Here is a 922,746-nt window from a genome sequence, read left to right as displayed (position 1 = left end):
ATAAATCCGCCGTGGCGCGTTATTCGCGTACCCTGGCCACCACCTTTGGCGCCGGCGTACCGCTGGTGGAGGCGCTGGAAACCGCCGCCGGCGCCACCGGCAACAAGGTCTACGAGCGCGCGGTGCTGCAGGTGCGCGACGACGTGGCCACCGGCCAGCAACTGCATTTCGCCATGCGCATGACCGAGCAGTTTCCGGCACTCGCGGTGCAGATGGTCGGCATCGGCGAGGAAGCGGGCTCGCTTGATGCCATGCTCAACCGCGTGGCCGACTACTACGAGGAGGAGGTCGATAATATGGTCGACACCCTCACCTCGCTGCTCGAACCGTTCATCATCGTGGTGCTCGGCGTACTGGTCGGCGGCCTTGTGGTCTCGATGTACCTGCCGATCTTCGAACTGGGTAGTGTGATCTAGTGAGGCGTGAGCGCTGCGCTGGTGAGGTGTGAGTCGTGAGTCGTGAGTCGTGAGTCGTGAGTCGTGAGTCGATAAGCATGAACGGCGCAGGGGACAGCGCGTAGCGGACATCTTTTTCAGGGACGAAAAAGTTAGCGCCCAGGGAGGGGTTTACAGCGTGTCCGCTAAAGCGCTGTCGCCGTCGAGCCGCGGGTTAGTTACTTGACCTCCTTGAAACGGGCCTGATTCGCTACAAGGATGACACTCGGTTCTGGATAGCCAAGGAGCTGGATGGGCGTAGCGACAATCTGATCTGTGCGGCTGTGATTCTGGAGGATAAACTTGTCGTCAAGACTGTCATGCATCACTTCCAGTGGGAGTAAACATCATGCGTACCACCTATGACGAGGCCGACGATATTCTGGTGCTCCACCTCTCGGAAAAACCGATCTGCAAGGAAACGTCGCAGGACTGGAACACCCACATCAGCTATGCGGAAGATGGCACCATCGTGGAAGTCGTCATTCTGGAGGCTTCCAGGCAGGGCGCCTGGCCACTGCTGAAAAGCGCTGCCGCGTAGCCACTGTCTGACTATCGCCCCAGGACCACAAGGACTTTGCACGCTTGCTTGATTTGCCCCCTTCCCTGCTGTGGCCGTTGGCCGCGTTCGTCGGGCTTTGCCTCGGCAGCTTTCTCAATGTGGTGATCACCCGGCTGCCGGTGATGCTGATGCGTGGCTGGCGGGCCGAGGCCCGCGAGGCGCTGGAACTTGCCGACGAGCATGGCTCGCCCACCTTCAACCTGGTGACGCCGCGTTCGCTGTGCCCCGCCTGCGAAAGCCCCATCGCCTGGCACGACAACATCCCGCTGCTTGGCTGGGTGAAACGGCGTGGCCGCTGCGCCAGCTGCCAAGGGCGCATCAGCCCGCAATACCCGCTGGTGGAACTGGCCGGCGGGGTGCTGGCGGTGTGCGTGGTGGCGCTGTACGGCGCAAGCCCGCAGGGGCTGTTCGTGTTCGGCGCGTGCCTGGCGCTGTTGGCCATGGCGGTGATCGACCTGCGCACCCAACTGCTGCCGGATATCCTGACCCTGCCGCTGCTGTGGGCCGGGCTAGCCTATCAACTGCTCTTTCAACCGCTGCTATTGCCCAGTGCGGTGATCGGCGCCATGGCCGGCTATCTCGCCCTGTGGAGCTTCTACTGGCTGTTCAAGCTTTTCACCGGCAAGGAAGGCATGGGCTATGGTGATTTCAAGCTGCTGGCGGCACTCGGCGCGTGGATGGGCTGGCAATATCTGCCGCTGCTGTTGATCCTCTCCGCCGGGGTTGGCGCGATCGTCGGTATCGCCACACAACTGGCCATCCCCCGCCTGCGCGGTGCGCCCATGCCGTTCGGCCCGTTCCTCGCCATGGCCGGGTGGATCGCCCTGCTGGCCGGCGAGCCATTGATGGCGGTATACGGTGGGTTGTTTTTGTTGTGAGTGGTGAGGGGTGAAGCGTGAGCGCGCTTCGCGCTTGTGAGGTGTGAGGCGTGAGTCGAGAAACGTGAGCGGCGCAGGGGACAGGGTGTAGCGGACATCTTTTTCAGGGACGAAAAAGTTAGCGCCCAGGGAGGGGTTCACAGCGTGTCCGCTTAAACCCTGTCGCCGACGAGCCGCGGGCCGAGCGGTGGCGAGAGGACTGAGGCGAGAGGACTGAGATGCGGCCCTTGAGAGGAGTGTCATGATCATAGGAGTCACCGGCGGGATCGCGTCGGGCAAGTCGACGGTGGCGCGGGCCTTCGGGGCGTTGGGCATTGCCTGGGTGGATGCCGATGACGTGGCGCGCGAGGTGGTGGCGCCGGGGGAACCCGCGCTCGACATGATCGCCGAGCGTTACGGGCCTGCGGTGCTTCAGGATGATGGCAGCCTCGACCGGCGGGTGCTGCGTGAAATCGTCTTCGCCGACCCCGGCGAACGCATGTGGCTCGAGGAAGTGACCCACCCGCGCATCCGTGAACGGCTCGACCGCCACCTCGCCCGCATGGAGGCGGAACATGGCCCCTACGTGCTGCTGGTCTCCCCGTTGTTGTTCGAATCGGGCCAGAGCGCGCTGGTCGACCGCCGACTGGTGATCGATGTGCCGGTGAGCGTACAGATCGCCCGCACCGCGCAGCGCGATGGCGTGGACGAGGACCAGGCCCGCGCCATCGTCGCCGCTCAGATGTCGAGAAGCGAACGGCTGGCCCGCGCCGACGATGTGCTCGACAATGGGGGCGACCAAGCCAGCCTCGACGCGCAAGTGGCCGAGCTCGACCGGCGCTACCGGGAGCTTGCCCAAAACGCCGGTGCCAAGGCAACACCCATCGTGGATACCAAGTGACACAGGACCCCAGCATGAACGCGACTTCCGATACCCGCCGCCCTCTCCAGGTCGCCTGCCCGCAATGCCGCAAGAAGGTGGCATGGCGCGACGACAACCCCTTTCGGCCCTTTTGCAGCGAACGCTGCCGGACCCTCGACCTGGGGGCCTGGGCCGATGGCTCGCACCGCATCGCCGGCGAGCCGGCCATGGACGAGACCGAGATCGACGAGATGATTCTGCGTGCCGAACGCGGCGATTTCAGCGAACGCGAATAAACCTGTGAGCGCCCCCGGATGAGCCTGTCCCGATGAACCTGTCCCGATGAACCTGACCCGATGAACCTGACCCGATGAACCTAGCCCCGCGCCCCGAATACCGCCTGCTTGCCGAACTCGAAGCCGCCTTCGATGCGTTGATCGAGCAAAGCGAGGCGTTGGCGGCGCACTACCGCAACGCCCCCTCGGCGTGCTGGATCTTCGGCCAGCCGGAACCTGTCGAGGCCGACGCGGGCGCTGAGTGGCTGCGGCGGGCGATGCTCGATTTCTGGTACGCCGATGGGCAGGATGGCCGCGCCACCCGCGCCCACGTGGGGCTGGTGGCCGCCGATGCCTCGCTGATGGAACGCGTGGCCGCCACCAACCAGGCCAAGGCCAATTTCGCCGCCCTGCTGGCCACCATTCGCCAGCAGGCCCCGGCGCTGATTCCCGAGGCCAAGGCGGTGCTGCCCTTTCGCCACCCCGCCCTGCACGATCATCTGCGCGGCCAGGGGCTGGCGCGGCTGCACCTCAAGCAGTGCTGGCGGGCGATTCCGGTGGCCGAGGCCCCGGTCGCTCGGGTGCGCCTGGCGTGGTATTCCAGTGGCCGTTCGATCAAGCGCTTGAGCGTTGCGGAGGTGGAGAAGCGCTTGCTGGCGCTGAACACCGACGCCCCCCATGTGCGCATCCAGCTACGCAAGCTGGCCGGCATCCCCAGCGCTGAACCGCTGGCCCAGGTGCAGCGCCAGGCGCCGCTGATGCGCGCCAACCTGTTCTACCGTGAACCGCTGGACGATGGCCGCACGCGGCGCGCCATGAACGTCGCCCTGCCGCTGTTCGCGCCCAGCGAGGATGGCCGCCTGCCCCATCACAACCTGCCACCCCTTGCCCCGCCGGAGACACGTATCCGCGCCCGGCGCCGCGACGAGAAACTCGAGGACGAACCGTTTCTGCCAAGCCTGCGGGTGTATCGGTATCGGTGAGGGGTGAGCGCTGCGCTGGTGAGTCGAGAGTCGTGAGGCGTGAGTCGTGAATCGTGAGCGGCGCAGGGGACAGGGCTAAGCGAGGGTCTTTTGCCAGGGATGGCAAAAGTAGCTTACAGGGAGGTATTTACAGCGCCCTCGCGCAGTCCTGTCGCCGCCGAGCCGCGAGCAAGGCGAGAGCGGCGGGGTCACATATGTTCCAGGCGGTTTCTGCCTCGTGCCTTGGCGCGGTAGAGCGCCCGGTCGGCCCGTTGCAGCAGGCTTTCGGCGGTGTCGCCGGAACGGTAGGCGGCAAGGCCGATGCTCAGGGTGATGGGCGTTTTCTGCCAGGCATGGCACTCCACCGTCAGGCGCAGGCGCTCGACCCCGACGCGTGCGGCGTCGATAGGGGTATTCAGCATCATCAGCACGAATTCCTCGCCGCCGATGCGCGCGGCAACATCGCCACCGCGCAGGGTCTGGCGAATCAACTCGGCCAGGGTGACAAGCACTCGGTCGCCCGCCCCATGCCCGTGGGTATCATTGACCGACTTGAAGTAGTCGATGTCCAGCAGCGCCAGGGTGAAGGCGCTTGCGGCGTCCTGGTTGGCAAGTTGCGACAACAGACTCGTCAGCTGTTCCTCGAAATAGCGGCGGTTGGGCAAGCCGGTGAGATGGTCGGTGGTGGCTTGTCGGTCGAGCCGCTGGTTGAGCAGCTCGAGCTCCTGGCTACGCCCTTCCAGTGTGGCCCTCAAGGATTCCAGTTCAGCGATCAGCCGGGACTTCTCATCGAGCTGCCTGGCATTGACCTGGCGCGCTTCGAGCAGTTCACGCTCCAGGCGATGCTTGCGGGCAATCGGCATCATCGAGATCAGCACCATCCAGCCCCCACCATGCGCGATCCGCTTGGCACTGCACAGCACCGCCAGCGTCCTGCCGTGGGGTAGGCGCAGCTCCAGGTGCGCCTCATCGGCACTGCCCTGGTGGGCAAGACGAAAGCCGACCAGGCCCAGGTAGATCAAGCGCGCCGACGACGTGAACAGCTCGCTTGCCAGGGTGTCGCGAAGGTTGCTGGCGGGCGTATCGAGCCAGTCCGCCAGGGTGTCGTTGGCGGCCAGTACATAGCCGCCCTCGTCGACCACCAGTTGGCCATCGGGGGCCTGTGTCCACCACATCGCCAGCTCTTCATCACGTGCGGGCATGCCGGAGACCGCCTTAGTTGGCCGAGGGGCTGCGCAAGTGCTGACGCACCACCAGGGCCACGAGCTCGGGGTGGGTGAGCTGGGGATAGTGGCCTGGGCAATCCAGGATATCGAGTTCGCCGTGCGGCAGGTGGCGCTGCAGGTATTCGGCCGCTTCTCGTGGCACGATGGCGTCAACCGAGGGCTGCAGCACCACGCTTGGCACGCTGACACGGGGCAGCAGGTCGCGTTTGTCGCCGTAGAAGATATCGCGGGCCAGCGGCCTCAATACCTCCGGCTTTACCGCCAGAAAACGCTCGCGCAGGTCGTGATGGTGATAATCGGTCAGCGCATCGCCGAGGGCCACCTGGGAGAGTGTGCTGGCCCAGTCGAGGTAGTTCTGTTCCATCAGCTGCATCAGGCCGTGAAGCTGCTCTTCGTTGTAGCCGCCGATGTAGTCCGGCGGGTCGTCCAGATACCGCGCCGAGGCGCACATCAGGCACAGCTTGCGAAACGCCCCGGGGCGGGCAACGGATGCCATCATCGCAATGGGTCCCCCCATCGAATGGCCTATTACCAGGGCATCGCGAAGCTCCAGCGCATCGATCAATTCGACAATCTCGTCAACGTGGCCGGCAAGCGTGGCATGCCGGCTTGGCGAGAGCACCTCGGGCGCCGAGGCACCGAAGCCCGGCAGGTCGAGCAGGATCAGGCGAAAATCGGCCGCAAGCAACGGCACCAGCCGACTCCAGACGGTCTGGTCACAGCCGAAGCCATGGATCATCAGCAGCGGGGTATCGCCATGGCCGAACTCGGTGACATTGAGAAGATGGCGGATATCGCGTGGCATGGGAGGTTCCGTGGGTGGGTGATTTGGGTGAGTCGTGAGTCGTGAGTCGTGAGTCGTGAGTCGTGAGTCGTGAGTCGTGAGTCGTGAGACGTGGGATATTAGATCGTCATGGTAAGACTCAAGCATGCTCCAGTCGGTTCCTGCCTCGCGCCTTGGCCCGGTAGAGCGCCCGGTCGGCGCGGGTGTAAAGCGCATCGAACCCCTCGCCTGGCGCTGCGGTGGCGATGCCGATGCTGACGGTGATGGCATGGGCGTCGGCCGGCTCGGGCAGTGCGATGCGTTCGATGTCACCGCGGATGCGCTCGGCGAACCGGGTGGCGGCATCACGATCCGTATCGGGCAACAGCACGGCGAACTCCTCGCCCCCCATGCGCGCCACCACATCGCTTTCCATGCGCGCCACCACATCGCTTTCCCGTACGCGTTTCACCAGCACGTCCGCAACGGCCTTGAGCACCTTGTCACCGGCGGGGTGGCCGAAGCGGTCGTTGACCTCCTTGAACAGATCGAGGTCGAGCACCAGCAAGCTCAACGCACCGCCCTGCCGCGCGGCGCGGGCGAAATCATGCTGGGCCATCTCTTGCATCTTGCGCCGATTGCTTAGCCCGGTCAGCGCATCAGTCTCGCTCAGCTCGCGCAGGCGTTCCCGCTGGCGATGAATCTGCAGCAGCGACAGCGCAAGGCCGCCGACCACCACGACCAGCATCGAGAGCAGCAACAGCACCGCCGTGGACAACCACCCCATCATGCGCCGCTGTTCCGCAGAGGCCTGGTGCAGCAGCTCGTTGAGCTCGCTGTAACTCCACGCCAGCCCCTCCTCCACCTCGAGACCGAGCACCCGCAGGCTATCCAGGTTCGCGGGAGTTCGCTCGTCCATCACCCGCTCTACCCTCTCTCCCAGCGTCGGCAACTGCTGTTTGACGTAGTCGAGCTCCTCGAGCAGCGGCGCATAGCCTTGCGAAGGTAAATCGCTGTTTTCGAGCGAGTGCCGGAGACTCTCCATGCGCTGTGGAATCAACCACATCAAATGACTCACCTGCTGGATGTGGATGCTGTCGGGACTGTCGAGCAGGCTATCCAGTCCGAGGCGCAGCTTTACCGGGTCTTCCTGGGCACGCACCACATCGGTGACCATGGCGGTGTAGTCGGCACCCACCAGATGCCGCGCCTGGGTCATGTACATGCCCGCCGCCAGGCCACACAACCCGAACAGCACGACGATGACCGTGACCAACCCGATGCGAAACCCGTCGACTTTCATGCGTCGGCTCTCATGCGTCAATGCCCACCCGTCACCTCGCGCTGATCTCGCGGATGGCCCAGATCCACCGCGTCATCGGTTCGATGCCGGATTGCACGGCGTCGAGATCGTCGGGCACCACGAGCATCAATGGGCCCAGTTCCCGGCGGGGGATCGGCTCGCCATCGAGCCGGGTCAGCAGCAGATAATCCTTTTGCCGACGCTCGGCGGGGGTGAGAAAGGTGGTGTAGTCATCATGGGCGATGAAGCGCACTCGGCGCGCTTCATCCAACCGATGGGCGGCCAGGAAGTCATTCAGCCATACCCCGGCAAAACGCCCCGAGGGGCCTTCCGGGTGCTGAAGTTCAAGCTCATGCATCTCGGTACGCTCGATCTCCTCGAGGCCTAGCGTGCGACTCTCGCCCGCGTGGCTGAGCGTCAGCACCTCATGTTGATCGGCGCAGGCGATACCGGCCCACAGGGCCAGGGGGATAATCAGAGATGCCAGGCGCATAAGTATGAACTCTGTCAGCCGTATCATTTACATTTACCATCATGCGGATTCGCTGCGTGGAAACCAAGGGGGGCGCTGGTGAGTCGTGAGCCGTGGGCTGGGTATGGCATCATATCGGCACGTGAATCTTTCCATGCTCCGGGAGCCTTGCCATGACCTCCATCATCACGCCCGATATCTGCGACGCCCATCCGGATGTACGCGCGCTAGACCCGATCTTCGTCAACTTCGGCGGTGTCGATGCTTTCTGCGGGCCGATCCGCACGGTGAAGTGCTTCGAGGACAATTCGCTGGTCAAGCAGGCGGTGTCGGAGCCTGGCGAGGGCGCGGTGCTGGTGGTGGATGCCGGCGGCTCCCTGCGCTGCGCGATGCTTGGCGACATGCTCGCCGAACAGGCCGCCGACAATGGCTGGTCGGGGGTGGTGATGTACGGCTGTGTGCGCGATGTCGACGTGCTCGCCGGGATCGAACTCGGCGTGCAGGCGCTTGGCTGCCACCCGCGCAAGAGCGAGAAGCGTGGCGAGGGGCAACGCGACATCCCGCTCACCTTCGCGGGAGCCACCATCACACCGGGGGAATGGCTGTACGCCGACAACAACGGCATCCTGATTGCCGAAAGCCAGCTGCCGCTTTGATTCATTCTTGTAGTGGCGCTTTCCGCAAGAACCTGGCGTCACCAACATCGGTGGATCTTGCCGTTCAACTTGTGCAGCAACTCACCCGGAGTTACTATAACTCCATGACGACAGGAAGTCGTGATGAAGAGTGCAGATCTGATCAAGGAGCTGGAGGCGCTTGAAGAAAGGCTTGATACAGGGAATCAGAAAGCAAGCTGGTCTTGATTGAAACTAGCGGTTTCCGGCATGACATTGGAGCAACAACACATGCACTACCCCATTGCCATTGACATTGGCGATACGCAGCAAGCCTACAGCGTTGTTGTGCCTGACCTGCCAGGCTGCTTCTCCGCTGGTGACACCTTCGACGAGGCAATCGCGAATGCACGTGAGGCCATCGAAGGGCATCTAGAGAGCTTATCGGAGCATGGTGACCCCATCCCCACGGCAACCGCTATCCAGCAACACCTCAATAACCCTGAGTATGCAGGTTGGGTATGGGCAGCGGTGGAGGTCGACGTAACCCCTTACCTTGGCAAAAGCCACAAGATAAATGTCACCCTGCCCGATCTTCTGATCAAGCGCATAGATAGCAAGGTAGGGAAACAGAGCGACTATAAGAGTCGTTCCGGATTCCTGGCCCGCGCCGCGTTGCATGAACTCGAGCGGCACGCCAAGTAATAATGAACCTCTCCATACGCCTGCGGCCCAACGGCGACAGGGCTCTGAAGCGTCGGACCGAAGCGGACACGCAGTAGACACATCCTTGGGCGCTAATGTTTTCGTCCCTGAAAAAGGTGTCCGCGACATCAGCCCCATGCGCCGCTTGTGACTCTCTATCCACTCCTTACAAGCAAAGCGCTCACAAGCGCAGCGCTCACTCATCACCCACTTGCCCACTGGGTGGCGACAGTGCCACCCTGAGCGCATGATCATTTCAAGACGCGTGCCATGCTGGCCCTCTCCGCGCTGAGCCGCGATGTGCTGCGCAGCCTCAGGGATCACCTGCGGCCGCTGATCGCCTACCACCTGTTCTTCACCCTGCTGGCATCGAGTCTTTTGCTGCCTGCGGTGGCGTGGAGCCTTGCCCAGTTGCTGTCGGGCTTCGGCCGCCCGGTGATCACCAATGCCGGGGTGCTCGATGTGCTGCTCAGTGCCGGGGGGGCGCTGTGGTTGCTGGCCGCCGTCGGGCTGACCTTCCTGGTGCTCTACCTGCAACAGGCGGGGATGATCCTGGTGGCGGTTCGCCCACGCGACAATCACTACCGCCTGGCCTTCGAGGCGCTGTGGGAAACCCTGCGCCACTTGCCAAGGCTGGCGGGCCTTGTGGTCGTGCAGGTCGGCACTCACCTGGTGCTCTTCCTGCCGGTGGCCTTTGCCGTGGTGTGGCTCTACGACGTGTTTCTCGGTGGCCTTGACCCCTACTATGTGCAGCGGATTCGCCCACCGGCGCTGTGGCGATTCGTCGCGGTGGCCACCCCGCTCGTGTTGGTGTGGGTATCGCTTGCCGCCACGCTCTATTTCCGCTGGATACTCGCCCTGCCGCTGGTAGCGCTCGAAGGCCTGTCACCACGCGCCGCGTTAACGCGCAGCCATTTCCTGACCCGCAGTCGGCGACACCACATCGCGGTGGCGGTCATCGCCCTGCTGCTGGTGATCATCCTGTTGCCGTTTCTCGCAACGGCCCTGTTCGACCGAGTGTTCACGCCGATGCTGTGGTGGCTACCCGAGCGCAACGCGGTGCTGGTACCGGCGATGCTGGGTTACCTGACCCTCTACGTACTGGTGACGCTTGCCATCACCTTCGTGGGTATTGCCGCCAATGCTCTGCTGTCGGCATGCCTCTACCTGCGTTTGGCGCACCGCGAGCCACGGCCGGCGCCGCCGCCCGCCGATGCCCACCCCGGACGACTGGCCTGGATGGTGGAGCTCGGGGTGATCCTGTTCGCGCTGCTGCAGGCGTGGCTTATCGTCAACAGCTTCGAGTTGCGCGACGACGTGGCGGTGATCGCCCACCGCGGAAGCTCCTTGGCGGCACCCGAGAATACGCTTGCCGCCGTTGACCTTGCGGTACGCGAGGGTGCGGATTATGTCGAACTCGATGTGCGCCTGACCGCCGATGAACAGGTGGTGCTCTACCATGACCGTACGCTCACCCGGCTGGCCGGGGATCCGCGCCACCTTGGCGAGCTCGAGCGCCATGAGCTCGAGAACGTCGATGTCGGCAGCTGGTTCGGCGATGCCTTTATCGGCGAGCGCATCGCCGGCCTCGATCAGGCGCTCGCCATGGTGCGCGGCAAGAGCCGCCTGATGATCGACATGAAGGCCGACCCCGGGCGCGGTCAGGCGCTGGTGGACGCGGTGATCCGCACCCTGGAAGACGAAGCCCAATGGCGTATGAGGTGCCAGGAACTCGCCCTCAATCCGCGCCAGGCGGGTCAATGCGGCAGCCCCAATGTGATCGGCGAGACGCGGCTTGCCACCATGTCACCGGCGCTCGCCCGCGAGATGAAGGCTCGCGAGCCGCGCCTGCGGGTCACCCTGCTCGCCCAGTTGATCCTCCCCGGCACCCTCGACCGGGGTGGCTTCGATGCCCTGGGCCTGCGCCACAACCGCATCACCGCCGACGAGATTCGCCTGGCGCGCGCTATCGGCTACGAGATCCACGCCTGGACCATCAACGAGCGCACCCGCATGTCCCAGCTGATCGACCTGGGGGTCGATGCGATCATCACCGACCGGCCACACCTGCTTTCCGAGCTGCTGGAAGACCGCCGTGAGCTCAGCGACGGCGCGCTGTTGCTGGTCAAGATGCGCAACTGGTTGCGGCGGAGGTGATGCTTCGCCGTCGAGCCGCGAGTAAGCAGGCGTGAGCGGCAAAGCAAAACGCCCCCGCAGGCTGGGCTGCGGGGGCGTTGCGGAATCTGGTAGGACCAAGCGGATTTGAACCGCTGACCTCCACGATGTCAACGTGGCGCTCTAACCAACTGAGCTATGGTCCTTCAATACGCTTTTGGCCTGGGGCTTAGAGCCTGGGGCTTAGGACTTGGTAGGACCAGGCGGATTTGAACCGCCGACCTCCACGATGTCAACGTGGCGCTCTAACCAACTGAGCTATGGTCCTGCCGCAGCCTTCACACCGATGCTTGATGGTGGTGGCCAACTTGCTGTTGCACGGTGCTTATTGCCCCGCGCAACGGATGCACATATTACCTATCCGGCAGCGTTTTGCAAGGGCCATGTGAGGGTTTCAGGGCTATCGCAGTTAGCAGCAGTTCACTCGGTGCTGCACCGACGACAGGTCTGCGAGGAGGCGCTGTAGACCCGTCCCTGGGCGCTACTTTTGCCCTGCTGCGCTCTCGCATCCTGCTCCGCTTGTAGGACCGGGGCTGGCCATCCATGGCCAGCCCGTTCGGAGCAATGCTCCTCACCCATGGCAAAAGACCTCCTCTTAGACCTGTCCCCGGCGCCCCTCGTCTTGGCCAACTCCAATTGCCCTGTCGCGGGTTCAGCGCTCGCTTTTCACCCTCTCGACGGCTTCCTGCCAACCCTGGTAGAGACGCTCGCGTTCGTCCGCCTCCATCTGCGGCGTAAAACTGCGTTCGCACTGCCAGAGCTCGGCGATTTCGTCGAGGTCGCGGTACCAGCCCAGCCGCAGGCCGGCAAGATAGGCCGCCCCCAGGGCGGTGGTCTCCAGCACCGTGGGGCGGTCCACCTGGAGGTTGAGCATATCGGCCAGAAACTGCATGACCCAGTTGTTCTTGACCATGCCGCCATCCACGCGCAATGCCTGGGGTGAGGCGGCCATGTCGTCGCTCATGCACACCTGCAGGTCGAGGGTCTGGTAGCACACCGCCTGCAGGCCGGCGGCGACGATCTCGGCAATGCCGGTGTCACGGGTCAGGCCGAAGATCGCGCCACGCGCCTTGGGATCCCAGTGCGGGGCGCCAAGGCCGGTGAAGGCCGGCACCAGATAGACACTGTGGCCCGCACGGGTCTGGCGCGCCAGGGATTCGGTCTCGGCGGCATCGGCGAACAACTGCAGGCCATCACGAAGCCACTGCACGGTGGCGCCGGCCACGAAGATGCTGCCTTCCATGGCGTAGGTGGGCTTGCCGTCGAGCCGATAACCCACGGTGGTCAGCAGGCGGTTGCGCGACAGCTCCGCCTTGTCGCCGGTATTGACGATCATGAAGCAGCCGGTGCCGTAGGTGCTCTTGCCCATGCCCGGCGCGAAGCACGCCTGGCCGAACAGCGCGGCCTGCTGGTCGCCCGCCACCCCGGCGATCGGCAGCTCGCCACCCAGCCACTCGGCATCCACGCGGCCAAAGTCGTCGCTGGAGTCCTTGACCTCGGGCATCAGGTTCTCGGGGATGTCGAAGAGCTCGAGCAGTATCTTGTCCCAGCACTGCTCGTGGATGTTGAACAGCGCGGTGCGCGAGGCATTGGTGGCATCCGTGGCGTGCACTCGCCCACCGGTCAGCCGCCAGATCAGGAAGGTGTCGACGGTACCGAAGGCCAGCTCGCCGCGTTCGGCGCGTTCACGGGCACCTTCGACATTGTCGAGTATCCAGGCAAGCTTCGTGGCAGAGAAATAAGGGTCTATCAGAAGCCCGGTACGTGACTGCACGTCATCCAGATGGCCTTGCTCGCGCAGTTGCTGGCAGGTCTCCGCGGTGCGCCTGTCCTGCCAGACGATGGCGTTGTAGAGCGGCTTGCCGGTGGCGCGGTCCCACAGCAGGGTGGTTTCGCGCTGGTTGGTGATGCCGATGCCGATGATCTCGTCGATTGCCACTCCGGCCTCGCCGATGACCTCGCGGCAGGTCTCGACCACCGACTCCCACAGTGCCTCGGGATCATGCTCGACCCAACCATCCCCCGGGAAGTACTGAGGAAATTCACGCTGAGCGGTGGCCATGTTGCGGCCCTCGCGATTGAACAGGATGGCGCGTGAGCTGGTCGTGCCCTGATCGATGGCTAGCAGATAGTCGGCCATGAAGGCTCCTGTGATGTTCGTTTATGATCATAAAGAGTACTGCAGTGTGTTCGGAATGCTGTACTACCTTGGTAGCAATCATGGGCACGAATACCTTATGAAGCCTGCCGCAACGCGCATCGATCACCTACAATGGCATGATCGAAAGGGAGCCGACATGAATCAGCAACTGCGTCAGGACGCCATCGTCGAACTGGTACGTCGCCAGGGATATGCCAGTATCGAACAGCTCACCGAGCATTTCACGGTCACGCCACAGACCATCCGCCGCGACCTCAATGCATTGGCCGAGGACGGGTTGATCCGCCGCGTGCATGGCGGGGCGGGACTTGAATCCAGTACGGTGAATACCGCCTACAGCACCCGCAAGAACCTCAACCTGGATGCCAAGCGCCGTATCGGTCAGCTGCTGGCCACCCAGATTCCCGACGGTTCTTCCCTGTTCATCAACATCGGCACCAGTAACGAAGTGGTCGCCGAGGCCTTGCTGGAACGCCACCGTGACCTCGAGGTGATCACCAACAACCTCAATGTCGCCGCGATCCTCCAGCACAAGGAGGACTTCAACGTGATCGTCGCCGGTGGCCAGGTGCGCTCGCGGGATGGCGGCATCATCGGCGAGGCGACCATCGACTTCATCAACCAGTTCAAGGTCGATTACGGCATCATCGGTATCAGCGGTATCGACGAGGATGGTTCGTTGCTGGAGTTCGACTACCAGGAAGTGCGTGTCGCCCAGGCGATCATCCACAACTCCCGCCAGGTGCTGCTGGCCGCCGACCATTCCAAGTTCCATCGCAACCCGGCCGTGCGGCAGGGCAACATCACCCAGATCCACGCGCTGTTCACCGACCGCCGCCCTCCCCAGGCCATCTGCCAGCTCATGGCAAGCCATGACGTGGCACTGCATATTGCCGAATCGGTATCGCCGGACAAGTGAAGGTCATTTTCGCTTGATGTTCGCTTTCGACTGAATTATGTTCTTTTTAGAACATAATGCAGGCGAGATGCTCGGGTTGCATCTTGGCGGCGCAACATATGGTGATCATCGTGGCAGACCCCATGGCAGCATCTTCTCTTGCATCACCCTCTCTCGAATCACCCGGGCGGCACGCGATTCTCGATCTGTTCGTGATCGGAGGCGGTATCAATGGGGTGGGCATCGCCAATGATGCGGCGGGTCGAGGCCTTGCCGTAGGGCTGTGCGAACAGGCCGACCTGGCCAGCGCCACCTCATCGGCGAGCAGCAAGCTGATCCACGGTGGCCTTCGCTATCTCGAGCATCGCGAATTTCGCCTGGTGGGCGAGGCGCTGCGTGAACGCGAGGTGCTGCTCGAGAAGGCGCCCCATATCATCTGGCCACTTCGCTTCATCCTGCCACACCGTTCCCACCTGCGCCCCGCCTGGATGATTCGTGTCGGTCTCTTTCTCTACGACCATCTCGGCAAGCGCAAGCGCCTGCCAGGGTCGAAGGGGCTGCGTTTCGGTTCGAATACGCCTCTCAAGGACACCATCACCCGCGGCTTCGAATACTCCGACTGCTGGGTGGATGACGCCCGCCTCGTGGTGCTCAATGCCATGCAGGCCCGCGAGCTCGGTGCCGAAGTGCTGGTGCATACCCGCTGCGAGGGCGTGAGAGAAATCGACGGCTACTGGCAGATCACCCTTGCCGATACCAAAAGCGGCGAGCGGTTCACACGCTTCGCCCGCACCCTGGTCAACGCAGCGGGCCCCTGGGTCGAGCAGGTGGTACGCCGGCAGGCCAATCGCGCATCGCGCTACGCCATCCGCATGATTCAGGGCAGCCACCTGATCGTGCCGCGCCTCAACGGCGATGCGCGCGCCTATATCCTGCAGAACAGCGATGGCCGCATCGTCTTCGTGCTGCCCTACGAGAACGATTTCAGCCTGGTAGGCACCACGGATCGGCGCTACGAGGGCGATCCCGCCAAGGTCGCGGCGACCGACGAGGAGATCGACTACATGCTGGCGGTGGTCAATGATCATTTCCGCCGTACGCTCGGCCGCGATGACGTGATCCGCACCTTCTCCGGCGTGCGCCCGCTGTGTGACGACGAGTCCGCCGACCCCTCGGCGATGACCCGTGATTACACCCTCGCGCTCGATGCCCAGGGTGCGCCGATGCTGTCGATTTTCGGTGGCAAGATCACCACCTACCGCAAGCTCGCCGAAGCGGCGCTTACCGAGCTTGCACCCTACCTGCCCGGCATGGGCGAGCCGTGGACCGCCGAGGTGGCGCTGCCCGGTGGCGATATCCGCGATCAAGCATCATTCAGTGATCGGCTGCTCGGCGATTACCCCTGGCTCGGCAAGGCGCGGGCCGAGCGCTTCGCTCGCACCTATGGCAGCCTGTGCCTCGCCTTTCTGGCCGACGCGGAAAGCGAAAAGGCGCTTGGCGAACACTTCGGCGCGGGGCTCACCGCCCGCGAGGTCGAGTACCTGATCGACCGCGAGTGGGCCCGTGACGTGGAGGATATCCTGTGGCGGCGCACCAAGCTTGGCCTGCGCCTGGAGCCTCGGCAACGCGAACGTCTGAGCGAGTTTATCCGCGAGCGGCACGCCGCCTTGTCATCATCGCGCCGGGTGGCCTGAGCCAGAGTTGAAGCGCCCCTGACGAGTGGCCTCTCCTCGCGCGCTAACCATGACTGACGTATTGTGGTGGGCGATGGATCCAATGGAGGGATGCCCGTGCCAAGCTCACTTGCCACCGACCTGTTCACCTGGCTGATGGCGCTTTGCGCCCTGACCCTGCTTGCCATCACGTTGCTTGCCCACCTGCGGGTCAGGTGGTGGTGGATACGCGCCTGTGAATTCCCGCGCCAGCAGATCGCCGTGCTGGCGGCAGTCGTCGCGCTCGTCGGCTTGTTCGCCACGCCACCTTGGTCGTGGGTGATCGTGGCCACGGCGCTGCTCGTGGTGATCGTCCAGGTCGGCTACATCCTGCCCTGGACTCGCCTCTGGCCCATCCAGGTTCAGCCCGCCGAGAACGGCCACGAAGGCCGCCACCTGAGTCTGTTGATCGCCAATGTCCTGACCCCCAACCGCGAGTCGCAGCGGCTGGTGGAGATCATCCGCGAGCAGGACCCGGACGTGATCATCACCCTGGAATCCGATGACTGGTGGCAGGCCAGGCTCGACGAGGCCATCGAAGCAGACTGGCCACACGCGGTGAAGATCCCGCTCGACAACCTCTACGGCATGCACCTCTATTCACGCCGGCCGCTGATCGACACCGAAGTGGCCTGGTTGATCCAGGATGACATTCCCTCGATCCACACCGGTGTGGCGCTTGCCAGCGGCGATGTGATCCAGCTGCGCGTGCTGCACCCTCGCCCACCGGCGCCTGGCGAGAGCGAGGAGTCGCTGTGGCGGGATGCCGAGCTGTTGCTGGTGGGCCAGCAGATTCACCAGGCGCCGGTGCCCACCATCGTCGCCGGAGACCTAAACGACGTGGCCTGGTCACGCACCACTCGCCGCTTCTCGCGGGTCAGCGGCATGCTCGACCCGCGCAGGGGGCGCGGCATGTTCAGCTCCTTCCATGCCCAGTACCCTTTCCTGCGCTGGCCGCTCGACCATGTCTTCACCACCGAGCATTTCACGCTGGTCGAGATGCGCCGCCTGCCGGCCTTCGGTTCCGATCACTTCCCGATTCTCACCCGCCTGTGCTATCGCCCATCGCGCAGCGACGAGCACGAGACCCCGGATGCGGATCACGACGAACACCGGATCGCCCGGCAGACCGTGCGTGAGGGCAAGGCCCGCACCCAGGAGTGACACGCAACGCCGCTCCAGGCGCCGATCCGATGGGAAATCTGCTACGTCCTTCACGCCGGCCTGGAGCATACTCCACTCTCGCATCCCCTACCTGCCGAGCCATCCATGACCACCGCCACCTGGTTCATCCTGATTGGATCGCTGCTCCTGATCGTGGGGTTTACCTTTTCCTATATCAGACGCGTGCCGGCCACCTCGGCCATCGTGTATCTCCTCATCGGTTCCATCGTCGGACCCATGGGCTTTGCGCTGTTTCACTTCAACCCGCTGGAAGAGTCGGCCCTGCTGGAGCTTCTGACGGAGATCGCCGTACTCATCTCGCTGTATTGCGCCGGCGTGAAGATGCCGGCGCCGGTCACCTTCAAGCGCTGGCGAAATCCTCTGCAACTGGCCGTGGTGTCCATGTCGCTTACCGTCGGGCTGGTCGCGCTGTTCGGCTACTACTGGCTGGCGCTACCGCTTGGCGCGGCGGTATTGCTGGGTGCCGTGGTCGCGCCGACCGACCCGGTACTGGCGACCGAGGTTCAGGTGAGACACGCCGACGACTCGGACGAGCTGCGGTTCGCCCTGACCTGCGAGGCCGGAATGAACGACGGCAGCGCCTTTCCGTTCGTGATGCTCGGCCTCGGGCTTCTGGGCCTGCATGATCTGGGTGATGCCGGATGGCGATGGCTGGCGGTGGATGTGCTCTGGGCAAGCGGTGCCGGCATCGGCATCGGCATTCTGGCAGGCATGGGGGTCGGTTGGCTCGTCGAGAGAATACGTGCGCATTTCTCAACCGTTACCTTTCTGGAGAGCTTTCTCGGCCTGGGGCTCATCGCGTTCGCCTATGGCATCAGCCTGCTGGTGGATGCCTGGGGCTTTCTTGCGGTATTCAGCGCCGCCGTGGCATTGCGGCATACCGAACTGAAGTTGGCCGGCCTGAAACAGGACTACTCGGCGCCGGTCGAGCCAGGCCAGGAGGGTAAACCACTGCCCCTTGCGGACCTGCACATCAGCGAGAGTTCGCTGGTCTTCAACGAGCACCTGGAGCGGCTGTCGGAAATCGTGCTGGTGCTGCTGATCGGCGGCTCGCTGTTCTGGGATTCCTGGAGTTGGCGAGCCGTGGGCTTTGCGGCGTTCGTGTTCTTTGTCGCCCGCCCCGTCAGTGTGCACCTTGGGCTGCTGGGAACCCGATCGCCCATGCGCCTGCGCAATCTCGCCGGCTGGTTCGGGGTGCGGGGCATCGGCTCGCTGTACTATCTGATGTATGCCATCCAGCACGGGCTGCCGGAGGAGATCGCCCTGGAATTGATTCATCTGACGCTGGCCGTGGTGGCCTTGTCGATTGTGGTTCACGGGGTAAGCGTCAAGCCCGCCATCGATCGCTTCTGGCGCTCACGCAGGCAGGGGTGATGTCGGTAGGGCGAGCCAGCGCATCCCAGGCTGGCTCGCTTTCGGTGTGTGTCTCGATCCTGGTATCAGGGGCTGGTCAGCTTCATCATTACCAGCCCGGAAACGATCAACACCGCCGCCATGACCCGCCCGGCATTGACCGGTTCCGCCAGCAGGGTGATGCCGACCAGAAAGGCCCCGACGGCGCCTATGCCGGTCCAGATGGTGTAGGCGGTGCCGAGCGGGATGGTGCGCATGGCGACGGCCAGCAGCCAGAAGCTGCCCGCCATGGTGATGACCATGATCACTGTCGGCACCAGCCGGGTGAAGCCATCGGACTGCTTCATCGAGAAAGCCCAGACGACTTCCAGCACACCGGCGACAAGAAGATAGAACCAGGACATTTGCCCCTCCTTCATTCAACAGGGCCAGGCCGTCCTGGAATCTAGTACCCATCTGGCATCTACTGCCCATGATGGCGGAGGTCGTCCTCCTGAAACAGGCGACATGAAACCTCAATGGGGTGATTCAGGCAACCCTTCGCCCTCCGTGTGTGGCGTGTCGGTTCACGCCGGGTTTGCCTCATTCCGATGATGGAGGCGGTGGTGATGGAGTCGAAAGAAGCGCAGCATCTCGCGGGTGGCATCGGGCCCCTTGGGGTCGGTATGGCTACCCCGTTCACTTCCCCCGGACCAGGCGTGCCCGGCGCCCTCGATGCGCCAATGCTCCAGGCGCGGCGTGCCCTTCGCGTCATGATGCGTGGTACGTACATAGCCATGGCCATTGACCACTTGCCCCCGCTCCACCGTCACCCGAGCGCCCTCATGCCGGTTGGCCGAGTCGCCGGTTCGGCGTGAGGCGGCGTATTGGGCGGCAACGCGATCCGCATTGCTTGGGTGCACGGTGGGATCACGGTCGCCATGAAAGATGATGACCGGCACATCCGAGGCCCAACCGGATGCTCGCGCTGCCCCAGCGCCACCCAGTGGACTCTTGCCTCCCTGCATCGCACCCAGGGCATCGGGCAGGCTCTGGGCCACACCGTGAGGCAGCCCGGAGTGCACACCCACCGCCGCAAACAGATCCGGGTATGTCATCGCCAATGTCGTTGCCATGGCACCGCCTGCCGAGAGTCCGGCGACATACACCCGGCCTGCATCCAGCCCATGGGTAGCAATGACCTGACGGGCCATGCCGGCAAGGATTGCCGGCTCACCGCCCTCGCGCTGCTGATCCTGGGCCTTGAACCAATTCCAGCACTTTGAACTGTTGGCGGTCAGCGGCTGGGCTGGATAGAGCACGCAAAACAGTTGCTCTTCCGCCAGTCGGTTCATGTTGGTTCCGGCGGCGAAGTCATCGGGATCCTGCGTGCAGCCGTGCAGCATGACCACCAGCGGCCGCGCCTGGCCATGATAGCCGCTTGGGATATACAGCTTGTAGTCGCGGGTGCCGGCCGTATTGCTGAAGCGACCGCTGGTGAATGTGCCGGGCCCTGCTCGCTTGGTTGCGCCCCGCGCCTGATCGCTGCGCGCCGCGGACTCACCGGAAGCCGATCCCGATCCCGACACCGCATCGTCGATGACCCGGCAGGATCCCTCGAAGGTATCGCCGGTACGATGCGCGTGCTGCGGCTGTTGCTCGGCGGTGGCCCCAGGCTGGGTGCCCTGCAGGATGGCCATGGCCTCGTGCAACTTCCCGGCGCGGGTTAGCCGCGTGGCTTCTTCCATCCGTTGCGTCATGGTGGCGTCGATCATCGTCGTTGTTCCTGTGCACTGGTTCAGTGGATGCGATCCGCCAACGCGGCTTTTACCGCGGCGCTTGCATGCAAGGCGCCCAATACGACCACCGACTCGATGGTGGCACGGGCGAGCTCTGGTGATACGTCATCGGCGATGCTCGCCATGCCAAGCACCTGTATCTGCAAGGTCTCTCCCGCCGACTGCAGTGCTTCGAGATCCGCGCGGCTGTAATTGGCAAGACCCAGCACGAACGCCTTGCGAGTCACGGTCTCCCGGACCACGTCGGCGTGGGTCGCCAGCTGGTTGCGAATGGCCGTGCGAATCAGGTCGGTCCGGTTGGAATAGAACCCCTCCTGGACCAGCAGATCGATCTGTCCCAGGTCGATGACTCCCAGGTTGATGGTGATCTTCTCGCTGGAGTCGCCGCTCTTGCGGCGCAGCTCATGCACGCTCATGTGTGATACCTCGTTGGCCCTGGGTAACAGCCTTGTGGCGTTTGAACTTCTCATTGGCATCCCCTTACCATCCATATGGATGGTATATGGATGTCATGTTAGGCCAGTTGGAATAATAGTCAACTCGTAAAACGAAAACGTCCCACCGATCGGTGGGACGTCTGGCAAGTGCCGGGAAGCGTTTTTGGTCTCTACCCGCGGCGGGTCAACCGGGATTTCCGCCTCGCGTCAGCGTCGCCGGGTCGAGCAGGCGTTCGAGTTCCTCCCGGGTGAGGTCGGTTTCCTCGCAGGCCACGTCGATGATCGGGCGGCCCGCCTGGTAGGCCTGCTTGGCAATGGCCGCGGCGGCGTTGTAGCCGATCACCGAGTTCAGCGCGGTGACCAGGATCGGGTTCTTCGCCAGCGGCTTGGCAAGTTCGTCCTCGCGCACCTTGAAGGTGGCGATGGCACGGTCGGCGAGCAGCCGCGAGGTATTGGCCATCAGGGTGATCGAGGTGTGCAGGTTGTGGGCCACCAGCGGCAGCATGACGTTGAGCTGGAAGTTGCCGCTCTGTCCCGCCACCGTGACCGCCGTGTCCAGGCCGATCACCTGGGCGGCTGCCTGAGCGGCGGATTCGGGAATCACCGGATTGACCTTGCCTGGCATGATCGAACTGCCCGGCTGCAGTGCCTCGAGCTCGATCTCGCCGAGCCCGGCCAGTGGCCCGGAGTTCATCCAGCGCAGGTCGTTGGCGATCTTCATGACCACGCAGGCAAGCCCCTTGAGCTGCCCGGAGAGCTCCACCGCCGCATCCTGGGAGGCGAGGCTGGCAAAGAAACTGTCGTTGGGAGTAAGCGCAAGCCCCGTCTGCTCGGCAAGGTCGCGCGCCATCCGCTCGGCAAACTCGGGGTGGGCGTTGATCCCAGTGCCCACCGCCGTGCCGCCCTGGGCCAGCCGGCATACCCTGACAAGCGCGCTGTCGAGGCGCTCGATGGCGGCCCCCACCTGGCTCGACCAGGCACCCAGTTCCTGGCTCATGCGCAGCGGCATGGCATCCATCAGGTGGGTACGTCCGGTCTTGACCACGCCATCCAGCTCGCTTGCCCGCGTGTCGATGGTGGCGCGCAGATGCTCGAGCGCCGGGCGCAGCTCTCGGGTCACCGCCAACGCCGCGGAGAGATGAATGGCGGTGGGAATCACGTCGTTACTCGACTGGCCCATGTTGACGTGATCGTTGGGCCCCACTTCGGCCCCTTGCTGGCTTGCCAGGCTCGCGATCACCTCATTGACGTTCATGTTGCTCGACGTGCCGGAGCCGGTCTGGAAGACATCCACCGGGAACTGGTCGTCATGCTGGCCATCGATGATGCGCTGTGCCGCGGCGATGATGGCGGACGCGCGTTCGTCATCGAGTTGGCCGAGGTCGCGATTGACCCTGGCCGCCGCCAGCTTGATACGCGCGATGGCGTGAATGAAGGCCACCGGCATGGGCTGGCCGGACACCGGAAAGTTGTTCACGGCTCGCTGGGTCTGGGCGCCGTACAGGGCCGTTGCCGGCACCTCGAGCTCTCCCATGCTGTCGCGTTCGCGCCGGGTATCGCTCATGGTCGCCTCCTCTCGAATGATTGATGTCGACAGATGTTGCACTGCACAAACAGCTCTGCTATTGTGCACTGCAACAGAGAAGGGAAAGGGCAGTAACGAACGCCCCAACCCACTCTCCACACAGATTTTACGCTCCATCACGCTTCGCTCCGAAACGCGAAGCGGAAATCACAGAACCTCAGGAGGTTCCACCATGATGAACGCCTTCAACTTCGACACCAAGCAGTTTGACACCAAGCAATTCGAAGCCATGTTCTTCGGCCCGGCACGCGCCTACGCTGCCCTGACCGTCGACTACACCGAGAAGCTGGCCAACGCTCAGCTCGACGCCACCAAGGCTTACACCGACACTGGCCTGGCCCAGCTGCGCACCCTGATGAACGTCAAGGATGCCGAAGGCCTGCGCGCCTACATGGAAGGCCAGCAGAAAGTGGCCAAGGACCTGGCCGAGCGCATGAAGGGCGACGCCGAGAAGGTTGTTTCCCTGCAGCAGGATTTCGTTCAGCAGAGCCAGAAACTGACCGAAGATAACGTCCAGCAGGCCCAGGCAACCGCCACCAAGGCTGCCCAGAAGTAAACCGCTTCCCCTTGGGGTAGCGCCCGCCCCGGGCTCGCGCCTGGAGGCTGGCAAACGAAACGCCGCCGACACCTTGTCGGCGGCGTTTTCGTGTGTACGCGGTTTCCCGCACGCGTTTTAGGTTACTCTCAGGGCTTGGGGAAACGCTGAACAAATCGACGAGCGAGATGAAGCGCAAGGCGCACGGAGCACAGGAACCGGAGCATATGGGGTATATGTGAGGATTCCGTCCGGGCTGGCGCACCAGCACCGCGCAACGCAGCGATTCGCTCGCGCAGGCATTTGTCAGAGTTTCCCTTGCACAGGGCGCCGACACGAACCCAAGGAGAGACCCATGACACGCTGGATAACTGTCGCGGCCGCCGCACTGATATTGACGGGTTGCGAAATCATGCCGCCTTCGAGCACCCCGACCGAGCGCATCGAGGTGATCGAGCGCGAGACGCCGCCAGCCGAGCGAGCGCCCGACGAGACGCCAACGCCTCGCGATACCGGCCGCGAACCCCGCACCGTCGCCTTCCCTGTGGGCCAGTATGCAGCGCTCGAGAAAACCGGCAGCGCGGTGATCAGCGGCCAATTGACGCTCGGCGGCCAACCGATCGCCGGCGCCGGCATATCCGCCGCTCCGGTGACCACCTACTCCGCCGAGGCGGCGGAAAAGGCACTGGCAGGCATCGCCGTGGAAGCCGCCGATCCGCGCGCGAGCGAGTACACCCATCGCACTCGCACCGATGGCAATGGCCGGTTTCGGCTGAGCGGCCTGCCCAGTGGTGAGTTCTATGTCTCGGGCAGCGGCCGCAACCCGTCGAGCGGCAGACCGCAGGTGGTCATCAAGCAGGTGACGCTTGGCAATGGCCAGCAGCTCAATGTGGAGCTTTCACGCTGAGGACACGCGCATCTGCCAAACAGCGTGATCACCAGCCAAGCGTCTGCTTGATGAAGGGAATGGTCAACTTGCGCTTGGCGGTGAGCGAGGCTCGGTCGAGTACCTCGAGGATCTCGAAGAGTTCATCGAGCCGCCGCGGGCCGCGATGCAGGATAAAGCGCGCCACCTCGTCGGGCATCTGCATGCCGCGGCCACTTGCGCGAAGTTGCAACGCCCCCAGCCGCCCGGCGTCATCCAGGCCCTGCACGTGGTAGGTCACGCCCCAGGAGAGGCGCGAGGCGAGATCCGGCAGAGTCACGGCCAGCTGGCGCGGGGGGGCTTCCGCGGCCACCAGCAGGCGCTTGCCGGCATCGCGCAGGCGATTGAAGGCGTGGAACAGCGCTTCTTCCCAGCGCTTTCGGCCGAGTACCCGTTCCAGGTCGTCGATGGCAACCAGGTCGAGCCGCTCGACCTCTTCGAGCATCAGCGGCGGAAAGTGGCCCAGCTCGTCCAGCGGCAGGTAGAGGGCCCTCAGGTCGCGGTCCGATGCCGCATGGCAGGCAGCCTGCAGCAGGTGGCTGCGTCCCACCCCCGGTTTCCCCCACAGGTACAGGAACGGCTCACCCTGCTCGTCGAACTGGTGAGCGAGCGACTCCACCATTCCGGACCCCGCCGGTGGCGAGCCAGCGTAGAAGTTGGCGAAGGTAGCGTCGTCGCGCAGCCCCACACCCAGGGGGAGTTGCGCCGGCACTCGGCTCATTGAGATTCCTTGTCCTGGATGGATGTCACGCCGTCGTCATACAGCGTGCTGTTCTTGTAGTGCTCGTGCAGATAGCGCAACACCACCATGATCATGGCGGCCACCGGCAGTGCCAGCAACACCCCGGTGAACCCGAACAGCTTGCCGCCGGCGAGCACTGCGAAGATGACCGCCACCGGGTGCAGGCCGATCTTGTCGCCGAGCAGCTTGGGTTGCAGCACCACGCTCTCAACCACCTGGCCGAAGCCGAACACCGCCGCCACGCCGAGCAGAATCAGCCAGTCGCCGAACTGGAAGAAGGCCACCACGCCCGCCACGCTGATGCCGACGATCACGCCGAGATACGGCACGATACTGGCAAGCCCGGCGAGCATGCCGATCAGCAGGCCAAAGCGCACCCCCAAAAGCGACAGGCCAATGGCGTAGATCACGCCCAGGCACAGCATGACGATGAGTTGGCCGCGCAGGAACGCCGACAGCACTTCGTCGCACTCGCCTGCCAGACGCACCGTGGCGGGTTCCCATTTGCGCGGCAACGAGTTGCGAATCTTGCCGACGATCACGTCCCAGTCGAGCAGCAGGTAGAAGGTCACCACCGGGATCAGCGCGATGTTGCCGATCCACGCCACCAGGGCGAGCCCCGAGCGGGAGACCTGCGAGAGCAGCGTGGCCGCCACGGTACCGGTTTCCTTCCAGTTGTCGACCAGCGTCTGGCGCATTTGATCGATATCGGTGGACAGATCCATGCCGGTGAGCGACTGGATACGCGGCACCACGCTGCTCTGGAACCAGTTGAGTATCACCGGCAGGGATTCGATCAATTGCCCAAGCTGGCGCCAGAGTATCGGCACCACCAGCAACAGGGTCAGGATGATCACCAGCGACAGCAGTGAAAACACCAACGTGACCGACAAACGCCGCGACAGGCCGCGGGCCTCCAGGCGGTCGGCCAGTGGGTCGCTCAGGTAGGCCAGCACCATGCTGACGAAGAACGGCATCAGCACCGGTTCGATACTGATGAAGAACCACAACATTACCGCCGCCACGCCGGCGACCACCCACCACTGTCTTTGCATCACTCTCTCCCTGTTGTCGACGCAAGCGGCGCCCGTACGGCTGCCAGCCCGGCTCCATGATGCTACAATTCCAGCCCCGATCTTGCCCACCGCACGCCGCTTCGCAAGCCGCGACAGGCGTGCCATGCCGTTGACCTTCGACAGGACCCGAGATGACCGATTCCTCTTCTTCCCGCCCTTCGCTGAGCTACAAGGATGCCGGTGTCGACATCGACGCCGGCAATGCCCTGGTCGACCGCATCAAGGGTGTGGCCAAGCGTACCACCCGCCCGGAAGTGATGGGCGGGCTGGGTGGCTTCGGCGCCCTTTGCGAACTGCCAGTTGGCTACCGTGAGCCGGTACTGGTCTCCGGTACCGATGGCGTCGGCACCAAGTTGCGCCTGGCCATGGACCTTGGACGCCACGACACCATCGGCATCGACCTTGTTGCCATGTGCGTCAATGACCTGGTGGTCGCCGGCGCCGAGCCGCTGCTGTTCCTCGACTACTATGCCACGGGCAAGCTGGATGTGGACATCGCCGCCGACGTGGTAACCGGTATCGGTGAAGGCTGCGCCCAGGCCGGCTGTGCGCTGGTGGGCGGCGAGACCGCCGAGATGCCGGGCATGTACGCAGGCAGCGACTACGACCTGGCCGGCTTCTGCGTCGGTGTGGTCGAGAAGAGCGAGATTCTCGACGGCAGCAAGGTCGCCGAGGGCGACGTGTTGCTGGGCATGGCGTCTTCCGGGCCGCACTCCAACGGCTATTCGTTGATCCGCAAGATTCTCGAGGTCAGTGACAAAGGCCTGGATACCGCCATCGATGGCGTGGCATTGGCTGACGCCTTGATGGCGCCGACGCGCATCTACGTCAAGCCGCTGCTGTCGCTGATCAAGGAGAGTGGTATCGCCGTGCATGCGCTGTCGCACATCACCGGCGGAGGCCTGACCGAAAATATCCCGCGCGTGCTGCCGGGCACCCTCGCCGCGCGCATCGACGTGACCGCCTGGCAGCGCCCGGCGGTGTTCGATTGGCTGAAGGACCAGGGCAACGTATCCGAGGCAGAGATGCACCGGGTACTCAACTGCGGCATCGGCATGGTGGTGGTGGTGCCGGCCGACAAGGCCGACCAGGCCCGCGCCCACCTGCAGGCCCAGGGGGAGACCGTGTATCGCCTCGGCGAGATCGTCGCCCGCGAGGGTGACGAGGAACAGGTCCGGCTGGAGAATCTCGACGCATGAGTGATGGCATGAACGACGGCATGAGTGACACGAGCTACCGGAGCGACACCCTGGGAGACTTCACACCCGAGCCTTCCGACGTGCGCCGCGTGGTGGTGTTGATCTCGGGCAGCGGCAGCAACCTGCAGGCGCTGATCGATGCCCAGACCCACGATGAGCTGGGTGGCGAGATCGTCGCGGTGATTTCCAACGAGCCGGATGCCTATGGTCTTGTTCGCGCCAGGGAGGCCGGTATCGACGCGGTGGTGCTGCCCCACCGCGAGTACGAGAACCGCGATGCCTACGACGGCGCATTGATCAAGGTGATCGAGCGCCACGAGCCCGACCTGATCGTGCTGGCCGGCTTCATGCGCATTTTCACCCCGCGCTTCGTGCAGCGCTTCCTCGGCCGCATGCTCAATATCCACCCCTCGCTGCTGCCCGCCTACCAGGGGCTGCACACCCATGAGCGGGCGCTTGCCGATGGCGTGCCCGAGCATGGGTGCAGCGTGCACTTCGTGACCGAGGAACTCGATGGCGGGCCGGTGGTGGTCCAGGCGGCGGTGAACGTCGCCGAGGGCGAGACCGAGGAGACGCTGAAGGAGAAGGTGCATACCCGCGAGCACCTGATCTACCCCATTGCCGTTAAGTGGTTCCTGGAAGGCCGGCTGCGCTTCACCGCCGAGGGCGCCACCATCGACGGCCACCCGCTGCCGCCGCATGGCCTGCGCATGTCACATGCCGATGCGGCGGAAGAATTGGATGAGGATGAATGAGCGGCAAGCCCGTAGCTTATAGCCCGCGGCTCGACGGCGACGGGGCACGAAGCGGACACGCTGTGAACCCCTCCCTGGGCGCTAACTTTTTCGTCCCTGAAAAAGATGTCCGCTTCGCCCCGTCCCCTGCGCCGCTCAACTCGTAGCCCGTAGCTCCCGGCGAAGCCGGGTTCAGGTCCGGGGTAAAGTGACGCCCCGCTGCCCCATGTACTTGCCGCCGCGGTCCTTGTAGGACATCTGGCAGACTTCGTCCGATTCCAGAAACAGCATCTGCGCCACGCCTTCGTTGGCGTAGATCTTGGCGGGCAGATTGGTGGTGTTGGAGAACTCCAGGGTCACGTGCCCTTCCCACTCGGGTTCCAGCGGCGTGACGTTGACGATAATGCCGCAGCGCGCATAGGTCGACTTGCCGAGGCAGATGGTCAGCACGCTGCGCGGGATGCGGAAGTATTCCACGGTGCGTGCCAGCGCGAAGGAGTTGGGCGGAATCACACAGACATCGCCCTTGATGTCGACGAAGCTCTTTTCGTCGAACGCCTTGGGGTCGACCACCGCGGAATGGATGTTGGTGAATACCTTGAATTCATCTGCGCAGCGCACGTCGTAGCCGTAGCTCGAGGTGCCGTAGGAAATCACCCGACGATCCTCGTGATAACGCACCTGCTCGGGCTCGAAGGGCTCGATCATGCCTTCCCGCTCAGCCATGCGGCGGATCCAATTGTCGGATTTGATGCTCATCGAAATGTCCTGGTGGGTTATCGAAACAAGGTATCGAGGTGAAAAGTCGGGGCCGCCATGATAGCGGCCCCGGCGGCGGGCGTCACTGCTCGCTCAACATGCCAATCGCGGTTGAACGCATCGCGGGGCGCGGCTGCTGAGTCGCTCGGGAATGCTTCGCTCAATCGTCGCTGAAGGAGATGTCCGGCGCTGATTGCTGCTGGCCCTGCACCTGCTCGGCCACCTGCCGGGCCATGGCGCGGAAGATGCCGGTCACCTCACCATCGGGTTCCGCGACCACGCTGGGGCGACCGCCATCGACCTGCTCACGGATGGCAAGCGATAGCGGCAGGCGGCCCAGCACACGCGTCTCGTATTCCGCGGCGATACGCTCGCCACCGCCTTCACCGAAGATCGGCTCGGCGTGGCCGCACTGCGAACAGACGTGCAGGCTCATGTTCTCCACCACGCCCAATACCGGGACGTTGACCTTGCGGAACATCTCGATGCCCTTGCGGGCATCCAGCAAGGCGATGTCCTGGGGCGTGGTAACGATCACCGCGCCATCCACCGGCACCTTCTGGGCCAGTGTCAACTGGATATCACCAGTGCCGGGCGGCATGTCGATGAACAGGTAGTCGAGATTGTCCCACTCGGTCTGAGTGAGCATCTGCTGGAAGGCGCCAGCCACCATCGGACCACGCCATACCATCGGCTCGCGAATGTCGACCATGAAAGCCATCGACATCGCCTGCAGGCCGTGGGCCGACAGCGGGATGAAGTGGTTTTCGCCTGACGCTTGAGGCCGGACGCCTTCGCCCACGCCCAGCATCTGGGCCTGACTGGGTCCATGAATGTCGGCATCGAGAATGCCTACCCGGTAGCCCTCGGCGGCCATCGCCAGGGCCAGGTTGACGGTCACGGTGGATTTCCCCACCCCACCCTTGCCGGATGCCACGGCGACGATATGCTTGACCCCTTCAATCACATGCTGCTCCTCGATGACGTTTCGATGGTCGTATCATGGCACGCGGCGGACCCGAAGGCCCGCCGCGTGCAGTCGTCGAGTCAACGCGTGTGGCGTCACTCGGCGGGTTGTGGCTCCGCTTCTTCGTCGGCGGTCTCTTCGTCGGAGCTCTCTTCATTAGAGCCCTCTTCGTCGTCAGAAGACGCTGCCTCATCGGAGGAATCACCTTCTGAAGCCTGCTGACCGGAGGAGAGGTTGGACTCCAGATCGGCCAGCTCGCTGCGCCAGCTCTCGAGCTGGCCTTCAAGCCGCTCGAGCTGAGATTCCCGGCGCTCGATCTCGCCTTCGATGGCAGCCACTTCTTCGCGGCCAATCTCGATGGCCACCAGCAGGTCATCACGCTCGCTGCGCGTATTGGCCAGTTCGTCCTCGGCCTCTCCCATCTCGGAACGCAGCCCGTCGAGCTCCTCGTTCATGGCGTCACGATGCTCGGCGAGCATCTGCAGGCCTTCGTTGAGGTTGTCGCGTTGGGCTTCGGCATCGGCGATGCCTTCCTCGAGCTGCGCGAGATTGGCCTCGGCCTCTTCGATCTCGCCACCCAGTGCCTCGAGCTCCTCGGTGACCGCCTCACGCTCTTCCACGGCGGCAGCACGCGCTTCCTCGGCGGCACGGCGCGCGGATTCGGCCTCCTGGCGTTCTTCTTCGGCGGCCTGGCGAGCTTCCTCCGCTTCCTGGCGAGCGGCCTCGGCATCCTGGCGCGCCTGGTCGGCGGACTCCATGGCCTCTTCGATGGTGGCCTGCTCCTCACGGAGCGCGCCAAGGCCCTCCTCGGCGTCGGCCTGCTCGGCTTCCAGCTCTTCGATGCGGCTTTCCAGCGCATCACGCGTGGCGGTCAACTCCTCCACCCGTGCGGTGCTATCGGTGATCTCCTGCTGAATCTGCTCGTTCTGGGTTTCGGCGTCCTGGCGCTGCTGGTCAAGTTCGTCCAGCTGAGCTTCCAGCGCCTCGATCTCCATACCGGCTTCGTCACGCTCATCGAGCCGGCTTTCCAGTGTCTGATTCTGCTCCTGAAGGGTGGCAAGCTCGGCTTCAAGGGACTCCCTTGCCTCCTTGTGAGAACTGCCGCTGGACTGCGCGACGATGGCCCATATCACGGCGATGACCGCCACGGCACCAAGCCCCTTGACCCGGTTATCCTTGAACAGTGAGTTCTGTGAGGTTTCCGACATGCGACGTTTCCTCTCTCTGGTTCAGGCTGCGATTCGGTTCCGATTGGCACGGGCCGCTCGGTATTGTTGTATCACGACCAGCATACATAGCCCGCCGGAAAGGGGAAAGCTGAGTGGTCTGTGGTGGTGATTCGCTAGAATCGCTCGTCGACTCGCAGATATCGCCACTGCCCTGCCGGCACCCGAGCCAGCGACACCCCGCCGATGCGCAGCCGCTTGATGGTCACCACGCCAAGCCCGAGTGCCGCGCACATGGCCTGAACCTGCCCAGGCACCATGCCCTTCACCGCAACGCGCAGGCGCGTCTCGCTTTGCCAGCTTACCTTGCCGGGGGCGAATTGCTTGCCGGGTAGCGCCGTGCCCCGGCACAGGCTTTCCAACTGTGCCGCATCGAGGGTGCCGGTCACTTCGACCAGCCACTCCTGCTCCAGGCGCGAGGTGTCCTCGGCGAGGCGACGAATCACCCGACGATCCTGGCTGAACACCCACAACCCCTGCTCTCCCGGCGAGAGGGAAAGCAATGCCTGCTGGCCACGAAAGTGGGCCTTGAGCGGGGTGCGGCGGTCCGGATCATCGGCCCAGTGGGTATCATGGGTCAGCCATTGGCGGGCCAGCGAAGCAGCGTGTGCCTGTTCACTGCTGGCGGTGTCGGGCGCCGAGAACTCATCGGGGCCGACATGCACCAGCAGCGTGGCGGGGGGAATCTCCTCGACGCGTGCGCCTTTGGCAAGCTCCAGGGTCTGCGTGGAGATCTTGAACTGCGGCTCCTCGACGACCTGGCCATCCAGGCGCACCCAGCCGCCGGCGATGTAGCGCTCGGCGTCGCGCCGCGAGCAGCCAAGAGTACGCGCCAGCCGCTTCGACAGGCGCTCGGTGGGTGAGGTGTCGTTCACAGGTCCACCTTCCCGCGCAGGGCCTTGTGCTGGCCGCGCTTCTTCTTGCTTTCCAGGCGGCGCTTCTTGGAACCCTTGGTCGGGCGGGTGGCGATACGCTTCTTCGGCGCGAACATCACGCTCTTGATCAGTGACTTCAGGCGCGCTATCGCCTCGGCGCGGTTACGCTCCTGGGTGCGGTGGGTCTGCGCCTTGATGATCACCACGCCGTCGCGGGTAATGCGCTGATCTCCCAGCGTCAGAAGCTTCTCCTTGAAGCCCTCTGGCAGGCTCGAGGCGCGGATGTCGAAGCGCAGATGAATCGCCGTTGACACCTTGTTGACGTTCTGGCCGCCGCTGCCCTGGGCGCGAACCGCCTGCAGCTCGATCTCGTGATCGGGAATGACCACCTGGCGGGAAAGCTCCAGCATGTTGATACCTCTTGATGTCCTGTCCACTCGATGACATGCACCAACGCCACGCCCGCTGGGCTCAGCTGGCAAGCCATATGCAGTGTCGCGCGCCCTTGCCGGGACGATGGGCGCGCACCATGACCTCCTCGACCGTGAGGCCGGTACGCCGCAGGCGCTCGCTGAACGCCGGGTCCTGGCCCGCCGACCATACCGCCAGCACACCATCGGCGCGCAGCGCTCGCTGGGCGGCGGCGAGCCCCTTGGGTGAATAGAGCTGGTCATTCTCACGGCGTGTCAGCCCTTCAGGGCCATTGTCGACGTCGAGCATGATGGCGTCGAAGCCCGCCGGCTCGCGGCGGATCAACTCGCCCACATCCCCCAGGTTGACCCGGGTGCGTGGGTCATTCAGCGGATACCCGGCCGCCGCCCCGAGCGGTCCGCGATTCCACCCGACCACGCCTGGCACCAGTTCCGCCACCACCACCTCGGCATCGCTGCCAAGGCAGCCAAGCGCCGCCGCCAGCGTGAAGCCCATGCCGAGCCCACCCACCAGCACGCGGGCCGCGGGACGTTCGGCGACGCGTCGGCAGGCAAGCTCGGCCAGCGCATCCTCGGAGCCATGCAAGCGCGTGTTCATCAACTCGCCACTCTTGCCGGCGATACGAATCGAGAATTCGTCATTTCGCTGTAACAGGCGCAGCTCACTGCCCTGTCCGGGAATCTCGGCGGTACCGATCTGTTCGAATTTGGCCATGCTATGGAGTGCCTGAATACGTGAATGAGCGCTTGGGGAGCAGGGCTACGTGAAACGAACATCGTCACATCGGGGAACCCTGCACGGCACATGGCCTCGAATCCCGCATGGTCGACCGATACGGAGTGCACGATGCCAACACGCCCTGCCAACCCGCCTGTGTCGTGCCTCTCGCCATGGCGGGCGGCCATTATGCTGCTTGCGGCGCTTGCATGCTACGTCTTCGCCGGCCCGGCCCTGGCCCAGCCGACACTGACACAGGCGGATTTTGATCGCCTGGAAAGCCGCGCCGAGACCATCGAGCGTCTGCATGCGGTGGTGGTGTCCCAGGGTGGCGAGATACGTTTCGAGCGCGCCTATCGAGGCCCGGGGCTTGCAAGCCCCGCCAATATCAAGTCGCTGTCGAAGACGGTGCTGGCCGCACTGGTGGGTACCGCCATCGAGCGGGGCATCATCGATTCCACCGAGCAACCACTGAGCGAGCTGCTGCAAAGCGAGATACCCGGGGACGCCGACCCTCGTATACACGACATCACCGTCGGCCATCTGCTCTCGCTTCAGGCGGGGCTCGAGCGCACCTCGGGCACGAATTATGGCGACTGGGTGGCGAGTGCCAATTGGGTGCGTGATGCCCTGTCTCGGCCATTCGTCGACGAACCCGGCGGGCGCATGCTCTATTCCACCGGCTCGAGCCACCTGCTCTCCGCCGCCCTGACCCGCGCCAGCGGCGACACCACCTTGGCGCTGGCGCGGCGGCTGCTGGGGGAGCCTCTGGGCATCACGATTCCAGCCTGGCCGCGCGACCCGCAGGGCATCTACTTCGGGGGCAACGACATGCAACTGTCCCCTCGCGCGCTGATACGCATCGGCGAGCTCTACCGTCAGGGCGGCTCACTGAATGGCCAGCGTATCCTTCCCGAGGGCTGGGTCGAGGCGTCGTGGACGGCGCGCGGCACGTCACCCTGGACCGGCGACGGTTACGGCTATGGCTGGTTCGTGACTACCCTGGCAGGCGAGCGCGCCTACTACGGCCGCGGCTTTGGCGGCCAGGCGCTCTATGTCATTCCCGCTCGTGAGCTGGTGATCGTCATCACCTCGGACCCCTCCCCGCCCTCGCCCGGCGGCCAGTTCCAGGGCGAGTTGAATGGCCTGGTGGAGATTCTGCTCGAGGGCCAGTGAGGAGCGCCTGGCACGGAAGGCGGAGGATAAACGAACGAACATCGATGACGTTGACCCTAGTGCAATCGCAGTTGGACATGACGAGGGGTGCCGGGGACAGGTCGAAGAGGAGGTCTTTTGCCATGGATGGCAAAAGTAGCGCCCAGGGACGGGATTACAGCGCCTCTCTCGCAGACCTGTCGACGGTTCAGCACCGAGCGGGGCTAACGTTGCCCCTGTCACATTGACGCCTCTCACATTGACCCCTGGCGCGCCTGGCGGCGTATGATGAAAGCTCATTGCAGGGACGAGCCAATGACGCCGAACGCATCACCCCGCGAGCCGCGCAAGCGACTGCCTGTCGATCTTCCGCCCAAGGTGGGCCGTTTCCTGTGGCGGGTATTCACGGCCTTTCTGCGTAACCGCGGCATCCTGCTGGCCGGCGGTGTCGGCTACAACATTCTGCTCTCCATCGTGCCGCTGTTCGCCCTGCTGGTGGTGCTGCTGGCGCGGGTGGCCGACGAGCAGCACCTGCTGGGCGTGCTGACCATCCAGGCGCAGCACCTGGCGCCGGCCCACGCCGAGGTGCTGCTAGAAGCCGTGCGAACGCTGCTCGACTCGCGGGATGTCATCGGCATCCTCGGTTTCCCGGTGCTGCTGCTGTTCAGCTCGTTCGCCTTTCGCATGCTGGAGGATGCCCTGGCGATCATCTTCCACGCCCCGGATTCCCACCACCCTGGGCGCAGCGTCTGGGTCTCGGTGTTGCTGCCCTATGCCTTCATGCTGGTACTGGGGGCGGGCCTGCTGGCACTGACGCTGCTGGTGACCCTGGCAAGCTCGCTCAATAGCCTGTGGCTTGCGCTGTTCGACCGTGAGCTGCCGCTGGCAAGTCTCTCGGAGCCAATGCTCAACCTGACCAGCTTCCTTGGTGTTTTCCTGCTGTTCAGCGCCATCTACAAGGTCTTGCCAGTGGTGAAGATCGCCCTGCGGCGTGCCATCGTAGGGGGCTTCGTCGCCGCCCTGCTGTGGGAGGGCGTGCGCATGTTGCTGGTGTTCTACTTCGCCAACCTCTCGCTGGTCAACGCCGTCTACGGGTCACTCGCCACCCTGATCGTGGTGCTGCTGAGCCTTGAAGTCGGCGCCATCATCCTGCTGCTTGGCGCCCAGGTGATCGCCGAGCTGGAGCGCAATGCACGGCTCGGCCTGCCCTGGTACAGGGACCCCAGGCGAGAAGCCGTCACCCATGTGGATTAGGGAAACGCTGCACAAATGCCTACGCGAGCGAATCGCTGCGTTGCGCGGTGCTCGGAATCCTCACATATACCCCATATGCTCCGGTTCCTGCGCTCCGTGCGCCTTGCGCTTCATCTCGCTCGTCGATTCGTACAGCATTTCCTTAGCGATGTGGCTCGGCCGAGCGGCGGCGCCGCAGGCGGCGAATCAGCGCGAACAGCGACCTGCCGCTGACCATGCCCAGCACATAGATGACCACCAGCAGCAATGCCAGCGGCAGCGACATGCTCCAGGTCAGAAAGCGAAACTCCACCACGGCGATGTTCTGTACGAACAGTACCAACACCAGCAGGGTGATCAGTAGTTTTACGCCAAGCCATACCTTGTCCATCGCACTATTTTCCATGTTCACTCTCCATGTTCACTCTCAAAGTCCATGTCTCCGGGTCCAATTCTGGTTGTTCAGTCTAGAACGTCGAAAGGCCCGTGGCTTCCATTACCCGATAGCGTAGCTGCTGCCAGCGGCTGGCTGGCGGCTGGGCATCGAGCGGCTCGCTGGTGATACGTGTCGGATCGTCGTTCCAGCGCCGCTCGAAGAAGGCTCGCGCGTCGGCAACCGCGGGTGAATGCGCAGGCCCGATCATTCTCACACTGGTCTCGAGGTTGAGATCATCGAGGTTGCGGCGGGTGAAGTTGGCGGAACCGAGGATCATGGTCACCTCGCCTTCATGGGCCGGGGTCATGATCAAAAGCTTGCTGTGGCACTGTTCACCATGGGTGACACACCACCTCACGTCGACCCCGGCGGCCGCCAGTTCCGCCGCCACCGGCCGGTTGGGAATGCCGCCCTTCTCGAGGCCGAAGGCATCACGATTGGGGTCGAGCAGCACGCGCACTTGCGCGCCGCGTTGCCGCGCCGCCGCCAGCGCCTCGATGAGGCCACGGTGGGCGAGGTAGAAGACCGCCACATCGATGCGATCCCCTTCACCACTCGCCGACACCGCCTCTATCAATGCCTCGCGGATCGCCCCTTCAGTGATCAACTGTAGCCGAGGGCCTGTGTAGACCTCCGGCAACACCGCCGCTGGCGATTCCGCCCGCAGCCGATTTACCCCGGACCAGGCCGCCACGGCGCGCTCCGAGGCCAGCAGGTCCGACGCCGCGGGGCCGCTGAAGCGCAGCGCCACGTTGCCATGCAGGCTGCTGGCATCGTGGGGGTTGGCGGAGGTCACGAGCCCCGCCAGGCCATCGCCTTCATCGACCACCAGGGTCTTGCGGTGGTTGGCATTGAAATTGAGCATCGTCAGGTAACTGCGCAGCGTGACCTTGCCGGGCCCCAGCAGGTTGGGCAGCCAACCCGCCTGGGTGGTGTTGCCGAGCCAGCGTGGCCCCAGGTGCCAACCCCCGGACCACAACGGATTGGATGCCCGCAGGCGGGTGAGGTCGGTGATTACCACCTCCACCCCTGCCTTTCTCAATGCCTCGAGATGATCAAGTTCGAGGCCGCCATAGAGCGTGTTCAAGGGGTCGGTGATGACCAGGGCGGCAAGGTCGGGGTGACGTGCCCGCTGGCGAATGAGCGCTTCGGCAAGCTCGCTGGAGAGCGGCCTGAAATCACCACTTGCCGACGCCGAGAAGTCGTTGAACAGGAACATGTCGAGCACGATCAGGCGGCGCGCCTGGCCGATCATGGCCAGCATCTCGTCGAAGATCCGCTGGTCGAGATGACGCTTCCCCTGGGGGTCGTACCAGGACTCATCGGCGAGAAAGCGCACCTCGCTCGCCTCGCGCACAGGCCAGGCCCGCCCGACGTCCTCGGGAAGCGGCTTGATACGCTGCCAAACGCCCATGGCGATCCAGGCGATCAGCACCACGCTCACACCCCATAGCCACATGCGTCGCCTCCCCGCCTTGCCCATTGCTCTCTCCTTGGCCACACCCACCCTGATCGACGCACCGCCAGGAGGGCAGCATAGCCGTTCGCGGGCCGGAAAGCAGCGCGCCCGGCCTGGGCCGGGCGCGTCGGGCAATGACAGCAAGGGCTTTGCGTACCGCTTGCGCCGTCAGCGCTGACGGCGCAAGCGGCGGCGGCGTATCACCACGCGGGCCAGCGGCACCAACGCCGCGAGCCCCAGCAACATGATGGCAATCACCGCCAGCATGCTGGGGCTTCCCGTATGACTATGCACGGTGGGCGCATCATGCCCCGGATGGGCAATGGCCAGGCCGGACGTCAGGGACAGCATGGCGACAGCGACACAGGCAGCACGGTCTTTCATGCAACGAATCAGGTTGCGCATCATGATCATGGTCTTCTCCTTGTGATCGGGTATCCAGGTCAACGTCAATCAGGCACTCGTCGCACTGGCATCAGCCGCTTGGGCTGGCCGCCGCTCCGGCAGCATGCCGCGATCGAGGATGAAGCGGATGATTTCCTCGAGACCCACGCCATCGTAGAGGTTGGTGAACACGAAGGGCCGCTCGCCGCGCATCTGGCGTGAGTCACGATCCATCACCTCGAGCGAGGCATGCACCTGCTCGGCGATGTCGATCTTGTTGATGATCAGCAGGTCCGACTTGGTGATACCGGGGCCGCCCTTGCGGGGAATCTTGTCGCCGGCGGAAACATCGATCACGTAGAGCGTGAGGTCGGAGAGCTCCGGGCTGAAGGTGGCCGAAAGGTTGTCACCACCGGATTCCACCAGCACCAGTTCGAGTGCCGGGTGGCGCTCCTGAAGCTCGTCGATTGCGGCCAGGTTCATCGAGGCGTCTTCGCGGATGGCGGTATGCGGGCAACCGCCGGTCTCGACCCCGAGGATACGGTCGGCGGCAAGCGCCTCGTGACGCAGCAGGAAGTCGGCGTCCTCGCGGGTGTAGATATCGTTGGTGACCACGGCGATGTCGTAGTGGTCACGCAGGGCCAGGCACAGCTGCTTGAGCAGTGCCGTCTTGCCGGAGCCCACCGGACCGCCGACTCCTACGCGCAGGCAATGTGTCATGTTGCTCTCCTCATCCATGTTTCGATCATTGGTTATTCCGGCACAGGCGGCCTGTGAGGGCTTTCGACGCTAACTGCGGAACAGCCGGGAATACTGGGTTTCGTGCAGGGCGCTGGCCAATGCGAGCCCAGGCAGCACCGGCCCCAGATCGTCATCCTCGAGCTCGAGTGCGCGGTCCACGGCCTCCACGATTGCCGGGCGCAGCCGTTCCACCAGGCGCTGGGCGGCGGTATGGCCGAGCGGCAGCGCCTTGCAGGCCACCGCCAGCTGGTTCTCGAGCCATGCCCAGCCGAAGCCGAGCAGTGCCTGGCGCGGGGTCACGCCACGCACATGGGCCACCCAGGCAAACAGCGTCACGTAGCCCGCCCCACAGGGTAGCAGGCTCGCCTCCTCGGTGGTGCCATCGGGCAGCAGTTCGAGGCTGCCGAGCAGCCGCTTGAGTGCCGCGCCCAGGCGGCTGTCCTCGGCGGCGAGTTCGGCGGTTTCACGGTTCGCCGCAAGCCAGCCGTCCCACTCGGCGACGGCCTCGACATCGCCATGCGCCAGGGCCAACCGCAGGCGAGCCAGCACCGGCAACTCGCAGCGGGTCAGGCCATCGTCGAGCACCCCCGTCAACCACTCGCCGAGGCTTTCCTCGTCGCTGACCCAGCCAAGCTCAAAGGCGCTTTCCAGCCCCTGGGAGAAGGCGAAGGCGCCGATCGGCAGTGCCGGGCTGACCAGTTGCATCAAGCCGAGCAGCGCCAGGTCATCGCCCTGCGCGGCCGCCCGCGATGGTTTCGCCTCAATGCTCATGGGAATGCGTGTGCTCAGCGTGATGATGGTCTTGGTCGTGAGAATGCCCGTGGTCGTGAGAATGCCCGTGGCTGTGACCGGCCAGCTGCTGGTAGGCACCCGACTCCGGGTCGAATGGCGCTTCATGGTGGTGCAGCGTGGCGCCCAAAAGTACGGCGAGTTCCTCCAGCACATGGTCCGGCGGGAAGCGTACATAGCCCCCCTGCTCGTCCTCGCCCAGCGCCAGTTGCACATGGCGGTTGCCGAGGTGATAGGCGAGCCGTGCCAGTGGCAGGCCCGAGCCGATTCGCGCAGTCACCACCGGCTCGATGGCGGCACGGACCCGCACCACTTCGCCGTTCTCGCCGCGCAGGCCCTCGCCATCGCGCAGCACGGGGCCACGGTCCAGAAACAGGCCAAGCTCGTGACCGGCATCGCTGGTCGCCTTGAACCGCCCGCGAATCCGCAGTTCATAGGGCAGCGTCAGGGTGTCGCCGGCCTGGCTTCGGGCAATGGGCCCCAGGCGTTCAGTCAGTTTCAGCATAAATGTCGTCTCATTCGTCATACCTGAAGTTCGGAGCCCTTTGCCCGCGGCTCGTCGGCGACAGGCCTGAGCGAGGGCGCTGTAAATACCTCCCTGTAAGCTACTTTTGCCATCCCTGGCAAAAGACCCTCGCTTCGGCCTGTCCCCTGCGCCGCTCACGCTTCTCGACTCACGACTCACTCCTCACCAGCGAAGCGCTCACGACTCAAAACAAATGATACCGCTGGGCCAGCGGCAGCTCGGTAGCCGGTTCGCAGGTGAGCAACTCACCATCGGCGCGAACTTCGTAGGTCTGTGGATCGACGGTGAGATGCGGGCAGGCGTCATTGAGCTTCATGTCGGCCTTGCGCACGCCACGCACATTGCGGCAGGCCGAAAGCTGGCTTCGCAAGCCAAGCCTGTCGCTGATACCGGCGTCGAGCGCCGCCTGGCTGACGAAGGTCAACCGGGTCTGGCTGGCGGCACGGCCAAAGGCGCCGAACATATAGCGGTAGTGCACCGGTTGCGGAGTCGGAATCGAGGCATTGGGATCGCCCATGGGGGCGGCGGCGATCATGCCACCCTTGAGGATCAGCGCGGGTTTGGTGCCGAAGAAGGCCGGCTTCCACAGCACCAGGTCGGCAAGCTTGCCGACTTCCACCGAGCCTACCTCGTCGGCGATGCCGTGGGTGATCGCCGGGTTGATGGTGATCTTGGCGATGTAGCGCCGGGCGCGGAAATTGTCGGCCCCCAGGGCCTCGTCTTCCGGCAACAGGCCACGCTGCACCTTCATCTTGTGGGCGGTCTGCCAGGTACGGCAGACCGTCTCCCCCACCCTCCCCATGGCCTGGGAATCCGAGGCGATCATCGAGATCACCCCGGTGTCGTGCAGGATATCCTCGGCGGCGATGGTTTCCCGGCGGATGCGGGAATCGGCAAAGGCCACGTCCTCGGGAATCTTGGGGTCGAGGTGGTGGCAGACCATCAGCATGTCGAGATGCTCGTCGATGGTGTTGACGGTGTAGGGCCGGGTCGGGTTGGTCGACGATGGCAGCACGTATTCCTTCGAGCAGGCGGTGAGGATATCCGGGGCATGACCGCCGCCGGCACCCTCGGTGTGGTAGGTGTGGATACCGCGCTCCTTGAACGCCGCCAGGGTGTCCTCGACGAACCCGGACTCGTTCAACGTGTCGGTATGGATCGCCACCTGCACGTCGTACTGCTCGGCGATGGCGAGGCAGTTGTCGATGGACGCCGGGGTGGTGCCCCAGTCCTCGTGCAACTTGAGGCCCATGGCACCGGCTTCGAGCTGGGCGGCAAGCGCCTCGGGAAGGCTGGCATTGCCCTTGCCGAGCAGGCCGATGTTCATCGGCATGTCGTCCACCGCCTGGAGCATCTTGCCGATATGCCATTCACCCGGCGTGCAGGTGGTGGCGTTGGAGCCCGTGGCGGGGCCCGTGCCGCCGCCCAGCATGGTGGTGATGCCGCTCATCAGCGCTTCTTCCACCAGTTGCGGGCAGATGAAGTGGATGTGTGCATCAATGGCGCCGGCGGTGAGGATCTTGCCTTCGCCGGCGATGATTTCGGTGCCGGGGCCGATGACGATCTCGACATCCGGCTGGGTGTCGGGGTTACCCGCCTTGCCGATGGCGGCAATACGCCCGGCCTGGATACCGACATCTGCCTTGACGATGCCCCACCAGTCGAGGATCAGGGCGTTGGTGATCACGGTATCCATCACCGCATCGTCATGGCGCTGGCTTTGGCCCATGCCATCACGAATCACCTTGCCACCGCCGAACTTCACCTCGTCGCCGTAGTGGGTAGCGTCGCGCTCCACCTCGATCCATAGCTCGGTATCGCCGAGGCGCACCCGGTCGCCCACCGTGGGGCCATACATATCCGCATAGGCTTGCCGGCTGATCGTCGTGACAGGATTCACGGCTGGCCTCCTTGATCCGCATCGCTGGAAGACGGGTTTCGCGCGGCAGCGGGCGCGGTAGAAAGCGCACCCATGACCTCACCGCGAAAACCGTAGATATGCCGGAGGCCCACGTAGGGAATCAGCGTCACCTCCCGGGACTGGCCCGGCTCGAAGCGAATCGCCGTGCCGGCGGCCACGTCCAGACGAAAGCCGCGTGCACGGTGGCGGTCGAAGACCAGCGCGGGGTTGGCCTCGGCGAAATGGTAGTGGGAACCGATCTGAATCGGCCGGTCACCGGTATTGGCAACCTCGACGGTGATGCGCTCGCGCCCCGCGCAGAGCTCGATCTCACCATCCTTGAGCTGGTATTCACCGGGAATCATAACGCTCTCACCTCTTCGCTTATGGCTGTTCAAGAACAGCTAAAACTGCGCGAACGAAGGCCAGGCAAGGCGGCGAGCGGCAAAAAAGCGGAGTTTACTTTAGTAAATGAGCATTTTTTGTCGCGAAGCCAACACAGCATGGCCGAGTGCAGCCAGTTTTAGACGATCGGTTCGTGGACGGTGACCAACTTAGTGCCATCGGGGAACGTCGCCTCCACCTGCACCTCATCGACCATCTCGGCCACGCCTTCCATGACGTCCTCACGGGTCAGTATCTCGCGCCCGTAGCTCATCAGTTCCGCGACGGTGCGCCCATCACGTGCGCCTTCCATGATCTCGAAGCTGATCAGCGCCACCGCTTCCGGGTAATTGAGCTTCAAGCCACGGGCGCGGCGTCGTTCGGCGAGTTGTGCCGCGGAAAACAGCAGCAGCTTGTCCTTGTCTCTCGGGGTCAGTTCCATAGCGGTTTCCTCAAGGTGTCAGAGTGGCATGTCGGGCCTCGGGGCGATGTTCCGCGCTCTGGCGCCTCGCCCATTGCCGGCATGCGTGCCGTCATGTCAGCCAGATTCTCGGTACATGCGCATCGCGACCGGCAAGTCGCGGGCGCAAGACCTCCCAGGCACGTTGGCACAGCGCCCAGGCATCATTGCGTTCGCCCCCCAGGTAGCGCAGCAGCAGCACACCATGGCGCACGGTCACTGCCCAGCGCGGGCTGGCGGGAAGTGTCTCGCGCAGCGCCTCGATGGCGGCGGGCTCGTCATCCACGCCTACCGCCCAGAGAGTCGCCTGAACAGTTGCCCCACCCTGGCCCCAGCGCCCCTGGAAACGACGGTGCGCGGGATCGAGGGGCTGCCGCTCGAGCCACAGCGGCTGGCCGTCACGGATCAGTTGAAAGCGTTGTTCGATACGCCCGGAGACATAGGGCAAGTGGCTGGCCGGGCGGCCCAGCGCCATCACTTCCCAGCCCAGGCAGCGCCCGGTTCCGGTGATGTCGATGGTGGTGTACTGCTCACCCCGGGACCCATCGAAGGCAATGGTTTCCTGGGGTAACCATTCGAGAATGCCACCATCATCCACGATGAGATGCGTGTGCTGTGACCAGGCCACGCCATGGCTGTCGGCCTTGTAGAGCTTGTTGGCCGCCGGGGTTGTCAGCAGCGCACGGGCGCCCGATGCCACCCGTGCCGAGATCGTCAGCGCATCACCGCTGACCAGGCCACCCGGCGGGTGCAACAGATAGACATGGCAGGCGCCATCGGCACCTTCGGGGTGGAAGGGGCGCTGCACGCGCAGCGGCCCCTGGTGTCGCGAACGCGTCATGCGCGTTACCCCACCGCGCGGCTCAAAAGCCAGCGACAGTGACGCCGCCCAGTGGCGGTCGGCATCGAAGCGGTGACCCGACTCGCGGTGCTCTGGTATGGCGCGCGGGATGGCCGTCATGGACAAGGATCCTGTGCGTGGCGTGACTATTACCTCTCTTGCAACACATCAGCAAGTCGCGTACCAATTTGGTGAATCCACTATAAAATCTTTTTAAATCAATTAATTGAATTGAAAACAAAGATGTTATCGGATCACTCATGCACCATCGAGGCGACTGCACAGGCGGGATAACGCACCATATGGGTGCGCCATCCAGGTAGTCGCACCGGCACAGGGCGAAACACAACTTTGGGTCACCTGCACGCGGCTCGACGGCGACAGGCCCCGAAGCGTCGGACCGTCGCGAGGGCGCTGTAAATACCTCCCTGTAAGCTACTTTTGCCATCCCTGGCAAAAGACCCTCGCTTCGGCCTGTCCCCTGCGCCGCTCACGCCTTGCTCCTCACCCCTCACGACTCACTCCTCACAAGCGAAGCGCTTACCAGCGAAGCGCCCACCCATGACCTAGACCGTCAAATGCTCCTTGATCAACCCATCGCTGAGTTCGCCGATATCGCCACGCGCCACTGGGCGGCCACGATCCATGATCACGAAACGGTCGGCGTACTTGCGAGCGAAGGGTAGTTTCTGCTCCACCAGCAGCACGGTCAGGCCGTCTTCGGCGATCAGCCGGCGAATCACCTCACCGATCAGCGTGACGATATTGGGCTGGATGCCCTCCCCGGGCTCATCGAGGATCAACAGCCGTGGCTCGATGACGAGCGCCCGTCCGATGGCCAGCTGTTGCTGCTGCCCTCCGGAGAGGTCGCCGCCACGGCGGTGCTTCATCTCTTCAAGCACCGGAAACAACTCATAGATGCGCGGCGGTATGCCACGCAGGCCGTCACTGCGTGCGGCAAGGCCGGTGCGCAGGTTCTCCTCGACGGTAAGCAGCGGGAAAATCTGCCGGCCCTGGGGCACGTAACCAATGCCGAGTCGCGAGCGATCCTCGACCCGCCGACGGGTCAGCTCGACATCATCGGCGTAGCGGATGTTGCCGCCGGACACGGGCTCCTCGCCCATGATCGCTTTCATCAGGGTGGTCTTGCCGACTCCATTGCGGCCCATCACGCAGGTGCATTGACCGGCGGGCACCTCGAGGTCGAGATCCCACAGGGTATGGCTCTCACCGTAGAACTGGTTGAGCTTGTCGATGGTCAGCATCACGCCTCCTCGTCCGGTGCACCCAGGTACACTTCCACCACCCGAGGGTCATTGGAGACCTGGTCCATGCTGCCCTCGGCCAGCACGCTACCCTGGTGCAGCACCGTGACCTTGCGCGCGATGGAGCGCACGAAGCCCATGTCGTGCTCCACCACCACCACCGACTGCTTGCCGGCCAGGCCCGTCAGCAGCTCGGCGGTACGCTCCATCTCCTGCTCGGTCATGCCGGCCACCGGCTCGTCGACGAGCAGCAACCGGGGGCGCTGCATCAGCAGCATACCGATCTCCAGCCACTGCTTCTGGCCGTGGGAAAGAATGCCTGCCGGGCGATGGCGCAGCTCGGTGAGGCCGATGGTTTCGAGCACCTCTTCGATGCGTTCGCGAACGGGCTCGACCATCCGCGCGGTGAGCGTGGGCAGGATGCGCTTGTCGGCGGCCATGGCCAGCTCAAGGTTCTCGAAGACCGACAGCGCCTCGAACACCGTGGGTTTCTGGAACTTGCGCCCGATGCCGAGACTTGCGATCTCCGGCTCGTTCATGGCCAGCAGGTTGTGGCGGCTGCCGAACCATACCTTGCCGGTGTCCGGCCGGGTCTTGCCGGTGATGATATCCATCATGGTGGTCTTGCCAGCGCCATTGGGGCCGATGATGCAACGCAGTTCGCCATCGTCGATGGTCAGGTTCAGGTCATTGATCGCCTTGAAGCCATCGAAGCTGACCGTGACATCCTCGAGGTACAGGATAGGGCCATGGCGGACATCGACCGGCGATTGCGCGGGCATCAGGAAATCGAACACCCGGTCGCGCTCGGATAGAGAACCGAGAAAGCTCATGCCGACACCTCCTTGGTGTTGGATGTGTTGCCTGGCGTGGAACTCGAGGTGGAGTTCTTGCGACGGTACGCCAGCAACCCGGCCACGCCCTTGGGCAGGAACACCGTGACCAGCACGAACATGGCCCCCAGGGCGAACAGCCAGGCCTCCGGCATCACGCCGGTGAATATCGTCTTGGCGTAGTTGACGAGGATCGCGCCGATCACCGCGCCATACAGGGTGGCACGGCCACCCAGGGCCACCCACAGCACGATCTCGATGGAGAACAGCGGTGAGAACTCGCTGGGGTTGATGATGCCCACCTGGGGCACGTAGAGCGCACCCGCGACCCCGGCCAGCATCGCCGACACCACGAACACGAACAGCTGAAACCGCTCGACCCGGTACCCCAGAAAGCGTGTGCGCGCCTCGGCGTCACGGGTTGCCACGCAGACCCGGCCAAGCTTGCTCGAGGCAATGGCCCGGCAGATCAGGTAGCCAAGCCCCAATGCCACGCCAGTGGCCAGGAACAGCCCGAGCCGCACCGAATCGCTTCTCAGGTTGAAGCCGAGAATGTCACGGAAGTCCGTCAAGCCATTGTTGCCGCCGAAGCCCATCTCGTTTCTGAAGAATGCCAGCATCAACGCGAAGGTCAGCGCCTGGGTGATGATCGACAGATAGACCCCGGTGACCCGCGAGCGGAACGCCAGGAAGCCGAATACCAGCGCCAAAAGGCCCGGCGCCAGCAGCACCATTAGGAAGGCGAACCAGGCCATGTCGAAGCCGGCCCAGTACCACGGCAGCGAATCCCAGTTCAGAAACACCATGAAATCCGGCAGTTCCGGGTGCCCGTACACGCCGCGATCGCCGATCTGGCGCATCAGGTACATGCCCATGGCATAGCCACCCAGGGCGAAGAAGGCCCCATGGCCAAGGCTCAGGATGCCGAGATAGCCCCACACCAGGTCCACGGCCACCGCCAGCAGCGCATAGCTCAGGTACTTGCCAAACAGGTTGACGGTGTAGGCATTCACATATAGCGGGTTGCTCTCGGGCAGTGCCAGGTGCAAGAACGTCACCAACGTCATGGCGGCGATCAACACGCCGAGGAACAACTGGGTCGAACGTTCACTGAAAGGTCGTGTCAGCCACATGATCGTTTAACCCTCCGCCGCACGGCCCTTCTGCGGAAAGAGTCCGCGGGGGCGTTTCTGGATGAACAGGATGATGAACACGAGCACGATGATCTTGGCGAGTACCGCACCGGCCCAGGGCTCGAGCACCTGGTTGATGACGCCGAGCGAAAGCCCCGCCACCAGGGTGCCCCACAGGTTCCCCACGCCGCCGAACACCACCACCATGAACGAATCGATGATGTAGTTCTGGCCGAGATTGGGGCCCACATTGGTGAGCTGCGAGAGCGCCACGCCAGCAAGCCCGGCAACCCCCGAGCCCAGGGCGAAGGTCATGATGTCGACCCGGGTGGCACGAATGCCCATGGAGCGCGCCATGGCCCGGTTCTGGGTGACTGCCCGCACCTCCAGCCCGAGCCGCGTACGGCGCATGATCAGCATCAGGCCGGCGAACACCACCAGCGCGAAGCCCAGTACGAACATGCGGTTCAGTGTCAGCGACAGCGCATCGTTGATATGCAGCGAGCCGCTCATCCACTCCGGCGACACCACGGTACGGTTGAGCGGCGAGATCACGGTGCGCACCAGTTGCTGAAGGATCAGGCTGACACCGAAGGTCGCCAGCAGCGTCTCCAGGGGGCGGCCCTTGAGGAACTGGATCACGCCACGTTCGATGGCGATGCCGGCCAGCGCCGCCACCAGGAACCCGGCGGGTATCGAAAGGATCAGCGCCAGACCGGGCTGCCCCGGCAGGAGTTGCTGCATCGCCCAGGTGGTATAGGCGCCCAGCATGATCAGCTCGCCGTGGGCCATGTTGATGACCCCCATCACCCCGAAGGTGATAGCCAGACCAATGGCGGCCAGTACCAGTACCGAGCCAAGCGAAAGACCGAAGTAGAGGGTCTCGAGGCCACGGTTGATCTTGAGTTGCTGTTCGATGCCGGCCAGCGCTGAGCGTGCGGCGTCGGCCAGCACCGGGTCATCGCCGCTGGCGGCACGGTTGAGTGCCACGCGCACCCGGGGGTGCAGGCTGCCCTCAAGCTGCGACAACGCATCGAGCTCGCCAAGCTCGATACGGTGGATGGCCAACGCCTGCACCAGGCGCTCACGCACCTGATCGTCCTCTTCCCCTTCGATCACGCTGACCAGGGGCTCCGCCAGGTCGGCATCCACCTCGCCCAGCAGCCGCTCGGCGGAGGCGCGGCGCCGTTCCAGGTCCGGCGAATAGAGATCGACCACGGCGATGGCACTGCGCAGCTGGTTACGCAGGGCATTGTTGATACCGATACGTTCGAGGTTACGTCGCGATATTTCACCCAGCGCCTCGCCCGTCAAGGCATCGGCCACCGGCCAGTCGCGGCCACGATTCTCCAGTACCACCACGAAACGGCCGTCATCGGTGCGCTGCAGCCGGCCATCGAGCAGCTCCTGAAGCCACTCGCGGGCGCGGGAATCGTCGCTGGTCACGATGGCTTCGATGGCCGCGCCCTTGTCGGCATAGGAGCTTACGTCGAGGGCTTCGAGCAGTTCGATGGCGGCATCGTCGGACTGATCTTGAGGCTGATTCTGGGTCTGGTCCTGAGCATGCGCCAGCGTGGGCATCAGCAAGAGCATCAACAGCAGCATCCAGGCCAGCGCGGGCCAGGCACTGGCGGGTCGGGCCCTGGCCGCGCAGGGCCAGGGCAGTGGGAAGTTCCTCATCGGGAGTTCCTCTGGGATCTTGAGCGGTAAAGCGTCGAGAGGCGTGCTCCCCCGCCGACACGGCGGGGGGATAGGTCCGGGGTTATTCAGCGAGTGCCGCTTCGGCTTCCTCGGCGGCGGTACTGCCACCGCACGAGCCGGTTTCGACGTTGAAGTTGCCGCAGCGCATCGGCGCGCGCCAGTCGCTGATCAGGTCACGCGAGCCCGGCAGGAAATCGGACCAGGCGTCGCCCGCCACGGTGGACGGCGTCTGCCACACCACATCGAACTGGCCATTGTCTTGAACCTCGCCGATCAGCACCGGCTTGGTGATGTGATGGTTGGGCATCATGGCAGCGTAGCCACCGGTGAGATTGGGTACGGTGACGCCGATGATCGCGTCCTTGACCGCGTCGACATCGGTGGTACCGGCCTTGCGCACCGCCTCGGCCCACATGTTGAAGCCGATGTAGTGGGCTTCCATGGGATCGTTGGTCACCGACTCCTCGTCGCCGGTATATTCGATCCAGGCATCGATGAAGTCGTAGTTGGCATCGGTGTCGACGCTCATGAAGTAGTTCCAGGCGGCCAGGTGGCCTACCAGCGGCGCGGTGTCGATCCCCGAGAGCTCCTGCTCACCCACCGAGAAGGCGACGACGGGAATGTCGGCGGCGTCGATGCCCTGGTTGGCCAGCTCACGGTAGAACGGCACATTGGCATCGCCGTTGATGGTCGAGACCACCGCGGTCTTCTTGCCTTCCGATCCGAAGCGACCGATTTCGGCGACGATGTTCTGCCAGTCGGAGTGCCCGAACGGCGTGTAGTTGACCATGATGTCCTCCTCGGCCACTCCGAACTCCTCCTGGAGGTACGCCTCGAGGATGCGGTTGGTGGTACGCGGATAGACATAGTCGGTGCCGGCCAGCACCCAGCGCTCGACCCCCACCTGCTCATGCAGATAGTTGACCGCGGGGATCGCCTGCTGGTTGGGTGCCGCACCGGTGTAGAAGACATTCTCGGAAGACTCCTCGCCCTCGTACTGCACCGGGTAGAACAGCAGGCCATTGAGTTCCTCGACCACCGGCAGTACCGCCTTGCGCGACACCGAGGTCCAGTTGCCGAAGATCACGTCGACTTCTTCCTGGGCCAGCAGCTCGCGGGCACGCTCGGCGAACAGCGGCCAGTTGGAGGCCGGGTCGACCACCACCGCCTCGAGCTCACGACCCAGCAGGCCGCCCGCTTCGTTCTGCTGCTCGATCAGCATCTCCACGGTGTCCTTCAGCGTCGATTCGCTGATCGCCATGGTGCCGGTCAGCGAGTGCAGGATACCGACCTTGATCGGATCCTCCTCCTCTTGGGCCATGACCTGAGTCACCCCACCAGCGGTGATGGCGGCGACCAGCGCCGCGGCGGCGAACCGGGCAGGCTTGGCGGGGAAACGGGTGTGGGTAACGGGTATCATGCGTTGGAAAGTGGTCACTTGAACCTCCTTGCGCCCTTCTGGATGGAAGGAACTCGTTGTGGTTGCTGCTTGCCTTCCCGACCGTTGCGTCGCGAAGGCACCTGTCAGCCACAAGATGTTGCAAGTCGTGCGCCATAACGCCGCAAGTCGATAAAAATCATTCAAAATCAGCTTCATGAATAATCGTAAGCAACCACTCTCGGAGATTTACGCACCCACACGGTGCATCCTTTGAGCACAATTTCCGACCAATGCACCGTCTCCTTTCACCCTTGTCGTACCTGCGCACCGATTTGGCCCAGTGGCATCCCCACACACAAAAAAGGGGCGTCGACTCGCGTCGACGCCCCTCGGGTTTCATCGTTCCAGCGCTTTACCAGCCCACCGGGCCCTGGATCAGTTCATCGGCGCTTTATGCGTACTTTATGCGTGCTTGTTGGGTGATGAAAGCTTCATGCGCGTTGTGCGCGAGCCATGATCCAGGCCTTCTTGACCAGTGGCAGACCAAGCGACAACAGTGCCACCACCAGCAGGCCGAGTGAAATCGGCTTGTCGATGAAGGTCATCCAGTCACCGCCGGAGATCTGCAGCGCACGTCGCATGGACTCTTCCATGATGTTGCCGAGAATCAGTGCCAGGATCAGTGGTGCTGCCGGAAAGCCGAACAGCCGCATGCCAAGCCCGAGCAGGCCGAAGCCCAGCAGCAGCAGCAGGTCGAAGATGCTGAAGCTCATGCCATAGACACCGATCATGCAGAAGATCAGGATCAACGACAGCAACAAGGGGCGCGGCAGATCGAGGATCCTTGCGATCAACGGGATCAGCGGCAGGTTGAGCACCAGCAGGAAGATATTGCCGATGTACATGCTGGCGATGACGCCCCAGAACACGTCGGGCCGTTGTTCAAGCATCATCGGGCCTGGGGTCACGCCCATCACCAGCAACGCGCCAAGCAATACCGCCGTGGTGCCGGAGCCCGGTACACCGAGGGTCAAAAGCGGCACGAAGGAGCCGGTGCAGGCGGCATTATTGGCCGCTTCGGGGGCGGCAACACCCTTGATGTTGCCCTGGCCGAAGGTGTCGCCATCCTTGGCCAGGCGCTTCTCCATGCTGTAGCCGAGAAAAGAACCAATGGTCGCACCGGCGCCCGGCAGTACCCCGGTGAAGAAACCCAGCACCGAGCTTCTGCCGATTGGCCCGGCGATCTGCTTGACCTCACCCCGCGACAGCTTCAACGAACCGATGGCGTTGCGAGGCTGCTCCTTGCCGCCACCACCGCGCAGCAGCATGTAGAACACCTCGGCAAGCGCGAAGATGCCAAGCGCCACCACCAGGAAGTCGATGCCATCGAGCAGGTGAGCGGAGCCGAAGGTGAAGCGCTCGGTGCCGGTTTGCAGATCGATGCCCATGATCGAGATCATTACCCCGACCACGGCGGCGATCAGCCCCTTGACCAGTGACTTGTCGGACAGCGAGACCACCGCGGTGAGGCCCAGCACCATCAGTGCGAAGTACTCCGCCGGGCCGAAGCTCACCGCCACCTTGGAGAGCAGCGGCGCCACCAGCATCAGGAACACCACCGAGATGGTGCCGCCGATGAAGGACGCATAGGCGGCGATGGCCAGCGCCTTCCCGGCCATGCCCTGCTTGGCCATCGGGTAGCCATCGAAGGAGGTCGCCACGGTACCGGCGACACCGGGCGCATTGAGCAGGATCGACGAGGTGGAGCCGCCGAAGATCGCGCCGTAATAGACACCCGCCATCAGGATCAGCCCAGAGGAGGGCTCCATGGCAAAGGTGATCGGTATCATCAGTGCCAGGGCGCTGATCGGGCCAAGCCCCGGCAACATGCCGATGATGGTGCCGGCGAACACACCGAAGAACACGTAGGCGATATTGATCGGTTCGAGCGCAATGCCGAACCCGTACATCAGATTATTGAAGGCTTCCATGGGATCACTCTCCGGCCGTCAGAACGGCAACACGCCAGTGGGTAGATAGACGTCCATGATCCGGGTCATGGTGAGGTAAAGGGCCAGTACCACGCCGAGAATCACCGCGACGTTGACCCCATGACGGCGATAGCCGTAATAGGCGGAAAGCCCCACGCCGAGCAGCGTGGACGCCAGCACGAAGCCGACAGGCACCAGCAACAGGGCGTAGGCGGCAATAGCGATGGCGGTGATCACCACCCGAGACCAGGGGCGCATCCATAGCGGCTTGGCCTGCTCTTCCGGGTCCAGCTGATCGGGGATGTCCTGGGCCTTGGGCTTCTCCAGAAACAGCGCCACCGAAAGCCCCAGCAGGCTAAGGCCCAGCACCTTGGGGAAGAGTTCCGAATCGATCGGCCTTGGTAATGGAAAGGCCGGAATCTGCCACGCCATGGCCAGGTAAGCCAGCGCGACCAGCGCCAGAATCAGCGCCAGAATCTGGTTGGTATTGAGTCGAGTCATGGGAATCTGTCCCGGTTGCCTGCCCATCGATGGGCGGCACCCAAGTGTCTTGGATCGAAGTGGCCCGCCCTGGGGAAGGGACGGGCCGCACAGAGCAATCTAAGGAATGACTAGCGAATCAAGCCAAGCTCGCTGAGCACGCCACTGAACTGCTCTTCCTGGGCATCGAGGAATGCCCCGAAGGTCTCGCTATCCTGATAGGCATCGATCCAGCCAAGCTGGTCACGTGCTTCCTGCCAGCCCTCGGTCTCGAGCATCCGTGCGAACAGATCCTCGTAATAGGCCACGGCTTCGGCCGGCATGCCGGGTGCACCCATCACACCACGCCAGATGTCGAAGGTGTAATCGACTCCCTGCTCCTGGAAAGTGGGGATATCGGCCAGTTCGCCACCGAGACGCTCTTCCGACGACACACCCAGTGCGCGCAGCTCGCTGCCCTCGCCCAACTGCCCGACGGCTTCACCGGCGCCACCAATGACGGCTTCCACGTGACCGCCCATGAGGTTGGTCATGGCCTCGCCACCCCCGGAAAACGGGATATAGTTGACCGATGCCGCCTCGAGACCCGCCGCGTCAGCGGCCCCGGCCATGGCGATGTGATCCATGGAACCCGGCGCACTGCCGCCACCGATGCTCAGGCTCGAATCTGCCTTGAGCGCTTCGAACAGGTCACCCAGGGTCTGGTACTCGGAATCCGCCGGTACCAATACGATGGCGTAGTCGGTAATCAAGCGCGCAATCGGGGTGAAATCGTTGTGGTCATAGCGCGACGTGCCGGCCAGCGGCACCAGGATGATCGGCGGGCTGGTGGCGAACAGCTTGTGCGGGTTGCCCTCGTCACGGGCGATCTGTGCCCAGGCCACGGCACCACCGCCACCGGGGACGTTGATGGTGGCGAAGCTGCTCTCGGAAAGCCCTTCTTCCTGGATCACCCGAGACGCGGTACGCGCCAGGGTGTCCCAGCCACCACCGGGGTTGGCCGGGGCAACGAATTCGACGTTACGGGTCGGGGTCCAGTCCTGGGCCTGGGCTGAGGCGCTGAAGCCGGCAATGGCGGCAAGCGGGACGAACAGGGCGGCAAGGCGTGCGGTCTTGGCGATCATGGCGTTCTCCAGACGAGTCTGTGTTGTTGTCTGTGCAGGTGTCTGCTTTCTGTTGTGCTCGGCGTGTCAATCCACCGGCATGCGCAAGACACACTAGGAGCCCCGAGTGATCGCCACAAGCTTCTGACCATAAACAATAAAATGCGCATAATGGCCATTGTGCGCATTGTGCTCACGGCCGGCATCTCGTCCCGCTCACCCCTCCTTCAGCCAGGCGACACTCTCTCCTGTCAGCCGGTAGCGCCGCTCGGGTCTTCCTACATCACCATAGCCAAGCTCGGCGCTGGCCACCTGTATCGACACAAGATATTCCAGGTAGCGGCGCGCGGTGGAGCGGCTGGCGCCGATCACTCGGGCGGCCTGCATGGCGGTAAGCGACGCATCCGCCTGCTCGATGGCGCGCACCACGGCGGCAAGCGTCAGGCGATCGATGCCCTTGGGAAGCGAGCGCGATTCACTACCGCTCGTCGCCTCCGGACGCAGCCTGGCAAGCGCTCGGTCGAGCTCCTGCTGGTTCATCTCGCCACTCGCCGCCAGGGCCGCCCTTTCACGCCGGAAACGCGCCAGCATCTCGGCCATGCGCGTGGCTTCGGTGGGTTTGATCAGGTAGTCGAAAACGCCACCCCGCAGCGCCTCGCTGATGGTATCGACTTCTCGCGCGGCAGTGATCATCACCACGTCCATGTGCAGATAGTCGCGGCGCAGCATCCATAACAGCTCGAGTCCCTCGACATCCGGCAGGTAGGCATCCAGCAGCACCAGCTGGATAGCCTCGGCATGTGCGGCCAGCAGCTCGCGTGCCTCGCTTCCCGAGCGGGCCATTGCCACCACCCGGAACCCCTCGCTCTGCTCGATGAAGGCGCGATGGATATCGGCGATACGAAAGTCATCCTCGATGATCAGGATGCCGTACTCCACGGCGGACGGTTCGCTGTCCGGGGGCCGGCTGCCGGCGTGTGGCATCGCATCCTCCTGCTGACATGATCTGTCGATGGTCAATGGATTAGTGTGCCACCTGCTCGCCCGAGACACACAACGAACGATCGAGCACCACGATGAAGCAGGCGCCACCCAGTTCACTCTCCTCGAGGGTGATCTCACCACCATGCTGGCGACACAACCGCGAAACGAGCGCCAGGCCGATACCGCGATGCTTGCCGGGCTTGGTGGAGAAGCCTTCCTGGAAGATGGCGTCGATATGCTCGCTTGCCACCCCAGGCCCATTGTCCTCTACCTCGATCAACAGCTGCTCGCCAAGGTCGGTGAAGAACAAGCGTACCCGGGGCGTGCCATGGTCGCCTGGCTCACCCTGCAGGGCGGCATGGCAGGCGTTGTCGATCAGGTTGCCCATCACCGTCATCACCACCTCCTGGCCGGTCGGCGTCAGGCGCTCGGCAAGCGAGCTCTGATCATCGATCTCCAGCGTGACCCCCAGCTCGCGGGCGCGGGTCAGCTTGCCGAGCAGCGTGCCACTGACCACCGGATCGGCCACATGCCCCATCAGAAAGCTCATCTGCGCCTGGGCACGCTCGCTCTCCTGGTGGATCAGCGCCAGCGCATCCTCGATGCGCCCAAGCTGCAACAGGCCCGAGATGGTGTACAGCTTGTTGGAGAACTCATGCGCCTGGGCACGCAGTATATCGACATCACGGCTCGCGGCATTCAGTGCATTGGAGAGTTCGACGATCTCGCGGCGACTGCGAAAGGTCGCCACAGCCCCTTCGATCTCGCCGGCATGACGCACCGGCACCCGGTTGACGACCACCGGATGATCGCCCAGCCACATCTGCTGGTCGAACTGTTGCTCGCCACTCTCCAGCACCTCGAGCAGGCGCGAATTGGGCACCACCTCCTGGATCGGGCTCCCCAGCACCAAGCGGTCCTCGGGCAGCCCGAGAAAGCGGCGTGCCTGTAGATTCAGCAGCGTGATCTCGCCCTCACGATTGACCGCCAGGATGCCCTCATGGATCGACTGCAGAATCGCCTCCTTCTCCATGGCGAGCCGCGCGATCTCGTGTGGCTCGAGGCCCAGGATCACCCGCTTGAGGTGGTGCGACAGCACATAGGCGCCGGCAAAGCCCAGCACGATCATCGCCGCCACCAGCCACCAGCCGACGCTGGTCAAACGGCTGGCATCGGTCTCGACGCGTTCGAGCATGAAGCCCACCGAGACGATGCCGATGATGTTGCCTTCGGCATCGCGCACCGGCGTCTTGCCGCGCACCGCCTCGCCAAGCGACCCCGTGGCTTCGGATACGTAGGACTCGCCCTGTTCGAGGGCGCGGGCATTGTCGCCGCCCACCATGGGCAGTCCCAGGCGTTCAGGCAACGGATGCGAATAACGCAGGCCTTGGGTATTGCCGACCACCACGTAGCGGGCACCCGTCTCGCGGCGGATCCGCTCGGCAATAGGCTGGATGGTGGCGGCGGGGTCGGGGGCATCGAAGGCATCGATGAGTGGCGGTATCACCGCCACGCTCTTGGCCACCGCCAGAGCGCGTTCCCCCATCTGCTCGGCGATGAGGTCTGCCTGGCGATGATTGAGGTAGGCGCCCTGGGCGAGCAGCATACCGGCCAGCAACACGCCGACCAGAAGCATCACCTGCAGCCGAAAGCTGCGCATCAGCCAGTGCCGCCTGCCACGTTGACGTCGCAGGCGCCTGACTTCGGTAATCGCATCGTCCCGGCGTGAAGGCATGTCAGTGTCTCGGTGGCTGACGGCCGCGTGGGCCAAGTGAGGTTGTCAACCGCGTTCGCCGGTGTCCCAGCCCACCGCACCGGCCTGCTCGGTATCGAACCACGCAAGCGATGAGTGAAGCCCCGCCACACCGCCGACGATAATCAGGGTCGGGGGTCTCAGCGTCAGCCCCTCGAGGCGACCCGCCAGATCATCGAGCGTCCCCAGGTGGACGCGCTGGCGGGCCGTGGTGCCCTGCTCCACCAGAGCCACTGGCGTGTCGGCGGGTAAGCCATGGGCCACCAGTTCCCGGCAGATCGTCGGCAAGCCATGTAGCCCCATATAGAACACCAGGGTCTGGCCGGGGCTTGCCAGCGCCGGCCAGTCCAGCTCGGCGCTGCCATTCTTGAGATGCCCGGTGATGAAACGCACCGACTGGGCGTGGTCGCGATGGGTCAAGGGAATCCCGGCATAGGCGGAACAACCCGACGCCGCGGTGATGCCCGGTATCACCTCCACCGCGATGCCTTCGGCCACCAGCGCCTGAAGCTCCTCGCCGCCACGCCCGAAGATAAAGGGATCTCCACCCTTCAACCTGACCACTCGCTTGCCGGAGCGCGACCAGGCCACCAGCGCCTGGTTGATCTCGTCCTGGGGCACGCTGTGGTCCGCTCGCGCCTTGCCCACGTAGTACAACGCAGCCTGGGGATTGGCCAGCGCCAGGATCTCCTGGCTGACCAGTCGATCATGCAGGATCACCTCGGCAGACTGCAGGCGCTTGAGCGCCTTCAGCGTCAATAGTTCAGGATCCCCCGGCCCGGCCCCCACCAGACTGACATGGCCGCCTTTCATATGCCCAACACCCCTGAAAATTCGCGTTTTATATGTCGCAATGTAATGAAACAACGACCATGACGCCACTCTGATCTCGTCACGAGGGTATCACCACGAGGCCCGTTGAGTGGACGCGTGGTGCTCGGGATACTTTGGAAAAGGGCCGTGCTGCATTGATTCCTGGGCTTTCTTGCACTTCTTGGAGCCAAACCCCGGGCGCATCCAGCATTACATTTCGTCAAATGACTCGACTATGCTGATTTGCAAGATTTCCGACGGCATTGCCTGACAGGGTGAATGTCTTCACTGACAGCCTATACGCAGGATGCATCAGCTAGATCGTACAGGAGCACGCCATGACCAGCGATCGACGCATCAGCCCCATCGCGTTGCCTGCCACTCGCGCCAGGCGGGTCGTCGAACAGCTGCTCGAAGGATCGGGTGTGGCACTCAATGGAAGTGCGCCACAGGATATCCATGTCTATCACCCCGACGTCTTTTCGCGCGTTCTGCACCAGGGCACCCTGGGGCTTGGCGAGGCCTACATGGATGGCTGGTGGGAATGCGAAAGCATCGATGACATGGCCTGTCGGCTATTACGTCATGGGCTAGGCGAACGCGCCCATAACCGCTCGGAACGCCTGATGTATCGCCTGCAATCCGGCTTTTTCAACCTGCAGAGTCGGGCTCGCGCCTACATCGTCGGCGAGGCACATTACGACCTCGGCAATGACCTCTTCCAGCGCATGCTCGACCCGACCATGTGCTACTCGTGCGGATACTGGAAGCAAGCCGACACCCTCCACGCTGCCCAGGTCGCCAAACTGGAGCTGGCCTGCCGCAAGCTTGACCTGCGGCCAGGCATGCGGGTGCTCGATATCGGCTGCGGCTGGGGGAGCTTCGCCGAGCACGCGGCGGGTCGGCATGGCGTGGAGGTGGTCGGGCTGACGATATCCCGGGAACAGGCCCGATTGGCAAGGCAACGCTGCGAGGGCCTGCCTGTCGATATCCGATTGGAGGACTATCGGGATCATGCCGGGCGCAACGACTATGACCGCATTGTTTCCATCGGCATGTTCGAACACGTCGGCCATCGCAACTACGAGACCTTTTTCCACAGCGTCGAGCGCCACCTCGAGGAAGATGGTCTGTTCCTGCTCCACACCATCGGCTCGAACACGTCGGACATCAGCGCCGACCCCTGGATCAACAAGTACATTTTTCCCAATGGCATACTGCCTTCGGCCATGCACATCGCCCGTGCCAGTGAATCGCACCTGCTGATCGAGGACTGGCAGAACTTTGGCCCCGACTATGACCACACCTTGATGGCCTGGCTCGCCAACTTCGACGCTCACTGGCACGAGGTGGCGCATCGCTACAACGAGCGCACGCGCCGCATGTTCCGCTACTACCTCTCGGTATGCGCGGGAGCCTTCCGCTCTCGCGACCTGCAACTCTGGCAGATCGTCTTTTCCCGTGGCCGCAGGATGCGCTACGACGCCCCACGCTGATCCCAGGCCCCGCGCATCCGGCCACCTCCATGCGGTCCCGTCACCCGACTGGGCGGTATACTGTGCAGCATGACGCATGCACCCCAAGCGGGTATCATGCATTAACCTTAATTTACCCTTTGTGCGACATGACTTACATCATCCGTACGATACTCTTTGCGTGTTATACGAATTAATATCCCGTGCTTTCACTGTTGGCACTGGCCTTTACGCAGTGATGGTCATGACAAAAAACAACCTGTACGCAGCAGGAACAAGGACACCCGCATGACGCCATCCGATGTCATGCCAGGTAGGGTAGACACGAACGCCTCTACGCTTGCCGTTCTCGCCGAACGACTGCCTGGCGTGATTTTTCAGTTGTACCGCCACGACAGGAGTGGACAACTGTGTATTCCCCACCTGGCCGGCCGTGGCACTCATCTGTTGGGCCTGAGCCCCGATGAACTCGCCATCGATGCCCGCCCGGCGCTCGAGCGTCTGGACAAGGAAGATTATCCACGTCTGATGGCGGCCATCGAGAGCTCCGTGCGCTGGATGACGCCCATTACTGCCAAATTCCGCCTCAGGCTTGGCAACGGCCGCACCGTATCGGTCGCCCTTCGCGCCCATCCGAGCCCCGCCGAGACGGGCGTGCTATGGCACGGCATGCTGATGGATATCTCCGAGCAGGTCGCCGAGGAAGCCAGGCTGCGCAAGCTCTCCTCCACCGATGACCTCACCGGGGCCGCCAATCGCCGCAAGTTGATGAACAGGCTCGATGAAGAGGTCTCGCTCAGCAACCGTCATGCCACGCCGCTGTCGCTGATGATACTCGACCTCGATCACTTCAAGCGGGTCAACGACACCTGGGGGCACCTGCGGGGAGACGACGTACTGCGTAACCTGGCCATCCTGTGCAAGCAGACCTTGCGTGAGGAGGACCTTGTCGCAAGGCTTGGCGGGGAGGAGTTCGCCCTGTTGCTGCCGCTGACACCGCTGGCGCATTGCCAGGCGGTCGCCGAACGCCTGAGGCAATCGATCGCCGAATACGATTTCGGACTTGGCGAGGGGCGTGTCACGGTCAGCATCGGCATCGCCGAACATCGCATCGGCGAGACCCGAGACATGCTGATCGATCGTGCCGACCGCCACCTCTACGCCGCCAAGCACGCCGGCAGAAACCGCGTGATGGCGACTACGACACGAGACACCAATCCAGACCTACCAGGCCAACCAGGACGACCTGGAGAGCAAAGCCTCGCGACAAAGTGACGTATTTCTCGGCCCCCTTTCTCGGCCCCCTTATATCAGCCACCATTCTCGCCCCTTTCTCGACCCCCTGTCCCCGGCATCTTCCGTCAATCCCCATATTCCGTGACATGGATGCCGAACAGGCTGGCTTCGCCCTGGCTGCGCCCAACGCTTTCCGGCGCCGCCGCGCGGCCATCGCGCACCATCACATGCCCACCCTGCCCCTGCGCGCCACCTATCACGCTGCCTACCAGGTAGGTGGGGAATATCTCGGCATCATTCTCGTAGTTGGGATTGTGAATCAAACCAATCATCTGGAACCGTCCACGGGTATTGCGCAGCGATTCCAGTGAATCCTGGATCAGCCGGCGGTGGGACAACTTCGAGAACAGACCGTCAAGCAGGATCACACTCTCGCGGCTGGCCCGGGCGCGTCGCTTGTGATGCCCCGGCAGCTCACGAAGCTCGCGCTCGATGGCGAACTCCGAAAGCTTGACCAACCACATCAGCGAAACCGCCTCACGCTGGCCTTCGGACATCTCCTCGTTGAGCGAGAACAGGCGACCGTGGGGACGAATGGCGTCGTGCTTGAGGCGAATCGAGACCGCATGGAACAGGCCACGATAGATACGCCGCCGGATCTGGCGCAGCAGGTCCTCATCGCGTCGACGCGAGTCGGGTTCGCTGAGGCCGTCGCGTTGAGCGCGACGACGCATGTCCGCCTGATGCTCGTCGATGTCGGCGAGCAGCGTGGTGATCAAATCGCGCAACGGCTCCTGGCCGATCAATGCCGCCTTGACCTCGAAGAAGGCACCGCCAGTCACACTCGAGCGTGCCACGCGCTTGAGGATATCGAGGTTCCCCGCGGCATCGCTGATGATCGAACCGAGTCGCTCCACCAAGGTGCCTTCGATCTGCTCGCGAGAGGCATGCAGGCGCTTGACACGCTCACTGTGCTCGGTGAGCTGTGCATTCAATTGCTCATGCAGTGCCGCCAGATCGACCAGTGCCGGCTGACTGACTCCATCGAGCGTGGCTAGCCTGGCCCGCTCGCTGTCATTGAACAGCCGGCTTTCGGCGGCCTCATCCAGCGCCTGGCCGAGCGCCGCGGCGAGCTGTTCGACCTGACGGGCCTGGCGCTCGCGGTTGCGTGCCCGTTCGCCGAGGTTCAACTCCTGCAGGGCATCGAGCAAGGTCTGCAGGCAATCCTCGAGGGCAGCGCCCGGCGGCTCTGCGCCCTCACCATCACCCGTTCCTTCACCTGTTCCATCACCCGTTCCATCATCATTTCCACCACAACTGCCCGCCAGGGCCTGCCAGTGGGCAAGCGCCAGTTGACGCGGGTCATCGTCGACACCTTCCTCAGGGCTTGCCGCCGACGCCGGCCAAGGGGATTCGCCCTGCCCGCAATCCCCCTCGCCCGAACCCAGCCGCTGCATCCAGCCTGCCGGCAGCTCGCGCACACCCCCCAGCCACGCCACGCCGAGTTGGTCGACACACCCCAGGGCCCGGCGGTTATCGACAAGCCTTTCGTTGACGCTGGTGCGCTCGGCAATCAGCCGCTTGCGCCGCTCGCGGATTTCACCCAATTCGCGTTTGGTACGGGCGATCTCGCGCTCGAGCTGCTGGCTTCCACCGCTTGCGTCACGCACCTCCAGGTAGGCGCGAATACGTGTGAAGTCGGCATTGGCACGCCGGTCGGCGCGGCTCAGCCGAGCCTCCAGTTCTCTCTGCCACGCCACGGCCGAGCTCATGAATCGGTCGTCGCCATTGGCCTCGAAGTCGGCCAGGGCACGCAGCCGCTGACGCTCGCTCTCGGTAAACACACCTTGGCGCTGTGCACCAAGTTCATCATGCCGACGGGACAAGGCATCGCGCTGTTCGGCGGCGGCTTGCATGGCCGTGACGGCGTCGGCTAGCCAGGTATCGAGCTCGTCAAGCCGCTGGTCCAGGGCATCCAGACGCTCGACACCGCCGGCATCATGAAACTGTTCGGCGGCAAGCCAGGTCGATCCATGCACCTCGATCTCGCGGGCCACTCGTGCCCGTTCGGGCTCGGCGGACTCTCGCTCTGCCTCGGCCTGCATCAGCGCCTCGGCGGCCTCCTCCAGGGCCATTTCACCGCCCGCCTCGAGAAAGCGCTGGTAGTCGTCGATGCAGGCAAGCGCCGCATCGGTAACACGTGGGGCCAGCGCCTGCTGGCGCTGTTCCAGTGCCTTGCGCTGATCAGCGAGCGTTTCCAGGGCTTCCTCAACGCCTTGCTGGTCGGCGGCTTCGGCTTCCAGTGCCAGGGCGAACAGCTCACCATGGGGGTCGAGCCTTGCGCACTCCACCGCCAGGGCATCGCGACGCTGATGGTCGGCGGCCAGCCGACGCTCGGTGCTGTCACGCAGCTCGACCAGGTAGCGCGGGTCCAGGGCCGCTTTCACCGCCAGGGTCTCGAGCCCCTGCACGGCCCCCAACGGCCAATCGCCCGCAGCCATCAGTCTGGCCAATTCAGCGGCCTCCAGCACCGGCACGGCAAGGCCCGCTTCCACCAACCGTTCAGCGGCGGCATTGGCGTCGTCACGGCCGGGCACCACGGGCGCGAACAGCAGCCCAGCCGCCTGGGAGAGCCATTGACCGCGCTGTGCGAGTGGCAGGTCCTGGTCATTGAGCACCGCGTGCAGCGGCCGCCAGGCGATACCCGCCTCGTCGAGCAGTTGATGGGCGCTGGCCTCGACAGCACGCTGCTCCAGCGGGTCGCCGGACAGGCTTTCGAGGTAACGCTCGCGAGCGCTGATATCGGCATCGAGGCCTTCGGCTTCGCTGAGCAGGCGTGGATAGCGATGCCGCGCATCGGCAAGCCAACGAGTCGGAGACAGTTCGCTGCGGTCGGCAAAGTCGAGCCTTGCCGCATGCAGCCTGCGCAGCCGGCTCTCCTCGGCCTCGAGGCGATGCGCCTCATCGGCAAGCTCGCGCTCCTGGTCGCGCAGGCGGGCACGCAGATGCACCGGCTCGTCATCGGCATGGAGAGCCTGGTAGCGGCGTGCGGCATCGGCAAGCGGTGCCAGGCGGCTCTGCTGTCGCTGGGCGTCCTCGCGCGCTTGAGCGGCCTTGCGACACTGGCCTTCAAGGGCCGCCAGGGCATTGCGGCGACGCTGCCAGAACCCGGCTATCGACTCGTCCGGCCAGCCCTCGATGAAGCTGCGCCACGGTGCCTGCCCGTTCGATAGCGGCCCGCGCTCGCCGGCAAGCCGTTCGCGTTCAGCATTGAGACGTTCGCGCTCGCTACGGGCGTCCTCATAGCGGGCCGCGTGACGGTCATGATCGGCCGCCACCTCGCCCAGGGCGGTATCAAGCTCACGTTCGCGGGCAAGCTTCTCCTCGAGCCGCTCGGCGGGAGACTCGCCGGGGAATTCACGGGTGAACTCGGCATGCCAGGCGGCGACTTGCTCAAGCTTGGCAACCCGCGTGATATGGCCATTGAGAGCCTGGCGCGCCTCGTCCGCTTCATGGCGGGCAGCCTCGGCGGTCGCGTCTGGCGCCTCCAGTTCGGCTTCATCGAACACCCCTTCGGCCAACGCCTGGGTATAGAAACTCTGATTGTCGACGAACTCGCGCTGCTGTGACGCCAGGCGCTCTTGGGTCTGCTCGAGTCGCTCGCCCTGACGGTCGAGTGTGTCGAGCTGGGTCGCCAATTCGTCGACATACAGGCCATCGCCGATCACCTCCTCGCGAAAGCGATTGCCATCCAGCGACTCGAAGACATCCGCCGCATCATCGAGCCGCGCAAGCGCTTGATGCCGGGCGCTGTCATCGCGAAAGGCCAGGGTTTCACCAAGCCATTCACGGGCGGCGGCAAAGACCACATGGCCGACCTCCCGTGCCAAGGGCCAATCGGCTTCAGGCAAATGCACCAGCCGGCGATGGGTGTCCACCCGGGCGCCGCGCTCGGAGAGTGCCTGGCGAATGGTGCGTTCGGCCTGGCCGGACAACCTGGCAAGCAGCCAGGTCGAGACGCGTGGCCTGCCGGTATCGCCCACTCCCCAGGCAAGACCTGCGACATCACCCGCCTCGGCATCCGGCGCCGGGCGTCGCGGTATTCCCGGCAAGCCCGCCAATGCCTGGCCACCCAACAACCGTTCGCTTTCGGCAAGCTCATGGTCGAACTCCGCCAGCCGCTCTCGCGATGCCAGCAGCGTCTCGCCCTGTTCGCGAAGCGAGGCGAGACGCTCCACCTTGTCGCCGGCCCGACGCTGGTCGTGTTCCGCTTCCTGCAGCCGGTGGCGAAGCTCGGTAATGTTGGTGCCGGAGTTGAGGATCACTTCCTCGATCAGCTCCTCGCTCTCGTCGGTCTCGCCACGCGTGGCGCCAGACAGAATCTCCGGCGCCAACACCTCGAAGAAGAACGCCTGGTCGGCCTTCTCGCCGGGACGCGGCTTGATGGCATTGAATATCTGGCTCTTGTCGGCGCCGCCCTCCTTCTGGAAAGCCGCCAACTGGACGAGCTCACGCCGCGAGACATGCGAACCCACGGCATCCAGCCACTCTTCACGATTGTGGGTCAAACGCACACCGTGCTGGGTCATCCGCGTCTTGATATCGCTGTTGGCATGCAGCGCGAGCTTGCCATCGGCGGTCAGGTGATGGACAGGAACGTCCTCGAGCCGCCCGGGATAGTGATAGAAGGAGAGCCCGCTGCCATCGCTATAGCCGTAGAAGCCAAACACGAAGGTCTCGCCCGCCACCTCTTCGCCGGCCACCGCCAGCATGTCGTCCTGCCGTGCAGCGTCACTGCGCGAGCGGAACTCCACCCGCAGGTGGCTCCAGCTGCGCCCAGTACCGCCCACCGCCGAGGGGGTGCATTTGCGTCGGGTCCTCGCCAGCAGCGTGCGATCACGAGACAACAGGCCGATCAGTGCCTCGGCAAGGGTTGTCTTGCCGAAGCCGTTCTCCATGCTGATGGCGCTTGACTGGCCACGCAGGTCCAGCAGCAGGTGGCGCATCTTGGCGTCCCAGGGTGAGGCCACGTCGCCATGCTTGTTGAGCAGGTTGGCGACTTCGATGCGATTGATCACACTCATGACGCCACCTCCTGCGACGCTTGTGTCGAGCTATCCTCGGCACCGGCCAGGGCATGCAGGTGAGCCAGCTGGTGCATGCCGATCTGCTCGCTCTCGAGCGCACCGAGCAACGTCTGCTGGAAGATCTCGCCACCCTCGCCATCGCTCTCGGCAGCGCTTGCCTCGCCACTTTCACGTAGCGCATCGAGCAAGCCGGCGCGAACCTGCAGTTCGATGAAGGCACGCACGCGACGACTGATATCCTCGCCACGCTCTTCGAGCAATGCGCGGCTTGCCTCCGGTGCGGCCTCGCCGAGACCGCGCAGCGTCTCGAGCTGCTCACGCAGCAGCTCGGCCAGTTCGACACCGCTGAAGGTCGCCTCCTGATAGCGGCTGACATCGGACAACGCACGGTTGTATCGGGTGTAGAGCAGCGTGTGCATCAACAGCCACAGTTGCAGGTACCACTGGGCAAGCTCGGCACGGCTCTCCTGGCGCAGCTTGAGGGCCTCGAAGACCGGGTCTCGGGTAAACAACGGTGGCTGCTCGAGTTCGGGGTCGGGTAGCAGCGCATAGTAGCGCGACCCCGGCGCAATGCCCGGATAGTCGCCGGATTCGAAGGCCTTGAGGCGCAGCCCCTGCCCCGCCAGGAAATCGCGCAGCGCCTCGCGCTCGAGGTCGCTGGCAGCGTCGATCAGCGCGCAGACATCACGCTCGGAAAGCTGGCCCTCTCGGGCAGGGCGGCGCTTGCGACCGCCACCCGGCGCACGTTCGGCGCTGCGATAGCGCAACAGGTAGGCGACCACCTCGCCCATCTCGGTCATGTTCATAGCGGATCATCCTGATCATTGGACGCCTGTTCACGCTCTTCCGGCGCGGGGTCGGGCGCCTGTAAAAAGAACCCCAACGACGGGGTCACGCCGCCTGTGAGCCGTCGGCCATCGGCGAGCGTGAGTTCGAACGGTTCAGGCTCGATGCCCACAGAAAGCTGTGGGTCGAGCAGTTCGGTATCGACGAAGGTGTTGAGCAACTGCGCCAGGCAATCGCGCTGTTCGAAATGGTGCCAATGTTCACTGAGCGCCTCGGGCAACGACAGCGGTCCGCGCTTGATGCGCTCGCGCAGCGCCGGTCCACGGGCTTCCAGGAAACGCGCGAGCAGTGGATCCTGTGGCGCGGCGTCGTGTGCTTCGTCGAACACCAAGGCGACATGGCTGGTCTCGGCACGCCGGGTTTCCAGCAGCGGGATCAGCGGCGTGACACGTGGCATGGCCACTTGAACGTGCAATGGCATCAGCCGGTTGACCAGCGTCTCCTCCAGTCGAGGCACACGCGGAGCCTCGAGCAACCGACGGGCGATCGCCTGGAAATCCACCACACCCATCGACTGCACGCGCCCCTCGGCAATGTCGGCCAAAAGCTCGGCGAGGCGCCGTGAGAGGTTCTCGATGGCGGTCAGCACGCGACCGATGGCGCTCGACAGCACTCGCAGGTCCCACTCATCGGCCTGGTCTTCGCACCAGTTGGCAAAACGCTCCATTAGCCTTGGTGTGGCCAGTTGCGCGCGCGCATCCAGCAGGGTCTGCTGGATGTTGGTCAGGGCATTGTGGTAGTGGCGCTCGTTGTCGAGCAGCGCGGCGAGCTTGCCTTCGCGGGTGGGGTTTTCGCGTACCCGGCGAAGCTCCTGGGTCAGCGTGCGGATGGCCAGCAGGATCTGGTTGGTGATATCGGGAATTTTCGCGAAGTCACCGCGCGCCAGGGCGGCCAGCACCTTGGCGGCATCGTATTCCGAGTACAGCAGGTCCTCGACCTGGCTTGCCAGGGTCACCGCCTGACGGCCACTCGGGGTGAGCCGCACCTGGCCGGTCTGACTCTGCTTCTCGATCAGCGCGGTGCGCTTGGTACTGATTCGCTCACGGCCCTCGACCGCGGTTTCGTCTGCCCGTCCCACCGGCTTGCGGTAGTGAATCTCGCTGGGGGTCGACAGCAGGTTGATGACGAAGGCCAGGTCATCATGGGGCAGTTCAGCGTAGGACTCAGGCCAGGTCTCACGCAGATAATTCAGGCAGCGAGCCTGGGAGACGAAAGCGCTGTTGGTGGCAAAATCCACGTCAAGCAGATAATCCAGCAGCACGCACCCCAGGTCCAGCCAGTAGCCATCACGCAGGCCACGACGATGCTCCTGGCTGACCTGCACGAAGGGCGAGCCCGGCTCGTGAGCGCTGTCGTGCAGGTCGATCAGGCGCGTGGTGGCAACGAGCAATTTGCTCCATGCAGTCATGGCTCATCCCTGACAGAAAAATCAGCATTATGCCTATCTCGGGCGGGTGGGTCATGGGGCATTGGCCGTGTACCCTGTAAGGCTCAATCGACACGGATCGTCAGCATGCCCACCATCGACAAGACCTTGCAGGACGTATTCGGCTACCCGACCTTCCGCCATGGCCAGCGACCGGTGATCGAGGCCATCGTCGCTGGGCGCTCGGCGGCAGCGATCTTCCCCACCGGGGCCGGCAAGTCCATGTGCTACCAGTTGCCGGCGTTGCACCTGCCACATCTGACGCTGGTGATCTCGCCGTTACTGGCATTGATGCAGGACCAGTTGGCATTCCTTGATCGCCATGGCATCGCCGCCGCCAGCCTCGACTCAAGCCAGAGCCGCGAGACAGCTTCGCAGGTGATGGAGGGTGTTGCCAGTGGAGATATCCGCATCCTGATGGTCTCGGTGGAGCGGCTCAAGAACGAGCGTTTTCGCGCCTTCATCCAGCGCGTGCCGATCTCGCTGCTGGTGGTCGACGAGGCCCACTGCATCTCGGAGTGGGGCCACAATTTCCGCCCCGATTACCTGAAATTGCCCGCCACCCGCGACGAACTGGGCATCCCCCAGGTGCTGCTGCTGACAGCCACGGCAACGCCGAAGGTGGTCGCCGACATGTGCCAGCGCTTCGCCATCGACCAGCGGGATGTCACCGCAACGGGCTTCTATCGCGATAACCTCGACCTCGACATCGCGCCGGTGGCTGCCGACCACAGGCCTCGCAAGCTCGTCCACTGGCTACGTGAACGCCAACAAGACGAATCGCTTGCCCCAACCATCATCTACGTGACCCTGCAGCAGACCGCCGAGCGCCTGGCGGCCTACCTCGCCAAGGCGGGCCTGCCCGCCGCGGCCTACCACGCGGGGCTCTCAAGCGACACCCGCGACACCCTCCAGCAGGCGTTCATGGCCGGCGAGACCCCGTGCATCGTTGCCACCATCGCCTTCGGCATGGGCATCGACAAGGCCGACATTCGCCATGTCATCCACTTCGACCTGCCGAAATCCATCGAGAACTACTGTCAGGAGATCGGCCGAGCCGGGCGTGATGGCAAGGCATCCGAATGCCTGATGCTGGCCGGGCGCGACCACCTGAACGTACTGGAGAATTTCGTCTATGGCGATACGCCCGAGCGCCACGGCATTGCCCAGGTCCTTGATGAACTGCGCGAAAGCGCCGCCCAGGATGCCCGCCAGGAGTGGGAGCTCGTGCTCACGCGGCTCTCACAGCACTGCGACATTCGTCCGCTACCCCTCAAGACGCTGCTGGTTCAGTTGGAGCTTAATGGCATCATAGCGCCGCGCTACAGCTATTTCGCCGACTACCGATTTCGCCTGCATGATCCCGCCGAGACACTGGTCGCGCGCTTCAACGGCGAGCGGCAAGCCTTCGTACAGGCAATACTGGATGCTTCGCCACGCGCCCGCACCTGGCAGACGCTGGATTTCGAGAGCCTTGCGCGCATCGGCCAGGAACGCGGCCTGGATACCTCGCGCGGCCGGGTGATCACCGCGCTGGACTACTTCGTCGACAAGGGTTGGATGACACTCGAGAGCAAGCAGATGACCGAGGTCTACCGGGTGACCCAGCCCGACTTCGATGGCAAACGCCTGACCGAGACGCTGCATGACTACTTTCGCGGCAAGGAAACGGCCGAAGTGGAGCGGCTTGCCGCCATGCTGGCACTGTTCGAGGCCGATACCTGCCTGACCCATCGCCTCGCCGAGTGGTTCGGCGATACCCAGGCACCCACGCGCTGCGGACACTGCTCGGCCTGCCGCGGCCAGGTGGCGACGCTACCCTCGCCGCCGGAATTGCCACCGCTTTCCACGCAACCCATCGCAGACCTGCTCGGCGAATTGCTCGCCCGCCTGGCTGGCGATGCTTCCGCCGGCCCTGTCACGCCGGATCTTCTGGCGCGCTTTTTGTGCGGCATCGCCACCCCGCGCCTGACCCGCCTCAAAGCGCGCCAGCTGGCCGGTTTCGCAAGCCTTGCCCACTACCCCTACGCCGAGGTGCGTGACTGGGCAGCGCAGCATGGACTCTCGGCGTAAGCGTCAGCCTGGCCACCATCCCCGGCGCTGGGCAAGGCGCATCAGCAGATGCACGGGCAGCAGAATCACCATTGGCCAGGCCACCATCAAGGCCCCCAGATAGACCAGCGGCGGCAGCAGTTCCTGATGCATGCCGAAGGGGCCATGTACCCAGTTGACGTTGCGCTCGACATCGCTGATCACATAGCTTGCAATGATCATCACCCAGGTCAGCAGTACCTGCGGATAGAGCGAGCGACGTTCATAACCGAGCCGCCATACCGCGAACCCCGCCACCAACGGCAGGAAAAGGTGGTACAGCGACATCAGCCGAGTCAGCAGAGGGTGGGCAGGGTCGAACATGTACTCGGTACCGCCGATGGGATGAAATCCCGTCAGCCAGGCAACGCCCACATCGACTCCCCACAGCGTGCCCACCAGCGCCACCGCCAGCCACTGCATGGAGAGCAGCCAGCGGCTATCGCTCCAGAGCCCGGCCAGGATCAAAAAGTGCGCCATATTGCACAGCCAAAGATAGTTCTGCGGGCCCAGCAGCCACCAGTAGGTGGGCGCCCAGACGAGGACCCAGAGGGTAAAGACCAGCTTGAGCCAGAGGGGCAGCGTTGAATCTAGCGGCATGGAGTCTCCTGAACGCTTGACGATGACGACACCCTGCACGACCTTTCTTGTCACACATGCAGTGATTGACCACGACACTCTTTACGACAAGGAGGCAACATGAGCGAGCTTTCTCAACACGCTTGCGAAGCCTGCAAGATCGATGCTCCACGGGTCACCGAGGAGGAGATCTCAGCGTACCGCAAGCAGATACCCGAGTGGCAGATCGTCGAGCGCGATGGCATCATGCAACTGGAGCGGGCCTTCACCTTTCCCGACTTCAAGCAGGCGTTGGCCTTTACGCAGCGCGTCGGCGACATCGCCGAGGAGGCGGATCATCACCCGGCCCTGCTGACCGAATGGGGAAAAGTCACCGTGACCTGGTGGTCACACAAGATCAAGGGCCTGCACAAGAACGATTTCATTCTTGCCGCCAGAACCGACGAGGTAGCGACGTAAATGTTCGAACATATTGAGCGGGTTCCCGGGGATGCCATCCTCGGTCTGATCGAAGCCTTCAAGAAGGACACCAACCCCCAGAAGGTCGATCTTGGCGTCGGCGTCTACAAGGACGACCAGGGCAACACGCCTGTGATGCGCGCCGTAAAGCAAGCCGAGGCCCTGCTGCTCAAGAACGAAACCACCAAGACCTACATCGGCTCGCACGGTGCGCCGGCCTACGCCGACGCGGTGTTGCCCATGGTGCTGGGTGAGGGCTCGCCGCTGCTCGAGGCCAAACGCGCCAGCGCCACCCAATCCCCCGGTGGCACCGGCGCCCTGCGCCTGGCGGCCGACTTCGTCGCCAAGCACCTGCCGGGCAAGGGCATCTGGGTCAGCGACCCGACCTGGCCCAACCATCACGGTATCTTCACCGCCGCCGGTATCGAGCTGCACAAGTATCCCTACGTGGATGCCGAGAACCGCCTCGATTTCGACGGCATGCTGGGCGCGCTAAAGCAGATCCCCGAAGGCGATGTCGTGGTGCTTCACGCCTGCTGTCACAACCCGACTGGCTTCGATCTCTCCCGCGAGCAGTGGAAAACCGTGCTCGAAGTGCTCCGCGAGCGCAGCCTTCTGCCGCTGATCGACTTCGCCTACCAGGGCTTCGGTGAGGGCCTCGACGAGGATGCCTTCGGCGTGCGCCTGCTGGCCGAGAACCTCGATGAGGTGATCATCACCAGCTCCTGCTCGAAGAATTTCGGCATCTACTGCGAGCGCACCGGCTGCTTGATCATGGTCGCCAAGGATCAGGAGCAGATGGAGAACGTACGCTCTCAGGTGGCCATCGTCGCCCGCGAGAACTACTCCAACCCACCCGCCCATGGTGGCGCCATCGTCAGCGAGATTCTTCACTCCGCCGAGCTTGCCGCCGTGTGGCGCGAAGAACTGACCGAAATGCGCGACCGGATCAACACGCTGCGTCGTGACTTCGTCGACTCCCTCAAGCCCTATGGACTCGACCAGAAATACGCCTGCGTTGCCGAACAGCGCGGCATGTTCTCCTACACCGGCCTGACACCTGATCAGGTCGATCGCCTGCGTGACGAGTTCGGCATCTACATGGTGCGCTCCGGCCGTGCCAACGTCGCCGGCTTCTCCCAGGAGAACCTGCCGTACCTGGCCAAGGCCATCGCCGCGGTGAACTGACAGCGCATCACCCTGCTGTCAGCCGTCACACCAGAAGGCCCCGCATCGCGGGGCCTTTTGCATGGCATGAACCACGCCCAAAGGCTACTTGACCAACCAGTCAACTGATTACAGACTGTCGTCGCCTTGTACACAATCAACCCAACATAAAGAGGCTCACCATGGCGGCATCCCCTGTCGACTCTCGCGTGCACTATCCCTGGTACAAGAAGGAGGATACCGATGCCTTCTTCGCGCTGTTCCAGAACAATATCGCCAACTTTGTCATCATCGCCATCACCATGCTCGGCATGGACTTCCCTGCGTCGATCGTCTTCGGTCAGGTACTGCCCGGTGCCGCCGTGGCGGTGATGATCGGCAATTTCTACTACGCCTGGAGCGCGGCTCGTCTGGCACGCAAGGAGAACCGCGCCGATGTCACCGCGCTCTCCTACGGGATCTCGACCCCGGTGATGTTCGTGTTCCTGTTCGGCGTGCTGCTGCCCGCCAAGCAGTTGACCGGCGATCCTGAGCTGGCCTGGAAGGTGGCAGTGGCCGCCTGCTTCATCAGTGGCGCCATCGAGGCATCGATCAGCCTGATCGGGCGCTGGGTGCAGTACCACCTGCCTCGTGCGGCCATGCTCGGCGCCGTGGCCGGTGTGGCATTGACCTTCATCGCCGGCGAGATGCTGTTCAAGACACTCGAGATGCCGGTGGTCGGCCTATTGGTGCTGGCGATCATCATCATTGGACTGGTGGCCCGGGTCGCCATGCCCTTCCGCCTGCCCACCTCGCTATTCGCGATCATCATCGGCACCGCCATGGCCTATTTGATCGGCGATGCCGGCGGCGAGCGCTTCAGCGATGCCTTCACCCATCTGGGTTTCTACCCATTGCTGCCGAATCTGGCATGGTTCGAGGGCTTGGGCCTGCTGTTCACCAGCATGCTGGCGGTGTTGACCGTGGTACTGCCGATCACCCTCTACAATGCCATCGAAACCATGAACAACGTCGAGGCCATGGAGGCCGCCGGCGACAAGTACGACGTGCGTGAGTGCCAGGCAGTGGACGGTGTCGGCACCATGGTCGGTGCGCTGTTCGGCGGCGTCTTCCCGACCACCGTGTATATCGCCACCGTGGGTGCCAAGTGGATGGGCGCGGGTCGTGGCTACAGCATCCTGAACGGAGCCGTGTATGCCATCGCCACGATGTTCGGTCTGATCGCCGCGCTGGCCGCCATCATTCCGGTATCGGTGGTGGCCCCGATCCTGGTGTTCGTCGGTATGTCGATGATCGCGACCGCCTTCCAGTCCAACGACACCCGCTACTACCCCGCGGTGGCGCTGGCCATGCTGCCCTACTTCGCCAATTACGTGATGACGCGCTTCAACCGTGCGGCCGAGGAAACGGTCACCGGCATTTCATCCGGGATCGTGCCGATGGGTCAGGGTGCGATGTTCATGGCGATCCTGCTCGGCGCCATGACCGTGTCGGTGATCGATCACCAGTTCCGGCGTGCCGCCGCCTTCGCCGGCGTCGCCGCGGGCTTCTCCTTCGTCGGCCTGATGCATGCCCCGAAGCTTGCCTTCAATGCCGCCCCGGACTTCGTGATGGGCTACCTGGTGATGGGCGTGCTGTTTCTCTATTTCGCCTGGCAGCAGCAGCGCCAGGGCACTGGCCAGCAAGCGGCCGCCCCCACCGCTCCAGGCTCGGCGGACTGAGTACCGGCAAGAATGACAGTCACAACCGCAACGCAAAGGCCCCGCATCGCGGGGCCTATTGCTTGGAGCGAGACGTCGGATCAAGCGGCGTAGCGTGCCACATCCAGGCCAGTCGGATCGATGGCCGGTGATTTGCCGCTGACCAGGTCGGCCAGCAGTTGGGCGCTGCCACAGCTCATTGTCCAGCCAAGGGTGCCATGCCCGGTATTCAGCCACAGGTTTTCTACCCGTGTGGCCCCAATGATCGGCGTGGAATCGGGGGTCATCGGGCGCAGCCCCGTCCAGAATTCGGCGCGCGACACGTCGCCACCTTCGGGAAACACATCACGCACCACCATGCTGATGGTCGCGCGACGCTTTGCCAGCAGACTGAGGTCGTAGGACGCAAGCTCGGCGGTGCCACCGACACGGATGCGATCGTCGAAACGCGAGATCGCCACCTTGAAAGTTTCATCCATCACCGTGGACTGCGGCGCCCCGCCGTCGTCGGTGACCGGCACGGTCAGGCTGTACCCCTTGACCGGGTAGATCGGCAGGCGAATGCCCATGTCCTTGACCAAGAAAGGCGAATAGCTGCCAAGGCAGACCACGTAGGCATCCGCGGTCAGTTCTCCCTCACTGGTCACGACACTTTCGATGCGCCCGGCGCTGCGCTTGAGACGCTGGATCTCGACGTTGAAACGGAACTCCACGCCCAACTGCTCGCGACAGTAATCGGCCAGCCGGTTGGTGAACAGGAAGCAGTCCCCGGTCTGGTCGTCGGGCAAGTGCAGGCCGCCCACGAACTTGCCGGGTACTCGACCAAGGGCGGGCTCCACGCCGCTCAGTTCATCAGCGCCGAGCAGCGAATGTCGAACACCGCACTGCTGGAGCACCCTCATGTCCTTGGCAACCGCCTCCACCTGGGCCTCGCTGCGAAACAGTTGCAACAAGCCACGCTGACGATCCTCGTAGCGGATACCGGTATCCTCGCGCAGGGCATTGATGCAGGCACGGCTGTGCTCGGCCACTCGCACCATGCGCTCCTTGTTCACGGCATAGCGCTCGGGGTTACAGTTACCGAGCATCTGCATCATGAAGCGTGCCATGGTGGGATCCATCTTCGGTTGGATCTTCAGCGGCGCATGTTCCTGAAACATCCACTTCACCGCCTTCTGGGGAATGCCCGGCGCGGCCCAAGGCGAGGAAAAACCAAAGGAGACCTGGCCGGCGTTGCCATAGCTGGTTTCAAGCGCCGGGGACGGCTGGCGGTCGACCACCGTGACCTCATGACCCTGGCGGGCCAGGTAATAGGCACTTGTCACGCCAACGACACCGCTACCCAGAATCAGAACCTTCATGGAGTCTCCCCTTGTGCTTGTGGTTTGCCGGAACACCGAGCGTGCATTGTAGGAGAGGCACCGAAGATGATTTACCTATATTCAATCAAAAAACTTAGTTTTCACTGTGAATTTATGGATATATATAAATCTTTTTCTTGATTAAACAGACATAATCAGACGATTCACCTGGCATATATTTCCGGGCGCCGGCGGGGACTTGCGAGAATACGCCGCAGCACCTGCCAGGCGGCAATACCAGCCAGCAGATTACCCACAGCGGCACCTAGAGCGAGGCCCCAGAGGCCCCCCAACCACACGCCCAGCGCCAGGCTCGGAAGGTAGAACATGAACAGCCTGGCCGCTGACATCAGCATGGCACGCAGTGGCCAGCCAAGTGCATTGCCCGCCGACACCACCAGCATGCACACACCGAGCGGCGCGTAACTCGGCAGCAGGAAACGAATCAGCAGCGCAAGGTCGTGACGAACATCGGGGCTGCCGGACAGCACCAACGCTACCCATGGTGCGAGCAATGCCAGGACAAGCCCGAGCCCCAACTGCCAGACCACCACGACCTTCAGCGCCAGGCGCATCAGCCGATGGATCTGATCCCAGTCGCCGGCCCCGAAGCAGCGACCAAGCCAAGGCGGCAGCGACATGGTCATGGCCAGAACGACCATCAGTGACAGGGTCTCCAGGCGGCTGGCCAACCCCCAGGCGGCAACCGCACTCTCGCCAAGCGTGGCCACCACCGAGATCGCCAGCATGGCGGCAAGCGGCGGCATCAACTGGCTGATCATGGCGGGCCCGGCGATACCGGCGAAGACAGGCGCCGAACGAGCCATTTCTCCCCCCAGTCCTTCGCTTGACAGCCAGTGGGTGCGTCCCAGTCTGCGTCCCAGCAGGAGTAACCCCGAACTGAAGGCAATCGCCGTCGCCCAGGCAGCACCCGGCAGGCCGAGCCCTTCCCATGGCCCGACACCAAAGATCAATAGTGGATCCAGCATCAGGTTGACCAGGCTCGTCACGACCATCATCTTGCCGGGAAGCCAGGTATCGCCATGGGCACGAAACAGGCTGTAACCGAAATAGAGCGCCGCACCCAGCCAGGCGGCCAGCAATTGTGGCGCCCAATAGGCGCGAATAAGTTCACGCGTGCCGGCATCCGCTCCAAGGCTTGCAAATACCGGTGTCTGGATCCACCACAGCAGCACCACCAGCAGCGCAATGGTAGCGGTTCCCGCCAGCAGCACCAGCGACCCGAGCCGCCTGGCGCGCTCGTTTTCACCAGCCCCCAGGGCACGGGAAATCAATGCGGCGATGGCGATACCCATGCCGACCTGCACGCCAATGACCAAAAACGACAACGGGAAGGTAAAGGACTGCGCGGCCAACGGGCGGGTGCCGAGTCGCGAAATGAAGGCACTGTCGACCAGCTGAAAACCCAGCAATGACAACACACCGATCGCCATCGGCCAGGTTTGTCGCCATAAGGTACGCCCGAGCGAGACGGTTGTGTCGGTATCGGTCACTTGGCTTCCAGTATTCTGCGACGGGGGGCGGCATTCTACGCCAAACTCGCCCCGAACTCAGCTCGATAGCGTCTTGGTACCCGCCACCATGCCGGAGAGCAGCCGCTCGATCTCGTTGGCCCCCATCGGGCGGAAGAAATAGAAACCCTGCACCAGATCACAGCGCATCTCGCGGATCAACTCGAGCTGCTCGCTGTTCTCGACGCCTTCCGCCACCACCTCGAGCCCAAGGCGGTGACCAATGAATACCGTGGCTTCCATGATCGCCCGATCCTTGGGCTGGTTGTGAGCATCACGTACGAAGCTGCGATCGATCTTGAGGGCGGTCACCGGGAAATGCTTGAGGTAGTTCAGCGAGGAGTACCCCGTACCAAAGTCATCGATAGCGATGCGAAAACCGCGATCATGCAGTCGACGCAGACCACTCAGAATGCGCTCGTTGGCGTCAATCAACACATTCTCGGTGAGCTCGATACCAATGTCGCGTGGCCCGAGCCCGTGGCGTTGCAGGCACTCCTCGAAGCGCTGAAACACATCGGGACGGTTCATCTGACGACCCGAGAAGTTGACATCGATGCGCTCCAGAGCGAGGCCAGCGTCACGCCAGCGGGCACGCTGCCGGCAGGCCTCTTCGATGACCCAGTCGCTGATACGATGGATCAGGTCGGAGCGCTCGGCGAGCGGGATGAACTCGGCCGGTGATACAGGCGGGCCATCACGCGGCTCCCAGCGCAACAACGCCTCCAGATTCTCGATACGACCGGTGTAGGCGGAAACCTGGGGCTGGTAATGCAGCAACAGCTCATGGTTCTCGATTGCCTGGTCGAGCCGGTCAGTAAGCCGATGTTGATGCACGAGTTCGTCATGAAGCTTCTGATTGAAGAACAGCACCTGACCACGCCCATCGAGCTTGGCTCGGTTCTTGGCCACATCGGCATTGCGGATCAGCTCACTGGCTGATTCGCCGTTCTCGGGGTATACGCTGACACCCAGGCAAGCGGTCACCTTGACGCGCCGCCCTCCCAGCAGGAAGGGTGCCGTCATGTTTTCCTCTACCTTCTTGACCAGGGTGAGGATGTCATCGGGGTGCTTGAGGCCGGGAAAAGCCAGCAGGAATTCATCACTCGAGACCCGCGACATCAGATCCGAGGAGCGCCGCCCCTGATTCAGGCGCCGCGCCAGTTCCACCAGCAATCGATCCCCCTGCTCGTACCCTAGCGAGTCGTTGATCTCGACGAATCGGTCGAGGTCCAGGTACACCAGCACCAACGCGTTGTCATGCACCCGACACTCTTCGAGCGCATCGCCAAGCTGCTCTTCGAAGGTCTGGCGATTGGGCAAATGGGTAAGCCGATCGAAGCGAGTCGCGAAATCGAGCTCACGATGGGCACGCTTCTGGTCGGAGAGATCCACGTCGACACAGAACATCAACGGTTCGTCGGTATGCTCGTTGAGCATCACATGGTGGGAGAACACCGGCACCAGTTCACCATTTCGATGCAGCAGTTCGAGCTCATCGGCAGGAATTTCCACGCCTTCCTTGATCCAGGCGCCATGCGCCTGGATGACCCCATCGCGCATGAATGGCGGGATGATCAGCTCCTCCAGCAGCCGACCCTGGGCTTCGTCCGGGGTATAGCCATAAAGTCGCGTGCTGGCCTCATTCCAGTAGATGACCCGACGGTTCCTGTCGTACCCCTGCACCGCCACCTTGGGCAGACTTTCCAGCAGGCTGCGAAAACGCAGTTCGCTCTCCAGATACTGGCGACGGACGCGCTCCACTTCGCCCGGCACCGACCGCGGCACCGCACCTTGCTTGGAAATCTTGAGCCACTGCCTGGTGAACCATAGCCAGAGGCGAGAATCACGACCGAGCATCCAGGGTCTCGCAGATGTACTTCATGACAAGTGCAGTCATACCCATCCTACACCTCTTTGTCATTTATCTCCTACAAGCATGCTCATCATTGTTGTCTTGACGGCATGAGAAAAATAACCATCTAAACTGCAAGATCGGCATAACGTAAATAAACGTTACATTAATGATGCTTTGCGTTCTTCGCATCCGCCGATAGTGCACGACCCATGTTGTCCGACCATCCGGTCGTCAACCACAGGGCAATTCCGCCCATCCTGAAGGAGAAAGACCCAATGAAACTCGACACTCTCAAGCACGGCTACGACGTCACCTCCATGCCCGTCAACCCGCTTGCCGATTACTGGAAGCCAGGGGTGGTATCGGACCTCGCCCAACAGGACTGGAGCCTGACGGACGTACGCGAGCGGATCGACCTTGCCGCCTGGCAGGGGTTTCTGGCGGACCTGCCGCGCGACCCCTACGTCAACAGCCGCTGGAAGCGGATGTCCTGGCTCACGCTCAATGCATTGGGCGACGTCGAGGTGATGGGCGAGTGCCCGATGGCCCAGGGCGGTGCCTTCAACGATGCCGAAAGCATGGCGGACCGCCTGCGTTACTATGAGCCTTTGACTCAGGAGTTCCTCGCGCGGCCCGACGTCAAGGCCTTCGTGCGCGGCTGGGCGCAGCTGTGGGGTATCAGCCCCCGTGAACCCATCTTGATGCAGATCACCGGCGTACGCGGCAACGGTCAGGTCGACCCGCTTCAGGGGCAGGGGATCCATGCCGATGGCTGCAAGGCGCTGAGCATCATGGTAGTGAACCGCGAGAACGTCACCGGGGCTGAAAATCACCTCTATGCCGACAAGGCCGGCACCCAACCACTTACCGACAATACCCTGGCACCGGGGGACATCCTGCATCTGCGCGACGACAGGCTTTACCACAGCGTCGACGGTATCAGCCAGCAAGACCCCCAGGCGCCCTTCGAGCGCTTTATCATCATCATCAACAGTCGTTTCGTCGACGAGTTCCAGAACCGCATGCTGCGTCGTCACTTCCCGGACGCAGTGCTCAACGAAACGCGTTAAACCAGCCAACACCTCTCCATCCACCAACGACAACACCCCCGGGCACGGGCCCGGGGGTGCAGTAGTGGCATCTCGGCGCGAACGACGCTAGCGCGCCCACATCGATGCCTGCCTTATTGGCGAACGCCTTCAAAGGTCACATACAATTCCAGTTCGTGCATGATCTCCGGAAAATCGCTCATGTCGATGCCGTAGTCGGCGAGCGCGAGCGTCGTCATGCCTTCGAAACCAGCACGGTAGTTGCCCCACGGGTCCTCCCCTTCGCCAACCAGGGTAACCGGCATTTCGATCTCGCGGGTTTCACCCTTCAGCGTCAACTCGCCGGTCAACACCCCTTCGCTGTCACCCTCCGGCTCGAAACCGGTGGAAACAAAGGACGCGGTCGGGTATTCGGCGACGCTCAGGAAATCATCACTCATGAAGTGCCGATTACGCTCGGCATGGTTGGTGTTCAAACTATCGGTCTGCACTTCCATCTCGACGCTCGATGCCTCGAGATTCTCCGGGTCATAGGAGAAACTGCCTTCGAATTCCTCGAACTGGCCGAGGATATACGAATAGCCCAGATGATTGATCTTGAACTGGACAAAGGCATGCTGATTTTCGGTATCTACGACATAGTCGGCAGCCTGCGCATGACTGACTGCGATCAATGTGGTGGCAGCAATTGCCGTGGCGACAACGGTCTTTTTCAACATGTTGCGTTCTCCTTGAAGCGGGCTTGCGGCATTCGGCGCGGGTGTCAACGACGAGACCGCGCCGGGTTGATCATGCGTAACAAGGTATCTTGACGATCGAGCAGATGGTGCTTCATGGCGGCAAGCAGGTGCCCCGCCGCCAGCACCATCAACGCCAATGCAGAATACCAGTGAATATCACCGGCAATGTTCTCCTGGTTGGGCAGACGACTGAGCAGCGCGGGCACCTCGAACCAGCCAAACACGCTGATGCCACGACCATCGGCGGTGGAGATCATGTAGCCACTGACCATCACCAGCAGCATCAACACATAGAGGGCAATGTGTCCCAGATGGGCAGCCAGACGCTCCAGACCATGTCCATGTGCGACCGGGGTGGGATTGATGAAGCGCCAGGCGAGCCGCGCAAGGGTCGCGAACAGCAACAACATGCCGATCGAACGATGCCACCAGGGCGCGAGGTTGTACCAGGCATGGTAATAGCCAAGATCGACCATCCACCAGCCAAGCACGAACAGTCCGACAATGACCACCGCACTGATCCAATGCAAAAGAATGCTGACGATTCCCCAACCCGAACGACTATTGCGCCACATGCCGGCGCCTCCTTGATATTCCCTGTCGAGTACACCAAAGCATACTCCAGCCGGGCGGTGTCATCCGCTGAATAATGCCGAACCGTTCATTCGGAAAAAGCGTATGAGCAAGCCTAGAGCATGCGAGTCATTCATATCCCCCTATCGCGTGGTAGCCACTTGAAGGGGGATGGGAAGGCCTGCTGGGAAACTGGGAATATGGGAAAGTGTGGCTATGGCTCAGCGCAAGGCATCCAGGCCACGCGCAAGATCACCACGAATATCGTTCAGGGACTCGAGTCCGACAGCCACCCGAATCAGCCCCTCGTTGATGCCGGCGGATGCCTTCTGCTCGTCCGACAACCGACCATGGGTCGTGGTGGCCGGATGCGTGATGGTGGTCTTCACATCGCCAAGATTGCCGGTGATGGAAAGCAGCCGGGTGGCATCGATCACCGACCAGGCCGCTTCGCGCCCACCCTTGACCTCGAAGCCTAGCACTGCGCCATACCCTTGCTGTTGACGACCGGCCAGCAGGTGCTGGGGGTGACTTGGAAGGCCGCTGTAATAGACCCTGGCAACCGCATCGTGTTGATCGAGCCACTCGGCCAGTGCCTGGGCATTGTCGCAATGCGCGCGCATGCGCAGGTTGAGCGTCTCGAGCCCCTTGGTGAAGATCCAGGCATTGAACGGGCTCATGCACGGGCCGCAGGTGCGCACCACGCCGAACAGCTCCTCGAGTTCGGCATTGCGACCGACCACCGCACCACCGATCGCCCTGCCCTGGCCATCGAGATACTTGGTAGCGGAGTGGATCACCAGGTCGGCGCCTAACGCCAGGGGCTTTTGCAAGGCCGGGGTCAGGAAACAGTTGTCGATGGCGAGCAGCGCATCATGACGGTGGGCAATCTCGGCGAGCGCCGCGATATCCACCACTTCCGACAGCGGGTTGGATGGCGTTTCGGCAAACAGCAAGCGGGTGGCCGGCGTGATGGCAGCCTCCCAGGCGGCAAGGTCGGAGAGCTCCACATAGCGGGTGGTGATACCGAACTTGCCCAGGTACTTGTCGAACAGACTGACCGTTGAGCCAAACAGCGAACGCGAGGCGACGATCTCGTCGCCAGCCGAAAGCAGCGCCAGCGCCGTGGAAAGAATCGCCGACATGCCTGAACTGGTGGCGACACAGCGCTCGCCCCCTTCCATCGCCGCCAGACGCTTCTCGAAGGTACGCACTGTCGGGTTGGTGAAACGCGAATAGACGTTACCCGGCTCATCGCCGCTGAACTTGGCTGCCGCCTCGGCAGCGCTATCGTAGACGAAACTCGAGGTGGGAAATATCGGTTCGCCATGCTCTTGTTCGTGGGTACGCTCGTGACCGGCGCGAATGGCCAGTGTCTCGAGCGCCCACTGTTCGTCGTCGTGCTGGTTCATGACGTTCCCTCAGTCATCGATATCATCGTCCTGATTGTGCATGCCGACCAGCGCATGGTCGCCGGCACTCTGCTGCTGCTTGGCATCGTCGCTGCGCGAGGCTTCCAGCGCCAGCAGGTAGGCATCGTCAATGTCACCGGTGACGTAGCGGCCATCGAATACCGAGCAATCGAAGGCATCGAGATTCGGATTGACCTCACGGCAGGCGGTCTTCAGGTCCTCGATATCCTGGTAGAAGATACGGTCGGCACCAATCAGTTCGCCTACCTCGGCTTCGCTTCGCCCATGGGCGATCAACTCGCTTGCCGCCGGCATATCGATGCCATAGACGTTGGGATAGCGCACCGGCGGCGCTGCAGAGGCAAAATAGACCTTGTTGGCGCCGGCTTCACGGGCCATCTGAATGATCTGCTTGCAGGTAGTGCCGCGCACGATGGAGTCGTCGACCAGCAGCACGTTCTTGCCCTTGAACTCGATATCGATGGCGTTGAGCTTCTGGCGGACCGACTTCTTGCGCTGGGTCTGCCCGGGCATGATGAAGGTTCGGCCGATGTAGCGGTTCTTCATGAAACCTTCGCGATAGGTCACCCCAAGGTGCTGGGCAAGCTCCAATGCCGACGTTCGCGAGGTATCGGGAATCGGGATGACCACATCGATGTCGTGTTGCGGCCATTCACTCTGGATCCGGTCGCCGAGCTTGCGGCCCATCTGCATTCGCGTGCCATAGACGTAGGCACCGTCGAGGATCGAGTCCGGGCGTGCCAGGTAGACATGCTCGAAGATGCAGGGCGCCAGGCGCGGCGCATCGGCGCACAACTGAGTGTGAATCTCGCCGTCCATGTCGACGAAGATCGCCTCACCAGGGGCAAGGTCGCGGTGCAATTCGAAGCCACCAACATCCAGCGCCACCGACTCGGAGGCGATCATCACGTCTTGCCCCTCACCCTCGTTGCGGGTTCCGAATACCACTGGGCGGATGCCATTGGGGTCGCGGAAGGCCACCAGGCCAACGCCGTTGATGATCGACACGGCCGCATAGCCACCCTTGCAGCGCCGATGCACGCGGCGCACGGCGTCGAAGATATCGCCTGGCTCAAGGTATAACCCCTGCTTGCCAAGTTCATGGGCGAAGACGTTGAGCAGCACTTCGGAGTCGGAGCTGGTGTTGATGTGTCGCAGATCCGAAGAAAAAAGCTCTTGCTTGAGCTGGTCGGAGTTGGTCAGGTTGCCATTGTGGGCAAGTGCGATGCCGTAGGGCGAGTTCACATAGAACGGCTGCGATTCCGCCTCGCTCGACGAGCCAGCGGTGGGATAACGGACATGTCCGATGCCAAGGTTGCCCTTGAGGCGAGCCATGTGCCGGGTGTGGAAGACATCACGCACCAGGCCATTGCTCTTGCGCAGCAAGAAGCGGCCCTCATGCCAGGTCATCATGCCGGCGGCGTCCTGTCCGCGATGCTGAAGCACCGTCAGGGCGTCATAGATACCCTGGTTCACCGCCTGCTTGGCCAAAAGGCCCACGATACCGCACATTCCACCTTACCTCGCTTGCCTTGGTTCGCGGCGGGCAGCGCTGCTCCGCCCCGTCGTTCATCGGTCGGTATGTCACATGTCGGTCTTTCACATACCGGTCGTTCACCTGCTGGTCGTTCATGTCTCCGGTGTCGTGGTCCCTTCGGGGTCAGGGGCATCCTGGCTATCCGGCAAGGTGATGCCATCGAGCGACTCCGGCGTCTCGGGCCACTGCCCCTCCCAGTCCTCGAATTGACTGATGGACCAGACGCGCAACCGCTCGAAGGTCGGACGCAACTCGGCCTCCTGCCAGGCCTGTAACTGGGCCAAGGGGGTCAAGCCGATCAGTATCGTCGCCAGTACCAGAATCGCCGCGCCCTTGGCGGCGCCGAATGCCGCCCCCGTCAGGCGGTTGAACAGCCCCATGCCGACCCATTCGACGGCGGCATGCACCAGTCGAATGACAATGCCGCATAGTAACACCACCGCAAATATCACCAGTACGAATGCCAGCACCAGGCGGCCATCGGCATTGTCGATGAGCCCCGCGAGCAGGTCGGCGACGGGCTCGGCCAGCAGTCGTGCCGCCAGCAGCGCGATGATCCAGGCAGCAAGCCCCAGCGCCTCGCGAATGAGGCCACGCATGAAGCCAGTGATCGTGGTCACCGTCAGCAAGCCGATGAAAATCCAGTCGAGCCAGGTCAGCGTCATGTCAGTCCCTCACCCGCACCAGCAGCCCCTGGAGATTGGCCTGCGACTTGAGCTCGCTAACCGCACGCTGACCAGCTTCCGAGGAGTCGTAGGGCCCCACATAGACGGTGGTCAGGTTGTTGTCGCGCGGCCGGCGATAGGCATTGAAGCCCTGCTCACGCAATTGTGACTCGAGACGTTCAGCGTTACCGGGTTCCCCGAAACTGCCCACCTGGACCGCCCATTCGCCACCCGCGACGGATGGACTCGGTGCGCTTGACTGGCTCGCTTCGCCCTGCCCCCCGGCGCTTGCGGATGACTCGTCCTGCTGTGAGCGTCGCTCGGCCAGGCGCTGATCGGCGGCCCTGGCAAGCTCGGCGATCGGGTCGACGCTCTCCGCGCTGCCGGGGTCCGAGATTTCGGGAGGCACCATCACCTCCTCATCACTCGCGGCTTGCTCGTCGCCAGACTGACTGCTCTCGGCAAGCGTCGAGACGACGTCTGCCTCCACATTTTCATCTTCGGCCGGCCCCTCGGCATCCCTTGGCGAGGTTGGGTCATCGAGCTGGCCGAGAGTGGCGGGCGGCTCTGGATCGGGAACATCCTCGCGCTCGACCTCGACGGGCTGTTCGATAGTCAACACAGGCTCTGGACGCTCGCTGCGCGGTGCCGGTTCGCTAAATAACATGGGCACGAAGATCACCGCCAGGGCAATCAGGATCACCGCACCGCTGATGCGCTCCCGCATTCCATATTTCATCACGTTCCCTCGCTTGGCGTATCTTCACCTTCAGTCTGCGCCGACTCCTGGCGACTCGCCACCGTGGACGTCTCAAGCCACTCGAGTACCTCGCCCACCGTGAAGAAAGAGCCACATACCAGCACACGATCATCCTCTGCCAGGTGACTGGCGAGCCAGGCCGCACCACTGATGGCGCTCGATGCCATGTGCCAGACCGCAGCCCCATGCCGGGATAGGCGCTCGGCAAGGTCCTCGGCGCTACGCGCGCGCTCACCGGCCAGGCTCACCGTCACCCAGGCATCGATGACCGGCGACAGTGCCTGCATGACGCCATCGGCATCCTTGTCCTGCAGCATACCCAACAGGGCGACCGTACGCCCCTTGCTGGGCAGCGCCGCCAGTCGCCCTGCCAGATAGCTTGCGGCATGCGGGTTGTGGCCGACATCCAGACACCACTGGCCATGCCACTGCATGCGGCCAGCCAGGGTCACCGAGGCCAGCGCCTTGCGGCAGGCAACCACATCCAGGCTGACACCGGCCAGTGCCAACGCCTGCAAGGCGGTGGCTGCATTGTCCAGCGGAAGTCCTGGATCCGGCAGATCGTCAAGCGACATCGCCTGCCCGGCCTGATCACGACCACGCCACTGCCAGCAGGCATCGGCGGAATCGGCCATGGCGCGGCGCTCGAAGGCGTCACCGATGGCGAATACCGGCGCGTCCAGCGCTTCCGCGACCCGGCGAACGCTTGCAGGCAACGTGCTGCTACCGAACACCGTCGGGCGCCCCGCTCGCAGGATGCCAGCCTTCTCGCGGCCGATGATCTCGAGGTCATTGCCCAGAAAGGCGGCATGGTCCTGGGCGACGGTGGTGACCACCGCCACATCCGGGTCAATGACGTTGACGGCATCAAGACGCCCACCCAACCCAACCTCGAGCAGCGCGATATCCGGCCTGCGCCTGGCCACCGCCCATAGCGCACCGAGCGTGCCGACCTCGAAGTAGGTCAGGCTGACCGGCTCGCCCGCCAGGCGGGCCGCCTCGACGGCCTCGAACCCGGCGATCAATGTCGCGTCATCGGCCTCGGTGCCATCAAGGCGCAAGCGCTCGTTGTAGCGAATCAGGTGAGGCGAGGTGTAGACGCCAGTGGTAAGGCCATGGGCCCGAGCCAATGACTCGAGCATGGCAACCGTCGAGCCCTTGCCATTGGTGCCGGCGACGGTGATGACTCGCCCGGCAATGGGGCGCTCGGTGAGCCCCATGCGCCTGGCCACCTCGGCGACACGCTCGAGCCCAAGCTCGATACCGACAGGATGGGCGGCTTCCAACCGGGCAAGCCAGGCATCCAGAGAAGTGGGCAAGGCCGCATCCTTCATCAGGTTCAGCGCCGGGCATCGCCGTGTTCGTCGCGATCACCGTCCTGACTGCTGCTCTCTGCCTCACCATCCAGCGGCTCTGAGGAAGGCGCCAAGCTCTCCTCGGCACTCGCCTCGAGTTCCGCCAGTTCGGCGCTCTCGACCAGGTCGGGCTCGACATAAGGCTGGGCACTGGCGGGTTCACCATTGGCCGGGTGATGGCCAAGCTTGCGCAGGATGCCACCCAAGCGAGTTCTCATATCGCTGCGATGGACTAGCATGTCCACGGTACCGTGTTCGAGCAGGAATTCACTGCGCTGGAACCCTTCGGGCAGCTTTTCGCGGACTGTCTGCTCGATGACCCGGGGCCCGGCGAAACCGATCAATGCGTTCGGCTCCGCCACGTTGAGGTCACCCAGCATGGCAAGCGATGCCGAGACACCACCGAACACCGGGTCGGTGAGCACCGAGATATAGGGAATGCCGGCCTGCTTTAGCCTTTCGAGTGCCGCCGAGGTCTTGGCCATCTGCATCAGCGAGAACAACGCCTCCTGCATGCGCGCACCGCCCGAGGCTGAAAAACAGATCAGCGGAATGCCTTCGTCATGGGCTAGGGTCGCCGCACGCACGAACTTCTCGCCCACCACAGCGCCCATCGAGCCGCCCATAAAGGTGAACTCGAAGGCCACCACGACTACCGGCAGGCCGTCGAGCGAGCCCCGCATGGCAATCAACGCATCCTTTTCACCGGTCTCCTTCTGGGCCGCGGCAAGGCGATCCTTGTACTTCTTGGAATCACGAAATTTCAGCCGATCTACCGGCTCGACCTGGGTTGCCAGCTCCTCACGGCCTTCCTTGTCGAGAAACCAGTCGAGGCGCTTGCGGGCGGTCAAGCGCAGATGATGATCGCACTTGGGGCAGACGTTATGGTGCTTCTCAAGCTCAGGAAGGTAGAGCACCGCTTCGCATTTCGGGCACTTGCGCCACAGGCCATCGGGCACGCTGGCCCGGCGGTCCTTGCGCTGGATGCGGCCCATCGAGGGCACGATCTTGTCTAGCCAGCTCATGTCAGAAAGGGTTCCGTCATGTGGTCGGCGCCCGGGCAAGCCCGGGCGCGTGAATCGAATCGGGCAACGAAGGCTGTCGTCAACCGGCGCTCATGGCGTCCAGCGCCTCGCGCATTTCTATCAGCACCGCCTTGAGTTCACCGGCAATGACTTCCGGTTGCTCGGCGTTTTCGGCAATCCTGTTAACCAGAGCAGAGCCGACGATGACGCCGTCGGCCACCTTGGCGACTTCGGCTGCCGTGGCGCCATCACGAATGCCGAAACCGACACACAATGGCAGGTCGGTCAATTCTCGCAGCGGCGCAAGGTGGGCAGCGACGTCATCGGCGTTCAGCGCGGCTGACCCCGTCACGCCCTTGAGCGAAACATAGTAGAGATAGCCCTCACCATGGGCGCATATTGTAGCGGCCCGAGCATGGGAAGTGGTAGGGGCAACCAGGAAGATCGAGGCCAGGCCACGCTCCTTGAGTACTGGCCCGAACTCATCGGCCTCCTCCGGTGGCAGGTCGACGGTCAACACGCCATCGACGCCGGCGCTGGCGGCCTGATCGGCAAATGTCGCAAGCCCGATGCGCTCCACCGGGTTCAGGTAGCCCATCAGCACTACCGGCGTGGTGGTGTCGGTCTGGCGGAACTCGCGAACCATCTCGAACAGGTGGGTCAGTCGCACGCCGTGCTTGAGTGCCCGCTCGCAGGCCTTCTGGATCACCGGGCCATCGGCCATGGGGTCCGAAAATGGCACCCCGAGTTCGATGATGTCGGCACCCGCCTCCACCAGGGCGTGCATGAACCCCACGGTGTGTTGAGGTGCCGGGTCACCCGCGGTGATGTAGGGGATCAGCGCGCGGCGACCCTGTTCCTTTAGCTCGCTAAATCGTTGGTCGATACGGTTCATCGGGCTTCCTTAGAATTCCAGGCCGTCGAGCCGGGCGACGGTCATGATGTCCTTGTCACCGCGACCAGACAGGTTGACGACGATGTTCTGGTCAGGACGCATGGTGGGCGCCAGCACCTTGGCGTAGGCCAGGGCATGGGCGGACTCGAGCGCCGGCATGATGCCCTCGACGTGGGTAAGCTCACGGAACGCCTCGAGCACCTCATGGTCGTTGGCTGCCACGTAGTTGACTCGGCCGACATCTTTCCACAAGGCGTGTTCGGGACCGACCCCCGGGTAGTCGAGGCCCGCCGAGATGGAGTGGGTATCGGACACCTGGCCACCCTCATCGGACATCAGATAGGTGCGGTTGCCATGCAATACGCCGCGCGGGGCATTGGAGGCCAGTGGCGCGGCGTGGCGGCCGGTCTCGACGCCATCACCGCCCGCCTCGACACCGTACATGACCACCTCGTCGTCCTCGACGAAGGGATAGAACAGGCCCATGGCATTGGAGCCACCGCCGACGCAGGCAATCAGCGCATCGGGCAGCTTGCCGAACTCCTCGAACGACTGGCGACGCGCCTCGCGTCCGGCCACGGCGTTGAAGTCGCGAACCAGCATCGGGTAGGGGTGGGGCCCAGCCACTGTACCAATGATGTAGAAGGTATCATCAACGTTGGTGACCCAGTCGCGCAGCGCCTCGTTCATGGCATCCTTGAGGGTGCGGGTACCGGACTCCACCGGGATCACGTTGGCCCCCAGCAGGCGCATGCGGTAGACGTTGAGCTTTTGACGCTCGACGTCCTCGGCCCCCATGTAGACCTCGCACTTGAGCCCCAGACGAGCCGCCACGGTGGCGGTGGCCACGCCATGCTGGCCGGCGCCGGTCTCGGCGATCACCCGCGGCTTGCCGCTCTTCTTGGCCAACAACGCCTGTCCGATGGTGTTGTTGACCTTGTGGGCGCCGGTGTGATTGAGGTCCTCGCGCTTGAGCCAGATACGTGCCCCACCCAATTGCTTCGACCAACGCTCGGCATGATAGAGCGGTGAAGGCCGACCCACATAGTGGGACAGGTCGTAGTCGAATTCCGCCTGGAACGCCGGATCATCACGAAGACTCATATAGGTCTTCTCCAGCTCGTCCAGGGCGAAGCTCAGGGTCTCCGAGACGAACCTTCCACCGTAGGCACCAAAATGACCACGGGCATCCGGCAGTCGGGTCAGGTCACTGAACTTGCTCACGAAAGACACCTCACAGGTCGCCAGAGGGGCGTTGATGGATAACACGGTCACACGGCGCGATGCGCATGACGGTGCGCGATAAATGGTTGGGCGCGCCAGCTACCGTTGGCCGGCTCAATGGCGCGCGTCTGCCTGACGAACGGCCTCGACGAAGGACATGATATGTTCGCTGTCCTTGACGCCCGGCGAGGCTTCGACACCTCCGGAAACGTCCACGGCGAAGGGTGCCACGCGGGCTATCGCCAAGGCCACATTGTCGGCACTCAAACCTCCCGCGAGAATAACAGGTTTTGCCAGGTTTGCGGGGATTCGCGACCAGTCGAACGTGGTACCGGTACCGCCTGGAAGGCCAGGCCGATAGGCATCGAGCAACAGCGCCTGGGCATTGTGGTAGTGCGTCGCGGCGGCGCGCAGGTCGAGGCCATCACGCATGCGCAATGCCTTGATCCAGGGCCGTGGGGCGTTCGCACAGGCCTCGGGCGATTCATCGCCATGAAACTGCAGCAGGTCCAGGTGCTCGGCACACCGGGCGATCAACTCAGGGGGCTGGTCGACGAACAGCCCCACCCGGGACACAAAGGCGGGTACCCTTTCGGCAAGCGCGGCGAGGCGCGATTCATCGATACCTCGCTTGCTGCCTGGCCACATCACGAACCCCAGCGCATCAGCCCCTGCCGCGACCGCCGCATCGACATCCTGTTCGCGGGTCAATCCACACACTTTCACCCGAGTGCGAAATCGAGGCGTGAGAGAATCACTCATGGGCTGCCTCCCTGGTTGACTGGCTGGGCACCGCCACCGGACGGCCACGGCGAATGTCCACCATCGGGCAATCCGGCAGGGGCCTCTCGCCGGTCCACTCACCGAGAAATGCCAGCAGGTTGGGGCCCAGCGGCTCACTGGGTAGCCCCCAGCAAGGATCATACAGCGAATCGACGAAATGCAGTCCGCAGGCCGGCGCCGTGACATCGGCACGCTTGCGATCCTTGAGCACCATCAATTCGGCCAGGTAGTCTTCTCCCCTGCTTCCTCTCCCCACGGTAACCAGGGCACCCACGATATTGCGAATCATGTGGTGCAGGAAGGCATTGCCCTGGACGTCGATCATCACCAACGGGCCATGTCGGTGAACCTCGATGAAGTGCAACCGCCGCCATGGGGTCTTCGACTGGCAACCAGCGGCCCGGAAACTTGAAAAGTCGTGTTCGCCAATCAGCACCTGTGCGGCGCGATGCATGGCATCGGCATCCAGGGGGTCACGACACCAGGTGGCATTGGCGCGCTCGAGCACAGGGCGGCTCGGCTGGTTGAGAATCACATAGCGATAACGTCGCGCCAGCGCCTTGAAACGTGCATGAAACTCATCGGGTACGGCCTTGACCCAGCGCATGGCGATATCGCGCGGCAGGTTGGCATTGACCCCGAATACCCAGGCCTTTTCGGAGCGCGGCACCGGTGCATCGAAATGAATGATCTGGCGAGTGGCATGCACACCGGAGTCGGTACGCCCGCTGGCCTTCACGTTGACCGGGTGACTTGCCACCCTGGCCAGCGCCTTCTCCACTTCGTCCTGCACGGAGGCGGCATGCTTCAGACGCTGCCAGCCACAGTAGGCGGTGCCGTCATACTCCACGGCCATGGCCAGGCGGCCAGTCATGGGGTGGTGCTCATCGAGGCGTCGAAATAGGGTCATGCTTCCTTCACGCGTTCAAGCGGGAGATCAGTGCCCGCGCCTCCTCACGCTGGTGGGGGTCGCCGCGCTCGACGAGTTCATCGAGCAGCGACTTTGCCCTGCCGAGTTCACCGGCTTCAATCAAGCGGCGTGCCTCATCCAGGCTAGCGGGTGGGGAGGGGCTGGCGGCGAAACGAGCATTATCCCGGTCAAGCGACGGGAAGGCCACCTCTTCAATCTCCCACTCATCGGTCACATTCTGGGCTGGGCCATCCTCTGCGGCGTCATCAGGCGTGGATGGCGGAAACACGAACCGCTCGCTTGTGAAATCGACACTCGACTCGCCCGAGTCAGCGCTCTTGTCAATCCGAGGGGTGGTGTCGTCGGAATTGGGGGCGGACGGCGTAAACTCAACGCTCGGCTGCTGGGGCGTCTCTTGACGAGGGCCCGGCGCGGGCTCGAGGCTTGGCGGCTGGTAGTCGATGATGTCATTGCCATCAGCGCCCTTGCGACGACTTACCGGCTCCGGCTGCTCAGGCTCGGAGGCTGGCATTGGCGTTGATTGTGGCTCTGGCTCTGGCTTGGGCTCTGGCTCGGGCTTCGGCTCTGGCGTGGAGTCCGGCGGCAGCTCTGAGGCTTTCGCATGAGCTCTCAAGGGCTCTTGCTCACCGGCAGTATCGGCCGTCGGCTCAACGCCTGCTGGCTTGGTGGGCACCTCGTCGGACGCTGGGCGACGAAACACTGAATCGGTCCGTTCGGCATGCAGCGCCTGGTCCGGCGTGCCAGGCGTCGCGTCTTCGCCTGGGGTCGCTTCGCCTTCCTCGCGCTCAGGGTCATCGAGCATTCGCGGCGGCAGTTCCGTGGGCTCGGCGAATACCGCGCGCTGGGTGTCACCACTTGGCGCCGCAGGCTGCTGCGCATCCCTCAGACCATGCCGACTGACAATACTCTCGGCTTCATCGATCACCACCGGGTCACCGCCGTTACGCAGCGTGTCGAGTTCGGCCTCGGCCGCTTCACGCTTGCCCTGCTGCAGGTAAACCGAGAGCAGCTTCAGACGCAGGTCATCGCGTTCAGGCGAATGCTCCAGGCTCGCCTCGAGCAATTCACTCGCCTGGTCGAAACGGCCATAGGCAATGAAGATATCCGCCTCGTTGATCGCCTCAGCCTGTGGCATCGCAGCTCGTCTCGACGCAGCGGGGGCATTCATGGAGTCGCTCATCACAGGGTCGATGGCCGCCGGATCATTCACAGCAGAGCCGCTCGCGGATGCTGCCGCGCCATACTGTCCGGGGGTGAAGGGACGCGGCGAGACAGGCCCCTGCCCGCCTGGCGCGATGACCCTTACCTCACCGAAGCCGCTCTCCGACTCGGCCTGCTGATCTCGACGCCGTCGCCGCACCAGAAGCCAGGCACCCAGCAAAGCGACCAGGCCCGCGCCACCCAGCATCAGGTTGCGATCGACCTCGGCCTGATAGATCGCCCCCCACCAAGGAGCCTCCTCGGTGTCGACACCAGGCGGCACGACACCGCCAGCGCCTGGGCCATCGGCTCCGCTGCCCCCTGCCGTCAGCGTCGCCAACTGGTCTCTCATGGCAGCCAACTCGTCACGCATGCCATCAAGCTCATCCCGCAGCATGTCGCGCTCCTCGCTGACCGCGGAAAGTGCGCGTTGCTGGTCAATCCAGCGACTTTCCAAGCGTACCAGGCGCTGATCACTGGTCAGCTCGCCCTCGCCGATTCCGGCAATCGACTCCCATTGATCGCCATACAGGGCTCGCATGACCTCCGGGTCGAGGCTCACCCGCGATGGCGATTGCGGGTCTTCACCATCGGCAGGCATCTCGCCGGTGGCAGAAGCGCTTTCGTCTGGGACAGCAGGCTCGGCGCCCTCTTCGCCCTGATCCGCCGAGGCGGATGCCACGGTACCCTCGGCAGCCACCTGGGCATCGGTCAACAGGGTCAGGCGAGGCTCTGATGCTTCTTCCAACGGGGCCTGGCCTTCATCTGTCACCTCGGCCTGCTCGTCATTGGCCTGTTCGTCACTGCTTCGGTCGGAGGCGGAATCGTTGTCCTCGACAGACGCAGGCTCACTTGCCTGCGCCACCGCCACTGCTGACTCGGCTGCAGGCGTCGTGTCGAGCGGGACACGCGCCGGCGCCCCGCTACCACGGTTCGCCCAGGCCTGGTTCATGGCCTGGACGATGCGCTGGGCCTCCCCGTCGGAACGCGCGGCGATGGCGTCGCGGCTTGGCACTACCAGGGTAAAGCCGGCGCGCATGGCATTGATGTTGCCAGACGGGAAAACCTCGGGATTGGCCTCGACCAGCGACACCATCATCTGGTTCATGCTGATGCCACTGTCGGGACGCAGGCGTCCGGCAACGGCCCATAACGTATCGCCGTTGCCGACCCTGGCCGGATCGCCGCTGGACTGGCTGGCCGGCGCTTCGCGATTGACCCGCACAGGTGCGGAGCCCTGCGAGGCTTGCGTGACGGATGGCGGTGAAACACTGGGCGATGCATCCGCCTGGCTGGAGCCTGCCACCAGTACCGGCATCTGTTCGTAATCGGGAGGATCGAGCAGCAGCGTGACTTCACGCAGTTGCTGGCCATCGGGCCAATCGAAGCGTAGCAGCAGGTCGAGCCAGGGTTCACGCACCGGGCGGTCGGTGATCAAGTTCACCACCAGCCGGCCCTGCTGTTGCTCAACCGCCAGCCGAACACTCGCGGCCAGCGGCGTGCGATTCAACCCTGCCGCCTGGAAGGCACGCTCGTCGGCCACCGACACATTGATCAGGCCCGCCTGCATCCCGGCGGCATCGGTCAGTGGAATCGTCGCACGCAGCGGTGCATTGAGCGTCGAGCGAACATCCGCTTCGCCCAAGCCCAGTGCCAGTGCCATGGGGCTTGCCGCGGAAAGCGAAAGCAGCATGGCGAGTGTCAGCTTGCGGTTCATGGAGTTCCCTTGCATGCAATCTTGTTTATTATCGTGTTAAAGCCTATGTACCATACTCTTCGTGCCAACGGGCATGAGCCAAGTCATTCCGCTCATCTTTCTTCAACGTAAGCCATACTTCAACGTAAGCCATACCAGCCCCCTCTCGCGAGCTTGATCGGTGCTCCGGGGCATCACGACATGCCACAATGCAACGGGGCGTCTCGCAAGGAGACGCCCCATCACCATCATGGACTCGGCAGTCGCCGCTCCATCACTGCTCGCGCAGGATCTTGAGCATGCGCTTGAGCGGCTCGGCGGCACCCCACAACAGTTGGTCGCCGACACTGAAGGCAGAGAGATATTCCCCGCCCATTGCCAGCTTGCGCAGCCGACCGACCGGCACGCTCAGCGTCCCGGTGGCCGCCGCCGGGGTGAGGTCGCGGATGGTGGCTTCCTTGTCGTTGGGTACCACCTTCACCCAATCGTTGTGCTTGGCGAGGCGATCTTCGATCTCATCAAGCGGCACATCCTTCTTGAGCTTGATGGTGAACGCCTGACTGTGGGAGCGCATGGCGCCGATGCGCACGCACAAGCCATCGATCGGGATCGGATTGTCCTGAAGGCCGAGGATCTTGTTGGTCTCCACGGTGCCCTTCCACTCTTCCTTGCTCTGGCCGTTGTCGAGCTTGGTATCGATCCACGGCAGCAGGCTGCCCGCCAGCGGTGCACCGAAATTGTCGGTGGGAAAGTCGCCCGAGCGCATCGCCGCGGTAACCTTTCGATCGATATCGAGGATCGCGCTGCCGGGATCCTTGAGCTCTTCGCCGACGCTATCGCGCAGGCCACCCATCTGGTTGAGCAGTTCGCGCATGTGCTTGGCGCCGGAACCAGAGGCCGCCTGATAGGTCATGGAGGTCATCCACTCGATCAGGTCGGCTTCGAACAAGCCACCGAGACCCATCAGCATCAGGCTGACGGTGCAGTTGCCACCGACGAAGGTCTTGGCGCCACGCGCCAGTTGGGCTTCGATGACATGACGGTTGACCGGGTCGAGCACGATGGTCGCGTCATCCGCCATGCGCAAGGTACTGGCCGCGTCGATCCAGTAGCCCTTCCAGCCACCGCCACGCAGATCTTCGTAGACGGCCTTGGTGTAGTCACCACCCTGGCAGGTCACCACCACATCGAGTGCCTTGAGGGCGTCGAGATCGAAGGCATCCTTCAGCGGAGGAACATCCACGCCGACGTCGGGGCCGGCCTGGCCAACCTGCGAGGTGGTAAAGAAGACCGGCTCGATGCCCTTGAAATCCCCATCATCCTCCATGCGCTGCATGAGCACGGAGCCGACCATGCCGCGCCAACCGACGAAACCGACTTTCAACATGTGAAGTCCTCCAAGAATCGAATGTGAACAGTATTATACATGAAGCGACCCCGCATCGCAGCGGGGCCGGAGAGCGGGACGTCAGGAGCTGTTAAAGTGATTCGAAGGCGGCGAGTACCGCATCGCCCATCTCGCGGGTGGACACGGTGCGCTTGCCGGATGAGGCAATATCCGCGGTTCTCAGCCCGTCGTCCAACACCTTGCCGACAGCGGCCTCGATACGCTCGGCAAGGGCCGGCTCGGCGAGGGAGTAGCGCAGCATCATGGCCACGGAAAGAATCGTCGCCAACGGGTTGGCGACACCCTGGCCGGCAATGTCCGGGGCACTACCATGGCACGGTTCATACATGCCCTGGCCACTCTCGTTGAGCGAGGCCGAGGGCAGCATGCCGATCGAGCCGGTGAGCATGGCGGCGGCGTCGGAGAGGATATCGCCAAACATGTTGCCGGTGACCATCACATCGAACTGCTTGGGCGCGCGCACGAGCTGCATGGCGGCGTTATCGACGTACATGTGCGACAGCTCGACGTCCGGATACTCCGGCGCCAGCCGCTCCATCACTTCGCGCCACAAGATCGTGACTTCGAGCACGTTGGCCTTGTCGACACTGCACAGCCGCTTGCCACGCTTCTGCGCCATCTCGAAGGCCACACGACCGATACGCTCGATCTCGGACTCCGAATAAATGTAGGTGTTGAACCCTACCCGCTGGCCATCACGCGCTTCGATTCCGCGCGGCTGGCCGAAATAGATACCGCCGGTGAGTTCGCGCACGATCATGATATCGAGCCCCGATACCACTTCCGGCTTGAGGCTCGAGGCCTCGGCGAGCTGCGGGTAGAGAAGCGCCGGGCGCAGGTTGCCGAACAACCCAAGGTGCTTGCGAAGCCCCAGCAACCCTTTCTCGGGACGCTTGGTGAGGTCTTCGATCTTGTCCCACTTGGGCCCACCCACGGCACCCAGCAGAATGCCACGCGCCGCCTTGGCCTTTTCGAGGGTCTCGGCCGGCAGAGGGTCGCCGTGAACGTCATAGGCCGAACCACCGACCAGCGCCTCTTCCACCTCGGCATCCAGTCCACGGGCCTGACAGGCGGCCAGGATGCGGCTGGCCTGGGCGGTGATCTCGGGGCCAATGCCGTCACCGGGTAGTACCAGAATCTTGTGTGTCATCGTTGCTTCCTTGGTTAACTACCGCCGTTGCCGAGCGGGGCGCCGGGGGCAGGCCGGAGAGGAGGTCATTTGCCATGGATGGCAAATGTAGCGCCCAGGGATGGGTTCACAGCGCCTCCTCGCAGGCCTGCCGCCGGATCAGCCCCGCACCATCGACGGATGCAAAGTCAATGCGATCAGGCTTGAGCGGGATCACGAAACAACCAGGGCCGCGCTTGACGATGACGCTGCTCGAAATCGCGAATGGCGTCTTCGTCCTTGAGCGTCAGGCCGATATCATCCAGCCCCTCGAGCAGGCAGTGCTTACGGAAGCCATCCACTTCGAATTCGAGGATCTCGCCACTCGGCGTGATCACCCGCTGGTTCTCGAGATCGACATCGAGCCGGTACCCTTCGCTTGCTACCACTTCAGCGAACAACCGGTCGACCACGTCCTCCGGCTGGGTGATCAGCAGCAGGCCGTTCTTGAAGGCGTTGTTGTAGAAGATATCGGCGAAGCTCGGGGCGATCACCACGCGAAAGCCGAAGTCTTCCAGGGCCCAGGGGGCATGTTCGCGCGAGCTGCCACAGCCGAAGTTGCGGCGCGCCAGCAGCACGCTGGCCCCCTGGTAGCGTGGCTGGTTGAGCACGAAATCAGGGTTTTTCGGGCGCGCCGAGGCGTCCTGGCCCGGATAGCCCTCATCCAGATAGCGCAACTCGTCGAACAGGTTGACACCGAAGCCGGTGCGCTTGATCGACTTCAGGAATTGCTTGGGGATGATCAGGTCGGTATCGACATTCGCCCGGTCGAGCGGTGCCACGAGACCTTCGGTGCGTTCGAACTTTTTCATGGCTCAGGCCTCCTGGGCTGGGGTGGTGTCGACCGGGAGTTGTCGAACATCGACGAAGTGGCCCGCGATGGCGGCGGCGGCGGCCATCGCCGGGCTGACCAGATGGGTACGGCCACCATAGCCCTGGCGCCCCTCGAAGTTACGGTTCGAGGTGGAGGCACAGTGCTCACCCGCACCAAGCTTGTCGGCATTCATGGCAAGACACATGGAGCAGCCTGGCTCGCGCCACTCGAAGCCCGCCTCGGTGAATACCTTGTCCAGGCCTTCGGCTTCCGCCTGGCGCTTCACCAGCCCCGAGCCCGGCACCACCATGGCAAGCTGGATGGAGTCGGCGACCTTCTTGCCGCGCGCCACCTTGGCGGCTTCGCGGAGATCCTCGATACGCGAGTTGGTGCAGGAACCGATGAACACCTTGTCGAGGCGGATATCGGTGATCTTCTGCCTCGGCGCAAGGCCCATGTACTCGAGCGCACGCGTGTAGCTGCGCTGTATGGTCTCGTCCGGCGCGGCGCTCGGGTCCGGCACCTCGCCGGAAATCCCGGTGACCATCTCGGGGCTGGTGCCCCAGCTGACCTGCGGCTCGATCTCGGCGGCATCCAGGGTCACCACCTTGTCGAACTCGGCATCGGCATCGGAGACCAGTTCTCGCCAACTGGCCACGGCCGCGTCCCACTGTTCGGCGGTGGGGGCATAAGGGCGCTTGGCGAGGTAGTCGATGGTGGTGTCGTCCACGGCAATCAGGCCGACCCGCGCACCGGCTTCGATGGCCATGTTGCAGACCGTCATGCGCCCTTCCATGGAGAGGCTCTGGATGGCGCTTCCAGCGAACTCGATGGCGCAACCGGTGCCGCCGGCGGTGCCGATCCTGCCGATGATCGCCAGCACCACATCCTTGGCGGTAACGCCCACGCCGAGCTCGCCCTCGACACGCACCTGCATGTTCTTCATCTTCTGGGCGAGCAGGCACTGGGTGGCCAGCACATGCTCGACCTCGGAGGTGCCGATGCCATGGGCCAGCGCCGCGAAGGCACCATGAGTGGCGGTGTGCGAATCGCCGCAAACCACGGTCATGCCCGGCAGCGTGGCGCCCTGCTCGGGGCCGACCACATGGACGATACCCTGGCGAGGATCGTTGATCTTGAACTCTTCGATACCGAATTCGACGCAGTTGTCATCCAGTGTCTGAACCTGGATCAACGATACAGGGTCCTTGATCCCGGTATTGCCCTCGGCGCGCTCCTTGAGGGTGGTCGGCACGTTGTGGTCCGGTGTCGCCAGGTTGGCGTCGAGCCGCCATGGCCGGCGCCCCGCCAGGCGCAGTCCCTCGAAGGCCTGTGGCGAGGTCACTTCGTGAAGCAACTGGCGGTCGATGTAGATCAGCGCGGTGCCGTCATCGCGCTCCTTCACCAGATGTTGCGACCACAACTTGTCGTAGAGTGTCTGGCCTGCCATGTCGTTTCTCCCGGGCCTGGGGCCCTGTGCTTATCAGGTCACGATATTGGTGCTTTATATCAAAGAGCCATGGCGTCAGTGCTTGCCAGGGGCGCCGAGGGTGGGTCGACGAGGAGGTCATTTGCCATGGATGGCAAATGTAGCTTCCAGGGAAGGATTCACAGCGCCTCCTCGTCGGCCTCACCCTCGGCAAAGCCCCTCACGGCAGAGCCGAATGATCGCCTGCCATGACCTTGATCGAGTAGTGCCAGTCTTGCGCGGCTCGCCCATAAAATCAATTCATGTTATTTATGGATTGAATTCCTTCCTGGAATACGAATACAGCCGGAGGGCACCATGGATACCCAGAGCCTGCAGGCATTTCTCGCCGTAGCCGATAATGCCAGCTTCTCACGTGCCGCCGATCAATTGCATCTGACCCAGCCGGCCGTCAGCAAGCGCATCGCGGTACTCGAGACCCAGACCGGCGCACGCCTGTTCGATCGCATAGGGCGGCGCGTCAGCCTGACGGAAGCCGGCAAGGTGCTGCTTCCCCGTGCGCGCGAGATACTCGTGATGATGGACGACAGCCGCCGGGCACTCGGCAACCTCGACGGCAGCGTGGGCGGCAGCCTGACCCTGGCCACCAGTCATCATATCGGTCTGCACCGCCTGCCACCGCTACTCAAGCACTTCACCGCCGAGCATCCCGACGTGCGCCTGGACCTGCATTTCCTCGACTCGGAGCAGGCCTACCAGGGGGTCCTTGACGGTGAACTCGAGATGGCCGTGGTGACCCTTGCCCCTTACCCCGACGATCAGTTGCAGGTGGTGCCGGTATGGGTCGACCGGCTGTGCTTCGTCTGTGCCCACGATCATCCACTGGCTGAACGCGGCCCCCTCGAACTCGTCGAGCTGTGCGAGTTCGATGCGGTGCTGCCTGGGCCGATGACCTTCACCCGCGGGCTGATCGAGGCGCGCTTCGCCACCGCCGGACTGGCGTTGCCGGTGGCGCTATCCACCAACTACCTGGAAACGCTCAAAATGATGGCTGCCATCGGGCTTGGCTGGAGCCTTTTGCCTGAGGGGCTGGTGGCGGGCGAGCTGCATGAACTCGAGGTCAAGCACCCGCCCATACACCGCCCGCTGGGTTATCTCGTCCATCGCAGCCGCACCCTGTCGAATGCCGCAAGGGCAATGATCACGGCCCTCGATGCCTCGCGAGAATTCGCCGCGATAGACTGGCACCACCGGCACGAAACTGGTTAGTCTGCTTGTCTTCTTCCGTCATCCAGCTGTCACCCGTTGGCTCGCCAATTGCCTGACAACCATTCATTGGCAGACGGGCTAGACACGTCAATGGCTAGACACACGAAAGGAAGCCATGTCCCGCGCGCCCGATACATCGTCCGCCTCACTCCGCCAAGCGTTGGCCGGCCTGCTGCTGCTGGCTGGTCTCGCGCTGCAGGTGGCGCGTTTCATGGTCCCTGCCATCAGTGCTTCCTGGGTAAGCTATGCCTGTTGGCTTGCCGTGGCACTGCTGTGGATGGATATTCCCCGCCGCACGCGCCTGCAGGCGGGGTGTCTTGCGGCGATTGGGGTCGCGCTGTTGCTGGCGGCAAGACTCCAGCACGACGCCGATATCGCATGGCCGCGAATACTCGAGGGCAATGTCTACGTGGTCGCCATGCTGCTCGGGGTAAGCTTCATCGGCCTGATCGGCAATCAACGGGGCAGGACTCGCCCACTGGGGCGCGCCGTGACAGGGCTGCGGGGCAGCGCCGGCACCTGGCTTGGCGTTCACCTGCTCGGCTCGATTCTCAATCTCTCGACGGTGTTCATGGTCGGCGACCGGCTCGCCCGGCGCGGTCCGCTATCGGCCCCTCAATTGCTGGCCTTGAATCGCGGGCTATCGAGCGCCGCACTGTGGTCGCCGTTCTTCGCGTCAATGGGTGTCGTGATGACCCTGGCGCCGCAGATGCACTTCACCACCGTGCTGGCCTTCGGCATGCCGTTGGCGTTGCTCTCGGGACTGATCGGCACGCTGGAGCTCTCGCGGCGCTATCCCCTCGACGAGGTGGCTGGCTTCTCGCTGTCACCCCGCAGCCTGGCCGTGCCTGCGCTGCTGGCTGCCCTGGTGATGCTGTTCCACTACGTGATCACCCCACGCCTGACCATCGTCAGCATCATCACCTTCCTGCTGCCCGCCGTGGCCCTATGCGCCAACCTCCCGCAGGGGCCACGCTGGCTGCTCGGCCGTGTACGCCAGCACAGCCTGGAGCGCCTTCCGGCGATGCGCGGGGAAGTCTCTCTGTTTCTCTGCGCGGGGTTACTCACGCTCGGGCTTTCGACCTACATCGATGCCGCCACCGGTAGCGAGTGGACACTCTTCGAGACCTTCGGCGTCAGCCAGGCCATGCTCAGCTTCCTGGCGATCGTGGCAAGCTCGGTGGCGGGATTGCATCCGATCATTGGCGTGTCGGTGCTGGCCTCGATGCTGGACCTGCCAGGCGAACGGCAGACACTGTTCGCCTGCGTGGCGCTGGCATCCTGGGCGGTGGGCACCAGTGTCGGGCCACTCTCGGGCATCAACTTGTCACTGCAGGGCCGCTATGGCGTCAGCGGCGGGCGCATGATGCGCGATAACCTGGTCTATGCCAGTGCCATGACCGTCGCCGTGGTGTTGGCGCTGGTACTGCTCAACGCCTGGCGGTAGGCCAGGCGTCGGACACGGCGACATGTGCCACTTCGCTCAAGTGCCAGGGCGTCGGCTTACAAGGAAGCACGCTCGAAATAACGGTGCCCGCAGGCATGACAGGGTTCGATACGCGCCACGCCCTCGAATTCCACCGCATGGCCGCAGTGCACGCAGGCCATGCGACCCGGGGCCGCCATCTCCCCTTCGCAGTAATCGGCACGCGCCGCTTCCAGGTCATCCTGCAGCCGTTCGCGATCGACGATACTGCGGTCGGCAATCGACAGCAGCGCCTCACTGATCTTTCGCGAAAGCACCGAAAGATCGATACCCAGCCAGCTCGCCACCCCTTCGCCGCCAGCGCTCAGGTAGCGGCGCATATCCTTGAGGTCGCGCTCGACCCAGGCGCGCAGCAACGAAAGCTCATCCTTGGTGAATTCCTCGAGCTCGGCCTCGAATTCCACTGCCTCGTCGAGATCCTTCTGCAGGTTTTCCCAGGTCAGCTCGTCAGCGCCCTCGCGGAGACGATCCAGCATGCGCTCATAGGCCTCACGGAGACGGTGTTCTTGCTGAGGGGTAGGCTGTTCGCTCATGGTGAACTCCTTGCTGTCGATAGTCGCCTGAAGACCCGGGCGCAATGATCAGGGTTCACTGACCGGGGCTCGACGACCGAGGCACGTTCAGGCTACCGGGGCCGGGCATAGCCGGGTAAGGCCGTGCTGAGGTATCCTTGCCTACCATTTAGACGACTTCCCACCGGTAGTTCAATGTCTTGACGCATAAAGCGCCAGATACCCGATGCCGGACAGTCTCCATTGACCTGCGCCGCCCAGCGGGATGCGCCCGACTTGCAAGGTACCCATAGACAGCGATGGACGCACAGTACACGCCCCAAGAGATCGAACGCGACGCCCAGCAATTCTGGGACACCAACCAGTGCTTCAAGGCGGTGGAGGATGCCAGCCGCGAGAAGTTCTACTGCCTGTCGATGTTCCCCTACCCCAGCGGCAAGCTGCACATGGGGCATGTGCGCAACTACACCATCGGCGATGTGGTCTCCCGCTACCAGCGCATGCAGGGCCGCAACGTGATGCAGCCGATGGGCTGGGACGCCTTCGGCATGCCCGCCGAGAACGCCGCGATCCAGAACCAGGTGCCGCCCGCCAAGTGGACCTACGACAACATCGACTACATGCGTCGGCAGTTGAAGGCGCTTGGCTTCGCGTACGACTGGGGCCGCGAGTTCGCCACCTGCGACAGCGACTACTACCGCTGGGAACAGTGGTTCTTCACCAAGCTGGTCGACAAGGGCCTGGTCTACAAGAAGATGTCCACGGTCAACTGGGACCCGGTCGATCAGACGGTGCTGGCCAATGAACAGGTCATTGAGGGCCGTGGCTGGCGTTCCGGCGCACTGGTCGAACGCAAGGAGATCCCGCTGTGGTTCCTCAAGATCACCGATTATGCCGAGGAGTTGCTGGCTGATCTGGACAAGGTCGAGTGGCCGGAGCAGGTCAAGACCATGCAGCGGAACTGGATCGGCAAGTCGCGTGGCGTGGAGATGACATTCGACATCAAGCGAGCCGATGGCACCTCGGACGAGCCCGTCAGTGTCTACACGACCCGCCCCGACACCTTGATGGGGGTGACGTATCTCGCGGTGGCCGCAGGCCACCCGCTGGCCAAACAGGCTGCCGAAAGCAACGAGACGCTTTCCGCCTTCTGCGAGGAGTGCGCCCGAGGCGGCACATCCGAAGCCGAACTTGCCACCATGGAGAAGCGTGGCATGCCCACCGGACACCTGGCCGTGCACCCGCTGTCGGGGCGCGAGGTGCCGGTCTACGTCGCCAATTTCGTACTCATGGAGTATGGCACTGGCGCGGTGATGGCGGTGCCTGGCCACGACCAGCGCGACTGGGAGTTCGCGAACCGATATGGCATTCCTGTCGAGGCGGTGATCGCCGATGCGCATGGCCAGACGCCCGACCTTTCGGCGGGTGCCCATGTCGACTACGGCACGCTGATCAACTCCGGTGAGTTCGACGGGCTCGACTTCGAGGCTGGCTTCGAGGCAATCGCCGCCAGGCTCTCCGAGCTCGGCCGTGGCGAGGTCAAGACCAATTACCGCCTGCGCGACTGGGGCGTGGCCAGACAGCGCTACTGGGGCGCACCGATCCCGGTGAAATATGGCCCCGAGGGCCAGACCGTGCCGCTGACCGACGACGAGCTGCCGGTTGCCCTGCCGATGGAAGTGACTGTCGACGCCACCGGCTCGCCGCTCAAGCGCATGCCAGCGTTCTCCGACCTTGGCGATGGCTGGGTCCGCGAGACCGACACCTTCGACACCTTCATGGAATCCTCCTGGTACTACGCGCGCTTCTGCTGCGCCGACAACCAGGAGGCGATGCTCGATGAGCGCGCCAACTACTGGTTGCCGGTGGATCTCTACATCGGCGGTATCGAACACGCCATCCTGCACCTGCTCTATGCGCGCTTTTTCCACAAGTTGATGCGTGACTTCGGCCTGGTAGACAGCGATGAGCCGTTCCAGCGCCTGCTGACCCAGGGCATGGTGATCGCCGAGACTTACTATCGTGAGCTGCCCGGCGGCGGCAAGCAGTGGTTCAACCCCGCCGATGTCGACGTCAAGCGTGACGACAAGGGCCGCCCGGTCAGCGCGGTGCTGGCAAGCGACGGCGAACCGGTGGTCATGGGCGGCATCGAGAAGATGTCCAAGTCCAAGAACAACGGGGTCGACCCGCAGTCGATGATCGACCGCTTCGGTGCCGACACCGTGCGGCTGTTCATGATGTTCGCGGCCCCCCCCGAGCAGTCGCTCGAGTGGTCGGACTCCGGTGTCGAGGGCGCCAGCCGCTTCCTCAAGCGCCTATGGCGGCTGGTCAGCGAGCATCTGGCGGCCGGCCACCCCGAGCCGCTCAACGTCGCTGCACTCGACGATGCCCAGCGCGAACTGCGTCGCAAGACCCACGAGACGATCAAGAAGGCCAGGGACGACATCGGCCGGCGGACCACCTTCAACACCGCCATTGCCGCGGTCATGGAGCTTGCCAACGCGCTTGGCCGTTTTCACAACGAAGGGACGGACAAAAGCCCCCAGGACCTGGCCGTGGCCCGCGAGGCCGTGGAAGCCTGCGTACTGCTGCTGGCCCCGATCACTCCCCATGCCAGCCATGCCCTGTGGCGTGAACTGGGTCATCACGAGCCAGCCATCGATGCCCGCTGGCCAGTGCTGGATGAATCCGCCCTGGCGCGTGACAGTATCGAGCTGGTGGTTCAGGTCAACGGCAAACTGCGGGCTCGCATTGACGTCGCCGCCGATACGGCCAAGGATGCCATCGAAGCCGAGGCGCTGGCTGCCGAGAATGTCCAGCGGCACATCGAAGGCAAGTCGATTCGCAAGGTCATCGTGGTGCCAGGCAAGTTGGTCAACATCGTCGTCGGTTGAGCCGGACCCGGCAAGGAGAGCTCCCATGCAGCGTCGCCATTTCCTCACCCTCACCCTGGCAGGCGTCGCCGCCGTAGGCCTGGGGGGTTGCGGCTTCCGTCTGCGCGGAAGCGGCAGCGCCATCAGCCAGTTGGATGAGCTGGCTATCGCGGGCGTAGACAGCGACCTTTCGCGGCTGCTGCGCCGCGAACTGGAGGGGCGCGGCACCCGCGTGACTTCAGAGGCGTCAAGGCAGCTCAACCTCGGTACCGAAGAGATCCGCCAATACCGGCTCAGCGTGCTCGATGCGGGCTCCCAGGAGGAGGAGATGACCCTGAGGATTCCCTTTTCTGTGCAGCGCCGAGAGGACGCGGCATACCTGTTGAGCGAGCAGACGCTGGCAGTGTCCACGCGCTATACGGTCAACAGCGACAACCTGCTCACCCAGCAGGAACAGCGTGATGAAGCCCGGGATCAACTACGCCAGGACGCCGCGCACCAACTGGTCGAGCGCTTGAATGCGCTCGCCCCGCGCTGATGGATCGCGCCGAGACCCTGTCGCCATGAAGCTTTTTCCCGACAAGCTTGCCGATGCCCTGGCAAGGAAGCTGCCCGCCGTGGTGATCGTCGCCGGCGACGAACCGCTCCAGCACATCGAGGCATGCGACGCGGTGCGCCAGGCGGCGCGTGAGCGCGGCATCGAGGAGCGCGAGATTCTGCATGTCGAAGGCAACTTTGCCTGGGGGCGTCTGCACGAGGCATCGGCCAGCCTGTCGTTGTTCGCCAGCGCCAAGCTGATCGAGCTGCGCCTGGGTTCGTCGAACCTTGGGCAGGAAGGCACCAAGGCCTTGAAAGGCTATGCCGAAGACCTCGGCGACAGCGGCAATATCCTGCTGTTGTCGATGGGCAAGCTGGATTACCGCCAACAGAAGAGCGCCTGGTTCCAGGCCCTCGACAAGGTCGGCTACTTCGTGCCGGTATGGCCTGTGGATGCGTCACGCCTGGGCTTCTGGCTACGCGACCGCGCCGGCCGTCATGGGCTTACCCTTGACCTCGACGCCGCCCGCCTGCTGGGCGAGCGCACCGAGGGCAACCTGCTGGCCGCCGATCAGGAGCTGCAGAAGCTTTCGCTGATGCTACCTCCGGGTACCCGAGTCACGCCGCAGGAAATCGCCGGCGGCGTGGAGGACAGCGCACGCTACGATGTCTTCACGCTGGTTGACGCCTGCCTCAAGGGCGAGCGCGCCCGGGTCAGCCGCATCCTGGCCGGCCTGCGCGGCGAGGGGGTCGAGGCGCCGATCGTGCTGTGGGCGTTGACCCGGGAGTTGCGTACCCTGTTGTCGTTGCACCAGCACCTCGACCAGGGCCAGAGCTTCGACCACGCCTGCAAGTCCCAGAAGCCTTCGATTTTCGAGAAGCGTCGCCCGGCCTATCAGCAGGCCATCGCCCGGCTGCCGGTCAAGCGCCTGCACAAGCTGCTGCTGTTCGCCCAGCGTCTGGACCTTGCCATCAAGGGCGCTTCGCCTTTGCCTGTGCAAGATGGCTTGCATGACCTGGCCTTGACCCTGGCGGGCGGCAAAGGGATGCTGGCCGAACTCCCTGCCTCATACCGGATTGGATAATGCCATCACAATGACCCCATGCTGGGGTCGAGTGCCAAGCGTTGATGGCCAAGGGCATGAAATCTCAAGGCATTTCAACCTATACTGATCAAGCATCATCGCAGCAACGTTGCACCCAGGCATCGCTCGGACGCGGCGCATGGATCATCAAGGAGCCGGAAGCCCATTCGAAGACAAAGGAAAACCAACATGATGAAGACAATCTGCCGTTACCTCACCCCGCTGATCATCGCCGCCCTGGTGCTTGGCAGCATGCCGGTTGTTGCAGCGCCACAGGCGGCTTCCGCAAGCGACCTGGTAACGACTCAGGATGCCATGGACTCCGAACGAGGCCAGGGTGATCGCGAACGCATCCACGAAATACTGGCACGTGACGACGTGCGCGATCAGCTGGTCGCCCAGGGTGTCGATGTCGCCGAGGTGGAAGCACGTGTCGCTGCGCTATCTGACGCGGAAGCCGCGCAGATGGCGGATCAACTCGAGCAACTGCCGGCCGGCGCCAGCGTGATCGGTGCCCTGTTCGCTGTGTTCGTCATCCTGCTGGTCACCGATATTCTTGGCCTGACCAACGTCTACCCCTTCACCCGTTGAGCGAGTGATTTGATGACGCTATACCGTTCACGATCCTTCGCGAACGCTGTACATCCCGGCAACACCCTGTGGAACGCCCGCCTCGCGGGCGTTCTCGCGTTGGTGCTGTGCAGCGTAATAATCAGCGGCTGCGCCTCGGCGCCGCGCCTGGATGACGCGACCCAGGACGCCCTGCCTCGGCAAGCGGTGATTGAGGAGGTGCCGTTTCACGGTCAGCGCGACTACCAGTGCGGTCCGGCGTCACTGGCCATGGTGCTCAATCATTCCGGCGTGGATATCGATGTCGACAACTTGATACCGCAAGTCTTCCTGCCGGGCCGAGAAGGCAGCGTACAACCGGAAATGCTTGCAACGGTGCGCCGCCATGGCCGCATTGCATTTCCACTCGATAATCGCCTGGAAGCACTGCTTACCGAGATAGACGCCGGGCACCCGGTAGTGGTGATGCAGAACCTTTCACTGCCGGCCTGGCCACTCTGGCACTATGCCGTCGCCATTGGCTTCGATCTCGACAGCAATGAGCTGATTCTGCACAGCGGCATGGAACCAGAGCGCATCGAGAGCTTTCGTCGATTCGATGCCACCTGGGCACGCAGCGAGCGTTGGGCCTTCATTGCACTTCCACCAGGCGAGATGCCAGCGCAGGTAAGCCAGTCAACCGCCATGCAGGCGATCACTGACTTCGAAAGCGTACAGGGACCGGAAAATACACTGAGTGCGTGGGAAGCGCTGGTGGAAAGATTCCCCGAGGCCGGCATGGGGCACTTCGCACTGGGAAATGCACGCTATGCAACGCAAGACCCGAAGGGTGCCATCGCGGCCTTTCGCCGTGCCGTTCAGGAGGACGACACCCTGGCCGTGGCATGGCTGAATCTCGGCCTGGCGCTGCGCGCTGAGCAACATCTCAATGAGGCTGCGGAGGCACTCAAGCGAGCCGCCGAACTGCCGGGGCCCTGGCAACCCCGCGCCCGCCAGGCGCTCGATGGTCTGTCCGCCGGCTAGCGGGATGGTGGTCACCCCGATCACGACATGCCGATCAACCCCCGCATGGGCGCTTCATGCGGGGCACATCCACTCAGCGACGAACGGCGTCGTAACCAAGATCGGCGCCACGGCTTTCATCGCTGCGCCGCCGCGCACTGCCCTGTTGCTTGCGGCTCTCTTCCTCGCAGACCTCATCCTTGCCGCCGCAGATTTCGCAGCCTTCCTTCAGTCCCAGCTGGTTGAGCCCACCGCAGGAACCGGCGATGGGTTTACGCCCCAGAATCACGCCGATCGCCATCGCGGCCATGATCAACAACATGAAGGCCAGTGCTATGATCCAGGTGCTCATTTCGACTCTCCCGTATTCCGTGTTCTTTCAACAACTCAGTTTTCTTTCTACAGCTCAGTTTTCTTTTACAGTTCAGTGTTCTTTCTACGGCTCAGCGTTCTTCCAATAACAAGGCCACAAACGCCTCACCGTAATGAATATCGATGCCCTGTCTGGTCATGACAACCTGGCGCGCCATACGTTCATCTCGTGCCCACGCTTCGCCTTTGGCTATCCTCAGTGCCTGATGCAAGGCGCTACGGGCCTCGGGTGCCACGACACTGACCTCGAGCAAACGCGGGCGTCGCCCTCCGCGTCCTGCCATGTCACCCCTGACGGTCGCGGTAGCAACCGTTACGAGAGCAGCATCCTGCAGACTCAGCACGGCGTGTTGCTCACCCGGCAGGTGCGCCTTGTCGATAGCCAGCCGCCAGAGCTGGCGACCCGCCATACCACGAGTTCTCACCATACCACCAAGCTCGATCATGGCATTAGACATACCGAACTCGGCCAAGACCGCATCGAGCCGGTCCACCGCGTGTGCCCAGTGCTCGAGCTGCAATAGCCGGCCGGCACGCGCAAGCGATGGCAAGGCCTCTTGGTTGACCAGGGGCAAGGGCGCTGCCAGCAAGGGGCGAAGCGACAAGAGCCCATTTTCCAGACTGCCCAGCTCGCCTTGAATGGCAGCCTGGAGCAGTTCGCGCTCGCCGATGTCCAGGTCGGCATCCAAGGTGATGTGGTAACCCGTACCGAGGGCAACCCCCTCGAAATATTGCCCGCTCGCCTGCCCACGACATCCCGCCAGCAGCGCGAGTACCAGCATCGCGAGTGCCACCGGTGGCACCAATGCAAAGAGGGCCGGCCAGCCGGCCAGCCCTCTGTATCGCCTGGTGACGATCGAGATCATCCGCCAAAGTCGTCCAGCATGATGTTCTCGGGTTCCACGCCCAGGTCAAGCAACAACTTGATCACGGAGGCATTCATCATCGGCGGCCCGCACATGTAGTACTCGCAATCCTCGGGAGCCGGATGGTCCTTCAGGTAATTCTCGTACAGCACGTTGTGGATGAAGCCGGTGGGACCTTCCCAGTTGTCCTCGGGCTGAGGATCGGAGAGCGCCAAGTGCCACTCGAAGTTGTCGAACTCCTCGGCCAGTTGGTCGTACTCGTCGTTGTAGAAGGTCTCGCGCCAGGAGCGCGCGCCATACCAGAAGGTGATCTTGCGCTTGGATTCGAGACGCTTGAGCTGGTCGAAGATGTGGCTGCGCATCGGCGCCATGCCCGCGCCACCGCCGACGAAGACCATTTCGGCATCGGTATCCTTGGCGAAGAACTCACCGAACGGCCCCATCACGGTCACCTTGTCACCCGGCTTCAGACTGAAGACATAGGTGGACATCAGGCCAGGCGGGTGATCGGTGTTGGGCGGCGGCGTGGCGATACGGATATTGAACTTGAGGATGCCCTTCTCATCCGGGTAGTTGGCCATGGAGTAAGCGCGGATGATCTCTTCCTGGTTCTTGTGCGAGACCTTGAACAGATCAAACTTCTCCCAGTCGCCACGGTACTCCTCTTCGATATCGAAATCGGAGAACTTGATGTCGTAGGGCGGCGCCACCAACTGCACGTAACCACCAGCGCGGAACGCCACTTCCTCACCTTCAGGCAACTTGAGGTTGAGTTCCTTGATGAAGGTGGCAACGTTGGGGTTATCGATGACCTCACATTCCCACTTCTTCACCCCGAAGACTTCTTCGGGCACCTCGATTCTCATGTCCTGCTTCACCGGCACCTGGCAGGACAGGCGCCAGCCTTCCTTTTTCTCGCGCAGCGTGAAGTGGGATTCCTCGGTGGGCAGGATCGCCCCACCCCCCTCTTCCACCCGGCACTTGCACTGGGCACAGGAACCACCACCGCCACACGCGGACGAGAGGAAAATGCCATTGGCTGCCAGAGTATTGAGCAGCTTGCCACCGGCCTGAGTAGTCAGGGTGTGGTCGGGGTCGCCGTTGACCTCGATCGTCACGTCCCCGGTACTGACGAGTTTGCTGCGCGCAGCCAGGATCACGCCCGTCAGACCAATGACGATGACAGTGAACATGACCACACCGAGCAAGATGACTGATGTATCAACCATGTCGGTTTCCTATTGCTTGACGTTGCCTGGTTTTCGGCGCCGCCCAGCGGCGCCGAAAGAACACGACCTGACTCAGAGCTGGATGCCGGAGAAGGACATGAAGCCCAGCGACATCAGACCCACGGTAATGAAGGTGATGCCCAGCCCCTGCAGGGAAGCCGGTACGTCGCTGTACTTGAGCTTCTCGCGAATGCCGGCCAGGGCCGTAATCGCCAGCGCCCAACCCACGCCTGAGCCAAAGCCATAGACCACGGACTCACCGAAGTTGTAGCTACGCTCGACCATGAACAGCACACCACCCAGGATCGCGCAGTTCACAGTGATCAACGGCAGGAACACGCCCAGCGCGTTGTAGAGCGTCGGCACGTACTTGTCGAGAAACATCTCCAGTATCTGCACCAGTGCAGCGATGACACCGATGTAGCTGAGAAGCCCAAGGAACGACAGGTCGATGTTCTCGGCCCCACTGATGCCAGTCCAGGTCAGTGCGCCTTCCGCCAACAGGAAGGAGTAAACGAGGTTGTTGACCGGCACGGCGATGGTCAGTACCACGATGACCGCGATACCCAGGCCAATGGCAGCGGAGACCTTCTTGGACACCGCAATGAAGGTACACATGCCCAGGAAGAACGCCAGGGCCAGGTTTTCGACGAAGACCGAGGCGACGAACAGACTGATATAATGTTCCATGTTACACGGCCTCCTTCGGTTCGGTGTTCGGCTTCATCTTGAACTCGTTATCCTCGACTTGCTCGGGATTCAGCGAGCGCAGCACCCAGATGATCCCGCCGATGATGAAGAACGCCGAGGGCGGCAGCAGCAGCAGGCCGTTGGGCACGTACCAGCCACCGTTCTGCACGGTCTCGAGCACGGTGAACCCGAAAACGCTGCCGGAACCGAACAGCTCGCGGATAAACCCCACGACCATCAGGATGAAGCCGTAGCCAAGCCCGTTGCCGACGCCGTCGAGGAACGACAGCCCCGGCGTGTTCTGCATGGCAAACCCTTCCGCACGTCCCATGACGATGCAGTTGGTGATGATCAGACCGACGAACACCGACAACTGCTTGGACATCTCGTAGGCGTACGCCTTGAGAATCTGGTCCACCACGATCACCAGTGACGCGATGATGGTCATCTGCACGATGATGCGGATCGAGGACGGGATATGGTTACGGATCAGCGAGACGAACAGGTTGGAGAAGGCGGTCACGAAGATCACCGCCAGGCTCATGACCAGCGACACGCTCATGCTGGTGGTGACCGCCAGCGCGGAACAGATACCGAGTACCTGCAAGGCGATGGGGTTGTTCTTGAACACCGGAGTCGTGAGGACTCCTTTGGGAGTTGCTGCGGACATGATCAGGCTCCTTCCGCTTCGAGTTCGACGTCGGCTTGCTCGGCTTCGTCCTGGTCCACACCGCTGCGGAACTTGGCCAGGTAGTTACCGAAGCCCTCGGGGCTCAGCCAGAACTGCAACATGTTGGTGACGCCATTGCTGGTCAAGGTCGCACCAGACAGCGCGTCGACCTCATTCTCGTCACTGGCGCCACCCTTCACCAGCCGAATGGCCGGTGCGAGCTCGCCGGATTCATCGAAGACCTGCTTGCCTTCCCACTGAGCCTGCCAACGCGGATTGTTGACTTCGGCGCCGAGCCCAGGGGTTTCGGCATGCTCATAGTAGGTGATGCCGACGATGGTGTTGCCATCCCCTTCCACGGAGAGAAAACCGCGCATCAATCCCCACAGCCCCTGGCCACGAATGGGCAGGATGATCTGCTCGGGATCGTCAGGGTCACCGACCAGATAGACGGTGGTATAGTTCTCGACACGCGTGAGGCCCGCCGGATCCTGCTCGCCAGACAGCGTGCGCGACGCCGCCGGGTCACGACGAGACTCGAAGCCATCGTAGGTTTCCGGGTCGTGCTCATCGGAGTATTCGCCGGTGCGCATGTCCACCACGCGCGGGGTGACCTCCCCAAAGGCCTCTTCCACATTCATGCCTGGCTCGTAGAGATTGGCCACGTTCAGAATGTTGGTCTTGCGATCGAGTTCCTGGTTCAACTGCTGCGCGGGGCGCAATGCCACGGCGGCAGTCGATACGATGACCGAACACACGATACAAAGTGCGAATGCCACCGTCAGGATCTTTTTGATGGAGTTATTGCTCTGTGCCATCAGGCAGTCTCCTCGGCCGGCACACCAGTCCGCTTGACGCGACGTTTGATGTTGGCCTGAACAAAGAAGTGGTCGATGAGCGGCGCGAACAGGTTGGCGAACAGAATCGCCAGCATGATGCCCTCAGGGAAGGCCGGGTTGACCACGCGGATCAGCACGGTCATCACACCGATCAGCGCGCCGAAGATCAGGCGACCCTGATTGGTCATCGAGGCGGAAACCGGGTCGGTGGCCATGAACACCATGCCGAAGGCGAAACCGCCCACCACCAGGTGCCAGTACCACGGCATCGCGAACATCGGGTTGGACGCGGAGCCGACCAGGTTGAACAGCGCGCTGGTCGCCACCATACCAAGGAAAACGCCGAGCATGATCCGCCACGACGCGATCTTGGTCCACAGCAGCACCGCGGCGCCGATGAAGATCGCCAGCGTCGAGACCTCGCCCACCGAACCCGGGATGAAGCCAAGGAAGGCATCCCACCAGCTGTACTGACTGGAGAGCGCGGCCATGCCATCCTGGAAGGCGATGGATAGCGCGGTGGCGCCGGTGAAGCCATCCGCCGCGACCCATACCGCGTCACCGGAAATCTGCGCCGGATAGGCAAAGTACAGGAAGGCGCGACCGGTGAGTGCCGGGTTGAGGAAGTTCTTGCCAGTGCCGCCGAAGATCTCCTTGCCGATCACCACGCCGAAGGTGATACCGAGCGCCACCTGCCACAGCGGGATGGTGGCCGGCAGGATCAGAGCGTAGAGCACGGAGGTGACGAAGAAGCCTTCGTTGACCTCATGACCGCGCTTGACCGCGAACAGCACTTCCCAGAAGCCCCCCACGGCGAAGGTCACCAGATAGATCGGCAGGAAGTAAGTCGCGCCCAGCACGAAGTTGGCCCACAGGCTATCGGGGGTGTGGCCGCTGGCCAGCACCATCATGATCGCCTCGCGCCAGCCGGCCATCGACGCGTAGCCGTCGGCGATGGCGGTGTTGGCTTGCCAACCGGCGTTCCACATGCCGAAGAACATCGCCGGGAACGTACACATCCAGACGGTGATCATGATGCGCTTGAGGTCGACGCCGTCACGCACATGGGCGGTGGTCTTGGTCACGCTGGGCGGTGCATAGAAGATCGTGTCCACTGCCTCGAACAGAGGATAGAACTTCTCGTACTTGCCACCCTTGTGGAAATGCGGCTCGAGATTGTCGAGTGTCTGTCGAATAGCCATCGTCATCAGGCCTCTTTCTCGATCATGGTGAGGTTGTCACGCAGGATGGGACCATACTCGTACTTTCCCGGGCACACGTAGGTGCACAGCGCCAGGTCCTCTTCATCCAGCTCCAGACACCCGAGCTGCATGGCAGTCTCGATGTCACCGACGATCAAGGTGCGCAGCAACTGCGTGGGAAGGATATCCAGTGGCATGACTTCCTCGTACACACCCACCGGCACCATGGCACGCTCCGACCCGTTGGTGGAGGTGGTCGGCGCATAGTTGGTCAGCCCCTTGATCTTGGAGATGTAGATCCCCAGAACCGAGTGCCGATTGGCGCCGGGCGAAAGCCAGCCCATCCACAAGCGTTTGTTGCCCTCTTCGAGAAGGCTCAATTGACTATGGAAACGCCCCAGATAGCGCAGGCTACCTTCACAGGCGAAGCCCGAGAAGACCGAGCCCGAGATCACTCGCGTGTCATCGGGGTCGACCACTTCACCGGCCAGCAGTTCATCGGTACTGGCGCCAAGGCGAGTCCGCAACAGGCGCGGTGACTCGGCACGCGGACCACCCACGGCGACCACCCGGCTGACATCCAGCTTGCCCTCGACGAACAGTTTGCCAAAGGCGATCACGTCCTGATAGCCAATGTGCCAGACCCGCTTGTGCAGGCCCACCGGGGAAAGATGGTGGATATGCGTACCGACAAGCCCTGCCGGATGCGGGCCGGCGAAGGTCTGGGCCTGAACACCATCGATGTTCCCGCCCGGGACGCTGTTGTCCGGTCCGGTACACAGGTAGACCTGGCCCTCGGTCAGCCGAGTCAACACCTTGAGCCCATCCTCGAAGGCGCCGGTTTGCTCGTGGATGACCTTGGCCGGCTCGGCGGCCAATGGATGCGTATCGATGGCAGTGACGAAGATATCGCTCGGCACACCGTCGATGGCCGGGGTGCGCGAAAAGGGACGGGTGCGCAGCGCCGGCCACAATCCAGAGTCGACCAGTTGATCGACCACTGTCTGGCGGTCCAGCGTCTCGAGCTTGTCACGCCCGTGAGCCGCGAACTCGACGGACTCTTCGGTTTCGTCGACCTTGATCACCACCGACAGCAACTTGCGCTTTTCGCCACGGTTGATGGCAACCACCTCACCTGCGGCCGGCGCCGTGAAGCGCACGCCTTCGATCTTCTTGTCGGTAAAGAGCAGCTGGCCCAGCTTCACTCTGTCCCCCTCCTGGACCTCCATGGTCGGCTTCATGCCGACATAGTCGGTACCCAGGATCGCCACGTGGCGTACCGGCCGCGCATCCTCGATGCGCTGCTCGGGCGCCCCCGTGATGGGGAGATCCAGGCCTTTCTTGACTTCGATCATAGTCTCGCCCAGTTGATGGATCGGATATACGAAGGAAAGGGGTTCGAATGGATTCGAATTCTTGTGGTTTCAGTACGTTACCAGTCAGGCCCGAGCCAGGCTCGAACCACCCCGAAAAATCCCAAGTATTATAATGACTAGGCAAGCCAATGACCACCTGCGCGAAGGTCGCAGACAGATGATACTGCACCACAAAAATGTGGCAGGGAGTGGAATCTAAATGAAGAACCCCCGTATGGAAGGCCACACGGGGGACTTGGGCATCGCGGCAGGCTCGGCAAATCCCTGTCGCCTTTCGGCTACGCCTTACGCCTGGGTATCACGGCTGAACGCGGGGCAATTTCAGGAAGTGAACGTTGGAGATGTGCTGGAGAATGCGCACCACCTGGCAGCTGTAGCCGAACTCGTTGTCATACCATACGTAGAGCACCGCGTGACGACCATTGGCGATGCTCGCCTTGGCATCGACGATGCCGGCGTGACGGTTGCCGACGAAGTCCGATGACACCACCTCGGGAGAGTCCACGAAGTCGATCTGCTTCTGGTAGGCGGAATCTATCGACATGCGGCGCAGGTAGTCGTTGAGCGCCTCGCTGTCGGTCTCCCGGTTCAGGGTCAGGTTGAGGATCGCCATCGACACATTGGGGGTCGGCACGCGGATAGCGTTACCGGTCAGCTTGCCGCCAAGCTCGGGGAGGGCCTTGGCGACCGCCTTGGCGGCACCGGTCTCGGTGAGCACCATGTTGAGCGGCGCGCTGCGACCACGCCGGTCACCCTTGTGGTAGTTGTCGATGAGGTTCTGGTCGTTGGTATAGGCGTGAACCGTTTCGACGTGTCCATGCTCGATGCCAAACTCGTCATTCAGCGCCTTGAGCACTGGAACGATGGCGTTGGTGGTACACGACGCCGCCGACAGAATGCGATCGTCAGCCTTGATGTCGGCGTGATTGATGCCATAGACGATATTCTTGACATCGCCCTTGCCGGGTGCCGTCAGCAGCGCCTTGGCCACACCTTTGCAAGCCAGATGCTGACCAAGTCCATCCTCATCGCGCCAGATACCGGTGTTGTCGACCACCACGGCATTGTCGATACCGTACGAGGTGTAATCGACCTCTGCCGGTGAGTCGGCATAGATGACCTGGATCACATTGCCGTTGGCGGTAATCGTGCGCGCCTCGTAGTTGACGCTGATGGTGCCATCGAAGGGGCCATGGACCGAGTCACGACGCAGCAGGCTTGCCCGCTTCTCGAGATCCTTGGCGATGTCGCCACGGCCGCGCACGACGATGGCACGCAGGCGCAGCAGGTTGCCACCGCCGGCTTTCTCGACCAGTACACGAGCGAGAATGCGGCCGATACGACCAAAACCGTAGAGCACCACATCCTTCGGCTCGCCATTGCCCCGGCTCGGATCATGACCCTCGACGATCTCGGCGAGCTCCTGGCGCAGAAACGCCACGGCATCACCACCCCCCTGTTTCTTGAACGCCACGCCAAGCTTGCCGACATCCACATGCGCCGGGGCGAGGTTGAGCTCGGTCATCGCCTTTACCAGCGGATAGGTATCCTGCACCGACAGCTCGGTACCCTCGATCTTGCGCACGAACCGATGGTCCTTGAGGATCCGGATGACCGACCGGTTGAACAGCGAACGACCATACAAGGTGGTGACCACATTGTTGTGCCGGTAGAGGCTACCGATGATCGGGATCATCTGCTCGGCAAGCGCCTGGTTGTCGTGCCATTCCTGGAAAACGGTATCGAGGGGTTGCTGACTCACGAGAAGCCTCTCTGGTGGTGTAAGGGGACGCGACCATTATCCGGGCCCGGCACTGGCACGGCAATCGCAGGATGGTCGCACACGCTGTAGGGGTATTACAGAATCGACGGTCCGACTACAAGGCAGGCTGACCAAAAGTGCCGTGAGGGCTGGTATGATGCGGCTTTGCCTCGTCACAAGCCGACACCAGATATCATGTCGAATTTCTCGCCGCTCGACCCACCGCGCCCTCAGGGGCTGCGTGACACCCTTTACTGGCACACGCCACACGGCAGCGCCTGCGCGCTGGGCCTGGCTCGCCTCGCCGAGGATGCTCCGCTGCTGGTGATCACCGCCGATACCGCTCAGGCATTGCGGCTGGAGACCGAGCTGCGCTTCTTCAGCCAGGTGCCGGTGCTGCCCTTCCCGGATTGGGAAACCCTGCCCTACGACAGTTTCTCGCCCCATCAGGACATCGTCTCCGCCAGGCTGCGCACACTTCGCCGGCTGCAGGATGGCGTGCACGGCATCGTGCTGGTACCGATCAACACCCTGATGCAACGCCTGCCACCAGTTGACTACATCGCTGGCCGGGTGATGAACCTGGAAATCGGCCAGACCCTCGAGCGAGAGGGCTTTCGCGATGCCCTTTCGCGGTCTGGCTACCGCGCCGTGGAAACCGTCTTCGAACCTGGCGAATATGCGTTGCGCGGCGCCCTCATCGACCTCTTCCCCATGGGCAGTGATGCACCGCTGCGCATCGATCTTTTCGATGACGAGATCGACACCCTGCGCCACTTCGACCCCGACACACAGCGCAGCCAGGACAAGGACAAGGTCGAGGCCATCGAGCTGCTGCCCGCCCACGAGTACTCGCTGTCGCGCAGTGCCATCGCCTGTTTCCGGGAAGGCTTCGAGACGCTGTTCGATGTCGACCCGCGTCAGTGCCCACTCTACGTGGATGCCTTGAAGGGCATTCCCTCCCCCGGGCTCGAGCAATACCTGCCTCTGTTCTTCGAAGAGACTGCGACACTGTTCGAACACCTCGCCAAAGGCACTCGTGTCGCCCTGCTTCCCGACGTATTCCAGGCCGCCGAGCACCACTGGACAGCCATCGAGGCACGCTTTGACAATCTCGGCGTAGACCCTACGCGTCCGCTCTTGCCGCCACACAGCGCCTTTGTGCCGGTGGCGGAAGTGTTCGCGGCCATCAAGCGCCACCCGCGCGTGGAGCTGACCGATGATGCCGATCACAAGCACGCCGCAACGCCCTTGACCCAGCCTCCGCCCCAGGTGGGCATCAACGCGCGCGCCAAGGAACCGCTGGCACCGCTAGCATCGTTCATCGAACAGCAACCGGGCATCCGGATACTCTTCGTGGCGGAATCACGCGGGCGTCGCGAGGCCCTGGAGGAAGCCCTCGCCCCACTGCATCTCGGCCTGCGCCACAGCGACGGCTTCTCGGCCTTTCTCGCAAGCGATGCGGCCACAGCCATCACTGAAGGCGAGCTAGATGCCGGGCTGTGGCTGAACGAACCGGGCCTTGCGGTAATCAGCGAGGCGGAACTCTACGGGGGGGTGGTCCGCCAGAGCCGACGCCGCGAAAAGGCCACCGATGCGGGTGAGCTGGCTGTCCGCCACCTCTCTGAATTGCGACCTGGCGCACCGGTGGTGCACCAGGCGCATGGGGTCGGGCGATATCGCGGGCTCGAAACCCTCGAAGCCGGTGGTCAGGCCGCGGAGTTCGTGACCCTCGAGTATGCTGAAGGGGCACGGCTCTATGTGCCGGTGGATAGCCTGCACCTGATCTCCCGCTACGCCGGCGCCGACGATGAATTGGCACCGCTCAACCGTCTTGGCTCGGAGCAATGGGAAAAGGCCCGCCGCCGGGCCGCCGAGAAGATCCGCGACACCGCCGCCGAACTGCTCGACATCTACGCCCGTCGTGAGGCCCGCCAGGGGTTTGCCTGTGCCGAACCGGATGCCGAGTACGCGCGTTTCGCCGCCAACTTCCCCTTCGAGGAAACGCCTGACCAGCATGCTGCCATCACCGCGGTGATCGAGGACATGACCGCGCAGCGGCCCATGGACCGGGTGGTATGTGGCGATGTGGGCTTTGGCAAGACCGAAGTGGCCATGCGCGCCGCCTTCCTCGCCGTGCATTCAGGTCGCCAGGTCGTGGTGCTGGTGCCCACCACCCTGCTCGCCCGCCAGCACTTCGAGAACTTTCGCGACCGCTTCGCCGATACCGCGGTCAACATCGAGCTGATCTCGCGTTTCACCGAGGGCAAGGGCCAGGCCGCCGCGCTCAAGCGTATCGAAAATGGCCAGGCCGATATCGTCATCGGCACCCACAAGCTGCTGTCGAAATCGATGAAATTGCCCAACATGGGCCTGCTGATCATCGACGAGGAGCACCGCTTCGGCGTCGCCCAGAAAGAGCGTCTGAAGAGCCTGCGAGCGGAAGTGGACATCCTGACCATGACCGCCACGCCTATTCCCCGCACCCTCAACATGGCCATGAGCGGCATCCGTGACCTGTCGATCATCGCCACCCCACCCGCCCGTCGCCTGTCGGTGAAAACCTTCGTGCAACAACGCGACGAGGCCATCATCAAGGAAGCGCTGCTACGTGAGATACTGCGTGGCGGCCAGGTCTACCTGCTGCACAACGAGGTCAAGACCATCGAAAGCGCCGCGGAAAAGATTCGCGAGCTGGTGCCCGAGGCGCGGGTCGGGGTCGCCCATGGGCAATTGCCGGAACGCTCCCTCGAACGCGTCATGTCCGATTTCTACCACAAGCGCTTCAACGTGCTGGTGTGTTCCACCATCATCGAGACCGGCATCGACGTGCCGAGCGCCAATACCATCATCATCGAGCGAGCCGACAAGTTCGGCCTTGCCCAACTGCACCAGCTTCGCGGCCGAGTCGGGCGCAGCCACCACCAGGCCTATGCCTACCTGCTCGCCCCGCCGCCACGCGTCATGACCCGAGATGCCGTCAAGCGCCTCGAGGCCATCGCGGGGGCTGATGCGCTGGGTGCCGGCTTTACCCTGGCCAGTCACGACATGGAGATTCGTGGCGCAGGCGAATTGCTCGGTGAGGAACAGAGCGGACAGATGGAAGCGATCGGCTATGGGCTCTACATGGAGATGCTCGACCGTGCGGTGGCAGCGATTCGTGCCGGCAAGACGCCGAATATCGAAGCGCCTCTCGACCAGGGCGTCGAGATCAGCCTGAACCTTCCCGCGCTGATTCCCGATGACTACCTGCACGATGTCCAGCAACGCCTGGTGATGTACAAGCGCATCGCCAGCGCCGCCAATGACGCCGAGCTCAAGGAACTGCAGGTCGAGATGATCGACCGCTTCGGCCTGCTGCCCGCGCCTGTCAAGACGCTGATCCGCCAGACGCGGCTGCGTCAACGCGCCGAAGCGCTGGGCATCACGCGCCTTGAAGCCGGCCCGGAACGCGGCCGGGTGATTTTCGGTAGCCAGACCAATGTCGATCCGCTGACCCTGGTCGAGCTGATTCAGAAGGACCCGCGCCATTATCGACTCGACGGCGCCGATACCTTGCGTTTCGATGCCGCCATGGACAACGCCGAGGCGCGTTTTCATACCCTGGAACAGTTGCTTGGCCTGTTGAATCGCAAGGCCGAGGCGGCGTGAGACCGTTGTGGCAATTACCCCGGCCGACGCCCACTTAAAACAGTGGCGCACTGCGTTGCCACAGGGCAATCTATACTGTCAGACATGACCTCATCGCCAAATTGATATCCGGCGTCGCGGCAAGGATTTCCCGCGCGCCCAGGCAATGCACCGCGTTGCCACGAATTAGAGAGCGTGGACCCTTGAGTAGAGCAATGAAAACGTCAAAGACATCATCACGACGCAACCACCCGTTGGTGTCGGGTATCGCTGCCTGGGGCCTTGCAGCCGCCCTGACGGCTGGCTGTTTTTCGGCCATGGCCCATGCCGAGGATACGCCTGAGGAATTGCCTCGCGGCCACTTCGCACTGCCCGAGCTGGGCAACGTGATTGGCGAGAGCTACACCGTCACTGTGGAGGAAGGCGACACCCTGGTGGATATCGCCAGGCGGCACAATGTGGGCTACGAAGCCATTCGCATGGCCAACCCCGAGGTCAGTATCTGGGCGCCATTCGCCGGCACCGAGGTCAACGTCCCCAATCAGCACATCCTTCCGGATGCGCCCCGCGAGGGCATCGTCATCAACCTCTCGGAACTGCGCCTCTACTACTACTCCGCCGAGGGCATCGTCGAGACCTACCCGATCAGTGTGGGGCGTGACGGCTTCTCGACCCCGGTCGGGCTCACCCGCACCACGATCAAGGTCAAGGATCCACACTGGTCTCCACCGCGCTCCATGCGCGAGGAAGCCGCCGCACGCGGCGAGCCCGCCCCGTCAGTGGTCCCGCCAGGTCCCGACAATCCGCTGGGCAGCCATGCCATCCTGCTCGGTCTGCCTAGCTACCTGATCCATGGCACCAACAAGCCTGAAGGCGTCGGCATGCGCGCCAGTCGAGGTTGCATTCGCATGTTCCCGGAAGACATTGAATCACTCTACGATCGCGTACCCAGCGGCACCCAGGTGAATATCCTCGATCAACCGTTCAAGGCCGGCTGGTCGGAGGATGGCGTGCTCTATGCCCAATCATTCCCGCAACTCGAGGAAAACCAAGGCACCTTCGAGCCGATTCTCAATGCCATCGAGGTAGTCACCCAGGCTTTCGGTGAGGAGCAGCCACCCGTCGACTACGCGCGCCTGCGTGATGTGGTGGAGGCACCCGACGGGATGATCGTCTCACTGTTGCAAACGGCAAGCGAAGAACCCACGCCGACGCCTGATGACAAGCAGGCTGACCCGCACGGCCTGTTCAGCGAATTGCAGGTCAGTTCCCGCTGAAGGTAGGCGAGACCATGCCGAATCAGGCGTGCCACGCTTTCTTGCCTTCTCTCGTGCCTTCCCTTTTCGGGTAGGCACGAGATCGGTTGGGCTCGAGATCGGTCGAGGTTCACCACTCGCCCGGCAAACATGAGAAAACCCCGCCGTGGCGGGGTTTTCTCATCTTGCAGAACCGCCATCACCCGTAGGTGATGACAGCGCACCAGCAGAATTACTTCTGCATGGAGCGCTCGAACATGCGGTTCATCTCGTCACGGTTCTGCTCGGACATCTGCAGAGCCGCCTGGGCGTCGCGCTGTGCCTGGTTGGCGGTGTTCTGGGCCTGAACAGCGATGCTGCGGGCTTCCGCGGCGTCTGCCTGTGCAGACTCAGCGGTCATGCGAACTTCTTCCAGCGCGCTGTTGGACGCACAACCAGCCAGGATGGCCAGGGAAGCAGCGGCGGCGGTCAGCTTCAGGGTGGTCTTCAGAGTCATGGTGTTCTCCTTGAGTCTTCCTTGGTACTGCGTTGGTGTTGCCTGAAGGTCAGGCTTCCTGCACATGCAGGCTCTGTTGCAGCGACTATGTGCTGCTTTAGCACTGGAGCCAAACGCTGTTTTATTATACAAGACGGCGCTTGTCCATAGCTTTCAAAATCCCTAGCGCATGTATGAGCCTAGCGGATCACGACGCGAGTGCCAATGCCGATCAACTCCGCAAGGCGCTCGATCTGAACATCTGTCACCGCCACACACCCCTGGGTCCAGTGGAATTGACTATGGACCTCGGGATCTCCCTTTCCCACGCCATGTACGCCAATGAAACCACCCAGCACGGTCTGCTGTGGGGGGTAGCCGTGGCGTCGATAGTACGCGAAGTAGTCGTCATAGTCGCGCTGATCAAAGACCCCGGATTCCAACGCCATGCGCGCGTGGGTCGGGGTGGGGTAATCCAGGCCAATGAAGATATGCCAGTCACTCTCATGATTGAAACGGTTGACGCGAAACTCACCGAGCGGTGTGACGTTACTGCCACTCAGTCGCTCGGCCTTCGCTCCACCACGACCAAGGGAAATCGGCGCGAATCGCTCGATCTGGCGGTTGCCGCGAAACACCGTGAGCACTGACTCGCGGTCCTCGATCAGCACCCACAGTTCATTATCATGTCGAGGCACGTGGGCTCTGGAGAGCAGCGATTCCATCAGGTTGGCGTGGGCTGCTGGCGCGGCAAGCAACGCCAGAGGTGCGCCGAGCGCCATCAAGGTGAAACGACGGCGAGAAAGCTGTGTCATCGAGTGATTCTCGTCAATGGACTATACCTTGCTGATCGGTCGGCCAGCGGCTGAATTCGAGCATTTATAGCGCGAGTAAGCGACCTGAGTCAGCTTTTCTCGTTCATCGTACCGCACCTTGGAACTCATCCAGGAAGAATTGCCCCCATGCGCAGCACTTCACGCAACGATGTCACCCCTTCGGCGGCCTTGGCAAGGCCATCGGCAAACATCAAGGTCTCTCCCCGCTCGATGAGCGCGCGCCGCAACTGAGCCTCATCGGCATGGTTGAGGATACGCGCGTGATCATCGGGAATCGGCTGCCATATCTCGAACACACCGACACGACCACGGTAGCCCAAGCCATCGCAATGATCACATCCAACCGGCTCCCAGGTGCTGCGCGGCAAGTCTATGTCGATTGCCTCAAGCCACTGTGCATCCTGACCAGGCAGCGCCTGGAGTTCGCGACAATGCTCGCATAGCCGCCTGACCAGTCGCTGGGCCACCACCAGTCCCAGGTTAGCGCTGATCTCGGCATCGCCAAGCCCGAGATGGCGGAGCGAGGAGACCACACCAACCGCATCACGACTGTGCAAGGTACCCATCAACGAGCGTCCACTACCCGCGACATTGAGCGCCGCCCGCGCCGATTCAGGAGCACGAATCTCGCCGATCAGCACATAATCGGGATCGAGGCGAAGCATGGTCCGCGTTCCGTTGGCGAAGTCCAGACCGTTCTGCTCATCGACCTGAATCTGGTTGATACCGGGAATCTCGTATTCGACCGGATCCTCGAGGGTGATCACATGGCTATCGGTGAGCCTGAGCTGATTGAGCAAGGTATACAGTGTAGTGGTCTTGCCAGCGCCAGTGGGGCCGGCGACCAGCAGCATCCCGCCTGTTGCATCCATCCAGCGACGGATGCCGCGGGCACCCTGTTCACCAAGCCCCAGCGACAGGGTGTCCTGAAAGGTCGCAGGCGGTGAGAGAAACCGAATCGCCAGTTTTTCGCCACCGACACAGCCCACCGAGGTAACGCGCAGGAAGGTCTCCTCTTGCGCATCGCCGGAGGGGCTATCCTGCAAGTCCGGCTCGTCAGGGGGCGGCCAACTGAAACTGCCCTCGGCCACCACCAGTGAAGGGACCGGATTCAGCCTGGCAAGCACTTTGAACTGGTTGACCAAACGGCTGCCGATGGCGACATCGACAAGCAACGCCTCGATCACGCGGCCATCGATACGCAGGCGAATTCGCAGGCCATCCTGATTAGGGTCGAGATGGATGTCGGTGGCACGCGCCTGCAGGGCGTCGTCGATCAGGGCATGCGCCTCGAGCTCTTCGTCCGCCTCTGGCGGTGAGTCCAGCAGTGGCATGAGACGACGCAGCAGCCTTGCGTTGCGTTGGTGCGGGATATCAACGGACATGGTTTCCTCCACGACTGGGCCACCCGGGTTGGAGCCCATTTAGCGCCTAAGCGCCCTCTTGTTGCTTGCCCTGTTGTTGCCTTGCCCTATTATTGCCTTGCCCATCTATCGCTCTGCATGCCCATCTGCGGCGGTAGAGGGCAGTGTCAACCGCGCGGCATTGGCAATCACCGAAAGGGAGCTTGCCAGCATGGCAAGTATCGCGGCGAGCGGCGGCACGGGTATCCACACCACAAGGCCAAGCGCCAGCATATTGTAGATCGCTGAAAAAAAAAGGTTCTGCCGCATTGTTCTGCGGGTCAGGCGCGCGATCTCAAGCGCCTCATGTACCCCGCCCGGTCCGGATCGAAGCAGATGCACGCCCGCCGCGTCCCTGGCGGCCTGGCTTGCTCCGAGCGGGGCAATGCCAACCGAGGCCACCGCCAGTGCAGGCGCGTCGTTGATGCCATCGCCCACGAATACCGAAGGTCTCGGCAAGGCGGCAACCAGTTGCTGCTTCTGCTCCGGCGTGCGACCGGCAAAACAGCAGTTCCCCGGGAGACCGAGTTGAGTGGCAAGCTGCATCAGAAGCGGGGCGCGGTCGCCGCTGATCAATGCAACATCTCGCCCAGATTGGCGTAGTTCGTTGATCAAGCCAGCCGCCGAAGGATGCGGGGTATCCTGCAACCACAGGCAGCCAAGCCATTGACCATCACGCGCCACGTCCACGCGACTCGCCAGCGGCCACTGCGTGGGCTCATCTGTCATCAGCACACCACAGGATTGCAACCAATCACGACTGCCGACCTGCAGACATCGCTGTGCTTCCCATCCGGCACCCTGACACCAGACGACCCGTCCTTTGCCGGGGTGTTCCTCGAAGCGACATGGCGCTTCCCACGGTAGTGCATCACGCCCTTCGGCATGACGGCGAATCGCCAGGTCCAGCGGGTGCTCACTGCGCTCCCCGGCCAGCGCAGCAAGCGTGACGAGCTCATCCTCGCAGACACCCTGCACGGTATGACTGGCGCAGACTTTCAGGTCCCCAAGCGTCAAGGTACCGGTCTTGTCGAAGGCCACTGCTCGCGCTTGCCCCGCGATTTCAAGTGCCCGCGTGTCACGAAACGCCACACCGCAAGCCAAGGCCCGTGCACTCCCCGCAAGGCTCGCCAGTGGCACGGCAAGCCCCACCGCACAAGGACATGCCACCACCAGAACCGACAACGCTCGCACCAGTGCGTCCTCGACCTCGAGGCCAACGAGCAGCGACATCCACAATGTCGCCAGAGCCAACACCAGGGCAAGCGGTGACAACCAGGCAGCAAACCTGTCAGCGGCTCGCCGAAGCTCTCCCTTGGTCGCGCGCTGGCGCTGCATGTCCCGATAGAGGTCATCCATTCGACACTCTCCCAGCGGCGCGGTGACCACAAGCCTCAGCGCCTCTCCAAGGTTACGGCTTGCCGCCGCCAGGCTTTCGCCACGGGTCACCACCACCGGGCGACTTTCGCCGGTCAGTGGCGACAGGTCGAGACGTGCCGAGTCATCAAGCAAGCGACCATCAAGCGGAAGCCGCTCTCCCGTCGCCACTTCGATGCAATCACCTACTGCCACATCGGCCGGGGGAAGCTCGCATATTTCGCCATCCCGAACGCAGCGCACGACATCGCGTTCAGGAACCAGCGACTCGAGCGCGCGCAATCCCCGGTATCGCGCGAGTATTTCCACCCAGCGTCCAGCGAGCAGTAAAAGAACCAACATCACCGCCGTGTCGAAATAGACATCCGAGACCCCTTGCAGAAGCAGCCAGACCGACACCGCCATGGCACTGGCGACCCCCAGGGTGACGAGCAGGTCCATACCCGCATGCCCGCCCTTCAATCCCCGCCACGCCGCCAGGTAGAACGGAAACCCCGCATGCACCACCACCGGCAATGAGAACGCCCCGGAAATCCATGCCAGGACGTATTCGTAACGCGGCTCGGGCATCGCTCCGGCATAGATCACCAACGAGGCCAGCATGGTCCACATGCCGAATAGCGCCGCCACCAGCAACCGCCCAGCCAATCGGCGGCTCTCGCTCTCCAGTCGCCCACGGGCATCAGCGGCCCCGTCGAGCGGCAACAACTGGTAGCCCAGCTTGCGCAGCTCGGCTCCCAACGACTCGATACGGATCACCCCCGGGTCGCCCGCCACCCACAGCAAGGCACCGCCATGGTCGACCCCGACATCCTCCACACCTGGCAACCTCGCGAGCCGCCGTTCGATCACCCAGGCACACCCCTGGCACCACATGCCCTCCACGCTGTAGAGCATGTCATGTCCCCGGTGGTTCGAAGCTCCCACACGGGTGGACATGGCTGCAGACACAGATGGCATCATGCCCTCCCGATCACAGACACGGCGGCAGCATGAGCAAGGGCAGCCCCACCACCACCACGCCTCCTCCCGAGAACAGATGCAACCCCGCCGAGACCATTGATAGGTAGCAAGCCACCCCCTCCTGCCGCCGGGATGCTGACAGACATGACCAAGCAAGCCACAGCAACAGGCCAAGCGTTGCCAACGACAACAGGCCCAGCGTGGCATTATGCGCGGTGAAAACGCCTCGTGAGGGCTCTGGTGGCGCCATTTCACAGGCCACCGACAGGCCGCCATACAGCACCACGAACCACAGGCTCCAGAGGCTCAGCCCTAGTATCAACTGCAATGGATGACTGGGAGCGGGCCAACGGCGCGGTGTGCTCATGCATTCGCTCCCAGCACTCGAGGCAGGACCCCAATCGCCGCGACCAGTATCCAGTAAGCGCCTGTATGGTAGCGCCAGAACAGCAACACCACGCCCGGCTCGAAGGGCAGTCGCGCGCTCACCAGTCCCAATGCGGCACGCCGGGCCTGAAGCAGCATCAACACGGTGGCCAGCGTGGCATGGACCAGCAGGTAGGCAAGGCCGACCCACAGCACCGCGTCATGGGCGGAATCGGTCGGGGCAAGGGCGGCCTGAACGGCCAGGGTCAATAGCAGCAGCAGATGCACGCCACCAAGCGCCGCGATGCCGGCGAAAGCACGCGCCAGCCCCTCCTCGCGGCCGGCGACAATTGCCCGGCAACGGCGCCCAAGCCAACTGGCGGCGAGCGTGAGCGCAAGCCCCGAGGCGATCATCATGGGTAGCGACAGCGGTGAGACATCCGGCATCCGCCACTGTGGCGACACGGTCCACAGGTAGCACCAACCGAACAGCAGCGACAGGAAAAAGGCACCATCCGCCAGCAACGCCACGCCCATGGTCCATCGCCCCGGGCCATCCGGTGTGCGCGAGTGCAAGGCGGGGTCGCTGGGCTCGTTGTCTCCCAGCGGTGTGGCCGATGCATGAGCACCATTTTCCCAGGACCAGCGCAGCAGCATACAGGCCGCCACCACGAAAGCCACCAATGCCAACGGATAGAGACGAACCAGCAAGCTTATGCAGACCACCGCCAGCACAAGCGCCGCGGCCAGTGGCCAGACACTGTTGCCGGGCAAGTGGATGATCTCCCTGACTCGACCGGTCAGTGGGTCGGTACCGAGCAGTTCACGTCGGCCATGTGGGGCGCCGGCCCGCTCATGTTCGCCAAGGCGAATGCTCTCGCCAAGTTGCGGAAACTCCCACAATGGGTGGCGCGAGGTCACCTGCGGCAGGCTTGCAAAGGTATAGCTTGTGGGTGGTGTCGCCACGGCCCACTCCAGGGTATCGGCACACCAGGGATTGCGCGGAGCCAGACGTCCGAAGCGTCCATGCAAGGCCAGGTCCAGCAACACCACGGCAATGCCCGCCGACATCATGAAGCCACCCACCGAGGAAATCAGGTTGTAGATATCCCAACCCATCGCCGACTCATAGCTGGCGATCCGCCTGGGCATGCCGAGAAGACCGGTCCAGTGCATGATCAGAAACGTCAGATTGAAGCCGCTGAAGGTCAGCCAGAAGCCCAGGCGCCCTAGTGACTCCGAGGGCATCCGCCCCGTGACCAACGGCAACCAGTAGTAAAGCCCGGCCATCAGCGGAAAGAACATGCCCCCCACCAGCACGTAATGCATATGCGCGACCACGAAGTGAGTGTCGTGCACTTGCCAATTGAATGGCACCAGCGCCAGCATCACCCCGGTAAGCCCACCGCAAACGAAGATCACCAGGAACCCTAGCACCCACAGCATCGGCAGGGTCATGCGTGGGCGTCCCAACCATAGTGTCGTTAACCACACGAACACCTGGATCGCCGTGGGAACCGCCACCAGCATGCTGGCCGCCGAAAAGAATGCCTGGGCCAGTTGGGGGATGCCTACCGTGAACATGTGATGCACCCACAACCCGAAGCTGATGAAGCCGGTGATCAGGATGGAGGCGACGATCCAGCCATACCCCACCATGGGACGTCCGGCGAATACCGGAATCAGCGTCGAGACGATACCCGCCGCCGGCAGGAAGATGATGTAGACCTCCGGATGGCCGAACAGCCAGAACAAGTGCTGCCACAAGACAGGGTCGCCGCCTCCCGCCACGGCGAAGAACGGCATGCCCACGGCACGTTCGAGCTCCAGCAGCACGCTGCCAAGGATCAGCGGCGGAAAGCCCACCACGATCATCAGTGCCATGGCCAGGATATACCAGGCAAACAATGGCATGCGGTGCAGCGCCATTCCCGATGCTCGGGTCCGGAGTATCGAGACGGTCAGTTCCACACCCGCCGAGAGCGCCGATATCTCGACGAACGTGATGCCCAGCAACCAGAAGTCCGAGCCCGATCCGGGAGAGTACTCGCCGCTGCTCAACGGGGTGTACATGAACCAGCCGCTGTCGGGCGCCATGTCCAGCAGCAGGCTCGAGAACAGGATGATGCCACCGAACAGATAGCACCAATAGCCGAATGCGGTCAGCCTGGGGCAGGCCAGGTCACGCGTGCCAATCATCTTGGGAATCAGGTAGATCGCAAGTCCTTCGAGTACCGGAATGGCGAACAGGAACATCATCACCGTGCCATGCATGGTGGTGACCTGGCTGTAGACGTCGGGCGACATGAAGTCCTGGTCCGGGAAGGCCAGCTGGGTGCGCACCAGCATCGCCAGCACACCGCCAAGCAGGAAGAAGACGAGCCCCGTGACCATGAAGCGAAGCCCCAGCGTGCCGTGATTGACCACGGTCAGCATGCCGCGCAAACCGGCCGGGCTTCCCCAGGCCAGTTCCAGTTCGCGATGCAACAAGTCAGCCTTGCTTGATGCGTGGCTTTGAGAAGTCTCGTTCATGGTGTCAAGTTCTCGAGCCAAGCGCCGAGCCGCTCAAGCGTCTCGTCTTCGAGGTCATCATGGGATGGCATGCGATTGCCCGGCTTCAACGATTGATGTGTGGCAAGCCACCTGGCGATGGCGCCCTCCTCCATGGCCATCACCCCCGCCCCAAGGGTCGCGCGACTGCCGATATCCGAAAGGTCCGGGCCACGCTCGCCATCACTAAGCCCAGCGACACGATGGCAACCGGCGCAGTGCTGGATGAAGTCCTGGCGAGCTTGGGCATGTGCCTCATCCTCTGGAAGCGGTGAGCGCCGGGCATCCAGCCATACCTCGTACTCCTCGCGCGGCAGCGCCTCGACATGCAGATGCATATGCGTGTGTTGAACACCACAGAATTCGGCGCACTGGGCGCCGAAAACACCCGGCTCGTCGGCTTCGAGCCTGATGCGGTTGGTCCGCCCGGGGAGCATGTCGATCTTGCCCCCAAGACGGGGCACCCAGAACGCATGAATCACATCGGCACTGGTGACATGGAATTCCACGGGTTCTCCGGCGGGCATCACCAGATGGTTGGCGGTCACCACGTCGCCTTGCTCTCCCGGGTAGCGAATTTCCCACCACCACTGATGGCCCACCACCTCGATGACCTGAGGGGGAGTTTCGCCTGGAAGCGTCACCGGCAGCATTCGTTGACCTGTGGGAACCCCGAACACCAGCAGCGCAAGGATGCTGACGCCGGGCAGCACAATGCCGCCGCCCAGAATCCAGCGCAATGAGAAACGGCGCTCCTCGGCGGGACTCCGCTCAACATGGGCGCGTGGTCGAAAGGCCGCCAACCAAGCCACTACCACGGCGACGAACACCAGCCCGAATCCGCTCAGCATGGCCCACCACAGCCAGGCCACATCACGTGCCGCGGGACCGGCTGGATCGAGTATCGAACGATCCCCCGAGCAACCCGCAAGCATCAGCAGCGCCAGCGGGAGCGCGGCTTGCAGGGCTGCCCGGTTGACCCGTCGGCGCTGGGCGCGTTGAATGCAAAAGGTCCCTCCACCACCCTTCGGGAACCCAGGATGCCTAAACCCCTCCAGCGCTCGATCCGCAGCCGTGCCGCCTTCGCCGGGCACCCCCTGCATCCGGTGATGATTCATTTTCCGGTGGCTGCGCTGCTTGGCCTCGTGGCAAGCGATCTGGGTTTTTTGTACACCGGCGACCCGTTCTGGACACGCGCATCGATGTGGCTTGCGGGAGTGGGTGCGATCGGTGGCTGGCTGGCCAGTCTCGCCGGCATCGTCGACCTGGTCACCGTGAGGGGAATTCGTCGGTTGGTGACCGCCTGGACCCATGCCATGGTGGCGGTCGTAATGCTTTCGATGGCGTCGCTGAACTGGCTGTGGCGGCTGCTCGATGAAGCCCTGCTGCCGTGGGGGCTTACCCTGTCGCTTTCGACTGCTGCCATGATCGCCCTGGCGGGATGGCTGGGTGGCCAGTTGGTCTACGAACACGCTGTCGGGGTGGAGCTCGATGACTGACATCGCCACAAGGCAATGGCCAACAAGGTGATCATCGTGTCGTGTGTTCCAGCGACCTGGCATCCAGCGGCTCCTGATCAGAAAGATACTCATGACACCGGTTTGGCAAGTACCAGCACCACCACCACGAACATGCAGATGCCCGCCAGGCCACCGCACAACAGAGCGCCTGTCGCGACCTTGCGCGCCTCCCCCTCTTCGAGCCTCATCACCAACCAGCCGCAACCAGCGTGGGAGAGTACCATCCCACACACCGCCAACAGCTTGAGCACCAACCAGCCTCCCGTCAGCCCCTGGACAAGAAACAGCACGCTCCCGGACATGATGGCGACAAGCGCGGCCGGCGTGGCCAGAGCGATGTAAAGCAGACGAGGAAGCACCCGCACATCGAGAACCCCACCGGCTGGATTCGCACTGGCCGCGCGGGCTCGCTGATGCAACAGTGCCGGGAGATAAAGCAGTGCGGCACACCAGCAGACCAGCGCCACGATGTGCAGGAACTTGATCCAATGCATCGGCGTCCTTGCGTGATCAGGGGATGGCGGAATCGCCACTAGACCTCATCACCCTAGCCGAGCTGTGCAGCATCGACCAGCCATGTAGCCAACGGCCTGCAGCGATTGCCGGTGCAGGCCGTCCATCGTCATCAGACTGATGTCAACCGAACAGCCCCTGACTGCGCAGGTAGTCATCATAGCTACCGCTGAAATCGACCACGCCCTCATCACGCATGTCGAGGATCCGGGTGGCCAGCGACGCGACGAACTCGCGGTCGTGGCTGACGAAGATCAGCGTGCCCGGGTAGTTCACAAGCGCCAGGTTGAGCGACTCGATGGATTCCATGTCCAGATGGTTGGTGGGCTCGTCCATCAGCAGCACATTGGGGCGCGTCAGTGTCAACTTGCCGAACAGCATGCGGCCCTGCTCTCCCCCCGAGATCACCTTCACCGACTTGCCGATGTCGTCGCTCGAGAACAGCATGCGGCCAAGCGCCCCCCGAATCACCTGCTCGCCACCGTCGGTCCACTGCGCCATCCACTCGTAGAGCGTCGCGTCATTGGCGAAGTCGTCGGAGTGATCCTGGGCATACATGCCGAGATCGGCACTGTCGGTCCACTTCACGCTACCCGCGTCGGGGGCAAGTTCACCGGCCAGGGTCCTGAGCAAGGTGGTCTTGCCGATACCGTTGGGGCCGATGATGGCGATCCGCTCGCCGGCCTCGACAGTCATGCCAAGCCCCTTGAACAGCGGCAATTCATCGCCGAAGCCCTTGGTCAGGCCTTCCACGTTGACAGCGTTACGGTGAATCTTGCGCGCTTGCTCGAAGCGGATGAACGGACTGACGCGGCTCGACGGCTTGATGTCCTCGAGCTTGATCTTATCGATCTGCCGGGCGCGCGAGGTGGCCTGCTTGGCCTTGGAGGCGTTGGCCGAGAAGCGGCTGACGAAAGCCTGCAGTTCGGCGATCTGCGCCTTCTTTTTGGCATTATCGGCATGCTGGCGCTCACGCACCGCGGTGGCGGCCGTCATGTAGTCGTCATAGTTGCCCGGGAATAGAGTGATCTCGCCGTAGTCCAGGTCAGCCATGTGGGTACAGACACTGTTCAGGAAGTGGCGGTCGTGGGAGATGATGATCATGGTGCTGTTACGCGCGGTGAGCATCCCCTCCAGCCAGCGGATGGTGTTGATATCCAGATGGTTGGTAGGCTCGTCGAGCAGCAGGACGTCGGGGTCGGCAAACAGTGCCTGGGCAAGCAGCACGCGCAGCTTCCAGCCCGGTGCCACTTCGCTCATCGGCCCGGTGTGCTGAGACAGCGGGATACCCAGGCCCAGCAGCAACTCGCCGGCGCGTGACTCGGCGGTATAGCCGTCGAGTTCCGCGAAGCGCACTTCCAGGTCGGCCACCGCCATGCCATCGGCCTCGCTCATCTCCGGCAGCGAATAGATCCGCTCGCGCTCCGCGGCCACTTCCCATAGTTCGCGGTTGCCCATGATCACCGTATCGATGACCCGCATCTCCTCGAAGGCAAACTGATCCTGGCGCAGCTTGCCAAGCCGCGCCCCGGATTCGACCATGACCTGACCCGATGACGGGTCGAGGTCGCCGCCGAGAATCTTCATGAAGGTGGATTTGCCGCACCCGTTGGCGCCGATCAGCCCGTAGCGGTGGCCATTGCCGAACTTGATGGAGACATTCTCGAACAGGGGCTTGGCCCCGAACTGCATGGTGATATTGGCGGTGGAGATCAAGATGAGAGACCGGTAAGGAGGTGAAAATGGGTGCCGATTGTACCGGTTATGGGGCGCCCGCGACACGGGCCAAAGAAAGTCAGCGCGACGGTCGACACGACGTCACCCTCCCGGTCAACGGCTTGCCGGCCATACCCGGGCGATGGCGCGACGAACCTGCGTCGTCACTCGCGGCGTTGCACCGTGAAGATACTCTGCAGCTTGTCCTTGCGGCCGTAGACATGCACGGTGGTCTCATCGAAGGGGAAACGCTCGAGAAACTCGCTCTTGCTGTTGAAGCGCGGCTTGTGGGCGTTGATCAAGGCCGCCGCCAGCCGCTCCCGGTTCGCCGGCCCGCACAAGCCCACCGCATACCAGAGCGCCTCATCGGGCTGGATGAATGCCAGCCACTTCTCGCGAGTTTCGTCGTTGCGAATGCCGTGACGGGCGTTGCGATGCTCGCCGACCCTGAGCAGCTCCTGTACCGCCATCTCCCCCGTTTCGGGGTCTCGGGCGGCGCGGTAGACACAATAGACGCCGGAATCCTCCGGCACCTCGCGAATCTGGTCATCCGTCCAGTAACCGAGCATCTTGGGTGACAGAATCTGGTCGGTCATGGCTCTCTCCTCGACAACGTCTCGGCAACTGTCTTCATCGTAGTCAAGCCAGCCTCACTGCGCTTGATGTACATCAAGGACAGGTAATCAAACGAGTGCCGGGCACCCTGATGGCAACATCGGGACTGGAGCGCTATCGCAACAGCGAGGGGTCGACGGGAACGAAGTCACTGGCGGCGCGAATCAACGAATCGGCGGTCAGCCGCTCGACACCGACCACCGTGACCTTCAGGTCGAAACGTTCACGCAGGTAGTGGACCAGCAGGTCGAAATCGCCATCACCGGAGGCCAGTACCAGATGGTCGATCGAAGGCGCGAGCTCCATCGCATCCACGGTGATGCCAACATCCCAGTCGCCCTTGGCGGAACCGTCGCGGCGCTGGATGAAGGGTTTCAGCTTCACCCTGAAGCCAATCCCACGCAGGATATTCTGGAACTGTTGCTGACGCGGATCGCCCCGATCCACCGCATAGGCGTTGGCGGCGATGAGTTGGCTTCCCGGTGTGAAGCGTGCCCAGAAGGCGTGGTAGTCGAAATGGCGACCAAACGCTTCGCGGGTGGTGTAATAGACGTTCTGGACATCGACGAGAATCGCCAGCCGGCTAGCGTTGCCAGCGTCATGACCCGTGCGACTCTCGCTCACCACTCTTCGCTGGTCTCGCGCAGTGACGCGATGTCTCGCTTCGCGTCAGCAAGGCACCACGCGAGCTCCTCGGCAAGCGCAGCACCGCTGCCAACGGCGATCAATCCCTGAACGCCACCCCGGCTCAGGCGCGCGGCGCCATCGCTGCCGTGCAAGGCGTCCAGCTTGACGATAAGCCAACCCAGCCAGCTGTCGGGGCGCTGTGCAAGCTCACGCAGCCGCTGCAATTCAGCGATCCCCGCCCCTTGTGGTCCCAGCAGTTCGCGCCAGTCATGACTGCCCAGCAGAGCATGCTCCGTGACCTCGCGCAGCAGGGATTCCAGCGCCAGCTCGGCAAGCGCCAAAGCGCCCTCCTCGCCGGCCATGCGGCGTGCCTCGGCATGCTCATCGTTGCCTGCAGGCGTGTTGAGCAAAAGCTCAGCCTGGTAGAGCAACTGATTGGTACGCGATCGCGGCGTCACTTGCGCTTGTCCTCCACATGCCACTTGCCGTTGTCGAAGGTCGCCTTCCAGCCAGTGGCCTTGCCCTCTTCATCGGTCATCACGAACTGCTCCTTGGCCTTGCGCGAATAGCGGATCTGCGCCGGGCGGCCATCCGGGTCCTCGCTCGGCGCATCGAGCAGATAGTGGTATTTCTCGGGGAGCTCCTTGGCGTGCGACTTGAGCTCGGCCACCAGCGGTGGTCGTGTCTCGCGATTCTTGGGGAACTTGCTGGCGGCAAGGAACAAGCCGCTGGCGCCATCGCGCAGCACGTAGTGATCCTCGACCTTCTGGCAGGCAAGCTCAGGCATGGGGATCGGGTCCATCTTGGGCGGTGCCACCTCTCCGCTTCTGAGCAGCTTGCGGGTGTTCTTGCACTCGCTGTTGGTACATCCGAAGTACTTGCCGAAACGGCCGGACTTCAGCTGCATTTCACTGCCGCACTTGTCGCACTCGATGGTCGGGCCGTCATACCCCTTGATCCGGAACTTGCCCTGCTCGACTTCGTAGCCGTCGCAATCCGGGCTGTTGCCGCAGATATGCAACTTGCGGGTCTCGTCGATCAGGTAGCTGTCCATCGCCGTGCTGCATGTCGGACAGCGGTGCTTGGCACGCAGGGCATCGGTCTCGGCTTCCTCGTCGGCGTCGGCAGCCACCGCCTCCTCACCGGGCAACAGGTCGATGGTGGTCTTGCAGCGCTCCTTGGGCGGCAGGTTGTAGCCGGAACAGCCAAGGAACACCCCCGTGGAGGCGGTGCGAATCTGCATCTTGCGCCCACAGCTAGGGCAGTCGATGTCGGTGGGTACCGGCTGATTGGGGCGCATGCCCTCTTCGCTCTCGGCCTCGGCAAGCTCCTTGCGAAACTCCTCGTAGAAGGCATCGAGCAATGCCTGCCAATTGCGCTCGCCCTCGGCCACCTCGTCGAGACTATCCTCCATGCGGGCGGTAAAGGAGAAGTCCATCAGGTCGGGGAACGACTCCTTGAGGCGTTCAGTGACGATGTCACCGAGTTTCTCGGCATAGAAGCGGCGGTTCTCGAGCTTGACGTAACCACGATCCTGGATGGTGGAGATGATCGCCGCGTAGGTCGAGGGCCGGCCAATACCGCGCTTTTCCAGCTCCTTGACCAGGCTTGCCTCGGTATAGCGCGCCGGGGGCTTGGTGAAGTGCTGTTGCGGGTCGAGTTCGACGAGGGACATCGGGGTACCCTCGGCGAGATCCGGCAGCGCCTGGTCCTCGTTCTTGCCGGCGGGCTTCATGACACGGGTATAGCCATCGAACTTGAGCACACGCCCCTTGGCCCGCAGTTCATAGCCATCGACTTCCACGGTCAGGGTGCTGGAGAGATATTCGGCCGGGGTCATCTGGCACGCCACGAACTGGCGCCAGATGAGCTCGTAAAGCCGCTCGGCATCGCGCTCCATGCCGGCGAGGTCAGTGGCCTGGCGGTTCACATCCGACGGCCGGATCGCCTCGTGGGCCTCCTGGGCGCCCTCCTTGCTCGAATAGCGATTAGGCGACTCGGGCAGATAGCGCTCACCAAACGACTCGCCGATGAACTCGCGCACGCCCGCCACCGCTTCATTGGATAGATTGGTGGAGTCGGTACGCATGTAGGTGATGTAACCGGCCTCATAGAGCCGTTGCGCCAGCGTCATGGTCTTCTTCACCGAGAAGCCGAGACGACCACTGGCGGCCTGTTGCAACGTCGAGGTGATGAACGGTGCACCCGGCTTCGAGCGGGTCGGCTTGTCCTCGCGCGCGGTGATCGCAAGGCTTGCCTTGCGCAGCGCGGCGATGCGCGCCAGCGTCTCCTGCTCCGACGTCGGCCGGAAAGGCTTGCCATCCTGGCGCACCAGTTCGAAGCGAATCGGTGAGTCACTCGATTCGGCGAGCAGATCGGCGTGCACGTCCCAGAATTCCTCTGGCACGAAGGCGCGAATCTCACGCTCGCGCTCGACGATCAGGCGCATGGCAACCGATTGGACGCGGCCTGCCGATAGCCCTCGCGCCACCTTGGCCCACAACAACGGCGACAGCATGAAGCCCACCACGCGATCGAGGAAGCGACGCGCCTGCTGAGCCTCGACACGTGGAATGTTCAGGCTGCCAGGATCCTTGAAGGCTTCCTGGATGGCATTCTTGGTGATCTCGTTGAACACCACACGCTTGTAGCGTGCGTCGTCTCCGCCGATGGTCTCGCGAAGGTGCCAGGCGATAGCTTCCCCCTCGCGATCCAGATCGGTAGCGAGATAGACGGTGTCGGCCTTGGTGGCAAGCTTCTGCAGTTCGGCGACCACCTTCTCCTTGCCGGGCAGTATCTCGTAGTTGGCCTTCCAGCCATTCTCGGGATCGATACCCATGCGGCGTATCAACTGGTCCTGGGCCTTGCGCTGCTTGTATTCGGCCTTCTCGTCCGGCGACATTTTACGCGTCAGCGCCGCCTGTCGCGCACGCTCCTTGGGATCCGAGGCCGTCTTGCCCGAGCCGCTGGTCGGCAGGTCACGGATATGTCCCACGCTCGACTTTACGATGAAGTCGTTGCCGAGATACTTGTTGATCGTCTTGGCCTTGGCGGGCGACTCGACGATGACCAGTGACTTGCCCATAGTGCTCCACTATATATGCATGGCGCAGCCGCTTGGCGACGCCTGACGATTCCGCACCGCCCATCCACGGCGGCTGAAAAATGCGCTTACCCTAACCCAGCACCGCCCTCTGCGCCAGTCGCATGCAAGGGCACGACAGTGACGTGCCTATTGACCCTAGACCGGCGTGCCCATCGAGAGCAAGGCGTGGTAGGCAATGACGACGCCCCCGCCGACAGGGTCGACAGGGGCGTAGTGGACTACCTTGCGAGGACTCAGGCCTTGCCGTTGTCACCCGTCTTGCGCCGTGAGGCACGCGGCTTGCGCCGCGCGGTTGGCTTGGCCTCGACCGCCTTTTCGGGCTTGGATTCGGTCTTGGCCTCGACCGCCGCTTCAGGCTTGGGTTCGGACTTGGCTTGTGGCACGCGCTCCATCAAGTCTTCGACGTTACTTGCGGCAAGCGATTGCGCCTGCGCCTGATGGCCCACCCACTCCTCGGCCTCGGCACGCGACTGGGCCTCGATGATCGGTGCCTGGTCGATGGCCTGCTCGAACAGCGCCTTGACACTCGCCAGACGATCAGCGGAGTGCTCACTAAGCTCGCCACTGGCTGCCAGCACATGCTGGATATGCTCGAGGTGCCCGGCGATCTGCTCGGCATTCTGACCTTCGAGCAGCACAGGGATGCTGGCAAGTGCGACATCGCGATCCAGCTTGAGGATGAAGAACTGCTCGCGCATCAGCTGCTTGAAATCGGCAAGCGAAAGCGCAGGCTCGAGTTCAGCGTGAGACGCGCGCAGACGCTTGAAGTTGCGCTCGTCGGTGGCGGGGGCTCCGCCCAGCACGTAGATCAGCGCACGAATCACCGCCTCATGGCTACCGCCCTTTTCGATCTTGGCGCGCAGCTCCTCTTGGCGGTAGTCGATGAAACGGCGGTGCTCCGGTTCCGAACCGGGACGACGACGATGCACGTGGGCATCGCCGCCCAACCCGACCAGCGACTGCAGCAACGGCTGGCCATAGACGTCCAGGAACATGCGCTCCGTCGCACCATCGCGCAGGTCACGCCAGGCGTTGAGGCTGCCGGTGATCTGGTCGGAGACGATCGACTCCATCACCCGGAATACATTGTCGTGATCGGCCGGCTGACGGTTGGCACGAATCTGCTCGGCCAGCACCGGCACGGTGGTCATCAGCGGGTTGCGATCCGAGAGCAGCCGATAGCCCAGCCGGTTGGGGTGCATACGACGCATCCAGCGTGCCGACTCCGGCGTTGTCATGGCCTTCAGCCAGGGCTGCAGGAACAACCGATAGAGACCGAGATTGATCTCGGAAATTCGCGCCACCGTGGCGAACCGGGTGTCATCCTCAGGACGGTGCTGCACTTCACTGTCGAGCTCTTCGATGGTTCTTGGCGTGAACTCGAGCAGATAATCGCGTTCGATCAGCTCGGCATCATCACGCTCGGCCGCCGACGAGACGGTGGTCTCGTACAGGCCCGGCGGCAGGACATCGATGTAGTCCATGTTGGCGGTGAATTCGGTGTGCTCCTTGCGCGAAACACTGCCCGAGACAAAGATGCCCAGGTGACCGGTCGTGTCATGAACGCAATACACGATCGTCTGCTCACTGGCGATGATGTCGTCAACGCCCGCATACAGATCGCGCACCCAACCCAATGCCTGAGGCGGCGGGGTGATGTCATCGCCCCGTGAGCAGAACACCACGATCGGCGAACGCACGTTGCGCAGGTCGATGCGCCGGCCATCGGAGGTGACAAGCTGAGCCGTCGAGAGCCGGTTGCCGACGAACAGATTGTCGACGATGTACTGTATTTCTTCGCCACCCAGTACCACATGGCCGCCCCACCAACGTTCGAACTCCAGGTAGCGCTCCGCTTCGGTGTCGACATTGGCATACAGGCGGTACTGCTTGGTCCAGTAGGTGTTGGCCGGGTTCAGGCGTTCGAAGTTCTGCACCAGCCAGGCGCCATCGAACTGGCCATTGCCCAGGTCGCTGAACAGCGCGGTCATCCAGCTACCACCGGACATGCCACCGGTGTAGCGCATCGGCGCATTGCCGCGCTCGCCGGCCCAGTAGGAAAGAGGAGCACCGGCGATCAGAATGGGGCCGAAAAGGTCGGGCTCCAGGGAGGCGGCCATCATGATCTGCCAGCCCGCCTGACAATTCCCCACCACCATGGGCTTCTCGGCGCTGTCGGCATGCAACTCGCCGATGTGACGCAGGAAAGCCACTTCCGCCTCCACCACGTCCTCGACGGTCTGGCCCGGCTCAGGAAACGGCAGGAAACCGATGAAATAGCAGGGGTGACCGGCGCGTAGCGCCACACCGATCTCGCTGTCGGGCTTGAAACCACCAATCCCCGGGCCGTGGCCGGCACGAGGATCGACCACCACGAAGGGACGCATCAGCGGGTCGGTCGCAACCCCGGCGGGTGGCTCGATACGCAGTAGTTCATAGTTGACCGGGCGCGGAAGTGACCGGCCATCCATCAATACGTCGGTATCGAAGCCCAGCACGCTGGGCTTGGTCTGCTCGAGGTGCTCCAGGTACTGGTTGCCACGAACGCGCATGACATCCATGTACAGCACGCTGCGCTCAAAGGCATCACGCCAGTAGCGACCGGCCGCACGCCCGAATCCGAATGGATCCAGCATGGTCAGCGCGGCCGCCGGGGGTGTCGGCATCGGAAGTATCATCACGATCTCCTGGCGTTGCGAATCAGGTTGAAATGAAGCTTCATTGGACTTGCCTCCCCGTCAAGCGAGTTGGCGATGGGGCGGCGCAAGGATCCCTGTACCGAAAATTGATATGTCCAGAATAAAAGGGTCCAAGTCAATGAAATCGACTTTGCTGCATCGCAATATAACGCAGAATCGCGATGACGACGAGTATAAGTTCATATCTATTGTGTCATCAGGTGAACGTGGCTCATGCACGGCGCGCGATGCTAGCATGTCATCCTGACCGGCTACCGGCACGACACGCCCTCCCGTGAAGCGACGATGACCACACCCAAACTGCTCCATCGACTGACCTTTCGACAACTGGAAGTCTTCCAGGCCGTCTACGAGCAGCAATCCTATTCGCGCGCGGCCGAGCGGCTGGCCCTGACCCAGCCAGCGGTCAGCGCGCAGATTCGCCAACTCGAACATGTCCTGGAGCAACCGCTGTTCAAGTATTCCGGCAAGACGCTTCATGTATTGCCGGCCGCCGATGCCCTGGCAAGTTCGACGCGGGGCATTTTCGGGCAGGTGTCGCGCTTGCAGATGGCCCTGTCCGACCTCGCGGGCACCCTCGAAGGCGAGCTCAACCTGGCCGCGGTCTCCACCGCCCAGTACGTCGTTCCTCACCTGCTGGCACGGTTTCGTGCCCGCTACCCCAACGTTCAGGTGAGTCTCCGGGTGTGCAACCGTAGCCAGGCGCTTGCACGTCTCGCCCAGCAGACCGACGACCTGGTGATCATGGCGCGTGTGCCGGAGGATCGTGGGCTGGTGTCCATGCCGATTCTCGACAACGCGCTGATTCCTGTGGTCTGGCCGGGCCACCCGCTGCTCGACATGCCGGCGGCGACACTGGAGGATTTCGCCCACCACTATGTGTTGATGCGCGAGCCCGGCTCAGGGGTGCGCAGCGCCTTCGAGGCAGTGGCGGCAAGGCAGCGCGTGACACTGGCCCATTGCATCGAGCTTGGCACCAACGAGGCGGTCAAGCAGGGGGTAATGGCTCAACTGGGCGTATCGGTGCTGCCACGTCTCGCTGTGCGCCTGGAAGTGCAGGCCGGCCTGCTCGCCGAGCTTCCCCTGCCAGGCTTTCCGCTGCGCCACTCATGGTGCACTGTCTATCCTCGTGAGCGCGTGCCGACACCGGTCACCGAGCTCTTCCTGGGCTTCGTCCACGAGCATCTCGGCGAGCTTGATGCGCACTTCAACACCACTCCCGCGCCGATGCCCAATCATGGCGTGGCCTGCCTGCCGATCAAGACGTGAAGCGCATCGAAGGGCTGGGGCCGAGGGCCGCCATTGTGTCCACCATGACGGCCGATATGGTAGATTATGGGGCAGAAATCAACGAATCGACTGGCACGCCAGGCGGCATCGACGGGGCAGCACCGCCGCGACAAGGGCCTGGCTGCCGCCGAGTGGAGGGGCTCAAACCCTATGAGCGACAGCAACGCAGGACGTATTCCCAGCGGCGAGAAGTTCCGCAATGAACACGGCATGGCCGTGATCAAGGATGGGATGAAGCAACGCAAGCTGACCGAGGAACGCCCGGAGCCAGGCCGCAAGCCGCCATGGCTACGCGCGCAGATCCCGGGAGGTGAGCGGTTCGAAGCCGTCAAGAAAAACGTCAGTGCCCACCGGCTGAGTACCGTTTGCGCAGAATCTCATTGCCCCAACATGGGCGAGTGCTGGAGCAACGGAACCGCCACCATCATGTTGATGGGCTCGGTGTGCACGCGTGCCTGTCGCTTCTGCGCCGTGGACACCGGCAATCCCAAGGGGTGGCTGGACGCCGAGGAGCCCGCCAACACCGCCAAGTCCGTCGAGCTGATGGGCCTGCGCTACATCGTGCTGACCTCGGTGGATCGTGACGATCTCGCCGATGGCGGCGCCGGCCACTACGCCAAGTGCATTCGCGCCATCAAGGCCAATACGCCCGAGGTGGTGGTCGAGGCCCTGACACCGGATTTCGACGCTGACCCACACGCCATCGAGCGGGTCGTCGACTCCGGCCTCGAGGTGTTCGCCCAGAACGTCGAAACCGTCGAGCGACTCACCAGCCGGGTACGTGACCCGCGCGCCGGTTACCGCAAGACCCTCGATGTGCTCGCACACGCCAAGCGCCACAAGCCCAAGGTACTCACCAAGACCAGCCTGATGCTCGGCCTTGGCGAAACCGAGGAGGAAATTCTGGCGACCTTCGATGACCTGCGCGAGATAGGCGTGGATATCGTGACCCTCGGCCAGTACCTGCGCCCGACCCGCAATCACTTGCCGGTGGAGCGCTGGGTGACCCCGGATGAATTCGAGACCTACCGGCAACTAGGGCTCCAGAAGGGTTTCATGGAAGTCGCCTCCGGCCCGCTTGTGCGCTCGAGCTATCGTGCCGACCGGGTCTTCGAGAAGAACAACCTGGGGCTCGCCGCACCTGCCGAGGTACCGGGTCAGGCAAGCCATCCGGGCCGTATTGATGCCATCAACGTTGGGTAACGTTGGAATGATGGGTAATGTTGGTGAGACGCGCGTCAGTCGGTCGCGGGGGCAACCGATGAGATGGACTTGGACGTCGTCTGGGGGATAGTGATCAATTCCCGTCCGAGCTCGCATGCCAGGCAGTTGGCAAGACGTTCCCCCGCGACCTCGACACCAGGGCAGTCATCGACCAGGTCGGCCAGCCGGATCATCGCCATGCCGGCATAGCCACACGGGTTGATCCGCGAAAATGGCGACAGATCGCCATCGATATTCACCGCCACACCATGAAAGCTTCCACCTCGCCGAATGCGCAAGCCAAGCGAGGCTATCTTGCCTTGCCCCACATAGACGCCCGGCGCATCCGGTCGCGCGTGAGCTTCGACGCCGTGGCCCGCGAGCATGGCGATCACCGCGTTTTCCAGTCCGCTGACCAGGTCGCGCACGCCGAGCCTGGCTCGTCTGACGTCGAGCAAAGGATACAGCACCACCTGCCCTGGCCCATGATAGGTCACCTGCCCGCCGCGATCGGTCTGTACCACCGGGATGTCGCCAGGCATCAGCAGATGCTCTGGCTTGCCGGCCTGCCCCTGGGTGAAAACCGGCTCGTGTTCGACAAGCCAGAACTGATCCGGCGTTGTTGCATCACGGGTATCGGTGAGATCTCGCATGGCCTGCCAGACCGGCAGGTAGGGGCGACGACCGAGGCAATGCAATGCGATGGGTGGCAGGTCATCCGAGGCTGCCATTACACCACCATGTGCACGCGGCCCGTCGCCTTGAGCTCGGCAAACAGCGCCTGGATCTGAGGTTCGCCAGTCGCACGTATGGTCAGGCGTACGGACACGAAGCGACCGTTACGGCTAGGCACCACCTCGATGTCGCCGCCGTCGAACTGTGGATCGTGCCGGCTGACCACCTGGCAGACCATGGCCGCGAAATCCTCGGCGGCATCTCCCACCACCTTAAGCGAATAGGGGCACGGAAAGGTGATCTTCGGCGGGGTGTCGCCGGATTGGCCAGACACCGGACGGCGCAGGTCACGCAGGGTCTTGTCGTTCATCCATCCATCCAGCTTGTGAATACCCGAGTATTCTACTCAACATGGCCCAGGGAGAACAATTCCAGGCATCTGCCAATCCCGGGAAGGCTTAGCCGAACCAACCACCCACCAGGTTGGTGAAGAACCGCCGCACCTGGTCGAACAGGCGCTTGAAAATGCCGCCCTCCTCGATGCTGTCCAGAGCGACCAGCGGTTGCTCGCCGACGACCTCTTCGCCCATGCGCACCTCCAGGGTTCCGACCCGTTGGCCGGCCTCGATGGGAGCGGTGAGGTCGGGCTGGATATCGAGGCGCGCGGTCAGCTCTTCGTTGCGCGCTCGCGGCACCGTCATGAGCACGTCGCGATCGACACCAACACGCAACTCACTGCTCTCGCCACCCCACACTCGCGGTGTGTTCAACACCGAACCGCGCTCATAGAGGTTCATGGTCTCGAAGTAGCGAAAGCCATAGCTGAGCAATTTCTGGGTTTCCTGGGCGCGCGCTTCCTCGGAGCTCGTGCCCATCACCACGGAAATCAGCCGCATGTCATCGCGCTTGGCGGAGGCTACCAGTCCATATCCGGCTTCTGTGGTCCAACCGGTCTTCAGACCATCCACCGAGGCATCTCGCCACAGCAGACGGTTGCGGTTGGGCTGGCTGATGTCGTTGTAGTCAAAGTTCTTCTCCGAGTAGATCGCATAGTGCTCGGGGTAGTCGTTGATGATGTGCTGAGACAGCAGCGCCATGTCACGAGCGGTGGAATAGTGGCTTTCACCGGGCAAACCCGTGGCATTCTGAAAATTGGTGTTGTGCAGGCCCAACCGAGTGGCGTGCTGATTCATCAGATCGGCGAAGGACGTTTCGCCGCCAGCCAGGTGCTCGGCGATGGCAACGCTTGCGTCATTCCCGGAGACGATGATGATCCCCTGCAGAAGGTCACTGACCGACACCTGGGTGTCCACCTCGATGAACATCTTCGAACCACCGGTGCGCCAGGCCTTTTCACTGACTGTCACCATGTCATCCATGGCGATGTTGCCGCGATTTATCTCGCGCTCCACCAGATAAGCGGTCATCAGCTTGGTAAGACTCGCTGGCGGCAGACGTTCGTCAGCGTTGTGCTCGACCAGCACTTTGCCACTGTCCGCATCCATCAATATCCAGGAACTCGCCGCCAGCTGGGGGGCCGAGGGAATCATGGTCTGCGGCTGGGGCTGCTGGGGCACCGGGATGTCCTGGGCCATGGCCAATGGCGTCATCAGCACGAGGCCCAACATCAACCCGCGCAAACGGCGCAAGGGGTACAGCTCTTTCATGGGTGTCGATCTCATCAAATTCATCGGTAAAGGCATCAGGGCGCCAGTCATTCGGCGCCGTTGATGAGTATGGCCTGCTCGAAACCGGCACGGCGCAATGCGTCACGCATGGGCTCGACCTGGTCAGCATTGGCAAGTGGACCAACCTGAACACGGTGCATGCCGGTTTGGCTGGCGATTCTCACCGGCCGCGACAATCGGTCTTGCAACTTGGCTTTCAAGGCACGCGCATTGTCCTCGGAGCCCAGCGCCGCCACCTGCAGGTAGAGGGCTGATGGGGTGCTGGTCCCAGCTGGCTCTGCGCGCTGCACGGAAGGGCCATCCTGTGCTTCAGCGCCGCTCGATGCCACGGGCGCTGAGCGACTGTCGGCCAGGGTGGACTTCACCGCCCCGCCGTTCTCGGCAATCCAGCGCTCGGCGTCTATGGCCTCGACCTTCACTCTACCCGTGCCGTTATCGAGGATATCGAGTCTCGCGGCGGCCGCATAGGAGAGGTCGATCTCACGGTCACTGTGAAACGGCCCGCGATCATTGATCCTGACGATCACCGAGCGGTCATTGTCGAGGCTTGTCACCCGCGCAAAGGTTGGCAATGGCAACGAGCGATGTGCCGCTGACATCTTGTACATATCATAGATCTCGCCGTTGGATGTGGCGTATCCATGGAATTTCTCACCGTACCAGGAGGCGACCCCCTGGCGGGTATAGCCACGCGCATCCGGCAACACTTGGTAGGTCTTGCCCCACACCTGGTAGGTCGAACGATTGCCACCTCTCGAAGGAGGCTCGATTCGGGGTTGCGCATCCGGCACCCTGGAGACATCGGGCGGCTGCTGGGGGTAGGCATCACCACTCATCGAATAGCGCTCGCCACCGCTGCCGGACGATGATTCGGCGCTGGCCTTGCGCTCCGGTGTCGGCTCGGAAGACTGGCCTCCACCACCCGCGCAACCTGTCAGGATGACCGCCGCTAGCATTGCCGACCAACCAGCCTTCATGAGCCATCCTCCACATCACTGCTCACCGCCTCTAGCCAGTGGACATCGAGCTTGCGTGCATCGGCAATCGCCTCGGCAAGCTCGGTGACGGCCATGCCATAGAGGTGACTGTGGTTGTAGCGCGTGATGACGTAAAAGTTATGGTAGCCGATTCGATAGCGCCAATCGCCGCCCGCGACATCCAGCGCCAAGGGCAAGACCAGCTCATCCCCCGACACGTCTTGATCCGGCGTGACACCGGCGGAAGCGAGAGCGGCCATCTTCACGCCAGGAGGCTTCGCGGCGCGATTGAACTCGATGCCATCGGGTGGCGAATCGGGGCCCTCGGCCTCCTGGTAAATGGGTTGCTCGCGCCGCCAGCCATGCTCGGCAAAGTAATTGGCAACGCTGCCAATGGCATCCACCGGGTTGGTCCACAGGTCGCGCAATCCATCGTCATCGAAGTCGACGGCATAGGCACGGTAGCTGGTGGGGATGAATTGCGGGTAACCCATGGCACCGGCATATGACCCCATCAACTCACCAGGGTCGACGCCCTGCTCGTGAGTGATATCCAGGAAGGCGGCAAGCTCGCCACGAAAGAATCCACCCCGCGAAGGATGATGAAACGCCAGGGTCGCCAGTGAATCCAGCACCCTGTGGCTGCCCATGAATCGGCCGTAGCTGGTCTCGACCCCGATGATCGCCGCGATCATCTCGGGGGGAACACCATACTCGGCCTCGGCACGCTCGAACGCCCCACGATGCGCTTCGATAAACGCAACCCCTCGCTGGATGCGCTCGGGCTTGAGAAAAATCTCGCGGTATTCATCCCAGCGCAGGCGTCGCTCGGCCGCGCCTGCCATGGCGTCGAGCACACCCTGCTGGTAACGAGCATCGCGCAGCGCATCTTCCAGCCAGCCACGGGGAATACCCTGCTCGGCCATTTCATCGACCAACCCACGGACATCACCGCGCTCGGCGGGGTCGAATTGCGACGCCCCGGCGGAAAGCGACATCGCCGCAAGGCTCACACTGGCCAGTACACCGAGCACCTTCGATCCTTGAAAACGGGACACCGTCATATCTTCACTCTCCCTGATTCGGTGTCTGGACACCCACCGCACGACTAGCGAGGAAGCAGTCGGCGGTGGGCATGAATGGCCATGAGAATACCGAAACCGGCCATCAAGGTCACGCTGGAGGTACCGCCATAGCTGACCAATGGTAATGGCACACCGACCACCGGCAGAATGCCACTGACCATGCCGACGTTGACAAACACATAGATGAAGAATGTCAGCATGATGCTGCCCGCCACCAGGCGCCCGAAGGTGTCCTGTGCCCCTGCGGCCATCAGTAGTCCACGAATGATGATCATCAGGTAGAGCACGAGGAAAGCCAGCATGCCGAGCAGCCCGAATTCCTCACCGAGGACCGCGACGATGAAGTCGGTATGCCGCTCCGGCAGAAACTCGAGCTGCGACTGGGTGCCCTGCAACCAGCCCTTGCCGAACACCCCGCCACTGCCGATGGCAGTGGTCGACTGGATGATATTCCAGCCCGAGCCCAGCGGGTCGCTGTTGGGGTCGAGAAAGGTCAGCACACGCTGGCGCTGATAGTTGTGAAGGTTTATCCAAAGCAGTGGCAGAGCCGCCGCCGCAAGCCCTGCCAACGCCGCGACGAAACGCCACGAAAGTCCCGCCAACAGCACCACGAATATCGCCGCGGACCCTACCAACAATGAGGTGCCGAGGTCAGGCTGCTTGGCAATCAGCACCACGGGCAAGCCAATGACCAATGCGCACACGACTAGGTGCTTGATGCGCGGCGGCAGTTCGCAGCGGCTCAGATAAGCACCCAGCATCAGCGGCATGGCCAGCTTCATCAACTCGGAGGGTTGAAAGCGGATCACCCCGGGAATCACCAGCCAGCGCTGCGCCCCCATGCCCACGTAGCCGAACAGTTCCACGGCGACAAGCATCGCCACCCCCGCCAGGTAAGCCGGCAGCGCCCAACGCATCAGGGTCGATGGCGAGAACTGGGCAATCACGCCCATCACCGCCAAGCCCACACCGAAGCGGACGCACTGTGCGATCACCACCTCGATACGCTGGCCGCTGGCACTGTAGAGCACGACAAGCCCCGCCATCATCAATATCAGCAGCATGCCGAGCATCCATGGATCCAGGCGTACCCGTTCCCAGAATCCCCGACGGCGAGATATGCCACTGGCTGGCGGACGCACCGGACGCGGGCGCATGATGCGCGACAGGTCGATCATCGACATTGATCAGCCTCCCGGCACACTGGCATCGTCGTTCTCGAGCTCATCGCGAATTTCATCCACGTCGAGTTGATCGTCGCCCAACAGCCAGGCATCGGTCATTGCCCTCGCCAGATGCGCTGCGTGAGTGCTGCCGCCACCGGCATTCTCAACGATCACCGACACGGCAATCTGGGGATCTTCGAGAGGCGCAAAGGCCATGAACAAGGCGTGATCGCGCAGTCGCTCGGCCAGTTCGTCGGCGTTGTAGCGTTGGTCCTGGCCCAGCGAGAAGACTTGGGCAGTACCCGACTTCCCGCCCATCCGGTACTCGAGATCGACACCCGTTCGGCGCGCCGTGCCTTCATTTCCGGACAGCACCTTCTCCATTCCCGAGAACACCCTGTCCCACCAGTTGTCGTTGGTAATCTTGATATCCGGCGGAGTTTCCGGCAGATCGACGGGCAGTTCCTCATCACCGATACGTCGGGCAAGGCGCGGCTTGACCCACTCCCCCCGATTGGCCAACACCGCCGTGGCGGTAGCCAATTGCAGCGGCGTGACCTGCCAATACCCCTGCCCTATGCCCACCGACAAGGTCTCGCCGGGGTACCATGGCTGGTTGTAACGTCCACGCTTCCAGTCCCGTGACGGCATGAGTGCGCTACTTTCACCAAATACGTCGTGCCCTACCCGCTGGCCAAATCCGAAGCCGGTCATGTTCTCATGCAGACGGTCGATACCCAGGTCATGGGCCAGGGTATAGTAGTAGGTGTTGTTGGAGACAGCGATGGAGCGCTCCATGTCGACTCGACCATGTCCCCAGCGCAGCCAGTTACGGTAGCGCCGCGAGTCGTTGGGGAGCTGGAAGAACCCCGGATCGTTGATGGTGCTATCCGGCGTGATCTCACCCTCAGCAAGCCCCGCCAAGGCGAGAAACGGCTTGATGGTGGAGCCAGGGGGATACTGACCACGGATCGCCCGATTGAAAAGCGGCAGGTCAAGATTGTCCTGTAGCGCGCGATAGGAGGCGAAATCTATGCCGGTAACGAACTGGTTGCTGTCAAAACCCGGCACCGACACCATGGCCAGAATCTCACCGCTCGCGGGGGCCACGGCGACGATCGATCCACGTCGGCCATCGAGCAGGTCATAGGCCAGGCTCTGGAGTTCCTTGTCGAGGGTCAACGTCAAGTCGCTACCAGGCACCGGGTCGCTGCGATCCAGTTCACGCAACACCCGCCCACGCGCGTTGGTCTCGACCTTGCGCAGCCCAGCCTGGCCATGCAACTGCTCCTCGTAAGACCGCTCGACACCCGTCTTGCCAATGAAATGGGTTCCGGCGTAACGCCCGGCATCCAGCGTAGTGAGCTCTTCGGCGTTGATGCGACCTACATAGCCAATCGCATGGGCCATGATCTCGGCATCCGGGTAATAACGCAGCAACTGCGCCTCGACCTCGAGCCCAGGGAGACGATGGCGATTGACCGCGAGCCTGGCGATCTGTGCTTCATCGAGATCGCTCATCAGCAATGCTGGCTGGAATGGCCGTTGGCGCTGGCGGGAGCGGACCCGGAAGGCCTCCGCCTCTTCTTCAGGCAACGCCAGCAGATCGACCAGCAACGCCAGAGTGGCATCGAGATCATCGACCCGCTCTCGCACCATCATCAGGTTGTAGGTCGGACGATTCTCGGCGAGCAGTTCACCGTTGCGGTCGTAGATCAGGCCCCGCGTCGGTGGCAAGGGCTCGACACGCACCCGGTTGTTCTCGGAACGAGTGCTGTAGACCTCATGCTGGACCACCTGCAGATAACCCAGGCGACCCATCAATATGCCGGTCAGGGTGAACACGACCAGCGATGCCAGCAGTGCACGCATGCGAAATATGCGCAGCTCCTGCTCGGGTCTCTTCAAGTTGTCGCGTTGCTTGCGCATCGACCTCAACGCCAGGCGGCTGGCTCATCAACGGTGATAGGGATGCCCGACCATCAGGGTCCAGGCTCGGTAGAGCTGTTCGGCGAGCACGATGCGTACCAGCGGATGAGGCAGCGTCAAGGGTGACAACGACCAGCGTTGGTGGGCGCTTCTCGAGAGTTCCGGGGCAAGGCCGTCAGGCCCTCCCACCAGCAAGGCCACGTCGCGCCCATGCAGTCGCCATTCGGCAGCATGTTCCGCCAATTGTTCGGTACTCCATGGCTTGCCTGCGACCTCCAGGGCCACGACGTGCTCATCGCCCTTGAGCCGGGCTTGCAAACGCTCAGCCTCAAGGGCAATGGCGCGCGGCACGTCGGCGTTCTTGCCTCGCTGACCCGGGGCGATTTCCTCCACCTCGAAAGCGAAGTCGCGAGGCAGGCGTTTGCGGTACTCCGCCACACCCTCGGTCACCCAGGAAGGCATCCGATTCCCCACCGCCAACAGCCGAATCTTCATGCCCCGTGTGCCTCGCCCTCGCTTCGCGCAGGCAAGCCCTCGGGGTCACTCGGCAAGTCGGCCCAAAGACGCTCGAGATCGTAGAGTTCACGTGTCTCGGGCATCATCACATGGACGACGACGTCACCAAGATCCACCAATACCCAGTCGGCGCCGTTCTCTCCCTCGACACCGAGTGGTTGGATACCGTTTTCCTTGGCCTTCTCGACCACGCTTCCCGCCAGTGCCGATACATGGCGGGTGGAGGTACCACTGGCAATCAGCATCAGGTCGGTTACGCTGGTCAGCCGCGACACATCGAGCTGTGCGATGTCCTTGGCCTTGAGTTCCTCCAGAGCATCCAGCGCCAGAGTCTTGAGTGCGTCAATTTGCATAAGCCTTTCGTGTCTGCCCCTCGTGGTCAGCTGTCACTGATCCGCTGTAGTGGATCAGTGTTCGATTTGCCACCCATCCAGCCCTCGGCATGCCTGCCGAAGGGGAACGGATGAACCATGCAATCCATTGTACCGCCTTGCGGCCATCCAAGCAGCGTCGATCGCGCCGTAAAGGCATCAATCGCGGTACAGCCCATGCGCCAGCGCATGCGCTTCCACCGCCTCGGGCAACAAGTAACGCACACTGGCCCCACCCGCCAGGCGACACCGCACCTCGGTGGCCGAGATCGCCATGCGCGAAGGCAGTGAAAGCCGCAGCAGGTGCCCTGCTGGTTTGCGCATCAACTCTTGAGAGGTGGCCACCTCACGACCTGTCAGCAGTTCCACGAGCGGGCTCGGCAACTCCGCCAGATGGTCGGGGCGATCGATCACCACCAAATGTGCCAGGGCAAAAAGACGCCCGGGATCGCGCCACTCGGCCAGACGCAGGAAGGCATCGAACCCCAGCACCATGACGATCCGAGCCTCGCGACCATACTCCTCGCGTAACGTGGCCAGGGTATCGGCACTGTACGAAGGGCCCGAGCGTGACAGCTCTCGGGGGTCGGCGACGAGCCCCGGGGTATCGCCAATGCCCAGGCGCAGCAGTTCGAGGCGCTGGTCGGCAGACACCTGGGGTTTTCCGCGCAGCGGTGGCGCGGCGGCGGGAATCATGTGCACCCGATCAAGCGCCAGCGCCTCATGAAGCTCCACGGCGCTGCGCAGATGTCCCAGATGCACCGGATCGAAGGTGCCTCCAAACATGGCGATACGCGGCGAGTGGGTAACGTCGTTCTTGGTTGCCTCGAGCTTGCGCTCGGTCACTGGCGCACCTGCCCATCGCCGAGCACCACGTACTTGCGGGTGGTCAGGCCTTCAAGCCCCACCGGCCCCCGCGCATGGAGCTTATCGGTGGAGATGCCGATCTCGGCGCCCAGGCCATACTCGAACCCATCGGCGAAACGTGTCGAGGCATTGACCATCACCGAGCTGGAATCGACCTCGGCCATGAAGCGGCGCGCCAGCCCATACTGTTCAGTGACGATGGCGTCAGTGTGATGGGAGCCGTAACGCTCGATATGCTCGATGGCCTCATCGATGCCATCGACCACGCGGATCGCCAACACCGGGGCCAGGTACTCGGCATACCAATCTTCCTCGGTGGCCTCAAGGATGCCCTCTAGCAGCTCACGGCTGCGCGAACAGCCTCGCAACTCGACCCCATGCTGAGCATAGGCAGCGGCAAGGCGCGGCAGCAGCGTCGCTGCCACCGGAGCATCGATCAACAGCGTTTCCATGGTGTTGCACGTGCCGTAGCGGTGCGTCTTGGCATTGACCGCGATGGCCAACGCCTTGTCGAGATCCGCCGTGGCATCGATATACACGTGGCAGACGCCATCCAGGTGCTTGATCACCGGCACCTTCGCCTCACGGGAGATTCGCTCGATCAGTGACTTGCCGCCACGCGGAATGATCACGTCGACGTATTCGGGCATGCTGATCATTCGACCCACGGCGGCGCGGTCGGTGGTCGCCACCACCTGAACGGCACTCACCGGAAGCCCCGCATCCGCCAGACCCTCGCCAATGCAGGCGGCGATGGCGGCATTGGACTCTCGGGCCTCGGAACCACCTCGCAGGATGCAGGCATTACCGGATTTCAGGCACAGGCTTGCCGCTTCGAGGGTGACGTTGGGTCGCGACTCGTAGATGATGCCAATGACGCCCAGCGGCACGCGCATCTGGCCGAGCTGAATGCCACTGGGCCGATAGTGCAAGCCGTCGATTTCGCCGACCGGGTCAGGTAATGCCGCGACCTGCCTCAGCCCCTCGATCATGGCATCCACCCGCTTGTCATCGAGTGCCAGGCGGTCGAGAAGCGCCGCATCGAGACCATTGTCGCGGCCACGTGACAGATCACGATCATTGGCGGCAAGCACCTCGCCTCGTGCGGCTTCCAGGCGGCTGGCCATGGCGGCGAGCGCGGCATTCTTGGGCCCTGTCGGCGTGCGGCGCATGACAGTCGAGGCGGCTCTGGCAGCCTGCCCCAGGCGGTTCATGTAGGCGTCGATATCCGCGTCATCAGCAAGGCCAACGGCGCTGGCGTCGGATCGGGTGACTTGAGCTGTCATGCCGAAGAGTGTCTCCTGTGGGCATGGCCGAAAGCGCAGGCCATGACGTTATACTGGGTGTTCATTCATTCACGACGTAATGTATGAGCTGTGCTTTATTGTCTGGAAGGGAACCCCCAGCCAGTGCGGGTCAAGGGAGTCATAGTAAGCCACCATGCAGAGCAAGTACAAAATCGGCCTGCTGCGCTGCAACCTGCTGATAGCGGCCCTGTTGTCGGCGCTGATGGCCTGGTCATCGAGCACCCTTACCGAAGCATGGTTGCTGTCGCTGGCAAGTGCGTGGCTTGGCATTTCAGCGCTGCTGGTCGAATTCAGTCACCGACGGCCCGCCATGGTGCCCTGGCAATTGCTGCCAAGCCTGTTGCTGGCGGCCTTGCTGTGGATCGCCCCGGACCGCTTCCCGTTGTGGCTGTGGGCTTGGGCGGCGCTGATCATGCTGCCACAGCCGACCTGGATGGCCGGACTCAACGCACTGCTGGCGGCCCTGACCTGGTGGTGGATGGCCAACCGCCTACCGCCGGAACACGCCCTGCTATCGGGTCTGCTGCTGGCGGCCATCCTCTTTCTCGGGTTCATCAGATCGCGCGCCATGCACCCTCAGCATGGGTTGGCTCGCCAACGCGCCAGGCTGATTCCGGGCCTGCGACTCTGGCCGCGCACGCAGCTGACACGTGATCTGGTCAGGGAACGCGCCCGTGCCCAGCGAGACGGCGTCCAGTGCGAACTATTGCTTCTACGCACCTCGCGTCGCCACCTCTGGCCGCTGGCACAGCGACTCTGCGAGCTGACCCGAACCTTCGAACACTGCTATCGCCTGGACGGCCGAACCCTTGCGGCGCTGCTATTGAGCCGTGACGCCGCGCAAGGCGAACAACGCAGGAAGGCGCTGCTCGACCAGCTTGGGCCCATCGAGCGCATGCGCGCCCTGCCGCTGAGCCAAGTGACCTCGCTCGGTGATGAGTGTCGAGCGCTGTCGACTCAACGTGATGCCTTCCTGGTGATCGAGGAGCCACGCGATGCATGAACCTCGGCAGGCCAGCCTGCACGCGTTGATCTATGCCAGCGGTGGCATGCTGCTGTTTGGCATGGCCATGTGGCTCTACTTGATGGGCGACTATGCGCGGATCCTGCTACCGGCACTGCTCGCCCCGTTGATGCTGGTTGCCGCCTTGTTGCGCCTGGGACAAGAGGATACCGCCAGGCTCTCGGCCTACCTGGTGCTGATCTGCGGCTACCTGTTGATCGCCGTGGAATTGCCCTACCACAGCGAACTGGCTCCACTATGGCTGGGGCTGCCTCCCGTCCTGACCCTGGTGCTGCTGCCATTAGGCCCCGCCATGCTGCTCAATGCCACCTTGATCCCGATCTGGCTGGTGCTCGGCGATCACCTGGTCAGCCTGGACCTGACCTTGGCCTACCTTGGCCTGGTCATCGCCGCCGCCCTGGCGCCGTGGGAGTTGCTGCACCAACAAGCGCTGCTGCAGGCCACAGACCCTGTCGATGCCGAATGCCAGGCGCTGCGGCGCGAGCCACTTCAGGACCGAATGCAGAGCGAGTGTGATCGCGCCGAGCTGCTTGGCCAGACGCTTGCCGTACTGCTGATTCACCTGCCGCAACTGGAGATGGCTGAAGAGCAGTTTGGCACGCGGGCGCGCAAGGCGCTGCTTGCCGCCCTGTGCAATGCCGTGGAAGCCCACAGCCGCGACCACGACCTGCTGGGCCGGGAAAACATCGCGGATTTCTGGCTGGTGCTGCCGGATACCACCGAGAATGGTGCCCTGCTGGTGCGCCAGCGTATCGAGCAGGCCCTGCATCGCATGATTCTGCTGGACACGGGCCAGGTGCAGACACGCATGCGCATCTGCCACCTGCGACCCCAAGAACCACCCGAGCATTTCAGCCGGCGTCTCCAGGCCAACACCCAACGCCTGGCCGATGCCTGAGCCTTTAATCGAGGGTCACGCCGACCGCTTGCCGCCAAAGGAATGCCAGCGGCGTTGCTCAAGGAGCCGAGCATGAACCTGATCGAGGTGCTCAACCAGCTGTCACCCTCGCCCGGCTGGCTGCTGGCGATCATCGGTCTGATCGCACTGGTGGAATCACTGGCACTGATCGGTCTGCTGGTGCCTGGGGTATTGTTGATCACCGCCACTGCCTCGCTTGCCGGCCACCAGCAACTGGAACTGCCGTGGGTGATTGCAGTGGCGTTCGTGGGTGCGGTGGCCGGAGACGGCGTCAGCTATCTACTCGGCTATACCCAGCACGAACGGACCACTCGGCTGTGGCCGCTGTCGCGACACCCCGAATGGCTGGCACGAGCGGCGCGCTTCTTCAAGCGCTACGGGATGTTGTCGGTACTGCTGGGCCGCTTCGTCGGCCCGGTGCGGCCAGTGATTCCCCTGATCGCCGGCATGCTGAAGATGCCGCCGCGCCATTTCCTGTTTGCCAACGTACTGTCCGCGGCACTCTGGGCACCCGCCTATATCCTACCGGGTTATCTACTGGGACGCGGGTGGCAGCAAGTCCTCGATCTTCCGCAAGAAGCACGTAATGCTCTGATTTTGCTCGCCATCATCGTGATTGTTCTGGCGGTGGCATTCTCCTGGCTACGCCATGAAGTGACTCGCCCCGGCCGGCTCTACCGTCTGGCCGCCAACCTCTCGCGGCGTCATCCGGTGATGCGCCGTCTGTGGCTCTCACAGCGCGGCACAGGCGAGGGCGAGGTCCCGCTTGCCAGCTGGTTGCTGCTGATCCTTTCACTCGGCGGCTGGTCAGGCTGGACCCTGATGGTGCCCAATGGTGGCCCACTTCCACTGGACGCCCAGGTACATTCCCTGTTCGCGGCACTTGCGACCCCATGGCTCGTCATCCTGGGCGAGTGGCTTGCGCGAAGCGGTGACATGTGGGGTATCAGCGCGCTGATGATGCCCTGGCTTGGATGGCTGGCATGGCATCGCAAATTCGCCGCCTTCACGCTTCTTGCCAGTGCGTTAGCCGGGACTGCTCTGCTGAACACCCTCACCAAGCTGGCCATCGGACGGCCACGCCCGAGCACGCCTGAACACCTCGCCGATTCATTTTCCTACCCCAGCGCCCACACCTCGACCATGGTGGTGGTCGCGGGGCTCGGGGCGCTGTTCATCGCCCGGGAACTCCCGCACAGGCACCGTCACTTGGCGTATTGGGGCGCCATCGTGGCGGTGGTGCCCATGGCACTGTCACGGCTGTTGATCGGAGTCCACTGGCTGAGTGACCTGATCGGTGGCGCGTTGCTTGGCCTGGTGGTATGTGCGCTGGCACAGCTTGCCTGGCAGGCCAGGCCGAGAGCCTCCATTGCGCCCTGTCCCGCCGGCAGGCTCGCCCTGCTCTCCGCGCTTCTGGTAGCGATGCGGGTGACCTTGCTGCCAGCCGTCTAACCAAGCGCGAGCCAGATGCCGACACCTACCATCAGCGTACCGGCGATGCGATTGAGCAAGCGGACGTTATCGCTCTTGCCAAGCGCACGCCGCAGGCTGCTGCCACCCGCGGCGTAGAGCAGCAGTGCCAGGAACTCGATGATCAGAATCACCGCAATCAATACCGCAAGCTGGCCCACGAGCGGGCGCGAGGCATCGAGAAAGGGAGGCAACAATGCCACGAAGAAGGCCCACCCCTTGGGGTTGGCGACCGCAGTGACAAACCCCTGCAAGGCCAGTTGACACCGCCCCGCCGGCGCAAGCTCGACCTGCTCCAGCGGAATCGCCATGCGACCGCGCGAGCGCCACATCATCACCCCCAGGTAGCCGAGGTAGCAGCCGCCCACCCACTTGAACAGCGCAAACAGTTCCGGCTGGCGCAGCATCAGGGTGGCGACCCCCGCACCAGCGGAGGCAGCCACCAGGGCGACACCGGCCAGTTCGCCGACCATCATCCACAGGGTACGACGAACCCCCTGGGTCATTCCCAGCACCATGGACAGCGTCATGCACATCCCGGGGGTCAGCGATACGAACAGGAATGTCGGTACGAAGACCGACAACAACCCCAGGCTGATCATCCAAGAACCTCCTTGTCGTCACGACATGCAACGGACTGGCAAATGATGCCGGTCGACTCTCTATCCGGCGTTAGTCGCTTGCTACCCGGCATTAGTCGCTTGCCGCTGACTCCCCCCAGCGCGGTACCAATCGGTGCGCGATTCCGAGTTGGTTGAGGATACGTGCGACGATGAAATCCACCATGTCCTCGATGGACTCGGGCCGATGGTAGAACCCTGGTGCCGCCGGCAGGATCACCGCCCCCATGCGGGTAAGCGAGAGCATGTGCTCCAGATGAATCGCCGAGAAGGGCGTCTCGCGTGGCACCAGGATCAGCTGGCGACGCTCCTTGAGCGCCACGTCGGCGGCACGTTCGATCAGGTTGTTGCTGGCACCCGTCGCCACCGCCGAGAGCGTGCCGGTGGAACAAGGACAGATCACCATCGACGAGGGCGCGCCGGAACCCGATGCCACGGGCGCCATCCAGTCCTCGCGGGCGAAACAACGAATTTGCCCAGGGGCCGCACCGCTGCGTTGGCTCAACGCCTCGACCAGGCGCGCCGGTCGCGCCGGCAGCTCGTCGTCGGTTTCGGTGGCGATCACCAGGTGCGCCGCCTTGGAAATCATCACCCACACCTCATGTCCCGCCCCGACCAGCGCTTCAATCAGCCGCAGGCCGTACTGAGCTCCGGAGGCACCGGTCAGCGCCACCGTCACCGGCGGAAGAAAGGCCGAGCTGCCTTCGGTCCTAGCCATGGGCCACCTCCAGCGCCGCCAGCAATTTCTCATGAATGCCGCCAAAGCCGCCATTGGACATCACCACGATACGGTCATAGGGCCGCGCCTCATCAACCAGTGCCGTGACCAGGGCATCGATGTCATCGAACTGGACGGCCGGCACCGGGCTCGCTTCGAGAATCGGCGCGAGCGACCAGTCAAGCCCTGGGGGCTGAAACCAGTACGCCAGGTCCGCCGCCGCGACACATGCCGCCAGGCGGTCACGCAGTGTTCCCAGGCGCATGGTGTTGGAACGCGGCTCGATCACCGCCAGCAGCCGACCCCGCGGAGTCGCCGCTCGCAGCCCCTCGAGGGTGGAAGTGATCGCCGTGGGATGATGGGCGAAGTCATCGATGACCTGGATACCGGCTATCTCGCCACGCAGCTCCTGACGCCTGCGGGGTGTCTCGAAGCGCGCCAGCGCCGCCGCCCCTCGCGCCAGGTCGACGCCACAGCCATGCGCGGCGGCCAGCGCCGCCAACGCATTGCGCGCGTTGTGCACGCCCGTCAGCGGCCAGTCGACCACGGCATCCTCGTCAGTATCTCCCTGGGTATGAATGACACGAAAACGCGAGGCATCCTCACGCTCGCAATCGATTCGCCAGGCGCTCGTCTGCTCGACACCGAACCGCGTCACCGGGGTCCAGCAGCCCATCTCGAGCACCCTATCCAGCGCGGGCTCCTGGTCGGCAACCAACAGCCGGCCGCGAGCGGGCACGGTGCGCACCAGATGATGAAACTGCCGTTCAATGGCCGCCAGGTCGGGGAAGATATCGGCATGGTCGAACTCGAGATTGCCAAGCACGGCGATCTCGGGGCGGTAGTGAACGAACTTGGAGCGCTTGTCGAAGAATGCCGTGTCGTACTCATCGGCCTCGACCACGAAGGGTGCTGTCTCATCACCCAGGCGCGCCGAGACACCAAAGTTGCGCGGCACCCCGCCGATGAGAAATCCCGGTGCAAGCCCGGCCGATTCGAGAAGCCAGGCGGTGAGGCTCGCGGTGGTGGTCTTGCCATGGGTACCCGCCACCGCTACCACGCGTCTTCCCGGCAGAACGTGTTCTGCCAGCCACTGGGGGCCGGACACGTAGGCAAGGTCATGATCAAGCACCGCTTCGACTTCGGGATTGCCACGTGACAGCGCATTGCCGATGACCACCAGGTCAGGGCGGGGAACGAGGTTGTCGGCGGAATAGCCCTCGCACAGCGTGATTCCCGCCTGTTCGAGCTGCGTGCTCATGGGCGGATAGACATTGGCATCCGACCCGCTGACGGTGAGCCCCAGGTCGCGGGCCAGCAGCGCCAGGCTACCCATGAAGGTCCCGCAGATGCCGAGGATGTGAAGGTGCATCGAGTCTCTCCGAGAAAGGGCATCGCGAGCCATGAGAATCAACCATCTATCAGGAGACGCGAGCCTAGCATGGCCGCCATGACCGGCTCCAGAGCGCTAGCCGCTGGGGCGGCATGAAGATGCAGGCGTTGCGACTTTGGGCTAGAATCACACCCCTTAATTTTCATTCACCACCCCCATACCGCCCACGTGATCTGCAGGAGCATCTCAGTCCATGGCCCAGCATAATGCCTTCTACGCCCAGTCAGGCGGCGTCACCGCCGTGATCAACGCCAGCGCCTGCGGCGTGATCGAGGCCTGCCGACGCCACCCGGACCGCATCGGCAAGGTCTACGCCGGTCATAATGGCATCATCGGAGCGCTGACCGAGGATTTGATCGACGTCAGCCACGAGTCCGACGAGACCATCGCCGCCCTGCGCCACACCCCGGGAGGCGCGTTCGGCTCCTGCCGTTACAAGCTCAAGGACATGGAAACCCACCGTACCCAGTACGAGCGGCTGATCGAGGTGTTCCGTGCCCACGATATCCGCTACTTCTTCTATAACGGTGGGGGTGACAGCGCCGACACCTGCCTCAAGGTCTCGCAGCTTTCCGAAAAACTTGGCTATCCGTTGACCGCCATCCATGTACCCAAGACCGTGGACAACGACCTGCCGATCACCGACAACTCGCCTGGGTTCGGCAGCGTGGCCAAGTACATCGCCACCTCGACGCTCGAGGCATCACTCGACATCGCCTCCATGTGCGCCACCTCCACCAAGGTATTCGTCCTCGAGGTAATGGGGCGTCACGCCGGCTGGATTGCCGCCGCCGGGGCACTCGCCGGCAATGGCGAAGGCGAGCCGCCCCACCTGGTGATCTTTCCCGAGGTCCCCTTCGACCGCAGCGCGGTGATGGCTCGGGTCGAGGAGTCGGTGAACAACTACGGCTACTGCGTGATCGTGGTCTCCGAGGGCGCGCGCTACGAGGATGGCACCTTTCTCGCCGACTCCGGTAATACCGACGCCTTCGGCCATCGCCAACTTGGTGGCGTCGCCCCTACGCTCGCCGGCATGGTCAAGCAGGACCTCGGCTACAAGTACCACTGGGCGGTGGCCGACTACCTGCAGCGCGCCGCGCGTCACCTGGCCTCGAAGACCGATGTCGATCAGGCCTACGCAGTGGGCGAAAAGGCCGTGGAGCTGGCCCTGGAAGGCAAGAACGCCATGATGCCCGCCATCAAGCGCGTCTCCGATGACCCTTACGAGTGGCGCATCGAAGCTGCACCGCTCGCGGAGATCGCCAACCGCGAAAAGTTCATGCCCCGCGAGCATATCCGCGAGGATGGCTTCGGCATCACCGAGGCATGCCGCACCTACCTCTCACCGCTGATCCAGGGCGAGGACTTTCCCCCCTTCGAAAACGGCCTGCCAAAAGTCGCCAAGCTGATCAAGCATCGCGTCGAGCGCAAGCTGCCGGAATTCAAGATCTAGGAACTATTTCAACAACCAGGACAACACCAGCAACAGCAGCAGAATGCCGGCCACGCCCTGCCAGAAATTGGCGGGCTCGCGCAACCTGCGCGGGCTGGTTCGCCCTGACCGCTCGGTAGACAGTGGCTGGCGCAAGGCGTGCAGGAATTCCGACATGCGCCTGAAACGCAACGCGCGCTGGGGGTCCAGAGCACGGCGCAGCGCCTCGTCCAGTGCCGGCGTCACCTCTGGGTTGCGGGTTCGTGCACTGCGATACACCAGTTGCTCGAGGTCGGTATGACCATGCAGCCGATGAGGCGGCAACGCATAGGGCAGCTCCCCTGCCAGCAGCCAGTAGACCGTCGAGGCAAAGGAGTACTGGTCGCTGCGCCGGCCGACAGTATCGTCCAGGGCATACTCAGGCGCACTGTGCTCGGTTAGCCCGACCTGGCGCACCAGTTCGTGATTGTCCTTGGAACTTATGGCATCGAGCTGCTGACAGGCGCTGAAATCGGTCAACACCACCTGCCCATGGGTATCGATCATCACGTTTCCGGGGTGAATCTGCTGGTGCAACACATCGCGATGATGCAGTGCCTGGATCGCCTTGCCGAGCTGGTTGGCGATATCCAGACGTTGGGTCAAACTTGCCTGCGGATGGCGGCGCGCCCATTCGGCAAGCGTCTCGCCCTCCACATAGGCCATCAGGTAATAGAGATAGCGACGGGGTCGCGAGGGTTCGATGACACGCACCACGAAGGGCGACTTGACGCGCTCCACCACCCACTGCTGCAACAGGAAATGTTCCAGGTAGGCATTGCGGTTGGAGAGCTCCGGGCTTGGCGCCTTCATCACCATTTCGCGACCGGTGGTGACGTCGATCACCCGATAGACGCGGGATTGCGCGGTGCGCGACAGCACCGCCCGCACCTCCATGCCATCCAGCCGGTCACCCGTAGACAGCTCCGGGGGTATCGGCAGGTCACCGTAAGGGCGACCTGGCGAGTCGCTCTGCTCATCGGGCAATTGGTCGATGCGTACCAGTTGGAAACAGAATTGCTCCGCACCATAGCCCCGGGCCTGGGCTCGACTGACCGCCTCCTGGGCAAGCCGATCGCAGGCAGCGTTGAGGTCGCTTGCATCCTGGCGAATCAGTTGCACGTATTCGGAAGGCATCAGGGTGCCAAGCACCGCCTGGGTGGTGAACAGGAACAGGTCGCCCTGCTTGATGGGCAGGCGCAGGTACTCGATGTCGATACTGTTATCCATGCCCAGTGCACGCGAAGGGTAGCGGTATCCACCAAGATCAGTGACATGGTCATGCGTGAGCTGTTCGAATTCCGCACCTCGCAGGCGAAATACCACCGTATCGCCCATGTGGAACAGATGGGCATCTCGCCCGCGAAACACCATCGCCGACAATGAACTGACATAGCTGCCCTCGGTGACCAACTGGCTCTGGCTGTAACACCAGCTGTTGAGCGAACGCAGCACCCTGGTCGCCGAGGTCTTGACATCCCAGTGGTCGGGAGTCGAGTAGTAATCGGTCAAGAAACCGCGCACGCTGAGATCGCCGGCCTGTTTGGCCATGGCATTGCGCGAGGTGGAATCGCTGATCAGGGCACTCGCGCCCTTGGCGTGAAGCAGCGCCGGTTCCGGGAAGCGAACCGACATCGAGCTGCGATGGCGACGACGATCCGGGGCCACGAAGGCCTGGCCATAACTTAGTGCCAACTGCGCAGATGACAAGTCAGTCTCCCTCGTTTCGCATCGACATGCCGCACCGGGTGGCAGCAAAGGATCCATCGGTGACCCATGATACACCCAGTATGCCGTGCCGCGAGACTATCGCTGCACGTCGATCCTGATGCCATCCAGGCCACCATGTGGCGGCGTCTCGGGTGGTCGCCGTGACCAACGGCACCTATGTCGCATTGGTAATCCCCTCGCGGGATTCGTATAATCCGGCGGATTTTTCAGGCTATCCGATTTGCCAGTACGGTTATCAACACGGTTTCAAACCAGTTTCAAATCAGTATCAAACCCAAGGAAGCGACGATGAACTTCGACAACATCCCCGCCGGCAAGGATCTCCCCAACGACGTCTACGTGGCGATCGAAATTCCCGCCAACCACGCCCCGATCAAGTACGAGATCGACAAGGACATGGGGGCGTTGCTGGTCGACCGCTTCATGGCCACCCCGATGTTTTATCCGGCCAACTACGGATTTATCCCCCACACCCTGGCCGATGATGGCGATGCCCTGGACGCACTGGTGGTGACGCCCTACCCGGTCGCACCGGGCAGTGTCATCCGCGCCCGCCCGGTCGGCATCCTCAACATGACCGACGAAGCCGGAGAGGACGCCAAGCTGGTCTGCGTGCCGCATTCCAAGCTTTCGTCGCTGTATGACGACGTCCAGGAAGTCACCGACCTGCCTGAACTGCTGCGCCAGCAGATCGCCCACTTCTTCGAGAACTACAAGGACCTCGAAAAGGGCAAGTGGGTAAAAGTGGAATCCTGGGAGGGTGTCGAGGCCGCTCGCAAGGCCATCGAGAAGGCTGTCGCGGCCTACCAGAAGGCCTGATGAGTAACGCCTGAGTGCTTAAACGTCGGCGTTGAGATCAACGATACGGGCCGCCTCGAAGGGCGGCCCGTATCGATGCCAGCTGCATGGCCTGACGGATGCATCAATCGGACGGCTCTTCCGTTACTGTTTTTCCGTTACTGACGAGGCTGACTCATCGCCACCACTCTCGACAGTTGCCTCATCATCACCGGCCATTTCCTCTGGTGCCTCGAGCGCCTCGGGCGGCGGCACAGCCTGTTCGGTCCGCTCGACGTCCTGCACCGACGGTGAAACGCTATCGGTATCCTCAGTTGGCGCCACCGTCAACGCGGACTCGGGTGAGGCCACAGCCGGCGGCGGCCCCTCGAGCCTACCGGCAATATTCGCCACGCTCTCTCGCGCACGGATCATATGGTGGGCCATGACCAGCGAATGATTGGCAAACACACCAAACCCCGACCCGTTAAGCACTACCGGGCTCCACAGTCGCCGCTGGGTGAGTTCGAGCTCGGCTATCAATCGCCGCCATTCATCACTCACACCCGCGCGTTCCAGCACGTCCGCCTGATCGCGACGCACCCCCTCGAGCAACTGAATCAATGCCCAGCCACTGCCCCGCGCTTCGAAAAAGATGTTATCGACGCGATACCAGGGCGTGCGCGCAGGCAGCGCATCGGCATCGATGTCCAGATCGCGCAAGGCTTCCGTGCTTCCGACACTGGCGGAAAGCCGATGTCCCAGATCATCGAGGCGCGAAGCGACATTCATGAGCCATGGCGAGAGTCCGGCCGCAGGTGCAAAACCGCCCTCGCCCTGGCCGTCCAACAAGACCTGATAGTCGTCCAGCGCCGTCAGAGCATCCTGTAACCGCTCTTCAGTGGCAGGTGGAAACCAGTCATCGCTGTCGCCCATCAGTCGGTTCGACGCATCATCAAGGCCCGTGGAGGAGGTTGAGGCCATCTCGGGTAACGCAAGCGCCAGATCCCGCGCCTGGTTCAGTACGCCAAGCTCCCAGCTAGGCATGTTGTCAAGCCACACCCCAGGGGGAGCGATATCGTTTCGAACGTAACCACCTGGCTTGTCGAGCAGCACGGCCAGGGTCTGCGCCAGGGTAGCAATGGTCACGGCACCGCGCGCCGCGGTGGTTTCGGCGGCATCGCCACGCCGCTCCAGCACTGCCTGCTCGATGGCGAAACGCGCCGGAGTCTGGCTCCACCAGATACCCAGCGCCAGGCAGATCACCAAGTAGAGTGCCAACAATGTCACCAGTGGCTTCCATATCCAGCCGTATTGCGGGCGCTCAAGCTCTTCTTGCTTCCTGCGGCGCCGTGCGCCGCTCTTGCCTGTCCAAGCCATCGGTTGGATTCCCTGTACGTTGCTGTTCGAATGGCGCGTGGCAAGCGCCTTCCTCCGGTGCGACAATCTAGCGCAATATCATGACCGGGAGGCGCTAAAAAGCCATCGCTACCTGCGTTATCCTAGCATTTCATCCAACCCAGGGACGCCCGTGTTGAACGCCCGACAGTTGTTTATCTCGCTGGTCATCCTGCTGCTGCCGGTGGTTGCCCAGGCTCAGTGGTTCTCGTCGAGCAACGATCAATCCGAGTTCCTGCCGGTTCTCGAGGCCTTCAAGCCCCATGCCTGGCATGATGGCGACACCCTGTTCGTGGGCGTCGAGAATGCCGACGGTTACTACCTCTACCGCCATCAGTTCAGCGTGGAGACCTCCGATGTGGGACTCGACGAGCCCGAGCTTCCTCCCGGCGAGTTCAAGAGCGACGAATTCCTGGGTGACGTCAATGTCTTCTATGACCGCGTCGTCTTCGAGGTACCCATTGAGGAGAGCGTCTCCGGCTCCCTTCCCCTCACCCTGACCTTCCAGGGTTGCGCCGATGCCGGTCTCTGCTACCCGCCGGAACGTGTTGAGCTGGTTGCCGCCCAATCCTCCCCACCCGCGGCCTTTGCCGACTGGAGCGCTGGAGACTCTGGCGAAGATAATGTCGAAGACAGAGCCGAAGGCAATATTGGAGACAGTAGTGGAGACCGTGCCTTCAGCGGCGAGGCGGCCGCGATGGCGCAAAGCGAAGATGGTCGCTTCAGCACGCTGATCCACGAGGCTAGCCTGCCACTGGCCCTGGGGCTGTTTTTCCTGGCGGGCCTTGGGCTTACCTTCACGCCCTGCGTGCTGCCGATGGTGCCGATTCTCTCCTCGATCATCGTCGGCCAGAACCCTGGTCGCCCCCGGGCCTTCGCACTGTCGGCAAGCTATGTGGCCGGCATGGCCGCCACCTACTCACTGGTGGGTGTGCTGATGGGCATGTTTGGTTCCGGGCTGAACCTCCAGGCTCACCTGCAATCCGCCCCTGTATTGATCACCTTTGCCGTGCTCTTCACGCTGTTCGCCCTGGCCATGTTCGGCGCCTTCGACCTGCGCCTGCCGGCAGGGATCTCGTCGCGCATCGATGCCCTGCAGCAACGCACCAGGCGCAGCGGTCCGGGCGGACTTGCGATGACAGGCGCCCTCTCGGTACTGGTGGTCTCGCCGTGTATCTCGGCCCCTCTGGCCGGTGCCCTGGTGTTCATTTCCTCTACCGGTGACGCGCTGCTGGGCGGGGCTGCCCTGCTGGCTCTCGGGCTTGGCATGGGCGTACCCCTGCTATTGGTGGGCACCTTCGGCACCACCCTGCTGCCTCGCACCGGGGCATGGATGAACGGGGTCAAGATTGCCTTCGGCCTGTTGCTGCTCGGGGTAGCGGTGTGGCTGGTCGAGCGCCTGATACCGGCAAGCATGGCCCTGCTGCTGTGGGCGTCCTTGGCGGTCGGGGGCGGCCTTGCGCTGGGCGCGCTGCACTTCAACCAGCCCCAAGGCTGGCCACGCGTTCGCCAGACTGCCGGCCTGCTGCTGCTGGCCTGGGGCATTGCCCTGGTGCTGGGAGCGGCGCGCGGCGCCCATGATCCCCTGCGTCCTCTGGCACCGCTGGCTGCTACGCAGCAACAAGACGCCCAGGCACAGGAGGTCATCACCGTCTCAAGCCTTGCCGGATTCGAGCGGGCAATCGCCGATGCGGCTGAATCTGGCCGCCCGGCCTTCGTCCATGTCACCGCGGACTGGTGCATCTCCTGCAAGCAGATGGAGCGCCGGGTCTACCCCCACCCAAAGGTGGCCCAAGCCCTCACCACTTTTGTGCGAATCGACGTGGACGTGACCGACACCAATGGCGCCAGCCGCGAATTTCTCGACCACTTCGGCCTGTTTGGCCCACCCAGCCTGCTATTCTTCGACGGCGATGCCGAGATTCGTGATGCCCGCATCCAGGGCGAGATGCGGGCCGAACCGCTGGCCAGTCATCTGCAAGGCGTGCTTGGCTGGGTAGACGACGCGCGCAGTTGAGCAAACCTTTAGCCCGGCATGACCGCGCCTTGAGCGGGTCAACGACGCGAACGTCGCCGAACGGTCGTTTAAATTCAGCCAGCGAACACTGTTCTTGACTGAGCTGGACATCACAATGGATTTTCGGCAAACTCCGGAACCGACCCATAATTCAAGCCAATAGGCGCAAAGAAACGACATCTTGCCGCGATCTATTGCAAATCAGCTCGGGTTTACTGCGCTGGTTGATTAAACATCCGCGCCTGCAGCACCCATCGAAACCTATTGATCGAGACAACGTCATGGATATCCGCAAGGTCAAGAAGCTGATCGAGCTACTCGAAGAGTCCAACATCAGCGAAATCGAGATCCAGGAAGGCGAGGAATCCGTTCGCATCAGCCGCCACCCCAATGGGGCCAGTTGGCAGCAACCGATGTCTCAGGGCTACTCGCAGGGCTATCCCCAGGGCTACCCCCAAGGCTATCCGCAGGGCTATGCAGATCCGGCTCAGCAACATCACGCCTCTCAACTGCCAGCGGCGTCAGGCGACGCCGCCGATGATAGCCCGAGCTTCCAGGGCCACTCCCTGTCCTCGCCGATGGTCGGCACCTTCTACCGCTCCCCCGCTCCAGGCTCCAAGCCGTTCGTGGAAGTGGGTTCGAGCGTCAAGAAGGGCGATACCGTCTGCATCATCGAGGCGATGAAGATGATGAACCAGATCGAAGCCGACCGAGACGGCGTGATCGAAGCGATCCTGGTCGAGGATGGCGAGCCGGTCGAGTTCGACCAGCCGATGCTGGTGATCGCCTGATCATCCCACGCCTCTTCATTCACCTGACACTGGCGGACTGATCATGCTGGACAAGGTACTCATCGCCAATCGAGGCGAGATCGCCCTGCGTATCCTGCGCGCTTGCAAGGAACTGGGCATCAAGACGGTGGCCGTCCACTCCAAGGCCGACCGTGAACTGATGCACGTGCGCCTGGCCGACGAGGCCGTGTGCATTGGACCGGCGTCTTCGGCCCAGTCCTACCTCAATATCCCGGCGCTGATCAGCGCCGCGGAAGTCACCGACTCGAGCGCCATCCACCCCGGCTACGGCTTTCTCTCGGAGAACGCCAACTTCGCCGAACAAGTCGAGCGCTCGGGGTTCGTGTTCATCGGGCCCCGCGCCGAGACCATTCGCCTGATGGGCGACAAGGTCAGCGCCATCGAGTCCATGAAGAAGGCCGGTGTGCCCACTGTGCCCGGTTCCGACGGCCCACTGCCGGAGGATGACGAGGGCGAAATCGTCACCATCGCCAGGCGCATCGGCTATCCGGTCATCATCAAGGCCGCCTCTGGCGGTGGTGGTCGCGGCATGCGCGTGGTGCACACCGAAGCCCACCTGCTCTCCGCAGTGACCGTGACCCGCACCGAGGCCCATGCGGCCTTCGGCGACGGCACGGTTTACATGGAGAAGTTCCTGCAGAACCCGCGCCATGTGGAAGTGCAGGTGCTGGCCGACGGCCAGGGCAACGCCATCCATCTGTATGACCGCGACTGTTCTCTGCAGCGACGGCATCAGAAGGTGATCGAGGAAGCGCCCGCCCCCGGCCTCGACCCCGAGTCTCGCGCCAAGGTCCTCGACGCCTGCCGCGAGGCTTGCATTACCATCGGCTACCGCGGGGCCGGCACCTTCGAGTTCCTCTACGAGGACGGCGAGTTCTTCTTCATCGAGATGAACACCCGAGTACAGGTCGAGCACCCCGTCACCGAGATGGTCACCGGAGTGGACATCGTGCGCGAGCAGTTGCGCATCGCTTCGGGACTGCCGCTGTCGCTCACCCAGGACGAGGTGAAGCTCAGCGGTCATGCCTTCGAGTGCCGGATCAACGCCGAGGATCCTCGCACCTTCATGCCCTCGCCCGGCAAGGTGACCTTGTATCACCCTCCAGGCGGCCTGGGTGTGCGCATGGATTCCCATGTCTATACCGGCTACACGGTGCCCCCGCACTATGACTCGCTGATCGGCAAGCTGATCACCTGGGGGGTGGACCGCCAGACGGCGCTGACGCGCATGCGCATCGCCCTGGACGAGCTGCTGGTCGAAGGCATCAAGACCAACACCGACCTGCACAAGGACCTGGTACGCGACGGATACTTCCAGCAGGGTGGTGTCAACATCCACTATCTGGAGAAGAAACTGGGACTGTAAGAGCGGTTTCTTGCGCGGGGCGGCCTTGGCCGCCCCGTTTGCGTTGGCCCACCCTGAGCGCCCCGGCGATTGCCTTGCCGCCCCTTCAACGCGCCCCTTCAACGTGAGATATCCCATGCCCTGGCTGCAACTCAAGGCCCACGTTCCCCCTGAACAGGCCGACACCCTGGAAGAGCTGCTGCTCGACGAAGGCGCCTGCGCCATCACCCTTCAGGATGCCCACGACGATCCGGTCTTCGAACCACAGCGCGGCACCACGCCACTGTGGGACGAAACAGTGCTCACCGGGCTATACGATGACCTGGAAGGTGTCGAAGCGATGCTCGGCCGGCTGGCAGCCGCCTGGGCCGAAGTGATGCCTGGCGAGCCCTGCCCCGAGATTGCCTACGAGCTGCTGGCCGATCGCGATTGGGAACGCGAGTGGATGGATGATTTTCATCCACTGCAGATGGGCGAGCGCCTGTGGATCGTGCCGAGCTGGCATGAACCACCCGACACAGGCGCCGTCAACCTGCACCTGGACCCGGGGCTTGCCTTCGGCACCGGCACCCACCCCACCACCGCACTCTGCCTGGCCTGGCTCGATGGCCTGGCCGTCGCCGACGGGCTTGAAGGTAACGCGGTGCTGGACATTGGTTGCGGTTCCGGAATTCTGGCGATCGCGGCGCTGAAACTGGGTGCCGCATATGCGGTAGGCACCGACATCGACCCCCAGGCACTGCAAGCCAGCCGCGACAACGCCGAGCGCAATGCTGTCGCCGAGCCCGACCTGCGGCTCTGCTACCCCGAGCAACTGGACGACACCGCACTTTTCCCGGTGGTGGTGGCCAATATCCTCGCCGGCCCCCTCGTCGAGTTGGCACCGATGATTGCCGGGCACATGGCGCCGGGCGGGCGACTGGCGCTTTCCGGTATCCTCGAGGCCCAGGCGAACGAGGTGCTCGACGCCTACCTTGCCTGCGGACTCAGCATGGATGAACCCGAGGTGCGCGAGGGCTGGGTGCGGGTGACCGGTTGCCGTCCGGGCTGATAATCATCCCGTGGCGCCTTCACCATCGATAGCCACAGGCGTATCATGTGCCCCCCAACCGAGCCAACCGACGTGATCATGCCCGAGAGCACCGCTCAAGCACTGCGCATTGGCCGCCATGTATTGCCCAATCGAGTGATACTCGCGCCCATGGCCGGCGTCACCGACCGCCCCTTCCGCCAACTTTGCCGGGAGTTGGGTGCCGGCCTGGTGGTGGGTGAGATGGTCACCGCCGACCCGTCGCTTTGGCATACCCGCAAGTCGCGGTTGCGCATGGATCACCGCGGCGAGCCCAGCCCGCGTAGCGTGCAGATTGCCGGTGGTGACGCGGCCATGCTGGCCGAGGCGGCACGTCTCAATGAAGCCCAGGGCGCCGAAATCATCGACATCAACATGGGCTGCCCCGCCAAGAAGGTCTGCAACAAGGCGGCGGGGTCGGCGTTGCTGCGAGACGAGGCGCTGGTGGCCGAGATCCTTACCGCTGTGGTTGCCGCTGTCGACGTGCCGGTGACCCTGAAGATCCGCACCGGCTGGTGCGCCGACAGTAACAATGGCCTACGCGTCGCCAGGCTCGCCGAATCGGCTGGCGTGCAGGCGCTTGCCGTGCATGGCCGCCACCGCCAGCAGCGCTACACCGGCCAGGCGGAATACGACACCATCGCCACCATCAAAGCTGGCGTATCGATTCCGGTGTTTGCCAACGGTGATATCGATTCGGCAGAGAAGGCTGCCCACGTCCTCGACTATACTGGTGCGGATGCCGTGATGGTTGGCCGCGGCGCCCAGGGCAATCCATGGATTTTCCGCGAGATAGATCACTACCTGCGCCATGGCGAGCGATTGGCCTCGCCGACCAGCGAGGAGCGCGCGCGGGTGCTTCGCAATCACCTCGCGGCACTGCATGATTTCTATGGTGAGCGGATGGGTGTCCGGATCGCCCGCAAGCATCTCGGCTGGTACCTGGCCGGAGATGCTTGCTTGGATCAAGCCGATCAGCGAGCCCTGAAGGCGACCTTCAACGCCCTCGAGAGCTCGGCCGCCCAGCACCGCTTCATTGACGAACTCTTTCGTCACGACCCAGCCACCGTCATCGGGCGAATGGCACGGAGCGTGGCGCCGAATGGAACCCGTGTCGCATGACAAGCCAAGCCTTCCCCCACAATCCCGAGCTGTCGGGCAGCCCTCGTGATATCGCTGGCCTCACCGGCCAGGGTGAAGCCTCTTCCCTGGCAGACCCCGCAGAACCACCGCTGCGTGAAGCCGTGGATGCCGCCATGCGGCGTTATTTCGCTCATCTCGATGGCGGTGAGGTCACTAGCCTCTACGCCATGGTAATGGCAGAGGTCGAAGCTCCCTTGCTCGCCGCCGTGCTCGAGCATACCGAGGGTAACCAGACCCGCGCCGCCGACATGCTCGGCCTCAACCGCGGCACACTGCGCAAGAAACTCAAGCAGTACGAGCTGATCTGAACGCAACAAGCCCAGAGTGGCGCCACCTGTCCGATTGGCGTGCGCCAGCGGGGCCTTACGTGAACCTACGATTGTCGTCAAGCCGCTGACGTCACCCCTTGAAGACCGTTCCCCATTTCGCCCATCACCTGCCTGCAGAGAGTGACCCCATGGCCCAAGCCTCCCAACGCCCGGTCCGCCGCGCCCTCATCAGCGTGTCCGACAAGACCGGTATCGTCGACTTCGCCCGCGAGCTCAGTGAGCGCGGTGTCGAACTGCTCTCCACCGGCGGCACCTTCCGCCTGCTCAACGAGAGTGGTATCGCGGTAACCGAAGTTTCCGAGCATACCGGCTTCCCGGAGATCATGGACGGGCGCGTCAAGACCCTGCATCCGAAGATCCATGGTGGCATCCTCGGGCGCCGCGGCCAGGACGACGCGGTGATGGCCGAGCATGGTATCGACCCAATCGACATGGTGGTGGTCAATCTCTACCCCTTCAGCCAGACCGTGGCGAGACCCGACTGCACCCTCACCGACGCCATCGAGAACATCGATATCGGCGGACCGACCATGGTGCGCGCCTGCGCCAAGAACCACGCTCACACCACCATCGTGGTGGACGCCGATGACTACCCGCGAGTGCTCGCCGAACTCGCCTCGGAGGATGGCGCTGTCAGCGATGCCACGCGTTTCGATCTGGCCGTGAAGGCCTTCGAGCATACCGCCGGTTACGACGCCGCCATCGCCGACTACCTGGGCAGCCGCGTACCGGGTGGCGAGGATGGCTTTCCGCGCACCTACAACCTGCAGTTCCACAAGAAGCAAGGCATGCGCTACGGCGAGAACCCGCACCAGAAGGCGGCGTTCTACGCCGAGAAGGATGCCAGCGAAGCAAGCGTTACCACCGCCATCCAACGCCAGGGCAAGGCACTGTCATTCAACAATGTCGCCGACACCGACGCCGCCTTCGAGTGCGTGAAAGCCTTCAACGAGACCGCCTGCGTGATCGTCAAGCACGCCAACCCCTGCGGCGTGGCAGTCGGCGGTACCCTGCGCGAGGCATACGACAAGGCCTTCGCCACCGATCCCACTAGCGCCTTCGGCGGCATCATCGCCTTCAATCAGGCCCTCGATGCCGAGACCGCGCGTGCCATCATCGACCGTCAATTTGTCGAAGTGATCATTGCTCCGGGCATAGCCGATGAGGCAGCGGCCATCGTTGCCGAGAAGCAGAATGTCAGGCTGCTGGATGTCGGCGCCCACTGGCCTGGCGAGCGCGAGCATGCCCACGACGTCAAGCGCGTGACCGGTGGCCTTCTGGTTCAGGATCGCGACCTCGGCATGGTTGGACGCGACGAGCTCACCGTGGTCACCGAGCGGGTGCCCACCGAGCAGGAATGGCGCGATCTTGCCTTCGCCTGGAAGGTCGCCAAGTACGTCAAGTCCAACGCCATCGTCTACGCCAAGGATGGCCAGACCATTGGTGTCGGCGCCGGCCAGATGAGCCGCGTCTACTCGGCCCGCATCGCCGGCATCAAGGCCGCCGACGAAGGCCTCAAGGTGCCCGGCTCAGTGATGGCCTCGGATGCCTTCTTCCCGTTCAGGGACGGCATCGATGCGGCAGCCGCCGCGGGTATCGCCGCGGTGATTCAGCCGGGAGGCTCGATGCGCGACCAGGAAGTCATCGACGCCGCCAACGAAGCCGGCATCGCCATGGTGTTTACCGGCATGCGCCACTTCCGGCACTAAAGCTGGAAGCTGGAAGCTGGAAGCTGGAAGCAAATCGTAAAGCTTGGTTACCTATAGACAACCCCACTGGTATGCACCAGTGGGGTTGTCTTTTTCTTACGGCTTAAAGCTTACGACTTACAGCTCCGGGCGAAGCCCGGTCAGCCGAGATCGATACACAGGTACTTGGTCTCGAGGAACTCTTCGAGGCCCTGGTGGCCACCTTCACGGCCAAGACCCGAGGCCTTGACGCCGCCGAACGGGGCCGCGGCATTGGAAATGATCCCGGTATTGATCCCTACCATGCCGTACTCCAGTGCCTCGGAGACCCGCCACACGCGAGCCAGGTCGCGTGAGTAGAAGTACGAGGCCAGGCCGTACTCGGTATCGTTGGCCATCTCCACGGCGGTCTCTTCGTCATCGAAGGGAAATACCGCCGCCAGCGGGCCAAAGGTCTCTTCGTGGGCGACCTTCATCTTGTCGCTGGCGAAGCTGATCAACGTCGGCGTGAAGAAGTTGCCACCCAGTGGATGTGGATGACCGCCCAGCAGCAACTCAGCGCCCTGGTCGACGGCGTCCTGGACGTGCTCACTGACCTTGGCTACCGCCTTGTCATCGATAAGCGGTCCGATGTTGATGCCCTCGCGGGTGCCGTCACCGACCTTGAGCTCGCTGTTCATGGCGACCGCGAGCTTCTCGCAGAAGGCGTTGACCACACTGCTCTGCACCAGGAAGCGGTTGGTGCACACACAGGTCTGGCCGGCATTGCGAAACTTGGCGGCCATGGCCCCTTCCACTGCCGCATCCAGGTCGGCATCCTCGAAGACGATAAATGGAGCGTTGCCCCCCAGTTCCAGTGAAATCTTCTGGATGTGCTGCGAAGCCTGGGCCATCAACTGGCGACCCACCTCGGTGGACCCCGTAAAGGTAATCTTGCGCACCAGCGGCGACTCGGTCATCGCCGCGGCAATGTCCGACGCGCGCCCCGGCACCACGTTGAAGACGCCGCGTGGCACGCCGGCACGTTCGGCCAGAAGCGCCAGCGCCGTGGCCGAAAACGGCGTCTGGCTGGCCGGCTTGACGACGATGGTGCAACCCGCGGCCAGTGCCGCACCGGCCTTGCGGGTAATCATCGCCGCCGGGAAGTTCCATGGCGTAATAGCGCCTACCACCCCGACAGGTTGCTTGGTGACGACGATCCGCTGATTGGCCTTGGCGGCCGGCACGGTCTCGCCGTAGATGCGCCGCGCTTCTTCCGCGAACCAGCGCAGGAAGCTCGCTGCGTAGGCGATCTCGCCTGCGGCTTCCTTGAGCGGCTTGCCCTGCTCGTGGGTCATGATCATCGCCAGATCATCCTGGTGCTCAAGCATCAGATCGTGCCACTTCATCAGGATATCGGCGCGCTCCTGGGCGGTCAGCGCCTTCCAGGCTGGCCATGCCGCATGGGCTGCCTCGATGGCCCGCTCGGTTTCCGCACGGCCCAGGCGAGGGACATTCCCCATGGTCTCGCCAGTGGCAGGGTTGATCACATCGATCTGCTCGCCGCTGTCAGCGGCGACCCAACTGCCATCGATATAGGCGAAAGGACAATAGAGCTGCGTTTCCTTTAGAGCTTGCATCTTGGTCTCCCGCCGCGGATGCGGCTCATTAACGTTCAAGTGCTGTCATGTAAAACCCGTCATTCGGGCCCCATGACCCCATCGGCTGGCGCCTGCGGCAGTGGTTCAACCATCACGGTCAGGGTGGCGAGGGTCAGCACCAGGGCAATGGCGATCCAGCAGAAGGCTCGGCCCATGTAGCGCTCCGGGGCGTGGCGGATTTGGCGAAGGCCCAGCAGGGCGAACACCGCCGCGGCCAGGTTGACCGGCACAAGCCCGCCCTGCAGCAACAGGGAGAACAGCGCGGTGATGATCGCCGCCATGGCCCATGGTGAGTAGCGTCGCCGAGACGCAGGTCGAGAGGCGTTGTCGCCGTCCAATCAAGACTCCCCGGTCTAATGATGATCGACAATGAGGATGTGTGCCCATGCTAATCGCAAAGGCCTCAATGCTCCAACCATTGGAGCCCAAGTCGTCAACGGGGGCAGGAAAAAGCGAGCCGCTTCAGCGCGGGCGTCGTGGCTCTCGGGATTGCGACAGGGTGATCGACACCGAATCCGCAAAGCGCAGGGCGTGGGGTTTATCAATCTCGACCTGGGCGGTCAGCACCTGTTCATGGGCCATGATCAGGTCCAGCACCTCGCGCGTCATGCGCTCGAGCAGCAGGAATCGATTGTCTTCCACGTGGGCGATGACCTGCTTGGTGATGGTGCGATAATTGAGCGCCTGTTCGATATGGTTGAACGCCACGGCATTATCCGCCCGGTAGCGGATCACGGCATTGATCACCACGTCCTGGCGATTCTTGATCTCCTCCTCCTTGATGCCGATGTAGGTGCGCAGGCGGAGGTTCTTGATTCGAATGGTCGCCAGGTCATGGTCGAAGTGCTGCTCGTCGATGGCATGCATCGGCATGGCCGTTCTCCTTGGTTCGCAGGCGCGGCTGTCAACGTCAGTTGATCAGGGTGAGGAACTCCTGGCGAGTCGACTGGTTGTCGCGAAAGGCGCCCAGCATCACGGACGAGGTCATGCTGGAGTTCTGCTTCTCGACGCCACGCATCATCATGCACATATGCTTGGCTTCTATCACCACCGCCACACCTCGGGCCTCGGTCACTTGTTGAACCGCCTCGGCGATCTGTCGGGTGAGATTTTCCTGGATCTGCATGCGCCGGGCATACATCTCGACGATACGGGCGAACTTGGAAAGCCCCAGCACCCTGCCGCGTGGCAGGTAGGCAATATGACAGCGCCCGATAAACGGCAGCAGATGATGCTCGCACATGGAATAGAGCTCTATGTCCTTGACCAGCACCATTTCGTCAGTCTCGGACTCGAACACCGCCCCGTTGACGATATCTTCAAGCGACTGAACATAGCCGCGATTGAGAAACTGCATGGCCTTGGCCGCGCGCTTGGGGGTATCGCGCAGACCCTCTCGCTCCGGGTCCTCCCCAAGTTCGAGGATGATCTGCCGATAGTGGTTGGCGAGTTCTTCGGTCATCAATGGAATCCCATCTCGTTAACATGCCGTGTCGCGCCAGCGACGACTAGGTGCATCATGCAGCCACGCACTTTAATGTACAAAAGATATACAAGAATAATGGTTTGTACAATTCAAATACTCGCAAACCCGCATTCTACCGCAACCGCTCGCTGTGCGCAGTTGACGACCTGATCCGCCGCTGCGCCACCCCTTGTCTGACATCATGGTGTGACATCGCGCCACATCCCGCATCACCTCAAGCTCCGGCCCCGCGGTGGGTGACCTACTCCAGCTATGCTAGAATCGAAATTCTTCAAGCTGCGTACGTTATCCTTCGAGAGCTCACATGATCACGACTCGCACGCGGAAATCGCGCTCGCCTGATGTTGCCAAGATAAGTTCTTACAAGATCAGTGTTGCCAAGATCAGTTCCCCCAAGAGCAGACCGCACGCTTATCTGGCGCTGTTCGCCACCCTGCTTGTCTCTCCGCTGGCGCTTGGCGAGACCCTGGAACTGCCCGCCGACGCCGAGATCGAGGTGCAGGTGATCGACCGCCTGGTGCTCGACGAGGCCGAGTCGCGCCGCGATGACATCCTGCTCAAGCCAGTCGCCAATGGCGGTGGCAGCCATCAGTTGCCAGATTATTGCGTGATGATAGGCGATGCCCAGCGCAATGATGAACGGCTGCGCCTGACCGCCTCTTCGATCACCTGCATCGAGACCGAGGGAAGCGACAGCGATATCTTCAGCGGCGAGATTTCCGCCGCCGCCTTCGGGGCCGATGGCAACTTCGGCCTCGCCGCCTGCGACAGCGGCCGTTGCGAACTCGGTCCCGAGCAGGGCTTCACCTTGCGCCTGGCCGAAGCGTTGGCCATCGAGGAGCAGCACAACCCCTCGGCCCAGATCAACGAACAGCGTCGCCAGGCCGATGGCGAAGGCGTCGCCAACCCGATACCCGCCGAGCAGCCCGACCCCGAGCAGTGATAGGAAGGCAAGAGCGTTCCCCTCACTACGGAAGCGCTCAAGCGGCTCGACGGCGACAGGGCGTTAGCGGACACGCTGTGAACCCGTCCCTGGGCACTAACTTTTTCATCCCTGAAAAAGATGTCCGCTCCGCCCTGCCCCCTGCGCCGCTCTCTCCTCACGCCAGCCAGCGCGGTTTGTCGGCGAGCGCCAGGCGTTGTTGCTCCAGTTCGCGGATGTGGCCGTCCCAGTATCCGGCATCGGCCAACCACGGAAAGGCCACGGGAAACGCCGGGTCCTCCCAGCGAGCGACCAGCCAGGCACTGTGACGCAGCAACCGCAGGGTGCGCAGCGGCTCCACCAGCGTCAATTCGCTCCTGTCGAACTCGCGATGCTGCTCATACCCTTCGATCACCTCGGAGAGCTGCATATGCCGCTCTTCGTCGTGATCGGCGGTCAACAGCATCCATAGATCCTGGATCGCCGGTGCCATCAGGCTGTCATCGAAATCGACCAGCGCGAAGTGTTCATCGCGGCCGAGTATGTTGCCGATATGGCAATCACCATGCACACGAATGGCCCGCTCGTGTGGCCAGGCATGAGGCATGAGTGCCCGATGCAACTCGTCGGTGATCCGCTCATAGGTCCCACGCTGCTTGCCGGATAACCACGGGCCTTGCAGTACCCGCTCGCGGGCCTCGATCACCATATGGTCGAGATCCTGCTGCTTGCGATGCGCGAAGCACGAGCGCTCACCCACCGCATGCACCGCCCCGATGAGCTCCCCCAGCACGAACAGGTGGGCGGGATTCTCGAGCTCAGGTGCCTGCCCAGGCAGTTGCGGGAACAGCGAAAAGCGAAATCCCTCGGCGTGGTGCAGCGACTCACCGTCGGCATTCCGCCATGGGGCCGCCACCGCCACCTCATCAGCGGCAAGCTCTGCAAGGAAAGCATGCTCCTCGAGGATCTGAGCATCGGACCAGCGTTCCGGGCGATAGAATTTCACCACCCAGCGCTTGCGCTCGTCGTCATGCACCAGATAGACACGATTCTCGTAACTGTTGAGCGCGAAAGGCTCACCGGGTAGCCAGAAGCCAAGCGATTCGATCGCCGCCACCACCCGTGCGGGCGACAGTTCGGCAAAGGGATGCTGCGTCGCGTTAGCCATGGGGACTCCCGTCCGGTCAAAAGATGCATGCTACCAGAGCTTGCCGGGTAACCAGCAGTCAATCGATCCGTCAGTCCAGCGGGGTCCGCGCGCAGGCCCACACTTCGATCTCTCGGGCACCGGCTCGTTGGCATGCCAGCGCCAGGGCGTCGAGCGTGGCACCGGTGGTCATCACGTCATCGATCAGCACCAGCCGTCCGGGCAAAGGGCCGGCCACACGGAAAGCGCCACGCAGGTTGCGACGACGCTCGGGGCGATCGAGCCCGCGCTGGCTTCTCGTGTCACGAAGCCGCGTGGCGCGACATTGCCCGACACCCAGCTGTCGTGACAGCCGGCTGGCCAGCCACTCGGCCTGATCGAAGCCGCGCTGGCGTGCGCGCGCGGGGTGCAGTGGCACCGCCATCAGCGCCTCGGGCCAACGCAACGCCTCGTCGGGAAGCGCCCCCATCAGCAGCTCCAGCAGTACACTGCCCGCCCGTGGCGAGGCATGAAACTTGAAACGCTGTATCAACCCCGCCACTTCGTCGCGGTAGATAAGCGGCACACGCGCACGGTCGAATGACGGTGGAAGCGCCAGGCAGGCGCCACATCGCCGGCCCGAAAGTTGCCCATGCTGTGGTTCAGCACAACCGGGGCAGGCAGGCAGATTCCAGGGCAAGGTCTCATGGCAGGAAGTGCACCAGGGCCGCACCCCGGCCGGGCTTTTCTGGCAACGCACTGACAGGCAGAAGTCACAACGCCCGGGCAAGGCCTGCCGCAGCACTCCGTCAACCTTCCCCACAAGTCGAGTTGACAAGAGCCGGCACTTCCCTAAGCTATTCGTCAACCCTGATAGACCCGACAAGTTGACCATAGGCCGTTCCTCCATGACTCAGCCAAGTAACGCCACTACTCAGACCCTAGCCAGCCAACCGGACATTCGCCACGACTGGACGCTGGACGACATCGAAGCCCTGTTCGCCCTGCCCTTCAACGACCTGCTGTTCCGCGCCCAGCAAGTGCATCGCACGCACTTCGACCCCAATGCGGTGCAGGTCTCCACCCTGCTGTCGATCAAGACCGGCGCCTGCCCGGAGGACTGCAAGTACTGCCCACAGTCTGGCCACTACAACACCGGGCTTGCCAAAGAGAAATTGCTGGAAATCGAGAAGGTGGTGGAACAGGCCAAGGCCGCAAAGCAGGCCGGCGCCAGCCGCTTCTGCATGGGGGCGGCGTGGAAGAGCCCCCGCGAGAAGGATCTCGAGGCGGTGATCGAGATGGTCACGCGGGTCAAGGCGCTGGGGCTGGAAACCTGCATGACACTGGGCATGGTCGATGGCGACCAGGCAAGACAACTGTCCGAGGCCGGGCTCGACTACTACAACCACAACCTCGACACCTCTCCCGAGTACTACGGCGAGATCATCACCACCCGCACCTATGCCGACCGCCTGGAGACGCTTGGCAACGTGCGTGAGGCCGGCATGAAGGTATGCTCCGGCGGTATCCTCGGCATGGGCGAGGCACCACGCGACCGTGCCGCGCTGTTGCAACAACTGGTCAAGCTCGAGCCGCACCCGGAGTCAGTGCCGATCAACATGCTGGTCAAGGTCCCGGGCACGCCGCTCGAGAATGTCGAGGATCTCGACCCGATCGTCTTCATCCGCGCCATTGCCGTGGCACGCATCCTGATGCCGAGAAGCCATGTGCGACTCTCCGCCGGCCGCGAGCAGATGGATGAATCCACCCAGGCACTGGCCTTTCTGGCCGGCGCCAACTCGATCTTCTACGGCGACCGCCTGCTGACCACCGGCAACCCTCAGGTGGAGCGCGACCGTGCGCTGTTCGACAAGCTCGGCCTGCACCCCGAGCACGTCGAAAAGAGCATGCGGGCCGATGACACACGCACCCAGGCCAGCCTGCAAGCCGCAATGCTCCGCCAGGCGTCGAGCGAATCCAACGAACGCTTCTACGACGCCACGCTGGTCTAGGAGTGCTATCGCATGGTCCGCTGGTCTGAACACCTCGCCCTGTGCGCCGACGAACGCCGCGCACAGGGCCTGTGGCGGGTAAGGCGCACCCACCATGGGAATGCCGCACTGCGCGACTTCGCCGGTAACGATTACCTGGGCCTCGCCGGTGACCCACGCCTTGCCGAGGCGCAGGCCGAGGGGGCGCGTCGTTTCGGTGCCGGTGCCCGTGCGTCTCACCTTGTCACCGGTCATTTGGACGTGCATGACGCTCTTGAAGCGCGTCTGGCCGCATTGACAGGTCGCCCTCGGGCGTTGCTTTTCTCGACCGGGTACATGGCCAACCTCGGTACCCTGCAGGCCCTTTGCGACCACAACACCCAGGGGGCATGCCCCCCGCTGATTTTCCAGGACCGACTCAACCACGCGTCACTGCTGGATGGCGCCGCACTTGCCGGCGCTCGCTCGCGGCGTTTCCATCACCGCGACCTTGCCGACCTCGAGCGCCTGCTGGGGCGCACCCCTGCCCAGTCACGCGCGCTGGTGGTAAGCGATGGCGTATTCAGCATGGATGGGGACGTGGCCGATATCGCCGGCCTGAGTGCGACATGTGCCCGGCATGGTGCCTGGCTGATGATCGACGACGCCCACGGCCTCGGGGTGCTCGGCGAACATGGCGATGGCTGCGTTGGCCGTATGCATGGCGTCGATGCGGTGCCGGTACTGGTGGGAACGCTCGGCAAGGCGCTCGGCACCGCCGGCGCCTTCGTGGCGGGCAGCCATGCGCTGGTCGAGCACCTGATCCAGTTCGCCCGCCCCTACGTCTACACCACGGCCCAGCCACCCGGGGTCGCCGCCGCCACGCTTGCGGCACTGGATATTCTGGCCACCGAACCCGAGCGTCGAGCAAGACTCGCGTCAATGATCCGCCGCTTTCGCCACGAGGCCGCACGGTTGGGGTTGCCGCTGATGGCCTCCACGACTCCAATCCAGCCACTGGTGCTGGGAGATAGCCAGCGCGTGATGGCCTGGTCGGCACACCTCGCCAAGCGCAACCTGCGGGTAGGAGCGATTCGCGAACCCACGGTGCCACGCGGCCAGGCACGACTGCGTATCACCCTGAGCGCGGCCCACAGTAACGACGATATCGATGCCCTGCTTGGAGGCCTCGCCGACTGCCAAACAGCCGTGGATATCCGACGCCATCGGGAGATCGACGCATGAGTCATCTGGTGCTGCTCTCGGGCTGGGGCATTGATGCGCGCATCTGGCAGCCACTTGGCGAACACTGGCCCGCCGATATCCGCGTCAGCACCCCGGACTGGCCCGGCTATGGCGGGCGCAAGCCACTGTCCGACCCAACCGATATGCACGCCCTGGCCGAGGCCATGGCCAATGATCTGCCAAGCGATGCGGTGTGGGTCGGATGGTCGCTCGGCGGCCTGCTCGCCGCCGCGCTGCTCGATCACCTGCCGGCGCCAAGCGCGCTGGTCCAGCTTGGCATAGGGCCACGTTTCTGCACGCCGGATGGCGTCGATCAAGAGGCGCTGGATGCGTTTCGCCGGGCATTCGCCCGTGACAGCCAGGCAACGCTTGCGCATTTTCGGCGCTGGCAACTCAAGGGCGAACCCTCGCCACGTCACGCCTATCGCCAACTCGCCACCCTGGTCGATCCTGCTTCGCCATTGGCCGACCCCGCGACGCTCGCCGCCGGCCTCGAGCAACTGGCGAGTCTCGATGTCAGCCATCAACTGGCGCAGGCGCCCTGTCCGATCGTGCGTCTGGCCGGCGAGCACGACCCGCTACTGGCACCGAGCCATCGCGACTCGGCGGATTGTCGGATCAATGGCGCGGGGCACTGTCCAATGCTCTCTCGCCCTGAGCGGCTGGCCACGCTGCTCGCCGATATCGCTCGCCAGGTACCGGGTCGCCAACCCAGCGCTTCAAGCGAGGCCTCGGCATGAGAAGCACCGCACCGCTCGCCCTAACTTCCCATACCGCCAGCCAGGACGATTCGCCGCAGTGCTGGCGTGACCGTGTGGCCCACGCCTTTTCCCGAGCAGCCGGCCACTACCAGTGCCTGGCCAGCGCCCAGCAAGCAATGGGAGAGATCCTATGGGCGGCACTTCCCGAGCGGCTGGGGACCCACCGCGCTGGCAACGTCGATGGCCAGGTGCTCGACCTGGGCTGTGGGCCAGGCCACTGGAGCGCAAGGCTCGCCGGGCGCTACGGCACGCACGCACGCGTGACCGGGCTCGACCTGGCTCCCGGCATGCTCGACGTGGCGCAGCGCCAGCATGGCGACCACATCGTTTGGCTGTGCGCCGATGCACAAGCGCTGCCCCTCGCCGATGCAAGCCAGGATCTCGTGGTCTCCAACCTGGCGATCCAGTGGTGCCCGGACCTGGATGCCGTGCTGAGCGAGGTCTACCGGGTGTTGAGACCCGGCGGGCAAGCGCTGATCAACACCCTCGCACCAGGCACCCTGAGCGAGATTCGCCACGCCTGGTCCCGGCCCGGCAAACCGGCTGCCATGCTGGCGTTCCATTCCCGCGAGCGGCATCTCGCTGCGGCACGCCTGGCGGGGTTCCCCCGAATCACGGTGAAGGCAAGGACGCTGCGCTTTCACTACCCGGACCTGCGCGCGGTGATGGCGTCGATCAAGGGTGTGGGCGCCCAGACCGCCAGGCCAGGCGCCCGGCTGACGCGTCGTGACCTGGCGCGTGCCAACCATCGCTATGAAGCCCTGAGGGAGCCGGCGGGATTGCCGGTCAGCTATCGACTCCTGACCCTTGAGCTCACGCACTGAAAGGTGACAGCGCGGTAACGCCGCCAAACGAGGAACCATGATGCCCACGTATTTCGTCACCGGTACCGACACCGACGCCGGCAAGACACTGGTGAGCTCTGCACTGCTGGCCCTTGCGCGCAGGCGAGGGCTCTCGACACTCGGACTCAAGCCTGTTGCCTCGGGCAGCACGGATACACGGGAGGGGCTGCGCAATGCCGATGCGCTGGCCTTGCAGGCCCAGAGCACGCCCGACACCGACTATGAGCTGATCAATCCGTTCGCCTTCGAACCGGCCATTGCCCCTCACCTCGCGGCGCGCCGGGCCAACATGTCGCTGCGACTCGATGACCTCGAGGATCACACCCGGCCAATGCTCGCGCTTGAACGCGACTTCACGCTGATCGAGGGCGCCGGGGGCTGGCGCGTACCGCTCAACAACCATGAGGACCTTGCCGGCCTGGCGGTTCGGCTCGAGCTGCCGGTAATACTGGTGGTGGGGCTCGAGCTTGGCTGTATCAATCACGCTCGGCTGACGGCGGAAGCGATTACCGGCGATGGCCTGACGCTTGCCGGGTGGGTCGGCAATTCACTGGACGGTGGCTTCGCCCATGATGCCAGCGCCGATGACAATCGACTGCTGGATGACAACCTGACCACGCTTGCCCGATGCATCCACGCCCCCTGCCTTGGCATGATTCCCAGGCTTGCCACGCAAAACCCCGCCGCCATGGCCGAGCAAGCGGCTGATTGGCTGGAATTACCCGATGCCGATTGACTTGCCGGGGCGCGTCCGTAAAATGTGGACGCCTGCCCGTTCGTGCGGATGTGGTGGAATTGGTAGACACGCCAGATTTAGGTTCTGGTGCCGTAAGGCGTGGGAGTTCAAGTCTCCCCATCCGCACCATTTCGTGACCCGCAATCGCGGGTACGTATCGCCATTCATCTCCTTCTCCAATTGTGCTTCCACCGGGAACGCGCATTGCTTTGGCGTGCCCGCCCTTCACCCGAACATGACTCCAGGAGCCAACGATGACCTCCCACGTCTGGCATCCCTATGCCCATCTCAAGACCCAGTCACCCGCGCCCAAGGTGGTCGGGGGCGAGGGGCCGAACTTTACGCTGGATACCGGTGAGCAGTTGCTCGACGCCACCTGCTCGTGGTGGTGCATGATCCACGGTTACGCCCACCCAAGGCTGGTCGCGGCCATCCGCGAGCAGGCGGGCAAGCTGTGCCACGTGATGCTAGGCGGGTTGACCCACGAACCCGCCGACCGGCTGGCCCGGGAACTGGTGCGCATCACTCCTGACGGATTGAACCATGTGTTCTATTCCGACAGTGGCTCGGTGGGGATGGAGGTGGCCATGAAGATGGCCGTGCAGTATCACCAGTTGCAGGGCAAGCCCGGCAAGCACCGGTTGCTGTCGCTGATGAAGGCCTACCACGGCGATACCGCCGGTTGCATGGCGGTATGCGATCCCGAGGAAGGCATGCATTCGCTGTTTGCCGGCTACCTGCCCCGCCACCACTTCGCGCCGGCGCCCACCGCCCCTTTCGATGCGCCTCGCGAGGCTTGCGAGGCGGACCTCACCGCCTTGCGTCGCGTGCTGGAACGCCACCACCACGAGATCGCCGCGCTGCTGATGGAACCGCTGCTGCAGGCCGCGGGCGGGCTCAACATGACCTCGCCTCACTACCTCAGGGGTGCCCGCGAACTGTGCGACGAGTTCGACGTGCTACTGGTGTTCGACGAAGTGGCCACTGGCTTCGGGCGAACCGGGCGACTGTTCGCTTCGGATCACGCCGGAGTGACACCCGACATGATGGTGCTTTCCAAGGGGCTGACCGGTGGTTATCTCGGCCATGCCGCCACCCTCGCCACCGACCGCGTCCACGACGCTTTCATCGGCGACACTCCGCACCACGCCTTCATGCATGGCCCCACCTTCATGGGTAACCCGCTGGCTTGTCGGGTGGCACTGGAGAGCCTGGCGGTATTCGAGGAGGAGCATTACCTGGCACGCATTGCCGGGCTGAGCGAGATCCTGCGCACGGAGCTCGTCGACGATGCCGTGCTTGCCGCCCACCCCGCTGTCGAGGACGTTCGAATGCTCGGGGCCACGGCGGTGATCGAAACCCGCGACGCCAAGGACCTGGCGGGTGTGGCCGACCATGCCCGCGAGCAGGGGGTGTGGCTGCGCCCGATCGGCCGCTGGCTGTACACCATGCCCGCCTACATCACCTCGCCCGCCGACATGCGCCGCATTACCGATGTGATGAAGGGCTGGTTTCACTGAGCACGGCCACGCTAGGCTGGAACCTGACCTCTCACCGACAAGGACGCCCCATGAACGCCATCAGCAAGACCCAGTCGAGCTTCTACCGCCGGCTCTACGTGGCCCATCTGGTGGCCAGTGGCGCGGCAAGCGTTCCGGCGATCATCACAGCCACCGGGATGCCAAGACGAACCGCCCAGGACACCCTCTCGGCACTGGCGGAACTGGACATCGATTGCCGCTTCGAGAAGGGTGACGGCGAACGGCACAATATCGGCCATTACGTGATTCGCGACTGGGGCCCCATCGACCCCGACTGGGTCGCGCAGAATGCCGAACGACTGCGCCGCACCCTGGGCTATCCAGTCGTCGACCGCTAGCGCGTATCGACGGCGCCGCCATCGGGAAACCAGCGCCCTGGCACCAGTCTCAGGAAAGCCAGCATGCCGAACAGCTCCACCAATGACTGGCACACCACGACCATGACAGCCGCCTCCAGGCCCGCCGGCAGGGCCAGGGCGATGGGCAACACCACGAAGGAGTTACGTGAACCGAAACTGAACGCCAGCACGCGTCCCTGGGCAGCAGGCAGCCCGAACAGCCGCGCCAGGCTCCTGGCGAGAAGTGCCGCGAGGCCCAGATAAAGGATGAAGAAAGGTATCAGCCAGGCAAGCCAGCTCGGCGCATCGGCAATCGCCGACACCTGCCCCGCCGCCACCACAAACAGCACGAGCCCCAGCAACGGCATCGGCCAGTCACCGAGCCTCTCGACCCGTTGCTGGCGTGCCGGCGAGGCGCGCGCCCAGCGTTCGGTGGCATAGGCCGCCATCAACGGCAACAGGATCAAACCGCCGAACGCCACGAGCAGCTCGCGCTGAAAAAGACCGATCAGCGCGGCTTGATCGAGAAACAACCAAAGGTATAGCGGCAGCAGCGCGAGTTGCAGCAACAGGCTGAGCGGGGTGAAGCCAATGGCGGTACCGGTATCACCACCGCCGAGATGCGTGAAGGTGATGAACCAATCGGTGCAGGGCACCAGCAGTACCAGCAGCACGCCCAGCCGCAACGCCGGGTCCGGCGGCAACAACGACACCGCTCCCCACACCAGTAGTGGAATGATCAGAAAATTACCGAGCAGCGCCGCCGCCAGAAAGCGTCGTCGTCCCGCCTGCCGCCACCGCCCCACCAGCGGCACCTGAGTGAAGGTGACGTAAAGCAATGTGGCAAGCAGTGGCCACAGCGCTCCATCCAGCCACGCCGCCATGCCGGGCAACATCCTGCCCAGCATCAGACCGGCCATGATCATCGCCAGGTAGACGCCCACCTGATACTTCTCGAGACGTACGCGCAAAGTGCCGGCTCCGGTTAACGCTGATCGATGTCGTCAAGATGCCTGTTCGCGCAGTCGATCACGTAACCCGGGGTCGATGTCACGCAGGTCCCAGAGGCGCAACAGGTTTCGGTAGAGCTCGCTCCACCCTTGGTCATCACCCAACTGTTCACGCGAGCGGCGCAACTCACCCAGCACTTCCCAGATGGTGCGGAAGTCGTGCCACAGCGCATGCGCCTCATCCATGTACAGAATGGCAGTACCGATATCTCGTTCAAGCAGCGCCTCGAGCGCGGCTTCCTGCAACTGGATCATGCGGGTGAAGCGCGATGCCTCTGGGGCGGGCGCCTGCGTGACCGCCTCAGGAAGGCGTGCACGCCCTTCCACCAACGCCTCGCGCAAGGCGCCATCGAACTGTATCTCGATATCGGAAAAGTGATTGAGCACATCCACCGCCCACTGTCGCAACACCTCCGTGTCGTCGCCACCGCTCTCCTCACGCAGCACATCAAGCGAAAGCTGCACCCACTCGCGAGCGAACTCTTGCTCCTTCAGTGAGGTCTCGCGGTCGCGAATCGCGTCACTGTACCAGTGACCGGCAAGCCCGAGGGTCAGGGGTACGAACACCGCGGCGAGAAAACCCGACATCGCGGACAACTTGTCCCAGCCGTCTTTTGGCGCACCTTGACTCACCTAGACCTCCTTGAAGCCCCTTCCGACACCCTGTACTTCCACTAGCTAAAGTGCTGCCACCGGAAGGGTCCACCACGATGCCGTCAGTATGGGCCATCCGGCCAAGGTATGCCGCGCCGCCAGTCGATACCAGACGACTCAGCGAGCGTGCGCGAGCGCCTCGGCGACGAAAGCCTGGCACTGCTGCTGAGCGGGCCGTTCACAGAGGCCTGCCCAGTACGCCTGAAACTCGGGGCGCGCGGGCAGCGTGCCGAATTGCATCCCCCAGCCAATATGCGACCCCACGTAGATATCCGCCGCGCTGAATCGGTCTCCGACCAGGTAACGGCGGCCTTGCAAGGTGCTTGCCAGGGTGTCCATCACCGCCGAATAGGCCCCACATCCGAGTCGCATCGACTGTTCCGCGGTGGGCTGCACGCCCAGGCTGTAGAGGCCGAGGGCGGATTCCATAGGGCCGGCAGCAAAGAACAGCCAGCGGTAGTAGTCGCCGCGCTCGGCGGGTGGCGGCGCCAGGCCCGCCTCGGGAAAGGCGTCGGCAAGGTAGGCGCAGATAGCGGCCGACTCGGTGATCACCACATCGCCATGGCACAACACCGGCACCTTGCCCATGGGATTGATGGCCAGGAACTCCGGCGTTTTCATGGCGGGGCCGTATTCCACGGTCACCATGCGATAGGACACCCCCAGCTCCTCGAGCATCCAATGGACGATGCCGCCCCGCGACAACGGGTTGGTGTAGAACACCAGCGGCGCTCCCTGATCCCCCACATCCTGTTGGATGGAGGCTTCAGTGGAGGGTGTCGCGGGTTGCTGTCGGGCATCCGGCAGCACCTGTCGGACGCTTTCGAGAAGGCTCTTGGCGGGCATCGCCAGCGGGTCCAGGGAATTCTCGCCAAGCCGTTCGAGGCCGGTGACCAGGGCCTCGAGTTCTTCATCACTGATCGCCAGCGGCGGCAGAAATTGGCCAGGCGCCAAGACATAGCCCACACCGGGTTCGCTTGCGATATCGATACCCACCGCACGCAACGCGGCGATATCCTGGTAGAGGGTGCGGATGGAAATCCCCAGTGCCTCGGCGAGTGAGGGGCCGGCAATACGCCCTTCGTACTGGCGCATCACCTGAAGAAGTTCGTGCAGGCGGGTCTTGCGAGACATGGCAGCCTCCTTGCGGCAAGTCATGATCACCCGGAAAGGGTAGGCCATGATGCCGCGACTGCCATGTCGGCGCCAGCACCGGCATGCTGGCGCAGTGAGCGATCAGTCGTGTTCGACGCGGTGTGCGGTGTCACTGCCCTGGCGTACTTCAACCTCCAGCTCACGGCCGTTCTCGTCCATGCCTTCGATCTCGATCATGCCCTGCTTGTCGATCTTGATCTCCTCGACATCAACCATGCCTTCGGCTCGGGCGACCTCCAGCGCCTGGCGAACATCAGCCTCGCTCATTCCCCATGCACCGGTAACCAAGCGCTCGCGCTCTTCCTTGAGTGACTCTCCAGTCTCCAGCGAGAGGCGCGCATCGGCGTACCACTCCTCGTCAAGCCAGCCCTCGATCTCGATAGTGTTGCCGCTTTTGGCCTCGATCTCCTCCACATGGGTGAACCCGAAGTTACTGGCATGTTCCAGCACCTCATCGACACGATCCAGCGACAAGCTATTGGCCTGGGCGACGCCAGCGACCATCATCATCGCGGTGGCGGGGATCAGCAGCCGGGTCTTGAAGGTCATCATGGGTATTGCTCCTGTTCATCGAATGGAAACGCCTGGTCGAAATACCGCTCCAGGAGCACCTCGTCATGGACGCGGTTGAGGTGTAGAAACGTTATAGCATGCGGTAGCTTTCCAGAATCTGACGAATGCGTTCATGTTGCACACATCCTTGCGATGGCATTCTGAAACGATGACGACTCCTTCCGCCAACTCGACGTGCGAGGCTTCGACGTGACCTTACCGGCACCCAGGCACCTTATGAGGCGCGAGAGCTCAGGCACCGGTAGCACCGCCAAGCGATCAAGCACGCCCGACAGACAATAAAAAAGGCGCCGTGCCTGGGCACGCCGCCAACAACGACTGTTACCAATCCAGAAAGTCAGTCGACTTTCAGCATTGCCTCAGATTTCGAAACCCAGGCCAAAGTCTTCGGCACTGATCGCCATCAATGGCTCGGCGCCTGCCTGGATCATCGCCACGTGGGCCTTGGTGCGCGGCAGCAGGCGCTGGAAGTAGAACCGTGCGGTGTTGAGCTTGGCGGTATAGAACGCCATGTCGTCGGTGCCTTCGGCCAGTGCCGCCTTGGCCGTGCTTGCCGCGCGGGCGAACAGGTAGGCGAGCGTCACGTAGCCCGAGTACATCAGATAGTCCACACTGGCCGCGCCGACTTCTTCACGATCACTCATGGCCTTCATGCCGATGCCCATGGTCAGCTCGCCCCATTCCTTGTTCAGCTTGGCGAGCGGCCGCACGAACTCGGCGATCTCGCTGTTGCCTTCCTCGGCCTGGCAGAACCGATGAATCTCCTTGGTGAACACCTTGAGCGATTCGCCCTGGCTCATCAGCACCTTGCGGCCCAGCAGATCAAGCGCCTGGATGCCGGTGGTACCCTCGTAGAGCCGGGTGATGCGCGCATCGCGAACCAGTTGTTCCATGCCCCACTCCTGGATGAAGCCATGGCCTCCGAACACCTGGACGCCTTCGTTGGTCGCCTCGAAGCCAACCTCGGTGAGGAACGCCTTGACGATGGGCGTCAGCAGGCCAAGCAGGCTTTCGGCGTGCTCGCGTTCGGCGCTGTCCTGCCCCTGCTCGACGATATCCAGCATCTGTGCGGTGTAGAGCACCAGCATCCGGCCACCCTCGGCGAAGGCCTTCTGGGTCAGCAGCATGCGGCGCACATCGGGGTGCACGATGATCGGGTCAGCAGGCTTCTCCGGCGCCTTGGGGCCATCGAGAGCGCGCATCTGCAGGCGGTCGCGGGCATAGGCCAGGGAGTTCTGGAAACTCGCCTCGGTCAGGCCGAGCCCCTGGATACCCACCCCGAGACGTGCCGCATTCATCATGGTGAACATGCAGGCCAGGCCCTTGTTCGGCGCACCCACCAGAAAGCCCTTGGCGCCATCGAAGTTCATCACACAGGTGGCGTTTCCGTGGATGCCCATCTTGTGCTCGAGAGATCCACACACCACGCCGTTGCGCTCGCCCGGATTGCCTTGCTCATCGGGCAAGAACTTGGGCACCACGAACAGCGAGATACCCTTGGAGCCTTCCGGCGCATCCGGCAGCTTGGCCAACACCAGGTGAACGATATTATCGGCCAGGTCGTGCTCCCCGGCGGAGATGAATATCTTGGTGCCGGTGATCGAATAGGCGCCGTCATCAGCCGGCACGGCGCGGGTCTTGATCAGGCCGAGGTCGGTGCCGCAGTGGGGTTCGGTGAGGCACATGGTGCCGGTCCACACGCCTTCCACCAGCTTGGTCAGGTAGGTGGCGCGTTGCTCGTCGGTGCCGTGATGGCGAAGCGCATCGGCGGCGCCATGCGAGAGCCCCGGATACATGCCCCACGCCAGGTTGGTGGCGCAGACCATCTCGTTGAGCACCATGGCAAGCGAGTGCGGCAAACCCTGGCCACCATGTTCGGGGTCGGCGGCAAGGCTTGGCCAGCCGCCCTCCACGTACTGCTGGTAGGCCGCCTTGAAACCTTTCGGCGCCTTCACGTCGCCCCCTTCCAGCAGGCACCCCTCGCGATCACCGCTCTGGTTCAACGGCAGCAACACTTCGCGGGCGAAACGCGCGCCCTCCTCCAGGATTGCCGCCACCACATCAGGGGTAGCCTCGTCAGCGCCCGGCAGCCGGGCGTAGTGAGCCGGGTAGTCCAGCAACTCGTCCATGACGAAGCGAAGGTCACGCAGGGGGGCCTGATAGTCGGGCATCTTGTCTCTCCACTGAAGGGCGCCTAAACGCTTTGCGCATGAAAGCGACGAAAGACGATTTCAAACATGTGTTTGAAATTAGCCCTCGACGCACGGAGAGTCAAGCGTTCGTTTGATATCGATCATAAACTTTTGGGCCCCTTAGCCCTCGCGGCTCGTCGGCGACAGGGCTCCGAAGCGTCGGACCGTCGCGGACACGCTGTGAACCCGTCCCTGGGCGCTAACTTTTTCGTCCCTGAAAAAGATGTCCGCGACACCCTGTCCCCTGCGCCGCTCACTCCTCACTCCTCACTCCTCACCCGAAGCCAGAAGTTCACTGCATGCGAATGCCGCCATCCAGGCGAATCACCTCGCCATTGAGCATGGGGTTGGTGATGATCTGCTCGGCCAGGCGTGCGTACTCGTCGGGCTTGCCGAGGCGCTTGGGAAACGGTACGGCGGCGGAAAGTGCCGCCACGGCATCATCGGGAATACCCTGCATCATGGGTGTCTCGAAGATACCCGGCGCTATCGCCATGACGCGGATGCCATGGCGCGAAAGCTCGCGGGCCGCAGGCAGGCTCATGCCCACCACGCCAGCCTTGGAAGCACTATAGGCGCACTGCCCCACCTGGCCATCGAAGGCGGCGATGGAGGCCGTGTTGATGATCACTCCGCGTTCGCCATCCGCCCCCGGCGAATTACTGGCCATCGTCGCTGCCGCCAGGCGCATGACGTTGAACGACCCCACCAGGTTGATCTGGATGGTACGGGCGTAGGCGTCGAGGTCCGCCGGGTTGCCGTCGCGGTCGAGCAGCTTGGCCACACTGACGATACCCGCGCAGTGAATCACCCCGGCAAGGCCACGGCCATCGGCAAGCTCGATGGCGGTATTGATCGCCGCCTGGATATCGTCGCCCGAGGTTACATCGCCACGCACCGCACGGGCGGCATCACCGAGTGATCGTGCATGCGCCTCGACGGCGTCACTCAGATCGCACAGCACCACCTTGCCACCGCCTGAAACGATGCGCTCGGCGGTCGCCGCCCCCAGTCCGGAGGCGGCACCGGTGATCAGGAAGGTGTTGTCGTTCACTTGCATCAATGCATTCCTCGATTATTTAGCGTCGGCCTTGTCGGCGGCATCGGCGCGCAACTTGAAACGCTGAATCTTGCCGCTGGGCGTCTTGGGCAGCGTGTCGACGAACTCGATCACCCGCGGGAAGGCGTGCGTGGAAAGCCGCTCACGCACCTGCTGGCGAATCTCGTCGGCCAGTGCATCGCTTGGCTCGAAGCCCTCGCGAAGCACCACGTAGGACTTGATGATCTCGCCACGAATCTCGTCAGGCTGGCCCACCGCAGCGGATTCGGCCACCGCGGGATGGGTCATCACCGAGTTTTCCACATCAGTGGGGCCGACACGGTAGCCGGCGGTGGTGATGATATCGTCATCGCGGCCGGCGAACTGGAAGGTACCGTCTTCATTCCGAATCACCACGTCACCGGTCAGGTAGTAGCCCTCGGCGAAGGGATGCTTCTCCTGCCAGGTGTAGCCGGCGAAAAAGTGCGCGGGTGAGTTGTTGATATCCACCGCCAGCACACCCGGTTCGCCCGCAGGCAGCTCGTTGTACTCGGCATCGAGGATCGCCAGGCGGTAGCCGGGCATCGGCACGCCCATGGCGCCGACATGCTTGGAATGATCCAGCGCATGGTGGTTGTTGCAGGTCATGCCGGTCTCGGTCTGGCCGTAATGGTCCATGACCGGGCAGCCCAGCGAGCGCTCGACCCAGGTCACCACCTCGGTATTGAGGGGCTCGCCGGCGGAACTCGCCACACGAAGCTCAAGGGTCTCGTGGGCGTTGTCGAACAGCCCCGAGGCCTTCATCAGGCGATAAGCCGTCGGCGCGGCGGCGAAATTGGTGATGTGGTGGCGCTTCATGAAGGCCATGGCACCGTCGGCGGTGAAACCGGCCTCGCAGAAGTGGGTGGTGACACCCAGCAGCAACGGCCCTGCAATGGCGTAGTAGAGGCCATAGGCCCAGCCCGGATCGGCCATGTTCCAGAAGCGGTCGTCGTCGCGCAGGTCGACAGCCAGTTCCATGTACAGCGCAAAGGCCGGCATTCCGGCAAGCGGCACCGCCACGCCCTTGGGCTTGCCGACGGTGCCTGACGTGAACATCTGCAGGAACGGAGCATCGCTTGCTAGGCGCGGTGGCGTCGCCTCGATGGGGGCATGACCCAGCGCCTCTGTCCAGCTCAGGTCATCGGCATGCTCGGCATCCGGCCCGCCTACGGCGAGGACCGGCGGGCACTGGGTAAGGCCATCGAACTTGAAGCGATTGGCATGATCGGTGATCACCAGGCGGGTATCCGCCCGGCCAAGTCGATAATCGACCGCGTCCGGGCCGAAAGCGGTGAACAGCGGCTGGTAGACCGCGCCGATACGCCAGGTGGCCAGCACCGCCACCAGCAGTTGCGGCGACCGCGGCAGCATGCACGCGATGCGATCCCCCACTCCCAGGCCGCGCTCGGCGAACCAGCCGGCAAGCTTGGCGCTCTCGGCGTCAAGCTGGGCGTAGGTCAGCTTGTTGACATTGCCATGACTGTCTTCATGCACCAGCGCCAGGACCTCACCACGCCCGGCGCGCAGGTGGCGACCACAACAGGATTCGTAGGCATTGAACTTGCCATCCCGATGATCATCGAGCCTCGCGATCACCTCGTCGATGGAAAACCGCGCTGCAAAGCTCGCATAGTCGGGTTGAGTAGTGCTAGACGTATCGTTGGGGGTGGTGTCCGGATGGGGGGTAGCGTCCGGATGAGAAGTGGAAATGCTCATTGTCGCCCTCTTTCGCTGGGTGCTGTTGTGCTTGTTGTGAGGCTTCAGTTAACGTAAGCGTAAACCTAGCAAGCGCTAGGCACAACGTAGTCAGTCGGGCGTGACAGGGCAAGCCCCTTGAGGACTTGAAGCGACTAGACGTTGGTCGGGTAGCGAGGCGGGGCCAGGGGTACCTGGCTGTCAGAATCGGCCGCGAGAAAGCCTTCAGGTCGATTCATGAATGCAGAGAGGGTAAGGCTTGGACAGTGCGTCAGGCGGAACCATGACGAATCATCGCCAACAGTTCATCGGCCAGTTCGTCAGGCGTTCGCGGCCCCTGGGGGTCGTACCAGCGTACGGTCCAGTTCAGCGCCCCCATCACAAAGCGCGCCACCAGGAAGCGGTCGCCATGAATCAGTCCTGCCTCAAGCGCCTCATCGATGACCTGCTGCCACAACGCCTCGTAGGCATCGCGCAGGTGGCTCAGGTGGTCGCGCGCTTCGACATCGAGCCGACGCCACTCGTAAAGCGCGACGACATGGGCGTTGCGATCGGCATGCAGGGTCTCGAGGTGAGCGCGAGCCATGGCATGAAACCGTGCCCCCGGCGAGTTGTCGCATTTTTCAAGGGCCCGGTGTGCGATGACCAGGGCGTTCTGGGTGCCCTCCTCGATCACCGCCGCAAGGATCTCCTGCTTGTCTCGGAAATGGTGGAAAAGACTGCCGGACTTGATCCCCATTTCCTGGGCGAGCATGCGCACCGTGGTACGGTCGAACCCCTCCTGGACGAACAGCTGGGCGGCCTGGCGGGTCAGTTCCTTGCGACGCGGAGAGGCATTCATAACAGTCATCACGGTTACACTAGCGCTTGCTTGGTTAGTACTGAGAAAAACATAGCCCCGCCGACAGGTCAACGCCACATTTCACCTGACGACACACAACAAAACAATCACCTGCAGCATATCGAATACGCTACCCACGGAGATCATTACCATGAGCCACTCATCCGATATCGTCTTCCTCTCCGCCGCCCGCACCCCGATGGGCGGCATGCTTGGTAGCCTTGCAAGCCAAAGCGCTCCTCAGCTTGCCGCCGTTGCCATCCGCGCCGCCATTGAGCGAGCCGGCATCGCGGCCGCTGACATCGAAGAAGGCATCATGGGCTGCGTGCTGCCCGCCGGCGTCAAGCAAGGCCCGGCTCGCCAGGCCATGCGCCAGGCCGGCATTCCCGATGGCACAGGCGCCACCACCATCAACAAGCTTTGCGGCTCGGGCATGAAGGCCACCATGCTGTCCCACGACCTGATCCGCGCCGGCTCGGCCGAGGTGATGCTGGCCGGCGGCATGGAGTCGATGTCCAATGCCCCGCATGTGCTGACCCGCGCGCGCACCGGTTATCGCCTGGGACATGGCGAGCTCAAGGACCACATGTTCCTTGATGGACTGGAAGATGCCGAGACCGGCAAGCTGATGGGCGTGTTCGCCCAGGACGTCGCCAGCGCTCGCGACTATAGCCGCGAGCGTCTGGACGATTTCGCCATCGCCTCGCTCGAGCGCGCCATGGCCGCCACCAACGCCGGGCACCTGGACGCGGAAATGGCCCCGGTGACGGTGACCACCCGTCAGGGGGACAGTGTCGTCAATCATGACGAGCAACCCTTCCAGGCCAAGCTCGACAAGATCCGCGGTCTGCGCCCCGCTTTCGCCAAGGACGGGACGATCACGGCCGCCAACTCGAGCTCGATATCCGATGGCGCCTCGGCACTGATCCTTTCGAGCCAGGCGGCGGCTGAACGCCTTGGCGCCAAGCCGCTGGCGCGAATGCTCGGTCACAGCACCCACTCCCAGCATCCCAGCGAGTTCACCATCGCCCCGGTGGGCGCCATCGGCAAACTGATGAAGACCCTCGACTGGACGGTGAAGGATGTCGACCTGTTCGAGATCAACGAGGCCTTCGCCGTGGTCACCTTGCTTGCCATGGACGGACTCGACATTCCCCATGACAAGGTCAACGTGTTCGGCGGCGCCTGTGCCCAGGGTCACCCGATCGGCTCCACCGGCTCCCGGATCATCGCCACGCTGATTCATGCACTGCGCACCAAGGGCGGCAAGCGTGGCATCGCAAGCCTGTGCATCGGCGGCGGCGAGGCCACCGCCGTCGCGGTCGAACTGATCGACTGATGGCTGATGGCTGAAGAGTCTCTACCGACAGGTAGTGGCGATCCTGGGTCGTTTGTGGATATATGGAAAAACATATATTGTTGGATCGCCACCCGAGACCACAGCGCATCGCAGGAGGTCTGTAATGACCGCAAACCAGGAATCCCAGTCACCCACTGCCGCCGAGGGCATGGGGCTGTTCGGGCGTTTCCTTTCGCTATGGGTGGCACTGGCGATCGTCGCCGGGGTGCTGCTTGGCCAGTTCGCCCCGGCGATTCCCGAGGCCTTGTCGCGCTTCGAGTATGCCCAGGTGTCGATTCCCGTGGCGGTGCTGATCTGGGCGATGATCTTTCCCATGATGGTGCAGATCGACTTCACTTCGATTCTCGGGGTGCGCCGCCAGCCCAAGGGGCTTGCCATCACCACCACGGTCAATTGGCTGATCAAGCCATTCACCATGTTCGCCATCGCCTGGTTCTTCCTGATGGTGGTGTTTGCCCCGTTGATTCCGGAAGAGAAAGCCAGTGAATACCTGGCCGGCGCCATCCTGCTTGGCGCCGCGCCCTGCACGGCCATGGTCTTCGTCTGGAGTTACCTCACCCGGGGCGATGCCGCCTATACCTTGGTGCAGGTGGCGCTCAACGACCTGATCATGCTGTTCGCCTTCGCGCCCATCGTGGTCTTCCTGCTCGGCGTGTCGAACATCCAGGTGCCCTGGGACACGGTCGCCCTGTCGGTGGTCCTGTATATCGTGATCCCGCTGGGCGCCGGCTACCTGACCCGCCGGGCCGTCATTCATCGGCGCGGTATCGAATGGTTCGATAACGTCTTCATGAAACGCCTGGCACCGGTCACCCCGATTGGCCTGATCATCACCCTGGTGCTGCTGTTCGCCTTCCAGGGCGACGTAATCATCGCCAACCCCCTGCATATCGTGCTGATTGCCATCCCGCTGATTCTCCAGACCTTCCTGATCTTCTTCATCGCCTATGGCTGGGCCAAGGCCTGGAAGGTCCCACACTGCGTGGCCGCACCCGGCGCGATGATCGGCGCCAGCAACTTCTTCGAGTTGGCGGTGGCAGCGGCCATCGCCCTGTTCGGGCTGCACTCCGGTGCGGCCCTGGCCACGGTGGTGGGCGTGCTGGTGGAAGTACCGCTGATGCTGGCGCTGGTGCGCATTGCCAATAAAACCCGTCACCATTTTCCAGCGGCTGGCGGCCAAGCGGCCAGTGATCCGGGGCCTGCTGACGCCCCCTCATCCCCACGCTGATACGCCATGCACGGACCGTCCTCCCCGCGATGTTCGAAGGGCCGGATCCATAGGGACTGTCTCAGCACAACGCAGCTCGGCGTTGCGGGCGATTGCCCATGCCGGCGAGCCGTTGCTGCAGTGCGCCAAGTCGCTGCCGCTCACCGGTGTATGCGGCGTTCAGTATCTCGGTGCACCACGCCGGCAGCGCCTCTGCCAACCGGTAGTAGACCCACTGGCCATCGCGGCGGTCACTGAGCAGGCCACAGCCGCGCAGCTGCGCCAGATGGCGCGACACCTTGGGCTGGGACTGGTCGAGAGCATGAGTCATCTCGCACACGCAAAGCTCTCCTTCGCGCAGGATAAGCAGGACCAGCAACAGCCGAGTTTCATCACCCAGGCACTTGAAAAACCTGACCGGATCCTGTGACGTCAAGATGTTGTTCCCCTTGGGGTATGAGCGGCATCGCCTGGCGGTAGGCCATCCTGGCCAGCCGCGGCAAGGCAGATCATGCCATAGCGGACCCGTTGCCGGAACCTCAGCACTACCGTTGCATGTCGTCCCTTTCCTTGATCTGCAACCACAGTGACAGGCGCTTGCGTATCTCGCCAAGCGCCTGATCATAGGCGTTCTGGCGCTCGATCAATCGCGGGTCGCGAATGTCCCAATAGAGGTGCTCGTCGCTGCTGCCCTGCCAGTCACGACAGGCCTGCTGGGCCTTGTCGCACAGCACGATGACCGCGGCGAAGTGCTGGCCGGAAAACTCATCGAGCGACTTGCTGGCGAGCCCGTCGGTGGCGATGCCCTGCTTCTCAAGGGCAGCCAGTGTCAACGCATGAGGTTGGTCCGGCTCGCTTCCGGCACTGAACGCATCGAAGCTGTCACCAGCCATGTGCCGCAGCAAGGCCTCGCCCATCAGCGAGCGTGAGGAATTGGCATTGCACAGAAATAGCACGCGTTGTTTCGTCATGGTGGCAACTCCGGGGTATGAGGAATTTCATATGTGAAAAACCATATATTGAAGACCCAGGTATAGCGTGAACAGATGTCAGTTGCATGACACCCACCCACGCAAACGGGGCGCCATGGCGCCCCGCATCCGTTGACTGCCGGCCTTCGCGGCACGCCTAGCCGTAGCGGCCGGTAATGTAATCCTCGGCCTTCTTGGTGGCCGGGTTGGAGAACATCGTGCGGGTATCGTTGTACTCGATGATCTCGCCCAGGTGGAAAAACGCCGTGTAGTCCGCCACCCGCGCCGCCTGTTGCATGTTGTGAGTCACTGTGATGATGGTGAACTTCTGCTTCAAGCGGTCCATCAGGTCCTCGATGGTGGCCGTCGAGATCGGATCGAGAGCCGAGGTCGGCTCATCCATCAGGATCACATCCGGCTGCACGGCGATGGCGCGTGCGATGCACAGGCGCTGCTGCTGCCCCCCCGACAGCGAGGTGCCGGGCTGGTGCAACTTGTCCTTGACCTCTTCCCAAAGGCCGGCATCACGCAGCGCCTTTTCCACCAGTTCATCCTGCTCCGGCTTACGGCTCACCAGGTCGTGCATCCGCGGCGCATAGACAACATTGTCGTAAATCGACTTGGGGAAGGGATTGGGCTTCTGGAACACCATGCCCACCCGGCGGCGCAGCGCCACCTCATCCATCTTCGGCGCGTTGACGTCATGACCGTCCATTTCCACCAGGCCCTTGATCCGCACGCTGGGAATCAGGTCGTTCATGCGGTTCAGACAACGCAGGAAGGTCGACTTGCCGCAGCCGGATGGGCCGATCAGCGCCGTGACGTTCTTCTGATACAGATCGATATTCAGGTTTTTCAGCGCCTGGGAATCGCCGTACCACAAATTGAGATCGCGCACGCGGATACTCAGCTCGTGGTTGGCTTCCGTATTGCGCGTGACCGGCTGGCCGGATTCGGGTCGAGACATGGACGCGGTGCTCCGCTCGGCAACTTGAATGTTCATCGTAGTGTGTCCTGTGGCGATTCGGGCTTACCAGCGACGTTCGAATTTCTTGCGCAGGATGACCGCACTGGCGTTGAGGAAGATCAGGATCGACAGCAGCACCAGGATCCCGCCGGCGGTCTTCTCGACGAAAGCGCGTTCGGGTTCACCCGCCCAGGTGAAGACCTGCGCCGGCAGCACGGTGGCTGCCTGGGTGAAGGACGCCCCCACATCGGGAATGAACGCCACCATGCCGACGATGATCAGCGGTGCCGTTTCGCCCATGGCCTGGGCCAGGCCGATGATCGAACCGGTCATGATGCCCGGCATGGCCAGCGGCAGCACATGGTCACGCACTACCTGCCAGCGCGAGCAGCCGACACCGAAGGCGGCGTGGCGGATCGAGTCCGGCACGCTGCGCAGTGCCGTCCGGGTGGCGATGATGATCACCGGCAGGGTCATCAAGGCCAGGGTCATGCCGCCGACCAGCGGCGACGAACGCGGCACGCCGAAGAAGTTGATGAAGATCGCAAGCCCAAGCAGGCCGAACAGGATCGAGGGAATCGCCGCCAGGTTGTTGATGTTGATCTCGATGATCTGGGTCAGGCGATTGTCGGGAGCGAACTCCTCGAGGTAGACCGCCGTCATCACACCGATCGGAAAAGCGATGGCCAGGGTCACCAGCATGGTCATCACCGTGCCGACCGCGGCAGCCATGATGCCGGCGTTCTCGGCCATCTTGGAATCGCCGCGCGAGAAGAAGGTGGTATTGAATTTCAGCGCCACCTGGCCGCTATCCACCAGCTCATCGACCACCTCACGCTCGGCCTCTGACAGCTTGCTTCGGTGCCCCTTGAGGTACTGATCCACATCACCGTTGGTCAACACCCAGCGCTGCTCGGTGGTGCCGAGCAGGTCGGGGTTGTCGCGGATCATGCCGGGAATCAGGCGCTCGAAGCTGCGACTGACGACCCGCGACACTTCAGGGTCCATGGCCGCGCGCCCCATACTGGCGGCGTCCTCGTTGTACTCCAGCTCCACCTGCACATAGGCCTGTTGAAAGGCGGGGAGCCCCTTGTTCAGCATGTCGGCGAAGAACAGCACCAGGAACAACCCGGCAAGCCCCAGGGCGCCCATGGAGATCCATTTCAAGCGCGCTGACTTGCGATGGCGGCCGCGCAGTTGGGCGCTGATCTCGTCGAAGGAATGACTCATCTTGGCGTTCCTCGGCATTACAGGTTGTTGACGCGATACTTCTCGCGGAAGCGACGGATCATGAGCACCGACACGAGGTTCAGGCTCAGGGTCACGGCGAACAGCACAAGGCCGAGTGCGAAGGCGGAAAGCGTCTCCGCGCTCTCGAACTCCAGGTCGCCGGTTAGCGCGGCGACGATGCGCACCGTGACCGTTGTCATGTCTTCCAGCGGATTGGCGGTGAGGTTAGGCCGCATGCCGGCCGCCATCACCACGATCATGGTCTCGCCCATGGCACGCGACACCGCCAGCAAGGACGCGGAAATGATGCCCGGAAGCGCGGCCGGAATGACCACATCACGAATCGTTTCACCCTTGGTCATGCCCAGCGCCAGGGAGCCCTGGCGCATGCTGTCCGGCACCGCGTTGATCACATCGTCGGAAAGTGACGAGATAAACGGGATGATCATGATGCCCATCACCAGTCCAGGAGCGATGGCATTGTTGAAGGAGGCATCGAGCCCCAGGGCACCGGCGACATTGACGATGATCGGCGCCACGGTGATCGCGGCGAAGAACCCATACACCACCGTGGGAATGCCGGCCAGCACCTCAAGGGTCGGCTTGGCCAGGGTACGCACCCGCTGGGGTGCGAACTCTGCCATGTAGATGGCCGAGAGCAACCCTACGGGGATCGCCACCAGCATGGCGATGCCGGTAATCATGAAGGTACCGGCGAATAGCGGTACCGATCCGAACTGCGCGGCGCTGCCACCCTCTTCGGCACGACCGGCGGCCGCCAGGAAGCTGGCGCCCGGGTTCCACACGGTACCGGTGATGAAGTCCCAGAAGCTGTGCATCTGGAAGAAACGCAGCGCCTCGAAGATGATCGAGAACAGAATGCCAAAGGTGGTGAAGATCGAGATCATGGCTGCGGCGACCAGCACCCAGCGAATCACCCGCTCGATGGCTTGGCGGGCATGGAAGTCGGGCTTCACCTGACTCATCCCCACCAACAGGCCGATGGCGGCGATCACCAGGCTGCCGGCCAGCAGGTAGAGAGTGGGGATATTGGCGCCCAGCAGCAGCATCAGGAAGGCCCCAACAGCGCCCACAGTGATCGCCGGGCCGGCGGTGGCGACCACAGCGAACCAGGCGTACTGGTCAGGCTGCGCATACATGGCCGTGCCATTGGCGCGCACCCGCGCGGCCTTGGCACGGCCCAGGAAGAAGGCTATCAGACCCAGCAGCAGCAGAACGCCGCTGAACATGGCGAGGAGGTGGTTGGTCTGCATAGGACTCTCTCGGTGAATATCGGCGACAGCCGGGCTGTCGTAACGTACGACGGCCGGCAACCCTTCGGTTGCCGGCCGGCTCAGGCATCCTTGCCCGGCGTCATGCTCAGTTCAGGTCCGACACCTGGAGCTGGGCACGATCGGCGACCTTCTGGCGAGTCTGCTCGCGCTCGGCTTCCGGCAGCGGAATCAGGCCCAGATCACCCAGGTAACCACCCTCGCCGATCATGGTCTCGGAGACAAACATGTCGACATAGTCATACAGCGGCGGCACGTCCTCGGCATGCTGGTTCTTGACATAGAAGAACATCGAACGGGCCACCGGGTAGTCGCCTGAACTGATGGTCTCGGGCTCCGCCTCGACACCATTGATGGCGGTACCGATCAACGCATCCGGATTCTCCGCCAGGAACGAGTAACCAAAGATGCCGAAGGCACCGGTATCTTCGCTCAAGCGCTGAACGATCAGGTTGTCGTTCTCGCCGGCATCGATATAGACACCATCGGAGCGAACATCGGTGTAGCCTTCACCACCGTAGACATCGAACTCATCTGAGGCGGTTTCCATCACCAGCTCCTCGAAGGCGTCACGGGTGCCGGAGGTGCTGGGCGGGCCATAGATGGAGATGTCACGATCCGGCAGGGCCGAGTCGATTTCGCTCCAGTTGGTATAGGGGTTGTCGACCAGCTCGCCATCCACCGGCACCTGGGCGGCCACGGCCAGGAACAGCTGCTCGAGGGTCAGTTCGATGGCCTCGTTGGTGCTGGACTGTGCGAACACGATGCCATCGGAGCCGATCTTGACCTCGGTGACGTCGTCGACACCATTCTCGAGGCAGCGCTCGAGCTCGGAGACCTTGATGCGGCGCGATGCATTCGAAATATCCGGAGTGCCCTCACCCACACCATTGCAGAACAGGCGAATACCACCACCGGAACCAGTGGACTCGATGACCGGTGTCGGGTACTCGGTCACCGCACCAAACTCCTCGGTCACGTAGCTGGCAAACGGATACACCGTGCTGGAGCCAACGATACGGATTTGATCACGGGCCTGGGCAACGCCCACGACGCCGATTACGGCGGCGGCGATCACACTGGTCTTGAAAGCACGGCTCTTGAGGATGCGATTCATGCGGGTCACTCCTGTCAATGAAAGGTGTCTGGCCTTCGCATGGCACACATTGCCGCAGACAGATGACACCTTCATGACAGGGTGAGAGAAAAAACGGTGAGTCGTGAGGGGTGAGTCGTGAGCGCTGGTGAGGCGTTAATCGTGAGCGGCGCAGGGCACAGGACGTCTCTAACTCGCAACGCCCCGTGATAGCCAGCGCATGCCGAGATTACCGATCAACGAGGCGCACAGCATGGTCGCCACCATCGGCCACAGGCTATCGACCTCGAATGCACCCACCAGTACCCCGGCAAGCGCCCCGCAGCTGAACTGTATGCTGCCCTGCAAGGCAGTCGCCGTGGCGCTCATGTGCTGGAAATTTTCCAGCAGCGAGGTAATCGCGTTGGGGGCCACCAGGCCGATGGTGCCGGTAAAGACCATGATCAGTGGCACCATGATCCACAAGGATTCGAGACCGCTGGCCACCATCAACACAAGCCCCACGGCCGCCGCCAGCTGAATGGCAAGCCCCAGCCGCAGGTTCTGCTGCGGAGTGCGATGGCGCAACAGGCGGATATTCAGGCGGTTCGAGGCCGCCATGGTGATCACGTTGGCGCCGAACAGCAAAGGATAGTAGGCCGGCGAAAGCGCGAAGTGCTCCAGATACACGAATGGCGAGGCGGTGATGAAGGCGAAAAGCCCGGCGAATGTCATCGCAGCGGCACAGATATACGCCATGCTCTCACGGTGGGTGAGGATGCCAAGGTAATTGACCAGCACCTGGCGTGGCGAGGCCGAAGGCCAGTCGCGGCTGCGCGTCTCGGGCAACTTGGTGCCCATCAACCACAACAGGAAGGCCGCATAGGCGGCAAGAAACACAAATATCAGCCACCAATCGGCAAGATACAGCAACCCACTGCCGACAACCGGCGCCACCAGTGGCGCCAACAGCATGATCATCACCATGGTCGACATCACCTTGGCGGCTTCTCGACCGCTGAAGCAGTCGCGCACGATCGCCGCCGAGTTGACCACCGTGGCTCCTCCCCCCAGTGCCTGCAAGAAACGCCAGATGAGAAGCTCCGTTAGACTGTCCACGGTGGTGATCGCAAGACTTGCTAACAGGAAAGCGACCAGGCCACCCAGCAACACGGGCTTGCGCCCTACCCGATCGGAAAGCGGTCCAAACAGCAACTGACCCAGAGCAAAGCCGGCAAGAAAGGCACTCAGTGACAATTCGGTATGGTGGATACTGGCCCCCACCGATTCCGCCAATGCCGCCATCGCAGGCAGGTAAGCATCAATGGCGAACGGCGCAAGTGCCGTATTGGCGGCAACCAGCAGGGCGAGGTGTCGACTATTGAGCGTCACGGAAACTCCTTTTCCATGGCCCGTTGAGCGTCATGGGGTCCAGGGATCTTCGCTAGGCCGCTAATTATAACCCAATAGCCGCTTAGGTGCCGACGCCTGTTCGCTTGGGGGCGTGATTGGTAAAGTGAGCATCCAGATGACCATCTCCAGACGACCCGTCTAGACGCTAGGAGCCCCGCCCCATGGCAGACGACCTGCTTTCACAACTCAAGCAAATGACCACCGTGGTGGCCGATACCGGCGATATCGAGGCGATTCGCCGCTTTGAACCGACCGATGCCACCACCAACCCCTCGCTGATCCTGCAGGCCGCGCAACAAGGCGAGCGCCGTGCGCGACTCGGCGAGATTGCCCGTCAAGCCATCGACATCGACGATGCGCTTGATGCCGTCGCCGTGGAAATCGGCAGCGAAATCAGCGGCCTTGTGCCTGGCTATGTATCTACTGAGGTCAGCGCCCGGCTCTCCTTCGACACCGAGGCGACGCTTGCCCGCGCTCACTCGCTGATCGAGCGGTATGGACGCCATGGCGTCGGCCCCGAGCGCATCCTGATCAAGGTCGCGTCCACATGGGAGGGCATTCGTGCCGCCCGCCAGTTGGAGCGCGAAGGCATCCATACCAACCTCACCCTGCTGTTCAGCTTCGCCCAGGCCCAAGCATGTGCCGATGCAGGCGTGACGCTGATTTCTCCCTTCGTCGGGCGCATTCTCGACTGGCACAAGGCACAGCAGCCGGAGGCCGACTTCAGCGGAGAAAACGATCCAGGCGTGCGGTCAGTCAGGCAGATCTATGAGCACTACAAGGGCCATGGCTACCATACCATCGTGATGGGGGCGAGCTTTCGCAACTCGGGAGAAATCGTGTCACTTGCCGGGTGCGACCGTCTGACCATTTCTCCCGCACTGCTTGGTGAACTGGCCGAGACACACGGCACCCTGACGCGTCGCCTGTCCGCACAGGACGCCGAGACACGGGCGCCTGAACCATTGGACGAAGCCGATTTCCGCTGGCACATGAACGAGGATGCCATGGCCACCGAAAAGCTAGCCGAGGGCATTCGCAAGTTCATGGCGGATCAGCGCAAACTGGAAACACTGCTCAAGGAGCTTCGTCAGGAGTGATAAGCATCCGGTGCGCGGACACGATGTCACCTGGGTGATAAGTGAAACGCGCGCTGGTTAGTGGTCATCAGCCCCGCTGCGAGGCGGCTTCCTGCGCTTCGAGCATTTCCACCAGCGGCTGGAACTCCTCGCGGTTGTGCTCGTTCATTCGCATCAGGATGCGGTGCGCCTCGAGGATGCGATGACGCGTCTCCTCGACATCTGACGGAACCTCGGGCAGATCGGCCAGCTCTTGCGTTTCGGTTATTGGTGCCTCTACCAACGTGAAGAAACTGGAAAACCCCATGACATCGAGCATGCGCTGGATGTCTGGGTTATCGGCAACGATCGTCGGCCGCTCGGCCAGCCTGCCCTGTACGGCCATGGCCACCTTGGCAAGAAAACCCAGCGCGGTGGAATCCACATTGGTAGCGTCGCGCAGATCGATGATCAGCGACGTGAGACCAGGGGTGCCTGCCAGCTGCTGGGCCTGACGGTCCAGCGTGGCACACAGGGTAAGGCGCACGTCTCCGTAGAGTTTCAGTACGAAGACACCGGCGTCATACGCTGCCTTGATGCGTCCTTCATGAATCAACATTGCCAAATCCGCTCAACATCATGATCGTCAGGTCGTCGGGCAGTTTTTCATGCCCCGGCCCATCCTCCACGACGGCTTCATCGTCGTCGGGCAGATCGCCCAGACACAGGCTCTCCCGCAGGTCATCCAGCGATTTGCTGTCATTAACCCGCTGCTCGAGTTCCTTGAGCCGCTTGTCGAGCGTATCGCCCGGCAGGCATTCCAGTATTCCATCCGAACACAGCCATAGGCGGAAGTTCTCGGGCAGCTCACAGCCGAACGACGGATATTCGGCCCCGGGAAACAATCCGACTGGCATGCCCACTCCCGGCAGGGTCATGACTTCACCATCAGCCACCAGAAGCGGCATCGGGAGCTGAGCGCCCAGCGAATAGTGCAGATAGCGGCGCTCGAGGTCAATCACCCCGACGAACAGTGTGGCGTGCTTGCCGATACCGGTCTCCATCAGTTCACGGTTCAGCTCGCCAAGCCAGCGTGGCCCAAGAGCTTCCGGGTGCTTGCCATCCCACTCGGCCTGCCAGCGGTTCGAGAGGTACTTGAGCAGCACGGTGACGAATGCCGACGAGGCACCGTGCCCCGAGACATCGGCGAAGTAGAACAGCAGATAGCGATCATCGAAGGGCTGAAAGTCGAGGAAATCACCGGACAGGTAGAGAGACGGCGCAAGCCAGTAATCACAACTCACCCCACCTACCGTCTGCGGGCGGGTCGGCAGCAACTTGCGCTGAATCTGGCCACCAGCCTGCTGATCCAGGCGCAGCAGAGCCAGGTGGGTTTCAAGGCTCTCGTTGAGCTCTTCGAGGTGCGTGTTGAGTTGCCCCAATCGCTCACGATCCGCCTTGCGCTCTTCCTCGAGCCGGCTCAGTTCAATCGCCTTGCCAATCATCCGCCGCAGCAGGTGGCCATGACGCAGAGGATCGATGATGTAGTCGACAAGCCCCACGTCCACTGCCCTGAGCAGGTCGTCATCTTCGCGAGTATCGCTTACCACCAGGGTCGGATGGCGTCGTTGCAAACCTTCCCAGTCATCCCTCGGCACCGCACGTACATGGGCGACCACCAGCGCAGTACCGGCAGGCAGATCATCGGCATGGCCAGTGGCATAGACCGCCAGGCCATCTCGAGCAATCGCCTCGGCCAGGTCATCACGCGCCTTGCCTGGTACATCGATCACACCGATCAGCTGATTGGGACGATCCATGGCATCAAGCCTCACTCGGAGAAGGCGTCATCGAAGTCATCGTCACTGAACTCGAAGTCGTCGCTGGCAAAGGGATCGTCTCCCATTTCACCGTCACTCACTTCGAAGCGGCGCTGTTGCAGCCAGGCATCGCGAATGAAGCTGTAGCGATCACCGCGGATCATATCCTCCTGGTCGAGCAGCCCCGCCCGGGCATCGATGATGCGCAATGCCGTCAGACTGTAGCGCACGGCATCATCCTCGATGTAGTAGGTCGGGTAGGTGACCATGTCCACCGGCATGCCCGCGGTGTCGCGCAGCGTACTGGGCCCGAGCAGTGGCAGCACCAGGTAAGGGCCTGAGTCGAGCCCCCAGGCACCGAGGGTCTGGCCGAAATCCTCATCGCGCCCGGTGATTTCCATATGCGTGGCGAAGTCCCACAGACCACCGATACCGACAGTTGAATTGATCAGAAAACGTGATGTCGCAATGCCGGCATTGCCCGGCTTGCCCTGCAGCACGCTGTTCAGCGCGGTGCGGATTTCACCGAGGTTGGAGAAGAAATTGCCGACCCCGGTCTGCACCGGCTGGGGGGTGATCGCGCGGTAACCGCGCGACACCGGCTTTAGCACGGCGCGATCGATGGCGTCATTGAAGGTGAAGACACTGCGGTTGAAGCCTTCCCATGGGTCATCCGGATTTCGTTCATCCACCTCTGAGGTACTGGCACAGCCGCTGGCAAGCGACATGGCCAGCGCCACCGCCAAAGCGCGGCCGGCGTGTGCGTATGTGCGCCCAGTGCTAACGTGTCGGGACTGCTTGTCGTGAATCGTCATGGGATCTCCTTGCCTGTATTGTGCGCCAGTCGCTGTCCTACAACGCAGGGGCATCACGCCTTGCTGACTGAATCTGCACACTTGACGATCACGCTGCCAGCACTGTAGCCCGCGCCGAACGAGCAGACTACCCCGAGCTCGCCATCCCGCAGGTCATGGCGGTGCAAGTGGAAGGCAATGATCGAGCCTGCCGAGCTGGTGTTGGCGTAGCGGTCGAGAATCACCGGTGCCTGGGTGTCACTGGGCGCATGCCCCAGCACCCGGCGGGCGATCAGGTCATTCATGTGACGGTTGGCCTGGTGCAACCACAATCGCGCGAGGTCACTGCCATCGAGTTCGAGGCTTTCCAGATGGCCGGTGATCAACGCCGCGACCATTGGGCAGACCTCCTTGAACACCCGCCTGCCCTCCTGAACGAATAGCTTGTCCAGCGCCCTTGGGTCGCTGTCGGTGATGCGGTTGAGAAATCCCGCATTGTTGCGAATGGCATTCGAGAAGCGCGTCACCAGGCGCGTACCCAGGACCTCGAAGCACTGCGAGGCGCTTGCCACCGCATCATCTTCAAGCACAATGGCGGTGCACGCATCGCCGAAGATGAAATGGCTGTCGCGATCCCGAAAATTGAGGTGAGCCGAGCAGATCTCGGGACTGACCACCAGGGCACGTCTGGCCGACCCGGCACGTATCGCATTGGCGGCCGTCTCGATGGCAAATGTCGCCGAGCTGCAGGCTACGTTCATGTCGAAGGCGTAGCCACCGGCATCGAGTGCCTGCTGAAGCTCCACCGCCACCGCCGGATAGGCACGCTCGAGATTCGAACATGCCACAATCACCAGATCGATGTCGGCCGCGCTGACGCCCGCCGCATCGAGCGCCTGGCGAGCCGCGATACCGCCCATCTCGCACTGGATCGATGGCTCGTCGTTGCCGCGCTCGCGCAGGCGCGGGCGCATGCGCTCGGGGTCGAGAATGCCATCGGCATCCAGCACGTAGCGGCTGTGAATACCCGACGCCTTGACGATGAACTCGGTACTCGAATGCGCCAGCGCCTCGCGCTCGCCGGCCTCGATGGCCGCGGCGTTGCGGCTATTTTCGGCATCCACCCAGGCATTGAAGGATGCCACCAGGGCATCGTTGTCGATGGCATGGTCCGGCGTAAAGAGACCGGTTCCGCTGATTACCACCTTGGTCATACGTTTCTCCCTGAGATATCTGCCCACCGCTTCTCCAGGCGCTTGGCGGAAACAGGCATTCGCGTACCCAGTTGCTGGGCAAAGAGCGAGACGCGTAATTCTTCGATCCACCAACCAAACTCCAGCAGCTCCGGGGCATCTATTCCTCCCCGCCGCTGCGTTTCACGGCGCGCAGCCAGGCGAGCTTCGAAGGCTTGGACTTCCTGCATGTGCATTTGATCACGCATTCGCTCACGTGGCGCCTTTTCGAGACGAATCAATGCCCCTTCCATATAACGCGGGTACTCCTCGAGCCATTCGCCGGCCTCGTTGACAAAACCAGGGTGCACCAAGCGTGTCATCTGTGCCTTCAAGTCACTGTATACCAGCGCCAGCGCCAGGTTCAGGTTCCCCTTCAACGCCTTGGTCACCGCCAGGTGCCCCTTGAGCGCCTGCTCGAGAGTGACCACCAGCGCTTCGGCATGCGTAACCAATCGCTCGCGGGTATGCGCAAGGCGCGCTTCAAGCTCACGGTTCGAACGTGGCAGGGGGTCACTTGCCACCACCTGGCGAAATACCGCCGAGACCACGTCATCACTGAGCTGACGCTTGCTGCCCACCTTGGCGAACAGCAACGCGCAGGTGGCCAGGCCAGGCAGTTTCTCGATCGCCCGAACCTGATCAGGCAGGCGACGCATGGCCAGACGCACCACGCCTTCCGCATGGGCCGCTGCCGCCTTGTCGGGATGATCGAACAGCTCCACCCGGAACTCCTCACCCGCGGGCACCAGGGCGGGGAAGGCCTCGACACGAATTCCGGCCTGGGTGGTGACGCGCGACTCCGGAAGCGGCGTCTCGGGCAATTCGTTCACCGGTGCCGCCTGACGGGCCTCGTCGGCCAGCGCCCGAGCGCCCTGCCCGGCCGCCTCTTCGAAGCGCCGCTCAAGCGCCCGGGCATCCCGCCCTTGCCCGAGCGGCTTGCCGTCATGGTCGACGACACGCAGGTTCATGACCAGGTGCGGCTCCAGCGCATCCAGTTGCCAATCATCGATGTGTACCCGCGCCCCGGTGCGTTTACGCAGGAATTCGCCGAGCGCCTCGGTCAGTGGCACGTCATCCGGCACCAGAGTCTCGAGTGCGGCATCGACCCAGTCGGGAATCGGCACCACCTGTCGCCGTATGCTCTTGGGAAGCGACTTCATCAGCGCAATGCACTTCTCGCGCAGCAGCCCCGGCACCAGCCACTCGAGCTGCGCCAGCGGAAGCTGCGACAGCATCGCCGCCGGTACCGTCAGGGTCACGCCATCATCCTCGGCGCCGGGCTCGAAGTGGTAGCTGAGTGGGTAGCGTACGCCGCCAAGCACCAGTTCATCGGGATACTGGGCCTGGGTGACCTCGGCCGCCTCACGTGCCAGCAACGCCTGGCGGTCGAACTTGAGAATGCTTGGGTCGTCTCTTTCGGCCTGCTTGCGCCAGGCTTCGAAGCCCTTGCCGTTGTGGATGTGCTCGGGGATCCGCTCGTCATAGAAGGCAAACAGCGTCTCCTCGTCGACCAGAATATCGCGCTTGCGCACCCGGTCCTCGAGGTCCTCGACCTCTTCGATCAACTCGCGGTTGTGGCCGAAGAACTCGCCACGGGTCTTGAACTCGCCTTCCACCAGCGCGCGCCGGATGAACAATTCGCGCGCTTCTCGAGGTGCGATAGGGCCGTAATGCACACGTCGCCCGGCGACGACCGGCAGGCCAAACAGTGTCACCTGCTCTCTTGCCACCACCTGGGCCCGCTTCATTTCCCAGTGCGGTTCCGAATAGCTGCGCTTGACCAGATGCCCGGCAACAGGCTCGATCCACTGCGGGTCGATCCTGGCCACGGTTCGCGCAAACAGCTTGCTGGTTTCGATCAACTCGAAGGCCATCAGCCACTTGGGGGATTTCTTCGCCAGCCCCGATCCCGGATGGATGAAGAACTTGCGGTTCCTGGCACCCAGGTATTCACGGTTCTCGGTGGCAAGCCCCAGGTGAGAAAGCAGCCCCGGTAGCAGCGCCTTGTGCAATTGCACGGCATTCTCGCGACGCTTCTCGGCCAACGCCTTGTCACCCTCCTGGGCATCGTCCGCCGTGAGTGGTGCTCTCGGGGCAGGCGCCGGGACTTCGATCTGCATGTCGCGCAACAGCTGGCGCAGTTGGCGGAACGTATCGTGCCACTCGCGCAGGCGCAGGTAATTGAGGTAGTGCTCCTTGCACCAGCGGCGCAGCCGATTGCCCGAGAGCTCCTCACGGGCAGCGTCGAACCCATACCACAGGTTCACCAGCGACACGAAATCCGACTCGCTGTCCTGCCAGCGGCGATGGGCCTGGTCGGCAGCCTGGCGCTTGTCGGCTGGGCGGTCACGCGGGTCCTGCACCGCCAGCGCCGACACCACGATCAGCACATCACGCAAACCGCCCTGCTCGGCGCCCGCCAGCACCATGCGCGCCAGCCGAGGGTCGATGGGTAACCTCGCAAGCTTGCGACCGGTGGCGGTGAGCTGATTGCGCTCGTCCACGGCACCGAGTTCGAACAGCAGCCGAAAGCCGTCACTGATGAAGCGTGAGTCGGGTGGGTCGACAAAGGGGAAGCGTTCGATGTCATCGGGTTTCAACGACAGCAGCGACAGCATCGAGAGAATCACCGACGCAAGATTGGTGCGCCGTATCTCGGGGTCGGTGAACGCTGGCCTGGCCAGGAAATCGTCCTCATCGAAGAGGCGAATGCACACCCCCTCGGCGACCCGGCCACAGCGACCCATGCGCTGGTTGGCACTGGCCTGGCTGATCGGCTCCACCGGCAGGCGCTGAATCTTGGCACGGTAGCTGTAGCGGCTGATTCGCACCAGCCCCGGGTCGATGACGTAGCGGATGCCAGGGACGGTCAGCGAGGTTTCGGCGACATTGGTGGAAAGCACGATACGTCGCCCGGTATGCGAAGCGAACACTCTGTTCTGTTCAGCATTGGAGAGCCGGGCATAGAGCGGCAGAATCTCGGTGCCCCTGAGGTCGGCACGGCGAAGCGTATCGGCGGTTTCACGGATCTCGCGCTCACCGGGCAGAAAAACCAGCACATCACGTGGCCCATGCAGCCAACCCTTTTCGCGCTCGATGCGCTCGATCTCCTCCACCGCCTGCAGGATACCTTCCTGCAGGGTGCGATCCTCCTCGTCTTCGGCATCGCGCACCAGGGGGCGATAGTGCACCTCCACCGGGTAGGTGCGCCCGGACACTTCGACCACCGGTGCGGGCTGGTGTTGGCCCTGGTCATCGGCTTGTCCGAAATGCTCAGCGAAACGCTCGACGTCGATGGTCGCCGAGGTGATCAGTACCTTGAGATCGGGCCGACGGGCGGTCAACCGCTTCAGGTAACCGAGCAGGAAGTCGATATTGAGGCTGCGTTCATGTGCCTCGTCGATGATGATCGCCTCGTAGCGCGTGAGGTCGGGGTCGTGGCGGGTCTCGGCCAGCAGGATGCCATCGGTCATCAGCTTGACCAGGGTGTCGTCGCCGGTCTGGTCGGTGAAGCGAACCTGATAGCCGACCTGATCACCCAGCGGCACACGCATTTCCTCGGCCAGGCGAGCCGCCACCGAGCGTGCCGCCAGGCGTCTCGGCTGGGTGTGGCCGATGAGCCCCCGGCGGCCGAGCCCGAGCTCCAGGCACAGCTTGGGCAACTGGGTGGTCTTGCCGGAGCCGGTTTCCCCCGCCACCACCACGATCTGGTGGTCGCGCAGCGCGGCCAGGATGTCCTCGCGGCGCTCGACCACCGGCAGGCTTGCCGGGTAGTCGAGGGTCACCGGGCGATGTCGGCGATTGGCGACCTGCTCGCATGACGCCGCGATGGCACGTTCGACATCGGCAAGCCCACGGTCCACCGGCTTGCCCTCCTTGAGCCGCCGGTTCAGCCCACGCAGACGCTTCTCGAGCACGCCACGGTCACGCAGCATGACGCCATCGAGCTCACGACGAAGCGCCGCAAGCACGTCGGCCGGCGGACGAGAGGCCAATACACTCGGCGAGGCGTCATGGGAGGCAGTAGCAGGGGACACGTCGGGCACATCGACTCCGGTGGCTGACATAAGAAAAGCTGCCCGCATCGGCCATGCCGGTGCGGGCAGTCATTGTAACGCTGCGCTCGTGTCGACGCCTAATCGGCAGCCTTTTGTGGCTCGTCGCGCAACTGGCGGCGCAGCACCTTGCCGACATTGGTCTTGGGCAGCTCATCACGGAACTCGATGAAGCGCGGCACCTTGTAGCCGGCAAGATCCTTCTTGCACCACGCACGCAAGGTCTCGGCATCCAGGCTCTCGTCACGCGCCACAACGAACAGCTTGATCGCCTCGCCACTCTCCTCGTCGGGCACTCCGACCGCCGCGGACTCGAGCACACCGGGATGGGCAGCCACCACTTCCTCGACCTCATTGGGATAGACATTGAATCCCGAGACCAGAATCATGTCCTTCTTGCGGTCGACGATGCGGATATAACCATCATCCTGCAGCACCGCAATGTCGCCGGTGTGGAACCAGCCGCCTGCGTCGATGGCCTTGGCGGTCTCGTCATCGCGTTGCCAGTAGCCTTTCATCACCTGTGGTCCGCGCACGCACAGCTCACCCGGCTCGCCAAATGGCTGATCGTTGCCGTCGGCATCGACCACCTTGACCTCGGTGCCCGCCACTGGCTTGCCGATGGAACCCAGCTGGGGCGCATCCATCGGGTTGAACGTCACGATTGGCGAGGTCTCGGTGAGCCCGTAACCCTCGGCGATATCGCAGCCGGTAACTTCCTTCCAGCGCTCCGCGGCCGCCCGGGTCAACGCCATGCCACCTGAGATGGTCAAGTGCAGCCTGGAGAAATCAAGCGCACGGAAATCTTCACGGTTGCACAACGCATTGAACAGCGTATTGAGACCGATGAAGGCAGTGAATTGCAGCCCCTTGAGCTCCTTGACGAAGGCCGGCAGATCCCGGGGGTTGGTGATCAGGATGGAATGGTTGCCCGTCTCCATCAAGAACAGGCAATTCACCGTGAACGTATAGATGTGGTAGACCGGCAGCGGCGCGATCACCACCTCCCTGCCCTCGTTGAGCCCTGTGCCGATCGCCAGGCGCGCCTGAAGCATATTGGCCACCAGATTACGGTGAGTCAGCATGGTGCCCTTGGCAAGGCCGGTGGTACCGCCGGTGTACTGCAACGCGGCGATGTCATCGAGTTCGCGCTGCACATCCTGATGTTGCTTCCCGGCTCCCGACTTGAGTGCCTGGCGAAATGGCACAGCACCCGGCAACGAGTATGCGGGCACCAGCTTCTTGACATGCTTGACCACGGCATTGATCAGCAGGCGCTTGGGCAAGCCATGCAGGTCGGCAAGCTCGGTGACCACCACATGCTCGATGTCGGTCTTGCCGAGCACACGTTCTAGCTTGTCGGCCATGTTGGCCAGAATCACGATGGCGCGAGCCCCGGAATCCTTGAACTGGTGGGCCATCTCGCGCTCGGTGTAAAGCGGATTGGTATTGACGACCACCAGGCCCGCACGCATCGCGCCGAACACCGCGACCGGGAACTGCAGCACGTTGGGGAGTTGAATGGCGATGCGATCCCCTGGCTTCAGCGGGGTTTCGTGCTGCAGCCAGGCGGCAAAATTCGCCGACAGTCGATCGAGATCAGCAAAGGTGAGCGTCTGTCCCATGCAGGAAAAGGCGGGGCGATCGGCATGTCGCTTGACAGCGGCATGAAACACATCGGTGACGGCGTGGTACTCGGAAAGCCCGCTCAGTTCCGGGCCAGTCAGGATCGGGGTATTGGCATGCTCACTCATAGGCGTAATCTCCGCGATGTCGAAAGGGGATCATCGACGATTGTTGTTTTCCCGAAACACTACCTTATACCGGGCGGCCAACGCTGTAAAACGACCGATTGAAACACATGTTTACATTCGCCAGCATCAGCCTGCTTAAGCCCTCCCTCAAGTAGAACGACAAATACCAAGAACAGCTCACTCAAAGAGCGATTCAATCCAAGAACGACTCACACGTCGAGGGTCGCCGTATCGCGGCAACCGAAGCGTGCCTCGATCCGCCCATTCCTCCATACCAGCAATTCGCCTGGCAGCATACGCACCCACTCTTCATTGTCGGTGAGCGGCTCGGTGGCCAGCACCGAGACGATGTCATCGGGCGTGGTGTGCTCGGCGAAATTCACCGCGAGCTCGGCATCCGAGAGGTTGGCCTTGCCGAACGGGGCACGGCGGGTGATGTGCGCCAACTTGGTGGAACAGAACGTGTAGAGATACTCGCCGTCGGCCAGCAGCAGGTTGAACACACCAAGCCCACGCAGCCGCTCACACAGCTGATGCAGCAGGCGCCACATGCCTACGCGCTCGGCATCGCCTCCCGGCGGGTCGGGAAAGCGCGAGCGCAATTCACCCATCAACCAGCAGAAGGCATGCTCGCTGTCGGTATCCCCCACCGGACGATAGAACGTCAAGGGCAGCGACTGCCAACCGCTGAGCTGGCCGTTATGCGCATAACACCACGGACTCCCCCACATTTCTCGAACGAACGGATGGGTGTTGGCCAGGCGTATCTTGCCGACGTTGGCCTGGCGAATATGGCTGATGACGATATGCGACTTGATGGGGTAGTCACGGATGAGACTGGCAATCGGCGAGTTCACAGAAGGGTGTGGATCACGAAAATCCCGATACCCGCCCTCCTCGTAAAAGGCGATGCCCCAGCCATCACGGTGTGGCCCGGTACCACCTCCACGGTGCAGAAAGCCGGTGAAGCTGAAGCAGATATCGGTGGGCACATTGGCACTCATGCCAAGCAATTCACACATGTGGCTCCTCCCGATGGACAACCCGGCGACGCGAACGACGTATCCTTTCCGTGATGACCAACAATAACAATATCCCGCAGACCAGTGCCGCCGCCGCCCAGTAGCGGGGTTCGCTACCGATGGTCCTGGCCGCCCTCAACACACCTGGCGCGCCTGCTTCCCAGGCCTCGACGGCATGGCGACCCATGGCGTTGATAGACGATACGAATCGGTCGGCGATGTTGGCGCCAGGCCCTTGGTACCCAGTGGCGAGATCCTCGTGGAAACGCTCGGATTGCGGCCCCCCCGAACGTGACCCGGCGACACCAAGCCCGGTCTCGGCCTCGGGGTTGAGCACCAGGCGGGGCAGTCGAATCTCGCGAGTCTCGCCATCAAGCGTCACGGTGGCCGTCAGCATCAGCGGCTGGCTGACACTATCATCGAGAGGCGGCAGCGCCATCAGCCACTCGCCGTTCTCGCTCGGCTCCGCTGTCAGGGTCTCACCGGCCAGCTCGCCGACCAGCTCAGTGTTGTCATGATCGAGTTCGGGGTGCTCGGCGGTGAGCCTCACCCGCTCAGCGGCAGGTTGGTGAGTGGCGCTGATCACCGGCAATACGTTGACCGCCTGCACACGCTGGCGCGTGAAGCCTTCGGCCTCGGCACGGATCAACAGCCGCGCGCCTCCCGTCAGCGCCGGCGCCGGAAGCTCCCCGAAAAAACGCTGGCCCTGGCGTTCCAGCCGCAAGGCCGACTGCACGTCATCGTGCTGGTCGCGCAACTCGACGCGCATCTCAAGTCCTTCGAGGTCGTCGCCGAACGGCTCCCCTTCTCGCTCTAGCCAAGCGTCCACAGGCACAGGGACGCCCAGGTAGAGCGTCGCCGGAAGTGGTGAGGTCACAAGGTTCAGCTTGGACACCACGCTGATGCGGCTGCCTTCGCCAAGTTCGCCTTGCAGGCGCCATTCTCCAGCCAGGGGCTCCTCGACACGGATTAGGTCGAAAAGCGGCTCTACCTGCCAGCTGATGCCATCCGGGAGGTCATCGGAGCGGTAGACCGTGCCGTCAGGACCCACCAATACCAAGGGGTCGGCCTCGGGGGAATGGAACAGCAGGGCCGAGAAGGCATCGACCCCCGGCTCGATGGCAAAGCGCCCTACGTCGCCTTCTGCCTCGATAGGCACCTGGTCGGCGGGAAAGATGCGTTCGACAATGTCCAGAAAGGCGCCCAGCAGGCTCTCAGGGGTTTCGACAAGCGCCGGCAACCCGCCAGTGGCCTGTGCGAGTTGCTCGACGAGCGCGAGGTCGGCGTCATCGGAAAAGGCAATGGCATGCACCACGATGCCACGATCGGCCAAGCGCGGGCCAAGCACCTCAAGCAACTCACGCCGCGACGCGACATCCACCGCCGGTTTGGCGCCACGTGAGGGAGACAGGTCGATCACACCATCGGTGAGCAGGATAATATGGCGCCAGCCATTGGCCTCGGGGGAAGCCGCCTCGCGTACCGCCGCTTCGATATCAGTGTACGGCTGGTACTCCACCAACGCTGGACGAAGGGCCGTCGCCCGCTCTCGCCAGGCCTCGTCGACCCTATCGAGGGGTAACGGATTGTCGACGCGTTCACCGAAGGTCCAAACCCCCGCGGACGTATCGTCAGGCAACAGAGATACCAGCAGCTCGAGCGCACTGGCGCTGAACTGGTTGGGATCGTTTACGCGCATGCTGCCGGAGATATCGATGATGACCCGAACGTCCGGGTTTTCCTGCACACGCTGAGCCAACACGGGCGTCACCACCAGCAAGACCACCAGCGCCACCATGCCTTGTGAAAGCGACAGGCGCGAAAGTGCGGCATGCCCTGCCTGAGTGAACCTCTGCCACCAGGTCATCCCCGGCTCCTTAGCCGATCACCGGCTCCTCGCGCTCGTCGTTACCACCGCGCTTGCGCACTGGTCGTGAATCACGCTCTTCCCTGTCGGCATGGGGCTTCTGGTTTCTACCGCGGCCGCGCCACCATAGCAACATCCCCACACCACCGCCGAGTAAAGCGCCCACCGCTACCAGCAGGGCCGCCGGCAGGAACACCGACCCATTGCCCTCGAGCACCGCGATGGCGGCCACCATGATGGCCGGGGCAAGCCCAGTGTAAAACTCCCCCTCCTCGATCAGCGGCAAACGAAAACGCGACGGGATCCACATCACGCCGGCCACCAGCCAGGTAATCACCAGCCGCGGCAGGCGCGGCAGGAACGCCAGACCAAGATAGCCGGTCAACAGCACCATCAGCGACAAAAACCCGTAGCTCAGCCATAGTAGGGGGATTGAATCGGACATCAACGTCGATACCTCGTGAAGGATCATTTCGAGTATGGTACATCTCGCGACATGAAAGCACAGCCGCCGCATGCCACAGACCCACTTGCCAGTCACAGCCCGGTCGCTCGGTTCCGTCGCGACGACGACCCCGCCTGGCACTGGCTGGAAGCGCGTGACGACCCGCGGGTCACACAATTCCTCGAGGCCGCAAACGGCGAATTCGACCGCTGGTTCTCGCCACTCGACGACCTGGTGGAGCGACTCTACCACGGCCACCTGGCACGCCGGGAACTGGCGGTCCATGGCCTGCGCACGCCTCTCGATCACTACACCTACTGGAGCGAGACGGCCGTGGATGCCGACTACCCGGTGTGGTGGAGACACCCCAATGGCAAACCCGACCGCGCCATGGCCTTTCTCGACCTCGAGGCGCGTGCGGCAACCCACGACTTCCTCGAACTCGGCGACATGGCGTTGTCACCCGACGAACGCTGGCTGGCGTGGACAGAGGACACACGAGGCGATGAAACCTTCGAACTGTTCATCAAGGCGCTGCCCGACGGCACGCCGGCCAAGCTTCTCGAGGAGATCGGCCCGGAACTGACCTGGGCGGAAGACAACGCAACCCTGCTGTTCACACGCTATGACGCCACCCAGCGCCCCGAAAGCGTTTGGCGCCTGCCACTGCTGGAAGGCAGCGCCGGCGAGCCGAGCTTGATCCTGCATGAACAGGACCCCGAGTTCTGGCTTGGCCTGGGCAAGACCCGTTCCAGGGCTTGGCTGGTGCTGGAAAGTGCCTCCAAGGACACCAGTGAGTGTCACCTGATCCCGGCTCACGCTCCCGACACACCACCCCACTGCTTCCGGCCGCGCGAGAACGGGGTCGAGCTGTCACTGGATCACCGGCCCGGGCACTTCTATGTGTTGCATAACCGCAGCGCGGCGCATTTCCGGCTCGACGTGGTCGAGGATTCGCGGCTAGACACCACCGCGAACGAAGACACTTGGCAGCCACTGATCGAACACCGTGACGACGATACCCTCGAGGGGCTGGATGCCTTCGACTGGGGGCTTGTGATAACCGAGCGGGATCATCACGGGGCCCAGGTTCACCTGCGTGTGCTCGAACTCGCCCGCGACCACAGGATCACTCGCGACGAGCGGTTGCCATTGCCGGAGACCCCTTGCAGCCTGGCGCTGGGCGATGCGCCACATTTCGATTGCCGTCGTCTGCGGCTGCGCGAGGAGTCCTTCGTGCTGCCGGTGAGCTGGATCGAACACGACCTGGACAGCGGCGAGCGCACGCTGCTCAAGCAGCAACCGATACATGGCGACCTCAAACCGGAACAATTGACCTGTGAGCGGCTCTGGGCCCGCTCGCACGATGGCGAGCGCATCCCGGTCTCGGTGGTGATGCGCGCCGATCTCACTGGTCACCCTCGCCCCACCCTGCTCTACGGCTATGGCGCCTATGGCGAAGTCCTCGACCCCTGGTTCTCGGTGGCAAGGCTCGAACTGCTATCGCGTGGCGTGGCCTTTGCCGTGGCCCACGTCCGTGGTGGTGGCGACCGCGGCGAACCCTGGTACCTGGCTGGCAAGCTCGAGCACAAGGAAAATAGCTTCCGCGATTTCCTCGCCGCCCGTGACGCCCTGGTGGAACACGGTATCAGTGATGGCGAACGCATCGCCGCCTATGGGGCAAGCGCCGGCGGCCTGCTGGTCGGCGCCAGCCTCAACCTGGCCCCGCAGGCCTTCTGCGCAGCCGTACTCGACGTACCCTTCGTCGACGTGTTGCGTACCATGGAGAATCCCGACCTGCCGCTGACCACCGCGGAATACACCGAGTGGGGCAATCCCGACGAGCCAGACGCACGCAAGCGAATCCGCGCCTATTCGCCGCTGGACAATCTCTCGACCCAGGCATGGCCCACGGTATTCCTGCAAGGCAGCTGGCACGACACGCGCGTGCCCTACTGGGAGCCCGCCAAGCTGTATGCACGGCTAACCGAACTCAACGACGCGCGGAGCGCCGAGCGGCGCAACCCGGTACTGTTGCGTACCGATATGTCGGCGGGTCATGGCGGCGCCTCGGGGCGCTTCAAGGCGTGGCACGACAATGCCCGTCAGGACGCTTTCATCCTGTGGGCGCTAGGCCTGGCAACACGCTAGGCCTGACAACACCCCTCAATCGTCGATGGGAATCACCGCGATGATGTGGTCCTCGTAGTGCGCAGGGTCCACCTCGCGGCTCGACACCGCGAAACTGCGCACGCTGACCCCCTTGCGATGTACCCGCTCAGGGTCACCCGAGAGCAATGGGTGCCAGCGTGCCAGCTTGCGCCCCTCCGCCACCCGGCGATAGGCGCAGGAATGGGGTAACCAACGAAACTCGTCGATCAGTGCCGGTGTCAGGCGCGTGCAATCCGGCACTTTCTCGAAGCGGTGCTCGTAGTCGCTGCAGCGGCAACTGTGGGTATCCAGCAATTCACAGGCCACGTTGAGTACCGCCAGGTCGCCCGTGTCCGCATCCTGGAACTTGAGCAGGCAGCACTGGCCACAGCCATCACACAGCGCCTCCCACTCCTCACCGCTCAACTCCTCGAGCGGGAAACGCTCCCAGAACCGCTCTCGCATGCTCGCTCCTTCACGCCGCGTGGCGACTGCCGACTACTATTCCTACTACTCACTATTCCTACTACGAACTATTCTTACTACTAATTATTCCTGCTACTTAATAGCGAGCTTCGGTCGGCGTCTTGTACAGATCCAACAGATACTCATCCTTGGCCGGTGGCATCTGCAGATAGAAGCCCTTGTCGCGAATCGCCGCCATCACAGCGTCGGCGCTGGCACGCCCCATTTTCCGCTCGGGCGTCAAGATAAGCGTCATGGTCGAACGTGGTTTGCCAAACCGCTCGACGAGCGCCTCGGGCACGCGCGAAAGCCCATCGCGCTTGTCCACATACAGATACATTTCATCATGCCGAGGGCTCTTGAACACCTCGCACAACAGCTTGTCGCCGCGCATCCTGTCATCGCGAGAGGTTGTCTCTTCACTCATGTCGCAAGCTCCTCAAGCGCCTGGCCGAGGGCAGTGTTCAGTCGTTCCCCTCGCCATCCAACGGGCAAGGGAAGTGGCTGCCCGTCCAGGTCGGCGGTCACCAACGCTTCCAGCTCACGGCGGCGCAACAGTACCTCAGGCGCCACCCCCTGGGTCTCGGCTTCGGCGTTGACCACTTTCTTGAGTGCCTTTATGCGCTTCTTGAAGTCAGGCGCCACGGGCGAATGCATGGGATTGGGCAGTTCGCCATCATCCAGGTGCCGCGCTTCGGCCACCAACCCAAGCAGTTGGTCACCATCGCGCTTGATCAGCCCTGGCTTGACGCCCTCGATGTGAGAAAGCTCATAGCGGTTTTCCGGGAGTTGCTCGGCGATGGCATAGAGCACGCGATCATGAACCAGCCATCCTCGCGGCAGGTTGCGGGCACGGGCCTCGCCTTCCCGCCAGATGGTCAAGCGCCGATAGGCCTCGATCTGACGTGGGCTCAAGCGCCACAGCTGGCGCTGGCGCAGGTACCATTGGCCATCGGCATGGACGCTACGCGTTGCCTGTTCGACCAGTTCAGCGCAGTCGGCTTCGGCCCACGCCATGCGGCCGTGGCGTTCCAAGGCTTCGCGCTGCAGCTCCCACACCTTGACCAGATAGACCACATCGAGGGCTGCATACTGTTTCTGGGTCTGCGTGAGCGGGCGCTTCAGCCAGTCCGAGCGGGTCTCGTCCTTGGGCAGGGTCTCGCCGACCCATGTCTCGACCAATTTCTGATAGCCCATGGAAGGCACGTCGCCAAGCAGTGACTGCACCACCTGAGTATCGATCAGCGGTGCCGGTGGCACACCGGCCCAGTGCGCGAAGACCTCGAGGTCTTCGCTCGCGGCATGCAACAGCTTCAAGGGACCGGTAGCGAGCAACTGGCGAAAGGCCTCGGTGCACTCGACCTCCAGCGGGTCGATCAACCAGGCCGGGCCACCCGCCGAGAACTGGATAAGAGCCGGCACCGGATGAAAGGTATTCTCGCGAAAGAACTCGGTGTCCAGCGCGATCACATGGGCATCAACCACTTCAGCACAGGCGGCGTCCAGGGCGGCGGGGGTATCGATCCAGCGTATGTCGGGGCTCAGGGGCATGCGGGGTTCCGGCTGGTTGGAAACGTCATCGAAGAGCGGAGAACGGCAGGCGGCCGTTGAAGGCACGGCTAAGCGTACCACCATCGACGTATTCGAGTTCACCACCCATCGGCACGCCATAGGCGAGCCGCGACAGGGTAACACCCTGCCCGGCGACCTGGGCGGCGATATAGTGCGCAGTGGCTTCGCCTTCGACGGTGGGGTTGGTGGCAAGGATCAACTCCTGAACCTGACCCTCGGCAATACGCTCCTCGAGAAGCGCAAGGCCGATGTCCTCGGGGCCGATGCCATCCAGCGGGGAAAGGTGGCCATGCAGCACGAAGTAGCGACCGGTGAAACCACCTGCCTCTTCGATGGCCAACTGGTCAGCGGGGGATTCCACCACGCATAGCACGCCGTCATCGCGCCGCGGGCTCTCGCACAGCCGGCATACCGTCTCCTCGGTCAGAGTTCGGCAACGTTGGCAATGGCCAACCTGCTCGAGCGCCGTGTCGAGTACCTCGGCAAGGCGCCGACCACCATCGCGGTCACGCTCGAGCAAGTGCATCGCCATGCGCTGGGCTGTCTTGGGTCCGACACCCGGCAACACCCGCAGCGTCTCCATCAAACGCTCGACAAGCGGCGAAAAGCTCATCGGCCACCCTGCGCAAGTGGCCGTTGAAGCGCCAGGCGAGGGTCTTGCACGCAGTGATCAGTCAAGGGAGGCTCCTCGTCGTCATGGCTTGCAGGGGCACTGAGGAAACCATCAGAACGGCATCTTGAAACCGGGCGGCAGATTCAGGCCAGCGGTGGCCTCTTCCATCTTGGCGCGTGAGTTGGCCTCGACCTTGCGCACGGCGTCATTGACGGCGGCGGCCAGCAAGTCCTCGAGGAGCTCCTTGTCCTCCTCCATGACACTCGGGTCGATATCGACCTTGCTGACGTCGTGACGCCCGTTCATGGTCACCTTGACCATGCCGGCACCCGCCTCGCCCAGCACTTCAGCCTGCGCCACTTCCTCCTGCACACGCTGCATCTTTTCCTGCATTTCCTGGGCCTGCTTCATGATATTGCCCATTCCGCCCTTCATCATGGGAAAATCCTCTATCAAATAGGCTCACTGGGATGTGAACGCTTCACTGAATTCAGTGCCTGATCTCGGCACTGGCGGGCTTGACCGTGGATTCGATCAGTCGGGCACCGAATGCACTCTGCAGATTCTGTACATGGGGGTCATCCTTGAGCGCTTCAACCGCCTTGGCGTGACGTTTGGCCGCCAATCGCTCGGCCTGCTGCCTGGGTGTTTCGATACCTTCCGGCAACACGCCCTCCTCCACCACCAGCCGACGTGCCACTCCATGATCGGCCAGTGCCGCCTGGATACGCTCGATATGCACCTCGGCGCGCATGGCCGACAGCGCCGGATCCAGACGCAGCTGCAGACGTGCCCCGTCGTCGGCTTCGACAATGCAACTGGCCGCCAGGTTGCGGGTCAGGCCTCCAAGCCCCAGCGACTCGAAACAGGCAAGCCAGTCGGCATGGTTGAAACCGTCCTGGGCAGCCGAGGCCGATTGCACCGGATCGGGCGATGCGGCGGCGGGTGCTAGCGAAGGCCCGCCGGGGGGAGGTGGCAGTGTCTCCTCCGAGGCAACCACTTCCGGCACGACCACTTCCGGCTCAAACGTTGCCGGCGCGTCATGGGTCTCGGCCTCCGCCTCGATCCACGGCGGTGGCTCATCGACCGGTTCCTGCTCCGCTGGTGGTGGCGCCTCTGGCGTGGCAGCGGGAGATTCAGTCCTCGCAGCCGCCCCCGCGGCAGGCTCATGGTAACGCAAGCGCTCCTGGTCGGATGGCGTCGCCGTAGCGTCTGAAGCCGAGGGAGCCGGCGCTTCATCACTCGTCAAGGCGCGGGCCATCGGTTCACGATGATCGGCTGAGGGGCTTTGCGGCTCATCGGCAGCATCGGGCTTGCGGCCTGCCGAGGCGTTCGAGACACCGGGGCTCTCACCCCGCAGCGGCAGCGGCGTCTTCGCCGGGCGGGGAACACCCTGCGGACGAAAGGCCAGCATGCGTAGCAGCGTCATTTCGAGGGCGGTGCGCAGGTCAGGGGCATGCTCCATATCACCGCGCCCCTGAATGCCAATCTGATAATAGAGCTGAATATCCTCGGCGGTGAATCGGCTTGCCAGGGCCAGCAGCGCGTCAAGATCGCCGTGACCGTTATCCAGCGCATCGGGCACCATCTGGGCAATCGCCAAGCGATGCAGCAAGGCGGTGACCTCATCGAGCACCCCAGCGAAATCCGGGGCACGCTCGGCGAGAGCCGCCACCTCAGCCAGCAACCGAGCGGCATCCACATCAGCCAGCGCCTCCACCAACGCCAGCACGTGGCGCTGATCCAGGGTGCCCAACATCGCGGCTACATCGGCATGCTCGACCCGCCCCTGGCCGAAGGCGATGGCCTGGTCAGTGAGGCTCATGGCGTCGCGCATGGAGCCCTGGGCGGCACGGCCCAGCAGCCACAGCGCACTCTCCTCGAAGGGCACCGATTCGGCACCGAGCACCTTGGTGAGATGCCCCACGATGCGCTCGGGCGACATCTGCTTGAGAGTGAACTGCAGGCAACGCGACAGCACGGTGGCGGGCAGTTTCTGCGGGTCGGTGGTGGCCAGCAGGAACTTCACATGGGGCGGCGGCTCTTCGAGTGTCTTGAGCAGCGCATTGAAGCTGCTCGTGGAGAGCATGTGCACCTCGTCGATCAGGTACACCTTGAAGCGTCCCTGAGTCGGCGCGTACTGCACGTTATCGAGCAGTTCGCGGGTATCTTCCACTTTGGTGCGCGAGGCCGCATCCACCTCGATGAGATCGACGAAACGTCCCTCGTCGATGGCGCGGCAACTGTCGCACTCGCCACATGGTGTGGAAGTCACCGCCTCGTCCCCACGGCCCTTGGCGGTGCAGTTCAAGCACTTGGCCAGGATTCGCGCCAGCGTCGTCTTGCCCACGCCACGAGTACCGGTGAACAGGTAGGCATGGTGCAGGCGACCCTGGTCAAGGGCATTGACCAGCGCGCGTTGAACATGCTCCTGACCAACCAGTTCATGGAAGGTGCGCGGTCGCCACTTGCGGGCCAGAACCTGATAGCTCATTGAGCGCGGAATCCTTGCGGTGAGGCGAACGTCATCGGCCAGGGAGACAGCATTGCCATTACACCCCAGAAGGCCGAGCGGAAAGCTCCATTCTAGCGACTGGGAGGGGCCGCGCAAAGCCACCATCCCAAGCGAGGTTTGGCGGCCATCGAGCCTGGCCTTATGCTAGGCTTGTGCCGCGCTAGGCGCGCCGAACCGGTGCGTCATCGAAGGGCAATTCATCGCGACATGGAAGACGACATGAGCCAGCAAGCAAAAGACGCCGAGCCCGCCAATACAGTGACCTATGAACTGGTTGCCGCCGCCGCCGAGAACCTTGCCGCCAAAGGTACGGCACCAACGCTCAAGCGCGTTCGAGAGTACCTCGGCAGTGGCTCTCCCAACATCATCCAGCGCCACCTGGGTGCCTGGCGCGCCGCACAGCCCGACCCGGAACCCTCAGCGCCTGAGCTACCGGCGCACCTGATCGAGTCCATGGAAACCGAAATCGCGCGCCAGGTCGATGCTGCCCGTGTCGCGGCTGAGCGCGAGGCCGACGAGGCGCGCAACGATGCAACGACGCTTGCCGAGGCGGGCGAGGCGATGGAGCGCCGTTGCGCCGAACAGGCACACGCACTGGCGATGCTGGGTGACGAACGCGATGCCGCCGTCAAGCGCCACGACGAGCTCGAGGCACGTGCCGAAGCCCTTGCCGAGCAGCTCGAGGGTGAACACAAGCGCAACCAGGAGAGCCGGGAACAGCTGGCCAAGTTGCGCCAGGAAGTCGATATGCTGACCCGCCAGCTCGAGGAACAACGCCAGGCGAGGGTCGAGTCCGAACGGCAGACACGCGCCATGGAGGCTGACGTCGCACAGGCAGAACGCAACCAGTCGGTGGCCGAGGCCCAGCGCGAGTCGGCCCTCGAACAGGTCAGGGAAAAGAGCGAGCAGCTCAGCCAGGCACAGAAGGAACTTCAGGCCGAGCGCACCCGCCACCGCCAGGAGGTCAGTGACCTGCGGGCTGGCCAGAAGCAGCGCCTTGACGCCATCGAACGCTCTCGCCAGGAGTCACTGAAACAGGCCCAGGAAGCCATTCAGCGCGCAACCAAGGCAGAAATTCGCGCCGAGGCACTGAATGCCACCCAAGCGGCTCTCAAGGCCCGCATGGATGCCATGCAGGTCAAGCAGCGCCAGCGCCCGCAGGGCTCCAGCAAGTCATGACCGAGCTCGCTGCACTCGACCTCTCGGCCCTTGGGCTAACGAGCATTCAGGCGGTGGGCATCGTCGCCGTGATCGCCTTCGTGGCGGCCTATGGCCTGGCATCGCTTGTGGCCGCGCGGCGCATCAATGCCATCCGGCGCCAACACCAGGGCGAACTCAACGCACACGGCGAGACACGCCAGGCCGAGGAGCTTCAGTACGAGCAGCAGCGACGATCCCTCCAGGAAAGCCTGCAGGAAAGCCAGGTGCGTGTAGCGACTCTCGACAGCGAGCTCGCTGGAGCAACGCGAGATGCCACGCGCTACCAGCAGTGGTGGCAGGAGGAGCGACAAGCTCGCGACGCAAGCCAAACGGCGCTTGCCGAGTGGCAGGCGCGCCACGCCGAGCTTGCCACCATGCTCGAACAGAAACAGCAACACTTCGCCGAGCAACTCGCGCTGCTCAAGGAGAACCGCGACCAGCTCAAGCAGGAGTTCGAAAACCTCGCCAACGAGATTCTCGAACGCAAGGGCCAGGCCTTCTCGGCCCTCTCCGAGAAAAATATCAGCGGCTTGCTGCAGCCCATCCAAGCCGAGATGAAGGGCTTTCGCGAGAAGGTCGAGAACATCCACCGCTTCGATACCGAACAGCGCGCCAGCCTGCGCACCGAGCTCAAGCACCTGCAGGACCTGAACCGCGAGATCACCGACCAGGCGAGCCGGCTCACCGAGGCGCTACAGGGCCAGAAGAAGGTGCAGGGCAACTGGGGCGAGCTGATGCTCGAGAATGTTCTCGAAGGCTCCGGCTTGCGCGCCGGACACGATTACCGTCGCGAGCCGAGCTTTACCACCGAGCAAGGCCGCCGACGGCCCGATGCGCTGGTCTATCTCCCCCAGGGCAAGCACCTGGTGATCGATGCCAAGACCTCGCTTGCCGCCTATGTGCGTTACGTCAATGCCGAGGACGAGGCCATCCGCCGGCAGGCGCTCGCCGAACATGCCAAGGCAGTAGCCGAGCGCATCAATGAGCTTGCCGACAAGCACTACTACGCGCTGCCAGGGCTCAATTCGCCTGAAGTCGTGGTGATGTTCATCCCGGTGGAGTCGGCCTACGTGGAGGCCTTGCGCTTCGACGAGACGCTGTTCCAGCGCGCCATCGAGAACAATGTACTGGTGGCCACACCGACTACCCTGCTCACCAGTCTCAACATTGTCCGCCAGCTGTGGCGCTTCGAAGACCAGAGCCGTCATAGCGCCGAGCTGGCCAACCGTGCCGAGGCCTTCTATAACAAGCTCCGGCTGTTTCTCGAAAGCATGCAGGATGTCGGCCGCAAGATCGACGGCGCCCGGGAAAGCTACGACCAGGCAATGGGCCGCCTGGTCAGCGGCCGCGGCAACCTGATCAAGCAGACCGCCGAGTTCAAGGAGCTGGGGGTGGCCGTGAAGCGGGAACTGCCGTCCGAGCTGATCGAACGTGCTGCACTGGAACTCGAGCAGTCACGTGACCAGCAGAGCTCGATGCCAAGGCGCGACTGAACGCGGTTGATGTGATACCCGCCCCCCCAGCGACAACTTGCAACTTGCGCTCCGTGAGCCATCTTGATTAGCACGCCCGCCATGCGGCTGGTGAATTCAAGCTTGCCCTAGCGGGCCGACAAGGAGACAAGGAGACAAGGATGAGCAAGATGTCATGGCAACCTCTAGTACTGACTGCCGCCACGCTGGCAATCGCTGTCACGGCCCAGGCCGCAGGCGTCAACGGCACCTTGGATGGCGACGCGCGCGAATGGCATGTGGTCACGCACAGTGAAGGTTCGACGGCGAACTTCAGCGAAATCGCCCCGGGCATGTTCTCGATCACCATCCAGGCCCACCGGGAACCGCGCTATGCACTGGAGGGCACCTTGAGCATCGACTTCATGGTCATGAACGGCCAGCCGATGGATGCAAGCGTCATGTACCTTCCGGAATCGAGCATGATGCCGCACTACGGCACCGAAGGTGAGACCGCCAACATTCAGTTCGAAACACTGGAAATCGAAGGTGACACGGCCCGTCTCAAGGGCAATGTCGAAACGACACTGCTCTATCTGGCTTCCATCAGCGAGGGCCATGACCCCGACGACACCCTCGATGTCGCCGTGGAATTCGATGTCGAGGCCATTCGAGCAGACTGAACACAGTGCTCTGAAAAAACGATGATGACGCACTGGGGGATGACGTGCTTGAAAGAGAATCGATGGGCATCCGAAATGGAGGCGGCCCCGACAGCCACATCCCGGCACACGCGTCCACCACTACCGTTGCTCCCTTCCGGGCCTGGCGGGGTTTGCGGTTTAGCGTTGCGGGAGGACCGACGGGGCCACCACTGCACAGCGTGGGCGATATGCTCGAAACCCATACTGAACTCAGCGTTTTCAATGCGTTGCATAACAATGCATTGCCGAGTGCGAAGGCACTATACCAGCGCCACCGTTGGTCAGCAAGGCCGCTGTAGCACGGTACCCGGATGAAGCCGCAAGCGATGTCGTGTATGGTAGGTGAATACCCACTTCCTTTCGTAACGCTCTCTCGCGTCAGGGAGTTTCACTCATTGCCTACATCTGGAGGCGTACCATGAAGAAGGATCCGAACAAGGGCTATATCGCTCTGCTGGGCTGGAGCCTGAATGCCATCGAAGCTGCCGAGAACTTCGATCGACGCTACGTAGTGGTCGCCCCGGAATGGGCGGAAGAGTATTGCCAGAAGCACGATATCCCCTACGTGCCGTGGAACTTCGAGCGCCTCAATGACCGCTCCATGGAGATCGCCGAGACCCTGCGTGACATGGGAGTGGACGTGTCGATTCCATTGTTCGAGGAAACCGTGGAGTGGGCTGGTGCCATCAACTCGGTGCTGCTCGACAACCCGCGACTCTACGGGCAATCACTGCTGCTGCGTGACAAGGCGCTGATGAAGCGGCGTGCGCAGCTTGGCGGGATCCGCGTGGGTATCTTCGAGGAAGCCCATGACAAGGAAGATGTGGTGCGCTTCCTCAAGCGGGTCAACCAGACCCTGCTCAAGCTCGACGGCGACCCCAACGACCCGATCCACCTCAAGGCCTTCGACAAGGCTGGCTGCCTTGGCCACCGGGTGATCCGCACCCCCGACGAGGTCGATACCATTCCCGACGAGGAATTCCCGGTGCTGATGGAATCGCACCTGGATGGGTGGGAGTTCGCCGTGGAGGCCTGGATCCACAACGGCAAGATCGCCTTCCTGAATATCTCCGAATACGTGACCCTCGGCTACTCGGTATTCGTGCCTGCCTCTCCGGAGCTCGAGCACTACAGGAAGCAGATCACCGCGCAGATCGAGAAACTGATCAAGACATTCGATATCGAATTCGGCCTGATTCACCCGGAATACTTCGTCACCAGTGATGGCGAAATGTACTTCGGCGAGGTGGCCTATCGTCCACCGGGCTTCAAGGTCTTCGAACTGCTCGAGCGCGTCTATGGCTTCAACGCCTACCAGGCGTCCATTCTGGTATTCGATCCCAAGACGACTTCTGAGGAAGTCAGCGCCTTCTTCCCCAAGGAAGTGGTCGATGCCGATGGTTTCGCCGGTTGTTTCGGCGTCTATCCCCGCCGCCGCGTGGTCAGCAAGCTGGAGATCCCGGAAGAGGTCGAGGACGACCCGTACTTCGAGTCCCACGAACTGACGCCGCCGCTCGAGGAAACCGTGACCAAACGCACCGCCTTCGGCACCCACTGGGGGCTGATCTACTTCAAGGGCGATGAGGCGGCGCGCATGAAGGAACTGCTCAAGCATATGGAAGAGCTTGATTTCTATGTCTAATACAGGCGTCATAAAGAACGTGACAGCTTGAAGACAAGGAGTCTGCGTGACGACGCCACGTGACACGACAAGCAGTAATGATGCGCCGGCAGCCAGCGACAAGCTCGCTGGCCTGCTCAAGAAACTCGATGACGCCATCAACCTGCTCTACGACGCACGCGACTTCGCCAAGCCGGGCAAGCTGCCGAGGGTGCTGGATACTGCCCGGCGAGTGTTGATGCAGGAAGGTGGTTGTGCCGCGCTAGACGAGCGCAGCCAACGCCTTGAGGATGCGGGTGTGTTTCTCGGTTCCGACTGGGCCACACCGCAATACCTGGTTCCCTCCCTGACCACCCATGCGCTGAAGAGCGCCGACCCCAACACCGTGGTCATTGAAGCGCTCAGCGAGCTTAGGCTCGTCGCCGTGGCCAAGGGTGATTACCCGCACGCCTTGATCTCGGCGGAGCAGGCCCATCACTACCTGACCCAGGTGATGGCTCTGAACCTGTGGTTGCTGTTTGGCGCACCAAGCGAAGCCGAGCGCGAAACCCAAGGCCGCCTGGCGCAGGTGCCCCGCCACCTGTTCCGCCATCTGGCCGAACGTATCGGGTATGAACACATCATCGACCGCCTCATCGACGAGATCTGGCGGATTCTGCAGCAGCGGCCCATCCAGGTGGAGCCGGTGAAACAGATGATCACTCAGATCGCCATCTGCCAGGCCAACCCCGAGATCGACCTGGGCGCCAGCGGCCAGGGAGCCGACCGCCTGGTCAGCTCGCTGTTCGGGCCTACCCGAGCTTGCCGAGAAGATCCTGGCATCGTGGTATACCGGGAACGACTCTCGAGCATGGATTCGGCCGCACTGCAGGGTGAGGCCACAGGCTTTGCCCGCGCCATGCACGATACCGGGCTGGTATCGGCCTACCATCCGGTACTGCTGCGTCATCTGCTCGATCACAGTGATCACCTGCTGGCCGAGGCCCTGGGACTCTCTTCCACAGGGCGTGATTGCCTGCTGTGCTATCGCGAACTGGTGTCCGCGCTGATTCGCGGCGGTGTCCATCCGGCGACCCCCCAGGCCGTCTATGGCCTGTCGCTGATGCTCGAGCGTGGCATCCTCTACCAGCCGCCTGTCGCACCAGCCATGTGGCGCCAACTGGGGCTGACGCTATCGGAATGGTCAGAGGCACGACTCAACCTGGCCTTCGGGGAAGCCATATCTCCGCGCGCGCGCCTGCTGGAAGGGGTGATGTGCATGCTCGGCCAACCACTGGGCGTCGGCCAGGGCAACAACCCCACCTGCCAATCGGCAAGGGCGCTGTCGATGTGGGCCTACAACGACCCCGACTATCTTCTACAGATGGTTGCCTGGGCGGCACGCGATGACGAAATCATCATGCATTTCGAGGGTCAGCCGATCTCTTCCATGGAGAGCATCGGCGGCGTGGCACAAAGCCTACCCATGGATCTCGACCCGGTCTCACTGATCGTGGTGCCCCACCTCGACCGCATCTACGCCGAGATGGGGCGGCGCTGTGTCGATCGTGAAGGCGACCCGCACCGCTGGGTCAATCCAGAGTTTCATGGCTGGTGGTCGGGACGCGGATTTCGCATCAATGTCGATGTGGCCAGCGGCCAGCTCGATGATCTGGATGATTTCCTGCGCCACTTCTATGCCAGTTATCATCCGTACTACAACGGCAACCAGCCGCTGATTCACCCGCAGCCGGCGGGCATCGCCGTCACCGACAGCGCGGCGCGCTTCATTGGCTGGCATGCCATCACCGTGCTACGGGTCTCTCTTGACCCCTCGGATGTCATGCGGGTGTACTTCTACAACCCCAACAACGACAGCGGCCAGGATTGGGGCGAGGAGGTAAAGGTGAGTACCGCCGGCAACGGTGAACGCTCGGGCGAGGCCTCCCTGCCCTTCGAGCAGTTCGCGTCACGACTCTATATCTTCCATTACGATCCGCTGGAGCGTGGGGAGCTTGCCGAGATCACCCAGGAAGAGCTCGACCGTGTCACCGGCTATATCCATCGCAGCTGGGGGGCAGACCGCGTTCCCCCCACCGACCTGCAAGCCGATCAAGGACTTTAGCGCTTCATTCAGCCCCCCTGACCACACCTTTGCGTTTCGACCTGCGCCCGCATCCACTGACGTGGAGTGGGCGCTTCCCGTTTCGGCAACGCGTCTGCATGACTCACGCTCACCCGCCGCCATGACGGCGGATCAACCAGCCTGCCCAGAACGGCGCGAACACCATCAGCGTGACCATCCGCAACAGATGATGAAATGCCACGAACACCGGATCGAGATCCAGCGCCACGGCCAGGATCGCCATCTCGCCGATGCCCCCTGGCGCCAGCGCAAGCAGCGCGACATCGCGCGGCACCCCGAGTAGCTGATGAATCAGTTCGGCGAATACGCCGAGCACCACGAGCGCCAGCAACGTCGCCACCGCCGCCTCGAAGACATAACGTCCAAAGCGCGCACGGGAAAGTCCCTTGAAGCGTGAACCGATGGCGCTACCCAGCACCCACAACATCAGGTTCAGCCCCCAGTCCGGCAGTTGAAAGGTGGCAACGCCACTCGCGGATAGCAGGGCCGCAAAAGCCAGCGGTGCCAGAAGCGAGGGACTCGGCAGGCGCATCCAGCGCCCCACGGGCAATAACAGTGGGATGGCCAACAACATCCACAAGTGGGCCGGCGGCACTTGCAGGGAATCGAGACCGGAGTCGGCACCTCCTTCCCATAGCCAGAACAGTGGTGGCAACCACAACACCACCAGAATGATGCGCAGCGACTGGGCAATGGCAATGCGCTGGGGGTCGCCACCGCCCTTCTCGCCCATCAGGATCATCGCGGTCATGGCACCTGGGGCCGATGCGAACCAGGCACTGATCGAGTCGAAACCACAACGCCGATACCACGCGGCGGCGGCAGCGGTGGACAACGCCACGCCAATCAGCAGCAAGGCGGCGGACACCGGCCAGTCAAGCATCCGCTCGGCCAATTGTGGTGTCACTTGGCTGCCAAGCACCAATCCCAGCACCCCGAGAAACAGCTCACGCAGTGGCTCTGGCACGCGTACATCCACGCCTCGCGCCGAGACAATCAGGTTGGCGACCAGCGGGCCGAGCATCCAGGCAAGCGGCAAGCCAGTCAGCTGAAAGATCAGCCCCCCCAGTGCGCCTATACCGAGCGACCTGGCAAGCGCCTTGCCTTGAATCCGCTTCACTCCCCTGCCCCTTGATTAACCCGCTAACAATGTTCCCATTATCCCACACCCGGTGAGGATGGAAAGCGAGATACGCCCGGCACCGGTATACTGGCACCCGATAAAGCAGTCGCCATCCTCGTTCTCCACGTTACCGGAAGCCCGATGCCTCGCCTCGACCAGTTGCTCGTCACCCAAGGTCTGGCCCGTTCGCGCACTCGCGCGCAGCGCCTGATTCGCCATCAACGCGTGCGGCTGGCCGAGGATGGCCGGGTTCTGACCAAGCCGGGGGAGAAGTGGCCCGAGGAGGCGCATTTCCGCGTGGAGGAAGACCCTGAGGAGCGCTATGTCTCACGTGCCGGACTCAAGCTGGAAGCGCTGCTCCAGGCACTCTCGTTGACCCTCGATCGATCGTTGGTGCTGGATGTCGGGCAATCCACTGGCGGATTCACCGACTGCGCCCTGTGTTTCGGCGCCCGTCACGTGATCGGCGTGGAAGTCGGCCATGGCCAACTCGACCAGACCCTGCGCGAGGACCCTCGAGTGACGTGCCTGGAAGGGCTGAATGCCCGGGCACTGGCAAACGATCCAAGGCTTCATGCGGCGCTTGCCGAGCAGGGAGCCACGGGGCCGGATGTCGCGGTGATGGATGTCTCGTTCATTTCCCAGACCCTGATCCTGCCACAGTTGGCCTCGCTGCTGGCCGCCGGTGGGCAACTTGCCAGCCTCGTCAAACCGCAGTTCGAAGTCGGCCCTGACGGCGTCAATTCACGCGGGCTGGTGACTGACCCCAGCCGCCATGCCGACGTGGAAGCGCGTATTCGCGACTGCTGCGCGTCACATGGACTGAGAATCCTGCACTGGCAGGAGAGCCCGCTGCTTGGCGGTGACGGCAACCGGGAGTTCCTGCTGCATGCGGTGCGCGGGTGAAGCCTTGAGATTGAATGGCTGTCATTGATAGAAAGACCGGTCTTCATCGTCGGTCAGCGTGGAGTCCGACAGGCGCCTAGCGCCCGTCGCCATCGGCTGAGCCGCCAGCGTCGACATCACCGGGATCTCCGCGACTACCCGGTGGCGGGTAGTGCGGAGCGGTCACCTGGTCGCCATGGGCAAGCGCGTTGGGCGCCACGCTCTGCACCTTGCGATCCGCGCTCCCTGGGCGATGTAGCCAGACATCCAACTGGTTGAAGGCGATATCGAGGCCATGTTGCTCGAACAACTCGCCGACCCGGCAGTTGATCTCGTCGGTGGCAAACAGCCGATCCCCAAGCGAATTGACGAAGATGCGCAGTTCGAAATCCAGCGTGCTGTCAGCATAGTTCATGAAGAACACCTGAGGTTCCGGGTCGGCCAGCACCCTGGGATTCTCGTCAGCAGCCTGGCGAAGCAGGCGATGCACCATCCGGTGATCCGACCCATACGCCACGCCAAAGGTCAGCACGACTCGCGTCACCGTATCCGACAGCGACCAGTTGATCAGTTGGTCGGTGACGAAGGTCTTGTTGGGAATGATGATCTCCTTGCGGTCGAAATCGGTGACCGTGGTGGCACGAATACGGATCTTGCTGACAGTACCGGTGAGGTTGCCGAGGGTGACGGTATCGCCGATGCGCACCGGGCGTTCGAACAGGATGATCAGTCCTGAAACGAAGTTCGCGAATATCTCCTGCAAGCCGAAGCCAAGCCCGACGCCCAATGCCGCCACCAGCCACTGCAGCTTGTCCCAGGACACGCCAAGAGTGCCAAGGGACGCCACCAGGCCAGTGCCGATGATGGTGTAGGAAAGCAGCGAGGTAATGGCGTAAGCACTGCCTTGCTTGAGCTCCAGGCGGGACAGCACCATCACCTCGAGCAGCCCAGGCAGGTTGCGCGCCATTATCAGGGTGAGCACGAAGATCAGCAGGCCCATGAAGATATCGGCCACCGACAGGGTGTCGGCAACCAGGTCGCCCTCTGCTCCCTCGGGAGCCTCCCAGATGGCCACCTGGTCGAGATAGCCAAGCAGTGCAAGCAGGTCCGCCCATACAAGATACAAAAGCACCACGAAGCCGATCATCAGAATCAGCTTGGAGAGCCTTAGTGACTGCTGGTTGATCTGATCCATCTCGAGCGGCGGCTCCTCGACCACCTCGGGACCCCCTTCGGCGCCGTCTTGCACGTGGGCACGACGCCTTGCCAGCGCCCGCTTGAAGGCCAGTCGCCGAGCCGCCACGGCAAGTCCTCGCACCACCGCCGCCTCGACCAGTATCCAGCCCCCCAGCAGGTAGAGCGTGATGACGAAACGCGCCACCAGACTGAGTGCCGTGTATTCGTAGCCGGCAACGATCAGGCCAATCAGCCCCAGCGGCACCATCGCCATCGCCAGGCCAAATATCAGCCGAAACAACTTCACCCCAAAATACGGGGTATGCGCAAGGATAAGGCGTACCAGCACCACACTCAGGCTGATCAGGCCGCACACCAACAACGCGAGTGCCACTGGGCGTTGGCTGAGACCAAGCTCGGCATCTCGAGCAAGGGTGGCAATCAACAGTACCGGTACAAGCGCCACACCGAGCCACAGCAACAGCCAGCGCAGTCTGGCCACGTACCCCGCTGGCCAATAGAAGTGCTGGGCGGCCACACCATCGGCAACCAGCAGCCGACGCGCCAGGGCAATCACCGCCCATGCCAGGGCGAGTTGCATCAGGGCAAGTCCCAAGGCATGTGCAACGCCTGTCCCTCCCGCCACCAACACGCCCCCCAGGGCGACCAGAGCCAACGGCCCGGGTAGCGCCAGCAAGGCATTGAGGGCAACCGCAAGGGGCGTGTGCTTCTGGCTGTCACTGTGCAAACGGCCAATTTGTTCATGCAGGCTGGCGAGCCGTGCCTTGATGCGCGAGCGACACCACACCAACCCGGCCACGACAAGAAGGATGGGCACCCCGACCAAGGCGCCGGCATCCGGCACCCGCCAGTGAACCGGCAGAACGTCCCGCCACTCCCCTTCGCGCCATTCCAGCAACAGGTTGGCTGGCAACTGGCGAACCCAGGCCAGATCGAGAGGGCGAGTGTTGGCAATCCAGAACAGCTGTTCATCGATGGTCGCACGCAATTCGCCTGCCGTAGCAAGCAGTTGCTGCTGATTCAGCTGTAGTTCAATGGCAGTTGACAACAGCGTGCCATAGGCTTGCTCGAGCTGGTCGACCAGCTCGCGCCGTGACTGAAAGAGACGCAACAGGGAATCAACGAGTTGCTCGCTACTGTCGATGCCGGCTTCTTCGAGCCGCTGGTCGGCCAGCCGCTCGCTCTCGCGCAGCTGGTCACGCTGACGCACCAGGTCAAACTGACGCAAGCGCAGGTCGGCGATCTCGTCCTTGAGATCGCGCCGGGACACCACCTGTGGCAACGAACGTCGCTGCTCTCGGAGAATTCGTGACAGCAGCAGGCTGCCACGGATGGCATTGATCTGCTCGTTGAGACTGCGCTGCAACTGGCGCACCTGATCAAGCTGGCTTCTGACCTGCAAGCCCTCGCGCACCAGCACATTGCTGCGATCATTGATCTGCAAGAGCTCGAGGCTGAGCTCCTGATTCCTCTCCTGAGCACGCTGCACCACCGGGTGTCCCGCCTGGATCATCGGGTCGTCGCGGGCCGCATCGGCAATCGCCTGCTCCGAAGCGATTCGCCGCTTGCGCTCGATCACGCTCTGCAGCATCCCAAGCTCATTTTCCTGGCGCTCGATCTGCTGGGTCAGCAGGTCTCGGCGCTGCTGGTTGAGCTCTCGCATCCGCGTGTTGGTGGCAAGTTCGCGTTGATGATACAGCAGAGTCTGATCGGCAAGGCGCCGCTCTACCTGTAACTGCCACACTCGAGGGTTGTCACTATCGTCCTCACCACCGCTCTCGTTGAGATCACGCCGCAGGCGCTCCGCTTCCTGCATGGCATTGGCGATCTCTTGCTGGGCCCGCTCTGGTAGAGTCTGGGCCGAGAGTAATTGCGCATTGACCTCCGCCAGACGATCCTGCAGACGCTGCAGCTCCTGTACCGCTTGCTGTTGGCGTTCCTCGAGTTCTTCGAGTGGCAGGTCATCGAGCCCCGTCGAGGAGAGGTCGGCGGTCTGGGACGCTTCCTCGCTAAGTTCCCGCTTGAGGCGAAGTAACTCCGCGGGTGCACTGTCGACCCGTTCATTCAACGCGGTGAGTCGCTCCTCCATCTCGGACAGCTGCTCAAGCCCCTCACGTGTCGCCTCCAGTGTTTCGATCTGACGCGTCTGTTCGCGGCTGGGAGTCTCGCCCTCTTCCGGCTGCAACTCCGCCAGGCGCTGTTCCACACGATCAGCGTCAGGCAACGACTCCTGTCCCCTTGACTCCTGCCCTTCGGCGATTCCCCCAGCGACAATCAGCAGCACGGCCAGACAAGCCAATAGCCACTTCACGCCCTGACCGGGCAAGCCGCCATCGCAACAGGAAGTCTCGCTGCCTTTCATCAAAGATTACACTCGCTTTTTAGGGTTGATCGCGGGCTGGGTGAAACACCGAAACCTTGGCGAGGCCCGTCAATGTGCCAATTCTCGACGCATGACCGTAACAAGGCAACGACTCTCATAACGAAGTCGCCGGCACATGCCCCGACTGGACAGTTGACTTGCCCAACCGGCATGGTAGAACGGCGTCTTCCTTTCGTTGACTTCCCCAGGATAGCGACATGACCTCGTTGATTCGATCCGCTTCACTCGTCGCCACTGGCATGCTCCTTCTGGGTAGCGTCAGCACAAGCATGGCAGCCGACGATACCGCCACCGTTCGCGCCAATATCGAGTCGCGGATGCAGGATCTGAACCAGGAGCTCTCCGTGCTGCGCGAGCAGCTCGAGCGCCTTCCAGACGACAATGACGAACCCCTGGAACCCGAGGATGTCGCCGCCATCGAGGCCGTGGAGCGTCGCCAGCTCGAACTCGAGTCACGCCGAAACCCCTTTGCCATCACCACCTTCAGGCGCAACTATCTGTTGCCGGTGAGCTACAACACAAGCCCCAACCGAGAGGCGTTCGGTGACATCTCGTCATCGAATGGACCCGATGACGTCGAATTGAAGTTCCAGTTCAGCGCCAAGGTGAACCTGGCCGAAGGCCTGTTCGGTGATTATGGCGATCTCTATTTCGCCTATACCCAGCGTAGCTGGTGGCAGGCCTACAATACCGAGAGCTCCTCGCCCTTTCGCGAGACCAATTACGAACCCGAGCTGTTCATGAATTTCGACAATGGCTGGCGGGGCCTCGGCTGGACCAACGTTCGCAACCGTGTGGCGCTCAATCATCAGTCCAATGGGCGCTCCGACCCGCTGTCGCGTAGCTGGAATCGCGTCTACCTGGAAAGCATGTTCCAGCGCGGTGACTGGGGCTTCAGCCTGGCGCCCCACTGGCGGATACCCGAGTCACAAAGCGAGGACGACAACCCGGATATCGAGCGCTACATGGGCTATGGCGACGTGACTTTGGCGCGCCGCTTCGGTGATCAGGAAGTCAGCCTGCTATGGCGTGGCAACCCAAGCGCCGGCAACATGGGGACCCAGATCGACTATTCCTGGCCGTTGTTCGACAGCGCAGTGCGTGCTCACGTACAGTATTACTACGGTTACGGCGAGAGTCTCATCGACTATGACCACCGCAGCCACCGGCTCAGTTTCGGTTTCAGCCTGAACCCGCTGTTCTCGGGCGGCAACATCGCCCGTTGATTCGAGCAATTGATACCCAGACTGCTATGCTGATCCTGTCATTCACCGTCAGAGGAAGACCCGATGGCAAATCGTGCCCCCCATACCCAGCAGTCCACCGAGCAACTCAAGCAGGATCTCAACCACCTGACCCAGACCATCGAAGAACTGGTCAACGCCACCGCTGATGACTCGCGCAGCAACATCAAGGAGATGCGTGAGCGCGCCGAGAAACGGCTCAAGGAAACCCGCGAGCGTCTCGAGTCCCGTGGTGAACGCCTCTACAGCGATGCGCGCGATTCGATCGGTCAACAGGCTGACGCCTGCGATCAGTACGTTCACGACAATCCCTGGAGCAGCATCGGCATCGCCGCTGGCGTCGGAATGGTCATCGGCATGTTGATCGGGCGGCGCTGATGTCGGCAAGCCAAGGACCGGCGGAACGCTTGTTCACGGCTGCCCGGAGATTGCTGGGCAGCCTGCTTGCCACCAGCGAGACGCGCTTGCGTCTCGCTGTTCTCGAACTCGAAGAGGAACGCGCGCGACTGGTCGGCATACTCATGCTGGCGGGTCTCTCGCTGATATTGCTGCTGCTCGGTATCGGCGTGTTGACCACCCTGGTCATCGTCACCTTCTGGGAGACACATCGCCTCACCGCCATCGCCATCAGTGCCGCTGTGCTGCTTTTCTCAGGCATCGCACTCGCCATTCTGGTGCTGCGCATGGCGCGAAAGCCGACGCTGCTGGCAAGTACCCTGAAGCACTTGGCGACCGACCGCGATCTGGTGGAACTGGAGCGCCGCCATGAGCACTGATCGACGCGTTCCCGCTGTCGCCGCAAGGGCGCAGCCCAGCCGTGCGCAACGCAAGCGGATGCTGGAAGAGCGCATCGAGCAGCAACGTGTCGATATACTGGTCGAAGCCAGCCACTGGCATGACGCCAGCCGCCCCATCGAAGATGGCTGGAAGACACTGATGCGCTTCAAGGGGCCGCTATATGCCATTGGCGGTTTCGTACTGCTGCGCAAGGCCCGCGGTGCTGGTTCGCTGATGCAGATCGCACGACGTCTCACCAGTGGCGTACTGCTGTTTCGCAACGTGCACCGTCTGCTACGTTGAGCCCGACGTTAAAACCGACGTTGAGCCCGACACCAGCCTGAACAATCACGCCAATACCTGATGCCCCGGGAACGGTTCGATGGTCGAGAGCCATGTCGGCACGCGTCCATCCTGATGAACGATGATCACGTAAAGCGTTCGCTCATGGGCCGACCAGTGCGCGCAGGCATCGCCCATCACCTCCAGGAAGGCCGCCATGGGAGCGGGTAACACCTCATTATCCAGGCCACTATCAGCACTCTCATCCACCAGCGGACAGAGGATGATACGCGGTTTATCATCGTTCCACGTCAGTTCCGTCATGCAGTCCCAGGCCGCGTCCCAGTTGTGTCCGAAGTGGTCAGGAAAGGCGAGCCCACTCGCCAGGGCATCGAGCAAGGCATCACGGCTGCCGCAAGATGCAGCGGGCAGTCGCTGGCAATGCACCTCCGGGGACAGCTCCAGGCCGCGAGCCAAGTTGGCTGGCGCTCGATAGACACCGCCGCCCTGCATCATCGCTCCTCCAGTATCACGAAAGACGCATAGTGATCATCGGTGTAATAGAAGATCTCCGGGGGGTTGCCGCCGGTGACGATACGCCGTGCTCCGCGGTGCGAAAGCCCGGGCGTCTCGACGGTGTATTCACGATAGTAACCCCGTGAGCGACTGGGCAACCGCCCTTCACGGTTGAAGAAGGTCGTATCATCCTGGGCGTGGGGATAGGGTCCACCACGCTCGATGAGCCGCAAGGTCTTCTCGATCTGCGCTCGTCCAGGCAAATCCTGTTGTTCGACGCTCTGCGGGCCGGTCCCAAGCAAACCCATGGGGTCATCGAAAAGCGTGACACCGCCCAGTGCCAGCAATGCAACCAGCAACAGTTTCTTCATTGGAATCACCGTCCGTCAGTCGTGGATAGCCACAGCGGCCTAGAGCGCGTTGCCACAGGCGACACCACTGGCCCATGCCCACTGAAAGTTGTATCCACCAAGCTCGCCGGTGACATCCAGTACTTCGCCAATGAAACGCAGCGCCGGCAGCCCCTCCACCGCAAAGCTCCTGGAGGAAATCGCGCGGGTATCGATGCCACCCATGGTCACCTCGGCAGTTCGCCAACCCTCGGTTCCGGCCGGCTTCACTCGCCACTCGCCCAGGCGTTGTGCCCAGGCCGAGAGTTCGGCATTGCTGCGCTCGGCGAGCACCCCATCGCCACCATGCCACTCGATCAGCGCCTGGGCGAGTCGCCTGGGCAAGCGCTCGCCAAGCCAAGTGGAGAGCTGTCGCTTGGGGGTGTCGCGGCGTGCGGCGCAAAGTGTCTCGTAAGTGTCCCGGCCTGGCAGCAGATCGATGGCCAGCTCATCACCCGGTTCCCAGACGCTCGAGATCTGCAGCATGGCCGGCCCCGAAAGCCCTCGATGGGTAAACAACATCGGCTCCCGGTACTCGCCACGCGGCTTGCCGGTGGCTCCCGAAAGCGATCGCACGGCCACGTCGCAAGCGACACCCGACAGCGCCTCGGCCCTGGCCTTCCATTGAGATGTCAGCGTGAACGGCACCAACGCCGGGCGCGTGTCGGTCACTGCAAGGCCGAACTGACGAGCGACATCATAACCAAAACCCGTAGCGCCCATGGTCGGGATCGACAGCCCTCCCGTGGCCACCACCACCGCTCCGGCATCGATCACGCCCATCGATGTCGACAACCGCATGCCCTCCCCCACGCGTTCGATGCGCGAGACGGACGTCTTCAGGCGTGTGGTGACACCTGCCCATTCGCATTCGGTAAGCAATAGGGCCAGCAGGTCCTTCGCTGAGTCGGCACAGAACAGCTGCCCCGGGGATTTCTCTACATATTCGAGTGCGTGACGTTCGACGAGGTCGACGAAATGTTCAGGGCGGTAGCGCTTTAGCGCCGAAATGCAGAAATGCGGGTTGGCCGAATAGAAATTGGCGGGACTGGTAGCCAGGTTGGTGAAATTGCAGCGCCCCCCGCCTGACATCAGAATCTTCTTGCCGGCCTTGTTGGCATGCTCGATCACCAGCACGCGCCTGCCGGCATAGCCAGCGGTTGATGCACACATCAGGCCCGCCGCCCCGGCACCGATGATCACCACGTCATAGGTCATGGGTGTGTCCCTCGCCGGATCGTCAAAGCGTGACCAAAGCCGCGCATTCTATCAGCCCGGCCGATGCGCGCCGAGCGTTGCCGGAACATTTCAAGCAATCACACCGACACAAGAAGCTTGCTGGTGTATAATTATTGTACATGGTTGCAGTTACCCGGAAATCGGGTGAGAGGTGTCAACAGGTTGTGAAATGTTGTCACACTCTTGGAGGGCGAAAATGGCTAGTGTTGGATAGCCGACGCTCATCGCACCGCCACACACCGCAGCAGGATCAACAAGTCCCCATGACACCATCGCGATTTACACTCTTCACACTGGCGCTGATCTTGATGATTCTGGCCGGGCCGGTTCTTGCTCAGGAGAGAGCCCAGGACAAAACCGCCGTGATCGGCGCGCGGGCGGCAATTGAATCCTGGTCCGATTCCCTGGAAGCACTTGGCACCCTGCACGCAGACGAGAGCATCACGCTGTCGGCCACCGTTACCGAGCTTGTGGCACAGATCAATTTTTCCGATGGCGAGGAAGTCGAAGCGGGTCAACTGCTGATTCGCCTCGAAGATGGCGAGGAGCAGGCCAACCTGCGTGTCGCCGAGGCCATGCGCGATGAACGCCGCGCGGTGGTCGCCCGGCTCGATCAGCTACAGAGCCGTAACCTGGCGCCGCGAGCCGACGTCGAGGACGCCAGGGCACAACTTCGTCAGGTCGAGGCCGAGATCCAGGCCCTCGAGGCTCGCCTGACCAATTACCGACTGCGAGCGCCTTTCGATGGCATGACAGGCTTTCGCACTGTCAGTGTCGGTAGCCTCGTCTCTCCCGGCACTGAGCTTGTCACGCTCGACAAGCTCGATGTCATGAAACTTGATTTTACCATCCCCGAGTCGGCGCTCGGCCAGGTCGCGCCTGGGCTGACACTGACAGCCACCAGCAAGGCCTTTCCCGACGAGCCCTTCCGCGGCGAAATCGCCACCATCGGGGCACGCGTCGATCCGGTCAGTCGCAGCGTGACCGTGCGCGCCCGGCTCGACAACCAGGACCTGCGTCTGCGCCCCGGCATGCTGTTGGAAGTCGTGGTCGACCGTGCGCCCCGCGAGACACTGGTGATTCCCGAGTCGGCGCTGATTCCCGAGGGCCAACGCCAATACGTGCTGGTGCTTGACGAGGGAGATGACTACCGGGTTGAGCGACGCCAGATCACTACCGGCGCCAGACGACAGGGTGAGGTCGAAGTCACGGAAGGTCTGGAGGTGGACGATCTTGTGGTGGCTCACGGAACCGAACGGGTACGAGAAGGCCAGTCGTCACGGTTGATAGGCATCGTCGATGACCAGACGAGCATCGCCGAACTGCTGAGGCAAGGCCGCGACGACGCGGAGACCGAAAGCTGATGCGTCTCTCCGATATCTCCGTACAGCGCCCGGTACTTGCTACGGTGTTGGCGGCACTGATCGTCGCCTTTGGCCTGCTGGCCTTGGAGCGTCTGCCATTGCAGGAATACCCATCCATCGATCCACCGGTAGTGAGTATCGACACCCGCTATCCCGGGGCGTCGGCCAGTGTGGTGGAAACCCGTATCACCCAGGTACTCGAGGACCGCATTTCCGGGGTCGCGGGCATCGAGGTGATATCGTCATCCAGCGAGGATGGGCGCTCCAGTATCAACGTCGAGTTCGGGCTTGAAATGGATATCGACGCCGCCGCCAACGACATCCGCGACCGCATTTCAGGCTCGCTCGATAACTTGCCTGAGGAAGCCGACCCGCCCGAGGTACAGAAGGCCGATTCCAGCTCCGACGTGATCCTGTGGCTGAGCCTCTCCGGCGACGATTACGACATGGCCGAGCTGACCGACTATGCCAACCGCTTCCTGGTGGATCGCTTCTCCGTGTTGCCGGGGGTATCGCAGGTGCGCATCGGGGGTGGGCGCGATTACGCCATGCGCGTTTGGCTGGATGCCAACGCACTGGCCGCTCGCAGCCTGACCGCGGGTGACGTGGAGGACACGCTGCGTGCCGAGAACGTCGAGCTTCCGGGCGGTGCGATCGAATCCCGGGAACGCCAGTTCATCGTCCGCCTGCCCCGCAGCTTCTCGACCCCGGAGGACTTTCGAAGGCTGGTGCTCGATGAAGGCAGCGATGGCTATCTGGTGCGCCTGGATGACGTGGCACGGGTGGAAATCGGTGCCGTCGAAGAGCGCACGATCTTCCGCGGCAACGGCGTGCCAATGGTCGGCCTTGGCATGATGAAGCAGTCCACCGCCAATGTGCTGGAGATTTCCGAGGGCGTGCAGGCCGAAATGGAGCAGCTCCAAGGCACCCTGCCGGAAGGCATGTCGCTCACCCTGAACTTCGATTCATCGGTGTTCGTCTCGGGTGCCATCTCCCAGGTGGTGCAGACGCTGTTCATCGCCATGGGCCTGGTGGTGGTAGCGATCTTCCTGTTCCTCGGCAACCTGCGTACCACGCTTATCCCAGCGGTCACGGTACCCATCGCGCTGATCGGCTCATTCGCGGCACTGGCGGTCATGGGCTTCAGCATCAACCTGCTGACCCTGCTGGCCCTGGTACTGGCCATTGGCTTGATCGTCGATGACGCCATCGTGGTGCTGGAGAACATTCATCGACGTATGCACGACCATGGCGAGACGCCGCTGGTGGCCGCCTTCAATGGCACGCGCCAGATCGCTTTCGCGGTCATTGCCACCACCCTGGTGCTCATCGCGGTGTTCGTGCCACTGAGCCTTCTGCAGGGCGACATTGGCCGGCTATTCTCGGAATTCGCGCTGACACTGGCCGCCGCGGTCGCCATCTCCAGTGTGCTGGCCTTGACGTTGACGCCGATGATGGCGTCCAAGATCTTGAAGAAGGACATGCACGATGGCCGCTTGGCGCAAGCCGTGCAGTGGGCACTGGAGCGTTCGCGGGCAGGTTATCGACGCGCTCTTGAAAAGGTCCTGCGCATGCGCCTGGTCGTCATTGCAGTGTTCCTTGCGATCATCGGCGGCATGGTCTGGCTCAACGGGGAAATTCCCAACGAGTACACTCCCCAGGAGGATCGTGGCAACTTCTTCGTGCTGGTCAACGGCCCTCCTGGTGCTACCTACAACTACATGCTCGACTATATGGATGAGATCGAGGCACGGCTCCTGCCGATGGTCGAGCAAGGCGAGGTCGAGCGTGTGGTGGTCAGGGCACCGCGTGGCTGGGGCAATATCGAGAACTTCAATGGCGGTTTCGTGATCGTCAATCTGGCCGACTGGGGGTCGCGCCGCGACGCCTGGACGATCATGGATGAGATTCGCCAAGAGGTCAGCGACCTGCCGGGAGTGCGGGCTTTCCCGGTGATGCGCCAGGGCTTCGGCCAACGCGTCGAAAAGCCGGTGCAGTTCGTGCTCGGCGGGGGGACGTATGAACAACTCGCCGAATGGCGCGATACGCTGATCGAGCACATTCGTGAGGATAATCCGCGCCTGACCGCCATCGAAAGCGACTACGAGGAGAATCAGCCACAGTTGCGCGTGGATATCGACTACACCCGCGCTGCCGCGCTTGGCGTCACCGTCACCGAAATCGGCCGAACCCTGGAGACCCTGCTGGGTGGACGCAGCGTGACGCGCTATGTGGACGACGGCGAAGAGTATGACGTGATTCTGGAAGGTGAATCCGGCGCGCGGCCAAGCCCCAGTTCGCTCGAGAGCCTCAGGGTGCGCTCCGAACGCAGCGGCGAACTGGTACCGCTGGGCGCGTTGGTGTCGATCAGCGACTTCGCCGGCCCCAGCACGCTCAATCGCTTCAACCGCATTCGCGCGATCACCCTGCAGGCTGACCTGGCCAGCGGCTATCCGCTGGGCGAGGCGCTCGAGTACCTGGAAGCCACGGTCGACGAGATCCTCCCGCCCGAGGCGCAGACCGACGTCAAGGGTGCCTCGCGGGATTACCAGGAAGCCAGTGGCGCCACGGTGTTCCTGCTCGGCCTGGGCATCCTGGTGGTGTTCCTGGTACTCGCTGGGCAGTTCGAGAGCTTCATTCACCCCTTCGTGATCATGCTGACCGTGCCATTGGCGATCTGTGGGGCGCTGCTCGGGCTCTATCTCACCGGCCAGTCGTTGAACATCTATAGCCAGGTGGGCCTGGTGATGCTGGTGGGGCTTGCCGCCAAGAACGGTATCCTGATCGTCGAATTCGCCAACCAGCTGCGTGATCAGGGCATGGCCTTCCATGATGCGCTGGTGGAAGCCTCGACCACGCGTCTGCGCCCGATCGTGATGACCGCCGTCACCACCATGGCAGGCGCGGTGCCGCTGATCGTCTCTAGTGGCGCCGGTGCCGAGACGCGCCTGGTAATCGGCACGGTGATCCTCTGTGGGCTGGCGGCCGCGACCCTGTTCACGCTGTTCGTGGTGCCGGTGGCCTACGACCTGCTGGCGCGCCACACCGGCTCACCGGGCGATGTAGCCAGGCGGCTCGAGAACGAAATGAACAGCCAGCCTTCCAGCTCATGACCCTGACAGCAGAAAGCCGCCAACTGGCGGCTTTCTGAACTTTCACGAGGGCTGAATCGATCAGCACTCGCCGATCCGCTGCCCATCAACCTCGGTGTGCATTTCCATGGCACCCATGGGCGAATCGACCAGAATCTGCACGGTGCCTTCGGTACGCTCGCCGAGGAAATCCATGCGACCGTCGATGTTTGCCTCGCCACCTTCGGCGCGACATACCATCTGATAGTCGACCCCATCGGCGGTCACGTTGTGTTCCAGCAACTCGCAGTCCTCTTCCACTTCAAGGAACTGGAAGTCGGCATCATCCAGGTCACCCTGGGCAATGCATTCCTGATGGGTATCGGTCTGATCCGGGATTGGCATCTCGCCCTGCACGGACGTCGTGCTGGTAAACTCCCACATCCCCGGTTCGATGTTGGGGGTCTCGGCGACAGCGACAAGCGGCAGCGCCAGCAGGGCGGCGGCCAGCAAGGAACGAAGCGGCATGGGTATTCTCCAGTGAATCAATGGGGCGCCTTCCTTCAGCGTAAGTCGCAGCTTACCCCAGTTGACGCCCGCTCCCAATGGCCTGGCGACTCTCATGATGGGTCGTGGCCACCGATCGTCATGTGTCACATCGCGAGAAGCTTGCCCAGGCAGCGCCTTTGCAAACGACTTTGCGTAAGGGTGTAATGATGCCTGCCCCTCACCGACTCACTACCACCCCATGCTGATGGAGCCTTAATGACGGATACGCCGCCCCCAGGACACGGGGATGGGAAACCCGACGCCAGCCACCGAATGGAACGCCTGGCCGCCGTACGCCCGAGATTGCTCTCCTTCGCCCGGATGCAGCTGCGCGACAACGCAATGGCCGAGGATGCGGTACAGGAGGCGCTGATGGCCGCCATCGAGAAGGATGACAGTTTTGCCGGGCGCTCGGGCTACGAGACCTGGGTGTTCGGCATCCTCAAGTACAAGATTCTGGACGGCTTGCGAGCCCAGAAACGCCAGGGGCGCTGGCAACCTCTTGAAGCGGAGCCGGACGATGACACGCTCGATCGTCTGTTCCAGCAGAGTGGCCACTGGCATCGCCACGAGCGCCCGGTGTCTTGGGGACAACCCGACGCCATCCTCGAAAGCGACCATTTCTGGCAGGTCTTCGACGCCTGCATGATCGCGCTGCCCGACAACGTGGCCAGGGTCTTCTCGCTGCGCGAGCTGATGGGGCTTTCCACCGAAGATATCTGCCGGGAGGTTGGCATCAAGGAGAACAACTGCTGGGTGATTCTCCATCGTGCCCGACTGCGCCTACGCACCTGCCTCGAGAAAGGCTGGCTGAAGGAGGAATAGGCATGAACAAGTGTCGTGAAGCAACGAAATTGATGTCGCTCAAACAGGACCGCTCGCTGACCTTTCAGGAACGCGTGTCCCTCAAACTGCATCTGATGATGTGCCACGCCTGCCGCCAATGCGACAAGCAGTTCACTCTGCTCCATGAGGTCGGTTCACGCTTCGAGGCTGATATCGAAAAAAGCACAGAAACCGACCATACACGCTAATCAAGATGGCGATACCCGCCGCCGATCAGTCCCCGGCGGCTTCGGCGGCATGATCGACTACCTTGACCAATGTCATCTCGCGGCTCTCCTGTTCCGGCTATTCATCCATTACCATTTTCAACAGTGAGGCACCGTGCCGAACTCTTCTCACCTTGTGGTTACAGGCCTGCTACTGGGAGCCTGGAGTCTGTACAGCCTGGCGAGCGAGCCCTACTTCTCCGCCGAGCAGATCATCGACTGGCCGACACGCTCCTTTTCGGGCGAGACTCAGTACCAGCTGGTGACACGTGACGGGCAACAGGTGCTTCAGGCCAGGTCTCGCGGACAGGCATCGGCCAAATACCTTGAACGCGAGGTCGACCTCGAACGCACGCCCTACCTGCACTGGTGCTGGCGAGTTTCCGGCACGCATGCCGGCCTCGACGAAACCACCAAAGCGGGGGATGACTATCCAGCACGCGTCTATGTGGCGCGCAAGACCGGCCTGCTGCCCTGGCAGGTACAGTCGGTGAACTACGGATGGGCATCCAACCAACCTCAAGGGGCGGATTGGCCCAACGCGTTCACCTCGCGGGCACACCTGCTGGCGCTGCGAAGCGGTAATTCTCAGGTGGATGAGTGGGTAGCGGAAGTGCGCGATGTCCGCGAAGATTTCACGACCTTGTTTGGCGAAGGTGTCACCCACATCGATGGTCTGGCGTTGATGAGCGATGGCGACAATGCCGGTGTGGACGCCACCGCCTGGTTCAGCCATCTCGGCTTTTCGGCCAGCGCCGAGCCTCCCGACTGCCCCTGATGGGTTCATCTGTGACGGGCTTCATCTGTGACGAATCCCTGCGTCTCGCCTCCCTCGGCTACCCGATAACCACAGCGGTCACATATAACCCGATGGCGAACACCACGTGCCCGGCCACGTTCAACACCCTGGCAAGCCAGGGCCTGGCGGCCCCCGAACAGGCCACGCCGACGCCCATGCCGGGTTGCAGGATGAACCACCCTGCCCCGACGGTGACAAGCCCGACGATCAGTGCCGGAAGAAAGGTCGGTGCCGCCGCCCACTCGACACCCCAGATGACAAGCACGATAGCCGCGAACAGCGCGCCCACCAGGTAGTGGCCCAGCCACCCGATGGCCAGCTCCCCCGGAACCTCTGGCGATTCGGCGATGCCCTGCCGATGTTTTAACTGCCCCCTCCCCAGTCCCGCGAACCAGCGCCCGACAAGATGCCAGGGTGGCAAAGGCAAGCGAAACAGGCGATTTAACAACAGGTTCCACAAATCGAGAAACGCAGTGGCGCCAGCACCAATCAACACGGAGAGGATGAGGAAATCGAGCATGGATGCCTTGAAGTCAAGGGGTTGGAACGAAACGCTGAGGGGCTCAGCCCAGGCGCAAATTCATGGACATAGATGTAACCGATTTCCATCGCCCAGAAAAGCCTGGCCATCCGTCCGTATCAAGTGCCAAGCCCGCCGAACACCACCACACCAAGCACGAAGCCCAGCAGTAACAGAGTTTCCAGCACCATCAGGATCACCGGCTTCCACCCCACCACGGCGAGCTTCTGAAAGGAGGTCTTGATGCCCAGCGCGGCAATGGCCGTGACCAGGCACCAGCGTGACAGCGTGGTCATCGCCTCGTTCACCGGGTTCGGAATGAGGCCGAGGCTGTTGATCACCACCAGCAACACGAAGCCCACCAGAAAGCTTGGCAACAAGGGCATCCGCGATGTCTCGCCCGCGTCCTTGCGCGAGGCGCGAAACAGCCACATGAATACCATGACCACCGGTACCAGCATGGCCACGCGCACCAGCTTGACCAGCGTGGACACGTCACCTGTTTCCTCAGAGATCATGTAACCGGCGCCCACGACCTGTGCGACATCATGGATGGTACCGCCCAGAAAAATGCCGGCCTGGGTATCGGCCAGGGACAAGGCGCCGGCAATCAGCGGGTAGAGCACCATGGCCATGGTCGAGAGCGTGGTCACGCCCACTACGGTAAGGATGGTATTGCGCTCGGTGGTGTCATTGCGTGGCATCACCGCCGACAGGGCCAACGCCGCCGAGGCACCACAAATCCCCACTGCACCGCCGGTCAACAACCCGAACTCGCGTGGCAGGCCAAGCACCCTCGCAAGCACCGCCCCCAGCGCGATAATCAGTGTGACAGAGACGATCACTGTCAGCACCGGTGCAACGCCAAGGTCACCCACCTGCTCCAGGGTCATTCGTGCCCCCAACAATGCCACGCCTAGGCGAAGCACCGTGCGCGCGGCAAATTCTATACCCTCCCGACAGCGTCCCTCTTCACTGAGAAAGTGCAGCGACATGCCGAACAACAAGGCATAGAGCAGGGTCGGGCCGCCGTAGTGATCGGCGATGAAGGTGGTCGCCAAGGCGATGGTCACGCATACCAGCAGCCCGCGACCGACATTGCGATAGTGGCCGAAGGAGCCGTGATAGAACGACCGCAGGCTGGCAAGTGGCGTGGCAAAAGCACGTGATTTCATCGGTATGTCTCCGGTCGCATCCCGTGAATCGCGTAAGCAATGCCATGGCTCGGCAGTGGCCGAACCATGCGAACATTCACGCAAGGAGAATGAGATAATACAACTAAAGAGGATCCATCAATGTTCTTAACAAAACCCTAAACTCGAGAAAAAAACACCACACTCGTAGAACATCAATATAAATATTTCTAATCTATCCTGGTGGAAATAATCGGCGACATTGCATTCGCTAGCGATAACAACCTGATCTCTTCGTTTGCGGAGCATGTAATCTGAATACCAACGGGCATACCCCCTACTGGTTCTGAAACAGGTATCGTGATTGCGCACATGTCATAGACGTTCGCTGCACGCGTATAGCTCAAACTTCTCGCGACAAATTCAGATGCAATCGACACACTCTCGCTGACGTCTTTCACCGGTTTTGGTGTAAGGGGAACAGTCGGTCCGACTATTCCATCCAGCCCCTGCATTCGTTCGTGGGCGAGCGTAGCTAGCTTGTCCTGCAGGCGCGTTAAACGTATGTATTCCGTTGCCTGAAGATCCCACCCTCCTTCCAGTCGTTTGACCGCGACCGGATCAATGTCTTGGCGATGGTTTTGAAAACGATCGCGGCCAAGGGTGGTGAGAAGGTCCGCGGGCACCATGCCGGCATAGATCGCTTTGATCTCCTGCTGCTCCTTCTGAGTTGGCCAGGAAACAGGAACGAGACTGACGCCCGCCGCTTCGAGTAGCTGAAGAGATGCTTCATACCTGTCGGCGACATCAGCATCCATGGACTCCATACAACCCGGCCCAGGGACCCCAAGCCGAACACCCGCCAGTACAGCGTCAGGCGCCACGGTGTTGCCAGTCAGCGCTGCATACGCCACCGAGGCATCAGAGGCGCTGGCGGTCAACAGGCCAACGGTGTCCATGGATGGGCACAACGGGAAGATACCATCGGATGGCCAGATACCGTAGGTGGTCTTGAGACCTACTATGCCGCACAACGCTGCCGGCTGCCTGACAGATCCCCCCGTATCCGATCCAATGGCGAATCCACACAGTCCCGCGGCAACCGCCACCGCAGAGCCATTGCTGGAACCACCAGGCGTGCGGTGCGTATCCATATCACAGGGGTTCCAGGGCGTCGGGTGAATGATGTTCTGTGCACCCGCTGCAAACTCGATGGTCCGCGTCTTGCCGAGAATCACGCAACCCGCTTTCCTGAGCGAGTCGATGAAGGCTCCTTCAGCGCCAATACAATCTGATAAATCTAGATTTGATCCTGCACCTGTCGGCATTCCCGATACCGAGAAAAGGTCCTTCACTGCTACTGGAACGCCCATCAAAGGTCCAAGGTCAATCCCTACGGACAACAGCCGGTCCAATGCGTCCGCTGTTCTCAGGGCTTGCTCCTCAGCCACATAAGTATAGGCATCCAGTTTAGGGTTCAGATCAGCAATTCGGGCAAGGTAGGCTTCGGTCACTGCCCGTGCCGAAATATGACCCGAGCGCAATCGTCTTGCGAAATCCACAAGACCGCCATTCAAAGGATCACTCGGAAAAGCTGACATCCCATACCCCTGTTCAGGTTGAAACACATCAAATTCATCTATCGACCGAGCAGCACAAGGCTCAACTGCGGTACAAACGCAAGTACGAGCAGAGCGAAAATCAATGCAGCTAAGAAAGGAAGTATAGCAACACTGAGCCGCTCGATGCTGATATTGGCGATATTGCAACCAACAAAGAGATTCACGCCAACCGGAGGGGTTAAGAATCCGATAGCCACACTAACAATCATGATGACACCAAAATGAATCGGATCGAAACCCGCCTGCTTTGCCACCGGAAGAAGCAATGGAGTCAATATCAAAATATTGGCCAAGGCATCCATGAACGTTCCAAGCACCAACATCATGAGGATAATAAGAAGCATAAGAATATATTTGTTTTCTGACACACCTGTCAGTAATTCGACGACTTGGCTAGGCACATTGTTGAAAAGAAATATCTGACCCAAGGCCGATGCTGTAGCGATGAGAAGAAAAATAGTCGCCGTGGTCAGCGCGGTACCACGCATGACTTGCCACAGCTTACTTAGGCTCAAGGAACGTAGAAAGATACTTTCAGCCAATAAAGCATAGACTACCGCGACGACACCAGCTTCAGTTGGCGTCATGATACCACCGTATATTCCACCGAGGACTATTACAGGCACCATGAGTGCGTGGAATGCTTTCTTGAAGGCGCGAGCCGTTTCAATGATTGGAGGGCGCTTACCCTTGACACCATGCCCCTGATAACGCGCCAGGATATAAGACGTAAGCATAAGCATGCTGGCGACAAAGAGCCCGGGAATGATGCCGGCGATAAAAAGATCGCCGACAGATACACCTGCCGTCGTGCCATAAATAATAAGCGGGATGCTGGGAGGAATCATCACACCAAGACATCCCGCGGAGGTGTTAACAGCCGCGGCGTAGGAGCCGCTGTAACCCTCCTTTTTCATCGTGGGGATCATCACTCCACCCACGGCCGCAACCGTCGCCGGAGAGGATCCGCTGAGAGCACCAAAGAATAGACTAGTCAGAACAGAAACTTGGGCAAGGCCACCGGTGATATGGCCGACCAGACATCGAGACAATTCCAGCAGACGCTGCGCCATACTGCCTTTCTGCATGATTTCACCTGCCATGATGAAGAAAGGGACCGCAAGCAGCGGGAAGGAATCCAGGGACGTAATCAGACGCTGTGCAAGAAACGTTACCGGCATATTGCTGGCGAACATGCCGACGACGACGGTCAACCCTATGGCTACGCCGATTGGCACGCTCAGTACAAGCAGGACAAACAGCGTTGTCGCAATCATGATGATCGTGGAGTCCATACAATTCCCTTAAGGCGTTTTTTCGATGGAAGTCGTGTCAGGCAACTGCCCTTTAACGCCGACGATCCACAGCCGCTGCAACATACGAAGCGCCATGAGCGTCATTCCCACAGGCAAGGCTAGATAGACCCAGTACACACTCACCCCAAGAGACTGGGTCCGCTGGCCCGTTCGTCCAAGGAATTGCAGCATTTCGATTCCCCACACGACGCAAAATCCACAAAATACAATCGTGACAATGTAGGAAAATGATATGATCCAACGATTGGCGCGAGGACCCAAAAGCGATCGGATGAAGGTAACCTCCAGGTGTCGATCTTCTCTTGCCGCAAAGCTACAGCCAATGTATACCGCCCAGATAAGTAAGTAACGACTTAACTCCTCGGACCACACCAGTGAATCACCAAGCACATAACGAAAAAAAACCTGCATGCTGATAAGGATCACCATGACAGCAAGGCTCAGCGATGCCAGTATCTCTTCAAGCCGATCTAAAGTGCGCAATATTTTCATGCTCACATTCCATGAAGCCTAGTGCCATGAGAGTGCGGCGGCCTGTATTCGTCGGCCGCCGCGCTTCAGCCTTTCTTACTGCGCGATTGTAGCGCGGGCACGCTCAATCAGGTCACTTCCGACTTCGTCTTCGAATTCACCGTAGACGCCTTCGGTGGCAGCTTCCCAGTTAGCACGCTCCTCTTCGCTTAGTTCCACGATGTTGACGCCTGCTTTCTCCATTTCCTCGAGTATCATTTCCTCGTTTTGACGAATCAGGTCGCGTTGATAAAGCTTCATTTCAGCAAATGCTTCTGTGACCATGATCTGATCGCTAGGGCTCAGCGAATCATAGAAACTTTGACTAATCATGACCAAGTGAGGGCTATAAAGACTCCTGACCAGCGTCAAATTCTGGTTAACTTCGTGGAAATTATTAAACCAAGCAAGATTGAGATCGATATCAATGCCATCAACCGTTTTCTGTTGTAGCGCGGTATAGACTTCGTTCCAGGAGATGGGGGTGGGGTTCATGCCCAATGATTCCAGGGTCGCAATATGCGCGCTGCTGGGAGTTGAGCGAATCTTGAGACCTTCAGCATCCGAGAGTGTTTGAACCGGACGCTGGTTGTTGAAGATGTGCCTGAAGCCGATATCAATATAGCCCAGCCCAATGATTCCGGTTTCCACGAGCGCCTGCGCGGCGGTGCGGCCAATGGGCCCATCCGTGATGCGATCCGCAGCCTCATAGCTCGGGAAGAGGAAAGGCATATCGAAGATCAGAAAATCATCGGAAAAAGGGGCGAGGTTTGGGGTGGATGCTGAGCCCATCTGGAGCATTCCGGTCTGAAGGCCCTGCACCACGCTATCAAAATTGCCAAATTGGCTGCTGTGATAGACATCAACCGAAAACTCACCATTACTGCGGCTTTCGATGAGCTCCTCAAAATAGCTGAAACCCTTACCCATAGGGTGATCAGGCACATTCGGGTGTGCGATCTTGATCACGGTTTCCGCACTGGCGGGCACGGCAGCAAAACTCAGCATGCCAACAACCGCGACTCCCGCAAAACCATGTTTCTTCACTCGTGAATTCATCATCTTGACACCTTATTCCTAGTTGATTTTGTTCAAAATACTATTATACAACTATCCATTTATTATTATACTACCATCCATAGAACGAATACTAAGCGCTCCGATGCCGAAAAGTAATCTTGCAATTCCACCAGATTCACGTTGTCGCCGTGTAATCAGGGAAATCGAAGGCGCCGGGGTAACCGAACAGTGCCACGCTGCCGCCGGTGTGCAGAAAGACAACGTTCTCGCCTTCCTTGAAGTGGCCCTGGCGAATCAGGTCGATCAGCCCCGCCATGCCCTTACCGGAGTAGACCGGGTCCAGCAGGATGCCTTCATGTCTCGCCAGCAGCGTGACGGCCTCGACCATGCTCTCGGTGGGAATGCCATAGCCGTCGCCGACATAGTCGCAATTGGCGACAACATCCTGGCGGCTCACCACACCCGATAGCCCCAGCTTGGCTTCGGTCTTCTGGGCCAGTGCGAAGACGTTGGCTTCCTGCTTGTCCTGGGGGGCGCGTACACCGATGCCGAGTACCGGAATACCCGCATGGCAGGCGGCAAGCCCGGTGACCAGCCCCGCCTGGGTGCCGGCGCTACCGGTGGCATGCACCAGGTGATCGATCTGCAGCCCCATGTCATTGGCCTGGGCCAGCAGTTCCAGGGCCGCATTGACGTAACCCAGCGCCCCGATCTCGTTGGAGCCACCGCCGGGGATGATGTAGGGCGTCTTGCCGGCTTCCTTGAGTTGCTCGGCCAGTTTCTCCATCTCGGTCGGCATGTCGGCGCCACCAGGGCGCTTGCTGACCGTTGCACCATGCAACTGGTCGAGGAACACGTTGCCGTTGTGGACGTAGGCAGGGTCATCACTGCCGGTGCGGTCCTCGAGCAGGATGTGGCATTTGAGCCCCAGCTTGCAGGCCGCCGCAACGGTCTGGCGCGCGTGATTCGACTGGGTGGCCCCCTGGGTAATGATCGTATCGGCACCTTTTTCCTGGGCATCGGCCATCAGGAACTCGAGTTTGCGGGTCTTGTTGCCACCACTGGAAAGGCCGGTGCAATCGTCACGCTTGACCCACAGGCGCGGCCCTCCCAGCAAACGGCTGAGGTTATCCATCGGCTCGAGCGGTGTCGGCAGGTGTCCAAGACGGATGCGGGGGAAACGGGACAGGTGCATGCGGGCCTCCAGGCGAGTAATTTTTTGCATGGGCGTGCTCTTTTTTATGACCAGCGACCAGGGTGTGGCGAATCATGGTTCGCTTTTTTATCGTCTTATGAAGCTAGTGCCTGGAGGTTCATTTCGACTAATGCCAAGATACTGTCAGGCAATTAAATTTCTGCATACTTAGGTAGTATTATTGTTTTTATAGAGCTTTTCAGGGAATCATCATGAAAATAGAGTGGATTGAGGATTTCCTTGCGCTTATCGAGGCAGGCACCTTTTCGCAGGCGGCGGCGCGGCGTCACGTTACACAGCCCGCGTTCTCGCGGCGTATACGGCAATTGGAGGATTGGTTGGGTGTCGAACTGATCGACCGACACTCACCACGCCTGACGCTGCTACCCCATGCGCAAGCCTATGAGGCCTCGCTTCGTGACTGGCTGGCCCACCTCTATGCACTACGTGGTCGTATCCGCGCGGATGCCAGGCAAGGCCCGCGCGCCATCCTGACCACCCAGCACACCTTGACCGTCAGTTACCTGCCACGCCTGCTGCGACACTTTCGCCAGCGCGCCCCACAAGCCAGAGTGCAGGTCAGATCATCGGATCGCAGCGACTGCATCCGCGAATTCCAACGCGGCGATGCGGACCTGTTGCTGTGCAGCGAGCTCGAGGGGACACCGCTTCGAGTGGAACGCGAGGGCGTGGAGCGTGTACCGCTGGGAACCGAGCAACTCGTGCCAGTCTGCGCAGCCGACCGCTTCGGTCAGCCGATATTCGATCTGGAGCACCAGACCCGGCTGCCCTTGATCGGCTATGACCCCAGCAGTTTTCTGGGCAGCGTGTTGTCGTCTCCTTACCTACTGGATCTACAACGCCATTACGATGTCGAGCTGGTCTGCGAAACCGCCTTCACGATCGGCATTCGCGAACTCGCCCTGGCCGGCCTGGGGATCGGCTGGCTACCACATGGCCTGATCGAGTCGGAACTGGAGGCGGGAAATCTCGTCTCGCTGCTGGAGCAACTGGGCGGGCCGATGCTGGTGGTCGCCTGCTACCGGCAACCTGGAGATGGTGCCAGCGCTGCCGATCAGCTGTGGGAATTGATCAATGCTCGCCCACCGGAAGTGTGACTTCCCTGGTGGGTCTGCATGACAAAGGATGGGGCCCACACTCAACGCATTAACAGCTTGGGCCGCCCGCCTCGCTGAACCGGCGGACATCCACCACATGTCTCGATCCCACATCATTGCCTTCAGCCTGCTGGCGGGCCTGATCTTGCTCGGCCTGCTCTGGCAGTGGCTGCCGCTGGCGCCACCAGGAACTGCATCGAACGTATGCTGACTCGGTTCCCGCTATGTCCGCTAACGTACCGACGCCGGGTAACTGGCCACCTAGTATGCGTTATCTAACGGACATACCGCCCCAGGCCTGGTGGTGATCGTGCTATCAGGCCTGGGCTTACGCCAGGCGCCCACCTTGACACTCCTCACTAGCTACCGAAAGAGCCGCTCTCGCCTTGGGCAATGGCTGAACGCCAGACGTCCGACAGTGCCCGATAGCGACGTCGCCCCCCCTCCTCGTGCCGAGTTGTTCAGCGCCGCCCAGATGGAGGCGCATGGCGAATGGCTCGCCAACAGCCATCAGCTCGCCAGGGGATACGCACCCGACCTGCTGCTTCCTCGACTGCGCAGCAATGAGCACGCACTGGTCGATAGCTGCAACCGGTTGACCGAGGCGGTGGCCGAACAGCAACGCATTGCCCCCGCAGGCGAAGGACTGCTGGACAACTTCCACCTGCTCGAGGAGCAAATGCTGACCGCCAAGCGGCATCTGCCACCTGGCTACAGCAAGGCGCTGCCGAGGCTTTCGACCGGCCCCTCCGCGGGAAGGCCACGCGTCTACGACATTGCCATGGAAGCCATCGCCCATAGCGACGGTCATCTGGCGTTTGATAGCCTGAGCCGCTTCGTGACCGCCTACCAGCACCACACTACCTTGACGCTGGGCGAGCTATGGGCGATCCCCATCATGCTCCGTCTGGCGCTGATCGAGAACCTGCGCCAGGTTTCCGACCGCCTCGAGGCGGTACTCGACGAGCGCCAACTGGCCGAAGGCTGGGCCGAGCGCATGGTGGATATCGCCGAGAGCGACCCCAAGAACCTGATACTTCAGGTCGCCGACATGGCTCGCTCGAAACCGCTGATGAGCAGTGAGTTCGTTGCCGTGCTGTCGAGACGGCTGCAGGGCCGCGGTCCGGCGCTGGCACTACCGCTCTCCTGGATGGAGCAGAGACTCTCCGACTCGGGCACCAGTATCGAGCAGCACATCCTGATCGCCAATCAGCAGCAAGCATCCGATCAGGTGTCGGTGAGCAACAGCATCGGCAGTCTCAGGGTCATTGGCGCCATCGACTGGCAGGACTTCGTGGAGTCGCAAAGTGCCGTCGAGCAGATCCTGCGAGAAGACCCCAGCGGCATCTATCCGCGTATGGATTTCGCCACCCGTGACCGCTATCGGCATGTGGTGGAAGCCACGGCCAGCCAGTCGCCACTTGACGAAAGCGGGGTGGCGGGCCTTGCCGTGAGGCTCGCCGCCTTGCCTGATCAGGCGCACGACGACCTCGAACGCACCCGACACGTCGGCTACTATCTGATCGGTGCCGGCCTTCCCAAACTGGCCCAGCAAGCCAAAGCGCGACGCTCACTACGCCAACGCCTCGGCATCCGCCTGCGGCGGCGTGCTCTCTCCTTCTATCTGGCCGGTATCGCCGGTTTCACCTTGCTGATCAGCGCCGCCCTGTTGTTTGCCGCCTTGTCGCAACTCCCTACCCAGGCGCCACTGGCCTGGGTCGTGAGTGTCACGGTGTTGTCACTGCTGACCAGCAGTCAGACGGCGGTATCGTTGGTCAACCGGCTGACGGCAATGATGGTGACGCCGCGCACGCTGCCGCGCATGGAGGTCAAAGGCGGCATCCCCGCTACGTGTCGCACCCTGGTCGTGACGCCCACGCTGCTCACGGACGCGGCCTCCATCGAATCCCTGCTGGAATCCCTCGAGGTGCGTTTTCTGGCCAACCAGGATGCACATCTGCATCTTGCTCTGCTGACCGACTTCAGCGATGCCCAGCAGGCCAGCCTGCCGGGTGACGCTACCCTGCTGACTCAGGCACACGACGGCATCCAGCGATTGAATGCTAACTATGCGGAAGATTGGCGCTCACTCGGTGGTGACGCGACACCGTTCTATCTTTTCCACCGCCCGCGTTGCTGGAACGCGCGGGAACGCTGCTGGATGGGCCACGAACGCAAGCGCGGCAAGCTCGCGGACCTCAACGCTCTGCTGCGCGGCAATCCGGAGACCGACGGTCGTCAGCGCTTCGCACTGGTTGTCGGTGACATCTCGCCGCTGTCGGACATCAAATACGTGATCACCCTCGACAGCGATACCGAGCTGCCGCGTGATGCCGCTCGACAGCTGGTCAGCGCCATGTCCCACCCCCTCAATCACCCTCGTCATGATCCACGGACGGGCATGGTCATCGATGGCCACGGCATCCTGCAGCCCAGCATCGCGGCAAGCCTTGAAGGCGCCAACCGTTCGCGCTATGCGCGGCTGTTCGGTGGTGAAGCGGGCATCGACCCCTATACCATGGCCATTTCCGACCTCTATCAGGACCTGTTCGACGAAGGCTCCTACATCGGCAAGGGCATTTACGATATCGATGCCTTCGAACGGGCGGTGGGCACGCGCTTTCCCGATAACCTCGTCCTCAGTCATGATCTACTGGAAGGATGCCATGCCCGCTCGGGGCTGGTGAGCGATATTCTTCTGTATGAGGATCATCCAAGCCACTACCTCGACGACGTCAAACGCCGAAAGCGTTGGATACGTGGCGACTGGCAGCTCACCGGCTGGTTGAGCCGGCAGCCTCCGGCGGGTAATACCGAGACCGGAGGCCAAACCGGCAGCGCCCTCACCCCGCTGTCTCGCTGGAAGCTTGCCGACAACTTGCGGCGCAGCCTCTTTCCCATCGCTCTGGCGGGGCTGCTGCTGGTGGGATGGACGCAGCCAGCCACCGCCTGGGTATGGACCCTCGGCGCCGCGGCGCTACTGTTGATACCTGTCCTTGGTGACGTCATACGCGCGCTTTTCAACAAGCCAGACGAGCGCCGGCTTGGGCAGCATCTGGCGTGCACCTCTCGCGATCTGATCGGACGCACTGGTCAGGCCGGCTTTCAGCTTGCCTGCCTGCCGTTTGAGGCCTACATCCATCTGGATGCCATCCTGCGAACCCTGTGGCGATGCCATGTCAGTCACCGTCGTCTGCTCGAGTGGGTGCCTTCGAGCAGTAGCCGGGCTGCCACGCCACACCCCGGCGCCGATGGCCTGGGTGGCCTGCTCAGGCAAATGTGGCTGGCCCCCGTACTGGCCGTCGGCGTGGCCCTGGTGCTTGCCATCGCTGAGCCGATGACGCTGCTCGCGGCAGCTCCATTGCTGGTGCTGTGGGCGGTTGCCCCGGGCCTGGCCTGGTGGCTGAGCCATCCGCAGATCCCGCGCCCATCGCAACTGGATGCCGTGCAGACCCGATTTCTGCAACGCCTGGCCAGACGCACCTGGGCATTCTTCGAACAGACCCACAACCCCGAGGACCATTGGCTACCACCCGACAACCTCCAGGCCTTTCGCGAGATATCACTGGCGCATCGCACCTCTCCGACCAATATCGGGATGGGGTTACTGGCCAACCTGGCCGCTCATGATTTTGGCTACCTCAGTGGCAAGGGACTGATGACACGTAGTGAACAGACCCTGGGCACGCTGGGAATCCTGCCCCGTTACCGTGGTCATTTCTACAACTGGTACGACACGCAATCACTCGCGCCGTTACCACCCCACTATGTCTCGAGTGTCGATAGTGGCAACTTGTCGGGCTGCCTACTCACGCTGCGCCGAGGTCTGCTCGACGCAATACATGCGCCCATTCTGCCAATGCGCTGCTGGCAAGGCCTGAGCGATACCCTGGCACTGATCGAGGAGTGTGGCGATGGCGCCGTGCAAGGGCCACTGGATGTCTATCGGCAGGTACTGGAGAGCACCTGCCCGGCCGCCCAGGACAGCCTGGTGACCTGGTATCAGGCGCTGACCCGTCTGGGTGACGCCAGCGCTGTGCTGGTCCATGCGATGCGTCCATTCGCCAAGGCGGCGCAGCCTGAGGCCAGCGTTTCGCATCAGGCGCCGTTGCTTGAAGAAAACGCCCACCAATGGGCACTCGGCCTGCAACGTCAAACCCAGTCCATGCTCGAGGAACTCGACGAGCTGGCCCCTTGGCTCACGCAATCGGCACGGCTTGGCGACTCCCCGCTCGGCAAGGCACTTCAGACGTTTGCCGTGCCTACGCTTAGCGATATCGCCTCGCTGGATAGCGTGCTCGGCAGTGTTTCAACAGCGCCAGCACAGTCCGCCAACGATGACGCCCAGGCAGCCTCGCTGCGCGACGCCATTCAGCATGCCAAGCGGCGAGCCCAGCAGCGCATCGCGACCCTCGAACAGCTCGCCACCCGCTGCTTCGAATTCGCACAGGTCGAGTATGGCTTCTTGTTCGATCGCACCAAGCACCTGCTCTCCATCGGCTATAACGTCACCGAGGAGCGCCTCGATAGTGGCTATTACGATCTACTCGCATCGGAATCGCGGCTGAGCAGCTTCGTGGGAATCGCCCTTGGGCAATTGCCGAAAGAGAGCTGGTTCAGCCTTGGCAGACTGCTGACCCGCGCCGGGGGCAAACCGGTGCTGCTGTCGTGGAGTGGCTCGATGTTCGAGTACCTGATGCCAATGCTGGTGATGCCGACCTACCCCAATACGCTGCTCGACCAGACCTGTCGCGCCGCCGTGGCCCGCCAGATCGACTATGGCAGACAACGCGGCGTGCCTTGGGGAAATTCCGAGTCTGCCTACAACACTGTCGACGCCAAGCTCAACTACCAGTATCGCGCCTTTGGTGCCCCGGGCCTGGGGCTGAAGCGCGGACTGGCAGAGGATCTGGTCGTCGCCCCCTACGCGTCGGTGATGGCCCTGATGGTGGCGCCGGTGGCGGCGTGCCTCAACCTGCAGCGCCTGGCGCAAGAAGGCGTCATGGGAAAATTCGGGCTGTACGAGGCGGTCGACTACAGCCCGTCGCGCCAGCGACGCGGTTCCCACAAGACGCTGGTGCACTCGTTCATGGCACACCATCAGGGGATGAGCCTGCTGTCCCTGGCCTACCTGCTGCTGGATCAGCCGATGCAGCGCCGTTTCAGTGCCGACCGCCACGTGCAGGCGGTGCTGCTACTGCTGCAGGAGCGGATCCCCCGCGCCAGCGCCCTGTTCACCCACATCACGCGATTGGCGGAAGTGCATACCGCCACCATTCGCAGCGACCCACCAATACGGGTATTGGATAGCGCCGATACCGCGTCCCCGGCGGTGCAATTGCTGTCGAACGGGCGCTACCACGTGATGGTCACCAATGCCGGCGGTGGCTACAGCCGCTGGCGCAACCTCGCCGTGACGCGCTGGCGTGAGGACCCGACGCGCGACCACCATGGCATCTTCTGCTATCTGCGTGACCTCGAAAGCGGCCATTGCTGGTCGAACGCCTACCAACCGACATGTTCTTCCAGCACCCACTATCAGGCGATCTTTGCCGAGGGGCGCGCCGAGTACCGCCGGCGTGACAGCGTCGGTGGCGGCGAGATGGAGACCTATACCGAGATTGCCGTCTCACCCGAGGATGACATCGAACTGCGTCGGGTACGTCTGACCAACTATACCTCGCAACGCCGCGAACTCGAGGTCACAAGCTACGCGGAGGTGGTCATCGCCCCCGCCGACACGGATGCTCTGCATCCCGCCTTCAGCAACCTGTTCGTGCAGACCGAGATCATCGCTGCTCACAGTGCGGTCCTCTGCCACCGTCGCACGCGAGCCCCGGAGGAAAGTACCGCATGGATGTTCCAGCTGCTGATCGTGCGTGACGCGCCAAGCCAGGCAGCCTCCTTCGAAACGGATCGCCTGCGATTCATTGGTCGCTGCCGGGACACCGCCGCACCGTTGGCCATGGAACAGCCCGGTGAACTGTCCGGCCATGCCGGCGCGGTGCTCGATCCGATCGCCGCCATTCGCCGCCGCTTCTGCGTCGAACCCCACCACGCCGTGACGCTGGATCTGGTGACGGGGATCGCGAGCACGCGCGCCGATGCGGAGTGCCTGATCGCCAAGTACCAGGATCGCCACCTGGCCGACCGCGTCTTCGAGCTCACCTGGACCCATCGCCAGGTGGTCCTCGAGCAACTCGATGCCAGCGAAGCCGACGCCCAGCTACATGCGCGACTGGCCAGTGCCGTGATCTATTCGCACCCCGCCCTGCGCGCCGACCCGGCGATCATCGCCGCGAACCGCCGTGGCCAATCGGCGCTGTGGAGCTATGCCATCTCCGGCGATCTGCCCATCGTGTTGCTACGGATCGGCAGCAGCAGCAGTCTCGCGCTGGTGCGCCAACTCATCCAAGCGCATGCGCACTGGCGACTGCAGGGACTCGCCGTCGACCTGGTGATCTGGAACGAAGAGTACGCCGTCTACCGCCAACAGTTGCAGGAACAGATTATGGGGCTGATCGCCTCGGGCGGAGTCGCCAGCCACCTCGACCGTCCCGGGGGCATCTTCGTACGCCCATTGGAGCAGATCGCGGGCGAAGACCGTCTGCTGTTCCAGGCAGTGGCCCGTGCCATCATCCTCGACACCCACGGCAGCCTGGAAGAACAGCTCGACCAGCGCCAGCGTCAGGTGGCAAGGCCACCGCTTCTGAGCATGACGGATCCCCGCGCTCCCATGCCGAGCACCGCCCCGTCCGCGCCGGAAGGCCTGATCCTCAACAACCCATTGGGAGGATTCACTGCCGACGGGCGAGAGTACGTGGTACACCTTGGGCCCGACCAGCGCACGCCCGCTCCCTGGGTCAACGTGATCGCCAATCCCGACTTCGGCTGCGTGATATCGGAAAGCGGTGGCAGCTACACCTGGCGCATCAATGCCCACGAAAACAGGTTGACGACCTGGCACAACGATCCGGTCAGTGACCCCAGTGGCGAAGCGCTCTACCTGCGCGACGAAGAGAGCGGCCATGTCTGGTCTCCCACGCCTCTGCCGGTGCACAGCGACGCTCACTACCTGGTGCGCCACGGTTTCGGCTACAGCGTGTTCGAGACTGTTCAGGACGGTATCAGCACGCAGCTGTCGGTCTACGTCGCGCTTGATGACAGCATCAAGTTTTCGGTGCTCAAGGTGCGCAACCTATCACCGCGGGTTCGCAACCTGTCGGTCACCGGTTATGTGGAGTGGGTACTCGGTGACCTGCCTGCCAAGACAGCCATGCATGTGGCCACCGAAGTCGCCGCGGACAGTGGTGCCCTGCTTGCACGCAACGTGTTTCATCACGAATTGAGCGAGCAAGTGGCCTTCTTCGATGTCGACGACCCCACACGCACCCTGAGTGGAGACCGCCAGGAGTTTATCGGCCGCAACGGCAGCCTGAAACAACCTGCCGCCCTGCAACGCACCCATCTCTCCGGCGCGGTCGGTGCCGGCCTCGACCCGTGTGCAGCGCTACAGGTCAAGCTTTCCCTGGCACCAGACGAAAGCCGGGAGGTGATATTCCGGCTCGGGGCGGGGAGCGACCGAGAACATGCCAATGCCCTGATCCAGCGCTACCGCGTCGTGGGTTCGGCACGTCAGTCACTCGCCGACGTGAAGGCCCACTGGCGGCATGCTCTGGGAGCGCTGCAGATCGAGACACCCGACCCAGCGTTGGATGTCATGACCAACGGCTGGTTGCTCTACCAGACCCTGGCCTGTCGAATGTGGGCACGCAGTGGCTACTATCAATCCGGCGGCGCCTTCGGCTTTCGCGACCAACTGCAGGACAGCATGGCCCTGGCGCACGCCATGCCCGAGCGACTGCGGGACCAGTTGCTGCTGTGTGCCAGTCGCCAGTTCCACGAAGGGGACGTACAGCACTGGTGGCACCCTCCACAGGGCCGTGGCGTCCGGACTCGCTGCTCCGACGACTTCTTGTGGCTACCCCTGGCGCTATGTCGCTATGTGCGATTCACCGAAGACTTCGACATTCTCGATGTGCCGGCCCCATTCCTCGACGGGCGTGCCGTCGGCGAAGACGACGAGGCGTACTATGATCTACCGAGCCTGGCCCCAGGTGAGGCCAGTCTGTACCAGCACGCCCTGCTGGCACTGCGCCACGGCCTGCGGTTCGGTGAACACGGCCTGCCGCTGATGGGCTCCGGGGACTGGAACGACGGGATGAACCTGGTCGGCATCAAGGGCCGCGGGGAAAGCGTCTGGCTGGGGTTTTTCCTGTGCCAGATACTCGAGGAGTTCAGCCAGTTGGCACAGCGTTACGGCGACGACGACACAGCAAACAGTTGCCGGGCCTCTCTCGATACCCTGCGCGACAACCTGAATCAGCACGGCTGGGACGGCGGCTGGTATCGCCGAGCGTACTTCGATGATGGCACACCGCTTGGCACGTCATCGGGTAGCGAATGCCGTATCGACTCGATCTCGCAAAGCTGGTCGGTGCTCTCGGGTGCGGGCGACCCACTTCGCGCCGAGCAGGCAATGGAGGCGGTCTTCACCCACCTGGTACACCCGGAGCAGCAACTGATCCAATTGCTCACCCCACCCTTCGACAAGGCCACCCCAACCCCCGGATATATTCGCGGCTATGTGCCAGGCGTGCGGGAAAACGGTGGGCAGTACACCCATGCGGCGATATGGGCGGCGATGGCCTATGCCCGACTCGGCCAGCGCGAGCGCGCCTGGATGCTGATGGATATCCTCAATCCGATCCATCACTCGCAATCCCCATCCGGTATGGCCCGATACCGGCTGGAACCCTACGTGGTGGCTGCCGATATCTACGCCATGCCGCCCCACGCGGGGCGCGGCGGTTGGAGCTGGTATACCGGCTCGGCGGGCTGGATGTATCGACTCATCAGCGAATCGCTGCTCGGGCTGCAACAGGCCGGCAACATCCTGACGATAACGCCCTGCCTACCCGCAGCCTGGCCGCATGCCACGTTGCGTTACCGCTTTCATTCCACCACCTACACCATCACGATCCGACAGAGCGCGGATACCGGTCATCGCTCATCGATCACCCACCTCGACGGGCAAAGCCTGCCCGAACCAGTCATCACGCTGCGCGATGATGGCAAGCCACACCAAGTCGAGATTATGCTCGGCAGTGAATAAACCCCACAGGCGCCTTCGGCCGATCCATCAGCGGGCAACCGAACGGCGCCGCTTCATCCGGTACATATCGTCATCCGCGTGGCTCATCAGGGTATCGGCATCCATTCCATCCCCAGGGTAACAGGCGACACCGATACTGCAGGACAGCCTCACCCCGCAGAATTCGTCACCCAGGGGCTCGGCCAGGCGCTCGAGAATCTGCTCCACTTTCGCGTAAACGGCATGCGCCGACTGGATGTCCGTCAACAGGACAGTGAATTCGTCGCCCCCCATCCGGGCCACGGTGTCCGTTTCGCGTACGCAGCCTTCCAGCCGTCGCGCCATCGCGCAGAGCACGCGATCGCCCATCGCATGGCCATGGACATCATTGATGCGCTTGAAGTCATCGATATCCAGAAACAGCAAGGCAAACCCGCTCTGGTAGCGGTGGGCCGCACGCAGGCTCGACTGCAGCCGATCATAGAACAGCGAGCGGTTGGGCAGCTGTGTGAGCGGATCATGGTGGGCGAGGAACGTCAATTCCGCCTCTACTTGCATGAGAGCCGTCACATCCCGCGCCACCCCGATTCGCACCTTCTCCTCCTCCGACCAGCGAGCCGACCACAGAATGTGCACGATACCGCCATCCTTGCGCACATAGCGGTTGCGGAAATCCAGGTGTGGCTGACCGTTCATGACCCGGATGATGGAGGCCTTGGTGGCCGGTAGATCATCGGGATGCATATAGTCGGTGATCAAGGTGCCGATCATTTCGTCACTGCGATAACCCAGCAGGGTATGACAGGCCTCGCTCACGAAAAGGATCTGATTGTCCACATCGACCACGAAGACCGTGTCCAGCATCAGCGAGATCAGCTTGGGGTAGAGCGTTTGCAGATCAGCGGGCATAGTCCAAGAGGGTCCAGGTGACGTCACACGAGTGTAGCCCGACCGCGACACGAGGTGGTAAGCAAACCTGTCAACGTCAATGAAGCACTGCCCGGGCCGAGCCATGCATCGCCCCGCGGTCTGTCGGGGTGCTATGCTCATCGCCAATTTTTCGAGACGCGTTTCTAGGAGTCGACATGCTGGTCATGGTGCTGATAGGTGGATTGCTGGGATATCTGGTCGGTGGCCCCTTGGGCCTGTTGGTCGGAGGTGGTCTCGGCTATTGGCTCGCAAGGCGCATCCGGCGCGGTATCGTCGGCCGGCTGGCCGCCGTTCAGACGCAATTCCTCGAGTCCACCTTCGCGGTCATGGGCTGCATGTGCAAGGCCGATGGACAGGTGTCCGAGGATGAGCTCGAGGCGTCTCGCCAGCTGTGGGATCGCCTGCGTTTGAGCGAGCCGCAGCGCGCCAAGGCACGTGCCGATTTCACACGCGGCAAGAGCGCGGATTTCGATCTCGATGCCGAGCTTGCCAAGCTGCGCCCGATCGTTGGCAGTCAGCCGGCGTTGCGCCAGGTATTCCTCCAGGTGCAGCTCGCCGCCATTGCCGCCGATGGTGAGCTGCACTCCGCCGAACATGAGATGTTGATGCGGGTCGTGCGTGGCCTGGGCTGTTCGGAGGCCGAAGTCGCCCAGATCGAAGCCATGCTGCGCGGCGCCACCGAGGGCGGCGGCGCCACCACACACGAAGTCTCGTTGGAAGATGCCTACCAGGTGTTGGGAGTAGAGTCCGACGCCAGCGATGCCGAGATCAAGCGTCAGTATCGTCGCTTGATGAGCGAAAACCACCCCGACAAGCTGGCCGCCAAAGGGCTTCCGGACAACATGCGGGAAGTGGCCAAGGAACGTACCAGCGAAATCGGCAACGCCTATGACCGCATTCGCAAGGCGCGCGCCGCAGAGACGGCGTAACTGGCTCCAATCACATTAAAGGTGGCCCGAGGCACCTGTCGCAGCGTCATCGCGAGGCAGCCGATATCTATCGCGACAAATCGGCGCATTGGGCGTCGAACGGTTCCACCCGAGATGCCGGCTGGACCTATTTTCAGGCCCGGCGGGTCGAGACACAGGCGCAGCCGCCCGACAACATGATGCGACGCCGGCATCACGCTGTTGGGACTATTGGGCTTCTGCCTGGGTAAGCGTTATCCAGGATAAGCACTAACCCCTCGTGGTACTGGCTGATTAGCGATAGTCTGGATCAGGGTGGATAAGTGGAAAAGTGGCATACCGCCTGCCAAACGGACTTCCCGAACAATATGCTGACCGGCCAGGGCATGGTGAGTCAGCCATCACTTGAGGATGGACCCGGCCATGCACAAGGTGGACGTCGCTATCATCGGCGCGGGTACGGCAGGCATGGTGGCCTATCGTGCGGCGCGCAAGCACACCGGCAAGCTCGTCCTGATCGAGGGCGGCCCCTATGGCACCACCTGCGCGCGGGTAGGCTGCATGCCCTCGAAGCTGCTGATCGCCGCGGCGGAGGCGGCAGCTGCCATGCGCGCGGCACCCGGTTTCGGTATTCACCCAGCTGCGCCACACATCGACGGAACCAAGGTCATGGGCCGTGTGCGTCGCGAGCGTGACCGCTTTGTCGGTTTCGTGAACGAAGCGATAGAAGACATTGATTCCTCCCATCGTCTCAAGGGATCTGCGAAGTTCGAAGGTCCGAATACCCTGAGGCTCGACACCGGTGCAGTGATGCACGCGGAGCGCATCGTCATCGCGACCGGGTCGGTCCCGGTCCTCCCGGACTTTTTCGACGCTGTGGGCGACCGGCTGATCGTCAACGACGACGTCTTCGGCTGGCCCGATCTGCCGGCGGCCGTGGCAGTCTTCGGCGGGGGCCCCATCGGGCTTGAACTGGCACAGGCACTACACCGGCTGGGGGTTCGCGTGCGGCTGTTCGGCAAGGGTGGCGGTGTCGGGCCGCTGAGCGACCCCGCGGTGCGCGATGCCGCCGCTGCTGCCATCGGCGCCGATCTGCCCTTCGACCCCGATGCCGATGTGCAGGAAGTCAAACGCGAGGGTGACAGCGTGGTGGTGCGCTTCACCGAGGGTGGCCGTGCGCGCGAAGAGCGGTTCGAGTGGCTCCTGGCAGCGACGGGGCGGGCACCGGCACTCGATGGGCTCGATCTAGCGGCCTCGGGGCTGACGCTGGACCAGCGCGGTGCGCCCGAGATCGATCCGCGGACGATGCAGGCACAGGGCAGCCATATCTTCTTCGCCGGCGATGTCGCCGCGCACATCCCGCTGCTACATGAAGCCGCCGATGAGGGCCGCATCGCAGGGGACAATGCCGGGCGCTTTCCGCACGTTGAGTCGCACTCCCGCCGAACGCCGTTGGGCATCGTCTTTACCGATCCCAACATCGCCACGGTGGGGGCGTCCTTTGCCGAGTTGACCGACGCCGCCCACGACTTCGCCACGGGAAAGGTGGATTTCGCCGATCAGGGACGCGCGCGGGTATTGCGGCTCAATCACGGTCTGCTGCACGTCTATGGCGAGCGCGGCACTGGCCGTCTGCTTGGTGCGGAGATGGTCGCGCCACGCGGCGAGCATCTGGCCCATCTGCTGGCCTGGGCGGTGCAGGCCGGCATGGACGTGGAGACAGCGCTGGCGATGCCCTTCTACCACCCGGTGATCGAGGAGGGCCTGCGCACGGCCCTGCGCGACCTGAGCGTGAACCTCGGTGACCGCATCGACAATCCGCCGCGCTGCATCGACTGTGGCCCCGGTGCCTGACGCAGATAAAGCAAACAAATGGTGGTGGTACACTGCTGCTGGTCGCCAACATGGTCGATCGGGACCCACAGGGGGCCGTCGAACACGACCAAGCGCTGGCTGACAGCAGATAAAAAAAGAAAAAGCCGCAGATTTCAGAGGCTTTTTCGATATTCGTGGCGGAGGGGTTTTAGTTGATCACCGGGGTCGGGATAAAGAAGCTTTTCGGCAGCTTGGCATAGACGACCACTTCCTTGCCGGTGTCGAGCTCTTCGACAAAGTCCCGCTCGATCTTGGAATCGGTCACCACATAGTCGAAGACATGGCGCTTGGCCTTGTAGGCTTGATCCAGCTGGTTCTCCGGCTTCTCGGTGACATCGACGGTGACCTCTCCAGCGGTGAGCTCGACGCCGTTGGTGAAGCTTCTTCCAGCTCCTCAAGCGGGAGCGGGTCAAGCGGAAGATCTATTCGACGCGGGAAGCCACCAAGCGCGATGTGTTCGATTACATTGAGATGTTCTACAACCTAAGGCGCCGTCAAAGTACGAGTGATGACCTGTCACCCGTCGAGTACAAACGGCGCCATTTTCAGAGCCTGACGGGTGACTAGAATATCTAGAATATCCGTGGCGATTCAAAAATTCGTATCCCTCAACCAAAGATACAAGAAGTCGAAGATATCTCGACTCTGCCGCCGTACATTCTTCGGCATGGCACCCTCCCCCTAACCTCGGCTCCACTTTTGAAATATGTTGACCCAAGCAAGCCATCGCCGCATGCCGACAGCATAAACTAAGCGGTCATATGACCATTGTGGTAATGAATGAATCGATTAGGAACCAATGGCAGGAAAAGTCATTGACAACCCATCTCAAGGTGAGAAGCTATACTGCCATCATCATTTCTAAGCATGCTAACCGGCTGAAAGCTGGCTCAAAACCGCAGCCGATCGCATGCTAATGTGAATGCACCATCGGCTCGAGCTAGGGAGGGCGCTATCATCCTCTACGGCTGCGGCAACAGCATCACCAACCACTTGCTGGCTCCGGCATTTCAGCAGTACCTGGAGATCGGGTGCCTGTTCGATCCTGACATCGGTGGCGTGCGCATGTGCGACACCCTCTACCAGCGAGGCGACCTCCCGCCGCTGCACTTCCTCGCGCCAGCTGATCTACCGGCATGTCTCGAAGCCTCCCTTCGCACCATCGACTCGGCCAGCGTCTACCCCCGTGTGGTGGTCAAGCAGGCGCTGGCCTGTTAACGCCACGGCTGTGATCCTGGTCCACAATCACCCAAGTGGTGATCCCGAGCCCAGCGACGCCGACCGACGCATCACTCAACGGCTAAAGGAAGCGCTGGGGTTGGTGGAGGGGCGGGCATCGATCATATCGTGGTCGGGAGCGACCGCTGTGTGTCGTTGGCGGAGCGTGGAGACCTGTAGGGCCCAATGGGTGATCACGACATAGCGCCGGTGCTGCCCTGCGGGGTGGCACCGGCATACCAGGCTTCTTCTTTATTGGTTCTTGGGTGCAATCCCTGAGCCGTGTCACCAGGCTCGGCACATCAAAGCGCCAAGGAAAGGAGAATGCCAAGCAGCGCGCAGCCGCCCAGCACTTTGAGAATAGGCGCCCAGTCGCCCCACTGCTCCTGTATGTCTTGCCAACGGCTCACCATGGTCATGTTCACCTGTCACGACGCGCTTGAGGACGCTCAATGGACCTCATGGCACCACAGGCAAAGCTAAAAAATCCGTAAAAAACGCCATCAGCGCTGGAAGGACAAGGCCGGCGCCCTGGATGGAACAGTTCTGTCAATATCCAGGTTAAAGCACCGGCGCCAGTAGATACGCCCCCCGCGCCGCCACCCGATGCCACAGGGGCTGCTCCTCGACCTCCCCTGCCTGCATGAGCCGCGACCGGGCGAAGTCGTTCTCGAACATTGTTTCTACTGCGGCTGCAAACGCTGAGTCCATCACCATCGCCGTCACCTCGAAGTTAAGGCGAAAAGAGCGATTGTCGAGGTTCACGGTGCCCACTGCCGCGCCGATGTCGTCCACCAGAAAGGCCTTGCCGTGCAGGAACCCCTCTTCGTAGCGATAGACCTCGACCCCTGCCTCCAGCAGAGAGTCGAGGAAGGCGTAGGCGGCGAAGTAGGTCAGAGGGTTGTCCGGGCGCTCCGGGATCAGCACCCGCACATCCACGCCGCTCAGGGCGGCCAGCTTGAGCATCGACAGCACCCCCTCGTCGGGCACGAAGTAGGGGCTAGAGATCCAGATACGCTCATGGGCAGCGTGGATCGCCTGCTGGATCATCAGGCTGGCGGTCTCGAAACGGTCCGCAGGCCCGGTCGGCAGAATCAGCACCGGTACGCCATGGTGGCTTGGCACCACAGGCAACCAGGGCAACTCGGGGAGCTCCTCGGTGGCCCAGTGCCAATCCTCGAGAAACACCAGCTGAAGCGCCAGAGCCGCCGGCCCCTCGACCATCAGGTGGGTATCACGCCATGGGCCGATAAGCGGGTGGCCCTGAAGATACTCATTGCCGACGTTGAAGCCTCCGACCCAGGCTCGGGCACCGTCGGCCACCACGATCTTCCGATGGTTGCGGAAATTGAGCTGGAAACGATTGCCAGGGCCACGAGTGGAGTGGAAGCGGTGCACACGGACTCCGGCCTCTTCCAGCCCCTGGAGATAACTTCCCGGAAGCGCATAGCTGCCGATCTCGTCGTAGAGGAAATAGACCTCCACCCCCTCCCGGGCTTTCTGGATGAGTCGATTCTGGAGAGCAAGGCCCACCGCGTCGGCCCGCACGATATAGAACTGCACCAGCAGGTAGCGCTCGGCGGATTCGATGCCGGCAAAAAGGCTCTCGAAGGTCGCCTCGCCGTCGATCAGCAACTCGACGTGATTCCCGCCCAAAAACGGCAGCTTGGCCAACTGCTCGACGCCCACCAGGTGCTTGTCCGAGTGTGCCGCCGAAGCACCATGTGAGCGCAACTCCGCCAACTTGTCGGCGAGCGATTGCCCCAGGGCCGAATCCTCGTCGCGTCGGGCAGACACATAGCCTTGAAACTTCGTCCGCCCGAAGACCCAGTAGGCCGGCACCGCTACGTAAGGCACCGTATTCAGGGAAACGATCCAGGCCACGGCGCCCTGAGAGGTGCGACTAGACATCATCGCATCGAGAGACGAGGCCAGGCCCACCAGGTGCGCGATGCCCATCACCAGCAGCCACCGGCGCCAGGGTCGACTCCGCTCGGCCGGCAGTGGCAGTGCTCCCGCTGCCCCCTCCTTCCGGCTCATGAAGTGCGCTCCTTCTGACACGACTCATTCATGGGCTTGCTCTCCTCAGCGATTCACTCGTCATCCCGCCGGGTCCCGATGCACGGCCTGCGCTGTTCCGCAAGCACGCCTCACCGACGATCTGGCGGCGTGCCAGCCAAGCCACCAGCGGCGGCAGCAGCAGCCACTGCAGCAGCGGCATGAGCCCGGTCCCCAGCAGCGCAGGGTAGGCATCCCTTCAGCATACTGTCAGCGCTGCTGGAACGCCGTAGCATGCCACTCCAGGCCGATCGTGATCGCGATGCCCACGGCGACGAAGCCGACCACCTACATCAGGCCATACCAGTGAATAGCGAAAGGACCCAGGCTGATGGCCACCAGGTCGATATTGGGATATTGCAACATGCGGTATCTCCCGGTTCACTCGAGACGCGACCAGTCGCGTCCGCCGTTGTCGCTGATCAGCAGCTGATTGAGGTCGTCGGCGGCTATCAGGCGCTGTGGGTCGCTCGGATCCACTGCCAGATGCAACAGGTAGCGATCCCCCCAGCCTCGCTTGAGCATCTCCCAGTCACGACTGCCCTCCTCGGCGTGCAGAAGGCCAACATCGAGCATGAAGGCATAGAGCTGTCCGTCATGGATTACCACCAGGCTGACCGGTCTGCGCTCGGGATGGATTTGACGCCAGCGCTCGCCACCGTCCGGGCTCATCAAGAGCCCACTCTGGGTGGCCGCATAGAGCTGCTCTGGATCGCGGCTCGAGGCTGCCAGGGCAAGCAGTCCGGCCGGGGCCCTGGCTCGAATCTGCCAGCTGGCACCGCCATCCTGACTGACCTGGAGCTGGCCGGCATAGGCTCCGTAGAGCGTGTCGGGGCTGGCCGCGCTGATGGTCAGCTGATGGAAATCCACCGGGCCATCAACGCCGGAAGCATGCCGGGACCAGCTGCGACCTCCATCGGTGGACATCACTACCCCGAGGTTGCCTCCCCTGGCAGGGTGGCCGCTCGCAAAGAAGGTCTCAGCCTCTTCGGGGTGGAGCGCGAATCCCATGAAATCATGGGCCTCATCGGAGACCCGCCGGACCATTCCATCGCGACCAATGGCATAGAAACCATGGTGGGTGGCCAGCCACACCCGTTCACTATCGGACCGGTCGAAGGCCAGACCGTGAATGTGGGTCTGCTGTCTCATCTGCTCGAGACTGATGCCACTCGGCTCACGAGAACAGCCCACCAGCAGCGCCACCAGAACGGCCACCACGAGCAGCCATCGGTAATGGATCACGTCATCACTTCCTCATCATTAAACAAGGGAGCCGGCACCAGGCGATGTGACCGCATGGTGCCGGCACTCGGGAAAGCGGTCAGGAGTGGATACGCACGGTCGCCATCATCCCCAGCTCTTCGTGCTCGATAATGTGGCAGTGGAACAGCCAGTCGCCGGGCTCGCGGAACACCATGCGAAGTGCCAGACGCTGGTAGGGGGCCAGATTGACGGTGTCCTTCCAGGCCAGCCAGGGAGTCTCTCGCCACGCACCCTCAGCATCGCGGGTGGCAATCACCTGGAAATGGGTGCCATGCACATGGAAGGGGTGGTCCATATGCGAGTTGTTGAATACCTCCCACTCCTCCACCTCATCGACCCGCCCCTCGAACAGGATCTCGTCCATGGCGAAGGCCCGGCCATTGATCAGGAACTCCACCTCGGGGCGTGACGCTTGCCCTGCCGATGCTCCATGACCAGCGTGTTCCGCCATCTGGGCAGCGTGACCGCCATGGCCTCCATGGCCATCGTGTTCACCCTGATTTCCATGACCACCGCCGTGCGCAGCATGTTCACCCTGATTTCCATGACCACCGCCGTGCGCAGCGTGGTCGCCATGGCCGTTGCCATGCCCCGCCTCATGCGCATCATGGCCAGGCATCACCTCGGTGAACTCCACCTTGCGACGCACCGCCGGTTCTCCCAAGGGCTCGACGCGACCTAGGCGTTCGGGAAGCCTGACGGCGGGCTGCACGCCGGCATGGAGGGTGTTGATCACCAGTAATGGCGCCACTTCGTCGAGGTGCGGCGGCCTCTCGCCCATCCAGCCCCGCTCGTAGGGGTGGCTGGCCAGCAGGAAACGTCCACCAGCCTGCCCGCTCACTCGTACCAGCAGGTCAGCACGCTCGCCCGGGGTCAGCAACAGTTCCTCGAGCGGCTGGGGGTGCTCGATCAGCCCGCCGTCGGTTCCGATCAGGGTGAGTTCGTGCTCGTCCAGACGCAGGCGCAGATAGCGTCCGGCACAGGCATTGATCAACCGCAGGCGCAGGGTGCTGCCCGGTGCGACATCGAGACGCGGCTCGCGTTGGCCGTTGACCAGCAGCAGCTCGCCCTCGCGGCCGTTCATCCAGTCCTCGTCGGTATGCGGCGCCACCTCACCGTTCGCCGTCAGGCGCAGGTCGCTGACCACCAGCAGGTGCTCCTCCATCTCCACGGGCAATACATCCTGGGGCGGGCGTACCAGTAGGGCGCCTGCCAGGCCGTGGGCCACCTGCCGGGCGGTGCCTTCATGGGGATGCGGGTGGAACCAGTGAAGCCCGGCGCTGCCCTCGGGAAAGGTATAGCGATACTGACGTGAATCGCCCGGTGCCACGGCATCCCAGGGGGCACCATCCTCAGTCTGGAGAACCGGCACGCCATGCCAGTGCAGGGTGGTCTCCTGCTCCAGCTGGTTGATCAGGGTGATGTCCAGCTCGTCGCCCTCGCGCACCTCGATCAGCGGCGCCACCTTGCCGTTGTAGAGCCATAGCCTGGCCTCGAGCTCATCGCTCAAGGGCACCGTATGGGTGGCCGGGGTAAGTGCACTGCGAAAACGTCCGGCTGATTCACTCAGGTTGACGATGCGCGGCAGCGGGCGTAGCGGCGCTCCGCGCTCAGGCAGCGGCGCCAGGCCACCGGCCGAGGTGTGGGGATGCTTGCGAGAGGCGGCAAAGATATAGCCGCCCGATGACAGCGCCAGGCCGCCAAGGGCCGAGTAGCGCAGGAAGTCGCGACGTTGCATTGGATTGTCCTCGAGACATGAACACTCTCACTGCGGGACGATCACCCACAGTGCCATCAGGGGGAGCAGAGGTTCAGCTACGAGGAGGACGTTCGAAGGGAGCATGAGAGCCCACCGGGCTGCCGTGATCGTGCTCGTCCCGCGATACGGTCAACCCGATGAAACCCTCGGGCGCCGAGGCCATGGCCGCCGCGCATTGAGCGCAGGGCAGGCAGCAGGGAGGGGCCTGCGAAGTGTCCGCTTCATCCGCGTCGGTAACGCCTGCCTGGTACCAGGAGGAGTCCTGTTCGGGCCCGACCAGGCCATCGAGGCAGGCGGTATCCCCATGGTGCCCGGTCGCCGCCACGGGCGAAGCAATGGCCATCACCAGGGCCATTGTCAGGCAGAGCCACCAGGAACTGAAGGAGCGGTGCATGGGGTACATGACAGCCATTGCAGCAGTAGTGGGGGAAGTATTCCACGACCTCCGGGTCGCCAGCAACCTAAGCCCTGCACACAGGTTTACTGTCCATTATTTCATGACATGCATCAATGGACAGCCGATGCCACTGGACTAAGGTAAGGACTACACCCGACCACTCGCGAGCCCTATGCCATGTGTCTTCCCACGCCCGACAACAGTGCGCGATCAGGCCCATGTGGCCTGCCGCTGTGGCTGGGCATGGCACTCATGCTGGTTCTGCTGATGGTCGTGTCTGCGTCCCAGGCGCATGCCCATCCCTGGGCACTCTCTGGCTCAGCCGAGCACCAGACCCAGACCGACTGGGCGCTCGCCCTCGACGCCATGCCGTCCGCACGCCAGCTCGCGGCGCCGACCGAGCATCCCCACTGTCACCACGGCCAGGGCTTCCGCCACGCCTCGGCTGCGCTGCCCCGAAGCGAGACAGCAGATCCCGCTCCTGACCTGCTCATTCTGATGCTTCTGGCCTTCGGGCCCTCTCCGCATGTCATCAACGCGCTTGGCGCTCCCCGTGCAAGGCCGCGTGATCGAGCCTCACCGCCGCTTTATCTGCTGACCCAGCGCTTCCGCTCCTGAGCGACCTCCCCTTCTCCCCCGTCGAGTTGAGTTTCGATGGAGCACCTCTGCCTGGGCGCCAGCGTCTCGGGCCTGCAGTTTCCCGTATCACGGAGCCCATGGCTCCCCTCAGTAGTGGGCGATTCCGTCCACAGGAGAACCGAGATGAACGTTCGCAAGCAGACCACCGCCCTTGGCATGACCCTAGCCCTCGCCCTCGCCGGTACGGGTGTCGCGACGGCACAGGGCATGGGCTCCGGCATGATGGGCGGCGGCGGCCAGGGCGGCATGGGCCCCGGCATGATGGGCGGCGGCGGCCAGGGCGGCATGGGCCCCGGCATGATGGGCGGCGGCGGCCAGGGCGGCATGGGGCCCGGCATGATGATGGGAGGCGGCCAGGGTGGCATGGGGCCCGGCATGATGGGCGGAATGATGCCATGCCCGATGATGGCCGAGGGTATGGGCATGATGCAGATGCTCGACGCCGAGCAGCGCAGCGAGATGCGCGAGCTGATGCAGGGTCACCGCCCCGCCCAGTTCGAGCGCATGGGGCGCCTGATGAACCTGCGCGACGACCTGATGACGGCGATGCACGGCGAGCGCCCCGACCCGGAAGCCGTACAGGAACTCCACGGCCGGATGGCCGAGTTGCACGGCGAGATGATGGCCGAGATGGTGCGCATGCGTAACGCCATGCATGACCTCATGACCGATGAGCAGCGCGAGCAGCTCCGCCAGGCGACACCCGCCAACGTGGACCCCGAGGACCATGATGCCCATCACTGATCGGTACAGTCACTGAGCACGCAACATCCAGGACGACCAACCCTGGCCGTCCACTCGGCGACAGCTGCAGGAGGCACGTGATGAGCGACACCAGGTTCAGAACGATCACCCTGACGGTACCCAGCATGGGCAGCGACCACTGCGCCGGGATCGTTCGCAAGACGCTTGAGCGCCTCAATGGCGTGAGCGAGATCCAGACCAATATCGCCAACCACCATGTCAGCGTGACCCTCGATGATAGCGGGCCCGATGGCGATACCCTCAAGGCCACCGTCGAGGGCGCCGGCTACGATGTGGCCGCCGTCAGCGGCGGTACCGGCAAGCCACAGATTCGCCTGACGGTGCCCGGCATGGGCTCGGACCACTGCGCCGGAATCATCCGTAGCACCCTGGAGCGGCTGGAAGGTGTCAATTCGATCGACACCAACATCGCCAGCCACCGTGTATCGGTGACCGTCGCCGCCGATGGCCCCGATGGCGATGCACTCAAGCGCGCCGTGGAAGGCGCTGGCTACGACGTGGCGGCAGTGCAGACGGAGGAGCAGGAAACAAGCGAGGGTGATGCCGAGATCGAGGAGGCCTATCTCTCCCAGGCCCGCAACCGCCTGATCATTGCTGCCTTGCCCACCACCCTGATCATGCTGCTGATGATGCCACACATGTTCTGGCAGCCGATCCCGGGCTACCTGGCCATCGTCGCCCTGCTCGCCTTTCCGGTGGTGTTCCTCTACGGCGGCTTCGCCACTCACAGGTCGACCTGGCGCTCGCTGAGGAATGGCACCTTCAACATGGACGTATTGATCTCCATGGGCAGCCTGCCGCCCTACCTGATCGGCCTGGTCGGCTTCGTCTACCCCATGACCTCGTTCATCGAGATGGCCGCCACCATCATGACCTTCCACCTGCTGGGGCGTTACCTGGAGGCCCTGGCCAAGGGGCGCGCCTCCCAGGCCATCCGCCGCCTGTTGACCCTGGGGGCCAAGACGGCCCGGGTGGAGCGCGACGGCGAGGAGGTCGAGGTGCCGGTAAAGGAGCTGGCCCCCGGCGACATCATGATCGTGCGTCCCGGTGACAAGATCCCCACCGATGGTGAAGTGGTCGAGGGCGAGAGCCATCTCGACGAGTCCATCGCCACCGGCGAGTCAATCCCGGTCTACAAGAGCCTCGGCGACAGCGTAATCGGCGCGACCATCAACAAGGAGGGACGGCTGCGGGTCAAGGCGACTCGGGTCGGCGGCGACACCTTCCTCGCCCAGGTCGTCCGCCTGATCGACCAGGCCCAGGGCTCCCGGGTGCCGATCCAGGAGTTCGCCGATCGCATGACCGGGCGGTTCGTACCGGGAGTGCTGCTGATCGCCCTGGCCAGCCTGATCGTGTGGCTGCTGGTTCCCGACATAATGCGACCGATCCTCGACTGGGGCGCGACCTTCCTGCCCTGGGTGAATCCCGAGGCCACCACGCCGGTACTGGCAATACTGGCCGCCGTCGCGGTGCTGGTCATCGCCTGCCCCTGCGCACTCGGCCTGGCTACCCCCACGGCGCTGATGGTGGGCTCCGGCATCGGCGCCGAACGAGGCATCCTGATCCGCTCCGGCGAGGCGATCCAGACCTTCAAGGACGTCAAGGTGATGGTGCTCGACAAGACCGGCACCATTACCCGCGGGGAGCCAACGCTCACCGAGGCGGTGACCGCCGAGGGTATCGAAGAGACGCGCCTGCTGACCCTCGCCGCGAGCGTCGAGAACGCCTCGGAGCATCCCATCGCCCGGGCCATCGTCGACGGAGCCCGAGAACGCGATATCCAAGCCAAGGACGTCACTGAGTTTCGCTCCACCGGTGCCCGCGGCGTCTCGGGCAGGGTCGACGACGCGACCGTCCTGATCGGCAATCGCCGCCTGCTGGAAGAGGAAGGTGTGCAGGGCCTCGACGCCCTGGATGGCGCCATCGGTAAGCTCGAGGGCAAGGGGCGCACCGTGGTGATCGTCGCCGCCGACGGCCAGGCCCTGGGGCTGGTTGCCGTGGCCGACACCCTCAAGGAGGAATCGAAGGAGGCCATTCGCGGCATGCACGCGCTGGGGTTGCACGTGGTGATGATCACCGGCGACAACGAGCGTGCGGCGCGGGCCGTAGCCGACGAGGTCGGCATCGACGAGGTCCAGGCCGGCGTGCTGCCGGAGGGAAAGGTCGAGGCCATCCGCGCGCTGCAGAAAAAGCACGGCAACCACGTGGCCATGGTCGGCGACGGCATCAACGACGCCGCGGCGCTGAAGCAGGCCAACGTGGGTATCGCCATCGGCGCCGGGGCCGACGTGGCCATCGAGGCAGCGGACGTGACCCTGGTACGTGGCGAGCTGACCGCTGTAGTGGACGCCATGCACCTCTCCCGCGCTACCTACGGCAAGATCGTGCAGAACCTGATCTGGGCCAGCGCCTATAACGTGGCGGCCATTCCCATCGCCGCCGTGGGCCTGCTGCATCCCATGATCGGCGTCATTGCCATGACGGCGAGCTCCCTATCGGTGATCGGCAACTCGCTGCTGCTCAAGCGGGGCTTCACCCGAGAGAACTCACAAGGAGAATCGACATGAACCGTCACCACTGGTTGATGACCGCTTGCCTGGTGCTGATGGGCGTGGCCATGCTCATCGTGCTGTGGCGCGGCAACCCCTTCGGCGCTGGCACCTGGCTACTGCTGCTGCCGATGGGACTCTGCCTGGGGCTGCACCTGTTCATCCATCGCCACAGCCACAGACATGACGACTGATGGGTACCCGGCCGCTGCGGCGGAAGTTGCTCAGGATCAATGCAGCGTCGCACAAACTCGCGCAACCTGAAGGCCACATTAGGGGGAGTCCAGAATGGCACGACTCGAACGCACATCGCTGACGCAACGCACAGGAGGCCGCTGGCTTGCCCTCCTGCTCGCGCTGCTGTTGGCGGTGGTCACGCTATCGAGTCACGGCGCCACCATGGCGTCATCCCCTGACTGCAGCGTCGTCACCGGATGGATGTCGGATGACGCCCATTCGAGTGGCGGTCTTAGTGCCGAGCATGACCATGACGCTTCATCCTGCGTCACCTGTTCCACCGCCATGGGCCAGGCGCAGCTGTATTGCCCGAGAGGCTCCAGGTCGATTCAGGGAAAGCCAACACAAGGGTGTGGGTTAAAGTGTGGGTCAAAAACTTTCTGACAAAGAAAAAGCCGCTTAAATCAGCGGCTTATCTATATTCTGTGGCGGAGGGGGAGGCCGCCGCTTCCACACTTCTCCCGGTGTCATCAAGTATCACCGCCCTCCTCTATCCCTCACCACTGCCGCATTCCTTGTGTTATCCCGTTTCATCGCCTATCATCCAATTCATTCCCTAATGTTGGGTAGGAAGTTGGAGGAAGAACGATGCCCAAGAAAGCCCGCGAATTGTCTGCCGCCGAGGTAAGGCGCCTCACAGACCCCGGCCTGTATGCCGTGGGTGGCGTGGCTGGCCTGCAACTGCAGGTGACTAAGACCGGCGGGCGTTCGTGGGTGTTGCGCGTCAAGATTGGTGAGCGTCGACGCGACATTGGTCTGGGCGGCTTCCCTGATGTTCCCCTGGCTGATGCTAGAGCGAAGGCCCGCGCATTACGTGAGCAGGTTATCTCCGGCATCGACCCGGTAGAAACCAAGCGTGCCGCCCGCCTCGCCTTGAGAGCACAAACCAAACGCCTCACCTTCGATGAGGCGACCGAGAAGTTTTTGGCCCTCAAGCGCCATGAGTTCAAGAACGTGAAGCACGCCGCCCAGTGGGAGAGCACGCTGGCTACGTACGCCTCGCCTGTCATCGGCAAGAAGCGCGTTGACGAGATCGCCTTGGCAGACATCGAGGAGTTGCTGACCCGCGACAACCTATGGCTTGCCAAAACCGAGACGGCCAAGCGTTTACGGGGTCGCGTCGAGAAGGTTCTGGATTGGGCCACTGCCGGCGGACACCGCACCGGCGACAACCCAGCCCGCTGGCGCGGCAACCTCGATGCTCGCCTGCCGAACCCCAACAAGGTGGCCACCAAGGGTCACCACTCTGCCCTGCCGATCGACGAAATGCCTCGATTCATGCACCACCTGGCAGCAATGGACGGCAGCGGCGCGAGGTGTCTGGAGTTCACGATCCTGACCGCTACTCGCACCAGCGAAGCCAAGGGCGCCAAGTGGGGCGAGATCGACCTCGAGGCACGCTTGTGGACCATCCCCGCCGACCGCATGAAGGCAGGCAAGGAGCATCGCATACCCCTCTCACGGCCTGCTGTGGCACTGTTGAAGGCCCTGCCAAGACATGAGGGCACCGACTTGGTATTTCCGTCCACCCGCGGCAAGGCGCTGTCAGAGAACACCCTGACCGCTGTCATCAAGCGGATGGATGGCGCACTGCCCGAGGGTCAAGGCTACCGAGATCCAAACACCGGCGGCGTCGTCACCACTCACGGCTTCCGCTCGACGTTCAGGGATTGGGGTGGTGAGCGCACCGCCTACCCTGGTGACATACTCGAGATGGCGCTGGCCCACACGATCAAGAACAAGGCTGAGGCCGCCTACCGGCGCGGTGACCTGCTGGAGAAGCGGCGTCGGCTGATGAAGGACTGGGCGCAATTCTGCGCCGAGGGCGCCACACAAGCGAACGTGACGCCAATTCGAGCCCAAGAGGGCTGACAAGGTGGCCCCAGGGTGCTGTCACACCCCAGGGCCAACACATCGGCAACTGAACAGGAGAAGCCGACATGCAAAACCATGATACCACTGCACCGAATACCCGCACCCACCTCGACAAAATCGACAAAATCGACGCTCACGCTCGCCAGGCATGGGCATTGTCTGAGCTGCTGATCGATCACTTCGGCGGCCAAGAGGATCACAACGTCCTGAATGACGACATCATGTGCAGCTTGATGGAGAACATGTCTTATCACCTCGAAGCAATTCGGCGCGTCACCGGCGCAGCACCGCCCGACCCTAGCAAGACTTGATTCGCCAACCTGCTTATGTGGGCCTAGATGTTGGGTAAAGGGGTCAAATCATTTTTGACCCCTGTTTTTAAAGGGATTGCGGCGGACTATGGTTCCGCCTTTTCACCCCATAAAGGATGCGTGAGGAGTAGCGCATGACACCAATGAACATATGGCGCTCTCAGAGCCATATCCGCATAGACAACGCTTGTTTGTTGCTTGCTGGAATTGACCCTTGGGAGGTGGACCCGGAGTGCCCCGCGCTAGCGATGGATGATGCGCTATGGGGACCGTTCGCCGCTATCGAATGGGCATATGAACACAAGGTTCGAGATGCGGAGCAGCTTGTTCGAGCGAGCGCCTGGTTAGGCCGGGCTAAGCGCGCAGTGATAGCTGGTGAGCTTGAGCCTTCAGATGAAGAAGATAGGGGCCTGGTCCGAGTGTGGAGGCGCCTACCTGATATGAAGGAGGAGATGGTAGCCAAGGAGATAGATGAAGCTGGCCAGCAAATCGGCGCCAAATACCGTCCTGTCAAGTACGAGATCGTGGCATATGAGCTGGCCGACATTATCGACTTTGAGCAGGTCGGCATCAGCGAAACGCACCTTGATTTCGATTTTGATGTAAGCCGCGCCGATCTCGCGCGCTGGTTGATGTCACTTGGATGGGCAGAAAGTGAGTTGCCCGACTTCTTGGCTGGTATTTGCAAGGCACCAGCACCCAACGAATCCGCCGAAGTTGTAGAGCTAAGAACCCTTGAAGTGTTCGGCCTGCTGGCGGAGCTGTACGCGGGACAGCGTGGCCCTGATTACCGCCATGGAGAACGACCAAAGGTGGCGCGCATAGTCACAGATATGCTGGAAGCGATGCCGGCTGACATAACCAAGATGGGCGACCGCAAGCTAAAAGAACATATCAGCGCAGCAATCAAGGCATGGGAGAACAAGAAACGCCGATAGTCTGCAATCTGCATTTTGCACCTGCACCATAGCTAACAATCAACCCGCCATGATTCTTCCTGTACTCACAGAGAACGGGAAGACCCTCGATGACCTATCTGACAGTCAAGCAAATCTCCTCCCGGCTATCCGTGTCCGTGCCGACAATATGGCGATGGGCCAGAGATTCCGGAAGCAACTTCCCCCGCCCTATCAAACTGGGACAGAACTGCACCCGCTGGCGCCTGGCCGACATAGAAGCGTGGGAAGCCTCCCGCCAGGAGGTGGCCCAATGAGTATGGACATGAAAAAGCCCGACCTTGGGGGAGGCCGGGCCACGTCAAAAGCTGTTTCCAAAATCAAGCCTAACACCCACCAAGCCCTGGTGCTACAAGCCCTTCATGAACGGCCTATGAGCGCCGCTGAGCTGCAGTGGGCCCTTCCTATTGCTGATGCCCGGGCAGTGGTTCGCGACCTTATCGCCAAAGGCTGCCGCATCGAGAAGCATAAGCATCCTCGAGCAGAGGGCCGGCCGATCCAGCGCTACCACCTCATCACCGAAGGGTGACTGTATGGCGAAGCACGGCGTCGCCAAAACCAAGTGGCAGGGCGGCTATCTCGCCCTGCCCAAGGTGGTCACTGATCACGACGACTTCCGCGCCCTGTCGCCTTCCGCTCACAAGGTGCTGATGGCCTTGTCGACCCAGTACAACGGGAAGAACAACGGCGACCTATCGGCCACCCACACGACAATGAAAGGCTGGGGCGGCATGGCACACACAACGCTCGGCAAGGCACTCAAGGAGCTGCAGCAGCGCCAGCTTATCGTGAAGACCCGCGACGCCGTCATAGGGCGCGCGGGGGCACGCTGCGCCCTGTACGCGATCACCTGGCAACCTATCGACCCCTGTGACGGCAAGCTCGACATTGCCGACACGAACGTGCCCCCCAGGAGGTGGAGCAAGTGAATTCGATTTTTACCGTCTCCAGAAAATGGAGTGCATCACTCCAGAAAATGGAGCAGTTGGGTGGCGAGGCGCCTTCTTGGCCTTCAAACGCTCCAGAAAATGGAGCAGTCAGGCCGATTTTTAACGCTTACCGACTCCAGAAAATGGAGACCTTACTAAGTTACCAAGGGGGTTAGGGGTTATGGGTCAGGTTATTTATGGGGGAAAGGGGCAATCGAGGTCAAAAATCGTCGCGCGCCGCAATGCGTCCGAGTGCTGGGCGTGGATCAAATCCCTACAATCTGAGGTATTTAAATGCCCGGCAGGTGGCGCCGCAATGAGGTATGGGCAAGGGGGCCTCAGATTGGGGCCGCCCTTGGGTATCAAGACCCGGATACCGTCACAGCCCCTTACCCCGAGTAACCCCCTCCCCCGCATCGTTGAGTGCCTGCGTACAGGCCGCCATCTGGGAGTGGCGGACACATCATCCTACGCAAACCCCCAAATCACCTAAGTTATGGGGATTCATTTCATATCACCCAACATTAGACCCAACATAAACCATAGATATACCCCGGCCATTCTGCTAATACTGTGTGCGTATCCATACTGGATTTACGGCCATGAAACAGCAGCCAGGGCGCCCCAAGGGCCGCCGAAACTTCAACCCAAGCCAGGAAGCCGTCCGCAGCTATACGCGCCTGCTGCAGGACCGTGCCGACCAAGGTGACGTGCAAGCCGCCGGCTGGCTCGTCTTCATTGCTGAACAACGCAAGGAAACCGCTCAATGACCATCCGCCAACTCGAAACCGTCACCGCTGGAGTTCACAGCGTCCATTACACCGCGTGGGATTGGGCAGAGCTTGCCGCCTTCCCTGTCCGTGGGATGCGTGACGGCATGAATACCTGGTATCCCGGCCGTTCGCTTACCAGCGCCCGGGATCTACAGCTCGACGCCATCCGCTGGTTCCGCGAGTACAGTGCCCAGCTCGACACCATCCGCCAAAACAGCGACCTGACCAGCGCAGCCAAGGAGCGCCAGGCCCGCGAGATCCTCGATACCGTCATGAGCAGTTCACGCGCCGCCATCACTCAGATGACCGGCGACATACAGAGCATCTATGACACGGCAACAACCGGCCTTCGCCCCTTCACGCCGCTGGCTGACAACGATGTGGCTGGCCATTTGCGTGACCAAGAGCTGCGCGCCTTCCTACGCGAGACAGGCGGCAAGAATGAACTGGTGGGGCAGATGGTGAACGGCGAGCATCCCGAGATGGTGGCCGCTGTCCTGCGCTCAACCTCGCACCTGCTGACCGGCCTGGACGTTAATCAGGTAAACCGCATCGAGCGTGCCGGTATCGGTGCAGAGCACAGCGAGGCCGTCGAGATGCTGAAACTCATGGTATCTGCACACCATGACGCCCGCATCACTGGCCGCCGTGTGGCCTTGCAGCTTGCCACCATTGGCGACCTGACCAAAAGCGCCGAGCTTGGCCGCGAGATCGACCGGGTATTCGCCACCATCGAAGTCGCTGATCAGCTCAATGACTGGCTGGCGCCGATTCCGACCACGCCGCTGAAACTGACGGATGCCGACCCAGCGATGACGCAGCCTGTTCCATCATCCGCCACAAGCCGCGATGTGCTCATGGAGGCGTAAGAGATGAGGTATCGAGGCAGGCGCCCCCTGGAATCACTCAACTGCTGGATAGCCCGCGTTGGTGGCATCGAGTTTCGCGGCATGAATGAGACAAGCGCCCGCGTCAGGGCAGAAACCTACCTGCGCGACACCGGCAAGGATGAGCCGATCATCATGGAGCCGCCCAAATGAGCGAAGAATCCAGGCTGGCTATCGCCATAGATAGCAAGGGTGCCGAGAGGAACCTACGCAGTGTCAGGAACGAGCTTAATGGCGTAGAAAAGCAAGGCGTCGTCTCGGCTGCTGCGCTCAAGAAAATGGCTCTCGGATTGGCTGCCGGTGCAACCGCTGCCAGCGCCGCTTTCACCCTACTGGCAAAGGATGGGCTGGCCTATGTCGATGCACAGGCGAAGATGGCCGACCAGCTAGGTTCCACCATCGACGGCCTCCGAGGGCTGCAAATCGCCGCCAATGATGCCGGGATCGACACCAGCACCCTGAACAGCGCCGTTGACCGTCTCAACAGCCGACTAGGGGAAGCACGGCTAGGCAGTGGGCAAGCTGCCGAGGCACTAGGCAGGATGGGGCTATCAGCCGATGCCCTGGCGAACATGGACGCCGACGAGCGTATAGCCACCCTGGCCGACCGCGTGCAGGGCTTGGGGCTCGACTCTGCCGACACCGCTAATCTGTTGCGTGACCTCGGCATCAGGAACAGGGAGATGGTGAACCTGTTACGCGCCGGGGGTGATGGTATCCGCCAGGCTCGCCAGGAGGTGGACGACTACGGCCTAAGCCTGTCCCGTGTCGATGCTGCCAGGGTAGAGCAGGCCAATGATGCCCTATCGCGTATCCCGCGCATCATGGAGCCGATCAAGAATCAGATAGCCATCAACCTTGCTCAACCGCTGAACGATGTTGCCGACCTGTTCAACGATGCCGCCAGGGAGTCACAAGGCTTTGCCGGAACCGTGGTGGATAGCATGGAGTGGGCCGCCCGTGGCGTGGCTGAGCTACTCGATACCGTGGATGCGGTTCGTATCGGACTGATGCAAGCGCAGCGGGTACAGCTCCAGGCCGAGGCTCTCGGGGCGAATATCCGAGCCACCGTGCTAGGCACTGAAGGCCCGACGCCACAGCAACAGGCATTAGAGGCGTTCGACGCTGAACTGTCCCAACTGACCGACGGCAATTCAAACGTGGCCCGAGTAGCGGACTACTTCGAGGAGCTGGCACCCACGTTCCGCCGGAACTTCGAGGCCCGCCAACGTGAACTCAATGGACTGGTGGACACTAGCGGCGCTCTGGCGCTTTTCGGTGACTCTGCTAGGGCATCGGCCCAGGTAGTCGAGGAAGCCGCTCAGACGCACCGAGCCGCCCTGGAAGGGGTAGTCCCGACTACCTCACAGACCGCCGTCCCTGAACGCGCATCGACACCCTCTGCCGGCCTTAACTTGAGCAGCATCACACCGATGAGCGCCGACCAGTTCCCGACCGGGGGAGTGGCAAGCGACGCACCTAGCGCGATACCTACACCGAAGTCGAGAGGCTCCGTGCACGTCACCGTGACCGACAAGAACGGCACTGACACCTCAGGGGTGGTTGAAGGTGACGACGCCTTTGTCACCCGGCTAGCGGACGCGCTATCCGATGCCGCGTCAGCAGTAAGCGGGAGATAAGCATGGCAGAGCGTGACAGCAAAGGACGCTTCACCAAGGGGGCCAGCGGCAACCCAAGTGGACGGCCACGGAAGGCCGACGAGCTGCGCCAGTTGCTCGAGGGTGACGCCGAGGAGGTGGCCCGGAAGGTGCTCGAGGTGGCCCGCGGCGGCGACATGAACGCCTGCCGCCTGGTGCTCGAGCGCCTGGTGCCCGCCGTCCGCCCTGCTCATGCCTGCGTGACCTTCGAGCTGGACGAGGAGAAGCCGCTGGCTGATCAGGGCCGGCAGATCCTCGCCGCCGTGGCCACCGGTGCTCTACCACCCGACCAGGGGAAAGCATTGCTGGACGCCCTGGCCGCCTTGGCCCGGGTAACCGAAATTGACGAGATCGACCGCCGACTGAAAGCCATCGAGGAGGCATCCAATGTCCACTGAACGACCATACGGCGACAATCAGCGCCGCCTGGCCAACGCCGACCCGCTGGAAAGCTACCGGGTCGCCATCGTCGTCAAAGGCCAGCGACGCGCCACACTGGCTGGTCGCGACATTGATCAGCTCAAGGGCCGCGCCTTCAACTTCGCCGCCGCCCAGGGCTGGCACAGGCCCATCGTGGAGGTGCTGACATGAGGCGTGACTTACAACGGCGACTCGACGCCCTGGCCCATACCGCCCAGGTGAGCGAATTTCAGCGGGACGTCGCCAAGGTGAGCAACCTCATGGACGAGCTGTCAGACCTGGCTTCCGGCGGCGATGGCGATGTCCGAAAATCGGGCTTCGGCCTGGCCGAACAGATGGAGAACAGCCATGGCACGAAGTAGCCTTACCGAAATCGAGCGCCGCCTGGCTTCCCTGGAGTCCGCGGGCAAGGATCTGCCAGAAATATGGATTGGCCCGCCTGAGCGTGGTTTGGCCGGCTGGGAGTGTATGGGCCAGAACACCATTGGCTCACAGAAGGTTCATCGCCTGCCCGGCGAGTCTGACGAGGAGCTTGCTGACCGCGCCCGTGAGTGCATGAAGGCGATGCACCGCGAGGTGCCCAGCACCGCGAGAGCTGCCGTCTACTTCGCGATCGACCATGAGGGGATGAGCCGATGAGCCGGGAGAAGCTGAGGCAGCGCCTTGAGCGCCTGGAGAACGACCGATTCATCACCGCTGATGGCGTTGAGGCGGTATTCATCACCGTCGCGGACAACAGCAAGGAGGGCGCCGGCAAGCCCCTGCCGACGAGGGGCTGGATGTTCCAGCGCCATGGCGGCGCCGATGATGTGGTGACGATGCGGGAGCCTGGAGAGGATGACGACAGCCTGCGTGAGCGTCACCTGGCCGCAGTCCGCCCGCTGCTGCCCCAGGGCAGCGTGCCGATGTTCCTGCCGATCAACCCGGAGTGATCCATGGCTCGCGACCCATTCGCCCACGCCCTGCGCAACAGCGCCGCTTATCGTGCCGACCGGCTGGAGGAGGAGCGCGAGCGCCTATACCGGCGCCTGAAATGGGCTCTGCATCGCGGCGACGAACGCGCGGTGGCCTGGCTTGAGAGGCGAATCGAGGAGCTGGATACAGACCTGGCCGACAAGATTGCCCCAGGGAAAGCGCGTGGCAGGCATGACAGGTACCGAAGCAACCGCTGATGCCCGGCACACAAAAAACCCGCCCGGTACCGTTTTTGGCATGTTGGGCGGGTTGTTGGGCAGCCTAAGAAATCGTCTATAAGCTGCTGATTTACATAGAATACTGGCGGAGGGGGAGGGATTCGAACCCTCGAAGCCTTTCGACTTACACACTTTCCAGGCGTGCTCCTTCGACCACTCGGACACCCCTCCGCATTGTCATCCTCGAATGTGGGGCCATGTGTTGCATGCGCCTTTCCCTCGAGAACGGCGCGTATGTTATCGACTTAAGTGCGCGTTTGCAAGCCGTTTTCGGGTCAATCAGCGGCCAGTACCGCGTAGTCACCGTGGGCTTCGAGGCATAGTGTGTCGCCGCACCAGAGTTGCTGAATCAGGGCGATGCGCCCTCTTCCGCGGGCCGCCAGGCTGTCGGCGAGCTCTACCGGGCCGGTGTCGTGTTCAGGGAAGCAGGTGATGCGGTAGTCGTCGGTTACCGGAGCCAGGAAGCGCTGGCTGGCCTCTGCTACCACCACGTCACGGGCCAGGCTGTGGCGGCGCAGCCACAGGGTTACCCAGCACCAGCCCAGCAAGGTGGTCTGCGCGGTGAGCGAACCACCGAAGCCGGTTCCCTTGTCGTTGAGGCTGGGGGGCAGGGCCAGCTCCCAGGCAAGCGTCAGGTCATCTCGTACCATGCGCTGGATACCAAGATGCTCGACCATGGGAATCGCCTCGCGCAACCAGGCCAGAAAGACGGCAGGGTCATCCTCCTGACCAGGTGCCGGCAATGGCAGCCTGGGGTGGGGATTGCCTATCTCGCGCATGATGTTGCCTCCCATGATGGTGCTGGAGATCATCGGCTCCGATTGTCAGTTCGTGTCAGGTCCAGCGTTCCACGAAGTCGTCGATCCTGTGGTCCGGCAACGGCTTGTGGCGACCGGCGAGCTGGCCGATATAGAGAAACGCCACGACTTCATCATCATCGTCGAGGGTCAGGCCCTTGCGAACGGTGGTGTCGAAGGCGTACTTGCCGCTGCGCCACATGGCACCCAGGCCAAGCGCATGAGCGGCAAGTAAGATGCCATGCGCCGCACAGCCTGCCGAGATCACCTGCTCGATCCTCGGCACCTTGGGCACGTCGGGGGTGACCTTGGCGATCACCGCGATCACCATGGGGGCACGCAGGGGTTTCTTGCGCGCTGAAACCAGCAACGCGTCGTCCGCATGCGGGTCTTCACGGAACTCTGCTTCGGCGAACAATTCGCCGAGCCTTGCCAATCCCTCTCCCGAGAATTCGATGAACCGCCAGGGGCGCATTTCCTTGTGATCCGGCGCGCGCAGCGCGGCCTTGTACAGCGCCTCGAGTTGCTCGGGTGTGGGCGGTGGCCCCATCAGCTTGCCCATGGAACTGCGTTCATGCAGCAGCGTCAGCGCATCCATCAAGAGCCTCCCTTGGCTTGGCTTGGGTTGGACGAGAACGTTTCTCGTCACTCTATCAGCTAACCCACCTGGGATCAGCTTCGGGGCCGCCCCAGATGAAGGTGACGGTTGAGGTCATTGCCGGGCCAACCGCATCGGCTGCGGTGGACGCTCGCCAGGCGTGGCACGCCATGGGCTGATGTCGAGCCCACCGCGGCGCACGTAGCGGGCCAGCACCAGCAGGCGCTCGGGGCGGGCCTGGGCCATCAGGTCGGTGAAGATGTGTTCCACGCAGTGCTCGTGGAAATCCTGGTGCTGGCGATAGCCGATCAGGTAGCGCAGCAGGCCCTCCCGGTCGAGCTTCGGGCCACGATAGCGGATCATCACACTGCCCCAGTCCGGCTGGCCGGTGACCGGGCAGTTGGACTTGAGCAGATGCGAGTGCAGGGTCTCCTCGACGATCTCCTCCCCCGCCGCCAGGTGCCCGGCGCTTGGTGTATAGTCATCGACGGCGATATCCAGCTCGTCGATGCAGTCACCAGGCAGGCCATGCGGCATCAATACGGGGTCCTCGACTCCGTACAGCGCCACATCCACGGCAACGCCAGCCGCCGCTTCCAGGTCACGCCTGAGTGTGTCGATCACCGCGTCACGATCCTGGAAGCGGGTCTGGTTGAAACTGTTGAGATAGAGCTTCCACGACTTGGATTCGATCAGCCTCGGCGAATCCGCGGGCACCCGAAAGCGCGCCACGGCCACCAGCGGCTTGCCACGCGCATTCAGCCAGGAGACTTCGAAGGCGAACCACTCATCTTCTCCAACGAACGGCAGCGCGTCCTCTTCGATACCCAGTGGTGCACGGTTGGCGGCACGCGCAATCGGGTATAGCAAGCCGGCATCATAATGCTCGGGATAGGCGGATTCGCGGCCCAGCGGGGCGTTGCTGAGGGTAGCGGGTCGAGGGTGTGTCATCAGCTGCGAATCCCCTTGCCGCGATCGAGCATCCACAGGGCCAGGCCAAACAGCACCACGATGAAGCCGAGGATGGCGGCCAGCGCCCAGCCCACCGGAATGTCGGAGACGCCGAGAAAGCCGTAGCGGAACACGTTGACCATATAGAGGATCGGGTTGAGCATCGACACGCCCTGCCAGAACCCCGGCAACAGCGAGATCGAATAGAACACCCCGCCAAGATAGGTCAACGGTGTGAGAATGAAGGTCGGCACGATCGAAATATCATCGAACTTGTTGGCCAGCAGCGCGTTGATGAAGCCACCGATCGAGAACAGCGCCGCGGTAAGCACCACCACTCCGATGGTCAACATAGGGTGCGCGACACTGATGCGCGTGAAGAACAGCGATACGATGGTGACGATCACCCCGACCCCCAGGCCACGGGCCATGCCGCCCAGCACGAAGCCGCTGAGGATCACCCAGTTGGGCATCGGCGAGACCATCATCTCCTCGATGGAGCGCTGGAACTTGTTGGAGAAGAAGCTCGAGGCGACGTTGGAGTAGCTGTTGGTGATCACCGACATCATGATCAGCCCGGGCACGATGAAATCCATGTAGGTGAAGCCATCCATCTCGCCGATGCGCGAGCCGATCAGGCTGCCGAAGATGATGAAGTACATGGTCATGGTGATCGACGGTGGCAGCAGTGTCTGCGGCCAGATGCGCGTGAAGCGCTTGATCTCCTTGAGCACCAGGGTCCACAACGCGATGGCGATCTGCATCGGGCTCATGCGCGCACCTCCTTGTCGGCGGCGGCCTTGTCGAGGGCCTCATTGCCCTGCTCCACCATCGAGACGAACATCTCCTCGAGCCGGTTGGCGCGGTTGCGCATCGACACGACCTCGATGCCCTGCTCGCCCAATGCGGTAAAGATATCGTTGAGGCGCTGGCCACGGTGCACCAGCACCGCCAGTTGCGACGAATCGACTTGGTTGACCTCGAAACCGGCGATGTCCGGTAGCGAATCCACCGGGCGCGCGAGGTCGAACAGAAAGGTCTCGGTATCCAGCTCGGTAAGCAACTCGCGAACGCTGGTGTTACGGATGATGTCGCCGTGGTTGATGATCGCCACATTACGACACAGGCTTTCGGCCTCTTCGAGGTAGTGGGTGGTGAGGATGATGGTGGTGCCCTCATCACGATTGATGCGCCGCATGTACTCCCACATGCTGCGCCGCAACTCGATATCCACGCCTGCCGTCGGCTCATCCAGGATCAGGATCCGCGGGCGGTGCATCAGCGCGCGGGCGATCATCAAGCGTCGCTTCATGCCACCGGAAAGCATCCGCGCGCTGCCGTTGCGCTTGTCCCACAGGCCCAGGTCACGCAGCAGCTCTTCAGCGCGCGGCAATGCCTCACGGCGTGGCATGCCATAGTAGCCGGCCTGGGCCAGCACGATGTCGATGACCTTCTCGAACTGGTTGAAGTTGAACTCCTGGGGCACGACGCCGAGGTGGTACTTGGCCCGTGCAAAGTCGCGGTCGACATCGATACCGAAGATCGACACCTTGCCGGCGCTTTTCTGTACCAGCGAGCAGACCACCCCCAGGGTGGTCGACTTGCCCGCGCCGTTGGGGCCAAGCAAGGCGAAAAAATCCCCCTCGGCGACGTCGAGATCGATGCCCTTCAGGGCCTGGAAGCCATTGCCGTAGACCTTGGTAAGGCCGCGGATGGACAGAGCCGGTTCGGCCATGCGCAATCCTTGATGATGATCAGGGTGGGCGGCGGATATGCCGTAAAGACAAATAGATATGGGGACGCGCGATCACCGCTTCAAGTCAGAGCCGGCGGCGACCCGAAACGCGGACACGGACAATCGCCTCTACGGCGTTCATCGGCGCGAGACGCAGAAAATCGCGAAAGGTTAGGCTTAGGAGCGGGAAAGGTGATTCGACCGGGCTGGCGCTCCAGATCGCGACCCAAGGATGTGCAGTCGGAGTGTTCGACGATGGAGCGGGAAACGAGATTCGAACTCGCGACCCCAACCTTGGCAAGGTTGTGCTCTACCACTGAGCTATTCCCGCTTGTCGAGTACTGCTGCTTATGCGGAGTGGCGTCCCATAGGGGGTTCGAACCCCTGTTACCGCCGTGAAAGGGCGGTGTCCTGGACCACTAGACGAATGGGACGCTGCGCCATACGGAGGATTGGAGCGGGAAAGGAGATTCGAACTCCCGACCCTCGCCTTGGCAAGGCGATGCTCTACCGCTGAGCTATTCCCGCACTCACACCGTACCGGCACCTGATGAGTCGAGTGGCGTCCCATAGGGGGTTCGAACCCCTGTTACCGCCGTGAAAGGGCGGTGTCCTGGACCACTAGACGAATGGGACGTTGTCTCGGCTCGTCGAGGTGGCGCGTATGTTACTGAGCGACCATAACGCTGTCAAGCGCCTGACATGCGCGCGTTGATCCCGCGTGACGAAGCCCTGGAAACTCGCATCAACAGAATCTGTCAGTCATGTCAGAATGTGCATTGAGAGACTGATATGAAGAGCCTGATGAGACGTGTCCGACCACACTGAGTCAGTCGATACGCCAGCAAGGAGAAACGCCATGCGCAGCAAGATCGAGAAGAGCGACGCCGAATGGCGTGAACAGCTGTCCCCCGAGCAGTTTCGGGTGACCCGCGAGAAAGGCACGGAGCCCCCCTTCAGCGGCAATTACCGCGTCAGTGACGAGCATGGCATCTATCACTGCGTGTGCTGCAATGCGCCACTGTTCGAAAATGAGCACAAGTTCGATGCCGGCTGCGGTTGGCCAAGCTTCGACCGCCCCCTGGGCCAGCACTGCATCGAAGAACATGCAGACGGCTCCCATGGCATGCGGCGCACCGAAGTCACTTGCTCACACTGTGATGCCCATCTCGGCCATGTCTTCCCCGACGGCCCCCCCGATACCACCGGGCTGCGCTACTGCATCAACTCCGTGGCCATCTCCTTTCACGCCGGAGAGTAACCCCGATTCGTCCATCCGAGCGCTGCCAAGGCCGCCCTTCTGCTATCATGGGCGGCCGTTTGATTGAGGCTGGAGAGGCACATGCTCGGTTGGTTCCCGGGACACATGAACAAGGCACGTCGGCAGATTCTCGAGGCGCTGCCGGAGATCGATGTGGTGATCGAGGTGCTCGACGCCCGCCTCCCCTATTCCAGCGCCAACCCGATGCTCGCCCAACTGACGCGTCACAAGCCGGTGTTGAAGATTCTCTCCCGCGCCGACCTTGCCGACCCTGAGCGCACCCGCGAATGGGCCGCTTTTTTTGACGCCATCCCCGACACGCGCGCGCTGGCGGTAACCACCACTCAGGCCCGCGAGCTCAAGCGCATACCCCAGCTGTGCCATGAACTGGCCGGGGCTGTGCGCCCCGACCGCGACGTGCGGGTGATGGTGATGGGCATTCCCAATGTCGGCAAGTCGACACTGATCAATGGCCTGGCCGGGCGCAGCATCGCCAGGACAGGTAACGAGCCGGCGGTCACCAAGCGCCAGCAGAAGGTGCGCATCGGTGGCCGTGTCGCGCTGACCGACACCCCGGGCGTGCTGTGGCCGAAGATCGAGGATCAGGCCAGTGCCTATCGGCTGGCCGCCAGTGGCGCGATTCGCGACACCGCCATCGACTATGTCGATGTCGCCGTGGTCACGGCCGCGGAGCTCGCCAAGCGCTACCCCGATGCATTGAAGGCACGCTTCAAGCTTGCCGAACTGCCCGCCTACGTGGCCAACCCCGACGCCGAGCGCGTCGAGGCTGATGGCCCGGCACGCACCGACCTGCTGGCACTCGCCGGCTTCGATGGTCATGCCATTCTCACCGAGATCGCCGCACGCCGCGGTGGCCTGCGCGCCGGAGGAGCAGTCGACCTGCACCGCGGCGCCGAAGTGCTGCTGCACGAGCTACGCGATGGCAAGCTCGGCCGGCTCACCCTGGAAACACCGTCGGACATTCCCGCCGAGCCGGCACCACAGGATGATGGCCCCGATTCCTCTCAACCCGCATAATCCGCCAAGTGCCGGCGCGATAGCCGCGCATCCGACAACATGACAGCCCAGGGCGCCCACGCTTCTGAATGACACTGGACACCAAACGACATGGACAACACCCCGATCCGGAAATCGCACAAGCTGCACAACGTCTGCTATGACATTCGTGGCCCGGTGCTCGACCACGCCAAGCGCCTGGAAGAAGAAGGTCAGCGCATTCTCAAGCTGAATATCGGCAACCCCGCGCCGTTTGGTTTCGAGGCACCGGAGGAGATCCTTCAGGACGTGATGCGCAACCTGCCCACCGCCCAGGGCTACTGCGATTCCAAGGGGCTCTATTCGGCACGCAAGGCGATCATGCAGGAGTGCCAGCGCAAGGAGATACCGGGAGTTGGTATCGAGGACATCTACATCGGCAACGGGGTGTCCGAGCTGATCGTGATGGCCATGCAGGCGTTGCTCAACGACGGCGACGAAGTGCTGATTCCGGCCCCCGACTACCCGTTGTGGACCGCCGCCGCCAATCTCTCGGGCGGCCATGCCGTGCACTACCTGTGCGACGAACAGGCCGATTGGGCGCCCGACATGGCTGATATCCGCGCCAAGGTCACCGCTCACACCCGGGCCATCGTGATCATCAACCCCAACAACCCCACCGGGGCCGTCTACCCGCCCGAGGTGGTTCGCGAACTGCTCGACATCGCCCGCGAGCACGACCTGGTGGTGTTCTCCGACGAAATCTACGACAAGATCCTCTACGATGACGTGACCCATGTCTCGACCGGGGCGCTGGCCAGCGACGACCAGTTGGTGGTCACCATGAACGGCTTGTCCAAGAGTTATCGCTGCGCGGGATTTCGCTCCGGCTGGATGATTCTTTCTGGCACTCTCGCCAAGCAGCGCGCCGACGACTACATCCAGGGCCTGACCATGCTGGCCTCGATGCGCCTGTGCGCCAATGTGCCGGCCCAGCACGCTATCCAGACCGCACTTGGCGGCTACCAGTCGATCAACGACCTGATCCTGCCCGGCGGCCGACTGCTCGCCCAGCGCGATATCACCATCGACAAGCTCAATGCCATCCCCGGGGTATCATGCGTCAAGCCCAAGGGCGCCCTCTACGCCTTCCCGAAGCTCGACCCCAAGGTCTACCCCATCCACGACGACCAGCAATTGGTACTCGACCTGCTGTTGCAGGAGAAGATCCTGCTGGTGCAGGGCACCGCCTTCAACTGGCCGGAACCCGACCACGTGCGCATCGTCACTCTGCCGTGGGCCGACCAACTGGGAGACGCGCTGGATCGCTTCGCGCGCTTCCTGTCGCGTTATCGCCAGTAATTCACCCAATAAATTCAGCAACGCTTGATAAACACTTGAAACCTCCGCCGGGAGGCCGTATCTAAGCAACAGCTTTTACAGGTCGCCTGCGACCTGCCAGCGCGATAACGGATGGAGACCTTCCGCAATGATGAGAATACTGCTGTTCCTGGCCACCAACCTCGGCGTGGTCCTGGTTGCCAGCATCACCCTCAGGCTGCTCGGTGTTGAACCCTACCTCAATGCCAACGGCCTCAACATGAACTCGCTGTTGATCTTCTGCTTCTTGTTCGGCATGGGGGGATCGCTGGTCTCGCTGTTCATCTCCAAGTGGATGGCCAAGCGCAGTACCGGCACGGTGATCATCGAGACGCCCTCCAACGCCACCGAAAAGTGGCTGGTGGAGACGGTGGCCGAGCTGTCACGCGAGGCCGGCATCAAGACGCCCGAGGTCGGCATATTCCCCGCCCAGCAGTCCAACGCCTTCGCCACCGGGTGGAAGAAGGATGATGCACTGGTGGCGGTGTCCGCCGGCCTGCTCAATCGCATGCGCCCGGAAGAGGTGCGCGCGGTGCTGGCCCACGAGATCGGCCACGTGGCCAATGGCGACATGGTCACGCTGGCCTTGATCCAGGGCGTGGTCAACACCTTCGTGATGTTCTTTGCGCGCGTGGTTGCCCATCTCGTGGACCAGTTCCTGAAGAGCCGCAGCGATGGGGCGGGTCTTGGCTTCATGGGCTACTTCGCCGTCGTTATCGTCGCCGAGATCGTATTCGGCGTGATCGCATCGGCGATCGTCGCCTGGTTCTCACGCTTCCGTGAGTACCGTGCCGACTCGGCTGGTGCAAGGCTTGCCGGCTCCGGCGCCATGATCAACGCCCTGGCACGCCTCAAGGCCGAAACCGAAATGCCTGACCAGATGCCGGATACGATGCGCGCCATGGCCATTACCAAGGGCCAGACCCGCTCACTGATGGAGCGACTCTTCGCCAGCCACCCGCCGCTGGACGACCGAATCCGCGCGCTCAAGGAAGCAGCCTACCGGGAATGAGGGGCGGCGGGCGGGCTTGCCGTCAACCGTTCGCGACCCGAAAGCCAGCCCCAGTCAGCAGCGGCGCCAAGGACTTGGCGCCGCTTTTCAGGTCGATCTCAAGGGTGGCGAACTCACGGCGCAGCGGATAGTTGGCACGGCAGTGATCGAAGCCCTTGGCCACCCCCTGGCGGCGGATTTCACGCTGCAGGCTGTCGTGGTCACGGCGCACGTCGTGAACCGCACGCAGGCTTAGCCGCAACGCCTCCTCCGCTGTCAGTCCGCCATCCAGTTCGAGCCTTGCCACCGGCGGTGCGGGCAATAGCTCGCCAAGTGTGACCCTCTCCGGCAAGCCGACATGGCGGACCAAGGCCTGGTAGACCTGATGGGTACCACGCAGCTTGCCATCCAGGCTATGGCCGGCGACATGCGGAGTGGCGATGGCGGTGAGGTCGCGCAGCGCCGCATCGATACCCGGCTCATGCGCCCAGACATCCAGCACCGTGGTGATATCGCCTCGCCCCGCCAGGCGCACTCGGAGCGCGTTGCCGTCCACGCAATCCCCGCGCCCCGCATTAAGCACCACACTGCCTGGCGCAAGCGCGGCGACGCGTTCGGCATTCAGCAACTGCCGGGTGGCATGCTCACCGTGCTCGATGAGCGGGGTGTGCAGGCAGATGACATCACAACTGTCGATCAAGGTGTCGAGGTCGACGAAGTCCGCACCACTCTCGGTGTCGGCACGGGGTGGATCGCAGGCCAGGCACGGGATGCCCATGGCATCAAGCCGCCGCCACAGCCGCCCTCCGACGTTACCCACCCCCACGATGCCGACTCTGCGCTCACTGAGCCACCAGCCCTGGCGCTCGGCCAGGGTGGCAAGGCTTCCCACCACATAATCCACTACCGCCTCGGCGTTACAGCCCGGGGCGCTGGCAAAGCCGATGTCACGCGCCTCAAGCGCCGCGAGATCGACATGGTCGGTGCCAATGGTGCAGGTACCCACGAAGCGCAGCTTGTTCGCCTGGGCAAGCAGGGCCTCGTCGACCCGAGTGATGGAGCGCACCACCAGCGCATCGATGTCACGCAGCGCGTCAGCCGCCATGTCACGGCCAGGCAAGCGCACCACCTCACCTAGTGGTCCAAAGCACGTCTCGGCGGCCGGCACATTGGCATCGACGAGAATCCTCATTCGTTCACTCCCAGTAGAGTTCCTCCAGCACCAGTGCCGGTATCGGTGAATTGCCCCAGGCGCCCTTGAGACCAGTCTTGCGGATCGACTGGTGCGGTTTCATGAACAGGAAGACATTGACAGCCTCATCTGCCAAGAGACGTTGTGCCCTGGCCATCAACCGGTGTCGTTTGGCCTCGTCCGCCGTCGACTCGATGGCCTGCCATAGTGCTCGAAACTCGGCGCTATGGTAATTGAAGTAGTAGTCATCCCGGGCATAAATATCGATGTCCAGTGGCTCGACATGAGACACCAGGGTCATCTGATAGTCGTGGCGCGTGAAGACTTGCGACAGCCACTCGCCCCAGGTCAGGCGTTCCAGTTCGACCTTGATGCCCACGGCCTCGAGATCCGAGGCCACGTAGAGCCCACCAAGCTCTGCGTAAATCGTCGGCGGAAGGCTAAGGGTCAGCGCGAGGGAATCGGCCACCCCGGCTTCCTCGAGGAGCGCCCTGGCTCGCTCACGGTCATGGGGGTAGCGATCGGCGAGATCCACATAAGCCGGATGCAGGGGTGAAAAGTGGCTGCCGATCAGTGGTGGCTTGTTGCCTGGATAGATGTCGAGCATCGCCTGACGGTCGATCGCATGGGCCAGCGCACGACGTACTCGCCGGTCGGCGAACGGCGCATGGGCGTGGTTCAAGGCCAGGATGACTTCGCCCTCGCTGATGCCATCCTCGATCACATAGTCATGGCGCTGCGCCAGTTGCAGGTAGGAGCCCAAGCTACTGCCATCGGGGTAGATATCGATCAGCCCTTCGTTGAGGCCATTCTCCAGCTCCAGCCGGTTGGCCGTGAAATGGAACACCGCTTCGCTGATCGGCGGGCGCTGCCCCCAGTAGCCATCAAAGACCTCAAGGTGCAGCGTATCGTCTCGCCAGCCCACGAAACGATAAGGCCCAGTGCCCACGGGTTGCTGGCGATTGTCTCCAGCGGATGCGGGATGCACCATCACTGCCGCCGAGAGCCCCAGGCGAAATGGCAGCAGCGCATCGGCACGTGAGAGGATGAGCTCAATCTCATCTTCGTCGATCACCTCTACTGCCTGGATCGCCTGGAACAGATGGTGCTGGGGATTATCGCTCGTCTCGTTCACCAAACGCTCGAGGCTGAAGGCGGCCGAATGAGCATCGAACACCTCACCATCATGAAACAGCACCCCGCGTCGCAGTTCGAAGCGAATCGACCGGCCATCATCGGCGACCGCCCAGTGGCGTGCCAACGCCGGCTGTACCCGCCCTTCCCGGTCGATGCGTGTCAGCCCCTGGAAAACATTGAGGTGCATGGCCTCGGCGGTGGTGGCCGAGGCCGTCTGGGTAGGGTCAAGATGCGGCGGCTGCAGTTGCAGCTCCACTTGCACGGCATCGCTGGCGGCAGCGTGGTCCACCAACATCACCAGGCACAGGCTTGCCAGTGCCATCTTGAGCGTCGACAGTCGAATCATCGCGGACCTCCCTCATCATCTTGACGCCGGCGGCGTACCACCAGACGGTTACGGCCCTGTCGCTTGGCTTGATAGAGCGACTCGTCCGCGGCCTTGAGGGTGAGGGCATAGTCACCACCCGGCAGACGAGAGGCAAGACCGATACTGACCGACACCGTGATGGGCTGATCGCCGATCACAAAAGGTGCCGCGGAGATCCGCTCTCTTGTCCGTTCCAGAGCATCCTGGGCAAGTGGCGCCGCCTCGCCCGGGAACAGCGCAACGAACTCCTCGCCGCCGTATCGAGCAAGCAAGCTTCCTTCCGGCATGTTCGCCTGCAGCAGATCGGCGACCCAGCGGATAACCTCGTCACCGACATCATGTCCATGTCGATCGTTGACCAGCTTGAAGTTGTCGATATCGATCATCGCAACGCAGTAAGGCTGGTCTTCCAAGGACTCGCGGTAGGTATTGAGAGTGCGTTCGAAGTAATGACGATTCTTGAGCTGGGTCAGCGCATCGTGGGTGGCCAGGAAATCGAGCTCATCGTTCATGGCCATGATGCGTTGCTCGTTGTGATTGATGCGCGCGACATAGTGACGAATCGTCTGCGCCATGCGCGCGATCTCGTCGCGGCCCATCACGGCAATGTCATCGGCCACCGGGCGCTCACGCGCGATGGCGCGCTGCAGCGTAACCAACCGCCCCACCACCGAACGCTGGATGAACACTACCGTGGCCAGCACGACCAGTATCACGCCGACTACCGACGACTTGAGGATCGTTTCGCGCCGGGCAATATCCTTCTCGAGCACATCGACGGTTTGCTGGATGTCATGGCGGATATCGCCGACATGAAAGCTCACCGCCACGCCAAGATCTCTCGACAGCATACGGTTGGCGCGAATCAGCTCCGCGATCCGAGCTTCCACATCAGCCAGTTGCACGAGATCAGCCTGGTCGGGCTCACCAGGACTTCCAACACCACTTCGCAGGTCAGCCCTCAAGTCGATGCGCTGCTGAACCCAGCGGTCGAGTTGGGCAAGGTTCTCGACCAGCCGCTCGCGAGCCTGAAATATCTCCTCGAAATGCGCATCGCTGCCGCGCAGTTCGATCAGCTCGCTGGCTAATCGGTCGATCCATTCGCGCCGGTCGCCGATCTCGAACATCGCCTGGCGACGGTGAAAGTGGTTCTCGGCAAGTAACAACATGGCGCTGCTGGCTACCATGCTCTCGCTCTGCTGGAGCAAGCGACTGGCGGTGAGCAAGCCACGCGTCTGATCTTCGGCAAGTGAGGTGACGGTGCTGCGATACTGGGAAAACGAGGCGAGAGCCAGCACAATCACGCCAAGCGTGACCAGTGTCATCAATGCCGTGAGTGCCACCGACCTGGTTGTCAGCCCCATGCTTGCCCCGTGCGTTGCGTCATGCCGCTACTTTTTTCAGGCAAGACGGGCAACACATTAACAAATTATGAATAGCGCGACGATTGACCAGCTTGTCAACGTAGATAAACGGTTTGTCCGCCACGTCCAAGCCCTTACAATGAGCTCCCCACGAGGGCTGCATCGAGCGATGCGGCCACTGCCTTTTTCGAACCGTGACCTACCCTGGGAGCCACCGTGATCGTCCGCTGGGAAACCGACCATGACTATGTGCTGGTGCATGTCCATCAGGACATGTTCGGCGACTGGATCTTCAGCCGCGCCTGGGGGCAAATCGGTACGCAGTTCGGGGGGCTCAAGCATCAGTTGGCCGACGACCACGACCAGGCCATGATGTGGTTGGGTGACGAGGCCACCATCCAGTCCTCACGCGGTTTTCGCAAGGTGCTCGAGGTCGACGAACGAACGCCGGAGGGTCGTCAGGCGGTTCGTCAGCTCTCGCTGCTCGACTCGTGAGTCGTGAGCCAAATCGCCTGCCAACCTATAGCTCAGGGCGCAGCCCGGCCGGTCATCCCAGGTAACGCCGGCCATTGCGCATCTCCGCTGGCCTGGCATGTCCGGGTTCCGGGCCCTCGAGTGATCGTTGCAGCTTCCGCCATTCCGCATCATTGAGCCAGCCTCGCGCTTCGAGCCAACCGACCAGACGCTCCACCTCGAAACCGCGGTCAAGCTCAGCGCCATCGTCGGCCACCAGTACGGGGATTCGCACCCCGTAGCGCTCGACCAGTGCATCATCCTCGCTGATCTCGACCCGTTCGAGGCGATAGTCCTCGGCGCACAGCGTGCGTAGTATTGCCTCTAGCTGGCTGCACAGGTGGCAGCCAAGCGTGGTGTAGAGCGTAAGCGTGATCATGCCGCCTCCCGGTGGCGAATCAGGAACACATGGTGCAGGTCGGGGCGCCGGTTGAAGTCCGGGTCGAAGGTCTTCGCTGAAATGTCCTCCACCGCGTAGTGCGCCGCCAGATCGGCATCCAGCTTGAAGCGGCGCTGGTTGTTGGAAAACACCAGCGTACCACCCGGCGCCAGCCGGGCCATGGCCAGACGCACCAGGCGCCCGTGGTCGCGCTGTATGTCGAGGGTATCGTCCATCTTCTTGGAATTCGAAAACGTCGGTGGGTCCATGAAGATCAGGTCGAACTGGCCATTGGCGGTCTCGAGCCAGCGCAAACAGTCATCACGCACGACGCGGTGGCGGCCAGGATCCAGGCGGTTCAGGGCGAAGTTGTCGCGCGCCCATTCGAGATAGGTGTTGGAAAGATCCACACTCACGCTGTCGCTCGCACCGCCCTCCTTTTCCGACCCCAGGGCCGCCTGCACCGTCGCCGTAGCCGTATAGCAGAACAGGTTCAGGAAGCGCCTGCCCGCAGCCATTTCGCCGAGCAGGCGACGCACCGGGCGGTGGTCCAGAAACAGGCCGGTATCGAGATAGTCGCGCAGGTTGACCCACAAGCGCGCCCTTCCCTCGCGAACCTCGAAGCGCTCACCACTGGTGGCCTGCTTCTGATACTGGGCGCGGCCACCCTGGCGCTCACGCCGCTTGATCACCACCTTCCCCGGGTCAATCTCGAGCACCTCGGGGATCACCGCAAGCGCATCGAACAGGCGCTTTTGCGCCTGGGCGGCATCAATGGTCTTGGGCGGTGCATATTCCTGAACATGGGCCCGATCACCATAGACATCGATGGCCAGCGCATACTCCGGCATGTCGGCATCGTAGAGCCGATAGCACGGCTCGCCGGAGCGCTTCAGCCACTTCTTGAGGCGGCGGCGGTTCTTCTCGAGACGATTGGCGAACATCTGCGCGCCTTCCGAGCGAGCCGGGCCCCTGGCCTGCTCGGATCGTTCATCAACACCTCCATCAGGGCTTGCATCAGGGCTTGTCGCCGAGCGCGCATCCGCGGCTTGGTCATCGTGGCGTTTGACACCCTCTGGCACCGCCATCAACAACAGCTTGGCCTCGAGTGGCCCATTGCGCAGCGCATACTGCTTGTGGGCGCGCAGGCCGATGCGATGCCCGAGATCAGGGTTGGCGGTAAATACCGCCAACGTCCAGCCGGGAAATGCTTGCCTGACACGCTCGCCAAGCAGCCCGTAGAGCGCCACCAGTTCAGGCAATTCGCCAAGACGTTCGCCGTAGGGAGGGTTGGTGATCACCAGTCCCGCCAGTGCATCATCGAGCCCTGTGGGTCGCGTGAGCTTGCCAAGCCCCGCACCCTTGAACTCGATCAGCGCCGGGATACCCGCGCGCATGGCGTTGGCCCTGGCTGCCGAAAGCGCCGGCGGGCTCTGATCGAACCCCAGCAACCGCGCACGACAGCGCTTGCGACCTATGCTTGCCCGCGCCTCGGCTTCACGCACGAGCTCACGCCATACGCCTGCATCGTGCCCTGCCCAACCGTGCAAGCCGAAGCGCTCACGATTCAGATTCGGCGCCATGTCGGCGGCGATCATGGCCGCTTCGATCAGCAGCGTACCTGCCCCGCACAGTGGGTCGACCAGTGGCGCTCCCTGTTTCGCCAGGGACGGCCAACCGGCGCGAATCAACAGGGCCGCGGCGAGGTTTTCCTTGAGCGGCGCGTGGCCGACGTCGCGACGGTACCCCCGCCGGTGCAGGCTATCGCCGGAGAGATCGACCCCTACGGTCAAACGCCCACGATGAAGATGCGCGTAGAGCCGCAGGTCGGGCTTTACAAGGTCGATGTCGGGGCGCGCCAGCCCTTCCGCTTGCAGCCGATCGACTACGCCATCCTTGACGGTCTGAGCGCCGAAGCGAGTATGCCGAATCGCCTCGGAGCGTCCATGAAAATCCACCGCCAGGCTCGCGCCGGGCGCCAGGTGCTCCCGCCAATCGATGCCTGCCACCACCGCGCGCAGCAGCTCGGGGGTTTCGATGCCCTCCTCCCGCGCCAGGCACAGAACGATACGATTGGCCAGCCGAGACCACAGACACGCGCGATACCCCGCAGCCAGATCCCCGCGAAAATGCACTCCTCCCACGGTGGTCTTGCCGGGTTGAGCACCCAGCTCAACCAGCTCATCCGCCAGCAGCAGCTCGATACCACGCGGGCAAGTGGCAATGAAATCAATTGCTTTGGTAGTCAAAGGTTCACTCATGAGGGTTCCAGGGAAGTTCTTGGCAGCGGGCCGGCCGGTATGACAATCCGCTGAACGGGATGTTACAAATCAAGAGTCGACAATGCCTGCCGTGATGAGCTATCAATAACTGAGTAGCTACTGAAGTACGCATGCGTTTTTTGTCACGGGGCTTCGCTCACCGGACTGAGCAACCTTTGTTGACATGTTGCGGGCAGGTTGGCTGTCCAGGCACCTGATGTCCAGTCGCTTCACCTTAGTATCGTGAGCGCTGGGGGACATGATATCCCCAGGTGGCCTTCTCAAGCTTAAGCGCCTGTCCTGATTGATACCTTTTCAAGAGGTAGTCCAATGAAACGACAGAAACGTGATCGCTTCCAGCGTGCCTATATCCATGGGTACAAGGCAGGTGTCTCAGGTCGCTCCCGCGATGATTGTCCCAGTCAGGAAATCAATCTTCGTGAATACTGGATGAGCGGTTGGCGTGAAGGTCGTGGGGATCAATGGTCGGGAATGACGGGTGTCTCCGGTATCCACAAGAACCCCATGGTAATGTAAACATTTCCTTGTTCATGATTCCCATCGAGCCCGTGGCGATTGCCACGGGCTTTCTAGTTTCCATGCCTTAAGACCCACGCCTCAAGACCCACGCCTCAAGACCCACGAATCACGCCCTTGCACTTAAGCGCTCTGGCACACTCGCCAATCAGCGCCGGGCCACGATAGATGAAGCCGGAATAGAGTTGCACCAGATCGGCGCCGGCCTCGATCTTGCCGGCTGCGGCCTCACCACTGTCGATACCGCCTACCCCGATGATCGGCATCTCGGGCAGATGAACCCGCAGCTCACGGATCACCGCGTTGGAGGATTCGAATACCGGCCTGCCTGAAAGCCCGCCCTGTTCATCGCCATGCGGCAGACCCGCCACTGCGTCACGAGACACCGTCGTGTTAGTGGCAATCACCGCATCGATGGCATTGGCTGACAATGCTCGGGCCACCAGGGCCACCTCCTCGGTCGTCATGTCCGGGGCGATCTTCACCGCCAATGGAACCCTGCGACCAAGTTCACGATCCAGCCGCAGGCCTTCGTCACGCAACGCCCCGAGCAATTGGTCGAGGTGGTCGCCGAACTGCAGGTTACGAAGCCCGGGAGTATTGGGCGAGGAAATATTGACCGTGACATAGTGAGCATGGGCATGCACCTTGCGCAGGCACAACAGGTAATCATCCACGGCTTTCTCGACCGGTGTGGTGAGGTTCTTGCCGATGTTGATACCGATCACACCGTCGTAACGACTTGCCTTTACCCTGGCCACCAGGTGGTCGACACCCGCGTTGTTGAAGCCCATGCGATTGATGATGGCGCCCTGCTCGGGCAGTCGGAACAGCCGTGGCTTCGGGTTACCCTCCTGCGGCTTGGGGGTCACCGTGCCCACCTCGACGAATCCAAACCCCAGAGCCCCCAAGGCATCGAGGTGGTCGGCATTCTTGTCCAGCCCGGCGGCAAGGCCCACCCGGTTGGAAAACCGCAGCCCCATGAGCGTCACCGAGTCATCCACCCGCTCGCCCGCAAGGATGCCGGACAATTTTAGCTTCGCGGCCAGGTCCAGCCCCGCCAATGCCCAGTGGTGGGCAGACTCGGCGTCGAGATGAAACAGCAGCGAACGAATGAGCGGATACATGGTATCTCCATGGCGGCGGCAAGGGCGGCGCGATTATAGCAGCGCAATCCCGCCACGACGATGGATGCACGAAGGCTCGCGGTAACGGCTCGTTGAGCACCTCGCCATGCGGCTGTGTTCTACTATACCCGAGCCGCCAGGGAGGCCATGACTCACCCACCAGGACGCCAAGGAGGCAAGATGAGCGAGACAACCCTGACACTGGAACATCATCTGTCCAGCATCCATGCCGCCTTGCGAGTGGATGAACTGACCCAGGTCGATGAAGCCATCGCAAGCCTCGAGCCCGCGGAAATTGCGCTGCTGCTGGAGTCGCTGCCCCTCGGCGACCGTATCCGTCTGTGGGAACGGGTGCCGGCGGAAGTCGACGGTGAAGTCCTGCTGCATGTCCACGATGAAGTGCGCTCGACACTGCTCGACGAAATGGACCCCGCCGAAATCAAGGCCGCCGCAGCGGATCTCGACACCACAGACCTTGCTGAACTCTTCGAGGATCTGCCACGCCAGGTGGCCGAGGACATGCTGCGCTCGATGGACGCGTTGCAGCGCCAGCGCCTGGAGGAGACGCTGGCCTTCGAGGAGGATAGCGCCGGGCGCATCATGCGCACCGACACCATTGCGGTGCGCGCCGATGTCAGCCTGGAGACGGCCCAACGCTTCCTGCGCTGGAAGGAGACGATCCCGGACAACACCGATGCGCTGATGGTCGTCGACCGAGATGGCTATGTGGTCGGCAAGCTGCCGCTTGCGCGATTGGTCTCTCACGACCAGGAGATCGCGGTGGCCGAGGTCATGGATGACGATATCGACACGATCAGCATGGACATGAAAACCCGTGAAGTCGCAAAGCTCTTCGAGACCCACGATCTGGTGTCGGCGCCAGTGGTGGATGTCGAAGGCAAGCTGCTCGGTCGCATCCTGATCGACGATATCGTCGACGTAATCCGCGAGAACTCCGACCAGGCGCTGATGAACATGGCCGGTCTGGACGAGGAAGAAGATCTGTTTGCGCCGGTGCTTCCCAGTGCCAAGCGTCGCGCCGTGTGGCTTGGCATCAACCTGGTGACCGCCTTTCTGGCCGCCTGGGTCATTGGTCGCTTCGAGGATGCGCTGGACCAGATCGTCGCGCTTGCCGTGCTGATGCCGATCGTCGCCAGCATGGGCGGCATCGCTGGCAGCCAGACACTGACCCTGGCCATACGCGGCCTGGCATTGGGCCAGATCAGCCGCACCAACAGCCAGTGGCTGATGCGCAAGGAAATCGGCATTTCCGCCCTTAACGGCGTGCTCTGGGCGCTGGTGGTCGCGGTGCTTGCTGTGCTGTGGTTTGGCAGCATCGGCATCGGAGTGATCATCGCCGCGGCCCTGGTGATCAACATGCTTGCCGCCGGTATCGCCGGCATCGCGATTCCGTTGATCCTCAAGCGGCTGGGCATCGACCCGGCGCTTTCCGGATCGGTGGTGCTGACCACGGTCACCGATGTGGTCGGCTTCATGGCCTTCCTTGGGCTTGCCACCCTGTTCCTGCTATAGCCGAGAGGCCAGAGGTCACTCGAGGGTTCACTGAAACCCAACAACGAACCCCGCCATTCGGCGGGGTTCAGCACTTCAGCAGCAGGGGCCTGCCACAGACCTGATCAGGTCTCGCGGCTGCTCTCGGCCAGGTCGACCAGCTCACGTACCGCCACCGCGAACAGCGGGAAGCCACCCTGGGCACCGCTGCCCACCTGTTCGAGCAGTCGACGCCAGCGCTGGTGCATGGCGTCGTGCAGCAACAACCACTGGTCGACCCGCTCGGCGGCATCTCGCGGCCCACCTTCCATCTGCAAGACGCTGACGGTCAGCGACAGTTGCTGGCGGTCGACGTCATCGCGGAAGGTATCGCGTGCCTGGGCCTGCCAGCTGTCGCGAACCTGCAGGTCGGTAATCTGCTGGATCATCCATGGCAGCTCGAGGCGGTCGCCGATCTCGTAGAACACCTCAGCGACCTTCTGCGGCTTCTCGTTGGCTTGACGTGCCGCCTGAATGATCCCGAGTGCCGCGTAGAGACTATTGGCGGCAGCGGCGGTCGAGGCCAACGCATCCGGCACGCCGGCGGCGATCAGCTCGTCGCGACGTGCCTCCCAAGCTTCACGTTCCTCGCCACGCAACCGCTTGGCAAGGCTCTCCTGCACCTGGGCCACACGCGGCGTGAAATAGTCGATTGCCTCGCGTGGACTCATGCCGGTACGGCTGCGCAGGAACCAGCGTGTAGCACGCCGAATCAGGCGCATGAGGCCCAGCATCATGTCGTACTGAACGCGGCTCTGGACCTGGTTATCTAGCGCTTCGATCTTTTCCCACAATGCGCCAAGCTGGAACACCTCGCGAGCTATCACGTAGGCCCGGGCGATCTCGGCGCGATTGGCACCGGTGGAATCCATCAAGCGTCGCACGAACACGACCCCCATATGGTCGACCAGGTCGTTGGATACCTGGGTGGCGACGATCTCGCGCTTGAGTCGGTGCTCGTACATCTCATTGTGGTAACGCTCGACCAGCACCTTGGGAAACACACGTTCCACATAGTGGGATATCGTCGGGTCATCCGGCACGTCGGAGGCGATGAGGTCGCCCTTGAGCACGCTCTTGGCATAGGAGATCAACACGGCAAGCTCAGGCAGCAACATCCCCTGCTGATTGACGCTGCGCTCCTGAAGAATCTCGTCGGTGGGCAGGAACTCGAGCTCACGATCGAGCTGGCCAGCCGCTTCCAGTTCGCTGATGAAGCGACGGAAAGGTCCGATGCCCTGGCCAGAGAGGATTTCGGAGAGATCAAGCGCCTGGGTCTGGCGGTAATTGTCGAGCAACACCAGTTCCGAGACGTCCTCGGTCATGTCGGCAAGCAGCTGGTTGCGCTGCTTGTCGGTCATGTCACCGCGCTTGACCACCTCATCGACGAGAATCTTGATATTGACCTCGTGGTCGGAGCAGTTCACGCCACCGGCGTTGTCGATGGCATCGGTATTGAGGCGTACGCCATGGGCGGAAGCCTCCATGCGGCCACGCTGGGTCATGCCAAGGTTGCCGCCCTCACCGATCACTCGACAGTTCAACTCACGGCCATTGATTCGCAAGGCGTCGTTGGCCTTGTCACCCACCTGGGCATCGGTCTCTTCGCTGCTCTTCACATAGGTCCCGATACCGCCGTTCCAGAGCAGATCGACGTGGGACTTGAGCATTGCCTGGATCAGCTCGTTGGGCGAGAGCTTGTCCTCCTTGATAGCGAAGACCTCTTTCATCTGCGCCGTGACGGCGATCGACTTGGCAGACCGCTTGAAGATGCCACCGCCCTGCGAGATCAAGGTCGTGTCGTAGTCTTCCCAGCTCGAGCGCGGCAGGTCGAACAGGCGCTTTCGCTCGGCGAAGGTGATCGCGGCATCGGGGGCCGGGTCGACGAAGATATGCAGATGGTTGAAGGCACCCACCAGGCGAATCTTGTCGGAGAGCAACATGCCATTACCGAACACATCGCCGGCCATGTCGCCGACACCCACCACGCTGAACTCGTCCTGCTGGGTGTTGATACCCAGGCCACGGAAGTGACGCTTGACCGACTCCCAGGCGCCCTTGGCGGTAATGCCCATCTTCTTGTGGTCGTAGCCGTTGGCGCCACCGGAAGCGAAGGCATCGCCCAGCCAATGACCATATTCGTTGGAAATCTCGTTGGCGATGTCGGAAAAGGTCGCGGTCCCCTTGTCGGCCGCGACTACCAGGTAGGGGTCATCATCGTCATGACGCACCACGCTCTCGGGTGGCACCACCTCGCCGCCCACCAGATTGTCGGTAACATCGAGCAAGGCGCGGATGAAGGTCTTATAACAGGCGATGCCCTCCTTCTGGAACGCTTCGCGATCCCCTTCCGGCAACCGCTTGCAGACGAAGCCACCCTTGGCGCCCACCGGCACGATCACCGCATTCTTGACTTGCTGCGCCTTGACCAGGCCAAGTACCTCGGTGCGGAAATCCTCCTGGCGATCGGACCAGCGCAGGCCACCACGCGCCACCTTGCCACCGCGCAGGTGCACACCCTCGACGCGCGGCGAGCAGACGAAAATCTCGAACATCGGGCGTGGCTTGGGAATGCCGGTGATCTTCGACGGCTGGAGCTTGATCGACAGATAGTCCTTGTGGCTTCCGTCAGCATGCGTCTGGTAGTAGTTGGTGCGCAGGCTGGCCTGGATCAGCTCGGCGAATCGGCGAAGCAACTGGTCATCGTTGAGGCTTGCCACATCATCGAGCAGGCCCTGGATGCGCGCCAGGCAGTCGTCGAGTTCGCTTTCCTGCGGGCGGTCCTCGGGGTCGAAGCGAAGTTCGAACAGCGTCACAAGCTCACGGGTGATCTCCGGATGGCTGGCCAGCGTCGAGGCGATGTAATCCTGCGACATGCCAAAGCGGATCTGTTTCAGGTAGCGGGCATAGGCGCGCAACATGGCGACTTCGCGCCAGTCCAGGTTGGCGCCGATGATCAAGCGGTTGAAGGCATCGTTGTCCGCCTCGCCGGCCCAGATGCGCTTGAATGCCTCGATGAAGGGGCCACGCATCTCCTGCAGGTTGACCTCGGTACTGGTGTGGTGCTCGAGGTCGAAGTCATGAATCCAGTAGGTGTGGTCGCTGGCCTCGATTTCGTAGGGGCGCTCACCGATCACCCGCAGGCCCAGGTTCTCCATCATAGGCAGTACATCGGAGAGCGGAATCGGCTTACCGGCATGAAACAGCTTGAGGTTGACCCCGCTGCCCTCCTCCTCGACCAGTCGATACAGCGACAGTGACAGTGGCGCGCCTTCCTCGAGCTCGATGATGTGCTGCAGGTCAAATACCGCCGTGCGCGCGCTGAAGTCGTCCCGGTAGCTGGCCGGAAAGGCGTCGCGGAAGCGGTCCATCAGAAGGTTGGCCTGCTCTTCGCCGAAGCCCTCGATGCTGGCGGTCTGAAGGTCATCACGCCAGTTGCGAGCCAGCCGCATGACCTTGGCCTCGAGGCGCTTGAGGTCATAATCCACCGGCGTTTCACCCGAGAAGCGCAGGATGAACTGGATGCGCGCCAGTACCGACTCGGACAGGTAGGTGTTGAAATCGCCGAAACTGGCGTTGAGCTCCTCGCAGAGCAGGTTCTGGATGCGCAGACGCAGTTCGGTGGAGAACACATCACGAGGCACGAATACCATGCACGAATAGAAGCGCCCGGAGCGATCCTCGCGGATGAACAGCCTGACACGGCGACGCTCGCGGATGCTGAGAATGCCAAGCGCGGTGTCGGCAAGCTCCTGGGTATCGATCTGAAACAGGTCGTCTCGTGGGTAGACCTCAAGGATCTGCAACAACTGCTTGCCGTTGTGCCCCTTGGGATTGAACCCGGCGATCTCCATCACTGACTTGAGCTTGCGCCGAAGCAGCGGGATGTTACGCGGCGAATCATTGTAGGCAGTGGCGGCAAACAGCCCCAGGAAGCGGTGTTCGCCGATAACGTTACCCTTTTCATCGTAGCGGTCGAGCGAGATGTAATCGGGGTAAGTCGGTCGATGCACACGGGCATGGTGAGCACTCTTGGCGAACGACAGTAGCTGAGGCACCAGCACGAAGTGATCGTCCTCGACACCGGTTTCAGTACGAATCCGCTCCTGATAACGCGGCTGGTCGAGGCGAAAGACACCCAGCTCGCTCCGCTTGACCTTGTGAATCTCCTGCTTGCCGCCCTTGCTCACGACATCGAATGCGTCATAGCCAAGGAAGGTAAAGTTTTCTTCCAGGAGCCACTCCAGAAACGCGATGGCCTCCTGGTGATCCACTTCGCTTACCTGAGGCGGACGGCAGGCGCGGACCTCCTCGATGGCCTCCTTCACCCGCTCGCGCATGGCATCGAAATCCGCTACGGCGGTACGCACATCGATCAATATTTCGTCGAGACTTGCCTGGATATCCTCCAGCACGGCCGGGTCCGAGTGGCGATCGACCTCGATCACGATCAGCGACTCACGCGCCTGCGAGGCAGCCTTCCCACCCGGCTCGACAACGCACTTGAGGTGATGCTTGCCATCGCGTTGGGTCTCGAGCACCGCGTTGTGGATGGCATGCACTGTCATGCCGCGTCGGTTGAGCTCTATGCGTACCGAATCGACAAGAAACGGCATATCCTCATGCAGCACGGCGACGAACGAGTGGGCGGACTGCCAGCCATGCTGCTCGAAATCAGGGTTGAAGACCCGCACCTTGGGGTCTGCCGGATTGAACTCCTGAAGGAAGTGCCAGATGGAGAGTGTCGCGCCGTAGAGGTCGTCCAGCCGACGATCCATGAGGTCATCGAAGGACACGCTTGAATAGAAGTAGCGGGCGAAGGCCTCGACTTCATCGGCCTTGTCCTTGTCCAATCGACTCCTCAAGCGTTCGGCAAGCTGCTGGAGAACATCCTGTCGGGTTTCATCTTGCGCAACGTTATACATCCATCACCTCGGCTGCCAACGGCCGCATGCCACGGCCGGGAGTATTCAACACGGCGGCCAGCTTGGCCGACTTGCCGGCAAGCTTACTCCACTCCCTGGGCAGACCCCACCAACGTGACGTTTTGCTCATGGAGCATGTCGGTTAGGCATCGCCACTTGACAGCCCCCCAGGATGCAGAGTTATCGCCGCTTCTCGAGCAACACGCCACACTCGCAGTGGTGCGTCCAGGGAAACTGGTCGAACAGCGCCAGGCGACGAATCTCATGGGTTTCGGCCAGCGTCTCGAGATTATCCGCCAGTGTCTGCGGATTGCATGAAATATAGACGATACGTGGGTAATCGCTGAGCTGTCGGCAACTCGCTTCATCCAGGCCGGCGCGCGGCGGGTCGACCAGCACGGTGCTGAAATCGTAGTCGTCTAGCGCCCATTCAGCCACTCGTCGCCCGCCCTTGTCACCCTTGAGAGCCGCAGCGAAATCCTCGGCGGACATACGGCCGATCACCGCATTCTCGATGCCATTGGCGGCCAGGTTCTCGCGTGCACTAGCCACCGAGGTACGCGAAATCTCGGTCGCAAGCACGCGTCGAAAGTTCTCGGCAAGCGCCACTGTAAAATTGCCGTTGCCGCAATAAAGCTCAACCAGGTCCGCGTCCTGCGAATCGCGCGTCACATCCCGCGCCCAGCTCAACATCGTGCGGCAGATCTCGGCATTTGGCTGGGTGAAGCTGTTCTCTACCTGCTGGTAGACGAATTCATGGCCATCCACCTCCAGGCGCTCCCAGACATGATCGCGCGCCAGCACCAGCCGCTGCTTGCGCGCGCGGCCGATGATCATCACCCCAAGCTGCTCCTGCAGTTGCCGCGCCCGGGATTCCCAGGCGTCGTCCAGTGGGCGGTGGTAGATCAGCGTGACCAGCGCTTCGCCGGCAAGCGTGGTCAGAAACTCGACCTGGAACAACTTGCGACGCATCAGCGAGTCATCACGAATGGCATCCAGCAGCGCCGGCATCAAGGCATTGATGCGCCGGCTGGCCACTGGAAAGTCATCCAGGCGGATCACCTGCTTCTTCCCGGGGTCCTCGCGGTCAACCTCGAACATCGCGTAGAAGAGGTCTTCGCCCTCATGCCAGATCCGAAACTCGCAGCGCTGTCGATAGTGGTCCGGCGGCGACGCATAGACCTCAAGCGCGGGTGGCGAGAAGCGTGCGAACCGCTCGGTAATACGCTCGCGCTTCGCATCGAGCTGTTGGTCATATCGGGCGCGGTCGACGACGGGAATGGACAAGGAAACTCCTCACTATGCAGGCGGATAATCAGGTTTGGAGAGTATCGTTCAAGGCAGCGACAGCACCTGGGCCGGCGCAAAGCCGAAAGAGGCAAACCCTGCCGTAAGGCGCGGGGCCGGGGCAGTGACAAAGCACTCACCGAGACCATCGGCAGCGGCGATGGCGGATACCACCTCGGCGACGCGGCGGGCGATGGCATCGCTTGAATCGACCCACGCCACCTCGCGGTGCGCATCAGGCGTGAGCCAATCACGCAACAGTGGAAAATGCGTGCACCCAAGCACCACGACGTCGAGCTCGGGGTCTTCCCAGAGCGGTGCGAGTGATCGACGGATGACGTCGATGTCCGGCACCTCGCCGGCAAGCCAGCGTTCGGCCTGCTGGACCAAGGGGTCGGCGGCCACTCGGGTCACCCGGCACTCGGACGCGAACGCCTCGATCAATTTCAGGGTGTAGGGCCTGGCGACCGTGGCGCTGGTGGCCAACAGGCCAATATGGCCGGTTCGGCTCAGTCCCGCCGCCGGCTTGATGGCGGGCACGGTGCCAATCACCGGAATATCGAGATGTTCACGCAATTCGGCCAACGCCAGGGTGCTGGCGGTATTGCAGGCCACGACCAGGGCGCTGCAACGACTGGCGGCCACAGCGGCGCTGCAGACCTCGAGAATTCGGCCCGCAAGCCAAGCGTCTTCTCGCATGCCGTAGGGCAGCATGGCGTTATCACAGACGTAGGCCAGTGCCGCTCCTGGCAAGCGCTGTCGCAATGCCGATACCACCGACAACCCGCCCACGCCTGAATCGAATACCAGCACAGGCCCGGCCATCAGCATGGTTTCCGCAGGCGGCGGCAGGGTGCATTGAGCGGCTGGGGGTACATGCGAGGGCGCAGGGGGTCGGTAGGCATGACGAACACTCGGCTGAACATGCCGGACATTCTACCTTACCCAGACGATAGCCCCCAGCCATGCTGACAGCGGGGGGGCGACAGCAAATCACCTCATTCGAACCGCGGTTAGATGACTTCCGGGGCGTCACGCAATTCGGCGTACAGTTCCGGGTAGGCCTGCTGCAGGCGTTCGAGTTTGGCGGCCGCTCCTTCCGGCAAGGCCTTGGCGAGCCGGTCGAGGTCTTCTTCGCCGAAGTGGTCGCGAATCAACGGGAACAGCTCCTCGCGCTCGTCACGTAAATAGGCACGGTGGGCATCCAGGTAGGCCTTGAGATCTTCCGCGAAGCGATCCATGGGCACCACGGCATCCATCAGGATCATGTCGAGATCGTTGGAGAGCCTGGCCAGCCGTGATTTCAACGCTCGATAATCCGTGGATAGCCGCTCGGTAAGCTCGACACTCTCCGGCGCCACATCATGAAGCTGCTCGCCCAGGAGCCGCTCCAGCGGCATGGTAAAGCCATCCATGTAGTCGAGAATGTAGTCCACCACCTCACGTACCAGCTGGAAGTTGGGGCGCTCACCCTTGGCAAGCGCCTTTTGCTTGAGCTGCAGGACGTGCAACATGCGCGCCATATTGGCATGATCCAGACGCAGTTGGGTCAGCATGGGCATGTCGGGCCCTCCTGTAGGTAACACGGGGAGATGGCACTCTCCCTTGGATGCGCCATCGCGGACAGGGTTCATTGCGCTTCGACGGCCCTGCCTCGGATGACAGCGCGACGCATGGCGTCAAGGATACGTTCCATCACAGGACAGGTTCCATCGCCGGAGCCAGAATTACTCTAGCAGCCGGTCGGGAACGATGCCGCCGCCACGCATCAACGTAAGGAGTCGATATGGATCTGTTCGCCCAGGAAAGCGCTGGGGCCGCCCCTCTCGCCTGGCGAATGCGACCGCGCCTGCTGGCCGAGTATGTCGGCCAGCAGGCGCTGGTGGGCCCGGGCAAGCCTCTCGCACGTATGGTCGAGACCGGCGTGGTGCGTTCGATGATCCTGTGGGGGCCGCCGGGTACCGGCAAGACCACGCTTGCGGAGATCCTGGCGGCCGAGTCGGGCGCCAGCCTCGAACATCTCTCGGCGGTGATGGCAGGCGTCAAGGAAATCCGCGCGGTGGTGGAGCGCGCCCAGGCCCGTGACGCCCATGGCCAAACCACCCTGCTGTTTCTCGACGAGATCCACCGCCTCAACAAGAGCCAGCAGGACGCCCTGCTTCCCCACGTGGAATCCGGCCTGTTGACACTGATCGGTGCCACCACCGAGAACCCCAGCTTCGAGGTCAACTCGGCACTGTTGTCACGTGCCCGGGTGCATGTGCTCAAGTCGCTTGACGAAACGGAGCTTATCGACGTATTGCGGCGGGCACTTGCCGACACTGAGCGTGGCCTCGGCGAGCGCCATATACGCGCCACCGACGAGGTTCTGGCCATGCTGGCCAGGGCCGCCGCCGGTGATGCACGGCGCGCCCTGGGGTTGCTCGAGACCGCCTGTGACTTCGCCCGGGCCGATGATGATGGTGAAGTGCTGCCTCGCGAGGCCATCGAGGATGTGCTTGGCCACCAGGCCAGCGCCTTCGACAAGCAGGGCGACCACTACTACGACCTGCTCTCGGCGATTCACAAGTCGATCCGCTCGTCGCGACCAGACGCCGCCCTGCTCTACATCGCCCGCTTCCTGCAGGGTGGTGGCGACCCACTCGATGTGGTTCGCCGGCTGGCCGCTATCGCCTCGGAAGATGTCGGCAATGCCGACCCACGTGCCCTGCCGCTGGTGATGTCCGCCTGGGATGCCTACCTGCGCCTTGGTGACTACGAGGGCCAGCGCGCCATTGCCCACGCGGCGATCCACCTGGCCGTGGCGCCCAAGAGCAATGCGGTCGAGAAGGCCTGGAAGCAGGCCAAGGCGTTCGTTGCCGGCCAGCCCCACGTGGACGTACCGACCTACCTGCGCAACGCCCCCACCAAGCTGATGGAGTCATTGGGCCACGGCCAGGGCTATCGCTACGCCCACAACGAACCACATGGCTACCCAGCCGGAAGCGATCATGATTGCTGGCCGGAAGACCTGCCAAAAGCACGCTTCTACCAACCCAGCGAGTTCGGTCAGGAGAAGCGTTATGGACAGTTGATGGCGTGGCGGGCTGAGCTGGACGCGAAGGCGGATGGCGGAGACGCGTAAGCAGGAGCCAAGCGCGTCTCGTTTCAAGCTTACTGGGAATCGCGAATCACGTCGGTGCCTTCGGGAATCTCGAAGGAGAAACGTTCATCGTCGATGTCGCCATTCTGGCGAATCTCTCGAAACTCGATAGCAGTGCGCTGCCCGGTGCTGTCAGTCATCTGAAGCGTGGTGAGCTGTTCACCACGGAACGTCAGTTTCAGTTCCTCGAACAGCGTATCGGCGTCAGTCGGCATGAGCGTGAAGGTTTCGGCGCTGCCCTGCTGCTGGCGGCTGACCTGATAGCTCTCGGTGAGATCGTTGGCGCTGCCGGAGATCAACAAGGCCGGGGTATGGGTGACTCGCTGATCGAGTGCCTGGACCGTGACCTGCTCAAGATCAGGATCGTACAGGATCACCTCCTCGCCATCGGAGACCACCTCCTGCTGGTAGGGCGCATCCACTTCCCAGCGAAACTTGCCGGGACGCGACAGCCACATGCGGCCTTCGGCCTCCTGCAGGCGCTCTCCATCAGCGTCGAGGATCTGTTGCTCGAAGCTCGCCTCATAGGTCTCGAGAGGTTCGAGCAGGTGCGTTAGCCGCTCAGCCCCTTCATTGGCCAACGCCGAAAGCGGCATGGCAAGGCTCATGGCGAATGCGGCAAGGGTCTTCTTCACTAACATCGTCGCTGTCTCCCTGGACGGGTCCATCGTGAATTCCTGTCAGTCGGACACGCGATCCCCCGGCAGGTTTCAATGGGGGGCCGCGCTTCCATGGTGAATGCAAGGTTGAGATCGAGCGTCGCCAACAGGCGACGCTCTACGGGCTGAACGCTCAATCGCGCATGGGGGGTGGGGCAAGCACTTCTCGCGAGCCGTTGGTGCCCATGGACGAGACGACGCCTGCCATTTCCATGGACTCGACCAGCCGGGCGGCTCGGTTATAACCAATCTTGAAGCGTCGTTGAACCGCCGAAATGGACGCCCGCCGTGTATCGGTCACGAACTGTACCGCCTCGTCATACAGCGCATCCTGCTCTGCATCGTCACCATCGCCACTGCCATCGGCCTCGAGCCCGGTGAGCGCCTCGGCGGATACGCCACCGGACAGGATCTCATCGATGTACTCAGGCTCGCCTCGGCGCTTCCAGTCCTCGACCACCCGGTGGACTTCATCGTCATCGACGAAGGCCCCATGTACGCGAGTCGGCAGGCCCGAGCCCGCCGGCAGATAGAGCATGTCACCGTGGCCAAGCAGGTTCTCGGCGCCGCCCTGGTCGAGAATGGTGCGCGAATCGACACGGGACGAGACCTGGAAGGCCATGCGGGTTGGGATGTTGGCCTTGATCAGGCCGGTCACCACGTCCACCGAAGGGCGCTGGGTAGCCAGAATCAAGTGGATACCCGCCGCACGCGCCTTCTGGGCCAGGCGCGCGATCAACTCCTCGACCTTCTTGCCGACGATCATGAACATGTCGGCGAACTCATCGATCACCACCACGATGTAGGGAAGCTTTTCCAGCACCGGTGGCGACTGATGCATCTCCCACGGCTGCGGCTCCCACAGCGGGTCGGCCACCTGGGCGCCGGCCCGCTCGGCCTCGTCGAGCTTGGCATTGAAGCCGGCAATGTTGCGCACGCCCATCGCCGCCATCAGCTTGTAGCGGCGTTCCATTTCCGCCACACACCAGCGCAGCGCGTTGGCCGCCTCCTTCATGTCGGTGACCACCGGCGCAAGCAGGTGCGGAATGCCATCGTAGACGGAAAGCTCCAGCATCTTGGGGTCGACCATGATCAGCCTGAGCTCATCCGGCGTGGCCTTGAGCAGCATGGAGATCAGCATGGCATTGACCCCCACCGATTTGCCCGAGCCCGTGGTACCGGCCACCAGCAGGTGCGGCATCTTGCCGAGGTTGGCCACCACCGGGCCACCACCAATGTCCTGGCCGAGCGCCATGGTCAACGCCGAGGCCTCCTGCTGGTAACGATCGGAATCGATCACTTCACGCAGCCGAATCATCGCGCGGTGTGGATTGGGAATCTCGATGCCCACCGTCGGCCGGCCCGGAATCACTTCAACGACCCGCACACTCTTGACCATCAGCGAGCGCGCCAGGTCCTTGGCCAGGTTGCTGATCTTGGAGACCTTCACCCCGGCCGCCGGCTTGATTTCGAAGCGCGTGATGACAGGCCCCGGCCAGGTATCGACCACCTCAGCCTTGACCCCATACTCACGAAGCCGCACCTCGAGCAGTTCGGCCATGTCCTGAAGCTGCTCCGGGGTATAGTTGCGCTGCTGGGGCTCGGCCGGGGTCAGCAGACGCAGGCTCGGGACATCGCCATCGGGTTCGGGAAGGTCATCGAACTGCGGGCGCTGGCTCTGCAGGTGCTCCACCGTCCACAACCGCATGCCCTCGTCATCAGCGGCCTCACGGGCCTGCTCGGCGGTGGCGACATGGGGCACGGTGCTTGTCTCTGGCAGAGTCGCACGCTCAGTCTCGGGGAAGTCTTCATCCTCGCCCTGCAAAGGCTCGGGCGGCTGAAGTGGCGGTGGTGTCTCGCGCCGCGTGCCCGGCGCATCAGGCGCTGGAGAGTCAGCACTGCGCTGGGTGTCATCCTGCACCTGCGCAGGGGTCGCCGGCTCCCAGCCAAGGCGTGGCTCGTCGTCATCGGCGGCGTCATCCCAGTCGGCCTCCTGCCAGTCCACCAGACTCGGTTCGCGCCGCCCGGTATCGCGTACCGGAGAGTGCGGCGAGGAGCCGGATGACGCTTGTGCCCGAGGCGCCTCATCGTTGTGTACCCGCTGATCCTGCGATGGCTCCTCCCCGCCCTTGGCAGCCGACATCAACGCCGATTCCTGCGCCGTGGCGGACTCACCATCGTCGTGGCGGCTGGCACGTAGCGACGGACCACTCCAGGCGGACGGCACCTCATCGTCGTCGGGCAGCATGGGTTCCGGCACGCGGTGTTCGTCGGCAGGTGGCAACGACTGGTTGGCGCTAGATGCCGGTGGCGTCACGCCCCTCGACACACCCACTGTCGGGGCCTGCTTGGCTTGAGCGGTATACGCCGCAGCGGGCTGCTTGGCCGAGGGGGTATGCTCCGGCACTTCCCAGGGAATCTCGGTGCTGCCGTCGTTGCCGAAGCCTGGTTCTTGGCGGGCATCTGCGGCGGCATCCAGGTCAGGCACGCGGCGAGACCCCGGCACAAGACGCTGCCACCAGCGACGGCGTGGCGCGGTCGTCTGTTCGTCAGAACCGTCCGTCTCAGGTGGCTTGGGAGCGTGCTGTGATTCAGGGGCTTGCTGCTTCGCTGAGGGCTCGGGCGCCGAGGCGTCGTCCTCCTCACGCTCGCGGGTGAAGGCAAACCGCTCGGCGCTCCAGCGCCACAGCATCAGGGCTCGATGACCAAGCTCGTCCATCACCGTGAACCAGGACATGCCGGTGAACAATGGAAAACCGCACAACATGGCGGCTACGGACAGCAGCCCGGCACCACCGATGCCAACCATCGGTATCAGCGCACCGGCCAGCCCCTCACCGAGAATTCCGCCTGTCGAATAAGGCAGCGGGGTTTCACCGGGGGGAATGTAGAAATGCAGGGCACCCAGGCTAGTGGTGCCGAGCAGCAGCAGCACAAGCCCCCCACCCCTTACCGCCAGGGCAGTGGCATCCCATTCAAGATGTACTTGGCGGGCGCGCAGCAACCGCCAGGAGGCGAAGCCGAGCATGCCGGGCCACCATAGCGCACTGACACCGAACAGCGAGTAGAGAACATCGGCCAACCAGGCACCGATTGGCCCCATCCAGTTTTCGACATTGGTCTCAGGCCCGCTTTGCGACCAACCGGGGTCGGCGGGCTGGAAGCTGAACAGCGCCAGCAGCAGGAAGACACAGGTCGCGAGCAGCACGATCGCAACGCCCTCGCGGGCCGAGCCTTGCAGCTTCAGGCCGAAACGCCTTGCCGTTTCCTTGGCATTCGCCGCGCTTACCTTGCGTGGCGAGGACTTCTTGTTGACACTCAAGCGTTGATCCCCCTTGCGCCATTGATGTGGCGTACCGTCATGGCGTCCATCTGTTCCGTCGCGCCAATCATACCGAGCTCGAGCCCACCATCACAGCGTGTCTTGAGCCAATGCACCTCGGGCGTCACACTGTAGAGTCCATACCGCATGGATGCACGCTCGATGTTGCCCTGGCTAGCCCCTCGCCCGATCCACTTCCCGCCAGTGGACGAGGCATTGACCGACCCCGATGGCTTGCTTGCGGTCGGCGGCGAACTCAATGCCGACTGGTTGCTTGCCGCCTACCAGCGAGGCATCTTCCCGTGGTTCAGCGACGACCAGCCCATCCTGTGGTGGAGCCCGGATCCACGCATGGTGTTGTTCCCGGATCAACTGATCGTGCGCAGAAGCCTGGCCAAGCGCATGCGCAACGCGGGCTTCACGGTCAGCGCCAACACGGCTTTTAATGCCGTTGTCGATGGCTGCGCGGCACCCCGCGATGACCAGCCCGGCACCTGGATCACCGACGACATGCGCCACGCCTATGCCGAACTTCACCGCCTGGGTGCAGCCCAGTCAGTCGAAGTGTGGCGAGAAAAGCGCCTGGTAGGCGGGCTCTACGGCGTAACACTTGGCCCGGTATTCTTCGGTGAATCGATGTTCTCACGTGAGGCCGACGCCTCGAAGGTCGCATTGGTGACCCTGGCACGCGCCATGCAGGCCGGTGGTGGCCGACTTATCGATTGCCAGATGCACACCCGCCATCTGCAAAGCCTGGGCGCCCGGGATATCGCCCGGCACGAGTTCATCGGCTATCTTGAGAAGTGGCTGGGTCGCCCAAAGCACCACGCATCGGCTGATCTCGGCTTTGTGCCGACCAGTTGGTCATTCGAGACATCAGACACCTCGTCTGGCTTGTCGACACACCCCACGCGGGAGGGAAGCACGCGGTGAGCAGCAATGCACCCCGGCAGCCGGTACGTGACCTGCGGTTTTTCCTCACCGTACCGCATGCTTGCAGTTACCTTGAACAGCGCGAGGCCACGACGCTGTTCCTCGACCCCCAGGAGTCACCGGGCCGGGGTGTCTACGATGCCTTGGCCCTGCTTGGATTCCGGCGCAGCGGTCGTCATCTCTATCGCCCCCACTGCGAGGGGTGCAGCGCGTGTATCTCGGTGCGAATCCCGGTGGCGGAGTTCACCCCCAGCCGCAAGCAACGCCAGCTGACACGGCGCAACGCCGACCTCACTTCGCATATCCGCCCTGCGATATTCGATCCCGAGCACTATGCCCTGTATGCCCACTACATTCGCAACCGGCATGCCGATGGCGACATGTACCCGCCAAGCCATGAGCAGTACCGTACCTTCCTGACCCTCGACCAGGAATATGCCCGCTTGCTCGAATTTCGTCTCGAGGGTCGGCTGGTGGCGGTCGCCGCGTTCGACCAGCTCGAACATGGCTTGTCCGCGATCTATACCTTCTTCGACCCCGCCGAATCCCTTGTTCGGCGCTCGCTCGGCACCTACGCGGTACTGTCGCTGGTCAACCAGGCGCAACAACAATCACTGCCGCATGTCTACCTGGGGTACTGGATACGTGATTGCCGAAAGATGAACTACAAGCAGTCCTTTCGGCCACTCGAGATGCTTGATGGACGTCACTGGCGCCGCATGATCACCATGTGAGCATTACGGCACGGCGTTTTTTTGCCTTGCTGGCGGGCATGCGGCACAATATCGCGCTATTCTTCTGGCACAGCTCATCTGGCACCTTGCCCGACAGAGTCGTGTCGTACCGCACCACCATCAGCGAGGAACCGCCTATATGGCACGTGAAGACCATATCGAAATGGAAGGCGTCATCGTCGACACTCTTCCCAATACCACTTTCCGCGTCGAGCTCGAGAACGGTCACGTGGTGACCGCCCATATCTCCGGAAAGATGCGCAAGAACTACATCCGTATCCTCACCGGTGACAAGGTCAAGGTCGAACTGACCCCGTATGACCTCACCAAAGGCCGCATCGTCTACCGCTCCCGCTGACGCCGCAGACACGACAACGCCCCGTCAATGACAGGGCGCTGTGGTCATGCCGTGGATCGACGATTCAGGGCGCGTCGGCAAGCTCGGCTTCGGTCGACAGGTGCAGTTCTCCCTCTTCCACGCTGACGTGAACGATCCCGCCGTGTTCGGATAACTCGCCGAACAGGATCATTTCCGCCAGTGGCTTCTTGAGCTTCTCCTGGATCAATCGGGCCATGGGGCGCGCGCCCATGTCGGGGTCGTACCCCTTCACGGCAAGCCAATCGCGTGCCTCCAGGTCCACATCCAGTTGAACCCGCTTCTCGTCGAGCTGCGCCTGCAGTTCCACCAGGAACTTGTCCACCACGCTGCGCACCACCGCGGCGGGTAGAGCGTGGAACTGGATAATGCCATCCAGGCGGTTACGGAATTCCGGCGAGAAGGTCTTGCGGATCACCTCCATGGCATCCGTGGAATGATCCTGGTGCTGGAAGCCGATGGAGCGGCGCGTGGCCTGCTCGACCCCGGCGTTGGAGGTCATGATCAGGATCACATGGCGGAAATCCGCCTCGCGGCCATTGTTGTCGGTGAGACGACCATGATCCATGACCTGCAACAACAGGTTGAAGACCTCCGGGTGCGCCTTCTCGATCTCGTCGAGCAACAGCACACAATGGGGGTTCTTGGTGATCGCCTCGGTCAACAGCCCACCCTGGTCATAACCGACATAGCCGGGAGGCGCACCGATCAAGCGAGACACGGTGTGACGCTCCATGTACTCGGACATGTCGAAACGCACAAGCTCGATGCCCATGATATGCGACAGCTGGCGAGCCACCTCGGTCTTGCCGACCCCCGTGGGCCCGGCGAACAGGAAGCTGCCCACCGGCTTGTCGGGTGACTTGAGACCGGCCCGCGAGAGTTTGATGGCGGCAGACAGGCTATCGATCGCCTCATCCTGGCCGAACACCAGCATCTTGAGATCGCGGTCGAGCTTTTCGAGCAGCTTGCGATCGGAGCTGGAAACACTCTTCGGCGGAATCCGTGCGATGGACGCTACCACCGCTTCGACCTGGTCGACATCGATGGTATCGACACGCACTTCGGGCGGCAGCAAGCGCTGATGCGCGCCTGCCTCGTCGATCACATCGATGGCCTTGTCGGGCAGGTAGCGGTCGTTGATGTAGCGATCCGCCAGACGCGCCGCCGTTTCGAGTGCCGAATCGGTGTACTTGAGCTGGTGGTGCTCCTCGAAGCGGGAGCGCAACCCCTTGAGAATACGGATGGTGTCATCGACCGAAGGCGCTGGCACATCGACCTTCTGGAAACGCCGCGCCAAGGCACGATCCTTCTCGAAGATACCACGGTATTCCTGGAAGGTGGTCGAGCCAATACAACGCAGCTCGCCGGAAGAGAGCAGTGGCTTGAGAAGGTTCGAGGCATCCATCACACCGCCAGACGCGGCACCCGCACCAATGACGGTATGGATCTCGTCAATGAACAGGATGGCATTCGGCTGCTTGCGCAGCTCGGCCAGCAAGCTCTTGAGACGCTTCTCGAAATCACCCCGATACTTGGTGCCGGCAAGCAGTGCGCCCATGTCGAGCGAGTAGACCACCGCATCGCTGATCACGTCGGGCACATCTTCCTCGACGACACGCTTGGCAAGCCCTTCGGCGATGGCCGTCTTGCCGACGCCGGCCTCCCCTACCAGCAAGGGATTGTTCTTGCGACGCCGCGCCAGAATCTGAACGACGCGTTCCAGCTCATGCTCGCGACCGATCAATGGATCGATCTTGCCGAGTCGAGCCTGCTCGTTGAGGTTGGTGGAATAGCCGGTCAGCGGGTTGGAGCCATTTTCGCTGCTGCCTTCCTCGGCATCCTCCGCATCGCTCGAGGGCGAAGACGACGGCGCCTGGTCATGGCCGGACACCTTGGAGATGCCGTGGGCGATGTAGTTGACGGCATCTACCCTTGCCACATTCTGCTGCTTGAGAAAATAGACCGCCTGGCTCTCCTGCTCGGAGAAGATTGCCACCAGCACGTTGGCGCCGGTGACCTCACTCTTGCCCGAGGACTGTACGTGGAAGACCGCACGCTGCAGCACGCGCTGGAAACCAAGCGTAGGCTGGGTCTCGCGATCCCCCTGATCCTCGGGAATCAGCGGCGTGGTGGAATTGATGAAGTCCTGAAGGTCGGACCGCAGCTTGTCGAGGTTGGCCCCGCAAGCTCTAAGAACATCGGCCGCGGAGGCGTTGTCCAGCAGAGCCAGCAACAGGTGCTCCACGGTCATGAACTCGTGCCGCTTGGAGCGCGCCACGGTAAAGGCCGTGTTCAGGGTCAGTTCAAGTTCTTTGCTCAGCATGGCAGTCCCCTTCTTGCCGCCCAGGGCATTGCGTCGGATCGTTCATGGTCCGGCATCATCAACATCGGGCACAATTGCCGCCGTTGCAAGCACACTCGCCAACGGCCGACCACTCAAACCCTACGTACGACCATGTCCGGGGGTCATCAGTCCGTTGCTTCGATGTCCGATAGCAGCGGATGCTGACACTCTCTAGCGTATTGATTGACCTGATGGCTTTTGGTTTCAGCTATGTCACGCGTAAATATGCCGCAGGTCGCCTTGCCCTGGGTATGAACGGTCAGCATGACCTGCACTGCAGTCTCGCTATCCAGGTGAAAGAATGTCTGCAACACCTCGACCACGAACTCCATTGGCGTGAAATCATCGTTGTGCAACACCACCTTGTACATCGGCGGGCGAGCAAGCTCTGGCTCTGCGGTCTGTACCGACAGGTCATCGTCGCTCTCCTCGCCCGGTTGGTCACCGGCGCCGGGCGGGCGTGTCATGCCAGCGCTTGCGCCGGACCACACGTCGCGCCACGTCACCTTGTCTTCATTGAACATAAGAGCCACATTCCATCTCGACAAGCCGGTCACCTTCGATCGTCTCAACTTTGATTGGACGCCGTGGCGCCGACAGGGTTCATGTCGCTGTGTCTCAAAGCAAAGACCCCCGCCCACCTGCTGGCGGACGGGGACCCCGGGCTCAGCTCACGACTTACATGTTGTCTGCGACAGCCTTACCGAACTCGGAACACTTGAGAAGTTTTGCATCGTCCATCAGGCGATGGAAGTCGTAGGTGACCTCGCCCTTGGAGATGGCCTTCTCCATACCCTTGAGCACCAGGTCAGCGGCCTCGACCCAGCCCATGTGACGCAGCATCATCTCGGCAGAGAGGATCAGCGACCCCGGATTGACCTTGTCCTGGCCAGCGTACTTCGGCGCGGTGCCATGCGTCGCCTCGAACATCGCCACGGCATCGGCCAGGTTGGCCCCCGGCGCGATGCCGATCCCGCCCACTTCTGCCGCCAGGGCATCGGAGAGGTAGTCGCCGTTCAGGTTCAGGGTGGCAATGACATCGTATTCGGCCGGACGCAGCAGAATCTGCTGCAGCATGGCATCGGCGATCACGTCCTTGACCACGATGGTCTTGCCGGTCTTGGGATTCTTGAACTGCATCCACGGGCCGCCATCGAGAAGTTCCGCACCGAATTCCTGCTTGGCGAGCTCGTAGCCCCAATCCTTGAAGGAGCCTTCGGTGAACTTCATGATGTTGCCCTTGTGCACCAGGGTCAGCGACTCGCGGTCGTTGTCAACGGTGTACTGCAGGGCCTGGCGCACCAGACGCTTGGTGCCTTCCTCGGACACCGGCTTGACGCCGATGCCGCAATTCTCGGGGAAACGGATGTTGGTGACCCCCATCTCCTCACGCAGAAACTTGATTACCTTGTCGGCTTCCGGCGTACCGGCCTTCCATTCGATACCCGCGTAGATATCTTCGGAGTTCTCGCGGAAGATGACCATGTCCACGTCACCGGGCTTCTTGACCGGGCTCGGCACGCCTTCGAACCAGCGAACCGGACGCTGGCAGACGTACAGGTCGAGCTTCTGGCGCAGCGCCACGTTCAATGAGCGTATGCCACCACCTACCGGCGTGGTCAACGGCCCCTTGATGGAAACAACGAAGTCCTTGACGGCTTCCAGGGTCTCTTCAGGCAGCCAAGTGTCGGCATCGTAGACCTGGGTGGCCTTCTCACCGGCATAGACTTCCATCCAGTGGATCTTGCGCTCGCCGTTGTAGGCTTTCTGAATGGCCGCATCGATGGCGATCTTCATGGCCGGTGTCACATCGATGCCGATGCCGTCACCTTCGATGAAGGGAATGATCGGCTCGTTCGGCACGTTCAGGGTGTTATCGGCGTTGACGGTGATCTTCTGGCCGCCTTCAGGGACGACGATTTTCTGGAATCCCATTGAGAACTCCCCTGTGTGGTGTGTGCAGTGGAGCGCGGAGTATAGCATCATCCCCCCATCCGACCCATCACCCACCCCTTCGACATAAAGATGAAGCCCCCGTCCGCCAAGCGGCGGACGGGGGCTTCAGGGTCTGCCCCGCGCGGGGGCACGATGCGCCAGGAACGATAGGAGCCTGTCGGATTTGACCGATCGTAGCGAGAGATTCGGATTTCGAGACAAGTTTATCGATCTGATGAGGCGAATAGCCCGCTATTTAACGAATCAGATCGAATGAAATTGGCCGAAAGACCGGATCTCGCAGTAGATCAGCGTTAAGTCCGACAGGCTCCTGGCCTCAGGCCTTGGCGACCAGCGCCAGGGCGTCGTTCAGGGTCTTGCTGGGGCGCATGACCGAGCGGGCGAGCTCGTGGTCGGCATGGTAGTACCCCTTGAGGTCCATCGGCTGCCCCTGGACGCCGTTGAGCTCCTCCATGATGGTCGCCTCCTCGGCCACCAAGGTCTCGGCCAGCCGGGCGAAGCGCTCCTTGAGGCCGGCGTCCCTGTCCTGAGCCGCCAGCGCTTCTGCCCAGTAGAGCGCCAGGTAGAAGTGGCTACCGCGGTTGTCGATCTCGCCGACCTTGCGCGACGGCGACTTGTTCTCCTCGAGGAACCGGCCGGTGGCCTTGTCCAGCGCGTCGGCCATCAGAGCGGCACGCTCGTTGTCGAAGGTCTTGGCGAGGTGCTCCAGGGAGGCGCACAGCGCCAGGAACTCGCCCAGGCTGTCCCAACGCAGGTGGTTCTCCTCGAGCAGCTGCTGGACGTGCTTGGGCGCGGAACCGCCGGCGCCGGTCTCGAACAGACCGCCACCCTCCATCAAGGGCACGATGGAGAGCATCTTGGCGCTGGTGCCCAGCTCCAGGATCGGGAAGAGGTCGGTGAGGTAGTCACGCAGGATGTTGCCGGTCACCGAGATGGTATCGAGGCCACGGATCACGCGCTCCAGGGTGTAGCGCATGGCGCGTACCTGGGACATGATCTGGATGACGAGCCCTTCGGTGTCGTGGTCCTTGAGGTAAGTGCGGACCTTCTTGATCAGCTCGCTCTCGTGGGGGCGGTAGGGGTCGAGCCAGAAGACCGCCGGCATGCCGGAGTCGCGGCAGCGGTTCACGGCGAGCTTGACCCAGTCGCGGATCGGCGCGTCCTTGACCTGACACATCCGCCAGATGTCACCCTCTTCGACGTTCTGGGTGAGCAGCACCTCGCCGGTGTCCAGGTCGGTGATGTTGGCAACGCCGGCCTCGGGCACCTCGAAGGTCTTGTCGTGGGAGCCGTACTCCTCGGCCTTCTGGGCCATCAGGCCGACGTTGGGCACGGTGCCCATGGTGGCGGGGTCGAAGGCGCCGTGCCACTTGCAGAAGTTGATCATCTCCTGGTAGATACGGGCGAAAGTAGACTCCGGCATCACCGCCTTGACGTCCTTCATGCGGCCATCGGCGCCATACATCTTGCCGCCGGAGCGGATCATGGCGGGCATCGAGGCGTCGACGATCACGTCGCTGGGCGAGTGGAAGTTGGTGATGCCGCGTGCCGAGTCCACCATCGCCAGCTCCGGGCGCTCGTCGTGGCAGGCATGCAGGTCACGGACAATCTCGTCACGCTGGCTCTCGGGCAGGGTGTCGATCTTCTCGTAGAGGTTGGCCATGCCGTTGTTGACGTCGACCCCCAGCTCATCGAACAGCTTGCCGTGCTTGGCGAAGGCCTCCTTGTAGAAGATCCGCACGCAGTGGCCAAACACGATGGGGTGCGAGACCTTCATCATGGTGGCCTTGACGTGCAGCGAGAACATCACGCCGGTCTTGCGGGCATCCTCGATCTCGCGCTCGTAGAAGTCGAGCAGCGCCTTCTTGCTCATGAACATGCTGTCGATGATCTCGCCTTCCTGCAGCTCGACCCGTGGCTTGAGCACCCGGGTCTCGCCGCTGGCGGTGATCAGCTCCATCTTCACGTTGCGGGCGCGATCCAGGGTCATCGACTTCTCGCCGTGGTAGAAGTCGCCGCCATGCATGTGCGAAACGTGGGTGCGCGAGGCCTGGCTCCACTCGCCCATATGGTGCGGGTACTTGCGGGCGTATTCCTTGACCGCCTTGGGCGCGCGGCGATCGGAATTGCCCTCGCGCAGCACCGGGTTGACGGCGCTGCCCTTGGTCCTGTCGTAGCGCGCCTTGATGTCACGCTCTTCGTCGCTTGCCGGCTCGTCCGGGTAATCCGGCAAGGGGTAGCCCTGGCCCTGCAGCTCCTTGATCGCCGCGCGCAGCTGCGGTACGGAGGCGCTGATGTTGGGCAGCTTGATGATATTGGCCTCCGGCGTCTTGGCCAGGGCGCCAAGCTCCGCCAGATGATCTTCGACGCGCTTGTCCTCGCCCAGGTAGTCGGGGAACTGGCAGAGGATCCGCGCCGCAAGGGAGATGTCGCGGGTCTCCACCTCGATGCCGGCGGCATCGGTGAAGGCGTCGATGATCGGCAGCAGCGAGTGGGTCGCCAGCGCAGGCGCTTCGTCGGTGAACGTGTAGATAATCTTCGGCGTTTTGGACATGGTTGCGTTGATCTCTCTGGTCGCTGCGACAGCAGGAACGGTACCGCTGGCGCGCGCTGACGATGACTGGAATGGGGGACCCCGTGTTGCTCTCCCCATGTTGTGATCCGGCAGGGATGCGCGCGACATCGCACCGGTGGCGGAGTCTCGGCAGGCCTCGTCAGAACGAAGCTCTCCCGGAGAGCGGGAACATTATACCAGCCACCCCGACCCGGCGTATGCGCAATATGGCTGACACGCTAGAAGGCTCCCCCCTGCCATCCTGTCCGGCTTACCGGTAAGCTTGGCCCATGAGCATCCTCTACCTGCTGAACAAGCCCTACCGCATGCTGTCCCAGTTCACTGACAAGGATGGACGAGCGACGCTTGCCGATGTCATTGGCGTGCCCGGTGTGTATGCCGCGGGGCGGCTCGACTACGATTCAGAAGGACTGCTGCTGCTCAGCGACGATGGCGAGTTGATACACCGCATCAGCCACCCGCGACACAAGCAGCCCAAGACCTACCGGGTACAGGTGGAAGGAATTCCGGGTGAGCACGCCCTGGCGGCGTTGCGGCGAGGTGTCGAGCTGAAGGATGGTCCGACCCTTCCCGCCAAGGTACGTCGGCTCGAGGCCAGTGGACTGCCCGAACGCACACCACCACTGGACCCGAAGCGTCACCCGGTCACCACCTGGCTGGAGATGACGGTCAGCGAAGGGCGCAATCGCCAGGTTCGCCGCATGACGGCCCATGTCGGCCATCCAACGCTGCGCCTGGTGCGAGTCGCCATCGGCGCGTGGCGGCTCGCTGACCTGGCGCCCGGAGAATGGCGCCGGGAAACACTGCATGCCCCGGCTCCGCCCGCCGGACGCCAACCGCCAGGCTCGCAGAAACGCAAGCCCCGGACCGGCAAGGCCACTGCAAATAATGGACGAGGACGCAGATGAACCGCTGGCACCCCAATGTCACTGTCGCAAGCGTGGTGGAGCGCGCCGGAGCCTTCCTGATGGTCGAGGAAGACCGCGGAGGCCCACATACCCTGTTCAACCAACCCGCTGGGCACCTGGAGCCTGGCGAGCGCATCAAGGAGGCCGCCCTGCGCGAAGTGCGTGAAGAGACAGCCTGGCAGGTTGGCCTCACCGACTATCTCGGCCTCTACGTTTACCATGCCCCCGATGGCCAGACCTTTCATAGCCACGGCTTCTCGGGGATGGCGCTCGCTCATCTCGGCAGCGAGCTCGACCGGGCCATACACGCCGTGCACTGGTTGACCCTCGACGAGCTGGAAGTGCTGGACCGCCAGGGCCGCATGCGCAGCCCGCTGGTGATGCGCCGTGTTCGCGACACCCTAGCCGGACGCTTCTTTCCCATGAATGTGTTGCACGAACGCTAGCCGTGCTTCGCGCCGAGCTGGAAAGCGAATGGGGCCCTCCATCCCCTGGAGGGATGTTCGTCGAGTTTCCAGGCGCGAGGCACCGCTCTTCGAGCTTCCCGCTCGAGTGATGTATAATCACCGCCCATTTGTGATTCACCGATTCCGAGAGCACCCATGACCGCCACCACAGGCAAGGTGATCGTCGGCATGTCCGGCGGCGTCGATTCTTCCGTGTCCGCCCTGTTGCTGCTGGAACAGGGCTATCAGGTCGAAGGCCTGTTCATGAAGAACTGGGACGAGGACGATGGCACCGAGTACTGCACCGCCAAGGCCGACCTGGCGGATGCCGAGGCGGTGTGCGAGAAGCTCGGTATCCAGCTGCACACCGCCAACTTCGCCGCCGAATACTGGGACAACGTCTTCGAACACTTCCTGGCCGAGTACCGCGCCGGCAGGACGCCCAATCCCGATATCCTGTGCAACCGCGAAATCAAGTTCAAGGTGTTCCTCGAGTACGCCGAGATGCTGGGTGCCGAGAAGATCGCCACGGGGCACTATGTGCGCGGCGGGATCCGCGAGGGCCGCGCGCGCCTGCTCAAGGGCCTGGACGCCAACAAGGATCAGAGCTACTTCCTGCACGCGGTACCCGAGGCGGCCATCGCGCGCACCCTGTTTCCCGTAGGTGAACTGGAAAAGCCTGAGGTTCGCGAAATTGCCGAACGCCACGGCCTTGCCACCGCCCGCAAGAAGGATTCCACCGGCATATGCTTTATCGGCGAGCGTCGCTTCAGCGATTTCCTCAAGCAGTACCTGCCGGCGCAGCCAGGCGTGATCGAGACCCCTGAGGGCGAGGTGATCGGTGAACACATGGGGCTGATGTACTACACCCTTGGCCAGCGCCAGGGATTGGGTATCGGTGGGCTGGCACATCATCCTGAAGACCCCTGGTACGTGGCCGCCAAGGATCTATCGCGCAACGTGCTGATTGCCGTGCAAGGCAAGCACCACCCGCTGCTCTACACCGACGCCCTGGCCACCGAGACAATGGACTGGGTGGCTGGCGAACCACCGGCGGCGCAAGGTCACTTCACCGCCAAGACCCGCTACCGCCAGGGCGATGTGCCCTGCTGGATGCACACTCGCGATGATGGCGGTGTCGAGATACTTTTCAGCGACCCCCAACGTGCCGTGACCCCCGGCCAGTCGCTGGTCCTCTATGACGGTGACATCTGCCTGGGCGGCGGTGTGATCCGTGACACCTGGAATGCCGCGGAGCGAAGCGCATGACTGCCTCCACCCCGATTCACCGGGTTCCCGATGACCCGACCAGCCGCCAGGCGCTGGCTCTCGCCGGTGTTTTCCAGGCCGCAAGCCTGGTCGATGAACTGGCTCGCACTGGCCAGGTCGACCAGCGTGCCTGGGATACCCTGATCCGCGCCACGCTAGACACCAACCCGGAAAGTTTCGAGGCGATCTACGGCGGACATCCCAACAATCTTCGCCGTGGCATCGAGGTCCTCGACGCGGTAATCGGCCGCAAGCAGGCCAACCCGGTGGTGCTTCGTTATGGCTTTTCACTGTTGCTGCTGATGAACAAGCTGCGCACCAATGACGCGATGATGAGCGACCTCGGCACTCGGCTGACACGTATCCAAGGCCAGGCCGAGCATTTCGGTGAGACCCACGAAAATGTCATTGCAAGCCTGGGCGAGGCCTATCAAGAGACGCTTTCCACGCTCAAGACGCGCATCGTGGTTCAGGGCGACCCATCGCTTCTGCAAAGCCGCATGATGCCCGAACGGGTGCGCGCCATCCTGCTGGCCGGCATTCGCTTCGCGCTGCTGTGGCACCAGCAAGGCGGGCGGCGCTGGAAACTGGTCTTCCAGCGCGGCGCCCTGAAGAAAGCGGTCGACCAACTGGGCTGAGCCACGCAAGCACCGACTCGCCGGCCCATTATTCTGCGCTACCACGGCTTTCCACCACGACTTCCACCACGACTCTCTACTGCTTCGGAACCCGACCCATGCAAGCCGCTCCCCTCCCCCTTTCCGCCCTGACCGCCCTGTCACCCGTCGATGGCCGCTACGCCGCCAAGGCCGCCGCGCTGCGCGAGCATTTCAGCGAATTCGGCCTGATCCGCGCCCGGGTGATCGTCGAAATCCGCTGGCTGCAGCGTCTCGCCGAGCTGCCCGGCATCACCGAGGTGCCACCGCTTTCCGCCGAGGCAACGGCCTTCCTCGAGACCATGATCCGGGAGTTCTCGGTCGACGACGCCCAGCGCATCAAGGAGATCGAGCGCACCACCAACCACGACGTCAAGGCGGTGGAGTACTTCATCAAGGAGCGCATCGAAGCACTGCCGGAACTGCATGCGATCACCGAATTCGTGCATTTCGCCTGCACCAGCGAAGACATCAACAATCTCTCGCATGGCGTGATGCTCACCGATGGCCTGGGAAGCCTGCTGCAGGTGATGCGCCAGGTTGCCGACCAGATCGCAAGGCTCGCCGCCGAACATGCCGATCTGCCGATGCTCTCACGCACCCACGGCCAGACGGCAAGCCCCACCACCCTTGGCAAGGAGATGGCCAACGTCGCCTATCGCCTGCGCCGTCAGCTCAAGCAGATCGAGAACGCCGAGATACTGGGCAAGATCAACGGTGCGGTTGGCAACTACAACGCCCACCTGGCCACCTACCCGGATATCGACTGGGAAGCCAATGCCCACACCTTCGTCGAGGGCCTGGGGCTTGCCTTCAACCCCTACACCACCCAGATCGAGCCCCATGACTACATCGCCGAACTATTCGATGCCGTGTGTCGCTTCAATACCATCCTGATCGACTTCGACCGCGATGTATGGGGCTATATTTCGCTTGGCTACTTCAAGCAACGCACCGTGGCGGGCGAGATCGGCTCCTCCACCATGCCGCACAAGGTCAATCCGATCGACTTCGAGAATTCCGAGGGCAACCTGGGCCTTGCCAACGCGATCCTCGGCCATCTGGCGCAAAAGCTGCCGATTTCTCGCTGGCAGCGCGACCTCACCGACTCCACGGTGTTGCGCAACCTCGGCGTGGGCCTGGCCTATGGCCTGATTGCCTACGAGGCAGCGCTGAAAGGCATTGGCAAGCTTGAGGCCAACCCGGGCCGCATCGCCGAGGACCTCGATGCCAGCTGGGAAGTGCTCGCCGAGCCGATCCAGACCGTGATGCGCCGCTATGGCATCGAAAAGCCCTACGAGAAGCTCAAGGAGCTGACCCGCGGCAAGCGCATCGACCAGGCGGGCTTTGCCGCCTTCATCGACTCTCTCGCGCTGCCCGAGGAGGTCAAGGTCGAACTCAAGACCCTGACCCCAGCCACCTACATCGGCAATGCCAGCCAGCAGGCCAAAGCACTATGAGCTCACCTGATACCCCCCTGCCGATGCTCGGTGGGCTGAGCGCCGCCGAGTTCCTGCGCGACTACTGGCAGCAGAAGCCAGTGCTGATCCGTGGCGCCTTCGACGAATTCGAGAGCCCGCTTACGCCCGACGAACTGGCGGGCCTGGCCTGCGAGGAAGGCATCGAGTCGCGGCTGGTGGAAGAGCACGGCAAGCAGGGCCCCTGGCAGGTCAGCCACGGCCCGTTCGATGAGGCGACCTTCGCACGCCTGCCGGAGCGCGACTGGACACTGCTGGTCCAAGCCGTGGACCATTACGTACCTGAAGTGGCGGAGCTGCTCGAGGTCTTCGATTTTCTGCCCCGCTGGCGGCTCGATGACATCATGATCAGCTACGCTCCGCCTGGCGGCAGTGTCGGTCCGCATGTCGATCAATACGATGTATTCCTGCTCCAGGCCAGTGGCCAGCGCCGCTGGCAACTGGGCGGCAAGGTGGACGAGGATGCGCCGATCATCGCCGGCATCGACCTGCGTATTCTGGAGGGTTTCGCGGTAGAACCCGGCGATGACTGGGTGCTGGAACCCGGCGACATGCTCTATCTTCCTCCAGGCTGGGCGCACCACGGGGTCAGTCAGTCCACTGATTGCCTGACCTACTCGGTGGGCTTCCGCGCCCCCTCTGCCGACGAGGCGATCACCTCCTATGCCGATTTCGTCGGCGAGGGCATGCCGGCTTCAAGGCGCTACTCCGACGCCGGCATGGCGCCACCCGCCGATCCGGCCGAGGTCGACGACGCGTCACTGGAGAGGATGCGCGCCTTGATCCTCGACACCCTGGATGATCCCGTCAGGCTCGCACAGTGGTTCGGCCGGGTGATGACCCAGCCCAAGTACGTCGACCAGCTGGTACCCAACGACACACCCACCGACCCTGAGGCGCTTGTTGCCGCACTACACAGCGGCGAAGAACTGCTGAAAAGCCCGGGCTCGCGCTTCGCCTGGCGCGCCGCACACGACGATCAAGCCACGCTGTTCGCCGATGGCGACGCGGTGACCTGCGCCCTACCGCTGGCGCGTGCGCTGGCGTCCAGCCAGGCCATTTCCGACGACCTGCTCGAGTGGCCTGGTGCGCCGGCACTGCTTGCCGCCCTGCTCGATGCCGGCAGCCTCGGCTGGGCCGACGAGGAGGAGTGATCAGATGCCTGCGCTTCGTGAAGACCTAGTGATCCAGGAGGGCGACTGGGCAACGCTTGGAGAAGCGGCCTCCGAGCTACGTCGGCGGGTGTTCATCGAAGAACAGCAGGTGCCAAGGGATGAGGAATGGGACGGCCGCGACGCGGACTGTCGCCATTTCCTCGCCCTGCACCTTGGCGAGCCCGTCGGCACGGCACGTCTTCTACCGGATGCCCATATTGGCCGGGTCGCCGTGCTCAGCGGACTTCGCGGCCAGGGTATCGGCGTGCTGCTCATGCGAGCGGCCATCGCCGCGGCGCATCGCGAAGGCCACCCCGCCGTCGAGTTGGCGGCTCAGACACATGCACTGCCCTTTTACCAGCGGCTCGGCTTCCAGGCCTTCGGAAATGAGTTCATGGACGCTGGAATTGCGCATCGCAACATGCGCCTTATTTTCACCGATTGACTCGCCGACTCCCTTCTCTCCCACGGAAAGTTGACTACACGACAATGGGCAAATCACGTTGTCGTGTAGTCGAGTTACAACGCCATCTTCCCCCAAGTATCAATTGTTGAAGCCCGCCATGCTGCGCCATAGTGTCAACCACGGCGAGCATAAAACGGGTGTTTTTCACCACGGCTGATAAATCGGCACAGTATTGTGAAACACCACCCGACATGCCACCAACGGGTTCGACCAAGGCCGTAGAGACAGGCATCGGTTTGTGGCGGAACCTGACAAGACTTCGCACTTGCAGCATAGATGTTACGATGCAGTTGTAACGATGCACCTTGCAGCAGGCGAGCGCCCCGACGACTTCACCCAATCAGTGGAAGGATGGTCACATGTCATACCAAGACGATATCAAGGCTCTGACACAACTGCGCGAGGCTCAGCGTGGCAAGTGGGCCAGCATCAGCCCCGAGAACGTTGCCCGCATGCGCGCCCAGAACCGTTTCAAGACCGGCCTGGACATCGCCCGGTATACCGCAAAGATCATGCGTGACGACATGGCCGCCTACGACGCCGACTCGGCCAAGTACACCCAGTCCCTGGGCTGCTGGCATGGCTTCATCGGTCAACAGAAGATGATCTCCATCAAGAAGCACTTCGGCACCACCGAGCGTCGCTACCTCTATCTCTCGGGCTGGATGGTCGCCGCGCTGCGCTCCGAGTTCGGCCCGCTGCCCGACCAGTCGATGCACGAGAAGACCACCGTGCCGAGCCTGATCGAGGAGCTCTACACCTTCCTGCGCCAGGCCGATGCCTGGGAGCTCAACCACTTGTTCCGCGATCTGGAAGAGGCCCAGAAGGCCGGCGACAACGCCCGCGCCGAAGAACTCATTGCCAGCATCGACAACCACGAAACCCATGTGGTGCCGATCATCGCCGATATCGACGCCGGTTTCGGCAACGCCGAGGCGACCTACCTGCTGGCCAGGAAGATGATCGAAGCCGGCGCCTGCTGCATCCAGCTCGAGAATCAAGTGTCCGACGAGAAGCAGTGTGGCCATCAGGACGGCAAGGTCACCGTGCCCCATGAGGACTTCTTGGCCAAGATCAACGCCGTGCGTTACGCCTTCCTGGAGCTCGGTATCGAAGATGGTGTGATCGTCGCGCGCACCGACTCACTGGGTGCCGGCCTTACCCAGAAGATCGCCGTGACCAAGGAGCCGGGTGATCTGGGTGACCAGTACAACAGCTTCCTGGATGGCGAGGAGATCACCGCGGCCACCGATATCGACAACGGCGATGTGGTGATCAAGCAAAATGGCAAGCTGGTCAAGGTGAAGCGTCTGGCCTCCGGGCTCTACCAGTTCAAGCCGGGTACCGGCGAGGATCGCGTGGTACTGGACTGCATCACCAGCCTGCAGAACGGCGCCGACCTGCTGTGGATCGAGACCGAAAAGCCCCATGTCGGCCAGATCGCCAGCATGGTCAACCGCATTCGTGACGTGGTGCCGGATGCCAAGCTGGTCTACAACAACTCGCCTTCGTTCAACTGGACCCTGAACTTCCGCCAGCAGGTGTTCGATGCCTGGCAGGCCGAAGGCAAGGATGTCTCGGCGTATGACCGCGCCGGCCTGATGAGCGCCGAGTACGACGCCACCGAGCTTGGCCAATTGGCCGACCAGTGGACCCGTGACTTCCAGCGCGATGCCGCTCGCGAAGCCGGCATCTTCCACCACCTGATCACGTTGCCGACCTACCACACCGCGGCCCTGTCCACCGATAACCTGGCCAAGGGTTACTTCGGTGAAGAAGGCATGCTGGCCTACGTCGAGGGCGTGCAGCGCCGTGAGCTGCGCGAAGGCATCGCCACCGTCAAGCACCAGGACATGGCCGGTTCCAATATCGGTGACGACCACAAGGAGTTCTTCCACGGCGAGGCGGCACTCAAGGCCGGCGGCAAGGACAACACCATGAACCAGTTTGGCTGAGCCGAGCGGGTGACGCGAACCTGGCCATCACGGCAGACTGACTGGAACCTTCGGGGGAGGCCTTGGCCTCCCCTTTTTCGTGGATTCGCAGTCTACTGGTGCGTATTTTTATAGTTTCACATTTCTTGATCTATTTCGGCCTTAGAATGACGGGCACTAGCTCGACTACGGCTGGTCTTAACAGTGTTCCCCAACTTCCCTTGACTCACCACGCCATGACAGGATGTCGGCGGACAGCGTTCACGGCTCGATAGCCAGGATGATTCTCTAGCGTTTTTCGCTGGAACTCGAACACCGCTTCGCCATTACCCCTCAGGAGGTTCTCATGAAATATCTTCTTCCCATTATCGTGATCGGTACCTTGACCCTTGCCGGTTGCGCTAACACATCCACCATGGGTGGCAATGTCTACCGAGGCAATCAGGCGCAGACGTCACAGACCGTGACCTTTGGCACCATCACCGCGCTGCGCCAGGTACAGATCCAGGCCGACAGTCGCGCGGGCGGTGCGCTGGGCACGGGGGGTGGTGCGGTGATCGGCGGCCTGCTGGGCAACCAGGTGGGTGGTGGCTCCGGCCGTCAGTTGGCAACCGTCGCCGGCGCACTCGGGGGTGCCGTGGCCGGTTCGAGGATCGAGGAATCCGCCAACCGTACTCGCGCCTGGGAAATGGAGATCCGCCGCGACGACGGCATGAACGTGGTGGTCGTGCAGAAGGCCGACCAGGCCTTCCAGGTGGGCCAGCGCGTGCGCCTGATTGGCAGCGGCGGCAACCTGAGTGTCGCGCCGTACTGAGCACCGGCTAAAGGCCTGCCATCAATGCTCTGAAACACAGAGGCCCGCGGATCGCTCCGCGGGCCTCTGTCGTTGCGCTTCAAGCCAAGCCGATTCTCAGCGGGAATCCAGCTTTCCGGAAGCCATGCCGGCCAGCTTCGCGACCACCAGGCCGATGATGGCGATCACGATCACGGTGAGCAAGACATCCACGGGCCGCACCAGCGTAGTGGCGCCAAGCACCGCCAAGGCCAGGCTCCACACCACGGCGTTGTCGCCATGGGTCTTCATCACGGCCGGCAGCATCCGGTCGAGGCCCGGGCTCACAGCCGCCCAGCGCCGCATGGTCACTGCGATAATCGCGGCGAATGCGATCAGCCAGATCACGATTTCTGTCATGGGTCGGTCTCCAGTAGGAAGAGATTTCGAAAGGGGTGCAGAAGGAGGTATTCAACGTTGAAAAGTCGCTGGACAGGTTAGCTCCGGCAGTGGGGGCGACGCAACCGTCACGACGTTCTCTCACCCGCGCCGTGCGCGTTCGTGAAGCGTCTTCAGCCGATATCAAGATATCCTGAAAATCATCCATGCCCCTGACAGCCCCCCTTCTGTCGCGTTACCATTGTCTGGACATGCACTCACCGAAAGGTTCATCAATGCAGATTGCGCAGAATTCCGTTGTTGCGTTCCACTATACCCTGACCAACGATGCAGGTGAGGTGCTGGACAGTTCGGAAGGCCGCGAGCCACTGACGTACCTCCACGGCGCCGGCAACATCATTCCGGGCCTCGAGAAGGAGCTTGAAGGTCGCGCCGCCGGCGACAAGCTTACCGCCACCGTCGAGCCTGCCGAAGGCTATGGCGAGAAGCAGGACCAGTTGGTTCAGGAAGTACCGCGCGACGCCTTCCAGGGTGTCGAAGGCATCGAGCCTGGCATGCAGTTCCAGGCCCAGACCCAGGGCGGCCCGCTGATGGTCACCGTGACCCAGGTCGAAGGTGACACCGTTACCGTCGATGGTAACCACCCGCTGGCAGGCCAGACCCTGAACTTCGCCGTCGAGATCGACTCGGTGCGCGAAGCCAGCGAAGAAGAAGTCGAGCACGGCCACGTGCATGGCGAAGGCGGACACGAACACTGATCCCCTGATGGATCGAACGCCTGAATGCGAAAGGGGCAGCCACTGGGCTGCCCCTTTCTTGTGCTCAAACCTGCTTGTGCTCAAACCTGCTTGTGCTGAAACCTGCTTGTGCTGAAACCTGCTTGTGCAAGACCCGCTTGTGTCGAAACCTTAAGGTACACCTAGGCGGCTGTCGTGAATCTTCCCGCGGGCCTTCACGCCCTTCTTTCGCTGTCATTCAAACGCTGTCATTCAAACTGACTCCATCCCCCGCCTTCCGAGACGCCGCTTCAATGCGCACCAGGGTCCCATACCCGCCCCACAAACGGGTCGCAGTGGTGATCAGGCACGCTGCAGCGAATACGCCAGCGAGCCACACGAAGTGCGCAGGCCACAGGCAGAACGCCACGAAGGCAAGGATCGTCTCGGTGCCTTCGGTGAGCCCATGCAGGTAATAGAAGGCCTTGCGCTGGAATGCAGGCCGGGTAAGCCCGTGGCGGGTGGCCATGATGGCAAAGGCCAGGAAAGAGGTCCCGGTGCCGATAAAGGCAAACAGCAGCCAGGCCGCCGCCAGGGCGTTGGCCTCGGGGTCGGCCAGGGCGAACCCCAGCACCACGGCGGCATAGAAGACGAAATCCAGACCGATATCGAGAAACCCTCCCGCATCACTCTGGGTGCCCGTGTGCCTGGCCAGGTTGCCATCCAGGCCGTCGCCGAGCCGATTGAGCAGAATGACCACAAGGGCGGCGAGATACCACTCCATGGCCAACAGCGGCAGTGCCAGCATGCCGACCACAAAGGCGCCAACCGTGACCTGATTGGGCGTTACCCGTCGCGACGCCAACCCAGCAGCCATTCGCGAGAGAGGCATCTGGGTCAGCGGCATGGTCCAGCGATCGAGCATTTCACCTCCTGCGGGCATCGACTGATGAAGGAGCGCTCCGCCGGCCTGCCGAACCACCCCGTCGCCAGGCGAAATAGCGTTCGAGCAGGCCCAACACACGCTCGGGCTTGTGAGCATTCTTCCACACTCCGGCGCTAGCCTTGGCCGCCTCGGACCAGGTCGGATACGGATGCACGGTACCCAGTAGCTTGTTGAGGCCGATGCCATGGGTCATCGCCAGGGTGAATTCGGCAAGCATCTCACCCGCCCCATGGCCGGCGATACTGACACCGAGAATGCGATCCTTGCCGGGTACCGTCAGCACCTTGACGAAGCCTTCGGTGAGCCCATCGGCGATCGCCCGATCGAGCTCGGCCAGTGCATAGCGGGTGACCTCGAACGCTACACCCTGCTCGCCCGCTTCCCGCTCATTGAGGCCGACCCTGGCGATCTCGGGGTCGCAATAGGTCACCGCCGGCAGCGCCCGATAACTGACCCGGAAGCGCTTGAACTCACCGAACAGCGCATTGACCGTGGCATGCCAGGCTTGGTGGGCACTGGCATGCGTCAGCTGATAGGGACCCGCCACATCGCCGCAGGCCCAGACATTGGGCAGCACGCTCTGCAGGAAACCGTCGACATCAAGGGTGCCGTTATCACGTGTCTCGACACCCAGCGCCTCAAGGCCCATGCCCGCTACGTTCGCCTGGCGCCCCACTGACACCAGCAGGCGATCGAAGGGCAGTGTCTCGATGCGCGATTCCCCGTCAGGCTCGTGGCGCTCCACCACCAGCCGGTGCATGGCACCCTCGCCGGGCCTGGCGGCCTCGACCCGCAGTGCACGGGTGGCAAGCCACAGGCCAAGCCCCTCCCCCTGCAGGCGCGACTCGAGTTCATGGGCGACATCGGCATCCTCGCGAGGCAGCAACTGATCGCCCATTTCCACCAGACTGACCTGGCTGCCGAGCCGCGCAAAGCTCTGGCCGAGCTCGCAACCGATCGGACCGCCCCCCAACACCACCAGGCGCCCCGGCAGCTCATCGAGTTGCCACAGGTTATCGGAGGTCAGCACCTCGATGTCCTCAATCCCGGGAAGGGCCGGCAGCCTTGGCCGCGCACCGCTGGCGATGATCACATGCCGCGTGGTCAGCACATGCTCGCCACCGGCGCCTGAGACACGCACCCGCCACGGGTCTTCCAGACGGGCGCTACCCTCCAATACGTCCACCCCCAGTCCCTCGTAGCGCTCGCGGCTGTCGTGGGGTTCGACGTCGCGAATCGCCCGATGAACATGCGCCATTACCTCCGGGAAATCGACCCGCGGCTCGCCAGCATGGATGCCGTAGCGCTCGGCCCCGCGCACCTCCTGCGCCAGCCGCGCGGCACGGATCAATGCCTTGGAGGGCACACAGCCGGTATTCAGGCAGTCGCCACCCAGGCGGTCGCGCTCGACCAGTACCACCCTGGCCTTCACGGCGGCGGCGATGTAGCTGGCCACAAGACCCGCCGAACCACCGCCGATCACCACGATGTCATGATCGAAGTGCGCCGGCCGGTCATACTGCCGCGCCAGGCGGCGACGTTCGACGAGGGCGACCAGGCCACGCGCCAGCCACGGGAACAAACCGATCAATACAAAGGAGCCGATCAGTCCCGTTGACAGGATGCCTCCCAGGGATTCCAGGCTGCCCAACTCACGCCCGGCATTCACGAATACCGCCGTGCCCGGCAACATGCCGAGCTGGCTTACCCAGTAGAAGGTCGCAAGGCGCATCCGCGTAAGGCCCATCACCAGGTTGATGACGAAGAACGGAAACAGCGGTATCAAGCGCAGGGTGAACAAGTAGAAGGCGCCTTCCCGTTGAATGCCTGCATTGATGCGTTCGAGCTGAGGAGCGAAACGCGTTTCCAGTGGGCCACGCGCCAGGGTTCGCGCGATAAGCGCCGCAACCGTGGCGCCCACGGCACTGGCGAAGGAGATGATGAGAAGCCCCCAGCCCAGGCCAAACAGCGCACCACCAAGCACGGTGAGAAGCGTAGCCCCCGGCAGTGAAAGCCCGGCCATCACCACGTAGATGACGAAGAAGCCGCCGGCCACCGTCAACGGCTCCTCGGCGAACCACACCTGGAAGCGCGACTGCTCAGCCTTGAGGTTCTCGAGGGTCAGCAGCTCATTGGCGCCACTCACAAAAAACATCGCCACCGCCGCGGCAATCACTGCAATCAGAAATAATCGACGTCTTGTCACGTAAGGCTCCAGGAGAGTTGGACGACTGACTGGTGAAGGATGAACATGCCCTTAGAGTCGTCCGGTTCTGCGTTACCTTACAATCAGGGACCGCCGACAGACATGATATTTTTACAAATCTTGTACGGAACCCTTGTTACGCGACAACCTCAAAGGGTCCAGACCCAATCGATGGAGCCAATCCCATGCCCTTTTCAATTATCAAGCGCTTATCTGATCGCCGTTGGACGGCGGCACTCGCACTGCCCTGCGCATTGGGTCTCGGCAGCATTGCCTTGGCCGATGACCATGACACGGCCGAGGCGGTGTTCGGCGGCGGCTGCTTCTGGTGCGTCGAGGAAGCTTTCGACCCAGTGGAAGGCGTGATATCCACCACATCGGGCTTCAGCGGCGGCGAGGTGGAAAATCCCAGTTACAACCAGGTAGTGGCGGGCGGCACCGGTCATATCGAGGTGGTCAAGGTAGAGTATGATCCCGAAGTCGTCGATTACGAGACTCTGCTGCATGTGTTCTGGCGCAACATCGACCCGTTCGCGGAAAACCGACAGTTCTGCGACGTCGGCGCACCCTACCGCAGTGCACTATTCCCGATGAATGAAGATGAACGAGCCATGGCCAACGCCAGTCTTGACGAGGTCGCCGAGCGTTTCGACCGCGAGATCGCCACCGAGATCAATGACTTCGAGGCGTTCTATGCGGCCGAAGATTACCACCAGGATTACTACCGCAAGAACCCGGTGCGCTACAAGTTCTACAAGTCATCATGCCGTCGCACCGAACGCCTCGAGGAAGTCTGGGGCGAAGAAGCCGGTGGCCTCGGCGGTGAAGTGAGCGTGGCACGCTGAACCACCCATGCAACTCAACGGGCGTCGAGGTGGCGCTCCTGGCGCCATAGCCAGGCAGCGATTCCCAGGGTAACGATCAGCACCAACCAGGAGCCGATCGTCACCCCGGGCCATCCCGCCAGGTGCCAGAAGGGTTCCAGCCACAGCCCACCGAGGCTCGCCCCGCAATAGTAGAACACCAGGTAGAGCGCGGAGGCGCTGCCGCGGGCCATGTGGGCGTGGCGACTCACCCAGCTGGATGCCATTGAGTGAGCGAGAAAGAAGCCGAAGGCATTGATGGTGAGACCGGTAATGATCCAGCCGAGCGAACCTGCCAGGGTCACCAGCGTGCCTCCCATCAGGATCATGACGCCGATCATCATGCACAGCGGCTGTGGCAGGAACCTGGCCAGACGTCCCGAGAGCATCGAGCCCAGGGTGCCACCCAGGTAGGTCACGAAGATCAATCCCAGAAACCTCGACCCCAGCCCGAATGGCGCTTCGGCCAGGCGAAAGGTGAGGTAACTGTACTGGTTGATGAAGATCAGGAAATTCAACCCGCCAAGCAGATAGGCCGCCAGCAGCATGGGATTACGCAGATGCGCCAGCAAATCGCCCAGTGCACCACGCAATTCGAAGGGCCGCGGCGTGAAGGCTTGCGCACGGGGAAGCAAGCGCCAGAACACGGCCACACCGACCAGCGTCATTAGCCCCACCACCAGAAAGCTCGCCGAGGCACTGCTGATTTCCGCCACCGCACCGCCTATCACGCGCCCACCGATGCCGCCCAGGGTATTGCCGCCGATGTAGAGCCCTACGGCAGTGAGTAGTGCCGGGCGATCGAACTCGTCGCCCATCCAGGCAATCGCCACCGCCGGCAGCCCACCCAGCATGAATCCCTGCAGGGTACGGAGCACCAGCAACGTCTCGAAGTTGGGCGCCATCGAGATAGCAAGCGACAGCAAACCGGCCACCAGCAACGTGATGCGCATGATCGCTCCGCGACCAATCGCGTCCGACAGCGGGCCGAACACCAGAAGCGACACGGCAAGCGCCAGGGTCGAAACGGACATGACCAGACCCGCGACCAGCGTGGACACGCCGTAGGCCTCACGCAACGCCGGTAGCAGCGGTTGAGGCGCGTAGAGGTTGATGAATACCAGAAACGACCCTAGACACAGGGCCAGGGTGGCGCGCCACCAGGCGCGGCTATGGGACTCGATCATAGGACATCCACCACGAGTGAGCCGACCAGCCGACCTCAGCCTTCGCGGGATGCCAGCAAGCGCTGCGCCAGGGTGGTGGGCTCGAGAGTACGACGGGCCTGCCAGTAATAACGCTGCCAATAGCTGTTGTCGAGCTCTGAAATCATCACACCACGTGAGGTGGACGCGTGGAAGAAGCGCCCGTCACCGACATAGATACCTACATGCCGATAGACGCCGGGAGGACGGAAGAACACCAGGTCGCCAGGCTTGAGTTCTTCGCGCGCGACCTGGTCACCCGCCAGCACCTGGTCGCCGGTGGTGCGTGGAAGGTCCACCAGGAAGGTATCACTGAATATCTGCTGCACCAGTGCCGAGCAGTCGATCCCGCGTCGCGTCGTTCCGCCCAGCCGGTAGGGTGTGCCGGCCCATTGGTCGTGCTGAGCCAGCAACGCCTCACGCACCAGCCCCGGGGGAGGATCGCCGAGGCGGCGGGCCTCGAGAATCGGGTTGTCGACATGCGACATCATCGGGTCCCACTCACCTGGCAGCCCAGGGAGCTTACGGGAGAAATAATCATCCTGGGTTGTGTTTGCACCGTGATCTTGCGGCGTAGCCGCACAGCCGGAAAGCACTGTCAAAGCGACAACAACAGAAAGCACACGACACGTTGAAGTGACGATCATGCACAGCGACCTCGTTCCCTGAGCCGCCCCGTGCTCGTGACGCGCGATGTCACGATGCCCAGGTTTGTCGCTGTGGTAGTGGTGCCGGGATCGGTATCACTGCCAGAGCGGCCTGTCGGCGGCTCGCTAAATGTCAGTGGCTCCAGACAGGCGGAGCCCTATATAAACAGATTGACTATAAACCAGATTTCAACAGCTTGGCGAGTCCTGTATATCACACCCACCAAATCTGCATAGTATTAGTGCCTGGTTAGTATGAGTGACCGGTTAGTCTTAGTGCCAAGTGCGCGTGTCTCCCGGCAGGGTGTCGATATGCATCGGCGCCCAGTGCCGCGGTCGCGCGCCGGGGAAATCCAGGCTCGCCCAGGGGCCTGCCAGCGCGGGCGTGGCGCTCAGCCAAGCCACCAGCGCCTGGCGGAAACTGGCCAGAAATACTTCGCGCTCCGGGGTCTCGCCCATGAAAAAGGAAAAGCCCGCGTAAAGTCCCCGCGCATATTCCTCCCAGCCGGCATAGTGAGCAGCCGCCAGTGCGTGAGCGCGCTCGAGGACGGCGAGAAAGGCCGACTCATCCAGCCAGCCCAGCTGCCTGGCGGCGATGGCCAGGTCGACACTTTGGGCGACATCCCATGCCGCCATGTCGATGTCGTTGCAACTATCCTCGTTGTCGCGCACGCGCTGCAGGCGCAACAAATGTGTGCGCTCTTCCTCGTTGCAGTCACCGCTCAGCATCGTGGCGATCTCGGAGCCCAGCCGCGCCTCGTTGAGGGTATAGGGCGCATAGTTGATCTGGTACTCCTGCCGGTCCCCCGCCTCGAGCAGGAAATCCAGGAAGTCGGCCAGTTCCTCGGCGCCATGCAGGCCATAGTGGCCATCCACCCATTCAAGGATCGACACGCACTCGCGCTCGCTCTCGCGATGCGGCAGGCTCCACGCCGGGCTGTTCAACGGCCCCACCAGCGACATCGCGGTGAAGTGGGCAAGGCTCGGGCGCAGGCCCGGCTCCTGCCAGCCATCCGTGCGCCAGTCCAGCCAGTGGAACAGGCTGCCCGGGTCCTCTAGATGCCAACGGATTTCGTTGACCAGCACGGGCTGGCCCTCCTCGGGCAACAATGTCTCCCAGCCGACCCATGCCTCGAGCAGGCTTCGCGCATCGCGGTAGAAGTGGCACAACGAACCGCGCAATGCATCGGCAAGCGCCGCCAAGCCCGCCGCATCGAACCCCTCGCAATCCATGGCCATCTGCAAATAGAACGCATACTTTTCGGCCATGTGTATGGTCGCCGCATGACGGCTGCCGCGTGACAGTGCATCGCGCGCCGCCACCAGGTCGGCATCGGCGCGACCGAATGGCGTCTCGGCGGGCGGCAACGCCGCGTGCCGCGCATCCGCTGCCAGTTGGTTGAGATGATGGGCCTGCGCCGGTAGCCAGTAACGCGTGAGTGCCTCGATACCCTCGTCGGGATGCAGCTCCAGGGTCTCGGCCAGGTACTGGCGGGCATCCTCGCGTCGCGCGGTCGCCACCGGCGTGCTGACGCCTTGCCGCCCGGCCAGTTCCGGTTCCCGCACGGCCGAGAGCGCCAGCACCCAGTGACGTGGGTCGGCTCGCCAGCGGCGCATCGCCTGGCGCGAACGCTCCAGTGGAAGGGGCTCGATCAGCCCCTGAAGGCTGCGATGCCAGGGGCTGACCGGTGACTGCAGCAGCAACCTCCAGTCGGTGTCGAACGCTGGCAGCAGGTTGCGCCCCTCGAACAGGCTTCGGCCACGCTGGCAAGCCCGCGCCATCGCCGCCCAATCGCTGTAGCGGTGCAACAGCAGATCGGCACCATGTAGCGCGAAATCATGCGCCTCGGTGTCATCGAGCCAGCCCAGGCATGCCCCCGCCCACGCCAGGTCGACCAGCCTTGACCAATCCCAGGCGGCCCATTCAAGGGGCTCGCCATGCTCGATGAAATCCAGCATCACGCGTCCAAACGACCGCTCATCACCTGCCAATTGTTCTAGCCACGCCTGACGGCCAGCGGCATCCACCTCCAGCAGCCGCGTGGCATCGAGATCCCAGCCCTGGCGGTCGCCCTGGGCGCCAAGCCACAACAGTGCTCGCAACAAGTCATCACGGTCATGGATCTGCCAAGCATCGCCAAGCCATTTGGCAAGTCCCGCCCAATCACTGGCCTGAGCCGGCAGCTCGACCACCGGAGCAAACCCTGCGCGCAGCCGCCAGACCTGGGACTCGCCTTCACCTGGCCACAAAGCCAGGGGGCGGTCGTGAATCGCCAGCCACTCACCCAGGTGATCCCAGGTGATGCCGTCGCCATCACGCTCGAGGGTCGACAACGCCTCACACGCCTCCATGAAGCCATCATCACCACGCACCCAGCCTTCCGCGCTGCGCGCACGTCGCAATGCCACCAGCCAGGCATCGAGATCGTCATGGCGGGCACTGACCTCACCGGCCAGGCAATGCGCCCAATCACGGGCGCGTGCAATCGAAAGCCAGCCTGCCGAACCTGCCAGCGCCACGAGTTCGAGAGTGGCCAGCAAACGCGAAGGGTCGGAAGTGGTGCCACCGACGCCCAACGACTCCACCAGGTGCCAGCCCAGTTCTCCGCGATCGGCCACGCCGAGGGCGGCAAGACGCGTGACGGCGGACGCCGGCGCCACGGACAACGGGTCGGGCGTGAAGGCCCAACCGCACAGCACCAGTTGCTGGGCCCACCAGGCGTTCAGGGGATCGACCAAGGCTCACCTCGACTTGCGGAATATGGCAGTCGGCACGCGGTCTGGGGCGCTTTAACGAAAACACCAGTGCCGACGGTTACCGGGGAACATTTTTTTGGCGCACCAGTGTAGCCCAAAGCGCGCCTCGCGCCGATGGGTTGAAGCGGGAAATCCGCCTCGAAGTGATTGGCGTCGGCAAGCGATGGGAAGGACTTGGCGAGGCGTTTTAAATAATGCACACTGCGTCAAGAATGACATCATTACTGTTGGAGGCCTGTATGGTCACCCTGCCCGATATCCTGATTCCCAAGGCCTTCATCGCCGGTAAGTGGCGTGATGGCGAGCACCGCTTCGCGGTGACCAACCCCGCCAACGGCGAGACGCTGGTCGAGGTACCCGACCTCAACGCCGATGATGCCCGTGATGCTGTCGCCGCCGCCGATGCCGCCTGGCCCACATGGCGCCGCGTGCCCGCCAAGGAGCGCGCCGCCCTGCTGCGTCGCTGGTTCGACCTGCTGATGGCGCATCAGGAAGACCTCGCCCGGCTGATGACCCTGGAACAGGGCAAGCCGCTGACCGAGTCGCGCGGCGAAGTGGCCTACGGCGCATCATTCGTCGAGTACTACGCCGAGGAAGCCAAGCGCATGGCTGGCGAGACGTTGCCAAGCCATGGCGTCGACAAGCGTATCCTGGTGATGCGCGAGCCGATCGGCGTGGTGGCTGCCATCACCCCGTGGAACTTCCCGCTGGCGATGATCACCCGCAAGTGCGCGCCTGCCCTGGCCGCTGGCTGCCCGGTGGTGATCAAGCCCGCCGAGGCCACCCCGCTGACCGCCCTGGCGGCGGCACGCCTGGCCGAGCAGGCCGGCTTCCCCGCCGGGGTGATCAATGTGGTCACCGCCAGCCGCCCCGCCGAGATCGGCGAGGTGCTGACCACCGACCCGCGCGTGCGCAAGGTCTCCTTCACCGGCTCCACCCCCGTTGGCAAGCGGTTGCTGGCCCAGTGCGCCGGCACCGTGAAGAAAGCCTCCATGGAACTGGGTGGCAATGCCCCGTTCATCGTCTTCGACGATGCTGATCTGGATGCCGCCGTGGAAGGTGCTATCGCCTCCAAGTACCGAAATTCCGGCCAGACCTGTGTGTGCACCAACCGCTTGCTGGTGCAGGCCTCGGTGTACGACGCCTTCGTCGAGAAGCTGGCCGCCCGGGTTGCCGAGCTGAAGGTCGGCAATGGCCTGGAAGATGGCGTGCAGCAGGGGCCGCTGATCAACCAGGCAGCGGTGGAAAAGGTCCAGTCGCACATCACCGATGCCCTTGAAAAGGGCGGGCGTCTGGTCTGCGGCGGCGAGCCCCACGCACTGGGCGGCACCTTCTTCCAGCCCACGGTGATCGCCGATGTCACCGATGCCATGCGCGTCGCCCGCGAGGAGACCTTCGGACCGCTGGCCCCGGTGTTCCGCTTCGACACCGACGAGCAGGCGATTGCCATGGCCAACGCCACCGAGTTCGGCCTGGCCGCCTATTTCTATGCCCGCGACTACCGGCGCATCTGGCATGTCATGGAAGGCCTGGAGTATGGCATGGTAGCGGTAAATGAAGGCATTCTTTCCACCGAACTCGCGCCGTTCGGTGGCGTCAAGGAATCGGGGCTGGGTCGCGAAGGGTCGCGCCACGGCCTGGATGAGTACACTGAACTAAAATACGTGTGTGTCGGCGGCCTGTGATCGCACGCCATCCATCAACTGGAGTCAGCTAATGAACAATGCAGAACTCAACGAACTCAAGACACGCTATGTGGCCAAAGGCGCGGCAAGCCCCGCCACCGCCTTTGCCGATCGTGCCGAAAACTCCTTGATCTGGGATGCCGATGGCAACCGGATCATCGATTTCGCCGGCGGCATCGGCGTGCTCAACATCGGGCACCGCCATCCGAAGGTCGTGCAGGCGGTCAAGGACCAGCTTGACCGTGTGATGCACACCTGCCAGACCGTGATGCCCTACGAAGGTTACGTGAAGGTGGCCGAGAAACTGAGCCAGGTGACGCCGGTGCGCGGCCATGCCAAGGTGATGCTGGCCAACTCAGGTGCCGAGGCGCTGGAAAACGCCGTGAAGATCGCGCGTGCCGCCACTGGCAAGAACAACGTGATCTGCTTCGACGGCGGCTACCACGGCCGTACCTTCATGACCATGGCCATGAACGGCAAGGTCGCCCCCTACGCCGGCGATTTCGGCAGCATGCCGGGCAACGTGTTCCGCGCCCCCTACCCGGTGCCCTACCACGGCGTCAGCGAAGATGAAGCGCTGCGTGGCCTGAAGATGACACTCAAGACAGACGCCAACCCGCGTGACACCGCGGCCATCGTGCTCGAGCCGGTACTCGGCGAAGGTGGCTTCTACCCGGCGCCGACAAGCTTCCTCAAGGCGATCCGCGAGATCTGCGACGAGCATGGCATGCTGATGATCATCGACGAAGTGCAGTCCGGCTTCGGGCGCACCGGCAAGATGTTCGCCATCGAGCACAGCGGCGTCGAGCCAGACATCATCACCATGGCCAAGAGCATGGCCGATGGCATGCCGATCTCCGCCGTGGTGGGCACCGATAAGCACATGGACGCCTCGGGCCCCAACTCGCTGGGTGGCACCTACACCGGCAGCCCGGTGTCTTGCGCCGCCACACTCGCGGTACTCGAGGTCTTCGAGCAGGAAGGCATTCTCGAGAAGAGCCAGGCCCTCGGCGACAAGCTGGCCAAGCGCTTCGCCCAATGGCAGCAGGACTTCGACTGCGTCGACAACGGTCGCAACATGGGCGCCATGGCGGCCATCGACCTCGTGTCCGACAAGGCCAAGCACACGCCGGATGCCGACCTGGCGGCAGCGCTGTGCAAGAAGGCCCGCGCGAAGGGGCTGATCCTGCTGTCGTGCGGCCTGTACGGCAACACCATCCGCTTTTTGATGCCCGTGACCATCGAGGACGACATCCTCGAAGAGGGTCTTGGCATCATTGAGGAATCGCTCAAGGAGCTGGTGGGGCAGCCCGCCACCGCCTGATCGCGAAGCGTGTTACCCGCGTGACCACCGCCCGGCCCCAGGCCGGGCGGTGTGCGTTGTGAAGGGTCAGTATCAAACTCTGGTGTGAGAGGCGCCGGGGATAACTCGTAGAGGAGGTCCTACGCCAGGGATGGCGTCGGTAGCGTACAGGGAGGTATTTACAGCGCCTCCTCGTAGAGTTGTCGTCGGGAAGCCTCGAGCGGCTCTTCTTGCTTGCATGGATAACAGCCAGCCGGGAAGATGACGGCGTCCACCACGAGGCGACACCGTGATACTGCGCACCCTCTCTCTGCTGCGCTCCCTGCAGGGCGCCAACGACACCTTCCAGGATGTTCAGGGCCGCGTGCAGCGCGCCTGCGACTACCGCTGGCTGCGCGGCGAGCTCGCGAGCGGCTGCGTTACCGCTTGGCACAGTGTGCTGGCGGACGGCACGCCAGCGCTGGGCATCACCCTGCCCTTCGCCGCCACCCGGCAACGCCTGCGTGGTGGCAACTGGCCCACCGACGCCGCAGCCCGCGAGCGCTGCTTCGTCACAGGCGCCGATGCCTGCCGTGCCGCCGGTGCGCCGGGCTTTCGCACCCTGGAAAGCCTGTCCCAGGGAGTGGTGCACGGTGGCATCAACGTGATGCGTGATGCCGCTCGCTTCGCCTACCTGCAGGAGCACCAGGCGCTGCGGCTGACCTGGCGGTCGACCCCCTCGCTGCCCGCCGAGCTGACTCGGCGCCTGCCCGGTGCGCCAGGCGACGGCGACGGCTGGTTGCTGCTCGAGGTGCGGGTACCGGCCCCCTCTCGCGCCCAAACGCAGTCAGATCACCTCGATGGTGAGTGGCTCGATGCACGCCTCGACCATTACCGGCGCATCCTGCCCCCGTCAGCCACGCGTTGAAACGGCTGAAACGAACGACAGCGCCCGGCGATTGCCGGGCGCTGTCGTTTTTCGTTTGCCACCACGAACTCAGGCCTTGCGCACCTTGGCGATCACCCACAACAGCACCACCGCCCCGACGATGGCGGTCACCAGAGAACCAATGAAGCCACCGGCCTCGAGCCCGAGCAGGCTGAACAGAAAACCGCCGATCACGGCCCCCACCACGCCTACCCCGATATTGCCGAGGATGCCGAAGCCACCGCCACGCATGATGTGGCCGGCAATCCAGCCCGCCAGGCCACCGATGATCAACCAGGCAATCACACCCATCGTCACTCTCCTTACGTTGCTTGTCGAATGTTGCTTGTCCCCGATCAGAACGAGGACCCCGGCTGTTCGAGGAAGGCCAGCTCGTCGGCACTGGATTCACGGCCAAGGATCGCATTGCGATGTGGATAGCGGCCGAAGCGCTCGATCACCTCACGATGACGATGCTCGAAGCGCAGGTTCTCCTCCAGCCCCGGCTGGTCGAAAAACCGCAACGCCTCGTCGTGAATGGCCAATGACTCGCTATGCATGAAGGGCATATAGAGAAAGGCACGCCACGGGACTTCGAGGTGGCGGTCGGCGCCGTGGCTCACCGCTTCCTGGGCCAACACCAGCGCCATGGGGTCGTAGGCAAAGGCCTTGGGTGTATCGCGATGAATGTTCCGCGAGAACTGGTCGAGCACGATCACCTCGGCAAGCCGGCCCTTCGCCGACAACCGCCAGCGCCATAGTTCGCCCTGGGCGGCGCTCGCGAGCAACGCCGAGAAGCGACGCGCGATCTCGGCATCAAGCTCGGGATCCTTGCGAAACCACTGGGCGCTTTCCAGCTCGCTGAACCAGAAACCGATTACTTCGTCTACACCGGGCAGCCGGTCCATGTCGTCTCTCCTCCTCGGGTCGCTGGGGCGACGCCATGACACCTGATACCATTCCTGCCACGACACCACAAGCGAGGCACTCGATGAACCCGGATCCTGTCTGGTCGATGCTCAACTATGCCCTGCACCTCATCGGCCTGCTGATCTGCCTGGGCGGCCTGACGCTCGCCCGCAAGCCGCGTCATCGACTTCTCGGACGGATGCTGGCTGGCGGTGGCTTCCTGGTGGCCGCCTCGCCGACCCTCTACGCCCTGGTGGTCGGCACCTGACGCCTGCTTGTACTTCGATACAGGCCGCGACAGTCGCCACTTGTCATGCCCGACCCGCACCCCCACATTGGTCGCTGAATCTACAGGAAGAAACGTACGGATGCGCACGCCCCTTGCCCAAGAATTCCACGACCTGCTAGAGCGCGGACGCGACCGTCAGTTGCGTCTGGCGGTCACCGGGCTTTCCCGTTCGGGCAAGACCGCCTTTCTCACTTCGCTTGTCAACCAGCTCCGGCATGCCGGGCTGGAGGCACGCCTGGACCTGCTCCCCGCAGCGCGCGAGGGACGCCTTCTCGGCGCGCGGCGCATCAATCAGCAGGATCTCGGCGTGCCGCGCTTTCCCTATGATCAGGCGATGCTGGCGCTGGACGCCGAGCCACCACGCTGGCCGGAGCCGACACGCGGCATCAGCGAACTGCGTCTGGTGATCCGCTACCGGCCAGCCAAGCGTGGCCTGATGGGCGCCGACACGCGCCAATTGACCCTCGACCTGTTCGACTACCCGGGTGAATGGCTGCTCGACCTGCCGCTGCTCGCCCATGACTACCCGAGCTGGTGCGAGACCCAGCAGCATGAAGGTACGCAGCGCGCGGCGATGTTTGCCGACTGGCGTGCCGCGGTCGCCTCACTGGACCCGGCCGCCGACGCCGATGAAGCACAGCTCGCCGAGATCGCCGAGCGCTACGCCCAGGGGTTGCGCGCGGCTCGCGAGGCAGGGTTTTCGGACCTGCAGCCCGGGCGTTTCCTGCTGCCTGGCGAGCTGTCCGGCGCCCCGGTGCTGCAGTTCTTCCCGCTGCCAGGCATCGGCGCCATCGATGCCACCGAACGCGACGCCTACGGTACCGAGAGTAACTACGCCACCCTGGCCCGACGTTTTCGCCATTATCAGCAGCATATCGTCAAGCCGTTCTATCGTGAGCATTTCCGCCGCTTCGACCGCCAGATCGTACTGGTCGACCTGCTGGGGGCGCTGAATGCCGGTCCGGAACGCTTCGAGGACCTCTCCCGGGCGCTCTCGCGGTTGATGAAGAGTTTCGACTATGGCCAGCGCAGCCTGTTGTCGCGGCTTTTTTCCCCTCGCATCGACCGCCTGGCCATCGCCGCCACCAAGGCCGACCACGTCACCCCGGAACAACACCCGCGGCTGGTCGCGCTGCTCGAGGCGCTGCTAGCCGAACCGCTCAAGGACCTGCGCTTCGCCGACGTGCCGGTGCGCGCGCTGTCGCTGGCGTCGATCCGTGCAAGCGAGGCGCGGGAAGTCGAGCACCAGGGGCAACGCACCCCCGCCCTGCGTGGCGAAAGCCTCACAGGGGAAGCCCTGCTGCTCTACCCCGGGGAGTTGCCCGACCGCTTGCCGGGCCGCGAATTCTGGAGCCGCCAGGGGTTCGACTTCCCGGCCTTTCGCCCGCTGCCTCGCGACGCTGGCGCACTGCCGCATATTCGCATGGATGCCGCGCTGGACTGGCTGATTGGAGACAAGCTGCAATGAACGATACGCAAGATCCAAGACCCGGCCAGCGCTTCGCGCCAGACCCCGCCACGCCACCCCTCGAACCCGACCCGCGCCCGGCACGCCCCTTCGCCCATGACCTGCCGAACGTCGCGCTGCCGGAAAGGCAAACGTCGGCTGAGCAGGCCCTCGACAGCCGCCTTGCGCGCCCCGGCAAACGCCGTTGGGGACTCTTGACCCTACTGGGCGGCACCCTCGGGCTCGGTGCCGTCGAGGCGGGCACCACGCTGTATGCCGCATCGCTAGGCGGCGACTGGCTGCCCGGCGCCTGGAGTGCGCTGCTGCTTGTCGCGCTGGGCCTCGGGGGCTCGGCATTGACCCGCGAACTTTGGCGACTCCGACGTTTGCGGCGTCATGAGCGGCTGCGTGAACGCCTGGCGCAACTGCCCGATAGCGATCACCGGCAGGCCATGGCGGACGCCGATACCTTGCGCAAAGGCCTTGACCTGGATGACGACCACCCCCACTGGCAGGGTTTCCTGGCGGCGAGCCAGCCACACCATGACGGCCGTGACATCCAGCAGTTGCTCGATCACCACCTGCTGGCCCCTCGCGACCGCGAAGCCCGGCGCCTGATCTCGCGGATGTCCGGCGAAACCGCGGTGATGGTGGCGGTGAGTCCGCTGACCCTGGTGGACATGGCCCTGGTGGCCTGGCGCAGCCTGGCGATGATCGACCGCCTGTGCCGGCTGTATGGGCTGGAACTCGGCTATGCCGGTCGCCTGCGCCTGTTGCGCAGCGTGCTCTACCAGATGGCCTTCGCCGGTGCCTCCGAGCTCGCCAGCCATGCCGGTGCCGACCTGCTCTCCCTCGACCTGGCCGGCCGGCTCTCAGCCCGGGCGGGCCAGGGGCTCGGGGTCGGCCTGCTCAACGCCCGGCTCGGGCTGCGCGCCCAACGCCTGACGCGACCCCAGGCCTTCCCGGTCGATCAGGCACCACGCATCGGTGACCTGCGCCGGGAGCTCTGGCAGCAATTGCGGCGTCTCGAAGCCAGCGCCGACGCCAAGCCGACGGATCAGGACCGAAGCAACCGCAGCTAGGCGCCAGCCAGCTGCTAGGCAAGGCGTGTTTCGTTGGCCTGCTCGAAGAGTACTGCACGCGCCATGTCGACACGCAGCGCCAGCCGCTCGCCGGGCGCCACTCGGCAGGTCGGCCCCACCCGAGCGGTGACTTCCCGCTCACCGAGTGGCAGGCGCAGCAGGATATCGGCACCGGTGGGTTCGGAGACCGATACCCTGGCCGAGAGCGGCGTGCCTTCGGCCTGCCCCGCCAGGCGCTCGTCCTCTTCGCTGAAATGCTCGGGCCGAAGGCCAAGCACCACGTCGCGTCCGACCTGCTCGGTCATTGCGGGCGTCTCACGCTGACGCGGCCAGGGCAGCACCAGGTCATCCTCTTCCGGGGTCACGATGCGTAACTGAAAGCGGCCAGGCGCGCCTTCCAGGGTCGCGGCGATGAAATTCATCGAAGGCGATCCCATAAAGCCGGCGACGAACATGTCGACGGGGTCGTTGTAGACCTCGTCCGGGGTACCCAACTGCAGGATGTGGCCATCGCGCATCACGGCGATCCGGTCGGCCAGGGTCATCGCCTCGATCTGGTCGTGGGTGACATAGACGATGGTGGTGCCGAGCCGCTGATGCAGCTTCTTGATCTCGGTACGCATGTCGACGCGCAACTTGGCATCCAGGTTGGAGAGCGGTTCGTCGAACAGATAGACCTTCGGCTCGCGGGCCAGGGCGCGCCCCATGGCCACCCGCTGGCGCTGCCCACCGGAGAGCTGCGACGGCTTGCGGTCGAGCAGATGAGACATCTGCAGCAGGTCGGCGACGCGCTCCACGGCCGCCTCGCGCTCGGCCTTGGGCATCTTACGCATCTCCAGGCCGAAGCTGATGTTGCCGCGCACCGTCATGCTCGGGTAGAGCGCGTAAGACTGGAACACCATGGCGATGTCGCGCTCCGCCGGGGTGCGCCAGGTGACGTCCTCACCGGCGATATGGATCTCGCCGCTGGTGACCGGCTCGAGTCCGGCGATGGCGTTCATCAGTGTCGACTTGCCGCACCCCGAAGGGCCGACGAGGATCAGGAACTCGCCGGAATCGATGGCGAGGCTGACTTCCTTGAGCACGCGTTCACTGCCGAAGTCCTTGCGGACCTTGCGAATTTCGAGAGCTGACATGGGTTATCCCCTGATGTTCTTGTGTCGCGCCCCGCCCCGGGGCGCGATGGATCCTGGGAAGCGCTGAACAAATGGTCTCACCCCTTCACCGACCCTGCGGTCAGGCCGCGCACGAAATACTTGCCGGCCAGCACATAGACCAGCAAGGTCGGCAGTGCGGCGATCATCGCCGCCGCCATGTCGACGTTGTATTCGCGTACACCGGTCGAGGTGTTGACCAGGTTGTTGAGGGCCACCGTGACCGGTTGGGTATCGTGGGCGGAAAAGGCCACGCCGAACAGAAAGTCGTTCCATATCTGGGTGAACTGCCAGATCACCGAGACCACGATGATCGGCGCCGACACCGGCAGCAGGATGCGCCAGAAGATGCGGAAGAACCCCGCACCATCGAGCTTGGCCGCCGACACGAGCTCAGTGGGAATGGCCACGTAGAAGTTGCGGAAGAACAGCGTGGTGAAGGCGATGCCGAACACCACATGCACCAGGATCAACCCAGCCCGCGAGCTCGATATTCCCAGCCAGCCGAGCGTCTGCGCCATCGGCAGCAGCACCACCTGGAAGGGAATGAAGCAGCCGAACAACATCAAGGCGAACAGCAGCTCCGAGCCCTTGAAGCGCCACTTGGTCAGCGCATAGCCGTTGAGTGCGCCGATCAATGTCGAGATCAGTACCGCCGGCACCACGATGGCGATGGAGTTGATGAAGTACCCCCCGACCCCTTCGCAGCGCATGCCGGTGCAGGCCTCGCCCCAGGCCTTGGTCCACGGTGCCAGGGTGGGGTTCATCGGCAAGGACAACAGGCTGCCGGCGCTGATCTCGTCGAGCGGTTTCACCGAGGTGATCACCATCACCACCAGCGGCAGCAGATAGAACAGCGCGGCCACCACCAGCACCGCATACAGGGCCACCCGCCACAGCCTGGCAGCGGGTGTGCGTCGACGAATCACGTTATCCATGCTTGCGCCCCCGCAGTTCCGAATAGAGGTAGGGAATCAGGATCGCCAGCACGCCTCCCAGCATCAGCATTGCACTGGCCGAGCCGAGCCCGATCTGTGCGCGAGTGAAGGCGTGGGCATACATGAAGGTAGCCGGTAGGTCGGAGGCATAGCCGGGCCCGCCACCGGTGAGAGCCACTACCAGGTCGAAGCTCTTGATGGCGATATGCGCAAGGATCATCACCGCGCTGAACACCACCGGCCGCAGGCATGGCACCACCACGCGCAGGTAGATGCGTGGCAGGCTGGCGCCATCGAGCTGGGCGGCCTTGATGATGCTGTCGTCGATGCCGCGAAGCCCGGCGAGAAACAGCGCCATGACGAAGCCCGAGGCCTGCCACACCGCGGCGATGACCAAGGTGTAGACCGCCATGTCGGGGTTCACGAGCCAATCGAAAGTGAATGACTCGAAGCCCCACGAGCGCACCATTGCCTGGATACCGAGCCCAGGATTGAGCAGCCATTTCCACACCACCCCGGTGACGATGAACGACAGTGCCATGGGGTAGAGGTAGATGGTGCGTAGCGCGCCTTCCTGGCGAATGCGCTGGTCCAGCAGGATGGCCAGGAAAGCCCCCAGCGCCAGGCAGATCAGCACGAACAACCCGCCGAAGATCATCAGGTTGGTGGAGGCGACCCACCAGCGTTCATTGGCCATCAAGCGGGCGTACTGGCCGAAGCCTACGAACTCGTAGCTTGGCAGCAGCCGGGAATTCGTCAGTGAGAGGATGAAGGTCCACAGCATGAAGCCGTAGACGAAGAACAACGAGATCGCCACCGAAGGCGCCAGCACCAGGCGCGGCAGCCAGGCCTGCAGCCGTCCGGCGGACGAGGGGCGGGAGGCCGCGCGAGCCACGCGCGGCCGGGAAGAGGTCAGTGACATGGTGCGTGTCCTCGAAAGAAAGGCGGCGTCGCTCGGTGGGGCGACGCCATATTACTCAGAGTGCCTACTCAGAGTGCCGCCTGGGCGGCATTCACCATGCGCTGGGCGGCATCGCTTGCGGCCATGTCGCGATCGTTGAAGAAGTTGGTCACCACATCGAACATCGCGCCCTGGATATCGGCACGAACCGCCATGCCATGGGCCATGCTGGGCACCAGGCCGCCCTCTTCCGCGGTGCGCTGGAAGTCTTTCATCGACTGCTGGGCACAGCTGTCGAACTCGCTCATGTCGAGGTCCGGGCGCGCTGGGATCGAGCCCTTGGCGAGGTTGAAGGCCTCCTGGAAGGTCGGCTCCAGCACCAGGCGGGCCAGGGTCCGCTGGGCTTCGAGTTCGGCCTCGTCGGTGACCCGGAACATCGCCAGGCTGTCGATGTTGAAAGTGAAGGCATCGGCGGTGCCCGGGGCGGCGGCGCACAGGTAGTCTTCACCGGCGGTCAGGCCCGCGGCGGTGAACTCGCCCTTGGCCCAGTCGCCCATCAGCTGCATGCCGGCCTCGCCCTCGATCACCATCGAGGTGGCGATGTTCCAGTCACGCCCCGACATGCCATCGTCCATGATCTCGCGCAGGCGCTTGAAGGTCTCGAGCGCCTCGATCATCTGCTCGCTGCCCAGTGCCTCGGTGTCCAGGTCGACCAGCGCACGCTGGTAGAAGTCGCTGCCGGCGCTTGCCAGCAGCACGGTTTCGAACACCGTGGCGTCCTGCCAGGCCTGGCCACCGTGAGCCAGCGGAACGTAGCCCGCTTCGCGAATCGCCTCGGCGGCGCTGAACAGCTCATCCAGGGTGGTGGGCATCTCGACCCCGGCGTCCTCGAGCACATCGGGATTGGCCCACAGCCAGTTGACCCGGTGCACGTTGGCCGGCACGGCCACGTAGTGACCATCGTGGCGCATCACCTCGGCGACGGTCTCGGGCAACAGGTCGTCCCAACCGCCCTCCTCGGCCACCGCATCGAGATCGCCGAGCAGACCCAGTTCGCCCCACTCCTGGATTTCCGGGCCCTTGATCTGGGCCGCCGACGGCGGATTGCCGGACATCGCACGGGACTTGAGCACGGTCATGGCGGTTTCGCCCCCACCGCCGGCGACGGCGAAATCCTCCCAACCGTGGCCTTCGGCCTCCAGCAGTTCCTTGAGCACGTTGGCCGCGCGCGCCTCTCCGCCGGAGGTCCACCAGTGCAGCACCTCGACGTCACCGGCGCTGGCGCTGCCAGCACCCATGGCCAGCGCCACGGCGGAGGCCAGGCAGGTGGAAGTCCGGCGAGCCTTGCCTGACCGGCGACCGGAAGTCTTGAACGAAGGGAAAAACGTCATGGCGAGCTCCTGATTATTATATTGGGAGCTTCACCATAGCGCAGTGGACGAGCCGACAGGCGTTACCTAGTACTGCAAAGTGTTGACGCCAGATGACAACGTCTTGCCGGTTTATTGCAAGGTCGTAACACTTTCTTGGCGCGCCAGCGTCACGCGCACCACCAGGCCACCCGATGGGTGGTTGGACAGGCTGATCTCGCCACCCATGGCGTGTGCGATATGCCGGGCAATGCCCAGCCCCAGACCACTGCCGCCGGTATGGCGGCTGCGCGACGGCTCAAGCCGCACGAAGGGTGCAAAGACACGCTCGAGTTCGTCTTGCGGAATGCCGGGGCCATGGTCACGAATCACCACCGTCAGGCTATCGTGGTCATCTTGCAGCACTACCTCGGCACGCTGGCCATAGAAGATGGCATTTTCCAACAGGTTGCCAAGGCAGCGCTTCAACGCCAGCGGCTTGACGACAATCGGCTCGGCGCTTCCAGTGATCTGGATATCGCCACCATGCGGGCGCAACGCCTCGGCCAGTTGTTCGAGCATGCCGCGGGGAGCGATGAGCTCCACTTCCTCGTGCAGATCGAGCCCCTTGACCGATGCCAGCGCCCCCTTGACCAACAAGTCGAGCTCATCGAGAGAGGCGCAGAAGCGCTCTCGGTGAATGGGGTCATCAAGCATTTCTGCACGCAGCCTCAACCGGGTGATGGGGGTCTTGAGGTCGTGGGATATCGCCGAGAACAATCGCTCGCGCTCCTCGACCTGCTCACGGATGCGTCGTTGCATGCGGTTGAAGGCCACCGCGGTGGCTGCAACCTCCCTCGGGCCGGTTTCCTTCAGCGGCGGCACATCGAGGTCGTCTCCCAACTGACGCGCGGCCCGCGAGAGCCTCGCCAATGGCCGAGTCACGCTGCGGATGCCGGCAAGCGACAGCGCCAGCACCGTGAGCATCACCAGCAGTGCCACCAATAGCCGCTCGCCCGACAGCCAGCGGGTGTCGCTGAACACCTCCGGCAGCGGCAGCAGCGTTGCCACATACAACCAGGTATCGGGAGACAGCTCGAGCTGCACAACCAGGATCGGCGGGGATAGCGGCTCCATCAACAGGCTGTGCTGACCCCAGCGCGGCGGCAGGTCAAGCAGGCGCACTTCGTTGTTGAACACGCGAAGGGTGTCCGGCCGCGAGAACTCCACCACCACGTCGTCGATATTGAGCTCATCGGTCAGGATCTCGCGGAAGTTGCCCACCACCAGATCCTTGCCGGGCCCCGAGCCGATGTCCTCCACCGCCAGCCGCCGCTCGTTGACGCTGACGAAGAAGCGCGTGCCCCCCATGTTGCGCAGTTGATCGAGCACGATATGGCGGTACTCGACCGGCAATGAGCGGAAGAACCCCATGGTGGAGGCCACGCTGTAGGCGACATTGCGAGAGAGCTCATCGAGCTGTGCGAGCTGACTGGCGCGTACCTGGGAGGTCCAGATCGCGTAGCTGGTCAACTGCGCGCCCAGCACCCCAACGATCATGATCAGCACGAAGCGGCCACGCAGCGTGCGCGGCAGCCACCTGGCAAGCCGTCGTCGCAGGCGACGCCAGTGGGCGAGCTGGTTCACGGAAGGCGTTCGACGCGGGCGGTGAGCACGTAGCCCACCCCACGCACGGTACGAATCAACTGCGAATGCTGGGCATCCTCGCCAAGTCGTTGGCGAAGCCGGCAGACGTGCACGTCGATGGAGCGGTCCAGGTCCGGTGCCGGCCGGCCACGGGTCCTGGTGAACAAGTCCTCGCGGGAGAGCACCTGCTCAGGGTGCTCGAGAAACACCTGCAACAACTGAAAATCGGCACCGGACAACCCGCTGCGCTGACCATGGCGATCGATCAGTTCGCGGGTCATGCGATCCAGTTGCCAGTCGCCGAAGGCCACGCGACGCGGTTGGTCGGTGGCCGTGGGCTGCGCGGCCACACGCGTGCGGCGCAGCACCGCCTTGATGCGCGCCAGCAGCTCACGCGGATTGAACGGCTTGCCGAGGTAGTCATCGGCACCCAGTTCCAGGCCGAGGATGCGGTCGGTCTCGTCGGCGCTGGCGGTGAGCATGATGATCGGCACCTCGCTTGCGCGACGCAGTTCGCGACAGATGGTTAAGCCATCGTCGCCGGGCATCATGATGTCGACGATCAACAGCGCCGGCGACTCGCTCTCCAATAGCCGATAGAGCGCCTGGGCGTCCTCGGCCATCAGTGCGCGGTAGCCATGGCGACCCAGGTAGTCGGCCAACAGCTCGCGAATCTCCGGGTCGTCGTCGACCACGATCAGCGTTGCGGGAGTGCTCGTCATGCCGATACGTCCACCTCGAAGCGCTCCCTCAACCACGCCGCCACCGCGCCTTCGGCATGGTGCCCGATGCGTCGCCCACCGGGAACTCGCTCGCCAAGCGCCGGGTGGGCATTGGCCATCACATGGGCTTCTCCAGCGAGATTGAGCATCTCGGTATCGTTGAGGTTGTCGCCGAACGCCAGGCAGTGCTCGGGCGCGACCCCGAGCGACTCGAGCAGGGCCGCCAGGGCAGCACCCTTGTTGACGCCGCCGGCCATGATCTCCAGGGAGGTGGTCATCGAGTAGGTCAAATGCAGCTGCTCGCCGTACTCGGCGTTAATCGCCCGTTCGAGAGCGTTCACCTCGCTGGGCTCGCCGATGTACAGCACCTTGCCGACGCCGATGCCATCGAGTTCTTCGGCGCAGGCGACACGGTAGCCGAAGCCTGTGTGACCATGCAGCGCCAGCAGTTCCGGCGCCTCGGCATCGATCAACCAGTCGTCATCGCGGTAGAGGTTGAGGCGCACGTCGGGATGTCGCGGACGCGCGATGAGCTCGCGGGCCAGTTCGACCTCGAGGTGCCGCGCAGTCACCAGTTGTCCCTCGGGGTCGTGCAAGTAAGCACCGTTGGTGCTGATCACATGGACAGGCACGCCGATTCGCTCGCGAAAGGCCTGCATGTCGAGAAAGTGGCGACCCGAGGCGAAGGCCAGATGGTGCCCCTGGGCGGACAGCGCACGTAGTGTCTCGACGGTGTCCGGGGCGAGATCATGATCGGCATCGAGCAGCGTGCCATCGAGGTCCGAGACGATCAGGCGTGGGGTCATGGGGCTCTCCAGTAACGTGATGCCGTGGTCATGGTCTATGCGGTCAATGGTAATGGATTCGGCTGACGAGGTCGCGTGACGGTGCCGGTGATGCGCCGCCGGGAACAGGGCTTCCTGAAACGACGAGGGGCACCTGTGGCAAGGTGCCCCTCGCATTTCCAACCGACGGCTCAGCGAACCCGCAGGCCACTGGCCACCGCCTCGGCCTTGTGGCCCAGCAGCACATGCACCACACCGCTCTCGAGCTGGTGTATTCCCTGGGCCCCGAGGCGCTCGAGCGCCGAGACATCCAGGCCCGAGGCATCATGCAGCTCGAGGCGCAGGCGAGTCACGGCCACCGCCATGGCGCCGCGCAGGTTGCCCGCCCCGCCCAACGCCTGCTGCCACGCGGCACGCTCGGCATCTTCCAGCGGCTCGCCGTGTTCCACCCCCGTGGTTTGGTTCGCTGCCGTGTACCGGGGTTCGCTGGCCTCGCCTACCACCTGCCCTGCCTGGGCCATGGCCACGCGAATCTCGTCGGCCACGCCGTCGGCGATGGGGCCAAGAATGACTTGCACGCCGCCACCGTTGAGTCGCATCAAGCCGCGCGAGCCAAGTGCCTTCAAGGCCGGCTCGTCGATGCGCGCGGGTTCATCGAGCACCAGGCGCAGCCGCGTGGTGCAGGCACCCACGCTCACCAGGTTAGCCGCGCCACCCAGCGCCGCCACGAAGGCCGGGCCGCGCTCGCCACAGGTCACGTCAGCCGCCGCAGCGTCAGCAGTCTCTGGCTCACGACCTGGCGTCGGCAGGTCGAACTTAACGATCGCCCAGCGAAACACACCGTAATACAGAGCGAAGTACGCCACTCCCACCGGCAGCATCAACCAGCCGTTGGTCGACAACCCATAGGAGAGCACGAAGTCGAAGGCTCCCGCCGAGAAGGTGAACCCGAGCTTGACGTCGAGCCAGTGCAGCAGCGCCATGGAGATGCCGGTCAACAGCGCATGCAGGCCGTAAAGTACCGGCGCCAGGAACATGAAGGTGAATTCGATCGGCTCGGTGACACCGGTAAGAAAGGCGGTCAGGGCAAGCGACAGCAGCAGGCCACCGACCTGAGCACGACGGCCCCGAGGCGCGGCGTGATACATGGCAAGCGCCGCGGCCGGCAGGCCGAACATCATCACCGGGAAGAAGCCTGCCATGAAGCGCCCGGCGCCCGGGTCACCGGCGAAGAAACGGTTGAGATCACCGGTGGCCACCACGCCCGAGGCCGCTTCGAAGCTACCGAACACGAACCACACCAGGCTATTGAGCACATGGTGCAGGCCAGTGACGATCAGCAGGCGATTGACCACGCCATAGACGAACAACCCCAGTTCACCGGCATCGATCAACCATTGGCCAAGACTGTCGATGGCGTGTTGGACCGGCGGCCAGGCGTATCCAAACAATACGCCCAGGGCCACGGCGGCCAGGCCGGTGGCGATTGGCACGAAACGCCGCCCGCCAAAGAACGCCAGGTACTCTGGCATCTGGATGGCCTTGTAGCGGTTGTAGAGCAGCCCGGCCACGCTACCGATCAGGATACCCGCCAGCACGCCCATATCGATCTCGGGATTGATCGATGTGAGCACTGCATCGAGCACCAGGTAGCCGATCACCCCGGCGAGCCCGGCGGCGCCGTTGTTGTCACTGGCGAACCCTACCGCCAGGCCGATGGCGAAGATCAATGGCAAGTTGGCGAAGATCGCCTCACCGGCGCTGGCAATGAAGGCGATGTCAAGCAGGTCGGGCTGGCCGAGGCGCAGCAGCAGGCCGGCGATGGGTAGCACCGCAATGGGCAGCATCAAGGAGCGCCCCAACTGCTGCAGGCCCGCCATCAGACGGGAGCCGAAGGACGTAGTCATGAGGCAATCCTCTGTTGGCTGTGTTGTTGGGAGGAATTCGCTTGAGCCAGGATGTCAGCGACTCGTTCGCGAACCGCCATGGCGTCATCCATGGCGAGAAGTTCAGGCATGTGGTGGGCCAATGCCGCGGCATCCAAGCGGCGCAATGCCGCCTTGATCGCCGGTATCCGGGCAGGTTCCGTGGAGAGTTCATTCACCCCAAGCGCCACCAGCACGGGAGCGGCCAGGGGGTCGCCTGCGGAGGTCCCGCACACCCCCACCGGGCAGTGCCCCGCAGCGCCCTCGACAGTGGCGTGGATCAAGCGCAGTACCGCCGGATGCAAGACATCGGCGCGTGCCGCGAGACTTGGGTCCTCGCGATCCATGGCCAGGGTGTACTGGGTCAGGTCATTGGTGCCGATGGAGAAGAAATCCGCCTCCTGTGCGAGGCTCGCCGCACACAGTGCCGCCGCGGGCACTTCAATCATCACACCCAATTGCGGGCGTTGCGCCAGGCCAAGCTCACCGGCGATCGCCTCGATACGCTGGCGTACCTGGCGCAGCTCGGCGACCTCGGTGACCATCGGCAGCATGATGCGCAGCGCCTCGAGCGGCGTGACTCCGAGTAGCGCGCGTAGCTGTGTGTCGAGCAGCTGTGGTTCGGTCTGCCACAGGCGCACACCGCGCACGCCAAGGGCCGGGTTGGGCACCTGCATCATGCGCAGGTAAGTCAGTTGCTTGTCGGCGCCGATATCCAGGGTGCGAATGATCACCGGCTTGCCACCCATGCCATCCAGCGCCATCTGGTACTGTTCGCGCTGGCTGGTCTCATCCGGGGCCTCCTGGCGCTCCAGGAACAGGAATTCGCTGCGCATCAGACCGACGCCATCGGCGCCCTCGTCAACCGCATGGCTTGCCTCCTGGCCATTGCCGATGTTGGCGCACACCTCGATATGGCGACCATCGCGGGTCTTCGCCGGAGAATGGGCGGCCGACCGTTCGCTCTCGGCACGCTGCCGGTTGGCCTCGAGCGTGGCGGCGACCTCAACGAGACGCGTCTCATCGGGCGCCACCTCGAGCCGACCGATATCGCCATCCAGCACCGCGCGTCGCGACGTGTCGCTTGTACATTCGCGCGCCAGTGCTTCGAGTGGCGCGCCCATCGCCACCAGGCAGGGAATACCGCGTGCCCGGGCCAGGATCGCCACATGCGAGGTGGTGCCACCACCCACCAGGCACAGGCCAGCCGGGCGGCTGGCCACCAGCGCGACAAGCTCCGAAGGTGTCAGGTCCTCGGCGAGCAGGATGGCATCAGTGGGTAACTCTGGGGCATCCATCGACGCATTGCCGGGCGCAAGCTCGATCATCACTCGGCGCTGCAGGTCGCGCAGGTCGGCGACACGACCGGCCAATACCGTGATACCGCTGGCCAGCAACCGCTCAGCCTCGGCATCGAGAGCCTCCCGCCAGGCCTGGCCGGCACTGCGTCCCTGGTGAATATGCTGGCGCGCGGCAGCGGCAAGATCGGGGTCCTCGAGCCAGGCGCGATGCGCCGAGAAGATCTCCGCCTCGGCGGCCTGGTCGTGGCGCAAGGCGTCTTCCTCGTCACGGGCCAGCGCCTCCGCCACCCGCACCAGTGCGGAGTTGAGCCTTGGCCACTCGACGGGCTCGCCTTCACCCTCTTTGGCCACCTCGGGCAGGGGGGCGCGATACGCGACCAATGGCCCCATGGCCAGGCCCGGGCTTGCCACCAGGCCGGCGAGATCGCCCTCGGCCAGCTGTTCCGCCGACGCCATGCGCGCAGGGCCGGCGGCAGACTGGGCATGGTCGCCCCCCTCCGGTGTGGTCAGCAGCGACTCGGCGGCATCCAGTGCCTGCTCGGCTCCCTCGCCTCGTACCACGAGAATGAACGCACTGCCAGCCGTCAGCCCCAGGTTCATCAGCGCGCTGAGGCTTTCTGAGGAGGCCTCGCCAGCCGCGGTATGCAGATGCATGGCCACGCCATGCTCACGCGCGATGGCCCGCAGGCGAGACGCCGGCCGTGCATGCAGCCCGGCTTCCAGCGCCAGCACCAGATGGCGCTCATGCTGGGGGCCAGTTGGCTCGTTGCTGGTCACTGGGTTGCTGGTCAATGTCTCTGTGGCGTCGCGCTCCAGCACCATCAGTGCCTCACCACGTGACACCAGCGTCCCCGCCGCCATCGCCAGGGGACGCAGCCGCCAGCCGGCACTCTCGGTAACGATCAAGGGAGTGATCAGGGCGCTGGCGCCACGCGCCACGCGGTCGGCATCGAAACGGCACAGCGGCGCGCCGGCACTGACTCGATCCCCCACCGCCACCAAGGGCTCTATGCCCTCGCCTTCCAGGTTGACGGTGTCGATGCCCAGGTGCAGCAGCAATTCGATACCGTCCGGGGTACGCAGGGTGATGGCGTGATGGGTGCGGGCACACTGCACCACTTCGCCATCGCAAGGGGCATGCAGGCATTCACCCAGTGGGTCCAGGGCGACGCCCTCGCCCAGGCTGAGCCCAGCGAATACCGGATCGGGCACCTGGGTGAGCGGCATCACCACGCCATCGAACGGCGCCTTGAAGGTCTGGGTTGAAGATGACATGTCAGTCTCCAGTCTTGTGATTGTTGGCAAGAATTGTTGGCACGAACGGGCTACATGAGCGGGCTAAATGACGGACTAAAGTGTGCAGGTCACCTTGCGCAGGTGTCGGGGGCTATCCGGGTCACTGCCACGGGCCTTCGCTAGTTGTGCCACCATCGGATAGAAGCTCTGGATGACCGAGAGGGGCTCGAGGGCATCATGACCGGTATCCACCAGGGTCAATTGGCGAGCGGTGACTGATTCGTCGGCGGCCAGGAGCACATGGGCGCCGACACTTCTAAGCCAACCGGCCAGTTCCAGCAGGCTGGCCTGCTCGGCGCCACGCGGTGCAAACACCAGCACCGGGTACCCCGGGCCGATCAGCGCCATGGGGCCATGGCGCACTTCGGCGCCACTGAACGGTTCCGCCTGGATGGCGCAGGTCTCCTTGAACTTGAGCGCGGCTTCCTGAGCCACCGCGAGCCCGGCACCGCGGCCGATCACCATCAGCTTGTCAGCGTCGACCAGTGCCTCGACCGCCGGGCTCCAATCCTGCTCGCAAGCCATGGCAAGGCGCGAAGGTAGCGAGTCCAGCGCATTGAGCAGATAGGCATCTTGATGCCAGTGGGCGATCAGCTGCGCCATGGCCGCAAGCGTCGCCAGGTAGCTCTTGGTGGCGGCCACGCTGCGCTCTTCACCGGCATACAGCGGTATTTCGAAGTCGCTGGCCTCGCCAAGCGGCGACTCGGGGGTGTTGACCCATGCCAGGGTCCTGGCACCGGCGGCACCAAGTGCACGCTGGGTGGCGACCAGGTCAGGGCTCTGCCCCGACTGGGAGACCGCCAAGGCCAACTGGCCGGAGAGTTGCCAGGGGGCATCGAGCAGCGTGGTCAGCGAGGGTGGCAAGGACGCCACGGGAATCCCGCGATAGCGCATACACAGGTAGCCAAAGTAACTCGCGGCATGATCGGAACTGCCTCGCGCCACGGTCAATGCGCCTTGCGGCGGTGATTCGCGCAGCCGTTCGGCGAGTTCAGCGACCAAGGACTCGTTGCGGTGCAGTTGGCCACGAATCCGCTCAGGGGCGTTTCGGGCTTCTTCGAGCATCAGGGACATGGGGATTCTCCTAGGATCTCGCGGCCCTCGATCACGACCGCCTTGAGGTTGAGTTGGGTATCGAGGACCACCAGATCGGCCAGCGCCCCCGCGCACAGTTGCCCCTGCTCGGTAAGGCCGAGGAAAGCTGCGGGATAACGGGATAGCCGGTCCGAGGCGTCGGCCAGGGTCATGCCGATGGCCACCAGGTTGCGTAGCGCCTGGTCCATGGTCAGGGTGCTCCCGGCCAGCGTGCCATCGGCAAGCCTCACGCCGCCCAGGCACTTGGACACGGTCTGCTCACCCAGGCGGTACTCACCATCCGGCATGCCGGCGGCAGCGGTGGAATCGGTCACCGCGAAGAGGTTCGGAATGCAGCGCAGCGCCGCACGAATGGCACCCGGATGGACATGCAGCAGATCGGGAATCAGCTCGGCATAGTCGGCATGGGCCAGCGCCGCCCCCACCATGCCGGGCTCACGGTGGTGCAATCCGCTCATGGCATTAAACAAATGCGTGAAGCCACAGGCGCCGTTGCCAAGCGCAGCCACGCCCTCCTCATAGCTGCCCAGGGTGTGGCCAAGCTGCACGCGGATGCCGCGCTGTGCCAGATGGCGGATCAGTTCATGGTGGCCGGTCAATTCCGGCGCCAGCGTCACCAGGCGAATGGGGGCCAGTGCACAGAGCGCATCCAGCTCGGCGATGGTGCCGGCCCTGGCATGCGCGGGTTGGGCGCCAAGCTTGCCCGGATTGATGAAAGGCCCCTCGAGGTGAACACCCAGTACGCGCGCGGCATCCGCAGGAGGCGCCTCCATGTAAGTGGCAATCGCCTGCAGCACATCACGCACCTCGGCATCCGGTGCGGTCATGGTGGTGGCCAACAGGCTGGTGGTGCCGAAACGAGCATGGGTCCGGGCCAGCGTTGTAAGAGCCTCGGCGCCTTGCATGGCGTCGGCGCCTCCGCCGCCATGTACGTGCAGGTCGATGAAACCGGGCAGGATGCGTGGATGGTCGTTGGTTGCGGGATTCACCGGCTCGCCGACCAGGCCTGTAATGCGCCCGTCCCGCCAGTGGATCTCGCCCAGGCACCATCCGTCCGGGGTGAGGATATTGCCGAAGCAGGTGTTGCCGATGAACAGGCTTTCAGGGATCACGGGAGCCTCCTAGCGCGTCAGTTCGACCGTGAAGTCGTAGTAGTTGGTACGACACCAGGTAACGGTGAGCTCAGCCGGTGTGCCATCGGCCAGGTATCCCACCCGGGTCACCTTGAGCAGCGCCTGCCCCTCGGGCACCTGGGCCAGTCCCGCCAATTCGGCGTCGGCATTGATCGCGGTGATCTGCTGCAAGGCCCTGGCTACGGGCGTGCCGGCAGCATCGAGCACCGCGTAGAGCGAGCTCTCCACGGCCCTGGGCTCAGGCAGCAGCTCGGCCAGCAGGCAGCTCTCCTCCACCGCCATCACCACGTCATCGGCCAAACGCAGGCGCTTGAGCCGTGCCACGCGAGCCCCGGGTGGCAGGGACAGGCGCATCGCCTCATCGATACTCGGATTGGCCAGGCTTCGTTGCAGCCAGTGCGAACTGGTCGTGAATCCGCGCTGGGTCAGCATTTCGGTGAAGCTCGAAAGCCGCGTCAGCGGTTGATGAAACCGCGGTGTGATGAACGTTCCGGAGCCACGGATTCGACGAATCAGCCCCAACTCCTCCAGTCGGTCGAGCGCCTTGCGCGCGGTGATTCGCGAGATGTCCAGGGCCTCGGCCAGGTTGCGCTCGGATGGCAAGGCCTCGCCGGCCTGCCAGGCGCCATCTTCGATCGCCTGCTCAAGCTGGCGAGCCAACTGTTGGTAGAGAGGATTGCCTCCCTTGGCATCAAGACGAAGCTGTGCGTAGCGACTGTCCATGGAATCTCCGGTCGGGAGTGGCTGTGGCTTCTTGCCGACCACTATAGAACCACAATAGTACCAATTAAATACCAATTGATGAGACATTGGTCTAATAGGGTTGAAATTGCACAGCCTTTGGGTTGATGCCAAGCCACCTCGATTGGCATCAAGACGGGCCTGGCTGCGCTGTTCATTGGCGCCATGACCGTGGTGGCATCTGGATGGTGATCGCGTGGTATCGCGGGACGCCGTGAGAAGCGGTGAACCACCTGGCAAGGGGTTTGGCGGGAGCGACGGGAATCCGTATAGTGGCAGCCTTATCCCGCCACACGTTCGTGACCATGCTGCAGAACAACTCGGTGCTTGCTCAGCTCAAGCAACAGATTCGTGAGACCACGCCCAGGGCCGAAGGCGTGATCAAGGCCACCGACAAGGGTTTCGGTTTTCTCGAAACCGACGACGGCCAGTCCTATTTCGTGCCGCCACCCGCCATGAAGCAGGTACTGCATGGCGACCGCGTGCAGGCGGTGATCCATGAGAATGGTGACAAGACCTCGGTGGAACCCGATGCGCTGCTCGAGCCTGGCCTCGATCGCTTCATCGCCCGCGTGCAAAAGCGCGAGGGGCGGCTTGCCGTGGTGCCTGATCATCCGTTGATCAAGAACGTGCTCAAGGCGCGCATCAAGCGCAGCCTCGACGAAGACAGCATCGGCGACGGTGACTGGGTAGTGGCGCGCCTGGTGCGTCATCCGCTCAAGCCCGATGACCGCGCCTTCTTCGCCCAGATCGATGAGCTGGTGGCCAAGAGCGACGACCCGGCCGTGCCCTGGCGCGTGACCCTGGCGCGACACGCCCTGGAGCAGGAGTGCCCGGATGCCGGCGACGACTGGCCACTCCTGAACGAGGGGCTGACCCGCGAGGACTTGACCGCCGAGCCGTTCTTTACCATCGACGGCGAGAAGACCCGCGACATGGACGATGCGCTGCGTATCGAGCCACGCGCAGAAGGCGGCTGGGATCTCAGCGTGGCCATTGCCGACCCCACTGCCTATGTCGAGGAAGGCCACGCCGCCGACCTCGAGGCGCGTACCCGCGCCTTTACCGTGTACCTGCCCGGCCAGAACGTCACCATGCTGCCCGAGCAGCTGGCCGACGACCTGTGCTCGTTGTGGGAGCATCAGGATCGCCCGGTACTGGCCTGTACACTGACCGTCAATGCCGATGGCAGCCTTGGCGATTACCGTTTCTTCGCCGCCACCGCCCGCTCCCAGGCCAAACTCGCCTACGAGCGGGTTTCCGACTGGCTGGAAGGTCAGGGTGACTGGTCACCCGAACCGGCCATCGGCAGCCAGCTCGAAGCGCTTCGCGACCTCACCGAGGCGCGCAGCGCCTGGCGCGCCGAGCATGCCCTGGTGTTCAAGGATCGGCCCGACTACGTGTTCGATCTCGATCCGGCTGGCAACGTGCTGGAGGTTCGCACCGAAGACCGACGCATCGCCAACCGCATGATCGAAGAGTCGATGATTGCAGCCAACGCCTGCTGCGCCGACTTGCTCGCCGAACATGTCGGCCACGGTATCTTCAATGTTCACCGCGCCTTCGAACCGGAAAAGGCAGAGGCGGCCCAGGAATTCCTGGCTGGCCAATCCATCGAGGTGGAGCGTGAGCAGCTCACCGAGCTCAGTCGCTACAAGGAGCTCAAGCGCCAACTCGAAGGGCGTGATGATGCCTGGCTGGATGCCCGGCTGAGACGTTTCCAGGGCTTCACCAGCATGTCGGCCAAGCCAGGCCCACACTTCGGTCTGGGTCTTGCCGCCTACGCCACCTGGACCTCGCCGATTCGCAAGTATGGCGATATGGTCAACCACCGCTTGATCAAGCGGGTGCTCAAGGGTGAGCAGGCGCCGGCGGAAGCCAGCCAGACACTCACCGAGCAGCTCACCGAACGCCGCCGCCTGAATCGCATGGCCGAACGTGACGTCAAGGACTGGCTGTATGTGCGCTATCTGACCCCGGCCGCCGAGGCCCAGCAGGCGTTCGAGGCCGAGATCATCGCCATCAACCGCGGCGGTATGCGGGTGCGCCTGACCGCCAATGGTGCCACTGCCTTCGTGCCTGCCCCGCTGATGCACAGCGACCGCTCCAAGGTGGCCATTGATGACAAGGAAGGACGCATCCAGCTTGATGGTACCGAGCGCTACAAGCTCGGTGATGTGATCCAGGTAACCCTGACCGAGGCCCGCGAGGAAACACGCTCGCTGGTGGCCCGCCCCACCCTGTGAGGCCGGCCCTTCTTGAACTGCCGTTGATCGACAGACCCGCTGGACCAAGAAACGCCAAGCCAGGTAACGGCTTACCAGAATGACGCAACGGCGGCCCTCGGGCCGCCGTTGTCGTTGGTGGCTGGTGAAACACAAAGCGCCTACAGCGCGTTGGCAGGCGACCTCGCAGTGCGCTTCGCCCTGTGGCATTGTTAAAAAACGCCACAACATAAGACCGGATTAACCGGCTGGGTGATTGGACGCCATCTGAGTAACCGCAGGGGATGCAAGCGTATGGCCGAACGCCTGGGACTTCGCGGCAAGTCCACCCTTTCGCTATTGCTGGCTTGCCTGCTCGCCCTGGTCCCGGCGCTGATCATCGGTTGGCTTGCCATCGACGAGGTGCGGCGTCACTTTGCCAGCGCCTATGCCGAGCAATACACCTTGCTGCAGATGCAGCGCATCGTCGCCCCGGTTTCCAGGGAGCTCGCCTTGTCGCGGCGTTTTTCCAACTCGGTGGTCACGCGTGAGTGGCTGCGGGAGCCCGATGACCCGCAACGGCAACGGCGCTTCGTCGAGGAGGCCGAGGGCTTTCGCCAGCAGTTCGGCAGCAATGCGTTCTTCCTGATCGATGCCGCCACTCACGATTACTACTTCAGCGATGCCCCGCTGAACGACCTCACGCCCCGCTACCGACTCGCTGATGACGAGCCGGACGATGCCTGGTACTTCGACACCCTTGCAAGTACCTCGACCTACAATATCAACGTCAATCTCGATCAGACCCTTGAACGGGCGATGATCTGGGTCAACGTCAAGATCCGTGAGGGCGGCGAGGTATTGGGACTGGCGGGTGGCGGCATCGACCTTGGCCAGTTTCTCGATCGCTTCATTCGTGCCAGTGCCCCGGGGATGACGCCAATGATCGTCGACTCGCGCGGCGCGCTCCAGGCCCATCCGGATCAGACACGCATCGCGCTGGGCTCGGGCAGTAGTCCATTCGATACCGATAGTGATCGGCGCATTCAATCGCTGGTAGCCGAAGCCGACCGCCCTATGGTGCGTCAGGCGTTACAGGATGCCATGCGCCGCCCAGGGGCTACCGTGGCATTCGATGTGACCCTGGAAGGCGAACCTCGGCTGATGACAGTGGGCTTCATTCCTGAGCTGCAGTGGCTACTGGTCACGGCGCTGGACATGCAGGCCGCTCCGATCATCGACAGCCGCTGGTTCTGGCCCTTGATCGTTGCCCTGGGGCTGATACTTGCCTTGCTGATGGCGGGGTTCGCGTTCGCCACACATCGCCTGATCCTGGCGCCGCTTCACCGCCTCAGGCTTTCCGCCCAGGCGATTGCCGACGGCCACTACACCACGCGACTGCCCACTGAGCGGCAGGACGAGATAGGCGAACTCTCCCAGGCCTTCTCCCACATGGCGCATCAGGTCGAGCAGCACACCCAGCAGCTCGAGAGCCAGGTCGCCACGCGCACCCGGGATCTGGAAGAAGCCAATCACGAGATGACCCAGGCGCGACGCCAGATCGATGCGTCCCTTGAATACGCCAGCATCATCCAGCGCGCCATCCTGCCCTCTCGCCAGCTTCACCAACACCTGCCCGGCCACCATGCGGTGCTGTGGCGGCCCCGGGACATGGTCGGTGGCGATTTCTACCTGTTCAGGGCCAACGAGCATGGCTACCTGCTGGGCGTGATCGATTGCGCCGGCCACGGCGTACCCGGCTCGCTGATGACCATGCTGGCCCGCGCCATCGTCGACCATGCCATCCTTCAGGTCGGCCCCGACGACCCGGCCGCTATACTCGACGAGATGGACCGGCAAAATCGCGCTACCCTGCACAAGGACACCCTGCCCCGCTCCATCGCCACCAATATGGATGTCGGCCTTGTGTGGATAGAACCCGAGTACGAGCAGTTGACCTTCGCGGGGGCCAAGATGTCGTTGTATGCAAGTGACGGCAACCAGATCGACATCCATCCTGGAGATAAACGCGCCCTTGGCCACAAGCGTCCCATTCGCTATACCAACCGCCGTTTCGCGCTCAACCGTGGCTGGACCTACACACTGTGCACGGACGGTTTCCTCGATCAGGCCGGTGGCGAGCTTGGCTTCGGGTTTGGCAACCGACGCTTCGAGGACATGCTGGTTCGCCATGCACGTAAACCCCTTGCCGACCAGGTAGCAGCGTTTGAGGAAGAACTCGATCACTACCGCGCTGAACACGGCCAGCGTGACGATGTCACCTTGCTATGTTTTCGCCTTGATGAACCCCAAGACCACGAACCACACCGAGCCGCCGAGCGGCCATTCGACGCGCAAGGCGATCCCCGTTCGTCCGCGTCGTGAACAGCACAGGAGACACCATGGACCTGTTGACCCTGCGTGAGAGCTACCAGCGACAGCGCATCATGCTCTGCTTCAACGGCCCTATCTCGCGTAGCCTGATCGAAGAGATCGGCAATGCCTTGCGCAACTATCTGAACGGCCAGCCCACGCCGCCTTCCTCCGCCATGGACGTATTCGCCGTGTACATCGAGATGACGCAGAACATCCGCCATTACGCACGCACCAGGCAGTACAGCGAGGAACAGGCCACGGCCACCATTGCCGTGGCACGTGACGACGCGGACCACTACCTGATCTCGGCGGGTAATCTCGTCGAGATCGAGGATGGTCAACGACTCGTCGAGGTGGTCAACTCGCTAGCCGTGCTCGACGCCTCTGAGCTAAAGAAGGCCTATAAACAACAGCTGCGCCGTCCCCGTGACGAGGCAGCCACCAGTGGTGCTGGACTGGGGCTGCTCGACATGGCTCGCAAGTCGAGCCGCCCTCTCGTGCCGGCGCTGCAGCCATTGCCTTCCGGGCAAGGCTTCTTTAGCCTGACAGCCACTATCTAAATCAACTTCGATGCCCATGACCCACGACCTCAATATCCCGGGCAGCCAGTCAACGCCGGCCATTCAGGCCGACTGGCAAGCCGGCAGTCTATGCATGCAGGGAGACTCCTACCCGGAGAACTCCTATGAACTCTTCAATCAGGTGATCGGTTGGACGGAACGCTTCCTGGCCGACGCGACGCACCCGCTGACGCTGCAACTCGAACTCGTCTATCTCAATACCAGTTCGGTGAAGGCGATGATGGACATCTTCGACCTGCTCGAGGAGGCGCATCTGGATGGCCGTGAAGTGCGGGTAATCTGGCGCTTCGATGATCGCAACGAGCGTATCGGAGAACTGGCCGAGGAGTTCCGCGAAGACTGTACCTTCGACTTCGCCATCACTCCCATGCGGGTATCAGTGTGATGACTGGATCAGGCGGCGACGCCCCCCTGCTCGCGGATATTGCCGAGCTGCTCGAGCATCCGGACTATCAGGATCACCCGCTGCACGCGGCGCTCGCGGAGCTCTACCGGCGCCATCTCGAGCAGGAGATGCGGGTCGAGCGACTGGTGGCCATCGCCGATGGTTTCCAGCGTACGGCCCAGGAAGATCTCCACGCCACGCGCCACGAGCTTCAACGCCAGCTAAGGCGCCAGCGCAAGATCACGCACATCGCCGACCGCTACCAGGCCTTGCTTGGCGAACGCAACGAGGCACTGCTCGGGGAATCCCACCATGATGCCCTAACCGGGCTTGCCAACCGCCGCCTGATGCACGAGTACCTGGAGCAGCTCCTGGCCGCCAAGCAACGCCACCATCGCCCCTTCACCGTGGCGATGATCGATATCGATCACTTCAAGCGCATCAATGATCAACATGGCCACGCTGTCGGCGATCAGGCCCTGGTCCTGCTGACCGAAGCACTGCAGGATGCACTACGCACCAACGACCTCTGCGGACGTTGGGGGGGTGAAGAGTTCCTCGTCATTCTGCCGGAAACCACACTCGAGCAGGCAGAGCCGCTGATGTCCCGGCTATGCCAATGCATGCGCCAACTCGATATTCACTACCAGGGCATCCATCTGAACCTGACTGCCAGCATGGGGGTGGCCGAACACCGCACCCGGGAAAGCATCGAGCAGACCCTCCAACGTGCCGACAAGGCGCTGCTGCAAGCCAAACGCGAGGGCCGGGATCGCTGGTTGGCAGCTAGCTGAGGCACGGCAACCGACCTTCAACGCAAACAACCTCCCTCACGCGAAACAGGCATCAATGCAAAAGGGCATCAACGCAAAAAGGGCACCCGAAGGTGCCCTTTTTGCGTTGATGCCTTGGCTCAGTTGCTGCCTTGGATCAGTCGTTGGCTTACCAGCCAGTCACTTCCTTGAGCGCATCACCGATTTCGGCCAGCGAACGCACTGTCTTGACGCCAGCATCTTCCAGGGCGGCGAACTTCTCGTCCGCCGTGCCCTTGCCACCGGAAATGATCGCCCCGGCGTGGCCCATGCGCTTGCCGGGAGGTGCTGTTACACCCGCGATGTAGGATACCACCGGCTTGGAGACGTTGGCCTTGATGAAGGCAGCGGCCTCTTCCTCGGCGGTGCCGCCGATCTCGCCAATCATCACGATCGCCTCGGTCTGCGGATCCTTCTCGAACATCGCCAGGATGTCGATGAAGTTGGAGCCCGGAATCGGGTCGCCACCGATGCCGACACAGGTGGACTGGCCAAAGCCATGGTCGGTGGTCTGCTTGACGGCTTCATAGGTCAGGGTGCCGGAGCGCGACACGATACCGACCTTGCCCGGCTTGTGGATATGGCCCGGCATGATGCCGATCTTGCACTCGCCCGGCGTGATGACACCCGGGCAGTTCGGGCCGATCAGGCGCACGCCCAGTTCGTCGCACTTGACCTTGGCATCGAGCATATCGAGCGTCGGGATGCCTTCGGTGATGCACACGATCAGCTTGATGCCGGCATTGGCGGCCTCGAGGATCGAATCCTTGCAGAACGGCGCTGGCACGTAGATCACGCTGGCCTCGGCACCGGTCTGGGCTACCGCCTCCTTGACGGTGTTGAACACCGGCAGGCCCAGATGCTCCTGTCCGCCCTTGCCCGGGGTCACGCCGCCCACCATCTGGGTTCCGTAGGCAATCGCCTGCTCGGAGTGGAAGGTCCCCTGGCCACCCGTGAAACCCTGGCAGATGACCTTGGTGTTCTTGTCGATCAGGATACTCATTACTTGCCCTCCGCTGCCTTGACGACCTGCTGAGCCGCATCGGTCAGGCTGGTAGCAGCGATGATGTTCAGACCGCTGGAGGCCAGTTTCTCGGCACCCAGCTCGGCGTTGTTACCTTCCAGACGCACGACGACCGGGACATTGACCCCGACCTGCTCGACGGCACCGATGATGCCCTCGGCGATCATGTCGCAGCGCACGATCCCGCCGAAGATGTTGACCAGCACGGCCTTGACGTTGTCGTCGGAGAGGATGAGCTTGAACGCCTCGGCGACACGCTCCTTGGTGGCACCACCGCCCACATCGAGGAAGTTGGCTGGGCTGCCGCCGTTGAGGTTGACGATGTCCATGGTGCCCATGGCCAGGCCAGCGCCGTTGACCATGCAGCCGATGTTACCGTCAAGTGCCACGTAGTTGAGTTCCCAGGCAGCGGCTTCCGCCTCGCGCTCGTCTTCCTGGGACGGGTCGCGCATCGCCTGCAGGTCTGGATGACGGTAGAGTGCGTTGCTGTCCAGGTTGATCTTGGCGTCGAGGCAGTGCAGGTTACCTTCGTCGGTGATCACCAGCGGGTTGATCTCGAGCAGCGCCAGGTCCTTGTCGTGGAACAACTTGGAAAGACCCAGGAAGATCTTGGTGAACTGCTTCACCTGATCCCCGGACAGCCCCAGAGCGAAGGCCAGTTCACGGGCCTGGTAAGGCTGAGCGCCCACCAGTGGGTCGATTTCAGCCTTGAGGATCTTCTCGGGCGTTTCCTCGGCGACCTTCTCGATCTCGACACCGCCTTCGGTGGAGGCCATGAACACCACGCGACGCGTGGTGCGGTCCACCACGGCGCCCAGATACAGCTCGGAGGCGATGTCGGTGCAGTTCTCGACCAGGATCTTGGCAACCGGCTGGCCGTTTTCATCCGTCTGGTAGGTCACCAGGTTCTTGCCAAGCCACTGCTCGGAGAAGGCATGCGCCTCCTCCGGGCTCTTGATCAGCTTGACACCGCCGGCCTTGCCGCGGCCACCAGCGTGAACCTGGGCCTTGACGACCCACATGTCGCCACCGATTTTCTTGCAGGCTTCGGCCGCGTCCTCGGGAGTGTCGACGGCAAAGCCCTTGGAAACAGGCAGACCATAGTCGGCAAACAGTTGCTTGCCCTGATATTCGTGAAGGTTCATCGATTCATGCCATTGGTTGCATGTGACTCGAACGGCAGCCGGGCCAACACCATTAGGGTGCGGCATTGAAGCTGCCACCGACCTCTTCCGATACTTGGTCGGAAGGGATGCGCCGCCCGCGGGCGGCGCTAGTTGTCCTATTTACGCTTCTTGCGATTGGCCATGTGGATCGCATGGCCTTCCACCGCCAGCGCGGCCTCGTGCACGGCCTCCGACATGGTCGGGTGCGCGTAGCAGGTCAATGCCAGATCCTCGGCGCTGGAACCGAACTCCAGCGCGATCACGCCTTGAGCGATCATCTCGCCAGCATGTTGACCGACGATGTGCATGCCCAGTACGCGATCCGTCTCGGCGTCGGCAATGATCTTTGCCTGACCTTCGGTCGCATTGTTGGCCATGGCACGGCCGCTGGCGGCAAACGGGAAGGACCCCGTCTTGACCTCGATGCCCTTGGCCTTGGCATCTTCCTCGGTCAGGCCAACCCAGGCGACTTCCGGGAAGGTATAGATCACACTGGGGATGGCATCGTAGTTCATCTCGGCCTTATGGCCGGCGATGATATCAGCCACCATGATACCCTCTTCGGACGCCTTGTGAGCCAGCATCGGGCCACGTACACAGTCACCGATGGCGAAGACGCTCGGCACGCTGGTGCGGCACTGGTCATCGACATGGATGAAGCCACGCTCGTCCAGTTCGACACTGACGCCATCGGCGACCACGCCCTTGGTGTAGGGCTTTCTGCCCACGCAGACGATCAGCCTGTCGAAGGTCAGTTCCTGCTCGCCCTTGGCATCGGTGTACTTGACCACGACTTCCTTGCCCTTGACCTCGGAACCGGTCACGCGAGCGCCCAACTGGATATCCAGCCCCTGCTTCTTGAGCAGCTTCTGAGTCTCCTTGGCGATGGCGCCATCGACCATCGGCAGGAAGCTGTCCATGGCCTCGAGCACGGTGACATCGGACCCCAGACGGCTCCACACGCTGCCCAGTTCCAGGCCAATCACGCCGGCACCAATCACCCCCAGACGCTTGGGCACATCCTCGAACTCGAGTGCCCCGGTGGAGTCGACGATCAGTCCTTCGGTCATCGGCGTCGGCGGGATTTCCACCGGCACGGAACCCGCCGCGATCACGATGTTGTCGGCTTCATAGGTGGTGGCCTTGCCGTCGAGGTCGGTGACCTCGACCTGCTTCGCCCCGGTCACCTTGCCAGTGCCATCGATGGCGGTCACGCCGTTGGCCTTGAACAGGCCGGAGATGCCCCCGGTCAGGTTCTTCACGATCTTGTCCTTGCGGGCCATCATCTTCTTGACGTCCATGGTGACGTCACCGGCCTGGATCCCCATGTCATCGAAATCATGCTTGGCTTCGACGAACTTGTGGGACGCCTCGAGCAGCGCCTTGGACGGAATACAACCCACGTTCAGGCAGGTGCCGCCATGAACGACCTTTTTTTCCTCCTTGCCGATCCACTTCTCGACACAGGCGGTCTTGAGGCCCAGTTGGGCGGCGCGGATGGCAGCAACGTAGCCGCCAGGGCCCGCACCGATCACGATCACATCGAATTTATCGGCCATGTGGTTTTCCTGTTGATCGGTTCGCGTTTGAGTCCGTTGTGGGTGGCGCTCAGATGTCCAGCAGCAAACGTGCCGGGTCTTCGAGCAGTGCCTTGATGGTGACCAGGAACTGCACAGCATCCTTGCCATCAATCATGCGGTGATCGTATGACAGCGCCAGGTACATCATCGGCCGGATCTCGACCTTGCCATTCACCGCCATCGGGCGTTCCTGGATCTTGTGCATGCCCAGGATCGCCGTCTGCGGCGGATTGATGATCGGTGTAGACAACAGCGAGCCGAAGATGCCGCCATTGGTAATGGTGAAGGTGCCCCCGGTCATCTCGTCGATACCCAGCTTGCCGTCACGGGCACGCTTGCCGAAGTCGACGATGCCCTTCTCGACATCGGCGATCTTCATGCTGTCGGTATCGCGCAGCACCGGCACCACCAGCCCACGGTCGGTGGAGACGGCCACGCCGATGTCCTGATAGCCGTGGTAGACGATGTCGGTACCGTCGATGGAGGCATTCACGTCCGGGAAGCGCTTGAGCGCCTCGGAAGCCGCCTTGACGAAGAAACCCATGAAACCGAGCTTGGTGTCGTGCGCCTTGAGGAAGGTGTCCTTGTACTGGGCACGCAGGTCCATCACCGCCCCCATGTCCACCTCGTTATAGGTGGTCAGCATGGCGGCGGTCTGCTGAGCCTGAACCAGGCGCTTGGCAATGGTCTGGCGCAGGCGGCTCATCGGCACGCGCTTCTCGGGGCGCTCGCCCTCCACCGCCGGCGCAGCGGCCGCCTGCTTGGGCGAAGCGGCTGGCTTGGCCGCTTTCTTGGCGCTGCCATCCTTGACCGCCTTCTGAACGTCCTCCTTGAGGATACGGCCACCCTTGCCGGTGCCTTCAATGGCACTGACGTCGAGGTCATGCTCGGCAACCAGCTTGCGCGCGGCAGGCGCAAGAATCTTGTCCCCCAGTTTCTCGTCGCTGGCACCATCGTCAGCGGATGCTGGCGGTGTTTCCTTGCTCGGTGCGGCATCGCCGCCAGCGCCTTCACTGAAGATCGCAAGAACGGCCTCGGACTCGACCTGGCTGCCCTCTTCCACCTTGATCTCGGCAAGCGCGCCATCGGCCGGCGCCACCACTTCCAGCACCACCTTGTCGGTTTCGATATCGGCAAGCACCTCGTCACGCGTTACCGCCTCGCCAACCTGCTTGTGCCAGGTGGAGACCGTGCCTTCCTGAATCGACTCAGGGAAGGTCGGCGCCTTCACTTCATGCTTCTTGCCACCACCGGCAGGCTTGCCACCTTCCTGCTTGTCACTCTTGGCGTCATCCTGCTTGTCAGCCTTGGTGTCTTTCTTCTCGTCTTGCTTGTCGCCACCCTTGGCAGCGCCTTCACCGATCTTGCCCAGCACCTGCTCGGACTGGACGGTGTCGCCCTCCTCGGCCAGCACCTCGCTGAGGGTACCCGCCTCGGGTGCCAGCACCTCGAGCACCACCTTGTCGGTCTCGATCTCGACGATCAACTCGTCACGCTCGACGCTGTCGCCGGCTTTCTTGTGCCAGGCGGCCACGCTGCCTTCAGCAACGGATTCCGGAAAGGTAGGAGCCTTGATCTCGGTAGCCATGTCGTTTCCCTTGTGTGTTCTCTCGTCCCGGTGGGCCGCCTCAAAGATTGAAGGCGTCTTCCACCAACTGGCGCTGCTGTTCGGTATGCACGGACATGTAGCCCGCCGCGGGTGCTGCCGATGCCGGGCGGCCGGCAAACTTGAGCTTGCCACCCAGGCCATCCTTGAGCATGTCGGCCACGGCCCTCATGTGATGCTGGCTCGAGTACCATGCGCCCTGATTGAGCGGCTCTTCCTGACACCACACGATGTCAGTGACATTGGTGTAGTCCTTGATCGCCTCAAGCAGCTCTTCCTTGGGGAAGGGATAGAGCTGCTCGATGCGCAGGATCGCCACGTCATCGCGCCCGTTCTCGGCACGCCAGTTGGCCAGGTCGTAGTAGACCTTGCCGGCGCACAACACGACGCGCTCGACCTTCGTGGCCTCGAGGTTACCCTTGTCGGCGAGCACCATCTCGAACGAACCCTCGGAAAGGTCGTCGAGAGTCGACGTCGCATCCTTGTGGCGAAGCAGGCTCTTCGGCGACATCACCACCAACGGCTTTCTCAGCTTGCGGATCACCTGGCGACGCAGCAGGTGGAAGATCTGCGCCGGAGTGGTCGGGACACAGACCTGCATGTTGTGCTCGGCACACATCTGCAGGAAACGCTCGAGGCGGGCCGAGGAGTGCTCGGGACCCTGCCCTTCATAGCCATGGGGCAACAGCATGGTCAAACCGCACAGCCGCTCCCACTTGGTCTCGCCGGAGGAGATGAACTGATCGACAACCACCTGGGCGCCGTTGAAAAAGTCACCGAACTGCGCCTCCCAGATCACCAGGTCATTGGGCGCCGTGGTGGAGTAGCCGTACTCGAACGCCAGCACCGCCTCCTCGGAGAGGAAGGAGTCGTGGATGGTGAATCGTGGCTGCCCGTCGGCCATGTGCTGAAGTGGTACGTAGGCGCTGCCGTCCTTCTGGTTGTGCACCACCGCGTGACGGTGGGAGAAGGTGCCGCGCCCCACGTCCTGCCCGGTAAGGCGCACCGGATGCCCTTCATCGAGCAAGGTGGCGTAGGCCAGGGTTTCGGCAAAGCCCCAGTTGAGGCCCAGCCCACCGGCCTGCATCTTGCGCCGGTCTTCGTAAATCTTGACGACTTGGCGCTGCACCTCGATTCGATCGGGGATCTCGCACATCTTGGCGGCCAGGCGCTGCAGCCGCTTCATCGCCACACCAGTGTCGGCGGCACCGGTCCATTCGTGCCCCAGGTACGGCCTCCAGTCGACGAACAACGAGGTGTTGGGTTGCTGCACCAGGGCATTGGCAACATGGTTGCCGGCCATCAGGTCGTCGCGATAGGTCTCGACCATTGCCTTGACGTCATCTTCCGAGAGCACGCCCTGCTCGACCAGGCGCTGTGCGTACAGGGTACGCGCCGACGGATGCTCCTTGATCTTGCTGTACATCATCGGCTGGGTGCCGGACGGCTCGTCAGCCTCGTTGTGGCCACGGCGGCGGTAGCAGACCAGATCGATCACCACGTCACGCTTGAACTGCTGGCGATAGTCCAGGGCCACCTGGGTGACATGCAATACGGCATCTGCATCATCGCCATTGACGTGGAAAATCGGTGCCTGAACCATCTTGGCGATGTCGGTGCAGTACTCGGTGGAACGCGCGTCCAGAGGATGTGACGTCGTGAAGCCCACCTGGTTGTTGATGACGATATGGACCGTGCCGCCAGTCTTGTAGGCACGGGTTTGCGACATCTGGAAGGTTTCCATGACCACGCCCTGGCCGGCGAAGGCCGCATCACCATGGATGTTGATCGGCAACACCTTGATGCCTTCATGATCGTCGCGACGGTCCTGTCGAGCCCGCACGGAACCTTCCACCACTGGAGAAACGATCTCCAGGTGGGAGGGGTTGAAGGCCAGCGCCAGGTGGACTTCGCCGCCCGGGGTCATGACGTTGGAGCTGAAGCCTTGGTGGTACTTGACGTCGCCGGAACCGCGCTCGATGACCTTTTTGCCATCGAATTCATCAATCAATTCAGAGGGGTTCTTGCCAAGGATATTGACCAGCAGGTTGAGGCGTCCGCGGTGAGCCATGCCAATGACCATTTCCTTGACCCCATAGCCTCCCCCGCGCTGAATCAGCTCATCCATCATCGGGATGAAAGCTTCCCCGCCCTCAAGGCCGAAACGCTTGGTACCCGGGTATTTTGAAGCCAGGTAGTTCTCGAGGCCTTCGGCAGCCGTAAGGCGCTCGAGCACGTGCTTGCGTACGTCATGGCTGAAGGTTGGCGCACTGCGCACCGACTCGAAACGCTGCTGCAGCCAGCGCTTCTCCTCGGTATCGACGATGTGCATGATCTCGCAGCCGACCGAGCGACAATAGGTCTGGTCCAGTGCCTCGACAATATCCTTCAGTGGAGCCTTGTCCAGGCCCAGGAAGAACGAACCGGTCTGAAATTCGGTGTCCAGGTCAGCCTTGGAAAGCTGATGGAAGGAGAGGTCTAGATCTGGAACGGGGGTTGGACTGCGCAGTCCAAGAGGGTCGATGTTGGCCTTCTGATGCCCGCGGAAGCGATAGGCGTTGATCAGCTGAAGGACCTTGACCTGCTTCTTGCTCTCGTCACTGTCGGTAGCCGATGCCACCTGGGTAGTGCGGCGCTGACGGCCCAACTCGTAGAACTGATCGCGGATAGGGCTAAGCGGAACATCATGAGAGGCGCTGCCTTCGGGACGTGGCAGCTGATCGAAATACTTGCGCCATTCGTCGGGGACAGCATCGGGATTATCGAGGTACTGCTCATAGAGCGCTTCCACGTAGTGAACATTCGCGCCACTGACGTGGGAGGAGCGCCACATCAACTCCATTATGCCTTGTTGCATCTCTCGGTCACCCTGCACTGATGGGGTGGTATCGGCGTCACCACGCAACCTACGCGGTAACATCGGTGAAGCCCTGCCGGAGGGGCGTCTGTCTTCCGGCACTTCCGACATAAGGCCGAAAGCCTTGAAATCCATGCTCATGAGCCGGTACCCAAGGCACCGGCTCATGACGAACATTTACCGTGATCGGTCTGCGACACCCTGTCGCAGCCAGGACCATGGCTCATGATAACAAGCCAGGGGCCACGATTTAAGTGGCATGAGCTTAACTGGCATAGCTTTGACTGACATCGCCTTAGGTGGCGTTGGCCAGCAGCATTTCTCGGATCTTGCCGATCGCACGGGTCGGGTTGAGCCCCTTGGGACAGACCGCGACACAGTTCATGATGCCGCGGCAGCGAAACACACTGAACGGATCCTCGAGCTCGGCGAGGCGTTCGTCGGTCGCCGTGTCACGGGAATCGGCCAGGAAGCGATAGGACTGCAGCAAGCCAGCGGGGCCAACGAACTTCTCCGGGTTCCACCAGAACGATGGGCAGGAGGTAGAGCAGCAGGCGCACAGGATGCACTCGTACAAGCCGTCGAGCTTGTCGCGGTCTTCCGGTGACTGCAGCCGCTCGATGGCGGGCGCCGGGGTGTCGTTCTGCAGGTAGGGCTGGATGCGCTCGTACTGCTTGTAGAACAACCCCATGTCGACCACCAGGTCACGAATGACCGGCAGGCCAGGCAACGGCCGCAGCACCAGCTTTCCGTTCTTCACCACGTCGGAGAGCGGGGTGATGCAGGCCAGACCGTTCTTGCCGTTCATGTTCATGCCATCGGAGCCGCACACACCCTCGCGGCAGCTGCGACGAAAGGCCAAGCCGTTGTCCTGCTCCTTCATCAGGTGCAGTACGTCCAGCACCATAATGTCGCGTCCCTGGGTGTCGACCTGGAACTCCTGCATATAAGGTGCGGAGTCAGTTTCCGGATTGTAGCGGTAAATGGATACCTGAAGCGTGGACATCGTGACTCCCCTCTTAATAGGTACGGACTTTCGGCTCGAAGGTATCGACGGTCTTGGGCGCGAAGTTGACGTCGCGCTTGCCGACCTTCTTCTCGGTCGGGAAGTACAGCGAGTGCTTCAGCCAGTTGACGTCGTCGCGATCCGGGTAGTCGTAGCGGGAATGCGCGCCACGACTCTCCTTGCGCTCCAGCGCCGCGATGGCGGTGGCTTCGGCCACTTCCATCAGGTTGTCCAGTTCCAGAGCCTCGACACGCGCGGTATTGAAGGCATTGGTCTTGTCAGGCAAGTAGGCATTGGCGATCCGCTCGCGCAGCTCAGCCAATTGCCCAACGCCTTTCTGCATGTTCTCTTCCTCGCGGAACACGCCGAAGGAATTCTGCATGATGCTTTGCAAGGCACGCTTGAGTTCCGGTACGGTCTCGCCGCCTTCGGACTCGTTCCAGCGCGTCATGCGCTTCATGGCCGACTCGATGTCCGATTCGCTGGCGTCGAGGTACTCGATGCCTTCGTTGAGGGCACCCTCGATGAACATGCCGGCCGCGCGACCGAACACCACGAGATCGAGCAGTGAGTTGCCACCCAAGCGATTGGCGCCATGCACCGACACGCACGCCGCTTCGCCACAGGCGAACAGGCCATTGACAATCTGGTCGTTGCCGTCGGCGTCCATCATGATCGCCTGGCCATGCACGTTGGTCGGAATACCCCCCATCATGTAGTGGCAGGTCGGCACCACTGGAATCGGCTCCTGGGCCGGATCGACGTGGGCGAAGGTCTTGGACAGCTCGACGATACCCGGCAGGCGCTTGCCGAGCACGTCATCACCCAGGTGGTCGAGCTTGAGGAACACGTGGTCGCCATGTTCACCACAGCCGCGCCCCTCGAGGATCTCCATGACCATGGAGCGCGCCACCACGTCACGCCCGGCGAGATCCTTGGCGTTCGGCGCGTAACGCTCCATGAAGCGCTCGCCATCCTTGTTGACCAGATAACCGCCCTCACCTCGGCAACCTTCAGTCACCAGGGTGCCGGCGCCGTAGATGCCGGTCGGGTGGAACTGCCACATCTCCATGTCCTGCATCGGGAAGCCGGCGCGCAGCGCCATGCCGATGCCGTCACCGGTGTTGATAAGCGCGTTGGTGGTGGAGGCGTAGATGCGACCCGCGCCGCCGGTGGCAAGCACCGTGGCCTTGGACTTCACATGCACCACTTCACCGGTTTCGATGTCCATGGCGATGCAGCCGACCACGTCACCATTGGCATTCTTGACCAGATCGACCGCATACCACTCATTGAGGAAGGTGGTATTGTTCTTCAGGTTATTCTGATAAAGGGTGTGCAGCAACGCATGACCGGTACGGTCGGCGGCGGCGCAGGTACGGGCTGCCTGGCCACCCTCCCCGAAGTTCTTTGACTGCCCACCGAACGGGCGCTGGTAAATGCGACCGTTATCGAAGCGCGAGAAAGGCAGCCCCATGTGCTCGAGTTCGAACACCGCCTTGGGGCCTTCGGAACACATGTACTCGGCCGCGTCCTGGTCGGCGATATAGTCGCCCCCCTTGACGGTGTCGTACATATGCCAGCGCCAATCGTCTTGCGGGTCGGAAGAGGCTATCGCACAAGTGATCCCCCCCTGGGCCGAGACGGTATGCGAGCGGGTCGGGAAGACCTTGGACAGCACGGCGGTCTTCTTGCCCGATTTGGCGAGCTCGAGAGCGGCTCGCAGACCAGCGCCACCACCGCCGATGATGATGGCGTCGAAAGACAGGCTACGCATGTTGGACATGGATCAGGCTCCCCACAGAATCTGAATGCCCCAGACCAGGAACACGAAAATGGCCAGGATGATGACGGTCTGGACGCCGATGCGGATACCGGTCGGCTTGAGGTAGTCGGTGGTCACGGTCCACAGGCCTACCCATGCGTGGGCAGCCAGTGACACGAAGGCCAGCAACGAAAAGATTCGCATCCAGGTCTGGGCGAACAGGCCACTCCAGGTGGCGTAATCGAGACCTGGGTTGAACAGCAGGTAGGCCACGATAAAGAGGGTGTAGAGCGCCAGAACCACCGCCGAGAAGCGCTGGATCAGCCAGTCGGAAAGGCCGCTGCGACCGAAATTGGTGATATTGGTTACCATACCCAGACTCCTGCCAGAATGATCAGAACGGCACTCAACACCACAGTGATCTGCGCCTTCTTGACGCCGCCTTCGAGGGTCACGCCGATGTTCATGTCCATCAGCAGGTGCTTGATGCCGGCCACGAAGTGGAACGCCAGCGCCGACAGCAGGCCCCAGGCGATCAACTTGGCAAGAAAGTTGTGAGCCAGGGCATCACTCACGGCATAAAAACCCGCCGGGGACGACAGCGACGTGCTGAGTGCCCAGAAGGCAAAGATCAACCCGACGAACAAGATGACGCCGGTGATGCGGTGAGTGATCGAGGTCAAGGCGGGGAGTGGAAACTGTATCGTGGACAGATCCAGATTTACGGGTCGTTTGCTATTCACGGCTCTCTACACACTCTATATGGCCCGCTCTACTGCTGGTCGGGCTTGGCCCGAGCGGGCGGTGGTTTCGGGAAGGGACTCGGCCTTTGCCGATGTCGGCAAGACCGCCTTTTCCTGCCAGTCACGCGGTGAGGATTATAGGGACATGGCCAGCTCATGACAAATGAGCCAATGGCCCACTAGACCTTGGTGGAGCAACCAGCGAGGGCCATTCAGGTCATATCGGTGATCCTCTTGAAACTCGTCACACCTGCCATGTACACCGGCCTTGCAAACCGGCCTTGCAAACCGGCCTTGCAAACCTTCATGGCGCACTCGCATGGTGCAAAGCACCATTTCTTATACAATATCTATACTATAACTCATATTCCGCACAATGCGAGGGTCGCCATGGGCTAATTGACAATCGCTGGAACGCTTCTATAGTGGGCGAACCTTTTCGCCGACAAGCTTAGCGAAATAACGACTTATTGCCACGACACGAACTCGAGAGGAGGCCTCCCATGGCTGACAGGAAAGCGACACTGACGGTAGACGGCCTGGACAAGGCGATCGAGTTGCCTGTCTACTCGGGCACATTGGGGCCGGACGTCGTCGACGTGCGTGGGCTGGGTGCGGAAGGTCTGTTCACCTATGACCCTGGCTTCATGGCCACCTCCTCGTGCCAGTCGGCCATCACCTATATCGATGGCGGCAAGGGTGTCCTGCTGCACCGCGGCTATCCCATCGATCACCTGGCCAAGGAATCGAACTTCGTCGAGACCGCCTATCTCCTGCTGTTCGGGGAGCTGCCGGACGACCAGCAGTATGCTGACTTTGAGTCCCGTGTGCGCAACCACACCATGGTTCACGACCAGATCAACAACTTCTTCAAGGGCTTCCGTCGCGATGCCCACCCGATGTCGATTCTGTGCGGCGTGGTCGGTGGCCTGGCCGCCTTCTATCACGACCACATGGACATCACCGTTCAGGAAGACCGCGAAATCAGCGCCATCCGCCTGATCGCAAAGATGCCGACCATCGCGGCGATGTCCTACAAGTACAACATCGGCCAGCCGTTCAACTATCCCCGCAACGATCTGAGCTATGCAGAGAACTTCCTCTACATGATGTTCAGCAACCCGTGCGAGCAGTACAAGATCAACCCGGTCTACGCCAAGGCCATGGACCGCATCTTCATGCTGCATGCCGACCATGAGCAGAACGCTTCCACCTCCACGGTGCGCCTGGCCGGCTCCACAGGCGCCAACCCCTTCGCCTGCATCAGCGCTGGCATCGCCGCGTTGTGGGGCCCTGCCCACGGCGGTGCCAACGAAGCCGTGCTGAAGATGCTCGACGAGATCGGCGACGACTCCGAGGAAAACATCCAGCGCTTCGTCGACAAGGCAAAGGACAAGGATGACCCGTTCAAGCTGATGGGCTTTGGCCACCGCGTATACCGCAACTTCGATCCACGCGCCAAGGTCATGAAAGAGACCTGCGACGAAGTGCTTGCCGAACTCGGCATGGCCGACGATCCGCAGCTCAAGATCGCCAAGCGCCTGGAACAGATCGCCCTGGAAGACGACTACTTCATCGAGCGCAAGCTCTACCCGAACGTCGACTTCTACTCCGGCATCATCCTCAAGGCCATGGGCATTCCGACCAACATGTTCACCGTGATCTTCGCGGTATCGCGCACCATCGGCTGGATCTCCCACTGGAACGAGATGATCAGCGAAAGCTACAAGATCGGCCGGCCACGTCAGCTTTACATTGGCCACACCCAGCGCGACTATCCTGCCAAGTAACCCGGCAGTACGTTACGCTGAACGACAGCGCCAGAAAGCCGCCCTAGGGCGGCTTTTTGCTTAATGGCCCCGGCGCACCATGCGACTCGGCACTCACAACTCACGACTCACCACTCACGACTCTCAGCAGGAGCATCACCATGAGCAAGAGTATCTCTACCGTTGCCTTCATTGGCCTGGGCGTCATGGGCTACCCCATGGCCGGACACCTTGCCCACGCGGGCCTGACAGTGCGCGTCTACAACCGGACCGCGGCCAAGGCAGAGGCCTGGGTCGAGGCGTTCGGCGGCAGCCACCACGCCTCCCCACGCGAGGCTGCACAGGATGCCGACCTGGTGCTGGTTTGCGTGGGCAATGATGACGATGTCCGCCAGGTCACCATTGGCGAGGACGGAGCGCTTTTCGGCATGCCCGAAGGAAGCCTGCTGGTCGACCACACCACGGCATCAGCGGAACTGGCCGAGCAGCTTGACGGTGAATGCCGCGCCAGGCGCATTGGCTTTCTCGATGCACCGGTATCTGGTGGACAGCAAGGCGCCGAAAACGGCGCCCTGACCATCATGTGCGGTGGTGAAGCGGAAGATTTCGCGCGCGTGAAGCCACTACTGGATCACTATGCCCGCGCCGTGACCCTGATGGGCCAGGCCGGCAGCGGCCAACTGACCAAGATGGTCAACCAGATTTGTATCGCCGGGCTTGTCCAGGGCCTTGCCGAGGGCCTGCACTTCGCCGAACGAGCCGGTCTCGACCGGCAGCAGGTGGTCGATGTGATCTCCAAGGGCGCCGCCGGCTCCTGGCAGATGGAAAATCGTCACGAGACCATGATCGCCGACGAGTACGAACATGGCTTCGCCGTCGACTGGATGCGCAAGGATCTTGATATCTGCCTGGAGCAGGCGCGCCGACTTCAGGCACGCCTGCCGGTCACCGCCCTGGTCGACCAGTTCTATGCCGATGTCCAGGTGCTGGGGGGTGGCCGCTGGGATACGTCGTCGTTGCTTCGGCGTTTGCGTAGCGTGGGAAACAGCGTGGGAAAGAATGCCTCCTGAGGGCTTGACCAGAGACCCCTAATGCGCACTGAAAAGCCGCGGGACAAGACTCGCGGCGTTTTCCACACATTCTGTGGATAAACCTGTTCACAACCACTCGAAAAGGTCTCCGGATCGCCATGAAATGGGGCTTTGACTCAAATTGATCAAAAAATGATCTTTTCTAACCCTTTGATTAATATAAATAATATTGAAAACCCCACAGTCATGGGGAGTTACGCCCGCCTTGTGCACAAGAAGAGGCCCCAGCCTCGCGAAAGTGGACAAGTCAAGCGTGATGTCAAGCCAAAATAGGCTTAAAAGCGCATGCGCACGTCGCTGATTCGACGGCGAAACGAGGCAAAGAGCAGACGGCAGCAGCCGAGGAAAACCCACCGGGTGACTGATTGACAGCGCAAAAAAAGACGCCGCTAGGCGTCTTTTTCATCTTCTTCACGGACTATGCGTGAAGAAGCAGAAGATGTGGCGTCCCATAGGGGGTTCGAACCCCTGTTACCGCCGTGAAAGGGCGGTGTCCTAGGCCACTAGACGAATGGGACGCTAAGGACATTCACGATGTAATGGTGGAGCCTAGCGGGATCGAACCGCTGACCTCCTGCGTGCAAAGCAGGCGCTCTCCCAGCTGAGCTAAGGCCCCACATGTCGTGAAGACGAGGCGTATAGTACTGATTCGCCCGGGGTTCGTCAACAGAAAATTCAGCTTCCGCCGGGCTGCCGTCAGTACTGCCAGTGGATCGTCGCTTACAGCTCTCGATACTCCTTCTCGAAACGCTTGGCCTGCTTCTTCGAGACCCCGCCAAGTACCGCAATGGCGTGCCGTAGTCGCGCGCGTGTCATGTCGGAGCCGAGAATGGCCATGGCATCCATTACCGAGGTACTCGCACTAGAGCCAGTCACCGCAATGAAAACCGGTGCCAGGAAATCCTTCATCTTCAAGTCGAAGTGACCCGACAACGTCTTGACCTCATCCAGCAGCGCTGGCTTGTTCCATGCCGGCAGGGTCTCGAGGCGCCAGACCAGGAACTGCAGCAGCTTGACCAGATCCTCGCGCCCCAGCTTCACGGCATCGAAGCTCTGCTCTTCGATGGCTGGCAAGCCCGAGAAAAAATGCCCGGCCAGCGGCATGACGTCCGACAGCGTCTCCACCCGCGGGCGAACCTGCGGCAGGATCTGTTTCACGTACTCCTCGTTGAAGGCCCACTCCATCAAGGCCTTGAGGAAAGCCTGCTCATCGAGATCCTCGCGAATGTAGAGACCGTTGAGCCAGGTCAGCTTGTCGAGATCGAATACCGGGCCACCCAGCGAGACACGCTGAACATCGAAGTGCGCCATCATTTCATCGAGACTGAATTTCTCGCGTTCATCGGGCATTGACCAGCCCATGCGGCCGAGATAGTTGGTCACCGCCTGCGGCAGGTAGCCCATGCGCCGATAATAGTTGATGGATGTGGGGTTCTTGCGCTTGGAGAGCTTTGACTTGTCGGGGTTGCGCAGCAGGGGCATGTGGCAAAGCTCAGGCATCTGCCAGCCAAAGTAGTCGTAAAGCAGTTGGTGCTTGGGTGCCGAGTTGATCCACTCTTCCCCACGCAGCACATGAGTGATCCCCATGAGGTGATCATCCACCACATTGGCCAGGTGGTAAGTCGGCATGCCGTCGGACTTCAGCAGCACCTGGGCATCGACCTGCGCCCAGTCCACTTCGATGCTACCGCGCAGCATGTCGCTGACCACACAGGTACCACTTGCCGGCACCTGCATGCGCACCACATAAGGCCACTCCTCACGCTCCCGGCGTGCCTGTTCCTCGGCGGGCAGCGCCAGGTCGGCGGGCTTGAGCGCCAGGTGCATTCCGGCCGCCTTGCGCGACTCTCGCAACTCATCGAGTTCCTCGCTGGTGCGAAAGCACTTGAAGGCATGCCCCGCGTCGATCAGCTGTCGGGCATATTGCGCATAGATATCGCCCCGCTCGCTCTGGCGATAGGGTCCATGCGGGCCACCCACATCCGGGCCCTCGTCCCAGTCCAGGCCAAGCCAGCGTAGTGAATCGAGAATCATCTGCTCGGATTCCGGCGTGGAACGAACGCGGTCGGTATCCTCGATACGCAGGATGAACTGCCCACCATGCTGGCGTGCAAAACACAGGTTGAACAGCGCAATGTAGGCGGTGCCGACGTGGGGGTCGCCGGTGGGTGACGGGGCGATTCGAGTGCGTACGGTCATGTCGTCCTTATCCATTGAGGCATGAGCTTGGCGGCATTATACGCACCTGGCCGTGCCCAAGCAGCCGTGGCGGGGAATCATCTACTTCGACTGTGGTCAATGTCTGACGAATCGATCTGGAGAGTGCCGGATGCTGCCCCATCTGCCCGATGGCTTTACCACGGTGGTCACCGGTGCGTCGGGCGGAATCGGCGGCGCCATCATCGACGCGCTGATTGCCAGCGGCCGCCCCGCACGCATCGTCGCCGTCAGCCGTGAGCTTGTCAGCCGTGATGACCCACGTGTCGAGTCGGTGGTTGCCGATATCACCAGTGCCGAGGGTCTCGAAGCGCTGTCAGTCCAACTCGCCGGCGCACCCGTGCATCTGCTGTTCAATGCCATCGGCCTGCTGCATGACCAGACACATGGCATCGCCCCGGAGAAGCGCCTCGATGATCTCGATGGCGATTCCATGTCAGCGCTGCTGCAGGTCAACGCGGTGACTCCCGTATTGCTACTCAAGGCGCTGCAACCCAATCTCAAGGGGCGTCACCCGGTGCTGGTCGCCAGCCTATCGGCACGAGTTGGCTCGATCGGCGACAACCACCTGGGTGGCTGGTATGGCTATCGCGCCAGCAAGGCCGCTCACAACATGCTCATGAAAACCGCCGCCATCGAGCTCAAACGACTCAATCCTCAGCTGATCGTGACCTGTCTGCATCCCGGCACGACAGACACGCGACTTTCACAGCCATTTCAGTCACGCGTGCCGACCGGCAAGCTGTTCACCCCGGCGTTCGTCGCCGAGCGGCTATTGGCTGTACTTGGCGAGCGTGAGATATCACACAGCGGGCGTTTCTATGACTGGGCAGGCGACGAGATCCCCTGGTGAGAGCGGTTTCTTGGCATACACAACCGTTGATGAGACTCGTTGCCAACATGCATTCATTCACAGATGATCGCCAATCTTCTTAAACGTCGACAAAGGACAAGAAAATGGACTCACTAGGTTCCCGTATCAAGACGCTGAGGCTGGAGGCAAAGCTCAACAAGGCGGCTCTTGCCCGCAAGGTGGGTGTTTCCGACGTCACCATCTCTTACTGGGAATCCGGAGCCATCAAGCAGATTGGCCATGAACGCCTGGTAGCGCTAGCCCAGGCGCTAGGTTGCCCACTCTCCAGGCTCATAGAAGGCAGTGCCAGCCGACGACCTGCACCGTTGTATCTGCGCAGCGCCCCACCAAGCCCGTGGCAGCAACCCTCGGCCGGCAGCATAGAAGTTCCCTTCGAACTGGTCCCGGATCAACAATGGGAAGGTGACTGCTACCTGCTGACTCCCGCTCCCGGCGAGAAATTCGATTTCATTGCCGCGGGCGACCTGGTAGCGGTCGCGCCCACCGAGGTGTTCCGTCAGCCCGGTACTTATCTGATCGAAATGGAAGGACAGCACTTCGTTCGCCGAGTCAGCCAGAATGACGCTGGGGAATTGCGCTTCGAAGGTGAAGGCAGCACGGAAGCGACCGCCTATACCGCAAGCACCCGCCTGCTGGGCAAGCTGGTTGCCCGCTGGCAGGTGAGCATGATCTAACTCTCGCTGGAGACGGCTGGAGGCGCTCGGTACGGCGCTCCCTGTTTGACAAGAACCTTGTTCGACAAGACTCCTAGTCAACAATTATCACGTCTACCTGATCCGAGGTGCGACGAGTTTCGTTGCCGACAAGGAAGCGTCGCGTGGCACTGGCGACACGCCCCAGGCCATGGCGTGACGTGCCAACCAACGGGCCACTCAAGTGCTCGCCCTCTTGGCCAATACGTTGTTGCACATCCTCGGGCTGAACCGTGGCTTCAGGCAGGTTTACGGTAATTCGATACCCGCCATCCGGTAAACCACTTCCTGACCCGAATGGTCCGGCAACGAAGCGCCCTTCTTCCAGGAAGGTACGAGACTGCATGCGTACGCCACTCGCCTCGCGCTCTACGACTACCTGGAATTGCGCACCATCGGGAAGGTTGCTTCTCCCCTCGACCATCAACCGACGATCACTGCGAAGATTGGCCTCGAACTCGATCTCCACCGGTTCATCGAAGGGGTCGGCCGCTGGTATATTCCGCCGCTCCTGCTCGCCAGTCTCGTCGACTTCCGAGGTTTGCGCCGACTGCTGATCGGCCTCCGGATCATTCTCGCTCCCACTGCACCCCACCAGCACCAACACCAGCACCAGTACCAGCAGCTCCAGCCGTGCCGTGTACACACGCCCAATGCCGGATCGACGACACCATCCTTTCATGCACGCTCTCCAGCTGAGAAGTTTCACCTCTCAGACTACCATCGCGACGAGAAGTGCGTCCCACTGCAGGTCAACGTGAGCAACCGAATGGCTCGACCTGGCCCAACGCCACCCAGGACCATGGGCACACAACAGCAATATGCCGATTCGATAATGGTTTCCGCTACACTAGCCCGCAATGCAAAACCCCACCCTAACATCCGTCCACGGCAACGCGCCGCCAATGGCGGGGGCCCAACTTCAGGAGACGCACACTTGGATATTCTTTGGTGGCTCAGCTACCTGGCCCTGGGTGGTTTCGTCGGCCTGATGGCTGGTCTGCTCGGCGTCGGCGGAGGTGGCATCCTGGTGCCGATCCTGACGTTCCTGTTCGTGCTTCAGGGAGTGGCGATCGAACATCTCGCCCATCTGGCCCTGGGCACGGCCATGGCCGCCATCGTGCCCTCGGCCTCGGCCAGCCTGTGGTCTCACCATCGACACGGCGCCGTGCGCTGGCAGGTGGTTCGCTTCATCACCCCCGGCATCCTGGTGGGCACCTTTCTCGCCACGTTCATCGCCGCCAAGCTGCCGACCCGGGGCCTGGCCATCTTCTTCGCCTGCTTCATGGTGTTGATGTCGCTGCAGATGCTTGCCAACCTCAAGCCCAAGCCGACCAGAGGGCTACCCGGGCCGATCGGCATCACCGGCGCGGGGCTTGGCATCGGCGGCATCTCCGCACTGGTGGCCATCGGTGGTGGGTCCCTTACCGTGCCCTTCCTTACCTGGTGCAACGTGAAGTTGCAGCACGCCATCGGCACCTCAGCGGCGGTCGGGCTACCCATCGCCCTGGCAGGGGCGCTGGGCTATATCATCAATGGCTTGGGAACCGACAACCTTCCCGCCCAGGCGTGGGGCTATGTCTACCTGCCAGCGTTACTGCTCATGGCACCCTGCAGCATTCTCACCGCGCCGATTGGCGCAAGGCTTGCCCACCGCCTGCCGGTCGGCATTCTGAAACGCGTGTTCGCCTTCATGCTGATGGGGCTAGCCATGCAGATGCTGTACACCGTCTTTACCGCCTGAATGATGTGACCACGCTGCACAATTCGACAGAATCGACGCTTGCTTGCGGAATTATCCGCTTATCAGTCAGGTCCAGCACGAGGATCATGGTGACATTCCAACATCCACTGTGAGGCCAACATGATCGAACTTCGCCCCTACTCCACCCTCGGCGGTGGCCACCATGGCTGGCTGGATTCCCGCCACCACTTCTCCTTCGCCGACTACTTCGACCCCGACCGCATGCACTGGGGCCAGTTGCGTGTATGGAACGATGACATCATCGCGCCACATTCCGGATTTCCGCGCCACCCGCACCGCGATATGGAAATCATTACCTATGTCCGCGAAGGCGCCATCACGCATCAGGATACGCTAGGCAATCAAGGCCGCACCGAGGCCGGCGACGTCCAGGTGATGAGCGCCGGCACCGGCATCGCCCACAGCGAGATGAACCTCGAGGACGAGGAAACCCGAATCTTCCAGATCTGGATCATGCCGGAATCCGCCGGGCTGCCGCCTACCTGGGGCAGCAAGCCATTCCCCCGGGGAGCGCGCAGCGGCACCTTCGTCACCCTGGCCAGCGGCATGGGCGACGAAGAGGCCCTGCCGATCCGTGCCGATGCACGGCTGGTGGCCGCAACGCTGAACGCCGACCAACAGCTGGATTATTCAGTCGCCAAAGGTCGCAACGTCTACCTGGTACCGGCGACCGGCCGCATCGAGGTCAACGGCGTCGTGGCCAGTGCCCGCGACGGTGTGGCAATCGCCGATGAAACACACATATCGCTCAAGGCACTGGAGGAGAGTGAAGTCATTCTGGTGGAAGTCAGCGCCTGAGCAAGCCCTGGCCATCCCTGGCGGGGCGTTGGCATGCCGTGACGCGGCAGATGTTCCTGGACGGCCCAAGAGGGCCGTTTACTTCAAGCGTCACACAGGCAGAATGCGCCAATCAGCACAATTTGGATGCAAGAGAATTGTGACAACCAACGTACGACATTCACCACGATGATGTGTCCCGAATAGGCCCAGCAACCCGTCCCGCCAGTGCATGCGCCCTTCTGCTCTCCTGGCTACGTCGGGACCATTGGAAGGAAGATCCGCTTGGGTATCGAGCTGCCGGATGGCACTCACTATGGGGGTTCGGGCGACCGACGACCTCGAATACCCGGGCGGTCTACTCGGTCATCAAGAATGGCCAGCCATTGCCCCATCTTGCTAGAATATCGCCCCTTATCGTCCAACCCCGTGATGCCAATGCCAGAGCTCAACCGCACCTTTTCCGTGGCCCCCATGATGGATTGGACCTGAGCCCCGTCATTACCGGGTTTATCCGCATCTCCTACCAAACTTCTACCAACAATTGGCCTCTTTTCCCTCGCCAGCCCTTTCGGTTGTTGCGTGATCGCGTGTGCACGTGCGTGACGCGTGCACACATGTCGTGTGCGAGGGGAATCCTAGAATCCGTGGGGGGCTCGGAAAAAGGTAACAAAGGTAATGGTCTGCCAAAATCCATCATAACCATTTGATAATTAATGATTTAAAACGACTGTCCAAAAGGTAACAAAAAGGTGATGAAAAGGTGATGCGTTACCTTTTTGAAGGGTCACATGAGAGAAAATCTATTCCTTTTAATTTCAAAGGCTTACATTTGCATTACCTTTTGCAGTACCTCTTGTTACCTTTTAAAGGTAACAAGATAATCCAATATAATCAGATAGATGCGATGAAAAAATGGCATAGTTACCTCCGTTACCTTTTTCCGAGCCCCCCTCACCTTCTCAGAATGGCCTGCTAGCCCTGCCGAGTCGTCTATAACCACCTTTCCGCATAAAAACGCATGTATTCACAAGCACTTAGGTCATCATGGCGCGCCGGTGCTGCCGGGCTATGGCCCTTAGTGCCAACGTGCATAAAAACCAGAATATTTAGAGCGCAGGCGGGGCGGGGTGTCGACGGCGCGCCAACGCTCCGCGCTTCAAGCTACGACTACCTAAAAAAAAGCGCCCAGTGCTTCCTGGACGCTTTCGACACAGCAAGGACAAGATCACTCTTTGATCAGCTTGCCCCAATCGTCGTCATCCTCCTCGACAACGATATTGATAGCGCACCCATTCTGCTCTGGTCTCTCACCAACAAAGTAGGTGAACAAACGGCTTCTAACTTTACCGGTGAAATTATCTCCATTGCCTGTCATGTAGGTGAGCTGAACGTAATCCCCTACTGACGGAAGAGTTGGAGGGATCGTGCATTGATCTTCACTAACCTCGATAGCCTCTCCAGCATCGATCGGCCGCTCGGCACCACGCGGAAGGTATTGGTAGTTGAAATAGTATTTCATGCGAACTCCTGCTGCTGTGTGGCTCACACAGCATGGCCTAATCTAAGTGATCACAAAAGGCCGCCCGGTTGGGCGGCCTCTTGTGAGCGGGGTTAGCGCGCCGGCGGACGTTACCGAGTCGGGTCGAGCCCTGAGCCGGTGTCGCCATCCAGCGAGTAGGGCCGGAAGCGGACGATCTCTTCGCCTATCCGCTCGTTGATCTCGCGCATGGTGGCCTGCAGCGGCTCGAGCTCATTGGCCACGAACACCCTGGCCGCCTTCTCGACGTCGCCAAACCCGCCGGCGTTCTCGGGGATGATGCCCATCAGCTGCGGGGGGATGCGGTGGCCGGCCAACTGGTCGTCGCGGGTGATGTTCTTGATGTTCCAGAAATCGTCTTTCGACGCGACCTCACTGACCGGGATCACCTGCACCCCGTCCTTCTTGCCGCCTGGCGAGTAAAGGAACAGGTTGCGGAAGTTGCCGGGGCCTTTCGAGTCCTTGAGCGCCTGGCGCATGGCGTCGATGTCCTGCTTGTTATGGGCGGCGTCGTTGACGTACATGATGAACCCGGCATGGCTGCCATTGAGGTAGTAGCGCCGGCGGAACAGCGTGGCGCTCTCGTTGAGCCACGCCGACTGCAGGCTGCCGATGTAGTCGGGCACGCCGTAGATGCACTGGTCGATATCGGGCTCGAGCAGGTGGATCACCCGCCCTGCCGGCAGTTCCTGACGATCCTGGTAATTGGGTACCCACCAATAGCGGTCGGCATTTAGGCCGCCACGACGCACGTAGCGGGCGAGCAGGTGGCGGAACGGTAGCCGCTTACCCAGCCGGCCCCTGACCTCTTCCAGGTAGGCGTTGCCGAACACCAGGTAGTCGAGGGCCAGGCCGCTGAACGCCTGGCGTCCCAGTAGCGGGTGAGGCAGGAATGTGCGAAGCAGGATATTGCGTTTCACCTGCAAAGCACTGCCGTGGTGAGCCGTCGCCCGGTAGCTCTTGGCCAGCACGTCCAACGGGATCGGCGGCTCGTACCACTCGTCGGCAGACAGCCACAGCCCCTCGTAGAAGAAATCCCGCATCGATGTGACCGGCTCGGGATCGCCGAAGCTGAACGCCTCGGCACGCCCCGTCTCGGTGGGCGCCTTTGCGGCCGCCCCCTCGCTGACCTGGTAGGCGGGCACGCGGATGCGGGGCTTGGCGGTGTCATTCATTCGAACATCTCCATCATGGATCGCCCGGCGTCCTCCGCCGGGCCGTCGATTGGCTCGTGGTGCAGGGCATGCATGGTGGCCCAGGCCAGGTCGGCATGGCCGGTCGCCTGGCTGCGCCCGCTGGTGTAGGTGAACTGGCGGCCCGAGGCGGTCAGCTCGCGCTTGATGGCCATGAACGACTGGGCGAGATCCGTCCAACCGGCGTCGAACTCGAGGCGGCCCTTGCGCATGATCTGCTGCGCCTGCATGACCATGCGGCTCTTCACGTCGACGCTGTACTGGTAGCGCGCCACGGTGGGGAACCACTTCTCGACGTGCTCGGCCACCGCCTCGCCCAGCCCGCTGACATCGATACCGATGTGGTCGATCTGGTAGCGCGTCTCGAAGCTGCGGATGAACGCCGCCTGGGCCTCGTAGTCCTCGCCCTTGAGACGGTGGCGCTCCAGCACCCGGTGCGGCTCGTCGGCACTACGCGAGGGCAGCACCACCACCAGGCCGGCGCCGTCGCCATCCGCGCCGGTACCGGTCGGGTCGTAGCCGATCCACACCCCGCGCTCGCCCACCGGGCGCGGCGCGAAGGGCCGGTAGTCGTCCCACACCTCCCAGCTGTCGACCATGCACGGGTGCACCATCGCCAGCGGAAAGGCGCTCTGGCTGTCATCGACGAACTGGCACATCAGCAGGTTGGCGAACTCGTCCTCGCTGTACTCGAGGCGCAGCTGCTCGAGGTCGAAGAGATCGCAGCCGCCGGCGATGGCGTCTTCCACCGTGACGATCTGGCGCCACTGGCCATCGGGGCAGACCTCACCGCTCGCCAGCGCCGCATGGGAGACGTCGAACACAGCGCGGTCTTTCTTCGCCCGGCGCTTGTTGAACATCTCGCCGTTCCAGAACGGGTAAGCCTCGTGCCCGATGCTCGAGGGTGTTGAGAAGTAGGTCTGGCGCCACTTCTTGTGCATCGCCATGCCGCTGGTGACCTTGCGGAACTCGGCGAAGCGCCCGATCCAGAAATACTCATCGAGATAGACGTCGCCGTGGTAGCCCTGGGCGGTCTTGGAATTGGTGCCAAGGAAGTGCAGTTCGGCGCCGTTATCGAGCACCAGGGGATCGCCCTTGAGCTCGACGTCGGTCACCTCCTTCACGAACTGGATGATGTAGTTCTTGAAGATGTGCGCCTGCGCCTTCGAGGCCGAGAGGAATATCTTGTTACGGCCCGTCTTGACGGCATCGACGATCGCCTCGCGGGCGAAATACCAGGTCGCGCCGATCTGCCGGCTCTTGAGGATGTTGCGGATGCGGTGCTTCAGGCCGGCGTCATGCCACTCGGCCTGGTAGTCGAACAGCGACTCCAGGAAGGCCGTTTCCAGTGCCTCGACTTGCTCCTCGTCGAGGTGGTTGCGGCGCTGCTTGCGCTTCCTCGGCGCCGCGTTGCGCGCCTCGATGTTGGGATTGAGATCCGCCTCGCGACCTGTGTCCTGGTACTTGTGCACCCGCGCCAGGCGCTCGATCTGCCGGCCCAGCAGGTCGATCTCCTTGAAGTCGCGCCCTTCCTTCGCCTCCTTGCCGATCAGCTGCACCAGGCGTGCCTCGAGCGCGCCCTCCACCCGTTGGCTTGGCGAGGCGTCTGCCCAGCCATCGCGCTGTTTCCAGCTGTGCACGGTGGCTGGCTTCTCGCCCAGGTGCTCGGCGATACGCGCCACGCGCCACCCTTGCCAGTACAGGTGGCGGGCGGTCACGCGCGGGGAATCGAGGGTATCGGGAGGCATCGTCGTCATGCCGCCAGCCTAACCGCGCACGCGAAGCGCTCCCGGTCGGCGGCGTTGTGGATGCCCCGCTTACAACGGCAAAGCGTTGAGGCGTCAGGCATGCACGCGGAACCTGACGGCATTCGATGAATGACCACCGCCCCTATCGCCAACGTATTGCCGAGCAACCAGCAGAGGCCCCCGCCATGTTCCGGATCGCCACCGAAGGCGCCACCACCGACGGCCGCAAGATCTCACGCGAGTGGATCGAGCAGATGGCCAAGAACTTCGACCCCGCCAAGTACGGTGCCCGCGTGTGGATGGAGCACATGCGCGGCATGTTCGCCGATGGCCCCTTCCCGGCGCTCGGCGACGTGACCAAGCTCGAGGCGCGCGAGGTCGACGGCAAGTTGGCCCTGTTCGCCGAGATCGACCCCACCGACCGGCTCAAGCAGATCAACGCCGAGCGTCAGAAGGTTTACACCTCCATCGAAGTCGACCCCGAGTTTGCCGACAGCGGCGAAGCCTACCTGGTGGGCCTGGCGGTCACCGACAGCCCGGCGAGCCTGGGTACCGAGATGCTGCAGTTCAGCGCCCAGCAGGGCCACGCCTCCCCGCTGGCCGCACGCAAGCAGACGGCGCACAACGTGTTCACCGCCGCCATCGAGACCGAGCTCGACTTCTCCGAAGCAAGCGACACCCCGCCGGCCGACAAAGGCCCCTCCCTCTCGGAGCGGGTCAAGGCGCTGTTCAAGAAGCACGACGCCAAGACGGATGCCGGATTCGCCGCCTTTCGCACCGAGCTCGAGCAGACCCTCGAGCTGTTCGTGCAGAAGCACCAGGCCCTGGCCGCCCAGCTCGAAGCGCTGCCCAGTTCCACCGTCTTCAACGAGCTCCGAGACGCCCACGCCGCCACCCAGGCCCGGCTCGACGAGCTCTACACCCGGCTCGACAACGAACCGACCACCCCACCCCGTGCCCCCGCGCTTGGCGGCGGTGACACCGTAATCTCCGACTGCTGACAGGACCGCCGCCCATGCGTAACGATACCCGCAAGAACTTCAACGCCCTGCGCGACCGCATCGCCCAGCTCTCCGGCGTCGACAGCGCCGCCGAGCAATTCAACGTCGAACCTTCGGTGCAACAGACCCTGGAATCGCGCATCCAGGAATCGAGCGAGTTCCTCGGCCGCATCAACGTGGTCGGTGTCGACGAGCTCAAGGGCCAGAAAGTCGGCCTGGGCGTCACCGGCCCGATTGCCGGTCGTACAGATGTCACCCAGAACGACCGCGCGCCCCGCGACGTCTCCAGCCTCACCGACCAGAGCTATGAGTGCGTTTCGACCGAGTACGACACCTACATCAGCTGGGCCAAGCTCGATGCCTGGGCACGCTTTCGCGATTTCCAGATTCGCGTGCGTAATGCCGTGGTTCGCCAGCAGGCGCTTGACCGCATCATGATCGGCTTCAACGGCACCTCGGCGGCTGTCGAGACCGACCGGGTCGCCAACCCGTTGCTGCAGGACGTCAACATCGGCTGGTTGCAGAAATACCGCGACCATGCCCCGGCGCGCGTGCTGAGCGACGGGGCGGCGGCCGGCACCATCACCATCGGCGAAACGGGCGATTACAAGAACCTCGACGCCCTGGTGTTCGACGCCGTCAACGAGCTGATCGACCCCTGGCACCGCGAGGACACCACGCTGGTCGCGATCATGGGCCGCAAGATGCTGGCGGATAAGTATTTCCCGTTGATCCAGCAGCACGGCGAGACCCCCACCGAGGCACGCGCCCTCGACATGATCATCAGCCAGAAGCGGGTGGGCGGCCTCGGCGCCGTGCGCGTGCCCTTCGTGCCGGATGGCAGCATGCTGATCACCAGCCTGGAGAACCTCTCCATGTACTGGCAGCGCGGAAGCCGGCGCCGCTACCTGATCGACAACCCCAAGCGCAACCGAATCGAGAACTACGAGTCCTCCAACGACGCCTATGTCGTCGAGGACTACGGGTTCGGCTGTCTGGTCGAAAACATCGCCTTCCAGGAGTAAGCCATGAGCCTTGCCCGCAAGCACTACCAGCGCGCCACCGCCGCCCAGGCGGCGGGGCTCGCCGGCCCCCGTTCGCCGCAGACCGGCGAGCAGTACGAGCTGCACGCCGCCGCGCTCTGGGAAGCCCGCCGCACGCTCAAGAACATCAAGTCGCTGGAGGCCAAGGTCGCCAGGAAGCGCGAGCTGCTGCCCGAGTTCGCGGCCTACGTGGCCGGTGTGCTCGAGGGCGGCCAGGGTGCCCAGGATGACGTACTGATGACCGTGATGCTGTGGCGCCTGGATGTCGGTGACCTCGAAGGCGGCATCGAAGTCGCCGAGTACGCCCTGCGCCACGGCCTGGACACCCCCGACCGCTTCGAGCGCGACACCGCCTCGATCGTTGCCGAGCAAACCGCCGAGGAGGCACTGGCCCGCCTCGAGGCCACCGACGCCGAGGCGCTGGCCAAGGTCGCCGCCGAGCTGGTCATGCACCTGAGCCGTGCCGAGGCCCTGACCGCCGACGCCGACATGCACGACCAGATCCGCGCCAAGCTGCACAAGGCACTGGGCTACGCCCATCGTGAATCCGGCAGCCGGGAGGATGCCCTGGAGCACCTGCGCCGCGCCCTGCAGCTGAACGATCGCGTTGGCGTCAAGAAGGACATCGAGAAGCTCGAGCGCGAGCTCAAGCAGCAACCCCAGAACGCCGCCCAGGGCCAACCGGCCCAGGGCTGATACCGAGTCGCACGCCGACGCCAAGGGGGCGCCGAGGGAGAGCGGACCACGGTCCCATCTCGTCGATCTCGGCCCACCCCCTTCCTCCACCCAATCGTTCCACCCGCTTCTTCCAACTTGAGGCCCGGCCATGTCGTCACTGATCGCCTACGGCACCGGCGAGACCACCCAAGCGCCGGCCATTATCCAGAACAACGGCTTCTGGCCCGAGATCGACCCGGCCGCCTTCCGAGATGCCGAGCGAATCGATGGCAGCGTTACCGCCTCACGCGTCGAGCATGCCCTGCGCGTGGCGCTGGCCGACGTCAACCGCCAGCTCGCCGGCTGGCAGGCCACCCGCCAGGACGAAGGTGCCACCAGTGTCGAGGATGTCGCCGCGCCCAGCTGGCAACTGCCCGACGCCTACCCCCTGCTCTACCGTCGCGCCGTCTACGCCACCGCCATGGCCAGCCTGCTCGAGCGCTACCGCGACTACAGCGCCACCGGTGAAGGCGACGAGCGCGGCGAAGCCAAGGATCTCGCCGCCGACGACTTCCGCCGCGACGCCCGCTGGGCGGTCAGCGAGATCACCGGCCACAACCACACCACCGTCGAGCTGATTTGAGGAGCGCCGAACGATGCCACACGCCCGCGCCCACCAGGGCGACACCCTGGACGCCCTCTGTTATCGCGTGCTCGGTCGCACCGACGGCGTGACCGAACAGGCCCTCGACATGAATCCGGGGCTCGCCGAGCTAGGCCCCATCCTGCCCCACGGCACCCTGGTCACACTGCCCGAAGAGCAGCGCACGCCCGCCGTGGTCGACACCGTCCAACTCTGGACCTGACAAGAGGACCGCATGGCGGAGACCACCGTGAAACCCAATGTATTCGAACGTCACCTGCAGACCGGCATCCAGCTCACCCTGGTCGCCCTGCTCGCCTGGGCGGGGCTCAAGCTCGTCACACTCGGCGAGCACACCGCCGTACTGCGCGAACGCCTCGTCTACCAAGGCGAGCAGATCGAAAGCCTGCGCCGCGATCTACGCGACTGGAGCGACCTCTACTATCGCAAGAGCGATGCCAACCGAGAGATCGGCAGCCTGCAACGCAGCGTCGACCAGCTCGACGAGCGCGTCAGCGAACTGGAGAGCAACCGATGAAAACCGCCGTCCACGTCTCCCCACACTTCCAGCGCCATGAATTCGCCTGCAGTTGCGGGTGCGGTTTCGACACCGTCGACAGCGACACCCTCGCGGTGCTCGAACGCCTGCGCAAGCACTTCGGCAAGCCCGTGACCATCACCAGCGGCTGCCGCTGCCCACGCCACAACGCGCGGGTCGGCGGCGCCCCGAACAGCCAGCATTTGCGGGGCCGCGCCGCCGATATCCAGGTGCGTGACATCAACCCCGCCGAGGTTCAATTGTGGCTCATCGCCAACGAACCGCATGCAAGCGTTGGCCGCTACTCAACCTTTACCCACCTCGACACGCGCAGCGGCACGCCAGCCCGCTGGTGATGCCCCACAACAGCGCCCTGGAGCACGTGTATGAACCTGATCGGCAACATCCTCGGTACCGTGGCCGGCCCGGTGTTCGAGGTGATCGACAAGGCCGTCGAGGACAAGGACCAGGCCGCCCGGCTCAAGGCAGAACTCAAGCGCCGCCTGATCGACCAGCAGGATGCCGGCCTCAAGGCGCGGATGCAGGTGGTGCTGGCCGAAGCCACCGGCGAGAGTTGGCCGCAGCGCAACTGGCGGCCGATCCTGATGCTTACGATCGTCGCCATCGTCGCCAACAACTACCTGATCGCGCCCTACCTGGGTGCCATGTTCGGCGTCGGCCTGCACCTGGAGCTTCCCGAGGCGCTGTGGAATCTGATGACCCTCGGCGTGGGCGGCTACATCGCCGGGCGTAGCGGCGAGAAGATCGCTGGTACCCTCACGGGCAGGCGCACGGGCTTTCTCGATGAGGCCGATACCCGATGAACAAGCTCGCCTCTCTTCGCGCCTACCTGATCGAGCGTATCCCCGATCTCAAGCGCAATCCCGACCGGCTGCTCACCTTCATCGAGGATGGCCGGGTCGAATTCCATCGCGGCGCCCACCTCTCCCACGAGTACCAGGTACCGGTGCGCGTGGTGCTCACCGACCACATCGGCGAGCTCGATACCGTGATGATCCCGCTGCTGCAGTGGCTCTCCCGCTACCAGCCCAATCTCGACCCCAGCGAGGCCGTGACGTTTCAGGCCGAGCTGCTGCATAACCGCGCCTGGGATCTCGCCATCGACGTCACCCTAACCGAGCGTGTCGTCGCCCTGGTGGACTGCGACGCCGGCACCATCCACGTCGACCACCGTATGCCGGAGTTTCCCATCGACCCCTGCGCCGCCGGGCACTGGCAGCTGTATATCCGCGATGCCGAGGCCGACGATACCTACACCCTCGCCGCCGAATGGGGCGAGTGAGTGGGGCGCATAAGGGAGGCGAAGCATGAACGACGATCTCGACGCTCTGGAGAACTGGGCCGCACCGCTGCTCGAGCGGATGCAGCCAGCCGAGCGCCGCAAACTGGGCCGCGACATCGCCCGCGAACTGCGCAAGCGTCAGGCCGGTCGCATCAAGGCCCAGCAAAACCCCGACGGCAAGCCCTTCGCCCCGCGCAAGCCCCAGGCCCGTGCACAGGCCGGGGCCATTCGCCGCGGGGCCATGTTCACCAAGATCCGCCAGGCCAAGTACCTGAAGGCCAGCGGCCAGGGCGATGCCGCCCGGATCGGCTTCTTCGGGCGCGTCTCGCGCATCGCTCGAGTGCACCAGGAAGGCCTGCGCGCCAAGGTCGACCGCAACGGCCCCTGGTATGACTACCCCGAGCGCCGCCTGCTGGGCTACAGCGATGCTGACCGCGCCGTGGTGCGCGACATGATCCTCGACCGCTTGGGTTCGGCAACATAGGTTCGGGATCGTGGTGCGGCGTTGTAGGTGATGCGTTGTAGCCCTCGCATTCACAACGCCCCCCGCTAGAGCCATCCTCGCCCACGGGCAAGGATGGCCGCATGAATCAACGCCCCCTGCATAGCGCCGCCGAGCTGCTGCGCCTGATCCACAACCTGGTCCGCCTGGGCACCATCGCCGAGGTGGACCACAACAGCGCGCGCGTGCGCGTGGCCATGGGCGAACTCGCCACCGGCTGGCTTGCTTGGATCGATGGCCGAGCCGGCACCACCCGCACCTGGAACCCGCCCACCGTCGGCGAGCAGGTCGTGGTGTTCTCGCCTGGCGGCGACCTCTCGGCTGCCGTGGTGCTGACCGGCCTGTATCGCGCCCAGTACCCGGCCCCCTCGGCATCCGCCGATGTCTTCCGTGCGGTGATGCCCGACGGCGCGGTGCTCGAGTACGACCACGCCGCCAACCACCTGCGAGCCAGCCTGCCCGGCAGCGCCGAGATCTCCGCCGCCGCCGGCGTGACGCTGAACGCCGATGCCGTGATCAACGGCAACGTCGCGATCAACGGCGACAGCCTCACGCATAACGGGAAAAACGTCGGTGACACCCACCGGCACAGCGGCATCACCAGCGGCCCGAGCAACACAGGGGAACCCGTATGACCGGCATGAACGCCACCACCGGTCGCCAACTCGCCGGCATCGAGCACATCCAGCAGAGCGTGCGCGACATTCTCACCACGCCGCTGGGCACGCGCGTGATGCGCCGCGAGTACGGCAGCCTGCTGCCCGAACTGATCGACCAGCCACTCAACGACGCCACCCTGCTGCAAGCCTACTCGGCCAGCATCATGGCGCTGATTCGTTGGGAACCGCGCATTCGCGTGACCGCCATTCGGCGCAACGTCAGCACCACCCAGCCAGGCGCCGCCGTGCTCGAGATCGACGCCCAGACGCTGGGCGGTGAGCCGCTCACCCTCCAGGTACCCGTATGAAACTCGTCGGCCCCATCGACCTTTCCCAGTTGCCGGCCCCGGACATCGTCGAGCCGCTCGAGTACGAGGCGATCCTCGCCGAGCGCAAGGCCGCACTGCTCGAACTCATCGACCCCGAGCAGCGCGACGACGTCGCCGCCACCCTGGCGCTGGAATCCGAGCCACTCACCAAGTTGCTGCAGGAAAACGCCTATCGCGAGTTGGTGTGGCGTCAGCGTGTCAACGAAGCCGCCCTCGCGCTGATGCTGGCCCACAGCCGAGGGGCCGATCTCGACCAGTTGGTCGCCAACTACAACGTCGCGCGCCTGGAGATCGAGCCCGGCGACCCGTCGGCGATTCCCCCGGTGCCACCGGTGATGGAGAGCGACACCCAGCTGCGCATCCGAGCTCAACAGGCCTGGGAAGGGCTCAGCGTTGCCGGCCCCCGCGCGGCCTACGTGTTCCACGCACTCTCCGCCGATGGCCAGGTCGCCGACGCCACCGCGATCAGCCCGTCGCCGGCGGTAGCGGTGGTCACCGTGCTTTCGGTGGACGGCGACGGCAGCGCAAGCCCCGCGCTGCTGAACCGAGTGGATGCCACGCTTTCCGCCGAGGACGTGCGCCCGGTGGCCGACCGGCTCACCGTGCAGTCCGCCCACATCATCCCCTACCGGATCAAGGCCACCCTGTTCGTTCCCCCCGGCCCCGAGCAGGAACCGATTCTGGCCGCCGCCGATGCCTCCATCCGACGCTATATCACCGAACAGCGCCGCCTGGGCCGCGACATCCGCCGCTCCGCCATCTATGCCGCGCTGCACGTCGAAGGCGTGCACCATGTCGGCATCGCGCAACCGGCGGAGGATCTGCCGTTGGACCCGACCCAGTCGGGCCACTGCACGGGCATCACGCTCGGCATCGAGGTCTACGATGGCTGATCGGCCGCGCGATCTGCTGCCCCCCAATCGCACCCCGCTGGAGCGCCACACCGCTCGAGCCCTGGCCGGCATCCAACGCGTGCCGATTCCCCTGCGCACGCTATGGAACCCCCATACCTGCCCGGCCCACCTGCTGCCCTACCTGGCCTGGGCGTTTTCCGTCGAGCACTGGGACCCGGCGTGGCCCGCCGCGCGCAAACGCCAGGCCATTGCCGACAGCTGGTACGTCCATCGCAAGAAAGGCACCCACGCCGCCGTGCGCCGGGTGATCGAGCTGCTCGGCCACCAGATCGAACAGGTCACCGAGTGGTGGCAGGTCACCCCACCCGAGACCCCCGGTACCTGGTGGCTGCGCGTGCTCACCGGCAACGGCATCAGCGAATCCGGCTACGACGATCTGGTGCGGCTGATCGATGACGCGCGCCCGGTGACCCGGCACCTGACCGGGCTCGACATCATCACCGAGGTATACGGCACCGCCTGGGCAGCCGCCAACACCCAGGACGGCGACGCCACCCTCGTTTATCCACACATGCCCGAGTACCAGGTCGCCGGCAGCGTGTTCACCGCCAGCGGCATGGATGTCGTCGACATCACCACCGTTTACCCCCGTTAGCAGGAGCCCCCATGGCCGAGTTCTACACCCTGATCACCGATACCGGGCAAGCCAAGCTCGCCGCTGCCCTTGCCAACAATGAAAGCATCGAGCTTGGAAGCGTCGCGGTGGGCGATGGCGGCGGCAGCCTGCCGACCCCGGAAGCCTCGCGCACTGCGCTGATCGACGAAGTGCATCGCGCGCCGATCAACCACATCGCGGTCGACGCCGACAACCCTAACTGGCTGATCGTCGAGACCGTGCTGCCGCCCGAGATCGGCGGCTGGACGATCCGCGAGGTCGGTGTCTACGACACCGAGGGCGAGCTGATCGTCTACGGCAACTACCCGGAAAGCTACAAGCCACTGCTTGCCGAGGGCAGCGGCCGCACCCAGACAGTGCGCATCATCATGCAGGTCAGCGACACCGCCGCCGTGACCCTCACCGTCGACCCTTCCATCGTGCTGGCCACGCGGCAGCTGCTCGAGGAGCGCATCGCCGCCCACGCCGCCAGCCGCGACCACCCCGGCGCCACGGAAGCCGCCCAGGGCATGATCCAGCGCGCCACGAAAGCCCAGGCCGAAGCCGGCAGCGACAACACCCGGGCCATGACGCCGCTGCGCGTGCGCCAAGCCATCGACCTGTTCCGCCTGGGCGCGCCCGCCACGCTGAGTGGCGGTAGCACCAATCAGTCCACGTCCGAATCGCACACCCACCAACTGGCGATGGCAACGAAGGGGCAAGCCGAAGCCGGCAGCGATGCCACGCGGTTGATGAGCGCCCTGCGCGTGCACCAGGCGTTCAACCAGTTCGGGATCGGCGGCGTCACCCAAGGCGTGCCGGGCAACGACCTTTCCACCGTGGATGGCACGGTGCCCAGTGGCCTGTACAAGGTCTACACCAACACCAGCGGCACCCCGGTCCACCTGGGCACCGAGATGAGCACCAACGGCCATGTGGTATGGCTGCGGCGTGGCGCGAGCGGTGGTGAGGCGCAGTTGCTGTTCGCCGAATTGACGGGGCAGCTCTACTACCGAACCCGCACCACCGGTGCCTGGCCCGACTGGCGCATGCCCGCCGACCCGGCCAACTCGGTGCCGCCGCAGCGCGCCATCGTCGCCGGCGACGGACTCAGCGGTGGCGGCGATTTCACCACCAATCGCAGCTTGAAGGTCGATAGCAGCGTGGCGCGCACTAACACCCAGATCATCGCCGGTAACGGCCTCACCGGTGGCGGCACGCTCGGTGCCAACCGCACCCTCAATCTCGGCACGCCGCGCACCATCTATGCCGGCAGCAACAATGGTTTCAGCGGGTCCGGGCATTCCCATGAGCTGCGCGTCGCCACTCCCGCCGAGGTCCGCGCCGGCACCAATACCACCGGGGTGATCACGCCCCGGCTGCTCACCGAAGTATTCATGGGGAGTCGCCGTTCACTGGCCACCAATGGCTACCAGATGCTCCCCGGTGTATTCGTCAGCGGCGCCGCCACCATTCCACGGCCGCTGATCCTGCAATGGGGACGGACCAGCGCCGCAGATCCCTCCCGCGTCGATGAGTGGACGAGCTTCCCGATTCCCTTTCCCAACCGGGTGCTAGTGATCACCGCCAATCACAGCGGTACGTATCGGGCGAACATTTCCCACCGGGGGGAAACAGACAACGGTTGCTACTTCCTGGCGAACGGTTACAGCGGCCCCAGCCTCATTAGCGTTCAATGGTTCGCCATCGGCTATTGAGCCATCGGCGATAGGACCCACCCACAGGAGCGCCATGTTCATGCAAGACGATTCCCTGCAAGACGTGTCGATGTACTTCAGTGCCAGCCGCACCCACTTCTACCCGGCGGCACTGCGCGAGCAGTACCAGGCCAACGGGCGTTGGCCGGACGATGCCGTCGAAGTCAGTGACGAGGATTGGCAGACCTACGGCCAGAGCGAGCCCCCCGAGGGCATGCAGCGCGGTGCCGATGAGAATGGCATGCCCACCTGGGTACCCATTCCACCCCCAGCCCTGCCGGAGCTGGCCAAGCGCAAGCGCGGCGAGATCGATGACGCGCGCGACAGCGCCTTCGCCGCCGGCCTCGAGTACGACTTCGACGGCGAGAAGGACGTGATCCAGACCCGCCCCCAGGACCAGATCAACCTGCTAGGGCTTTCCGCGAAGGCGCAACGGCTGATCACCGCCGGCCAACCCGAGGCCACACTCAGTTTCCGTGGTGCCTCCAACATCAACCGCGAACTCACCGCCGAACAGATGGACACCCTGACGATGGCCGCCCTGGGGCACCTCGAGGAGATCTTTCAGCGCAGCTGGGCACGCAAGGACGCCATCGACGCCGCGCTCGCAGCCGAGGATCGGGAAGGGATCGAAGCGGTGGTGTGGTAGGAGCACCCATCCAGGGAGAAAAGCGCCCGCCAAATGGCGGGCGTTTTATTTGTCAAAAAACTAGCGCAACCTAGTGACGTACTGCGTCAACTCAGGAATCTGCACAATTATAGGCTCAGGCTTCCAATTTATTGGAAAAAAAATAGCCCGAGACTCTTGCTGGTGGGAGAAGCAACTCTCCTTCAGCATAACAGGATGAACCCTATTCTCATACTCTACTTTTCTTCCAATATATTGGCACTGCCACCACCCCATGCAAAAGGTCAAAGGTTGAAGAGGTTGAGTAAAAAACCTTCCTAAAGCCAACATGAATAAATATGGATCATCAATTCTTACACATGCATCATAGTCATCTGAAAGATTGGCCCCTACCACCTCGTCATCGGAAGTAGATACACAGTACAACCAACAATCTGGTGAGTTATGAGTTTTATGGAAACTCACATCTTGCAAGACGACTGAGCTCCCTTCTCCAACCCCTATAAACTCTCTAACGAATGGGTGATCATTCTCACCATTAAGGCTCATATAATCGACGTCTAAAAAGGTCTCTCGCTTACCCTCTAGCCGATCAAGCACACCCTCACCATGCTTTTCATCGTCTCGATATTCGTAAAGTGTGCCAACTCTCACTTCACCTCTGGCTATTAACCCATCTGCAAAACGACTCGGCAAGTGCTTGTACAGAACTCGATGCATACAACCTCCCTGTTCGCAATTCCCCCAGCCTACCGCGTTCGGTTGTCTCTTGCCCATCCACAACGTCCACCGCTAGAGCCCCACGTCTGCGCGCGCAAGCATGGCAGCACGTCATGCATCGACATCCGATCACCCTGCGCAGGAGCTCCCCATGGCCCAGGACTACCACCACGGCGTGCGCGTCGTCGAAATCAACGAGGGCACCCGGCCGATTCGCACCGTCTCGACGGCGGTGATCGGCCTGGTGGCCACCGCGCCCGACGCCGACACCGAGGCTTTCCCGCTCGACACCCCGGTGCTGGTCACCGATCTCTACGCCGCTATTGGCAACGCCGGAGCCGGTGGCACCCTGGCCCGCGCGCTCTCCGCCATCGTCGCCGAGGCACGCACCCTGGTCGTGGTGGTTCGCGTGGAGGAAGGTGCCGACGAAGCCGCCACCACCGCCAACCTGATTGGCGGCGTGGACGCCGGCAGCGGCCAGAAGACCGGCATCGAGGCGCTGCTGGCGGCCGAGCAGCGCTTTGGCGTCAAGCCACGCATTCTCGGCGTGCCGGAGCTGGACACCGCAGACGTCGCCGCCGCGCTGATCGGTGCCGCCCAAAAGTTGCGTGCCTTCGCCTATGTGTCCGCCCATGGCTGCGAGACGCTCGACGAGGTGGTGATATACCGCGAGAACTTCGGCGCCCGCGAAGCGATGGTCATCTGGCCCGAGTTCCAAGGTTTCGACGTGGATGCCGGCGAGACCCGCCCGATCTCCGCCGTGGCCAAGGCGCTGGGCCACCGCGCGCGGCTCGACCAGCAGATCGGCTGGCACAAGACGCTTTCCAACATGCCGGTCAACAACGTCAGCGGCATCTCGAAAGACGTGTTCTGGGATCTCCAGGACCCCGCTACCGATGCCGGCCTGCTCAATGCCGCCGACGTGACCACGTTGATCCGCCGCGATGGCTTCCGCTTCTGGGGGAGCCGAACCACCAGCGCCGACCCATTGTTCGCCTTCGAGAGCTACACCCGCAGCGCCCAGGTGATCGCCGACACCATGGCCGAGGCGCACTTGTGGGCCGTGGACAAGCCCATGCACCCCAGCCTGGTGAAGGACATCATCGAGGGCATCAACGCCAAGTTCCGCGAGTGGGTACGCCTGGGCTACTTGCTGGGCGGCAACGCCTGGTTCGATCCCGAGCTCAACAGCCCCGAAGTGCTCAAGAGCGGCAAGCTCTACATCGACTACGACTACACCCCGGTACCGCCGCTGGAAAACCTGATGCTGCAGCAACGCATCACCGACCGTTACCTGGTCGAATTCGCCGAGCGCGTCGCCGCCGCCTGACGCGACGGGAACCCAACGATTAGGAGCAAGCCAACATGGCACTTCCCCACAAGCTGAAGGACTTCAACCTGTTCGGCGATGGCAACAATTGGCAGGGTCAGATTCCCAGCCTCACCCTGCCGGAGCTGGCCCGCGCCGTGGAGGAATACAGAGGCGGCGGCATGGACGGCAGCGTCGAGCTCGACATGGGCCAGGAGGTCATCGAGTTCGCCTGGCAGGCCGCCGGCATCATCGCCGAGATCTTCACCGAGTACGGCACCCCCCTCCACGATGCCAACCTGCTGCGCTTCGCGGGCTCGTATGAATCCGACGAGACCGGCGGGACCATCCCCGTCGAGGTCACCGTGCGCGGCCGCCACAAGACCATCGGCATGGGCGAGGTGACCGCCGGCGACAACAACAGCATCGAGGTCACCACCACCTGCAGCTATTACAAGCTGGTCGTGGACGGCGAAACGCTGATCGAGATCGACGTGCCCGGCAATGTGTTCATCGTGCGCGGCGTCGATCGCCGCGCCGAGCGCCGCCGCAATCTGGGGCTATAAACGACGAACGCCCCGCCGGTGGGGGCCGGCGAGGCGTTCTGGATTCTCACCCTATCTAGGGGCTAGGGGGAACCTGTGGAACAGCTTAGCAAGTTCATCAGGGAGCTGCGAGCCATGCACGAAGGGCTTTCACGCTGGCGATTCCTGGCCATCTGGGCCGTCGCTTTCACCATCGCCGTTGGTTACCTCATCGGCAATATCCCGTGGCACATGCTGATCACTAAATAACGCACCACTAGGAGCGCAACCCCATGGACGAAAACGCCACCGAAACCCAAGCCACCGAGCAGGTACGCACCGCCACTGAGACCGTCGAGCTGGATACCCCGCTGCAACGCGGCAAGCAGACCGTCACCGAGATCCACGTGCGCAAGCCCAAGGCGGGCTCGCTTCGCGGCGTGGCACTCGCCGACCTGCTGCAGATGGATGTGCAGGCACTGACCAAGGTGCTGCCGCGCATCACCGAGCCCGCCCTTACCGAGCCCGAACTGCGCGCAATGGACCCGGCCGATCTCGTCCAGTTGGGTAACGCGGTGAGCAATTTTTTGCTGCCCAGGCGGATGCGGGCGGACGCCGAGAGCTGAGCCTGCCCAACCAGGTCGAGGACGCCATGGCGGATCTGGCCATGGCGTTTCACTGGGGGCCGGCCGACATGGACCCGATGCCCCTCGAGGAGCTCGCCGACTGGCGAGAACGCGCCCGCCAACGCCTCGAGCCCCCTGCCCGTCACCACGGGCAGCGGGGCCGCTAACCAGGAGCCGGCATGGCCAAGGATCTGAATCTTTCCGTCACCCTCAAGGCCATCAACAAGGCCACCGGCCCGCTGAAGAAGATCCTGCAGGGCAGCCGTGGCGTGGGCCGCGCCATGCGCGAGACGCGCGGCGAGCTCAAGGACTTCAACGACCAGCAGAAGCGCATCCAGGCCTTCCGCGACATCACGCGCCAGAGCCACGCCACCCGCGATGCCCTTCGCGAGAAGCGCGCCGAGCTCGACCGCGTCAGCCAGGAAATCGACGCCACCACCGGCCCCACCAAACGGCTGACCAACCAGCAGGCCAAGACCCAGGCCGCCGTCGACAAGCTCAACCGCGAATACCGCGACCAGCGCGAACGGGTGCGCGAGCTCGCCAAGGGGCTGCCCCGCGCCACCGACGGTACCCGTGGCCTCTCCCAGCAGCAGGCAGCCCTGGAGCGCAAGATCCGCGCCACCACCGAGCGCCTCAACGCCCAGCGCAACGCCCTGCAACGCTTAAGCGACGCCGACGTCTCCGGTCGCTTCAACAGAATGACCGGTGAGATCGGTCGGCTGGGTCGCCGCGCCGTGGTCGCCGGAGGTGCGGCCGCGGCCGGCATCTTCGGCATCGCCAACTCCACCGCCGGGCTGGGCGATAACGTCGCCAAGAGCGCTGACAAGATGGGCATCGGCATCGGAGCCCTGCAGGAACTGCGCTACGCCGCCGAGCGCTCCGGCGTCAGCTCACAAAAGCTCGACAGCTCCACCGAACGCTTCGTCAAGCGCTTGGGAGAGGCTCGCCAGGGCAGTGGCGCCGCCGCCAAGGCGTATGAACAGCTCGGGCTCGACGCCAACCAGCTCGCCGAGCTGACCCCCGATGCGGCCCTCGGTGTCGTCGCCGACCGTCTCGCCCAGGTGGAAAGCCACACCGACAAGGTCGCCCTGGCCGCGCAGTTCTTTGGCCGCGAGGGCGTGGCCATGGTCAACATGCTGAAGGACGGCTCCAGCGGCCTCGAGGCGCTGCGCAAGGATGCCCGCGCCACCGGCTATGTACTCAGCGACGAGGCCGCGCGCGACGCCGAGGTGTTCAAGGATGCCATGCTCGACGCCGAGCTCGGCATGGCCGGCATGAAGAACACCATCGGCGCTGAACTCATGCCTGCCATCACCGAGCTGATGGGCGACCTCTCCGGCTGGATGCGTGAGAACCGTGACCAGGTGAAGCAGTTCGCCAAGAGCTTCGGCAACAACCTCAAGGCCGCCGTCCCCATCATCACCGACCTGGCCAAGGGCACCGCGCGGTTGGCCACCGGCATCGGCGAGGTGGTCTCGAAGCTGGCGGGCATGGTGGGTGGCTACGAGAACCTGGCGATGATTGCCGGCGGGCTGTTCGCCAGTAAGGCGCTGCTCTCGGTCGTCAGTTTCGGTGTGGGTATCGTCAAGGCCGGTGGCGCCCTGCTCGCCTTCGCCAAGACCCTGCCCGCCGTGGCCACCGGGGTGAAGGCGCTGTCCGTTGCCTTTGCCGCCACCCCGATCGGCTGGATCGTCGCCGGCATTGCAGCGGTTGCCGCCGGCGCGCTCTACCTGTGGAAGCACTGGGAAACCATCGGCCCCAGGTTCGCCGCCCTTTGGGAGAGCCTGAAGGCCGATGCCGGCGCGGCATGGGAGTGGTTCAAGGCCGCCCCGCGTGCGGCCCTGGAGGCGGTGAAAGCCATGCTCGCCGACTGGGATCTCAAGGGCATGCTGAAGGAAAAGTGGGACCAGGCCATCGACTACCTGAAGAATCTGCCCGGGCGGATGAAGGATGCCGGCATCGACCTGGCAAAGGGCCTGGGCGACGGCATCAAGAATGGCGCCGGTAATGCCTGGGGCGCCGTCAAGGAGCTGGCCACCGGTACCGAACATCGCGCCCGCTACGAACTGGACACCCACTCACCGTCTCGCGTGTTCCGCAACATCGGCCACGATGTCACCGATGGCCTGAGTCTTGGCATCCGCCGCCACCGGGATGACCCGGCCAGCGAAACCCGCCACATGGTCAAGCGCCTGCGCGATGCCGGCGGCGGCCTGGTGCTCGGGGCGGCGGCCATGGCCGGTGCCGCCAGCGCCGATGCCGACCCGCTGGGCGGGCCACGCTTCGACACCCGCCCGGCCCTCTCCTCACCAAGCGGGGGCGGGCTGACGCTGAATGGCGGAATCCACATCAGCGTTCAGGCAACGCCCGGCATGGACGAGCAAGCCCTGGCGCGCTACGTGGCCGCGGAGGTACAGCGGGCACTGGCCACGGCCGAGCGCGACGCCACTGCTCGGCAAAGGAGTGCATTTTATGATGTCGACTGATTACTGGTCGTTGGATGAACCATCCGCTTTCTCGTGTCTGACCCGAGCTCGCAACGCTCGCAACAGGAAGATCACAGTTCCCAACATGCAGGTAAAGAACGCCGTAGCCAGCACAAAGCCCACGGGTGCGCTTCCTGCTCCAGTTGTTTCCACCCCCCCAACTAAAAGTGCAAAAAGCGCCATCCCGATGGCACAGATAAGTGCGCTGATCGAGTCTTCGTCAGACTTGGTCCGCATCGTAAAGCCCAGCACCAAGCCAAGAAGGATAAAAAGGGGTTCGTGGTTGCCACTCTGAACCACCCGCACGGGATACATCCAGTCGTCAATCAATGCACCAATGCCTGTCACCAGAGCCACAAACATCAAGGCAGCTAGCAGGAACTTAACTTCGTTCATAAGGAGGTCGTCCATGATGATGGCTTATGGCATGTTCGTGTTCGCCCTGGGCACTGCCCCGTACCAGGAGCTGCAGCGCCAGAGCGCCTGGCGCCATGAGGGACAAGGCCGGGTAGGCCGCCGCCCCACCCGACAATACCTTGGCCCCGGTGATGACACCATCACGCTCACCGGCACCCTGCTGCCCCACTTCACCGGTGGCCAACAGAATCTCGACCAGCTACGCGCCATGGCCGACGAAGCCGCCGCCTGGCCGCTGATTGAAGGTAACGGCACTTTCTACGGGCTGTACGTGATCGAATCGCTCAACGAAAAAAAGAGCCACCAGATGCATGACGGCAGCGCCCAGCGCATTGGCTTCACGTTGACCCTGCAGCGCGTCGATGATGGCCGCGCCGACCTGCTGGGCCGCCTTACCGGGGCGCTGGCCCGTTCGGCCACGGGGCTGCTGGCATGATTCCCACCGCCCACCAGGCCCGCCCGGCCAACGCCCCCAGGTACCGCATCACACTCGCCGGCCAAGTGATCAGCCCCGAGCTCGAGGCACGGCTGATGCGCCTGCGCCTGACCGACCGACGTGGCCTCGAGGCCGACCAGCTCGATATCACCCTCTCCGACCACGATGGCCGGCTGGCATTGCCGCGCCACGGCGCCGAGCTGACCCTGGCGCTGGGCTGGCAGCACCAGGGTCTGGTCGAACGCGGCACCTTCATCGTCGACGAGGTCGAGCATTCGGGCGCGCCCGACGTGGTGGTGATCCGCGCGCGCAGCGCCGACATGCGCCGCGAGCTGCCCGGCAAACGCAGCCAGAGCTGGCACGCACACACCCTCGGTGAGATCGTCACGACCATCGCCCGACGCCACGACCTTGAGCCCGCCATTGGCGCCACGCTCCGGGGTGTCATACTCGAGCACATCGACCAAACCGACGAAAGCGACCTGCACTTCCTCACCCGCCTGGCCGAACAGTTCGATGCCATCGCCACCATCAAGGCCGGGCGCCTGCTGTTCATGGCCGCAGGCCAAGGCAGCACCGCCAGCGACCAGGCCATCGCCCCGATCACCCTGCGCCGCCACCATGGCGACAGCCACCGCTACGTGGAATCCGACCGCGACGCCTTCACCGGCGTACTCGCTTACTGGCACGACCCGGACGCCGCCGAACGCGCCGAGGTCATCGCCGGAAGTGATGAGAACGTCAAGCGGCTGCGCCACACCTACGCCACCCGCGACGACGCGGTGAGCGCCGCCAACAGCGAGTGGCAACGCCTGCAGCGCGGCGGCGCCGAGTGCTCGTTGACGCTGGCCCAAGGCTGCCCCAATCTCTACCCCGAGACGCCAGTGCGTCTTTCCGGCTTCAAGGCCGAGATCGACGCTGTGGCGTGGCTGGTCACGGAGGCCGTTCATGAGCTGAACGACAGTGGCTTCAGCTCGAATGTGCATTGTGAGGTCATGACCTGACCTCACTTCGAAAATGCTAACTTGCTAAGATGGAACCCCCACAAACGGTAGGCCATGGCTCATGACACTTGCCCAGCGTGCCCGGCTTTGCTGAGGGTGATACTATCGCCCTGATATGGCCCAACCAGTGGCCAAGCATAGCTGCGGTCGCGGCGCCCAGCCACGACAGGAGAAGAGACAATGGATCGGTGGCGAGCTTCATGAGCACGACGATTGAGCGGAAAATTGAACGCCTGCGGGCAGGTGAAGAGCCCAGGGTGCTTGACCTCTTTGCGGGTTGCGGTGGCATTTCACTGGGGTTCCAGGCAGCAGGCTTCAGAAATGTCGGTGCCGTCGAGCTGGATCCTGCAGCAGCACGTTCACATGCACTGAACTTCCATCGTGACGCTCCCGAAGAGCTGCGTGAAATCCATGCTCAATCCCGCGACGTCGTCAGCACAGAGCCTGAGGACCTACTCAAGGAATTCAGGCTGGGAGGGGATCCCGAGTCACATGTGGACGTGGTCGTTGGCGGTCCACCCTGCCAGTCTTTCGCACGAGTCGGACGTGCCAAGCTACGTGAAGTGGCCGAGCACCCTGAAGCCTACCTCAACGACCCTCGCGGCAACCTGTATCTCCGCTACCTCCACTACGTCCGCAAGCTGAAGCCTGTTGCGATTCTGATGGAGAACGTACCGGATGTGCTGAACTACGGCGGACACAACATTGCAGAAGAAGTCTGCGAGGCTCTCCGCGACCTGGGATACGATGCCCGATACACCATGCTGAATGCGGTGTTCTATGGCGTCCCCGAAATGCGAGAGCGTATGTTCCTTGTGGCTTACCGCACAGAGTTGAATGCAACGCGATGGTTCCCAGCCCCCACTCACTGGATCAACCTGCCGCGTGGATATCACGGTTCCCGTCAGGTGGCGATGAAGACCGTCAAGACGGACCTGCTCGACGGAGAGACCCGTTTCTTCGTGGATCCGCCCGAACCGGAAAAAGAAGGTCTGAAACCCGCTGTCACGGCAGTGCAAGCGCTTTCCGATCTTCCTTTCATCAATGAAGACTCGGAACAAAAGCTGCGTAAAGGCCCCAGAAGGTTTGAGAGGCTGGTCCATTATCCCGACGGGGCGCGGCTCAATGACTTTCAGAAGAAGATGCGTTCATGGCCCGAGTTCGAAGCCTCGGAAGGCATCTACGATCATGTCATTCGCTATCTACCACGCGATTACAAGATATTCGCCAGAATGCAGCCGGGTGATCAGTATCCTGAAGCCTACCAGCTGGCATCCGAGATGTTCGAGGAGCGGTTATCGCAGATCGAGATGAATGAAGGCTTCCGCCCTCTGGTGGGCACCGATCGCTACGAGGCAGAAAAGAAGGCCTATATTCCGCCCTATGACCCGAGCAAGTTCCCTAACAAATGGCGCAAGATGGAGGCAGACCAGCCTGCCAGAACTCTGATGGCCCACCTTGGCAAAGACAGCTACTCCCACATCCACTATGACAGCAGGCAGTCCCGCACGATCTCGGTACGGGAAGCGGCAAGGCTTCAATCGTTCCCGGATGGATTCGTGTTTCAGGGGCCCATGAACCCTGCGTTCCGCCAGATCGGCAACGCGGTACCGCCGCTGATGGCAAAGGCACTAGCGGATAAAATAAAGCAGCAACTGACAGGGAAACGAGAGAATGTCACGAAAAATCGCGCTGAAGAGACTGACGCGGTCTGATCTCACAATATTCGAATACCATTTTCGCAATGGTAATGCCGGAAATCAGAAATCAATAAATATTAACCGCAATATTATTGAGGGTGAATTTTACCCCAACCTTACTGAAGTTGCGGAGGAAAGGGAGTGGGAGCCCTTTATTCTCAACCTTACGATTCTAGGGCCAGGCCCTTCTACACCTCAAGTTTTGCCCCAGAAGATAATTAAAGGAGGAACATACAAGAACTGGCGACTCAATGGGAAACTGATTCCATCACCGGAAAACGAAGAGAGGTATGCAAGCCTCCAGGCAGGTGATTATGCAATCCTCGAGTTTATAGGAGCTGCCTGGCCAACATCCATGCGGATGACGCTGGTGGCTCAGGGGCACGATGAAGACAGGGCGCTACACGAGTCTTTATCTGAATCGTACAGCGAAGCCAGTATGGTGAGTTTGGACCTGGCAGAACTCGAAATGATTGTGGAATTACTTCAGGGTGTTATTCCAGCAACCCACCCGATCAAAGATCTACTCGACTCCTTTGATCTTGAGGATGCAGCACAAGGCGGGATTCACGGTATCGAAAGCCTCCTTGATCGCCGGAGGGCTCGTGGTGTTTCGCATGAGGAGCTTCGTAAAGCAAAAAAGGCAGCTGAAAGCATCGGACGTCAGGGCGAAGAAATACTGGATCAGTATTTCGCAAACCAGCAGAAAACTGGAGAAATTGAAGATTACCGCTGGGTTGCCAATGAAAATGCCATCTCACCATTTGACTTCGACCGCTGGCAGAAAGGAACACGTCAGCTAATCGACGCCAAGTCCACCGCCGGACCATTCCACAATCAGCTACACATTTCACTTGCTGAGCTCAAGGAAATGGCGACCTCGAAGGATGAGTATTTCCTTTATCGTCTATACGAGGTCAAGAATGGCTTTGCCAGATTACGCCAATCCGGTCCCATGAGGTATGTCGCCCGTTCTCTGCTTAAGCATTTTGATAGTCCACCTTACTGCGTACAGATTGACAGCATATCCATCAACCCAGAAGAACTACACTTTAGTGATGAAACAATAATTGACCTCTATCACCATTTAGACCAGGCGTGAATACAAACACAAAGAGCCATGACGTCCTGACCAGCACTCAACGCTCATACTGCATGAGCCGCATCCGTGGTCAGGACACAAATCCTGAAATGGCTGTAAGGCGCTATCTTCATGCCTGTGGTTTTCGCTTCAGGCTTCACCGGAAGGACCTGCCCGGTAAGCCGGATCTCGTTCTTACGAAGCATCGCTTGGTTATCTTCGTCCATGGCTGCTTCTGGCACCGGCACGAAGGCTGCTTCTATGCTACCTCTCCGGCCACCCGCAAGGATTTCTGGCGAAGGAAGCTCATCGGAAACGTTGAACGAGACAGACGTCAGCAGGCCGAGCTGATCGAAGCCGGCTGGCGGGTTCTGGTGATATGGGAATGTGGCCTGAAGCACCAGCTATCCGAAATTGATGCTATTGGAACATTGACCAAGAACACAGACACCTTCGGGGAGTGGCCTGCCACACCACCAAGAGTTAGATCAACAAAAGGAAAATAACGTCAGAAGATGATTTCCACAAAATATCAGGAAGACAAAGGAATTGGGATAGTCCAGGAAGTAGTCACTGACTGGAGGTGTGACTGGCAGGAATTCGATCAAAGAAACGATGACGGCATAGACGGGATACTGATAATGCGTCGTGGGCATGACAGGCCCACCACTACCGGAGCCGTCATTTACGTTCAGATCAAATGTGGAAAGAGCTACCTCGACAAAAAGAAAGATCCTGAGAAGGTAGGCGTAAAACTTGGGAAAGATTATATAGAGACACACCGTCCACGCTGGAACAGGATGCCGGGAAAGGTCATCCTGATATACCGAAAATCCCCGATTTCTCATAAGGCCTGGTGGATCGACCTCAAGGATGAAAACTCATACTCAAATACAAACAAAGCAGTCGTACACGCCCCAAAATCACAGATTTTCAACAAAGGGCAAAAAGGGGTGTTTCTTCGACTTCCGGGAGACCAATCAAGATATCAGGGGCTCGATTCCATCCATCTCAATAGGCAGGAAGACTTGATCCCTAAAATTGGACACGTACATGGCGCCTTCAAGCAACAGGTGTGGGAGTATTACAAGCAGTGGAAGTCAGAGTGCAATGGAAGTGAAAAAAGTCCGATAAATGAAATAGGAACGGTTCTGATAACCAGGACTGGCTGGAAGCATATTACAAGAAAGGAAAGGCTTCCGGAAAGGGTCTTTCAATCATGGCTACTACTCGCCACCGCCAGAAAAATGATAAAGACCTGCGTTCGGTATTTTCGTCTGGGAGGAGCTCATAATGTCGTGGACAGGGAAAAAAACATCAGTGGTGTCATTGACTACATCGCCCTTCGCGCAAATGTAAGCTATACGCACAAGGACAGCAGTGTTGTCCAGGTGGTTCTGAAGCGCTACATTCCAACCAGCGAAGGCCAGTCAGGTGAAAGCAAGGTGTGGTTTTATTCTGTCCACGAGTTGCGTAGAGGGAAAAGAGCCTCGCTGGGTGTGTGATGCCTGTACACCGCCAGCTGTGCTGGACACTGATACAGTGATAGCCCTGAGAGACTAAGCGTTGTCAGGCTGCTGGAGCCCTTGCCGCCACCCCAAGGGGCTCTCATAGAGCTCCGGGACAGACACCACGAAAGTATTTAATCAATCTCAGGTATCGACTGCAATACCTTACAGCCCATACCGCCTCGCCTGTCTAACCACCACGCCACGAATATCGCTCTGGCGAGCCGGGAACGAGCCGCTTCGATCCATCGGCGGGATCAACCGGATCTGCCCGCCGATGCGGTGACTGTTGAACAGCCGCAGGCCTTCGCGCTCCACCACCACGAGATCCGCGTGTTGGGCAACACGTGACTCGTCCACCACCAGAACATCGCCCTCGATCACTGGTCCCTCGACCCCTGCTTCGTCGCTGACCTCCACCAGGTAGCAGCTTGGGGTGAAGTACGTCAGGTCGTAGCCTTCCAGTGCAGGATGAGAAATGCCCCCACACAGCGGCCCCAGGTAGTTCACACGCATATCGTCACATCCTTGTTGCTTTGCCATTGACCAGCCCTGCCATGCCGGGCTCTTGCCACCGGCACCCCGCGAACACCTTCCATTAGCGTTTGCCTTACAGAGCACGGATGCAGAATACTGTACAAGCATCCAGTTTTTGACAAGAGGCTTTCCGATGCGCGATACCGATATTCACTTTCCGCTGCCGGCACCGCCGCTGCGGCCACTACCTTTCCCCCTCACCACCATACGCGCCGGTATCTCCGGCTTCCCCTCGCCTGCCGAGGACTACGTCGGCCGCACCCTGGATCTCAACGAGCGGCTGGTGAAGCGCCCGTCATCCACCTTCTTCATGAGCGTGAAGGGCGACAGCATGGTCGGCTTCGGCATCCAGGATGGTGACACCTTGGTGGTCGATCGCTCCATTGATCCGCGTCCCGGCCACATCCTCGTCGCCCTGGTCGACGGTGAAGTGATCGTGAAGCGCTACGAGAAACGCCATGGACGGCCACTGCTGTGCTCCGGCAATCCCGGCTATGCACCAATCTCCCTCAATGACCTGGATTGCCAGGTGTGGGGCGTGGTGCGCTCGGTCATACACGAGTACGCCGTATGATCGGGCTAGTGGACTGCAACAACTTCTACGTCAGCTGCGAGCGGGTGTTTCAACCTCGGCTGGTCGGCGTGCCGGTGGGCGTGATGTCCAACAACGACGGCTGCGTGATCGCCCGCTCAAATGAGCTCAAGGCCTTGGGCGTGGAGATGGGTACCCCCGCTTTTGAACTGCAGCACCTGGTGCGTCAGGGGCAGGTCCACCTGCTCTCGTCCAACTACGAACTGTACGGCGACATGTCGGCCAGGGTGCGAGAGGTCCTCGAGGAGTTCTCCGCCGGGGTAGAGCCCTACTCCATCGACGAGATGTTCGTGAGCTTCGATGGCTTTGACGCAGCCACCACGCTCGCCCTCAGCCGTACCCTGCACCACAAGGTGCGCCAGTTCACCGGTATCCCCGTGTGCGTGGGCGTGGCTCCCACCCGCACACTGGCCAAGCTGGCCAACCGCGCAGCAAAGAAGATCCCCGCCTACGGTGGCACCTGCGTACTGCACGCCGATAGCACCGAGAGCCGCGAACTATTGCAACGCATCGAGCTCGGCGATGTATGGGGTGTCGGGCGTCGGCTTGTCGAGCGGTTAGCCGTGCAGGGCATCGAGACGGCCTGGGATCTGCGGCAAGCCGACCCCAAGGCCATCCGTCGGCGTTTCTCCGTCACCCTCGAGCGCACCGTGCGCGAGCTGCAGGGCACGCCCTGCATCGAGCTCAACGACGCCGACCGTCCACGTGACCGCATCATGACCTCGCGTTCCTTCGGTCGCCTCACCGGCGAACCGGGCGAAATACAGGCCGCCATCCGCCAGCATGCCCAACGCAGCGCCGAGAAACTCCGCGCCCAGGACAGCCATGCCCGCGCCGTCTACGTGTTCCTCAAGACCAATCGGCACCGGCTGGACTTACCGCAATACTCCCCCAGCGCCATCGTCGAACTGCCCGAGCCCACCAACGACAGCCGGCAGATCCTCCACGCCGCGAGCCAGGCCCTATACGCCATCTACCGGCCCGGGTACCGATTCATGAAGGCCGGTGTGATGCTGCTCGACCTGGTCGACGCCAACCGGCAGCAGCTCTCACTGCTCGACACGCCCGAGCGAGCGTCCCAACGCGACAAGAGCCACCAATTGATGGCAGCCCTGGACGAAATCAATCAGAAGATGGGGCGTGGTACCGTCACCCTTGGCCGTCCCACGCCCGGCGCCGCCTGGCACTTGCGTTGCGCCCACCGCACACCGCGATGGACGACGAGGTGGAACGAGCTGCCCGCCGTGCCAATGGGTTAATGATCTGCCCCGACCAGGGCGGTTCTGCACTATGCTCGACAGCAAGTGACCCTAATGGAGGGCGAGATGGACAAAGCCGTAATTGATGCAATCCGGGAAAAAGAGCAGCTACCTGACAGCATGACTGATAGCGAAATCGCTAAGGAATACAAAGGGACATATACCGCAGCGAGAGCCGCTGTGAGCCTGAATCATAAACCGCTTGACCAAGTTCTCGCTGATGCAATGGGTAAAGTCTTTCCTTTCATGAAGAAAAAGAAGTAACACTTTCAGGCGGGATTTATCAGCTCGCTACCTTGGCCTTCCGCAGGCTTGTTCACAGCCCGACTGACCGGCCAGTGAGTGATCAACTCGGCATCCAGGTGATGAACCACCTGGCGTATCGTCTCGCGGTCGGTCAGGTGTGGATCAAGCCACGGCTCGAGGCTATCGGCATCCAGTGCCAACGGCATGCGTGAGTGGATCTCCTTGGCGACACCACGCGCCGGCTCGGTCAGGATCGCGCAGCCGGGTTTCCCGTCGGCACGCTCGGCCCAGATCCCGGCAAACCATAACGGCTCGCCATCGGCACGTGTCAGGTAGTGTGGCTGTTTGTGCCCATCCACCGGCAACCACTCGTACCATCCATCCGCCGGCACCAGGCAGCGGTGATGGGCAAACGCCCCTTTGAAATAGCGCGACGTGGCCACCTTCTCCACGGTGGCATTGATCGGCTGCGGTGCCTTCCCCCCCGCCCAGTGTGGCCGGTAGCCCCACCACACCTCATCCATCACCAGCGGCGCCTCATCGTTGGGATGACGAACCGCAGTGATCCAGGTGCCCGGCGCCACGTTGTAGCGTGTCGCCAGCTCTCCTGTCTCATCCAGCGGCAAGCGCAGAGACTCGGAGAGCTTGGGGTATGGACTATAGAGGGCGAAGCGTCCGCACATAGGTGTAGGATCAATGCGTTAAAAGTGCATGAAACCTTTTAATTACCATAAGCATGGTAATTACAATATTTGAAAACATAAAAACCACCAAAAAAGAAGACACAAAAAAAACAAGGTTAAAAAAAACATTAACGCAATTTCCAAGCACTGACATGCCGATCACTGAAAACATAACAAGCAATATTGAAACCACTATCGTGTAGCAAATATTTTGATAAAGCTCTCGAAGGACAGAGAGCCTGGCTCGATAGCCATCATACCTTTCTGGATAAACCTCTATATTGTATTTTATTTTTGCCTCTTGGTCATACACCAACACCAGAACACTCATCAAGAGCGCGGTAGAAATAGCCCCAAAGTTAACAGCCAAGGAAAACATTTCCTTAGACAAACCATCTCCAAAAAAAACAAGAGAAGAAAGGAGTAATGGCAAAATCAAAAAAACAAAAACATCCTTGAAAGACACCTTGTTATTGGAGGCATCCCGCAAGGTATTAAAATGCTGCTTTATTATATAAGTAACATTTATCTTGCTGGACATAGCTCAACCTTTTGACCGGGATAAACTTTCTGACAAAGCTCATTTACAACTTCGACAACCCAATCATACATTTCCTCAAAGTCCGGAACTCCGTCACTGACCGTAACACAGTCATCCAAGTCTAGCTTGAATACTGGATTTTCTCTAGTGCCGCCAATCCTAAAAACGCGTTTCTTTCCTTCGAGCTCAACGACAGCCTTAAGGTCCTGGCAGTGTGACTCTAGGAATTCCACAGCGTCAGTCCTACTGCCTTTTTTAAATCTTTCCAAGAGTCCAAAGGATTCTTTCCTCTTAGGCTTCAATACAAGGACAGCCTGCTTGTGCCCCATACCTTTTAACTCGTCAGCCCTGTCAGAAAACGGCGAAAAACCAACAGCTCTTACTTCCTTAACCTCAGCCTGCATCCATTGCTGCACAGCCTTTTCATAAGTAACAGGATTAAACTGGAGGGTCAGGGAAGTCTCTTTTTTAAAAAACTCACCCAACGCCTTGTGGAGAAGAGTTTTAATACCATCTCCATTTATACCGTGAAGGACCACAATAGCTTCGTTTTTACCAGAGGGCGAAAAAAGAAGAAAGAACCGCTCCTTAATATCGGCATCATTCGGACTTTTGCTGTACTTCAAATCCCCTGTGCTCGCATCTCTAATATAGCCTTTGACACCATAATTCCCAGTATTAACCACGCCCCAAATACAGCGCCCATGAGAGCTTACATTGTACGGCTTAAATGAAAGCACGGATTTATCACTTTCAAACTTTTCAAAGCTCTGTCTCACAAGAGGGTCAACATATCTTCTAAATATATCAATAAGATCTTTTCCATTAATATCGTCTAACGGAGCATAATGCGAATCATCGCTATATTTTTTATGCGGATATCGCTATATTTTTTATGCGGATTAAACGCTCTAAGGTGATAAAGTGAAACTGAATGCATACTGTTCCCTTGCAAATATTTATTTTAACTAACCCGCCCAATCCGAATTTCACACCGCCCCAGGATCTCCACGTCCTTCAGCTCTTCGGGCTTGATCATCTCGGGCTGGTAATGCTCGTTGTCACTGATCAGCAGCCAGGCGCCGCCGGCCACCCGCTGTACACGCTTGATGCGCCGCTCGCCGTGCACCAACAGCAGAAACACCCCTTCCGGTTTCGGTTCGCGCCGGCTGCGGTCCACCAGCACCCAGTCGCCATCGGCGAGGGTGCCGTCCATCGAGTCGCCCCGCACCTTGATGCCGACCACCTGGGCCGGATCGAGGCCCTGGGCGGCGAGCTGGTCAGTGGGGAAATAGAGCGTGCTCTCGACGTTTTCCTGCTCCAGCGATCGGCCATCGCCGGCGGCGGCCTCGATGTCGTAGAGCTTCACCTCTGCCATAGCAGCAGCGGGCACGCCAAAAGATGTCAACGTTTGTGAACCGCAAGCCTGCTCACCGTGGTGGGCACCTTCAACTGGGAGCGATGTTCGTCCTGTGAGGACGTACTGGACGTCCACACCCACACCATCCAGCGCTGAAAGGTAGGCAGAATCAGGGTTCCTAGCATCTTTCTCGTAGTTGATTTGCGTAGTTTTGCCGACTCCACCTACTTGGGCTAACGCTGTCTGACTCAAGCCCAAGCGCTCCCGCTCTGCCTTGAGCCTCTCGCCTGTGGTTTTCAAATTTGCACCACTCCACTTGACAAGGTTCACATACGTGAACCATTATCGAATCGCAGTCTTAGACAACCTTTAGGAAGCCTACCCCATGGAAACCGCCGAGACCATGCAAGCCGACGTTGCGGCCCGCTCCCCGCGAGGGTGTAACCGCCCGGTGATGACTCAGGTCACCGATACCGAGCGTTCCAAGCTCGAGGGCATCGCCCAGCTGGAGATGCGCTCGCTTTCCGCCACCATCCGCATGCTGATCCTGCTTGGCATCCAGCACTACGAAGCCGACACCGAAGCGGCCAGCCAATCCTGATCGTTCGGTCACCCTGACCTGCTGCATAAGCCTCACAAGGACACCCGCCATGTACCAGGACTCCAAACGTGTTCGCACCAAGGCAACCGTCTACCTCGACCAGTACGAGAGCGACGTGATTACCGCGCTGGCCAATTACCTGGGCGTACCCAAGGCCGAGGTGATGCGTCAGATGCTGATGAAGGAAGCGCGGGACGTGCTGGGCGTCGACCCCGCCGGTCTCACCGATAGCCTCGCTGAACGGGCCGGCTGAACGGACCCCTACATCCACCGTGCATCCGAGGTAGCCATGCCCGAACAACCGATGGAGCTCGACCAGCAGGCGAAAGCGGTACTTGACGCCGTGTGCGAACAGCAGGGCCTGGAAACCCGCGAGCAGGCGGCCGAATGGCTGCTGCGCCGCCGTATCCGGCGCGGCGCCCAGGGCCTCACCGGCCGCGGCCGCGCGCTTTATGACGTAAAAGGAGATCGCCGGTGAGGATTACCTGCCCCCACTGCGACGAACGCGCCATCACGCGCACAAGCAAGCGCCCTACCCCCGTGTTCTACGAGGTTTACGCCCAGTGCACCAACCCCGCCTGCGGCTGGGGCGGCAAGTTGCTGGTCGAGTTCGCTACCACTACCTCGCCAAGCCGAATCCCCGCTACCGATGTGCGCATTCCTGTCGATCGGGTCTCGCGCCGGGTGCTGCTCGAGCAGCTCAATGAATGCTGAAGGATAACGACACAATGACCAACGTGACGCCAATCAATGCCACCCATCGTGCCCGCCCACATGTCCATCAGTTGGACCCGCAGAACGTCGCCATCGGCTGGATGTTCCGCCATGGCCACGCACTGGATCGCGTTACCGCCATCGAGCAGCTGACCGTGTTTCTGATGAGTGAGTTGGACTTGCCCGAGCGCGCGGCCGAAATTGCCGCAATCCAGGCTTATGCCGAGACCTCGAGTGTCAGCCAGGTGGCGCATATCGATGCCGATGCCACCACCGCCCACGTGGTGGTGCTGCGCACCATGGGCGGCCGCGCGGTGGCCTTCACCGCCGACGACCTCGTTCATGTGCTGGAACGCGCTCGTGATGAGGGACGCGCCCGCGTCGTCAACAGCACCACCCGCACGCCTGTGCTGATCGAGCCGGAACGCTCGCGCTAACCCGTTCTTCCACTCCACGGAATAAGGAGGCACAGCGTGAACCCATCGCTGCGCCAGGACATCCTCGCGCGTTTATTGCGCGACTACGACGCCCAGGAGCGTGGCACGTACCTGCAGAAGGTGCGCTGCCCGGACTGCGGCAAGCGTGAGGCGTACATCGCCACCGAGGCGCCGTGGATGCTGAAGTGCGGCCGCGAGAACAACTGCGGTAGCCAGATCCACGTGAAGGAGCTATTCCCTGAATGCTTCTCTAGCTGGTCGGAGCGCTACGCACCGAGCGCCGATCGACAGCCGCACGAGACGCCCACCAGTGCCACCCCGGTGGCGGATGGCTACCTGCGTGACGGTCGCGGCTTCGAGCTTTCGCGCATACAGGGCTGGTACACCCAGGAGAGCTACTGGCGGCAGGATGTGGGCGGCACGGCCACCGTGCGTTTCGCCCTGCCGGGAGGCGGGTACTGGGAGCGTCTACTCGATAAGCCGGAACGCTTCGGCAAGCAGAAGGCCAACTTCGTGGGCCGCTACAAGGGTCAATGGTGGTGCCCGCCGGTGTTCTCGCTGGCCGACCTGGTCGAGGCGGGCGAGGTGTGGATCGTCGAGGGCATCTTCGATGCCATCGCCCTCTACCACCACGGTATCGCGGCCGTGTCGGCAATGAGCTGCGGCAACTACCCCGAGAATGCGCTCGAAGCGTTGGCCGATGCCGCGCATCAGGCCGGTACCAGCCGCCCCGCTCTGGTATGGGCGCTGGATGGCAACCGCGCCGGCCAGAGCGCTACCGAGAAGCACACGAAACGGGCACGCGCCGCCGGCTGGGAGTGCCGCGCCGCGCAGATTCCCGGCGGCGGCAAGCACGATTGGAACGATTGCCACCAGCGTGGCGAGCTCACTGAGAAGCACCTCGAGCACTATCGCTACCACGGCGATCTGCTGCTCGCACCCAGTGCCATGGCCAAGGCGCTGATCATCTACAAGCGCAGTGAGCGCCGCGAGTTCTGGTACGAGCACAAGCGCCAGGTGTGGTGGTGGAAACTCGATGTGGATGCTTTCGACCGTGCCATGCGCGCCGAGGGTGCGGATGGCATCGATCAACAGCAGCTCGACCCCGCCATGCGCGATGCCGCCCTGGAACAGGCCGGCAGCGTCAAACGGATCTGCACCTGCTACCCCACCGCACTTTACTACCAAGCCAATACGGTCACAGACGAGAGTTGGTACTACTACCGGATCGAGTTTCCGGATGGCCGCGCGCCGGTGAAGAACACCTTCAGCGGCGGCCAGTTGGCCAGTGCCAGCGAGTACAAGAAGCGCTTGCTGGGCGTGGCCCCCGGCGCGGTATGGACGGGTACAAGCCAGCAGTTGGACACCCTGCTGCAGGATCAAATCGGCAACATCAAGACGGTCGAGACCATCGATTTCATCGGCTACAGCAAGGAGCACGCCGCCTATGTGTTCGGGGATCTGGCGGTGGCCGGCGGCAAGCTGCACACGATCAATAGCGAGGATTTCTTCGAGCTTGGCCACCGCAAGCAGCTCAAGACCCTGAGCCAATCGGTCACTCTGCACTTGAACCCTGACCGCAAGGCCTACCACACCGACTGGACGAGCCAGCTGCTCGGCGCCTTTGGCACCAAGGGAGTCGTGGCCCTGGCCTACTGGATGGGCAGCCTGCTGGCGGAACAGATCCGCGAGGCAATGGGCAGCTTTCCATTCCTGGAGATCGTCGGCGAGGCCGGTGCGGGGAAGTCCACATTGATCGAGTTCCTGTGGAAGCTGGTGGGCCGGCGTGACTATGAAGGCTTCGACCCTTCCAAGGCCACCATGCCGGCACGCTCGCGGAACTTCGCCCAGGTCTCGAACCTGCCTGTGGTGCTGATCGAATCCGACCGCGAGCAGGAAGGTGGCGCCAAGCAGAAGCAGTTCGACTGGGACGAGTTGAAGACCGCCTTCAACGGCCGTTCGATCCGCGCGCGAGGCGTGAAGAACAGCGGCAACGACACCTACGAACCGCCCTTTCGCGGCAGCATCGTGATCAGCCAGAACGCCGCCGTTCAGGCAGGCGAGGCGATCCAGACCCGTATCTGCCACCTGATGTTCACCCGCGAGGGCCAAAGCCGGCAGACCAAGGAGCTGGCCGAGGCACTGGAAAAAGCCGACCTCGAGCACGTCAGCCAGTTCGCCCTGGAAGTCGCAAGCCGCGAGGCGGCATTGCTCGAGCTGATCACTCCCCGTGCCCGTGAGTATGCCAACCACCTGGCCGAAGACCCGGACGTGAAGGTGCTGCGGATCGCCAAGTGCCACGGCCAACTGATGGCACTGCTGGATTGCCTGGGGCCGGAGGGCCTTGGCCTCTACTCCGCCCAGGTGATCGATCAGGCTGCCGGGCTGGTGTGGCAGATGGCCCGCGAACGCCAGCAAACCATCAATGCCGACCACCCGCTGGTCGCTGAGTTCTGGGAGGCGTTCGAGTACATCGAAGGGCTTCGAAGCGAAGCCGTGCTCAACCACTACGGCGACGATGCCAAGGAAATCGCCATCAACCTGAAGGACTTCGAGCGCGCCTGCGCCGAGTACAAGTTGCGCGTGCCTGAGATCCGCGAACTGAAGCGCTACTTGAAAGGAAGCAAGACCCGCAAGTTCATCGACGCCAACCGTACCGTGCGCTCGCGCGTGCGTCTGAACAATTCGAGCGTGAAGTGCTGGATCTTCGCCACATGAGCCAGCCAAGAGACCAGGAGGCCACCATGCACGCCACCTATACCCTCGACCAGGCCGCTGCCCTGCTGAACCTGGGCCGCAACTCCCTGGCCCGCCGCCTGCGCGAGGCGGGTGTGCTCGGCACCGACAACCTGCCCGCCGGCCGATACCGGGGCCGGGTGAACCTGGTGATCGTGGCCACCGGTACCTATTGGCACCCGATCTGCGGCTGGACCCACTACGGCCGCTCCGAATTCACCGATGCGGGGCTCGATCACATCGCGTCCAAGCTCGGCATCGAACTCGCTCGCCTGCCCTGCGCATCCGCACAGCAGGTACCTCACACCCACAACGCAAGGAACGCACAACATGGCTGATAATGCCGATATCGCAACCGAACTGATGGAGCAACGCCTCGAGGGCGCCCTGGCCAACCGGCCTCGCTGGCCCGAGGGCGATCTGGCCACGCACCCGGATTCAGATTGCGAGGAGTGTGGCGACGAGATACCTGCCGCTCGCCGTCAGGTCGCGCCCTGGGCCACCACCTGCGTGGCATGCCAGAGCCTTCGTGAACGTAGGGGGAAGCATGTGCGCTGACGCAATCAAGGGGGGCCAGTTGGCGCGCTCAGCGGCAATGCTCTGCCGGAACCCCGCCTTTCGGCTTTATCTCGACAGGCGCAAGCGCCACAAACTCGGGTTGGCTGCCAGCCAGCTGCCCGACGGCACCCACAGCGAACAGGACGCCCGCGAATGGCTATGCGCCGCTTGCCGGGTCGAAAGCCGCGCCGAACTGGATCACAACCCCCAAGCTGCCGCCATGTTTCGAACTATCCGCCAGCGCTTTACCCACTGGAAAACTCGCCAAGGAGCCCAGCCATGAACACCTACTTCGGACTACTTGCTGAATTCGACGGCCGCGCCGAGATCCCCCTCGAGGAAGTCGCCCCGCGCTACTTCGGCCTGAACGCCCGCACCGCCAGTATTCGCGCCGGCGCCCAGGCACTGCCGGTACCGGTGTACCGGGCCGGCGACTCGCAGAAATCCCCGTGGCTGGTCAGCGCCGTGGATCTGGCACAGTACATCGATGAGAAGCGGGCCGAGGCGCGTGATCTCTGGCAACGAGTGAATGAGTGAAGCCTCAAGCGCCCGGTGCCTGGCGTAGAGCCAGCTTCTCCGGGCGCAAATGCGTGTACCGCTTCAGTACATCCCAGCTTTCATGCAGCGTGAACTGCTGCACCTCCACAATCTCGTACCCCGCCTCGAACAGTTGCGACGTCGCCTCATGGCGAAGGTCGTGAAAGCGAAGATCCTCAATTCCGCAGGCGGCACAAGCGGCTCGCCAGCGGGTACCGATCGACTTGCCATGGTAGGGAAATATCCGCTCCTCGCCCTGGGCGCGCGGCTGCCGGCGGATGATGGCCATGGCCTCGTGGCTAAGCTTGAATCGCTTGTGATTGCCCCACTTCTGCCGGGGGTGCTTGGCATCACGTACCCAGCAGGTCATCGACTTCTCGTCCAGGTCCGACCACAGCAGCCGCGTGATCTCCTCCTGTCGCCTCGATGTCGCGATGGCGAAGCCCATGATGTCTTCCATGGGAATGATCGCACTTGGCCGGATCCGCTGGGAGCGCTGGAAGTAGGCGCGGATCCGTTCGATCTCCTCTGCACTCGGCCGGCGATCGCGCGACTTGGATTTGCCGATCAGGCCCTTCGATTTCAACAGCAGCTTTGCCGCCTCGAACTCGGCCAGATCGACAGGTGTCTTCCAGGCAGCCACGGCTGTCTTGAGGATGATGCCCAGCCACACTATGTCCTGGTTGATGGTCGCCGGCAGAATGCCACTGTTCCGCCGCATCACGGCGTGCTCGATGATCTGCTGGCTGGTCAGTGCCGTGATTTGTACCCTGGCAATTGGGAAACGCTGAAGCTGCTCGATCGTCGCCCGTTTGGAACGCCCGGCATCCTGGGCGAACTCATGCAGGTAGCGATCCATGGCGTTTTGCAGTGTGATGCCCCTCCACTGAGCCGAGAGGATCCCACCTGGGGTATTGAGCTCGAGCTCGCGGCGCTTGGACCATTCCTCGGCCATCGCCTTCCTCGGGAACGTCCGCGACTCGGAGTAGTCTGGTTGCCCACGGCGAGCGATGCGAATCTGCGCCATGTATGAGAAACTGCCGTCCTTTTTTCGACGCTTCCTGATCGTCGCCACGCGTATCCCTCCGATGTACCAAATCGCCGTCGTACCAAGTGCCAAAAATGTACCACCAGATGGCTAATAACTGGGATCAACCACTGTAAACAAGTACAGTCATGACAGATAAGGCAACAGACACAACCCGCATGGATACTGACACTGCACGCCCCGAGCTGGATAGGACGTTCTCAGTAGCGCCTATGATGGACTGGACGACCCGCGATTTCCGCGCGTTCGCCCGTACCCTCAGCCACCAGGCGTTGCTGTATACCGAGATGGTGACGACCGGGGCGATTCTGCACGGCACGCCGCGTGAACGCTTCCTGGGCTTTGATGAAGTGGAGCACCCGTTGGCGCTGCAGCTTGGGGGTAGCGACCCGGTCGAGCTGGCCGAGTGCGCGGTGATTGCCGAGGCGTGGGGCTTTGATGAGGTGAATCTGAATGTCGGCTGCCCAAGCGACCGGGTGCAGAACAACCTGATCGGCGCGTGCCTGATGGCTCACCCGGAGAAGGTGGCGGCGGGCGTGCGCGCCATGCGCGATGCGGTGTCGATTCCGGTAACGGTGAAATGTCGCATCGGTATCGACGACCAGGATGAGGACGCCGACCTTACGCGCTTTATCGCGCAGGTCGCCGACGCCGGCTGCGAGGTGTTCATCGTGCATGCCCGCAAGGCATGGCTGCAGGGCCTCTCCCCCAAGGAGAACCGCGATATCCCCCCGCTGAACTATCCTCGCGTACATCGCTTGAAGCAGAGCCGACCGGAACTGCATATCGGTATCAACGGCGGGATCAAGAGCCTGGAGGCGTGTCGCTCGCAGCTTCAGCACGTCGACAGCGTCATGGTGGGCCGCGAAGCCTATCAGAACCCGTGGCTGCTGGCTGGCGTGGATGAAGCGCTGTTTGGGACGCCTGGCCCGGCCAGTAGCCGCCACGCGGCAGCACGAGCTTTCCGCCCCTATATCGCCCGGCGGCTGGAGGAAGGCGCCAAGCTCAACCACATTACCCGTCATCTGCTCGGCCTGTTCCAGGGCCAGCCGGGCGGACGCCGATTCCGCCGTCACCTCTCCGAGAATGGCCACCTGGACGGCGCCTGCCTGCGGGTGTTCGATGATGCGCTCAGTCTAGTGCCGGAGCGCGAACCAGAAAGCGTCGCCTGACGTCCTGGCGCTTTCGGTAGCCCGACATTCTCAGTACAGCGCATCCGCGGGCGGTGGTTCCAGGCTGGAGTGGAAGTCCTCGATAGCGCTTTCCGCCTCTTCGATGGCATCGAAGCGGGCAATATGAAACAGCGCCTCACCTTCATTGGCTAGCGGCAAGCGACTCATGCCGATCACGATACCGTCGGCCATCGACGTTACTTCCCCTTCGTCGTTGCCGAACGGGTCCGCCACCTTGCCAAGCAGCTCTCCCTTGGCGACCCGCGCGCCAAGGCGCACCTGGGGACGCAGGATGCCGTCGATAGGAGCACGTGCCCAACTGGAACCGTTGGCAAGCTCGGCCGCCGGGGGTTGGCGACGGCGATGTTCGCCGGTCAGCATGCCTAGCCGGCGCATCACCCGCAGCACGCCGCGCACCCCAGGGGTGATCGCCCATTCATCGAAGCGCAACGCCTCCCCCGCCTCGTAGGTGAGCACGGGAATGCCTCGATTCTGGGCATAGTGGCGCAGGCTACCCTCGCGCAGCTCGGCATTGAGGATCACCGGCGCCCCGAAGGCATTGGCCATGCGCTCGGTCTCGCTGCCGGGGCTCAGCTGGGCGCGGATCTGTGGCAGGTTGGTACGATGAATCGCGCCGGTGTGCAGGTCGATGATGTGAGTGGCATGATCGACGATCTGTTCGCGAAACAGCGCAGCGACACGCCCACCCAGCGAGCCCATCTCACTTCCCGGGAAGCAGCGATTGAGATCGCGACGATCCGGCAGGTAACGGGTGTGCTGAACGAAGCCAAAGACATTGACGATCGGCGCGGCGATCAGCGTACCGCGCACACCCTGCAATTGCCGGGAGCGCAGCAGCCGCCGAACGATCTCGACGCCATTGATCTCGTCGCCATGGATGCCACCACACACCAGCAGCACCGGGCCGGACTGGCGACCGTGCACGACCTCCACGGGAATATAGAGTGGCGCATGGGTATACAGCTTGGCTACCGGCACATCGATCTGGGTGCGGGAACCGGGTGCGACGCGCACGCCGGCAAGTTCGAAGGGAGCTCTCGCCATGAGCGGTGTTGTCCTTTTGATGAAATACCCAAGCCATGTTTATACCCCGAGTCGCCCCTGCTTGCGAGCCAACCGCGAGCCACCCGCGAGTCAGCACGTATCGGGGCACTTTCCATACACTCGTGTATGTATTCTTTTGATTGCCTGGGGTAGAATGTCCTGAACACGCATTCGATGGGAATCACCGCTGAATGGCCAGAAAGACCAAAGCCGAGGCGGCTGCCACGCGGGAAGCGCTGCTCGATGCCGCGGAGGACATCTTCCTCGAAAAGGGCGTAGCACGCACGTCGCTGGAGCAGATCGCGCGTCACGCCGGCATGACACGTGGTGCGGTCTACTGGCACTTCAAGAACAAGTGCGATCTCTTCCAGGCCATGCTGCTAAGGGTTCGCATGCCCTTTGAGGAACTCGCCGAGGAAGCCAATAACAGCGGTCTTGCCAACGACCCGCTATCCGCCATCCGCGAGGCCTGTCGACAAGGATTTTCACGCCTCGAGCAGCCTCGCTATCAGCGCGTTCACGCAATCCTCATTCATCATTGCGAAGTGTTCGGTGATATCGACCCATTGGCCATGCAGAACGAGATAGCGGAGGAAACCCTGGTAGCACTGACCGGTTACTTCGCCCATGCCGCTGACATGGGCCTGCTGCGACAGGGGCTCTCATCTGAAATCGCCGCAGGGCTGTTCCAGTCGATGCTGGGCGGCCTTTTTCACGACTGGCTGCGCAATCATCAGCGCTTCTCGCTGATCGAGCGCGGCACCGCGCTGGTCGACGCCCAGCTATCGCTCATGCGGGCCTGAGTCTTCGGCCAGCCCCGCGTTTATCGGTAAGCCTTCGACCTGTCAGTGGGTCGTTGCCACGCTTGATCGACCACTCCGCTCAGTCGCCTCTCGCTTGGCCTGCAGACGCAAGCGAGAGAGCCTGCTTCTGGCATCTTCGTAGTCCTGTGCCGCCACACTCCGATAGGCGTCTTCATCCGCCAGGTACTTGACCAGCACGCGCGTGTCTCCCTCGGCGGGCATGGTTCCCGCCTTGCCATGCAGGCGCACCAGGCAATCCGGATCATCGACCAGTACTGCACAGACCAGCTCGTCCTCCGATGCTCCTTCAGTAACCAGCACTCTCTCTCCCAGCAGGCAACGACGGCTGGTGGCCGGGTGGCGATGAAACCAGCCATGCAGGCGATGACACAACGCCGCCGCCAGCGGTTGCGCCAGTACGAACGCCAGCCACAACACGGCCACCCCGACAGGTATTCGGAACAGGCCCAGCGGCAGCCAGCGCAACACCAGCATTTCAATGGCTAGAGTCACCGCTCCCGCCAACACCAGCAACATGCTCAGCGCTACGGATACCGGAACACCGGCAAAGCCCAGCGATACCATGGTGCTGGATAGATGGTCACCCTTGAGGCTGTCGTGTTCGAAGAGTTCGAGCGGCGCCAGACGAAGCGCCACCAGCAGCCAATACAACAGCATGAGTGGCAGCAACAAGCTGAAGAGAACCACCGGAAAGCTTAGCGCGATAGAGCTGATGGCAGGCATGGCGTGCTCCTTTCCCCGCTTGCGGCCATGGGGCCAGGCGGATGTTCAGGAAGTGTACCTTAAGCGTAGACCACGCCTACGCCCCGCTCCTAACGCCCTGCCCCAACCCCACCTACCCAATCGATGGGTCATTCACCCAACAGTCGCCTTCCTCCTGCCTCCCTGTGTCCGTTTTCTATTCCCACCAAAACAAAAACGGGCACCACCCTTGGGGTGATGCCCGTCTGGCAGGTCATGCCGGGACGCTTACTCAGCGTCGTGGGAGAGCGCCGGCTTTCCTTCCCCCGCGTGTTCCTCCTGGCCCCGTGTCTTGCGCCGCAACCAGTCGGAGACTGTCGCAATCATCGCGTAGAAGGTCGGGATGAAGAAGCTTCCAAGCACCGCAACCGAGCCCATGCCCACCGCCACGGTGGTGCCGATGTGGTGACTGCTGGTGTCACTGGCGCCAGTGGCCAACGCCAACGGCAGGGTGCCGAAGATGAACGCCAGCGAGGTCATCACGATAGGCCGGAAACGCAATTCCGCAGCACTGATCGCCGCCTCGCGAATCGACTTGCCCAGTTCCTTGCGCTGCAATTCGGCGAACTCGACGATCAGGATGGCGTTCTTGGCGGCAAGCCCCACCACCACCAGCATACCGATCTGCACGTAGACACTGGTATCGAGCCCGCGCATGACGATACCGCCAATACCGCCCAGGAAGGCGAATGGCGTGGCCGTCAGCACCGCCAATGGCAACGACCAGCTCTCGTACTGCGCCGCCAGGATCAGGAACACCATCAGCAGGCCAAAGATGATCGCCAGTGCCGCGGTGCTGCCCATGTTGCTCTCCTGGTACGCGGTACCGGTCCAGCCCATGCCCCAGTTGCCACCCAGGGTCTCAGCGACAATCTCTTCCATGGTCTCGATGGCCTGCACCGAGCTGTAGCCAGGTGCCGGGCCGCCCTGGAACTGTGCACCCAGATAGACGCCGAACCGCGACACCACCGCCGGCTTGGCCTGGCGCTCCAGGGTCACGAACTCCGAGAGCGGAATTCGCTCGCCATTGCCGCCGCGCACATAAACGCTGCTGATATCGTCCGGCGTCTTGCGGAACTCGTCCTCGTTCTGCAGATAGACCTGGAAATTGCGATTCTGGTAGCTGAAGAAGTTGACGAAGCCAGTACCGAAGGTATTCGACAGGGTCGCGTTGAGATCCTGCAGCGCCACCCCATAACTCAACGCCTTCTGCTGATCGATCTCGGCTCGATAGCCCGGCACATTGACGTTGAAGGTGGTGAATACCTGATTTAGCACAGGATGCTCATTGGCCGCCTGCATCACCTTCAAGGAGGCCTGATAGAGCTCCTGGGGCGATGCGCCCTCAAACGACTGCAGATAACCGGTGAAGCCGCCGGTGGTCGAAAGCCCCATGATCGGCGGCACGTTGAAGGCCATCGCCGAGCCACCCTCGGTCTGCGCGCCAAGCTGCATGATGCGACCCACCAAACCATCGGCGGTCAGCTCGCGCTCATCCCACGGGTCCATGTTGATGAACATGATGCCGCGTGCCGAGTTCACCGCGCCCGACAAGATATCGTAGCCCGCCACGGCCGAGGAGTAGCGCACGCCATCAATCGCCTCGATCTTCTCGCTGAGCTTGCCCATATAGTCACTGGTACGATCGAGCGACGCCGAATCAGGTAGCGAGATACTGGCAAGCACAACGCCCTGGTCGGTCTCGGGCACCAGGGTCGACGGCGTATTCTGGTAGAGCCACCAGGAGCCGGCGCCGACCGCCACGGTGAGCAGCAGCGCAAGCCCCCAGAAACGCACCAGCACCTTCACCACCCACATGTAGGCGGCGGTGATTCCCGCGAACAGCCGATCGAACAGCCTGAGCGGCGTGCTGAGCGCTCGTCCCAACGTCGACTGGCCCTGCTTCGGCTTGTGCTTGATGAAGATCGCCGAAAGCGCCGGCGTGAAGGTCAACGCCATGAGTGCCGAGAAGGCCACCGATATCGCCACGGTGAGTGCGAACTGCTGGTAGATCTGCCCGGTGAAACCGCCCAGAAACGCCACCGGCACGAACACCGCCGCCATGATCAACGAGGTGGCGATGACCGGTCCACCCACTTCCCGCATGGCACGAATGGTCGCCTGCAGGACGCTGATGTCCTCGTCTTCGCTGAGCACGCGCTCGACGTTCTCCACCACCAGTATCGCGTCATCCACCACGATGCCGATCGACAGCACCAGCGCGAACAGCGTCAGCAGGTTGATCGAAAAGCCAAACATGAAAAAACCGGCGAACGTGGCCAACACCGAGACCGGTACCACCGACATGGCGATCACCGTGAAGCGCCAGTTCTGCAGGAAGATGAACAGGATCACACCGACGATCAGGAAGGCCTCGATGAATACCTTGGTCACCGTGTTCACCGACGAATCGATGAACAGCGTGGTGTCATAGGGCACCACGTATTCAAGCCCCGGTGGGAAGCGGTCAGCCAGCCCCTGCATGGTGGAATGGACCGCATCGGCGGTTTCCAGGGCGTTGGCACCAGGCTGCTGATTGATGATGATCGGCGTCATCGTGGCGCCATTGAGGCGCGCCTCCACCCCGTAGAACGACGCCCCGAGCTCGATACGCGCCACATCATCGAGGCGTAGCGACGACCCATCGGGGTTGGTTCTCAGAAAGATGTCACGGAAGTCATCGACATCGTTGAGTCGACCGCCGGCGGTAATGGTATAGCTGAAGGCCCGCGGCTCGCTCTGCGGGGTAGCCGCGAGGTTACCCGCCGGTACTTCGGTATTCTGGGCGCGGATGGCCGAGGCGACCTCGGTCGGCGTCAGGTCGTACTGGGCAAGCTTGTCCGGGTCCATCCAGATCCGCATGGCGAACTCACCGCCACCCAGCACCTCGGCTTCGCCCACCCCCCGCACCTGGCGAAGTTCATCGAGAATGTTCAGCGTGGCGTAATTCTGCATGAACACATTGTTGTAGTCGCCCTCCGGCGAGATCAGCGCTACCAGCATCAGGATCGAGTCGGAGCGCAGCTCGACAGACACGCCCTGCGACTGTACCGCCTCGGGCAGTTGCGAAAGCGCTCCCTGCACCCGATTGTTGACGTTGATGGTGTTGATGTCGCCACTGGTGCCGATGTCGAAGGCCACGCTGAGACTCATGGAGCCGTTGTCGCCACTGGTCGAGCTCATGTAGAGCATGTTCTCGACCCCGTTGATCGCCTCGGCAAGCGGAGCGGCTACCGTCTGAGCCACGGTCTCGGCATCGGCACCGGGGAACTGGGCGCTCACCGACACCGTCGGGGGGACCACGCTGGGGTACTGCTCGATGGGCAGCGCACGCATGCTGACCACCCCCACCACCGTGAGGATGATCGCCAGCACCGTGGCGAAGATCGGACGCTTGATGAAGAAATTCGAAAAATTCATCGCGCGTCTTCCTCACCACCGGCGCCTTCCTCATCACCACCCTCAGCGCCTCCCGCTTCGGCTTGCATGGTGCTGGCAGCCTGCTCTTCGGCTTCCTCTTCGGCCTCACGCTCCTCGGCCTCGACTTCCTCGACAAGCTCGTCGGCATCACCGGCAAACGGCTGGGGGTCGATGGCGGTGCCCGGCTGTATGCCGGCGGGGTCACCGACGATCACTCGCTCGCCGGGCTCGATACCATCACGGATGATCTGCCAAGGGCCTGCCACTTCACCCAGGTCGATGGTGCGAGCACGCGCCTTGTTATCGTCATCGAGCACGAACACCTGTGGGCCCATCAGTCCTTGGGTGAGAGCAATCTCCGGTACCGCCAGCACATCGAAGCGCTTCAGGCCCTCGATGCTGACACGCACGAACTGCCCTGGCAGTACGCTCGCCCGGGGGTTCTCGAAGCGCGCGCTGGCCTGAACGGTACTGGTGGCAGCATCGACCCGCGAGCCGAGGAAGTTCAGGTGGCCCTCTAGGCGAGCATCATCACTGCCCTCGAGGGCCGGGATGCGCAGGGTGGCCACCAGTTCGCTCGGCGACTGACCATCGAGCTGCCGGCGGAGTTCGAAGGCATCACGCTGGGGAAGCTGGAAACGCACTTCCAGCGGATCGAGCGGGGTAATGGTAGCAAGCTCGGTACCAGAACCGACCAGGTTGCCGACATTGATCCGCGAAAGCCCGATCATGCCCGAAACGGGCGCCACGACTTCGGAATAGTCCAGGTCGATACGAGCGCTCGCCAGCGCCGCTTCGGCCTGTGCCACGCTCGCCTGGGCAACGGCCAGTTCGGCACGCGCCTGGTCATACTGCTGGCGGCTCACCGAGTTCTGGCTGAGCAACTGCTCGAAACGCTGCGCGTCTCGCTGGGCACGTGACAACTCGGCACGCGCACTTTGCAAGTCCGCTTCACGCTGGTTGACCGCCGACTGATAGAGGTCCGGCTCGATGGTATAGAGCTTCTGCCCCGCTTCCACCAGCTCGCCTGGCTCGAAATGCCGGGCCTCAAGGAACCCGGTCACCCGCGCCACCAGAGTCACCTCGTCGTCACTGCGCAGAAGCGATGGATAGGACTTTTCCAGATCGATGTCCTGCTTTGCCATCTCCATCACTTCCACCGCACGGGGGGGCGGAGCTTGTTCATCGGCGGCTTGCTGCGGGGTCTCTTCCTGGCCTTGGCCACAGGCCGCCACCAGCAAGCCGGAGGCCAGCGCCACAAGGATCATCCGGCCACTGCGGAACTTGCTTTTCATGGTTCTGTTGTTCCCATTAATAGTTCTGTCGTTCCCGTTGAATGCATCGAGGCCGGGAATTATACATTCACGTCTGTATATTTTAAAACCATTCCTGTCAGTGACCCGATGGGGTTGTTACCCGAGGATCATCGCCCCTTCCCCATTCATTCACGGCTGGGTGGTTGACCGATGTCCATCACTGCACTGTCGCCGTCGGCACTATCGGGCAGCGTGAACGAAACGCTATCCCCTTCGAGCCAGGCGTTGACCTCTTCGATCGCTGCCTCATCGAGGACACCGGATTGTTGCCGCAAGCTGAGCAGGTTGATCACATAGTCGTAGCGGGCGCTGGCATGGTCGGCGATTGCGTTGTACAGGTTCTGCTCGGCGTTGAGCACATCAACGATGTTACGCGTGCCAACCTCGTAACCGGCGCGAGTGGCATCCAGGGCGCTCTGGTTGGACACGATGGCCTGGGCGCGCGCCTCTACGGTTGCCACGTCATTGCTCACCTGGGTATAGAGAGAACGCACCTGCTGGATGGTGTCACGCCGCTGGGCCTCGAAATCATACTGGCTGGCTTCCAGCAGGTAGGTGTTCTGGCGAATGCTCGCCTGGGTGCTGCCACCGGTGTAGAGCGGCAGATCCACCCCGATCCCCACTTGAGCGGAAGAATCGTGTCCTGAAAGCCCGCTACGGTCACTGTCGGCGAACTGATAATTGGCAAACGCATTCACCGTGGGCAGGCGACCGGCACGTGAGATGTCCACCCCACTACGCGATACCTCGACACCCGCAAGGCTTGCCAGTATCAGCGGATTGTTCTCCATGGCCTGCTCGACCCAATGGTCGCGACTGGCGGGGCTCGGCGGTTGAATCGGCATGTCATCACCGAGTGCCTCGATCTGTGAATAGCGCTGTCCGGTCAGGCGCTCGAGAGCCTCGAAGCTGACTTGCAGGTTGCTCTCCGCGGCGATGCGCTCGGCGCGCGACTGGTCGACACTCGCCCGCGCTTCCTCCACTTCGGTGATCGCGATCAGCCCGACCTCGAACTGTTCGGTCGCCTGCTCGAGCTGGCGGCCGATGGCACGTTCCTGGGCACGCCTCGCTTCCAGTACCTCATAGGCACGCAGAATCTCGAAGTAGGCAGTGGCAACATCGATCAATACCTGCTGTTCGGTGGCTGCCAGGCGATACGTCTGCTGGTCGATCTCACGCTCGGCGCGCGTCACTTCACGGCGGTTGCGTTCATCATAGAGTGCCTGGGTGGCTTCAAGGCCAAGGCTCATGCTGGTGAAGCTATCATCATTACTGCCACCCGCGGCTTGCCCGCCCTGGCTGAAACTCCCGGTCTGGCCTTCGAACTGTTGGTTGTAGGCCAGGTTGCCGGTCGCGCCAACCTGCGGCAGCAAGTTGCCCTGCTCGATCTCCCGCCCGGCTTCTACGCTGCCCGATTGGGCGCGCGCCGAGGCGAGTTCAGCATTATTGCCCAGCGCATCCTGGGTGATGGTCATCAGATCAGCCGCATAAAGCGATGTGCTCAACGATGACGAGACCAGCGCCGTGGCAAGAGCGGCCCTGGCCAGGCGCCCAGCCTTGGCACCAGCCGGAGAAGTGTAAGGGGCGGGAACAGTCATCGGGTCATCCTCGATCTGGGTTACGATTCAGCTTTACATACATTCTCGCATGTTTTAAGTGCGATGCCACTTGCCATGTCGCTTAAAAAAAAAGCCCTCGATGACGAGGGCGACAATTCAGGGTTGGTACAGACGGGACTTGAAACGAGGGACAGTTCATTTCAAGCAGAAGCGACGCAGTGGGGGGATTGGCGCCGCTTCACAAGCACAACTTTAGACAGAAAATAATTTCTGTGCAATGTCTGTAAAGGTATTCGCCATCATGTCGCTCCCTGTCTGCCGCCATTATCGCCTCTCCCTCGTGAGTGACACTCATCCTAGTGACACTCATCTAGGCTATGCTGAACCCACATGCTGCTACGCAACATACGCATCTCGAGGAGGATCGGTCATGGACGCCCTGGAAATTGTCAGAGTGCGGGAGCTCGATATCGCCGTGCGGATATGGCACCCCGATGCGCCGAAGACACTGGTGGCATGGCACGGCCTGGCGCGGCATGGTGGCGATTTCGCCGACCTGGCCCGCGAACTCGGTCCCGAATGGCGAATACTGGCACCCGACACCCCCGGGAGGGGACTTTCCAGCTGGTCACTCTACCCCGCTCACGATTATCTCTACTCCCACTACATGAGCGTTGCGGTGGCACTGCTCGATCATTTCAAACTCGCAAGCGTTGCCTGGGTAGGCACGTCCATGGGGGGGCTGCTTGGCATGTTGCTGGCCGCGGAGCCGGAAACCGCTTCGCGCATCGAGCGCCTGGTGCTCAACGACGTGGGGCCTGAACTCGACCCTGATGGCCTGGCACAGCTGGCCACCTATTTCGCCGTGCCTCACCGTTTCTGCAGGCTGGGGGACCTCGAGGCCGAGTTGCGCCAGCACTATGTTGGCTTCGGCATCGACAGTGACGAGGCCTGGCGGCGCATGGCACTTGGCAGTGCCCGGCGGCTGCCCGACGGTAGCTGGACCTACCACTACGACCCGCGCATCGGCGAGCAATTCGTCCACGACACGCCCCGCGACACCTGGGCCGACTGGCAAGCGATCGACTGTCCGTTGATGGTGGTTCGTGGTGTCGAGTCGCCGCTGCTGCGGGCCGATAGCGTGGCGAAGATGGCCAAGGCCCAGCCAGGCCTGATCAGCCTCGAGGTGCCCGGCTGCGGCCATGCGCCGATGCTCGACCGACCGAGCCAGGTCGACCCTCTGCGCGATTTCCTGACCCGCCCGCGCGAGACGCTGCGGGCATCGAGCCCCGGGGCTAGCGAATACAACCTCTGGCGCCGCCTGCTTGCCTGGTTGAAGCGCTGATCCGTCGTGGCACCAGCGCCCCGGCGCGTGAAGATCGCCCCAGCGTAGCCGCCATCATGGAAGAACGTTCTGCAGCCGGGTCGTCAATACGTACTGCCCTTCTATCGCCATCAGCAGCATAAAGAACAGCAACGCACCAGGTGGTATCAACACCGCGCAGATGATCGCCAGACGCTCCCAGGCCATGTGCATGAAGAACGCCATGATCAAGCCGGCCTTGAGCAGCATGAGCAGCGTGATCAACCCCCACTTCGGGTAACCCTCGAGATTGGAGTAATCCACCAGGTATGACAGCACACTCAGCACGAACAGCGCGAACCACACCCACAGATAGGCACTAAGTGGATGGTGCTGGCTGTCCCGGTTTTGAACGTGCCCCTTGCGTTGGTGAACCTGTTGATGCGCCATATCGCCCTCCCCGACAAACGGCATCGCCTTACGTGCCTACCACAGGTAAAAGAATGCGAAGATGAAGACCCAGACCAGGTCCACGAAATGCCAGTAAAGCCCAAGTAGCTCGACCATCTCGTAGCGCCCGCGACGCCCGGTGAGGAAGCCGGGGCTGCCGGTTTCAAGCGAGCCGCGCGCCACCTTGACCGCCATGATGAATAGACACAGCACCCCGATGCTGACGTGGGTGCCATGAAACCCGGTAATCAGAAAGAACGTCGCGCCGAACTGGGCCGCTCCCCAGGGGTTGCCCCAGGGGCGCACCCCTTCCTCGATGAGCTTGGACCACTCGAACACCTGCATGCCGACGAAGGTGCCACCAAGCAGGGCGGTCGCAAGCAGCAACAACGCCGTGACGCGCCGGTTGCGCTCATAACCGTACTTGACCGCGAGCGCCATGGTGCCGCTACTGCTGATCAGCACGAAGGTCATGATCGCGATCAGCAGCAACGGAATATGCGCCCCAGCCACCTCCAGGGCGAACACCTCACTGCCAATCGGCCAGGGTGCGGTGGAGGTAATTCGCACTTGCATGTAGCCAATCAGGAAACACGCGAAAATGAAGATGTCGCTGAGGATGAAGGCCCACATCATCACCTTGCCCCAGGAGACATCCTTGAAGGCCCGCTGATCGGAGGAGAAGTCATCGACCATCCCTCTCAAGCCGGGTTCGAGCGGTGCCCCGCTGGGTGCCGAATACGCCATGCAAGCCTCCTCGTCAGGTCTTGAGCAACAGGGCAAACACCACCACCCACACCAGCAGCAGGAAATCCCAGTACACCGCGCACAGCTCGATGCCACTGCGCAACCGGGCAGGTTCGCCACCGCGCTGGAGTCGCCGGAATACCTTGGCCCAGGCAACCAGGCCCCCCAATAGATGCAGCCCATGCAGGGACGTCAGCAGGTAATAGAAGGCATTGGCCGGGTTGGTCGCCAGGTAATAGCCTTCGACCGCAAGCTGTCGCCAGACCAGCAGTTGGCCGACCACAAACAACGCGGAAAGCCCTCCCCCGGCGATCAGCAGATGGCGCACGCGCTCCACAGCATCCTGCCGTGCCGCCCGCCAGGCGCCATGTAGCGCCACGCTTGCCAGCACCAGCAGCGCACTGTTGAACCACAACAGTGCCGAGTCGGGCAGCGGATGCCAGTCAGCGCCCATCTCCATGCGCATCAGATAGGCGCTGATGATCAGGGTGAAAACTGAGGTCACTGTCGCGAGCAACACCATCAGCCCCATGCGTGGCGCAGTGACCCACTCGGGTACCTGAGTTCGACGGGCCGTCTCGCTTGAACCCGCGACCCATGGCCGCACATTGACCGAGTGGCTGAACAGCCATGCGACGAACCCCGCCATCAACAACGCCAGGAACGTCAGGGTTACCGTCATGTCGCCCCCTTGCCGGTGGCGTGGGCGCCATCCAGATATTCCACGGCTTCGGGTGGCACGTTCTGGGGAATGAAGTCGTCCTTGGCACCGGGCACACCATAGTCGTACGGCCAGCGATACACGACGGGCAGCGCATCACCGAAGTTGCCGTGACGGGGGGGCGTGTGGGGGGTCTGCCACTCCAGGGTGGTGGCTTGCCAGGGGTTGGGGCCGGATTCCCGGCCCCGGAAATAGCTCCATGCCAGGTTGAACAGGAACAACAGCTGAGTTGCGGCGACGATGATCGCGGCAATGGTGATACCGGCGTTGAGCGTCTGCACGGAGTCGGAAATGAACGTGGTCTCGCCGTAGGCGTAATAGCGCCTCGGTACGCCCTCGAGTCCGATGAAGTGCATGGGGTAGTAGATCAGGTAGGTGCCGAGGAAGGTCACCCAGAAGTGGATCTTGCCGAGGGTATCGTTGAGCATGCGCCCCGTCATCTTGGGGTACCAGTGGTAGATCGCTCCGAAGATCACCATGATCGGCGCCACCGCCATTACCATGTGGAAATGGCCGACCACGAAATAGGTATCCGAGAGTGGTACGTCCGCGGTGACATTGCCAAGGAACAGCCCGCTCAGCCCGCCATTGACGAAGGTGAACAAAAAACCGATGGCGAACAGCATCGGCACCGTGAAACGGATATTGCCTCGCCACAGGGTCAACACCCAGTTGTACACCTTGATGGCCGTGGGCACGGCGATGATCAGGGTGGTGGTGGCGAACAGGAAGCCGAAATAGGGGTTCATGCCACTGACGAACATGTGGTGCGCCCAGACCACGAAGCTCAGCACACCGATGATGATCAACGCCCAGACCATCATCCGATAGCCGAAGATGTTCTTGCGAGCATGCACGGCGAGCAGGTCCGACACGATGCCGAAGGCAGGCAGCGCCACGATGTAGACCTCGGGGTGGCCGAAGAACCAGAACAGGTGCTGGAACAGCAAGGGGCTTCCGCCCTCGCGTTCGGTGATCTCGCCCATCGCCAGCATCTCGGGCATGAAGAAACTGGTGCCCAACAGCAGATCCATCAATAGCATCAAGGCCGCCACCAGCAGTGCGGGGAACGCCAGCAGCGCCATCACCGTGGCCATGAAGATACCCCACACCGTCAGCGGTAAACGCATCAGCGTCATGCCCCGTGTGCGCGCCTGCAACACCGTGACCACATAGTTCAGGCCGCCCATGGTGAAGCCGATGATGAACACTGCAAGCGACACCAGCATCAACACGATCCCCCCATCCACCCCTGGCGTACCCGGACTGATCGACTGCGGGGGATACAGCGTCCATCCCGCCCCGCTACTGCCGCCAGGCACGAAGAAACCGGCAACCAGAATCAGCACGGAGAGCAGGTAGGTCCAGAAACTGAGCATGTTGAGGTAGGGAAAGGCCATGTCCCGTGCACCACACATCAGCGGAATCAAGTAATTACCGAAACCGCCGAGCAGGATGGCCGTGAGCAGATAGACCACCATGATCATGCCGTGCATGGTGACGTGCTGCAGGTAGCTTGCGGGATCAATCAACGACACGCTGTTGGGAAAACCGAGCTGCAACCGAATCAGGATCGACAGTACCAGGGCCACCAAGCCGATGGCGGTGGCTGTCAGGCCGTACTGGATGGCGATGACCTTGGCATCCTGGCTCCAGATATACTTGCCGATGAAGGTCCTGGGATGAACCAGCTCCATTTCGCCGACCTCGGCCGGTGGCGCATGGGAGCTGGCATCGTATTCTCGTTCGGCCATGAGTCACTCCTCGGTGCGCGTCGCATCGACATTCGATGCGGCCGTCTGCTGGGCAAGGGTGCCGATATAGGCGGTGACATCGGCAAGCGCCCTGTCATCGATCAGGATCTGGGCCATGTCGACCATCTGGTTACCGTAGCCATCCTGGGGGTGGCGACCGCGGATGCCATCCCGGAAATGCCGCAACTGCCGCACCAGGTACCAATCATTCATACCGGCCAGGCGTGGCGCCTTGAACGCCGCCATGCCCGCCCCCTGGGCACCATGGCAACTGGCACAGGTGCGATACAGCCGAGCCCCACGTTCGGCGTCGCCGATGATCGTGTCCCGGGTGGGCGTTACCGGCAGGGTCTCGACGTAGGCCGCGATATCGCGGATCGCCTGATCACTCAAGGACGTCGCGAAGGGACGCATCTGCTGGCCGAATCGGTCGGCCTCGTGGGTGCCGCGGGCGCCGCTTTGAAAAAGGTGCAGTTGTCGGGTGAAGTAGTCGCGATCAAGCCCGGCCAGGCGCGGCGCATTGATCGCCTGCTGCCCTTCTCCCTGGGGCCCATGACAGGCCACGCAAGCGGAAAACCGCTCAGCCCCCGCATCGGGGTCAGCCGGTTCAAGTGATTCAAGCTCGGCGTAGGTTGGCTGCTCGGCCAACCACGCATCGAAGCTTGGCTGCTCCACCACGGCCACCTTGGCGCGCATGGCAAAGTGGGCGATGCCGCAAAGCTCGGCACACACCGCCTCGAACTCGCCTGTCTGGGTCGGGGTCAGCCAGAAATAGGACGTCTGGCCAGGCACGACGTCCATCTTGGCGCGAAACGGCGCCACCTTGAAATTGTGGATGACATCCTTCGATCGCAGGATCAGCTTGACGGGGCGGTCGACGGGCAGCAGCAGCCGCGGATTCTCCACCAGCACATCATCCTGGCCATGGGGATCGTCGGGGTCGATGCCAAAGGGATTCCCCGCATCGATCAAGCTTGAGCGAGCCGCGCCAAGGGTGCCGTCCTCACCGGGAAACCTGAAGCCCCAATGCCACTGCTGGGCCACGACTTCGACCTCGTGGGCGTCCTCCGGCACACTGACGAATGATCCCCAAACGAACAGACCCGGCGCAAGCAGGGCTGCGATACCCAGGGTAGTGAGCCCGGTGAGCCAGGCTTCGAGTGGCTTGTTTTCAGGTTCGTAGCGCGAGCGCCTCTGCTTCTGGTAGCCAAAGCGGACTAGCGCCAAGGCCATGAAAAGCGTCACCGCCAGAAACACAAGGCCCGTGACCCAGAAGGAGATGCTGATGGTTCTGTCGATGGCTTCCCAGTTGGAAGCCAGGGGAGTGAGATGCCAGGGGCTGAACAGGAAGAACAGCACCGAGCCCACCGCCAGCACGATCAACGCAACCGCCATCGCCATGGGCACGCTCCCCCACGTTGGTCAGCGTATAGGCATCTGGAAACGTGATGTCTTGATTACGATAAATAAATATCGAATACTTAAATAAATCTTTCACTGAGCATAGCCCGTCGTTTGCCAGGCCGCCAAAACAGGCATTGAATGTTATAAACAAAATGGCGGCATCAAGGCCTGACAAAATAAATCATCAGAACGAATCTAGGAAACAAGCATGACAACAGTCAGCATATCAAGGTGTATTGATGTATCAGTAAATTATTACCTTGATTATGCACCCGTGCCGCTATGGTGCTTGAGCTCCTCCCGAGAGACCTTGTCGATGATCACCTCTGGATGGTGGCGGTGGATGACCGAATACACCTCGTCTTCGCGCTGGTTGGCGACATCCACCATCATCAGAAAGGCGCCCTCTTCGATCTCATCCTCGTACTTGTCGACTTTCACATCGTGCACCGACACCCCCACCATGGTGCTGGTCCAGACCCCGAACAAGCCACCAAACACTCCCATACCGATGATGACACCCGCGATACCCATGGAGCCCAGTCCCTCTCCGAGGACGTAATACACCACGACCCCAAGGAGCAGCCCCAGAGGTACGCCGAATTTGACGCCGCGCCAGGCGGCATGGACCACATCCGAGGTCTGGCGCAGCGTGGCGTTGTTGACCCCGCGCTCCTCAAGGTGCTGCCAGTCACGCCCCGTCACGTGAACTTCGCGCTTGGACAGGCCAAGGTCGTTCAGTTCATGGGCGATACTGACGGTGGTATCGAGGTCAGGCGTCAAAAAATAGAGACGTTGCATGTCACGTCCTCCGTTACGCATGCGGGCGTCGCACCGCCACGAGATGTCAGTTCCTCTTCATGCTCGACACTCACTGTGTGGGGCAATCTCGTTATTGTGCGAACGTTTATCTACCCGCCGATGTGTAGATCCCCCATAATTCGATTAAACATCCACAACCGCGCAATTAGAATATAATGATTAGAACATAATGACTGGAATGGCCCAGCCAGAAAATAACGTTTGAAACATCACAACTTGCCCATCATGGCTGTAGCAGCGCCGTTATCCCATGGCAACTAGTCAAGTACACGGGTACACCTACAAGGTTGACGATAAATGCCATGTGAGCAAGTTCTTCTGCTTATTCATGATGTGTTAATCAAGAAAAACCTGGTCCAGACGCGCCAAGGAACGCTCTATCGCAGCGCGATAGCCTCCACCGAACAACAGCAGATGGTTGAGCAGCGGATAGAGCTGGAACAGCGCTTCGCGCCTCGGCCAGTCGTCCGGCGCATCGGCGTTCCAGTAGGCCTCGAAGAACGCCTCGCCCGGGGATCCGAACAGGGTCAGCATGGCGAGATCCACGTCGGGGTAATGGCGATACACCGCCGGGTCGATGATCGCAGGACCCGACGCGGTAAACAGCAAGTTACCCGACCACAGGTCTCCATGAATCAGGCTTGGCGGGACATCCGGCAACCACGATTCCAACTCGTGGGCCAGTTTCTCGATACGCCCGCGCAGGCGAGCATCGAGCAGGCCGCGAGCGTGGCAGGCCCGCGCCAGCGGCAAAAGACGGCGTTCGCGCTGAAAGACGCGGCCATCATCCATGGGTGCGTTGGGTTGTGGCGTGTGGCCACAGGCATTGTCGGTCGGCCATCCGTGGGTCTCCCCGGTGACGGCATGCAACCGGCGCAATCCCTCACCAAGCGCGGCATCACTCGCGGCGGAGCGCGGTGCGCTGACCAGCGCTTCCATCACCAGCCATCCATCGCCCTCGGCCAGCACCGACGGCACCACCAGACCACTTCGCGCCGCACGCAGCGCGCGTAGCCCATCGGCTTCACCGGCCAGGCGTGTGGCATCGTCATGCTTGACCACCACTTCGCCCTGTTGGGTCGCCAACCGGTATACCGCCGCAATATCACCGCCGGATAACGGCTGAAGGTCACCACGCGGCGCTATCCCCGCCTCGTGCAGCCGTGCGTTCAATGTCTCGTCCATGGGGTCTCTCCTGCGCCATACCCGTGAATTGAAGCGTATCGGGGACGGTCGACTTACCCGGCCGTCCATGGCACAAGGGTAACCACACGCCATCCAGGAGACGAGTCATGTACAAGCTCGCGTTCTTCGTTCCCCGTGAAGAGGCGGAAGCGGTCAAGGAGTCCGTGTTCGCGACCGGCGCCGGGCGCATCGGCGATTACGAAGCCTGCTGCTTCCAAACGCTGGGCACCGGGCAATTCCGCCCGCTTCCGGGGGCCAACCCACACATCGGCGAGGTCGGCGACCTGGAACAGGTCGAGGAACTCAAGGTGGAGCTGGTCTGCGAGGACTCGCTGATCGGAACCGCCGTGGCCGCACTCAAGCTGGCCCACCCCTACGAGGAGCCGGCATACGACGTATGGAAGCTGGAAGAGTGGTGACCGCCGGCATCGATGTAGTGCCGGATCGCCGCGCGTGGTCCGTGCGAGTCGATCAGCGCCAGCCAGCGGGCGAAGGCGTCGCAAAGCTTAGGCGCCTCGGCCAGGTCGTGGAATATCTCCCTGATGCCCAGGAAGGCCCGTGGCTGCTTGGCAGCCTCAACGGCGCCGGTGCGCAGGCGTGACGACAGGGGATCGCTGACCGGAGGCATCCCCGGCGTGTCGTCGGCCACCCGGCAATAGTGGCACCACAGTGCAAGCTCCAGTGCCAGTCCAGCCACGGGCAGTCCCAGGCCGAGGGCGTCGCGAATGGCCGGCAAGATGAACTTGGGCTGTCGCGTCGACCCATTGGCGCACAGACGCGAGACGGTGTCGGCCACCTCGGCGTTGCGAAAGCGCTCCACGACCCTCGCCCGGTACGCGTGGTAATCCTTACCCTCGATCGACCGCAGGGCAGGAAGTATCTCGCGTTCCTGAAGTGCGCTCAGCCACTCGCGGATATCAAGGTCGCCCATGGCGGTGTGCACCTGCCTATACCCCAGCAGGGCCGCGACATAGGCGATACTGGCGTGACCGGCATTGAGAATTCGCAGCTTCATCGTCTCATGGTCGGAGACCTCGTCGACGAACTCGACACCGACGCGCTCCAGCGCTGGGCGTCCGGCGCAGAAGCGATCCTCGATCACCCACTGGCGAAAGGGTTCGCACACCACGGGAGCGGCATCCTCGATGCCGAAACGGCGGCTGACCAACTCGCGCTCGCGCGCCGTGGTACTCGGCGTGATGCAGTCGACCATGCTATTGGGAAACGTCACCTCGCGTCGGATCCAGTCAGCCAGGTCGCGGTCGACGAGCTCTGCCATGCCGACGACAGCGCTGCGGGTTACCTCGCCATTACCAGGAAGGTTGTCGCAGGAGAGCACCGTGAAGGGTGGATGCCCTTTCGCCCGACGCTCGGCCAGCGCCTTGACCAGCATGCCGAAGATGGTGCCGGGGCGTCGCGGGTCGGCCGCATCGGCTCGAATCCGGGGATGGCGGGCATCGAGCCGGCCCGTGCCGGCATCGAGGAAGTAGCCGCCCTCGGTGATGGTCATGGAGACGATACGTACATCCGGGTCCGCCAGCGCCCTGACAATGGCCGCCGGCACCACGGGCACGAAATCGACCATGGCCCCCACCACCCGCGCCGAGCACCCTTCGGGGTCGAGGTCGACCACCGTGGAGAGCCAATCCTGGGCGTGCAGCCGTCGACGCATGCGGGCATCGGCGGGCATCACCCCGGCGCCGATGACCGCCCAGTCCTGGTCCTCGCCACGCGCAAACAGGCGGTCAAGGTAGGTCGCCATGTGCGAGCGATGGAAGTTGCCAAGGCCAATATGCAGGACGCCAGGGCGCAATCGCCGGCGATCATACGCCGGCGTCCTGACATCATGGCCGAGACCAGCAAGCGTCTCGACGGTCTTCTGAGAGAGTGGCACCGCCATGGGGCGTTCTCCGGGACCTCGCCTCCCGTTGACCATTGTCGCACTCACTCCAGGCGTTCGGCGAGACGCGCCTCCAGGGTACGCTGATCCTCGTCGAAGCGACGGATGCCCTCGGCGAGTTTGTCATTGGCCATGGCATCGAGGTTGTGCGACCAGCGGAAGGCGGGCTCGTCGAGCGGGGCGGGACGCTCGCCGGCGGCGGGAATCTCCACGGCCCGGGCGACCTCGCCCTCCTCGGCCGCCAGTTCCTCGAGCAGCGCCGGCGAGATGGTCAGCCGCGGGCAGCCGGCCAGCGCCAGCACCTGGCCGGTGTTACGGAAACTCGCCCCCATCACCACGGTATCGTATCCGCCGCGGCCGACCCGCTCGCAGACGCTCTGCACGAAACGCACCCCCGGGTCCTCCGTGGGCGCAAAGTCGCGGCCACTCTGCTGCTTGTACCAGTCGGTGACCCGACCGACGAAGGGCGAGACCAGAAAGACGCCCGCGTCGAAGCAGGCCTGGGCCTGGGCATCGCTGAACAGCAGGGTCAGGTTGCACTGGATACCCTCACGCTCGAGGCGCTCGGCGGCACGAATGCCCTCCCAGGTGGACGCCAGCTTGATCAGCACCCGCTCCGGGCCGATACCGCGCTGTGCATAGAGCTCGATCAGTTCGAAGGCCTTGCGTACGCTTGCCTCCTCGTCGAAGGAGAGGCGTGCGGCCACCTCGGTGGATATCCGTCCGGGAATGTGCCGGGAGATCTCGGCGCCCTTGGCCACGGCGAGCCGATCCACGGCGTGCTCCACCCGGGCCTCATGGTCCCGGGTCTCTGCCTTGACGGCAGCAAGCTCGGTATCGATCAACGTCTTGTAGCCCGGCAGGTCGAATGCCTTGAGCAGCAGCGAGGGATTGGTGGTGGCGTCATGGGGCTGATAACGCTTGATGGCGTCCAGGTCACCGGTGTCGGCGACCACCAGTGAGTGGGTCTTGAGGCTGTCGAGTTGGCTGGTCATGGGTGGCTCCTCGTGCAGTGCTATTTTGTCATTGTTTCGTGTCGTGTCGTGGTGTCTTGCCGTCGTGTCTTGCGACCGAATACCTAGTCGATGGCATGGCGCTCGGCCAGTGAGCGGCGATAGCGCGCATAGACCTCGTCATAGGCGGCCACATGGCCGGGCTCGGGCTCGCTCCGCGTTGCCTCGTCGAGGTGGACCAGGCGGGTGCAAAGCTCGGAAAGCTCCCCGGCCCCATCACACCAGGCGGCTTGCAGCGCGGCCCCCAGTGCGGCCGCATCGGTGATCTCGGGACACACCACTCGGGTGGCGGTAGCGTCGGCCAGCATCTGGCGCCAGACCGGGCTTCGCGAGCCACCGCCAATCAAGCGGATCTCCCGCACCCCGTCGGCCAGATCGCCGAACTGGTCGAGACCATAGCGCAGCCCCAGGGTGGCACCCTCGACCACCGCCCGGCACAGGTTGGCCTGGGTGGTATTGACGCTGGTCAGGCCATCGAGGCTGGCGGTGGCCTCGGGCAGCATGGGAACCCGCTCGCCGTTGAAGAAGGGCAGCAGGGTGATCCCCTCGGCACCGATGGGCGCGGCGGCCACGCGTTCACCGAAGGACGCGAGGTCCAGACCGAACAACTCGCGGATTCGCGTAGTTGCAGAGGTGACGTTCATGGTGCAGACCAGCGGCAACCAGCCACCGGTGCTGGAGCAGAAGTTGGCCACCATGGCGCTGTCCGGCACCACCGGTTGCGGGGAGTAAGCGCAGATGGTGCCGGAGGTGCCGAGGCTCAGGGTCACCAGGCCCGGCCGGATGTTGCCGGTACCGATGGCACCGAGCATGTTGTCGCCTCCCCCACTGGCCACCAGCACACCCTCGGGCAGGCCCAGCTCGCGGGCCACCTCCGGGCGCAGGGTGCCGACCGGTTCCCGGGCCTCGATCAGCCGAGGCAGCACCCGTTCGGGGTCGAGCTCCGGGGCGATCTCGGCCAGGACATCATGGCGCCAACGCCGGGTGCGGGTATCGAAGTAGCCGGTGCCAGAGGCATCACCCGCCTCGGCGACGCGCTCCCCGGTGAGCCAGAAGTTGAGGTAGTCGTGGGGCAACAACAGGGTGGCGATACGTGCGTATGCCTCGGGGTGCTTATCGCGCAGCCAGGCGATCTTGGAGGCGGTGTAGCCGGTCTGCAGCACCAGGCCGAGCCTGTCGAGGCACCCCGCCTCTCCCCCCAGGCGCTGGATCAGCTCGGCATTCCAGGAGGCCGTCTCGGTGTCGCACCACAGCTTGGCCGGGTGCACCGGTTCGCCACTCGCGTCCAGCGCCACCAGGCCGTGCTGTTGGCCCGAGACACCGATGGCGCGGATGGCCTGTGGATCGATACCGGGCATGGCCAGCACCTCATCGAGTGCGCCACGCAGCGCCTCGATCCATTCGCCGGGATGCTGTTCGCGACGCCCGCCCTCCCCCTCGTCGAGGTGGTGCGGCCGGCTCGCCTCACCCAGAATGCGTTCGCCGTCGACATCGACCACCACGACCTTGGTGCTCTGGGTTCCACAGTCCACGCCGATGTACATCAGGCCTCTCCTCGTGTCGTTGCCAGTGCCTCCAGTGTGGCACGTGCACCCTGTTCATGGAGAGACGTCAGGGCCCAGAGATACGCCTCGCGAAAGTGCTCGTCCTTGGCCAGGTCGCCGAACAGCTCCTGATTCTCGATGAACGCCGTGGGCTGGGTACGGTTACGGGCGGCAAGCGCCATCAGCTCATCCTTGAGACGATCCACCACCTCGATGGGCTCACCGCGCTCATCAATACCCTCGGCGTAGCGTGCCCAACTGGCCACCACCGCAGCGCTGCGCTGGATATCGCCCCCGCGTGCCAGTTGCTCGCGGATCACCGGCACCAGCCACTTGGGAATGCGGTCGGAGCTTTCGGCGCAAAGCCGCGCCAGGGTATCCCTCACCTCTGGGTTGGCGAAGCGTTCGATCAGCGTCAGGCGGTACGCCTCCAGATCGATACCCGGTACCGGAGCCAGGGTCGGCGACCCTTCCTGGCGCATGTAGTCGAGCAGGAAGTCGACGAACAGCGGGTCCTGGCATACCTCATGGGCGTAGCGGTAACCGGCGAGATACCCGAAATAGGTCAGCGCCTGGTGGCTGGCATTGAGCAGGCGCAGCTTCATCAGCTCGTAGGGCACCACGTCGGCCACCATCTGCACGCCTACCGTCTCCAGCGGCGGACGACCGGCAACGAAGTGATCCTCCAGCACCCACTGGGTAAACGGCTCGCAGACCACCGGCCAGGCGTCCGCCAGTGCGAAGCGTTCGCCCAGCTCGGCGATGTCCGCTTCCGCGGTCACCGGGGTGATGCGGTCGACCATCGCGTTAGGGAAGGCCACCGACGCATCGATCCATGCGGCAAGCTCGGGATCCCGGGCTCGTGCGAAGGCGCAGAAGGTCTCCTTGGCCACGTCGCCGTTGCCCTGGATGTTGTCGCAGGACATCAGCGTAAAGGGCGCGATGCCACGTTCGCGACGCCGCGCCAGGCCCTCGACGATCAACCCGAAGGTCGTCCTAGGGGCGTCGGGATGGGCCAGGTCATGGCGGATATCGGGATGCTCGAGATCGAACTCGCCGGTGACGGGATGGAAATTGTAGCCCCCCTCGGTGACGGTCAACGAAACGATGCGAATCCGCGGGTCGGCCATGCATTCGATCACCGCCTCGGGGTCATCCGGTGCGAACAGGTAGTCGATAAGGCTGCCGATGACCCGCGCCTCACGCCGGCCATCGGGGTGCTTGACCACCAGGGTATAGAGATGGTCCTGGGCGACAAGGGCATCGCGCATGCGGCTATCGCCTGCCATGACGCCGACGCCGACGATTCCCCAGTCCAGTGCCTCGCCACGGTTCATCAGCTCATCGAGATACATGGCCTGGTGGGCACGGTGGAAACCGCCCACCCCGAAGTGGACGATGCCGGGAGTGACCGCACGGTGATCGTAGCGCGGCGTGGCCACCTCGGCGGGAAGCCGGGCGAGATTGTCGTTGTTGAGTCGGATCATGCGGGGCTCTCCTGCCGAGTCAGGTTCGGCGTCACCGCCCCCGGTACGGCGTCAACGCCATACCAGGTCGGGCTGGATGGATGTGGTCTTGATCAGTCGGGCGTTGGGCAGGGAATCGATATGGGAATCGGAATTCTCAAGCATGTGTCAGCTCATCCAGTTGCCGCCATCGACGTTGAGGGTCTGGGCGATGACATATCGGCTGTCGTCACTGGCCAGGAACACGGCGGCTCCGGCGTAGTCGTCCGGGCGCCCCATGCGACCGAAGGGCACCGCCTCGCCCACCAGGCGCTTCTTTTCACCCAGGGGACGGTTTTCATAGTGGGCGAACTGTGCATCCACCTCCTCCCACATTGGCGTGTCGACCACACCCGGTGCGATGCCATTGACCCGAATGCCATGCTTGATCAGATCCAGCGCGCAGGATTGGGTCAGGCTGATCACCGCTGCCTTGGTGGCGCAATACATGCTGACCAGCCCTTCGCCGCGCCGCCCGGCCTGGGAGGCCATGTTGATGATCGCCCCGCCCTGCCCGCGCTCGACCATCGAGCGGGCCACGGCCTGCAGCGTGAAGAACAGGCCCTTGACGTTGACAGCGAACTGCTTGTCGTAGCTCGCTTCGGAGACCTCGAGTACCGGCGCCATCTCGAAGATCGCGGCGTTGTTGACCAGGATGTCGATGCCGCCGAAGCGCTCCGTGACCGCGGCCACCATGGCCTCGATCGACTGCCCGTCGCAGACGTCCAGCCGCACACCCATCAGTCTATTGGCCGGATGGCCCTCACCGCGAAGTGTCTCTAGCGCCTCGTCAATCGCGGCCTGGTCGATGTCGGCGATGACTGCCGCCGCGCCCTGCTCGAGATAGCCCCGCGCGATGGCCAACCCAATGCCACGGGCCCCTCCGGTGATCACGCCGGTCTTGTTGGCGAGTTTCCTGCTGGTGTCGTTCATCGTTGAGCTCCCCGCTCGTAGCGGCGAACAGGGACTTGGCCCGCTCGCCTTTCCATCGTTAAAGGCCACGACGTCGCCCGGTTCAATGGCCGCGTTGCCACTCGCTGACCAGCGCCTCGAGCCCCTGCATGTGCGCAAGCACCCGCCAGGCACCGGCGGCCTCCAGGCGCTGGCGCTGCCCCGGTTGCACGTGGCTGGCCCCGGTGAAGCCGATCACCGTCATGCCGGCGCCATGGGCGGCGGTGACCCCGCTGACGCTGTCCTCCACCACCAGGCACTCGCCGGGGTCACAGCCGAGCGTGCTGGCCGCCAGCAAGTAGAGGGCCGGGTCCGGCTTGGGCCGGGCGACCTGCTCGGCGGTGAAGATCGGTACCTCACCGATCGCCCGGTCGATGCCGGTGGTGGCAAGCGATGCCAGCACGCGCTGACGACGGCTGTTGGAAACCACCGCCTTGGGCAGGTCCAGCGCGCGAATGGCCTCGCAAACCCCGGCAATCGCCTTCAGCTCGTTGGCCAGGCGTGCCTCGATGGTGTCGTCCACGGTATCGGCAGCCTTGGCTGGCAAGCGATGGGCACTCAGTCCTTCCAGGTGGCCGAGAATGTTGGCGGTGGTCATGCCCAGCGCCTGGCTGAGCACGGTGTCGGTATCCAGATCCGGCAACCATTCGCCAAGCAGCTCGACCAGCGTGGCCTCGGCGATGGCCTCGCTGTCGACCAGCACGCCATCGCAATCGAAGATAAGGGTTGGCATGGCTCATCTCCCTCAGCCGCGATGATCCTGGCGCTTCAGGCCCGCCAGGTGGTGACGCTCGAGGCTAGTCAGCGCCAGACCCTCGGCATCGAAGAGGTGCGCACGACCGGGCTCGAAACCGAAACGCACCTTGTCGTGTACCCGGTGGGAGACATCGCCGTCGGCCATTAGGGTGAGCAGCGTCTCGCCCATGGTGATATACAACGAGGTCTGTCCTCCCAGGCGCTCGATCACCTGGATCTCGCCCTCCAGAGGGCCCTCGTCATCCAGCATCAGATGCTCGGGGCGAATGCCGAGTTCCAGTGCCGCCCCGGGGCGCGTGTCACCGGCAGTGACCGGCACCCGGCAAGGCCTGCCGCCGGGCAATGTCACCTCCACCCCATCGGCGTCGGCATTCACCGTCTCGACAGGCAGGAAGTTCATCTTCGGCGAGCCGATGAAGCCGGCCACGAAGCGGTTGCATGGATGGTGGTAGAGCTCCATCGGCGAGCCCACCTGCTCCACTTCGCCGCCCTGCAGCACGACGATCTTGTCGGCCATGGTCATGGCTTCGATCTGATCGTGGGTGACGTAGATCATGGTGGCGTCGAGCTCTTCATGGAGCCTGGCGAGCTCGATGCGCATCTGCACGCGCAGCGCCGCATCGAGGTTGGAAAGCGGCTCGTCGAACAGGAAGATGCTGGGGTTGCGGACGATGGCCCGACCGATCGCCACGCGTTGACGCTGGCCACCGGAAAGAGCCTTGGGCTTGCGGTCGAGCAATGGCTCGAGTTGCAGAATCCGCGCGGCTTCCATGACCTTGGTACGCCGCGCCTCCTTCGACTCGCCGGCCAGGCGCAGGCTGAAGCCCATGTTGTCCTCGACCGTCATGTGCGGATACAGCGCATAGCTCTGGAAGACCATCGCCAGGCCCCGATCCGCCGGACCGACATCGTTGATGCGCTTGCCATCGATGACGAGATCGCCCGAGGAGGCACTCTCGAGACCGGCGATGATGCGCAACAGGGTCGATTTCCCGCAGCCGGACGGCCCGACGAAGACCACGAATTCGCGGTCGTTGACCTCGAGATCGACCCCCTTGATCACATGGGTGTCGTCGAAGCTCTTGGTGATCTGCTTGAGTTGCAAGGTGGACATGATGCGATTCCTTTACTTGACGGCACCGAAGGTGAGGCCACGAACCATCTGCTTCTGGGTCAGCCAGCCAAAGATGAGAATGGGCGCGATGGCCATGGTCGAGGCAGCGGACAACTTGGCCCAGAACAGGCCCTCCGGGCTCGAGAACGAGGCGATGTAGGCCGTCAGGGGCGCGGCACTGGATGAGGTCAGATTGAGGCTCCAGAACGCCTCGTTCCAGCTCAGGATCACCGACAGCAGGCCAGTGGAGGCGATACCCGGCAGGGTCAGCGGTATCAGCAGCAGGAGCACTTCCTGCAGGGTGCTGGCACCATCCATGCGGCTCGCTTCGAGGATGTCCTTGGGCAGATCCTTGAAGAAGGTGTAGAGCATCCAGACCACGATCGGCAGGTTCATCAGGGTGTAGACGAACGTCAGCCCGGTGCGGGTATCGAGCAGGCCCAGATCGCGAAAGATCAGGTAGATCGGCACCAGCACGCCCACCGGCGGCAGCATCTTGGTGGAGAGCATCCACAGCAGCGTGCCCTTGGTGCGCTTGGTGGGCAGAAACGCCATCGAATAGGCCGCCGGAATGCCGATCAACAGGGCCAGCAGCGTCGAGCCCACCGAGACATAGACGCTGTTCCAGGCGAACTTGAAGTAGTCGGCACGCCCCTGCACCTCCACGTAGCTTTCCAGGGTCGGGGTAAAGAACAGCGTGGGCGAGGCGACCGCCTGGGCCTCGGTCTTGAATCCGGTCAGGATCATCCAGAAGATCGGAAAGAAGATCAGACAGGTGATGGTCCAGGCCAGTATCGCCAACCCGACCCTGCGTTGTGTTGATGCGTTGTTCATGTTGACTCCTCGTGGCGCGTCATTCGCCGCTAGTCTTCCAGGTTCTTGGCAACCATCCGCACCAGGAAGATCGCCACGATATTGGCCAGGATGATGGCAATGACACCGCCCGCCGAAGCGCCACCCACGTCGAATTCCAGTAGCGCACGGATGTAGATCAGGTAGGCCAGATTGGTCGTGGCGAGCCCTGGGCCGCCCGAGGTGGTGACGAAGATTTCAGCGAAGATGGTCAACAGGAAGATCATCTGGATCATGATCACCACGCTGATCGCCCGCTTGAGGTGCGGCAGGGTGATGAAGAAGAAGATCGCCACGGGACCGGCGCCATCCATGCGTGCCGCCTCGACCTGGTCATCGTCCAGCGACTGCATGGCGGTCAGCAGGATCAGCAGCGCGAAGGGCAGCCACTGCCAGGAGACGATGATGATGATCGACAGCAGCGGATAGCTCGAGAACCAGTCGATGGCCGGCAGCCCGAACAGGCCATTGAACCAGGCCAGCACACCATTGGACGGGTGCATCATCATGTTCTTCCACACCAGCGCGCTGACGGTGGGCATGATGAAGAACGGCGAGATGGCCAGCACCCTGGCAACGCCACGGCCGAAGAAGTCCTGCTGGTAGAGCACCGCAAGCAAGGTGCCGCCGATCACCGAGATCGCCAGTACCGAACCCACCAGTATCAGCGTGGTACCCATGGAGGACCACAACGCCGGGTCGGTCAGCAGGTAGCGGTAGTTTTCGAGACCCGCGAAGCCGCCCATGCCGGGCATCAGCAGGTTGTAACGCTGGAAGGAGAACCACAGGGTCATGCCCAGCGGTACCAACATCCAGATCAGCAGTAGCGTGACCGCGGGCGCCTGCAACGAGAGTGAGCGCAGGCCTCCGACGGTACGCCCGGAAGCACGTGTAGCCATGATTATCACCTGACATCAACAGGGAGGGTCACCGGCCGGACTTTCCGGCCGGTGGGGTCGACACTCAGTCGTAGTAGCCCGCCTGACGCATGGTGCGCTCGGTACTGCGCTGCGCGGAATCCAGCGCCTGCTCGACACTCATCTGCTCGGTGAGGGCGGCGGCGATCATCTGACCCACCTGGGTACCGATGGCCTGGAACTCGGGAATGCCGGCGAACTGCACGCCCACGTAGGGGCTCGGCTTGAGGGTCGAGTCGGTGGGATCGGCGTTCTGCATGGCCGTGAGCACGAAGTTCGCGAACGGGGCGGCCTCGATGTAGCGCTCGTCTTCGTAGGTGGAGGTGCGGGTGCCGGGTGGCACGCTGGTCCAGCCCTCGGTCTCGCCGACCAGCTCGATGTACTCGCGGGATGTCGCCCAGGTCAGGAACTTGCGCGCGGCCTCCTGGTTCTCGGAAGAGCTGGGGATGGCCAGCGCCCATGACCACAGCCAATGCGAGCCCTTCGGCGTCTCGGCGACCGGGGCCTGAGAGAAGCCCAGGCGATCGGCGACTTCGGACTCGTCGGGGTTGTAGATCCGGCCCGCTGCTGACGTAGCATCGACCCACATGGCGCACTTGCCGCTGGAGAACAGTGCCTGGTTCTCGTTGAAGCCGTTGGAGCTGGCGCCGGGCGGTCCATAGTTGCCGAGCAGATCGACGTAGAACGAAATCGCTTCCTGCCACTCGGCGGAGTTGATCTCGGGCTGCCACTCCTCATCGAACCAGCGACCGCCGAAGGTATTGACCAGCGTCGAGACAAACGCCATGTTCTCGCCCCAGCCCGGCTTGCCGCGCAGGCAGATGCCAAACTGCTCGTTCTCGGGGTCATGTATCTGGCTGGCCCAATCGTGAACCTGCTCCCAGGTGGGCGCCTCGGGCATCTCGATGCCATGCTCCTCGAACAGGTCGGTGCGGAAGTAGAGCATCGAGCTCTCGCCGTAGAACGGCAGCGCATACAGCTCGCCATCCTGGCTCAGGCCGTCGCGAACCGTGTCCAGCAAGTCATCGACCTCATACTCCTCGGGCAGATCGGTCAGCGGCACCAGCCAGTCACGCTCGGCCCAGATCGGCACCTCATAGGTACCGATGGTCATCACGTCGAACTGGCCGCCCTGGGTGGCGATATCGGTGGTCAGGCGCTGGCGCAGCACGTTCTCCTCAAGCACTACCCAATCCAGCTCGATGTCCGGATGAGCCTGCTCGAACTCGTCGCTCAGGCTTTGCATGATCACCATGTCGTTGTTGTTGACGGTGGCGACGCGAAGCGTCTGGGTATCGGCCTGGACATGCGAGGCGACGGCGATCGCCGCGGCCAGGGTCGTCAGTGGCAAGGCGCGTGTGAGCGTCATGTCGGGCTCCTTGATGGGGCTTGTGATTGTTGTGTACCGGATATTTTGATCAAATTGATCAATCAACAATCAAATGATCGGACAGCGACCCAAAAAAAGCAAAGCCGAAAGCATTAGACTTTCGGCTATGGCGCAAGCAATCAGCGGTAATTGCCCTATGCAAGAGGCATAACCTGGAGAACGTGGAGAAGCCTTACATGGACTCGACGATATAGCGCGCTGCGCTCTCGTCGGTCACCAACCCCTTGAGCCACCCCCCCCTTAGCGAGGCGAGGATGGCGGGACCCTTGTCGTGGCCACCGGCAAGCGCCACCAGCGGCTGATCGATCAGCATGGCCAGCGGCAGACTGGTCACTCGGCGGGTGATCGAGCAGTCGATCAACTGGCCATTGGCATCCATGGGCCAGCCCAGCAATTCACCGACGGCCTGGCGGTCGAGCAGTTCGTCGAGTTCGCCTTCGGTGATGAAGTGATCCTGAAACAGCGTGGCACGGCGGTTGATCTGGCCGACGCCGATGAAGGCCGCCTCGGCCTGCCTGGCCACTCCGGTGATGGCCTGGAACAGGTGCTGTGCATGCAGGGCATCCTTCTCCTTCACCGAGTTTGCCACCACCGGCGCCGGCAGAAGGAAGCGTTCTCCCCCGGTCTTGTCGGCCAGCACCATGACCCCGTCGTAGCGATTCGAAGAGCCATCACGGGCCACGTTGCCGACCAGCGAGACGAACCGATGCTGGGGCCGTTCGGTACGGCTGACCGCCTCCACCGAGGCGCGCACGGCCCGTCCGGTGCCGAGGGACAGCGTCAACGGTTCGGCGCGCTCGACCAGCCTGGCGATGCGCTCGGCGGCGGCAATGGCCAGGTAGTGTGCCGAACCATCGGCGGCGCCGGGCTCGGCTGGCACCACATCGCAGTAGTCCAGCCCAAAGCGGTCGCGTATCGCCTTGGACATCGCCATGCACGCGGAAATCGGGTGGTCGATATGCACCTTGACCAGCCCCTCCTGCCTGGCCAGAGCCAGCAGACGCTGCACACCGGGGCGCGAGATACCCAACTGCTGGGCGATCTCGTCCTGCGTCATGCCACCCACGAAGGACATCCAGGCCGCCCGCGCCGCCTGGTCCAGCTTGACTTCGAACTTGTCCACGTCAGTGTCCTTGATTCGTTCTGCGCGGAGGTATCTGGCTCCGCCGCCGAGAGTGAAGGCTCAAGCGGAGCCGAAATAGCGCTCGCGATCCTCGGCGGTGATATCGCTGATATGAAGCGGATAGTCATCGGCGACGCGGTCACTGTAGAAATGCCTGAGCGTGCGTTCGATGGTGGGGAACGCCAATTCCTCCCAGGGAATCTCGTGCTCCTCGAACAGCGCCACCTCGAGGCTTTCCGGGCCGATATCGAAGCCACCGACGAGATCGGCGCGAAAGATCATGTAGACCTGGTTGATGTGCGGCAGGTTGATCAAGGTGTAGAGGCCATGGATGTCGACCTCGGCGCAAGCCTCCTCGCGCGTTTCGCGGGCCGCCGCGTCGACGGTGGTCTCGGCGTTCTCCATGTAGCCGGCGGGCAGGGTCCAGAATCCTTTGCGCGGCGAGATGGCACGCCGGCAGAGTAGAATGCGCGAACCACTCACCGGCAGGGTGCCGGCGACAATGCGCGGATTCTGATAATGGATCGTGCCGCACTCGTCGCACAGGTAGCGTGGGCGGTCATCGCCCTCGGGAATGGCGAAGCGCACGGTGTTGCCGCAATGGCTGCAGAAGTTCATGTGGCTCCCTGACAGGTGGGTAGCGGCGTGCGCGCCGCCCGTGGCGAGCTTGACGGCGGCGGCAAGCGCCGGTTAGAAGAGGTCAAACCCGATGGAATCCCCATGTTAGAGAAACTTCGCGAACGCCTGCAAGCGCACCAGCCACGTCGCATGAGGAGCAACATGCCGCAAGCGGCGGTGTTGATGCCGATCGTCGAGCGCGCCGAGCCGACCCTGCTGTTCACCCGCCGGGCCAGCCACCTGACCACACACAGCGGCCAGGTGGCCTTTCCGGGCGGCAAGCGCGAGCGCCATGACCCCGACCTGCTGTTCACCGCGCTGCGCGAATCTCAAGAGGAGATCGCCCTGCCGCCGAACCGGGTGGAGCTGCTGGGACAGCTCTCCGATGTCATCTCTCTGCACGGCATTCTCGTCACACCCTATGTCGGGCTGATTCCCCCGGACCTGCCGCTGGTGCCTGACAAGCGCGAGCTCGACACCATCTTCGAGGTGCCGCTGCACCACTTCCTCGAGGACCGCCGCCATCACACCGATGTGATTCCGGTCGATGGATGCCCAATGTACGTGCCCAACTACCATGTCGATGGCCAGGTGATCTGGGGGCTATCGGCGATGATGCTGGTGGAACTGCTTGCCGAGGGGTTTGGCAGCGAGGTGACGCTGCATCGCGAGCCACCCCATGGTGCCATGTGCTATTTTCCCGAGCGGTTGACGCGAATCCAGCAGACCACCGGGACATGAGCCTCGTGGCCAGCCCCTGCATGCACGGAGACCCGACCTGAACCACGACCGACTGCCCCCGGCACTCGCCTCCGAGTCACTGCCCCATCTGGTCGACGCACTGGTCGAACAAGGCTGGTACGTCGGCGAAAGGATGATCGAGCCAGCGCTCTGCGCGGAGCTCGGCGCCGAACTCGCAAGGCTTGCCGAACTCGACGCGCTGGAAGCCGCGGGGATCGGTCGCGGCAATGCCCATACCCTGCGGCGCGATATTCGTGGCGACGTCATCCACTGGCTGGATCGGCAAAGCCTTGCCCAGCGCCGCTACCTGGACGCCATGACCGAGTTGCAACGCCAGCTCAACCAGGCGCTGTTTCTTGGCCTGTTCGAGTACGAGGCGCACTTCGCCCACTACCCTCCTGGCGCCTTCTACCGCAAGCACCTCGACAGCTTTCGCGGCCGCGCCAACCGGGTGATCTCCACTGTCGGCTATCTGAATTCCGGGTGGCCAGCCGACGGCGGTGGCGAAATGCTGTTGTTCGACCCCGCGTCTCCCGAACGCGAAGTGGCAAGGGTGCGCCCCGAAGCCGGTACCTTTGCCTGCTTTCTTTCCGATACGTTGCCCCATGAGGTACTGCCCACGCGCCTGCCACGCGCCAGTATCGCCGGCTGGTTTCGCCGCAATGCCTCACTTGGCGGCCTGGTGGACCCGGCACACTGATGAGCAATGAACGTCACGAGAGGCGCGACCATGCCGCACTCGAAGCCGAACTCGAGGCGCTTCGAGCGTACACGGCCAATCTCGAGGCCGAGAACCACGAGCTCGCGACACAAAAGCGCCACTACCAATGGCTCGCCGACAGCACTACCGACCTGATCTCGCGCCATGCTCGCGATGGCACCTTCCTGTACGCCTCGCATGCATCGAAGGCTCTGCTGGGCTACATGCCGGAAGAGTTGATCGGCGTGTCCGCCTACGACCTCTTCCACCCGGCGGATCTTGCCGACCTGCTCAACAAGTCGCCACGCATCTACTATCACGACGGCTTCTACCAGCAGACCTACCGCTTCCGTGCCAAGGATGGTCACTACGTGTGGTTCGAAACCACCAGCCGCACCCGGCGCGACCCCGACACCGGCGAGTTGATCGACGTGCTGTGCGTGTCACGCGACGTCGGCCGGCGCATCCAGGCCGAGGCCAACCGCGAGCGTCTGGCCCGGGTGGTGGAGTCAACCACCGACTATGTGCTGTTCGTGGACGGCGAGCAGCGCATCTTTACCTCCAACGAGGCGGCCCGGCGCCTGCTCACCCTTCCCCGCAATGGCGAGGGAACCGAGCTACCAACGCTTGCGCGTGCCTACACGGCGGAGTCGCTGGCGATCTTGCGCGACGTAGTGCTGCCTGCCGTAGCGCACTACGACTCCTGGAGCGGCGAACTGGACATGCGGGGCCCGGATGGACCGATACCGGTGCTGAGCGTGGTGCTCGCCCACCGTGGCCCCGGCGCCGAGCCCGATCACCTTTCACTGCTCAATCGCGACATCAGCCTGCGCAAGGCGGCCGAGACCCAGGCCCAGCAGCACCAGCAACAGATCGCCCATGCCAACCGACTGGCCACCATGGGCGAACTTGCTTCGAACATCGCCCATGAACTCAACCAGCCGCTCGGTGCCATCGCCAATTATGCACACGGCGCCTTGATGCAACTCGACGCCAGCCCGACACGCCCAGCCCGAGACCTGGCCCTGCCGCTTGAGCGCATCAGTGAGCAGGTCGAACGACTCGCCGAGCGGCTGCGCCATATCCGCACCTTCATCCGCAAGGGGCACATCTGCGCCCGTCCCCTCGAGCTTCACGAGGTGGTCGAGGCAGCCTGCCAGCTATGTGAATGGCAATATCAGCAGGCCGGCGTGGCGCTGGCACGCACGCTGCCCCATGACGTGCCACGCGTCATGGCCGACCCCGTTGCCCTCGAACAGGTGCTGGTCAACCTGCTGCTCAACGCACTCGATGCCAGCAGACAACACCCAGGTGCGGAGAGCGTTACGATCAGCGCTCATCGCAGCGGCAGCCGCGAGGTTACCTTCCACGTCAGCGACCAGGGACCGGGCATCGCTGCCGAGGTAGCCGATAGCATCTTCGCGCCTTTCCACTCCACTCGCCCCGATGGCCTGGGCATGGGCCTTGCTATCAGCCATTCACTGATGGAGGCGATGGGCGGCAATCTGGTGCTGGCGACCACGGGTGGTTACGACGGCGCCACCTTTGCCGGTACACTGCTGACCGAACCTGCGCCGCTCGCCACGGCCAGAACCGGCTGAACATCCCTGGAGGCCCCGGTGACCGAAAAGCCCGTTACCAACGAGATGCCCTTGCCCATCGCCGTGGTGGATGACGATCAGGCACTGCGCGACTCGCTGACCTGGCTGCTCGACTCGGTGGGCCTGACCACCCGCGCCTTCGCCGACGGCGAGAGCTTCCTGGCCGCGGACGCCAATGCGTTCGGTGCCGTGCTGCTCGACGTGCGCATGCCGGGCGCCAGCGGCTTGCAGGTACAGCAGCGCCTCATCGAAAGCAACGACACGCCGCCGGTGATCTTCATGACGGGTCACGGCGACGTGCCGATGGCCGTCACTGCGCTCAAGGCGGGCGCCTTCGATTTCATCGAGAAACCGTTCAATCAGCAGCAACTCATCGATACCGTGCAGCATGCGCTGGCGGAGCATCTGAAGGTCTTGCAGGCGCGAACTCGCCAGCAGAAATTGCAGGCACGCTACGGTGCGTTACGGCCGAAGGAGCGACAGATCCTGGTGCATGTGGCCGAGGGCATGACCAGCCGCGAGATCGCCGAGCACCTCGACATCAGCGCCAAGACCGTGGAGATCTATCGGTTACGCGCCATGAAGGCCTTGGAGGCGCGAAGCCTCGCTGAACTGGTACGTCTGTGCGTGGCACTGGAGCTGGTTGAGGCGCTACCGCCTCAACCATCCAGGGAAGGCGAGTGAGTCATTGAACAGCCGCTTCTCAGGCCGCCAGGTCCTCATAAAGCCCTGAGGCCTCATCGTCGTCCTTGTCTTGCTGATCGTCTTGCTGATCGTCGACCTGGTCATGCTTTTCAAGCGTCGGTGGCTCCAGGGCGACGACCCGGCCATCCGGACTTTCCAGCAGATCGCTCAGCTGCTCGTAGTTGACCATGACCGATGGGGCATCCAGCAACGCCAGGGTGTCCATCAGCGCGTCCATGCCGTGTTCCTGCTCTTCCAGCAGCTGATATACCTGTACGTGGGGCGTGCCACCGTCCCATCCCACCTTGATCGGCTGGTCGATGATATTGACCCGAGTACCGTCCGGCACATCGCTGAAGATCGATTCGACATCCTCGGGGAACATGCGGATGCACCCACGGCTGGCACGCATGCCGATGCCGTCTGGCTGGTTGGTGCCGTGGATCAGGTAGCCGGGAATATCCAGCAGGATGGCGTGGCTGCCAAGCGGATTGTCCGGCCCCGGTGGTACCACTTCCGGGGGTGGATCGCCTGCCTCGGCGGCTTCGCGACGTACCGACTCCGGCGGATACCAGGCCGGATCCTTCAGGCGCATGGTGGTCTTGGTCACCCCCAGCGGTGTGTCATAGCCATCGCGGCCAATGCCGATGGGATAGGTTTCTACACGCGGCGTTTCGCCCTCGGCGACTTCTGGGTAGTAGTAAAGGCGCAACTCGGCGATGTTGATGACGATGCCGCTACGCTTTGCATCAGGAAGGATGCGCCGGGCGGGAATCACCACCTCGGTGCCCTTGCCCGGCACCCACAGGCTGACGTCAGGGTTGGCGCGACGAATCTCCTCGTAGCCAATGTTGTGCTCGCGGGCCACATCAAGCAGCGTGTCCTCTTCATGCTCGACCGTGACCGTGTAGTTCTCGCCGATCAGATCGCCATCTTCGGGCAATGGGAAATGCCCCTTGGGCCATTCGCTCTGCCGCTCAGCCTCTGTCTGTGCGTCCTCGAGCCGTTCATCCTCAGTCTGTTCGGCCGACGCGGTGGGTGTCGGTTCAGCCAGAACTGGCAGCGCGCTGCTCATCACAAGCAACGCGACGAACATCGACGCCAGAAGCGCGTTCCTCGGTTGCCAGGGGTCGGTCGTCGGGGACATCGAAGTCTCCATTCGGGGATTTGGATTGTGCGATTTTGCACGGTGCCCCACAGGATACCTATTAACGCCCCGAAAGTTCGCATGCGCAGGACAAATCGACGCAACGTCCCGATCCTCGCGCCCCCCGTAACGTGGCGGTCGATGCCTAATGCCAGGGCGCGAACTCCAGGTAGAGCCTGGCCGCAAACCCCTTGGCGCTGCTCAGCGGCACGAAAGCCCCCTGTGCATCCCGCCCCAGCTCGCGTCCCCGGCTCTCGCCCCAGCGTTCATCGCTTGGCACATAGCGAAGTGTCCACTCATCACCGTTACGCGTGGCCTGGATGACCAGCCTTTCGCGGTAGAGGTTTTCGTCGGGAATCCGGCGGTCGAGAAACCAGTGGCCATCGACCTTGAACTCGGTACTGCGTACCGCCAGGTCGATAACGAACACCATGGTGCGCCCCGACTGGATCTTGGCGGTATCCAGAAACACCGAGAACAGCACCGGATGACGGGCATGCTCGAGACCTTCGCGCGCCGGATGGAACATGTCGTCGAAACGCCGGAAGATCGCCGACCCTTGCTCGGTGCGCCGGTCAGAGAGCGCGATCGGCGGGTGCATGCGCGGCGTCACCGTGCATTCGAACAGGTAGGACCCCTCGACGGTGTCGCCGGCACGGTAGGCCTTGTCGACCGACGGCGGCATCGGCAGCTCATCGAGAACCAGCTTGCCGGTCACCCGCGTATTGCCGAAAAGGAAGCGGGTCAGATTCTGGTAGCCCTCCTCCGAGTTGACCATGCCGAAGTGGCCACTGTGACTGAGGTGGCAATAGACCCGGGGGCCACCCTGGACATAGGCATTCTCGATCTTCACCAGGCCATCGCTCATGTCGCCCACGGCGAATCGAGCCAGGTTGTAATCCCGGTGGTTGGTACCGACCAGCGACATGAAGCGCTCGGCCGGAAAGCGGCCGTCGAGGTGGTCGACACGGCCGTTGCGCTGCGTGAGTGCGAGGGTTTTGGCAATGTTGTCGCGGTTGAAGTTGCTGATGTCCCACAGGCCGAGAAAGCGCGGCACGTTGAAACCGCCCATCTCGATGCCGTTGTGGGGCGTGCCGTAGGTGAACACCTTGTCGACGCAGCCACGCGCCTGGTCGGAAGCGACCTCGGGGTTCTGCAGCAGGCAACGGCAGACCAGCCCGCCCATGGAGTGAGCTACCAGGTAGACCTTGAAGTCCTGGCGGGCCTGCGCATCGTCGCCACAGATGCGATCTCGCAGCCACAGCACCCGGTTGCCAAGCTCACGGGCGGCATCGATGATCGAGGGCCGCACGCCTTCGCCGTTATCCTGTTCGTAGTAGCGATGAATGACGATACTGCGCCTGGGTAACGACCCTTCGCGTTCGGCACCCCCGGCGTAGACATCCTGGTAACCGTACTCCTTCATCAGGCGAATCAGCGGCGATTCGAAGATGAAGCGCACAAAGGAGCGGTCCGGCGCCTGGCGGATACGCGTCGAGCCGACGTTGAAACCCATGTAGGGCGTGTTGACGGTGTCTTCGATCTCGGCGTCGCGCATGGCGAAACCGCGTACGTAGATGATCGGATGCAGGGCCTGCTGTGACATGCTGCTCTCCTCTGCCGTCGCCCGGCAGTCTGGTCGGTTCCTGCGCCAATGTCAGGCGCGGGACTCCTGTTGGCGCGGATCGCCCGGAAGGTAGTGCCCGGTCACACGCCGATAGGCATCCGACGTGCGATCGCCTGGGGCGCCGTCGACCTTCAGGAATATCCCCGGAAAGGTGTTCAGCCAGCGCTGCAGTTGCTCGGCGCGTTCGGCCTCGGCCTGACGCGAGGCGCGACGCATGCTGTGCCTGGGTACCAGCGGCTCGGTCGAAGTCGGCTCGGCGCTGGCCGAATCGGTCGCCGGGCTTACCCGTGGCTGGTCGGCGAACTCGACCAGACCATGCTCGGCCATGCGCCTGAGCACCACGGCGGCACCGCACTGTTGCGACACAGCGGTATCCGACCAGCGTCCATCGGCCACGTAGCGGCCGCTGATGTAGTGCTCCGAGAAGCTCCACAGATAGGGGGACAGCACATGCGGGTGGTACATTCTGTAGCCCCAGCCGTTATAACGCTCGAGCTGGTAGAGCATGCCGGCAAGACTCCAGTCGGTGCTGGCGCCTAGCCGTTTCAGCGCCATGGCATCGGCCGCACTCTCTTCCCAGCTGTAGGGCGGCGAGCCATGCTTCGGACGGCCAGCGGGCACCTGGACGGTGCGCGCGGTGAGCGGGTCCCCGTTGTGGAGATGGCAGGAGAAGTTGCCGCTCGCTTCCATGTTGTGAACCAACGCCACGAACACCCAGGGCACCCCCTGGCGATTGACCACTTCCTCGTACCGAGGGCGCTGATCGACCAGCCGATTGATGGTCTGTTCGACATGGGGCAGCTTGGTGGGGCGAATACGACAGGTCTCGAACAGTTGCTCGTACTCGCGGCGCAGCGGAGCATTCAGTGAAATCGCCATGACAGCCTCCCGGTAAAGGCTCCCTGGCTGACCCATCACCCGGCGGAGCCCGATCAATGTCACTGATCAGCGTAGACCGAGTGGCGGGATCATGGCGCGCTAAAGGGCCTTATCGACAGCTCGCGCTCCCTCATGCACATCCAGGCATGGGAGAGCGCTGGGGGATCCAGGAATCGAGGGTCAGGCCTTCAAGACATAGCGCAGAATCTCGACGACCTGATCGGTGGTCGTCGCCCAGGCCATGGCGGCGGCATCGACTTCCTTGAGGGGGTGGATGATCTCCTCGCCATGCAGGGTCACGTAGGGCTTGCCGAGGGCGGCACAGTAACCGGCATCGAAGGCGGCATTCCACTGCTTGTACTTGTCGCCGAAACGCACGACCACCAGGTCGCTCTGTTCGATCAGGGTCTTGGTGCGAATCGCGTTGACCTTGGAGGACTTGTGGTCGCGCCAGAACGGCTGACTCTCCTCGCCCAGGTGGTCTCCGGCGGCATCGCTGGCGTCGTGGTCGGTCACCGCAGAGGTGAACACCACATCCAACCCTGCGGCTTCTGCACCGCGTTTGATCGCGTCACGCCAGTCGGTGTGGATCTCGCCGGAAAGGTAGACGTAAAAGCTCATCGAAGACTCCCGAATGTGGGTGAAAGAAGCGGGTGAAAATCGCCCCCTATCATAGCCCATGGAAGGCATCTACGGAAATTCATTCCACATATAAAGCAGGGCTATCGCAGTTAGCAATTTCACTCGGTGCTGAACCGGGGACAGGTCCCGAAATGTCGGACCATCGAGGAGGCGCTGTGAACCCATCCTTGGGCGCTACTTTTGCCATCCATGGCAAAAGACCTCCTCTTCGACCTGTCCACGGCGCCCCTCGTCATGTCCAACTGCGATTGCCCTAACATAATGGGTGATGTCAGGTGTGGCGCTGCGTGGCCGACACCTCGTCCCCGACACGTAGCCTCTGTCCCTTGCCATCGAGCAGTATGGCATTGTGGCCAAAAAAGGCGCCCTTCAGGCCCAGCCGGGGTTTGAGGGACATCAGCGTCTTGAGCGGCTCACCAGGATGATCGATCTTTCCACTATGCTGGTCGACGGTGGTGATCTTGCAGCGCTGGCATAGCTTGCGCAGGCCCATTCGCCAAGCACCATCGGCGCTTGCCAACGCCTCCCAGCCATCCTCGGCGAACGGCTCGATGTCCGACACCACAAGGTTAGGCCGAAAGCGATTCATCGGCAGCGCCGCCAGGCCCCGCGCCATGAGACCACGGTTGACCGCATCCAGCGAGCCCTGCGAGGCCACCAGGAACGGATAGCCATCGGAAAACGCCGTGTTGGCCTGCTCTCCGGGCTGGAGGAAATCGGGCTCGACCCGACGAGGCTGCGCTTCATCGAAACGCACCAGCCGTAGCCCGCTTCCTCGCCAGTCACCCAGCACGTCGCCTAGCCATCGCGCGGCTTCAACGCCCTCATCCAAGGCCTGGCACTGGTCGTGCCAGACGTATACCGGCAATCGTGGCTGGTTGCCTGGGGATAGCGGAACCGCCAGCGGCGCGGCCTGCGGGTGCTCGAGCACCAGGGCATCGGCGGTCAGGCGTACCGTCACCCGCGCCATCGCGGGTAGCTGGCGCTGAGTAACAAATCGGCCAATATCATCGACGACCATCCACTGGCGATCATTGGCCAACCCCTCGTCAAAAAGTGTTGCCTCGTCCAGCGCAATGCCACCCAAGGACTTGACGGGGTAGATGAACAATTGACTGATATGCATCCTCGACTCCCTGGATGACATTCCTGGCGGCACGCCCTGTTCCCTGGACCGAAAGACTGGCTCGGCAGTAGGGAGAGCTCAGCCGTTGTTCAGGGGTGTGGTCTCGATCAGATAACCGATGATCGGGTAACCAGCCTTGCGCGCGGCTTTCTCGGCTTCCAACTGGGCTTCGAGTTTGGAGATACTCGATGAGACGTGCTCGAAGACGATATCCATCGACAACGGCTTGGTACGTACCGCGAGCTTGACGAGATGCCCCGTGCGGTAGGCAGTGCCGGTATAAGCTTTCTTGGCGGCTTTCTTGCTGCGCGGCTTGGCGGGTTGGCTGGCAGGTGAATCACCCGCGGCAGCACCGTTCGACGTAACAGTCGATTCGTCGGCAGCCGTGACGGCGGCGTCATGGCCTTCGGTACCATGGCCATCGGCTTGCTTCCCGACGTTTTCCTGATAGGCAGCGAATTGCTCGGCAAACTGCTCGGGTGACTGTGTGGCGTTGTCACGCTCGCTTTGCTGAGCGGGCTGCATGTAAGCCTCGATCTCGCGGCGCATGTTCTCTTCGAAGTCACTCAACTCGCTTTCTACTTCAGCTTTCTCTGTCTTCATCTCGGCTCTGTCCATCTCTACTCTGTCCATCTCGGCTCTATCCATCTCACCTCTCTCCATCTCACCTCCGCGGGAACTCACATGCTTGCCCGATCATAGCAGATGGCGGTGGCTTGTTGCGCTTTCGGTCGCGCGACCCACAGCCGGTAGATCGCGGGGGTGAAGAAGAATGACACCAGAGTGGCCAGCAGCAGGCCGCCGCCCACGGTCTGGGCGAAGGGAGGCCACAGCCCCCCGCCGGCCAGCATCAGCGGAACCAGGCCGGCGAAGGTGGTCACGGTGGTGGAGGCGATATGTCGGCAGGTGGGGCCGCTGACCACCGCGACCATGGCCGCGATATCGCCCTGGCGGGCGGCGGGATCGTCGTCCAGCGCGGCAATCATGATGATGGTGGCATTGATCGCCACCCCGACCAGCCCCATCACGCCGACGATCACCACGAAGCCGAAGGCGTGACCGGTGAGGGCCAGCGCCAAAAGCCCCATGCCCATGGCCTGGGCCCCGGCCAGGAACACGATGGTCGCTCGGCGAAACGAGTTGAAGGCCAGCACCACGGTGGCCACCATCAGAATCACCAGCAGCGCCACCGAACCGAGCAACTGGGTGACCGCCTCATCGCGCTCGGCCGCCTCCCCGCCGGTCTCGATGCGGTAGCCTGCCGGCAGTGTCAGCTCACCGTTCTCGAGCGCCTCGTCGATCCGCGCCTGCAGCATGCTCATCGATACGGCGGCCAGCGCATCGGCGCGCAGATAACCGAGTACCCGTTGTACCCGCTCGGCGCCGCGTCGGGTGATAACGCTCCACGCCGGCGCAAGGGAGAGCTCGGCCACTGCGGCGAGCGGCAGATCCACACCTCCCTCGCCTACCAGCCGCGCCGACGCCAGTTGCTCAGGGGCCGTGCGCCACGCATCGGCGTAGCGCACGCGAATCGGCAACTGCTGGGTATCCTCGAGCAGATACCCCGCGGCCTGGCCCGACAGCGCCGCACCCAACTGCCGCGACACGGCTGCCGGCGAAAGGCCGGCATCGTTCAGGCTGGCATGATCGAGGGTCAGGTTGAGCTTGGGCAAGTCGCGCTGCATACCGGCGCGCACATGGGTGACATCGGGCAGTTCGTGCATCAGCCCGGCCAGTTCCAGGCCGATCGCGGCCAGGGTGTCGAGCTCGTCGCCCACCACGCGCAGTTCCAGAGGCGCCTTGAATGGCGGCCCCTGTTCATACTTGCGCACCAGGCTCTGGGCCTCGGGAAAGCGGCTGTCGAGTCGTTGCTGGAGCCTTGGCACCAGCCGGTTGGTAACGCCAAGGGAGCGGGTATCGACGATCAGATGCAGGAAGGCGGGGTTGCCATCCTCGGTGCTCATCACGTTGTAGTACATCATCGGCGCATTGCCGCCGATGAAGGTCGAGACCCTTGACACCCCCTCGCTCTCACCGACCAGTGAGGCCAGTTCCCGGCCCAACCGCTCGGTCTCCTCGATGCTGGTCGCGGGAGGCAGGCGCACCTCGACGTGAAACTGGTCGCGGTCGGCGGGCGGGAAGAAGGCGACATCGATGGTCGGCATCAAGGCGATGCCGGCTACCGGCACACACAGCGTGATCACCAAGGCGGCGACGGGATGCATGAGCGTCTTGCCGACCAAGCCACGAAAGCCACGCTTGATGGCGTTGTCCGATGCAACGGGGGCGGGCTTTCCGGAAACGGCCAGCAGCAATGGCGAGATCGCCGGTACCAGCAGCAGCGCCACCGCATAGGAGCTGAAAAGCGCCACAATCACCGCCAGCGCCAGCGGGCCGACAAACTCTCCCGCCGGCCCCGGCAGCAGCACGATGGGCATGAACGCCAGCATGGTCGTCACGGTGCTGGCCAGCAACGGCACGGCGAGGTGGCCAAGCACGTCCCGTGCCGCTTGCTGGAGGCGGTCGCCTGCCTGCAGCCGCTCACGCAGAGCGTTAGTCATGACGATGGCGTTGTCGACCATCAAGCCCAGCGCCACGATGATCCCGGTGATGCTCATCTGATGGATATCGATCCCCATCGGGCGAAACAGCCCCAGGGTCAGAAGCGCCGTGGCGGGAATCGCCAGCCCCACGGTGATCGCCGAACGCCAGCCCATGGTCATGAAGAGGATCGCCACCACCAGCCCCAGCCCGATCAGCAGGCTGCCGACCACGTCACTGAGCCGCTGCTGGGTGTAGCTTGCCTGCTCGAAGGTCACCTCCAGGTCGAGGCCGACCGGCAAGTCATCCCTGACGTCGTCGAGCAGCCCTTCGGCGCGCTCGACCCAGAGGTCGATGCGCTGACCGGGCGTCATGCGGACCCCGATGAACACTGCGCGCTCGCCATCTAGCAGCGCCAGGTTGGCGGGTGGCTCGGCCACGCCGCGACGCAGCTCGGCCAGTTCAGCGAGCCGGTAGACACGCCCATCGCGGGTGCTGACCTCCACCTCACGCAAGCGCTCCAGAGAGTCGAAGGCCCCGCTCAACCCCACCGACAGTCGGTGGCCGTCGGTCACGACCTCACCGGCGGTGCGCCGGCCATCGGCGGCCAGGATAGCATCGGCGAGCCGGCCCACATCGAGCCCCAGGGCACTCAGCGTCAGCGGGTCGACCACCACCTCGACCTGTTCACCCGCCATGCCGAAGGTATTGGTGTAGGCCGTGCCGGGCAGCCCACGCAGCCGGTCTTCGATGCGTTCGGCATGGCGCTCCATGACCAGCGCATTGGGCTGACCATCGAGCGTCCAGCGCAGCGCGGCCACCAGGGTAAAGGCCTCGCTCCTGTCGTCGAGCAATTCCGGCGTGCCCGCGCCCTCGGGAAGCGTCGGGGCGACATCGGCGAGCTTGTCGCGCACGCGGCTCCACACCGGCGCCACATCGGTGATCTCGTCACCCAGCTCAATGCTCACCGAGGCCATGCCCTGGCGTGAGGTCGACTCCAGCACCGAGATCTCGGCCACCGTGCGCAGCGCGTCCTCCAGTGGTCTTGCCACCAGCGCCTCGACGCGCTCGGGCTCGGCGCCGGGATAGGGCGCCAGCACCGTGGCCATGCGCACGATCATCCGAGGATCCTCGGAGCGCGGCAATGTCTGGATCGCGGACAGGCCAGCCACCAGTAACAAGCCGATGGACAAGGCCAGCAGGCGGCGATTGAACAGCCACTCAAGACGACTCATGAACGCTCATCCTCGACCAGCCGGACGCGCTGGCCAGGCGTGACCCGATGGGTGCCCGCGTCGATCACCGCCATGCCATCCTCCAGGGTGCCGCGCACGTAGGCACGACCCATGCGGGTGTGCAGCACCTCGACGCTGGCGCGGCTCACGCGGTGGTCGCTATCGCCAAGCGGCTCCGCCACCAGCAACGACCACAACCCACGATCCCCGGCCAGCAGCGCATCGAGCGGCACCCAGTAGCCCGGCGCAGGCTGCTCGATGGCGTGATGCAGTTCGACCAGATCGCCAGGCACCACCGGCGCGCCTGGCGCCAGATCGACCACCAGGGTAAGCGTGCGGCTGTCGGCCTCGACCTGAGGCAGGCTCGCGCGCACCGCCCCATCGAGCGTCACGCCGTTACGGGAGAGGGTGACGGTCTGCCCGGTGGTGAAGTGCGAGGCAAGCGACGCAGGCAGACCCAGATGGGCCTCCAGGTGTTGCACATCGACCAGCCTGAAGGCCGCGGCCCCCTCGCCCACCAGACTCCCGGTGTCGATGTGACGCTCGAGGATTCGCCCGGCGAACGGGGCCTTGAGCGTGCTGTCTTCGATGTCCGCCTCGAGCCTGGTGCGCTCGCCCTCGAGGCCGGAGAGCCTGGCCTGCTGGGTCAAGCGATCGGTGCGCGCTCGATCGAGCGCATCCTGGCTGGCATTGTTGCTCTGGGCCAGCCGCGAGGCCCGCGTTTCCTGGCGACTGGCCAGCGTCAGCGCGGCACGCGCCTCGTCGATGCGCGCCTGCACCTCGACCAGGCGGCTCTCCAGACGTCGCGTGTCGAGCGTCGCGAGCACGTCTCCCCGAGCCACGCTGTCGCCGCGGTCCACGTCCACACGAGTCACCCTGCCGGCCGGCTCGAAGGCCAGCTCGACGGCCTGGCGGGCCATGACACTACCGGTCAGGCGCATGTCACGCGTGAAACCGTCACTTGCCTCCAGCCGCAGCACCGAGACGTCGAGCGGGGTCGTATCCTCGCTCTGCAGGCGTATCGCCTGAGCCTCGCCATGACGCGTCTGCGTCACCACGACCACCACCAGGGTAGCAATGACGACAGCCACTCCGACGCTTGTGGCGAGCAGTCGGCGTCCCATTCCCTGAATGCCATGTCCATGGATGCCATGTCCATGGATGCCATGTTCATGATTGCCCTGTCGCTTGACCATGTGTGCCTCGAGATGCGTTATTCTTGAACGATGTCGTACAATCATAATATGTGTACGCCAACGTTCAATATAAACTTGCATGACGACCAGGATACGACCGTTTCATGACCAGACACCCGAGCACAGGTGCCGCCCGGGGAAGCGGCAAGCCCCAGGAAAGTGGAAAAATCCGGGGGAGCGGAGAACGCGGTGTCGGCCGCCCCAAGGACCCGACCAAGCGCGATGCCATGATGGACGCCGCGGCCTGCCTGTTCTTCCAGCACGGGCTGGATGGCGTGACCATGGAAGCCGTGGCACGCGAGGCCGGGGTATCGAAAGTGACTGTCTATGGTCACTTCAGCACCAAGGAGGCGCTGTTCGGTAGCGTGATACGCCGCGAGACCGAAAAGATGCGCCAGGGACTCGAGTGCCTGCCGGATACCACCGAGGGCCTGCGCCAGTCGCTGATCGATATCGGCATGGGTATCACCCGGTTCTTGATGCAGCCTCATGTGCTGGCCGTGGAGCGTGTGATTGCCATGCAGGGCGAACAGCACCCCAAGCTGGTTCGCGCCTTCTTCGAAGCGGGTCCATGGGCGACCTGCCAATGGCTGCAGGAACAACTCTGTGCCTTAGAGGATGCGGGCCTGATCCGTCTGCCCGATGCCGCACAGGCAGCCGATCAGCTGTGCAGCATGTGGCAAGGGATGCTGGTCAAGGAAATGCGCATGGCGGTTCGGCCACCGCCCAGTGACGAGGAACTTCACCGCCAGGTGAGTGCGGCGGTGGAGCTGTTCATCGAGGGCTATGGAAACGACACGAGTGAGGATTGAGCGAAAGGCACTAGGGTAAAGTAATGGGATGATTCCGGGAGGTCGCCAATGAAGCAGTTGTTCCTGATCCGTCATGCAAAGTCGAGCTGGCACGATACCAGCCTTGCGGACAAGGCGCGCCCGCTCAAGGCTACCGGGCGACGCCAGGTCGTGGCGATGGCGCCACCGCTTGGCCGTCTCGGCGCACTGCAAGACGCACTGTTTTCAAGTGACGCCCAGCGCGCCCGGGAAACCATCTATGGGCTGCTGGGCTGCCTGCCGGACACCTCCACCAGGGGCGCACTACGTTTCGACGACACGCTCTACACCTTCGAGCACAAGATGCTTCGGCGTTGGCTGAAAAACGTCGATCCGGCGCTCGACAGCCTGACCCTCATCGGCCACGAACCGGCACTCACCGAGCTTGCCGAGTGGTTGACCGGCGAGGCGCCTCGAACCCTGCCAACCGGCAGCCTGCTGCACATCGAGCTTCCCGTGGCGGCCTGGCAGTCGTTGCACAAGCGCTGCGGAAAGCTGGTGCATACGCTCTCTCCTGCCGAGGCCAGCCACGCGCTGTTCAAGCGCAAGGCCCCCGTAGCACCGAAGCTCGAGGGGCTCTCGCTCGCCGAACGCGTGCCCGCCCAGCTCACCTTCCTGTACCGCATGATTCGCGGGCTGGAACCTGGCGTTCGCAAGGGAGTCGACCCCGAGTTCCTTCATCAGTACCGCGTCAACCTGCGGCGCAGCCGCGCCATCGCCGAGTCGGTGCTGGTCGTGGCACCCGACCCGGTTCTCGCCAAGGCGCTCAAGCGGCTCAAGCGGCGCGCCCAGGCCACCAGCAGGCTACGCGACCTCGAGGTCTTTGCGATCACGGCTGAAGAGGTTCTTGCCTCTCCAGCCAGTGGCCCGCTACTCGCGTTCCTGGAACGCCTGGCAAGCCACGAGCATGGGATATTGCAGCAAGCGCTCGCCGGACGTCGTTATCGCAAGGAGATGAAAACCTGGCGGCGGCGGATATCCGCCAAGCACCTGCGGAGCATCCTCGACGGCATGGACTCCGCGGCGATCCACGACGTGCTCGCCGAGCGGATCGACCGTCATGATGCCAGCCTTGCGGCGCTGAATGATCAATCCCCCGATCGCGACCTGCATGAGCTTCGCAAGCAGGTGAAGCGTATTCGCTACCTGGCGGAACTGAACGCCGACGAGCAGGCGGACCTGCTGAAACAGCTCAAGACGCGTCAGACCGTGCTCGGTGACTTCCAGGACCTGACCACCCAGTTGCAACTGCTCGACGAGTTCGCTGACAGCGTGGAGGCCCATGACATGGACGACGACGTCGCCGCCAACCTGGCGAGCTGGCGACTGACACTGGAAATCCGCAAGGCAGAGCGTCGGCAGGACGTGCTGGCCCTGTCAGGCTTGCAGCAAGCACTCGGGCGTCACGCTCGCCTGGCGCGATAGCGCTCCTGAACCGTCAGCACGACAAGTGTCAGCACGGTGAGTGGCAATACGAAATAGAGCATGGCGGTCGAGAAACCGGCCAGGGCGTCATGGTGGGTCGCGGCCAGCACCAGGTAAAGCGTGTAAGCCACGTAGTAACCCAGCAATACGCCCCCTTCCCAACGGCTGATGGTGCCGCCGGTGAAACACACCGGCAGGCAGGCCAGTGCCACGGCGATCATCACCAGCAAATCGAACCCGAGCATTGCCTCGGATACCGCGATGCCCGAAGGCGCGAGCAACCCGGTCAGGCCAAGCACGCCAAGGATATTGAACACATTGCTGCCCACCACGTTGCCGACCGCGATATCACGCTCACCGCGCAGGGCGGCGATGATCGAGGTCACCACCTCGGGCAGCGATGTGCCGGCGGCGATGATGGTCAAGCCGATGACCTGATCGCTGACGCCAAGGTAGTTGGCGAAAGCCACCGCGCCCTCGACGAACCAACGCGAGCCCAGCACCAGCAGCACGAGGCCACCGACCACCATCGCCAGGTTGATGGCCCAGTGGCGATCATCCCCGGTGGCGGTGTTCGGCTCGGTGGGCGGCGGGTTGCGGCGATTCTGGAACAGCAGGAAGGTCAGATAGGCGGCCAAGCCCCCCACCAGCACAAGGCCATCCAGATGACCGATTCCGCCGTCCAGGGCGAGCAGCAATACCAGCACCGACAGGCCAATCATCAGCGGAATGTCGATACGCACCAATTGTTGGGCTACCGCCAGTGGCACGATCAACGCCGACACACCAAGGATGAACAGCACGTTGAAGATATTGCTGCCGACCACGTTACCCATGGCGATGCCAGCCTGATCATCCATGGCGGCCTTCAGGCTGACCGCCAGCTCCGGTGAGCTGGTGCCAAAGGCGACCACGGTCAGGCCGATGATCAACGGCGAGATCCCCGCTCGCGCCGCAAGACGCGAGGCGCCACGCACCAGCGCCTCGGCTCCCACGATCAACAACACCAGCCCAGCGATGAAGGCGGCAATGGTCATCTTTCTCGTCTCTCCCGATCATGATCGTCTGGCAAGGCACTTCCCGGCCGTTCGCGCAGCATGAGGCCAGCATGCGATGCGGTCCAAGCGACAAAAGCTATCGAATACCCCGAAACATGGCCGGCAAGCCAACTAGATGTCGATGCCAAACAGCAGCTGCGCAAGATGTCCTGTGGCAAAGGCAAGCCCCGCCGCTGCGCCTCCCATCAGCAGGGTGCGCAAGCCGGAGCGCAGTATGGGGCGATGGTAGACAAGGCTCTTGCCCATGCCGATCAGAAAGAACATCAGGGCAGCAATCGCAAGGCTTGCCGCGAACTGCCTGGTGGCACCCATCCCGTGAAATGCGTAGGGAATCAGCGGCATGGCGCCTACCGTCATGAATGCCAAGAAGGTCGCTAGTGCCGAGCGCCAAGGGCTCAGGCCAGCAGGCTGCAAGCCATGTTCCTCCTTGAGCATGGTTTCCACCCACACCTCGCGGTTCTGGGTCAACGTTTCGACGACACGTTCAAGCGTCTCGCCGGAAAAGCCCTTGCGCTGGAATATCTGACGAATTTCCTCACGCTCCCCCTCGGGCACCAGATCGATATGGCGCCGTTCACTGCGGGACACGTCTTCGATGTACTCGCGTTCGGCCTGAATCGCTTCAAAGTTGCTGATCGCCATGCTGAAGCCATCAGCCAACAGGTTGGCAACCCCCAACACCAGGGCAACCGTCGAGGAGAAGCCTGCGCCAAAGGCCCCCGAGACCACCGCAAAGGTCGTCACGCAGCCGTCAATACCACCAAGAATGGCATCCGGCAGCGTGCGTGGTGTCTCGGCAGTATTCAGCCGACGTCGTATCGCCTCGGGATGGTGCTCGTGAGCCAGGCTCTCGCGGGTTGGCTTGCTCATGCAAAGATATCCATGATCATCCTGTGCTGAAAGATGTGAGCTGAAGTGCCTGTGAGCTGAAGTACCTGTGAATGGCAAGCATTGGCTCAAGGACGCTACCAGGCCTCAGCATCAACAGGTGTTGCTGCCTGCTCATCCACCATTGTCGCGACTGTAGCGCCGACACAGCGGATCGCCTGGGACACGGCGTCGGTTAAAGGGGCGGCATGGTTGATGCGCAAGCAGTGGCGATACTTGCCGGAGGCCGAGAACAGGGTGCCGGGGGCAATGCGGATATGCTGTTCCGCGAGGCGCTGGTTCAGCGCATGGCAGTCGACGCCTCCCGGCAACTCCAGCCACAGCATGAACCCGCCCTGTGGATAGCTGACCCCCGTGCCCGCCGGGAAGCAGGCGTTGATCCAGCCGATCATACTGTCGCGATGGCGTTGATACTGGCGACTCACCTCGCGTAGATGGCGTTCATAGTGGCCATGGGCAATGAACTCGGCCACTGCCAGTTGCGGCACCTTCGCCGAGGCACCGGTGGAGACGTACTTCATGTGCATGGCGCGATCACGATAGCAACCGGGCGCCAACCAGCCGACTCTCAAACCTGGGCTCAGGGTCTTGGAGAACCCGCTGCACAACAGCACCCGCCCGTCCGTGTCGAAGGACTTGAGCGTGCGCGGGCGTGGATGGCCATAGGCCAAGTCACCATAGATATCATCCTCGATGATCGCCACATCGAAGCGCTTAGCCAACGCCACCAGCGCCGCCTTGCGGGCCTCAGGCATGGTATAGCCCAAGGGGTTGTTGCAGGTCGGCGTGACCTGAATGGCCTTCACCGGCCACTGTTCCAGCGCCAGTTCCAACGCCTCGAGACTGATCCCGGTCCGCGGGTCGGTGGGAATCTCCAGCGCCTTCAAGCCATTGGCCTTGAGAATCTGCAGGGTGCCGTAGAAACTCGGCGAGTCGACCACCACGACGTCTCCGGGCGACGTCGTGGCGCGAATGGCGATCGACAACGCTTCCTGGCAGCCGGTGGTGATCAACACATCATCGGGGTGCAGCAGGCATCCCGATGCGGCAGCCAGCCGCACCACCTGCTGGCGCAAGGCGAGGCTGCCGATCAACGAGTCGTAGTTGAGATCGGCCGGATCATGGCGGCGGTGCAGGGTTGCCAACTGGCGGGTCAAGGGTCGCAGCGTGGGTGCCTTCAGGTCGGGAATACCGGTGCCCAGCATCAACAGCGGATGACTGCCCGGCATGCCCACCAGATCCAGCACGTCATCCCACTGGGAGACATCAAGCGGGCACTGTGCGGGGCGCGACATGGCCGGTAACTGATCCGGGACATGACGCGGCAGCACGAAAAAGCCGGAGCGCGGGCGGGCCTCGATCAGCGCGGCATCTTCCAGGCGTCGAAATGCCTCCTGCGCCGTGGAGACACTGACCTGGAACTCCTCGCACACCCTGCGCAGCGAAGGCAAGCGGTCGCCGACCCGATAGAGATCGTGCTCGATACGCTGGCGCAAGGCCGCCGCCACTTCTTCATAGCGCGTCATTCCGGCTCTTTCCCCCCCTTTGCACTGCCACTAACACTAGCACTGACACTTGCAGAACGACCGGTACAGATCGTCACTCGGCGTCCAGTACAGGGTGTCGCCATTGGAAACTGTACCGCAAAAATTCCGCGACACTGAATCTATATCGGTTCCGGCCATCGCCTTAGCCTGTGAGGGTGCCCCACACAGGAGAACCGCCATGCACCTTCCCTCGCTTACCTCTAGGCTACGGGTCATCATGCAACGCCGTCGCACCCGGCGCGCCCTGCTCGGCCTCGACAAACGTCTGCTCGACGACATCGGTATCAACCCCGAGCAGGCCCGCCGGGAAGCCACCAAGCCTTTCTGGAAACCCTGAGCCAGTCTCAAGGCCCTAAGCCGGCCCTTCGCAACAGGCGATGTCGACAGCGCGATTGGCTATACTCGCACGGTGACAAATTCGGGCGAGGGAGACACAGGGATGCGCAAGTGGTTGATTGTCAACGACAAGGCCGGCGATGGACGGAGAGGAATGGCGTTCTGGCTGGCCCACCTCGAGCGTGCCGGGGTGCACGATCTGAACGAGGTGGGACTTGGCGATGACCACTGGGAAGATCACCTCCGGGCAGGTGACCTGGTGCTGGTGGCCGGTGGTGATGGCTCGGTGAACCGTATCGCCGGCGTATGCATCGAACACCATGCCATTCTCGGTGTGCTGCCCTCCGGCACCGCCAACGACTTCTCCCGCAACCTGGGCCTGCCCACCGACCCGGCCGCCATCTGCCGGGTGGTGGCAACGGGGCGCACCGCCAGAGCGGATGTCGGCTGGGTGAACGACCGGCTGTTCCTCAATGTCGTTCACGTGGGGCTCGGCGCCCTGCCGGCCACCGACGCCTCGGCAAGCCAGAAAAAGGCGCTGGGACGCTTCAGCTACCTGACGGTGCTGGCCCAGAAGGCCGGCTTGCAACGCGGCTTTCACGCCAGCATCGGACATGATGGTGAGTGTATCGAGGGCCAGTGGCTGTCGATCGCTATCGCCTCCGGCGCTTTCTTTGGTGGCGGCCAACGTTTTCCCGAGGTCACCCTCGACGATGGCAGGCTCGATATCGTCGCCGTGCGGCCAAGGCCTTGGCCGACACTGTTGCTGAGCTATCTATGCTCCCGTCTGACCGGACGCCAACCCCGCAAGGGCGATGCGGTGGTACATGTGGCAACGACCCGGGCGGAACTGCGACTGCGCCACGCACGGGCGTTGACCGCTGATGGCGAGGACATGGGGCGCATGGACAGCGTCAGCGTATGGACTCGCCCAGCGGCCCTGGAAGTCATCAGTCCCGGACTCGTCTCCAACGCCTGACAGCCGCATTGAGTGGCCCGTGCCGACGGGCCTTCGACTGGGAACCCACCAAGGAAGCCGAATGTCTCCGGCCGATACGCTTCGTCTGATCCTGCTCTCATCGCTGTGGGGGATGTCGTTCATCTTCATGCGCGTTGCCGCACCGGAGTTCGGGGCGATTCCCCTGGTGCTGGTGCGTATGGGCGTGGGCGCGCTGCTGCTGGTCCCGCTGCTGCTCAGCATGCGCTATCTCAAGCTGGTGTGGCGGCACAAGCGTCAACTGTTCATGCTCGGGTTCATCAATCACGTGGTGCCGTTCTCGCTGCTGGCGCTTGCCACCACGCGGCTGGAGGCAGGCTTTACCTCGTTGATCAACGCCACCACACCGATCTTTACCGCACTGATTGGCGCCTTGCTGTTCAGTGTCCCGGTGCAACGCCAGCAGTACCTGGGGCTTGCCATGGCGTTATTCGGGGTCTACGTGCTGTCGGCCGACCGCCTGGATTTCACGCTGGGTGGGGATGGCTGGTTCATTCTGGCGGTACTTGGCGCCACCTTCTGCTACGGCATTGCCGGCAACTATTCGCGCACCTATCTCTCTCATCTGCCCGCCCGGGTGCTGGCCGCCGGCAGCTCGGCCATGTCGGCCTTGATCCTGCTCGGGCCCGGGCTCTGGCTATGGCCAACCGAGCCGATCAGCGGCCTGGTCTGGGCCAATGCGCTGGCGCTGGCCATGCTCAGCACCACCGTGGCCTTCATGCTCTATTTCGCGCTACTGGCCAGTGCCGGCGCCACGGCGACATCGACCGTGACCTTTCTGGTGCCGGTCAGTGCCCTGTTGTGGGGATACCTGCTGCTCGGCGAAGGGCTGACAGTACAAATTCTCACCGGCATGGCGATCACCCTGGTCGGCACCGCCATCGCCACAGGCGTGCTGCGACTGCGCCGAAAGGCCGTGACGCCCCCGCCGAGTTGATCGCCACGCGGCAAACCGCATCGCACCACGTTCCACAACGCCAAGCGGCCGTGGTGTTCACCACGGCCGCTTGGTCTGTCAGTCGACAGCTCGAGACTCAGAAGTTCGGCTTGCGCTTCTCGAGGAAGGCATTCATGCCTTCCTTCTGTTCCGCACCGGCAAAGCCAAGCGCAAACAGACTGGTCTCCAGCGCCAAGGCGCTATCGAGATCCTGGTCCTGGCCATCATGCACCGCCTGCTTGGCGTTACGCACCGCCTCCGGGCCATTGCCACCCAGTTGCTTGGTCAACTCTTCGGCGTAAGCCTCGAGGTTGGCTTGTGGCATCACCTGGTTGACGAGGCCGATGCGCAGGGCTTCGGCGGCATCGATCTTGCGCCCGGTGGTAACCAGATCCAGCGCCATGGCGGGGCCGACACGGCGCGGCAGACGCTGGGTGCCACCGAAGCCCGGAATCACGCCAAGCAACACCTCGGGCTGCCCAAAGACGGCGTTATCACTGGCCACCGCCCAGTCACTGGCCAGGGCCAGCTCGCACCCACCGCCCAGGCAGAACCCGTTGACAAGTGCCACTACCGGCACCGGCAAGGTCTCCAGTCGCTTGAATGTCTTCAGCGCCTTCTGCGCGAAGGCGCGGGCCTGTTCAGGGGTCTTGTCGCGCATCTCGGCGATATCGGCGCCGGCGACGAAGGCCTTCTCGCCGGCACCGGTGATCAACACGGCACGCAGATCGTCACGGGCCTCGAGTTCGAGCAGCGTGGCTTCAAGCGCTTCCAGCACGGCACTGTTCAGCGCATTGAGCGCCTTGGGACGCGTTATGGTCAGGCGCACGATGCCGCCGTTGTCGACCACCTCGATCGGTTTCTCGCTCATGGGGAGGCTCCTTAGTGGGTAGAACACCAGTTGAACACAGTCGCGACATCCCCCAACCCTAGCGAACGCTTGGTTGGGCAGCAATCCCTCATTGGGTCAATACGCAGCCAAGACAATACGCCATGGTGTTATTCGTAGACGTGGAACCCACGGCCGGACTTGCGACCCAGGTAGCCCGCGGCGACCATGCGCTTGAGCAGCGGACAGGGGCGATACTTCGGGTCGCCGAAACCCTCCTGCAACACTTCCATGATCGCCAGGCAGACATCCAGGCCGATCAGATCACCCAGCGCCAGCGGACCCATGGGGTGCGCCGCGCCAAGCTTCATCGAGGCATCGATGTCGGCGGCGCTGGCCGCACCCTCCTGCAACAGGAAAGCCGCCTCGTTGATCATCGGCACCAGCAGGCGGTTCACCGCGAAACCGGGCGAGTCGGCGATGGCCACGGCGGTCTTGCCGAGATCGCCGGCGAGCCGCTCGATGCGTGCCACGGTGGCGTCACTGGTCTGCTCGGCGCGAATCACTTCGACCAGCTTGAGCACCGGCACCGGATTGAAGAAGTGCATGCCCACCACGCGTTCGGGCCGCTCGCATACCGCGGCCAGGCGGGTCAGCGACAGCGACGAGGTATTCGAGGCGAGGATCGCATCGTGGCTCAGGTGACTGAGGTCACGGAACAGTTTCTCCTTCAGCGCCGGCTGTTCAGGGGCGGCCTCGATAATGATCTCGCAGCCCCGCAGCGCATCCAGAGCCGTGGTGGTATCGAGCCGGGCAAGGGCGCTCGTCTTGTCCGACTCGGTCAGTTTTTCCTTGGCCACCAGCTTGCCAAGCCCCTTGTCGATGGCCTGCTGGGCACGCCCGAGCTGGTCATCCGCCACATCGTAGAGCTTGACGGAAAAGCTGCTGGTCACGAGTACCTGGGCGATACCCTGCCCCATGGTGCCCGCGCCGACCACGCCGACCGGTTGCTCACTCATTGCACTCTCCTGATGATGTTTCTTGATCCACTGTGGGCTGTTGTTCGCAGCGCTTTCCGGCGGCAAGCCTGCGGGGAGGCGCTGTAAACCCATCCCTGGGCGCTACCGACGCCCTGCGGCGTTCTCGCATCCTGCGCCACTTGCAGGGCCGGTGCTGACCATCCATGGTCAGCCCGTTCGGAGCTTCGCTCCTCACCCCTGGCGTAGGACCTCCCCTTCGGCTTGCCCCCGGACGCTCCTCGCTTGAATCACGGGTGATTAGCTTTTGCGATCTGCTACTACTGCTTACGAGCCTCTTCACGCAGCACGAATTTCTGGATCTTGCCGGTGGAGGTCTTGGGCAGCTCGGTGAAGATCACGGTCTTGGGGACCTTGAAGCCAGCCAGATGCTCACGGCAGTGGGCGATGATATCGGCCTCGCTGACTTCGCCATAGCCCACCTTGAGCTTAACGAATGCGCAGGGGGTCTCGCCCCACTTCTCATCCGGCTTGGCCACCACCGCGGCCTCTTCCACGGCAGGGAGAGAATAGAGCGCGTCTTCCACTTCGATGGTCGAAATGTTCTCGCCACCGGAGATGATGATGTCCTTGGAGCGATCCTTGATCTCGAGGTAGCCATTGGCATGCCACACAGCGAGGTCACCGGTATGGTACCAACCCTCAGCCAGCGCTTCCTGGGTGGCCTTGGGGTTCTTGAGATAGCCCTTCATGACGTTGTTGCCACGCATCAGGATCTCGCCGATGGTCTCGCCATCCTTGGGTACCGGCTCGTGTGTCACCGGGTCGGCCACGCAAAGCGCCTCGAGCATGTGATAGCGCACGCCCTGGCGCGCCTTGATCCTGGCCCGCTGTTCGATCGGCAGTTCATCCCATGCCTCGCGCCAGGCACACACGGTAACCGGGCCGTAGACTTCGGTGAGGCCATAGACATGGGTGACCTCGATGCCGAGTTTCTCGACCCCGGCGATCACCGAGGCGGGCGGCGCGGCGCCGGCGGTGGTGACCTTGACCGGATGATCGAAGACCCGCTTGCGGTCATCGGGCAGGTTGACCAGGCCATTGAGCACGATGGGCGCGCCGCTGAAGTGGGTCACCCCCTCCTCGACGATCAGGTCGGTGATGCGCTGGGGGTCGACACGCCGTAGGCAGACACTCACTCCGGCACGGGCGGCGATGGTCCACGGAAAGCACCAGCCGTTGCAGTGAAACATCGGCAGGGTCCAGAGGTAGATCGGGTGATGCGGCATGGCCCATTCGAGGATGTTGCTGACCGCATTGAGGTAGGCGCCGCGATGGTGGTACACCACACCCTTCGGCTTGCCGGTGGTACCGGAGGTGTAGTTGAGCGAGATCGCCTGCCATTCGTCTTCGGGTAACCGGTAGGCGTAGCTGGGATCACCCTCGTCCAGCAGCGCCTCGTACTCCACCTCGCCGATCGAACGCGCATCCCCCTCGAACAACGCATCCGCCACATCGATCAACAAGGGCTTTTTGGCAAGCCCAGCCACCGCCTGTTCGATCACCCCGGCGAACTCCGGGTCGACCAGCACCGCACTTGCCTCGCCATGCTCGAGCATGTAAGCGATCGCCTCGGCATCCAGGCGTATGTTCAGGGTATTGAGCACGCAACCGGCCAACGGCACACCGAAGTGCGCCTCGAACATCGCCGGCACGTTGGGCAGCATTGCCGCCACCGTCTGACCGGGCTTGACGCCACGCTGCTCGAGGGCGGAGGCCAGCCGCCGGCAACGCTCCCAGGTCTCGGCCCAGCTGCGACGGATATCGCCATGCACCACGGCGGGATAGTCGGGATAGACCGCTGCGCTGCGCTCGATGAAGGTCAATGGCGACAACGCGACGTGGTTGGCCTGTGTGGGGGGCAGGTCCTGTTCGAAGATCGACGTGGGCATGCGGCTCTCTCCCATGTGGTTGATTATTGTTAATAGTGGTGAGTCGGCGTTATCGAGCCCATCGGGTCATGGCGCAGGGTCAGGATGCAAGTAGCGCATCGCTGGACAGACTCATCATTCCGGCTTCGATTATCGCACGTTGGGCACGGCCAACCGGCAGCCATTGGCGAATAGCGTAGTCGGCACTGGCGAGCTTGGCGTGGTAGAAGGGCTCGTCGGATGTCTCGAGAGCTGCACTCGCCACCAGCGCGGCACGCCCCATTTGCCAGGCGCACAGCACGTGGCCTGCCAGGGTAAGCAGCGGCGTGGCATAGGCCTGAACGGCATCCGCACCGCGTTCCGGGTCGCCCCCCTGCTCGAGTACCAGAGCCATGGCGGCACGCAGGTCGGTAGCACCAAGCGCCAGCGCTTCACCGAGACCAGCAAGCTCGGGATGCGCGGCCAGTGCCTGGGCGGTGGTTTCCACATCATCGATCAGGTTCGCCAGGGCGGCACCGCCATCACGCTGCAGCTTGCGCCCAGCCAGGTCGAGGGCCTGAATGCCATTGGTGCCCTCGTAGATCGGCGCAATGCGAACGTCCCTGAACAGCTGAGCCGCCCCGGTCTCCTCGATGAAGCCCATGCCACCATGCACCTGCACGCCGAGCGAGGCGATCTCCACGGCCTGATCGGTGGAGAAGGCCTTGACCACCGGAATCAACACATCGACCCGCGCCTGGGCAGCCTCTCGCGCCGATGACTCGTCAGCACGGCGTGCCACGTCGAGTTCGCTGGCGCAGTAAAGCGCCAGTGCGCGCAAGGCATCGGTGCGCGCACGCATCGACAGCAGCATGCGCCGCACGTCGAGGTGGTCGCTGATGGTGCATTCGCTGCCGCCGCGCGAGCGCGGGCTCTTGCCCTGGACGCGGTCGAGCGCGTAGGCCAGAGCATGCTGGCAGGCACGCTCGGCCAGACCGATTCCCTGAATGCCGACCTTGTGGCGGGCCTCGTTCATCATGGTAAACATATGGTTCAGGCCGCGACCCTCTTCGCCCACCAGATAACCAATGGCACCCTCCCCCTCACCGAAGCTCAAGGTGCAGGTCGGGCTGCCGTGGATACCCAGCTTGTGCTCGATGGAGGCACACACCACATCGTTACGCTCACCCAGAGAGCCGTCGTCGTTGACCAGGTACTTGGGTACCAGGAACAGCGAGATGCCCTTGTTGCCCTCCGGGGCATCGGGCTTGCGCGCCAGCACCAGGTGGATGATGTTCTCGGCGGCCTCATGCTCACCCCAGGTGATGAATATCTTCTGGCCGAACAGCCGGTAATGGTCGCCTTCGGAGGCTTCGCAGGGCACGGCGCGGGTGCGAACCCTGGAAAGATCGGAGCCCGCCTGAGGTTCGGTGAGGTTCATGGTGCCCGTCCAACTCCCTTCCACCAGCTTCGGCAGGTAGGTGGCCTTGAGTGTGTCCGAGCCGTGATGAGCCAGCGCCTCGATCGCCCCAGCGGTGAGCATCGGGCACAGCCCCAGCGCCATGTTGGCGCCATGCAGCATCTCCTGGACGCTGCTTGCCACCACCTCGGGCAAACCCTGGCCACCCAGCGCGTCAGATACGCCTATGCCATTCCAGCCACCCTCGGCATAGGCCTGGTACGCCTCGATGAAACCATCCGGCAGGGTAACCTTGCCATCGGCGAGCCGGCACCCCTGTCGGTCGCCACTGGCATTCAGCGGGGCCCAGACATCACCGGCGAGCTTCCCGGCCTCCTCGAGTACCGCCTCTACGAGGTCGGGAGTCGCTTCTTCGAAACCGGGCAGGGTGAGTGAGGCGTGTTCAAGCAATTCTTCCAGCACGAAACGCAGGTCACGCAGGGGAGCGACGTAGGAGATCATGGCAGTATCCTGGAAAATGAGTCACGCGATAGTGAATTCACTACTTTCCGTTAACCATTATCCAAAGGTCGCATAAACCAAGACAGCATAGAAAATGCGCGTGGTGACTATCGCTCAGGAACGTGACGGGAGCGGATCGCTTGCGACCTGGCCAGCTTCCTCATCAGCGTAGTAAGCGATATGTGCTTCATCCGGGGGCGGCGGCCCGACCAGCGGCTCGGCCACATCGATCTCCGGCACCGCCGAGGAAAGATCTTCGATGTGTTCATGCTCGGCGGCCCCCTGCATCAACTCGTCGGTGACGGCGAGCTCGGCACCCGCCGACGACATCGGCGTGGAGGGCGAGAACGGCGCCACCGGCACCGGCGCCGGGCGTACACTTCGCCGCCAGACGAAGAAGGCTACCAGAATGCCGCCGAGTGCACCGAGTGCCCAGAACAACCCGGCATCGCCCAACACCGTCATCATCGGCGAGATCAATGGCGGACTCACGGTCGAACCAATGGCATTGATCAACAGCAGGCCCTGGCTCATGCGCACCAGGGCGCCGGCTGGCGCACGATCGGCGGCGTGGCCAACCGCCACCGGGTAAAGCGAGAACACCCCGCCCCCCAGCAGGAACAGCAGCGCCGCCAGCAGCCAGAGATTGAGCGGCAACCACAGGATCGCCGCCGAAACCAGCACACAGAACGCCCCGATGCCGATCAGCACGATCTGGCGGTCATGGCGATCGGACCACCTTCCCACCGGGTACTGCAGCAGCATGGCGCCAAGCACCACCACCGCCATCATCTGGCCGATGCGATCCACCGGCAGGCCGATACGCTGAAGATAGAGGGGCAACAAGGTGTAGATCGCCGCGACCAGCAATCCCGAACCGAAACTACCCATGACCCCGGTGGGGGTCAGGGTGATCAGGCGGAGAGGATTGAGGGGTTCGGCTTTCTCGATCAGCGGCGAAACCCGGGGAATCATCGCCATCGGCAACACCGACAGTGACGCCAGCATGCCGATCACCATGAACGAGGCGGCCCCGCCCATGGCCTCGGTCACGCCCAGCAGCAATTGACCGAGCACCCCGGCGGCGTACAAGGAAATCATGTACATCGCAAGCAACCGCCCACGCACTTTCTGGTCGCCGGCGGTGAGTAGCCAGCTTTCGATGACCAAATAGACCCCCACCGTCGCCCAGCCACCGATCAGGCGCAGCGCAAACCAGGCCCAGGGGTGATCGACCAGGCCCTGCAACAGCACGGTGACCGCCACCAGCGATGCGAAGCTGCCATAGGCACGGATATGGCCGATACGCAGCAGCAGCCGATCGTTGAGCATGGCGCCCAGCGCCAGGCCAATGAAGTAGGCCGAGGACACCCAGCCGATGACCACCGCCGACTCCCCCGCCGCATCCAGGCGCAGGGTGATCAGGGTCGCCAGGAACCCGTTACCGATACCCAGAATGAACAGCCCCAGCAGGGGCGCCAGCGCCATGGCCAGCAGTTGACGCGACATGCAGAGCCTCACGAATCAAGGGTCGACGGGATGAGCGTAGAGAATGGCTACGGCTGTGAAGGATAGCGTTGCCAGACGAGGCCTGAAACGTATACCGGGAGCACAAGCGGATAACAGGCGCGGGAATCATACTCTTGGCAAACAGGCAGTCAATTGCTTTCGATGTACACCCTGCCTAACACAGAACGAATCACCAGCAACGATGACATTCAAGGAAATTCAGACTGTTCAGTGATCTCGCCCTCCACACCGCGCGGCCTGGCAGTTCCGGCTAGCGCCCGCGCCGCTGCATCAGCACCACATCGGCAGCCGGAAACTCCACCAGCATGCCAAGTTCCCTCGCCACTTGGTGAAAGGTGGTCTCGCTGAAGAACGCCACATGGGTGGGGTCGAGAATATAGTGCCAGTGCGCGAATGCCTCGCGGCCCTGGACGCGCTTTGTCATCAGGCCCAACCAGCCACCGGGATGCAGCATCGACGCAAGCCGCCGCAGCTCCTGGCCCGGTTCGAACAGGTGCTCGACCACTTCGGTGGCGGTGATGAAGTCGTAGCGACAGCTAAGCACTTCCGGGTGGGGGGCATAGAACGGATCATAGATTGCCATCGGGTGCCCCGCCTCCTCGAACATCACCGACATCGTCGGCCCTGGGCCAGCGCCGAAATCGAGCCCCCGTGAGCCGGGTGCGAGCCGCTCGCGCAGCGGTTCGAAGAGCCGCCCGAGAAAGCGACGATAACCGGGGTCATCCGGAGAATTCTCGTGCTGGTCGTAGACGGCGCGCTCCTCCTCGGGCGACAACCGCTGGCCAGGGGGCACGAAGACGAGTTCACAACACCGGCACTGGTGATACTCACGCCGAGCATCGCGGTGGTAGATAACCGTCTGGCCAGATGCACATAGCGGGCAGGTCAGCATCGTCGTATCCTCTGTGCCAGATGATATTAAAAAGGAGTGTTGAATGCTGTCAGGTCTGGATCATCTGGTCATCACCGTGACCGACATTTCCCGCGCTGTGGACTTCTATTCCCGGGTGCTGGGCCTGGAGGTCCGCTATCGTGACCGCGAACGCGTCGACCTGATGCTCGGTGACGTCGCCCTGCGACTGCACTGGACCGCCACCGATGTCAGCCCCAAGGCGGCCACCCCGACCCCGGGCAGCCTGGATCTGTGCCTGCGCAGCCTGTTGCCGCTCGATGAGGTACAGCGCCACCTCGAGGCACTGGACATCGAAGTGGAACTCGGCCCGGTAGCGCGCCAGGGGGCCAACGGCATGCTCGACTCGCTCTACCTGCGCGACCCGGATGGCAACCTGATCGAGATCAGCCGTCCGCAGCGCCCGGAGCCCGCCGAACACGCCCCCACGGCATGATGTCACGACACGACACCGAGCCCGGCGGTGGCAATGTTGCCGGTGGCCGGTATCATATGGGCTTTATCGCACTGCTCAAGGATGACCCATGACCCAGCACAACATGTCCGACGACAACGTGATCATCGAACACGACCCTGCCCCGGACAACACCATGCCCATCGTGGTCTACGCCCTGCTGCTGGCCGGCATCGTGACCGGTGGCGTCACGTCGCTGGTCGGCGTGGTCATCGCCTATGTCTACCGCGGCAAGGGCCCCCAGTGGTTCGACGAGCACTATCGCTATCAGATCCGCACCTTCTGGATCGCCGTGCTCTACTTCGCGATCTCGGGAATCCTGACCCTGGTATTGATCGGCTTCGTCACTTGGCTGGTCAGCGTGGTGTGGCTGGTAGTTCGCTGCGTGAAGGGGCTCAAGTCGCTCAACGAAAAACGCGCCCCGGATAACGTGAATACCTGGCTGGTCTGAGGGTATGGCCGAGACGCGCTCCCGTTCGAATCCGCTCCAGGCGCGTGCCATTGCAACGCTCTGGCACCTGCTGGCCGGACGTCGGCTTTCCACGCTTTGGCGCATTGCACGGGTGGCAGGGCCCCTGGTGCACGGCCTGAGCCGTCGCGAGCGTCTCGTCACCGAGATCAACCTGGCCCAGTTCAAGCCCGATCTGCCAGCCGCCGAGCGTCGACGGTTGGCGCGCCGGAGTCTCACCCACTCCGCCGCCACCATGCTCGAGCTAGGCTTCGCCTGGCGCGGAGATGCCGAGCGGGTCGAGGCGTCGATTGTCGAGGTGCATGGCCGAGAGCTGCTTGACGAGGCGCGTGCCGACGGACGCGGGGTGATCGTGCTGGCACCGCATTTCGGCAATTGGGAAGTGCTCAATTTCTGGTTGTCGGGTCACTTCCCGTTCACCGCCATGTACGAGCCGCCGAAGATCGCTGAACTCGACAGTGTGACTCGCCAGGGCCGGGAGCGCATGGGGGCGAGCCTGGTGCCCACCAACCCGCGCGGGGTCGCCGCGCTGCTCAAGGCGCTCAAGCGCGGCGAGGCGATCGGCATTCTGCCCGACCAGGAACCCGACTGGGGCAGCGGCGTGTTCGCGCCCTTCCATGGCCGGCTTGCCTATACCGCCACACTGCTACCCAAGCTGGTTGCCCGTACCGAAGCCCGTGTGGTGACCGGGGTCGCCAGACGCCTGCCCGGGCGAGGTTTCGCCCTCCACTTCCTGGCCGCCGACGAGCATGTCTATTCGGCCGACGAAGCCACCTCCGCCACAGGCGTGAATACCTGCGTGGAAGCCGCCATCGCCCTCGACCCGGCCCAGTACCAATGGGAATACAAGCGCTATCGCAAGGTCATCGAGGAGCAGCAGGGGCACCCAGATCACCCTGCATTCAGGCTGTATTAACCCCTCCCCCCCCCCCGCCCGATGGGGCTGAAGGTCGATAGCTTCTCGCTCACCAAGGTCATTACCGGGCAAAGTCCTCATGCAACCAGCCACGTAGCTTGTCCATGCCCGGCGCCTTGTCGAGGTTACGGGGCACGCTGCCGGCAACGAAACCGCGTGCCAGGAAGGGTTCAAGCAGCTCGGGATCACCGGTGATGACATGCACCGGCACGCCGCCACTTGCCTCGTCACCGGTGATCAACGGTGCCGACTGGTGATCACCAAGCAGGATTACCAGGGTGCCGTCGTCGACGAAGTCTTCGGCCCAGCGAATGCTGGCGTGAAGGGCGTAGTCCACCGACATCGCGTAGTGATCACGAATACGCTCGATGTCCTGCCAGAGTTCGTCTGGCGGGTCCCCAGCCTCGGTCCAGCGCTCGAACACGCGGCCATCGCCGACCTCGTCCCAATCGTCCAGCACCGGCAGGATCGGGGTCCAGGGCGCATGGCTGCTGATCAGCGCTACCTGGGCGAAGGTCGGTGTGTCACCAGGCTCACGGTCCAGCAAGGTGTTCTGCAGGTAGTGCAGGGTAAACTGGTCCGGCATGGTCACCCAGTTAAGTGGCGGACCGGCGTAGTCGATATCGGCGGCGGCATGAATCTCGTCGAAGCCGTAGGCCTGTCCTTCCGGCCAGGACGTGGTGATGGCGGGCATCAGGCTGACGGTGCGGTGCCCGGTGGCGCGAAAATCGTCGACCAGCGTGGCGCGGTCGCTGGCCAGCATCAGGCGATACCATAGCGCGTTGTCGATCGTAAGACCGCTCAGCACGGAGGCGTGGGCAAGCCACGATTGCCCGCCCCGAATGGGCGACTCCAGCACCCCGGAGACCACCGAGAGCCCGGCGGCCTCGAACCGGGTCGCCATGTCATCGAGACGCGGCCTCAGAACACCGGAATAGCGCTCATCGAAGAGCGCCGACACGCCATAGGATTCGATGAATATCAGCAACACGTCGTGCCCGGCGAGCCCCGGCATGGCCGTGGCCCGGGACGGGCTGTCCGCCACGCGTACGGCAAACTCATGGTGCGCCCGACGGGTCTCGACGACCTGTTCGGCCTGGTGATGCAGAGTGTCGATCACAGGCGTGCGTGCTACCGGCAGCAGTCGCATACCGGCGAGCTCAGCGCTGACCAATCCACCGGCCACCAGCGCCAGGGCGCTGGCCAGCATGACCATTCGCCCGTGCCGGGCAATGCCCTGGAGCCTGGCAAGCCCCCGCGCCAGCCACCATGCGGCCAAAACCAGCACCAGCAGGCCGGCAAGCAGCACAGCCCGCCCCACCCAATCACCCAGGTTGCCCTCGAGCAGGTGCAGCACCGAGCGTGCCAGCGGCAGATCGAGATAGAGGTTGAGCGAGCGGCCGAATGCCTGGTGGGTGGCCGCATCGCCAAGTCCCAGGGCCACCGCCAGTGCGATGGTCAACACCACGAGCCAGCGCAGCCACACCACCCTTCCCTTGGGCAGGAGTGCCAGCACGGCGCAAATGAAGATGGCCTCGAGCGCCAGCCAGCGCGGTGAAATTTCGGCAAACCGAAGCCAGCTCGGTATCAACAGCACCAGATTGATCAGCAAGAAGGTGCCCAACAGTCGGGGCATGGTATCGAGGCTCCTGGACACACCACGTAATGCGCTGTCGGTCATCGCCACTGTCACCGTCAGGCGATGCTTGAAGCGTAGCGCATGGAAATATATGTACAATAAGTTCAATATGTACAATTATTGTCACACACAAGACCGCTACGCACCACTCACCACTGGACTATTCTCTGTCTGTGCAGAAGGAAGCATTCGGCGCGACAGTCACGCTGTTACCTCAGGGAAGACCGGGAGAAGACGATGATCACATTGATGCGACGTCACGGACGGCTGGCGCTGTTCGTCCTCCTCCTGCCCGCAGTCGCCGTGGGAGACACCGGCGAAGCATCCATTGCCACGCTTTTCGAACGCGTCGCAGCCGAGGCAGAGGCACTTGCCAATGCACCCTACGACAGCGGTAGCGACGCGTTGCCGGAGGCACTGAAGCAGGTCGATTACGATACCTACCGACAGATTCGCTTCAGACCCGACGCCGCACTCTGGAAGGATGATGGCCTGTTCAGCGTGCAACTCTTTCACACGGGCTTTCTGTTCGAGTCGCCCGTACAGTTGAATGTGGTCGAGAATGGCGAGTCCACGCCACTCGATTTCGACCCCGACCGTTTCCGCTACGACGACGACGCCGCGGCGCTACTCGAACAGGACCTCTCCGGCGCCGGCCACGCCGGCTTTCGGCTTCACTTCCCGCTCAACAACGCTTCCTACCACGATGAATTCGCGGTTTTCCTCGGTGCCAGTTATTTTCGCCTGGTAGGGCGAGACCAGGGCTATGGCCTATCGGCCAGGGGACTTGCCATCGATACGGCACGGCCCAAGGGCGAGGAGTTTCCGGCCTTTCGCGAGTTCTGGCTGGTACGTCCAGCCGCAAGCGCCACGCAGATGACGGTGCTGGCACTGCTCGACAGCCCTTCGATCACCGGCGCCTACCGCTTCCACATCGCGCCGGGGCGAAACATCGTGGTCGACGTGGAAGCAACGCTTTTCGCTCGCCGTAAGGTCGAGACACTCGGCATCGCCCCGCTGACCAGCATGTTCGCCCATGGAGATACCACCATCCGCGCGGTGGATGACCATCGCCCCTCGGTACATGACTCCGACGGCCTGCTGGTGCACACAGGCCAAAGCGAGTGGATATGGCGGCCACTGACCAACCCTCGCAGTCTGCGCGTTTCCTCACTTCGCGATGACAATCCCGAAGGCTTCGGACTGGTACAACGAGAACGCGATTTCGACCGCTACCTGGATCTCGAAGCCCGTTATGAACGGCGTCCCAGCATGTGGGTCCAACCACTGGAACCATGGAGCGCCGGCGGCATCGAGCTGGTGGAAATTCCCGCACCCGATGAGACACACGACAACATCGTGGCCTACTGGGTCAGTGATACACCGCTTGCCGCAGGCGATTCGCTCTATCTGCGGTACCGCACCCACACCTTCGGCGCCACGCTTCCGCAACAGACGCTTGGCCAGGTCAGCAGGACGCGTCAGGGCTGGGGTGGCGTGCCAGGTGAGGTCGATCCAGCCCCACGCAGTCGTCGACACTTCATGGTCGACTTCGAGGGCGGCGCCCTGGAGGGACTGGCACCCGACCAACCAGTCGAGGCCAGTCTCGAGGCAAGCCAGGGAGACACTCATCACCTCAGTGTCCGAGCGCTACCCGATGGCAAGGGCTGGCGAGCATCGTTCCGTCTCGACCCGGACGGCCAGCGACCCAGTGACATGCGCCTGCACTTGAGGCTGCATGGTGAGCCCATCAGCGAGACCTGGAATCATGTCTGGTACCCCAACGAGCAGTAGCGAACAACGGCTTGTGTCGAAGGCAACCCCCCACCTGCCGTGGCTTGCGGCACGCCGGGGCTTGATGGCCCTGCTGGTGGCGATTACCGTAATGCTTGGCGCAACCTTGATGTGGCGCATCCTGCTGCCAGGCGGCATCACCGTCCTGCAAGGGCTGATTCTTGCACTCTTCACGCTGACCTTCACCTGGATCGCCATCGGATTCTGGTCAGCGGTGGCGGGATTCCTGTTGATGCTCTTCGACCGTGACCCACTGACGCTGGCCCGGCGCCCCAGGGTCGAGGAAGAGCAGGACCTGTCGATCACCCGGCGTACCGTGCTGGCCATGCCGATCCACAATGAATCCCCCCGACACGTGATCGCGGCGCTTTCGGCCACCGCGCGCTCATTGATCGCGACCGGCGAGGCGCATCACTTCGAACTCTTCGTGCTCAGCGACAGCACCGACGATGACGTGGCAAGGCGCGAGGTTCGGGAGATGACCGCCTTACGTGAACAATTCAAGGATCAACTCACCGTTCACTATCGTCGGCGTCACGGCAACCAGGGCCGCAAGGCGGGTAATCTCGCTGAGTTCTGTCGCCGCTGGGGGAATCGTTACGACTATATGGTGGTGCTCGATGCCGACAGCCGCATGACCGGCGAGGCGCTGCTGACCCTGGTGCGCGCCATGCAGGCACGCCCTGCAGTAGGGCTGATCCAGACGGTACCTCTGCCTGTCCGCCAGGTCACCCTGTTCGGCCGGCTGGCACAGTTCGCCTCAAGCCTCTACTCGCCCATGCTGGCCGCCGGCCAGAGTGGCTGGCAGGGCGATGCGGCCAATTACTGGGGGCACAACGCCATCCTGCGTCTCGCTGCCTTCACCGCCCACGCCGGCTTGCCCACCCTGCCCGGCCGGCCACCGCTGGGAGGCGACATTCTCAGCCACGACTTTGTCGAGGCGGCGCTGCTGCGACGCGCCGGCTGGGAAGTGCAGCTCGAGACACGCATCCCCGGCAGCTTCGAGGAAATGCCGGGCAACCTGCTCGATTATGCGCGCCGCGATCGCCGCTGGACCCAGGGCAACCTGCAGCACCTGCGGCTGCTTGGAGCCTCCGGGCTGCACCCATTGAACCGGTTGCACTTCCTCATGGGAGCCTTGGCCTTCATATCGTCGCTGCTGTGGCTGTGCATACTGCTGGCCGGCAGCCTCGATGCGTTGCTGATTGCCAGAAGCGAGCCGGATTACTTCGGCAGCGGCGCGCAGCTATTCCCCTACTGGCCTAAGGCGCAGCCGGAGCTCATCGCCACCCTGCTCGCCATCACTGCCACCCTGCTGTTTGGACCAAAGCTGCTGGGTCTCATCCTGGCACTGGGTCGCCGGGCAAGCGGCTATGGCGGCCGCGTGAGGTTGGTGGCAAGCGTGGTGCTGGAAACCGCCGTTGCCATCCTCATGGCCCCCATCATGATGGCCTTCCACAGTGCCTTCGTACTCGGGGTGCTGACCGGCACCAATGTCGACTGGGGGGCCCAGGATCGCGACAGCCGCATGGTGTCGTGGTGGGAAGCATTACGCCATACCGCCCCCTTCGCCTTGCTGGCAACGCTGTGGATCGGCCTGATTCACTGGCAGGTACCGACCCTTACCTGGTGGTTGTCACCGGTGTGGGTCGGATTGGCGCTGGCACCACTGCTGGTTCGCGCGAGCGGTCTTCGCCTGCCGGGTGCTTCGCGAGGCGAGCCGCTGCTGCTGACCACTCCAGAGGCGGGACTGGCTCCCGATGTACTGGTGGATGCAAATTCCGGCGCCCTAGAAGCAGCAGAGACCACCACCCTATCGCCGTTTTCCACACTCGTTCCCCAGGAGGCTCCCACCGAGATGCCGACGCAATCCCTGGAACGCGCATCCCTCACCCGTGTGGGGATGCGCCGGCCATGACTCGCATGCGCGACACACTACGCCGCCAGGCTGGCATCGTCCGTTCGCTGCTGATCTACTGGCGGCCTGGCCGCCAACGTGGGTTGCGCGGGCTCTATGCCCCCTTCATCTCGCCCGGCGACCTGGTGTTCGATGTGGGCGCCCATGTCGGTGACCGCACCGCCGCCTTCCAAGGGCTTGGCGCCAGGGTCGTGGCACTCGAACCCCAGCCGGCGCTGTTGCGCTGCCTGACGCGGCTGGTGGGTGGGCGGGCCGGTGTGACGCTGCTGCCCTGCGCCGCGGGCGCCACCCAGGGCGAGGCCGAACTGGCGATCAGCGACGACAACCCCACGGTCTCCACCCTGGCCGATCACTGGCGAACCACCATCGGCGAGCACAACCCCGGGTTTCGCGATGTCCACTGGCAACGGCGGCTGCGCGTGCCCGTGACCACCCTGGATGCGCTGATTGCCGAACATGGAATACCACGCTTCTGCAAGATCGACGTGGAAGGGTACGAGGCCGATGTGCTGGCGGGACTCAGCCAGCCGATCCAAGGCCTGTCGGTGGAATTCGTCGCCGGCGCGCTTGGCATCGCAACCCGCTGCGTGACCCGACTGGAACAACTCGGCGACTACCGCTTCAATGCCATCGAGGGCGAAAAGCGCCGTTTCATGTGGCCGGCCTGGAAAACCGCCCGGCAGACCCACGAATGGCTCGAGGCAGGCGCCGATGCCCTGCCTTCAGGCGATCTCTACGCGCGTCTGGTGCACAGCGACGAGCTGACCTCACCGCCTAATGACCAAGGACGACAGTCATGACAGCCCCCCCCCCCTTCCCGCACTGGCAATCACTGACCAGCCACGAGCTCGCCGCGTTGCCTCGCGAGAGCGTGGCGGTGATGGTGCTGGGTGCCATCGAGCAACATGGCGCGCATCTACCACTTTCCACCGACCTCGATATTGGCCAGGGGCTGCTGGATGCCGCCCTGCTGGAGCTGCCCGAACGCTTCCCGCTGGTGATCCTGCCGCCCATGGCGGTGGGTGCAAGCGACGAGCATCTTAACTTTCCCGGCACCCTGAGCCTGGCACCCGAACTCGCCATCGCCACCCTCGAGGCCTACGGAGAGGCGGTAGCGCGCGCCGGGCTGTCGCGGCTGGTATTGCTCAACAGCCATGGCGGCAACAAGGCGGTAATGGACCTGGCCGCGCTGAAACTGCGCCGGCGCCTGGACCTGCTGGTGGTCAAGGTGCACTACATGCGCATGCCACTGCCCGACAACCTGCCCGGTGATGGCCTGCCAGCGGACGAGCTGCGCCATGGCCTTCACGGGGGAGCAATCGAGACGGCCATGATGCGCCACCTGGCACCCCGCAAGGTTCGCCTGGAGCAGCTGAGCCATGTCGTCTCGCGAGGCCAGACGATGGCGGACCAGGACATGCGGCTCGGCCCCGAGGGGGAAGCCGCCTTCGCCTGGCTCGCCGAGGACCTGCACCCCGGCGGGGTTGTCGGCGATGCACGGCTGGGCACGGCGGAAATAGGCAAGCGGCTGGTGGCGCACTACGGCCGACGTATCGCCGACCTGCTCATGGAGACCGCCGATACACGGCTGTAGGCACAGCCTGGAAAGGCGGCTCAGGAACGGCGCGAAGCCACCGCCTCGGCATTAAGCACCTCATCGAGAAGGTGCCCACCCCGCTCCGCCTTGGCACTCAAGTAGCGGTGATTGTGATCGTTGACGGTCCCGTAGAGCCCCTGGCGTTCCACCACCTCGATCCCCCCGTCGGCCAGGGCCGCCATCTTCAACGGATTGTTGGTGAGCAATTGCACACGCTGGATGCCCAGTGCCGAGAGCATGTCCACCGCGACCCCGTAGCGACGTTCATCCTCGCCGAAGCCGAGAATCTGGTCGGCATCCATGGTATCCAGGCCACTGTCCTGCAGGGTGTAGGCCCTGAGCTTGTTGGCCAGGCCGATGCCGCGCCCCTCCTGGGCAAGATAGAGCAGCACCCCACCGCCCAGCGCCTCGATCTCGGCCACCGCATTGCGCAACTGCTCGCCGCAATCGCAGCGCAGGCTGCCGAACAGGTCACCCGTCAGGCAGGCGGAGTGCAGCCGCAGTGGTACCGCCGCACCCGGCACCTCCATCGCGGGCTCACCGATCACCACCGCCAAGTGTTCGCGCAGGCCATCGGGTTCACGGAACAGAATAAAGCGACAGTCGAAGGCATCGGCCAGCGGGATATGCGCCTCGCTGATACGCTTGAGCATGCCGGTGGCCCCGTCGAGACAGCGTTCGGCCTGTTCGGCCGGCACCGTCAGTAGCCGTCCGTCGGCCACCTGGGCTTCGACATCAGCGCGGCTCGAATCGGCGACCCGTGCCACCAGGGCCGAGGGGATCAGCAGCGCGCGGCGCATCAGCGCCAGCGCCGCCAGGTCGGCCCGGTCGGCGGCTTCCAGCGCCAGGCGGCACTCGGCAAGCGACGCCTGACCGACACTGACGGCTGGCGAAGCGCCATAGGCCAATGCGGCGAGGCGCCGGGCGGCAAGCCCCTCCGGGAGTGGCAGGCGTGCGGCACCCGCACTTTCTACCGCATTCCCTACCGCACCCTCTACAGCACCCAGAACAGCCAGTCGATGACGGCTGAGCACCAGGGCCGGCGTGCCGCCGGTAAGCTCGGCAAGAGCGGCCAGGGTGGACTCGGCAGCGCCTTCGATGGCCTGGACCAGTACAAGGGAACCGCCGTATGTCACGACCACGGGCAAGCCACGACGTAAATCGAAAATCGCGCGTTCCACCTGATGCATAGCACTCTCCTTGATTGCCTGGCCGTTGAGTTGACTGCGTGTCGACCCCTGGCTTGCCGCTGATTCACATCGCATGATGACACCTGACGCCTGAAACGGAGCCAACATGCCCACCACCGAACCGTTGTTGACCCAGACCCTGGCCTGGCAGGCACTGGTTGCCGTCGCCCATGGAGACTCGCCCGGCGTGGACGGTCTTGCGCTTGCCAGCGCCGGCTGGCATACCCGGCGAGCGGTGAGTGATGACGCCCGAATGCTGCTGGATTGCCTGACGAACGTTGCGGCCCATTGCGGGCCACTGGCGATGGCCCAGCTCGGGCAGAGCCTGGATGGGCGAATCGCCACCGAGAGCGGTCACTCCCACTACATCAATGGGCTCGAGAGCCGGGTCCACCTGCACCGCTTGCGCGCACTGGTCGATGCCGTGGTGGTAGGTGCCGGTACCGCAAGTGAAGACGACCCCCAGTTGACCGTGCGTCATGTCACGGGGCCCAATCCGGTGCGGGTGATTCTCGACCCGCGTGGCCGTGTGCCGCCCGACATCACCCTGCTGCGGAACGACTCGGCCCCTACACTGCACCTGCACGGGGAAGGCATGACGCCTATCGGCAAGCCCGCCGCCCATGTGCAACGCATCGCCCTGCCCGTTACCCATCGGGGATTCGACCCGGCTGCGGTACTCGCGGTGCTGGCCGAGCGCGGCCTCCCCCGAGTGCTGATCGAAGGCGGCGGCATCACCGTGTCGCGCTTTCTGGACGCCAACGTTCTCGATCGCCTGCACCTGCTGGTGGCGCCGCTGCTGATCGGTTCCGGACGCCCTGGGCTGTGCCTGCCGCCCATTGCGACTCTCGACGACGCGCGTCGACCGTTGACGCGCACCTTCCCCTGCGGTGACGACACCCTGTTCGACCTGGACCTGTTCGACCTGGACCGCAGGCGCGCCGCCTCCTGAGCCACTTCCCGAGCCCCGGCGCGCGGGGTGCAGTGCCCGGTTCAGCAACAGCAACCCGCCGGGCAGGCTTGCCAGCAGCACCAGCACGCCATAGGCCATGGACACCGCCACGCCCTGGGCGGGTGGCAAGCCGGCCAGGCCCCAAATTAGCGCGGCGGCACCTTCTCGCACGCCCCAGCCCGCCACCGATAGCGGTATCAACATCGCCAGAAGCACCGGCGGGGTCAGTGCCAACAGCGTGCCAACACCCAGCTCGACGCCGATCGATCTCGCCGCGCAGGTGAATACCAGCGCATAACTGATCACCACCACCAGCGAGCCACCCAACTGTTTCGGCCAGACCGAGGTAGCCAGCAGGCTGCGCTTGAGGTCGGCGCCGAAGCCCCTCAGGGCCGCGGGTGGGTGGCGCCATACCCAACCGACCAGCAGTCCGGCAGTCACCATGCAGAGGCTCGAGACGAGAATGTGTCCTGCCGTCATGGCCTCGAGGAGATCGCCCAGCAGGCCATGCCAGAGTGGCGAGGCAACGAGCACCGCAACAGTCAGCACGGCCATGGCCAACTGCCCGGAGACACGCTCGATGATCACCGCGCGCCAGGCGCTGCCGCGCTGGCCACTGGCCCGGGAATGACGCCAGGCACGGGCGGCATCCCCGGCCACCCCACCCGGCAGCATCTGGTTGAGAAACAGCGCCAGGTAGTACTCGCGCAGCGCATCACGCCAGCCCAGCCCCAGACCCAGCAAGCGCGCGGTGAGCCGCCAGCGCCAGGCACTGAGCACCAGGGGTGGCAAGGTGAGCAACAGCGCAAGCCCCGCCCAGCCGGAGGACAGGCGACGCACCTCGGCCAGGATCCGCGACGGCTCGAACCACCACCACAGCGCACCCAACAACAGCGCGCCCATCAGCGGTCGCGAGTATCGCGAGATACGTTGCCAGCGGGCCGACATCTCAGCGACTCCCGTTCGGTGAGGTCGGCAATGCCAGCACGTCACGATGCCCCACCCAGACACCCAACTCGCCCGCCGCGATCGCCGCCAGACGCCGGTCGCGCCACTCGGACAACCGCTTGCCCTGCAGCGGGGCCTGTTGCAGTGCGGCGTCATGCCAACCGACCACCAGCTGTTCGGCGAATGGCAGCAGTTCACGCTCCCCCGCCAGCAACTGCCATGGCGTGGCGACACTCTCGACGCGATAACCAGCCGCCTTCATCACCTCGCCAAGTACCAAGGGCGCCATGCCGCCGAGTGCCGAACCAAACCCCTTGTCACGACACTGGTGGGCCTGAAACAACGCACGAACCTCCTCATCCTCGTCATTCTCCAGGCGCTCACCATTGGGGCCGGCAAAGGCCCAGTCGCCATCGACATTCAGGGTAACCAGCAGGGCCTGGTGATGAGCCGACGCCACAGCCACCAACGCCTCGACCCAGTCACGCGATACCAGGTCGAACAATGCCGAGGCGACGACCAGGTCGGCACCGGCAAGCAGCGCAGAATCCACCGGCGTCAGGTCCCGGCAATCGAGTGCAACGGCGGGTCGTGCGCCATTGGCGTCCTTCAGGGTGGCGGCATGACGCTCTGACAACGCCAGCAGTGCCGGGTCATGATCCACCAGACGCCAGCGCTGGGGTCCCGGCAGGCGTGGCGCGAGGAAACGCAGGTTACTGCCACTGCCGCTGCCCAGATCGACCACGCCATGGAGGCCTGGCCGTTCGGCCAGCCAGCGGGCGGCAAGAGCCGTCAGGTGGTGGCTACGCGAGCGGCCATCCAGAGGCTCACGACTGGCCAGCCAGTCGGCCTCGAAACGCTCGGCACGCGGCTCGGCACGCGGCTCTTCACGAACAGGCGCTGTCATCTTCCCTGGCACGCTCATCAGCGTGACTCCCCCGCACGGCGGCTGTCGAGAACGGCCAGGAAGCGGTCGCCCGCCTGCTGCCAATCAGCCAGCGCCTGGCGTGCCTCGCGAGCACCACGTCGCAGGCGGCGGCGCAGTGCGGCATCATCGAGCCATGCGGCCAGCGCTTCTCGCAGCGCCCCGGCATCGCCAGGTGGCACGGCGATGCCAGCCCCCGCTGGCAAGGTATCAGCCAACGCACCACCGGTGGTGGTAATCACCGGCAGACCACGCGCCAAGGCTTCAGTGACCACCATGCCGTAACCTTCGTAGCGCGATGGCAGCACGAACAGGTCGGCGCGATGGTAGGCCTCGGCAAGGCCAGCAGCGTCTCTCTCACCGACCCAGTGCAGGCGCGACTCCATGCCATGACGACGAGTCGACTCAAAAAGCATCGCGGCATGTTCGGCATCGCGCTCGTCACTGCCGATGGCCTCGAATACCCAGTCACGGTCACCAAGCCCCGCCAGCGCCTCGACCAACACGTCATACCCTTTGCGCGGGGTCAGGGTTGCCACGCACAACAGCCGCGCGGGTCGCTCTTTCTCGATGTCCAGGGCGCTGGCGGCGAGTGCCGCCGGTTCGACGCCCGGCTCCACCACCGCCAGACGCGACGGTTCCACGCCGAAGCGTGACAGCCCCCGCGCGGTGTAATGGCTGGTGACGATGATCTGGCGCGCCAACGCCAATGCCTGGGTCTCGCTGTCTAAAAGGCGCTGGCGAGTACCGTCATCGAGTCCCGTCTCGTCGGCCAGCGGATGATGCACCAGGCCAACGATCGAAAGCCGATCAGCGTGGGGCGCCACCACCTCCGGCATGCCGCCCATGGCCAGGCCATCGATCACCACCAGGGCGTTATCGGGTAATGCCGCCAGCGCCTCGGCCATGCTGCGCCGGGCCTGGTCATCGGGGTCGGGAAAGCGGCCGTCCAGCCCGACGACATCCACCCGCCGGCCACGGGCACGCATGGCACTGACGATGCGCGCGTCATACACGTAGCCGCCGGTCAGCTGATCCGGGGAGCCGGCAACGATCAGGGTCAGCGCGGTATCCGCCATCACAATGTCCCTTCGTAGCTTGCCCAGGCGATGTGCGACTCGTTGAGCGTCACGGTCATCGCATCCAGGCCATTGGCAGCCTCGCCCAGTTTGCCGAGCTGAATGGCGGTAACCAGCCGCTCGAAGATCACCCGGGCCATGAATTCGGTGGTGGTGTTACGGCCGTGGAACTCCTCCAGCTCGTCGAGATCGTGAAAATTGAATTCCCCGAGCACCGCCTTGACTGCCTCGCTGGCCAGGCCAATGTCGACCACCAGGTCATCGTTATCGAGCTCGCGGCGCTGGAAGGTGACGTCCACCACGTAGGTGGCGCCATGGGTGCGCTGGGCAGGCCCGAAGATCTCGCCGCGAAAACTGTGGGCGATCATGAAATGGTCACGGACATTGAGTCGATACATGCAAGGCTCCATTAGAAAAAGCGGCAATAAAGAAAGTGGAATTGGAAACAGAAACATTAGATAACACGGATCAGTCGTAACGCAGCCGGTGGCACAGTACCTGGCCCGCGGCATCGGCCAGTCTCGGCATCACTGCCGGTAATTCCCTGAAATGGCTCTCCCCACTGATCAGCACGTCCAGCACCGGGTCGCGCAACAGTTCCAGGGCAAGCAACAAGCGCCGACGATGATCCCAGCGCGGCATGCGCTGGGCCGGTAATCGACCCACCTGGCTCGAGATCAGCGTCAGGCGCCGGGAGTGAAAGGCCTCCCCGAGTGGCAAGCTCACATCGCGTTCGCCGTACCAGCTCATTTCCACGATGCGTGCCTCGTTAGCGGCTAGCGACAAGGCCTGGCGAAGGCCCTCCGGATTCCCGCTGGCGTGGATCACCAGGTCGTTGTCGGCGGGGGCCTGCTCGGGCAGGCAGAACGAAACGCCCAGGGCCTCGGCCAGCACGCGACGCTCGGCCACCGGGTCGACGAGGGTGACGCGGGTGCCGGGAATCCGCGAACACAGCCAGGCGACAAGCGCACCCACCACGCCGGCCCCCATCACCACGACATGATCACCCACCCCAGGGTCGGCATCCCATACCCCATTGATGGCAGTCTCCATGTTGGCGGCCAGCACCGCCCTTTCGGCCGGCAATCCATCCGGCAGAGGTGTAACGGCCACCGCTGGCACCACGTAGCAATCTTGATGGGGGTAGAGGCAGAACACTTCTCGGCCAAGCAGATCACCTGCCCCAGCCTCCACCTGTCCGACGCTCACATAGCCGTACTTTACCGGACCAGGAAAATCACCCACCTGGAAGGGCGCGCGCATTCGCTGCCACTCGCTTTGCGGTACGCGCCCCAGGAACACCAGCGCCTCGGTACCGCGGCTGATCCCGCTAAAGCGCGCGCGAACGCGCACTTCGTCCTCGCTGGGCTCAGGCAACGTTTCTTCACGCAACGCACCTTCGCCGGGAGACTCGGTCCAGAACGCCGTGGCACGCACATGCGTGTTGGCGGGGGCTGGTCGGTCAGGTTCGGACATGCAAGGATTCCTTATCTTCCACAAGATCTTCCACAAGATCTTCTACAAGGTCTTCCGCAAGAGTTTATTGGTAATAGTTTCTTCTACAAGAATGGTACATGATACGACAGTTGCATAATTATTTAATTCCCTGAGGTCCATGAATTCCTTCTCTCAGGGCGCCGGCTGCGGCGTCACACTACCTGAATCAGCATAGCGTCAACCCACGTGGAACTCCCATGCACAACCCGATCAAGAGAACGTCCGCTGTCCCACACGCTGCCCAACAGCCCGAAGGACGAGGCCACGCGAGCGGCCGCGCACGCTCGACCAGGCCCGGATGGCTGACCTTCGGTGAACTGCTGGCGGGCCTTGTGGGGCTGGGGCTTCTGTTGGCTCTGCTTGACTCGGCGTTGGCCTTCACATTCGACACCTGGCTGGTGGCCATTGGGGTCTATCTGGGCATGGCGAGCCTTCTATGGCGCGGTATGACCCTTCGACCGGCCCATTTTGCGGGGCTCGGTGCAGCCAACCGCGTGACGCTGGCACGGGGCGTGCTGGTGGCGCTACTGGCCGGCGCCCTGGTGGATCCCGCGCGGTTGGCGGTACACGGCTCATGGCTTGCCGGCCTTGCCCTGCTTTCCCTGGCCCTGGATGGCGTGGACGGCTGGGTGGCACGGCAAACCGACAGCGCCAGCGAGCTGGGTGCCCGCTTCGACATGGAGCTCGACGCCGCGTTCATCATGGTGCTGTGCCTGGCGCTGCTGGTCGCCGGCAAGGTCGGGGCATGGATATTGGCCATCGGGGCGATGCGCTACTTGTTCGTGCTGGCAGGCTTGTGGCTGGAGTGGATGAACGCGCCACTGCCGGACTCCTTCAGGCGCAAGGCGGTGTGCGTGTGGCAGGTCGCCGCCCTGTTGCTGGCCTTGTTGCCAATGGTCGAAAGCACGCTGGCGAGCGGCCTTGCGGCCACGGCGCTGGCGGGACTTGTCGCCTCGTTCGCCATCGACGTGCATTGGCTTTATCGGCAGCGGGATGTCGCAGGCGAATAATTTACGGGATATATTTCCATAGAATTTCGCCAGCAGGGGGTGGCAGCCTTGCCCAGGCCTGCTAGACTGGAATTTCGCTTGACGGGGTGCCGGTGGAACCGGCTGAGATCGCCATACGACAGCGCTTCACGCGCAACAACGTCGTCACGGCGGGGCCCGTTGAACCTGATCCGGCTAGTACCGGCGTAGGAATCAAGCGGTGGCCCGGCCTTGCATGCCAAGACCCTCCCCCGAGCCACTTCTCACCTGCCCAGTCTTGCGGATCGCTTCGAGCACCGGAGGCAACATGGGCTACCGCTTCACTGACCTGATCGACGCCTGCAAGCCCGAGTGGCGCGCTTATATCGAGCACGATTTCGTGCGTCAGCTTGGTGCCGCAACACTCGGCGATGCGTCATTTCGCCATTATCTCAAGCAGGACTACCTGTTTCTGATTCACTTCGCCCGTGCCTATGCACTGGCCGCCTACAAGAGCTCGACGCTTGCCGACCTGCGCCAGGCCCATGAGGGGCTCAAGGCCATTCTCGATGTGGAACTCGACCTGCACGTCGGCTTCTGCAGGGAGTGGGGCATCAACGAAGATGACCTTGCCGGCCTGCCTGAATCCCGCGCCACCCTGGCCTACACCCGCTTCGTACTGGACACCGGCAACCGCGGCGACTTGCTCGACCTGCATGTCGCGCTGGCTCCCTGCCTGATCGGCTATGGCGAGATCGCCAACTGGCTCAATGCCCACCCCGCGACGCTTCGCGGAGAGGCCAACCCCTATGACGCCTGGATCGCCATGTACGAGAGCGACGAGTTCCAGGGCGCCATGCATGCCGAAATGGAGTGGCACGATACGAGGCTTGCCGATGCCACACCGGCCCGCTTCGAGGCACTGACGCGCATCTTCCGCGATGCCACCCGACTCGAGATCGACTTCTGGCAGATGGGCCTCGACCAGGCCGACTGACACCCCCTGAAAACAACCACAAGGAACCGCATCATGAGCAAGACCGCCCACTTTCTCGCCGAAACCGCCAAGGTCGACGAGGCCGCCATCCAGCCGCTGCCCGGCTCGCGCAAGGTCTACATCGAGGGCTCGCGCCCCGATATCCGCGTACCCTTCCGCGAGATCACACTGTCGCCGACCACGACCTCCGGCATGGGCCCGGATGAGCAAAACCCGCCACTGCTGGTGTACGACACCTCTGGCCCCTACACCGATCCCGAGGCCCGGATCGATCTACGCCGTGGCTTGCCCGCGCTGCGCCAGACCTGGATCGAGGCGCGCGGCGACACCGAGTTCCTCGACGGGCCGACCAGCGAATACGGCCAGCGCCGCGCCAATGACCCCATGCTGGCCAAGCTGCGCTTCGATCTGACCCGTACGCCGCGGCGCGCGCGCCCAGCGCCAGACGGCCAGGCTGGCAACGTCACCCAGCTGCACTACGCTCGCCAGGGGATCATCACCCCGGAGATGGAGTTCATCGCGATCCGGGAGAATCAACGCCGGCAAGCACTCTCTGCGAAGTACTCAGGCACCGAAGAGGTCGAGCGCATTCTTGGCCACCAGCACCCCGGCCAGGGGTTCGGCGCCAGGCTTCCCGAGGAAATCACCCCGGAATTCGTGCGCGACGAGGTAGCGGCGGGCAGGGCCATCATCCCCAACAACATCAACCACCCGGAATCCGAGCCGATGATCATCGGCCGCAACTTCCTGGTGAAGATCAACGGCAACCTCGGCAACTCGGCGGTCACCTCGGCCATCGAGGAAGAGGTCGACAAGATGACCTGGGGGATCCGCTGGGGCTCGGACACCATCATGGACCTGTCTACCGGGCAGAACATCCACGAGACCCGCGAATGGATCATCCGCAACTCGCCGGTACCGATCGGCACCGTGCCGATCTACCAGGCGCTGGAGAAGGTCAAGGGCGTGGCCGAGGACCTCACCTGGGAGGTGTTTCGCGACACCCTGATCGAACAGGCCGAACAAGGGGTCGACTACTTCACCATCCATGCCGGCGTGCTCCTGCGCTATGTGCCACTGACCGCCAAGCGGGTCACCGGCATCGTCTCCCGGGGCGGCTCGATCATGGCCAAGTGGTGCCTTTACCATCACCGGGAGAGCTTCCTCTACACCCACTTCGAGGAGATCTGCGAGATCTGCAAGCAGTACGACGTGGCGTTCTCGCTGGGTGACGGCCTGCGCCCGGGCTCGGTGGCCGACGCCAACGACGAAGCCCAGTTCGCCGAACTCGAGACCCTCGGCGAACTCACCAAAATCGCCTGGAAACACGACGTCCAGGTGATGATCGAGGGGCCGGGCCATGTGCCCATGCACCTGATCAAGGAGAACATGGACAAGCAGCTCGAAGCGTGCCACGAAGCCCCCTTCTATACCCTCGGCCCGCTGACCACCGACATCGCCCCCGGCTACGACCACATCACCTCGGGAATCGGTGCGGCGATGATCGGCTGGTTCGGCTGCGCCATGCTGTGCTACGTGACCCCCAAGGAGCACCTGGGCCTGCCCAACAAGGATGACGTCAAGACCGGCATCATCACCTACAAGATCGCCGCCCACGCCGCCGACCTCGCCAAGGGGCACCCAGCCGCCCAGCGTCGCGACAATGCACTGTCCAAGGCGCGCTTCGAATTCCGCTGGGAAGACCAGTTCAACCTCGGCCTGGACCCCGACACCGCCCGCGAGTATCACGACGAGACCCTGCCCAAGGATTCCGCCAAGGTCGCCCACTTCTGCTCCATGTGCGGTCCGAAGTTCTGCTCGATGAAGATCAGCCAGGAGGTGCGCGACACTTACAAAGACCGTGCCGCCGAGCACGGCCTAGAGAGCGACGCCGAAGCGGTAAAGCGTGGCATGGAGGAGCAGGCGGAGAAGTTTCGCAACACGGGTAGCAAGCTTTACCAGGAGGTGTGATGGGAAAGGCTGAGGCCTTGGCACCAACCAGAGCGCCCCGACAGGGGCGCGTTTATGGACTAGCTTCCGATGCACTCGAGAAGGCCAGATACATCCTCGGGTTGGGTCTAGGCCTAGACTTGAGCCCCTTCTACCGTCGCTGAGCGGCACCACAGCATAAGGAACACACGATGGCCAAGACTCGCATGGTGACCCAATTCGGGATGGGAACGTCGATCCGCAGCCGAAATTACACGGAAGCCGCAGCACGCGCGATTCGCGATGCTCTGTGGCACAACGCCCTGAACGTCGCCGACGCCTTCGGCTTCGCCAAGGAAGCCATGTTGATTGATGTCGAAATCGGCGTGCAAGCGCCCGACGAGGTCGACCCGGCAGCCCTGCTGAGCATCTTTCCCTACGGCCAGCCATCGATCAGGCTGGTCAAGGGTGGACTGGACATCACCAAACCCGACGGAAGTGGCACCAGCGTAATCGCCAATGCCGCCATCATCGTGTCATTCGATATGGAGCCCACTCATGCCTGAACGTCGAATCATCCTGGAAATGGGTACCGGCAACGACCTCTACGGCGAGGACTACACCAAGGCAGCCTGTCGCGCCGTGCAGGACGCCCTGCACCACTCATCCATCGTGTTGTTCTCTTCGCTGGGGATTGACCACCGCGAGATGCAGGTTCAGGTGACCATCGGAGTACAGCAACCCGAGCGAGTCGATACCGATATCGTGGCGTCCGAACTGCCTCGCGGCCACGCCGTCGTCAACGTCGTGCATGGTGGGCTCAATGTCCATGACCCGGAAAATGGCACGACCCATGTGGTTGCCAACGCCGCAATAGCCGCCATGCTACCGATCACGCCAAGTGACTGGCGGCTCAGCAATTCCGCCAATTGATCACGCCAGATGGAGCCACTTGTTCATCTTCCACTTGTTCATCTTCACGGCGAGGCATTCAGATCAGCTCCGAAGCAATCAAGCCGCCCCCGATCAGTACCAGGGTCACGAAGGCCAGTCGACGCATGCCCGCGGGGGAGACAGGCAGTGGCCAGCGTCTGCCTGCATAGGTCGCCACCGCCACAGCCGGGATGGACCAGGCAGTCAGGGCAAGAATCTCGACATTCATCGTTCCCTGCAGGGTAACGAAGATAGTACGCATCCCCGACGTTACCGCAAACAACAGGATAAGCATGTTGCGAATCGCCACAGCAGGAAGCGGTTGGCGGTAGCATTGATATATCACCGGTGGTCCGGGGATACCGAACAGCCCACCACAAAGCCCCGACAACACACCACTGATGAAGAAACTGCCACGTGATGACAGTGTCTTGCGCTGGCGGGGGCACAAGACCAAGCTGAGCCCACCGATGCACACCAAAAGCCCCAGGGCGATACTCAGTACGCTGGCGGCTCTGGCGCTGAGGACATCGAGTAACAGCACGCCAACCGCGGCGGCAGGCACGATGCCAAGAACCGTGGCAACGATCACTGACATGTCGAGGTGCTTCAGCTTGCCAGGCAGCGCCACGGCACTGTTAGCCAGCATCATCAAGCTGACCACCGCCGCCACAGAGGCCACTGGCGCGACCTCGAGCCCACTGGTGGCGCCCATCACGATCATGCCCAAACCAAAGCCGGTGACTGTCTGGAAGTAACCGGCAATCGCGGCGATGACAACAAAGGGTAGAAGCACTTCTAGGGTCATCGTGTGCTTGATCCTTTGTCGGTCTCATTCATCGCTTCGCCCGTGCAAACGCGTCCGACTGACATCGACATCTTCATCCCAGGCGTCAACTCCGTGTCCAGTAAAGATCAACTAGCATGAGGCTAACTGCGCTGATCAGCCACCTGAACTTGTACCCAGGTAATCGCGATGACGTGATAGATATCGTTGACGGAGCAGCCTCGCGACAAGTCATTTGCTGGCTTATCAAGCCCTTGCAGTATAGGCCCGCTGGCCAGTTCGAAAGCCTGAAGAATTCCCGAATCAGTGCCTGAGTGGGTGCCACGGTAAATGCACACCGGGTCAATGATCACCAGCCTGGCACACCATCTGCATGAACAGGGAAGACCACACTCGAGGCACTCGCCATGGCTTCCGCGCTCCCCTTCATGCCTTCCGTTGCCACGCCGCTGGACGCGGTGACCTTCAAGCGCCGCGCTCACGAGCATCTGGCCTTCCTTTATGGGCCGCGTGCCGATGAGGTGATGCGCCGGCTCAATACGCTGCTGTCCCACCAGGCACCGATGCTGCACCCCGATGGTGAGCGCCAACCGGGCCAGGACTTGGACCCCGCGCCATTGTGGAGCGAGCGCGACCAGTGGTTGATCACCTACGGCGACACGCTGCTCGAAGATGGCAAGGCGCCGCTCGAGGTACTTGACGGTTTTCTCGGAGAGCGTCTGGCCAATACCTTCAGCGGCGTCCACCTGCTGCCGTTCTTTCCCTGGAGCAGCGACGACGGCTTCTCGGTGATCCACTACCGGGAGGTCAATCCTGCGTTGGGCGAGTGGGCGGATGTGAGGCGACTTTCCACCCATGGTGACCTGGCCGTGGATCTGGTGCTCAATCATGTCTCACGGGAATCGCTATGGTTCGTCGATTACCTGACGGGCAGTCAGCCGGGCCGGGATTTTTTCGTCGAGATGGATCCGCAGACCGATCTGTCAGCGGTGGTACGACCACGCAGCTCGCCCCTGCTGGTGCCGGTGGCCACTCGCCGAGGTACCCGTCACCTGTGGGCGACCTTCTCGGAAGACCAGATCGACCTCAACTTCGCCAACCCCGATGTGCTGCTGGAGTTCGTCGGCATCCTGCTGTTCTACATCAGCCAGGGCGCGCGAATCATCCGTCTGGATGCCATCGCCTATCTATGGAAGGAGGTCGGCACACCCTGCATCCACCTGCCCCAGACCCATGAGGTGGTGCGGCTTTTACGCGCCATCGTCGACCATGTGGCACCGGGCACGCTGCTGCTCACCGAAACCAACGTGCCGCATCAGGAGAACATCAGTTACTTCGGGCTGGAACGGTTCTCGGCTGCCGCCGGCGAGGATGCCTGCGCGTCTCCCGACGAGGCCCACCTGGTCTACCAGTTCCCGCTGCCGCCGCTGCTGCTGCATACCCTGACCAGCGGCGAAGCCGGCACCCTGGCGGCATGGCTCAACAGCCTGCCGACCCTGCCACCCGGCTGCGGCTTCCTGAACTTCACCGCCAGCCATGACGGCATCGGCGTGCGCCCCCTGGAAGGCTGGCTGCCCCCCCACGAGGTCGAGGCGCTGATGGAGTTGATGCACCGCTTCGGCGGCTTCGTCAGCATGCGCACCCGCGATGACGGCAGCGACAGTCCCTACGAGATCAACATCACCTGGTTCGATGCCATGAAGGGCACCCGGCGCGGCCCCGACCACTGGCAGGTACCGCGCTTTCTGTGCAGCCAGCAACTGATGCTGGGACTCAAGGGGATTCCGGCCATGTACCTGCATGTGCTGACCGGCACATTGAATGACCTGGAGGGGGTGGAACGCAGCGGGCGGCTGCGCTCGATCAACCGGCGACATTGGCAGCGCCACGAGCTCGAACTGCTGCTCGATAACCCGAGTACCACCACCCGCGACGTGTTCGGCGCCCTGACCACCCTGCTGGCGATTCGCCGCGAAGAGCCGTGTTTCCATCCAGATGCCGCCCAGCGCATCGTCGAGACGCCCCCCGCGCTGCTGATGCTGGAGCGCGGCCCGTTGCCGGATGGCCGGCGGCTGCTGGCGATTCACAACGTCACCGACCAGCCTCAACCACTCGACCTCGATGAGCTCCGAAATGGCCACTGGCATGACCTGGTCCAGGCCGAGCCATGGGCCCCCGGATCGAGCCTTGCTCCCTCTCTCGCTCCCTCTCTCGCTCCCTCTCTTCCTCCCTATGGCGCCCTATGGCTGGTCAACCAGCTGTGACAAGCCAGGTCTCTTGGCATTACAGGCTCAGACCTCGCCGCGGTTGTCGGCTTCCACCGCGGCATGCATGCGCTCAGGCAGGTCGGGAATCGCCGCACGTACCCGGTTCCAGCTGGGAATGAACGGGCGCTCGCCCGGGTTGTCGAGAAAGGCGCTGCCGGCCTCCAGCAGGTTGGCGGCGAACAGTTCCACGGCGCGCTCCTCGCTGTGGCGGTCCAGGCTCAGGCCGTTCATCACCGCGTCGTGATCGTAGGCTTCGATAAGGTCCAGGGCCATCCGGTAGTAGGTCGCCTTGAGGGTGCGAAAGCCCTCGGCGCTGAACGTCACGCCCTGGGTGGCCAACTTGCGGTACAGCGCCTTGGCGATATCCAGGCTCATGCGATTGAGCCCGGCGCTTGCGTCATCCGCCGAGACCGGCTGGTGCTTGTGGTCGTAGGCATCGGCGAGATCGACCTGGCACAGCCGCTTGGTGGAATAGTTGCGGTGTACTTCCGAGAGCACCCCGATCTCGAGCCCCCAGTCAGCCGGAATGCGAATGCCATCGAGCACTTCGCTGCGCATCGAGAACTCGCCGGAAAGCGCATAACGGTAGCTATCCAGGTATTCGAGATACGGCAGCGGGCCATGGATCGTCTTGAGTGCCCGCAGCAGCGGCGTGACCATCAGCCGGGAGACCCGGCCATTGAGCTTGCCTTCGGCGATGCGCGGGTAATAGCCCTTGCAGAACTCATAGTTGAAGTGAGGATGGGCGACCGGATAGAACAGCCTGGCCAGCATCCCCCGTTCGTAGGTGAGAATGTCGCAGTCATGCAGCGCCACCACCGAGCTGCGCGCCGAGGCCTGCACGAAACCCGCGCAGAACCACACGTTGCGCCCCTTGCCTGGCTGTTGAGGCGAGAGCCCTTGGGCGTCCAGTTCATCATCCAGCCCGCGCAGGCGCGGGCCGTCGTTCCACAAGATGCGATGGTGCTGGGGCAGCCGGGAGAAGAACTCACGGGCATGCAGAAACTGCTCGCGGTCGGCACGATCGAGCCCGATCACCACCTCGCCGAGATAAGGCACCCGGGCGATCTGATCGACGATGTTTGCCAGTGCCGGCCCCTCTAACTCGGAGTACAGCGATGGCAGAATCAGGCTCATCGGGCGGCGCTTGGCGAACTGCACCAGATCCGCCTCGAGCTCGTCGACCGGGCGGCGGGTCAGGTTGTGAAAGTCGGTAACGATGCCGTTCTGATGGAAGTCGCTCATGCGGCCACCTCGCGAACGGTCGTCACTGTGCGGGAGGTGGTCGGGAGACGATGCGCCGCCGGCGTCAACCGGCGGTCAGCTCGCCCCCACCAGTGGGACACCCCCTCGGCCCAGCCGGTGGGGCCCGTGGCCTCACTGCGATATAGCGCGGACTGATGCGGCGTCACATCGAGCCCATGACAACCGCGAATCACCACCGCCTGGTCCACTGCCTCGAGCATGGCGATATCGTTGGGGCCATCGCCCAGCGCCAGGGTCCGTGGTCGCTGGCCACGCAACGCCTGGAAGCGCTCGACCAGCCAGGCCACCGCGCTGCCCTTGTGCGACTCACCAGTGACATGCCAGAAGCGTCCGCCGCGCACCAGGCACAGGCCATCGCCGGCCAGCCCCTGGCGAAAGGCCGCGAGGCGCTCGTCATTGTCGTCCCAGATCAGCGGCTCGCTGCCCTCGCGCAGTCGCGCAAGCCTCGCCTCTGCCTCGCTAAGGCCGGTGAAGTCGCTGAGTTCGTCCAGTGACATCTCGCTCATGGTGGTGAACCGCGCATCCAGGCGGGTCCGCCACACCGAAATCCGCTTGCGAATGAAGCCGATATCCACACCGAGGGTCCTGATCACCAGGCCATCGGGACCCGGGCCGCGATCCAGTCGGGCATGGCACCAGGCGGGAGGCAGTCCCGCCACCGCGCCGTTTTCGGCGATGAAGGGGGTATCCGCAAGGCCCAGTGCCTGGCGCAACGGCAAGATTTCGCTGCGGGTCTTGCTGGTCACCGGAATCACCGGCACACCGAGCTGTTTGAGACGCGCAAGCCAAGGCGCGGCCGGCGACCAGTCATAGCTGTGGTGATCGAGCAACGACCCATCCAGGTCGGTGAACAGCAGGCGCGGTGTCAGCGCGCTATCGGGGCGATCCGTGGATGACATGGCAACACCTGAGGCTGACGTAGGTAAGGGTTGCCTTGCACAGGGTGTGCCAGCTCTCCAGGCAGTGGGGCTTGGTGAGACGGCGAGCCCTACCCTGGCACCAGTATCGGACATCGCATCGCCAGCTCACGGCGACCAGCGCACCGAAATGGTGCACAACTCGCCTATCGATGCCCACTTTACGCCAACACCAAGGCGCCCCCGGTGCCGTCGAGCAACGGGGGCGCCTTGAGGGTCATGCATTAGAAGCGGTAGCGCAGGCCAACGCTTGCCGCGTCGACATCGTAGTTCGACTTGTCGAGGTAGCGCATCAAGTCGGCACCCACCGACAGGTTGGGCGACATGTCGAACTCGGCGCCAGCCCCGTAGGAGACACCATTGTCACTGTCGCCACCGAGGTCCACTTCGGTCCCCCCCAGCAGCCCGTAGAGACGAAACTCCTGGGAGATGGGTACGATGCCCTTGGCATAGGCACCCACGAGTGAATCGAGCTCCGCCGGGCCGTCGGAGCCACCGCCGGCCACATGCCCTTCCACCGCGAAGTAGTCGTTGAACTTGAACCCGCCATTGAGTCGCAGACCGACACTATCACGGTCCGGGCCGTTGTCTCTGTTGAGCTCCCAGAACAGGGCGTCGCCACCGATATACGGCTGCGGATAATTGGTCTGCTGCGCCTGAGCTGTCGAGGCCAGTGCACCACCGACGAACAGGGCCAGCGTCATCGCGGAAATCGCCAGTTTCATGGTTCACCTCCTATTAATAAACAGTGTTTCCTAACACCTCCAAGTGTGGGTCCCGCCGCGCTTCCGATCAAGCGAAGGAATGTGAAAATATGCGCTACCGAGCGTCTCCGGACTGCGACGCCACGCGCCATTCATCACGTCGCTGAATCACCCGATCGCTCGCCCGATGCACCGGACTAAGGGCGCCTGGAAAGCCCCAACAACAAGATGCCACCCAGCACGATGGCACCTCCCACCAACTGGATGGGCGAGAGCGCCTGCCCGAGTATCAGGTAACCGAGCACCAGTGCCGCCACCGGCTCCATGTTCATGGCCGGCGCGTTGCGCGCCATGTCCAGTCGCGGCACACAGATGAACAGCGTCGAGAAGCCGATGCCATAGAGCATCGCCAGGGCCGCGAGTCCCCACCAGCCGCGCGCGGTATCCGGTGTTTCCATCCCACCAGGCACCAGCCCGAGCGTGCCGGCAATGATCATCACCGCAAGTACGGTGGTCATGGTCAGCAGCGTTCGCAGGGTACTGCCGACGCCAGCCAGGCGGTGCTCGGTCACCCACAGCGCACAGGAGAACGCCGCGGCCGCCCCGAGGCCAAAGCCGACCCCGGCCAGCCACCCCTCTCCGATACCATCCGAGGAGGCGAACCAGCTTGGCAGGTCGAGTACCACCACCAGGCCGATCAGGATGATGCCCATGATCACGCTCGCCCGGGCAGTGGGACGACGCCCACCCAGCACCCAGGTCAGCAAGGCCAACTGAATCGGGAAGGTGTTCATCAGAAGCAACGCGACCACTACCGGAATGCGTGCCACGGCGGAATAGAGGCAAAGGCTCTGCACGGCGATCAGGCACCCCACCAGCAGTTGCCAGCGACGCGTGCCCGGTGGCAACCACAGCCTTTTGCGCTGCACCAGCACCATGCCGGCGAGCGCCAGCATGGCCACCGCCGAACGCACGACAATGGCCAGCAGCAAGCCCGTACCCTCGTCGAAGGTGACGCGTGCCGCCACATGGTTGCCGGCAAACAGCGTCGCCATACCGAGCAGCAGCCCAATGGCCAGGGAACGTGGAAAGGGGCTAGCCGGTAGTGAGGGCGTCGACATCGAAGGGATCCGGTTGGAATGAACCTTTACAGGATACTAGATTGCAGGCTAATGATCAGTGCCGATCTGATCATGCCCCTTTACCGCTTCATGACGGGGAAAGGCATGACCAGGATCATGCCTGTGGGTCGGTCACGCCTTGCCATGACTGGCCCGAGGCCAAGAATACGAATATGCTCTGGTCATGATGAGGCCTTCGATGACGAAGGATAGGACACTCGACGGAGACTGAAATGCCCGGCTTGCTACCCAATGTCGATCCTGATGGGCTGCTGGAATACTCGGTGGTCTATACCGACCGCTCGCTCAACCACATGTCGGCACGCTTTCAGGAAGTGATGCGCGACGTCTCGGCCAGTCTCAAGCGCGTCTACCATGCGCACAGTGCGGTCATCGTGCCCGGCAGCGGTACCTTCGGCATGGAATCCGTGGCTCGCCAGTTTGCCGAGGAGCGGCGTTGCCTGGTGATCCGCAATGGCTGGTTCAGCTATCGCTGGAGCCAGATACTCGAAATGGGCAAGATCCCCGCAGAGATCAATGTGCGCAAGGCACGGCGCCTCGACGAGGATGATCCCACCTCGCCCTTTGCCCCGCCGCCCATCGAGACGGTGGTCGAGGCTATCCGCGACCAGCAACCCGACATCGTCTTCCTGCCCCATGTGGAGACCTCGGCTGGCATCATGCTCCCGGATGATTACCTGCGTCAGATCGCCGATGCCATCCACGAGGAAGGTGGGCTGTTGGTGCTCGACTGCATCGCTTCCGGCACGATCTGGGTGAACATGCAGGATGTCGGGGTCGATGTATTGATCAGCGCCCCCCAGAAGGGTTGGAGCGCATCCCCCTGCTGCGCCATGGTGATGCTCTCGAGGCTGGCCCGCGAAACCATCGATGAAACCACGAGCTCGAGCTTCGCCTGCGATCTCAAGAAATGGCTCTCGATCATGGAATCCTACGAGGCTGGTGGCCACGCCTATCACGCCACCCTGCCCACCGATGGCCTGGCGGTACTGCGTGATGTAATGCGCGAAATCGAGGCCTACGGGCTCGACAAGGTGCGCGAGGAACAGTTGGCGCTGGGAAACGGCGTACGTGCCCTGTTGGCCGAATTTGGCTTTCGAAGCGTGGCCGCCCCCGGCTTCGAGTCACCCGGTGTGGTGGTCTGCTACACCAGGGATTCCGGCATCGTCGGCGACTTTGCCGATGCCGGCCTGCAAGTCGCCGGTGGCGTGCCGCTGATGTGTGACGAAGGCGAGAATTTCAAGAGCTTTCGTATCGGCCTGTTCGGTCTCGAGAAGCTGCACGAGCGCGAGCGCACCCTGGCAAGCCTCAAGTCAGCGCTCCAGGCGATTTCCTCACGACATAGTGACCCGGTTCCCCCCGATGAGGAGTAGTTCCCCACGATGAGGAGTAACAGCTGACATAGCCAGGCCAAGCATCATCTCAACGGCTATCTCAACGACCAATCCCAGCGACTATCTCAACAGAATGTCAGAGGCGGCCAGTTGGCCGCCTCTGATGTCGTGTCGTCGGCTGAACGAGATGGCCACAAGGGGACTCAGGCGCCGCCATACCCGCGCGGCATGTAGCCGAGGTTATTCTCGACGGACTTCACCCCGGAGACGTTTTCCGCGGCGACCTGCACCGCCATCCTCTCGTCATGGCTCTCCACCAATCCCCAAAGCTGCACCTTGCCGTCAGAGACCATCACATTGATATGGTCGACCATCACGTTGGTGTTGGCCTCCAGCTCATCCAGAATCGCCCGGCGAATGTCCTTGTCATCCGTGGATACCCTGGCATCGAGCTCTGTGACCGAGAAACCACGAAGCAGGTTGGAGCGACTGACGATGCCGGTCAACTTACCGTTACTCACTACCGGCACCCGCTTGATGCGGTGCTTTTCAAGCAGTGCCGCAATGCGATGCAGCGGCATCGCTTCGTCGATGGTGATCGGCTCGGGCGTCATCACCTCATGGGCCAGGCGTCCGTGGGATTTCACATAGTCACCGGCATCATGCCCAGTGAAAAGCTTCAGCCACCACGATTTGTGGCGCTCTTCCTGTTGCTCGACACGACGCATCAGGTCTCCCTCACTGACGATACCCAGTACCTTGCCCGCCGCATTCACCACAGGTACCGCACTGATAGCGTGCTCGAGAAGCAGGCTTGCGATCTCGCGAACCTCGCTGTCGGGCGACACGGAAATGACATTTCTGGTCATGACATCGGAAGCTTGCATGATGAACCCTCAGGTAGATGGATCAATCACACTCCACTTGGGCCCAGGGGTGCGTAGACAAGTGAAGCCTTACCTGCAAGATAGCAACTGCGAAAATGTGCCGCCTTGACCTAGCTCGTGATTTAGTCGATCAAAACGACTGATAACACATCAGACCCACCAGGCTATCGAGGGGAATCGATCAGGAGACATCATGCCAGCAGGATTCGTATACGGGTCGCGGTGGCGTGTCGTTGCCAGCTAGACAGAGCCTGCCCCGCCTCGCCATCGCAGATCAGCACGTCGAACGCTTCGAGGCCGGCAAACCGGGCCGGTCGAATCACCCCGAGCTTGGTCTCGTCGACCACCAGGATGCACTGTGTAGCGGCGGCGATGGCGGCCCGCTTGGGCGCCACTTCGTGGAAGTGAAAGCAACTCACCCCACGCTCGGGGTCGACACCCGCTGCCGAAATGAAGGCCTTGTTGATGCCCAGGCGCTCGATGGCTTCATCCATATCGTCGCTACCGAACGATTGCGACGAGTCATGATAGAGGCCGCCGAGTAGAATCAACCTCACCCCGGGCAATGCCGCCACCGCACTGGCCACGTTGAGCGCGTAGGTCACTACCGTCAGCGCGTTGAAAGACGACAGAAGGCTCACCAACGGCATCAAGGTGGTGCCGCAGTCGATGAACAGGGTATCGCCCTCCTCGATGAATGCCGCCGCCTCATGACATAGCCGTTGCTTGGCGAAGTAGTGGCTACCTCGCTGCTCGTCGAGATCGTAGACCGGCGCGAACTGCGGGTTGTCCGCCATCACCAGCCGCCCTCCGATGAATACGATCGCCCCATCACTTGCCGCCACATCGCGGCGGATGGTCATTTCCGAGACCCCGCACAACCTTGCGGCCTCACTGAGGTGGATGGTACCGCCTCCCACCAGGGCCTCCTGAAGCCTGGCCAGGCGCATGGCACTTCGGCCGTTCATGAAACCTCCACCTCCCGAATTGACTGATTGCGCTCGAGTGATCGAGTGCTTGAGTGATCGAGTGCCAGTGTTTGACAGTTCAAGCTTGGCTCTATGCTGGGCCAGCTTGACGGGAAAAGCCATATCCACCGAACCGCTGCCGATGACGGTTTGCAAGGCTTGATAGCCGCGTTAGCGGGGATTCAGGCGATTGAGCCGCAACACCTCCAGCGGGTATCGAATGCGTGCCATTGAACAGGTGCTTGGCCTTCAGGGACACGCTGTGACAAAAAAATGTTAGAAAAATCACAAAACATGTTATAGCGTTCACATCAGTATCACCACCCTGTCTTATCGGTTCATCACAACGGTTCATCACAATCATAAATCGCGAGGTCCTCATGACGTTTTCCCGCATCCCTTCTCTGCTCGGAATGGGCGCCGGCACACTCCTGGCGGTTGCCAGCAGCCAAGCCATGGCGCTCGAGCCGCTGTGGTCGTTCGCCAACTTTTCGGTCAACTATCTCGACTGGTCCGACGGCACCGAACAGCGCACCGCCAGCAATGCCGCCAAGAGCGATTTCATGTACCTGGAACTCGAGGGCGGAGTGGGTTTCGAGTGGGGTGAATTCTATGGCTTTGCCGACCTGGAAAACCCCACCAACGATCGGTTCGATGAGGCAAGTGGCGGCCAGGATAACCTGCGCAGCGCCGCCAAGGTGACCTCGCACCTCTATCTGGGTGATTCGCCATTTTCGCTTTACGCCCATGTCTACGACTTCCGCGACTACGGGTTTGACGCACGCGAGCAGGATCAGATCCTCGGCCTGGGTTACCGGCACACCTTCGAGAATGGCGTGTGGATCAAGCCGTTCATCGGCGCCGCGCGGGTTCAGAGCGATGGCTACACTGGCATGAATGGCTACATGGCCGGCTGGGTGGCAGGCTACGATTTCAGTGCCTTCGACCAGGCCTTCAGCGTCACCAACTGGCACGAACAGACGTTTGCCCGTGACGACGATTACTTGACGCAGAATTATATCGGCGACAAGGCCGATGAGGTTGGCACCAATGGCGCCGTCAGCCTGTGGTGGCATCCACACGAGCGCATCACTACCGGCATCCAGTATCGCTATGCCGACAACAAGCTGGGCACACCGAATGCCTACCAGAACGCCATGATCTACAGCGTTAAGTTCAACTTCCTGTAACACATAACGCCCATACAATAGGTGCTGTCATGACCCTGATAATGAGCCTGGTGGGCATGGTGACCCTGGTTGCCATCGCCCTGGTATTTTCGACCAACCGCCGCTCGATACGCCTGCGTACCGTGCTTGGTGCCTTCGCCATACAGGCGGGCATCGGCGCCTTCGTCCTCTATGTGCCCTTCGGGCAATCGGTGCTTGCGACCATCTCCGGGGCCGTAAGCCAGGTGGTGATGTATGCCAATGACGGCATCGACTTCCTGTTCGGTGGCCTTGCCGATGTGGAAAACATCGGCTTCGTGTTCGCCATCAAGGTGTTGCCGGTGATCATCTTCTTCTCTTCACTGATCGCCGTGCTGTACTACCTCGGCATCATGCAGTGGGTGATCCGCATTCTCGGTGGCGCACTGCAGAAGGCACTTGGCACATCGCGCACCGAGTCGCTTTCGGCCACCGCCAACATCTTCGTCGGCCAGACCGAAGCACCGCTGGTGGTACGTCCCTTTATCGCCCGCATGACACCTTCGCAGCTGTTCGCGGTGATGTGTGGCGGCCTGGCATCGGTGGCGGGCTCGGTGCTCGCCGGCTACGCGGCCCTGGGCATTCCCATGGAATATCTGGTGGCGGCATCATTCATGGCCGCACCGGGCGGGCTGCTGTTCGCCAAATTGATCATGCCGGAAACCGAAGCGCCCGAGGACAGCGTCTCCGAAGCAGAGGCCCGGCTCGAGGAAGAAGAGGACCGCCCCGCCAATGTGCTGGATGCCGCCGCTTCCGGCGCCACTTCAGGCATGAAGCTCGCCGCAAACGTCGGTGCCATGCTGCTGGCCTTCATCGGCCTGATCGCGCTGATCAACGGCATGCTGGGTGGCATGGGTGGCTGGTTCGGCATGGAAAGCTTGAGCCTCGAGCTGATTCTTGGCTGGCTGTTCGCACCGCTGGCGTTCCTGCTCGGTGTGCCCTGGGAAGAAGCCACGCTTGCCGGCTCCTTCATCGGCCAGAAGCTGGTGGTCAACGAGTTTGTCGCCTATATCAATCTGGCGCCCTACCTGGATGGCGAGCAGGTCGTCGCGGCCACGGGCCAGGCGATGACGCCCCACACCATGGCGATTCTCTCCTTCGCGTTGTGTGGTTTCGCCAACCTGTCGTCGATCGCCATCCTGCTGGGGGGACTTGGCAGCATTGCCCCGAGCCGCCGTCACGATATTGCCCGGTTTGGCATCAAGGCGGTGCTGGCGGGTACCCTGTCCAACCTGATGTCCGCCTCCATCGCCGGGTTCTTCCTGGCGCTAGGGGCGCTGGGCTGATCGCGCGCAGGCGTTGCAACATTGTCACGCGTCATTGCGCGGATCACGACACTACCGAGCGCCGCGGCCATGTGCCGCGGCGCCATCTCACGCCACTCAACCACTCGGCGGATTCCACCATGACCGACACCATTTCCCAGCAGCGCCAGCAGATAGCCCGTCAGGCGCTGGCACTGATGGACCTCACCAGCCTCAACGACACCGACACCGATGCCACCATCGAAGCCCTCTGCCAGCGCGCCAGAACCCCCGTTGGCGCACCAGCGGCACTGTGCGTCTACCCGGCCTTCGTGGTGACCGCTCGCCGCGCCCTCACCGCCTACCAGCAGAACGACGCGATCCGCATCGCCACGGTGACCAACTTCCCCCACGGCAATGACGACATCATGGCCGCCGCTCGCGAAACCCGTGACGCCGTGGCCTCGGGTGCCGACGAAGTGGATGTCGTCTTCCCCTATCGCGCCCTGTTGGCGGGTAACGAAGAGGTGGGTGTGGAGCTGGTCGCCGCCTGCCACCAGGCCGCCGGCAGCGCACAGCTCAAGGTCATCCTCGAGACTGGCGAGCTTGCCGACCCCGCACTTATCCGCCGGGCGAGTGAACTGGCCATCGAAGGTGGTGCCGACTTCATCAAGACCTCCACCGGCAAGGTCGAGACCAATGCCACTCTTGAAGCCGCCGAGATCATGCTCACGGTGATCAAGGAACACGCCGCACGCACAGGCCAGCAGGTCGGCTTCAAGGCCGCCGGCGGCGTGCGTACCGTCGAGGATGCCGAAGCGTATCTGGCGCTGGCCGAGCGGCTGATGGGCAAGGCCTGGATCACTCCGGCGCACTTCCGCTTCGGTGCCTCGGGCCTGCTCGACAACCTCCTCGAGACCCTTGGCATCATGAACCGCGACCCGGCGTCTTCGGGAGGCTATTGATGGCCACCCGCGCCGCCCTTCCCCAGGAGTTGATCCGCGCCAAGCGTGATGGCAAGGCGCTCGACAGCGAGGCGATTCACCAACTGGTCGCGGGTATCAGCGACGGCAGCCTGGGAGATGCACAGGTTGGTGCACTGGCCATGGCGATCATGCTCAACGGCATGAATACCGCCGAGACCGTGGCACTCACCGAGGCGATCCGCGATTCCGGCCAGGTGCTCGAGTGGAACGACCTGGACCTTCCAGGTCCGGTGCTCGACAAGCACTCCACGGGCGGTGTGGGCGACCTCGTCTCGCTGGTGCTTGGCCCCTGGATCGCCGCCTGTGGCGGCCATGTGCCGATGATTTCCGGCCGTGGCCTAGGCCACACCGGCGGTACGCTGGATAAGCTCGAGGCGATTCCCGGTTATTCGATCAGCCCCGATACCGCCACCTTTCGTGCACTGGTCAAGGAGGTCGGGGTGGCGATCATCGGCCAGACCGCCGACCTGGCGCCCGCCGACAAGCGGCTCTACGCGGTACGTGATGTCACCGCCACCGTGGAATCGCTGCCACTGATCGTAAGCTCAATACTCGGCAAGAAGCTGGCCTGCGGCCTGGATGCGCTGGTGATGGACGTCAAGGTCGGCAGTGGCGCGTTCATGCCAACACCCGAGGCGGCGCGCGAGCTCGCCGGGGTCATCGCCGAAGTGGCAAGCCGCGCCGGCACGCCGACCACGGCGGTGGTCAGCGACATGAGCCAGCCGCTGGCGCCGTGCGCCGGCAATGCCATCGAGATCCACGAGGCGCTGCGCCTGTTGAGCGGTGAGAAGCGCCACGGCCGTCTACTCGATGTCACTCGGACGCTTGCCGCCGAGCTGCTGATGGCCGGCGGCCTGGCGGCCTCCCGTGACCTGGCCCTTGCACGACTCGACGAGACCCTGTCCTCGGGCGCCGCCGCCGAGCGATTCTCCCGCATGGTGGCGGGTCTCGGCGGTCCAGGCGACCTGCTCGAGCGCCCCGGCCACTACCTGCCCACGGCGCCGGTCATGCGCCCCGTGTATACCCGCCAGGCAGGCCGGGTCATGAGGATCGACACTCGCGCCGTCGGGCTCGCCGTGGTGGCACTGGGTGGTGGCCGGCGGAACCCCGCGGATGTCATCGACCCATCCGTTGGCCTGACCCACATCGCATCGATCGGCGAGCAGGTGGATGGCCAACGCCCGCTGGCGATGATCCACGCGGCAAGCGACGCCGATGCCGACGAGGCAGAGAGGCAAATACTGGGTGCCATGACGGTGGATGACTCCACCACCGCACCCCCTACACTGATCCATGACGTGATTCGTCGGGAGGCCCCATGACACGTGCCATCGTGCTGGTGCTCGACTCCTTCGGCATCGGCAGCGCGCCGGATGCCGAGCGTTTCGGCGATGCCGGCGCCGATACCCTTGGCCATATCGCCGCCGCCTGCGCGCGGGGCGAGTGCGAGATCGCCGGAGAACAGGGCCGCAGCGGTCCGTTGAGGCTACCCAACCTGGCAAGCCTTGGCCTTTATCATGCCCACCGCGAAAGCACCGGCGGCTGGGCAGAGGGGGTGGCCGTGCCCACAGGCATCACGGGCCGTCACGGCTTTGCCCGCGAGCTCTCCTCCGGCAAGGACACCCCTTCCGGCCATTGGGAAATCGCCGGTGTGCCGGTGCGCTTCGACTGGGGCTATTTTCCCGACAAGCAGGACAGCTTCCCCTCCGCCTTGCTCGATGCCCTGGTGAGCGAAGCCGGGTTGCCGGGAGTGCTCGGCAATTGCCACGCCTCGGGCACCGAGATCATCGCCCGGCTTGGCGAGGCGCATGTCACCTCCGGCAAGCCCATCGTCTACACCTCGGCGGATTCGGTGTTCCAGATCGCCGCTCACGAGGAAACCTTCGGTCTGCAACGCCTCTATCAAGTGTGCGAGACGGCGCGTGAACTGCTCGAGCCCTACAACATCGGCCGGGTCATCGCCCGCCCGTTCAGCGGAAGCACCGCCGCCGACTTCGCGAGAACCGCCAATCGCCGCGACTACAGCGTCGAGCCACCCGCCCCCACCGTGCTGCAGAAACTGCACGATGACGGCGGCGAGGTGATCGCCATCGGCAAGATCGCTGATATCTATGCCCACTGCGGCATCTCGCGCAGCGTCAAGGCCAGCGGCCACGACGCCCTGATGAGCGCCACCCTGGCGGCCATCGATGAGTCCGGCGAGCGCTCGCTGGTGATGACCAACTTCGTCGATTTCGACATGGTCTTCGGCCACCGTCGCGACGTCGCGGGCTACGCCGCAGCCCTCGAGCACTTCGATGCCATGCTGCCCGAGTTGCTGGAACGGCTTGCCCCGGATGACCTGCTGATCCTGACCGCCGACCATGGCTGCGACCCCACCTGGCCAGGCACCGACCACACCCGTGAGCACATCCCGGTGCTGGTGAGCGGCGCCGGCCTAGAGCCCGGCTCGCTAGGGGCGCGCGCGACCTTCGCCGATATCGGCCAGAGTCTTGCCAGCTGGTTTGGCCTGCCGCCCATGGATGACGGCGAAAGCTTTATCGCCATCTCCACGAGGTCCCACCGCACTTCAGATCATTCTACAAGCCCAGGAGGCCTGTAATGGCGACTCCCCATATCAAGGCCCAGCGCGGCGACTTCGCCGATACCGTGCTGATGCCCGGCGACCCGCTGCGCGCCAAGTACATTGCCGAGACCTTTCTCGAGGATGCCCGCCTGGTCAACAGCGTGCGCAACATGTTCGGCTACACCGGCCACTACCAGGGGCGCCCGATTTCCGTCATGGGCCACGGCATGGGCATTCCCTCGGTGTCCATCTATGCCAAGGAGCTGATCACCGATTTCGACGTCCGCAATGTGATCCGCGTGGGATCGTGCGGTGCCGTGCGCGATGACGTGGCGGTGCGCGACGTGGTGATCGGCATGGGCGCCTGCACCGATTCCGGCGTCAACCGCAGCCGCTTCGCCGGCATGGACTTCGCCGCCATCGCCGACTTCGCGTTGACACGCCATGCCGTGGATGCCGCCGAGGCCCGAGGCGTACCGGTCAAGGTGGGCAACCTGTTCTCGGCGGACCTGTTCTATGATCCGCGCCCGGAAACCGCCGAGCTGCTCAAGCGCTATGGCATCGTCGGCGTGGAGATGGAAGCCGCCGGCATGTACGGCGTGGCCGCCGAATTCGGCGCCCGGGCAATGACCATCTGCACGGTGTCCGACCACATCCTCAAGGGCGATTCACTGTCGAGCGATGATCGCGAACGCACCTTCGCCGACATGATGCACATTGCCCTGGAAACAGTGTTGCGTGACGACCAGGCCAAACGAGGTGACCAGGCATGAGTGGCGATACCTCCCCACCAGCGGAGATTCCCGCCGAGATCGCACGCGAGCTGGTGGCCGTTCGTGACCGCGCCTACGCCCCCTATTCGCACCATCCGGTAGGGGCGCTTGTCATCAGCGAAAGCGGTGCCCGCTACGTCGGTGCCAATGTGGAAGTCGCCCACTACAAGGGCCTCTGCGCGGAGGCCTCGGCGATTGCCGCCATGGCCAGCGCCGGTGAGCGAAAGCTCCGCGAGGTCTACGTGATCGGCCCTGGCCAACACCTGTGCACGCCCTGCGGCGACTGCCGCCAACGCATCCGGGAATTCGCCGATGCCGCGACCCGCATCATGGTGGTGGACGCACAAGGTCACCTACTGCGCCAGTACACCATGGACGAGTTGCTACCGGATGGCTTCGGCCCCGAGAATCTGGGCCAAGACGCGTCGACGGGTTGAGCCGCCCAGTGTCATGTTGTACGCCCATCAGACGTCGCGGGTGGGTGTCATTCGTGGCGCAGAATCCGGCAGAGTAATCCGACCGTTACTCGAAAGGCCTGACGCGGTGCTTGTCGGCAAATCCTGTACAACGGCGCAAACGCTGCCCGACAGAAACGGTGGGTCATGCGTCATTCATAGTGGCTCCAGAGCCTGAGGACTTTCACCACTCGCGCCTCCTCGAGCACCTGGTAGACCAGACGGTGCTGAATATTGATACGCCGTGAATAGGCCCCGTCAAGATCACCAATGAGCTTCTCGAACGGAGGTGGCTTGCGGTAGGGGTCTTCGGCTACCAGTGCCAGCAATTCCTGGGCTTTTGGCTTGAGGCCGCTGGAAGCGAGCTTCTTTGCGTCTTTCTGGGCTTGCTTGGTGTAAACCAACGTCCAGGTCACCAGTCCAGTTCCTCGCCGCATTCATCCACGGGGGTGTCCATTCCCTCACGAATGGACTCCCGCATACCTGGCACGGAGAGCAGGTACAGGGTTTCCTGAATCGCCGACCAGTCTTCTTCGGATACCAGGACGGCTTTGTTGCGCTTGCCCATGATGACGACCGGTTGATGGGACTCGGCGGTTTCATCTATCAACCGATAGAGGTTGCTGCGCGCCTCGGTTGCTGTGATTCCAGTCATGACGCACCTCGTCAGTGTTTCACTATTCTGTGTTCTTCAAATCTGCGTTCTTCTAATCTGCGTACTTCTAATCTGTGATCAGCTATTTAGTGTTCAACCATCCATTAAGTGTACGCCTTGTAGTACGTACGTCAAGGCGTTCGCCTTGTACGATCGGACTTCTAGACCGGGTCTGTCCTGTTTTGGACCGGCCCCGAGAACCTGGCGCCGTGAGACAAGCGACTTGGCCGACGCCAAACGCCGCCGGGACTTGCCATCCCCGAGCCGCAAGGCGACCATAGCGAATCGTCCCCATGAATCCCTGATCGCCATGCCCGGAGCCAGGCCATGAGTGCCGACCGCTTTTCGCCTTTCGAGCGGTTGCTGCTGGAAAGTCGTCATCCGCCTGATACTGCGGCATGCCTGCTGTTGGCCTGGGTCATGACCCAGCGCGGCCCGATTGGCCAGGTAGAACATGCCGCCCTGGAAGCGCTGACACAACGACATCGCCATGGCCATGACCTTACCGTCCTGCTGAGCATTGCCGCGGATCAGGATCTCGACGCGATTCAGCTGGCCTGCGAGCTCCTTTCGCGACATCAGGCCGAGCTGGACGGCGACGCCTTCCTGCGCCAGGCCATTCGCCTGGCCTCGCCCGCCAAGCCGCCAACCCTTGCCCAGCAGCATTTACTGGGGTTTCTGGCCGACCTGCTGGGGGTCGCCCCGCATGACTTCTCGCCGCTGTTCGCATCGCTTACCGGCACGCCATGGCGAGCACCGGCCGACCCTAGCCGCCAGGCGTTCTGGGGGCCTCAACCGCAACACTCCGAGGAAGGCCACGCTCAGGCTGACCCTTCGAGCAGCCAACGCAGCGCGCTGATCGCATGGATGCGCCGCTGGCTTGCCGAGCTGGCTGGCGCATGGCCACGCTGGCGAGAGGCGCGCCACCAGCAGGGCAATGCCAAGCGCGAGCGGACCCGGCAAGAGCAAGCCCAGCGTGAGCAGCACCATCAACGCCAGGAAAACAAGGCAGGCGGGTCTGCCCACCGCGAGCGGCATGAGCAGCACGAGACCAGTGATGAACAGCCGCCGGGTGGCGTTCGTACCCGCCAGGCGCTAGCGGTACTGGGCCTGACACCAGGGGCCTCGCGCAGCGAGATACGCAAGGCCTATCGGCGCCTTGCCCAGGTGCATCATCCGGATCGTTTCCACCACCAGGGCGACGCCGTGGTCGCCCGGGCTTCACGGCGCTTTCAGCGTATCCGCAGTGCCTACGACCACCTGACCAGGGCGGCCTGACATGCGCGACCTCTACCGACGCCTGGGCATTGCCCCGAATGCCAGCCAGGATGACATTCGCGATGCCATCGCCCGCTGTTCCCACGCCGCGCTGCGCCAGGATGCCACCCGGGTGCTTGGCGATGAGCGTTGCCGCAGCGAATACGATGCCCTTTACACCACGCTTTCCGATCTCGGCCGCTTGCGCGCAAGGTTGGGCCTGACCCATGCGCCCTTCTGGCGCGATGGCCTGGCCGATGATTTTTCGCTGCCGTCCGATACCCGCGGCTCCCACCACGATGCCCTGCGCGAGCGTCTGATGCGCGCCGTCACGCTGCATGATCGCTGGCAACGCCTGGGTGGCGTTGGCATCACCGTGCTGACCCTGACCAGTGCCATGATCGGCGCCGCCTTGACCGCCTGGTGGCTGTGAAAAGACCGCCTGGTGGCTGTGCAAGGATCACTGTCCGGGATGCATCGAACGAAAGGGACCAGCGCCCAAGCGCAGCAGGTTCCACCGGGCAAACGTGAGGATGGGCGCCACTCAACTGGTCTGTCGAACCATCAGCTCCACTGGCAAGGTGACATGCTGCGCCGGTTTGCCGGCCAGCGCCTCGCCCAGCAACACCACCGCCCGCTCGGCAACCGCCTCGATGTCCTGGCGTACCGTGGTCAATTGGTCGGCCAGGGTCGGCAAGTCATCGAAGCCGGTGACCGCCACCTGCTGGGGAACGCCGATGCCATGATCTTCCAGAGCCGCCAGGCACCCCAGCGCCAATTCATCGGTGGCGCAGGCCAGCGCATCGAAGGGCAGGTTATCGAAGGCTAGATCATGCCCAGGCTCGGTCGACGCTTTGCCAAGCGACACGAGCCAGCGGTTCAGGTAACGGTAGCTGGTCAGGGACGCATCGACGACCTCGTGGGGCAGGCTGAGCAGCCGCTCCTCCAGCCCTGCCTCGTGCAGCGCGTCACGATACCCCATCAGCCTGAGATGCTTGTGCGGCGATGCAAGCTCCCCCCCCACGAAGACGATGTGCCGGCGGCCGCGCTCGACCAGGTGCCGAGTGGCCAGGTAGAGGCCATGTCGCTCATCGAGCCCCACCGAAAACCCGCTTGGCGATTCACCAACGCGAACGCACGGCACCTGCCGCTCGCCAAGCCAGGCCTCGCGGGCATCACCGGGAAACTCACCGAGCAGGATCGCCGCGCCGGCGCTGTCCGGCAGCCTTGCGGTCTGGTCGTGGGCGAAGAAGACCGGCACCATGCCCTGCCGATGCAGAGCCAGGGTCAAGTGCTGGTACAGCAGGATGTAGTAAGGGCGCAGCTCGATGTCCTTACGCCCCAACGAGATGCCCACCACCGCGGCCTTGCCACTGATCAGTTGTCGCGCGGCGGCGCTCGGTCGATAGTCGATTTCCCGGCTGATGGCGAGAATATGCTCTCGCAGACCCTCGCTGATGCCCGGTTTGCCATTCAGGGCACGGCTGACGGAGGCAATCGACACACCGGCCCGCTTGGCGATTTCGTGAATAGTGGCCGCCTTGGCCGACGCTCTGGTCATGGGTCTTCTAGTGTCCCTGTGGGCATTGCCAATGCGGAACCTCGACAATGTGGAAGTATCCGCGCGAGGTCCCGCGGATAATTGTGCCCAAAATAAGTCATGCCTGCGAGGTCATCACTGCGTCACCACCCACGACGCCCCAGGCGTCTGAGTTCGCCTTCCAGTTGCTCGAGAGCCTGGGAGGCCTCGGCGTTACCCGACAACACCTGATGCACGCGGTTGAAGAAGGCATTGGAGACCCGAGGATAGTGCTCACCGGTGACGCTGGCCGGGCGCGGCACTCCGCCGACCAGTGTGGTGTAGAGCTCGCCGATGAACGGTTGGGCCTCGAGCACCTCCTCGTCCTGGTAGAGGGCCTCGCGGGTGGGATTCATGCCGAAGCGAATGGCATGGGCCTTCTGCTGGTCATGGGCAGTCATGAAGGCCACCAGGTCGGCGGCGACCTCAGGATGCTCCGAATAGCGCGATACCGCCCAGCTCCAGCCGCCAAGGGTAGCCACCGACTCGCCCTCGGGGCCATGGGGCAAGGGGGCGGCGGCAAACTTGCCCTGGATGGCCGTACCCTCCGCCTGACCCAACGACCAGGCATAGGGCCAGTTGCGCATGAAAACCGCATTACCCGCCTGGAAGACACCGCGCGCTTCCTCCTCCATGTAGTTACGCACGCCCTCGGGGCTGATATCGCCTATCCAGCTGGCGGCCAGTGTCAAGGCGTCGGCGGCCTGGGGATTGTTGACCGTGACGTTGCCCTCGGCATCGACGATGGTGCCGCCACCGTAGCTGGCGATCCATTCCAGTGCATTGGTGGTCAGCCCCTCGTAGGCGCGACCCTGGAAGACAAAGCCGTGCATTCTCTGGTTGCCCGCTTCACGCTCGGCGTTCTGAATCTCGCGGGCGATATCGGTCAGTTGCTGCCAGGTGTCCGGCACCTCGTGTCCGTACGTCTCGAGCAGGTCGGTGCGGTAATAGAGCAACCCGGCATCCGTGAACCAGGGCAGTGCCAGTAGTTGGCCATCCACGCTGTTGTTGGCGATCATCGCCGGGAAGAACCCCTCGGTGTGGTCGTCTGGAAGGTACTGTGCAAGATCAACGAGATGCGGCGCCAGCAGGCCCGGCCATACGGTATCGATCATCAGCACGTCGATATCGCCGGACTGGTTACCAAGCAGCTGCTGGTACAACGACAACTTCTCGTTGGCGGACTGTGGCGTGGTGACCACTGCCACCTCATTGCCGGTCTTCTCGGCCCATTGCTGGGCAAGTTCGGGACAGTAGTCCGACGCCCCCCCATCACCACAGGCGATGGTGATCTCGATGGCCGACGCATGGCTTGCGACGAGCGCCATGCCGCCAGCAAGAAGCCCCGCGATCAGTGGCCGCGAAGTGAGTGAAGGTGCACGAAACATCATCATGCGAGAACTCCTGTTGTCATTGTCATTGCCAGGCTGCGATCCTCGGCATCCGACTGGAAGCAGGCGTCGAGAACCCCCTGAAGTTCGGCACCGCGGGCGAAGTCTGGCTGATCGTTCACGCCGCTTGCGATCCCGTCGATGAAACGCTGGTAGATACTTGGGGTAGCAGGGGCTTGCACCGAGCGCCAGCGCGCCGCATGCACGTCGTCTCCCAGGCAGGTGAGAACGCGATCCTTGGCATCATCGAGCACCACGCTAAGCGCGCCCTGGTCGCCATAGACACTCAGCTTGAGCGAATTGTGGTGCCCGGTGGCCCAGCGGGTGGCCTGCACGGTACCCAGGGCCCCGTTAGCGAATTCGACGCGCATCAGCGCACTGTCGTTGGCATCGAGCCGGTAATCGCCGATGCGGTTGTCCGGCGCCTTGTCGAAACACTTGAGCTGGCAGTTGACCCGGCTGATGTCACCTACCGGGAAGCTTGCGAAGTCAAGGATATGCACGCCCACATCGCCAAGCACGCCCTTGCTGCCATGGCCTTCCGAGAGACGCCACAGCCACTGGCTGTCCTGATCCCAGCGCCCCCAGGCATGGCTGACCAGCCAGCTCTGCAGGTAGCTGGCATCGACGTGCATGACTCGGCCGATGGCCCCCGCGGCGATCAGCTCACGGGCGTGCTGGATGGCCGGCGCATCGCGGTAGCTCAGGTTGATCATGTTGATCACCCCCGCTTCCCTTGCGGCTTCAGCCATTTCGCGGGCGTCCCCCGCGTTGGTAGCCAGTGGCTTCTCGCAGAGAATGTGTTTGCCAGCGGCAATCGCGGCGAGCGTCGTCACCTTGTGGACTCCATCCGGCGTGGCGTTGCTGACCGCCTGGATGTCCTTCCGAGCAAGCATGGCATCGAGTTCGGTGTAGACATCGGCGATTCCATGCTGCGTGGCGAGGCCATGGGCCTTGTGGTGATCGAGATCGCAGATTGCCGCCACCTCGACACCGGGCAGCCGGCCGAAGTGCTTGGCATGTTCGCCAGCCATGCTGCCGGCGCCAATGATCGCCAGTCGAATCATTTGAAGCCCTCCTCGCCGGGCTTGTGCAGCCCCTCACCCTTGATTTCCACCGGATTGGGCGCCTGGTCGGCGGGGACGTTGGGGCAGCTGTCGATCCACTGCGCCCCCTCCGGTTGCGCCCATTTCACGGCGTTCTTGAGCACCAGACGCACCTTGTCGTCGTAGTAGATCGGGTAGGTCTCGTGACCGGGGCGGAAGTAGAAGATCTTGCCGTTGCCGCGCTTGTAGGTCAGCCCCGAGCGAAACACCTCGCCACCTTCGAAGCCACTGATGAAGATCACCTCATCGGGATTGGGCACCGCGAAGGGCTCACCGTACATCTCGGCATGCGGCAGTTCGAGGTAATCGCCCACGCCCTGGACGATGGGATGGCCTGGATTGACCACCCACAACCGCTCGCGCTCCCCCGCCTCGCGCCACTTGAGTGAACAGGTGGTGCCCATCAGGCGCTTGAAGATCTTCGCGTAGTGCGCCGAGTGCAGCGCCAGAAGCCCCATGCCCTGCAGCACACGCGCCTGAACCCGGTCGACGATCTCGTCGCGCACATCGCCATGCGCAGCATGTCCCCACCACAGCAGTACGTCGGTATTCTCCAGCACCTCCTCGGTCAAGCCGTGCTCCGGCTCCTGAAGCGTTACCGCGCGGGCCTCAATGTGTGGATCCTCATTAAGTGCCTCGGCGATGCAGTTGTGCATGCCAGCGGGGTAGATGCGTGCCACGACCTCGTTGGTCTGCTCGTGTACGTTCTCACCCCAGACGGTGACCTTGATCGTCATGATGTCGCTCCTGTGTTTTGGCAACACTTATGGTTGCTCCCTGATGGATAGCTCCCTGATGGATAGCTCCCTGATGGATAGCTCCCTGATGGCCGGGTCCTGATCGACTCACTCAAGGGCGTGCATGCGCTAAACGTAAACGCTTACCTTCTTTTCGTAAACGTTTACTTTGCTACATCTTTGGTCGAATATGCATCAGCACCCACACTGCAATACCCGTGGCGTATCGCTCACGGGTATGGCGGTGGTAAATATTGAAGGGGCGAGAGTCGCGCCAGGAAGTGAGGGGGGGAGGCGATCAGCCGTTGATGCGCATGCCGCTATTGAGAGGGGTCGGGTGACGCCCCCCTGGGATCGGCACGGAAAGCCTGCCCCGGCTCTCGGCCGGAGGCATCGCGACCATCGCCTCGCTCGCTGCTGCCATCGAGGCGTCCGCCGCCGTGCCCTTCCATGCTCACACTCAAGCGCGGCACGCCAAGGTCGATAGATTGCGCTTCCATGCGCTGCTTGAGCAACAGATTGAAGGCCCGCGACACGTCCCACTGCATGGTCGGTGCAGTGCGAAAGTGCATGCGCAGGATCGGGCAGCCTTCCTCGAACCCCTGTATCCCCTGCATTTCCAGTGGTGACCAGATGTGGTGGCGCATCATCGGGTCCTGGCGCAGCGCCTGGGCGGTTTCCTGCATCAAGGTGATGGCGTCATCGATCGGCATGTCATGGGGAATGCGCAGGCGCATCAAGGCGATCCCGAACTGACGCGACATGTTATGGATCGATTCGATACGGCTGAAGGTGATGATATGCACGATACCATCGAGGTCGCGCAGACGTACCGTGCGCAGGGTGAGGCCTTCCACCGTACCCATATGGCCGTTGATGCGCACGAAGTCGTCCACCGCCAGTGAATCCTCGATGAGAATGAAAATACCAGTGATCAGGTCCTGTACCAGGGTCTGGGCACCGAAGCCGATGGCCAGGCCAATGACACCGGCACCGGCCAGCAGTGGCGTGACGTTGACTCCCAGGTTGGCAAGCCCGACGATCGCCGCAATGATCACGATGGTGGCGAAGATCACATTGCGGATCATCGGCGTGATGGTCTGGGCACGCGCCAGATTGACGCGCCGCCCCCGCGAGCGGGCAGAACTGGTCAGCGCACGCTTGATAGCGGTATCGGCGAATATCCACACCAGCCAGGCGATCAGCACGGTTAATGCAATGGCCACCAATGCCTGGCCGATGCGTGCGCTGGCCACGCCCTGCTGGCCCATCCCGAGCAGCGATCCACCCCATACCTGCAACGACAACTCGGCGAAGACAAGCCAGGTGGCCACGTGGGAGAGCGTATAGCCGAAACGCACCAGCCGTTTGCGGTATTCACTGGAACGGCGCCGTTTGACGCGCCTTTCCGACTGCCGTCTGATCAATCCGGCAACCACCAGCGCCAGCACCAGCAGCGCCGCGGAAATGATCGACCGTGCCAGTGCCGTGCCCACATCGCCGACACTGACGAATATCGCCAGCAACGAGCCTACCACCAGCAGCAACGCCGGCACGTGCCAAAGTCCGCCCAGTACACGCACCACCTCGGCAGCGCCGCCACTGTCGCGCCGCAGACTATAGGGACGATTGCGAATCAAATGCTTCACCGGGCGCTTGAAGCGCAGGATGAAGCGGCCACTGAGCAGCGCCGCCAGCATATTGGCCAGCACCGAGAGCAGCCCCGCCAGCTCCAGGCCGATCAGTGCCGACAGGCGGGTCGAGTTGAAGGCATCACCAAGCGCCACCAGCGCACCGATCACGAACAACGAACGCAGCGCATGTTGCTGGATCAGTTGCACGGCGACGAAACGATGCCCACGCGTGAACACCGAGACGAAGGTTTCCACCACTACCGACAGCGTGCGACCGCACAGCGCCACATAGGCGACCACCAGCGCCAGTGCGCGCCCTGGGCTTTGTGGCACCAGTTGGGCGAGCCCCAGGACCAGCCCGAAAGCCAGCGCCCAGGGCAGCATGCGGCGCAGAAAATGCACGGCCAGAAGCCAGGCGCGGGGTTCACGGGGCAAGTCCAGCGGCCACTGTCGGCGCCTGGCGAGAAGCCTGCCAAGTGCGATCAGTATCACCAGCAGCCCTACCCAGATGCCCAGAAGCACGGTCGCCTCGATCAGAAAGCGCACCAGGTCGGCGTTGCCGGAATCGACCAGCAGGTTGCTCAGATCCTGCCAGCCCTGCTCGAGCTGCACACGCCACTGATCCAGAGGAGAGCCACCGGCCTCGGCCTGCTCTCCCAGATCGCTCAAGGTCTCGGCCAGCGCACCCAGCAGCCCCTGTCTTTCAGGAGCCGCGCGTTCCTCGGCAAGCTCACTGTTCGCTACCTGGAGGTCGCGCAGGTTTTCGAGCAGCGCACCTCGCTGCTCAGCGTCTTCCAGGGTGCTGATCACCCGCTCGAGAGACGCCTGGAAAGCCTCGGGGTCGGGCGCTTCCTCAGCCGACTCACCGCCGACCAGCCCGGCAAGGCCGAGTTGTTGTGAATGCGCCGGGGTGGCTGCCAGGGCAAGCAGTAGCGACACCGTCAGCGACAGCCAGAGCCCGACCAGCACATGCCCCCAACGGTAAGGGAGGGCCGCAGGACGACTCGGGCAGCACAATCTGGGCAACATCGGGGCTCCGTTATCTATGATAGGCTGCGAAAGCTGCCATTTCGTAAGGTCATCTCGTCAGGCCATCTTTCAGGAATGGGCACTATCGACACGCACAGGATGCCGTCATGACGCCGCTACCGCCACCCGAACCCTGCAATCCCGATGGAGAACTGCGTCGCGTTGGCGTCGAGGTCGAGTTCGCGGGCCTGCCCCCGCAGCATACTGCCGAACTGGTCCGCGACCTGTTCGGTGGTGACATCGTCGCTCTCAGTGCCCATCGGCTGAAGGTCAGCGGCACCCGCTGGGGCGACTTCATGATCGAACTCGACACCCAGTATGCGCACCCCGACGATACGCTGCTCGAGGCCAAGCTCAAGGACGACAGCGAGTGGCAGCGGCAGCGACACCAGATGCATGTGGAGTTCCACACCCGCACCCGCGAATTGATCGGCGACGTGGTCACCGGGCTGGTCCCCACCGAGATCGTATGCCCCCCGGTACCCTGGAACGAGCTGGATGAGCTCGACCGGCTGTTCGATGCCCTGCGCGAACATGGTGCCAAGGGCACCGACGCCAGCTTGCTCTATGGCTTCGGGTTGCATTTGAATCCCGAGGTGCCAAGCCTCGAGGCGGGAAGCCTTCTCGATCACCTGCGCGCCTACCTGCTCTGTGCCGAGTGGCTACGCGAGCAGATCGATGTGGACATCACCCGGGAAGTCTTGCCGCATGCCAATCCATTTCCGAAATCCTATGCCATCAAGGTGCTCGAACCCGACTATGCCCCGGATATCGACACCCTGATCGAGGATTATCTCGAGCACAACCCGACCCGCAATCGCGAACTGGACATGACACCCTTGTTTGCCTTCCTGCGCCCGGACTTTCCCCATGAACTGTTCCGCGACAAGCTGGTCAAGCCGCGCCCCACCTTTCACTATCGGCTTCCCGATGCCCGACTCTCGGCACCCGGTTGGGGATCGGTGGTGGAGTGGAACCGCTGGTTGGCTGTCGAGGCACTGGCCGCTGACCGCGAAACGCTGATGACCCGCGCCAGCGACTACGTGATACGGCACACACAGACACCGCTGGCACGGCTGTGGCGCAAGGTGCGCGGCTGGGCGGGGGCATCGTGAGCGAGTCGCGGCCTCTGATCGGCATCACCACTTCCGACGACAAGAGCCATATCGCCTGGCTGTTCGACTGGTTCGCGGTATGGCGTCATGGAGGACGTCCACGCCGGCTGTCGCCATCGCGTCCGATACCCGACCGTCTGGATGGCCTGATCATCGGTGGCGGCGACGATATCCAAGCCCATCTGTATAACAGCGAAGTGCAGCTCGACGTGCGTGTCGACCCTCAGCGCGACGAACTGGAGCTGGAGTTGCTGGAACGCTTCATACCGCTTTCAACGCCGGTGCTCGGCATCTGTCGTGGTGCCCAACTGATCAATGTCTATCTGGGTGGCACGCTGGACCCGGACATCTACACCTCTCACGAAGGACTCAAGCGTCGGCGCACCGTGCTGCCGCGCAAGACCGTGGATATCGTCGCGGCAAGCAAGCTGCATCGCTTGCTGGGTGTGAGCTGGTGTCGCATCAACAGCCTCCACCATCAGGCGGTACGCCAGGCCGGGCGAGGCATCGAAATCGTCGCCCGTGATCGCGACGGCCTGGTACAGGGCATCGAGTCCCGCGACCACGACTTCCTGATCGGCGTGCAATGGCACCCTGAATGGCTGATCTTCAACCGCCCGCAGCAACGCCTGATTCGCGCGCTGGTCAAGGCTGCCGCGCGCAAGCATAGCGAGCGAGACTAAGCCATGCGCACCAACGCCAAACGGCCACCCGAAGGTGGCCGTTTGGCGTGGTATCGACCTTACGCTCGGAAATCAGCTCTCGAGCGTCGCCTCGAGGGTAATCTCGGCATTGAACAGCTTGGAGATCGGGCAGCCCGCCTTTGCCTTCTCGGCACACTCTTCGAAAGCCGCCTTGTCGGCGCCCGGCATTTTCACCCGTGTCACCAGGTGAATGGCAGGAATGCTGAAGCCGCTGTCGTCCTGAGCCAGCGTCACGGTCGCCGTGGTATCGATGCTCTCGGCTTCCATGTCCGCCTCGCCGAGAATCATCGACAGCGCCATCGAAAAGCAACTGGCATGGGCAGCGCCAATCAGCTCCTCGGGGTTGGTGCCGGCCTCGCCCTCGAAACGCTGGCGAAAATCATAGGGCGTGTCCTTCAAGACACCGCTTTCGCTGGACACCGTCCCCTTGCCATTCTTGAGGCCGCCCTGCCAGCGGGCGGAAGCTGTCTTGGTGATGCTCATGGTGTCGCTCCTTGTCGATTGAAATGACCTTGGAAGAGGTCTTTAACATAGTCCTGCTTGAACACAGTCCTTCTTGAACATAGTCCTGCTTGAAACAGTGTAGCCGGCTTTGCCGAACAACCTGCCAGCATGCTCCGCCCACCCTGACGCCAATCGGCGCTCAGGACAAGGCAGCAAGTGCTGCGTCGTAATCCGGTTGGTCCTTGATTTCCTCGACCAGTTGGCTGTGAATCACCTGGTCGTTGTCATCGAGCACCACCACGCCACGCGCGCACAGGCCGCTCATCACGCCGCTGCACAACGCCACGCCCCATGCCTCGAGAAACTCCGGATGGCGGAAGGTGGAAAGCGTCTCGACGTTATCCAACCCCTCGGCGCCACAGAAGCGCTTGGCGGCAAACGGCAGGTCGGCGGATACCACCAGCACCACGGTATCGGCCATGTTCGATGCCAGCTCGTTGAACTTGCGCGTCGACATCGCACAGGTCGGCGTATCGACGCTGGGGATGATGTTGAGCACCTTGCGCTTGCCGGCGTAGTCGGCAAGTGTCACGTCGGCCAAGTCGGTATTGGTCAGAGTCAGTGGCGGCGCCGCCTGGCCAACACTTGGAAACTCTCCAGCCACATCCACCGGCTCTCCGGCGCGGGTTACCTGTCGCATTGTCATTCCTCCAGTCCTGTGGTGAAAAACCAACAACGTGACGAGACTACCCTGTCGCCACGCGACCGGCCACCGCGCATCAATGTCGGCCATCAGGCTCGGGTTGGCGCAAGGCGTCCAGCGTCGCGGCGAGCCGTGCATCGCCGAACGCACGCATTCTCTCGATATTGCGCGCTGGAATGCCCTCGGGGTCGGGGTGATGGGCAAGCGCTTTCTCGAGGCCCGCTTCGCGCAGCAGGTGCAGCATCGGCCATGGCGAACGGTTGGTGTAGTTGGCGGGATCATCGGACGTGGCATCCGCGAAGCAGTAGTCGGGATGAAAACTCGCCAGTTGGTAGATTCCTTCATAGCCCTGGTCGATGAGCAGTGCCTCGGCGATGGCCAGCGCATCCAGGTAATCCTCGAACGCCTCGAGGCCACCCGTCAGCACCAGCAGGGTCGTCTCGATTCCAGGGTGACTATCGAGCAGGCGGCACTCATTGATCACCTCAAGCAGCGCCCGTTCCAGGTCCGCGGCGTCCACTTCCACATAGCGGATGGTGTCGCGCGCAAGCTCTCGTCCGGCGAACGGGCAGACATCATGGGCAACCACGAAGGTCTCAACCCAGCGACGACTGGCGGCAAGGGGCAGTGAATCCGACGATTCAGCAACGGTCATGGCAGAGCTCGGCAGGTAATACGGCTCACTATAGTCCGCGCAGCGATCATGAATTGCAAAGCGTTGCAGGCTGTCACAGCATGATTGAATCATTCCCGACAGGAGAGCGAATCACCATGAGCCGCACATCCCAGCCTCACGTCAACCTGGCTGCCCAAGGCGAGCTTGCGTCGATCGATCTACCGTCCATCGGCCAGGGCACCTGGTACATGGGTGAAGGTCTTGCGCCCAGACGCGATGAGGTTCGCGCGCTCCAGGCCGGGCTGGAACACGGTCTCAGGCTGATCGATACCGCCGAGATGTACGCCGATGGAGGTGCCGAGGAGGTTGTCGGCGAGGCACTGGTGGGCCGACGCGACGAGGCCTTTCTGGTCTCCAAGGTCTACCCATGGAACGCTGGACGTGATGACGCCATCGCCGCCTGTGAGCGCAGCCTGGCCCGGCTAGGTACCGATCATCTGGACCTCTACCTGCTGCACTGGCCGGGCAACGTACCCCTGGCAGAAACGCTCGAGGCGTTCGAGCGACTGCAGGCCAGCGGCAAGATCCATCGCTTTGGGGTATCGAACTTCGACATCGATGAGATGGCCCAGCTTGCCGAGGTGCCCGGCGGTGATGCCTGCGCGGTGAACCAGGTGCTCTACCATCTCGGCTCACGCGGCATCGAACACTCCTTGCTGCCCTGGCAACGCGCCCGCGGCATCCCGACCATGGCCTACTGCCCGCTGGCCCAGGCCGGAAGCCTGCGTCGTGAATTGCTGTCTCATCCCGAGATACTGGACGTGGCATCGGGCCTTGGCATCACCCCGACCCAACTGCTGCTGGCCTGGGCGATTCGCCCAGCGGAAGGCCGACGCGATGTCATCGCGATCCCCAAGGCGACCCAACTAGAACACGTCGAGCAGAACGCCTCCGCACTGACTATTCACCTCGATGATCAAGCCATCGCGCGCCTGGACGCCGCCTTCCCGGCACCCAGCCACAAGACGCCGCTGGATATCGTCTAACTTTCACTTGGCGTCATGCCGCTGAGACAGGCAGCGTCCTGGTCACCATAGCCATACTCGACTCGCAATCCTCGCTGGATCGCCTGGCGCTCGGCGAGCGGTTTGTGCTGGCTCGCCTTGTGTTTACCTTCCAGGCGTTCGATGGTGATCTCGACCCCGACGATGGCGCGGCACATCGCCGCGAGATACTCGTCGGGCGCATCACTGACCCGCCAGGGGGATTGCCGATCGCCCTCGAAGCGCTCGGTGAGCGCGGTCACCACATCACGCAACCAATCCGTATCGTCGATCAGACGCAGCCTGCCATGCGCGTGCACCACCTGATAATTCCAGGTCGGCACCACCTTGCCGTGTTCGCGCTTGGCCGGGTACCAGCTCGGCGTGATATAGGCATGAGGACCATGAAAGATGGCCAGCGCCTCGACATGGTCCACGGCACTTCCGAGATGTTTGGTGAGCGGGTTGGCACGCGCAATATGGCCCACCAAACGGTCCTGCCCCTGATCATCGCTCGCCGGCATCAACAACAATGGCAGATGATCGGCATTCAGTTGAGCTCCGGGGATTGTGCTGATCAGGGTCGCAAAGGGCGCCGTTCCGATTAGCCGATGGCACGCTGCGTGTTCCTGCATGCGAAACTGGACGGGCCAGTGCATATGTGACTCCTCAATACAGCAAGCTGGGTGACCGCGACGCGGCGATCATCGATGACAGTGACTGGCGCTGGCGACCCTCGTTATCGAAGTTCGCGGGGGCCAGCCAGCGTCGGTGGCAATCGCGAATCGCCGGCCATTCCTCATCAAGCACCGAGAACCAGGCCGTGTCGCGGTTGCGCCCCGCTACCACACGATGCTGGCGGAAGATGCCCTCGAAGCAAAATCCCAGCCGCTCGGCGGCACGGCGGGAGGGAGCATTCAGCGCATCGCACTTCCATTCCAGGCGCCGGTAGCCCTTGTCGAAAGCCTCGGCCATCATCAACATCAGCGCCTCGCTGGACATCACCGTACGCGCCATGCGTGGCGAAAAGCTGAGATGGCCGATCTCGACCCGGCCATCGACGGGTATCTCATTGAGATATGCCGCCATGCCCACCGCGTGACCATCGGCGAGGTCGACAACGGCATAGCAAAGCAGCTCCCGGTCGCCACTCATGCGCGTCAGCCAGGCACGGCAACCACTCTCGTCGTTGAACGGTCGGCCACCCAGATAGGTCCAGCGGGCAAGCGCTTCAGGGTCATGGTCGAACTCCGGGGCCGGCTCCCGCCACGCTTGCCACAGGCTCGCGACATGGTTGTCCGCGTTCAATGGCTCCAGCCGGCAGAAACGCCCGCTGATCAGCGAAGGCTCAAGCCCGGCGGACGGCTCCCATCCCACGATGTCAGGACCCACCGGCTGGCCGTAGTCATTGGTTTCAGGCGTCATGGCACCCACTCTCGAAGGTCTCAGGCAGTGATCAGGTAGGTATCGAAGGCCGTGTCGCGCTGCCAGCCAAGTGCCTGGTAGCGGGCCTTGGCCACGCTGTTTTCCACCTGTGTGCGTAGCATCAGTTGTGGCACACCCTGGGAACGCGCCAGGTCGCGCGCGGCTTCCAGCAAGGCACTTCCGGCCCCTTCACAGCGTGACTCGGGCATGACGAACAGGTCGTTGAGTATCCAGCGCGTTGCCAGGCTCGTCGTCGAAGGCACCGGAAACAGCTGCGCGAAACCAATGGCGCGATTGTCTTCATCGAGAGCCAGCAGCACATGCGCATCGCCCTTGTCGAAGCGCTGCGCCATGAAATGGCGGACGCCATCGGGGTCACTGGGTTGACGATAGAACTGGCGGTAGCCATCGACCAGAGGCACCAGCTCGTCGAGCTGTTCGCGTGTCGCTTGGGAGATCGTGATCATGGCAAGGCTCACTGTCTGGATGTGACGAAGCGTCAGTCTGCCGGCATAATGGTTCCCCAAGAAGAACCAGTCTTGCCTATTCATGAGGAACCAGTGGCAGATCCCAACGCCCATCGACTGTGGATTCAGGAGGCCCTGAACCTGCAGCTCTCCACACCCGATGACCGAACGCTTGGCCAGCGGCTTTATGATGCCTTGCGTAGCGGTATCCAGCAGGGGCAGCTTAGCACCGGCCACGCCCTGCCCTCTTCCCGGCAGTTGGCCGCCAGCCTGGGTATCGGCCGGAACACCGTGCTGGGCGCCATCGACCGCCTGGTTGCCGAAGGCTTTCTGGTATCGCGACAGGGTGCCGGCGTGTTCGTTGCCGAGTGGCAATGGGACCCACAGGCTCGTAAGGTCGCCGACCATACGGCACCAGTCGCCCTGTCGCGACGCGGCGAGCGACTGCTTGATTTCAGTGCCTCATCGAGCGAGCGACACCTCGCCTTTGCTCCCGGCGTGCCCGCCCTGGATCGTTTCCCGCGTGAACGCTGGCAACGCTTGCTGCGGCGCCACCAGCAGCGTGCGCCCATCGACTGGTTCGATTATCAAAATGCCGGCGGTGTCAGCAGCCTGCGCGATGCCCTCTGCGACTACCTGCAATTGTCGCGCTCGGTGCGCTGCCGACCGGAGCAGATCCTGATCACCCAGGGCGCCCAGCAGGGCTTTGAGTTGATCGCGCGGCTGCTTGCCGACGTGGGTGACAGCGTGTTGATGGAGGAGCCAGGGTATGGCGGCGCCCAGGCCTGTTTCGCCTCGGCGGGGCTGACATTGCAGACGGTTGAGGTGGACGAGGACGGCATGAATGTCGCGTCGCTTGCCGCCGAGACGCCGTCTCCCAAGCTGATCTACCTGACTCCCTCGCACCAGTATCCCCGTGGCGCGACCCTGCCACTGTCGCGCCGCACGGCGCTATTGGCGATCGCTCAGCAGCATGGTGCCTGGATCATCGAGGATGACTACGACAGCGAATTTCGCTATTCCAGTGCGCCGATCGCCTCGCTTCAGGGGTTGATGGATGACGCTCCGGTGATCTATGTCGGCACCTTCAGCAAGGTGCTCTATCCAGGCTTGAGACTCGGTTATCTGGTGCTGCCACCCTCGCTGGTCGACAGCTTCCGGCGTATCAATGCCCGCCTGCATCGCGAGGGGCAATATGTCGCCCAGGCGGCACTGGCCGACTTCATCAGCGAGGGCCATTTCTCCCGCCATGTGGCGCGCATGCGCAAGTGCTACCGAAGTCGCCAGGCGGCGCTGCGCCGTGCCCTGGCGCCAGCGGTTGCTCGCGGGCTCGAGCTCTCCTCCGGCCACGCGGGCATGCACCTGGTCGCTTACCTCGAGAGTCACGAGATGGAGCGCGAACTGGTTCGGCAGGGAAACGAAGCCGGGCTGCGGCTATCAGCACTTTCCGGCTACTATTGGCGCAAACCCGGCCAGCCGGGACTGGTACTCGGCTACGCCGGCGCCAACGAAAACGACATCGACCGCGCCGGACGCTGGCTCAGCGATGCCTGGCTGAGCATTGCCCGAGAAGTCACCAAGGAAAAAACGCCCTATGAGCACCGCAAAGGAAAGAATGCTGGCGGGTGAACCCATTACCATCGAGGATAATGTCTGGCTGGGCGGAGGTGTCATCGTGCTCGCTGGCGTCACCATCGGCGAGAACAGCGTGATTGGCGCGGGCGCCGTCGTGACCAAGGACATCCCCGCCAACGTCGTCGCTGTCGGCAACCCGGCGCGTGTCATCAAGGCGCTGGACGATGATTGACTCCGCTCGGCCTGACGGCATGCTGTTGCGCAGGCGCGATCATCGTCTCCCGCCCTCGCTGTGGCTGACGCGCCGATAGCGATAGCCAACCCCGGCCACCGTTTCGATGCGGCCGGCATCCTCGCCGAGCTTGCGCCTGAGCCCCACGCCCCGCGGCATCGACCTTGTTGCTGAATCCCGTGTAATGGCTGCCCCACACCTCGCTGAAAGCCGCTCACGGGCTACCGCTTCGCCCTCGCGGTCCATCAAATCCTTTTTGTGACGCCTTTTGTGATGCCAGGCGATCCGCCAGCCGGGTCGGTTCCGGCAGCTTGGTACGCCCCAGGCAGGCCACCACCCACTCAAGCGCGGATGACAGGCAGAGGCGGTGACCGGGCGAGACGAACACCGGATTGACCTGGGCGCGGGAGCGCAGCACGGCACCGATGGTCTCGTCATTGTGCACCAGAGGCACCCAGTCGCCCCGCTCGTTGCCAGGCTCGGCGTGACGCCCGCATAGCCGTGACTTGGCAATGCCGATAGTCGGCAGATCCAGCCACAGGCCCAGGTGCGACGCCACACCGAAGCGTCGGAGATGAGCGATGCCCTGACCATCGACCATCACCAGTTGTGGCGTCGTTGACAGCTCATCGAAGGCAGCCAGGGCCGCAGGTACCTCGCGAAACGACAACAGCCCGGGTATATAGGGCATCCGCGTTGGCTCGCGATGCACCACCTGCTCAACCACCTCGAACTCGCCGCTTCCGCTTGGCGGCCAGGCCAGTACTACCACCGCCGCGCGGGTGATCTCGCCACCGGCCTCGAAACCGATATCCACCCCGGCGATATGACGAACCGTGTCGAGGCGATCCTCCAGCTCCACCCCGCTTGCCAGGTGCTTCTGCAATTCAATGGCCGCTTTCGGCGCGAGGTCCCAGTCATGCAAGGGAGGCTTGGACATTCGGGCTTCCTGATTCATGGCCTGCACTCGGGTTAGACTACGGCTTTTGCCGCGTGATGAGCGACCGAGGGGCCGATGCTGACACTGATCCACACCGCCGACTGGCACCTGGGGCAGAGCTTCCACGGCCAGGAGCGCCATACCGAACACCGCGCCTTCCTCGACTGGCTGCTCGAGACACTGGTCGAGCGCGACGCCGATGCGCTGCTGGTGGCAGGAGATATCTTCGATGTGGTCAATCCCTCGTTGCGCGCCCAGGAGCTGTTGTACGACTTCATCGTTACCGCCCATGAGCGCCTGCCCAAGCTCGATATCGTGATGATCGCCGGCAACCACGACAGCGGCAACCGCATCGAACTACCCGCACCTTTGATGCGTCGCCTGGGCACCCATGCACTAGGTCGGGTCAACTGGCTCGATGACGGCCAACTGGATGCCGAACGGTTGCTGGTGCCGCTCACCGACAGTGACGCCCAGACCCGCGCCTGGTGCCTGGCACTGCCCTTTCTGCGCCCTGCGGAGGTCACCGGGCATCACCTCGGCGGCAAGCCAGGCGACCAAGAGGAAAGTGCCGAGAGCGCAAAAACGCCCCGCAATGAGTATGTCGAGGGTATCACTCATGTGCATCAACAGCTGTTCGCCGCCGCGCGGGAGCGCCGCGAGCCAGGCCAGGCACTAGTGGCGATGAGCCATGCCCATCTGCATGGCGCGCAAGTCTCCGAATCAAGTGAACGCCCGATCGTGATCGGCGGAGAAGAATCGATCTCGGCTGGCCTGTTTCCCGCCGAGATCGCCTACGTGGCACTCGGCCACCTGCACCGTGCCCAGCAGGTCGGCGAGCCACGTATTCGCTACAGCGGCAGCCCTCTGCCGCTGGACTTCAGCGAGGTTGACTATCCACACCAAGTGGTGGAAGTCCGGCTGTCGGGTGATGCGCTGCACGGTACCGAGACGATCCCGGTGCCACGCCCGGTGGCCATGCAGCGCATCGGCCCGGCACCACTCGATGCGGTACTGGCCAGCCTCGCGGCGCTGGAGGACGACCCGGCACTGCCGCGTGAACGCTGGCCGTGGCTTCAGGTCAGCGTGATGCTCGACGCCCCGGTGCCGGATCTTCGTGCCCGCGTCGAAGCGGCCCTGGACGGAAAGGCCATGCGCTTGCTGCGTCTCACACGCCGCTTGCCGGATATCGACAGAGAGGCTCCCAAGACACGTGTCACCCTTGAAGAAATGGGCCCACAGCGGCTGTTCGAGCTGACCTGGAAGGCACACTGGGGCGAGCCGCCAGGCCCCGATGTGATGGCGGATTTCAACCAACTGCAACAGCAGGTGCTGGACAGCGACGCCACGGATGATGCCCGAGCGGAGTCTCACCCATGAAGATTCTCTCGCTGCGTCTTGCCAACCTGGCCTCGCTGCCCGGTCCGCTGGAGCTCGACTTCACCGAATCCCCACTGCGCGAGGCTGGCCTGTTCGCCATTACCGGGCCCACTGGCGCCGGCAAGAGCACCCTGCTCGACGCCCTGTGCCTGGCCTTGTACGGCAACACCCCCAGGCTTCGCCAGGCGCCCGGCCGCGATGCGCCGCTCCCCGATGTGGAAGGCGAAACACTCAGTACCGCCGATCCACGTACCTTGCTTAGGCGAGGCACTGCCAGTGGCCATGCCGAGGTCGATTTCCTCGGTCGTGATGGTCGCCGCTACTGCGCCCGCTGGGCGGTGCGCCGCGCCCGCGAGAAGGCTCAAGGGCGGCTTCAGGCAGTGGAACAGTCATTGCGCGACCTCGATGCCGACCGCCTGCTGACCACTCAGAAACGCGAGTTCGACCGCCTGCTACCCGACGTGCTCGGCCTGAACTTCGACCAGTTCACCCGTGCCGTGCTGCTGGCCCAGAGCGAGTTCGCCGCCTTCCTCAAGGCCGACGACAATGAGCGCAGCGACCTGCTGGAACGACTGACGGGCACCGCCGAATATTCCGAGATATCCATCGCCGCCTATCGCCGCGCAAGCGAAGCCAAGAAGGCCGTGGACGCATTGGAAGCCAAGCTCGCCGATGACCTGCCCGCCGAGTCCGAGACCCGCCGCGAACTCGAACGACAGGCCGAGAGCGCCCGTCAGGCCCTGACCGATCTGCAACAGCAGCAGGCCAGGCTCGAAGCGCGCCAACGCTGGCACGATACCGACGCGCGTCTCCGCCACGCCCTCGACGAAGGGCGCCACCAACAACGCCAGGCCGACATGGACTGGCAGGCCATGGAACAGGCTCGTGCCGATCGCGAGTGGCGCCGGGTGATTCTGCCACAGCGCCACCGCCTGACCCGCCAGGCCTCGCTGCCCGACGACATCGCCCGGCAGCAAGACAAGCAAACCCGGACCCTGGATGCGCTCAAGCAGGCCGAGGCGACTCAGGCACAGCACCGACAGGCTCACGAGGCGGCAGAACAGGCCATGGAAGCCGCACGGCAAGCTCGCCAGCACGCCGAACCCGCGCTGCGCGAGGCCCGTCAACAGGCGGCGGATCTGGCCCATCTCGAACACCAGGTGGCCCAGCAGGAAAGGACCCAGGCCGACCTCAAAAAACAGCGTGGCGAACTGGATGCCGAACACCAGCAGGCCCGCGCCGAGCATCAACGACGCCGCCAACAACACGATGACTGGCAGGCCACCCTGGCACAGTTGATGGGCGATCATTCCCAGCTCGAGGAAGCCCGGCAGGCTTCCCAACGGGCCTTCGACCAGGCCGCACAACGCCAGCTGGCTCTTGACGAGCTCAGCAGCCGCTGGCAGCAATACCGTCGGGCCGTCGACCATCACCGGCGCCTGGTCGACCGGATACAACAGGATGAGCCACGGCTGGCCACACTCCTGAAGCAAGGCCAGCAGGCCAGGAGCCAACTCGAGAAGGCGCGCGGGCACCATCAAACCGTCAACACCGTGATCGAACGTGGCCGAGCGGTGCGCAGTGAAAGTGTTGCCGCCTTGCGTGATGGACTGGCAGACGGCGAACCCTGCCCTGTCTGCGGCAGTCTCGACCATCCCTGGCGCCATCGGCCACCAGCCACGCCCGAGGCCCATCAACTGGCCGCCCAGCAGCAGGAAGAAGAACGCCAGCTCAAGGAGGCGCGCGACGCACTCGACTCTGCCCAGCAGCAACGCGACCGGCTATTCAGTGAATACAGCGCACTTGAAGCCGCGCTCAAGCAAGCTCGCCAGGAGGCCCAATCCGCCGAGCAGCAGTCTCAGGATGCCCGTCTGGCCCTGGAGAACCACCCGCTACATGGCGAACTCACCGATATCGACGGCGCCGAGCGCGACACCTGGCTGGCCGACCAGGCCGAGCAGAGCAAGGCAAGCCGATCGCATCATCAAAAACGGCTGAGTGAGCTCAGCCAGGCCGAGCAACAGATCGAGCCGCTCAAGCGCGCCCTGCAGGAGGACGCGACACGCCTGGCGCGGTACGAGACTCGTCGCGAAGGTGTCGACAAGGCGCTTGGCGAACTGGCCGAACAGCTTCCGCCGCTCAAGGCCCAGCGCGACGCACTGGGCAGCCGACTCAAGGCCCAGCTTGGCCAGCACGCTTCACCGGATGCCTGGCAACAGCACCTCGACGAGACACAAACGACCGCCTATCAGGCACGCGATAACGCCTTGGCGAAGTACAACGCAGCATGCCAGGAACTCCAACGCCTCACGCAGCAGCGCGACCATCAGCGCCAGCGCTTGAGCGAATTGCAGCGTGAGTACGAGACCCTTTCCCAGACGCTTTCCGAGTGGCGCCAGGCCAACCCCAAGCTGAGTGATGCCACGCTCGAGCGGCTACTTGAGCAGCCCGACGAAGACGCCAAGCGCCAGGAACAACAGCTGAACGCCGCCGAGCAGGCACGCCAGCAAGCCGAAGCCACCCTTGCAGAGCGCCGCCAGGCACTGCTCGCACACCGCCGAGAAATGACACCGGTCGACGGCCATGCCGACGCTCGAAGTGAACAAGCGCTGCTGGGAGATCGCGCCGATCAAGCGATCCGCGAGGGCCGAGAGGCGCTTGCCAGCGAACGCAACGCCCTCGAGCCGACGCTTGAAGAGGCCCAGCGTGCCCGCGACGACACCGCCTTCGCGCTGAGCGACGACGAGCGCAAGCGCGCGCGCCGGCGAGAAGGCCAAGCCGAACTCGACACCGCCCGCGCCGACTATCGCCGCTGGGGGCAAATCAGTGAGCTGATCGGCTCCGCCGACGGCAAGCTGTTCCGGCGTATCGCCCAGGCCTACAACCTCGAACAGCTGCTCGAACACGCCAACGTTCACCTGAGCGGGCTGAGTCGCCGCTACCGGCTAAGACGCGGCGGAAGCCCGCTGGGCCTGCTGGTAGTGGACACCGACATGGCAGATGAACAGCGCTCGGTGCACTCGCTCTCAGGTGGCGAGACCTTCCTGGTCTCGCTGGCCCTGGCACTGGGGCTCGCGTCCATGGCATCGGGAGAGCTGGTGATTGAATCGCTGTTCATCGACGAAGGCTTCGGCAGCCTAGACCCCGAATCCCTGGCACTGGCCATGGATGCCCTGGACGGCCTGCAGGCGCTTGGCCGGCGTGTGGGGGTCATCTCCCACGTGCAGGAGATGCACGAACGCATCCCGGTGCAGATCCAGGTGGAGCCGCTTGGCAACGGCACCAGCCATACGCGCATCGTCTGCCCATGACCGGGCATGCTCGCTATCGCTGTTGCTTTTAGGGGCTGCCTGGATATCGGAACGAATTGTCGGTGTTCTCATCGCTTGTTTATGCCGTTTGATGTCTATGCGTGTGGCCATCCGTGTAGCGCGCGTTCGGCACGGCTCAACTGGTGGCCAACGCGAACATCGCTACCCCCACAGCAAGACCGCCGCCAATGGCGGCTAAGCGGCGGGTGCGGCGGCGATCCAGTCGTGATGGGCCGGCGGCGTAGTCAAAGCGCTCGTAGATGATGCGATGCATCGGCATGCCAGCGTCGAGGAGCGCGTCCGAGACGGCCGTGACCATCCCGCCGGGACCGCACATAAGCACTACTGACTGCACCGGATCGAGCCCTTCGAGGAGGGAGGGGAGACGATCCCGGTCGAGCAGACCAATCTCGCCGCCATAGCCGGGAGCGGGGGTCTCGGAAAGCAGGAGCACGTGTAGATCGAGCCTCGCGCGGGCTGCATCGATCTCGTCGAGGCAGGCGAAGTTCGCGGGGTCGCCAACGGCGTAGACGAGCCGGACGGGACGTCGTTCACCCTTCGCCACCATGTCGCGCAGGAGCCCCATTATCGGCGCGATGCCGACACCACCCGCGATCAGGATCACGGCCTCCGCGTCGGTGCCTTCCAGCACAAACTCACCGAAAGGTCCATCGACCCCCACCGGCGTGCCGGGCACCAGGGCGCCCACCTTGCTCGTGAAATCACCAGCCTCCTTGATAATCAGCTTCACTCCGGGATCCTGGGGACTATCGGAGAGCGAAAACGGATGGTCGAAGAGTGGAAACCGTCTCCGCCCGACGGTTAGCCAGACAAATTGTCCGGCGCTATAGACCAAGGGGGGCGTTCCGGGCGCAGGCTCGAGATGTAACTCCCACATCCGTTCGGCAATGGGCGAGACACGGGCGAGCGTCCATGGACGCCGATGCAGCTTGAGCCAACGCCAGCCATAGAGCACTCCGACTACCACCGCGACGGCGGCGCCTGTTGCGAGCCAGAGGGGCGGTAACCCCGAAGCAGCGGTGAACCGGCCAGCCGTGAGTGCGTGGTGCACACTTCCCATCAACGCCACGAAACCAAGCGGCAGGTGCGTGATCCGCCAGGTCTCGTAGCGCCACGGCAGGCGCTCGCGAAGCAGTGATGTGATCAGCAGCAGCGCGAAGGCTGCCCAGGCGACGACACCGCTGCGGTAATGTGGCGAGCTCAGGTAGAACGCCAGCCGCTCACGCCCCAACGCCGGTGCCTCGAGCCAGGTAGGCAGCACGTAGATGAGAGGATGCAGGACCACTGCGACCAGCAGCCACCACGCCGCAATCTTGTGGAAGGCCATGACCCTGTCGATGCCGAGATGGCGCGAGACGATGTTGAAGCGTCCCGACGTCACGAACTGCACTGCCATCGCGATGACAGCGACCATACCAAGCGCTGCTGCCGCTCGCTCCCACCGGTCGGAAGGCGCGGCGTGGCCAAACAGCGCCACCGCGAGTGGCAGCATGACCACGCCGAGATAGCACATCGCAAGCGCGGGACCCGGTAAGCGAATAGTGTGACGGGTGGTGGCGTCATGGGTGCTGCTGTCGTCGGGGCTCGTCATCGTGTTTCCCTTCATCAATCCCGCGCCTATGATCGAAGATAGACCAAGCCCTTGGAATGCTGTGCCTCAGGTGCCAGTGTCAGCACGTCACGGGGCACTGGCGAGGAGGACTGACCCATGTTCCGCCGAGGTATCCAACGCATCGCGATCATTGCGACTTTCGCCTTGGCATCCACCGCCATGGCGCAGGATGACGATACGGCGCTCCCCGCGATCGTCGAGGCGTGGCTCGCGGCTCCGCACGGCGACTACCAGTCTCCCTCGTTCACGCACTGGAACGCGGAAGGCGAGGTGCCGACGCAATGTGCGGCCTGCCATTCAGAGCCTGGCTTCATCGATTACCTGGGCGCGGACGGGAGCCCGGCGGGCATCGTCGATGCCCCGGCGGCGATCAATGTGCCGATCGGATGCGCCTCCTGTCACACGACTGCTGCACATGAGCTCGACGAGGTGACGTTTCCTTCGGGCGCAAGCGTCACGGCGCTGGGCGAGTCGGCGGTCTGTTCGGTCTGCCATCAGGGCCGCGCGTCCACCGACACTGTCGCCGCGCGGGTCGAAGGCCTCGACGAAGATGCGGTCGACCCCGAGCTTGGTTTCATCAACGTCCATTACGGGGTTGCGGCAGCGACACTGCATGGCGCGTCCGTTCGCGGCGGATACCAGTATGCCGGGCGCGATTATGTCGGGCGCTTCGACCACGTGCCGAGCGCTAGCACCTGCACTTCCTGCCATGAACCACATAGCACCAAGGTGGCGACCGAGACGTGCCTGAGCTGCCATCGCGGCGTGGATGAGATCACGGCGATCCGCACCCGGCACGGCGATTTCGATGGCGATGGTGATACCGCCGAAGGCATCCATGGTGAGATAGAGACCCTTCGCACCCACCTGGGCGAGGCGATCGTTCGCTACGCCGCGGAGGTATCGGACAAACCGGTCGGCTACTCAGCCGATACCTTCCCCTACTTCTTTGCCGATACCGATGCCGACGGGGAAATCAGTCCGGACGAGGCTGTCTTCCCCAACCGCTATCAGAGCTGGACGCCGCGCCTGCTGAAGGCGGCCTACAATTACCAGTTCTCGAAGAAAGACCCCGGAGCCTACGTTCATAACCCCGGTTACATGCTGCAACTTCTGCACGACAGCCTTGCCAGCCTTGCGCAGCGCATCGATGTGGAAGTGCCATCAGTTCGACGTTGATTTCCGAATTGCCTGACGGCTAAAGCATGGGTGGATCAACGCTAACGCGACATATCAAGCCCCGTGGTAGCCGTCTTCTTCCGGATTTTCATGATCGCCCTTGGGCAGTTCACCCACCCAGCGCATGGCGGCGGCGTGCTCGCGGTGCGAGAAGGTGCGAATCTCCATCGCCTTGAACAGGCGATCCTCCAGTTTGGCAATGTGCTTGATCAACTCCTTGTCGGTGATCACGGCAGCGCGATGATAATGCGCAAGATCGCCGAGCTGGGTAAGGCTGTAGCCTAAATCCTTCAACAGTGCGGTGAGGGTCATCCAGCGCAGGCCGTCGAGCTCGGCGAGCATGCTGACCCGGGGGTGATGGCGCTTGGCGGTTTCGATGGCGTCGATGGCCTGCTGTAACTCGCGGGCCGTGACGACTCCGCCGACCCTGATGGCCACGACATGTTCCGCCGGATGGGTGATGAACTCCAACATGGTGATCTCCCTGGGACATGGAGAATGGGCACGTCGCCTGCCTTCAGCATAGCCGGTCAGGGCTCGACAGGGTTGGGCAACCGCTTGAGCGTGATCTCCCATCTGCGGGAGATGCAAGGGTACATCTCCCGCGTCCATGAACGCAGATCAGAAGCCGATATCGCGATAGTGGCGAGCCACTTTCTCGATGGCGATCACGTAGGCAGCCATGCGGTAGTCGTTGATCTCAGGGTTGTCGCGGCGGGTCTGGATGATGGCCTGCAGAGCCAGGCGCATGGAGTCATCCAGGCCGGAACGTACCAGGTCGAATTCGTCCGCGCCGCGGCCGATCTTGTCGCGCAGGTGCCCGGGCACCTCGACCCCAGTGGCCCCTTCGATCGCCTCGATGATCTGCTCTCCACGAGCTTCGTGGAAACGCCGATCGAGCCTGCCGAAGCGCACATGGTTGAGATTGCGGATCCACTCGAAGTAGGAAACCACCACCCCGCCTGCGTTGCAGTAGGCATCGGGCAGGATCTCGATACCGCGACGTTGAAGAATCTTGTCGGCGTCGAAGGTCACCGGGCCGTTGGCCGCTTCGGCAATCAGCTTGGTCTGGAGACGTTCGGCGTTGTCGACGGTGATCACACCCTCCAGGGCCGCCGGAATCAGGATGTCGCACTCCATTTCCAGCACCGCCATGCCGTCTTCGCGGTACTCGCCACCGGCAAAACCCGTGACTCCGCCGGTCGCGGCAATGTGTTCGCGCACCGCCTCCACGTTGAGGCCCTGGGGGTTTACCACCGCGCCGTCGCGCTCGATGATCGCGGTGATCAGGCAATCATCCTCGGTTTGAAGGAAATGCGCGGCGTGATAACCCACGTTGCCCAAGCCCTGAACAACCACCCGCTTGCCGGAAAGCGTGCCGGAGAGACCGCAGCGCTCCAGTTCCTGCGGGTGACGGAACAGCTCACGCAGGGCGAACTGGACCCCGCGCCCGGTGGCCTCGTTACGTCCACGTACCCCGCCATGCTCTACCGGCTTACCAGTAAGCGCGCCCATGTAGTTGATGTCGTTGGGGAACATCTGGCGGTAGGTATCCACCATCCAGCCCATCTCCCGGGGGCCGGTGCCCATGTCCGGCGCCGGTACGTTCTGGGCGGGGCTCAGGTAGCCCTTGTTGATCAGCTCGCGGGCAAAGCGGCGGGTAATCGCTTCCAGCTGGTGGGGCGCGTACTGGCGTGGGTCGATGATCAAGCCACCCTTGGAGCCTCCGAACGGCACATCGACGATGGCGCACTTGTACGTCATCAGCGCCGCGAGAGCTTCCACCTCGTCCTGGTCGACGATCGGCGCGAAACGAATACCACCCTTGGAGGGCAAGCGGTGGTCGCTGTGGGTGGCTCGCCAGCCGGTGAAGATCTCCGCCTTGCCGTTGATCTCCACCGGAAAGGAGACCTGCACCACGCTCTGGCAGACCTTCAGCGCATTGCCGAGCCCGGCATCCAATCCCATGATACCGATGGCATTATCGACCATGTGTTCGACGCTTTCACGAAATGTCATGCCTTGCTGTGCGTACTTGGTATCGCTCATCTCGCGCACTCCATCGCTATTGTTTTGTGAGTCACCGGCACAGCGGGCTGGCCTGCGCCGCTTTCCAGTCTAGCAATACCGTAAATGCCTCCGTATTGAATAGCCGTCGGCCTAAATAGGCATGGCAATTCACGACACGCTCGCGCATCCAGGCACATTCATTAGGCCAGGACGTCAACCGCTCACGTCGCGAAACGGATACGCTCTCTGAAACCGCCCCAGAACATACGTTGGCTGTCGAACGGGAGCTGGGTGCTGTCGAGCATGTCGGAAAGACGCGGGTCCTTCATCACTTCAGCCAGGATACGATCGCGTTCGCGTTTGGAGGCGTAGCGGATCCAGGCGAAGATCACGACCTCGCCGGGTTCGAGCTTGACGCTTTGCGGAAAGGAGGTGAACTGGCCGGGTTTGACGTCATCCGCCACGCATTCGACGTACTCGAGTGCCCCGTATTCTCGCCACACCTCCCCGGCATGACGGGCCAGGCGCAGGTAGTCATCGAGCCTCTCCACGGGGACCGGCAACACGAAGCCATCAACATAGGACATGGCACACCCCTCCTGAACAGTCAGTGCCCTCTCATGATAGTCTGCGCGCAGGTTTTCATTGTTTGTCGCCGCGACGTCACGTTCGCTGTCAGCGTCTTGACGGTACGTCTCTCATTGATGCTTGCCACGCTGCTTGCGACCCCCTTCACGCTGCACAGGAGCCCATCATGACCACTCACGAGATGCTGGAACGCCTGGTGGGATTCGCCACCGTGTCACGCGACTCGAATCTCGAACTGATCCGTTTCGTGGAGGACTGGCTGGATCGGCATGGCGTCGAACACTGGCGCTACGCGAGTGATGATGGCGGCAAGGCCAACCTGTTGGCGCGGATTGGCCCGGCCGTCGAGGGCGGCGTGGTGCTTTCGGGACACACCGACGTGGTACCCGTGGATGGCCAGCCATGGTCCACCGACCCGTTCACACTCACCGACAAGGGCGATGGCAGCCTCTATGGCCGGGGCACCTGCGACATGAAGGGCTTTATCGCCTGCGCGCTGACCGAAGTACCGCGTTGGGTGACGCTCGATTTGGCCAAGCCGCTCTACCTGGCGTTTTCCTACGACGAGGAAGTCGGCTGCATCGGCGCGCCGCGCATGATCGAACGGCTGATGGCCGACCACCCGCGACCCGCGGCGGTGATCGTCGGCGAGCCGACCCTGATGCAACCGGTGGTGGCGCACAAGGGTGCTACCAACCTGCGCACCACGGTGACTGGCCGCGCCTCGCACTCCAGCCAGGTCAACCAGGGGGTCTCGGCGATCCATGTAGCGGCCCGGATGGTCACGCGTATCGAGGACGTGATGGCCGAGCTAAAGGCCGAAGGCCGGGTGGACGAAGCCTTCAACGTGGTGCACTCGAGCCTGCACGTGGGCACCATCAGCGGTGGCACGGCCATCAACATCATGGCACGAGAATGTCGCTTCGATTGGGAAATCCGTCACCTGCCAAGCGACCGCTACGAGGATCTGGTGGGACGCGTCGATGCCTACGCCCGGACGCTTGAAGCCGAGATGCGAAAGCGCGCCCCCGAGGCGAGCATCGTCACCGAGGCGCTCAACACCACCGTGCCGGCGCTTGCCGACGACAACAATGCCGAGGTGCTGGCGCTGTGTCATGCGCTGCTCGGCGAACGACCCAGTGGTGCCGTGGCCTATGCCACCGAAGCCGGCCAGTTCCAGCGCGAAGGCCTGCCCACCGTGATCTGTGGACCGGGCAGCATCAGCCAGGCCCACCAGCCCGATGAATTCATCGCCATCAGCGAGCTCGATGCCTGCACTCGCTTCATGGCCGCGCTAGGCGGTCGCCTCACACGCGCGTAAGTCCCCGATGTCGGTTGTGCCATCATCGTTGGCGACAGGCACAAGCGACAGCACCCCTCACCTGGGCGGTGAGGGGTGCTGTGAACATTGGCTGGATCCTATGCCAGCAGGCGATTCACCCGTTTACCCGAGCATTGCGCCGACGTTGCCGGCGCTGGCGCAAGGAATGCAACAGGCGCTCATACAGCACCCAAAAGTGCACCAGGGCAAACACGATCAAGAAATTCACCCCGATGATCTCGAACAAGTGCACAAGAAATGCGACATCCGCCCAACTATCGGTGCTCACCATCTGCACATAGGTTTGCGACAACACCAGGAACCAGAGCCCGAGTGTCGTCACCATCAATGCCAGGTCACGAAAGTGATATTGCCAGTTACCACGGCGAGTATTGCTGATAATCACAGACCCCAGGGTGTTGAGTGCATCCGAGGGGGCAGTCACGGTGTCGCTGCGATACGTCATCATGGAAGTCTCCATCTCAAAAAGGGTAATCGGTTACCAAGAGAAGCTGGGCGATTTCGGTGACATCAGTCACGGAATCTCTCCCCTCTATCGGGACTTCTCCAGGTGGCGGGCTGACCACGTCGCCTCACCACGGCGATGGGAAATGCCACGACAACGGTGGCCATGTTGAGCATCCAGTAAACCACCGGATACCAGATGCACCAGAACAAGCAATTGATCATGTTGCGGTCGTAGCGGCTGTCGATCATGAAGCTTACGCAGAACTGCAACAGGCAAAGCAGAAACAGTGCGCCACCGAGCCAGTGAAGAAGACTGTCCTCACTACCAACGTCCATCCCCAACACCAGCCTGACCAGACCGGTGACAAGCAGAGCCAGCATCGAGTAGCACCACAGTACGCTGACGATGTATTCGACGATCAACGGCCAGAAGCGTCGGTTGCGCAGTGTTGTCGCCGTGGTGAAGTGGCGTAGAAACGCCTCGGCCCCACCCTGGGCCCAGCGCAGGCGCTGCATATACAGCCCACGCAGGGTCTCGGGCATCAACACCCAGCACAGCGCACGCGGCTCGTAGCGCACCTGCCAGCCGGACAGCTGCAGCCGCCAGCTGATGTCGATATCCTCGGTGATCATGTCGGTACTCCAGCCATCGACCTGCTTCAAGGCGGTACGCCGGAAGGCACAGATCACCCCGGAAATAGTGAACACCATTCCGTAGATACGCTGGGCACGCTTGATCAGCCCGATGATCGACGAGAACTCGCCAGTCTGTATCTTGCCGATCGCCGTAGAGCGGGTGCGTACACGGGGGTTGCCCGTGACACACCCCACACGGGGGCTCTTGAGGAAGTGCTGCACCATCCAGTAAACCGCGTCATAGTCCAACACCGCATCGCCATCGATACCGACAATGAATTCTCCGGTGGCGTGTGACAGACCATGATTCATGGCACCCGCCTTGCCTTGGTTGGTCTGATGAAGCACCTTCAGACCGGGATATTGTTCAGCCAGGGCATCGAGTCTCATTCCGGTGTCGTCACGGCTGCCATCATTGATGGCAATGACTTCGAGGTTGCGGTAGTTGTGCCGAAACAGATGGTCAATGGTTTCGTTGATGTTAGCGCCTTCGTTGTGGCATGGCACCAGTATTGTCACGCGTGGTGGCATGTCATTTCCGGTCAACTCAGGCACCCGGGGCTGGCCACGTTCCCAGTGAAAGTAGTAATAGATTCCGCCAGTGATCCAGACCACGGCCATCAAGCTGGGATAACCGATAGCGAAGGTCGAGAGCATGTCGAAAAAGGTCATGGCAGTTCCACCAGAGACGCTCCCAGAGAAAACTCACGCCGCAGGACATCGGCATCGGGGTGGCCGTTGATGAAGTCGTCGGGGTAATACCCGTATTGGTTGATGCCGGCCTGCCGAATGATACGCATCCACCGGGCCAGCGTTTCGCTGGGAACGGGCGTCTGGTCCCGCCAGTCCTGTGCCTGCAACTCGAAGATCAGCGAGTCGGCATCGACCCGGCCAATGGCGACCTCGGCGAGATTTTTCAGCCAGGCATCCGCGTTTTCGGCCTCTTCCATATACGGCATGGCCATCACCGCGGTGTAGTCATAGGCATCGGCGAAGGCTTCCAGCTCCTGGGCGAACCACTGCTCGCTCTGCCGATTTAGAACCACGGGGGCATAGACATTGCGCGCGGTGTAAAGCGCCGTGGTGTCGTACATGCGAAAGCGGGAGACTTCAGCGGTCAACTGATGGGTGAAGTCGATCAAGAACCGGGTCTTGAGTCGCGTCCAGCGAGCCATCAGCGCGTCCTGCTCACGAATCGCCGCGATCGAGCCGGGCAGCCCCCATTGCTCTTGGTACCAGCTCAGTGCCGCCGGCGAGGCATCCTCAAAGTCGCCGAGGAAGGCATCATCGTGAAAGATCAGCCCATCGAACTTGGCGTAGTAGCCCAGGTCCCGATAGATCTCGGCGATGATTTCACGGTTGCCCTCGACGAATGGCGACAAGCGACGGTAGTGATCCGGGTTCGGCTCGCCCAGGTTGGCATCGCTGACATAGCGGTGGCCGTCGCCAAGATCGAATGCCATGACCGGCATCCAGGCATACACCGAAACGCCGGCACGCTTCTTGAGCTGCCAGGCCACCCGATTGAACAGATCGGCACGCACGGGAAGGTGCTCGTTGGGGAAGTACAGGCTTTCGGCCACGCCGTTACCGTCAGGATCGGCAAAAGCTTGCAGGTAAACCGTGGTGATCTGTTGAGATTTGACCTTGTCCAGCAACGCATCGAGGTTGCTGGCCTGCTGCCCGGGGTCGGGGTCATAGACGTAATCGAGGTCGACATGAATGACACGCTCATTGGCCGGGTCCCAGATCTTGCCCCCCAGGTATTCCTCGAAGGTTTCCAGTGAGGTTTCCTGATCGACCAGGTAGCGGTTGATGTCGCGGGTGTCATCCGCCAGCCGGTTGGGCTTGGCCAGCAGGCTGAAGGTATGCGGCATGCCTAGCTCAGCGGCAATACTCAGCGTGGTCTGGGTATATCCGCCATAGGGCCAGATGACCGAGCGCGGCGCCTCGCCGACTTCTCGCTCGATTTGGTCACGGGCACGCTTGAGGTCATCGTGGATGCGCTGGCGGTAGGCATCGATGCTCTCGTAGCCCTGCGCGCTCCATTTCGGCGTACCCACCGCCGGCTGCTCGTTGCCGAAAGGATTACCGACCACGCCCTTGTGCATATCAAAGGTGTGGGTGGCGATTTCGACCAATGGCGAGGCTTGCAACTCTCGCATCTGGTCCCAGCTCAGGAAACGCTCGCGAGGCAGTTGTATCTGGCCGTAGGGCACCTGGCCGCCTTCCGGCACGTCCAGCCAACTGCCCACCGGGGCGACCAGCGCCGGGTAGTCATACAATTCCAACAGGGGCAACACGATGTCATAGACGCTGCGATAGCCATCATCGAAGGTCAGCAACACCGGGTTGGCGGGCAGTGAGCGCTTGCCGGCCTGGGCATCCAGGATGTCCTGAAGACTGACCGGGTGATAGCCCAGGTCGCCGATCAGGTTGAACTGCTGGATCAACTTGTTGCGGGTGATGGTCTGCGGATAGATCTTCAGGTCCGGGGTACGCGTCAAATCGATCACATCGTGGTAGCTCAGGACGGTGTACTCGGGGGAATCAACGGCCTCGGCGGATTGAGCCATGGCCGCCGTAAGCGAAACGCCGGGGAGCACCAGCAGAATGGTGGCCAGGAGGCACAAGCACCGACGGTAGCAGGCGAGCGGCGTCGTCACCGACACGATGCAGCGGTAAAACGCTGCCGGGATATGCGCATTCATAAGAATCTCCAGTCCAGACCGATGCTGAAAACGTTGTCGAACTCCGCGTCACCGTCGTAGATGGACTTGCTGCGCCCAACGCCATATTGCAGATGCAACCTGGGCGAAAGCTCCCAGCGGTGGTGATAGCCGATCTGCCAGGTGTTGGCGGCATCTTCGTCCTGCTGCCAATATCGACCGGTACCCAATGTGACGCCTTGAACGAAGGACTGGCGGTAGCCAATTGGCAGGCTGTGCTCCACGTTCAGTTCGCCGCCGAGGCTGATATCACTTTGCGGGTTGAAGTAACTGGCCTCGACGTCGTCATTTTTCGAGGTGCCGGCATAGACCGCCGCCTGGACTCGCCACGCGTCGTACTGATAGAGGGTTTCCCGCCAGTTGCCGGTCAATGAGCGTCGCTGGTTGCCATCATCGATATCCAGCATGGTCAAGCTGATAGCGCCGCCACCGGACTCGTCCCGGTGATAGTTCAGCGAGGTCTGATAGAGATCGGCACTGAAGCCGTCATTCAGTGCCCGTAACGGCGTCTGCGCGGTATTCCATTCAGCGTTGAACGTGGCGGACCAATGGTCGTTGAAGGCGTAGTTCAGCTCTCCCCACAGCACGGGCTCGTCATTGAGTTGAGCCCCCTGCCCCGCACTGAGCGACAACGTGGCCGGGTACAGCGGCAACTCGTAACCGATGGTGTTGTAGGCGGCGTAGAGGCCTTGTTCCAGATACTCGCCAAAGATGCCGATGCGCCGGGCGAAGAAGCGACCTCCATCGTCACCCCGCGGGGATTCCAGACGTGCCTCATAGCGCCAATCGCGTGAGCTCTGCGTTCCGCTGCCCGACCCACTGCCGGCTTCGCCGCTGACAGTCAGCCCGCCGGCTCGACGTTCACGAAGATCGCGTTCGAGGCTGTCGCGGTCGACGCTGGGCAGGCCCTGCTCGAGGTGACGCTCGATGGCGTCAACGGTGCCACGCCACTGGCCACGGTCGAGCCTCGACATCAGGATGGCTTGTCTGGCGCCATCACGGTTATCGGGCGCGGACAGTTGTTCGGCACGTCGATACGTCTCCTCGGCCTTGCGTGGCCAGCCGCGCCAGCGGTAGACATCGCCCTGGGTTTTCCAGAGCGATGCGCTGGCCGGTGCCCGTTGAAGGAGCTCATCGAGCCGCACCTGGGCGGCATCCAGGCCACCTCGCCAGGCTTCCAGCAACATTTCGAGCTGGAGAATCTGCTCATGATTGGGGTTGCCAAGACGCTGGGTACCGGTAAAGTCCCAGCGCGTCGCGGGTTCTTGAGACTTCCAATCATCAAGCACGTGCTTGGCGCTATCGAAGGCCCGCAAATCGGCATAGGCATAAAACAGCGGCGCATTCAGAGGTTCGTCGTCAGCATGAGCCTGAGCAGGGTTGACTTCGATCAATTCCCGGTAGATGGCCACCGAATCCGCGGGGCGCCCTACACCGTAGAGCGCCTCAGCGCGCGCCTGCCGCAGATAGATAGGCAGCTCGCCATGGCGCTGTTGCAGCGCATTTGCGAGTTGTTCCGCCTCGTTGAAACGGCGCAGCTTCACCAGGGTTGCCAGCTTGTCGAACTCGACGCGCTGGACCAACTCAGCATCGGCATCCGACTCATCCAGTAGGGCATTGAAGCCGGACAGTGCTTCGGCATACAACGCGGGCTTGTTGGCCGTTTGCGCCAGGCGCAGCTGATCTCTGGCGCGGTAGTAGCGCAGCCACTGACGATCCGTGGTCGTGAAGGCCTGGGGATACTCGGTCATCAGCCGGTTGGCGGCGATGGTGGCCCCCAACTCGACGGCCAGGCGATATAGCGCCTGCACCGCTTCAAGGTCATCCGGTGAGCGCTCAACCATCCAATGGCGAGTCTGCAGTTCCATGAGCGGCGCATTGAGCTGCGACGCCAACTCGAGACGCGTCTGGAACCACTGCGGCGTTCGCCCTTCGCGAGCCTGCATCCGCTGCAACAGTCGTTCGACAGCCTCGACATCGCCCCTCGCGAGCTGGGTCAGTGCGAGCCCCAGCCAGCCCTGAATATTATCCGGCTGACGCTGTGTAAGTGATTGATAGTATAACGTTGCCTTGGCGTATTCGCGTGTTTGTCGCGCGGCCATGCCGAGCATTTCGAGGCTGCTCGGCGAGAGCGAGTCGGGATGGCAGTCGGCACAGACACGCAGCACGTCCTGGTAGCGTTCGGCACGAATCAGCAGTGCGATCAAATCGTCACGGACCCGGCGATCACGCGTCTCGGTGTATAAGCTTCCAAGGCCATCTATACCGGTGTTCAACTGCCCTTCACGGGCCTTGATGACCCAGGCTTCTCGCCGATCATCCAGGGATTGCCCCTGGGCCTGTACAGCGCCGATCGTTTGCAGACCCACGCAGCACACCAGCATTCCTATTGCTCTGAACATGGTACTCCTTCCTGTGCCGACTTTTTCGCCGCAGCACTAGTGACCCCAGCCCCCCTGTCATAGACGAAATGACAAGGGACTGACTGGGTCTGACAATCCTACTTAAATTCAACCTGGAAACATGCGTCTCTTTACAGGAGCTTATATTTTCGGATTACTCATATTGGGAATTTTATTGCAGAGGGCAAGTCATAATGAGAAACATGTTGTTCGCATACTACCCAACAGCACCTCAAAAATTAACTTCCATTCCATAAGGTTATGGAATTGTAGTGGTGACTAACGCTTCAGAGAAAAACCGTCTTACACCACCTCATCCAAAATGACGGATGCTTAATACATTTAAAGTTCACAGTTCAGCATAGAGCACCACTCTACAGGTCGCAAAAAAAATAAACCAGCCGCGATGAAAAAAACTTTGTTAACTATTATGTATAAAAAACGGCAAACGTAGACTAACGCCGCCAACTTTATCAACCAGTTAATAGACAAGCGCTCAGCACCACAAAAAAATAACAACTAGAAAAATAATATTCGCGGTCAGAGAAATCTCACTCTTTCGCATGAGCCCGATACACTAACGAGCCAAAAAAAGGCCGCATTCCGCAATAATTTCAAGTAGTTATATATTTTCTATATATCAGTGCGCTACCGCACGGAAACACTCTGAATGGCCACTTATACTTTGCGACAGTAGTGGCAGGTGCCACCCCGACAAGAAGCGACATGCCTCAACCCCCTTCTTGGATCACCATTTTTCTTAGCTACCAAAAGGCAAGGATAGATTACATGAGCGCTGAAAAAACCAAGACAGATATCAACCAAGCTACCGAACGAACCACTGAGCAATTCGACAATGCCGTCGCCGAGCCAGTGCGTGCCTACGGAGCACTGACCACTGATTATTTTGAACAGCTTTTCGAGGCACAGTTTGACGCTGTGCGCTCCTTTACCGATAACAGTTTGGCACAATCCCGCTCTTGGCTCGAGGTCAAGGACGCCGACAGTTTTCGACAAGTGGTCGAGGAACAGCAGAACCTCATCCGGGATATGAGCGAGCGGTTGAAGGAAGACGCTGACAAGATTCGCTCATTGAGTGAGGAATACTTGAAAAGCACTCAGCAACTCACGGCGGGCAATGTTCAAGCAGGCCAGGAGAAGCTCAAGGAAAACATGCAGAAGAGCCAGGCTAAAATGGAAAGCAACCTTAAGAAGAGTAAGGAAGGTGCTGACGAAATCAGCAAACAAAGTCAGCAGCAGTCCGACAAGAGCAAGAAGTCCAATCACTAATCTGATCAGTGACACGAGTTTCCAGGTACGACATTAAGTGCGTGTAGGGCCGCTTCCAAGGAAGCGGCCCTTTCGCTGTATGGCGACCGCTGGACACCTCCACGACAACCTGAGTCGTCCCCCTCCCCAAAGCCGGTGACACACATGAGGTGAGATACGCCCTTCATATCAGCCACATGCCACATAGAGAACCGCGCGAGGAGCAGTGGCGTATCCAACGTCCCCCATCACTGATATCAACTCAAGTGTTAGGATGCGCCTGGACATCACGCGTTATGGAGACCCTGACATGCCTAGCCCGGCACTGGCCGTCGCTCACACCCCGCTGGTGGCCGTTTACGGCACCCTGAAGCGTGGGCTGCGCAATCATCATTGGCTATCGGGCGCCGAGTTTCTCGGCAGTGACCGGCTGACGGCGGTGACCCTCTTTGATCTGGGCCCCTACCCCGGCGCCAAGCCGTGGCCCTCGCGGGGGGTCGAGGTGGAAATCTTCCGGGTCGACGCCAAACTGATGGCAGGGCTCGACCACCTGGAGGATCACCGCGTACGCACGCCCAAGCGGGGCGACTTCGAACGGGTCGTTCACACCACGGCCCTGGGCCCTGCCTGGCTCTATCTCTACAACCACGACGTCAGCGGTTGCCCGATGATTCGCGAGGGTGCCTGGCAGCCCGGGCACTCTGCCAAGCGTCACGGCGTGGTATAAAAGCCATTATCAGGCCAGTCGCCGAACCGGCTATCCCACAAGGAGGAACCCATGGGTCGTCTTCTATCGTTGATCGTGATCGCCGGGCTGGCCTATGGCGGCCTGTATATCTACTACGGCATCGTGGTGGAGCGCGCCATCGAGCAGCAGCTGGAGGCGCGAGGGCTCACCGCGCTGGAAGTTGAGCGCGTGGACTATGGCCCGCTGGCCCCGCTTACAACGGATACCCGCTTATCCACAGACGTCCGCTATCGTGGCGCCGAGGCCAGCCTGGATATTCGCGTAATCGGCCATCCGGTCTTCTCGGATGAGGTGCGACTGGAGCTAGACGGCCTTCAGGCGCTGCGCTTGAGCATCGGCACAGGTAACTGAAGCGCCCATGCATATTGCCGTATTGACCCTCACCATCTCCCTGCCAGGCTGTCGCTCCCTCAAGGAGAAACGCCAGCGCATGGGCGGCCTGCATGAGCGTTTCGGGCGCAACCCGGCGGTCGCGGTCTGCGAGAGCGGCGAGCACGACCGTCTGGAGGCGAGCGAGTGGACCTTCGTGGTAGCCGCGAACACGCTACCGAAGGTGGAAGCCCTCTGCAGCGAGATCGAAGACAAGTTCCAGCGCAGCGTGGACGGCCGGGTGATGGAGGCCACCCGGGAGGTGCTGTAGAAACGGGCACCGGTAGCGCCAGATTTCCGAATCAGCCGCTATATGTCATCTTCCTCAATGGGACTCCCCAGCGTATCGATAATGACGCTGTGGCACTCGACCTCGAACTTCTCGCCGCTGATCAGTTCGGGGTTCTCGGCGCGCCATTCGGCGGTCAGCTCGCCGCGAAAGGCCTTGATGAGGATGGACTGGGTCATGGGGTGTCCTGATTGAGAATGTCAATGTAGGCCCGGTAGGCGTAGATACGATTGCGCTTCTGCCCGGTCAACTCGTGGACGATGCCGAGCGTCTCCTCGAGGGCTGTCAGCAACCGGCCGACGGTGGCTGGTGTCAGTCCCGTGCGTTCGCAAAGGTGCGCGATATTGGCGATGGGCTGCTGGAAGAATGCATCCAGCAGCAGGCCCGCCGAACCGGCCTGGCGGCCCAGCTCGGGAAGCCGCGCCCTGTCTTGTTCATGCAACTGGTTGAGACCACGGGCCGTCGCCACCGCCTGATTGGCGGTCTCGGCCACGGCGTCCACGAAGAACAGCAGCCAGGCCTCCCAATCGCCGGTGACCCGCACCTGTTGCAGGCGTTCGTAGTAGACCTGACGATGCTTCTTGAAGAACACCGACAGGTAGAGCACGGGCTCGTTGAGAATACCGGCCTCTACAAGGATTAGCGGAATGAGCAGGCGCCCCAGACGCCCGTTGCCATCCATGAAGGGGTGAATGGTCTCGAACTGCACATGGGTCAAGGCGGCCTTGATCAGCGGGTCGGTGGCCTCGGGCATGTCGTTGATGAAGCGCTCCAGCGCCGCCCAACAATCCGCTAATTGTTGGGGCGGCGGTGGCACGAAGACCGCCTCGTCGGGGCGATGCCCACCCAGCCACACCTGGTTGCTGCGAAATTCGCCCGGCCCGCGGTTGATGCCGCGCCCGGAGGTCATCAGCGCCACGTGCATCTCCATCACCAGACGATGGCTGATGGGGAAGCTCTCACGAATGCGTTGCACGCCCAGCATCAGGGCATTCACGTAGCAGGAGACTTCCTGCACGTCGTCCATGGGAACACCCGGCATGCCCTCCATCTCATAAAGCATCAGGTCGCTGAGCGATGACTGGGTACCCTCGATCTGCGACGACATGACGGCTTCCTTGCGCACATAGCTATAGAGGAAGAGTGACGCATCGGGCAGCAAGGTACTGATGGCATCCAGACGCCCCAGCTCCAGCATCGCGCGGTTGATACGGCTCTGCAGTTTGCCATCGAGCGCCAGGGGCGGCTGAGGTGGCAACGGGTCGGGGATAAACGCCTGACACCTCACACCGCCAGCGATGCTGTCCACGTAGTGGCCTGTGAGTCCGCGTTCCATGGGAGCTCCCTCTCACCGCTCGCAAGCGGGCCTGGGTAAAATAGCTTTGCACCTTATTTTAAATTACAGATGAAATTAAAATAAGACCCGCCACTATTTTAATTTCAAGCCTCTCCTTTAACTCCTCGTCTCGCCGAAGTGGCCCTTATGTCGATGCCATCGACATGTCCGCGGGACGTGTCGAAAAAATTGCGTTTCGTAAACATGTCGCGGCGATATGTCGATGGCAACAACATGTCAGTTCGCTTTGGGCGCTTGGCATTGGGGCTGGCATGCGCAACGCTAGATGGCCGTTGCCTGGTCACTGGCAACTCATGCTGCAAGCAGCGAGGGTGAAATGTGTTATGTCGCACCTCACCCCGACCAACCCGGCTCGGCGAGGCCCGGCACGTCGACCGAGGCACGCAGCAGGCTGCCCGCCGCCGAGTAGCGTGCCTTGCCTTCGGCGTCCAGGTGTTGGGTGGCGGTGGTGATGTAGAGAGTACGCAGGTCGGGGCCGCCGAACGTCGGCATGGTGGGATGCGGGCATGGTACCGCCAGGCTTTCCACCGGCTCGCCCTCGGGCGAGAAGCGCACGACCTGCCCCCCGCCATACAGGGCGCTCCAGTAGCAGCCTTCACTATCCACCGCAGCGCCATCGGGCACGCCAGGTAGCCCGAGTGCCGCGGTATCGACCCAGGTGTTGCCCTCGCCCAGATTGCCGGTGTCGACATCATAGGCATAGCGAACGATGCGCCGGGTCAAGGAGTCGGTGTGGTAGAGCCAGCGCCGGTCGGGGCTGAAGGCCAGTCCATTCGAGATACCGATTCCCGGCAAACGTTTCGTCAGCTCGCCCCGTTCGAGGCAATACAGTGCCGCCGTGGGGTGGGTCTCCTCGGCGTCGATGGTGCCCACCCACAAGCGTCCGGCGGAATCGCAGCGGCCGTCGTTGAAGCGGTTGCCTTGCCACTCATTTTTCCATTCTGGATTGGCCACGATCCGCTCGATCTGGCCATCGAAAGGCAGGAGCAGCCACACGATGCCGGACGCCGTCGCGGCCAGCAGTCCTTCCTGGCCTGAGATGTCACCGAGGGCGATGCAGCCGACCTTCTCATCCAGCGTGATGGTGTCCGGCGGCGTGCCCGCTTCGGGGCGCCAGAGGTAGATCGTGCCGCGGTTGATATCCACCCAGTGGAGAGTCTGGCGTTGCACCGACCATAGCGGGCTCTCGCCAAGGCTCATGTCCAGCTCGAGCGCGATATCGATGCCGTCTTTCTTCATTGCCACCTGTCCTTTTGCTGATCAGCCGTTCCACTGCAGCGGGCCAAACCGCCAACGCTGCCCGAGTCTTTCACCACTGGCTAGCTCGCTCAGGCCTTCGGCGAGCGGGTCGGGGAAATGATGGGCGTCGACCACATGGCTGACCGGCTCGAAGCAGAAGAAATCGGCATCACTTCCGGGTGAAAAGACCAGGTAGCGGGAGAGTCGTGGAGCCACACTCAGTGCCATGCTCACCCCACGCTGCGGCCAGTCCATCCTGGCGCGGCCGTTCCAGCCGCTGAACAGGTTGTCGATACGCCTCTCAGGAAGCCCGGCGGCTTCGGTGAACCGCCAGGGGTCGCCATCGCCAAGACGTCGCCAGTGGGTGGGAAGCTGTGTGGCGTCCACCTCCCAGACCCCGCCTGCCGGCGCGGAGAGACGCACATCGGCGGTGCGGGAAAACCATGGGTGCATGCCCACGCCATAGGGAGCTGGATGCAGCCCCAGGTGGGTCAGGCACAGGTCGACCACCAGGCTTTTGCCTTGTAGCCGATAATCCAGCACGGCCTTGTAGTCGAAGGGTGACTGCCAGGCCGAGCGTAGGGCGAGTCGCATTCTTTCAGGTGCCAATGCCACCACTCGCCACGACTGCTGCCACCCATCGCCGTGGATCGGCAGGGGCTCACCGGCCAGGTTCGGCGCTAGCGAGTAGTCCCTGCCCCGCCAGGTGAAACCACCCCCGGAGATGCGGTTGGACCAAGGCAACAGCGGGTACAGCCCCATGCGATTGGGGTCATCGCCAGGGCCGTCTCCGGGTCGAAATATCGGTACCGGCCCCGCCGGGGTCAGGGCATCGAAGCGCACCACGCAGGCGCCGTTGCCGGGCGCCACCACCAGCCGTAGGTGACCATTGTCGAGGGTCAGTGCGTCACACATCCACCCAGCCACCTCCCGCCGCTGACGAGGCCAGCGCGCGGGTGATGAAGCGCAGGCCATCGACACCGTCGGTCACCCCAGGGGTGCTCGCCGCCAGGGTGCCGGCCTGGCGACCGGCCATGCGGGCATGGATCTGCTCGGCGAAATCGGCATACAGCTGGGCGAAGGCTTCGAGATAGCCCTCGGGATGCCCTGGCGGAATTCGCGATGCGGCAAGCGCCGCCTCACCAAGCCCTGGGCCATTGCGGGTCAGAATCCGCGGCGGCTCACCCAGCGGTGAGTGGATCAGCCGGTTCGGCGTTTCCTGGTGCCACTCCAGGCCGCCCTGGCTGCCGTAGACCCGCAGCTTCAAGCCGTTCTCGTTTCCCGGCACCACCTGGCTCGACCACAGCATGCCACGCGCGCCGCCCTTGAAGCGCAGCATCATGTGCACGTTATCGTCCAAGGCGCGCCCCTCGACGAAGGTGTGCATGTCCGCCGCCAAAGACTCCAGCTCGAGCTCGGTGACGAAACGCGCCAGATGGTAGGCATGTGTGCCGATATCGCCCAGGCAACCAGCCGGTCCACTGCGCTTCGGGTCGGTGCGCCACTCGGCCTGCTTGACGCCGCTGTCTTCCAGGCGCGTCGACAACCAGTCCTGAGGATACTCGACCTGCACCACCCTGAGCTCGCCAAGCTCGCCGGCAGCGACCATGTCGCGGGCCTGGCGCACCAGCGGGTATCCGGAATAGTTGTGGGTCAGGCCGAAGAACAGCCCGCTGCGCTCGACCAGGGCCTCCAGGGTCTGGGCATCCTCCAGAGTGGTGGTCATCGGCTTGTCGCAGATCACATGGATGCCGGCTTCGAGAAAGGTCTTCGCCACATCGAAATGCAGGTGATTGGGCGTGACGATGGCCACCACGTCGATGCCGTCCTGGCGCAGGCGCTCAGCCTCGGCCATGGCACGGTAGTCGGGGTAGGCACGATCCTCGGCCACATGCAGTTCCGCGGCCGCCACCCGGCTGCGCTCGGGGTCGGAGGCAAAGGCACCGGCCACCAGATCAAAGTGGTCGTCGATTCGGGCGGCGATGCGATGCACGCCGCCGATGAAGGCTCCCTGGCCGCCACCGACCATGCCCAGGCGCAGCCGGCGGGATGTCTCGTGATGTTGGCTCATGTCGTTCTATCCCTCAGTTTTTCTATACCTCAGTTTTTCTATCCCTCAGTCGAGGCCCAGCAGACGGCGGTTGGTCGCTTCGTCGACACCCGCGTCGGCGAAATCGTCGAAAGCCCGCTCGGTGACCTGGATGATATGGTCGCGAATGAAGGCCGCGCCTTCGCGGGCACCCACCTCCGGATGCTTGAGGCAACACTCCCACTCCAGCACCGCCCAGCCGTGGTAGTCGTTCGCCGCCATCCACGAGAACATCGACTTGAAGTCGATCTGGCCATCGCCCAGCGAGCGGAAGCGCCCTGCCCGTTCGGTCCATGACTGATAGCCGGAGTAGACGCCCTGCTTGGGGCTGGGATTGAACTCGGCATCCTTGACGTGAAACATCTGGATGTGGTCGCGATAGACGTCCAGAAAGCCCAGGTAGTCGAGCTGTTGAAGAATCAGGTGGCTGGGATCGTAGAGAATGTGGCAGCGCGGGTGATGGCCAACCCGCTCGAGGAACATCTCGAAGGTGATGCCATCGTGCAGATCCTCACCGGGGTGGATCTCGTAGCACAGGTTCACCCCCGCCTCGTCGAAGGCATCGAGGATCGGACGCCAGCGCTTGGCCAATTCATCGAAGGCGCTATCGATCAAGCCGGCGGGGCGCTGCGGCCAGGGGTAGAGGAATGGCCAGGCAAGCGACCCCGAGAAGGTGCCGTGGTCGGTAAGGCCGAGGTTCTGCGACGCCCGGGCGGCAAGCATCAGCTGCTCCACCGCCCACGCCTGGCGGGCCTTGGGATTGCCGCGCACCTCGGGTGCCGCGAAGCCGTCGAACACCTCGTCGTAGGCCGGGTGTACGGCGACCAGCTGGCCCTGCAGATGGGTGGAGAGTTCGGTCAACGCCACGCCATGTTCCGCTAGCGTGCCCTTGATTTCGTCGCAGTAGGTGCGGCTCTCGGCGGCACGTTTTAGATCGATCAGGCGGGCATCCCAACTGGGAATCTGTACCCCCTTGTAGCCCAGCCCCGCCGCCCAGGCGGCGATGCTGTCGAGGCTGTTGAAGGGAGCGTCGTCACCGGCGAACTGGGCGAGGAAGATCGCGGGCCCTTTGATGGTTTGCATGAGGGGCTCTCCGATGGGTTACCGGGAAAAGTGGGTTACCGAGTCGAAAGGCACGGACGGGCACCTAAGCGCCCGTCCGCTTGCGTCGATCAGAACGGGGAGTCGGGGAAGTAGTACTGCTCGGCATTCTCCGGGGTGATCAGTGGTGAGCCGAGAATGTATTCGCCGACGACCGGGCCGTTGGAGACGAAGTTCTGCACGGTCAGATCCATGGCGGTGGCGATCATCGCCGGTGGGTACAGCACATCGACCGGCACCAGTTCATCACCCTCCATGACACGCTTGATGATGTCCTTCATGCCGGCACCGCCGACGATGAACAGCTCGTCCTCGCGCTCGGCCTGGCGTACCGCCTCGATCACCCCGAGAGCGATGTCGTCATCCTGGGCCCACACCGCGTCGATGTTGTCGAAGCGTGCCAGGAAGTCCTGCATCACTTCGAAGCCGTCATCGCGATTCCAGTTGGCATGCTGCATGTCGAGGATATTGATCTCGGAGCCTTCGATGGCTTCCTCGAACCCCTGCACGCGTTCGTCATCGATCACCGTGGGAATCCCGCGCAGCACGACGATATCGCCTTGCCCATCGAGCCGTTCGCGAATGTACTCACCGGACACGCGCCCTAACTCATGGTTGTTGCCGGCCACGTAGAGGTCTTCGATCCCCTCCAGTTCGAGCCCACGGTCGACCACAGTGACGAACACCCCTGATTCCTTGACGCGACGTACCGGGTCGGTCAGTGGCCCCGACTCGAAGGGCAGCACCACCAGGGCATCGATGTTGCGCTGGGAGACCAGATCCTCGAGGTCATTGGCCTGCTCGCCGGGGTCGCTGGCCGTGCTGATAGTGATCGATATATCGGGATGCAGGGCCTCGAGTCGCTCCTTGGCCTGCTCGGCATGGAAGTTGACGCCGCCGGTCCAGCCGTGGGTCGCCGCGGGGATCGACACACCGATGGTGACCTCCTGGGCCATGGCGAGGCCGGGCAACCCGATGGCGGCTGCCGCGGTCAGGGCCGCGACCTTCATTTTGGTATTCTTGGTGTTGGGCATGGTGATGCTCCTGTGATGCTTGTGCTTATTTTGATGGTGCGAGTATTGCTGCTGCCTGTTGGGCGCCTCATGGCGCCGACTTCCTCCACGACGCACGTTGCAGGTACACCGCGACGATGATGATGATCCCCTGCACCGTGCCGTTGAGATAGTTGGAAATGGCATCGGTGAGGTTGAGGATATTGCCGATCATGGTCAGCATGATCGCCCCCACCACCGTGCCCCAGATGCGCCCATGGCCACCCTTGAGCACGGTGCCGCCAATGATCACCGCGGCAATCGCCTCGAGCTCCCAAAGCACCCCGGTGGCACCCGAGGCCGAGCCAAGCCGCGGCACATAGATGATGGTCGCCAACGCCACGCACAGGCCCTGAAGCATATAGGTCAGGGTCTTGATGCGATCGACGCTGATGGCGCTGTACTCGGCCACCTTCTCGCTGGAACCGATGGCAAAGCAGTAACGCCCGAAACGGGTATGGTTGAGCAGGATGTAACCGGCCACCGCCACCACAAGGAATACCAGTACCGGAACCGGAATCCCCAGCAAGCTACCGTAGTACACCGGCCGGTAGATATCGCGCACGCCCCAGTCCAGCGACAGGGTTCCGCCGTCGGCGAGGTAGGTCACCAGGGAGCGATAGATGCCCATGGTGCCGAGTGTGACGATAAACGCCTCGATCTTGCCCTTGGTGGTCACCACGCCATTGATGAAACCCGCGCACAGGCCGAGCAGAACCGAGGCGCCAACACCCAGAAATATCGTGGTCAAGCCGGCGCCGAACTGCTCGACCAGGCTATTCATGAGAATAATCATCACCCCGGCGATGAAGGCCGCCATCGAGCCCACCGACAGATCCAGCCCACCGGCGGTGATGACGAAGGTCGCGCCGATGGCGATGATGCCGATGAAGGCGCTGCGGGTAAGCATATTGGACAGGTTGTCCAGCCCCAGAAAGGCAGGGTTGATCAATACCCCCAGCACGGCGAGGGCCACCAGGGCGATGAACGGCCCCCAGGTCTTGAGATCGACGGAGAAGCGGCTCCGCCCGATCGGCTTGTTGTCAGGCACGACGCTGTTCATCGACTCCTACCCCCTTGATGCCGGATGCATACTGGATGATTTCCTGTTCGTTGATCTGCTCGCCTTCGAGCACGCCGGTCAGCACCCCGGCACACATCACCGCGACCCGATGGGACAGGCCGATCAGCTCGGACATCTCCGATGAGATCAGGATGACCGAGCACCCGGCGTCGGTCAGTTCACGCACGAAGTGATAGATCTGGTGCTTGGTGCCGACATCGATGCCCCGGGTCGGCTCGTTGATGATCACGATCTCGGGATCGATGGTCATGACCTTGGCCAACAGCAGTTTCTGCTGGTTACCGCCGGAGAGCTCGGAAGCGGTAAGGGCCTCGGTCCGCAGGCGAATGTCGAAGCGTTCAATGGCCTCCTGGAAGGCCTGCTCCTCTTGTCGACGATCGATCAGCGGGTGGCAGTAGGCGCGCAGATTGAGCAGCGTCAGGTTGGGACGCAGCCCCATGTTGAGCACCAAGCCCTTGCCCTTGCGGTCTTCGGTTAGATAGGCGATGCGCTGGCCCACTGCGTCGCGCAGATGTCGCAGCACCACGGGTTGGCCATTGCGCAACACCTGCCCCTGGCGGCGCTCGCGCAACCCAAGCAGCGCCTCGATCAGCGCCGTACGGCCGGCACCGACCACCCCGCCGAAGCCCAGCACCTCGCCACGGCGTAGCGTAAAGCTGGCGTGTTTCACGGCACCGGGCACCACCATGTCCCGCGCCTCCAGCACCACCGGCGCATCGCTTTCAAGCGTGGTGCGTTCGGGGTACATGTCGCGGATTTCGCGCCCGACCATCAACCGCGCCATTTCCTCCTTGCTGCGTCCGGCCATCGGCCCACTGTCGATCAGCCGACCGTCACGCAGCACCGTGACCCGGTCGGCGATCTGCTCGATCTCGCGCAGCTTGTGGGAGATGTACAGAATCGCCACCCCGCGCTTGCGCAGGCGCGCAATCAGCTCGAACAGCACCCCGACTTCATGTTCGGTGAGCGCCGCGGTGGGCTCATCCATGATCAGCACGCGTACATCGCGGGTGATCGCCTTGGCGATCTCCACCATCTGTTGGGCGGAAGTGCTGAGATCCTTGACCCTGGCACGCGGGTCGACGCGTGTTTCGAGCTCGGCCAGCGTCTCGCTTGCACGCTCGCGCATGGCCCGGCGGTCGAGGAAGGGGCCGCGGCGCAGCTCGCGTCCCAGGAAGATGTTCTCCTCCACGCTCAACTGCCCGGCCAGAGCCAGTTCCTGGTGGATCATGACCACCCCGTCGGCCTCGGCTTCACCACTGTTTCGATAGCGGCGCACCTCACCTTCGAGGCACACGTCACCGCTCGTCGGACTCAGATAGCCGGAGAGGATACGCACCAGTGTCGACTTGCCGGCCCCGTTCTCGCCCAGCAGCGCGTGCACCTCACCGGGCGCAAGGTCAAGGTCGATATCGAACAGCACCTGGTTCTGGCCAAACGAGCGGGAAATGCCACGCGCCGACAACAGCGGTTGATTCTGCCTGCTCATCAGCCCCACCCCGCATCGACGGAAAATTCTTGCCCGGTCAGTTGCGCACTGTCGTCGGCCGCCAGAAACAGCACCATCGGCGCCACATGCTCCGGGGTCAGACGCACCTTGAGGCACTGGTGCTGTTGGATGCGTGCCTCGTCCTCTGGACCGATCCACTTGTCGAGCTGACGTTCGGTCAGGATGCAGCCCGGCACCACCGTGTTGACGCGGATATTGAGCTCCCCCAGGTCCCGCGCCAGGCTGCGGGTCAAACCATGCGCAGCGGCCTTGGCGGTGACGTAAGTCGGCAGGTCACCCAGTGCCAGACGCACGCTGATCGAACCGAAGTTGATGATCGAGCCGCCGCCGGCATCCGCCATCCGCTCCGCCACCGCCTGACTGGTGAAGAACATCGGCCGCAGGTTGAGCGACATGCGCTCATCCCAGTAGTCGACACTGACCTCTCGCCAGTCGTGGCGGTCGTCGTTGGCGGCGTTGTTGACCAGAGTGCGGATCGGGCCCAGGGTCTCGCTCACTTCCTCGATGATGGCCTGCAGAGCCGTGATGTCGCGGATGTCGCAGTGGCGATAGCAGGGCGAGCGTCCCGTCTGCGCTTCGAGTTCACGGCACAGGGCCTGGCTTGCCGCATCGTCGATATCGACGAAGGCGACACTGGCACCCTGATGGTGGAAGGCTTGCACCATGGCCGCACCGATGCCGCCACCGCCCCCGGTAATGAAGACGACACGGTCGGCAAGGCTGGGATAGCGGGCCATCGGTTCGTGCATGGTGATCTTCCTCGTTGTCATTATTCTTCGTTGCCATTGACGGCGGCCACGTGCTGCTGCGTGCTGCCGATGGATCGAAGCAACTGGCGTACATTTAATTTAGACACTAAAATAAATACCACCAATACAACTTAGGTCGCATCGCGTTCCCGACACCGGCTATCGATGGCAAGCATCAAGGCCTGTCGCCGGGAAGTCTTGAGCGATACTTCCATCTGCGATAGCCCTGTTAGACTGCCCATCATCCACCGGAACGGCGAGACCCATGGCTTCTCCATCCCATGACAGCAGCCGCCTCGACAACACCCTGGCGGTGATACGCACACTGCGTGACAGAGGGCCGGTGGCGCGCGTCGACCTCGGCACCCTCAACGGCATCAGCTCCGCGACCGTCACCTCGATCAGCGCCGAGCTGCTTCACCAGGGGCTGATCACCGAGCTTCCTCCCGACACCCCTCGCCCGAACGGGCGTGGGCGCCCCAAGACGCTGATCCAGCTCGCGCCGGAGGCTGCCTGCGTCATCTGCATCAAGCTCTCGATCAATGAACTGCAACTGGTGGTGGGTGACTACGCCGGCCAGATGCAGCATAGCGAGCACCACGCCATCGACACCCTGGCGTTGACCGCGGATGAACTCATTGCCTTGCTCGAGGAGAAGATTGCCGAGGTTCGATCCACCGCGCTTGCCAGCCACCGCCGCCTGGTCGGTATCTGCCTGGCGGTACAGGGGGTGGTGTCGTCGCATAGCGGTACGCTGATCTGGTCGCCCGCCTTGCGCTTTCGCAATGCCCCGCTATCGGCACTGCTCGCGGAACGCTTCGATTGCCCGGTGCTGCTCGAAAACGACGCCAACTGCATCGCCAGCGTGCTGGCGGCTCAACCAGCCTATGCCGGCTATCCCAACCTGGTGGTCATCATGCTGGGCTATGGCATCGGCATGTCGGTGCTGATCGACGGCGTGCCGTTTCTCGGTGCCAACGGCTCAGCCGCCGAGTTCGGCCACAGCAAGTACCAGCCCGGGGGAGCACTGTGTGCCTGCGGCAAGCGTGGCTGTATCGAAGCCTATACCAGCGACTACGCGCTCTATCGCGCGGCCAGCGACGTCATCGAACTGCCCGCTGGCGACAGTGCTCACCCCTCGGAGCCGCAGATGCAGGCCCTGACCCAACTGGCCCTGCAGGGCCATCCCGAGGCAGTGCGTATCTTCGCCGAGGCGGGCCGCGCCCTGGGCTACGGCATGGCCAATCTGCTGGCCCTGTTCAACCCCGACCTGGTACTGATCACGGGGTCAGGGGTGCGCGGCTTCACGGCCATGCACGACGCCATGCAGGACGCCATCAGCGAGGCACTGGTCACCGAGCTGATCGGCCCCACCCGCATCGCCAGCTGCCCCTGGGACCGCGACATGACCTGCCTGGGCGGCATCGCCATCACGCTCCAGGCCACCGACCCGCAGCTGTTGATGGGCTCGACATAAAAAAACGGGCCGGGGAAATTCCCCGGCCCGTGTTTTGGGTGGTGCCTACCGCCGCCTGGCGGCGGTGACGATCAGCCGCGCGACTGGCGGCGGATCGGTGCGTCGCCATCTTCACGGCGACGACGCGGAGCGCGCTCGGGAGCACCGCTGTCCTCGCTGATCTCGAGCGGACGGCCGGCCACTCGGGCGCGGGCCATCTTGGCCAGGATGCTGGCCGGCAGTGAGCTTGGCAGCTCGACCACCGAGAAGGCGTTGCGGATATCGATACGGCCGATGCGCGCGCCTTCGATCCCACCTTCGTTGGCCAGAGCCCCGACCAGCTGGCCCGGCTTGACGCCGTCCTTGTGGCCGACAGAGACACGATAGCGCGTCATGCCTTCGCTGGGCCCGCGTTCACGGCGTGCCGGCTTGCCATCACGAGGGGCGCGATCGCCACGCGGGTCCTTGCGCGGTGCCTGCAGACGGCCGATCGGCGCCTCGTCGGCACGCGCCAGGCGGGCGAAGGCGCACGCCAGTTCGATGGGATCGTGGCCTTCGGCGACCAGTCGCTCGACCAGCGCACGCTGCTCTTCGGCACCGGCGGTCAGGGCGGCGATGACACTCGAGTGGAAGACCTCGTCGCGATGGGCGCGAATCGCGGCCTCGTCGGGCAGCGCCATTTCGCTGAGCTTCTGGCCGGTGGCCTGCTCGATCCAGCCGACCTTGCGGCCTTCGCGGAAGCCGACGAAGGTGATGGCGATGCCGGTGCGACCCGCCCGACCGGTGCGACCGATGCGGTGGGTGTAGGCTTCGCTGTCCTGGGGAAGATCGTAGTTGATGACGTGGGTGATGCGCGGCACATCGAGGCCGCGGGCTGCCACGTCGGTGGCGATCAGGACGTCGACCTTGCCGCGCTTGAGGCGGGTGATGGTCCGCTCACGCAGGCTCTGGTCGAGATCACCGGAGAGGCTCGCGACATTCACGCCACGCGCCGAGAGCTGCTCCATCAAGGTGGTGCAGGCAGCGCGGGTACGCACGAAGACGATGGCGCCATCCACCGGCTCGACTTCGAGGATGCGTGCCAACGCTTCCAGCTTGGCACCGCCATCGACGCGCACCAAGCGCTGGTCGATGCTCGCCGCCGTGCCGATCGCCGCCTCGATGGCGACCTTGACCGGATCGACCAGGTAGCGGTTGACGATACGCTCGATTTCAGTTGGCAGGGTCGCGGAGAAAAACACTCGCTGGGCGTCCTTCGGCGTGTCGGCGACCACGCGCTTGACGTCGTCGATGAAGCCCATGCGCAGCATTTCATCGGCCTCGTCGAGCACCAGCGCGGAGAGCCCATCGAGCTTGAGGCTGCCACGATCCAGGTGATCGATGATGCGGCCCGGGGTGCCGACGACGACTTGTGCGCCACGCTTGAGGGCACCAAGCTGCTCGCGGTACTCCTGACCACCACACAAGGTGGCGACTTCCAGCCCCTTGAGGTTCTGGCCATACTTGCTGAACGACACGGCCACCTGCTGCGCCAGTTCACGGGTCGGCGCCATGACCAGCACCTGGGGCTCGCGGCGAGTCAACTCGAGACGCGAGAGGATCGGCAGCGCGAAGGCGGCGGTCTTGCCGGTACCGGTCTGGGCCTGGCCCAGCATGTCACGGCCTTCCAGCAACGCGGGAATGGTCTGCAGCTGGATCGGTGACGGAATCTCGTAACCCAGGGTCTCAACGGCGGAGAGAACGGCAGGCAGCAGGGCCAGATCGCCGAAGCTCGGCGAGGCGACAGAAGTCGAGGTCATTAATCACACCTTGGTAGGCCGGCGTGGCCGGCAAAAATTCATTGGCGTCCCTGACGCAATCGACCGCGTGTTCGACACACAGGTCAGAACGGTCATGGGTGCTGTGCTCCACAATCGGAAGAGGCAGCACGCTTTCGGAGTCGGGGACGCCGGTCGCACCTGGCATTCGGTCCATGCCATCGAGGATGGTCGGATGAACCGCTGTGGCGACCGTTTGTGCCGATCTCGCCCGGGTGGCGTGATCTTGGTGGCACTCCATCTACACAATTCGAACGCTGATGGCGCAGCTAAGCTCACTGGGCCTGGCGTTTCGGCGCTCACCTGGCACTGGGCCGTGGTGGCGTCGTCATGATGGTGGGGTCAACACATGCGAGGAGCGCGCATGCTACCATCGGCGAATGCCACTGGCTAGTCCTTTTGGTCAGGTTTGATCACCTGGCCTGTCTAGCGAGCCTGCCTCGCAGGTATTCTTGAACGTTCTTCGAACCTATTCCACTCCCCGCTGGAGTCACCGCATGCCTACACTATGGGTCGATGCCGATGCCTGCCCCAAGGTGGCACGCGAGATCATCATTCGCGCCGCCGAGCGCACCGCCACCCCTAGCTGGTTCGTCGCCAACCATGCCATTCCCCTGCCGCCCTCGAAGTGGGTCAAGGCGCTATCCGTCAGCCATGGCGTCGATGCCGCCGACAACGAGATCGTCAGCCGCATCATCGCGGGCGATCTGTTGATCACCTCGGACTTGCCGCTTGCCATGGAAGCCATCGACAAGGGCGCGAAGGTCATGACCACACGCGGTGAAACCCTGGATGCCAACAACATACGGGCACGCGTGCAGATGCGGGATTTCATGGAGACCCTGCGCGCCAGTGGCGAACACACGGGTGGACCAAAGGGTTATTCAGACGCCGACCGCCGCGAATTCGCCAATGCCCTGGACCGCTGGCTGGCGAAGCGCCGCTGAACGGCGCCCGACGTCACGGATCACAAGAGGCATGCGGGGCAACCTCCTCAGCCCACTTCACGAATGCCTCGGCCAGTCAGTCGCTCGCGATCATGGGGTCGATCAAGGCCTAGCAGCGGCCCCTTGGGCACGATGCGGGTCGGGTTGATGTGTTCGTGGCTGTAATAGTAGTGGCGCTGGATGTGATCCATGTTCACCGTCTCCTTGATACCCGGCCACTGGTAGATCTCACGAAGGTAATTCGACAGATTCGGGTAGTCTTCGATACGCCGGAGGTTGCACTTGAAGTGGCCATGATAGACGGCATCGAAGCGCACCAGGGTGGTGAACAGGCGTATATCGGCTTCTGTCAGCCATTCGCCGGCGAGATAGCGTTCCTCGGCAAGCCGGGCTTCCATGCGATCCAGCGAATCGAAGAGTGCCACCACGTGCTTCTCGTAAACGCGTTGCTCGGTGGCAAAGCCCGACTTGTAGACGCCATTGTTGATGTGGTCGTAGACATCCGCGTTTACCGCGTCGATGGTCTCGCGAAGATCTTCCGGGTAGAGGTCCAGACGATTACCGGTCAGGTGGTCGAAGGCCCCGTTGAACATGCGCAGCAGTTCCGCTGATTCATTGTTGATGATGCGACCGTTTTGCTTGTCCCACAGCGCCGGCACCGTGACGCGGCCGGTGTAGTCCGGGTCGGTCAGGGTGTAGAGCTGATGGTGGTAGTCGACGCCGTTGATCGGGTCACCACTGGAGCCTTCCTCCACGTTGTAGCTCCAGCCTTTGTCCAGCATCAACGGACTGACATGAGACAAGCCGATCAGGTCATCGAGACCCTTGAGCCGGCGCATGATCATTACGCGGTGTGCCCAGGGACATGCCAACGAGACATAGAGATGATAGCGGCCGGATTCGGCGCGCAACCCGGGCTGACCATCGGGACCGTCACTCCCATCCTGGGTGACCCAATCGCGGAGTTTGGCCGACTCACGGACGAACTCGCCATCGTACTTGTCGGTGTCATACCACTGATCGTGCCAAACGCCATCAATCAACAGGCCCATGGGGTCACTCCTCGGTAATGAATGCAGTCACCCAAGGATAGTGCGATTCGATCGACGCTCAAGCGCATGTTTTGGGCCAGATCATTCGATAGGATCGAATTGTCGCACCTCTTGGCAGCGTGAGGCTTCACGTTGCAGGGCGCCGGCCATGGCGTGAGTGGCTGGACCCGCGCGGTCACGATCACGATAGATGAGCTGAACCGGTATCTGGCGAATACCACCGGCACTCAATGCAAGGGGCACCAGTCGGCCTGCTTCCAGCGCGTCGTGAATGCGTGTTTCCGGCACCCAGGCAAAGCCCAGCCCTCGTTCAAGCATGTCGATGGAAGTCCCCAGATGGCTTAAGGTCCAGCGCTGCTCAGCCTTCAACCAGCCGGAATCCATGGATTGGCGCAGTGCCGAATCACGTACCACCAACTGGCGGTACTGCTCCAGGTCACGTAAGTCCAGCGGCCGAGCCAGGCGATGCAGGGGGTGTTCCGGGTGTGCCACCGCAACGAAGCACACGGTGGTAAGCGGCTCCCCCAAGAAACCCTGGGCGGAAAGCCCCGAGATCACCAGATCCGCCCTGCCTTCGTAGAGCATTTCGATACCGCCATTCAGCACGGTTTCATGGAGCTGGACACGAACATGGGGATGAGCGGCAGAAAAGGCTTCCAGGGCTCGCGCCAGGGCATCGGGAGGAAACACCTGGTCCACGCCCAGCACCACTTCGGCCTCGAGCCCTTCGGCCAGACGGCCGGCCACATCTTCGAGTGCCTCGGCCCCCTCGAGCAATTGACGCGCGCGCCGCAACAGCATCGCACCCGCCTCCGTCAGCCGTACCTGGCGGCCCACCGGCTCCAGCACATTGACGCCAAGCTGTTCCTCGAGCTTGTGCACCGCATGATTCAGGGTGGATGGGCTCTTGTGCACAGCCTGGGCGGCGCGGGCGAAACCACCATGGTCGACCACTGCGGCAAGCATCTGCCATTGAGCCAGAGTGACACGAGACATTTCGATTCCCTCGAATGCGTGGAGCAATTCACAGGGGTTCATCTTCGAAAAAACCGCACTGAATTACCAGTTCGAGACTTGTCACTCTCTTCTTTTCATCGCAAGACACTGCGCAATTGGACCAAGGTAGGGGGTTGAACTCACTGCCAAGCTCTTGTCCAATACCGTTAATTAACACTGTTCGCGTGTTGAAGGAGACGTTGCGAAACCCCCACCGTTGGCCGAAAGTTCATGTTCGGCACAAAACCTGTACGTCCTTACAGGATAGGCACACCATACCGCATGGGGTATGGTTCTCATGCCTATTGTCATCCTATTCATCATTTATTGGCCTTTATCCATGATGCGAATCCTTCATTCGCTTCCCCGCACGCACAAGTTATTGCTGTTACCGGTTGCCACCATGGTCACCGTGCTGGGTGCACAGAAAATCGTCACGACTTACCAGGATGTCCAGCGCGAGAATCAGCCGCTGGACACCGTTCTTGTTCCGCTGAATGCCGACTCACGACCCGGTCTGCCTTCGCTTAACTTCGACCGTGGCTCCATGGTCGATGCCATCGAAATTGCCACTCAAGCTCTCGATGCCACGCGTTCCCATGTGCCGCTGGCAAGCCTGAAACCGACAGAGATCGTCGACCTCGATCTCGTTGATTCCGCCAGCGCCGCAAACAACAACGAAGCAATCCCGCTGTCGCTTGCCAAGCCGGCATCTACATTAGCTGAAACCTCTACAGCAGCCACATCCCCCAAGGAAGACTTGCTTTCCGGGCAACCCACCCTCGACGAAGGCGCGCTGCACATTGCCGTTGTGCTCGGCACCATCTCTAGCGGCATGCTCGATCATGATGGCAGCCTGGTGGCGGATGCCACCTCCTATGAGGACATTTCCGAGGACGAGCTTGAGCTGTTCGACGAAGGCCCGATCATCCTGGAGCAGGAGATCGCCGCCAACGAGCCCTATGTGCCCGAGTGGCAGACCTACACCGTCAAGGCTGGCGACACCTTCGCCGTGATGGCGCAGGAGCAGCTTGGACTCGGCTACAGCGAAGTACTCTCGCTACTCGACCAGGTACCGGACAAGAATGCCCTGACCCGCCTGAGGGTAGGCAAGAGCTTCGACTACCAGCTCGACGAGACCGGCAAGCTACTGGGGTTGCGCATGATGCACGATGCCCGCAGTGGGCTGATGGTGGAGGTCACCGAACAAGGCATGGACGTTGCCACCATCGAACGCACTGGGGAAGCCACACAACGCTTGTTCGCGGGTAGCGTCAGCGGCAGCTTTGCCCGATCCGCCCAGGCGACCGGCCTGTCCAGTCCCGAGATTTCCCAGCTCTCGCGGGTACTGGAAAAGAAACTCGACTTTCGCCGCGACACACGCCGCGGCGATCGTTTTCAGGTGCTGGTGGAATCCGACATCATCGAGGGGGAAAGCTTCGACACACGGGTACTCGCGGTCCAGTATCAGGGGGAGCGCATGAACCTGACACTGGTGCGTAACAGTGACGACAACAACTTCTATACCCCGGACGGTGACAGCCTCGACCCGGCCTTCAATCGCCACCCCTTCAACGGCAGTTACCGGTTGAGCTCCTCATTCAACCCAAACCGCAAGCATCCCGTTACTGGACGCGTAAGCCCTCATCGCGGCACCGATTTCGCCATGCCGATCGGCACCCCAATCACCGCACCAGCCGATGGACGCGTCGAGAAAGTGGGTAACCATCCGCTGGCGGGACGCTATCTCGTCGTGCGCCATGACAATGGCTATCGCACACGCTATCTGCACCTGTCGCGACCGTTGGTCAGTCATGGCGATCGTATTTCGATGGGCGAACGTATCGCACTTTCCGGCAATACCGGACGCAGCACCGGGCCTCACTTGCACTACGAGGTGCTGGTCAACAACAGCCAGGTCGACCCCATGCAGGTCAGCTTGCCCGAGAGCAAGAGCCTCTCAGGTGAATCGCTGCTGGCCTTCCAGCAACGGGCCGAGCCGCTGCTCGCCGCGCTCGAAAGCGGTGAAACCGGCACCATCGTCGCCAGCGCCTCGGAATCCAGCGCACCGGACGACGACGGCTGAACCAGACTGGCGTAACCTGCGCCCCCATCGCGACGCCCCGCCATTTGGCGGGGCGTCGATGCGTTGGGCCCTTGCCATGATTGGAGAATCGTCGTGTCATCCAGTAGGCGAAACCGCATCGCAGGCTTCCTGGGCGTGTTCCGATACAGTCGGCGCGCCCTTGCGCTGGTCTGGCAAACGTCACGTGCCCTGACGCTCGGCCTTGCAGCCTGCACACTGGTGGCGGGGGTACTGCCTGCCGTGGCCGCCTGGATCGGCCAGTTGATCGTCGATGCGGTGGTGGACGCCATGGCTTACCACCAACAACCCGGCGCCGAACTGACCCTCGCCTCGACTTGGCCGGTGCTGCGCTACGTGCTGGCCGAGGCCGGCGTAATCGCCGCTATCGCCCTCGCCCAGCGCGGCCTCTCGGCCCAGCAATCCCTGCTGCGGGCACTGCTTGGCCAAAAGGTCAACGTGATGATACTCGAGAAGGCCGGCAGCCTGTCGCTTGGCCAGTTCGAGGATTCGGAATTCTACGACAAGCTGACCCGCGCCCGGCGCGAGGCCTCGACCCGGCCGCTGGGCCTGGTCAACAAGACCTTTTCCCTGGCCCAGAACGCCATCTCGCTGGTCAGCTTCGGGGTGCTGCTGGTGCAGTTTTCTCCCTGGGCGATCCTGATCCTGGCGATTGGCGCCCTGCCAGTATTCGTGTCGGAAGCCAAGTTCTCGGGCGATGCCTTTCGGCTATTCCGGTGGCGCTCGCCGCAGACCCGCATGCAGATGTATCTGGAGACAGTCCTGGCCCGCGAGGACAGCATCAAGGAGGTCAAGCTTTTCGGCCTCGAGGGGCTCTTGCTCGAGCGATACCGGCGGATCTTCCAGACCCTATATGGCGAAGACCGGCGCCTGACCATCCGCCGTGAAACCTGGGGGTTTTTGCTCGGCATGCTCGGCACCCTGGCCTTCTATGGCGCCTATGCATGGGTGGTCGTCGAGACCATCGCCGGGGCACTGACACTCGGGGAGATGACCATGTACCTGATGGTCTTCAAGCAGGGCCAGTCTGCCCTCTCGGCCAGTCTCACGTCGATCAGCGGCATGTACGAGGACAACCTCTACCTCTCGAACCTCTATGAGTATCTCGAGCAGCCCGTTGCCAAGGATGCCGGCAAGTTGACGCAAGGCACGCACCCCGGGGATGGCATCCGCTTCGAAGGTGTGAGCTTCCGTTATCCCGGTGCCGAGACAATCGCGCTCGAGGACATTTCGCTGCATCTGGCGCCAGGCAAGAGCCTTGCCCTGGTGGGCGCGAACGGCTCCGGCAAGACCACCCTGATCAAGCTGATGACCCGGCTCTACGAACCCAGTGCGGGACGTATCCTGCTCGATGGCAGCGATCTACGCGAGTGGGACATCGGCGTGTTGCGGCGTCGCATCGGGGTTATCTTCCAGGACTTCGTGCGCTACCAGCTGAAAGTCGGCGAGAACCTCGGCGCCGGTGACGTAGCTGCCTTCGATGACGAGAGCCGCTGGCAGGACGCGGCTCGCCGAGGGCTTGCCGATGACTTCATCAGTGACATGCCGGCGGGCTATCACACCCAACTGGGGCGCTGGTTCAAGGGTGGCCAGGAGCTCTCCGGCGGCCAGTGGCAGAAGATCGCCCTGGCGCGCGCCTATATGCGCCAGAGTGCCGACATCCTGGTGCTCGACGAGCCCACCGCGGCCATGGACGCCGCCGCCGAGGCCGCTGTATTCGCCGACTTTCGCCAACACAGCCATGACAAGATGACCATCCTCATCTCGCACCGTTTCTCCACCGTGCGCGCCGCCGACCACATCCTGGTGATCGATGGCGGCAGGATTCTCGAACAGGGCGACCATGCAAGCCTGATGGCCGCCAATGGCCGCTACGCCAGATTGTTCAGGCTGCAGGCCAAAGGGTACGAGTGAAGTTCGACATCCAGGGTCAAGACCTTCACGCCCGGAGAATATAGAACACCGCCAATGCTTATTACCTTCGGGCACCACCGCTGGGCAATTCACCACGAACACGCACCATCTCGGCGCTGACCGGGGTGCCGAAGATCACTCTCAGGATCGTTAACAGTCTCGCCATATCTTTTCAATCATCTGTAAATAAAACAAAAAACCAAAAACTGGCAAACCAATTGCTTGTAAAAGGCAAGCATTGGTGGACGTGGACCAGGCTCTCCGGAGTACGAGTGCGTCGAACCTGACCTTCAACGACGAAGGGCATGTTTTGAACGCAACCGATACTCAAGCGAGGTCTGTCCCATGGAAATTCTCGGTAAGGCCAACAGGATCCGCCTGTTGAATTTCAGTACCCCCCAGATGCGTGCGTTCCACTTCTCCTGGTTCGCTTTCCATATCTGCTTCTTCGGCTGGTTCGGCATCGCCCCGCTCATGGCGGTGGTCCGCGAAGACTTGAGCCTCACACAAACCCAGATCGGCAATACCATCATCGCCTCGGTACTCATCACGGTGATCGTTCGCCTGGCCATCGGGGTGTTGTGTGACCGAATCGGCCCACGCAAGGCTTACTCGGGCCTGCTGGTACTCGGCTCGATTCCGGTGATGGGCATCGGCTTCGCCAACAGCTTCGAAACCTTCCTGCTGGCACGCCTGGCGATCGGTGCCATCGGCGCCTCCTTCGTGATCACTCAGTATCACACCACCATGATGTTCGCGCCCAATGTCGTGGGCACCGCCAACGCCACCAGCGCTGGCTGGGGGAACCTGGGCGGTGGCACCACCCAGATCCTGATGCCGCTGATCTTCTCCGGGATGCTGATGCTCGGTGTCAACGAGGCGATGGGCTGGCGGCTGGCCATGGTAGTGCCCGGCGTGGTGCTGTTCATCACCGGCATCTGCTACTACCTGTTCACCCAGGACGCCCCCAACGGCAACTTCGCGGACCTGCGTGCGCGAGGCGAACTACCCCAGGCCGATGGCGATCTCGGTGCCGGCAAGAGCTTCATGACGGCGGCCAAGGACATCCGTGTGTGGGCCCTGTTCGTGGTCTACGCGATCTGTTTCGGGGTCGAGCTGACCATCAACAACATTGCCGCGATCTACTTCTTCGACCACTTCGACCTGACCCTGGCGACGGCCGGCATGATCGCCGGCCTGTTCGGTCTGATGAACATTTTCGCGCGCACCATGGGCGGCATCTTCTCGGATCTGTTCGCCCGCAATGGCGGCCTGAAGGGCCGCGTGCGCTGGCTGTTCATCGCCCTGGTCTGCGAGGGCATCGCCCTGGTGGCCTTCTCTCAGATGCACGTGCTCTCCTACGCCATCGGTATCATGCTGGTATTCAGCCTGTTCGTGCAGATGGCCGAGGGTGCTACCTTCGGTGTCGTACCGTTCATCAATAAGAAGGCATTGGGCGCGGTGGCCGGCATCGTCGGCGCGGGGGGTAACGTCGGCGCGGTGGCGGCGGCCTTCCTGTTCCGCTCCGAGGCACTGACCTACCAGCAGGGCCTGTTCTACCTTGGGCTGACCGTGCTGGTACTCGCCTCCTGTGCATTGCTGGTACGCTTCACCGATGAAGTAGAAGAGGTTGAAGCCAAGGCCTATCGCGAGGCCATGGGCGAAGACACCGGCGCCGGCGCCCTGTCGTTACGCTGACGCTCAACCGCTTCGGCCAAACAGCCGATGCCTACCAACCTCAACCGCTGCCCTGTGAATGGGCGGCGGTTGTCGTTTCTGGTAACGCAACCCGTGCCTTCCGCTGCACTGTCTCCCCGTAGCAACACCTTATCCTTCTGTTCTGTATTGATATTCCCCCGGTCGCCAGGGGAGTGTCGGTATTGTGCAACGAATACACCGTTCGCTGACTGCTTGCTGGCGATATCGCTAATATATTGATTTATGGAGGATTTTGATTAATCAAGATATTTTTTCAAGTTGGCACCCATCCCGCATGATGCAGTGCGGCAAGCTCGTTCCGACGAGTGATTCGCAGAACTGAACACCGACCGCCAAGGAAACGCTGAACAAATCGACGAGCGAGATGAAGCGCAAGGCGCACGGAGCACAGGAACCGGAGCATATGGGGTATATGTGAGGATTCCGCGCACCGCGCAACACAGCGATTCGCTCGCGCAGGCATTTATGCAGTGTTCCCCCAATACCGATAACCAGCGAGACGAATCCCCATATGAACCAGATACTCTCACTCATGCACAACGACACCTTCATGGAGTTCGCACGGTTGGGCATTCTCTACGCCCACCTGTTGGCCTGCTGCATCGCCATCGCCATGATTCTCAAGAGCGATGTCAAGCTCGTGCGTAGCCTGTTCAGCCAGCAAGCACGTGACAGCCTTTCCCCCCAGCACCTCGAATCCCTGCAGCGGGGAGTGTCACGCACACTGACAGTGCTTTGGATTTCGGGCGCCGCGATCATTGGCCTGGATGTCTTTGTGCAGGGTGCCGAATATCTGGCCAACCCCAAACTTCAGGCCAAGATTGTCGTGGTCTCGGTGCTGACCCTCAATGGCATGGTCCTGCACCATGCGGTGCTCCCCCGCCTGGCTCGCGTCGGCTCCCTGATGGACCTGGCCGGCCCCGCTCGCCTGCTCGCCGTCGGCACCGGCGCACTGTCCGGCGTATCCTGGGCCTTCGCCGCCCTGCTGGGTATCGGCCGCCCGCTGTCCTGGAAGTACTCGCTTTCCGAAATCCTCGCGGCCTACCCAGTGGCCGTGGTCGGTGGCACCGTGGTGATGATGGTACTCATCCATATAGCGCAGCGCCGCCGCGATGAAGACCGCGTAACGCACCAAGCAACTCGCCAAGAGTGGCGCATGACGGCCATCGCCTCCTGATCGAGACCAATCAAAGAAGCGGCCATCCGGTGTCCCGGATGGCCGCTTGCCATTGCGCCACGCTTACGCGTAGGCGGGCCTTGGATCAGGCGAGTATGAAGTCCGACTCGTCCACATTGGTCACACCGACCAGGGTGATGGTGTGGTTGAGGTTACCGTTGAAGGAGAGCACCAGGTTGCTGCCATCCTGCTGCTCATTGACCACCGTGCCGAAGTTGGCGGCGGTCACCCCCAGGGCGCTGACATCGATCAGGTTCTGACCGTTGTTGAAGTCCTGGATGGTGTCCTGACCGAAGTTGGCCTGGGTAAAGGCGAAGGTATCGTTGCCGGTTTGCCCCACCAGCAGGTCATTGCCGGTGCCTCCATCCAGATAATCGTTGCCAGATCCGCCATACAGACTGTCATTGCCGGAACCACCAAACAGCAGGTCATCACCGCTATGCCCGGCAAGGTAGTCGTTCCCGGCACCGCCATGAAGGGTGTCGTTCCCGGCACCGCCGTAGAGGTTGTCATCCCCGGCGTGCCCGGCCAGGAAGTCATCCCCCAGGTGGCCTGCGAGGTGGTCGTTGCCCAGTCCTCCGTACAGGCTATCGTCGCCGGCCCCACCATACAGGAAGTCGTCGCCGATGTTGCCGGCCAGGAAGTCGTTGCCTCCCCCACCGTAAAGGCTATCGTTGCCCGCCCCTCCGTAGATGAAGTTGTCTCCTTCAAGTCCGCGGATGGTGTCATTCCCTCCCCTGCCATAGGCGATATCCTCGCCATTGGTCAGGCTGACATTGTCATCGCCGGGGGTGCCTAGATAGAGCATCCCGACGATATCCGTGGCCTCCGAGGTTAGGGTTTCCAGGAAACCGCTGTCGTCGTTGAAGGTGATCACTACTCTAAGTTGCTGGCCAACCTGGTCGCCGGTGGGGGTAAAGGTGGCACCCGTGGCACCGGCGATATTGGCAAACGTCAAGCCCAGCCCCACCTGCCACTGAAAGCTGAAGGTCGAGCCCGTGGTGCCATTGAGATCGGTAATGTTGCCCTGGGACGCCGTCAGCGTCTGGCCCTGGGTTGGGGTGGTGTCGTTGATCAACGGCGCACCGACGGCCGCGATATTGACGCTCTCGTCGATCAATACCGACTGATCGCTGAACTGCAGCACCTCGACATTGCGGACGAGATCCGTGCCATCGACTCCATTACCGCCATCATGAGCGACCAGCCAGCTGCCGTCGGCGTTCTGGGTGATGTCATATTCGTCCCTGGCACCCGTAAACACCGCGGTATCCACCGAGTCAGCATCATTGTCCCAAAGGATTTCCCGGACGATATGCAGCTCTCCTGGGTTGATTTCCCCCGACACCATCCGCTCCCTGAGGGTTTCCATGCGCTCATGGAACTCATCGAAGGTGCCATTGTTGCCGAAATCCACGCCGATCTTGACGTTCAACCAGGCATCGCCATCGATGATGTCGTCGCCGGCAAGCCCCGTCATGACATCGCTTCCGGCACCACCGAGGATCAAGTTGCCACGATCGAAGATAATGTCGCCCGGGTTGGTCAGCGAGGTATCGTTCCAGATGCCCAGGAGCTCATCCAGATTGTCGATTCGCTCGACCCCCTCGCGAGTTAGCGCATGGGTCTCGCCGATCTGCAACTCATCCTCGATATCGTCACCTGTACCGCGATCATCGCCGATCAGGATGTCGTCGTAGTGGGAACCGGAAAGCGCCTCCACCTGATCGAAGCGATCACGCAGGATGTCATCGAAGTCCGTGGTGAATACCGGGGTGCGCATGTCCACATAGACACCGCTCACCTGCCGCTCCTCCAGGCTCAGGTCGACGAAGTGCCCCTTCTGGGAGTTCTCGGGGGTGTTCTTGAAGCTCACCCAGTCGAAGCCGAACATGCCTTCGTTGCGGTTGATGCCCATGCCCTGAACCATGATGTCATCGCCGGACTCGGCGTCGAAATCGGTGTCGTTGCCGCCCCCGATCAGCACATCGTGGCCGATGATCGAGCTATTGAAGAACAGCTCGGAGTTATCACCTGCAAGCGTGGTGAAGCTGTCGCCGCCCTCCATCCAGTCGTTGCCTTCGTTGCCCATGGCAAACCCCGGGCCGATACCGGCATGAATAAAATCATCGCCGGTGCCGCCGAAGATATCGTTCTCATCACGGCCGCCCATGATAAAATCCTTGTCCGGACCACCGAAGATCAACGAGAAACCGCTGCCGGCAACGATCACGTCATTGCCACCATCGCCATGGATCCTGCCCTCGGCATCGCTTCCCATGTCGGTGATGATGTCATCACCATCGCCACCATGGATGATGTCGTTGCCCCAGCCGCCCTCCAGCCGGTCATTGTGCTCACTACCCCACAGGGTGTCATCACCGCGGCCACCGATCAGGGTCACCGCTTCGCCATGCCCCCTGGCCCCCAGCACCGCATGCACATCGCTGTTGAACTTGAGGAAGTTATCCCCGCGCTCGACCAGTGGCACCAACCCGCCATTGATCACCTGATCGTTGAGATTACCACCGGATTCGCGCACCGGGTCACGGCTGGTGGGGTCATCCGGGTTGTAATCCTTCTGGCGTGTCTCATCCAACTCCAGGATATAGTTCACGGCAGCGAAGATATTGCCCGGCAGGTGCGTTGAATCATTATCGCCCAGGTCGGTGTTGGCCATGATCAGCTTGGTGAAGGAGTTATTCTCCAATTCGGTGAGCAGGTTCATGCCCTGGGTGCGGCTCAAGTAGTAGAAGCGATCGCCCACCTGCAGCTGCTCGAGCTGCAACTCGAAGACGAAGCTGAAGGTACTGCCCAGCATGCCGCCGAAGGGCATGTTCTGCTCGGCGAGGCCACCGATCCAGAAATCGACCAGGTTCAGGCCGGTTTCCGTATTCGCCCAGGCACCGGTGCTGGTGAGGAACTCGATACGGTCGGCCGCCAACGGATTGGGGGCATCAGCGGGATCCATTGGGGCCCCCATCACCAGCTCCCAGGCCGCCGCACGCTTGTCCGCGGTACCCACCGCATTGACCACGGTGTCATGGGTACCGTAGGCGGCGATAAAGTTGATCAACGAGGCGGGGTTCTTGATGTTCTCAGCGAAATCCTTCCAACTGGTGTATGGCTTGAGCTGGGTATCGCCGGTTTGCGAGTAGAACTGCTCACGGGCGTTGTTGAGGCTCGGCACGCCGGTATCGCGGCCACGCGCGATGTTGATGGCGGCGAGATCGAGCGGCAGACCCAGCAGGCTGTTGCGCAGGGTGCTGGTCACGAACTCGTCGATCTCGTTGCCAGGCTCGCGGGTCAGGCCACGCACCAAGGCACCCGCCGCCGCATCGGCGTTGGCATAGCCTGCATCAAACAATTCCGGGTTCAGGAACGCATTGAGCAGGGTCGTGCTGTTGTCGGTCCCGTCCTTGTTTTCCCGTGCTACATCCTCGGTCAGCATCGAGTGGCCGAAGCGATACACCACGTGGGCGAACTCGGCGAAGATCGCCGCGTCGATCTCGACATTGTGCGAGAACACGAACACATCGACCGCCGGCTGGATGGTCCGTGCGAACTCCTCGAACACCAGGTGCTGGTACTGCATCTCGGTCACGAAGCGCGCCGCCTGGAACAGGTACTCGCCGTTCCATACACCGGGCTCGATCTGCCACTGGGCGATATAGTCGGTATCACCGGTGGCCAGCACCAGATCCTTCACATGCTCCACCATACGGTTGTGCTCGGAATGGAACACATGGTGCACCGAGGTCAGGGCGATATTCTCGTTGCCGCGACCATCGCCGGTGATAAAGTGCTCGGCGAGCAGCGCTGCGTCATGGGTACCTTCTTCGTTGGGCACCGCCGTATGGGCGATATCGTCGAGGAAAGCATGGCCGGTCCGTTCGGCACCCGCGGTGCTGGTCGGTGTAGTCAGGTTACCCTCCTCTACACCGGTGACCACACCGTTGACATCCACCGAGGTGACCAACTGCGGCAGGCCATTGGCGCCGGGAATGAACTTGCCGTACTGATCGGTCAGCAGCAGCGGCACGTTCAGCGCATCCATATCGGAGAGCTCGATACCCAGCATCGCACTGGCCTGAGCCTTGACCTCGCCCCAATTGGCAAGGCCACCATTGGCGCCATCCAGCAGGTGGCCCGTCGCCACCGGGACTCCGTCTCGGATCTCATATTCGCGCAGGAAGACCTGGTGCGAAGCATGGGAGGTGTAGGTCTGGTTCTGATCGACGAAAGGTGTCGTCTTGTTGCTCTGCTCGCGAATATCGTCGGCGGTGCCGAGGATACCATCCGGCCCTGGGTCGTTGGTGGCTCGGGTCAGCATCAGGAAGTTGGTATTGCTGCCCTCGACATAGAGGGGATCGTCCGGCTGCAAAGGCATGACGATGGTGCCATTGCCTCCCTTGTTGATCAGATCCAGGCCATGGTCGAAGAACTGGCCGAAGAAGGTCATCCAGGGGTTGAAGGGCGCGCTGATGCCCTCGTCCGGCGCCTGAGCGGCGATAAACCAGTCGCTGCCGGCATCCAGAACCGGCAACCCGGTGACCGGATCAACTGCCCCCAACCAGGCGGAGCCAAACTCCTCGGTATCCTGGGCAGCGGCCTGGGCGGCCGGGTTGGCACCGGATTGGTCGACGATCAGGTTGCTGATGGTGCGAGGCTGTGAGTCGTAGACGAACCCATTGGTCTGAGAATACGAGGTCGGGGTGCCCGGCTCCCCACCAGGTGCGCCCACCGGAATCGCCTCGCCATCCCGGAACTCCGGCACCAGCAGCCGCGGCATGAGTTGATCGGCCGAGCCGAAGTGCTCCTTGCCATCCAGGAAGTTGTTGTAGCTGCCATCGACGGTGCGAATCCCCCAGGGCAGCAGCGGATTGGAGATGAGATCGGATAGATCGGCTCCGTTGGCATGGGCCTCGGAGAGCTGGATCTGAGTGAGGATGAAGTCGAGATCCCCAGTAGTGAGCGTTACCATGATGACCACCCCTTGAGTTGCAACCATCTGGTTGGCACGGGTGCGTGACCCTAAGCCGATTATTCCGCGATAGTTGTTGATGTCTGTTATGATTCAACCCGTTTAAGCGAAGCAGTTATTTCTAACTTTCTTTCACCTCTCGTCGAATTAAAAACGCTCCTAGATACTTTCCATCACTCATTTCATTCGGTACTAATAGGGAAACAACCTCTTGCTATTGGAAAGTATTAAATTCCCATGAATTCTTGCATTATCATTATGTAACTTAATGCAACAAATTTATCAAACTACTAGCATCAGAGCTCTAATACCTGGCTAATTACTCACCTATAACCACCGAATTATTTTTCTTATAAAAATAATTAACTCTTTGTTTTTATGACACTAAATATTATTACTTGAGAAATCACTCGTCAGTTAACGGTACAGCCAAGCACTGGTTAACCGCTCTTTAACTATTGTCAGCATCTGTAAAACGGTCAAGAAGTTTTTTACACTGGAACACAATTTACTCTATCTGGATTACAGACCCTGCCTATTCTGACAACACGCCCAACTACTGCTAGAGGGCGAAGTGTCCCCAAAGCCAGACGAATGCCTCGGTGAAGAAGCCTTATTTGTCAGAGAATGGAGACAGGGCCTGAAAAAAACAGGATGGTATAGACAATATCTGGATGAGGTGGGCATTGTAAGGACAGGTGAAAAGAGCAGAAATTTAGCAGGCCATAAAAAAGCATTCACACCATAACCAAGCAAGCCCCCACCAGTTGACCGACGCCGTTCTGCACAAGAAAGAGGGTTGCTGTCGCGCTCACCAACCTTCCGATCGACGCTTAACCGCAAAAAGAAGCGGCCATCCGGTGTCCCGGATGGCCGCTTGCCGTTGCGCCACGCTTACGCGTAGGCGGGCCTTGGCTCAGGCGAGCACGAAGTCCGACTCGTCCACATTGGTCACACCGACCAGGGTGATGGTGTGGTTGAGGTTACCGTTGAAGGAGAGCACCAGGTTGCTGCCATCCTGCTGCTCATTGACCACCGTGCCGAAGTTGGCGGCGGTCACCCCCAGAGCGCTGACATCGATCAGGTTCTGACCGTTGTTGAAGTCCTGGATGGTGTCCTGACCGAAGTTGGCCTGGGTAAAGGCGAAGGTATCGTTGCCGGTTTGCCCTACCAGCAGGTCGTTACCGGTGCCTCCATCCAGATAATCGTTGCCAGATCCGCCATACAGACTGTCATTGCCGGAACCACCAAACAGCAGGTCATCACCGCTATGCCCGGCAAGGTAGTCGTTCCCGGCACCGCCATGAAGGGTGTCGTTCCCGGCACCGCCGTAGAGGTTGTCATCCCCGGCGTGCCCGGCCAGGAAGTCATCCCCCAGGTGGCCCGCGAGGTGGTCGTTGCCCAGTCCTCCGTACAGGCTATCGTCGCCGGCCCCACCATACAGGAAGTCGTCGCCGATGTTGCCGGCCAGGAAGTCGTTGCCTCCCCCACCGTAAAGGCTATCGTTGCCCGCCCCTCCGTAGATGAAGTTGTCTCCTTCAAGTCCGCGGATGGTGTCATTCCCTCCCCTGCCATAGGCGATATCCTCGCCATTGGTCAGGCTGACATTGTCATCGCCGGGGGTGCCTAGATAGAGCATCCCGACGATATCCGTGGCCTCCGATTCAACCCTTTCCGCGAAACCGTTATCGTCATTGAAGGTGGTCACCACCCGCAATTGCTGGCCAACCTGGTCTTCAGTGGGGGTGAAGGTGGCCCCCGTGGCACCGGCGATATTGGCAAACACCAACCCTGCTCCCACCTGCCACTGGAAGCTGAAGGTCGAGTTGGTGGTGCCATTCTGATCGCCAATGCCCGCTGTTGAAGCCGTCAGCGTCTGGCCCTGGGTCGGCGTGGTATCACTGATCGAAGGCGCGCCGGTGGCCGCCACATTGACGCTCTCGTCGATCAATACCGACTGATCGCTGAACTGCAGGATCTCGATATTACGCAAGAGATCCGTGCCGTCCGAGACGCGGTTTTTCCCAGTCACGGGATCCACCGCGCCATCGTCCACGTCGACATGCGCCACCGTCCACCTGCCGTCTGCGTCCTGCGTGATCTCGTAATCGGCGCGTTCGCCCCAATAGACAGCCGTGTCGATACCGGAGTCGTCCCAGAGGATTTCGCGAATGATCTCGAGTTGGCCGGGGTTGTAGGTCCGCGACAGCATCAGAACGTCGAGCGTCTTCCCGTCGTGCAGCGCGGCGGCCGGATTGGTGGGTCCGCCAGTAGTCGTGTTGAAGTTCGACGCATCGTAGACCTTGTCCGCCATGCCATCGGCCCAGGCAATGAGGTTGCCCTCCTCGTAAATGCCGATGCGCACATTGAGCCAGGCGTCGCCGTCGATGACATCGTCGCCGCCGCGCCCCTCGATGGTGTCGCTGCCACCGCCGCCGAGCAGGATGTTGCCGCCGGTGAACACCGACTTCACCGTCCCTGAGCCATCGGCCCAGTACTCTGCTTCGCGCATCATGTCCGGGGTGATCAGTTGGCCGAGACCATCGATCCGGTCGATGCCCGCCTGGTCGAGCTCATTGTGGACGAAATTGCCCTCAGGCGTCGGGTCGGCGATCAGGGGTGTGACATCCTCTTCTTCGTCACTCCGGTCGTCGCCGCGCAGGATGTCGTCGTGTTTCCATCCCGACATCGCCTCTACCTGGCTGAAGCGGTCGCGCAGCACCTCCAGCGGCAAGGTGGTGAACACCTCGACGTTCATGTCGGCGTCGGCACCGACCTGCTGCCCCTTGTGGATGACCCAGTCGTGACCCCACATGCCGATGAACTTCTGGATACCTTCCCCGGCCACCATGATGTCGTCGCCCGAGTCGGCGTCGTAGTCGGTATCCCCCTGGCCGCCGTTGAGGACATCGTGGCCGATGACGGTGGAGTTGAAGAACAGCTCCCCGTTGTCGCCGGCAATGTAGTCGAACCGGCCTTTGCCCTCGATCCAGTCGTTGCCCTCGTTGCCAAACAGGATATCCTGGCCGTCACCGCCGAGGAGGAAGTCGTCACCCTCACCGGCGCGGATTTCCGAGCCGTCCGGCCCGGTCATCAAGAAGTCCTTGCCGTCGCCGCCGAAGATAAGCGCCATGCCGCTGCCGCCGTGGATGACGTCGTTTCCAGCGCCTCCCTTGAGCATGTCGACCTCGCCAATATCGGTACCGGCATTGACGATGATGTCATCCCCGTCGCCGCCGTCGATGTGATCTACGCCGTAGCCGGCCTCGATGTAGTCATCGCCGCCGAGACCCCAGACCGTGTCATCTCCGCCGCCGGCGATGATCGTATCGTTGCCCTCGGTACCGGCGATGACGATATGGTCGGCGCCGTTGTAGCGGATGTACTCGGCGATCCCGTCGTTGTTATCGTCGCGGCGCTCGACCAGACTGGTGAAGGCACCAAGGGTCGGGTCGTCATGCAGGGGATCGCCAAGGCCCGTCATGGCCATCTGCTTCGCCATGTCCATGTAGAGAACATGATCAGGCACCGAGAACTGGTCTCCCGGAATGGCAAACCCCGTCTCGCCGAGGTCGGTATTCGCCAGCGCCATCTTGGCCAGCGAGTTGTTTTCGAGTTCGGTCAGCAGGTTGAGCCCCTGCACGCGCGAAAGGTAGTAGAACCGGTCGGCATCCTGCAGGCTCTCCATCTGCATTTCGAAGACGAAGGAGAAGGTCGAACCGAGCATGCCGCCGAAGGGCATCTTCTTCTCGGCCAGGCCACCGACCCAGAGGTCGATGTTGTTCAGGCCCGTCTCCATGTCGCTCCAGGTGCCCGTGCCATTCAGGAAGTCCTGGCGGTCCGTCGGAGCCCCGTCGCCACCCATCACAAGGGCGAAGGCCGCATCGCGCTTGCCGTCGATCGAGCTCTCTGCGGTGATCGAAACGTGGGTGCCATAGGCCGCGATGAAGTTGACGATAGAGCCCGGATTCTTGAGGTTGAGGGCGAAATCGCTCCAGCTCTCGTAGGGCTTGAGCTGAGTGTCACCGCCGGCCAGTTCCATGAACTGGGCACGCGCCTCGTTCAGCGTCGGCATACCGGTATCGCGGCCACGGGCGATGTTGATCGCCGGCAGGTCGAGCGGAATGCCGAGCAACTGGTTACGCAACGTGTTGGTGACGAACTCGTCGATCTCGTTGCCTACCTGCCCCGTCATGCCGCGGATAATCGCGCCAGCGGCTACGTCATGGCTGACGGTGACGTTGCCGTCCGCGTCCTCGGCGCCAAAGGCGAGCGGGTTGAGGAAGGCATCGAACAAGCTCATCGAGCCGTCACGGTTGCCATTGACGTCGATCATCTCGACCGTTTCATTGAGCATCGAGTGCCCGAAACGGTAGATGACGTGCGCAAACTCAGCGAAGATGCTCGGGTCCAGTTCGGCGTCGGGTTGAACCATGAACACGTCCACATCCGGCTGGATCTTGCGCGCGAACTCCTCGAACACGAGGTGCTGATACTGCATCTCGGTGGAAAAGCGCGCCGCCTGGAACAGCCGCTCGCCGTCCCACGAGCCGTCTTCGAGCTTCCACTGGGCGATGAAGTCTTGATCACCGCTGGCTTCGATGGTCGCCTTGATGTCGTCGACCTGGCGGTTGTGTTCGGAGTGGAAGACGTGGTGGACGGCCGAGAGCCCGATGTTCTCGTTTCCGCGCCCGTCGCCGGTGATGTAGTGGGCGTCGAGGAGCTCGTTGTCGTATTCGGTGTTCTGACCCCGTATGTTCACTTGAACGTCGTTGCCCGCCACGTCGTCGGCGTCGGCGACAAGTGCGCCGTTCTCGTCCGTGACCACGACCGCCGAGTGAGCGATGTCGTCGAGGAAGGCGTGCCCGGTACGCGCGGCCGAAATCGTCTCGCCTGCGGAAACCTCCCTGTTCTCGCCAGTCGCGGGATCATAAATTTCCGTGCCGGCGGGCAGACTGATCGCAGACGGGTCGACCGGATCTTGTCGATTGCCCTCTACATAGATCGCCTCGAGAATCGGATTCCCTTCTTCATCTTGACCCGTCATGCGGAAGGCCGCGAGGATCTGCGGCAGGCCGTTGTCGCCGCGAATGAACTCGCCGTAGGGATCGACAAGCAGCTCCGGTACCGCGCTGACATCCAGATCGGTCAGATCGATGCCGAGCATCAAACGTGCCTGCTCCTTGACGTCGGCCCAGGTGGCGAGGCCGCGGTCACCGTCAAGCAGTCGCCCGGTGGCAAGCGGTTGCGCATCCACCCCTTCGCCGGAGAGTTCATACTCGCGCAGGAATACCTGGTGAGAGGCGTTCGAGGTATAGGTCTGGTTCTGGTCCACCCAGGGCGTAGTGACGTTGCCCGCGGCATCGGGATCGGTCGTCGCGCGGGTCATCGCCATGAAATTGGTGGGGCTGCCCTCAATGTAGAGCGGGTCGTCCGGCGACAGCGGCATATAGACGGTGCCGTTACCGCCTTTCGCCACCAGATCCAGGCCGTGGTCGAAGAACTGGCCGAAGAACGTCAAGAAGGCATTGTACGGTGCGGACAGTCCTTCATCCGGGGCGACGTTAGGCAGCAGGATGGTACTGCCATCCATCTCGATACCATGGCCTTCGAGGGCGGCGTCGCGTGCCGCGAGCTCGAGACTCGCATCGGCGTCACCAGCCGCGGCGTCGACATAGGCCTGGTGCAGGCCTTGAATCTCCTCGACCGTTGCCCAGATATCGCCTTCGAAACCAGCGTGCTGGAGAGCCGCGTAGATGGCGGCCGGGTTGTCCAGCGTCTGGTCGACGATGAGGTTGGAAATAAGGCGCGGCTCGCCATCGACCACACTGCCCTCGGCGCCATAGTTGTTGTTGGTGGGGTATGGCGCGCCGCCCAGAGTGCCGCTTCCCTCGACCCAGTTCGGATCGGTCAATCTCGGAAACTCTTCGCCTGAGGCCCCCCACTGCTCGCGGCCGGCCACGAAATTGTTGTAGCTACCATCGACCGTGCGCAGGCCTGCCGGTAGAAGCGAACTGTCGACGAGATCGGCCAGCGGCGTTCCCGCCGCATGCGCTTCGGCGATCTTGATCTGATCCAGAATGAACTGCAGGTCGTGTTGATTCATTTTGACAGCCATGTTGCCTCCCATGCGGCAATTATTTTCAAACCGGTTACTGACATAACATTAGATTCAGAAGGATCTCTCCTTCATTTAAATCATCATTACTTATCTTCTAGAGAGCTAATCCATAAGGACTACTTGCTCTTTAAATGCATTAAAAACCCTTGAAGCCCTGTATTACAGCTTTGTAACTTCATGTACTAAGGTTCTCTACCTGTGAGTATCAAAGTTCTAATACCTGACGAATCACACATTTCGAACCGACAACTTACTTTTCTACGGAAAATCCGTATCACTCTGTTTTTATTTGATTTAAATCGCGCCCACTGCTGATTTTGAAATACACCCAACTACTAACCCAACGCCCTCTCACTATTGTCAGGGTCTGTAAAGCGGTCAAGAATTTTTTTACATTGGAACACAATTTACTCTATCTGCATTACAGAAGTAGGCTATTCTGACAACACTCCCACCAGGCGCTAACAAACGAAACATCCTCCACAGCCAGACGAATGCCACTGTGACGGAGCATTGTTTAGGCAGGGCACGGAGACACGGCCTGAAGAGACAGACATTGGAAAAGACAGATATTGGAAGAGACAGACCTGGATAAAACGGGACTTAGCAAGGGCAGTGGAAAGCGCAGTCAATTAGCGAATCATAAAAAAGTCATTACACCATAACCAAGCAAGCCTCATGACCGATGAGGGGGTCGACCATGAATTCATCGTCTAACCAAAGGACGGAGCTGGCGGGCGCACTCTATGCGATGCGCCACACCTTCCTGGCGCTGGCCGCCTTCAGCGGGGTCATCAACCTGCTGATGCTGGCGCCCGCCGTGTATATGTTGCAGATCTACGACCGGGCTCTGGTCAGCAGCAACGTCAACACACTGTTGATGCTGACCCTGCTGGTGGTAGGGCTCTACGTGCTGATGGCGATGCTCGAAGCCATTCGCTCCTGGGTCATGGTGCGGGTCGGCAACCGGCTCGACGAACGGCTCAACCAGCGCATCTTCACCGCCGCCTTCGAACGCAATCTGAGCCGCGCCGGGGGGTCACCGTCACAGGCGCTGCAGGACCTTACCCAGGTCCGCCAGTTCCTCACCGGCAACGGCCTGTTCGCCTTCTTCGATGCGCCCTGGACCCCGCTCTATCTGTTCGTCGCCTACCTGATCCACCCGTGGCTCGGCATGTTGACGCTGGCCGGCACGCTGATCCTGTTGAGCCTGGCGGTGATCACCGAGCTTGTCACCCGCAAGCCATTGGCCATCTCCAACCAGGCCGCCGCAGCCTCCGGCACCTTCGCCAACAACAACCTGCGCAATACCGAAGCCATCGAGGCCATGGGCATGCTGCCAGCGATCCGCGATCGCTGGTATCGCCACCATCGCCAGAGCCTGCTGCTGCAGGCACGCGCCTCTGATCGTTCTGCCTTGATCAACGGCATCGGGCGTTTCGTGCGGGTGACCCTGCAATCACTGGTGCTCGGCACCGGCGCGCTGCTGGCGATTCGCGGCGAGATCACCCCCGGCATGATGATCGCCTGTTCGATTCTCACCGGCCGCGCACTGGCCCCGGTGGAGCTTGCGATCTCCAACTGGAAACCCCTACTCAACGCCCGGGTGTCATGGAAGCGCCTGGCTGGCCTGCTCGATGCCTATCCGGCCCAACCACCCTCGCTGCGCCTGCCGCGCCCGGAAGGCCGGCTTGAAGCCGAAAACCTGGTGGCGGCGATACCAGGTGACGCGGGCGTGATCCTGCGCGGGGTGGCCTTCCGCCTCGAACCTGGCCAGTCGCTCGGTGTTATCGGCCCTTCGGGCTCGGGCAAATCGACCCTGGCCAGACTGTGCGTCGGCCTGTGGGGGCCACGCGCTGGCTCGATGCGTCTCGACGGTGCCGAACTTCACCGCTGGAACAAGCAGGAGCTTGGCCCATGGATCGGATACCTGCCCCAGGACGTGGAACTCTGTGAAGGCAGTATTTCCGACAACATCGCACGCTTCGGCGAACTGGACAGCGATGCGGTGGTGGAGGCGGCCCGCCAGGCCGACGTGCACGAGATGATCCTGCGCTTCCCGGAAGGCTATGCGACACGCCTCGATGCGGACGGAAACCCGCTTTCCGGCGGGCAGAAGCAACGGATTGCGCTGGCTCGGGCGCTGTATGGCAACCCGGCCCTGGTGGTGCTCGACGAGCCCAACTCCAACCTCGATGACGCCGGCGAATCGGCCCTGGTGCAGGCACTCGCCAGGCTGAAGGAACGTGGCGCCACCCTGGTACTGATTTCCCACCGCCCGAACATCCTCGCCAATGTCGACCAGGTGATGATGCTGCGCGACGGCATGATGCAACTGCAGGGCAAGCGCGACGAAGTGTTCGGCGCACTGCGCAAGGCCAACATCATGGCGGCCCCCTCCACCACCCCCGTGGCGGCCGCCAGAGCGAAGGAGTGATTCGAGATGAATATCGCCGTTTCACCTTATACCCAGGACTTCCTCCCCGCCGAAGGCGCACCCGTCGACCTGGATACCAATGATCGCCGCCCCATGGTGTGGGGGCTTCTGTTGATCATGCTCGGTTTCGGCGGCTTCATCGGCTGGGCTACCCTGGCGCCGCTGGATGCTGGCGTCGTGGCCAACGCCACGGTCAAGGTGACCAGCAACCGCAAGACGATCCAGCACCTGGAAGGCGGTTACATCGAGTCGATCCTGGTGCGAGAAGGAGACCGCGTCGTGGCTGGCCAGGAGTTGCTGCGCCTGGATGCCACCGAAGCGATGGCCGAACAGGGCGTGGTCAGCACCCAGTACATCATCGCGCAAAGCGTCGAGGACCGCCTGCAGGCCGAACGCGATGGCCAGGAGTCGGTGGCCTTCGACCCCTGGCTCGCCGAGCGCTTTGCCAGTGACCCGAGGCTCGCCGCGGCAACCGCGCTGCAGAGCCAACTGTTCTACACCCGCCAGAGCACGCTCGAGGGCGAACGGATGATCCTGAGCGAGAAGCTCAATTCCGCCACCCAGCGCCTGGCCGGGCTCGAGCAGGTCGAAGGGTTCCGCAATGCCCAGGTCGGCCATTTCAGCGAAGAACTCAGGGGCATGCGAAAGCTCGCCGCGGAAGGCTACATTCCCCGCAACCGCTTGCTGGAGCTCGAACGCAGTAGTGCCCAGGTCAGCGGCAGCCGTGCCGAGACTACCGCCGAGATCGGGCGCACCCGTTCCGAGATCGCCGAGCTGCGTCTGCAACTGCTGCAGCTCGATCAAGTGTTCCATGAGGACATCCAGTCACGCCTGGCAGAGCAGCAGCAGGAAACCGCGTCACTCGCCGACCGGCTGCGCTCGCTGGACTATCAGGTCAACCATACCGTGGTGCGTTCCCCTATCGATGGGGTCGTTCTCGGGGTCAATGTCACCACCGAAGGCGGCGTGATCCAGCCGGGGCAGGCACTGATGGATATCGTGCCGCAGGATGAGCCTCTGCAGGTCGATGCCATGGTGCCCGTTCAGGCCATCGACAAGCTCGAACCGGGGCTCAATGTGGATATCACCTTCCCGGCCTTCAACCACGCCCAGACCCCGAACATTCCGGGCCAGGTGAAAACCGTGTCGGCCGATCGCCTGGTCGACGAGGAGAGCGGCATGCCCTACTACCTGGCCGAGGTGGAAGTGCTGCCGCAAGGTACCGAACTGCTGGGGCTCAACCGTATCCGGGCCGGCATGCCGGCCTCCGTCACCATCAAGACTGGCGAGCGCAACCTGTTGAGCTACCTGCTCAAGCCATTGCTGGACAGGATCGACAGCGCCTTCAAGGAGCAGTGACATGCGACAGCTAGCCGGAACCCTGCTGATGCTGGGCCTGATCGTGCCCACACACGCCCTGGCGCTGAACCTGAACGACGCGTGGAAAACCCTGCAGGCGCAGGGCCCACGTTACCAGGCGGCCATCCACGAGCGGGAGGCCACTCAGGAGGAGCGGGCGATCGGGCGAGCCAACCTGTTGCCCACCGTGACCCTCTCGGCCCAGGCCAATCGCAACGATGGCAGCCTCACTCAGCCGGACATCAGCGGCCAGGAAGTGCGCTCGGATATCGACCACAACTCCTGGTCGGCGACCGCGCAACTGCGTCAGCCGCTCTACGACCCTCAAGGCATGGCAGGCTACCGCCAGGGCCAGCACCGCGCCGACGAGGGGCTGGCGGTGTTCGACTCGCGCCACCAGGAGCTCGCCATCCTGCTGGCGGAACGCTACCTGGATGCGCTGCTGGCACGCGAAAGCCTGGCGCTTTCCGAACGCAAGCTGGATGCCTTCGATCAACAGTTGCGTGCCGCCGAGCGGCGCTTCGATACCGGGGAAGGCACCATCATCGATGTCGATCAGGCCAGGGCCAGCCGTGACCTCACCCAGGCCGAGCTGCTCGAGGCGGAGAACCAGCTGAGGCTGTCTCGCTATCAGCTCCAGGAGCTGCTGGCGGCGCCCGTACCCGACATTGCCACACTCAGCGAGGCGTTCCCGACACCGGGCCTCACCCCCACCACCCTTGAAGCATGGCTAGCCCTGGCAAGACGCGATAGCCCGAATGTCGTGGCACGTCGGGTGGGGCTGTTGATTGCCGAGGAGGAAACACGTATCGCCCGAGCCGGCCGCCTGCCCACCCTTGGGTTGGTGCTGGGCTATACCACCAACGAGAGTTCGAGCCTGACCACCGTCGACCAGCAACAGCAGTATGGCTGGATCGGCCTGGAACTGAACCTGACGCTCTACTCGGGTGGCATGACCAGCGCTCGTATCCGCCAGTCGGACCAGCGCCGCGAAGGCGCCTACCAGGTGCTCGGCGCCACCCAACAGGAAATCGCCACGCTCACCGCCAGGGAATTTCACAACATTCAGAGCAGCCAGGCCAGGCTACGCGCCCTGGAGCTGGCCGTTGCTTCCAGCGAACGTGCCGTGGAGTCAACGCGTCGGGGCTTCCAGGCGGGTTCCAGCACCAACCTCGATATCCTCAATGAGGAGGAGAACCTGTTCACCGCACGCCGCGACCTGCTGCAGGCACGCATCGACTACCTGCTGTCGCGGATGCGCCTGGCGGCGGTGGCCGGCGAGCTTGACGATGACGAGTTCGAATTCGTCAACGGCTACCTCGGTGAATCGGCCACGCTCGATGTCTGAGCGGCCGCCGTGCTTGTGGCGACCATCGACACCACGCTGCCCACCACGATCAGACAGGGCGAGGGCAGCGGGTGTCGGGAGAGCTTACGTGGCATATCGGCAAGCGTGCCGACAAGCGAGCGCTGCTCGGGACGACTGGCATTGGCCACCAGCATCACCGGCCAATCATCGGGTAAACCGGCGCCGCGCAGCCCCGCACAGATAGCCTCGACCTTCGAGAGCCCCATGTAGAACACCAGCGTCTCGTCGCGGCGTGCCAGCGCCTCCCAGTCAGGCTCGCCATCCTCACGGCCTGCCCCTTCACCACATCGCTGGGCGGTGATGAAGCGTAGTTGCTGAGCGTGGCCCCGGTCGGTCAGCGGGATGCCCATGCTGGCGCAGGCCGCCGAGGCAGCGGTAATGCCCGGCACGATCTCGGCGGACACGCCACCTTGCGCCAATGCGGCCAGTTCCTCACCCATGCGACCGAACACGCCAGGGTCGCCGCCCTTGAGGCGCACCACCGACTTGCCCTCGCTGGCAAGCCGCACCAGCAGCGCCCCGATCTCGGCCTGGGGCAGGCTATGATGACCACTGGCCTTGCCCACGTAATAGCGTTCGCGACCCGCTGGAACCAGCGCCAGCACATCGTCACCCACCAAGCGGTCGTAGACCACGGCATCGGCTTCGGTCAGCAGTCGCGCGGCCTTTAGCGTGAGTAGTTCCACATCGCCACTTCCCGCTCCCACCAGGTAGACGCTGCCTGGGCGGCACTCTCCCGTCTGGCGGAGAACTCCTGGAGCACGATCAGCGACATCGGCGTCACCGGCCAGGCCACTCAGCCATCGACCGGCGCCGGCGACCAGCCGCGCAAGCGGTACGGCGAAGAGCTCACGAGACATCGACGACTTCGGGTTGCACTTGATGGTGCGCATCGGCCCTCTCCTGTGAGGTGGTCTCTTCGATCAATGATTTGAGTTCGGGAATGCAGCTGCCGCATTGGGTACCACAGGCCAATCGAGCGCCGAGCGCTTCGACACTGCTGTCGCCGCCGCGAATCGCCTCGACGATACTGCGCTGACCGACCTGATGACAGCTGCACACCACGGGGCCGGCATCCGCCGCACCATCGTCACAGCCGGCCAACAGCCGCCGGCGAAGCGTGGTATCGAGCCGCTCGCCCCCCGCCGCCTCGGCCAGGCGCGCATCCAGCCAGGCCAGGCCCGGGAGCTCGGCGGGTGGGCCCACCATCAGCCACCAGCGCAGCTTGCCATCCTCGATGCCCGCCGCACGCAGGCGGCCGCTGGCGGGGTCATCACACCACAGCGCCGGGGGCACCGACAGTGTCTTCTGCACCCACGCGAGCCAGTCGCGCTGGGTGTCCTCAGGGCTGCCGGCGAGCTGCCAGCGCTGACCATGGGCCAGCGGAATGCGCGCCCAGTAAGCGGTATCACGACACCAGGCCGGGGCTTGTGACGCTTGCTCATCACCCGGGTCCTCGTCACACCCCAACAGCAACGTGGCTTCCCAGGCACAGGGCAAGGGTTCCAGCGACACCGCGCCATGCTTGGCTTCCGGCTGCCCGGACAGCGGATCGCGGTACGCCTCGAGCAACGCGCCCATGCGGGCGTTGCCGCTGAACTGATCATTCCAGTGCATCGGCACGAACAGCTCGCCCTGGCGCTGGCCCTTGGTCAATCGCACCCGGCCCACGTAATCGCCACCGGCGCCGCTGAGCCTTGCCAACTGCTGCTCCTCGACACCCAGCCGCTCGGCATCTTCCGGGGTCATCTCGATGAACGGCTCCGCGCGGTGATTCATCAACCGCGGGGCACGTCCGGTACGTGTCATGGTGTGCCACTGGTCGCGCACTCGGCCGGTATTGAGCCGCAGCGGGCGGGACTCGCTGAGCGGCTGCTGTGGTGCCGCCGGGCGAACCGCCACCAGGCGAGCCAGCCCATCCGGGGTGGCGAAGCGGCCATCCTCGAAGAGCCTTGGGGTGCCGTGAGGCGCGCGCTCGGTCACCGGCCACTGGATTGGCGCCAGCGCATCGAAACCGGCGCGGTCGAGCCCGGCCAGCGCCGAGATATCGAACAGCCGATAGCCCTCGCCATCCGGATCGTTCTCGAAGCCGGACAGCCGTGCGTGCTCGCTGAAGATTTCCGCCGGATGGTGATAGTCGAAGGCTTCGCCAAACCCCAGTCGCCTGGCCACCTCGGTCATGATCCACCAGTCGTGGCGCGCCTCGCCGGGAGGCGGCAACAGGCCGCGCTGGCGTGAGATGCACCGTTCGGAGTTGGTGACGGTGCCGTCCTTTTCCGACCAGCTGGAGGCAGGCAGCACGATATCGGCATAGGGCATCAGGTCGGTGTTGGCCACGCACTCGGAGACGATCACCAGAGGGCAATTCGCCAGTGCCGCACGCACACGATCATTGCGCGGCAGGCTCACCGCGGGGTTGGTGGCCATGATCCACACTGCGCGCACTTCGCCTCGCTCGATGGCCTCGAACAGCTCCAGCGCCTTGTGGCCGGGCTGCTCGGGAAGCGTCGGGGTAAGCGATGCGGTGGACCAGAAACGCGTCACGCGGTCGATGGCACCGGGGGTGTGGTAGTCCATGTGCGCGGCCAACTGGTTGGCCAGCCCGCCGACCTCACGGCCACCCATGGCGTTCGGCTGGCCGGTGATCGAGAACGGGCCAGCGCCGGGCAGGCCGATCTTGCCGCCGGCCAGATGGCAATTGATGATCGCGTTGCACTTGTCGGTGCCGCTGGATGACTGGTTGATGCCCTGGGAGTAAAGGGTCACCACGTGCAGCTGGCTCGCGAACCAGTAGAAAAAGGTCTCGAGACGTTCGGCATCGACGTCGCAATACTCGGCGATGGCCGCCACCGAGGTATCATCCTGGCGCGCCGCCTCGAGAGCCTCGTCGAGGCCACGGGTATGGCGCTTGAGATAGACATTATCGAGCTTGCGCCTGTCGGCCATCCAGGCCAGCAGACCGTTGAACAGCCGCGCATCGCTGCCAGGCGCAACACCCAGGTACAGGTCGGCGATTTCGCAGGTGTCGGTGACGCGCGGGTCGATCACCACTACCCGCATCAATGGATTGCGGGTCTTGGCCACCTTCAGGCGCTGGTAGAGGACCGGATGGTTCCAGGCCAGGTTGGAGCCCACCAGCACCACCAGTTCGGCATCCTCGATGTCCTCGTAGCTGCAGGGCACGGCATCGGCGCCAAGCGAGCGCTTGTAGGCGGCCACGGCCGACGCCATGCACAGTCGGGAGTTGGTATCCAGGTGTGGAGTGCCGAGAAAGCCCTTGAACAGCTTGTTGGCGACGTAATAGTCCTCGGTCAACAGCTGTCCCGAGAGGTAGGCCGCCACCGCGTGGTTACCGTGGTCGCGGCGGGTGGCCGAGAGACGCTCGGCGACGGCATCCAGCGCCGTGTCCCAACTGACCTCCCGGCCATCCACGCGTGGGCGCAGCAAGCGGCCGTGATCGCCCAAGGTCTCGTGCAGTGCTGCGCCCTTGACGCAAAGCCTGCCGAAATTCGCCGGATGCTCGGGGTCACCGCTGACACCGACGATCCGCCTGGCGCTTGGGTCGTCGCTGCCGCCCTCGAACTCGGCCAGTACGCCGCAACCGACGCCGCAATAGGGGCATGTGGTACGAGCCTTGTGCATGAGACGCTCCTTTCGTATCGCCTGTCGTGTCGCTCGATCGATTCGCCTGGCCAAAAAAATGCCCACCTCGGGCGAGTCCAGCATTGCCGGACGCCTGGGTGGGCATCGTTGCCTAGCCAATCATCGCTTCACATGATCGTTACCACGCTCACTTGCAATTCGTGTACCAGAAGCCTGTTTTCCCATCGCCGGCAGTGACCTGCCCTCCGCTGCCGTGGAGAACACCCTGGTCCGACGGACGACGACCCGCACCAGTAACCGTCATCCACGACACCACCTGCACCAGTCTGGTGCCGAATCACCGCACCCAAGTCGCTAGACGATCCACCTGACGCGCCAATGCACTCTTTGCGTGCGCCAAACCTGGAAATTGGAATGCTTATTGCATTGTGCAGGGCAGCAATCCGATCGACATCCTACGAGCGAAATACCATGCCACCCCCCTTGCCCCCGTCACTCAAGGTGCTGCTGGTCGACGACGAGGTCGTCCGCGCCGCCATGGTCGAGGAAGCTCTCGTCAATGAAGGGCACCAGGTCATTTGCCGCCTGTCGAGCCCGGCGAGCCTCAACGAGATGGTCTCCCGTCATCAGCCCGACGTGGTGATCATCGACATGGAATCGCCGGACCGCGATGCGCTGGACAGCATGGCGCTGCTCAATCGCGAGAATCCGCGCCCCGTGGTGTTCTTCGCCGATCAGCACGACAGCGATTCGCTGCAGGCGGCGCTCAAGGCCGGCGTCAGCGCCTATGTGGTCGATGGCCTGGTGCCCAGCCGCGTCAAGCCGATCATCGATGTCGCCATCGCCCGCTTCGATGCCTTCCAGTCGCTGCGCCAGGAACTCGACAAGACACGCAACCAGCTCACCGAGCGCAAGCGCATCGAGCGCGCCAAGGGCTTATTGATGAAGCATCAAAACTGCGACGAAGAGCAGGCCTACCGCATGCTGCGCAAGCTGGCCATGGATCGAGGTCAGCGCATCGCCGACGTCGCCGAGAGCGTCATCGATATCCTCGAACGCCTGAATCCTGGATCCTCCGAACAGGGGCCCGCCCGATGAATACCCACCATGCCGTAACGGAACTGAGCCGCCTGACCCTCGGTTTCGTGCCACTCACCGATGCCGCCTTGCTGGTGATTGCCAGGGAAGGCGGATTCTTCGCAGACCAGGGCATCGATGTCACGCTGTCGCGGGAAAACGCTTGGTCGACGCTGCGCGACAAGGTCGCCGCCGGCCTGCTCGACGGTGCCCAGATGCTCGCTCCCATGCCGCTGGCAATGAGCCTGGGGCTGGGTCGTGCCCCCTGCGACACCCTCGCGCCCATCACCCTGAGCCGCAACGGCAACACCGTGGTACTCTCGAGCTCTCTATGTGAGGCCAGCGGCGCCGCGCTCGGCGATGACCCGGCGGCCAGCGCCAAGGCCCTTGGTGATATCAAACGACGTGATTCGAGCGGTCACCGTCCCCGCCTGGCGATGGTCTACCCGTTCTCCTGCCAGCACTATCAGTTGCAGGACTGGCTGGCGCTCGGTGGGCTCGACCCGCAGCGTGACGTGGAGCTTTTGGTGCTGCCGCCACCGCGCATGGTCGAAGCGCTGCAGTCCGGCACCATCGATGGTTTCTGCGCAGGTGAGCCCTGGGGTAGCCTCGCTGCCCACCGCGACAGCGGCCGGATCGTCGCCACCGGCGACCAATTGTGGCCAGGCCAGCCCGAGAAGGTACTGGGCGTGACGCGCTCATGGGTACACCGCTACCCGGCCACGCTCGCCGCGCTGCTGCGCGGCATCGCCGCCGCCAGCGACTGGCTGGGCGCCTCGCCCGAACATTCGCGGAAGGCCAGGGATTGGCTGGCCCTGCCGCCCTATCTCGATCACGCGGTCTGCCACCTCGACGACCTGAACCTGAACCACCCGCCCATCGCCCAGCAGCTGTATGGCGAGGGCGTGTTGCGCCCTTCCCCGACCCTTGCCGAGCGTTTCGCCGAGCACCTGCAGCGCCACCTCAGCCAGCATGGCCGCCGCCTGGATCTCGCCACCCTCAGTGAGTGCTACAGCCCCGTGCATTTCGATGCTGCCCTGCACCAGTGACGTGCAAACATGTTCGTAAGTAAATCGGGAAAGCCAAGGGCATAAGCCAACAAGCCACTGTTAATAGGATATAAATTTTCATATTCGGTGAATCTGGCCGATTTCTTGAAGGATTGATGTAAAGAGTGATGGTAACTGGCGATCAACGGTGATCGCCCGCAGCATTCGATTGAAAGGCACACGACAAAGACGTCTCTGGCCACCTCCTTCGGGAGGTGCGCGGAGGCGTCTTTTTTGTTCTTACGCATCACATGGGAGACGCCAGCACATGCGCCCGCGACACCCAGACACATCCGCACCGAACAGCGACGCGCCCCTGGTCATCGTCGGCAACGGCATGGCCGGACACCGCCTGGTGGAAGCGCTGCTCAAGCAGGCTGCGCCGCCACGCCACATCGTCGTGATCGGCGAGGAGCGCTCGCCGGCCTACAACCGGATTCTGCTCTCGCCCTTGCTCGCCGGTGAGATGGAGGCCAACGCACTGACCCTGAGGAATGCCGACTGGTATGCCGAGCAAGGGGTGACGCTGATGCTCGGTGAGCGCGTCGAGCATATCCACCGTGAACGCCAGCAACTGACCACCAGTGCAGGCCACACCCTCGGCTACGGCCAGCTGGTGCTGGCGACCGGATCACGTCCGGCGATGCCGCCGCTGCCGGGGCTGGATCTGGAGGGCGTATATGCCTTTCGCGACCTCGATGATGCCGCCGCCCTCACCAAGGCGGCAGCGAAGGGTGGTAACGCCGTGGTGATCGGAGGCGGACTGCTTGGTCTCGAAGCCGCCGAAGGACTGCGCAAGCGCGGCATGGGCGTCACGCTGATCCAGCGCGATGATCGCCTGATGAATCGCCAGCTGGACGACACCGCTGCCGGCATGCTGGAGGTCGAGCTGACCGGGCGCGGCCTTGGCGTGATCACCAACGGCCATATCGCTGAGCTTGCCGACGATCGCCAGGGTCGGGTCGCCGGTGTGCGCCTGGAAGATGGCACCTGGCTGCCCGCCACCTGCGTGGTAGTGGCCATCGGTATCGCCCCCAACGCCGAACTGGGCCGCCAGGCCGGGCTTGGCGTCGAGCGCGCCATCGTCGTCGACGACCATCTCGCGACCTCGGACCCGGCGATCTTCGCGCTGGGTGAATGCTGCCAGTTCGACAGCAACCTCTACGGCCTGGTCGAGCCGATCTGGCGTCAGGTCGAGGTGCTCGCCGCCCACCTGTGCAGCGCCGTGGAGGACGAACCGGTGGCCGGTTATGTGGAATCTCCCACCGCCACCAAGCTCAAGATCAGCGGCGTGTCGCTGTATGCCTTCGGCCCCACCGACGCAGATGAGCATCACGACGTGCTCGTCTATCACGACCCCGATCAGGGCGAATACCGCCGGCTGCTGCTTCGCGATGGCCGCCTCGAAGGCGCCGTGCTGTATGGCGACACCAGCATGGGCCCCTGGTACTTCGCCCAGGCACTGGCGGGTCGTGACCTGACCTTGTGCCGCTCTGCACTGCTGCTGGGTGCCGCCGATGCCGACGCGCTACTCGACTCAAGCCAGTCACCCGATTCAACGAACCGCCCCGTCAAGGAGGCCGCATGAACACGCTCGAATCCAACACGATCAATCCCGACAAACAGCACCTGATCATCATCGGGAACGGCATGGTCGGCCACCACCTGGTCGAGCAACTCGTCGCGCGGGGCGCCACCTCGCGCTACACGATCACGGTGTTCGGTGAAGAGCGCCATCTGGCCTACGACCGCGTCCACCTTTCCGAGTACTTCAGCGGCCGCGACGCCGAATCCCTGGCGCTCTCCACCGCCGAGTACTATGCCGAGCATGGCATCGCCCTGCGCCTGCACGAGTCCGTCACCGCCATCGACCGCGATAGCGCCGAGGTGGTCACCGAACAGGGTCGCTACGCCTACGACCGGATCGTGCTGGCCACCGGTTCCTACCCGTTCGTACCGCCGATTCCCGGCAATGACCGCGCGGGCTGCCTGGTCTACCGCACCCTGGAGGACCTGGACGAGATCCGTGCCGCTGCCGAGGACGCCGCGACCGGCGTGGTGGTGGGCGGTGGCCTGCTGGGTCTCGAGGCGGCCAACGCCCTGCGCGGGCTGGAACTCGAAACCGCCGTGGTGGAATTCGCCCCACGGCTGATGCCGATGCAGGTCGACAGCGAGGGCGGTGAACTGCTGCGCGAGAAGATCCAATCGCTCGGTGTGCAGGTTCTCACCGAACGCGCTACCCAGCGCATCGAGGATGGCGAGGCCAGCCGCCACCGCATGGTCTTCCAGGACGACAAGGTGCTGGAAGCCGACCTGATCGTATTTTCCGCCGGCATTCGCCCCCGCGATGAACTGGCCCGCGCCTGCGCCCTGGAAATGGGCGAGCGCGGCGGCGTGGTGATCGACGACCAGTGCCTGACCAGCGACCCGGCCATCCTGGCGGTCGGCGAAGTGGCACTATGGAACAACAGCATCTTCGGCCTGGTGGCACCGGGTTACCAGATGGCGCGGGCCGCCGCCGACACGCTGATGTGTGATGCCCTGGAAGGTGACGCGGAACGGTTCCAGGGCGCCGACATGAGCACCAAGCTCAAACTGCTCGGGGTCGATGTCGGCTCGATCGGCGATGCGCACGGCGACCGCACGCCGGGGGCGCGCATGTTCCGCTACCTGGACCCGCTCAAGCAGCAGTACCGCAAGCTGGTGGTTTCAAGCGACGGCAAGCGGCTGGTCGGCGCCATGCTGGTCGGCGACAACAGCGTCTACGACAGCCTGATGCAGTACTATGCCAACCGCATCGACCTGCCGGACGACCCGGCTTCGTTGATTCTGCCATCCAGCCAAGGGGCGCCGGCGCTGGGCCCGGATGCCCTGCCCGACACGGCGATGATCTGCTCGTGCCACAACGTCAGCAAGGGCGATGTCTGCGCCAGTATCGATGCCGGCGCCGGCGACCTCGCCGCCATCAAGGGCGACACTCGCGCCAGCACCGGCTGCGGTGGTTGCGCCGCGCTGCTCAAGAGCGTGGTCGACCACGAACTGGAGAGCCGTGGCGTGGAGGTGGATCACTCGATCTGCGAGCACTTCGCCCACACCCGCCAGGAGCTCTATGACATCGTGCGTGTCGAGGGCATTAAGACCTTCAGCGAACTGATGCGCACCCACGGCGCCGACTCGTCCCATGGCCTGGGATGCGATATCTGCAAGCCGGCGGTCGCCTCGATCCTCGCCTCGTGCTTCAACGAGCCGATCACCGACGCCGCCCATGTCGGCCTGCAGGATACCAACGATACCTTCATGGCCAACATGCAGAAGAACGGCACCTACTCGGTGGTACCGCGCATCGCCGGTGGCGAGATCACCCCGGATAAGCTGGTGGTGCTGGGCCAGGTCGCCCAGAAATTCGACCTCTACACCAAGATCACCGGTGGCCAGCGCATCGACCTGTTCGGCGCGCGCCTGGAGGATCTACCGGCGATCTGGGGCGAGCTGATCGACGCCGGCTTCGAAACCGGCCACGCCTATGGCAAGTCCCTGCGCACCGTGAAGTCATGCGTGGGCAGCACCTGGTGCCGCTATGGCGTTCAGGACAGCGTGGGCATGGCGATCCGCCTGGAGAACCGCTACAAGGGCCTGCGTTCGCCCCACAAGATCAAATTCGGCGTCTCCGGCTGCACCCGCGAATGCGCCGAGGCCCAGAGCAAGGACATCGGGGTGATCGCCACTGACAATGGCTGGAACCTGTATGTCTGCGGCAACGGCGGCATGCGCCCACGCCACGCCGAGCTGTTCGCCACCGACCTCGATGACGATGCACTGTTCCAGACCATCGACCGCTTCCTGATGTTCTATGTACGCACCGCCGACCGCCTGCAGCGCACCTCGGTATGGCGCGAGAATCTCGAAGGTGGGCTGGATTACCTCAAGGAGGTGATCATCGACGATAGCCTCGGGCTCGGCGCGGAACTGGAAAGCCAGATGCAGGGCGTCGTCGACAGCTACGAGTGCGAATGGGCCAACGCCATCAGCGACCCGGAAAAGCTCAAGCGCTTCAGAAGCTTCGTCAACGACAGCCGCCCCGACCCGGACATCATTTTTACCAGCGAGCGCGGCCAATTGCGCCCTGCATAAAGGAAAAAACCATGACCACCGCAACTGCAGCAGCCAAGACCATGACCCAAGCCTGGCAACACCTTTGCACCCGTGACGACCTGGTTCCCCACTCCGGCATCGCCGCCTGGGTCGAGACCCACGAGGGGCCCGCCCAGGTCGCCATCTTCTATATTCCCGGCCAGGAGCAGGAGCTTTACGCCATCGACCACCACGACCCCATCGCCGGGGCCAATGTGATCGCACGCGGCATCATCGGCGACCTGAAGGGTCAACAAGTGGTCGCCTCCCCCCTCTACAAGCAGCACTATCGCCTCGGCGACGGCCAGTGCCTGGAGAACCCCGGCCTGCGCCTGCGCACCTGGCCGGTGTGCTTCAAGGGCGAGGCGGTGATGATCCAGGCCTGACCGCCGGGGTCCATGACAATGCGGGAACCGGGCGTCAGAGGTCCGTGAAGCCCGCATACCTGACGCCAGAAAGACGCGCCATGTCGGCATCCCAGGTGGCCAGGTCCTCGTTCTGGAACTTGCCCAATGCATCATGACCACAGGCACGCGCCATCACCTTCATCAATTCGGTGGACGCCTCGAGGAAGTTCGCCAGGCGCCGCGCTGAGTGATCGACATCGAGCCGCTTGCGCAGCGATTCCTTCTGGGTCGCGATGCCGGCGGGACAGTTGTTGGTATTGCACATCCGGGCCCCGACGCAGCCGACGGCCTGGATGGCGCTGTTGGCAAGCGCAATGCCATCGGCCCCCAGCGCCAGCGCCTTGACGAAGTCGATCGGCACGCGCAGGCCGCCAGTGATGATCAGGGTCACCCGACCACTGGCGCCCTGCTCATCCAGGTAGCGACGGGCGCGCGCCAGCGCCGGAATGGTCGGCACGCTGATATGGTCGCGGAACATTTCGGGCGCCGCCCCGGTGGCACCGCCACGGCCATCCAGGATGATGTAGTCGGCACTGGCATCGAGGGCGAACTGGATATCGCGCTCGATATGATTGGCACTGAGCTTGAAGCCGATCGGAATGCCGCCGGTGATCTCCCTGACGCGGTCGGCGAAGCGCCTGAAATCCTTCACCGAGACGAGATCCTCGAAGGTCGGTGGCGACACGGCATCGGAACCCTCCTGCAAGCCGCGCACTTCGGCGATCCGCCGGGTATTCTTGATGCCCGGCAGGTGCCCGCCCGTGCCGGTCTTGGCGCCTTGCCCGCCCTTGAAGTGGAAGCACTGCACACGGCTCAACAGGGATTCCTCGTAGCCGAACTTGGCACTGGCAAGCTCATAGAAGTAGCGCGAGTTCTCGGCCTGCTCCTCCGGCAGCATGCCGCCCTCTCCCGAGCAGATCCCGGTGCCGGCCATTTCCGCTCCACGTGCCAGGGCAATCTTGGCCTCTTCGGAGAGCGCCCCGAAACTCATGTCGGAGACGAACAGCGGTCGCTTCAGGGTCAACGGCCTCTTCGCCTCAGGCCCGATCACAAGCTCGGTATCGACGGCGGCATCCTCCATCAATGGCCGGGTAGCCATTTGCGCCACCATCACCTGCAGGTCGTCCCAGTGCGGCAGCGTATGGCGTGGGACACCCATGGCGCTGAGCGGCCCGTGGCGGCCCATCTTCTCGAGCCCTTCCTCGGCCAGGCGATGAATGAATTCCACCGTTGGCTCTTCCGGGGTGGCCTTGGCGCTGGGCATTGCATCGCGCTTGTCACTGTCTTTCTCGGCTTTGTCGCTTGCCGCATCATCAGGTCCTGGCTTGCCCACCTGGTCGGCGCTGAAGGTCTTGTGGGTACCATCGCAGTAAGGCAGGTCAGCGGAATGCTTGCAGCGGCACAGGTAGGCATCGCCGCTCTCATCGGGTACGAACGCCTTGGGCGTGAAACCGGTGCCCGCATGGGAGCCATCGCAGAACGGTTGGTCGCTGGAGCGCCCACACATGCAGAAGTAATACTCCTCGCCCTTGTCGAGCGAGACCTTGATCGGTTTGTTATCGGATATGACGGGGTTGCTCATCACGGGTCGCCTTGATTCGAGTGAACTGACTTCGCCAACCTGGGCGATGGTGCGCCTATCAACATAGACGCTAAGGCAAGGCTCTGTCGCCATGCCCACCCACCGACCTGTCTGAGTGGGCCATCACGCCTCTCGCTGATACAGCGTTGAGTGCCACGTCATGTATTGCATTGCAGCAACGATGAATGGCAACCATGCTGAAGCGCACGTGCTGAAATGAATATACTGACATCGTGACGGCATGACCCGCTGGTTGAGCATTACCCGCGGAGTTGCTGTCGAACAATAGGAGGTGAAGCGACTCGCCAGGCAGTACGACACGGCCCTCGCCCCTGTCATCTCCCTGACATCGTGCGCCGGCAGTGTCGGAAAGACGACACCCCGATGACGAGCAGGAGTGCTGCGCCGATGGTACGCATCGACAAGAAAGCCACCCGTCTGTACGTGCTGGACACCAATGTCCTGATTCACGACCCCGCCGCCCTCTACCAGTTCGACGAGCATGAAGTGGTCATTCCCATGACCGTGCTCGAGGAGCTCGACAAGCACAAGAACGGTATTCGCGAAATCGCCCGTACCGCCCGTCAGGTCAGTCGCACCCTGTCCGACCTCACCGCCAACGTCGACCTGGAGCAGATCCGCGAGGGCATTCCGATCCCTCGCCTCACCGGCCCCGAAGGCCGTCTGCGCCTGCTCTGCTACCGTGACCTGGAACAACTGGAGCCACTCTCCGACAGCCCCGACAACCGTATCCTGGCCGAGACTTGCCGACTGCGCCGTGAACGCGCCGATGCCTCGGTGATCCTGGTCACCAAGGACATCAACCTGCGCGTCAAGGCCGCCGCCCTAGGCGTGCCGGTGGAGGATTACCTCAACGACCGGGTGTTCGACGATGCCGATGCCATGCTCGACGGCGTACGGGTCTACCCGGACACCGAAGGTCAGAGCAGTGGCCTGTGGAACGGCCTGGCACTGGATGTCACGGTAGAGCGCCACGAACAGCGTGTGATCTACCACCTGGCCGGTGAGATTCCCGCTGAATGGCATCTGGGCATGCTGGTGTCCGACAACAATGACGAGGCCAGCTTCGAGGCCATCGTGCGGGAACTGGCCCCGCACCGTGCCACCCTGGAACTGCTCACCAACTATCGCCACGGCGCCAGCGTCTGGGGGGTTCATGCTCACGACAGTCGGCAGAACTTTACCCTCAACCTGCTGATGGACGACGACATCGACCTGGTGACCATCGCCGGCAGCGCCGGCACCGGCAAGACCTTCATGACCCTTGCCGCGGCCTTCCAGCAGACCCTCGACACCAAGCGCTTCGAGCGAATCGTGTTCACCCGGGCGCCTATTACCATGAGCGAGGATATCGGCTTTCTGCCCGGTACGGAGGAGGAGAAGATGTCGCCGTGGATGGGCGCCTTCCACGACAACATGGACAACCTGCTGCGCGACGAGAATGGCGAATCCAGCTGGGACAATGGCGCCACCCGCCAACTGCTGGGGTCTCGCGTTCAGATTCGTGCGCCAGGCTTCATGCGTGGGCGAACGCTGAACGACACCTTCCTGATCATCGACGAGGCCCAGAACTTCACTCCCAAACAGCTCAAGTCGCTGGTCACCCGGGCCGGGCGCAATACCAAGATCGTCTGCCTGGGCAATGTCGGCCAGATCGACACCCCTTACCTCACCGCCAATACCTGCGGCATGGCGGCACTCGTGCAGCGCTTCCGTGATTGGCCCCACGGCGGCCATGTGACCTTGAAGAGCGTGGAGCGCTCCCGGCTGGCGCTTGCCGGCGAAGAATTGCTCTGATCCCTTTCACTCAAGACCGTGCCTTTGACCACCCTGCCCTCAGGCCGCGTCTGCGGGCAGTTGTTGAATTGGCTGCCAGCTTCAGCCTTTGCGGTTGGCTGCCGCTTCTATCAACGCCTCGCTTTCGCTGCCAGGGCCCCGATCGATCACCTTGCAGGCCTCGTGATACAGGCAGACATAACGGGTGCAGGAGGCGCAAAACACCTTGTCGTCAGGATTCCTGACCTGCGAGACGCGCATACGATGACTGCCGCAGGTAGGGCAGGCAACAGGCAAACGGAAATCCGTGGATAACCCTGTCATGCTGATACCTCCATGAGTGAGTACGCGACATGACCGGGAAACGCCATGCCGACCCTACCTTCATGGGGATGATCCGAGGTTCTTCAAGACAAGGCACCCGACCTCCTGATTGCCGGGCCGAGCGTTACACTCGAGAGGTGTTCTGCTCAGTGGATGTGGAGATGCGGTTGCGACCGCCGTCCTTGGCCAGATAAAGCGCTCTGTCGGCCCGCGTAAGCGCCGCTTCGAGGCTCCCCGAGGGCTCAAGGATGGTCAGGCCAATACTGACCGTGAAGCGGATCACCTTTTCTTCGATATCAAGCTCGATGCCTTCCACGGCGCGGCGGAGACGTTCAAGAACGGTCTCTGCCTCCTCGGGGTCACTGTCCACCAGCATCACCACGAATTCCTCGCCGCCGATTCGTGCAAACAGGTCGTAAGGGCGCAGACAGTCCCGGCAGGTCATGGCGAAAGTTTCCAGCGCCATATCGCCCACCGCATGGCCGTAGGTATCATTGAGTGCCTTGAAATGATCCAGATCAAGCATCGCCAGCGGCAACCGCCCCCCTTTGCGCCGCGCGCGCGACAACGCCGCCTCACCCTGCTCGAAGAAAGCGCGACGATTGAGCGCACCGGTCAGCATATCGGTTCCTACCAGGCGTTGGACGCGCTGTTCGACTTCCTTACGTTCGCTGATATCGATCAACAGGCCATCCCAGAGCGTTGCGCCATCACGATGTCGCAACGGCTTGCCGCGACCTTCAAGCCAGTGGATGCCATCGGCCAGTGTCAGCCTGAACTCCAGCCGCCAGGGCTCGAGACTGACCGCGGACTGGACCAGCGAAGTCGCGAGACGCTGTCGATCCCTGGCCATCACACGCCCCAGCAATAGCTGGGCATCGGCCATCACCCCCTCCGCGGTAAGACCGCACAGGGTTTCGATACCCTGGCTTGCGAACAGGAACTCCAGCTTCCCATTGACATCCTGGCGCAGGCGGAACAGCACGCCGGGAATGTGTGCCACTGAACTCTCGAGCCAGGAAAGGCGAAAGTGATCCTTGATCCCGAGTTCCCGAACCGCGCTGACGTCATGCTGGACGACTAACAGACGCAACTCAGTACCGTTCGAAGACGCCAAAGGGGTGATGGTGGTGGCCTGGTGAATCAACTGCCCATCATCACGCCGACACATCAGCACCCCTTCCCAGGGTTCGCGCGTGGTGACACAACCGGCGATGGCACGGGCGAACTCACCATGCAGGGGGTCGATGTCGAGCAACGTGGCACGCCGCCCGATCAATTGTTGCGCGGAATGCCCGGCATAACGCTCGAAGTGTGGATTGACATGACGCACCACACCGGAGTCATCGAGTAGCATGACCACCCCAGGGTAACGACCGAGTAACCGGTCACCCAGGGCTTGTTCGACCTGGGCCGCGCCCTCACCGAAACGCCACTTTCGCCATGTGTCCCTGATACTGTTCATGTCCCACCCTGGGATTGCCCGACGAAGACAGTGGATCAGCCTCTAACGGCCTTGATTCGCAGGACTGGAGCCCCGTCCAACAAGCCTACCCCACAATTCCGTGGCACACACCACTCTCGTCAACGTCGTCGCCTGGCAAGGGGGTGGCCCAGCACGTTTCAGGCCAGGCGTTGCGTCAGCCACTTGCCGATATCGGCGATCTGCTGGGGACACAATGCGTGGGCCATGGGGTAAAGACGATAATTCGCCGGATACCCCTTGGCCTTGACCGCATCGAAGCCTTCACGCCCCAGCGCCTCGGGCACCACCGGGTCGAAAGAGCCGTGATGAACCTCGATCGGCAGTTCACGGTTGGCCTCGGCAAGCTCGATGCTGTCTGCAGTCGCGAAGTAGGTCGACATGGCCAGCAAGCCACCCAACGGCTTCTCGAAGGAGAGCGCTGCCTGGTAGGCCACAGCCCCCCCCTGGGAAAAGCCCGCCAGGATGATGCGGCGACTGTCGATGCCTGTCTCGATCTGCTCACGAATCAGTTCCTGAATGCGCTTCGCCGAGGCCTTGAGCTGCGGCTCATCCACGCGGCGACCGAGGTTCATCTCCAGAAGGTCGTACCAGGCGGGCATCACCATGCCCCCATTGATGGTCACCGGAAGCCTTGGGGCATGGGGCATGATGAAGCGCACGGAGGCGTCGGAAGGCAACGCCAGTGCCGGCACCAGTGGCTCGAAGTCATGCCCATCGGCACCCAGGCCGTGAAGAATGAACACACAGGCATCCGCGGATTTGCCGTTACGTGGCTCGATGAACAACTCGCCGGGTTGGCTCATGGTCGGGTTCCCATTGGTGGATAAGACGACATTGCAAAGCTCGTCACCCTAACGCAATCGCCGCCACTGGGCGAGAAGCACGCCACCACATGCGCTCAGAATGGCCAGACCAATGGAATCAACGCCAATGCCACCACTGCCGTGAGCAGGTTGAGCAATCCACCCACACGCAGGAAATCGACGAAGTGATACCCACCCGGGCCGTGCACCATCAGGTTGGTCTGATAGCCGATGGGGGTCAGAAAGCTCGCCGAGGCAGCGAACATTACCGCCACCACGAAGGGCATCGGATTGACCCCCAGGCTATCCGCGCTTGCCATGACGATGGGAAAGGTGATCACCGCCGCGGCATTGTTGGTCACCACCGAGGTCAGAAGCGTCACCAGCACGTAGACCGCCACCAGCAACACCCAGGGATTGCTGCCGGCAAGCCCCAGTACACCACTGGCGAGCACCGCCGCGGCACCCGAGCTATCCAGAGCCGCGCCAAGCCCGAACGAGGCCGCGATGGTCAGAAGCACCTGGGTGTCGAGCCCGCGTTTGGCCGCCCCCACCGTGCAGCAACCGCTGACGACCGCCAATGCCGCCCCCAGCATGGCGGCATTCATGATGCTCATGACGCCAACGGCGGCCAGCACCACCACCCCGACCAGGATGCTCCAGGCAAGCCACGCCTTCTCATGCACCGGCCGGGCCGCCCCATTGACCTGGCTGATCAGCAGAAAATCCCGGGACTGGCGATGCCGCTCGATGAACGGTGGTCGCGCTTCCAACAGCAACACATCCGCCGGCTGCAGGCGAACCTGGCCAAGGTTGCCGGGCACTCGCTCACCCCCGCGGCAAACCGCCAGTACGGAGGCACCGTAAAGCGTACGAAAATGGCCATCGCGAATTCGCTGGCCAATGAACTGGCACTGATTGGACACCACCGCCTCGACCAGGCGACGCTCCGTGAAGTCCTTCTCCAGGCTCGACTCGCCTTGTCGGGAGGGAATCAGACCGCGCACCTGCTGAAGCTCTACCGCCCCTTCGCTGGTGCCGGCGAACACCAGCCGATCACCGCCCTTGAGGCGCTCCCCTGGCCCGACCACACTGACGATGTTGCCCTCGCGCTCGATCTCCACCAGGAACAGCTGTTGCAGGTGGCGCAGCCCCGCCTTCTCCACCGTGCGATCGACCAGCGGACCCGAAGGATCCACTTCCATCTCGATGGTGAACTCGCGAGGGTTTTCGAAGACCTCTGCCGCCCCGCGGCGCGCCGGCAACAGGGCTGGCCCCACCAGGATCAGGTAGATGAGGCCAACGATGGCCACTGGAACCCCTACCCAGGCGATGTCGAAAAGCCCCATGGCAAGCGTGGGGTCACGCTCTACCAGCAAGCCATGCACCACCAGATTGGTGCTGGTGCCGAACAGCGTGATAGTGCCACCGAGGATGGATGCGAAACTCAATGGCATCAGCAGGCGGTGGGCCGGCACGCCGATACGTCGGCTCCAGCTCAGCACCGCTGGAATGTAGGTCGCCACCACCGGGGTATTGTTGAGAAAGCCGCTGAGCGACGCCACCGGCAGCAACAGGCGCGACATCACGCGGGCCTCGCCGCTCGGCCGCCCCAGCACATGGCGGATGATCAAATCGATGCCACCGGTCTCGCGAATGGCGGTAACCAGCACGTACATGAAAGCCACGGTGAACAAGCCAGTGCTCGAGAAGCCACCAAGCGCCTGGCTCGGATCGACGACCCCGAGGGTCAACAGCACGACCAGCGCGCCCATCAACACCATGTCCGACCCAAGGCGAGTGAACGCCATCAGTGGAAACACGGCTGTCACGACGACGAGGGATATCCAGGCGTCCAGAGGCATAGGTTACGAGTCCGATCACAAGGTGGCACACGGTGACAACCGAGCCATTGTGACGCCTCACCTATATTCTAAAAAGTTATTTTTAGAAATTCATCTATTCGATATGGAGATATACAAACCACGCACACACGAAAAGGCCCGCTTGCGCGGGCCTTTTCCGACTACCCTTGGGCAGTCACATCAAGATCAAATGGCAGTTAGCCGATGACCTGGATGTTGGAAGCCTGGAGGCCTTTCTTGCCCTGAGTGACGTCGAAGGAAACCTTCTGGCCGTCCTGCAGAGACTTGAAGCCGTCAGCCTTGATCTCGGAGAAGTGAGCGAACAGGTCGTCACCGTTGTCGTCCGGAGAAATGAAGCCGAAGCCTTTGGTGTCGTTGAACCACTTGACGGTACCGGTAGCCATGATGAATTCCTCAATAGCATTGATTTGCCGGGAGATACCCGAGTTGCAGTGGGTAAAACAAGAAACTTTTCACCGGGAAATCGATGCCTGAGCGTTTCGATGACCACTTGCGATGTTCGACTTGCTAACCAACTGCACGCATCATGCGCTTTCGCCTGGCGCAGGTCAAATCTTATTTGCGCTCGATGACAGACGCGTTACGCCTCATGCGCCAGGATCCATCCGGCGGCCTTCTCGGCGATCATCAGGGTCGGAGAATTGGTATTCCCGCTGGTAATGGTCGGCATGACACTGGCATCGACGACTCTCAGGCCCTGTACCCCGCGAACGCGAAGGCGTGAATCCACTACCGCCATGGGGTCATCGTCGCGACCCATCTTCGCTGTACCCACCGGGTGGAAGATGGTGGTGCCGATATCGCCCGAAAGCCGTGCCAGGTCATCATCGCTGTGGTACTGCACACCGGGCTTGACCTCCTCAGGCCGGTATTTCGCAAAGGCCGGCTGTTCGGCGATTCTGCGGGTGACCCGCAGCGAATCCGCCGCCACCTTGCGATCTTCCGGGGTACTCAGGTAGTTGGGCGCGATGGCCGGGGCCTGGCGCGGGTCGGCGCTCTTGATGCGTACCGTGCCACGGCTGGTCGGGTTGAGGTTGCAGACACTGGCGGTGATCGCCGGGAAATCGTGCAACGGCTGCCCGAACGCTTCCAGGCTAAGCGGCTGAACGTGATACTGGATATTAGGATGCGTCTGTTCGTCGCTGCTGCGCGTGAAGGCACACAGCTGTGACGGCGCCATGCTCATTGGCCCGGAGCGTTTCAGGGCATATTCCAGGCCGATCTTGGCCTTGCCGACCAGCGAGTTGGCCATGGTGTTGAGGGTCTTGGCGCCCGTCACGCGATACACCGAGCGAATCTGCAGATGATCCTGCAGGTTCTCGCCGACACCCGGCAGATCGCACACCACAGGAATGCGATGTGCGCCCAGCAGGTCGGCCGGGCCAACCCCGGAGAGCTGCAACAGCTGTGGCGAGCCGATGGCACCGGCACACAGAATCACCTCGCGGTCCGCCAGCGCCTCGCTCGGCTTACCCTGGCGTTCGACACGCACACCACGACAGCGCGGTGTATCGCCATTGTCGGTATCGAAGGCAAGCCCCAACACCTGGGTCGAATGCCAGAGGGTAAGGTTGGGGCGCTTCTCGGCCTCGCGAAGAAACGCCTTGGAGGTGTTCCAGCGCCAGCCCGCCCGCTGGTTGACATCGAAGTAGTTGACCCCTTCGTTGTCGCCACGGTTGAAGTCCTCGGTGCGTGGCACCCCGGCCTCCACGGCGGCAGTGGCGAAGTCGTCGAGCACCTGCCAGTTCAGGCGCTGCTTCTCGACCCGCCATTCACCGCCATGCCCGTGGAAGTCACGGTGGGTGGCATCTCCATCGCCCCCCGCATCCAGCCGATAATGGTCCTCATGCTTCATGAAGTCGGGTAGGCAATTATCCCAGCGCCAGGCCTCATCATCGCAAAGCTCGGCCCAGCCGTCATAGTCACGCGCCTGCCCGCGGATGTAGAGCATGCCATTGATGCTCGAACAGCCACCCAGGGTCTTGCCGCGCGGATAGATAAGCGAACGGCCATTGAGGCCCGGGTCGGGCTCGGTACGAAACCGCCAGTCGGTGCGCGGGTTGTCGATACAGTACAAGTAGCCCACCGGAATATGGATCCAGTGGTAGTTGTCACGACCACCCGCTTCTATCAGCAACACCCGGTTGGACGGGTCGGCGCTCAGGCGATTGGCCAGCAGACAACCGGCGGTACCGGCGCCTACCACGATATAGTCGAATTCCTGGTCAGCCATGGCACGCTCTCGGTGATGACGTCACTCGAGGCTGTTCCGGTGACGACGTTGCGAGGAGGCGCTGTGAACCCCTCCCTGGGCGCTACCTATGCCATCCCTGGCATAGGACCTCCTCTTCAGGTCGTCCCCGGCGCCTCTCGCTCATTCAATGATCGGCAGCATTACTTGTGGGTCGGCATGGCGAACTCGGAGCCGCCATGGATGGAGTCGGACCAGCGCTGCATGATCGACTTCTGCTTGGTATAGAAGCGGACCCCTTCCTCGCCGTAGGCGTGGGTATCGCCGAACATCGAACGCTTCCAGCCGCCAAAGCCGTGCCAGGCCATGGGCACCGGGATCGGCACATTGATGCCCACCATGCCCACCTGAATACGCCGCCCGAACTCGCGGGCCACGCTGCCACTCTCGGTGAAGCAACTCACGCCATTGCCGAATTCATGGTCGTTGATCAACTGGATGGCCGTGGCGATGTCGGGCACCCGGACACAGGCCAGCACCGGGCCGAAGATCTCCTCCTTGTAGATGGTCATCTCCGGGGTGACGTTGTCGAACAGCGAGCCGCCCATCCAGAAACCTTCCGCACACTCGTCGCCGGCGCTGGTGGCGTCGAAACAACGGCCATCGACGACGAGTTCGGCCCCTTCGGCGACCCCTTTCTCGATATAGCCGGTGATCCGCTGATGCGCCTGCGCAGTGACGATCGGGCCCATCTCGGCATCCAGCTCCAGGCCGTTCTTGACCTTGAGGCTACGCGCCCGGTCGGCCAGACGCGGCACGATCTTGTCGGCCACATCCCCCACCAGCACCGCCACACTGATCGCCATGCAGCGCTCACCGGCACTGCCGTAGGCGGCCCCGATCAGCGCATCGACAGCCTTGTCGAGGTCGGCATCGGGCATCACCACCATGTGGTTCTTGGCCCCGCCCAGCGCCTGGACGCGCTTGCCGTGGCGAGCTCCGCGCTCGTAGATCAGGTTGGCAATCGGCGTGGAGCCAACGAAGGAGAGCGCCCTGACCTCGGGATGATCGATCAACGCTTCCACCGATTCCTTGTCGCCCTGTACCACATTGAACACGCCATCCGGCAGACCGGCCTGCTTGAGCAGGTCGGCAATCAGCAACGAGGCGCTGGGGTCCAGCGGGCTCGGCTTGAGAATGAAGGTGTTGCCGGTGGCGATGGCGATGGGAAACATCCACATCGGCACCATGGCCGGGAAGTTGAACGGTGTGATCCCCGCGACTACACCGAGCGGCTGGCGCATGGTCCAGTTGTCGATACCGGTACTGACCTGCTCGGTGTAATCACCCTTTAGCAGTTGTGGAATACCACAGGCGAACTCGACGATGTCGATGCCACGAGCGACCTCGCCCTGGGCATCGGTGAACACCTTGCCATGCTCGAGGGTGATGGCCCGGGCCAGTTCATCCTGGTGCTCATTGAGTAACTGCAGGAACTTGAACATCACCCGCGCACGACGAATGGGCGGAGTATCAGCCCATGCCGGGAAGGCGGCCTGGGCGGCAGCCACGGCAGTTGCCACATCGCTCTCGGAGGCCAGCGCCACCTGGCCTGTTACCTGACCGGTGGCCGGGTTGGTGACGGCTTGCTGCAGGCCGGATTCGCCGGCTGACATTTGTCCGTTGATATAATGCTGGATGTGGTTGGTGCTCATGTTCGCCTCATGTCGTGGTTGTCGGGTCAATGGCTCAACGCTTGCTGTTCGGGGAATCCGCTCTGTCATCAGGGGGAAGCCCAATGGCGCCTGGGGACTGGAGGGCTTAATACTGACCTACTGCGAAGCTCGGTCAAACCCGATAGGCTCCTAGATTAGCCCTGTCGTCACCAGGATCAATTGAGTAATTCATAACCAGCGTATAAGTTCTGCTGATATCACTGACTGCCGAGGACGCCATCATGCAGGATCTGCAGACCCTGCGAGCCTTCGTGGCCGTGGCACGCGAGGGCAGCGTCTCGCGCGCCGCACAGAGATTGCATCTGACCCAGCCCGCGGTCAGCCTCAAGCTCAAGCTGTTTCAGGAAGGATTGGGGCTGACCCTTTTCCACCGACGCCCTCAGGGGCTGGCGCTGACCGACGATGGCCATGCTCTGCTGCCCGCCGCCGAGAAGGCACTCGCCGCCATGGCCGCCTTCGAACAGAATGCCCGCGCCCTTCACAGCACGCTGCGCGGGCGGCTAAAGATCGGTACCATCGTCGATCCGGAATTCATTCGTCTTGGAGCGTTTCTGCACCGCCTGGTGGAGCGTGCTCCCCAGCTCGAGACCGAACTGCATCACGGCATGAGCGGTACCGTGCTCGAGTGGGTACATCGTGGCGAGCTGGACGTCGGCTTCTTCCTGGCACCGCCCGGCGAGGGTCCGGGTATCACCGAGATCGCGCACCGCGAACTGACGCACTTCGACTACCACGTGATTGCCCCGGCCGGCTGGGGCAGCCGCCTGGCGGGCGCGGGCTGGGCACAGCTCGCTGCCCTGCCGTGGATCACCACGCCGGAGAACTCCGCCCACCACCGCCTGCTGCATGGGGCACTCGACCCGCTGGGCGTTACCCCCAACGGCGTGTCCCAGGTGGATCAGGAAGCCTGCATGCTCGACCTGGTACGTGCCGGGGTCGGGCTGAGCCTGGCGCGGGATGCACTCGCCATGGCCGAACGCCAGGAGCGCGGGCTGGTGATCGCCGAGGGCGTGCGCCTGCCCTGCGCGCTGGGCTTCGCCTGGCGCCGCGATCGCGGTGAGGAACCTGTCATCGCCGAAGCCCTGGAAGTGCTGACCGGTGTATGGGGCGCACCGCCGCCATGACAACTCGCTACGGGAACGGAGGGCCCTGATGGCCAATCTCGAGATCGCCCAGCTCGTACTGATCGGGCTCATCTTCGTCTGGAGCGGCTTCGTCCGCACCAGCCTTGGCTTCGGCGGCGCCGTGCTGTCGCTGCCCTTCCTGCTGCTGGTGCACGATGATCCGCTGGTGTTCCTGCCGATCATCGCCGTGCATCTGATGATCTTCTCCAGCTGGATCGCCTGGAACGGTCACCGGCAACTGGTGGCTAACAATGGCGGTCGGACGCCGGCCGAGAGCAACATCGACTGGGGCTATCTGCTCAAGGCGATGAAGATCATGATCATCCCCAAGCTGATCGGGGTGGTTGGCCTGTTGACCCTGCCGGGCAACGTGATGACCAGCATCATCTTCGCGATCGTGATGGTCTATGCGATCGGCTACGTGCTCGACAGGCCCTTTCGCAGCAACAACCGGTACGTGGATGCGGTGTTGCTGGCACTGGGTGGCTACGTCAGCGGCACCTCGCTGATCGGTGCCCCGCTGATCGTCGCGGTCTTCGCCACCCACGTCGCCACTCACCAGTTGCGCGATACCCTTTTCGTGCTGTGGTTCATCCTGGTGGTGATCAAGATGGTCTCCTTCGTGATCGCCGGCGTCGACCTGCAACTCATCCACCACCTGTGGCTATTGCCCTGCGCCCTGGTCGGCCACCTGGTGGGCGAGCGCGCCCACCAGCACATGCTCGCCAGCCGCACGAACCTCTATTTCCGGGTACTCGGCGGGGTACTGATCGTGGTCAGCGTCATGGGGCTGGTGAGCGGCGTGAGCTGAGGCGCCAGCCCCTCAGGCTTCACGAGCTACTTCACGGGCCGCCGCCTGTGCGGTCAGTTCACGACGCCGCTTGACTTCGTAGACCACCGCCAGCAGCACGGTAACAAGTATCAGGATCAACCCCAGCGCATTGACCGCAGGCGTCAGCCCGGTACGCACCTTGGAGGCGATGTAGACCGTCAGGGTGGTGTCGTAGCCAACCACGAACAGCGTGGTGTTGTAGTTCTCGAAGGATTGCAGGAAGGCGATCACCGCCGCCGAGAGAATCGCCGGCTTGAGGTAGGGCAGCAGGATGCGCCGGAACATCTGCCACTGGCTGGCCCCGAGATCCAGGGCGGCGCGTTCCATGGTGCGGTCGAAACGCTGCAGCCGCGCGGTGACCATCAACATCACGTAGGCGGCGATGAAGGTGGCCTGGCCAAGCACGGTGAGAAAGATGCCGCCGCTGACGCCGAACTGGCGCCAGAAGATCAGCGTCGAGATACCGATGATCACCCCCGGGGTGAGCAGCGGCGAGAGAATCAGCGCATACAGGAATGGCTTGGCTCGGCTCGACACGGTGTTGAGGAACAGCGCCGTGGCGATGCCGATGGGCACCGCCACCACCAGGACCCCCAGCGCCACGATGGCGCTATTGGCCAGCGCCTGCCACATGCTGCCATCCGCCGCCAGCTCGCCGAACCAGCGCAGCGTGGTGCCGCCCCAGGGCGTGACGGTGGGAAACCGGCTGTCATTGAAGGTCGCCGCCGCCATGATGATCAACGGCAGGAACAGGTAGCCGAAGAACACCACCACATAGAAGCGCAGGCCGAAGGCCATCAGTCGCTGCGAGCTCATGCCCCCTCCTTTTGGAAGAAGCTCTCGCATAAATAGGCGAACGGAATGAAGCGCAAGGCGCACGGAGCGCAGGAACCGGAGCATATGGGGTATATGTGAGGATTCCTAGCACCGCGCAACGCCGCGATTCTTTCGTGCAGACATTTATGCAGTGCTTCTCTCATTTGGCGATATCTCCCAACCCAACCTTGAATACTTTCATCACCAGTGACATGAAGCCGATGCACAGCACCAGCAGCAGGAAGGCGTAGGCGGCGCCCTGGTTCCAGTTGCCGCCCTCGAAGAACCAGTTGTAGATGATCTGAGTGAACCAGCGGCTACCCGGCGAGCCGAGCAGCGCCGGCACCGCATAGCTGCCGGCCGCCAGCATGAAGGTCATGATGCAGCCAGTGGCGATACCAGGCTTGGCGTGGGGAATGACGATTCGCCAGTGGGTGCGAACCGTGCCGGCGCCCAGATCACGGGCCGCCCGCACCTGATTGTCGTCGAGGCTTTCAATGGCGTTGTAGACCGGAAATACCATGAACAGGATATAGGCGTAGACCATGCCCACCATCACGCCGGCATCACCGTTCAGAAAGCGGATCGGTCGATCGATCAACCCCAGCATCAACAGCACCTCATTGAGCGGGCCGCGAAACGCCAGGATGATGAACCACGAATAGGTGCGCAGTATCTCGTTGATCCAGAAAGGGATGATCAGCAGCAGCAGACACAACGCGGCCTGGCGAGGTGTGGCTACCTTGGCCAGGTACCAGGCCAGCGGATAGCTCACTGCCAGGGTCAGCAGCGTGACCAGCACGCTCGACCACAGTGTCTTGAAGAAGATCGCGCGGTGAATCTCGTTATTGAACAGGGTAACGTAGTTGGCCAGCGTCAGTTGATCCTCGGGCCCGCCGATCTGCGCCGGCAGAAGGTTGGGGCGTAGCGAATACTCGATCATCTGCAGTTGCGGCAATGTGACCATCACGATCAACCACATGCCAAGCAAGGCAAGGATCGACGCCGCCAGCGGCCCACCGAAACGCGCCCGCAGCTGCCTAAACATGCGCCGCTCCCGACCGGGACGCCTCGACCACCTCGCCGGTCGCCTCATCGACCACCGGGCCGCCGTCATCGGGCAGCACCACGGCATCCTCGGGGTCATAGCCGAACCACACCGACTTGCCGGGCACCAGTTCCTCGACATGCCGCCGCGACAGTTCGGTGCCGAGCTGCACGCGCAGCAACTCACCGGAGGCATCCAGCCGCGTCTCGAGCATTACCCAGGCGCCCTCGAAATGCACCGCCTCGATGGTCACGGCGAACTTGGGACAAGCATCCGCCTCGCTCACCGGACGCAGGTACTCGGGTCGCACGAACAGCGCCGTCGCCTCTCCATTGGCAAGCGTGCTGCCTTCACCGGCGCGCCCGGCGAGCTGGCCAAGCGCGCCCCCATCCAGGCGTACGCAAGCGCCATCGCGGTCGATCACCCGCGTCTCGATGCGGTTGTTCTCACCGACGAACGCCGCCACAAACCCGGTTTTCGGAGAACGATAGAGGGTGCGCGGCTCCGCCACCTGCTGGATCCGTCCGGCCGACATCACCGCCACCCGGTCGGACATGGTCAATGCCTCGCCCTGGTCGTGGGTGATATAGATGAAGGTGATGCCCGTCTTGCGCTGGATCGCCTTGAGTTCGGCACGCATATGCTGGCGCAACTTCAGGTCAAGTGCCGAGAGCGGCTCGTCGAGCAGCAGTACGCGAGGCTCCACCGCTAGGGCACGCGCGATGGCGATACGCTGCTTTTGGCCCCCGGAAAGCTCGGTTACCTTCTTCGATCCACTGCCCTCGAGCGCCACCAGCGAAAGCAAGCGCTCGGAGACCTCGCGGCGCTTGCGCTTGTCGACCCCACGCACCTCCAGGCCGAATTCGATGTTCTCGAACACCGTCATCAGCGGGAAAAGCGCCAGGTTCTGGAAGATCATCGCGGTGGGCCGACGGTTCACCGGCACCCCGGCCACCGGCTCGCCGCCGATGAACACCTGCCCTTCGGAGGGCACCAGGAAACCGCTGATGATATTGAGTAGCGTGGTCTTGCCACAGCCCGAGGGCCCAAGGAAGCTGAAGAACTCCCCCGAGCCGATCTCGAGCGTCGTCTTGTCGATGGCGGTGAAGTCGCCGAAACGCATCACCACCTCGTCGAGCCGGACGCTTCCGTCCATGGTCACCTCGTGTCAGCAGCAAACGGCCTCTATCAGGCCGACAGGTAGCGATCCTGGTACTCGTTGCGCAGGGTCACGTACCACGGCTCCTGGATCGGCCACCACCACAGGTTGGCCAGATCTTCCTCGCTGTAGGAATCGGTGAAGAACTGACGGGTCTCCTCGGGCAGCAGTTCCGTGGCGCCCTTGGAGGTGGAGTTGTAACCGGTGGCCTCGACGAACATCGCGCCGGCTTCCGGGGTGTAGTACCAGTTGATCAACTCGTAGACGGCATCCGGGTTCTGGGCGTTCTTGGGAATCACGAAGCCTTCCATCCACGCCAGTGCCCCTTCGCGCGGTGCGCCGTAGGCGATGTCCTCGCCCTCCTGCTGCAGGCGGAAGGCCGTGCTGTCCCAGGTCTGGCCGATGATCGCACCGTTGGTGCGGAAGGCCGCCTGGGCCTCGTTCTCGGTATTCCAGAACTGCGCCAGCATGCCCTTGTGCTTGACCGCCTCCTCGAGAATGACATCGAAGTTGGCGCGCATCGCCTCCTCGTTCTTGTAGGAGTCGAGCATCGGGAACGGCAGGCGTCCCTCGCGCTCGAGCCACAGGCCAATGCCCACCAGTGCCGAGTGCCCGCGCACGGTCACGCCCTGGCCATGGTCCGGGTTCCAGAGGTCGGCGTAGCTCAGGTTGGCACGGTCGATATCGGCGAAGCGCCGATTCCAGGTGATCGCCTCGGTGCCCCAATCGCTGGGTGCGAAGTAGCGCTTGCCGTCGACCACGCCCCCCACACGCGAGCCTTCAATCGCGCTTTCCAGTGCGCCATCCCAGTTGATGCGCGACTCATCGAGCGGCTGAACCAGGTCGAAATCCAGATAACCCGGCACGCGATCGACCGTGGGCATGATCACGTCGAAGCCGGTGCCATCGGTGGCACGCAGCGAGTTCATCAGCTCGTCGTTGGTACCGTAGGGAGTGAAGGTCGCGCGGATCCCGGTCTTCTCGGTGAAGTCGTCGAGCATCCTGTCATTGAAGTAGCCCGCCCAGGCGTAGATACGCAGGGTCTGGTCCTGGGCCAGTGCCTTGTTGATATAGAAGGAAGGTACCGTGGCGGCTGCCCCTGCCGCGAGTGTGCCCTGAAGGAAGCGACGTCGTGAAATCGACATGACCGGTTCTCCGTGATTAGTGAAGCGCGATGGCTGACATTTCTGCAGCCGCATCCCCTTATCGCGCCCTGACGTGACAGCGGCATGACCATTCGATGACGGCCAACTACCGATCCATCAAGCGTAGCACCGTCTTCACATACGCCAAGCCAGCCTTTCAACGAACATCACCAGGCGCTGATACACCACGTTTCCCGACCAAGCCCCCGGTGCGGTTGGTACCTAGGCACTGATGGCCACCTTGAGCACCCCGTCACGTTGATGGGAGAACAGCTCGTAGGCTTCCACGATGTTTTCCAGATCATAGCGATGGGTGACCAGTGGCCCGAGGTCCAGCCGCTCCGACTCGATCACCTGCATCAGCCGGCGCATGCGCTCCTTGCCGCCCGGGCACAGCGAGGTGACGATACGGTGATCGCCAAGCCCGGCGCAGATGGCCCCCAGCGGAATGGTCAGGTCGCCTGAATAAACGCCAAGACTCGAGAGAGTTCCACCGGGCTTGAGCACGCGCAGTGCCGATTCGAAGGTCGACTGCAGACCCAGCGCCTCGATGGACACATCCACGCCACGCCCGCCCGTCAGCTTGAGAATTTCCGAGACCACATCCACCTTGCGGAAATCCAGGGTGATGTCCGCGCCCATCTGGCGTGCCATCGACAGGCGCTCCTCGACCCCATCCACGGCGATGATCAGGCCGGCGCCGCGCAGCCGCGCACCGGCAGTGGCACACAGCCCGATCGGTCCCTGGGCGAAGACCGCCACCATATCGCCGATCTTGATGCCCGCCGACTCCGCTCCGGCGAACCCCGTGGACATGATATCGGGGCACATCAGCACTTGTTCATCGCTCAGACCATCGGGAACCGGTGACAGGTTGGCCTGGGCATCGGGCACGCGCAGATACTCGGCCTGGGCACCGTCGATGGTGTTGCCGAAACGCCAGCCCCCCATGGGCTTGTAGCCGTGCTGGTGGTGGCCGCCATCCTGGGCGCTGCAGCCATCCTGGCAGGCGTAGGAAGTGAAGCTGGGGCAGATCGCGCCTGCGATCACGCGCTGCCCTTCGCGGTAGCCCTGCACATTGGCGCCGAGCTTCTCGATCACGCCCACCGGTTCATGGCCGATGGTCAGGCCCTTCTCGACCGGATACTCACCCTTGAGGATGTGCACATCGGTCCCGCAGATGGTGGTCGTGGTGACCCTTATCAGCGCGTCATTAGGGCCGATCTCGGGAATCGGCTTATCTTCGATCTCGATACGTCCGGGCTCGACGAAGATCGCGGCTTTCATCATGGCAGGCATGGCGGTGGCTTCCGATTGTCGCCTGGCCAAGGCGGGTGACAGTGGCCATCCCCCCTGTATCGCACACTGCCGCCCTATCAGCCTTGACCGGCATCAAGCCAACCAGTCAAGACACCACTCGACCAGCAACAATGACCTACATCACCGGCACACCGGTCACCCACTGGTGCAGGAAGAAGGCAAAGACCACGTAGGCCACAAGCCCGCCCGCCACGGTGATCACCGTGCTGGAGGTGCGAGGAGTGACGGGTGACGCAGCGGGGCGACGACGCGCCGAGCGAAAATCGAGCACCGCCCACGCAAGGAAGGCGCCGAAGAACACGATATCACCCAGGCGTCCATTGGCAAGCAGGTGGGCCAGCGCCCAGACCTTGACCGCCAGGATCATCGGGTGGCCAAGACGCGCCTTCAGATGATTACCCGGCACATAGGCCGCCACCAGAAGGATGAAGGCCGGAATCATCAACAAGGCCACCAGGTGGCGTAGCGCCACCGGTGGCTGCCAGACCCAGACCGGGTCCAGGCGCATCTGGCCAAATCCCCAGATCGCCAGTGCCAGCCCGATGATCGAGACCACCGAAAAGCCGAGTTTCCAGGCCGTCTCGCCGCGTTGCTGGACCTGACGGGTTCGCCAGTCATCGGCGAAGATGCGTATCGAGTGCACCCCCAGGAAGATCGCCAGGCCGAGAATCATTACCATCATGGATCGAGGTCCTTGTACTAGGAATGTATGTGGGAAAATATGAAGGAAGCTTGTCGGAAGTCAGCGTTCAGCTTACTGGCTCCCCGAGCCGCTCACCAGCATTGACCCCATAAGCTTCGACAAGCCAGGCCAGACATCGCATCATACCCACATGAGCACCGACACCACCCTGCTGAACCAGCGCATGACCCACTTCGATGGCCACGATGAGATCTGGCTGTTTGGCTATGGCTCACTGATCTGGAAGGCCGACTTCCCCTATCTGGAGCGTCGACCGGCGCATATCCATGGTTGGGTACGGCGCTTCTGGCAAGGCTCCCACGACCATCGCGGCACGCCTGAATCCCCCGGCCGAGTCGTCACCTTGCTCCACGAACCCGGTGCGACCTGCCATGGCATGGCCTACCGGATCACCCCTGACGTGCTTGCCCCGCTGGATGTTCGCGAGAAGAACGGCTACCTGCGCGAGGTCACCCGGCTGTTCTTTGATGACACCGCAAGCGACGCCACTGCCGAAAACGACAAGAAGGTCGAGAGCGCCGAAGGGCTGGTCTACCTTGCCACGTCCGACAACGCCGCCTTTCTCGGCGAGGCGCCTCTCGATGCCATCGCCGAGCAGATTGCCAACGCCCACGGGCCCAGTGGCGCCAATCGCGACTACCTGATCAACCTGGCCTGCGCCCTGCAAGAACTCGGAGTGGACGATCCCCACGTGTTCGCGCTGGCCCACCGCCTGCACCACGTCGGACATTGACCCTGCCGCTGACTCAGCCACTGATTCTGGGCCCCAAGGAGACGCCCCTCCCATGACCGTGACCCTTGCCGACGTTCGTCATGCCGCCACACAGATCCACGGAAACGTCGAACGCACCCCTTGCCTGCATTCGCACACCCTCTCCCAACTCACCGGTTGCGAACTCTACATCAAGTTCGAGAATCACCAGTTCACCGCCGCCTTCAAGGAGCGCGGCGCACTGAACCACCTGCTCTCGCTTTCCCCGCAAGAGCGCGCGCGAGGCGTGATCGCCATGTCAGCCGGGAACCACGCCCAGGCGGTGGCCTACCATGCCCAGCGGCTGGGTATCCGCGCGACGATCGTGATGCCCCGCCACACCCCCAACCTCAAGGTGCGCAATACCCGTGCACTGGGCGCCAACGTGCACCTGGTGGGCGATGGCGTGGCCGAGGCGGGCGACTACGCCTTCGAGCTCGCCGCGCGCCACGACCTGGTGTTCGTGCACCCCTATGACGATGAACGCATCATCGCCGGCCAAGGCACCATCGCCCTGGAGATGCTCGAGGACGTGCCGGATCTCGACTGCCTGGTGATACCCATCGGCGGCGGCGGGCTGATCAGTGGCAACGCAGTGGCCGCCAAGGCATTGAAGCCCGATATCGAGATGATCGGTGTCCAGACCAAGCGCTTTCCCGCCATGCAGCAGGCATTGGCCGGCGAGCCGATCCAGTGTGGCCTGGCCACCCTCGCCGAGGGCATCGCCGTGAAGCAGCCTGGAAAGTTGACCCAGGCGATCGTGCGCGACCTGGTGGGTGACATCGTGCTGGTGGACGAACCGGAGATCGAGCGGGCGATCCTGATGCTGCTCGAGATCGAGAAGAGCGTGGCCGAAGGGGCCGGCGCTGCGGGCCTGGCCGCAGTGCTGGCCGATCCCGAACGCTACCGGGGGCGCCGGGTCGGGTTGATCCTGTGCGGTGGCAACATCGACATGCTGGCGCTGTCGTCGGTGATCCAGCGTGGGCTGGTACGCTCCGGACGCATCGTGCGGGTACGCGTGGCGATTCCCGATGTCCCCGGGGCCCTGGCGGAACTCACCCAGCTTCTGGCCCGTGAACGCGCCAACGTGATCCAGATCGCCCACCAGCGCACCTTCACCGACCTTTCGCTGCGCGCCACCGAGGTCGAGGCTACCCTGGAAACCCTGGGCAGCGACCATACCCGCGACGTCATCGAGGCGCTGCGCGCCGAAGGCTATGACCCGGTGCTGCCAGCCAACGAGGTGCATCCCGACGAACGCTGGGCCACCACGCCGGAAGGGCATTGAAGACCGGAAGGGACAGGATGCGTGGATTGCCCGCCAGCCGCCATCGGCTTAATCTAGGCGCGATTCATGGTGGCTTGCGCGCCGCCGTCACAACCGGGGGAATACGATGAGTAGCAAGATCAAGGTAGCGTCGCCATTGGTCATCCTGCATGGCGACGAAATGGCCCAGGTGGCCTTCGAGCGGATTCTCGACACCTTCGTGACCTCCCCGCTGGACATCGACCTGGTGGAAATCGATCTTTCCGCGGAAAATCGCCTGATCACCAACGGGCAGTCGGTGATCGATGCCATCGAAGCACTCAAGCAACATGGCGTGGGCATCAAGAATGCCGGTATGACGGTGAATCGCGCACAGCTTGGTGAAATGCTCGCCAAGTATCCCGAAGTCGATGGCGCGACATTGCACCCGCTGGCCACCAAGTCACCCAACGGGGCGATTCGCAAGGGCATTGGCGGCAATATCACCCGCGAAGACATCCAGTTTCGCAACCTTCAGGTCAAGACGCCCGAGTGGGTGGGCCGCGACATCGTGGTCGACACCATGGAGCAAGGCGGCATCAAGGACAGTTTCAATGCCCTTTCCACGGCCACCGGGGTGATCAAGCTGATGTTCGTCGGCGCCAGCGGTGACCCGCGGGAGTTGCACCGTCGAGAGGTCAGCAAGGGCGACCCCTGGCTGCTTGCCAGCAACGACCTGGCCAACGTCAAGGCCTGGGCGCACCGCTTCTTCCAGCGTGCCATCGACGAGCGCCGCGATGTCTATCTGGGGCTCAAGGACACCGTGATCGCCGGCTACGACGGAGTCATGCGCGCCACGATCGAGCGCATCTTCGAAACCGACTACCGCGAGCAGTTCGAGGCGCTGGGGCTCTCGTATCACTACGAGCTGATCGACGCCCAGGCGGCGCGTATCGTTGCCAATCCGCCCGAACGAGCGCTGTGGGGCGTGCCGGACAACACTACCGGGCGCAAGCTCTACAAGCTCGTCGAGCAACTCAAGCAGCACGGCATCCCCAGCCGCAAGGCGCATGTGTCGTTATCCCGCATGAGCGCCGGCGGTGGCGACCAGTACGGCAGCTACAACATGCCCGCCGAGGAAGATGGCATTCTCAAGATTGTCGTCGATGGTGAAGAGAAGCATGCCAGGCACGTCAAGAAAGGTGATCCGATTCTCTTGATGTCCAACGACCGCCGGGCGATCAAGGACTGGGTCGGTCAAGTCTTCCGCGACGCCTCACGCAAGGGCAAGGAGGTCTATTTCGGCCTCAAGCGCGAATACATGGATTACGACGACGTCTTCAGCGACGTGATTACCGAAGTGCGCATCGAGCTCGCGAAGGCCGATACGCCGCCGCCCTCCTTCATGATCATGCGGCCCTCCAGCCAGCTCATCAAGATGATCACCGACCCGCCGCGCAATGCCCTGTACCCGGCACAGAACCTCGATGGCGACATCTTCTCCGACATCTCGGCCGCCCTCGGTGGCAGCCTTGCCACGGCAAGCTCGATCATCGAGAGCCAAAGCGGCACCATGCTGTTCGAAGCGCCCCACGGCACCGCCCACGACCTCTACCTGGCGTACCAGGAAAGCGGCGGCAAGAAGGCCCACTTCAACTCCTCGGCACTGATCTACGCTGTGGCCAATGCCCTGGAAACCCTCGGTGAGCGCGACCACAACCAGGCGCTGATCGACTATTCGACACGCCTCAAGGCAGCGCTTATCGACACCGTCGCCGATGGGGTCATCACCGGCGACCTCAAGGGCAAGACCACCCACCCCGAGAGCGAAACCCTGGTCGACATGCAGGGCTTTATCGACGCGGTGGGCAAGCGCCTCAACGCGGACTGAGCCAGGGGGCGAACCACCTAGCGAAGTGCCGGCCTCAGCCGGCGCCACACCAGCAGTATGGCCGCGAGCAACAGCCAGCTATAGATCGCGGCCATGCTGTCATCGAGCATGATGCCAATCCCACCACCGATGGCTTCGAGTGAATCGATCGGTGGCAGCTTGGTGATATCGAAGAAGCGGTAGACCACGAACGCCAGCAGCATGCCGACAGGCGAGCGCAATGCCGCCAGGCCCAGCACCGCCAGCGGGAAGGCCAGGAATTCATCGGCCACCACCGCCGGCACATCGCCTCCCCCCAACGCTTCAGCCCCCACGTCGCAGATCGGCACACCGATCAACAGCAGGAGCGCCACGCTGCCCGCTTGCCACGGCCATGAGCGACCGAGCAACCACCAGGCGAGCGGAATACCCAGCAGCGAACCAAAGGTACCCGATGCAACGGGCAAGTGCCCCAGGCCGAAACCCGTCGCCAGCCACACTGTCACACTTTGCCACAACGCCAGGTTGTCCATGGCTCACTCGGCCTCACGGGCCTGGCGCTCGAGTTCCTTGACCATCGACGGCTCAAGCCCAAGGGCCCCTGATAACTGATCCAACCAGGCACGCTCCATGGGGTTCTGCTCGTCCACCACCGCGACACTGACCAGGTAGATCTCGCGGGCCGCCTGGGGAGAATCGGCCTCACGCGCCAGGGTGGCGGCGTCCAGCGGCGCCGCGAGCTGGCGCTCCACCCACTGGTGCAGCTCGGCATCGGCACCCAGGGCGTCGATCTGGTCGCTGATCAGTGCCTGCTCCGAGGCATCGATATGACCATCGGCGCGCGCCGCCCAGATCATCGCCTGAAGCAGTTCAAGGCTGCGCCGTTCGCTCTCCTGGCCCGCCAGGCTCTCAACCGGCTGCCCTGCCTGGCTTGCGTCCTCGCCCTGTTGGCGGGAGTTCTGCCAGGCCTTCCAGGCCAGGGCCCCGACACCGGCCAGCGCACCATACTTCAACGCCTTGCCGCCCAGCTTGCGACCCCGCCTGGAGCCTACCAGCAGGCCCAGCGCCCCGCCGCCCAGCAAGCTCTTGACGTCCACACCCGAACCACCTTGAGAACCACCGCGTGACTGGCCATCGCTGGACTGTCCACCGCGTGACTGGCCACCGCCCAACTGGCGTGACAAGCCGTCGAGAATCCCCTTGAGATCTCCACCGCCCGAGCTCGACTTGCCACCCCCGGCTTGCTGCATCAACTGCTGAAGAATCCTGCTGGCATTCATGAACGTCTCCTCGATGGGCTATGGGTGCTCGAAGATCATCATGCCATCGACAATACCCAGCGACGAGCGCTCAACACTGCACTGGATTTTTTTATGCCCCATGGCCACTTGCCGCACTCCCCGGGACACTCCAGCCGCCTTCGTCAATGCATTCCGCACACGTGTGACGAACATGTGTTACGAACATCTGTTACGAACAACAGTTGCATGCAAAAAACGACCAAAGTCTAATAATTAGTCATGCTGATCGGCATCTATAGTCAACATTGCATGCAACAAGCGAGACAACCATGGATAAAGCGCTTCGCACACCACACCCCAACGTCGTCAGGACCGCGACGGCCGAAGTGCATGACGTGATCAAGCAGCGGATCCTCGACGGTCATTACCAGGCCAACGAGTACATCCGCGAGACCAGCATCGCCCGCGAACTCGCGGTCAGCCGCACCCCCGTCCGCGAGGCGCTGCGTGAACTGGTCACCGAGGGCTGGCTTGAAGCCATTCCCCACCATGGTGCGCGCGTAGTGGCCTGGACCGACGACGACGCCCGCGAAGTTTTCGAACTACGCATGGTGCTCGAACCGATGGCGGTTCGCCTGGCAAGCGGTCGCATCACTGCCGAGCGGCTGGCTAGGCTGGAGTCTCTGGCCGGTGACATGGAGGCTCTCGTCGAGCTTGTCGAGTCCGACCCTAGCGTGCGCAACGACATCGCCTTTCTTAACCATGATTTCCATCGCGAACTGATTCTCGCCAGCGGCAACCACAGGCTTGCAAGCGTGCTCGAGAATGTGGTGCGCACCTCAGTGATCCGACGCAACTTCGGCCACTACGACCTCACCAACCTGAGGCGCAGCATGCGTCACCACCGCGAAATCCTCGAGGCCATCAACGCCGACAGCCCCGAGTGGGCCGAGAGCGTGATGCGTGCCCACCTGCTGGCCGCCAAGGCGCTGCATGTCAGAACCAACGACACAGCCGAGCCGGCCTCACCGGCACCGCCCCGCCACACCTTGGAACAGGACCCACAACAACAATGACTCAGCACGACACTTCCCCTTCCACACCGCTCAGCGACATCAAGGTCCTCGAGCTCGGCCAATTGATCGCCGGCCCCTACTGCGGCCAGGTGCTGGCCGACTTCGGTGCCCAGGTGATCAAGGTCGAGCCACCCGGCAAGGGCGATGCCATGCGCCAATGGGGCGAGGAGGACAGTGAAACCGGAGAGCCGCTGTGGTGGAACGTCATCGGCCGCAACAAGCAGTCGCTGACCCTCGACCTGCGCACGCCCCACGGCCAGTCCGTGCTGCGCAAGCTGGCGGGCAAGGCCGATGTAATCATCGAGAACTTTCGCCCCGGCACCATGGAGCGCTGGGGGCTCGGCTTCGAGGATCTCGCCCGAGAAAACCCGGGCCTGGTGATGGTGCGGGTGACAGGCTTCGGCCAGGATGGCCCCTACGCCTCGCGGGCGGGTTTTGCCTCGGTGTGCGAGGCCATGGGTGGGCTGCGCTACCTGAGCGGCTACCCCGACCGGCCGCCGGTGCGAGTCGGCATCTCTCTGGGCGACACCCTGGCCGGGCTGCATGCGGCGCTCGGCACCATGATGGCCCTGCACCAGCGTGAGCGCACCGGGCGCGGCCAGGTGGTCGACAGCACCATCTTCGAGTCGGTGCTGGCGATGATGGAGAACCTGATTCCCGAATACGCACGCGCCGACAAGATACGTGAGCGCAGCGGCAGCTTCCTGCCAAAGATCGCCCCCTCCAACGCCTACCCCTCGCGTGATGGCCGCGACGTGATCATCGGCGCCAACCAGGACACGGTGTTCCGCCGCCTGTGTGACGCCATGGGCCAGCCACGCCTGGCGGATCACCCCGACTACGCCACGCACCGGGCCCGCGGCGACAACCAGCAGGCCATCGATGATCTAGTGGCCGCCTGGACCCGCCAGCACGACGCCCAGCAGGTGGTCGACATCCTGGCCGAGGCTGGCGTACCGGCGGGGCTCGTCTACCGCGCACCGGACATGCTCGACGACCCGCACTTCCAGGCGCGTGAATCGATCGTCGCGGTGCCAGACCGGCATGGCAAGCCGCTGCCCATGCAGAACGTATTCCCGAGGCTTTCCGAGACACCGGGCCGCATCGACCATGTCGGGCCAGCGCTCGGCGAGCATACCGAGGCCATCCTGTCGGACTGGCTCAACCTCGACCAAGCCGCCATCGACGCCCTGCGCGCCGACGGCGTGATCTGAGGAAACGACCATGGATCCGATCATCGTTCTGGCCGTGCTGGTGGTACTGATCACCGTCGGCTTTCCCATCTTCCTGGCCCTGGGGCTCTCCGGGCTGATCGGGCTGTACATGGCCCGTGGGTCGCTGGCGTTCTTCTTTGCACCTTCGTCGCTGTTCGGCCAGCTCAACGCCTTCGAGCTGATCGCCCTGCCGCTGTTCATCCTGATGGGCAACTTCCTGGGTGCAACCCCCGTCGGCTCGAGCCTGTTCACCGCCGCTGTGCGCTGGCTGAACTGGCTGCGCGGTAGCCTGGCGATCTCCTCGGTGGGCGCCTCGGCGATGTTCGGCGCGGTCTCCGGGGTCAGCCTTGCCGGGGTCGCCGCGGTGGGCTCCATCGCCGTGCCGCAGATGCTCCAGCGCGGCTACAGCCGCTCCCTTGCCGCCGGTGCGGTGGTCAGCGCCGGGGCACTTGCCATGCTGATTCCCCCCAGTGTGCCTTTCATCATCTATGGCGCGGTGTCCAGCGTTTCGGTGGCGGACCTGTTCATCGGCGGTATCGTGCCCGGTATCGTGCTGGCGCTTGCCCTGTCGCTGTTCATCTATATACGCGTGCGCTTGAACCCCTCCGAGGCACCGGCCAGCGAAGAGCGTTTCACCTGGAAGGAGCGCTGGGTCAGCCTGGCCAACATCTGGCACGCCGCGCTGCTGGTGGTGGCCGTGCTCGGCTCGATCTACTCAGGCCTTGCCACCCCCAGCGAGGCCGCCGGCATCGGTGCCGCCGGTGCCTTCCTGATCGCCACCCTGGTGTTTCGCAGCCTCTCCTGGGCGAAATTCCTGCAGATTCTCGGCACCACGGCGCGCATCAGCGGCGCCATCCTGTTGATCATCGGTTGCGCCAAGATCTTCGGCGACTACCTCAACATGGTGCGGGTACCGCAACTGCTCACCGAGACCCTCACCGCCTCGGGCCTGCCGGCCTGGGCGATACTCCTGGCGGTGATGCTGCTGCTGATACTACTGGGCATGATCGTCGATGCCGTCTCGCTGATCGTGGTGACAACGCCTGTGCTGCTGCCGCTGATCACAGCACTCGGCTACGACCCGTTGTGGTTCGGCATCGTCATGGTGCTGAACCTGGAGATCGCCGTGGTCACCCCGCCGGTGGGGCTTAACCTCTATGCGTTGCGAGGCGTGTGCCCCGAGCTCTCGATCGAGGAAATCATCAAGAGCTCGCTGCCTTTCGTCGCCGTGCAGTTCCTCGTGCTGATGCTGTTCGTGTTCTTCCCAAGCCTCAGCCTGTGGTTACCGAGCCTGATGTAGGGCCGGTGTAAATCGTAAATCCTACTTCACAACAACAAGCAGGAGACACACCATGAGCTTGACCCGTCGCCAAGTACTCAAGTACGGCACCTTCGCCACCGCCGGCGCTACCCTGTTCGGCACCCAGAGCCTGCTGGCGCCGCGCAGCATGGCCGCCACCACCCTCACCGGCGTCACCTACCTGCCGGACTCCTACAAGGCCCTGACCTACGGCTCAAACCGTTTCGTCGAAATGCTCCAGGAGAACGGCGGTGACCTACTGAACGTGGACTTCCACGATTCGGGCCAGTTGCTCAAGGTCGACGAACAGTTGCCGGCGCTGCGTGCTCGCAGCATCGACTTCATGTTCCACACCTTCTCCTACATCACCCGCTCGATCCCGATCCTCGGTGTCACTGGCTTGCCCGGCGTGGTGGGCGAGCTCTATCGCAACCCCGAGCGCCTGCGCCAGGGCAGCCCACTGATGGAACTGATCAACGAGGTGCTGGCCGAAGAGAACCTCTACATGCTCACCTCCGGCGGCGGCATCCTGGAGCCGGAATACCTGTGGAGCACCGAGGGCAGTCCGATTCGTAATCTCGACGATGTGCGCGGCAAGAAGATCCGCATCGTCGGCTTCGAAGCCACACAGGCGTTCGAGAAATACAATGTCGGCGCCACGCGCATTCCCTCCTCCGAGACCTACATGGCGCTGCAGCGTGGCACGGTGGATGCCGGCATCTTCAACATATCGACAATCATCGGGCGCAGTCTCCAGGAGCAGCTGCAGTACTGTTACAAGCTGCCGATCACCGGCTTCTCGGTAGCGCCATTCATGCTGCGTGACACCTGGGATCGTCTCGACGACGAGACCCGCGCAATCATTCAGCAGGCCGCCGACTGGTACGACGCCAACTTCATCGACCATTGCAACAACGACATCTACCCCAACGAGTACTGGCCGATGGTCGAGGAAGCCGGTATCGAGATCATCGAACCGACCGAGGAGGACCTCGACACCTTCAACGCCGGGGTCGAAGAGGTTTGGGACATGTGGAAGGAAGAGGTCGGCCAGGAGGTCGGCGATCGTGCCATTGCCCTGGCCCTTGGTCAGGCGTGAGGGAGCTGCCCATGTCTTCGACTGCCATGCGTTGCTGGGACGGCCTGATGGCCGTCCTGCGCGGGACCTCGATGGCGGTACTGGTGTTCATGATGGCGTCGATCTGCTACGACGCCATCATGCGCTACGCCTTCACGGCCCCCACTAGCTGGAGCCTGGAGATCAACTCCTTCCTGCTGGTCTACCTGGCCGTGATCGGCGCCGCCGAGGCCCAGCGCCATGACGCCCATATCCGCATCACTTACTTCAAGGACAAGCTGCCGCTGAAGGCTCGTGGCATCATCGAACTGATCACCGGGCTGCTCGGTGTCGTGTTCTGCGTCATCCTGGTGTGGCGCGGCGGCATCATGGCGATGCAGGCCTTCGAGTACGGCGAGCGCGTCTCGAGCGCACTGGGAACGCCCATGGTGTATCCCTACGCACTGATGCCGATCGGCTTCGCCGCCCTGGGTCTGCAGTTCCTGATCGACGCCTTCAGTGCATTCAAACGCCTGAGCGACCCCGACAACGAGGAGGACGTTGCCCATGGCTGAGCGCCAGTACCGACAACCCCCCAGGCCCACCGCATCACGGAGGCTCATCCATGACATCGCTTAATCCGCCAGCCCGGGTCGACGTCGTCGAAGTCGCCCCGCGCGACGGCTTCCAATCGATCCAGGCCCCGCTTCCCACCCAGGACAAGCAGCGCTGCATCCAGGCGCTGGTCGATGCCGGCGTCACCCGCCTGGAAATCGGCTCCTTCGTCAGCCCCAGGGCCATTCCCCAGATGGCCGACACCGGCGAGCTCGTCGCCGCCTTCGCCGAGCGTCCGGAACTGCGCCTCTCCGCGCTGGTTCCCAACCTCAAGGGCGCCGAGCTGGCACTTGATCACGGGATCCGCGAAGTGGTCTACGTGGTCTCGGTGTCGGAAGCGCACAACCGCAGCAACGTGCGGCGTGGCGTGGACGAATCCCTCGAGGACCTGGGGCGGGTGATCGCGCGCCTTCGCGAAAGCGAAGGCACCCGGCTGCGCCTGGATCTCGGCACCAGCTTCGATTGCCCCTTCGACGGCACCGTGAGCTGGCAGCAGGTCGATCGCGTGCTCGACAAGGCCCTGACGCTGGTCGGCGAACTGCCGGTGGAAGTGGCGATGTGCGACACCACCGGCCGCGCCAGCCCCTACCAGGTAGCCGACCACTTCACCCGGCTGCGCGAACGCCATGCCCGCCCTGGCCTCGAATGGGCCTTTCACGGCCACGACACCTTCGGCATGGGCGTGGCCAACGCGCTATTCGCCATCCACCATGGCGCCACCGCCGTGGATACCGCCTGCGCGGGCCTGGGCGGCTGCCCCTTCGCTCCCGGCGCCACCGGCAACACCGCCACCGAAGACCTGCTCTACGCCCTGCAGGGCGGTGGCGTGGTCACCGGCATCGATCTGCCGCGGCTGCTCGCCGCCGCCGACCTGATCGCCGACCTTCCCGGCGGCCAGACGGCAAGCCACCTGCGCACGGTGCCCAGGGAAAGGGTGAGCTGAACACCCACCCCGGCAACGCCAATTCCGGCAGAGCCGGCTTGACCCGCGAGGCACCAAGGCGGCAACCTTCCCTATAAACGGGACGCCGCCACGGCCATGCAGGGCTCCCAACGTCTTCCCATCGGGCCACATCACCAGGGCACCGCGCATGCCAGACGCCTCATGGTCTTCCTCGACACCCGCCGGGGCTTCGACCTCGTCCGACTCGTCACCCGCTTCCTCTATCGAACGGCTCAACGGCCTGCTGCATCGCGTGGCGCAAAAGGACCGCAAGGCCTTCGCGCTGCTTTACGAGGCCACCTCGGCGAAACTCTACGGCACGGTACTGCGTATCTTGCCGAACAAGGGGCTTGCCGATGACGTGGTACAGGAGGCCTTTGTCAATATCTGGCAGAAAGCCAGCCAGTTCGATGCCGGGCGGGCCTCGCCGATCACCTGGATGGTGACCATCGCCCGTCACCGTGCCATCGACGAAGTGCGCCGACAGCCCACCAAGCGCATGGAAAGTGAAGACGCCCTGGACCACACGCCCTCGACCGAGCCCACCGCCCTTGATCGATTGCACCATGAGCAGCAATCCCGGCGCCTCGATCAATGCCTTGAAGAACTCGAGAAGGATCGCCAGGACATGGTGCGGCTGGCCTATCTCGATGGCTGGTCGAGGTCGGAACTGGCCGCGCATTTCGATGAGCCGCTGGGCACGGTGAAAAGCTGGCTGCATCGCGCGCTCAAGCAACTCAAGGGGTGTCTGGCATCATGACCGACCGTGACGATCTCGACATGCTGGCGGCGGAGTTCGTGCTCGGCACTCTGGAGGCCGACGAGCGGGCCTGGGTGGCGCGTCGTCGTGATCATGAGCCCGAACTGGACGCCCTGATTCTCGACTGGGAAGCGCGCCTTGCGCCACTGGGCGATGAGGTGCGGCCGGTGACCCCCGACCCGTGGCTGCTGGGGAGCATCGAGCGCCGCATCGAGGCACTGGAAGCCCCCGGGGAAAGGCCCGAAAGCGAGGCGACGAACGCCCAGGTCGCCTTGCTCCACAAGCGGCTCAGAATCTGGCAATGGAGTACCGGCCTTGCCAGCGCCGCGGCACTGGCGCTGGCGATCCTGCTGCTCACGCCAGTCGGCCAGTCACCGCAGGAGCCCCCTTTCGTTGCCGTGTTCCAGCAAAACGACCAGCAACCGGCCTTCATGCTCTCCGTCGACCTGAACCGCCGGCAGCTGAACGTGCTGCCGGTCAGCGCCGAACCGCTCCCCGACCGTTCCTACCAGCTGTGGATCAAGGAGGATTCACTCGGCCCCGACCCCCGCTCGGTAGGCGTGCTCAACGCGGATCTGACGCTGGATGCCGCCGCCCTGCGTGACTACGACCCCGACCTGCTCAGGCAGGCGACGTTCGGCATCAGCATCGAGCCCCTGGGCGGCTCGCCCACCGGCCAGCCCACGTCACCGGCGATCCACGGTTTCCTCTACCCCACCGGCCAGCAGGTACCTCAACAGCGCCTGTGAATTTTTTCCATCAGGCTGCAACCTTCCTCGCTCGCACTCCGTAGCTATGGGCAGACTCACCGATACACCTTCCACCTGGTGGGTCGTGCCCAGACAGCAAGGAGAGAATGAAGATGAATAAGCTCGTGGCAAGCGCATTTGTGACCGCCTCTCTGCTCGCCGGTGCCTCCCTGGCCCAGGCGGACATGCACTCGGACATGCACCCGGAGGTCTGGGCCGATGATCAGTCCGTCTCCGGCGGCACGGTCTCGGCGGAGAAGATCGTCGCCGACCAGAATGGATGGCTGGTGGTGCACCGCACCGACGAAGCCCGCAAACCCGGCCCGGTGGTCGGTTACGCGCCGCTCAAGGCCGGTGACAACATGGACGTGACGGCGATTCTGACCGAGGAAGTCAGCGCCGGGGAACCCCTGATGCTGATGGTTCACAGCGAGGAAGGCGGCATGCAGACAGGTATTTTCGAGTACACCCTGGGTGCCTCCGAAGACGGCCCGATACGGGTGGACGGCGACCTGGTGATGACCACCATCACCGCTCAGTAACTCCGCATAGACGGCAATACCACGTGCGGGGCCGGCAATCGGCCCCGCCTTTCGCTCGTGGCCCGTCAATGCACGGCTCCCTGGCGTCTTGGACGCCAGGGAGCCGTGGTCATGACGTTTTCAGCAAGCGTCTCACTGAGCCTGTTCGATGGATTCCATCAGGCTATCGAGCAGGGCCACGCCCTCCTCTCCGTACTGGCTTTCGATGGTGTCGAGCACCGCCGGCTGGCTGGCGTCGATGAATGCCTGGCGCTGTTCGCTGCTCAAGGTATTGATCTCCATTCCCTCCGCCAGCTTGGGCAGCCCTTCGTCTGAGGCTTCGATGATCCGTGACATCGCGCGTCCGGCATCCACGGCCACCTTCGAGGCCCAGTCGATCACCTTCTGGTGCTCTTCGGAAAGCCCTTCGTAGAAGGCATCGTTGATCAGCCACACATAGGGTGTGATGAGGTGGTTGCTGATCGTCATGTACTGCTGTACTTCCTCGAAGTTGGCGAACGAGGTTTGCAGGATCGGGTTCATCTGGCCATCGGCCACGCCCGTCTGCAGCGCCGTGTAGACCTCCGACCAGGAGATCGGCGTGGCTTCCCCCCCCAGTGAGTTGATCATGGTTTCGTGGGTATCGAGGGTCATGGTGCGAACGCGCAAGCCCTCCATGTCCTCGATGCTCTCGATGGGACGCTGTGAGTTGGTGAAGTGGAAGAAACCACCACTATCCAACAAGCCGATCACTTTCAGACCCGAGGTTTCCGCTTCCATGTCGGCGGCGAGTTGCTGGCCGAAATCGCTGGATAGATCGATCACGTCCGTTGCCACCCCGATGTTGGGGAAGGCGAAGGGAATGTCGAAGATACCGATTCGCGGGTAGTGCTCGGCAACACCGCCAGCCGAGGAGATGGAGGACTCGACGATCCCCTGGCTGACCTGGTTGATGGCATTGGCATCGTCACCGAGCTGCCCGGAGGGATAGCCCTCGACCTGTATCTCGCCGCTGGTGGCGGTCTCCACGAGTTGCTTGAATACCGCCACCATGGCGGCGGAGTGACTGCTGGTCGGCTCCGGCGGGTTCAGGTGGGCGATGCGCAGGGTCGTATTGGCCTGCGCCGTGACGCTTGCCGCCATGCTCAGGGTCAATATCGCAGCAACGAGAGGTGTCCGATTGTTGTTGGTCATGGTGGTCTCCTCGGTGGGTCGAAGGGTTGGCACTAGTTAGCCAGTCCGAGCATTCTCGGGATGAATAGTGTGATCGGCTGCCAATAGGCAGTAACGATCAGCACCAGGAGCTGGGCCAGGATGAATGGCCACAGAGAGCGTGTGATGGCTTCGATGCGTTCTCCGGTCACCGAGGCCAGCACGAAAAGGCAGGCGCCTACTGGCGGCGTCATGAGCGAAATGGTCAACGACAGGATGATGATCATGCCGGCATGCACGGGCTCCAGGCCGATGGCCAGCGACAGCGGGGCCAGTACCGGGGCAAGAATGATCAGTGCGGCGTTGATGTCCATGAACAGTCCGATGAACAGCAGCATCGCGACGATCATGCCGACGATCACATGCGGATCTTGCGAAATGGACAGGAAACCGCTGGCGATCAACTGGGGAATCTGGTTGAAGGTCATCCACCAGCCCAGGATCGATGCCGAGGCAATGATCAGAAAGATGATGCCGGTGATCAGGGCCGTACGCGCGAGCATGGCGTAGAGGTCGCGCAGTCTAACGTTGCGGTAGACGAACACCCCGATGAACAGCGCATAGAACACCGCCAGTGCCGCTGCCTCGGTCGGGGTGGTGATGCCGGTGAGAATGGAAGCCAGGATGAAGACCGGGAGGATCAGTGCCAGCAGGCTACGGCGGAACTCCTTGAGGATACGCGACAGGCTGGGGCCACGGTCGTCCTTGGGAAGGTTGAGCCGGCGAGCCGTGGCGGCGATCAGGCACATGCACACCAAGCATAGCAACAGCCCGGGGATGATACCCGCAGCGAACAAACCGGCAATCGAGACGCCCATCAGCGAGCCGTAGATGATGGCCAGCGTAGAGGGCGGAATGATCGGCCCGATGATCGAGCCGGCAGCGGTGACAGCGCAGGCATAAGGACCACTGTAGCCGGCCTTTTTCATGGCAGGCACCAGGGTGTTACCGAAGGCGGCGGCATCAGCGGTCGCCGAGCCGGTGAGGCCGGCGAACATCACCGAGGCGAGCATGTTGGAATGCGCCATGCCACCGCGCAGCCAGCCCACCAGAGCCTGGGCGAAGTTGACCAGATTCATGGTCAGACCCGAGCGATTCATGATCTCGCCGGCCAGGATGAAGAACGGCATGGCGAGAAACGGGAAGAGGTTGAGGCCGGAGAAGAAACGGTCCGGCACCATGGCCAGGAAGTGACCACCCCCCATATCCAGGATGCCCACCATGCCGGCCACACCGAGCACGATGCCTACCGGCATGCCAAGAAACAGGAGCATGAAGAAAGCCGTTGCCACAATGATCATGGGGGTCTCCTTCAGGCCGTGCCGGAAGCCGGTTGGGTGTCTCGATGCAACAAGTCACGCAGCGCCGAGAGAGTGAGTTGGATACAGGCGACCGCCGAGGCGAGCGGGATGATCAGGTAGGGATAGCCACGTGGCATGCCGTAGATCATGGTCGATTGACTGAATCCACGTTCCACGTAGGTCAACCCGTGGTAGAAGATCACCGCGAAGAAGACGAAAGCGATCAGGTCGAAGGCCAGCGACAGCGTCATCCGCAGTGGCCGTGGTAACCGGTTGAACAGCAGCAACACGCCGACATGCTGCCGACGGCAGATACCGAGGGATACCGATAGCAACGCGACCCAGATCATCAGGTAGCGGGCCAGCTCTTCGGTAAAGGTGAGATTCCACGGCAGCACGTAGCGGGACAGGATGCCCAGCCATACCACCAGTACCAGTACGCTGAGGATGGCAACGCTGCAGCGTTCCACCCAGGTATCCAGCCAGCGGCTGATTCGTGTCAGGTTATCGGCCAAAGCGCTCATGTGATGCCACTCCTGTCGAGGTTCGTTGTCTTTGTCATGTCGTGGCGCGCCTCCCCCTCTTTTATTATTTTTAAACCGGTTTTCAGACCGGTGGCCGGGCCGGTTTTCAGGTCGGTCTCAGACCTGGTTTCCGGCCTCGATTGGTCATGTGTGCGTTTCTCCCTTGGTCAGCCAGGTATAGGCATTCAACTCGTCGAGCGAGTCATGCAGGGTTTCGATGCGCTTGAGGCGTTCCTGCCTGTGCGTGATGTCCTGGTGGAAGAGCGTCGTGCACAGCAGGTTGAGCAGGCTCATGCAGGCGCTGTAACTGTCGAACAACGACTGCGATTGCACCTGGCAGGTGAAGGTCCAGGTCGCTTCAAGGCGCTTTTCACAGGATGGGTCGGTGATCAGCAGGGTGTTGGCCCCCTGAGCATGCGCGGTATCCAGTACCTGCTTGACCTGGTCGACGCGCCTGCGCAGTCCGATCAGTACCACCGTATCCCCCTCTTCGATGTCCACCAGGTCTTCCGCCAGGGTCTGCCCCGTGCTGGGAATCAGCGAGACACCGGCGCGCAGGATTTGCAGCTGACGCCGGAGGTAATCAGCCAGCATGTAGCTGTTGCGAAACCCGGCGACATGGACGTGGCGTGATGTACTGAGCGCATGCACGGCCCTTCTCAATTGATCGGGACGAATGCTTTCCAGGGCTCGGGTCAGGTTCTCGCGCTCCTGGGCCAGGTGGTCCTCAATGGGCTGGCTGGGCATGGTGCGCTGCTCGGTACCCGATGACAGATACACCGGCGACCCCCAGCGCTTGGCCTCTCGCACTTGCTGGCGCGCTTCGTTGAAGTCCTTGTAGCCCAGGCGCTGAAAGAAGCGCGAAGCGGCGGCGCGCGATGTACTGGCGGCCTCCGCCAGCTCACCGGCACTGTACGAGGCGATATCCCCCGGAAAGCTCAGCAGCAGATCGCCCAGGCGTTTCTCCGCCTTGGGGAGGTCGTCGTAGTGCGCCTCGATGCGCGCTTGCAGCGTGTCGTTGTGTTCGCTCATGCGTTAACCCTGCCATGATTTTCTAAAAATGAAAACATATTTTCAGTTATTGACATATTAAAAATTAAGTTCCAGATTAGTCGCCACGCCATTCCCGACATTCGAGGATGTAGAGAATGGTTGCGACTCTCTCGTTACCCATCAGGGGCCGCCATGCAAACGCTAATAACACATGATTCTGTCTCCCTTTTTTCGAATCCCCGCGCGGTAAATGGACAGCCGATCGGCGAGCGGCAACGCGCCGTGCTCGACCAGGATTCCATGCGCCGTGCCCGGGATGAAATCGCCACCTGGCCCGGCTATGCACCCACGCCACTGATCTCGCTGCAGGGCCTTGCCACGGCGGCCGGGGTGACATCACTGGATTACAAGGACGAAGCACGCCGCTTTTCCCTCAAGAGCTTCAAGGCCCTGGGAGGGGCCTATGCGGTGTTGCAGTTGCTCAAGTCGAAGCTGCCCGAGGGTACTACCGCCACGGACCTTCTGGCAGGACGACATCGCGAGCGGATCTCGTCGCTGACGGTGTGCTGCGCCACCGATGGCAACCACGGCCGCTCGGTGGCCTGGGGGGCACAGCAGTTCGGCGCGAACTGCGTGATCTACTTGCACGCCACGGTATCCGCCGGCCGTGAGGAGGCCATCCGCCAATTCGGTGCCGAGGTACGTCGCGTCAGGGGCAATTACGACGATTCTGTGCGCCAAGCAGCACAGGATGCCGAGGCCAATGGGTGGTTCGTGGTCTCGGATACATCCTATCCCGGCTATATGTCGGTACCCCGCGATGTCATGCAAGGCTACACGGTGATGATTGACGAAGCGGTGGCACAACTCGACGAAGCGCCGACGCACTGCTTCGTGCAGGGCGGCGTGGGCGGCTTGGCGGCTGCTGCCCTTGCCCAGCTGTGGGAAGCCTATGGACCACAACGGCCCCGTGTGGTGGTGGTGGAACCGGATCGTGCCGCCTGCCTTTACGCGAGTGCTCGCGCCGGTTCGCCCGTCGCTGTCGAGGGCGAGCTCGATACCTTGATGGCGGGCTTGGCCTGCGGCGAGGTGTCGTTGCTGGCCTGGGAAGTGCTCGACGAAGGGGTGGATGACTTCATGACGGTGACAGACGATGCCGCGGTGGAGGTCATGCGCCTGCTGGCAGAGGGCGTGGGTGGCGATGCACCGCTGGTGGCGGGCGAAAGCGCCGTGGCGGGGTTGGCCGGTGTGCTGATCGCACGCCAGGACCCGGCATTGAGCGAGCGATTGGGTCTCGATGCCCACAGCCGAATCCTGCTGATCGGCAGCGAAGGCGCCACCGATGAGGCAGTCTACCAGGCGTTGGTCGGGTGCAGCTCCAGCGACGTGCTACAAGCGGAGGTGGGCCATGCATGAGTCACTGCGTATCGATGGGGCGCGTTTGCTGGAACGCCTTCGCTCGCTGGGTGAACTTGGCGCGCTGCCGGGAGGCGGGGTATGTCGCCTGGCGTTCAGCGAGGAGGATGCCTGGGGGCGTGAGCGTGTCATCGGTTGGATGAAGGCACTCGGGCTCGAGGTGTCGATGGATGCGATGGGCAATGTCTTCGGTCTGCGGCCAGGCCGCGAGCCTGGGCCGCCGGTAATGACCGGCTCGCACATCGATACCGTGCGCACCGGGGGGCTCTATGACGGCACACTTGGTGTGCTTGCAGGACTCGAGGTTGTCGAGACCCTGAACGAAGCGGGCATGACAACCCAGCGGCCGTTGTGCGTGGCGTTCTTCTCCAACGAGGAAGGTTCGCGATTCGCGCCGGACATGATGGGCAGCCTGGTCTATGTAGGTGGCATGGCGCTGGAAGAGGCGCTGGCCACCAAGGGCATCGATGGGGAGCGGGTGGCGGATTGCATGCAGGCCGTGGGTGCGTGCGGCGAACAGGCGGTGGGTCGACCGGACGTGCATGCCTTCGTCGAACTGCATATCGAACAGGGTCCCGTGCTCGAGGAATCGGGCATCACCATCGGGGCCGTGGAGAGGGTACAGGGTATTTCCTGGACCGAACTGACGTTTACCGGTGTGTCCAACCATGCCGGGACGACCCCCATGCGCATGCGCCGTGATGCTGGCCATGCGGCCATGGCCACAGGCGCTTTCGTGCGCGAGTTGGTCACCCGCATCGGTGGCGACCAGGTGGGAACGGTGGGCGCACTGGCGCTTTCGCCCAATCTCGTCAACGTGGTACCCAATTGCGCCACGCTGACGGTCGACCTGCGCAACACCGACAATGACCAGCTGACACGGGCTGAACGTGAACTGGGCGAGTTTATCGACGCCCTGGCCGAACGTGAGGGGATACAGGTGGAATCGCGCCAGCTGGCCCGCTTCGACCCGGTACCGTTCGACCCCGCCATGGTGGATCGCGTGGAATCCTGCGCATCCGCGCTGGGACATTCCGTGATGCGCATGCCCAGTGGTGCCGGACATGACGCGCAGATGCTGGCCCGGGTGTGCCCGACGAGCATGATCTTCGTGCCCAGCGTGAACGGCATCAGCCATAACATCGAGGAATTCACCGAGTCGGCGGACCTGGAAGCCGGGGCCAATGTCCTGCTTCAGGTGATGCTGGATCTCAGTCGCTGAACGACAAGGACGCAACCGCATGAGTCGAAAATTGATGATCGGGGCTGCTCAACTCGGCCCCATTACCCGATCCGAGACCCGCGACCAGGCCGTGGCGCGTATGGTCGCGCTGATGCACCAGGCCAAGGCGCGAGGGGTCGAGCTGGTGGTGTTCCCCGAGCTGGCACTGACCACCTTCTTTCCGCGCTGGTATTTCGAGGACCAGGACGCTATTGATGCGTTTTTCGAGCGCGAGGTGCCGGGGCCAGCGACCCAGCCGTTGTTCGACACCGCTCGAGAGCTGGGAATTGGCTTTTACCTGGGGTATGCCGAGCTCGTCGATGCAGCGGATAGCAAGCAGCGCTATAACACCTCGATTCTGGTCGATGGCGCCGGCCATATCGTAGGCAAGTACCGCAAGGTGCACCTGCCGGGACACAGCGAGCATGAGCCGTGGCGGTCCTTCCAGCATCTGGAAAAGCGCTACTTCGAACCAGGCCAGGAAGGGTTCGAGACGTGGCAGGCGTTCGGCGGCACGGTGGGCATGGCGATATGCAATGACCGCCGCTGGCCCGAAACCTACCGAATGCTGGCGCTGCAAGGCGCCGAGCTGATGCTGCTTGGCTACAACACGCCCATTCACTATCCCCCGGTACCGGAGCATGACCACCTGCAGGGGTTCCACAACCATTTGTGCATGCAGGCCGGTGCCTATCAAAACGGCATGTGGGTGGTCGCGGTGGCCAAGGCGGGGCGCGAGGAAGGCTGCGAGCTGCTGGGGCAGAGCTGCATCATCAGCCCCACCGGCGAGATCGTGGCCATGGCCAGCACACTGGGCGATGAGTTGATCACCTACGAATGCGATCTCGATCGAACCAAGGAGATTCGCGACCATATCTTCAACTTTTCCCTCCACCGCCGTCCCGAGCTCTACGGGCTTATCGCCAAGCCCTCGCGGTGATTGTCGAGACGTCTCTCCCGTGTCGTGGGCAGCACCCCGCGCGCGGGCCTTCGCCGTGTGCCGGCAGCCCCGCACGCTTCCACTTCCCGCCAACGCGATCCGAACTGTCTGACCGGATTCCTTGACGAACGCCCGTACCTTTTATAGAACGTCCTTTCCTATAGGGCGTCCCTTCTTATAGAACGTCCCTTCGCCGGCCAAAGCCTCACCTTCTCCGCCGACCGTCCTCACCTTTGCCGCACCTGGCAGACCAGGGCCACGCTGCTGCTCACCATCACGTATCACGAGGAGCACACCTCATGAAGTCGCATGCCGCCTCCTCGCCTTCCCACGCCTGGCTTGCCGGCATGCGCGAAGCCATTCCGCTGCTCGGTGGCTATGTGCCGGTGGCCATCTCCTTCGGGCTGATCGCCACCCAGGCCGGCTTCGACGCCTGGGAAGCCGTGCTCATCTCGGTACTGGTGTATGCCGGTGCCTCGCAGTTCCTGTTCGTCGGCATGGTCGCCGCCGGGGCGCCGCTGTGGCTGGTGGTGGCCATGACCCTGCTGATCAACCTGCGTCACGTGGTCTATGCCCCCAATCTGGCGCCGTGGCTCACGCCCAGCCGTGCCTGGCCCTCGTTGATGCACGGCCTCACCGATCAGGTCTTCGCCCTGGCCCTCGCCCGCCTGCCGCAACTGCCCGCCTCACAACGCCTCGGCTGGTTCGGCGGCGCCGCCCTGCTGGCCTGGGCGAGCTGGATCGGCGGCACGGCACTGGGTGCGCTGGCAGGCGGCGAACTGATCGCCCGCTGGGCGCTGATGGGCGAGATCCTGCCCTTTGCCCTTCCCGCGCTGTTCCTGGTGCTCATCGCGCCCCGCTTCACCTCCCGGCGCTGGAGCCTGGCCCTCGGGCTGACCATCGTGGTCGCCTTGGCGCTGACCATCCTGGAATTCACCAACCTGGCAATTCCCCTCGCCGCCGCCTGCGGCGCGATGTGCTTTCAGGTCATGACGTTCAGCCCCGCCAAGCCCGCCAAGCCCGCCAAGAAAGAACAACACACGCAAGGAGAACGCCATGAGTAGCGCGCTGTGGATCGCCATCCTTGCCTCGGCGCTGGGCACACTGCTGATGCGCCTGCTGCCGCTGCTATGGATGCGCCGCCGCCTCGAGCGCCTCGGCGACGAAGACGGGCTGGACGCGATGCCCCAGTGGCTGAGCATGCTTGGCCCGTTGATGATCGCCGCCGTCTTCGGCGTATCGCTGATGCCGGTGAAGCCCGACGCCCTTTCCTGGATCGCCACCGCCATCGGCATCGCCGCAACCTTGGCCGTGTGGTGGCGCACACGCACCCTCGGCTGGCCGGTGGCGGCTGGTGTAGCGACCTATGGCGTGATCGTGACGATTTTGGGGTAAAGCCTACAGTTCCTCCCTCCCCCGCCGATACGGAACTGACCAATTGGTCAACACAAGCATCTGCGCCCTGACGGAGCGCGAGCCAGGGGGAAAACCGTGAAGAACCTGACGATTGCCCAAAAGCTGATGATCGGCATCAGTCTGAGCATGATCCTGATCGTGGGTGGTGCCACCGCCATCCAGTATCGCCTGTTCAGCGACTTGATCACCGACCGGGTCACCCAGGACGAACTGCCCGCGACACTGGAAAGCATTCGCAATGACATCAACGCCACCTTGACCGGGCCGATCACCACCGCACAGGGGCTGGCCAACAATGGCTATCTGCATCAGTGGCTGGCCAGAGGGGAGTCACGCCGGGATAGCGAGCGCGCCGTGAACCACTTCCAACGGCTGCAGCAGCGCACCGGGGCCAACACCGTTTTCTACGTCTCGTCGCTCAGCGGCAACTATTACACGGCGAATGGCGTCGATCGCACCCTGAACCCTGAGCAGGACCCATGGTTCTACCACCTGGTCGACGATGCGGGCAGCCCCGAGTACACGCTGGATGTGGATTCCGAAGACGGTGAACTCAAGGTCTTCATCAACCACGTGGTGGAGATGGACGGCGAACGCGTGGGGGTCGCCGGGGTCGGCTATACCCTCGACGCCATGGCAGACACGATCAGCACCTACCAGCTTGGCGACACCGGCTCGGTGTTCCTGGCAAGCCAGGAGGGCATCATCAGCGTACACCCCGAAGGCGCCGCCATGGCCGGCCAGTCGGTAGCGGAGCTTCCCGGCTGGACAACCCGAGCCGCAGAGTTGCTGGCAGGCGAAGGCTACCGCTATACCACCATCACCGACGAACATGGCGCCGAGCAACTGGTCGCCGCCATTGAAGTGCCTGGCACCGACTGGGTCGCCTTCGCACAGATACCGCGCAGCGAGCTGTTCGCCGACCTCAACCGGGCGGTGTTGATGGTCATCCTGATCGTGGCCGTGATCGTCATGGCAAGTCTTGCGCTATTCACCCTGCTGCTGCGTGCCCTGTTCCGCCCCATCCGGCGCACCGCCGATGCCATGCGCGACATCGCCGATGGAGATGGCGACCTGACGCTGCGCCTCCCCGTTCAGGGCAAGGATGAAGCGAGCGAACTCGCCATCCAGTTCAACGCCTTCGCCGACAAGATGCATGATGTACTGGCTCAGGTCAGGAGCAGCAGCGACGCCGTAAGGTACGCCGCCCAGGAGATCGCCAGCGGTGGACGGGACATGTCTCGGCGCACCGACCAGGCGGCTTCCAGCCTGCAGCAGACCTCGGCCTCCATGGAGCAGATCACCGGCACGGTGGAGAACACCTCGGCCTCGTCACGCGACGCCAGCACCCTTTCGCAATCCGCCGCCAAGCTCGCCCAGGGCACCGGCGACACGGTCTCCCACGTGGTCACCACGATGAGCGATATCCAGCACGCCTCGGAACGCATCGGCGACATCATCAAGGTCATGGATGACATCGCCTTCCAGACCAACCTGCTGGCGCTCAACGCCTCGGTAGAGGCGGCCCGCGCCGGCGAAAGCGGCAAGGGCTTTGCCGTGGTGGCAAGCGAGGTCCGTCAGCTGGCCACGCGCAGCGCCCAGGCCTCAAGAGATATTCGTGGCCTGATCGAAGCCTCGGGCGACAAGGTGCAGGGCGGCACCCGCCTGGTGCGCGATGCCGGCAGCGCCATGAGCGAACTCGTCGAGGTGGTGAACCGCGTTGCCGGTATGCTGGGGGAAATCAGCCACGCTGCCAGCGAGCAGAGCGATGGCATTGGCCAGGTCAACATCGCCGTGGCCGAGCTCGACCGCATGACCCAGCAGAACGCCGCGCTGGCGGAAGAATCCACCTCGGCCGCCGAACAACTGCGCGAACAGGCCGACCGGCTCGCGGAACTGGTAGGCAGCTTCAAGCTCAACGACACCCGGCAGGACAACCCGCGCTACCTGGCTCTGACCTAGCGCTCGGCAAACCAGCACAAGGCAGCGACAGCAAGCAAGACAAACACTTATTGATCCCCTTGCGCGCCAGGGCACATACTGCAGGCAATAGATAGCGACACCCCTAACATGGATGCTGCTGCGCATGCGGATTCAACCATCATGCCGTCCGGCATGGTGCTGGACACGAGAATCGCTGATCGCAGGAGGAATGTGCCTTGCCCTGGCGCTCGGGGCGTCGTGCGCCCATGCCAGTACCCATGACCCCGTGCGCCTGTTCAGTGTCGCCTATCTCGGTGATCTACCGACCCTGATCGCCTTGGATGAGGGCAGCTTTCAGCGCCAAGGCCTGGATGTTGTGTTCGAACGCCGCCAGTCAGGCAAGCAGACTATCCAGGCGTTGCGTGCCGGTGAGACGGACATCGCCCTCATGGCGCCGACACCCCTGGTGCTCGATCTGCTGGAGACCCCCCATACCGGCGGGGCAGAGGATCCCCTTGTCATCGCCAGCCTGGTGTATTCCAGTCGTCTCAACCACGTGGTGGCGCTACGCCGTCACGATATTCGCACCCCCACGGACCTCGCCGACAAGCGCGTCGGCCTGATGGCCGGTACCAATGCCGAGTTCCTCTGGTGGCTCTTCACCGCCCTCCACCGGATCGATCCCGAGGAGGTCCGGGTCATCGACCTGCCCGCCTCCTCCCTGCCGCAGGCGCTCCTCGAAGGAGATATCGACGCGGCCGTGCTCTGGGAGCCGTGGACATCGCGCGTGGAAACGATGCTGCCGCAAGATGGATTGACCTTTCTGCCCGGCAGCAACATCTACACGGAGAACTGGATTTTGGTCGCCAGCCGCGGGGTGCTGCAACGGCGCCCCGAGACGATCCAACGCCTGCTTTCCGCCTACCAGCAGGCCATCGATGCGATAGACGCCGACCCGAAGGGCGCCCTGGCGACGTACGCCGAATCCATCGAGCTGGATACCCTGCACGCCCTGCATGATGATGATCTCCCCCTCTTCGGCCTCAGCCTGGACTGGTCATTGCTGGCGTCCCTGCAGCAACTGGTGCAATGGGCCGAGGACACCGGCAAGCCCATCACCGAGCCGCAACCCGGCATCCTGTCCTGGATTGACGCCAGACCCTTGCAAACGCTGCTGCCCGCTGCCGTCAGTCTCCCGATGGGCGCCGCACCTCCCGAGGTCTCCTCGCCGTGAAACTGCGTCGCCTCTCACTCATCAGCATCGCCAGCTGCTTGCTGGGCCTGGCCGCCCTCGGGCTGGTCGGTGTCTACAGCCTGTCACAGGTGCAGGACAGGCAAGCAGCGATCGCTTCCTTGTTGCAGCTCCAAGGCCGTATCGACAACTTTTCCGTGGCCAGCGACAACCTGCTGTTGCAGGGTGCCGACCCGGCACTGTGGACGGCCTATCGGGACGACGCCGCCGCCATCCAGGTCCGCCTGGCGCCTCTGGTCGAGGACCACCCGGGTGCCCAGCGGGCCATTCGCCATATCGACTATATCGTCGAGGAGCTGGCGCGTTTCCAGGTGCCTGAGGACGAGCGCCCCGGCGTCACCCAGGATGAGCGCCAGAGCATCGGTCCCCTGGCCCTCCCCCTGCGCAGCCAGATCATCATGAGTCAGGTCGCCGGCTTCGGTATCGCCCTGGATACGGCCCTCCAGGAGGTGGTGCATCAACGCCAGGCGAGAATCGCCCAGGATACCCAGAGGCTCTCCATGGGGTTCGGGGTGGCCGCGGCACTCTTCGCCGCCCTGTGCATCCTCGCCTTCGGCGTCATCTTCAGGCGCATCGATGGCCCCCTGCGGGTCCTGACCCATGCCTCCCGGCGCGTGGAGGCCGGCGAACATGGCGTTCGGGTGCCGTTCCAGGGGACCGATGAATTCGGTGAACTCTCCCGCGCCTTCAATCGGATGCTCGACCAGCAGGACAGCATGATGGAGACCCTCTCCGGCGCCCTGGCCACGCGTCGAGCGTTGATCGACTCCCTCCCCGCCCATATTGCGCTGCTGGATGGCGACGGCAAGATCCTCGACGTCAACAATCAATGGCGGCACTTCGCCACCCTCAATGACTGGAAGGACACCAGCGCAGGCATCGGCAGCAACTACCTGACCATCTGCCGTAACGCTACCGGCGACTGCAGCGAGCAGGCGCTGGAGACCGCCGAGGAGCTGGAGGCCGTGCTGGCGGGCGACCAGGACGCCTGTACCATCGAGTACCCCTGCCATTCCCCGGACCAGCAACGCTGGTTCCGCATGATGGCCACCCGCTTGGCGCCTGGCCATGACACCGAGGGCTTCCTGGGTGCCGTGGTGATGCATGTGGATATCAGCGAACGCAAGCTGGCGGAAATCGAGCTCACTCGGCAGGCCTATCAGGATCCGCTCACGGGTCTGGCCAATCGACTGGGATTCATCGGGGCCTTCACGCGTCACCTCGACCGCCACGGCTGGCATCCGCAGGCCATCATCGCCCTGCTGGATATCAGGGAGATGCGCAATGTCAACGATGCCCACGGCTACGATATCGGGGATCGCCTGCTGATCGAAATGGCGCGGCGCCTTGAAACGCATTTCTGCGACAACACCCTGATCGGGCGGATCAGTGGCGACCAGTTCATTGTTTTCCTGCCCGATGACGCCACTTCCCGCCCCCTCGAGCGCCTCGACGCACTGGCCGACATCTTCCAACGGCCGGTGTACCTCAAGGACATCGTCATCGAGATTTCGGCCCGTGGCAGCTACACCCTGCTCGGCGAGGACGAGCGCGGCGCCGAAACCCTGCTGCACGAGGTGGAAATCGCCCTGCACGAGATCCGCCAACGCGACATCAAGACCTTTTATCGCTACAACCGAGAGATGGATCGGGTTGCACAAGAGCGCCTCGACTTGACCCGCGACCTTCGACGGGCCCTGGAGAATGACCAGTTCGAGCTTCACTACCAGCCCAAGGTCGACCTGGCCACCGGCACGGTGAAGGGCTGTGAGGCGCTGATCCGCTGGTTGCACCCGGTGCGTGGCATGCTGATGCCCGGCCAGTTCATTTCGGTCGCCGAACAGAGCCAGTTGATCGGCCCGATCGGCGACTGGGTGCTGTTCCAGGCTTGTCGCCATCTGCGCCAGTGGCAGGATGCGGGCCTCGACCTGGTCCAGGTCTCGGTCAACGTTTCGGTGGACCAGTTCCGCCTGGGCGACTTCACCCACAAGGTACGCGATGCCCTCGAGACCCATGCCATTGACCCGGCGGCGCTGACCCTCGAGATCACCGAAAGTGTATTCAGCGATGAATCCGAACTGCTGCGCCGGCAGATCAATGACCTGCATGCGCTGGGGGTCAGGCTCTCGCTGGATGACTTCGGCACGGGCTACTCGTCGCTGCTTTACCTTCAGCAATACCCCTTCGACGAGATCAAGATCGACATGGGGTTCGTGAGGCGAATTCTCGACGACCCGCTCAATCGCAACATCGTGTCCATGATCCTGGGCATTAGCCAGGTGCTCGGGGCCGACACCGTGGCGGAAGGGGTCGAGAATACCGCCGTGCGCGATGCCCTGCTCGAGTTGGGATGCCACATCGGCCAGGGTTACTATTACAGCATGCCGCTGGAAGTGGAGGATTTCCGCTGGCTGCTGGAGAAGCACTCCCGCCTGCCCCTGACGCCACGCCCCCTCGGGGCGGCCAAGGATGACACGAGATGACCCATGATTCCCGACGATTAGCGATTGGCCGCCTGGAGACTCGATGAACGACACCGACACGACAGCGGAGCACGGACTGGTCAAGCGAGCCACCGGCATTCCCCACCTGGATGCGGTCACCCATGGCGGGCTGCCGGCCGGCGGGGCCACCATGGTGGTCGGCGAGCCAGGATGCGGCAAGACCATCATCGGCTTGCAGATCCTGGCAAGTGCCCTGGCCTGTGGCGAAGGGGGGGTCTTCATGAGTTTCGAGGAGTCTCGCGAGCAGATCCTTCGCAATGCCGATGCTTTCCACTGGGGGCCGCAACTGCGCGAATCGCCACGCTGCGAGATCATCGACGGCCAATCGATGAAGGGAGCCGACTTCTCCGGGGCATTCGATATCGACGGGCTGCTCGCCGTGCTCGACCTGTGTATCGGACGCGTGGAAGGTACCTGGATCATTCTCGACGGCATCGACCAGTTGCTGCGTCGCCAACCCGACAACCAGATAGCCATCGACCAGATCACCCAACTCAATGACTGGAGCATCGAACGGGGCTATTCCCTGCTGCTGACTGGCAAGCATACGGGCAATGACAGTGCCCTCCAGCCGAATCACCTCACCGGCATCGAGTTCATGCTGAACACCATCCTGGTGCTGTCGAGCACGCTGGTGGACAAGCGCCTCAACCGACGCTTCCGCATCGCCAAGTATCGGGGCACTCCCCACAACCCCAATGAACTTGCCATGCTGATCGACGATGCCGGCATCCAGCTCCCCTATGCCGTGCCCTTCGTGGCCGACGCGGTACCTGCCGCCGGCCAACGCATCAGCACCGGCATCGAGCGCCTCGACAGGATTCTCGAGGGCGGCGTCTACCGTGGTTCGGTCACCCTTGTCTCCGGCCAGCCCGGGACGTCCAAGACGACACTGGGCGCCGCCTTCGTCGCGGCGGCCGCCAAGCGAGGCGAGCGGGCATTACTGGTCAGCTTCGACGAATTCGCCCGCCAGATCGTGCGCAATGTCTCGACCCTGGGCATCGACCTGCAGTCGCCTATCGACAGCGGTCACCTGCGGGTCGTCGCCCGGGCAAGCTGGGATAGCCTGGTGGAAGAGCATTACATGGCGGTGCTGGCGCTGCTCGATGATTTCTCGCCGGATTGCCTGGTCATCGACCCGGCCTCGGCCCTGCTCAAGTCCACCGGCACCGAAAGCGCTTTCCTTGCCCTGGAGCGTCTGCTCGCCGTGACACGTACCCGCGGCATTACCACCATGCTCACTTCGCTCTCCGAGGCCGATGATCCCTTCGGCGAGTCTACCCTGAGCCATGCCTCGACCCTCGCGGATACCTGGATCGTGCTGCGCTACCAGGTCAACGGCGGCGAGCGAAACCGTTCGCTGTCGGTGGTCAAGTCGAGGGGCACGGCTCACTCCAACCAGGTCCGCGAGATGACCCTCTCCCCCCAGGGGGTCGATCTCGCCGACGTCTACCCCTACGGCAGCGAGGTCTTGATGGGCACCGCGCGTGCCCAGAAGGAGAGCGAGGAAGCGGCCCTGCGCCAGCGCCAGGTCAAGGAGCGCCTACGCCAGCAACAACGGCTGGAAGTGGAGATCGAAAGCACGCGCGCCCTCATCCAGCAGGGCCAGGCCGAGCTGGAACGCCTGCAGGAAGAGCTGGTGGCCGAGCATCAGGACCAGGCGCAGACCGATCGCGGCGCGAGCCAGCATCAGGACAGCATTCTGCGACGCCGGAGCGCCGACCAGGGAGGGAACGACCAGTGAACCGTGCACTCGCCGACCACCACCATTCGCATGACGCCACGCTTATCCTCTTCATCACCGGCGAGGCGCCGCGTTCACGTCGGGCCCAGCAACACCTGAAGACCGCCCTCGCGGCTAGCGGCGCTGATCTCGCCCCGGCCCGAGAGATCGATTTGCTGAGTGCCCCCCAGGAGGCCATCGATTTCGGCATCTTCGCTACTCCCGCGCTGATGATCATCGATGCCTCGGGTAAGCGCCAAGTGCTCTACGGGGACCTCTCCGATGGCCACAGCCTGAGCCACTTTCTCGCGGCGCTTTCGGCGCCAACGCCATGACAGGCACCAATAGAGGGGCATGCTGGCGTTACACCGCCTCCACGGCGCCCTGCAGTACAGCCCGAACCTGTGGGGCGCGTTCGTTGATGTAGGTGAGCGAGGCTTTCTCGGACTGGCTCAGTCCGTCCAGGTTACCCTCGTTGTAGCGTTGGTAGGCGGTCAGCAAGGTCGCGATTCGGGCCGGCCCCAGGGCCAGTGCCTGATTGCCGCTGTCGCTGTCGTTGTCGTTGTCGTTGTAGGTGTCGACAGCGCTCTGGATGTCCGCTTCTGTGCGGTCTTCGCTTGCCACGCCATCCAGTGCCTGTTTCAGCGCGCCATCCAATTGGTACGTTCTGGATGAGGTGCGGCTGGACTCCAGCACGTCGCCCTCGTAATGGCCACCGCCAACGACGTCTTCGTCGTTCAGGCCTTGCGTATCCGCCCTCGCCTCTCGCTCCTCCGGGCTCAATGCATTGGGGTTACGGTGATCCTCATCGGGGGCTTTTTCATAGTGGGAGACAATGGTCTCGGTGAAGGCATTGGCCTGGCCGCCATCGGTCTTCTTGATGTAGGCCTCGCACTGGAATTGCGCGTTGATCCAGTTATCCGGGTCTTTCTGCCCCGGGTGTGCGATATGTTCACTGGGGTTTTTTACCTCAACGCGGTAGTAGACCCAATAATGATCGATGTTGACCCAGCGCTTGACGATGCTTTCGACGTTGGTTTCATGCGAACGGTTGGCTTCGGCGGTGATCGGGTAGAGGTTTTCCTTTGATCCGGGCCCACCAATGTTGTCGTTCAGCAGGTGGCCCTTGATGTATTTGGATGGGTTGACGTTTTTCTTTTCGGTGACCAGATTGCCCATCACACCGGACAGCGCGCTGTCGCTGGGCCCCGAGCCCTGGGCGTGAGAAGGGCCGAGGCTTTGCGCCTCCATCTTGACGCCTACCGAATCTCCGGCGGCCGAGCCGGTCCGGTAGTTGATCTCGTTGGTAAGGTTCAGGCCTGGCGTATCGCCTTTCAGGTTTTCAGCGACCGATACCCGCAATTCGTTACCGGCCCGCAGGCGGACTTCGATGCGCTCGTTGTGTTCGACGAAACTGACCTCGTCGAGCGCCAGACGACGTTGGATGCGTTCGAAATACGCCGCCATGGCATCCGTGTCTTCCACCTGTTCCTGAACCAGCATCACCAGTTGCCGGCCTGCATTTAAATCCACCTGCTCCTCTTCGCTCGAACGCGGCACCGCGACCGGCTCACCCCCGAGCGCCTGCAGCGTCAGCGGCGTCGGAACACGCCCCCCGGCGGTCTCCTCGCTGCCGACCATCAAGGGCGTGAGGTGCACGGCCAGTCGATCGAACAGGGTGTTGAGTTCTTGCCGTTGGTCGCTGATGTCGTCGCCGGCCCGTTCGCGGGTGCCCATGGACTGACGCAGTTGGGTGATCTCACGATAGATCCGCTCGGCATCGGTCTTGTGGGCTTGCTTCTGTGCGTGCCGGGGGTCGGCTTCCGGGATCTGCAACTGGTTCAGGAAAGCGCCAATCGGCTGCGGATGGCTGGCGATGATCAGCTCGCCCCGCTCGCCTTCGAAGTACAATTCGTGTGCTTCGCCGGCCTCATCCTGGAACGCCTTGCGCTGCTCCCACCAGTTGCGCACCAGTGCGACCCCGGAGCGCAGCATGTCGATAAAGCCCCGCCCCACGCGCAGCGCGGTTTCGATGATCCAGTCAAGCGCGTTATTGATGCGCCCGCGAATGCCTTCGACCAGTTCGCTGATGCGTTCGCCAAGCCGGCCGAGACCGAACTGGTTGGCGAGAAACCCCACCACGATGGGGATGGAATTCGACAGGGCGCCGACCAGAAAATCGACCGCCGTGACCAACTTGCCCTTGGCAAGGTCGGCGATGCCTAGCGTGACGGAGGCGACAATTTCAAGCATTTCAGCCATGTACTGCGCGAAGGATTCGATCGCCCGGTAGATGGCGATCAGTGCATTGATGACCGGCGTGATCCCGCTGACATCCAAAAGCGACAGCAACCAGCGTGAAGCCGTGGAAATAATGGCCGTATTGACCCAGGTGACCACAGCACCGAGCACGGTATTCCACAAGTCCGATATCCGCTCGCGAATCATGTTCCACAGGCCGGTCAACCCCTCGTTCACGGCAACGCTGATCCACTCCCAGGCACCCTGCATCATGTCGATGGCGCCGCGTATGCGCTCGACCACCGGGCGGCCGACATGCTCTGCCAGGCGATTCCAGAGGTTCTCCATGGTCAGGCCCAGCAGTTGGAACACGAAATTCAGAATGGACCGGAAGCTGGTGATATCCGGTGGTGTCAGGCCCGCCTCCTCTACCTGGCCAAACAACCAACCGCTGATACCGCCGAACAAGTGGGAGAAGATGTTACCGAAGAATTGACTGGCTCCCTCCTTCATCGCCCGCAGCATGTTGCCGAGAAAGCCGATCGGGTCCATCAGGATGTCGCTGAACGCCTGGGCGGCATTGGCGACGATGCGCACCACCAGTTGCGCGGGAATGCCGATCAAATCCAGCATGCGCCGGAAGAAGGTCCAGAGCGCGCCCATCAGGTTGCCGTCGACGAATATCTGCTCCAGCACCCGCAGCGCCATGGCCTGGAGACTCGCCCATATATCGCCCGCGGCGGTCAGTTGCTGGAACAGAGGAATGCGCGACAGGATCTGCTCGAGGAAGAACGTCTTGATCGGGTTCTTGATACACGCCGGCAGTACCCACCAGATGGGGCCCAGCAGAAAGTCCGGCAACCGCTTGAGCAGGTTGCCCAATACACCGACGATTCGGTTGAGCGCATTGAGCACCGGTTCGATGAAAGCGGACAGCTTGACCAGCCCGTTGCCGATGGCGGCAAACAGGCGCTTCACGGTGTCTTCGGCCCAGGTCTTGACGTTGCCAAGGGCGTTCGACAGCCAATCGAAGGCGCTGCGCATGCCGCTGATGATCGGTGCGGTCGAAAGCCTGGTGAGAAATGCCTGCCCCTTTTCGACGATGCCACCGATCTTGCCGGCCACCCATAGGCCGGTGGTCGCCAAGGTGCCCTGAAACGCCTGGATGCGGTTCAGAATGGCCGGCAGGATTCGGTCCCGAAGGCTTGCCTGATTTTCCGCTACATCACCGCCTTCGCCCTGGTCCATGGCTTGCGCGGTGGAGGCCACCTCCTGCAACCAGCCGTTGACGGTTTCGCGGAAATTGGTGATGGCCTCGAGGGGCAGCACCTCTTTTACCTTGTCGACCACCTCCTGAATGGGCTGGATCACCGGCTGCAGTTCGGTCTTTATCGCGCTCCAGGCCGAGGCCGCCTTGTCCTTTACCCAGTCGATCAGGCCACCTTCGCTGTTGCCGCTGCCGCCCATGCCCAGCTTGTCCTTGATCCAGTCCCAGGCGTTACCGACCATGGAACGGATGGCATCCACCACCGGCCGGGTCCAGTCCCAGATTTGCTGGCCGAGGCCCTTGATGTAGTCCCAGGTATCGGCAGCGACATCCTTCAGCCAATCGAGCACCGGCGCACCGAACCGATCCCAGACGTCGGCAAAGAAATCGCCGATGGGCGTGAAGAAATCGGTGATGCCGTCCCAGGCATCCTGGGCCAGGCTGGCGACCATATCCTTGAGTTGGCGGAGCGCGGCGAACAACGGCTCGCAATTGCCCTGGGCCAACCCCTGGGTAATCTCGACCATGGTGGTCGCGAACCCCGAGAACCGGGTGACCAGTTGGGACAGCACCGGGCTCTTGTCACCCAGCCCCTCCAGGATCGAGCCCGTGACGTCGGCGATCTTGTCCTTGAGGTAGCCGAAAAAGCCCTTCTCGCGGATATCGTCGACCAGGTCCATGAACGCATCCGGCGCCACCCGGCGGATAACGGCCCAGATCGCATCCGCGCCGGCCGCCACCACATCCCGTGCCCTGTCGCCGGCGTAATCCAGCGCATCGCCACCGGCATCCACCAGGGCGCCGCCGGCACGGCTCAAGGCATCGCCGACGCCCAGATCCCAGTCTCCCTGTAGTTGTGGACGTAACAGTTGCGGGCGGGCCGGAAGGAGGGAACCCCCCGAGTCAGCGTACGATAGCCGCGGCGCACCGCCCTGCTGAGCCACATGCGTCAGTTCATGGGCCAGCAGGTGCTGGCCCGATGTCGTATCCGGCCGATAGGCGCCTTCGTTGAACAGGATGTGGTTGCCGTAGGTGATGGCCCTGGCGCCAAGACGGCGAGTCAGTTCCAGGGCGCCGGGTCCGGTGTGTATTCGGGCCGCACGGAAATCGTGACCGAGAGAATCTTCGAAACGCAGGATCGTGCGCTCGGGCAGCGGTTTGCCGCCGGTGAGCAGGCTTCTGACCTTTTGCCATAGGCCGCCGGCCAGCAAGGCTTCGCGGGCCTCGCTGGCATTGTCCCCGAGCTCGGAATCACAGTTTACCGGCTCATGAGCGGGCGGGTTCGTGGCATCGTTGGCCGGTTGAGCAGGCGTCACGCTGCCAGGCTCGGGCGGCGTTGTCGCGGGCTGTAGCTGTTGCGCCAGGTGTTGTGCTTCATGCTCGTACTGGCTGTTCGCTGCGCCGACCTTGGGAGCGGTGATGGACGCAATCGACGCACGCGGAGACGCGTGCGACTGACCATCAAGAATCCAGCGCACCTGTCGATCCTGAGTTCGGCCATGGCGATGACGGTGACGCTTGGTCGCCGGCGCCTTGTTGGTCACTACCTGTTGGTGCGTGCGCGCAGGCATTAGTCGGCCTTACCCCCTTGGTCACGCCACCCCGTTAGCGCGGGGGACACTGGCTATCCCAGGAATTGACCCCGAAGATGTCTGCCACGAAGGAGGCATAGCACTCGGGGTTGCCAACGCGTTGAGCGCTGGTGTTGGCATTGTGATGGTCAAGCCTCAACCGGTTGTGGCCGAGTTCGTGAATGATCCCGATGGCCTGCTGGGATTCCGAGTAGCCGCTGGTGAAAAAGTCCGGGCACATATTGATTCGACGATGATTACGCCCCACCTGCGTCCATAGCACCCAGTCGTCGCGGCAGGCATTGCGACAGCGGTAGTTGATGCCGTTGGAGAGATGCCCGGCCATGCGGCTCAGCCGATCGGAAAGCGACCCCAATTCACTGGCTTTGGCGGCGTCTTCATCGGCATGGCGGCTTCGATCGAAGCGGTCACGGAATCCGCCCCGCACTGCCGGCGGCGGGCCGAACCGGTCTTCATACGCCTGATAAACGCGGTTCTGGCTCACGTCGATGTCTTGGCTCAGGCTGAACCCCGCCAGGGTGCTCAATACCGTGGCGCCGTGGAGATAACTCTCGGCGTGGCCATCCGCTCCGCGGATGATGTCGCCGGCATTATCGGGGATGCCATGCTGGTTGGCCTGACAGGAGCGAATTCGATTGACCGATGCTTCAACGTCGTCATGCAACGCGGTGGACACACTATCCGCCTGGCGATAGCGGGAGCCCCCCACGGCAGGGCTCGAACGTCTCCGAGCGCAAGCGTGGCTTTTGGAAATGCAGTGTTTCCTGGTCATGGCGAGCCTCCTGACCCGTCACTGCGCTCGCCGAGTTGTTCCGTATTTGCCTGGCCTTCAGACTCATTCAAAGGCTTCAATTGCTTGTGTGAATCCTGCTGCAGGGTATGTGTCAGTTCATGTGCCAACAGCCATTGGCCACGGCGGGTATCCGGCTGGTAATGGCCCTGTCGAAAATAAATGTGCTGGCCATAAGTGTAGGCCTGGGCGTTCAGGCGCCGGGCCTGTTCGTCCGCCTGCGAATGGGTGTGAATTCGCACCGGGCCAAGGTCTCGGCCAAAGCCCTTGGAAAACCGCTGCTGCAAAGGCCTTGGCATGGGTTGCCCGCCATTGGCCGGGGGTAGGCCGGAAGCCTGGGACGGCGCAATCGTGGCCGACTCGGCCTTGGCCTGGACGTTTACCTCCTGTTGCTCCTCTTCCTCGCACTCTTCACACAGGCGCTGTGCCACATCCGTGTTGGTAGTGTGGATTGCCTTGTCGGCACTCGCCCCTTCGGTGACCCGATCCGCCATCCAGTCCGCCTCCTGCTCGAAACGATCATCGGGCGCGCCGACATTCAACTTTGCCTGAACCAACTTCGTCTGAACCAACTTGGTCTGAACCACCGGACCCGATGAATCCCGGATATGTACCTCGGCGGGTTCGCCATACAACACCTGCCCGACAGGCTGAGCCTGATGATGGATGCCGTGGGCGAAGCTCGGCTTGCCGGGCCCACGCTTTCCGGTTCGATGGCCCTTGCGGGCCTGCCATAGTTTCATTGTCATGCCTCCTGTTGGCGGAGGTTATCTGGGCTTGATCTCCAGCATGTTCCTGGCCGATGCGATGATCTGTTGTGCCCTGGTTTTCTCGATCCCGGTCCGTTGACTGAACAGGTCGATATCGGCCTCGGCGAGTTCACCCAGGTTGCGAAAACCGGTGTCCTTCATCTTGATCTCATCGTCACTGGACACATCGGCAATGTCCTTCACGGGCCGCGCCTTGGCCATGTCGATCTTGAGCGTCGTCACTTCCTGTTCAAGCGACTGAACGCCGGTTCGCATGGCCTGCATGTCGGCCATGACCTGGCCACGCTGCTGCTCGAGGCTCTGGAACTGCTCCTTGAGGGTCTGCACGGCCACTTCGCTTTGCGTCCGTTCCACCTTGAGTGCATGCAACTGCGACTCGGCACGCCGAATTTCCGTGACCAGCTGGTCCTTTTCGACACGCAGCTGTGTCATTTCCTCCTCGGCCAGGGCCGTGTTGAACCCTGGTATATCGGGTTGTTTCAGAGCATAGAATGCCGCCTTGCCATCCTCTTCATAGATGACGACTTCGCTGCCCTTTTCGATGCGATCCGGTGTGAGTGCATGGCGTCGCAGGGCATTGGGCGCATCCTTTGCGTTGTACTTGACGATGCCATCGACCTTGACATCGTTCATCTCCAACGCCTTGACGGCCTCATGGATCTCCAGGTTGCGGTAGGCCTGCTTGCTGACACTGGCGCGTTGCTGTTTCGGGTCCCGATTGAGCACCGAGTCACCCGCCAAGCGAACATTGACCTTCATGTCATCCTTTGTTTCACGCCAGCTACGTTTCGGGTTGGCCGTTTTGGTGCGCGTCACTCCTTTCCTGTAGGTACTGCCTTTCACCGCGAAGCCACTCGGTTGATCGGGTTGGTAGTTCTCCATCAAGTTGCCGAACAGATTAGGCATTACCATGCAGCAAAATTCGCCGATGCCCTTCTTGAGCATTGGCAAAATGGGAATGATGGATAACCAGTATTCAAACTTGGGAAAGGTCCAGACGTTCTTGCGCTTGCCGAAGTTGCAAACCTTGTACACCTTGTTGTTGCGTACATCGATGCGGGCCAGGTAAATCTTGTCGTCCTGGTCGCACTGTGGGCACTTGATCAGCAGGAGATGACAGAAACAATCCTTCAGGTACTGCAGCAGATTGCCAAGCAGTGACATGAAGGCAAGCACAATCTCTAGCCGGTACTGGGCCAGGGCCTCACGCTTGCTGCCGTCGATTTCATTGACCGGATAGAGCGTCAGGGTGTTGCTCATGTAGTTCAGCACCACCAGCCGGTCGGTCTCGGCTTCCAGGGCCATCGCGATCGGCATCAGTTGGACGGGAACCCATTGGTGCTGCACCTTCCCGGCATTGACGGTGATGATGCGAAACTCATCCTGGATCGAGATCATCAACTCATCCCGCTGCGGGTGATAGAGCAGGTCGATCTCGCTGTGCTCGAGGCCATCGATGCCGTGGATGGGCCCCCGGGGTTCACCTGACAACGGCAACCGGTAGCTATATACGGACTTGGCATTGGTGCCGTCCTGAACCACGACGTGCAACTGGGCGGGTTGATCGTTCCGGCCAGGCTGCCATGTGACGGTATCGGTGCCTTGGATGGGGTTCCCCTCAGGGTCGAAGAGCGCGTTCAGCACAAAGCGATCATCGCCATCAGGGGTCTGCTTCAAGTCAATCTCGGCGATACCATCAAAGACACCGTCTGGGGCATTCGTACCGACCGACCGGCCGGTGGCATAGGCCCGGTGACTGTCGAGATCGTAGGTGATGGGGCCGACTGCATTGAAGCGCCACTGCGGCTCGGGGACGACCTTGTCTTCGCCGAACAACTCCTGCAGGTTCAAACGGTACAGCCCCTTGCCCAGTCCGAGCATGAACAGGCGCTGTTTATCGTCCGGCAGAAATTGCAGATCCGTCGCTTCGACGCCGCACAGCACGACACTGTTTTCCCACTCGATCTTGCCGTCGTTGAACCGGCCACGATTCAGCAGTGAATCCTCTGCGTTGATTGCCGTGGCGGCATAGACCAGTTCGCCTGAGGGGTCGAAGGCCATCGCGGTCACCTGAGCCCCCTCACCCGCCTTGACCGTACTGATGTGGATGACCTTGTCCTTGCGGTTGTCGTAGACGTTGATCGTGGTATCGGTGCCACCATAGGTCAGTGTATGGCTGCCTTGCGGATGCACCAGAACCTGCTCGTGGTGGTGCTTGCCAAATGCCGTCTGAATGTCGGTGGCGCGCTCCCCTGTGAAGGGATACTCCGGAAACGGTTGCCCGGCACTCATGCCGCAGAACGTCTTGCTCTGCACCAGTTCGCGCAGGCGAACGTAGAAGGTCCGCAGCAGGACGTGCTCACGTTCGGAAAGGAACACCCACTGGCCCTGTGGCCGATAAAGCAGCTGGGCCACCAGGTTCAACAGCGCCGTGCTTTCCTTGCGCCGACTCGATACCCACTCGCCCGTGTCGTTTTCCTCCTCGTCGGCGTCATTCTGGCTCAGCTCTTCCATGATGGATTGGAATTCATCCACCAGATCCTTGATGCAATGCTGGTAAAAATCCATCCAGATGGTGCCATCCAGCCAGGCATTGTTGCCCTGCTTCTCGTAGGGCTCCAATTTCAATACCGGTTCACCTCCCTCACCAGTCTCGATCCACAGGCACAGCGTGCCCGAACCATCGTTCAGCACGTCCGGCGTTTCCTCCAGCAGCGGTTCCAGCGCGGCCATCACATCGAAATGGCGCGTTTGCTCCAGTTCGATGATGTTGCCCTCGCAGTCCAGTGCCGAGCCACGCGTTACCGTGACCTGACGGCGCGCTGCCTCGCCGGTTTCCAGATCCGGCAGCGTGTCGGGCCCGCATTCGACGATCAGCCCACAGACCACCCCCATCCCATGCAGATGCTTGTGGTGCCAGCGTAGATCCCGCGCCTTGCACAGGTAATCGATGGCGTCTTGCACCGTGCGCACCTGCGGCATGTCGCAGTGGTCGTTGTCGTAGCAGACATCCCTGGCCTTCAGATCGGTCAACGGCGGAAAATCAAAGGCCTTGCAGCCATGTTCTGCGTCAGGCGTAAAGACCTCGATCGAACCGTCTTCACCCACCTCGACGGTACCCAGCACCACATAGTGATGCACAATGCCTTCCGGTAGCGCCTCATCGAGCAGCAGATCTCCCGCCTGATGCTCTGCCTGGCGCACCGCTGCCAGCCAGTGATCGCCGGGTACGGCAATCTCGTCGCCAAGCTCGATATCCAGTGCGACGGCATCCAGACTGATATGCACAGGACCGCCCAGGTCCACATAGCCATGGGCGTTACTGCCATACCCCGTCGAGAGTGCACGCCCCCTGTCCCAGCCTTCAGCCAAGGTCCAGGCGCCGGCCTCCTTCACCAACCGGATATACCCGTCCCAACGGCGAATCAGCCCAAGCCCGGCCGGTTCATCGGTGTGATCCGTCTTGAGCACCCCGCGTTGCGGTGTAAATCCAGCCTGTAGATGATGACCCAGGTGTTTTTCGGTCGCCATTTGCTGATCGGGCGCACTGAAGAACTCGTAGACAAAGCCCCCGGCCGTGAACCCCGGGGGCGTCACACCCACTTGGTAGTGTTCCGCGCCGTTCTCGCTCGACCACTTCAACCACAGCTCCGTCAATACCGGCTCGCTACCGGAGCGGTCCCACAGCGCCTCATGGACTTCCACGCGAAACAGGAAATTACCGACGTCATCCTTCAGTGCCAGCTCATCGGCGCAGGGATCGCACGGGTCCGGCAGGGTCTCACCGGCATTGAGTTCCACGCTCAGCTTCAGCCGACCGTGGCTCGGATTGACGGGCCCGTCGCTGTCCAAAAGCTGCTCCGCGCTGATATCCAACGCGCACGCCTTGACCTGTGCCATGCGCTGGGTGCGGGTGCAGGTATCGGCGCCCTTCAAGGCACTGTCGAGCAGGGCTCTGTCCTCGAGATGCGTGACGGTTCGCTCCCATACATCGACATACAAGCGATGCTCGCCGGCGGGAAGCGGCGGCACGTCGGGAAAATCGGCCTGCTCCGTGAACACGAGATTCGCCGGCGCACTGGCTTCCCTTGGCACCACCTTGCCGCGTAAACCATCGGCATAGAGGTAGCCCCATCTCAGCGCGAACTCACCGGAGGGTGTCTTGTGAACCAGCCCTCGCCTGGCGGGCGTGCCGCTACCGATCACATCCTCCATGGCATCGGCCACTTCGAACTGCAGCAGGTCGCTCAGCTCGTTCCAGTCCGCGTCGGTGATCATGCGGCCCATCTGTTGATAGACGCCGCTGTAGCGTTTCTGCTCGGCAAAGCTCTGGCGTGATATTTGCGTTTTCATGTCCTTGGCTCTTTCTCCTGTTGGTGGCCTTGCATGAACCCGCAAGACAGCCAAGATGTGTTCCTGTCAAAGCAACAGACCCAGTTACCCGAACGAGCGAAGGCCGCACCCAACCTGACCATCAGGGCGCCCTCGGAATGGACTTGGGAGCAAGGCAGCCATCGGGGATCATGACGGCTTCGTATCCCACCGGTAGATAATCCTCGAGCTTGTCGCGGACAGCCTCGAACCGTTGGCACAGGTAGAGAAAGTGGAACGCTCCGATTTCCGTGCCATCCTCCGCACCCGACCAGACAGCCTTAGCCGTGGCCGGATGCAGCACACCCGACCCCGGATCCCCGAATGCCTTACCGAAGAATTCCACCGGTCCGCTGCTGTTATGGTGTTGGCTTGCAAGCGTCGCTGGCAGTTGGTCGGGGTGGACCCGGCTGTAGCGGAGGCAGAGTGGCTGTGGTGGAGCGATGCCCAGGTGATCCTTGCGGAACAGGCAGGTGAAGAGAACGTCGCTGGCTTGCAGTGCTTCGACCACGCAGCGATCGAGAACGCTGCAATATTCCAGTCGCGTCAGGCCACGGGCGGTTTGCACGCGGCTGAACAGGGTGTTGGTGGCCGTCAGCACCGGTGTGTCGGTATCGATGCTGTGTACCGCGATCTGTCTAACCGCACAGCGGTCAAAACTCACCCGGCCTTTGTCGGCTTCAATGCGGTTGACCAGGCTCAGGCCCGCGAAGTGCCAGGCGCCATCGTCGGCGTCACCGACGCCACTGATGGGCACCTGGCCGAGCTTGAAGACGCCACGCACTTCGATGGGTATCAGTCCGGCGTCTTGCAGCAAGCGGCTTTCGAACACCAAAGTGCCGTCAAGCCTGCAGTAGAAAGCCACCGCGGCCAGGAAGGCTTCGCTTGGCAGTTCCTCATCGTCCAGCCACTGCTGCTTCCACTGCACGCGATGCGCGCCTGGCTGCTGGCTTGGAAAGAAACCCTCGGGTTGGACGAAGTGAATGAGGACTTTCTTCGGGTGATAGTGGCCGACCCGCCAGTCGCTGTCGCGCAGGTCGGGGGTGCGCAGGCTGACGTCATCAAAGGCGGCCCCGTGGAACTGGCCGTCGAGGTCGATGCGCTGGTGGTGACAGGGGACGCCATGGCGGTAGTACTGGCGCCAGCGCACGCGCTCCCCGTTGATGTCGCTGACCTGGCTGTACACGGATTGGGCGGGGTCGCGCACCGCCCGGCTGCCAAGCCGAAAGTCCGGCGTGACGGTCGGAAGGCCCGGGTGTTTGGTCATCTGCTGGGGAATGCTGCGATCCAGCGTGGCGTCGACGCCGTACAGGCTTTCCTGCTGCAGCGGTGCACCAAGGCGCGGGGTCATGGCGACACGGGTCCAGCCTTCCTGGACCACGGTTTCCCATCCGCCGACGGCTTCACTGATGTCATCGACCACCGCCAGGGTGCCTTTTCGCTGTCGCCAGGCCACGGCCCGGTCGACCTCCAGGCGGCGGCCTTCGGTCAGCGGTGACAACAGGCGGGCATCGAGCAAGTCGGCGAAGTAGGGCAACAGCCACTCCTGGGCGACGATACGATCCGGATCGCCAGGCCCGGTGTTCTTGGCATCCACGCCGGGTTGACCGGGGAAGTTGTCACCGTAGAACTGACGCAGGGTCTGATAGAGCCCGTCGAGCACGGCGTCCGCGCCTTCCAGGTAGCGCCGGGTATGGTGGTTGGTATCCTGCTGGCGAATGTACTGCGGCAGGATGTCGTAGAGGCTGAGTCCGCGTTCGTCGGCCATGGTCAGACCTCCTCGGTACGGATGGTCGGGGGGTAAACCTCGGCGTTGAGATACAGCACCTGCCACGCCTGGGGGTTGACGCGACGAACGGTGCCATCCTCGGCGGTGATCCTCCGGCGCGGCTCCAGGGCATTGCCGGCTTCATCCTTGAATGCAGGGAGGATGACGCAATCGGCGTTCTTCACGCCCTGAACGCTTTCGACCACCTCGAATACCCGCGAGCGAAACAGCGGCTCGGCGAAGTTCGCCCGTTCAAGACTGAAGGCATCAAGCAATGCCTGGCGAACGGCCTCGCGCACAAGCTCTGGCTCGAACGCCTCGGCATCCACCCGAAGCGTGATCTCGACACTCACCAGCAGCGGTTCGTAGCAAGCCAGGCTGACCTGCACACCAGGGTGGGTATGCTGGTTCAGTGTCTGCCACAGGTCGTGCGCCAGGTCTCCGAGGGGGCCGCCACCCGCCGGCACGACTCGCACCTCGATTCGGTCGCTGGCACCGGGCGTGTCCGGGAGCCGCAACGCTTTCGCGCGCCACACCGAGCTGTAGCTTTCGCACAGTCGACCAAAATCCGCCAACGACACGGCGCGCTTGAGCGTGAGCACCGACTGCGGCGCGTGGTCCCGAACTTGAGCGAGGTTTTCCGCCTCTCCACCCCCGGCGGCATTCACTGGTTGCACCACGCCATCAACCAGGGGATGTGGTTTCTTCAACTTGTTGAGGTTGTGCGCGGCCAGGTTGCCGCGCAGCCCATGACCGTGGCGGCTGCGTAGACGGACATTGTTGCTGCCGCTGGGCAAGCGACGCCCATGGCGGCCATCCCCGAACTGCACGATCAATTCACCGGTTTCGGTCAGGCGGACGGCGTAGTGTCGATCGGTTTCCCCAGAATTGCGCAGATGGTCGACCTGGGTCCAGACACGGCCATCGACGATCACGTCGATGGCCGCTTTGACCCCGCTGTCGAAGGTCGTGTCACGCACGAACGCAAGGTCGGTCTTTTCGATCAAGAAGCGCTGGTTGGCCTGCACCCGGTCGCCGCTGCCAAGCACCTGCTCGCCCTTGCTTTCGCCGTGGCCTGCGCGAACGACGTTGGCGTAGATCCAGGTATCGGCCGTCTTCAAGTCCAAGCCGTCCAGCGCGGGGGTGACCTTGAGCCGAACGAGGCCGTCCGATGCGCCGTTGCGCTCGACCTCGGCGAGTGTCACCAGGGCGGCATCGTGTGGGGATTCGATCCACAATCGCCGCCCCGGCATCAGCGCCGCCACGCTGTCATCTAGCGCCATCTCGACGATGCTGGTGTGGGTGGACGACTCCTTGTAGACCGGATCCAGATTCCGGTCGTGGCCCCGCTGCGCCAGACTTTCCTTGAACCGGCCATACGCCTGGCTCCAGCGGCCTTCGCCAACCGGCGGGTCCACGGACAACTGGAAGTAGCCGTCGAATTCCGCGATGGCGGTGATCCGGGTCGCCGTGGAATGGCCATCCTGGTGCCGGAGAATGAGCCACTGCCCACTGGCCAGCTTGCCCGGTTTTCCATCGAAGGTGAGTGCCGCGACCGAAGTGGAGGCAACCTCGAACGCCCTGGCGGTTCCGGGCGGGCGGTAATAGACCTCGGCGGCCTTGTCCGCCGTGACGTAGTCGTCGATGCGATTGCCGTCGTCATCCTCGCGGGTCTGGACGGACAGCCGATTCTGGTTTTCGTCCCAGACGTTTTCCGCCGCCGCTCGCGCCAGGGGCAACACGAAGCGCTCCTCGCCTTCCAGCAGTTGCGCCACAACGGCCTGGGCCAGGTAGAAATCACGTGCGCCACCGTTGTCGCCATCCAGCCGAATACGACGGCCGCTGACATCCAGCACACGGATCGCCCGCCAACTGCCACCGTGAGAATATACAAGCACATCGCCCGCCGTTACCGAATGCGACGCCGAGGCGGTTTCGATGACATTGATGCCATTCAGGCGCGGCGCCTGATTCCATTGATCCAGGCGCTGTAGACGGATGTCGGCCAGGTCCCAGTGCTCGCCATGGTGGCCGGCCTGGCGGACCGTCAGCGTCAGGGAGGCCGCTTCGATGGATGTCACTTCGACGGCAATGCCCTTGTGGTTGTCGAGCGTCACGACGGCCCACTCACCCACCGAGAGGTTCTCCGGCGCCTCGACCCAGTCGAAAGTCCAGGGCTCGCCCTCGGCCGGCACCTGAATCTTCTGCCGGGAACGGTCATGCTCGGAGCCGCGCAGCCGGTTCAGCCGGTAATCCACGTGCAGATCGTCAAGCGTCTCGAACACCACAGGCGCACTGCCGTCCTTGGGCTGGTGTTGCAGTGCAAGACCCGCCTTGACCTCCCCGACGGCGGCATCATCTTCCTTCGCCAGCAGCGCGACCCACGCCTCGGCCGACGCCGGTGGCGCCGGCTGATAGTCGAGCATGGAGACCAGTCGGCGCAGGTTGTCCCATTGTGTGGCGGTGCGCAGGAATCGCTCGTTGCTGTAGGCATCCTGATAGCGGGCCAGAATATGCATGCTGCGGGCCAGCGTACGCAGCATTTCCCAGCCGTAGTCCCGTCGCTCGGCACGGTATTGCTCAAGCAAGCGCTGCTGCCATTCGGCCAGGGAGTCGTCGTTGCCAGGCTCGCCCAGCCATTGCAACACCTCGGGCTCGCCGCTGAACCGCAGGCGCAGCGCCTGGCGCAAATCTTCCAGGTAGGTGGCGGCGTTGCCATCCACCGTCTGCAGGGTGGTCAGGCCGGCGCGATTCCAACGGGTGTAATCCTGTGTCATCCCGGCTGCCCTCCATGCAGTGTCAGCCGCCAGTAGCCCTTTTCAGGCACACCGGCCTGGTTGTCACAGCGGGCGATTTCGAATCCGTTCAAGCGGATGACCCCGCTGCCGGACTGATCCGGATAGCGATCCCCCACTCGCTTGAACCGATTCAGGCAGACGGCTTCGATGCCATCCAGGCGCATCAACCACTCGATCAGGTCACTGGCGAACAGATCTTCACCAAAGGAAAGCCGCCCCGGCGCGAAAAAGCCTTCCGGGCCGGTGCCCAGTGCCTCGGCAATGGCCATGCGCACTTCGCTCTGGAAGTAATTCGCCGCGAGTCGCAGCGACAGCGAAATGGACAACCCGACCGGCACCGCATCACGCAGCCAGACCTCCTGGCCGACCATGCGGTAGGCTTCCAGATAGGCACGCAGAACGGAGCGAAATGATGGCGTATGGGTCCAGTCGACGGCTGTCAGGCCGCGCTGCCAGTGAAAATCCGCCACGGCGTATTGCAACTGCGCAAGCTCAGCGCCGCTTGCCACATCGTCGATGGCCAGATCCAGTTCGCCGTTCTTCGCCAGCACCAGCGTTGCCTCGAGCGTTTGCCAGGAACCGCTCCAGCGAGTCTCGCTTGCGGCACGCAATACCAGCGGATGGTCTTCCAGGCGTTGGCGGTAATCGGCCAGCGATACCATGCGGTGGTTGGTGTGAACGGCACGGGGGCCGGCCTGGCGCGCCTGGTCCATGTCGTGGCGATTGTCCCGCCAGTGGCGCAACAGGCGGCGGGTCAGGAAATCCCGGTGCAAGGGTTTTTCAAGGTCCAGCACCTCGCGCAGGCTACCCTGGGAGTAGCCGAGCAGATGCAGAAAATGGCGTTCGGTATCGGGGTCGGTGAGGTCCGGCTCCACGCCCAGGGCATCGGGCGCAAGGCCCGCCCACGCCAACAGGCGGACCAGATGATCGGCACTGAGCAACTGGGGTTCAAAGGTCAGCGTGCCGACGGGAAAACCGGCGACAGAGAGGACATGACGGACGACCTCCGCATCCTCCCAGGTCGGTGGATGATGCAGGCGCAGCGCGTCGTAGCCGATGTAGCCAAGTAGCCGAAAGACGGATTCCGGGCGGCGCGCGGTCTCGAGGAAGGCTTCACCGTAGGCACGGTCGAGCTGATCGGACATCTGGTCCAGCACCACGGCGAAGGCTTCGACCAGAATCACTTCGATATCCGCCGGGGTCCAGCGTTGCCGCTCGGGGAATCGACCGGCAAGCTCTTCCATCATGAACAGCCGAAAGCCGTCGTAATCCCGTGTCTGCCAATCGAAGTCATCGCCGATCGGCGGCAGCGGCTTCGACAGATCGACACGGCGCTCGCCGCAGTCACCGCAGCGGTCGTGAAAGTGGAGTTGCGGAGTCGGAGTGCGTGCCATCAGGGAGCCACCTCGAATTCCATGCTTTCACTGTGATTCAGCGTCGTCAGTCGGTAGCTGATGGTAATGACCAGACGTTCGGCGAACTCAGGATGCGCACCGACCTCGATCGACAGATCCTTGGCTGCCACCTCTCCCGCCAATGCCGCGGCCAGGCTCGATTGAAGTCGCTGCCTGGTGACCTGCCACAAGGGCGAGCTGTTCGGTTCGAAGACCAGAGACCGAATGCCCGCCCCGAATTCGGGCCGGAACCAGCGCTCGCCAGGGTCGGTGAACAGCACCTGCTCGATCTGATGGCGAATATGCGCCATCCGCTGAGTCGTTGCTGCACCGCTACGGCCAAAGCGCAGTGGAAAGTCGCTGTAGACGTACTGATTGAGCTTGCTCATGGTCAGTTTGCCTTGGTCTTGGTGGTCAACGCCGAGGCTTCCCCCTGGGGTATCGGCGGCGACGTCGGCGATCCCGGTGCGGTACAGGTATGCACATGGGTCGCGAACAGGGTTAGAAAACTCGTGCCCTTCAACAGCGGCTCCCCTCCCTGGCCGCCCACCGATACCTGACTGCCGTCGATCACGATCATCTGTCCGGCGATCTTCAACTGCCCGGCCGACATGGTGACTTCGTTGCCGTTGCTGTCGGTCACCGTCGTGCCACTGCTGTTCATCACCATTTCATTGCCGTTGGCATCCGCAACGGTCAGGCTGCCGCCACTTGCGTCCAGGGTCAGCCTGGCACCGTTGGCGTCGGTCAATTCGATGCTGCCGTTGGGATCGATGGTCAGATCAGCCCCTTCGGGGTGCGTGAGCTTGATCTGTTCCTCGCCCTCGGCATCATCGAATTGCAAGGTATGACCGGCCGGGGTCTTCAACACCCGGCTGTTCGGATAGGCATCGGTGGCCTCGCTCGGTATCCCTTCACTCGGCTGCCAGAACACCCCGGTCCAGATCGGCTGGTCCTGGTTTCCCTCTTCGAACTCGACCCACACCTGGGCGTCGATTTCCGGCACGAAGAAGAACCCCTGGTCGGCCAACCCGCCAAAGGGCAAACACGGCAATGCCCAGTAGGTTTCCTGCTGCCCGAACACACTGGGCACCCGAACTTTCAATCGTCCGCGCTGTTCTGGGTCGTCGTTGTCAGTGACGAAAGCCCGATACTTTCCGTAGTACTTTTGCTGGCTCTGACGGACAGATTGTTGCAGTGCATTTTCCATGGTGACTCTCTATGGTGACTCGCTATGAGGGCTCTCTCTCTATGGTGACCCTGCCTCTGCTGCCCTGCTGATTACGGAATGACACGACTGTCCTGGCGGATTTCCACATCGCCTGATCATCACAATATCCCTGCCAGCACATTGCTCAGTACCGGCACGCCGCCCCCATACGCATTGCGGGCTACCTCGAAACTCTGCAGGTAGCCATTGGCATCGAAGCGGTGCTCGACTTGCATGACGTACCAGGTGCCACTGTATTTATCGCCAATGCCGTCGATGTCGACCGGGTCGCCCGGCAGCAGTACATGCCCGTACAGGGAGCCATCCAGTTCGCCGGTGGCCCTGATTTTCAGCGACTCCTCGTTGGCCTTGGCCTGCGCCCGGTGCTGCATCTGGTTCTGGTTACTGTTGCCCTCGCGCTTGAGTCGCCAGGCGAAGTCACCCTGCTGTCCCGACACCTGGCTGACATGGGTCTCACCCAGCACCTTGAGGTCAGGCTCGACAGTTTGCTGGTTTGTTTCCGAGCCTTCGTCGGTAGCGACTTCGTAGACCACGGCGTCCGGATGGTGGCCGTCGTCATCCAGGCTGAAACTGACGCAGTTGGTGCTGGTACCGGCGTAAACCACGATGGTCGGCTGAGCATCGCGGTCGAACCGCATCGGGCCGCAGTAGAGCTTTCCATCACGAAAGAACAGGTCGTAGGCGTTTTCCTGGGCACGCTTTTTCAGGAACTTGATGTCGGTATCGTTCTGGGTGACGACAAGGTCGCCTTGTCCCTCGCCCGGGGTGTCCAGTGCGTTCAGGTTGTTGTCGCCCAGGATGCTCAGCACGATCTCGCGGTCGCTTTTGGGGGTATCGTCCCCCCAGCGGGTATTGCGCTCGATGCGATCCAGCAACAAGGAGGTGTCCTGGCAGGTGACGGTGACCATGGCGCTGCCCTTCTGCTCCGGAAACTCGACCTTGACCTGGCGGATGAAGCCCTTGAACACCGGGTCCTGGCGCTCGCCAAAAGTGGCCTGGATGTCGATGGGCGCCCAGGGACGAATGCGGGCGTCGTCCTGAACGTTCCAGGAGCCGTTGTCGACCCGCCGGGTTTCCAGGGTCAGGGTGGCTTCGGCGCTGTCCTGGCGGGGCGACAGGACCGAGACATCGACCAGGGCAGCGTAGAGGTCGTCGATCTCCTGGCCATCGATCTTGACCACACAGCCAGCCGGGTCGCGGAACTTGTCGTCGAGCATGTTCAGAAGCGACATGGCCTGCCCCCTTCCTAGCCGCGTTTCGCCGCGGGTATGAGGATGACTTCGCCGACCCAGTCCGGATGCATCAGCCGGCCGCCATCGAGCAGTTCCGGATTGGCGTCGACAATTCGCCACCATTGACCGTTGTCGTTGTAGTAGTGGTGCGCAAGGTGATCGAGCCTGTCGCCATCCGTGACGGTGTGCTCGATGACGCCTTCCAGCGGCTCGATCCGACGGGCGCGCAGACCGGGAAAGGTGCCTGGATCGCCTTGCGGCTCGAATGCCCTGGCGCCTGTATAGCGGCTCTTTTTCAATAGCATGACTCGCTCCCTGTTATCCGGCGCCGAACACGCGAGTCAGCACCGAGGCTGGGCTGCGAGCGGCATTGAGCCCGGCGCCAACGGCCTGACGCACCTGTTCGACCTGGTAGAAGGGGTTGTTGCCTTCGATGACTTGAAAACTCAGGTTCACGTTGGCTCGGTATGGGCGCAGGGTCGGCAGGTGGGCGGTTTCATCCACCTGCACGCTCGACAAGAACACCGGCAGGATGTGCGTGCCCCACACCAGCAACAGCACGGACGGGTACTGATCACGTTCAAAGGCGCGTCCACTGCCCTGGCCGAGGCTGGCCAACGTCTGAACGCCGCCCGGCCCCTGGGACTTGGGCTCGACCATGGCGCGCAGGGTGTCGAGCTCTGGTTCGATACCGAATTCGTTGGCGACGGCATGGCCGGGATGGTTGACCTCGGCCATGCGGTCAGTGGCATCGAGCAGGATATCCAGGTTGAACTGCTCGGGTTCGACCTCAACGCCCTGGGCGACGCGATGGGTTTCCCAGGGAAAGGCGAAGTCGTAGCCGCCCCGCGTGCCGGGGGCGTTGCCGGTGGTGATGGTGATCGACCGCGTGCGGCTCAACGTCTGCGGGTTGAACTCGAACTCCAGCACCAGAGGCGGGACATGCATGCCGTACTCGACCAGCACGCCACGCGTCACATTAGGAATCATGCGTCACCTCCGTGGCGGGATGACCTGGCCCCGGGCAATGCCGAACCGGCTGCCGATGGCATTCCTTTCGAGTACTGCCCGTTGGAGTACTGCCCTTTCGAGTACAGCCCGTTCGAGTACTGCCAGGCCTGGCCGTGCAGCTGGCGTGCCAGCTGGCGTGCGACGCCGAGGTTGGTGCTGCCGTACGCGAGGTTGATGGTTGGAACGACCATCGTCGGCCAGTCGCCGGCCGGCCAATCGAGCTTAGCCAGTTCCTGACGCAACAGCCGATGAATGGCATGCTTTCGCCGGCCAAGGCTTGCCGGAAGCGTCAACTCCAGCCGATCGATGCTCAGGCTCATCGTGTACTCCCTTCCAGGTGGTTCAGGTGCCCGGCCAGGGCACCCAACTGGCTCGCACTGACCTGGTTCTGTTCCTTGGCCAGCTCGCGCATTACCGCACGGGCAATGTGGGTGATGTCGATCTGGGTGCCTTGTTCCGCCGCCAGGTAGGCGGCGTGCAGGGCGGCGTTGCGAATCTGGCCGCCGGTGAGGTTGACCGCCTCGGCAATCTGGCGGAAGTCGAGCGTGTCGGAAATCGGTGCCCTGGGCGGCAGCAACCGGCGCCAGAGCTGCTCGCGTTGTTCGCTGTCGGGTCGTGGAAATTCGACCACCATCTGGAAGCGGCGCAGAAACGCCTTGTCGATCTGACTGCGCAGATTGGTGGTCAGCAGACAGGGGCCATCATGATCTTCGATGCGGGCCAGCAAGTAGCTGACTTCCATGTTGGCGTAGCGGTCCCGTGCTTCTCGCAGATCGCCGCGCTTGCCCATCAGGGCGTCGACTTCATCGAACTGCAGGATGACGCGACGGCCATGGGTGGCATCGAACAACCGACCGATATTCTTCTCGGTTTCGCCGACGTACTTGCTGACCAGCGCCGCCAGGTCAACGCGGTACAACGGCCAGCCCAGTTCGCCCGCCAGCACGGTCGCCGCCAAGGTCTTGCCGGTACCGGAAGGACCGGCCAGCAAGGCCACCGGACCGCCACACACCTGCCCGCCCCACTCGTTCACCACGGTATCGCGGTGCTGAATCCACAGCAGAAACTCTCGCAGCATGGTGACTTGCTCGGCGGGCAATACCAGCTCCTGCCAGTCGGCCCGACGCTTGACCGGATAAGCCCCTGGCGGCGCCCAGTCACCCAGCGAGCGCTTCAGCAAACGCGACAGCGCCAGATGATCGGGTTGAATGGCAGTGAACGGATCGCTGCGGTCACGGGTGATCAAACCGGCCTGCTCCAGCCGCAACAAGGCGTGGCGCACGGTTTCGAGGTGGGTGTCGGGGATCGCCAACAGCGCCACGATCAGTGCTTCACTGGGCGCCGGACTCTGGTTATGTTGCAGATCCTGGAGCATCCAGCCAACGCGTGGCACGGCCTGGGGGGCATAGATGCAGGCCAGCAGGTCAAGGCAGAGGGCGTCCTGTATCACATCGCCCGATTGCTCGAGTGTGTTCCAGACACCCGCTTCGCGACCGGCCTGCACATCCTGCTGCACCTGTTTCAAGCGGTCCAGGACGTCTTGAACCGGACCCTCGCGTGCCTGCATGAAGCACACACACAACAACTCGACCCGGGTCCATTCGGGCAACAGACCCAGTTCATCGACTCGGGCATCGGCTTGCGGGGCCCTGTGCAACGCGGCGGTCATGGCGAACTTCCGCGGTAAAGGCTGATCAGCAGTGGATTGCTGCGCAGCGTGATCGGTACCGCACTCGGGTAGGGGGTGTACTGGCGCGTCACGTGCAGCAGCAATTGCCAGCGCAGCTCGGAGGGCGTCACGGTCAGGCTGGGCAGTGTCAGCGTCGGCAAGGCGACCGGTATCGCTTCCGGCTCGATCGCTTGCGAACTGACCGAGAGCGTGGGGCCGGCTTCCGTTCGCCAGGTATCGTGTTCCCAGACCGACCATTCCAGATCGACACTGGCACCAGGGTCGCCGGCAATCCACAGCGTCGGTTGGAACGTAGACGGCGCCGTCGTGTCGACGTCCAGTGTGAGTGAGGCGCGAATGTCACTGCCTTCCACCCAGGCGATCAACGGTGTCCACGCCGGGTTGGCGGTCGTTACCTCGCCGGTTCGGGGTAGCGGTTCCAGAGTGCTGCTCGTGAATGGATCGAAATGGCGCGCGATGTCGGCCCGGGTTTCCAGCCCAAAGGCACCGACTCGAGGCGGCTCGGGCCGGTGAGTCTCCGGCTGCAGGATCGGCGTGAGCGACAGCTCGTACAGGATGGATGGGCGGTAGCTTGCATCGCCCTGGGTCGACCAGAGTTGGTTGATCTGTTCATCCGTTGCCGGATTGAAGATGGCCTCTAGACGAACGTCTTGGCCGTAGATATTCACGCTTGGCAGGATCCGCTGCTCATGAAACAGCGCCATGATCAGACCGATCAACTTCAGGTCGCCCTCGCCCTTGGTATCGCTTTGCTCGGCCATGGCTGTGATCATGCAAAACAGCCGGATACGCCATGGATCCTGCGGATGCACGCCGGCCTGAAAACCGGAGGGTTCCATGCGATAGAAGAACAGGTTCAAGCGATCCTCGTCGTCCTTCTGGGTGATATCGACCGGTGAACCCAGGTAGATCTTGATGCCGTGCGTGTTGGCCTGAATACCGTTACTGATGAACTCAGCCACCGAGTTGCAGGCGAGAAACAGCGCGGAATCTGGTATCGCCATGTCACAGACTCCTGACCAGGCGCTGACTGTCCGAAGGGGTCGATCTGCTGCCATCTCGCTTGGCACCCTTCGGCTTGGGCGCTTCCTCGACGCGTATCACCACCTCGCCGATGTGCAGACGGGGCGGTGTGGTATCTCGCCGTTCCGGGCGTGTACCACTCGAAAGCGTTGGCGTTTCGCTGTGTTCTCGCCCCAGGGTATAGCGGTGGTTGTCGGTGGTGCGTTGCTCCGCCGCCGCCCCGATTTCGGCACCTGCAGATGCATCAATGTTCTCGGGGGAATCCTCGGGGGTCAGAGCGTGAGTTCCGCTCACCTCTTCCGCTATCGTATTGTCCGCCGCAGTATTCTTGACGTGCCGGGGTGGGCCGACCTCGGAACTAGCTGACTCGTCACGAACCGACAGTGTGACAGGTTCGTTATTGTCGCCGACTGCCGATTGCCTGCCGTTGCCGAGGTCAGCCCCGGCCTCCTGCTGGCGACCGGCACGGGTTGGTTCAACATCCAGCGCCGACAAGAATGACCGCGAGCTAGCCGAACGAACACGCTCATTCGCCACTCGATTGGGTGACGCCGGCACGTGTTTCCCGAGATCGTCTCCACCGCTTGCCGGCGGAGCATCGAGCATTCCGATTCGGCTATCGATGGCTCGACGGCTGGCCTGTTCCGACCTCACGTGCGATGACGGCACAGGCGACTCGGTCGGTGACGAATTCCTGACAAAATGACGTTTAGCATCGGCGGCCCTGCTATCAAGACGCGGTGAGCGTATCGATGGCATTGTCGGCTCAATTGCCGCGGCGGGCTGACCTACCGACGCACCAACGCCGGGCGCAGGCATGGTGCGCTGTGCGTCCGAACGGATACGGGCGAAAAAACCGTCATCGCTCATCACTCAGCCTCCTGCCAGTGCCGCCCACGATCCTGATCGATCAATGTCAAGTAGTGACGACGCCGCTGAGCCGGCAGATCGAGAATGGCCGCCTCGCTCCAGTGGTAACAGCGGGCCAGCAGATGGATGTCATGCAGCAACGCATCAACTGGTCGTGCCAGGTTGGCATAGGGGTCCAGTTCCACCTTCTGCTCGGCCTGACATTCCGGGCAGCGGGTCTGCATCACCAGGCCGAGTTCCGGGCTCAGGGCTTCCACTCGATCTTCAATCAGGCCAACGTCTTCTTCGGACAGCGCCAGTGTCGTGGGGTCCGTGACAGGTTCACCGTTGATCGACTGGACCAGCAAGAGCGCCACCCACAGGTCGGGGACGATCGGGTCTGGATGTTCGGCCAGTACGGTTTGTACGTCGCCATCCGGCACCTTGATTCGCGCGGTACCGCAAGACAGCGGCAGCTCCGCTATCGGGAAACCCTCGCCTGCCGGCTTGAAGGGCAAGTCACGCCAGTTGATCGCGAAGTCGTAGGGCGAGTCGCACGCCTGGCATTGCGCATTGAACCAGGCGGGTTGGTTCGGATCCGCGCTGCATGCCAATCGCCATTGCACAGCCAGAAACTGACGATCGGCCACGCAAAGTTCAGCAACGGCGTCCGGTGTCGGGGCTTCGCCCGCCAGCTCGTCCAGCACCATCGACAATGCATCACTGATCCAGCGCGGATGACTGCTCGACTCGGCCAGGCCACCGTGCAAGCGCATGTCGATCTCACCCCGGGGCCGGGCCAGTTTGAAATCACGACGACGTTGCTGCGCGCGGATCAGGCCACCAGGCAACAAGCTCATTCCTCGCTCGGCTCCGATACTGCGGTGTCGCGCTCCCACCCCTCGTGCTGGACAGTAATGGTCTGGATGCCGACCGCATTCATGGTGCCGGCATCGAATTCCGGCAGCGCCTGGAACTCGGATACCCAGGCCCGGTAGACCTTGTAGGACATCGCGACGACCCCCTGCAGGTTCAACACATTCAGCACGATGTCCTTGCGGTACTCCTTCAGCGACATGGCCGAATTACCCTGAATGCTGTTGACACGATTGGCCCAGTTCTCGAAAACCGGGTCATGCGTCAGCCCCTGCTCTAGGGTGATCGGCTCATAGCTGGTGCCGCCGGGCATGACACGTTCATGCGCCGGGTCGCCAGCGGTACGCCATTTCACGGCTTCAGTGCTCTTTTTCAGCACGCTCATTTTCTTCAGGCCGGCGACCGGCTGGCCGTCGATGATGACCTGAAACATGAACGTCCGGTATGGGTCGTAGCGGTGCGCATTGACCGGGAAAAGTGGGGCTGCCATAACGGTTCTCCTTCGCCAGCCGATGCCGGAAGGTCAATGACCGGCACCTCGAATACATTATTGTTGATTGACTTTCTGCTGTATGCGCAAGATGACGAATTCGGCCGGTTTCACCGGCGCAAAACCGACGATAATGATCACCTGACCCCTGTCGATATCACCCTGCGTCATGGTATCGCCCAGGCCGCATCGCACGAAGTAAGCGTCGTTCGCAGTGGTTCCCTGGAAGGCACCGGCGCGAAACAGGCTGTTCATGAAGGAACCGATATTCACGCGAAGGGAACTCCACAAGGGGTCGGCATTGGGTTCGAATACCGCCCATTGAATGCCGTTGTAGATGCTTTGCTCGATGAAGATGGCCGTCCGGCGAACCGGCACATACCGCCACTCGGGGCTAGCCTTGGTCGCCAGCGTGCGGGCGCCCCAGACAACGCGGCCGTAGCCGGCACGGTTGCGGATGCAGTTAACGCCCAGGGGATTCAAGAAGCTTTGCTCGAGGTCTTCCGCGTTGTATTGCAACCCCGCCGCGCTGACCCTCGCCTCGACACCTGCCGGCGCTTTCCACACACCTCGACGACCATCCGTTTGCGTCCACAAGCCGGCCGCGATGGATGACGGCTGTATATGAATCGTGGAGGGCGCGGTCGGGTTCTTGTCAGGATCATGGATGGGGTTTCGAACGGTCACCCAGGGGTAATAGAGCGCGGAATATGTCGATGTCGGCAGCACCAGGTTGGTGACGTCCGTTGACGAATCCAGTTCGGTATCCCTGGGCGGATCCACGATAAGAACGGCACGGCCATGCCTTTCACAAAATGCCAGGGTATTGTTGATGTATTCGTTACCGCTATCGGCAGCCGTGGCATCCTGGGTCCAATAGCGACCAGGGAGCACCATGATCGAGAAATCACGCACTTTTCTCAGCTTGGAATCGTAAAAGCTGGTGTAATCACCGGCATCGGGATCAGCGGCTTCGCCGCCGGTCAACTGGGCGCCGGGGGTGGTATCAGTGTTGTTGTCTTCGGGGCCATTGGTGGCCCCCTCCTCGATGGCAACGTTCACCAGCCTGGAGCCGCCATTGATGGCCTTTTCCACGAAGTTATCGTCGGATGGCGTCATGCTGACATCGTTGAACACCTCACCGGCGATGGCCGTGAAATCATCACCATCCCGAGTGCCGATGGATAGGCTGAATGTTCCACTAAGTGGTGTGTTTTCAATCAAGACATAGAGATCTTCAGCCCAATCCCCTTCACTGGTCGCGGTTACCGTCAGCACATCATTCGTCCCATCGCCCAGGGTGACGGAAGCGGCGGCCGGGGATGTCGGGTTAGTGCTGGTGACACGGCAAATGTAGGCCTGTTGCCCACCATTCTGGAAAAATGCGCGAACAGCCAACGCCATCGTGTCCGTCAAATTGCCGGCGCTATCGGTATCATTATTGACACCACTTGACGAAGTAGGGTCGGAAAACTGAGAAACGTAATCATCCCAACTGCCGATAAACAACGCCTCGTTGGCGGGCCCCCGATACGGCGTCCCCACGAAGGCCGTGATGGAGGTGGGCACGCCCTCGACCGGGCGAGCGCCACTGGGGATTTCTTCGATATAAACCCCCGGGGTAAGATAGCTTGACATGCGGTTGCCTCCGATTATCCGAACAAGGCAAAAGCACCGCACACCCCACCAATGCCCGATTCAGAGTCATTTTCCATTTGGTGACAGGGCCGACCAGCGAGCAACCCTATCAGCCGTCATTTTCCCAGCCACTAAACCCTGGCGCCCCACCAGACAGAATGCTGACAAACTTTCGCGACGATCTACGCGACGATCTACGCGACGATCTACCGCGACGATGTGCGAAGGCAATAAACAAGCGTGTGACTTCCACCGCAACGCAGTGGAGCACCGTTTGGAAATCGCCATGGCGAAGAATGTCACTATCAACGTCTTCAAATGTAATGATTAGAAGAGTCAGACAGCCTTGTCAAAAAACATCATCACTATTTAGCCCACAAACAATATCAGGAATAACTAAAAAAGATAAAAACGGATTATTAACCATGCTGAATCAATTGCTTACCTTCATCATAGCCACACGACGGGCAACCGACACGGCAGTGACGCCTTCTCTCATGCGGCTAGACTCAGAGAATTTCCAGCGTCATATCCGCACATCAATAGCGTCAGCATAAAAAGCCAAGCAACCAGCATGAGCCGTCTCATCCGATGCGACCGCCGGACGGTTTGGGTCAATATCATTGTGGAGCACCACCAGGGTGCCAAATACCCATCGCTATGTCGAGCCAGGTATCAATACCTGAACAGGTGCTCTGAGTTGTCAGGAATGAAGAAAAAACCCGGGGATCGTAGGATGAAATAATCCAATAAACTCACCCACGCTTATTGGTGACATCTCGCCATAGTGTGGACATTTCCAGCGACTGATCACTCATGAAGAGTCATGGGCGAGCGAAGTGTTGCCTGGGCCTGGCGGGGCAGCAGCAGCCTACTGATCAGGCGTCGCCTGGCTTTGCGCCAACTCGTTCGCCTGTTCGGCCTGGTACCGCTTGCGGTAATGCTCCGCCGAGAGCACGCCCGCCTGGCTCGCCTCGTTCAGGTACGCCTCTCCGGTCTCGATATCGCGCTCTCCACCCAAGCCGGCAAGGTACATGTAGCCAAGCTCGGATTTGGCGGCCTCGTAGCCACGCGCGACCGCCCCCTCGAGGAACTCGCGCGCACTTTCCAGCAGTTTGAAAGTTCCGATCCCGTGGAGCTTCATGTAGCCCATCATATAGAGCGCACGATCGATCTCTTCCATCCGTGTGGCATCGCGATAGAGTTCGAATGCCTTGTCGGGCTGCCGTTCGATGCCTCTTCCGGCGAAATACATGTCGGCGGCGGCAATCATCGACCTTGGCTCGTCTTCCTCCACGCCCTTGGTGAACGAGCGGAACGCCGCTTCGACGCCTTGCGGTGTTTGTTGCCGCAGATGATGGATGCCGATCATCCAATGGGCGCGATCGACACCGCCCTCGGCGGCGGCCTCCAGATACGGCAGCCCCTGGGCCTTGTCCTCGGTGGGCAGAAACCCGTCGACAATCGAGAGACCGAGAAAATAGGAAGCGACAGGATTGCCGCGACCATGTTCAGCCAGAAGCATGTCGCGGACCTTGTCGAGATCGGCCGGAACGCCGAAATGCCCCAGGTTCAGTAGCGCGAAATCCGTGCGGGCTGCAAGGTGACCTTCACCCGCCAACGTTTCCAGTTCGGCCCTGAGCGCCGCCAGGCGATCGGTAGTGCCTGCGCGGGTACTGGCTTCGGTGCCGGCCCGATAGGTCGCGTAGCGCACGCTCTGGCTATCCGCCCCGAAGCGCAGCGCCGCCCGGCAGGCCTGGTCCGCCGCCTCGGCACGCATGTCGGCCCGTTCAATCCCATGAGGAACGCCGGCCCCCATCGGCCTCAGGTGTTCGTAAGGGCTTGCCGCCATGAGCAGGCAGGCCTGCTCGTTGATCATGCGCACCAGGTCGCGTTGCGCCGTGTCACTGCGGGCCGCCACGATCAGGTTGGCGAGCGTGCTCGGGGAATCGGTCGTGTTTCCAAAGATGCTCTGGTGCTTGGCATTGTAAGCCTTGAGGAAGGCAAGCAGCGTCGCCCGGTCGTCGACTCTCACACCATCGAGGGCATTTATCTCGATCGCGCCTTCAAGCCCTTCCGCCGCCGTCTCCGCATAGGTACTCAATATCTTGGTCTGATGGTGCAAGCGGTAAAGGTCAGGGCTGTCATTGAGCCAATACGCATAGCCCAGGAAGTATTCGACATCACCACCGGGTTCGTGCGGTTCAACCTGCAGGATCAAGCGGCCGGCGCCCTCGCCCGATGAGTGAATGGAAAAGGCACGCCCCTGGTAGGGCAAGTCGCTGGCATCCATGACTACAAGGCCACCACCGTCACTCCCATCAAGCGACGCCCCGACGGGTTCGGCGCGATAGCGGCCACCCTCCGCCACCAGGCGGTACGCTTCGATCTGCAGCGGCGGGTCATGGCGTGTGGCGCGTCGCCGTAGGTGCCCACTCTCGGGGACGTCATAGGAGAAATTCGCCGCCAGCGAGTTGTCGTTGAAAAGCGCAAGCCCCTCTGTCGGCTCGAACAGGGGCGTGCTACTCAGCACCCCCTTGTCCCTGGAAACCCCGCCGAACGGAAAGAAAAATGCCTGAGCCGGAAGGCTGAGACAGGCAACGACCAAACACACCAGGATACGCATGGCCGACATCTCCGGAAGGGGCCCCATAAGGCATCCTGTCGCCGTCCCGCGAATCGATCAAGGCTCACCAAGCCCCCGCCCGGCAGATTCAGCATAAGGTACCAACCGAGGCGCACCACATCCCCCAGCAGACCGCCTGATGAAGCGGGTAGACTGCAGCAAGCGTAAGGATGCGCGGAGGGAGAACGAGGGTATTCAACCAGGCGCAGGTGGATGCTTGGCGCACCTGGTGTGCTACTCTGTGATTACCGTGTAACACATGAGGAGGGTGTCATGAGCGATGCTACCTTCACCTTTCGGGTCGACGAAGACCTGAAAGCGGAATTTGCCAGTGCAGCCAAGGCCCACGACCGCACCGCAGCACAGCTTCTGCGCGACTTCATGCGCCACTACGTGGAGCAGCAGGAGGCACCTGATTATGACGCCTGGCTGATGGCCAAGGTAGAACAGTCACAAGCCTCCGCGGAAGCCGGGAACCTTATCCCGGCCGCCGATGTGGAAGCCAGGTTTGCAGCCCGCCGGGCCGCTACCCGTGCCCGTCTGGCGAAGGCTAAATGATGGAGCTGGTCTGGACAACAGAGGCCATACAGGATCGTGACGACATTTACGATTATATCGAGTCAGAAAACCCGATAGCGGCCTTGGCTATCGATGAGCTGTTTTCCGAGAAAGCCACCATGTTGTTAGATCATTCTGACAGCGGAAGGCCAGGGCGGGTCTCGGGCACCCGAGAACTGGTCATCCATCCTAGCTACATGCTGGTATATGACATTGTAGGAGAACAAGTACGTGTACTAAGCGTGGTGCATACGGCTCGCCATTGGCCACCTGCATAAAGGGGTCGAAAACAATAAGGGCACTGTCAATAAACCGTGTTAGCTGAATGCAGCCAGGTTCAGTCTAGGACTGTACTCGGAGAGAGGTAAGCAAGCGTAACTACTTGATTCTTGGTGGGCCCAGCTGGACTAGAAATAGTGAGCAAGGGATTATGAGTCCATGAACAACCTTTAATATCAATGAGTTGCGATGATCACATGTTTTTTTACCAACATTCCTACCAACATCTAAAAATGCGCTTGGATGCTACCGTATAGCACACCATGCCACAGTCTCCAGCAAGTCTTGCCCGGCGTTCGTCAAGTCATGACTACAAAGAACAAAGAATGACTACCCTGCCCCCTCATCCACCTCCTCCGGTGTTGGCGGCGCCTGGAGCACCAGCCACATCGCCTCGCTCCAGGCCGTCGCCTTGTCCAGACCGATCGCTATCAGGCTGTCCATCTCCTGTCTCGCGAGACGGGCGGACCCCATCGACTCGCTCTGGATCTGCACCGGGGTCAGCCGGAATAGTGCTTTCCGGTGCTGTACCAACCAGTGGTTGAGCACCCCCTGTTGAATTTCGTCAAGTGTCATCGTGATTACTCCCCTACGGTGTCCCATATGTCCCAATAGCTCAACGATGGGTGTTTTTAGCGGGACATGTGGCTTGTCATGTGTCCCGATACGCCTATAGCTAGAGCCACCTTGGGGACAGAACCTCCCTACCTTGGTAGTGAAAAAATTACTCTCCTGCTCACGCAGTTTGCCCGGCCCTCACCGCCAGGAGCGGAGCAACGTCATATTGATGCTGTGGCTATGTACTTGGCTAGTAGTTACTGACACAAATTTCAGGGCTGAGATATCGAAAAACGCCATAGAAAGCATTTTTCATGAGTAGCAATCTTGTAAGTTACTTGACTCTTGAATAGATCCTTTCCAGCTTGGTCATCGCCGCCTCTTGAGGCATAACTTTTATGAAGCCTTCTATTTTCGTTGGTCTCTTCAAACTCCCACCGTGCTGACTCAAAACCTTTTTATGGCTACCTATAGTGAACGGACCAATAGTAACTATGTCACTCTTCGGGAGTGATATTGAATCTTCTTCCCTAATATTATTTACGCTCTCGTATTCGTAGTAATGTGTTATCTCAAGTCGCATGCCTTCCTCATCCCTAAATCCTGACATGTGAGGAACAAGCAGGAACTCTTCACTACTTGTTCTTTCCTCATTTGGATGAGGGATATGCTTTATTGATCCAATATAAACCTTTCGGTTGTTCATTGTTACAAGCACGTAGGTTAGATCCGCCGGAAGCACACCTTCCTCTAGCTGTTTTTTTCTCAGACTTAAAAGCCTTAGCAAGAGATAGTCCGAAACAGAGTGATTCTTATAAATCCTCTGTATTATTTCTTCCTTCCTTTTGCGGCTCCCGAACAAGAAATTCGCCAAATAACAGGAAGCAACTGTAACAACAATAGAAATAATCGAAAACACTATTAAGTAGAAATAAAAATAATACCCATCAGCCTCCACTTTTGAATCAAATAGCCTCTGCACATATTGAGTTGCTTGCTGGATTAAAGGCTCTGGCCTACCCAAGATTCCCGAAAAAGCATGCTTCGCAGAAGAGGACAAAAAAAGCGGGGCTATGTCAAAAGCTAAAAAAACAACTAGCAGTATTGCAAATCCGTAGCGAGCCGCATGAAGATAAATCAACCATCCGTGGTAAGTTGATATTTTGTAGTATTGGCCTTGGCTGTGATACATGAAGGTTATTCCACATATCAACAAGGGAACAATTAGCAGCCCAATCAATGCTCTTTACCTTTTATCATATTTTTTTCATTGAGTTGAAGAAATCCCTCATTTCCTGAAGATCCTCTTCTCGCAAGCTTTTCCTCATCTGGCTCTCTGTCACATGCACGCCACCACTATCCAGTATCTCATAGTCAAACTTTTTAACTATTTTTTTGTTACTCTTTTCCTCTATCGCGACTTCTTCTCTTTCTTTTTCCTTCCCCTTAGTCCACGCCTTTGTGCGGGAAGAATATTTTAACTTATCTCTAAATCTTTTCTTTTTCTGCTTAACCTCTTCGATAGTATTCACGCCTCTTCTCCTTTTTCATTCCTTTATCCATATTGCTAAGTATAGCTTGCTATAGGGGGGGCACAATGACCTTACCATAGATGCTCATAGCTATCTCTCCTAGCCTGCAGCTTGAGGATCAACAGCGCGAACTGCCTGCCCGTTTCCTCTTCCTTCAGCAACGGTATGCTGAACTTCTCGTGGTCGCTCATGGCGTCGAGCACGGCGTCGGTGCCCTCTGCGCCGTACCGGTCGTTGAGGCGGTCGATGATCTCGGCCAAGCGCTGCTTCTCGGGGTCGTGGGGCCTGCCGAGCGGACATCGCTGACCGAAGTAAGGTCGGACCACTTCCAGGCGCAAGCGTTCATCCTCACGCTTGATGAGGCGGTAGTAGGGCAGTTCCAGCTCGCTGACGTCCTCCCCCTTACGGTCGCAGCCGCTGGCTGTGCCGGCCTTGCAGCCATAAGCTGTCATGGCCTTGGTGATCTCCCACAGAAGCTGAGCTTCCCTGCTGTTCGCCATCTCATCGCCTGCTCCAGGCGTAATTTTGCGTAACAGCCTAGCGCTTCAAGGATGTAAGGAGAAGTCTACTTAGGCCGTTAAACCACCTGGACATGCCTCATCATCGGCGAAGCCTGCCCAAGGCCTGCTCCAACAGCTCCAGCGATTGATGGTGCTTGTCGGGCTTCATCTTCTGAATATTGGCGAGCTTAAATCGGCATGCAGGAACGCCTCCGGCACTGTCACGTGATATTCCCGGTCCAGCTTGCCGCCCTGGCAGAGCTGCCGCTTGCCTTTGCCGAGGTCCAGTCGGCGTGGTTCCAGACGACCGTACCAGGCATGCCCGGCGTGGCGAGCCAGCACCAGGAAGGCCCGCTTGGTTCTCACCGAGCGGCACCCCTCCAGCAATGCCTGCAGCCGGCGCGGGCGCAGCGTGTTAAGCCCGCCGAAGGTGTCCACCAGCTCACTGCTGAACAGCAGCGCATTCGGCGTCACGGCGATCCACTCCAGGACAGCTCGCTCGGGGGTCGATACCTGCAAGCTGAAGGCCCTGCCATCCGGCGTGTAGTCAGTGAAACTACCGGGAAGCTGCACTGGCAGGCCCTTTTCAGAGTGGAGCACCATCCGCCCTGCCCACTCGGCATCACTCAACCATCGGGGCAGTCGAGCGGCCTCCTTGCCATACAGATGTGTCGTGCTCTCCCCCATCGGCAGATAGTGGGCAAAGCCATGCAGTGCGAGGGCCGTCTGGCCACCCGGCCAAAGCGGTGGTAAGCCCGTGTCGTCGCTCGCCTGCAGGGCGAAAACAGCGCTCTCCCAAGTAAGAGGCTCCCCCGCTTGGCAGTAGGCGCCGTGCCCCACGCGTTGCAGCCAGCCACTGCCGGCCAGCTTACGCGCCTGATCCGAAGTGACGCCGTGTGACGCCAGCCAGGCGGTCGTCACCACGGCGCCATACGGGATCTTGTGTAGCAGCTGGTTTATTTTCACGTTAAAAAGCGGCCTTACATTCCGTCTTCAGAGTAAAGAATAAACCACGCTGGTTTATCTTCAAGCACGAAATCGCCATTCAAGGCCGTTTTTATCACAGAATGTAAACCAAAAGCTGAGCCTCCGGCCCTGCTTTCACCCAAATTTTGCGGGAGGAAGCTTGAAGGACGAAGCCAGGCAGAGAAGGCCGCTGCAGAGGACAAAGCAGCCACACATCACGTCAATCCTGATAGTGCGTATACTTTTTCGCACTTCCCTTCACTTGGTCGGCAGGATATTTCTCCGCATTCTTCTCCATCTTCGCCCGGCATGCCGCTTCGATATCCACGTCCAGCTTGCCCGCCAGCCGGATCAGATAGAGCTGCACATCGGCAATTTCGTCGCGTACGGCGGCCAGTTGCTGCTCATCCAACTCCCTGGACTGCGCCTCGGTCAGCCACTGAAAGCACTCCTGCAGCTCTGCTGCCTCTACCGTCAGAGCCATGGCGAGATTCTTGGGCGAGTGGAACTGGTCCCAGTCACGCTCGGTGGCGAACTGGTCCATGGCGTCGCGGAGCTGCTTGAACGGGTCTGACATCTAGGGGTCACCTGGATCTGCGGTATCGGATAGCGGTGAGCATGCCTGCTCTGCCGCTCGCTATCCAGCCGGCATCGGCATAGGCGGTCATCCGGCCACCTTCCCCTCGTCTTCCAGAGCAAGAAGCGAAGTTTCCTCACTGCCCCACTGCCCTAGGTTGGTGTTGTTTCTCAACCGGAGTAGTGGCGATGAAGACGATCCATCGAACCATGGGCCTCATGGAGTGGGCGTTGTTGCTGAGCTTGTCGATGCTGTGGGGAGGCTCCTTCTTTTTCGTGGGGGTGGCAGTCGAGGAGCTGGGGCCGCTCACCATTGTGGCCCTGCGGGTGGGGCTGGCAGCACTAGCGCTGAACGCCATGATTCTCCTGCGGGGCCAGCGCATGCCACTCAACCGAGGTCTATGGGCAGCTTTTATCGGCATGGGCCTGCTCAACAACATGATTCCCTTTAGCCTGATTGCCTGGGGACAGGGGCATATCGCCAGTGGCTTGGCGTCGATTCTCAACGCCACCACGCCTTTCTTCACCATCCTCGTGGCGCACTTTCTCACCCGCGACGAGCTTTTCACCCCGGGGCGCCTTGCGGGCGTGGCAATCGGCTTTGCCGGAGTGGTGTACATGCTGGGCACCGAGGTTCATGAGGGCACCGACAGCCGCTCATGGGCGCAGCTCGCGGTGCTGGCCGGCGCCGTCTCTTATGCCTTTGCCGGGGTGTTCGGACGCCGCTTTCGCACACTGGGCTGTTCGCCTCTGGTTGCAGCCTGCGGTCAGGTAACTGCCTCGGCGCTGGTGCTGCTGCCCTTGGCTCTGGTGGTGGAGCGCTTCTGGCAACCGCCCTGGCCGGCGGGACTGGATACCTGGTCGGCGGTGTTCGGCCTAGCATTGTTTTCAACCGCACTGGCGTACCTGATCTATTTCCGCCTGCTGGAAAGCGCGGGCGCGACGAACCTGCTGCTGGTCACCTTCCTGATCCCAGCCAGCGCCATTTTGCTGGGGATATTCGTGCTGGGCGAACGTCTGGAGTGGCGCCATATGATCGGAATGGGGCTGATCGGCCTCGGGCTTGTGTCCATTGACGGCAGGCCGTGGCGGTGGTTTCGGAGAATGGCGCACGCGCGTTGGAAAGCTAAGCGAGGGGGAACGAGCCAATGACGGGGCGTGCAGCGCTCCCACGAACGTCTCGCGACTGCACGTAGCTCATTAGATCGTCGGCGGTCTGGGTGTCGGAGAGCGTGCCGAGGGTCAGTGGCGAAGCATTGAAGAACGGCTGATTCGCTGCGCGCAGCAGCAGTTTTTCGCGCACCGCCTCGGGTTTGGCCTGATGAGCCTGGGCAGCCTGCAACACCTCTGCCTTGGTGGGTTCCAGTACGCACTCCAGGCGGCGCAACAGCGTGAATGGCAGGATGATGCGACCATACTGGGACTGCTTGAAATCGCCGCGCAGCAAGTCCGCCACGGACCAGATGAAGGCAGCTTGCTGAGAGTGGTTCTGCGTGTTCACGGTGCTTCCCCGAGCTTGGTGATTCAGGGGCACATCATACACAGTGAGGCCGGCTGGCGGGCAGTGCCAGCACGCGACAAATGGGCAGCTTGCAACAGCGTTGGGTGTATTGGCGCAAACGCCTCGACCCGCAGGAATTCAACCTTGGAAGCGGTGACCGCAGCCTGTTCAAAGACGGCGGTGGCGCCGCCACCCGCGTGCTGGCACGGTCTAACGTTGCGGAGATAAAAAACCGACGCGCTTCTGTATCAAGCCAAGGAGCAGGGCCGCAATCGCATCGCCTGTGAGACACAAAAAGGCCCTTGATGTGACTATGAACGACGCGCGACATTGACACTTTCTGTAACATCATCGTGAATAGGTGTATTGCCACCATACCGGGTGGTGTTGTCCCTGACAGCCGGACAGCCCCATCCATCGCGGAGATCGACACGATGCCCGAGCCCATCGGGGAAAGTCGCCAGTACCAATATCATGCCCATGAGCTGCTCAGCTTCCACCTCGACAACCTGCCCCTGGCGGTGATCGAGTGGGATAGCGACTTCCGCATTGCCCGCTGGTCGCGGCATGCCGAGGCCCTCTTCGGCTGGCCGGCCGAGGCGGTCATCGGCCGGCACCCCTTCGACTTCGCCTTCGTTCACCCCGAGGATGCCGAGGCCGTCACCACGGTGATTGGGCAACTTCTCGAGGGTATCGAGCGACAGCATGTGTCCACCAATCGCAACCTGACCCGGGATGGGGCTCAGATTGAATGCGAATGGCACAACTCCATCCAGCTCGATGATCAGGGCCATGTGATCTCGGTGCTCTCGGTAGTGCAGGACATCACCGAGCGAAATGCGGCTGAGCGATATAACCGCGAGTTGCTGGCCCGTGAACAGGCGCTCAAGGCGCAGTTCCGTGCCATCTTCGAATCCGCCCCGGGCCTCTTTCTGGTCTTGAGCGCCGACGAATATCGGATCGTCGGGGTCAGCGATGCCTACCTGGAGGCGACCTATACGGAGCGCGAGGCCATCATCGGGCGCCCGCTGTTCGAGGTTTTCCCGGTAACGCCCGACCGGTCGAATGCCGCTGGAGTCGAGGAGCTGAGTGCGTCGCTGGAACGGGTCAAACGCTATGGCCAACCCGACACCATGCCCGTGCTGCGCTATCCGATTCCGGATCCCGTGACGGGCGGCTTCGAGGAGCGCTACTGGAGCCCCATCAATGTCCCGGTCTTCGATGAGCAAGGACGACTGACGCTGATCCTGCATCGCACCGAGGACGTCACCGATTATCTCGACGAAGCGCCGACCGTCGACCCCACGAACCTGGAGCTGGTCGCCCGTGCCCGGGAGCTCAAGACCCTGCTCGAGCGCCATCGCAGCAGCGAAGAGCACTGGCGCCGCCTCTTCGCCGAGGCCGCCACCGGCATCGTGCAGGCCGACACCCGGGGCCGCTTTCTTTACGCGAATCAGGCCTTCTGCGACATGGTCGGTTATTCCGAGGAGGCCCTGAGGGCCACGGACTTTCTTGCCCTCACGCATCCCGATGACAGGCCGGCTAATCGCAGCAAGCTCAGCCCACTGCTTTCTGGAGAGACGAACGGCTTCATCATCGAGAAACGCATGCTGGATCGAAATGGTGATGTTCTCTGGTGCCGAAACAGTGTCTCCGCCCAGCGGGATATGCACGGTACGATCGTCAGCCTGGTGGCGGTGATCGAGGACATCACCGCCCAGCATGAGGCCGAAGCACGCCAGCGGTCGCTGGCCCAGCGGCTGACCCACAGCCTCGAGAACATGAGCGACGCCTTCTACCTGCTCGATAAGGACTGGTGTTTCTCCTACCTCAATCACCAAGCCGGGCACGTGCTGCGACGCCCGGCCGCCGAACTGCTGGGTCGCAACGTCTGGGACGAATTTCCCGGGGCCCGGGACAGCGAGCTCTGGCCCTGCTATCACACCGCCGTCGAAACCGGCGAGGCGCAGCAATTCACCTTCTACTTCCCTCCCCTCGCCCACTGGTTCGAGGTCAATGCCTACCCCGGGGAAGAGGGTCTCGCGGTCTATTTTCGCACCGTCACCGAGAAGAAACGCCTCGAGGCTCAGCTCCAGGAGGCGCAACGCATGGAGGCCATCGGCCACCTCACGGGGGGGATGGCCCACGATTTCAACAACCTGTTGACCGTGATGATGGGCAACGCTGACCTGCTTGGCGAGGCACTGGCAGACGACGTCCGGCTCAGTCCCCTCATCCAGGCGGTGGCCGAGAGCGCTCAGCGTGGTGCGGACCTGACCCAACGCCTCCTCGCTTTCGCCCGTCGCCAGGCGCTGGCCCCGCAGCCCACTGATATCAATCGTCTAATCCGCGGGTTGACCGAGCTGCTGCGGCGGACCATTGGCGAGCAGATCGAGCTGCGTTTCCATCCGGGGCAAGGGCTCTGGTCGGCCAACATCGATCCCTCTCAGCTCGAGGGCGCACTGCTCAACCTCTCCCTCAACGCCCGGGATGCCATGCCCCAGGGCGGGCACCTGACCATCGAGACTCGCAATGTCTCGCTCTCGGCGCACTACGCCGACGAGCACCTGGAGCTGGCACCGGGCGACTATGTCTGCATCGCGGTCAGTGACACCGGAACAGGAATCCCGATAAACATCCGGGAGAGAGTCTTCGATCCGTTCTTCACTACCAAGGAGAAGGGCAAGGGAACGGGGTTGGGGCTGAGCATGGTCTTCGGGTTTCTCAAACAGTCCGCCGGGCATATCAATCTCTATTCCGAGGAGGGCGAAGGCACCACCATCAAGCTCTACCTGCCGCGCATCCAGCAAGCCGCTTTCGATCCCAGGCCAATGACGGGAGACACGGCGGATCTCAAGGGCAGCGAGTCCCTGCTGGTGGTCGAGGACGATGCGACGGTCAGGGAATATGTCGTGATGCAACTCGAAACCGCCGGATACGCTGTACGGCAGGCAAAGGATGGCCCCAGCGCCCTGGCGATGCTCACCGCGGATTCAACCATCCAGTTGCTCTTCACCGACGTCATGATGCCGGGTGGCATGACCGGCAGGGAACTGGCCATTGCCGCCCTCGAGCATAAACCCGACCTCAAGGTGGTCTATACCTCCGGCTATACCGAGAATGCCATCGTGCACAACGGCAGGCTGGACGAAGGCGTCCGCTTCCTCGGCAAGCCCTATCGCCCCGCCGCCTTGCTGAGAAAGATCCGAGAGGCCCTGGATGACGAATAATGATTACCTCGACAAGGGAAAGCCGCCGCGGCTGCTGATCCTTGACGACGAGGCAATGACCGGCGAGACCATTGCGCGCATCGCCCATTTCGCCGGCTTCGAGGCGCGCCATCTCACCTCGTCGGCGACCTTTTTCGACCAGGTCACACGCTGGCAGCCGGACATCCTGGCCATCGATCTGATCATGCCGGAAATGGATGGCGTGGAGGTGATGGCCGAGCTGGCCAGACGGGGTAGTCAGGCCCGACTGATCATCACCAGCGGCGTCGGCAGCCGGGTCCTGGATGCCGCCGGGCGTTCGGCGAGAGAGCACGGCCTGGATATCGTCGGCGTCATCGCCAAGCCCTTCTCGGCCATCGGTCTTCGCGAGCTTCTGTATCGAGCCGCGAAGATGGAAGGGAGCCCCGTTGCGGCCTGGCCTGGCGAGCGAATGCCACCTCGGCAAGCCAATGTGGAAGATCTGCAAGAGGCGTTGACGCTAGGCCAGATCCGCCTGGCCTACCAGCCCAAGATCCGCTGTCGAACCGGCACTCTCGTGGGTTTCGAGGCCCTGGCTCGCTGGCGGCATGCGCAACTGGGCGACATTCCGCCGGATGTCTTCATTCCCCTGGCCGAGGCCCATGGCCTGATCGATCGCCTCACCCTTAAGGTGGCCGAGCAGGCCCTCGACTGGCTGGTCGATATTTCTTCGGAGGCTACCGCCAACCGTGTGGGACAGCATGTCCTTCAGGACATGCTGCTTTCGATGAACGTCTCCGCGCGCTCCCTGGCGAACAGCGAGCTGTTCGATGCCATCCTGCGGTTGTGTCGCGAGCGTGGCATTGCCCCGCAACGTATCGTGCTCGAACTCACCGAGACAAGCGCCATGCAGGATGCCACTACCTCGTTGGACACGTTGACCCGACTGCGACTTCACGGCTTCCAGCTCTCCATCGACGACTTCGGCACCGGCTACTCCTCGATGGTACAGCTGGTGCGCCTGCCCTTCTCGGAGATCAAGGTCGACAAGCAATTCGTGATGACGGCCACCGACTCGGAGGAGTCCCGAGCGGTGATCCGCTCGGTGGTGGAACTCGGCCGCAGCCTGGGCCTGAATACCACCGCCGAAGGGGTCGAAGACCAGAAGACCCTGGACTATCTCGATGAGCTGCATTGCGACCTGGCCCAGGGCTACCTGATCTCGCGCCCCTTGCCGCCGGAGGATATCCTCGGTTGGTTCACTGTCCGCGAGGCTCAGCGTGAGGAGCACCGCCTCACGGCTCTCGGGAACCTTGGCCTGTTGGATACCCCCGCCGAAGCACGTTTCGATCGTCTTACACGGCTGGCATGCCGGCTCTTCGGTGTCTCCACGGCCTACATCAGTCTGCTGGATCGTGACCGGCAATGGTTCAAGTCCCGGCAGGGACTCGATCTCACCGAGACCCCGCGTGAGATCGCCTTCTGTCACAAGACGCTGGAGGGTGACGAACTCGTGGTAGTGCCCGATGCTCTCGCCCATCCGTTCTACAAGGATAATCCGCTGGTAAGGAAGAGCCCGTTTATCCGCTTCTATGCCGGACGGCCACTTTATCTGCGTGGCGGCGAGAAAGTCGGGACACTCTGCCTGGTCGATCCCGAGCCCCGGGCCTTCGGGGAGGGGGATGCCGCGCTTCTCGCTGACCTGGCCGGCATGGTCGAGAATGAGCTGGCGCTCGGCGCCTCGCATGCACATGATGAATGCACCGGGCTTCTCAATCGCACGAGCTTTCGCGAGCAGGCCGAAGCGGCTTGCCAATTGTGCCGGCGCCTCGGGCTACCCATGGCGCTGGTATCGGCGAGGCTCGAGGAGCTCCCTAGCGTCAACAAGGTGTTCGGCCGGGACACCGGCGACCGCCAATTACGGGACCTGGCCCGCCTGATGGTGGGGGTCGCTGAGGAAGCCGACCTGACGGGCCGCTATCGCGCCACCGAGGTCACCGCTCTGTTGATGGGCGCCGATCTCGAAAGGGCAAATGACATCGCCGAAAGCCTGCACTGTGCCATCCTGCACCACAACGACAGCCAGGTATCCGACAAGGCCAAGCTCATGTCGAGCATTCAGGTGGCGACACTTCCCCCCGATGAAGGCTCTTTCGAGCAACGCCTTGAAGGGGCCTGGCAACTCCTTGGTTGAGCATCAGGGCTTGCAGAGGTCGCGTCTATCACGCGGCCTCTAGTGGGTCGCTTCGTGGTGCATTCAAGGAAACGACTTTTTATTGTCCGGACCCCGGCCGCAGGAGTCAGTGATGGAAGCATCTTCCCAACGGCCTTTAGAAATTGCCGCTCTGTTCGATACCGTCTCCGACCCGGTATGGATTTGTGACCCGGTGAGCCTGACGATCCAGGGCGCCAATCGCGCCGCCGTCGATACCTTTGGCATCGACCCAGAGCTAGTTGTCGCCTCAGCGATTCCGGACCTCGTCTTGAACGGAGAATTGGCCGGATTGCGGGTAGCGGTTAAAGACTTCCCGCAACGGTACAGGGAATCGCAAGATAACTGGCGCATCACGGGCCCGGGCGGTGAGGTTCTCGAGGCGCGAGTCCACTGGCGGCTTCACGGAGCCGAGTCCGCTGACATGCTGGTGGTGTCGATGCGTGACATCAGGCCCATTGGGACGGAAGAGGCGCATCGATCAACCTCGGAACTGGACAGTCCACTATGGGATACCGATACAAGGACGGATGTTTTCCGCGCCCTCTTCGAAGCGGCCCCCGGCAGGTTTCTGGTGCTCAGCCCCGGAAGCTATCGGATCGTCGCCGCTTCCAACGCTTACCTCCAGGCCACCATGACCGACAGGGAGACCATCCTGGGCAAGCCGCTGTTCGAGGTGTTTCCGGATGACCCGAACGACCCCGAGGCGGACGGTACCCGCCACCTTCGCGCCTCCCTGTTCCAGGTGGAAGCCAGTGGCCTGACCGATGTCATGGCCGTTCAGCGATACCCCATCCCGCGGCCGGCGAGCCAGGGCGGCGGCTTCGAGGAGCGCTTCTGGAGCCCGGTCAACACCCCCGTGAACGGGCCGGATGGCAAGGTCGAGTTGATCATTCATCGGGTGGAAGACGTTACCGGCTTCGTCAGGGAAGCGGGGGAAGAGCCAGCCTTGAGCGCGCTGGAGGACCGAGCCTCTCACCTGCGCCAGGACATCATCCTGCGTTCTCGGGAACTGCGCACGGCCTATGAAAGGCTCGCCGAGCAGACGAGTTACTTGAGGGCGGCACAGCGCCTGCTCGGGCTCGGCATATGGAAAATGGACCTGGATACTCGGCAACTGACCTGGCTGGACGACGTTCACCGCATCTTCGGCGTCGACACCTCGTTCGAGGTGGGTGACGTGGAGGGCTATCTCCAACTGGTGCATCCCGCGGACCGCGAGGCCCTGGTGCGCCACCTGGAGGAGTGGCTGGCCGACCCCGGCGATCACTTCACGTTCCGCCATCGCGTCCTGCGGCCGGATGGCGACATCATTTACGTCAAGGGCCTGGCAGAGCTGGCGGAAGCCGAGGGGAGGCGCCAGCTGACCGGCGTGGTACAGGACGTGACAGATCAGGAGGTGACCGCCGCCGCAATTACCCGAGGACAGAGCCTCTCAAGGATCGCCGGCAAGGCCGCCAGCCTGGGTGGCTGGCGGGTCGATCTGAAGGAGGGCGTTATCGAATGGTCGGAAGAAACCGCCACCATTCACGAGATAGACGGGATACCGCCGCGATACAGCGTCGAAGAGGGGATCCAGTTCTATGCCCCCGAGTACCGGGAGACGATTTCCCGACTATTCAATCGCTGTGTTGAAGCCGGCACGCCTTTCGACGAAGTCCTGCAGATCATCACCGCCCGGGGCAACCGGCGATGGGTGCGCACAATGGGGGAGGCGGAAAGAAGCCCGGAGGGTGAAATTGTCGCGGTACAGGGCGGGTTCCAGGACATTACCGAGCAGATCGGGGTGCGCCGTGCCTACGAGGAATTGACGCAGAGGTTGCACCTTACCCTGGAGAACATGCGCGACCCGTTCATCCTGCTGGACGAAGCGCTGCGTTTCGTTTTCGCCAATCCGGCGGCGGAAAAGGTGCTGGAACAACCTCGAGAGGCAATGATCGGCAAGCCCCTGGACGTCGTTTTCCCTTCCGAGGACACCCCCCATTTCCAGAGACATTATTTGCGCGCCCTGGCGCGGCAGGAGAGCGAGCATTTCACCGCTCACTTCCGGCCATTGAACGCGCTCTTCCGGGTCGACGCCCATCCCGTGCCCAACGGCCTGGCGGTGTACTTCTCCGATATCAGCCGCGAGCGCGAGCGAGAGGAACAGTTGCGACTGCTGGAAGCCGCCGTATCCCGGCAGAACGATATGCTGTTGATCACCGAAGCCGCACCCATCGACGGCCCCGAGGGCCCCCGGATCGTCTATGTAAATGACGCCTTTGTTCGCCGAACCGGGTATAGCCGTGAGGAAGTCATCGGCAATACCCCCCGTGTGTTACAGGGAACCGGGACGGATCGTGCGGCGCTGGACCGGATCAAGGCGGCGCTGCACCGGGCAGAATCGGTCAGGGAAGAACTCGTCAACTATACCAAGGAGGGCGAACCCTTCTGGCTGGAACTGGATATCGTGCCCTTGACCGATGAAGACGGCAATCTGACGCATTATGTCTCCGTCGAACGGGATATTACTGAGCGCAAGCGCCTGGAGGAGGCCACACGTCTCAGCGAAGAGCGCTTCCACCTGGTGGTGCGGGCCACCAACGACGTCATCTGGGACTGGGACCTGGTGCACAGCAAGGTCTGGTGGAATGAAAGCATCGAGACGCTGTTCGGCCATGATCGAAGTCAGCTGGAGCCCGGCCCCGAGTCCTGGTCCAACCGGATTCATCCGGCGGACAGGGATGCCGTCCTTGCCGGTATCCATGCGGCGATTGATGGCGAGGCGAGTAACTGGAGTGACGAGTATCGCTTCCTGCACGCGGACGGGAGTTTTCGCACCGTGATCGACCGCGGCTTTCTGCTGCGGGACAGCGACGGCCAAGCCATACGGATGCTGGGTAGCACGCAGGACATCACCCAGCAGCGGCAGGTGGCCGAAGAGCTTCGCCAGGCCCAGAAGCTGGAGGCGGTGGGACAGCTCACCGGCGGTGTGGCGCACGATTTCAACAACATCCTGACGGTGATTCTGGGAAACGCCGAGTTGCTCACGGAGGAACTGGCCACCAGCCCCCAACTGCGCGCCTTGGCGGACATGACGGCCAATGCCGCATCTCGAGGGGCCGAGCTCACCAACCGCCTGCTGGCCTTTGCCCGCCGCCAGGCACTGGAACCGCAAGTCTTGAACGTCAACCGCCTGGTGGCGGGAATGGAAGACCTCCTGCGACGGACCCTGCACGAAAGCATCGAGATCGAGCGGATTCAGGCTGGAGGCTTATGGAGCGTCGAGGTCGATGCCGGCCAGCTCGAGTCGGCGATTCTCAACCTGTCCCTCAATGCTCGTGACGCCATGCCTGGGGGGGGACGACTCACCATCGAGACCGCCAACGCCATGCTGGACGACAGCTATGCTGACGATCACCGGGAGGTCAAGGCAGGCCAGTATGTGCTGATTTCCCTGTCCGATTCGGGCACGGGCATGCCAGAAGACGTCGCCCGGCAGGCATTCGAGCCCTTCTTCACCACCAAGAAGGATGGCAAGGGCAGTGGTCTGGGGCTGAGCATGGTGTACGGCTTCGTCAAGCAATCCGCCGGGCATATCAAGATCTACTCCGAGATCGGCGAGGGGACCACCGTCAAACTGTATTTCCCCCGCGCCCGGGCGGGGGCCGCGATGACGGTAGACGCCGCGACACCATCCTCGGTCGAGGGCGGCGACGAGCACATTCTAGTGGTGGAGGACGATGCTCTGGTACGCCGGCACGTCGCTACCCTGCTGCAAGGTCTCGGATACCGGGTCACCAGCGCGGCCTCGGGGCAACACGCCCTGGCGATCATCGAAGCACAGTCGGACATCGACCTGCTGTTTACCGACGTTGTCATGCCCGGCGGCATCAACGGTCGTCAGCTGGCGGACCAGGCGAGCGTGCTTCGGCCCGACCTAAAGATACTCTTCACCTCCGGCTATACCGAGAATGCCATCGTGCATCACGGCCGGCTGGACCCAGGAGTACAGTTGCTCAGCAAGCCCTACCGTCGACAGGAGCTGGCGGCCAAGGTTCGCAAGGTCTTGTCGGAGGGTGAGTGATGCGGCTTGTTCCTGCTGGATGCAGGGGTGTTTGAAAATGCCGGTCATTCCGGCGTGCCACTCAACGCCATCAGGTCACCCTGTACCCTGTCCGTGTGCAGCAAGTCTTTTCGAATCCGCGAATGACGGCGCTCCAACTGCAGCTGCGCGAGCCGAATCAGTGCTTTGCCGACGACGGACGGCCACAGTCTCACGGCCAACTGGAAGATCCAGGCAAGGCTTCGGGGACGAAGGTATCCGTAGAGCCGATCCTCGATCGACAACATTGCCACGAAGACACCCGGTTCCCCCTGGCGCGCGCAACGCCCCGCCAGTTGCCGATCTATGCGACGGGAATCGTGTCGTTCGGTCATGACCACATGTAACCCGCCCAACTCGGCAATCCCCTCCCCCAGCGCAATGTCGGTACCGCGACCCGCCATATTGGTGGCCACGGTGATACTGCCGCGCTGGCCGGCGACGGCGATAATGTCGGCCTCTCGAGCCGTCTCGTCGGCATTCAGCACCTTATGCACCAGTCCCGCCTGCGTCAGCATGTCACTGGCGCGGCGGCTGCCCGCCACTGTTCGACACCCGATCAACACGGGCACACCACGCGCATGCAACTCCGCCACATGGCCCTGGATGGCGGTCCATTTGGCGGTTTCGCTGGAATAGATCCGGTCGGACAGCTCGCGTCGGCGCACGGGCATGTGGGTTGGCACGGACCGCACCTCAAGCCCGTAGACATTCCACAGCTCTGACGCGACCTCGCGAACCGTACCCGACATGCCCGACAGCATCACATAGCGACGGAAAAAACGCTGGTAGGTCATGCTGGCATGAGTTTCCAGCGGTGCCGTCAGCGCCACGCCCTCCTTGAGCTCGATCATCTGATGAAGCCCACCACGCCAACTGCGATCCGGCATGATGCGACCGGTGTACTCGTCGATGATTCCGACTTTCCCCTCTCGCACAAGATAGTGTTCACCCACGCGGTAGAGATGCAGCGCCATCAGCGCCTGGCGCAGCAATTCCTCGCGCAGGCGCGGGATCGACAGCGGCCCACGCGTCTCGTGATGGAAGCCGCGGTGAAGCAGATCCAGCGCCGGATCGGATATGTCCACGCTCCAGTGTGCCGGATCGACCCGAATATCCACTCCCGGTTTCAATGTCTGCGCATGCGTCATGACCCGCTCGAGCACATCGGCAGCCAGATACATATCGCCCTGCTTGGAGAGGATCAGGGGTGTGCGTGCCTCATCAATCAGGACGCTGTCGGCCTCGTCCAGGATCGCGAATTCGAGCCCAGGCAGCATCGCGGCACTGGCGGCATTCGTGGACTCCGAGCTGATGCCATGCGTGAGATGCATCAGTCGGCGCTGAAGCGGTGCGTCACGCAACACACCTGACGCACTTTGCCGTAGATAGTCGAAGGCAAGCTCCTTGTTCGTGCAATAGCACAGGGGAGCGCGATAGGCAGCGATCCGCTGCTCCGGCGGACTCTCCTGCGTGACGATGCCCACACGCAGACCCAAGCGCGCGTAAAAGCCACTCAAGACTCGCGCATCCCGCTCGGCCAGGTAATCGTTGACGGTCACGACATGGACGCGAGTGCCTGACAAGGCTCGCCAGGCAGCGGCCAGCGCCGCGACTAGCGTCTTGCCCTCCCCTGTGGCCATCTCGGCGATCCGTCCCGACATCACGACACAGGCGCCCATCAACTGCACGTCGTGGGGCCGCAAGCCCAGCACCCGACGAGCCACCTCACGCAGCAGTGCCATGTCTCTTCCTTCAGGCTCGGAGGCACTGCCGCCCAGGGCAAGGCGAGTCTTCATCTCGACGATCGCGTCATCCAGCCGCTGATCATCAAGGGCCAGCAACCCAGGTTCGGCTAGCGCGGCGGCACGGGTCATCGCATCGGCGCGCGGCACTGAGGTTCGTCGCAGGACATGCCGGGTGAGCCCGCATACATCCCTGAATTTTCTGTCCAGCGTCGATTCGCGTTCCCAGTCGCGCTCCGCGAAGGCGACCAGCGACGGGGCAGAGGGCTGGGGATGCTCAACGTTGCCATCAGACATCGAACTGACTCAGGAATACCTCTCTGATGGCGCGCAGCGCCTGTATCCCGAGGGGCGTGGGTGAATGCCGAAAGCGCACCAGGGCACGCTCCTCGGCGCGCCACACCCCCTGGGGCTCCTCGACGCCAATGCGCACGACATAGTAGTTGTTAAGCGGACGCGGTTGCTCGGCCTCCGGGTCCAGAAAAACCGGCCCACCCCCTTCCGTGCTCAGCACCCCACTGGGGAGCACGTCGACCGCTCGGGGTGTCACGCCGAGGATCCGGCCCGGTAACTGTTGGTGCAATGCGCCAGGGAATCGCAGGCTGACCTCCAGAGTGTCGTAACGGATATCGTTGATCCTGTCCTGAGGTACCAGTACCTCCAACAACCGGGGCGCATCCGAGAAGACATAGCCAAGCAGCGTGCCCTCGGCCACCAGCTTGCCGGGAAGGCTCTCCCCACCCGCCATGGCAACCGCCCCCGGCTGAGGTGCCATTACCTGATTACGAGCCTGTCGCCCCTTCCAGAAGGCAAGCGACTGTGAAGTACGCTCCAGTTGCTCAGCCAGTATCCGTGCCTGTCCTGGGTCGCGCAGATTCAGCCTGTTGTACTGCGACCGATACTCGCGCTCTTCGGCCTCCAGGGTGGCGATCCGGGCATCGAGCTGTGGATCGCGTAACGTGATGACAGGCTCTCCAGCGTCGACCTGCTCCCCATTGGCCGCATGCACCTGGTCCACGAACCCCGAGTTCGAGGCGACGAGCCTGCCCTGGGTGGGTGTCCACACAACCCCATGGCTGACCGTGGCATCCAGCACTGGCACAGCGAAAAGCCCCAACCCGACAAGCCCCAGCAGTGTCAGGGTCACCAGCTTGGCACGGCCTTGCCGCTGTCCCAGTTGCCGGGAATGAAAGACGTAACGCCAGCCTTTCCAGAGTGGCCACAAGACCGTCAGCGTCACCGACAGGCAGGCCAGGATGACCCCGATGAAGAAGAACTTGGTCGCCACGAACAGGCTGATCATGATCATGATGAAGACGCGATAGCAAAACGACAGAACCCCATAGAGCACGAACCACTTGCGCTCACCCCGAGCCGTGGCCGGGTTGTCGCCATCGCGCTTGCCGAAGCCATAGCGCTGAACCAGATAGAACAGGTACTTGTTCGAACGAGTGCCGAGGTTGGGGATGTCCAGCGCATCACACAGCACATAATAGCCATCGAAACGCAGCAACGGATTGCCGTTGAACAACAGCGTCGAGGCACCGCCGATCAGCATGACGTTGAAGGCCGTCGCGCGCACCAGGCCCGGCTCGGCCATCGCCCAGACGATCATCGCCAGCGCTGCCAGCATCAGCTCGACCATGATGCCGATACCGGCCACGACGGCGCGACGACGGCGCCGCCTGAACCCCGAGGCCGCCGAGGCATCGACATAGGGTACCGGCATGAAGACGAGAAACATGATGCCCATCTCGTGAACCTGTCCACCCCAGGCCTTCACCGCCACACCGTGCGCCAGCTCATGCACCGCTTTCATCAGGGGATAGAGCACGATGAAGAACAGCAAGGTATCCAGGCTGATCACGCGGTCATAGATATTATGGGTCAGGCCAGGCCAGTTCAGTGCTGCCAGCACCACGCCATAGCCGACCAGCAACAACCAGAGTGCCATGCCAAGCGGCGTGAGCAGCCATGCGAAAGCGGGGGTAATGCGATTCAGGAACTTGTCCGGGTCGAACAACGGCAGACGCAGGGCCAAGGGGTTCTTGACACGACTCATCACGGTGCGCTTGGCATTGCTGCGAGAACGATCGAACAGCTCGCCAAGGTCGGGAAGATCCTGTCCGATCAACATGTCCGAGCGGTGCAACTGCCCCAGAAAGACGATCACATCGTCCTGGCTGAGGTGGTCATCACCGACACGGCGCGCCACTGACTCCCAGACTTCGGCCACCGTATGGCGCCCGTCAAGACCCGCCAGAAAGCGGTAAGCGGCTGGCGTGATGCGAAAGAAGCCGCCAGTCTGGTCATCCTGCAACACATGCCACACATCACCACGCACGACATGCCGATGCACCACGACATGGCGTCGCAGCCGTGGGCGCAATCCCGCGACGCGGTACCAGTTGGCGCTGAAATAGGATCCGACCATCATTCAACCTCAGGGCAGCCAGGACCAGAGGGTCATTCGCCACCAATCGCGGAAGGCCCGGGTCCAGACCCATATCAGCGGCGCATCGAAGGCCGCTATCTTTCCGATGCCCTTCATGCCGGGGCGCAGGTTGCCGGCATCTCCGGTGATATCCGCCTCGACCCGGAAGACGGTTCGACCTTCGCGAGGCAAGGCAATGGGAGTGATCTGTGCCACGCTGAATTCGAAGGGCGCACCAGGCAGCGAACTGGACAGAAAACGCCCCGTCATCCCCGGTTCGACCTGGTCGATTTGTGACTCATCCACATCCAGGGTCAAGCGATAGGCCTCCAGAGGGGCAATCTCGAAGAGAACATCGCCACGGGTCACCGCATCGCCTATGGAATTGCTGAGATCTCCCGACACGATCATACCGTCGATCGGAGCGAGGAGCTGAGCCTGCTCCAGTTCGGAGCGAATCATGCCCAGCCGCACGTCGGCCTGTTCTATCTGTGCGCGAATGACATTCAGCAGCCCGCTGTCCCGCTCACCCATCGCCCTGTCGTATTCCAGCAGTTTCTGTTGGCGCTCGGATTGCCAGAACAAGGCCTCGAGGGCGTGTTCCCTGTCATCCAGCGCTGCCACTTTGTCCCCCGATGACACCTCATCGCCCGCCCGCGCCAGCGCCTCCAGCACGAATCCATCAAAAGGGGCGACCACGGCGCGACGCACCGCCGCGTCCACCGAGGCATCGGCGGTAATGGCGTAGTCGGTCTCGATGACCGAAACGGCCACTGCGGCGGCAACCAGCAACGACAAGACCAGCTTGGCCTTCAAGTGGCGAGGGCCGACCAGCAACGCCGTCCCGCGGCGCAGCGATCTCACCAGCCGAGACAGCAGCGGACGGGACTGATCGGCACGTAGCGTCAGAATCGGGCCGGCAAAGGCGGAGATCGCGTTCAGAGCATCGATATCACGTTGCGCAAACCCATGCTCCTTGACGGATTCACAAAGGATGGCGCCTACGATATTGCCGTCATCCATCAGCGGGAGGGTCAACAGCGCCGTGCACTGGGTCTCATCGCGCAGTGCCTGATGGGCGCGGCTGATGGCATCGCCATCTTCGATGGCCGGCGACGGGTGAAGAATCGCACGCTCCTGATCCACGGCCTCATCCATCGCCTGTTCGATCAGCCGCACCAGGGTCATCCGCTTGCCGAAGCTGGCACTGTTGGATATCGCCTCGATACGCACCGCGCCATGCTTGATGAAGCCGATAGCGACCCGCTCCAGGTCAAACCGGGTCACCAGGCGCAAGGCCAGGGTCTGAGCCGCCTCCGAAAAATTCTTCGGCCCCACCATATCGGCGATGCCTTCCAGCGCCATGGCCGCCGGGCCGGTGCCCGAGGTACCGATCACCTTCTGCTGAAGAAAGTCTCGCAGCCAGGCCAGCGACCACTGCAGATGTCGCATGGCCTCGTTGATACGCTCCTGTTGATCGGTCGCCAGGGCCACGGCCACCGCGCCATGCACGAAGTCGCCCAGCATGATCGGGTAGGCGAGATGACATCCCGCCGACTGCTCGTCGGCGTTATCTCCGCCTTCATGTGGAATCGACACAAGGCCGCGTCTTTCGTAAACAGCCTCGCGGGCCAATGCCTCGAGCTCGGAACACTCTGGCCCCGCTGTTGGCGGATAGGTTGCCGTGACACGGTATTCCGCATCGTCAACGCGGTCGAAGAGTAACGCCTCGCTGACAGGACCGATCCGCATTGCCATGATGGCGAGCCACGGCGAACGCAGGTCAGCGAAGCGCTGCGCACTTGCCAGGTCGGCCCAGTGTTCGGTTACCCGGACCTGATGAGGCGGATTAATGCTGTTCATACATGCCTGTCATACGTGCCTGCTCCTGTCAGCACGACCGCCTCCTTGCTGGTGTGCAACACCGTCCTTTAGCATTGCCTGCTCTGTGCGCGCCGTATCATGCCTCGACACGACGCTCCACTCCTCCTCCATCCCCAGATCCAGGCGTATGGCGCTCTCGACAGGCAACGCCTCTCCACTGTCTGCCAGCGTCTCGGATGGCTCGATGAAGGTTCCACTGACATCGTCGAATACCATGACCTGACGTGCGGTGCCGCCCGAGGTGGGGGTCTGTGGCGCTTGGCCGGCGTCGGCGGTCAGCATGCCGTCACCGAAGTCCTGCTCCACCTCATCCCACTGGCTCGGCCCACCCTTGTTGCCGGGGTTACCCGGCGAATCGGGAATATCGTCGTTCACCGGCGGATTGCCCGGCGGCTGAGGGTCGACCCCGTTGCCGACGCCGTTGTTGGCCTTGCCGCCGGTGTCCGGATCGGGGTCGGGTTCCGGATCGGGGTCGGGCTCAGGATCGGGCGTGGGGATCAGATCGCCGCCGATGCCGATGACGTGCAGCGCCGTATCGCGATCGCCGTCGCTGTCCGTCACCACCAGGCCGAAGGTGACGTTGATCTGGGTCTCGCCACCGAGCCCCTCATCGGCCATGAAATGCCACGTGCCATCCGCGTTCACCGTCAACTGTCCCAGTGATACGCCGTCCCGCTCGACGGCAATCGCCGTATCCAGATCATGCAGGGTGCCGTCCAGGCTGACGCTGGTCACCGCCCCGTCGGCGCCATCGCGGCGCTGCCAGGTACCGCTGATGGTTTCCCCGGGCATCAGGCCGTCGAACCAGGGCGTGTCGTCGGCCTCGGCGGGCTGGATGTCGACACTGGGCCGGTCGTCGATGACAACCACCGTGAGGGTCGCCTCGAGGGTGCCGTCGGTCAGGTCCTCGGCAAGCACAGAAATGCCCGAGATGCGCAACACATCGACGTTGGGATCGTCCGCATGAGGCATTGCGGCGAGCAACGTCACCACCACGCTGCGCTCACCGGTCTCTCCCGCGGCGATGCTGTCACCACCCAGCAGCTCGATGCGCAGCACATCCGTATCGGCGGCCAGGGAGGCGGTCAGCGTTCGCCCATCCAGCGACACCGCCCAGTCCAGCGCGTCGGCATCCAGGCCCTCGATGCTGATGCTGCCGGTGTCCGTAGCGAAGGCGATACCCTCGATGCCGCCCACGGCACTGAACTGCACCGCGCCAAGGGCACTGGCTCCGGCCTCCAGGTCGCTTTCCCGAACGGTCAGCGCGTCTCCCGTCGCGTCTGGGTCGGGGAAGAACAGCGGTGCGCGGCCGCCCGGCGTGCTGCCGTCGATGGTGACGACCTTGTCGGTATCGTCCTCGGGGCCGCCGGGGTTGTCATAGAGCCCCCTGCCATTGCCGGGCTGCGGATCACGCGGCGCGCCGGTCTGATCGGTCCATTCGGGATCCCGTTGGGTCACCAGCGCCGGCTCGTCATGGGGTGCATCAAGTCGCGTATCCGCACCGCTGGCATCGGCCAGTTCGGTCAGGAAGTCGACCACCTGGGGCGAGGGAACGCGGTAGATGGTCGGCAGGCCGAAGCGTGAGAAAGGCACGAGGAAGCTGTTGTACTCCCCGGTCCAATCGAACATCCGGTCGTAGCCGGAGTTGGCGATCAGCACATCACGCCCCGCGCCACCCACCAGGAAGTCCCCCCAGGCCGCCGGATCGGCATCGGTGTTCGCGCCCCCGTTGGTATCCAGATAATCGTCGCCTTGCAGGTAGTCATCTCCGGCACCGCCGAACAGGCGATCATGGCCGGTACCACCCACCAGCCAGTCGTTGCCGGTGTCGCCGAACAGCCGGTCCTTGCCGTCTTCGATGATCTCGCCATTGGCGTCGAAGGTCTCGAAGTTCAGCAAGAAGCCCTCGATCTTCGCCAGCGGGTTCTCGGGGTCGTAGTACTCGAGGATGCCCGTCACGGGATCGTAGCCAATCGGCGGGGTGTCGGTCTGTGGCCGGGTGTCGTAATAGAACGGCGCCAGCGCCTCGGCACCCGACATGGCATCGTCGCCGTAGCCACCATGCATCCAGTCGTCGCCCAGCCCGCCATACATGATGTCGTGATAGCCGATGACCTCGTCGGGGGCAGTTGCCAGATCGACCCCATCCAGGCGCCCGATCTGCAGTGTCTCGGGGTTCAGGATCACCGCCGTCTTCTTGATACGACCCTCGATGTCGACCACCACGCCGGTGAAGGGGCCGGGCAGGCCGATGGTGGCCTGCACCGTCGGGGCAAGACCATACAGCGGCTCGCCCACACCATTGCGTGCGGTCAACAGCAGACCGTCATCGCCCAGCATCCCGTCCTCGCCGGAGCCGCCGAACAGCCTGTCGTGTCCTGTGCCGCCGATCAGGTCATCATCGTGGCCATTGCCGTAGAGCACGTCATTGCCGGTCATGCCGTGGATGATGTCATCGCCCATCCCGCCATGAATCAGATCCGAGCCGCCGATATCCTCGGGCGACCAGCCAATGGTGTAGTCGAGCAGTTGATAACCTCGCACCACGATCTTCAACTGCTCCTCGGCGGGGAGGCCGTCGGTATAGTTGTCGTGGGCAAAGCTTCGGTAGCTGCCATCGCCGTGCACGATACGGTAGATATTGCCGTTGTCACCCAGGATCACGTCGGCATCGCGGGCGTGCCCGAAAACCGACGTGTCACCGATCGCGTTGCGCTCGAGCTGATTGCCCGAACCGCCGAAGATCAGGTCATCGCCGTCGGGACGCTGCTGCGGGTCGACCAGCGAGAACAACGACGAACTGCCGCCGACGATATCGTCCTGGCCGAGGTTGCCGAAGATCACGTCGTTGCCGCCGTTGCCTTCGATGTAGTCATCGCCATCGGTCGCGGCATCGAACGAAGGGGTCAGCACCAGCAGGCCGTTCGCGTCGCGCCAGGCGCCCACCCGTATCCCCGTATCCAGCGCCGGGCGAATGGATCCATCGCCCTGGATCACGTCGTCGCCCAACTGGCCGAAGATCATGTCGTCACCAGCGCCGCCGGCGATATAGTCATCGCCAAAGCTGCCCGTGGGCTGGCTGCCATCATGGAACAGATCGACAATTCGCCATGTCGCCCAGACGGCCACGTTGTCGGGGCTGACGAAGTCCTGTTGCGTGTCGACCTGGACATCACCATTGACGTCGTAGATGACGTCGCCCAGCAGGGAGCGGAAGCGGGGATTGACGGTATCGCTGGCCGATTCCAGCCGCACCGCATCACCGAAGACCAGGTCATCGTCTTCCTCGCCGTCGAGCATGTCGCCACGCGCACCGCCGATCACGACATCCTCGCCGTCACCGGCCAGTATCAGATCCGTACCGCCAATGGCGATCTCGGTGGATGCCACAAGATTCGCATCGATATAGCCCAGGTCGCCGAACAGGATGTCGTCACCCGCACCGCCGTCGATGGTGTCATCGCCGTTGCCGCCGAAGACCCAATCGTGGCCCTCGCCGGCGCGAATCACGTCGTCCGCGCCGTTCTCGGGGTCGGCGGTGGCGGCGGACACCACGTTGCCGGTGGTCAGCAGGCGCACGATGCCGGCGGTCTGCGCAATCACGCCATGATCACCGAAGATGATGTCGTCGCCACTGCCACCATCGAGGGTATCGCGACCCGCGCTGGCGCCGGTGGGAATGCTCAGCACGCGGCCCACCGGGTCGATGTCGAGCCCCGAGTCACCGTAGACATGATCGATGCCGCCACCGGCGAGTATCGTGTCGTCACCCGCTCCACCGGTCAGGTGGTCGCCCGCCTGGCTGCCGAGGATGATGTCATCGCCGCCGCCGCCATGGATCGAGACCCCCACCGCGGGAAGCGACGCCGCATCCAGCCCGGCGAACAGCGCCGAGGCGTCGATCAGATCGTTGCCCTCGAAACGGAAGGGGTTCGCCAACGGATAGCTGAGCGCCGGCGCGACACCAAACGAGGCGGAGGACGAAGTCGCCGGATCCCCCGCATAGAAGGCGCCGTCGTCGGTGGTATCGCCAAGGATCACCAGCGGCGAGTCGACGCCACCGCCACCCAGCACGTGGATGGTGTCACCGCCTATCAAAGTGGGGGTCGGCTCGCCCGGGGCCACGTCGGCGTAACGGTTACCGCCGCCATGGATGGTGGTGATGCCGCCATGATCCGCGTCGGTCAGCAGGGTGGATTCGATCACCAGGCTGTCGTTGCCCTGGCCCATCAAAAGGTTCAGGATCTCGATTTCCGAGGCCGCGCCGGCAGCGCCGAAGGTGATGCCGCCCGCCACCTCGGCAGCCTCGCCGAAGGCGGTCTCGCCGAACGTGAAGTCCCCGCCCATGCCCAGGCCGGTGAGGATCGCGTCGGTCAGCACGCCGTCGCGGTCGCTCATCACGCCATCATCGAAGACGTTCAGCGTATCGATGGCCGTCAGGTCCTGGGGATCATCGGACACCGGGCGCTCGGGCAGGTCGGGGTTGAGCTCTCCCGGCAGCATTCCGGCCGTCACGAACTCGCGTGTGACGAGAACGCCGCCGATCACCTCCAGCGCGCCGCGAATGGCGTTGAGGTCATGGGGCTGGTTGGCGAAGCCGCGCAGGGGCTGGGCTTCATCCGGCAGGCTGGCCTCGGGGTTGGCGACCACCTCGACCGTCACGGCCTCGGCGTAGTTCTCAGGCGTGAAGGTGATTTGATCGGCGGGTTGGCCATCGACGAGGAACACGATCTGGCCATCGGAGACCAGGTCGATGGTGACATCGGCCTCGGGTTTCGCGGTCAAACGGAGGCTGTAGCTGTCGCCCTGCCCCACGCCCAGCGGGTTGCCCTCGGCGTCGAGACTGTCCTTGATCAGCCGCGTGCCATCACCGGTCTCGGTGATGAACAGCCCCGGCGTCTCGTCGTCCACGACCACCACATCCAGCGCCTCTCCGGCCGCATCGGCATAGAGCCCGTTGGCTTCGATGTGGTGGGAGATCCGCGACACCAGCGTGCCGTCGGTGATCCAGTCGTCGACCGCCGAGACGGTGACCCGCACCGGCTGATCGAAGTCGTCGGCGGTGAACTCGACATAGGCGCGACCGTCGTCGAACAGCACCCGCTCGCCCGAGAGAGTGACCTGCTCGTCGTGATCGAGGTAGACGCGCACGGTCTCGCCCTCGGCGGGCGCCAGGCTCAGCGACAGGTCATAGCGATCGCTGACGGCGCTGCCGTCCGCCCCTTCCAGCACCCGTGTCGAGCCATCCGCTTCGCCGTCCGGGCCAAGCTCGTTGATCACCAGTTGCGGACGGTCATTGTCGAGCACCGTCACCGCGACATTGCGCACCACCATGCCGTCGAAGCGGGTATCGTCGCTGCGCACCCGATGGCTGATCATCACCGTCCGTGTGCCCTCGGACGCCGTATCGTCCGGCGCCATGACGTGGACTGTCTGCGCCTCGCTCCAGTTGTCGGCGGTGAAGGCCAACACCAGGTCACGGTTGGCACGCGTCTGGTCGTCGCCATTCACGGTCACCGTCCGGGTAAAGCCGCCCTCCGCCGCCGCCAGCCAGACGGTGTCGGCCAGCGGGGCGTCGCTGCCCGTGCGCGCCGCCGAGACGGTGACATAGACCGTCTCACCCGGTGCCGGTGCCCGCGCCAGCCGCACGGTGTAGCTGTCCACCAGGCCCGATTCGCCGACCGTGGTGCCCACCCCGGTCTCCTCTATCACTACCAGGCCGGCATCGGCATCCGGGCTGGCGATGGTCGGCGCCAGGCCGGGCAGCGGGGCGTAGGCGTAATCCTCGCCCGAATCCGCGACCCGATGCGTGATCAGGCTGGAGGTTCCCTCGGCAGAGGCCGAGACGATCGGCAGGGTCACATCGGAGGTGACGTTGACCGTATCGGAGCCCAGGTGCCCTATCACCCGCGTCAGGGTGGCGGCCAGGGTCGACCGGGCGAAGAAGGTATCATCCCCTTCCATGCCATCGATCTCGCGTAGCTCCTCGGCCCCCAGCAGGCTGACGGCAAGGCCCGCGCCGAAGAGCCCCTTCTCGGTGATCACGAAGGCGTCATCGCGTTCGGTGCCAAGCGTGGTGACCTTGTCGAAGCCCTCGCCACCGTCGATCGACACCGGGGCATTGACGATGTAGCGCGTCTCTTCCCCCGTCAGGGCGAAGGCGCGCAGGGTGAAGGCGTCGTTGCCCACCCCGCCATCCAGGTGCAGTGCGGACTGGTTGGCGTAGACCACCACCTCGTCGTCGCCTTCACCGCCCGCGACCAGCAGGGCCGCGCCGTTGCCGCGACTGAGCCAACCCGCCGTGGTCTGCGTCGTGCCGAACACATCGGCCGCACCGATGTTCGCCGCCGCGTCGCGGGGCGAACCAAACAGCTGGCCGATCTGGAAGCGGTCGTTACCGGCTCCGCCGTCCAGGGTCATGACCGCGGTGGTGTCATCGCTGAGGAAGACATCGTCGCCGCCCAGGCCATGCACAGTGAGGCGTCCGTTGACGTTGCGGTCGTAGTGAATCCGCTCCACCTCGGACGGGCGGCCATCGGTAAGCGTCGCCTGTTCGGGCGTGCCGTGCAGCAGGGCAACCATTCCCGGCTGGTCCGCGCCGGGCTCACCGGGGATGGCGGCGAGGCGGCGCATCAGGAAGGTATCGCTGCCGTCCTGCGATGCGTCAGCGTCCACCCCGTAGATGTCGAGCACGTCCGAGCCATCCGTCGGCGCACCGCTGTCGAGCACACTGATCACGTAGTCGCGGTAGCCGTCCGCGTCCTGGACCTGCGAGCCGGCCGTATGGATCGCGTAGGCATCCGACCCGGACTGGCCGTCGAGCGTCAGCGCGTAGCCGCTGACGCTGCCGTCGGGGTCGCTGGCAAGCGGTGCGGTCATCGAGGCCAGCCGCTGGACCATGAACAGGTCCTCGTTGCCCGCCCCGGACACCCGAGTCGCGCCGCCGAGGAACAGATCCTCCAGGACGAAGCGGTCGGCGTCGCCTTCGCCGAAGATCTCCGCCGACCAGCCGATATAGCTGTCCGTCGGCATGATCGCGCCGCGCAGCAGCATCGTGGTGCCGAACCCCGCGTCCGCGTTGCCATGATCGCCGTAGATCGCCACCGAGCGCCCGGATTCAATGACGCTATTGAGCTGCATGGTCACATCGTCGCCCACCAGCAGCGTGACGTCGCGGGCCGACTCGACCCGCGCATGGTCCACGGCAGCGTCGAGCAGCGTCACGCCCGAGGTCAAAAACACCAGGCTCTCGCCCAGCCCTTCGCCGTCGAGCGGCGTCGCTCCGGTATCGGGGGTGCGCAGGACCACGTCACCGGTTAGCGAGACCACCCCCAGCAGGTTGAGCTGGTCGGCCGTCTCGGTCAGGTAGATGCCTCCCGAGGCGAGCGCATAGAGCCGCCCGCTCCCGCTGAAGGAGCTGTCGATATGCAGCGGCGAGCCAACGGCGCCGATGCTGCCCGCCTGCGCGATCAGGTCGATGTCGGTTCCCTCGACCTGGGTCGCTTCTCCTCCTGCGACCACGACCCCGCCGTCCGCGGCCTCGATCCGGACGTTGCCGGTTTCCGAGGCGACGCGGATCACGCCGATATCGCCGTCCGTCTCGATCAGGTAGATGTCGCCCTGGGCGTCCGCCGTCACGCCTGCCGCGCCGCCCTGCAGGCGGCTGTCGAGGTCGAGCGAGCGGTAGCCATCCGGCCCCTCGCCCTTGTCACCGATACGTCCCTGGTCGGCGCGCAGGGTGATCGCTCCGCCCAGCACATCGGCGTCGGCGTCTTCAAAGGCATCGAGGATACTGCCCGTCCTGGCCGTCAGGATGACGTTGTGATACCGCGACTCGATACGGCCGACGTTCATGTCGTCGCTGAGCTCGGTCAGCGTGACGAAGCCCGCCGCCAGGGCGTCGAGAACACCCTGCGAACCGGCATCGACCAGGCCACGGATGCTGACACCAGGGTCGTCGGCGAGGCCAATCGGGTCGCGCTGGCGGATCTCGATATCGCCGCCCGCGATGATCCCGGGCACGGACTCGCCCTGGTCGCCGAAGAACGCGTAGGTCGTATCGGCCTGCTGCAACGACACGAAGCGGTCGCCGGCCTGGCGAGTGGGTGGCGTATCACCGTTCAGGTCATCGTCACCCAGATCGTCCTTGTAGTGGGTCTGCACATAGCCGCTAAACGCATCGAAGACATCAGTGTCCTTCCGCGCCTCTACCTCTACCAGGCCGGAAGCCGGGGTATAGAGTTCATGCTCGCCGATGCGCAGGTCGATGCCGACCTCACCACCGGCCTGAACATGCCCCACGGTCTGGCTCAGTGCACCACTGCCGAGATCGTCAGGTGCGAACAGGCGCGAATGGGCCTTGAGGTCAAGGAAGGCATTGCCCCCGGCATCCGCCTCGAGTGTCGCCTCGCGCCACTGTGCCGCTCCCGGCGTGCCGATATCGGCCGGCGCCAGCACCACCAGGCTGACCAGATCGACATTGAGGCCCCCAGCGCTGGTGCCGATACTGCCGGCGACCGCGTCGATATCCACCGCGTTGCTGATGACCAGCGACCGGCGGGTGATCTCGTCGCCGGCGACGGTGGTGCCGTCGAGGCCGACGCCACGGGCGGCGCCCGCCAGAATGTCGCCGCCCTGATTGAAGAGGATCGTCTCGCCGCGCGGGTTGTTGATGGTGCCCCCCACGATGAGATCGTCCGCGCCGAGGTTGCGGATCTCCACATAGGTAGGCAACGCCGCCTCACCGACGTTGAATTCGAGGCTATTACTGAACGCCTCGACGTCGATGATCACGTCGGGCCGCGTCTTGTCGGCCGTCAGTTGAACATCGATGTTGCGCACCGTCATCGCCGCATCGGAATTGTTCTCGAGATACACCTCGCTCAGGGTATCCAGCAGGTAGAAGGTGCCCTCGGCACCGTTCACCCTCTCGATCAGCCCCTCGGCGCGGAACTCGATCCAGCCATAATGGGTGGGCGCGATGTCATCGACGAAGAAGGCTTCGTCTCCCACATTGCCGCTGCTGTTCCCACCGTTGACGGTGACATTCACCGCCTCGACTATCTCGCCGTCCTCGTCCACGACCAGCCTCGGCTTCAGTCCGGCGTGGATCACCACGTCCGCGTCCCAGACGATGTTGGAGGTGCGCGTCGTGGTTCCGGGCGTGCTCTCGGTGCCCCAGTCGAACACCCCGCGGTGGGAGGTAGCCGAGGCGGAACGCTGGTTGGCAAAAACAAGGCTATTACCGACCAGGCCATCAGGTGTATCCACCTCGACCAGCAGCGCAGCAGTGGGATCATCGGCCGTGCCCCCGGGGCCGGCGAACACCGTCGCGGTGGCCGTCGCGGTCACCGTCGCGGTCAACGCCAGGGTCGCGTTGGCGGTGCTGTCGGTATCGCCGGCCAAGGCCCGATTGCGGGCGATGGCCGTGGAGGTCGCGATATTGCCCGCCGCCGCACCGTTGCGATGCTCGGCTCCGCCGTTGAGGGCCCGCAGCACCACACCGAAGTTGCCGGTGAGCTGCGCCCCGGCGGCGATATCAATGGTGCTGTTGGAGGTCAGGATCGACGGCGCCGTGGCGTCGCCGTTGGTGCCGAGCCCTCCCGTAGTCAGGTCGGCCTTGCCGACAGTGTTGATGCCGGTGCCCTGAACCTGGACCAACAGGCGGTCCGCGGTCAGCTCGGCGCTTTCTCCAATCGCGACCTCGTTGGTCGCTGTGAAGCGTGCGCCGTCATCGCCAGTGTTAGCCACTGCCCGGGCGCCCAGGCCGCCGTTGCTAATCCAGGCGTCGCCCTTCGCCTTGCCCGAGGTCAGGCCGCTGATGTCGAGTGTGCCACCCGCCACCAGCATGGCATTGGCCCCAATCTCGATGCGATTCGTCTCGGTGACGGTGGCCCCGGCGTAGGAAAAGTCAAACACCACAAGGCCGCCGCCCTCGGCCCGCGACTCGGCTTCCCCGCGGTGGTCGGCCGTACCGTGCAGCACGATATCCGCCGCCGCCTGGAGAAGAGCGTCGTCGGCGATGGCAAGCGTCGTCTGGGAGTTGACATCGACCCCTGCGTCGGACTGTTTCGAGCCCCCCAGCAAGCTGATGCCGAAGGTGTTGGCCTTGGCCAGGCCCGCGCTCATGCTATCCGCCTTCAGGGTGATGTCACCGCCGGTGGAGGTCAGCTCGGCGGCATCACCGATGGCCACGGTCACCGTGGGCTTCACCGTGACAGTGGCGGTGTTGGCCGAGCCTGCCAATGCAGAGAGGCTGAAGCCACGCGCTTCGGCGGAACTCTTGCCGTCGCCACCGAAGGAGACCTGCTCGAACAGCTCCTCCCCGCCCTCGCCCAGCAGGATGCCTCCGCCGTCCTGCTGCAGGTCGATCACCAGCGAGGCGGTGCCGAAACCGGCGGTGAGGAAGTCCAGGCCCATCACCGCCAGGGTCTGCTCGCCGGGCTCGATGGGGTCGGGCAGATCCAGCGCCGGCCCGTCCGGGGTCAGGGCCAGGCGGAAGGTATCCGCCGTCGCCTCGACCACATAGTAGGTCTGCCGGTCGACGAGGTCCGAGATCGGGTAGTCGCCGGGCTGGAAGAAGGTGTGGGCCTCGTCATCCTCGAGGTCGTCACGGTCGAGCGTGGCCACACGGCCACTGCCATCAACAAGCTCGTAGGACCAGGTATCCCCGAAGATCAACGTCTGGCGCAGGGTATAGGTATCGCCATCCACCAGGTTGCCGATGGTCTCGACGTAGTCGAAAACGTGCGTGCCGGCGCCGGCATCGGTCAGCTCGATACGCCCGCTGAATCCAAAGAAGAAGAAATTATCCAGTCTTTCGGCATTGTCTATCGCGTTATCACGGCTGTTCGCCAGCATGAAGGTATCGGCATCGATCACTGTCACGTAGTAGCGAGCACCATCCTCGAGCCCACCGATCGCCTCGGCATCCTCCTCCGCGCCGAGGCGATAGGTGATCCTGTCGCCGCTCGAGAAGCCGTGATCGGCGATGGTGATGCTGGAGCCGAATACCCGGTCCTCAGGCAACAGGAAATCCACCTCATCCGGGTCGGTGTTTACCGCCGCAGGCTGGAAGTCGACAGACTGGCTCTCGCCGCCGCGATAGACCAGTTGGGTGCCATGCTGGATCGGGTCGTAACCGGGCAGCACCAGGGCATTGGCGCCCTCCTCGAAGAAGAAACCCAGCTTGTCGTCGGTGTCGGGGTCGTCGTCGTGGTCACCGAACTTCAGCGTCAATTCCAGCGCCTCCCGCGAGATGCTGAACGCAGCCGGTCCATCGTAGGTCACCGCATCGCCGTTCGCGAAGCCATGATCCACGAGGGTGAAGGTGCCACCTTCGAGGACGTCGAGGGAATCGAAGGTCGCCGTGTTGAGCGTCAGGTCGTCGGACACCAGCTTGATCGTGACCTCGTCGATCACCTTGACGGTGTAGGACACCCCGTCTTCCAGGGCGAAATCGGGCCGCGGCGTCGCGGCATAGCTGATGATCCGCTCGTCGCTGAGGAAGTCGGCGCGAACGCCCGCCTCGGCATCGCTCGCCGAGCGGGCGAAGGCGATGGTGGCGTCATCCACGGCGATGACGAAATAGCGGGTGGCGGTGGCATCCGGGTCGGCCAGCCCCAGGCGCACGGCGTCGCCGGTACGCAGGCCATGGCTCTCCAGCGCGATCTCGGCGTCCGCCAGGTCGGCACGAGAGAGCGACAGCGGGTCGACGAATTCCGGCATGATGCGGCTGAACGAGAAGCCGGTGGCGTCCTGGTCGGCGACCAACACGGCGGTGTCACCGTCGAAGAGCGCGATACCGCCGGTGCTCGCGTCGACGCCGAACGTCAGTGCCTCATCGGCCTCGGCTTGCGCCATCGTGGCCGCCAGGGAGAAGCGGTCGTCGTCGACACGAATGGCATAAAGGTCGACGGCCTCACCGCCCGCGGCGCGCACCCTGACCGCGTCGCCGGTCTCGAAACCGTGGCCGTTCACCGTCAGCACCTCCGACGGCGGCAGGCGCGTGATCACGAACTCGACCGCGCCAGGGGCGGCGACAAAGAGGTCATTCGTGCCGTCGTTCAGGCGTAACTCACCTGTCGGGTCCTGTAGCAGGTCGAGAGCCTCCGCTCCCTCGGCGTCCTCGGCCGAGGCGGCCAGCGCGAACACATCAGCCGACACACGGATGGCAAACAGCGTCACGGTGTCGTCGCTCGCGGTCCCAGAGACCCTGACGCCGACGCGATCGCCGGTGGCCAATCCGTGCCCCACCGCAGTAACACGGTCGTTTTCCGGGTCGAAGGCGGCCAGGTCGAAGCGCAGCGGTGGCGGCGCATCGAACGTCACCGCCCGCGGCTGCTCGACGCTCAACGCATACGCTTCGGGGGTGTCATCGAGCAGCGAGGTGACGGTGCCCGCCTCGGCGTCTTCGGGGGTCGCAGCCAGCCAGATCGTGTTGCGATTGACGTCGTCGCGGTCGTCGGGGTCGAGCGGTTCGCGCGCGATCACATAGAAGGTCTCCTCCTGGAAGGCACCTTCCTCGCCTCCACGGCGCTGCAGGACGATGACATCCCCCGTGTCGAGGCCGTGTCCGGCAAACAACAGCCGGCCGGCGGCCAGGTCCTCCTCCGAGGCCTTGAGTGACACCGGGTCGCTTCCGGTGAAGCGCACCCGGTCGCCATCCTCGAAGCCGTGAGGCTGGTCGAAGCGGATCACGTCGAACACGGTGTCGACGCCGACCCTCTCGGGGTTGTCCTCGCTGTCATCGAAGCCGAGATTGAAGACCTGGCCGAACTGGATGGACTGCGCGTCCACCTCGATCACCGCGTAGTCGCGGCCCTCCTCGAGGCCCAGCGCCGCGGCCTCTCCGCCCGAGTACTGCACTCGATCGCCAGTGGCAAGGCCAGTCTGGTTGGAGAGGGTGATGGTATCGGCATCCGGGTCGATCGATGCGATCTCGGGGTCGTAGGGAGTGGCATCGACGTCATAGGCGGCCTGGATCGAGATGTCGCCGCCGGCGATCAGCACGGACCCCGCGCCCACGCTTGCCAGGGTGGTCGGCGCACTTAACGGGGTACGGTTGGCGTTGATATTGGTGGTCGATTTCGCAAAGCCCACATCGATGAAGCCGCCGCCGCCGGCCTTGGTCAGGGTATCGGCCTCGATCGCGCTCTGCGCCAGAACATCGATGCCGCCTGTGGTGCGCACATCGATGTTGTCACCGATGGTTGCCGCGCTGGTGGCGGTGACATCCGCGCTCGCCCCCGACTCGCGCCCGCCGGCCAGCAGTCCGACCGAGACAACCTCCGCCTCGGCATAGCTGTAGCTCTGCGCAAACGACCTGACGGCCAGACTACCGGCGCGCAGTAGGCTACGCTGGTTCTCCTGGCCCTTGACCTCGGCTGCGGTGCGCGTGCCGACGGTGATGTTCGAGATCATCACGCCACCGCCGATCACCCCGGCCGCGCCACCGAAGGTGATCGCCTCGAGGCTCGAACCGGAGATTGCCGCGATGCTCACCTCGCCCGAGGCATGGATGTCGGCGCCCTCGCCAAGCGTCGCCAGGATATTGCGTTGGTCTCGAACTTCGATGACACCACCGGCGCCGGCCAGAATGCCGCCCGATCCACCGATCACCATGCCGTTGGTGGCGGTGTCGTCCTCCACCAGCAGAGTGCCGACGGCCGAGACGCTCACCCCTTCCACGCCGGGTTCCATGCCCTGTGCCATGCCCGGTACATTACCGACGCCGATCGCGACATCATCGCCCACCGTGGCGCTGGTCTCGCCACTCGCGGTGAGATCGATCACCGCCCCCGCGCCGGCCACGCCGAGCAGGGCCACCGAGATCGCGATCGCGTTGGGTCGCAGGACGACTTCGCTTGCGGCATCGACGGTCACGGTCCCGGCGGCAACGATTTGCACCTCGTCCTCGATGACCGCTCGCACATCGCCCTTGTCGGTGATCACCGCCACACCGGCAGACAGCGAACCGAAGGCCGAGCCAGCGCCGGCGAAGGCAGTCAGGTCCACGGTCTGGTCCAGGGCCGCGCTGACCGAGATATCGCCTCCACGGTTGATCACGGCACCCTGGGCGATTTTCGCGGTGACGTCGTTGTCGGTCTCGATGATGCCGATGCCACCGCTGGCCCCGAGGATGCCGAAGGCCACGCCGCCGACGATCACATCGATATGCGATACCTGGCGGGCATCGATATCGATCGCACCGCCAGCTTGGATGCTGCTGTTCTGCGCGATGAAAGCCGTGGTGCCGGCTTCGATCGGCACCTCGTTGGGCGGCGGCGCGGATGCGGTCGCACCCTCCACCGCGGCGGCGGCGCCACCCACGATCAACTGGTCATCCGACTGGCTACCCGACGAGAGACCCGCTTGCAACCCAGCGACCAGTGTCTGGCTCGAGTCGGCGCTGGCGTTCTGTGTGGTGGCAAGAGGGCCTGCGCCACCGGGCCCGGGCCGGAAGGCCGACTGGTTCTGGCCGGAATCCTCGGGGTCCTCGGGCGAGGGATAGCTCGCCCCATCGGTCATGGCGAGGTCCTGGCCGATGCGATAGACCCCTACCGCGGCGCCGAGGGCCACGGCGCCACCGGCCCCCGAGAAGATCACGCCCTCGAGGCGCTGGTCCGACAGCGCAGCCACCGAGATGCGCTCCTTGGCGCTCACGGTCCCACCGAGATAGGCGACGGTATCGTTCTTCACATCGGCGATATTGATCCCGGCCGCGGCCGAGATGCCGCCACCGATCGCCACGCCCCCGGCGACGACGAACAGATCGACACTGTTCAGGGCGCCGACGCTGACGCTTTGATCCTCGCCAGGCACCGTGCCCGTCACCGGGGTATTGATTTTGGCTCCCGGCTCGATGGCGGCGCGGGTGTCACTGTCGATGTACTGCACCGCCACAGAGCCGCCGATGGCCAGTGACCCGGCACCGACCCCGGCCGCGATCACATCGATGTTCTCCGAGCTCACGGCCTCGACCACCAGTCCCTTGACGTTCTCGCGGTCGTCCTCGGCATCGACGCCCTCGCCCGACAACGCCGAGAGGGTCGTGCTGCCGGTGGCCAGCGCGGTGACGCTGGCCTCGGCGGAGATGACCGCCTCGGTGGTCTTGTTGACCGTGACGACACCCACCGCCGCGCCGACGCCGGCGCCAGCGCTGCCGCCGATCGCCACTTGCAGGGCATCGATGTTGGTGGCCGCCTCGGCGGCCACCAGCACATTGCCGCCCGCCAGGAGGCTGGAAGCGCCCACGGTGGCCAGGGTGGTGGCGCTCAGGTCGATGACCGAGATCGCCGGCGCCAGGGCCGCCGAGCCGCCAATTGCCAGCACGATGCCCAGCGACTGGATATCCTCGTGGGCGCTGGCGCGCAGCGAGATATCGCCCGCCGCCGCGACGCTCTCGGCGTTGATTCGGGCCTCGGTGGTCAGGTCCGCCACCACCACGTGCGCCACGGGCAGCAGCGCGAAGCCCCCTCCCCCGGCGGCCGCGACGATGCCCAGGGTATCGAAGGCACTGCCCGCGCCGATCTGCACCGACTGCGTCGCACCCGGAGTGCCATCATGGCCGTTGATGCTTGCGCCGCTTTCCACCAGGGCACGCGTTCCGGCGGTCATCACGGTGACCACCGCACCGCCGCCGATGGCGACACCGCCTCCGGTCAGGGCACCGGTGAAGGCGGTCACGTCATCCACGTTGGTGGCGGTGATCGATACCCCGCGGAAAGACGGCGCGCCCGACACATCCGAGAGCCGCTGGGCACGGAACGACTGAGGAGCGAACAGCGTATCGCCATCCTGTTCCTCGTCGGCGACCGGGTTGATGAAATTGGGCAGACCCAGGTCGAAGTCGCGTCCGATATCGGCGAAGGCGCTATCCTGCGTGCTGACGCCCTGGCTGCCGACACTCAAGGCGGTCCCGGCGGGTCGGCTCTCCTCGATCACCAGGCCGGTGCGGATATCGATCAACCCATCACGGAGCCCGAGTGCCGTCACCTCGGCCCCGGTATCGACGATGGCCTCGGTGGTACGGTTGAAGACGGCCACGCCCGCCCCGCCGTTGACCGCGGCGACGCCGGAGCCGGCCGCCGAGAGCACGATCAGGTCGGCATCCGTGGCCTGGAAGGCATCGACGACCACCGACCCCTCTGCCCGCACGTCGGCCAGCGGGCCTACGCGCGCGATGGTGTCGCTGTCATGCACGTAGATGCTGGCATTGAGGGCGACGGCGGCCTTCGAGGCCCCGGCCACGCCGATCACCACTGACACCAGCTTGTCGGTCGCCTCGGCGACCACCAGAACGTTCCCCGTGGCACGCACTTGCGTCGCCGCGATCACCGGGGCAGGCGCCGGATTCTGGTCACTCTCTTCCGTGTCGTTTTCCTGCACGCCGATCCTGGCGAAGGTGTCCTTGACGATCGATAGAATATCCGCGCCTACGCCGACAGAGGCCTGGCCGGAGATGGCCACGTTGCCTGCCACATGCACCACCAGGGTATCGTCGATGGCACGCACCACCACGTTCTGGTCGTCCTCGGGTGTCGGCTGCTGCGGAGCGGGCAGGTTGATCTGTGCGCCGACACCGATGCGCGCGTAGGTGAGCTCGGTGATCGCGCTGATCGGCAATGACCCCGACACGGCGGTGGTCCCCGAGACGGACCCCTGCACGGCCACGCCCACCAGGCTCTCGCGAGACTCGGCGATCACCGCGACACCGCTGAGGGTTTCCGATGCGTCGGGAAGGTAGCTATCGCGCTGCAGGCCGTCGCCGATGGCAAGCCCGGTCACGCTGGCCCCGTTGCCGATATCGGCCTTGACCTCGTCACGCCGCACCAGCACGAAGCCAGAGGCCCCCACGCCGGCCTTGCCACCCACGGCGGCACCACCGACGATATTCTGAATCTCGGCGATGCCCACGGCGTCGACCAGTACGCTGTCGCCGGCCATGATCTCGGCCGCGCTGCCCACCAGTGCTCTGGTGGTGGCATTCTGGACGGCAATGCCGATCGAGGCGGAAATGCCCGCCTTGCCCGAGGCCGCCACGGCGACGTCCACCAGCGTCAGGCCCAGCTGGTGGTCGGCGGCGATGCCGACATCGCCATCGTGACTGATGACCCGCGCCTCGCGCATCGCCTGCGCGGTGACGAAATCGTTGAAGACATTGACGGTCAGCGCGCCACCGAAGGCCGCGCCCGAGGCGGCGAAGGCGCCGGTAAAGACGATCGAGCGCAGCACCGCGTCCAGATCCGCGGCGACGAGGACCGAATCGTCCGCCGTCACTTCCGCGAAGGCGCCGATAGTGGCCTCGACCGTGCGGTGATGCACGACGACATGCGCCGAGGCGCCGAACGCCGAACCGGCGAGCCCGGCCGCGACACCACCCACCACACCGACATGCACCAGGTCATGGTCGGCATCCACACTCACGCCACCGCCGTTCTCCACCGTGACCTGGGCGTACTTGGCCGACGCCCCCTCCCCGGTGCCGATCCGGGCGCTTACCTCGGAGACGTTGGTGTCAACCAGGATCGACCCCTGCCCGGCGAAACGCGAGCCGGCGATCGAGGCTCCCACCACGACGTTGACTACATCGTCGTCGGCCACCGCCTTGACCAGCACACCATCCACCGTGACCGTGCCATCGGGCAGGTCGGTGAATGATGTGCTGGCACCGTTGGCACGGGAGGTGACCGACGCCCCATCGGCGATCAGTGCCTTGACCTTACGGTCGTAGATATTGCTGCTCGAGAAGGCTACGCCGAAGGCGCTCTTGCCCCCGATGGCGACCCCGCCGGTGACCGTGACCAGCGTGATGGCGTCGGCGGCCAGCACCGCCACGTTGTTCTCGGCGGTGACCTGGCTGTCTTCACCGATGCGGGCCTCGACGTCGTTCGATATCAGGTGCAGGGAGAACTGGCCGCTGCCGCCATTGCCGGTGGCCGAGGCGCCCAGACTCGCCACCACCGAGATGACGTCGAGATCGTTGTGGGCCTTGACCGTGACGTCCCCCCCGGCGTTGAGAGTGGTGTCGTCCAGGTGGGCGTGTACCTTGTCCGTATGACTCGAAACGCCCACCGCGGCACCGACCCCGGCCTTGCCTTCGCCCACCGCGCCCAATGCCCCGGCGATGGATACCAGCAGCGTGTCGGCCTCCGCCGTGACTGCGGCGTCGCCCGCCACGTCGACCTGGCTTTCGGTGACCTTGGCGGTGACGGTACTATCGAATACCTCGACGTTGACCGATCCGGAAATCGCGACCTCGCCACGCAGCGCCCCCGCGCCACCGGCGGAGATGGCGACCGCCAGGTCGCGACGCTTGGCCGAGACCTCCAGGGCGTCGGCGTGGATGATCGCGCCGGTGACATCCGCCTTGACGGTACGAGTCGCCACGCCGACGCCGAAGGCACCGGCCAGGGCGCCGCGATCGCTGGTGGTGGAACTGTCGAGAACGAAGCCCCCATCCACCATCACCAGGTCGCGCTCGAAACCGGCCAGCACACGCACGGCGCCGCCCGCGTTGATCGAGGTGCCGGCGGCAATGGTGGCACCGACCGTTGCGTTGGAGACGTCCACCAGCACCGAGCCGGCGGCGGCGATGCCATTGCTGTTGCGATCGAAGGCATCAGGCGCCTGGGTATCCGGCGGCGTGAGCGTCGAGCCGGGGCTGTTGGCCTGCCAGTTCTCCTGGAACAGGCCGTTGGGGTCGGAGCGGCCCAGCATGCCCGAGAGCTGCGAGAAGATGCCATCGGACTGGCCACCGCCGCCCTGGCCACCCCCATCGCCAGGGGCACCGGACGATTTCAATGCCCCGGCCAGCGCCGTCTGCGAGAAGATCTCCGAACGGGTCGCCTCGATGCGGACATCGCCGCCGGCCTGCACCCGTGCCTCGTCCGGGTCGCTCCACGCCACGGGGGCAATCGCCGTAGGGGTCTCGTCAAGATCCGCGAAGCCTGCCTCGGTGACCGAGGTGACCACGTTGATGCCGATAGCCGCACCGACCGCCGTGCTGCTCGCACCGGCGTCGGCCTCGCTCTCGGCGCCGGCCAGCACGACATTCACCTGCAGCAGGTCGCTGTCCGCCTTGAGTTCCACATGGCCGTCGCTGTCGATCGCGACCGACTCGTCCACCTGGGCCCGGCTCTCGTTGTTGACCACATCGACGGAGATGCTGCCCGAGACCGCGACCTCCCCACCTGAGGCACCGATCTCGTGCAGGTTGACATGCAGATCACGGGTATTGGCCAGCACCGCGACATCGCCGGCAGTCGCCTCGAGCTGTGACCCGCCATTGACGGTGGTGAGCGCCTTGTTGGTGAACACGCGCAGCCCGATGTTCGCCCCGTAGCCGCCTTCGGCGCCCGAGGAGTCGTCGAGGGGGTCATCGAACCTGTCGGTGAACTTAGAGACCGTGTTCCAGACAATGTCCCACAGGCTGGTCAGCCCGGTCAGGTTGATACTCTCCATCTCGGCATTGCTGGCCGCCGTCAGCGACTCACCGGCCTCGACCTTCACGTCCTCACCGATATCGACCGTGGCGGTGTTCTCGAAGTTGAGGATGTTGATGTTCCCGGCGATGGCGAGCCCGGCTTCCTGGGTGGCGGTGTCGGCGGCCTTGGTCCTGGGATTGCCGTTGCTATCCAGCGCAACCTTGCCGGTGTTCTTGTCGATCACCGAGACCTGATCATTGGGGTTGTTGGAGGCATAGGTGCCGCCGCCGCCCGAGTTCACGTATGAGGTGAAGAGGAAGCCCTCGAGCCCCCCGAGCCCCCAGAAACGGTTCTTCACCAGGTCGAGCGGGAAGTTGACCAGGGCCGCAGTGGCATCGGCCATGGCGGCGGTGTACTTCTCCTGGGCCTCCTGAAGCGCCGCATCGCGGGCGTCCTCGTCCTTGATCTGGTTGGCGGCGGCGGTCTCCTCGTCGAAGGTCTCGCTGGCATCCTGGATGTCCTGGAAGAACAGCTCATCGAGGGTGATCTGGTTGGGAATGATGGCGTAGGCAGTGGTGTCGACGCGCCCCCCCGCCGTCAGCACTGCTCCATCCAACAGCCTGGTCTGGGCCTGGTTGACGTAGCGTGCGAAGGCGACGCCACCGCTGATATCGGTCTCTGCCCCCGGTTCGGAGGCGCCCGCCGCACCGACGCTGGGGTTCTCGATCGCCAGCGTCGCCACACTCAGTGCTCCGTCGGCACGCACGCCACCGGCCGGGTCCTGAGCGCCGCTCGAGAGCTTGATCTCGGCGTTGTTGTGGCTGATCAAAAAGGCGATGCCCGCCGCCAGGCTGACCGCACCCGGGTTCTCGTTGAGCAGGCTGTTGAGGGCCTGTTGGCTGCGCAGCTCGCTCTGAATCTGCCCGACGCGTTCGGAGAAGGCAGTGGGAAAGCCGGAGAGGAGAGCCCCAAGGCCCCCAGCACCCTGGGGTGACTCGCGCACCCAGGAGGCCGCGCTGACGCTGTTGGCATCGTTGACGCTGGCCGCGGCGATCACGATATCGCCATCCGATCCGGCAGTCGTCTCCAGGTCACCCGCGATATCGATGATGGCGTCCGACTGGGTGATGCTGAAGGCGGCGGAGATGCCGAAGCCCTGGTTCTTGCCCGGCTGATAGATGGTCGCCCCGGCGCCTACGCCATAACTGTTGGTGATCGCCGTGAACCTGTCGGCCGGTGTCTCCTCGGCCGGATCGTACTCATCCACATTGGCCAGTACCGAGATGGCACTGCCCGCGATGGAGGCACCTGTCTCGATGGTGATCGAGGTATCGGTGTCGGCCACGCCCACCGCGACCGCGATGGCCGGACCGGGCACGCGCACGAAGCCGGTCAGCGCCGGCACCTGGGCTTGCAGGAAACCGAAGGCGGTGCCGAAGGCCGGGTTCACCTGCCCGAGCGTACGGTCGAAGGTGTCGGACACCAGGCCGTCCACCGCGCCCTGTGCCGGGTTTACGATCGTGCCCGAGGTGACGCTGGCATCCGCAGTAACGCTATGGGCGGTCGAGGCATCCACCACGACCGAGCCCTGCGCATCGATGGCGGCGCCACGCTTCAGGGTGATATCGGCGGAGGCCTTGGAGTAGACGACGCTCAGCCCGCCCACCACGCTGGGTGTCGAGCCATCGACATCAGCGCTGGTCTGGGCGCGCAGTGTCACATCACCTGCGGCGCCAATACTCGCATCGGTACCCAGGGTGACCGTCGATGACACGGTGCTGGCGATGATTCGCAGACCGAATTCGGTCAGGAAATCGGTCAGCGGATTGTCCACGAGGTAACTCAACACATCCTCGGCGAGCGTACTGTCACTGTCGCCGATGCGAACCTGGTTCTGGCTGGCCTGAGCGGCGTCGAGTTCTGCCTGGGTGAAACTCAGTGGCGTGCCGTCCGCCGCGGTAATGGCATTGCCATCGGCATCCAGCAGCACCAGCGGCAGATTCTCGAGTGCGACGTTCTCGTTGGCCTTCTGAATCACCAATGCCGGGGCATCGGCAGCCGTGAGGTCGATCTCCTGGCCGGTGATGCCAGTCGATGCCTCGAGCACCAGCACGCGATCGCTCACCTCGGCGACCCGGAAATTGGTGTCGTTATCGCCGGAACCCTGCACGGCGATGAGATCGCCTGCCTGGAAGCCGTCGTCAAGGAAGCTGCCCAGCAGGTGGCCACGCATGCTCAAGCCGTCCTTGGCCGCGCCATTCTCGGCCAGCGCCTCGGTCAACGTCAGGGTCACGCCACTGACAGACTCAATCACATAGGTGCCGTTGTTGGCACCATTGCCGGCGATCTCGATGGCCTGGCCCGCGGCGAAGCCGTCATCGGCCCAGGTCCCGCTGGTGCGGTTGATGGTGTTTCCCGAGAAACTCACAACTGCGCCGGTGGAGAGCTCGGCGTCGGGGTCGGCCTGGGGCACCGCTCGCAGGATGGCGGGAGCGGTGCCCCCCGCGCCGTCGTCGACCAACCCGAACACGATGCGATCGCTACCGGTCATTCGGGTAAAGGCATAGGCACCGATTTCGACGCCTGCGGCCTCACTCAGACTCGCACCCGGCAGTGTCACACCGGGGTCCAGCGCCACTTCGGCGTCATCGCCATCCAATGACAGGATGCGGAAGCTCTGATTCAGGCCCGAACCTTCGTCCAGCAGCAGCAAGTCCTGGCCGGCGGCAAAGCCGTCATCGGCCCAGTTGCCCGACGCACGGGTGAAGGTGGCCGTGCCGTTACCGTTGTCAGCCAGGCCGAGACTGCCCCAGCCCGTGGCCCCGGCGACACGGGCATCCTCGAGCGCCATGGCCAGCAAGGCATCGGCGTCGATGCTGAGAAATATCTGACGTTCGTTGGTGGTCTTGACCTCAGCCACCACGTCGCGCGCTGAGATCGAGGCGCGATCGCCGATGCTGATCGCCCCCTTGACGATGGGCACGCTGATCCAGCCCTGCAAGTTCGAGGCGTCGAGCACGTCATTGGCGTTGACCACCAGGGACAGGTCGCCGGTGATATCGATCACGGCGTCGTTTTCCACGTTGATCGACGAGCCGTCGAAGTCCAGCTCGCCCGGTGCGGCCTGGTTCACGGTGGAGAAGGTCTCGACCGAGAGACTGCCATCGATGCCGCGCACATCTCCCAGCGTCAAGTTCGCCGTCTCGGCGATGATCACGTTACCGGCGAAGCTGTTGTCCTCGGTCAGCGTGGCGGTGAAGCTGTCGTTGCCCGTCGACAGCCCCAGCACCACCGTCAGCACCGAGTTCGTGAAGGCCTGGGTCTCGAAGCTATCGTTGGTGCTGCGGATCTGGAAGCTACCTGCGGCGGCACCTTCCTCGAGCACCACATGGTCGTCCCCGCTGGTGCCCAGCACCACGAGCTGGAGGTCGTTGCCGTTGACCAGCGACTCGTCAAGGCCGGCGAAGGCGACCCGCTTGCCGTCCAGATCGAGAATCGTCGTCGCGCCATCCAGTGTCGCGGTGACCGAGCTGTAACTGCCCTCGACCACTAGACGGTCGATGCCGCCCTCGCCGCCGTCGGCGATCCCGGCCAGCGCACCGCCCGGCCTAACCACGAAGGTGTCGTCCACGTTGTCAGCGCCGGTCAGATTCTCCATGCCGGCAAAATCAAAGTCGGCGATGCCGTCGTCAACATCGCCCGCACCGGCAGAGGAGATCGTCCAGGTGGTCGGTGACGTCGTCTCGAGAACCAGACTATCCTCTCCGACCGAGCCGCCAATCAACCCCGGCGTACCCGCACCGGGCCGAACGGTGAAGGTGTCGTCCTGATCACCGCCCTCCAATGTCTCGAATCCGAAAAAGGCAACAGGACGCGGAAGGGCAACCTCGCCATAGCCGTCACCCTCCAGCTGCCAGTCGGTCGCGTCACTGGCATGGAATACCAACCGGTCGTCGCCCTCGCCACCATCAACCAGGATCAGCGGCAGAATTCGGCTATTGAAGGACGCCGCATCGATCGTCACCCGATCGTCGCCGCCGCCAAGCTCCAGGCGCAGGGACGTGACATCGTCGAGACGCCCTTCGACGAGCACCTCATCGTCGTTATCCTGATCGATCACCTGGAGCTGGTGAATCGCCTGGCCGGCCTCGGCGCCGGCACCGGCCTCTTCGACCATCCGAATCAGGACCTGTTGATCACGGTTCTCGTCATCGACAAGCATCAGATCAAGGCCGGGGATATCGGCGTTCAGCAGAAGTCGCGGCTCAATGGGCTCAAGGGCCATGAGGCGCTGGCTGGCGACATCGGCGGCCTTGCCCTTTCCACGTGATGCCGCCAGGGAGAGGCCACCCAGCGACCGGCGCAGCAGGTTGTGAGTCCAGCTTGCGCTGGCGGCCCCACCGGCCTTGCGACCGTGACGCTGTGCCCAGTCTGCGCAGGTCAAGCCAGTCGGCAGGGACGTCGCCACCGATTTTCTCTGCAATGCCTGCGCACGTCGTCTTTCACGCCGGTTTGGAAACGAGCCAATGAGACCCATGATGAACGTCCTCTCTTGATGAGTTAGCCCGGCGCTTTCAACACAAACTCGACGACGCAACGATGGCCGGCCGGCAACTCGTTATCGGGATTGGATAGCGACAACCGCACCCCGAAGGAACCGCCGCTTACGTCAAACACCTTGTCCACCACGATGACCTCAGCCTGGTATTCCCCTTCGACCGGAGCAGCTGGCCGGACACTGGCGACATCTCCCTCAGCGATACGCCCATACATCATCACTGGGAGGAAGGTCTCTACATGCAGTGGGTCCATCCCCACGATGGTCACCACATGCGATTCGGGGTGGAGATATTCACCGACGGCGCGGGCCTTTTCTGTCACCAGACCGTCGATGGGGCTGCGCAAGACCAAGGTCTCCAAGGCGATCTTGGCGCGTGCCAGCTCCTGCCCTGCGATCTCGCGTTCGATTTCGGATTGCATCAGCAGATTTCGGCTGGCCTCGGCCTCGGCCTCGATCTCCTGCAACTCATCCAACGTTCCCAACCCGCGCGCATTCAAACTTCGAAGCCTTTCAAGGCGGGCTTCGAGATAGCGCAGCCTTGCCCTCTGCGCATTGATGGCGGTGAGGTTTGCCGCGCGTGTCTCCAATACCTTCAAGCTGGCTTCTTCCACCTGTGAAGAGAGGTGAGCCACCGGCTGCCCGGCACGCACCTCACTTCCGCGCTCGGCCTCCATGCTCGCGATGATCCCCCCCGATGAAGTGGCCAAGCGCACCACCTCCGCGGGGTCCATGACACAGTCGAATTCCGCATCGGCAACAACATGGCCAGAGAACAGCGTCATGCAGATCGGTGCCGCCTTGATGGCGTCCCCGAGTATCCCGCGAATCATGAAGAGGCCAGTTTTTCCGAATCATCCTTGCCAGTGCCTAGCGCATCCACGGCTTCCGTTTCGCCACCATCCATGTCCTCGGATTCAGCGCTGGTCACCGGCTCGGCCAGTGCACCTTCAGATTCGGAGGGTGAGGACATATGCTCCAGCATGCCCCGGAAGTGTCGCTGGGAGGCCAAATGCAGGTAGAGCACCTCCAGCTCATCACGTCGGCACATGCCGGCCAGCTCTTCGGAAGGAAGGGCTTTCAGCTTCTCACGATCCACGACCCTGAATCCGCCCAGGGTCCGCTTCTCACCGCTGTTGAGGGTAAACTGTGCCTGCATGGGCTGCAGGAGATCGAGCGACAGAAGTTGTTGACAGAAAGCCTGTGTCCGCTGGAACTGAGCCTGATACTCCTGAAGAAACCGAAGAATAGTTTGAAGATACTGAGTCTGATTGCCATCAGCATCGAACAAGCGTTCCCCATGGCCTGTCCGGTTGAATTCCTCGTACTCCTCATCAATGTTGAGGACCAGTGTTTTGCCATCAGGGTTACTTGAAAAAACAAAGGGATATCGACGAACAAACGCTGGGACGTAGTGGCCACGCCAACGCCCATCGTTATCCACATAGAGATTTTCACCATCCCGCGTTCCCAGAACGACAGCGGGCAATACCGCCTCGTCGGACCCCGCGAAGACAATGGGATACTCAGCCGAAACAGCAGAGAATTCCGCCGCCATGACAGGACACGAGTTCACGTGTCGGGCGAACCGAAAATTCTTGCTTGTTTTCAAGGATAAGTCGCGATGCCGCTGCGAATTCAGCGGAACTGGATTGCCATAAAAGAGCTGTTGCATTGTTTGAATTATTCCCTGTCATGAGTTTTTTCATTATTTTTCAGGTACTTGCATTGTTGATATTTTTAATGCCTAAAGTAACAATTTGTGTAAAATTTATAGCCCAGGATGGCTACTCTGTCCATTTTTTGGTTTGACTCGTGGCGGGATTCCCTGAGGCCCCAAACCTTGAAAGGGTGGAGCCATGAGCCCTTCCAGGCGATATGCCCGTGAAGTCCTTCATCGGCCGGCCCGCATGGTCTTCGCGCACGAGGCCGCACCCCCTTTACGGATACGGACTTATAGCTCCGGCGTCGACACAGGAGCCCTGGATACCGCAGGTTCTGCGCTTATTGCTTGAATTCAGGTACGGAAGGGGGAAGCCTCTCTGCATTGCGTGTTTATATAAAATGTTGTATAAATGCGACATGTCAGAACACAAACCTCTAAATTTCCGAGGTAGCGCTCTCGCCGACCTTCGAGCTTTCCCAGCGACAGCCCGACAGGAAGTGGGATACCAGCTCGACAAGGTGCAACGGGGGCTTGAGCCGAAAGACTGGAAGCCAATGACTACCGTTGGTCAATGCGTGCGGGAAATTCGCATCAGAGACGCTAACGGAGCGTTTCGGGTGATCTTCGTCGCCAAGCTCGCCGAGGCTGTCTATGTCCTGCACTGCTTCCAGAAGAAAACCCAGAAGACGAGTAAGGCGGATCTCGATCTGGCTGAAGCCAGATACCGCGACTTGCTAAGCGAGGTGACACAATGAGTAATGAGACATTCGACAGCGTGTGGGACGCCATTGAGGACACTGCCGCCGAAGCGGAAAACATGAAGCTTCGCTCCGGTCTGATGATGGCCCTTGAGCAGCACATTGCCCGGAAGGGGTGGACCCAGGGTGAAGCCGCAAAGCGGCTGGGCGTCACTCAACCCAGGGTGTCCGATCTGATGCGTGGCAAAATCCACCTGTTTGGTCTCGATACGCTGGTGAACATGGTGGTAGCAGCGGGGCTGCATGTTGAAATGCGCGTACTAGATGCCGCGTAGGAAAACCTCCCTTTACTTTACGTAGAAAGACTTACGCAATTTCTTTAGGGACCTCCCCCCACTGCGAGGGTGCTTGTCAGCGTGGTGCGAGGCTGAGCAAGCAGCACTCTGTCGTCCCGCTCTCCATAGACATCGATGGCCAAGCGCTTTTCCTTGCCGTGGAAGCGGTACTTCAGCCGCCAGTACTTCCTTCCATTCGGCGTCACCTTCAAGTAGAGCCCTCCCCCATCGGATAACCGATAGGTCTTATCGCGGGGCTTAGCGTTGCGAACGACGGTAGCGGTCAACTTGTTCGTCTGGCGATAGCTCATGGGGGCACCTGCTGAGCAACGAGAGAATATGCCCCCATTCATGCCCCCCTTTAATAGGGACATGACAAGCATCACAGAGGTATCTCTTGAAACGGCGGAAGACCTTCGAAGCCGCTTGTGGTGCGGCTATTGGCATTTTCTGGAATGCAATGAAACCTGAATTTGGTGGGCCCAGCTGGACTCGAACCAGCGACCAAGGGATTATGAGTCCCCTGCTCTAACCAACTGAGCTATAGGCCCGTAGCAGAAGCGCCGAATAGCGCTGGCGTATGATAGCGAATGCCAATGGATGAGACCAGAGGCCCCAGCCGGTTTCAGCTGGTGCCCGTCCACTGGCATAGGACTATTCGCTGGTCATGAGGTAGTCGGCCACGGCCTGATACGCAGGCAGTGAAGTGGGATCGTTGGCCGAATTGGCAGCCACCGGATGCGAGGCGAAACGCACGATCACCATCTCCGCGGTTGGGTCGATGTAGATCGTCTGGCCATGTACACCACGCGCCGCGAAGGCGCCATGTTCGTTGTGCAGAACCCACCACATGCCCCGATAGCTGGCTCCGGGCAAGAGGGCATAGCCAGCCTTGGCGAACGCTGACTTGTCGCCTCCCTGGCGTATCCGTTCGATGGCTGCAGCAGGAAACAAACGCTGGCCATTGAGCTCGCCCTCGTTGAGCACAAGCTGCCCGACGCGCGCCAGGTCGCGCAACCCGGCACTCAGCCCGCCGCCCGCGAAGGGAGTGCCGATGGAGTCGACCGTGTAGTAGGCGTCTTGCTCCGCTCCCATCGGGCCCCAGATACGCGCCGCAAGCAGATCGGACACTGAATGCCCGCTCGTGCGCGCGATGATCCACCCCAGAGCATCGGTATTGATGGTCTTGTAGCCGAAGGCGTCGCCGTGGTTGCCTTGCGCTTGCACGGTGGCCAGGTACTCGAAATATGTGCGAGGTCCGACGTAGCCCTCGGGCTTGGGCAGCGGGCTGGCGGCGGCGCTATAGGTCCAGACTTCGGCCTCGGGGTCGGCGTAGTCTTCGCTATAGTCGAGCCCCGTGGTCATCTCCATGACCTGACGCACCGTGGCATTGCCGAAGGCGCTGTCGCGAAGCTCCGGGATCAGGCTGGACACTTGGGCGGTCTCGTCCAGCTGACCTTCGGCCACGAGAATTTCCGCCAACAGGCCCGTCATCGATTTGGTCACCGACATGGCGCCATGCTGGCCCGCCTCATCCAGGCAGCCGGCGTAGTGCTCATAGACGACCTTGCCCCGATGCATGATCAACAGGCCATCGGTGTAATTGGCAGTCAGAGAGGCCTTCCAGGTCATGGGGGCATCCCCACCCAATGGTGTGAACGTGACGGCGTCGATACCCGTATCGAGTGCGTACTCCAGCGTGGTAGGCGCCCCCAGACCACGGCTCACCTGTCGCGTCGGTAGCAGTTCGCGGAAATGGCAGACCGTCCAACGCAGTTTCGGGAAGCTGAAATAATTGCTTTCGGGTTGGCCAATGATACGATCTGGCGGTGGCGGGAAGCCCTGCATCCAGCCCAGCGTGCGGGGGTCGGAATCCTCCGCGGAGAGTGGCGCGGATTGCGCCTGAAGCGGCGACACCAACGCAACGGCAAGCAGCATGCCCACGCCAGCCGTCAGTGGATGCCACCTCCGCGCCCACCGCCGATCACATTCCCTTGCCGTTACGCACATTGCCACCACCTCCCGAGCGAACGCGACCCCGGGACGAGATCGCTTCTGCAGTCTTGGCCACAACCCTGCGTGGAACAAGCACTGACGCGCCTCTGGGCTGTGCGGATTCGTGCATCAGGTCAAGACGGGGGGCTCCTCTACCGCGCCGGTCTGCACGCGCCATTGGGCGGCGTAGCGGCCATCGGCGGCCAGCAGACTGTGGTGGGTGCCGCGCTCGGCCACCTGGCCCGCTTCGATCACCACGATTTCGTCGGCATGAACGATGGTCGAGAGGCGGTGGGCGATCATGATCACCGTGCGGCCGTGGCCGATCTTGCGCAGCGAGCGCTGGATGGCCGCTTCGGTTTCGTTGTCCACCGCGCTGGTGGCTTCGTCCAGCACGAGGATGGGCGGATCCTTGAGCAACGCACGAGCGAGCGACAGCCGTTGACGCTGCCCACCCGAGAGCCGCACGCCGCGCTCGCCCACGGCGGTGCCGAGCCCTTCCGGCAACGCCTGGATGAACTCCCAAGCCTCGGCGGTGCGCGCCGCCTCGACCACTTCGGCGTCACTGGCCTCGGGCCGGCCATAGGCGATGTTGTCGCGTACCGAACCTTCGAACAGGTAGACATCCTGGCTGACCAGGCCAATCGACTGGCGCAACGAGCGCAGACTCACCTCGCCAATCGGCTGGCCATCGATGCAGACGTTACCGGCGCTGGGGTCGTAGAAGCGCAGCAGCAGCTTGATCAGCGTGGATTTACCGGAGCCCGTGGCGCCCACCAGCGCCAGGGTATGGCCCGCCGGCACATGCAGGCTGATACCGTCGACGCCCACGCCGCTGCTGACATAGCGAAAGCTCACGGCCTCGAAGCTCACCTCGCCGCGCACCGGCTTGGCCAGCGAGCGGTCGTGGTTGTCGCGCACGGTGATCGGCACCGCCAACAGGTCGAGAATGCGCCGGGTGCTGGCCATGGCACGTTCGAACAGGTCGATCACCTCGGCAAGCCCGGTCAACGGCCACAGCAGGCGCTGGGTAAGGAACACCAGCACGCCGTAGGCCCCAACGTTGAGGTCGCCGCGCAGCGCCATCATGCCGCCCACGGTAAAGGTCGCCAGGAAGCCGGCCAGAATCGCCATGCGGATCACCGGGATGAACGCCGAGCTGACGCGAATCGCCCGGCGATTGGCGGTCACGTAGGCTTCGCTGACCTCGCGCAGCCGGTCGGCCTCGCGAGTCTCGCTGGTGAAGCTCTTGATGGTGGCGATGCCGGCCAGGTTATTGGAGAGCCGGCTTGCCAGGTCACCGACCTTCTCGCGCACATCGGCATACAGCGGGCCGGCCTTGCGCTGGAAGAAGAAGGCTCCCCAGATGATCAGCGGAATCGGCGTGAAGGCGAGCAGCGCGATCAGCGGCGAAATGACGAAGAACACCGCGCCCACCGCCACCACGGTGACACCCACCTGGATCAGCGCGTTGGCGCCGCCATCCAGGAAGCGCTCGAGCTGGTTGACGTCGTCGTTCATGGTGGCCACCAGCTGGCCGGAGCTGCGCGACTCGAAGAATGCCATGTCCAGGCGCTGGGCGTGTTCGTAGGTATCCTGGCGCATGTCGGCCTGCAGGCGCTGGGCGAGGTTGCGCCACAGGATCTGGTAGAGGTACTCGAAGATCGACTCCCCCGCCCAGATGAAGAAGGTCAGCACCGCCAGCACGAATATCTGTTCCTGGGCGGATTCGAAGCCTGCCCGCGCCACGAAACTGCGCTCCTGGTTGACCACCACGTCGATCGCCACGCCGATCAGGATCTCGGGGGCGATATCGAAGAGCTTGTTGATGATCGAACAGACGGTCGCCGCGATAATCCGGCGCCGGTAGCCCCTGGCGTAGCGCAGCAGGCGCTTCAAGGCATGAAAGCTGTTGGCGGTGGCGTGTGAAGACATGCGGGATTCCTTGTGGCGAGGCGGCAAGCTTACCGGAGGCCACGGCCAAACCTCCAGAGCGGAATGAGAATTGTTGTCAGGCTTTTGGTGGCGAGCTTCGCTGAGGCCGCGCGATGATCCGCCAGTCGCGGCCCACAGCACGTATGTCGAGAATATCCAGCGGACGCTGTTGATCCATGGTGGCAAGACCGGGCAACTCGAACATGGGCCGCGCCTCGCCGCCGAGAAGCGTCGGCGCCATGAAAAAGTGCATCTCGTCGACCAGGCCGGCGTCGAGCATGGCACCAGCCAGGGTCGCGCCGGTCTCGAGCAACACGTCGTTGATCTGCTCCACGTCGGCCAGGTGGGTAAGAAGAGCATGCAGATCGACGCGGCCCTGTTCTCCGATGGGCATCTCCAGCACTTCGGCGCCGGCTTCCTCGAGCCGTTGGCGGTGCTCTTCATCGACGCCAAGGCCCGCCACCGCCAGGGTACGCCCCGGCTCGCGCAGGCAAGCCGCCGCCTGGGGCAGGCGCAGCCGGGTATCCACCACCACCCGCAGCGGCTGGCGCGCGGCGATGGCCTCTGCATCGGGAAGCGCAAGCTGGTCGGGGCGCACGGTCAGCCGTGAGTTGTCGAAGATCACCGATTCCACGCCGGTCATCACCGCGCTTGCGCGGGCGCGCAGGCGCTGCACCTCACGGCGCGCCTCGGGGCCGGTGATCCACTGCGACTCGCCGGAACGCATGGCGGTCCGGCCATCCAGGCTCATGGCCATCTTGAGACGCACATAGGGGCGTCCATGGTCCATGCGCATGATGAACCCGGGATTGAGCTCGCGTGCCTGGTCTTCGAGCAGGCCGAGTGCCACCTCGATGCCGGCGTCCCGCAGCATGGCGATGCCGCGCCCCGCCACCGCCGGATTGGGGTCGGCCATGGCCACCTCTACCTTGCCTACGCCAGCCTCGATAAGCGCGACCGCGCAGGGCCCGGTACGCCCCTGATGGGAGCAAGGCTCGAGCGTCACATAAGCGGTGGCGCCACGCGCGTTGCCTGCGGCCTGGCGAAGCGCATGCACCTCGGCATGCGGTTCGCCGGCGCGCTCGTGCCAGCCCTCACCGACCACGCGGTCGTGCTTGACCAGCACGCAACCCACGCGTGGATTGGGATGGGTGGTGTAGCGGCCACGACGGGCCAATTCGAGCGCCCGGGCCATCCAGGCTTCTGGGGGCTGCTTGGCCATGGAGTATCCCTGGTAGTGATCAAAAAAAGCAGCAACGTACTGCGTCAGCGCTTGGGGTCGTCGGGTTGGAAGCTAGGCTCCTGCGCCAGACGATCGATCTCGGCGCGGAACTCGTCGATGTCCTGAAAGCTACGGTAGACCGAAGCGAAGCGGATATACGCCACCTGGTCGAGACGCTTCAGGGCGTGCATCACCTCCTCGCCGATGTCGCGGGCGTGGATCTCGCGATCCCCCCGGGCGCGCAGCGTCTGGCGAATGCGCTCTACCGCAGCTTCAATGGCTTCGGCACTCACCGGACGTTTCTCCAGCGCGCGCAGCATGCCGGCACGCAACTTGATCACATCGAACGCCTCACGGGAGCCGTCGCCCTTGATCACCCGAGGCATCACCAGTTCAGCGGTTTCGTAGGTAGTGAAGCGCTCGGCACAGGACACGCACTGGCGACGCCGCCGCACCTGGTCGCCCTCGGCCACCAACCGCGAGTCTGTGACCTTGGTGTCGTGGGTTCCGCAGAAGGGGCAATGCATGGGCGTGATCCGGGTGGAGGGGCAAGATAGCGTTGCCATATTGTAACGGGTCAGGCCATCATCGCCCAGCCGCCACCACTCTTATGACTGCCCTGGAACGACACCATGCGATTTTCCACTTGCTCGCTCACACCTGCCCTGCTCATGCTTGCCGCCTGCCCCGTGGCATTCGCTGAAACACCCTGGCCCGCCCCCGTCGAGGCGCTCACTGCCCAGGGGCTCACTATCCATGCCGAGTTCGAAGCCCCGGAAGGACTGACCGGCTACGCTGCCAGCTACCAGGGCGGTGAAGTGGCCATCTACCTGCTGCCGGGTGGCGAACACGCGGTGGTCGGCACGCTGGTGGATGCCGAGGGTAGCGACCTTTCCGCCGCCGCCCTGGATACCCACGTGCGTGCCGCGCAGAACGCCGAGCTCTGGCAACGGCTCGAGGAAAGCCACTGGATCGCCGATGGCCGCGCCGATGCTGAGCGCGTACTGTACACCTTCACCGATCCCAACTGCCCGTATTGCCGTCAGTTCTGGGAGCAAAGCCGTCCCTGGGTGGAGGCAGGCGCGGTGCAACTACGCCATATCATGGTCGGCATTCTCGAATCGGATAGCCCCGCCAAGGCCTCGGCATTGCTGGGCGCCGATGACCCGGCGGCGGCACTTCACTCCCACAGCGGTGACGGCGAGGAGATCCAACCCTCGGCACAGCCTCGTGACATCGAAGAGCAGGTCTACGCCAACAACCAGTTGTTCGATGAGCTCAACCTGATCGCCACCCCCACCACGCTGTACCGCGAGAGTGACCGGCTCGAACGCATCGAGGGGCTACCCGACCCCGAGCAACTTATTGAGGCAATGGGTGGCCCCGCCCCCGGCGGTTGAGCGCCATCAGCCTCTGGTGGGCACCACCCGGGCCAGGAACCAGCCCGCGACCATGGCGACCAGCATGGCGGCAAGCGGCAGGCTCAGGCCGGCGAGCGATGCAAAGGCCGGCCCGGGGCAGTAACCGGAGAGCCCCCAGCCGATGCCGAACAAGGCCGCGCCACCGATCAAGCGGGCATCGAGGTCACGCCGGGTGGGAATCTGAAAGCCCCCCTCGAGCAAGGGGTGAGGCCGGCGCAGTACCATCCGGTAACCGATGAAATTGGTCACCACGGCACCGCCCAGCACGAACATCAGCGTCGGGTCCCAGGCGCCGGCCAGGTCAAGAAAGCCGATGACGCGTGCCGGATCGGTCATGCCGGAGATCGCAAGTCCCAGGCCGAACAGCAGCCCGGCGATATAACCGGCGAATGCCTTGAGTGTCCCGTTGTTCGAGCGTGCTTGACGATTTGTGCTCATGCGCCACCTCCACTCAACTGGCCGACAACGAAGACGGTGACGATGGCCGTGGCCAGGAAGGTCAGCGTCGCGGCAAGCGAGCGCGGCGAGAGACGCGCAAGACCACACACGCCGTGCCCGCTGGTGCAGCCGCTGCCAAGGCCCGTGCCCACCCCCACCAGCAGTCCGGCCACCAGCATCAGTACGACGCCACCCGCCGGCTGACCGATCACTTCACCCGGCGCACCCGCCACATTGCCCAGGTTTCCGCCCAGTAGCATCAGCAGCATGGGCCCGCTGATCAGGCCGAGCAGGAAGGTAATGCGCCAGGCGCTGTCGCCACGGGGCCGCACGGTGATCAGATTGCCGATAATGCCGCTGATACCGGCGATACGGCCAAGGGTGGCCATCAACCAGGTTGCGGAAAGGCCGATGAGGATGCCACCGGCCAGCCCCTGCAGGGATGAACTCCAGTCCACTTTTTCTCTCCTTTGAGCATCGCAAGGATGCGGTTGGGTGTTTAAAGACTCGGGTGGATAAGGCCCAGGGGTGAGAGGCTCAGGGGGCCGCCTGGCGGGCCGTGGACCGCGAGGTGCTGGCGCTCGGCAGCTGCGTCGCGTCGCGCTCGTCATGCAGTGCCCGCCACGCGTCAAAGGTACTGAGGAACACTTGTCCGGTGAGCTCACGACACAACGCGGTGTTGTGCAGCCTGTCCATCACTGGCCCCTTGACCTCGGCCAGATGAAGGGTCACATCGGCATCCTTGAGCCGCGCGTTGATGGCCTCAAGGCTCTCCAGCGCCGAGGCATCGATGACGTTGACCGCCTGGCAGGCCAGCACGATGTGCGCAAGGCCAGGCTGACGGGCGGCCAGCTCCATCACGGTATCCTCGAGGTAGCGCGCGTTGGCGAAATAGAGTCCCTCATCGACCCGCAGGATCGACAGATGCTCGTCGGTCTCCACCTCATGGCGCTGCACGTTGCGGAAGTGCTCGGTACCGGGGACCCGTCCCACCACGGCGCTGTGGGGACGGCTGGTACGGTACAGGTGCAGTGCCAGCGACAGACCAACCCCCACCGTGATGCCACTCTCGACCCCATGGCCCATGGTCACCAGGATGGTGGCGAGCATCGCCGCGGCATCGCTGCGCGAGTAGTCCCAGGTGCGCTTGATGGCAGGTAAGTCGACCAGCGAGAGCACGGCGACGATGATGGTGGCCGCCAGGGTGGCGATCGGCAGATAGGCGATCAGCGGGGTCAGCAGCAGTGCCGCCAAGCCGATACCCAGCGCCGTGAAGGCGCCTGCCGCCGGGGTCTCGGCACCAGCGTCGAAGTTCACCACCGAGCGTGCGAAGCCACCGGTCACTGGCATGCCGCCGGTAAACGAGGCAGCGATGTTGGAGGTGCCAAGGCCAATCAGCTCCTGGTTCGGGTCGATGCGCTGGCGGCGCTTGGCGGCCAGCGTCTGGCCCACCGACACCGACTCGACGAAGCCGACGATGCTGATCAACAGTGCTGCCACGAAGAGCTGACGCCACAGGCCGCTGTCGAAGCCGGGCAGGGTCAGCGGCGGCAGGCCCGCTGGCACGCTGCCGACCACGGCCACACCATTCGCGTCCAACCCCATTCCCCAAGTGGCAAGCGTGGTCACCGCCACGGCGAGGATCGGCGCCGCCTTGGTCAACATCTCCGCCGGCCGGGCCGGCACGCCCAGCCGGCGCAAGGTGGGTGTCAGCCAGCGCCGCGCGATGAGCAGGAAAGCCAGCACACCCAGGCCGATAGCCAGGGTCGGGGCGTTAACCTCAGCCAGGCTGCCCGCCAAGCTGGCAAGCAGTGCGACCAGATGATGGCCGCTGGCCTCCACCCCCAGTACATGCTTGAGCTGGCTGGCGGCAATGATCAGCCCCGAGGCGGTGATGAATCCCGAGATCACCGGGTGGCTCAGGAAGTTGGCCAGAAAACCCAGCCGCGCCACACCCATCACAGTCAGCATCAGCCCGGACATCAGTGCCAGCACCAGGGCCGCACCAAGGTATTCCGGAGAGCCTTGTGGGGCGATCTGCCCTACTGCCGCCGCCGTCATCAGCGAGACCACCGCCACCGGCCCCACCGCCAGGGTGCGGCTGGTACCGAATAAGGCATAGACCACCAGCGGCACGATGCTGGCATAGAGCCCCGTCTCCGGGGGAAGCCCGGCCAGCATGGCGTAGGCCAGCGACTGAGGGATCAGCATGATCGTCACGATCACCGCCGCCAGCAGGTCGCGGGTCAGGGGCTCGCGGCCATAACCGGGCAGCCACTGGAGGATGGGCAGGTAACGCTTTGGGTTCACCTGGCGACTCTCAGAACGTGTTGATCGGTACCTTGAGATACACCTGGCCATTGTCCTCGGCCGGCGGCATCTTCCCGGCGCGCATGTTGACCTGCACCGAGGGAATGATCAGCTTCGGCATGCCAAGGGTTGCATCACGCTCGGTGCGCATCCTGACGAACTCATCCTCGCTGATGCCCTGGTGTACATGCACGTTGTGGTCGAGCTGCTCGGTCACCGTGGTCTCATGCTGGAACTGCTCGCGGCCCGGGGCCTTGTAATCGTGGCAAAGGAACAGGCGGGTCTCGTCCGGCAGGGACAGCACCTTCTGAATGGAGCGGTAGAGGGTGCGCGCATCCCCCCCCGGGAAGTCGCAGCGGGCGGTGCCGTAGTCGGGCATGAACAGGGTGTCACCGACGAAGGCGGCATCACCAATCACATAGGTCAGGCAGGCCGGGGTGTGGCCGGGCGTATGCAGCACCCGCCCTTCCAGGTGGCCGATGGTGAAGGTGTCACCCTCCTCGAAGAGACGGTCGAACTGGCTGCCATCGCGGGCGAACTCGGTGCCGGCGTTGAAGGCCTTGCCGAATACGTCCTGCACCACGGTGATCCTGGCGCCGATGCCGGTCCTGCCGCCCAGCTTGTCGTGCAGGTAAGGAGCGGCGGAGAGGTGGTCGGCATGGACGTGGGTCTCGAGGATCCACTCCACCTCCAGGTCGTTGTCGCGCACGAAGGTGATGATCTGGTCGGCTGAGCGTACGTCGGTGCGCCCGGCCGCGTAGTCGAAATCGAGCACCGAATCGAGGATAGCGCATGCGCGGCTGGCAGGATCCTGAACCACGTAGCTGAAGGTGTTGGTCGGCTCGTCGAAGAAGTGGGTGACGATGGGCTGGGGCGTGGTGGATTGGGGCGTGGTGGATTGGGGCATGGAAGATACCTCCATTGATGTCACTAGCTCACGGTTTGGCCACAGCATACCCGAATAAAAGTTCTAACGTTATATTTTTTTCACATATATCAACACCAGGCCATGGGGAACCGACGTCCAGAAGCAATCTACTTCTTGAGCTTGCAGGTGTTGATGCCCAGCAGGCTGTAAGCCGGGCAGAAATTTAACAATCCCGTCGCCAGCGGCAGCACGCCGATCCACCCCCAGACACCGATGATGCCAGTGAGGGTAAGGCCAATCAGCACAGCGCCAACCACGATTCGGGCCATCTTGTCGATGCCGCCTACGTTGCTTTTCATAGCGTTTACCTCAAGCAGTCAATGAGCTCAGCAGCTGAACAACGGAGCCTTGGGATCAAGCCTCATCTGGCTTTAACCAGGGCGGTAGCCGGCTCGCAACCAGCCGGCAATCACATCCTCTAATACCAAACCCTAATATCAAATAATTATAAGGCAATAACCATCAACCTCACCCCTGCAGTCTAGTGCATGCGGGGATGTCACGTATGTGGCATGTGGCCGCACCTTGATACAGGTCAAGCCGAAGAGCACCGAGCAACCGGAAAGCGCGAATCGCGAATCAGGAGTCGGGAATCGAAGGTGACTCGCGGCGTCTCAAAGCTCGATACGGTCCCGCCCAACCCAGTAATTGATGCTGGCCGGCATGCGCCGAGAAACCGCCGATGGTATGGATTCGCGCCTTGACCACCAGTTCGTCGCCCAGCACCTTGACGCGCTTGACGCCATCCACCAGCTGCCGACCCAGGGTGCCCGCCGCCTGGAAACCGACGATCACCACGCGGGTGTTCGGCTTGCCGAGGTGGTAGCGAAAGTGATGAATGATACGTCCACCCGTGCACATCCCGGCACCGGCAATGATGATGGCGCCCCCGTGGATGCGATTGATGGCCATCGACTCCTCCACCGTGCGGGTCAAGCGCAACACCAGCAGGTAGTTGCTGGTATCCCCCTGGGCGGCAATGTTGAGCACCTTGAGATCATCAGGGTTGAGCGACTTGCGTTTCCTGTCGTAGAGCTCGGTGACGCGAATCGCCATGGGGCTGTCGAGGAACACCATCTGCTGTTTCAGGCGTCCCTGGTGATAGAGCATGCTGAGATGGTAGAGGATCTCCTGGGTGCGCCCCACCGCAAAGGCCGGGATCAACACGTTGCCGCCGGCCGCGTGGGTCTCGTCGAGCACCTCGGCGAACTCCTCGATCGTGTCCTCGAGCGGGCGGTGGTCACGGTCGCCATAAGTGCTTTCCATCAGCACGATATCAGCATCGAAGACCTTTTCGGGGTCTTTCATGAGTGCAGAACCTGGATTGCCGAGATCACCCGAAAACACCAGGCGGCGGTCGCGCCCTCCGGAGGGCAGTGTGAGTTCGACGATCGCCGAACCAAGGATGTGCCCCGCATCGCGATAGACCAGCGTCACCCACCAGGCAGGTTTACCGGCTGGCCATAGAGATGGGGTTCACACAACGCCAGCGTGCGTTCGACATCCTTGAGCTCATAGAGCGGTTCGAGCAGCGGCTTGCCGGCTCGGTCGCGCCACTTGTTCTCCCACTCGATGTCCTTGGCCATCACGAAGGCCGCATCGGTGAGCATTATCTCGAGTAGCTCATGGGTATCGCGCGTGCAATGGATGGGGCCCTGGTAACCCTCACGCACCAGCTTGGGCAATAGCCCGGCATGGTCCAGATGGCCATGCGAGATCACCACTGCCTCGAGTTCCCTGGCCAGCGCCCCGAACGGTCTGGCATTGACTTCATCGTCATCCCTGTCGCCCTGGTGCAGGCCACATTCCAGCAGCAACTTGAGAGGGTGTGCGTCGCCTTCCACTTCAAGCAGGTAGCGTGAACCCGTAACCTCTCCAACCGCACCTTGAAACGTTAGTGTCGACATGCGTTCACGCTCCTTTGCCGGCAGAGGATACCCGTTTCTTCAGCATACTTGCTGGATGGACATCCTGCCCCGCGCCAGATCAAGCCAGTCGCAAATACCCCAAATCGCAGACACCCCAAAACGCAGACACCCCGCCATGGCAGCATGGCGGGGCGTCGATAGCCGCCCCATGAGTGGGGCGATCAGCAAGTCAGGTTGGGCTCAGCGATAGACTGGGAAGCGGTCGCAGACGGTTTCGACCTTGCCCTTTACCTCGGCTTCGATGGCGGTGGAATCCTCCCCCTTGGCCATCACATCCAGAATGTCGCTGATCCAGCCGGCAAGATCGCGGCACTCGGCTTCACCGAAGCCACGGGTGGTGACCGCCGGGGTGCCGATACGCAGGCCGGACGTCACGAAGGGGCTTTGCGGATCGTTCGGCACGGCGTTCTTGTTGACCGTGATGTGGGCGCGGCCAAGGGCGGCATCCGCCTCCTTGCCCGTCAGCCCCTGCTTGACCAGCGAGAGCAGGAACAGGTGATCCTCGGTGCCGCCGGAGATCACCTCGAAGCCGCGTTCGATGAACACGCCGGCCATGGTCTGGGCATTCTTGACCACCTGCTGCTGGTAGGTCTTGAACGCCGGGTCCATGGCCTCCTTGAAGCAGATCGCCTTGGCGGCGATGACGTGCTCCAGCGGGCCACCCTGCCCACCCGGGAAGACCGCTGACTGCAGCTTCTTCTCGATGTCGGCATCGCCCTCGGAAGAGAGGATCAAGCCGCCGCGCGGGCCGCGCAGGGTCTTGTGGGTGGTGGTGGTGACCACGTGGGCATGGGGCAGCGGGGTCGGGTAGACGCCAGCGGCCACCAGGCCCGCCACGTGGGCCATGTCGACCAGCAGGAAGGCACCCACCTCGTCGGCGATCTCGCGGAACTTCGCCCAGTCGATGATCTGGGAATAGGCCGAGAAGCCGGCGATGATCATCTTCGGCTGGTGCTCGCGGGCAAGGCTTGCGACTTCTTCGTAATCGATCAGCCCACCCTCGCCAAGGCCATACTGCACGGCGTTGTAATGCTTGCCGGAAAAGTTCGGCTTGGCGCCGTGGGTCAGGTGGCCACCGGCGTCGAGGCTCATGCCGAGCACCGTATCGCCCGGCTTGACCAGCGCCTGGAACACGGCACTGTTGGCCTGGGAACCGGAATGCGGCTGAACGTTGGCGTAGGTGGCGCCAAACAGCTCCTTGGCATAATCGATGGCGAGCTGCTCGACGATGTCGACGTACTCACAGCCGCCGTAGTAGCGCTTGCCGGGATAGCCTTCCGCGTACTTGTTGGTCAACTGGCTGCCCTGGGCTTCCATCACCCTTGGGCTTGCGTAGTTCTCGGAGGCAATCAGCTCGATGTGCGCTTCCTGACGGGCGACCTCCTTTTGCATCGCATCGAACAGGACATCATCGAAACCGGCAATCTGCATGTCACGGCTGAACATCGGCGGGAAACCTCGCATCACGGGGGAATCTGAGGCCAGCATGATACCCCAGCCCAAGACGGCTTTCATATGAAAGGGCGTCATGCCATGTTGCAAATCCGTCAAGTCGGGCCAGGGCCGCTGTGCAACCTGCTGTTGAACTGACAGTCAGGTTCAGCGAGTTTCCACCCGCAGGTCGAGCCGTTCAGGCAACGCCAGGGGATCCTCGGTCAGGCTCTCGAAACGGCTGTTGGCTGGCAGCGTGACGTTGATCTCAAGCTCGCTGGCCTCGCCCTCGGCAAGAGCGACCAGGCCAAGCAACAGCGACTGGACCCGCGGCCCGAACATCATGCCGAAGCCATTGGCCTGGGTGCGTACCTGCTCGAGATAGGCCGCCTCGGACACCCCTTCCGTTGCCGCCCCAAGGGTGATCATGCGGCCGAACAGCCCCTCGTTGGCCAGCGTCAACCCGAGCTCGCCACCCAGCAGCGTCACGTCACTCAGCATCTCGTCACCGAACAACGCCGCGGGTTCCATGCCTTCCGGCAAGCGCATCGGCAGTTCCGCCACCAGGGCCAGGGCCAACGCCTCATGCAGGGTGATCGAGCCATCACTACTCAACACGCCCTGCGCGCCCGGACCCTGGATGTTCGTCTCCTCATGCCATGCGCTGTTGAAGGCGGCATCCATCATCAGCTCGCCACTGCCATCGGTGAGCACATTGCTGACCATGCGGAACTGGGTGCGCTCGTCCTCCGGCGCCAGCTCGATCATGCGCGCCAGGTCGAGGCGAAAATCGTCCAGCTCCATCTCGCCGCGATGCTCGGCGAGGTCGGTGGTCATGACAAGCGCGGCCAGCGAGCCCACCAGCCGGTCCGAATCTACCGCCAGCTCATTCAGGCTCAGCGATTCGAGTTCCTCGGCGCCCTCTTCGTCGAGCCCGGTCAGCCCCTCCAGGCGCAGCGAGGCAAGCGAGAACGATCCATCGCCCAGTTCATCCAGGTTCTGGCCGACACCATCCACGCCGGTGATCTCGAGCCAGCCGATGGCGTCGCGGGACAACGCCTCACCACGCAGCTTCTCGATGGTCATTCGCCCCTCGCTATTGCGCAGCGGGGTACCGGCAAACCACTCCTCGGCGGTGCGGGAAGCCAGGTCCAGCGCGATGCCATCGATGGCCAGGCTGCCAAGCGTCACCGCGTCCAGGGCATCGTGATCGCCCAACGGCAATACCGCGCTCGAAGGCTCGCCAAACACCAGCGACTCGATCTCGAGCAGCGCGAGTTCAGTCAACCCATCCTCGAGGCGCACACCCTCCACCGTCACCTCATCGGGGCTGTCATAGTCACCGCTGACCACATAACGCTCGATCAGCAAGCGTTCCCCTTCGGCGGAATCGAACACCAGCTCCTCGGCGGTGACCCGGTCGCGGATCAGCGCCTCATCGACCGAACCGATGGCAAGTGTGCCCTTGTCGGAGAACAGCGCCCGCAGATCGGCTTCCAGCCGCTCGGCATCGGCGAAGGCCGGGGTGGCCGCCACGGCAAGCCAGGCGGCGGTGGAGAGAGACAACATGAGGGGACGAGACATGCGACACCTTCCTTGTGATGAAACATCGAGATCGGGGTTTTGCACAGAGTTGTGGGCAGTCTAGCACCAGCGCCGGACGATAAGGACATGCGCCAGACAAGTGCCTGTGGCATGCCGAACATCCCGCTCACACGGGCATGAAGAGTCGGCGTTCCAGGCGCTGATTGACGTGTTCGAGCACCGCGAGCCGGGCATGACGCTTGTCATCGCAGGCTATCAGCGCCCATTCGGCGCCTTGGCAGTGGGTCTGGGTGAACATCTCGTCGATGGCTCGTTGGTAGTCATCCCAGCGTTCGCGATTTCGCCAGTCCTCATCGGTGAGCTTGTGGCGCTTGTGGGGCGTGGCGGCGCGATCCTCGAAGCGGCGTAGCTGCTCGGCCTTGTCGATGGACAGAAATATCTTGATCAGCACCGTGCCATGCTCGAGCAACTGCTGCTCGAAGTGACGAATCTCGCCGTACCCGCGTTGCCACTGCGCGGGGCTTGCCAGCGCTTCCACTCGTTCGACCAGTACCCGGCCATACCAGGAGCGGTCAAAGATCGCGATACGCCCATCCGCTGGCAGGCGGCGCCAGAAGCGCCAGGACCAGGGCTTGGCCAACTCTTCGTCGCTGGGCGCGGCGATTCGATGGACCCGGTACTGGCGGGCGTCCAGCGCCGAGGTGACCCGATGAATGCTTCCACCCTTGCCCGCGGCATCATGGCCTTCGAAGGCCATCACCACCGGGATACGCCGCCGCGATAGTTCACGGGCGTTGCGCGCCAGGCGCGCCTGGGCCTCGGCCAGCCGCTCACGATAGGTGGTCTTGGCAAGCGCTTCGAACCCATGGGTCTCGGCTGCCACCGATGGAATATTCGCGGCGGGATCGGCGCTTTCGCCATCACTGATAGATGGGGGCTCCGGCGAGGCCGACAGCCCATCCAACAGGCAGGTGGCCACACGCTTGACCTGGTGATCCGGCGTGTCGTTGCCGAGCACCTGCCAGGGCGCATGGGCGGCGTGGGTGTCACGGCGCAATGTCTTGCCGATCGCCTCGATCACCGCATGCTGACCATGTCGCTGCCACTCGGTGGCGCCAACCTGCCAGGCCAGCGCCGGGTCATGCTGCAGCTCGATCAGCCGCTTGCGCTGGGCACTGCGGCCAATATCCATCCACAGCTTGACCAGTACCACGCCTTCGGCGGCCAGCTCGGCTTCGAACTGGCGAATGCGCGCCAGCCGATCAGCGAAGGCGCCGGGCGAGAGTCGCCGCTCGGCCCGGGCGAACAGCGCATCGCCGTACCAGCCGTGGATGAAGATGCCGATACGCCCGCGTTCCGGCACGCGCCGCCAGTAGCGCCACCAGTAGGGGCGCTCCTGCTCCTCGCTGCTGGGGCCAAGCGCATGCACCTCGGTATGGCGGTTCTCCAGCCAGTGGTTGAGTTCGTTGACCACCTGCCCCTTGTGGGTCACCGCATGTCCGGTCACCAGAAGAACGACGGACCGCGACTGCTCCCGTGCCAGGCTCAACTGGGCATCGAGCAACCGGTAACGCAGCGTCGATGTCTTCATGTATGGCCTCTCCGGTGTCAGGTTTCGCCCAACAGGCCAAGGCTCGCCGCCGGCGCCTGACGCCTCAGGTCGCGTGACAGCAGGTGGCCAATCACCCCGATGGCAAGCGCCCCGCCCAGCGGCAACAGCAGCCATATCCACAGGTGCAATCGCGGCGCGAGGTCGAACCAGGCCAGGTAGATACCGGCGGTGGCAAGCTCGGCCAGCAGCGCCCCCATCAGCCCGCTGGCCAGCCCCAGGATCGCGAATTCGGCCCCCTGCACCCGCGACAACAGCCGATTGCCGGCGCCGAACACCCGCATCAGGCCGCTTTCATGGGCGCGCACCGGCCGGCTGGCGGTCAGTGCCGCATACAGCACGCTGACTCCGGCCAGCAGCACGAAGGCCAGCACCAGTTCCACGGCACGAGTCACCTGGGTGAGCAGGTCGCGCACCTGAGCCAGTATCGCATCGACATTGAGCAGCGAAACGCCCGGGAACTGGCGAACCAGCTCGCGCATGGTGTCGGACTCCCCTTCATCGAGATGGAAGGCGGTGATATAGCTGTGGCCGAACCGCTCCAGTACGCCGGGCGGGAAGATCACGTAGAAGTTGGGCCGGAAGCTGTCCCAGTCGAGGTTGCGCAGGCTTACCAGCTCGCCGACGACCTCGGCGCTGCCGATGGTAAAGGTCAGCGTATCGCCGAGCGATAGTCCAAAGCGCTCGGCCAGACCATCCTCCATGGAGATGGGCACCGGGCGGGCACCGGGTTCGGGCTCGGCGGCGACCTCGCCGTACCAGTCGCTGGTCGAACCTTCCAGATCGTCGAACCACTGCCCCGCGACCAGACGGTTGCCTTCCGGCAGGCTCTCGCGCCAGGTCAGGTTCAGTTCGCGGCGCAGGGCGTTGTCGCCCCGCGCCTCGGCTGGCACCACGTCGCGCGGCGTTTGGCCATTGATAGCGGTGATACGCCCACGCACCATCGGATAGAGCGCGCTGCGTGCATCAGCGGCGCCACTCAGCGCCTGTTCGAAGCCGTCCCGCTCACCGGGCTGAATGTTGATGGCGAAGTAGTTCGGCGTATCTTCCGGCAACTGCTGCTCCCAGGTGGTGAGCAGGTCGCCACGCACCAGGGCGATCATCGCCATGGCGAAGAAGGTCACCGAGAACGCCAGCAACTGGCCGAGGCTTGCCGTGCGTCGACGCGCCAACTGCTGGCCGCCCAGGCGCAGCGCCTGGGGAAGGCTGGCATCGTTACCGCCACCGCGCGGCAGCCGCCCGGCAAGCTTGAGCACTCCCGACAGCATCAGCGAACCCAGGCCCCACAAGAGCACCAGCATGACCAGCCCGCCAATCAGCAAACCGGCCGAGAGGACAAGGTCGCCGGAGTAGAGCCACAGCAGGCCACCGAACACCAGACTTGCCACGGCGACCACCAGCCAGGCGGAGGCCGGCAGCGGGTCGAGTTCGCGGCGCAACACCTTGAGGGCACTGACCTTCTTCAGGCGCAGCAGCGTAGGCCCGGCGAACCCCACCAGCACGGCCAACGCGGTCAGCACACCGAGCCACAGCGGCAGCCAACCGGGGGGTGGCAGTTCGATCGGCAGGAAGGTGGTCAGCAGGTACAACAGGGCCGCCTGCCCGGCAAGGCCCAGCAGCGCCCCCAGCACCGATGCCGCCAGCGCCAGCCACAGGAGTTGCAGGGCGAATAGCCGCGTCAACTCGCCCTGGGTGGCGCCGAAGCAGCGCATCAACGCGGCGGTATCCAGGTGGCGATCGACGTAGCGCCGGGTGGCCATCGCCACCGCCACGCCCGCCAGCAACACGGCAGCAAGCCCCGCCAGGCTGAGGTAACGCTCGGCGCGCTCCAGGGCATTGCCGAGCCCCGGTCGATCGCGCCGCACATCGCGCACCTCGACACCGTCACGTCGCAGCCGATCGAGCAACGGCGAGAGCTGCTCCAGTGCTTCGGGCGGACCGGCGGCCAGCAGTTCGAACTCCACCCGCGAGCCGTCCTGGACGAGGTCGGTGTCGGCGAGGTCCTGAACATTCATCATCAAGCGCGGGTTGAAACTACCAAAGCCCGCCGACTGGTCCGGTTCACGCTCGATCAGCCCTCCCACACGCAGTTCGCTGTCGCCCACCCGCACGGCATCGCCAATCTCGGCCTCGAGCAGCAGCGCCAGTCGCGGCGCCAGCCATACCTCGCCCGCCGGCGGGCCACTGGGAATCGCCTCCACGCCCTCGCCGATATCGACCCTGGCGGTGCCATAGTGAGGATAGACCTCGTCGACCACCTTTAGGCTGGCCGGCTGGAACGCATCGCCATGGCTGATCATCGAGACCATGTCGACCTGGTCGCTGATCACCATGCCCGCCGACTCGAGCGCCTCACGGATCTCGGGCGCGAAGGGGCGGCCCTGCTCCAGCACCAGGTCACCGCCCATCAATTGCCCGGCCTGGCGTGTCAGGCCACGGTCGAGCCGATCGAGGAAGAAGCCGATCATGGTGGAGGCCGCCACCGCCAGGGCCAGCGCCACGAACAATGCGCGCACGTCGGCGGCACGCAGGTCACGCACCAGGCCACGCGCGGACAGCTTCAGCAGCCGCCACGCGGAAGCCAGCGGCGATGTGCTCTCCCGCTCCGCCACAGCATTCATGCGCTCACCTCTTCGCGGGTCATTTCGGTGAGCTTGCCATCCGCCAGGCGCAGGCAGCGGTCACAGCGCCGCGCCAGGGCATGATCATGGGTGACCAGCACCAGGGTGGTACCAGCCTGCTGGTTCAGGTCGAACAGCGCATCGATGATGCGCTCGCCGGTGGCGGGGTCGAGGTTGCCGGTGGGCTCGTCGGCGAATACCAGCTCGGCGCCGGTGACGAAGGCACGGGCCAGCGCCACACGCTGTTGTTCGCCTCCGGAGAGTTGCTTGGGCAGGTGCTCTAGTCGTTCGCCAAGCCCCACCCTCGTCAACCAGTCGCGTGCACGCGCCTCGGCATCCGGCTGTGGCGAGAGCTCCAGCGGCAGCAGCACGTTCTCCAGCGCCGTCAGCGTCGGCAACAACTGGAAGTTCTGGAACACGAAGCCCACACGGCCGGCACGCAGCCGAGCGCGTCCATCCTCATCCAGCGACGAGAGTGGCTGACCGAACAGCGACAACTCACCACTGCTCGGCGCATCGAGTCCGGCCAGCAGGCCCAGCAGCGTCGATTTTCCGGCACCACTCTGGCCGAGAATCGCCACACTCTCCCCGGGGAACACCGTGAGCCTCAAGTCACTCAGAATGGTCAAACGCCTTTCGCCACTCTGCACCTGCTTGGCGAGGTGGTCGGCGTGTAGAATCGGTGTGCTGTTTGAAGACGTGCTATGTGAAGACGTGCTATTTGAAGAGTCGCTATGTGAAGACGTGCTTTGCGAACGCGTGCTTTCCGAACGAGAGGTGTAGGTCATGATGAAAGGATTCCTTGGTCGTCCGTTGATGGCCGTCGCGCCGTGCTTGCCGATGCTCTGGTTTTCGAAGCTCTGGTTTTCAAGACTGAGCCTTTCGATACTGCTCGTTGCTGCTGCTGGGGTCGCCCAGGCCGATTCGCGCCCGGTGGTGCTGGTGATGGGCGACAGCCTGAGCGCCGCCTATGGCATCGAGCAGGAACGGGGTTGGGTCAGTCTGCTGCAGACGCGCCTGGACGGAAAGGCGCAGGTGGTCAACGCCAGCATCAGCGGCGAGACCAGCAGCGGTGGCGCCAGCCGGCTTCCCGAGCTTCTCGGACAGCACGAGCCGGACATTGTTCTATTGGAACTGGGCGGCAACGATGGCCTGCGTGGCCTGCCACCTCGTCAGTTCGAGGCCAACATGGCCGGGATGATCGAGGCCAGCCATGAGGCCGGCGCCGATGTGCTGCTGCTCGGCATCGACATTCCACCGAACTATGGACAGGCCTACCGGGACGCCTTCACCTCTGTCTACACGCGGCTTGCCGACGAATTCGACCTGACGCTGGTGCCTTTCCTGCTCGAGGGCATCGCCCTGGATGACTCGCTGATGCAGTCCGATGGCATCCACCCGACAGCGTCGGCGCAGCCGATCATCCTCGACAATGTGTGGCCGGAACTTGCCACGCTGCTTGCCGATAGCGGCGTGTCGCTTGCCAAGGCTGAATAGCGATCAGTCCGGCAGTGGTCTATATTCGGATCACTCAACCAATGAGATGTGACATGCGCACGGAAACCATCAGCTACCTCAAGCAGCATGCGGCAACGCTCGATGTCGAAGAGCCGCTTGTGATCACCCAGAAAGGCAAGCCCACCTACGTGGTGGAGTCCTATGCTTCGCATGAGCGCCGGGAGCAAGCCATCGCGCTGCTCAAGTTGCTTAGCCTTGGCGAGAAGAGTCGCGCGGAGGGCAAGTCATCTACCGTCGATGCCTTCATGGAAAAAGTGAAGACACGCCACGCCGCTCGTCGGGGCGATTCGATGTGACCTCTCCTTCAAATGCTGCCTCGCGGACAACAGTCACTTTCGAGTCGACAGCAGAGCTTTCTCTGGAGGTCTGCGAAAACTTTCTCCTGGACCATCTCGATATGCCGCTGTCGAGGGTCGAACAGATTTCGCTTGATCTGGTCAGCACCGCCGCCGAGCGCCTGGCCTTGAGGCCCCAGACCTACCCCGTATGCCGTCTGGCCATGGAACTCGGCATTGGCCACTACCAAGAGCTGCTGATCGATGGCTACAGGGTGATCTACCGCCATTGGCCAGAGCAGCACGAAGTTGCCATCTACCTGTTTGCCCACCAGCGACAGGACTTCAAGGCACTGCTCTTCGAGTATCAGTTGTCCTGCTGAGAGTCGTTTTGCCGAGCCTTGGGGGCCGGGCTCTTCTGCCACTGTTGAAGGCCCAGCCCACCGAGGATCAGCAACAGTCCCACCAGCGTCGAGGGCAGTATCGGCTCGCCCACCACCAGGTACAGCAGCATCAATGACACTGGGGGCGACAGGAAGATCAGGTTGGAAACCTTCGCGGTGCGCGAGACCTTGTGCACCGCCAGTTGCCACAGCACGAAGGCGATACCCATCTCGAAGAGACCGACGTAGACCCCCGCCCCCAGCGCCGCCCAACCATGCCAGGCGATGCCGGGTCCCCACAGCATCAGCAGGGTGAGCACCGGCAAGCCGATGCTGAAGTTCTGCCACTGGGCGACCAGGGGGGGACGGTGGTCGCGGGCATTGAGCAGCCAGTAGAGCGCCCACACCAGAGTGGAGCCCATCGCCAGTACCACCCCCAGCGGGTCGGCGAAGGCCACATCCAGCACCGCGCCACGGGTGGCGATCACCCACACGCCGGAATAGGCGATCAAGCCGGCCAGCACGTCCGTGCGCGTCAATCGCTGGCCGAGAATCGGTACCGCCAGGAAGGCCATGGCCAGCGCCCAGGTGTAGTTGAGCGCCATCGCCTCCTGGCCCGGCAACCTGTCATAGGCACCGAACAGCAGCAGGTAATAGGCCACCGGGTTCATCAGCCCTGCCCAGGCAGCCGTCCGCCAGCCATGCCGCAGGGCATGCCCCATCAACCCCTGGCGGAGCACCAGCACAGCGATCAACGCCCAGGAGACCAGCGAGGCAAGCCACATCAGCTCCAATGGGGTCATGTAACCGAGCGCCACCTTGAAGGCGGTCGCCACCGTCGACCATAACGCCACCGCGCCAAGGCCAAACAGCATTGCCCGGCGGTCGTCCTGCTGCATCGCGCCCCCCACCACGCTCATCGGTCGATATGCCCCAGGTCACGCGTGGGGTCCAGCCGGTCGCGCACCTTCTGCTTGAGCGTCTTGCTGTCCGGGAAGCCGCCATCGCGCTTGCGCTCCCAGATCGACTCGTCGTCCTGGAAAATCTCGAAATACCCACCATGGGACGGCGCCAGGGCCACCTCTTCGAGCTCCTCACCGAACGTCGAGAGCAGCTCCTGGGCCAGCCAGGCACTGCGCAGCAGCCATTGGCACTGGGTACAGTAGTGAATGCGAATACGTGACACGCGGCCCTCCGCTGGCAACAATGGGGATCAATGCGCGTGATCCAGACGCTGCCCCATCATATCAGCCAAGGAGCCTAGATGGCCGACTCCGAGATCAGCCAGTCCCGACTGTTCGAGTGGTTGACCGGCGATGAAGACAGCCGGATGTGCCGGGACATCCCCGAGGAGGCCTGCACCGAGCAGCCGCGCAATTTCTTCCTGCACCTGTTCGCCGCGCTGGGCAACAAGCTTGCCGATGAGCTCTCCAGCGCCCGGCTGGTGCTGCCGTGGCTGCTCGGGGTGATCGGCGCACCGACGTGGATGGTCGGGCTGCTGGTGCCAATCCGCGAGTCCGGCTCACTGCTGCCGCAGCTGTTCGTGGCGGGGTTCATTCGAGGCAAACCCGAGCGCAAGTGGGTTTGGGTGGCCGGCGGAGCCCTGCAGGCCATCGCCGCCGCGCTGCTCGCCGTGCTTGCATTGTTCGGCTCGGGGAGCCTCGGCGGCGCCCTGGTGCTGCTGGTGCTGGTGGGGCTATCGCTTGCACGAGGACTCTCCTCGATCGCCACCAAGGACGTGATGGGCAAGACCATCGCCAAAACGCGCCGCGGCACCCTGATGGGCTGGAGCGGCAGCGTGGCGGGTGCGGCCACCCTGGCCGCCGGTGCGGTGCTGATGCTGTTCGATGAGCGCCCAGGGGAGTTGGCGCTGGCCGTGCTGCTTGGCGTGGCGGCGCTTGGCTGGGCAGGCAACGCACTGTGCGCTGCGCGCATCGCCGAAACCCCGGGCGCCGTCGAAGGCGGCGAGGATGCCTGGGACAGCATCAAGCTGGGCATGCACCTGCTGCGCACCGACCGTGACTTCCTGCATTTCAATGTCTCACGCGCACTGCTGATGGCCAGCGCCCTGGCGCTACCCTACGTTGCCCTGCTCGGTCAGCAGCAGAGTGGCGCGGAACTAGGCGGCCTGGGGGTGCTGATCATCGTCTCCGGGCTTGCAGGCCTGGTGGCAAGCCCGGTATGGGGCAAGCGCGCCGACGCCTCGAGCCGCCGGGTGATGCGCGATGCGGGCCTCGGGGCCGCCGCCTGCTGCCTGCTGGGTGCGGCCTGCGCCTGGCTGCCGCCCACCGTCAGCGAGACCGTGTGGCCATACGCCCTGGTCTATGCACTGCTGGTTATCGTGCATGCCGGCGTGCGGCTCGGCCGCAAGACCTATATCGTCGACATGGCGGGTAGCGACAAGCGGGCGCTCTACGTTGCACTGTCCAACACACTGACCGGCGGCCTGATGCTTGCACTTGGCTTGCTGATCGGTGGCCTCGCGCAGTGGCTTGGGACCACGGCACTGTTGGTGGCACTGGCCATCATGGCGTTGGCGGCGGCAGCCAGCGCCAGCCGGCTTCCGGAAGTCGAGTGAGACCGTATGCGTTGAAATCCCGCGCCCGGCTGGCCATGATGTAATGCAAGTCACGACAATCGACTCCGGTCATCGCCAAGGTTTGCGATCCGGACAGGCTCCTCGACAGGAACCCCTTGCATGAAACGATCTCCGCTGATCAGTCCCGAACTACTCGAACGTATCGTCGATGCCTCGGAGGACGGCATCGTGGTAGCCGAGCAGGAAGGCGACGAGAACATCCTCATCTACGTCAACAAGGGCTTCGAGCGCCTTACCGGCTACAGCGCCGACGAGATCCTCTACCAGGATTGCCGCTTCCTGCAGAACGACGATCGTGACCAGGAGGGTCTGACCGCCATCCGTCTGGCCTTGAGGGAAGGGCGTCCCTGCCGCACGGTGCTGCGTAATTACCACAAGGATGGCACGCTGTTCTACAACGAACTGTCGATCACCCCTGTGCATGACGAGGACGACAACCTCACTTACTACATCGGCGTGCAGAAGGATGTCACCGAACGCGTCGAAGCCCAGATGGAACTCGAACGGCTCAAGGCGCAACACGGCCTGGAGTGATCCCCTCCCTCGCTGCCGACGCTTCCCGGCGCAGGCACCTACCACCCAAAAACATTCCAGCAGGGCTTGCACAAGCCACGCCATGGGGATATATAGCCAGCAGGCAATCTGGGTTGCCTGCTGGGGCTTCGGGTTCCGCACACATCAGGTCATTGCGAGCGGACGAGAAGCGATCGTGTGATACGTCGATGCCACCCGTTTCGACGTCAGGCCATGGGAGTGTTTCGCATGGGCAGTGAACACCTTGTCGATACCCTCGACGACGAGAATGACTTCGCCGAGGCCGTCAATGACGACCACTACGGCCGCTCGCGCCCGTCCAGTCGCGCCGATACACTGCGTGCCCGCCGGCGTGTCGAGGCGTTGCTAGAAGAACGCCGCCTGCGTCGTGCCATCGAGGATGACTGGGCCATCGACGAAGAAGAAGAATAGCGCCACCCGACGGTAATGGCGTTGTCCCTGCCGGGACAGCGCTGGCCTTTCGTGGCAGTGGCCACTATCATCGGTGCCCACTGCAAACCTCCAACCGATGAGTTCCCATGGCGCAATACGTCTACACCATGAACCGGGTGGGCAAGGTCGTGCCCCCCAAGAAGCAGATCCTCAAGGATATTTCACTCTCCTTCTTCCCCGGCGCCAAGATTGGCGTGCTGGGCCTGAACGGTGCGGGTAAATCGACCCTGCTGCGCATCATGGCCGGCGTGGATACCGAGTTCGAGGGTGAAGCACGCCCGATGCCTGGCATCAACGTCGGGTACCTGCCCCAGGAACCGCAGCTCGACGACGACAAGAATGTCCGCGAGACGGTCGAGGAAGCACTTGGCGAGATCAAGGCCGCCCAGGAAAAGCTCGACGCCGTGTATGCCGCCTACGCCGAGCCCGATGCCGACTTCGACACCCTGGCAAGCGAGCAGGCGAGACTCGAGAACATCATCGAGGCAGCCGATGCCCACAATCTCGAGCGCAAGCTGGAAGTGGCCGCCGAAGCCCTTCGGCTGCCGCCCTGGGAAGCCCGTGTAGGCAATCTCTCCGGCGGCGAACGGCGCCGTGTGGCACTGTGCCGCCTGTTGCTGGCTAGCCCCGACATGCTGCTGCTCGACGAGCCCACCAACCACCTGGATGCCGAATCCGTGGCCTGGCTCGAACGCTTCCTGCACGACTACTCAGGCACCGTGGTGGCTATCACCCACGACCGCTACTTCCTCGACAACGTGGCCGGCTGGATTCTCGAGCTCGACCGCGGCCAGGGCATCCCCTTCGAGGGCAACTACTCCAACTGGCTCGAGGCCAAGGAGCAGCGCCTGGCCCAGGAAGCCAAGCAGGAAGCCTCCCGCCAGAAGGCGATCAAGCAGGAACTGGAGTGGGTGCGCTCGAACGCCAAGGGCCGCCAGGCCAAGAGCAAGGCGCGCCTCAACCGCTTCGAGGAGATGCAGTCAGGCGATTTCCAGAAGCGCAACGAAACCAACGAGATCTACATTCCGCCCGGCCCGCGCCTCGGCGACAAGGTCATCGAGTTTCATGGCGTGTCCAAGGCCTTCGATGACAAGCTGCTCTACGAGGATCTCTCGTTCAGCGTGCCCAAGGGCGCCATCGTCGGCATCGTCGGTGGCAACGGGGCAGGCAAGTCGACGCTGTTCAAGCTGGTCAAGGGCGTCGAGCAGCCCGACAACGGCGACGTCGTGGTTGGCGACACCGTCGATATCGCCTATGTCGAGCAGCTGCGCGACGGCCTGGACAACAAGCAGACCGTCTGGGAAGCGGTGTCCGATGGCCAGGACATCCTCAACATCAACGGCTACGAAGTCTCGTCGCGCGCCTACGTCGGCCGCTTCAACTTCAAGGGCAACGACCAGCAGAAGCGTCTTTCCGATCTTTCCGGTGGTGAGCGCGGGCGCCTGCAACTGGCCCAGACCCTCAAGCAGGGCGCCAACGTGCTGCTGCTCGATGAGCCGTCGAACGACCTGGATATCGAGACCCTGCGAGCCCTCGAGGAAGCGCTGCTGGCGTTCCCGGGGTGCGCGATGATCATCTCCCACGACCGCTGGTTCCTCGACCGTGTCGCCACCCATATTCTCGCCTTCGAGGGCGAGTCCAAGGTGGTGTTCTTCGAGGGCAACTACCAGGAGTACGAGGAGGACCACAAGAAGCGCGTCGGCAACGACACGCCGCATCGCATGAAGTACAAGCGCATCGACGCCTGAGCATCACGCTTCACCACGGCGAATGACCGCCGCTCCACGATCGCCCCGCCCACGCGGGGCGATCGCATATCTGGGCGTCAGCGGCGTCAGCCTGGTTGACGCTCGAGCGCCAGCTTGACGCCGAAGGTCACCAGCACCGCACCGGTCAGCCCGTTGAGCCAACGCGCGAAGCGGCGGCTCGCCAGCAGGCGGCCCGCACCGCCGACCATCGCCGCGATGGCGATCTGCCAGATGTTGGCGATCACGAAATGCACGCCGGCCAGAAACAGCGACTTGAACAGCGCCGGGTCACCCGGGGCGATGAATTGCGGCAGGAAGGCCATGTAGAAGATCACCGTCTTGGGGTTGAGCACGTTGGAGAGAAACCCCTCGCGCAGCGGCAGCCAGAACGGTACGGCCCGGGGGGCCCCGCTCACCCCGGCCACCGGCAACCCCTGGCCACGCCTCGAGGCCAGCAGGCTGTTGACCCCAAGCCAGATCAGGTAACCCGCCCCGGCCAGCTTGAGCAGGCCGAATGCCCAGGCGGACTGCAGCAGGATCAACGAGATGCCCAGCGCCGAGACGGCGGCGTGCACGAACAGTCCACTGCAGATCGCAAGGCTGGTCAGCAGCCCATCCCGAACCCCGCCACGCGCGGTGTTGCGAATCACCAGCAGGGTGTCCACCCCGGGGCTCATGGTCAGCAGCGTGATGGCCACCAGGAACGGCCAGAATTGCGCATCGATCAACATTATTTGCCACATCCCTAGCGTGTACGTTGCATCCGGGCCGAGGCTTGCCGGCCGGAGTGTTTCCAACTACAGTGATCTTGCGGTTGGTGGTCAAGCCATCCAGGTGCGTCGGTTGACGTCATCAAGGTGGTATTGCACCATCCGTAGCGTTGGTAGCAAGTATTAAGTCGTCCGTTGTACTTCGATTTCTTCGATACACCCTGTGCGCACTTCTTCCTTGTCTTGCCACGCACTTGGGGATCACGGTACTTCATCGTGTTCCCGGCACGATCATTACAGTATGTTAAGGAAATCGACAATGGCAACTGGCACTGTCAAGTGGTTCAACGATACCAAGGGCTACGGCTTCATCTCTCCGGACGACGGCGGCGATGATCTGTTCGCTCACTTCTCCGAGATTCAGGCTGACGGCTTCAAGACCCTGCAAGATGGCCAGAAGGTCTCCTTCGAGGTCACTCAGGGCAAGAAAGGCCTTCAGGCCTCCAACATCCGCGTCGCTGACTGATTCAGCCGTGGAGCCGTGCCAGCTTCGCTGGCACGGCATGCAACGAGAAGGCCCACCTTGCAGGTGGGCCTTTTTCATTGCTTCCTTTTCATTGCTTCCAGGGCCATTTCCCCCGGTTTCATTCCTCTGGCGCTTGCTCGCCCCCCTCTTGCTCGCCCCCCTCTTGCTCGGCCCCCTCTAGCACTCGCTCATCCTGGTTCATCTCATCTTGCTCGAATTCCATGGGCTCGCCCATCTCCATTGGCTCAAACTCATTCACTTCCTGCTCCATGGACTCGAACTGCTCTTCCAGTCGCCGCTGGGCTTCCTCGAAACGACGCTCCTGCTCTTCGATGATCGCGTCGACCTCGCTGCTGCCGGGTCCACCGCCTTCGTCCAGGCTCGAGTCGATGTCCATCTGCGATTCGAAGCCCTCGCCCTCGTCTTCCATGGGCTCCGGCACGAAGGATTCGCTCTCGGCTTCTTCGAACTGCTCCTCGATACGCTGGCTGGCCTCCTCGAAACGTTGCTCGGTCTGCTCGATGATCGCATCGACCTCTTCAGGGGTTGTTTCACCGGGAAGTGCGGTTTGCTCATCGAGAGTATCGGTCGGTGACTCGCCCAGGGTGTCGGCCTCGACATCCTGGGTCTCGTCGATCTCAAGCTCACCTTCGGCATCGCTCGTAGCGGTATCTCCCTGGCCTGTGGTGTCGGACTCAGTGTCAGCTTCCGCGTCAGGAGCGTCGTCACTCTCCACGGGGCTCGCTTCGTCACTGGCGACGCCATCGCCTCCGGTGCTCTCCGATTCCTGCTCCGCCGGCGCCTCGCTGGTGCTGGCCGGCGCGTCTTCGGCCTCGGTGCCGGTTGATTCGTCACCGTTGCCACACGCCGCTAGCGTGAGCGCCATGGCCAGTGCCAGCGACGCCGTTGTCCAAGGTGTCCTTGCCATCCACTCAACTCCTGTTGGTAGCCCCTTACGGGAAAGGAACCTATTGCAACAGAGCCCACCTTCACTCGCAAGGTAGGCCACACGCCTTCAGGTGGCGAACAACTGCCCTTCGATATCACGGAATGCCTTGAACTCAATGGCATTATTGCTTGGGTCGCGGAAGAACATGGTGGCCTGCTCACCGGGCTCGCCACGAAAGCGAATATAGGGTTCGATATCGAACGTCACACCAGCGGCGGTCAGGCGATCGACCAGCGCCTCCCAGGTCGCCATCTCGAGCACCACCCCGAAGTGCGGTACTGGCACGCCATGGCCATCCACGGGGTTACGGTGGTCGGCAACACCCTGCTCGCCAAGCGAGGGGTTCAGGTGACAGACGAACTGGTGGCCAAAGAAATTGAAATCGACCCAGCTGTCGCTGGAGCGACCCTCCGAACAGCCCAGCAGCTCGCCATAGAAACGACGCGCCTCTGCCAGGTCACGGACCTGCACGGCCAGATGGAAGGGAGTCAACATGGCATGTCTCCTGATGGTGGGAAGCTTCGTAGTCATCATCATGACGCCATCGCCTGCCGCTTGCCAGCTCGGGAAATCCTGCATAAATCGACGAGCGGTGTGAAGCACAAGGCGCACGGAGCACAGGAACCGGAGCCTATGGGGTATAGGTGAGGATTCCGCGCACCGCGCAACGCAGTGATTTTCCCGCGCAGGCATTTGTGCAGTGTTTTCCTAGGCCGCGCCCAACGGCAATGGCCACCCAAGTGACCAGGCTACGCTGCGCAGCAGTTCGGCCTCTTCGGGCACGATTCGCCCATCGCGCTCGACACAGCACACCATGGCGGCCAGCAAGGCGCCACGCTGGCCATCGGCCAACTGAACCAGCCGACCGATGGCCCAGTCGAGGTGCTCGATGCTGGGCGGCTGGTGAACGAAGTCCAGCGGCACGCCAAGCACCTCGGCGACTTGCTCGAGCGCTGCGCGCGCCTCGACGACATCGTCCTGGCCAGCCAGCGCCAAGGTCGACAGCAACAGCGACAGTGGGCCGGCGAGATCGCCAAGCGTGCGATGGCGATTTCCCCGACGCTGGCCCTCGATACCGACAATCACCAGGCGGTGAAGCGACCACTGCAACGGGCCGGGCGAGGTCTCGGCGGCCATCAGCGCCGCCAGGCAGGCACGTAAGCGTGCGAACTGTGCCACCGAGAGCTGGCGCAGCACCGGTTGGGCCAGTTCGATCAACGGCAGCCGGTCGCCTGGGGTCAACCCGGCCAATGGCTCGTCCAGCCGCTCCAGCTCGCTGAGCACGTCGGGTAGCGCCTGCTCGATCAGCACCGCGCGCTGCGCCTCGCGCGTCGTCGGGTCGACGCCCATCAGAATGCCGTAGACCAGCGCTCGCGCGGCGGAAGGCTGGTGGGCCGCCTCGATCAAGCGGGGATCGATCCCTGCCAGGCGTTGCCGCGCCCGCTCCAGGTCAGTGCTGTCGGGGTTGCCGACATTCGCCACCACCTGGCTCGCAAGCGCCGCTCCGCTCGGTGCATCCCCGATGGGCTGAGCCGACGACACCGGTGTGGGTGACGCCTGCACTGAATCGGTGGTTGGCGAGGCCGTCATGGCGGGGACTTCGCTTGCGAAGCGTTGCCGCCCCTGCAACTGCGGCGGTGGCGCAAAGGGTTCCGGCAAACTGCCATCCCAGCCCGGCAGCACGCGGCGAATCCTGGCCTCGAGTGGCGGGTGGGTGGCGGTCAGCCGGCTGAAGCGCACACCGCTACCAAAATACAGGTGGCTGAATTCGGCGGCATTGCTCGCCTGCAGCCGCGACCCCAGCCGATAGGCTGCCAGCGTCTTCAATGCACCGCCGATGCCTTCCGGGTTACGGGTGTATTGCACGGCGCTGGCATCGGCGAGGAACTCACGCTGCCGGCTGACCGCCGCCTTGATCACGTTGCCGCACAAGGTACCGGCATAACCCGCCGCCATCAGCCCGATGCCGGCGCCTACAAGGGCGAGCTGAGCCCCACCGCCGCGCCGGGACGAGCGCCCTCGCCTGCCAAGCGACGCGCCTCGCAGCAGCATGCGCCCCACCAGGCCGATCACCAGAATGCCGTGCAACAAGGCAACGAGACGCAGGTTGAGACGCATGTCGCCATGCAGGATGTGACTGAATTCATGGGCGATCACGCCCTGCAATTGATCACGGTCGAGCAGCTCGATGGCCCCGCGGGTGATGCCGATGGCGGCATCGTTGGCCTCGTGTCCCGCCGCAAACGCGTTGACCGCGGCATCTTCGAGCACGTAGACCACCGGTACCGGCATGCCCGAGGCGATCGCCATTTCCTCGACGATATTGAGCAGGCGACGCTCGTTGTCGTCACGGGTATCCAGATTGAGCGGCCGGCCACCCAGGGCTTCAGCGACCACCGAGCCGCCGGCACGCAGCTGCAGGTGGCGTGTCACGCTTGCCACGCCCACCACCAGCACCACCGCGATGGCGACGCCCGCCAGCAGCCGTGGGTCCAACGCTCTGGGCAGCGGGTTTCCCGCCCCCATCTGGCCATCCAGCAGTACTACCGCCACGGCCACGACCAACACCGTGGCCGCCACCAGTGCGGCCACGGCGACGACGAGCAGCACCACCAATCGCCCTGAGAGCCTGCGGGCACGGTCCTGGGCCGTGAAAAAATCCATGATGGCGGCTCAGAAATTGACGCGGGGAGCGGCCTGTATCTCGGCGCTGTCCTCGAACTCCAGCAGCGCCGCATCCTGCTTGTGACCCAGGGACGCCGCCAACACCACCGGGGGGAAGCTCTGCTTGTAGGTGTTGTACTGCATCACGGCATCATTGAACGCCTGCCTTGCGAACGCCACGCGATTCTCGGTGCTGGTCAGGGTTTCGCTGAGTTGCTGCATGTTTTCTGAGGCCTTGAGGTCCGGGTAGGCCTCCATCACCACGTTGAGCCGCCCCAATGCCGCGCCCAGTGCTCCTTCGGCACCGGCAAGCTCGGCCATGGCACCCGGCTCGCCAGGCTGCGATGACGCCTTCGCAAGCCCCGCCATGGCGCCGTTACGCGCCTCGGTTACAGCCTCGAGGGTACCGCGCTCATGGGCCATGTAGGCGCGTGCCGTCTCGACCAGATTGGGGATCAGGTCATAGCGACGCTTGAGCTGCACCTCGATCTGCGAGAAGGCGTTCTGGTAACGGTTCTTCAAGGCCACCAGCCGGTTGTAGATGGCCACGCCGTAGACTAGCAACAGGGCCACTATCGCCAGCAGGATGATCGTCGACAGCTCCATGCATCGTTCCCCTTTTCGATTCGGCTCGCCACATCCCTTGGCCGGTACCGCTCCCGGCGCAGTATCGGTGCCTGGCCATTGGTCGTTGTGATCCAGTGTAGTGCCAATGTCGTCTGATCTCTTTACACTCTATCCCGTGCCTCGCTGATGGAACAGGGATAGTCGATGATCGATGCTGCCTTTCTGCTGGCCGCTTTCCTGGGTGGCCTTGCCGCCATTGCCGTAAGACTCCCCCCACTGGTGGGCTTTCTGGCTGGCGGCTTCGTGCTCAATGGACTGGGCTACGACCAGACCCCACTACTCGAACTCGTCGCAAATGTCGGGGTGACGCTGCTGCTGTTCACCATTGGCTTGAAACTTGATGTGCGCACGCTGTTGCGCCGGGATGTATGGGGTAGCGCCTCTCTGCACATGGCCGGCTCCAGCCTGATGTTCATGGGCCTGCTGGCGTTGCTCAAGTGGGCCGGCATCGGCTTGCTGGGCACCACCGGCTGGCAGACCCTGCTGCTGCTCGGCTTCGCGCTGTCGTTCTCCAGCACTGTGTTCGTGATCAAGGTGCTGGAGAAGCGCAGCGAGACGCAGACCGCCTATGGCCGACTGGCGATCGGTGTACTGATCATGCAGGACATCTTCGCGGTGGTGTTCATTACCGCGTCGAGTGGCGAGCTGCCAAGCCCCTGGGCCCTGGGGCTGGTGCTGTTGATTCCGCTGGCTCCGGCGCTACGCCACCTGCTCGACCGCATGGGGCACGGCGAAATGCAGATGCTGTTCGGCATGCTGCTGGCGCTGGTGCTCGGCTATGCGTTATTCGATGCGGTTGGTGTGAAGGGCGACCTGGGCGCGCTGATCATCGGGCTGCTGCTGGCGCCCCACCCCGCCGCCCAGGCCCTGGCAAGATCGATGTTCAACCTCAAGGAGCTACTGCTGGTGGGCTTCTTCCTGAGCATCGGCCTGACCGCCATGCCGACCTGGGACTTGGTGGGGGCCGCGGTCGTGCTGGTGGTGGTACTGCCTCTCAAGAGCCTGCTCTACCAACTGGTGTTCATGCGCTTTCCAATGCGCCACCGGACCTCGCTGCTCGCCACCCTGGGGCTGACCAATTACTCGGAATTCGGCCTCATCGTCGGCACCATCGCGGTGGCCAGCGGCTGGCTGAGCGAGCAGTGGCTGGTGGTGATCTCACTGGCCGTGGCGATCAGCTTCGCGGTCTCGGCGATTCTCAACGCGGCAAGCGAAAACCTGTACCGCTGGCTGGAGGCCAGGTTGCCCGAACGTGACCCCGGCAAGCTTGCCCCGAGCGACCGGCCCATCGAAGTGGGCGACGCCCAGGCCGTGGTGCTTGGCATGGGCCGTATCGGCCGCAGCGTCTACCGCCGCTTGCACAAGGAGTACGGGCTCAGGGTGCTGGGCATCGACAGCAATCCGCAGAGCGTCAAGCGGCTGGATGCGCTGGGGTTCAATATTCTCGAGGGGGACGCGGTGGATTCCGACTTCTGGGACAAGTTGCTGATGTCCACCAGCGTCGAGCTGGTGGTGCTGGCCATGCCGCACCATGCGGGCAACCTGTTCGCCCTCAAGCAGCTACGCTCCCGGGAGTTCCAGGGACGCATCACCGCCGTGGTCGAATTTCCCGAGGAGATCGAGCCGATTCGCGCACTGGGTGCCAACGCCGTCTTTCACGTCTATGACGAGGCGGGACGCGCACTGGCCGACAGTGCCGCCGAGGAAGCCGGCATTCCATCGCTCTCCGGGCAGTTCGGCTGAGCTCGCGGTTCTCGCGCTCGGCGGCGCATTGACACCGGCGTGGCGATGCGTCATGCCTTCTTTTCCCTACTACCGAGATCAGATCACCCCATGGAAGATTTCTTTACCTGGATCGGCACCACGCTTGGCGAGATCATTCGCTTTATCGTCGATCTTCTGACCGGCTTCTTCGGCAACATCGGCAATTCGGCACGTGGCTTCCTGGACGGCCTGTCGAGCTCGCTTGGCATCTCGCCGTCGTTTCTCAATCTGATCGTGCTGATCATCGGGCTGTGGATGTTGTGGAAGGCTGTCAGCGCGCTGATGCGCCGCGCGATCTTCGCCACCTTGATTTGGGCGGTGCTGGGGCTCATGGTGCTGAGCTGGCTAATCAACTGATTGGGCGGAGGCTTTGCTGCTGCGCTCGGGCTCTTAATACGAGCAGCTGGCCGCCGGCGGTGCCGGAGCGCCGGTCCGATCGGAATCCTCATGTAGCAAGCTACACTCCGGTTCCTGCGCTCCGGCGGCGACCAGCCTCTCATCGCTCGCGACGCAAACCACTCTCGCCCAATGGCCAGGCCCTATGCCAGGGCCTTTTCCACCACTTCGAAGACGTTGGGAGAGAGCTCTTCGGCGCGGATACGCTCGAGCTCGGCCTTCATCAAGTCCTGGCGTGTCTCGTCGAAGCGCGCCCAGCGAGTCAGCGGTGTAATCAGCCGTGCAGCGATCTCCGGATTCAAACGGTTGAGCTCGATCACCACATCGGCCAGCAGCCGGTAGCCCGCGCCGTCCAGGCGATGGAAGTTGACCCGGTTCTGGCCAGCGAAGGTACCAATCAGCGCGCGCACCTTGTTGGGGTTCTTCAGCGAGAACGCCGGGTGCTTCATCAAGAACGCCACGCGATCCAGCACGTCCGGCTGCGGCCGGGTGACCTGGATGGCGAACCACTGATCCATCACCAGCGGATCATGGGCCCACTTTTCTCCAAACGCCTTGAGCGCGGGCTCGGCGATGTCGTCGCGCGAGCTGTGGGTCAGAAGCGTCAGCGCATGGCGCACATCGGTCATGTTGTGGTCGGCCGCAAACTGCTTGCGGGCCAGTTCGATGGCGTCCTCGTCCTCGATGGCCATGAGATAGGAGAGCGCCACGTTCTTCAGCCCACGCGCGGCGATCTGGTCGGGGTCGGGCGCATAGGGTGCATCCGAGTCATTGGCCTTATAGAGCCGCAGGAAGTCATCGCGCAGCGCCGTGGCAAGGCGCTGCTTGACGAAGTTCCGCGCGGCGTGGATGGCGTCGACATCGACCAGCGGCTGCTGTTCTGCAATGTAGGCTTCGCTTGGCAGGGTCAGCATCTCGGCGAGTACCGCACGATCATCGATCTCGGCATTGAGCAGGTGGCGGAACGCCTCGACGACACGCGTATCCATGACCTTCTCGACGCCGTTGCGGTGGGCGGCGATCAGGTCGTCCAGCGCCAGCATCGCCAGGCGCTGCCCGGCATCCCAGCGGTTGAAGCCGTCGGAGTCATTGGCCAACAGGAACGCCAGGTCCTCGCGGCCATAGGGGAAGCGCAGCTTCACCGGTGCCGAAAAGCCGCGCAGCAATGACGGCACCGGTGCCTCGGAGACATCGGTGAAGACGAACTCCTGCTCCTCCTCGCGCAGGTGGATCACCGTATCGCTGCCAAGCGACTCGCCATCCAGTGTCAGCGGCAGGTCACGGCCGGACTTGGTGCCCACAAGGCCCAGGCGCACCGGAATATGCAGCGCCTGCTTGTCATACTGCCCGGGCGTGGCGGGCGTGCGCTGACGCAGAATCAGCCGGTAATCGCCATTGGCGTAGTCGTATTCGCCGTGAGCGTCGATTTCCGGCGTGCCGGCCTGGGAATACCAGAGCATGAACTGCGAGAGATCGATGCCCGAGGCTTCCTGCATGCAGGCCACGAAATCCTCGATGGTCACTGCCTGCCCATCGAAACGCTCGAAATACAGATCCGAGCCCCGCCGGAACGCCTCGGGCCCCACCAGGTTGCTGAGCATACGCACCACTTCCGCGCCCTTTTCATAAATGGTCAGGGTGTAGAAATTGCCGATCTCGATGTAGTGGTCCGGGCGGATGGGGTGAGCGGTGGGGCCGGCATCCTCGGCGAACTGCGCGGTACGGAAGAACGACACGTCCTCGATCCGCTTGACCGGCGCCGAGTTGGTGTCGGCGCTGAAGCACTGGTCACGGAAAACCGTGAAGCCCTCCTTCAGCGATAGCTGGAACCAGTCACGGCAGGTGACGCGGTTGCCCGACCAGTTGTGGAAGTACTCGTGGGCGACAATGCTTTCGACCCGCTGGAAGGCGACGTCGGTCGCGGTGTGCGGATGGGTCAGCACCGCCGCCGAGTTGAAGATGTTGAGCCCCTTGTTCTCCATCGCGCCCATGTTGAAATCATTGACCGCCACGATCATGAACAGATCGAGGTCATATTCGCGGCCGTAGGCGTGTTCGTCCCAGCGCATGGCACGCTTCAACGAGGCCATGGCGTGGTCGGTCTTGCCGAGGTTCTCCTCCTCGACCCAGATCTGCAGGGTGACCTCACGGCCGCTGGCCGTGGTGAAGCGATCCTCGACCTTCTCCAGATCCCCCGCCACCAACGCGAACAGATAGCTGGGCTTGGGGTGCGGGTCATCCCAGGTGACGAAATGCCGCCCCTCAGGGAGCGAGCCGCGCTCCACCGGGTTACCGTTGGCGAGCAGCACAGGCTCAGTGGTTGCGCTGCCGATCACCGTGGTGGAGAAGGTCGCCATCACATCCGGGCGATCCGGGTAGAAGGTGATGCGCCTGAAGCCTTCGGCCTCGCATTGGGTGCAAAACATGCCGCTGGACTGATACAGCCCCGACAGGGCGGTATTGCTGGCCGGGGAGATTTCCACTTCGGTGTCGAGCAGGAAAGTCTGGGGCACACTCTCGATGATCAGGCGCTCGGCATCGACCGAGTATTCGTCTTCTCCCAGTGGCTGGCCATCAATGGCGATCGAGATCAGCGTCAGCCGCTCACCATCAAGCTCGAGCGCCGCCCCGTTCTTTGCCTGCGGGTGTCGCTCCATGTGCAGCCGCGCCTTGACGCGGGTAGCCTTGGCATCGAGATCGAAGGTCAGTTCGGTGTGGGTCACACGGTAGGCGGGCGGCCGGTAATCGCTGAGATAGGTCGGCTTGGGGTCAGACATTCGGTGTGGCTCCTGTCGGTAATTACCCCCATTGTACGGCTGTGCCGCATCAGACCTCAAAGCACCAATGCACAGACTTTCCTACCCACAAGCCGTCCCGCGAGCAAAGCCGTCTCGCCGCGCTCAGCGACGGATCATGCCATTGGCGACGCTGGGCTCCGGACGCGTGACGATCCACCAGGCCAATAGCGCGAGCCCCGCCATCAGCGAGAGCTTCAACCACCAGAGCCCCACCGTGACCCCCAGCACCACCACCGACAGCGCAAGCATCGACACCGCCAGCCACTTGGCGTGGCGCGGAATCGCGCGCTCACACTCCCAGGCCACTACCGCCGGGCCGAACCGTGGATGCTCACGAATCCAGGTGGCAAAGCGCGGCGACCCCTTCGAGGCGGCCCACACCGCAAGCAACATGAAGCAGGTGGTAGGCATCAGCGGCAGGAACATGCCAATCACGCCCAGTGCAAAGCTCACCCAGGCAATGGCGATAAAGACGAGACGTTTGAGTGATGACATCCAGCATCCCTTGCGCTGTCGTTACCACCATTGAAGCGCAAGCAAGCCCTGGGAGCCAATCATGATCGGCTATGGTAACGCCAACGCGTCGCTATCACGGTTCCCCCTTGGGGAAGGCGGGTAGGCGGGTAGGCGCTCAGTCGCGGAAATTGTCGAATTGCAACGGCAATTCGGGGCCACCCTCACCGCGCAGCAGGGCCATCACGGCCTGCAGGTCGTCACGTTTCTTGCCGTTCACGCGCACCTTGTCGCCCTGAATCTGGGCTTGCACCTTGAGCTTGGTGTCCTTGATGCGCTTGACGATATCCTTGGCCTCCTTCTGGTCCAGGCCCTGCTTGAGAATCACCTCCTGGCGAGCCCGCACACCGGAGAGCACAGGGTCCTGGACATCCATGCAACGGGCGTCGATGCCGCGTGCGATCAACTTGCCACGCAGCACGTCGAGCATCTGCTTGAGCTGGAAATCGACCTCGGCTTCAAGCGCCACGGTCTCGCCATTGAGCTCGAAGCTGGCGGTGACGCCCTTGAAGTCGAAACGCGACTGGATCTCGCGATTGGCCTGGTCGACGGCGTTGCTCGCCTCGTGGCTGTCGAACTCGGAAACGATATCGAAGGTAGGCATGGCGGTGTCCTGGTGAGTCGTGAGTCGTGAGTCGTGAGTCGTGAGTCGTGAGTCGTGATTCTATCAATCCACTTGCTCGGGCGCTGGCACGTCGAGCGTCTTGGTCATACGCCAGGCGGCGCAGCCATCCTCGTAGTAATCGTCGAGCCAGCCGTCGAGACGAAAGCCCATCCGCCGATACAACCCCAGCGCCACGCGGTTATCGGCCCGCACTTCGAGCGTCATCTCGGTGCATTCGCGTGTCTGTGCAGCGTGCTCGAGTGCCTCCAGCAAGCGCCGACCAAGCCCGGTGCCGCGCGCGCCTGGATGCACACAGAAGGAATACAGCCGGGCACGCCTGCTGGCATGGCGATAGAGCAAGGTGCCATATCCCAGCAATTGCTTGCCATCATCCTCGGTGGACCGCTCGGCCACCCAGGTCGTGGCATGGGCTCGATTGAGTAAATGCCAGAGCTGGCGACGATTGAAACGGTCCCCCTCGAAGGCGACCTGCTCTAGCCGGTACATCGCACCGAGGTCATGGCTGCTGGCCTGGCGCAGTGTCGTGGTCATCTTCTTTCTCCGGAGCCTGATCATGAAATCATTTCACTGCCCGAGCGGCTTGTCGATGGCGCGACACATCGGCATTCTGGCGGCTGACTCGCCCCAACCCCGGCAACTCGCCACACCGCTCGCTCGGCGGCCCCCTACTTAGCTATCTGGAAGCCTTGCCATGTGCCCCTTGCGCATCGTTGTCGACCGACTGGAAGACTGGCAGCCCTACTATCCCTCGGAGGATTTGATCACTGCCGACGACTTCCTCGCCCAGGACCGCCGTCACCGGATCAGCGATGCCCAGGACCACAGCACCCATGTCATCAACCTGTGCAGGGAACTGGACTATCTCGGGACTGGCTATTATGTGTCACTGCTGGCCCAGGCGCGTGGCCAGCGCGTGTTGCCCACGGTAGAGACCTTGAACGAGTTGTCTCGCAAGGCGCTGGTCGACCTCCAGCTTGATACCCTGGCGCCACTGCTTGGCGACCTGGCACGCAAGGGGCAACTGGCCGGAGATAGCGTGACCCTGAGGGTGCTGTTTGGCGAGTGTCGCGAACCCACTCTCGAAAAGCTCGCACGCAAGCTGTTCGAGCGCCTGCCCTGCCCGCTGCTAGAGGCACGACTGGTCAGGCGCCATGAGCAGTGGCAATTGGCACGTCTCAAGCCGGTCAGCCTGCGCGAACTGTCCAGTGACGAACAGGACCTGTTCGCCACCGCCCTGAACCGCCACTCACGCAAGGTGTGGCGAACCCCCAAGGCCCGGCGTCGCTATCGATTCGACCTGGCGATACTCGTCGACCCCAGGGAAGCGCTGCCGCCCAGCAACCGTAGCGCGTTGAAGGCCTTCATTCGTGCCGGACGCAAGCTCGGCATCGATGTCTCCTTGATCACCCGCAAGGATGCCGGGCGCCTGGCCGAGTTCGATGGTCTGTTCATCCGCGAGACGACTTCACTGGACCACCATACCTACCGCATGGCGCGCCGGGCCGAACACGAGGGGCTGGTGGTGATCGACTCCCCGCGCGATATCCTGCGCTGCACCAACAAGGTCTACCTGCATGCCCTGCTGCGCGCGCGAGGCGTCGCCGCACCGGAAGGTGCCCTGCTCAAGCGCGGCGACAAGCGACCGCTCGCCGAGCAGATCGGTGGGCTTGGGTTCCCGCTGGTGCTGAAGATCCCCGATGGTGCCTTCTCGCGCGGGATCGTCAAGGTCACCGACCTTGACCACCTGGCGGCCGAATCCCGTCGGCTGTTCGAGGATTCGGCGTTGTTGCTGCTTCAGGAGTGGCTGCCCACCGAGTACGATTGGCGCATTGGCGTGCTCGATGGCCAGGTACTATTCGCCAGCCGCTACTACATGGCGCGTGGCCACTGGCAGATATACGATCACTCCGGCGCACGGGTCAAGAGTGGAGGCTTTACCACCCACCACCCCGCCGAGGTTCCCGCGCCGGTCATCAAGGCCGCGCTCAAGGCGACCCGCTTGATCGGCAATGGCCTGTATGGTGTCGACCTCAAGCAGATGGGTGACCGGGTAGTGGTGATCGAGGTCAACGACAATCCCAATGTGGATGCCGGCATCGAAGACGCCGTGCTAGGCCGTGAGCTCTATGAGCGCATCATGGGTGTGTTCCTTGCGCGCATGGAAGCCCAGGTGAGCCGCGCCGTGGAGCGCGGCTGAAACCCTCGATTCACGACTCACCACTCACGACTCATCACTCGCCACTCACAATTCACCCCTCACAAGGAGCTCCAATGAGCGATCGTGATACCCGCCATCAACAGGCGATGCGCAAACTCAAGTCACATGTCGACGAAAAGGTCGCCAACGCCACCGAGCAGCGCGGCCTGCTGCTGGTATTCACCGGCAACGGCAAGGGCAAGACCACCGCCGCCTGGGGCACCGTGACCCGTGCCCTGGGTTATGGCTACAAGGTCGGCGTGGTGCAGTTCATCAAGGGCCTGTGGGAGTGCGGCGAGCGCGAGCGACTGGTCGAGGATGCCAACCTCGAGGTCGCCATCATGGCCACCGGTTTCACCTGGGACACCCAGAACCGCGAGGCCGATACCCAGGCGTGCCAGGCGGTGTGGGCCGATGCCGAACGCCTGCTGGCCGACCCGGATGTCTACCTGGTGGTGCTCGACGAGATCACCTACATGCTCAAGTTCGGCTACCTCGATATCGCCACGCTGACTCGCGCCCTCAACAACCGGCCCAGCGAGCAGACGGTGATCATCACCGGGCGCAACGCCCATCGCGAGCTGGTCGAGATGGCCGATACGGTCACGGAAATGCAGGAAGTCCGCCATGCCTTCAACAACGGGCTTCAGGCCAGGCGCGGCATCGATTTCTAGGGGCATCGATTTCCAGAGGCATCGCCCCACCCAAGCGCCATCAAGAAAACATAAACCCCATCAGTCAGTTATTCGCATAGCTGGCCTGACCGTTGCCGACTGGCAACATCCACATCGTTGATATCAAAGGGTTCCTTTCACAGGCGCCCGGGATGTTGCTTACAGGCGACATCCCGGGCTCTGGCTTTCCATGACGCTTATCTGATTGTTCTAGCAACTTCCTGATAGTAAAGGCCCACAGCAACCTGGCCCATTTCTTGCCGGACAGGTTGACCAGACGAGAGCCTTTGCCACTCCTCGTGACCCGTAGACGAGCTCACACGCCGTGACTCGAGGGTCGCAGTCAGGATGGCCCATCAGCAAGGAGCAAGCACGACATGAGGATTACCATCTTTGGTTCCGGATACGTGGGACTGGTGACAGGCGCCTGCCTGGCCGATGTGGGTCACGATGTTGTCTGTGCCGACGTGGACGAGCAAAAGGTCGCGCGGCTTCAGGCCGGCGACGTGCCGATCTTCGAGCCAGGGCTCGAGAACCTGGTCCGCCAGAACCAGAAGGCGGGTCGCCTGACCTTCACCACCGACATCGCCGAAGCCGTTTCCTTCGGCATTTTGCAGTTCATCGCCGTAGGCACCCCTTCCGATGAAGATGGCAGCGCCGATCTGCGCCATGTGCTCGAGGTAGCAAAGAGCATCGGCCGCCACATGACCGAATACCGCATCATCGTCGACAAGTCGACGGTACCTGTCGGCACCGCCAGCAAGGTCGGCCGTGCGGTGGCCGCCGAACTCGATGAGCGCGGGGTGGCACTCGAGTTCGATGTTTGCTCTAACCCGGAGTTTCTCAAGGAAGGTGCCGCCATCGAGGACTTCTCGCGTGGTTCGCGCATCGTTGTGGGTACCGATTCCGAGCGCGTGAAGTTCGCCATGCGGGAATGCTATGGCCCCTACAACCGTCAGCAGGAAAAGCTGATGTTCATGTCGGTACGCAGTGCCGAGCTGACCAAGTATGCCGCCAACGCGATGCTGGCCACCAAGATCAGCTTCATCAACGAGATCGCCAACCTGGCCGAACGGCTGGGTGCCGATGTCGAGGAGGTGCGTCGCGGTATCGGCAGCGACCCGCGTATCGGCTACCACTTCATCTATCCCGGGTGCGGCTATGGCGGCTCCTGCTTCCCGAAGGACGTCAAGGCACTGGCCCACACCGCCAAGCAGGCGGGCTATCCAGCCGAGATGATCCACGCGGTGGAGCGCATCAACGCGCGCCAGAAGAGCAAGCTGTTCGAAAAACTCTGCCTGGCCTTCGATGGCAAGCTCGCCGGCAAGACCATCGCGCTGTGGGGACTGTCCTTCAAGCCCGATACCGACGACATGCGCGAGGCACCGAGCCGCGAGCTCATGGAAGCGCTATGGCAGGCCGGTGCCAGGGTACAGGCCTACGACCCCGAAGCCAGCGATGAGTGTCGCCGCCTGTATGGGAATCGTGACGACCTGATGCTCGCCGAGCGTCGCGAAGAGGTGCTGGAAGGTGCGCATGCCCTGGTGGTGTGCACGGAATGGAAGGCCTTTCGCACCATCGATTTCGAGCGCCTGCGCGACACCTTGCTCGCCCCGGTACTGATCGATGGCCGCAACCTCTATCAACCCGACACCGTCAAGGCCGCCGGGCTCGGTTACTACGCCATTGGCCGGGGTGATTCCATACAGCCCGTGCTGGCCTGAGGGACCGTGATGTCGAAACCACCCCTCGACCGCTCCGTCGCCAGCAAGGCAACGGAGCTCACCACACTGCTGCTGATGCTTGCCGTGCTGGTACTGGTGATCGCAGAGCTACCCGCGGAGGTCTTTTCGCCCGAGTCGAAGAGTTTCTTCTTCGCCATCGGCGCGGTAGGCGTGTGGCGCTACTCGTGGTGGCTGATCCAGGCCGTCCGCTCGGTGTGGTACAACCGCCGCGTCTACCCTCGCCTGCGCGCCGAGGCTGACGCCGCCGGAGCGGTAGCGCACCCGCCGGAGCTGTTCGTGCTGTGCACCTCGTTTCGCATCGACCCGGAAGTGAACTTCCGGGTCTACGATGCGCTGGTGCGCGAGCTCGTCGACTACGCCGTGCCGACCACCCTGTTCGCCTCTGTCTCGGACCGCACCGACGTGGACCTGATCACCCATGTACTGGACGATCATGGTTGGCCCGCGCACATCGAGGTGCGCTACATGTTCCAGAAAGGCGATGGCAAGCGCTCGGCGATGGCCGAGGTACTGCGAGCGATGTCGCGCCGCCTGCCGGCCCCCGGGTCGCTGCTGGTCTCCATGGATGGGGATATCCTGCTCGAACCGGAGACACTGCGTCGCTCGCTGTCCTTCTTCCAGGCCGACCCGGAGCTCGGTGCCCTGACCACCAACAACAGCGCCATCGTGATCGGCAATGACGCCACTTGCGAGTGGTACGACCTGCGCTATGCCCAGCGCCACCTGGTGATGAGCTCATTGTCGCTGTCGAACCGCCTGCTGGTACTGACTGGTCGCTACAGCGCCTTTCGCGCCGATCTGGCCGTGCAGCCGGAGTTCATCGATCTGGTGGAGAACGACCAGGTCGAGCACTGGCGCTTCGGGCACTTCAAGTTCCTCTCAGGCGACGACAAGTCGACCTGGTACTGGTTACTGAAGAACGGCTGGAAGATGCGCTACCTCCCCGACGTGACGGTCACCGGTTTCGAGGAGCTTCCCGACCGTCAGCGCTTCTTCGCTTCCACCACCGACCTGATGCGCCGCTGGTACGGCAACATGCTGCGGACAAGCGGACGAGCGATTGCCCTGGGCCCGCGTCCGATGGGCATGTTCGCCTGGTGGAGCCTGGTCGATCAGCGCCTGTCGATGTGGACCACCTTGATCGGCCCCACCGTGGCGGTGCTGGTCACGCTGTTCGTGCGTCCCTCGTTCCTGTTCGCCTACCTGCTGTGGATTCTCTTCACGCGCAGCATTGCCACGCTGATTCTGGCCTGGCAGCGGGGTCGTTTCAGCCTGCTATGGGTGCCGTTGATCTACTACAACCAGGTCTGGGGGGCAATCCTCAAGACCTACGTGAGCTTTCGCTTCAACCGGCAGAAGTGGTCGCGCCAGGGCATCTCGGCGGGCGAGCCTTCCGACCCGCTGGCGGTCCGTCGCCAGCGCCGAATGGGACATCTGCTGCATGGCGTTGCCTACAGCACCCTGCTGTTTGTGCTGGTGCTCTCCACCGGCACCCTTCAGCCACCGGACCGCATGACACTGGCCATTGGTCAGGATCTGGGCAACCAGCAGCAGCACGGGGCCGAGAACGCCAATCGCTGGTTGTCGCTGATGATCACTGACCTGCCGGAAGGCGGCAGCGTCACACTGCCCGGTGGACACTTCCGGGTCAACGAGGGGCTGCTCGAATCACTCGGCCAGGGCCAGAAAGTGCGAGCGGACGGCATCGTCGGCGCCAATGGTCTGGCCCGGACCACCCTTGCGATCAGCCCTGGGGTGGCGGCACACATCCTTGGACCCGATGGCGAGCCCCTTGACGCGCCCACCGACTGCGCCACCGAACAGAGCTGCGTCCTGACGCTCGGCCAGGATCACCTGAGCCTCGTCAACGTGCGCCTTGAGATCGATGCCGACCCGATCATGGACTCCATGGCGACGACTGACCCGAACACGAAAGAGCCAACAGGAACCCAGGAGACACCGACGGATGTCTGACCATTTTCACGACATGCGCGACTCGCAGCGCCACGAACCCACCCTGCAAGGTGGGCCAGATGAACCACGCCAGATGAATGCCGAGCGGACAGCCCATGCCGATCGACTGGCTCACGAACGCCGCGATGAACGACGCCATGTGCGCATCTCACCGCCCTTCAAGGTGCGGCTGGCCGACGGCCAGACCCTCGAGGGTGCCGATGTATCGCTGAGCGGCTTCGCCGTGCGCTGCCACCGGACCGTTACGCCCAGCGAGTCAATCTCCGCTTCGCTTTTGATGATGGCCGGCGCCACCGAGTTGATCATCCCGGTGCGTGCCGAAAACCGACACTCAACACCATTGAGCGGTGGACAAGGCTACACGGTGGGATTCGAGATCATCGACATCGAGCCCCCGCACCGCGAGCTGCTGCGCCAGGTGATTCGCAGCCACTTGAGCGGTCGCACGGCCAATGTCGAAGCACTGATGGCAGGCGAAGATCCGCAGACCCCACGCAAGCGCCAGGCCGGTGTGACCACACCGCTACCGGCATCGCGGCCGCCACGCCCCATGGGCAGGTATGTGGCGTTGTTCATCGCCATCGGCATACTGGTCGTGGTGGCCGGCGCCACCGCTTACCGCAACTTCATGATGATCGAGCCGAGTTTCGCTGCCGTGACAGCACCGCGCATCGATATTCGCGCGCCTGGGCCCGGCAAGCTGGGCGCCCATGAGCTGCAGGCCGGTGACCGCGTCGAGCGCGACCAGTTGCTGACCAATGTCGAGAACAGCGACCTCGAGTCGGACTTGATCCTGGCTGACGCCGCCCAGCGCTACAACGACCGGCTGATCCAGAATCTGCAAGAGCATCTCGACAGCGGCAGCGAGGAGGTCAGCCTTGCCAACTCGGCCCAGCCAGCCAGCGGCGACACCCTGTCGTTCGAATCGGTCTCCCCCGAGATCGCTCGCGCACGGATCGAGCAGTTCGAGACCGCACGCGACTACGAGAGCTCAAGGATCACCGCGCTCGAGGCACGCAAGTCCAGCAACCAGATCTACAGCCCTTGCAACTGCCTGGTGGCCTGGGCACTGAGCAGCGCCGATGACACCTACATCAACGAGAGCGAGCGGATCATGACGCTGATCCGCACCGGCGAAGACGATGTCATGGTCGAGGCGCTGGTGCACATGGATGACATCGGGCGCATCGAGCCCAATCAGGAAGCCTATATCGGCCTGCCCAACGCCTCGGAGCCAATTCGTGCTCGGGTGCGCAACGTGGCACTGGATATCGAGCGCCAGCCGCGTGCCGGCTTTCCCAACTGGGTGCGTCAGCAGCAGAACGTCGCCAGCGTGCTGCTGGTCCCCGAGCGCGACCTGCCCGCCCAAAGCGTCGGCCAACCAGTGGATGTACGTTTCACCGACGCACCACTGCTCGGCGCAACAGCCGAGTGGGTCTGGCAAGGGGCCCGCGCCGTCATCCAGTTTGGCGATCGCATCTACCGTGCCGCCATGCAAGAGGAAGAAGACCGCGACACCGGCTGAGGTCGGTTCTTGCCACCATGGCGTGCCCCGAGGAGCAGGTATCCGGGGCACGCGCGAAACATCTGCCAGGAGGCACCATGACATCGACACACCATTGCGTTCGGAATGTCCGCTTCTTCACAACGCCAGGTGCATTCAGCGGTATCGTCACCGGAGTGCCGCTAGCGGCGCTGTTGCTAGCCATGGCACCAGTCGCCGTGCACGCCGAGCAGCTCGACACCGACGCGGTGGGCATTCCCGACGAATCCGCCTGCTCGACCCGCTACACCGAACGGTATGCTCCACAACCCAGCGACGCCGACAGCGGCCATGATGCCATCCGCGAGGGCTTCGATACGCACCGCCACTGGGGCACCCGTGACAATGTCGATCACCTCGATGCGCAGCAGACCGGTCTTGGCAAGCCCGGCCTTCGCGTGACCTACCCCGCCGGCACCTCGTCGCCCAGCGACAGTGAGGAGGGCGGTGCGGGTTTCTACGCACGCGCCGAGGCACTTGAGGGCGCCGAGCGTGCATGCCTCAGCTACCAGGTACGTTTCGAATCCGGCTTCGATTTCGTCAAGGGCGGCAAGCTACCCGGACTGTACGGCGGCGATTCGCCGAGTGGTGGCGACAAGGTCGACGGCGAGAGCGGCTTCTCGATGCGGCTGATGTGGCGCGAGCAAGGCCAAGGCGAATTGTACCCCTACGTGGTGGGGCTCGAGGGTGTCTCTGTCGGCCGCGGTAACTGGACCTTCCCGACTGGAGAGTGGATCAGTGTCGAACAAGAGCTGATTCTCAACGATCCAGACGAGGCGAATGGCGTTGCCCGCTTGTGGATCGATGGCCGGCCAGTCCTCGAGCAGCGCGACATCGTCTACCGTACCACCCCGGAATTGACCATCGACGGCCTGATGTTCTCGACCTTCTTCGGTGGCAATGGCAAGGAGTGGCGCACACCACGCGACCAGCACGCCGACTTCGCCGACTTTCGCTTCTACACCCCGACATCATGACGATACCCCTTTCCGCGAATACCCAGCGAGCACCCCGCATGTTGCCCCACGCCCGTCATTGCAAAGTTCGCCAGGCATGCTTGGCCATGAGCCTTGCCCTCGGAATGCTGGCAAGCCACGCCGGCGCCCAGGACACCCTCAGCCGCGAGGAGCGCGAAGCACTGGACCTTTCCGAGTACCGCGTAAGCGACCCGGATGCCGGCTATTTCGATGTGGCACAACGCCGGGAGACGCTTCAGGCCACCGATAACGCCATGCTCCTGCAGGAGATCGATGAACTCACCCAGGGACCCAGCTGCCAGCAATTGCTGGCCTATGAGCCGATCACCACTCGCGTACGCATCCCCGGGTACTATCCGAACCCCGATGAGTGGGAACTCGCCTCCGAACCGCTGTTCCGCTTCGAGGATAATGTCTCGCAGCTGGCCGGCTCCTTCGTCGCCAGCGGTGATCCCTACTACGCCAACTGCCTGGTGCGCTATCTGGACCACTGGGCCCAGGCCGAGGCACTGACCGACTTCCATTACGATTCGACCCAGCCCCAGGCCTGGTTCGCTACCGAGTCGATGCTGTTCGCCGCGGGCATGGCCTATGCCACGGTACGCCCGCATGTCGAGGGCCTTGACGATGAGCGCGAGCGCCTGGAAGCGTGGCTGAATGGCCTTGCCCACCAGCATGCCGAGATTCCCGGCGAAGAACAGAACAGCTGCTGCAACAACCACTTCTATCGTCGTGCGCTCTACGGCAGCATGATCGGCGTGATCACCGAGGATGACGAGCTGTTCCGCTTCGGGGTCAGTGCCATCTACTCCGCCCTGCACGACCTCACCGATGAGGGCGCCATGCCCCTCGAGGTGCGTCGCGGCCGACGCGCCACCCACTACCAGAACTACGGCCTGCTCTACCTGGTCACCAACATGCAGGTCATCGCCCGCCAGGGCTACGACGAGATCTTCGATCTCACCATCGACGGGCGCTCGATTCACGACGCCATCGACTTTTTGTTCGCGATCCTCGACGACCCGGCGGCCCTTGGCGACCACGCCCCTCTCGAGCAGTACACCGGCTTTTTGCGCGACCCTCAGTACTTCACCTGGATGGAAATCTACCAGTCCCGTTACGACGACCCGCGGATCGCCGACTTCCTGACTCGGGTGCGGCCTCTCTACAACCGCAGTGCCGGCGGCTATGCCACGCTCTACTTCATGTCGCCGGACGCCCAGACCCATGTCTTTCTGGATGAACAGCAGCGCCAGACCGAAGCCTTCCGGGGCCTCGGCCAGCAATGATCGCCGCTCGCCTCCAGCCGACATCAAGGACACGCCAATGAACGACACTCAGCTCCCCAGAATGCTCGACCAACTCCGCACCGCCAGGCCCCTGCGCAAGGCGTGGCCAAGGCGCCGTGCGCCCATCTCGCTTGCCGCCTCGTTGACCGTGCTTGCGCTGCTTGCCGGTTGCGCCGGCACTACTCCCTCTCAGGGCGGAGCGTCGACAGCCGACAGTGCCGCAACACAACGCGGCATTCCCGAGCAGTACAGCGACTGGTTCGACTGGAGCCCCGAGCCCGACATCAGTGGCCAGGATTGGGACAGCATCAACCGCGCCAGGGAACTGGCCGAGCAAGGCCACACCGCTGATGCGATCAAGCGCCTGGAACCCTTGATGGCCCGGCATATTCCCCCCGCCTTCCATGAAGCCGCCAAGTACCATGAGGCGGGCGAAGGCATCGAGCCTGACCCCACCGAGGCTGCGCGCTTGTATGGTAAGGCGATAGAGACACCCTCATCGATTCGTGGCCAGGCGTCGTTGAACCTGGCCGAGCTTTATCTGGAGGGTGATGGCCTCGAGCGCAACGAACTACTCGCCTTTCACCTGCTCAACCAGGCCATCGACGAAGGTGTGGAGCGCGCAGAGCCGGTGCTTGCCGACCTGCTCGCCGAGGGCGGCAAGGAAGTCGGCCCCGACCCGGAGCGCGCCAGGGCACTTTATGAGCGAGCCGCCGAAGGGGACGATCCACGCGCCCTGCTGGCCCTGGCCGAAGGCTACAGCCCTGGGGGCTGGCTTGAGGAATCCCCGCAACGCTCCACGGAATTTGCCAAACGCTACGAGCAGGTGTTGGAAGCGCGCGCCCGCGATGGCGATAGTGGCGCCATGCAATCACTAGCCGGGCTCTACGCCGAGGATGGCCTGCTGGGTGACCAGCCCGACCGGCGCCGCGAATGGCTGGTGCGTGCCGCCGATGCCGGCGATGAGGACGCCCTGGGGCAGGCCGGCCGCGCACTGATGGAAACCGACCCTCAGCGAGGCATCGCACTGCTCGAGGAAGCCGCCGAGCGCGGCGACGTCGATGCCATGACGCAACTCGGTCAGCGGCTCATCGACCCCGACCAGCAACCAACCCATCGACAGCAAGCCGAGGCGTGGCTGGATCGCGCCATCGAGGCCGGCTCGGTGGATGCCATGGTGACCCTGGGTGCCGCACTGCTCGAGCAAGCCCAACGACAGGCAACCCTGACCATGCCCGGGCTCTCGAATAATCCCGACGCCCGATCGTCCGCTCCGTTGCCAGGCACGGCTATGGCCACCTCTTCCGATGTCACCCGTGGCATCGCACTGCTCGAGAGGGCCGCCGAACAGGACGATTCACTTGCCCTGGCCCATCTCGGCGACCTGTATCTCGCCGATGAACTGATTCCCAGCCAGCCCTACATGGCGGTCGATTATCTGGCACGTGCCCATGAGCTGGGACACCCCTGGGCCACCCAGCAACTGGGGGCCGCCTATCTCGAAGGACGTGGCGTGAACACTGATCCCCAACGCGCCAGGGAACTGCTCGAACAGGCGGCGGACCAGGGACAAAGTGGGGCGCGGCGACTGCTCGGTGAGGCCTACCTGGCCGGCGAAGCCGTGCCCTTCCATCCCAGCCGCGGCGAGGCACTGTTGAAGGAGGCAGCGAGCGCCGGTGATACCACCGCCACCACACTACTCGGCGAAGCTTACCTGACAGGGCCACTCGAGGAAGATCCCGAGCAAGGCCGCAGGCTACTCGAACGTGCCGCAGGCGAAGGAGACGCCTACGCAATGGTGGTACTGGGACGCGCCTATCGTGAGGGCCAGGGGGTTGGCAAGGATCTCGACGCCGCCAGCCGCTGGCTTGAGCGCGCTCAGCAAGCGGGCCACGCCAGCGCCGATGAAGCGATGGTCGGGGTCAATCGCGAGCGCGGTGCCCAAGGGAATATACGCTCGCTGATCGCCGCCGCAGAAGAGGGTCACCCGGGAGCCATGGCGGACCTGGGACGTGCCTTCCTGTCCGGTGAAGGGCTCGAGCGCGACGCCGCGCAGGCGCGCGACTGGCTGGACCGGGCAGCCAGGGCCGGACACACCGGGGCAAAGGCGGAACTCGGCGAGTTGCTGCTGGAAAGCGACACCGAGCGCGGCATGGCGCTCCTCCAGCAGGCCGCCGATGCGGGCCATGCCGGTGCCCGGCTGACGCTTGGAAGCGCCTACCTGCAAGGTGAGCATGTCAGCGCTGACCCTGAACAGGGCCTCGCCTACCTACGGCCCGCCGCCGAGTCCGGCAACCCCCATGCCGCCAGGCTGCTCGGTGAAGCGTATCTCAATGGCAACGGCGTCGAAGCCGATCCGAACCAGGCAGAGGAGTGGTTGAACCAGGCGGCAAAAAGCGGCGATACGACGTCTGAAGTGAGTCTTGGCCGGGTCTTGCTGCTGGGGGAAAACGGCATGCCGCAGGATGTCGAACGCGGCGAGACGTTGCTGAAGGATGCCGCCGATTCCGGCCATGCCGGTGCCCAGGCGGCACTCGGTCGGGCCTATTTACGCGGGGAAGGCGTCACGGTCGACTCGCGTCGCGGTGCCGACTATCTGCTCCAGGCTGCACAGCAAGGCCATTCCAGTGCTCGCCTGGCCCTAGCCGAGGCCTATCTTTCGGCCAACGGCCTGGAGAATGCCAACCGCGAACAGGCACTGCTATGGCTGGACGAGGTGCTGGAGGGAGACAGCGACATGGCACTCGAGACCCTGCACGAATTGATCTCGGATGATATCGCGTCCCTTGACTGATCATCGCGTCCCTTGACTGAGCAAACAAGGCCGGCACCAGGTGCCGGCCTTGTCATGACGCGCAGTATTCTTATCGTCGCAGGTGTTCAAGCCGCCAGCGACGGCTAGCCGTCGAACGGGTTACGCAGCACGATGGTCTCGTTGCGATCCGGCCCGGTCGAGATGATGTCGATGGGGGTGCCCACCTTCTCTTCCAGGTAGCTGATGTAGGCACGCGCGTTGGCCGGAAGGTCCTCGACGCGCTTGACCCCGAGCGTCGACTCGCTCCAGCCGGGCAGGTCCTCGTAGAGCGGCTCGATCGCCTCGTAGCCTTCGGAATCCACCGGAGTATCGAGCACCTGTCCATCCTTGCTGCGATAGCCCACGCAGACCCGAATGTTCTCAAGGCCATCGAGCACATCCAGCTTGGTCAGGCAGATGCCCGAGACCGAGTTGATCTGCACGGCGTGGCGCAGCGCCACGGCGTCGAACCAGCCACAACGGCGCGGACGGCCAGTGGTGGCACCGAACTCATGGCCACGCTCGGCCAGGTGGCGGCCATGGTCGTCGAACAGTTCGGTGGGGAACGGGCCGGAGCCGACGCGGGTGGTGTAGGCCTTGGTGATGCCCAGCACGTAGTCCAGGTACAGCGGGCCGACACCGGAACCCGTCGCGGTGCCGCCGGCGGTGGTGTTGGAACTGGTCACGAACGGGTAGGTACCGTGATCGATGTCGAGCAGCGAGCCCTGCGCGCCTTCGAACAGGATGTTCTCGCCGGCACGGCGCAGCTCATGCACCAGGCCCACGGTATCGCAGACCATCGGCCGCAACTCTTCGGCCATCTGCATGGCGGAGTCGAGCACTTCCTGGAAATCCACCGGTGCTTCGCCGTGGTAGTTGACCAGCACGAAATTGTGGTAATCCAGCACCTCACCGAGCTTGGAGGCGAAACGCTCGCGATGCTGCATGTCGCCCAGGCGCAGGCCACGACGCGCCACCTTGTCCTCATAGGCCGGGCCGATGCCGCGACCGGTAGTGCCGATCTTGGCGATACCACGCGCCTTCTCACGCGCCTGATCAAGGCGCACATGGTAAGGCAGGATCAGCGGGCAGGCGGGAGACAGGCGCAGGCGCTGGCGCACCGGCACGCCCTTGGCCTCGAGTTCGCGGATCTCCTTGATCAACGCCTCGGGGGATAGCACCACGCCATTACCGATCACGCAGGTCTTGTCGTCACGCAGGATGCCGGAAGGAATCAGGTGCAGGACGGTCTTTTCACCATCGATCACCAAGGTGTGGCCGGCATTGTGGCCACCCTGGAAGCGCACCACCGCTGAAGCGGATTCGGTCAGCAGGTCGACGACCTTGCCCTTGCCTTCGTCACCCCACTGGGTGCCCAGTACGACTACGTTCTTGCCCATTTTCTCTCGTCTCTCTTGACTGGTATTTCCGGCCTGATGTGAGCTCAGTGCCATCGCCCCGCCCATGACTGAAATCGGTTTACGAAAGTTCCACCACATGCCACTGGCCATCGCGTTGCACCAGCTCACGACTGCAACGGTGCTCGTCCGGCCCGGTACGCTGACCCGGCAATGCCTGAACGACACGCTCGCCCCGCTCTCGCAGCGCCATGACGGCGTCGCGTACTCCATCACCTTCGGCCGGCGCCCAGATGCCATCGTCTGGCGGTTCACAAGGTGCCAGGGTGGCCAGCAACTTGAGGTCCATGGAGTAGCCAGTGGCCGGTCGCGCGCGGCCAAATGCACGCCCGGTATCATCGTAGCGCCCGCCCTTGGCCAGCGCCTGGCCGTAACCCGGCACGTAGGCAGCGAACATCATGCCGGTGTGGTACTCATAGCCACGCAGTTCGCCCAGATCGAAGTAGGCCTCGACTTCGGGGTGCGCTGCCATGACACCTTCATGCAAGGCAGACAACTGATCGAGTGCCGCCGCCACGGCAGCCGGCGCCTCGGCAAAGGCATCGCGGGCCGCATCGAGCACATCGGGGCCACCATGCAGGCGACCCAGCGCCATGAACATCTCGGCGAGTGCGGGGTCCGCGACGCTTTCCCCGACCCTCGCGGCAAGCTCACCCGGCGACTTCAGTTCCAGCGCCTCGAACAGCGCGCGCTCCTGATCGTGGCTGAGTTCGGCGGCCTGCACCAGGCTACGATAGATGCCGATATGGCCAAGCGCCAGGTGGACTTCGTTGGCACCAGCGGCAGCGAGGCTGGCCAGCGCCAGGTGCAGGATCTCGAGATCCGCCTCACGGCCGGCGTGGCCGAACAACTCGACGCCGACCTGCACCGGGCTTCTGCCGCCCTGGTGCTGATCGGCGGTGGCACGCAGCACATTGGTGCAGTAGCACAGCCGAACCGGCCCCTGGCGCTTCAGCGAGTGGGCATCCATGCGTGCCACCTGGGGCGTGACATCGGCACTGACGCCCATCATGCGGCCGGTCAACTGGTCGGTGAGCTTGAAGGTCTGCAGCGCCAGGTCGGAGCCGGTACCGGTCAGCAGGGAGTCGAGAAATTCCGCGGGAGGCGGCATCACCTGGTCATAGCCCCAGCGATGGTAGAGGTCGAGCAGCGTTCGGCGCAGCTCTTCCATGCGGCTGGCCTGCGGAGGCAGCACTTCGTCCATGCCGTCGGGCAGTAGCCAGCGGTCAGCGATGGTCATGTAAAAAATCCTGCAAGACAATGAATGGCCAAGGGCGTCGAGTCGATTCGCCGGACGGCGACAAGCGGCGGACGGCCACAAAAAAACCGGGCCACGCCCGGTTGACAGAGTCTATCACGTTTGCCCCCCGGTTGAACCCCGCCAGGGCTGGGGTTCAACCGGTTTGCCGCGTGGCAAGCAATATCACTCGCTGCTGGAGGTCGGGCTTTTCAGGTAGCGGAAGAAGTCGCTGGAAGGATCCAGCACCAGCATGTTGCCGTCACCCGCGAAGCTGTCCCGATAGGCATTCAGGCTGCGCCAGAAGGTATAGAACTCCTGGTCACCCGAGTAGGCTTCGGCGAAGATTGCCGACGCTTCGGCATCGCCTTCACCGCGCAGGGTTTCGGAACGCTCGGTGGCCTGGGCCAGCAGCACCTGGCGGCGCCGGTCGGCGTTGGCACGAATCCGCTCGGACTCTTCCTCACCCTGGGCGCGCCACTCGCGGGCCTCACGCTCACGCTCCGAGCGCATGCGCTCATAGACCGCCGCGGAGACGTCCTCAGGCAGGTCGATGCGCTTGATGCGGATATCGCGAATCGCCACACCCAGTTCGTCACGCATCAGTTGATCGAGCTCTTCGGCCGGACCGGTCATCAGGTCATCACGCCGCTCGGCGATGATCTCCTGCAGGTCAAGGCGGCCGAATTCGTTACGCAGGCTCTCGTCGACCCGCGGCTGAATCAGTCGCGTGGCCATCAGCTCGTCGCCGGCGGTCGCCTCATAGTAGCGGGTCGGATTGATCACCTGCCACTTGACGTAGGAGTCGACGATCACCGCTTTCTGCTCGAGCGTCAGGTAGCGGCTGGTATCGGTATCCAGAGTCAGCAAGCGCGTATCGAACTTGCGAATGGTCTGGGTGATCGGCACCTTCACATGCAAGCCGGGCTGGATGTTCTCTTCGATGACCTCACCGAAGCGCAGCTTCACGGCACGCTCGGTCTCGTCGACCACGTACAGGCTGTTGCTGGCAAGCCACGCCACGGCGGCCAGGCCGCCGACGATGAGCAGGGAACGATTGTTGATCATTTAGCGGCCCTCCCTGCGGATACCACTGGTATTGCTGTTGCCGTTGCTGCTTCCGCTGCCGGAGGTCGACTGGCCGGAACGCAGGCGCTCGAGCACGCGCGGGTCGAGCTCTCCCTGCTCACCCTGGCTGGCACTGCCGGTAGAACCGCTGCCAGCCTGATCCAGCGGGAGATACATCAACGGGCTATCGTCGGCGACATCCACCAGCACCTTGCGGGTACTGCCGAACACGTCGGAGATGGCATCCAGGTAGAGACGCTCACGCATGATCTCAGGTGATTGCTGGTACTGGGTCAGCAGTGCGGTGAAGCGGTTGGCCTGACCACGCGCCTCGGATACCACGGATTCGCGATAACCCTGACCCTGCTCGACCAGACGCTGGGCCTGACCCTGGGCTTCAGGGATGATGGCGTTGGCATAGGCCATGCCCTGGTTGATCGTACGCTGACGATCCTCACGTGCCCGGATCACGTCATCGAAGGCATCGATGACCGGTGCCGGCGCCGAGGTTGACTCGATGTTGATGGTCTGCAGGCGGATACCCGTGCCGTAGCTGTCCAGATAGGACTGCAGGCGGCTGGCCACGGAACTACCGAGAATCTCACGTCCTGACGTCAGGATGTCGATCATGTCGGTGCCACCGACCACGTGACGCAACGAGGAGTCCAGGGCGTTCTCGATGGACAGTTCCGGGCTGCGCACGTTGAGCATGAAGTCGCGCGGGTTGGCGACCTGATACTGGGCGGAAATCTCGACCTCGACGATGTTTTCATCACGCGTCAGCATCGCCTGGGTCTGGGTCAGCGAGCGAACCCGCGTGACATTGACCATGCGCACTTCGTCGATCAGCGGCGGGTTCCAGTGCAGACCCGGGCTGACCACATCCTGGAATTCACCGAAGCGCAGTACCACACCGCGCTCCGACTGATCGACCAGGTAGAAGCCGGAAGCCCCCCAGATCGCCAGCGCCACCACGACCAGCAGGCCAGGCAAGGCGAAGGTGTTGCGCGGCTTGCGACCGCCACCCTTGCCACCGCCATTTCCGCCACGCTTGCCACCGCGGCCACCAAGCATGCCGTTAAGCTTGTCCTGAAACTTTTTCAGGGCCTCATCGAGGTCGGGTGGCCCCTGGTTGCCGCCGCGGTTACCGCCGCCGCCACCATTATTGCCACCTCCATTGCCACTTCCGCCACCGCGTCGGCCACCGCCGCTCCAGGGGTCGTGCTGATTGCCACCACCAGGCTCATTCCAGGCCATTGGTCTTCTCCACTATGCGTTGCTGCCCACCCATGCACGGAGCATCGGTAGGCTTCGGTTGCGATCCTGCAGCGCCCCAGATTACTTGTCGGTGGCGCCTGTCGACCTTGTCGTTATCCTTGCGCCTGCTTCCTGGCCGGTGGAAAGCGGACGGCATTCATTGGGTAGCGCTTCGCCTTATCAAGCACTCGCTGTATCAGTCACTCGCCTTCCCATACAGGACGCTCTTGCAGTTCCTCGGGAAGATAGTCGTCGGCGCGTTCATCGAGCCTGGCCATCAGCTGCAGGAAATCCCGGCGCGGCAGACGCACCTGCAACCGCGTCTCACCATGTTCATCGAAGACTTCCTCGCGCACCGCACCGAGTTCATGCAAGGCGGCGCGCAACCGTCCGTGCTCCGGGGGCAAGCTGAGCGGGAATTCGATGACATCATCGGCCAGCCTCTCGCCGAGCGCCTGGGCCAGAAGGTCGAGACCGCGGCCCTCCTGGGCAGATAGCCAGACGACCTCGGGCCGTCCTTCGCCATCACGCTCGATACGTGGTGCGCTATCCAGCAGGTCGATCTTGTTCATGACCTTGAGTGACGGCACATCCAATGCCCCGATCTCGTCCAGCACCGCCTCGACCTGGGCGACGTTGAGGTCGCGGTCCGGGTCGGCCGCATCGATCACGTGCACCAGAAGCGACGCCTCGGAGGCCTCCTGAAGCGTCGCGCGAAACGCTTCCACCAGCTTGTGTGGCAGATGGCGGATGAACCCGACGGTATCGGCGAGCACCACCGGCCCCACATCCTCGACCTCCAGACGCCGGAGCGTAGGGTCGAGAGTAGCGAAGAGCTGGTCGGCCGCATAGACCTCGGATGACGTGAGGGCGTTGAACAGCGTTGACTTGCCGGCGTTGGTGTAGCCGACCAGCGAGACACTGGGGATTTCCGCCCGGGCACGCGCGCGGCGGTTCTGGCTGCGCTGGCTGCGAACCTTGTCGAGGCGTTTGTGGATCGCCTTGATACGTGCACGCAGCAGGCGGCGGTCGGTCTCGAGCTGAGTTTCACCCGGGCCGCGCAGGCCTATCCCGCCCTTCTGGCGCTCGAGGTGGGTCCAGCCACGTACCAGACGGGTGGACATGTACTCGAGCTGGGCAAGCTCGACCTGCAGCTTGCCCTCATGCGTTCGTGCACGCTGCGCGAAGATATCGAGGATCAAACCGGTACGATCAAGCACGCGGCACTTCAAGGCGCGCTCGATATTGCGTTCCTGCGAGGGGCTCAAGGCGTGATTGAAGATCACCAGCTCAGCGCCATGGGCGGCAAGAGCCTCGCGCACCTCCTCCATCTTGCCGGAACCCACGAACGTGCGCGGGTCCGGCCGATTGCGACTGGCGGTCAGCAGGGTTGCCGGCTCGGCACCGGCGGAGCGCACGAGCTCGAGCAGTTCGCCCGGGTCTTCGCGCTCCTGTTCGTCCTGGAAATCGACATGGACGAGTACCGCCGTTTCACCGGCGTCGGGACGTTCAAAAAACAATCAGTACCTCACTGGCCTTCTTGCGGGGCCGCAGGATCCTGGGGCGGCAGGCGCACGTTGCGCGACGGCACCACGGTGGAAATCGCGTGCTTGTAGACCATCTGACTGACGGTGTTGCGCAGCAGAATGACGAACTGATCGAACGACTCGATCTGTCCCTGCAGCTTGATGCCGTTGACCAGGAAAATCGATACCGGAATGCGCTCCTTGCGCAGGATGTTCAGGTACGGGTCTTGAAGGGACTGCCCTTTGGACATGTTGCTCTCCCTGAAATTGTCTCTGGGGGTTTATGTTGTTGCGACGACGCTGCATGAATCGGGCGCACCGCCTACTGAAGGGGCCTGGCCATCCGGCCTCCGAAAAGCCATATCTTACGCTAACTACCGAATTCGCGCACCAGTTTCAGCACCCTGTCCATCGGGTCGCGGTTCTCGCTGTCGACCCATTCGAGCCCTGTCCAGCCGCGCATCCAGGTCAGTTGCCGCTTGGCCAGTTGCCGAGTGGCGATGATCCCTCGCTGCACCAGTGCCTGGCGGTCGAACTCGCCATCCAGATACTCCCAGACCTGACGATAGCCGACGCTTTTCATGGAGGGTAGCTCGGCATGCAGGTCGTCACGCGCCTTAAGCGCCGCCACTTCCTCGACCAGGCCAGTGGCCAGCATCAGCTCGAAGCGCCGTGCGATACGCTCGTGCAACACCGCACGGTCACCAGGCGCGAGCCCTATCGACAGCGTACGCCAGGGAAAGGTTTCCGGCCGTTGCTCGCCCCACAACTCGCTGAGCGTTCGTCCGCTGATCCGATAGACCTCGAGCGCGCGCATCAACCGCTGCGGGTCGGTGGGATGGATGCGTGCAGCGGCCTCGGGGTCTATCCTCGCCAGTTGCTCATGAAGCCCGGCAAGCCCTTGTTGGCGGGATTCCTGCTCGAGCTCGGCGCGAACGACAGGGTCGGCCGACGGCAGATTGGCGACACCGAACAAGAGTTGCTTGAGATACATCATGGTGCCACCGACCAGCAGCGGTACCTTTCCCCCTGCGCTGATCTGTCGCATCTCGGCCAGGGCATCCTCACGGAAATCGGCCGCCGAATACGGATCGGCCGGATCGCGGATATCGATCAACCGATGAGGCGCACGAGCAAGTTCCGCCGCACTGGGCTTGGCGCTGCCGATATCCATGCCCCGGTAGACCATGGCAGAATCGACGCTGATCAGCTCCAGGCCGAGGCGCTCGTGCAGTTCGATGGCAAGATCCGTCTTGCCGGCCGCTGTGGGGCCCATCAGCAGGATGGCGGGGGGACGTGTGTCTGCTGGCATGGCGTATCAACGACTCCTTTCGGTCAACCTCATTGCTCTCACTTGAGGAGCTTGCTTGGGGAGAGGCTTCCGCGAGGGCGCTGTAAACCCTTCCCTGGGCGCTACTTTTTCCTTCCCTGGAAAAAGACCCTCGCTGCACCCTCCCCCCAACGCTCCTCGCAAGGCTGGTAGCCGGTACATGAGAGCTTATTGGCCACGCAGGAACAGCTTGTCCAGCTCCTTCATGCTCATCTCTGTCCAGGTGGGCCGTCCATGGTTGCACTGGCCGCTTCGCTCGGTGCGTTCCATGTCGCGAAGCAAGGCGTTCATCTCCTCCAGTGTCAGCCGCCGGTTGGCACGCACGCTGCCGTGACACGCCATGGTCGAGAGCAACTCATTGATGTGCGCCTCGAGGCGGTCGGAGCGCCCGTAGCGCTCCAGGTCCGCCAGCATGTCGCGTATCAACGGTTCGACATCGGCATCTGCCAGAAGCGTCGGCAACTGACGCACCAGAAGAGTCTCGGGGCCCGCCACGTCGAGTTCGACACCGAAACGCACGAAGGCTTCCCGCTCGCTTTCAGCGGTGGCCACCTCGGCGGGGCTTGCCGCCAGTGACACCGGCACCAGTAGCGGCTGTGCATCCAGCGCACCACCATGCACCTGGGTCTTCATGCGTTCGTAGACGATTCGCTCGTGAGCGGCATGCATGTCCACCAGGATCATCCCGCGCTCGCTCTGGGAGACGATGTAGACCCCATGCAGCTGGGCCACCGCATAGCCAAGCGGCGGCGCACGGGTATCGTCGTGCTGTGCCAGTGGCGGCCGTGCCGCCCTCGCCTGGCTGGCCAGCGCTCGCTCCTGCAGGGCAATGCCCGCTGCCGCCCCGCCAGTGGAATTTCCCCCAGAGCCCGGTTCCGAAGGAGCCGGCTGAGGCGTGAGAAGCTGCTCCTCGTGATTCGGGTGGAGGTTGCGATAGCCATCTATGAAGGCACGCACGCGATCCGGCGTGACACGACCACGCTCTTCACGACCGGGCAGCGACATCGGTTGCTGTTGCCAGCGCCCGGCGTTCTCCGCCACGCCCGGGGCGACGTCTCGCACTTCGCCTGTGTCTGGGTGCACTGGCGACGCTGTTTCAGCGTCTTGCGTCGGCCCTGTTTGTGTCGGTCCCGTTTGTGTCGGCCCAGCCTGGGCGCCAGCCCGGCTCTCGCCTAACGCCCTGTGCAGGCTCGAAAACAGGAAGTCATGGACCATGCGGCCATCACGGAAACGCACTTCATGCTTGGTCGGGTGAACATTGACATCCACCACACTCGGGTCGACCTCGAGGTAGAGCACGAACACCGGATGGCGACCGTGGAAAAGTACGTCGCGGTAAGCCTGGCGAATGGCGTGGGCCACCAGCCGGTCGCGGACTACTCGGCCATTGACGAAAAAGTACTGCTGGTCGGCCTGGGCACGCGAATGCGTGGGCAGGCCCACCCAGCCCCACAGGCGCAGGCCGGAGGCTTCGATGTCGAGATGCAAGGCGTGCTCGAGAAACGCCTTGCCGAGCAGTGAGCTGATGCGGCGCTCGCGTGCTACCGAGTCGTCACCGGCCTTGAGCTGGTGCAGGGTCTTCTGGTTGTGCCGCAGAGTCCAGCCGATATCGAACCGCGATAGCGCCTGGCGCCTGAAGGCCTCTTCCACATGGCCGAACTCGGTCTTCTCGGTGCGCAGGAACTTGCGCCGTGCCGGCGTATTGAAGAACAGGTCGCGCACCGTCACCGAAGTGCCACGCGGATGCGGCGCCGGTGACACCCGCGGCTCCATCTGACGCCCCTCGGCCACCACTCGCCAACCCTCGGTGGGGTCTTCGGAGGTGTTGGAGGAAAGCTCGAGGCGGGATACGGAACTGATCGATGCCAACGCCTCGCCGCGAAACCCGAGGCTTGCCACCCCTTCGAGCTCCTCAAGGGAGAGGATCTTGCTGGTGGCATGGCGCGACAGGGCCAGCGGAAGATCCTCCTCGCCGATGCCACTGCCGTCGTCGCGCACCCGGATCAACCGGGCGCCACCGGACTCGAGCTCTACCTCGATGCGCCGGCTGCCGGCGTCGATGGCGTTCTCGACCAGTTCCTTGACCACGGAAGCGGGGCGCTCCACCACTTCACCGGCGGCGATCTGGTTGGCAAGCCTTGGATCGAGGACGCGTATTCTTCGATGTGCCGTCATATCGCTCCACTGAAGCGGGAAGCTGGAAGGAAGCCGGCACCTTGGGGGCAAGCTTCCAGGAGCGAAGCGACGCTCTTCAAGCTTCCAGCTTCAGACTTATGTTCGGGGTATCCGCAGCACTTGACCCACGCGGATAACATCGCCATTGATCTCGTTGGCCTGCTTGAGCTGCGCTACCGGGACACCATGGCGGGCGGCGATCTCGGAGAGAGTATCGCCCGGCTTGATGCGATACTCGTTGCCATCGGTGTTGCGGTTGTTGTCGCGCTGCCAGGCCAGCAGGCTGGCGGGCGGGGGGTTCCGCCGGAAATGATCGCGCAGCCCGTCGTGTATCGCCTGGGCCAGCCCTTGCTGGTGCGCGCCATTACGCAGCCGGCGCTCCTCGTCAGGGTTGGAGATGAAGCCGGTCTCGATCAGCAGCGACGGGATGTCCGGCGACTTGAGCACCATGAAGCCAGCTTGTTCGACCCGTGACTTGTGCAGGCGATTGATCCGCCCCAACTGGTCGAGCACTTGCCCACCGATCGTCAATGAGTCATTGAGCGTGGCGGTCATGGTCAGGTCCAGCAACACACCACGCAGCACTTCGTCCTTGTCGTCCAGGGAGATGCCATCGACACCACCAATCAGGTCGGCCTTGTTCTCACTCGCCGCCAGCCACTGCGCGGTCTCTGAAGTGGCGCCGCGCTGCGACAGCGCGTAGACCGAGCTGCCGTTGGGTCGCGGGCTGTTGAAGGCGTCGGCATGAATCGAGACGAAGAAATCGGCCTTCTGTTCGCGAGCGATCTGGGTCCGCTGGCGCAGGCCGATGTAGTAGTCGCCGTCGCGAATCATCACCGCGCGAAACCCGTCGGTGCCATCGACCAGACGCTGCAGCCGTCGGGAGATCTCCAGCACCACGTCCTTTTCGCGGGTGCCCGAGGGGCCGATAGCGCCAGGATCCTCGCCGCCATGACCGGCGTCGATGGCGATGATGATGTCACGCTTGGGGTGCGGCTGGGCCTGCTGCAGCGACACGGCGGGTTCCGGCTCCACATCCGTCGCATCGGACTGGGCCATGGCCCGGTCGGCGGCAATCTCTTGTTCGCGGATCATCGCCTCGATCGGATCGATGGGATTCTCCACGGCACTTTCGCCCGGGTACTCGAGGTCCACCACCAGGCGGTGGCCGTACTGGTCGTTGGGGGCCAGGGTGAAATGTCGAGGTTCCACCTCGCGCTTGAGCTCAAGCACTACGCGCAGGCCATTGCCATCACGCACCCCTGTGCGCACTTCGCTGATGGCGCTTCCCGACAGGTCGAGGCTTGCGATATCCGCCGCCATGCGGCTGTCATCCAGATCGATGACCAGGCGGCGCGGATTGTCGAGGCCGAATACCGAGGCCTGGGTAGGCGAGGCGAGATCGAACACCAGCCGGGCGTGGTCGGGGGCGGCCCACAGGCGCATGTTGTCGACCTGTCCCGCCTGGAGGGACGTCGATGTCACCAGCAGGCAGCTTGTCACCAGTACACACCGAGCCATTATCAGGCACCGGTCAAGCAGGCGAGCCATCATGGCATCACCCCGCGCCCGGAATGCGTCGCCTCGTCGAGCAGGTCACCCACGGCCCGCATGGCCTCGAGGCGCACCAGCACCTCACGGCCGTGTTCGCTTGCCGCCTCGAGACGCGCGCGGCGCCCGGGAATACCCTGTTCAGGCATGCTCAGGGTAATGCTCAGGTCAGGCTCCGGTAGCCAGCCTTCGCCACGCTCGGGCCATTCGATGATGCACAGGGCATCCTCGGCCAACAGGTCACGTCCACCGATGAATTCGAGCTCCTCCGCATCTCCCAGGCGATAGAGGTCGAAATGGTGGACGCGCACATTGGCCAGCTCATAGGGCTCGACCAGGGTGTAGGTGGGGCTCTTCACCGCGCCCTGGTAGCCGTAGGCACGCAGGATACCGCGCGCGAGGGTGGTCTTGCCGGCACCCAGTTCACCCTCCAGCGTGACGAGCCCTTTACCGTCCAGGGCCTGCCCCAGGCATTCGCCCAGCAGCACCTGGCGGGCTTCATCATCGAGTCGCAGCAGCATCTTTCTCGCCCATCGTCGGGTTGACCAATTTTCGCGCATAGGATGCCAGATCGCCGGCCAGCAAGCCACGCTCGCCGGCCTCACGCGCAGCCATATCGGCGGCCTTGGCATGTACCATCACGCCCAACCATGCGGACAACTCCATTGGGATGCGCTGGGCCACCAACGCACCCAGCATACCGGAAAGGACATCGCCCATGCCGCCGCTGGCCATGCCGGGGTTGCCATACGGGCAGACCACCACCCCCGACGGCCCCGATACCAGGCTGCCAGCCCCCTTGAGGATCACCACCCCGCCACGCCGCTTGGCGACGGCTTGCACCGCCGCCGGGCGATCGGCCTCGACCTCGGCCACGCTGATCCCGAGCAACCGCGCCGCTTCACCAGGATGCGGCGTGAGAATCCAGTCGTCGCGCTTGAGAGCGGGATAGTGACTGGCCAGCAGGTTGAGGCCATCAGCATCTACCACCAGCGGCCTTCCCGCCTGGAGGGCCACCTGCAGCACTCCCTGCCCCCAACTGCCCTGACCGAGCCCCGGGCCCACCACCAGCACCTCGGCCCGACCCAGCAATTCGCCAAGATCGCTTGCCCCTCTCACGCCATAGGCCATCACTTCCGGGCGGCGAACCAGGCTTGCCGTAACGTGCTCGGGCGCGGTGGCAAGGCTGATCTTGCCGGCGCCCAGCCTGGCACAAGCTTCAGCCGCCAGCAGCGCGGCACCGCCGAACCCCGGCGCGCCCCCCAGAATCATGGCATGGCCGACATCTCCCTTGTGGGTATTGCGCGAACGCGGCGGGAAGTGCCGTGCCAGCCACCTGGCGTCGAGTTGCCAGGCAAGGGGAGGCAGGTCGCCATGGGCCCCGGCGTCGACCCCCAAGGGGTCGAAAATGAGTGTGCCGACATGCTCGGTGGCGGCACCGGTATGCAACCCGAGCTTGTCGGCGATGAAGGTCACCGTGGTGGTAGCACGCACCGCCTCGCCCAGCACGGCGCCGCTATCGGCATGCAGCCCGGAAGGGATATCGATGCCCAGCACCGGCTTGCCCGAGGCATTGATCTCGGCAATCGCCTCGCTGAAAGCGCCGCGCACCTTGCCGGTAAGCCCGGTGCCCAGCAGCGCATCGACCAGCAGTTCGCCACGCAGTGCCATGCCCGGCCGCCAGGGCTCGGCCTCCACTCCCGCAGCGCTCGCCATCTCGGCGGCACGCCGGGCATCGCCGCTGAGTTCGTCCACGGGTTTCAACACGACCCACTGCACGTCAAGGCCCTCGGCGGCGGCCAGGGCGGCCAGCACATGGCCATCTCCGCCGTTGTTACCGCCCCCGCACAAGACCGCCAGCGAGTGTACGTCAGGCCAGGTATCGCGCACCGCCCGAAACGCCGCGGAGGCGGCGCGTTGCATCAATGCGAACCCCGCCATGCCCGCGGCAATGGTGCGGCGATCGAGTTCGCGCACCTGGTCGGCACCATACAATGGGTGGAGCGCGGTGCATTGCGGACTTGCTGCTTCGTTGGCCATCCGGTGTCTCCCGGGACGCGGTTGCTTTACCATGTTAGGCACTAATGATGAACTGGCGAAACACGTTGAAAGTTTATCTCAGCCCACACCCAGATCATTTCGATGCAAGACCGAGTGTGTAAGCAACTTCCCGCCTCGCCAAGTACAGGCCCAGGCATTTACGTGGTTTTTTCTCGATCATGACGGTTCATTCGCCATTTACTGACAGCGCCGATGCCAACGAGATAGGTGCTGATGTCACTCGACCCGGCAATGCACCGGATCTCACTGCGCTTGCGCAGCGAATCAAGACCTGGGGGCGCGAGCTGGGGTTTCAGCAGGTCGGCATTACCGATGTCGACTTGAGGGAAGACGAGGCGCATCTGCAGCGCTGGCTGGACGCGGGTCACCATGGCGAGATGGGCTTCATGGCCAAGCATGGCACCAAGCGCACCCGCCCAGCGGAACTCGAACCCGGCACCCTGCGGGTGATCAGCGTGCGCCTCGATTACCTGCCTGCCGAAGTGGAAACCACCAAGGTACTGGGTCAACCGGAGCGTGCCTATGTCTCGCGCTACGCCACCGGGCGCGACTACCACAAGCTGATGCGCAAGCGCCTGGCCAGGCTCGCCCGGCAGATCGAGGCCGAGGTGGGCCCCATCGGCTACCGCGCCTTCGTGGATTCCGCACCGGTGATGGAGCGCGCATTGGCCCGCAAGGCGGGGCTTGGCTGGTTCGGCAAGAATGCCATGCTGCTCAACCCCAAAGCCGGCTCGCTGTTCTTCCTCGGCGAGCTCTACACCGACCTGCCGCTGCCGGTGGACCCACCCTTCGAAGGCGACCATTGCGGCAGTTGCAGCGCCTGTCGAAGTGCCTGCCCCACCGATGCCATCGTCGAGGATCGGGTGGTGGATGCCAGGCGTTGCATCTCCTACCTGACCATCGAACTGCACGGCAGCATCCCCGAGGAATTCCGCGAGGCAATGGGCAACCGGGTATTCGGCTGCGATGACTGCCAGCTGGTGTGCCCGTTCACGCGCTTCACGCGCATTTCCGCCGAGGCCGATTTCGCCCCGCGCCATGACCTGGACCGCGCCAGCCTGCTGTCACTGTTCGCGTGGAGCGAAGAGGAGTTCCTCGCCAAGACCGCCGGCAGCCCGATTCGCCGCATCGGGTATGCGCGCTGGTTACGCAACCTCGCCGTGGGGCTTGGCAACGCGCCCTGGAGCGAGGCGGTGGAAGCGGCGCTGATGGCACGCCTGCCCTACCCTTCGGCGCTTGTCCGCGAGCACGTGCGCTGGGCACTGGCCCGCCAGCGAGACAAACGCCAGCGGATGATTGCCGTGAGTCGTGAGTCGTGAGTCGTGAGTCGTGCGCAGGATCACTCCTCCTCGTCGCTCTCACGCTCCGTCAGGCGCAGGAACGTCTCGCGATAGTGGGCGAGCTCGGCGATCGACTCCTTGATGTCGTCCATGGCCAGGTGCACGTTGCGCTTCTCGAAGCCGGCAAGGGCGCCAGGATTCCAGCGCTTGGCCAACTCCTTGAGTGTCGATACGTCCAGATTGCGATAGTGGAAGAACCCCAGTAGACCCGGCATCTCGCGTTCCAGGAAGCGCCGATCCTGGTGCACGCTGTTGCCGCACATCGGCGACGTGCCAGGATCGACATGGGCCATCAGAAACTCGAGGGTCAGGCGTTCGGCCTCGGCGGTCTCCACCGTGCTCTCCCTGACGCGCTTGACCAGGCCGGAACCGCCATGGGTTTTCTGATTCCAGTCGTCCATGGCCTCTAGCAGGCCGTCGGGCTGGTGCACGGCGATCACCGGCCCCTCGGCGACCAGGTTGAGGTCGTTGTCGGTGATCAGGGTGGCGACTTCGATGATGCGCTCGCGATTGGGGTCGAGCCCGGTCATCTCCAGGTCGATCCACACCAGGCGATTCTTGCGTGGGTCCTGCTGTGATGTGTTGGCGGTATCGTTCACGGTGGGCTCCTGAGGGTACAATACCCCCATTGTATCGACCATCGGGCCCCCATGACCAAACGCAAGTTGAGCCGCCAGCAACGCTGGCGTGTCGAGAAGGTTCAGGCGGAGCGCGCCGCGCGCGCCGCAAGAAAGGATTCCCAGGACAGCGAAAAGCTGGCGGCCGGTGAATACGGACCTGAGCGTCCTGGCCGAGTGATCGCTCACTTCGGCCGCACGCTGGACGTGCGACCCGATGGCGCCGAGACACCGGTGCGCTGCCACTTGCGCGCCAATCTCGAAGGGTTGGTCACCGGCGACCGGGTGATCTGGCGGGGGCGCGAGGATGCCATGGGAGCGCTGGTCGAGGGCGTGGTGGTCGCTCGTGGGGATCGCGACAGCGTGCTCGAGCGTCCTGACGCGCGTGGCCAGCTCAAGCCGGTGGCGGCCAATATCGACCAGTTGCTGATCGTCTTCGCCGTGGAACCCGCCCCCCATGCCAACCTGATCGACCGTTATCTGGTGGCCGCCGAAGCCACCGGCATCGCGCCGGTCCTGGTGCTCAACAAGATCGACCTGCTGCCGGATGCCGGCGGCGAGCTTCGCGATCTGCTCGGGCGCTACGAAGCACTCGGCTACCCCGTGGTGGCAAGCACCACCGCGGGGGAAGCGGGCCTCGATGCGCTCCATGCGCGCCTGGCCGGGCGCACCTCGGTATTCGTCGGCCAGAGCGGGGTCGGCAAGTCGTCGCTGATCGACCGCCTGTTGCCCGATGAGGAACTGCGCATCGGCGAGTTGTCCAAGGATTCGCGCAAGGGCACCCACACCACCACCACGGCCAAGCTCTACGCGCTGCCCAACGCCGATGGCGCCGAATTGATCGACTCGCCCGGCATCCGCGAATTCGGCCTGATCCATCTCGACGAGCAGCAGGTTGCCGAGGGATTCATCGAGTTTCGTGAGCTGCTCGGCCATTGCCGATTCCGCGATTGCCGCCACCGCCAGGAACCGGGTTGCGCACTGCTCGAAGCCGTGGAGCGTGGCGAGGTGCATGCCGAACGCTTTGCCAGCTACCGCCGTATCGTCGACACTCTCTGCGAGTCCTGAGCGACGAAACCTGAGACGCACACCCCCGCCTGGCAGCAGGCGAGCCAGCCCCGTTCGAGGAGATTTCCATGAGCTCAGAAGATAACTTACTGCCGCTGATCGTCGAGCCTGAACAGCTCGTCGAGCACCTTGATGAGCCGACGCTGTTGATCATCGATGTGCCGCTGAAGGCGGACAGCTACGCGACAGGCCACGTTCCCGGCGCCATCTTCCTGGACCATCGCCTGCTGATGCGCGGCGAGGGTGATGTCCCCAGCCGCGAGCCCACCGAAGAAGCGCTTTCGCAACTGTTCAGCTCGCTTGGCCTGACCCGTGACACCCACGTGGTGGCATACGACGACGAAGGTGGTGGCTGGGCGGGCCGCCTGCTGTGGACCCTGGAACTGATCGGCCACACCCGCTACTCCTACCTGAATGGCGGCATTCATGCCTGGCGCGATGCCGGTCTTGCCACCTCCAGCGAGGCCACCTCGCCCTCCCCCAGCGACTATCAGGCGGAGATCCTGCACCCCGAGGTGTTGATCAACCGCCAGGAAATCAACGAGCGGCTGGGCGAGAAAGGCTTCGCGGTGTGGGATGCCCGCTCACCCGCCGAGTATCGTGGCGAGAAGGGCGAGAACAAGCGATTGGGGCATATCCCCGGTGCGGTCAATATGGAGTGGACCGACGCCATGGATCGCGATCGCTCCCTGCGCATTCGGGACTACGCCGAGCTGATCACCGAGCTCGAAGCCTTGGGGCTGACACCCGACATGGAAGTGGTGACCCACTGCCAGACCCATCACCGCAGCGGCTTCACCTGGCTGGTGGGGCGCGCACTGGGCTTCGACAAGATGCGTGGTTATGCCGGCTCCTGGAAGGAGTGGGGCAACCGCGACGATACACCGGTGGAAAAGTGATCCGACCAGTGATCTTCGACATGCTCAACGAGACGAGACCTTCGTGACCCCAGCCAAGCTGTTTTCCGTGATCCAGTACCCGATTCCCCACCACCTGCTCTCGCGGCTGGTGGGGCAATTGGCCCAGTGCCGCCAGCCATGGCTCAAGAACGCCCTGATTCAGGCCTTCATCAAGCGGTTCGAGGTCGATATGGACGAGGCCGCCGAACCCGACCCGACGGCTTACGCGAGCTTCAATGATTTCTTCACCCGGGCGCTGGAGGACGACGCTCGCCCGATCGGCGAGGGAGTGGTCAGTCCCGCCGATGGCACCCTCTCGCAGTTCGGCGCCATCGAGGCCGGCCAGTTGCTCCAGGCCAAGGGCCACCGCTTTTCGGCCATGGAACTGCTGGGCGGGGATGGCGAGGCGGCCAGGCGCTATCTCGGCGGCAGCTTCGCCACCGTCTACCTGTCACCGCGCGACTACCACCGTGTCCACATGCCTGTCGCGGGCACGCTCACCGAGATGGTCTACGTGCCTGGCCGGCTGTTCTCGGTCAACGCCGCCACCACCGAGCATGTCCCCAACCTGTTCGCCCGCAACGAACGGCTGGTCTGTCATTTCGATACCGAGCATGGCCCCATGGTGATGGTGCTGGTCGGCGCGATGATCGTCGCGGCCATCGAAACGGTGTGGGCCGGTCAGATCACCCCGCTTGCAGGCGACGTGCAGCGCGTGCGCTTCGATACGCCGGTACATCTCGACAAGGGCGCGGAAATGGGCCGCTTCAAGCTCGGCTCCACCGTGGTGATGGCGTTCGCCACCCCGCTGACCGTGACCGAGCATATCGTGCCCGGCGCCAAGGTGCGGATGGGGCAGTCACTGGGAGCGTTCAGCGCAGCATGACGCCTAGCGAGGGCCCCTAGCGAGGGCGCCGGGGACAGGCCGAAAAGGGGGTCTTTCCCTTAGTAGTATTGAGTCAAAGCACCTAACAACGCGGCGTGGCGAAGGCCATCACCTCCGCCACGCTGGCCTTGCCAAGTGCCAACTGAATAAGCCGATCCAGGCCCAGCGCCACCCCGCTGCCCTTCGGCATGCCGGCTTCCAGGGCCGCCAGCAATCTCTCATCCACATCCACCTCGGGCAGGCCCAGCGCACGTCGTGACGCGTTGTCTTCGGTGAACCGCTGGCGCTGCTCGGCGGCGTCGGTCAGCTCGTCATAGCCATTGGCCAATTCCATCCCCGACAGATACAGCTCGAATCGCGACGCGACCCATTCGCCATCCTCGCTGTCCTGATGGCGGCGGGCCAGCGCCGCCTGGCTGGCGGGATAATCCACCACCACGTCGATTCCTTCATGCCCAAGGGTCGGCTCGATGGCAAGGCTCATCAACAGGTCCAGGCAGTCGTCACGGCTGGCGTCATCCATCTCAAGCCCGCCCCGCTCACTGGCCAGGGAACGTATCTCCGAGAGCGCGGTGGTAAAAGGGTCGATCGACAGAATGTCGCGAAACAGCTCACGGTAGCGGCATCGGCGTAACGGCCCCGGGTCGCGCCCGAGAACGTCACCGACCAGGGCAGAGGTCTCCTCGATCAATGCCGGCAGGGGCATGCCCGGGCGATACCACTCCAGCATGGTGAATTCGATATTGTGGCGACGCCCCACTTCGCCATCGCGAAAACTGCGCGCCAACTGGAAGATCGGGCCGCTACCGGCGGCCAGCAGCCGCTTCATGTGGAATTCGGGCGACGTCTGCAGCCACAGACGCTCACGCCCGGCGGGGGTGGCCGCCTGGGTCGACAGCGAGGCGAGGTGAACATCGCTGCTGCCGCCATGGCCAAGCACCGGGGTCTCCACCTCGAGTACATCACGTGCGGCGAAGAAGGCACGCACCACGGCCAGCAGCCGGGCGCGCTCGCGCAGGGTCTCGATGGATGCCGTAGGGCGCCAGTCAGTTTCCATAAGGTGCGTTCTCCACAACGACAGAAGGTCACGCCATAAGCGTGACCTTCATTGCGCTGAACCGGACGCGGCTTGTCGGCGACAGGACGATGCGGATACGCTGTGAACTCATCCCTGGGCGCTAGCTTTTTCATCCCTGAAAAAGATGTCCGCTACGACCTGTCCCCTACGCCGCTCGCGGCTCCCAACTTGAGACAATCAAGCGCGGGACACGTACTCGCCGCTGCGCGTGTCGACCTTCAGCACTTCGCCCTGATTGATGAACAGCGGTACGCGAACCACGGCACCCGAGGTCAGCGTGGCTGGCTTCGAGCCACCCTGGGCGGTATCACCCTTGAGGCCGGGGTCGGTCTCGACCACCTCCAGCTCGATGAAGTTAGGCGGCGACACGCTGATGGCGTTGTCATTCCACAGCGTCACGGTATAGGCCACCTGTTCCTTGAGCCACTTGGCGGTATCCCCCAGCGCCTTCTTTTCAACGGCGTACTGTTCGAAGGAGCCGTCGGTCTTCATGAAGTGCCACATGTCCCCGTCGGTGTAGAGGTACTCCATTTCCAGGTCCATCACGTCGGCGCCCTCGAGGGATTCGCCAGACTTGAAGGTACGCTCCCAGACGCGCCCGGTGATCAGGTTGCGCAGCTTGACCCGGTTGAAGGCCTGGCCCTTGCCCGGCTTGACGAATTCGTTCTCGACGATGGCACAAGGGTCGCCATCCAGCATCACCTTCAACCCACCCTTGAATTCGTTGGTAGAATAGTTCGCCATGATCTCTCACCCATATTCAAGCGCGCCCCCGGGCACTGGCCGGCGGCGCGCGCAAGTAAACGACATTCGGCGAGGGATTGCCCCCGCCCGTATTGACTGGTGTGCCGCATGATAACCCGAAGCCCCGCCCTTTTGCAGCGTCCCGACGAGACCGAACAGGGCAATCCCGATGGCGCCAAGCGAGAAGCACCGGGGACAGGTCGCAGAGGGGGTCCTACGCCAGGGATGGCGTCGGTAGCGCCCAGGGATGGGTTTACAGCGCCCCCTCACCAACCTGTCGCCGGGTCAGCCGCGAGCGTGTCAGCCAGCCCCGATGAGTTCAAACCGCTGCACCTACCACCCGCCTGGCAGGCGCAACTTGCCGGTGCCATTCGCGACCCACGCGAGCTGTGCCGGCGGCTGGGCCTCGAAGACGCCTGGCTCGCGGGTGCGCAAACCGGCCACGCGCTGTTCGAGGTGCGCGTGCCCGAGGCCTTTGTCGCCCGCATGCGCCATGGTGACGCCAACGACCCGTTGCTGCGCCAGGTATTGCCACTGGGCGAGGAAAGGCTTGCCCGAGAAGGTTATGTCAGCGACCCGCTGGCCGAGGCCGAGCACACATCCTCACGTGGGCTGATCCACAAGTACGCCGGCCGGGTATTGCTGATCACCAGCCCCGCCTGCGCGGTCAACTGCCGCTACTGCTTTCGGCGTCACTTCCCCTACGCCGAGAACTCGCCGTCGCGCGCGCAGTGGGACGCGACTCTCGACGCCCTGCGCGATGATCCAAGCATCAGCGAAGCGATCCTCTCCGGTGGCGACCCACTGGCCGCCAATGACCGCCAGCTCGCCTGGCTGGTGGCACGCCTCGAGGCGATCCCCCACCTGAAGCGCCTGCGCATCCATACCCGCCTGCCGGTGGTGATTCCCGACCGCATCGACGAGGCCCTGCTCGGCTGGCTCGACGCCACCCGGCTGCAGAAGGTCGTCGTGCTGCATATCAATCATGCCCAGGAAATCGATGACGCCGTGATCGCCGCCTGCGCGCGCCTCAAGCGTGCCGGTGTCACGCTGCTCAACCAGAGCGTGCTGCTGCGCGGGGTCAACGACACCACCGATGCCCTGGCGGAACTCTCGGAGCGGCTCTTCGAGGCCGGCATCCTGCCCTACTACCTGCACGTGCTCGACCCGGTGGCGGGTGCCGCCCATTTCGATGTGCCGGATGACGAGGCCCGCGAACGAGTCGCCGAGCTACGCAAGCGCCTGCCCGGCTTCCTGATGCCCCGCCTGGTGCGCGAGGTACCCGGCGAGGCAAGCAAGACGCCACTCTGAGCTTGAAAAGCGTCGCTTCACTCCTGGGAGCTTGAAGAGCGTCGCTTCGCTCCTGGAAGCGTGAAGCTGGAAGTTCCCGGTGGCGCCGGAACTGAAAGAAGCCCACAAGCCCCATGCCGATAGATCGGCATGGGGCTGAGGTTATCGGGGTTACTTCCAGCTTATGGCGTCAGGCTAAGGTGGCCGCGGTCACATTGGCCGCCGGTTCGTCGGTGGAGACGTGCCGGTTGATGGCGCTCATCACCGCCTTCATCGAGGCGCTGGTGATACTCTCGTCGGTGCCCACGCCGAATACCGCATTGCCGTCGATGCGCACTTCCACATAGGCAATGGCTTCGGCGTCGGAGCCCTGGCCACGGGAGTGCTCATGGTAGTCGATGATCTCGACGTCGTGGCCTGCCGCCGCCAGGGCCTTGATGTAGGCCGCCAACGGCCCGTTGCCGGTACCGGAGATATCGCGACGCTGGCCCTTTTCCTCGATGGTCGCCTCGAGGTTGACCTTGGGGTTGTCGGGTTCGGAGGCGAGCCGATGGGTGATCAGCGAGTAAGGCGCACGGCGCTCGAGGTATTCGTCGGCGAAAGCCTGATAGATCATCTGCGAGGTGATTTCACGCCCGGTGCGGTCCGCCACCTCCTGCACCACCTGGCTGAATTCGATGGACAGGCGACGCGGCAGCTCGATGCCGTGCTCCTGCTCGAGCAGGTAGGAGATCCCGCCCTTGCCCGACTGGCTGTTGACGCGAATCACCGCCTCGTAGCTGCGGCCAACGTCCAGCGGATCGATGGGCAGGTAGGGCACTGCCCAGACGGCATCCGGATTGGCCCGCCGCTCGGTCATGCCCTTCTTGATGGCATCCTGGTGTGAGCCGGAGAAGGCGGTGAACACGAGGTCGCCCACATAGGGGTGGCGCGGATGCACAGGCAACTGGTTGCAGTACTCCACCTCGCGCATGACCGGCGTGATGTTGGAGAAGTCGAGCCCCGGATGCACGCCCTGGGTGTAGAGGTTCATGGCCAGGGTAACGATGTCCACATTGCCGGTGCGTTCGCCGTTGCCGAACAAGCAGCCCTCGACGCGGTCGGCACCGGCCATCAGCCCAAGCTCGGCAGCGGCCACGCCGGTGCCGCGGTCGTTGTGCGGGTGCAGGCTGACAATCAGCCGCTCGCGATCCTTGACGTTGCGGCAGAACCATTCGATCTGGTCGGCATAGACGTTGGGCGTGGCCGCCTCCACGGTGGCCGGCAGGTTGACGATCATCGGCTGCTCGGCGGTGGGACCATAGACGTCCATCACCGCCTCGACGATCTCGCGGGCAAAGTCCATCTCGGTGGTGCTGAACAGCTCCGGCGAGTACTGGAAGGTCCAGTGGGTCTCGGGCGCGGCGTTCATCAGCGCCTTGATCCGGGTGGTGGCATCCACGGCAATCTGGATGCACTCCTCCCGGCTGACGCCGAATACCACGCGGCGGAACACCGGGTCGGTGGCGTTGTAGACATGCACGATGGCGTTCTTAGCACCCTTGAGCGACTCGAAGGTCCGTTCGATGAGATGCGGGCGGGCCTGGGTCAACACCTGGATGGTGACGTCGTCCGGAACCTTGTCGTTCTCGATCAGCGAGCGCACGAAATCGAAATCGGTCTGGGAGGCGGAAGGGAAGCCCACCTCGATCTGCTTGAAGCCAATCTTCACCAGCAGATCGAAGAAGCGCTGCTTGCGCTCCTGATCCATGGGGTCGATCAATGCCTGGTTGCCGTCGCGCAGATCGACACCACACCAGATGGGCGGCGTCTCGATGCGCTTGCTCGGCCATTGTCGATCGGCCAGGTCCACGGGGGTGAAGGGACGGTACTTGGCGGCGGGGTTGTCGAGCATCATGGTGGCGGTCTCCTGGTAGTCGGTACGGCCCTCTTCTTGGTCCAGGGCCGGTGTCAATCGGGTGTCAGGCAATCCATCAACGGCAACGCCCCGCAGGCCAGGAGCCATGCGGGGCGTCGGGTAGTCGGTCGGTCCGCCAGCTGCGAATGCAGCAAGCCACACACATGACACTGCGCTTGGCGACGTGGAAAGCACGAGGCTCAGGCTGGGTGACTGGGTGGGTAGTGATGGGGGACATGGTACAACCTCGTTTAGACCGTGACATGCTAGCGATTGGGCGTTCACCTGCAGGAATGCGATGCAGCCGGCATCGCCTCGCTCAGGAGAGGGCTAGTAGTCGTAGGTCGAGGTCGTACATGGTCACGTTCATGCCCCTAGAAAATCAGTCTGGCGACGCCTTGTCAACCGCGACGTTCCAGCATTTCTTCCATGCGCGCCAGTTGCTCGCGCATATGACGCACGTCATCGCGCAGGCCGTGCATCTCGGCGGCCTCCCCTTCTCCGTTTTCCAGCTGGATCGCCACGCTCTCCTTCTGCATCACGTCCAGCACGATACCGATCATCATGTTGAGGAAAATGAAGGCATTGAAGAAGATGAAGGTCAGGAAGTAGATCCAGGCATAGGGATACTGTTCCATGGTGGGATAGAGCACCGCCGTGGCCCAGCTTTCGAAGGTTGCCACCTGGAACAGTGTCAGCATGGCCAACGAAATATTACCCCACAGCTTCTCGTCGACACTGGCGAACAGGAAGCTGCCAACGGCGCCATAGATGTAGAAGATGATGAACATCAATAGCGCCACATAACCCATGCGCGGGATCGACTTGAACAGTGCCGCGATCAGCATGCGCAGTTCTGGAATCATCGACACCAGGCGCAACACCCGGAAGACCCGCAACAGCCGCGCGAGCAGCACCATCTCCGAGTCGTCCATGGGGATCAGGCTGGCGGTGACGATCAGGAAGTCGAAGATGTTCCAGCCGCGCTTGAAGAAGTCACGCAGGCGCTTCTCCGCCGCCATGCGGATCAGTATTTCCACCAGGAAGAACACTGTGATCGCGGTATCGAGCACCAGCAGCCACGACTGGAAGCGCGAGGTTTCCTCGTAGGTGCGTGCACCGATCAGCAGCGCCGAGACGACGATGATGGTGATCACCGTCAGCTCGAAAATCTTGTTGGCGCGCAGGCGCTCGAAGCGCACGCGCCAGGTCTCGAAGGTAGTGCTCACCGCAGCGGCTCCGAGGAGGCTGCCGCCTCCAGGTCCACCTGGCGATAGCCGATCAGATAGAGCACGGCGTCGATGCCGAGTGTGGAGATCGAGTGTTGGGCCTTGGCACGCACCAGCGGCTTGGCGCGAAAGGCAATGCCGAGCCCCGCCGCGGCCAGCATCTTGAGGTCGTTGGCACCATCGCCCACGGCGATGGTCTGCTCCATGGCCAGCCCCTCACGCGCGGCGATCTCGCGCAGCAGGTGCGCCTTGCGGTTGGCATCGACGATCGGCTCGCGTACTTCGCCGGTCACCTTGCCGTTCTCGATGACCAGTTCGTTGGCATGAATCTCGTCGAAGCCGAGCTTGTCCTGCAGGTGCCGGGCAAAGTAGGTGAAGCCGCCGGAGAGAATCGCGGTGCGATAGCCCAGGCGCTTGAGTTGGGTCATCAACCGCTCGACGCCGTCCATCAACGGAAGCGTTTCGGCGATCTCGGCGAGCACCGATTCATCGAGTCCCTTGAGCTTGGACATGCGCTCGCGAAAGCTCTGCTGGAAATCGAGCTCGCCACGCATGGCGCGTTCGGTGACCTCGGACACCTCGTCGTAGACGCCGTGGCGGCGCGCCAGCTCGTCGATCACCTCGGCCTTGATCAGGGTCGAGTCCATGTCAAAGCAAACCAGGCGCCGGTGCCGGCGCCAGATGGAGTCCTCCTGGATGGCGATATCCACGCCGTGCATGGCGCCCAGCGCCAGCGCCTTTTCGCGCAGCGCCTCGAGGTCGATGTCTTCGCCACGCAGCCAGCACTCGACGCAGGCGCCCTGGATGCTGTGGTGATCGCGCGGCACGCCGCCGTCGAGCGGCTCGCGCCCGGAAAGCCGGTGGATGAGCTCCACGGTGAGACCATGCTCGGCGGTCAACGCGCCCACCTCGGCGAGAATACCCGCGGGCAGGTGCGGGGCCAGCAATGTCAGGATCAAGCGGGGCTGACTTGCCACCGCACTCCAGCGCTGGTAATCCTCGGCGCTGACCTGGATGGCCTGCACATCGAGCCCCAGGGCATCGCCGGCAGCCGTCAGCGCGCCTTCCAGATCCGCCTCATGCTCGAGCCCCACCAGCGCCTCCAGCGACAGCATGTCGAAGGTCACGCTCTGGTTGATGTCGAGCAGGCGTGCGCCACTGGTGGCCAGCGCCTTGCCAAGGCCGGCCAGCTGGCCGGGACGCGCCGCGCCGGTAGCGCGAATCAGCAGTCGTCGTGTCATTCCGATGCCTCGAGTCTATCGACCTTCTGCAACCCACGCGGCAACTTGCTGCCGCGCCGGCCACGTTCGCCGCGATAATAATCCAGATCAGACGCCTTGAGGGTCAAGTGGCGCTTGCCGGAGTGCACCGTAAGCGAGCCTCCCACCGGCAATATCACCAGGTCACGCACGAACTCTTCACGCCGGGCGGCCCTCGCGCCGGGGATATCGATCATCTTGTTGCCCTTGCCCTTGGACATCTCGGGCAACTGATCCAGTGCGAACACCAGTAGCCGGCCCTCGTTGGAAATCGCCGCCACACTGATGCCCTCACCCTCTGGCACCGCAATCGGTGGCAGCACGTTGCAGCCCTTGGGCACGCTGAGCACCGCCTTGCCGGACTTGTTCTTGCCGATCAGCTCCTCGAGCCTTGCGACGAAGCCATAGCCACCATCGGAGGCCAGCAGGAAGCGGCTGGTGGGTGACGCCAGCATGACACCGGCCATGTGCGCACCCGCCACCACGTTGACACGGCTGGTCACCGGCTCGCCCTGCCCACGGGCGCTGGGCAGATTGTGGGCGGTGAGCGTGTAGGCGCGCCCGGTGTCGTCGAGCAGCACCAACGGCTGGTTGGTCTTGCCCCGCGCGGCGAGGTGGAAGCGGTCCCCCGCCTTGTAGGAGAGCCCGGTGGGGTCGATCTCATGCCCCTTGGCGCTGCGAATCCAGCCCTTTTCGGAGAGCACCACGGTCACCGGGTCGGCTCCCACCAGTTCGACCTCGGAGAGCGCGCGCGCTTCCTCGCGTTCGACGATGGGCGAGCGGCGGTCATCGCCATGCTCCTTGGCCGCCGCCCTGAGTTCCTGCTCGATCAGGTCGGTGAGCTTGGCTTCGCTGCCCAGCAGGGCCTGCAGGTGCTTGCGCTCGGCCTCCAGCTCATCCTGCTCGCCGCGAATCTTCATCTCCTCGAGCTTGGCGAGGTGGCGCAGCCGCAGCTCCAGGATCGCCTCCGCCTGGCGATCACTGAGCCCGAAGGCGGCCATCAGCGCGGGCTTCGGCTCATCCTCCTCGCGGATGATGCGGATCACTTCGTCGATATTGAGATACGCCGCCAGCAAGCCCTCGAGGATATGCAGACGATCCTCGACCTTGCCCAGGCGATGCTCGAGGCGCCGGCGCACGGTGCTGCGGCGGAAGCGCAACCATTCGCTCAGCAGGTCGGGCAGCGGCATCACCCGTGGCCGACCGTCGAGGCCGATCACGTTCATGTTGACGCGAATGTTCTTCTCGAGATCGGTGGTGGCGAACAGGTGGGCCATCAGTGCTTCGATGTCCACGCGATTGGAGCGTGGCTCGATCACCAGTCGGGTCGGCTCTTCATGGGTCGATTCGTCGCGCAGGTCGGCGACCATCGGTAGCTTCTTGGCCTGCATCTGGGCAGCGATCTGTTCGAGGATCTTCGCTCCGCTGACCTGGTAGGGCAGCGCGGTGACCACGATGCTGCTCTCTTCCATCACGTAGCGGGCGCGCAGCTTCACCGAGCCGCGGCCGCTCTCGTAGAGCTTACGCAGATCGGCACGTGGCGTAATGATCTCGGCCTCGGTGGGAAAATCAGGCGCCGGCAGGTACTGCATCAGATCGGCCGTTGTGGTGTCCGGATGGCGCAGCAGCTGGCAGGTCGCCTCCACCACTTCGTTCACGTTGTGCGGCGGAATATCGGTGGCCATGCCCACGGCGATGCCGGTCCCGCCATTGAGAAGCACATGGGGCAGGCGCGCCGGCAGCACCACCGGCTCGTTCATGGTGCCGTCGAAGTTGGGTGTCCAGTCGACGGTGCCCTGGCCAAGCTCGGCGAGCAGTACTTCGGCGAACTTCGACAGCCGTGCCTCGGTATAGCGCATCGCGGCGAACGACTTGGGATCGTCGGGGCTACCCCAGTTGCCCTGGCCATCGACCAGCGGATAGCGGTAGCTGAACGGCTGGGCCATCAGCACCATGGCTTCGTAGCAGGCACTGTCGCCATGCGGGTGGAACTTGCCCAGCACATCGCCGACGGTACGCGCCGACTTCTTGTACTTGGCGTTGGCATTCAGAGCGAGTTCGCGCATGGCGTAGACGATGCGCCGTTGTACCGGCTTCATGCCGTCGCCGATGTGGGGCAGCGCCCGGTCGAGGATCACGTACATCGAATAGTCGAGGTACGCCTTCTCGGTGTATTCGCGCAGCGAGAGGCGTTCGACATCGCCCTCCGCCACTTGGATATCCATGGTCATACGTTATGCCCCTGGTCAGGGTTCAATGTTATTCGGCACCGCCGCGGCTATCCCGGCGCCAGGCCTTCTCGGAGGCGCTGTAAACCCGTCCCTGGGCGCTACATTTGCCATCCTTGGCAAATGACCTCCGCGTCGGCCTGCCCCCAGCGCCGCTCGCCTTGGCGCTAAACCTCTATGTCAGCCAGATTGCCGTAGTCTTCGAGCCAGTTCTTGCGGTCGCCGGCGCGCTTCTTGGCCAGCAGCATGTCCATCATCTCCATGGTGCCGTCGCCAACCTCGCGGGTGAGCTGCACCAGGCGCCGCGTTTCCACCGCCATGGTGGTTTCGCGCAGCTGCAGCGGGCTCATCTCGCCCAGGCCCTTGAAGCGCTGTACGTTCGGCGTACCGCGCTTGCCCTCGAGCTTGCGCAGGATCGCGGCCTTCTCGCTTTCGTCCAGGGCATAGTGCACTTCCTTTCCAAGGTCGATGCGGTAGAGCGGCGGCATGGCCACGAACACATGCCCGGCATCGACCAGCGCCGGGAAGTGGCGCACGAACAGCGCGCACAGCAGCGTGGCGATGTGCAGGCCATCGGAGTCGGCATCGGCGAGGATGCACACCTTGTGGTAGCGCAGCTTGGTGAGATCGTCGCTACCCGGATCCATGCCGATGGCAACAGCGATGTCGTGGACCTCCTGGGAGCCGTAGATGTCATGGCTGTCGACTTCCCAGGTGTTGAGGATCTTGCCACGCAGCGGCAGGATCGCCTGGCTTTCGCGGTTGCGCGCCTGCTTGGCACTACCGCCGGCGCTGTCGCCCTCCACCAGGAACAGTTCGCTGGCCGCCGGGTCCTGGCCCGAGCAGTCGGCGAGCTTGCCTGGCAACGCAGGTCCCGATGTGACCTTCTTGCGCGCCACCTTCTTGGCGCTTTTCTGGCGCCGCTGGGCGGCATTGATCACCAGGTCGGCCAATGCCTCGGCCTGGTCGACATGGTGGTTCAGCCACAACGAGAAGGCGTCCTTGACCACGCCCGAGACGAAGGCCGCCACGGTGCGCGATGACAGCCGCTCCTTGGTCTGGCCGGCGAATTGCGGATCGAGCATCTTCACCGAGAGCACGTAGGAGACCCGCTCCCAGAGGTCCTCGGCGGACAGCTTCACGCCACGCGGCAGCAGGCTGCGGTATTCGCAGAACTCACGCAAGGCATCGAGCAGCCCGGCCCGAAATCCGTTCACGTGGGTGCCGCCCTGGGGCGTGGGAATCAGGTTGACGTAGCTTTCCATCAGCGATTCGCCGCCTTCCGGCAACCACTGAATCGCCCAGTCGCAGGCCTGCTCGTCATCGGCGAAGTGGCCAACGAACGGCGAAGCCGGCAGCACCTCATAGCCATCGGTGGCCTGGGCCAGGTAGTCGCGCAGGCCATCCTCGTACTGCCATACGCTCTCGCCTCCATCGGTCTCGACCAGCACCACCTTGAGGCCCGGGCAAAGTACTGCCTTGGCACGCAGCAGGTGTTTCAAGCGCGGGATGGATACCCTGGGGCTATCGAAGTAGCTGTCCTCCGGCCAGAAGCGCACCAGCGTGCCGGTATTTCGCTTGCCGACCGTGCCGATCTCGGTGAGCGGCGAGGCGACGTCGCCATGTTCAAAGGCGATGGCGTGACGGACCCCATCACGCAGCACCTCGACTTCCAGGCGCCGCGACAAGGCGTTGACCACCGAGACCCCTACCCCATGCAGGCCCCCGGAAAAGCGGTAGCTCGACTGCGAGAACTTGCCGCCGGCATGCAGCCGCGTGAGGATCAGTTCGACCCCGGAGACGCCGTGCTCGGGGTGGATGTCGATGGGCATGCCGCGCCCGTCGTCGGTCACCTCGATGCCGCCATCCTCGAACAGCCGCACGTTGATCTGGCTGGCATGACCCGCCAACGCTTCATCGACGCTGTTGTCGATGACCTCCTGTATCAGGTGGTTGGGTCGGCTGGTGTCGGTATACATGCCCGGGCGCTTGCGCACCGGCTCCAGGCCGGAAAGCACTTCTATCGAGCTGGCACTGTATTGCGTCATGCGGTGTCGATGTCCTGTTGGGTGATGCGTCCAGAAGCCAGGTGGTGGCCACCATGGGCCAGTATCGCCGGCAGGTACTCGGCCAGCACCATGAAACCATGATCGCCCCGGGGGTGCAGTATCGTGCGTGCGCCCCGATAGAGCGCGAAGGCGCTGGCCGGGTCGAGTGTCTCGTCGGCCGTGCCGAGTAGCAGCAGATAACGCTGCCCCGTGACCCTTTCAGGCGTCAGTGCGTCGAGCTCTGCCAGGTGCCCCGCCTCGATCTCGAAGCGCTCGGCGGTGTAGTCGTTGACGAACGACTGCCCCACCCAGTCTGCCACCAGCCCCGCTGGGGCCACGGCCGGGTTGATCAGCGCGGCGTCGAGTGCATGGCGCTCGGCCAGGCAGGTGGCCAGAAATCCGCCCATCGAACTGCCCACCACCAACGGGTTGGGGCCAAGCCCCTCGAGCAGCGATTCGGCGAGATCATGGGCCGTCCGCGGCCAGTGAGGCAGCTGTGGCGTGCGGCATGCAAGCCCGATCGCCCGGCATGCGGCTCGCACCAGCGCCGCCTTGGGTGACCCCTCACCACTGTTGAAGCCATGCAGGTACAGCAGGCCGCTGGCCGCTGGCCGTTCATGGCTGGCACTCAGCATACCTCAACACCTGTATGCACAACCAGCATGATCATGCCTCCCGCTCGGCCGCCCAGGCAGCCTCGATCAAGGCCCGGGTCGAGTCGTCCATGGTCTCGATGCCTTGATGGCTGTCGAGGATACGCTGTGTCTCGCCGGCGATCTGCTTGCCGAGCTCCACGCCCCACTGATCGAACGGGTTGATCTCCCAGATGGTCGCCTGGACGAACACCTTGTGTTCGTAGAGCGCGATCAACGCTCCCAACGTGGCGGGTGTCAGGCGGTCCAGCAGCAGGGTACTGGAGGGCTGGTTGCCACGGTAGCGCTTGTGGCCGGGGCGCGGGCCGTCATCCTTGATCGCGTCGTCCCCCAGCATCAACACACGCGACTGGGCGAAGCAGTTGGCGAGCGTCAGGCGGTGCTGGCCCTTGAGGTGCTCGCGGGTGGCCTCGTTGGCCACCTCATCGTATCGGCGCAGCGGCGCGATGAAGTCGCACTCCACCGACTGGGTGCCCTGATGCAGCAACTGGTAGAAAGCATGCTGGGCGTTGGGGCCGAGTTGCCCCCAGAGAACAGGGCAAGTGGAGTAGCCGACCTCGCGACCGTCATGGGTCACCGACTTGCCGTTGGACTCCATCTCGAGCTGCTCGAGATAAGCCGCGAAATACTCCAGCCGTCCATCATAGGGCAGGATGGAGTGGGCGCGGATATCAAGAAAATTGACGTTCCAGATGCCGGCCAACGCCAGTAGCACCGGCAGGTTGTCCTCGAGCGGGGCCGTCTGGAAGTGACTGTCCATGGCATGAGCACCGGCAAGCAGTTCGCGGAAGTTGTCCATGCCCACTACCAGGGCAATCGGCAGACCGATACCGCCCCACAGGGAGTAGCGTCCCCCCACCCACTCCCAGAACTCGAGCTGGTGGTCCGGGGCGATCCCCCATTCGTTCATCTTCTCCGGGCTTGCCGACACGCCAATGAAGTGCTGGCGCATCACCAGGGCATCATCGACCCCCTCCTCGTCACCGAGCCGCGCCATCAGCCAGTCCCGCGCCGTGCGGGCGTTGGAGAGCGTATCAATGGTGGTGAACGATTTAGAGGAGAGCACGAACAACGTGGTCTCGGGGTTGAGTCGTGCCAGACAATCGGCGAGTTGCGAACCATCCATGGTCGAGGCGAAGTGTACCTCGATCTCGTGCACTTTCTGCGGGCGATAGTCCGACAGCGCATGGGTGACCATCAGCGGGCCCAGGTCTGAGCCGCCCACCCCCAGATTGACCACGTGGCGAATGGCCTTGCCGGTGGCACCTCGCCACTGCCCGGCATGAAAGCGTTCGACCATGGTCGCCATATGGTCGAGGGTACGATGCACCGCCGGCACCACATCCTCGCCCTCCACCACCAGCGTTGCGTCCGCCGGCAAGCGCAGCGCGGTATGCAGGGCCGGACGGTCTTCGCTGCGGTTGACCCGCTCGCCTGCCAGCAGTCCCGCAATCGCCTCGGGCACCTTCACCTCGCGGGCAAGGCCGAGCAGGCGCTCGAGCGTCACGCGAGACCAGCGCTGCTTGGAAAGATCCAGGGTCAGGCCGGCGGCTTGTCGTGTATAGGTGGAATGACGGCTCGGCTCGGAGACGAACAGGTCGCGCAGATGGGTGGCGCGCATGTCGCTGGCATGCGTCTCGAGGGCTTGCCAGGCTGAGCTCTGGTCAATCATCGGTTCCTCCTTGAAGGCTGTCAGGGCCGCGGTATCTCCTCAACGCACGCGCCCATGAATAACACCCAACCGGCACACGCCGCCAAACCCGTCGTGCACCCGCTGGCCCGCCCGCGTAAAATAACGGCCGATATCATTTTCCTGGCCTTCTTATGAGTGACGCATCTTACCGTGACGCGATCTTTTCCACACCCCTGGACCGGGTCGCACGCTTCTCGTTCGACGAACAGGTGGTGGCCTGCTTCCCCGACATGATTCGCCGCTCGGTGCCAGGCTATGGCCAGATACTCGGCATGCTGGGGCTGATCGCCTCACGCCATCTTCGCCATGGCGCCGAGGTCTACGATCTTGGCTGCTCACTCGGCGCGGGTGGCCTGGCGCTTGCCGGCACGCTCGCCCCCGACGCCTTCCGCTATACCGGGGTGGACCTCTCGCCCGGCATGGTGGCCCGCGCCCGCGAAACTTTCGCTGCCGAGTGTCCCGAGCACCGCATGGAGGTCATCGAGGGCGATATTCGCACCCTTCCCTACCGGCCAGCCGGCATGATCGTGCTCAACTTCACCCTGCAATTTTTGGCCCGCGAGGACCGAGACGCGGTGATTGCTCGGCTCTTCCAGGCACTCGAGCCCGGTGGAGTGCTGGTGCTGTCAGAGAAGATCGTCGCCGGTGACGAGCAGCACAACGCCTGGCTTGTCGAGCGCTACCACGACTTCAAGCGCGCCAACGGCTACAGCGACATGGAGATCAGCCAGAAGCGCACGGCACTCGAGAACGTGCTGGTACCCGACACCCTTGAGGCCCACCATGCACGGCTGGCGGAGGCTGGCTTCGCCCGCTCCCAGACCTGGTTCCAGTTCCTCAACTTCGCCTCGCTGATCGCCTTCAAGGACACTACCACCCCGGCCATTCCCGCCGAAAGGAAGAGCTGACATGGCCATCGCCGATGAACATCGCGCGCTCTACCAGGCGTTTCTGGACCAGGGCTTGGACACCTGGCTGGCCCGGCTGCCCGAACAGCTCGCGCGCGGCCTGGATCGCCAGCGCCATGGCGACCTCCCCGCCTGGGAGAAGGCCGTCGCCAAGTTGCCGACACTGCCTAGAGAGCGCAAAGTGTGCCTGGATCGCGACACCGTCAGTGTCGACCTGGCGCTAAGCGACAGCCAGCGCCGCCAGTGCGACAACCTGCTGCGCAAACTCGCGCCGTGGCGCAAGGGGCCTTACCGCCTCGGCGGCATTCACATCGACACCGAATGGCGCTCGGACTGGAAGTGGCGGCGTGTCGCCCCGCACCTGGCACCGCTCGAAGGCCGACGCGTGCTCGACGTCGGCGGGGGCAGTGGCTACCACGCCTGGCGCATGGCCGGGTGCGGCGCGGCGTTCGTGCTGGTGATCGACCCCTCGCCTCGCTTCTTCTGGCAGTTTCGCGCCGTGCGCCACTTCGTCGGCGATGCCGATGGTGGACGCACTCACTTCCTGCCGGCGGGCATCGAGGACGTGCCCGAGGGTCTGGGGTTCTTCGACAGCGTGTTCTCGATGGGCGTGCTCTACCACCGCCCCGCCCCACTGGAACACCTGCTGCAGCTCAAGGAAGCCCTGCGCCCCGGCGGTGAGCTGGTACTGGAGACGCTGGTGGTGGAAGGCGATGCCACCACCGTGCTGTTGCCGGGCGAACGCTACGCCGCCATGCCCAACGTCTACTTCCTGCCCTCATCCAGCGCGCTGTGCCAGTGGCTCGAACGCTGCGGGCTCACTAACGTGCGGGTGGTCGACGAAGCGGTCACCACCACCGACGAGCAGCGCACCACCGAGTGGATGACCTTTCAATCGCTGGCCGACTTCCTCGACCCCGACGACCCCACCAGGACACGTGAAGGCTATTCCGCACCGAGGCGCGCGGTGATCATCGCCAACCGGCCAGCATAGTGCCTTCCTAACGCCGCAGAATCACCAGCCAGCGGCCCAGATTGAGGATACTGGCGAGCGACGCCGCCACATAGGTGAACGCGCAGGCGGTAAGCACATGCCGGGCACCCGGCATGTCGTAGGGCGGCACATACTCCTTGAGCAGCGGCAGGGCCCGCTGGAAGCTGGCATCGAACTCCACCGGCAGGGTCACCAGATGAACCAGCGCCGCGGTCCCGAAGCTGATCACCGCAGCGGCCACCACCACGGCCATGCCCCCTGGTACGCGGGTCAGCAGAAACAGCAAGGGGGCCGCCATCATCAACACCGCGCCGAGCTTCTCGGCCTTCTGCGCCACGCCGACCAGGCGTGTGCGCGCCAGCAACGGCGCGTAGCCCTGGTGGTGCTGGATGGCGTGTCCCACTTCATGGGCCGCCACGGTCACCGCCGTCAACGAACGGCCCTGGAAGATATCCCGGGAGAGACGCACCCGGCGAGCTTGCGGGTCGTAGTGGTCGCCCTGCTCGATCATCTCCACCTCTACACCATCGATGCCCAGTCGACGCAGCAGATGCTCGGCCAGTTCGCCCCCGGTCCCGGGATAGTCATCGCGGCCACGCGCATGACGTGAAATCACCCACTTCGCCCACACGTTAGGCAGCAGGAACAGGGCGAGCAGCAGAACGACGGCGACCACTATCATCGGTTGGCTCCAAGCAGGTATCTCTTCGTTGGACACAGACTACCAGAGCCGGTTGCACGCGGCGCGGCGCCGGTTCGCGCAAACGACAGGGCCCGACAACCTGCGTTGCCGGGCCCGGGACTTGCAAGCTCGAAGGCTTAATAAAAACTGAAGGCTCAGCCCTTGAGCAGTTCGCGCACGTCCTTGGCTTCCCAGTGCGGGAAGTACTTGCGCACCAGGGCATTGAGCTCCAGTTCGAAACCGGCCCAGTCGACCTCGCCGTCGGGCTTCGCATCGCCTTCCACCACGTGGCGCACCATGCCGGCGCCGACGGTGACGTTGGTCAGCCGGTCGATGACGATGAAGCTGCCGGTGCCGGGGCTGGTGGTGTAATCATCCAGCGGCACATTGGCATTCAGCGCTACCCGGCAACGGGCGATGGCGTTGAGCTCCAGGCGCTCGGTCGCGTGGTGAGACAGGTTGTTGACGTCCACCTGGTAGTGGATGTCGCTGATCTGCCCGGCCACCGAGCGCCCCGCCAGGCGGATATCGACCTGGCGCCCGGCCGCCAGCGGCTGCTCATGCATCCACACGATGTCGGCATCGAAGGTGCTGGTCATGGCGATCTCGGCATCCTCGGCGACGATCCAGTCACCGCGCGAGATATCGATCTCGTCATCCAGCGTCACGGTGATCGCCTGCCCCGGATAGGCGACTTCCAGGTCACCATCAAAGGTCACGATGCGCTCGACCCTGGAACGCTTGCCGGAGGGCAGCACCTGAATCGACTGACCGGGCCGCAGCACACCGGCTTCCAGCGTGCCGGCGTAGCCACGGAAATCCAGATTCGGACGATTGACGTACTGCACCGGCAGGCGCAGGTCACGCAGGTTGCGGTCGCGGCTGACCTCGACGCCCTCGAGTATCTCGAGCAGCGCCGGGCCAGGTGTGCCATCGACCTGGTACCACTCCATCGCCTCACTCTTGTTGACGACGTTGTCGCCCTTGAGCGCCGACATCGGCACGAAGCGGATATCCCGTGCACGCAGTTTTTCGGCGACCTCCTGGTACTCGGTGACGATCTCGTCATAGCGCGCCTGGTCGTACCCCACCAGATCCATCTTGTTGATGGCCACCACCAGGTGCTGGATTCCCAGCAGGTCGGCGATGAAGCTGTGGCGACGGGTCTGGGTCTGCACCCCGTAGCGCGCATCGATCAGAATGATAGCAAGGCTCGCCGTGGATGCTCCGGTGGCCATGTTGCGCGTGTACTGCTCGTGCCCCGGTGTGTCGGCGATGATGAACTTGCGCTTGTCGGTGGAAAAGAAGCGGTAGGCCACATCGATGGTGATGCCCTGCTCGCGCTCCGACTGCAGGCCGTCGACCAGCAGCGCCAGATCCACTTCCTCGCCGGTGGTGCCGCTCTTCTTGGAATCGCGGGTCAGCGCGGCAAGATGATCATCGAAGATCATCTTGGAATCGTGAAGCAACCGGCCGATCAGGGTCGACTTGCCGTCATCGACGCTGCCGCAGGTGATGAAGCGCAGCAGGTCCTTGTTTTCATGCTCGTGCAGGTATTGCTCGATGTTCTCGGCAATCAGGTTGGACTGGTGTGCCATCAGAAGTACCCCTCGCGCTTCTTCTTCTCCATGGAGCCGGCCTGGTCGTGATCGATGGCGCGACCGCTGCGTTCCGACGTGCGCGTCAGCAGCATCTCCTGGATGATCTCGGGCAGTGTGGCGGCCTTGGATTCCACGGCGCCGGTCAGCGGGTAGCAGCCCAGGGTACGGAATCGCACCCACCTCTCCTCAGGGACTTCGCCCTCTTTCAGCGGCATGCGCTCGTCGTCGACCATCACCAGCATGCCGTCGCGCTCGACCACCGGACGCGGGGCGCTGTAGTAGAGCGGCACGATGTCGATCTGCTCGAGGTAGATGTACTGCCAGATATCGAGCTCGGTCCAGTTGGACAGCGGGAAGGCGCGGATCGACTCGCCCTTGTTGACCCTCGCGTTGTACAGGTTCCAGAGCTCCGGACGCTGATTCTTGGGATCCCAGCGGTGGAACTTGTCACGGAACGAGAACACCCGCTCCTTGGCGCGGCTGGCTTCCTCGTCACGTCGCGCGCCACCGAAGGCGGCATCGAAGCCGTACTTGTCCAGGGCCTGCTTGAGCGCCTGGGTCTTCATGATGTCGGTGTAGCCACTGGAGCCATGGTCGAACGGGTTGATCCCTTCCTTGCGACCTTCCTCGTTGGTATGCACCAGCAGTTCCATACCCACTTCTTCGGCCATGCGATCGCGAAAGGCGATCATCTCGCGGAACTTCCAGGTGGTGTCCACGTGCAGTAGGGGAAACGGCGGCGGCCCCGGGTAGAAGGCCTTGCGCGCCAGGTGCAGCATCACCGAGGAGTCCTTGCCGATGGAGTACATCATCACCGGATTGGCGAATTCCGCCGCCACCTCGCGGATGATGTGGATCGACTCGGCTTCGAGCTGTTTCAGGTGGGTGAGCCGCTGGGGCGACACCGCCGCCGAGGCGGCACCCGCATCGGGGTTGGCCGACTCGAGGGTCGCTGCATCAAGCTGGGACATGGCCCGTCTACCTCGCATGACAATGGGCTGGAAGAATGAGGGCTGAAAGAATCATGCGAGACAGGGTAACGCCGGGCTGATAATAACCCAAAAGAATTAATAACTATCTTTTTATGCCATTCATCACTGATTTATGCGCTCGACCCGGGTCGCCAGTCCATCAGCGGAAAGCTCGACAACGCGATACCCAGGCAGTGCCGCCTCGTCGATGGCGAAGTGCTCGGCGCGGGGCAGGAACTGATTGCTGGTTGCCGGGCAGCCATAGACCATCACCTCGCCCGCGGCTAGGCATTGGCGGCTAGCGAATGCCTGGTGGATATGGCCACACAGGATGGCGCGCACCTGGCCGAAGGGTGCCAGGGTTTGCCAGAACGCCTCTCTATCGACAAGCCCGATGGCGTCGATCCATGCCGAGCCTACCGGCAGTGGCGGATGGTGCATCGCCACCAATGTCGGGCGAGGATTCCGTTCAAGCCGTTCAGCCAGGTGCGTCAGTTTTCGAAAGCCCAGCTCACCGTGGGGCTGGCCGTTGACGTGGGTATCGAGCAACAGCACCCGCCAGCCGTCGAGGTCGAGGTCGAGGTCGAGGTCGAGGTCGAGCTCGTCCAGCAGTTCACGATTTTCGGCCATCAGCGCCACATCGTCATGGTTGCCGGGCAGCCAGAACCAGGGGGCAGCGAGCTCGTCCAGGGTGGCAACAGCCAATTGATAGGACGCCGCCGTCTCATCGTCGGTGATATCGCCGGTCACCAGGACCCGATCAGGACGCTCACGGTTGACGGCCGCAACCACCGCCCGCAGCTGGCGCAACGCACGCCCTCCATCGGCGGCAGGGTCGGCGACAAGGTGGCAGTCAGTGATCTGAACCAGTCGGGGCATGGGGTGGCGTCTCGTCATGACGGCGGTGTGGGATGATGCATAGCGTGACAGGCCACGGAGAGTGGCAACACGTCAGGGCAGTTCGGGCAGATCCATCGAGTGGCCGTGAGCCAGGCCATGATCTAGCCATTCGCCCAGAAAGCGATTGAGCTGCAGCTTCTCGTCGGGCTGGTGCATGCGGGCATTGGGATAGCGATAGCGGCCATGGAAATGGCGTTGGCGCTGGAAGTCGGTGACCTCGGCCATGCGCACGTCATGGTAGAGGTGCACACGCATGCAGGGCGTATCGATAACGCTGTCGATCACACCCTGCTGAGTCACCTGGATGATGCTGGTGTAAGGGGCGCGTTCGAGTACCTTGAGGCACAGTGAGCCGAGGCGACGGCCGCCGCTGACCAGTTCGACCTCGCGGGTCTCACCGGGGGCAATATCACCCAACAGCCGGGTCAAGCGCAGGTAATTGGCCGTGCACTCACCCTGCAGGGTCTTCAGGTCGGTCACATAGGCACTTCTGGCCACGTTACCTCCTTGCTCGTAGTGAAGCCCGCTCGGCGGAAAGCCAGTGAAAGGCGATCAGACACATGGCGTTGTCGAGTCGGCCAGCCTGAAGGAGTTCCCAGGCTTCGATAAACGGTAGCACATGCACGCGGATATCTTCGTGCTCTTCATCCAAGCCGTGCACGCCCCCCAGGCCAGCGCTGTCCAGCAAGCCGCAGAACAGCGTGACCCGCTCGTCGCAGGCGCCGGGGCTGGGATAATAGGTATGCAGTTCAATAAGTTCACCGACCGTGCAGCCGGCTTCTTCGAGGGATTCGCGCCGAGCGACGTCGGCGGGAGACTCACCGTCCTCGACCAGCCCCGCCACCACCTCGAGCTTCCAGGGCGAGACGGGGTCGGCCAGCGCACCGGCACGAAACTGCTCGACAAGCACCACGGCATCACGCTCGACGTCATACAAGAGCACCCCCACGGCATCATGGCGGTGATGCACCTCGCGCACCATCGGCTCGCTCCAGCCGCCCTCGAACAGCCGGTGGCGCAGGTGCAAGGCATCCAGGCGAAAGAAGCCCTGATGCAGGCAACGCCGCTCGCGCATCTCGACATCGGCAGCCGTGAACGGCGCCAATGCAGCGAATGCCGGGGGCTGGGCTAGTGAGTCACTCATGCCGCTCTCCCATCGGTTGGGTGCGCAAAAAGGAAACCATTATCATGGCCCGGTCGCGCAATGCCAACCGCCCCGGCCTCGAACGGCCTGGTTGGGCTAGCGGGAGAGCCGAGCCAACAGCACGCGCGCATCGCGACGCAGGGCCTCATCGGACACCTCGCGCGATGCCCTGGCCTGCCCGTCCACGGCACGCTTCGCATGCGCCAGTGCCTCGTCGAGCCGCCCTTCTTCCTCAAGAAATGCGGCATAGTAGAAATTGACGTCGATACCCTCGGGGCGAATCGCCAGTGCGCGCTCGAACATCCGTTCGGCCGTTTCGCTGTTGCCGAAGCCCAGCGGGCGACCGGGTACGCGGTCGTACAGCGCGCCCAGGGTGACATAGGCGGAACCGTTGCCGCCCTGGGGGTCGATCTCGATGGCCGCTTCCAGCGAGTCACGGGCGCTGCGTGCACTGCCAAGGGCACCGAAGCCGCCGCGCTCACGCGCATGGGAAGCCTCGATGATGCCATGCCAGATCAGCGGCACGGCTTCACCTGGGTGTGCGCTCACCAGCCATTCCGCTCGCTCGGCCAATTCGCCCAGGGCATCGCCACGCTGGTCCTGGGGCAACTGCGTGGTGACCTCTTCCCAGCGCTGCTCGAGGGCCTCGACATCACTCTCCCAGGCCAGCAGCGTACCCAGCGGCGCCATACTCAGGGCCATACCAAGTGCACATGTCATCAGTTGGCGTCGAATCATCATGATCTCCTGAACGTATTATTCTGATTGTGATGAGGTCGGTCGACGAGTCGTCGACCCCCTATCGCACTGTAACGAACGTTTGAATGATTCACCACCACCGTCATCTCGCTGGGCTCGGCTTGGCGTGGCCGGCACATATCACGTATGTTGCCCGCTTGAACGAAAGGAGCCGCACTCGTGAAAGGCCGCAACATGACCCGCTGGCGCGACCCGGCAAAGGACCCTCGCCAGGAACCCAGAAGCAACCTGATCACCGCCGAAGGCGCCGAACGGCTGCGGGGCATCCTCGATCACCTCTCGAGGGTCAAGCGCCCGGCGATTTCCGCCAAGGTGGGTGAAGCCGCGGCCCTGGGTGATCGCAGTGAAAACGCCGATTACACCTACAACAAGAAGGAACTCAACCGCGTCATCGCCAGAATCCGCTACCTGACCAAGCGCCTGGATGAACTGCAGGTGGTGGACCGGCTACCGGCGGATACCGAAAAGGTCTACTTCGGCGCCTTCGTCACCCTGGAGGATGAAGAAGGAGAGGAGATGCGCATCCGCCTGGTGGGCCATGACGAGACCGATACCACCAAGCGCTGGATCAGTGTCGACGCGCCGCTGGCCAAGGCGCTGCTCGGCAAGACGCTGGACGACGAGGTAACGGTCGCCGCTCCCGGCGGCGAGACCACCTGGCTGATCACGGAGATCGCCTATCGCGACCCACAGGGTTGATCACCGTTTGACTGCCCGATAGACGCGAAAACGCCGGTCGTCGGCGAGCACCTCGAAATCGCCGAAGGCACGTGCCAGCAGGTCCGGATAAGGCAGGAAGGCGTTGGCCACCAGGAGCAACTGCCCGCCCGGCAACAACTGCCCGGGGGCCTCGAGGATCAACCGCGCCGCCGGGCCATAGTCGATGGCGCGCTCCTGATGAAACGGCGGATTGCTGACGATCGCACTGAAATGCCGCCCGCCCTCGCCCGACGAATCCAACGCCGAATAGACGTCGCCTTGCAGCACCCGGCCAGACACGCCATTGGCGGTAAGCGTTCGGCGAGTGGCCTCTACGGCAAAGGCGTTGATATCCGTTGCCGTGACCCGGGAACCGCGTCGCGCCAGCCAAGCCGCCAGAATGCCATCACCGCAGCCCAGGTCCAGCACCTCGCCAAGCCCCGCGGCCGCGACATCGTCGCCCGCCGCCTCCAGACGCGCGCTCAGCGTCTCCAGCAACAGCCAGGTGCCGTCGTCGAGCTTACCGTGACCAAACACGCCGGGGTGGCTGGCAAGGATCACGCCGGCCGCCTCGAATTGCGTCCAGGCGGCATCCGGTTCGAGGGCCACGTGGTCCACGCGCGTCTCGTAGAGCGCACAGCGGCGCGCGCTATCGAGCTTGCGACAGCCAAGCCCCAGGGCCGCCAGCGCCTTCAGCACCCGCTTGATGCCACCCTGGTTTTCTCCCACCAGTTGCAGGGGCGTTCCCGGTGGCAGCGTGGCGCACAGCCACAGCAGCCACCATTCGCCCAGCGCATGGCTCTTGGGCCAGAAAAGCACCGCACCGGGTGGCGCCTCGGAAGCGGTCTCGAAAGGCGAATCCGCCTCGAGCTTCCGCGACCGCCAGGCCTCGAGCACGCCGAGGTCCGCGCTGATCGCCCGCCCTTCTTCCGCCTCGAGCCAGGCGTCGCGGGGGGGCGCGACCCACCACCAGCCGCGATAGTCGGCGGATTGGCGCTCCAGCAGCTGACAGACCGGGGTCTCGGCGCTCATGCCGGTGACTCCTGTGTGGAAGATGACGGAGAGAGTGGACGCTCGAGGGTATACAGCAGGTAGCGGCCAAGCCGCCAGTGCGGGTCGACTCGGCAATAGCGATGTTCCAATTCGAGCAGCCTGGCCTGCTCGCGTTCATCGGCCGGCGGAGTGCGCAGGTAATCATGGAACACCCGAATGCCCGCCACCTCGCGAATTTCGAGCCCGCACGCCTGGCTCCACGCCTCGACCTGGGCATGGGTGAGCGGCGAGATCGGGGTGAGGCGCTGTCGCTGCCCGGTACCTTCGAGCCGATCGGCCATGGCCTTTTCCAGGTTGCCCTTCACGACATTGGAAAAGCGCAGCGCATCACGATTGAACACCATCAACGACAGCTGTCCGCCCGGCGCCAGCAACCCCGCAAGGGTTGCCATCGCACCACGCGGGTCGGCCAGCCACTCGAGCACCGCATGACAGGCGATCAATCGCCACGGCCCGGGCGCCAGCGACGGCAACTCCTGCAACGGGGCATGCAACAGGCTGACCTGGCGCTCGGCCAGGGGCTCAGACAAGTGCTCTGCCAGATGGGTTTCGGCACGCGCCAACATCTCGGCGGAGGGATCAACCAGCGTCACCCGATGGCCACGTGACGCAAACCAGGCCGCCAGTTGGCCAAGCCCGCCGCCCACATCCAGCAACGGTTGGCCATCGAGTTCGAGCATCTCGGGCAACAGGCGGTCGAGCAGCGCGAGGCGCAGCGCGCCGCGACTGGCGCCATACAGGCTGCCGGCGAACTTGTCGGCGAGCCCATCGAAATGACGGTCTCCCCGGGCCGACAGTGGTGAGGCGGGAGCCCCGCCAGGCCGAGCGGTTGCAGCGGGTCGTGAAGGCTTGGACATAAAGGCGCCATGGGCGTGGATTCGTCGGCATTCTACCCGGCTTTGGTTATCGACTCACGGGGCGACCGACTCAAGGAGGAGGGACTGGCAGGTGATCTCCCCAGCCGCTATCCGCCTCGAGCTGCGCGGCCAAGGCCAGCAAGGTGCGCTCATCACCCATGGGCCCGACCACCTGAACGCCGACCGGAAGCCCTTCCCTGGTGACATGCAAGGGCAGTGACATGGCCGGCTGGCCGGTCAGGTTGGCAAGCTGGGTGAATGGGGTCATGCGCAGGGCATCGGCGGCCAGCCGTTCGAGCATGCCGCCCTTCAGTGCCAACCAGGAGACCCCGGGAATCCCCAGCAGCGCCATCAGGCGTTCGCGCGCCCGGCTTGGATACAGTTCACCCAAGCGTGGCGCGGGCTTGGCCGCCACCGGCATCAGCAGGATATCGAAACGCTCATGGAAGGCCGCCATGTCACGGGCCACCCGATTCCAGTAGCGCTTGGCGAGTTCGTAGTCGCGTGCCAGCAAATGGCGCCCCAGCCGACCGATGGCGCGCGTGCTCGGTTCGATGTCGAGCCGGCTCACCGGAACCCCGGTCTGCCCGGCGACCCACGCCAGATCGGCGGCCAGGTGGCCAAGATAGAGCGTCAGGTAGCTGTCGGCCAGTGCCTCGCCATCCACGGGCGGCTGCGCCCATTCGACATGGTGCCCCAGTTGAGACAGCCGCATGGCGGCCGCCTCGACCGCTTCACGCACCTGCGGGTCGAGCTGCGTGCCAAGCGAGGCACCAAACGGCTCACCCAGCGATACGGCCACGCGCAGCGACCGGGGCGGTCGTTCCATCGCCGCCAGAAACCCGGTTTCACGCGGCAATGGAAAGGGGCCGCCCTTATCCATGCCATTGGTGGCATCCAGCAATGCCGCGCTGTCGCGCACACTGCGTGTGACGGCATGCTCGACCACCGCGCCCTGCCACACCTCGGCGAACATCGGCCCCAGCGGCACGCGCCCCCGAGATGGCTTGAGCCCGAAGAGCCCGCAATGGCTGGCGGGAATACGTATCGACCCGCCCCCGTCGCCCGCCATGGCCAGCGGCACCAGCCCCGCCGCCACCGCCGCCGCGGCGCCACCGCTGGAGCCACCGGGCGAGTGGTCCGGCTGCCAGGGATTGCGTGGATGGGGGAAGGCGCGCGGCTCGGTGATGCCCATCAGGCCTAGCTCCGGGGTAGCGGTCTGGCCAAGAATCACCAGCCCCGCCTCACGCATCCGGGTCACCAGGCTGGCATCCTCGGTGGCGCGCCACTCCCGCATGGCGGCACTCCCCAACGCCATGGGCTCACCGGCCAGCCCCATCAACAGATCCTTGGTCAGGGTCGGCACCCCGGCGAAGGGAGAAGCCGGATCGACCTGAAGTCCCTCACGTTCGGCGCGCTCGAAGCGCGTTCGCACCACCGCACCAAGGCTCGGGTTGGCCGTTTCGATGGCCAGACACCCCGCCGCGAACACCTCCTGCCAGCTCACCTCGCCACGCCGAATCAGCGCCGCCAACCCCAGGGCGTCATGCGCGCGGTAGTCACGAAGCTCCATCCCCTGCCCTCCCTAGCCAGCCAAGCATTCAGACTAGCAGGCAAACCGCCACCCCGGCAGGGCGCGAGGCCGGCACAGCGGTTTATCTCGCGAGGGAATTTCCCTATAATGCGCAGCGCTCGGCCCCCATAGCTCAGCTGGATAGAGCGTCCCCCTCCTAAGGGGAAGGTCTCAGGTTCGAATCCTGATGGGGGCGCCAATCGATTTCCGGGCATCCCTTCCCATACTCGCTCCAACATCGATTCCACCCTTTCGTTTTCAAAGGCGACGTCCTACTACCCGGAACAGTCAGCCGGTGTCGCGGCGCGGTAGGTGGCGACGGCCTCCTCCATGCCCTGCTGCAGGGCGTCGATGCGCGAGTCGTTGGCGGGATGGGTGGAGAGGAACTCGGGGGGCTGACCACCGCCGGCGGCGGCCATGTTGCGCCACAGCGCCACGCTCTGCTGCGGGTCGAATCCCGCCTGCGCCATGATCGCTAGGCCCATCAGGTCGGCTTCTTCCTCGTGGGCGCGGCTGAACGGCAGGCTGATGCCGAGCTGGGCGCCGAGGCCCAGGGCCTGCATCAACTGCTGCTGCCCCAGATCCCCATCCGCGAAGATTCCCACCAACAGCAGCGCGGCCTTGATGCCGAGTTGCTGGGTAAGCCGTTCATTGCCATGGTCGGCCAGCACATGGCCCACTTCATGGCCGATCACCGCCGCCAACTGGTCCGGCGTTTCGGCCACCTGCAACAGGCCGGTATGCACGCCGATGCGCCCACCCGGCAGGGCGAAGGCGTTGGGCGAGGCATCCTCGAAGACAACCACCTCCCAGGCCTCGGGGAGGTCGGCCGCCGGATAGCGCGCCTCGGCGGCGGCCACCACCTGCCGGGCCACACACTGCACCTGGTGGTCGATGGACGCATTACCAGACACCGGCTGGCGGTGACGCAACTGCTCGAAGGCGTCCTCGCCCATCCGGGCCATCAGGGTTTCCGGCACCAGGGCCAGTTGGGAGCGACCGGTCGGCGTCTCCTCGCAGCCGACCAGCAGCGCCAGGCAAATCACCCATGGCAAGCGCAACAGCCATCGCAGGCTCATCGTGACTCCCTCATCGTCAAAGACCCAGTCGCACAGACGAGAGGATACCTGAGTCTCGAACCCACGGGAGGTACTGACCGGATGGGTGTGGGTCTGCCAATTATGGCGCTGTCATGATCCGAGCCACCTCGTCACATTGATGACATTTGCGCGAAATGCGGCCAAAGCACACAATGCGTGAAACTGAATTTTCATGGCGCCTATGTCCAGACCTACCAAGGAACGCTCATTTCTTGCTCGTGTACGTAGCGCACTCCCGTCGCTCCACCCTGCCGAGCGTCGTCTGGGTGAGTTCGTTTGCGACTTCCCGGGAGAACTTGCCAGTTACGATGCAAAAGAGTTGGCGAAATTCGCCAACGTCTCCAGGGCGACGGTTTCGCGCTTCGTCCGGCGGCTGGGCTACGAAAGTTACGAGGCTGCCCGCAAGCACGCCCGCGAGGAACAGAGTACGGGCTCGCGGCTGTTCCTGCCTAACCCTTCGCTCAACCAGGCCGAGTCCTCCCTGGCGCTCAACCTGGAGCAGGGCAAGGCCAACCTCGACCGCACCTTTGCCACCATCACCCAAGCAGAAGTGGATGCAGTGGCCCAAGCCATTCTCTCCGCGCGCAAGACCTGGGTAATTGGCTTTCGTGCCAGTCACTCCTTCGCCGACTATCTGCGCTGGCAACTCACGCAAGTGATCGAACAGGTCGTCAGCCTGCCCGGTGGCGGTGAAACTCTGGGCGAGCATCTGGTCAACTTTCAAGAAACTGATTGCGTCATCGTGTTCGGTCTAAGGCGCCGCGTGGCGGTTAACGAGCACCTTCTGGCCCACGCCAGGAAGTGCGGAGCGAAGCTGCTATACATTACCGACGAAGGGCTTGAGCTGGAGCCTGTCGCCACCTGGCACTTCCGCTGTCACACCCTGGCCGCCGGGCCGCTGTTCAATCACACCGCCGTCATGGCGCTGTGCCACCTATTGGCCATGCGTACCATCGAGGCGGCAAACGACGCCTCGCGTAGCCGCCTGCGTAAAATTGAGACCCTGAACGATCGACTGGAAGAATTGTAGTCACACCTAGCACCCTCCTGGCGCACTCTCAGCCTTCCTTGCACCCATGTCGTGCACCCCGCTTCTCGCCGCGCATTCTGCTCAGGATAAAGCCGTCGATCTAAGCAGCTGTTTTGGACATGAAATTTTAATTTCATGGAATACATGGCATGAAATATGGATCACCAAATACAGCCGCTGCTGCGATCCGGCGATGTGCTGAACCCGTATCACGCCCAATCAGCACGGCAACGTCGAACACGGCGCTAGTCTTTCGCTCATTACAGGACATGACCATGTTGAAACGTACCGCCCTTGTTACCGCCATCACCTCCACCCTGCTGGCTACGGCCGCACAGGCCAGTCCCTTGTCACTTAAGGTGCTGGGCCAGCCCGCCGGCTCAGGCATGATCGCCCAGCAGAAGGAGCAGCCATTCTTCGAGTCCTTTTCCGAGCACACCGGCATCGAGGCCAATGTGGAATATTTGCCGGTGGATGTGGCAGGCATTCCCGATACCGACGGCCTGCGTGTGCTGCGCTCAGGACTGTTCGATATCGTCTCGCTGCGCGGCCCACAGGTCAGCCGGGACGAGCCCTCCATTCTGGGATTGGACCTGATAGGCATGAATACCAGCTTCGAGGCCGGCCGCGAGAACATTGACGCTTACTCGGATTATGTGGATTCGCGGCTGCAGGAGCGCTTCAATGCCAAATTGCTGGGCGTATGGCCAGCTGGCCCCCAGATCATCTTTTGTCGAGACGAGATCGGCGGATTGAGCGATCTGCAGGGCAAGCGCGTGCGGGTGGGTGACCAGAGTGCCGCCAACTTCGTCGGCGGGCTGGGTGCCACGGGCATTGCGATGCCGTTCGGCGACGTGCAGCAGTCGCTCTCGCGCGGGGTTATCGACTGTGCCATCACCGGCCCGGCCTCGGCCAATTCAGGCGGCTGGCCCGAATCCACCAGCACGGTGCTGCCTATCGCACTGCAACTGGCCGTCAATGGCTATGCCATCAACCTGGACACCTGGAATAGCCTCACTGAACAACAGCAGGTGGAGCTTGAAGGCGCCATTGCCGAGCTGAGCAATGATATCTGGGGCTATTCCGAAGCGCTTTACGAAGACGCCATGCGCTGTAATGCCGGCGAGTCTCCCTGCGAATTCGGCACGTCCTATTCGCTCACTGAAGTGCCGGTCGCCCAGGAAGACCTGGATAAAGTGGCTGCCGCGGTAGAAGAGGTCTCATTGCCAACCTGGGCAAGCCAGTGCAATGCCGTTGCCGACGACTGCGAAGCTGTCTGGCGCGAGACCGTTGGCCAGAAGCTCGGCCTGTGATCACTCGGAGTCGACGATGAACACCTATGCCCGCTTTCTCGGGATCCTGTTCGGCGCCATGATGCTTCTGCTCGCCCTGCTGATCACGGTCGAAACGCTAATCCGCAAGTTCTTTGCCATGTCGATTGGCGGTGTCGAAGAGCTTGGGGGTTATGCCATTGCCATCGCTGCACCGCTGGCGTTCTGTGTCGCCATGGTCGAACAAGCGCATATCCGCATCAATTTGCTGCACATGCGCCTGCCAAGCACCGTTCAGGCCGTGCTCAATGCGCTGGCAGCCCTCTCGCTGGGGCTGCTGGCGGTCTTCCTGATCTATTTCACCGTACAAACTGTGATCGATACCCATATGTACCGTTCCATCGCTCAGACGCCCTGGGCCACGCCACTGATCTACCCGCAGTCGGTCTGGCTGGTGGCCATGTCTGCCTTCGCTCTGGCCGCCTTCGTGCTTTCCATGCAGGCATTGCGCCTGCTGTTCAAGCGCGACTGGCATGCACTTAACCGCCGTTTCGGACCGAGCTCAACCCAGGATGAGCTTGAGGAAGAGCTGGCTGAACTTGGGAAACGCGCAGGGGGTCAGCCATGAGCATTACACTGATCGGTACCGCCTTTCTGATCATGTTGGGGCTGATGCTGCTCGGCCTGCCGGTGGCGGTCGCGATTCTGTTCGTCGGCGCGGTGGGCGGCTATCTGATGAACGGCGCGCCGATGGTGGACATGATGGGCGGCGTCATCTGGAGCAGCCTCAACAGCCCCTCCATGCTGGCCATTCCGCTCTTCATGCTACTGGGCGAATTGCTGCTGCGTGGCGGTATTGCCGACCGCATGTACGCCGCGCTCTCCGTGTGGTTCAACCGTCTGCCGGGCGGGCTTTTGCACACCAACATCGCCACCTGCACGCTATTCTCCGCCACCTCGGGCTCGTCGGTGGCCACTGCGGCCACGGTGGGCACCATTTCGCTTCCCGCGCTGCAGAAGTATCGATATCCGGTGCGCCCCTCGCTCGGCTCGCTGGCTGCCGGCGGCACTCTGGGTATCCTGATACCGCCGAGTATCAACTTGCTGGTGTACGGCCAGTTGGCCAACGCCTCGGTCAGCCAGCTGTTCGCCGCGGGACTGATGCCGGGCATCGCCCTTGCCCTGCTCTTCTCGATCTACCTGTTCCTTGCTCACGGCAAGGCCGGCAAGGAAGCCATGGCCGAGGTAAACCTGCCGTTCGCCGAGAAACTGGCCATGTCAAAGCACCTGATACCGCCGGTGGTGATCTTCGGGGTGGTGATGGGCAGCATTTACGGTGGGCTGGCCACGCCAACGGAATCCGCTGCCATCGGTGTGATGATCGCGCTCGCCTTCATCGTGTTCGGGGGCAAGCTGAGCGTTGACCTGCTGGCTCACTGCTCGGTGCAAGCAGCCAAGACGACGGGCATGGTGATCATCGTGCTGATGTGCGCCCTGCTGCTCAACGTGACCATCTCCATGCTGGGCGTTACCCAGGCGCTGACCCAGTGGGTTGCCACCTTTGGTCTCACTCATGTCGGGCTGCTATTGGTGCTACTGGTCTTCTACCTGGTGCTTGGCACGTTCATGGATGCCATGTCGATGATGGTACTGACGGTGCCGATCACCGTGCCGATGGTGATGGCCGTGGGTGTGGACCCCATCTGGTTCGGTATTTTTATCGTCCTGATGTGCGAAATCGCCCTGATCACTCCTCCGGTGGGCATGAACCTGTTCGTGGTGCAAGGCGTACGCAAGGATGGCGGCAGCTTTAACGATGTCATCTGGGGGTCCATGCCGTTCGTCATCATCATGGGGTTGTTCACACTCGCGATCATGATTTGGCCCGGAATCGTCATGTGGCTTCCCGACCTGTTCGCGGGGCGCTGATGGCGGACAACGACAACCTGGATTCAGTGATAGGTACGCGGCGCTTCCTGGCCATCAACCCCAATACCAACGACAAGGTGACAGACAGCATTCGCCAGGCGTTACAGGCCCTGGCCTCCCCGGGAATGATCATTGACGTAGTGAGCCCGGAGCAAGGCCCCTACGCGGTGGAAAGCGAGCGGGACAAGGCTCAAGCGAAGAGCTGCGTGCTCGAGCTGATCCGAGAGCGCATGGCTGAAGGATACGCAGGCTACATTCTCGCCTGCTTCGACGACATCGCCGTCGCCGAAGCCCGGATGCTGACTCGAGCACCAGTGATCAGCTTGGCAGAAGCGGGTATTCGCTACGCTCACGCCACTGGCGGTCCCTTTACGGTGATCACCACCTTTGACGAAGCGGTGCCCACCATCGAGGGCCTTTGTAAGCGCTACGGCATGAGCGAGCGCTGCACGGTAAAGGCCACCGGGATTGGCGTAACCGAGACCGCGGCCAAGACCGTCCAGGCCGAAGCCCTCCTTCACGATTTGGTGACGCAAGCCAAGGCCCAGGGTGCCACTGCCATCGTACTCGGCTCAGGCGCCTTCGCTGGTCGGGGCCATGCGCTTGAAACACTCCATGGCCTCGAGGTGATGGATGGTTTCTCCCAAGCGCTCGATTACGTGACTCAGCACGCCAGTGCCGACTGAGCCTAGACTCCACTTCTTCCAGATGGTGTTTGGCAATGGCATCGACCTCCTGACAGGCCATGTCGGGACGGTCCGACATGGCCAGCAGTTCACGCACCGCTTCCACCGAAAAGGGAAGCGCCTGTGAGGCGGGTAGCATAGTGAGTCCTCAGGAAGCGGCCGTGGCACCGCCCCTTCTCAACCCACGCAAACACCTGATGGCCTCACCCCATGGACGTTCCACCCGACCCGTCCACGATTCACCCCATCCCGTGCAGCACCTTCCAGTTGCCTGGATAGAGGGCATACCCGAACAGCGCATGGCCACTGTAGACCAGCTCGGTACCCTCGGGAATCCATAGCATCTGACCCGGGGTCACGCGATGGGTCTCGCCGGCGGCGGTGACCTCGAGCTCACCCTCGATGACGAAGATCACCTCGTCGTAGAGCAGTGTCCAGGCCACTTCGGCCCCTTCCCAGCGGGCGAACCCCGCGCCCATGGTCTCGCTCAGGGAGCTGTCCACGGTGCGCCCGATCGCGGCATGCCCGGGCGGGCCGCCACGATGGCGAAAGGTCGTATCGCGGTGGTCGAACTTGACGGCGCGAATTGGTGTATCACTCATGTTGGTCTGTGTCCTAGAGTTCGCTGCGGCTCGCCCACGCTGCCTGCTTCATCCGCGTCTTCACGCCGAGACTCAGGAAGGGCTCCGGAGGGTTGAGCGCCGGGGTACCCGACACCGCCAGCATGTCGGCCAGTTGGCTGGAATCCTGGCCAGTGGCCAGTTCCGCCAGCAGCTTGCCGGAGATGGTGCCCCGGGCCGCGCCGACGCTCTGGTGGACGCCGGACATCCAGGCGCTGTCGCCCACCTTGCCGAAGAAGGCGGTGTAGTTGCGCGATAGCCCACAGGCGCCGCCCCAGGTAGCGGTGAAAGGCACATGGGCGAGTGCCGGGTAGCGGGCCTCGAAGGAGTCCCGATGGCCTTGGCGGATTCGCGTCCGCTCGGCCAGATCATCGTGATAGCGAGGCACGAAACGGTACTGGTTGCGGATGATCAGCCGCCGGTCCGGGGTCAGCCTCACCGTGGTGCCGGCGTGGTCGGCCGGGGTCAGGCCGAAGTGGTGGGGGGCTTCGGAGAATGGCGCCATCTCGTCGTCGGTGAGCGCCCGGGTCATGCTGGCGAAGGTCATGACCGGCAGCATGCGGTGCTTGAGAAAGCCGAACTCCCGGGAGTAGATATTGGAGCCCAGCAGCAGATTGTCGGCACGCACTTCACCTTCCGGCGTCGTGGCGCACCACTTGCCACCGCTGCGGGTCAGGTTGACCACCGGTGAGTGCTCGAAGAGGGTGGCATTGCTCGGCAGGGTGGCGCCGAGCCCCCGCACCAGGGCGGCGGGCTGCATCAGGGCGGTGTTGGCGGTGTAGATGGCCGCGGCGTAGTGGCGGGTGCCGAGGATCGGCGCCAGCTCGTCGCGGGTCAGCCGCCGGTAGGGATAGTCGAACTCATTGAGCAAGCGCTCGTAGTGGTCGAGGTACTTGAGGCCGCGCTCGCCTACCGCACCCTGATATTTGCCGGCCAGCGACCAGCCACAGTCGATGCCGTGACGCTGAATCAGGGTCTCGAGATCGTGCACCGCCGCACGATTGAGTGACAGCAGCTTCTGCTTGCGCGGCAGGTCATCGCCCTCGAGATCGCGCTTGTGAGGCAGGTCGATGACGAACCCGGTGTTGCGCCCGGAGGCGCCCTGCCCCACGCGCAGCGCCTCCAGCAGCACCACGCGCTGGCCGGGGCGCAGTTCGGCAAGGCGCCGTGCCGCGGCCAAGCCGGTGAAACCGCCACCGATCACCAGCCAGTCGGCAGTGGTGTGAGTATTGAGGCGATTCGCCGGGGCAGGATCGGGCAACAACTGATACCAGCCGTTGCACTTGTCATCTTGTGGAATGATGGATCGTGTCATCGTGGACTCCCGCGCGGGGCGCGACGTCTTCACCGTGTATCCGGTGTCATCAGGGGGCGTGGCGCCGGAGACCGGCGCCACGGGTAGTCACGTTGTGGCGTGCTCGTTCTTGGCAAGGGTTGCCCTCAGGCGGCCTGCACTTGGCCACAGGCCTTCACCCAATCGCTGCGTCGCGCCATGGCCGACTCGCCCACCAGTGCGACACCCACCAGCCGGCCGCTGGCGTCGTAACCGCCGGCCTCGATACCGTCTGCCGTGGTGGTGACCCGCCAGCTCACCTCGGCCTGGGCCGGGGGCACCACCACACAGACCGGGGCCGCCGGGGTCTTGACCATCACCGGCATCAGCGGATAGCTGACCGCAGTCGGCGACCCCGTGAGCGTGGCCGATAGCGCGCGCAGACCGACATTGATCGGCGCCAGGTAGGGCAACAGCTGGCCGTCGATCTCGATGGCATCGCCCAGGGCATAGATGTTCGGCTGTGACGTGGCCAGATGGTCATCCACCCGAATGCCGCGACCGCAATCGATACCCGCCGAGCGGGCGAGCCCGATGTTGGGTACCAGCCCTACGGCGCTGACCACCAGATCCGCCTCGAGCTGGTGGCCGTCGGTCAGGGTCAGCCGATAGCCGTCGCCCTCTGCCACCACATGGGCCACCGAACGGGACAGATGCCAGTTCACTCCGAGCCGGGAGAGCGCCGCTTGGAGGACCTCGCTGCCGGCCACGGGCAGCAACCGTGGCAGCGGCCGCTCGGCCAGCCCCACCACCTCGACCCGGTGGCCGGCCTGGGCCAGATCGTTGGCAAACTCGCAGCCGATCAAGCCATCGCCGATGATGACGACTCGCGCGGTGCTCCCAAGGGCATCCAGACGGCGGCGCATCTCGCAGTAGTCGCCACGATCATTGACCGAGAGCAGTGCGCCCGCCTCGCCTTCCACCGCAATGCGGATCGGGCTCGCGCCGGTGGCCAGCACCAGTTGGCCGTAATTCAGCTCGCCAAGCCGCGTATGCAGGCGCCCGGCCTCGGCATCGATACGCTCCACCGGGCAGAAGGCATGCACGCGGAGGTTCAGGCGGCGCTCGATGGAAAGCGCCGACTCGTCGAGCAGCGCCTCGCCGTCCTTTCCCAGGGCGAAGGCATTGGAGAGCGCCGGCTTGGAGTAGAGGCCGCCATCGTCAGCGGTGACCACATGAATCTCGCGCTCGGCGTCGCGTGCCCGGACCGCCTCGGCAAGGCCGTAGCCGGCATGACCACTGCCGATGATCACCAACGGGCCTTCGGCATTCGCCCTGGACGGCGCGGCCACGGCATCGGCCAGGGGCGTGGGTGCTGGCGGAGCGCCGGCCGCCGGCAGGTCGTCAGTGATCTCGAGCATCTCGAAATCGGCCTTCCCCACACCGCAGTCGGGGCACAGCCAGTCATCGGGCACGTCCTCCCAACGGGTGCCGGCGGGAATGCCGTCGCTGGGCCAACCTTCGGCCTCGTCGTAGATCAGGCCGCAGATGATGCAGAGCCACTTTTTCATCGGGACCACCTCCAATCGGAACTTCCGTCACGCGCCCTTGATGCGGACGGCGATATTGCGGGTCTGGACATAGCTGTAGAGCGCTTCCTGGCCCTTCTCGCGGCCGAAGCCCGAAAGCCCGACCCCACCGAAGGGCGTTTCGACGCCGCCGGCGAACCATTCATTGATGAACACCTGGCCGCCCCGCAGGCGTCGTGCCGTGCGCAGGGCCCGGTCCAGCTGGCTGTCGAAGACGCCGGCCACCAGGCCGAAGGCCGTACCGTTGGCCAGTGCGATGGCTTCATCCTCGCTATCGAAGGGATGGATCACCAGCACCGGGCCGAAGACCTCCTCCTGGAATATCTCGCTGTCCGTGGCCACGTGGGTGAACACGGTGGGCTGCATGAAATAGCCGCGGCTGCCCGAGACGCGCTCCCCACCTGTCACGCAGGTGGCGCCGGCTTCGATGGCGCGACGGCACATGGCCTCGACCCGTTCGAGCTGGTCGCGCGAGACCAGCGGCGTCAGATCCGGATTGTCCACGCCGGGACCGATGGACATGCCCTCAGCCAGTGCTCGGGTGCGCTCTACCACCTCGTCATAGCGAGAACGGTGGACCAGCAGGCGCGACATCGCCGAGCAGACCTGGCCGGCGTTGAAGAAGATCCCCGCCTTGACACTGTCGATGACCTGCTCGATATCGGCGTCGGCGTGCACGATGGCCGCCGACTTTCCGCCCAACTCCATGACGCTGGGAGTAGCCCGCTCGGCGGCCTCGCGCAGGATGCGCTGGCCAGTGGGCACCGAGCCGGTGAACACGATCTGGTTGGCATCGCGATGGGAGACCAGATGCGAGCCGACCACCGAGCCCTTGCCGCACAGCAGGTTGACGGCGCCCTTCGGCAAGCCGGCCCGCTCGCAGGCAGTCATCAGAAAGGTCATCGCCAGCGGCGAGATTTCCGGGGACTTGATCACCACGGCATTGCCGGCGGCCAGGGCCGGCGCCAGGGAGCGCGCACAGATCGACGGAGGGAAGTTCCAGGGCACGATCTGCACCGACACCCCCATGGGTTCATGGCTGGTGAAGTCCACGTAGTCGTCGCCCAGGGGGATCGAGGTACCCTCGATCTTGTCGGCCATGCCGGCGTAGTACTCGAAGTAGCGGGCGGCCTCCTCGAACTCGCCCCGGGCCACGTCCAGCGACTTGCCGTTCTCGCGGCACAACACCAGGGCGGCGTCCTCGGTCAGCGCCCTGATCTCCTCGGCGATGGCCAGCAGCCAGGTGACGCGCTGGGCCGGGCGCACAGTGCTCAGCGCACCCGAATCCACGCAACGCCGTGCCGCCGCCATGGCCGCATCGGCATCATCGATGCCGGCGTCGGCGATCTCGGCATAGGGCTCGTCGGTGGCCGGATCCAGCACCACCCGCCAGTTATCGGCGCCCGTCCAGGCGCCGTCGATGTAGTTGTAGTAGCGTTCGAGCGTACTCATCACGGGGTACTCCATAAGCGGCGTTGCGGGCTATTCCCGAGGGCGGACAATCAGGCGGCCTCGGCATCGCCGCGTACTCGACGCGCCACCCACTGGTGGAAGAAATGCGTCGGGTGATCCAGCACCGGCGAGAAGACCCCCCCCTTGAAGCCAGGAGACAGGCGGCCGCGTTGCATGCCCTCGACAGCGTTGATGTCTTCGCCGAACACCACCCGCCAGGACTCCAGGGTCGAGGTGCGGCAGGCCGCGTAGGCGTCCCGGGTGGCCTCGTCGCCAACGTAATAGACCCGCAGATGCTCGACGGTCTGACCGGCGGATACCGGCTCGAGCATCATGACGAAGGCGTGATCGGCCTGGATGCCCAGCAGCACGTTGGGGAAGAAGGACACGTACTCGGCGTGCTCCATCTTGTCGCTCGGCCAGGACGGAAACTTCGGCAGGCGGGTACCGGCCACGTCGGAGAGCCGATAGGCCAGGCTGCCCTGCCCGGAGAAGTGCTCGCCGAACTGGATGTTGTAGTGGTCTTCGAGGCGCGAATAGGTATTCAGGCTCGGGTGGACCCAGGGCAGGTGGTAGCTCTCGCAGTAGTTCTCCACCGCCAGCTTCCAGTTGCAGTTGACGGTGATCTCGAGGTTGCCCCCCATGTTGACCCGGCGCAGCAGGTCGAAGCCGTCGGCGCCGATGAAGTCGCGCCAGCGATTCTCGAGAGGCGCCACGTGCTCGGCGAACGCCGGCGCCTGGCCATCGAGGTTGATGAACACCATGTCCATCCACACGGCGCTGCGGACCGGCTTGAGGCCATGCTTCTCGCACTTGAAGCTGTCGACCTTGTGCTGGCCGACGCCACCGATATGCGGGGTGCCGCGCAGGTTGCCGTTCAGATCATAGGTCCAGGAGTGATAGGGGCAGCGAATCACGCCCTGTACCTCGCCCTCCTCGGCGACCAACTGCATGCCGCGATGACTGCAGACGTTGTGGAAGACCTGGGTCTCACCATCCTTGTTGCGCATCATCAGAAGCGGCAGGCCCATGAAATCGACTGGCTTGACATAGCCGTTCTTGATCAAGTCGCTGGCAAAGCCCACGCAGGTCCAGGTGCTGGCCATCAGCCGGTCGCGCTCGGCGGCGAAGAAGGCCTCGCTCACATAGGCCTCGTTGGGCATGCCGGTGGCCTGCTCGATCGGGGCGAGGACGTCATCGAGCTGCTGGGCGGGAATCAGGGTTTGGGTCAGGGTGGTCATCTTGGCCTCCTCACGGGGTCACGGGCGGTGTCGGGTTTGTTGTTGCCCTACCGGGGGTACCGGCTGGTGGGAGGTGAGTGTGGGTGCGACACCCCATCGCGACAATCGATGATTCAGCATCAATACATGACTTAAAATCATGTATTAGACAAATGGATAAGCCAATAAAGACGCGTTATCATGCGCACAGAATCACTAACACGCGGCGTTATCGATACTTTAATGAGTGATTAAAACTCATCTATTGATGACAAATAATGCGTTGCTCGACACCCGCCCTTCCCCCACCCTTCGCAGCGAACTCACGAGTTCACTCCCCTGCTCCCACCACGATCAACAATAATTCGAGAGTGACGCCATGCGCTCAGAAAGCGGCCTGTTCAAGGGCCTCAACCCAACGGTCACCATCGCCTCGAAGGTGCTGGTCATCGGTTTCGTGATCTTCTGCGCCGTGCTGGCCGAACAGGCCGGTACCATCTTCCAGAATGTCTCGACCTCCGTTCTCAACAACGCCAAGTGGTTCTATCTCGGTCTGGTATCCGCCGTGCTGGCTTTTCTGCTCTACCTGATGGTCAGCCGCTTCGGGCATATCCGCCTGGGCAAGGACGACGAGCGCCCGGAGTTCAGCTTCCTGTCCTGGGTCAGCATGCTGTTTTCCGGTGGGATGGGCATTGGACTGATTTTCTGGTCGGTGGCCGAACCCATGTGGCACTACGCCGACAACCCCTTCACGGAGAACATGAGCGATGCCTCGGCCAGCATGGCCATGCGCCTGACGTTCTTCCACTGGGGCCTGCACCCCTGGGCGACCTTCATCATCGTGGCCCTGGCGTTGGCGTACTTCGCCTATCGCAAGGGCTTGCCCCTGACCCTGCGCTCGATCCTCTATCCCTTCATCGGGGATCGCATCTACGGTCCCATCGGCCATACCGTCGATATCCTGACCGTGGCGATCACCGCCTTCGGCGTCTCCCAATCCCTGGGGCTTGGGGTGATACAGATGAACAGCGGGCTGAACCATGTCTTCGGTGTGGAGGTGGGTATCGGCGTGCAGTTGACCATGATCGCGGTGATCACCCTGTTCGCCATCGCCTCGGTAATGTCGGGGGTCGGTCGCGGAATACGCCGCCTGTCGGAGTGGAACATGCTGCTGTCGCTTGCCATCGTGGCCATCGTGCTGGCCATCGGCCCGACCCGTTACATCCTCAACACCCTGCTGCAGAGCACCGGGGATTATGCCGACAACCTGATCGGCATGAGCCTGTGGAGCGACGCCAACGTTGACAGCGGCTGGCAGAACTGGTGGACCGCCTTCTACTGGCCCTGGTGGATGACCTGGGCACCCTTCGTCGGCATGTTCATCGCGCGCATCTCGCGCGGCCGCACCATACGCGAGCTGATCGGCGGCGCCCTGCTGATACCTACCGTGATGACCTTCGTATGGATGTCGGTATTCGGCGGCAGCGCGCTCTTCGAGGAGCAGCAGACGCGCCAATCCCATGAGCAGGCCGTGGTCAGTGGTGAGATCGCCGCTGATACCGAGTTCACCGGCGGGGCCATCCTGCAGGCCACCCAGGAGGACACCACCCTGGCGCTGTTCACCCTGTTCGAGGCCCTGGACCCGGGCATGCTGGGTAGCGTGCTGTCGATCATGGCGGTGTTGCTGCTGGCCACCTACTTCATCACCTCGGCCGATTCCGGCACTCTGGTGCTGTGTACCCTGGACAGCATGGGCAGTCCCGAGCCGCCCCAGCCAATCCGGGTGCTGTGGGGGCTGGTGATCGGCTGCATCGCCGCCGCCCTGCTCTACGCGGGTGGCCTCAAGACGATCCAGACCGCCTCGATCATCGCCGGCCTGCCGATCGCCGTCTTCATTCTGGTGATGACGCTGAGCCTCTACCGCAGCCTGCGGCGGGAACCCATGGCCGCCGCCATGCTTCCCCGGCAGGCACGCCCGGCCGATGCCGACCTGGATCACCACAGCGGCAAGCACCACTCCGCCTCGGCCGACAGCAGGCATGACCGGTTAGCGACAGCGCAGTTGGAGCCGGTGCCTGAGGTGTGAGGCCCGAAGCCCGCACCATATGTTCCGAACGCAGCAGGGCCCGGCGATGCCGGGCCCTGCTGCGTTATACGGGTGCGGCGACAGCCGAGTGATCAGATCAACCCGAGATCCCCGACCTCCTTGGGAATCGTGTCCATCAGCCACTCACGGAAGGCCCGCACGCCCCGACGGTTGGACGCGGCATGACTGCGTTCCAGCAGGCAGAAGCGTGCCTCGGTGCGCAGCACTGTCTCCACCGGGCGTACCAGCAGTCCCCGCTCCAGGTAGTCGTCGACCAGTTGGCTCCAGCCCAGAGCCACGCCCTGATCCATCATCGCCGCCTGCACCAGCATCGAGTAGCTGTTGATATTGAGACGCCGGCGCGGCGACCGGAATTCGACCCCCACCCGGGAGAACCACTGCTTCCAGCTCATCCAGTCCTGGTCGGCATCTTCCAGAGACAACAGGGTACAGTCGAACAACGCCTCGGGGCTCGGGAAAGGGCCATAGCGGTCGAGATAGCCGGGGCTACAGACCGGGAAGACCTCCTCGTGGAAGAGGGTCGTGGCGTGCATGGCAGCCGGGGAGGTATAGCAATAGAATAGCGCCACGTCCGACTCCACCCGCGACAGGTCCCGGACCTGCTCGATGGCAACGATGCGCAGCTCGATATCGTCATGCTCGCGCTGGAACTCGGCAATCTTGGGCAACAACCACAGCGAAGCCATGGCACTGGTGGTGGCCACGGTAAGCTGATGCATGCCTTGCCAGCTGCGTACCTCGTCGGTGATACCGGCAATATCGGTAAGCGACTGCCTAACCGCCTGGGCATAGCGGTTTCCCATGGCGGTCAACTTGACGCGACGGTTGGCCCTTTCGAAGAGCGGTTTACCCAGATACTCCTCGAGGCCGCGCACCTGACGGCTGATCGCGCCCTGGGTGACATGCAGCTCGTCGGCCGCCAGCGTGAAGCTCAGGTGCCGCGCCGCCGACTCGAAGGCCACGAGGCTGTTCAGGGGTGGCAAGGGGCTGATCTTCATGGCGCAAGGTATCGATCGTTATCGGTGTGGAACCCCCGAGTTTACGTTTCCCACCCGGGCTACGCCATGCGCCAATGCTATATGCCAATATCATGTGCCGGCGCCATGTATGAGCCACCCCGCACCACCAGCGGCAACACGTCAGCCGGCCAGGCGACCCAATCGTTCGTTGAGCCATTCCCAGAGGGAGGGAGAATCCTCGCCGATGAACACCAACCGACTCGACACGCCTCCACCATGTTCGAGTTCCCAACTGGTCAACCTGCCCGCGGCACGCTGCAGCGCCAGCACCCGTCCATCACTCAGGTGCACGACCCCCTTGAAGCGCAGTACCTGCTTGGGCATGGCATCGAGCAAGCCACGCAACTCGGCCATGTTCACGACCCCGGCATGTTGCCAGCTCAGCGTCTTTAGCCCCAGGTCCTCGATACGGGTCGCGGAAGGAGGCGTGAGACGCACCGGGCGAAACGACGGTAGCGTGGATGCGGGGGGCCAGAAGACGATGTCCACCGGCAGCGCCGCCTGGGTCGCTCGAACGTGGCGGCTGTCGGGCAGCAGCAGCGTCCGCTCCAGACGAGAGATGTCCGATTCGTCCACCAGGTCACTCTTGTTGATCACCACGAGATCGGCATTCTCGATCTGGGAGGTCACCAGATGACGCAGGGCCGGACTCAGTCCATCGTAATCCAACGCGGCGTCGACCAGCGTGATGACGCCTTCCAGCCTCGCCCTTTCGCGAATACGCGGGTAATGCAACACGTTCACCACCCGCTCAGGGTCCGAGACCCCACTGCATTCGATCAGCAGATGATCGAGCTGCCCCCCACACCGTGCGATCATCGACTCGATGGAGGACGACAGCTCCCCCTGAAGGCTGCAGCACACGCAGCCATTGCTCAGGGTGATCAGGTCGTCGCGTCGCTCATCGACCAGCGCCTCGTCGATGTTCAGCGCACCGAAGTCGTTGACCATGACCCCGAGCCGACGACCATCGGCCTGCTGGAGCAGGTGGTTGACCAGGGTCGTCTTGCCGGCCCCGAGGAAGCCGGCCACCACTGTCACTCCGAGTTCGGCGGTAATGCCCTGAGACATGGTCACTCCTAGTCGAAGATGAGCTCGGGTAGCCACAACGCGATCTGCGGGAACATCACGATCAGCACGATGCCAAGGATCTGCATGGCCAGGAACGGCACCACCGAACGATAGAGATCCCCGGTCGTCACTTCCGGCGGAGCGACGGAGCGCATGTAGAACAGGTTGTAGCCGAAGGGTGGCGTCAGGTACGCGCTCTGCATGGCCAGCACGAACAGCGTGGCGAACCAGATCGGGTCGAAGCCCAGCGCCTTGATGATCGGCACATACAGCGGCACGGTAATGAACAGGATGGCCGAGTCATCCAGGAACATTCCGAGCACCAGGTAGCTGAGCAGGATCACGGTCAACACCAGGTACGGGCTCAGTTCGGCGGCCATGATCTGGCCCACGATCGCCTGCCCGGCCCCCAGGGCGATGTAGATCTTCGAGAAGATCACCGCCCCGATCATGATCCACATCAGCATGCCCATGATGCGTGCCGTGCTGAACAGGGCGCTGTTGAGCATGGTCAGGTTGAGCCTGCCGTGTGCCAGGGCACACAGCATGGCACCGCTGGCGCCAAGCGCCGAGGCCTCGGTGGGCGACGCCACACCGGCCGCCATGGTCCCCAGCACGACGAAGATGAGCGCGCCGGGCAGTACCACGGCTTTCAGCGCCTTCACCTTGTCCCAGCCACCGATTCGCTCGGATGCCTCGATGGGCGGCCCCAAGGCGGGGTTGAAGTGGCAGCGAATGCCGATATAGAGCATGTAGATACCGGCCAGCATCAGGCCTGGCATGATCCCCGCGGCAAACAATTTGCCCACCGATTCGCGGGTCAAGAAGGCGTACAGGATCATGACCAGGGAGGGCGGGATCAGAAAGCCCAGCGCACCTCCCGCCATGATGGCACCCGCCGAGAGCTGCTTGCTGTAACCGCGCTTGAGCATGGCGGGCAGCGCGATCAGCCCCAGGCTGACGGTAGCCGCGCCGGTGATGCCGACCATGGCGGCGATCAGGGCGCAGATCACCACGGTGCCCATGCCCAAGCCACCGCGCACACTCCCCATGATCTTGTAGATCATCTCGAAGAGGCCATCGGCGATACCGGATCGCTCCAGGATCATTCCCATCAGAATGAACAACGGCAAGGCCACCAGAATGAACTCGTTCATCAGGCCAAACACCGAGGGCAGCATGATGCCCAGGCTGTCGGCTCCCCAGATCCAGTAGCCGAAGCCGACACCCACGCCCATCAATGTCCAGGCCAGCGGCACCCCGAAGAACATCAGGGTCAGCATGGCGCCGAACATCAACAGCGTCAGCAGAATGGGATCAATGCTCACCATGCGAATCCCTCCGGGTGTCGGTGGCGGATGGATCGCTATCCACGGGGTGGCCCAGCAAGGTGCAGAGGTGGCGCAAGGTGTTGGCCAACATTTGCAGCATGATCAGCAACACAGCCACTGGAATCATCACTTTCACCGGCCAGATGATCGGAGCCCAGGTACTGCGCAAGGAGCGTTCCTGCATGGCCACCGATTGCATGGCGAAGTCGTAGGCACTCTCGAGAAGCAGCGTGAGCAGGACCAGGGTCAGCACGCCGATCAGCAAGGAGACCAGCGCCTGCCCCTTTTGCGAGAGGCGCTGATAGAAGATGTCGATCCGCACATGGCCGTGCCATTTCTCGGTGTAGGCACCGGCAAGAATGGCGTAGACGCCGTAGGTCAGGGTCGAGGCTTCGTGGGCCCAGTTGGTGGGCGAGCGGAGCAGTTGCCGCGACGCCACCTCGAACACCAGTATGCAAACCAGCGCAAAGCCCAACCAGGCGACCAGCCGCCCGAGCCATTCGCTCAGGCGGTCCTGCCAGCGGATCCAGGCATGAAGCACGTGCATGGCTTGGCTCCCGATCACTCTAGGCGACCCTGGTCACGGGCCATGTCGCGAATCATCTCGATCGCCTCGGCGGCCTGTGGCGACTTCTCGGCCTCGGCATCCCAGACGTCCTGAGCCGCATCGGTCATCGCCACCACATCGTCTTCCGGCAAGGTGGTGATCTCGAACATGTGCGCGGCTTCCTCGTTCCACTCGACGAACTTCTGGTGGCGGTAGTCGGCCCACTCGGCGGTCACGTCCATGAACGTTTCCTGGAGGTCCTCGGGCATGCTGTTCCAGACGTTCTGGTTGACCAGCACGTTATCGACGAAGCCCGGGTAGAGCATGTTCAGCTCGGTATAGCTGGTCGCCACCTCGTTGAGCTTGAGTACCGAATAGTCATACGGTCCGCCATAGATCAGGCCATCGATGGCATTGGTGCTCATGGCGATGTAGAACTCCTGCGGCGGGATGTACACCGTGGGAATATCGAAGTGGTTGAGCACCGCCGATACGGATGGGGTCGCACGGATCTTGAGCTCACTCAGGTCGGCCAGGGATTCGACAGGCTCCTTGGTGAGCAGGTCGAACTTGCCACCGAACACCGGCACGGTGTACTGAACGCCCTGCTGCGCGTAGTTTTCCGTCAGCAACTCGCCCAGGCCGCGCTCGTTCCACAGCTCCTCGGCTTCCTCGAGACTGGTCCAGGCCATGGGAATGCCCGACTCGAGTACCGCGGTATCCATCTGACCGCCCCAGTAGCCGCCGTAGCCGTAGATCGCCTGCAGGGTGCCGCTGCGCAGTGCCGCGAACATCTGATCGTTGGGCACCAGTTCCCCGCCGCGGAAGATGTTCAGCTTGATGCGACCGTCGCTGGCTTCGGCCAGCATGTCCTGGTAGCGCTTGAAGATCTCGTCCTCTTCCGTGCCGGTGTAGCGCTGCATGCGTATCTCGATGACCTCACCGTCCTGGGCCAGCACGGTCACCGGGAAGGCCAGGGCACTTCCAGCCAGTGCCAGACACGCCAGGCCCACCTTGACGGAAGAAGTAAGGGTCTTAGGTGCGAACTTGTTGTTATCCATTTACCTGTTCTCCTGCTGAAGGGAAGCGTCACGGGTTCCGGGTGCCTCGGGGCACTCATTGGATGCCGGAATCACCCAGTCATTCTCACCACGTGCCGTGGTGACGTATTCGGGCCAGCGGAAATGAATCGGCGGCTGGTAGTCGCATAGCGGGGCCATCCACTCGTCACCGCCGATGCCACCACCGGTGCGCCGTTCGAACTCTGCTCTCGCCTCGTCCAGCGCCCCCGGCGCCTGCAGAAGGTCGAGCAGGGTCAGGCCCACGGTCTTCGCCGCCGTCTCGATCATCGGGTCGATGCAGGGCGCCATCCCTCCCAGGGCGTTCATCACCCAGTCGGGATAGGCACCGCCGTCGTCGCGTGGGGCCAAGGCCGGACGCCCTACGTACAAGCGCACGGTTGGCGCATGCCAGCTGTACTCGGTGTAGTCGTCGGAGGTGAAGTGGGTCTGGTTGGGGGGCAAGATCTGGCGTAGCTCGCGCTCGGCGTCACGTGGCGCGCGCAGCGTCTCTATATCTGCCAGAAACGGCTTTTCCATGGGCGCCATGCCCAGGTTGTGCTGGATCTGGCGCGCCAGCTCGACGGCCTCCTCGCCCAGGCGTGGCGGGCCAACTCGCTCGAGGTTGGCATAGGTCAATTCGGCCAACGAATGGTTCGGCAGACCGGGGCGCGACTTGGCCACCCAGTGGCGCTCGACCCGGCAGTGCGTCAGCTTGGCCACGGACTCGGCGATATGATCGAGCCCTCTTACCACATGTTCCGCCTGCTCCACCGTCGAGACACGAATGAAATACTGAATCTGCGACATCTGCGCCGCCAGATTGTCGGCGGTGGCTTGACCGGCGTTCAGGATCGCTTCGTTCATCGACCAGTTCAGGCCGCTGGCCAGCACATGTTCGCGCAGGGCCTTGGCGTTGAGGTACATCTGGGTGACGGCGTCGTTGGCCCCCGGAGCACGGGCACTGGCATGGGACGCCGCGATGGGCGAATGGCTCCCGCGGGTCATCCAGGTCTCGGGGCTGTCGCACAGGAAGGTGTAGATCACGCCGTAGGCGGCACCGCAGTGAGTATCCCAGCGCGTGGTGTTGCACAGGGGCAGCATGTAGAAAGGATGGAAGCTGATCGCCGCATCCAGGTCATCGTAGTAGCCATGGGCCGCATGGATCGGCTTGGACCCCCGCACCTTCTCGGCCGGCTCGCCGAAGAATTTCAGGGTGCCGGAAATGCCCTGCTCCTTCATCAGCGCCTGCATGGCCAGAAAGCCGCCCAACGACCCCATGCCAAGCGCGGAGTGCGGGTCGGTATGGCCACCGGCCCAGGGGCTCAGGTTATCGCGGGGGCGTTTCACTACGTCGGCGGCCTGGCAGTTACCCGGCACCGCGTCATACTCGGCGTAGCCACCCAGCGTGGGGCCCTCTCCATTGCGCCAGGTCGCGCAGAAGGCCGTCGGCATCCCGCCCGACCCCTCTTCCACCTCGAAACCGTGCTCGCGCAGCAGTTCGACGTAGAAACGCGCCGAGCGATATTCCCGCCAAGCGGTTTCGGCATAATGCCAGATGGTCTGGTTCCACTCGGACAACTTGGGCATCAGCGCGTCGACGCGCCGAGTGAGGGCATCGCGTTGAGTTTGCGTGGTCATTCAAGCTCCTCTCAAGCTCCAATCGGGAGTGTTGTTGCTTTGAAAAACACTATAGAGCAAACTCAACTCATCAATAGTCAAAAAAAATCATCTAATTGGTTAATATGTCTCAACAAAAAGCCAACCACCTGCCCTCCCTACAGGCGTTGCGCGCATTCGAGGCCCTGGCAAGGCTGGGCAGCCTGACCGAGGCCGCCGATTATTTGAGCCTGACGCGCAGCGCCATCAGCCACCAACTTCGGCTGCTGGAAAGTCAGCTCAACATACGCCTTTACGAGCGCCGCGGGCGCGGCGTGATCCTGACCCCGGCGGGCCAGTTGTATGCAGGAGAAGTCCGCGAGGTCCTCCAGAGTCTCGAACGGATCCACGCCAACCTGCCGGATCAGGAGTACAACGGGCATCTGCACGTCTGCATGCCGCCTGGGTTCGCCTCGAGCGTCGTCAGTCGCTATATCAATGAGTTCTACCGTGCCTACCCCACCATTCGGCTTCACCTGAGCACCAACCGCGAAGATGAAACGATCAATCAGCCCAACTTCGACCTGTTCGTGGTGTTCAGCGATGGGGTGTACACCGACCAGCATGCGGAATTGCTGGCGCAGCCGATGTACCACCCCGTGTGCAGCCCGACGCTGCTCAACGAGCTCAACATCACCCATCCCCGCGACCTGGATCGGGCCACCCTGTTGCACCTGCACGATGTCCACGACTGGCAACTCTGGCTGGCCGGATGCGCGGGCAAGAGCCAGGTAAAGTTCGAATCCGGCCTGTATTTCTCGAATATCCTGCTGGTGCTTCAGGCCGCCCTGTCCGGGCAGGGAGTGGCCATCGGCGACGACGTGGTGTGCGGAGATAGCCTGCGTCACGGCCAGTTGGTGCGCCCCTTCAGCGAGAAGATTCCCAGTGATCGCGCCTACTACCTGGTGACGCCGCATAGCCGGCTGGAAGACCCCAACGTGCAGGCCTTCAGTGACTGGCTGAAGAAGTTGCTGGAAAGGTTGCAGGGCGCTTCCGCCTTGACCGGCTGAGCCGCCGGAAACGGCAAGAACGCTCACCTCAGACGCAAGAAATTAACACCTCATGGCCATTTTTACTGGTTTAAGGTGAATCTTGTACAACAAACGAGGTGACCACCATGTACGATCCCTGGCGCTCCAGCCACGCGCCCGCCCCACGTTACGCCGATGTCGTGCTGCGGGGGGGCAAGATCTACACGCTCGATCCTGACCGCCCCTGGGCCGAGGCGCTGGCCATGGCCGGAGGACGGCTTTGCGCGCTGGGAGACGACAGCAGCGTTGACTCGTGGATCGGCCCCGATACGCGCGTGATCCCGCTGGGTGGCCGTTTCGTCATGCCTGGTCTGCACGACATGCATACCCATCCGGACCTGGGGCTTGCCGCCAAATACGACGACTCGCTCAAGATCGGGGTCGAGGATCCCACCCCTGAGCAAGTCAAGCAGGCCATTCTCGATTACGCCGACAGCCACCCCGGAGACGGCTGGATTCATGGCGCCTATTTCGTGCGCTACACCTTTCGCCAGGCTGGCCTGACGCCAGGCCGCGAATGGCTGGACAGCTTCATGCCCGACCGCCCCGTGGCCATCCTCGACCGCATGTGGGGCACCATGATGGTCAACAGCAAGGCGCTTGCCCTGGCCGGCATCGACCGCCATACGTCCGACCCGCGCAATGGCTACATGGAGCGCGACCCGCTGACCCGCGAACCCACCGGCCTGATGATCGATGGTGCCTACGCCATGATCCACGCCGCCATGCCTCCCACGCCCGTGGAGGTATTGCGCAAGGCCTATCAGGAAGGCCTGCATTTCCAGACCAGCCGCGGTGTCACGGCGACCAAGTACGTGCATGTCTGCGAGCAGCGGCTGGCTGCCCTCAAGCAGCTCGATGACGCCGGCAAGTTGAGCCTACGGGTGGAAGCGGCCATCAGCTGGCAGGACGACATCTTCCCAGTCAAGCGGCGCTGGGAGCTGCTCTGCGGCGAGCGCCACTACTATGCCAGCAGCCGCCTGAACGCCAACGCCGTCAAGTTCCACTTCGACGGCACCGTGGAGCCGCGCTCATCGTTCCTGCTGACCCCCTGGGAGAGCGGTGACGAGTGGCGCGGCAAGATCAACCTCACGCCCGAACACCTGCGCGACATGCTGGTCGACATGGATCGCCGCGGCATACGGGTTATCGCCCACTGTACCGGGGACGGCGCTTCCGACCTGTTCCTGGATGCCGTGGCGACCACGCGGCGCATCAACGGGCCCAGCGGCGTGCGCCACCAATGCGCCCACAGCACCATCCTGCACGATGCCAACCTCGCCCGCTTCGCCGAGCTGGATGTCATCGCCGAGTTCTCTCCGGCCGCCTGGTACCCTTCTCGCTTCACCTCGGGCGCCCGCGCCGGTTACGGGCCGGAACGCCTGTCGCGGGCCTACAACCTGCGCGGCGTGCTGGATGCCGGTGGCGTGGCGGTCTTCGGCACCGACTTTCCGGTGGCCTCGATCGACCCCTGGGTCGCCCTCGAAACCCTGGTGACCCGCCAGAACCCCTGGGAGCCCGGCGAGGAGCGCTTCGGTACGCCCATCAGCCTGGAAGACGCATTGCGGGTCGCCACGCTCAACGGCGCCTACGCCATGGGGCTGGAGCACGAGACCGGCTCGCTGGAGGTTGGCAAGTCCGCCGACCTGATCGTGCTGGATCACGACCCGTTCTCCCGGGAAGTGCGCGGTAACCTCCACCGCACCCAGGTGGAAATGAGCTTCCTCCAGGGTCAGCCGGTCTACGACCGTGACCAGGCATTGACGCCCTTCGGTCTTCAGGCCACCTGGCAGGGTGAATCACCGACGCTCTCTTCTTGAGCACAGCCGTGCGATGAACACAGCCGTGCGATGAACACAGCCCTGCCATGAACCCCACCCTCGACACTGTGCACGGAGCCCAAGATGACCTGTGCTGAACTACTCATTCGCCTACTGCGCGATCGCTATGGCGTCGATACGCTTTTCGGTATTCCCGGTGTGCATACCGTGGAGCTCTACCGTGGCCTCCAGGAGAGCGGCGTTCGCCATGTCACCCCTCGCCACGAGCAGGGCGCCGGCTTCATGGCCGATGGCTACGCCCGCGCGACGGGCAGGCCCGGCGTATGCCTGATCATCACCGGCCCCGGCATGACCAATATCGCCACCGCGATGGGCCAGGCGCTGGCCGACTCGGTCCCCATGCTGGTGATCTCCAGCGTCAACCGCCGGGATACCCTTGGCCGTGGCCAGGGCCGGCTGCACGAGCTGGAGAGTCAGCAGCGGCTGGTGGCCGGTGTGGCACGCTTCAGCCATACCCTGCTCGACCCCGCCGGCTTGCCGGAGACGCTGGCCCGAGCCTTCGCCGTGTTCCAGGGCCAGCGTCCCGGCCCGGTGCATATCGAGATCCCCATCGACCTCTTCGACGCTCACGTGACCCCGCCCGGGGAGTGGTCCGCGCCGATGATCCACCCAGCCTCCCCCGACCCTACCGGTATTGCCCAGGCGGCCCAGTGGCTGCATCACGCCGAACGCCCTCTGGTGCTGCTCGGCGGCGGCTGCGTCAACGCCCCCGATACCGCCAGAGAACTGGTCACGCGCCTCGACGCCCCCACGGCCACCACCATCAATGCCAAGGGCCTGCTCGGCGAGGCGCACCCTCTCGACCTGGGTGCCAACACGGGTCTGGCAGCGGTACGCCGGCTGGCAAGCGAAGCCGATGTGATTCTGGCCATCGGCACCGAACTCGGCGAGACCGACTACGACGTGGTCTTCGATGACGGCTTCGAGCTGACCGGCCGGCTCATTCGCATCGACCTGGATGCCCAGCAACTGGTGCGCAACCAAGCCTTGTCGCTTGGACTGATCAGCGATGCGGCCCAAGCCCTGACGCGGCTGCTGGAACATTTCCCGGTTCCACTCGACAAGCAGGGCGCGGCGCGCACCAGCATGACACGCGACGCGCTGAACCTTGCCCATGACCCCGCGCTCTCGCCTTTCGTCCCGTTGTGCGACACCTTGCGCCATGCACTGCCCAATGCCATCTGGGTGGGTGACTCCACCGCCCCGGTCTATGCGGCAAACCACTTGCTGTCGCTGCCGGCGCCCCGGCACTTCTTCAATGCCTCCACCGGCTACGGAACCCTGGGATACGGCCTGCCCGCGGCGCTGGGCGCGCAGCTTGGACAACCGGCGCTGCCGGTCATCGCGCTGGTCGGGGATGGCGGCGTCATGTTCACCCTGTCGGAGCTTGCCACCGCCGTGGAAGCACAGCTGCCCGTGGTGATTCTGCTGTGGCATAACAAGGGGTATGAGGAGATTCGTCGCTACATGGATGAACACGGCGTCGAGCCCCTGGGCGTCGACATTCGGGCTCCCGATTTCATCACCGTCGCCAAGGGATTTGGCTGCTTGGCCACCCGTGTCGATTCGCCACCCGAGCTTGCCGAGGCGCTCGCCAGCCGGCCAGGCGATGGGCCCTTTCTCATAGAAGTCGATGCCGGCGCCTGGATGGCCTGGTGCCAGGGCAATGCATCCACTATCGAGGAGCCGGCATGAGCCCCCACGAGCACCAGTTCATCGACAATGAGTGGGTCGCCTCGGCCAGCCATCAGCGGCTTCCGGTCATCAACCCCTACACGGAAGCGCTCATCACCGAAGTGACGACCGGTCATCCCGACGACGTGGATAACGCCGTGGGCGCTGCCCAGCGTGCCCTTCCCGCCTGGCAGGGGCTCTCCGGCGCCGAGCGCGGAAAGTACCTGGAGGGGTTCGCCGAGGCACTGTCACGCCGGCGAGACGAACTGGCCCGGCTTTCGTCGATCAACAACGGAAAAGTGCTGGCGGAAGCGCACATCGATCTGGACGACGCCATCGCCTGTTATCGTTACTACGCCAATCAGGCAAGGGCACTGGATCGGCGTCAGGGGGAGCGGGTCAAGCTCGACATGGAAGGTGTCGAAGCGCGCTGCTATCACGACCCGGTCGGTGTGGTCGGGTTGATCACCCCCTGGAATTTTCCCCTGGTGACCAGTGCGTGGAAGCTCGCCCCGGCACTCGCCGCCGGCTGCACGGTGGTACTCAAGCCCTCGGAAGTGACGCCATTGCCGGAACGCGCGTTGGCCGAGATCGCCCTGGAGATCGACCTGCCCGCCGGCGTACTGAATGTCCTGTTCGGGGACGGTCAAGGCATCGGTGCGCCACTCGCCGCCCATTTCGACATCGACAAGATCTCGTTCACCGGCAGCAACCGGGTAGGCGAAGCCGTGATGCATGCCGCAGCCGATCGAACCGCCGGGGTATCGCTGGAGCTCGGAGGCAAGTCACCGATCATCGTCATGGAGGATGCCGATCCTGAACGGGCGGCCGACTGGGTCATGGCCGGCATTTATCTCAATGCCGGCCAGATCTGCTCGGCGACGTCACGTCTACTGGTTCACAAGGACGTGGCGGAGCCGCTCTACGCGGCCCTCGCCCATCGCATCGATGCCCTCGTATTGGGTGATCCGCTGGTGGAGGACACTGACATGGGCCCCCTGACCAGCGCACGACAGCGCGACTCGGTTCGTGGCTACCTGGCCCTCGCCGAACAGGAAGGTCTCGTGGCGGTGCGCGACGCGCGTCACCGCACCCTACCCCGCCACGGCTACTTTCTCGCCCCGACCCTGTATCGCGATGTGCCGACCACCAGCCGCTTATGGCAGGAGGAGATCTTCGGCCCCGTGCTCTGCGCACGCGGTATCGATGACGAAGCCGAAGCGATCAGGCTCGCCAACGACAGCGAGTTTGGGCTGGCGGCCACGGTGGTCAGTGGCGATCCGCAGCGCGCGCGACGAATCGCCCGCAGGCTCAGGGCAGGCAGCATCTGGGTCAACAGCGAACAACTGGTACTGCCCCAGACCGGCTGGGGCGGATTCAAGCGCAGCGGGATCGGACGGGAGCTGGGGCCGTGGGGGCTGGCGGCCTTCCTTGCGGTCAAGCACCTGGTGGGCACGGCCGATGAAGGATAATCCGTTGTGGCACGCGTTCAGCCAAAGCGCCTCAGGAACCGTCGATGTTCGTCCAGGGCATGCTCGATTGCCACGGCCTTGAGCGTCACCACCTGCCCGGGCATGCACTGGGCAAGCCGCGAGGCGGCAAGTGGGGTGAGGTTACCCAGGCGCGGATAGCCACCGATGGTCTGGCGGTCGTTGAGCAGTGCGATGGGCTGGCCATCGGGTGGCACCTGAATGGCACCCAGCGAGATCCCCTCCGAAATCAACGACTCGATCCGGCAGCGCAGCGTGGGGCCGGTCAGGCGAATCCCCATGCGGTCGGCACGGTCATCCACCCGCCATTCACTGTTGAAGGCGACATACAGGCTGCGACCGGTAAAAGCCCCGACCTGGGCGCCGGGCAGCAACGCCAGCTGGGCGGTGGCACGGTAATCCGGCCGTTCGTTATCCGGCGCCTCGCGCGTCTCGCGGCCTGAACCCGACGTCTTCCACACAGGCAGGCTATCGCCTTCCGCCAGCCGGCTGCCTCGGCCATCGAAACCGCCAAGCCCTTCCCTGGCCACACAGGCCACGCTGCCCAGCACCGGCTCGGCGGCAAAGCCGCCGGCCACCGCCAGGTAGGCGCGCAGGCCATTGGCGGGCGAGCCGAACGCCAGGCGCTGGCCCTTGCGCACGCTGGCGGTTCGCCACAATGGCAGTGGGGAATCATCCAGTGTGGCGGAAAGGTCGGCGCCAGCCACCGCCACCGTGAGGTCCTGTTCGGCAACCAGCTGCAGGCCACCGAAGGTGATTTCAAGCGCCGCTGCCCCCCAGGCATTACCGACCAGCTGGTTGGCCCAGGCCCAGGCATGCAGGTCCACCGGCCCACCCTGGGTCACCCCCAACTGGCGGACCCCGAAACGCCCCGCATCCTGCAGCAAGGCTAGTGGCCCCGCTCGCTTGACGAAAAACCCGCTACGTTTCTCGGCCATCATGACGCCCCCTCACTCACTGCTGGGGTCGTATCACCACCCTGCTGTTCGAATTCCGCCTTGTCGACGGGCACGAAACGCACACGATCCCCTACCCGCAGCAGGCTGAACCCCTCGCGATCCCGATCGAACAAGCGGGCGGAGGTACGCCCCACCAGATTCCAGCCGCCTGGCGTCACCACGGGATACGCCGCTGTCTGCCGGCCGGCGAGCGCCACGCTGCCCGCCGGCACCTTGCGGCGTGGCGTTTCCAGGCGCGGGCACTCCAGGCGTTCATCGAGCAGCCCCATGAAGCCGAAACCCGGCGCGAAGCCCAGCGCGAACACGCGATATTCGCGATTGGCGTGGGCCTCGATCACCGCCTCGACCGAAAGGCTCGAACGCTCGGCGACTCGCGAGAGATCTGGCCCTACGCTTGGGTCGTACCAGGTCGGCAATTCGCGAAGCATGCCCTCGGCGGCGGCTTCGTCGGGCGTAAGCCCGGCCAGTAGTTCGATGAGCCGCTGGCGTACCTCACCGGGGGTCAGCCGAAGCGGGTCGAATACCACCAGCAGGGTCGTGTAGGACGGCACCAGATCGACCAGCGCGCTGCCAAGGGCCTGCTCGCACTGCTTGGCAAGGGCGGTCAACCACACCAGATTGCGCTCCTCGATGGAATCGAACAGGCGGACCATCCAGGCATCCAGGCCGGCGGGTTCCAGCCGGGGTTGGGGACAATCACTCATGGCGTCTTCTCCAAAGCCTTCATGCCTCGCCTAAAAGATATTCGACCGCTCGTACTGCTTCGGCCAGGCGACATTCTCCGCCTTGAGCGTGGCGGCGGCGCGCAGCGGCCAGGCAGGGTCGGCCAGCAATGCGCGCCCCAGCACCACCAGGTCAGCCTGGCCGTTGGCGATCACCGATTCGGCCAGGTCGGGGCTGTGTATCAGCCCCACCGCGCCGGTGGCCATGCCGGTACCCTGGCGAACCGCCTGGGCAAGCGGGATCTGGTAGCCGGGGTGGATCGGAATCTGCTGCCGCGGGTCGTTGCCGCCAGATGAGCAGTCGATCAGGTCCACCTGCCCCTGGGTATGCAGCAGGCCCGCCAGACGCACCGTGTCGTCGAGTGTCCAACCGCCTTCCACCCAGTCGGTACAAGAGAGCCGTACAAACAGCGGCAGATCGTCCGGCCACTCTTCCCGTACCACCGCAATCGATTCAAGCAGGAAGCGAATCCGGTTTTCAAACGTACCGCCGTACTCGTCCGCGCGATGGTTGCTCAGTGGGGAGAGAAATTGATGAATCAGGTAGCCATGGGCACCATGCAGTTCCAGGGCCTTGAACCCCGCTTCCCGGGCGCGACGGGTACTGGCCTTGAGGCTTGCCATCGATTCGTCGATTTGTGACGTCGACATGGCTGCCGGCACACCCCATTTGCTGGCATACGGCAAGGCGGAAGCCGATACCAGATCATCCCAGCCACCCTCACTCGGGCTCAGCGGATGCGAGCCCTCCCAGGGGCGCCCCACCGATGCCTTGCGGCCAGCGTGCCCGAGCTGGATGCCCGGCACCGCGCCCTGGGCCTCGACGAAAGCCGCGATACGCGCGAGTCGGTCACGCTGCTCGTCGTTCCACAATCCCAGGCAATGCGGCGTAATTCGTCCACGTGGCTCGATGTGTACCGCTTCGGTGAACACCAGGCCGGCTCCACCGGCGGCTCGTGCGCCGAGATGCACGAAGTGCCAGTCGTTGGAGAGCCCATCCTGACCCGAATACTGGCACATCGGCGACATCATGATGCGATTGCGTGCCGTGACCGAGCGAAACGTCACCGGGCGAAACATGTGAGGGTTAGGGTCACGGCGCAGGATACGGCGGGCATTTTCACCACCCGATCGCGAATCGATGACGGCGTCCTTCGACGGCGCGCCCTGCTCGTCAAGAGAAGTACTGGTCATGAAACCACCTTCCATTGTTATAGATACGACTTTTGTAAGTTCAAGTTTTATAAGTTCAAGCGAGGATTATCGACCTTGGGACTGCCGCGCCAGCATCCGCCGAACCCGCCATTGACTGCGCAAGAACAACAGCGCGCTCACCCCCACCGAAGCCCCAAGCGACAGCAGGAAAGTGACCAGGGGTGGCGTGATACTGGCAAACGTGGCGGTGACCACACCAAACGCCACCAGGCTTAGCATGCCCTGCTGCGCCGCGCTGACGGTGGCGCGTGCCACATCGGCACCGTAGCGCTGGTGGAGGGTCCAGCCGATGGTGAACAGACCAACCGGAAAGCCCACCAGCATGCCCGAAAGCAGGGGTCCGGAGCGGGCCGCAAGGGTGGTCGCCACGCTGACCAGCACACCCGCCAGCAGGCCACGCAGCAGCAGATCGAACCATCCCGAGGTCGCGACAACCACCGGCTGGTTCAGCTTGAGCGCCCGCTTGACGGCCTCGGCCACCAGCAGCACCACGCCATACATCAATACCGCCACCAAGACGCCACCCGGCATCAACGAAAACAGCAAGGCGGCCGGAATCCAGCACAACGTGGCGAGCCCCAGGCTTGCCAGCGCCCCCATGCGGTGGGCACTGACCACGAAGCAGATACTGAACAGCAACGTGGCCACCAGCGCATGCAGTGTGGAGAGGGCCGCGCTCTCGATGAACGCCGCGGGGCGCTCCTGCAGCATGAAGAAGTACCCAGGCCCAAGCACGATCGGGGTGCCGGCGATGATGCCACCCAGACGCGGGCCCAATTTGCCCACCGCGACTGACACGCCGATCACCACCACGGCAGTAGCGACCAGCTTGACCAGCAGGACCGTCAGCAAGGTTTACACTCCCAAGGTTTACACGCCAGAGAGGGACATCAGGCAACGACCGGCAGCGTGGTCATGGCATAGCGGTGGGTCAGTTCAGCACCGCTGACCGGGTCCGACAGCACCATGCGGAACGCCTGCGCCGGGCGTACCCCACCGATCACCGGCAAGGTGCCGCAGAGCATGGCCTGGCCCGGCGCCAGTCGTGTCTCATCAAGGCCGAAGCGTTGCAGCAGGTCGGCCGGGTGCAACAGGTCCGTCACACCACCCTGCTGATAAAGCACCTCGTTGCCATCGATGGTGGCGTAGGACGTCATCTCGAGCTTGTCCCAGTGATCGATCACGCTATCCAGCCACCACACCTGACGGCCCACCGGTTTGGCGCACACCTGCTTGGAGTGCGCCACCGACCAGGCCTCGGCTTCACGGTCGGTGTGATCCGAGCCGATGCCCACCAAGGTGCCCTGGGGCGTACCGATCAACACTACCTCGACCTCGCCACTGGAGGCCGACCCCAAGACCTGGATGGTCTCGTCGCTGGTCAGCTGATTGGCTGCCACGCGATAGAACAGCGGCGTGCTGGAAGGCGGCGTTACGCCAATCGCCTTGAGCTCTTCGATATGCTCGTCGATCCCCGCCTGCTCACGGCCGGCCCAGCCCGCGATGATCAACTCCTTTATCTCGACCTCCACTGTCTCGCCGCTTTCTTTCGACTCGCCGCTTTCCATCAAATAAAACGTCGTCATGGTTTGACTCCTGTCGCTGTTCGTAACGTCGTGAATTGGATCATGTATTGCTCAGCCCAGCATGTTCGGCAGGAACATGGCCAACGACGGGAACAGAATCAGCAGGATCGCCATCAGGAACATGAACCCGACATAGGGCATCGCCCCCACCATCACGTCGTTGAATGAGCCACCCTCGCGCACCCCCTGAACCACATAGAGGTTGAGGCCGACAGGCGGGGTGATCAGGGCCATCTCGATCAGCAGGATCAGCAGAATGCCGAACCACACCGGATCGAACCCCATGCCAATGATGATCGGGGCCACGATCGGAATCGTGATGACCATCAACGACAGCGTCTCGATGAAGAAGCCGAGCACGATGTAAAGCGCAATCACCAGCATCAGCGTGGCATAGGGCCCGAGGCCTGCCGACTCAAGGAACACCGTCAGTTCACGGGTCACACCGGTGGAGGCAAGCACGAAATTGAGGAAATAGGAGGCGATGATGATCAGCATGATCATGCCCGTGGTACGCATGGTGCCATCCAGCGCCTCGACGATGATCGAAAGCGACAGCTTGCGCATGAACGCAGCGATCAGCATCGCCCCGATCACCCCAAGCGAAGCCGCTTCGGTCGGGGTCGCCAGGCCAGCATAGATCGACCCAACCACCACCCCGAACAGGATCAACACCGGCAGCAAATGCCTGAGGCCTGAAATCCGCTCCGACCAGCTGTGAGAACTGCTGGGGCCACCAAGACTCGGACGCCACATGCAGATCAACGCAGTGCCCGCCATGAACAACAGCGCCAACAGAAGCCCCGGCACCAGGCCAGCCGCGAACAGCTGAGGGATTGAGGTCTCGGTCAAAAAGCCATAGACGATCAGGTTGATCGAGGGAGGAATCATGATGCCCAGGGTGCCACCGGCGGCGATCGAGCCAGTGAAAAGCCTGGGATCGTAGTTCATCTCCTTGCCCTGTGGGAGTGCCACGGTGCCGATGGTGGCAGCGGTGGCAACGCTTGAGCCCGAGGTGGCCGAGAACAGGGTCGCGGTGCCGATATTGGCATGCAGCAGGCCACCCGGCAGCCAGGAGAGCCAGCTCTCCAGGGCCCGATAGGTACCCTTGGCGATGCCGGTTCGCACCAGGATTTCCCCCAGCAGGATGAACAGCGGAATCGCGATCAGAAGGAAGCTGTCAGACGCTGACCAGATGACATCGCCCATGGCGCGGGCCAGCGGAAATGGGGAAAAGAGTTCGTCGAGAAAAAGGCCGAGCACGATCAAGGTGGCTGCCACCGGGATGCTCAATACCAGCAGCACGAGCAGAACCAGCAATGCGGTGAGTATCATGAGGTAGCCTCGTGGTTTTCGTCGCTGATCTGCTCATCGAGGGTGGGACTGCCGGCGAGATTCTGGACGCCTGCGAAATCGCCCGACACAAGCCCCAGCAGCACGCGAAGCGACATCAGGCCGACGGCCAAGCTGAACCAGGCAAGCCCGATCACCCACAGGAATTGCGGGATCCACACCGGTGTCCCCAGCGGGGTATTGGCGCGGGCACCGCCGGTGAAGGAGTCTTTGGCGACCTCGAACGCGGCCCCCACCACCAGGATGCAGAACAGCGCCATGGCAAGCAGCGCGAGCAGGTCGAGCCAGGCACGTATGCGCATGGGAAAGTTGAGATACAGCGCATCGATGCGAATGTGGGCCTTGCGCACCAGCGTGAAGGCAAACGCCCAACTGGTGCTGATCGCCATCACATAGCCGGTCAACTCGGTGGCATGGACGGCGGAGCGCCCCATCAACTGGCGCGAGAACACCTCGATGGTCACCATCCCTACGGTCAGCAGGATCAACACGCCGCCTGCCCGCGCCATCCATAGCGAGCCCACCTGCACACCATCGAGCACACGGTCGAGAGCGGTATTCACCGATTGCAACATGTCACTCTCCAGGCGAGGCCGGGCAATGGTTCAGCCCGGCCGCCAATGGTTGGTAGAACACTGATCTGAGTAGAACTGTGTTTGGCCACACACGGTCCCGTTCGAACACGACCTGCTCGAACGGGACGCATCAGGGTGTGCTTACTTGGATGCGGTCAGGCCGGTCACGCTGCCGATGGTCTCGTTCCAGCGATCCACCCACTCCTGATCCACGCGCTCGGCCCAGTTGGGCAGCAAGGTCTCTTCGAGGTGGCGGCTGGCATCGGTAAAGTCCTGGTCGGTGGCTTCCACCAGCACCATGTCGCCCGGCTCACCACGGGTACACTCGCCTTCACCGGTCAGGCAGGCAATGCCTTCACGGGTCTCCTCGACCGCGGACTCCCATACCGGATCCTCGTAGTTCTCCTTGATCTCGGCCATCAGCCACTCCTGGGTCTCGGCCGAAAGCGACTCCCACTTGCCACCGTTCATGGCGGTCACCACGTGATCCCAGCCACCCACCGGCAGCGGATACAGGTGGGTGGACACTTCATACCAGCCGGAGCTGTAGCCGGACAGTGAGCCGGTCACCGCACAATCGATGACCCCACGCTGAAGGGCACCGGGCACTTCGCTGAAGTTCAGGGTGATCCCTTCGGCGCCCAGTGCCTCGAGGAACTCCGCGGTGGTACGCCCGCTGGCACGCACTTTCTTGCCGGCAAGATCGCCCAGTCCGTCGATCTCGGCATTGCAGAAGACCATCTGCGAAGGATAGGGAACCACCGCCAGCAGCTTGGCGTTATCAAAACGCTCGGCAAAGGCATCGGCCAGCACCGGGCGGTAGGCCTCGGCCACCTCGCGTGCGGTCTCGACGTCAGGCGCGATCATCGGCATGTCCAGGCCTTCGAGCTCCGGCGCATCCTGCACGGCGTAGTCGGCCACCGTCGAGGTCACCTCGATCACGTCACGGCCCATCAGGCGATACACCTCGCCTCCGCCAAGGCCCATCTGGTCGAAGGTGGTGACATCGGTGGTGATATTGCCACCTGAAGCTTCGGGAATGTGCTCCCCCCAGAAGGGACGCTCGAAGTTCTGGAACAACGACAGGCTGCTCCAGCTGCCCACGTAGGCAATATTGGTCTCGTCGATGTCCTGGGCCAGGGCATGTGAGCCCACTACCGTCATGCCAATCGCGATGGCGGAAACCAGGGTTTTTCTTGTCGTCATCATGGATGCCTCTCTTTTTGTTGCCGGGGAGTGATTGTTGCCGGGAAATAGAAATGGAAAGTGTTTAGAAAAGGGCCAAGCCACTGTCAGGAATATCCGTGACCAGCATATGGCCCGGGCTGTGGGTGATGGCGAACTCGACGCCCGCGTCCATCAGCACCTGTTGCGGCGTCACGCCACAGGCCCAGAACACGGGAAGTTCATCATCCCCCACGGATACGGTGTCTCCGTAGTCGGGAGAGTGAATATCCGAAATACCGATCAGCGCGGGGTCCCCCAGATGAACCGGCGAGCCATGCACCTGCGGGAAACGGGTGGTGATCTGGATGGCACGGATGGCATCGGCGGCAAGGAAAGGCCGCATCGACACCACCAGGTTGCCGCCGAACCCACCGGCCGAGGAAAGGGGAATCGTGGTGTTGAACATCGGCACATTACGCTGCTCGTCGATGTGCCTGACCCGCAATCCCGCCTGAACGAGGGCATGCTCGAAGGTAAAGGAACACCCAAGCGCAAAGGTCACCAGGTCGTCGCGCCATTCATTGGCAACACTCTCGAGCGTGCCGCTCGTTTTACCGTGGCGATAGAGACGATAGGCCGGGACGTCCCGCGCGATATCGAGATCGGCACCCAATACCGAGCACTCACGTTGACCGGGCTCGCTTACCGCGATCAACGGGCAGGGCTTGGGGTTGGCCTGACAGAAACGCAGAAAGCCGTTGGCCTCGGCCTCGGGGAGGATGACCAGGTTGACCTGCACGAAGCCGCTGGCAAGCCCCGACGTCGGCCCCGTCAACTCACCCTTTCTGGCCGCCAGGCGTACCGCTCGCGGTGAAGATCGGGCATCCAGTGGAGTGTCTGACGTCATCGTTCTGCCTCGGTGAAGAGATACATACAGTTAAGGCAGAAACACTGATTTATACAAATCGAAAATTAATATCACTTTTGATCCAAAAAATGGATCAGCTGGTGATCTCAGCACCCTTCGCGACCCTGCTCGACCGTCGTGAACGCCAACTCCGCCACGGCCTGCACCACGTTGCTGCCGGGGCCTGACCCATAAGCGGCCGAGAACGCCAGATCAGGAATCGACGCAGACACCTGGAATTCGCGCAATACGCCTGTATCAAGCGCTTGCTTTACGATCTCGCGGGGCAACGCACTGACCCCGATGCCATCCACGGTCATGCGAATGATCGTGGATAACGAAGAACTGGAATGGATCCGCGTGGAGTGATTCATTGGATCGACGAGAGATCGGATGTTGTTGTAGGGCTCGCTGCGTCTCGGATAGGTGATGATCGGCCATTTAGCCAGCTCGGCAAGCGATATGGGCGCATCGGGAATCGCCAGGGAAGGGCTTGCCACCCACACCAGCGAATATCGGCACAGGTCCTTGTTGATGATGCCCGGCTGAGTGATCTTGCCCATCAAGAAGGCGATATCGATGTCGTGATTGATCACTTTATCGGCGAGATTCACCGAGATATCGACATCCAGTTCGAGGTTGATGGCGGGATAGGCGTCACTGACTCTTTCGATGAGTTTCGGCAACCACGTATGGGCGATGGTCTCCGAAACACCGAGGCGAATGGTGCCATGTATGGAGGCGGGCTGAGCCACGACCTGCAGCATTTCGCCATGCAATACCAGGATCTTCTCGGCATAGGTCAGAAGCTCCCGGCCCTTGGCGGTCAGCGTCACCTTCCGGCCCACCCGGTCGAAAAGCTCGACCCCCAACTGATCCTCGAGGCCCGAAATTCGCGCGGAGATCGATGGCTGCGAGGCGTAGAGACGTTTCGCCGCCGCTCTGAAGCTACCCAGCCGGGAGATCCACACGAACGTCTCCAGCGTACGGATATTCATGATGCAACCCACCCCACAAGACACGTCGTGTCATGGTACCACCGGCTGGTCACCCGCGGGCGATCCAGCCGAGTAGCCCATCATCAGGCAGGCGGCATGCCAAGAATCTCCAGTCCGTTACCGAGCTCGTTCTCGATGGCCTGCCCCACCGCCAGCAGGCGGGCATCTTGCCAGGGGCCCGACAGCACCTGTAGCCCTACCGGCATTCCCGCCGCGTCCTTGCCCACCGGAAGGGTCAGCCCACACAGCCCCAGGAAGTTGGCGATCACCGTGTTACGCAACGCATGCATGTTGGCCTTGGGATAGGCGCCCTCTGGTACAAGGCTCTCGAGCGTGGGCGGGGTCAGGGCGACCGTGGGTGTCAGCACCGCATCCACATCAGCCATCCTGTCCGCCGCCTCGCGATACAGCGATTCGATCAAGGAGCGGCGCCGCACGTACTCCCACGCCGGCATGTCGTCGGCGGCGGCGACACGCGCGGCGACATTGGGGTCCAGGTTCGGGATCGACTCGGGCAGGGACGTCCTGAGGAAGGCGGCCAGTTCCGCCGCCGCCAGGCCCCCTTGCTGGAAGAGTGCAAAGGCATCGTCGGTACCTGGCAGCTCCAGAGGCACCAGGCGAGCCCCTGCCGACTCCAGGCGCTGGATCGCATCGCGCACCGTCTCGGCAATGCCTGGGCTACAGTCATCCCAGAAGAAGTGCTCGGGAACGCCGAAGGTCAGGTCGGCGAGCGCTGGCCTTGCGGGCACACGTTGCCGTGACACACTCAGCGAGTCATCCAGGGCATCGAAGGCGAACGCCAGATCATCCACGCGGCGCGCCAGCAGCCCAGGGGTATCCAAAGTGCTGGAGAGCGGCACGATCTGCTCAGTGGACCAGCGTCCGGCGGTGGTCTTGAGCCCCGCCACCCCGGTCATGGAGGCAGGAACACGCACCGAACCGGCGGTATCCGTCCCCAGTGCCAGGCTCGCCGTGCCTCCCACCAACGACACGCCGGCACCAGAGCTGGAGCCACCCGGCGTACGGTGGTTCACCGCATCCCATGGGTTGCGAGGCGCCCCCCAGTGAGCGTTGGTACCAAGCCCCCCGAAGGCGAACTCCACGGAATGCGTCTTGCCCATCACGCTGGGGCACTGTGCCAACAGCGCACTGATCATCGGCCCTGGGCGCTCCCAATCGGCAGGCAAGCGTGTCGACGAACCCGCATAGGTCGGCAGACCCGGGACCGCATAGATGTCCTTGATCGATATCGCCATGCCCATCAGTGCACCGGCATCGCCTCCTTGTGCCAGCAGGGCATCGGTGGCGGCGGCGAAGGCCCGAGCCGGCTCGCCGTTCCAGGTCAGGTAGGCATGATCGCGCTTGCCACGTGTTCGATAGGCCTCAAGTGAGGCGTCGACCAGCGCGGTGGCGGTGAGCTTGCCGTCGCGCAGCTCGGCGTACTGCTTGCGCAGCGGGCGCGTCAGAGGTGAGTCAGTCATGGCATGGCTCCTGGGTCAATCACGGATCTCGAAGATCGATTCGACTTCGACGGCTGCGTTACCGGGTAGAGTGGCGACGCCGATAGCCGTACGGGCATGGCGTCCGTTCTCGCCGAACAGCGCGATAAACAGCTCCGAGGCGCCATTGATCACCAACGGCACGTCATGGAACCCGGGCGCCACGTTGACGAATCCATTCATGCGCACGCAACGCACGACCCGGCTCATGTCACCCCCTACCGCATCGCTGAGCGATGCCAGCAGGTTGAGCGCACAGGCCTGTGCCGCCAACTTGCCGGTCTCGAGATCGAACTCGCCCCCCACCTTGCCCGGGAAGAGAACCTCGCCGCCTCGCTCGCAGATCTGGCCGGCCAGAAACAACTGGTTGCCCAGCCGGGACCAGGGAAGGAAGGCGCCACGGGGGCGGGGGATGGCGGGGAGGCTCAGGCCCTGTGAGGCCACGGCAACTTCAATGGTCTGTGTCATGGAAATCGATCCTTGTCATCAGCAGTTGTTCGACGGCGTGTGCCAGAGCTCGGACCGCCACCTCGGCATCCGCTCGCTCCACGTGCTCGTCGGGGTGGTGACTGATGCCAGCTCGGCACGGGGTGAAGAGCATGGCCGTGGGGCACACATGCGCGATATGGATAGCATCATGAAAGGCACCTGACACCAGCGTCGGGGCAGAGGGGGCATACTGGCGAACACTCTGTTCGACCACCTCCAGCAGCGCATTGTCGAAGGCCACGGGGGCAACCTGCGACGTCACCTTGAGACTCACCTCGCAGCCCTCCCATTGCCGCTCTGCCAGGGCCAGAAACTCGCTGTCCAAGGCATCCAGCATCGCCTGGTCGGGGTGGCGCATGTCGATGGTGAAGCGTGCCCGTTCAGCGATGGTATTGACCGAATCCGGGGCCAACGAGAATTTGCCGATGGTGAAGCGCAGGTCGTCATCGCGACCCTCGGTCAGCTTCCTGAGCTCGCCGATAAACGCATGCGCGCCCAACATGGCGTCCCGCCTGGCGTCAGGTGGGGTGGTGCCGGCATGGTTGGCCTGCCCGGTCACCTCTACCTCGTACCAGTTCACACCCTGGATACCGTTGACCGCGCACACCGGCACGCCAAGCGATTCAAGCACCGGCCCTTGTTCGATGTGCAACTCGAGAAACGCATGGGGGACGAATGGCCGAGGGCACAAGGTCACATCACGTGCCTCCAGCAGGGCCAGGCACGCGTCCAGCGCCTCACCAAAGCCTGTCCCTTCGTCATCTCGGCCTGCACGTATCGTCTCGATATCCCGCCGACCGGCGAACCAGGATGACCCCGAGGTGCCTGGGGCGAAGCGCGCTCCCTCCTCGTTGGTCCATGACACCACGTCGATGGAACGCCGATGCTCGATTCCCTGCTCGTGCAGGGTACGCAACACCGCAAGACCCGCCAGCACGCCCAGCGCCCCATCGTGAATACCCGCCGCTGGCTGGCTGTCGAGGTGGCTGCCGATCAGCAGTGGAGCAAGGCTCGGGTCCTGCCCTTCGCGGCGCAGGAAAACATTGCCCAGGTCGTCATGATAGGCCTTGCACCCCAGCGCCCTGCCCTGCTCGACCAACCACAGCCTGGCGCGGTTGTCATGCTCGTCGAGTGTCAGCCGGCGAATCCCCTTTGGCGACAGCGCCCCGATCTGGGCCAGCGCCTCGACGTCGGCCCAGAAGCGGTCACCGTCCAGCAGAGTATCCAATGTAGAAAGTGTGCTCATGACACCTCCCTGTGAATCTCGGAATATCTCGATGTGAATGACGCCATGGCGATCCGCCTCAATAGATCAGTGATGGCAGCCACGTGCTGATCCACGGCACGTAGGTAATGATCACCAGCGCCAGCAGCATCAAGCCGATCAAGGGCAGGCATGCCTTGAACACTTCCGGCAACGACATCTTTGATATTGCCATGGCAACGAACAGGTTCAGGCCCACCGGCGGCGTGATCATGCCAACAGAGAAGTTGATCAGGGTGATCACACCGAAATGCACAGGGTCGACCCCCACCTGAAAGGCGATCGGCTGCAAAAGAGGCGATAGCACGATGATTGCCGAGGCACTGTCGAGGAAGAAGCCAGCAATGATCATCACCACGTTGAACAGAGCCATCACCTGGATCGGGTCATCGGTCAACGACAGCACCTGGCTTGCCAGCTGAGTAGGTGTGCCGGTGATCGCAAGCAACCATGAGAAGGCCGAAGCGCCCGCGGTGATCAATAGCAGCGTGGCCGACGTGAGGCCGGATGTACGCAGCGTATCGATCAATTCCGGCACGCGAATGGTGCGGTAGACCACCATGCCCACGAACAACCCGTAGACACACGCCACCGCCGCGGACTCGGTGGGGGTGAAAACCCCGCTATAGATGCCCCCCAGGAGGATGAACGGCAGACCAAGCCCCCAGGCGGCAGACTTGAAGGCGGCGACTATCTCGCGAAGCGTGGGAAACGGGGCGCGTGCATATCCCTTTAGGGAAGCAAAGACGATGCAATAGGCAATCAGGATCGACGCGATCAGGATGGCAGGCAGCAGCCCTGCGGCGAACAACCGGCCTACCGATGTACCGGTCACCGAACCGTAGATGATCAACGCGATGCTCGGCGGCACGATCGGCCCGAGGGTACCCGCCGTGGCGATCAGCCCGATGGCGAAGTGCTTGCTGTAACCGGCCGCCACCAGCGCGGGAAACATGATCGAGCCGATTGCCACCACGGTTGCCGGACTCGAGCCGGAGATGGAGCCAAAAAACAGGCAAGACAGCACAGTAGCCGCCGCAAGCCCTCCCGGCACCCACCCCACCAACGCCTTGGCCAGGTCGATCAGGCGGTCCGACAGCCCACCGATACGCATCAATTCGGCCGCCAGTATGAAGAACGGTATGGCCATCAACGAGAAGTTGTTGATGCCGGTGAACATGCGCATCGGCACGATCACACCACTGGTGGAGCCAAAAAACTCGATGGCCAGAAAAACGGCAAATGCCAGCGCCGCGAAGATCGGCAAACCCAGCAGTAACACCGCAAAGAAAATTGGCAGAAGAGCCGTAATCATGGGTATCTCCAGTCGTTATATGAGCTTGTCTGCTCCGGAGGCGATCTCTTCGGCATGGCTGACTGGTGGCTTCACCCAGGCTTCATGGATGACCCACAAATAGCGGAGGATCAACAATACGCCAGAAAGGCCAATGGGCAGGTAGAACCAGGCCATGGGCAGCCGCAATGCAGCGGTTAGCTGGCCGCGATCCAGCGTACTGAAGAACAATTGGAAGCCGAAAAAGACCATGAACCCGGCAAAGGCGATTCCCAGTACCGCCGCGACAATATGCAGCCAGCGATTCACTGAAGGGGAAGCGATGGCGTTCAGCACATCAACCGAGATATGCGCACCATGCCTGACCCCCATGCTGGCCCCGACGAAACTCATGCAGATGATGGAGTAGATGACGACTTCCTCTGCCCAGAACAGCGAGCTGTTGAAGCCGTAGCGATAAACGACCTGGATGGAGGTGATGATGGTCGCGATCGACATGCACGCGACCATCGCCACACTCTCCAGGCGATCAATGAAGCGATTGAGCGCCTTGAACATGGGGAAAGATTCCTCAGTACTCGATGCCGATCTCGTCGTATACCTTGTGCAGCAGCTCGGTGGTCACCACGCTTTCGTACTCCTGGTGAACCGGCATGCTGGCTTCAATGAAGGCTTCACGAGCTTCCGGGGTGATCTCATTGATGGCGATCTCGCCCTCGATTGCCTCGAGAATGTCCTTCTCGTCCTCGATGGTCATTTGACGCGAGGCATCACGGCCGTTGTCGAAGGCTTCCAGCATGATTTCCTGCAGATCCTCCGGCAGCGAGTCCCAGGAATCCTGATTGATGACCGCCGCGTAGGCGTGATAGGCGTGGCTGGTCAGCGAGAGGTAATCCTGCACCTCGTGGAAGCGCATGGTATAGATATTGGCCAGCGGGTTTTCCTGGCCTGAAACCACGCCTTGCTGCAGCCCGTTGTAGACCTCGGTGAAGGCCATGGCGGTCGCATTGGCGCCCAGGTTCTCGTAGGTGGAAATAATGATCGGTGCCTGCATGGTGCGCATGCGGATGGCTTCGAGATCCTCGGGGCTTTCGATCGGGCGGTCATTGTTGGTGATGTGACGGAAGCCCGCGCCCCAGAAGTTCACACCAAACATGTTGTCGTCGTTCAGGGTGTCGAGGATCTCACGCCCCACCTCGCCGTCCAGCACCTCGACCATGGTGTCGTAGTCGGCGATCAAGAACGGCAGGTCGAGAATCTGCATGCGTGGCTCGAAGTTGCCAAGCGTCGCGGTCGGCGGAATGCCGATATCCACCAGGCCCATCTGAATCTGCTCGATGATCTCGACGTCACCGCCTACCTGGGCCGCGGGCAACACGTTGATCTCGATCCGCCCATCGGATTTCTCCTCGACTTCTTCCTTGAAGCGCAGGGCCGCCTTGCCGTTGGGAGTATCCTCGATCAGTACGTGGGCGAAGCTGAAGGTGAAGTCGGCGGCCTGCGCCTGGGCCATGCCCAGAGACGCTGCGGCAACCGCGGTGGCAAGAGTCAGTTTTGTGATTGTGTTTTTCATTTCAATACCTTGTCGTTGTGTGAGTAGAGCATGTATCACGTGAATCGACGGCCATGCTCACGCCGTCAGCGCCGCCAACCGCTTGGCAAGCGGCTCCCGAGAGGGGCTTGCCAGCAGCGAGGCCAGGGCCAGGCGTGCCTTGCGGGCACTCAAATCGGGCAGCGAGATGGCACCCGCTGCCTCGAGGCTCGCAAGGCTGCCCGGGAATTCGTAACTCTGATGCACCGGCCCGCGGTGACAGTGGCTGACCACCACCACCGGGAAGCCGGCACGTACTGCGCTTGCCACCCGATCGACCCAGCCTGGCGGCACATGACCGCGCCCCAGGCCTTCGATCACCAGCCCCCTGGCGCCATCCTTCAGCGCGAGGTCGACCAGTGTCGGTGCGGCATCGAGATAAACGGGCAGCAGATCGACGCGCGGCAGGTCATCCAGCAACTCGGGAAGGGCCGGTCTGATGGCTCGTCTCTCTGGCACCGGACGGCTATGCAGATGAACGCGCTCGCCGTCGACGTAGCCAAGTGGGCCAGCACCCGGTGAAGCGAACCCATCCACCTGGAAACTGCTGACCTTGCGCACATCTCGCGCGGCGAACAGAGATTGATTAAAGGAAACCAGTACACCGAAACCTCGCACCGCCGTGGCGGCAGCGGTCAGTAGCGCATCGGCCAGGTTGCGGAATGCATCGGTGCCCGGCTCATGTGGAGCGCGCTGTGAGCCGGTGATCACGCAGGGCACGTCGCAGGACAAGGTGATGTCGAGAAAGTAGGCGGTCTCTTCCAGGGTGTCCGTGCCGTGGGTGACGACCACACCGTCGACGTCCTCGCGGTCGGCGACACGCTGGCATTGGCGATGCATCTCCAACAGGTCCGCGCTGGTAATCGCATTGCTTGGCTTCTGGAACAGCGAGTGGACTTCCACCGAGAGCGCCGCACCTGCCGGCAGCGCGACCTTGTCGAGCAACTGCTCGCCGTGCAGCGCACCGGAGATACTTCTCCCGGATACATCCTGCTCACTAGCGATCGTTCCACCCGTTGTGAACACCACGATATGTCGTCCCGTCATCTCGCATCCTGTTGGTATCGCCCTCACCACATCAGACATCTGATGTCTGATATCTGCCATCATGCTAGACTCAAATTTGCACAATGTGCAAGTTCGAGGGGTGGAAGAGTCTCTAGCCTGTAGAGTGATGACCACTTTGAGTAAGCTCGCCCAGACGTGCGCTCGCCTTTCGCCGACCTTGTGATTACCGAAGCAGAACACCGACAACACAACGAGACGCCAGCATGAGCCTCAAACGACAGCCCAACGCGGCACTTCAGCATGAAAGCATCACGCGATTCGGCCCATCCAGAGGTAGCCCCTCTCAAGTGAGCCCTTCACACAACGAGCCTTTCGGCGGCTCGCTAGAACGCAGCTCCATCGCCTTCCAGATTCTGGAACGCATCAAGAGCGCGTTGATTCGTGGCGAGTTGAAACCCGGGGACTACCTGCCCTCAGAGACCGAGCTGACCCAAAGCCTGGGTATCGGCAAGTCGAGCGTGCGGGAGGCAATCAAGATGCTGCAGGCCATCGGCATCGTTGAAGTACGCCGTGGCCAGGGCACCATCATTCGTCGCGAGCCGGGTGATCCACTGGTCGACCCCATGGCCTTTGGCATGATTCTGGCGCGCGGCATGACCCGTGATGTGCTGGAGTTCCGCCAGATGTTCGAGCCGGCCTACACATTGCAGGCCATGCACAACGCAACACCGGAGGATCACGCGCGCATACAGCGCAGCATCGACGCCATGGAATCCGCGATAGCCAATGGCGAGCAGACGTCGCACCACGACGTGGCCTTTCACCGGGCGATTCTGCATGCTACCCACAATCCGATGACGATCAGGGTCGGAGAGACCTTGCTGGAACTGATCGAGGCCGCCCTCGAGACCTCGATGCAGACCGACCCGACCACCGCGCTCAAGGACCACAAGGCGATCTTCAAGGCGTTCAAGGCCGGCGATGCCGAGCAGGTTCAGGATGCGATAGCGGTTAGCCGTGAAAGCTGGGAGACCACTCTCACCTACAGGGAGTGACGCTACCCACCACCGGAATGGCCCAGACCAGGTATGTCAACGCATGTCGACGATTGAAGTCGACTCCGCTTTCACGTACTTTTCTGGGCCTCGAATCACGCCGCCCCGATCAGACGGGTGCGATATTCACACTGCGGGAACACTCGATGGCTGGCCAGACAGCAGGTTACCTACTTAGCGGCATCATCCGCATGAACAATCTGGCTCCGCTGCTTCCCGAGTTCACACGGTTCACCCAACTGTCGCGCTGGCCCAAGCGAGTCGATGCGGTGATCGGCTGGGGGTTGAAACCGACCTCCGAACCCGCCAGGCAATACGCACGGAAACACGCCCTGCCCTATATCGCCCTGGAAGATGGCTTCCTGCGCTCGCTGGGCCTTGGCGCCGATGGTTATCACACCCACAGCCTGGTGGTGGATCATAGCGGCATCTACTACGACGCCTCGCGCCCATCCGACCTGGAAACCCTGATCCGCGAGGCACCGTTTTCGGCTGACGAGCTGGCCCGTGCGCAACACGCCATGGCGTTGCTGGCCCGCCATCGGCTGTCGAAGTACAACCATGCCCCGGATCGTCCACTACATGCCTGCGACCGGCCGCGCGTGCTGGTGGTCGACCAGACTCGTGGCGATGCCTCGATCCAGTATGGCGTTGCCGATGCCGACACCTTCGACTCCATGTTCGAATGTGCCCTCGCCGAGCATCCCGAGGCCGATATACTCGTCAAGGTGCACCCGGATGTCATCGCCGGAAAAAAGCAGGGGCACCTGCTGGAGGCGGCACGCCAGCACCCGCGCTGCCAGCTGATCGGCGAAGACGTCAACCCCTGGGCACTGTTCGATGCCGTGGATGCCGTGCATGTGGTGACCAGTCAGCTCGGTTTCGAGGCGCTTATGGCCGGCAAGCCAGTGACCTGCCATGGCCTGCCGTTCTATGCCGGCTGGGGGCTCACCCGCGATCGACAGAACTGCCCGCGCCGCGCAGTCGAGCGCAGCCTGGCCCAGGTGTTCGCCGCCGCCTTCCTGCGCTATAGCCGCTACGCCAACCCCTACACGGGTGAACCCACCACTCTCGAGTCGACCATTGCACTGATCAGCGATCAGCGCCGCCAGCACCAGCGCCTGGCCGGCAACTGGCACGCCGGTGCCTTCACGGAATGGAAGCGCGGGTTCGTCGACGACTTCCTCGGCAAGTCGGCGCAAGTCACCCACCACGACACGCTCACCCAGGCGGCCCACGCCGGACAGCCCGGCGACAACCTGCTCGCCTGGTCGAGCCAGGTCGATACAGCGCTGGAAAACGACTGCGAAGCCCGTCAACTCTCGCTTTGGCGCATGGAGGATGGTTTCATTCGCTCGGTGGGGCTCGGCACGGATCTCACGCGGCCACTGTCGCTGGTGCTCGACAGCCAGGGCATCTACTACGACCCCGGCCAGCCCAGCGACCTGGAACGACTGCTCAACGACAGTGACTTCGACGCTGAACTGCTGGCACGCGCCGCCGCCCTGCGCGAGCGGCTGGTCAGGCTAAAGCTCTCCAAGTACAACGTGGCGGGCCAGCAACTGCCGGCCCTGCCAGAGGGCAAGCGCCGCATACTGGTGCCCGGCCAGGTGGAAACCGACGCCTCGATCCAGCGCGGCTCACCGGATGTGCGCACCAACAGCGCGTTGCTCGCGGCGGTGCGCGAGCGCCACCCGGATGCTTGCATCCTCTACAAGCCCCATCCCGACGTGCTTACCGGGGCGCGGGTCGGCCTGCTCGACGATACCGCCAGGCGCCTGTATGACCTGGATGTCGGCACGGTTGCCATCAGCGACCTGCTGGAGGTGGTGGACGAGGTTCACACCATGAGCTCGCTGACCGGTTTCGAGGCCCTGCTGCGCGGTCGACGGGTATCGACCTACGGCATGCCCTTCTACGCCGGCTGGGGGCTCACCGAGGACCGCCAGCACAATCCCCGGCGGCAGCGCAAGCTCTCCCTGGATGCGCTGGTGGCAGGCACCCTGCTACTCTACCCGGGGTATGTGGATCCTGCCTCCGGCCAGCTCTGCAATGCCGAAACCACTGTGACGCTGCTGGAAAAGCAGCGCGCGCGCGGTGCGTCGCCTTCGCTGAAGACATGGCTGTATCGCTGGTACCGCAATACATTCATTGGAAGGCGCTGACGTGGCACGCTCATTTCTGTTTCTCCAAGGGGTCTGTTCCCCGTTCTACCAGCAGCTTGGCGAGCGTCTGACACGTGATGGTCATCATGTCACCAAGGTGCACTTCAATGGCGGCGACACCCTCTACTGGTCACGCGACGCCGGCAAGGCCGTGGCCTTCAAGGCGCCGCTTTCCGAGCTGCCCGGGTTTCTCGACAGCCTCTACCAGCGCCACGCCATCACCGACCAATTGATCTTCGGCGATCGCCGCCCGGTGCACCGCCCGGCCATCGAGCGGGGCAAGGCGGCGGGCGTGCGCAACCATGTCTTCGAGGAAGGCTATTTTCGTCCTCACTGGATCACCCTGGAGCGCGACGGCGTCAACGGTCACTCGCTGCTGCCCCGCGACCCCGCCTGGTATCTCGACACCGGCAAGGCGTTGCCCAAGGCCCCCTCTCCCCGCGAGTTCCAGTCACCGTTCAAGGTGCGTGCCGTACATGACGTGCGATACCACCTGGCAAGCCTTGCCAATCCCGTGATGTTTCCGCGTTATCGCAACCATGCCCCGATCACCGCCCCGGTGGAGTACGCGGGTTACATCAAGCGCTTCACCCAGCTACGCTTCTGGAAAGCACAGGACGCTCAGCGTATCCTTGACCTGGTGGCGAGCAAGCGCCCGTATTACATGCTGCCCCTGCAGCTCAACAGCGATGCCCAGATCCGCGACCATTCGCCGTTCGCCAACATGCAGGAAGTGATGGACCGGGTGATGGGCTCTTTCGCCGAACACGCACCGAGCGATGCCCTGCTGTGCATCAAGAATCACCCGCTGGACATGGGCCTTTCCCACTACGCCAGGTGCATCCGCAAGCTCCAGCGCTACTACGGGCTGGAGGGACGTATCGTCTACCTGGAATCGGGCAACCTCAACGTGCTGCTCAAGCACGCCGCCGGCACCGTTACCGTCAACAGCACCGTGGGTATTGTCTCCCTCCACCACAAGACGCCGACCATGGCCCTGAGCGACCCCATCTACCATATGGCGGGCCTGACCTTTCAGGGCGAACTGGACGAGTTCTGGCACCAGCCACCCAAGCCTGATGCCAGGCTGTATCGCTGTTTCCGTGATACGGTCATTCATGCCACCCAGCTCAACGGTGGCTTTTATTGCCAGCCCGGTATCGAGCTTGCCGTGGAGAACGCCTCGCGGGTACTCGAAGCCGAACGCTCACCACTCGAGAAACTGCTGGGGATTGGCTTGTGACCACACGTTGCGTACTGATCACCGGTGCCACCGGCGCCATCGGCGGCGCCCTGGCGCGCGAATATGCAGAGCCTGGAACCCGGCTGATCCTGCATGGCCGCAAGCAAGAGGTGCTCGACGCCCTGGCCAGCCAGTGTCGCGAGCGGGGTGCCGAGGTCGAGCTCGCAAGCGTCGACCTCACCGATGACTCGGCCCTGCATGCCTGGCTTGACGACCTCGCCTCCCGAGGGCTTCCCGACATCGTGATCGCCAATGCCGGCCGCAACACCCACGTGGGCCGAAAGCCAGGCGAACTCGAGCCCTGGCAGGAGGTCAGCGACCTGCTGGCCATCAACCTGCGCACCCCCATGGCCATGGCCAATACCCTGGCCCCGCGCATGGCGGCGCGCGGCTCGGGTCAACTGGTGTTCATCAGCTCGCTTGCCGCCTGGCATGGCCTGCCCATCACGCCGAGCTACAGCGCCAGCAAGGCCGGCATCAAGGCCTTTGGCGAAGGCCTGCGCGGCTGGCTGGCCCGCCACGGCGTGGGCGTCAGCGTGGTGATGCCGGGATATGTCGAGTCGGCGATGTGCGATGGCATGCCGGGCCCGAAACCGTGGCTGTGGGCGCCCGAGCGCGCCGCCCGGGTGATCAAGGCGGGCGTGGCGGCCAACAAGGCGCGCATCAGTTTCCCGTTCCCGCTCAATGTCGGCTGCTGGTGGCTAGCCGTACTGCCGGCAGGCCTATCCCAATGGCTGCTGCGCAAGCTCGGCTATACACGCCGCCCGAGGAGCCAGCAGGAATGAGTGCATGCTAGGCGCCTGGTTGCCGCCGCTGCTGGTTGGCCTGGCGGTCACCCTGATCATCGAGGCGCTGTTGCGACCGCCGGTGCCAGCGCCCTGGCGGCGTCCGCCCAGTACCCTGGCCGTGCATCTCGGCAGTTGGCTTGCGCTATTCGCGTTGTGCCTTCTGGTGCTCCAGAGGCCGTGGTTTGCTCTGGTGCTGATCGCCTCGCTGCAACTGGTGGTGGTGCAATCGAGCAACACCAAATCGACCACCCTGCGCGAGCCGTTCATCTGCCAGGATTTCGAGTATTTCCTCGATGCCATCCTGCACCCCAGGCTCTACGTGCCGTTCTTCGGCATTGCGCTGGCGATTGCCGCCAGCACCGCGGGTGCACTCGCCATCGCCGCCTTCCTGTGGTTCGAGCCTTCGCTTTCCACCCGCCATGGCGCCACGGCATTCCTGGCCACCTGCGCGATGCTGTCGGTCGCCGCCGTGCCGCTGCTGTGGTGGGGACTTCGTCATCTGCCCAAGTGCACCCTGAACCCCCAGCAAGACCTCGAACGCCTCGGCCTTGCCAGCGCCCTCTGGGCCTATGGCCGGCTTGCGCTCACGCCGCTCGACACCGAACAGCTGGACTCGCCGTTTGCCGCGCCCAAGGCGCGCCCAGACGCCGAACAGGCCCACCTGCCGCATGTCGTCGCGGTACAAAGCGAATCCTTCTTCGACCCTCGCCCCTGGCACCCGGGCGTGCCAGGCGACCTGCTGCCCGCATTCGATGCACTGAAACGCGATGCCCTGGCCCAGGGGTCACTGCAAGTACCGGCCTGGGGTGCCAACACGGTGCGTACCGAATGCGCCTTTCTCACCGGCCTCGACGAACAGGCGCTGGGCATCCACCGCTTCAACCCTTATCGCCAGTTGGCGCGCCGGCCGGTACCCAACCTGGTCGCCCGCTTCAAGGCGCTTGGTTACCACACCGTGTGCGTGCACCCTTACCCGGCCAGCTTCTATTTGCGTGACCGGGTGATGCCGCGCTTGGGGTTCGACGAGTTCATTGATTCAGCACATTTTTCCGACAATCAACGCGATGGGCAGTACATTGCCGACCTTGCCGTTGCCAACAAGGTTGGAACCTTGCTCAAGGACAGCGATAATGAGCCGTTATTCGTATTCGTAATCACCATGGAGAATCACGGGCCACTGCACCTGGAACGCCCCATACCGCCGGACGCACCGACGCTGGAAGCGCTCGAGGGAACCGCCCAGCCGGGGCAACACGCCGCCACCGACGACTTGCGCGTCTACCTGCGTCACCTGCGCAATGCCGACGGTATGCTGGATCTCCTGCGCACGGCACTGGTGCCATCAACGCCGCATTCACGCCATGGGGTGCTCTGCTGGTATGGTGACCATGTACCGATAATGCCAGCCCTCTACCAACAGGTTGGCGAGCCCAGCGGCGAGACGAGCTACGCCATCTGGTCGAGTCGCACGAGCGCGATACCGCAGACTCGCATCCATGCCGAGCCCATCGACGTATCGATGCTAGGCGTGGCATTGCTGGAACGGGTCATGGAGATGGGCGATCAGCGTGATGCAATTGATCGACATGGTGCAAGTGATCGACATGATGAATGTGATCAAGGTGTATGTGATCCACAAGATGCAGTAGGGCAGACCCAGAACCATCAGGAGCAAGAATGACTAAACGCGTTGCCATCATTGGCGCCGCCCATCGTTTCCCTGGTACCACACCTGAAACGTTCTGGCAGGACCTGCAAGCCGAGAAAGACCTGGTGACCCGTGTCGCCGAAGACCGCTGGAGCCAGGATGCCTATCAGCATCCCGACAAGCGCCACCCCGGCACCAGCGTGACCTTCGCCGCCGGCAGCCTTGGCGACATCAGCGGCTTCGATGCCGGGTTCTTCGGCATCTCGCCGCGCGAGGCCGCCAACATGGACCCGCAGCAACGCATGCTGCTGGAGCTGGCCTGGGAAGCCATGGAAAATGCTGGCGTGCTGCCTTCGCGGCTGCGCGGCAGCCAGTGCGGCGTGTTCATCGGGGTGGCGAGCCTCGATTACTCTTACCGCATGGCCGACGACCTCGAGGCCATCGACGCCTCGACCGCCACCGGCAACACCTCCAGCATCGCCTCGAACCGGCTCTCCTACGTGTTCGACCTGCACGGCCCGAGCATGTCGCTGGACACCGCCTGCTCCTCGTCGCTGGTGGCCTTCCACCAGGCGTGCCAGGCGATTCGTGCCGGTGAGACCGACATGGCGCTGGCCGGCGGCATCAGCCTGCACCTGCACCCCTACGGTTTCATCATCTTCTCCAAGGCCAGCATGCTCTCGCCCACCGGGCGCTGCCAGGTGTTCGACGAGGCCGGCAATGGCTACGTACGCTCCGAAGGCGCGGGCTTGTTCCTGCTCAAGGACTACGACCGCGCGGTGGCCGATGGCGATCGGATCCTCGCCGTGGTGGCGGGCTCCGCTGTCAACACCGACGGCCACAAGTCGGGCCTGACGGTACCCAACCCCAAGGCGCAGATCGCATTGATGCGCCAGGCCTATGAAAAGGCAGGCATCTCGCCGGACGAAATCGACTACCTCGAAGCCCACGGCACCGGCACCGCGGTGGGCGACCCCATCGAGACCCGCGCCATCGGCGAGGCGCTGGGCAAGCACCGCACCACGCCGCTGCTCATCGGCTCGATCAAGAGCAATGTCGGCCACCTGGAAACCGCTTCCGGCGTGGCGGGCCTGGCCAAGGCGCTGTACAGCGTTCAGCACCGCGAGGTGCCGGCGACCATCGGCATCCGCAAGCTCAACCCGCGCATCAAGTTCGACGAGTGGAACCTGCGCGTGGTCACCAAGGCGCATCCGCTCAAGCCGCAAGGCCGGCTGGTGGTGGGGGTGAACTCCTTCGGCTTCGGTGGCGCCAACGCCCATGTGATTCTTGAAAGCCCGCCGGAACCGAGCGCTGCCGAGTCGGCCCACGCCGCTCCCCACGGTGAGCTGCCGCTGCGGCTCTCGGCACGCAGCGAACCGGCGCTGAAAGCCATGGCCGGCGAGCTCGCCGAGTGGTTGAAGCGCAGCGATGCCAGCCTCTACGACATCGCCCATACCCTTGAGATGCATCGCGATCATCACCGCGAAGGTGCTCTGCTGTACGCCGAGACCAAGACCCAGGCGGCGGAAATGCTTGCCGCCTGGGCAGACCCCGAAGCCAGTGAAACGGCCATGGGCGTGGCACGCGGCGAACGCCTGCCCAACGCCCAAGGCCCCGCCTTCGTCTATGCCGGCAATGGCTGCCAGTGGGAAACCATGGGTGCCGAGCTGCTGGCGAGCGCCCCGGTGTTCGCCGCCGCCGTGGACGAAGTCGATGCGCTCTTCCAGCAGCATGGCGATTTCTCGCTGCGCGCCGAACTCGAGGGCCGCAATGGCAGCGACCGCCTGGCACTCACCGAAATCGCCCAACCGGCGCTGTTCGCCGTACAAGTCGGCATCACCGCCCTGCTGCGTCATCACGGCATCGAAGCCACCGCGGTGACCGGCCACAGCGTGGGTGAAGTGGCCGCCGCCTGGGCCGCCGGGGCGCTGAGTCTCGCCGACGCCGTAAAGGTCATCTACTACCGCAGCCACTATCAGGGCAAGACCCGTGGCCAGGGCGAGATGACCGCCGTGGCGATGGGCGCCGAGGCCATCGGCGAGGTGCTCGCCGACCCCGCCTACCAGGGTGTGCACCTCGCCGGCGTCAACAGCGCCAACGGCGTCACCCTCGCCGGTGCCCCGGACGTGCTCGAGCGCCTGGAGCAACGGCTCGGCGAGCAGGGCACCTTCGCCAAGCGCCTGCCGCTGGACTACGCCTTCCACAGCCCAGCCATGGACTCCATCGAAGGCGGTGTGGTCGAATCGCTGGCCGCCATCTCACCAAGCGAGACGCACCTGCCCTACGTCTCCACGGTATCCGGCGGGGTGCTGACTGGCAGCGAACTCGGCGCTACCTACTGGTGGCACAACATCCGCAAGCCGGTGCTCTTTGAAGCCGCCATACAGACGCTGATCGACGACGGCATCAACGTCTTCATCGAGATCGGCGCCCACCCGATCCTGCGCCGCTACCTGACCGACACGCTGCGCGAACACAAGCGTGACGGCCTGGTTATCGGTACCCTGGCACGCGACAAACCCGCCGCCCAGTGCATGCAGGACGCGCTTGGCCAGACGCTGCTGTCGGGCATCGAGTTCGATGTCTCGCGGCATTTCCCAGTGGTGGGACACTTCGTCGAACTGCCCCGCTACCCGTGGCAGCGCGAACGCTACTGGGTGGCCGGCACCAGCGATGGCCAGGGCCTGCTCAACCGCTACTACGAGCACCCCCTGCTCGGTTACCGGCTTGCCCAACAGGCCAATACCTGGGAGAGCCAGCTGGATACCGGCCGAGTGCCATGGCTTGCCGACCATGTGGTCGGTGAAGGCGCGGTATTCCCGGGTGCCGGGTTCGTCGAACTGGCGCTGGCCGCCGCCCAGCACGGCAAGGAGACGCCGCTGGTCGATGTCGAAGAACTCGAGATCCGCGCCCCGCTGCTGCTCGATTCCGCCAACGGGCGTCGCGTGAGGGTGCACCTGAACGCGGAAGATGGCCGCGTGGAGATCCACTCCCGCGAGCCGGTGACCGGCAGCGACTGGCAGCTCAACGCCGTGGCCCGCGTCATGCAGCAGAGCCGTGGCTTCCTGCTGCGCCGCCAGGCACCGCCACGCCCGGCCCGCGACGCCGACGTCACCCTGGCCGAGCACTTGGCCATGGCCGAGCAACTGGGCCTGCACTACGGTCCGGCCTGCCAGGCGATCAGCCAGGCCTGGGTCGAAGGCGACAGCGTCATCGGCGACATCGCGCTGAACGACACCCTGAGTGCCAGCCTCGACGCCCTGCACCTGCACCCCGGCATCCTCGACAGCGCCTTCCAGCTGTTCATCCCGCTGCTGGCCCTGGAGGCGCGAGCGCGTGGCCTGGATACCGATGGCCTGGCCTTCGTGCCGGTGCGCGTCGGCCGCGTGCAGTTCCAGCCCGGTGCCGGCACCCCGGTACTCGCCCATGCGCGCATGGGCAAGCGCTCGCCGCACTCCTTCACCGCCGACTTCGAGCTCTTTGATGCCCAGGGCCGCGCCATCGCGGTGCTCAGCGAAACCCGCTTCAAGGCGATCCGGCTCAAGCGCCAACTGCATCAGCGCTTCAGCTACCTGGATGTCGAGCTGACCCCGGCGCCGCGCCACCTCGACGCCACCGCGCTCGACCTGGCGCCACTGCATGCCGCCATGCCCCACCTGATCGACGATTTCGCCAGGCTCACCGGCCAGCGCTACGCCACCGAGGTCGACCCACTGCTCGATAGCCTGACCGACGCCTTCGCCGCCCAGGCACTGCGCGAACTGGCCGGCGGGTCGCACCTCAGCCATGCCCGCTACCGCGAGCTGACCCGCCACCACTTCGCTAGCCAACCGCTGCTCGACCAGCTGCTGCGCCTGCTGGTCAACAACGAGCGACTGGTGGAAAGCGAACAGGGCTGGGCGCTGGTCGACGATGACGACAGCGTGGATGCCGCCACCATCTGGCAGCTTCTGGTACGCGACTACCCCGACTACTTCGCCCCGGTGCAGCGCATGGGGCGTTTGGGCCTGCACCTGCCGGCGATGCTGGAAGGCCGTGAGGATGCCGAGACCCTGGGTCTTGACGCCAATGTCCTGGCGCAGCTCAACCGCCAGCTGATCGACACCCGTGGCTGGCAGGCACTGGCTGGCGTGCTGTACGAGGCACTGCCGGACGTGCTCGCCAAGCTTCCCGCCGGGCAGCGCCTGCGCCTGCTCGAAGCCGGCCCCGCCGCCCCGGCCCTGGGCGAGCGGCTTTGCGACCTGCTCGACCCCGACCGCTGCGACTACCGCATCCTGACGGTGGGCGACCACGCCTGGCACCACGCCGAGCAGCTTCAGGAGCGCCACCCGCTGATCGATATCGAAAGGCTCGACGCCCTGGATGCCGACGCCAACCCGGCGCAACTCGCTCTGGTCAGCCTCGATGTCAGCCACCGCGAGCGTAACCGCCGTCTGCTCCAGGCTTTGCCCCAGCGCCTGGCGCCCGGTGCCCAGCTGTTGCTACTTGGCGTACATCCCAGCGCCTGGCTCGACACCCTGCTGGCCACCCCCGGCCTGCACGATGACGGCACCACCCTGCATGCCACCGAGCAGGCCGAGGTCATCGCCACGCTCGAAGCCCTGGGAGCCAGCAAGATTCAGCCGATCCCCCTGGAAGACGAAAGCCGCGGCGCCTACCTGCTCTACGCCCGTCTGGAAAATCGGGGACAGACCCCGATTTCAGGCGAGTGGGGAAATGGGGGTCTGTCCCCGATTTCCTACCAGCTGGTAGCCGACGCTGAAAGCCTGGCCGTGGCCGAACAGCTCGCTCAGGCGCTCGAACAGCATGGCCAACAAGCGCGGGTCGTCTCCTCATGGGCCGAGGAAGCCGCCCCGACCATCATCGACCTGCGCAGGGGCGATACCCGCTGCGAACAAGCCGCCCAGTGGGCACAGTATCTGGAACCCTTCGGCGAAAAGGCTTCGTTGTGGCTGATCACGCGTGGTGTAGCGGGCATGTGGGGAAATTGGGGACAGACCCCCATTTCTTCCCAGCAGGGAAATGGGGGTCTGTCCCCGATTTCCCTTTCCCCGCCCCTGGACGCCGCGCTGTGGGGCTTCGGCCGTTCGCTCGCCAACGAGTCCACTGGCTACGCGGTGCGTCTGCTCGACCTGCCAGCCGGCGACACACTCGAACCGGCGGTACTCCAGGCGCTGCTTGATGAACTGATCCAGCCCGATGCCGAGACTGAGATCGTGCTGGACGAGGCGGGCAAGCGTTTCGCCACACGTCTGCGTAGCCTGCCGGCGCCCAGCCCCGAGCAGCCGGCATCGGCCACCGCTCGCACCGCCATGACACTCGGCTTCGCGATGCCGGGCCAACTGCGCAACCTGGCCTGGACCGCGGCGCCGCTACCCAAGCCCGGCACGGGGGAAGTGGAAATCCAGGTACAGGCCACCGGCCTCAACTTCCGCGACGTGATGTACACCCTGGGGCTGCTTTCCGACGAAGCCATCGAGAACGGCTTCGCCGGCCCCACCCTGGGGCTCGAGTTCTCCGGCACCGTCTCCGCCGTGGGGCCTGGCGTCGGCAACGTCGCCGTGGGCGATGAGGTGGTCGGCTTCGGCCCGGCAAGCTTCAGCGACAGGCTGATCGCAAGCCAGCACGCCATCGCGCCGCTGCCCGAAGGGGTGGGCTTTGCCGCCGCCGCGACCATTCCCACCACCTTCTTCACCGTCTACTACGCCCTGAAGCACCTGGCGCGCCTGGCGCCGGGCGAAAAGGTCCTGATCCATGGCGCCGCCGGCGGCGTGGGTATCGCCGCCATCCAGGTCGCCCAGTGGCTGGGCGCCGAGATCCACGCCACCGTGGGGTCGGCCGAGAAACGCGACTTCCTGCGCCTGATGGGCATCGACCGTCTCTACGACTCGCGTTCGCTGACCTTCGCCGAGGAGATCCTCGACGCCACCGATGGCCGTGGGGTCGACGTGGTACTCAACTCCCTGGCGGGCGAGGCGATCAACCAGAACCTGCGTGCCCTGCGCCCGTTCGGCCGCTTCCTGGAGCTTGGCAAGCGCGATTTCTACGAGAACACCCATATCGGGCTGCGTCCGTTCCGTAACAACCTGAGCTACTTCGGCATCGATTCCGACCAGTTGATGAAGGAGCAGCCCGAGCTGACCGGCCAGCTGTTCGGCGAAATGATGGCGCTGTTCAACGACGGCACCTTCAGCGCCCTGCCCTATACGGCGTTCAGCACCCAGCAGGTGGTCGAGGCGTTCCGCTACATGCAGCAGGCCCGCCAGATCGGCAAGGTGGTGGTCACCCACGAGCAGGCGCTCAGCGCCGACATCCAGGGTGGCAACCTGTCGAGCGACACCCTGGCCCTGCACGCCGATGCCAGCTATCTGGTCACCGGCGGCCTGGGCGGCTTCGGTCTGAAGACCGCCCAGTGGCTCGCCAGCCGAGGCGCCCGCCAACTGATTCTGGTCAGCCGCAGCGGCGCGGTGAGCGACGAAGCCAAAGCCGGCGTTGCCGAGCTCGAAGCCCAGGGCGTGACGGTCAAGGCCGCCGCCTGCGATGTCACCAACCGCGAAGCGCTGGCCGCCCTGCTCGATGAATGCCGCGCCGAGATGCCGCCACTGCGCGGGGTGGTGCATGCCGCCACGGTGATCGACGATGGCCTGATACGCAATCTCGACGCCGAGCGCATCCGCCGCGTGCTCGCGCCGAAGATCGACGGTGCCCGTCACCTGGATGCCCTGACCCGTGACGAGTCGCTCGACTTCTTCGTCATGTACTCCTCGGCCACCACCTTGTTCGGCAACCCTGGCCAGGCCAACTACGTGGCCGCCAACCATTGGCTCGAGGCGTTGGCCACCAGCCGCCGCGCGCGTGGGCTTCCCGCCAGTTGCCTGCGCTGGGGGGCCATCGAGGACGTCGGCTTCCTGGCCCGCAACACGCGCACGCGGGATGCCCTGCAGGAACGCCTGGGCGGCTCTGCCTTGCGTTCCGACGACGCCTTGCGCGTGCTGGAGCAACTGCTGGTGCATGGCAAGCAAGGCGGCCGAAGCCTCGGGGTGCTGGAGCTGGACTGGGGGGCGCTGGCGCGCTTTTTGCCCACCGCTCAGAGCCCGCGCTTCAACGAGATCGCCCGGGCAGCCGAGGACGATGGCCGTCAGGACGACGGAAGCGACAACCTCGCCGAGCTGTTTGCCACCCTCTCCCCCGAGGAGTTGCACGGCGCGGTGACCGACCTGCTGCGCGGCGAGCTGGCGAGCATCCTGCTGATCGAAGAGGACAAGATCGACCTCAACCGCTCGGTCTACGACATGGGCTTCGACTCGCTGATGGGCGTGGAGCTGATGACCGCCATCGAATCGCGCCTGGGTATCCAGGTGCCGGTGATGGTGCTCAGCGAAGCCTCCACCCTCGACAAGCTGGCGGGCGTGCTGATCCACAAGCTGCAACAGCAAAACGCGGGTGATCACGACGAAGAAGCCGGCGCCGACGACATGGCCGCCCTCGCCGCCCGCCACGGTGCCGACGGGCTCGAAGCCGACGAGGAAACCGTGGAGGGTGCCGCACGATGAGTGAGCGTCGCGCCGACCTCAAGCAGCAGCTGCTGACCCAGGCCCTCAAGCGGGGACGGCCACGCGCGGCGGAGCCAACGGCAAGCGATGGCGGGTCCTTGCCTGGCGGGCCGGCCAGACGCCAGCCGGTGCCCGAACGCTTCACGCGCTTCGATGCGCACCCTGGCTATCAGCAGATTGAGATGATGCGCGAAGGGGCGCGCAGGCTTGGCCTCACCGACCCCTTCTTCAAGGTTCACGAAGGCAATGCCGGGGCCACCTCGGTGATCGATGGCCGCGAATACCTGAATTTCGCCAGCTACAACTACCTGGGCTTTTCCGGCGACCCCCGGGTCAACCGCGCCGCCTGGGACGCCGTGGAACGCTATGGCACCTCGGTTTCGGCCAGCCGCGTGGTATCGGGCGAGCGCCCGATCCATGGCGAACTGGAGCAGGCTATTGCCGATGCCTACCAGGTCGAGGATGCCGTGGCCTTCGTCAGTGGCCACGCCACCAATGTCTCCACCCTCGGCTACCTGATGGGGCCGAAGGACCTGGTGCTTCACGACGAGTACATCCACAACAGCTCGCTGGTCGGCGCCCAGCTTTCCGGCGCGCGGCGCATCTCCTTTGCGCACAACGACGCCGGTGCCCTGGAGGCGCTGCTGGCCCGCCATCGCGGCCAGTTCGAACGCGTATTGATCGTCATCGAAGGGCTCTACAGCATGGACGGCGACGTGCCGGACCTGCCGCGCTTCATCGACATCAAGCAGCGCCACCAGGCATGGCTGATGGTCGACGAAGCGCACTCCTTCGGTGTGCTGGGGGAGCATGGCCTGGGCCTGCGCGAGCATTTCGATGTACCCGCCGGCGACGTGGATATCTGGATGGGCACCATGAGCAAGGCCATGGCGGGGTGCGGTGGCTATATCGCCGGTTCGCGTCCGATGGTCGAAACGCTGCGCTACCTGGCTCCCGGCTTTCTCTACAGCGTCGGCCTGCCCGCCCAGGTGGCCGCTCCCTCGCTCAAGGCACTGGAGCTGATGCGCGAAGAGCCCGAGCGGGTACACCGGCTGCACGCCGTCTCGCGCTACTTCCTGGAGCAGGCCCGCGGCATGGGGCTGGATACCGGCCACAGCATTGGCGCCGCCGTGGTACCAGTGATCGTCGGCAGTTCGCCGCTCGCCGCCGGGCTATGCCATGCGCTGTTCAAGCGTGGCATCAACGTGCAGCCCATCCTGCACCCCGCCGTGCCGGAAAAGAGCGCACGCCTGCGCTTCTTCCTCTCCTGCGAGCACACCCACGAACAGATCGACCAGACGCTGGAGGCGCTGGCCGAGGAGCTATCGCTCAACCGACCCTGACATCCTTTCCTCAAAAGACCCTGACATCCTTGAGCCAATACCAATGCTCGGGGTGTTCGCGCACCCAGCCGTCGAACAGCGTGTCGATCTTGTTGGCCAGTTCGCGGGCCCGCATGTCGGGATCCGCGTCCGGGTTGGCGGCGAGGTCAGCGGCAAGAGGCGCCTCGATGCGCAGAGTGAAGTGTGCCCCGCCCTCGCGCACGATACGCATGGGCACGATCGTGGCGCCGTGGCGCACGGCCAGTCGCGCCGCCATCCAGCGGTTGCCGGCATAGGGCAGTTCACGCCCCAGTGACGGCCCCTGGGAGACCCCCTGGCGAATCTCGTCGCAGAACAGCATGGTGTGATTCCCACGTGCGAGAGCCGCTTTGACGCGGCGCATCGCCATGCCGGAATCGGTGGGCACCCATTCGACCTCTACGCCGTCCAGCGACTGCCGGGTACGCATGGCGATCCGCATGCGCAGCTCGCTCTCGCGTGGCTCGTAAAGATCGACAAGCGGCTTATCGATCAGCGTCAGCACGCCTGCCAGCAACTCCCAGTTGGCCAGATGCGGCGCCACCAGGATCAGCGGGCCTTCATGGCCCCTCAGGTGATGCTCACCCTCGACCCGAAAACGGGAGGAATCGAGAATCCGCTTGAGCACCGTCAGCTCGGTATACACGCGGCCCACCTGATCGCCATAGGCCAGCAGGCGCTGCCGCCGCTGTGCCTGATCGGTTGGCCCTTTCAGGTAATCGAGATTGTTCAGCAGGCGCGCGACCCAGCGCCGCTCCAGCCGCTGCGCGCGGCGCACATAACGGCGTCCGAGATAGCCTCCCAGGGCCGACACCCAGGCGATGGGCAGAAAGCGCATGCCGAGTGCCATGGCGTATTCGGCACGCGCCGCAAGCGTAGGGGGCTCGGCCTTCATGCGGCGCGCCGTTCCAGGAACATCGGCATCCCGCCGGCCGGCCGCAGGGTCAGGCGGCACTCGATCCTGACCTCATGCTCGGGCACGCGGCGCGGGGTGAAGTGCTGCGCCAGGGTGGCAAGGCACAGGATGCCCTCGTAGAGGCCGAAGCGCTTGCCCAGGCATACCCGTGGGCCAACGCTGAACGGCAGATAGGCGAACTTGTCGGGACGAGGCTGGTCGGGCATGAAACGCTCAGGATCGAAATGATCCGGGTCATCCCACAGCAGCCGATGGCGGTGCAGCAACCAGGGCAGCACCATCATGATGGTGCCGGGCTTGACCTCGCGATTGTGCACGGAATCCTCGGCACGGGCCTGGCGGCTCAGCAACGGCACCGGCGGATAGAGCCGCATGGCCTCCTCGAACACCGCGCGGGTGTAGGGCAGCCGGTCGACATCGTCGAACGTCGGGTCTCGCCCACCGAGTACATCGTCGAGTTCCTGCTGCAGGCGCGTCATCACCTCTCGGTCATGGTCGAGCAGGTACCAGGTCCAGGTGAGCGCGTTGGCGGTGGTTTCATGGCCCGCCATGAACATCACCACGGCCTCGTTGCGCACCGCCGCCCGGCTGAACGGGCAACCGCCCTCTTTACCACCCGGCCCCTGTGCTTGGCCGCGCTGCATAAAGCGGTCGATCAGGCTGAACCGCTCGGCGTCGGGCCGTTGGCCACGGCGTTCGATGATGCGGTCGATGATGTCATGCACTTGCCTTGCCGAGTAACGCGTCCTGTGGCGGCGCACGGGGTTGCCCAGCAGGTTCAGAAACGGCATGCCAAGCGTGCTGCCGAGATCCAACTGCTCGACCTGGCGCTGATACTCGGTGAACCCGGCCACCACCTGGTCGGCCTCCTCCTCCCGGGTATCGTCCCCAAACACCGTCCTGCCGATGATCCGGGCGGTAAGCCGCGCCATCTCCCCAAGCATGTCCACGGGCCGATCCGCGGGGAGCTGCCGCCACTGCTCGGCGGTCTCCCGCGCGGAGGAGGTCATGATCTCCGTGAAGGCCGGCAGCAACTGGTTGCTCAAGGCCGGGGCGCAATCCCGGCGGCGCTGGCGCCACAGGTCGCCATCGCTGACGAACAGGCCATCGCCCAGCAGCGGCTCCAGCGCATTGCGCATCTGCGGGCTCTTGCGGTCGTAGTTGTCATGCTCACGCAGGAACACATGACGCACGCTCTGCGGGCTATTGCAGACCACATAGTCCTGATTGAGCATCTTGAAACGGATGCTCTTGGCCCGATAGTCCCGCTCCTGCCATACCGAGAGCAGGTTCTGGTGGGCCATGCCCATCCGCTTGACCAGACTGGTCTCGGCGTTGGGCAGTGGCACCGCCACCGGGGCCATCTTGGCCGCTCGCGTCGCTTGACTCACAGGTGTCCCCCGAGTGAAAACAGCCGCCATGCTAACCCAAACGTGCGCGCTTCGCGCTGGTGAGCGCTGCGCTTGTGAGTAGTGAGCGCCCTTCGGGCTGGTGAGTAGTAACCCCTAACACCTCACAACTCACCCTTCACGACTCACAACTCACCCTTCACAACTCACAACTCACAACTCACGATTCACGCCCCACACCACGAAATAGGGGTTCAGGTGCTGGTCGGGGCTCGAATAATCCAGAGGCTCGCCGGCCAGTGTCTCCACCCGGCCACCGGCGACTTCCACCACCGCCTGGGCGGCACCGGTGTCCCACAGGCAGGTGGGACCAAGGCGAGGGTAGACATCCGCCTGGCCCTCGGCGATAAGGCACAGCTTAAGCGAGCTGCCCATCGGCACCATGTCGTGCTCGCCGAGTTTCTCGAGCCAGGCGGCAAGATCAGGGCTCGGGTGGGAGCGGCTGCCCACCACCCGCCAGCGCTGCCCTTCGGCGGGTGTGCCGGCCACAGTGATCGGCTCACGCTTGCCTTGCTCATCGACCTTGAAGGCGCCTACGCCACGCGCGGCGAGATACGCCACGGAAAGCGCCGGTGCCACCACCACGCCGAGCACGGGCTTGCCGTGCTCGATCAGCGCGATGTTCACCGTAAACTCGCCGTTGCGCTTGATGAACTCCTTGGTGCCATCCAGCGGGTCGACCAGCCAGTAGCGCCCCTGGCCATCGATGCCGGCAAAGGCACCGCCATCCTCCTCCGAGAGCACCGGAATGGGCTCGGACACGCCCTCGATGGACAGTTCATTCAGGCGATGGGCAATGATCTCGTGCGCGGCCTTGTCGGCCTCGGTCAACGGGCTCTTGTCGGCCTTCTCCTGATAGGAGAAGTCACGCGCATAGACCATCATGATCGCATCGCCCGCTTCGCGAGCGATGACCTCGACGGCATCGAGCAGTGTTGCGTAGTTCATAGGGTGTCCTGTTCCTTTGGCTTCCGGCTTCAAACGATCAGTTGCCGATGGCGCAACAGGTCGACGATGGCGTCGGCGGCTTCTTCACTGCTCATCCGGGTGGTATCCAGGCGCAGCTCCGGATTCTCCGGCGCTTCATAGGCGGAATCGATGCCCGTGAAGTTCTTCAGCTCACCACGCCGTGCCTTGCGATACAGCCCTTTCGGATCGCGCTCTTCCGCCACGTCCAGCGGGGTATCGACGAACACTTCGATGAACTCGTCATCGCCCAGCAGGTCGCGGGCCAGCTGGCGCTCGCTGCGGAACGGCGAAATGAAGGCGGTCAGCACGATCAACCCGGCATCGACCATCAGCTTGGTCACCTCGGCCACCCGGCGAATGTTCTCGACCCGGTCGGCGTCGGTGAAGCCGAGATCGCGATTCAACCCATGGCGCACGTTGTCGCCATCCAGCAGGTAGGTGTGCTGACCGGCGGAATGCAGCTTCTTCTCCACCAGGTTGGCAATGGTCGACTTGCCGGCGCCCGAAAGCCCGGTCAGCCACAGCACCGCTGGCTTCTGGCCCTTGGCGCGCGCACGGGCATCCTTGTCGATGTCGACATGCTGCATGTGAATATTCTGGCTACGGCGCAGGGCGAAATGCAGCATGCCCGCACCCACCGTGTTGTTGGTCATCCGGTCGATCAGGATGAAGCCCCCGGTGTCCTGGCTCTCCTTGTAGGGGTCGAAGGCCACGGCACGGTCGAGGCTCAGCGAGCAGATACCGATGCCATTCAGGTCCAGCTGCTTGCCGGCGGTATGCTCCAGGGTGTTGACGTTGATCACGTACTTGATGTCGGTGACGGTGGCCGAGACGACCTGGGTGCCGAGCTTCATCAGGTAGGGGCGGCCCGGCAGCAGGGGCTGCTCGTGCATCCACACCAGCGTCGTCTCGAACTGGTCGGCGGTCTGCGCCGGCTTGTCGACCCCCGAGATCACATCGCCGCGCGAGATATCGATCTCGTCGGCAAGCAACAGAGTGACCGACTGCCCCGCCACGGCCTGGTCGAGGTCACCATCAAACGTATAGATGCGCGACACCGTGCTGGACTTGCCGGAAGGTTGCACGCGAATCGCATCGCCCGGTTTGACCACGCCGCTCGTCACCATGCCGGTGAAACCACGGAAATCCAGGTTCGGGCGGTTGACCCACTGCACCGGCATGCGCATCGGCTCGCGCTGCAGGCGCTCGTCATCGACCTCGACGGTCTCCAGGTAGCCCATCAGCGTGGTGCCGTGGTACCAGGGCATCTTCGCGCTGTGCTCGATGACGTTATCACCCTTCAACGCCGACATCGGAATGAAGGTGATGTTCTCGAGACCCAGTTGCTTGGCGAATTCGCGGTACTCCTCGGCGATCTCGTTGAAGCGCGCCTGCGAATAATCGACCAGGTCCATCTTGTTGATCGCCACCACCACATGGCGCATGCCGATCAACGACATCAGGAAGCTGTGGCGGCGGGTCTGGGTCAGGATGCCATGACGCGCATCAACCATCAGGATCGCCGCATCGGCGGTGGAAGCGCCCGTCACCATGTTGCGGGTGTACTGCTCATGCCCCGGTGTGTCGGCGACGATGAACTTGCGCTTGTCGGTGGAGAAAAAGCGGTAGGCGACATCGATGGTGATGCCCTGCTCGCGCTCGGCGGCCAGACCATCGACCAGCAGCGCGAAGTCGATATCGGCGCCCTGGGTGCCGAACTTCTTCGAATCGGCTTCGATGGCCGCCAGTTGATCCTCGAACAGCAGCTTCGATTCGAACAGCAGGCGGCCGATCAGCGTGCTCTTGCCGTCGTCCACGCTACCGCAGGTGATGAAGCGCAGAAGCCCCTTGTGTTCGTGGGATTTCAGGTAGGCTTCGATGTCGCCGGCGATCATGTCGGATGAATGAGCCATCAGAAATACCCCTCTTGCTTTTTCTTTTCCATGGAGGCGGCGCTGTCATGGTCGATGACGCGGCCCTGGCGCTCGGACGTCTTGGTCAGCAACATCTCCTGGATGATCGCCGGCAGGGTGTCGGCGTCGGATTCGATCGCGCCGGTGAGCGGGTAGCAGCCCAGCGTGCGGAAACGCACACTGCGCATCATCGGCACCTCGCCTGGCTCCAGCGGCATGCGGTCGTCGTCGACCATGATCAGCGCGCCGTCACGCTCCACCACCGGGCGTTCGGCGGAGTAATAAAGCGGCACGATCGGGATGTTCTGCAGGTAGATGTACTGCCAGATATCCAGCTCGGTCCAGTTGGAGAGCGGGAATACGCGAATAGACTCACCCTTGTGCTTGCGGGTGTTGAACAGCTTCCAGAGCTCCGGGCGCTGGCTCTTCGGATCCCAGCGGTGCTGGGCGGTACGGAACGAGAACACGCGCTCCTTGGCCCGCGATTTTTCCTCATCACGACGCGCGCCACCGAAGGCGGCATCAAAGCCGTACTTGTTCAGCGCCTGCTTCAGGCCTTCGGTTTTCATCACGTCGGTGTGAATCGCCGAGCCATGGGTGAAAGGATTGATATCCTTCTCGACGCCTTCCGGGTTGATGTGCACCAGCAAGTCCATGCCCACTTCCTTGGCCATGTTGTCGCGAAACTCGTACATGGCCTGGAATTTCCAGCGCGTATCCACGTGCAGCAGCGGAAACGGCGGCGGCGACGGCGCGAAGGCCTTGCGGGCCAGATGCAGCATTACCGCCGAATCCTTGCCCACCGAATAGAGCATCACTGGATTCTCGGTTTCCGCGACCACCTCGCGCATGATCTGGATGCTTTCCGCTTCCAGTCTCTGTAAGTGTGTCAGTGAGGTCATGGCATTTCCTGAAGTTTTCTTAAGTAAAGTTGAAAGCTAGAAGCTGGAAGAAAACCTCTCTACAGCGCCCCTTATGGGGTATGCCGCGAAGCGGCACTCTTCCAGCTTCAAGCTTCCAGGCGCGAAGCGCCGCTCTTCTAGCTTCCGGCTTGTGTTGCCGGTACGGCTATCAGCCTCATCGATGGATGTCGTTCGAGCCACTCGCCGATCTCGGGGCTCTTGTCGAACGCCGCGCCATGGAATACCACGGCTACCGGCCCGTGGGCCTTGTCGAGAAGGCGTTCGAACATGGCGATGTAGTCATTGGCCTTCGGCGGTGATTCAAAGGTGCGCAGGTGCAGCGCGCCACGCTTGCCGTGCCAGTACACGGCCACCCGGCCAGGCGATTCGGCGCACGGCTTCACCATGCAAACGCCACCCTGCCAGAAGGCGCCGCCCTCTCGTTCCACCGACTCACGCACCGGCAACACCTGCTGGCGGTACCAGCGGCCCGCCGTGTTGCGCCGCTTTTCCAGTGCATCGAGCGCCAGCGGGTTGACCTTGAGCCCCGCGCCTTCCCACCAGTGCTCGATGGCTCTTGGTGTCACCGCCGCGTCGGGTTTCTCATTCAACCATTCGGCATTCAGCTGTTCACCATTCAACCAGTCGGCAAGCGCTCTGCTCGTCCATCCGGGCAGGGGCGCGGGTGGCAAGCACAGCAATTGCTGCCCCAGCGCCTCGCGAAGCCTGGCATCGAGCACGTTGGCCTGGCCCTTGGCCCGCCCCCGCTGGCGAACCGGCACCGCCTTCCAGCCACCCTCCCGAAACGCCTTCCAGGCAGCCGATACGGTCGGTGCGGAAAGCCCTGTGCGCTCACAGGCATCCTTCACAGTATGGCCATCCAGGCGCAGCCTCACCGCTTGCTTGCGGCGTTCATTGAGAACTTCAGGCGATAAATGTTTGGTAGCCAATGAAAGAGATAACCGATTGAATTAGAGAGAATGTTTAAGCTTATCGTGAAACGTTTTCTTCAGCGGTTCGACTTGATGATAAAAGGCTTAGTAGAATCGCACAAGCGATACGCCCCACGTCGGGTTCTTTCTCAAGGATATGAGCACCATGATCACCTGGGCAGTACTGATATCCATCGCCGGGCTGCTGGCCCTGTTGATCAGCGGGCGTGTTCGGCCCGCCTTCGCATTCGTGAGCCTGGCGGGTGCCTATCTGCTGTTCGGGCTGGTGGATACCGCCACCCTGCTCGCCCAGTACACCAACCCGGCGCTGGCGACCCTGATGTTGCTGCTGCTGGTCTCCCTGGCGCTGGAACGCACGCCGCTGCTGGACTGGCTCTCGCAGCGCCTGCTCAACGGTCGCCCCACGACCGCCACGGCCCGCCTGATGGGCACCAGCGCGGTGCTCTCGGCGTTTCTCAACAATACCGCCGTGGTGGCGGCGTTTCTCGGCGCCATCTCGCGCCAACGCCGAATCGCCCCTTCGCGGCTGCTGATCCCGCTCTCCTATGCCTCGATACTGGGTGGCATCACCACCCTGGTGGGCACCTCCACCAACCTGGTCGTCAACTCCTTCACGCTTAGCAACACCGGCCAGCAACTCGGCATGTTCCAGTTCAGCCTGGTCGGCGTGCCCGTGGCCCTCATTACCTTCGGTGTGCTGCTGTGGCGGGCGCGGGCACTTCCTCATCATCACGCCGAAGACACCGCCGAAAAGCTCGCCTACTTTCTGGCCACCGACGTGCAGCCAGGCTCCGAGCTGATCGGCAAGAGCATCGAACGCAACGGCCTGCGTAACCTCGACGGCCTCTACCTGCTCGAGATCGAGCGTGATGGCCGGCTGATCAGCCCGGTGGGGCCTGACGAGATCCTGCAGCGGGACGACACCCTGGTATTCACCGGAGAAGTCAGCAAGGTGCAGGCGCTGCAGCGCTTCCCGGGCCTGAACCTGTTCGGCCACGAAGTCGATAACCTGCTGGCCACCAACCTGGTGGAGGTGGTGATCTCCCACGAGTCGGAACTGGCGGGCCAGACGCTCCAGGACGTGGATTTTCGCAGCATGTTCAATGCCGGCGTGGTGGGAATACGGCGTGGCGACAAACGGCTGGAGGGTCAGCTCGGCAAGATCCCCCTGCGGGTGGGGGATTGCCTGCTGATGGCGGTCGGCGGGGATTTTCGGCAGCACCGCAACCTGGATCGCAACTTCCATCTGCTCAGTGGCAGTTTCAAGAGGCCGCAACTGACGCGCAACGAAAGCCTGTTGACCCTGGCCGGGTTCACGAGCGTGATCGGGCTGGCGGCGGCCAACCTGCTGCCGCTGTTTCATGGGCTGTTGTTGTTGCTGGCGGGGCTGCTGGCGGGGCGCGTACTCAGCGTTGCCGAATTGCGCCGGCGCTTTCCGTTCGAGCTATGGTTGATCATCGGCTCGGCCCTGGCGCTGGCCCAGGCCATGGAGAGTTCCGGCGCCGCGATGCGGCTCACCGAAGGCATTCAGTTCCTGTTCAGCGGCCACGGCGTCTACGCCGCGTTCATCGGCTGCTACCTCATGACGGTGCTGCTCACCGAAACCGTGACCAACAACGCCGCCGCCGCGCTGGCCTTCCCGGTGGCCTGGAGCACCGCCCAGGCCTTCGGGGTCGACCCCATGCCCTTCATCATGGCGGTCGCCTATGGCGCCAGCGCCTGCTTTCTGATCCCGTTCGGCTATCAGACCCACCTGATGGTCTACTCGCCCGGCCGCTACCGGATCAGGGACTTCCTCAAGGTGGGCCTGCCGGTCAGCCTGACCTACTCGGCGGCGGTGCTGGTACTGACGCCGCTGGTGTTTCCGTTTTGATCCAATCTGCCAACCGATGGCGAAGCTCGTTCAATCGCGGCTCTGAAAGACAGCCAATTCATTGCCAGCGCTCCTTGAGATCTTCTTCCGAATAGATATTCGGTTCGTCCTCTAGCCCCCGCATGGCCTGATCCACACTCATGGCGTGAAATTCGCTCTCCGACCAATCGGCTTGCTCAAGGCTTTCGCGCTGGCCATAACGGTGCTCGAGGAAAGCGATGAAATCCATGACTTCTTCTTGCCTATCCGGAGGCAGTCGGCTGACTCGGCTGACCAACTCTTTCATTTGCACAATAAAACCTCCTGAACACACAAACCAATGCATCAAGAATAGCACAGCGATTCAGGCCTTCTGAGCCGCCCGAGGCCCTCACAATACCTCGTCCAGCAGCGCCTTGGCTTCGTCGAGTAGCTGGGCCAGGTGCGCTTCGCCGACGAAGCTTTCGGCGTAGATCTTGTAGAGCGATTCGGTGCCGCTGGGGCGGGCGGCGAACCAGCCATTGGCGGTGACCACCTTCAGCCCGCCGATGGGCGCGCCGTTGCCGGGCGCATTGACCAGCACCGATTCGATGGGCTCGCCGGCCAGTTCGGTGGCGGTGAGCCGTTCGGGCGTCAGCCCCTTGAAGGCGGCCTTCTGCTCCGGGGTGCAGGGGGTATCCACCCGGCGGTAGAACGGTTCGCCATGGCGCTCGGTCAGCGCCCGGTAGTGCTCGCTCGGGGTCTTGCCGGTCACGGCGGTGATCTCGGCGGCCAGCAGGCACAGCAGGATGCCATCCTTGTCGGTGGACCAGGGTTTGCCGTCTAGCGTCAGGAAGCTGGCTCCCGCGCTCTCCTCGCCGCCGAACGCCAGCCATCTGCCATGCATGCCCTCGACGAACCACTTGAACCCCACCGGCACTTCATACAGCGCGCGGCCATGATCGGCGACGACCCGGTCGATCATCGAGGACGACACCAGCGTCTTGCCGATCTTCAGCTCGGCCGACCACTGGGGGCGATGGGTGAGCAGATAATCGATGCACACCGCCAGGAAGTGGTTGGGGTTCATCAGCCCGGCCGCATCGACGATACCGTGGCGGTCGGCATCCGGGTCGTTGCCGAAGGCCAGCGTGAAACGATCCTTGATGGCCAGCAGATTGGCCATGGCGGCCGGGCTCGAGCAATCCATGCGCGTCTTGCCATCGTGATCCGGCGGCATGAAGGCAAACGTCGGGTCGATGCGCTCATTGACGATCTCGAGATCGAGCCCGAAGTGCCGCACCACCGCCTGCCACACCGGCAGCGCCGTGCCACCCATGGGGTCGACACCGAGCGACAGCCCCGCGCGCTGGATCGCCGCCATGTCCACCGCATCGCCCAGTGCCGAGACATACTCGCCGGTCATGTCGACGGGTTCGGCGGCCTCTAGCGCCTGGGCCAGCGGCACCTGCTTCACCCCGGCGAGTCCTTTTTTCATACTGCTAACGCCTTGGGCCAACAGCGCATTGGCGCGATCCTGGATCCAGCCGGTAGCGTCGGTATCCGCCGGGCCGCCATGGGCAGGGTTGTACTTGATGCCACCATCCTCCGGAGGGTTGTGCGACGG

General features: G+C 63.0%; 783 protein-coding genes, 12 tRNA genes, 1 other RNA gene, 6 pseudogenes and 1 riboswitch (2 of these 803 only partly in view). Of the genes and pseudogenes, 325 read left to right on the top strand and 477 right to left on the bottom strand.

Translation table 11 applies throughout. The features are described 5' to 3' along the window. The 6 genes from C6V82_RS05970 to C6V82_RS05945 form a co-directional block, all read left to right on the top strand. Nucleotides 1-416, top strand: the 3' end of a protein-coding gene (locus C6V82_RS05970) for a type II secretion system F family protein (RefSeq protein WP_102586964.1). It extends 823 nt beyond the left edge of the window; 416 of the gene's 1,239 nt are visible here — the last part of the coding sequence; its start codon lies beyond the left edge, outside the window; its stop codon occupies nucleotides 414-416. A 367-nt stretch (nucleotides 417-783) separates the two neighbouring features. Beyond that, a complete protein-coding gene (locus tag C6V82_RS05965) occupies nucleotides 784-975 on the top strand; it encodes a DUF2283 domain-containing protein (RefSeq protein ID WP_102586965.1) in 192 nt (63 codons plus the stop codon). A 53-nt stretch (nucleotides 976-1,028) separates the two neighbouring features. Continuing rightward, nucleotides 1,029-1,874 carry a prepilin peptidase gene (locus tag C6V82_RS05960; RefSeq protein WP_373297579.1) on the top strand — a complete coding sequence of 282 codons (846 nt, stop codon included), beginning with the start codon at nucleotides 1,029-1,031 and terminating at the stop codon, nucleotides 1,872-1,874. Nucleotides 1,875-2,115: 241 nt separating this feature from the next. After that, complete coding sequence (gene coaE, locus C6V82_RS05955; protein ID WP_102586967.1) at nucleotides 2,116-2,754, top strand: dephospho-CoA kinase; 639 nt, start codon at nucleotides 2,116-2,118, stop codon at nucleotides 2,752-2,754. 14 nt (nucleotides 2,755-2,768) lie between these two features. Further along, a complete protein-coding gene (locus C6V82_RS05950) occupies nucleotides 2,769-3,011 on the top strand; it encodes a DNA gyrase inhibitor YacG (RefSeq protein ID WP_102586968.1) in 243 nt (80 codons plus the stop codon). A gap of 74 nt (nucleotides 3,012-3,085) precedes the next feature. Beyond that, entirely contained in the window at nucleotides 3,086-3,973 is an 888-nt protein-coding gene (locus C6V82_RS05945; RefSeq protein ID WP_102586969.1) for a DNA replication terminus site-binding protein, read from the top strand. Nucleotides 3,974-4,161: 188 nt separating this feature from the next. On the opposite strand, the gene C6V82_RS05940 is transcribed toward C6V82_RS05945, so the two are convergent. The 4 genes from C6V82_RS05940 to C6V82_RS05925 form a co-directional block, all read right to left on the bottom strand. Next, entirely contained in the window at nucleotides 4,162-5,154 is a 993-nt protein-coding gene (locus C6V82_RS05940; RefSeq protein WP_102586970.1) for a GGDEF domain-containing protein, read from the bottom strand. Nucleotides 5,155-5,167: 13 nt separating this feature from the next. After that, nucleotides 5,168-5,983, bottom strand: coding sequence for an alpha/beta fold hydrolase (locus tag C6V82_RS05935; protein ID WP_102586971.1), 816 nt, complete (start codon nucleotides 5,981-5,983; stop codon nucleotides 5,168-5,170). Between the two features lie 118 nt (nucleotides 5,984-6,101). Further along, nucleotides 6,102-7,244, bottom strand: coding sequence for a GGDEF domain-containing protein (locus tag C6V82_RS05930; RefSeq protein ID WP_102586972.1), 1,143 nt, complete (start codon nucleotides 7,242-7,244; stop codon nucleotides 6,102-6,104). Nucleotides 7,245-7,275: 31 nt separating this feature from the next. Next, on the bottom strand, nucleotides 7,276-7,737 hold the full coding sequence (locus C6V82_RS05925) for a molybdopterin-dependent oxidoreductase (RefSeq protein WP_102586973.1): 462 nt from the start codon (nucleotides 7,735-7,737) through the stop codon (nucleotides 7,276-7,278). Nucleotides 7,738-7,889: 152 nt separating this feature from the next. On the opposite strand from C6V82_RS05925, the gene rraA reads away from it, so the two are divergent. From rraA to C6V82_RS05910, 3 genes are all read left to right on the top strand, one after another. Further along, nucleotides 7,890-8,372 carry a ribonuclease E activity regulator RraA gene (rraA, locus tag C6V82_RS05920; protein ID WP_102586974.1) on the top strand — a complete coding sequence of 161 codons (483 nt, stop codon included), beginning with the start codon at nucleotides 7,890-7,892 and terminating at the stop codon, nucleotides 8,370-8,372. 249 nt (nucleotides 8,373-8,621) lie between these two features. Further along, entirely contained in the window at nucleotides 8,622-9,035 is a 414-nt protein-coding gene (locus C6V82_RS05915; protein WP_102586975.1) for a type II toxin-antitoxin system HicB family antitoxin, read from the top strand. Between the two features lie 270 nt (nucleotides 9,036-9,305). Next, a complete protein-coding gene (locus tag C6V82_RS05910) occupies nucleotides 9,306-11,192 on the top strand; it encodes a glycerophosphodiester phosphodiesterase family protein (protein ID WP_102586976.1) in 1,887 nt (628 codons plus the stop codon). Nucleotides 11,193-11,279: 87 nt separating this feature from the next. On the opposite strand, the gene C6V82_RS05905 is transcribed toward C6V82_RS05910, so the two are convergent. The 3 genes from C6V82_RS05905 to glpK form a co-directional block, all read right to left on the bottom strand. Next, a tRNA-Val gene (locus C6V82_RS05905) sits at nucleotides 11,280-11,356 on the bottom strand. 45 nt (nucleotides 11,357-11,401) lie between these two features. After that, nucleotides 11,402-11,478, bottom strand: a tRNA-Val gene (locus tag C6V82_RS05900). 384 nt (nucleotides 11,479-11,862) lie between these two features. Continuing rightward, nucleotides 11,863-13,350, bottom strand: a complete 1,488-nt coding sequence (gene glpK, locus C6V82_RS05895; RefSeq protein WP_102588862.1) for a glycerol kinase GlpK — start codon at nucleotides 13,348-13,350, stop codon at nucleotides 11,863-11,865. A gap of 157 nt (nucleotides 13,351-13,507) precedes the next feature. On the opposite strand from glpK, the gene C6V82_RS05890 reads away from it, so the two are divergent. From C6V82_RS05890 to C6V82_RS05875, 4 genes are all read left to right on the top strand, one after another. Continuing rightward, entirely contained in the window at nucleotides 13,508-14,290 is a 783-nt protein-coding gene (locus C6V82_RS05890) for a DeoR/GlpR family transcriptional regulator (RefSeq protein ID WP_102588891.1), read from the top strand. 122 nt (nucleotides 14,291-14,412) lie between these two features. Further along, nucleotides 14,413-15,963 (top strand): glycerol-3-phosphate dehydrogenase, encoded by a 1,551-nt coding sequence (gene glpD / locus C6V82_RS05885; RefSeq protein ID WP_102588890.1) that lies wholly within the window; start codon nucleotides 14,413-14,415, stop codon nucleotides 15,961-15,963. 135 nt (nucleotides 15,964-16,098) lie between these two features. Beyond that, on the top strand, nucleotides 16,099-17,145 hold the full coding sequence (locus C6V82_RS05880) for an endonuclease/exonuclease/phosphatase family protein (protein WP_102588889.1): 1,047 nt from the start codon (nucleotides 16,099-16,101) through the stop codon (nucleotides 17,143-17,145). A 105-nt stretch (nucleotides 17,146-17,250) separates the two neighbouring features. After that, nucleotides 17,251-18,540 (top strand): cation:proton antiporter, encoded by a 1,290-nt coding sequence (locus C6V82_RS05875; protein WP_102588861.1) that lies wholly within the window; start codon nucleotides 17,251-17,253, stop codon nucleotides 18,538-18,540. A gap of 65 nt (nucleotides 18,541-18,605) precedes the next feature. On the opposite strand, the gene C6V82_RS05870 is transcribed toward C6V82_RS05875, so the two are convergent. From C6V82_RS05870 to C6V82_RS05855, 4 genes are all read right to left on the bottom strand, one after another. Next, entirely contained in the window at nucleotides 18,606-18,923 is a 318-nt protein-coding gene (locus tag C6V82_RS05870) for a DMT family transporter (RefSeq protein WP_102588860.1), read from the bottom strand. A 162-nt stretch (nucleotides 18,924-19,085) separates the two neighbouring features. Next, complete coding sequence (locus C6V82_RS05865) at nucleotides 19,086-20,273, bottom strand: extracellular catalytic domain type 1 short-chain-length polyhydroxyalkanoate depolymerase (protein WP_102588859.1); 1,188 nt, start codon at nucleotides 20,271-20,273, stop codon at nucleotides 19,086-19,088. A gap of 23 nt (nucleotides 20,274-20,296) precedes the next feature. Continuing rightward, on the bottom strand, nucleotides 20,297-20,713 hold the full coding sequence (locus tag C6V82_RS05860; RefSeq protein WP_102588858.1) for a CopG family transcriptional regulator: 417 nt from the start codon (nucleotides 20,711-20,713) through the stop codon (nucleotides 20,297-20,299). Between the two features lie 205 nt (nucleotides 20,714-20,918). After that, nucleotides 20,919-22,298, bottom strand: a complete 1,380-nt coding sequence (locus tag C6V82_RS05855; protein ID WP_102588857.1) for a class II fumarate hydratase — start codon at nucleotides 22,296-22,298, stop codon at nucleotides 20,919-20,921. A 196-nt stretch (nucleotides 22,299-22,494) separates the two neighbouring features. On the opposite strand from C6V82_RS05855, the gene C6V82_RS05850 reads away from it, so the two are divergent. Beyond that, entirely contained in the window at nucleotides 22,495-22,875 is a 381-nt protein-coding gene (locus C6V82_RS05850) for a phasin family protein (RefSeq protein WP_102588888.1), read from the top strand. A 334-nt stretch (nucleotides 22,876-23,209) separates the two neighbouring features. After that, nucleotides 23,210-23,761, top strand: a complete 552-nt coding sequence (locus C6V82_RS05845; protein ID WP_102588856.1) for a carboxypeptidase-like regulatory domain-containing protein — start codon at nucleotides 23,210-23,212, stop codon at nucleotides 23,759-23,761. Between the two features lie 28 nt (nucleotides 23,762-23,789). On the opposite strand, the gene hda is transcribed toward C6V82_RS05845, so the two are convergent. Both hda and C6V82_RS05835 read right to left on the bottom strand, forming a co-directional pair. Continuing rightward, nucleotides 23,790-24,500, bottom strand: coding sequence for a DnaA regulatory inactivator Hda (gene hda / locus C6V82_RS05840; RefSeq protein WP_102588855.1), 711 nt, complete (start codon nucleotides 24,498-24,500; stop codon nucleotides 23,790-23,792). Next, nucleotides 24,497-25,576 carry an AI-2E family transporter gene (locus tag C6V82_RS05835; protein ID WP_102588854.1) on the bottom strand — a complete coding sequence of 360 codons (1,080 nt, stop codon included), beginning with the start codon at nucleotides 25,574-25,576 and terminating at the stop codon, nucleotides 24,497-24,499. Before C6V82_RS05835 ends, hda begins: the two co-directional genes overlap by 4 nt. A 152-nt stretch (nucleotides 25,577-25,728) precedes the next feature. On the opposite strand from C6V82_RS05835, the gene purM reads away from it, so the two are divergent. Continuing rightward, nucleotides 25,729-26,796 (top strand): phosphoribosylformylglycinamidine cyclo-ligase, encoded by a 1,068-nt coding sequence (gene purM, locus C6V82_RS05830; protein WP_102588853.1) that lies wholly within the window; start codon nucleotides 25,729-25,731, stop codon nucleotides 26,794-26,796. A gap of 20 nt (nucleotides 26,797-26,816) precedes the next feature. Next, entirely contained in the window at nucleotides 26,817-27,551 is a 735-nt protein-coding gene (purN, locus tag C6V82_RS05825) for a phosphoribosylglycinamide formyltransferase (protein ID WP_102588887.1), read from the top strand. A 171-nt stretch (nucleotides 27,552-27,722) separates the two neighbouring features. Here the strand turns inward: purN and dcd are convergent, their stop codons facing one another. The 6 genes from dcd to C6V82_RS05795 all read right to left on the bottom strand — a co-directional run bounded on the left by dcd (nucleotide 27,723) and on the right by C6V82_RS05795 (nucleotide 32,503). Beyond that, a complete protein-coding gene (gene dcd / locus C6V82_RS05820) occupies nucleotides 27,723-28,289 on the bottom strand; it encodes a dCTP deaminase (RefSeq protein ID WP_102588852.1) in 567 nt (188 codons plus the stop codon). Between the two features lie 160 nt (nucleotides 28,290-28,449). Then, the gene (gene apbC, locus C6V82_RS05815) at nucleotides 28,450-29,271 is read right to left on the bottom strand and encodes an iron-sulfur cluster carrier protein ApbC (protein WP_268248433.1); all 822 of its coding nucleotides are present in this window, start codon (nucleotides 29,269-29,271) and stop codon (nucleotides 28,450-28,452) included. 80 nt (nucleotides 29,272-29,351) lie between these two features. Continuing rightward, the gene (locus C6V82_RS05810; RefSeq protein WP_102588850.1) at nucleotides 29,352-30,464 is read right to left on the bottom strand and encodes a coiled-coil domain-containing protein; all 1,113 of its coding nucleotides are present in this window, start codon (nucleotides 30,462-30,464) and stop codon (nucleotides 29,352-29,354) included. Between the two features lie 134 nt (nucleotides 30,465-30,598). Then, complete coding sequence (locus C6V82_RS05805; protein ID WP_102588849.1) at nucleotides 30,599-31,357, bottom strand: RNA pseudouridine synthase; 759 nt, start codon at nucleotides 31,355-31,357, stop codon at nucleotides 30,599-30,601. Then, complete coding sequence (gene arfB, locus C6V82_RS05800) at nucleotides 31,354-31,767, bottom strand: alternative ribosome rescue aminoacyl-tRNA hydrolase ArfB (protein ID WP_102588848.1); 414 nt, start codon at nucleotides 31,765-31,767, stop codon at nucleotides 31,354-31,356. The genes C6V82_RS05805 and arfB overlap by 4 nt, the downstream gene beginning before the upstream one ends. Nucleotides 31,768-31,828: 61 nt before the next feature. Then, nucleotides 31,829-32,503, bottom strand: a complete 675-nt coding sequence (locus tag C6V82_RS05795) for a polyamine aminopropyltransferase (protein ID WP_102588847.1) — start codon at nucleotides 32,501-32,503, stop codon at nucleotides 31,829-31,831. A gap of 132 nt (nucleotides 32,504-32,635) precedes the next feature. Here C6V82_RS05795 and C6V82_RS05790 point away from each other — a divergent pair, with 132 nt between their 5' ends. Then, on the top strand, nucleotides 32,636-33,682 hold the full coding sequence (locus C6V82_RS05790; protein ID WP_229843012.1) for a serine hydrolase domain-containing protein: 1,047 nt from the start codon (nucleotides 32,636-32,638) through the stop codon (nucleotides 33,680-33,682). A gap of 294 nt (nucleotides 33,683-33,976) precedes the next feature. Beyond that, the gene (locus tag C6V82_RS05780; RefSeq protein WP_102588844.1) at nucleotides 33,977-34,915 is read left to right on the top strand and encodes a YihY/virulence factor BrkB family protein; all 939 of its coding nucleotides are present in this window, start codon (nucleotides 33,977-33,979) and stop codon (nucleotides 34,913-34,915) included. A gap of 142 nt (nucleotides 34,916-35,057) precedes the next feature. On the opposite strand, the gene C6V82_RS05775 is transcribed toward C6V82_RS05780, so the two are convergent. The 21 genes from C6V82_RS05775 to cobA (C6V82_RS05675) form a co-directional block, all read right to left on the bottom strand. Continuing rightward, nucleotides 35,058-35,300, bottom strand: a complete 243-nt coding sequence (locus tag C6V82_RS05775) for a LapA family protein (RefSeq protein ID WP_229843014.1) — start codon at nucleotides 35,298-35,300, stop codon at nucleotides 35,058-35,060. Between the two features lie 61 nt (nucleotides 35,301-35,361). Beyond that, complete coding sequence (locus C6V82_RS05770) at nucleotides 35,362-36,813, bottom strand: phospholipase D family protein (protein WP_229843016.1); 1,452 nt, start codon at nucleotides 36,811-36,813, stop codon at nucleotides 35,362-35,364. Nucleotides 36,814-36,957: 144 nt separating this feature from the next. Then, nucleotides 36,958-37,203: a hypothetical protein gene (locus C6V82_RS05765; RefSeq protein WP_102588843.1), complete on the bottom strand. Its 246-nt coding sequence runs from the start codon at nucleotides 37,201-37,203 to the stop codon at nucleotides 36,958-36,960. 39 nt (nucleotides 37,204-37,242) lie between these two features. After that, nucleotides 37,243-37,893, bottom strand: coding sequence for an urease accessory protein UreG (gene ureG / locus C6V82_RS05760; RefSeq protein WP_102588842.1), 651 nt, complete (start codon nucleotides 37,891-37,893; stop codon nucleotides 37,243-37,245). A 69-nt stretch (nucleotides 37,894-37,962) separates the two neighbouring features. Next, on the bottom strand, nucleotides 37,963-38,685 hold the full coding sequence (locus C6V82_RS05755; protein ID WP_102588841.1) for an urease accessory protein UreF: 723 nt from the start codon (nucleotides 38,683-38,685) through the stop codon (nucleotides 37,963-37,965). Beyond that, on the bottom strand, nucleotides 38,675-39,208 hold the full coding sequence (gene ureE, locus C6V82_RS05750) for an urease accessory protein UreE (protein ID WP_102588840.1): 534 nt from the start codon (nucleotides 39,206-39,208) through the stop codon (nucleotides 38,675-38,677). The genes C6V82_RS05755 and ureE overlap by 11 nt, the downstream gene beginning before the upstream one ends. 205 nt (nucleotides 39,209-39,413) lie before the next feature. Next, nucleotides 39,414-41,129 carry an urease subunit alpha gene (ureC, locus tag C6V82_RS05745; protein ID WP_102588839.1) on the bottom strand — a complete coding sequence of 572 codons (1,716 nt, stop codon included), beginning with the start codon at nucleotides 41,127-41,129 and terminating at the stop codon, nucleotides 39,414-39,416. After that, nucleotides 41,126-41,494, bottom strand: a complete 369-nt coding sequence (locus tag C6V82_RS05740) for an urease subunit beta (RefSeq protein WP_102588838.1) — start codon at nucleotides 41,492-41,494, stop codon at nucleotides 41,126-41,128. The genes ureC and C6V82_RS05740 overlap by 4 nt, the downstream gene beginning before the upstream one ends. Nucleotides 41,495-41,652: 158 nt before the next feature. Further along, nucleotides 41,653-41,955 carry an urease subunit gamma gene (locus C6V82_RS05735; RefSeq protein WP_102588837.1) on the bottom strand — a complete coding sequence of 101 codons (303 nt, stop codon included), beginning with the start codon at nucleotides 41,953-41,955 and terminating at the stop codon, nucleotides 41,653-41,655. Nucleotides 41,956-42,046: 91 nt separating this feature from the next. Then, nucleotides 42,047-42,934: an urease accessory protein UreD gene (locus tag C6V82_RS05730; RefSeq protein ID WP_102588836.1), complete on the bottom strand. Its 888-nt coding sequence runs from the start codon at nucleotides 42,932-42,934 to the stop codon at nucleotides 42,047-42,049. 446 nt (nucleotides 42,935-43,380) lie between these two features. Then, nucleotides 43,381-44,079 (bottom strand): urea ABC transporter ATP-binding subunit UrtE, encoded by a 699-nt coding sequence (gene urtE, locus C6V82_RS05725; RefSeq protein WP_102588835.1) that lies wholly within the window; start codon nucleotides 44,077-44,079, stop codon nucleotides 43,381-43,383. After that, nucleotides 44,079-44,912, bottom strand: a complete 834-nt coding sequence (urtD, locus tag C6V82_RS05720) for an urea ABC transporter ATP-binding protein UrtD (RefSeq protein ID WP_102588834.1) — start codon at nucleotides 44,910-44,912, stop codon at nucleotides 44,079-44,081. Before urtD ends, urtE begins: the two co-directional genes overlap by 1 nt. Beyond that, nucleotides 44,909-46,045, bottom strand: coding sequence for an urea ABC transporter permease subunit UrtC (gene urtC / locus C6V82_RS05715; protein WP_102588833.1), 1,137 nt, complete (start codon nucleotides 46,043-46,045; stop codon nucleotides 44,909-44,911). Before urtC ends, urtD begins: the two co-directional genes overlap by 4 nt. A 6-nt stretch (nucleotides 46,046-46,051) precedes the next feature. Continuing rightward, the gene (urtB, locus tag C6V82_RS05710; protein WP_102588884.1) at nucleotides 46,052-47,650 is read right to left on the bottom strand and encodes an urea ABC transporter permease subunit UrtB; all 1,599 of its coding nucleotides are present in this window, start codon (nucleotides 47,648-47,650) and stop codon (nucleotides 46,052-46,054) included. A gap of 157 nt (nucleotides 47,651-47,807) precedes the next feature. Continuing rightward, the gene (gene urtA, locus C6V82_RS05705) at nucleotides 47,808-49,166 is read right to left on the bottom strand and encodes an urea ABC transporter substrate-binding protein (protein ID WP_102588883.1); all 1,359 of its coding nucleotides are present in this window, start codon (nucleotides 49,164-49,166) and stop codon (nucleotides 47,808-47,810) included. Nucleotides 49,167-49,618: 452 nt separating this feature from the next. Then, nucleotides 49,619-51,118 carry a tripartite tricarboxylate transporter permease gene (locus C6V82_RS05700; protein ID WP_102588832.1) on the bottom strand — a complete coding sequence of 500 codons (1,500 nt, stop codon included), beginning with the start codon at nucleotides 51,116-51,118 and terminating at the stop codon, nucleotides 49,619-49,621. Nucleotides 51,119-51,136: 18 nt separating this feature from the next. After that, nucleotides 51,137-51,619, bottom strand: coding sequence for a tripartite tricarboxylate transporter TctB family protein (locus tag C6V82_RS05695; RefSeq protein WP_102588831.1), 483 nt, complete (start codon nucleotides 51,617-51,619; stop codon nucleotides 51,137-51,139). A 110-nt stretch (nucleotides 51,620-51,729) separates the two neighbouring features. Then, entirely contained in the window at nucleotides 51,730-52,722 is a 993-nt protein-coding gene (locus C6V82_RS05690; RefSeq protein WP_102588830.1) for a Bug family tripartite tricarboxylate transporter substrate binding protein, read from the bottom strand. Between the two features lie 195 nt (nucleotides 52,723-52,917). After that, the gene (locus C6V82_RS05685) at nucleotides 52,918-53,685 is read right to left on the bottom strand and encodes a response regulator (RefSeq protein ID WP_102588829.1); all 768 of its coding nucleotides are present in this window, start codon (nucleotides 53,683-53,685) and stop codon (nucleotides 52,918-52,920) included. 40 nt (nucleotides 53,686-53,725) lie between these two features. Next, nucleotides 53,726-55,420 (bottom strand): ATP-binding protein, encoded by a 1,695-nt coding sequence (locus C6V82_RS05680; RefSeq protein WP_102588828.1) that lies wholly within the window; start codon nucleotides 55,418-55,420, stop codon nucleotides 53,726-53,728. A gap of 45 nt (nucleotides 55,421-55,465) precedes the next feature. Then, nucleotides 55,466-56,251, bottom strand: a complete 786-nt coding sequence (cobA, locus tag C6V82_RS05675; RefSeq protein ID WP_102588827.1) for a uroporphyrinogen-III C-methyltransferase — start codon at nucleotides 56,249-56,251, stop codon at nucleotides 55,466-55,468. Nucleotides 56,252-56,589: 338 nt separating this feature from the next. Here cobA (C6V82_RS05675) and cfa point away from each other — a divergent pair, with 338 nt between their 5' ends. Both cfa and C6V82_RS05665 read left to right on the top strand, forming a co-directional pair. After that, complete coding sequence (cfa, locus tag C6V82_RS05670; protein WP_102588826.1) at nucleotides 56,590-57,747, top strand: cyclopropane fatty acyl phospholipid synthase; 1,158 nt, start codon at nucleotides 56,590-56,592, stop codon at nucleotides 57,745-57,747. Nucleotides 57,748-58,014: 267 nt separating this feature from the next. Further along, nucleotides 58,015-59,001, top strand: coding sequence for a GGDEF domain-containing protein (locus C6V82_RS05665; protein WP_102588825.1), 987 nt, complete (start codon nucleotides 58,015-58,017; stop codon nucleotides 58,999-59,001). A gap of 86 nt (nucleotides 59,002-59,087) precedes the next feature. Here C6V82_RS05665 and C6V82_RS05660 read toward each other — a convergent pair whose 3' ends face one another. Genes C6V82_RS05660 through C6V82_RS05650 form a run of 3 tightly spaced genes read right to left on the bottom strand, consistent with a single transcriptional unit; the run spans nucleotide 59,088 to nucleotide 66,303 of the window. Then, on the bottom strand, nucleotides 59,088-64,046 hold the full coding sequence (locus C6V82_RS05660) for a coiled-coil domain-containing protein (RefSeq protein WP_102588824.1): 4,959 nt from the start codon (nucleotides 64,044-64,046) through the stop codon (nucleotides 59,088-59,090). Beyond that, complete coding sequence (locus C6V82_RS05655; protein ID WP_102588823.1) at nucleotides 64,043-64,855, bottom strand: hypothetical protein; 813 nt, start codon at nucleotides 64,853-64,855, stop codon at nucleotides 64,043-64,045. The genes C6V82_RS05660 and C6V82_RS05655 overlap by 4 nt, the downstream gene beginning before the upstream one ends. Further along, on the bottom strand, nucleotides 64,852-66,303 hold the full coding sequence (locus C6V82_RS05650; protein WP_229843018.1) for a hypothetical protein: 1,452 nt from the start codon (nucleotides 66,301-66,303) through the stop codon (nucleotides 64,852-64,854). The genes C6V82_RS05655 and C6V82_RS05650 overlap by 4 nt, the downstream gene beginning before the upstream one ends. A 105-nt stretch (nucleotides 66,304-66,408) precedes the next feature. Between C6V82_RS05650 and C6V82_RS05645 the strand changes: the two genes are divergently transcribed. Beyond that, nucleotides 66,409-68,394, top strand: a complete 1,986-nt coding sequence (locus C6V82_RS05645) for a RecQ family ATP-dependent DNA helicase (protein ID WP_102588822.1) — start codon at nucleotides 66,409-66,411, stop codon at nucleotides 68,392-68,394. A gap of 3 nt (nucleotides 68,395-68,397) precedes the next feature. Here C6V82_RS05645 and C6V82_RS05640 read toward each other — a convergent pair whose 3' ends face one another. Then, nucleotides 68,398-69,012 (bottom strand): hypothetical protein, encoded by a 615-nt coding sequence (locus C6V82_RS05640; protein WP_102588821.1) that lies wholly within the window; start codon nucleotides 69,010-69,012, stop codon nucleotides 68,398-68,400. A gap of 99 nt (nucleotides 69,013-69,111) precedes the next feature. On the opposite strand from C6V82_RS05640, the gene C6V82_RS05635 reads away from it, so the two are divergent. The 3 genes from C6V82_RS05635 to C6V82_RS05625 all read left to right on the top strand — a co-directional run bounded on the left by C6V82_RS05635 (nucleotide 69,112) and on the right by C6V82_RS05625 (nucleotide 72,338). Next, the gene (locus tag C6V82_RS05635; protein WP_102588820.1) at nucleotides 69,112-69,450 is read left to right on the top strand and encodes a 4a-hydroxytetrahydrobiopterin dehydratase; all 339 of its coding nucleotides are present in this window, start codon (nucleotides 69,112-69,114) and stop codon (nucleotides 69,448-69,450) included. Then, a complete protein-coding gene (locus C6V82_RS05630; RefSeq protein ID WP_102588819.1) occupies nucleotides 69,451-70,638 on the top strand; it encodes an amino acid aminotransferase in 1,188 nt (395 codons plus the stop codon). Between the two features lie 161 nt (nucleotides 70,639-70,799). Beyond that, on the top strand, nucleotides 70,800-72,338 hold the full coding sequence (locus tag C6V82_RS05625; RefSeq protein WP_102588818.1) for a uracil permease: 1,539 nt from the start codon (nucleotides 70,800-70,802) through the stop codon (nucleotides 72,336-72,338). Nucleotides 72,339-72,418: 80 nt separating this feature from the next. Here the strand turns inward: C6V82_RS05625 and C6V82_RS05620 are convergent, their stop codons facing one another. The 3 genes from C6V82_RS05620 to C6V82_RS05610 all read right to left on the bottom strand — a co-directional run bounded on the left by C6V82_RS05620 (nucleotide 72,419) and on the right by C6V82_RS05610 (nucleotide 77,070). Further along, a complete protein-coding gene (locus C6V82_RS05620) occupies nucleotides 72,419-73,678 on the bottom strand; it encodes a D-amino acid dehydrogenase (protein ID WP_102588817.1) in 1,260 nt (419 codons plus the stop codon). Nucleotides 73,679-73,842: 164 nt separating this feature from the next. Beyond that, complete coding sequence (locus tag C6V82_RS05615) at nucleotides 73,843-75,132, bottom strand: MATE family efflux transporter (RefSeq protein WP_102588882.1); 1,290 nt, start codon at nucleotides 75,130-75,132, stop codon at nucleotides 73,843-73,845. 117 nt (nucleotides 75,133-75,249) lie between these two features. Next, nucleotides 75,250-77,070 carry a putative bifunctional diguanylate cyclase/phosphodiesterase gene (locus C6V82_RS05610; protein WP_102588816.1) on the bottom strand — a complete coding sequence of 607 codons (1,821 nt, stop codon included), beginning with the start codon at nucleotides 77,068-77,070 and terminating at the stop codon, nucleotides 75,250-75,252. A 273-nt stretch (nucleotides 77,071-77,343) separates the two neighbouring features. Between C6V82_RS05610 and C6V82_RS05605 the strand changes: the two genes are divergently transcribed. After that, nucleotides 77,344-78,138 carry a 2OG-Fe dioxygenase family protein gene (locus tag C6V82_RS05605; RefSeq protein ID WP_102588815.1) on the top strand — a complete coding sequence of 265 codons (795 nt, stop codon included), beginning with the start codon at nucleotides 77,344-77,346 and terminating at the stop codon, nucleotides 78,136-78,138. Between the two features lie 113 nt (nucleotides 78,139-78,251). Here C6V82_RS05605 and C6V82_RS05600 read toward each other — a convergent pair whose 3' ends face one another. From C6V82_RS05600 to leuC, 17 genes are all read right to left on the bottom strand, one after another. Further along, on the bottom strand, nucleotides 78,252-78,836 hold the full coding sequence (locus C6V82_RS05600; RefSeq protein WP_102588814.1) for a YceI family protein: 585 nt from the start codon (nucleotides 78,834-78,836) through the stop codon (nucleotides 78,252-78,254). A 44-nt stretch (nucleotides 78,837-78,880) separates the two neighbouring features. After that, entirely contained in the window at nucleotides 78,881-79,432 is a 552-nt protein-coding gene (locus C6V82_RS05595; protein WP_102588813.1) for a cytochrome b, read from the bottom strand. Nucleotides 79,433-79,651: 219 nt separating this feature from the next. Next, the gene (locus C6V82_RS05590) at nucleotides 79,652-80,842 is read right to left on the bottom strand and encodes an O-succinylhomoserine sulfhydrylase (RefSeq protein ID WP_102588812.1); all 1,191 of its coding nucleotides are present in this window, start codon (nucleotides 80,840-80,842) and stop codon (nucleotides 79,652-79,654) included. A 9-nt stretch (nucleotides 80,843-80,851) separates the two neighbouring features. Continuing rightward, entirely contained in the window at nucleotides 80,852-82,375 is a 1,524-nt protein-coding gene (purF, locus tag C6V82_RS05585) for an amidophosphoribosyltransferase (protein ID WP_102588811.1), read from the bottom strand. 117 nt (nucleotides 82,376-82,492) lie between these two features. Beyond that, nucleotides 82,493-83,065 carry a CvpA family protein gene (locus C6V82_RS05580; protein WP_102588810.1) on the bottom strand — a complete coding sequence of 191 codons (573 nt, stop codon included), beginning with the start codon at nucleotides 83,063-83,065 and terminating at the stop codon, nucleotides 82,493-82,495. A gap of 1 nt (nucleotide 83,066) precedes the next feature. After that, complete coding sequence (locus C6V82_RS05575) at nucleotides 83,067-83,804, bottom strand: SPOR domain-containing protein (protein WP_102588809.1); 738 nt, start codon at nucleotides 83,802-83,804, stop codon at nucleotides 83,067-83,069. Next, nucleotides 83,804-85,159: a bifunctional tetrahydrofolate synthase/dihydrofolate synthase gene (gene folC / locus C6V82_RS05570; protein ID WP_102588808.1), complete on the bottom strand. Its 1,356-nt coding sequence runs from the start codon at nucleotides 85,157-85,159 to the stop codon at nucleotides 83,804-83,806. The genes C6V82_RS05575 and folC overlap by 1 nt, the downstream gene beginning before the upstream one ends. Before the next feature lie 5 nt (nucleotides 85,160-85,164). Beyond that, nucleotides 85,165-86,205, bottom strand: coding sequence for an acetyl-CoA carboxylase, carboxyltransferase subunit beta (gene accD / locus C6V82_RS05565; RefSeq protein ID WP_229843020.1), 1,041 nt, complete (start codon nucleotides 86,203-86,205; stop codon nucleotides 85,165-85,167). A gap of 79 nt (nucleotides 86,206-86,284) precedes the next feature. Next, nucleotides 86,285-87,100 (bottom strand): tryptophan synthase subunit alpha, encoded by an 816-nt coding sequence (gene trpA / locus C6V82_RS05560; RefSeq protein ID WP_102588807.1) that lies wholly within the window; start codon nucleotides 87,098-87,100, stop codon nucleotides 86,285-86,287. A 9-nt stretch (nucleotides 87,101-87,109) separates the two neighbouring features. Beyond that, nucleotides 87,110-88,324, bottom strand: a complete 1,215-nt coding sequence (trpB, locus tag C6V82_RS05555) for a tryptophan synthase subunit beta (protein ID WP_180978312.1) — start codon at nucleotides 88,322-88,324, stop codon at nucleotides 87,110-87,112. Between the two features lie 114 nt (nucleotides 88,325-88,438). Next, on the bottom strand, nucleotides 88,439-89,086 hold the full coding sequence (locus C6V82_RS05550; RefSeq protein WP_102588806.1) for a phosphoribosylanthranilate isomerase: 648 nt from the start codon (nucleotides 89,084-89,086) through the stop codon (nucleotides 88,439-88,441). Continuing rightward, nucleotides 89,079-90,017 carry a tRNA pseudouridine(38-40) synthase TruA gene (truA, locus tag C6V82_RS05545; protein WP_102588805.1) on the bottom strand — a complete coding sequence of 313 codons (939 nt, stop codon included), beginning with the start codon at nucleotides 90,015-90,017 and terminating at the stop codon, nucleotides 89,079-89,081. Before truA ends, C6V82_RS05550 begins: the two co-directional genes overlap by 8 nt. A gap of 7 nt (nucleotides 90,018-90,024) precedes the next feature. After that, nucleotides 90,025-92,955: a FimV/HubP family polar landmark protein gene (locus C6V82_RS05540; RefSeq protein WP_180978311.1), complete on the bottom strand. Its 2,931-nt coding sequence runs from the start codon at nucleotides 92,953-92,955 to the stop codon at nucleotides 90,025-90,027. Nucleotides 92,956-93,208: 253 nt separating this feature from the next. Then, nucleotides 93,209-94,321 carry an aspartate-semialdehyde dehydrogenase gene (gene asd / locus C6V82_RS05535; RefSeq protein WP_102588803.1) on the bottom strand — a complete coding sequence of 371 codons (1,113 nt, stop codon included), beginning with the start codon at nucleotides 94,319-94,321 and terminating at the stop codon, nucleotides 93,209-93,211. A 91-nt stretch (nucleotides 94,322-94,412) separates the two neighbouring features. Then, nucleotides 94,413-95,492, bottom strand: coding sequence for a 3-isopropylmalate dehydrogenase (leuB, locus tag C6V82_RS05530; RefSeq protein WP_102588802.1), 1,080 nt, complete (start codon nucleotides 95,490-95,492; stop codon nucleotides 94,413-94,415). A 176-nt stretch (nucleotides 95,493-95,668) separates the two neighbouring features. Next, a complete protein-coding gene (gene leuD / locus C6V82_RS05525; RefSeq protein ID WP_102588801.1) occupies nucleotides 95,669-96,322 on the bottom strand; it encodes a 3-isopropylmalate dehydratase small subunit in 654 nt (217 codons plus the stop codon). 3 nt (nucleotides 96,323-96,325) lie between these two features. Next, nucleotides 96,326-97,774, bottom strand: coding sequence for a 3-isopropylmalate dehydratase large subunit (gene leuC / locus C6V82_RS05520; protein ID WP_102588800.1), 1,449 nt, complete (start codon nucleotides 97,772-97,774; stop codon nucleotides 96,326-96,328). A gap of 336 nt (nucleotides 97,775-98,110) precedes the next feature. On the opposite strand from leuC, the gene C6V82_RS05515 reads away from it, so the two are divergent. Together C6V82_RS05515 and C6V82_RS05510 are read left to right on the top strand one after the other, a co-directional pair. Continuing rightward, complete coding sequence (locus C6V82_RS05515; RefSeq protein WP_102588799.1) at nucleotides 98,111-99,022, top strand: LysR family transcriptional regulator; 912 nt, start codon at nucleotides 98,111-98,113, stop codon at nucleotides 99,020-99,022. A 115-nt stretch (nucleotides 99,023-99,137) separates the two neighbouring features. Beyond that, entirely contained in the window at nucleotides 99,138-100,469 is a 1,332-nt protein-coding gene (locus C6V82_RS05510) for a hypothetical protein (RefSeq protein WP_102588798.1), read from the top strand. 56 nt (nucleotides 100,470-100,525) lie between these two features. Here C6V82_RS05510 and C6V82_RS05505 read toward each other — a convergent pair whose 3' ends face one another. Continuing rightward, complete coding sequence (locus C6V82_RS05505; protein ID WP_102588797.1) at nucleotides 100,526-101,041, bottom strand: zinc ribbon-containing protein; 516 nt, start codon at nucleotides 101,039-101,041, stop codon at nucleotides 100,526-100,528. Nucleotides 101,042-101,319: 278 nt separating this feature from the next. Between C6V82_RS05505 and leuS the strand changes: the two genes are divergently transcribed. The 5 genes from leuS to C6V82_RS05480 all read left to right on the top strand — a co-directional run bounded on the left by leuS (nucleotide 101,320) and on the right by C6V82_RS05480 (nucleotide 107,108). Further along, a complete protein-coding gene (leuS, locus tag C6V82_RS05500; RefSeq protein WP_102588796.1) occupies nucleotides 101,320-103,914 on the top strand; it encodes a leucine--tRNA ligase in 2,595 nt (864 codons plus the stop codon). A gap of 25 nt (nucleotides 103,915-103,939) precedes the next feature. Continuing rightward, on the top strand, nucleotides 103,940-104,431 hold the full coding sequence (locus C6V82_RS05495; protein ID WP_102588795.1) for an LPS-assembly lipoprotein LptE: 492 nt from the start codon (nucleotides 103,940-103,942) through the stop codon (nucleotides 104,429-104,431). A 25-nt stretch (nucleotides 104,432-104,456) separates the two neighbouring features. Then, nucleotides 104,457-105,515, top strand: a complete 1,059-nt coding sequence (holA, locus tag C6V82_RS05490) for a DNA polymerase III subunit delta (RefSeq protein ID WP_102588880.1) — start codon at nucleotides 104,457-104,459, stop codon at nucleotides 105,513-105,515. A gap of 192 nt (nucleotides 105,516-105,707) precedes the next feature. Then, complete coding sequence (locus C6V82_RS05485; RefSeq protein WP_102588879.1) at nucleotides 105,708-106,106, top strand: PA2779 family protein; 399 nt, start codon at nucleotides 105,708-105,710, stop codon at nucleotides 106,104-106,106. A gap of 12 nt (nucleotides 106,107-106,118) precedes the next feature. Further along, nucleotides 106,119-107,108 (top strand): PA2778 family cysteine peptidase, encoded by a 990-nt coding sequence (locus C6V82_RS05480; protein ID WP_102588794.1) that lies wholly within the window; start codon nucleotides 106,119-106,121, stop codon nucleotides 107,106-107,108. A 73-nt stretch (nucleotides 107,109-107,181) separates the two neighbouring features. On the opposite strand, the gene nqrM is transcribed toward C6V82_RS05480, so the two are convergent. The 9 genes from nqrM to C6V82_RS05435 all read right to left on the bottom strand — a co-directional run bounded on the left by nqrM (nucleotide 107,182) and on the right by C6V82_RS05435 (nucleotide 116,093). Further along, complete coding sequence (gene nqrM / locus C6V82_RS05475; protein ID WP_102588793.1) at nucleotides 107,182-107,439, bottom strand: (Na+)-NQR maturation NqrM; 258 nt, start codon at nucleotides 107,437-107,439, stop codon at nucleotides 107,182-107,184. Nucleotides 107,440-107,530: 91 nt separating this feature from the next. Beyond that, entirely contained in the window at nucleotides 107,531-108,325 is a 795-nt protein-coding gene (locus tag C6V82_RS05470; protein WP_102588792.1) for an FAD:protein FMN transferase, read from the bottom strand. Beyond that, nucleotides 108,322-109,554 (bottom strand): NADH:ubiquinone reductase (Na(+)-transporting) subunit F, encoded by a 1,233-nt coding sequence (nqrF, locus tag C6V82_RS05465; protein WP_102588791.1) that lies wholly within the window; start codon nucleotides 109,552-109,554, stop codon nucleotides 108,322-108,324. The genes C6V82_RS05470 and nqrF overlap by 4 nt, the downstream gene beginning before the upstream one ends. Nucleotides 109,555-109,626: 72 nt before the next feature. Beyond that, entirely contained in the window at nucleotides 109,627-110,244 is a 618-nt protein-coding gene (gene nqrE, locus C6V82_RS05460) for an NADH:ubiquinone reductase (Na(+)-transporting) subunit E (protein WP_102588790.1), read from the bottom strand. Nucleotide 110,245: 1 nt separating this feature from the next. Then, the gene (locus C6V82_RS05455) at nucleotides 110,246-110,914 is read right to left on the bottom strand and encodes an NADH:ubiquinone reductase (Na(+)-transporting) subunit D (RefSeq protein WP_102588789.1); all 669 of its coding nucleotides are present in this window, start codon (nucleotides 110,912-110,914) and stop codon (nucleotides 110,246-110,248) included. Nucleotides 110,915-110,916: 2 nt separating this feature from the next. Next, on the bottom strand, nucleotides 110,917-111,732 hold the full coding sequence (locus C6V82_RS05450; RefSeq protein ID WP_102588788.1) for a Na(+)-translocating NADH-quinone reductase subunit C: 816 nt from the start codon (nucleotides 111,730-111,732) through the stop codon (nucleotides 110,917-110,919). Continuing rightward, nucleotides 111,732-112,955: an NADH:ubiquinone reductase (Na(+)-transporting) subunit B gene (locus C6V82_RS05445; protein ID WP_102588878.1), complete on the bottom strand. Its 1,224-nt coding sequence runs from the start codon at nucleotides 112,953-112,955 to the stop codon at nucleotides 111,732-111,734. Before C6V82_RS05445 ends, C6V82_RS05450 begins: the two co-directional genes overlap by 1 nt. A 5-nt stretch (nucleotides 112,956-112,960) precedes the next feature. Beyond that, entirely contained in the window at nucleotides 112,961-114,310 is a 1,350-nt protein-coding gene (locus C6V82_RS05440; protein WP_102588787.1) for a Na(+)-translocating NADH-quinone reductase subunit A, read from the bottom strand. A gap of 319 nt (nucleotides 114,311-114,629) precedes the next feature. Continuing rightward, entirely contained in the window at nucleotides 114,630-116,093 is a 1,464-nt protein-coding gene (locus C6V82_RS05435; RefSeq protein WP_102588786.1) for a glyceraldehyde-3-phosphate dehydrogenase, read from the bottom strand. 195 nt (nucleotides 116,094-116,288) lie between these two features. Here C6V82_RS05435 and mfd point away from each other — a divergent pair, with 195 nt between their 5' ends. After that, nucleotides 116,289-119,744 (top strand): transcription-repair coupling factor, encoded by a 3,456-nt coding sequence (gene mfd / locus C6V82_RS05430; protein ID WP_102588785.1) that lies wholly within the window; start codon nucleotides 116,289-116,291, stop codon nucleotides 119,742-119,744. A 194-nt stretch (nucleotides 119,745-119,938) separates the two neighbouring features. Further along, complete coding sequence (locus tag C6V82_RS05425; protein ID WP_102588784.1) at nucleotides 119,939-121,000, top strand: L,D-transpeptidase family protein; 1,062 nt, start codon at nucleotides 119,939-119,941, stop codon at nucleotides 120,998-121,000. A 211-nt stretch (nucleotides 121,001-121,211) separates the two neighbouring features. On the opposite strand, the gene C6V82_RS05420 is transcribed toward C6V82_RS05425, so the two are convergent. From C6V82_RS05420 to coxB, 7 genes are all read right to left on the bottom strand, one after another. Continuing rightward, nucleotides 121,212-121,475: an Lpp/OprI family alanine-zipper lipoprotein gene (locus C6V82_RS05420; protein ID WP_102588783.1), complete on the bottom strand. Its 264-nt coding sequence runs from the start codon at nucleotides 121,473-121,475 to the stop codon at nucleotides 121,212-121,214. Between the two features lie 179 nt (nucleotides 121,476-121,654). Next, nucleotides 121,655-122,269: a L,D-transpeptidase family protein gene (locus C6V82_RS05415; protein WP_102588782.1), complete on the bottom strand. Its 615-nt coding sequence runs from the start codon at nucleotides 122,267-122,269 to the stop codon at nucleotides 121,655-121,657. Between the two features lie 125 nt (nucleotides 122,270-122,394). Beyond that, nucleotides 122,395-123,675, bottom strand: a complete 1,281-nt coding sequence (locus tag C6V82_RS05410; RefSeq protein WP_102588781.1) for a GspE/PulE family protein — start codon at nucleotides 123,673-123,675, stop codon at nucleotides 122,395-122,397. Between the two features lie 105 nt (nucleotides 123,676-123,780). Continuing rightward, nucleotides 123,781-125,967, bottom strand: coding sequence for a heavy metal translocating P-type ATPase (locus C6V82_RS05405; RefSeq protein WP_229843021.1), 2,187 nt, complete (start codon nucleotides 125,965-125,967; stop codon nucleotides 123,781-123,783). 76 nt (nucleotides 125,968-126,043) lie between these two features. Continuing rightward, nucleotides 126,044-126,400, bottom strand: a complete 357-nt coding sequence (locus C6V82_RS05400; RefSeq protein WP_102588780.1) for a hypothetical protein — start codon at nucleotides 126,398-126,400, stop codon at nucleotides 126,044-126,046. Then, entirely contained in the window at nucleotides 126,397-128,931 is a 2,535-nt protein-coding gene (gene ctaD / locus C6V82_RS05395) for a cytochrome c oxidase subunit I (protein WP_102588779.1), read from the bottom strand. The genes C6V82_RS05400 and ctaD overlap by 4 nt, the downstream gene beginning before the upstream one ends. Beyond that, nucleotides 128,928-129,884, bottom strand: coding sequence for a cytochrome c oxidase subunit II (coxB, locus tag C6V82_RS05390; RefSeq protein WP_229843023.1), 957 nt, complete (start codon nucleotides 129,882-129,884; stop codon nucleotides 128,928-128,930). The genes ctaD and coxB overlap by 4 nt, the downstream gene beginning before the upstream one ends. A 105-nt stretch (nucleotides 129,885-129,989) precedes the next feature. Here coxB and C6V82_RS05385 point away from each other — a divergent pair, with 105 nt between their 5' ends. Further along, nucleotides 129,990-130,448, top strand: a complete 459-nt coding sequence (locus C6V82_RS05385) for a DUF2231 domain-containing protein (RefSeq protein WP_102588876.1) — start codon at nucleotides 129,990-129,992, stop codon at nucleotides 130,446-130,448. An 89-nt stretch (nucleotides 130,449-130,537) separates the two neighbouring features. Here the strand turns inward: C6V82_RS05385 and C6V82_RS05380 are convergent, their stop codons facing one another. The 7 genes from C6V82_RS05380 to C6V82_RS05350 all read right to left on the bottom strand — a co-directional run bounded on the left by C6V82_RS05380 (nucleotide 130,538) and on the right by C6V82_RS05350 (nucleotide 139,724). Further along, nucleotides 130,538-130,963, bottom strand: coding sequence for a CopD family protein (locus tag C6V82_RS05380; protein ID WP_102588778.1), 426 nt, complete (start codon nucleotides 130,961-130,963; stop codon nucleotides 130,538-130,540). Nucleotides 130,964-131,105: 142 nt separating this feature from the next. Next, nucleotides 131,106-132,698 (bottom strand): ABC-F family ATPase, encoded by a 1,593-nt coding sequence (locus C6V82_RS05375; protein ID WP_102588777.1) that lies wholly within the window; start codon nucleotides 132,696-132,698, stop codon nucleotides 131,106-131,108. Nucleotides 132,699-132,862: 164 nt separating this feature from the next. Next, a complete protein-coding gene (locus C6V82_RS05370) occupies nucleotides 132,863-133,294 on the bottom strand; it encodes a hypothetical protein (RefSeq protein WP_102588776.1) in 432 nt (143 codons plus the stop codon). A gap of 133 nt (nucleotides 133,295-133,427) precedes the next feature. Continuing rightward, on the bottom strand, nucleotides 133,428-133,937 hold the full coding sequence (locus C6V82_RS05365) for an NYN domain-containing protein (RefSeq protein WP_102588874.1): 510 nt from the start codon (nucleotides 133,935-133,937) through the stop codon (nucleotides 133,428-133,430). Further along, the gene (locus tag C6V82_RS05360) at nucleotides 133,934-134,398 is read right to left on the bottom strand and encodes a DUF6586 family protein (protein ID WP_102588775.1); all 465 of its coding nucleotides are present in this window, start codon (nucleotides 134,396-134,398) and stop codon (nucleotides 133,934-133,936) included. The genes C6V82_RS05365 and C6V82_RS05360 overlap by 4 nt, the downstream gene beginning before the upstream one ends. Next, entirely contained in the window at nucleotides 134,395-137,025 is a 2,631-nt protein-coding gene (topA, locus tag C6V82_RS05355; protein ID WP_102588774.1) for a type I DNA topoisomerase, read from the bottom strand. The genes C6V82_RS05360 and topA overlap by 4 nt, the downstream gene beginning before the upstream one ends. A 254-nt stretch (nucleotides 137,026-137,279) precedes the next feature. Continuing rightward, nucleotides 137,280-139,724, bottom strand: a complete 2,445-nt coding sequence (locus tag C6V82_RS05350) for a DUF3141 domain-containing protein (protein ID WP_102588773.1) — start codon at nucleotides 139,722-139,724, stop codon at nucleotides 137,280-137,282. 306 nt (nucleotides 139,725-140,030) lie between these two features. Between C6V82_RS05350 and C6V82_RS05345 the strand changes: the two genes are divergently transcribed. Continuing rightward, nucleotides 140,031-141,014, top strand: coding sequence for a LysR family transcriptional regulator (locus tag C6V82_RS05345; protein WP_102588772.1), 984 nt, complete (start codon nucleotides 140,031-140,033; stop codon nucleotides 141,012-141,014). Between the two features lie 171 nt (nucleotides 141,015-141,185). After that, entirely contained in the window at nucleotides 141,186-142,238 is a 1,053-nt protein-coding gene (gene lipA / locus C6V82_RS05340) for a lipoyl synthase (RefSeq protein ID WP_102588771.1), read from the top strand. A gap of 35 nt (nucleotides 142,239-142,273) precedes the next feature. Here the strand turns inward: lipA and lipB are convergent, their stop codons facing one another. The 11 genes from lipB to C6V82_RS05285 all read right to left on the bottom strand — a co-directional run bounded on the left by lipB (nucleotide 142,274) and on the right by C6V82_RS05285 (nucleotide 152,798). After that, nucleotides 142,274-142,969, bottom strand: coding sequence for a lipoyl(octanoyl) transferase LipB (gene lipB / locus C6V82_RS05335; RefSeq protein ID WP_102588770.1), 696 nt, complete (start codon nucleotides 142,967-142,969; stop codon nucleotides 142,274-142,276). Further along, nucleotides 142,969-143,283, bottom strand: coding sequence for an HP0495 family protein (locus C6V82_RS05330; RefSeq protein WP_102588769.1), 315 nt, complete (start codon nucleotides 143,281-143,283; stop codon nucleotides 142,969-142,971). The genes lipB and C6V82_RS05330 overlap by 1 nt, the downstream gene beginning before the upstream one ends. A gap of 88 nt (nucleotides 143,284-143,371) precedes the next feature. Next, complete coding sequence (locus C6V82_RS05325) at nucleotides 143,372-144,580, bottom strand: D-alanyl-D-alanine carboxypeptidase family protein (RefSeq protein WP_373297565.1); 1,209 nt, start codon at nucleotides 144,578-144,580, stop codon at nucleotides 143,372-143,374. Between the two features lie 47 nt (nucleotides 144,581-144,627). Next, entirely contained in the window at nucleotides 144,628-145,578 is a 951-nt protein-coding gene (locus tag C6V82_RS05320; RefSeq protein WP_102588768.1) for a septal ring lytic transglycosylase RlpA family protein, read from the bottom strand. Then, nucleotides 145,575-146,642: a lytic murein transglycosylase B gene (gene mltB / locus C6V82_RS05315; RefSeq protein ID WP_102588767.1), complete on the bottom strand. Its 1,068-nt coding sequence runs from the start codon at nucleotides 146,640-146,642 to the stop codon at nucleotides 145,575-145,577. The genes C6V82_RS05320 and mltB overlap by 4 nt, the downstream gene beginning before the upstream one ends. A gap of 44 nt (nucleotides 146,643-146,686) precedes the next feature. Then, nucleotides 146,687-147,847 (bottom strand): rod shape-determining protein RodA, encoded by a 1,161-nt coding sequence (rodA, locus tag C6V82_RS05310; protein ID WP_102588766.1) that lies wholly within the window; start codon nucleotides 147,845-147,847, stop codon nucleotides 146,687-146,689. 3 nt (nucleotides 147,848-147,850) lie between these two features. Then, nucleotides 147,851-149,758 (bottom strand): penicillin-binding protein 2, encoded by a 1,908-nt coding sequence (mrdA, locus tag C6V82_RS05305; RefSeq protein WP_102588765.1) that lies wholly within the window; start codon nucleotides 149,756-149,758, stop codon nucleotides 147,851-147,853. 27 nt (nucleotides 149,759-149,785) lie between these two features. After that, nucleotides 149,786-150,253, bottom strand: a complete 468-nt coding sequence (gene rlmH, locus C6V82_RS05300; RefSeq protein ID WP_102588764.1) for a 23S rRNA (pseudouridine(1915)-N(3))-methyltransferase RlmH — start codon at nucleotides 150,251-150,253, stop codon at nucleotides 149,786-149,788. Then, nucleotides 150,250-150,627, bottom strand: a complete 378-nt coding sequence (gene rsfS / locus C6V82_RS05295) for a ribosome silencing factor (protein WP_102588763.1) — start codon at nucleotides 150,625-150,627, stop codon at nucleotides 150,250-150,252. Before rsfS ends, rlmH begins: the two co-directional genes overlap by 4 nt. A 177-nt stretch (nucleotides 150,628-150,804) precedes the next feature. After that, entirely contained in the window at nucleotides 150,805-151,431 is a 627-nt protein-coding gene (gene nadD / locus C6V82_RS05290; RefSeq protein WP_102588872.1) for a nicotinate-nucleotide adenylyltransferase, read from the bottom strand. A 56-nt stretch (nucleotides 151,432-151,487) separates the two neighbouring features. Continuing rightward, nucleotides 151,488-152,798: a glutamate-5-semialdehyde dehydrogenase gene (locus tag C6V82_RS05285; RefSeq protein WP_102588762.1), complete on the bottom strand. Its 1,311-nt coding sequence runs from the start codon at nucleotides 152,796-152,798 to the stop codon at nucleotides 151,488-151,490. Between the two features lie 154 nt (nucleotides 152,799-152,952). Here C6V82_RS05285 and C6V82_RS05280 point away from each other — a divergent pair, with 154 nt between their 5' ends. The 3 genes from C6V82_RS05280 to C6V82_RS05270 all read left to right on the top strand — a co-directional run bounded on the left by C6V82_RS05280 (nucleotide 152,953) and on the right by C6V82_RS05270 (nucleotide 156,214). Beyond that, entirely contained in the window at nucleotides 152,953-153,822 is an 870-nt protein-coding gene (locus tag C6V82_RS05280; RefSeq protein WP_102588761.1) for a hypothetical protein, read from the top strand. Next, nucleotides 153,815-154,741, top strand: a complete 927-nt coding sequence (locus tag C6V82_RS05275) for a GGDEF domain-containing protein (protein WP_102588760.1) — start codon at nucleotides 153,815-153,817, stop codon at nucleotides 154,739-154,741. Before C6V82_RS05280 ends, C6V82_RS05275 begins: the two co-directional genes overlap by 8 nt. Nucleotides 154,742-154,813: 72 nt before the next feature. Next, entirely contained in the window at nucleotides 154,814-156,214 is a 1,401-nt protein-coding gene (locus tag C6V82_RS05270; protein ID WP_102588759.1) for a bifunctional DedA family/phosphatase PAP2 family protein, read from the top strand. On the opposite strand, the gene C6V82_RS05265 is transcribed toward C6V82_RS05270, so the two are convergent. From C6V82_RS05265 to mpl, 3 genes are all read right to left on the bottom strand, one after another. Then, the gene (locus C6V82_RS05265; protein WP_180978308.1) at nucleotides 156,211-156,834 is read right to left on the bottom strand and encodes a LysE family translocator; all 624 of its coding nucleotides are present in this window, start codon (nucleotides 156,832-156,834) and stop codon (nucleotides 156,211-156,213) included. The genes C6V82_RS05270 and C6V82_RS05265 overlap by 4 nt on opposite strands. A gap of 91 nt (nucleotides 156,835-156,925) precedes the next feature. Continuing rightward, nucleotides 156,926-157,570, bottom strand: a complete 645-nt coding sequence (locus C6V82_RS05260; RefSeq protein WP_102588758.1) for a flavin prenyltransferase UbiX — start codon at nucleotides 157,568-157,570, stop codon at nucleotides 156,926-156,928. Continuing rightward, nucleotides 157,563-158,942 carry a UDP-N-acetylmuramate:L-alanyl-gamma-D-glutamyl-meso-diaminopimelate ligase gene (gene mpl, locus C6V82_RS05255; protein WP_102588757.1) on the bottom strand — a complete coding sequence of 460 codons (1,380 nt, stop codon included), beginning with the start codon at nucleotides 158,940-158,942 and terminating at the stop codon, nucleotides 157,563-157,565. The genes C6V82_RS05260 and mpl overlap by 8 nt, the downstream gene beginning before the upstream one ends. Nucleotides 158,943-159,156: 214 nt before the next feature. On the opposite strand from mpl, the gene C6V82_RS05250 reads away from it, so the two are divergent. Then, entirely contained in the window at nucleotides 159,157-160,416 is a 1,260-nt protein-coding gene (locus C6V82_RS05250) for a 6-phosphofructokinase (RefSeq protein WP_102588756.1), read from the top strand. A 3-nt stretch (nucleotides 160,417-160,419) separates the two neighbouring features. Here C6V82_RS05250 and C6V82_RS05245 read toward each other — a convergent pair whose 3' ends face one another. Next, complete coding sequence (locus C6V82_RS05245) at nucleotides 160,420-162,144, bottom strand: bifunctional protein-serine/threonine kinase/phosphatase (RefSeq protein WP_102588755.1); 1,725 nt, start codon at nucleotides 162,142-162,144, stop codon at nucleotides 160,420-160,422. Between the two features lie 309 nt (nucleotides 162,145-162,453). Here C6V82_RS05245 and ppa point away from each other — a divergent pair, with 309 nt between their 5' ends. Further along, complete coding sequence (gene ppa, locus C6V82_RS05240; RefSeq protein WP_102588754.1) at nucleotides 162,454-162,984, top strand: inorganic diphosphatase; 531 nt, start codon at nucleotides 162,454-162,456, stop codon at nucleotides 162,982-162,984. 123 nt (nucleotides 162,985-163,107) lie between these two features. On the opposite strand, the gene C6V82_RS05235 is transcribed toward ppa, so the two are convergent. Further along, entirely contained in the window at nucleotides 163,108-164,322 is a 1,215-nt protein-coding gene (locus tag C6V82_RS05235) for a DUF2333 family protein (protein ID WP_102588753.1), read from the bottom strand. Nucleotides 164,323-164,473: 151 nt separating this feature from the next. Between C6V82_RS05235 and dsbD the strand changes: the two genes are divergently transcribed. The 7 genes from dsbD to purH all read left to right on the top strand — a co-directional run bounded on the left by dsbD (nucleotide 164,474) and on the right by purH (nucleotide 172,764). Beyond that, nucleotides 164,474-166,357, top strand: a complete 1,884-nt coding sequence (dsbD, locus tag C6V82_RS05230) for a protein-disulfide reductase DsbD (protein WP_102588752.1) — start codon at nucleotides 164,474-164,476, stop codon at nucleotides 166,355-166,357. Between the two features lie 281 nt (nucleotides 166,358-166,638). Beyond that, nucleotides 166,639-167,148, top strand: coding sequence for an acetyl-CoA carboxylase biotin carboxyl carrier protein (gene accB / locus C6V82_RS05225; protein ID WP_102588751.1), 510 nt, complete (start codon nucleotides 166,639-166,641; stop codon nucleotides 167,146-167,148). Nucleotides 167,149-167,191: 43 nt separating this feature from the next. Then, nucleotides 167,192-168,535 (top strand): acetyl-CoA carboxylase biotin carboxylase subunit, encoded by a 1,344-nt coding sequence (accC, locus tag C6V82_RS05220; RefSeq protein ID WP_102588750.1) that lies wholly within the window; start codon nucleotides 167,192-167,194, stop codon nucleotides 168,533-168,535. Nucleotides 168,536-168,650: 115 nt separating this feature from the next. Next, nucleotides 168,651-169,565 carry a 50S ribosomal protein L11 methyltransferase gene (gene prmA / locus C6V82_RS05215; RefSeq protein WP_102588749.1) on the top strand — a complete coding sequence of 305 codons (915 nt, stop codon included), beginning with the start codon at nucleotides 168,651-168,653 and terminating at the stop codon, nucleotides 169,563-169,565. A gap of 78 nt (nucleotides 169,566-169,643) precedes the next feature. After that, nucleotides 169,644-170,705 (top strand): tRNA dihydrouridine synthase DusB, encoded by a 1,062-nt coding sequence (gene dusB / locus C6V82_RS05210; RefSeq protein WP_180978314.1) that lies wholly within the window; start codon nucleotides 169,644-169,646, stop codon nucleotides 170,703-170,705. Next, nucleotides 170,702-171,034, top strand: coding sequence for a DNA-binding transcriptional regulator Fis (gene fis / locus C6V82_RS05205; RefSeq protein ID WP_102588747.1), 333 nt, complete (start codon nucleotides 170,702-170,704; stop codon nucleotides 171,032-171,034). The genes dusB and fis overlap by 4 nt, the downstream gene beginning before the upstream one ends. A gap of 149 nt (nucleotides 171,035-171,183) precedes the next feature. Beyond that, the gene (purH, locus tag C6V82_RS05200) at nucleotides 171,184-172,764 is read left to right on the top strand and encodes a bifunctional phosphoribosylaminoimidazolecarboxamide formyltransferase/IMP cyclohydrolase (protein ID WP_102588746.1); all 1,581 of its coding nucleotides are present in this window, start codon (nucleotides 171,184-171,186) and stop codon (nucleotides 172,762-172,764) included. A 140-nt stretch (nucleotides 172,765-172,904) separates the two neighbouring features. Here the strand turns inward: purH and C6V82_RS05195 are convergent, their stop codons facing one another. The 4 genes from C6V82_RS05195 to folE form a co-directional block, all read right to left on the bottom strand. Continuing rightward, nucleotides 172,905-174,362, bottom strand: a complete 1,458-nt coding sequence (locus C6V82_RS05195; RefSeq protein WP_102588745.1) for an NAD-dependent succinate-semialdehyde dehydrogenase — start codon at nucleotides 174,360-174,362, stop codon at nucleotides 172,905-172,907. A 59-nt stretch (nucleotides 174,363-174,421) separates the two neighbouring features. Continuing rightward, nucleotides 174,422-174,721: a hypothetical protein gene (locus C6V82_RS05190; protein WP_146009683.1), complete on the bottom strand. Its 300-nt coding sequence runs from the start codon at nucleotides 174,719-174,721 to the stop codon at nucleotides 174,422-174,424. 124 nt (nucleotides 174,722-174,845) lie between these two features. Beyond that, the gene (folX, locus tag C6V82_RS05185; protein ID WP_102588743.1) at nucleotides 174,846-175,256 is read right to left on the bottom strand and encodes a dihydroneopterin triphosphate 2'-epimerase; all 411 of its coding nucleotides are present in this window, start codon (nucleotides 175,254-175,256) and stop codon (nucleotides 174,846-174,848) included. Between the two features lie 37 nt (nucleotides 175,257-175,293). After that, nucleotides 175,294-175,845 (bottom strand): GTP cyclohydrolase I FolE, encoded by a 552-nt coding sequence (folE, locus tag C6V82_RS05180; RefSeq protein ID WP_102588742.1) that lies wholly within the window; start codon nucleotides 175,843-175,845, stop codon nucleotides 175,294-175,296. Between the two features lie 328 nt (nucleotides 175,846-176,173). On the opposite strand from folE, the gene C6V82_RS05175 reads away from it, so the two are divergent. After that, nucleotides 176,174-176,812, top strand: a complete 639-nt coding sequence (locus C6V82_RS05175) for a hypothetical protein (protein WP_229843025.1) — start codon at nucleotides 176,174-176,176, stop codon at nucleotides 176,810-176,812. 157 nt (nucleotides 176,813-176,969) lie between these two features. On the opposite strand, the gene C6V82_RS05170 is transcribed toward C6V82_RS05175, so the two are convergent. Continuing rightward, nucleotides 176,970-177,959, bottom strand: a complete 990-nt coding sequence (locus C6V82_RS05170) for a serine/threonine protein kinase (protein WP_102588741.1) — start codon at nucleotides 177,957-177,959, stop codon at nucleotides 176,970-176,972. Between the two features lie 70 nt (nucleotides 177,960-178,029). Next, the gene (locus tag C6V82_RS05165) at nucleotides 178,030-178,503 is read right to left on the bottom strand and encodes a ComF family protein (RefSeq protein ID WP_229843028.1); all 474 of its coding nucleotides are present in this window, start codon (nucleotides 178,501-178,503) and stop codon (nucleotides 178,030-178,032) included. Nucleotides 178,504-178,825: 322 nt separating this feature from the next. Between C6V82_RS05165 and bioB the strand changes: the two genes are divergently transcribed. The 8 genes from bioB to C6V82_RS05125 all read left to right on the top strand — a co-directional run bounded on the left by bioB (nucleotide 178,826) and on the right by C6V82_RS05125 (nucleotide 185,353). Beyond that, nucleotides 178,826-179,929, top strand: coding sequence for a biotin synthase BioB (gene bioB / locus C6V82_RS05160; RefSeq protein WP_102588739.1), 1,104 nt, complete (start codon nucleotides 178,826-178,828; stop codon nucleotides 179,927-179,929). A gap of 12 nt (nucleotides 179,930-179,941) precedes the next feature. After that, nucleotides 179,942-181,132 (top strand): 8-amino-7-oxononanoate synthase, encoded by a 1,191-nt coding sequence (bioF, locus tag C6V82_RS05155; RefSeq protein ID WP_102588738.1) that lies wholly within the window; start codon nucleotides 179,942-179,944, stop codon nucleotides 181,130-181,132. Then, nucleotides 181,129-181,872, top strand: coding sequence for an alpha/beta fold hydrolase (locus tag C6V82_RS05150; protein WP_102588737.1), 744 nt, complete (start codon nucleotides 181,129-181,131; stop codon nucleotides 181,870-181,872). The genes bioF and C6V82_RS05150 overlap by 4 nt, the downstream gene beginning before the upstream one ends. Further along, nucleotides 181,869-182,717: a methyltransferase domain-containing protein gene (locus tag C6V82_RS05145; RefSeq protein ID WP_102588736.1), complete on the top strand. Its 849-nt coding sequence runs from the start codon at nucleotides 181,869-181,871 to the stop codon at nucleotides 182,715-182,717. Before C6V82_RS05150 ends, C6V82_RS05145 begins: the two co-directional genes overlap by 4 nt. Before the next feature lie 40 nt (nucleotides 182,718-182,757). After that, nucleotides 182,758-183,474, top strand: coding sequence for a dethiobiotin synthase (gene bioD, locus C6V82_RS05140; protein WP_102588869.1), 717 nt, complete (start codon nucleotides 182,758-182,760; stop codon nucleotides 183,472-183,474). A 44-nt stretch (nucleotides 183,475-183,518) separates the two neighbouring features. Continuing rightward, nucleotides 183,519-183,603 (top strand) — tRNA-Leu (locus tag C6V82_RS05135). A gap of 125 nt (nucleotides 183,604-183,728) precedes the next feature. Continuing rightward, nucleotides 183,729-184,994 carry an adenosylmethionine--8-amino-7-oxononanoate transaminase gene (bioA, locus tag C6V82_RS05130; RefSeq protein WP_102588735.1) on the top strand — a complete coding sequence of 422 codons (1,266 nt, stop codon included), beginning with the start codon at nucleotides 183,729-183,731 and terminating at the stop codon, nucleotides 184,992-184,994. 50 nt (nucleotides 184,995-185,044) lie between these two features. Further along, a complete protein-coding gene (locus C6V82_RS05125) occupies nucleotides 185,045-185,353 on the top strand; it encodes a winged helix-turn-helix domain-containing protein (RefSeq protein ID WP_102588734.1) in 309 nt (102 codons plus the stop codon). On the opposite strand, the gene C6V82_RS05120 is transcribed toward C6V82_RS05125, so the two are convergent. The 8 genes from C6V82_RS05120 to C6V82_RS05085 all read right to left on the bottom strand — a co-directional run bounded on the left by C6V82_RS05120 (nucleotide 185,350) and on the right by C6V82_RS05085 (nucleotide 194,554). Then, complete coding sequence (locus C6V82_RS05120; protein ID WP_102588733.1) at nucleotides 185,350-186,324, bottom strand: bile acid:sodium symporter; 975 nt, start codon at nucleotides 186,322-186,324, stop codon at nucleotides 185,350-185,352. The two genes, C6V82_RS05125 and C6V82_RS05120, sit on opposite strands and share 4 nt — an antisense overlap. Nucleotides 186,325-186,357: 33 nt before the next feature. Next, nucleotides 186,358-186,996 (bottom strand): hypothetical protein, encoded by a 639-nt coding sequence (locus C6V82_RS05115; RefSeq protein WP_107164717.1) that lies wholly within the window; start codon nucleotides 186,994-186,996, stop codon nucleotides 186,358-186,360. 138 nt (nucleotides 186,997-187,134) lie between these two features. Next, the gene (locus C6V82_RS05110) at nucleotides 187,135-188,151 is read right to left on the bottom strand and encodes a glutathione S-transferase N-terminal domain-containing protein (protein WP_102588731.1); all 1,017 of its coding nucleotides are present in this window, start codon (nucleotides 188,149-188,151) and stop codon (nucleotides 187,135-187,137) included. A gap of 102 nt (nucleotides 188,152-188,253) precedes the next feature. After that, nucleotides 188,254-188,724, bottom strand: coding sequence for a PepSY domain-containing protein (locus C6V82_RS05105; protein ID WP_102588730.1), 471 nt, complete (start codon nucleotides 188,722-188,724; stop codon nucleotides 188,254-188,256). 380 nt (nucleotides 188,725-189,104) lie between these two features. Continuing rightward, complete coding sequence (locus C6V82_RS05100) at nucleotides 189,105-190,916, bottom strand: acyl-CoA dehydrogenase C-terminal domain-containing protein (protein ID WP_102588729.1); 1,812 nt, start codon at nucleotides 190,914-190,916, stop codon at nucleotides 189,105-189,107. Nucleotides 190,917-191,229: 313 nt separating this feature from the next. Next, nucleotides 191,230-191,997: an SDR family NAD(P)-dependent oxidoreductase gene (locus C6V82_RS05095; RefSeq protein ID WP_102588728.1), complete on the bottom strand. Its 768-nt coding sequence runs from the start codon at nucleotides 191,995-191,997 to the stop codon at nucleotides 191,230-191,232. A gap of 15 nt (nucleotides 191,998-192,012) precedes the next feature. Beyond that, the gene (locus tag C6V82_RS05090) at nucleotides 192,013-193,734 is read right to left on the bottom strand and encodes an AMP-binding protein (protein ID WP_102588727.1); all 1,722 of its coding nucleotides are present in this window, start codon (nucleotides 193,732-193,734) and stop codon (nucleotides 192,013-192,015) included. A 250-nt stretch (nucleotides 193,735-193,984) separates the two neighbouring features. Next, entirely contained in the window at nucleotides 193,985-194,554 is a 570-nt protein-coding gene (locus C6V82_RS05085; protein ID WP_102588726.1) for a TetR/AcrR family transcriptional regulator, read from the bottom strand. Between the two features lie 151 nt (nucleotides 194,555-194,705). Between C6V82_RS05085 and C6V82_RS05080 the strand changes: the two genes are divergently transcribed. Then, entirely contained in the window at nucleotides 194,706-195,893 is a 1,188-nt protein-coding gene (locus C6V82_RS05080; RefSeq protein WP_102588725.1) for an acetyl-CoA C-acyltransferase, read from the top strand. A 124-nt stretch (nucleotides 195,894-196,017) separates the two neighbouring features. Beyond that, nucleotides 196,018-197,142 carry an ACR3 family arsenite efflux transporter gene (arsB, locus tag C6V82_RS05075; protein ID WP_102588724.1) on the top strand — a complete coding sequence of 375 codons (1,125 nt, stop codon included), beginning with the start codon at nucleotides 196,018-196,020 and terminating at the stop codon, nucleotides 197,140-197,142. Between the two features lie 61 nt (nucleotides 197,143-197,203). Here arsB and C6V82_RS05070 read toward each other — a convergent pair whose 3' ends face one another. The 7 genes from C6V82_RS05070 to C6V82_RS05040 form a co-directional block, all read right to left on the bottom strand. Then, on the bottom strand, nucleotides 197,204-197,557 hold the full coding sequence (locus C6V82_RS05070; RefSeq protein ID WP_180978307.1) for a metalloregulator ArsR/SmtB family transcription factor: 354 nt from the start codon (nucleotides 197,555-197,557) through the stop codon (nucleotides 197,204-197,206). A 109-nt stretch (nucleotides 197,558-197,666) separates the two neighbouring features. Then, nucleotides 197,667-198,092 (bottom strand): arsenate reductase ArsC, encoded by a 426-nt coding sequence (locus C6V82_RS05065; protein WP_102588722.1) that lies wholly within the window; start codon nucleotides 198,090-198,092, stop codon nucleotides 197,667-197,669. Between the two features lie 157 nt (nucleotides 198,093-198,249). Then, nucleotides 198,250-199,059 carry a phosphate ABC transporter ATP-binding protein PstB gene (gene pstB / locus C6V82_RS05060; RefSeq protein WP_102588868.1) on the bottom strand — a complete coding sequence of 270 codons (810 nt, stop codon included), beginning with the start codon at nucleotides 199,057-199,059 and terminating at the stop codon, nucleotides 198,250-198,252. Between the two features lie 63 nt (nucleotides 199,060-199,122). Further along, nucleotides 199,123-200,289, bottom strand: coding sequence for a phosphate ABC transporter permease PstA (gene pstA, locus C6V82_RS05055; RefSeq protein ID WP_102588721.1), 1,167 nt, complete (start codon nucleotides 200,287-200,289; stop codon nucleotides 199,123-199,125). A 17-nt stretch (nucleotides 200,290-200,306) separates the two neighbouring features. Then, nucleotides 200,307-201,563, bottom strand: coding sequence for a phosphate ABC transporter permease subunit PstC (gene pstC, locus C6V82_RS05050; protein WP_102588720.1), 1,257 nt, complete (start codon nucleotides 201,561-201,563; stop codon nucleotides 200,307-200,309). A 106-nt stretch (nucleotides 201,564-201,669) separates the two neighbouring features. Continuing rightward, nucleotides 201,670-202,698, bottom strand: a complete 1,029-nt coding sequence (locus C6V82_RS05045; RefSeq protein WP_102588719.1) for a substrate-binding domain-containing protein — start codon at nucleotides 202,696-202,698, stop codon at nucleotides 201,670-201,672. Between the two features lie 168 nt (nucleotides 202,699-202,866). After that, nucleotides 202,867-204,048 carry a Bcr/CflA family multidrug efflux MFS transporter gene (locus C6V82_RS05040; protein WP_102588718.1) on the bottom strand — a complete coding sequence of 394 codons (1,182 nt, stop codon included), beginning with the start codon at nucleotides 204,046-204,048 and terminating at the stop codon, nucleotides 202,867-202,869. 182 nt (nucleotides 204,049-204,230) lie between these two features. Here C6V82_RS05040 and tal (C6V82_RS05035) point away from each other — a divergent pair, with 182 nt between their 5' ends. Next, complete coding sequence (tal, locus tag C6V82_RS05035) at nucleotides 204,231-205,169, top strand: transaldolase (protein ID WP_102588717.1); 939 nt, start codon at nucleotides 204,231-204,233, stop codon at nucleotides 205,167-205,169. A 67-nt stretch (nucleotides 205,170-205,236) separates the two neighbouring features. On the opposite strand, the gene C6V82_RS05030 is transcribed toward tal (C6V82_RS05035), so the two are convergent. The 9 genes from C6V82_RS05030 to C6V82_RS04990 form a co-directional block, all read right to left on the bottom strand. Further along, entirely contained in the window at nucleotides 205,237-205,746 is a 510-nt protein-coding gene (locus tag C6V82_RS05030) for an STAS domain-containing protein (RefSeq protein ID WP_102588716.1), read from the bottom strand. Next, nucleotides 205,733-206,947, bottom strand: coding sequence for a PP2C family protein-serine/threonine phosphatase (locus C6V82_RS05025; protein WP_102588715.1), 1,215 nt, complete (start codon nucleotides 206,945-206,947; stop codon nucleotides 205,733-205,735). Before C6V82_RS05025 ends, C6V82_RS05030 begins: the two co-directional genes overlap by 14 nt. A gap of 11 nt (nucleotides 206,948-206,958) precedes the next feature. Further along, nucleotides 206,959-207,675 (bottom strand): MlaA family lipoprotein, encoded by a 717-nt coding sequence (locus C6V82_RS05020; RefSeq protein ID WP_229843100.1) that lies wholly within the window; start codon nucleotides 207,673-207,675, stop codon nucleotides 206,959-206,961. A gap of 140 nt (nucleotides 207,676-207,815) precedes the next feature. Then, nucleotides 207,816-208,955: a beta-ketoacyl-ACP synthase III gene (locus C6V82_RS05015; protein ID WP_102588713.1), complete on the bottom strand. Its 1,140-nt coding sequence runs from the start codon at nucleotides 208,953-208,955 to the stop codon at nucleotides 207,816-207,818. Beyond that, nucleotides 208,952-213,043 (bottom strand): ATP-dependent RNA helicase HrpA, encoded by a 4,092-nt coding sequence (gene hrpA, locus C6V82_RS05010; protein WP_102588712.1) that lies wholly within the window; start codon nucleotides 213,041-213,043, stop codon nucleotides 208,952-208,954. The genes C6V82_RS05015 and hrpA overlap by 4 nt, the downstream gene beginning before the upstream one ends. A gap of 68 nt (nucleotides 213,044-213,111) precedes the next feature. Then, nucleotides 213,112-214,785 (bottom strand): AMP-binding protein, encoded by a 1,674-nt coding sequence (locus C6V82_RS05005; protein WP_102588711.1) that lies wholly within the window; start codon nucleotides 214,783-214,785, stop codon nucleotides 213,112-213,114. Between the two features lie 209 nt (nucleotides 214,786-214,994). Continuing rightward, nucleotides 214,995-215,807, bottom strand: coding sequence for a class II glutamine amidotransferase (locus C6V82_RS05000; protein ID WP_102588710.1), 813 nt, complete (start codon nucleotides 215,805-215,807; stop codon nucleotides 214,995-214,997). After that, nucleotides 215,800-217,674, bottom strand: a complete 1,875-nt coding sequence (locus tag C6V82_RS04995; protein ID WP_102588709.1) for a VWA domain-containing protein — start codon at nucleotides 217,672-217,674, stop codon at nucleotides 215,800-215,802. Before C6V82_RS04995 ends, C6V82_RS05000 begins: the two co-directional genes overlap by 8 nt. Before the next feature lie 10 nt (nucleotides 217,675-217,684). Then, nucleotides 217,685-218,119: a hypothetical protein gene (locus C6V82_RS04990; RefSeq protein WP_229843030.1), complete on the bottom strand. Its 435-nt coding sequence runs from the start codon at nucleotides 218,117-218,119 to the stop codon at nucleotides 217,685-217,687. A gap of 51 nt (nucleotides 218,120-218,170) precedes the next feature. On the opposite strand from C6V82_RS04990, the gene C6V82_RS04985 reads away from it, so the two are divergent. Next, a complete protein-coding gene (locus tag C6V82_RS04985) occupies nucleotides 218,171-220,270 on the top strand; it encodes a S9 family peptidase (RefSeq protein ID WP_102588707.1) in 2,100 nt (699 codons plus the stop codon). A 15-nt stretch (nucleotides 220,271-220,285) separates the two neighbouring features. Here C6V82_RS04985 and C6V82_RS04980 read toward each other — a convergent pair whose 3' ends face one another. The 6 genes from C6V82_RS04980 to dnaX form a co-directional block, all read right to left on the bottom strand. After that, a complete protein-coding gene (locus C6V82_RS04980; RefSeq protein ID WP_102588706.1) occupies nucleotides 220,286-220,735 on the bottom strand; it encodes a YcgN family cysteine cluster protein in 450 nt (149 codons plus the stop codon). Between the two features lie 97 nt (nucleotides 220,736-220,832). Further along, nucleotides 220,833-221,162, bottom strand: a complete 330-nt coding sequence (locus C6V82_RS04975) for a YcgL domain-containing protein (protein WP_229843031.1) — start codon at nucleotides 221,160-221,162, stop codon at nucleotides 220,833-220,835. Further along, nucleotides 221,159-222,286: a ribonuclease D gene (gene rnd / locus C6V82_RS04970; protein WP_102588705.1), complete on the bottom strand. Its 1,128-nt coding sequence runs from the start codon at nucleotides 222,284-222,286 to the stop codon at nucleotides 221,159-221,161. Before rnd ends, C6V82_RS04975 begins: the two co-directional genes overlap by 4 nt. Nucleotides 222,287-222,311: 25 nt before the next feature. Further along, nucleotides 222,312-222,920: a recombination mediator RecR gene (recR, locus tag C6V82_RS04965; protein ID WP_102588704.1), complete on the bottom strand. Its 609-nt coding sequence runs from the start codon at nucleotides 222,918-222,920 to the stop codon at nucleotides 222,312-222,314. Between the two features lie 111 nt (nucleotides 222,921-223,031). Beyond that, nucleotides 223,032-223,358, bottom strand: coding sequence for a YbaB/EbfC family nucleoid-associated protein (locus tag C6V82_RS04960; protein WP_102588703.1), 327 nt, complete (start codon nucleotides 223,356-223,358; stop codon nucleotides 223,032-223,034). Nucleotides 223,359-223,410: 52 nt separating this feature from the next. Then, entirely contained in the window at nucleotides 223,411-225,414 is a 2,004-nt protein-coding gene (dnaX, locus tag C6V82_RS04955; protein WP_102588702.1) for a DNA polymerase III subunit gamma/tau, read from the bottom strand. A gap of 240 nt (nucleotides 225,415-225,654) precedes the next feature. Between dnaX and C6V82_RS04950 the strand changes: the two genes are divergently transcribed. The 3 genes from C6V82_RS04950 (at nucleotide 225,655) to C6V82_RS04940 (ending at nucleotide 228,769) form a co-directional block, all read left to right on the top strand. Next, nucleotides 225,655-226,614, top strand: a complete 960-nt coding sequence (locus C6V82_RS04950; RefSeq protein WP_180978306.1) for a DNA-binding protein — start codon at nucleotides 225,655-225,657, stop codon at nucleotides 226,612-226,614. Then, complete coding sequence (locus C6V82_RS04945; protein WP_229843032.1) at nucleotides 226,611-228,128, top strand: DNA recombination protein RmuC; 1,518 nt, start codon at nucleotides 226,611-226,613, stop codon at nucleotides 228,126-228,128. The genes C6V82_RS04950 and C6V82_RS04945 overlap by 4 nt, the downstream gene beginning before the upstream one ends. A gap of 140 nt (nucleotides 228,129-228,268) precedes the next feature. Beyond that, a complete protein-coding gene (locus tag C6V82_RS04940; protein WP_102588700.1) occupies nucleotides 228,269-228,769 on the top strand; it encodes a hypothetical protein in 501 nt (166 codons plus the stop codon). An 85-nt stretch (nucleotides 228,770-228,854) separates the two neighbouring features. On the opposite strand, the gene ffs is transcribed toward C6V82_RS04940, so the two are convergent. After that, an RNA gene (gene ffs / locus C6V82_RS04935) (signal recognition particle sRNA small type) lies at nucleotides 228,855-228,951 on the bottom strand. 257 nt (nucleotides 228,952-229,208) lie between these two features. Here ffs and C6V82_RS04930 point away from each other — a divergent pair. Next, the gene (locus C6V82_RS04930) at nucleotides 229,209-230,432 is read left to right on the top strand and encodes an ATP-grasp domain-containing protein (protein ID WP_102588699.1); all 1,224 of its coding nucleotides are present in this window, start codon (nucleotides 229,209-229,211) and stop codon (nucleotides 230,430-230,432) included. Nucleotides 230,433-230,478: 46 nt separating this feature from the next. Beyond that, nucleotides 230,479-232,515 carry a hypothetical protein gene (locus tag C6V82_RS04925; protein ID WP_102588698.1) on the top strand — a complete coding sequence of 679 codons (2,037 nt, stop codon included), beginning with the start codon at nucleotides 230,479-230,481 and terminating at the stop codon, nucleotides 232,513-232,515. A 109-nt stretch (nucleotides 232,516-232,624) separates the two neighbouring features. Here C6V82_RS04925 and C6V82_RS04920 read toward each other — a convergent pair whose 3' ends face one another. Further along, nucleotides 232,625-233,656, bottom strand: coding sequence for an AbrB family transcriptional regulator (locus C6V82_RS04920; protein WP_102588697.1), 1,032 nt, complete (start codon nucleotides 233,654-233,656; stop codon nucleotides 232,625-232,627). A 144-nt stretch (nucleotides 233,657-233,800) separates the two neighbouring features. Here C6V82_RS04920 and C6V82_RS04915 point away from each other — a divergent pair, with 144 nt between their 5' ends. Further along, nucleotides 233,801-234,565 carry a TlyA family RNA methyltransferase gene (locus C6V82_RS04915; protein WP_102588696.1) on the top strand — a complete coding sequence of 255 codons (765 nt, stop codon included), beginning with the start codon at nucleotides 233,801-233,803 and terminating at the stop codon, nucleotides 234,563-234,565. A 76-nt stretch (nucleotides 234,566-234,641) separates the two neighbouring features. On the opposite strand, the gene mscK is transcribed toward C6V82_RS04915, so the two are convergent. Continuing rightward, a complete protein-coding gene (gene mscK / locus C6V82_RS04910) occupies nucleotides 234,642-238,103 on the bottom strand; it encodes a mechanosensitive channel MscK (protein WP_102588695.1) in 3,462 nt (1,153 codons plus the stop codon). Nucleotides 238,104-238,321: 218 nt separating this feature from the next. Here mscK and C6V82_RS04905 point away from each other — a divergent pair, with 218 nt between their 5' ends. The 4 genes from C6V82_RS04905 (at nucleotide 238,322) to C6V82_RS04890 (ending at nucleotide 240,448) form a co-directional block, all read left to right on the top strand. Next, on the top strand, nucleotides 238,322-239,350 hold the full coding sequence (locus tag C6V82_RS04905) for a phospholipase A (protein ID WP_102588694.1): 1,029 nt from the start codon (nucleotides 238,322-238,324) through the stop codon (nucleotides 239,348-239,350). A gap of 63 nt (nucleotides 239,351-239,413) precedes the next feature. After that, the gene (locus C6V82_RS04900) at nucleotides 239,414-239,746 is read left to right on the top strand and encodes an ElaB/YgaM/YqjD family protein (RefSeq protein WP_102588693.1); all 333 of its coding nucleotides are present in this window, start codon (nucleotides 239,414-239,416) and stop codon (nucleotides 239,744-239,746) included. Next, complete coding sequence (locus tag C6V82_RS04895; protein WP_102588692.1) at nucleotides 239,746-240,144, top strand: phage holin family protein; 399 nt, start codon at nucleotides 239,746-239,748, stop codon at nucleotides 240,142-240,144. Before C6V82_RS04900 ends, C6V82_RS04895 begins: the two co-directional genes overlap by 1 nt. Next, a complete protein-coding gene (locus tag C6V82_RS04890; protein WP_102588691.1) occupies nucleotides 240,134-240,448 on the top strand; it encodes a YqjK family protein in 315 nt (104 codons plus the stop codon). Before C6V82_RS04895 ends, C6V82_RS04890 begins: the two co-directional genes overlap by 11 nt. 45 nt (nucleotides 240,449-240,493) lie before the next feature. Here C6V82_RS04890 and C6V82_RS04885 read toward each other — a convergent pair whose 3' ends face one another. The 3 genes from C6V82_RS04885 to C6V82_RS04875 are packed head-to-tail and all read right to left on the bottom strand — an operon-like array spanning nucleotide 240,494 to nucleotide 242,550. Beyond that, a complete protein-coding gene (locus tag C6V82_RS04885; protein WP_102588690.1) occupies nucleotides 240,494-240,943 on the bottom strand; it encodes a barstar family protein in 450 nt (149 codons plus the stop codon). After that, nucleotides 240,940-241,314 (bottom strand): guanyl-specific ribonuclease, encoded by a 375-nt coding sequence (locus C6V82_RS04880; RefSeq protein WP_102588689.1) that lies wholly within the window; start codon nucleotides 241,312-241,314, stop codon nucleotides 240,940-240,942. Before C6V82_RS04880 ends, C6V82_RS04885 begins: the two co-directional genes overlap by 4 nt. A 39-nt stretch (nucleotides 241,315-241,353) precedes the next feature. Continuing rightward, complete coding sequence (locus C6V82_RS04875) at nucleotides 241,354-242,550, bottom strand: BaiN/RdsA family NAD(P)/FAD-dependent oxidoreductase (protein WP_102588688.1); 1,197 nt, start codon at nucleotides 242,548-242,550, stop codon at nucleotides 241,354-241,356. Between the two features lie 284 nt (nucleotides 242,551-242,834). Here C6V82_RS04875 and C6V82_RS04870 point away from each other — a divergent pair, with 284 nt between their 5' ends. Then, nucleotides 242,835-243,935 (top strand): efflux RND transporter periplasmic adaptor subunit, encoded by a 1,101-nt coding sequence (locus C6V82_RS04870; protein WP_102588687.1) that lies wholly within the window; start codon nucleotides 242,835-242,837, stop codon nucleotides 243,933-243,935. Continuing rightward, nucleotides 243,935-247,048, top strand: coding sequence for an efflux RND transporter permease subunit (locus C6V82_RS04865; protein ID WP_102588686.1), 3,114 nt, complete (start codon nucleotides 243,935-243,937; stop codon nucleotides 247,046-247,048). Before C6V82_RS04870 ends, C6V82_RS04865 begins: the two co-directional genes overlap by 1 nt. Nucleotides 247,049-247,108: 60 nt before the next feature. On the opposite strand, the gene C6V82_RS04860 is transcribed toward C6V82_RS04865, so the two are convergent. Next, nucleotides 247,109-247,534: a DUF3617 domain-containing protein gene (locus C6V82_RS04860; RefSeq protein ID WP_102588685.1), complete on the bottom strand. Its 426-nt coding sequence runs from the start codon at nucleotides 247,532-247,534 to the stop codon at nucleotides 247,109-247,111. Between the two features lie 237 nt (nucleotides 247,535-247,771). On the opposite strand from C6V82_RS04860, the gene C6V82_RS04855 reads away from it, so the two are divergent. The 3 genes from C6V82_RS04855 (at nucleotide 247,772) to C6V82_RS04845 (ending at nucleotide 249,385) form a co-directional block, all read left to right on the top strand. After that, the gene (locus C6V82_RS04855; RefSeq protein ID WP_229843034.1) at nucleotides 247,772-248,380 is read left to right on the top strand and encodes a sigma-70 family RNA polymerase sigma factor; all 609 of its coding nucleotides are present in this window, start codon (nucleotides 247,772-247,774) and stop codon (nucleotides 248,378-248,380) included. A gap of 2 nt (nucleotides 248,381-248,382) precedes the next feature. Beyond that, on the top strand, nucleotides 248,383-248,589 hold the full coding sequence (locus tag C6V82_RS04850; protein ID WP_102588683.1) for a zf-HC2 domain-containing protein: 207 nt from the start codon (nucleotides 248,383-248,385) through the stop codon (nucleotides 248,587-248,589). Nucleotides 248,590-248,722: 133 nt separating this feature from the next. Further along, entirely contained in the window at nucleotides 248,723-249,385 is a 663-nt protein-coding gene (locus tag C6V82_RS04845) for a DUF3047 domain-containing protein (protein WP_102588682.1), read from the top strand. 58 nt (nucleotides 249,386-249,443) lie between these two features. On the opposite strand, the gene C6V82_RS04840 is transcribed toward C6V82_RS04845, so the two are convergent. From C6V82_RS04840 to cuyA, 7 genes are all read right to left on the bottom strand, one after another. Continuing rightward, nucleotides 249,444-249,926, bottom strand: coding sequence for a DUF2938 family protein (locus C6V82_RS04840; RefSeq protein ID WP_102588681.1), 483 nt, complete (start codon nucleotides 249,924-249,926; stop codon nucleotides 249,444-249,446). A gap of 119 nt (nucleotides 249,927-250,045) precedes the next feature. After that, nucleotides 250,046-251,101 carry a YeiH family protein gene (locus C6V82_RS04835; RefSeq protein ID WP_102588680.1) on the bottom strand — a complete coding sequence of 352 codons (1,056 nt, stop codon included), beginning with the start codon at nucleotides 251,099-251,101 and terminating at the stop codon, nucleotides 250,046-250,048. A gap of 188 nt (nucleotides 251,102-251,289) precedes the next feature. After that, a complete protein-coding gene (locus C6V82_RS04830) occupies nucleotides 251,290-252,660 on the bottom strand; it encodes an amidase (RefSeq protein ID WP_102588679.1) in 1,371 nt (456 codons plus the stop codon). Nucleotides 252,661-252,698: 38 nt separating this feature from the next. Beyond that, nucleotides 252,699-253,976, bottom strand: coding sequence for a TRAP transporter large permease (locus tag C6V82_RS04825; RefSeq protein WP_102588678.1), 1,278 nt, complete (start codon nucleotides 253,974-253,976; stop codon nucleotides 252,699-252,701). A 9-nt stretch (nucleotides 253,977-253,985) separates the two neighbouring features. After that, entirely contained in the window at nucleotides 253,986-254,489 is a 504-nt protein-coding gene (locus C6V82_RS04820) for a TRAP transporter small permease (RefSeq protein ID WP_102588677.1), read from the bottom strand. Nucleotides 254,490-254,564: 75 nt separating this feature from the next. Beyond that, a complete protein-coding gene (locus C6V82_RS04815; RefSeq protein WP_219724522.1) occupies nucleotides 254,565-255,569 on the bottom strand; it encodes a TRAP transporter substrate-binding protein in 1,005 nt (334 codons plus the stop codon). A gap of 133 nt (nucleotides 255,570-255,702) precedes the next feature. Then, nucleotides 255,703-256,752, bottom strand: coding sequence for a D-cysteate sulfo-lyase (gene cuyA / locus C6V82_RS04810; RefSeq protein WP_229843038.1), 1,050 nt, complete (start codon nucleotides 256,750-256,752; stop codon nucleotides 255,703-255,705). 182 nt (nucleotides 256,753-256,934) lie between these two features. On the opposite strand from cuyA, the gene C6V82_RS04805 reads away from it, so the two are divergent. Continuing rightward, the gene (locus C6V82_RS04805; protein WP_102588675.1) at nucleotides 256,935-257,840 is read left to right on the top strand and encodes a LysR family transcriptional regulator; all 906 of its coding nucleotides are present in this window, start codon (nucleotides 256,935-256,937) and stop codon (nucleotides 257,838-257,840) included. 346 nt (nucleotides 257,841-258,186) lie between these two features. After that, on the top strand, nucleotides 258,187-267,015 hold the full coding sequence (locus C6V82_RS04800; RefSeq protein ID WP_219724521.1) for a GH36-type glycosyl hydrolase domain-containing protein: 8,829 nt from the start codon (nucleotides 258,187-258,189) through the stop codon (nucleotides 267,013-267,015). 27 nt (nucleotides 267,016-267,042) lie between these two features. On the opposite strand, the gene C6V82_RS04795 is transcribed toward C6V82_RS04800, so the two are convergent. Beyond that, nucleotides 267,043-267,903 carry a sensor domain-containing diguanylate cyclase gene (locus C6V82_RS04795; RefSeq protein ID WP_102588674.1) on the bottom strand — a complete coding sequence of 287 codons (861 nt, stop codon included), beginning with the start codon at nucleotides 267,901-267,903 and terminating at the stop codon, nucleotides 267,043-267,045. A 176-nt stretch (nucleotides 267,904-268,079) separates the two neighbouring features. Between C6V82_RS04795 and djlA the strand changes: the two genes are divergently transcribed. Then, nucleotides 268,080-268,853 carry a co-chaperone DjlA gene (djlA, locus tag C6V82_RS04790; protein ID WP_102588673.1) on the top strand — a complete coding sequence of 258 codons (774 nt, stop codon included), beginning with the start codon at nucleotides 268,080-268,082 and terminating at the stop codon, nucleotides 268,851-268,853. 402 nt (nucleotides 268,854-269,255) lie between these two features. Beyond that, a complete protein-coding gene (locus C6V82_RS04785; protein WP_102588672.1) occupies nucleotides 269,256-270,686 on the top strand; it encodes a dihydrolipoyl dehydrogenase in 1,431 nt (476 codons plus the stop codon). Nucleotides 270,687-270,855: 169 nt separating this feature from the next. Here the strand turns inward: C6V82_RS04785 and C6V82_RS18160 are convergent, their stop codons facing one another. After that, a complete protein-coding gene (locus tag C6V82_RS18160; RefSeq protein WP_268248435.1) occupies nucleotides 270,856-271,017 on the bottom strand; it encodes a restriction endonuclease in 162 nt (53 codons plus the stop codon). A gap of 68 nt (nucleotides 271,018-271,085) precedes the next feature. Between C6V82_RS18160 and C6V82_RS04780 the strand changes: the two are divergent. Beyond that, nucleotides 271,086-271,274 (top strand): annotated as a pseudogene (locus C6V82_RS04780) (IS3 family transposase); the annotation flags it as partial. A 591-nt stretch (nucleotides 271,275-271,865) separates the two neighbouring features. Further along, a pseudogene (locus C6V82_RS04775) lies at nucleotides 271,866-272,105 on the top strand (JAB domain-containing protein); the annotation flags it as partial. 381 nt (nucleotides 272,106-272,486) lie between these two features. Here the strand turns inward: C6V82_RS04775 and cls are convergent. The 4 genes from cls to C6V82_RS04755 all read right to left on the bottom strand — a co-directional run bounded on the left by cls (nucleotide 272,487) and on the right by C6V82_RS04755 (nucleotide 277,411). After that, nucleotides 272,487-273,884, bottom strand: coding sequence for a cardiolipin synthase (cls, locus tag C6V82_RS04770; protein ID WP_219724524.1), 1,398 nt, complete (start codon nucleotides 273,882-273,884; stop codon nucleotides 272,487-272,489). Nucleotides 273,885-274,364: 480 nt separating this feature from the next. Beyond that, complete coding sequence (locus C6V82_RS04765) at nucleotides 274,365-275,228, bottom strand: WD40/YVTN/BNR-like repeat-containing protein (RefSeq protein WP_102588669.1); 864 nt, start codon at nucleotides 275,226-275,228, stop codon at nucleotides 274,365-274,367. Between the two features lie 79 nt (nucleotides 275,229-275,307). Further along, nucleotides 275,308-276,987, bottom strand: coding sequence for a multicopper oxidase family protein (locus C6V82_RS04760; RefSeq protein ID WP_102588668.1), 1,680 nt, complete (start codon nucleotides 276,985-276,987; stop codon nucleotides 275,308-275,310). A 73-nt stretch (nucleotides 276,988-277,060) separates the two neighbouring features. Beyond that, a complete protein-coding gene (locus tag C6V82_RS04755) occupies nucleotides 277,061-277,411 on the bottom strand; it encodes a hypothetical protein (protein WP_102588667.1) in 351 nt (116 codons plus the stop codon). Between the two features lie 171 nt (nucleotides 277,412-277,582). On the opposite strand from C6V82_RS04755, the gene C6V82_RS04750 reads away from it, so the two are divergent. The 19 genes from C6V82_RS04750 (at nucleotide 277,583) to C6V82_RS04665 (ending at nucleotide 290,576) form a co-directional block, all read left to right on the top strand. Further along, nucleotides 277,583-278,023, top strand: coding sequence for a hypothetical protein (locus C6V82_RS04750; RefSeq protein ID WP_102588666.1), 441 nt, complete (start codon nucleotides 277,583-277,585; stop codon nucleotides 278,021-278,023). 144 nt (nucleotides 278,024-278,167) lie between these two features. After that, complete coding sequence (locus C6V82_RS04745) at nucleotides 278,168-278,788, top strand: Spy/CpxP family protein refolding chaperone (RefSeq protein ID WP_102588665.1); 621 nt, start codon at nucleotides 278,168-278,170, stop codon at nucleotides 278,786-278,788. A gap of 80 nt (nucleotides 278,789-278,868) precedes the next feature. Next, nucleotides 278,869-281,376, top strand: a complete 2,508-nt coding sequence (locus C6V82_RS04740) for a heavy metal translocating P-type ATPase (protein ID WP_102588664.1) — start codon at nucleotides 278,869-278,871, stop codon at nucleotides 281,374-281,376. Then, nucleotides 281,373-281,552, top strand: coding sequence for a hypothetical protein (locus C6V82_RS04735; RefSeq protein ID WP_102588663.1), 180 nt, complete (start codon nucleotides 281,373-281,375; stop codon nucleotides 281,550-281,552). The genes C6V82_RS04740 and C6V82_RS04735 overlap by 4 nt, the downstream gene beginning before the upstream one ends. A gap of 631 nt (nucleotides 281,553-282,183) precedes the next feature. Beyond that, nucleotides 282,184-283,467, top strand: coding sequence for a tyrosine-type recombinase/integrase (locus C6V82_RS04730; protein WP_102588662.1), 1,284 nt, complete (start codon nucleotides 282,184-282,186; stop codon nucleotides 283,465-283,467). 68 nt (nucleotides 283,468-283,535) lie between these two features. Beyond that, complete coding sequence (locus C6V82_RS04725; protein ID WP_102588661.1) at nucleotides 283,536-283,781, top strand: hypothetical protein; 246 nt, start codon at nucleotides 283,536-283,538, stop codon at nucleotides 283,779-283,781. Nucleotides 283,782-283,915: 134 nt separating this feature from the next. Further along, nucleotides 283,916-284,719, top strand: a complete 804-nt coding sequence (locus C6V82_RS04720) for a hypothetical protein (RefSeq protein WP_102588660.1) — start codon at nucleotides 283,916-283,918, stop codon at nucleotides 284,717-284,719. A gap of 89 nt (nucleotides 284,720-284,808) precedes the next feature. Further along, nucleotides 284,809-284,994, top strand: a complete 186-nt coding sequence (locus C6V82_RS04715) for a helix-turn-helix transcriptional regulator (protein ID WP_102588659.1) — start codon at nucleotides 284,809-284,811, stop codon at nucleotides 284,992-284,994. Nucleotides 284,995-285,002: 8 nt separating this feature from the next. Further along, complete coding sequence (locus C6V82_RS04710) at nucleotides 285,003-285,266, top strand: helix-turn-helix domain-containing protein (protein ID WP_146009682.1); 264 nt, start codon at nucleotides 285,003-285,005, stop codon at nucleotides 285,264-285,266. Between the two features lie 4 nt (nucleotides 285,267-285,270). Beyond that, complete coding sequence (locus C6V82_RS04705) at nucleotides 285,271-285,666, top strand: helix-turn-helix domain-containing protein (protein WP_102588657.1); 396 nt, start codon at nucleotides 285,271-285,273, stop codon at nucleotides 285,664-285,666. Between the two features lie 602 nt (nucleotides 285,667-286,268). Beyond that, the gene (locus C6V82_RS18090; protein ID WP_180978305.1) at nucleotides 286,269-286,436 is read left to right on the top strand and encodes a hypothetical protein; all 168 of its coding nucleotides are present in this window, start codon (nucleotides 286,269-286,271) and stop codon (nucleotides 286,434-286,436) included. After that, complete coding sequence (locus C6V82_RS04700; RefSeq protein ID WP_102588656.1) at nucleotides 286,433-287,308, top strand: hypothetical protein; 876 nt, start codon at nucleotides 286,433-286,435, stop codon at nucleotides 287,306-287,308. The genes C6V82_RS18090 and C6V82_RS04700 overlap by 4 nt, the downstream gene beginning before the upstream one ends. A 167-nt stretch (nucleotides 287,309-287,475) precedes the next feature. Further along, nucleotides 287,476-288,966: a hypothetical protein gene (locus C6V82_RS04695; RefSeq protein ID WP_102588655.1), complete on the top strand. Its 1,491-nt coding sequence runs from the start codon at nucleotides 287,476-287,478 to the stop codon at nucleotides 288,964-288,966. Nucleotides 288,967-288,968: 2 nt separating this feature from the next. Beyond that, complete coding sequence (locus C6V82_RS04690) at nucleotides 288,969-289,382, top strand: DUF5681 domain-containing protein (RefSeq protein ID WP_102588654.1); 414 nt, start codon at nucleotides 288,969-288,971, stop codon at nucleotides 289,380-289,382. Beyond that, nucleotides 289,372-289,575 (top strand): hypothetical protein, encoded by a 204-nt coding sequence (locus tag C6V82_RS04685; protein ID WP_102588653.1) that lies wholly within the window; start codon nucleotides 289,372-289,374, stop codon nucleotides 289,573-289,575. Before C6V82_RS04690 ends, C6V82_RS04685 begins: the two co-directional genes overlap by 11 nt. After that, nucleotides 289,572-289,766 (top strand): hypothetical protein, encoded by a 195-nt coding sequence (locus tag C6V82_RS04680; RefSeq protein WP_102588652.1) that lies wholly within the window; start codon nucleotides 289,572-289,574, stop codon nucleotides 289,764-289,766. Before C6V82_RS04685 ends, C6V82_RS04680 begins: the two co-directional genes overlap by 4 nt. Next, a complete protein-coding gene (locus tag C6V82_RS04675; RefSeq protein WP_102588651.1) occupies nucleotides 289,753-290,043 on the top strand; it encodes a hypothetical protein in 291 nt (96 codons plus the stop codon). Before C6V82_RS04680 ends, C6V82_RS04675 begins: the two co-directional genes overlap by 14 nt. Beyond that, complete coding sequence (locus C6V82_RS04670; protein WP_102588650.1) at nucleotides 290,040-290,336, top strand: hypothetical protein; 297 nt, start codon at nucleotides 290,040-290,042, stop codon at nucleotides 290,334-290,336. Before C6V82_RS04675 ends, C6V82_RS04670 begins: the two co-directional genes overlap by 4 nt. 3 nt (nucleotides 290,337-290,339) lie before the next feature. Next, nucleotides 290,340-290,576, top strand: a complete 237-nt coding sequence (locus C6V82_RS04665) for a hypothetical protein (RefSeq protein ID WP_102588649.1) — start codon at nucleotides 290,340-290,342, stop codon at nucleotides 290,574-290,576. 104 nt (nucleotides 290,577-290,680) lie between these two features. On the opposite strand, the gene C6V82_RS04660 is transcribed toward C6V82_RS04665, so the two are convergent. The 10 genes from C6V82_RS04660 to C6V82_RS04615 all read right to left on the bottom strand — a co-directional run bounded on the left by C6V82_RS04660 (nucleotide 290,681) and on the right by C6V82_RS04615 (nucleotide 295,314). Next, nucleotides 290,681-290,768 (bottom strand) — tRNA-Ser (locus tag C6V82_RS04660). 104 nt (nucleotides 290,769-290,872) lie between these two features. After that, entirely contained in the window at nucleotides 290,873-291,376 is a 504-nt protein-coding gene (locus C6V82_RS04655; RefSeq protein ID WP_102588863.1) for a YiiD C-terminal domain-containing protein, read from the bottom strand. Nucleotides 291,377-291,431: 55 nt separating this feature from the next. Further along, entirely contained in the window at nucleotides 291,432-291,992 is a 561-nt protein-coding gene (locus C6V82_RS04650) for a nitroreductase family protein (RefSeq protein WP_102588648.1), read from the bottom strand. Between the two features lie 114 nt (nucleotides 291,993-292,106). Further along, nucleotides 292,107-292,943, bottom strand: a complete 837-nt coding sequence (gene queF / locus C6V82_RS04645) for an NADPH-dependent 7-cyano-7-deazaguanine reductase QueF (protein ID WP_102588647.1) — start codon at nucleotides 292,941-292,943, stop codon at nucleotides 292,107-292,109. Next, the gene (locus C6V82_RS04640; RefSeq protein ID WP_102588646.1) at nucleotides 292,943-293,716 is read right to left on the bottom strand and encodes an ABC transporter permease; all 774 of its coding nucleotides are present in this window, start codon (nucleotides 293,714-293,716) and stop codon (nucleotides 292,943-292,945) included. Before C6V82_RS04640 ends, queF begins: the two co-directional genes overlap by 1 nt. After that, the gene (locus C6V82_RS04635) at nucleotides 293,713-294,678 is read right to left on the bottom strand and encodes an ABC transporter ATP-binding protein (protein ID WP_102588645.1); all 966 of its coding nucleotides are present in this window, start codon (nucleotides 294,676-294,678) and stop codon (nucleotides 293,713-293,715) included. The genes C6V82_RS04640 and C6V82_RS04635 overlap by 4 nt, the downstream gene beginning before the upstream one ends. 256 nt (nucleotides 294,679-294,934) lie before the next feature. Continuing rightward, a tRNA-Gly gene (locus C6V82_RS04630) sits at nucleotides 294,935-295,009 on the bottom strand. Nucleotides 295,010-295,036: 27 nt separating this feature from the next. Continuing rightward, nucleotides 295,037-295,112 (bottom strand) — tRNA-Glu (locus tag C6V82_RS04625). 19 nt (nucleotides 295,113-295,131) lie between these two features. Continuing rightward, a tRNA-Gly gene (locus tag C6V82_RS04620) sits at nucleotides 295,132-295,206 on the bottom strand. A 32-nt stretch (nucleotides 295,207-295,238) separates the two neighbouring features. Next, nucleotides 295,239-295,314, bottom strand: a tRNA-Glu gene (locus tag C6V82_RS04615). Nucleotides 295,315-295,537: 223 nt separating this feature from the next. Between C6V82_RS04615 and msrB the strand changes: the two genes are divergently transcribed. From msrB to htpX, 4 genes are all read left to right on the top strand, one after another. Next, nucleotides 295,538-295,939 carry a peptide-methionine (R)-S-oxide reductase MsrB gene (gene msrB, locus C6V82_RS04610; protein WP_102589680.1) on the top strand — a complete coding sequence of 134 codons (402 nt, stop codon included), beginning with the start codon at nucleotides 295,538-295,540 and terminating at the stop codon, nucleotides 295,937-295,939. 81 nt (nucleotides 295,940-296,020) lie between these two features. Continuing rightward, entirely contained in the window at nucleotides 296,021-296,977 is a 957-nt protein-coding gene (ylqF, locus tag C6V82_RS04605; protein ID WP_102589679.1) for a ribosome biogenesis GTPase YlqF, read from the top strand. A 90-nt stretch (nucleotides 296,978-297,067) separates the two neighbouring features. Then, nucleotides 297,068-298,297 (top strand): pyridoxal phosphate-dependent aminotransferase, encoded by a 1,230-nt coding sequence (locus C6V82_RS04600; RefSeq protein WP_102589678.1) that lies wholly within the window; start codon nucleotides 297,068-297,070, stop codon nucleotides 298,295-298,297. Between the two features lie 127 nt (nucleotides 298,298-298,424). Then, on the top strand, nucleotides 298,425-299,327 hold the full coding sequence (gene htpX / locus C6V82_RS04595; RefSeq protein WP_102589677.1) for a protease HtpX: 903 nt from the start codon (nucleotides 298,425-298,427) through the stop codon (nucleotides 299,325-299,327). A 22-nt stretch (nucleotides 299,328-299,349) separates the two neighbouring features. Here the strand turns inward: htpX and pdxB are convergent, their stop codons facing one another. The 3 genes from pdxB to C6V82_RS04580 are packed head-to-tail and all read right to left on the bottom strand — an operon-like array spanning nucleotide 299,350 to nucleotide 303,366. Beyond that, the gene (gene pdxB / locus C6V82_RS04590; protein WP_102589676.1) at nucleotides 299,350-300,498 is read right to left on the bottom strand and encodes a 4-phosphoerythronate dehydrogenase PdxB; all 1,149 of its coding nucleotides are present in this window, start codon (nucleotides 300,496-300,498) and stop codon (nucleotides 299,350-299,352) included. A 4-nt stretch (nucleotides 300,499-300,502) separates the two neighbouring features. After that, nucleotides 300,503-301,981 carry an ABC transporter substrate-binding protein gene (locus C6V82_RS04585; RefSeq protein WP_102589675.1) on the bottom strand — a complete coding sequence of 493 codons (1,479 nt, stop codon included), beginning with the start codon at nucleotides 301,979-301,981 and terminating at the stop codon, nucleotides 300,503-300,505. Next, a complete protein-coding gene (locus C6V82_RS04580) occupies nucleotides 301,978-303,366 on the bottom strand; it encodes a GGDEF domain-containing protein (RefSeq protein ID WP_102589674.1) in 1,389 nt (462 codons plus the stop codon). Before C6V82_RS04580 ends, C6V82_RS04585 begins: the two co-directional genes overlap by 4 nt. A 216-nt stretch (nucleotides 303,367-303,582) precedes the next feature. Between C6V82_RS04580 and C6V82_RS04575 the strand changes: the two genes are divergently transcribed. Then, complete coding sequence (locus C6V82_RS04575) at nucleotides 303,583-303,861, top strand: hypothetical protein (RefSeq protein WP_102589673.1); 279 nt, start codon at nucleotides 303,583-303,585, stop codon at nucleotides 303,859-303,861. 52 nt (nucleotides 303,862-303,913) lie between these two features. On the opposite strand, the gene C6V82_RS04570 is transcribed toward C6V82_RS04575, so the two are convergent. Then, the gene (locus C6V82_RS04570; protein ID WP_102589672.1) at nucleotides 303,914-304,258 is read right to left on the bottom strand and encodes a glutaredoxin family protein; all 345 of its coding nucleotides are present in this window, start codon (nucleotides 304,256-304,258) and stop codon (nucleotides 303,914-303,916) included. Further along, nucleotides 304,255-306,519, bottom strand: a complete 2,265-nt coding sequence (rlmKL, locus tag C6V82_RS04565; RefSeq protein WP_102589671.1) for a bifunctional 23S rRNA (guanine(2069)-N(7))-methyltransferase RlmK/23S rRNA (guanine(2445)-N(2))-methyltransferase RlmL — start codon at nucleotides 306,517-306,519, stop codon at nucleotides 304,255-304,257. Before rlmKL ends, C6V82_RS04570 begins: the two co-directional genes overlap by 4 nt. 330 nt (nucleotides 306,520-306,849) lie before the next feature. Between rlmKL and rmf the strand changes: the two genes are divergently transcribed. Continuing rightward, a complete protein-coding gene (gene rmf / locus C6V82_RS04560) occupies nucleotides 306,850-307,056 on the top strand; it encodes a ribosome modulation factor (protein ID WP_102589670.1) in 207 nt (68 codons plus the stop codon). Between the two features lie 95 nt (nucleotides 307,057-307,151). On the opposite strand, the gene C6V82_RS04555 is transcribed toward rmf, so the two are convergent. After that, nucleotides 307,152-308,183, bottom strand: coding sequence for a quinone-dependent dihydroorotate dehydrogenase (locus C6V82_RS04555; protein ID WP_102589669.1), 1,032 nt, complete (start codon nucleotides 308,181-308,183; stop codon nucleotides 307,152-307,154). 180 nt (nucleotides 308,184-308,363) lie between these two features. Here C6V82_RS04555 and mgtE point away from each other — a divergent pair, with 180 nt between their 5' ends. Then, a complete protein-coding gene (mgtE, locus tag C6V82_RS04550; protein WP_102589668.1) occupies nucleotides 308,364-309,716 on the top strand; it encodes a magnesium transporter in 1,353 nt (450 codons plus the stop codon). Nucleotides 309,717-309,820: 104 nt separating this feature from the next. Here the strand turns inward: mgtE and C6V82_RS04545 are convergent, their stop codons facing one another. From C6V82_RS04545 to C6V82_RS04530, 5 genes are all read right to left on the bottom strand, one after another. Beyond that, entirely contained in the window at nucleotides 309,821-314,659 is a 4,839-nt protein-coding gene (locus C6V82_RS04545; RefSeq protein ID WP_102589667.1) for an NAD-glutamate dehydrogenase, read from the bottom strand. Then, nucleotides 314,652-314,789, bottom strand: coding sequence for a hypothetical protein (locus C6V82_RS18085; RefSeq protein WP_180978355.1), 138 nt, complete (start codon nucleotides 314,787-314,789; stop codon nucleotides 314,652-314,654). Before C6V82_RS18085 ends, C6V82_RS04545 begins: the two co-directional genes overlap by 8 nt. A 50-nt stretch (nucleotides 314,790-314,839) precedes the next feature. Continuing rightward, the gene (trmA, locus tag C6V82_RS04540; protein WP_102589666.1) at nucleotides 314,840-315,946 is read right to left on the bottom strand and encodes a tRNA (uridine(54)-C5)-methyltransferase TrmA; all 1,107 of its coding nucleotides are present in this window, start codon (nucleotides 315,944-315,946) and stop codon (nucleotides 314,840-314,842) included. A 48-nt stretch (nucleotides 315,947-315,994) separates the two neighbouring features. Next, nucleotides 315,995-316,771 (bottom strand): glutamate racemase, encoded by a 777-nt coding sequence (murI, locus tag C6V82_RS04535; RefSeq protein WP_102589741.1) that lies wholly within the window; start codon nucleotides 316,769-316,771, stop codon nucleotides 315,995-315,997. A gap of 188 nt (nucleotides 316,772-316,959) precedes the next feature. Beyond that, nucleotides 316,960-317,502, bottom strand: a complete 543-nt coding sequence (locus C6V82_RS04530) for a hemerythrin domain-containing protein (protein ID WP_102589740.1) — start codon at nucleotides 317,500-317,502, stop codon at nucleotides 316,960-316,962. Nucleotides 317,503-317,732: 230 nt separating this feature from the next. Between C6V82_RS04530 and C6V82_RS04525 the strand changes: the two genes are divergently transcribed. After that, nucleotides 317,733-319,070 (top strand): replication-associated recombination protein A, encoded by a 1,338-nt coding sequence (locus C6V82_RS04525; RefSeq protein WP_102589665.1) that lies wholly within the window; start codon nucleotides 317,733-317,735, stop codon nucleotides 319,068-319,070. 29 nt (nucleotides 319,071-319,099) lie between these two features. Here C6V82_RS04525 and lolA read toward each other — a convergent pair whose 3' ends face one another. The 3 genes from lolA to C6V82_RS18080 form a co-directional block, all read right to left on the bottom strand. Beyond that, nucleotides 319,100-319,729, bottom strand: a complete 630-nt coding sequence (lolA, locus tag C6V82_RS04520) for an outer membrane lipoprotein periplasmic chaperone LolA (RefSeq protein WP_102589664.1) — start codon at nucleotides 319,727-319,729, stop codon at nucleotides 319,100-319,102. Between the two features lie 151 nt (nucleotides 319,730-319,880). After that, complete coding sequence (locus tag C6V82_RS04515) at nucleotides 319,881-323,069, bottom strand: DNA translocase FtsK (RefSeq protein ID WP_102589663.1); 3,189 nt, start codon at nucleotides 323,067-323,069, stop codon at nucleotides 319,881-319,883. After that, nucleotides 323,066-323,218 carry a hypothetical protein gene (locus C6V82_RS18080; RefSeq protein ID WP_180978354.1) on the bottom strand — a complete coding sequence of 51 codons (153 nt, stop codon included), beginning with the start codon at nucleotides 323,216-323,218 and terminating at the stop codon, nucleotides 323,066-323,068. The genes C6V82_RS04515 and C6V82_RS18080 overlap by 4 nt, the downstream gene beginning before the upstream one ends. Before the next feature lie 13 nt (nucleotides 323,219-323,231). Here C6V82_RS18080 and aat point away from each other — a divergent pair, with 13 nt between their 5' ends. The 3 genes from aat to infA all read left to right on the top strand — a co-directional run bounded on the left by aat (nucleotide 323,232) and on the right by infA (nucleotide 325,094). Further along, entirely contained in the window at nucleotides 323,232-324,002 is a 771-nt protein-coding gene (gene aat / locus C6V82_RS04510; RefSeq protein WP_102589739.1) for a leucyl/phenylalanyl-tRNA--protein transferase, read from the top strand. Further along, nucleotides 323,999-324,736: an arginyltransferase gene (locus C6V82_RS04505; protein WP_102589662.1), complete on the top strand. Its 738-nt coding sequence runs from the start codon at nucleotides 323,999-324,001 to the stop codon at nucleotides 324,734-324,736. The genes aat and C6V82_RS04505 overlap by 4 nt, the downstream gene beginning before the upstream one ends. A 139-nt stretch (nucleotides 324,737-324,875) precedes the next feature. Beyond that, a complete protein-coding gene (infA, locus tag C6V82_RS04500; RefSeq protein WP_027961652.1) occupies nucleotides 324,876-325,094 on the top strand; it encodes a translation initiation factor IF-1 in 219 nt (72 codons plus the stop codon). Nucleotides 325,095-325,158: 64 nt separating this feature from the next. Here infA and clpA read toward each other — a convergent pair whose 3' ends face one another. The 4 genes from clpA to C6V82_RS04480 form a co-directional block, all read right to left on the bottom strand. Beyond that, a complete protein-coding gene (clpA, locus tag C6V82_RS04495) occupies nucleotides 325,159-327,438 on the bottom strand; it encodes an ATP-dependent Clp protease ATP-binding subunit ClpA (RefSeq protein ID WP_102589661.1) in 2,280 nt (759 codons plus the stop codon). Between the two features lie 146 nt (nucleotides 327,439-327,584). After that, nucleotides 327,585-327,983, bottom strand: a complete 399-nt coding sequence (gene clpS / locus C6V82_RS04490; RefSeq protein WP_102589660.1) for an ATP-dependent Clp protease adapter ClpS — start codon at nucleotides 327,981-327,983, stop codon at nucleotides 327,585-327,587. Nucleotides 327,984-328,137: 154 nt separating this feature from the next. Continuing rightward, the gene (gene icd, locus C6V82_RS04485; protein WP_102589659.1) at nucleotides 328,138-329,394 is read right to left on the bottom strand and encodes an NADP-dependent isocitrate dehydrogenase; all 1,257 of its coding nucleotides are present in this window, start codon (nucleotides 329,392-329,394) and stop codon (nucleotides 328,138-328,140) included. A 337-nt stretch (nucleotides 329,395-329,731) separates the two neighbouring features. Further along, nucleotides 329,732-331,969 carry an NADP-dependent isocitrate dehydrogenase gene (locus C6V82_RS04480; RefSeq protein ID WP_102589658.1) on the bottom strand — a complete coding sequence of 746 codons (2,238 nt, stop codon included), beginning with the start codon at nucleotides 331,967-331,969 and terminating at the stop codon, nucleotides 329,732-329,734. Nucleotides 331,970-332,259: 290 nt separating this feature from the next. On the opposite strand from C6V82_RS04480, the gene C6V82_RS04475 reads away from it, so the two are divergent. The 9 genes from C6V82_RS04475 (at nucleotide 332,260) to C6V82_RS04435 (ending at nucleotide 341,115) form a co-directional block, all read left to right on the top strand. Beyond that, complete coding sequence (locus C6V82_RS04475; protein WP_102589657.1) at nucleotides 332,260-332,898, top strand: pseudouridine synthase; 639 nt, start codon at nucleotides 332,260-332,262, stop codon at nucleotides 332,896-332,898. Beyond that, a complete protein-coding gene (locus C6V82_RS04470) occupies nucleotides 332,895-333,344 on the top strand; it encodes an NUDIX domain-containing protein (protein WP_102589656.1) in 450 nt (149 codons plus the stop codon). Before C6V82_RS04475 ends, C6V82_RS04470 begins: the two co-directional genes overlap by 4 nt. A gap of 156 nt (nucleotides 333,345-333,500) precedes the next feature. Beyond that, a complete protein-coding gene (gene mnmA / locus C6V82_RS04465; protein WP_102589655.1) occupies nucleotides 333,501-334,613 on the top strand; it encodes a tRNA 2-thiouridine(34) synthase MnmA in 1,113 nt (370 codons plus the stop codon). Then, entirely contained in the window at nucleotides 334,610-335,251 is a 642-nt protein-coding gene (gene hflD, locus C6V82_RS04460; RefSeq protein ID WP_102589654.1) for a high frequency lysogenization protein HflD, read from the top strand. The genes mnmA and hflD overlap by 4 nt, the downstream gene beginning before the upstream one ends. 98 nt (nucleotides 335,252-335,349) lie before the next feature. Next, on the top strand, nucleotides 335,350-336,729 hold the full coding sequence (purB, locus tag C6V82_RS04455; RefSeq protein ID WP_102589653.1) for an adenylosuccinate lyase: 1,380 nt from the start codon (nucleotides 335,350-335,352) through the stop codon (nucleotides 336,727-336,729). Continuing rightward, nucleotides 336,726-337,901: a cupin domain-containing protein gene (locus C6V82_RS04450; RefSeq protein WP_102589652.1), complete on the top strand. Its 1,176-nt coding sequence runs from the start codon at nucleotides 336,726-336,728 to the stop codon at nucleotides 337,899-337,901. The genes purB and C6V82_RS04450 overlap by 4 nt, the downstream gene beginning before the upstream one ends. A 4-nt stretch (nucleotides 337,902-337,905) precedes the next feature. Beyond that, nucleotides 337,906-338,346: a GNAT family N-acetyltransferase gene (locus C6V82_RS04445; protein WP_102589651.1), complete on the top strand. Its 441-nt coding sequence runs from the start codon at nucleotides 337,906-337,908 to the stop codon at nucleotides 338,344-338,346. Nucleotides 338,347-338,726: 380 nt separating this feature from the next. Beyond that, nucleotides 338,727-340,322, top strand: coding sequence for an isocitrate lyase (locus tag C6V82_RS04440; protein ID WP_102589650.1), 1,596 nt, complete (start codon nucleotides 338,727-338,729; stop codon nucleotides 340,320-340,322). A 325-nt stretch (nucleotides 340,323-340,647) separates the two neighbouring features. Beyond that, complete coding sequence (locus C6V82_RS04435; protein WP_102589649.1) at nucleotides 340,648-341,115, top strand: outer membrane lipoprotein; 468 nt, start codon at nucleotides 340,648-340,650, stop codon at nucleotides 341,113-341,115. 96 nt (nucleotides 341,116-341,211) lie between these two features. On the opposite strand, the gene C6V82_RS04430 is transcribed toward C6V82_RS04435, so the two are convergent. Beyond that, complete coding sequence (locus C6V82_RS04430) at nucleotides 341,212-341,493, bottom strand: hypothetical protein (protein WP_102589648.1); 282 nt, start codon at nucleotides 341,491-341,493, stop codon at nucleotides 341,212-341,214. Nucleotides 341,494-341,747: 254 nt separating this feature from the next. On the opposite strand from C6V82_RS04430, the gene C6V82_RS04425 reads away from it, so the two are divergent. Then, nucleotides 341,748-342,230 carry an FKBP-type peptidyl-prolyl cis-trans isomerase gene (locus C6V82_RS04425; protein ID WP_102589647.1) on the top strand — a complete coding sequence of 161 codons (483 nt, stop codon included), beginning with the start codon at nucleotides 341,748-341,750 and terminating at the stop codon, nucleotides 342,228-342,230. 217 nt (nucleotides 342,231-342,447) lie between these two features. Here C6V82_RS04425 and C6V82_RS04420 read toward each other — a convergent pair whose 3' ends face one another. Both C6V82_RS04420 and C6V82_RS04415 read right to left on the bottom strand, forming a co-directional pair. Beyond that, nucleotides 342,448-343,113: a CDP-alcohol phosphatidyltransferase family protein gene (locus tag C6V82_RS04420; protein WP_102589646.1), complete on the bottom strand. Its 666-nt coding sequence runs from the start codon at nucleotides 343,111-343,113 to the stop codon at nucleotides 342,448-342,450. Nucleotide 343,114: 1 nt separating this feature from the next. Further along, on the bottom strand, nucleotides 343,115-345,340 hold the full coding sequence (locus tag C6V82_RS04415) for an FAD-dependent oxidoreductase (protein ID WP_102589645.1): 2,226 nt from the start codon (nucleotides 345,338-345,340) through the stop codon (nucleotides 343,115-343,117). Nucleotides 345,341-345,525: 185 nt separating this feature from the next. On the opposite strand from C6V82_RS04415, the gene msrA reads away from it, so the two are divergent. Then, nucleotides 345,526-346,185 (top strand): peptide-methionine (S)-S-oxide reductase MsrA, encoded by a 660-nt coding sequence (gene msrA, locus C6V82_RS04410; RefSeq protein WP_102589644.1) that lies wholly within the window; start codon nucleotides 345,526-345,528, stop codon nucleotides 346,183-346,185. 14 nt (nucleotides 346,186-346,199) lie between these two features. Here the strand turns inward: msrA and C6V82_RS04405 are convergent, their stop codons facing one another. From C6V82_RS04405 to C6V82_RS04395, 3 genes are all read right to left on the bottom strand, one after another. Then, nucleotides 346,200-347,390, bottom strand: coding sequence for an MFS transporter (locus C6V82_RS04405; protein WP_102589643.1), 1,191 nt, complete (start codon nucleotides 347,388-347,390; stop codon nucleotides 346,200-346,202). Between the two features lie 35 nt (nucleotides 347,391-347,425). After that, entirely contained in the window at nucleotides 347,426-347,896 is a 471-nt protein-coding gene (locus tag C6V82_RS04400) for an NlpC/P60 family protein (RefSeq protein WP_308430820.1), read from the bottom strand. A 432-nt stretch (nucleotides 347,897-348,328) separates the two neighbouring features. After that, nucleotides 348,329-350,794, bottom strand: a complete 2,466-nt coding sequence (locus C6V82_RS04395; protein WP_102589641.1) for a DUF1266 domain-containing protein — start codon at nucleotides 350,792-350,794, stop codon at nucleotides 348,329-348,331. Between the two features lie 257 nt (nucleotides 350,795-351,051). On the opposite strand from C6V82_RS04395, the gene C6V82_RS04390 reads away from it, so the two are divergent. From C6V82_RS04390 to C6V82_RS04380, 3 genes are all read left to right on the top strand, one after another. Continuing rightward, nucleotides 351,052-352,497, top strand: coding sequence for an NAD-dependent succinate-semialdehyde dehydrogenase (locus tag C6V82_RS04390; RefSeq protein ID WP_102589640.1), 1,446 nt, complete (start codon nucleotides 351,052-351,054; stop codon nucleotides 352,495-352,497). Between the two features lie 31 nt (nucleotides 352,498-352,528). Then, nucleotides 352,529-353,821, top strand: a complete 1,293-nt coding sequence (gene gabT, locus C6V82_RS04385) for a 4-aminobutyrate--2-oxoglutarate transaminase (protein ID WP_102589639.1) — start codon at nucleotides 352,529-352,531, stop codon at nucleotides 353,819-353,821. 268 nt (nucleotides 353,822-354,089) lie between these two features. Then, nucleotides 354,090-354,707: a hypothetical protein gene (locus C6V82_RS04380; RefSeq protein ID WP_102589638.1), complete on the top strand. Its 618-nt coding sequence runs from the start codon at nucleotides 354,090-354,092 to the stop codon at nucleotides 354,705-354,707. A 69-nt stretch (nucleotides 354,708-354,776) separates the two neighbouring features. Here the strand turns inward: C6V82_RS04380 and C6V82_RS04375 are convergent, their stop codons facing one another. After that, the gene (locus tag C6V82_RS04375; protein WP_102589637.1) at nucleotides 354,777-355,019 is read right to left on the bottom strand and encodes a GlsB/YeaQ/YmgE family stress response membrane protein; all 243 of its coding nucleotides are present in this window, start codon (nucleotides 355,017-355,019) and stop codon (nucleotides 354,777-354,779) included. 44 nt (nucleotides 355,020-355,063) lie between these two features. Beyond that, the gene (locus tag C6V82_RS04370) at nucleotides 355,064-355,615 is read right to left on the bottom strand and encodes a DUF924 family protein (RefSeq protein WP_102589636.1); all 552 of its coding nucleotides are present in this window, start codon (nucleotides 355,613-355,615) and stop codon (nucleotides 355,064-355,066) included. Between the two features lie 83 nt (nucleotides 355,616-355,698). Between C6V82_RS04370 and C6V82_RS04365 the strand changes: the two genes are divergently transcribed. From C6V82_RS04365 to C6V82_RS04355, 3 genes are all read left to right on the top strand, one after another. Next, entirely contained in the window at nucleotides 355,699-355,884 is a 186-nt protein-coding gene (locus tag C6V82_RS04365) for a hypothetical protein (RefSeq protein ID WP_102589635.1), read from the top strand. Nucleotides 355,885-355,984: 100 nt separating this feature from the next. Next, nucleotides 355,985-357,373 carry a YcjX family GTP-binding protein gene (locus C6V82_RS04360; protein ID WP_102589634.1) on the top strand — a complete coding sequence of 463 codons (1,389 nt, stop codon included), beginning with the start codon at nucleotides 355,985-355,987 and terminating at the stop codon, nucleotides 357,371-357,373. Next, nucleotides 357,370-358,434 carry a YcjF family protein gene (locus C6V82_RS04355; protein WP_102589633.1) on the top strand — a complete coding sequence of 355 codons (1,065 nt, stop codon included), beginning with the start codon at nucleotides 357,370-357,372 and terminating at the stop codon, nucleotides 358,432-358,434. The genes C6V82_RS04360 and C6V82_RS04355 overlap by 4 nt, the downstream gene beginning before the upstream one ends. 14 nt (nucleotides 358,435-358,448) lie before the next feature. Here the strand turns inward: C6V82_RS04355 and C6V82_RS04350 are convergent, their stop codons facing one another. From C6V82_RS04350 to C6V82_RS04295, 12 genes are all read right to left on the bottom strand, one after another. Next, nucleotides 358,449-359,570 carry an ABC transporter ATP-binding protein gene (locus tag C6V82_RS04350; protein ID WP_102589632.1) on the bottom strand — a complete coding sequence of 374 codons (1,122 nt, stop codon included), beginning with the start codon at nucleotides 359,568-359,570 and terminating at the stop codon, nucleotides 358,449-358,451. A gap of 77 nt (nucleotides 359,571-359,647) precedes the next feature. Then, complete coding sequence (locus C6V82_RS04345) at nucleotides 359,648-360,526, bottom strand: carbohydrate ABC transporter permease (RefSeq protein WP_102589631.1); 879 nt, start codon at nucleotides 360,524-360,526, stop codon at nucleotides 359,648-359,650. Continuing rightward, complete coding sequence (locus tag C6V82_RS04340) at nucleotides 360,519-361,448, bottom strand: carbohydrate ABC transporter permease (RefSeq protein WP_102589630.1); 930 nt, start codon at nucleotides 361,446-361,448, stop codon at nucleotides 360,519-360,521. The genes C6V82_RS04345 and C6V82_RS04340 overlap by 8 nt, the downstream gene beginning before the upstream one ends. 68 nt (nucleotides 361,449-361,516) lie before the next feature. Then, nucleotides 361,517-362,725: an ABC transporter substrate-binding protein gene (locus C6V82_RS04335; RefSeq protein ID WP_102589738.1), complete on the bottom strand. Its 1,209-nt coding sequence runs from the start codon at nucleotides 362,723-362,725 to the stop codon at nucleotides 361,517-361,519. A 204-nt stretch (nucleotides 362,726-362,929) separates the two neighbouring features. Beyond that, nucleotides 362,930-364,336, bottom strand: a complete 1,407-nt coding sequence (locus C6V82_RS04330; protein WP_102589737.1) for an ATP-binding protein — start codon at nucleotides 364,334-364,336, stop codon at nucleotides 362,930-362,932. Between the two features lie 83 nt (nucleotides 364,337-364,419). Next, on the bottom strand, nucleotides 364,420-365,145 hold the full coding sequence (locus tag C6V82_RS04325; protein WP_102589629.1) for a response regulator: 726 nt from the start codon (nucleotides 365,143-365,145) through the stop codon (nucleotides 364,420-364,422). Then, nucleotides 365,142-365,951, bottom strand: coding sequence for a Cof-type HAD-IIB family hydrolase (locus C6V82_RS04320; RefSeq protein ID WP_102589628.1), 810 nt, complete (start codon nucleotides 365,949-365,951; stop codon nucleotides 365,142-365,144). Before C6V82_RS04320 ends, C6V82_RS04325 begins: the two co-directional genes overlap by 4 nt. Nucleotides 365,952-366,121: 170 nt before the next feature. Continuing rightward, the gene (gene nagE, locus C6V82_RS04315; RefSeq protein ID WP_102589627.1) at nucleotides 366,122-367,837 is read right to left on the bottom strand and encodes an N-acetylglucosamine-specific PTS transporter subunit IIBC; all 1,716 of its coding nucleotides are present in this window, start codon (nucleotides 367,835-367,837) and stop codon (nucleotides 366,122-366,124) included. Next, entirely contained in the window at nucleotides 367,834-370,431 is a 2,598-nt protein-coding gene (gene ptsP / locus C6V82_RS04310) for a phosphoenolpyruvate--protein phosphotransferase (protein WP_102589626.1), read from the bottom strand. The genes nagE and ptsP overlap by 4 nt, the downstream gene beginning before the upstream one ends. Before the next feature lie 75 nt (nucleotides 370,432-370,506). Then, nucleotides 370,507-371,526: an SIS domain-containing protein gene (locus C6V82_RS04305; protein WP_219724538.1), complete on the bottom strand. Its 1,020-nt coding sequence runs from the start codon at nucleotides 371,524-371,526 to the stop codon at nucleotides 370,507-370,509. After that, complete coding sequence (gene nagA, locus C6V82_RS04300; protein WP_229843042.1) at nucleotides 371,517-372,659, bottom strand: N-acetylglucosamine-6-phosphate deacetylase; 1,143 nt, start codon at nucleotides 372,657-372,659, stop codon at nucleotides 371,517-371,519. Before nagA ends, C6V82_RS04305 begins: the two co-directional genes overlap by 10 nt. A gap of 9 nt (nucleotides 372,660-372,668) precedes the next feature. Further along, nucleotides 372,669-373,403, bottom strand: coding sequence for a GntR family transcriptional regulator (locus C6V82_RS04295; RefSeq protein WP_102589625.1), 735 nt, complete (start codon nucleotides 373,401-373,403; stop codon nucleotides 372,669-372,671). Nucleotides 373,404-373,726: 323 nt separating this feature from the next. Here C6V82_RS04295 and C6V82_RS04290 point away from each other — a divergent pair, with 323 nt between their 5' ends. From C6V82_RS04290 to siaD, 5 genes are all read left to right on the top strand, one after another. Further along, nucleotides 373,727-375,667, top strand: coding sequence for an exoribonuclease II (locus C6V82_RS04290; RefSeq protein WP_102589734.1), 1,941 nt, complete (start codon nucleotides 373,727-373,729; stop codon nucleotides 375,665-375,667). 273 nt (nucleotides 375,668-375,940) lie between these two features. Further along, nucleotides 375,941-378,010: a biofilm regulation protein phosphatase SiaA gene (gene siaA, locus C6V82_RS04285; RefSeq protein ID WP_102589624.1), complete on the top strand. Its 2,070-nt coding sequence runs from the start codon at nucleotides 375,941-375,943 to the stop codon at nucleotides 378,008-378,010. A 17-nt stretch (nucleotides 378,011-378,027) separates the two neighbouring features. Next, nucleotides 378,028-378,561: a biofilm regulation protein kinase SiaB gene (gene siaB / locus C6V82_RS04280; protein ID WP_102589623.1), complete on the top strand. Its 534-nt coding sequence runs from the start codon at nucleotides 378,028-378,030 to the stop codon at nucleotides 378,559-378,561. A gap of 16 nt (nucleotides 378,562-378,577) precedes the next feature. Further along, a complete protein-coding gene (siaC, locus tag C6V82_RS04275; RefSeq protein ID WP_102589622.1) occupies nucleotides 378,578-378,967 on the top strand; it encodes a biofilm regulation phosphoprotein SiaC in 390 nt (129 codons plus the stop codon). Continuing rightward, nucleotides 378,967-379,761 carry a biofilm regulation diguanylate cyclase SiaD gene (siaD, locus tag C6V82_RS04270; RefSeq protein ID WP_102589621.1) on the top strand — a complete coding sequence of 265 codons (795 nt, stop codon included), beginning with the start codon at nucleotides 378,967-378,969 and terminating at the stop codon, nucleotides 379,759-379,761. The genes siaC and siaD overlap by 1 nt, the downstream gene beginning before the upstream one ends. 148 nt (nucleotides 379,762-379,909) lie before the next feature. Here siaD and sucD read toward each other — a convergent pair whose 3' ends face one another. The 9 genes from sucD to sdhC form a co-directional block, all read right to left on the bottom strand. Then, on the bottom strand, nucleotides 379,910-380,782 hold the full coding sequence (gene sucD, locus C6V82_RS04265; RefSeq protein WP_102589620.1) for a succinate--CoA ligase subunit alpha: 873 nt from the start codon (nucleotides 380,780-380,782) through the stop codon (nucleotides 379,910-379,912). Beyond that, on the bottom strand, nucleotides 380,782-381,948 hold the full coding sequence (sucC, locus tag C6V82_RS04260; RefSeq protein ID WP_102589619.1) for an ADP-forming succinate--CoA ligase subunit beta: 1,167 nt from the start codon (nucleotides 381,946-381,948) through the stop codon (nucleotides 380,782-380,784). Before sucC ends, sucD begins: the two co-directional genes overlap by 1 nt. A gap of 137 nt (nucleotides 381,949-382,085) precedes the next feature. Beyond that, nucleotides 382,086-383,528 carry a dihydrolipoyl dehydrogenase gene (lpdA, locus tag C6V82_RS04255; protein WP_102589618.1) on the bottom strand — a complete coding sequence of 481 codons (1,443 nt, stop codon included), beginning with the start codon at nucleotides 383,526-383,528 and terminating at the stop codon, nucleotides 382,086-382,088. A 49-nt stretch (nucleotides 383,529-383,577) separates the two neighbouring features. Then, nucleotides 383,578-385,137 carry a 2-oxoglutarate dehydrogenase complex dihydrolipoyllysine-residue succinyltransferase gene (gene odhB, locus C6V82_RS04250; protein ID WP_102589617.1) on the bottom strand — a complete coding sequence of 520 codons (1,560 nt, stop codon included), beginning with the start codon at nucleotides 385,135-385,137 and terminating at the stop codon, nucleotides 383,578-383,580. Nucleotides 385,138-385,177: 40 nt separating this feature from the next. After that, the gene (locus C6V82_RS04245) at nucleotides 385,178-388,012 is read right to left on the bottom strand and encodes a 2-oxoglutarate dehydrogenase E1 component (RefSeq protein WP_102589616.1); all 2,835 of its coding nucleotides are present in this window, start codon (nucleotides 388,010-388,012) and stop codon (nucleotides 385,178-385,180) included. 295 nt (nucleotides 388,013-388,307) lie between these two features. Continuing rightward, complete coding sequence (locus C6V82_RS04240) at nucleotides 388,308-389,018, bottom strand: succinate dehydrogenase iron-sulfur subunit (protein ID WP_102589615.1); 711 nt, start codon at nucleotides 389,016-389,018, stop codon at nucleotides 388,308-388,310. Between the two features lie 13 nt (nucleotides 389,019-389,031). Continuing rightward, nucleotides 389,032-390,804 (bottom strand): succinate dehydrogenase flavoprotein subunit, encoded by a 1,773-nt coding sequence (gene sdhA, locus C6V82_RS04235; RefSeq protein ID WP_102589614.1) that lies wholly within the window; start codon nucleotides 390,802-390,804, stop codon nucleotides 389,032-389,034. A 3-nt stretch (nucleotides 390,805-390,807) separates the two neighbouring features. After that, the gene (gene sdhD, locus C6V82_RS04230; protein ID WP_102589613.1) at nucleotides 390,808-391,155 is read right to left on the bottom strand and encodes a succinate dehydrogenase, hydrophobic membrane anchor protein; all 348 of its coding nucleotides are present in this window, start codon (nucleotides 391,153-391,155) and stop codon (nucleotides 390,808-390,810) included. Next, nucleotides 391,149-391,526, bottom strand: a complete 378-nt coding sequence (gene sdhC / locus C6V82_RS04225; RefSeq protein ID WP_102589612.1) for a succinate dehydrogenase, cytochrome b556 subunit — start codon at nucleotides 391,524-391,526, stop codon at nucleotides 391,149-391,151. The genes sdhD and sdhC overlap by 7 nt, the downstream gene beginning before the upstream one ends. 503 nt (nucleotides 391,527-392,029) lie before the next feature. On the opposite strand from sdhC, the gene gltA reads away from it, so the two are divergent. Beyond that, nucleotides 392,030-393,316 carry a citrate synthase gene (gltA, locus tag C6V82_RS04220; RefSeq protein WP_102589611.1) on the top strand — a complete coding sequence of 429 codons (1,287 nt, stop codon included), beginning with the start codon at nucleotides 392,030-392,032 and terminating at the stop codon, nucleotides 393,314-393,316. A gap of 140 nt (nucleotides 393,317-393,456) precedes the next feature. Then, nucleotides 393,457-394,365, top strand: coding sequence for an NAD(P)-dependent oxidoreductase (locus tag C6V82_RS04215; protein WP_102589610.1), 909 nt, complete (start codon nucleotides 393,457-393,459; stop codon nucleotides 394,363-394,365). 463 nt (nucleotides 394,366-394,828) lie between these two features. On the opposite strand, the gene C6V82_RS04210 is transcribed toward C6V82_RS04215, so the two are convergent. From C6V82_RS04210 to gltX, 3 genes are all read right to left on the bottom strand, one after another. Continuing rightward, nucleotides 394,829-394,904: transfer RNA gene (locus C6V82_RS04210), tRNA-Glu, on the bottom strand. A gap of 22 nt (nucleotides 394,905-394,926) precedes the next feature. After that, nucleotides 394,927-395,002, bottom strand: a tRNA-Ala gene (locus tag C6V82_RS04205). Between the two features lie 104 nt (nucleotides 395,003-395,106). Then, nucleotides 395,107-396,585 carry a glutamate--tRNA ligase gene (gltX, locus tag C6V82_RS04200; protein ID WP_102589609.1) on the bottom strand — a complete coding sequence of 493 codons (1,479 nt, stop codon included), beginning with the start codon at nucleotides 396,583-396,585 and terminating at the stop codon, nucleotides 395,107-395,109. A 130-nt stretch (nucleotides 396,586-396,715) separates the two neighbouring features. Between gltX and C6V82_RS04195 the strand changes: the two genes are divergently transcribed. Both C6V82_RS04195 and C6V82_RS04190 read left to right on the top strand, forming a co-directional pair. Further along, entirely contained in the window at nucleotides 396,716-397,456 is a 741-nt protein-coding gene (locus C6V82_RS04195; protein ID WP_102589608.1) for an SDR family NAD(P)-dependent oxidoreductase, read from the top strand. Nucleotides 397,457-397,560: 104 nt separating this feature from the next. Beyond that, a complete protein-coding gene (locus C6V82_RS04190; protein WP_102589607.1) occupies nucleotides 397,561-398,151 on the top strand; it encodes a helix-turn-helix domain-containing protein in 591 nt (196 codons plus the stop codon). Nucleotides 398,152-398,224: 73 nt separating this feature from the next. On the opposite strand, the gene C6V82_RS04185 is transcribed toward C6V82_RS04190, so the two are convergent. After that, nucleotides 398,225-398,851 carry a hypothetical protein gene (locus tag C6V82_RS04185; protein WP_229843044.1) on the bottom strand — a complete coding sequence of 209 codons (627 nt, stop codon included), beginning with the start codon at nucleotides 398,849-398,851 and terminating at the stop codon, nucleotides 398,225-398,227. Between the two features lie 255 nt (nucleotides 398,852-399,106). Here C6V82_RS04185 and C6V82_RS04180 point away from each other — a divergent pair, with 255 nt between their 5' ends. Then, nucleotides 399,107-399,913: a sulfite exporter TauE/SafE family protein gene (locus C6V82_RS04180; protein ID WP_102589606.1), complete on the top strand. Its 807-nt coding sequence runs from the start codon at nucleotides 399,107-399,109 to the stop codon at nucleotides 399,911-399,913. Between the two features lie 120 nt (nucleotides 399,914-400,033). Next, nucleotides 400,034-400,732 carry a pirin family protein gene (locus tag C6V82_RS04175; protein WP_102589605.1) on the top strand — a complete coding sequence of 233 codons (699 nt, stop codon included), beginning with the start codon at nucleotides 400,034-400,036 and terminating at the stop codon, nucleotides 400,730-400,732. Nucleotides 400,733-401,939: 1,207 nt separating this feature from the next. Here C6V82_RS04175 and C6V82_RS04170 read toward each other — a convergent pair. The 3 genes from C6V82_RS04170 to C6V82_RS04160 all read right to left on the bottom strand — a co-directional run bounded on the left by C6V82_RS04170 (nucleotide 401,940) and on the right by C6V82_RS04160 (nucleotide 405,201). Further along, the gene (locus tag C6V82_RS04170; protein WP_102589604.1) at nucleotides 401,940-402,233 is read right to left on the bottom strand and encodes a hypothetical protein; all 294 of its coding nucleotides are present in this window, start codon (nucleotides 402,231-402,233) and stop codon (nucleotides 401,940-401,942) included. A 110-nt stretch (nucleotides 402,234-402,343) separates the two neighbouring features. After that, nucleotides 402,344-403,426, bottom strand: a complete 1,083-nt coding sequence (locus C6V82_RS04165) for a phage portal protein (protein WP_102589603.1) — start codon at nucleotides 403,424-403,426, stop codon at nucleotides 402,344-402,346. Beyond that, nucleotides 403,423-405,201 (bottom strand): terminase large subunit domain-containing protein, encoded by a 1,779-nt coding sequence (locus C6V82_RS04160; RefSeq protein ID WP_102589602.1) that lies wholly within the window; start codon nucleotides 405,199-405,201, stop codon nucleotides 403,423-403,425. Before C6V82_RS04160 ends, C6V82_RS04165 begins: the two co-directional genes overlap by 4 nt. 116 nt (nucleotides 405,202-405,317) lie before the next feature. Between C6V82_RS04160 and C6V82_RS04155 the strand changes: the two genes are divergently transcribed. The 21 genes from C6V82_RS04155 (at nucleotide 405,318) to C6V82_RS04055 (ending at nucleotide 421,390) form a co-directional block, all read left to right on the top strand. Next, nucleotides 405,318-406,193 (top strand): GPO family capsid scaffolding protein, encoded by an 876-nt coding sequence (locus C6V82_RS04155; protein WP_229843046.1) that lies wholly within the window; start codon nucleotides 405,318-405,320, stop codon nucleotides 406,191-406,193. 14 nt (nucleotides 406,194-406,207) lie between these two features. Then, nucleotides 406,208-407,218: a phage major capsid protein, P2 family gene (locus C6V82_RS04150; protein ID WP_102589601.1), complete on the top strand. Its 1,011-nt coding sequence runs from the start codon at nucleotides 406,208-406,210 to the stop codon at nucleotides 407,216-407,218. Nucleotides 407,219-407,221: 3 nt separating this feature from the next. Continuing rightward, the gene (gpM, locus tag C6V82_RS04145) at nucleotides 407,222-407,932 is read left to right on the top strand and encodes a phage terminase small subunit (protein ID WP_102589600.1); all 711 of its coding nucleotides are present in this window, start codon (nucleotides 407,222-407,224) and stop codon (nucleotides 407,930-407,932) included. A 130-nt stretch (nucleotides 407,933-408,062) separates the two neighbouring features. Continuing rightward, a complete protein-coding gene (locus C6V82_RS04140) occupies nucleotides 408,063-408,536 on the top strand; it encodes a head completion/stabilization protein (protein WP_102589599.1) in 474 nt (157 codons plus the stop codon). A gap of 13 nt (nucleotides 408,537-408,549) precedes the next feature. Then, complete coding sequence (locus C6V82_RS04135) at nucleotides 408,550-408,759, top strand: tail protein X (RefSeq protein ID WP_102589598.1); 210 nt, start codon at nucleotides 408,550-408,552, stop codon at nucleotides 408,757-408,759. Nucleotides 408,760-408,771: 12 nt separating this feature from the next. Further along, nucleotides 408,772-409,074 carry a hypothetical protein gene (locus tag C6V82_RS04130; protein ID WP_102589597.1) on the top strand — a complete coding sequence of 101 codons (303 nt, stop codon included), beginning with the start codon at nucleotides 408,772-408,774 and terminating at the stop codon, nucleotides 409,072-409,074. Then, entirely contained in the window at nucleotides 409,071-409,430 is a 360-nt protein-coding gene (locus C6V82_RS04125) for a D-Ala-D-Ala carboxypeptidase family metallohydrolase (protein WP_102589596.1), read from the top strand. The genes C6V82_RS04130 and C6V82_RS04125 overlap by 4 nt, the downstream gene beginning before the upstream one ends. Before the next feature lie 30 nt (nucleotides 409,431-409,460). After that, nucleotides 409,461-409,898, top strand: a complete 438-nt coding sequence (locus C6V82_RS04120; protein ID WP_102589595.1) for a holin family protein — start codon at nucleotides 409,461-409,463, stop codon at nucleotides 409,896-409,898. After that, the gene (locus C6V82_RS04115) at nucleotides 409,895-410,377 is read left to right on the top strand and encodes a phage tail protein (protein ID WP_102589594.1); all 483 of its coding nucleotides are present in this window, start codon (nucleotides 409,895-409,897) and stop codon (nucleotides 410,375-410,377) included. Before C6V82_RS04120 ends, C6V82_RS04115 begins: the two co-directional genes overlap by 4 nt. Before the next feature lie 25 nt (nucleotides 410,378-410,402). Next, on the top strand, nucleotides 410,403-410,861 hold the full coding sequence (locus C6V82_RS04110; protein ID WP_102589593.1) for a phage virion morphogenesis protein: 459 nt from the start codon (nucleotides 410,403-410,405) through the stop codon (nucleotides 410,859-410,861). 101 nt (nucleotides 410,862-410,962) lie between these two features. Next, nucleotides 410,963-411,514, top strand: a complete 552-nt coding sequence (locus C6V82_RS04105) for a phage baseplate assembly protein V (RefSeq protein ID WP_102589592.1) — start codon at nucleotides 410,963-410,965, stop codon at nucleotides 411,512-411,514. Next, the gene (locus tag C6V82_RS04100; protein ID WP_102589591.1) at nucleotides 411,511-411,846 is read left to right on the top strand and encodes a GPW/gp25 family protein; all 336 of its coding nucleotides are present in this window, start codon (nucleotides 411,511-411,513) and stop codon (nucleotides 411,844-411,846) included. The genes C6V82_RS04105 and C6V82_RS04100 overlap by 4 nt, the downstream gene beginning before the upstream one ends. Further along, on the top strand, nucleotides 411,843-412,760 hold the full coding sequence (locus C6V82_RS04095) for a baseplate assembly protein (RefSeq protein WP_102589590.1): 918 nt from the start codon (nucleotides 411,843-411,845) through the stop codon (nucleotides 412,758-412,760). The genes C6V82_RS04100 and C6V82_RS04095 overlap by 4 nt, the downstream gene beginning before the upstream one ends. Further along, on the top strand, nucleotides 412,753-413,376 hold the full coding sequence (locus C6V82_RS04090) for a phage tail protein I (protein ID WP_102589589.1): 624 nt from the start codon (nucleotides 412,753-412,755) through the stop codon (nucleotides 413,374-413,376). Before C6V82_RS04095 ends, C6V82_RS04090 begins: the two co-directional genes overlap by 8 nt. Before the next feature lie 11 nt (nucleotides 413,377-413,387). Then, on the top strand, nucleotides 413,388-415,094 hold the full coding sequence (locus C6V82_RS04085) for a phage tail protein (RefSeq protein ID WP_102589588.1): 1,707 nt from the start codon (nucleotides 413,388-413,390) through the stop codon (nucleotides 415,092-415,094). A 40-nt stretch (nucleotides 415,095-415,134) separates the two neighbouring features. Further along, on the top strand, nucleotides 415,135-415,743 hold the full coding sequence (locus tag C6V82_RS04080; protein WP_180978352.1) for a DUF4376 domain-containing protein: 609 nt from the start codon (nucleotides 415,135-415,137) through the stop codon (nucleotides 415,741-415,743). Nucleotides 415,744-416,593: 850 nt separating this feature from the next. Then, the gene (locus tag C6V82_RS04075; protein WP_102589586.1) at nucleotides 416,594-417,772 is read left to right on the top strand and encodes a phage tail sheath protein; all 1,179 of its coding nucleotides are present in this window, start codon (nucleotides 416,594-416,596) and stop codon (nucleotides 417,770-417,772) included. Nucleotides 417,773-417,807: 35 nt separating this feature from the next. Then, nucleotides 417,808-418,317: a phage major tail tube protein gene (locus tag C6V82_RS04070; protein ID WP_102589585.1), complete on the top strand. Its 510-nt coding sequence runs from the start codon at nucleotides 417,808-417,810 to the stop codon at nucleotides 418,315-418,317. A 251-nt stretch (nucleotides 418,318-418,568) separates the two neighbouring features. Next, the gene (locus tag C6V82_RS04065) at nucleotides 418,569-418,901 is read left to right on the top strand and encodes a phage tail assembly protein (RefSeq protein ID WP_102589584.1); all 333 of its coding nucleotides are present in this window, start codon (nucleotides 418,569-418,571) and stop codon (nucleotides 418,899-418,901) included. 26 nt (nucleotides 418,902-418,927) lie between these two features. Next, nucleotides 418,928-419,068, top strand: a complete 141-nt coding sequence (locus C6V82_RS04060; protein WP_102589583.1) for a GpE family phage tail protein — start codon at nucleotides 418,928-418,930, stop codon at nucleotides 419,066-419,068. 12 nt (nucleotides 419,069-419,080) lie between these two features. Beyond that, entirely contained in the window at nucleotides 419,081-421,390 is a 2,310-nt protein-coding gene (locus C6V82_RS04055) for a phage tail tape measure protein (RefSeq protein WP_102589582.1), read from the top strand. Here the strand turns inward: C6V82_RS04055 and C6V82_RS04050 are convergent, their stop codons facing one another. After that, on the bottom strand, nucleotides 421,391-421,786 hold the full coding sequence (locus C6V82_RS04050; RefSeq protein WP_146009697.1) for a hypothetical protein: 396 nt from the start codon (nucleotides 421,784-421,786) through the stop codon (nucleotides 421,391-421,393). It lies immediately after the preceding gene. 13 nt (nucleotides 421,787-421,799) lie between these two features. Here C6V82_RS04050 and C6V82_RS04045 point away from each other — a divergent pair, with 13 nt between their 5' ends. The 6 genes from C6V82_RS04045 (at nucleotide 421,800) to C6V82_RS04020 (ending at nucleotide 427,533) form a co-directional block, all read left to right on the top strand. Further along, nucleotides 421,800-422,243, top strand: coding sequence for a phage tail protein (locus C6V82_RS04045; RefSeq protein WP_102589580.1), 444 nt, complete (start codon nucleotides 421,800-421,802; stop codon nucleotides 422,241-422,243). After that, nucleotides 422,240-423,247 carry a phage late control D family protein gene (locus C6V82_RS04040; protein ID WP_102589579.1) on the top strand — a complete coding sequence of 336 codons (1,008 nt, stop codon included), beginning with the start codon at nucleotides 422,240-422,242 and terminating at the stop codon, nucleotides 423,245-423,247. The genes C6V82_RS04045 and C6V82_RS04040 overlap by 4 nt, the downstream gene beginning before the upstream one ends. 200 nt (nucleotides 423,248-423,447) lie before the next feature. Further along, nucleotides 423,448-424,962 (top strand): DNA cytosine methyltransferase, encoded by a 1,515-nt coding sequence (locus C6V82_RS04035; RefSeq protein ID WP_102589578.1) that lies wholly within the window; start codon nucleotides 423,448-423,450, stop codon nucleotides 424,960-424,962. After that, nucleotides 424,922-426,049: a protein NO VEIN domain-containing protein gene (locus C6V82_RS04030; protein WP_102589577.1), complete on the top strand. Its 1,128-nt coding sequence runs from the start codon at nucleotides 424,922-424,924 to the stop codon at nucleotides 426,047-426,049. The genes C6V82_RS04035 and C6V82_RS04030 overlap by 41 nt, the downstream gene beginning before the upstream one ends. 53 nt (nucleotides 426,050-426,102) lie before the next feature. Beyond that, nucleotides 426,103-426,534, top strand: coding sequence for a very short patch repair endonuclease (locus C6V82_RS04025; protein ID WP_102589576.1), 432 nt, complete (start codon nucleotides 426,103-426,105; stop codon nucleotides 426,532-426,534). A gap of 9 nt (nucleotides 426,535-426,543) precedes the next feature. Then, on the top strand, nucleotides 426,544-427,533 hold the full coding sequence (locus tag C6V82_RS04020; protein WP_102589575.1) for a DUF4365 domain-containing protein: 990 nt from the start codon (nucleotides 426,544-426,546) through the stop codon (nucleotides 427,531-427,533). A gap of 168 nt (nucleotides 427,534-427,701) precedes the next feature. On the opposite strand, the gene C6V82_RS04015 is transcribed toward C6V82_RS04020, so the two are convergent. Beyond that, a complete protein-coding gene (locus C6V82_RS04015; RefSeq protein WP_102589574.1) occupies nucleotides 427,702-428,052 on the bottom strand; it encodes a LexA family transcriptional regulator in 351 nt (116 codons plus the stop codon). Nucleotides 428,053-428,206: 154 nt separating this feature from the next. Here C6V82_RS04015 and C6V82_RS04010 point away from each other — a divergent pair, with 154 nt between their 5' ends. From C6V82_RS04010 to C6V82_RS04000, 3 genes are all read left to right on the top strand, one after another. Next, nucleotides 428,207-428,647 (top strand): LexA family protein, encoded by a 441-nt coding sequence (locus C6V82_RS04010; protein WP_102589573.1) that lies wholly within the window; start codon nucleotides 428,207-428,209, stop codon nucleotides 428,645-428,647. Then, entirely contained in the window at nucleotides 428,644-429,924 is a 1,281-nt protein-coding gene (locus tag C6V82_RS04005) for a Y-family DNA polymerase (protein WP_102589572.1), read from the top strand. The genes C6V82_RS04010 and C6V82_RS04005 overlap by 4 nt, the downstream gene beginning before the upstream one ends. Nucleotides 429,925-429,990: 66 nt before the next feature. Beyond that, on the top strand, nucleotides 429,991-430,188 hold the full coding sequence (locus tag C6V82_RS04000) for a hypothetical protein (RefSeq protein WP_102589571.1): 198 nt from the start codon (nucleotides 429,991-429,993) through the stop codon (nucleotides 430,186-430,188). 5 nt (nucleotides 430,189-430,193) lie between these two features. On the opposite strand, the gene C6V82_RS03995 is transcribed toward C6V82_RS04000, so the two are convergent. The 5 genes and pseudogenes from C6V82_RS03995 to C6V82_RS18410 all read right to left on the bottom strand — a co-directional run. Next, entirely contained in the window at nucleotides 430,194-430,853 is a 660-nt protein-coding gene (locus tag C6V82_RS03995; RefSeq protein ID WP_102589570.1) for an SOS response-associated peptidase, read from the bottom strand. A 10-nt stretch (nucleotides 430,854-430,863) separates the two neighbouring features. After that, nucleotides 430,864-431,394, bottom strand: a complete 531-nt coding sequence (locus tag C6V82_RS03990) for a hypothetical protein (RefSeq protein ID WP_107164715.1) — start codon at nucleotides 431,392-431,394, stop codon at nucleotides 430,864-430,866. Beyond that, nucleotides 431,379-432,173: a hypothetical protein gene (locus C6V82_RS03985; RefSeq protein WP_146009696.1), complete on the bottom strand. Its 795-nt coding sequence runs from the start codon at nucleotides 432,171-432,173 to the stop codon at nucleotides 431,379-431,381. Before C6V82_RS03985 ends, C6V82_RS03990 begins: the two co-directional genes overlap by 16 nt. A 185-nt stretch (nucleotides 432,174-432,358) precedes the next feature. Then, on the bottom strand, nucleotides 432,359-432,772 hold the full coding sequence (locus C6V82_RS18265; protein WP_102589567.1) for a S24 family peptidase: 414 nt from the start codon (nucleotides 432,770-432,772) through the stop codon (nucleotides 432,359-432,361). Nucleotides 432,773-432,913: 141 nt separating this feature from the next. After that, nucleotides 432,914-433,084 (bottom strand): annotated as a pseudogene (locus C6V82_RS18410) (helix-turn-helix domain-containing protein); the annotation flags it as partial. 55 nt (nucleotides 433,085-433,139) lie between these two features. On the opposite strand from C6V82_RS18410, the gene C6V82_RS03975 reads away from it, so the two are divergent. Genes C6V82_RS03975 through C6V82_RS03930 form a run of 10 tightly spaced genes read left to right on the top strand, consistent with a single transcriptional unit; the run spans nucleotide 433,140 to nucleotide 438,337 of the window. Continuing rightward, complete coding sequence (locus C6V82_RS03975) at nucleotides 433,140-433,355, top strand: hypothetical protein (protein ID WP_102589566.1); 216 nt, start codon at nucleotides 433,140-433,142, stop codon at nucleotides 433,353-433,355. A gap of 49 nt (nucleotides 433,356-433,404) precedes the next feature. After that, nucleotides 433,405-433,608, top strand: a complete 204-nt coding sequence (locus C6V82_RS03970; protein WP_102589565.1) for a hypothetical protein — start codon at nucleotides 433,405-433,407, stop codon at nucleotides 433,606-433,608. 36 nt (nucleotides 433,609-433,644) lie between these two features. Continuing rightward, entirely contained in the window at nucleotides 433,645-433,833 is a 189-nt protein-coding gene (locus tag C6V82_RS03965; RefSeq protein WP_102589564.1) for a hypothetical protein, read from the top strand. Further along, nucleotides 433,830-434,069 (top strand): ogr/Delta-like zinc finger family protein, encoded by a 240-nt coding sequence (locus tag C6V82_RS03960; protein WP_102589563.1) that lies wholly within the window; start codon nucleotides 433,830-433,832, stop codon nucleotides 434,067-434,069. The genes C6V82_RS03965 and C6V82_RS03960 overlap by 4 nt, the downstream gene beginning before the upstream one ends. Before the next feature lie 14 nt (nucleotides 434,070-434,083). Beyond that, nucleotides 434,084-434,506, top strand: coding sequence for a hypothetical protein (locus tag C6V82_RS03955; protein ID WP_102589562.1), 423 nt, complete (start codon nucleotides 434,084-434,086; stop codon nucleotides 434,504-434,506). A 36-nt stretch (nucleotides 434,507-434,542) separates the two neighbouring features. Continuing rightward, a complete protein-coding gene (locus C6V82_RS03950; protein ID WP_102589561.1) occupies nucleotides 434,543-437,224 on the top strand; it encodes a toprim domain-containing protein in 2,682 nt (893 codons plus the stop codon). Beyond that, nucleotides 437,221-437,580: a hypothetical protein gene (locus tag C6V82_RS03945; protein ID WP_146009695.1), complete on the top strand. Its 360-nt coding sequence runs from the start codon at nucleotides 437,221-437,223 to the stop codon at nucleotides 437,578-437,580. The genes C6V82_RS03950 and C6V82_RS03945 overlap by 4 nt, the downstream gene beginning before the upstream one ends. Then, complete coding sequence (locus C6V82_RS03940; RefSeq protein WP_102589559.1) at nucleotides 437,573-437,800, top strand: TraR/DksA family transcriptional regulator; 228 nt, start codon at nucleotides 437,573-437,575, stop codon at nucleotides 437,798-437,800. The genes C6V82_RS03945 and C6V82_RS03940 overlap by 8 nt, the downstream gene beginning before the upstream one ends. Then, nucleotides 437,790-438,083 (top strand): hypothetical protein, encoded by a 294-nt coding sequence (locus C6V82_RS03935; RefSeq protein ID WP_102589558.1) that lies wholly within the window; start codon nucleotides 437,790-437,792, stop codon nucleotides 438,081-438,083. Before C6V82_RS03940 ends, C6V82_RS03935 begins: the two co-directional genes overlap by 11 nt. Beyond that, the gene (locus tag C6V82_RS03930; protein WP_102589557.1) at nucleotides 438,080-438,337 is read left to right on the top strand and encodes a pyocin activator PrtN family protein; all 258 of its coding nucleotides are present in this window, start codon (nucleotides 438,080-438,082) and stop codon (nucleotides 438,335-438,337) included. The genes C6V82_RS03935 and C6V82_RS03930 overlap by 4 nt, the downstream gene beginning before the upstream one ends. 4 nt (nucleotides 438,338-438,341) lie before the next feature. Here C6V82_RS03930 and C6V82_RS03925 read toward each other — a convergent pair whose 3' ends face one another. Next, complete coding sequence (locus C6V82_RS03925; RefSeq protein ID WP_102589556.1) at nucleotides 438,342-439,364, bottom strand: site-specific integrase; 1,023 nt, start codon at nucleotides 439,362-439,364, stop codon at nucleotides 438,342-438,344. A 179-nt stretch (nucleotides 439,365-439,543) separates the two neighbouring features. Here C6V82_RS03925 and dusA point away from each other — a divergent pair, with 179 nt between their 5' ends. Beyond that, nucleotides 439,544-440,557: a tRNA dihydrouridine(20/20a) synthase DusA gene (gene dusA, locus C6V82_RS03920; RefSeq protein ID WP_268248425.1), complete on the top strand. Its 1,014-nt coding sequence runs from the start codon at nucleotides 439,544-439,546 to the stop codon at nucleotides 440,555-440,557. Nucleotides 440,558-440,587: 30 nt separating this feature from the next. Here the strand turns inward: dusA and C6V82_RS03915 are convergent, their stop codons facing one another. Beyond that, nucleotides 440,588-441,622 (bottom strand): succinylglutamate desuccinylase/aspartoacylase family protein, encoded by a 1,035-nt coding sequence (locus C6V82_RS03915; RefSeq protein WP_102589554.1) that lies wholly within the window; start codon nucleotides 441,620-441,622, stop codon nucleotides 440,588-440,590. A gap of 191 nt (nucleotides 441,623-441,813) precedes the next feature. On the opposite strand from C6V82_RS03915, the gene C6V82_RS03910 reads away from it, so the two are divergent. Then, the gene (locus tag C6V82_RS03910; protein WP_102589553.1) at nucleotides 441,814-442,425 is read left to right on the top strand and encodes a TetR family transcriptional regulator; all 612 of its coding nucleotides are present in this window, start codon (nucleotides 441,814-441,816) and stop codon (nucleotides 442,423-442,425) included. A 42-nt stretch (nucleotides 442,426-442,467) separates the two neighbouring features. Here C6V82_RS03910 and C6V82_RS03905 read toward each other — a convergent pair whose 3' ends face one another. The 4 genes from C6V82_RS03905 to C6V82_RS03890 all read right to left on the bottom strand — a co-directional run bounded on the left by C6V82_RS03905 (nucleotide 442,468) and on the right by C6V82_RS03890 (nucleotide 449,521). Further along, nucleotides 442,468-443,169, bottom strand: a complete 702-nt coding sequence (locus tag C6V82_RS03905; RefSeq protein WP_102589552.1) for a hypothetical protein — start codon at nucleotides 443,167-443,169, stop codon at nucleotides 442,468-442,470. 246 nt (nucleotides 443,170-443,415) lie between these two features. After that, nucleotides 443,416-446,607, bottom strand: a complete 3,192-nt coding sequence (locus C6V82_RS03900) for an efflux RND transporter permease subunit (protein ID WP_102589551.1) — start codon at nucleotides 446,605-446,607, stop codon at nucleotides 443,416-443,418. Further along, complete coding sequence (locus C6V82_RS03895; RefSeq protein ID WP_102589550.1) at nucleotides 446,604-447,902, bottom strand: efflux RND transporter periplasmic adaptor subunit; 1,299 nt, start codon at nucleotides 447,900-447,902, stop codon at nucleotides 446,604-446,606. The genes C6V82_RS03900 and C6V82_RS03895 overlap by 4 nt, the downstream gene beginning before the upstream one ends. A gap of 146 nt (nucleotides 447,903-448,048) precedes the next feature. Then, entirely contained in the window at nucleotides 448,049-449,521 is a 1,473-nt protein-coding gene (locus tag C6V82_RS03890) for a TolC family outer membrane protein (RefSeq protein WP_102589549.1), read from the bottom strand. Nucleotides 449,522-449,912: 391 nt separating this feature from the next. On the opposite strand from C6V82_RS03890, the gene C6V82_RS03885 reads away from it, so the two are divergent. Then, nucleotides 449,913-450,827, top strand: a complete 915-nt coding sequence (locus C6V82_RS03885; RefSeq protein ID WP_102589548.1) for an alpha/beta fold hydrolase — start codon at nucleotides 449,913-449,915, stop codon at nucleotides 450,825-450,827. Between the two features lie 54 nt (nucleotides 450,828-450,881). Here C6V82_RS03885 and C6V82_RS03880 read toward each other — a convergent pair whose 3' ends face one another. The 7 genes from C6V82_RS03880 to C6V82_RS03850 form a co-directional block, all read right to left on the bottom strand. Further along, nucleotides 450,882-451,235, bottom strand: a complete 354-nt coding sequence (locus tag C6V82_RS03880) for a cytochrome C oxidase subunit IV family protein (protein ID WP_102589547.1) — start codon at nucleotides 451,233-451,235, stop codon at nucleotides 450,882-450,884. A 36-nt stretch (nucleotides 451,236-451,271) separates the two neighbouring features. Further along, a complete protein-coding gene (locus tag C6V82_RS03875; protein WP_102589546.1) occupies nucleotides 451,272-451,982 on the bottom strand; it encodes a cytochrome c oxidase subunit 3 in 711 nt (236 codons plus the stop codon). Between the two features lie 13 nt (nucleotides 451,983-451,995). Further along, nucleotides 451,996-452,664 (bottom strand): cytochrome c oxidase subunit 3 family protein, encoded by a 669-nt coding sequence (locus C6V82_RS03870; protein WP_102589545.1) that lies wholly within the window; start codon nucleotides 452,662-452,664, stop codon nucleotides 451,996-451,998. After that, nucleotides 452,661-454,457 carry a cytochrome c oxidase subunit I gene (locus tag C6V82_RS03865; protein ID WP_102589544.1) on the bottom strand — a complete coding sequence of 599 codons (1,797 nt, stop codon included), beginning with the start codon at nucleotides 454,455-454,457 and terminating at the stop codon, nucleotides 452,661-452,663. Before C6V82_RS03865 ends, C6V82_RS03870 begins: the two co-directional genes overlap by 4 nt. A gap of 3 nt (nucleotides 454,458-454,460) precedes the next feature. After that, nucleotides 454,461-455,858, bottom strand: coding sequence for a c-type cytochrome (locus C6V82_RS03860; protein ID WP_102589543.1), 1,398 nt, complete (start codon nucleotides 455,856-455,858; stop codon nucleotides 454,461-454,463). 267 nt (nucleotides 455,859-456,125) lie between these two features. After that, nucleotides 456,126-456,662 (bottom strand): cytidylyltransferase family protein, encoded by a 537-nt coding sequence (locus tag C6V82_RS03855; RefSeq protein WP_102589542.1) that lies wholly within the window; start codon nucleotides 456,660-456,662, stop codon nucleotides 456,126-456,128. Nucleotides 456,663-457,019: 357 nt separating this feature from the next. After that, nucleotides 457,020-457,868 (bottom strand): fructosamine kinase family protein, encoded by an 849-nt coding sequence (locus tag C6V82_RS03850; RefSeq protein WP_102589541.1) that lies wholly within the window; start codon nucleotides 457,866-457,868, stop codon nucleotides 457,020-457,022. A gap of 107 nt (nucleotides 457,869-457,975) precedes the next feature. Here C6V82_RS03850 and C6V82_RS03845 point away from each other — a divergent pair, with 107 nt between their 5' ends. Continuing rightward, nucleotides 457,976-458,287, top strand: a complete 312-nt coding sequence (locus tag C6V82_RS03845) for a YqfO family protein (RefSeq protein ID WP_102589540.1) — start codon at nucleotides 457,976-457,978, stop codon at nucleotides 458,285-458,287. Here C6V82_RS03845 and C6V82_RS03840 read toward each other — a convergent pair. The 12 genes from C6V82_RS03840 to C6V82_RS03785 form a co-directional block, all read right to left on the bottom strand. Then, nucleotides 458,242-459,768: a mannitol dehydrogenase family protein gene (locus tag C6V82_RS03840; RefSeq protein ID WP_102589539.1), complete on the bottom strand. Its 1,527-nt coding sequence runs from the start codon at nucleotides 459,766-459,768 to the stop codon at nucleotides 458,242-458,244. The genes C6V82_RS03845 and C6V82_RS03840 overlap by 46 nt on opposite strands. A gap of 44 nt (nucleotides 459,769-459,812) precedes the next feature. Beyond that, on the bottom strand, nucleotides 459,813-460,763 hold the full coding sequence (gene tal, locus C6V82_RS03835; RefSeq protein ID WP_102589538.1) for a transaldolase: 951 nt from the start codon (nucleotides 460,761-460,763) through the stop codon (nucleotides 459,813-459,815). 83 nt (nucleotides 460,764-460,846) lie between these two features. Further along, a complete protein-coding gene (gene xylB / locus C6V82_RS03830; RefSeq protein ID WP_102589537.1) occupies nucleotides 460,847-462,325 on the bottom strand; it encodes a xylulokinase in 1,479 nt (492 codons plus the stop codon). Next, on the bottom strand, nucleotides 462,325-463,812 hold the full coding sequence (locus C6V82_RS03825) for a mannitol dehydrogenase family protein (RefSeq protein ID WP_102589536.1): 1,488 nt from the start codon (nucleotides 463,810-463,812) through the stop codon (nucleotides 462,325-462,327). Before C6V82_RS03825 ends, xylB begins: the two co-directional genes overlap by 1 nt. Before the next feature lie 147 nt (nucleotides 463,813-463,959). Continuing rightward, nucleotides 463,960-464,763, bottom strand: coding sequence for an L-iditol 2-dehydrogenase (locus C6V82_RS03820; protein WP_102589535.1), 804 nt, complete (start codon nucleotides 464,761-464,763; stop codon nucleotides 463,960-463,962). Nucleotides 464,764-464,845: 82 nt separating this feature from the next. Then, complete coding sequence (locus C6V82_RS03815) at nucleotides 464,846-465,514, bottom strand: HAD family hydrolase (RefSeq protein WP_102589534.1); 669 nt, start codon at nucleotides 465,512-465,514, stop codon at nucleotides 464,846-464,848. A gap of 12 nt (nucleotides 465,515-465,526) precedes the next feature. Beyond that, nucleotides 465,527-466,651: an ABC transporter ATP-binding protein gene (locus tag C6V82_RS03810; RefSeq protein ID WP_102589533.1), complete on the bottom strand. Its 1,125-nt coding sequence runs from the start codon at nucleotides 466,649-466,651 to the stop codon at nucleotides 465,527-465,529. A 12-nt stretch (nucleotides 466,652-466,663) separates the two neighbouring features. After that, nucleotides 466,664-467,485, bottom strand: coding sequence for a carbohydrate ABC transporter permease (locus C6V82_RS03805; RefSeq protein ID WP_102589532.1), 822 nt, complete (start codon nucleotides 467,483-467,485; stop codon nucleotides 466,664-466,666). Nucleotides 467,486-467,514: 29 nt separating this feature from the next. Then, complete coding sequence (locus C6V82_RS03800) at nucleotides 467,515-468,405, bottom strand: carbohydrate ABC transporter permease (RefSeq protein ID WP_102589731.1); 891 nt, start codon at nucleotides 468,403-468,405, stop codon at nucleotides 467,515-467,517. Between the two features lie 61 nt (nucleotides 468,406-468,466). Then, complete coding sequence (locus C6V82_RS03795) at nucleotides 468,467-469,789, bottom strand: ABC transporter substrate-binding protein (protein ID WP_102589531.1); 1,323 nt, start codon at nucleotides 469,787-469,789, stop codon at nucleotides 468,467-468,469. Between the two features lie 193 nt (nucleotides 469,790-469,982). Beyond that, nucleotides 469,983-470,933, bottom strand: coding sequence for a sugar-binding transcriptional regulator (locus C6V82_RS03790; protein ID WP_102589530.1), 951 nt, complete (start codon nucleotides 470,931-470,933; stop codon nucleotides 469,983-469,985). Nucleotides 470,934-470,993: 60 nt separating this feature from the next. Then, nucleotides 470,994-471,551: an NUDIX hydrolase gene (locus C6V82_RS03785; protein WP_102589529.1), complete on the bottom strand. Its 558-nt coding sequence runs from the start codon at nucleotides 471,549-471,551 to the stop codon at nucleotides 470,994-470,996. Nucleotides 471,552-471,653: 102 nt separating this feature from the next. Here C6V82_RS03785 and C6V82_RS03780 point away from each other — a divergent pair, with 102 nt between their 5' ends. The 4 genes from C6V82_RS03780 (at nucleotide 471,654) to C6V82_RS03765 (ending at nucleotide 475,277) form a co-directional block, all read left to right on the top strand. Continuing rightward, the gene (locus C6V82_RS03780) at nucleotides 471,654-472,292 is read left to right on the top strand and encodes a CoA pyrophosphatase (RefSeq protein ID WP_102589528.1); all 639 of its coding nucleotides are present in this window, start codon (nucleotides 471,654-471,656) and stop codon (nucleotides 472,290-472,292) included. 133 nt (nucleotides 472,293-472,425) lie between these two features. After that, nucleotides 472,426-472,992, top strand: a complete 567-nt coding sequence (locus C6V82_RS03775) for a 2OG-Fe(II) oxygenase (protein WP_102589527.1) — start codon at nucleotides 472,426-472,428, stop codon at nucleotides 472,990-472,992. Continuing rightward, nucleotides 472,992-474,593, top strand: coding sequence for a PAS domain-containing sensor histidine kinase (locus tag C6V82_RS03770; RefSeq protein WP_102589526.1), 1,602 nt, complete (start codon nucleotides 472,992-472,994; stop codon nucleotides 474,591-474,593). The genes C6V82_RS03775 and C6V82_RS03770 overlap by 1 nt, the downstream gene beginning before the upstream one ends. Nucleotides 474,594-474,611: 18 nt before the next feature. Further along, entirely contained in the window at nucleotides 474,612-475,277 is a 666-nt protein-coding gene (locus C6V82_RS03765; protein WP_229843049.1) for a response regulator transcription factor, read from the top strand. Between the two features lie 19 nt (nucleotides 475,278-475,296). On the opposite strand, the gene C6V82_RS03760 is transcribed toward C6V82_RS03765, so the two are convergent. The 8 genes from C6V82_RS03760 to C6V82_RS03725 form a co-directional block, all read right to left on the bottom strand. Then, nucleotides 475,297-476,424, bottom strand: coding sequence for a L,D-transpeptidase family protein (locus tag C6V82_RS03760; protein ID WP_229843050.1), 1,128 nt, complete (start codon nucleotides 476,422-476,424; stop codon nucleotides 475,297-475,299). Nucleotides 476,425-476,569: 145 nt separating this feature from the next. Further along, nucleotides 476,570-478,030 (bottom strand): lipase family alpha/beta hydrolase, encoded by a 1,461-nt coding sequence (locus C6V82_RS03755; protein ID WP_102589525.1) that lies wholly within the window; start codon nucleotides 478,028-478,030, stop codon nucleotides 476,570-476,572. 51 nt (nucleotides 478,031-478,081) lie between these two features. Beyond that, nucleotides 478,082-478,930 (bottom strand): hypothetical protein, encoded by an 849-nt coding sequence (locus tag C6V82_RS03750; RefSeq protein ID WP_219724537.1) that lies wholly within the window; start codon nucleotides 478,928-478,930, stop codon nucleotides 478,082-478,084. A gap of 180 nt (nucleotides 478,931-479,110) precedes the next feature. Then, a complete protein-coding gene (locus tag C6V82_RS03745) occupies nucleotides 479,111-479,551 on the bottom strand; it encodes a YtoQ family protein (protein ID WP_102589523.1) in 441 nt (146 codons plus the stop codon). A 292-nt stretch (nucleotides 479,552-479,843) separates the two neighbouring features. Beyond that, on the bottom strand, nucleotides 479,844-480,698 hold the full coding sequence (locus tag C6V82_RS03740) for an MOSC domain-containing protein (RefSeq protein ID WP_102589522.1): 855 nt from the start codon (nucleotides 480,696-480,698) through the stop codon (nucleotides 479,844-479,846). Between the two features lie 78 nt (nucleotides 480,699-480,776). Further along, entirely contained in the window at nucleotides 480,777-481,361 is a 585-nt protein-coding gene (locus C6V82_RS03735) for a hypothetical protein (RefSeq protein ID WP_180978351.1), read from the bottom strand. A 17-nt stretch (nucleotides 481,362-481,378) separates the two neighbouring features. Beyond that, nucleotides 481,379-484,474 (bottom strand): efflux RND transporter permease subunit, encoded by a 3,096-nt coding sequence (locus C6V82_RS03730; RefSeq protein ID WP_102589520.1) that lies wholly within the window; start codon nucleotides 484,472-484,474, stop codon nucleotides 481,379-481,381. Next, nucleotides 484,471-485,670, bottom strand: coding sequence for an efflux RND transporter periplasmic adaptor subunit (locus C6V82_RS03725; protein WP_229843051.1), 1,200 nt, complete (start codon nucleotides 485,668-485,670; stop codon nucleotides 484,471-484,473). Before C6V82_RS03725 ends, C6V82_RS03730 begins: the two co-directional genes overlap by 4 nt. Before the next feature lie 104 nt (nucleotides 485,671-485,774). On the opposite strand from C6V82_RS03725, the gene C6V82_RS03720 reads away from it, so the two are divergent. Further along, the gene (locus tag C6V82_RS03720; protein ID WP_102589519.1) at nucleotides 485,775-486,482 is read left to right on the top strand and encodes a TetR/AcrR family transcriptional regulator; all 708 of its coding nucleotides are present in this window, start codon (nucleotides 485,775-485,777) and stop codon (nucleotides 486,480-486,482) included. Nucleotides 486,483-486,530: 48 nt separating this feature from the next. After that, nucleotides 486,531-487,925, top strand: a complete 1,395-nt coding sequence (locus C6V82_RS03715; RefSeq protein ID WP_102589518.1) for a CHAD domain-containing protein — start codon at nucleotides 486,531-486,533, stop codon at nucleotides 487,923-487,925. Here C6V82_RS03715 and C6V82_RS03710 read toward each other — a convergent pair. The 3 genes from C6V82_RS03710 to C6V82_RS03700 form a co-directional block, all read right to left on the bottom strand. After that, entirely contained in the window at nucleotides 487,904-488,962 is a 1,059-nt protein-coding gene (locus C6V82_RS03710; protein WP_102589517.1) for a calcium/sodium antiporter, read from the bottom strand. The two genes, C6V82_RS03715 and C6V82_RS03710, sit on opposite strands and share 22 nt — an antisense overlap. 132 nt (nucleotides 488,963-489,094) lie before the next feature. After that, entirely contained in the window at nucleotides 489,095-489,853 is a 759-nt protein-coding gene (locus C6V82_RS03705; protein WP_102589516.1) for a VIT1/CCC1 transporter family protein, read from the bottom strand. A gap of 95 nt (nucleotides 489,854-489,948) precedes the next feature. Then, a complete protein-coding gene (locus C6V82_RS03700) occupies nucleotides 489,949-491,397 on the bottom strand; it encodes an aminotransferase-like domain-containing protein (RefSeq protein ID WP_102589515.1) in 1,449 nt (482 codons plus the stop codon). 199 nt (nucleotides 491,398-491,596) lie between these two features. On the opposite strand from C6V82_RS03700, the gene C6V82_RS03695 reads away from it, so the two are divergent. The 3 genes from C6V82_RS03695 (at nucleotide 491,597) to C6V82_RS03685 (ending at nucleotide 493,688) form a co-directional block, all read left to right on the top strand. Continuing rightward, complete coding sequence (locus tag C6V82_RS03695) at nucleotides 491,597-491,755, top strand: DUF1127 domain-containing protein (RefSeq protein ID WP_102589514.1); 159 nt, start codon at nucleotides 491,597-491,599, stop codon at nucleotides 491,753-491,755. A 102-nt stretch (nucleotides 491,756-491,857) separates the two neighbouring features. Beyond that, nucleotides 491,858-492,733, top strand: a complete 876-nt coding sequence (locus C6V82_RS03690) for a diacylglycerol/lipid kinase family protein (RefSeq protein ID WP_102589513.1) — start codon at nucleotides 491,858-491,860, stop codon at nucleotides 492,731-492,733. Between the two features lie 61 nt (nucleotides 492,734-492,794). After that, the gene (locus C6V82_RS03685) at nucleotides 492,795-493,688 is read left to right on the top strand and encodes a DMT family transporter (RefSeq protein WP_102589512.1); all 894 of its coding nucleotides are present in this window, start codon (nucleotides 492,795-492,797) and stop codon (nucleotides 493,686-493,688) included. Nucleotides 493,689-493,785: 97 nt separating this feature from the next. On the opposite strand, the gene C6V82_RS03680 is transcribed toward C6V82_RS03685, so the two are convergent. The 6 genes from C6V82_RS03680 to C6V82_RS03655 form a co-directional block, all read right to left on the bottom strand. Further along, nucleotides 493,786-494,559 (bottom strand): enoyl-CoA hydratase-related protein, encoded by a 774-nt coding sequence (locus C6V82_RS03680; RefSeq protein ID WP_102589511.1) that lies wholly within the window; start codon nucleotides 494,557-494,559, stop codon nucleotides 493,786-493,788. A gap of 128 nt (nucleotides 494,560-494,687) precedes the next feature. After that, nucleotides 494,688-495,536, bottom strand: a complete 849-nt coding sequence (locus C6V82_RS03675) for a 3-hydroxyacyl-CoA dehydrogenase NAD-binding domain-containing protein (RefSeq protein WP_102589510.1) — start codon at nucleotides 495,534-495,536, stop codon at nucleotides 494,688-494,690. Nucleotides 495,537-495,814: 278 nt separating this feature from the next. Further along, nucleotides 495,815-497,446 (bottom strand): acyl-CoA synthetase, encoded by a 1,632-nt coding sequence (locus C6V82_RS03670; protein ID WP_102589509.1) that lies wholly within the window; start codon nucleotides 497,444-497,446, stop codon nucleotides 495,815-495,817. A gap of 79 nt (nucleotides 497,447-497,525) precedes the next feature. Further along, nucleotides 497,526-499,325, bottom strand: a complete 1,800-nt coding sequence (locus C6V82_RS03665) for an acyl-CoA dehydrogenase (protein ID WP_102589508.1) — start codon at nucleotides 499,323-499,325, stop codon at nucleotides 497,526-497,528. 114 nt (nucleotides 499,326-499,439) lie between these two features. Beyond that, nucleotides 499,440-500,834 (bottom strand): MFS transporter, encoded by a 1,395-nt coding sequence (locus C6V82_RS03660; protein WP_102589507.1) that lies wholly within the window; start codon nucleotides 500,832-500,834, stop codon nucleotides 499,440-499,442. A gap of 271 nt (nucleotides 500,835-501,105) precedes the next feature. Further along, entirely contained in the window at nucleotides 501,106-501,747 is a 642-nt protein-coding gene (locus C6V82_RS03655; protein WP_102589506.1) for a class I SAM-dependent methyltransferase, read from the bottom strand. A gap of 43 nt (nucleotides 501,748-501,790) precedes the next feature. Here C6V82_RS03655 and C6V82_RS03650 point away from each other — a divergent pair, with 43 nt between their 5' ends. The 3 genes from C6V82_RS03650 to C6V82_RS03640 all read left to right on the top strand — a co-directional run bounded on the left by C6V82_RS03650 (nucleotide 501,791) and on the right by C6V82_RS03640 (nucleotide 503,604). After that, on the top strand, nucleotides 501,791-502,201 hold the full coding sequence (locus C6V82_RS03650; protein WP_102589505.1) for a VOC family protein: 411 nt from the start codon (nucleotides 501,791-501,793) through the stop codon (nucleotides 502,199-502,201). Between the two features lie 88 nt (nucleotides 502,202-502,289). Further along, entirely contained in the window at nucleotides 502,290-502,670 is a 381-nt protein-coding gene (locus C6V82_RS03645; protein WP_180978350.1) for a DUF4870 family protein, read from the top strand. 4 nt (nucleotides 502,671-502,674) lie between these two features. After that, nucleotides 502,675-503,604 carry a lysophospholipid acyltransferase family protein gene (locus C6V82_RS03640; protein WP_102589504.1) on the top strand — a complete coding sequence of 310 codons (930 nt, stop codon included), beginning with the start codon at nucleotides 502,675-502,677 and terminating at the stop codon, nucleotides 503,602-503,604. Between the two features lie 61 nt (nucleotides 503,605-503,665). Here C6V82_RS03640 and C6V82_RS03635 read toward each other — a convergent pair whose 3' ends face one another. Then, nucleotides 503,666-505,240: an alkaline phosphatase family protein gene (locus C6V82_RS03635; protein WP_102589503.1), complete on the bottom strand. Its 1,575-nt coding sequence runs from the start codon at nucleotides 505,238-505,240 to the stop codon at nucleotides 503,666-503,668. 240 nt (nucleotides 505,241-505,480) lie between these two features. Here C6V82_RS03635 and C6V82_RS03630 point away from each other — a divergent pair, with 240 nt between their 5' ends. The 4 genes from C6V82_RS03630 to C6V82_RS03615 are packed head-to-tail and all read left to right on the top strand — an operon-like array spanning nucleotide 505,481 to nucleotide 510,549. Beyond that, entirely contained in the window at nucleotides 505,481-507,037 is a 1,557-nt protein-coding gene (locus tag C6V82_RS03630; protein WP_229843052.1) for an OpgD/OpgG family glucan biosynthesis protein, read from the top strand. Further along, nucleotides 507,012-508,955 (top strand): glucans biosynthesis glucosyltransferase MdoH, encoded by a 1,944-nt coding sequence (mdoH, locus tag C6V82_RS03625; protein WP_180978349.1) that lies wholly within the window; start codon nucleotides 507,012-507,014, stop codon nucleotides 508,953-508,955. Before C6V82_RS03630 ends, mdoH begins: the two co-directional genes overlap by 26 nt. Further along, the gene (locus C6V82_RS03620; protein WP_102589501.1) at nucleotides 508,952-509,755 is read left to right on the top strand and encodes an FkbM family methyltransferase; all 804 of its coding nucleotides are present in this window, start codon (nucleotides 508,952-508,954) and stop codon (nucleotides 509,753-509,755) included. Before mdoH ends, C6V82_RS03620 begins: the two co-directional genes overlap by 4 nt. Next, nucleotides 509,752-510,549 carry a creatininase family protein gene (locus C6V82_RS03615; RefSeq protein WP_102589500.1) on the top strand — a complete coding sequence of 266 codons (798 nt, stop codon included), beginning with the start codon at nucleotides 509,752-509,754 and terminating at the stop codon, nucleotides 510,547-510,549. Before C6V82_RS03620 ends, C6V82_RS03615 begins: the two co-directional genes overlap by 4 nt. A 20-nt stretch (nucleotides 510,550-510,569) precedes the next feature. Here the strand turns inward: C6V82_RS03615 and C6V82_RS03610 are convergent, their stop codons facing one another. Continuing rightward, nucleotides 510,570-511,742 (bottom strand): GTP cyclohydrolase II, encoded by a 1,173-nt coding sequence (locus C6V82_RS03610; RefSeq protein ID WP_102589499.1) that lies wholly within the window; start codon nucleotides 511,740-511,742, stop codon nucleotides 510,570-510,572. A gap of 106 nt (nucleotides 511,743-511,848) precedes the next feature. Between C6V82_RS03610 and C6V82_RS18075 the strand changes: the two genes are divergently transcribed. Next, a complete protein-coding gene (locus C6V82_RS18075; protein WP_180978361.1) occupies nucleotides 511,849-512,694 on the top strand; it encodes a RibD family protein in 846 nt (281 codons plus the stop codon). 81 nt (nucleotides 512,695-512,775) lie between these two features. On the opposite strand, the pseudogene C6V82_RS18260 reads toward C6V82_RS18075, so the two are convergent. The 5 genes and pseudogenes from C6V82_RS18260 to C6V82_RS03585 form a co-directional block, all read right to left on the bottom strand. Continuing rightward, nucleotides 512,776-513,597, bottom strand: a pseudogene (locus C6V82_RS18260) (lysylphosphatidylglycerol synthase transmembrane domain-containing protein); the annotation flags it as partial. A 46-nt stretch (nucleotides 513,598-513,643) separates the two neighbouring features. Beyond that, entirely contained in the window at nucleotides 513,644-514,567 is a 924-nt protein-coding gene (locus tag C6V82_RS03600; RefSeq protein ID WP_102589497.1) for a class I SAM-dependent methyltransferase, read from the bottom strand. Further along, nucleotides 514,567-515,646: a glycosyltransferase family 4 protein gene (locus C6V82_RS03595; RefSeq protein ID WP_102589496.1), complete on the bottom strand. Its 1,080-nt coding sequence runs from the start codon at nucleotides 515,644-515,646 to the stop codon at nucleotides 514,567-514,569. The genes C6V82_RS03600 and C6V82_RS03595 overlap by 1 nt, the downstream gene beginning before the upstream one ends. After that, nucleotides 515,646-516,044: a 6-pyruvoyl trahydropterin synthase family protein gene (locus tag C6V82_RS03590; RefSeq protein WP_102589495.1), complete on the bottom strand. Its 399-nt coding sequence runs from the start codon at nucleotides 516,042-516,044 to the stop codon at nucleotides 515,646-515,648. The genes C6V82_RS03595 and C6V82_RS03590 overlap by 1 nt, the downstream gene beginning before the upstream one ends. Before the next feature lie 70 nt (nucleotides 516,045-516,114). Then, complete coding sequence (locus tag C6V82_RS03585; RefSeq protein WP_102589494.1) at nucleotides 516,115-517,122, bottom strand: zinc-dependent alcohol dehydrogenase; 1,008 nt, start codon at nucleotides 517,120-517,122, stop codon at nucleotides 516,115-516,117. Nucleotides 517,123-517,340: 218 nt separating this feature from the next. On the opposite strand from C6V82_RS03585, the gene C6V82_RS03580 reads away from it, so the two are divergent. From C6V82_RS03580 to C6V82_RS03560, 5 genes are all read left to right on the top strand, one after another. Continuing rightward, entirely contained in the window at nucleotides 517,341-518,153 is an 813-nt protein-coding gene (locus C6V82_RS03580; RefSeq protein WP_102589493.1) for a CDP-alcohol phosphatidyltransferase family protein, read from the top strand. A gap of 72 nt (nucleotides 518,154-518,225) precedes the next feature. Beyond that, a riboswitch (TPP riboswitch) is annotated at nucleotides 518,226-518,362 on the top strand. A 77-nt stretch (nucleotides 518,363-518,439) separates the two neighbouring features. Beyond that, nucleotides 518,440-519,108: a thiaminase II gene (gene tenA / locus C6V82_RS03575; RefSeq protein ID WP_102589492.1), complete on the top strand. Its 669-nt coding sequence runs from the start codon at nucleotides 518,440-518,442 to the stop codon at nucleotides 519,106-519,108. A 33-nt stretch (nucleotides 519,109-519,141) separates the two neighbouring features. Next, a complete protein-coding gene (gene thiC / locus C6V82_RS03570; RefSeq protein ID WP_102589491.1) occupies nucleotides 519,142-521,079 on the top strand; it encodes a phosphomethylpyrimidine synthase ThiC in 1,938 nt (645 codons plus the stop codon). 170 nt (nucleotides 521,080-521,249) lie between these two features. After that, nucleotides 521,250-521,603 (top strand): Lin0512 family protein, encoded by a 354-nt coding sequence (locus C6V82_RS03565; RefSeq protein ID WP_102589490.1) that lies wholly within the window; start codon nucleotides 521,250-521,252, stop codon nucleotides 521,601-521,603. Further along, nucleotides 521,596-521,970 carry a Lin0512 family protein gene (locus C6V82_RS03560; RefSeq protein WP_102589489.1) on the top strand — a complete coding sequence of 125 codons (375 nt, stop codon included), beginning with the start codon at nucleotides 521,596-521,598 and terminating at the stop codon, nucleotides 521,968-521,970. The genes C6V82_RS03565 and C6V82_RS03560 overlap by 8 nt, the downstream gene beginning before the upstream one ends. Nucleotides 521,971-522,028: 58 nt before the next feature. Here the strand turns inward: C6V82_RS03560 and C6V82_RS03555 are convergent, their stop codons facing one another. Together C6V82_RS03555 and C6V82_RS18390 are read right to left on the bottom strand one after the other, a co-directional pair. After that, a complete protein-coding gene (locus C6V82_RS03555) occupies nucleotides 522,029-522,778 on the bottom strand; it encodes a sulfite exporter TauE/SafE family protein (RefSeq protein ID WP_102589488.1) in 750 nt (249 codons plus the stop codon). A gap of 122 nt (nucleotides 522,779-522,900) precedes the next feature. Continuing rightward, complete coding sequence (locus C6V82_RS18390) at nucleotides 522,901-523,245, bottom strand: phosphate acyltransferase (RefSeq protein WP_102589487.1); 345 nt, start codon at nucleotides 523,243-523,245, stop codon at nucleotides 522,901-522,903. Here C6V82_RS18390 and C6V82_RS03545 point away from each other — a divergent pair. Beyond that, the gene (locus tag C6V82_RS03545) at nucleotides 523,165-525,021 is read left to right on the top strand and encodes an alpha-amylase family glycosyl hydrolase (RefSeq protein ID WP_102589486.1); all 1,857 of its coding nucleotides are present in this window, start codon (nucleotides 523,165-523,167) and stop codon (nucleotides 525,019-525,021) included. The genes C6V82_RS18390 and C6V82_RS03545 overlap by 81 nt on opposite strands. Before the next feature lie 27 nt (nucleotides 525,022-525,048). Here the strand turns inward: C6V82_RS03545 and C6V82_RS03540 are convergent, their stop codons facing one another. The 4 genes from C6V82_RS03540 to C6V82_RS03525 form a co-directional block, all read right to left on the bottom strand. Continuing rightward, nucleotides 525,049-526,269, bottom strand: a complete 1,221-nt coding sequence (locus C6V82_RS03540; RefSeq protein WP_102589485.1) for a glycosyltransferase family protein — start codon at nucleotides 526,267-526,269, stop codon at nucleotides 525,049-525,051. Then, the gene (locus C6V82_RS03535) at nucleotides 526,266-527,189 is read right to left on the bottom strand and encodes an HAD-IIB family hydrolase (RefSeq protein WP_102589484.1); all 924 of its coding nucleotides are present in this window, start codon (nucleotides 527,187-527,189) and stop codon (nucleotides 526,266-526,268) included. The genes C6V82_RS03540 and C6V82_RS03535 overlap by 4 nt, the downstream gene beginning before the upstream one ends. A 242-nt stretch (nucleotides 527,190-527,431) precedes the next feature. After that, on the bottom strand, nucleotides 527,432-527,932 hold the full coding sequence (locus C6V82_RS03530; RefSeq protein ID WP_102589483.1) for a porin family protein: 501 nt from the start codon (nucleotides 527,930-527,932) through the stop codon (nucleotides 527,432-527,434). A gap of 176 nt (nucleotides 527,933-528,108) precedes the next feature. Continuing rightward, a complete protein-coding gene (locus C6V82_RS03525) occupies nucleotides 528,109-529,032 on the bottom strand; it encodes an EamA family transporter (protein ID WP_102589482.1) in 924 nt (307 codons plus the stop codon). Between the two features lie 233 nt (nucleotides 529,033-529,265). Between C6V82_RS03525 and C6V82_RS03515 the strand changes: the two genes are divergently transcribed. Continuing rightward, nucleotides 529,266-530,426: an aminotransferase class V-fold PLP-dependent enzyme gene (locus tag C6V82_RS03515; protein ID WP_102589481.1), complete on the top strand. Its 1,161-nt coding sequence runs from the start codon at nucleotides 529,266-529,268 to the stop codon at nucleotides 530,424-530,426. Between the two features lie 164 nt (nucleotides 530,427-530,590). Here C6V82_RS03515 and C6V82_RS03510 read toward each other — a convergent pair whose 3' ends face one another. Then, nucleotides 530,591-531,274 carry a CBS domain-containing protein gene (locus C6V82_RS03510; protein ID WP_102589480.1) on the bottom strand — a complete coding sequence of 228 codons (684 nt, stop codon included), beginning with the start codon at nucleotides 531,272-531,274 and terminating at the stop codon, nucleotides 530,591-530,593. Nucleotides 531,275-531,465: 191 nt separating this feature from the next. Further along, complete coding sequence (locus tag C6V82_RS03505; RefSeq protein WP_102589479.1) at nucleotides 531,466-532,242, bottom strand: DeoR/GlpR family DNA-binding transcription regulator; 777 nt, start codon at nucleotides 532,240-532,242, stop codon at nucleotides 531,466-531,468. Between the two features lie 380 nt (nucleotides 532,243-532,622). On the opposite strand from C6V82_RS03505, the gene C6V82_RS03500 reads away from it, so the two are divergent. The 7 genes from C6V82_RS03500 (at nucleotide 532,623) to cdd (ending at nucleotide 539,456) form a co-directional block, all read left to right on the top strand. Beyond that, the gene (locus C6V82_RS03500; protein ID WP_102589478.1) at nucleotides 532,623-533,432 is read left to right on the top strand and encodes an outer membrane protein OmpK; all 810 of its coding nucleotides are present in this window, start codon (nucleotides 532,623-532,625) and stop codon (nucleotides 533,430-533,432) included. A 29-nt stretch (nucleotides 533,433-533,461) separates the two neighbouring features. Next, entirely contained in the window at nucleotides 533,462-534,736 is a 1,275-nt protein-coding gene (locus C6V82_RS03495) for a NupC/NupG family nucleoside CNT transporter (protein ID WP_102589477.1), read from the top strand. Nucleotides 534,737-534,855: 119 nt separating this feature from the next. Next, complete coding sequence (gene deoC, locus C6V82_RS03490) at nucleotides 534,856-535,659, top strand: deoxyribose-phosphate aldolase (protein WP_102589476.1); 804 nt, start codon at nucleotides 534,856-534,858, stop codon at nucleotides 535,657-535,659. After that, nucleotides 535,659-537,002: a thymidine phosphorylase gene (gene deoA, locus C6V82_RS03485; RefSeq protein ID WP_102589475.1), complete on the top strand. Its 1,344-nt coding sequence runs from the start codon at nucleotides 535,659-535,661 to the stop codon at nucleotides 537,000-537,002. Before deoC ends, deoA begins: the two co-directional genes overlap by 1 nt. After that, nucleotides 536,999-538,282 carry a phosphopentomutase gene (locus tag C6V82_RS03480; RefSeq protein ID WP_102589474.1) on the top strand — a complete coding sequence of 428 codons (1,284 nt, stop codon included), beginning with the start codon at nucleotides 536,999-537,001 and terminating at the stop codon, nucleotides 538,280-538,282. Before deoA ends, C6V82_RS03480 begins: the two co-directional genes overlap by 4 nt. Further along, nucleotides 538,282-539,019 carry a purine-nucleoside phosphorylase gene (deoD, locus tag C6V82_RS03475; protein ID WP_102589473.1) on the top strand — a complete coding sequence of 246 codons (738 nt, stop codon included), beginning with the start codon at nucleotides 538,282-538,284 and terminating at the stop codon, nucleotides 539,017-539,019. Before C6V82_RS03480 ends, deoD begins: the two co-directional genes overlap by 1 nt. Then, the gene (gene cdd / locus C6V82_RS03470) at nucleotides 539,016-539,456 is read left to right on the top strand and encodes a cytidine deaminase (RefSeq protein ID WP_102589472.1); all 441 of its coding nucleotides are present in this window, start codon (nucleotides 539,016-539,018) and stop codon (nucleotides 539,454-539,456) included. The genes deoD and cdd overlap by 4 nt, the downstream gene beginning before the upstream one ends. Before the next feature lie 170 nt (nucleotides 539,457-539,626). Here the strand turns inward: cdd and C6V82_RS03465 are convergent, their stop codons facing one another. Both C6V82_RS03465 and C6V82_RS03460 read right to left on the bottom strand, forming a co-directional pair. After that, nucleotides 539,627-539,890, bottom strand: coding sequence for a Txe/YoeB family addiction module toxin (locus C6V82_RS03465; RefSeq protein ID WP_102589471.1), 264 nt, complete (start codon nucleotides 539,888-539,890; stop codon nucleotides 539,627-539,629). Then, entirely contained in the window at nucleotides 539,887-540,129 is a 243-nt protein-coding gene (locus C6V82_RS03460; RefSeq protein ID WP_102589470.1) for a type II toxin-antitoxin system Phd/YefM family antitoxin, read from the bottom strand. The genes C6V82_RS03465 and C6V82_RS03460 overlap by 4 nt, the downstream gene beginning before the upstream one ends. 327 nt (nucleotides 540,130-540,456) lie before the next feature. Here C6V82_RS03460 and C6V82_RS03455 point away from each other — a divergent pair, with 327 nt between their 5' ends. Together C6V82_RS03455 and C6V82_RS03450 are read left to right on the top strand one after the other, a co-directional pair. Beyond that, on the top strand, nucleotides 540,457-541,407 hold the full coding sequence (locus tag C6V82_RS03455; protein ID WP_102589469.1) for a J domain-containing protein: 951 nt from the start codon (nucleotides 540,457-540,459) through the stop codon (nucleotides 541,405-541,407). A 1-nt stretch (nucleotide 541,408) separates the two neighbouring features. Next, nucleotides 541,409-541,819 carry a J domain-containing protein gene (locus C6V82_RS03450; RefSeq protein ID WP_102589468.1) on the top strand — a complete coding sequence of 137 codons (411 nt, stop codon included), beginning with the start codon at nucleotides 541,409-541,411 and terminating at the stop codon, nucleotides 541,817-541,819. Nucleotides 541,820-541,930: 111 nt separating this feature from the next. On the opposite strand, the gene C6V82_RS03445 is transcribed toward C6V82_RS03450, so the two are convergent. The 5 genes from C6V82_RS03445 to C6V82_RS03425 form a co-directional block, all read right to left on the bottom strand. Beyond that, entirely contained in the window at nucleotides 541,931-542,947 is a 1,017-nt protein-coding gene (locus tag C6V82_RS03445) for a LacI family DNA-binding transcriptional regulator (protein ID WP_102589467.1), read from the bottom strand. A gap of 122 nt (nucleotides 542,948-543,069) precedes the next feature. Beyond that, nucleotides 543,070-544,359 (bottom strand): ABC transporter substrate-binding protein, encoded by a 1,290-nt coding sequence (locus tag C6V82_RS03440; RefSeq protein WP_373297566.1) that lies wholly within the window; start codon nucleotides 544,357-544,359, stop codon nucleotides 543,070-543,072. Beyond that, nucleotides 544,356-545,423 (bottom strand): Gfo/Idh/MocA family protein, encoded by a 1,068-nt coding sequence (locus C6V82_RS03435; RefSeq protein ID WP_102589466.1) that lies wholly within the window; start codon nucleotides 545,421-545,423, stop codon nucleotides 544,356-544,358. Before C6V82_RS03435 ends, C6V82_RS03440 begins: the two co-directional genes overlap by 4 nt. Next, entirely contained in the window at nucleotides 545,420-546,199 is a 780-nt protein-coding gene (locus tag C6V82_RS03430; protein ID WP_102589465.1) for a ThuA domain-containing protein, read from the bottom strand. Before C6V82_RS03430 ends, C6V82_RS03435 begins: the two co-directional genes overlap by 4 nt. Before the next feature lie 320 nt (nucleotides 546,200-546,519). Beyond that, nucleotides 546,520-548,862, bottom strand: coding sequence for a mechanosensitive ion channel domain-containing protein (locus tag C6V82_RS03425; RefSeq protein WP_102589464.1), 2,343 nt, complete (start codon nucleotides 548,860-548,862; stop codon nucleotides 546,520-546,522). A gap of 107 nt (nucleotides 548,863-548,969) precedes the next feature. Between C6V82_RS03425 and C6V82_RS03420 the strand changes: the two genes are divergently transcribed. Together C6V82_RS03420 and C6V82_RS03415 are read left to right on the top strand one after the other, a co-directional pair. Further along, the gene (locus C6V82_RS03420; RefSeq protein WP_102589463.1) at nucleotides 548,970-549,977 is read left to right on the top strand and encodes an amidoligase family protein; all 1,008 of its coding nucleotides are present in this window, start codon (nucleotides 548,970-548,972) and stop codon (nucleotides 549,975-549,977) included. Then, nucleotides 549,974-550,660 carry a gamma-glutamyl-gamma-aminobutyrate hydrolase family protein gene (locus tag C6V82_RS03415; protein ID WP_102589724.1) on the top strand — a complete coding sequence of 229 codons (687 nt, stop codon included), beginning with the start codon at nucleotides 549,974-549,976 and terminating at the stop codon, nucleotides 550,658-550,660. Before C6V82_RS03420 ends, C6V82_RS03415 begins: the two co-directional genes overlap by 4 nt. A gap of 72 nt (nucleotides 550,661-550,732) precedes the next feature. Here C6V82_RS03415 and C6V82_RS03410 read toward each other — a convergent pair whose 3' ends face one another. From C6V82_RS03410 to C6V82_RS03400, 3 genes are all read right to left on the bottom strand, one after another. Then, nucleotides 550,733-551,164: an OsmC family protein gene (locus C6V82_RS03410; protein WP_102589462.1), complete on the bottom strand. Its 432-nt coding sequence runs from the start codon at nucleotides 551,162-551,164 to the stop codon at nucleotides 550,733-550,735. A gap of 160 nt (nucleotides 551,165-551,324) precedes the next feature. Then, on the bottom strand, nucleotides 551,325-551,825 hold the full coding sequence (gene tpx, locus C6V82_RS03405; protein WP_102589461.1) for a thiol peroxidase: 501 nt from the start codon (nucleotides 551,823-551,825) through the stop codon (nucleotides 551,325-551,327). A gap of 79 nt (nucleotides 551,826-551,904) precedes the next feature. Continuing rightward, complete coding sequence (locus C6V82_RS03400) at nucleotides 551,905-552,483, bottom strand: DUF1415 domain-containing protein (RefSeq protein WP_102589460.1); 579 nt, start codon at nucleotides 552,481-552,483, stop codon at nucleotides 551,905-551,907. 116 nt (nucleotides 552,484-552,599) lie between these two features. On the opposite strand from C6V82_RS03400, the gene C6V82_RS03395 reads away from it, so the two are divergent. Beyond that, nucleotides 552,600-553,490 (top strand): aldo/keto reductase, encoded by an 891-nt coding sequence (locus C6V82_RS03395; protein WP_102589459.1) that lies wholly within the window; start codon nucleotides 552,600-552,602, stop codon nucleotides 553,488-553,490. Here the strand turns inward: C6V82_RS03395 and C6V82_RS03390 are convergent. Genes C6V82_RS03390 through C6V82_RS03380 form a run of 3 tightly spaced genes read right to left on the bottom strand, consistent with a single transcriptional unit; the run spans nucleotide 553,487 to nucleotide 555,379 of the window. Continuing rightward, nucleotides 553,487-554,146, bottom strand: coding sequence for an FMN-binding negative transcriptional regulator (locus C6V82_RS03390; RefSeq protein WP_102589458.1), 660 nt, complete (start codon nucleotides 554,144-554,146; stop codon nucleotides 553,487-553,489). The genes C6V82_RS03395 and C6V82_RS03390 overlap by 4 nt on opposite strands. A gap of 10 nt (nucleotides 554,147-554,156) precedes the next feature. After that, on the bottom strand, nucleotides 554,157-554,912 hold the full coding sequence (locus C6V82_RS03385; RefSeq protein ID WP_102589457.1) for a GNAT family N-acetyltransferase: 756 nt from the start codon (nucleotides 554,910-554,912) through the stop codon (nucleotides 554,157-554,159). A gap of 20 nt (nucleotides 554,913-554,932) precedes the next feature. Next, the gene (locus C6V82_RS03380; RefSeq protein ID WP_102589456.1) at nucleotides 554,933-555,379 is read right to left on the bottom strand and encodes a GNAT family N-acetyltransferase; all 447 of its coding nucleotides are present in this window, start codon (nucleotides 555,377-555,379) and stop codon (nucleotides 554,933-554,935) included. A gap of 48 nt (nucleotides 555,380-555,427) precedes the next feature. On the opposite strand from C6V82_RS03380, the gene pdxR reads away from it, so the two are divergent. Together pdxR and C6V82_RS18250 are read left to right on the top strand one after the other, a co-directional pair. Then, a complete protein-coding gene (gene pdxR / locus C6V82_RS03375; protein WP_180978347.1) occupies nucleotides 555,428-557,008 on the top strand; it encodes a MocR-like pyridoxine biosynthesis transcription factor PdxR in 1,581 nt (526 codons plus the stop codon). After that, a complete protein-coding gene (locus C6V82_RS18250) occupies nucleotides 556,974-557,186 on the top strand; it encodes a DapH/DapD/GlmU-related protein (RefSeq protein WP_219724535.1) in 213 nt (70 codons plus the stop codon). Before pdxR ends, C6V82_RS18250 begins: the two co-directional genes overlap by 35 nt. A gap of 214 nt (nucleotides 557,187-557,400) precedes the next feature. Here the strand turns inward: C6V82_RS18250 and nfi are convergent, their stop codons facing one another. Then, nucleotides 557,401-558,126 carry a deoxyribonuclease V gene (nfi, locus tag C6V82_RS03360; RefSeq protein ID WP_229843053.1) on the bottom strand — a complete coding sequence of 242 codons (726 nt, stop codon included), beginning with the start codon at nucleotides 558,124-558,126 and terminating at the stop codon, nucleotides 557,401-557,403. A gap of 75 nt (nucleotides 558,127-558,201) precedes the next feature. On the opposite strand from nfi, the gene C6V82_RS03355 reads away from it, so the two are divergent. Both C6V82_RS03355 and C6V82_RS03350 read left to right on the top strand, forming a co-directional pair. After that, the gene (locus C6V82_RS03355; protein ID WP_219724534.1) at nucleotides 558,202-559,506 is read left to right on the top strand and encodes an exonuclease SbcCD subunit D; all 1,305 of its coding nucleotides are present in this window, start codon (nucleotides 558,202-558,204) and stop codon (nucleotides 559,504-559,506) included. After that, a complete protein-coding gene (locus tag C6V82_RS03350) occupies nucleotides 559,503-562,817 on the top strand; it encodes an AAA family ATPase (RefSeq protein WP_102589453.1) in 3,315 nt (1,104 codons plus the stop codon). The genes C6V82_RS03355 and C6V82_RS03350 overlap by 4 nt, the downstream gene beginning before the upstream one ends. Before the next feature lie 136 nt (nucleotides 562,818-562,953). On the opposite strand, the gene C6V82_RS03340 is transcribed toward C6V82_RS03350, so the two are convergent. After that, a complete protein-coding gene (locus C6V82_RS03340) occupies nucleotides 562,954-564,429 on the bottom strand; it encodes a ferredoxin reductase family protein (RefSeq protein ID WP_102589452.1) in 1,476 nt (491 codons plus the stop codon). Between the two features lie 117 nt (nucleotides 564,430-564,546). Between C6V82_RS03340 and C6V82_RS03335 the strand changes: the two genes are divergently transcribed. Beyond that, nucleotides 564,547-565,629 (top strand): hypothetical protein, encoded by a 1,083-nt coding sequence (locus C6V82_RS03335; RefSeq protein ID WP_219724533.1) that lies wholly within the window; start codon nucleotides 564,547-564,549, stop codon nucleotides 565,627-565,629. Nucleotides 565,630-565,683: 54 nt separating this feature from the next. On the opposite strand, the gene C6V82_RS03330 is transcribed toward C6V82_RS03335, so the two are convergent. The 3 genes from C6V82_RS03330 to C6V82_RS03320 all read right to left on the bottom strand — a co-directional run bounded on the left by C6V82_RS03330 (nucleotide 565,684) and on the right by C6V82_RS03320 (nucleotide 568,226). After that, nucleotides 565,684-566,103: a SpoIIAA family protein gene (locus C6V82_RS03330; protein WP_180978346.1), complete on the bottom strand. Its 420-nt coding sequence runs from the start codon at nucleotides 566,101-566,103 to the stop codon at nucleotides 565,684-565,686. Between the two features lie 147 nt (nucleotides 566,104-566,250). Next, entirely contained in the window at nucleotides 566,251-567,678 is a 1,428-nt protein-coding gene (locus C6V82_RS03325; RefSeq protein WP_102589450.1) for a Glu/Leu/Phe/Val family dehydrogenase, read from the bottom strand. Nucleotides 567,679-567,860: 182 nt separating this feature from the next. Next, on the bottom strand, nucleotides 567,861-568,226 hold the full coding sequence (locus C6V82_RS03320) for a DUF1428 domain-containing protein (protein ID WP_102589449.1): 366 nt from the start codon (nucleotides 568,224-568,226) through the stop codon (nucleotides 567,861-567,863). A gap of 167 nt (nucleotides 568,227-568,393) precedes the next feature. Between C6V82_RS03320 and argE the strand changes: the two genes are divergently transcribed. Then, a complete protein-coding gene (gene argE / locus C6V82_RS03315; protein ID WP_102589448.1) occupies nucleotides 568,394-569,548 on the top strand; it encodes an acetylornithine deacetylase in 1,155 nt (384 codons plus the stop codon). Between the two features lie 115 nt (nucleotides 569,549-569,663). On the opposite strand, the gene C6V82_RS03310 is transcribed toward argE, so the two are convergent. The 4 genes from C6V82_RS03310 to pgaA all read right to left on the bottom strand — a co-directional run bounded on the left by C6V82_RS03310 (nucleotide 569,664) and on the right by pgaA (nucleotide 575,783). Further along, nucleotides 569,664-570,017 (bottom strand): hypothetical protein, encoded by a 354-nt coding sequence (locus C6V82_RS03310; RefSeq protein ID WP_102589447.1) that lies wholly within the window; start codon nucleotides 570,015-570,017, stop codon nucleotides 569,664-569,666. Between the two features lie 62 nt (nucleotides 570,018-570,079). Further along, nucleotides 570,080-571,324 carry a poly-beta-1,6-N-acetyl-D-glucosamine synthase gene (gene pgaC, locus C6V82_RS03305; RefSeq protein ID WP_102589446.1) on the bottom strand — a complete coding sequence of 415 codons (1,245 nt, stop codon included), beginning with the start codon at nucleotides 571,322-571,324 and terminating at the stop codon, nucleotides 570,080-570,082. Further along, on the bottom strand, nucleotides 571,321-573,363 hold the full coding sequence (gene pgaB / locus C6V82_RS03300) for a poly-beta-1,6-N-acetyl-D-glucosamine N-deacetylase PgaB (RefSeq protein ID WP_229843054.1): 2,043 nt from the start codon (nucleotides 573,361-573,363) through the stop codon (nucleotides 571,321-571,323). The genes pgaC and pgaB overlap by 4 nt, the downstream gene beginning before the upstream one ends. Further along, nucleotides 573,360-575,783 (bottom strand): poly-beta-1,6 N-acetyl-D-glucosamine export porin PgaA, encoded by a 2,424-nt coding sequence (gene pgaA / locus C6V82_RS03295; RefSeq protein ID WP_229843055.1) that lies wholly within the window; start codon nucleotides 575,781-575,783, stop codon nucleotides 573,360-573,362. The genes pgaB and pgaA overlap by 4 nt, the downstream gene beginning before the upstream one ends. Nucleotides 575,784-576,572: 789 nt before the next feature. Between pgaA and C6V82_RS03290 the strand changes: the two genes are divergently transcribed. The 4 genes from C6V82_RS03290 (at nucleotide 576,573) to C6V82_RS03275 (ending at nucleotide 578,440) form a co-directional block, all read left to right on the top strand. Further along, on the top strand, nucleotides 576,573-577,073 hold the full coding sequence (locus C6V82_RS03290) for a phasin family protein (protein WP_180978345.1): 501 nt from the start codon (nucleotides 576,573-576,575) through the stop codon (nucleotides 577,071-577,073). Between the two features lie 289 nt (nucleotides 577,074-577,362). Beyond that, on the top strand, nucleotides 577,363-577,779 hold the full coding sequence (locus tag C6V82_RS03285) for a gamma-glutamylcyclotransferase family protein (RefSeq protein WP_102589444.1): 417 nt from the start codon (nucleotides 577,363-577,365) through the stop codon (nucleotides 577,777-577,779). 51 nt (nucleotides 577,780-577,830) lie between these two features. Beyond that, nucleotides 577,831-578,151, top strand: a complete 321-nt coding sequence (locus C6V82_RS03280; RefSeq protein WP_102589443.1) for a hypothetical protein — start codon at nucleotides 577,831-577,833, stop codon at nucleotides 578,149-578,151. 7 nt (nucleotides 578,152-578,158) lie between these two features. Next, nucleotides 578,159-578,440: a DUF503 domain-containing protein gene (locus C6V82_RS03275; RefSeq protein ID WP_102589442.1), complete on the top strand. Its 282-nt coding sequence runs from the start codon at nucleotides 578,159-578,161 to the stop codon at nucleotides 578,438-578,440. A 38-nt stretch (nucleotides 578,441-578,478) separates the two neighbouring features. Here C6V82_RS03275 and C6V82_RS18155 read toward each other — a convergent pair whose 3' ends face one another. From C6V82_RS18155 to C6V82_RS03225, 10 genes are all read right to left on the bottom strand, one after another. Beyond that, nucleotides 578,479-578,637 carry a hypothetical protein gene (locus tag C6V82_RS18155; protein ID WP_219724532.1) on the bottom strand — a complete coding sequence of 53 codons (159 nt, stop codon included), beginning with the start codon at nucleotides 578,635-578,637 and terminating at the stop codon, nucleotides 578,479-578,481. Beyond that, the gene (locus C6V82_RS03265; protein WP_102589441.1) at nucleotides 578,634-579,794 is read right to left on the bottom strand and encodes a Fic family protein; all 1,161 of its coding nucleotides are present in this window, start codon (nucleotides 579,792-579,794) and stop codon (nucleotides 578,634-578,636) included. The genes C6V82_RS18155 and C6V82_RS03265 overlap by 4 nt, the downstream gene beginning before the upstream one ends. 354 nt (nucleotides 579,795-580,148) lie before the next feature. Then, a complete protein-coding gene (locus tag C6V82_RS03260) occupies nucleotides 580,149-581,054 on the bottom strand; it encodes an SMP-30/gluconolactonase/LRE family protein (RefSeq protein ID WP_102589440.1) in 906 nt (301 codons plus the stop codon). A gap of 21 nt (nucleotides 581,055-581,075) precedes the next feature. Next, entirely contained in the window at nucleotides 581,076-581,969 is an 894-nt protein-coding gene (locus C6V82_RS03255; RefSeq protein ID WP_102589439.1) for an aldose 1-epimerase, read from the bottom strand. After that, the gene (locus C6V82_RS03250) at nucleotides 581,962-583,125 is read right to left on the bottom strand and encodes a Gfo/Idh/MocA family protein (protein ID WP_102589438.1); all 1,164 of its coding nucleotides are present in this window, start codon (nucleotides 583,123-583,125) and stop codon (nucleotides 581,962-581,964) included. The genes C6V82_RS03255 and C6V82_RS03250 overlap by 8 nt, the downstream gene beginning before the upstream one ends. Nucleotides 583,126-583,170: 45 nt before the next feature. Further along, nucleotides 583,171-584,226: a sugar phosphate isomerase/epimerase family protein gene (locus C6V82_RS03245; protein ID WP_102589437.1), complete on the bottom strand. Its 1,056-nt coding sequence runs from the start codon at nucleotides 584,224-584,226 to the stop codon at nucleotides 583,171-583,173. An 89-nt stretch (nucleotides 584,227-584,315) separates the two neighbouring features. Next, on the bottom strand, nucleotides 584,316-585,278 hold the full coding sequence (locus C6V82_RS03240; RefSeq protein ID WP_229843056.1) for an ABC transporter substrate-binding protein: 963 nt from the start codon (nucleotides 585,276-585,278) through the stop codon (nucleotides 584,316-584,318). Between the two features lie 67 nt (nucleotides 585,279-585,345). Further along, on the bottom strand, nucleotides 585,346-586,359 hold the full coding sequence (locus tag C6V82_RS03235; RefSeq protein WP_102589436.1) for an ABC transporter permease: 1,014 nt from the start codon (nucleotides 586,357-586,359) through the stop codon (nucleotides 585,346-585,348). Next, nucleotides 586,340-587,869: a sugar ABC transporter ATP-binding protein gene (locus tag C6V82_RS03230; RefSeq protein WP_102589435.1), complete on the bottom strand. Its 1,530-nt coding sequence runs from the start codon at nucleotides 587,867-587,869 to the stop codon at nucleotides 586,340-586,342. Before C6V82_RS03230 ends, C6V82_RS03235 begins: the two co-directional genes overlap by 20 nt. Continuing rightward, on the bottom strand, nucleotides 587,869-588,639 hold the full coding sequence (locus tag C6V82_RS03225) for an SDR family NAD(P)-dependent oxidoreductase (RefSeq protein ID WP_102589434.1): 771 nt from the start codon (nucleotides 588,637-588,639) through the stop codon (nucleotides 587,869-587,871). The genes C6V82_RS03230 and C6V82_RS03225 overlap by 1 nt, the downstream gene beginning before the upstream one ends. 265 nt (nucleotides 588,640-588,904) lie before the next feature. Here C6V82_RS03225 and C6V82_RS03220 point away from each other — a divergent pair, with 265 nt between their 5' ends. Next, complete coding sequence (locus tag C6V82_RS03220; protein WP_102589433.1) at nucleotides 588,905-590,116, top strand: ROK family protein; 1,212 nt, start codon at nucleotides 588,905-588,907, stop codon at nucleotides 590,114-590,116. A 71-nt stretch (nucleotides 590,117-590,187) separates the two neighbouring features. Here C6V82_RS03220 and C6V82_RS03215 read toward each other — a convergent pair whose 3' ends face one another. Further along, a complete protein-coding gene (locus C6V82_RS03215; RefSeq protein WP_102589432.1) occupies nucleotides 590,188-591,894 on the bottom strand; it encodes a DEAD/DEAH box helicase in 1,707 nt (568 codons plus the stop codon). A gap of 515 nt (nucleotides 591,895-592,409) precedes the next feature. Between C6V82_RS03215 and C6V82_RS03210 the strand changes: the two genes are divergently transcribed. Then, nucleotides 592,410-592,859 (top strand): YaiI/YqxD family protein, encoded by a 450-nt coding sequence (locus C6V82_RS03210; protein WP_102589431.1) that lies wholly within the window; start codon nucleotides 592,410-592,412, stop codon nucleotides 592,857-592,859. 47 nt (nucleotides 592,860-592,906) lie between these two features. Here the strand turns inward: C6V82_RS03210 and C6V82_RS03205 are convergent, their stop codons facing one another. Beyond that, nucleotides 592,907-593,911, bottom strand: coding sequence for a glutathione S-transferase family protein (locus C6V82_RS03205; protein ID WP_102589430.1), 1,005 nt, complete (start codon nucleotides 593,909-593,911; stop codon nucleotides 592,907-592,909). Between the two features lie 81 nt (nucleotides 593,912-593,992). Continuing rightward, on the bottom strand, nucleotides 593,993-594,907 hold the full coding sequence (locus tag C6V82_RS03200) for a LysR family transcriptional regulator (RefSeq protein WP_102589429.1): 915 nt from the start codon (nucleotides 594,905-594,907) through the stop codon (nucleotides 593,993-593,995). 340 nt (nucleotides 594,908-595,247) lie between these two features. Here C6V82_RS03200 and C6V82_RS03195 point away from each other — a divergent pair, with 340 nt between their 5' ends. From C6V82_RS03195 to C6V82_RS03180, 4 genes are all read left to right on the top strand, one after another. Next, nucleotides 595,248-596,993, top strand: coding sequence for a peptidoglycan DD-metalloendopeptidase family protein (locus tag C6V82_RS03195; protein WP_102589718.1), 1,746 nt, complete (start codon nucleotides 595,248-595,250; stop codon nucleotides 596,991-596,993). Nucleotides 596,994-597,086: 93 nt separating this feature from the next. Next, a complete protein-coding gene (locus C6V82_RS03190) occupies nucleotides 597,087-598,925 on the top strand; it encodes an ABC transporter ATP-binding protein (protein ID WP_229843057.1) in 1,839 nt (612 codons plus the stop codon). Nucleotides 598,926-599,270: 345 nt separating this feature from the next. Further along, nucleotides 599,271-600,623 (top strand): NarK family nitrate/nitrite MFS transporter, encoded by a 1,353-nt coding sequence (locus C6V82_RS03185; protein WP_102589428.1) that lies wholly within the window; start codon nucleotides 599,271-599,273, stop codon nucleotides 600,621-600,623. A gap of 532 nt (nucleotides 600,624-601,155) precedes the next feature. Beyond that, on the top strand, nucleotides 601,156-601,821 hold the full coding sequence (locus C6V82_RS03180; protein WP_180978344.1) for a hypothetical protein: 666 nt from the start codon (nucleotides 601,156-601,158) through the stop codon (nucleotides 601,819-601,821). 85 nt (nucleotides 601,822-601,906) lie between these two features. On the opposite strand, the gene C6V82_RS03175 is transcribed toward C6V82_RS03180, so the two are convergent. Beyond that, complete coding sequence (locus C6V82_RS03175) at nucleotides 601,907-606,805, bottom strand: peroxidase family protein (protein WP_107164710.1); 4,899 nt, start codon at nucleotides 606,803-606,805, stop codon at nucleotides 601,907-601,909. Between the two features lie 916 nt (nucleotides 606,806-607,721). Beyond that, a complete protein-coding gene (locus C6V82_RS03170) occupies nucleotides 607,722-612,923 on the bottom strand; it encodes a peroxidase family protein (protein ID WP_102589426.1) in 5,202 nt (1,733 codons plus the stop codon). 703 nt (nucleotides 612,924-613,626) lie between these two features. On the opposite strand from C6V82_RS03170, the gene C6V82_RS03165 reads away from it, so the two are divergent. The 3 genes from C6V82_RS03165 to C6V82_RS03155 are packed head-to-tail and all read left to right on the top strand — an operon-like array spanning nucleotide 613,627 to nucleotide 618,070. After that, the gene (locus C6V82_RS03165; protein ID WP_102589425.1) at nucleotides 613,627-615,363 is read left to right on the top strand and encodes a type I secretion system permease/ATPase; all 1,737 of its coding nucleotides are present in this window, start codon (nucleotides 613,627-613,629) and stop codon (nucleotides 615,361-615,363) included. A gap of 6 nt (nucleotides 615,364-615,369) precedes the next feature. Continuing rightward, nucleotides 615,370-616,722, top strand: coding sequence for an HlyD family type I secretion periplasmic adaptor subunit (locus C6V82_RS03160; RefSeq protein ID WP_102589424.1), 1,353 nt, complete (start codon nucleotides 615,370-615,372; stop codon nucleotides 616,720-616,722). A gap of 1 nt (nucleotide 616,723) precedes the next feature. Then, nucleotides 616,724-618,070 carry a TolC family outer membrane protein gene (locus tag C6V82_RS03155; RefSeq protein WP_102589423.1) on the top strand — a complete coding sequence of 449 codons (1,347 nt, stop codon included), beginning with the start codon at nucleotides 616,724-616,726 and terminating at the stop codon, nucleotides 618,068-618,070. Here the strand turns inward: C6V82_RS03155 and cobA (C6V82_RS03150) are convergent. Together cobA (C6V82_RS03150) and C6V82_RS03145 are read right to left on the bottom strand one after the other, a co-directional pair. Then, nucleotides 618,037-618,984, bottom strand: coding sequence for a uroporphyrinogen-III C-methyltransferase (gene cobA / locus C6V82_RS03150; RefSeq protein ID WP_229843058.1), 948 nt, complete (start codon nucleotides 618,982-618,984; stop codon nucleotides 618,037-618,039). The two genes, C6V82_RS03155 and cobA (C6V82_RS03150), sit on opposite strands and share 34 nt — an antisense overlap. Further along, entirely contained in the window at nucleotides 618,941-621,733 is a 2,793-nt protein-coding gene (locus C6V82_RS03145) for a nitrate reductase (RefSeq protein ID WP_102589422.1), read from the bottom strand. Before C6V82_RS03145 ends, cobA (C6V82_RS03150) begins: the two co-directional genes overlap by 44 nt. A 432-nt stretch (nucleotides 621,734-622,165) precedes the next feature. Between C6V82_RS03145 and C6V82_RS03140 the strand changes: the two genes are divergently transcribed. The 5 genes from C6V82_RS03140 (at nucleotide 622,166) to nirD (ending at nucleotide 628,337) form a co-directional block, all read left to right on the top strand. Then, nucleotides 622,166-622,792: an ANTAR domain-containing response regulator gene (locus tag C6V82_RS03140; protein WP_229843059.1), complete on the top strand. Its 627-nt coding sequence runs from the start codon at nucleotides 622,166-622,168 to the stop codon at nucleotides 622,790-622,792. Beyond that, the gene (locus C6V82_RS03135; RefSeq protein ID WP_102589421.1) at nucleotides 622,789-623,820 is read left to right on the top strand and encodes a CmpA/NrtA family ABC transporter substrate-binding protein; all 1,032 of its coding nucleotides are present in this window, start codon (nucleotides 622,789-622,791) and stop codon (nucleotides 623,818-623,820) included. Before C6V82_RS03140 ends, C6V82_RS03135 begins: the two co-directional genes overlap by 4 nt. Nucleotides 623,821-624,088: 268 nt before the next feature. Next, entirely contained in the window at nucleotides 624,089-625,408 is a 1,320-nt protein-coding gene (locus C6V82_RS03130) for an NAD(P)/FAD-dependent oxidoreductase (protein WP_102589420.1), read from the top strand. Beyond that, nucleotides 625,405-627,951: a nitrite reductase large subunit NirB gene (gene nirB / locus C6V82_RS03125; protein ID WP_102589419.1), complete on the top strand. Its 2,547-nt coding sequence runs from the start codon at nucleotides 625,405-625,407 to the stop codon at nucleotides 627,949-627,951. The genes C6V82_RS03130 and nirB overlap by 4 nt, the downstream gene beginning before the upstream one ends. Before the next feature lie 11 nt (nucleotides 627,952-627,962). Then, nucleotides 627,963-628,337 (top strand): nitrite reductase small subunit NirD, encoded by a 375-nt coding sequence (gene nirD / locus C6V82_RS03120; RefSeq protein ID WP_102589418.1) that lies wholly within the window; start codon nucleotides 627,963-627,965, stop codon nucleotides 628,335-628,337. A 34-nt stretch (nucleotides 628,338-628,371) separates the two neighbouring features. Here the strand turns inward: nirD and C6V82_RS03115 are convergent, their stop codons facing one another. Then, on the bottom strand, nucleotides 628,372-629,940 hold the full coding sequence (locus C6V82_RS03115; protein WP_102589417.1) for a glutamate synthase-related protein: 1,569 nt from the start codon (nucleotides 629,938-629,940) through the stop codon (nucleotides 628,372-628,374). A gap of 408 nt (nucleotides 629,941-630,348) precedes the next feature. On the opposite strand from C6V82_RS03115, the gene C6V82_RS03110 reads away from it, so the two are divergent. Further along, nucleotides 630,349-631,758 (top strand): PhoH family protein, encoded by a 1,410-nt coding sequence (locus tag C6V82_RS03110; RefSeq protein WP_102589416.1) that lies wholly within the window; start codon nucleotides 630,349-630,351, stop codon nucleotides 631,756-631,758. Between the two features lie 427 nt (nucleotides 631,759-632,185). Here the strand turns inward: C6V82_RS03110 and C6V82_RS03100 are convergent, their stop codons facing one another. The 6 genes from C6V82_RS03100 to C6V82_RS03075 all read right to left on the bottom strand — a co-directional run bounded on the left by C6V82_RS03100 (nucleotide 632,186) and on the right by C6V82_RS03075 (nucleotide 640,142). Continuing rightward, nucleotides 632,186-633,526 carry a sensor domain-containing diguanylate cyclase gene (locus tag C6V82_RS03100; RefSeq protein ID WP_102589414.1) on the bottom strand — a complete coding sequence of 447 codons (1,341 nt, stop codon included), beginning with the start codon at nucleotides 633,524-633,526 and terminating at the stop codon, nucleotides 632,186-632,188. 158 nt (nucleotides 633,527-633,684) lie between these two features. Beyond that, on the bottom strand, nucleotides 633,685-634,350 hold the full coding sequence (locus C6V82_RS03095; RefSeq protein WP_102589413.1) for an alpha/beta hydrolase: 666 nt from the start codon (nucleotides 634,348-634,350) through the stop codon (nucleotides 633,685-633,687). Between the two features lie 95 nt (nucleotides 634,351-634,445). Next, the gene (locus C6V82_RS03090; RefSeq protein ID WP_102589412.1) at nucleotides 634,446-636,215 is read right to left on the bottom strand and encodes an SLC13 family permease; all 1,770 of its coding nucleotides are present in this window, start codon (nucleotides 636,213-636,215) and stop codon (nucleotides 634,446-634,448) included. A 197-nt stretch (nucleotides 636,216-636,412) separates the two neighbouring features. Further along, nucleotides 636,413-636,619, bottom strand: a complete 207-nt coding sequence (locus tag C6V82_RS03085; RefSeq protein ID WP_102589411.1) for a cold-shock protein — start codon at nucleotides 636,617-636,619, stop codon at nucleotides 636,413-636,415. A gap of 197 nt (nucleotides 636,620-636,816) precedes the next feature. Then, the gene (locus tag C6V82_RS03080) at nucleotides 636,817-638,469 is read right to left on the bottom strand and encodes a GMC family oxidoreductase (protein WP_102589410.1); all 1,653 of its coding nucleotides are present in this window, start codon (nucleotides 638,467-638,469) and stop codon (nucleotides 636,817-636,819) included. A gap of 161 nt (nucleotides 638,470-638,630) precedes the next feature. Continuing rightward, nucleotides 638,631-640,142: a CoA-acylating methylmalonate-semialdehyde dehydrogenase gene (locus C6V82_RS03075; protein ID WP_102589409.1), complete on the bottom strand. Its 1,512-nt coding sequence runs from the start codon at nucleotides 640,140-640,142 to the stop codon at nucleotides 638,631-638,633. A 242-nt stretch (nucleotides 640,143-640,384) separates the two neighbouring features. On the opposite strand from C6V82_RS03075, the gene C6V82_RS03070 reads away from it, so the two are divergent. After that, on the top strand, nucleotides 640,385-641,287 hold the full coding sequence (locus C6V82_RS03070; RefSeq protein ID WP_102589408.1) for a LysR family transcriptional regulator: 903 nt from the start codon (nucleotides 640,385-640,387) through the stop codon (nucleotides 641,285-641,287). A gap of 28 nt (nucleotides 641,288-641,315) precedes the next feature. Beyond that, nucleotides 641,316-642,098, top strand: coding sequence for a sulfite exporter TauE/SafE family protein (locus C6V82_RS03065; RefSeq protein ID WP_102589407.1), 783 nt, complete (start codon nucleotides 641,316-641,318; stop codon nucleotides 642,096-642,098). A gap of 12 nt (nucleotides 642,099-642,110) precedes the next feature. Here the strand turns inward: C6V82_RS03065 and C6V82_RS03060 are convergent, their stop codons facing one another. The 6 genes from C6V82_RS03060 to C6V82_RS03035 all read right to left on the bottom strand — a co-directional run bounded on the left by C6V82_RS03060 (nucleotide 642,111) and on the right by C6V82_RS03035 (nucleotide 648,289). Then, complete coding sequence (locus tag C6V82_RS03060) at nucleotides 642,111-642,935, bottom strand: ABC transporter permease (protein ID WP_102589406.1); 825 nt, start codon at nucleotides 642,933-642,935, stop codon at nucleotides 642,111-642,113. 160 nt (nucleotides 642,936-643,095) lie between these two features. After that, nucleotides 643,096-643,983, bottom strand: coding sequence for an ABC transporter permease (locus C6V82_RS03055; RefSeq protein ID WP_102589405.1), 888 nt, complete (start codon nucleotides 643,981-643,983; stop codon nucleotides 643,096-643,098). Next, nucleotides 643,976-645,139, bottom strand: a complete 1,164-nt coding sequence (locus C6V82_RS03050; RefSeq protein ID WP_102589404.1) for an ABC transporter ATP-binding protein — start codon at nucleotides 645,137-645,139, stop codon at nucleotides 643,976-643,978. Before C6V82_RS03050 ends, C6V82_RS03055 begins: the two co-directional genes overlap by 8 nt. 32 nt (nucleotides 645,140-645,171) lie before the next feature. Further along, the gene (locus C6V82_RS03045; protein ID WP_102589403.1) at nucleotides 645,172-646,287 is read right to left on the bottom strand and encodes an extracellular solute-binding protein; all 1,116 of its coding nucleotides are present in this window, start codon (nucleotides 646,285-646,287) and stop codon (nucleotides 645,172-645,174) included. 222 nt (nucleotides 646,288-646,509) lie between these two features. Beyond that, entirely contained in the window at nucleotides 646,510-647,586 is a 1,077-nt protein-coding gene (locus C6V82_RS03040; protein WP_102589402.1) for an NAD(P)-dependent alcohol dehydrogenase, read from the bottom strand. Between the two features lie 136 nt (nucleotides 647,587-647,722). Continuing rightward, nucleotides 647,723-648,289, bottom strand: a complete 567-nt coding sequence (locus tag C6V82_RS03035; RefSeq protein ID WP_102589401.1) for an NnrU family protein — start codon at nucleotides 648,287-648,289, stop codon at nucleotides 647,723-647,725. A 151-nt stretch (nucleotides 648,290-648,440) separates the two neighbouring features. On the opposite strand from C6V82_RS03035, the gene C6V82_RS03030 reads away from it, so the two are divergent. The 3 genes from C6V82_RS03030 (at nucleotide 648,441) to C6V82_RS03020 (ending at nucleotide 652,198) form a co-directional block, all read left to right on the top strand. Then, nucleotides 648,441-649,043: a gamma-glutamylcyclotransferase gene (locus C6V82_RS03030; RefSeq protein WP_102589400.1), complete on the top strand. Its 603-nt coding sequence runs from the start codon at nucleotides 648,441-648,443 to the stop codon at nucleotides 649,041-649,043. Nucleotides 649,044-649,095: 52 nt separating this feature from the next. Next, nucleotides 649,096-650,349: a threonine ammonia-lyase gene (locus C6V82_RS03025; protein WP_102589399.1), complete on the top strand. Its 1,254-nt coding sequence runs from the start codon at nucleotides 649,096-649,098 to the stop codon at nucleotides 650,347-650,349. 106 nt (nucleotides 650,350-650,455) lie between these two features. Next, complete coding sequence (locus C6V82_RS03020) at nucleotides 650,456-652,198, top strand: isocitrate/isopropylmalate family dehydrogenase (RefSeq protein ID WP_102589398.1); 1,743 nt, start codon at nucleotides 650,456-650,458, stop codon at nucleotides 652,196-652,198. A gap of 17 nt (nucleotides 652,199-652,215) precedes the next feature. On the opposite strand, the gene C6V82_RS03015 is transcribed toward C6V82_RS03020, so the two are convergent. Beyond that, nucleotides 652,216-652,710, bottom strand: coding sequence for a phosphatidylglycerophosphatase A family protein (locus tag C6V82_RS03015; RefSeq protein ID WP_180978343.1), 495 nt, complete (start codon nucleotides 652,708-652,710; stop codon nucleotides 652,216-652,218). A 3-nt stretch (nucleotides 652,711-652,713) separates the two neighbouring features. After that, on the bottom strand, nucleotides 652,714-653,457 hold the full coding sequence (locus tag C6V82_RS03010) for a tellurite resistance TerB family protein (RefSeq protein WP_102589397.1): 744 nt from the start codon (nucleotides 653,455-653,457) through the stop codon (nucleotides 652,714-652,716). Nucleotides 653,458-653,747: 290 nt separating this feature from the next. Here C6V82_RS03010 and C6V82_RS03005 point away from each other — a divergent pair, with 290 nt between their 5' ends. From C6V82_RS03005 to C6V82_RS02965, 9 genes are all read left to right on the top strand, one after another. Further along, nucleotides 653,748-654,494: a GntR family transcriptional regulator gene (locus C6V82_RS03005; protein WP_102589396.1), complete on the top strand. Its 747-nt coding sequence runs from the start codon at nucleotides 653,748-653,750 to the stop codon at nucleotides 654,492-654,494. Further along, nucleotides 654,491-655,708 carry a CaiB/BaiF CoA transferase family protein gene (locus C6V82_RS03000; RefSeq protein WP_102589395.1) on the top strand — a complete coding sequence of 406 codons (1,218 nt, stop codon included), beginning with the start codon at nucleotides 654,491-654,493 and terminating at the stop codon, nucleotides 655,706-655,708. Before C6V82_RS03005 ends, C6V82_RS03000 begins: the two co-directional genes overlap by 4 nt. Nucleotides 655,709-655,718: 10 nt before the next feature. Next, nucleotides 655,719-657,008, top strand: coding sequence for a TRAP transporter large permease (locus C6V82_RS02995; protein WP_102589394.1), 1,290 nt, complete (start codon nucleotides 655,719-655,721; stop codon nucleotides 657,006-657,008). Nucleotides 657,009-657,060: 52 nt separating this feature from the next. Then, a complete protein-coding gene (locus tag C6V82_RS02990) occupies nucleotides 657,061-658,107 on the top strand; it encodes a TRAP transporter substrate-binding protein (protein ID WP_102589393.1) in 1,047 nt (348 codons plus the stop codon). Nucleotides 658,108-658,118: 11 nt separating this feature from the next. Continuing rightward, the gene (locus C6V82_RS02985) at nucleotides 658,119-658,640 is read left to right on the top strand and encodes a TRAP transporter small permease (protein ID WP_102589392.1); all 522 of its coding nucleotides are present in this window, start codon (nucleotides 658,119-658,121) and stop codon (nucleotides 658,638-658,640) included. 50 nt (nucleotides 658,641-658,690) lie between these two features. Beyond that, complete coding sequence (locus C6V82_RS02980) at nucleotides 658,691-659,623, top strand: hydroxymethylglutaryl-CoA lyase (RefSeq protein ID WP_102589391.1); 933 nt, start codon at nucleotides 658,691-658,693, stop codon at nucleotides 659,621-659,623. Between the two features lie 148 nt (nucleotides 659,624-659,771). Further along, nucleotides 659,772-660,383: a sigma-70 family RNA polymerase sigma factor gene (locus tag C6V82_RS02975; protein WP_102589390.1), complete on the top strand. Its 612-nt coding sequence runs from the start codon at nucleotides 659,772-659,774 to the stop codon at nucleotides 660,381-660,383. Then, the gene (locus C6V82_RS02970; RefSeq protein WP_102589389.1) at nucleotides 660,380-661,132 is read left to right on the top strand and encodes an anti-sigma factor; all 753 of its coding nucleotides are present in this window, start codon (nucleotides 660,380-660,382) and stop codon (nucleotides 661,130-661,132) included. The genes C6V82_RS02975 and C6V82_RS02970 overlap by 4 nt, the downstream gene beginning before the upstream one ends. 113 nt (nucleotides 661,133-661,245) lie before the next feature. Next, nucleotides 661,246-661,674: a DUF7282 domain-containing protein gene (locus C6V82_RS02965; RefSeq protein WP_102589388.1), complete on the top strand. Its 429-nt coding sequence runs from the start codon at nucleotides 661,246-661,248 to the stop codon at nucleotides 661,672-661,674. 132 nt (nucleotides 661,675-661,806) lie between these two features. Here C6V82_RS02965 and C6V82_RS02960 read toward each other — a convergent pair whose 3' ends face one another. The 4 genes from C6V82_RS02960 to C6V82_RS02945 all read right to left on the bottom strand — a co-directional run bounded on the left by C6V82_RS02960 (nucleotide 661,807) and on the right by C6V82_RS02945 (nucleotide 665,722). Next, entirely contained in the window at nucleotides 661,807-662,847 is a 1,041-nt protein-coding gene (locus C6V82_RS02960) for a TRAP transporter substrate-binding protein (protein WP_102589387.1), read from the bottom strand. 32 nt (nucleotides 662,848-662,879) lie between these two features. Continuing rightward, on the bottom strand, nucleotides 662,880-664,166 hold the full coding sequence (locus tag C6V82_RS02955; protein WP_180978342.1) for a TRAP transporter large permease: 1,287 nt from the start codon (nucleotides 664,164-664,166) through the stop codon (nucleotides 662,880-662,882). Between the two features lie 11 nt (nucleotides 664,167-664,177). Further along, complete coding sequence (locus tag C6V82_RS02950; protein WP_102589386.1) at nucleotides 664,178-664,690, bottom strand: TRAP transporter small permease; 513 nt, start codon at nucleotides 664,688-664,690, stop codon at nucleotides 664,178-664,180. A 144-nt stretch (nucleotides 664,691-664,834) separates the two neighbouring features. Further along, the gene (locus C6V82_RS02945; protein ID WP_102589385.1) at nucleotides 664,835-665,722 is read right to left on the bottom strand and encodes a MurR/RpiR family transcriptional regulator; all 888 of its coding nucleotides are present in this window, start codon (nucleotides 665,720-665,722) and stop codon (nucleotides 664,835-664,837) included. Nucleotides 665,723-665,875: 153 nt separating this feature from the next. On the opposite strand from C6V82_RS02945, the gene C6V82_RS02940 reads away from it, so the two are divergent. The 10 genes from C6V82_RS02940 (at nucleotide 665,876) to C6V82_RS02895 (ending at nucleotide 678,414) form a co-directional block, all read left to right on the top strand. Continuing rightward, the gene (locus tag C6V82_RS02940) at nucleotides 665,876-667,099 is read left to right on the top strand and encodes a diaminopropionate ammonia-lyase (protein ID WP_102589384.1); all 1,224 of its coding nucleotides are present in this window, start codon (nucleotides 665,876-665,878) and stop codon (nucleotides 667,097-667,099) included. Next, nucleotides 667,092-668,321 (top strand): Zn-dependent hydrolase, encoded by a 1,230-nt coding sequence (locus tag C6V82_RS02935; protein ID WP_102589383.1) that lies wholly within the window; start codon nucleotides 667,092-667,094, stop codon nucleotides 668,319-668,321. Before C6V82_RS02940 ends, C6V82_RS02935 begins: the two co-directional genes overlap by 8 nt. 19 nt (nucleotides 668,322-668,340) lie before the next feature. After that, a complete protein-coding gene (locus C6V82_RS02930) occupies nucleotides 668,341-669,261 on the top strand; it encodes an N-carbamoyl-D-amino-acid hydrolase (RefSeq protein ID WP_102589382.1) in 921 nt (306 codons plus the stop codon). Between the two features lie 299 nt (nucleotides 669,262-669,560). After that, entirely contained in the window at nucleotides 669,561-670,325 is a 765-nt protein-coding gene (locus C6V82_RS02925; RefSeq protein WP_102589381.1) for an AzlC family ABC transporter permease, read from the top strand. After that, nucleotides 670,318-670,656 (top strand): AzlD domain-containing protein, encoded by a 339-nt coding sequence (locus tag C6V82_RS02920; RefSeq protein WP_102589380.1) that lies wholly within the window; start codon nucleotides 670,318-670,320, stop codon nucleotides 670,654-670,656. Before C6V82_RS02925 ends, C6V82_RS02920 begins: the two co-directional genes overlap by 8 nt. A gap of 96 nt (nucleotides 670,657-670,752) precedes the next feature. Then, the gene (locus tag C6V82_RS02915) at nucleotides 670,753-672,639 is read left to right on the top strand and encodes a methyl-accepting chemotaxis protein (protein ID WP_102589379.1); all 1,887 of its coding nucleotides are present in this window, start codon (nucleotides 670,753-670,755) and stop codon (nucleotides 672,637-672,639) included. A gap of 190 nt (nucleotides 672,640-672,829) precedes the next feature. Further along, nucleotides 672,830-673,834 (top strand): ABC transporter substrate-binding protein, encoded by a 1,005-nt coding sequence (locus tag C6V82_RS02910; RefSeq protein ID WP_180978341.1) that lies wholly within the window; start codon nucleotides 672,830-672,832, stop codon nucleotides 673,832-673,834. Next, nucleotides 673,831-676,335: an EAL domain-containing protein gene (locus tag C6V82_RS02905; protein WP_102589377.1), complete on the top strand. Its 2,505-nt coding sequence runs from the start codon at nucleotides 673,831-673,833 to the stop codon at nucleotides 676,333-676,335. The genes C6V82_RS02910 and C6V82_RS02905 overlap by 4 nt, the downstream gene beginning before the upstream one ends. 43 nt (nucleotides 676,336-676,378) lie before the next feature. After that, nucleotides 676,379-678,100, top strand: a complete 1,722-nt coding sequence (locus tag C6V82_RS02900) for a DUF7125 family protein (RefSeq protein ID WP_102589376.1) — start codon at nucleotides 676,379-676,381, stop codon at nucleotides 678,098-678,100. Next, the gene (locus tag C6V82_RS02895; RefSeq protein ID WP_102589375.1) at nucleotides 678,097-678,414 is read left to right on the top strand and encodes a thioredoxin domain-containing protein; all 318 of its coding nucleotides are present in this window, start codon (nucleotides 678,097-678,099) and stop codon (nucleotides 678,412-678,414) included. Before C6V82_RS02900 ends, C6V82_RS02895 begins: the two co-directional genes overlap by 4 nt. A gap of 28 nt (nucleotides 678,415-678,442) precedes the next feature. Here the strand turns inward: C6V82_RS02895 and C6V82_RS02890 are convergent, their stop codons facing one another. The 20 genes from C6V82_RS02890 to C6V82_RS02800 all read right to left on the bottom strand — a co-directional run bounded on the left by C6V82_RS02890 (nucleotide 678,443) and on the right by C6V82_RS02800 (nucleotide 707,763). Next, a complete protein-coding gene (locus C6V82_RS02890; RefSeq protein ID WP_102589374.1) occupies nucleotides 678,443-683,158 on the bottom strand; it encodes an eCIS core domain-containing protein in 4,716 nt (1,571 codons plus the stop codon). 34 nt (nucleotides 683,159-683,192) lie between these two features. Beyond that, nucleotides 683,193-683,951: a hypothetical protein gene (locus C6V82_RS02885; RefSeq protein ID WP_146009693.1), complete on the bottom strand. Its 759-nt coding sequence runs from the start codon at nucleotides 683,949-683,951 to the stop codon at nucleotides 683,193-683,195. After that, nucleotides 683,948-684,712, bottom strand: coding sequence for an eCIS core domain-containing protein (locus C6V82_RS02880; protein ID WP_181247808.1), 765 nt, complete (start codon nucleotides 684,710-684,712; stop codon nucleotides 683,948-683,950). Before C6V82_RS02880 ends, C6V82_RS02885 begins: the two co-directional genes overlap by 4 nt. Before the next feature lie 24 nt (nucleotides 684,713-684,736). Then, nucleotides 684,737-689,092 carry a DUF6519 domain-containing protein gene (locus tag C6V82_RS02875; protein ID WP_102589371.1) on the bottom strand — a complete coding sequence of 1,452 codons (4,356 nt, stop codon included), beginning with the start codon at nucleotides 689,090-689,092 and terminating at the stop codon, nucleotides 684,737-684,739. Between the two features lie 121 nt (nucleotides 689,093-689,213). Next, a complete protein-coding gene (locus tag C6V82_RS02870; RefSeq protein WP_102589370.1) occupies nucleotides 689,214-690,878 on the bottom strand; it encodes a hypothetical protein in 1,665 nt (554 codons plus the stop codon). 2 nt (nucleotides 690,879-690,880) lie between these two features. Next, nucleotides 690,881-693,655, bottom strand: coding sequence for a baseplate J/gp47 family protein (locus tag C6V82_RS02865; RefSeq protein ID WP_102589369.1), 2,775 nt, complete (start codon nucleotides 693,653-693,655; stop codon nucleotides 690,881-690,883). Next, entirely contained in the window at nucleotides 693,652-695,070 is a 1,419-nt protein-coding gene (locus C6V82_RS18150; protein ID WP_219724530.1) for a baseplate J/gp47 family protein, read from the bottom strand. Before C6V82_RS18150 ends, C6V82_RS02865 begins: the two co-directional genes overlap by 4 nt. Beyond that, nucleotides 695,070-695,459 carry a GPW/gp25 family protein gene (locus tag C6V82_RS02855; protein ID WP_102589368.1) on the bottom strand — a complete coding sequence of 130 codons (390 nt, stop codon included), beginning with the start codon at nucleotides 695,457-695,459 and terminating at the stop codon, nucleotides 695,070-695,072. Before C6V82_RS02855 ends, C6V82_RS18150 begins: the two co-directional genes overlap by 1 nt. Nucleotides 695,460-695,461: 2 nt before the next feature. Next, entirely contained in the window at nucleotides 695,462-696,280 is an 819-nt protein-coding gene (locus tag C6V82_RS02850) for a phage baseplate assembly protein V (protein WP_102589367.1), read from the bottom strand. Nucleotides 696,281-696,399: 119 nt separating this feature from the next. Beyond that, nucleotides 696,400-697,533 (bottom strand): phage late control D family protein, encoded by a 1,134-nt coding sequence (locus C6V82_RS02845; RefSeq protein WP_102589366.1) that lies wholly within the window; start codon nucleotides 697,531-697,533, stop codon nucleotides 696,400-696,402. Between the two features lie 14 nt (nucleotides 697,534-697,547). Continuing rightward, nucleotides 697,548-697,838 (bottom strand): LysM peptidoglycan-binding domain-containing protein, encoded by a 291-nt coding sequence (locus tag C6V82_RS02840; protein ID WP_102589365.1) that lies wholly within the window; start codon nucleotides 697,836-697,838, stop codon nucleotides 697,548-697,550. A gap of 13 nt (nucleotides 697,839-697,851) precedes the next feature. Then, the gene (locus C6V82_RS02835; protein ID WP_180978339.1) at nucleotides 697,852-698,523 is read right to left on the bottom strand and encodes a CIS tube protein; all 672 of its coding nucleotides are present in this window, start codon (nucleotides 698,521-698,523) and stop codon (nucleotides 697,852-697,854) included. Next, nucleotides 698,520-698,864: a hypothetical protein gene (locus C6V82_RS02830; protein ID WP_102589364.1), complete on the bottom strand. Its 345-nt coding sequence runs from the start codon at nucleotides 698,862-698,864 to the stop codon at nucleotides 698,520-698,522. Before C6V82_RS02830 ends, C6V82_RS02835 begins: the two co-directional genes overlap by 4 nt. Continuing rightward, nucleotides 698,861-700,213, bottom strand: coding sequence for an ATP-binding protein (locus C6V82_RS02825; RefSeq protein ID WP_102589363.1), 1,353 nt, complete (start codon nucleotides 700,211-700,213; stop codon nucleotides 698,861-698,863). Before C6V82_RS02825 ends, C6V82_RS02830 begins: the two co-directional genes overlap by 4 nt. After that, on the bottom strand, nucleotides 700,210-701,238 hold the full coding sequence (locus tag C6V82_RS02820; RefSeq protein ID WP_180978338.1) for a Pvc16 family protein: 1,029 nt from the start codon (nucleotides 701,236-701,238) through the stop codon (nucleotides 700,210-700,212). The genes C6V82_RS02825 and C6V82_RS02820 overlap by 4 nt, the downstream gene beginning before the upstream one ends. A gap of 1 nt (nucleotide 701,239) precedes the next feature. Beyond that, the gene (locus C6V82_RS17990) at nucleotides 701,240-701,551 is read right to left on the bottom strand and encodes a hypothetical protein (RefSeq protein WP_146009692.1); all 312 of its coding nucleotides are present in this window, start codon (nucleotides 701,549-701,551) and stop codon (nucleotides 701,240-701,242) included. A 575-nt stretch (nucleotides 701,552-702,126) separates the two neighbouring features. Further along, a complete protein-coding gene (locus C6V82_RS02815) occupies nucleotides 702,127-702,966 on the bottom strand; it encodes a hypothetical protein (RefSeq protein ID WP_102589361.1) in 840 nt (279 codons plus the stop codon). Next, nucleotides 702,963-703,472 (bottom strand): phage tail protein, encoded by a 510-nt coding sequence (locus C6V82_RS02810; protein ID WP_102589360.1) that lies wholly within the window; start codon nucleotides 703,470-703,472, stop codon nucleotides 702,963-702,965. The genes C6V82_RS02815 and C6V82_RS02810 overlap by 4 nt, the downstream gene beginning before the upstream one ends. A gap of 57 nt (nucleotides 703,473-703,529) precedes the next feature. Then, nucleotides 703,530-705,110: a phage tail sheath family protein gene (locus tag C6V82_RS02805; RefSeq protein ID WP_102589359.1), complete on the bottom strand. Its 1,581-nt coding sequence runs from the start codon at nucleotides 705,108-705,110 to the stop codon at nucleotides 703,530-703,532. Between the two features lie 871 nt (nucleotides 705,111-705,981). Continuing rightward, nucleotides 705,982-707,763 (bottom strand): tetratricopeptide repeat protein, encoded by a 1,782-nt coding sequence (locus tag C6V82_RS02800; RefSeq protein WP_102589358.1) that lies wholly within the window; start codon nucleotides 707,761-707,763, stop codon nucleotides 705,982-705,984. Between the two features lie 246 nt (nucleotides 707,764-708,009). Between C6V82_RS02800 and C6V82_RS02795 the strand changes: the two genes are divergently transcribed. Further along, entirely contained in the window at nucleotides 708,010-708,294 is a 285-nt protein-coding gene (locus tag C6V82_RS02795) for a CopG family ribbon-helix-helix protein (RefSeq protein ID WP_102589357.1), read from the top strand. Further along, the gene (locus tag C6V82_RS02790) at nucleotides 708,291-708,572 is read left to right on the top strand and encodes a type II toxin-antitoxin system RelE/ParE family toxin (protein ID WP_229843060.1); all 282 of its coding nucleotides are present in this window, start codon (nucleotides 708,291-708,293) and stop codon (nucleotides 708,570-708,572) included. The genes C6V82_RS02795 and C6V82_RS02790 overlap by 4 nt, the downstream gene beginning before the upstream one ends. Nucleotides 708,573-708,903: 331 nt before the next feature. On the opposite strand, the gene C6V82_RS02785 is transcribed toward C6V82_RS02790, so the two are convergent. The 6 genes from C6V82_RS02785 to C6V82_RS02760 all read right to left on the bottom strand — a co-directional run bounded on the left by C6V82_RS02785 (nucleotide 708,904) and on the right by C6V82_RS02760 (nucleotide 712,706). Continuing rightward, nucleotides 708,904-709,149, bottom strand: coding sequence for a hypothetical protein (locus C6V82_RS02785; protein WP_102589356.1), 246 nt, complete (start codon nucleotides 709,147-709,149; stop codon nucleotides 708,904-708,906). Between the two features lie 316 nt (nucleotides 709,150-709,465). Beyond that, nucleotides 709,466-710,323 carry a hypothetical protein gene (locus tag C6V82_RS02780; RefSeq protein ID WP_102589355.1) on the bottom strand — a complete coding sequence of 286 codons (858 nt, stop codon included), beginning with the start codon at nucleotides 710,321-710,323 and terminating at the stop codon, nucleotides 709,466-709,468. A gap of 64 nt (nucleotides 710,324-710,387) precedes the next feature. Next, nucleotides 710,388-710,663 (bottom strand): hypothetical protein, encoded by a 276-nt coding sequence (locus C6V82_RS02775; RefSeq protein ID WP_102589354.1) that lies wholly within the window; start codon nucleotides 710,661-710,663, stop codon nucleotides 710,388-710,390. A 71-nt stretch (nucleotides 710,664-710,734) separates the two neighbouring features. Continuing rightward, nucleotides 710,735-711,163 (bottom strand): hypothetical protein, encoded by a 429-nt coding sequence (locus tag C6V82_RS02770; protein WP_102589353.1) that lies wholly within the window; start codon nucleotides 711,161-711,163, stop codon nucleotides 710,735-710,737. 165 nt (nucleotides 711,164-711,328) lie between these two features. After that, entirely contained in the window at nucleotides 711,329-712,129 is an 801-nt protein-coding gene (locus C6V82_RS02765) for a type IV toxin-antitoxin system AbiEi family antitoxin domain-containing protein (protein WP_102589352.1), read from the bottom strand. A 220-nt stretch (nucleotides 712,130-712,349) separates the two neighbouring features. After that, on the bottom strand, nucleotides 712,350-712,706 hold the full coding sequence (locus tag C6V82_RS02760; RefSeq protein WP_043527825.1) for a nucleotide pyrophosphohydrolase: 357 nt from the start codon (nucleotides 712,704-712,706) through the stop codon (nucleotides 712,350-712,352). Between the two features lie 188 nt (nucleotides 712,707-712,894). On the opposite strand from C6V82_RS02760, the gene C6V82_RS02755 reads away from it, so the two are divergent. Further along, a complete protein-coding gene (locus C6V82_RS02755; RefSeq protein WP_102589351.1) occupies nucleotides 712,895-713,857 on the top strand; it encodes a DMT family transporter in 963 nt (320 codons plus the stop codon). Here C6V82_RS02755 and C6V82_RS02750 read toward each other — a convergent pair. Continuing rightward, nucleotides 713,832-714,206, bottom strand: coding sequence for a type I restriction-modification system subunit M N-terminal domain-containing protein (locus tag C6V82_RS02750; protein WP_229843061.1), 375 nt, complete (start codon nucleotides 714,204-714,206; stop codon nucleotides 713,832-713,834). The two genes, C6V82_RS02755 and C6V82_RS02750, sit on opposite strands and share 26 nt — an antisense overlap. A 434-nt stretch (nucleotides 714,207-714,640) precedes the next feature. Between C6V82_RS02750 and C6V82_RS02740 the strand changes: the two genes are divergently transcribed. The 3 genes from C6V82_RS02740 to C6V82_RS02730 all read left to right on the top strand — a co-directional run bounded on the left by C6V82_RS02740 (nucleotide 714,641) and on the right by C6V82_RS02730 (nucleotide 723,672). Next, entirely contained in the window at nucleotides 714,641-717,436 is a 2,796-nt protein-coding gene (locus C6V82_RS02740; RefSeq protein ID WP_102589349.1) for a hybrid sensor histidine kinase/response regulator, read from the top strand. After that, entirely contained in the window at nucleotides 717,426-719,588 is a 2,163-nt protein-coding gene (locus C6V82_RS02735; RefSeq protein ID WP_102589348.1) for an EAL domain-containing protein, read from the top strand. Before C6V82_RS02740 ends, C6V82_RS02735 begins: the two co-directional genes overlap by 11 nt. A 112-nt stretch (nucleotides 719,589-719,700) precedes the next feature. After that, nucleotides 719,701-723,672 carry a PAS domain S-box protein gene (locus C6V82_RS02730; protein WP_102589347.1) on the top strand — a complete coding sequence of 1,324 codons (3,972 nt, stop codon included), beginning with the start codon at nucleotides 719,701-719,703 and terminating at the stop codon, nucleotides 723,670-723,672. A 44-nt stretch (nucleotides 723,673-723,716) separates the two neighbouring features. Here C6V82_RS02730 and C6V82_RS02725 read toward each other — a convergent pair whose 3' ends face one another. The 6 genes from C6V82_RS02725 to C6V82_RS02700 form a co-directional block, all read right to left on the bottom strand. After that, complete coding sequence (locus tag C6V82_RS02725; protein ID WP_102589346.1) at nucleotides 723,717-725,732, bottom strand: preprotein translocase subunit SecA; 2,016 nt, start codon at nucleotides 725,730-725,732, stop codon at nucleotides 723,717-723,719. Further along, the gene (locus C6V82_RS02720) at nucleotides 725,725-727,872 is read right to left on the bottom strand and encodes a PqqD family protein (RefSeq protein WP_102589345.1); all 2,148 of its coding nucleotides are present in this window, start codon (nucleotides 727,870-727,872) and stop codon (nucleotides 725,725-725,727) included. The genes C6V82_RS02725 and C6V82_RS02720 overlap by 8 nt, the downstream gene beginning before the upstream one ends. Nucleotides 727,873-727,878: 6 nt before the next feature. Then, nucleotides 727,879-729,732 (bottom strand): GAF domain-containing protein, encoded by a 1,854-nt coding sequence (locus tag C6V82_RS02715; RefSeq protein WP_102589344.1) that lies wholly within the window; start codon nucleotides 729,730-729,732, stop codon nucleotides 727,879-727,881. A 9-nt stretch (nucleotides 729,733-729,741) separates the two neighbouring features. Then, nucleotides 729,742-753,648, bottom strand: coding sequence for a hypothetical protein (locus tag C6V82_RS02710; protein WP_180978337.1), 23,907 nt, complete (start codon nucleotides 753,646-753,648; stop codon nucleotides 729,742-729,744). A gap of 92 nt (nucleotides 753,649-753,740) precedes the next feature. After that, on the bottom strand, nucleotides 753,741-754,571 hold the full coding sequence (locus C6V82_RS02705; RefSeq protein WP_102589342.1) for an efflux RND transporter periplasmic adaptor subunit: 831 nt from the start codon (nucleotides 754,569-754,571) through the stop codon (nucleotides 753,741-753,743). Continuing rightward, nucleotides 754,568-755,413 carry a SapC family protein gene (locus C6V82_RS02700; protein ID WP_102589341.1) on the bottom strand — a complete coding sequence of 282 codons (846 nt, stop codon included), beginning with the start codon at nucleotides 755,411-755,413 and terminating at the stop codon, nucleotides 754,568-754,570. The genes C6V82_RS02705 and C6V82_RS02700 overlap by 4 nt, the downstream gene beginning before the upstream one ends. Before the next feature lie 203 nt (nucleotides 755,414-755,616). On the opposite strand from C6V82_RS02700, the gene C6V82_RS18385 reads away from it, so the two are divergent. Both C6V82_RS18385 and C6V82_RS02690 read left to right on the top strand, forming a co-directional pair. After that, nucleotides 755,617-756,159: a type II toxin-antitoxin system RelE/ParE family toxin gene (locus tag C6V82_RS18385; protein WP_338063303.1), complete on the top strand. Its 543-nt coding sequence runs from the start codon at nucleotides 755,617-755,619 to the stop codon at nucleotides 756,157-756,159. Next, nucleotides 756,156-756,437, top strand: coding sequence for a helix-turn-helix domain-containing protein (locus C6V82_RS02690; protein WP_102589340.1), 282 nt, complete (start codon nucleotides 756,156-756,158; stop codon nucleotides 756,435-756,437). The genes C6V82_RS18385 and C6V82_RS02690 overlap by 4 nt, the downstream gene beginning before the upstream one ends. Nucleotides 756,438-756,481: 44 nt before the next feature. On the opposite strand, the gene C6V82_RS02685 is transcribed toward C6V82_RS02690, so the two are convergent. From C6V82_RS02685 to nrdR, 6 genes are all read right to left on the bottom strand, one after another. Then, a complete protein-coding gene (locus tag C6V82_RS02685) occupies nucleotides 756,482-756,748 on the bottom strand; it encodes an Arm DNA-binding domain-containing protein (RefSeq protein WP_102589709.1) in 267 nt (88 codons plus the stop codon). A gap of 163 nt (nucleotides 756,749-756,911) precedes the next feature. Next, a tRNA-Ile gene (locus C6V82_RS02680) sits at nucleotides 756,912-756,988 on the bottom strand. A gap of 103 nt (nucleotides 756,989-757,091) precedes the next feature. Then, nucleotides 757,092-758,375: a serine hydrolase domain-containing protein gene (locus C6V82_RS02675; RefSeq protein WP_102589339.1), complete on the bottom strand. Its 1,284-nt coding sequence runs from the start codon at nucleotides 758,373-758,375 to the stop codon at nucleotides 757,092-757,094. A gap of 186 nt (nucleotides 758,376-758,561) precedes the next feature. Further along, nucleotides 758,562-760,367: an ABC transporter ATP-binding protein gene (locus C6V82_RS02670; protein WP_102589338.1), complete on the bottom strand. Its 1,806-nt coding sequence runs from the start codon at nucleotides 760,365-760,367 to the stop codon at nucleotides 758,562-758,564. Between the two features lie 76 nt (nucleotides 760,368-760,443). Continuing rightward, a complete protein-coding gene (gene ribD / locus C6V82_RS02665; protein WP_102589337.1) occupies nucleotides 760,444-761,589 on the bottom strand; it encodes a bifunctional diaminohydroxyphosphoribosylaminopyrimidine deaminase/5-amino-6-(5-phosphoribosylamino)uracil reductase RibD in 1,146 nt (381 codons plus the stop codon). A gap of 44 nt (nucleotides 761,590-761,633) precedes the next feature. Continuing rightward, nucleotides 761,634-762,116 (bottom strand): transcriptional regulator NrdR, encoded by a 483-nt coding sequence (nrdR, locus tag C6V82_RS02660; RefSeq protein ID WP_102589336.1) that lies wholly within the window; start codon nucleotides 762,114-762,116, stop codon nucleotides 761,634-761,636. Between the two features lie 105 nt (nucleotides 762,117-762,221). Between nrdR and dsbG the strand changes: the two genes are divergently transcribed. Then, nucleotides 762,222-762,989 (top strand): thiol:disulfide interchange protein DsbG, encoded by a 768-nt coding sequence (dsbG, locus tag C6V82_RS02655; RefSeq protein ID WP_102589335.1) that lies wholly within the window; start codon nucleotides 762,222-762,224, stop codon nucleotides 762,987-762,989. A gap of 6 nt (nucleotides 762,990-762,995) precedes the next feature. On the opposite strand, the gene C6V82_RS02650 is transcribed toward dsbG, so the two are convergent. From C6V82_RS02650 to C6V82_RS02600, 12 genes are all read right to left on the bottom strand, one after another. Next, the gene (locus tag C6V82_RS02650) at nucleotides 762,996-763,448 is read right to left on the bottom strand and encodes a DUF6691 family protein (RefSeq protein ID WP_102589334.1); all 453 of its coding nucleotides are present in this window, start codon (nucleotides 763,446-763,448) and stop codon (nucleotides 762,996-762,998) included. Beyond that, a complete protein-coding gene (locus C6V82_RS02645; protein ID WP_102589333.1) occupies nucleotides 763,445-763,906 on the bottom strand; it encodes a YeeE/YedE family protein in 462 nt (153 codons plus the stop codon). Before C6V82_RS02645 ends, C6V82_RS02650 begins: the two co-directional genes overlap by 4 nt. Before the next feature lie 79 nt (nucleotides 763,907-763,985). Beyond that, complete coding sequence (locus C6V82_RS02640; RefSeq protein ID WP_102589332.1) at nucleotides 763,986-765,758, bottom strand: SulP family inorganic anion transporter; 1,773 nt, start codon at nucleotides 765,756-765,758, stop codon at nucleotides 763,986-763,988. 10 nt (nucleotides 765,759-765,768) lie between these two features. Next, the gene (locus C6V82_RS02635; protein WP_102589331.1) at nucleotides 765,769-766,665 is read right to left on the bottom strand and encodes an MBL fold metallo-hydrolase; all 897 of its coding nucleotides are present in this window, start codon (nucleotides 766,663-766,665) and stop codon (nucleotides 765,769-765,771) included. Nucleotides 766,666-766,793: 128 nt separating this feature from the next. Beyond that, nucleotides 766,794-766,985, bottom strand: coding sequence for a YgaP family membrane protein (locus C6V82_RS02630; RefSeq protein WP_102589330.1), 192 nt, complete (start codon nucleotides 766,983-766,985; stop codon nucleotides 766,794-766,796). A gap of 280 nt (nucleotides 766,986-767,265) precedes the next feature. After that, nucleotides 767,266-767,994, bottom strand: a complete 729-nt coding sequence (locus C6V82_RS18145) for an MBL fold metallo-hydrolase (protein ID WP_219724529.1) — start codon at nucleotides 767,992-767,994, stop codon at nucleotides 767,266-767,268. Nucleotides 767,995-768,119: 125 nt separating this feature from the next. Beyond that, nucleotides 768,120-768,593 (bottom strand): MBL fold metallo-hydrolase, encoded by a 474-nt coding sequence (locus C6V82_RS18140; RefSeq protein ID WP_219724528.1) that lies wholly within the window; start codon nucleotides 768,591-768,593, stop codon nucleotides 768,120-768,122. A gap of 201 nt (nucleotides 768,594-768,794) precedes the next feature. Beyond that, on the bottom strand, nucleotides 768,795-770,060 hold the full coding sequence (glyA, locus tag C6V82_RS02620; protein ID WP_102589708.1) for a serine hydroxymethyltransferase: 1,266 nt from the start codon (nucleotides 770,058-770,060) through the stop codon (nucleotides 768,795-768,797). A 153-nt stretch (nucleotides 770,061-770,213) separates the two neighbouring features. Next, nucleotides 770,214-771,629 carry a hypothetical protein gene (locus C6V82_RS02615; RefSeq protein WP_102589329.1) on the bottom strand — a complete coding sequence of 472 codons (1,416 nt, stop codon included), beginning with the start codon at nucleotides 771,627-771,629 and terminating at the stop codon, nucleotides 770,214-770,216. Nucleotides 771,630-771,756: 127 nt separating this feature from the next. Then, nucleotides 771,757-773,181, bottom strand: a complete 1,425-nt coding sequence (locus C6V82_RS02610; RefSeq protein ID WP_102589328.1) for a polyphosphate:AMP phosphotransferase — start codon at nucleotides 773,179-773,181, stop codon at nucleotides 771,757-771,759. 17 nt (nucleotides 773,182-773,198) lie between these two features. Continuing rightward, nucleotides 773,199-775,820 carry an ABC transporter permease gene (locus C6V82_RS02605; RefSeq protein WP_102589327.1) on the bottom strand — a complete coding sequence of 874 codons (2,622 nt, stop codon included), beginning with the start codon at nucleotides 775,818-775,820 and terminating at the stop codon, nucleotides 773,199-773,201. Further along, complete coding sequence (locus tag C6V82_RS02600) at nucleotides 775,817-776,608, bottom strand: ABC transporter ATP-binding protein (RefSeq protein WP_102589326.1); 792 nt, start codon at nucleotides 776,606-776,608, stop codon at nucleotides 775,817-775,819. The genes C6V82_RS02605 and C6V82_RS02600 overlap by 4 nt, the downstream gene beginning before the upstream one ends. A gap of 52 nt (nucleotides 776,609-776,660) precedes the next feature. Between C6V82_RS02600 and C6V82_RS02595 the strand changes: the two genes are divergently transcribed. The 3 genes from C6V82_RS02595 (at nucleotide 776,661) to C6V82_RS02585 (ending at nucleotide 777,996) form a co-directional block, all read left to right on the top strand. Further along, nucleotides 776,661-777,317 carry an arylesterase gene (locus C6V82_RS02595; RefSeq protein WP_373297581.1) on the top strand — a complete coding sequence of 219 codons (657 nt, stop codon included), beginning with the start codon at nucleotides 776,661-776,663 and terminating at the stop codon, nucleotides 777,315-777,317. A 53-nt stretch (nucleotides 777,318-777,370) separates the two neighbouring features. Then, nucleotides 777,371-777,634, top strand: a complete 264-nt coding sequence (locus C6V82_RS02590; RefSeq protein WP_102589325.1) for a type II toxin-antitoxin system Phd/YefM family antitoxin — start codon at nucleotides 777,371-777,373, stop codon at nucleotides 777,632-777,634. Nucleotides 777,635-777,735: 101 nt separating this feature from the next. Next, complete coding sequence (locus tag C6V82_RS02585; RefSeq protein ID WP_102589324.1) at nucleotides 777,736-777,996, top strand: type II toxin-antitoxin system RelE/ParE family toxin; 261 nt, start codon at nucleotides 777,736-777,738, stop codon at nucleotides 777,994-777,996. On the opposite strand, the gene C6V82_RS02580 is transcribed toward C6V82_RS02585, so the two are convergent. Both C6V82_RS02580 and C6V82_RS02575 read right to left on the bottom strand, forming a co-directional pair. Further along, a complete protein-coding gene (locus tag C6V82_RS02580; RefSeq protein ID WP_229843062.1) occupies nucleotides 777,981-778,895 on the bottom strand; it encodes a DMT family transporter in 915 nt (304 codons plus the stop codon). The two genes, C6V82_RS02585 and C6V82_RS02580, sit on opposite strands and share 16 nt — an antisense overlap. Nucleotides 778,896-778,912: 17 nt before the next feature. Further along, on the bottom strand, nucleotides 778,913-779,182 hold the full coding sequence (locus tag C6V82_RS02575; protein WP_102589323.1) for an Rdx family protein: 270 nt from the start codon (nucleotides 779,180-779,182) through the stop codon (nucleotides 778,913-778,915). 78 nt (nucleotides 779,183-779,260) lie between these two features. On the opposite strand from C6V82_RS02575, the gene C6V82_RS02570 reads away from it, so the two are divergent. The 4 genes from C6V82_RS02570 (at nucleotide 779,261) to ettA (ending at nucleotide 783,330) form a co-directional block, all read left to right on the top strand. Next, on the top strand, nucleotides 779,261-780,574 hold the full coding sequence (locus C6V82_RS02570; RefSeq protein ID WP_102589322.1) for an MFS transporter: 1,314 nt from the start codon (nucleotides 779,261-779,263) through the stop codon (nucleotides 780,572-780,574). Between the two features lie 120 nt (nucleotides 780,575-780,694). Then, nucleotides 780,695-781,129, top strand: a complete 435-nt coding sequence (locus tag C6V82_RS02565) for a PAS domain-containing protein (protein WP_102589321.1) — start codon at nucleotides 780,695-780,697, stop codon at nucleotides 781,127-781,129. A 228-nt stretch (nucleotides 781,130-781,357) separates the two neighbouring features. Further along, nucleotides 781,358-781,561 (top strand): PA3496 family putative envelope integrity protein, encoded by a 204-nt coding sequence (locus C6V82_RS02560; RefSeq protein ID WP_180978336.1) that lies wholly within the window; start codon nucleotides 781,358-781,360, stop codon nucleotides 781,559-781,561. A gap of 107 nt (nucleotides 781,562-781,668) precedes the next feature. Next, entirely contained in the window at nucleotides 781,669-783,330 is a 1,662-nt protein-coding gene (gene ettA, locus C6V82_RS02555; protein ID WP_102589319.1) for an energy-dependent translational throttle protein EttA, read from the top strand. An 86-nt stretch (nucleotides 783,331-783,416) separates the two neighbouring features. On the opposite strand, the gene C6V82_RS02550 is transcribed toward ettA, so the two are convergent. Next, nucleotides 783,417-784,061, bottom strand: coding sequence for a LysE family translocator (locus C6V82_RS02550; RefSeq protein ID WP_373297567.1), 645 nt, complete (start codon nucleotides 784,059-784,061; stop codon nucleotides 783,417-783,419). Nucleotides 784,062-784,359: 298 nt separating this feature from the next. Between C6V82_RS02550 and C6V82_RS02545 the strand changes: the two genes are divergently transcribed. Next, nucleotides 784,360-784,566, top strand: a complete 207-nt coding sequence (locus C6V82_RS02545; protein ID WP_102589317.1) for a cold-shock protein — start codon at nucleotides 784,360-784,362, stop codon at nucleotides 784,564-784,566. Between the two features lie 118 nt (nucleotides 784,567-784,684). Here the strand turns inward: C6V82_RS02545 and C6V82_RS02540 are convergent, their stop codons facing one another. The 4 genes from C6V82_RS02540 to C6V82_RS02525 all read right to left on the bottom strand — a co-directional run bounded on the left by C6V82_RS02540 (nucleotide 784,685) and on the right by C6V82_RS02525 (nucleotide 788,785). Next, a complete protein-coding gene (locus C6V82_RS02540) occupies nucleotides 784,685-785,494 on the bottom strand; it encodes a hypothetical protein (RefSeq protein WP_146009690.1) in 810 nt (269 codons plus the stop codon). A gap of 87 nt (nucleotides 785,495-785,581) precedes the next feature. Next, complete coding sequence (locus tag C6V82_RS02535; RefSeq protein WP_102589315.1) at nucleotides 785,582-786,010, bottom strand: VOC family protein; 429 nt, start codon at nucleotides 786,008-786,010, stop codon at nucleotides 785,582-785,584. Nucleotides 786,011-786,223: 213 nt separating this feature from the next. Continuing rightward, nucleotides 786,224-788,179: a M48 family metallopeptidase gene (locus C6V82_RS02530; protein WP_102589314.1), complete on the bottom strand. Its 1,956-nt coding sequence runs from the start codon at nucleotides 788,177-788,179 to the stop codon at nucleotides 786,224-786,226. A gap of 9 nt (nucleotides 788,180-788,188) precedes the next feature. Further along, entirely contained in the window at nucleotides 788,189-788,785 is a 597-nt protein-coding gene (locus C6V82_RS02525) for a LemA family protein (RefSeq protein ID WP_102589313.1), read from the bottom strand. A gap of 165 nt (nucleotides 788,786-788,950) precedes the next feature. Between C6V82_RS02525 and C6V82_RS02520 the strand changes: the two genes are divergently transcribed. Further along, the gene (locus tag C6V82_RS02520) at nucleotides 788,951-790,549 is read left to right on the top strand and encodes a cation:proton antiporter family protein (RefSeq protein WP_180978335.1); all 1,599 of its coding nucleotides are present in this window, start codon (nucleotides 788,951-788,953) and stop codon (nucleotides 790,547-790,549) included. A gap of 90 nt (nucleotides 790,550-790,639) precedes the next feature. Then, a complete protein-coding gene (locus tag C6V82_RS02515; RefSeq protein WP_102589312.1) occupies nucleotides 790,640-790,927 on the top strand; it encodes a hypothetical protein in 288 nt (95 codons plus the stop codon). Between the two features lie 182 nt (nucleotides 790,928-791,109). On the opposite strand, the gene pepN is transcribed toward C6V82_RS02515, so the two are convergent. The 4 genes from pepN to C6V82_RS02495 all read right to left on the bottom strand — a co-directional run bounded on the left by pepN (nucleotide 791,110) and on the right by C6V82_RS02495 (nucleotide 795,433). After that, complete coding sequence (gene pepN, locus C6V82_RS02510; RefSeq protein ID WP_102589311.1) at nucleotides 791,110-793,743, bottom strand: aminopeptidase N; 2,634 nt, start codon at nucleotides 793,741-793,743, stop codon at nucleotides 791,110-791,112. A 123-nt stretch (nucleotides 793,744-793,866) separates the two neighbouring features. Beyond that, entirely contained in the window at nucleotides 793,867-794,259 is a 393-nt protein-coding gene (locus tag C6V82_RS02505) for a YbaN family protein (RefSeq protein ID WP_102589310.1), read from the bottom strand. 136 nt (nucleotides 794,260-794,395) lie between these two features. Then, complete coding sequence (locus C6V82_RS02500) at nucleotides 794,396-794,881, bottom strand: YajQ family cyclic di-GMP-binding protein (protein ID WP_102589309.1); 486 nt, start codon at nucleotides 794,879-794,881, stop codon at nucleotides 794,396-794,398. A 63-nt stretch (nucleotides 794,882-794,944) separates the two neighbouring features. Further along, complete coding sequence (locus C6V82_RS02495) at nucleotides 794,945-795,433, bottom strand: GNAT family N-acetyltransferase (protein ID WP_102589308.1); 489 nt, start codon at nucleotides 795,431-795,433, stop codon at nucleotides 794,945-794,947. Between the two features lie 160 nt (nucleotides 795,434-795,593). Here C6V82_RS02495 and C6V82_RS02490 point away from each other — a divergent pair, with 160 nt between their 5' ends. From C6V82_RS02490 to C6V82_RS02455, 8 genes are all read left to right on the top strand, one after another. Continuing rightward, entirely contained in the window at nucleotides 795,594-797,099 is a 1,506-nt protein-coding gene (locus tag C6V82_RS02490) for a RimK family protein (protein WP_102589307.1), read from the top strand. A gap of 74 nt (nucleotides 797,100-797,173) precedes the next feature. Then, entirely contained in the window at nucleotides 797,174-797,773 is a 600-nt protein-coding gene (cobO, locus tag C6V82_RS02485; RefSeq protein WP_102589306.1) for a cob(I)yrinic acid a,c-diamide adenosyltransferase, read from the top strand. A gap of 377 nt (nucleotides 797,774-798,150) precedes the next feature. After that, a complete protein-coding gene (locus C6V82_RS02480) occupies nucleotides 798,151-799,497 on the top strand; it encodes a UDP-glucose dehydrogenase family protein (protein WP_102589305.1) in 1,347 nt (448 codons plus the stop codon). Between the two features lie 9 nt (nucleotides 799,498-799,506). After that, a complete protein-coding gene (locus C6V82_RS02475) occupies nucleotides 799,507-801,492 on the top strand; it encodes a glycosyltransferase (protein ID WP_102589304.1) in 1,986 nt (661 codons plus the stop codon). Beyond that, nucleotides 801,485-803,017, top strand: coding sequence for a PilZ domain-containing protein (locus tag C6V82_RS02470; protein WP_102589303.1), 1,533 nt, complete (start codon nucleotides 801,485-801,487; stop codon nucleotides 803,015-803,017). The genes C6V82_RS02475 and C6V82_RS02470 overlap by 8 nt, the downstream gene beginning before the upstream one ends. A 77-nt stretch (nucleotides 803,018-803,094) precedes the next feature. Further along, nucleotides 803,095-804,012: a polysaccharide lyase gene (locus C6V82_RS02465; RefSeq protein ID WP_229843063.1), complete on the top strand. Its 918-nt coding sequence runs from the start codon at nucleotides 803,095-803,097 to the stop codon at nucleotides 804,010-804,012. Between the two features lie 86 nt (nucleotides 804,013-804,098). Then, on the top strand, nucleotides 804,099-805,301 hold the full coding sequence (locus C6V82_RS02460; protein WP_102589301.1) for an alginate lyase family protein: 1,203 nt from the start codon (nucleotides 804,099-804,101) through the stop codon (nucleotides 805,299-805,301). A gap of 37 nt (nucleotides 805,302-805,338) precedes the next feature. Continuing rightward, nucleotides 805,339-808,095: a tetratricopeptide repeat protein gene (locus C6V82_RS02455; protein ID WP_229843064.1), complete on the top strand. Its 2,757-nt coding sequence runs from the start codon at nucleotides 805,339-805,341 to the stop codon at nucleotides 808,093-808,095. A 104-nt stretch (nucleotides 808,096-808,199) separates the two neighbouring features. On the opposite strand, the gene C6V82_RS02450 is transcribed toward C6V82_RS02455, so the two are convergent. The 11 genes from C6V82_RS02450 to C6V82_RS02400 form a co-directional block, all read right to left on the bottom strand. Next, complete coding sequence (locus C6V82_RS02450) at nucleotides 808,200-809,495, bottom strand: adenylosuccinate synthase (protein WP_102589300.1); 1,296 nt, start codon at nucleotides 809,493-809,495, stop codon at nucleotides 808,200-808,202. Nucleotides 809,496-809,574: 79 nt separating this feature from the next. Then, nucleotides 809,575-810,753: an ATP phosphoribosyltransferase regulatory subunit gene (locus C6V82_RS02445; RefSeq protein WP_102589299.1), complete on the bottom strand. Its 1,179-nt coding sequence runs from the start codon at nucleotides 810,751-810,753 to the stop codon at nucleotides 809,575-809,577. A 183-nt stretch (nucleotides 810,754-810,936) separates the two neighbouring features. Further along, nucleotides 810,937-811,818: a protease modulator HflC gene (gene hflC / locus C6V82_RS02440; protein WP_102589298.1), complete on the bottom strand. Its 882-nt coding sequence runs from the start codon at nucleotides 811,816-811,818 to the stop codon at nucleotides 810,937-810,939. Continuing rightward, a complete protein-coding gene (hflK, locus tag C6V82_RS02435) occupies nucleotides 811,819-813,075 on the bottom strand; it encodes an FtsH protease activity modulator HflK (RefSeq protein ID WP_102589297.1) in 1,257 nt (418 codons plus the stop codon). It lies immediately after the preceding gene. 200 nt (nucleotides 813,076-813,275) lie between these two features. Further along, on the bottom strand, nucleotides 813,276-814,595 hold the full coding sequence (hflX, locus tag C6V82_RS02430; RefSeq protein WP_102589296.1) for a ribosome rescue GTPase HflX: 1,320 nt from the start codon (nucleotides 814,593-814,595) through the stop codon (nucleotides 813,276-813,278). A gap of 8 nt (nucleotides 814,596-814,603) precedes the next feature. Beyond that, nucleotides 814,604-814,852, bottom strand: a complete 249-nt coding sequence (gene hfq, locus C6V82_RS02425) for an RNA chaperone Hfq (RefSeq protein ID WP_102589295.1) — start codon at nucleotides 814,850-814,852, stop codon at nucleotides 814,604-814,606. A 119-nt stretch (nucleotides 814,853-814,971) separates the two neighbouring features. After that, the gene (miaA, locus tag C6V82_RS02420) at nucleotides 814,972-815,913 is read right to left on the bottom strand and encodes a tRNA (adenosine(37)-N6)-dimethylallyltransferase MiaA (protein WP_102589294.1); all 942 of its coding nucleotides are present in this window, start codon (nucleotides 815,911-815,913) and stop codon (nucleotides 814,972-814,974) included. Between the two features lie 186 nt (nucleotides 815,914-816,099). Continuing rightward, nucleotides 816,100-818,106, bottom strand: a complete 2,007-nt coding sequence (gene mutL / locus C6V82_RS02415) for a DNA mismatch repair endonuclease MutL (RefSeq protein ID WP_102589293.1) — start codon at nucleotides 818,104-818,106, stop codon at nucleotides 816,100-816,102. 96 nt (nucleotides 818,107-818,202) lie between these two features. After that, a complete protein-coding gene (locus C6V82_RS02410; protein ID WP_102589703.1) occupies nucleotides 818,203-819,627 on the bottom strand; it encodes an N-acetylmuramoyl-L-alanine amidase in 1,425 nt (474 codons plus the stop codon). 29 nt (nucleotides 819,628-819,656) lie between these two features. Continuing rightward, a complete protein-coding gene (gene tsaE, locus C6V82_RS02405; RefSeq protein ID WP_102589292.1) occupies nucleotides 819,657-820,178 on the bottom strand; it encodes a tRNA (adenosine(37)-N6)-threonylcarbamoyltransferase complex ATPase subunit type 1 TsaE in 522 nt (173 codons plus the stop codon). Further along, nucleotides 820,159-821,697 (bottom strand): NAD(P)H-hydrate dehydratase, encoded by a 1,539-nt coding sequence (locus C6V82_RS02400; RefSeq protein ID WP_102589291.1) that lies wholly within the window; start codon nucleotides 821,695-821,697, stop codon nucleotides 820,159-820,161. The genes tsaE and C6V82_RS02400 overlap by 20 nt, the downstream gene beginning before the upstream one ends. A 179-nt stretch (nucleotides 821,698-821,876) precedes the next feature. On the opposite strand from C6V82_RS02400, the gene queG reads away from it, so the two are divergent. After that, nucleotides 821,877-823,037: a tRNA epoxyqueuosine(34) reductase QueG gene (gene queG, locus C6V82_RS02395; protein WP_102589290.1), complete on the top strand. Its 1,161-nt coding sequence runs from the start codon at nucleotides 821,877-821,879 to the stop codon at nucleotides 823,035-823,037. A gap of 20 nt (nucleotides 823,038-823,057) precedes the next feature. Here the strand turns inward: queG and orn are convergent, their stop codons facing one another. Then, nucleotides 823,058-823,657, bottom strand: coding sequence for an oligoribonuclease (gene orn / locus C6V82_RS02390; RefSeq protein WP_268248429.1), 600 nt, complete (start codon nucleotides 823,655-823,657; stop codon nucleotides 823,058-823,060). 51 nt (nucleotides 823,658-823,708) lie between these two features. Between orn and rsgA the strand changes: the two genes are divergently transcribed. The 3 genes from rsgA (at nucleotide 823,709) to asd (C6V82_RS02375) (ending at nucleotide 826,528) form a co-directional block, all read left to right on the top strand. Further along, the gene (gene rsgA / locus C6V82_RS02385; protein WP_102589289.1) at nucleotides 823,709-824,743 is read left to right on the top strand and encodes a small ribosomal subunit biogenesis GTPase RsgA; all 1,035 of its coding nucleotides are present in this window, start codon (nucleotides 823,709-823,711) and stop codon (nucleotides 824,741-824,743) included. A 68-nt stretch (nucleotides 824,744-824,811) separates the two neighbouring features. Next, complete coding sequence (locus tag C6V82_RS02380; protein ID WP_102589288.1) at nucleotides 824,812-825,642, top strand: sulfurtransferase; 831 nt, start codon at nucleotides 824,812-824,814, stop codon at nucleotides 825,640-825,642. Nucleotides 825,643-825,685: 43 nt separating this feature from the next. Further along, nucleotides 825,686-826,528, top strand: coding sequence for an archaetidylserine decarboxylase (asd, locus tag C6V82_RS02375; RefSeq protein ID WP_229843065.1), 843 nt, complete (start codon nucleotides 825,686-825,688; stop codon nucleotides 826,526-826,528). Nucleotides 826,529-826,610: 82 nt separating this feature from the next. On the opposite strand, the gene epmA is transcribed toward asd (C6V82_RS02375), so the two are convergent. Continuing rightward, entirely contained in the window at nucleotides 826,611-827,585 is a 975-nt protein-coding gene (gene epmA, locus C6V82_RS02370) for an EF-P lysine aminoacylase EpmA (protein WP_102589286.1), read from the bottom strand. 198 nt (nucleotides 827,586-827,783) lie between these two features. After that, entirely contained in the window at nucleotides 827,784-828,350 is a 567-nt protein-coding gene (gene efp / locus C6V82_RS02365; RefSeq protein ID WP_102589285.1) for an elongation factor P, read from the bottom strand. A gap of 297 nt (nucleotides 828,351-828,647) precedes the next feature. On the opposite strand from efp, the gene epmB reads away from it, so the two are divergent. Next, entirely contained in the window at nucleotides 828,648-829,661 is a 1,014-nt protein-coding gene (gene epmB / locus C6V82_RS02360; protein WP_229843066.1) for an EF-P beta-lysylation protein EpmB, read from the top strand. Between the two features lie 169 nt (nucleotides 829,662-829,830). On the opposite strand, the gene leuA is transcribed toward epmB, so the two are convergent. The 7 genes from leuA to pgi form a co-directional block, all read right to left on the bottom strand. Further along, nucleotides 829,831-831,537: a 2-isopropylmalate synthase gene (leuA, locus tag C6V82_RS02355; RefSeq protein ID WP_102589701.1), complete on the bottom strand. Its 1,707-nt coding sequence runs from the start codon at nucleotides 831,535-831,537 to the stop codon at nucleotides 829,831-829,833. A 401-nt stretch (nucleotides 831,538-831,938) separates the two neighbouring features. Continuing rightward, nucleotides 831,939-832,766, bottom strand: a complete 828-nt coding sequence (locus tag C6V82_RS02350) for an ion transporter (RefSeq protein WP_102589283.1) — start codon at nucleotides 832,764-832,766, stop codon at nucleotides 831,939-831,941. Then, complete coding sequence (gene serB, locus C6V82_RS02345; protein WP_102589282.1) at nucleotides 832,763-834,007, bottom strand: phosphoserine phosphatase SerB; 1,245 nt, start codon at nucleotides 834,005-834,007, stop codon at nucleotides 832,763-832,765. Before serB ends, C6V82_RS02350 begins: the two co-directional genes overlap by 4 nt. Beyond that, nucleotides 834,004-836,256 carry a DNA topoisomerase IV subunit A gene (parC, locus tag C6V82_RS02340; RefSeq protein WP_102589281.1) on the bottom strand — a complete coding sequence of 751 codons (2,253 nt, stop codon included), beginning with the start codon at nucleotides 836,254-836,256 and terminating at the stop codon, nucleotides 834,004-834,006. The genes serB and parC overlap by 4 nt, the downstream gene beginning before the upstream one ends. 164 nt (nucleotides 836,257-836,420) lie before the next feature. Next, a complete protein-coding gene (gene parE / locus C6V82_RS02335; protein WP_102589280.1) occupies nucleotides 836,421-838,301 on the bottom strand; it encodes a DNA topoisomerase IV subunit B in 1,881 nt (626 codons plus the stop codon). Then, entirely contained in the window at nucleotides 838,298-838,936 is a 639-nt protein-coding gene (locus C6V82_RS02330; protein WP_102589279.1) for a YqiA/YcfP family alpha/beta fold hydrolase, read from the bottom strand. The genes parE and C6V82_RS02330 overlap by 4 nt, the downstream gene beginning before the upstream one ends. 31 nt (nucleotides 838,937-838,967) lie before the next feature. Further along, nucleotides 838,968-840,626: a glucose-6-phosphate isomerase gene (pgi, locus tag C6V82_RS02325; protein WP_102589278.1), complete on the bottom strand. Its 1,659-nt coding sequence runs from the start codon at nucleotides 840,624-840,626 to the stop codon at nucleotides 838,968-838,970. Nucleotides 840,627-840,778: 152 nt separating this feature from the next. On the opposite strand from pgi, the gene cmoA reads away from it, so the two are divergent. Together cmoA and cmoB are read left to right on the top strand one after the other, a co-directional pair. Next, on the top strand, nucleotides 840,779-841,555 hold the full coding sequence (gene cmoA / locus C6V82_RS02320; protein ID WP_102589277.1) for a carboxy-S-adenosyl-L-methionine synthase CmoA: 777 nt from the start codon (nucleotides 840,779-840,781) through the stop codon (nucleotides 841,553-841,555). Between the two features lies 1 nt (nucleotide 841,556). After that, nucleotides 841,557-842,549: a tRNA 5-methoxyuridine(34)/uridine 5-oxyacetic acid(34) synthase CmoB gene (cmoB, locus tag C6V82_RS02315; RefSeq protein WP_102589276.1), complete on the top strand. Its 993-nt coding sequence runs from the start codon at nucleotides 841,557-841,559 to the stop codon at nucleotides 842,547-842,549. A gap of 7 nt (nucleotides 842,550-842,556) precedes the next feature. Here cmoB and C6V82_RS02310 read toward each other — a convergent pair whose 3' ends face one another. From C6V82_RS02310 to C6V82_RS02280, 7 genes are all read right to left on the bottom strand, one after another. Beyond that, nucleotides 842,557-843,231 carry a zinc metallopeptidase gene (locus C6V82_RS02310; protein ID WP_102589275.1) on the bottom strand — a complete coding sequence of 225 codons (675 nt, stop codon included), beginning with the start codon at nucleotides 843,229-843,231 and terminating at the stop codon, nucleotides 842,557-842,559. 155 nt (nucleotides 843,232-843,386) lie between these two features. Next, entirely contained in the window at nucleotides 843,387-844,829 is a 1,443-nt protein-coding gene (gene cysN / locus C6V82_RS02305; protein WP_102589274.1) for a sulfate adenylyltransferase subunit CysN, read from the bottom strand. Further along, on the bottom strand, nucleotides 844,829-845,803 hold the full coding sequence (gene cysD / locus C6V82_RS02300) for a sulfate adenylyltransferase subunit CysD (RefSeq protein ID WP_102589273.1): 975 nt from the start codon (nucleotides 845,801-845,803) through the stop codon (nucleotides 844,829-844,831). Before cysD (C6V82_RS02300) ends, cysN (C6V82_RS02305) begins: the two co-directional genes overlap by 1 nt. Before the next feature lie 123 nt (nucleotides 845,804-845,926). Then, nucleotides 845,927-846,682 carry a phosphodiesterase gene (locus C6V82_RS02295; RefSeq protein ID WP_102589272.1) on the bottom strand — a complete coding sequence of 252 codons (756 nt, stop codon included), beginning with the start codon at nucleotides 846,680-846,682 and terminating at the stop codon, nucleotides 845,927-845,929. Between the two features lie 72 nt (nucleotides 846,683-846,754). Next, complete coding sequence (locus C6V82_RS02290; RefSeq protein ID WP_102589271.1) at nucleotides 846,755-847,201, bottom strand: DUF1249 domain-containing protein; 447 nt, start codon at nucleotides 847,199-847,201, stop codon at nucleotides 846,755-846,757. Nucleotide 847,202: 1 nt separating this feature from the next. Continuing rightward, on the bottom strand, nucleotides 847,203-847,847 hold the full coding sequence (locus C6V82_RS02285) for an NUDIX domain-containing protein (protein WP_102589270.1): 645 nt from the start codon (nucleotides 847,845-847,847) through the stop codon (nucleotides 847,203-847,205). A 96-nt stretch (nucleotides 847,848-847,943) separates the two neighbouring features. Then, a complete protein-coding gene (locus C6V82_RS02280) occupies nucleotides 847,944-848,588 on the bottom strand; it encodes a tetratricopeptide repeat protein (RefSeq protein ID WP_308430823.1) in 645 nt (214 codons plus the stop codon). A 177-nt stretch (nucleotides 848,589-848,765) separates the two neighbouring features. On the opposite strand from C6V82_RS02280, the gene greB reads away from it, so the two are divergent. After that, entirely contained in the window at nucleotides 848,766-849,305 is a 540-nt protein-coding gene (gene greB / locus C6V82_RS02275; protein ID WP_102589268.1) for a transcription elongation factor GreB, read from the top strand. On the opposite strand, the gene C6V82_RS02270 is transcribed toward greB, so the two are convergent. The 3 genes from C6V82_RS02270 to C6V82_RS02260 all read right to left on the bottom strand — a co-directional run bounded on the left by C6V82_RS02270 (nucleotide 849,306) and on the right by C6V82_RS02260 (nucleotide 852,788). Continuing rightward, nucleotides 849,306-850,337, bottom strand: coding sequence for a class I SAM-dependent methyltransferase (locus C6V82_RS02270; protein ID WP_102589267.1), 1,032 nt, complete (start codon nucleotides 850,335-850,337; stop codon nucleotides 849,306-849,308). It abuts the gene before it with no gap. Then, complete coding sequence (locus C6V82_RS02265; RefSeq protein ID WP_102589266.1) at nucleotides 850,334-851,215, bottom strand: methyltransferase domain-containing protein; 882 nt, start codon at nucleotides 851,213-851,215, stop codon at nucleotides 850,334-850,336. Before C6V82_RS02265 ends, C6V82_RS02270 begins: the two co-directional genes overlap by 4 nt. Nucleotides 851,216-851,285: 70 nt before the next feature. After that, entirely contained in the window at nucleotides 851,286-852,788 is a 1,503-nt protein-coding gene (locus tag C6V82_RS02260; protein WP_102589265.1) for an amidase, read from the bottom strand. Nucleotides 852,789-852,910: 122 nt separating this feature from the next. Here C6V82_RS02260 and C6V82_RS02255 point away from each other — a divergent pair. Then, a tRNA-Arg gene (locus tag C6V82_RS02255) sits at nucleotides 852,911-852,987 on the top strand. Between the two features lie 76 nt (nucleotides 852,988-853,063). Here the strand turns inward: C6V82_RS02255 and C6V82_RS02250 are convergent. Further along, nucleotides 853,064-853,867 (bottom strand): M48 family metallopeptidase, encoded by an 804-nt coding sequence (locus tag C6V82_RS02250; protein WP_102589264.1) that lies wholly within the window; start codon nucleotides 853,865-853,867, stop codon nucleotides 853,064-853,066. Nucleotides 853,868-854,069: 202 nt separating this feature from the next. Here C6V82_RS02250 and C6V82_RS02245 point away from each other — a divergent pair, with 202 nt between their 5' ends. The 5 genes from C6V82_RS02245 (at nucleotide 854,070) to C6V82_RS02225 (ending at nucleotide 858,804) form a co-directional block, all read left to right on the top strand. Then, entirely contained in the window at nucleotides 854,070-854,918 is an 849-nt protein-coding gene (locus tag C6V82_RS02245; RefSeq protein WP_102589263.1) for a MurR/RpiR family transcriptional regulator, read from the top strand. 275 nt (nucleotides 854,919-855,193) lie between these two features. Then, the gene (locus C6V82_RS02240) at nucleotides 855,194-856,231 is read left to right on the top strand and encodes a TRAP transporter substrate-binding protein (RefSeq protein WP_102589262.1); all 1,038 of its coding nucleotides are present in this window, start codon (nucleotides 855,194-855,196) and stop codon (nucleotides 856,229-856,231) included. 16 nt (nucleotides 856,232-856,247) lie between these two features. Then, nucleotides 856,248-856,817 carry a TRAP transporter small permease subunit gene (locus C6V82_RS02235; RefSeq protein WP_102589261.1) on the top strand — a complete coding sequence of 190 codons (570 nt, stop codon included), beginning with the start codon at nucleotides 856,248-856,250 and terminating at the stop codon, nucleotides 856,815-856,817. Beyond that, the gene (locus C6V82_RS02230) at nucleotides 856,814-858,118 is read left to right on the top strand and encodes a TRAP transporter large permease (RefSeq protein WP_102589260.1); all 1,305 of its coding nucleotides are present in this window, start codon (nucleotides 856,814-856,816) and stop codon (nucleotides 858,116-858,118) included. Before C6V82_RS02235 ends, C6V82_RS02230 begins: the two co-directional genes overlap by 4 nt. After that, on the top strand, nucleotides 858,118-858,804 hold the full coding sequence (locus C6V82_RS02225) for an aspartate/glutamate racemase family protein (RefSeq protein WP_102589259.1): 687 nt from the start codon (nucleotides 858,118-858,120) through the stop codon (nucleotides 858,802-858,804). Before C6V82_RS02230 ends, C6V82_RS02225 begins: the two co-directional genes overlap by 1 nt. A gap of 239 nt (nucleotides 858,805-859,043) precedes the next feature. On the opposite strand, the gene C6V82_RS02215 is transcribed toward C6V82_RS02225, so the two are convergent. The 6 genes and pseudogenes from C6V82_RS02215 to C6V82_RS02195 all read right to left on the bottom strand — a co-directional run bounded on the left by C6V82_RS02215 (nucleotide 859,044) and on the right by C6V82_RS02195 (nucleotide 864,979). Further along, complete coding sequence (locus C6V82_RS02215) at nucleotides 859,044-859,406, bottom strand: cupin domain-containing protein (protein WP_102589258.1); 363 nt, start codon at nucleotides 859,404-859,406, stop codon at nucleotides 859,044-859,046. 13 nt (nucleotides 859,407-859,419) lie between these two features. After that, complete coding sequence (locus C6V82_RS02210; protein WP_102589257.1) at nucleotides 859,420-860,739, bottom strand: NAD(P)/FAD-dependent oxidoreductase; 1,320 nt, start codon at nucleotides 860,737-860,739, stop codon at nucleotides 859,420-859,422. 125 nt (nucleotides 860,740-860,864) lie between these two features. Then, a complete protein-coding gene (locus C6V82_RS02205) occupies nucleotides 860,865-862,118 on the bottom strand; it encodes an FAD-dependent oxidoreductase (protein WP_229843108.1) in 1,254 nt (417 codons plus the stop codon). Next, a pseudogene (locus C6V82_RS18220) lies at nucleotides 862,107-862,268 on the bottom strand (rubredoxin); the annotation flags it as partial. The pseudogene C6V82_RS18220 and the gene C6V82_RS02205, both read right to left, overlap by 12 nt. 27 nt (nucleotides 862,269-862,295) lie before the next feature. Further along, a complete protein-coding gene (locus C6V82_RS02200) occupies nucleotides 862,296-863,738 on the bottom strand; it encodes an aldehyde dehydrogenase family protein (RefSeq protein ID WP_102589255.1) in 1,443 nt (480 codons plus the stop codon). A 50-nt stretch (nucleotides 863,739-863,788) separates the two neighbouring features. Next, on the bottom strand, nucleotides 863,789-864,979 hold the full coding sequence (locus C6V82_RS02195; RefSeq protein ID WP_102589254.1) for an aromatic ring-hydroxylating oxygenase subunit alpha: 1,191 nt from the start codon (nucleotides 864,977-864,979) through the stop codon (nucleotides 863,789-863,791). 358 nt (nucleotides 864,980-865,337) lie between these two features. On the opposite strand from C6V82_RS02195, the gene C6V82_RS02190 reads away from it, so the two are divergent. Continuing rightward, a complete protein-coding gene (locus C6V82_RS02190) occupies nucleotides 865,338-867,044 on the top strand; it encodes a BCCT family transporter (RefSeq protein ID WP_229843067.1) in 1,707 nt (568 codons plus the stop codon). Nucleotides 867,045-867,136: 92 nt separating this feature from the next. Here the strand turns inward: C6V82_RS02190 and C6V82_RS02185 are convergent, their stop codons facing one another. The 6 genes from C6V82_RS02185 to C6V82_RS02160 form a co-directional block, all read right to left on the bottom strand. Next, complete coding sequence (locus C6V82_RS02185; RefSeq protein WP_102589253.1) at nucleotides 867,137-868,063, bottom strand: LysR substrate-binding domain-containing protein; 927 nt, start codon at nucleotides 868,061-868,063, stop codon at nucleotides 867,137-867,139. Between the two features lie 141 nt (nucleotides 868,064-868,204). Beyond that, nucleotides 868,205-869,155: a CobW family GTP-binding protein gene (locus C6V82_RS02180; protein WP_102589252.1), complete on the bottom strand. Its 951-nt coding sequence runs from the start codon at nucleotides 869,153-869,155 to the stop codon at nucleotides 868,205-868,207. An 8-nt stretch (nucleotides 869,156-869,163) separates the two neighbouring features. Next, nucleotides 869,164-870,486, bottom strand: a complete 1,323-nt coding sequence (locus tag C6V82_RS02175) for a TRAP transporter large permease (RefSeq protein ID WP_102589251.1) — start codon at nucleotides 870,484-870,486, stop codon at nucleotides 869,164-869,166. Next, nucleotides 870,473-871,033, bottom strand: a complete 561-nt coding sequence (locus C6V82_RS02170; RefSeq protein ID WP_102589250.1) for a TRAP transporter small permease subunit — start codon at nucleotides 871,031-871,033, stop codon at nucleotides 870,473-870,475. Before C6V82_RS02170 ends, C6V82_RS02175 begins: the two co-directional genes overlap by 14 nt. A gap of 14 nt (nucleotides 871,034-871,047) precedes the next feature. Next, nucleotides 871,048-872,094 (bottom strand): TRAP transporter substrate-binding protein DctP, encoded by a 1,047-nt coding sequence (gene dctP, locus C6V82_RS02165; protein ID WP_102589249.1) that lies wholly within the window; start codon nucleotides 872,092-872,094, stop codon nucleotides 871,048-871,050. Next, the gene (locus tag C6V82_RS02160; protein ID WP_102589248.1) at nucleotides 872,095-873,732 is read right to left on the bottom strand and encodes a zinc-binding metallopeptidase family protein; all 1,638 of its coding nucleotides are present in this window, start codon (nucleotides 873,730-873,732) and stop codon (nucleotides 872,095-872,097) included. A 104-nt stretch (nucleotides 873,733-873,836) separates the two neighbouring features. Between C6V82_RS02160 and C6V82_RS02155 the strand changes: the two genes are divergently transcribed. The 4 genes from C6V82_RS02155 to C6V82_RS02140 all read left to right on the top strand — a co-directional run bounded on the left by C6V82_RS02155 (nucleotide 873,837) and on the right by C6V82_RS02140 (nucleotide 879,768). After that, nucleotides 873,837-874,760, top strand: a complete 924-nt coding sequence (locus C6V82_RS02155) for a LysR substrate-binding domain-containing protein (RefSeq protein ID WP_102589247.1) — start codon at nucleotides 873,837-873,839, stop codon at nucleotides 874,758-874,760. Nucleotides 874,761-874,867: 107 nt separating this feature from the next. Continuing rightward, on the top strand, nucleotides 874,868-876,601 hold the full coding sequence (locus C6V82_RS02150) for an amidohydrolase (protein ID WP_102589246.1): 1,734 nt from the start codon (nucleotides 874,868-874,870) through the stop codon (nucleotides 876,599-876,601). Nucleotides 876,602-876,685: 84 nt separating this feature from the next. Beyond that, complete coding sequence (locus tag C6V82_RS02145; RefSeq protein ID WP_102589245.1) at nucleotides 876,686-878,317, top strand: 5-guanidino-2-oxopentanoate decarboxylase; 1,632 nt, start codon at nucleotides 876,686-876,688, stop codon at nucleotides 878,315-878,317. After that, entirely contained in the window at nucleotides 878,314-879,768 is a 1,455-nt protein-coding gene (locus C6V82_RS02140) for an aldehyde dehydrogenase family protein (protein ID WP_102589244.1), read from the top strand. The genes C6V82_RS02145 and C6V82_RS02140 overlap by 4 nt, the downstream gene beginning before the upstream one ends. 17 nt (nucleotides 879,769-879,785) lie before the next feature. Here C6V82_RS02140 and C6V82_RS02135 read toward each other — a convergent pair whose 3' ends face one another. The 17 genes from C6V82_RS02135 to C6V82_RS02055 all read right to left on the bottom strand — a co-directional run bounded on the left by C6V82_RS02135 (nucleotide 879,786) and on the right by C6V82_RS02055 (nucleotide 896,452). Next, nucleotides 879,786-880,724: a 5-oxoprolinase subunit C family protein gene (locus C6V82_RS02135; protein ID WP_102589700.1), complete on the bottom strand. Its 939-nt coding sequence runs from the start codon at nucleotides 880,722-880,724 to the stop codon at nucleotides 879,786-879,788. Next, complete coding sequence (gene pxpB / locus C6V82_RS02130; RefSeq protein WP_102589243.1) at nucleotides 880,724-881,449, bottom strand: 5-oxoprolinase subunit PxpB; 726 nt, start codon at nucleotides 881,447-881,449, stop codon at nucleotides 880,724-880,726. Before pxpB ends, C6V82_RS02135 begins: the two co-directional genes overlap by 1 nt. A 30-nt stretch (nucleotides 881,450-881,479) precedes the next feature. Beyond that, nucleotides 881,480-882,661 carry an NADH:flavin oxidoreductase/NADH oxidase gene (locus tag C6V82_RS02125; RefSeq protein ID WP_102589242.1) on the bottom strand — a complete coding sequence of 394 codons (1,182 nt, stop codon included), beginning with the start codon at nucleotides 882,659-882,661 and terminating at the stop codon, nucleotides 881,480-881,482. A 66-nt stretch (nucleotides 882,662-882,727) separates the two neighbouring features. Further along, a complete protein-coding gene (locus C6V82_RS02120; protein ID WP_102589241.1) occupies nucleotides 882,728-883,534 on the bottom strand; it encodes a hypothetical protein in 807 nt (268 codons plus the stop codon). A 38-nt stretch (nucleotides 883,535-883,572) separates the two neighbouring features. Beyond that, nucleotides 883,573-884,268 (bottom strand): DUF2848 domain-containing protein, encoded by a 696-nt coding sequence (locus C6V82_RS02115; protein WP_102589240.1) that lies wholly within the window; start codon nucleotides 884,266-884,268, stop codon nucleotides 883,573-883,575. Between the two features lie 51 nt (nucleotides 884,269-884,319). Further along, nucleotides 884,320-885,603, bottom strand: coding sequence for a TRAP transporter large permease (locus tag C6V82_RS02110; protein ID WP_102589239.1), 1,284 nt, complete (start codon nucleotides 885,601-885,603; stop codon nucleotides 884,320-884,322). Continuing rightward, nucleotides 885,600-886,196: a TRAP transporter small permease subunit gene (locus C6V82_RS02105; protein ID WP_102589238.1), complete on the bottom strand. Its 597-nt coding sequence runs from the start codon at nucleotides 886,194-886,196 to the stop codon at nucleotides 885,600-885,602. Before C6V82_RS02105 ends, C6V82_RS02110 begins: the two co-directional genes overlap by 4 nt. Nucleotides 886,197-886,337: 141 nt before the next feature. Continuing rightward, nucleotides 886,338-887,405: a TRAP transporter substrate-binding protein gene (locus C6V82_RS02100; RefSeq protein WP_102589237.1), complete on the bottom strand. Its 1,068-nt coding sequence runs from the start codon at nucleotides 887,403-887,405 to the stop codon at nucleotides 886,338-886,340. Nucleotides 887,406-887,466: 61 nt separating this feature from the next. Then, entirely contained in the window at nucleotides 887,467-888,270 is an 804-nt protein-coding gene (locus C6V82_RS02095; RefSeq protein ID WP_102589236.1) for a putative hydro-lyase, read from the bottom strand. A gap of 107 nt (nucleotides 888,271-888,377) precedes the next feature. Further along, nucleotides 888,378-889,268 carry a LysR family transcriptional regulator gene (locus C6V82_RS02090; protein WP_102589235.1) on the bottom strand — a complete coding sequence of 297 codons (891 nt, stop codon included), beginning with the start codon at nucleotides 889,266-889,268 and terminating at the stop codon, nucleotides 888,378-888,380. Nucleotides 889,269-889,351: 83 nt separating this feature from the next. Beyond that, complete coding sequence (locus C6V82_RS02085) at nucleotides 889,352-890,749, bottom strand: amidase (RefSeq protein WP_102589234.1); 1,398 nt, start codon at nucleotides 890,747-890,749, stop codon at nucleotides 889,352-889,354. Between the two features lie 15 nt (nucleotides 890,750-890,764). Then, nucleotides 890,765-891,235, bottom strand: coding sequence for a RidA family protein (locus C6V82_RS02080; RefSeq protein ID WP_102589233.1), 471 nt, complete (start codon nucleotides 891,233-891,235; stop codon nucleotides 890,765-890,767). Continuing rightward, nucleotides 891,219-892,502 (bottom strand): M20 family metallo-hydrolase, encoded by a 1,284-nt coding sequence (locus C6V82_RS02075; RefSeq protein ID WP_102589232.1) that lies wholly within the window; start codon nucleotides 892,500-892,502, stop codon nucleotides 891,219-891,221. The genes C6V82_RS02080 and C6V82_RS02075 overlap by 17 nt, the downstream gene beginning before the upstream one ends. A 58-nt stretch (nucleotides 892,503-892,560) precedes the next feature. After that, nucleotides 892,561-893,835, bottom strand: coding sequence for a TRAP transporter large permease (locus tag C6V82_RS02070; protein ID WP_102589231.1), 1,275 nt, complete (start codon nucleotides 893,833-893,835; stop codon nucleotides 892,561-892,563). A 15-nt stretch (nucleotides 893,836-893,850) separates the two neighbouring features. Beyond that, nucleotides 893,851-894,372 carry a TRAP transporter small permease gene (locus C6V82_RS02065; RefSeq protein WP_102589230.1) on the bottom strand — a complete coding sequence of 174 codons (522 nt, stop codon included), beginning with the start codon at nucleotides 894,370-894,372 and terminating at the stop codon, nucleotides 893,851-893,853. Between the two features lie 13 nt (nucleotides 894,373-894,385). Continuing rightward, nucleotides 894,386-895,387, bottom strand: a complete 1,002-nt coding sequence (locus C6V82_RS02060) for a TRAP transporter substrate-binding protein (RefSeq protein ID WP_102589229.1) — start codon at nucleotides 895,385-895,387, stop codon at nucleotides 894,386-894,388. Between the two features lie 57 nt (nucleotides 895,388-895,444). Then, on the bottom strand, nucleotides 895,445-896,452 hold the full coding sequence (locus C6V82_RS02055; RefSeq protein ID WP_102589228.1) for an asparaginase: 1,008 nt from the start codon (nucleotides 896,450-896,452) through the stop codon (nucleotides 895,445-895,447). Between the two features lie 224 nt (nucleotides 896,453-896,676). On the opposite strand from C6V82_RS02055, the gene C6V82_RS02050 reads away from it, so the two are divergent. From C6V82_RS02050 to C6V82_RS02020, 7 genes are all read left to right on the top strand, one after another. Beyond that, nucleotides 896,677-897,468 (top strand): FadR/GntR family transcriptional regulator, encoded by a 792-nt coding sequence (locus C6V82_RS02050; protein ID WP_102589227.1) that lies wholly within the window; start codon nucleotides 896,677-896,679, stop codon nucleotides 897,466-897,468. Between the two features lie 146 nt (nucleotides 897,469-897,614). After that, nucleotides 897,615-899,633, top strand: coding sequence for a capsular polysaccharide biosynthesis protein (locus C6V82_RS02045; protein ID WP_102589226.1), 2,019 nt, complete (start codon nucleotides 897,615-897,617; stop codon nucleotides 899,631-899,633). A gap of 1 nt (nucleotide 899,634) precedes the next feature. After that, nucleotides 899,635-900,876 (top strand): capsule biosynthesis protein, encoded by a 1,242-nt coding sequence (locus tag C6V82_RS02040; RefSeq protein WP_102589225.1) that lies wholly within the window; start codon nucleotides 899,635-899,637, stop codon nucleotides 900,874-900,876. Continuing rightward, entirely contained in the window at nucleotides 900,873-901,661 is a 789-nt protein-coding gene (locus tag C6V82_RS02035) for an SDR family NAD(P)-dependent oxidoreductase (RefSeq protein WP_102589224.1), read from the top strand. Before C6V82_RS02040 ends, C6V82_RS02035 begins: the two co-directional genes overlap by 4 nt. A gap of 4 nt (nucleotides 901,662-901,665) precedes the next feature. Beyond that, nucleotides 901,666-903,345 carry an LTA synthase family protein gene (locus tag C6V82_RS02030; RefSeq protein ID WP_102589223.1) on the top strand — a complete coding sequence of 560 codons (1,680 nt, stop codon included), beginning with the start codon at nucleotides 901,666-901,668 and terminating at the stop codon, nucleotides 903,343-903,345. Beyond that, entirely contained in the window at nucleotides 903,342-910,865 is a 7,524-nt protein-coding gene (locus C6V82_RS02025) for a type I polyketide synthase (protein ID WP_102589222.1), read from the top strand. The genes C6V82_RS02030 and C6V82_RS02025 overlap by 4 nt, the downstream gene beginning before the upstream one ends. Then, entirely contained in the window at nucleotides 910,862-912,208 is a 1,347-nt protein-coding gene (locus tag C6V82_RS02020; protein WP_102589221.1) for an aminotransferase class I/II-fold pyridoxal phosphate-dependent enzyme, read from the top strand. The genes C6V82_RS02025 and C6V82_RS02020 overlap by 4 nt, the downstream gene beginning before the upstream one ends. Before the next feature lie 10 nt (nucleotides 912,209-912,218). Here C6V82_RS02020 and C6V82_RS02015 read toward each other — a convergent pair whose 3' ends face one another. From C6V82_RS02015 to C6V82_RS01990, 6 genes and pseudogenes are all read right to left on the bottom strand, one after another. After that, nucleotides 912,219-913,121 (bottom strand): lysophospholipid acyltransferase family protein, encoded by a 903-nt coding sequence (locus tag C6V82_RS02015; protein ID WP_102589220.1) that lies wholly within the window; start codon nucleotides 913,119-913,121, stop codon nucleotides 912,219-912,221. Continuing rightward, nucleotides 913,118-914,533: a cytochrome P450 gene (locus C6V82_RS02010; RefSeq protein WP_229843068.1), complete on the bottom strand. Its 1,416-nt coding sequence runs from the start codon at nucleotides 914,531-914,533 to the stop codon at nucleotides 913,118-913,120. The genes C6V82_RS02015 and C6V82_RS02010 overlap by 4 nt, the downstream gene beginning before the upstream one ends. A gap of 171 nt (nucleotides 914,534-914,704) precedes the next feature. Then, entirely contained in the window at nucleotides 914,705-915,499 is a 795-nt protein-coding gene (cysQ, locus tag C6V82_RS02005) for a 3'(2'),5'-bisphosphate nucleotidase CysQ (RefSeq protein ID WP_102589218.1), read from the bottom strand. 29 nt (nucleotides 915,500-915,528) lie between these two features. Beyond that, a complete protein-coding gene (gene cysN / locus C6V82_RS02000; RefSeq protein WP_102589217.1) occupies nucleotides 915,529-917,433 on the bottom strand; it encodes a sulfate adenylyltransferase subunit CysN in 1,905 nt (634 codons plus the stop codon). Continuing rightward, a pseudogene (gene cysD / locus C6V82_RS01995) lies at nucleotides 917,433-918,338 on the bottom strand (sulfate adenylyltransferase subunit CysD); the annotation flags it as partial. The pseudogene cysD (C6V82_RS01995) and the gene cysN (C6V82_RS02000), both read right to left, overlap by 1 nt. Before the next feature lie 134 nt (nucleotides 918,339-918,472). Further along, a complete protein-coding gene (locus tag C6V82_RS01990; RefSeq protein WP_102589215.1) occupies nucleotides 918,473-919,285 on the bottom strand; it encodes a helix-turn-helix domain-containing protein in 813 nt (270 codons plus the stop codon). Nucleotides 919,286-919,433: 148 nt separating this feature from the next. Here C6V82_RS01990 and C6V82_RS01985 point away from each other — a divergent pair, with 148 nt between their 5' ends. Then, nucleotides 919,434-921,161, top strand: a complete 1,728-nt coding sequence (locus C6V82_RS01985) for an SLC13 family permease (protein ID WP_102589214.1) — start codon at nucleotides 919,434-919,436, stop codon at nucleotides 921,159-921,161. Between the two features lie 58 nt (nucleotides 921,162-921,219). On the opposite strand, the gene C6V82_RS01980 is transcribed toward C6V82_RS01985, so the two are convergent. Beyond that, the gene (locus tag C6V82_RS01980; protein ID WP_219724527.1) at nucleotides 921,220-921,447 is read right to left on the bottom strand and encodes a DUF2281 domain-containing protein; all 228 of its coding nucleotides are present in this window, start codon (nucleotides 921,445-921,447) and stop codon (nucleotides 921,220-921,222) included. Between the two features lie 84 nt (nucleotides 921,448-921,531). Next, on the bottom strand, nucleotides 921,532-922,746 hold the 3' portion of the coding sequence (gene pgm / locus C6V82_RS01975) for a phosphoglucomutase (alpha-D-glucose-1,6-bisphosphate-dependent) (RefSeq protein ID WP_102589212.1). It continues 393 nt past the right edge of the window; only the last 1,215 of its 1,608 coding nucleotides appear in the window; its start codon lies beyond the right edge, outside the window; the stop codon is at nucleotides 921,532-921,534.

The organism is Halomonas urumqiensis (assembly GCF_003028575.1).
GTDB classification, from domain to species: domain Bacteria; phylum Pseudomonadota; class Gammaproteobacteria; order Pseudomonadales; family Halomonadaceae; genus Halomonas; species Halomonas urumqiensis.
This window is presented reverse-complemented; position numbering and strand designations above follow the sequence as displayed.

Coding starts and splice junctions, on each gene's coding strand:
- C6V82_RS03095 (WP_102589413.1), bottom strand. CDS start 634,350: ATGAGCCAACCCGGCGAGTTGTTCATCGAGCCACGTAACGGCAAATCC.
- C6V82_RS03265 (WP_102589441.1), bottom strand. CDS start 579,794: ATGGAACGCGGACTCACAGGCCACTACGTGGACAGCATCGCTGGCGGT.
- siaC (WP_102589622.1), top strand. CDS start 378,578: ATGACCCACGACCTCAATATCCCGGGCAGCCAGTCAACGCCGGCCATT.
- C6V82_RS04000 (WP_102589571.1), top strand. CDS start 429,991: ATGGACAAAGCCGTAATTGATGCAATCCGGGAAAAAGAGCAGCTACCT.
- C6V82_RS03810 (WP_102589533.1), bottom strand. CDS start 466,651: ATGTCCACCTTGCAACTCAAGCAGATCACCAAGAGCTTCGACGACACC.
- C6V82_RS02545 (WP_102589317.1), top strand. CDS start 784,360: ATGGCAACTGGCACTGTCAAGTGGTTCAACGATACCAAGGGCTACGGC.
- C6V82_RS02020 (WP_102589221.1), top strand. CDS start 910,862: ATGAGTGAGCGTCGCGCCGACCTCAAGCAGCAGCTGCTGACCCAGGCC.
- C6V82_RS02525 (WP_102589313.1), bottom strand. CDS start 788,785: ATGGAGCTGTCGACGATCATCCTGCTGGCGATAGTGGCCCTGTTGCTA.
- C6V82_RS04040 (WP_102589579.1), top strand. CDS start 422,240: ATGATTCCCACCGCCCACCAGGCCCGCCCGGCCAACGCCCCCAGGTAC.
- C6V82_RS05605 (WP_102588815.1), top strand. CDS start 77,344: ATGAAACTCGACACTCTCAAGCACGGCTACGACGTCACCTCCATGCCC.
- C6V82_RS03905 (WP_102589552.1), bottom strand. CDS start 443,169: ATGCCTGCCATCAGCTCTATCGCGCTAAGCTTTCCGGTGGTTCTCTTC.
- C6V82_RS04050 (WP_146009697.1), bottom strand. CDS start 421,786: ATGAACGAAGTTAAGTTCCTGCTAGCTGCCTTGATGTTTGTGGCTCTG.
- accB (WP_102588751.1), top strand. CDS start 166,639: ATGGATATCCGCAAGGTCAAGAAGCTGATCGAGCTACTCGAAGAGTCC.
- clpA (WP_102589661.1), bottom strand. CDS start 327,438: ATGCTGAGCAAAGAACTTGAACTGACCCTGAACACGGCCTTTACCGTG.
- C6V82_RS05550 (WP_102588806.1), bottom strand. CDS start 89,086: ATGAGTGATTCTCTCACGCCTCGATTTCGCACTCGGGTGAAAGTGTGT.
- C6V82_RS03160 (WP_102589424.1), top strand. CDS start 615,370: ATGAATATCGCCGTTTCACCTTATACCCAGGACTTCCTCCCCGCCGAA.
- parC (WP_102589281.1), bottom strand. CDS start 836,256: ATGACCATGGATATCCAAGTGGCGGAGGGCGATGTCGAACGCCTCTCG.
- C6V82_RS03845 (WP_102589540.1), top strand. CDS start 457,976: ATGTACAAGCTCGCGTTCTTCGTTCCCCGTGAAGAGGCGGAAGCGGTC.
- C6V82_RS03310 (WP_102589447.1), bottom strand. CDS start 570,017: ATGATGACGTATCGCAGCGACACCGTGACTGCCCCCTCGGATGCACTC.
- purH (WP_102588746.1), top strand. CDS start 171,184: ATGGCCCAAGCCTCCCAACGCCCGGTCCGCCGCGCCCTCATCAGCGTG.
- C6V82_RS04475 (WP_102589657.1), top strand. CDS start 332,260: ATGAGCATCCTCTACCTGCTGAACAAGCCCTACCGCATGCTGTCCCAG.
- gltA (WP_102589611.1), top strand. CDS start 392,030: ATGGCTGACAGGAAAGCGACACTGACGGTAGACGGCCTGGACAAGGCG.
- cysN (WP_102589217.1), bottom strand. CDS start 917,433: ATGGCTCATTCATCCGACATGATCGCCGGCGACATCGAAGCCTACCTG.
- C6V82_RS04570 (WP_102589672.1), bottom strand. CDS start 304,258: ATGATCACGCTTACGCTCTACACCACGCTTGGCTGCCACCTGTGCAGC.
- C6V82_RS04865 (WP_102588686.1), top strand. CDS start 243,935: ATGCGTCTCTCCGATATCTCCGTACAGCGCCCGGTACTTGCTACGGTG.
- C6V82_RS03080 (WP_102589410.1), bottom strand. CDS start 638,469: ATGGCTGACCAGGAATTCGACTATATCGTGGTAGGCGCCGGTACCGCC.
- C6V82_RS04640 (WP_102588646.1), bottom strand. CDS start 293,716: ATGAGCCCGATGCAGATCGCCATCGCGTTGTGGACCCTGGTGCTCAAG.
- mnmA (WP_102589655.1), top strand. CDS start 333,501: ATGACCGCCACCACAGGCAAGGTGATCGTCGGCATGTCCGGCGGCGTC.
- C6V82_RS03880 (WP_102589547.1), bottom strand. CDS start 451,235: ATGGCGCATCAACAGGTTCACCAACGCAAGGGGCACGTTCAAAACCGG.
- C6V82_RS05265 (WP_180978308.1), bottom strand. CDS start 156,834: ATGATCAGCCTGGGGTTGTTGTCGGTCTTCGTACCGACATTCCTGTTC.
- C6V82_RS02890 (WP_102589374.1), bottom strand. CDS start 683,158: ATGCCTGCGCGCACGCACCAACAGGTAGTGACCAACAAGGCGCCGGCG.
- C6V82_RS05235 (WP_102588753.1), bottom strand. CDS start 164,322: ATGGCTTGGACAGGCAAGAGCGGCGCACGGCGCCGCAGGAAGCAAGAA.
- lpdA (WP_102589618.1), bottom strand. CDS start 383,528: ATGGCCGATAAATTCGATGTGATCGTGATCGGTGCGGGCCCTGGCGGC.
- C6V82_RS03455 (WP_102589469.1), top strand. CDS start 540,457: ATGAGTGCCGACCGCTTTTCGCCTTTCGAGCGGTTGCTGCTGGAAAGT.
- C6V82_RS04825 (WP_102588678.1), bottom strand. CDS start 253,976: ATGGACTCCACGATCATCATGATTGCGACAACGCTGTTTGTCCTGCTT.
- C6V82_RS02650 (WP_102589334.1), bottom strand. CDS start 763,448: ATGAGCACAAATCGTCAAGCACGCTCGAACAACGGGACACTCAAGGCA.
- cfa (WP_102588826.1), top strand. CDS start 56,590: ATGACCAGCGATCGACGCATCAGCCCCATCGCGTTGCCTGCCACTCGC.
- C6V82_RS02460 (WP_102589301.1), top strand. CDS start 804,099: ATGAGCCTTGCCCTCGGAATGCTGGCAAGCCACGCCGGCGCCCAGGAC.
- C6V82_RS03430 (WP_102589465.1), bottom strand. CDS start 546,199: ATGACGATCAAGGTCACCGTCTGGGGTGAGAACGTACACGAGCAGACC.
- C6V82_RS18145 (WP_219724529.1), bottom strand. CDS start 767,994: ATGAAAGACCCCGAAAAGGTCTTCGATGCTGATATCGTGCTGATGGAA.
- C6V82_RS02615 (WP_102589329.1), bottom strand. CDS start 771,629: ATGTCTCGTCCCCTCATGTTGTCTCTCTCCACCGCCGCCTGGCTTGCC.
- C6V82_RS03805 (WP_102589532.1), bottom strand. CDS start 467,485: ATGAACAACGCATCAACACAACGCAGGGTCGGGTTGGCGATACTGGCC.
- C6V82_RS05195 (WP_102588745.1), bottom strand. CDS start 174,362: ATGCAAGCTCTAAAGGAAACGCAGCTCTATTGTCCTTTCGCCTATATC.
- C6V82_RS03855 (WP_102589542.1), bottom strand. CDS start 456,662: ATGCAACGTCTCTATTTTTTGACGCCTGACCTCGATACCACCGTCAGT.
- C6V82_RS03425 (WP_102589464.1), bottom strand. CDS start 548,862: ATGTTGCCCAGATTGTGCTGCCCGAGTCGTCCTGCGGCCCTCCCTTAC.
- C6V82_RS04900 (WP_102588693.1), top strand. CDS start 239,414: ATGGCAAATCGTGCCCCCCATACCCAGCAGTCCACCGAGCAACTCAAG.
- C6V82_RS03725 (WP_229843051.1), bottom strand. CDS start 485,670: ATGGTCAAGCGACAGGGCAATCATGAACATGGCATCCATGGACATGGC.
- C6V82_RS02230 (WP_102589260.1), top strand. CDS start 856,814: ATGAGCATTACACTGATCGGTACCGCCTTTCTGATCATGTTGGGGCTG.
- C6V82_RS03110 (WP_102589416.1), top strand. CDS start 630,349: ATGGTACGCATCGACAAGAAAGCCACCCGTCTGTACGTGCTGGACACC.
- C6V82_RS03170 (WP_102589426.1), bottom strand. CDS start 612,923: ATGGCTGTCAAAATGAATCAACACGACCTGCAGTTCATTCTGGATCAG.
- epmA (WP_102589286.1), bottom strand. CDS start 827,585: ATGGAAACTGACTGGCGCCCTACGGCATCCATCGAGACCCTGCGCGAG.
- siaA (WP_102589624.1), top strand. CDS start 375,941: ATGGCCGAACGCCTGGGACTTCGCGGCAAGTCCACCCTTTCGCTATTG.
- C6V82_RS03065 (WP_102589407.1), top strand. CDS start 641,316: ATGGCCAATCTCGAGATCGCCCAGCTCGTACTGATCGGGCTCATCTTC.
- C6V82_RS02855 (WP_102589368.1), bottom strand. CDS start 695,459: ATGAGCAAGCTCAATCAGTACGTCTACAGCGACTTTCCACTGCGCTTT.
- C6V82_RS02945 (WP_102589385.1), bottom strand. CDS start 665,722: ATGAGCGAACACAACGACACGCTGCAAGCGCGCATCGAGGCGCACTAC.
- C6V82_RS03540 (WP_102589485.1), bottom strand. CDS start 526,269: ATGAGCGACTTCCATCAGAACGGCATCGTTACCGACTTTCACAACCTG.
- C6V82_RS05080 (WP_102588725.1), top strand. CDS start 194,706: ATGAGCCACTCATCCGATATCGTCTTCCTCTCCGCCGCCCGCACCCCG.
- purM (WP_102588853.1), top strand. CDS start 25,729: ATGACCGATTCCTCTTCTTCCCGCCCTTCGCTGAGCTACAAGGATGCC.
- C6V82_RS04360 (WP_102589634.1), top strand. CDS start 355,985: ATGCGCACGCCCCTTGCCCAAGAATTCCACGACCTGCTAGAGCGCGGA.
- C6V82_RS04905 (WP_102588694.1), top strand. CDS start 238,322: ATGACCTCGTTGATTCGATCCGCTTCACTCGTCGCCACTGGCATGCTC.
- C6V82_RS02240 (WP_102589262.1), top strand. CDS start 855,194: ATGTTGAAACGTACCGCCCTTGTTACCGCCATCACCTCCACCCTGCTG.
- C6V82_RS05250 (WP_102588756.1), top strand. CDS start 159,157: ATGGCCCAGCATAATGCCTTCTACGCCCAGTCAGGCGGCGTCACCGCC.
- C6V82_RS04115 (WP_102589594.1), top strand. CDS start 409,895: ATGAACAAGCTCGCCTCTCTTCGCGCCTACCTGATCGAGCGTATCCCC.
- hflD (WP_102589654.1), top strand. CDS start 334,610: ATGACTGCCTCCACCCCGATTCACCGGGTTCCCGATGACCCGACCAGC.
- rlmH (WP_102588764.1), bottom strand. CDS start 150,253: ATGAAGATTCGGCTGTTGGCGGTGGGGAATCGGATGCCTTCCTGGGTG.
- C6V82_RS05600 (WP_102588814.1), bottom strand. CDS start 78,836: ATGTTGAAAAAGACCGTTGTCGCCACGGCAATTGCTGCCACCACATTG.
- C6V82_RS02125 (WP_102589242.1), bottom strand. CDS start 882,661: ATGACCAGTACTTCTCTTGACGAGCAGGGCGCGCCGTCGAAGGACGCC.
- C6V82_RS02515 (WP_102589312.1), top strand. CDS start 790,640: ATGGAAGATTTCTTTACCTGGATCGGCACCACGCTTGGCGAGATCATT.
- C6V82_RS04555 (WP_102589669.1), bottom strand. CDS start 308,183: ATGTATCCGCTCATTCGTTCGCTGCTGTTTCATCTCGACGCCGAGTCT.
- C6V82_RS04745 (WP_102588665.1), top strand. CDS start 278,168: ATGAACGTTCGCAAGCAGACCACCGCCCTTGGCATGACCCTAGCCCTC.
- C6V82_RS04130 (WP_102589597.1), top strand. CDS start 408,772: ATGGCGGAGACCACCGTGAAACCCAATGTATTCGAACGTCACCTGCAG.
- C6V82_RS05915 (WP_102586975.1), top strand. CDS start 8,622: ATGCACTACCCCATTGCCATTGACATTGGCGATACGCAGCAAGCCTAC.
- C6V82_RS04060 (WP_102589583.1), top strand. CDS start 418,928: ATGGCGGATCTGGCCATGGCGTTTCACTGGGGGCCGGCCGACATGGAC.
- C6V82_RS04070 (WP_102589585.1), top strand. CDS start 417,808: ATGGCACTTCCCCACAAGCTGAAGGACTTCAACCTGTTCGGCGATGGC.
- C6V82_RS03385 (WP_102589457.1), bottom strand. CDS start 554,912: ATGACGCCTGAAACCAATGACTACGGCCAGCCGGTGGGTCCTGACATC.
- C6V82_RS02770 (WP_102589353.1), bottom strand. CDS start 711,163: ATGGCGAACAGCAGGGAAGCTCAGCTTCTGTGGGAGATCACCAAGGCC.
- C6V82_RS05765 (WP_102588843.1), bottom strand. CDS start 37,203: ATGATCATGATGCGCAACCTGATTCGTTGCATGAAAGACCGTGCTGCC.
- C6V82_RS05280 (WP_102588761.1), top strand. CDS start 152,953: ATGCAGAGCAAGTACAAAATCGGCCTGCTGCGCTGCAACCTGCTGATA.
- glpD (WP_102588890.1), top strand. CDS start 14,413: ATGGCAGCATCTTCTCTTGCATCACCCTCTCTCGAATCACCCGGGCGG.
- C6V82_RS04980 (WP_102588706.1), bottom strand. CDS start 220,735: ATGCGAGAGCGGTTCTGGGAGCGTTTCCCGCTCGAGGAGTTGAGCGGT.
- C6V82_RS03030 (WP_102589400.1), top strand. CDS start 648,441: ATGAGCACCGACACCACCCTGCTGAACCAGCGCATGACCCACTTCGAT.
- C6V82_RS04650 (WP_102588648.1), bottom strand. CDS start 291,992: ATGGATGCGCTGACGCTGCTGCATGAACGCAGTTCCATGGGCAAGCTG.
- C6V82_RS02200 (WP_102589255.1), bottom strand. CDS start 863,738: ATGAGTACGCTCGAACGCTACTACAACTACATCGACGGCGCCTGGACG.
- infA (WP_027961652.1), top strand. CDS start 324,876: ATGGCACGTGAAGACCATATCGAAATGGAAGGCGTCATCGTCGACACT.
- C6V82_RS05865 (WP_102588859.1), bottom strand. CDS start 20,273: ATGATCGACGCCACCATGACGCAACGGATGGAAGAAGCCACGCGGCTA.
- C6V82_RS03910 (WP_102589553.1), top strand. CDS start 441,814: ATGGCCAGAAAGACCAAAGCCGAGGCGGCTGCCACGCGGGAAGCGCTG.
- dcd (WP_102588852.1), bottom strand. CDS start 28,289: ATGAGCATCAAATCCGACAATTGGATCCGCCGCATGGCTGAGCGGGAA.
- C6V82_RS04945 (WP_229843032.1), top strand. CDS start 226,611: ATGACCGAGCTCGCTGCACTCGACCTCTCGGCCCTTGGGCTAACGAGC.
- C6V82_RS05690 (WP_102588830.1), bottom strand. CDS start 52,722: ATGATCGCCAAGACCGCACGCCTTGCCGCCCTGTTCGTCCCGCTTGCC.
- C6V82_RS05350 (WP_102588773.1), bottom strand. CDS start 139,724: ATGATACTTCCGATGCCGACACCCCCGGCGGCCGCGCTGACCATGCTG.
- C6V82_RS04835 (WP_102588680.1), bottom strand. CDS start 251,101: ATGAAATCACGTGCTTTTGCCACGCCACTTGCCAGCCTGCGGTCGTTC.
- C6V82_RS04655 (WP_102588863.1), bottom strand. CDS start 291,376: ATGCGCGAGATAGGCAATCCCCACCCCAGGCTGCCATTGCCGGCACCT.
- C6V82_RS05025 (WP_102588715.1), bottom strand. CDS start 206,947: ATGGATCGTCCCAATCAGCTGATCGGTGTGATCGATGTACCAGGCAAG.
- C6V82_RS01980 (WP_219724527.1), bottom strand. CDS start 921,447: ATGAAAGAGTTGGTCAGCCGAGTCAGCCGACTGCCTCCGGATAGGCAA.
- C6V82_RS04350 (WP_102589632.1), bottom strand. CDS start 359,570: ATGTCAGCTCTCGAAATTCGCAAGGTCCGCAAGGACTTCGGCAGTGAA.
- C6V82_RS05455 (WP_102588789.1), bottom strand. CDS start 110,914: ATGTCCGCAGCAACTCCCAAAGGAGTCCTCACGACTCCGGTGTTCAAG.
- C6V82_RS02310 (WP_102589275.1), bottom strand. CDS start 843,231: ATGATAGTGGTCGCCGTCGTTCTGCTGCTCGCCCTGTTCCTGCTGCCT.
- C6V82_RS03090 (WP_102589412.1), bottom strand. CDS start 636,215: ATGCCTCTGGACGCCTGGATATCCCTCGTCGTCGTGACAGCCGTGTTT.
- C6V82_RS02590 (WP_102589325.1), top strand. CDS start 777,371: ATGCGCACGGAAACCATCAGCTACCTCAAGCAGCATGCGGCAACGCTC.
- C6V82_RS03400 (WP_102589460.1), bottom strand. CDS start 552,483: ATGACCGTTGCTGAATCGTCGGATTCACTGCCCCTTGCCGCCAGTCGT.
- C6V82_RS02825 (WP_102589363.1), bottom strand. CDS start 700,213: ATGACCGCCGCGTTGCACAGGGCCCCGCAAGCCGATGCCCGAGTCGAT.
- C6V82_RS04450 (WP_102589652.1), top strand. CDS start 336,726: ATGAGCTCACCTGATACCCCCCTGCCGATGCTCGGTGGGCTGAGCGCC.
- C6V82_RS02465 (WP_229843063.1), top strand. CDS start 803,095: ATGACATCGACACACCATTGCGTTCGGAATGTCCGCTTCTTCACAACG.
- C6V82_RS03895 (WP_102589550.1), bottom strand. CDS start 447,902: ATGAAAAGCAAGTTCCGCAGTGGCCGGATGATCCTTGTGGCGCTGGCC.
- C6V82_RS02470 (WP_102589303.1), top strand. CDS start 801,485: ATGTCTGACCATTTTCACGACATGCGCGACTCGCAGCGCCACGAACCC.
- C6V82_RS03760 (WP_229843050.1), bottom strand. CDS start 476,424: ATGTCCCCGACGACCGACCCCTGGCAACCGAGGAACGCGCTTCTGGCG.
- C6V82_RS03140 (WP_229843059.1), top strand. CDS start 622,166: ATGCCACCCCCCTTGCCCCCGTCACTCAAGGTGCTGCTGGTCGACGAC.
- coaE (WP_102586967.1), top strand. CDS start 2,116: ATGATCATAGGAGTCACCGGCGGGATCGCGTCGGGCAAGTCGACGGTG.
- C6V82_RS03665 (WP_102589508.1), bottom strand. CDS start 499,325: ATGATCTCCTACGTCGCTCCCCTGCGTGACCTGCGTTTCGTGCTGGAA.
- C6V82_RS02100 (WP_102589237.1), bottom strand. CDS start 887,405: ATGATGACGACAAGAAAAACCCTGGTTTCCGCCATCGCGATTGGCATG.
- C6V82_RS03445 (WP_102589467.1), bottom strand. CDS start 542,947: ATGACCAGAGCGTCGGCCAAGGCGGCCACTATTCACGAAATCGCCAAG.
- rmf (WP_102589670.1), top strand. CDS start 306,850: ATGAAACGACAGAAACGTGATCGCTTCCAGCGTGCCTATATCCATGGG.
- C6V82_RS04245 (WP_102589616.1), bottom strand. CDS start 388,012: ATGCAACAAGGCATAATGGAGTTGATGTGGCGCTCCTCCCACGTCAGT.
- C6V82_RS05880 (WP_102588889.1), top strand. CDS start 16,099: ATGGCGCTTTGCGCCCTGACCCTGCTTGCCATCACGTTGCTTGCCCAC.
- rsgA (WP_102589289.1), top strand. CDS start 823,709: ATGACCAAACGCAAGTTGAGCCGCCAGCAACGCTGGCGTGTCGAGAAG.
- C6V82_RS02070 (WP_102589231.1), bottom strand. CDS start 893,835: ATGATTACGGCTCTTCTGCCAATTTTCTTTGCGGTGTTACTGCTGGGT.
- C6V82_RS02170 (WP_102589250.1), bottom strand. CDS start 871,033: ATGCACGTGCTTCATGCCTGGATCCGCTGGCAGGACCGCCTGAGCGAA.
- C6V82_RS03795 (WP_102589531.1), bottom strand. CDS start 469,789: ATGACGCTCACACGCGCCTTGCCACTGACGACCCTGGCCGCGGCGATC.
- C6V82_RS04580 (WP_102589674.1), bottom strand. CDS start 303,366: ATGGGGCTGACAACCAGGTCGGTGGCACTCACGGCATTGATGACACTG.
- C6V82_RS04160 (WP_102589602.1), bottom strand. CDS start 405,201: ATGACGACGATGCCTCCCGATACCCTCGATTCCCCGCGCGTGACCGCC.
- C6V82_RS05755 (WP_102588841.1), bottom strand. CDS start 38,685: ATGAGCATTGAGGCGAAACCATCGCGGGCGGCCGCGCAGGGCGATGAC.
- C6V82_RS02990 (WP_102589393.1), top strand. CDS start 657,061: ATGAGCTTGACCCGTCGCCAAGTACTCAAGTACGGCACCTTCGCCACC.
- nadD (WP_102588872.1), bottom strand. CDS start 151,431: ATGTTTGGAGGCACCTTCGATCCGGTGCATCTGGGACATCTGCGCAGC.
- C6V82_RS04445 (WP_102589651.1), top strand. CDS start 337,906: ATGCCTGCGCTTCGTGAAGACCTAGTGATCCAGGAGGGCGACTGGGCA.
- C6V82_RS02880 (WP_181247808.1), bottom strand. CDS start 684,712: ATGAAACTATGGCAGGCCCGCAAGGGCCATCGAACCGGAAAGCGTGGG.
- C6V82_RS03935 (WP_102589558.1), top strand. CDS start 437,790: ATGTGCGCTGACGCAATCAAGGGGGGCCAGTTGGCGCGCTCAGCGGCA.
- C6V82_RS03970 (WP_102589565.1), top strand. CDS start 433,405: ATGTACCAGGACTCCAAACGTGTTCGCACCAAGGCAACCGTCTACCTC.
- C6V82_RS05660 (WP_102588824.1), bottom strand. CDS start 64,046: ATGAGTGTGATCAATCGCATCGAAGTCGCCAACCTGCTCAACAAGCAT.
- C6V82_RS04420 (WP_102589646.1), bottom strand. CDS start 343,113: ATGCTCGATCGCTGGACCATGCCGCTGACCCAGATGCCTCTCTCGCGA.
- mgtE (WP_102589668.1), top strand. CDS start 308,364: ATGAGCGAGACAACCCTGACACTGGAACATCATCTGTCCAGCATCCAT.
- deoA (WP_102589475.1), top strand. CDS start 535,659: ATGGCCACCCGCGCCGCCCTTCCCCAGGAGTTGATCCGCGCCAAGCGT.
- C6V82_RS03940 (WP_102589559.1), top strand. CDS start 437,573: ATGGCTGATAATGCCGATATCGCAACCGAACTGATGGAGCAACGCCTC.
- C6V82_RS02150 (WP_102589246.1), top strand. CDS start 874,868: ATGTACGATCCCTGGCGCTCCAGCCACGCGCCCGCCCCACGTTACGCC.
- C6V82_RS05850 (WP_102588888.1), top strand. CDS start 22,495: ATGAACGCCTTCAACTTCGACACCAAGCAGTTTGACACCAAGCAATTC.
- C6V82_RS02080 (WP_102589233.1), bottom strand. CDS start 891,235: ATGACACAGACCATTGAAGTTGCCGTGGCCTCACAGGGCCTGAGCCTC.
- C6V82_RS02675 (WP_102589339.1), bottom strand. CDS start 758,375: ATGCTGCTTGCCGTTGCGTTGGTGTCGCCGCTTCAGGCGCAATCCGCG.
- C6V82_RS02925 (WP_102589381.1), top strand. CDS start 669,561: ATGAAGTCGCATGCCGCCTCCTCGCCTTCCCACGCCTGGCTTGCCGGC.
- C6V82_RS03055 (WP_102589405.1), bottom strand. CDS start 643,983: ATGTTTAGGCAGCTGCGGGCGCGTTTCGGTGGGCCGCTGGCGGCGTCG.
- C6V82_RS02835 (WP_180978339.1), bottom strand. CDS start 698,523: ATGATTCCTAATGTGACGCGTGGCGTGCTGGTCGAGTACGGCATGCAT.
- C6V82_RS03720 (WP_102589519.1), top strand. CDS start 485,775: ATGACCAGACACCCGAGCACAGGTGCCGCCCGGGGAAGCGGCAAGCCC.
- gltX (WP_102589609.1), bottom strand. CDS start 396,585: ATGACCGTACGCACTCGAATCGCCCCGTCACCCACCGGCGACCCCCAC.
- C6V82_RS02090 (WP_102589235.1), bottom strand. CDS start 889,268: ATGAATATCCGTACGCTGGAGACGTTCGTGTGGATCTCCCGGCTGGGT.
- C6V82_RS04400 (WP_308430820.1), bottom strand. CDS start 347,896: ATGTCGCATGTCGACAACCCGATTCTCGAGGCCCGCCGCCTCGGCGAT.
- fis (WP_102588747.1), top strand. CDS start 170,702: ATGACAAGCCAAGCCTTCCCCCACAATCCCGAGCTGTCGGGCAGCCCT.
- serB (WP_102589282.1), bottom strand. CDS start 834,007: ATGACACGACGACTGCTGATTCGCGCTACCGGCGCGGCGCGTCCCGGC.
- C6V82_RS02380 (WP_102589288.1), top strand. CDS start 824,812: ATGAGCTCAGAAGATAACTTACTGCCGCTGATCGTCGAGCCTGAACAG.
- C6V82_RS02140 (WP_102589244.1), top strand. CDS start 878,314: ATGAGCCCCCACGAGCACCAGTTCATCGACAATGAGTGGGTCGCCTCG.
- C6V82_RS03860 (WP_102589543.1), bottom strand. CDS start 455,858: ATGGCGATGGCGGTTGCGTTGATCGTGCTGGCGGTGGGCTCGGTGCTG.
- C6V82_RS02975 (WP_102589390.1), top strand. CDS start 659,772: ATGCCAGACGCCTCATGGTCTTCCTCGACACCCGCCGGGGCTTCGACC.
- C6V82_RS04585 (WP_102589675.1), bottom strand. CDS start 301,981: ATGATTCGACTGTCGACGCTCAAGATGGCACTGGCAAGCCTGTGCCTG.
- pstC (WP_102588720.1), bottom strand. CDS start 201,563: ATGCAGACCAACCACCTCCTCGCCATGTTCAGCGGCGTTCTGCTGCTG.
- C6V82_RS05000 (WP_102588710.1), bottom strand. CDS start 215,807: ATGTGTGAATTGCTTGGCATGAGTGCCAATGTGCCCACCGATATCTGC.
- C6V82_RS18265 (WP_102589567.1), bottom strand. CDS start 432,772: ATGGCAGAGGTGAAGCTCTACGACATCGAGGCCGCCGCCGGCGATGGC.
- C6V82_RS04730 (WP_102588662.1), top strand. CDS start 282,184: ATGCCCAAGAAAGCCCGCGAATTGTCTGCCGCCGAGGTAAGGCGCCTC.
- C6V82_RS04390 (WP_102589640.1), top strand. CDS start 351,052: ATGGTCACCCTGCCCGATATCCTGATTCCCAAGGCCTTCATCGCCGGT.
- C6V82_RS03595 (WP_102589496.1), bottom strand. CDS start 515,646: ATGGCGGATACCGCGCTGACCCTGATCGTTGCCGGCTCCCCGGATCAG.
- lolA (WP_102589664.1), bottom strand. CDS start 319,729: ATGTTAGTGAAGAAGACCCTTGCCGCATTCGCCATGAGCCTTGCCATG.
- htpX (WP_102589677.1), top strand. CDS start 298,425: ATGATGAGAATACTGCTGTTCCTGGCCACCAACCTCGGCGTGGTCCTG.
- C6V82_RS05645 (WP_102588822.1), top strand. CDS start 66,409: ATGCCCACCATCGACAAGACCTTGCAGGACGTATTCGGCTACCCGACC.
- C6V82_RS04335 (WP_102589738.1), bottom strand. CDS start 362,725: ATGGGTGCTGGCAGCGCCAGCGCCGGTGACGTCGAGGTGCTGCACTGG.
- C6V82_RS01985 (WP_102589214.1), top strand. CDS start 919,434: ATGATCACCTGGGCAGTACTGATATCCATCGCCGGGCTGCTGGCCCTG.
- C6V82_RS03560 (WP_102589489.1), top strand. CDS start 521,596: ATGCCTGAACGTCGAATCATCCTGGAAATGGGTACCGGCAACGACCTC.
- C6V82_RS04045 (WP_102589580.1), top strand. CDS start 421,800: ATGATGATGGCTTATGGCATGTTCGTGTTCGCCCTGGGCACTGCCCCG.
- C6V82_RS02600 (WP_102589326.1), bottom strand. CDS start 776,608: ATGACCTACACCTCTCGTTCGGAAAGCACGCGTTCGCAAAGCACGTCT.
- mltB (WP_102588767.1), bottom strand. CDS start 146,642: ATGACGGTGTCCCGTTTTCAAGGATCGAAGGTGCTCGGTGTACTGGCC.
- C6V82_RS02955 (WP_180978342.1), bottom strand. CDS start 664,166: ATGATCATTGTGGCAACGGCTTTCTTCATGCTCCTGTTTCTTGGCATG.
- C6V82_RS04720 (WP_102588660.1), top strand. CDS start 283,916: ATGACACCAATGAACATATGGCGCTCTCAGAGCCATATCCGCATAGAC.
- C6V82_RS03755 (WP_102589525.1), bottom strand. CDS start 478,030: ATGTCACAGCAGGCCCTGCATCCGATCATCTACGTACGCGGTTTCGCC.
- argE (WP_102589448.1), top strand. CDS start 568,394: ATGACCACTCACGAGATGCTGGAACGCCTGGTGGGATTCGCCACCGTG.
- C6V82_RS03100 (WP_102589414.1), bottom strand. CDS start 633,526: ATGAACAGTATCAGGGACACATGGCGAAAGTGGCGTTTCGGTGAGGGC.
- C6V82_RS02705 (WP_102589342.1), bottom strand. CDS start 754,571: ATGATTCGCGGGATACTCGGGGACGCCATCAAGGCGGCACCGATCTGC.
- C6V82_RS05635 (WP_102588820.1), top strand. CDS start 69,112: ATGAGCGAGCTTTCTCAACACGCTTGCGAAGCCTGCAAGATCGATGCT.
- C6V82_RS05685 (WP_102588829.1), bottom strand. CDS start 53,685: ATGCCACACGCCGGCAGCCGGCCCCCGGACAGCGAACCGTCCGCCGTG.
- C6V82_RS03010 (WP_102589397.1), bottom strand. CDS start 653,457: ATGAATGCCAGCAGGATTCTTCAGCAGTTGATGCAGCAAGCCGGGGGT.
- C6V82_RS02245 (WP_102589263.1), top strand. CDS start 854,070: ATGTCCAGACCTACCAAGGAACGCTCATTTCTTGCTCGTGTACGTAGC.
- C6V82_RS03015 (WP_180978343.1), bottom strand. CDS start 652,710: ATGGACAACCTGGCGTTGTGGCAAAGTGTGACAGTGTGGCTGGCGACG.
- C6V82_RS02145 (WP_102589245.1), top strand. CDS start 876,686: ATGACCTGTGCTGAACTACTCATTCGCCTACTGCGCGATCGCTATGGC.
- thiC (WP_102589491.1), top strand. CDS start 519,142: ATGAGCAAGACCGCCCACTTTCTCGCCGAAACCGCCAAGGTCGACGAG.
- bioF (WP_102588738.1), top strand. CDS start 179,942: ATGGTCCGCTGGTCTGAACACCTCGCCCTGTGCGCCGACGAACGCCGC.
- C6V82_RS02185 (WP_102589253.1), bottom strand. CDS start 868,063: ATGAAGATCAGCCCCTTGCCACCCCTGAACAGCCTCGTGGCCTTCGAG.
- truA (WP_102588805.1), bottom strand. CDS start 90,017: ATGACCCTATTTCGACGCCTCGATGAGCACCACCCCATGACTGGCCGC.
- C6V82_RS03645 (WP_180978350.1), top strand. CDS start 502,290: ATGACCCAGCACAACATGTCCGACGACAACGTGATCATCGAACACGAC.
- C6V82_RS02570 (WP_102589322.1), top strand. CDS start 779,261: ATGGCCGACTCCGAGATCAGCCAGTCCCGACTGTTCGAGTGGTTGACC.
- purN (WP_102588887.1), top strand. CDS start 26,817: ATGAGTGACACGAGCTACCGGAGCGACACCCTGGGAGACTTCACACCC.
- hflC (WP_102589298.1), bottom strand. CDS start 811,818: ATGATCAACAATCGTTCCCTGCTCATCGTCGGCGGCCTGGCCGCCGTG.
- nfi (WP_229843053.1), bottom strand. CDS start 558,126: ATGTCCAAGCCTCCCTTGCATGACTGGGACCTCGCGCCGAAAGCGGCC.
- glpK (WP_102588862.1), bottom strand. CDS start 13,350: ATGGCCGACTATCTGCTAGCCATCGATCAGGGCACGACCAGCTCACGC.
- C6V82_RS05510 (WP_102588798.1), top strand. CDS start 99,138: ATGTCCCGCGCGCCCGATACATCGTCCGCCTCACTCCGCCAAGCGTTG.
- urtC (WP_102588833.1), bottom strand. CDS start 46,045: ATGTGGCTGACACGACCTTTCAGTGAACGTTCGACCCAGTTGTTCCTC.
- C6V82_RS04755 (WP_102588667.1), bottom strand. CDS start 277,411: ATGTACCCCATGCACCGCTCCTTCAGTTCCTGGTGGCTCTGCCTGACA.
- C6V82_RS02560 (WP_180978336.1), top strand. CDS start 781,358: ATGGGCAGTGAACACCTTGTCGATACCCTCGACGACGAGAATGACTTC.
- C6V82_RS02260 (WP_102589265.1), bottom strand. CDS start 852,788: ATGGAGCTTCGTGACTACCGCGCGCATGACGCCCTGGGGTTGGCGGCG.
- C6V82_RS03815 (WP_102589534.1), bottom strand. CDS start 465,514: ATGCCAACCCTTATCTTCGATTGCGATGGCGTGCTGGTCGACAGCGAG.
- dctP (WP_102589249.1), bottom strand. CDS start 872,094: ATGGATAACAACAAGTTCGCACCTAAGACCCTTACTTCTTCCGTCAAG.
- ureG (WP_102588842.1), bottom strand. CDS start 37,893: ATGACACATTGCCTGCGCGTAGGAGTCGGCGGTCCGGTGGGCTCCGGC.
- tpx (WP_102589461.1), bottom strand. CDS start 551,825: ATGCGACAGGTAACCCGCGCCGGAGAGCCGGTGGATGTGGCTGGAGAG.
- C6V82_RS03200 (WP_102589429.1), bottom strand. CDS start 594,907: ATGTCTCGTGTCACTCTGGCTCAATGGCAGATGCTTGCCGCAGTGGTC.
- C6V82_RS03480 (WP_102589474.1), top strand. CDS start 536,999: ATGACACGTGCCATCGTGCTGGTGCTCGACTCCTTCGGCATCGGCAGC.
- C6V82_RS03255 (WP_102589439.1), bottom strand. CDS start 581,969: ATGTGTGACGCACTGACCCTCGACAATGGTCACCTACGGCTGGTGGTG.
- ppa (WP_102588754.1), top strand. CDS start 162,454: ATGAACTTCGACAACATCCCCGCCGGCAAGGATCTCCCCAACGACGTC.
- C6V82_RS03730 (WP_102589520.1), bottom strand. CDS start 484,474: ATGAGTCGTCTTGAGTGGCTGTTCAATCGCCGCCTGCTGGCCTTGTCC.
- C6V82_RS04750 (WP_102588666.1), top strand. CDS start 277,583: ATGTGTCTTCCCACGCCCGACAACAGTGCGCGATCAGGCCCATGTGGC.
- C6V82_RS02550 (WP_373297567.1), bottom strand. CDS start 784,061: ATGTTGATCGATGCGCAATTCTGGCCGTTCCTGGTGGCCATCACGCTG.
- C6V82_RS04880 (WP_102588689.1), bottom strand. CDS start 241,314: ATGAAGAAACTGTTGCTGGTTGCATTGCTGGCACTGGGCGGTGTCACG.
- cmoA (WP_102589277.1), top strand. CDS start 840,779: ATGAGTGACGCATCTTACCGTGACGCGATCTTTTCCACACCCCTGGAC.
- C6V82_RS02585 (WP_102589324.1), top strand. CDS start 777,736: ATGCCGCTGTCGAGGGTCGAACAGATTTCGCTTGATCTGGTCAGCACC.
- C6V82_RS05100 (WP_102588729.1), bottom strand. CDS start 190,916: ATGCCCGACTATCAGGCCCCCCTGCGTGACCTTCGCTTCGTCATGGAC.
- C6V82_RS05020 (WP_229843100.1), bottom strand. CDS start 207,675: ATGTCGCTTGCCAGCGGCTGTGCCAGTACCTCAGAGGTGGATGAACGA.
- C6V82_RS03740 (WP_102589522.1), bottom strand. CDS start 480,698: ATGCATATCAGTCAATTGTTCATCTACCCCGTCAAGTCCTTGGGTGGC.
- C6V82_RS03990 (WP_107164715.1), bottom strand. CDS start 431,394: ATGTCCAGCAAGATAAATGTTACTTATATAATAAAGCAGCATTTTAAT.
- C6V82_RS18090 (WP_180978305.1), top strand. CDS start 286,269: ATGAAACAGCAGCCAGGGCGCCCCAAGGGCCGCCGAAACTTCAACCCA.
- C6V82_RS05640 (WP_102588821.1), bottom strand. CDS start 69,012: ATGCCGCTAGATTCAACGCTGCCCCTCTGGCTCAAGCTGGTCTTTACC.
- C6V82_RS03250 (WP_102589438.1), bottom strand. CDS start 583,125: ATGAGCCAACATCACGAGACATCCCGCCGGCTGCGCCTGGGCATGGTC.
- C6V82_RS05740 (WP_102588838.1), bottom strand. CDS start 41,494: ATGATTCCCGGTGAATACCAGCTCAAGGATGGTGAGATCGAGCTCTGC.
- C6V82_RS04135 (WP_102589598.1), top strand. CDS start 408,550: ATGCCACACGCCCGCGCCCACCAGGGCGACACCCTGGACGCCCTCTGT.
- rraA (WP_102586974.1), top strand. CDS start 7,890: ATGACCTCCATCATCACGCCCGATATCTGCGACGCCCATCCGGATGTA.
- C6V82_RS02755 (WP_102589351.1), top strand. CDS start 712,895: ATGAAGACGATCCATCGAACCATGGGCCTCATGGAGTGGGCGTTGTTG.
- C6V82_RS05835 (WP_102588854.1), bottom strand. CDS start 25,576: ATGCAAAGACAGTGGTGGGTGGTCGCCGGCGTGGCGGCGGTAATGTTG.
- C6V82_RS02060 (WP_102589229.1), bottom strand. CDS start 895,387: ATGAAAAACACAATCACAAAACTGACTCTTGCCACCGCGGTTGCCGCA.
- tal (WP_102589538.1), bottom strand. CDS start 460,763: ATGACCAGCCAACTCGACAGCCTCAAGACCCACTCACTGGTGGTCGCC.
- C6V82_RS05950 (WP_102586968.1), top strand. CDS start 2,769: ATGAACGCGACTTCCGATACCCGCCGCCCTCTCCAGGTCGCCTGCCCG.
- C6V82_RS04710 (WP_146009682.1), top strand. CDS start 285,003: ATGAAAAAGCCCGACCTTGGGGGAGGCCGGGCCACGTCAAAAGCTGTT.
- C6V82_RS04635 (WP_102588645.1), bottom strand. CDS start 294,678: ATGGCCGAACCGGCTCTGTCCATCCGCGGCCTTACCAAGGTCTACGGC.
- C6V82_RS02865 (WP_102589369.1), bottom strand. CDS start 693,655: ATGACACAGGATTACACCCGTTGGAATCGCGCCGGCCTGACCACCCTG.
- C6V82_RS03705 (WP_102589516.1), bottom strand. CDS start 489,853: ATGAGCAAGCCAACCCGCGAGAGCCTGGCTCACGAGCACCATCCCGAG.
- C6V82_RS05935 (WP_102586971.1), bottom strand. CDS start 5,983: ATGCCACGCGATATCCGCCATCTTCTCAATGTCACCGAGTTCGGCCAT.
- C6V82_RS03900 (WP_102589551.1), bottom strand. CDS start 446,607: ATGAATTTTTCGAATTTCTTCATCAAGCGTCCGATCTTCGCCACGGTG.
- urtD (WP_102588834.1), bottom strand. CDS start 44,912: ATGAGCTTTCTCGGTTCTCTATCCGAGCGCGACCGGGTGTTCGATTTC.
- arfB (WP_102588848.1), bottom strand. CDS start 31,767: ATGCTGGAGCTTTCCCGCCAGGTGGTCATTCCCGATCACGAGATCGAG.
- C6V82_RS02030 (WP_102589223.1), top strand. CDS start 901,666: ATGCTAGGCGCCTGGTTGCCGCCGCTGCTGGTTGGCCTGGCGGTCACC.
- C6V82_RS03640 (WP_102589504.1), top strand. CDS start 502,675: ATGGCCGAGACGCGCTCCCGTTCGAATCCGCTCCAGGCGCGTGCCATT.
- ureE (WP_102588840.1), bottom strand. CDS start 39,208: ATGCTGAAACTGACTGAACGCCTGGGGCCCATTGCCCGAAGCCAGGCC.
- C6V82_RS05105 (WP_102588730.1), bottom strand. CDS start 188,724: ATGATGACCTTCAAGACCCGGCTGCTGATCCCCGCCACCGCGATGATG.
- C6V82_RS03050 (WP_102589404.1), bottom strand. CDS start 645,139: ATGGACGGAAGCGTCCGGCTCGACGAGGTGGTGATGCGTTTCGGCGAC.
- C6V82_RS05650 (WP_229843018.1), bottom strand. CDS start 66,303: ATGACTGCATGGAGCAAATTGCTCGTTGCCACCACGCGCCTGATCGAC.
- C6V82_RS02800 (WP_102589358.1), bottom strand. CDS start 707,763: ATGGGGCCCCTTCCGGAGATGTCGGCCATGCGTATCCTGGTGTGTTTG.
- C6V82_RS04725 (WP_102588661.1), top strand. CDS start 283,536: ATGCAAAACCATGATACCACTGCACCGAATACCCGCACCCACCTCGAC.
- C6V82_RS02205 (WP_229843108.1), bottom strand. CDS start 862,118: ATGCTCGAGATCACTGACGACCTGCCGGCGGCCGGCGCTCCGCCAGCA.
- C6V82_RS04075 (WP_102589586.1), top strand. CDS start 416,594: ATGGCCCAGGACTACCACCACGGCGTGCGCGTCGTCGAAATCAACGAG.
- arsB (WP_102588724.1), top strand. CDS start 196,018: ATGACCGCAAACCAGGAATCCCAGTCACCCACTGCCGCCGAGGGCATG.
- urtB (WP_102588884.1), bottom strand. CDS start 47,650: ATGCTGCTGTTGATGCTCTTGCTGATGCCCACGCTGGCGCATGCTCAG.
- C6V82_RS04990 (WP_229843030.1), bottom strand. CDS start 218,119: ATGTCCGATTCAATCCCCCTACTATGGCTGAGCTACGGGTTTTTGTCG.
- C6V82_RS02725 (WP_102589346.1), bottom strand. CDS start 725,732: ATGTCTGATGGCAACGTTGAGCATCCCCAGCCCTCTGCCCCGTCGCTG.
- C6V82_RS03205 (WP_102589430.1), bottom strand. CDS start 593,911: ATGGGCCTGTTGATTGATGGCGTTTGGCACGATCAGTGGTATGACACC.
- C6V82_RS04030 (WP_102589577.1), top strand. CDS start 424,922: ATGTCACGAAAAATCGCGCTGAAGAGACTGACGCGGTCTGATCTCACA.
- C6V82_RS03535 (WP_102589484.1), bottom strand. CDS start 527,189: ATGTCATCCACGGATCGCCCCGATAGCGCGCTGACACCGCGCCTGCTG.
- C6V82_RS04110 (WP_102589593.1), top strand. CDS start 410,403: ATGAACGACGATCTCGACGCTCTGGAGAACTGGGCCGCACCGCTGCTC.
- C6V82_RS05090 (WP_102588727.1), bottom strand. CDS start 193,734: ATGAGCATTTCCACTTCTCATCCGGACGCTACCCCCCATCCGGACACC.
- C6V82_RS04700 (WP_102588656.1), top strand. CDS start 286,433: ATGACCATCCGCCAACTCGAAACCGTCACCGCTGGAGTTCACAGCGTC.
- C6V82_RS02450 (WP_102589300.1), bottom strand. CDS start 809,495: ATGGGCAAGAACGTAGTCGTACTGGGCACCCAGTGGGGTGACGAAGGC.
- C6V82_RS02330 (WP_102589279.1), bottom strand. CDS start 838,936: ATGCTGAGTGCCAGCCATGAACGGCCAGCGGCCAGCGGCCTGCTGTAC.
- C6V82_RS02850 (WP_102589367.1), bottom strand. CDS start 696,280: ATGGAAAATGCACTGCAACAATCTGTCCGTCAGAGCCAGCAAAAGTAC.
- C6V82_RS04695 (WP_102588655.1), top strand. CDS start 287,476: ATGAGCGAAGAATCCAGGCTGGCTATCGCCATAGATAGCAAGGGTGCC.
- C6V82_RS04860 (WP_102588685.1), bottom strand. CDS start 247,534: ATGCCGCTTCGTTCCTTGCTGGCCGCCGCCCTGCTGGCGCTGCCGCTT.
- C6V82_RS02735 (WP_102589348.1), top strand. CDS start 717,426: ATGACGAATAATGATTACCTCGACAAGGGAAAGCCGCCGCGGCTGCTG.
- C6V82_RS03165 (WP_102589425.1), top strand. CDS start 613,627: ATGAATTCATCGTCTAACCAAAGGACGGAGCTGGCGGGCGCACTCTAT.
- C6V82_RS04150 (WP_102589601.1), top strand. CDS start 406,208: ATGCGTAACGATACCCGCAAGAACTTCAACGCCCTGCGCGACCGCATC.
- C6V82_RS04995 (WP_102588709.1), bottom strand. CDS start 217,674: ATGACCTGGTGGCAGAGGTTCACTCAGGCAGGGCATGCCGCACTTTCG.
- C6V82_RS04140 (WP_102589599.1), top strand. CDS start 408,063: ATGTCGTCACTGATCGCCTACGGCACCGGCGAGACCACCCAAGCGCCG.
- C6V82_RS02490 (WP_102589307.1), top strand. CDS start 795,594: ATGTGCCCCTTGCGCATCGTTGTCGACCGACTGGAAGACTGGCAGCCC.
- mdoH (WP_180978349.1), top strand. CDS start 507,012: ATGTCTGGTACCCCAACGAGCAGTAGCGAACAACGGCTTGTGTCGAAG.
- C6V82_RS03850 (WP_102589541.1), bottom strand. CDS start 457,868: ATGGACGAGACATTGAACGCACGGCTGCACGAGGCGGGGATAGCGCCG.
- C6V82_RS03380 (WP_102589456.1), bottom strand. CDS start 555,379: ATGATCACGATCTCCCAAGCGACACGCGAACAGCTCGACGAGCTGGTG.
- C6V82_RS04175 (WP_102589605.1), top strand. CDS start 400,034: ATGATCGAACTTCGCCCCTACTCCACCCTCGGCGGTGGCCACCATGGC.
- clpS (WP_102589660.1), bottom strand. CDS start 327,983: ATGTTCAATGAAGACAAGGTGACGTGGCGCGACGTGTGGTCCGGCGCA.
- C6V82_RS02795 (WP_102589357.1), top strand. CDS start 708,010: ATGAGCGATGCTACCTTCACCTTTCGGGTCGACGAAGACCTGAAAGCG.
- C6V82_RS03340 (WP_102589452.1), bottom strand. CDS start 564,429: ATGACGAGCCCCGACGACAGCAGCACCCATGACGCCACCACCCGTCAC.
- C6V82_RS03865 (WP_102589544.1), bottom strand. CDS start 454,457: ATGGCCGAACGAGAATACGATGCCAGCTCCCATGCGCCACCGGCCGAG.
- C6V82_RS05170 (WP_102588741.1), bottom strand. CDS start 177,959: ATGGCTAACGCGACGCAGCATCCCTTTGCCGAACTGTCGCCCGCACGG.
- folE (WP_102588742.1), bottom strand. CDS start 175,845: ATGACCGAAGAACTCGCCAACCACTATCGGCAGATCATCCTCGAACTT.
- C6V82_RS02845 (WP_102589366.1), bottom strand. CDS start 697,533: ATGTCGCTTCTGAACATGCTCGACGACAAGTTCCGCGACCCGGCTGGC.
- cysD (WP_102589273.1), bottom strand. CDS start 845,803: ATGTCCCAGCTTGATGCAGCGACCCTCGAGTCGGCCAACCCCGATGCG.
- C6V82_RS05045 (WP_102588719.1), bottom strand. CDS start 202,698: ATGAATCGCATCCTCAAGAGCCGTGCTTTCAAGACCAGTGTGATCGCC.
- C6V82_RS03600 (WP_102589497.1), bottom strand. CDS start 514,567: ATGAGCGTGCCAGGGAAGATGACAGCGCCTGTTCGTGAAGAGCCGCGT.
- C6V82_RS05540 (WP_180978311.1), bottom strand. CDS start 92,955: ATGAACCGCAAGCTGACACTCGCCATGCTGCTTTCGCTTTCCGCGGCA.
- C6V82_RS18085 (WP_180978355.1), bottom strand. CDS start 314,789: ATGAGCAAAACGTCACGTTGGTGGGGTCTGCCCAGGGAGTGGAGTAAG.
- C6V82_RS05380 (WP_102588778.1), bottom strand. CDS start 130,963: ATGCATTGGATCAAGTTCCTGCACATCGTGGCGCTGGTCTGCTGGTGT.
- C6V82_RS03945 (WP_146009695.1), top strand. CDS start 437,221: ATGAGCCAGCCAAGAGACCAGGAGGCCACCATGCACGCCACCTATACC.
- C6V82_RS02700 (WP_102589341.1), bottom strand. CDS start 755,413: ATGCAACAGCTCTTTTATGGCAATCCAGTTCCGCTGAATTCGCAGCGG.
- C6V82_RS03285 (WP_102589444.1), top strand. CDS start 577,363: ATGCCTAGCCCGGCACTGGCCGTCGCTCACACCCCGCTGGTGGCCGTT.
- purF (WP_102588811.1), bottom strand. CDS start 82,375: ATGTGCGGTATCGTGGGCCTTTTGGCCAAGCAGGCGGTGAACCAGGGT.
- C6V82_RS02610 (WP_102589328.1), bottom strand. CDS start 773,181: ATGAAGACATCGACGCTGCGTTACCGGTTGCTCGATGCCCAGTTGAGC.
- C6V82_RS02605 (WP_102589327.1), bottom strand. CDS start 775,820: ATGAATGCTGTGGCGGAGCGGGAGAGCACATCGCCGCTGGCTTCCGCG.
- C6V82_RS03245 (WP_102589437.1), bottom strand. CDS start 584,226: ATGCAAACCATCAAAGGGCCCGCGATCTTCCTCGCCCAGTTCGCCGGT.
- C6V82_RS04355 (WP_102589633.1), top strand. CDS start 357,370: ATGAACGATACGCAAGATCCAAGACCCGGCCAGCGCTTCGCGCCAGAC.
- gpM (WP_102589600.1), top strand. CDS start 407,222: ATGAGCCTTGCCCGCAAGCACTACCAGCGCGCCACCGCCGCCCAGGCG.
- C6V82_RS04870 (WP_102588687.1), top strand. CDS start 242,835: ATGACACCATCGCGATTTACACTCTTCACACTGGCGCTGATCTTGATG.
- C6V82_RS05615 (WP_102588882.1), bottom strand. CDS start 75,132: ATGGCGATCGGTGTGTTGTCATTGCTGGGTTTTCAGCTGGTCGACAGT.
- ettA (WP_102589319.1), top strand. CDS start 781,669: ATGGCGCAATACGTCTACACCATGAACCGGGTGGGCAAGGTCGTGCCC.
- C6V82_RS03530 (WP_102589483.1), bottom strand. CDS start 527,932: ATGAAACTGGCGATTTCCGCGATGACGCTGGCCCTGTTCGTCGGTGGT.
- C6V82_RS05370 (WP_102588776.1), bottom strand. CDS start 133,294: ATGACCGACCAGATTCTGTCACCCAAGATGCTCGGTTACTGGACGGAT.
- lipA (WP_102588771.1), top strand. CDS start 141,186: ATGAGCGACAGCAACGCAGGACGTATTCCCAGCGGCGAGAAGTTCCGC.
- C6V82_RS04940 (WP_102588700.1), top strand. CDS start 228,269: ATGAGCAAGATGTCATGGCAACCTCTAGTACTGACTGCCGCCACGCTG.
- C6V82_RS03780 (WP_102589528.1), top strand. CDS start 471,654: ATGTTAGAGAAACTTCGCGAACGCCTGCAAGCGCACCAGCCACGTCGC.
- C6V82_RS02085 (WP_102589234.1), bottom strand. CDS start 890,749: ATGACTGACTCACCTCTGACGCGCCCGCTGCGCAAGCAGTACGCCGAG.
- C6V82_RS04305 (WP_219724538.1), bottom strand. CDS start 371,526: ATGTCCCTGATGCTCGAAGAAGCCCGAAACGCCCCTGAGCGGATTCGT.
- bioB (WP_102588739.1), top strand. CDS start 178,826: ATGACTCAGCCAAGTAACGCCACTACTCAGACCCTAGCCAGCCAACCG.
- C6V82_RS02875 (WP_102589371.1), bottom strand. CDS start 689,092: ATGAAAACGCAAATATCACGCCAGAGCTTTGCCGAGCAGAAACGCTAC.
- C6V82_RS02920 (WP_102589380.1), top strand. CDS start 670,318: ATGAGTAGCGCGCTGTGGATCGCCATCCTTGCCTCGGCGCTGGGCACA.
- C6V82_RS05440 (WP_102588787.1), bottom strand. CDS start 114,310: ATGATCGAAGTCAAGAAAGGCCTGGATCTCCCCATCACGGGGGCGCCC.
- C6V82_RS02110 (WP_102589239.1), bottom strand. CDS start 885,603: ATGATACTCACCGCATTGCTGGTTCTGCTCGTGCTGCTGGTATTGAGC.
- C6V82_RS05680 (WP_102588828.1), bottom strand. CDS start 55,420: ATGCCTTCACGCCGGGACGATGCGATTACCGAAGTCAGGCGCCTGCGA.
- mutL (WP_102589293.1), bottom strand. CDS start 818,106: ATGACGGCACATCGAAGAATACGCGTCCTCGATCCAAGGCTTGCCAAC.
- C6V82_RS05175 (WP_229843025.1), top strand. CDS start 176,174: ATGATCACGACTCGCACGCGGAAATCGCGCTCGCCTGATGTTGCCAAG.
- nqrF (WP_102588791.1), bottom strand. CDS start 109,554: ATGGTTGATACATCAGTCATCTTGCTCGGTGTGGTCATGTTCACTGTC.
- C6V82_RS05870 (WP_102588860.1), bottom strand. CDS start 18,923: ATGTCCTGGTTCTATCTTCTTGTCGCCGGTGTGCTGGAAGTCGTCTGG.
- C6V82_RS03260 (WP_102589440.1), bottom strand. CDS start 581,054: ATGAAGAAAGACGGCATCGATATCGCGCTCGAGCTGGACATGAGCCTT.
- C6V82_RS02445 (WP_102589299.1), bottom strand. CDS start 810,753: ATGACCATCGCTGACCGCTGGCTACTGCCCGACGGCATGGACGAAGTG.
- purB (WP_102589653.1), top strand. CDS start 335,350: ATGCAAGCCGCTCCCCTCCCCCTTTCCGCCCTGACCGCCCTGTCACCC.
- C6V82_RS05495 (WP_102588795.1), top strand. CDS start 103,940: ATGCAGCGTCGCCATTTCCTCACCCTCACCCTGGCAGGCGTCGCCGCC.
- C6V82_RS03355 (WP_219724534.1), top strand. CDS start 558,202: ATGCTGACACTGATCCACACCGCCGACTGGCACCTGGGGCAGAGCTTC.
- C6V82_RS02400 (WP_102589291.1), bottom strand. CDS start 821,697: ATGGCCAACGAAGCAGCAAGTCCGCAATGCACCGCGCTCCACCCATTG.
- C6V82_RS02995 (WP_102589394.1), top strand. CDS start 655,719: ATGGATCCGATCATCGTTCTGGCCGTGCTGGTGGTACTGATCACCGTC.
- C6V82_RS05450 (WP_102588788.1), bottom strand. CDS start 111,732: ATGGCACAGAGCAATAACTCCATCAAAAAGATCCTGACGGTGGCATTC.
- gabT (WP_102589639.1), top strand. CDS start 352,529: ATGAACAATGCAGAACTCAACGAACTCAAGACACGCTATGTGGCCAAA.
- C6V82_RS03700 (WP_102589515.1), bottom strand. CDS start 491,397: ATGACGCGCTATGAAGAAGTGGCGGCGGCCTTGCGCCAGCGTATCGAG.
- pdxB (WP_102589676.1), bottom strand. CDS start 300,498: ATGAGGATTCTCGTCGATGCCAATGTGCCGGCCGCCGAGACGTGCTTT.
- C6V82_RS05575 (WP_102588809.1), bottom strand. CDS start 83,804: ATGAAATATGGAATGCGGGAGCGCATCAGCGGTGCGGTGATCCTGATT.
- C6V82_RS04240 (WP_102589615.1), bottom strand. CDS start 389,018: ATGTCCACGCTTCAGGTATCCATTTACCGCTACAATCCGGAAACTGAC.
- C6V82_RS05735 (WP_102588837.1), bottom strand. CDS start 41,955: ATGGAACTGACCCCGAGAGACAAGGACAAGCTGCTGCTGTTTTCCGCG.
- cls (WP_219724524.1), bottom strand. CDS start 273,884: ATGGGCATCGCGCACCTGGTGGGCCTGGCCTCGTCTCTCGATGCGATG.
- C6V82_RS04015 (WP_102589574.1), bottom strand. CDS start 428,052: ATGCGTGTGAACTACCTGGGGCCGCTGTGTGGGGGCATTTCTCATCCT.
- C6V82_RS04125 (WP_102589596.1), top strand. CDS start 409,071: ATGAAAACCGCCGTCCACGTCTCCCCACACTTCCAGCGCCATGAATTC.
- C6V82_RS05330 (WP_102588769.1), bottom strand. CDS start 143,283: ATGAACGACAAGACCCTGCGTGACCTGCGCCGTCCGGTGTCTGGCCAA.
- C6V82_RS02045 (WP_102589226.1), top strand. CDS start 897,615: ATGGCTGGCCAGACAGCAGGTTACCTACTTAGCGGCATCATCCGCATG.
- C6V82_RS03735 (WP_180978351.1), bottom strand. CDS start 481,361: ATGGAGAGAGGTGAGATGGATAGAGCCGAGATGGACAGAGTAGAGATG.
- C6V82_RS02095 (WP_102589236.1), bottom strand. CDS start 888,270: ATGACGTCAGACACTCCACTGGATGCCCGATCTTCACCGCGAGCGGTA.
- C6V82_RS03290 (WP_180978345.1), top strand. CDS start 576,573: ATGAGCGCTGAAAAAACCAAGACAGATATCAACCAAGCTACCGAACGA.
- C6V82_RS04195 (WP_102589608.1), top strand. CDS start 396,716: ATGCTGCCCCATCTGCCCGATGGCTTTACCACGGTGGTCACCGGTGCG.
- queF (WP_102588647.1), bottom strand. CDS start 292,943: ATGACACACCCTCGACCCGCTACCCTCAGCAACGCCCCGCTGGGCCGC.
- C6V82_RS03690 (WP_102589513.1), top strand. CDS start 491,858: ATGCGCAAGTGGTTGATTGTCAACGACAAGGCCGGCGATGGACGGAGA.
- C6V82_RS04435 (WP_102589649.1), top strand. CDS start 340,648: ATGAAATATCTTCTTCCCATTATCGTGATCGGTACCTTGACCCTTGCC.
- C6V82_RS03585 (WP_102589494.1), bottom strand. CDS start 517,122: ATGTCCGAACCTGACCGACCAGCCCCCGCCAACACGCATGTGCGTGCC.
- C6V82_RS02815 (WP_102589361.1), bottom strand. CDS start 702,966: ATGAGCTTGTTGCCTGGTGGCCTGATCCGCGCGCAGCAACGTCGTCGT.
- C6V82_RS02935 (WP_102589383.1), top strand. CDS start 667,092: ATGCATGAGTCACTGCGTATCGATGGGGCGCGTTTGCTGGAACGCCTT.
- C6V82_RS03580 (WP_102589493.1), top strand. CDS start 517,341: ATGCACAACCCGATCAAGAGAACGTCCGCTGTCCCACACGCTGCCCAA.
- pgi (WP_102589278.1), bottom strand. CDS start 840,626: ATGATTGACCAGAGCTCAGCCTGGCAAGCCCTCGAGACGCATGCCAGC.
- C6V82_RS05275 (WP_102588760.1), top strand. CDS start 153,815: ATGCATGAACCTCGGCAGGCCAGCCTGCACGCGTTGATCTATGCCAGC.
- C6V82_RS05620 (WP_102588817.1), bottom strand. CDS start 73,678: ATGAAGGTTCTGATTCTGGGTAGCGGTGTCGTTGGCGTGACAAGTGCC.
- lipB (WP_102588770.1), bottom strand. CDS start 142,969: ATGGCAGCCTCGGATGACCTGCCACCCATCGCATTGCATTGCCTCGGT.
- C6V82_RS02715 (WP_102589344.1), bottom strand. CDS start 729,732: ATGAACAGCATTAATCCGCCTCATCAGGTCCGGGTAACCGAACACTGG.
- C6V82_RS04440 (WP_102589650.1), top strand. CDS start 338,727: ATGTCATACCAAGACGATATCAAGGCTCTGACACAACTGCGCGAGGCT.
- C6V82_RS02985 (WP_102589392.1), top strand. CDS start 658,119: ATGTCTTCGACTGCCATGCGTTGCTGGGACGGCCTGATGGCCGTCCTG.
- C6V82_RS04425 (WP_102589647.1), top strand. CDS start 341,748: ATGCAGATTGCGCAGAATTCCGTTGTTGCGTTCCACTATACCCTGACC.
- C6V82_RS03675 (WP_102589510.1), bottom strand. CDS start 495,536: ATGAGTGAGCAACCGGTCGGCGTGGTCGGCGCGGGCACCATGGGGCAG.
- C6V82_RS02630 (WP_102589330.1), bottom strand. CDS start 766,985: ATGAAAAGCAACGTAGGCGGCATCGACAAGATGGCCCGAATCGTGGTT.
- C6V82_RS03020 (WP_102589398.1), top strand. CDS start 650,456: ATGAGTAGCAAGATCAAGGTAGCGTCGCCATTGGTCATCCTGCATGGC.
- C6V82_RS04850 (WP_102588683.1), top strand. CDS start 248,383: ATGAACAAGTGTCGTGAAGCAACGAAATTGATGTCGCTCAAACAGGAC.
- C6V82_RS02280 (WP_308430823.1), bottom strand. CDS start 848,588: ATGATGATTCGACGCCAACTGATGACATGTGCACTTGGTATGGCCCTG.
- C6V82_RS05810 (WP_102588850.1), bottom strand. CDS start 30,464: ATGTCGGAAACCTCACAGAACTCACTGTTCAAGGATAACCGGGTCAAG.
- C6V82_RS18080 (WP_180978354.1), bottom strand. CDS start 323,218: ATGCGGTATGGACTCTACAGTGTGACGCCCGAGGTGCATTGGCTCAAG.
- C6V82_RS04365 (WP_102589635.1), top strand. CDS start 355,699: ATGAACCCGGATCCTGTCTGGTCGATGCTCAACTATGCCCTGCACCTC.
- C6V82_RS03460 (WP_102589470.1), bottom strand. CDS start 540,129: ATGACTGGAATCACAGCAACCGAGGCGCGCAGCAACCTCTATCGGTTG.
- glyA (WP_102589708.1), bottom strand. CDS start 770,060: ATGTTCAGCCGTGACATGCAGATTGCCGGTTTCGATGATGTCCTGTTC.
- C6V82_RS05925 (WP_102586973.1), bottom strand. CDS start 7,737: ATGCGCCTGGCATCTCTGATTATCCCCCTGGCCCTGTGGGCCGGTATC.
- C6V82_RS03005 (WP_102589396.1), top strand. CDS start 653,748: ATGGATAAAGCGCTTCGCACACCACACCCCAACGTCGTCAGGACCGCG.
- mrdA (WP_102588765.1), bottom strand. CDS start 149,758: ATGCGCAAGCAACGCGACAACTTGAAGAGACCCGAGCAGGAGCTGCGC.
- C6V82_RS02540 (WP_146009690.1), bottom strand. CDS start 785,494: ATGGCAAGGACACCTTGGACAACGGCGTCGCTGGCACTGGCCATGGCG.
- djlA (WP_102588673.1), top strand. CDS start 268,080: ATGCTGGTCATGGTGCTGATAGGTGGATTGCTGGGATATCTGGTCGGT.
- C6V82_RS05480 (WP_102588794.1), top strand. CDS start 106,119: ATGACGCTATACCGTTCACGATCCTTCGCGAACGCTGTACATCCCGGC.
- rodA (WP_102588766.1), bottom strand. CDS start 147,847: ATGTCGATGATCGACCTGTCGCGCATCATGCGCCCGCGTCCGGTGCGT.
- dusB (WP_180978314.1), top strand. CDS start 169,644: ATGCCCGAGAGCACCGCTCAAGCACTGCGCATTGGCCGCCATGTATTG.
- C6V82_RS04675 (WP_102588651.1), top strand. CDS start 289,753: ATGGCACGAAGTAGCCTTACCGAAATCGAGCGCCGCCTGGCTTCCCTG.
- C6V82_RS02105 (WP_102589238.1), bottom strand. CDS start 886,196: ATGTTGCAATCGGTGAATACCGCTCTCGACCGTGTGCTCGATGGTGTG.
- C6V82_RS04105 (WP_102589592.1), top strand. CDS start 410,963: ATGAATCAACGCCCCCTGCATAGCGCCGCCGAGCTGCTGCGCCTGATC.
- tsaE (WP_102589292.1), bottom strand. CDS start 820,178: ATGCTGCTGCGACTCGATGATGAAGCCCGCCAGGTGCTGCTGGGCGAA.
- cysN (WP_102589274.1), bottom strand. CDS start 844,829: ATGGCACACCAGTCCAACCTGATTGCCGAGAACATCGAGCAATACCTG.
- holA (WP_102588880.1), top strand. CDS start 104,457: ATGAAGCTTTTTCCCGACAAGCTTGCCGATGCCCTGGCAAGGAAGCTG.
- C6V82_RS04930 (WP_102588699.1), top strand. CDS start 229,209: ATGAAGAAGGATCCGAACAAGGGCTATATCGCTCTGCTGGGCTGGAGC.
- C6V82_RS02930 (WP_102589382.1), top strand. CDS start 668,341: ATGAGTCGAAAATTGATGATCGGGGCTGCTCAACTCGGCCCCATTACC.
- C6V82_RS05700 (WP_102588832.1), bottom strand. CDS start 51,118: ATGGAAGCCTTCAATAATCTGATGTACGGGTTCGGCATTGCGCTCGAA.
- prmA (WP_102588749.1), top strand. CDS start 168,651: ATGCCCTGGCTGCAACTCAAGGCCCACGTTCCCCCTGAACAGGCCGAC.
- C6V82_RS03155 (WP_102589423.1), top strand. CDS start 616,724: ATGCGACAGCTAGCCGGAACCCTGCTGATGCTGGGCCTGATCGTGCCC.
- C6V82_RS02720 (WP_102589345.1), bottom strand. CDS start 727,872: ATGATGGTCGGATCCTATTTCAGCGCCAACTGGTACCGCGTCGCGGGA.
- C6V82_RS02565 (WP_102589321.1), top strand. CDS start 780,695: ATGAAACGATCTCCGCTGATCAGTCCCGAACTACTCGAACGTATCGTC.
- C6V82_RS03545 (WP_102589486.1), top strand. CDS start 523,165: ATGGCTTCCGCGCTCCCCTTCATGCCTTCCGTTGCCACGCCGCTGGAC.
- C6V82_RS03440 (WP_373297566.1), bottom strand. CDS start 544,359: ATGATGATGTTTCGTGCACCTTCACTCACTTCGCGGCCACTGATCGCG.
- C6V82_RS02155 (WP_102589247.1), top strand. CDS start 873,837: ATGTCTCAACAAAAAGCCAACCACCTGCCCTCCCTACAGGCGTTGCGC.
- C6V82_RS02740 (WP_102589349.1), top strand. CDS start 714,641: ATGCCCGAGCCCATCGGGGAAAGTCGCCAGTACCAATATCATGCCCAT.
- C6V82_RS04690 (WP_102588654.1), top strand. CDS start 288,969: ATGGCAGAGCGTGACAGCAAAGGACGCTTCACCAAGGGGGCCAGCGGC.
- C6V82_RS05425 (WP_102588784.1), top strand. CDS start 119,939: ATGAAAACGTCAAAGACATCATCACGACGCAACCACCCGTTGGTGTCG.
- C6V82_RS03450 (WP_102589468.1), top strand. CDS start 541,409: ATGCGCGACCTCTACCGACGCCTGGGCATTGCCCCGAATGCCAGCCAG.
- C6V82_RS02495 (WP_102589308.1), bottom strand. CDS start 795,433: ATGACCACGACACTGCGCCAGGCCAGCAGCCATGACCTCGGTGCGATG.
- accC (WP_102588750.1), top strand. CDS start 167,192: ATGCTGGACAAGGTACTCATCGCCAATCGAGGCGAGATCGCCCTGCGT.
- C6V82_RS04120 (WP_102589595.1), top strand. CDS start 409,461: ATGAACCTGATCGGCAACATCCTCGGTACCGTGGCCGGCCCGGTGTTC.
- C6V82_RS04330 (WP_102589737.1), bottom strand. CDS start 364,336: ATGATCGTTGGGGTGCTGGGCGCGCAGTTGACCAGCTACGCGATCTGG.
- C6V82_RS04010 (WP_102589573.1), top strand. CDS start 428,207: ATGCGCGATACCGATATTCACTTTCCGCTGCCGGCACCGCCGCTGCGG.
- C6V82_RS03715 (WP_102589518.1), top strand. CDS start 486,531: ATGAAGCAGTTGTTCCTGATCCGTCATGCAAAGTCGAGCTGGCACGAT.
- C6V82_RS03955 (WP_102589562.1), top strand. CDS start 434,084: ATGACCAACGTGACGCCAATCAATGCCACCCATCGTGCCCGCCCACAT.
- C6V82_RS03775 (WP_102589527.1), top strand. CDS start 472,426: ATGATCGAGCCAGCGCTCTGCGCGGAGCTCGGCGCCGAACTCGCAAGG.
- C6V82_RS02810 (WP_102589360.1), bottom strand. CDS start 703,472: ATGGCAGCCCCACTTTTCCCGGTCAATGCGCACCGCTACGACCCATAC.
- C6V82_RS03070 (WP_102589408.1), top strand. CDS start 640,385: ATGCAGGATCTGCAGACCCTGCGAGCCTTCGTGGCCGTGGCACGCGAG.
- C6V82_RS02820 (WP_180978338.1), bottom strand. CDS start 701,238: ATGGCGATACCAGATTCCGCGCTGTTTCTCGCCTGCAACTCGGTGGCT.
- deoC (WP_102589476.1), top strand. CDS start 534,856: ATGACCGACACCATTTCCCAGCAGCGCCAGCAGATAGCCCGTCAGGCG.
- C6V82_RS04290 (WP_102589734.1), top strand. CDS start 373,727: ATGCTGCAGAACAACTCGGTGCTTGCTCAGCTCAAGCAACAGATTCGT.
- C6V82_RS05890 (WP_102588891.1), top strand. CDS start 13,508: ATGAATCAGCAACTGCGTCAGGACGCCATCGTCGAACTGGTACGTCGC.
- C6V82_RS05015 (WP_102588713.1), bottom strand. CDS start 208,955: ATGACCAAGGTGGTAATCAGCGGAACCGGTCTCTTTACGCCGGACCAT.
- C6V82_RS03825 (WP_102589536.1), bottom strand. CDS start 463,812: ATGATCCGACTCAACAACGACAATCTCGCCCGGCTTCCCGCCGAGGTG.
- C6V82_RS02250 (WP_102589264.1), bottom strand. CDS start 853,867: ATGAGCCTGCGATGGCTGTTGCGCTTGCCATGGGTGATTTGCCTGGCG.
- C6V82_RS03175 (WP_107164710.1), bottom strand. CDS start 606,805: ATGGTAACGCTCACTACTGGGGATCTCGACTTCATCCTCACTCAGATC.
- C6V82_RS03930 (WP_102589557.1), top strand. CDS start 438,080: ATGAACACCTACTTCGGACTACTTGCTGAATTCGACGGCCGCGCCGAG.
- siaB (WP_102589623.1), top strand. CDS start 378,028: ATGGACCTGTTGACCCTGCGTGAGAGCTACCAGCGACAGCGCATCATG.
- C6V82_RS03495 (WP_102589477.1), top strand. CDS start 533,462: ATGACCCTGATAATGAGCCTGGTGGGCATGGTGACCCTGGTTGCCATC.
- C6V82_RS02980 (WP_102589391.1), top strand. CDS start 658,691: ATGACATCGCTTAATCCGCCAGCCCGGGTCGACGTCGTCGAAGTCGCC.
- C6V82_RS03215 (WP_102589432.1), bottom strand. CDS start 591,894: ATGACCTCGACTTCTGTCGCCTCGCCGAGCTTCGGCGATCTGGCCCTG.
- C6V82_RS05505 (WP_102588797.1), bottom strand. CDS start 101,041: ATGAGCGAACAGCCTACCCCTCAGCAAGAACACCGTCTCCGTGAGGCC.
- C6V82_RS18140 (WP_219724528.1), bottom strand. CDS start 768,593: ATGTCGACACTAACGTTTCAAGGTGCGGTTGGAGAGGTTACGGGTTCA.
- C6V82_RS03680 (WP_102589511.1), bottom strand. CDS start 494,559: ATGAGCGAGAAACCGATCGAGGTGGTCGACAACGGCGGCATCGTGCGC.
- C6V82_RS03060 (WP_102589406.1), bottom strand. CDS start 642,935: ATGAGCTCGCAGCGACTGATGGCCTTCGGCCTGCGCTTCTATGTGGTG.
- C6V82_RS04715 (WP_102588659.1), top strand. CDS start 284,809: ATGACCTATCTGACAGTCAAGCAAATCTCCTCCCGGCTATCCGTGTCC.
- C6V82_RS04370 (WP_102589636.1), bottom strand. CDS start 355,615: ATGGACCGGCTGCCCGGTGTAGACGAAGTAATCGGTTTCTGGTTCAGC.
- C6V82_RS03925 (WP_102589556.1), bottom strand. CDS start 439,364: ATGGCGCAGATTCGCATCGCTCGCCGTGGGCAACCAGACTACTCCGAG.
- C6V82_RS02235 (WP_102589261.1), top strand. CDS start 856,248: ATGAACACCTATGCCCGCTTTCTCGGGATCCTGTTCGGCGCCATGATG.
- ribD (WP_102589337.1), bottom strand. CDS start 761,589: ATGGCCAAGCAGCCCCCAGAAGCCTGGATGGCCCGGGCGCTCGAATTG.
- C6V82_RS03770 (WP_102589526.1), top strand. CDS start 472,992: ATGAGCAATGAACGTCACGAGAGGCGCGACCATGCCGCACTCGAAGCC.
- C6V82_RS05445 (WP_102588878.1), bottom strand. CDS start 112,955: ATGGCTATTCGACAGACACTCGACAATCTCGAGCCGCATTTCCACAAG.
- tenA (WP_102589492.1), top strand. CDS start 518,440: ATGGGCTACCGCTTCACTGACCTGATCGACGCCTGCAAGCCCGAGTGG.
- C6V82_RS04430 (WP_102589648.1), bottom strand. CDS start 341,493: ATGACAGAAATCGTGATCTGGCTGATCGCATTCGCCGCGATTATCGCA.
- cobO (WP_102589306.1), top strand. CDS start 797,174: ATGAGCGATCGTGATACCCGCCATCAACAGGCGATGCGCAAACTCAAG.
- leuB (WP_102588802.1), bottom strand. CDS start 95,492: ATGACACACAAGATTCTGGTACTACCCGGTGACGGCATTGGCCCCGAG.
- C6V82_RS03135 (WP_102589421.1), top strand. CDS start 622,789: ATGAATACCCACCATGCCGTAACGGAACTGAGCCGCCTGACCCTCGGT.
- nqrM (WP_102588793.1), bottom strand. CDS start 107,439: ATGAGCACCTGGATCATAGCACTGGCCTTCATGTTGTTGATCATGGCC.
- C6V82_RS05595 (WP_102588813.1), bottom strand. CDS start 79,432: ATGTGGCGCAATAGTCGTTCGGGTTGGGGAATCGTCAGCATTCTTTTG.
- C6V82_RS02050 (WP_102589227.1), top strand. CDS start 896,677: ATGAGCCTCAAACGACAGCCCAACGCGGCACTTCAGCATGAAAGCATC.
- C6V82_RS03515 (WP_102589481.1), top strand. CDS start 529,266: ATGCCCGGCTTGCTACCCAATGTCGATCCTGATGGGCTGCTGGAATAC.
- C6V82_RS03280 (WP_102589443.1), top strand. CDS start 577,831: ATGGGTCGTCTTCTATCGTTGATCGTGATCGCCGGGCTGGCCTATGGC.
- C6V82_RS05770 (WP_229843016.1), bottom strand. CDS start 36,813: ATGGGCAAGGCGGGGAGGCGACGCATGTGGCTATGGGGTGTGAGCGTG.
- C6V82_RS02785 (WP_102589356.1), bottom strand. CDS start 709,149: ATGACACTTGACGAAATTCAACAGGGGGTGCTCAACCACTGGTTGGTA.
- C6V82_RS02285 (WP_102589270.1), bottom strand. CDS start 847,847: ATGAGTGACTCACTAGCCCAGCCCCCGGCATTCGCTGCATTGGCGCCG.
- C6V82_RS02025 (WP_102589222.1), top strand. CDS start 903,342: ATGACTAAACGCGTTGCCATCATTGGCGCCGCCCATCGTTTCCCTGGT.
- accD (WP_229843020.1), bottom strand. CDS start 86,205: ATGAGCTGGCTAGACAAGATCGTGCCCTCGATGGGCCGCATCCAGCGC.
- sucD (WP_102589620.1), bottom strand. CDS start 380,782: ATGAGTATCCTGATCGACAAGAACACCAAGGTCATCTGCCAGGGTTTC.
- C6V82_RS03075 (WP_102589409.1), bottom strand. CDS start 640,142: ATGAGCACCAACCACATCCAGCATTATATCAACGGACAAATGTCAGCC.
- C6V82_RS05855 (WP_102588857.1), bottom strand. CDS start 22,298: ATGAGCGATACCCGGCGCGAACGCGACAGCATGGGAGAGCTCGAGGTG.
- C6V82_RS04875 (WP_102588688.1), bottom strand. CDS start 242,550: ATGACCTATGACGTGGTGATCATCGGTGCCGGGGCGGCGGGCCTGATG.
- C6V82_RS02480 (WP_102589305.1), top strand. CDS start 798,151: ATGAGGATTACCATCTTTGGTTCCGGATACGTGGGACTGGTGACAGGC.
- C6V82_RS03660 (WP_102589507.1), bottom strand. CDS start 500,834: ATGTCGCGTCAACTGCTGGCCATGGCGCTGGCGCCCCTGCTGGGGCTG.
- C6V82_RS02960 (WP_102589387.1), bottom strand. CDS start 662,847: ATGACCAACAACAATCGGACACCTCTCGTTGCTGCGATATTGACCCTG.
- C6V82_RS04375 (WP_102589637.1), bottom strand. CDS start 355,019: ATGGGTGTGATTGCCTGGTTGATCATCGGTGGCCTGGCGGGCTGGATT.
- C6V82_RS03000 (WP_102589395.1), top strand. CDS start 654,491: ATGACTCAGCACGACACTTCCCCTTCCACACCGCTCAGCGACATCAAG.
- C6V82_RS05410 (WP_102588781.1), bottom strand. CDS start 123,675: ATGTCCGTTGATATCCCGCACCAACGCAACGCAAGGCTGCTGCGTCGT.
- C6V82_RS02730 (WP_102589347.1), top strand. CDS start 719,701: ATGGAAGCATCTTCCCAACGGCCTTTAGAAATTGCCGCTCTGTTCGAT.
- C6V82_RS03965 (WP_102589564.1), top strand. CDS start 433,645: ATGCCCGAACAACCGATGGAGCTCGACCAGCAGGCGAAAGCGGTACTT.
- pxpB (WP_102589243.1), bottom strand. CDS start 881,449: ATGAGTGATTGTCCCCAACCCCGGCTGGAACCCGCCGGCCTGGATGCC.
- icd (WP_102589659.1), bottom strand. CDS start 329,394: ATGGGATTCCAGAAAATCGTCGTCCCTGAAGGCGGCCAGAAGATCACC.
- C6V82_RS05655 (WP_102588823.1), bottom strand. CDS start 64,855: ATGAACATGACCGAGATGGGCGAGGTGGTCGCCTACCTGTTGCGCTAT.
- C6V82_RS03635 (WP_102589503.1), bottom strand. CDS start 505,240: ATGCCCCGACTGTTGGGCACCTTCTTGCTGATCAATCTGGTGCTGTTG.
- urtE (WP_102588835.1), bottom strand. CDS start 44,079: ATGCTGACCATCGACAAGCTCAACCAGTTCTACGGTGAGAGCCATACC.
- C6V82_RS04760 (WP_102588668.1), bottom strand. CDS start 276,987: ATGCAACGTCGCGACTTCCTGCGCTACTCGGCCCTTGGCGGCCTGGCG.
- msrA (WP_102589644.1), top strand. CDS start 345,526: ATGCCCTTTTCAATTATCAAGCGCTTATCTGATCGCCGTTGGACGGCG.
- C6V82_RS02065 (WP_102589230.1), bottom strand. CDS start 894,372: ATGTTCAAGGCGCTCAATCGCTTCATTGATCGCCTGGAGAGTGTGGCG.
- leuS (WP_102588796.1), top strand. CDS start 101,320: ATGGACGCACAGTACACGCCCCAAGAGATCGAACGCGACGCCCAGCAA.
- C6V82_RS05945 (WP_102586969.1), top strand. CDS start 3,086: ATGAACCTAGCCCCGCGCCCCGAATACCGCCTGCTTGCCGAACTCGAA.
- C6V82_RS03390 (WP_102589458.1), bottom strand. CDS start 554,146: ATGCACTGGCCCGTCCAGTTTCGCATGCAGGAACACGCAGCGTGCCAT.
- C6V82_RS02685 (WP_102589709.1), bottom strand. CDS start 756,748: ATGAGCTATCGCCAGACGAACAAGTTGACCGCTACCGTCGTTCGCAAC.
- C6V82_RS02965 (WP_102589388.1), top strand. CDS start 661,246: ATGAATAAGCTCGTGGCAAGCGCATTTGTGACCGCCTCTCTGCTCGCC.
- C6V82_RS05005 (WP_102588711.1), bottom strand. CDS start 214,785: ATGAGTGAGCATGCCAATACCCCGATCCTGACTGGCCCGGAACTGAGC.
- C6V82_RS03085 (WP_102589411.1), bottom strand. CDS start 636,619: ATGGCTACCGGTACCGTCAAGTGGTTCAACGACACCAAAGGCTTCGGC.
- C6V82_RS02910 (WP_180978341.1), top strand. CDS start 672,830: ATGTGCCTTGCCCTGGCGCTCGGGGCGTCGTGCGCCCATGCCAGTACC.
- deoD (WP_102589473.1), top strand. CDS start 538,282: ATGGCGACTCCCCATATCAAGGCCCAGCGCGGCGACTTCGCCGATACC.
- C6V82_RS03185 (WP_102589428.1), top strand. CDS start 599,271: ATGGAAATTCTCGGTAAGGCCAACAGGATCCGCCTGTTGAATTTCAGT.
- cobA (WP_102588827.1), bottom strand. CDS start 56,251: ATGAAAGGCGGCCATGTCAGTCTGGTGGGGGCCGGGCCGGGGGATCCT.
- dusA (WP_268248425.1), top strand. CDS start 439,544: ATGGATACTGACACTGCACGCCCCGAGCTGGATAGGACGTTCTCAGTA.
- leuC (WP_102588800.1), bottom strand. CDS start 97,774: ATGGCAGGCCAGACACTCTACGACAAGTTGTGGTCGCAACATCTGGTG.
- C6V82_RS03230 (WP_102589435.1), bottom strand. CDS start 587,869: ATGAGCAGGCAGAATCAACCGCTGTTGTCGGCGCGTGGCATTTCCCGC.
- C6V82_RS03330 (WP_180978346.1), bottom strand. CDS start 566,103: ATGTTGGAGTTCATCACCCATCCGGCGGAACATGTCGTGGCCATCAGG.
- C6V82_RS05415 (WP_102588782.1), bottom strand. CDS start 122,269: ATGACACAGCTTTCTCGCCGTCGTTTCACCTTGATGGCGCTCGGCGCA.
- C6V82_RS05260 (WP_102588758.1), bottom strand. CDS start 157,570: ATGGCTAGGACCGAAGGCAGCTCGGCCTTTCTTCCGCCGGTGACGGTG.
- C6V82_RS02840 (WP_102589365.1), bottom strand. CDS start 697,838: ATGCTATTGAAAAAGAGCCGCTATACAGGCGCCAGGGCATTCGAGCCG.
- C6V82_RS04470 (WP_102589656.1), top strand. CDS start 332,895: ATGAACCGCTGGCACCCCAATGTCACTGTCGCAAGCGTGGTGGAGCGC.
- C6V82_RS02900 (WP_102589376.1), top strand. CDS start 676,379: ATGAACGACACCGACACGACAGCGGAGCACGGACTGGTCAAGCGAGCC.
- C6V82_RS04740 (WP_102588664.1), top strand. CDS start 278,869: ATGAGCGACACCAGGTTCAGAACGATCACCCTGACGGTACCCAGCATG.
- C6V82_RS04735 (WP_102588663.1), top strand. CDS start 281,373: ATGAACCGTCACCACTGGTTGATGACCGCTTGCCTGGTGCTGATGGGC.
- hrpA (WP_102588712.1), bottom strand. CDS start 213,043: ATGTCAGCCACCGGAGTCGATGTGCCCGACGTGTCCCCTGCTACTGCC.
- C6V82_RS04885 (WP_102588690.1), bottom strand. CDS start 240,943: ATGATGCAGGGCGGCGGTGTCTATCGAGCGCCAGCCAACTTGGCTCGC.
- C6V82_RS03025 (WP_102589399.1), top strand. CDS start 649,096: ATGACCGTGACCCTTGCCGACGTTCGTCATGCCGCCACACAGATCCAC.
- C6V82_RS05095 (WP_102588728.1), bottom strand. CDS start 191,997: ATGCAAGTGAACGACAACACCTTCCTGATCACCGGTGCCGCCTCCGGA.
- C6V82_RS03130 (WP_102589420.1), top strand. CDS start 624,089: ATGCGCCCGCGACACCCAGACACATCCGCACCGAACAGCGACGCGCCC.
- C6V82_RS05790 (WP_229843012.1), top strand. CDS start 32,636: ATGCCAACACGCCCTGCCAACCCGCCTGTGTCGTGCCTCTCGCCATGG.
- C6V82_RS03995 (WP_102589570.1), bottom strand. CDS start 430,853: ATGTGCGGACGCTTCGCCCTCTATAGTCCATACCCCAAGCTCTCCGAG.
- C6V82_RS03750 (WP_219724537.1), bottom strand. CDS start 478,930: ATGGCGATTTCACTGAATGCTCCGCTGCGCCGCGAGTACGAGCAACTG.
- C6V82_RS04185 (WP_229843044.1), bottom strand. CDS start 398,851: ATGAAAGGATGGTGTCGTCGATCCGGCATTGGGCGTGTGTACACGGCA.
- recR (WP_102588704.1), bottom strand. CDS start 222,920: ATGAGCTTTTCGCCGCTTGTCGAGCGTTTGATGGAGACGCTGCGGGTG.
- pepN (WP_102589311.1), bottom strand. CDS start 793,743: ATGTCTGACCCCAAGCCGACCTATCTCAGCGATTACCGGCCGCCCGCC.
- C6V82_RS04020 (WP_102589575.1), top strand. CDS start 426,544: ATGATTTCCACAAAATATCAGGAAGACAAAGGAATTGGGATAGTCCAG.
- pdxR (WP_180978347.1), top strand. CDS start 555,428: ATGGTTCCCCAAGAAGAACCAGTCTTGCCTATTCATGAGGAACCAGTG.
- C6V82_RS18150 (WP_219724530.1), bottom strand. CDS start 695,070: ATGGCACGCACTCCGACTCCGCAACTCCACTTTCACGACCGCTGCGGT.
- C6V82_RS03045 (WP_102589403.1), bottom strand. CDS start 646,287: ATGTCGATTTCACGACGTCGCTTCCTTCAGGGCACACTCGCGGCAGGG.
- C6V82_RS04340 (WP_102589630.1), bottom strand. CDS start 361,448: ATGTCACTGACCTCTTCCCGGCCGCGCGTGGCTCGCGCGGCCTCCCGC.
- C6V82_RS04295 (WP_102589625.1), bottom strand. CDS start 373,403: ATGGACAGTCGCTACGCACAGCTTCGTCTTGATGCCAAGGGAGGCAAT.
- C6V82_RS03650 (WP_102589505.1), top strand. CDS start 501,791: ATGCTGTCAGGTCTGGATCATCTGGTCATCACCGTGACCGACATTTCC.
- C6V82_RS02270 (WP_102589267.1), bottom strand. CDS start 850,337: ATGAGCGCCGAGACCCCGGTCTGTCAGCTGCTGGAGCGCCAATCCGCC.
- C6V82_RS03785 (WP_102589529.1), bottom strand. CDS start 471,551: ATGAACTTCTGCAGCCATTGCGGCAACACCGTGCGCTTCGCCATTCCC.
- C6V82_RS18250 (WP_219724535.1), top strand. CDS start 556,974: ATGAGCACCGCAAAGGAAAGAATGCTGGCGGGTGAACCCATTACCATC.
- C6V82_RS03685 (WP_102589512.1), top strand. CDS start 492,795: ATGTCTCCGGCCGATACGCTTCGTCTGATCCTGCTCTCATCGCTGTGG.
- C6V82_RS03435 (WP_102589466.1), bottom strand. CDS start 545,423: ATGATTCGACTGGCGATCATTGGCGCCGGCAGCATGGCTGGCGAACAT.
- C6V82_RS02780 (WP_102589355.1), bottom strand. CDS start 710,323: ATGTATCACAGCCAAGGCCAATACTACAAAATATCAACTTACCACGGA.
- C6V82_RS05270 (WP_102588759.1), top strand. CDS start 154,814: ATGAACCTGATCGAGGTGCTCAACCAGCTGTCACCCTCGCCCGGCTGG.
- C6V82_RS03510 (WP_102589480.1), bottom strand. CDS start 531,274: ATGCAAGCTTCCGATGTCATGACCAGAAATGTCATTTCCGTGTCGCCC.
- C6V82_RS03670 (WP_102589509.1), bottom strand. CDS start 497,446: ATGCCCACGTCGATCTTCGAACAGGACCTGCCCCCCACACAGGCCAAC.
- C6V82_RS02580 (WP_229843062.1), bottom strand. CDS start 778,895: ATGCAGCAGGACGACCGCCGGGCAATGCTGTTTGGCCTTGGCGCGGTG.
- C6V82_RS04840 (WP_102588681.1), bottom strand. CDS start 249,926: ATGCTCGATTTCCTCATCCTCTCCGTGTTGATTGGTGCTGGCGCCACT.
- C6V82_RS05405 (WP_229843021.1), bottom strand. CDS start 125,967: ATGCTCTACAGCGTGGAGGGCATGTGGTGCCAGGGGTGTGCCTGGGTG.
- C6V82_RS03350 (WP_102589453.1), top strand. CDS start 559,503: ATGAAGATTCTCTCGCTGCGTCTTGCCAACCTGGCCTCGCTGCCCGGT.
- C6V82_RS04095 (WP_102589590.1), top strand. CDS start 411,843: ATGAAACTCGTCGGCCCCATCGACCTTTCCCAGTTGCCGGCCCCGGAC.
- C6V82_RS02195 (WP_102589254.1), bottom strand. CDS start 864,979: ATGACCACCCTGACCCAAACCCTGATTCCCGCCCAGCAGCTCGATGAC.
- C6V82_RS03505 (WP_102589479.1), bottom strand. CDS start 532,242: ATGAACGGCCGAAGTGCCATGCGCCTGGCCAGGCTTCAGGAGGCCCTG.
- C6V82_RS05860 (WP_102588858.1), bottom strand. CDS start 20,713: ATGAGCGTGCATGAGCTGCGCCGCAAGAGCGGCGACTCCAGCGAGAAG.
- efp (WP_102589285.1), bottom strand. CDS start 828,350: ATGGCGAACTATTCTACCAACGAATTCAAGGGTGGGTTGAAGGTGATG.
- C6V82_RS03395 (WP_102589459.1), top strand. CDS start 552,600: ATGAGCCGCACATCCCAGCCTCACGTCAACCTGGCTGCCCAAGGCGAG.
- aat (WP_102589739.1), top strand. CDS start 323,232: ATGTTGCCCTGGCTAGCCCCTCGCCCGATCCACTTCCCGCCAGTGGAC.
- C6V82_RS04085 (WP_102589588.1), top strand. CDS start 413,388: ATGGCCGAGTTCTACACCCTGATCACCGATACCGGGCAAGCCAAGCTC.
- C6V82_RS02970 (WP_102589389.1), top strand. CDS start 660,380: ATGACCGACCGTGACGATCTCGACATGCTGGCGGCGGAGTTCGTGCTC.
- C6V82_RS02135 (WP_102589700.1), bottom strand. CDS start 880,724: ATGGCCGAGAAACGTAGCGGGTTTTTCGTCAAGCGAGCGGGGCCACTA.
- cysQ (WP_102589218.1), bottom strand. CDS start 915,499: ATGAACTACGCAACACTGCTCGATGCCGTCGAGGTCATCGCTCGCGAA.
- C6V82_RS02950 (WP_102589386.1), bottom strand. CDS start 664,690: ATGAGCGCTTTGGCCGATAACCTGACACGAATCAGCCGCTGGCTGGAT.
- C6V82_RS05730 (WP_102588836.1), bottom strand. CDS start 42,934: ATGACGGCCATCCCGCGCGCCATACCAGAGCACCGCGAGTCGGGTCAC.
- C6V82_RS04090 (WP_102589589.1), top strand. CDS start 412,753: ATGGCTGATCGGCCGCGCGATCTGCTGCCCCCCAATCGCACCCCGCTG.
- sdhD (WP_102589613.1), bottom strand. CDS start 391,155: ATGGTAACCAATATCACCAATTTCGGTCGCAGCGGCCTTTCCGACTGG.
- C6V82_RS03040 (WP_102589402.1), bottom strand. CDS start 647,586: ATGCCTGCCATGATGAAAGCCGCGATCTTCGTCGAGCCCGGACGTATC.
- C6V82_RS02265 (WP_102589266.1), bottom strand. CDS start 851,215: ATGTCCAAGCCTTCACGACCCGCTGCAACCGCTCGGCCTGGCGGGGCT.
- nirD (WP_102589418.1), top strand. CDS start 627,963: ATGACCACCGCAACTGCAGCAGCCAAGACCATGACCCAAGCCTGGCAA.
- C6V82_RS05030 (WP_102588716.1), bottom strand. CDS start 205,746: ATGTTGATTCATGAAGGACGCATCAAGGCAGCGTATGACGCCGGTGTC.
- C6V82_RS02635 (WP_102589331.1), bottom strand. CDS start 766,665: ATGCCCCAATCCACCACGCCCCAATCCACCACGCCCCAGCCCATCGTC.
- C6V82_RS03745 (WP_102589523.1), bottom strand. CDS start 479,551: ATGAGCTTTTACGTCTACCTTTCCGGCGAGATCCACACCGACTGGCGT.
- C6V82_RS04985 (WP_102588707.1), top strand. CDS start 218,171: ATGAAAGCACAGCCGCCGCATGCCACAGACCCACTTGCCAGTCACAGC.
- C6V82_RS02595 (WP_373297581.1), top strand. CDS start 776,661: ATGCTCTGGTTTTCGAAGCTCTGGTTTTCAAGACTGAGCCTTTCGATA.
- C6V82_RS04190 (WP_102589607.1), top strand. CDS start 397,561: ATGGACTCACTAGGTTCCCGTATCAAGACGCTGAGGCTGGAGGCAAAG.
- C6V82_RS04830 (WP_102588679.1), bottom strand. CDS start 252,660: ATGTCAGCTTTTCCGAGTGATCCTTTGAATGGCGGTCTTGTGGATTTC.
- C6V82_RS03620 (WP_102589501.1), top strand. CDS start 508,952: ATGACTCGCATGCGCGACACACTACGCCGCCAGGCTGGCATCGTCCGT.
- C6V82_RS02885 (WP_146009693.1), bottom strand. CDS start 683,951: ATGACCAGGAAACACTGCATTTCCAAAAGCCACGCTTGCGCTCGGAGA.
- C6V82_RS02530 (WP_102589314.1), bottom strand. CDS start 788,179: ATGGATTTTTTCACGGCCCAGGACCGTGCCCGCAGGCTCTCAGGGCGA.
- C6V82_RS05940 (WP_102586970.1), bottom strand. CDS start 5,154: ATGCCCGCACGTGATGAAGAGCTGGCGATGTGGTGGACACAGGCCCCC.
- C6V82_RS02455 (WP_229843064.1), top strand. CDS start 805,339: ATGAACGACACTCAGCTCCCCAGAATGCTCGACCAACTCCGCACCGCC.
- C6V82_RS02760 (WP_043527825.1), bottom strand. CDS start 712,706: ATGTCAGACCCGTTCAAGCAGCTCCGCGACGCCATGGACCAGTTCGCC.
- C6V82_RS03210 (WP_102589431.1), top strand. CDS start 592,410: ATGCCTACACTATGGGTCGATGCCGATGCCTGCCCCAAGGTGGCACGC.
- C6V82_RS05930 (WP_102586972.1), bottom strand. CDS start 7,244: ATGAAAGTCGACGGGTTTCGCATCGGGTTGGTCACGGTCATCGTCGTG.
- cuyA (WP_229843038.1), bottom strand. CDS start 256,752: ATGCAAAAAATTACTCGCCTGGAGGCCCGCATGCACCTGTCCCGTTTC.
- bioA (WP_102588735.1), top strand. CDS start 183,729: ATGACCTCCCACGTCTGGCATCCCTATGCCCATCTCAAGACCCAGTCA.
- C6V82_RS03975 (WP_102589566.1), top strand. CDS start 433,140: ATGGAAACCGCCGAGACCATGCAAGCCGACGTTGCGGCCCGCTCCCCG.
- C6V82_RS04165 (WP_102589603.1), bottom strand. CDS start 403,426: ATGAATGACACCGCCAAGCCCCGCATCCGCGTGCCCGCCTACCAGGTC.
- nqrE (WP_102588790.1), bottom strand. CDS start 110,244: ATGGAACATTATATCAGTCTGTTCGTCGCCTCGGTCTTCGTCGAAAAC.
- C6V82_RS03610 (WP_102589499.1), bottom strand. CDS start 511,742: ATGCATCAGGTGGAACGCGCGATTTTCGATTTACGTCGTGGCTTGCCC.
- hflK (WP_102589297.1), bottom strand. CDS start 813,075: ATGGCCTGGAATGAGCCTGGTGGTGGCAATCAGCACGACCCCTGGAGC.
- C6V82_RS03695 (WP_102589514.1), top strand. CDS start 491,597: ATGCACCTTCCCTCGCTTACCTCTAGGCTACGGGTCATCATGCAACGC.
- ptsP (WP_102589626.1), bottom strand. CDS start 370,431: ATGTCATCTTCAACCCAGACCTTCAAGGCGCCGTTCGATGGCGTGGTG.
- C6V82_RS03915 (WP_102589554.1), bottom strand. CDS start 441,622: ATGGCGAGAGCTCCCTTCGAACTTGCCGGCGTGCGCGTCGCACCCGGT.
- rsfS (WP_102588763.1), bottom strand. CDS start 150,627: ATGCAAATTGACGCACTCAAGACTCTGGCGCTGGATGCTCTGGAGGAA.
- leuD (WP_102588801.1), bottom strand. CDS start 96,322: ATGAAAAAGTTCGAACGCACCGAAGGTCTCGTGGCACCGCTCGACCGG.
- hda (WP_102588855.1), bottom strand. CDS start 24,500: ATGAGCCGAGTGCCGGCGCAACTCCCCCTGGGTGTGGGGCTGCGCGAC.
- C6V82_RS05485 (WP_102588879.1), top strand. CDS start 105,708: ATGAAGACAATCTGCCGTTACCTCACCCCGCTGATCATCGCCGCCCTG.
- C6V82_RS05795 (WP_102588847.1), bottom strand. CDS start 32,503: ATGGCCAAATTCGAACAGATCGGTACCGCCGAGATTCCCGGACAGGGC.
- C6V82_RS05085 (WP_102588726.1), bottom strand. CDS start 194,554: ATGAATGCCTCTCCGCGTCGCAAGGAACTGACCCGCCAGGCCGCCCAG.
- C6V82_RS02055 (WP_102589228.1), bottom strand. CDS start 896,452: ATGACGGGACGACATATCGTGGTGTTCACAACGGGTGGAACGATCGCT.
- C6V82_RS02670 (WP_102589338.1), bottom strand. CDS start 760,367: ATGTCTTCACACGCCACCGCCAACAGCTTTCATGCCTTGAAGCGCCTG.
- ylqF (WP_102589679.1), top strand. CDS start 296,021: ATGCTCGGTTGGTTCCCGGGACACATGAACAAGGCACGTCGGCAGATT.
- C6V82_RS05345 (WP_102588772.1), top strand. CDS start 140,031: ATGACCACACCCAAACTGCTCCATCGACTGACCTTTCGACAACTGGAA.
- C6V82_RS04005 (WP_102589572.1), top strand. CDS start 428,644: ATGATCGGGCTAGTGGACTGCAACAACTTCTACGTCAGCTGCGAGCGG.
- C6V82_RS04320 (WP_102589628.1), bottom strand. CDS start 365,951: ATGACCCCACGCCTGATCGTCTCGGACCTCGATGGCACGCTGCTCGAT.
- coxB (WP_229843023.1), bottom strand. CDS start 129,884: ATGCTTGCGGGTTGCTCGGGGGATCGTTCGATACTCGATCCAGCCGGT.
- sdhA (WP_102589614.1), bottom strand. CDS start 390,804: ATGTCCAACATGCGTAGCCTGTCTTTCGACGCCATCATCATCGGCGGT.
- C6V82_RS02215 (WP_102589258.1), bottom strand. CDS start 859,406: ATGAGTGATACACCAATTCGCGCCGTCAAGTTCGACCACCGCGATACG.
- C6V82_RS05515 (WP_102588799.1), top strand. CDS start 98,111: ATGGATACCCAGAGCCTGCAGGCATTTCTCGCCGTAGCCGATAATGCC.
- C6V82_RS04035 (WP_102589578.1), top strand. CDS start 423,448: ATGAGCACGACGATTGAGCGGAAAATTGAACGCCTGCGGGCAGGTGAA.
- C6V82_RS03890 (WP_102589549.1), bottom strand. CDS start 449,521: ATGACTGTTCCCGCCCCTTACACTTCTCCGGCTGGTGCCAAGGCTGGG.
- rlmKL (WP_102589671.1), bottom strand. CDS start 306,519: ATGAGTGAACCTTTGACTACCAAAGCAATTGATTTCATTGCCACTTGC.
- C6V82_RS02830 (WP_102589364.1), bottom strand. CDS start 698,864: ATGAGCCTGAGCATCGATCGGCTGGAGTTGACGCTTCCGGCAAGCCTT.
- C6V82_RS18390 (WP_102589487.1), bottom strand. CDS start 523,245: ATGCTCGTGAGCGCGGCGCTTGAAGGTCACCGCGTCCAGCGGCGTGGC.
- bioD (WP_102588869.1), top strand. CDS start 182,758: ATGCCCACGTATTTCGTCACCGGTACCGACACCGACGCCGGCAAGACA.
- C6V82_RS05630 (WP_102588819.1), top strand. CDS start 69,451: ATGTTCGAACATATTGAGCGGGTTCCCGGGGATGCCATCCTCGGTCTG.
- C6V82_RS05695 (WP_102588831.1), bottom strand. CDS start 51,619: ATGACTCGACTCAATACCAACCAGATTCTGGCGCTGATTCTGGCGCTG.
- C6V82_RS02210 (WP_102589257.1), bottom strand. CDS start 860,739: ATGACACGATCCATCATTCCACAAGATGACAAGTGCAACGGCTGGTAT.
- asd (WP_102588803.1), bottom strand. CDS start 94,321: ATGTTGAAAGTCGGTTTCGTCGGTTGGCGCGGCATGGTCGGCTCCGTG.
- C6V82_RS18075 (WP_180978361.1), top strand. CDS start 511,849: ATGCCCACCACCGAACCGTTGTTGACCCAGACCCTGGCCTGGCAGGCA.
- C6V82_RS04855 (WP_229843034.1), top strand. CDS start 247,772: ATGACGGATACGCCGCCCCCAGGACACGGGGATGGGAAACCCGACGCC.
- C6V82_RS03240 (WP_229843056.1), bottom strand. CDS start 585,278: ATGCCCAACACCAAGAATACCAAAATGAAGGTCGCGGCCCTGACCGCG.
- pgaC (WP_102589446.1), bottom strand. CDS start 571,324: ATGACCTTTTTCGACATGCTCTCGACCTTCGCTATCGGTTATCCCAGC.
- murI (WP_102589741.1), bottom strand. CDS start 316,771: ATGGCCGGGCCTGTGCTGGTATTCGATTCAGGCGTGGGCGGGTTGTCG.
- C6V82_RS03420 (WP_102589463.1), top strand. CDS start 548,970: ATGACGCCGCTACCGCCACCCGAACCCTGCAATCCCGATGGAGAACTG.
- C6V82_RS05125 (WP_102588734.1), top strand. CDS start 185,045: ATGAACGCCATCAGCAAGACCCAGTCGAGCTTCTACCGCCGGCTCTAC.
- C6V82_RS03275 (WP_102589442.1), top strand. CDS start 578,159: ATGCATATTGCCGTATTGACCCTCACCATCTCCCTGCCAGGCTGTCGC.
- C6V82_RS03195 (WP_102589718.1), top strand. CDS start 595,248: ATGATGCGAATCCTTCATTCGCTTCCCCGCACGCACAAGTTATTGCTG.
- C6V82_RS05325 (WP_373297565.1), bottom strand. CDS start 144,580: ATGAAAGAGCTGTACCCCTTGCGCCGTTTGCGCGGGTTGATGTTGGGC.
- C6V82_RS05965 (WP_102586965.1), top strand. CDS start 784: ATGCGTACCACCTATGACGAGGCCGACGATATTCTGGTGCTCCACCTC.
- C6V82_RS03590 (WP_102589495.1), bottom strand. CDS start 516,044: ATGTATCGACTCAATGTCCGTGACCATTTCATGATCGCCCACAGTTTT.
- C6V82_RS02115 (WP_102589240.1), bottom strand. CDS start 884,268: ATGACGACGTTTTATTTGATGGAAAGCGGCGAGTCGAAAGAAAGCGGC.
- C6V82_RS04170 (WP_102589604.1), bottom strand. CDS start 402,233: ATGAAATACTATTTCAACTACCAATACCTTCCGCGTGGTGCCGAGCGG.
- C6V82_RS04215 (WP_102589610.1), top strand. CDS start 393,457: ATGAGCAAGAGTATCTCTACCGTTGCCTTCATTGGCCTGGGCGTCATG.
- C6V82_RS05065 (WP_102588722.1), bottom strand. CDS start 198,092: ATGACGAAACAACGCGTGCTATTTCTGTGCAATGCCAATTCCTCACGC.
- C6V82_RS18385 (WP_338063303.1), top strand. CDS start 755,617: ATGCCCGTGAAGTCCTTCATCGGCCGGCCCGCATGGTCTTCGCGCACG.
- C6V82_RS03145 (WP_102589422.1), bottom strand. CDS start 621,733: ATGCACAAGGCTCGTACCACATGCCCCTATTGCGGCGTCGGTTGCGGC.
- C6V82_RS04685 (WP_102588653.1), top strand. CDS start 289,372: ATGTCCACTGAACGACCATACGGCGACAATCAGCGCCGCCTGGCCAAC.
- C6V82_RS04680 (WP_102588652.1), top strand. CDS start 289,572: ATGAGGCGTGACTTACAACGGCGACTCGACGCCCTGGCCCATACCGCC.
- C6V82_RS04795 (WP_102588674.1), bottom strand. CDS start 267,903: ATGCCCGCTGATCTGCAAACGCTCTACCCCAAGCTGATCTCGCTGATG.
- C6V82_RS03500 (WP_102589478.1), top strand. CDS start 532,623: ATGACGTTTTCCCGCATCCCTTCTCTGCTCGGAATGGGCGCCGGCACA.
- C6V82_RS04345 (WP_102589631.1), bottom strand. CDS start 360,526: ATGGATAACGTGATTCGTCGACGCACACCCGCTGCCAGGCTGTGGCGG.
- urtA (WP_102588883.1), bottom strand. CDS start 49,166: ATGATACCCGTTACCCACACCCGTTTCCCCGCCAAGCCTGCCCGGTTC.
- C6V82_RS03555 (WP_102589488.1), bottom strand. CDS start 522,778: ATGACCCTAGAAGTGCTTCTACCCTTTGTTGTCATCGCCGCGATTGCC.
- C6V82_RS03335 (WP_219724533.1), top strand. CDS start 564,547: ATGTTCCGCCGAGGTATCCAACGCATCGCGATCATTGCGACTTTCGCC.
- C6V82_RS02175 (WP_102589251.1), bottom strand. CDS start 870,486: ATGGTGAGCATTGATCCCATTCTGCTGACGCTGTTGATGTTCGGCGCC.
- C6V82_RS18155 (WP_219724532.1), bottom strand. CDS start 578,637: ATGACCCAGTCCATCCTCATCAAGGCCTTTCGCGGCGAGCTGACCGCC.
- C6V82_RS02500 (WP_102589309.1), bottom strand. CDS start 794,881: ATGCCTACCTTCGATATCGTTTCCGAGTTCGACAGCCACGAGGCGAGC.
- C6V82_RS04600 (WP_102589678.1), top strand. CDS start 297,068: ATGGACAACACCCCGATCCGGAAATCGCACAAGCTGCACAACGTCTGC.
- msrB (WP_102589680.1), top strand. CDS start 295,538: ATGCGCAGCAAGATCGAGAAGAGCGACGCCGAATGGCGTGAACAGCTG.
- C6V82_RS04670 (WP_102588650.1), top strand. CDS start 290,040: ATGAGCCGGGAGAAGCTGAGGCAGCGCCTTGAGCGCCTGGAGAACGAC.
- mscK (WP_102588695.1), bottom strand. CDS start 238,103: ATGAAAGGCAGCGAGACTTCCTGTTGCGATGGCGGCTTGCCCGGTCAG.
- C6V82_RS04805 (WP_102588675.1), top strand. CDS start 256,935: ATGAAAATAGAGTGGATTGAGGATTTCCTTGCGCTTATCGAGGCAGGC.
- queG (WP_102589290.1), top strand. CDS start 821,877: ATGACGGTTCATTCGCCATTTACTGACAGCGCCGATGCCAACGAGATA.
- C6V82_RS02075 (WP_102589232.1), bottom strand. CDS start 892,502: ATGAGCACACTTTCTACATTGGATACTCTGCTGGACGGTGACCGCTTC.
- pgaA (WP_229843055.1), bottom strand. CDS start 575,783: ATGTTCAGAGCAATAGGAATGCTGGTGTGCTGCGTGGGTCTGCAAACG.
- C6V82_RS02870 (WP_102589370.1), bottom strand. CDS start 690,878: ATGGCCGACGAACGCGGACTCAGCCTCTACGACATCCTGCCGCAGTAC.
- C6V82_RS05150 (WP_102588737.1), top strand. CDS start 181,129: ATGAGTCATCTGGTGCTGCTCTCGGGCTGGGGCATTGATGCGCGCATC.
- C6V82_RS02505 (WP_102589310.1), bottom strand. CDS start 794,259: ATGTCATCACTCAAACGTCTCGTCTTTATCGCCATTGCCTGGGTGAGC.
- C6V82_RS04325 (WP_102589629.1), bottom strand. CDS start 365,145: ATGACGAGCACTCCCGCAACGCTGATCGTGGTCGACGACGACCCGGAG.
- C6V82_RS03325 (WP_102589450.1), bottom strand. CDS start 567,678: ATGAGCGATACCAAGTACGCACAGCAAGGCATGACATTTCGTGAAAGC.
- C6V82_RS04705 (WP_102588657.1), top strand. CDS start 285,271: ATGGCGAAGCACGGCGTCGCCAAAACCAAGTGGCAGGGCGGCTATCTC.
- C6V82_RS04820 (WP_102588677.1), bottom strand. CDS start 254,489: ATGAAAATATTGCGCACTTTAGATCGGCTTGAAGAGATACTGGCATCG.
- C6V82_RS04405 (WP_102589643.1), bottom strand. CDS start 347,390: ATGATCGAGTCCCATAGCCGCGCCTGGTGGCGCGCCACCCTGGCCCTG.
- C6V82_RS02295 (WP_102589272.1), bottom strand. CDS start 846,682: ATGCCCCGACTGGTTCAGATCACTGACTGCCACCTTGTCGCCGACCCT.
- C6V82_RS04080 (WP_180978352.1), top strand. CDS start 415,135: ATGCAAGACGATTCCCTGCAAGACGTGTCGATGTACTTCAGTGCCAGC.
- C6V82_RS04065 (WP_102589584.1), top strand. CDS start 418,569: ATGGACGAAAACGCCACCGAAACCCAAGCCACCGAGCAGGTACGCACC.
- C6V82_RS04890 (WP_102588691.1), top strand. CDS start 240,134: ATGAGCACTGATCGACGCGTTCCCGCTGTCGCCGCAAGGGCGCAGCCC.
- C6V82_RS04815 (WP_219724522.1), bottom strand. CDS start 255,569: ATGATGAATTCACGAGTGAAGAAACATGGTTTTGCGGGAGTCGCGGTT.
- C6V82_RS02805 (WP_102589359.1), bottom strand. CDS start 705,110: ATGTCAAGCTATCTTACCCCGGGGGTTTATATCGAAGAAATCCCCAGT.
- C6V82_RS03885 (WP_102589548.1), top strand. CDS start 449,913: ATGGACGCCCTGGAAATTGTCAGAGTGCGGGAGCTCGATATCGCCGTG.
- C6V82_RS02475 (WP_102589304.1), top strand. CDS start 799,507: ATGTCGAAACCACCCCTCGACCGCTCCGTCGCCAGCAAGGCAACGGAG.
- C6V82_RS02225 (WP_102589259.1), top strand. CDS start 858,118: ATGGCGGACAACGACAACCTGGATTCAGTGATAGGTACGCGGCGCTTC.
- C6V82_RS04975 (WP_229843031.1), bottom strand. CDS start 221,162: ATGAGTGAAGAGACAACCTCTCGCGATGACAGGATGCGCGGCGACAAG.
- C6V82_RS05845 (WP_102588856.1), top strand. CDS start 23,210: ATGACACGCTGGATAACTGTCGCGGCCGCCGCACTGATATTGACGGGT.
- C6V82_RS03180 (WP_180978344.1), top strand. CDS start 601,156: ATGAACCAGATACTCTCACTCATGCACAACGACACCTTCATGGAGTTC.
- tal (WP_102588717.1), top strand. CDS start 204,231: ATGGCAGACGACCTGCTTTCACAACTCAAGCAAATGACCACCGTGGTG.
- C6V82_RS02520 (WP_180978335.1), top strand. CDS start 788,951: ATGATCGATGCTGCCTTTCTGCTGGCCGCTTTCCTGGGTGGCCTTGCC.
- C6V82_RS03875 (WP_102589546.1), bottom strand. CDS start 451,982: ATGGCGTATTCGGCACCCAGCGGGGCACCGCTCGAACCCGGCTTGAGA.
- C6V82_RS03410 (WP_102589462.1), bottom strand. CDS start 551,164: ATGAGCATCACCAAGACAGCTTCCGCCCGCTGGCAGGGCGGCCTCAAG.
- C6V82_RS04530 (WP_102589740.1), bottom strand. CDS start 317,502: ATGCTGACCCAACTGCGTCTGGATCATGCCAATATGGCGCGCATGTTG.
- C6V82_RS02690 (WP_102589340.1), top strand. CDS start 756,156: ATGAGTAATGAGACATTCGACAGCGTGTGGGACGCCATTGAGGACACT.
- C6V82_RS03870 (WP_102589545.1), bottom strand. CDS start 452,664: ATGACGGTAACCCTGACGTTCCTGGCGTTGTTGATGGCGGGGTTCGTC.
- C6V82_RS02410 (WP_102589703.1), bottom strand. CDS start 819,627: ATGGCTCGGTGTGTACTGGTGACAAGCTGCCTGCTGGTGACATCGACG.
- siaD (WP_102589621.1), top strand. CDS start 378,967: ATGACTGGATCAGGCGGCGACGCCCCCCTGCTCGCGGATATTGCCGAG.
- C6V82_RS03630 (WP_229843052.1), top strand. CDS start 505,481: ATGATCACATTGATGCGACGTCACGGACGGCTGGCGCTGTTCGTCCTC.
- C6V82_RS02160 (WP_102589248.1), bottom strand. CDS start 873,732: ATGACCACGCAAACTCAACGCGATGCCCTCACTCGGCGCGTCGACGCG.
- pgaB (WP_229843054.1), bottom strand. CDS start 573,363: ATGAATGCGCATATCCCGGCAGCGTTTTACCGCTGCATCGTGTCGGTG.
- C6V82_RS03655 (WP_102589506.1), bottom strand. CDS start 501,747: ATGCTGACCTGCCCGCTATGTGCATCTGGCCAGACGGTTATCTACCAC.
- dnaX (WP_102588702.1), bottom strand. CDS start 225,414: ATGAGCTATCAGGTTCTGGCCCGCAAGTGGCGACCGCGCACCTTCCAT.
- C6V82_RS02180 (WP_102589252.1), bottom strand. CDS start 869,155: ATGTCTCAGGGCATTACCGCCGAACTCGGAGTGACAGTGGTGGCCGGC.
- xylB (WP_102589537.1), bottom strand. CDS start 462,325: ATGTACATCGGCGTGGACTGTGGAACCCAGAGCACCAAGGTCGTGGTG.
- C6V82_RS02015 (WP_102589220.1), bottom strand. CDS start 913,121: ATGAAGGCCGAGCCCCCTACGCTTGCGGCGCGTGCCGAATACGCCATG.
- C6V82_RS02535 (WP_102589315.1), bottom strand. CDS start 786,010: ATGTTGACTCCCTTCCATCTGGCCGTGCAGGTCCGTGACCTGGCAGAG.
- C6V82_RS03525 (WP_102589482.1), bottom strand. CDS start 529,032: ATGTCGACGCCCTCACTACCGGCTAGCCCCTTTCCACGTTCCCTGGCC.
- C6V82_RS05780 (WP_102588844.1), top strand. CDS start 33,977: ATGACGCCGAACGCATCACCCCGCGAGCCGCGCAAGCGACTGCCTGTC.
- C6V82_RS03235 (WP_102589436.1), bottom strand. CDS start 586,359: ATGAACAGCGTCGTGCCTGACAACAAGCCGATCGGGCGGAGCCGCTTC.
- C6V82_RS05625 (WP_102588818.1), top strand. CDS start 70,800: ATGGCGGCATCCCCTGTCGACTCTCGCGTGCACTATCCCTGGTACAAG.
- C6V82_RS05385 (WP_102588876.1), top strand. CDS start 129,990: ATGCCTAAACCCCTCCAGCGCTCGATCCGCAGCCGTGCCGCCTTCGCC.
- C6V82_RS04960 (WP_102588703.1), bottom strand. CDS start 223,358: ATGATGAAGGGCGGAATGGGCAATATCATGAAGCAGGCCCAGGAAATG.
- C6V82_RS03035 (WP_102589401.1), bottom strand. CDS start 648,289: ATGATGGTAATGATTCTCGGCCTGGCGATCTTCCTGGGGGTGCACTCG.
- C6V82_RS03840 (WP_102589539.1), bottom strand. CDS start 459,768: ATGGCGGTGCCACTCTCTCAGAAGACCGTCGAGACGCTTGCTGGTCTC.
- C6V82_RS03320 (WP_102589449.1), bottom strand. CDS start 568,226: ATGTCCTATGTTGATGGCTTCGTGTTGCCGGTCCCCGTGGAGAGGCTC.
- C6V82_RS04525 (WP_102589665.1), top strand. CDS start 317,733: ATGGATCTGTTCGCCCAGGAAAGCGCTGGGGCCGCCCCTCTCGCCTGG.
- C6V82_RS04895 (WP_102588692.1), top strand. CDS start 239,746: ATGTCGGCAAGCCAAGGACCGGCGGAACGCTTGTTCACGGCTGCCCGG.
- C6V82_RS04155 (WP_229843046.1), top strand. CDS start 405,318: ATGAATGACCACCGCCCCTATCGCCAACGTATTGCCGAGCAACCAGCA.
- ctaD (WP_102588779.1), bottom strand. CDS start 128,931: ATGAACGAGACTTCTCAAAGCCACGCATCAAGCAAGGCTGACTTGTTG.
- C6V82_RS04100 (WP_102589591.1), top strand. CDS start 411,511: ATGACCGGCATGAACGCCACCACCGGTCGCCAACTCGCCGGCATCGAG.
- C6V82_RS02790 (WP_229843060.1), top strand. CDS start 708,291: ATGATGGAGCTGGTCTGGACAACAGAGGCCATACAGGATCGTGACGAC.
- C6V82_RS04480 (WP_102589658.1), bottom strand. CDS start 331,969: ATGTCCAAAACGCCGAAGATTATCTACACGTTCACCGACGAAGCGCCT.
- pstB (WP_102588868.1), bottom strand. CDS start 199,059: ATGTCTCGACCCGAATCCGGCCAGCCGGTCACGCGCAATACGGAAGCC.
- C6V82_RS05665 (WP_102588825.1), top strand. CDS start 58,015: ATGACGCCATCCGATGTCATGCCAGGTAGGGTAGACACGAACGCCTCT.
- C6V82_RS05610 (WP_102588816.1), bottom strand. CDS start 77,070: ATGCTCGGTCGTGATTCTCGCCTCTGGCTATGGTTCACCAGGCAGTGG.
- C6V82_RS05420 (WP_102588783.1), bottom strand. CDS start 121,475: ATGACTCTGAAGACCACCCTGAAGCTGACCGCCGCCGCTGCTTCCCTG.
- parE (WP_102589280.1), bottom strand. CDS start 838,301: ATGACGCAATACAGTGCCAGCTCGATAGAAGTGCTTTCCGGCCTGGAG.
- C6V82_RS02190 (WP_229843067.1), top strand. CDS start 865,338: ATGCGCTCAGAAAGCGGCCTGTTCAAGGGCCTCAACCCAACGGTCACC.
- C6V82_RS04055 (WP_102589582.1), top strand. CDS start 419,081: ATGGCCAAGGATCTGAATCTTTCCGTCACCCTCAAGGCCATCAACAAG.
- C6V82_RS03710 (WP_102589517.1), bottom strand. CDS start 488,962: ATGACCATTGCCGCCTTCATCGCTGGGCTGGTGTTGTTGATCGTGGGA.
- C6V82_RS03225 (WP_102589434.1), bottom strand. CDS start 588,639: ATGCACGAACCGATGGCCCGCTATCCCAGCCTTGCCGACCGTGTCGTC.
- mpl (WP_102588757.1), bottom strand. CDS start 158,942: ATGCACCTTCACATCCTCGGCATCTGCGGGACCTTCATGGGTAGCCTG.
- C6V82_RS03115 (WP_102589417.1), bottom strand. CDS start 629,940: ATGAGCAACCCCGTCATATCCGATAACAAACCGATCAAGGTCTCGCTC.
- C6V82_RS04915 (WP_102588696.1), top strand. CDS start 233,801: ATGCCTCGCCTCGACCAGTTGCTCGTCACCCAAGGTCTGGCCCGTTCG.
- C6V82_RS05400 (WP_102588780.1), bottom strand. CDS start 126,400: ATGAGCACACCGCGCCGTTGGCCCGCTCCCAGTCATCCATTGCAGTTG.
- C6V82_RS03820 (WP_102589535.1), bottom strand. CDS start 464,763: ATGAACGACACCAGCAGGAAACTCGCCAACAAGACCGGCGTGATCACC.
- C6V82_RS05285 (WP_102588762.1), bottom strand. CDS start 152,798: ATGACAGCTCAAGTCACCCGATCCGACGCCAGCGCCGTTGGCCTTGCT.
- rnd (WP_102588705.1), bottom strand. CDS start 222,286: ATGCCCCTGAGCCCCGACATACGCTGGATCGATACCCCCGCCGCCCTG.
- folC (WP_102588808.1), bottom strand. CDS start 85,159: ATGAAGGATGCGGCCTTGCCCACTTCTCTGGATGCCTGGCTTGCCCGG.
- C6V82_RS02940 (WP_102589384.1), top strand. CDS start 665,876: ATGCAAACGCTAATAACACATGATTCTGTCTCCCTTTTTTCGAATCCC.
- C6V82_RS04545 (WP_102589667.1), bottom strand. CDS start 314,659: ATGTATAACGTTGCGCAAGATGAAACCCGACAGGATGTTCTCCAGCAG.
- odhB (WP_102589617.1), bottom strand. CDS start 385,137: ATGGCTACCGAGATCAAGGCTCCTACCTTTCCGGAATCCGTTGCTGAA.
- mfd (WP_102588785.1), top strand. CDS start 116,289: ATGTCGAATTTCTCGCCGCTCGACCCACCGCGCCCTCAGGGGCTGCGT.
- nrdR (WP_102589336.1), bottom strand. CDS start 762,116: ATGCATTGCCCCTTCTGCGGAACCCACGACACCAAGGTCACAGACTCG.
- C6V82_RS05875 (WP_102588861.1), top strand. CDS start 17,251: ATGACCACCGCCACCTGGTTCATCCTGATTGGATCGCTGCTCCTGATC.
- nagE (WP_102589627.1), bottom strand. CDS start 367,837: ATGACTACGTCCTTCGGCTCCCGTCTGATGGCGGGCCTGCAGCAGTTG.
- folX (WP_102588743.1), bottom strand. CDS start 175,256: ATGCCGATGCATGCCATCGACGAGCAGCACTTCGACCATGACCTGGCG.
- C6V82_RS05110 (WP_102588731.1), bottom strand. CDS start 188,151: ATGTCTCGCAAGACCCGCCTGCACGAACTTCTTCAGGTGATGCGCCAG.
- C6V82_RS05145 (WP_102588736.1), top strand. CDS start 181,869: ATGAGAAGCACCGCACCGCTCGCCCTAACTTCCCATACCGCCAGCCAG.
- C6V82_RS03565 (WP_102589490.1), top strand. CDS start 521,250: ATGGCCAAGACTCGCATGGTGACCCAATTCGGGATGGGAACGTCGATC.
- leuA (WP_102589701.1), bottom strand. CDS start 831,537: ATGATGCTCGACAACCCCGCCGCCAAGTACCGTCCCTTCACCCCCGTG.
- cdd (WP_102589472.1), top strand. CDS start 539,016: ATGAGTGGCGATACCTCCCCACCAGCGGAGATTCCCGCCGAGATCGCA.
- C6V82_RS03220 (WP_102589433.1), top strand. CDS start 588,905: ATGGCTTCTCCATCCCATGACAGCAGCCGCCTCGACAACACCCTGGCG.
- topA (WP_102588774.1), bottom strand. CDS start 137,025: ATGGGCAAGTCACTGGTCATCGTCGAGTCGCCCGCCAAGGCCAAGACG.
- C6V82_RS05320 (WP_102588768.1), bottom strand. CDS start 145,578: ATGAAGGCTGGTTGGTCGGCAATGCTAGCGGCGGTCATCCTGACAGGT.
- cmoB (WP_102589276.1), top strand. CDS start 841,557: ATGGCCATCGCCGATGAACATCGCGCGCTCTACCAGGCGTTTCTGGAC.
- C6V82_RS04665 (WP_102588649.1), top strand. CDS start 290,340: ATGGCTCGCGACCCATTCGCCCACGCCCTGCGCAACAGCGCCGCTTAT.
- C6V82_RS04025 (WP_102589576.1), top strand. CDS start 426,103: ATGAGCCGCATCCGTGGTCAGGACACAAATCCTGAAATGGCTGTAAGG.
- cobA (WP_229843058.1), bottom strand. CDS start 618,984: ATGCGCACCATCAAGTGCAACCCGAAGTCGTCGATGTCTCGTGAGCTC.
- C6V82_RS05580 (WP_102588810.1), bottom strand. CDS start 83,065: ATGACGCTGACCTGGCTCGACTGGATTTTCATCGGCTTGCTGACGGTG.
- sucC (WP_102589619.1), bottom strand. CDS start 381,948: ATGAACCTTCACGAATATCAGGGCAAGCAACTGTTTGCCGACTATGGT.
- miaA (WP_102589294.1), bottom strand. CDS start 815,913: ATGCCAGCAGACACACGTCCCCCCGCCATCCTGCTGATGGGCCCCACA.
- C6V82_RS03615 (WP_102589500.1), top strand. CDS start 509,752: ATGACAGCCCCCCCCCCCTTCCCGCACTGGCAATCACTGACCAGCCAC.
- C6V82_RS04950 (WP_180978306.1), top strand. CDS start 225,655: ATGAGCCAGCAAGCAAAAGACGCCGAGCCCGCCAATACAGTGACCTAT.
- hfq (WP_102589295.1), bottom strand. CDS start 814,852: ATGTCCAAAGGGCAGTCCCTTCAAGACCCGTACCTGAACATCCTGCGC.
- trpA (WP_102588807.1), bottom strand. CDS start 87,100: ATGAACCGTATCGACCAACGATTTAGCGAGCTAAAGGAACAGGGTCGC.
- C6V82_RS05590 (WP_102588812.1), bottom strand. CDS start 80,842: ATGAACCAGCACGACGACGAACAGTGGGCGCTCGAGACACTGGCCATT.
- C6V82_RS05775 (WP_229843014.1), bottom strand. CDS start 35,300: ATGGAAAATAGTGCGATGGACAAGGTATGGCTTGGCGTAAAACTACTG.
- C6V82_RS05910 (WP_102586976.1), top strand. CDS start 9,306: ATGCTGGCCCTCTCCGCGCTGAGCCGCGATGTGCTGCGCAGCCTCAGG.
- dsbG (WP_102589335.1), top strand. CDS start 762,222: ATGCGATTTTCCACTTGCTCGCTCACACCTGCCCTGCTCATGCTTGCC.
- nirB (WP_102589419.1), top strand. CDS start 625,405: ATGAACACGCTCGAATCCAACACGATCAATCCCGACAAACAGCACCTG.
- C6V82_RS04785 (WP_102588672.1), top strand. CDS start 269,256: ATGCACAAGGTGGACGTCGCTATCATCGGCGCGGGTACGGCAGGCATG.
- pstA (WP_102588721.1), bottom strand. CDS start 200,289: ATGAGTCATTCCTTCGACGAGATCAGCGCCCAACTGCGCGGCCGCCAT.
- C6V82_RS05470 (WP_102588792.1), bottom strand. CDS start 108,325: ATGATCTCGATCGTCACCAGGCGATACAGAGGGCTGGCCGGCTGGCCG.